Below are 760,145 nucleotides of genomic sequence, written 5' to 3' on the forward strand. Positions count from 1 at the left end.
TTGGCCGACAGCACCGTGGCGATGGCCGCCGTCAGCGTGGTCTTGCCATGGTCGACGTGACCGATCGTGCCGACGTTCACGTGCGGCTTCTTGCGTTCAAACTTACCTTTTGCCATTTTCAATCCTTGAAAGAGCAGGCCCGTGTGTTGGTTTTATGTCTGCATCTTGTTGCTGAATCCTTCGCCACGGGCAACGAAGGGCACGAGATCGCAGACAGATTCACTGATCAGTTGGGGACAGAGCAAATTTGCTGCGCAAATCTTGATCTGTCCCGCAAAGACCTTACTTCGTCCGCGCAGCGACGATGGCTTCAGCCACGTTACGCGGAGCTTCCGCGTATTGCTTGAATTCCATCGTGTAGGTGGCGCGGCCTTGCGACATCGAGCGCAGCGTGGTCGAGTAGCCGAACATTTCCGACAGCGGAACCTCAGCCTTGATGGCCTTGCCGCCACCGACCATGTCGTCCATGCCCTGCACCATGCCGCGGCGGGACGACAGGTCGCCCATCACGTTGCCGGCGTAGTCTTCAGGCGTCTCGACTTCCACGGCCATCATCGGCTCGAGGATCACGGGACTGGCCTTGCGGGCGCCTTCCTTGAAGCCGAAGATGGCAGCCATCTTGAAGGCCATTTCGTTCGAGTCCACGTCGTGGTACGAACCGAAGTGCAGCGTGACCTTGACGTCCACGACGGGGTAGCCCGCCAGCACGCCTTGGGTCAACGCTTCCACGACGCCCTTTTCCACCGCCGGGATGTACTCGCGCGGCACCACGCCGCCCTTGATGGCGTCGACGAACTCGAAGCCCTTGCCGGCTTCCTGCGGCTCGATCTTGAGCACGACGTGGCCGTACTGGCCCTTGCCGCCCGACTGGCGCACGAACTTGCCTTCGGCTTCTTCGACGGTCTTGCGGATGGTCTCGCGGTAGGCCACTTGCGGCTTGCCCACGTTGGCTTCCACGCCGAACTCGCGCTTCATGCGGTCCACGATGATTTCGAGGTGCAGTTCGCCCATGCCCGAAATGATGGTCTGGCCCGATTCCTCGTCGGTCTTGACGCGGAACGACGGGTCTTCCTGCGCGAGGCGCTGCAGGGCGATGCCCATCTTTTCCTGGTCGACCTTGGTCTTGGGCTCGACGGCCTGCGAGATCACCGACTCGGGGAACACCATGCGCTCCAGCGTGACGATGGCCGACGGATCGCACAGGGTTTCGCCCGTGGTCACTTCCTTCAGGCCCACGCACGCGGCGATGTCGCCGGCGCGGATTTCGCTGACCTCTTCGCGGTTGTTGGCGTGCATCTGCACGATACGGCCGATGCGCTCCTTCTTGCCGCGCACCGGGTTGTAGACGCTGTCGCCCTTGGACAGCACGCCCGAATAGACGCGCACGAAAGTCAGCTGACCCACGAACGGGTCGGTCATCAGCTTGAACGCCAGGGCCGAGAACTTCTCTTCGTCGTCGGCCTTGCGCACCACCGGTGCCTCGTCTTCGTCGGTGCCGGAGACCGGGGGAATGTCGGTCGGCGCGGGCATGTAATCGATGACGGCGTCGAGCATGGCCTGCACGCCCTTGTTCTTGAAGGCCGAGCCGCACAGCATCGGCTGGATTTCACCGGCAATGGTGCGCTGGCGGATGGCGGCCTTGATCTCTTCCTCGGAGAGCTTCTCGCCTTCGAGGTACTTGTTCATCAGCTCTTCGCTGGCTTCGGCAGCCGCCTCGACCAGCTTCTCGTGGTATTCGTTGCAAACGTCGACCAGGTCGGCCGGAATCTCGCCGTAGGTGAAGGTCACGCCCTTGTCCTCGTCCCAGATGATGGCCTTCATCTTCACGAGGTCGACGATGCCCTGGAACTTGTCTTCGGCGCCGATCGGGATCTGGATCACGACCGGGTTGGCCTTCAGGCGGTCGACCATCATCTGGCGAACGCGCAGGAAGTTGGCGCCGGTGCGGTCCATCTTGTTGACGAACGCGAGGCGCGGCACCTTGTACTTGTTGGCCTGGCGCCAGACGGTTTCCGACTGGGGCTGCACGCCGCCGACGGCGTCATACACCATCACAGCACCGTCCAGCACGCGCATCGAGCGCTCGACTTCAATGGTGAAGTCCACGTGGCCGGGGGTGTCGATGATGTTGATGCGGTGTTCCTGGTAATTCTGGGCCATGCCCTTCCAGAAGCAGGTGGTGGCAGCCGAGGTGATCGTGATGCCGCGCTCTTGTTCCTGCTCCATCCAGTCCATCGTGGCGGCACCGTCGTGCACTTCGCCGATCTTGTGGTTCACACCGGTGTAGAACAGGATGCGCTCGGTCGTGGTGGTCTTGCCGGCGTCGATGTGCGCAGAGATACCGATGTTGCGGTAGCGCTCGATGGGGGTCTTGCGGGACATGAAAATTACTCCATTAACGGATGAAAGCCCGCCCACCACACGGTGGGTCGGGCTTCCAGCCAGTACTCAGATTGAGAGGGCGGGCTCTGCTTAGAAGCGGAAGTGGCTGAAGGCCTTGTTGGCTTCGGCCATGCGATGCACTTCATCGCGCTTCTTCATGGCGCCGCCACGGCCTTCGGTGGCTTCCATCAGTTCGTTGGCCAGACGCAGGGCCATCGACTTCTCGCCGCGCTTGCGGGCGGCTTCCTTGATCCAGCGCATCGACAGGGCCAGGCGACGAACCGGGCGCACTTCGACGGGCACCTGGTAGTTCGCGCCACCGACGCGGCGGGATTTGACTTCCACCATCGGCTTGACGTTGTTGATGGCCATGGTGAAGGCTTCCACGGGATCCTTGCCCGGATTCTTCGACTCGATGAACTCGAGTGCACCGTAGATGATGCGTTCGGCCACAGCCTTCTTGCCGCCTTCCATGATCACGTTCATGAATTTGGACAGCTCGATATTGCCGAACTTCGGGTCCGGCAGGATTTCACGTTTGGGAACTTCGCGACGACGTGGCATTTTTCTAACCTCTTTGCTTCAGTTGGCACCGTTTCCGGCACCGCGAGAGCCAAAGCAAGACTCTCACTTACTCGACCCAACAGCGGGTCACTACGCTCGATGCGCCAGCCAGGCGACCGAACACCGTTTCGACAAAAAAAGCCTTTAGGCCTTCTTCGGGCGCTTGGCGCCGTACTTGGAACGCGATTGCTTGCGATCCTTCACGCCTTGCAGGTCCAGCGAACCGCGGACGATGTGGTAGCGCACACCGGGCAAGTCCTTGACACGACCGCCGCGCACCAGCACGACGCTGTGCTCTTGCAGGTTGTGGCCTTCGCCGCCGATGTAGGAAATGACTTCGAAACCGTTGGTCAGGCGCACCTTGGCAACCTTGCGCAGAGCGGAGTTCGGCTTCTTGGGGGTCGTGGTGTAGACCCGGGTGCAGACACCGCGACGTTGCGGAGAGTTCTGCATGGCAGGGCTCTTCGACTTCGACTTCTCGACTTCGCGGCCCTGACGCACCAATTGATTGATGGTTGGCATGTAAAAAATAGTCCCAAAAAATCAGCTGTTGATCCGCCCTTCGTGACCCCGGGGAACCCTAGTTTCCCGGGAAGGTCGGCAGATGACGAAAACGTGAAACCCTTCGGATTTTTCCGAAAAGCCCACGATTATAGCAACGCAATCACTACCGGGCAATGAAAACCCTTGGTGCGCGGCACCGCACCGCGCTACGGCTCCGAATCCCCTTCCAGCCCCACGCCGCGGAACCGGCTTTGCCGGGCCGCAGGTGAGGTCCCCTCCTTGGGAGGTGGCGAATTACACGCAGCGAAGCGAAGTGAAAAGCCGGGAGGCTTCTACTTGATCCAGAGGCGGACGGCGTCCCAGGCGCGGCCCAATACGCCAGCCTGCTCGACCGGCTCCAGCGCGACCAGGGGCAGTTCGGTCACCGGCTGGTCGCCCAGCATGACCTTGAGCGTGCCCACGCTCTGGTTCCTGGTGAAAGGCGCCACCAGCGGATCCGGGCGCGCCACCTGGGTCGTGACCTTGGCGGCAGTGCCGCTGGGCACCGCCACCACGATGGCTTCGGGGCGACCCAGCTTGAGGGTGTCGCTCTTGCCCTTCCAGATGCGGGGCGTCGCCACCGGCTGGCCGGCATCGAACAGGCGCACCGCGTCATAGGCGGTATAGCCCCAGTTCAGGAGCTTCTGCGATTCGTTGGCGCGCACCGTCTCGCCGCTGGTGCCCAGCACGATCGACAGCAGGCGGCGCCCGCCCGCCAGATTCGGGAAATCGCGCTTGGCGGTGGCCACCAGGCAGTAGCCGGCGGCATCGGTGTGGCCGGTCTTCAGGCCATCGACCGTCGGATCGCGAAACAAGAGGGTGTTGCGGTTGGTGTCGTTGGTCGACGGCGTGCCGGGATAGCGGTACTTCTTGATGGCGTAGTAGCGCACGTCTTCCGGGAAGTCGCGCATCAGGCGGGTGGCCAGGATGCTCAGGTCGCGCGCCGTGGTGGTGTGGCCGGGCGCCGGCAGGCCTTCCGGGTTCTTGTAGGCTGTGTTCTTCATGCCCAGGGCCTTGGCCTGGTCATTCATCATCTCGACGAAGTGCTCGACCGTGCCGCCCACGCCTTCGGCCAGCGCCACCGTGGCGTCGTTGCCCGACTGCACGATCAGCCCCTTGATCAGGTCTTCCACCGGCACCTGCATCTTCGGGTCGATGAACATGCGCGAACCGGGCATCTTCCAGGCGCGCGTGCTCACCGGCAGGGTTTGCGCCAGGGTGATCTTCTTGGCCTTGAGCGCGTCGAACACCAGGTAGGCCGTCATCAGCTTGGTCAGCGAGGCGGGCTCGACCGCCATGTCGATGTCCTTCTGCGCCAGGATCTGGTTGGCGGTGACATCCACCAGGAGATAGCTGCGGGCCACGATTTCGGGCGGCACCGGCACCTGCGCATGGGCAGCCGACATGGCCAGGTAGAAGGGGGCCGCCGCGGCCAGCACGAGCGCGCGAAGCGCTTTCGAGAAACGAATCATGGAAAACAAACGGGGGAGATCTTTCAGGAACCGGAAGGAAAACGACGCTCGTCCGCGCGCAGATGGCGGCTGACGAGGTTTTTCAGGAGCGGCAATTGTCCGTGAAAGAAATGGCCGCCTCCGGGGACGACTGTCACAGGAAGTATCTGCGGCCGCGCCCAGTCCATGACAGCCGACAGCGGCACGGTGTCGTCCGCTTCGCCGTGGACCACCAAGGTGCGCTCGTGCGCCTCGGGCGGCAGTGCCGGCACGCTGAAGCGCGCCGCGGCCGTGCCCACCAACACCACCTGCTGCACCTCGCGCACGGCCCACAGGCGCGCCAGGGCGCAACTGGCCACAAAGGCGCCGAAGGAGAAGCCGGCGATGGCCAGCGGGCCCTGCGGCGCCACCTGCTCGATCAGCGCCGCCATGTCCTCGCATTCGCCGTTCCCTTCGTCATGCGTGCCGGCGCTGCCGCCGACGCCACGGAAGTTGAAGCGCACGGCGGTCCAGCCGTTGGCCACGAAGGCGCGCGCCAGGGTCTGCACCACCTTGTTGTCCATGGTGCCGCCGAACAGCGGATGCGGATGCGCGATGACGGCAATGCCCTGTGGCGCCGTGCCTTCGGCCGGGGCGTCGCGCAGCGCCTCGATGGGGCCGGCGGCGCCTTGCAGGATCAGTTTCTCGGTGCGGGAGTTCATGTGGCGGCGGCCAGGCCTCAACGGCCGACGTCGGCCGGCAGCAGCAGGCGCTCGACCACCTGGCCCTTCTTGAGGTGCGAATCGACGATTTCGTCGATGTCCGCCTCGTCCAAATAGCTGTACCAGACCGCTTCCGGGTAGACCACCGCCACCGGCCCGCCGGCGCAGCGGTCCAGGCAGCCCGCCTTGTTGACCCGCACCTGGCCCGGCCCCGCCAAGCCTTCTTTCTTCACCCGCGCCTTGCAGTGGTCGAAGCCTTCCTGCGCCTTGTACTGGGCACAGGACTGCTCGCCGTTCTTGCGCTCGTTCAGGCAAAAGAAGATGTGGCGTGCGTAGTAGCCGGAACTGGGTTGGGTCATGCAACTGATTTTAGGAGTGCCGCATGTCGCGCGAGAGCACCAGCAGGAGGTAGCCTAGCGTGGCGAAGGGCCAGAGCCAGCCCAGCCATTGCACCAGACCATGGAAGCGGATGAAGCGCCCCTGCTCCCAGGTCGCGAGGGTCTGCGCAAAGTAGGCGCTTTCGGGTGCGCCATTGATCAGCCCCAGCTGCACGATGATGGCCATCAGGGCCAGGGCCGCGCAAAGGCGCCGCCGCGCCGGCAGCAGCGCGGCGCCGAGGATGGCCGCCGCCGCCACGCCCAGTTGTACTGGCAGGTCCAGCCAGGCCCAGGCGTGCTCCGGCCCCCAGCTCAAGGTGGCCGACAGCGCGCTGGCACCGATGCCCAGGCCCAGCATCAGCGGCAGCAACAGGGCGCGTCGCCGCATGGAGCGCGCCACCACATAGGCCAGCAGGCAGGGCACCAGCGCGCCCAACATCACGCACAGCAGTTCCGCCCCCGGCACCAGCGGCTCCAGCTCGAACTGGCGCACCGGCAGCCAGTCGATGAAGGGGGTGTCGGACAGCCAATAGGCGATGGTGTCTTCCACCCGCTCGAAGACCTGGCCCAGGCCGAAGCTGACGGCGGCCGGAAAGAGCAGCGCCACCGGCCACAAGGCCAGCAGCACCAGGCCGCCGCGCGCTTCATTGATGAACCAGGTGCTGCGGGTGCGCTCCCAGTGAGCCACGCCGCCCAGGCGCTCGAGCACCGCCGCCAGCACGGCGCCGCCCAGGGCGCCGGCGGTGTTGAGGGCCCAGTCCACGTTCGACGGGATACGGGCCGGCAGGTAGCTCTGCAAGGTTTCCATCAGGAAGGACAGCGCCGCCGCCGCCGCCGTGGCGCGGGCCACCGCCATTGCCACCGCCCCATCGGGACGCTGCCGCAGCACCGCGACGGCGCCCAGAAAGCCCAGGGGCACATAGCCGGCCGCATTGATGCCGAAATCGAAGCCGGTCCAGTAGCGCGGCCACGGCGCGGCAAGGAAGGCCCAGGGCGCGATGCCCTGGTCGCGCCAGTCGCCAAAGGGGTACAGGCTTGCGTAGGCGATCAGCGCGGCATAGGCCAGCGCCAGGGGCAGCGCGGTGGACTTGTGGCCGGAGCTTGCCGCCATCAGAAGGGCTTAACCACCACGAGCACCACGATCGCCAGCAGCAGCAGCACCGGCACCTCGTTGAACCAGCGATACCAGCGGTGGCTGCGCCGGTTGGTGTTGGCCTCGAAGCGGCGCAGCAGCACCCCGCAGCCGTGGTGGTAGCCGATCGCCAGCAGCACCAGCGCCAATTTGGCATGCATCCACCCGTTGCCGGCGCCCCGGCCGATTCCGTAGCCCAGCCACAGCCAAAGGCCAAAGCCCAGGGCCGGTACCGCCAGCAGTGTGGAAAAGCGAAGGAGCTTGCGCGCCATCAGCAGCAAGCGGGCGCGCTCGGCCTCGGATCCGGGTGGCACCATGGCCAGGTTCACCAGGATGCGCGGCAGATAAAACAGCCCCGCGAACCAGCTGGCGATGAAGACGATGTGAAGCGATTTGACCCAGAGCATCGGGCCAAGTTTAGTGGTGCGCCCCTGGCGCGCCGGGGGCCACTGCGCTTCTTCCGGGCAAAAAAAAGCCCGGCGAATCAACGCCGGGCGGGAAGCCCTTTTGCTGTCACACATCAAGGCACCCGCTCAGGGAGGAAAAGCGGGGGACGGCAAGCCGTCCAAAAAGCAATTTAACAAAGCATCAAGGATCTTTCAAGCAAGGTTTCTTGCGGCCCTCCTGGGCCCAGGTCGGATTGAGAGTGCTTTGGCATTCATGACCAAGGGTTAATTCGGACGAACGATCGTGCTGTAAATACAACAGGGTCGCACGATCGGGCACAATTTTCGGAAATGAACCGTCCCGCCCCCGCCTTTGCCCCCTTCCCCGCCGGCCGGCCACGCCGCCTGCGGCGCGACACCTTCACCCGCGATCTGGTGCGCCAGCACGCCCTCAGCCCGCACGACCTGATCTATCCGGTGTTCGTCCAGGAAGGCAGCCAGCGGCGCGACGCCGTGCCCTCGATGCCCGGCGTGGACCGGCTCAGCCTCGACCTGCTGCTGCCCGTGGCGGAAGAATGCGTGAAGCTCGGCATTCCGGTGATGGCGCTGTTCCCGGTGATCGACCCCCAGCTGAAGACGCCGGACGGCGCCGAGGCCTTCAACCCCGACGGCCTGGTGCCGCGCGTGGTGGCGGCCCTGAAATCGCGCTTTCCGGAACTGGGCGTGATGACCGACGTGGCGCTCGACCCCTATACCAGCCACGGCCAGGACGGCCTGCTGGACGACACCGGCTACATCCTGAACGACCCGACCGTGGAAGTGCTGACCCGGCAGGCGCTTGCCCAGGCGCGGGCCGGCGTCGACATCGTGGCGCCCAGCGACATGATGGACGGCCGCATCGGCGCGATCCGGCAGGCGCTGGAGGCCAACGGCCTGGTGCACACCCGCATCATGGCCTACAGCGCCAAGTACGCCAGCGCCTTCTACGGGCCCTTCCGCGACGCCGTCGGCTCGGCCGCCAACCTGGGCAAGAGCAACAAGAAGGTCTATCAGATGGACCCGGGCAACAGCGATGAGGCGCTGCGCGAAGTGGCCATGGACATTGCCGAGGGCGCCGACATGGTGATGGTCAAGCCCGGCATGCCGTACCTGGACATCCTGTGCCGCGTGAAGGAGCAGTTCCGCATGCCCACCTTCGCCTACCAGGTGAGCGGCGAGTACGCCATGCTGAAGGCGGCGGCGCAAAACGGCTGGCTCGACCACGACGCGGTGATGCTGGAGAGCCTGCTTGCCTTCAAGCGCGCCGGCGCCGACGGCATCCTGACGTACTTCTCGCTGGACGCGGCGCGCCTTTTGCAACAAGCACAAGCGCGGTAAATGCGCATCTTCCAGATCAGCAGCACCCAGGTCAGCGAGCACCAGGCGCTGGCGCCGCTCGCGCTGCCCGGCGCCTGCCAGAACGCCTTCCTGTGGGTCTCGCTCACGCGTGACGAGTTGCAAGGCAGCCTGCCCGAGTTGCAGGCAACCCTGCAGTCGCTGTGCGACGCCCAACTGGTCGACCTGCACGTGAGCGACCTGCTCAACGATCAACTGCCCTCGCACTACGATTACACCTCCGAGTACGACCTGCTGGTGTTCCGGCGGCTGTCGGCCGCGCCGCCGGCAGCGGCCGGAGCGGCTGCGCCGGCCGCCCAGCCGGTCAACAGCGCTCCTGCGGCGCCCGCGCCCGCGCGCGGCGGCCCGCCGGCCCTGCGCCGCATCGACACCCGGCCGGTAGGCTTTGCCGTGTTCGACCGGGTGCTGCTCTCGGTGCATCCGGAGGACGCCGCGCTGCGCGACGCCTTCGCCAACAAGCTGAAGGCCGCCGCCGCGGGCTCGGCTGCGCCCGCCCTGGACGAGCGCGCCGTTTCCGCCCGCCTGCCGACCAGCCCGGCCGACCTGATGCTGCGGGTGATCAACCACATTGTCGACGGCTACCTGGACCTGCGGCGCGACCTGTCCAGGCAGCTGGACCATTGGCAAAGCGAGCTGACCGACGCCAAGAGCCGCTTCCACAACTGGGGCGCCCTGATGAAGGCGCGCCAGTCGCTGCGCCACCTGGCAGAAATTTGCGAAGACCAGCGTGACGCCGTCCAGGACTGGATCGACGAGCTGGAAACACTGCCGCCCCTGTCGCAGGCCGAGGCGGCGCGCGAGCGCGAACTGGTGCTGGTGCGCAGCCGCGACGTGCTGGAGCACATCGAACGCGTGCTGCACCACGTGCGCCGGCTCGAACAGGACGCCGAGACCGCGGTGCAAATGCACTTCTCCATCCAGAGCCACCGCACCAACGACATCATGCGGGTGCTCACCGTGCTCACCGCGGTGTTCCTGCCGCTGAACCTCATTGCCGGCATCTTCGGCATGAACTTCGACTACATCCCCCTCTTGCACCAGGCCACCGGATTCTGGATCGCGCTGGCCTCGATGCTGTTCATCGCGCTGACGCTGGTGCTGGTGTTCTGGCGCAAGCGCTACCTGGCGCGCACCGCCAGGTAGCGCCGCGCCCGCCCGCCCGCCAATGAAAAAGCCGGCCGGCGCTTGCGCGCCGACCGGCCTGGCTCTCGAAACCTTCTGAAATCCAGCGACTGGATTACAGCTTGCTGGCCTTGGCCTTGGCGGCCCCGGCTTGTGCGTCCGTGGTGCTGGGCATGGTCGAGATGACCTTGCTGTTGAACTTCGAGCCGGCGACCACGTTCTGGTCGGGGCGTGCGGCATAGCCGACGGCTTCGGCTTCCACACCGGCGCGGTCACGCGACACAGCGACCGTCTCGGGACCGCGCGAGCCGCGCGTCACGTTCTGGTCTTTGGCATGCGACGCGGCGACGGCCTGGGCCTCGACGTCGGAGCGGTTCAGGGCCGACACCGGCGCTTGCACGCCTTCGTAGGTTTCAGCCTGGGCGCCCGTAGCGGCGAGAAGGGCCAGCGCGGCGGCAGCAAAAAGATTCGAAGTCTTCATGACGAGGTCCTTGGAGGTCGTGTGTTTTGACCGTTGGAGAGAAAAGCCTGGATGGGCTGGGATTTACAGCGCGGCCTGCTGGCTTTGCTGTTGACGGCGAACGGCCAGGGAGCCGTTCGTGTATTGCGACGGGATCGTGCTGTTCACGTAGGACTTGCGGTCCAGGTTCTGCAGCGGATCGTGGGCGGCGGCGACGGCCTGGGCGCGGGTGGCATTGCGGTCCACCGTGCTGCTGCCGTTCACCTGGGTCACGCCGGCATAGGCGCTGTCGCTGTAGGGATTGCCGACCTTCGCGGTGGCAACGGCTTCAGCTTGCACTTCGGCGCGGCTGCGCAGGCTGTTCACGCTGGTCACGCCGGCACCGGCTTCGTCGCCGTAGGGGTTGTAGCTGTCGGCGTGGGCGGCACCGGTGGCTGCCAGCAGGGCAACGGCGGCGGCGGAGAGGATCTTGCGGGCGGTGTTCATGATTCAGTTCCTTTGAGGTTCAACAAAATTTCGAACGGGGTCTGGTGGGTTGGTCGTCCTTCGCATCGCGACGACCTCCGCGCTCGGGCCTTGTTCACCCAGGCTTGCTGAATTGCTTGCCTGTGCAGCGAAGTTTGGAGGAAATTGCTAAGTAAAAACCCTCGAGAATCGAATCACCGTGTTCACGGATTCGAAACAATGCCCGGCTAACCCCTTGTCCGGCCTGCGATTCGCCCGTTTGCCGAAACAATCACTCACAGAACCATGGACAGCCTCGACCTCATCAAGACCTTCCACGAAGTGGCGCACCAGGGCAATTTCTCGCGCGCGGCGATCAAGCTGAACATGTCGAAGGCCACGGTGAGCAAGTACATCGCGGAGCTGGAGGAGCGCTTCGGCGCCCGCCTGCTCAACCGCTCCACGCGTTCGGTGAGCCTGACGGACGCCGGCGCCCTGCTGCTGGACCGCAGCACGCCGATGCTGGAGATGATCGAGAGCACCCAGTCCGAACTGCAGGAGCGCGCCAGCCAGCCGGCTGGCCGGCTGAAGATCTCGGCGCCGCACGGCATGGGCCAGGGCGACCTGCCGAACCTGCTGGCGCAGTTCATGCGCCACTACCCCGACGTCAGCATCAGCCTGCAACTGAGCAGCCGCTCGCTGGACATGGTGGACGAGGGCATCGACGTCGCCCTGCGCCTGGGCCCGATCGAAAACGAGAACCTGATCGTGCGCCGGCTGGTTCAAGTCAACCTGGTGGTGTGCGCGGCCCCAATCTACTGGCGCAAGCACGGCATTCCGAAGCGGCCGGCCGACCTGGCCCAGCACGTGGGGCTGACCGGCTCGTCCGGTGGACTCAATCCGCGATGGCGCTTCGAGGAAAACGGCGGGCCGGTCGACGTGCCGATCAAGAGCCGGATGGACGCCACCGAGGGTGGCCCGCTGATCCAGGTGGCGCTGCAGGGCTTCGGCGTGGTGTACCTTCCGGCCCTGATGGTGCAGCCGCACATCGACCACGGCGAACTGCAGCCGGTGCTGCAGGACTACGTGCGCAAGGACATGTGGCTGTACGCCGCCTACCTGCAGCGGCGCCACAACAGCGCGGCACTGCGTGCGCTGCTCGACTTCCTGGAATCACGGGTGGGCAAGCGCATCAACGGGCGGCCGCGCAAGATCTGAGGCAGCCTACTGCGGCGCCTTCAGGCCGAACAGCGTGGCCGCGTTGCCCCAGGCGATGCGCTGCGCCAGCTCGGGCGGCAGGTCGCCCAGCCAGACGCGGTAGCCGCGCATGATCTCGTCGTAGTTGTCCCAGCGCTGGTTGATCCAGGTGTCGGAGCCGACCACGAAGCGCGCGGGGAAGCGCTCCATCAGCGCGCGCCATTCGGGGCACAGCCGTCCGCCGTCGCAAGTCAGGCCGGGCCGATACGACAGCTCGCCCACCAGCAGCGGATAACGCTCCAGCAGGGCTCGCACCCGTTCCACCGGGGCGCCGCCGATGCCGGTGTGGGCCCAGATCAGGCGCAGCTTCTGGCCGCCCGAAGGCGAGGCGGCCATCAAGAGGTCGATGGCCTCGTCGTCCACGTGCGCCAGCAGCGCCAGGCCGTTGCGCTCGGCCAGCGCGACCAGCTTGCGCGCCACCGGTCCCTTGGCATTGGCGCTCTCGTACAGGTGGAATTCGCCGATGCCGCGGAAAGGGCCGCTGGCGCTGCCGCGCGCCAGCTCGGCCTGCACCATTTCGTAGATGCTCTCGTCGCGGAACCAGTTGGTGTAGTCGGCGCGGTTGCGGTAGACCCGCACGAAGGGCACCACCGTGATGGCGGCGCCGGAGGCTTCGCGCGAGGACGCCAGAGTGTGGGTACCGGCATTGGGCCGCGAGTTGGCGACGATGGCGCGCACGCCATTGCGCTGCATGCGCGCCACCGCCTCGGCCGGCGGGTAGGGGCCCGCGCCGCCGCTCCAGGCTTCCTCGTTGTAGTGCAGGTGTGCATCGAACAGCGGGCCGGTGTAGTCGGCTGCCAGGACGAACCCGCCCTGGGCCATGCACCACCCGGCCAGCAGCGCCGCCAGCGCCCTGCCGCGCATGACGGCCTTCATCCCAGGTGCTGCTGGAAGAAGGTCAGAGTGCGCTCGCGGGCCAGCTTGGCCGCCTCGGCGTTGTAGGCGCCGCGTTGGTCGCAGTTGAAGCCGTGGTCGGCGGGATAGACATGCACCGTCACCTCGGGGTGCGCCTTGGCGAAGGCCTGCACCGAATCCAATGGAATCCAATGGTCCTTCTCGCCGAAATGCACCATCACCGGCACCTTGGGCTGGCGCGCCGCTTCATCCGGCGTGGTCATGCCGCCGCCGTAGTAGGGCACGGCCGCCGTCAGGCCACTCAGGCCGCAGGCTGCGCGCCAGGTCAGCAGGCCGCCCCAGCAGTAGCCGACGATGCCCACCTTGCCGGCCTTGGCGGCGTAGTCGATGGCGGCCTGCAAGTCCTGCATGACGCCCGGCGCCGGCAGGGCTTCCACCGCCGTCTTCAGTGCGAAGCCGGCCTTCATGTCCTCGTCGGAATAGCCGATATCCACGCCCGGCTTGATCCGGTGGAAAGTGGCCGGCGCCACCGCCAGGTAGCCATCGGCCGCATAGCCGTCGGCCACCGAACGGATGTGCGAGTTCACGCCGAAGATTTCCTGCACCACCACCACGGCACCCTTGGGCGTGCCGGCCGGCTCGGCGACGTAGGCGGGAAAGACGAAGCCGTCCTTGGCCTTGAGATCGATGAATTGGCCCATGTTCATACTCCTGGTTGCTGCTGCGAAGCTAAGGTAAAACCTGACAGCGGTTTTAACCGACCCACCATATTCCGTGCAGGAGAAGGATGAACATGGACCCGATCGTCTTGATCACCGGCGGCGGCCGCGGCATTGGCGCAGCCACCGCGCTGCTCGCCGCGCGGCGCGGCTTTGCCGTGGCGCTGAGCTACGTCAGCAATGCCCAGGCGGCGCAGGAGGTGGTGCGCCGCATCGAAGCCGAGGGCGGGCGCGCCCTGGCCGTGCAGGCCGACGTCGGCAACGAAGCGCAGGTGCTGGCCATGTTCCGCGAGGTCGACGACAAGCTCGGGCGCCTGTCGGCCCTGGTCAACAACGCCGGCGTGGTCGACGTGCAGGCGCGGCTGGACGAGATGAGCGTGGCGCGGCTGGAACGCATGATGCGCGTCAACGTGGTCGGCAGCTTCGTTTGCGCGCGCGAGGCGGTGCGCCGCATGAGCACGCGCCATGGCGGCGCCGGCGGCGTCATCGTCAACCTGTCGAGCGCCGCGGCGCGCCTGGGCTCGCCCGACCAGTACATCGACTACGCGGCCAGCAAGGGCGCCATCGACACGCTCACCATCGGCCTGGCCAAGGAGGTGGCGGAAGAAGGCATCCGGGTCAACGGCGTGCGCCCGGGCCTGATCGACACCGAGATCCACGCCTCCGGCGGCATGCCCCAGCGCGCCTTCGAGCTGGCGCACACGGTGCCGATGAAGCGGGTCGGCAGTGCACAGGAGATCGCCAACGCCATCGTCTGGCTGCTCTCGCCCGAAGCCAGCTACGTGACCGGCGCCAGCATCGACGTCAGCGGCGGCCGCTGAGCCCCCAGGGCCGGGCCAGCCCGGCCCGCCCCCCGAGGGGGATCAAACAAAGTGGCGGAAGCCACATTTGCTTGAAAGTCAGGGCAGGCAGCTCAGCTGCCTGAGCGCGCCGCGCACATCGGCCGGCGAATGCACCTGCACCGCCTGCAGGCCACAGGCGCGCGCGCCCGCCACGTTCTCCGCCAGGTCGTCGAAGAACAGCAGGGCCTGCGGTGGCAGGCCGATCTCGCGGCACACCCGTTCGAAGGCGGCGCGTTCGGGCTTGCGCAGCCCGATGTCGGAAGAGGCAAAGACGCGGTCGAAGGCCGGCTCGATGCGCGGATAGGCCGCACGCCAGGCCGCATGGTGGCTCTTGTTGGTGTTGCTGAAGGCGTAGCAGGGCAGGTAGCGGCGAGCCGCCTCGACCGCATCCAGCGTCTCGCCGATTTCCTCGCGGAAGATCGCGTTCCAGCCGGCCTCGATGGCCTCGTCGCTGGCGTTCAGCGCGAGCTTGCGGCGCAAGGTGTCGAAGTACTGGGCGCTGCTCAGCTCGCCGCGCTCGTGGCGCTGGTAGTCCTCGTCATGCGAGAAGGCCAGGCCCAAGGCGTCGGCCGGCAAGGAAGACAACGGCGCCCAGTGCGCCAGTGCATGCGCGAAGTCGAACGCGAAGACCACGCCGCCCAGGTCGAACAGCAGGGCCTTGACGACCGAGGGATCGAAGCGGCCGTTCACGGCCGCGCGGCGCCGGCCTGCGCAGGAATGTCGAACCGCTCGATACGCGCGCTGACCTGCTCGCCGTTCACGATCAATTCGCCAGCCGAGATCGGCAGGCTGAAGCGGCGCGGCCCGGCGCTGCCGGGGTTGACGAAGAGCACGCCATCGCGCTCCTCGACCAGCGGCTTGTGCGAATGGCCCGAAACCACCACCCGCACGCCGGCCGCGGCGGGATCGATGTCCAGCAGCGCCAGGTCGTGCAGCGCATAGAGGAACAGCTCGCCGACCTGCAGGAAGTCGGTTTCCGGCACCTGCATGGCCCAGGCCTCGCGGTCGTTGTTGCCGCGCACCGCCGTCACCGGCGCAATCCGGCCGAGTTGCTCGAGGATGTCGGGCGAGCCGATGTCCCCGCCGTGCACGATGAAGTCGCTGCCTTGCAGGAAGGCCAGCGCCTCGCGCCGCAGCAGGCCATGCGTGTCGGAAATGAGGCCGATGCGGGTCATTGCATTCACTGCGGGGGCTGTTGCTGCTGAAGCTGATCGGCCCATTGAACCACCTGCAGCACCACGGCGTCGCTGGCGGCCGCCAAGGCCTTGACGCCGCCGGGCGCATCGGCACTGGGCGCCGGCAGTTCGGCGCTGAAGGTGCGCTGGCCCAGCACCCGGTCGCCGGCGGCGGTGGTGTTCATCAGGGTGGCGCGCACCCGCACCAGGCCGTAGCTGCTGCCCGGCGACTCGAAGTAGTGGCTGAACTCTTCCAGCGTCAGGCGCAGCCGGTTGGGGACCTTGCCCTCGATGCGGGCGATGTTGGTGCCCTCGTCCGCGCCCAGCACGGTACGGCGCTGGGCCAGGCCGTCGCGCAGCCGCTGCGCCAGCAACTGGGTCGGCGGCATGCTCCAGCGCGCCGTCGAGTAGGGGCGCAGTTCGTTGCCGTCGGAATAGCCCAGGCGGTACAGGATCTGCGTGCCGTCCAGCCGGGCCTGCGCCTCGATGTCGGACAGCAGCATGGGCGGCAGGCGCGTGGCGACGGCCGGCGAATTGCTCGATGCCGCCGCAGCGGGCGTGCGCGGCAGCGGGCCGGCGCCAAAGTCGTAGAGGGTGGCGCGAGCCGGCTTGTCGGGCAGCGCGCCACAGCCGGCCAGGGCACAGGCCACGGCCAGGGCGCCGAGCAGGATCGTCGTCTTCGTCAGGGTCATGGCGGGCTTTCAGCGGCGCGCGGCCGTGGCGGGTACGTCTGGTGTGGCAAAGCCGGGCTCGCCCGGGCCGGGCAGACTGCTGCCGCTTCCGAACAGCAGCGATTGCGGGTTCTCGTTGATGTTGTCGGCCGCGCGGCCGAGGCGGCGCACCGCGTGCGCGGTGTCGTCGGCCACCCGGTTCACGCGCGGCAAGGTGGTGGTGTTGAAGGAATCCATGGCCTGGGTCAGCCCTTCGGTGCCGGCGGCCAGCCGGTCCAGCGCACCGCCTTCGGCATTGAGCCGGGTCACGCTGGCGTTCAGATTGTTGGCCACGCGCGAGACATCGCTGGCGGCCTGCTTCACCGTGCCGAGCGTGCCGCGGGCGTTGTCGGCCAGCGGCGGAATCGCCTGCAATGCGGGCGTGAGGCCGTCCTTGATGGTCAGGTCCAGCCGCTTGGTGAGCTGATTGGCGCTCTCCGCTGCGTGCGCGATGTTCTCCAGCGCGTCGGCCACCCGCTTCTGATTGGCTGGGCTGACCATGGCGTTGACCTTGTCGGTCGCCTCCTCGACTTTTTCAAGAATGGCCTCGCCGCGCTCCTGCAGCTTGGCCAGGGTGGAGGGCTTGAGCGGAATGCGCGGTGGATCGTCGTTGTCGGGCTTGAGCGGCTCCTGCGACGCGCCGTCGTCGTTGAGCGCGATCGAGGCCAGGCCGGTCACGCCCTGGTAGCTCAGCGCGGCATAGCTGGACTTGGTGAGCGGCACCCGCTGGTCCACCGAGATGCGCACCCGCACATTGCCCCGGATCTTGGGGTCGAAGTCGATCGAGGCCACCTTGCCCACCGCGATGCCACGGTAGCGCACCGTGGCCTGCGGCTGCAGGCCGCTGACCGCATCGCTGGTCGACAGCTCGTAGATGTTGCGCACGGCGGTGTCGCGCGTGAACCAGAGCACCAGCGCGACGATCAGGCCGATCAGCCCGATGACGAAGGCGCCGGCGACAAAGGCATGGGCTTTGTTTTCCATGGCGTTTTCTACCTTCCGGAAACGGTGGTGGGCGGCCGATGCAAGGCCTGCGCCGCGCGCTGGCCCCGGCCACCCAGGAAATACTTTTGAATGAAGGGATGCGGGTTGGCCATCACCTGCGCTGCGGTGCCGGTCACCACCACGTGCTGGTCGGCCAGCACCGAGATGCGGGTGCTGAGGTCGAACAGGGTGTCGAGGTCGTGCGTGACCATCACCACCGTCAGGCCCAACTCGCGGTGCAGGCTGCGCAAGAGTTCGCAGAAGTCGTCCGCGCTTTCCGGATCCAGCCCGGCGGTGGGCTCGTCCAGCAGCAGCAGCGGCGCATCCATGATGAGGGCACGCGCCAGCGCCACCCGCTTGATCATGCCGCCGGACAAGGCCGAGGGCATCTTGTGCGCATGCTCGGGCGCCAGGCCCACCATCTGCAGCCGCACCATGGCGGCGTCGCGGATCAGCTCGTCGGGCAGCACCTTGAGCTCGCGCAGGGCAAAGGCGATGTTGTCCAGCACGTTGAAGGCCGAGAACAGCGCGCCGCGCTGGAACAGCATGCCCACCTTGGCGGCGCCGGCCGCGCTCAGCTCGCCGGGCGGCGCGCCGAACACCGAGACCTCGCCCTGGGTGGGTTTCTCCAGCCCCAGGATCTGGCGCAGCAGCACCGTCTTGCCGGTGCCCGAGCCGCCCACCAGCGACAGCACCTCGCCGCGCTTGATCGTCAGGTCCAGGTCGCGGTGCACCACCTGGGGCGGGCGGCCGGGCGACTTGAACACGGTCCAGAGCTTGCGGATCTCCACCGCATTGGCGTCGGCCTGCCCGCCGCCAGCGCCGGCAGTCGAGTTGGAGGAAATGATCGGCTCACTCATCAACGGAACCCCACGCCCCTGAACAGCACCGCGAACAGCGCGTCGACCAGGATCACGATGGTGATCGAGATCACCACCGAGCTGGTGGTGCGCCGGCCCAGGCTCTCGGTATTGGGCAGCACGCGCATGCCGTGGTAGCAGGCGATCAGCGCGATCAGCACGCCGAACACCGCCGACTTGGACAGCGCCAGCCAGATGTTGGCAAGCGGCACCGCGCGCGGCAGGGTCTGCATGAAGTAGCCCGGCGAAACGCCCAGCGTCAGGTCGGCCGCGATCATGCCGCCCAGCATGGCGGCCGCCGCCGTCCACAGGCTGATCAGCGGCATCGCGATGGCCAGCGCCAGCACCCGCGGCAGCACCAGCCGAAAACCGTGCGGGATGCCCATCACGCGCATGGCATCGAGCTCCTCGGTGACACGCATCACGCCGATCTGCGCCGTCATGGCCGAGCCGGAGCGCCCGGCGATCAGCACCGCCGCCAGCACCGGCCCCAGCTCGCGGATCAGCGACAGCCCAAGGATGTTGACGATGAAGGTCTCGCCGCCGTACTGGCGCAGCTGCTGGGACGTGAGGTAGGCCAGCACGATGCCAATCAGCAAACCCACCAGCGCGGTGATCGGCAGCGCGGTGGCGCCGGTGCTGTACAGGTGGCCCGAGATGTCGCGCCAGGGCGCGCGGTGCGGTGCCCGCAGCATGGTGCCCAGGTCAAGCACGAACTGGCCGATCAGGGTGACGAAGCGGCGTGCCGTCTCCAGCATGAGCGGGCCGCGATTGGCAAAGCGCAGGAAGTGGTCCCACCAGCTGGGCTTCGGGTCTTCCGGCTCGCGCACGGTGTACTGCGCCACCTGTTCCAGCACCGCGCGCTGCTGTGCGCTCATTTCCACCTGGGCTGGCCAGCGGTGCTGCCAATGGTTCCACAACAGCTGGGCGCCCACGTGGTCGAGTTGGCCGATGGACCGCAAGTCCCAGGCGGGGGCATCGGCCGGCGTCTGCGCCAAGGTCGCCGACAGCACCTTCCAGCAGCGCGGCGAGGAAAAGGACAACGCGGTCCAGCGGCCGTAAGCCGCCAGCGCCTCGCCGGCGCGATGCTCCAGGCGCGGCAGGTCCGGATCGAGCGCGCTCGCGTCGGACGACCGGGATGATGGGGGAGGCGCTGGGTCCAGCGCGGACGAAGGCATGGTCAACGAAAAAGCGGCTGCACAGCCTGCCGGATGCATTCGGCAACAATTGAAGCCCGCCATCCTAACGTCATGACCAGACACGTCCTAATGCGGCCCAGGCACTGGCGATGACCGGCTCGTCGGCACGCGCGGCCAGCGAGACGAACTGAAGCGTGCACTCCAGCTGCACCCGGTCGGCGATCACCAGCCCGTGCGCCTGGCTTTCGCGGATGGCGATCGAGTCGCGCACCAGGCTCAGGCCCACGCCGGACTTGATCAGGTCCAGCATCGAAGCCTCCTGGTCCACCAGCGCCACCTGCCGCGGCGCCAGGCCGCGCGGCCCGAACACGCCGGCCAGCAGCCGATGGTGCGCCGACTCGGGCGGCGTCGCCACCCAGGGCAAGGCGGCCAGGCCCTTCCAGTCGCGCCCCAGCACCTGCGGGCCCCAGCCGGCCGGCGCCACCACGCGGTAATGGAAGCGGCTCAGGGTGCGCGCGGTCACGAGGCCACCCGACTCCGATTTCGCATCGCCCAGGAAGAAGCCGACGTCGAGCGCGCCCGCCGCCACCTGCGCCAGCACGCTGCCGCTCATGCGCTGGCGAAGCTCGGTCGCCACCTGCGGCGCGCCTTCGACCAGCTCGCGCAGGAAGGCGCCCAGCCGGGTGAATTCCGGATCGAGGATGGTGCCGATGCGCAGGGTGCCACGCACGGTGCTGTGCAGGCGCTGCGCCGCCTGCTGGAAATCCGAGAGCGAGGCCAGCACCCGCTCGGCTTGCGGCAGCAGGGCCGCGCCGTCCGATGTGAGTGCCAGGCCCAGCGGCGTGCGGCTGAAGAGTGCGAGCCCGGTGATGTCGGCCAGCCGCTTGAGCTGCAGGCTGACGGCCGGCTGCGACAGGTGCAGACGTTCGGCAGCGCGCGACACATTGCCCTCGCGCGCCACCGCAACGAAGGCGCGCAGAATCTGAAGATCGGCCGCCTGAGTCATGTTTATTTAGGCGATTTATAAACTGGTTTTGGCGAACTCATTGGCATTTTCTCTCATGAAAGCCCACACTCCGCCACATTCAGCCGCAGAGAGACACCATGAGCATTTCAAATAATATCGAGCACTACATCGGCGGCCGCCTGGCGGCCAACACCTCGGGCCGCACGCAGGATGTGACCAACCCGGCCAGCGGCCGCGTGACGGCCAAAGTGGCACTGGCTGGCGCAGCCGACGTGGATGTGGCCGTGGCCGCTGCCCAGGCGGCCTTCCCGGCCTGGGCCGACACCCCGCCGATCCGCCGCGCGCGGGTGATGTTCAAGTTCCTCGAACTGTTGAACCAGCACCGCGACGCGCTGGCGCACCTCATCACCGCCGAGCACGGCAAGGTGTTCACCGATGCGCAGGGCGAAGTCACGCGCGGCATCGACATCGTCGAGTTCGCCTGCGGCATTCCGCAACTGCTCAAGGGCGACTACACCGAGCAGGTGTCCACCGGCATCGACAACTGGACCTTGCGCCAGCCGCTGGGCGTGGTGGCGGGCATCACGCCCTTCAACTTCCCGGTGATGGTGCCCATGTGGATGTTCCCGGTGGCCATTGCCGCGGGCAACACCTTCGTGCTCAAGCCCAGCCCGACCGACCCCAGCCCGTCGTTGCTGATGGCCGAGTTGCTGAAGAAGGCCGGCCTGCCCGACGGCGTGTTCAACGTGGTGCAGGGCGACAAGGTGGCGGTGGACGCGCTCTTGGAGCACCCCGACGTGAAGGCGATCTCTTTCGTCGGCTCCACGCCCATTGCCAACACCATCTACGAGACCGGCGCGCGCCACGGCAAGCGCGTGCAGGCGCTGGGCGGCGCCAAGAACCACATGGTGGTGATGCCCGACGCCGACATCGACCAGACGGTGGACGCGCTGATCGGATCGGGCTACGGCTCGGCCGGCGAGCGCTGCATGGCCATCAGCGTGGCGGTGCTGGTGGGCGATGCGGCCGACAAGGTGATGCCCAAGCTGATCGCGCGCGCCAGGTCGCTCAAGGTGCTTCATGGCGAGAACCTGGCGGCCGAGATGGGCCCGATCGTCACGCGCGCCGCGCACGAGCGCATCACCGGCTACATCGAGCAGGGCGTGAAGGAAGGCGCCAAGCTGCTGGTGGACGGCCGCGGCTTCGACGCCAACAGCGCCGGCGAAGGCTGCGCCGACGGCTTCTGGATGGGCGGCACGCTGTTCGACCACGTCACGCCCGACATGCGCATCTACAAGGAAGAGATCTTCGGCCCGGTGCTGTCCTGCGTGCGCGTGCACGATTTGAAGGAAGCGGTGGAGCTCATCAACGCGCACGAGTTCGGCAACGGCGTCTCCTGCTTCACGCGCGACGGCAACGTGGCGCGCGAGTTCTCGCGGCGCATCCAGGTGGGCATGGTGGGCATCAACGTGCCGATCCCGGTGCCGATGGCCTGGCATGGCTTCGGCGGCTGGAAGCGGTCCTTGTTCGGCGACATGCACGCGTATGGCGAGGAAGGCGTGCGCTTCTATACGAAGCAGAAGTCCGTGATGCAGCGCTGGCCTGAAAGCATCGGCAAGGGCGCCGAGTTCACCATGCCGGTAGCGAAATGAAGCCCCCCGGCTTTTCACGCCGCTACCGCGGCGTGTAATTCGCCACCCCCCGAGGGGGAGGCCACACCTGAGGCCTGGCGAAGCCAGTTCCTCGGTGTGTTGCTGGGCTCGCGGGTGGTGGTGCGAGCGGTTTGCCTAGAACAATACGGAGACAACTCTTGAGCGACACGACGTTCGACTACATCGTCATCGGCGGCGGCACCGCCGGCGCGCTGATGGCCAACCGGCTGAGCGCCGGCAACAAGCACCGGGTGCTGCTGATCGAGGCCGGCCGCAAGGATGACTACCACTGGATCCACATCCCGGTGGGTTATCTCTACTGCATCGGCAACCCGCGCACCGACTGGCTCTACAACACCGAGCCGGATGCCGGGCTGAATGGCCGCAGCCTGCGCTATCCGCGCGGCAAGACGCTGGGCGGCTGCTCCAGCATCAACGGGATGATCTACATGCGCGGCCAGTCGCGCGACTACGAGCAGTGGGCGCAGCTCACCGGCGACGAGGCCTGGCGCTGGAACAGCGTGCTGCCCGCCTTCAAGCAGCACGAGGACTACTACCTGGGCGCCGACGACCTGCACGGCAGCGGCGGCGAGTGGCGGGTGGAAAAGCAGCGCCTGCGCTGGGACATCCTCGATGCCTTCGCGCAGGCCGCGCAAGAAGCCGGCGTGCCGCACAGCACCGACTTCAACCGCGGCAGCAACGAAGGCGTGGGCTACTTCCAGGTGAACCAGAAGAACGGCTGGCGCTGGAACAGCGCCAAGGCCTTCCTGCGGCCCGCCTGCTATGGCCGGCCCAACTTCGAGATGTGGACCGGCGCACAGGTGTCGCGCCTTCTCTTCGAGCGCCAGGGCGATGGCAGCCTGCGCTGCACCGGCGCGCAGGTGTGGGATGGCCATCAGACGGTGCGGGCACACGCTGCGCGCGAAGTGCTGCTGTGCGCCGGCAGCATCGGCTCGCCGCAGCTGCTGCAGCTGTCGGGCATCGGTCCGGCCGATCTTTTGCAGCAGCACGGCATCGAGGTGCAGGCCGAGCTGCCCGGCGTCGGCGCCAACCTGCAGGATCATCTGCAGATCCGCGCCGTCTACAAGATCGAGGGCGCGCCGACGCTCAACGTGATGGCCTCTTCGCTGTTCGGCAAGGCGAAGATCGGGCTCGAATACGCCATGAAGCGCAGCGGCCCCATGAGCATGGCGCCGTCGCAGCTGGGCGCCTTCACCCGCAGCTCGCCCGAGCATGAATGGCCGAATCTCGAATACCACGTGCAGCCGCTCTCGCTCGACGCCTTCGGCGAGCCGCTGCACAGCTTCCCGGCCTTCACCGCCAGCGTGTGCAACCTCAATCCGACCAGCCGGGGCACGGTACGCATCAAGAGCCCGCGCTTCGAGGACGCGCCGGCCATCGCGCCCAACTACCTGAGCACCGCTGAAGACCGCAAGGTGGCGGCCGACTCGCTGCGGGTCACCCGCGGCATCGTGGCGCAGCCGGCCCTGGCCAAGTACAAGCCGCAGGAGTGGAAGCCGGGCGTGCAATACCAGAGCGACGAAGAACTGGCGCGTCTGGCGGGCGATATCGCCACCACCATCTTTCACCCGGTGGGCACCACCAAGATGGGCGCCGACACCGATCCGATGGCGGTGCTCGACTCGCGCCTGCGCGTACGCGACGGCCGCGGCGGGCGCATCGCGGGCCTGCGCGTGGTGGATGCCGGCGCCATGCCCACCATCACCAGCGGCAACACCAACAGCCCCACGCTCATGATCGCGGAGAAGGCGGCTGCCTGGGTGCTGGAAGACAGCGCTACCACGGTGGCATTCGAGGCGGGTTAATCCGGATGCACTCAGGCGGTGCGTTCGCATAAAGTCCATGCACTCGCAAACGGGCTGTGGTCCGCAGCGCGGGGGCCGAGGAGACAAATTCGGTATCCACAAAATTCGAACACGACAAGGCATCCGCACGAGATGCCAATTTTTTGATCAAGGCGCCGCTGGTCGGCGCCTTTTCTTTTGGCGACCGCATTTGGGCGCTACAAATTCCATAGCGCGTGCGATGCGACAATGCCGCCCCTTATGGAATGGCTCGTCATCTCCCTCGCGTCGCTGTTCGCGGGCTTCGTGGACTCGATCGTCGGCGGTGGCGGACTGATCCTGGTCCCGGCCCTCTTCTCCGTCTTTCCTGGTGCACCCGCGGCCACCCTCTTCGGCACCAACAAGAGCGCCTCGGTTTGGGGCACGGCTGCTGCCACCGCGCAGTTCAGCCGGCGCGTGCAGATGCGCTGGCACGCCCTGCTGCCGGCCGCCGCGTGCGCCTTTGCCGGCGCCCTCGCGGGCGCCTGGGGCCTGACCCTGGTGCCGGGCGAGTTCCTGCGCAAGCTCCTGCCCTTCATCTTGCTGGCCCTGCTGCTCTACACCCTGGCGAAGAAAGATCTGGGGCGGCATCACACGCCCAACTTCGCCGCCCGCGCCGAAGCGGGCGTGATGTGCGCGGTGGGCTTCGTGATCGGCGTGTACGACGGCTTCTTCGGCCCGGGCACCGGCAGCTTCTTCATCTTTGCGATGGTGCGCGTGCTGGGCTACGACTTCCTCAACGCCTCCGCCTCGGCCAAGCTGCTCAACACCACCACCAACCTGGGCGGCCTGCTGCTGCTGGCGCTGAAGGGCCATGTGTGGTGGCACTACGGGCTGGTGATGGCGGTGGCCAACATCGCGGGCAGCCTGCTGGGCACGCGCGTGGCGCTGAAGTACGGCGCCGGTTTCGTGCGCAAGGTCTTCATGGCGGTGGTGAGCGCCTTGATTCTCAAGACAGCGTACGACGCATTTCTGAAGTAGCGACTCAGGGCGCAGTGGCGGGACCCGTCGGGGCCGGCCACGCCACTTCGCTGGCTGCGCGCGGCTTGCCGATGGGCGCGGTGGCCTTGCCGATGCGCACCGCGGCCATGTCGGCTTCGCTGGGGTACTGATCGAGCAGCCAGTAATCGAAGATGCGGCGCGCGATCGGCGCGGCGGCGCCGGCGCCCCAGCCGGCGTTCTCGACGACCACCGCCACCGCGATCTTCGGATCGTTGGCCGGCGCGAAGGCCACGAACAGCGCGTGGTCGCGCTGATGTTCCTCGAGCGCCTTGGCGTTGTACTTGGTGTTGGCCGCCATGCCGACGGCCTGCGCGGTGCCGGTCTTGCCGGCGGCGCTGTAGCCGGCGCCCGCAAACACCCCCCGCGCGGTGCCGCCGGTCACCACGCTTACCAGGCCCTCGCGGATGACCGCGACGTTGGCGGGCTTGTAGCCCAGGTCTTCGCCCGGCGTCCGTAGGATCGACGTGATCTCTCCCGAAACGGTGTCACGCGTGCCCAGCACCAGGTGCGGGCGGTGCTTGATGCCGCCGGCGGCCACGATGCTGGTCGCCTGCGCCAGCTGCAGCATGGTGAAGCTGTTGTAGCCCTGGCCAATGCCCAGCGAGATGGTTTCGCCGGCATACCACCTCTTCGCCTCCGGGCGCTTGTAGGCATTGCGCTTCCATTCGGTGCTGGGCAGCACGCCGCGCAGCTCGCCGTGGATGTCGATGCCGGTGATCTGGCCGAAGCCCAGCGGCTTCATGAAGTCGTGGATCAGGTCCACGCCCATCTCGTTGGCCAGCGAGTAGTAGTAGATGTTGCTCGACACCTGGATCGAGCGGCGCATGTCGACATTGCCCAGGTAGCCTTCCGGGCTGCCGAAGCGGTGCCCGCCGAAATTGAAGTAGCCCGGATCCAGCACCTGGGTGCCGGCCGCGCGCTTGCCGGTCTGCAGCGCCGCCAGCGCCATGAAGGGCTTGTAGGTGGAGCCGGGCGGGTAGGTGCCGCGCAGCGCGCGGTTGAGCAGCGGCTTGTCGATCGACTCGGACAGCTCCTTCCAGCTTTCGGTGTCGATGCCTTCGACAAAGAGGTTGGGATCGAAGGTGGGCTTGCTCACGAAGGCCAGCACCTCGCCGGTCTTGGGATCGATCGCCACCACCGCACCGCGCCGGTCGCCATACATGTCCTCGATGAGCTTTTGCAGCTTGATGTCGATGGCCAGCATCACGGTGTCGCCCGGCGTCGCCGGATGGCTGGCCAGGCGCCGCACGGCGCGCCCGCCGGCCGAGGTTTCCATCTGCTCCACGCCGGTCAGGCCGTGCAGCGGCTTTTCGTAGCTCTGCTCGACGCCCAGCTTGCCGATGTAGTCGGTGCCCTTGTAGTTGGCCTGGTCTTCCTCGGCCCAGTCTTCCATCGCCTCTTTTTCGCGCTGGTTGATGCGGCCGATGTAGCCCAGTACGTGGCTGCCGATTTCGCCGTGCGGGTAGTTGCGAAACAGCCGCGCCTTGATCTCCACGCCGGGGAAGCGGTAGCGCTGGGCCGCGAAGCGGGCAACTTCCTCGTCGGTCAGCCGGGTGCGGATCGGCACCGAATCGAAGCTGCGCGAATCCTCGCGCAGGCGCTTGAAGCGGCGCCGGTCGCGCGGGGTGATCTCCACCACCCCGGTCAGCCCCTCGATGGTTTCCTCGACGTCGCCCGCCTTCGATGGCGTGATCTCCAGGGTGTAGGCCGAGTAGTTGGACGCCAGCACGATGCCGTTGCGGTCCAGGATCAGACCCCGGTTGGGCACCACCGGCACCACGGCCGTGCGGTTGCTTTCGGCCTGTTCGGCCAGGTCCTCATGCCGCACCACCTGCAGGAAGACCAGGCGCGAGGCCAGCAGGCCGAAAGCCACGGTCACCGCCAGCGCGATCACCAGCACGCGCCGGCGAAAGCGCGCCAGGTCGGCGGCGACGTTGCGGATCTCGGTCATGACCGTGCGAGCTTAGAAAGGGGCGCCAGGTTTCACAAGGGCCGGTTGGCGTCCGGCTCCGGCGTGCGGCGCTGCGGCGCCAGCAGCAGCGCGCTGGCCAGCGGCCACAGCGCAGCCTCGATCAGCGGCGCCAGCAGCACGGCCCAGCCCGGAAACACCCCGCCGCCGATGATGCGGATGCTGAGCTCGAGGAAATGGGACAGCGCGAACAGCGGCAGCACCTGCAGCGCCTGCGACAAGACCGGATACCACAAGAGGCGCCGATGGATGGTGATCGCGAAGAAGCCCAGCGTGGTGTAGGACAGCGCATGCTGGCCCAGCATGGCCGACTGCTGCACGTCCATGGCCAGGCCGAACATGAAGGCCGTGCCGATGCTCACCCGCATCGGCTGGTGTACGCCCCAGAACACGATGACCAGCGCCAGCAGGTCGGGCATCCAGGCGATGCGGCCCAGGGGCACCATGTTGATCAGCAGTGCGACGAACAGGCTGACCCACATGAAGACCGGGTTGAGCGGCAGCAGCAGCTGCTGCTGGCCGGGACGCATGATCATGGCGCCTTCCCTTCCGTGCGGGTCGCGGGCGCGGAGGCCGGCTTCTCGGCGGCCTTGTCCGTCTTGGCCTTGCCCTCCGCCTTGGCCTTGTCGCCCTTGGCCTTGTCCGACTTCTCTTTTTCCTTTTTCTTGCTGGCAGCCAGGGGCTCGGGCGCGGCCGGCACGGGGCGCGGCACCTGGGCGCCCACCGGGGCCAGCACCAGCACGTAGCGGGCGCCGGACACGACGGCGATCGGCACGCAGTAGATGCGGGCAAAGGCCGATTCGGCGCGCCGCTCGATGCGCTCGATCCTGGCCACCGGAATGCCGGCCGGATAGACGCCGTCCACCCCGCTGGTGGCCAGAAGGTCGCCTTCGCGCAGGTCGGCATTGGCGCCCATGAAGCGCAGCTCCATGCCGGCGCCGTGCGCGCTGGCGTCGCCAAAGGCCACGCTGCGCGCGCCGGTGCGCGTGTTCTGCACGGGGATGGACAGGTCGCGGTCGATCACCAGCGTGACCTCGCTGGTGAGCGCCTGCACCAGCGTGACCTGGCCCAGCACGCCGTCGGCGTCGATCACCGGCGAGCCGGGCGCGACGCCCTGCGTCTGCCCCTGGTCGATGATGACCTTGCGGGTGTAGGGATCGGCCGCGTCGTACAGCACCTCGGCGGCGCGGCCGGGGGTGGTGGTGGTCTGGCGCAGCTCGAGCAGGGCGCGCAGGCGGGCGTTGTCTTGCGCCATCGCATCGGCCTGGCTGGCGCGCTCGGACTGGCGGGCCAGGGCCCGCAGCGCTTCGGACTCGTTGCGCTGCGCGGTCTGCAGGTCGTCGAAATACTTGCTGCCGCCCAGCACCATCTGCACCGGCTTGAGCGCCAGCCACTGGGCCGGATAAAGGATGGTGCCGACCACGCTGCGGATCGGCTGTACCAGGTGGAAGCGGGCGTCGGCGACCATCAGGAACAGCGCCAGCGCGCTGAAGAAGATCAGCTTGGAAAGCGCCGATGGCCCCTGGTTGAACAGGGGCGGGGCGGTGCGGTCTAGGGTGCCGAGCGGCATGCTTTGTTTATGCCTAGGGCCTGTTCACGCTATTTACGGGGATCGCGTTCGCCCGCATTGGGGCTGGATGCAAGGCGCCCGTGCGCAGCAATGCTAAAGCATTGCAAGCGCGGGCAACGCGGCAGACGGCCCCAATGCGGGCCAACCCGAAGGGAAGGCATGCCAAAGCGGCCAACTCCGCGTTGCACGCCTTGCGTGTGCCAATGCACTCGCGGCGCCGTGCGCCTTGATTTGTCCGCTTTGGCATGCCTTCGCGACCCCGTAAATAGCGTGAACAGGCCCTAGTCCAAAGGACTGTGCGCCGGCGGCGCTTATTCGCTCGTGAAGATGCTGCCCAGCCGGTCCATGCGCTCCAGGGCGATGCCGCAGCCGCGCACCACGCAGGTCAGCGGGTCTTCGGCCACCAGCACCGGCAGGCCGGTTTCCTCGGCCAGCAGGCGGTCCAGGTCGCGCAGCAGCGCGCCGCCGCCGGTGAGCATCATGCCGCGCTCGGCGATGTCGGCGCCCAGCTCAGGCGGGGTCTGCTCGAGCGCGTTCTTGACCGACGAGACGATGTTGTTGAGCGGCTCGGTCAGCGCTTCCAGCACTTCGTTGCTGCTGATGGTGAAGCTGCGCGGCACGCCTTCGGAGAGGTTGCGGCCCTTGACTTCCATCTCCTTGACTTCGGAGCCGGGGAAGGCCGAGCCGATGCTCTTCTTGATGACTTCGGCCGTCGGCTCGCCGATCAGCATGCCGTAGTTGCGGCGAATGTAGTTGATGATGGCTTCGTCGAAACGGTCGCCGCCGACGCGCACGCTGCCCTTGTAGACCATGCCGCCCAGCGAGATCACGCCCACCTCGGTGGTGCCGCCGCCGATGTCCACCACCATCGATCCGCTGGCCTCGGAAACCGGCAGCCCAGCGCCCAGGGCCGCGGCCATGGGTTCTTCGATGAGGTAGACGGAGGTGGCGCCGGCCGCTTCGGCCGCGTCCTTGATGGCGCGGCGCTCGACCTGGGTGGAGCCGCAGGGCACGCAGATGATGATGCGCGGGCTCGGCGTGAGCAGCGTGCGCGGGTGCACCATCTTGATGAACTGCTTGATCATCTGCTCGGTGATGACGAAGTCGGCGATCACGCCGTCCTTCATCGGCCGGATGGCTTCGATGTTGCCGGGCACCTTGCCCAGCATGGCCTTGGCTTCGCGGCCGACCGCCTGGATCACCTTCTTGCCGTGCGGGCCGCCTTCGTGACGAATTGCAACCACCGACGGCTCGTCCAGCACGATGCCCTTGTTGCGGGCGAAGATCAGGGTGTTGGCAGTTCCGAGGTCGATGGCGAGGTCGGTGGAAAAGTACCGACGGAATGCTCCGAACATGTGCAGGATCCTTAAGGGCACGGATGCGCTTCGGCATGCCGCCGCCCTCGTTTTTTCGTTTTGAAGGGGTGGATTGAAACGTTTTTGCCGCAAAAGCCGGCGCGTTCGCGGGGGTTGCGGCAAAGGCGGGATAATACCCGAATCCCCTCTGGATTCAGCATCCGCGGCCCCTTGCGGGCCGCGATTTCAGCCGGTTTTTGCCGGCCTTTCCACCGATGTCCCTGTCCTCTTCCGATATCGCGCGTATCGCCTCGCTCGCCAGACTTGATCTGGGCGCCGACGAAAGCGAGCGCATGCTCACTCAAATCAACGGCTTCTTCGACCTGGTCGAGCGCATGCGCGCCGTCGACACCGCCGGCGTGGCGCCGCTGGCGCACCCCGTGGCTGCCGTTCAGGATGTGACCCTGCGTCTGGCTGACGACGTGGTGACAGAGCCGAACAATCGTGAAGCAAATCAGAAGAGCGCCCCGGCGGTCGAAGCGGGGCTGTTCCTCGTGCCCAAGGTGATCGAGTGAGCGCTATGAGTGACCTGCACCAACTGGGCGTGGCCCAACTCGCGCAAGCCCTGGCCAAGCGCGACGTGTCGGCGGTCGAGACCGCCCAGCACTTCCTGGCCCGCGCCCGGTCGCACCAGGCGCTCGGCGCCTTCGTCTCGATCAACGAGGACGTGACCCTGGCCCAGGCCCGCGCCGCCGACGCGAAGATCGCCGCCGGCAACGCGCCGGCGCTGGCGGGCGTGCCGATCGCGCATAAGGACATCTTCGTCACCACCGATTTCCCGACCACTGCCGGCTCCCGCATCCTGGCGGGCTACCAGTCGCCCTTCGACGCCACCGTGGTGAAGAAGCTGGCCGACGCCGGCGCCGTCACCCTGGGCAAGCTCAGCTGCGACGAATTCGCCATGGGCTCGGCCAACGAGAACGTGGCCGTGCCCGCCGTGGGCAACGACCGGGCCGTGCCGGTGCGCAACCCCTGGGACACCCAGCGCATTCCCGGTGGGTCGTCGGGCGGCAGCGCCGCGGCGGTGGCCGCGCGCCTGGCGCCCGCCGCCACCGGCACCGACACCGGCGGTTCGATCCGCCAGCCGGCATCGTTCTGCGGCATCACCGGCATCAAGCCCACCTACGGGCGTGCCTCGCGCTACGGCATGGTGGCCTTTGCCTCCAGCCTGGACCAGGCCGGCCCGATGGCCCGCAGCGCGGAAGATTGCGCCCTGCTGCTCTCGGCCCTGTGCGGCCCCGACGTCGACCGCGACTCCACGTCGCTGGACAGGCCGGCCGAAGACTATTCGCGCTCTCTGAACGACTCGCTGGAGGGCCTTCGCATCGGCGTGCCCAAGGAATTCCTGGGCGACGGCGTGGCGCCGGGCGTGCGTGCCGCCGTCGAGTCCGCGCTGGCCGAATACGAGAAGCTGGGCGCCAGGCGCGTGGCCATCTCGCTGCCGCGCACCGAACTGTCGATTCCCGTCTACTACATCCTGGCGGCGGCCGAGGCGTCGAGCAACCTGAGCCGCTTCGACGGCGTCAAGTTCGGCCATCGCGCCAGCCACTACCGCGACCTGGCGGACATGTACAGGAAGACGCGCGAGGAAGGCTTCGGCGACGAGGTGAAGCGCCGCATCATGATCGGCACCTACGTCCTCTCGCACGGCTACTACGACGCCTACTACCTGCAGGCGCAGAAGGTGCGCCGCATGATTGCCGACGACTTCCAGAACGCCTTCAAGGACTGTGATGTGATCGCCGGCCCGGCCGCGCCCACGGTGGCCTGGAAGATTGGCGAGCACGGCGACGACCCGGTGGCCGACTACCTGGCCGACATCTTCACCCTGCCCGCCTCGCTGGCCGGCCTGCCGGGCATGAGCGTGCCCGCGGGCTTCGATGATGGCGACATGCAGAAGTCGGGAGGGGGCATCGGCAAGCCGATGCCCGTCGGCCTGCAGCTGATCGGCAACTACTTCGGCGAAGCCAGGCTGCTGAACGCGGCGCACCGCTTCCAGCAAGCGACGGACTGGCACCAACGCACCCCGGCAGGATTCTGAAGAGCATGAGCGAAACCGCAGCAAACCCCTTCGAACAGCAGCAGCAGGGCCGCCCCACCGGCCCGCTGGTGCAAGGCTACGAAGTCATCATCGGCTTCGAGACCCACGCGCAGCTGTCTACCGCCAGCAAGATCTTCAGCCGCGCGTCCACCGCCTTCGGCGCCGAGCCCAACACGCAAGCCTGCGCGGTCGACCTGGCGCTGCCGGGCACCTTGCCGGTGATGAACAAGGGCGCCGTCGAGCGCGCCATCCGGCTCGGGCTGGCACTGGGCAGCACCATCGCGCCGCGCAGCGTTTTTGCGCGCAAGAACTACTTTTATCCCGACCTGCCCAAGGGCTACCAGATCAGCCAGTACGAGATCCCGGTGGTGCAAGGCGGCACGGTGTCCTTCTACCTGGGCGAAGAGCAGAAGACCGTGCGCCTGGTGCGCGCGCACCTGGAAGAAGACGCCGGCAAGTCGCTGCACGAGAACTTCGTCGGCCAGTCGGGCATCGACCTCAACCGCGCCGGCACGCCCTTGCTGGAAATCGTGACCGAGCCGGACATGCGCTCCACGGCCGAGGCCGTGGCCTACGCCAAGGAGCTGCACAAGATCGTGACCTGGATCGGCATCTGCGACGGCAACATGCAAGAGGGCTCCTTCCGCTGCGACGCCAACGTGTCGGTGCGCAGGCCCGGCCAGCCGCTGGGCACGCGCCGCGAGATCAAGAACCTGAACAGCTTCCGGTTCATGCAGCAGGCGATCGACTACGAGATCCGCTGGCAGATCGAGCAGCTGGAAGACGGCTCGCGCGTAGAGCAGGCCACCGTGCTGTTCGACCCCGACACCGGCGAGACGCGCGCCATGCGCACCAAGGAGGACGCGGCCGACTACCGCTACTTCCCCGACCCGGACCTGCCGCCGCTGGCCATCTCGAGCGACTGGATCGAGCGCGTGCGCGCCGCCATGCCCGAGCTGCCACGCGCGATGGCCGAGCGCTACCAGCAGACGCACGGCCTGTCGGCCTACGACGCCACGCAGCTCACGCAAAGCGTGGCGCTGGCGCGCTATTTCGACGAAGCGGTGGCGGCCGGCGCAGCGCCCAAACTGGCCAGCAACTGGATTACCGGCGAGATCGCGCGGCGCCTGAACGCACAGGAAATCGGCATCGAAGCCGCGCCGGTCAGCGCGAAGCAGCTGGCCCAGCTGATCGGCCGCATTGCCGACGGCACGGTGTCGAACAACGCCGCGCGCCAGGTCTTCGATGCGCTGTGGGGCGGCGAGGGCCAGGAAGTGGACACCGTCATCGAGGCCAAGGGCCTCAAGCAGATGAACGACAGCGGCGCCCTGGAAGCGATCGTCGACGAGGTGCTGGCCAAGAACCAGAAGAACATCGACGAATACCGCGCCGGCAAGGACAAGGCCTTCAACGCCCTGGTCGGCCAGGTCATGAAGGCCAGCGCCGGCAAGGCCAACCCGGCCCAGGTCAACGCTTTGCTGAAGTCCCGGTTGGGCTAACGCCGGAAGCCGTGGCCGAGGGCGGCCACAGCCTGGACAGGCGTACCTTTTCCTCGTCGAAGCGCGCGTTGACGCGCCGCTTCTCGTCTTCCTGGTCGCCGATGAAGCGGTTTTGCACCGCCACGCTTTGCTGGATGTCGTCGAGCTGGCGGCGCAGCGAACTGGGCGCCTTGGCGATGTCCTTGGAATAGAACTCCAGCTCCTCGTCGACCTTCTTGCGGTCCACCGCCAGTTCGGACAGGCGCTTCTTCGCGGCCTGGATCACCGCGTCGATCTGGGCCAGCGCCTCGGTCCGCTCGCGCTCGTGGGCGGCCGGGGTCGGGTAGCGGATCAGCAGCGCCCGCTCGCGCCGGCGCTCTTCCTGGGCCCGCAACTGCGCCTGCTGCGCCTGGCGCTCGCGCTCTTCGCGCTCGGCCTGCTCGCGCGCCGTGAAGGTCGGGTCGACCTTGCGCTTGACGGTGCCGCTCGGGTTGAGCTCGCGCTGCTCGCGATCGCTGCAGTCGGCAATGGGCCGGTCCGCGGTGATGGTGCGGCCACGCGCGTCGACGCAGCTGTAGATGCCGACGCCGGCAGCGGCATCGCCGCTGCGCTGTGATGGCTGCTGCTGGGCTTGCACGCCGCAGGCCCAGGACAGCAGCACAAGGCTGGCAACTGCAAGAAACATGGACTGGTGCACCGGCAACACCTCGGACGGTCAGTTGTTGTGTTTGATGTCGAACAAGGCTCGCAAGCTTCAGGCCGCCCCATAGCGGGCCCGGTACGCCAAGACGGCTTCCTTGTGCTCTTGCAGGGCGTCATCCGCCCGGCTGTTCAGATACTGAAGCAAGTCGTCCAAGGTGGCAATCGCGACAACCTGCATGCCCAGTTGCTTGCGCACGTACTGCACCGCGCTGTGGTCGACGTCGACGCCGTTCTCCGTTGCTTTTTCCTGCCGGTCCAGTGCGATCGCCACCGCATGCGGCGTGGCGCCGGCAGCGCGAATCGCGGCGATCGACTCTCTGACAGCGGTGCCTGCGGACATCACGTCATCGACGATCAGCACCCGGCCCTTGAGCTGCGCGCCGACCAGCGTGCCGCCCTCGCCATGGTCCTTGGCTTCCTTGCGGTTGTAGGCAAAAGGAATGTTGCGTCCGCGCCGCGCCAGTTCGGCCGCGACGGTGGCGCCCAGCGGGATGCCCTTGTAGGCCGGCCCGAAGATCATGTCGAACTCGAGGCCGCTGGCGATCAAGCGGTCTGCATAGAATTCGGCCAGCCGTGCGAGCTTGGCGCCATCGTCGAACAGGCCCGCATTGAAGAAGTAGGGGCTCATGCGGCCGGCCTTGGTCTTGAACTGGCCGAAGCGCAGCACCCCCGAATCCAGCGCGAACTGCACGAACTGCTGCGCGATCGAGCCTTCTTCCTTTTTCACATCGTTCAAAGCCATCGGGGACCCTTCCTTGTTCAAACTCACCAGCCTCAACCTCAACGGCTTGCGCTCCGCCACCACCAAGGGCGTCGCCGACTGGGTCGCGGAACTGGCGCCGGATTGTATTTGCATGCAGGAAATCCGCGTCCAGGCCAGCGACATCGAGGGCCGCTTCGAAGAAATGGCGGGCCTCAAGGGGCACTTCCACTTCGCGCAGAAGAAAGGCTACGCCGGCACCGCGATCTACACCAAGCACCTGCCCAGCGACATCGTGGTGGGCTGGGGCGACAGGGAGTTCGACGCCGAGGGCCGGTATCTCGAATTGCGCTTCGACACGCCCTCGCGCAAGTTCTCGGTGATCAGCTGCTACTTTCCCAGCGGCTCCTCGGGCGAGGAGCGGCAGGCAGCCAAGTTCCGCTTCCTGGCCGGCTTCTTCCCGCACCTCACCGCCCTGAAGCGCGAGCGCGAGTTCGTGCTGTGCGGCGACATCAACATCGCGCACCAGGAGATCGACCTGAAGAACTGGAAGGGCAACCTGAAGAACAGCGGCTTCCTGCCCGAGGAGCGCGCCTGGATGACCCGCCTGCTGGACGCCGGCACCGAGGGCGCCGGCCTGGTGGACGTGTACCGCATGCTCAAGCCCGAGACCACCGGCGAGGCCTACACCTGGTGGAGCAACCGCGGGCAGGCCTACGCGAAGAACGTGGGCTGGCGGCTGGACTACCACCTGGCCACGCCGGCCATCGCGCAGCTGGCGCGCAGCGAAGAGATCTTCAAGACCATCAAGTTCAGCGACCACGCGCCGATCACGGTGGACTACGACTTCGCGCTCTGACGTTCCTGCGGCACTTGGCGCCGCGATTCCCGCACTTCGTCGCAATGTGCTGGCTGGTGGCCGGCGCCAGCACGATCGTCGGGGTTCCTTCTTTGGTCAGGAGCCCCGCATGAACTTCTCCCCTCCCCCGGCCCGCCGCCCCGGCGCGCGCGCACTGGGCGCTGCCGCCCTGCTCTTCGCCCCGCTCGTGGCATTGGGCGCCGATCTGCAGCTGAGCGTCGTCGACGGACCCGCGAAGCCGGCCACGCTCTATGTCGCGCTGTACGACAACGCCGACAGCTACGCCGCCGACAAGAAGCTGGCCGCGCAAACCGCGCCGATGCCGGCCGGCAATGCCAAGCTCGCCTTCTCCGGCCTGGCGCCCGGCCGCTACGCGCTGCGCGTGTTCGCGGACGAAAACGGCAACGGCAAGCTCGACACCAACCTGATGGGCATGCCGACCGAGCGCTACGGCTTTTCCAACGATGCCGTCGGCAATCTCGCGGCGCCGGGTTTCGATGCCGCCGCCTTCCAGGTGAAGGCCGATTCCTTGCAGGCCGTCGTCATCCACCTGCGCTGAAGGACCGGCCATGCAAAGACGCGATCTCCTGCGCCTGCTGGCATCGGCTGGCGCCACGCCACTTCTTGCTCCTTTCACCACCCAGGCGGCCGAGCTCGACACTTGGCAGGCCGACTTTGAAGCCTCCACCGCGCCGTGGAAACTGGGCTTCGCCACCCCGCCGAGCGACCTGCCGCTCACGCCGGCCACGGTGCACGGCCGCTTTCCCGATGCGCTGGCCGGCACGCTCTACCGCATCGGTCCCGCCGGGCACGACCTGGGCGGCGAGCGTTATCACCACTGGTTCGACGGCGACGGCATGGTGCAGCGCTTCGTGATCGAAGGCACGCAGGTGCGCCACCAGGGGCGCTATGTCGCCACGCCCAAGCGCGTGGCCGAGCTGCGCGCCGGGCGGCGGCTGACGGAGGCCTTTGGCACCGTGCCGCCGGACGCCAGCCCGCCCACCTCGGCCGACAGCATGAACGTGGCGAACACCAGCGTGCTGCTGGTGCAGCAGGGCGAAGTGCTGGCCCTGTGGGAAGGCGGGTCGGCCACGCGCCTGGACGCGCGGACGCTGGAGACGCTCGGCGTCAAGCGCTGGCACGCCGATCTCGACGGCATGCCCTTCTCGGCCCACCCGAAGGTGGACCCGGACGGCACGGTCTGGAACTTCGGCGTGAGCGCCAGCCAGAGCCTGCTGGCGCTCTACGAGATTGCGCCGGAAGGCCCGTTGCGCCGCGCCGCCGTGGTGCCTGTGGCCGAGCTGCCGATGGTTCACGACTTTGCCGTGACGACGCGGCACCTGGTCTTCCTGATGCCGCCGCTGGTCTACGACAAAGCGCGCAAGCAGGCCGGCGCCAGCTTTCTCGACGCGCATGTGTGGCGGCCGGAACTGGGCATGCGGGCCCTGGTGATCGACAAGAAGGACTGGAGCAAGCGCCAGTCCTTCCAGCTGCCGGCCGGCTTCCTCTTCCATGTGGGCAACGCCTGGGAGGAGACGCAGGTGTCGGGCGGCACGCAAATCCACATCGACTATGTGCGCTCGGACAATGCCAGCTCGGTCTTCACCACCAACCGCGAGCTGATGCGCGGGCGCCGCGTGGTCAGCGCCGAGCCGCACCTGGCCGTCGCCACTTTGAACCTCGCCACGGGCCAGGCCACGCAGGAGGTGCTCGCGCTGGAAGCCGAGTTTCCGCGCATCGATCCGCGCCGCGTCGGCTTGCGCCATCGCAGCGTGGTGCATGCGACGCAACTGGCGGACGGACGGCCGGGCTTTTGCGCCATCGCGCACACCAACGTCGAGACGGGGCGTTCCCAGCGCTTTGTCTACGGCAAGCAGGCGATGGTGGAAGAACATGTCTTCGTGCCGGACGGCAAGGGGCCGGGCTGGATCCTGGGAACCGCGCTGGACCTGGCGCAGCGCAGGACGGTACTGTCCTGCTTTGCGGCCGATCAGCTGGCCGCCGGTCCGGTAGCGCAGGCAACACTGCCCCATGCCTTGCCACTCGGCTTGCACGGAAGCTTTGTGCCCGCCTGAACGCTCGCAAAGTCTGCGGCAAGCGCAGCTCGGCGGCCTCACCCCTTGCCCAGCGGCGGCCGGCCGAACAGGCTGGAGGCGTTGCACAGCGGGCCGAGTTCGGCGGCGGCGGCCAGCAGCACCGGTGCCAGTTCGCGCATCCGCGCCACGCTCAGCCGTGCGCGCGGGCCGGCGATGCTGATGACGCCGATGGCCTCCCGGCGCCGCATCACGGGCGCGGCAATGGCGCTCATGCCCGGCGCGAACACCTGGTCGATCATGGCGTAGCCCTGCACCCGCGCGGCGTGAAGGAAGCCCAGCAGATCCTGCACGGTGGTCGGCGCGTCGGGCCCGTATTCGGCCGGGGTGCCGAAGCCCTGGCGCGTGACCAGTTCCAGCGCCCGCTCGTCGCTCATGGTGAGCAGCCAGGCGTGGCCGGACGCGGTGCAGGACAGGCGCGCATCCATGCCCATGTCGGGGTCGTAGCGCAGGCCCTGGCCGCCAGTGCCCTGCGCCTTGGCGACCCAGGTCAGCCGGTCCTCGTCGACGATGGAAAAGCGCACCAGCTCGCCGGACTTCTGCGCCAGCCGCTGCAGCAGCGGCTGGGCAATGTCGACGGTGCCCGCGCTGCTGAGGTAACCCAGCCCGAGCGAGGCCAGCTTCGTGGTGAGGAGGTAGTCACCCTGCCGGCGCGCCTGGCGCACGTAGCCGCGCCGCTGCAATTCGGCCAGCAGGCGGTGGCAGGCGCCGAGGGGAATGTCGAGTTCGGAAGCCATCAGCGCCAGGGGCAAGCCGTCCGGGTGGCCGGCGAGGTGCTCCAGCAGCGACAGCCCGCGATCCAGTGCAAGGCTCATGAGGCGACGATTTTGCATCAAGAAACGCGTTTCCAATTTGGAAAGCTTTTCACAAGGCGACTCAAGAATCGTCGTCCATGAAAGACAGCATCTTCATCCTCAACGGCCCCAACCTGAACCTGCTTGGCGTGCGCGAGCCGCACCTGTACGGCAGCACGACCCTGGCCCAGGTCGAACAACTGTGCCGCCAGGTGGCCGGCGAACTCGGCCTGGCCTGCGAGTTCCGCCAGTCCAACCACGAAGGCCATCTGGTGGACTGGGTGCAGGAGGCGCGCGAACGGGGCGCGGCGGTGGTCATCAACCCGGCTGGCCTGTCCTTCCGCTCGATTCCACTCCTGGATGCGCTCAAGACGCTCGAAAAGCCGATCGCCGAGGTCCACATCACCAACATCCATCGCCGGGACGCGCTCTACCAGCAGTCGCTGGTGTCGCTGGCCGCCACCGGCGTGATCTGCGGCTTCGGCCCCTACGGCTACGAGCTGGCGATCCGGGCGGTCGCACGGCAGATGGCCGCTGCATCCGACGGCGCGGCCTGACAACGATTCAACAACGAGGAGACCATCGACATGAACCATCGCATCAATCGCCGCTCGGCCCTGCTTGCAGGCGCCGCGCTCGCCGCCACGTCAGCGGCGCCCGCATGGGCCCAGCAGCCCACGCTGCGCTTTGCCGCCGTGTTCTCGGACAAGGACATCCGGGCCGACATGATGAAGATGTTCGCCAAGGACATCGAGGCCGACTACAAGGTGGAGCTGTTCCTCAACTCGACCTTGTTCCGCCAGGGCACCGAGCTGGTCGCCCTGCAGCGCGACAACCTGGAGATGGGCAACATCGGCCCGCAGGACATCGCCAAGCAACTGCCGGCCTGGTCGCTGCTGACATCCGCCTACCTGTTCCGCGACGCCAACCACCTGGCGAAGTTCTTCGCCAGCGACCTGGGCGCGCAGATGAAGAAGATGGTCGAGGACGAGGTCAAGGTGAAGATCCTGGGCCCCACCTTCTTCGGCACACGCCAGGTTGGCCTGAAACCGAAGAAGAAGATCAACGTGCCGGCGGACCTGGCCGGCGTGAAGCTGCGCATGCCCGCCGGCGAGGCCTGGCAACTGCTGGGCCGCTCGCTGGGCGCCAACCCGACGCCGGTGGCCTACGCCGAGACCTACACCGCGCTGCAGACCGGCACGGTGGACGGGCAGGACAACCCGCTGCCCAACGTTCAGAACATGAAGTTCAATGAGGTGATGTCGCAGATCGTGCTGACCTCGCATCTGGTGGGCTATGACCTGCTCACCGTCAACCTGAAGACCTGGCGCGCCATGTCGCCGGCCAAGCAGCAGGCTTTCCAGGCCGCGGCCGACAAGGCCATCGCCTGGAGCACCGCCGAGCACCTCAAGAAAGAGGCGGAACTGGCCGAAGGCTTCAAGCGGGCGGGCCTGGAGGTGTACACGCCGAACATCGCGGCCTTCCGCGAGCACGCGCAGAAGGTCTACCTGGCCTCGGACGATGCCAAGGCCTGGCCGCCCGGCATGCTGGACAAGATCAACGCGATGAAGTGAGGCTTGACGCCCGCATGCTTGCACGCTCCTTTTTGCGACGCCTGGCCGACGGCGTCGCAGCCGCCCTGCTGGCGGTCATCTTTGTCGCCTTCATCCTGCAGATCGCCCTGCGCTACGTGTTCGACTGGCCCGTGGGCTGGACGGCGGAACTGTCCGTCATCTGCTGGCTCTGGCTGGTGCTCTGGGGCGCAGCCTTCGTGCTGAAAGACGATGAAGAGATCCGCATCGACCTGCTGGCGCAACTGCTGGGGCCGCGCGCCGGCGCGGCGATACAGGTGCTGGGCGCCATCGGCATCGTCGTGCTGTTCGGCATGTCGCTGCCGGCAGCCTACGAGTACGTGCGCTTCATGAAGGTGGAGAAGACTTCGTACCTGCATGTGCGCTTCGACGTCCTCTTCTCGATCTACATCCTCTTCTCGGTGGCAGTGATCGGCCGCCATTTCTGGAACCTGGTCCTGCTGCTGCGCGGCAAGCCTTCCGCGTCTTCCGGCTCGGCCTCTTCATGAATTTCACCAGTCCCTTCTCGCTGGCCCTCGCGGCCATCGTCGGCCTCAGCCTGTTCGGCGTGCCCGTCGGCCAAGCCATGATCGGCGGCTCCGTGCTGTACCTGTACCTCAAGGGCATGGACATGGGCGCGGCCGCCGAGCAACTGCTCAACGGCACCTACAACAGCTTCCTGCTGCTGGCCATCCCGCTGTTCATCCTGGCGGCCACCTTCATGAGCAGCGGCACCGTGCTGGACCGGCTGCTGCGCTTTTGCAACGCCATCGTCGGGCGCTTTCCCGGCGGGCTGGCGCAGGTGAACGTGCTGCAGAGCATCGTGTTCGCCAGCATGTCGGGCTCGGCGCTGGCCGACGCGGCCGGTTCCGGCAAGCTGATGCAGTCGATGATGACGCGCGGCGGAAAGTACCCGCCCGCCTTCGCCGCCGCGCTCTCGGCCGTCTCCTCGGTCATCGGCCCGGTGCTGCCGCCATCGATCCCGCTGGTGCTCTATGCCCTGGTGTCGGGCACCTCCATCGGCTATCTCTTCATCGCCGGCGTGGTGCCGGGCCTGCTGCTTGGCGCGGTGCAGATGGCGCTGATCTACTTCCAGGCGAAACGGCGGGGCTTCCCCATCGAGGAGAAGGTGCCGCTTGCCGACATGCCGCGCATCACGCGCGAGGCCTTCCCGGCGCTGATGCTGCCGGTCATCTTGCTGGGTTGCCTTTACACCGGCATCACCACCCCGACCGAAGCGGCGGGCCTGGCAGCGGCCTATGCCCTGTTCATTTCGGTGGTGCTCTACCGCAGCCTCGGCTGGCGCGACATCTACGACTCGCTGATGACCAGCGCACGCCTGAGCATCTCCATCGGCATGCTGATCGCGGGCGCGCTGGTCTTCAACTTCGTGATCACGGCGGAGAACATTCCCGCCAGCGTCAGCGGGATGCTCAAGGGCATCGACATGTCGCCACTGGGCTTCCTGCTGGTGGTCAACCTGATCCTGCTGCTGCTGGGCTGCTTCCTGGAGGGCTCCACCATCATCCTGGTGATCCTGCCGGTGCTGCTGCCCACGGCGACGGCACTCGGCGTCGATCCGGTGCACTTCGGCGTGATGGCGGTGCTCAACATCATGATCGGGCTGGTCACGCCGCCCTACGGGCTGCTGCTGTTCATGATGTCGAAGATCGCCGACGTTTCGCTGAGCGAGCTGGTGCGCGAGGTCATGCCCTACCTGCTGGTGATGATCGGCGCACTGGCCGCGGTCACGCTGCTGCCGGACGTGGTGCTGTACCTGCCGCGGCTGGCCGGCTACGCGGGCTAGGCCTTCGCGACCAGGGGACTGGGTGGCTTGAAGTCCTCATGAAGTCGAATGCCGCGCCATGTGCATCTGGTGCAGGGTGATCTTGCGCACCTCCGCCTGGCTGGTCTCGATGTGGGCGCGCAAGAGCATGGCGGCCTGGTCCCCGCGGTTGGCGCGGATGGCCTTGAGGATCTTGGCGTGCTCGTCGTAGGTGGCGTCGATGCGCCGCTGCATGGTGAAGTCGAGCCGGCGAATGATGCGGATGCGTTCGGTCACGTCGCGGTGGATGCGCGCCATCTCTTGGTTGCCGGCGGCGGCCACCAGCGCGCAATGGAATTCCTCGTCCCATTGCGCCACCTGCACCGGGTCGCTGCTGCGTTGCGCGGGCGGCACCCCCCAGATGGCGGCCAGCGAAGCCAGCAAGTCGCGGTCGACCCGCTGCCCGCTCTCGCACAAGCGGTGCACCGCCGTGGTCTCCAGCACCATGCGCAGGTCGTAGAGCTGCTCGAACTGGTCGAAGTCGAAAGGCAGCACGCGCCAGCCGCTGCGAAACAGCACTTCGACAAAGCCTTCCTGCTGAAGACGGATCAGCGCCTGGCGCACCGGCGTGCGCGAAACACCCAGGCGTTCGCTGATCTCGTTCTCGGTGAAGCGGTCGCCTGGCACCAGCCGAAACTCCGCGACGTCGCGCTTGAGCTGCGCATAGACCTCGTCGGCGCGCGTGCGGAACACCGCGGCCTCGCCTGCAGCCGAGGCGGCGGAACTGGAAGAAGAGGGACGGACGATGGACACGACAAGCAGATCTTAGGCTTTGCCCAGCGCCGCCAACAAGTTGCCGCTGGGCGTCGTCCAGCCCACGATGCCGCCCTGGGCGCGCACCATGTCCAGGGTCGCGGACTTGAACTGCGGGAAGTAGCTTTCGGTGCAGTCTTCCAGCAGCAGGCAGTCGTAGCCGCGGTCGTTGGCTTCGCGCATGCTGGTCTGCACGCACACCTCGGTGGTCACGCCCATGAAGACGAGCTTGCGCACGGCCCGCTCCTGCAGCCGGGCCTGCAGCGGCGTGGCATAGAAGGCGCCCTTGCCGGGCTTGTCGATGACGATTTCCAGGGCGGCGGGCTTGAGCGCATCGATGATCTGGTTGCCCGGCTCGCCGGCAACAAGGATGCGGCCCATCGGCCCTTCGTCGCCGATGCGCAAGGCGGGGTTGCCACGGTTGCGCTTGGCCGGCGGGCAATCGGCCAGGTCGGGCCGATGCGCCTCGCGCGTGTGCACCACCAGGCCGCCGGCCTGGCGCCAGGCGGCCAGCACGGCCCGGCAGGCCGGCACGATGGCGCCCAGCCGGCCCACGTCGTTGCCAAGGCTTTCGCCAAAGCCACCCGGTTCGATGAAGTCGCGCTGCATGTCGATGATGACCAGCGCCGTGCGATGCACCTCGAAGTCGAAGGCGAAAGGCTGGGCGTCGACGTGCAGCAGCTTCATCGTCATGGAAACCTCAGGCGGCGCGTTGTGGATGATGGTGCCCGCCGCCCATGTGGGCGCCCAGCACATGGCGCTCGGCGCTGGCGGCCGGCGCCTCGAAGACGATGCGGCCTTCGCTCATCACCACGATGCGGTCGGCCAGCGCGAGCAGTTCGTCCAGGTCTTCGCTGATGAGCAGCACCGCGCCGCCGCGGGCGCGCACGTCGACGATGCGGGCATGGATCTCGGCGACCGCCGCAAAGTCCAGGCCGAACACCGGGTTGGCCGCGATCAGCACCGAGATTTCGCCGGCCAGTTCGCGCGCCAGCACCGCGCGCTGCACGTTGCCGCCCGACAGGCTGCGGATGGGCGCATCTTCGCCCTGGGTCTTGACACCGTATTCCTTGATCCACGCGCGCGCCCGGCTGCGCCAGGCCGGAAAGTTCAGCACGCCGCGCCTGGCCAGCGGCGCTTCGTCGAAGTCGCGCAGCGCCATGTTCTCGGCCACGCTGAGCTCGGCCACGCAGGCATTGCGCAGGGGCTCCTCCGGCAAGCTGCGCACTTTCAGGCGACGGTTCTCTTCGCGCCGCGCGTTGTAAGGCTGGCCGTTGACGCGCACGCTGCCGCCCAGGCGCGCGCGCTGACCGACCAGGGCCTCGACCAGCTCGCGCTGGCCGTTGCCCGACACGCCGGCCACGCCGAGGATTTCGCCGGCGCGCACCTGCAGGTTGAGCTCGTGCACCGCCAGCGTGCCGCGGTCGCCCTGCGCACGCAGATTGACGACCTCCAGGGCGACGGGAGCAGCGGCGGCAACCGGCGCCGCCAACGCGGCGCGCACGGCAGCCGGTGCCGTCTCGGCTGCCACCTCGGCCGAGACGGCGTCGGAATTGGCAGCCACGCCCATCATGGCAGCAGCCAGTTGCGCCGGCTGCGTGCTGGCCACGCTGCAGTGCTGCACCCCCTTGCCCCGGCGCAGAACGGTGACGGCGTCGGCATAGGCCATCACCTCGCGAAACTTGTGCGTGATGAGGAGCACCGTGCACCGGCCGCTTTTGGCGAACTCGCGCACATGACCCAGCACCTCGTCGGCCTCTTGCGGCGTCAGCACCGAGGTCGGCTCGTCCAGGATCAGCAGGCGCGGCTTCAGGTACAGCTGCTTGAGCAGTTCCAGCTTCTGCTTTTCGCCGGCGGCCAGTTCCGAGGGGCGCGCGTCCAGGTCCAGCGTGAAGGGCGTGGTGGCCAGAAATTCCGCGAGCTCGGCGCGCTTTTGCTTCCAGTCGATCACCGCCGGCGTCTGGCCGCCGGCCAGCAGCAGGTTCTCGGCCACCGTCATGCCTGGCGCCAGCGTGAAGTGCTGGTAGACCATGCCGATGCCCAGCTGGCGCGCGACGATCGGGTTGGCGATGTCCTGCTCGCGCCCGTCGACGAGGATGCTGCCCTCTTCCGCCACCTGGAAGCCGGCCACGCATTTCACCAGCGTGCTCTTGCCCGCGCCGTTCTCGCCCAGCAGCGCATGCACGCTGCCGGGCTCGACGCGCATGGTCACGTGGTCCATGGCGGTGAAATTGCCGAAGCGCTTGGTCAGCTCGAAGGTGTCGAGCGCCAGGGCACCGCTGGCACGCGGAGAAGGGTCGAGCGGCGCGATCATGCGTGGGTACCCCGCGCGTGCAGTGCTTCGAGCAGTGCCCTGGAGGTGGCGTGCGCGCCGAACACGCCGCCCTGCATGGTGATCATCTTCAGTGCCGCCAGGTGGTTGCCGGGGTCTGTGGCGGCGGTGCAGTCCGACAGCAGCAGGCATTCGAAACCGCGGTCATTGGCGTCGCGCAAGGTGGTGTGCACGCACACGTCGGTGGTGATGCCGGTGAGGATCAGGTTCTCGATGCCGCGGGTACGCAGCACGAGTTCGAGGTCGGTGGCGTAGAAGGCGCCCTTGCCGGGCTTGTCGATCACCACTTCCTGCGGCAGCGGCGCCAGCGCCGGGATGATTTCCCAGCCCGGCTCGCCGCGCACCAGGATGCGCCCGCAGGGACCGAGATCGCCGATGCCCACGCCCTCGGCGCCGATGCGACGCGAGCGCCAGCGCTTGTTGGCCGGCAGGTCGGCCAAGTCGGGCCGATGGCCCTCGCGCGTGTGGATGACGTGAAAGCCCAGCGCGCGCAGGCTGGCCAGCGTGCGGCCGATCGGCTCGATCGGCGCCTGCGTCAGCGACAGGTCGTAGCCCATCACGTCGACATAGCCGCCCTTGCCGCAGAAGTCGGTCTGCATGTCGATCACGACCAGCGCCGTGTTGTCGGGCCGCAGCTGCCCGTTGTAGGGCCAGGGATAGGGATCGGCGGCGACATGGCGTTCGGTCATGGTCATCTTGCGGAAGAAAGCTCGCCGGGGCTGCCGGCTGCAACGCTGCCGGGCTTGCAGCTCAGGTAGAGGATCACCAGGGTCAGCACATAGGGCACCGTGTTGAAGAGGTGATAGCCCCAGCCGATGCCCACCGACTGCAGTGCCGGCCCGATGGCGCCCGCGCCGCCGAAGAGCAGCGCCGCACCGACGCAGCGCAACGGGCTCCAGCGCGCGAAGATCACCAGCGCCACCGCGATCAGCCCCTGGCCGCTGGAGATGCCCTCGTTCCAGCTGCCCGGATAGAAAAGCGTGAGCGACGCGCCACCCAGCCCGGCGATGAAGCCGCCCGCCGTGGTCGCTGCGATTCGGATGCCGGACACGGAATAGCCCAGGGCCCGCGCCGCGCTGGCGGAATCGCCGGCCAGGCGCACCAGCAAGCCGGCGCGGGTGCGCGCGAAGCCCCACCACAGCAGCAGCGCCAGCGCGATGCCGATGGGAACCAGCGCATTGACTTGCAGCGCGGCGCGCACCGCCGCATTGCTGCTCCAGTCGCCCAGTGGAATGGCCGGAATCTGCGGCGCCTGCGGCTGGATCAGTGGCTTGCCCAGGTAGAAGGCCAGGCCCGTGCCCAGCAGCATCAGCGCGATGCCGGTGGCCACGTCGTTGACGCGGTCGAGCGAGCACAGAAGGCCGTGCAGCAGCGCCAGCAGCGCGCCCGCGCTGGCGCCGATCAGCACGCCCAGCCAGGGCGAACCCGTGAGATAGGCGCCGCCGAAGGAGGCCATGGCCGACAGCACCAGCACGCCTTCCAGGCCCAGGTTGATGCGGCCCGATTTCTCGGTGAGGCATTCGCCGAGGCTGACGAAGAGGAAGGGAGCGCCGACGCGCAGCGCGCCACCGACGATGCCCGCAAAGAGCGCGATCCACTGATCGGCGCTCACGTGGGTGCTTTCTCAGGCATGCGCAAACGCAAGCGGCGCGCCGTGACGCGCTTCCAGTCCACCATGCGCAGCCCTTCGCTCGCCAGGATCAGCACGAATGCAATGCCCTGCAGCACCAACACCGACGCATCGGGCAGCCCGAGCCGCCGCTGCAGCATGCTCCCCGCTGCGCCGAAGCCGCCGAAGAGAATCGCCACCGGAATGATCGCGAAGGGGTTGTGGCGTGCGATGAAGGCCACCAGGATGCCCGCGTAGCCGTAGCCGGCGATCAGCGAGGCATTGGCGTTGGTGTGCACCGCCGCCACCTCCACCGCGCCCGCCACGCCGGCACAGGCGCCGCCGATGGCGCAGGCGCCGATGATGAGCCTGCTAGCCGGCAGGCCCACCAGTTGCGCGGCACGCGGATTGCCGCCCACCACCCGCACCGAGAAGCCCGATGGCGTGGCGCGCAGCCAGAAGCCCAGCGCGATGCAGGCGACGACGCCGATCACCAGGCCCCAGTGCACGTCGGAGCCCGCAATGCCGCCGATCAGGAGGCCCGCGTCCAAGGAGTGCGTCGATGGCTTGTTCAGGCTGGCGGGGTCGCGCAGCATGCCTTCCACCAGGTGCTTGAAGATGCCGATGGCGATGTAGGCCAGCAGCAGGCTGCTGATGGTCTCGTTGATGCCGCGGTACTGGCGCAGCCAGCCGGCCAGCGCGATCCAGGCGGCGCCAACGATGGCGCCGGCGATGCAGGCGATCAGGCTGCCGAACATGTTGAAGGGCAGTGGCACCGCATGCGCCGCCGCCGCGCAAGCCAGGCCACCCAGCACCAGCGCGCCTTCGCCGCCGATCACCACCAGCCCGGCGCGCGCCGGAATGGCCACGCACAGGGCGGTGAGCATCAGCGGCGCCGCCCGCTGCAGCGTGTTCTGCCAGGAGAACCAGTCGCCGAACGCGCCCTTGAACAGGATGAACCACACGTCCAGCGGATTGACGCCGGCGAAGGAGACCAGCAGGCCAAACAGCAGCAGCGCCGCTGCAATGGCTGCCGTTGGCAGCGTGAATTCGCGAAGTGCGGCGGGCATGGGTTCAGAGCGCCCCTGCGACGCCTTCGACCAGGTAGTTCATCTTCTCGAGCTCGACGTCGGTCTGCTTGAACGACTTGCCCACGGGCACCACCACCACGCCCTTGTTGTCCTTCAGCCCACCCTTGAAGATGTCGAAGCTGCCCGCGATCATCTTGGCCTTGATGTCCTCGGCCTGCTTCTTCGCGGCCTCCGGCACCATCGGGCCGTAGGCGGACATCTTCACGAAGCCCTCCTTCAGGCCGCCGCGCAGGAAGTTGGGATGCGGCTTGCCGGTTTGCGCCGCTTCCAGGATGGCCTTGTAGGCGGTGATCCAGTTCCACTCGGCACCGGTGAGGTAGGCGTTGGGCGCCAGCTTGGCCTGGCTGGCGTGGTAGCCGCAGACCATCTTGCCGCGCTTGGCCGCCGTCTCGACGATCACCTTGGGGCCGTCCACGTGCATGGTGAACACGTCCACGCCCTGATCGGCCAGGCTGTTGGTGGCCTCGGCCTCCTTCACCGGCATCGACCAGTCGCCGGTGAAGATGGCGGCGCAGGTGATGGACGGGTCCACCGAGCGCGCGCCCAGCGTGAAGGCGTTGATGTTGCGCAGCACCTGCGGGATCGGCTTGGCCGCGATGAAGCCGATCTTCTTGGATTTGCTCATGTGCCCGGCGATCACGCCGTTGAGGTACTGGCACTCGTCGATGTAGCCGAAGAAGCTGCCCGCGTTCTTGGGCTTGCCTTCGGACCAGAGGCCGCCGCAGTGGGCGAAGCGCACGTCGGGGTTCTTCGGCGCCAGCGCCAGGATGTGCGGATCGAAGTAGCCGAAGGAGGTGGGGAAGAGCAGCTTGGCGCCGTCCTGCGAGATCATGCCGGTCATGGTCTTCTGCACGGCCGCGGTCTCGGGCACGTTCTCTTCCTCGACCAGCTTGACGCCCGGCAGCTTCTTCATCTCGGCCGCGGCCATGGCGTGCGCCTGGTTGTAGCCGTAGTCGTCACGCGGGCCGACGTAGATCACGCCCACGGTGATCGGCTTGGCCTGTGCCTGCGCCAGCGTGCTCCAGCCGCCGAGGGTGCCGGCCGCGCCGAGTGCGGCCAGGGACTTCATGGAATCGCGACGATTGACTTTCATCTGCATGGGGCTCTCCTGAAGAAGGTGGCTGACGATCTTGGATACAAGTCTGGATGCATAAAGCGTGCCGGTGAAAGGAGGCCCGCTCGATCGCCTTCGCGCATCAAGGCGGTGCGGATTCAGCCCAGCAGGCTCACGTGCGCCGCCACCACGCGCCAACCTTGCGCGGTGCGCGCCCAGGTCTGGGTCTGGCGGCCATCGCGCGTGCTGCCGATGCGGCGAAACTCGATGGCGGTGTGGGCGAAGTCGCGGCCGTAGGTGGTGATGACGGTGCGCAGCACCGCGCGCGCCAGCCCTTGGGCCGGCCGCGCGGCACGAAAAGCCTGGATGGCGTCGTAGCCGTACAGGTTCTCGCCGGCGCCGTAGCGCAAGGTCAGCGGGCTTGGCCAGAACAGCGCATCGAGCACCTCGACCTTGTTGTCGACCAGCGCATCCTCGTAGCGCGCGAAGGCGGCCGTGACCTCGGCCAGCACCTCGGGAATGTCGATGTCCTTGCCGGGATCGATCACGATGGGTCTCCAAGTTGCGCCACCGGCGAACAGGCCACGCCGGCTGCTTCCAGCGCGGCTGCCACGCGCAGCACCAGGTCTTCGCGCCAGGGCGCGGCGATCACCTGCACGCCGATCGGCAGCGGCGCGGCGCCCGCCTCGCCGCCCCACACCGGCACCGCGCACACCGGCAAGCCGATGCAGGAGATGGGCTGCGTCAGCACGCCCATGTTGGGCCGCACCGGCAAGCGCTGGCCGTTGATCTCGAACCATTCGCGGCCGATCGGCGTGGCGGCGCACGGCGTGGCCGGTGCCAGCAGGATGTCGAAGCGCTCGAACACGCGCGCCACGCCTTCCGCATAGAGCCGGCGCACCCGCTGGGCGCGGGCGATCCAGGCGGCCGGCAGCAGCGTGCCAGCCAGGAACCGGTCGCGCGACAGTGGCTCGAAGTCCTGCGGCCGGGTGCGAAGGTCTTGCAGATGCAGCGCCGCTCCTTCCGAATTGGTGATGAGGAAGGCGGCCGCGCGACCGGCCTGCACCATCGGCAGTTCCACCGTCTCGCCAGCGCCCAGCGCGGCGGCGGCGCGGTCGACCGCCGCCAGTGCCTCGGGTACGGCGCGGGTGCGAAAGAAGCCGCCCAGCACGCCGATGCGCAATCCCTGCGCGCCTTGGTTCATCAGTGGCGTGACTGGCTCCGCCACGCGCTGCGCACAACCCGGGTCGCGCAGCCGCCCCGTCTCCGGCCCCTGCATCGCGTCATAAGCCAGCGCCAGGTCGCGCACCGAACGGGCAAAGGGCCCCAGGTGGTCCAGGCTGGACACGAAGGGATAGGTCCCGCTGCGCGGCAGGCGCCCGAAGGTGGGCTTCAAGCCAAAAACGCCGCACAGCGAGGCCGGCACGCGGATCGAGCCGTTGGTGTCCGAGCCCAGTGTCAAAGGCACCTGCCCCGCCGCCACCGCCGCGCCGGAGCCGCCGGAGGAGCCGCCGGCAATGCGTTCGAGGTCGTGCGGGTTGCGCACCGGGCCGACATGGCTGTTCTCGGTGGTGAAGCCGTAGGCGTACTCGTCCATGCTGAGCGCGCCCACCAGCACCGCGCCGGCGGCCTCCAGGCGCTGCACCAGCGCAGCGTCGGCCCGGGCCGGCGGGCTCTCGCGCTCGATCTTCGAGCCGGCCAGTGTCGGCAGGCCCTCGATGTCGAACAGGTTCTTCACGGCGAAGGGCACGCCGAGCAGGGGCAGCGCGCGCGTCGGCGCGGCAGCGCCGCCGGCCAGTTGTGCATCGAGCGCGGCGGCGCGCTGCAGGGCGCGCCGCCCAGTGCGATCGGTGAAGGCATTGACCCTGCCGTCGGTGGCCTCGATGCGCGCCAGACTGGCCTGCACCAGTGCGCTGGCGCTGACCTCGCCCCTGCGCACCGCGTCGGCCATGGCGGCCGCGTCCTTCAGGAGCAGTTCGCTGGCCGCGCTCATTGGACAACCTCCGCCCTGCGGGCTGCGGTATTCGCCTTGGGAGCGGCCCGGCGGGGGCTCATGGCTTCGACCTCGCAGGCACGTGCGGCGTGAAGTTGACCGCCGGCTCCACATGCGGATCGAGCGGCACCGAATCCAGCAGCGCAGCCATCTCCGCCGCCAACGCAAAGTAGCGCAGCACCCCGGCCCGGTGCTCGGGCCGCAGCTGCAGGTCCAGCGCGACGGCGCTGGCATCGACGTAGGCTTCGATCTGCTCGGGCGACATGGCGCTTCCTTCCTGCGGCGTCATCGGCGCACTTCGCGCTGGAAGATTTCCAGGCTGCGCTTCTTGGCGGCGACGAAGCTCGCCTCGCTCAGCGTCTCCACGGTGCGCGGGCGGGCGTCGTTGTAGGCCAGGATCTCCGCCACGCGGGTCGGCCGCTTGGTCAGCAGCAGCACCTGGTCGGCCAGGTACACCGCCTCCTCCAGGTCGTGCGAGACCAGCAGCATCGTGGTGCCGGTCTGCATGAACACTTCCTGCAGCTTCTCGCGGATGAAGAGCGTCATCTCGAAATCGAGTGCCGAGAAGGGCTCGTCCAGGAACAGCACCTCGGGCTCGGGCGCCAGCGCTCGCATGATGGATGCGGTCTGCTGCTGGCCGCCCGACAGTTCGTAGGGATAGCGCTTGAGGTCGAACTTGACGTCGAAGGACGCCACCAGCTCTTCCATCCGCCGGTCCACCTGCGCCTTGCTGCGCCCTTCCAGCTTGAGCGGGTAGGCGATGTTGTCGATGGTGCGCATCCACGGAAACATCGCCTCGCGGTAGTTCTGGAACACGTAGCCGATCTTGCTGTCCTTGAGCGACTTGCCGTCGAACAGGATCTCGCCCGCGTCGATCGGGATCAACCCGGCGATCATGTTGATCAGCGTCGACTTGCCGCAGCCGTTGGGCCCGAACACCGAGACGATGCGGTTCTTCGGAATGTCGAGGTCGAAGTTCTCGTACAGCGGCCAGCCGGCGAAGTACTTGGTGAGGCCGCGGATGGTGATGTGCGTGCCGGCCGGGCCGGGCACGAAGGCGGGCTTGGGCACGTCGGCATAGACCGGGCCGTTGATGACGTTGTCGATGCTTCTCATCAGCGTCCGCTCCAGTGCACGATGCGCCGTTCCAGCACGAGGAAGAGGATGTTGAGCAGGTAGCCCAGCGCCCCGGCCGCCAGGATCGAGGCGTACATGTCCTTCACGTTCATCACCTGCTGCGAGTTGATGATGCGGTGGCCCAGGCCGGAGTCGGAGCCGATGAACATCTCGGCCACGATCACGATCACCAGCGCCATCGAGACGGCCGAGCGCAGGCCGACGAAGGTGGGCTGCAGGCTTTCCCACACCAGCACGTCGCGGAAGATCTGCCAGCGCGAGGCGCCCATCACCTTGGCCGCCATCACCCGCTGCTTGCGCGCGTTCATCACGCCATAGGCGCTGTTGAACACCACGATGAGCAGAGCGCCGAAGGCGGCGATGGCCACCTTGTTGACGTCCGACACGCCGAAGATCATGAGGAACAGCGGGATCAGCGCCGACGAGGGCGTGGAGCGGAAGAAGTCGATCAGGAACTCGACGCTGCGATAGGCCTTCTCGTTGCTGCCCAGGAGCACGCCCAGCGGCACGCCGACCAAGGCTGCGATGAGGAAGGCCTGCAAGGTGCGCCACACGGTGACGGCGAAGTCGCCCAGCAGCGGCCCGCCGGCCAGGCCGGTGAGCAGGGTGGCGATGGTGTCGGCCGGCATCGGCAGCAGGATGGGCTTGATGAAGCCCAGCCGCACCGCCAGGTCCCAGGCGATGAAGAGCAGCACCGGGCCGATGAAGGGCAGCGCCTTCAGCCAATGCGAGGGGCGCGGCACGGCGGGGGCCTGCACGCCGACGGCAGGCGGGCGCCAGGGCGCGGCGCTGGATGCGGGCTCTGCCATCGCCTTATCCCTTGTAGAGCATGGAATCGACCATCAGCCGCGAGGAGAAGATGCCCTTCTCGGCGAACAGGTCGAAGAACTTCTGGAAGTGGGCCACGTCGGCCGGCGTGAACTCGTTGTAGAGCGTGTAGGCGGCCAGCGGCACCTCGCCGGTGAGCGGGCCCTCGATCGCGGTGTAGCCCTTGAGGTACTGGCGCGCTTCGGCCGGCTTGCTGCGCACGTGCTGCACGCCCTGCGCATAGGCGCCGATGAATTTCTTGGCGGCCTCCGGGTTCTTCCTGATGAAGGCCGAGGTGAGCGAGGCCGAGCCGCCGAACCACGGCGCCATCGGATCGCCCAGCACGTACCGGGCGATCACGCCGGCTTCCAGCACGCGCGTGCTGCCATTCAGGCGGCCGATGGTGCCGGTGGGCTCCAGCGTGTAGCAGCCGTCGACCTGGCCGGCCGCGAGAGCCGCCACGTGCTGGCCGATGGGCAACTCCACCACTGTGGCGCCGGTGGCGCCGCCGCGCTCGAGCACCGTCTTGGCCAGGGTCACGTTCTGGATGCCGGGGCCCGAGGCGACGCGCTTTCCCTTCAGGTCGGCCATCACCTTGGCGCTGCTGGCGCTGGGCACCAGCACCTGGTCCAGCACATTCTTCGCGTTGCTCGGGTTGGAGCAGAAAATCTTGAAGGACCCCGGCGCAGCGATCTCGCCGATGGCGATGTTGGCCGAGCCGGTGCCGTTGGCGCTGCCGTCGCATCGCTCGGCCAGCATCGCTTCCATGATCTGCTGCGCACCGGCGTAGCGCTGCACTTCGACCTCGATGCCGGCGGCCTTGAAGAAGCCCTGTTCCACCGCCGCATAGAAGGGCAGGCCGGCGGCGATCGGCCAGTAGCCCACGCGGATCTTGGTAGCGCCCTGGGCGCGCACGATGGCCGGCGCCGCCAGTGCGGCCAGGCCGGCCGCGCCGGCTTGCAAGAGCTGCCGGCGCTGACTGGAAGCGGGGGAAGATGGCTTGCTGCTGCGTTTCATGAAGAGCTCCTGCAAAAAAAGAGGTGGTGGACGATCCGATTCAGGGCGCGCTTTGCAGCTGCCGCGATTCGATGTAGCGGCGCCAGCCGCCCAGATGCGTGATGTCGGTGGCGCCCTGCGCGGCCAGCGCCTCGCAGACGAAGCCCTGCACGCTGCTGCCGTCGGCCAGCTGCAGGCTGCCGATGCCCAGCGGCGCCGGGATCAGCGCGACGAAGCTGCCGTAGTGCGCCAGCGGCATCTCCCACACCTCCACCGCGATGGCAGCGCCCTCTGCCGGCGGCACGCGCACCAGGCCCGGCTTGGGCGGCAGGGTGGCGGGCAAGGCGTAGAGGCGGTATTGCGCGGCGGTTTGCGTTTTTTCCACCAACACGGCGCCGCGCTCTGCAAGCTGCCAGTTCAGCGGCATGCCCGACAGGTGCGCGCCCACCACCGCGACCTTCACCGTCGCCGGCCTGTCGAGCCCCGGCAGTTCGATCGCCGGCGGCAGCGGCTCGCCGGTGGCGCCCTGCGCGAGGCCTGTGGCATGGTGATAGCGCTGGCCAAGCTCGGCCAGCTGCAGGTCGCTGCCGCAAGGCCCGACCAGCGTGATGCCGAAGGGCAGGCCATCGGGACGCAGGCTGCTGGGCACCGAGAGGGCCGCGTAGCCCAGCAGGTTGACGAAGTTCGTATAAGTGCCCAGGTTGCGGTTGAGCGTCACCGGGTCGGCCTGCATCGCGTCGATGCGGTAGTGCGTGGGCGCGGTGGGCAGCAGCAGCACGTCGATGGATCGCCACATTGGCGCTGCCTGCTGCGCCAATGCCTGCAGCTGTGTCTGCGCGTCGGCAAGGTCGGCGGCGCTGTAGCTGCGCCCCTTCGCCAGGATGCCGCGCACCGGCTCCATCACCTGGTCCTCATGCGCATCGAAGAACTCGCGCACCGCGGCGTAGCGCTCGGCCACCAGCGCGCTGTCGTAGAGCAGCTCGGCGGCCTGGGCCAGTGGCGTGTAGTCGATCTGCACCGCTGCGCCGCCCAGCGCCTGCAGGCGCGCGACGGCCTCGTCGAAAGCTGCCGCGGCGGCCAGATCGCCAAAGAACTGCAGCTGCGACGGCACGCCGAAGCGAAAGCGCGGCGCCAGTGGCTCGCACTTCAGAACCAGCGCACGCGCATACGGATCCTGCGCATCGAAATCGATGGCCGCCGTCAGCACGCGCACAGCCAACTGCACGCTGCGCGCAAAGATGGACACGCAATCCACGCTCTGCGCCGCCGGCACCACGCCGCGCGCGCTCAAGAGGCCCTTGGAGGGCTTGAGTCCCACGATGTTGTTGAGGCCGGCCGGCACGCGCCCCGAGCCCGCCGTGTCCGTGCCCAGGGCAAAGTCGACCTGGCCGGTGGCCACCACATACGCCGAGCCGGAGCTGGAGCCGCCCGACACGTAACGCGCATCGAAGCTGTTGGGCACCGCCCCATAAGGCGAGCGCGTGCCGTTCAGCCCACAGGCGAATTGATCCAGATTGGTCTTGCCCAGCACGGCCGCACCGGCGTCGAGCAGCCGCTGCACCACATGCGCGTGCGCCGTCGCGGTGCGGGCAAAGGCCGGGCAGGCGGCGGTGGTGGGTGCGCCGGCCACGTCGATGTTGTCCTTGACGGCGAACAGCAGGCCCGCCAGCGCGCCCGCGCCAGCGCCCTGCAGCGGCGCGCCAAAGCGCGTGATCCAGGCGGCGTCGGCCGAAGCCCCGGCGGCCGCCTCGTCCTGTGGGTTCGCCCCGTGCACCATGATCAAGCATCCTGTCTTGTGTACAAGATGCAACGCAAGCAATGTGCCAGCGCGCTTGGTCTAATCGCGCAGCTTTGACACCGATGAATCGAGGAAGGCCCAGCCGATGAACACTGCAAACACCACCGCCCCTGTCGCCATCGTCACCGCCGCCGGCCGCGGCATGGGCGCGGCCATCGCGCGCGAGCTGCATGCGCGCGGCTACCGCTTGGCGCTGATGTCGCCGTCGGGCAGCGCCGAGGCGCTGGCCAAGGAGCTGGGCGGCTTCGGCCTCAGCGGCTCGGTGGCGAAAGAGGAAGACCTGCGGCGCCTGGTGGAAGGCGCGGCAAAGGCATATGGCCGTGTCGACGCGGTGGTCAACCACACCGGCCATCCGCCCAAGGGCGACCTGCTCGACATCGGTGACGACGGCTGGATCCAGGGCAACGACATGATGGTGCTGTCGGTGGTGCGCATGGCCCGGCTGGTGACGCCGCTGATGCTGGCCCAGGGCCAGGGCGCCTTCGTCAACATCACGACCTTTGCCGCTTTCGAGCCCTCGCCGAAGTTTCCGGTCTCCTGTGCCTACCGCGCCGCCGTGGGCGCCTTCACCAAGCTGTATGCGGACCGCTATGCCGCCCACAACATCCGCATGAATGCGCTGCTGCCGGGCTACATCGACAGCCTGGACCACAAGCCGGAGACGGCCCAGGGCATTCCGATGGGGCGGCTGGGAACGGTGTCCGAAATCGCCAAGACGACGGCCTTCCTGCTGTCAGGCGATGCGGGCTACATCACCGGCCAGAACATCCGCGTGGACGGCGGGATCACGCGGCACGTCTAGGCCCGTCGCAGGCGCTACTGGGGTTCGACGCTCATGCTGCGCTGCGGGTCGTTGGTGATGACAACAAGAAGGATTGCAGCGCGACGACGGCAGCCTCGCGGACTGGGATGGCCAGACCCACGGCGAGATTCAGGTGCGCGGCCCCTGTACCACCGGCTCGTACTCGGGTATCGGTTCGCCGCCGGACAAGTTCACAGCCGGGCCATGCGCTGGCGGCTCTGAGAAAATGGAGCGCATGTCCAAACTCACTGCGGCGCGCGAAGCCGAAATCTCCGGTCGGCTGCTCAAGCACTGGCACGAAGCGGTGCCGAACGACCGAATGGCGCACCTGGTCAAGGATACGGCCCGCAGCTTCCTGCGTTCGCTGCAGGCGAGGCTGGCTCCACACGGCGTCTCGCTCGGCCACTGGACCTTCCTGCGAATCCTCTGGGAGGGCGACGGGCTCACGCAGCGCGAGCTCAGCCATGAGGCTGGCGTCATGGAGCCGACCACGCTGATCGCGTTGCGCGCCATGGAAGCATTGGGCTACATCAAGCGGGAGCGGATGGAGGGCAACCGGAAGAACCTGTATGTCTACCTGACCCCGGCCGGCAGGGCCCTCCGGAAGAAGCTGGTGCCGCTGGCCGAGGAGGTCAACGCGCTGGCAATGCGCGGCCTGGACGAGGCGGCCGCCGCCACCACGCGCCGCAGCCTGCTCGTGATGCTGGACAACCTCGCCGGCGACGGCTTGCTTTCCGACGCGCAGACCGAAAACGGCGTGCTGTAGCTCGGCCGGTCAGGCACGTGGGCGGCGCCAGGCCTCAGCGTCGGGCGGGCAAGTCGACGTCGCGTCCATCGCGCGCCGACTGCAGCAGCGCCAGGCACACCTCCAGGGTGGACCGTGCCCACGGTCCGTCGTGCAGCGGCGAAGCGCCGTGCACGATGGCTGCGTGCAGCTCGTCGATGACTTCCTGGCGCGGCAAGGCGGGCGCGGGAAGCCGAAAGAGCTCGCGCCGTTCGTCACCATAGATCCAGACGCCGTCGGGGACCGGCCGCAGGTCGGCCAGGTCGCAAGACACGACGATCGGACCGAAGTGCTGGTAGTGCGCCGCGGCGGCCGCCGCGGCTGGCCTGTAGGCAGGCCCCCCATAGGTGCTGGCCGCTTTCAGGCGCGCCTCTTCGTCCGCATCGTGAATGCTTGCGAGCCGCCTGCGCGCGGCCCCGTGGTCCTGCGGATCCTTGCGGGTACCCATCTCGCCTGTCCAGTCGCACCACTCGTCGGAATCGAAATGTCCGTAGCCGCTGTAGCTAAGGCTTGCGAAGGCACCGCTCTGGAACCACAGCAGTACGGTGTAGGCGCCTTCGGTCGGCCGCTGCGCGTCCCAGGCACCGGTGACCGCGCGCACCTTCGTCACGGGGCTGCCCGCCAGCAGCCGCACGATGTCGATCTGATGCGCGGCCTGGCTGAAGACCACGCCGCCGCCGGCGTCGGTCTGGAGTTCCTCGGGGCGGCGCGGGCGATACAGGAAGTCGGTGTAGTTCAGCGCATGGATCATGCGAACGCAACCGAGGCCGCCCGCCGAAACGATCTCCCGCGCCTTGGCGTAGGGCGCATCGAAGCTGTGGCAATGACCGACGATGAGCCGCACATCGGCCGCTTCGCAGGCCTGGATCATCGCGTCGCACTCGGCCAGCGTGAGCGCCATGGGCTTCTCGACCAGCACGTGCTTGCCGTGCATGGCCGCGACGCGCGTGTGGTGCGCATGGAATTGGTGAGGGCTGGCGACGTAGATCGCGTCGACCGAGGGATCGGCTGCCAGGCCTTCGATGTCCGGGTAGACCGGTGTGTCGAAGTCGCGCGCGAACTGCGCCCGCGCCGCTTCGCGCGGATCGCAGGCGGCCACGAGCTGCACGCGCCGGTCCTGCAGGAAGGTAGGCAGCATCAGCGTGAACGCGCGGCCCAGGCCGGCGACGCCGAGCCGGATCGGACGAATGTCGTTCACAGGTCCAGCACCAGCTCGGGCGATCTGGCTCGCGAAACGCAGATCATGATCCGCTCGGACAGCTCCTCGGGCATCAGCACCATGTCGCGGTGGTCCGCATCGCCCGAAAGAAGGGTGGTGCGGCAGGTTCCGCAGGTACCGCTTTCGCAGGAGGAGGGTGCATTGCAGCCATGCTCGCGCAGCGTGGCGAGGATCGACTTGCCCACCGGCACATCGAATTCGAGCCCCGAACGCGCCAGCCTGATCTTGAACGGCTGGTCGTCGGGCTTGACACCGCCGCCTTCGTTGAAGCTCTCGAAGTGCACATTGGCTGGCGACCAGTGCCCGGTCATGTCGCGCACCGACTCCATGAGCGGACGCGGGCCGCAACAGTAGATGTGCGCCGTGTTCGGCTTTTCGAGCGCCGGCCACAGATCGAAGGACTTCTCCGGGTCGCCGTGGTCGTGGTGGATGTGCACATGGCGACGCAGCTGCGGGCGCATCAGCTCGTCGGCGAAGGCGGTCGATTCGGGCGAGCGCGTCAGGTAGTGCAGTTTCCAGGGCGCCGCTGGAAGCCCCGCGAAGGAGCGGATCATCGACAGGATCGGCGTGATGCCGATGCCTCCCGCGATGAAGAGATAGGCCCTGGCGTTGTCCACCAGCGGGAAGGCGTTGTCCGGCGGCGAGGTCGCAAGGACGTCTCCAGCATGTGCCTCGTCGTGCATGCTGATCGATCCGCCCTGACCGTTGGGGTCGCGCTTGACCGTGATGACATAGCGATGGCGCTCGCCCGGATCGTTGCACAGGGAGTACTTGCGCACGGCGCCACCGGGCGTCTGCACCCCGATGTGCGACCCAGGCGTGAACGGCGGCAGTTCTGTGCCGTCGGGCTGCACGAGCTCGAAACTGCGTATGCCCTCGGCGACGTCGAGGACGCGGGCAATGCGAAGCGGCATTTGCGTGTCGGCGCGGATTTCCATGGCGCTCACCTGCTCGTCATTCAGCTTTGAGGTTCGCGACCTTCGCCGCCGCCGTGATCCGCGCGGACTCCGCGCGCAGCGCCTTGGCAAGCTGGTCCGGCCCTGCGCCGATGGGGTCGACGCCGGCTTTCTGCAGCTGCTCGACGACGTCGGGCTGCTTCACGATCTTGGCGATCTCGGCGCTTATCTTGTCGATCGGCTCGCGCGGCGTGCCGGTCTTGGCGAGCACCGCGACGGTGAACGCGAAGTCGAAGCCGGGGATCTTCTCGGCCAGCGCGGGCACGTCGGGCGCCAGCGGCGAGCGCTTGGCCGAATTGATCGCGAGCAACTTCGCCTGGCCCGATTTCACGAAGCCCATGAGCGAAGGTGGGGAGGCAAACACAAGGTCGACATCGCCGCCGACCATCGCAGGCACCGAGTTGCCGCTCCCGCGAAATGGAATGTGCGTCACCTGAATGCCAAGACCCGCCTTCATCGCTTCGGCGGTGAGGTGATGGATGCTGCCGATGCCGGAGGATCCGTAGTTGGAGGAATCCGGCTTGGCCTTGGACTGCGCCACCAGTTCGTCGAGCGTGTTGAACTTCGCCCGAGAATTGGCGGCGAGGAACAAGGGCGCAGTGCCCACCAGCGATACCGGCACGAAATCCTTCTGCGCGTTGTAGGCGGGCTTTTGCATCAACAGCGGCGTGATCGCCAGCATCGGCCCGTCGCTGACCAGCAGGGTGTATCCGTCGGCCGGCGACTGGGCGATCGCGGCGGCCGCTACCGCGCCGCTCGCGCCGGGCTTGTTCTCCACGACCACAGGCTGGCCCAAGGCCGTCTGCAGGCGGCTGGAGAGCACGCGTGCCACCGTGTCGGGCAAGCCGCCCGGTGAATACGGCACGACCAGCCTGATCGGCTTGGACGGATAGGCCTGGGCGTGCAAGGGCCCGCTGGCCGCGATGGCTAGGCACGCCGCAGCGGTTCCGAGGAAGGATTGGAAGTTCAAGGCATGCCTCCTAGATGCTGTATGTCTCGTACGTGGCGGGATGGAAGAGCTCTTCGACAGGCACGGGGCGTGCCGACAGTCCCTGCGAATGGTGGTGGCGCACGAAGGTCTCGAGCGTCTTGCGTGCAGGTGCGACGCCGTAGGACCAGTAGTCCTCGCCCATGGTTTCGCGGGCGGCCTTCAATTGCTCCTCGACGAAGGGCAGCGTGACCTTGGTGGCCGAGGTGTCGGCCAGCAACTCGAGTGCCGCGGCCTTGGATTGCGTGAAAGCCTTCTGCACCGCCGCCGGCAGCCAGCGATGCCGCTCGGCCAGTTCCTTGCGAATGCCCACGACATGCATGATCGGGAATACGCCGGTGCGCTGGTAGTAGTCCTTGGCGCTGGCCGTCGGATCGTCGAAGAGCCAGCCGATGTTCGGGTTCTTCAGGGCCTGCCGGTTCGGCGGGCGCGGACCGATGAAGCCGTCGATGTCTCCGCGATCGAGCAGCTCGGAGATGGTCATGCCCTCGGGTGCCTCCTCGATGCGCACCTCCGGCGGCAACTGCAGCTTGACCTTTTCCGGGCGGCCGGGCGTGTCGATGCCGCCGCGCACCCAGGTCACCTCCTGTGGCCGCACACCGTGATCGTCCTGCAGGATGGCGCGCGCCCACACATTGGCCGTCAACTGGTACTCGGGCAGTCCCACGCGCTTGCCCTTCAGGTCTTCCGGGCGCTGGATGCGATCTTTGCGCACGTAGATCGACGTGTGGCGGAACGCGCGCGACAGGAACACCGGCACCGCGACGTACGGACATTCGCCCCGCGAGTGCTTGACCAGGTAGCTGGAGAACGACAGTTCGGTGATGTCGAAGTCCTGGCTGCGCATGGCGCGGAAGAACATTTCCTCGGGATTGAGCAGCGAGCAGATCGAATCGACACCGTCGATCCGCACACGGCCGTCGAACAAGGCGCGGGTGCGGTCGTAATCGCCCATGGCGATGGAGAGTTGCAGTTTCGTCATGGTGTCAGCGGCTCACGAGATAGGAGGGCTCAATGTCGGGCTGCGCCTGGCCGTCGAGCCAGGTGAAGCGCGCTTCGTGCTGGCGCCAATCCGTGGTCTTGGGGACGATGGCCTGGAAGGCGCACACGCTGGGCGGGATCGCGTTCTCTCCGGTGCCGATGGCGGGCTCCCCGTTCTCGAACGCGCGCACGGCGTCGATCATCTGGCGCCGGAACTCGACGATCGCCAAGTCGCTTGCACCCAGGCGTTCCTTGCTTCGGTCGGCGATCGGGCCCATGGTCAACCACATCGCCACATCCTGGTTGGGAAAGCCCGTGATGCCGGTGAAGTTGCCCGCCTTCATCGCCTGACGGTCCTGCCAGAAGCGGTTGTCCGCGGTGCGCAGTGGGCGGTAGCGATCGTCCAGGTCGACGCCCACCGTCTGGCGCAGGAACTTGCGCCAGGTGTCCGTTTCGGGCGTCTGCGTCGGGTGGCCCCAGGCGATGAAATAGAACGCGGTATTCGTGTCGTCTATCGGCACGTTCACGTTGGCGACGTTGTAGAGATTGTTCGGCGGAATGAGCACCGTCCCCGGCGCAACGAACACCGTGGAGCGCACGTAGTCATTGGCGGCGGCGTTCTGGATCGGGTGACGCAGCGCGGCATAGCGAAAGCCGTAGCCTCCGCGCTCGACCTGCAACCGGGGCGACTTGTCGGTGGAAGGCCGCAGCCAGGTCTTGTCGGTGGCCTTGGCACCGTCCACGCGCGCCGGAACCATATCGGACGAATGCAGACTCGAACTGTGCGCCGAGTCGATGGCACCTTCGAGCACCTGGGCCCAGTTGCAGGACAGCAGTGTCTTGGCGATGCTGACGCGCACGTCGGCAGAAGGCGCCCAGGCGGGCGCCCGGAACTCCGGGACGTCGTCCTGGGCACCGAACCAGCTCCATACCATGCCACCCCATTCTTTGGTGGCGTAGGCCTTGTGCTTGGTCTTCTCCGCCATGCCGCTGGCCGCCGGCTCCGAGGCCATCTCGAGCACGTTGCCGTCGACATCCATCTTCCAGCCGTGGTACAGGCAGCGCAGACCGCCTTCTTCATTGCGGCCGAGTACCAGCGAGGGGCCGCGGTGCGGGCAGGCCTCGGCCAACACGCCGATACGGCCGTCGCTGTCGCGAAACACGACGAGGTCTTCGCCGAAGACGCGCGCCTTCACCGGCGCGCCATCGGGTTCGCTCACCTCTTCCACCAGGCACACCGGCGTCCAATGGCGGCGCATCAGTCCGCCCATTGGCGCATCACCCTCTATGCGGCATAGCAGGTCGTTCTCTTCTTTGGTCAGCATTGAAATCTCCAGATTGGGGGTATGGGTCAGCGAGAGACGGCAGCGGTAACGAATGGTTCGATGTGGCGGCGCAGGACGACTGGGGTGCCTCCCAGACGGCGCTTGCACATCCAATGGGCGAGTGCGGAATCGAGATAGTCCGCGTGGCCGGGGAACCACTCCACGAGTGCCTGGGCCAGACGGCGGGCCGCCTCGTGCTCTCCGTGCAGGACACGGCGCTGCACGCCCTCGATCGAGCGCATGACGGCGGCGTGCTCGTCGATGTGGCATCCCTGCGCGGGGAAGTCCGACTCGATCATCCATTGGTCTTCGGCGTCGAAATGCGCTCGCGCATTCAATGCCAACGCATCGAGCGTGTCGGCGACGGCGTGGTCGGGCGCTTGCGCCAGCGCCTGCACGAGGGCAAGGAATTCTTCGTGGAGATCATCCATAGGCGTATAGCCGAGGGGAATGCCACTGTGGCTGGCGAAGGGGCTCGATTCAGGAGAGGACACGGCGGCGACTCGCGGGATAAATAGTTAGATGACTAACTATAATCACGGAGACCGGGCACGTCAAACTAAGCGACCTAAGGAAAACCATGAGCTCGAAGCGGACCGCGGCTCGACCTGGTGAGGGCGCTGGCAGGCCGGGCCGACCGCGGCCCCCGAGCTCAGGCGCCGCGCCGAGGACGACGCGAACGCCCTTGTTGCGTTGGCTTTTGCAGGCGCAGCAGCTCGCCCTGCACCCGCTCGATCTCGTCGGCCAGCATGCCGCGCAGCAGATCCAGCGCCGGCGGCGCCGTACGGCCGGCGAGACAGACGACGCCGTAGCGCGCCGATGCCTCCAGCGAGGGCGCGAGCGCGAGCGGGACCAGCTCCCCGCGGGCCAGCGGCTCGAGCGCCGCCGCGTAGATGCCCAGGCAGATGGCATCGGTCTCCGCCGCCACCTGCAGCAGCGTCGATACCGAGTCGCAGCGCAAGGTCACCAACTGGTCGGGATGCGCCGCGGGGCCGTGGCGCTCCACGAAGATGCGTGCGATCTCCAGGCTGAGATTCGGCGCGGCAACCGGGTAGCGCATCAGCGCTTCGATGCGAACCGGCTGCTGCGCCAGCAGCGGATGCCCGGCGCGGCACAGGCAGCCGGCGGGCATGTCGGGCAAGGGCTCCAGCACCAGTTCTTCCGAAGGCGCCACGGCGCGCGCGTCGGCCACCACCGCATCGAGTTGCTTGCGGCCCAGCTGCTCCAGCAGCGGCTCGGTCGCCCCTTGCGCGACATGCAGCCGGATCTTTGGATATTGGGTGGCAAAGCTCTTGAGCGTGTGCCGCATGAACAGGGCCGCTGCGCCGGGCGCCATGCCCACGCGCAGGCTGCCGGTCAGGCCCTCCTGCAGCAGCAGCGCCGATCGCTTCAGTTCCTCGGTCTCGAACACCACGCGGCGGGCACGCGCCAGCACTGCCTTGCCGAAGGCGGTGAACTCGTTGCGCTTGCCGATGCGGTCGATCAGGGCCACGCCCAGCTCTTCTTCCAACAGCTGGATGCTGCGGCTCAGCGCAGGCTGCGTGAGGTGCAACTGCTCGGCCGCGCGGCTGAAGGAGCCGGTGTCGTGCAGGGCAACCAGGTGGCGCAGTTGCTGGAGGTTCATGGTCTCAACTATGAGAAGGACTAATGATCTTCACAAGAAAGATGCATTAGACACATTCTCCACCCCTTCCTACGATGGCCAGGCAAAGCCATACAAGTACGGAGACTTCATGACCACGATCACTTTTCGCCCGCTGGCCCGCCTCTGCGCGCGGACGCTTGCCGCCCTTCTGACCGGCGGGCTGCTTGCCGCCGCCGCGCAGGCCCAGCTGCCCGCCGGCGCCACCGTTTCGATCATGGTGCCCTACCCGGCAGGCGGCGCCTCCGACGTGGTGGCGCGCACGGTGTCCGTGCCGCTGGCCAGGCACCTGGGGCAGACGGTGGTGGTCGAGAACGTGGGCGGCGTCAGCGGCGCCATCGCGGCGCAGAAGGTGCTGAACGCGCCAGCCAACGGGCTGTACCTGTACCAGGGCACGCCCAACGAACTCATCCTGTCACCGCTGGTGAATGCGGCCGTGAAGTTCAACGCCGAGGACTTCCAGCTGCTGCAGCTCAACACCTACGCCCCGATCGTGCTGGTGGCCCGCGCCGACCTGCCGGCCGGCAACGTCGACGAGCTGATCGCACTGGCCAAGAAAGCCCCCAAGGACAAGCCGCTGAACTACGGCAGCGTGGGCATGGGCTCGCTCTACCATGTGCTGGCCGAGCACCTCGGCCAACTTACCGACACCAGCTCGACGCATGTGCCCTACAAGGGCGCCATGCCGCTGCTGCAGGACATGGCGGGCAGCAATCTGGACTTCGCCTTCCTGCCGCACTTTGCCGCCATCGACGGCATGGTGGCCTCGGGTCGCATCAAGGTTCTGGGCCAGGCCGGCGCCAAGCGTGCCGCTACCTTGCCCAACATCCCCAGCCTGGTCGAAGGCAAGCAGCTCAAGAACTTCGACTTCATGATCTGGGGCGCGCACCTGGTCAAGAAGGGCACGCCGCCTGCGATCGTGGACCAGCTGAACAAGGCGCTGCAAGCCGCGCTGGCCGACCCCAAGGTGCGAGAAGCGCTGGAGGCCCAGGCCATGATCATGGGCAAGGCGATGGCGCTCGACGAGGCCGCCAGGTTCTATGCCACCGAGACCGCGGTCTACCGCAAGCTGATCAAGGACGTGGGCATCCAGCGCCAGTGAAGAATAAGGAATGAGGAATGAGCGCAATGATGAAAGAACTGTGGCAACTGGACGCGTCGGACCTGGCGCAACGCATCGCACGGCGCGAGATCAGCTGCGAGGAAAGCGTTGAAAGCTGCCTCGATCGCATCGGGCAGGTGAACCCCCGGCTCAATGCCGTGGTCGACCAGGACGCCGCGGGCGCGCTGCGCGAGGCGCAGGCGGCCGATGCGATGCTGGCGCGCGGCGAGCCGGTCGGACCCCTGCACGGCGTGCCGGTGACGATCAAGGTGAACGTGGATCAGGTGGGCTTTGCCACCACCAACGGCGTGCCCGCCTACCGCGGCAACGTGGCCCAGGCCGACAGCGCCGTGGTGACCAACCTGCGCCGGGCCGGCGCCATTCCCATCGGCCGCACCAACACGCCGGCGTTCTCGATGCGCTGGTTCACCGACAACGCGCTGCACGGCCGCACGCTCAACCCGCATGACGTTGCGCTGACGCCGGGCGGCTCCAGCGGCGGCGCGGCGGCGGCGGTGGCCTCGGGCATGGGGCCCATCGCGCACGGCAACGACGTCGGCGGCTCCATCCGCTACCCGGCCTATGCCTGCGGCGTGTATGGCCTGCGGCCCACGGCGGGCCGGGTGCCCGCCTTCAATCCATCTTCCACCTCCGAGCGGCCAATCAGCTTCTTTCTGAATTCCGTCCAGGGCCCGCTCGCGCGCAGCGTGGCTGACCTGCGCCTGGCCCTGACGGCCATGTCGGGCGCCGACGTGCGCGATCCCCAATGGGTGGCCGCGCCCATGCTGGGCGAGGGCGCGCCGCCGTGCCGCGTGGCGCTGTGCCTGCAGGCACCCGGCTATCGCGCGGACCAAGTGGTAGAGCAGGCGCTGCGGCAAGCGGCCGGCATGCTGTCCGACGCCGGCTACATCGTGGAGGAAGTCGCCCCGCCCCGGCTGCGCGAAGCCACCGACGTCTGGCTGCGACTTCTGACGCACGAAGCGCAGCTGATGTTCAACGATGCCATCTTCGAAAGCGGCGACCCGGCGATCGTGCGCGCGCACCAGGCCATGTGCGAACTGGCGCCGCCCCTGGACATGGCGGCCTACCTGCGCATGCAGGGCCTGCGCACCGCGCTGCAGCGCGAGTGGGCGGTGTTTTTGCAAAGCTACCCGCTGTTGCTGTGCCCCGTGTCGTGGCAGGCGCCCTTTGCCATCGACGCGGACCTGAAGGGCGCCGATGCCGCGCGCGCCCTGGTAGATGCGCAAAGCCCACTGCTGTCCACCGCCGTGCTGGCCCTGCCGGGACTGTCGGTGCCGATGGGCCTGGCACAAGGAATTCCTACCGGCGTGCAGCTGGTGGCGGCGCGCTTCAACGAGGCCCGCTGCCTGGACGCGGCGGCGGTGATCGAAAGGCGGCGCGGGCCAGTGCGCGTGGTCTGACGCGCTACCGTTTGGCCGCCCGGTACAGCCCCTCCACCTTCGGCACGTTGGCCTCCAGGTTGCGGATGCGGTCCGGGCCGCTGGGGTGGGTAGAGAGAAAGCCCAGGCTGCCGCTTTCGCTGGACGCCGACGCCTTGCCCATCTTCTGCCACAGCGTGATCGATGCGCGCGGGTCGTAGCCCGCGCGCGCCGCCAGTTCCAGGCCGACCAGGTCGGCTTCGGATTCGTCCGTGCGGCTGAACTGCAGCGACAGCAATTGCGTGGCGCCGCGCGCCGCCAGGTCGCCCATCTGCCCCAGGCCCAAGAGCTGCGCGCCGATCGACAAGGCGAGCCCCGTGCCGGTGCGCTTGGCCAGCTGCTCGCGCGCGTGCTCGCGCAGCGCGTGCGCCACCTCGTGGCCCATCACCATCGCCACTTCGTCGTCGGTGAGCTGAAGCTGGTCGAGGATGCCGGTGTAGAAGGCGATCTTGCCGCCCGGCATGCAAAAGGCGTTGATCTGCTTGCTGCCGATCAGGTTGACTTCCCATTTCCATTGCGCGGCGCGCGGATTCCACTGCGGCGCAAAGGGAATGATGCGCGCGGCAATGGCGCGCAACCGGCGCAGCTGCGGATTGCCGTCACCGGCCAGCGCGCCCTTCTTCCTGGCCTGGGCCAGCAGTTGCGCATATTGCTGCGCACCGGCCTGCTCCAGGTCTTCGGCCGGCACGATGCTGCGCGTCATCGAGGGCTCGCCCACGCTGACCTGCGCCAGCGCCGGGGCGGCCAGGCTGGCACCGGCAGCCAGCAGGAAGGCGCGGCGCGCGCGTGGCGACAACAGTCGGCCGGATGAAAAGTCGCATTGCAGACACATGGGGGAATAATACGAAGAGGCCAACCAACTGTCTGCATGCCTCTTCCTACGCCTCCTAAGCCGGTGCGCGGCGCCGAGCCGTCCCCTTCCCTCGATTCCGATGCCAAGCCCACCCGCAGCTGGCGCGAAGCGCTGGCCGTGTATCTCGAGCCGGCCACCTTGCGCATGCTGGCCCTGGGCTTCTCGGCTGGCCTGCCGCTTCTGCTGGTGCTGGGCACCCTGAGTTTTCGGCTGCGCGAGGCGGGCATCGACCGCGCGGCCATCGGCTACCTCAGCTGGGTGGGCCTGGCCTACGCCTTCAAGTGGGTCTGGGCGCCGCTGGTCGACCGGCTGCCGATTCCGCCATTGACGACGCTACTGGGCCGGCGCCGCGGCTGGCTGCTGCTGGCGCAGGCGATGGTGATCGCCGGACTGGTGGGCATGGCCTTCAACGACCCGAGCGCGCTGCTGCAGCCGCTGGTGCTGTGCGCCTTGCTGGTGGCTTTCGGCTCGGCCACGCAGGACATCGCGCTGGACGCCTACCGCATCGAATCCGCCGCCTCCGACAAACAGGCCGCGCTGGCGGCCGCCTACCAGACCGGCTACCGCATGGCCATGATCTGGGCCGGCGCCGGCGTGCTGTGGATCGCCGCCCGCGCCGAAGTGGCCGGCACCGCCGGTTATCAGAACAGCGCCTGGCAGGTGGCCTACCTGGTGATGGCCGCCTCGATGGCGGTGGGCGTGCTCACCGTGCTTCTTTCGCCCGAGCCGCAGCGGCGCGAACTTCCGACGCCACGCAACGCCGGCGAGTGGCTGCGCGATGTGCTGGTCGAGCCCTTCGCCGACTTCGTCCGGCGCTACCGCTGGCATGCGGCGCTGATCCTGGCCCTCATTGCGGTCTACCGCATCAGCGACGTGGTGATGGGCATCATGGCCAACCCCTTCTACGTGGACATGGGCTACAGCAAGGACGAGGTGGCCTCGGTCAGCAAGATCTTCGGCGTCGTCATGACCCTGGTGGGCGCCTTCGTCGGCGGGGTGCTGTCGGCGCGCTTCGGCGTGGCGCGCATCCTGATGCTGGGCGCGGTGCTGAGCGCGGCCAGCAACCTGCTGTTTGCCTGGCTGGCCGGCCATGGGCACGACCTGTACGCGCTGATCGCGGTGGTGTCGGCCGACAATCTGGCGGGCGGCATCGCCTCGGCGGCCTTCATCGGCTACTTGTCGAGCCTCACCAACGTCAATTACTCGGCCACCCAGTACGCCCTGTTCAGCTCGATGATGCTGCTCCTGCCCAAGTTCATTGCCGGCTATTCGGGCCTCTTCGTCGACCATTTCGGCTACGCCGCCTTCTTCAACGCGACGGCGGCACTGGGCGTGCCGGTGCTGGTGCTGGTGGCGCTGGCGCTGCGCAGCACACGACGGCATCCGGCATTGCCGGACGCAGCACCGGCCCGCTAGGGGCCGCTAGCTGTTACAAATGCGGCTTCGCCCCCCGAACTTCATCCAGTGCCAAACCGCATCCCACCCCTTCGCATCAGCGCGTTCACCGCCACCACGGCCGTGGGCGCCGGCAAGACGGCCCTGGCCGACGCTCTCCAGGCGGCGCGCAGCGGCCTGCGGCCCAACGACTTCGGCCCATCGCCCCTTCCCACCTGGATTGGCCGCGTGGAAGGTGTGGAGGCGCTCACTCTTCCTGAAACGCTGGCCAGCTGGGACTGCCGCAACAACAGCCTGGCCTGGATGGGCTTGCAGGCGGACGGCTTCCTGGCGGCAGCGGCGGCGGCCCGCGCGCGCTATGGCGCAGACCGGGTGGCCCTGGTGCTGGGCACCTCGACCTCCAGCATCGGCGAGACCGAAGGCGCCTACACCCGGCTCGAGGCCGACGGCCGCTTCCCGCCCGCGCAGCGCCGGCCGCTGGTGCACACGCCGCATTCGCTGGCCATGTTCGTGCAGCAGGCGCTTGGCCTGGAAGGCCCCTGCGAGACCATCTCCACCGCCTGCTCCTCCAGCGCCAAGGCCTTCGCCTCCGCAGAACGGCTGATCCGCCTGGGCCTGGCCGACGCGGCCGTGGTCGGCGGGGTCGACACCTTGTGCGGCAGCGTGCTGTTCGGCTTCAATTCGCTGGAACTCGTGTCACGCGAGCCCTGCCGGCCCTTCGACGCCCAGCGCAACGGCATCAGCCTGGGCGAGGCGGCCGGCTTTGCGCTGCTCGAGCGCGCGGACGGCAAGCAAGACACGGGTGGCCAATTGCTGCTGCTGGGCTACGGCGAAGCCAGCGATGCGCACCACATGTCCACCCCCCACCCCGAAGGCCTGGGCGCCGAGCGCGCGCTGGATGACGCGCTGGCGCGCGCCGGCCTGGCCACCGACGCGATCGACTACATCAACATGCACGGCACCGCCAGCACCAAGAATGACGAGGTCGAGGCGGCCCTGGTGGCGCGGCGCTTTCCCGCGCGCACCCATGCCAGCTCGACCAAGGGCTTCACCGGCCACACGCTGGGCGCGGCCGGCATCGTGGAAGCAGTCATCAGCCTGCTGGCGCTGGAAACCGGCTGGATGCCGGGCACCGTCAACAGCAGCACGCCCGACGCCGACTGCGGCCCGCAGATCCGGCTGCAAGGCGCGCACGGCGAGGTGCGCCATGCGCTGAGCAATTCCTTCGGCTTCGGCGGCAACAACTGCGCCCTGATCTTCGGCAAGGGGGCCGCGGCATGACGCCCACCCTCTACATTGAAGGCCCGGCTTTCTGGGCGCCCACCCTGCCCGGCTGGGACATCGCCCGCACGGCCTTTCGCGGCGAAGGCGCGCCGGCCGACCCGCCCGCCAAGAGGCCGTCGCCGCAGGTGCTGGCACCGGCCGAGCGCCGGCGCGCGCCCGACGCGGTGGCAATCGCGCTGGAAGTGGCCGCCGCCGCCGTGGCCGCCGCCGGCCGGCAAGCGGCCGAGTTGCCCTGCGTGTTCGCCTCGGCGCATGGCGACCTGGCCATCAACGACTACATGTGCGCCACCCTGGTGGCCGAACCCACCCTGCTGTCGCCCACCAAGTTCCACAACTCGGTGCACAACGCGGCGGTGGGCTACTGGACCATCGGCACCGGCTGCATGGCGTCCAGCAACTCGGTGTCGGCCTTCGAGTCGAGCTTTGCCGCCGGCCTGCTGGAAGCTGCCGTGCAATGCGCCGCTGACCAGCAGGCCATCTTGCTGACCGGCTTCGACGTGCAGGCGGTCGGTCCGCTGGGCACCGTGGTGCGAAGCGACGGCATGCTGGCGGCCGCCATGGTGATCGCTCCGGAGCGCAGCGAGCGCACGGTGGCGGCCTTCGACTGGTCGCTGGCCAGCGGCCCGACCGAGGCCCTGCCCCTGCAATCCGAGGCCGCGCGCGCACTGAAGGGCAACGGCCTGGCCGACGCCTTGCCCCTGTTCGAAGCACTGGCACGCGGCGGCGATGGCGAAGCCCGGCTGGCCATGCCGCTGTCGGCCCGCCTGGCGCTGCAACTCGTGCTGCGCCCGGTCGTCGCCTGAAGCGCGCGAGCTTTTTTACCCAACTTTACAAAGCATTCAACGCCCCTTGCCGGGGCGCTACGACCATGGCGAGGATGAGCACCCCGCAGCTATTGATGATCGAAGACGATTTGCGCCTGGCGCACATGGTCGGCGAATACCTGACCCAATCGGGCATGGCCGTCGCGCACGCGGGCGACGGCGCCAGCGGGCTGGCGGCCTTGCAGGACAAGTCGCCCGACCTGGTCATCCTCGACCTGATGCTGCCCGACATGGAAGGCCTGGAGGTGTGCCGCCGCATCCGCGCCCTGCCCGGCGCGCTGGCCAAGGTGCCGGTGCTGATGCTCACCGCCAAGGGCGACCCGATGGACCGCATCATCGGCCTGGAAATCGGCGCCGACGACTACCTGCCCAAGCCCTTCGAGCCACGCGAGTTGCTGGCGCGCATCCGCGCGGTGCTGCGCCGGCGCGGCGACGGCAACGCCGCCGGCAGCGAGGCGCCCGCTGCCTCCGTGATGCGCTTCGGCTCGCTGGAGATCGACCGCAATGCGCGCAGCGTCACGGTGAACGGCAACATGGCCGAGCTCACCTCCTACCAGTTCGACCTCCTGGTGGCCATGGCCGAGCGCGCCGGCCGCGTGCTCACGCGCGACCAGATCATGGAAGCCGTGCGCGGGCGCGAGCTGGAAGCCTTCGACCGCTCCATCGACGTGCACATGGGGCGCATCCGCGCCGCCATCGAGATCGACGTCAAGAACCCCAAGCGCATCCTCACCGTACGCGGCGTGGGCTACGTGTTCGCCAAACAGCAAGAATGAGCCTCCCGGCTTTTCACTCCGCTTCGCTGCGTGTAATTCGCCACCTCCCGAGGAGGGGACCTCACCTGCGGCCCGGCAAAGCCGGCTCCGCGGCGTGGGGCTGGCAAAGAGGCTTTGCCCACCATGCTTAATCCCTATTCGAAGCATCTGTACGTGCGAATCTGGCTGGCCGTGGCCGGCGGCGTCATCGCGCTCACCTTCGTGGCGAGCTGGTTGATGCGCATCGCGGTCGAAAACGAACGCGAGCGCGTCGCCAACGTGCCGCGCAGCGTGGTCGTGATGGACGACAAGGACAACGTGATCGGCAGCGGCAGCGCCATGCGGGTGCCCGGCCGCGGCATCGAGTTCGATGTGTCGCTGGATGACGGCCGCAAGCTGAGCCTGCAAATGGCCCGGCGCGAGGACACGCCCGGCCCCGACGGCAAGCGTCCACCGCCGCCCTGGTGGCGCACCCCCTATGGTCCCGGCTGGCTGATCGTGCTGGTGGGCATGGCGGTGGCGCTGGGCGTCTACCCGATCGTGCGGCGCCTGACCAAGCGGCTGGAAGTGCTGCAGGGCAGCGTCAAGCGCTGGGGCGAAGGCGACCTGTCGGCGCGCGTTCCGGAGGACGGCCAGGACGAGGTGGCCGACCTGGCGCACCGCTTCAACGAATCGGCGACGCGCATCGAAACGCTGGTGCGCTCGCACAAGTCATTGCTGGCCAATGCCTCGCACGAGCTGCGCTCGCCGCTCACCCGCATCCGCATGGCGCTGGAGCTGATGGGCGAGCACCCGAGCGCCGTCACCCGCGCCGAGATCTCGCGCAACATCGCCGAGCTGGACCAGCTGATCGACGAGATCCTGCTGGCCAGCCGGCTGGATGCGCGCGAGGCCGACATGGGCACCATCGAGAGCGTCGAGCTGATGGGCCTGGCGGCCGAGGAATGCGCGCGCACCGAAGCCGAGCTGGAGGTGCCCGCGGGCACCGACAGCGGCGCGCTGACGGTGCGCGGCGTGCCGCGCCTGCTGCGCCGCGCGATCCGCAACTTGCTGGAAAACGCGCGCCGCTACGGCGCCGGCGAAGTCAGCCTGCAGCTCGAGGCCGACGGCGGGCAGGCCCGCTTGGTGGTCAGCGACCGCGGCCCCGGCGTGCCGACGGCCCTGCGCGAGCGCATCTTCGAGCCCTTCTACCGCCTGCCCGGCGCCAGCGAGCGCGAAGGCGGCGTCGGCCTGGGCCTGGCGCTGGTGAAGTCGATCGCCGAGCGCCACGGCGGCTCGGTGCGCTGCGAGGGGCGCGCCGGCGGCGGGGCCAGCTTCGTCATCACGCTGCCGCGCTAGCTTTGGCTATGCTCGCCGCTCCAGCACTTTGTGGAGCATGCGTGAGCAGCAACGCCTTCCAACGCCTGCGCCTCATCGGCGTGTGCCTCCTGCTCACGGGCTGCCAAGTCATGAGCCAGCCCTTGGCCAGCAGCGGCGGCGCGAAGCCACACCACACGCCCCAGGGCTTTCGCAACAACTACGGGGTCTCCGGCGGCAAGCCCTTTTCGCAGTTCCTCAAATGGCAATGGGAACGCGCCACAGCCCCGGCGCCCGCCGAGCCGCCCCAAGCCACGCCCACAGCGGCGCCGGAGCTGGACTTCCTGACACGCAATGCCAGGGCCGGCGCCGCCATGCAGCCGGCACTGACCTGGATCGGCCATGCCACCCTGCTGATGCAGGCCGATGGCTTGAACGTGCTAACCGATCCAAACTTTTCCGAACGAGCCTCGCCCTTGGGCTTTGCCGGGCCGAAGCGCCACCAGCCGCCGGGCGTGGCGCTCGCCCAGTTGCCGCGCATCGACGTGGTGCTGATCTCGCACAACCACTACGACCATCTGGACCGCGACAGCGTCCAGGCGCTGGCGCAACTGCCGGGCGGCTCGCCGCTCTTCCTGGTGCCGCTGGGCCTGGCGGCCTGGATGAGGGACGCCGGCATCGACAAGGTGGTCGAACTGGACTGGTGGGAGCAGCACAGCCTGCAGGGCGTCGAATTCCAGCTCACGCCGGTGCAGCATTGGTCGGGGCGCACCTACTGGGACCGCACCGAAACGCTGTGGGGCGGGTGGGCCGTGTTCGGGCCTGGGCTGCACTGGTACTTTGCGGGCGACACCGGCTACAGCAAGGATTTCGCCGACATCCGCCAGCGTTTTGCGGCACGCCAGACCGAGGCGCGGGGCGGCGGCTTCGACCTGGCGCTCCTTCCCATCGGCGCCTACGAGCCGCGCTGGTTCATGAGCGATCAGCATGTGAACCCCGCGGAATCTGTGCGCATTCACCGCGACCTGGGCGCCAAGCGCAGCGTGGGCATGCACTGGGGCACCTTCGCGCTCACCGACGAGCCGCTCGATCAGCCACCCAAGGACTTGCATCAGGCGCGCGAGGCCCAAGGCGTCAGCGCAGCCGAGTTCGCGCTGATGGCGATCGGCGAGACGCAGCGCCTCGCGCCACGCGCGCCGACGGGCCGGGCCGTGACGGCGCAGCGGGCGCCTTAGGCGGTCTCAAGAGCGGCCCCTTCAACGGACTGTTGGCGTTTGGGCACGTGCCTGAATGCGAGCCGGGTCCAGTTGACGCCGGCTGCGCGGTTTGAGGCCTGAACGGACTCGGTCTTCACGTGGAGGACCGGCTGGAGGCCATGCTGTCGGGCGAGCTCGATCGTTTCCTCGGCAGACACTTCAAACATGCGCCTGCCAACGGGCACAGGGCCATGGCGAAGAGACAGGACCACGACGCCGTGTGGCGCCAGCAATGAGGCAAGCCTGGGCATCCCGTCCCGCCGCTCGCGTTCGTCGAGGTGCATCCAGACGCCGCTCAACATGACGGTGTCGAACATCTGCCCGCGCTCCCGCACCCGATCGAGCTTCGGCAATGCGTCATCGAGCCATTCGATCGAAGGCGATGCGTGAAGGCGCATTGCCGCGAGACGAAACGCTTCGGTCGGTTCGACGGCCACAACCGAGTGTCCCTGGCTGGCAAACCAGGCCGCATCAACGCCAATGCCAGCCCCGACATCCAGGACGCGGCCGGGACGCCCCGCAAGGAGATGCATTTCAGCCTGGTGATGCTCGAGAAAGGAGATCGCCTGATAGCGAGGAATCAATTCCGCCGCTTGTTCTGCGTAGCCCTGCGTGCCGGGAGTTCTGGCGATGCTTCGCATGAGGGAAGGTCTGAATGTAGTTCACGAAAAATCGCTCCGTTCGCGAGTCGTTCGCGAACTGTTGCGGGCACTATAGCCCTGTGCACCGGACAAGCCGGTCTCTCCCGATCGAACGCAAACCTAAAATCCCGCCCCATGTTCCGAACTCGTCTCGCCCGCCACGCGGCGGCCTTCTGGGGCTTCGTGGTCTTCATGCCGGTGGGCCTGAATTACGCGGCCTTCCTGTTTCTCTTGATCGCCATGGCCGTTGGCGGCAACCTGCGCGAGCGTGCGGGGCGCATGCGTGCCCATCCGCTGTGGTGGCCGATCGTGGCCTACGTGGGCTGGACCCTGATCGTGTTGGCGCTGCGGCCGCACTACAAGGAAACCGGCTCCGACTTTTTCCACGGGCTGCGCATCGCGCTGACCATGCTGATGGCCCTGGCGCTGACGCGCGAGGAATGCGTGTGGGCGCTGCGCGCCTTCCTGCTGGCTGCGCTGCTCGGGCTGCTGCTGATCGCGCTGCACCACACCGTGGGACTGCCAGACCTGCAGATCTGGCGCGCCGTGACCATCATGCAGGGCAACAAGTCGATCAACGACGCGCTGCTGTTCGCCATGATCGGCGCCGGCGCCGCAGTGCTGGGCCTGGCGCACCTGCGCGACGCGCAGCGCTGGCACTGGGCCGGGCCGGCCTTTGCCGCGACGGCGCTGATGGCCATCGTTGTGAGCCTGGCACTGCCTTCGCGCACCTCGCTGCTGGCCATGCTGGTGTGCGTGTTCGCCGCCTGCTTCCACCAGTTCCGCGGCCATGTGCGCGGCCTGGTCGTGGCGCTCGGCGTGGCCGCGGTGATCGCCGGCATCGGCGTGTGGCAGTTGCCCGATTCCATCAAGAACAAGTTCGAGCAGGGCGTCCAGGAACTGGAGCAGGCGCAGGCGGGCCTGGCGTCCGACGCCAGCTGGGTCACGCGCTACTACATGTACCGCGAGACCACCAACATGATGCTGGATGCGCCGGTGATGGGGCTGGGCATCGGCGCCTGGACCAGCGAATGGAAGCGGCGCGCCCCGAAAGTCCTCGACTACAAGAACATGCCCCACAACGACTACCTGTGGATGGGCTCGCAGGCGGGCTTCCCGGGCCTCCTGGCCCTGCTGGTGATCATCGTGGGCGGGGTCTGGGTGTGCTGGCGCCGGGCCGACCTGACGGGCCGGGTCGGCTTCGTCGGCATGCTCACGCTGTTGATTGCCGCCAGCCTCAACTCGGCGCTGCGCGACGCGCAGATCGGCCTGAGCCTTTTGTGGATCGCCTTCCTGTGCCTGCGCCTGGTGCAGGAAAGCGGCAGCCCGTGGCGCGGCGTGCTGCCGCCGCGCCTTTCGGGCATCTTGCAGAGCGGTGTGCCGGCGAGAAGCCCTAGTGGTGGCCCGCAGCCACCTCACCCGCTTTGAGGCGGTACACGGTGCCGCAATAAGGGCACTTGGCCTCGCCGGTGCGCGCCACGTCCAGGTAGACCTTGGGGTGCGCGCTCCACAGCGGCATGTCGGCCTTGGGGTTGGGGCAGAACACGCCGCCCTGCGAATTCAGGTCCTTGGCCAGCAGTTCGACCTCAGCTTTTGCGTTCATGGTTGTGCTCAGACCTTCGCCAGCCAATGGGCGTACTTGGGGTTGCGGCCGTTCACGATGTCGAAGAAGGCGCTCTGGATCTTCTCGGTGATCGGGCCGCGCGAGCCGGCGCCGATCTCGACGCGGTCGAGCTCGCGGATCGGCGTGACTTCGGCGGCGGTCCCGGTGAAGAAGGCTTCGTCGGCGATGTAGACCTCGTCGCGCGTGATGCGCTTTTGCACCAGCTCCAGGCCCAGGTCCTGGCAGATGTGCATCACGGTGTTGCGCGTGATGCCGTTGAGCGCACCGGCCGACAGGTCGGGGGTGTAGACCACGCCGCCCTTGATCACGAAGATGTTCTCGCCCGCGCCTTCGGAGACGAAGCCGGAGGCGTCGAGCAGCAGCGCCTCGTCGTAGCCGTCGTCCAGCGCTTCCATGTTGGCCAGGATCGAGTTGCTGTAGTTGCTCACCGCCTTGGCCTGCGTCATGGTGATGTTGACGTGATGGCGGGTGTAGCTGGAGGTCTTCACGCGGATGCCGCGCTTCATGCCCTCTTCGCCCAGGTAGGCGCCCCAGGCCCAGGCCGCGACCATCGCGTGGATGGTGTTGCCCTTGGGGCTGACGCCCAGCTTCTCGGAGCCGATCCACACCAGCGGGCGCAGGTAGCAGCTTTCCAGCTTGTTGGCGCGCACGACTTCCTTTTGCGCTTCGTTCAGTTGCTCCTTGCTGAAGGGCAGCTTCATGCGCAGGATCTTGGCGCTGTTGAACAGGCGATCGGTGTGCTCTTCCAGGCGGAAGATGGCCGTGCCCTGCTCCGTCTTGTAGGCCCGCACGCCTTCGAAAGCGCCGCAGCCGTAGTGCAGCGTGTGGCTCAGCACGTGGATCTTGGCGTCGCGCCATTCCACGAGTTCACCGTCCATCCAGATCTTGCCGTCGCGGTCGGCCATCGAGGGAAGCGCGCTCATGTGTTGTCCTTGGAGTGGGAAAGTCGCAAAGGCGGAGATTTTAAGACGACACGTCCTGTCACGGCGCTCGTCACTGGACTGGGCCCGGGGCAGTGACAATGGCAGCCTTTTTGTTTGTTGTCTGCCTGTCTTTCGCCGCTGCCGAGAGAGAAAGAAAGTAAAGGGGATCTGTGTCCGTCTTCAAGAACGTCATCGTCTATCGCATCGAACCCGCCTGGTCGCAGGACCTGATGGCGGCCGAAACCGCGCTGCAGCCGTTGCGCTTCGTGCCCTGTGGCGCCAGCCAGGAAAAGTCCGTCGGCTGGGTGCCGCCGCGCGGCGACGAGCACGGCCCGCTGGTCGAATCCATCGACGGCCAGTGGATCCTGGAATTCATGATCGAGGCCAAGACCCTGCCCGGCTCGGTGGTGCGCCGCAAGCTGGAAGAGCGGCTGGCGCAGATCGAGGCCAGCACCGGCCGCAAGCCCGGCAAGAAGGAGAGCAAGGAGCTCAAGGAAGACATCACGCGCGAGCTTCTGCCCATGGCCTTCAGCCGCCACGCCCGCGTGACCGTCTGGATCGACCGCGAGAACCGCCGCCTGGTGGTGAACGCCACCAATGCCGCGCGCGCCGACGAGGTGGTGAGCAGCCTGGTGCAGGCGCTCAGCAGCTTCGGCGTGGCGCTGATCCACACCCAGATCGAACCGGCCGCCGCCATGTCGGGTTGGCTGCACAGCCAGGAGCCGCCGGCCGAATTCACGATCGACCGCGAATGCGAGCTCAAGGCCACCGACGAATCGAAATCGGTGGTGCGCTACGCCAAGCACGCGCTGGACATCGACGAGGTGCGGGCGCACATCGAGGCCGGCAAGCGCCCGACCCGCCTGGCCATGACCTGGGACGACCGCGTGTCCTTCGAGCTCACCGAAGGCATGCAGCTGCGCAAGATCGTGTTCCTGGAAGGCACCGACTCGGCCGCCCCCGGCGACAAGAAGGAAGACGACTTCGATGCCGACGTGGCGATCGCCACCGGCGAGCTGGGCCAGCTGCTGCCGGCGCTGCTGGAGGCGCTGGGCGGCGAGCAGGAGGTCATGACCGCCGCGCTGGACGACGCGAAGGACGCGCCCATGACGCCGGCAACGGCACCGGCCGCCGCTTCTGCGCAGGAAGAGGAAGAAGCGCCCTTCTGAGGTCCAGGCGCTAGGCGGCGTCGGACGATTCGGCCGCCTGCGGCCGCGTCAGCGTCCAGCTGCGCAGTTTGCCGTCCTGGAACTCGGTGTCGACGTACGAGCCGCCGGCATCGGTCCAGCGGTAGTGCTCCGGCTGCTCGTCCTTGGGCGAGCGCAACTCGCCCAGGGCGCGGGTCAGCGCAATCACGTGCAGCAAGGTCTGGCCGGCGTGCAACTTGGCATTGAGCATGACGGCGCTGGCCACGCTGCCGATGGGCCGATTGGCGGCACGCCGCAGCACTTGCATGGTGCGGTTGAAGTGCAGCAGCAGGAACATCAGCAAGGCGCCGGCAACCAGGGCCACGCCGGGCCAGCCGTAGGCGCGGTAGGCGCCGGCGATGAGCAGAACGCCCACCACGGGAACCAGGATTTTTCGAAATTTCATGATGGCGCGCATTGTCGCCGCGCCGGGCTACAGGGGTGTCTTGGGCGGCAGCTGGTCGGCCGGCTGCGCCTTGTCGCTCGCCGTTGTTGCACCGGCCGCGTCTTCCTTGCCGACCCATTCGCGCAGCTTCTTGTGCAGGTGGCGTTCGCGCGCGCCCTCGGCATGCCAGTCCTCGCGCACCGCGATCACCAGTGCAATGGCCATCAGCAGCAGCACCACCGAGAAGGGCAGCGCGAACACGATGGTGGCGGCCTGCACCGCCTGGATGCCACCGGCCAGCAGCAGGCTCAGTGCGATGCCGGCCACCAGCACGCCCCAGATGATCTTCACCTTGGCCGGCGGGTTCGGGTCGCCGCCGGTGCTCATGGTGCCCAGCACCAGGGTGGCCGAGTCGCCCGAGGTGACGAAGAAGACGAACACCAGGATGGTGGCGACGATCGACAGCAGGCCACTGGCCGGAAGCGCGTTGAACATGACGAACATGGTGGTGGCCACGTTGTCCTTCAGCGCGGCAGCCAGCGGCACGTTGTGGAAGATCTCCAGGTTGAGCGCGGTGCCGCCGAAGATGGCGAACCAGATGAAGCCCACCAGGGTCGGCGCCAGCACCACGCCCATGATGAATTCGCGAATCGTGCGGCCCTTGGAAACACGCGCGATGAACAGGCCCACGAAAGGCGACCAGGCCAGCCACCAGGCCCAGTAGAAGATCGTCCAGTCGCCCACCCAGGTGCTGTCGCGGAAGGGTGTCATGCGCAGGCTCATGCGCACGAACTCCGAGAGGTAGGAACCCAGCGTCACCGTGAAGGTGTCGATGATGGCGATGGTCGGGCCCACCAGCAGCACGAACAGGGCCAGCAGCCCCGCCAGCACCAGGTTGCCGATGGACAGGTACTTCACCCCGCGCTCCACCCCGGTCACCGCCGAGGTCAGGAACAGGATGGTGGTGACCACGATGATGATGGCCTGGTTGACCGCGCTCACCTCCAGGCCGAAGGCCGCGTGCAGCCCGCCGTTGATCTGCGTGGCGCCCACGCCCAGCGAGGCCGCCACGCCGAAGGCCGTGGCCACGATGGCCAGCACGTTGAAGGCCGGCGAAAGCTTGTGCACCAGCTTCCAGGGCAGCGCTTCGGTGACCGAGCTGACCAGCGGCTGCGCCTTGCGCCTGAAGGTGAAGAAGGCAATGGCCAGGCCCACCACGCCGTAGATGGCCCAGGGATGCAGGCCCCAGTGGAAGAAGACGTAGCGCATGGCAACCTGTGCGGATTCGGGCGTGTGGGCCGCGACGCCCTCGGGCGGGGTGCCGTAGTGCGACACCGGCTCGGCCACGCCGAAGAACACCAGGCCGATGCCCATGCCGGCGGCAAAGAGCATGGCGAACCAGGCATGCAGCGAGAACTCGGGCTCGTCGTCGACGTCGCCCAGTTTCAGGTCGCCGAAGCGGCTGAAGGCCAGGAAGAAGGCCAGCAGCACCAGGCCCAGCACCAGCCACAGGTAGAACCAGCCGATGTTGTGCGTGATGCTGGCCAGCGCCGCGTTGAAGAAGCTGCCCAGCGTGACCGGCGAGACGAGGCCCCAAAGGACGATGACCGCGATCGCGCCGGCCGAAACGATCAGCTGCATAGGCTCTCCATGGGTTCAGGCGGGTGCGATTCGACCCGCCTTTTGGTTTTCGATCAAGTGCCGAGCCAGCGCCAGGCCAGCGCCAGGCAAGCGCCGGCGGGGCCGGTCAGGCCAGGCTGCGCACCACGTCCATCGCCTCTTCGATGCGATCGACAGGATGGATGGCAAGCCCCTCGAACTCGCGGGCTCCCTTCTTCGGCGCATTGGCACGCGGCACGATGGCCACCGAGAAGCCCAGCTTGGCGGCTTCGCGCAGGCGTTCCTGCCCGCGCGGGGCCGGGCGCACTTCGCCCGCGAGGCCCACTTCGCCAAATGCGATGAAGCCCCTGGGCATGGGCTTGCCGCGCAGGCTGGAGGTGATGGACAGCATCACGGCCAGATCGGCCGCCGGCTCGCCGATGCGAACGCCGCCCACGGCATTGACGAACACGTCCTGGTCCATGCAGGCCACGCCGGCATGGCGGTGCAACACCGCCAGCAGCATGGCCAGGCGGTCGCGGTCCAGGCCCACCGACAGGCGGCGCGGGCTGGGCCCGCCGTTGTCGACCAGGGCCTGGATCTCGACCAGCATCGGGCGCGTGCCCTCCAGCGTGACCAGCACCACGCTGCCGGGCACCGGCTCGCTGTGCTGCGAAAGGAAGATGGCGCTCGGGTTGGTCACGCCTTTCAGGCCGCGCTCGGTCATGGCGAACACGCCGATCTCGTTGACGGCGCCGAAGCGGTTTTTGATGGCGCGCACCAGGCGAAAACTCGAATGCGTGTCGCCCTCGAAGTACAGCACCGTGTCGACCATGTGCTCCAGCACGCGCGGGCCGGCCAGCGCACCTTCCTTGGTGACGTGGCCCACCAGCACCACGGCCGTGCCGCTGGTCTTGGCAAAGCGCGTGAGATGGGCCGCGCATTCGCGCACCTGGGCCACCGAGCCCGGCGCGGAAGTGAGCTGGTCGGAATACACAGTCTGGATCGAGTCGATCACCGCGATGGCCGGCCGCGAGGCATCGAGCGTGGCCAGGATCTTCTCCAGCTGGATCTCGGCCAGCACCTGCACCTGCGATTGCGCGAGGCCGAGCCGGCGCGAGCGCAGCGCCACCTGGGCGCCGCTTTCCTCGCCGGTGACGTAAAGCGCGTTCTGCCCGGCGCGCTGCAGCGCATCGACCGCCTGCAAGAGCAGCGTGGACTTGCCGATGCCCGGGTCGCCGCCGATCAGGGTGACGCCGCCGGCGACGATGCCGCCGCCCAGCACGCGGTCGAGCTCGTCCAGCCCGGTGGGGGTGCGCGCCACGTCCACCGCTTCGATCTCGGACAGCAGCATCAGTTCGGATGCGCCGGCCAGCGAAGCGAACTGCGTGGTGCCGAAGCGGTTGTTGCCGCCCGATGCGCCGGTGGACGCCGCCGATTGTTCGACGAGCGTGTTCCAGGCGTCGCAGCTGGGGCACTTGCCCAGCCACTTCGGGCTGGTGCCACCGCATTCACTGCAGACGAAGATGCTTTTTTCCTTGGCCATGTGCCGAGTGTAGGCAGTGCGCCCCTGGCTTCGGGTGGATCCCCTTGCAGGAACCTTCCTTAATCATTTAACATGTTAAATAACTAGGCGACACTCGCAACTCCCGCAACTCCACATGGGCACCCCCTTCGTCCACCGCAATCTGCCGCGCCTGCTCCTGCAGGCACGCGAAGCCGTGATGGCGCACACGCGGCCCAGTCTGCGCGAGCATGCGCTGTCCGATCAGCAGTGGCGCGTGCTGCGCGTGCTCGGCGAACACGGCGCGGTCGAAACCGGCCGCGTGGCGCGCGAAGCCTTCATCCTCGGCCCCAGCCTCACCGGCGTGCTGGCGCGCATGGAGCGCGACGGCCTGATCACGCGCAGCCGCGATCCGCAGGATGCGCGCCGCACCGTGGTCGAGGCCACCGCCGATGGGCGCAAGCTGGTCCGACGCTTGTCCTCCACCATCGAATCGCACTACAGCTGGCTGGAAGCGTCGCTGGGCAAGGCCAAGCTGGCGCAGCTGTACACGTTGCTGGACGAACTCATTGCATTGGAGGCGCCGTGAGCTTCATTCCACAAGGCACTGTCTATGGCGTGCTGCTCAACTTCCGTGCTGAAGTCGAGGCCATGTCGCAGCAGATGAGCGCCCCGCCCTACCAGGCCCCGCCCAAGGCGCCGGTGCTCTACGTGAAGACCGCCAACACCTGGACACCGCACGGCGGCGCCATTGCATTGCCCAGCGGCGTGGCCGAGGTCGAGGTCGGCGCCACCATCGCGATGGTATTGGGCGAAGGCGGCCGCGTGGCCGGCTACGTGCCGATGAACGACCTGTCGATCCCGCATGCCAGCTTCTTCCGGCCGCCGGTGCGCTTCAAGTGCGTCGACGGTTTCCTCGGCATCGGCCCGACGCTGCGCACCGGGGGCGACCCGGCGAGCTTCACGCTGGAAGTGCGCATCAATGGCGCGCTGCGCCAGCGCGCCGATTTCTCGCAGCTGATGCGCAGCGCACCGCAGCTGCTGGCCGACGTGGGCGAATTCATGACCCTCGCACCCGGCGACGTGCTGATGCTGGGCTGCCATGCCGGCCGGCCGCTGGCCCGCTCGGGAGACCGCATCGACATCGTCGCACCGGGCTTTGAGACCCTGAGCAACACGCTGGCGGAGGCACGAGCATGAAGCACGCCCGCATCCTGCTGGACGGCCAGCTGCACGAGGCCACCGAGCGCGATGGCCAGCTCTTGCTTCGAGACGGCCGCCTTGTCGCGTTCGATGCTGTCGACTGGCTGCCGCCACTGGCGCCCACGCCGCGCCCACGCACCATCCTCGCCCTGGGCCTCAACTACGCCGACCATGCGAAGGAGCTGGCCTTCAAGGCGCCGGAAGAGCCGCTGGTCTTCGTCAAGGGCGAAGGCACGCTGATCGGCCATCGGCAGTTCACGCGCCGCCCGCCCGGCGTGAAGTTCATGCACTACGAATGCGAACTCGTGGTAGTGATCGGCCGGGCCGCCAAGGGCGTGCGCCGCAGCGATGCCTACGACTACGTCGGCGGCTACACCGTGGCCAACGACTACGCCATCCGCGACTACCTCGAGAACTGGTACCGGCCCAACCTGCGCGTGAAGAACCGCGACGGTTGCACGCCCATCGGTCCCTGGCGGGTGGACGCCAGGGACGTGCCCGACCCGAAGGCATTGGCGCTGCGCACCACCGTCAATGGCGCCGTCACGCAATCGGGAAACACGCGCGACATGATCTTCGATGTGCCCTTTCTCATCGAGTACTTCAGCCGATTCATGACCTTGCAAGCCGGAGACCTGATCCTGACGGGCACGCCGGACGGCGTGGTCGATTGCCAGCCCGGCGACGTCGTGGTCACCGAGATCGAGCAGATCGGCGCGCTGGTCAACACCATCCAACAGGCACCATGAACAGAATCGACCATCTCATCGGCGGCCAGCGCGTGGCCGGCGAGCACTATTTCGAGACCCTCAATCCAGCCACGCAAGAGGTGCTGGCCGAAGTCGCTGCGGGTGGCGAAGCGGAAGTCAACGCCGCCGTTGCAGCGGCCAAGGACGCCTTTCCAAAGTGGGCCGGCACCCCCGCGGTCGAGCGATCCAGGCTGATGCGCAAGCTGGGTGACCTGATCGCGAAGCACGTGCCCGAGATCTCGCAGCTCGAGACCGATGACTGCGGCCAGGTGATCGCGCAGACCGGCAAGCAGCTGGTGCCGCGTGCGGCTGACAACTTCCACTACTTCGCCGAAATGTGCACGCGGGTGGACGGCCACACCTACCCCACACCCACGCACCTGAACTACACCTTGTTCCACCCGGTGGGCGTGTGCGCCCTCATCAGCCCCTGGAACGTGCCCTTCATGACGGCCACCTGGAAGGTTGCGCCCTGCCTGGCCTTCGGCAACACGGCGGTGCTGAAGATGAGCGAGCTCTCGCCGCTCAGCGCCGCGCGCCTGGGCGAGCTGGCGCTGGAGGCGGGCATTCCGGCCGGCGTGCTGAACATCGTGCACGGCTACGGCAAGGACGCCGGCGAGCCGCTGGTGGCGCACCCCGATGTGCGCGCCATCTCCTTCACCGGCTCCACCGCCACCGGGCATCGCATCGTGCGCGCCGCGGGCCTGAAGAAGTTCAGCATGGAGCTGGGCGGCAAGAGCCCCTTCGTGATCTTCGAGGACGCCGATCTGGCGCGCGCGCTCGATGCCGCCGTGTTCATGATCTTCAGCAACAACGGCGAGCGTTGCACGGCCGGCTCGCGCATCCTGGTGCACAAGTCCGTCTATGCCGACTTTGCGGCGAAGTTCGCACAGCGGGCGCAGCGAATCAAGGTGGGCGACCCGCTCGACGAATCGACCATCGTCGGCCCGATGATTTCGCAGGCGCATCTGGCCAAGGTGCGCAGCTACATCGAGCTCGGCCCCAAGGAAGGCGCGACGCTGCTGTGCGGCGGGCTGGAAGCGCCTGCGCTGCCCGAGCGGGTGCAGCGCGGCAACTACGTTTCGCCCACCGTCTTTGCCGACGTCGACAACCGCATGAAGATCGCGCAGGACGAGATCTTCGGCCCGGTCGCCTGCCTCATCCCCTTCGACGATGAGGCCGAGGCGATCCGCCTGGCCAACGACACGCAATATGGCCTGTCGAGCTATGTGTGGACCGAGAACATCGGCCGCGCGCACCGTGTGGCGGCCGCCATCGAGGCCGGCATGTGCTTCGTCAACAGCCAGAACGTGCGGGACCTGCGCCAGCCCTTTGGCGGCACCAAGGCCAGTGGCACCGGGCGCGAAGGCGGCACCTGGAGCTACGAGGTCTTTTGCGAGGCGAAGAATGTCGCGGTTTCTTTGGGTTCGCACCACATTCCTCATTGGGGCCGGGCATGAATGCCCGGCCCCTTCGGGGCATCCTGAGCTCCCCCCTCCCAACCCTCCCCTCGAGGGGAGGGCTTTTCGTACCGGAGCATTGACCATGGGCCAACTCGCACTCGCCGCCAAGATCACGCACGTGCCGTCGATGTATTTGTCGGAGTTTCCGGGGCCCAACTTCGGCTGCCGGGACGCCGCCATCAACGGCCACAAGGAAATCGACCGCCGCTGCCGCGCGCTGGACGTGGACACCATCGTCGTGTTCGACGTGCACTGGCAGGTCAACAGCGAATACCACATCAACTGCGGCCCCAAGTTCGAAGGCATCTACACCAGCAACGAGCTGCCGCACTTCATCAAGAACATGCCCTACGCCTACCCGGGCAACCCGAAGCTGGGCCACCTGATCGGCGACATGGCCAACGAGATGGGCGTGAAGAGCCGCGCCCACAGCGACACCACGCTGGCGCTGGAATACGGCACGCTGGTGCCGATGCGCTACATGAACGCCGACCAGCACTACCAAGTGATCAGCATCAGCGGCTGGTGCGACTGGCACGACCTCACCGAATCCGCCCGCTTCGGCCTGGCGGTGCGGCGCGCCATCGAGGAGCGCTACGACGGCACGGTGGCGGTGTTTGCCAGCGGCTCGCTGTCGCATCACTTCGCCGACAACGGCCGCGCGCCCGAGTTCATGCACAAGGTCTACGACCCCTTCCTGGAACAGGTGGATCGCCGCGTGGTGCAGCTGTGGGAGGCCGGCGACTGGAAGACCTTCGTCGGCATGCTGCCGATGTACGCCGACAAGTGCTGGGGCGAAGGCGACATGCACGACACCGCCATGCTGCTGGGCCTGTTGGGCTGGGACCGCTACGAGGCGCCGGCGGAAATCATCACGCCCTACTTCGGCAGCTCGGGCACGGGGCAGATCAACGCCATCTTTCCGGTGACGCCGCTACCCGCTTGAAGGAACAACGACCATGCCGCATCTCGTCATCCTCTACACGCCCAACCTCGAAGCGCAGGCCGACATGGGCCGGCTGTGCCGCTCGCTGGCCGACACCATGCTGGCGCAGCGCGACGACGGCGGCGCGCAGGTCTTTCCCACCGGCGGCACCCGTGTGCTGGCCTTTGCGGCCGCGCACTACGCCGTGGCCGACGACAGCGACGACCATGCCTTCGTCTACCTCAACCTGCGCATGGCGGCCGGCCGCGCGGATGCCGTGAAGAAGCGCATCGGCGATGCGCTGACGGCCTGCGCCAAGGTGCACTTCGAGCCGCTGCTGGCCCAGCGGCATGTCGGCATCACGCTGCAGATCGACGAGGCGCCGGGCCAGGTCTACGACGGCAAGATCGGCAACCTGCACGCGCTCTTTGCCGCCGCCAGGTAGAGCGAGAACAGATGCTGCCCCAAGCCCTCATTCACCAGCTGGCCGGCGAGCTGCACGAAGCCGAGAAGTCGCGCGTGCAGCTGGAGCACTTTTCCAAGCGCCATCCCGAGATGCGCATCGAGGACGGCTACGCCATCGCGCGCGCATGGGTCAAGACCAAGATCGCCGAAGGCCGCCAGGTGCTGGGCCACAAGATCGGCCTGACCTCGCGCGCCATGCAGCAATCCAGCCAGATCGACGAGCCCGACTACGGCACCTTGCTGGACGACATGTTCTTTGCCGAAGGCGGCGACATTCCCTTCACGCGCTTCATTGCACCGCGGGTCGAGGTGGAGCTGGCCTTCGTGCTGGGCAAGCGCCTGCAAGGCCCCAAGGTCAGCATCTTCGACGTGCTGGCCGCCACCGACTACGTGGTGCCGGCCATCGAGATCATCGATGCGCGCATCGAGCAGTTCGACCGCCACACGAAGGCGCCGCGCAAGGTCTTCGACACCATCGCCGACAACGCGGCCAACGCCGGCATCGTGCTGGGCGGCCGCCCGGTCAAGCCCGATGCGGTGGATCTGCGCTGGGTCAGCGCCCTCCTGTACAAGAACGGCGTGATCGAGGAAAGCGGCGTGGCCGCTGCCGTTCTCAACCACCCGGCCACCGGCGTGGCGTGGCTGGCCAACAAGCTGGCGCCGTGGGACGAATGCCTGGAAGCTGGCGAGGTGGTGCTGGGCGGCTCCTTCACCCGGCCGACCACGGCCAGGCCCGGCGACACCTTCCACGCCGACTACGGCCCGCTGGGTTCGATCGCCTTTCGTTTCATTTGAGGAGCCTCATGCAGACCCCCATCAACCATTTCAAGAAGGCCTTGCTGTCGGAGACGCCGCAGATCGGCCTGTGGGTCGGCCTGGCCGATGGCTATGCCGCCGAGATCGTGGCCGGCACCGGCTTCGACTGGCTGCTGATCGACGGCGAGCACGCGCCGAACGACGTGCGCTCGGTGCTCGCGCAATTGCAGGGCGTGGCCAGCACCTGGTCAGCGCAGGCGCCGGCGCAGCGCTCGCATCCGGTGGTGCGGGTGCCGGTGGGAGACAGCACCTTGATCAAGCAGTTTCTCGACATCGGCGCGCAAACCCTGCTGGTGCCCATGGTCGACACCGCCGAACAGGCCGCGCAGCTGGTGCAGGCCACGCGCTATCCGCCCGCTGGCATCCGCGGCATGGGCAGCGCCCTGGCGCGGGCCTCGCGCTGGCAGGCCTACCCGCAGTACATCCACGAGGCGAACGAAGAGGTGTGCCTGCTGGTGCAGGCCGAGACGGCCGAGGCCATGAAGAACCTCGACGCGATCGCCGCCACGCCGGGCGTGGATGGCGTCTTCATCGGGCCGGCCGACCTGTCGGCCTCCATGGGCTATTCCGGCCAGCCGAGCCACCCGGAGGTGCAGGCCGCCATCGAAGACGGCATCGCGCGCATCTTGCGCGCCGGCAAGGCGCCGGGCATTCTGGCCACCACCGACGAGCAGACGAACAAGTGGCTGGCAGCCGGCGCCCGCTTCGTGGCCGTCGGCATCGACACCATGCTGCTGGCCGGCGCCTGCCGGCAGCTGGCTGCCAGGTTCAAGGGGAGCAAGGACGCGACAACGACGACTTCCGCGACGCCCACCAGCGCGGGCTACTGAGACGGCCCGGCCCTTCATTCCAACCAACGGAGACAACGCCATGAACTTCACCCGACGCCAGCTGCTGCAACACAGCGGCGCCACCGCCCTGCTCGCCGGCCTGGGCCAGCATGCGCTGGCGCAGACCGGAGCCCCCTTCGAGACCGCGCGCTTCATCACCGGTTTTGCGGCCGGCGGCACCTCCGACACGCTGTGCCGGCGTGTCGCCGCACGCATGCAGCCCGACTACGGCAAGGCCGTGGTGGTGGAAAACCGCACCGGCGCCGGCGGCCAGATCGCGGTGAGCTTCGTCAAGGGCGCACCGGCCGACGGCGCCACCATCCTGCAGACGCCCACTTCCATCCTCACGATCTACCCGCACATCTACAAGAAGCTGCCCTACGACCCGATGGTGGACTTGAGCCCGGTGACCATCGCCTGCCAGTTCGACTTTGGCTTTGCGGTGGGGCCGGCGGTGCCGGCTTCGGTGAAGTCGGTGCCGGAGTTCCTGGCCTGGGCCAAGGCCAACCCCCAAGGGGCCAACTTCGGTTCGCCGGCCGCCGGCTCCACGCCGCACTTCATCGGCGCGCTGCTGGGCAAGGGCGGCGGGGTGGACCTGAAGCACGCGGCCTACCGTGGCACGCAGCCGGCCATGCTTGACCTCTTGGGCGGCAACGTGTCGTCGGTGTCGGGCCCGATCGGCGACATCACCCAGCACCTGGCCAGCGGCAAGGTGCGCATCCTGGGCGTCTCGGGCGCCAAACGCAGCCGCTTCGCGCCGGACGTGCCGACTTTCGAGGAACAGGGCATCAAGAACGCCACCCACAGCGAGTGGTTCGCCTTCCTGCTGCCAGCCAAGGCCTCGCCCGAGGTGGTGGCGCGCGCCAACGCGGCCGCCAAGGCGGCGCTGGCGCAGAAGGACGTGATCGACGGCCTGGCCACCTTCGGGCTGGAAGCCATGTCCTCCACGCCCGCCGAGCTCACCGAGCTCTTGAAGAAAGACACCGCCAAGTGGGGCCCGATCGTGAAGGAAGTTGGCTTCACCGCGGAAGGCTGAAGCTGGAAGGCGCACACCATGAATCCTCTATCGACACTGACGCATCCCGCCCTGCATCCCGACGAGCGCGCGGCGCGCCTGCAGCTTGCCGCCTGCTACCGCATCTTCGCGATGCTGGGCTGGACGGAGATGATCTACAACCACATCACGGTGCGCCTGCCGGATTCGGTCACCGGCGGCGAAAAGCACTTCCTGATCAACCCCTTCGGGCTGCACTACAGCGAAGTGACGGCCAGCAACCTGGTGAAGATCGACCTGCAAGGCCGCGTGCTCGACGGCTCCACCCACCCGGTGAACCCGGCCGGCTTCACGGTGCATGCGGCCATCCACGATGGTCTGGCCGACGCGCACTGCGTGATGCACACCCACACCACCGCCGGCGTGGCGGTGGCCTGCCTGCAGGGCGGCTTGCAGCAGACCAATTTCTATACCGCGCAGCTGCACGACATGGTGGCGTATCACGACTTCGAGGGCATCACCATCCATGCCGACGAAGGCCCGCGCCTGCTCAAGAGCATCGGCGACAAGCAGGCCGTGATCCTGCGCAACCACGGCCTGCTGGCCTGGGGCCATACCGTGGCGCAGACCTTTGCCGTGCTGTGGACCTTGCAGCGCGCCTGCGAGATCCAGATGGCCACGCTTTCCATGGGCGCGCCGATTCCGGTGAGCGAGGCCGTCGCGGCGCGCGCCACTGCCGACGCGCTGCAATTCAACCCCGCGCATGGCGCCGGCCAGGACGTGTTCGACGCGCTGGTGCGCCAGGTCGACCGCATCGACAGCAGCTACAAGCAATGAAAGTCTGCATCTACGGCGCCGGCGCCATCGGCGGCTGGCTGGGCGCGGCGCTGGCGCAGGCCGGCGAGCGCATCAACGTGGTGGCGCGCGGCGCCACGCTCGAGGCCTTGCAGCAGGGCGGCCTGCAGCTGATGCGTGGCGATGTGCGCACGCGCGTGCCGGTGAACGCGGCCGCCAGCCCGGGCGAATTCGGCGAACAGGACCTGGTCGTGGTCGCAGTGAAGGCGCCTTCGCTCGCTGGCGTGGCGCAGCACATCGCGCCGCTGCTCGGCCCCGAAACGATGGTGCTGGTCGCCATGAACGGCGTGCCCTGGTGGTTCCTGCAAGGCGGCTTCGGCGGCGCACTTGCTGGCACGCGGCTGTCGGCGGTGGACCCGACGGGCGCGATCGCCACGGCGATCCCGGATCGCCACGTCATCGGTGGCGTGGTGCATTGCAGCTGCTCGCTCGACGCGCCGGGCGTGGTGCGGCATCACTTCGGCAACGGCCTCATCATCGGCGAGCCCTCGGGCGAAGCCACGCCGCGCGTGCTGGCCTTGCTCGCCTTGCTGCAACGCGCCGGCATCGACGCCACGCTGTCGCGCCAGATCCAGAAAGACGTCTGGTACAAGCTGTGGGGCAACATGACGGTGAACCCGATCAGCGCATTGACCGGCGCCACCACCGACCTGATCCTGGGCGACGAGCTGGTGCGCGGCTTCATCTCCACCGTGATGCTGGAAGCCAGGGAGATCGGCGAGTCGCTGGGCATCCCGATCGCCGAAAGCCCGGAAGACCGGCATGCCGTCACGCGCAAGCTGGGCGCCTTCAAGACCTCGATGCTGCAGGACGTGGAAGCCGGCCGCGCGGTGGAACTCGATGCGCTGGTGTCGTCGGTGCGCGAACTGGGCCAGCTGACCGGCGTGGCCACACCCTTTACCGATGCGCTGCTGGGGCTGGCACGGCTGCAGGCGCGCCAGCGCGGGCTGTATTAACTAATTCAGTCCACCGCTACGGGCACGCGCCGCGCCACCGCGCACATGAGCTCGTAGCCCACGGTGCCGGCGGCCTGTGCCACCTCGTCGATGGGAAGCAAGGCGCCGTTGCTCGCCTTGCCCCACAGGGTGACCTCGCTGCCGAAGCCGGCAGCGGGCACCGGCGTCAGGTCCACCGTGATCATGTCCATGCTCACGCGTCCGACCGTGCGGGTGCGCACGCCATCCACCAAGACCGGCGTGCCGGTGTCGCAGTGGCGCGGGTAGCCGTCGGCATAGCCGACCGCGGCCACGCCGATGCGCATCGGCGCGTCGGCCGTGAAGTTGGAGCCGTAGCCCACCGTGTCGCCGGGCTTGAGCGCTTGCGTGCCGATGATGCGGGTGGCCAGCGTCATGCCCGGCTGCAGCTGCCAGTGCGCTGCGTCGTGCTCGGGAAAGTCGGGCGCGCTGCCGTACAGAAGAATGCCGGGCCGCACCCAGTCGGCGCGGGTCTGGGACGCGTGGCGCAAGGTGGCGGCGCTGTTGGCCAGCGAGCGCTCACCGGGCAGATCCTGCGTGGCGCGCTCGAAGACGGCCAACGACGACTCGATGCCGCGTGGGCCGTCGGCGTCGCTGAAATGCGTCACCAATGAAATCTCGTCCACCTGCGGCAAGGCATTGAGCCGCGTCCAGGCGGCGCGATAGCGCTCCGGCGCGAAGCCCAGCCGGTTCATGCCCGAGTTGAGCTTGAGGAAGACGCGGTGCGGCACCTGCGTCTTGTGCGCGGCCAGCATGTCGATCTGCGCGTCGCAATGCACCGTGTGCCACAAATCGAGACGCGAGCACAGCTCGAGGTCGCGCGGCTCGAACACGCCTTCGAGCAACAGCACCGGGCCGCGCCAGCCCAGGGCGCGCACGCGCTGGGCCTCGTCCAGGTCGAGCAGCGCGAAGCCGTCGGCGGCGCGAAAGCTCTCGAACACGTTCTCGATGCCATGCCCGTAGGCGTTGGCCTTGACCACCGCCCAGACGCGCGACTCGACCGCGGCGCGGCGCGCGCGATCGAGGTTGTGGCGCAAGGAATCGGTGTGGATGGTGGCGAGAATTGGGCGTGGCACGGCGCGAAAAGCTCCACAAAGATGAGGGAAGACGCGGTCATTTTGACACCGTACCCCCATGCTATAACCGCGAATCCCTCAAATGGGGGACAGACATTCACTACCGCCACGAGAAGCCCTCTGGCCAGCCAGCCCATCGATGAAGCGCGGTTTCTACACCATCATGTCGGCCCAGTTTTTCTCGTCGCTGGCCGACCAAGCGCTTTTCGTTGCGGCTGTCGAACTCTTGCGTAGTGCGGGGGCGGCCGAATGGCAGCGCGCGGCACTGGTGCCGATCTTCGCAGTCTTCTACGTGGCGCTGGCGCCGCTGGTGGGGGCCTTTGCCGACGCCTTGCCCAAGGGCCGCGTCATGTTCATCAGCAACGCGATCAAGGTCGCGGGCTGCCTGATGATGCTGTTCGGTTCGCACCCGCTGCTGTCCTATGCCGTGGTCGGCCTGGGCGCCGCCGCCTACTCGCCGGCCAAGTACGGCATCCTCACCGAGCTGCTGCCGGCCTCGCAGCTGGTCAAGGCCAACGGCTGGATCGAGGGCCTGACCATCGCCTCGATCATCCTGGGCATCGTGCTGGGCGGCATCCTGGTCGGGCATCCGGTGTCCAGCCGGCTGCTGAGCTTCGACTTCCCGCTCGTCAACACCGGCGTCGACACCGCGCCCGAATCGGCCATCACGGTGCTGATCAGTGTGTACATGCTGGCCGCCTGGTTCAACACCCGCATCCCGCACACCGGCGTGGAGATGCGGCCGCTGCGCGCCAACCGCGAGCACGGCATGGTGCGCAACCTCCTGGCGCTGCTGCCCGACTTCTGGCACTGCAACGCACGCCTGTGGCGCGACAAGCTGGGCCAGATCTCGCTGGCCACCACCACCCTGTTCTGGGGAGCCGGCGGCAACCTCAAGTACATCGTGCTGGCCTGGGCCGCGCTGGCGCTGGACTACAACACGGCACAGGCCTCATCGCTCACCGGCGTGGTGGCCATCGGCACCGCCATCGGCGCGGTGGTGGCTTCGGTGCGCATGCGGCTGGACATGGCCACCGGCGTGATCCCGATGGGCATCGGCATGGGCCTTCTGGTGATTGGCATGAACTTCATCGACAACGTCTGGGTGGCGGTGCCCTTCCTGATCCTGCTGGGTGGACTGGGCGGATTCCTGGTGGTGCCGATGAACGCATTGCTGCAGCATCGCGGCCACAACCTGATGGGCGCGGGCCGCTCGATCGCGGTGCAGAACTTCAACGAACAGGCCTGCATCCTGCTGCTGGGTGCCTTCTACAGCGCCTGCACCGGGCTGGGCCTGTCGGCCTACACGGCCATCAGCGCCTTTGGCATCGTGGTGGCGGGCTTCATGTGGATCATCCGGCGCTGGCACCAGACCAACTTGCGCAAGTACCCCGAAGAGGTCGAACATCTGCTGGCCATCGCCAGAAGCGATAAGCATCACTAGAGGAGTTCGGCCATGACCACTGTCTATGACTTCGAAGCCCGCACCATCGACGGCAAGCCTGCGCCGCTGGCCGACTACAAGGGCCGCGTGCTGCTGATCGTGAACACCGCCAGCGAGTGCGGCTTCACGCCCCAGTTCGCCGGGCTGGAAAAACTATATGAGCGCTATGCCGACAAGGGCCTGACGGTGCTGGGCTTTCCCAGCAACCAGTTCCTGAACCAGGATCCGGGCAACAACGAGGAGATTGGCGCCTTTTGCACCAAGAACTACGGCGTCACCTTTCCGATGATGGAGAAAATCGAGGTCAAGGGCAGCGGCGCCGCGCCGCTCTACCAGTGGCTGGTCGACCAGAAGCCGGGCCTGCTGGGCCGGGCCATCAAGTGGAATTTCACCAAGTTCCTGATCGGCCGCGACGGCCAGGTGATCAAGCGCTTCGCCCCGATCGACAAGCCCGAGTCGATCACGCGCGACATCGAGAAGGCGCTGGCCGCGGCTTAGAAGCGGAAATCCACCGTCTTCGTCGCACCGGCAACCAGGGTGACGTGCTGCGTGCGGGTCACGCCGCCGCTGACGGCCTGCACCGTGTAGCGGCCGGCCGGCAGATCGACCAGGCAAACCGGCCCGTCGGCGCGGAAGGTGAGCGGGGCCTGGTTCTCTCCGCCCTGAATGTTGACATCCACATCGGCCAGGTAGGCGCCGCTCGTTTGCGCGAAGAGCAGCGAGAGCGGGTGGCCCTTCATCTGGCCACGCATGGCGGCCGAATCGTCCGAGCTGACGCCGCCGCAGCGAAAGCGTGCGCCGACGGCCGCGTTGGTGGGCGGCACTTCGGCCGGCAACAGCGTCGGCGCCGCCTTCTCGGCCGGCATGGTCACCGGCGGTGCGGGCTGGGCCTGCACTGCCGCAGCCGCGAAGAACCCGATGGCAGCCGCCGTGCAGCGCTGCTTGAACAAAAAGCTTGAGAGGGCTCGCATGGCGAACTCCTTCCCGAAGTTCAGGATTTCTTCATGCTGCGCCCGCTGCCGCCGGCCGTGCGTCGGACCGGACCGGCAATGCCTGTCAGCACGACTCAGGCCGGCGCCAGCGCCGCGTCCAGCAGTTCCACCCAATGGCGCACCGGCGTCTGGCCGCTGCCGCTTTGCAGATGGGTGATGCAGCCGATGTTGGCCGAGACGATGGCGCTGGGCTGCAGCTGCTGCAGGTGCCCCAGCTTGCGGTCGCGCAGCTGGTAGGCCAGATCCGGCTGCAGCACGGAATAGGTGCCGGCGGAGCCGCAGCACAGGTGCGACTCGCTCTGCGCCAGCTGGATGTCGAAGCCCAGTGCGCGCAGATGCGTTTCCACCCCGCCGCGCAATTGCTGGCCGTGCTGCAGGGTGCAGGGCGGGTGGTAGGCGATCACGCCTGGCGGCGCCTTCACGCGCGCCTTGAGCGTAGGCGCCAGCTCGGGCAGCAGCTCGCTCAGGTCTTTCGTCAGGGCGCTGATGCGTGCCGCCTTGGCGGCGTAGGCCGGGTCGTCCTTGAGCGCATGGCCGTACTCGCGCACCGTGACGCCGCAGCCCGAGGCGTTCATGACGATGGCCTCGACCGCGCCGCTTTCCACCTGCGGCCACCAGGCGTCGATGTTGGCGCGCATTTGCGCCTTGCCGCCTTCCTGGTCGTTCAGGTGGAACTTGACGGCGCCGCAGCAGCCGGCCTTGGGGGCGATGACGCTCTCGATGCCGGCGGCGTCCAGCACGCGCGCGGTGGCGCTGTTGATGTTGGGCGCCATCGAGGGCTGCACGCAGCCGGCCAGCATCAGCATCTTGCGCGCATGCGTGCGCGTGGGCCAGGCGCCGGCCGGCTCGCGCGCCGGCACCTTGGCCTTGAGCTTTTCGGGCAGCAGGCCGCGCACGCTCTGGCCCAGCGCCATGGCCGGGCCGAACAGCGGCGAGGGCAGCCCCTCTTTCAGCGCCCAGCGCAGCGCCGACTGCGCTGCCGGGCGCGGCACCTTGGCATCCACCACCTTGCGGCCGATGTCGACCAGGTGGCCGTACTGCACCCCGGACGGACAGGTGCTCTCGCAATTGCGGCAGGTCAGGCAGCGGTCCAGGTGCAGCTGGGTGGCGCGGGTGGGCTGCTCGCCTTCCAGCACCTGCTTGATCAGGTAGATGCGGCCGCGCGGCCCGTCGAGCTCGTCACCCAGCAGCTGGTAGGTCGGGCAGGTGGCAGTGCAAAAGCCGCAGTGCACGCACTTGCGCAGGATGGCTTCGGCCTCCTCGCCATCCGGCGTGCCGCGAAATTCAGGGGCGAGTTCGGTTTGCATCAGAGATCGGCGTAGAGCCGGCCGCGGTTGAAGATGCCTTGCGGATCGAACTCGCGCTTGAGCGCCGCATGGATCTTTTGCAGGGCCGGGCTCAAGGCTTCGAAGGCGTCGGCGCGGGGCTGCGCATCATTCGCCGCGGCGCGCGCGAACAAGGTGGCATGGCCGCCGGCGGCGTGCGCCGCTGCACGTACCCCATGTGCTGCCTGCCCGGCCGGCAGCAGGTACCAGCGCTGGCCGCCATGCCATTCGATCAAAGGCGGCGGCGCATCGTGCAGGGCCAGGGCCGGCGCGGTTTGCGGCAGCGACAAACGCCACAGTGCCTGTTCATCGCTGCGTTCGGCAAAGAAAGGAAGTTGCTGCTCGCGCAAGGCGGTCCAGCGGGCCGCCGATTGCGCGGGGTCGCTACGCTCGCCCCCCAGTTGCCGGCAGGCCGCTTCCACCGCCGCCGCCGCGCCGCGCAGGCGCAGATAGAGCCAACCCTGGCCGTCCTGCTGGGTCCAGCAGCTGGCGTTGAGCGGCAGCGGCTGGCCGCCCCACTGGTTGAGGCGCTTCAGCGCCTCGGCCTGGCTGCATTCGAAGGCCAGCGTGGCCTCGGCCGGCGCCACCGGCAGCACCTTGAGGCTGAGCTCGGCGATCACGCCGAGCACACCCAGCGAGCCGGCCAGCACGCGCGAGACGTCGTAGCCGGCCACGTTCTTCATCACTTGGCCGCCGAAGGTCAGCCACTCGCCGCGGCCGTTGATCATGCGGGCGCCCAGCACGTAGTCGCGCACCGAGCCGACGCTGGCGCGCGCCGGGCCGGCCAGGCCGGCGGCCACCATGCCGCCCACCGTTGCCTGGGCGGAGCTTTGGCCGAAATGCGGCGGCTCGAAAGGCAGGCATTGGCCTTGCCGCGCCAGCAGCGCTTCGAGTTCGGCCAAGGGCGTGCCGGCACGCACCGTGACCACCAGTTCGCTGGGTTCGTAGCTGCTGACGCCGGCGTAGCCGGACAGGTCCAGCGGCTCGCCGGTCAGCGCACCGCCATAGAAATCCTTGCTGCCGCCGCCGCGGATTCGCAGCGGCGTTCCGTCCTGTGCGGCGCTGCGGATGCGCTCGATGATGTCTTGTAGTTCGGGCGGCGTGGGGCCACCGGCTGCGGAATCCATGCGGGCAATGGTAGCGCGCGCCCGGCTTCAATCCTCGAAGAAATCGACCGCCCGGCCCGGCGTGTCGACGCGCGTGTGCAGCACGCTGCCCGAGTCCGGCAGGCGCGCCAGTTCTGCCGGCGACCGGCCATGGCGCGCGGTGGTGACGAACAGCGTGCGCAGGTCATCGCCGCCAAAGCACGGCATGGTCGGGCATTGCGCGGGCAGCGCCAGCGCCTCGACCCGCTGGCCGTCAGGCGCCACGCGCAGCAGTTGTCCGCCCTCGTACATGGCGGCCCAGTAGTGGCCCTGGGCATCGACGCTGGCGCCGTCGGGGCGGCCGCCGTAACCGGCACCGGCACCGGCGGGCGGCTCGGGGCTCCAGCCGGCCGGCTTGGGTGCGAAGCGCTGGAACACGCGTTCGTTCGACATCGTGTTGGCCTGTGCATCCCAGTCCCAGGCGCGCACCGCGTGAGAGGGCGTGTCGGCCCAATAGAGCGTGCGCGCGTCGGGCGAGAAGGCCAGGCCGTTGGCCGTGGTGGCGTCCTGCGCCATCGCCACCAGCTGCGGCGCACGGCCGCCGCGCGCATCCAGGCAGTAGAGCCTGGCGCTGGCCCGGTCCTTGGCCTCGTTGATGCTGCCGGCCCAGAAGCGCCCGAGCAGGTCGCACTTACCGTCGTTGAAGCGCATGGTGCGCACGTCGTGGTCGGCGGCAACCATGCGCTGCAGCGGCACGCCCCATTCGCGCGCCCGATAGATACCGTCCCGCAGCGCGATCACCAAGCCGCCGCGCCGCGCCGGCGCCATGCAGCCGGGCTCGGTGGGCAACGACCAGCGCTCGACGGTGGGCTGCTGCGCAATGTCGCCACGCGTACGCAGCACCGCGCGGCCGGGGATGTCGAGCCAGTAGAGGGCGCGCTCTTGCGGATGCCAGAAGGGCGATTCGCCCAGTTCACATTGCGAGGAAGGAAGGGTCTGCCACATGCGCCTATTGTTGCGCGTGGCGATCAAAAAAAGGGCCCGCTGGAGCCGAAGCTCTGGCGGGCCGAACATCCAAGGGAGACTTGCAGTGAATCGAGGAATTGCTTTTCCGGATGGGCTTGCGGCGGGTGGTCGCCGCAAGCCTTATTTTTCGATCAGCGGTTGTAGGCCGTCTCGCCGTGCGACGAGATGTCGAGGCCTTCGCGCTCTTCTTCTTCGCTGACGCGCAGACCGATGGTCAGGTCGGCGATCTTGAAGGCGATGAAGGCCACCACGCCCGACCAGACGATGGTCAGCAGCACGGCCTTGAGCTGAATCCAGACCTGGGCGCCGATGCCGTTGGACACCACGCTGGCCGTGACCCAGTCGCCGACCAGGCCGGGGCCGCCCAGCGCCTGGGTGTTGAACACGCCGGTGAGCAGCGCGCCGACGATGCCGCCGACGCCGTGCACGCCGAACACGTCCAGCGAGTCGTCCGCACCCAGCATCTTCTTCAGGCCATTCACGCCCCACAGGCAGGCGAAGCCGGCGACGAAGCCGATCACCAGGGCGCCCATCAGGCCGACGTTGCCGGCGGCCGGGGTGATGGCCACCAGGCCGGCGACGGCACCGGAGGCAGCGCCCAGCATCGAGGCCTTGCCGCGCATCAGCGCTTCGCCGATGGACCAGGCCAACACAGCCGCTGCCGTGGCCGAGAAGGTGTTCATGAAGGCCAGCACGGCGCTGTTGCCGGCTTCCAGGGCGGAACCGGCGTTGAAGCCGAACCAGCCCACCCACAGCAGCGAAGCGCCAACCATCGTGAGCGTCAGCGAGTGCGGCGTGAACGCTTCCTTGCCGTAGCCGATGCGCTTGCCCACCAGGAAGGCACCCACCAGGCCAGCGACGGCGGCGTTGATGTGCACCACGGTGCCGCCGGCGAAGTCGAGCGCGCCCCACTGCCAGATCAGGCCGGCCTTGGCGTTCATCGCGTCGACCACGTCCTTGCTGGCGTAGGCGTCCGGACCCATCCAGTACCAGACCATGTGGGCGATCGGCGCATAGCTGAAGGTGAACCACAGCACCATGAACAGCAGCACCGCCGAGAACTTGATGCGCTCGGCGAAGGCGCCGACGATCAGGCAGCAGGTGATGCCGGCGAAGGTGGCCTGGAAGGCGGCGAACAGCAGCTCGGGGATGTAGACGCCCTTGCTGAAGGTGGCGGCCGGCGCGAAGGCGCCGGTGGCCGGATCGAAGATGCCCTTCATGAACAGGCGGTCGAAGCCGCCGATGAAGGCGTTGCCTTCGGTGAAGGCCAGGCTGTAGCCGTAGATCATCCACAGCACCACGATCATCGAGAAGGTGACCATGACCTGCATCAGCACCGACAGCATGTTCTTGCTGCGCACCAGGCCGCCATAGAACAGCGCCAGGCCGGGGATGGTCATCATGATGACCAGCAGGGTGGACAGCAGCATCCAGCCGGTGTCGCCCTTGTTGATGACGGGCGCGGCGGCGGGTGCGTCGGCAGCTGCGGCGGCAGGCGCGGCAGCGGCGGGCGCGTCGGCGGGTGCGGTTGCGGCGGGAGCGGCAGGCGCCGCGGCGGCGGGCGCTGCGGCTTCGGCCGCAGGCGCGGCCGGCGGCGTCTGGGCAAAGCCGGATACGCCGGCCGTCAGCACGCTCAGGCCGAGCGCGAGGGATACGAGCAGTTTCTTCATTTGAGAGTTCTTTCGTGCCTGCTTTTTCGGGCGATCAAAGCGCCTCGCGGCCGGTCTCGCCGGTGCGGATGCGCACAACCTGTTCCAGGTCATAGACGAAGACCTTGCCGTCGCCGATCTTGCCGGTGCGGGCAGCGCCTTCGATGGCTTCGATGACGCGCTCGACCAGCTCGTCGGCCACGGCCGCTTCGATCTTGACCTTGGGCAGGAAGTCGACGACGTATTCGGCGCCGCGGTAGAGCTCGGTGTGGCCCTTCTGGCGGCCGAAGCCCTTGACCTCGGTGACGGTGATGCCCTGCACGCCGATGGCCGAAAGCGCCTCGCGCACTTCGTCGAGCTTGAAGGGTTTGATGATGGCTGTGACCAGCTTCATGGACGTTTCTCCTTGGGGTAAGCAAGGGGCGGCACGGCCGCCCCGGCGACGATTACAGCGTCTTTGTCAGGGCCACGATGAAGCGGGCCTTGTTCGGGTTCAGGGTCTTGCCGTCGGCCCCCGTCACTTCGTAGGCGCTGCCCTTGTTGGCGCCTTGCACGTACCCGCCCAGCGCCAGGCCACCGCCGAAGTCGTACGAGGCGCCCACGCTGTAGTCCAGGTAGTTCACCGCGGACGTGTTGTCCTTGATGTCAGAGGCAAAGAAGGTGTAGCCCACCCCAGCCTTGAGCGTGAGCTTGGGCACCACTTCGTAGGCGTAGCCCAGGTTCAGGTAGCCGGTGTTGCGGCCCGACAGATCCGAGCCGCCCTTGGCACCTGCCCAATTGAAGTAGTCGTCGGACACCGTGTGCGAATACTTCAGGGTGAGCGCGCCGAAGGCGCTGGCATAGGTGCCCGCGCCGTAGAGTTCCCAGGTGTTGCCGGCGGTGGCGCCCGGGTAGATGTAGCCCAGGGCGCCCACGTCCCAGTCGATGCCGCCGCCCTTGAACTTGTAGCCGCCGTACACGTCCATCTCGACGCTGTTGCCGTCCAGCCAGTTGACGCTGGAGTTCCAGTTGCCAAGGTAGAAGCCGCTCTCGTGGGCATAGTCGAAGCCGCCCTGGATGGCCGGCTTGACCGCGCTGGTCTTGAAGTTGCCGTTGCTGCCCAGGACGTCCTGGTCCTGGCCGCGGAACTTGTAGTTGGTGGTGAGGGTGACGTTGGCCGTAATCGGGGAAGCAGGCGCCGGTTCCGCGGCAGGCGCTGCAGCCGCCTGCGCAAATGCGGAATTCGAGACGGTCAGCGCGGCGGCTGCCAGAGCGGCGAATGCCAGGGCGGATTTACGGTGCATCATTGAACGGGACTCCTCGGGGTTTGGTGGTGGTTGTGCGTGAGACCACGACCCCAAAGCAGGGAGCGTGCCAAAGTGTGTCAGGGCCGTCACGCGTGCGGGCACCGGCGTCACGAACTGGGACTCGAAAAAATACAAGATGGCGGGTGCGCACGCAAAAGCGCACCAACTTGGGGAAAGGGAGGGCTATGAGTCTGTCTTTGGTGCAAAGCCGCGCCTTGTTGGGCATGGAAGCGGCGCAAGTGACCGTTGAGGTGCATCTGGCCAACGGCCTGCCCAGCTTCACGCTGGTCGGGCTGGCCGATGTCGAGGTCAAGGAGGCGCGCGAGCGGGTGCGCTGCGCGATCCAGAACGCCGGCCTGGAATTTCCCAACAACAAGCGCATCACGGTCAATCTGGCGCCGGCCGATCTGCCCAAGGATTCCGGCCGCTTCGACCTGCCGATCGCCATGGGGATCCTGGCGGCCAGCGGCCAGGTCGACCCCGCCAAGCTGGCCGGCCACGAGTTTGCCGGCGAGCTGTCGCTGTCGGGCGAGCTGCGGCCGGTGCGCGGTGCATTGGCCATGGCGCTGGCACGCGAAGCCGGCGGGCCGCTGGCGGCACAAGCCAGACTGGTCTTGCCGACCGCCAGCGCCCAGGAGGCCGCGCTGGTGCCAGGCGCGCAGGTCTATGGCGCGCGCCACCTGCTGGACGTGGTGGGCCAGTTTCTGCCGGAGGGCACCGCCCCGCCCGAAGCGGCCGCAGGCGACGGCTGGTCGCGCGTGCAGGCCGCTGCGCCATCGGCCCCGGCCCCGATAGCCGACCTGTCCGACGTGAAAGGCCACGCGGCCGCCAAGCGCGCCCTCGAGATCGCTGCGGCCGGCGGCCACAGCCTGTTGATGGTGGGGCCGCCCGGCTCCGGCAAGTCGATGCTGGCGCAGCGCTTTGCCGGGCTGCTGCCGCCCATGACCACGCAGGAAGCACTGGAGAGTGCGGCACTTGCCAGCCTGTGCGGCTGCTTTTCGCCCGCGCGCTGGATGCAGCGGCCCACCACGGCGCCGCATCACAGCGCCAGCGCGGTGGCGCTGGTCGGCGGCGGCTCGCCGCCGCGCCCGGGCGAAATCTCGCTGGCGCATCACGGCGTTCTTTTTCTCGACGAGTTTCCCGAGTTCGCCCGCGCCGCACTGGAGGCGCTTCGCGAGCCGCTGGAAACCGGCCACATCCGCATCGCGCGGGCCGCCCGGCGTTCGGAATTCCCGGCGCGCTTTCAGTTGATCGCGGCGATGAACCCTTGTCCATGCGGCCATCTGGGATCGCCGCACAAGAACTGCCGCTGCACGCCCGACCAGATCGCCCGCTACCAGGGCAAGCTGAGCGGCCCGCTGCTCGACCGCATCGACCTGCACATCGAGGTGCCGGCCATCGCGCCGCACGAGTTGCTGGATGCACCGCCGGGCGAAGCCAGCGGCCCGATCCGGGCCCGCGTGGCGCAGGCGCGCGACGCCGCCTTGGCGCGTCAAGGCAAGCCCAACCAGGCGCTGCACGGCGGCGAGATCGACCAGCACGCCACGCTGGAGCCCAAGGCGCGGACGCTTCTGCAGAACGCCGGGATCAAGCTCGGCTGGTCGGCGCGCAGCACCCATCGCGTGCTGAAGGTGGCGCGCACGATTGCCGACCTGGCCGGCAGCGCCACGGTCGACACCGCGCATGTGGCAGAGGCCGTGCAGTACCGGCGCGCACCCGGCGCGTCAGGCGATTGACGGTGGCCGCAGGGCGGGCTCGATCACCTGCGTGAGCCAGTTCAGCATCGCCTGCACCCGCGGCGGCACGTGGTGGCGGTGCGGATAGAGCAGCGACACCGGCAGGGGCGCCGCCCTGAAGGAGGGCATCACCTCGACCAGCAGGCCCGCGTCGACCAGTTGCTGGATGCCGCGCAGCGGCGCCTGGATCAAGCCCAGGCCCGCCAGGCAGGCCGCCTGAAAGGCATCCGCGCTGTTGACGACGAGCGCGCTGCGCATGGGATGGACGCGCACCGCGCCACCCTCGTCCAGGTACTCGAGGCCGGCACCCTGCGCGCTGAGCGAGCCCGAATAGTGGACGATCCGGTGCTGCGCCAGATCGGCCAGGCTGCGCGGCGTGCCGTGTGCACGCAGGTAGGCCGGGCTCGCGACGTTGCCCATCGTCATGGCGCCCAAGGGGCGCACGATGAGTTCCGAGTCGGCCAGCTGGCCGACCCTCAGCACGCAGTCGAAGCCTTCCCGCACCAAGTCGACGAAGCGGTCCGTGGTGCTGATGCCCACGTCCAGCTGTGGATGCGCCGCGAGAAATTCCGGCAGCCTGGGAATGACGATCTCGCGCGCCAGCGTGTTGGGCAGGTCGATGCGCAGGCGGCCCTTCAGGCCGCTGGCGGCGGGCTGGAACAGGGTCTGCAGCTGCTCGGCATCGGCCAGCAGTTCGCGGCAACGCTCCAGGAACTGCTCGCCGTCCGAGGTGAGCCGCACGCGCCGCGTCGTGCGCTGCAGCAACCGCGTGCCGAGCTGGGCCTCGAGCTGTTGCACGGCCGTCGAAACGCGGCCCTTCAGCAGGCCGAGCTGATCCGCGGCCTGGGTGAAGCTGGCCAGTTCGGCGACGCGGACGAAGATGCGCAGGTCATCCAGTTGCATGGCATCGATTGTCCGGGCTGGCGGAACAGTGCGATCGGTTGTGATGGATTTATCCGGAAGGCCCGGCGCGGGAGACTCCTTCCATCGCCTTCAACAAAGCTCAAGCAAGGAGTTCCGCATGACCGCCGCATCCGACAACAACACGACCCGCATCGCCCTCATCACCGGCGCCAGCCGTGGCCTGGGCCGCAACAGCGCGCTGAAGCTCGCCGAACAGGGCATCGACCTGATCATCAGCTACAAGAGCAATGAAGCCGAAGCACAGGAGGTGGCGCGCAGCGCGCAGGCCCTGGGCCGCCGCGCGCTGGCGCTGCAACTGGACGTGGCCGACAGCCGCAGCTTCGCCGCCTTTGCCGAGCGCGTGAAGACGGCGCTCGCCGGCACCTGGCAGCGCGAGCAGTTCGACTACCTGGTCAACAACGCCGGCAGCGGCGTGCACGCATCGTTTGCCGAAACCACCGAGGCGCAGTTCGACCTGCTCGTCAACGTGCACCTGAAGAGCACCTTCTTTCTCACGCAGGCGCTGCTGCCGCTGATCAAGGACGGCGGGCGCATCCTCAACACCTCCTCCGGCCTCGCCCGCTTCAGCTTCGCGGGCTACGCCGCCTACGCGGCAATGAAGGGCGGCGTGGAAGTGCTCACGCGCTACATGGCCAAGGAACTGGGCGCGCGCGGCATCGCTGTCAACACCATCGCACCCGGCGCGATCGAGACCGACTTCGGCGGGGGCACCGTGCGCGACAACGCGCAGATGAACGCGCAGATTGCCGGCGTCACCGCCATGGGCCGCGTCGGCCTGCCGGATGACATCGGGAGCGCGGTTGCCGCGCTGCTGTCGGAAGGCAACGGCTGGATGACCGGACAGCGCATCGAGGTGTCCGGCGGCATGATGCTTTGATTAGGCGGCCTTGGCCGCGCGCTGCTTCTCCAGCGCCTGGATCAGCGTCCGCGTGCCGGTGCCCCATTTGGTCATGGCCTGGAAGGCCTGCATGAAGGGCACGTCGACGATGTGGACGCGCTCGGGCGTCAGCACGTAGACGGCGCCCGAGAAGGGCGTGGGGGACGCCGGCACGAAGACGGTGTAGCGGCCGTCGGCATGCTCCTCCACGACGAAGCCGACCACCAGCGCCTCCTCGATCTCGACAAAGGCGACCTGGAACTCGGAGCTGTCGTCGCCGAAGGAGCGGCGCATGACGCTGCGGATCACGCTGTAGCCCGGAATACGCCCGAGCACCTCGGTAGTGAACCAGTTTCCGATGCGCTTGCCGGGCCAGGTCTGCAGCGCCAGGCCGATCAGGAAGCTCACCACGATGATCAACACGATCGCAAAGATGGTGTGGTGCTCGCGTTCTATCGGCAGGTGGTTGGCCAGCGGCTTGACCAGCGCCGTGAGCCCCTGGATGCCCTTGAGCAGCAGCAGCACCGCCAAGTAGGCAGGCAGCAGGACCAGAACGCCGCCCAGCAGGGTTCTCTTCACGAAGCTCAAGATTGCGTGCATGTCGACACTCCTCAGGATAGAAGTCCACGCTGGGCAAGATTGCGCATCAGCGCACCGATGCCGAAATCCCAGCGCGCCGCCTGGTCAGAGTGCAGCACCCGGTTGCACAGCGCGCCCAGCTCGGGCGCGGCGATCAGCACCTCGTCGCCCACCACGTGGGTGAAGCCCTGGCCGGGGCCGTGCCGGTCTTGCGTGGGCGCGAACATGGTGCCCAGGAAAAGCATGAAGCCATCCGGATAGTCGTGGTGCGGGCCGATGGCCTGCGCCACCAGGTCAAGCGGATCGCGGCTGATCTTCGACAGCGAGCTCGCGCCCTGCAAGGTGAAGCCCTCCGGTCCGCGAACGGTGAGCCCGACCGTGATGCGGCGTACCTGGTCGATGCCGAAATGCTCGTCGAACAGGCGGATGAAGGGACCGATGGCGCAGGAGGCGTTGTTGTCCTTGGCCTTGCCCAGGAGCAGCGCGCTGCGGCCCTCGAAGTCGCGCAGGTTCACGTCGTTGCCCAGGGCCGCGCCCAGGGTGTGGCCGCGGCTGTTCACGGCCAGCACCACCTCGGGCTCGGGGTTGTTCCAGACCGACTTGGCATGGATGCCGATGTCGGCCCCGGTGCCGACGGCCGAGAGCACCGGCGCCTTGGTGAAGATCTCGGCATCGGGCCCGATGCCCACCTCGAGGTACTGCGACCAGGCGCCTTGGGCGATCAGCACGTCCTTCACCTGGGCAGCCTGCGGCGAGCCGGGCACGATGCCGGCCAGGTTGTCGCCCAGCACGCCGGACAGCGCCGCCCGGATCGTCTCGGCCTTCGAGGCGTCGCCGCGTGCCTGCTCCTCGATCACGCGCTCCAGCAGGCTTTCGACAAAGGTGACGCCGCTGGCCTTGACGGCTTGCAGGTCGCACGGCGCCAGCAGCCACGGTTGACCGACTTGGCGCGTGGCCTCGTTGCTGTTGGCGAGGACCGCGTCCAGCGCGGCAATGCGCGGCGCGCTTGCATCGCGCAGCGCGTGACGCACGCGCGTGGCGGCATCGGCGTCTTCCAGCAGCTGGCTCATGGTGGGCGCGACGTGCGACAGATCGTGCAGGCCATCGCCATGCACCGCGACCAGGGTGGGGCCGATGCCGGGCTGCCAGAGCCGCCCGACCAGCGTGGCGCGCTCGGCATCGAGCGGCAGGCTGTGGGCGGGGGTCAGGGTCGTCGCGTTCATGAAGTCTCCTCGCATTGCTTGCTTTGCGCGATCGTACGGGAAGCGCTGCAATTGCCATACTCCGGCCGCGCGCAGCGACGGCTGCTGACACCACGCTGTCAGCAGCCGTCGCCGATCATGCAAGGATGCGTGCCGCAGGAAGCCCGAGCCCGCCAACCACCATGCCGAGGTCTTCATCATGCCGCTGCCCACCGACACGAGCGCCCCGCACGATTTCGATTTCATCATCGGCGATTGGCGCGTCAGCCATCGACGCCTGAAGACCCGCCTTGCGCACTGCGAGGAGTGGGTGGCGTTCGACGGCCTGTCGTCCACCACGAAGATTCTTGGCGGCTTCGGCAACGTGGAGGACAACCTGCTTCAGCTGCCGGAAGGGCCCTACCGCGCCAGCGCCGTGCGCGCCTTCGACGCGGCATCGGGCCACTGGTCGATCTGGTGGCTCGACGGGCGCAATCCGACGCAGCTCGACACGCCGGTGGTCGGCAGCTTCGAGGACCACCAGGGCCTGTTCTACGCACAGGACAGCTTCGAGGGGCGGCCGATCAAGGTGCGCTTCACGTGGCTGTCCACCCCGGGGCAGGACCCGCGCTGGGAGCAGGCCTTTTCCAGCGACGCCGGCGCGAACTGGGAGACCAACTGGACGATGGTGTTCCACCCCGCCCTGCCGCGCCATCCGGCGTTTCCGCCGCAGGGCTGATCGCTACTTGCCGTTGTGGGCGGTGGTGCCGGCCCGGGCGTCGCGCACCCTTTGCGGCAGATCGGTCCATGGCGGCTCTTGCGGCGCGAAGCGCGCGCGCATGTACTGCGCCAGCTCGGCAATCTGCCGGTCGTCCAGCGCGTCTGCAAAAGAAGGCATGAAGCCGATGTCGCGCGTGGCCGGCTCGCGCACGCCTTCCAGGATGGTGCGCAGCAGGTTGTCCGGCCGCGCGCTGCGCAGGCTGCTGCCGAGCGCCAGCGGCGTGTTGACGCCCAGCAAGGTAGGGCCGTTGCCATCGTGGTGGCAGGCGGCGCAGGCGCCGTCGAACAGACGCTGCGCCGCGCCCGGTGCGGGCTGGCGCAGTTGCGCGTTGGCGATCACGCGGCGCGCCTCTTCGTCGGCTTGCGCCTCGCTCACCGGGGACTGGAAAGAGGCCAGGTAGGTCGCCATGGCGCGGATGTCCTCGTCGGGCACTGCTTGCAGTTCGCGCACCACCTCGGCCATGGGCCCGCCGGCGATGCCGTGGCGGGCGCTGTGGCCGTGGCGCAGGTATTGGTAGAGCGACTGCCGGGTCCAGGGCACTGCGGACTTCGATGACAGGGCGGTGAGCGCCGGCGCCTCCCAGCCTTCGACCATCGCCCCGGAAAGAAAGGCCTGCCCCCCCTGCTCCGCGCCCAGCGCGTTGCGCGGCGTGTGGCAGGCGCCGCAATGGCCCAGCCCGTTGACCAGGTAGGCACCGCGGTTCCATTCGGCGCCTTGCGCCGGTTCGGGACTATAGGGACTGGCGTCGTGAAAGAGCCCGTTCCACGCGCTCATCAGCGCACGGATGTTGAAAGGAAAGCGCAGCTCGGAAGGCGGCGTCTGCGCACGCACCGCGGACTGCGACATGAAGTAGGCGTACAGGGCCGCCAGGTCGTCGTCGCTGGTCTTCGCAAAGGCCGTGTACGGAAAGGCCGGGTACAGCGCATGGCCGTCGCGCGAGATGCCCTCGCGCATGGCGCGCTGGAAGGCGCTGAAGGACCACTGGCCGATGCCGGTCTGCGCATCCGGCGTGAGGTTGGTGCTGTAGAGCGTGCCAAACGGTGTTTCCATGGCGCGCCCGCCAGCGTTGGGCGTACCGCCCGGCGCCGTGTGGCAGACCGCGCAGTCGCCCATCGCCGCCAGCACCCGGCCACGCTCGATGGTCGATGCGCTGTAGACGGGTGCGCTGAGCGATACCGGCGCGATGACGGAACGCCAGCCCAGCAGCCCCACGATGGCGCCGATGCCACCGATCAGCAATGCGCTGGCACCCGCCCACACCCCGCGCTTCCTGCGCCTTCCCTCTCTTGGGGAAGGTCGGGACGGGAGCGCTGCGGCGGCACCACCCACCGGCGCCTGCGTGCCCCCACCCCAGCCCTCCCCCGGCGGGGAAGGGAGCGGATTCAAGGCGGCGCGAACCACCTCGGGTGTGAAGGGCGGCGCCCTGAAGCGCACACCGGTGGCGTCGAAGATGGCGTTGGCAATCGCCGCCGTGCCCGGCACCGAGGCCGACTCGCCGGCGCCCAGCGGCGCCTCGCCGGGGCGCGCCATCTGCAGCACCTCGATCACCGGCACCTCGCGGAAATTGAGGATCGGGTAGCTGCCCCATTCGCCGCTGGCCACCACGCCTTCGGGACGCACACCGGGCAGCTGCTCGGCCTGCATCTGCGCAGAAGGCCACGAAGGCGACGGCGCGAACTGCACCTTCTCCTTCAGCGCGCGGCTGGTGGCTTGCAGCACGTTGCCGTGGATCTGGTGTTCCACGCCGGTCGGGTTGATCACCAGCCCCGCGTCATGGCCCACCACCACGCGGCGCACGTGCACTTCGCCGGTCTTCCGGTTGACCTCGACGTCGGCGACCCAGGCCGACCAGGCGGCGCCGAAGCCCGGCCACTTGCTGTGCACGTAGCGCGCATAGGCAAAGCCCTGGCCGAACAGAATGTCGCCACCCGGCCCCAGGCCACCATCCGCGTTCTCTTCCGGTCCCGTGCGCATGCGCCAGCCGGCTTTCTGCGCGGTGGCCTGCACCAGCTCGACGGCACGCGGGTCCTGCAAGTGGCGCAGGCGGAAGGCGACCGGATCGACCCCTGCCGCCGTGGCCAGTTCGTCGATGTAGGACTCGTGCGCAAAGGAATTGGGCAGCGCCGACACGCCGCGCAGCCAGGAGGCGCGCACGATCGGCGCCATGTCGTTGACCTTGACCCGCAGGTTGTCGAAGTCGTAGGGCGGGCGCGCCGTGCGATCCCCCATCTCGAAGGCCTGCGGCGTGGGCTCGACGCTGCCCGTGAGCAGCAGGGCCAGTGTCGGGGCGCCGTTCGACGGATAGGAAACCTCGAAGTCGTAGCCCGCGACGCTGCCATCGGCCTGCAGTCCGCCCTTGACTTGCATCAGCTGGGCCGCACCCTTGGGCTCCCAGGCGTGCTCCTGCTCGCGCGTGAGCTGCACCCGCACCGGCGCGCCGACCGCGCGTGCCAGCAGCGCCGCATCGGCCGCCACGTCGTCCGCGCCATTGCGCCCGTAGCAGCCGGCGGCTTCCATTCGCACCACGTTCACCGCCAGCTCGTCCAGGCCCGTGAGTTGCGCCAGGTCACGCCGCAGCACATGCGGGTTCTGGGTGCCGGCCCAGACCTGCAGCTGTGGTGATGCGGTGCCATCGGATTGCCAGTCGGCCAGTGCGCAGGAAGGCCCGATGGAGGCATGCATCTGGTAGGGCCAGACATAGGTGCGCGGCATGGGCTGGTCGGCGCCTCGCAGCGCGGCATCCACATCGCCCTCGTCGACCAAGAGGCGCTGCGTGGCCGGATTGGCGCGCAGCGCGCCTTCCAGGTCATCCAACGATGCCATGCCGGGCCAGGGCTTCCAGCGGACGCGCAACTCGCGCATCGCCTGCTCGGCATGTTCCTCGCGCTCGGCCACCACGCCGACGAAGTCGCGGATCACCACCACCGCCCGGATGCCGGGGATATGGGCAATGGCGCTTTCGTCTACTGATTCCAGCGTGTTGCCGATGAAATCGCCGTGGTCCGCGCCGGCATAGGGCGGGCGCAGCACGCGGCCATGCAGCATGCCCGGCAACCGCATGTCGTGCACGAAGACGAGCTCGCCGGCCAGCTTGGCCGGGATATCGACGCGCGGTACCGGCTTGCCGACGATCCGGTAGTCCGCCACCGGCTTCAGCGGCGTGTGCGGCGCCAGCTGCAGCAGCGCGCGCTGGCCGGCCAGCAGTTCGTGAAAGCCGATGACGTGGCCCTCGCCCGCATGGATGCGGCCCTCGCGCACATCGAGCAGCGCCGGCTGCACGCCCAGCTGTTCGGATGCGCGCTCGACCAGCCAGGCACGCGCCTGGGCGGCGGCGCGGCGCAGCGGCGCCGCATGGATCTGGATCGAGGCGCTGGCGATGGTGGCGCCCTGGTTGGGCGCGCGTGCCGTGTCGCCCAGCACCATGTGCACTTGTGCCAGCGAGGCGTCCAGCTCCTCGGCCACGATCTGCGCCAGCGCGGTGGCCAGGCCCGTGCCCAGGTCCACGTGGCCATTGAGGGCGGTGATGCTGCCGTCGTCCCACACGGCCAGCAGGATCTCCGGCCCTTCGGCGGGATTGCCGTGGACGGCGACGGGTTGGCCTGGCACCGGCGGCGCGGCTGGCGGCGTGTCGCGCACGACCAGCAGCACGCCCTCGGCCGCGAGGAAATCGGCGCGTGTCTTGGGTTGCTCGGCGCGGCGCGGGCTCACGCCGGGTCGTCCTGCGCGGTCAAGGCGGCGGCCGCCTGCACCGCCTTCATGATCTCGACATGGGTGCCGCAGCGGCACAGGTTGCCCGAGAGTTCATCGCGGATGCGTTCTTCGCCGGGGTGCGGTTCGCGCGCCAGCAGCGCCGCCGCCTGCATCACCATGCCGTTGAGGCAGTAGCCGCACTGCGCGGCCTGGGCCTGTTCGAAGGCTTGCTGGACAGGATGCCAGCGCTCCCGCGAGCCCAGGCCTTCCAGCGTGGTGATGCTGCGTCCCGCAACGCCATGTGCCGGGATGACGCAGGCGCGCGCGGCCACGCCATCCACCCACACCGTGCAGGCGCCGCACTGCCCAAGGCCGCAGCCGTACTTGGGGCCGTTGAGCGCCAGGTCGTTGCGCAGCACATGCAGCAGGCTGGCTTCGCGCGATGCCTCCAGCGCGACCTCGCGCGCGTTCACCGTGAGCGCCAGCAGCGGCATCGCTTGTTCGATTCGTTCACGGCTTCTTCAGGCGATGTCGCCGGACTGGATGCGCTTGACGCCCTTGGCGCTCATCTGCTTCCAGGCGGCGGCCAACGAACCATTGAGGTCGATGGCGCGGGTGGCGTCCTCGATCACGTAGACCTCGAAGCCGGCCTTGCGCCCATCCATCGCCGTCCAGGCGACGCAGAAGTCGGTGGCCAGGCCGGTGACGAACAGCGTCTTGATGCCGCGCGACTTCAGATAGCCCGCCAGCCCGGTCGGCGTCTTGTGGTCGGCCTCCTCGAAGGCCGAGTAGCTGTCCATGTCCTTGTGGAAGCCCTTGCGGATGATGAGCTGGGCGGTGGGGAGCTTCAGCTCCTTGCCCAGGGCCGCGTCGTCGGTGCCCTGCACGCAGTGGTCGGGCCACAGCACCTGCGTGCCGTAGCTCAGCTTGGTGGTTTCAAAGGGCTTCTTGCCTGCATGCGTGCTGGCAAAGGAGGCATGGCCCGCGGTGTGCCAATCTTGCGTGACCACGATGTTGTCGAACTGCGCGGCCAGCTTGTTGATGATCGGAATGACCTCGTTGCCGCCCTTCACCGCCAGGGTGCCGCCGTCCAGAAAGCAGTTCTGCACGTCGACCACGATCAGCGCCGACTTGGCGCTGGGCTTGACCTTGCTGGCCGCCAGCGCGCTGGCAGCGAAGCCCAGGCCGCCGAGCAGGCCCAAGGCGGCGCCCGATTGCAGGAGGATTCGGCGATGCGGGTGGCTCATGGTGAACTCCAGAAGTTGAATTTCAGACGCTGAGATAGTTTCGGCGCACTTCGTCATTCGCGGCCAGCTCCGCCATCGAGGCCTGGTAGCGGATCTGCCCCTTTTCCAGCACATAGGCGCGGTCCGACACCAGCTCGGCGAAGTGCATGTTCTGCTCCGACAGGAGGATGCTCACGCCCTGCGCCTTGAGCTCGATGATCATCTGCGCCATCTGCTCGACGATCACCGGCGCCACGCCCTCGGAAGGCTCGTCCAGCAGCACCAGGTAGGGGTTACCCATCAGCGTGCGCGCCACCGTCAGCATCTGCTGCTCGCCGCCGCTCATGCGGCCGCCCGGCCGGTTGGGCATCTCGCCCAGGTTGGGAAAGAGCTTGTAGAGCTTTTGCGGCGTCCACAACGGCGCGGCGCTTCCGTCGATCCATTGGCGCGCCGCCTGGCGGCCCACTTCCAGGTTCTCGGTCACGGTGAGGTCGGTGAACACGCGCCGGTCTTCCGGCACGAAGCCCAGGCCCAGGCGCGCCGCCACGTGCGGCTCGCTCTTGCTGATGTCGTGGCCCAAGAAGCGCACGGCGCCGCGCCGCTTGATCAGCATGCCGATGATGGCTTTCAGGGTGGTGGACTTGCCGGCGCCGTTGCGACCCATCAGCGCCACCACCTCACCGCGGCGCACCTCCAGGTCGACGTCGTACAGGATCTGCGCTTGCCCGTACCAGGCGCACAGCGACTTGGCTTCCAGCAGCAGCACGCGGTCGTCGTTCTTGCTCGTCATACCAGCGCTCCCGCGGGCTTGGTTTCAAAGGTCTTGCCGGTGCCGAAGTAGACCTCCTGCACCTTGGGATGGTCGCGGATCTCCAGCGGCTTGCCCTGGGCGATGAGGCGGCCGCGCGCCAGCACGATCATGCGGTCGGCATAGGCAAAGACGACGTCCATGCTGTGCTCGGTGAAGAGCACCGCCATGCCGCGATCGGTGACCAGCTGCTTGGTCAGCGCCATCAGCGAATTGCGTTCCTTGGGTGCCATGCCGGCCGTGGGCTCGTCCATCAGCAGCAACTTGGGCGAGGTGGCCATGGCAATGGCCAGCTCCACGCGCTTGACGTCGCCGTAGGCCAGCACGCTGCCGGGCCGGTCGGCCTGCGACTTCATGCCGACCTGGTCGAGCAGCGCCAGCGCTTCATCGCGCTTGTGATCGGCCGCGCGGCGCCAGGTGGAAAACAGCTTGTGATCGTGCGAGAGCAGCGCCATCTGCACGTTCTCCACCACGGTGAGCGAAGCAAAGGTCTCGGCGATCTGGAAGGTGCGGCCCACGCCCTTGCGCCAGATCTCGCGCGGCTTGCGGCCGATCAGCTCGTCGCCCGACAGCTTGATGGAGCCCTGGTCCGCCTTCAGCTGGCCGTTGACCATGTTGAAGGTGGTGGACTTGCCGGCGCCGTTGGGCCCGATCAGCGCCAGCAGTTCGCCGGGCGCGAGGTCGAAGCTGATGCCGTCGACGGCCTTCACGCCGCCGAAGGACTTGCCGAGGTTGCTCACCTGCAGAAGAGCTGCGTTCATGGCGTCACCTCCTTCGCGCTCGCCAGTTCGGTCTTGGCGCCGCCGGCGCGCCTGCGCTCGAACAGCTGCTTGGTGAAACCCGCAATGCCCTGCGGGAACAACAGCACCAGCAGCAAGATGATGCCGCCCAGCATGGCGCGCCAGTAGTCGGTGTTGCGCGCCACGGCGTCGTGCAGCCAGGTGAAGGTGACAGCGCCCACCACCGGGCCGGCCAGGGTCTGGATGCCACCCAGCAGCACCATCACCAGGCCATCGACCGACTTGCCCACGCTGAGCGATTCGGGCGAGATGCTGCCCTTGGAGAAAGCGTAAAGCGCACCGGCCAGGCCCGCCGCGATGCCGGCGATGACGAAGGCGCTCCACTGCATGCGCTTGACATCGATGCCGATGGCGTCCGCGCGCAGGAAGGAATCGCGGCCCGCACGCAAGGCATAGCCGAAGGGCGAAAACAAGATGCGCCGCAGCCACACGATGCCCACGATCACCAGCGCCAGGGTGAGGTAGTAGTAGGCCGTCTTGTCGGACAGCCACTCGGACGGCCAGACCCCGGTCAGCCCGTTGCTGCCACCGGTGAAGCTGTCCCACTGGTAGGTGATGGCCCAGGTGATCTGTGCAAAGGCCAGTGTCAGCATCGCCAGGTACACGCCCGACAGGCGAACCGCGAACCAGCCGAAGATGAGCGCGCCGACGGCCGCCACCAGCGGCGCGACGATCAGGGCCGCCTCCATCGGCAGGCCGGCCGCGCGCACCAGCAGCGCCGCGCCGTAGGCACCCAGGCCGAAATAGGCGGCATGGCCGAAGGAGTGCATGCCGGCCGGGCCCATGATGAAGTGCAGGCTGGCGGCAAACAGGGCCGCGATCATCAGGTCGATGGCCAGCACCACGGTGTAGGGCGAGTCGGCCGTGAGCGTGGGCAGCGCCGCCAGCGCCAGGGCCAGCACCGCGGCGGCGATGAGATAGGCCCGGCCGGGCCTGCGCAACGGCTCCTCCGGCATGCCCACGTAGCGGCTGGGCGCCTGCGGCTTGCCGAACAGCCCCCAGGGCCGCACCACCAGCACCACCGCCATCACCAGGAATTCAACCACCAGCGTGAGCTTGGAAAAGGAAATGGTGATGCCGAAGACCTCCACCACGCCCAGCCAGATGCACAGCGCCTTGATTTCGGCAATGAGCAGCGCCGCCGCATAGGCACCGGGAATGGAGCCCATGCCGCCCACCACCACCACGACGAAGGCCCCGCCGATGGTGTTGAGGTCCATCTCCAAGGTGGCGGGTTCGCGCGGCAACTGCAGCGCGCCGCCCAGGCCGGCCAGCATGGCGCCCAGCGCGAACACCGCCGTGAACAGCCAGGCCTGGTTCACGCCCAGCGCGCTCACCATTTCGCGGTCTTGGGTGGCGGCGCGCACCAGGGTGCCCCAGCGGGTGCGGGTGAGCAGCAACCACAAGAGGCCCAGCACCAGCGGGCCGACGACGATGAGGAACAGGTCATAGGTCGGGAACTGGCGCCCGAGGATCTCGATGGAACCCGACAGGCCCGGTGCGCGCGGGCCCAGCAGCTCGTCGGGGCCCCACAGGTAGAGCACCGCGTCCTTGATCACCAGCACCAGCGCGAAGGTGGCCAGGAGCTGGAACAGCTCGGGCGCCTTGTAGATGCGGCGCAGCAGGGTCATCTCGATCAGCGCGCCCAGCGCGCCGACGGCGACCGCCGCCAGCAGCAGCGCCGGCCAGAAGCCAAGGCCGGTGCCCAGCTTGTCGACCAGCGTGTAGGCCAGGTAGATGCCCACCATGAAGAAGGAGCCGTGCGCAAAGTTGACGATGCGCGTCACCCCGAAGATCAGCGACAGGCCGGCTGCGACCAGGAACATCGACGATGCCCCGGCCAGCCCGCCCAGGAGCTGAACGATAAAGCCCGAAAAACTCATGCAGAAATCCTCGCCACGCAGCGGCGCACTTCTATTTCAAGCGGGCCGCGAAGCGCGGCCCGGGCCAGGGACTCAGTCCGCGCGCAGTTTTTTGATCTCGGCTTCGCTCGGCTGGAACTTCGCGCCGTCGAGGTAGGTGTAGTCCACCATCACGCCCTTGCCGCCCTCGTTCTTCGTCTTGCCGACGAAGGCGCCCATGGTGGATTGGTGGTCCACGCCGCGATAGGTGATCTTGCCGAAGGGCGTGTCGACCTGCAGGCCCTTGAAGGCTTCCACCAGCTTGGGCGTCTCGGTGCTCTTGGCCTTGGCGACACCGGCGGCCACCGACTTGATCATCGAATAGCCCACCACCGAACCCAGGCGCGGATAGTCCTTGTACTTCTCGTGATAGGCCAGGAAGAAGGCCTTGTGCTCGGGCGTCTGGATGCCGTACCACGGGTAGCCGGTGACGATCCAGCCATTGGGCGCCTCGTCCTTCAGCGGATCGAGGTACTCGGGCTCGCCGGTCAGCACGCTCACCACGCTGCGGTCCTTGAAGAGGCCCCGGGTGTTGCCCTCGCGCACGAACTTGGACAGGTCGGCGCCGAACAGCACGTTGAAGATGGCGTCCGGCTTGGCGTCGGCCAGCGCCTGCACCACCGCGCCGGCATCGACCTTGCCCAGCGGGGGCGCCTGCTCGGCGACGAACTCCACATCGGGCTGCGCCGCCTTCATGAGGTTCTTGAAGGCCGCCACCGCCGACTGGCCGTACTCGTAGTTGGGGTAGACGATGGCCCAGCGCTTCTTCTTCAGCTTGGCTGCCTCGGGCACCAGCATGGCGGCCTGCATGTAGGTGCCGGGACGCAGGCGGAAGGTGTAGGCGTTGCCGCCCTGCCAGGTCATCTTGTCGGTGAGCGGCTCGCCGGCCAGGAAGAAGAACTTCTTCTGCTTGGCGAAATCGGCCACCGCCAGGCCGGTGTTCGACAGGAAGGTGCCGGTCAGCACGTCGATTTTCTCGCGCGCCACCAGCTCCTCGGCCACGCGCACCGCGTCGCCGGGGTTGGCATTGTCGTCGCGCGTGATGAGCTCGAGCTTCTTGCCGTTGACCCCGCCCTTGGCGTTGATCTCTTCCACCGCCAGCTCCATGCCTTTCTTGTAGGGCTCGAGGAAGGCGGGCTGGGCCTTGTAGCTGTTGAGTTCGCCGATCTTGATCACGCCCTGCGCATGGGCGGGAACGAGAGCGGCGGCCAGCGTTGCGAGCGTCGCCGCACTGTAGACATGACGCAGGTGCTGTTTCATCGAAGGACTCCTGGGGTTCGAGCTGGAAGAAGAATTGAAAGGGAGGCAGAAGATTCTTATCGGAGACCGTCTTCGCCCTTGATCTCGGAAACCTGTAGGCCGCCGATGCGCGGCAGGGGGCGGCCGCTGTCGGTGACGGCCACGGCCACCACGATTTCGTTGGCGCGCGGCGCGTCGGACACGCGCGCCTCGATGGCGTCGAAGTGGCTGCGCACGAAGGCGGCGTCCTTGTGGCCCAGCGGCACGTCGATGGCGGTGCCCAGGGTGCCGCGCTTCTTGGCCGAGGGCACCAGCGCGGCGCCCTTCTCCACCGCGGCGCGCAGCGGTGCGCCCAGCTTGGGATGCAGGATGGCGGCCGCATGCTCCAGCTCGCCCGCCTCCCCGACGATGGCGGCCTTGCCGTAGCTCTGCGCCGCGCCGGGCGCGATGCCCAGGGCCTTGACACACTTCTCGCCCAACAGGCCTCCGAGCTCTTCGCCGATGGCGATGAGTTCGTCCAGCGATTCGCTGTAGCGGCCGGCATAGGGGTTCTCGATGACCGCGATGGCCACCGCACGCCGCGTGGGCGGGTCGATGCTTTGGCCCATCTCCTTGCGGGTCTCGTCGACCTGAACGATCAATTTTCGAATGTTTGCTGTCATCGGATTACCTCAGTCCATCCCATTTGGAAATATCCTCCGCGCGCAGGCCGCCCACGCGCTCGTGCACGCGGTAGCCCGTGCTCATGGCGAGGATGAAGACGATCTCGTCCGCCGCCGGCGCGCCGGGCACGCGCACCTCGATGGCGTCGAACTGGCCGCGCACGTAGCTGGCGTTGATGTTGGTGAGCGGCACATCCAGGGTGCTGCCCGGCCCGCCCACCTTCTTGGTGGAGGGCACGATCGACAAGGCATTGCCGGGCTGCCCGGTCTTCGCCTCGGCCTTGCCCTGGCGGTAGGCGTCACGGTCGCCCTTCCAGCCGAGCAGTTCGCGCATGGCATAGCCGCCCGGCACATGCCACAACGCGCCGTGCTCCAGCTCGCCGGCGGCGCCGACGATGGCGCCCTTGCCGTAGGTGGAGATGCTTTCCACCGGCACGTCCATGGCTGCGCGCAGGCGCTGCGCCATGTCCAGGCCCACCGGGTCGAGCAGGCTCATCATCGGCAGGATGTCGGGCTCGTAGCGGCCGGCAAAAGGATTGGTGAGCACCGCGCCGATGGCGCCACGCACGAGCGGCTTGGCGGCGCGCGGTCCGAACTCGTGGTGGATGTGTTCGACGTGGGTGAACACGCGGCGTATATCGATCATGGAATTGAAGCCTTGCCCATTTCGTTAAGCAAATACTGAACCAACTGCATCGCCCGCCAAGGACCTTGCGCGATCTTCTTCGGTGCCCGGCGCGAGTGAGCATAAGGGTTGCACCACACGCCACTGCCCCTGGCAAGCAAGTGCGGCGGACCACAGCAGCCCGGCGCGCTGCAGGGCCTGCGCGCGCAGCACGCCCGCAGCCAGTGCATGTTGCACCTGCATCGGCGCCAATGCTGCGACATCGACGGTGACAGGGATATCGCCCAGGTCGCTGTCGTCCTTGCATTGGCTGGCGGGCAGGCGCCGGATGCCCGGGTCCTGCACGTCCACCGCGTTGGCGATCAGGGTGGCGGCGGCGTCGGCCTGGGCAGCAGTGGCCGCCAGCACGGTAACGCTGTCGGCAATGCCCAGCGAGAAGCTGCGGCCGCGCCAGCCGCTGGTGGCGATGCCGCGCACTGGCGTCTTCGCGCGAATCTCGAACTGCCCGTCGGTGTCCAGCGGCCCGGTGTCGCGCAAAGGATCGAATCGCGCCAGGTCGGAGAACACGCCCACGCGAGCCGATTGCCCTGGCGCGAGGTGCAGCGCGATATCGCCGCCGTTGTTGATCCAGGCGCGTGCGATACCGGGGCGCTGATAGAAGGCGATGAGTTCCTGCGCCACCGAACCGGCCACGGCCGCCATGGGCGTGATGAAGGGGCTGCCGCAAGCCTGGCTCGCTGCGGCGGAAGCCCGCCACATGCGTTGCGCGACCGGGCCGCTCAAGGGCAGCGCGGCGCTCACGGGCTGGCGCAAGACGCGCAGCTCGCCAACCAACTCGTCCAGGACGCCGCGAAATCGTTGCCAGGCCTCTTCATGCGCCTGCTGGACAGCCGATGCTTCACCCTCGGCCTGCGCCACGATGTCGATGGGGCCATGCTGCCAATGCCAGCGGCCGCCGTCGAGGGGAGTGCGTTCTGCCGCCATGTTCTTTCTGGCGTTCAGCCGAGCATCGGGGCATGGCCGAGTGGCCACGGATTGGCGGGGTCGACCGGCGCCCAGCGCCGCGCCAGCGGCGCACCGTCGTTGTGCCAGGCACCCCGCGCCAGCGCCTGTTCCAGCGAGAACACATGCTCCATGTGTCCGCCCAGCGCGGCGTAGTCGTCCTGGCGCATGCTGAATTCGATGGGCGCGACGATGGCCGGCGTGGGCACCGTGCCGAAGCTCATGTCCGGCATGCGCATCACGTCGGCCATCACCGTGATGCCGCCGCCCGGCCACACATAGGCCGGCGCGCCGCCGCAGGTGACGTTGACCAGCGCGCGCTTGATGGCGCGGGTGAGCAGCACCGGGTTCTCGGTGACGCCGGCACGCAAGGACCCGCCCGCGCCGCCCAGGAACAGCACGGTGCACAGCGATGGCTCGCAGTTCTCGCCGATGCGCTCGACCACGCGGCGCACGTCGTCGGGCATGGCCTGTTCGACCGGCTTCAAGGACTCGTCGAGCACGTACCACTGCGCGTGCTCGCCCGTGGTGGAGGTCATCAAGAGGCGCAGGCCCGGCCGCGCCACGCCCTCTTCCCAGCCTTCGATGATGGACAGCGGATCGGCGATGTCGGTGCCGCCCCAGCCATTGCCCGGATTGGCCACCTGGAAGTAGCGGCCCGGCGTCGACTTGCGCCCGCGCATCTGGATGCCCGAAGGCGCCATGCCCAGGCAGCGCCCGGCCTGGTGCTCGGTGAGCACGCCGGTGATGTGGTCGTCCACCACCACCACTTCATCCGCATGGCCGAAGAGCTGGCGCGCGAAGATGCCGACCGCGGCCGAGCCGCAGCCCACGCGCATGCGCTGTTCTTCCACGCCATTCACGATGGGCGCCTTGCCGGCCTGCACCACCAGGCTGGCGCCGCCGTCGATGGTGCATTCCACCGGCTGCTTGTTGCCCAGGCGCTGCATCAGCTCGACCGTCATGCGGCCTTCCTTTTTGCTGCCGCCGGTGAGGTGGTGCACGCCACCCAGGGACAGCATCTGCGAGCCGTATTCGGCGGTGGTGACGTGGCCCACCACCTCGCCCTTGTACCGAACGTTGGCCTGCTCGGCGCCCAGGAAGCGGTCGGTGTCGATCTTCACCTTGAAGCTGCAGTAGCTGAAGATGCCCTCGGTCACCACCGTCACCATGTCGACGCCATTGGCCTTGGAGGCCACGATGAAGGGGGCCGGCTTGTAGTCGGGGTAGGTGGTGGACGAGCCGACGCCGGTGACGAAGACCTCGTCGGCATGCAGGAGATCGCCATTCCAGTCGGGCTGGGTTGCGGCGCCCTCCTCGCCGGCAAAGGGAACCAGTGCCGGCGCATCGCTGGCCAGCTCCCGCCGCAGCAGCACCACCGGGTCGACCCGCACCAGCGCACCGCCGCGGTTGGCGTAGCGGTCGCAGGCGCCGGTGCGGCCGTCCGAGATCTGGCACAGCACCGGGCAGGCATTGCATTCGATCTTGGCGGTGCTCATGCGCTCGCTGCGCGGTGCGCTGCGCAGCTCGACATCGGCCTGCAGCGGCATGTCGATGCCGGGCAGGCCGTCGGTCTTGGTGTGTTCGGTCATCGGGGGCGCTTTTCGTGGGGTTGAAAGCAGTCTTGCAAGAAGCGGACCTCGCATGTAGCATTCGCTACACATTCATGTTGCGTTCACTACATGAATTCAATGTAGCAAACAGATCGGGGGCATGCAATGGTGTTTTTCCGGCGTCTCTCGCGAACCGCGACAATCGGGGATCGGGGCCGGGCGGCGCCATCCCTTTTCTGCGTATGGCGCACCGTTTCCGGGCATGCGTCTTGCACCCCGCCTATTCACCAACCGACTTGAGTTCTGTATGAGTGCATTCAGCGAAGAACGCGTCCTGTCCGTCCACCACTGGACCGACCGCCTGTTCACCTTCACCACCACGCGCGACCCGGCCCTGCGCTTCTCCAACGGCCACTTCACCATGATCGGCCTGAAGGTCAACAACAAGCCCTTGTTGCGCGCCTACAGCATCGTCAGCCCCAACTACGAGGAGCACCTGGAGTTCCTCAGCATCAAGGTGGAAGAAGGGCCGCTGACTTCCAAGCTGCAGCACATCCAGGTGGGCGACACCATCATCGTGGGCCGCAAGCCCACCGGCACCCTGCTGATCGACTACACCCTGCCGGGCAAGCGGCTGTACCTGTTCGGCACCGGCACCGGCCTGGCGCCCTTCATGAGCATCATTCGCGACCCGGAGACCTATGAGAAGTTCGAGCAGGTGGTCCTGGTGCATGGCGTGCGCCAGATCGACGAGCTGGCCTATCACGACCTGGTGACCGACCACCTGCCCAAGCACGAGATCCTGGGCGAGATGATCGACAAGCAGCTCTTGTACTACCCCACGGTGACGCGCGAGGAGTTCCGCAACATGGGACGCATCACCGACCTGATCGCCACCAACAAGCTGACCGACGACCTCGGCCTGCCGCCGCTGGATCCGGCCAACGACCGCGTGATGCTGTGCGGCAGCCCGGGCCTCTTGGTCGACCTGAAGCACATCCTGGAAGGGCGCGGCTTCAAGGAAGGCAATACCTCGACCCCCGGCGATTTCGTGGTCGAACGCGCCTTCGCCGAAAAGTAGTCGGACGCTCGCCCGAAGAAGCAAGATGGCCGAGGCCAAGCCCACGCGCAACGGCGGCAAAGCGCCCACACGCCGCACCGGCGTGCGAGAGGCCGCGGCACAGGCGACGCGCGACAGCATCCTGCGCGCGGCCACCAAAGTGTTTGCCAAGTACGGCTACGACGGCGGCAGCGTCGAGAAGATCTCGAAGGCCGCCAACTCGTACGACCGGATGATCTACTACTACTTCGGCAGCAAGGAAGGCCTGTTCATTGCGGTGCTGGAAAGCATCTACAAGCGCATGGACGAGGCCGAGGCGGCGATCGAACTCGACGTCACACGCCCGGTGGAAGCGCTCACGGCGGTGATCCGCTTCGTGCTGGGCTACTACCGGCGCAACCCGGAATTCGTGACGCTCCTGAACACCGAGAACCTGCACAAGGGCCGGCACATCGCCAAGTCGCTGCGGGCGCGCGAGTATTCATCGCACGCCATCGAGATCATCCAGCGCATCGTGGAAGGCGGCGTGGCCCAGGGCCTGTTTCGGCCGGACGTGGCAGCGCGCGACCTGTACCTCCTGATTGCCGCCACCGGCTACTTCTACACCTCGAACCGGCACACGCTGAGCGCCTTTTTGGGCGAGCCGCTCGAGACACAGGACGCGATCGCGCACTGGGAAGAATTCGTGATCGAGGCGGTGCTGCGCACGGTCGATGCGGGCAGCATCGAAGAAGATTCCATCACCCCACGAGAGTCAAAATCATGGCAGCAGAAGTCGCAACCGGCGCCAAGTCGGGCAAGGTAGTCATCCGCAACATCGGCCTGCTGCTCTCGGGCGACATCGACCGACCCATCCTGGACGCCGACACCCTCGTGGTGAACGATGGACTGATCGCCGCGATCGGCAAGGAAAAGGACTGCGACCTGGAAGGCGCCCGGACGGTCATCGATGCGAAGAAGACCTGCGTCGCCCCCGGCCTGATCGACAGCCACGTGCACCCCGTGTTCGGCGACTGGACGCCACGCCAGGGCCAGATCGGCTGGATCGACTCCACCATGAACGGCGGCGTCACCACCATGATCTCGGCCGGCGAGGTGCACCTGCCCGGCCGGCCCAAGGACATCGTGGGCCTGAAGGCCCTGGCCATCACCGCCCAGCGCGCCTTCGACAACTTCCGCCCCGGCGGCGTGAAGGTGCTGGCCGGTGCGCCGGTGATCGAGAAGGGCATGGTCGAGAGCGACTTCAAGGAACTCGCCGAGGCCGGCGTGGGCCTGCTCGGCGAAGTGGGCCTGGGCTCGGTGAAGGCCGGCTACGAGGCCAAGGAGATGGTGGCCTGGGCGCGCAAGTACGGCATCCAGAGCACCATCCACACCGGCGGCCCGTCGATTCCCGGCTCGGGCCTGATCGACAAGGACACGGTGCTGGAGGCTGATGCCGACATCATCGGCCACATCAACGGCGGCCACACCTCGCTGCCCGAGGCGCATGTGTGCGAGCTGTGCGAGAAGAGCAGCCGCGCCATCGAGATCGTGCACAACGGCAACGAAAAGGTCGCCATCGCCGCCGCGCGCGCGGCGCTCGATTTGAAGTGCCCGCACCGCGTGATCCTGGGCACCGACGGCCCGGCCGGCTCGGGCGTTCAGCCGCTGGGCATTTTGCGCATGGTGGCCATGCTCTCGTCGATTGCCGGCATCCCGGCCGAGCTGGTGTTCTGCTTTGCCACCGGCAACACGGCGCGCATCCGCAAGCTCAACTGCGGCCTGATCGAAGTGGGGCGCGATGCCGACTTCGTCTTCATGGACAAGGCCCAGCATTCGCCTGCCCCGGGCTTGCTGGAAAGCGTTCAGCTGGGCGACATCCCGGGCGTGGGCATGGTGATGATCGATGGCATCGTGCGCTGCGGGCGCAGCCGCAATACGCCGCCGGCCACCGAGATTCCGGTGGTGGTGACGGGCGGGCACTGAGCGGCGGCGCCGGCCTCTCAGGATCGGCGCGCCGAGCGCTGCGGCACCCACCCTGTCGGCGCACTCTCCGGCTTCTTGCCCGATGACGCCACGGCCCGCAGGATGCGGCGGAACTTGGGGCAAGCCATGTGGTCCGGCGCCGAACAGGCCGCCACGTGGCGCAGGCCGTCGCGCATGGCAGCGAGGCGGGCAATGGTCTGGTCGAGCGCCTGTGCCTTGGTGACCAGGAGCGCCCGGTCGACTTGCAGTTGCCCATTCGGCGCGAACATGTGGGCGATCTCGGCGAGCGACAGGCCGGCGACGCGCCCCATCGCGATCAACGCCAGCCGCTCCAGCACGTCGACATGGAACAGCCGCCGCAGGCCCTGCCGACCCACCGAGGCGATCAAGCCCTTCTCTTCGTAGTACCGCAAGGTGGAGGCCGGAACGCCGGATCGGCGCGCCACCTCGGCGATGTCCAGTGCGCTCATCCTCTTGACCTCAAGTCGACTTGAATTCGTATGGTGCAGTCCACTTTACTTGCACACAGGAACGCAGCATGCAAAACAATGGAAAGACAGACGATCAGGCCGCCCTCTGGAATGGCACGGCCGGCCATGCATGGGTGGACGCGCAGGCCCTGCTCGACGATATGTTCCGGCCCTTCGAGCGCCTGCTCGTCGATGCCGCCGCCGGCGCGGCGCCCACCGGCCGGGTGCTCGACGTTGGCTGCGGTACGGGCAGTACGACGCGCGCGCTCGCTCGGCAACTCGGGCCAGGATCGCATTGCGTCGGCGTCGATATCTCGGCGCCCATGATCGCGACGGCCCGCGCGCTCGCCAGGCAGGAAGAGCTCGCCGAGCGCACCGAGTTCATCTGCGCGGATGCGCAGCGCCAGGCTTTCGAGCCGGAAGGCTTTGACGCCGTCGTTTCGCGCTTTGGCGTCATGTTTTTCGACGATGCCGTCCAGGCCTTTGCGAACCTGCGGCATGCCGCCAGAAAGAACGCCAGGCTTTGCTTCATTGCCTGGCGCAGCGCGGCCGAGAACCCCTACATGACCGCCGCCGAACGCGCCGCCGCGCCGCTGCTGCCCGACATGCCGGTCCGCCAGCCGGACGCACCGGGCCAGTTCGGGTTTGCCAAAGAAGATCGCGTCCGCCAGATCCTCGCGGACAGCGGCTGGTCCGCGCCTAGCGTGCAACGGCTGGATGTGGAATGCACGCTGGCCGAAAAAGACCTGCTCACCTACCTGAGCCGCCTCGGCCCGCTGGGACGTGTGCTGCACCAGCTCGATGAGCGCACGCGCCGGCAAGTCGTCGAAGCGGCCCGCGCCGCCTTCGATCCATTCGTCCACGGGCAGGAAGTCCGCTACACCGCGGCGTGCTGGATGGTCAGCGCGCGGGCCTAGCCGAGATTGGGCGCCAGCAGCCGCTCCAGCTCGGATTCACTCTGCCCGCGCCGCGCCACCTGATCCATCAGCTGGTCATGCCCGATCTTGCCGACGTTGAAGTACGTCGAGTCGGGATGGCTCAGGTAGAAGCCGCTGACGCTGGCCGCGGGCGTCATCGCCAGGCTTTCCGTCAGGCCCATGCCGATCTGCTCGCACTGGAGCACGTCGAACATGGCGCGCTTGACGCTGTGGTCCGGGCAGGCGGGATAGCCGGGCGCGGGGCGGATGCCCTGGTACTTCTCGCGGATCAGGTCTTCGTTGCTGAGCGCTTCCTGCGGCACATAGCCCCACAGGTCGGTGCGCACGCGATGGTGCAGCGCCTCGGCAAAGGCTTCGGCCAGGCGGTCGGCCAGAGCCTTGAGCATGATGGCGGAGTAGTCGTCCAGGTCGTCGATGAAGTACTTCTCTTTCTTCTCGACGCCGATGCCGGCCGTGACGGCGAACATGCCGACGTAGTCTTTCAAGCCCGAGTCGCGCGGCGCCACGAAGTCGGCCAGGCAGCGGCTGGGGCGCATCACGCCATCGATCATCTGCTTTTCGGTTTGCTGGCGTAGGCCATACCAAGTCAGTGCCTTCTGCGCGCGCGATTCGTCGGTGTACAGCGCGATGTCGTCGTCGTTCTCGCTGTTGGCCGGCCAGAAGCCGACCACGCCGCTGGCCGTCAGCCAGCGCCCTTCGATCAGGCGCTTGAGCATGCGCTGGCCGTCGCCGAACACGCGCACCGCTTCGCTGCCGACCACCTCGTCCTTCAGAATCGCCGGGAAGGGCCCCGCCAGGTCCCAGGTCTGAAAGAAGGGGGCCCAGTCGATGTACTTGGCCAGGTCCGCCAGATCGTAGTTGCGGAACTCGCGCCGGCCCAGGAATTTCGGCTGCGGCGGCGTGTAGCCGCTCCAGGCGATGGGCGTCTTGTTGGCGCGCGCCTTCGCCAGCGGCCACATCGGCACCTGCTTCTTGTTGGCGTGCTGCTCGCGCACCTTGACGTAGTCGGCGTTGATGTCGTCGATGTACTTGGTGGCCTGCTCGGAGAGCAGGCTCTGCGCCACGCTCACGCTGCGCGAGGCATCGGGCACATAGACCACTGGGCCCTCGTAGTGCGGCGCAATCTTGACGGCCGTGTGCACGCGGCTGGTGGTGGCGCCGCCGATCAGCAAAGGAATCTTCTTCACGCGGAAGTGGTCGTCCTTCTGCATCTCGCCGGCCACGTACTGCATCTCTTCCAGGCTCGGCGTGATCAGGCCCGAGAGGCCGACGATGTCCGCGCCCTCGACCTTGGCCCGCGCCAGGATCTCGTGACAGGGCACCATCACGCCCATGTTCACCACCTCGAAGTTGTTGCACTGAAGCACGACGGTGACGATGTTCTTGCCGATGTCGTGCACGTCGCCCTTCACGGTGGCGATGATGATCTTGCCCTTGCTGCGCACGTCGCGGCCAGCCGCTTCGTCCTGGCGCTTTTCTTCCTCGATGTAGGGGATGAGGTGGGCCACCGCCTGCTTCATGACGCGCGCCGACTTCACGACCTGCGGCAAAAACATCTTGCCCTGGCCGAACAGGTCGCCCACGACGTTCATGCCGTCCATCAGCGGGCCCTCGATCACGTTGAGCGGACGGCCACCCTGCGCGAGGATGGCCTGGTAGGCCTCTTCGGTGTCGGGCACGATGAAGTCGGTGATGCCATGCACCAGCGCATGCGCGAGGCGCTGCCCCACCGACACGGGCGCTTCGGGCGTGCCGCGCCAGTCGTTCTTCTTGCTGTCGTCCTTGGCCGCGCCCTTGGCCGACTCGGCCACTTCCACCAGGCGCTCGCCAGCATCGGGGCGGCGATTCAGCACCACGTCTTCCACCCGCTCGCGCAGGGTGGGCTCCAGGTCATCGTAGACGCCGACCATGCCGGCGTTGACGATGCCCATGTCCATGCCCGCCTTGATCGCGTGGTACAGGAATACCGTGTGGATCGCTTCGCGCACCGGGTCGTTGCCGCGAAAGGAGAAGCTCACGTTGCTCACGCCGCCCGACACCTTGGCGCCCGGCAGGTTGGCCTTGATCCAGGCCGTCGCCTCGATGAAGTCGACCGCGTAGTTGTTGTGCTCCTCGATGCCGGTGGCCACCGCGAAGATGTTGGGGTCGAAGATGATGTCTTCGGGCGGAAAGTCGACCTCGTCGACCAGCACGCGGTAGGCGCGCTCGCAGATCTCGATCTTGCGCTGGTAGGTGTCGGCCTGGCCTTTCTCGTCGAAGGCCATCACCACCGCGGCGGCGCCGTAGCGGCGCAAGAGCTTGGCGTGGTGCTTGAAGGGCTCGACGCCCTCCTTCATCGAAATCGAGTTGACGATGCCCTTGCCCTGGATGCAGCGCAGGCCGGCCTCGATCACCTCCCACTTGGAGCTGTCGATCATGATCGGCACGCGCGCGATGTCGGGCTCGCTGGCGATCAGGTTCAGGAAGCGCACCATGGCCGCCTTGCTGTCGAGCATGGCCTCGTCCATGTTGATGTCGATCACCTGGGCGCCGTTTTCCACCTGCTGCCTGGCCACCGCCAGCGCCTCCTCGAACTGGCCGTTCAGGATCATGCGGGCGAAGGCCTTGGAGCCGGTGACGTTGGTGCGCTCGCCGATGTTGACGAACAAGGTGCCCTGGCCGATCTGCACCGGCTCCAGGCCGGACAGCTTCAGGGGGGGAACAGCGGTGGGATTGGGGGACGTGGAGGTCATGGGCTCACCTGCGAATGGCGCGAACAGGCGAGCGTCGTTGCAATCGATTGAGCCCCAAGCCTGACGCCTCGCCACCTGCGGTGGCCGGGCGCTGCAACGCTCCTTGGGACCTGGCGATTTTACGCGGGCTGCGAGGCCGGCTGTGCACCGCCCATGGCGGACTTGGGCAGGCCGAAGATGCGGTCGAAGCCCCAGTTGAAGGCGAAGGTGTAGACCAGGAAGAACACCACCAGGCCCAGGTCCATCAGGAGCGCGTGCCACAGCGACACATCCAGCCACCAGGCCACCAGCGGCACCAGGATCACCACCAGCCCGCCTTCGAAGCCGAGGGCGTGGGCGACCCGGCGGGCCACGCTACGGCCCTTGACGGCCTGGCGCGACTCCCACATCTCGAACAGGCCGTTGAACACCAGGTTCCAGCAGACGGCGACGATGGAGCAGAAGATCGCCAGCGGGCCGGCATGGCTCATCGGCTGTCCCGAAAAGAGCGAGAAGCCGACGCTGGCCGCAACGATGGCGATGGCCTCGTAAAGGGTGACGTAGACGACTTTGCGCTTGATGCCTTGCATGACTTTCTCTCTCTCCATATCCAGGGGTGAAACTGGACTTTATGTGTTGTCTGCTGATATATAAAGTCATGTTCTTTCAGTTTTATTGATAGGTTGCGTCCCATGAGCCTTTCCAGCGACAACCTGCAGGTCTTCCTGGCCGTGCTCGACCACGGCTCCTTTTCGGCGGCGGCGCGGACGCTGCGGCGCGTGCCGTCGGCCGTCAGCATGGCCATTGCCAACCTGGAGGCCGAGCTGGACCTGCAACTGTTCGACCGCACCGGCCGCGAGCCGCGCCCGACCGCGGCGGCCCGTTCGCTGGAACCCCAGGCGCGCATGGTGGACGCGCAGCTCAAGGCGCTGCAGGTGCAGGCGCTGGGCCTCACGCAAGGATTGGAATCGCGCCTCACCCTGGCCATCGCGCCCGAGCTGCTGGCCGCGCCATGGAGCAGCGCGCTGGCGACCCTGGCGACCGAATATCCGCTGCTGGAAGTCGAAGTGCTGGCCGCGCCGCAGGCCGATGCCCTGGCCATGCTGCACACCGGCCGGGCGCAGCTGGCGCTGGTGTTCGAGCGCCCCAGCCTGGACGGGCGCGAGGGCTTTCAGGAAGTGACCAGCGAGACCATGGCGATCGTGGTCGCGCCCACCCACCCGGTGCTGCAGGCCGGCCACGGCGGGAAGCTGCGCGAAGAGCATCTGCACAACACGCGGCAGATCGTGGTGGCGGGGCGCGACCTCGCCACCATCGACCCGCGCTTCGTCTTCGGCCGCCACACCTGGCGCACCGACAACGCGCTGGCCGCCTTGAGCATGATCAGCGCCGGCCTGGGCTGGGGCTGGCTGCCGCGCAACCTGGCGCGGCCGCACGTGGCGGCCGGCAGCCTGGTGGAAATCGCCTTCGAGAACCTGTCGAACGAGCTGGACCTGTGGGTCGACGTGGTGTGGTCCAAGGAGCGGCCGCTGGGCCTGGGCGCGCAGCGCTTCGTGGCGCTGATGGCGCGGCGCTGATCGGCTGAATCAGTCGCGGCCGCCCTGGCCGCGATTGCCGTGGCCCTGGCCCTGGCCCTGGCCTTGACCCCGGTCGCCGCGGTCCTGGCGATCGCCGCGCTCGGCCCGGTTGCCTTTGTCGCCGCGGTCATCACCGCGATGGCCCCGATTCCCGTCGTCCCGACGTCCATGTCCGCCGCCATGGTTGTCCCATTGACGGTTGTCGCCCAGGTGGGCCGGGCGGCCGGGCGGCGGACCGCCCGGCACCACGCCAGGCCGTGGCGGGTGCACGCCCGGATCGCGCGGCGGCCGCACCTCACGGCTCGGCACCGGCACCTGCCAGGCCGGCGGCCGCGGTGGACGGAAGTCGGGTGGCGGCGGCCCAGGCCGCGGACGCCAGGCCGGCACCTGCGGCGGTGGCGGTCGCCAGCCGGCCACGGGCGGCGGTGGTGGGCGGCCGCCCCACCAGCGTGGCTCCGGATACCAGGGCCGGTCGCGGTAGTAGCGGCCCCAGTAGCTGCCGATGCTGAAGGTGACGATCGGCACGCCGATGACGGCGCCGTAGCCCGGCAGCGGCACCGGCGAGCCCTGGTAGGGGTACTCGAGGATGGCGGCATAGATCCAGCCGCGCAGGCCGTCGGGCAGCACCACGTCACACCAGCCATAGCCGCGGGTGCAGCCGATCACGTCGACGGGCTGGCCCTGGTACAGGTACGCCACCTCCGGATAGTTGTTGCCCGGGCCCGCCATCAGGCCGACGCCGGCACGGGTGAAGGCCTGCTGCGCGAATGCGGCCAGCGGCAGGGCCAACGCGCCGGCCACCAGCGCGCTGCGCATGCGCCATCGCAGGCTGATGGTTGTTCGAGTTGTTTGTTCCGGCATGGGAGGACTATGCCGCTTCGCGATAGAAGGGCTGGTGCGCAACGCTGCGTGCCGCCAGCGGCTTGACCGCATTGCCGATGGCCGCGATGTGGTCCGGCGTGGTGCCGCAGCAGCCGCCCACGATGTTCACCAGGCCTTCGGCGGCAAATTCGTGCAGGAGGCGCGAGGTCACTTCGGGCGTCTCGTCGAAGCCGGTCTCGCTCATCGGATTGGGCAGGCCGGCATTGGGGTAGCAGCTGATGAAGGTGTCGCCGGCCACCCGCGCCAGCTCCTGGATGTACGGCCGCATCAGGGCCGCGCCCAGCGCGCAGTTCAGGCCGATGGCCAGCGGCTGCGCGTGGCGCACGCTGTGCCAGAAAGCGGTGACGGTCTGGCCGCTGAGGATACGGCCGGATGCGTCGGTGACGGTGCCGCTGATGAGGATGGGCAGGCGCTGGCCGCTGGCCTCGAAGTATTCGTCGACGGCAAAGAGGGCGGCCTTGGCGTTGAGCGTGTCGAAGATGGTCTCTACCAGGATCACGTCGGCGCCGCCCTCGACCAGGGCCTCGGTCTGCTCGTAGTAGGACGCGCGCAGCTCCTCGAAACTCACGTTGCGCGCGCCGGGGTCGTTCACGTCGGGGCTGATGCTGGCGGTCTTGGGCGTCGGGCCGAGGGCGCCGGCCACGAAGCGCGGCTTGTCGGGCGTGCTGAACTTGTCGCACGCGGCGCGCGCCAGCTTGGCCGATTCGAGGTTCATCTCGCGCGCCAGCTCGGCCATCTTGTAGTCCTCCTGCGCAACGCGCGTCGCGCCGAAGGTGTTGGTCTCGATCAGATCGGCACCCGCCGCGAGGTAGCTCTCGTGGATGTCGCGGATCACGTCGGGCCGCGTGAGCGACAGCAGCTCGTTGTTGCCCTTGACATCGCGCTCGAAGTCCTTGAAGCGCTCGCCGCGGTACTGCGCTTCATTGAGCTTGAAGCGCTGGATCATGGTGCCCATGGCGCCATCGAGGATGGCGATGCGCTCGGCAAGGATGCCGGGCAGCTGTTGGGCACGGGTGTAGGCGATGGGCTTCATGCAACCATTTTAGAAAGGCCTCTGGCCGCGCCTCGCTACAAGGTCTTCTCTTCGCTTGTAAGCTGAAATGCTGGGTTGTCGAATTCCAAGCTCATACAAGGAGAAAGCATGTCCCCCCTGATCCCTCGCCATCCTGTCCCAGCCCTCAATCTGCCGCTGGTCGGCGATGGCCGCTACGTCCTGGGCGCCGACCCGGGCGAGCGCTTCGACCTGGTGGTGTTCTACCGCGGCCTGCACTGCCCGATCTGTGCCAAGTACCTGCTGGAACTGGAACGGCTGGCGCCCGAGTTCGCGCAGCGCGGCGTGAAGATCGTCGCCGTCAGCAGCGACACCGAGGATCGCGCACGGCAGATGGCCGACAAAGTCAAGGCCAGCGCCGTCCGCTTTGCCTGGGGCCTGAGCCTCAAATCCGCGCGCCAGTGGGGCCTGTACATCAGCACGTCCCGCGGCACGACCTCCATCGGCGTCGAAGAGCCGCAGCTGTTTTCGGAGCCGGGCGTCTTCCTGGTGCGCCCGGACGGCACGCTGTACTACGGCGCCGTCCAGACCATGCCCTTCGCGCGCCCGCAGTTCCAGGACCTGCTCGGCGCGATCGACTTCGCGATCGCCAAGGACTACCCGGCGCGCGGCGAGTACCAGGGACCGGTGTGAGCGCCTGATCGTTCAGGGCTGCGGCTGCGCAAAGCGCAGCGCCGCCTCCAGCATGCGCCGCACATGCGGCTGCACGCCGGCCGCCACCTCGGGCAGGTAGTCGAAGGGCAAGGCTTCCTGCATGTAGCTGGACTGTGTCATCTCGAGCTGGATGGCATGCACACCCTGCGCGGGCTGGCCGTAGAAGCGCGTGATGTGGCCGCCTTTGAAGCGACCGTTGAGCACGGCGCTGTAGCCATGGGCTTCCTTGCCGATGGCGAGCAGTTGCGCCGCCAGTTCGGGTGCGCAACCGGCGCCGTCGGCGGTGCCGAGGTTCAGATCCGGCAGCTTGCCTTCGAAGAAGCGCGGCAGCACCGAGCGGATGCTATGCGCGTCCCACAGCACCGCCACGCCGTGCTGCTCCTTGATGCGCGCCAGTTCCGCGGCCAGCTTGGCGTGGTAGGGCCGCCAGACGGCTTCGCGGCGCGCGGCGACTTCTTCTTCGCCGGGCACATCGGCGGGGTCGGCATAGATCGGCTCGTTGTCGAAGTCGTCGACGGGGCACAGGCCCGTGACGCTCTGGCCCGGATAGAGGCTGGCGCCATCCGGCGGCCGGTTCATGTCGATCACGTAGCGCGAATGCGTGGCGATCAGCACCGAGGCGCCGAGCTCCTTGACCGCGAAGTCATAGAGGCGTTCGAGGTGCCAATCGGTATCGGGCACCTGGCGCGCCTTGGGCGTGAGGCGCGCGGCGAGTTTCGGCGGCACGTGGGTGCCCACATGCGGCATCGAGATCAGCAAGGGCCGCGTGCCTTGGTGAAAGCGAAAGGGCGCTTCCTGGGTGTCGAAGAGTGCGTTCATGCGTGTTCCAGCAATTGGCGGCGTGCGTCGACGAAGCCGCGCACTGCCGGTTCATGAAGTGGATGGCGGCCCGCCTGCACGCGCACCTGCCCGCCCTGCCAGACGCCCTGGACGGCACTGCTGCGGTGGCTGGCAAAGACATGCGAATCCAGCCGGGCCGCGGCCTCGGGCAGGCCTTGGAGCGCCGGGTGAGCCGGGTCCAGCACCACGAAGTCGGCCTGCTGCCCTTCGCGCAGGCCGGCAATGGCGCGGCCGGCAGCGCGCGCCCCGCCCTGCACGGCCGCCAGGGTCATGGCCGTGGCCGTGTGGGGCTGCGACGCCTCGGCCGCGACGTTGCGCTGGCGCGTGGCGAAGCGCTGGCTGTATTCCAGCAGCAGCAGTTCCTCGGCCGCGTTGACGCAGACGTGGCTGTCCGACCCGATGCCCCAGGCGCCGTGTGCGGCCTGCCACTGCGGCAGGTCGAAGATGCCGTCACCCAGGTTGGCTTCGGTGCTGGGACACAGGCCGGCCACCGCGCCGCTGGCGGCGGCGCGGCGGTACTCGGCGGCGTCCATGTGGGTGGCATGCACCAGGCACCAGCGGGCATCGACCTTCGCGTGGTCCAGCAGCCAGGCCACCGGGCGCTGGCCGCTCCAGGCGAGGCAGTCGTCGACTTCCTTCACCTGCTCGGCAATGTGGATGTGGATGGGCGCCGTGGCGTCGATGGCATCGAGCCCGGCCAAGGCCTCGCGCAGCGCATCGGGCGGCACGGCGCGCAGCGAATGCGGGGCCAGGCCCAGGCGCGCACCGGGTTGTTCGTCGCACAAAGGCTTGAGCTGCGCCAGGAGGCGCAGCATCGAATCGGTGGCGCGGATGAAGCGGCGCTGCCCTTCGCTGGGCGGCGTCGCGCCAAAGCCGCTGGTCTGGTAGAGCACCGGCAGCAGGGTGATGCCGATGCCGGCCTGCTGTGCCGCGCGCAGCAGCGCCAGCGACAGGGTGGCATCGTCGGCATAGGGCCGGCCGTCGGTGTCATGGTGCAGGTAGTGGAACTCGCACACATGGGTGTAGCCCGCTTCCAGCATCTCCACGTACAGGCCCAGGGCGATGGCTTCCAGCTGCTCGGGCGCGATGCGCAGGGCAAAGCGATACATCAAGGTGCGCCAGCTCCAGAAGCTGTCCTGGGCCTGGCCGCGGTACTCGGTCAGCCCGCCGATCGCACGCTGGAAGGCATGCGAATGCAGGTTGGGCATGCCCGGCAGCACCGGGCCAGCGGCCAGCGGCACGCCGGCGGGGGCTTGCGTGTCGCGCGCCACCTGCGTGAGCTGCCCCGTGGCGTCCCACTGCAGCAGGACATCGCGCGCCCAGCCATCGGGCAGCAGTGCATCGCGGGCAAAGAGTCGAGCGTGGCCCTTCACAGCGCCCCCTCGGCGATGCGGCCCTGGCGCACCACAGCGCGCACCGGCCGGTGGCCGAACCAGTAGGCCAGCTCAGGCGCCTCGCGCAGATTCCACAGCACGAAGTTGGCCGGCAGCCCCGCGGCGATGCGGCCATGCGTGTCTTGCAGGCCCAGCGCCCGCGCGGCATGCGCGGTGACGCCGGCCAGCGCCTCGGGCACTGTCAGGCGGAACAGCGTGCAAGCCATATTGACCATCAGCAGCAGGCTGAGCGTGGGCGAGGTGCCCGGGTTGTGGTCGGTCGAGACGGCCATCGGCACGCCGGCGGCGCGCAGCGCCTCGATCGGCGGCAGGTGCGTGTCGCGCAGGGTGTAGTAGGCGCCCGGCAGCAGCACGGCCACCGTGCCCGCCTTCTTCATCGCTTCGATGCCCTCGGCCGACAGGTGCTCGATGTGGTCGCAGGACAGCGCGCCGTAGCGCGCGGCCAGCGCGGCGCCGCCCATGTCCGAGAGCTGCTCGGCGTGCAGCTTGACCGGCAGGCCGAGCTGCTGTGCCGCCTTGAAGACGCGCTCGGTTTCTTCCAGGCTGAAGGCGATGCGCTCGCAGAACACGTCGACGGCATCGACCAGCCCCTCGGCGGCCAGCGCCGGCAGCATCTGCTGGCACACGAGGTCGATGTAGTCGCGACTTCCGTGGGGGCGCCCGGCATATTCCGGCGGCAGCGCATGGGCGCCCAGGAAGGTCGTCTTCACCGTGACGCCGAAGTGCTCGCCCAGGCGCCGCGCCACGCGCAGCTGCTTGCGCTCGTGTTCCAGCGCGAGGCCGTAGCCCGACTTGATCTCGATGGCGCACACGCCTTCTGCCAACAGGTTCTGGAGCCGCGCGGCAGCGCCGTCGAACAGCGCGTCTTCGCTCGCCTCGCGTGTGGCCCGCACGGTGGAGACGATGCCGCCGCCGGCCTTGGCCACTTCTTCATAGCTGGCGCCGGCCAGGCGCATCGCGAATTCGTTGGCACGCTGGCCGCCGTAGACCAGGTGCGTGTGGCAGTCGACCAGGCCGGGCGTGGCCAGGGCGCCGCCGCCGTCGTGCGCCGGCAGCGCGCGGTACGGCGTGGGCAGGGCAGCCTCTTCGCCCACCCAGGCGATGCGGCCCTGCTCGACCACGATGGCGGCGGGCGCCGTGCCGGTCGTGCCGTCGTCCAGCAGCAGGCGCAGGCCGGTCCATGCGCCATCGGCGGATGGCAATTGATCGGCAGCTCTTGTCATCTTCATTCTTTCCTTGCCTCGTCGACGATGCGCACCGCCAGCAACAAGGCTTGCGGCGCGTCGGGCACCGGATGCCAGGCCTTCGGCGCATCGGCCCACCATACGCCTTCGTCGGCCGCGATGACCTCACCTTCCGCGAGCGACCAGCGGCCGCGCAGGGCGAACAAGAGCCCATGGCGGCTGGCCTCGATCGGTGCCGCCGCGTCCAGCAGCTGCAACTGCGCACGGCAGCGCCCGCGGCGCGTCATCACGTTGAAGTCGTTCGAGATGCCGCCGAGCAGGGCGCAGTCCAGCGCCACGTCGCCGCTGAAGGCAAAGGGGCGATGCGGCGTGTCCAGCCGATGGTCGATGGCGCCTTTGCTCGCGCGCAGATGCACGCCATCACCGTCCAGCAGCATGATCTGCCGGTCGATGCCCTCGAACACCGAGAAGGGGCCGCCTTGCGCGATGGTCGCGATGCTGATGCGCCATTCGAAGCCGGCCAGGCCTGCGCCGGGCGGCCAGCAGGCGATCTCGCGCGTGCTGCCGCCGCCGTTCTTCCAGGGCGTGGCGGTCAGCGCCGACCGCGAGAAGCGCTGCACCCGGCTCATCGCACCAGCCCGCCTTGGCGCAGGCGCCGTTCGAAGTGCCGCAGCACCAGGCTCATGGTGCCGGTGAGCATGAAGTACACGACGGCGATGGCCAGGTACACCTCCAGCGAGCGGTACGACACGCTGATGATCTTCTGGCCTTCGTGCATCACGTCGTGGATCGTCAACAGCGACACCAGCGCCGAGTTCTTGATCAGCGCGATGAACTCGTTGCCCAGCGGCGGAATCATGCGCACCACCGCCTGCGGCAGCACGATGTGACGCATCGACTGGCTGGGCGTCATGCCCAGCGACTGGGCTGCCATGACCTGGCCCTTGTCGATCGACTGGATCGCGCCGCGCACGATTTCCGACACGTAGGCGCCCGAATACACGCCCAGCCCCAGCACCCCGCACAGGAAGGCGGGCAGCAGGATGCCGAAGTGCGGCAGGCCGAAGAACAGGATGAACAGCTGCACCAGGAGCGGCGTGCCGCGGATGGCGGCCACATAGGCCGTGCAGACGCCGTAGACCCAGCGCCGCTGCGGATTGAGCCGGCCGATGCCCACCAGCAGGCCCAGCACGCAGCCCAGCGCCAGCGCGCAGGCGGTGATCTCCACCGTGATCAGCGCGCCGCGTACCAGGGCATGCCAGCCCTCCCAGACGGGGGAAAAGTCGAGGTCCATATCGCTAGCTCCAGTTGCGGCCGAGCGCCGGGCCGCCCCAAGCCGGCCGCGCCTCCCCCTCGGGGGGTGGAGTTACACGACCGAAGGGAGTGAAAAGCCGGGGGGCAGTCATTTGGCGCTGAACCATTTCGCGACGATCTTGTCGTAGCTCCCGTCGGCCTTGAGCTTGGCGATGGCCTCGTTCACCGCCTTGGTGAGCTCGGGCGTGTCCTTGCGGATGGCCATGCCGTATTCCTCGGTCGTGATCTGCTCGGGCAGCACCTTCAGGCCGGGGCGCGTGCGCACGTACTGGTAGGCGGCGGGCTTGCCGGTGACGGCCGCATCCGCGCGGCCGATGTCGACCAGGTTGAACATCTCCTGGTTCTTCTCGACTTCCAGGAGCTGCACCTGCGGGAATTTCTCCTTGGTGTAGCTCACCGACTTGGTGCCCACCTGCACGCTGACCTTCTTGCCGTTGATGTCGGCCGGCGCCTTGATGGCGGTGTTGCCGTCCTTCACCATGACGACCAGGCCGCCCGCGTAGTAGGGCACCGTGAAGTCGACCACCTTCTTGCGCTCGTCGGTGATGTAGATGCCCGACACGGCCATGTCGAAGCGCCTGGACACGAGGCCCGGCACCAGGCCCTTGAAGTCGATGTCGATCCATTCGATCTTGCGGCCCAGCTTCTGGCCGATGGCTTCCACCAGTTCCACGTCGAAGCCGGTTCGCTTGCCGTTCTCCACGAACTCCATCGGCGGGAAGGTGGCGTCGGTGGCGACGCGCAGCGGCTCGCCGCCCTGGGCCTGCGCGGCGCCGGCCAGGCCGAGGAGCGCGAGGCCGGAGATGGCAGCGGCGAAGGTGCGACGGGTATTCATCATGGTGGCAAGCTTTCCGAGAAGAGTTGAGTGAGGTGAGAGAGAAAAGAGCCCTAGCGCAGGGCACGGGAAATTCGGGCCGCCGTCACGACGGTCATGTGGGTCAACGCATCTTCCAGGCCAGCGACGCGCGTGAGGGGCGCCATCAAGGTGATGGCACCGCGCAGCTGCCGGCCCGCGGCCAGCAGCGGTGCGCTCGCACCCCAGACGCCGGGATCGACCTCGCCTTGCGTCACCGCGCGGCCGGCCTGCCGGATCGCATCGAGCTCGGCCATGCGCGCGGTGCGCTGTGCCGGGCCTTCGCCCTCGATCAGGTCGAGCAGGGCATCGCGCTGCTGCGCCGGCAGATGGGCCAGCAGGCACTTGGCGCTGGCGCCATCGCGCGCCGGCACGCTACGGCCGCGGTCGAAGGAGCAGCGCAGCGAATGTTCGCTGTCGATCATCTCCAGGCACACCACGCGCTCGTTGACGAGGGTGATGAGCGCCACGCTCTCGTGGCTCTGCCGCGCCAGCGCCTCCATGTGCGGCCGTGCCGCCAGCACCAGCTCGGAGTTGTCGTCGAAGCCGCTGGCCAGCTGCACGCTGACGGGGCCGGGCGAGTAGCGCCCCTCGGACTCCATCACGAAGCCCCAGCGCCGCAAGGTGGCGATGTGCCGGTACAGCGTGCTTTGGGGCAGCGCGGTGACCTGCGCCAGCTCGGCCGCGCTCATGGGCGCCTTGCTCTGCGCCAGCACCGACAGCAACAGCAAGGCGCGGTCGCTGTGGGCAGGAACGTCGGCGGCAGGCGTCTTCATCACGGCCCAGTATCTGGCGAGCAGTTCTCACTTCCAAGCCTTCATTCCCGTTGAATGGGAATGGAGACGCTTTTCTCTCGCCTCGCCTACTTCAGCATCGGCAGCTTGAGGCCTTGCTTCTTCGCCGTGGCCACGGCGATGTCGTAGCCCGCGTCGGCATGGCGCATGACGCCGGTGGCCGGATCGTTCCACAACACGCGCTCGATGCGCTTGGCAGCGGCGTCGGTGCCGTCGCACACGATCACCACGCCCGAGTGCTGCGAATAGCCCATGCCGACGCCGCCGCCGTGGTGCAGGCTGACCCAGGTCGCGCCGCCGGCGGTGTTGAGCAGCGCGTTGAGCAGCGGCCAGTCGGACACGGCATCGGTGCCGTCCTTCATGGCTTCGGTTTCGCGGTTGGGGCTGGCCACCGAGCCCGTGTCCAGGTGGTCGCGGCCGATGACGATGGGCGCCTTCAGCTCGCCCTTCTTCACCATCTCGTTGAACGCCAGGCCGGCGATGTGGCGCTCGCCCAGCCCCAGCCAGCAGATGCGCGCCGGCAGGCCCTGGAAGGCGATGCGCTCGCGCGCCATGTCGAGCCAGCGGTGCGTGTGCCGGTTTGAGGGGAACAGCTCCTTGATCTTGGCATCCGTCTTGTAGATGTCTTCCGGATCGCCCGAGAGCGCCACCCAGCGGAACGGCCCTTTGCCTTCGCAGAACAGCGGCCGGATGTAGGCCGGCACGAAGCCGGGGAAGTCGAAGGCGTTCGCAACGCCTTCGTCGAAAGCCACCTGGCGGATGTTGTTGCCGTAGTCCACCGTGGGCACGCCCATGGCCTGGAAGTCGAGCATGGCCTGAACGTGGACGGCGCAGGAACGGGCGGCGTCCGCCTTCAGCCTGGCGTGCTGCGACGGGTCCTTCATCGCGGCCTGCCATTGCGCAACGCTCCAGCCGATCGGCAGGTAGCCATTGATGAGGTCGTGCGCCGAGGTCTGGTCGGTCACCAGGTCGGGGCGGATGCCACCGGCCTTGGCGCGCTTCACCAGCTCGGGCAGCACCTCGGCGGCATTGCCCAGGAGCGCGATCGACACCGCTTCCTTGGCCGCCGTGTGCTGCTGGATCAGCTCGATCGCGTGGTCGATGTCGCGTGCCTGCTTGTCCACGTAGCGCGTGCGCAGGCGGAAATCGATGCTCGTCTGCTGGCATTCGATGTTCAGCGACACCGCGCCCGCCAAGGTGGCGGCCAGCGGCTGCGCGCCGCCCATGCCGCCCAGGCCGGCCGTGAGGATCCACTTGCCCGCGAGGCTGTTGTCGTAGTGCTGGCGGCCGGCCTCGACAAAGGTCTCGAAGGTGCCTTGCACGATGCCCTGGCTGCCGATGTAGATCCAGCTGCCAGCAGTCATTTGGCCGTACATGAAGAGGCCCTGGCGGTCCAGCTCGTTGAAGTGCTCCCAGTTCGCCCACTTGGGCACCAGGTTCGAGTTGGCGATGAGCACGCGCGGGGCGTTCTCGTGCGTCTTGAACACGCCCACCGGCTTGCCGGATTGGATGAGCAGCGACTCGTCGTCGTTGAGTTCTTTCAGCGAGGCCAGAATCTGGTCGTAGCAGGCCCAGTCGCGCGCGGCGCGGCCGATGCCGCCGTACACCACCAGGTCCTGCGGGCGCTCGGCCACTTCGGCATCCAGGTTGTTCTGCAGCATCCGAAACGGCGCCTCGGTGAGCCAGCTCTTGCAATTGAGCTGGCTGCCGCGCGGGGCGCGGATCACGCGCGTCGGGTCGTGGCGCGGGTCAGCCAGGTTGGCGATGAGTTTGTTGTCAGGCGCATTCATGCGAGGACCTCCGTGATGTGGCTGGGCAGGATGTTGAGCAGGATGGCGGGCAGCTGGGCTTGCAGCGCCCATTGCTTCATGGATTCGATGTCGGGGGCGAGGTAGCGGTCGCGCTCCAGGAAGGCGACCTTCCGGCGGATGGCGGCGAACTCGGCTTCGACGAGCGGCGAAGACTTCAGGCCGCGCTTGAGCTCGATGCCCTGTGCTGCCGCCATCGCTTCGATGCCAACGACCACCGCGGTGTTGCCGACCATGTCGCCCAGGCGGCGCGCGGCATAGGTCGCCATCGACACATGGTCTTCCTGATTGGCCGAGGTGGGCAGGCTGTCGACGCTGCCCGGATGGGCCAGCGACTTGTTCTCGGACGCGAGCGCCGCGGCCGTGACCTGCGCAATCATGAAGCCGGAGTTGAGGCCGCCGTCCTTCACCAGGAAGGGCGGCAGGCCCGACAGCCCGGTGTCCAGCAGCAGTGCCAGGCGCCGCTCCGAGATGGCGCCCACTTCGGAGATGGCCAGCGCCATGATGTCAGCCGCGAAGGCCACCGGCTCGGCGTGGAAGTTGCCGCCGGAGATCACTTCGCCGGTGTCGGTGAAGACCAGCGGATTGTCGGACGCGGCGTTGGCCTCGATGACCAGCACGCGCGCGGCATGGTTCAGGTTGTCGAGGCAGGCGCCCATCACTTGCGGGATGCAGCGCACCGAGTAGGGATCCTGCACGCGGCCGCAGTCGGCATGCGAAGGCACGATCTCGCTGCCTTCCAGCAAGGCGCGCACGGCGCCGGCCACCGCGATCTGCCCCGGCTGGCCACGCGCCGCATGGATGCGCGGATCGAAGGGCTTGATCGAACCCTGGATGGCTTCCAGCGACAGCGCGCCGGACATCAGCGCCGCGGCAAAGACCCTCTCCGCGCCGAACAGGCCCGACAGCGCCAGCGCGGTCGACACCTGCGTGCCGTTGAGCAGCGCCAGGCCTTCCTTGGGGCCGAGCACGAAGGGCGGGAGGCCGATGAGGCGCATCGCTTCGGCGCCACTCACGCGCTGGCCGTCGGCGGTGAAGGCCTCGCCCTCGCCGATCAACACGCAGGCCAGGTGCGCCAGCGGCGCCAGGTCGCCCGAGGCGCCGACCGAGCCCTTGCAGGGAATGCTGGGCGTGATGCCGGCGTTGAACAGCGCCAGCAGCGAATCGGCCAAGGCGGGACGCACGCCCGAATGCCCGCGCGCCAGGCTCACGGCCTTGGTGGCGAGCACCAGCCGCACGACGGCAGCATCCAGCGGCTCGCCCGTGCCCACGCTGTGCGAGAGCACCAGGTTGCGCTGCAGCTCGGCCAGGTGGTCGTTGCCGATGCGCGTGCTGGCCAGCTTGCCGAAGCCGGTGTTGATGCCGTAGACCACTTCGTCGTGGTCCACGATGCGCTGCACCGCGGCCCGCGCGGCTTCCATCGGCGCGGCGGTGGAGGCTGCAAGTTGCAAGGTGACGCCGCCCGCATGAATGCGGCGCAGCAGCGCCAGGTCGACCTGGCCGGGGTTCAGCGTGACAGCGGTGGATTTCGTGTTCATTTGCTTGTCTATACAAGTAGGTTCGTGCGAAAAAGAAAAGCGGCGGGGGCGCCTAGCCGAAGCTCGGATTGCCGTCGGCGCGGAAGCGGCTGCCCAGGCGGTAGCGCGAGGCCGGGTGCAGGCAACGCACCAGCGTGACCGGCACGGTGCGCGACCAGGTGCGGCGCGTCAGCAGCAGGCAGGGCTCGGCGGCGGGCATGGCCAGGCGCTCGGCCTGCTGGGCGGTGGGCAGTACCGCGTCGACCAGGTGTTCGATCTGATCGAAGGGCACGCTCCTCACCAGATATTCGCTGGGCGGCGTCGCATGGAGGTCTTGCTCCAGAAAGTCGGGCACCACGCGCGGATTGACGTAGCGGTCTTCCAGTTGCACCGGCACCCCGTCTTCCAGGTGCAGGCAGACGCTGTGGAACACCGATTCGCCGGCGCGCAGGTCCAGCCATGCGGCGACGTCGGCCGAGGCGGCCACGCGCTCGCCCGACACCAGCCGATAGCCGTAGTCGTGCCCGCGCGCGCGGATCTCGCTGGCGATGTTGGCGATCTGCAGCAGGGTGGATTGCGGCTTGTCTTCGGCCACGAAGCTGCCGACACCGGCCACGCGCACGATGCGGCCCTGCTCCACCAGCTCGCGCAGCGCGCGGTTGATGGTCATGCGCGAGATGCCGAACTGCGCCACCAGCTCGTGCTCCGAAGGCAGGCGCTGGCCCGCCGTCCAGGAGCCGTCCTGGATCTTGCGGGTGATGTATTCCTTGACCTGCTCGTACAGCGCGAGCGCAGGCATCGGCGATGCAGCAGGCGCTCGGGTCTTGTGCTGGACGGGGCGGGTCTTGGTCATGTCAGTGTTCCGCAGCAGCCATGGACTCGGCGCGGATCTCTTCCGTCAACCGTGCCTTCAGGTCCATGAACTCGGGCGAGGTTTTGATCGTGTAGTGGCGCGGGTGCGGCAGATCGACCGCGATCTCGCTCTTGATGCGGCCCGGCCGGGCGCTGAACACCGCCACGCGGTTGGCCATGAAGATGGCTTCGTCGATGTCGTGGGTGACGAACAGCACCGTCTTGCGCTCGGCCTCCCAGATGCCCAGCAGCAGCTCCTGCATCAGCACGCGGGTCTGGTTGTCCAGCGCGCCGAAGGGCTCGTCCATCAAGAGCATCTTCGGGTCGTTGGCCAGGGCGCGCGCGATCGCGGTGCGCTGCTGCATGCCGCCCGACAGCTGCTTGGGAAAGTGGTGCTCGAAGCCGCGCAGACCCACCTTGGCGATGAAGTAGGCCGCGCGTTCCTTCTGCTGCGACTCGCTGACGCCGCGCTCGCGCAGGCCGAAGCGGATGTTCTGCTCGATGTTGAGCCAGGGAAAGAGCGTGTAGCTCTGGAACACCATGCCGCGGTCGGCGCCCGGGCCTTCAACCGGCTGGCCATCCAGCAGCACCTGGCCGCCGGTGGGGTAGTCCAGGCCGGCGACGATGCGCAGCAAGGTGGACTTGCCGCAGCCCGAGGGGCCGAGGATGGTGACGAAGTCGTTCTCGCGCACTTCGAAGTCGACCGGCAGCAGCGCCTGCGTCTTCTGGCCGTGGGCACCGGTGAAGGTGCGCGACACGCCGCGGATGGAAAGCTGGTTGTTCATAGCGAGGCCCACGCGAACATGCGCTTGTTGATCGCCTTGAAGACGAAGTCGGAGATGAGGCCGATGACCCCGATCACGATGATCCCGAAGATGATCTGCCCGGTGTTCAGCAAGGCCTGGCTGTCGGTGATCATGTGGCCGATGCCCGAGGACGAGCCGATCAGCTCGGCCACGATGACGTAGGTCCAGGCCCAGCCCAGCACCAGGCGCAGCGTCTCGGCGATGCCAGGGGCCGCGCCCGGAATGAGCACGCGCTTGACGATGCCGCGGCTGTCGGCGCCCAGTGTGTAGGCGGCTTCCACCAGGTCGCGGCGCGCGCCGCCCACGGTGACGGCCACCATCAGGATGATCTGGAACACCGAGCCGATGAAGATGACGAGCAGCTTCTGCGTCTCGCCGATGCCGGCCCACAAGATGAGCAGCGGGATGAAGGCCGAGGCCGGCAGGTAGCGGCAAAACGAGACGAAGGGCTCGAGGAAGGCCTCGACCGGCTTGTAGGCGCCCATGGCGATGCCCAGCGGCACTGCGACGATGGCCGCCAGGATGAAGCCGCCGAACACACGCCACACCGTCATGCCGATGTCGTGGATGAAGTTGAACTCGGTGAAGAGCAGCCAGGCTTCCTTCACCATGGTGATCGGGCTGGCCAGGAAGGTGGGCGACACCAGGCCGCCCAGTGTCACGGCTGCCCACACGGCCAGGAAGAGCACGAAGAAGGCCACGCCCAGCACCCAGCGGGCGCGCGGGCTCACCGGCTCGAGGGGCGCCATGGCGCGCGGGCGGCGCGGTGGCTTGGCGGCCGCCGCCGGGACGGCCGGGGCCGTGGCGCTGCGGATCGGAGACGTGGCTTGCATCGTGCTCATCCTGTGGTGGCTGCCTATTTGATGTACGAGGCGTCGAAGGTGGCGTTCAGGTCATCCGGCGCCTTGCGGATCACACCGGCTTCCAACAGGATCGGCACCGCCTCCTTCATGAACTGCGTCAGCTCGCCCGCGAAGAACTTCTGGTTGGCCGCCTTGTCCTGCCAGCGCAGGTACTTGGAGGACTCGGCGAACTTCTCGCCGCTTTGCTTCACGGCCGAGCCCATCAGCTCGTTCGCCTTGGCCGGGTCGGCCTTGATCAGCTCCAGCGCCTCGAAGTAGGAGTTGGTCAGGGCCTGCGCCGCCTTGGCGTTGGACTTGAGCCAGGTAGGCGCGCAGCCCACGGTGTCCATCACCATCGGGTAGTCGAGCGTGGTGGCCAAAATCTTGCCGGCGGCCGGGTTGGCGCGCACGGTCGAGAGGTAGGGCTCGTAGGTCATGGCGGCGTCGTTCTGGCCGGCCACGAAGGCCTGGGCGGCAGGCTGCGGCTCGAGCGACACCAGCTTCACGTCCTTCAGGCTCATGCCGTTCTTGTTGAGCATCCAGGCCAGGCCGAAGAAGGGCGCGGTGCCGGGGGCGCTGACGCCGATGGCCTTGCCCTTCAGGTCGGCAAAGCTCTTCACGTCGTTGCGCACGGCCAGGCCGTCGGCGCCGTAGGACTTGTCCATCTGGAAGATCTGGGTGATGGGCACACCGTTGGCGTTCCAGGCCACGTGCGTTTCCACCGTGGTGGCGGCGCACTGGATGGCCCCCGAGGCCAGCGCCAGGTGGCGGTCCTTCTGCGGAATCATCTTGAGTTCCACCTCCAGGCCGTTCTTCTTGAAGATGCCGGCCTTGTCCGCCAGCGACAGCGGCGCGAAGCCGGTCCAGCCGGACATGCCAAGTGCAATCTTGGTTTCCTGCGCCTGGGCCGCGCCCGCGGCACAAAGACCGGCGGCGACGAGCGTGGCAACGTTGAGAACTACCTTCTTGACCATGAAGACTCCTGGTGGGAACTGAACTGAAAGGGGATGGGCGGGATTGTGGATGGACATCTAGGCCTGTCTATACAGGTCAAACCCTGAAACGACCCATTTCAGTGCGTTTGCCTCGATGGTAACGCACCGAAATGCTGTCTATACAAGTCAAATCGATCCGGGCAAAAGACACGCAAGTGCCGTGCCAGGCGCGCCCGGCTTGTGGGGCGGACGGCAATCCGTCAGCATGGCGCCCGCTTCTGCCAACTTGCTGGTGGGCGGCGGCGCAACAACAACCAGGAGACAACCATGAAGTGGATGGCACTGAAGAGCTTCCTGCTCGGCGCCACAGCGCTACTCCTTTGCGGCAGCGCGGCCCATGCGCAATCGGCCAACTGGCATCCCGGCAAATGGGGTCCCAACGACGAGATCGGCGCCGCCAACTACCTGACGCCCGGTGTCGCGCTCAACGCGGCGCGGCTGGTGAAGACCGGCAAGGTCTATTCGCTGGGCATCAGCGTCAGCACCACGACGCCGGCCTTTCCGCCGCGCACCTGCGCCCTGTACATCGTGCAGCCGGGCCAGACCGGCTCGGCCGAGGGCCTGGGCCCCACGCACACCACCTACAACGACGACATCCTCAACTGCTGGACCGGCATCGGCACCCAGCTCGACGGGTTGGGCCACATCGGCGTGGGCGACACCTACTACAACGGCAACAAGTGGGGCGAGTTCGCCACCATGGGCGGACTGAAGAAGCTGGGCATCGAGAAGATCCCACCGATGGTGACGCGCGGCGTGCTGCTGGACATGGCGGCGCACTACGGCACCGACGTGGTGAAGGAAGGCACTGCCTTCAACAAGGCCGAGATCGACGCGGTGGCGAAGAAGCAGGGCGTGGAGATCCGCCAGGGCGACATCGTGATCTTCCACACCGGCTGGCTGAGCCTGATCGACAAGGACCCCAAGCGCTTCGGCTCGGTGGAGCCGGGCCTGGGCCGAGAGGGCGCGCGCTACCTGGTGTCCAAGGGCGTGGTCGCGGTGGGCGCCGATACCTGGGCGGTGGAGGTCATTCCCTTCGAGAAGGATGGCGACAAGGACGGCGCCATCTTCGGCGTGCACCAGATCCTGCTGCCCATGAGCGGCACCTACATCCTGGAGAACCTCAACACCGCCGAGCTGGCCCGGGACAAGGCCTGGGAGTTCATGTTCGTGCTGGGCCAGAACAAATACCAGGGCGCCGTGCAATCGATGATCAATCCGGTGGCGATCCGCTGAAGGGCGCTTGCCGGCCGCGGCGGACGGGCTGAGACAATAGGGGCACGCGTCCTGCGCCGGGACGCGCGCTCCCATTCCTCCTTCAAGCCGCCGTGTCCGCCCTGCCCTCCACCCAACCTTCGACCGACCCGCTGCAGATCCTGCAGGAGGTGTTCGGCTACGCGGAGTTCCGCGGCCCGCAGGCCGACATCGTCGACCACACCGTGGACGGCGGCGACGCCTTGGTGCTGATGCCCACCGGCGGCGGCAAGTCGCTGTGCTACCAGCTTCCGGCCATTGCACGCCAGCGCGCAGGGCATGGCGTCACGGTGGTGGTCTCGCCGCTGATCGCGCTGATGCACGACCAGGTCGGCGCGCTGCATGAGGCCGGCGTCAATGCCGCCTTCCTGAATTCGACGCTCGACTGGGCCCAAACGCAGGACGTGGAGCGCCGCCTGGCGCGCGCCGAGATCACCCTGCTGTACGCCGCGCCCGAGCGCGTGACCACGCCGCGCTTCCTGGAACTGATGGACGGCCTCGCGTCGCGCGGCAAGCTCGCCCTGTTCGCCATCGACGAGGCGCATTGCGTGAGCCAGTGGGGCCACGACTTCCGGCCCGAGTACCGGGCGCTCACCGTGCTGCACGAGCGCTATGCCGGCGTGCCGCGCATCGCCCTCACGGCCACCGCCGATGCGCTGACGCGCGCCGACATCGTCGAGCGGCTGCAACTGGAAGAGGCGCGCCAGTTCGTCTCCAGCTTCGACCGGCCGAACATCCGCTACACGATCGTCGAGAAGAAGGACGCCACCACCCAGCTGCTGCGCTTCATCGAGCGCGAGCACGAGGGCGAAGCAGGCGTCGTCTACTGCCAGTCGCGCAAGCGCGTGGAAGAAGTGGCGCAGGCGCTGGTGGATGCGGGCATCAACGCCCTGCCCTATCACGCGGGGCTGGACGCCGCGCTGCGCCAGAAGCACCAGGATCGGTTCCTGCGCGACGAGGAAGCGGGCATCGTGATGGTGGCCACCATCGCCTTCGGCATGGGCATCGACAAGCCCGACGTCCGTTTTGTCGCGCACCTGGACATGCCCAAGAACATCGAGGGCTACTACCAGGAAACCGGCCGCGCCGGCCGCGACGGCCTGCCGGCCCAGGCCTGGATGGCCTATGGCCTGCAGGACGTGGTGAACCAGCGCCGCATGATCGACGAAAGCCCGGCCGGCGAAGAGTTCAAGCAGGTGATGCGCGGCAAGCTCGACGCCTTGCTGGCGCTGGCCGAGGCCATCGATTGCCGGCGCGTGCGGCTGCTGGGCTACTTCGGCGAGCACAGCACGCCCTGCGGAAACTGCGACAACTGCCTGAGCCCGCCGCAGGTGTGGGACGGAACGGATGCGGCGCGCAAGCTGCTGTCGACCATCTATCGCGTGCAGCAGCAAAGCGGCATCAGCTTCGGTGCCGGCCACATCATGGACATCCTGCGCGGCAAGAGCACCGAAAAGACCAAGCAGCACGGGCACGAACGCATCAGCACCTTCGGCATCGGCGCCGAGTTCAGCGAGGCGCAGCTGCGCGGCGTGTTGCGCCAGCTGATTGCCACCGGCGCCCTGTCGGTGGACGCGCAGGCCTTCAACACGCTGCAGCTCACCGAGGGCTCGCGTGCCGTGCTCAAGGGCGAAGCGGCGGTGCTGTTGCGCGAATCGGTGTCGCAGCCTTCGGCGCGCGGCGCGCGCAAGGAACGACGCGGCAGCAGCGGCGGTTCATCCAAGCCGTCGGCGGCCGCGGCCACGCTGGACGCCGCCGGCCAGGCCCGCTACGAGGCGCTGAAGGCCTGGCGCTCCGAGGTTGCGCGCGAACACAACCTGCCGGCCTACGTCATCTTCCACGACGCCACCCTCGCCGCCATCGCCGAGCGCGCGCCCGCGACCCTGGCCGACCTGCAGGGCATCAGCGGTATCGGCGAGAAGAAGCTGCAGGCGTACGGCAGCGAGGTGCTGCGCGTGTGCGGCACTTACGCTTAGCCTCCCGGCTTTTCACTTCGCTGCGCTCCGTGCAATTCGCCACCTCCCGAGGAGGGGACCTCACCTGCGGCCCGGCGAAGCCGGTTCCGCGGTGTGGGGCTGGCAAATGCAGGCAAGACCTTCTTCTGTCCATTGGGCTCGCCAATTTGGCGTTGCTAAATGTCAGCCTTGCCAAGCACCGTCACCACAAAGCCGGCCCACAGCAAGGCCAGCAGCAGCGCGCCGAGCCCGAACGCGGCCAGCCGATGCATCACCCGGTTGTAGCTGCAGTGAATCGCGCTGTGCAGATAGCGCAGCAGCACATAGCACCAGGCGCCGTACACCAGCCAGTTCGGCACCTGGCCCGTGGCCAGCGCGATGGCCACGAGGGCGTAGAAAAGCACCGGCAGCTCGAACAGGTTGCTGAAGTTGTCCGAGGCCTGGACCTGTTCCAGGTGCGCTGCCTTCAGCCGGGAATTCGCGGTGGCCTGCGGATGAATTCGCTTGGCGCGCATCTCACCGATGCGCACGGCCACCAGCCGCACGCCCACCATGACCGACAGCAGGGCCATGGCGCCGCAGGCGGCGATGAGATGTTGGGCATTGCTCATGCTTCCTTTGCGCGAGCCTTCAGCGGCCCTCGCACTTGATCTCTTCCTTGAACTCATCGCGCTTGGCCTCCTGCTTCACCAGGCAGGGGCCGTCGCGAAACTCGGTCTTCCATTCGCCGCGCCAGGCCGCGCCAATGCCGTCCTTGCATTTGATCTCGCGCTTGTACTCGCCGCGCTTGGAATCCGTCTTCACATCGCAAGGGCCGCCCCAGGGATCCGCCGGCAATTCGCCGCGCCACCAGCGCTTGCTTCCACGCGGGCGCATGTCGTCATCGTCGGCTTGGGCGGCGTGCTGACCCAGCAGGAATAGCGAGGCGGCAAGCAGAAGGGGAAAGGCACGTGGATGCATGGCGGGCAATGATCAAGGGGTTGCGAAGGTATGTCGCCGGTCGGGGAGATTCAAGGTACGGGCCGGTCGATGATCTTGTTCTCGCGCGACGGTGCGCGTCGCAGGTAGGGCGTTTCCTCGCCGGCACCCGCGACGCCTGCCTTCTGCGCGGACGCGGACGCAGTCGCAATCGGGCAACTGCCGCCCGCGCGCAGCGCCAACGCCGCGGCCAGCCGCGCCTCCGCCGGGTCACCCAAGGCATGGTCGAAGTCATCGGCCACGACGCAGGCGGGCGCAAAGCCGTCGCCATAGTCGCCTTGGCCCAGATCGTTGACACCCTGGTAGTTGATGGCGAAGTAGGTGGTGCCGCAGTTGTCGCGCGGCGTGAAGGCATAGGGCTTGCCGCAGGTGGTGCCGCCGACCAGTTGGACGGCAACGCCGACACCACGCAGTCCGTTGATCACCGACTCGCTGGCCGAGCAGGTGTCCGGGCCGCTCAGCAAGGTCACGCGCGCCAGGCCCAGTTGCGGCAGTGCCTGGCCGGCCGGCGCCGAGTAGCCCTGGGCCGTGGGGTGGAAGGGCACGCTGGACTGGCTGGCGCTCAAGGCGAAGGTATTTTTCCCGTTGGACAGCAGGCGCTCGAAGGTCTTGCCCTGCGTGGCCGCGCGCCCGGCCACCATGTAGGCGAGCTCGCTGGCAATGCCCAGCAGGCCGCCGCCGTTGTAGCGCATATCCAGCACCAGGTCCTTGATGCCGGCGGCCTGCAGTTGCTGGATGGCCGCGATCAGCTGCGCCTCGGCCGTTTCGCTGTGATCGTTGAACTGCAGATAGCCGACGGGCCCGCTGGCACTGGCCAAGGTCTTCGTGTTCATCACCGGCGGGATGGCAATCGAGGCGGCGCCCAGCGTCACGCTGAGCACGCTGCCGTCGGCGCGGCCGATGGTGAAGGCATGCGTCTCGCCGGCTCGGCTGGGCGAGAGGGCGGCGTTGATCGGGGCGGCCGGGCCGCTGGCCACGTCCACGCCGTCGACCACCAGCAGCTTGTCGCCGCGCGCCAGGCCCTCTTGCGCGGCCGGCGCGCCGGGCACCACGTAGGCGATGCGCGCGTCGCGCGGCGGAGCGCTGCGCAACAGGGCGATCTCCATGCCGTAACCGAGCACCGGCGCGCCGTCGGTCTCGCGCTGGTACTGCGCGGTGTCGACGCTGTAGTGGAAGCGATCCTTGGGCCGGCCGGAGGCGGTCTTCAGAGGCGTCTTCAGCGCGTCGAAGTAGGCGATCGGCGTGGCGAAGTCGGCGGCCTTCAGGCCGGCCGGCACTTCGTTCCACCACAGATAGGCTTCGTCGATCCAGGCACGCAGCCAGCGCTTCTCGTCATCGAGCGTGCCGGGCTGATCGCCATACGGGCCGCCGGTGGCCGGGTTCAGCCCCTGGCGCGGCTTGGCGCACAGGCCGGCCACGCTGGCCGAGGGAACGATGGCATCCGCGCCGGCCGACGACGAAGAAGAGGACGATCCGCCACCGCCCCCGCAGGCGGCGAGAACCGCGGCGGCCAGCGCCAGCGCGACCTGACAACGAATTGCTGTTGCATCCATATGCGCGCGCAGCGTAGCAGGACGCCGGGCGGCGCTGGGCACTTGCAAAGTGCCTACTGGACGAAGCCGATGCCGCGCGATTCGCGCACTTCGGGCTTGATGCGGTGCTCCGCTTCGAGCTGCTCCAGGAACTCGGCCGCCGAAAACTCCGCCGCCAGGATCTCGGTCTGGCGCTTCACCGCGGCGAAATCGCCGGGGCACAGCTGTTCCAGTTTGCCAAGCCGCGCGCGCAGCTCGCCGGTCAGGTGCTGCGCATCACCGGCCAGGGCCTCGGCGATGAACATGCGCTCGCGCTGCGCCGCCGTGAGCGGCAGGAATTTGATCTTGAAGGTGAAGCGACGCAGCGCCGCCTGGTCCAGGCGGTCCATCAGGTTGGTGGTGCAGACGAAGATGCCGTCGAAATGCTCCATGCCCTGCAGCATCTCGTTGACCTCGGTCACTTCGTAGGTGCGCTGGGCGCCGCGCCGGTCTTGCAGGAAGCTGTCGGCCTCGTCCAGGAGCAGCACCGCCTTCTCGGCTTGCGCTTCCCGGAACATGGCTGCCATGTTCTGCTCGGTCTCGCCCACGTATTTGCTCATCAGGTCGCTGGCCTGCTTCACCAAGAGCGGCTGGCCGATGGACTTGGCGATGTGCTCGGCCAGCGCCGTCTTGCCGGTGCCGGGCGGGCCATAGAAGCACAGGGTGCCGTGGCCGCGCGCCTTCAGCGCACTGACGATGCGCGGCACTTCGAAGCGGGTTTCGACATGGAGCATGTCCAGGTCGTAGGTAGTGACGCTTCGGCGCATGCCCCTCTCGCCGGCCAGGTTGCCCAGGGCCAGGTCGGCATTGCGCAGCTGGCGCTCGATCAGGCTTTCGATCGGCGTGTCGCTGGTTTGCGCCAGGCCGGCAAAGCGCACCGCGGTGCGGATCTGCGCCGGCGTGAGCCCCTTGCGCTCGGCCAGCTTGGCGGCAAAGGCTTCGGAGACCGGAACGCCTTCGAGCGTCTTGCGCACCAGCTGTTCGCGCGCACCGGGCGGTGGCGACTTCAGTTCCAGGTGGTAGGCAAAGCGGCGCCGGAAGGCCGGGTCGATCTGCTCGATGCGGTTGGTGACCCACAAGGTGGGCACCGCGTTCGACTCCAGGATCTGGTTGACCCAGGCCTTGCCGCTCACGCTGCCGCTGGTAGGCGCCGGCACCTGCTCGGCGCGCGCCATGAATTGCGCGGCTTCGGTGCTGATGGGCGGAAAGACATCTTCCACCTCGTCGAACAGCAACGCGGCCTGTGCACTGCCCTTGAGAAAGACCTGCGCGATCTGCAGCGAGCGGTAGCGGTCGCGGCCCGAGAGCGAATTGCCGTCGCGGTCCGCGTACTCGACCTCGAACAGCTCCAGCCCCGCCGCTTGCGCCACCACCTTGGCCAACTCGGTCTTGCCGGTTCCGGGCGGCCCATAGAGCAGCACGTTGACACCCGGCTCCTTGCGTGCCACGGCGGCACGCAGCAAGGTGATGAGCATGGCTGCGTCCTCGCGCACGAAGGCGAAGTCGTCCACGTCCAGCGAGGACTTGGCCGACGGCCGGGTGAACACCGCCATCAGCTCGTTGTGGTCGCGGTATTCGCGCATCAGCACCGGCGGCAGCTTCTCGCTGACCTTCATCAGGTCGGCCAGGTCGGTGATGTTGTGCTCGGAGATGAGGTTTTCGACCAGGCCGATGCGCTCCAGCCGCGAGCCGGCGCGCAGCGCCTCGCCCACGTCGGTGGCACTCACGCCGGCCACCTCGGCGAGGGCGGCATAGGCTTCGGGCGCGTTGTTGACCTTGAACTCCACCAAGAGCGAGCGCAGGTCGCGCTGGTAGCGCGCCAGGGTGCCGTACAGGAGCAGCGCGCGCTCGGCCTTGTTGAGCTGCAAGAGGCCGGCCAGCGCATCGATGTTCTTTTCCACCAGGGTGGACTGCTTGCGCAGCGCGTGCGTCAGCCAGTCGCGCGTGACCGAGAGCACCGACAGCAAGTCCTTGGGCTGGTCCTTGGCGTATTCGTCCAGGTAGAAGAAGAGCGTGCCTTCCTCATACGGGCCGCGCCAGACGCCGTGGCGTTCCAGCAGGGTGCGGGCGTCGAAGTTTTCGACCCCGTTCCAGACCTCGTTGCCCAGGCAGCGCCGTGCCAGGAAGTCGCGCAGGCGGAGCAGCACCTGGGCCGGCCACACCAGGTGGCGGCCGGTGAGCGAGAGCAGGCCGTTGAGGTCGCGCCGCACGTTGAAGCGCGGGCCCTGCTTGGCCGCCAGGGTCAGCACGAAGTGCGAGCACATGAGTTCGAGCACCGGTGCCTCGCGCAGCCCGGGCGACGGCAACGACTGCGCGCGCGTTACACCCGCAATTGCGTCAAATCCGGCACGCCTGACCATGTGGACAAACCTCCTTTGTGTGGTGTGGCGCCGTGGGCACCGACCAGCCGCTTGAGCGCGACCATAGCGCAGACTTTTAGCTTCGGGAAGGGATGGTTAGCGTAATAACCCTGATCGCTGACGCACGGCAGCCGGCCGTGCGACTTGTTGGAAAGTCTTGCCGGCAATGCCGCCACAATCGTGCATGGTTTCCATCGACGACATCCGCCAGGCAGAGGCCCGGATCAGCGGGCAATTGCTCGGCACGCCCTTCCTCGAATCACGCACGCTGTCGCAGATCGTCGGCGCGCAGGTGTTCCTGAAATTCGAGAACCTGCAGTTCACCGCCTCCTTCAAGGAGCGCGGCGCCTGCAACATGCTGGCACAACTTGCCGAACAAGGTGTGAAGGGCGTGATCGCCATGTCGGCCGGCAACCATGCCCAGGGCGTGGCCTATCACGCGCAGCGCCTGGGGCTGGGTGCCACCATTGTGATGCCGCGCTTCACGCCGGCCGTGAAGATCGAGCGCACCCGCAGCTTCGGCGCCGAGGTGGTGCTGCACGGCGATTCGCTGGACGCCGCCCGCCAGCACGCTTTCGAGCTGGCGCAAAGCCGCGGCCTCACCTTTGTGCACCCCTACGACGACGACGCCATCATTGCCGGCCAGGGCACCCTGGCGCTGGAGATGCTCGAGGCGGTGCCCGACCTGGACGCGCTGGTGGTGGCGGTGGGCGGCGGCGGCCTGCTGGCCGGCATGGCCATCGCGGCGCGCGCGATGCGCCCGGGCATCGAGATCGTCGGCGTGCAGGCGGCGCGCTTTCCCGCCATGTTCAACGCCATCAAGAAGACGCAGCACGTGCCGGGCACCAGCACCATCGCCGAGGGCATCGCTGTGGGCACGCCGGGCGTGCGCACGCTGGAGGTGATCGCCACCCTGGTCGACGACATGCTGCTGGTGGACGAGGGCGACATCGAGCAGGCGGTGCTGATGTTGCTGGAAATCGAAAAGACGCTGGTCGAGGGCGCCGGCGCCGCTGGCTTGGCGGCCCTGCTGCGCCATCCGGAGCGCTTCCGGGGCAAGCGGGTCGGCCTGGTGCTGTCGGGCGGCAACATCGACCCGCTGCTCCTGGGCGCGATCATCGAACGCGGCATGGTGCGCGCCGGCCGGCTGGCCCGGCTGCGCGTCAGCGCACGCGACGTGCCCGGCATATTGGCCCGGATCACGGCCGTTGTGGCCGAAGCGGGCGCCAACATCGACGAGGTGCACCACCAGCGAGCCTTCACCTTGCTGGCAGCGCAGAACGTGGAGATCGAACTGGTGCTGCAGACCCGCGGCCGCGAGCATCTGGCCACCGTTCTGGCCGCGCTGCGCGAGGCGGGCTTTCAGACCGACGCCCAGCCTTGAGCATTAGGGCCTGTTCACGCTACAAACGGAGATCGCGTTGGCCCGCATTGGGGCTGGATGCAAGGCGCCCGCGCGCAGCAATGCTGAAGCATTGCAAGCGCGGGCAACGCCGCAGACGGCCCCAATGTGGGCCAACCCGAAGGGAAGGCATGCCTTCGCGACTCCGTTTGTAGCGTGAACAGGCCCTCAGGCGACAGGCCATGGGTAGAGGCCCTGAGCCAGCCCAGGGAGTCGCCGGGTAAAATGACACCCAGTTGAGACCTTTTCAGGAACCGAACAATGTCCAATCCCACTCCCGATCACGGTTACGTTGCGAGCAGCGCCGAGCAAGACACGGTCGAGTCCATCGTCCCGCTGATGCCGCTGGTGCTGCCCTTGTGCGGCGGCGTGCTGATGCTGCTGCTGGCCTCCATCGCGGTCTTCCTAGCCTGAGGCAGCGCCCAAAGACGGCGCCCCCTTGATTGCGGGGCGCCATTTTTTTCTGCGTTCTCCTACTGGAAAGTCCGAAAGGAAAGACGTTTTCTCAAACGGTTTTCGCCCATTCTTGAGCTGGCGAGCTTCGTTCGAAAAGACGGTTTTTCAACTTAGGAGTTTTTCGATGAACGCACCCGTGATGAAGGGCCTGCCCATTCAGGCACCCTCGTATGTGAAGAATGCCCGGCTCATCGCCTGGGTGGCCGACATGGCGGCCCTGTGCAAGCCTGACCGCGTCGAATGGTGCGACGGCAGCCAGGAAGAATACGAGCGCCTCTGCCAGCTTCTGGTGGACGCCGGCACCTTCAAGAAACTCAACCCGGCCAAGCGCCCCAACTCCTTCCTCGCCAACTCCGACCCGAGCGACGTCGCCCGTGTCGAAGACCGCACTTTCATCTGCTCCGGGAAGAAGGAAGACGCCGGCCCCACCAACAACTGGATGGCGCCGGCCGAGATGCGTGCCACTTTGCAGCCTCTTTTTGACGGCTGCATGAAGGGCCGCACCATGTACGTGGTGCCCTTCAGCATGGGCCCGCTGGGTTCGCCCATTGCCCACATCGGCATCGAGCTGTCCGACAGCGCCTATGTGGCCGTCAACATGAAGATCATGACCCGCATGGGCAAGGCCGTGTACGACGTACTGGGCACAGACGGCGAGTTCGTGCCCTGCGTCCACACCGTGGGTGCCCCGCTCGAGCCGGGCCAGAAGGACGTGACCTGGCCCTGCAACAAGACCAAGTACATCGTTCACTACCCCGAGACGCGCGAAATCTGGAGCTACGGCTCGGGCTACGGCGGCAACGCCCTGCTCGGCAAGAAGTGCTTCGCGCTGCGCATCGCTTCCACCATGGGCCGCGACGAAGGCTGGCTGGCCGAGCACATGCTGATCCTGGGCGTGACCTCGCCTGAAGGCAAGAAGTACCACGTGGCAGCCGCCTTCCCCTCGGCCTGCGGCAAGACCAACTTCTCGATGCTGGTGCCGCCGGCCGGCTTCGAAGGCTGGCAGGTGACGACCATCGGCGACGACATCGCCTGGATCAAGCCGGGCAAGGATGGCCGCATGTACGCCATCAACCCGGAAGCCGGCTACTTCGGCGTGGCGCCGGGCACCAACCTCAAGACCAACCCGAATTGCCTGAAGAGCCTGGACCGCGACGTGATCTTCACGAACGTGGGCCTCACCGATGACGGCGACGTCTGGTGGGAAGGCCTGGAAGACGACGTGGCCGGCAAGAAGCTGCCCGATCACCTGATCGACTGGCAAGGCAAGGACTGGACGCCCGCCATCGCCAAGGAAACCGGCGCCAAGGCCGCGCACCCGAACTCGCGCTTCACCGTGGCCGCCACCAACAACCCGGCACTCGACCCAGCCTGGGACGATCCGGCCGGCGTGCCGATCGACGCCTTCATCTTCGGTGGCCGCCGCTCCACCACCGTGCCGCTGGTGACCGAGGGCCGCAACTGGGTGGAAGGCGTGTACATGGCCGCCACCATGGGCTCGGAGACCACCGCGGCCATCGTCGGCCAGGTCGGCGTGGTGCGCCGCGACCCCTTCGCCATGCTGGCCTTCATGGGCTACAACATGAGCGACTACTTCCAGCACTGGCTGGACCTGGGCGAAAAGCTCAAGGCCTCGGGCGCCAAGCAGCCACGCATCTTCACCACCAACTGGTTCCGCAAGGGCGCCGACGGCAAGTTCGTCTGGCCCGGCTACGGCGAGAACATGCGCGTGCTCAAGTGGATGATCGACCGCATCGAAGGCAAGGCCGACGGTGTCGACCACGTCTTCGGCGTGAGCCCGCGCTACGAAGAACTGAACTGGACCGGCCTGGACTTCAGCGCCGAGCAGTTCAAGAGCGTGACCAGCATCGACAAGGCCGCCTGGGAAGCCGAGCTGAAGCTGCATACCGAGCTGTTCGAACAGCTGGCGCACCACCTGCCCAAGGAACTGCCGGAAACCAAGGACGCCATCGAGCGCCGCCTGGCCGCCTGATCTTCAGGGCCAGCAGCCAAACAAAAAAGCCGCCCTTGTGGGGCGGCTTTTTTGTTCAGGGAAGAAGCGGATCAATAGTACTGAGCCATGCGCACGCGGCGCGAGGCTTCGTACAGGCTGGGCGCTGCATCGGCCACGAACTTGCGCTGGACGTCAGCGGCAGGCGCGTCGGTCTGCGTGTCCTGTTCGTAGCGGGTCACGGCAGCCTGCAGCTCGTGCATGACGCGCGGGTCGAAGGCGGCGTAGGCCATGAACTGCGCATCGGCACGGGCATTGGCGCGGCGCTCGGCGCCTTGCTTCCAGGTGGCGGCCAGGCGGGCACCGACCGAACGCATGGCGTTGGCACCCAGGGCCAGCGCGACGAACAACAGGCCCGAGAGGGCGGCCCAGCCGGCCAGCATCTCGCCGTCTTCCAGGTTGGAGACCATGCGGTCGATCACCACCAGCATGGCGGCCACGACAGCCGCCAGCAGGCCGGCAGCCAGACCACGGGCGCCGTTCAGGCGGCCGCGGGCGGCGCGAAGTTGCGAGACCACAGCCTCGGCCCGCGCTACGCCGGGGTGCTGGGTCGGTTGGTCAACGTGAACGAAACTGGTGGTGGTCATGATGTTTTCCCTCTTGAAGCGGCTTGTGGCCTGAACGATGGGGTGATATTAGGGTTCTCCCTAGTGTTTCGCAAGTTTATCTTTGTGATGCTATCCATTCACGCTGGTAATGAAAGTCAACTTCCGAACCCTCGACCTGAACCTGCTGCGCGTCTTCGATGAGGTGATGGCCGAGCGCAACCTGACCCGCGCCGCACGCAACCTCTCGCTGACCCAGCCGGCCGTCAGCAACGCCTTGCGCCGCCTGCGCGAGTTGCTGGGCGACGAGCTGGTGCGCCGGGCCGGCGCCGGCGTGGCGCCGACGCCGCGCGCGCTGGCCCTGTGGCCCACGGTGCGCGAGGCGCTGCGCCAGCTGCAGCACACCCTGGCGCCCAGCGAATTCGACCCGGCCAGTGCGCGCACCACTTTTGTGCTTGCCATGGCGGACGCCACGGCGGCCGAGCTGATGCCGGGCCTGATTCGCATCGGGGAAGCGGAAGCGCCGGGCATCTCGGTGCGCACCGTGCCGCTGACCACCCGCGACCCGCGGCCACTTTTGGAGGAAGAGGCGGCCGACATGGCGATCGGCTACTTTCCGGCGCTGATGGCGAGCCTGACCGCGGCCGCCCAGTCGGGCGAGGCCCTGCCCTTCGAATCGCAGCGCCTCTATGTCAGCCAGTACGTCTGCGCCATGCGGCACGACCATCCGCTGGCGCAGGCGCCGCTGGGCCTGGACGAATACTGCGCCGCCCGCCATCTGCTGGTGAGCTTTTCCGGCCGGCCCTTCGGCTTCGTCGACCAGACCCTGGGCGCGCTGGGCCGGGAGCGGCGCATCGTGGCCACCGTCAACCAGTTCTTCACCGCAGGCCGGGTGGTGGCCAGTTCCGACCTGCTCACCGTGCTGCCGCGCCACTTCATCGGCGTCACCGGCTTCAAGGAGCAACTGGTGCTGCGCGACCTGCCCTTCGAGCAGCCGCTGATGCACGTTGATGCCGTCTGGCACCGACGCGCCCAGTACGGCCATGCCCACGAGTGGCTGCGCCAGGCGCTGGTGCGCTCGGCCGACATGGCCTTTCCGCGGCCGCCGCTGGCCTGAGGCTCGGGCACGCCTGACGGGGCGCGGCGCGCTTCCTGCTTGGAAACGCCCGTCTCCACGTCTAGGCTTGTATCCATGAACCCGATCTCCCGCCGCAGCGCGCTGCGCACCCTAGGGGCTGGCGCCGCCGCCCTGGCCCTGCCCGCGCTGGCCGCGTGGCCCGAGCGCCCGATCAAGATCATCGTCAGCTTCCCGGCCGGCGGCGCCAGCGACATCGTGGCGCGCGTGCTGGCCGAGCAGCTGGCGCGCAAGCTGGGCCAGGCGGTGGTGGTCGACAACCGGCCCGGTGCCGGCGGCAGCGTCGGCGGGCTGGCGGTGACGCACGCGCCAGCCGATGGCTACACGCTGCTGCTGGCCAACTCGACGCCCTTGTCGATCGGCCCCTTTGCGCTGGAAAAGCAGCCCTACGACCCGGCCCTGGGCTTCAGCCACATCGCCTTGATCGGCACTGCGCCCTGCGTGGTGATGGCCAATCCGCAAACGACGCTCAAGACCATGGCCGACATCGAGAAGCAGGCCAGGGCCAGCGGCCGGCTCGATTTCGGCTCCGGCGGCCCGGCCTCCATCGGCCACATCTACGGCGAGCTGATGCGCAAGGAAATGAAGGTGGAGCTGGTGCACGTGCCCTACCGCGGGGGCGCGCCCATGACCACCGACCTGATCGCCGGGGTCGTTCCCATGGGCATCGACGTGCTGACGGCCTTCGTGCCCTACTTCAAGAGCGGACAGATCCGGCCGATTGCCGTGACCTCGGCCACCCGCTCGGCCCTGGTGCCGGACGTGCCGACGGTGGTCGAGGCGGGCTACAAGAATCTGGTGCTGGAGAACTTCTTCGGCCTGTCGGGCCCGGCCAAGCTGCCGGCCGACGTGGTGGCGCGGCTGAACGCGGCCACCAACGAGGTACTGGCGGATGCCGAATTCAAGAAGAAGATGGGCGAACTGGGCATCGCCACCCAGCCGGCGAGTGCCGCCGGCTTCACTGCCTTCGTGCGCGAGCAGGCCGCGCAGCTGGCCCCGGTCGTGAAGGGCTCCGGGGTTCGCCTCTAGATTCTCTGGCCCGGCCCTGGAGCTCAGTAGTAGGCGCTGACTCTCGCTGTGCGCCTTAGCGCACCACGCTCAGCCAGGCGCTGGCGGCAGCGCGCAGCTCCTGTGCCTGGCGGGCGTCGAAGCCTGCCATGCTGTCTGCGGCTTCCATCAGGGCCGAGGCGTGGCTCGGCTCGGAAGCAGAAGAACGGAAGAAATTGGCCACTTGGGCAAACAAGGCGAACATGGTGTTGCGGGTCTTTTGAACCACGCCTCCGGTTGGTGATGGATGTACTTTAAGGGTTTTCCCTAGGCCTTGCACGCCAAGGTTATGCGCGACCTGCATAACCCGATTCGCCATGCCAGCCGCGCCGCTGCCGCAGACAATGGCCCCCATGAAACTGCAACTGCTCTCGGACCTGCACCTGGAAACGCATCCGAACTTCGTAGTGGCGCCGGCGCCCGGCGCCGACCTGCTGGTGCTGGCGGGCGACATCGGCTCCTACCAGGCCGGCTCGCGCCTGGCAGATTCGCTCTACGGGCTGGAACGCTTCTCGCCCCGGCACGGCTGGCCGACGCCGGTGCTCTACCTGCCGGGCAACCACGAGTACGACAACGACGACTTCGATGCGGTGCATGCGCGCCTGCGCGAGGCCTGCGAGCGGCTGGACATCCGCTGGCTGGAGTCCGAGGTGATGGTGATCGACGGCATGCGCTTTGTCGGCAGCACCCTGTGGACCGACTTCGACGCCCTGGTCGACCCGAAGGAACCCATGACCGAGCAGCTGAAGAAGCGCGGCAAGGCCATGCGCGCCGCCAACTACTACCTGGAGACCTGCGCGACCACCCGCGCCGGCCAGCCCTTTCTGGCCGACGAAGTGCGCGAACAGGCGCTGGTCTGCCAGGCCTGGCTGCGCGAGGCGCTGGCACAGCCCTTCGACGGCACCACCGTGGTCGTCACCCATTTCGCGCCCAGCCTGGCCAGCGCCGACCCGCGCTACGGACTCACGCCCGGCACGGCCGGCTTCTGCAATTCGCTGGACGAACTGCTGCCCAAGGCGCAGTTGTGGCTGCATGGCCATCTGCACTGCGCCTTCGACTACGTGAAAGAGGGCTGCCGCGTGATGGCCAACCCGCTGGGCTATCGCAGCAAGGGCGAGCAGGAAGGCTTTCGGCCCCAACTGCTGATTGAAGTGCCCGGGCGCTGAGCCTTCTTCTTCATCAACCGGCCGCGACGCCGGGCCGGCCGCTTTCGATCACGAACAGCGCCTGGCGCGCCAGGCTCGCGCCCTCTGCCGCCGGATGGGCGGTGGCGCGGAACTCGCAGCGCGCCGCCTCGCGGTCGATCTCCAGCAAGGCATAGCCGCGTTCGTCGCCGCGGGCATGCGCGATGTCGGGGTTGCCCTGGCGCATCCGCGCCATGCTGGCCTGGCTGGCGCCGCGCGAGGTGACCGAGCCGCCGACGAACTCGCTGGCCACGATGGGCGAGCCCGGGTCGTTGGGCACCACGCGCAGGTCGGCCGCAACGAAGCGATGCACGTCGCCACCCAGCGTGATGGCATTGCGCACACCCGTGTCGGCCATGCCTTGCAGCATGCGGCTGCGCGCCATGGGGTAGCCGTCCCAGCCATCGGTCCAGGTCTGGCGGCCCTGCGGCGTCTCCAGCGCGGTAGAGCTCACCTGGGTCGACTGGGCCAGCAGCTTCCAGCGCGCGCCCGATGCCACCAGGCCTTCGGACAACCAGCGCTCCTGCGCGGAGCCCAACATGCTGCGCTCCGGCTCCGCCAACTCGGCGCAGGCGGTCACCAGGCGGCCATGGTCCCTCTGCGGATCGGGGCAGGCATGCGGGCTGCGGTACTGCCGGCAATCCAGGGTCCAGAGGTCGGCCAGGTCGCCCCAGGCAAAGCGGTCGTGGATGCGCATGGCCGCGCCCTGCGGCGCCAGCGCCAGCGGCATGTGCTCGAAGTAGGCGCGGTAGGCGGCGGCGCGCCGGCGCAGGAACTGGGCGCTGCCGGTGGGCGCGGGCTCGCGGTCGGCAACGTAGTCGTTCACCACCTCGTGGTCGTCCCAGGTCAGGATCCAGGGGTGGGCCGCATGCGCGGCCTGCAGGTCGGGATCGCGCTTGTAGAGCGCATGGCGGGCGCGGTACTCATCCAGCCCCTGGGGCATGCCGGCGTCGTGCCGGCGCACTGCGTTGGACGCGCCGATGCTGCCTTCGTAGATGTAGTCGCCCACGAAGAGCACGGCGTCCAGCTCGCGCCCGGCGATCTCGCGGTGCGCCGCATAGAAGCCGTATTCGTAGTGCTGGCAGGAAGCCAGCGCCAGCCGCAGCCGCGCCACCGGCGCGCCCGCGGCCGGCGCGGTGCGGGTGCGGCCCACCGCGCTTTGCGCATCGCCGCAGGAAAAGCGATACCAGTACGCGCGCTGCGGCAAGAGGCCGGTGGCCTGCACATGCACGCTGAAGGCGCGCGAGGCGCCGGTGATCTGCTCGCCGCTGGCCACCGGCTGACGCAGCGCCTCGTCGGCAAAGAGCTCCCAGCGTACCTTGCAAGGCGCACGTGCGTCGCGTTGCGCATCGTCCTCGCCCAGCGGCGCGAGCCGCGTCCACAGCACCACGCTGTCGGGCCGGGGCATGCCGCTGGCCACGCCGAGGCTGAAAGGGTCGGCGCTCCAGCGCGGCCGCTCTTGCGCGTTCAGGAAACGCGGCAGGGTCCAGGCGCCCAGCGCCAGAAGAAGAGCGGCACGGTTCAGGTCACGACGCAGCATGGCGGCCACGATACGCGACACTCTGGGCCCATGAAAGTCATTGTCCTGGGCGCCGGCATCATCGGCGTCAGCACCGCGTGGCATCTGCTGGAGCGCGGGCACGAAGTCACCCTGGTGGATCGCCAGCCCGATGCGGCACTGGAAACCAGCTTTGCCAATGCCGGCCAGATCTCGGTGAGCTATTGCGAACCCTGGGCCTACAAGGGCGCGCCGCTGCAGCTCTTGAAGTGGATGTTCAGCAAGGAGTCGCCGCTGCTCTTCCGGCCCCGGGCCGACTGGCAGCAATGGCGCTGGGGCCTGCAGTTCCTGACGCAGTGCAATGACGCTGCCTTTGCCCGCAACGTGGCGCAACTGGTGGCGCTGGGCGCCTACAGCCACGAGGCCCTGCGCGAAGTGGTGGGCGCCACCGGCATCGAGTACGACCGGCTGACGCGCGGCATCGCCCACTACTTCACCAGCCAGAAGTCCTTCGACGAGGCAGCCCATGCGGCCGAGCTGATGCACAGCCATGGCGTGGAGCGCCAGGTGCTCAGCCGCGATGCGCTGCTGGCCATCGAGCCGGCCTTTCGCGCCTACGGCGAAAAGCACATCGTGGGCGGCACCTACACCGCCAGCGACGAATCGGGCGACGCACGGCGCTTCACCCAGGCGCTGGCGCGCCGCTGCGCGGCCCGCGGTGCGCGCTTGCTCTTCGGCCGCACGGTGCACAGCATCGACGTGGCGGGCAACGAGGTGCAGTCGGTGCACGTCGGCGCCGGCTCCGGCGAGGCCTCTGCCAGCAACGACCTGGTCCTCAAGGCCGACGCGGTGGTGGTGGCCTGCGGCTCGTACAGCGCGCCGCTGCTGCGCACGGTCGGCGTCGATCTGCCGATCTATCCAGGAAAGGGCTACTCGGCAACCTTCAAGATCCTGAAGCCGGAGGCCGCGCCCTGGATCAGCACCATCGACGACGAAGTGCATTGCGCCATGACGCGGCTCGGCGATCAGCTTCGCGTGGCAGGCACCATCGAGCTCAATGGCTTCGACACTTCGCTGGACACGCCGCTGGCACGCGCCCGCTGCCAACTTCTGGCCAGGCGCGTCGAGCAGGTGCTGCCCGGCGTGTGCGACACGCGCAGCGAGGAAGAAGGCGGCGCGCCCCACTACTGGACCGGCCTGCGCCCGGCCACGCCGACCAACATCCCCTTCATCGGCCGCACCAAGGTCGGCAGGCTCTGGGTCAATGCCGGCCACGGCACCCTGGGCTGGACCCATGGCGCGGGCTCGGGCAAGGCGATGGCGGCGCTGATCAGCGGCGAGCGCGCGCCCATCGCCGGCTTCGGCTTCCATGGAATGGCCTGACGCATGTTGAACGGCCTGTGGCTGGGATTCTTCGTCGCGGCGGCCGTCGCGGGCTTCACGCGCTGGCTGGGCGCGGGAGATGCCGGCGTGTTCGCCGCCATGGTCGAGGCGCTGTTCGCCATGGCCAAGCTGTCGGTGGAAGTGATGGTGCTGTTGTTCGGCACGCTCACCCTGTGGCTGGGGTTCCTGCGCATCGCCGAAGCGGCCGGCCTGGTGAATGCGCTGGCGCGCTGGTTGGGGCCGCTGTTCAGGCGGCTGATGCCCGAGGTGCCCGAAGGTCATCCGGCGCTGGGCCTCATCACGCTCAACTTCGCGGCCAACGGCCTCGGGCTGGACAACGCGGCCACGCCCATGGGCCTGAAGGCGATGCGCGAGCTGCAGACGCTCAACCCCAGCCCGGTGAGCGCCAGCAATGCGCAGATCCTGTTCCTGGTGCTCAATGCCTCCTCGCTGACCCTGCTGCCCGTCAGCATCTTCATGTACCGGGCGCAGCAGGGCGCGGCCGATCCGACGCTGGTGTTCCTGCCGATCCTGCTGGCCACCACCGCCTCGACCGTGACCGGCCTGCTCACGGTGGCCGTGGTGCAGCGCCTCAAGTTGTGGGACCCGGTGGTGCTGGCCTACCTGCTGCCGCTGGCGCTGGCGCTGGCCGGCTTCATGGCATTGCTGGCCAGCCTGAGCGCTGCCGCGCTTGCGTCCCTGTCGTCGCTGATGGGCAACCTGGTCCTGTTCGGCCTGATCCTCGCCTTCCTGCTGCTGGGCGCTTTCAAGCGCGTTGCCGTGTACGAGCGCTTCATCGAAGGCGCGAAGGAAGGCTTCGATGTCGCCAAGAGCCTGCTGCCCTACCTGGTGGCGATGCTGTGCGCGATCGGCGTGCTGCGCGCCTCGGGCGCACTGGACCTGCTGCTGGACGGCATTCGCTGGGCGGTGGCGCAGACCGGCTGGGATACCCGCTTTGTCGATGCCCTGCCGACCGCGCTGGTCAAGCCTTTCTCGGGCAGCGCGGCGCGCGCCATGCTGATCGAGACCATGCAAAGCCAGGGCGTGGACAGCTTTCCCGCGCTGGCGGCCGCCACCATCCAGGGCAGCACCGAGACCACCTTCTACGTGCTGGCGGTGTACTTCGGTGCCGTCGGCATCCAGCGTGCGCGGCATGCGGTGGCCTGTGCGCTGCTGGCGGAACTGGCCGGCGTGGTGGCGGCGATCGCGGTCACCTACTGGTTCTTCGGCTGAACGAGCGCGCGCGCAAGGCCATGTCGCCGAAGCGCGGCGTGTTGGCGGCCGTTCGGCCAGAATAGGCGCCCGCCCCCGGCGGCCTCTTCCATTCATCCATCGTGAGTCCTCCCCAACGGGCGCAAGCGCCCTCCTTCACCACCGACGAGTTCCGCGCGGCGCTGGGCATGTTCGCCACCGGCGTCACCATCGTCACGGCACGTTCGGCGGATGGCAGCCTGGTCGGGCTCACGGCCAACTCCTTCAACTCGGTCTCGCTGGCGCCGCCCCTGGTGCTGTGGAGCCTGGCGCGCGGCGCCGGCTCGATGCCGGCACTGCGCACCGGTTCGCACTACGCCGTCAACATCCTGGCGGCCAGCCAGAAGGAACTGGCGGAGCGCTTTGCCACCAAGAACGTGGACCGCTGGGCCGACGTGCAGTTCAGCACCGGCATCGGCGGCGCGCCGGTGCTCGAGGGCTGCGTCGCCAGTTTCGAATGCTTCAACCGCAGCCGCTATGACGAAGGCGACCACGTGATCTTCGTCGGCGAGGTGGAGCGCTGCGCGCACCAGCCCGGCGCGGCACCGCTGCTGTTTCACGGCGGGCGTTTCTATACCGAGCATCCTTTGTGAGGATGCAGCCCCCAACCTTTCATTGCCCATGACGATCGTCCGCAAGAACCACCTCGACACGCTCGCCGTCTCGCTGCTCGTCGTCTGCTGCGCGTTCTGGGGGCTGCAGCAGATTCTCATCAAGACCACGGTCACCGAAGTGCCGCCGCTGTGGCAGGCCTCGATCCGCATGGCCGGCGCGGTGCTGCTGTTGTGGGCCTGGTGCGCGGCGCGCGGCGTGAAGCTGTTCGAGCGCGACGGCACCCTGCCCGGCGGCCTGCTGGCCGGCGCCCTGTTCGCCGGCGAGTTCACCTGCATCTACATCGGACTGCAGCACACCTCGGCGTCGCGCCTCACGGTGTTTCTCTACACCTCGCCCTTCGTGGTGGCCTTGCTGCTGCCGCGCTTCGTGCCGGCCGAGCGGCTGCGCGGCGTGCAATGGGCGGGCCTCGCAATCGCCTTCGGCGGCGTGGTGGTGGCCTTCAGCGAGAGCTTTGGCCACAGTTCGTCATCCGTGCTGCACGGCGACGCGCTGGCCCTGCTGGCCGGCGTGCTGTGGGGCCTGACCACCCTCGCCATCCGCACCACCCGACTGGCCACGGCCAGCGCCGAGAAGACGCTCTTCTATCAAATCGCGGTCACGGCGGCGATCTCGCCATTCCTGTCGCTGCTGCTGGGCGAAAAGTGGGAGCTCGACTATTCCGGCTACGCCTGGCTCTCGATCGGCCTGCAGACTGTGATCGGCGCCTTTGCCAGCTACCTGGCCTGGATGTGGATGCTGCGCCACTACCCGGCCACGCGCATCTCGTCCTTCACCTTTCTCACGCCGCTGTTCGCGCTGGTGTTCGGCGTGGCCTTGCTAAAGGAGCCACTGACGGCGCAACTGGTGCTGGCGCTGGCGGGGGTGGGCCTGGGCATCCTGCTGGTCAATCGGCGCGCTTGAGAGGGCTGAGAGTCTTTCCCCCATGCCCGCTCATCCAGCACACTAACGCAGCCCCTCCCACCAGTTCCTGTTTTCGCGCGGCTTGCCGATGGTCAGCACTTCGCCGATCTCCGGCGTGGCGAGCACGATGCGGCGCTCCTTGGCAAGCGCCGCGACGCGCTCCAGCGGCTCGCGCCAGCCGTGGAAGGCGAGGTCGAAGGTGCTGTTGTGCACCAGGTAGAGCATGCCGGCGCCCAGGTCCTGGAAGGCCTGCACGGTTTCCTCGGGCGACATGTGCACGGCCGGCCAGTAGCTGTCGTAGGCGCCGTTTTCCATCAGGGCGACGTCGATCTTGGGCAGCCGCGCGCCAATCTCCTTGAAGCCGGCGAAGTAGCCCGAATCGCCGGAATAGAAGACGTGGTCGCCGCCGACCCGCAGGGACCACGAGGCCCACAGCGTGCGGTTGCGGTCAGTCAGCGTGCGGCCGGAAAAATGCTGCGCCGGCGCGGCCGTGAGGGCCACCTCGCCCCACTTGCTCTCTTGCCACCAGTCGAATTCCTCGATTCGATCCGCGGGTACGCCCCAGTCCCGCAGGTGCTGCCCCACGCCCAGCGGAACGAAGTAGCGCTGCACGCGGCCGTTCAAGGCCTCGATGGTCGGCACGTCCAGGTGATCGTAGTGGTCGTGCGAAAGCACCAGGCCCTCGATCGGCGGCACGTCCTCCAGCGCCACGGGCGAGGGATGGAAGCGCTTGGGCCCGGCAAAGGACACCGGCGAGGCGCGCGGTCCGAACACCGGATCGATCAGCCACCACTTGCCGCGCAGCTTGAGCAAGTGCGACGAATGGCCGAGCCGGATGATGTGGTTGGACGCATCGTCGAGCGCCGCCAGCGCGGCGCGGTCCATCGGCCGCACCGGCACCGGATCGATCGGCACCGTGCCCTGCTTGCTTTCCAGGAAGAAGCGCGACCAGATGTCCCAGGTCGAGCGATTCGGCTTGGCATCGGGGTTCGGCCGGTTCTGGAAGCGGCAATCCTGCGCCGCGAACTGCGGCGACTTGCTGAAGCCGCTCTCGCAGGCCTGGGCGCTCGCGCCCGTCGGCAGCACAGCGCTGAAAAGGGGCAGCAGGCAGCCACAGGTGAAGCGTTTCATGCACGAGCCTCGTCGGTTACGGAATTCGTCCGGCAGCATAGCGGCAGCCAAGCGGCGAGGCCGTGCGTCCTCTTTCGTCAGGTCTTTTGGGCAAACGCCATCAACACCTCGAGCACGCGCGCCGTCGCCCCATCCAGGGTGCCGCGCGCTCGGTGCGCGATGCCGAGCCGCCGCGTGAGCTTGGGCGTGATGGGCAGCACCTGCATGCGATCGTGCAGCGCCTGCGGCGCGTCGGTGCTCTCCTGCAGCGGAAGCAGCGCGGCGCCGTAGCCGGCCGCCACCAGGCTGCGGATGGCGGCGTCGTAGTTGAGCTCGATGCGGGCGCGCGGCGAGTGGCCGGCGTCGGCAAACCATTCCATGGTCTGGCGGTACATGTGGGTGCTGGCGTCGTTGGCGATCAGCGGCTTGGGGGCCAGCCAATCGGGCGTGATGCGCTTCGGCGCCTTCCAGCGGCTGGGCACGAAAGCCATGATCGGCTGGGTACGCCACGGCGTGAGCACCAGTTGCGGCTGGGGCGGCTGCGGCATGGCGACCAGGCCGATGTCCAGCGTGCCGGCCAACAGGCGCGTGATGGCGTTGCCCGAGCCCAGGATGCTCACTTCCACGTCGATGCCCGCATGCTCGCGCTCCAACGTCTCCAGCACTTGCGGCAAGAGGTCGACCACCACGCCGGTGGAGGTGCCCAGCCGCACGCGGCCGGCCAGCCCCTGTGATTGGCGCTTGACCGCATCGATGGCGTCATCCGCCTCGCGCAGCAGCCGGCGGCCGCGCTCGACCAGGGCGGCGCCGGCCGCCGTCGGCGTCACGCGCCGGTTGCCGCGCACCACCAGCGGCGCGCCCAGGCGCGATTCCAGTTCGCTGATGTGCAGGCTCACCGTGGGCTGCGCCAGGTGCAGCGCGCGGGCGGCGGCGGAAAAGCTGCCCAGGTCGGCGATGGAAACCAGGGTACGCAGTTGGTCGAGGTTGAGTTGCCGCATGAACGCTTGCTATCAGGAAGGCTGATTGATGGCCTCAGAAATCTCAACTTCCACAATAGCACGCAGCGGCAGAAGATCGGGCTTCCTTCTCAAGGAGCCCACCCCGTGAACTCGCCAAGCCAAACGTCTTCCTTCCTCCAACGCCTCGTCGCCGTGGCGGCGGCGTGGCAGCGTCAGCAACGCGACCGCCGGCAGTTGATGGCGATGAGCGAGGCCGAATTGCGCGACCTGGGCATCGGCCGCAGCCAGGTGCCCGGCCTGATCGGGGATCAGATCACGCCGGCCGCGCGCAATTGCGCGACGCGGGCTGCGTCCAGGCCCAGTTCGGCCAACACCTCGTCGGTGTGCTGGCCCAGTGCCGGCGGCGCGCGCCGCAGCACCGGCGGCGTGGCCTGAAGGCGCAAGGGGCTGGCCACGCCGGTGATGGCGGCGATGCCGTCATCCGCCGTGCGCGGCAAGGTCACGGCCAGGCCGCGCGCCTTCACCTGCTCGTCGTCAAAAGCTTGGGCAATGTCGTTGATCGGGCCGCAGGGCACGGCCTTGTCTTCCAGCAGCGCGATCCATTGCGCGGTGCTGCGGGTGCGCGTGACCTCTTCCATCATCGGAATCAGGAGCTCGCGATGGCGCACGCGCAAGGTGTTGCTGGCAAAGCGCGGATCGGCCGCCCACTCGGCGTGGCCGGCGGCTTCGCAAAAGCGCTCGAACTGGCCGTTGTTGCCGATGGCCAGCAGCATCGCGCCGTCCTGCGTGCGGAAGTCCTGGTAGGGCGCCAGGCTGGGGTGGCTGTTGCCCTGGCGCTGCGGTGCCTTGCCGGTGTTCAGGAAGGCACTGGCCTGGTTCGCCAGGATCGCCATGCCGACGTCGAGCAGAGCCATGTCGATGTGCTGGCCCTGGCCCGTGGTGTGGCGCACGTGGAGCGCGGCCAGGATCGCGCTGGAGGCATAGACGCCGGTGAACAGGTCGGTCAGCGCCACGCCCACGCGCAAGGGCCCACCGCCCGGCGCCTCGTCGGGCCGGCCGGTGATGCTCATCATGCCGCTGGTGGCCTGGATCATCAGGTCGTAGCCGGCGCGCTGCGCGTGCGGGCCGTCGTGGCCGAAGCCGGTCACGCTGCAGTAGATGAGGCGCGGGTTGGCTTCGCGCAGGCTCTCGTAGTCCAGGCCGTATTGCCTGAGGCCGCCGGTCTTGAAGTTCTCCACCAGGATGTCGGCCTCTTGCGCCATCTTCTTCAGAAGCTGCTGCCCTTCGCCGCTCGCCATGTCGATGGTGACCGAGCGCTTGTTGCGGTTGCAGCAGGTGAAGTAGCTGGCCTGATCGGTGTCCTGGCCCTGCGCGTCCTTCAGGAAGGGCGGCCCCCAATGGCGCGTGTCGTCGCCCACGCCGGGCCGCTCGATCTTCACCACGTCGGCACCCAGGTCGGCCAGGATCTGGGTGCACCACGGCCCTGCCAGCACGCGGGACAGGTCCAGCACCTTGATGCCGTCGAGCGCGGCCGGCTTCGCCGTGGCGGTCGTCACCATCAGAATGCAGCGATGCCGGTGATGGCGCGGCCCAGGATGAGGGCGTGGATGTCGTGCGTGCCTTCGTAGGTGTTCACCACCTCGAGGTTGACCAGGTGGCGCGCCACGCCGAATTCGTCGCTGATGCCGTTGCCACCCATCATGTCGCGCGCCAGGCGGGCGATGTCGAGCGCCTTTCCGCAGTTGTTGCGCTTCATGATCGAGGTGACCTCGACCGAGGCGGTGCCCTCGTCCTTCATGCGGCCCAGGCGCAGGCTGCCCTGCAGGCCCAGCGTGATCTCGGTCTGCATGTCGGCCAGCTTCTTCTGGATCAGCTGATTGGCGGCCAGCGGCTTGCCGAACTGCTTGCGGTCCAGCACATACTGGCGGGCGCGGTGCCAGCAGTCTTCGGCCGCGCCCATCGCGCCCCAGGAGATGCCGTAGCGCGCGCTGTTGAGGCAGGTGAAGGGGCCCTTGAGGCCCTGCACTTCGGGGAAGGCGTTCTCTTCGGGGCAGAACACGCCGTCCATCACGACCTCGCCGGTGATGGAGGCGCGCAGGCCCACCTTGCCGTGGATGGCGGGAGCCGACAGGCCCTTCATGCCTTTCTCCAGCACGAAGCCGCGGATCGGGCCGACGGCACCGCTCTCGCTCACTTCCTTGGCCCAGACCACGAACACGTCGGCGATCGGGCTGTTGCTGATCCACATCTTGCTGCCGGACAGCGAATAGCCGCCCGGCACCTTCTTGGCGCGGGTGGCCATGCTGCCGGGGTCGGAGCCGTGGTCAGGCTCGGTCAGGCCGAAGCAGCCGATCCACTCGCCGGTGGCCAGCTTGGGCAGGAACTTCTGCTTTTGCGCCTCGGTGCCGAACTCATGGATGGGCACCATGACGAGCGAGCTCTGCACGCTGGCCATGGAGCGGTAGCCGGAATCGACACGCTCGATTTCGCGCGCGATCAGGCCGTAGGCCACGTAGTTGAGGCCGGGGCCGCCGTATTGCTCGGGGATGGTGGGGCCGAGCAGGCCCAGCGCGCCCATTTCGCGGAACACGGCCGGGTCGGTCTCGCCATTGCGAAAGCCTTCCAGCACGCGCGGCGCCAAGCGCTCCTGGCAGTAGGCGTTGGCGGCGTCGCGGATCATGCGCTCGTCGGCCGTCAGTTGCTGGTCGAGCAGGAACGGGTCGTCCCAATGGAAGGATGCTTTCTTGGTGCTGGCCATGGCGGTCTCCGGTATTCGTGTGACAGGAAGAAGGGGGTGAGTGGGAAGAATCGTAGCGGCGGCACCGGGCGGCAAGCAAGCAATTGTTCCGAACCCAGATATGCGGTCAAATCATGTCTCGCCTTCTTCTCTCGAAGAAAGCGCAGGGCTATAGCCTGCAACCACGTCATACCATGCGCCGAAAGATTCCACCGCTGCAAACCCTTCTCTGTTTCGATGCCGCCGCCCGGCACGAGAGCTACACGCGGGCCGCGCAGGAGCTGGCGCTGACGCAAAGCGCGGTGTCGCGCCAGATCGGCGCGCTCGAATCCTTCCTGGGCGTACCGCTGTTTCGCCGCACCCGCCACGGCGTGGCGCTGACGGCCAGCGGCGCCGCCTACGCCCGCCAGATCGCGCGCCGGCTGGAGGCGATGGAACGCGACACGCTGGATGCGATGGCGCGCCAGGGCGAAGGCGGCTCGCTCTCGCTGGCGGCGGTGCCCACCTTCGCCACCCGCTGGCTGGTGCCGCGGCTGCCCGCCTTTGCACAGCTGCACCCCGACGTGGTGGTGCACATCGAGACGCGCACCCGTCCCTTCCTGTTTGCCGATGCGGAATTCGACGCGGCCCTCTACGCCGGCACGCCGGCGCAGGTGCAGAACTGGGCCGGCACGCACGCCCAGCTGCTGATGCACGAGGACGTGGTGCCCGTGTGCAGCCCGGCCCTGCTGCCGCGCGGCAAGCCGGTCGGCCCGGCGGTGGTGGCCAGGCTGCCGCTCCTGCAGCAGAGCACCCGCCCCGACGGCTGGCGCCAATGGTTCGACGCGCAGCAGGTCGACGCACCCAACGCGCGCGGCGGCCCGCGCTACGAGCTTTTCTCCATCCTGGCCGCGGCCGCCTCGCACGGCCTGGGCGTGGCGCTGATGCCGACCATGCTGGTGGCCGACGAACTGGCGCGCGGCGAACTGGTGGTGGCCTGCGCGCGGCCGCTTTCGGGCGAGCGCAACTACTACCTGGTGACGCCGGAACGCTCGGACGCGGCATTGCCGCTGCAGGTGTTTACGCAGTGGCTGCTGGGGATCGTTGAGGGCGACAAGGCATGAAGCCCGGCACCAACGGACGCGCCATTGCCACGATGGTGGGCGCCATGACCTGCTTCGTGCTCAACGACGCGTTGGTCAAGCACGTCAGCCAGGCCATGCCCTCGGCACAGCTCATCTTCTTGCGCGGCTTGATGGCCTCGGCACTCGTGCTGCTGGTCGCGCACCGGCTGGGCGCACTGCGCCGGGCGAGTGCCTTGCTGAATCCGCGCGTGGCGCTTCGCGGCGCGGTCGACGCCTGCGCGACCTTGATGTACCTGCTGTCGCTGTTCCAGTTGCCGATCGCCAATGCCACGGCCATCAACCTCGCCGCGCCCTTGTTCATGACGGTGTTCGCCGTGCTTTTTCTGGGCGAGCGCGCCAGCATGGCGCGCTGGGCCGCCTTGGTACTGGGCTTCGCGGGCGTGCTGTGCATCGTGCAGCCCAGCGGGGACGGCTTCAACGCGTGGACCCTTCTGTGCCTCCTTGGCACGCTGTTCCATGCCACGCGCGATCTCATGACGCGACGCATCGATCCGGGCATCCCGTCGATCATCATCACGCTGGCCACGGCGTTGGCCGTCACCCTGCTGTCGGGCTGCCTGGCCCTGGCGGGCGACTGGCAGGCGACGGCGCCGCGCGAGCTGGCCCTGCTGGGCGTCGCGGCAGGCTTCCTGGCAGCCGGCTACTTTCTGCTGGTGCAATGCATGCGCTCCGGCGACGTGTCGCTCTCGGCGCCCTTTCGCTACACGGCCGTGCTCGTCGCCGTGCTGCTGGGCTACGCGGTATGGCGCGAAGTCCCCAACGGCTGGGCCTGGCTGGGCATCGCGCTGCTGGTGGGGTCGGGCCTGTACATGCTGCACAGCGAGCGCGGCCGGGCCCGCGCGGCGGCCCTGGACGCGCAGCCGGAATGAGGCGGAGGCCATCTGCCGCCGAATGCAGCGGACACAAGCCGTAACGCTTTCAGGCGAAAAGCATACTTAAGTATGACCTTGAAGAGCATACTTTTGGCCGCCCATTGACTCCCGCCCAACGACTTCGGTCTCGATTGGAGCTGCCATGCTTTTCCTTCGTGATTTGCTCGCAACGATCGGCATGGCGCTGGTAGCCCAGCTGGCCCTCTGCCCGGCCGCGCATGCGACGAACCTGCCCCCGGGGTTTCAGGAAGTCATCTTTGCAAGCCAGCTGACGCAGCCCACGGCCGTCCGCTTTTCGCCGGACGGCCGCATCTTCGTGGCGGAGAAGCGCGGCGTCGTCAAATACTTCAACTCCTTGAACGACGCCAGCGCGAAGCAGCTCATCGACATCCGGACCAACGTGTACAACTTCTGGGACCGGGGTCTGCTGGGCCTGGCGCTTCATCCCAATTTCCCGTCTACGCCGTATCTGTATGTGCTCTACACCTACGACGGCAACATCGGGGGCGCCGCGCCGAAGTACGGAACGCCGAACACGGATTCCGACCCGTGCCCCAATCCGCCTGGCGCGACCGACCAGGGCTGCGTGGTCTCCGGACGGTTGAGTCGCTTCACCTTGGTTTCGGACGCCAACGGTTCGCTGACGATCGGCTCCGACGGAGAGCGGGTCATGATCGAGGACTGGTGCCAGCAATACCCCAGCCATTCGATCGGCAGCATCGTGTTCGGACATGACGGCAAGCTCTACGTGAGCGCCGGAGACGGGGCCAGCTTCACCTTCGTCGACCACGGACAGGAGGGCAATCCTTGCGGAGATCCCCCGCAAGAAGGCGGCTCCTTGCGAAGCCAGGATGTGCGCACGACGAGCGACCCGCTCGGACTCGATGGGTCCGTGCTGCGGATCGATCCGGAGACCGGTGCGCCTGCGGGCATCAATGGCAGCCCGATCATCGCGACGGGCCTGCGCAATCCGTTTCGCATCAACGTGCGCCCGGGCGCCAACAATGAAATCTGGATCGGCGATGTCGGCTGGGGCGAGTGGGAAGAAATCAACGTCATCGGCAACACGACCGACAGCGTGCTCAGGAATTTCGGCTGGCCCTGCTACGAAGGCGCCGGACGCCAAGCGGGTTACGAGGCAGCGAACCTGCCCATCTGCCAGGCGCTCTACGGCACGCCCGGCGCGGTGACGCCGCCCTACCATGCCTACTCGCATTCTGCGAGGGTGCTGCCCAACGATCCGTGTCCGACGGGATCGTCGGCGATCGCCGGGGTGGCCATCGAGTTCTATTCCGGCAGTGCCTATCCGGCCAAGTACAACGGCGCACTGTTCTTCGCGGACTACTCGCGCAGATGCATCTGGGCCATGCTGAACGGTTCCAACGGGTCGCCGAACCCGGCCAGCATCGAGAACTTTGCGGTAGACGCCGCGGGGCCGGTCGACCTGCAGATCGCGCCCAATGGCGAACTCTTCTATGCCGACCTCGACGCCGGAACGATCCGGCGCATTCAATACACGAGCGCCGCAAACCGCCCCCCGACGGCCTTCATCGTGGCGAACCCCACCTCGGGCGGGGCGCCGCTCACCGTCAATTTCAATGGTTCAGGGTCGAGCGATCCCGACGCGGGCGACGCATTGAGCTTCGCCTGGGACCTCGACGGCAACGGCGCCTTCGACAACGGCAGCGCCGCACAGGCGTCGTTCATCTACGGACAAGCGGGGACCTACACCGCCAGGCTGCGGGTGACCGATCCGCAGGGCGCTTCGGGCGACGCGAGCGTCGTCATCAACGTGGGAGGAAACTCGGCGCCGGCGGCCAGCATCGCCACACCGGCCGCTGGAACGAAATGGAAGGTGGGCGACTCGATCGCCTTCTCGGGCTCGGCGACCGATGCGCAGGACGGTCCGTTGCCCGCCTCGCAATTGTCCTGGGCGCTGGTGCTTTTCCATTGCGATGATCAGTCGAACTGCCATCAGCACCCCATCCAGACGTACCCCGGCGTTGCGGGAGGTACGTTTGCCGCGCCCGACCACGCCTTCCCGTCGTATCTGCAGTTGACGCTGACCGCCACCGACTCCGGCGGACTCACCAGCAGCCAGGCACTGCGTATCGATCCGCAGACGACCGTGCTGACGTTCCAGACCACGCCCAACGGGCTGCCCCTGGTTTTCGGGGCCGTGGCATCGACCACCTCCTTCAGTCGCACCGTGATCGTGGGTTCCCGCAACACCATCAGCGCGCCGGACGGGCAGAAGGGCTCGCAGTTGTATCGCTTCCAGAATTGGTCCGACAACGGCGCGCAGACGCACGAACTCGTCGCGCCTGCGGCCTCGACGACCTACGTCGCGCGGTATCGAAAGTAGGCGCGAACCTATTCGGCGGTGTAGCCGGATGCCTTGATCGGCCGCTCCCACAGCTTGAAGTCGGTGGCCTGGGTCTCGGCCAGTTGCTGAGCGCCCGCATAGTTGGCCGCGAGGCCCAGGTTGCGGATGCGTGCCTGCAGATCGGGCGCTTTCAGGGCTTCGCTCACGGCATCGGACAACTGCTTGACCTTGTCGCCCGGCACGTTGGCCGGGCCGTACAGGCCGATGAAGGCCTCGGTCGTGGCGTCGATGCCGGACTCCTTGAGGGTGGGCACATCGGGCAATGCGGCCGAGCGTGTCGGACCCGTGACCGCCAGGATGCGCAGCCGCCCGGCCCGGTGGTGTTCGATGGTTTCGGACGCGGTGTCCACCATGATCGGAATCTGGCCACCCAGCAGGTCCTGCACGGCGGGCGCGCCGCCCTTGTAAGCCACGTGGGTCAGCGGCACGGCCGCGGCCTGCGACAGCAGCACGCCTGCAAAATGCGGCACGGTGCCGGCACCGGAAGACCCGTAGTTGGCGCGCGTGGGGTTGGCCTTGAGCCAGGCCATGACGGCACGGATATCGCCAGCCGGTGCCGCGGGGCCGGCGGTCACAGCGAAGTCGAAGGTGGCCACGCGCGCGATCGGCGCGAAATCCTGGACAGGGTCGTAGCCCAAGTTCTTGTAAAGCCAGGGCGAGATCACCAGCGCGCCGCTGGGCGACAGCACCAGCGTGTTGCCATCCGCGGGCGCGCGCTTGATCTCACCCAGGACCAGGCGCCCGCCGGCGCCAGGCTTGTTCTCGACGACCACCCGACGATCCAGCAGCGGGCGCAGGCGCTCTGCCAGCAAGCGGGCCACGGTATCCACCGAACCGCCCGGCGCAAAACCGACCAGCAGCCTGACCGGGGGCTTGTCCTGAGCGGCGACGCCCATTGGCGCGAACGCGGCCGCCAGGGCGGCAGCGGTGACGAGGCGGTGAACGAAACGACGGTTCATCATGGGAATGCGCCTTTCAGAAGCCGAACACACGCACCGCATTGCCCGAGCGCACCGCGTCGCGCTGCTCGGCGGACAGCCGTTCGGTGTTGGCGAAGGCGCCACGCGTGTCGTGCACCTGGTGCGGCCAGTCGGTGCCGAACATGACGCGGTCGGCTCCTGCCACCGAGATCAGGAACTCGAGCGAAGCCGGGCTGTAGGAAATGCAGTCGTAGTAGATGTGGCGCAGGTAGTCGATGGGCTTGCGCTGCATCTTGCGCCGCTGTGGAAGCTCGACCTCGTCGCCCTTGGTGAAGCGGCCCGCCAGGTAGGGCAGCGCGCCCCCCGCGTGCGAGGCGATGATCTTCAGGTTGGGATGCCGGTCGAAGAAGCCGTCGAAGATCATGCGCGTGATCGCCAGCGTGGTGTCGAACATGAAACCGACCGACCAGCTCAGGTCGAACTGGGTCATGTCCATCAGGTCGACGCCGGGCGGGTCGGTCGGGTGCACCAGCACCGGCAACGCGCGGCGGTCGATCTCGGTCCAGATCGGCGCAAAGGCCGGATCGGTCAGGCTGCGGCCGGCGATGTTGGCCAGCACCATGACGCCACTGGCCCCGTTGTCGCAGGCGCGCTTGAGTTCGTCGAGCGCGCGCTGTGGGTATTCCCAAGGCAGCGATGCGAACCAGCGCAGCCGATCCGGGTGCGTCTTGCGGGCCTGGGCCAGCGAATCGTTGGATTCGCGCGCGGCCTCGCAGCTGGTTTCCTCGTCGCCCCAGAACACATTGGGGCAGGTCAGCGACATCACCGAGATGTCGATGCCGGCCTGATCCATGTGCTGGATGCGCAGGTCGTAGTCGAAATGGCCCTTCTGCGGGATGACCACCGGCGTGTTGCCACGGAATATCTCGTGCTGGCCGTCGGGCCGCGCCTGGATGTTGTAAAGACCGCCCCGGCGCTCGAGCAGCGCGAGCCAGGGCCGGGTGAAGATGTGGGTGTGGACGTCGATGACGGGCATGGGTTTGTCTCTCGTGTTCGGGTGCCGTTCACTGTAGCCAGCCGCCATAGGCGAATTGATCGAATTCTTGATGTTTGCATAATCAAATCCTTATGCAAGATCGACTGACCCAGATCGCCCTGGATACGCTGGACCGCATGCGCTCGCGCCTCAAGGCGCGGCACCTGAACCTGCTGGTGGCGCTGGACCAGTACGGTTCGCTGTCGCGGGTGGCCAAGGAATGGGGCGTGACCCAGCCCTACCTCACGCAATCTCTCACCGAGATCGAGGCCATGATGGGCACCGCGCTGTTCACACGGGCGCGTGGTGGCGTGACGCCGACGCCTGTCGGCCACATCGCGGTGTCGCGCGCGGCGCGTTTGCTGGCCGACCTGCAGGACTGGGCCAACGACATGGCCGCGACCCAACTGGGCTACAGCAAGCGGCTCAACATCGGCGTGATTCACTACCTGTCAGGCCAACTGCTGTGCGACACGCTGACGCGCACGCGCGAGCAGATCGGGCCTTTCGTGTTCTCGGTCGAAGAGGACACCAGCGCCCGCCTGCTGGCGGCGCTGCGTGAACATCGCCTCGAAGCGGTGGTCACGCGCGCCTGGGGCGCGGAGCAGGTGCGCGACCTGCACTGCGAGATCCTGTTCCACCAGCGGCCCGCGCTGGTGTGCCACCCCAAGACTGTGCGCCAGCTTGGCAAGCGCCCGCTGGACTGGCACGCGCTCGCCGGCATGGACTGGCTGCTGCCGCCGGCCGGCACCTCGCTCGGGGTCTCGGTGCTGGACATGTTCCTGCAGGTCGACGAACTGCCGCCGGTGCCGGCGATCGAGACCCACTCGCTCAAGATCGTCGGCCGCATGATCGAGCGCAACCCGTCCATGGTCGCCCTGGTGCCAGCCGACGTGGCGCACGATCTGTCGACCCGCGCCCAGGTCGCCAGCGTCGCCTGCGACCTGGACTGGCCGCTGCCTCCCGTGGCCCTCTATCGACGCCAGGGCGAGCCCGACTCGCCCACCATGGCCTCCTTTGTGCGCACGCTCAAGGCCCTGTGCAAAGAGCGCTTCGAGACCGGGTGAACCACCGGCCCGCCAGGGTTCCAGCCGATCGAAAACGATGTCCGGATCCGGCGTGCGGCCGCCGGAACGGCGCGCCACACTGGCCCATGCCTTCCACCACCATCGACGAACGCGTTGCCTCCCTCCCCTGGCCCGACATCGAAGCCGATCTCGCATCCCGCGGCTGCGCCGGCACCGGCGCGCTGTTCACGCCGTCCGAGTGCGCCGCACTCGCCGCCCTGTACGACCACGACGCGCCCTTTCGCAGCCGCGTCGTGATGCAGCGGCATGGCTTCGGCCAGGGCGAATACAAATACTTTGCCTACCCGCTGCCGCCCCTGGTTGCCAACTGGCGCGGCGCGCTGTACGAACGGCTGGCGCCACTGGCCAACGCCTGGGCGGCGGCCATGGGGCAGCCGGCCGACTACCCGCGCAAGCACGCCGACTACCTGAAACGCTGCCATGCGGCGGGCCAGTTGCGCCCGACCCCGCTCCTGCTGCGCTACGGCGAAGGCGACTACAACTGCCTGCACCAGGACCTCTATGGCGAGCTGCAGTTTCCGTTGCAGCTCACCGTGCTGCTGAGCCGCCCGGGCGATGATTTCAGCGGCGGCGAGTTCGTGCTGACCGAGCAGCGGCCGCGCATGCAGTCACGCGCCGAAGTGGTGCCGCTGGCCCAAGGCGAGGCGGTGATCTTTGCCGTCAACCAGCGGCCAGTGAGCGGCACGCGCGGTAGCTACCGCGTGACCATGCGCCACGGCGTGAGCCGCGTGCGCATGGGCAGGCGCCAGACGCTGGGCATCATCTTTCACGACGCGGCGGGTTGAGCCGGCGCGCCGCGCAGCTCGGACACCATGCGCGCCAGCTGATCCACGTCGTGCAGCAGCAGCGCCCGCCCCTCCTTGGCCAGCAGGCCGCGCGCCTGCAGGGCATTGAGCTCGCGCGTCACCTGCTCGCGGCTGGTGCTGATGCGGCTGGCCATGTCCGAGTGCGTGGGCGCGGGATCGAGGCGCGCCTTGTTGTCCTGGCAACCGGCCTCGCGCGCCAAGCGCAGCAGCTCGGCGTGCACGCGGTTCTGCACGCCCAGGGTGCTCAGCTCGATCACCCGCTCGGAAACCTCCCGCACCAGATGGCACAGGCCGCGCAGCACGCGTTCGTTGACCACCGGCTCCTCGCGCATCAGGGCCAGGAAGTCGGCCGCGCGCAGGCTCGCGACCACGCTGGGGCGCAAGGTGAGCACATCGGCCGAGCGCGGCTCGCCGTCGATGGCCGCCAGCTCGCCGAACTGGCCGCCGGCCCCCACTTCACGGAAGGTGAGCTGGCGCCCATTCAAGGCAAAGATGGTGACGCGCAGCTCGCCGGAGATGACGAAGTGCACGTCGCTTTCGCGCTCCGCGCGCTGCACCAGCAAGCGCCCCGCCGGCAGGGTGCGCCAGCGGCAGACCTGCGCCAGCGCCTCCAGGCGCGCGGGCGGCAACCCGTCGAGGAGCTGAACGCCCTGCAAGGCGAGGCTGGATCGAAGCTGCGACGACACGGCTTGGCCCCTTGACGCCGGGCGCGGCCGCTTGCGCCCAGGTCGCAAAAAAAGTGTGCGAAAGCGCACTGCCGGATCGCACCGCCAGGAGGACAGTGCATCCCGTGATGGCGCGATTTCCGCGGCCCACATTGGCAACAGGAGATTCTCGATCATGAACCGCAAGCAAGTTCTGGGCATTGCCGCGATGACGCTGTCGGCTTTCGCTTCCGCAGTGGTCTCGGCGCAAACCGTCCCGGCCGAACAATGGGTCGGCCCCCCCATCGCCTTCACCAGCAGCCAAAGCCGCGCCGAAGTGACGGCTGGTTACTTCGCATCGCCCTCCAGGGCGCCGCAGGAGCTGCGCGTGGGCCCGGCCGACGCCGGCCCCGGCGCCGTGGACCGCGCCACCGTGGCCGCCGACCGCAACCTGTGGCTGCGCGCCGGCCTGGGCGGCTATGGCGACAACGCCTACATGGAGCCCGGTTATGCCCAGCGTATGGCCGACTACACCCGCATGCGCAACGGGCCCGAGTTCATGGCCGAGCTGAGCCGCATCGAAAGTGCCAAGTCGCGCAGCACCGCGATGAACACCACCAGCCCGACCGCGGGGCAATGAGCCCCGAGGGAAAGCTGCCTTCAGCGCGGCCCGGTGCGTATCGGCACCGGCTGCGCTTCATGTCTTGACCGCAGCGGCCCGGCGCTGCGCCAGCTGGACGTACCAGTCGAGGCAGCCCGGATTGGCCATCGCCTCGCGGTTGACCACCCGTTCCAACGGCTGGCCCAGGAGCAGCTTCTTGATGGGCAGCTCCTGCTTCTTGCCCGACAGGGTGCGCGGAATCTCCGCCACCTGGAAGATGTCGTCGGGCACGAAGCGCGGCGACAGCTGGGTCTTGATGGCGTTGTTGATCTTCGCGCGCATCGCCTCGTCCAGCGCCACGCCGCCGCGCAGCACCACGAACAGCGGCATGTAGCTGGCGCGGCCCAGGTATTCCAGATCGACCACCATCGAATCGAGCACCTCGGGCAGTCCCTCGACGGCGCTGTAGATCTCGCTGGTGCCCATGCGCAGGCCCTGGCGATTGATGGTGGCGTCACTGCGGCCGTAGATGATGCAGCCGCCGTCCTTGCCCACCTTCAGCCAGTCGCCATGGCGCCAGACGCCGGGGTAGGCATCGAAGTAGCTCGACAGGTAGCGCGCGTTGCCCGTGTCGCCCCAGAAGTAGAGCGGCATGGAGGGAATGGGCCGGGTGCACACCAGCTCGCCGACCTCGCCGACCACCGGCTGGCCCTGCTCGTTCCAGGCTTCGACGCTGGCGCCCAGCAGCCGGCATTGCATCTGGCCGGGCACCTCGGGCAGCTCGCGGTTGCCGCCGATGAAGGCGCCGCAGAAGTCTGTTCCCCCGGAAATATTGCACCACCAGACATCAGCCCCCACGCTCGGCACTGGCGTGTCCTCGCTGCCCCCCGAGGGGGCGCTCGCTTGCTTGGGGCGGCCCGGCGCTGCGCTCGGACGCGCCGCTCGGACGAGTGCAGACCCCCAGCGCTGCACGTCCTCGGCCAGCGGCGAGCCGGTGCTGCCCAGCGCCCGCACGCGCGACAGGTCGCCGCAATCGGCGGCGCTGAGGCCGGCCTTCATGCAGTTGGAAAAATAGGCCGCGCCGGCGCCGAAGAAGGTGACGCCGTGCCGTGCCACGAAGCGCCACAGCACCGACCAGTCGGGCCGCTCCTTGCTGCCGGCCGGGTTGCCGTCGTACAGCACGATGGTGGTGCCCAGGGTCAGCCCCGACATCTGCGCGTTCCACATGACCCAGCCGGTGGAGCTGTACCAGTGAAAGCGCTCGCCGAAGTTGTTCGGCTTGTAGCTGGCGCCGAAGTCGTAGTGCAGCGCACAGGCGGACATGGTGAGCAGGATGCCGCCCTGGCCGTGCACGATCGGCTTGGGCAGGCCGGTGGTGCCGCTGGAATAGACGATCCAGATCGGATGATCGAAGGGCAGCCACTCGGGCTCGAAGCTGCGCACCGCGTCGTCGTCGCGCCGCACGGCCTCTTTGAAATCCACTGCGTTCGCCAGCGCCTGCGCCGCGAAGGGCGTGCCCAGCAGCACGAGCTGCTGCACGCTGGGCAGGCCCGCGCGCAGTTCCTGCACCACGCCGCTGCGGTCCAGCGGCTTGCCGCCGTAGTGCACGCCGTCCACGGCAATCAGGAGCTTGGGCTCGATCTGGCGGAAGCGGTCGAGCACGGCGGCGGTGCCCATGTCAGGCGCGCACACGCTCCACACCGCGCCGATGCTGGAGCAGGCCAGGAAGGCGATCATGGTCTCGGGCACGTTGGGCATATAGGCCGCGACCCGGTCGCCGCGCCCAACGCCCAGCGCACGCAGGCGCAGCGCCAACGCCGCCACCTGGCGCGCGAGCTCGGGCCAGGAGAGTTCGCGCACCTGGCCCAGCTCGTTGTCGCTGATGATGGCCGGCAGGCCTGCGGCATGGGCCGCATCCACGTGGCGCAGCACCTCGCGCGCGTAGTTCACCTGGGCGCCGGGGAACCAGCTGGCGCCCGGCATGCGGGCATCGGCCAGAACCGCGCTGTGCGGCGTGGGCGAGTGCATGCCCATGTAGTCCCAGATGCTCTGCCAGAAGGCATCGAGATCGCTGACCGACCAGCGCCACAGCGCGTCGTAGGTGTCGAACGCCAGGCCGCGCGTGTCGCGCAGCCAGTCCTGGTAGAGGCGGATCTGGGGAATGTTCGCGGTGGGGCTCATCCACCAAGCCTAACGCCGCGGCTTCGCCGGCGCCGCCGGGGATTCTCCGGGTGGCTTGGCGGGCTCCTCTTCCAGCAGACGCTCGACCTGCCCGCCGACGCGCGCGCCGATGGCTGTGCCCACGCCTGGCAATACCGCGGTGCCGACGGCGGCGCCGGCCAGGGCCCCGCCAGTCATCGCCAGCCGGGGCTCCTCGACGGTGCCCGACATCTTGAGCGGAATGCCCACCACGCCGTCCACCAGGTCGACGGCGAACTCGCCCTCGAGTTGTTGGCGAAACACGCGCACGTTGCCGCTGGCGCTGAGCAGACCGGAGCGCGCCGCCAGCGCGGTGTAGCGAAACTGGACGCCGTTGCCGGTGTTCTGCGTATCCAGCACGCCGCTGAGCTCGTCCAGCACGGTCTGGCCGCGGTCGTTGGCGCCGGCGCTGCGCACCACCTTCACCAGGTCGAAGCGCGTCAGGCGCGCTGGCCTCAGCAGAAAGTGCGTGTTGGTGTGCAGGCTGCGCACCAGGCTGACGGGCGTGTCGCCTTCGGCGCTCAGGGTGGTGTTGCCGTTGGCACGGCCGGCCACCACGCTGTGGCGCTTGAAGACGGCCAGCAGGGCCTCCACGTCGACGTCCTTCGGCTCCAGCTGGGCCGTGACCCGCTGGCGCCCGGCCGGCCCGCGCGCCAGCTGGGCTTGCCCGTTCAGGCTGCCGCCGGGCACGTCGATCAGCACGCGCCAGCGATCCTCTGCGCCTTCGCGCTTGATGCGCAGCTGTGTCGGCGGGTGGCTGCCGGAGCGGGCGATGCGGACATCACTGGGCAAGCCATCCGAGTCCAGGGCCATCGTGCCTTCGTAGTCGAGCTCGATGCCGCGCCGATTGATCCACGTCAGGTCGCGAAAGCGCAGCTGCAGGCCGCCCGGCGGCCAGTAGCCGGCATGGTCCGCATCGTCCTGGTCGCGGCCGTTGTCGCGAAACTGGCGCAGCGAGACATGCGGCACCACGGCGCCGTCCAGTTGCACTTCCTGCAGCCGGGGCTGGCGGCGCAGCACCGAGGACCAGGAGGCCTGCATGCGGATGCGGCGCGCGACGATGGGGCTGGCCTGGCGCGTGATGGCGTTCTCGATCACCAGGGTGGGCTGGGGCCACAGCGACCAGCGCACGTGCGCCAGGTCGACCTGGACACCGGTGCGGTCTCGAAACTCGTCCGTGATGCGCACAGCCACCTCCTCCTGCGAAGGCAGCCAATTCCAGGCCAGCCCCAGCAAGACGATCAGGCCCGCGGTCAGCAGGCCGGCCAGCGCCAAAAGCATGCGTCGTGCGTGCGACATGCAAGGAGCTTAGGCCTGCCTTAGCCTGCGTCGCTGTAGGCCTTGGCGCCGCTCTTGCGACGGTGGTCGTGGCTATAGTCTCGCCGCCCCTTTTCCCCCCAAATTCCCTGGAGCCTTCCCATCATGTCCATCTGGCTGAAACCGATTTCCCTCGACCTCCTGGCGCAAAGCGGCGTGGACACCGCCGTCGCCCACCTGGGCATCGAGTTCACCGAAATCGGCGACGACTACCTGCGTGGCCGCGTGCCGGTTGACAGCCGCACCGTCCAGCCCTACCGCCTGCTGCATGGCGGCGTGTCGGTGGTGCTGGCCGAGACCCCGGGTTCCAGCGGTGCGTACTTCAGTTCGCCGGAAGGCCATCGCTGCGTGGGCCTGGACATCAACGCCAACCACCTGCGCGGCGCGACCAGCGGCTGGGTCACCGGCACGGCGCGGCCGGTGCATCGCGGCAAGACCACCCAGGTGTGGCAGATTGACCTCACCAACGAGGCTGGCGAGCTCACTTGCGTGTCGCGTTTGACGATGGCGATGCTGCTGCCACGAAAATAGCCGCGCCCGCTGGGCTTCGATTCCTACACAACCGACAAGAAAAGGACAGGAAGATGAACGACTCGCGCCTCTTTGACTGGGATCTGGTGAAGCCCGCGACGGGCCAGGTGGTGGCCCCCACCGAGCGCCTGCCCTGGCCGCAAACCACGGTGCTGGGCGTGCAGCACGTGATCGCCATGTTCGGCGCCACCGTGCTGGCGCCGCTCCTGATGGGCTTCGATCCCAACCTGGCGATCCTGATGAGCGGCATCGGCACCCTCATCTTCTTCGTCGTGACCGGCGGCCGCGTGCCCAGCTACCTGGGGTCCAGCTTTGCCTTCATCGGCGTGGTGATCGCCGCCACCGGCTATGCCGGCAAGGGGCCCAATGCCAACCTGGGCGTGGCGCTGGGCGGCATCATTGCCTGTGGCGCGCTGTACGCGATCATCGGCGCCATCGTGGCGGCCACCAACCGGCAGCAGCACCGCGTGTCGCAACCGATGGCCGGGGTGGAGGTGGACGAGATCGAGGAAGGCGCGGCCACCCACTGGATCGAGCGGCTGATGCCGCCGGTGGTCACCGGCGCGGTGGTGGCAGTGATCGGCCTGAACCTGGCGCAGGTGCCGATCAAGAACATGGCGCCCACCGGCTTCGACACCTGGATGCAGCTCGTCACTTTCGTATCGGTCGGTCTGGTGGCGGTGTACACGCGCGGCATGGTGCAGCGCCTTCTGATCCTGGTGGGCCTGATCGTGGCCAGCGTCGTCTACGCGGTGCTCACCAACGGCCTGGGGCTGGGCAAGCCGATCGATGTGTCGGCCATCGTCGCGGCGCCCTGGTTCGGCCTGCCGAATTTCGTGGCGCCGGTGTTCAAGACCGACGCCATGCTGCTCATCGCCCCAGTGGCGGTGATCCTGGTGGCCGAGAACCTGGGCCACCTGAAGGCGGTGGGCGCCATGACCGGCACCGACATGAACCCCTACATAGGCCGCGCCTTCATCGGCGACGGCCTGGCCACCATGGTCAGCGGCGCGGCCGGCGGCACCGGCGTCACCACGTATGCCGAGAACATCGGCGTGATGGCGGCCAGCAAGATCTACTCCACCGCCATGTTCGTGGTGGCGGCCTTGATCGCCATCGTGCTGGGCTGCAGCCCCAAGTTCGGCGCCGTGATCCAGGCCATTCCGCTGGCGGTGATGGGCGGCGTGAGCATCGTGGTGTTCGGCCTGATCGCCATGGCCGGCGCCAAGATCTGGGTCGACAACCGGGTCGACTTCAGCGACAACTCGAACTTGATCGTGGCGGCCGTCACCCTGATCCTGGGCACCGGCGACTTCACCCTCAAGTTCGGCGGGCTGGCGCTGTCGGGCATCGGCACCGCCACCTTCGGCGCCATCCTGCTGTATGCCCTGTTGGGCCACCGCCGTTCCGCATAGCGAACTCACGGGGCGGCCGCCCGATGCAACAACATGCAAAAGGCGGCCGCTGGAGCGCCGGATGTGGCGTGAGCGCGCCAATCAGGCCACGTACCGCCGTTAGACTCGGACGCTTTTCGTACCTACGTTTGACATGGCAGATGCTTCCGCCGCGCGCACCCGAGCAGTTTTCGAGTTCAAGAGCGCGACGCTGCCGCTGATCGCGGTGATTCTCAAGACCGCCGACCTCGACCTCCTGGCCGAGGCGCTGGATGCCCAGTTGGCCGACTCGCCCGACTTCTTCGAGCAGGAGCCGGTGGTGATCGACCTCTCGCAGCTGGAAGAAGAAGCCAACGGCGACGAGCAGAGCGCGCCGGCCGGGCTGGACTTCGATCGCCTGCGACAGCTGCTGGCGCGCCACCAGACGCAGCCCATCGCGGTGCGCGGCGGCAGCGAGGCGCAGAACGCGGCCGCGCGCGCCGCCGGCCTGTCGATTGCCGCCATGCCGGTGGCGCCGCCCCCGCCACGATCTGCGGCCCCGGCGCCCAGCCCGGCACCGCAGATCGTGCGCGAGCTGCCGGTGCCGGCCAGCGGCACCCTCGTCATCGACCGGCCGCTGCGCTCGGGCCAGCAGATCTATGCCCGCGGCGGCGACGTGATCGTGCTGGACATCGTGAATTTCGGCGCCGAGGTGATCGCCGACGGCCACGTGCATGTGTACGCGCCACTGCGCGGCAAGGCGATTGCCGGGGCGCGGGGCAACACCGAGGCGCGCATCTTCAGCACCTGCATGGAAGCGCAGCTGGTGGCCATTGCCGGCATCTACCGCACCTCGGAAGTGGCGCTGCCCGCCGACGTACACGGCAAGCCCGCACAGGTCTGGCTCGACGACCAAAAACTCGTGTTCGAGCCGATCGCTTGAACACTCATGTATCCAACCGAATCAACAAAGAGGACTTAGACGAATGGCCAAGATTGTGGTGGTGACCTCGGGCAAGGGCGGCGTCGGCAAGACGACGTCGAGCGCGAGCTTCGCTTCGGGCCTGGCGCTGGCCGGCAAGAAAACGGCGGTGATCGACTTCGACGTCGGCCTGCGCAACCTGGACCTCATCATGGGCTGCGAGCGGCGCGTGGTGTATGACCTCATCAACGTGATCCAGGGCGAGGCCAACCTGAAGCAGGCCCTGATCAAGGACAAGCAGTGCGACAACCTGTTCGTGCTGGCCGCCTCGCAGACGCGCGACAAGGAGGCGCTGACGGAAGATGGCGTCGAGAAAATCCTCAAGGACCTGGCCGATCAGGACTTCGACTACATCGTGTGCGACTCGCCGGCCGGCATCGAGACCGGCGCCATGATGGCCATGCATTTCGCCGACGAGGCGCTGATCGTGACCAACCCCGAAGTCTCGTCGGTGCGCGACTCGGACCGCATCCTGGGCATGCTCAGCAGCAAGACCAAGCGGGCCAAGGAAGGCGGCGACCCGATCAAGGAGCACCTGCTCATCACTCGCTACAACCCGAACCGGGTGGCCGGCGGGCAGATGCTGTCGCTGGAGGACATCCAGGACATCCTGCGCATCAAGCTGATCGGCGTGATTCCCGAGTCGGAATCGGTGCTGCAGGCCTCCAACCAGGGCATCCCGGCGATCCACGACAAGGACACCGACGTGGCGCAGGCCTACCGCGACGTGGTGGACCGCTTCCTGGGCGACGACAAGCCCATGCGCTTTGTCGATGCGCAGAAGCCCAGCCTCTTCAAGCGCTTCTTCGGCGGGAGGTAAGAGGCATGTCCTTTCTCTCTTTCCTGCTCGGCGAGAAGAAGAAGACGGCCAGCGTGGCCAAGGAGCGGCTGCAGATCATCCTGGCGCACGAGCGCTCGGGCCTGCACACGCGCCGCCCCGACTACCTGGCCGACTTGCAGCGCGAACTGTTGGCGGTGATCACCAAGTACGTGTCGATCAAGTCCGAGGACATCAAGGTGCACCTGGAAAAGCAGGATGACCTGGAAGTGCTCGAGGTCAAGATCGAACTGCCGGAAGGCATGCCGGCGCGGCCTTAGAAAAATCTGCTCTTGTCCGCCACGCGGGCGTTCACGAAACGCTCTCGGAGGCGTATCGTTGCGTCCGCCTACCTTTCAACCACAAAGCAAAGGGGACATGCAATGGCAACGAGCACCAAGACGAGCGCGCGCAAGCGCGCACCGGCGGCCAAGAAGCGCAGCGCGGCTGGCGCAACCGCCAGCAAGAGCAGCGCCGGCAGCAGCACAGCACGCACCGCCAACCCGGTGGAGGACATGCAAAAGGCCTTTACCCAGCCGCTCAAGGACGTGGGCGCGCGCCTGCAGAACCTCAACCTTTCGGGCGCAGCCAGCACCATCGCCTCCAGCGGCCGCAAGGACCTGGAGGCGCTGATCAAGGCCAACCAGAAGTCCTACCAGGGGCTGCAGTCCGTGGTGAAGCGCCAGACCGAGATGCTGCGCGATTCGATCACCGCCTGGCAGGGCACGGTGAAGTCGCTGCCCGGCGGCGATCCGAAGGAAGGCATCGCCAAGCTCGACAAGATGGGCCGCGACGCCTTCAAGCAGGCACTGGACGACATCCGCGAGCTGGCCGACATGGCGGCCAAATCGCAAGCCGAGGCCTTCGAGATCGTGCGCGAGCGCATCGCCACCAACGTCGACGACGTCAAGAAGCTGCTGAAGCAGGGCGGGAAGTAGTCGGTCGGCCGCGGCGCAGCCGCGCCGCGCCAGGAAGAAGGGCCGCCGTCAGGGCGCTTCGGACTGCGGGCCCTTGGCCGGCGGACCCGAGCGCGCCGGCCCCAGGCCCAGCTTGCGGCCCAGCGAATCGCCCAGGTTGCGCACCGGCCGGCTGGCCGCTTCCGATCCCTTGTTGATGCCGCGGCGGGTGGCGGCGTCGGCGTTCGCCACGCCGCGCCCGGCGGAGTTTTCGGCGCGCTGGATGCTGTCGCCGACCTTGCCGTAGCGAGGGGCCGCCTGTTGGCCAGATGATGAGTTCTGCTGTGCCATGGCAGCGCCGCCCAGTGTCAACGACAGGAGCAGCGCGCAGGCAAGGCGCGGGAGACGGGTGGATTGGGTCGTCGTCATTGGAGAGTCGTCTCGATGGATGTGGCCTGCACCCATCTTAGCTAGCGGTTCTCCAGCCGGTTGTAGTCCAGGATCCCGGCGGCCAGTGGCTGCTCGCGTGCGTAGGCCGTGTGCAGCGCATCGCTGAAAGCCCAGAAGCCGGGATCGGTGCGACGCACCGCGAAGCGCTCGGAAAAGGCGGCGTAGTCGGTCTCCGAGGCGAGGCGGCCCAGCGCCTCGGTGAAGGCCGGCAGCTCGCGCGCCTGCACCCGGTAGAAGGCATTGGGGTAGCTGCCCAGCACGCCCGGCACCACCGTCAGCGTGTTCTCGTCCGGGCGCAGCTGCGCCTTCTCGCGCAGGAAGTAAGAGATCGAGTTGTGGCCGGTGTCGCGCAGCAGGCTGAACCAGCGGGTGGGCTGGCCCGGTGCTTCGACCGCCAGCACGCTGCTCTCGTTGGCCCACGACAGCGAGGCGCCGCGCACGGCGGCCAGGCGCTGAAGCTGGCCACGCAGCGCCGCATCGCGCTCGTGCTGCAGGCCCGGGAACTGCGCGCCGGCCAGCGGTGCCATGCGCCGCTGCAAGAGGCCCAGCAGTTCGGTCTTGGCATCGGCCGTGCGGTAGCGGATGCTGGTGTCTGCATCCAGCCGGGCCGGGCCGCCGTAGACCTGCTGGCGCGTACTCTCGCTGTCGCCGCGATACCAGCCGTCGCGCACCGTCTCGCGCTGCGCCTGCGGCAGGAAGATCAGAAAATTGAACTCGCCTTCCATGCGCATGAAGTCCATGTACAGGCGCGAATTGAGCTGGTGGCCGACATTGCCGTAGACGTCGTAGAGCGCCACCAGCAGGTAGTGGATGCGCTCCAGCAGCGGGTAGCCGATCACCCAGGCGGTTTTCGGCGGCTGCTCGCCCACCAGGCCCTTGACCACCGTCGCGCTGTCGAAGTGGCGCAGCACCGTGAGCGCCGCGTTCGGATTGCGCCCCTCGCCATCCCAGAGCATGGACAGATCCAACTTCGCGCCGGCATTGACGCCGCGCGCCAGCGCCTGGGACTTGGTTTCCAGATAGGCCTTCTCCCGCTCGGCATAGCGCAGCCAGGGGGCCAGCACGCCGACGTTGCTGCTTCCGGTGGGCAGGCGCAGCATGTCGGACTCGCCGGCCAGCAGGCTCGCCAAGGCCTCGTCGTTGGCGTTGGAGGGGTCCTGGAAGAAGACCCAGAAACGGTCGTCGATCACGTCCAGCGCCATCTGGCCACGGCACACGGGGCCCTTGATGAAACCCATGATGGTGAACTCGGCCTCGTCCAGCATGAAGGCATAGCGCGCGGCCACCGGCAGCTGCTGGAAGGTCTTGAAGGGATTGGCGGCGGCCTCGGCGCTGTAGCCGGGCAGCCGGTCCACCGTGTAGGCCGGCGCCAGGAACAGCGAACGCCAGCGCGCCATGCGTGCCGCGCTCAGCGAATAGGGCATGTGCGTCTTGGCGACGATGCTCTCGCGCTCGGGCACCAGGCGGTAGTACACGCGGGCCACGCCGGGGTCGTCCACCGGTCGGCGTGCCGCGATCTCGGCCACCGGCTGGCCGGGCGGCGTGCTGGAGCGCAGCAGCTTGAAGTAGCGGCGCTCCTTGCTGTCGTCGTCGTCGAAATACAGGTGCGCGAGGAACAGGTGCTCGTAGGCGTAGCGCGCAAAGAGCTGCTCCTTGCGCGAATCGCCGTTGAATAAGCGTTCCCATTGCACCACCCGCTGCAGCGCCAGGGCCGAGGGCGGGCGCTCTGCCTCCGCGGGTGCACCCTGCTCGAGCCAGCGGCTCAGCGTCTGGTGCTCTGCGCCGGGCAGGCCCGGCAAGCCAAAGGGCATGCCGCCTTGGGGATTGCGCTTCTCGTATTCATCGATCTGCGGGCCGGCCGGGCAGGTCTGGGCGCGGTCGATGTTGGAGACATCCAGATCGGCCGGCGCCGTGCCGCCGGCAGGCAAGGGGTGTTGCTGCTTCAGTGCCAGCAGCCGGTGCATCAGGCCGGCGGTGCGGTTGGCCTCGGGCGTCTGCGCGGCCTGCTCATTGAGCATCGGGAAGAAATCCTTGTCGCGCCATTGCGAGGCCTTGTCCGCATCCACATAGAGGCGCGACGGCTCGGCCGACAGCAGCCGGGCGGCGTCGTACACCCGCATCTTGCTGGCGCCACGGGCGATGCCCTCCCAACTGGTGGTCTTGAGCTGGCAGGGCGCGTCGTAGCAGGCATGGCAAACCACGCAGCGCTTGTCCAGGATGGGCTGGATGGTCTGGGTATAGGAGACGTCGTTGGCCGCCGGCGGCCGGGGCTCGTCAAAGCGCGTCGGCTGCGCCGGACCGAAGAGCGTGTCGAACTGGCCGCGGGTGCCGATGGCGGCACAGGCAGTCAGTACGAGAAGGAGGACGATGAGCAGGGGCAGGCGGCGCATGGGGGGCGAGTGTGGCATGCGCCGCCGCCGCTGCGGCTGCTTCACAACCGCAGTGCCACGTCCCTGGCCTTGCGGACCCCGGCCTGCCGGATTTGCGCGAGCAATTGAACGTCGGTCAAGGTCGGCGCCACCGCGATCTCGTCCACCACTTGGACGCCGATGAAGCGCAACCATTGGCGCATGAAAGGCTTCTGGAAATCCTCGTACGCAGCGCTCGATGCCGTCGGGTGCTGCTGCTGCGAGAAGTCGCCCGCGCTGGAGTAGACCAATGCGGCGCGTTTGCCGGGCAGCAGGGGCTGGTAGCCCTCGGCCCGCGACCAGGACCAGTTCTGCCCGGGCAAGGTCACGATGTCGATGTAGTGCTTCAATCGATAAGGGATCCCGTAGTTCCACATCGGCAGGCTGAAGACATAGCGCTCCGCCGCATTGAAGGCCTGCGAGATCGCCACGGCACGCGCCCACTGGGCCTTCTGCTCCTCGGTCGCTGACTGGGTGCGCAGCACGGCGAACTTGGCGGCGATCATGGTGGCGTCGAAGGCGGGCAGGTCCAGATCCCAGACGTTCACCGTCTCGACCACATGGTCGGGGTGGCGCTCCCGGTAGGCGGCCACCACTTCGTTGGCGGTGGACGTGGAATGCGAGGCCTCGCCGCCGGGCGACGCGATGACGTGAAGAAGTTGGGTGCTCATGTTTTCTTTGCGCCCCGCTTCAAGCCTCGACCAGGCGCAGACCCACCACGCCGGCGATCACCAGGCCCATGCACAGCAGGCGCGCGGGCGAGGCGCTGTCGCCATGGACCAGCATGCCGAGCAGCGCCACGCCGACCGCGCCGATGCCGGTCCAGACCGCATAGGCGGTGCCGGCGGGCAGCGCCTTCATGGCGTGCGTCAGCAGAAAGATCGAGGCCAGGGCAGCCAGGACGCCGATCGCGCTGGGCAGCGGCCGGCTCCAGCCGTCGGCCGCCTTCAGCGCAACCGCCATCACGATTTCGACAACCCCCGCGGCCAGCAGGATCAACCAGGCCATGTACAGCTCCTTTTTCGTTGAGATGGTCGGAGTCTGTGGCTACACTTCCCGCTAGACAAGTACGCACCTTTTGGTGCCTATCATCAAGATGAATCGCAAGTCTTCACGTGGAGATGTCTACAGCGCAGGCTGCCCCTCGCGGGTAGCGCTGGAGCTGATCGGCAGCAAATGGGCCTTGCTGATCGTGCCCTTGCTGGATGCGGGCCCGGTGCGCAATGGCGAGTTCATGCGCAGGATCGAAGGCATCTCGCAGAAGATGCTGACGCAAACGCTGCGCGAACTGCAGCGCAACGGCCTTGTGGAGCGCATCGACTACCAGACCGTGCCGCCGCACGTCGAATACCAGCTCACCGCGCTCGGCCGATCGCTCAGCAAGACGCTGGTGGTGGTGGATCAGTGGGCGGAGGCCAATACGCCCAAGCTGGTGGCGGCGCAGCAGGCCTTCGACGAGGCTGCGGACTAGTCGCCCTGCTGCTGGCGCGCCAGCCGCTCGCTCTTCCAATACACGTCGTCGCCGCCGTCCACGCGGTTGAGCACGCGGGCCAGCACGAACATCAGGTCGCTGAGGCGGTTGAGGTACTGGCGGGGCGTGGGGTTCAGGCTTTCGGCGGCGCCCAGCGACACCACGGCGCGTTCGGCGCGACGCGCCACGGTGCGGCACACGTGGGCCTGCGAGGCGGCGCGGGTGCCGGCCGGCAAGATGAACTCGGCCAGGCGCGGCAACGCGGCGTTGTGCTCGGCCAGGGCGTTGTCCAGCTGCAGCAACGCCTCTTCCTTCAGCAGGGTGTAGCCCGGCATCGAGAGTTCGCCGCCCAGGTTGAACAGTTGGTGCTGCACTTCCACCAGCAGCTCTCGCACCGCCTCGGGCATGGGCTCGCACAGCAGCACGCCGATGTTCGAGTTGAGCTCGTCCACATCGCCCATGGCCTGCACCCGCAGGTGGTCCTTGGGAACCCGCGTGTTGTTGCCCAGGCCGGTGGTGCCGTCGTCGCCGGTGCGGGTGGCGATCTGTGTCAGTCGGTTGCCCATCTCGATTCCTTTTGTCGATGGACCGATTGTGCTCGGGGCTTCAGTCCGGGATGACCGCAGTGGCTTCGATCTCGACCTTGGCCCGGTCCTCGATCAGCGCCTTCACTTCCACGGCCGTCATGGCCGCGTTGTAGCTGCCGATGATTTCGCGAAAGGCCTGGCCCACTTCCCGCCCGGCCGCGAGGTACTCGCGCTTGTCGGTCACATACCAGGTCATGCGCACGATGTGCTCGGGCTTGCCGCCGGCTTCACGCAGCACGTCGACGATGTTCTGCAGCGCCAGGCGCGTCTGCTGCGCAAAGTCATCGCTGTGGAACACGCCTTGGGCGTCCCAGCCGATCATGCCGGCGATGAACACCTGCGTGCCGCGCGCGGCCACGCCATTGGCGTAGCCCTTGGGGCGCGGCCAGCCTTCGGGAAGAAGCACTTGCAACATTGAAAGGTCTCCTGCTTTCTTGTGATGGTTGGGTCAGGCCGCGTGGGCCTTCAGCATTTCGCGGGCGATGATGAGTTGCTGCACTTCGCTGGCGCCTTCGTAGATGCGCAGCGCGCGGATCTCGCGATACAGGCGCTCCACCGTCTGCTCGCTCACCACGCCCAGGCCGCCGAACATCTGCACGGCCGCGTCGATCACCTGCTGCGCGCCTTCGGTGGCGGCCAGCTTGGCCATGGCGGCTTCGCGCGTCACGCTCTTGCCCTGGTCGCGCTGCCAGGCGGCGCGATACACCAGCAGGGCCGAGGAATCGATGCTGAGCGCCATCTGTGCCAGCTTGGCCTGCGTCAGCTGGAAATCGGCCAGCGTCTGGTTGAACATCTTGCGCGTGGTGGCACGCTCCATGGCGGCGTCGAGCGCGCAGCGCGCGAAGCCCAGCGATGCGGCAGCCACCGAGGTGCGGAACACGTCGAGCGTGCGCATCGCCACCTTGAAGCCCTCGCCCGCCGCGCCGATGCGCTGCGTCAAGGGAATGCGGCAGTTGGTGAAGCGAAGACGCGCCAGCGGATGCGGCGCGATCACGTGGATGCGCTCGGCAATCTCGAAGCCGGGCGTGCCAGCCTCCACGATGAAGGCCGAGATGCCGCGTGCACCTGGTGCCTCGCCGCTGCGGGCGAAGACCACGTAGAAGTCGGCAATGCCGCCGTTGGAAATCCAGGTCTTCTCGCCGTCGAGCACGACCTCGTTACCCTCGACCCGCGCGCTGCACGCCATGGCCGCCACGTCGGAGCCGGCCTCCGGTTCGGACAAGGCGAAGGCGCTGATGGCTTCGCCGCGTGCCACGCGCGTGAGGTAGTGCTCTTTCTGCTCGGGCGTGCCGGCCAGACTGATGGCGCCGGAGCCCAGGCCCTGCATCGCAAAGGCGAAATCGGCCAGGCCGGAATGGCGCGCCAAGGTCTCGCGGATGAGGCAGATGGCGCGGGTGTCGATGTGGTCGCCCACCGCGTGCTTCAGCCAGCCGCCCTGCCCCAGCGCGCGCACCAGCGACTTGCATTGCGCATCGACGTCGGGGCCGTGTGCGTGCGGGACGTTCTCGTGGGCCCAGGCGTCGAGTTCGCGCGCCAGGGTACGGTGGCGCTCCTCGAAGAAGGGCCAGTCCAGGTATTGGGTGTCGCTCATTTCAGTTGCCCTCGAAGCTTGGCTTCTGCTTCGCCACGAAGGCGTGATAGGCGCGCGAGAAGTCCTCGGTCAGCATGCAGATGGCCTGCGCCTGCGCTTCGGCCTCGATGGCCTGCTCGATGGTCATCGCCCATTCCTGATGCAGCATGGTCTTGGTGATGCCATTGGCAAAGGTGGGGCCCTGCGCCAGGTCGGCGGCCCAGGCCTGCGCCTCGCTCAGCAGCGCTTCGGGCGCGACCACGCGGTTGTAGAAGCCCCAGCGCTCGCCCTCTTCGCCGGTGAAGGCACGGCCGGTGTAGAGCAGCTCGCTGGCGCGGCCCTGGCCGATGATGCGCGGCAGGATGGCGCAGGCACCCATGTCGCAGCCGGCCAGGCCGACGCGATTGAAGAGAAAGGCGGTCTTGCTGCGCGCGGTGCCCACGCGCAGGTCCGAGGCCATGGCCATGATGGCGCCGGCGCCGGCGCACACGCCGTCCACCGCCGCGATGATGGGCTGCGAACAGGCGCGCATGGCTTTCACCAGGTCGCCCGTCATGCGGGTGAAGGCCAGCAGCTCGGGGGCCTTCAGGCGCACCAGCGGGCCGATGATTTCGTGCACGTCGCCACCGGAACAGAAGTTGTCACCGGCGCCGTGGATCACGATGGCGTGGATGTCGGTGGCGTACTTGAGTTGGCCGGCGAAGAAATCGCGCAACTCGGCATACGAATCGAAAGTCAGCGGGTTCTTGCGCTCGGGCCGGTTCAGGGTGATGGTCGCCACGCTGTCCTGCACGGCCAGCGCGAAGTGCCTGGGCTGGTAGCCGGCGACGGCCTTGAAGTTGCCGGCCGCGAGCTGCGGGTCCACGCGCGGCGTCGTGCTCGTTTCGTTGCTGTTGCTCATGCCTTGTCCTGCGAAGCCTGGTCTTGTTGCAAGAGGCGAACGCGCAGCTCGCCCAGGTGTGCGTGAACCTGATGCACGGATTTCTCGTCCATGCTGGAAAAGAGCTCGAGGATCCATTGCTCGTGCTCTGCGGCCATGGTCTCGAACAGGCGCCGGCCCTTGGGCGTGAGGCGCACGATCCAGGCACGGCGGTCGGTGGGGCTGCTTTCGCGCGCCACCAGGCCTTCGCGCGCCAGCTCGTCGGTGAGGCCGGTGATGTTGCCGCCGGTCACCATCAGGTACTTGGACAGCGCGCGCATCTTCATGCCGTCCTTGTGGCGGTACAGCTGCGCCATGTAGTCGAAGCGCGCCAGCGAGATGTCGAACTGCTCGCGCAGACGGCGCCGGATCTCGGCCTCGATCTGGGTGGTGGTGGCCAGCATGCGCAGCCACAGCTTCAGCGCGGCATGGTCGCCGCTGTGGGCGCGGCCTTCGTGGCCCAGCTCCTGGGCTTCGCTCAAGAGTTCGTGCGATGGATCGTTCTGTTTCACTGCTTGTTCTCCTCTGTGCTCAGACGCCGAGCGCGCGGTTGGCCTGCTCCAGCGGCGAGCCGCCCGCTGCCTGCGCCGCGATGGCGCGCTCGCGTTCGAGATTGCGTTCCAGCTGCATCTTGGCCGCGCGGTATTGCTTGGGCCAGCCGATGTCCGGGTAGCCGATCTTGGCCGATTCCATCAAGGTCCAGGCCGGGTTCGCCAGGTGCGGGCGCGCGACGGCGCACAGGTCGGCCCGGCCGGCCGCAATGATGCTGTTGACGTGGTCGGCCTCGGAGATCGCGCCGACCGCGATGGTGGCAATGCCGGCCTCGTTGCGCACCCGATCGGCAAAGGGCGTCTGGAACATGCGGCCGAACACCGGCTGTTCCTTCTTGCTGACCTGGCCCGACGAGCAGTCGATCAGGTCGGCGCCCGCGGCCTTGAAGGCGCGCGCGATCTCGATGGCGTCGTTCGGCGTGATGCCGCCTTCGACCCAGTCGTGCGCCGAGATGCGCACCGACATCGGCAGATGCTGGGGCCAGGCCTCGCGCACCGCGTGGAACACCTCCAGCGGATAGCGCAGGCGATTGGCCAGCGAACCGCCGTATTCGTCGGTGCGGCGATTGGTCAGCGGCGAGATGAAGGACGAGAGCAGGTAGCCGTGCGCGCAGTGCAGCTCGAGCCAGTCGAAGCCCGCATCCACGGCCCACTTCGTCGAGCGCACGAAGTCGGCCTGCACACGGACCATGTCCTCGCGCGTCATGGCATGCGACCAGTCGCTGATGCCGTCCAGGTACTGCTGCGGCGAGGCCGAGATGAGCGGCCAGTTGCCCTCTTCCAGCGGCTGGTCGATGCCTTCCCAGGCCACGCGGGTGGAACCCTTGGCGCCGGCATGGCCCAGCTGGATGCCGATCTTGGCGTCGCTCTGCGCATGCACGAAGTCGACGATGCGCTTCCAGCCGTCGCGTTGCGCCTCGTTCCAAAGGCCCGGGCAGCCGGGGGTGATGCGGGCGTCGGGCGAGGTGCAGGTCATCTCGGCCATCACCAGGCCGGCGCCGCCCATGGCGCGCGCGCCCAGGTGCACCAGGTGGTAGTCGGACGGCAAGCCGTCCTCGCAGGAGTACTGCGCCATGGGCGAAACCACGACGCGATTCTTCAGGGTGATGCCGCGCACCTTGAAGGGCGTGAACATGGGCGGCACCGCCTGCTGCGTGCGGGCGCGCTGCTTGCCGGCGCGCTCGGCCAGCCAGTCCTCGAAATCTTCGACGTAAGTCTTGTCGCGCAGGCGCAGGTTCTCGTGGCTGATGCGCTGGCTGCGCGTCAGCAGCGAATAGGCAAACTGCTCCGGCGGCAGGTTGACGTAACGGTCCACGTGCTCGAACCATTCGGTGGAGTTGCGCGCGGCGTTCTGGATGCGCAGCACTTCGATGCTGCGCACCGCTTCGTAGTCGCGCAGGGCGCCTTCCAGGTCGCCTTTGGCGCGGCCGATGCAGCGCGCCAGCTCGATCGAATCTTCGAGCGCCAGCTTGGTGCCCGAGCCGATGGAGAAGTGCGCCGTGTGCGCCGCGTCGCCCATCAGCACCACCGGCGCGATGCCGTTGTGATGCACCCAGCGCTTGCACACCACGCGCGGAAAGCGGATCCATTGCGCCGAGCCGCGCAGATGCGAAGCGTTTGAAATCAGCGGATGGCCGTCCAGGTAGCGGGCAAAGAGCTTCTCGCAAAAAGCGATGGCGTCTTCCTTTTCCATCTTGTCCAGGCCCGCGCGTTCCCACACCGCTTGCGGCGTCTCGACGATGAAGGTCGAGTGGGTGTCGTCGAAGCGGTAGGCATGGGCCTGGAACCAGCCATGCTCGGTTTCTTCGAAGGCGAAGGTGAAGGCCTCGAACAGCTTGGTGGTGCCCAGCCAGACGAAGCGGCAGTCGCGCAAGTCGATATCGGGCTGGTAGGTTTGCGCGTACTTGGCGCGGATGCGGCTGTTGAGGCCATCGCTGGCGATGACCAGGTCGGCATCGGCGTACACGGTGTCGTCCTGCACGTCGGTTTCGAAAACCAGCTTCACGCCCACGTCTTCGCAACGCTTTTGCAGGATGTTGAGCAGGCGCTTGCGGCCGATGCCGCAAAATCCGTGACCGCCCGAGCGCATCTTCTGACCGCGGATGTTGACCTCGATGTCGTCCCAGTGGTTGAAGGCATCCAGGATCTGGCCCGCGCTCACCGGATCGGCCAGCTGCAGGTTGCCCAGCGTCTGGTCGGAGAAGACCACGCCCCAGCCGAAGGTGTCGTAGGGCCGGTTGCGTTCCACCACGGTGATCTGGTGCGCGGGGTTCTGCTGCTTCATCAGCAGGGCAAAGTACAGGCCGGCCGGACCGCCGCCAATGCAGACGATGTTCATCGGGTCTCCAGATTGCCGGCTGCGACGTGAGGCGCTGCCAGGCGGATGGTTAGCGTTTAAATGATTCAGTCCTAAACTATTCTAGCGCCAGTCGATCAGATGCGCCAGCCCCGGATTGCGGCATGGGATTGGCCCCCTGCAGACCGGTGCGCCCGTTCGTAGAATGAAAGACCCGCTGATTCGCAGCGCTGCTGCACGGAGACACGTCCCATCATGAACGCCCCCACCGCCGTCACGCACCTGGTGCCCGAGTTCCATCAACGCGAGGTGCCGCAAGTGCTGATCGAGGCGCTGAAGACGCGCTTCGGCCAACAGCTGTCCACCGCGATGGCGGTGCGCGCCCAGCATGGCCGCGACGAATCCTCCTTCGACGTGCCGCCGCCGGCAGCCGTGGTCTTTGCCGAAAGCACGCAGGACGTGGCCGATGCGGTCAAGCTGGCCAGCGAACACGCGGTGCCCGTCATCCCCTTCGGCGTCGGCTCCTCGCTGGAAGGCCATCTGCTGGCGGTGCAGGGCGGCATCAGCATCGACGTGTCGCGCATGAACCGGGTGGTGTCTGTCAACGCGGACGACCTCACCGTCACGGTGCAGCCGGGCGTCACGCGCAAGCAGCTCAACGACGAGATCAAGAGCACGGGCCTGTTCTTCCCCATCGACCCCGGTGCCGATGCCTCGCTGGGCGGCATGACCGCCACCCGCGCCAGCGGCACGAACGCGGTGCGCTACGGCACCATGCGCGAAAACGTGCTGGCGCTGGAAGTGGTGACGGCCAGCGGCGAGGTGATCCGCACCGGCACGCGCGCCAAGAAGTCCGCGGCCGGCTACGACCTCACGCGCCTGTTCGTGGGCAGCGAGGGCACGCTGGGCGTGATCACCGAGATCACCCTGCGCATCTACCCGCTGCCCGAAGCGGTGTCGGCTGCCATCTGCTCCTTCCCGAGCATCGAGGACGCGGTGCGCACCACCATCCAGATCATCCAGTTGGGCGTGCCGATCGCCCGCGTCGAGCTGATCGACCAGCACACGGTGCGCATGGTCAACGCCCATTCCAAGCTGGGCCTGCGCGAAGAGCCGATGCTCCTGATGGAGTTCCACGGCTCGCCGGCCGGCGTGAAGGAGCAGGCCGAGACGGTGCAGGAGATTGCCAGCGATCATGGCGGCAAGGCCTTCGAGTGGGCCAGCACGCCGGAAGAGCGCACGCGCCTGTGGACGGCGCGGCACAACGCCTACTTCGCGGCCGTGCAGTCGCGCCCGGGCTGCCGGGTGATTTCCACCGACACCTGCGTACCGATCTCGCGGCTGGCCGATTGCCTGCTGGATTCGGTGAAGGAAGCCGATGCCAGCGGCATTCCCTACTTCCTGGTGGGCCACGTGGGCGATGGCAACTTCCACTTCGGCTACCTGCTGGATCCGAACGCGCCTGAAGAACGGGTGAAGGCAGAGCAGCTCAATCACGCCCTGGTGTCGCGTGCGCTGGCGCTGGAAGGCACCTGCACCGGCGAGCATGGCGTGGGCCTGCACAAAATGGGCTTTCTGGTGGACGAGGCGGGCGTGGGCGCGGTCGACATGATGCGCACCATCAAGCGCGCGCTCGACCCGAAGAACATCATGAACCCCGGCAAGATCTTCAGCCTGTAGCCCCGCGCCCCATGATGCTCTAGACGACTGGTCTAATCGGCGCTAGAGTGCCGTCCAATGAGCGCTGTTGCCGCCCCCGTCGACGTCCGCCAGCACATCCTCGATGTGGCTTATCCGCTGTTCCTGCGCAAGGGCTTCACGGCGGTCGGCCTGGCCGAGTTGCTCGCCGCCGCCCAGGTGCCCAAGGGCTCCTTCTATCACTACTTCGGCTCCAAGGAAGCCTTTGGCGAGGCGGTGCTGGAGGCCTATTTCACCGAGTACCTGGCGCGCGTGGATTCGCTGCTGGCGGCGCCCGGCAGCGCGGCAGCGCGCCTGATGGCCTTCTTCGACGACTGGCTCGACTCGCAGACCGGCGACGAGGCCCAGAGCCGCTGCCTGGTGGTCAAGCTGGGCGCCGAGGTGAGCGACCTGTCGGAAAGCATGCGCGCCGCGCTCGCCCGCGGCAGTCGCGGCGTCATCCTGCGCCTGGCGCGCTGCATCGAGCAGGGGCACGCCGACGGCTCGGTGCCGGCCGCGCTGACGACGCCGGATGCGCAAGCCGTTTCGCTCTATCAAAGCTGGCTGGGCGCCAGCCTGCTGGCCAAGATCACCCGCGACCATTCGCCGCTGAACACAGTGATGACCAGCACGCGGCAGCTGCTGGGCCTGGCCCACATGTCCGCCTAAAGCGGGAGCGCTTCCATTTGTGTTCCTGCTTTTTTTGCCCGTTTGCTAGACGACCGGTCTAATTCAAAGGAGAAGTCATGCCGAAAGATGCCAACGTGAACCGCCGCTTTGTCCTTGCCAGCCGCCCCCAGGGCGCACCGACGGCACAGAACTTCCGTCTTGAAGAAGGCGAAATCCCGACGCCGGGCGAGGGGCAGGTGCTGCTGCGCACGCTCTACCTCTCGCTCGACCCCTACATGCGCAACCTGATGGACGAGGTCGGGCCGGGCTACGCGCCGCCGGTACCGGTGGGCGAACTCATGGTGGGCGGCACGGTGAACCGCGTCGTGGCCTCCAGACACTCGCAGTTCCACGCGGGCGACCTGGTGCTTGGCAACGCCGGCTGGCAGGACTGGGCGCTGTCGGACGGCCAGGATCTGCTGCCCTTGGGCGAGCAGGCGCAGCCCTCGCTGGCGCTGGGCGGACTGGGCATGCCCGGCTTCACCGCCTACGTGGGGCTGCTCGACATCGGCCAGCCCAAGCTCGGCGAAACCGTGGTGGTGGCGGCCGCCACCGGCGCCGTCGGCTCGGTGGTGGGGCAGATCGCCAAACTCAAGGGTGCGCGCGTGATCGGCATTGCCGGCGGCGCCGACAAGTGCCGCTACGCGGTGGACGAACTGGGCTTCGATGCCTGCCTGGACCGGCGCGATCCGCGGCTGGCCGAGCACTTGGCCGAAGCCTGCCCGCAAGGCATCGACGTCTATTTCGAGAACGTGGGCGGCGCCGTGTTCGACGCCGTGCTGCCGCTCTTGAACATCGGCGCGCGGGTGCCGGTGTGCGGCTTCATCGCGCACTACAACAGCGAAGAAGCGCTGCCGCCCGGGCCGGACCGCCTGCCGCTGCTGACGGCCACCGTGCTGCAAAAGCGCATCCGCATGCAGGGCTTCATCATCCTGGACCACTATGGCGAACGCTTCGACCAATTCCGCCGGGAGATGGGCGAATGGGTCGCTTCTGGCCAGATGAAGCTGCGTGAAGATCAGGTCGATGGCCTCGAAAATGCCCCATCTGCCTTCATTGGACTGCTGGAAGGGCGCAACTTCGGCAAGCTGGTGGTGCGCGTCGCCAACGACGTCTGAAGCCGTCTACTTCTTGGGCGCCGTGGAGCGCTTGGCCCCTGGCGCGGACGTCTGCGAAGGCGCCGCGCCGCCGTCCACGCCAAGCCGGCCGCCACCGCCCAAGCCCTGGCCCTGCACCGTCTGCGCCTTGTACTGGCGCAGCGAGCGAACCATCTGGTTGTAGGCATCCATGAAGGCTGCGGCAATCACCTTGCCCTGGGCGGTGTTGGTGTAGCCGCCCACGCCGCCAGCCGCACTGCCGCCGAAGGCCGCGCCAAAGGCGCCAAAGTCGGTCTTGGCGGCGCTGCCTTCGGAGGCCGCCACCTGCACGCCGGAGCGGTTGTCGATCAGGGTCAGCATGGCGGCCGCCTCCTTGGTCTGCATGCTGCCGCCCACGGCCGAGAGCACACCGCTGTAGCGCCCGCCCACCAGGCCGCCCAGGGCCGCGCCGGCACCGCCCGCATTGCTGTTGCTGAACACGATCTCGGGTGACATGCCGTAGTCGGAGGCCACCATCTGGCCACCGCCGAAGTTGCTGCCCTGGCGCATTTCGCCGGACTGCATCAGCGCGCGTTCACGACCCATGGCGTTCATGCCGGCCGCACCGCGTTCCACCACGACGAAGCAGTTGGACTGCTGGATCAGGAGGCGCAGCAAGTTCGAGGTCGGCGGCAGCTTGTATTCGTTGCGCAGGATGGTGTACCAGCCGGCCTGCTGGTTCTCGATCAGCGAGACGGTGCCCAGCGGTGAGCCGCAGCGCTCCAGCTGTGTGCTGGCGTTGTCGGTGGCGGCACCGGCCGCGCTGCCGGTGGCCATGGTCTTGGCGGAGGCGCTGCCCATCTGCATGTCGGTGGTCTGGCAACCGGCCAGCAGAACAACAGCGGCTGCAGCAGCCACGGCAACCGGCAACTTGGCGGAAAAGGACATGGACACCCCCGGCGATGAATCGTGTGACGGATGAATCGCGAGGCTACAGACGCGCCGCGCCGCCGCCTACTGCCCATGCGCCCAGGGCGCGCGGCTTTGTGGCGCTAGGCCGTTCGGCGGATGCGATCGATCAGGCCATTGAGCGCCTCGATCGATCCGAAGTGGATGGCCAGCTCGCCGCTCTCCTCCACCTTGCCATTGCGGCGGCTACGCTTTTTCACGCGCACCTCCACCTCGGCGGTGAGCAGGTCGGCCAGCTCTTCTTCCACCCGCAGCAGGTCGCGCGATTTCTCGGCGGCGCCACGCGCGGGACGCGGCGAGGACTTGAGGCTGAACTCGGCCGACAGGCGCTTGACCAGCGCCTCGGCCTCCCGCACCGACATCTTCCTGGCGGAGATCTGGTTGGCTGCGGTGATCTGCGTGGCCTTGTCCAGCGCCAGCAGCGCGCGCGCGTGGCCCATGTCGATGTCGCCGGCCATGAGCATTTCCTGCGCCGGCGCCGCCAGGTTGAGAAGGCGCAAGAGGTTGCTGGCCGCGCTGCGCGAGCGGCCGACGGCCTGCGCCGCCAGCTCGTGCGTGAGGCCGAATTCGCTCACCAGCCGCTGCAGGCCCTGCGCCTCTTCCAGCGGATTGAGGTCCTCGCGCTGGATGTTCTCGATCAGCGACATGGCGGCGGCGGCCTCGTTGGGCACGTCGCGCACCAGCACCGGCACCTCGGCCAGGCCGGCCAGCTTGGCGGCCCGGAAGCGCCGCTCGCCGGCGATGATTTCGAACTCGGCATTCTTGGCGCGGGCCGATTCGTCGTCCAGCCGGCGCACCAGGATCGGCTGCATGATGCCCTGCGCCTTGATGCTCTCGGCCAGCTCGTAGAGCGCGCCTTCGTCCATGCGGGTGCGCGGCTGGTAGACACCGGCCACCATGCGCTCGAGCGCCAGGCTGCTGGGGTTGCCCGGCGATGCCGCACCGCCCTCTTCCGCCGCGTCGATGGTGGTGGCGCCGGCGGCCGGTCCGAGCAGCGCTTCCAGGCCGCGGCCCAGACCCTTAGGTTTCTTGGTGACCATCTTCTGCATCAATCTTTCTTCAATTGCTGGAGTTCTTGCAGCCAACGGCGACCTTCGGGCCAATTGCCCAGGCCGGATTCGGCATTGATATGGCCCAGCGGACCGACATCGGAGAAGCGCGCGCCCCAGTCTGCCGCCAGGTGGCGCGAACGGGCAAAGTCGCTGTACGGATCGTTGCTGGAGGCCACGACGTGCGCCGCAAAGGGCAGCCGCTGGCGCCCGATCGGCGACCAGCCGGGAATCAACTGGCGCAGGTCGTCGCGCTCCAGGTCGGCGGGGGCCACCAGCAGCGCGCCGCGCACCTTGTGCGTGTGGCGCGAATGCAAGGCCCAGGCCGCGGCGAGAACGCAACCCAGGCTGTGCGCAACCAGCACCACCGGCCGGTCGGTGGCCAGCACGGCTTCTTCCAGCTGCACCTGCCAGTCGCCGCGCAGCGGTCGCATCCAGTCGTGCTGCTCGACGCGCTTGTCGCCGTACAGGGTCTCCCAGCGGCTTTGCCAATGTTCGGGGTCGCTGTTCTGCCAGCCGGGCAGCAGCAGGACTTGGGTATCGCTCATTCGCGCTATTAAATTGATAGCAAACCAGGCCTGGGCGGCAAGGCGCGGGTTATTTCTGTTCGGCTTCGACGGGGGCGTGGGTCGCAGTTTGCACGGGGGCAACCGGCTGCACGATGGGGGCCGCCGGCGGCTCGGGGGCGAAGCCGGGAGCCGGTGCCGGGGGCATCTTCTCGATCATTTCCTCTGCAAAGGCGACGAAGGCCTGGCTGCCCTTCGCCAGCGGATCGAACACCACGCCCGGCAAGCCATAGCTCGGTGCCTCGGCCAGGCGCACGTTGCGCGGAATGACGGTGTCGAACACCTTCTCGCCGAAGTGCGCCTTGAGCTGGTCGCTCACCTGCTGCTGCAAGGTGATGCGCGGATCGAACATCACCCGCAGCAAGCCGATGATCTGCAGGTTCTTGTTGAGGTTGGCGTGCACCTGCTTGATGGTGTTGACCAGGTCGGTGAGGCCCTCCAGCGCGAAGTACTCGCACTGCATGGGCACGATCACGCCGTGGGCGGCGCACAGGCCGTTGAGGGTCAAGAGGCTCAGGCTGGGCGGACAGTCGATCAGGATGAAGTCGTACTCTGCACCGACCGCGGCCAGCGCGGTGCGCAGGCGCTTTTCGCGGCGGTCCAGCGCCACCATCTCGACCTCGGCGCCGGCCAGCTCACGGTTGGCGCCCAGCACGTCGTAGCCGCAGCCGCCCTCGACCAAGCGATCCGACTTGATCCGGGCCTCGGCCACCGAACTGGACTCGAGCAGCACGTCATAGACGGTCATCTCCAGCTGGCGCTTGTCGACGCCGGATCCCATGGTGGCATTGCCCTGTGGGTCCAGATCGATCATCAACACGCGCTGGCCCAGCTTGGCCAGGCCGGCGGCCAGATTGACGGTGGTGGTCGTCTTGCCGACGCCGCCCTTCTGGTTGGCGATACAGAAAATGCGTGCCATCGCCGTCCGTTAGCTGGAAACGGCGAGCTTGACGCCAAAGCCCACCAGGAAGATGCCGGCCAGCTTCTCCAGCCCACCCGAGATCTTGGGATTGGCGCGGATCCGCTCGGCCAGGAAGTGCGTCAGCAGCACCACGCTCAGGCCGTAGGCGAAGGTCAGCACGGCAATGGTCAGCGCCATGACGCCGAAGGTGCTGAAGCCCTGGTGCTGCGCCGGGTCGATGAACAGCGGGAAGAAGGCCATGTAGAAGACGATGGCCTTTGGGTTCAGCAAGGTGATCAGAAAGGCCTGGCGCAGGAACTGGCGCGGGCGAATGTTCAGGATGGGTGCAGCGCCCGGCTTGGCCAGGATCATCTTCAGGCCCAGCCAGGCCAGGTAGGCAGCACCCAGCCACTGGACAGCATGAAAGGCCGTCGGATAGGCCGCCAACAGCGCGGCCACGCCGGCAACAGCCGCCCACAGCAGGCACTGGTCGCCCAGGATCAGCCCCATGGTGGCGCCCAAGCCACCCTTGACGCCGCCCTTCCCCGTCGAGGTGATCAGCGCCAGATTACCCGGGCCGGGGATGAGAAGGAAGACAACGATGGCGGCGACAAAGGCGCCGTAGTCAGCAATGCCGAACATGGTGGGTCCGATCAAATTTGGGGGAGTCGTTCGAGTCTAAAGCAGCCACCGGCGGATGGCGGGCCTTCGAGGCCCGGAAGGCGCGATTAGCCTTCGCTTTTTCGCGCCCAAACGACGCAGCGCTCGGCATCGAGGCCCGGGACCTGAAGTTGTTCCACGTGAAACACCGCCACGCCCGCCGGCAGTTGAGTCAGCTCGTCGCTCGGCAGCTTGCCCTTCATGGCCATCCAGACGCCGCCCGGCGCCAGCAGTGGGGCGGAGCCATTGAAGAAATCGACCAAAGAGGCAAAGGCGCGTGAGCTGATCACGTCGTAGCTGCCACCCAAGGATTCCACTCGGGTGTGCATGCCGTTGAGATTGGGCAAACCCAGTTCCGCCGACACCTGGCGGATGAAGGCAGCCTTCTTGGCGACGGCATCCACGCAGCTGACCGACAGCTCCGGCCGCATGATGGCAATCACGGCGCCGGGCAGACCGGCGCCCGAACCGACGTCCAGCAGGCGCGTGGCCGCGGGGCACTGATGGTGCAACGGGGCGATGATGGACAGGCTGTCCAGCAAATGGTGTGTCAGCACCTGGGCCGGATCGCGCAGGGCCGTCAGGTTGTAGACCTTGTTCCACTTCAGGATCAGGTCGCCGTAGGCGAGCAGCTTGGCGCACTGCGCGTCGCTCAGGTCAACGCCCATCGCCTGCGCGCCCTCGCGCAGGAGGGCACCACGCGTCGATGCGTTGCCCCCACGCTCGCCCACTGCGTGTGGCTCGCTGCCCCCCAAGGGGGCTTTCGCGCCTTCGGGCGGCCGTGCGGCGCTTGCCGCAGCGTTGCCCCCACGCTCGCCCACTGCGTGTGGCTCGCTGCCCCCCAAGGGGGCTTTCGCGCCTTCGGGCGGCCGTGCGGCGCTCATTCGGCCGTCGCTTCGGCCGTCGCGGCAAAGGCGCGGTAGCCACCCTTGCGCAGATGAATCAGCAGCAATGAGATGGCCGCCGGGGTGACGCCAGAAATGCGCGAAGCCTGGCCCAAGGTTTCCGGGCGATGCTTGCCGAGCTTCTGGCGTACTTCGATGCTCAGGGCCGGAACTTGCGAATAGTCCAGGTCGGCCGGCAGCTTCAGGGTCTCGAAATGGGCGGAGCGTTCCACCTCGTCGTGCTGGCGGTTGATGTAGCCGGAGTACTTGGCAGCGATCTCGAGTTGTTCGATCTCCACTTCGCCCAAGCCGGCGCCCTCCCCGGCCGCGTACTTGCCACCATCCAGGGACATCAGCGTTTCATAGCGCACGTCCGGTCGGCGCAGCAGGTCGGCCAAGTTGTATTCGCGCTCGATGGCTTTGCCCAGCACCCGCTCCGACTCGCTAGCCGGCAGGTTGCGGGGGTTCACCCAGATGGATTTCAGTCGCTCTGTTTCACGTGAAACAGCGTCGCGCTTGCGCGAGAACGCATCCCAACGGGCGTCGTCCACCAGGCCCAGCTTGCGGCCGGCCTCGGTCAGGCGCACGTCGGCATTGTCCTCGCGAAGCTGCAACCGGAACTCGGCCCGGCTGGTGAACATGCGGTAGGGCTCGGTCACGCCCTTGGTGATGAGGTCGTCCACCAGCACGCCCAGGTAGGCCTCGTCACGGCGCGGCAGCCAGGCTTCTTCGCCCCGGCACTGCAGCGCAGCATTGATGCCGGCGAACAGGCCCTGGGCCGCCGCCTCTTCGTAGCCGGTGGTGCCGTTGATCTGGCCGGCGAAGAACAGGCCCTTGATCCCCCGGGTCTCGAAGCTGCTCAGCAGCGCCCGCGGGTCGAAGTAGTCGTACTCGATGGCATAGCCGGGCCGCAGGATGTGCGCGTTCTCCAAGCCTGGCATGGAGCGCACCAGCTGGTACTGGATGTCGAAAGGCAGGCTGGTCGAGATGCCGTTCGGGTAGTACTCGTTGGTGGTCAGGCCTTCGGGCTCGAGGAAGATCTGGTGGCTGTCCTTGTCGGCAAAGCGGTTGATCTTGTCTTCCACGCTGGGGCAGTAGCGCGGGCCGACACCATCGATCTTGCCGGTGAACATCGGGCTGCGGTCGAAGCCCGAGCGGATGATCTCGTGCGTGCGGGCGTTGGTGTGCGTGATCCAGCAAGGCATCTGCTGCGGGTGCATGTCAGCCCGGCCCATGAAGCTGAACACCGGCATGGACGCCGTCGCTCCACCCGGCATGCCATCGCCCGGCTGCTCGGTGCACTTGGAAAAGTCGATGGTGCGGCCGTCCAGCCGCGGCGGCGTGCCGGTCTTCAGGCGCCCCTGCGGCAGCTTGAGCTCCTTCAGGCGTGCCGACAGGCTCACCGCCGGCGGGTCGCCGGCGCGGCCGGCCTGGTAGTTGTCCAGCCCGACGTGGATGCGGCCGTCCAGGAAGGTGCCGGCCGTCAGCACCACGGTGCGGGCCCGAAAGGCGATGCCCACCTGCGTGACGGCGCCAACGACGCGATCGCCCTCCACCATCAGGTCGTCGACCGCCTGCTGGAACAGCTGCAGGTTGGGCTGGTTCTCCAGCCGGCGGCGGATCGCCGCCTTGTACAAGATGCGGTCCGCTTGCGCGCGCGTCGCGCGCACGGCCGGCCCCTTGCTGGAATTGAGGATCCGGAACTGAATGCCCGACTCGTCCGTCGCGATGGCCATGGCCCCGCCCAGCGCGTCGACCTCTTTCACCAGGTGGCCCTTGCCGATGCCGCCAATGGACGGGTTGCAGCTCATCTGCCCCAGGGTCTCGATGTTGTGGGACAGGAGCAGGGTGCGCGCGCCCATGCGCGCCGCGGCCAGCGCGGCCTCGGTGCCGGCATGGCCACCGCCAACGACGATGACGTCAAATTCTTGCGAGTAGAGCATTGGAAAGGGGCGCAAATGACGCTTGCGCTGCGGATCGAAGGGAACCCGCAATTTTAATGGCCCGGGACCCATTGCGCACGCCCCTGCCCCTTCAACCCTTCCCCGCCAGGATGCTCGCCCCTACTGAATCGATTGCTATCGTTTTGATAGCGTTTCGATCGCCACGCGCCCGGCCTCGCGTCCGCGCCTGCGGCGCCCGGCCTGCGCCGCCACCTGCCAGTTGGCCCGGGTGACTTGCAGCACGCGCACCGCGCGTTGCGCCGGCGTCAGCCACGAAGATGGCAGACCCTGTCCGCCACGCAGCCAGGAAATAGATAGCGGTGGCATGTTCAATCGATGGTGTCTTTCACGGCACCCACCCCGAGCGCGGCGAGCACCAGGAAGATGACGGCCAGCACCAGGAAAAGGCCGAACAGGATCTTGGCGATGCCCGCCGATGCCGCCGCGATGCCAGTGAAGCCGAGCGCGCCTGCCACCAGCGCGATCAAGGCAAAGATGAGGGCGTACTTCAACATGGACCCAGCGTAGGCACGACCCGCCCCGCGCCGCATCGGCTCGCCGCGCAATGCCCCGTAGGACAAGTCCTCGGCCTGAAATCGCTAGGATGCGAGCGGCCCTTTTTCTTTGATACAAGGAGATTTTCCGCATGAAGCTTTACTACTCGCCTGGTGCCTGCTCGCTCTCGCCCCATATCGCCCTGCACGAAGCCGGCCTGGCCTTCGAGCCCGTGCTGGCCAGCACCAAGAGCCACAAGCTTCAGGACGGGACCGACTACTACGGCATCAACCCGCTGGGCTACGTGCCGTTGCTCGAACTGGACGACGGCACCCGCCTGCGCGAAGGCCCGGCCATCGTGCAGTACATCGCCGACCTGGTGCCCAACAAGAACCTGGCACCCGCCAACGGCACCCTGCAGCGCTACCGCCTGCAGGAATGGCTGACTTTCATCGGCACCGAGATCCACAAGACCTTCAGCCCCCTGTTCAGCCCCGCCACGCCCGAGGACTACAAGCCGCTGGCCAAGGAAAAGCTGGCCTCGCGCCTGAAATGGGTGGACAGCCAGCTGGAGGGGAAGCAGTACCTGATGGGTGACCACTTCAGCGTGGCCGACGGCTACCTGTTCACCGTGACCAACTGGGCCAAGCCCACCGGCGTCGACCTCTCGGACCTGCCCAATTTGCTGGCCTACCGTGAGCGCGTGGCCGCGCGGCCGGCGGTTCAGGCCGCCATGAAGGCCGAAGGGCTTGGCAAGTAGGCGACAGCGCGGTGATGGGCTAGGGTTTACCCTAGGCAACCTTCAAATCACCGCAATCCCCACATGAGCACTCTTTTCGACCCGGTCCGGGCCGGCGATCTTCAGCTAGCCAATCGCATCGCCATGGCCCCCCTCACGCGCAACCGCTCGCCCAACGCGGTTCCGCAGGACATCGCGGCCACCTACTACACCCAGCGCGCCAGCGCCGGCCTCCTGATCAGCGAAGGCACCGCCATCAGCCACCAGGGCCAGGGCTATGCCGACGTGCCGGGCCTCTACGCCCCCGAGCAACTGACTGCCTGGCGGAAGGTCACCGACGCCGTGCACACCGACGGCGGCAAGATCGTCACCCAGCTGTGGCATGTGGGCCGCGTCTCCCACAATGCGCTGCAACCGGGCGGCGTGGCGCCGGTGGCGCCTTCGGCGATCACCGCCAACACCCGGACGGTGCTGATCCAGGACGGCGTGCCGACCTTTGTCGAAACCTCGGCGCCGCGCGCGCTGGCCGCCAGCGAGCTGCCGGGCATCGTGCACGACTACGAGCGGGCGGCCCGCCATGCGGTGCAAAGCGCCGGCTTCGATGGCGTGGAGATCCACGCGGCCAACGGCTATCTGCTGGACCAGTTTCTCAAGACCGGCAGCAACCAGCGCGACGACGCCTACGGCGGCAGCATCGAGAACCGTGCCCGACTGCTGCTGGAAGTGGCCCGCGCGGTGGCGCAGGCGGCCGGCGCCGGCCGCACCGGCATCCGCCTGTCGCCGGTGACGCCGGCCAACGACGTGCATGACGCCGATCCGCAGCCGCTGTTCGAATACCTGATGCGCGAGCTGGCCCCGCTCGGCCTGGCCTACGTGCACGTGATCGAAGGCGCCACGGGCGGCCCGCGCGAACTGGAAGACCGCCCCTTCGACTATGCCGCGCTCAAGGCCGCCTACCGCAAAGCCGGCGGTGAAGGCGCCTGGATGGTAAACAACGGCTACGACAAGGTGCTGGCCGAACAGGCCCTGGCCGGCGGCGCCGACCTGGTCGCCTTCGGCAAGGCCTTCATCTCCAACCCGGACCTGGTGCGCCGGCTGCGCGAAGATGCGCCGCTCAACGCCTGGGACAAGGGCACCTTCTACGGCGGTGGCGCCAAGGGCTACACGGACTACCCCGCCCTCGCCTGATCGGAGGGCGCCTGCTCTTGCGGCCGCCAATGGCGCAAGAGCAGCGCATTGGCCATCACGCTCACGCTCGATGCGGCCATCGCCGCGCCGGCCACCACCGGGCTGAGCAGACCGAGCGCGGCCAGCGGGATGCCGGCCACGTTGTAGGCGAAGGCCCAGAACAGGTTCTGCCGGATCTTGGCCACCGTGCGGGCCGACACGTCGAAGGCATCGGCCACCAGCGACAGGTCGCCGCGCATCAGGGTGATGCCGGCGGCTTCCATCGCCACGTCGGTGCCGTGGGCCATGGCGATGCCGACGTCGGCGGCGGCCAGCGCCGGCGCGTCGTTGGCGCCGTCACCCACCATCGCCACCACGTGACCGTCGGCGCGCAGCGCCTGCACCGCCGCGGCCTTGTCGCCCGGCAGCACTTCGGCGCGGACGTCCTCAGCTGCGATGCCGACGCGCGCGGCCATCGCCTGGGCGGCCCGCCGGTTGTCGCCGGAGATCATCACCACGCGCAGGCCGCGTGCGCGCAGCCGGGCCACGGCCTGGGCCGCGCCGGGCTTGGGCTCGTCGGCAAAGGCGAGCAAGGCTTGCGCGCGCGCCGCGCCTTCGCCATCGAAGCGCAGCAGCGCCGACACGGTGGCACCTTGCGCCTGCAGCGGTGCCAGCGACTGCGCGTCCACCGCCACGCCGAGTTCCTCGCACCAGCGCAGGCTGGCCAGGGCCCATTCGCCGGCACCCGCGCCTTCTTCCAGCCGGCCTCGCATGCCGCGCCCGTCGACCGAGTGCAACTCGCGCGCGGCCGCATGCGACACGCCTTGTACCTGCGCGGCATCGAGCACGGCGCGCGCCAAGGGATGGGCGCTGCCGCTTTGCAGGCTGGCCGCGGCGGCCAGCAGCGTGCGCGCGTCGGCGCCGTGCAGCGGCAGCAGTTGCGTCAGGGTGGGCTTGCCCAGCGTCAAGGTGCCGGTCTTGTCGAAAGCCACCGTGTCCACCCGATGCGCCAGCTCCAGCGCCCGCGCGTCCTTGATCAGGATGCCGCGCCGCGCCGCCACGCCGGTGCCCGCCATCACCGCGACCGGCGTCGCCAGGCCCAGGGCACAGGGGCAGGCGATCACCAGCACGGCCACCGCGTGAATCAGCGCCGCCTCGGTACCCGCACCCATCAGCAGCCAGGCCCCGAACGTCAACGCCGCAATGGCCAGCACCACGGGCACGAACACGGCTGCCACCTGGTCGACCATGCGCTGGATCGGCGCCCTGGCCGCCTGCGCGTCCTCGACCAATCGAATGATGCGCGACAGCACGCTCTCGGCGCCCACGGCGCGCACCTCCATCAGCAGCCGGCCTTCGCCATTGACCGAGCCGCCGGTGAGTGCCTCGCCCGCTGCCTTGGCGACCGGCAGCGGCTCGCCGGTGAGCATGGACTCGTCCACCGACGAGCGACCCTCCAGCACCATGCCGTCGGCCGGCACCCGCTCGCCCGGACGCACCGACAGGCGGTCGCCCGCCAGCAGTTCGGCCACCGGCACATCCGATTCCTTGCCGCTCTTGGCATCGATCACGTGCGCGAGCTCGGGGCGCAGGGCCTGCAGGGCGCGGATGGCCGACGTGACCTGGCGCTTGGCACGCGACTCCAGCCACTTGCCCAGCATGACCAGGGTGATCACCACTGCCGCCGCCTCGAAGTAAAGATGCGGCATGGCATCCGCGGGCGCTCGCCACCACAGCCACAGCGACAGGCCGAAGGCGGCGCTGGTGCCCAGTGCCACCAGCAGGTCCATGTTGCCGGTGCCGGCGCGCAGCGCATGCCAGCCGGCCTTGTAGAAGCGTGCGCCCAGCCAGAACTGGACCGGCGCCGCCAACAGGAACTGCAGCCATGCGGGCAGCATCACATGCACGCCCAGCGGCTCGAGCAACATCGGCGCCATCAGCGGCACCGACAACAACAGACCGATGGCCACCGGCGCGAAGCCGGCCCAGGGCGACGCCGGCGCCGAAGCCCCGGCGCTGGCCGCTTCGCGCGGCTCGTAGCCGGCCTGGCGGACCGCGCGGCGCAGGCGGGCATCCAGGTCGGGCGCGGCCGCGGCGATCACGCGGGCCGATTCGGTGGCCAGGTTCACCGTCGCCTCCTGCACGCCGGGCACGCGCAGCAATGCGCGCTCCACCCGGCTGACACAAGAGGCGCAGGTCATGCCACCGACCGACAGGTCCGAACTGAAGAGGGTTGCTTGTTGTGATGTTGTCATGCGCTCAGGCTAAACGTTGACATCATGTGAATGTCAAGCCCCGACATCTCGTATGGAAAATTGCTTGACCTTGACACGATGTCATGGTTGAGACTGCCAGTCATCCAATCACAGCAAAGGAGTATCGCCATGATCAGCAACCATCAATTCCAGGTCAGCGGCATGAGCTGCGGCCACTGCGCCAGCGCCATCCAGAATGCACTACTGGCGCTCGACCCGCAGGCCCGTGTCCAGATCGAACTGGCGCGCAGCCGGGTCGAGGTCGACAGCGCGCAACCGCGCGAAGCCTTGGCCGCAGCCATCGCCTCCGCCGGATACGCACCCCAATGACCAGCAGCGCCCCGGTGAACATCGGCGAAGCGGCGCGCCTGTCGGGCATCTCCACCCGCATGGTGCGGCACTACGAAAGCCTGGGCCTCCTGGGCGAGGTGCATCGCACCGACAGCGGCTACCGGCAGTACAGCGCGGCCGAAGTGCACACCTTGCGCTTCATCAAGCGCTCGCGCGACATGGGCTTTTCGATGGAGCAGGTGGCGGAACTGGTCAGCCTCTGGCACAACCGGCGCCGCACCAGCGTTACCGTCAAGCGCATCGCGCAAAGCCACCTGGACGAGCTGGAGCAGCGCATCGCGGCCATGCAGGGCATGCAGCGCACGCTGGCCCACCTGGTGCACTGCTGCCACGGCGACCAGCGCCCTGATTGCCCCATCCTGGACGACCTCGCGCGTATCGCTTGAATACTTTTGTTTCCGATTGCAGAATCGGCGCTTTGGCCACCCTGCACCGGAGGTCCCCATGCTTTCGAGCCTGCTGCCGACGGCGGTCCGCCAAGCCGCCTACCGCAAGAAGTTCATCGAGAACACCCACGAGCACCTCTTCATGGGCTCCTTCGAGAGCTTTGCCGCGGCGCAGGCCGGCGCACCGGCGGCCAAGGCCGTCGGCTACGACAACGCCGAGAAGGCCAGGGACTTCTACTCTCACCAGATCTACTTCTACGATTACCCGGCCCTGTTCTGGATCGGGCGCTCGCTGGAAGACGGAATGCGCAGCATCTTCGACCTGGGCGGCCACGTCGGCATCAAGTACTACGCCTTTCGGCGCGTGCTCAGCCACCCCGAGAACCTGCGCTGGACGGTGTGCGACGTGCCCGGCGTGGTGAAGACCGGGCGCGAACTGGCGACCGAGCGCGGCAGCGCGGAGCAACTGACCTTCACCACCGATTTCCACGATGCCAGTGGTTTCGACGTGCTCTTTGCCTCCGGCAGCCTGCAATACCTGCCGCAGCGCATCTCCGAGATCCTGGCGTCGCTGCCCGTCAAGCCCAAGCGCGTGATCGTCAACACGGCCGCGGTGCATCCCGAACGCACCCTGTTCACCCTGAACAGCATCGGCTTTGCCGTCTGCCCCTATCGCATCCAGCACCATGACGAGCTCCTGGCAGAACTCGCCGATGCCGGCTACAAGCGGCGCGATGGCTGGCGCAACGAGGGCAAGCCCATCGAAGTGCCCTTTGTCGAGGGCGGCGACAAGCCCTTCTACGCGGGATGCTGTTTCGACCTGCGTTAGGGCCTGTTCACAGGCCCTAAGCGCAGCGGCGGCCGGGCGCCCGCTACCATCCGGCCATGTCCCTTTCGTTGAAGCAACGCGTCCTCATCGCCGAAGACGAGCCCGGCATCGCAGACACCCTGCAGTACGTGCTCAGAAGCGACGGTTTCGAGCCGGTGTGGTGCGCCACCGCGCAGGAGGCGCTGGCCCAGTTCCAGGCCGCGCCGCCGGCCATCGCGATCCTGGACATCGGCCTGCCCGACATGAACGGCTTCGAGCTGTTCAAGCGCCTGCAGTCCATGAGCCGCGCCAGCGGCGGGCCGGACGTGCCCATGCTGTTCCTGACGGCGCGCAACGATGAAATCGACCGCGTGGTCGGCCTGGAGCTTGGCGCCGACGACTACATCGCCAAGCCCTTCTCGCCGCGCGAACTGGTGGCGCGCGTGCGCACCATCCTGCGCCGCAGCGGCGGCAGCGCGCTGGCCGGCGCAGCAGCCACCCCGGCGCCGCCTGCCGCGCCCCCCGCCGCGGCAGCACCGACCCCCTTCGTGCTGGACGCCGAACGCATGCAGATCCGCTATTACGGACGTCTGCTGGAACTCTCTCGCTACGAGTACGGCCTGCTGCGCCTGATGATCCAGCGCCCCGGCCGCGTCTTCACCCGCGAGGAGCTGCTGCAACTGGTGTGGGACGACGCCAGCGACAGCTTCGACCGCACGGTGGACGCCCACATCAAGACCCTGCGCGCCAAACTGCGCGAGGTGGCGCCGGGCATCGAGCCGATCCGCACCTTGCGCGGCACCGGCTACGCGCTCAACGAAGAGCTGCCCGCGCAAGCGCAATGAGCAGCCCGACGCCGGCCAGGAAGCGCCAGCAGGCCAGCGCCGGCGCCCTGTCGCGGCGCACCCGCATCTTCATCGCCATCCTCCTGATCTACTTCGCCGGCATCGCCCTGCTGCTGTACCGCGTGGTGGCCGACATCGATCCGCGCTACCGCGAATCGGCCGAGGAATCGCTGGTCGAAATCTCCCAGCTGATGGCCAGCCTGGTGGAGCAGGACGTGATCGCCGGCGCCATCAACACGCAGCGGCTGGAGCCGCTCTTTCGCACGGTCTACGCGCGCGAGTTCTCGGCGCAAATCTACAACCTGCACAAGACCAAAGTGGAGCTGCGCGTCTACGTCACCAACCGCAGCGGGCGCGTGATCTTCGATTCCACCGGGCGCGACCTGGGCGCGGACTATTCCAGCTGGAGCGACGTCAGCCGCGCGCTCAGCGGCCTGTACGGCGCGCGCACCACGCGCGACCTGGCCGGCGATCCGCTCACCTCGGTGATGTATGCGGCGGCGCCGATCCGCTGGGGCGAGGAGATCGTCGGCGTGGTCAGCGTGGGCAAGCCGGTGCAAAGCTTCGGCCAGTTCGTGCAGGACGCGCGGGCGCGCACGCTGTGGGTGGGCGTGGGCTCGGCGGTTGCCTTGCTGATGCTGGCGCTCATCATGTCGGTCTGGCTGGTGCGGCCCTTCGGCCTGATCTCGGACTACCTGCGCTGGCTGCGGCAGCAGCGCAGCTGGAGCGTTTCGCGCATGACGCGGCGCGCGGTCGACACCTTGCGCGGCGGCCTGCGCGAAATGCGCGACGCCTTCACCGGCCGCAGCTACGTGGCCGACTACGTCCAGACCTTCACCCACGAGATCAAGAGCCCGCTGTCGGCCATCCGCGGGGCGGCCGAGCTGCTGCAGGAGCCTTCCATGCCGCAGGCCGAGCGCGAGCACTTCCTGGCCAACATCGCCGGCGAGACGCAGCGCATCCAGGAGATCGTCGACCGCATGATGGAGCTCACCACGCTGGAAACGCAGCGCGCGCTGGAGCGCAGCGAGACGGTATCGCTGGCGCCGCTGCTGCACGACGTGGCGGCCAGCGCACAAGGAGCGGCGGCAGCGCGCCAGATCCGCCTGCATGTCGCCATCGACAGCAATGCCAACGTCGAGGGCGACCCCTTCCTGCTGCGGCGCGCGGTGAGCAACCTGCTGGACAACGCCATCGATTTCTCGCCGCCCGGCGCCGAGGTGGCGCTGGCCCTGCACGTGGGCGCGCGCGAGGCCCGCATCACGGTGCGCGATCACGGCCAGGGCATTCCGGACTACGCGCGCGAGCAGGTGTTCGAGAAGTTCTATTCGCTGGCCCGCCCGCACAGCCAGAAGAAGAGCACCGGCCTGGGCCTGGCCTTCGTCAAGGAGATCGCCATCCTGCACCGCGGCCGCATCGAGTTGGCCAATGCGCCGCGCGGCGGCGCCATTGCAACCTTGAGCCTGCCGCTGCTGTCGCACGGCTGATGCGGCCGGAACGCCGCACGCCGCACCCTTGGTATCCTCGGCCGATCGCAAGCGCCATCTTTCGCGGTGGAGCTCACTTTTCGCAAGACACTTTGCGCAACCCTCGCCTCAACGTCCAACCGACGCCAAGGCCATCTGAAAGATATTCCTGCCATGACAACCGCTGACAAGAAGACTTCGCCCGCAGCAAAGCGCGCGCCAAACGCCGCCTTCATGAAGGCCCTGACGCCCAGCCCTGCGCTGGCCGCCGTGATTGGCTCCACGCCAATGCCCCGCACCGAGGTCGTGAAGCAGATGTGGGTCTACATCAAGGCGAACAACCTGCAGGACGCCACCAACAAGCGCAACATCAATGCCGATGCCAAGCTGCGCCCGATCTTCGGCAAGGACCAGGTCACGATGTTCGAGATGACCGGCCTGGTCGGCAAGCACCTGAGCTGAAGGCGCTCCCGCGAGGCGGCCTCGAGCGGCCTGTAACGGCCCTTAGCGGCGGAACAAGTCCAGGATCCAGTTGCGATCAGGCGCCTGCGCCGGCGCAGGCGCAGACGGTGGCGCTCCCACCATCGCCTCGGCCGGCGGATTGCCGCCAAAACCGGGCACCGCGCCCGGCGGAACACCCGGGCCGCCGAAGCCCGGAGCCGTCTCCACATCCAGGGTGGCCACGGCCCGGCCCGGCGGGTAGTCGTCGTAGTACCAGTCGCCGTCGATCAAGGCCACGCCCTGCGGCACGCCCGACTTGGCCACCGGCACGCCGCGCAGCGCGCGCTGCATGTAGCCGGTCCACACCGGCAGGCTCAGGCTGCCGCCGGTCTCGCCGCGCACGCCCAGCTGGCGTGGCTGGTCGTAGCCGATCCAGACCACGCCCACGCGGCTCGGCTGGAAGCCGGTGAACCAGGTATCGAAGGAATCGTTGGTGGTGCCGGTCTTGCCGTACAGGTCGTCGCGCCGCAGGGCCTGGTAGGCCTTGGAGCCCGTGCCGCTGCGCACCACGCTCTGCAGCAGCGTACTCATCACGAAAGCATTGCGCGCCGGAATGGCGCGAATGCTCTCGTCCAGCACCGGCGGCTTGACTTCGAACAGCACCTTGTCGCCGCGCTCCACCACCTTGCTCACCAGGTAGGGGCTGACGCGAAAACCGCCATTGGCAAACACGCCATAGGCCACCGCCATCTGCAGCGGCGTGACCGAGCCTGCGCCCAGCGCCATCGGCAGGTAGGGCGGCTGCTTGTCGGCATCGAAGCCGAAGCGGCCCGACCACTCCTGCGCGTAGTTGGTGCCGATCGACTGCAGCACCCGGATGGTCACCATGTTCTTGGATTTCTCCAGCGCATGGCGCACCGTCATCGGCCCTTCGAAATTGCCGTCGTAGTTCTTCGGCTCCCAGGGCTGGCCACCGGTGGTGCCGCGGTCGAAGAAGAGCGGCCCGTCGTTCACCACGGTGGAAGGCGCAAAGCCTTTTTCCAGTGCGGCCGAATAGATGAAGGGCTTGAAGCTGGAGCCCGGCTGGCGCCAGGCCTGGGTCACGTGGTTGAACTGGTTCTGGCCGAAATCGAAACCCCCCACCAGCGCCTTGATGGCGCCGTCGCGCGGATCGAGGCCGACAAAGGCACCCTCCACTTCCGGCAGCTGCACCACCTCGAAGGCGCCCTTGGCGTTCTTGCTGACGCGCAGCACGGCGCCGCGCGCAATGCGCTGACGCGCATCGGCCCGGGCCGACAGGCCTGCCTGCGCCAGGCGCAGGCCGTCGCCCGTGATCTTCAGGCTCTCGCCATCGCGGCCGACCACCACCAGCTGCTTGGAGCTGGCTTCCAGCACCACCACCGCCAGCACCTCGCCATCGTCCGGATGCGCGGCCAGCGCGTCTTCGACCGCATCGTCCTGCCCGGCGGCGTCCTGCGGCACCTTCACCGTCTGTTCCGGGCCGCGCCAGGGCTGGCGCCGCTCGTAGTCCAGGATGCCGCGGCGCAGCGCCTGGTAGGCCGCGGCCTGGTCGCTCGCCACCAGCGTGGTGCTGACCGTCAGGCCGCGCGTGTAGGCGCTGTCGCCGTACTGCGCCACCATCTGCTGGCGCACCATCTCGGCCACGTACTCGGCGTGCGGGCGATCCGGATCGTTCACGCCGCGCAGCTGCAGCTTCTCTTCCCTGGCCTGGCTCACCTGTTCGGCGCTGACGAAGCGCAGCGATTCCATGCGGTCCAGCACGTAGAGCTGGCGGGCCCGTGCGCGACGTGGGTTGACCACCGGGTTGTTCGCGCCCGGCGCCTTCGGCAGCCCGGCCAGCATGGCGGCCTCGGCCAGCGTGATGCTTTTCAGCGGCTTGCCGAAGTAGGCGTCCGACGCGGCGGCAAAACCGTAGGCGCGCTGGCCCAGGTAGATCTGGTTGAGGTAGATCTCCAGGATCTGGTCCTTGCTGAGCTCGTTCTCCAGCTGCAGCGCGATCAGCGCCTCGCGCAGCTTGCGGCTGAAGGTGCGCTCGGATGTGAGGTACACATTGCGCGCCACCTGCTGCGTGATGGTCGATGCACCCTGGCGCATGCCATGCAGCATGTTGCTGAGCACGGCACGCGCGAGGCCGATGGTGTCGATGCCGCCATGCTCGTAAAAGCGCGCATCTTCCACCGCGATCACCGCGTCCTTCATCACCTTGGGAATCTGATCCAGCGGCACCAGCTGGCGCCGTTCCTCGCCGAATTCGCCGATCACCACGCCATCTGACGTGAGCACGCGCAATGGCAGCTTGGGCTGGTAGTCGGCCAGCTGCTTGACGTCCGGCAGGCTGGGGTAGATCAGGGCCACCGCAACGCCCACCACCAGCACGCAGGCCAGCACGAGGCCGCCCAGCGCCAGGGCGGCCCACTTCAGGATGGGTTTGTTGTTGTTCAAGGCCTTTTTAGCCTTGGGTTTTGCTTTTTGGTCGGGCACAGCTTGGGTACTTTCTATCTCTCTCCGAGGCATCGATGCTCGCCGCGCCGCCCGAAGCTCGTGTGAAGTCTCTGGCGGCTGGACTTCACACAGACTTCACACAAGGATAAGGCGTTTCAAAAAGCCTTCCTACGGCCTTCGAATCCGGCTTCCACAGTGGCATCCGTGCACCGTTGCACGGCTTTCCATGGACAAGAAGAAGAGGACGAAGAAATGGAATCTCCACAACGCCACGGCCGCCGGCTCTGGCTGACCACGTTCACCCTGGCCTGCCTTTGCTTTGCGCTGCTGGTCGCCAGGCCCTTGCATGCGCAACAAGAGCGCCAGGCCCCGCGCCAGAAGACCGAGAGCCCCTATTTCTTCGTCAAGAGCGACGACCCCTCGGTGGACGCGTTGCCGCTCAAGCGCACCACCGTCGACGTGAAGCTTGCCGGCGTGATCGCCGACGTGCGCGTCACCCAGACCTACCGCAATGAAGGCACGCGCACCGTCGAGGCGAGCTATGTCTTTCCCGGCTCCACCCGCGCCGCGGTGAACGGGCTCACGGTGCGCCTGGCCGACCGCGTGATCGAGGCGCAGATCCGCGAGAAGCAGCAGGCCCGCAAGGACTACGACGCTGCCCGTCAGCAGGGCAAGACCGCCGCTCTCCTGGAGCAGCACCTGCCCAACGTGTTCCAGATGAAGGTGGCCAGCATTTTGCCGGGCGACGAGGTGCAGGTGGAGCTGCGCTACAACGAGCTCCTGGTGCCGCAGGCGGGCCGCTACCAGTTCGTCTTTCCGACGGTGGTGGGGCCGCGCTACAACAGCCCGCGCTCCGAACTGGCGCAAGCCCAGTGGGTGGCGCAGCCGATCCTGCGCGCCGGCGAAGCCTCCAACACCGCCTTCTCATTGAAGGCGGCGATCGACTCCCCGATCGCGCTGCAGGACGTGCGCTCGCTGACCCATGCGATCGAGGTGCAGCAAAGCGAGGGCGACAAGCGCGCGCAGATCGCGCTGGCGCCTTCAGCCGAGGCCGCAAACAACCGCGACTTCGTGCTGCACTATCGGCTGGCCGGCGAGCGCATCGAATCGGGCCTGATGCTCTACCCCGGCCAGGGCCCGGGCGCCGAGAACTTCTTCCTCGCGATGGTCGAACCGCCGCGCTCGGTGGCGGCCGAAGCCGTCTCGCCGCGCGACTACATCTTCGTGGTCGACATCTCGGGCTCGATGCATGGCTTTCCGCTGGACACCGCCAAGGCCATGCTGGAGCGCCTGCTCAGCGGCCTGCGGCCCAGTGACACCTTCAACGTGCTGCTCTTCTCGGGCAGCAGCCGGATGCTGTCGCCGCATTCGGTACCGGCCAGCCGCGCCAACATTGAGCAGGCGGTCGAAGTCATCACGCGCTACAGCGGCGGCGGCAGCACCGAACTGGTCCCGGCCCTGCGCCGCGCCTACGACGAGCCCAAGGCCGACAAGGTGTCGCGCACAGTGGTGGTGGTGACCGACGGCTACGTGACGGTGGAGCGCGAGGCCTTCGAGCTGGTACGCAGGAACCTGTCGCAGGCCAACCTGTTTGCCTTCGGCATCGGCAGTTCGGTGAACCGGCACCTCATCGAAGGGCTGGCGCGCGCCGGCATGGGCGAGCCCTTCGTCATCACCGACCCGATGCAGGCGCCGCGCGAGGCCGCGCGCTTTCGCCGCATGGTCGAGTCGCCCCTGCTCACCCACGTGCGCGCCCGCTTCCAGGGCCTGGAGGTCTACGACGTGGAGCCGCAAGCCCTGCCCGATGTGCTGGGCGAGCGCCCGGTCGTGCTGTTCGGCAAGTGGCGCGGCAAGCCGCAGGGTCGGCTGGTGATCGAAGGCCAGAGCGCCGAAGGCCCCTGGCGCCAGCAGCTCGCGGTGGACGCCGCCAGCCTGCGGCCCGACGCGGCAGCGCTTCGCAGCCTGTGGGCACGCCACCGCATCGCCGCGCTGTCGGACCAGGAGGCGCTGGAAGGCGGCAGCAATCTGCGCGAGTCGATCACCGAGCTGGGCCTGCGCTACGGCCTGCTCACGCAATACACCAGCTTCATCGCGGTGGACCAGCGGGTGCGCAACACGGCGCCGCAAGACAGCACCCGCGTCGACCAGCCGCTGCCCTTGCCCAAGGGCGTGAGCGAGCTCGCATTGCCCAGTGCCGCCAGCGGCGCCGAGGTGCCCGGCACGCCGGAACCCGAAAGCCTGGGCGCCCTCGCCGTGCTCCTGTCGATGCTGGCCATGCTGCGTCGGCGCGCACGCCGCCACGACGAACGACGACTGACGAGTTGAAGGAAAAAAAGATGACTCTCTCCACCCTGGCCCAGCGCCATCCGCGCCTGTTCGATGAACTCATCCGCATCGACCGCGCCCCCGCCTTCGGCTGGATCGCCCTGCAGGCGGCCGCACTAATTCCCACCTGGTGGTGGATGGCGCGCCGCCTGGCCGATGGCGCCGACGACCCCTTGGGCCTGCTGGCCCTGGCCGCGCTCGCCGGGCTGGTCTGGACCTTGCGCCTTGAACTGCGCTGCGCGCCGCGCCTGGGCTGGCTGGCACTGGCCAGCCTGGGCACCCTGGCCGCCACGGTGCTGCGCAGCGGAATCGGCCCCTTGCCCGCCCTGCCGCCGCTGGCCGTTGGCCTGGTCGCCGTGCTGGCGCTCGCCGCATGCCTTCTGGCGCTGCTGCCCAGGCGCGTGGCGGCGGCGCCGGTGCTCGGCCTGGCAGTGCTGGCGCTGCCCTTGCTGTCTTCGCTGCAGTTCTATGCCGGCTTTCCGCTGCGCGTCATCACTGCCGAAGCCAGCCGCTGGCTGCTGGCACCTGCCTTCGAGGTGCAGCGCGAAGCGGCCAGCCTGATCGTCGACGGTCGCCTGGTGATCGTCGACGCGCCCTGCTCCGGCGTGCAGATGGCCTGGTGCGGCTACTTCGTCGCCTGCGCGCTGGCGCTGTGGGCCGGACGCAGCAACCGCCACTTCCTCGCGCGGCTGCCGCTGGTGGGCTTCGTCGTGCTGGCCGGCAACATCCTGCGCAACAGCGTGCTGGTGGCCTTCGAGGGCGCTGGCCTCGCCTTGGCGCCCTGGCTGCACGAAGCGATCGGGCTGGCGCTGCTGGCAGCGGTGTGCGCGGCGATCGCCTGGCTCCTGTTGCCGGTGTCGACGCCCCGACGCGCAATGGCGGCGCAGCGCCTGACGGCCCACGCCGCACAACACTGAAGGCGCCGCTTGTCATGAACCTCGGCACCTCCTTCGAACAGCTGTTCGGCAACCGCTTCATCAACCGCATCACCCACAAGGCCGCCTTTGCGCTGGCCATGCTGCTGTGCATCGCCTGGTCGGCCGTCCATGCCTGGCGTGCGCCTCCCGCTGCCCCCGTGCAGGAGGCGCGCGCCCTTTTTCAGGAATGGCCTGCGCAATGGGACGGCGCGCCGCTGCGTCCGCTGGCGCTGAGCGATGTCGAGCAGCGCTTTGCCAAGCACTTTCCCGGCACCATCGCGCGCCTGACCGACGGCCACCAGACCGTGGTGCTGCGCCGGGTCGATGCACCCACGCGCATGCTGCATCCGGCCAGCGACTGCTACCGCGCCCTGGGCTTTCGCATCCGCGACGAGCGCCTCGTGCGGCAGGGCGACGGCGGTGCGCGGCTTTCGCGCTGTTTCATCGCCGAGCGCGCCGGCGGCCAGCGCCTGAAGGTATGCGAGCACATCGCCGGCGCCGATGGCAGCGCCTTCACCGACAGCTCGGCCTGGTACTGGGCCGCCCTGGCCGGCCGGTCCAGCGGGCCCTGGCAGGCGGTGACGGTGGCGCAGCCGCTGCAGGAGTGAGCGTCATCCGTACGGCGGCCAGTTGTGCGTCTCGCCCTGCCCCTCGCGGCACCAGGCGAAGAGCGCGTCATACAGCACCAGGCCGTGCCGCAGCATCTCGTGGTCGTCCGCGAACACGCGCGACAGGCCCAGCGAGATGGCGTAGAGGCCGGCCGACTGCGGCGTGAGGTCCAGCCGCGACGTGTCGGCGCCCCGCACGATGGCCGCCAGCCGCGCCAGGGCCGGCTCGCGCTCGGCCAGCTGGTACTTCGCCACGAAGGCATCGAAGCTGCACGACTCGCCGACGTGGCTCATCTCCACGCCGGGAATGTCGTAGGGCGTCGCCACGCTTTCGGCAGCCACGCGCATCACGTCCTTGGCCGGCACGAAGAGAAACTGCGCCTTCGCATCGATGAAGCGCAAGATCAGCCAGGGGCAGGCAATGCGGTCGATCTTGGGCCGCTCGCGCGTCACCCATTTCACGGCGCCTCTCCCACCACGGCCTTGGGGGCCAGCGCGCGGCCTGCGGCCTGCCAGCCGTCGATGCCGCCGCGCAGGAAGCGCGCCGGCACACCGGCGGCGCGCAGGCGCAGCGCGGTGCTGCGGCCGACCTCGTGGCCATAGACGCAGTACACGATGAGCGTGCGATCGCGCGGCAGCTCGGCGGCCCAGGCGGACACGGCGGCCGGGTCGCGCCAGCTGGCACCGGGGATCACCGATGCAGCGTTCTCGAACACGCCGGCACGCCGCACGTCCAGCAGCAGCGGCGCTTGCGCCACCTCGGCCAGCTCCTCCTGGGCAGCGCCAAAGGCTTCGCTCGCCGCATGCACCGCTTGCTGGTAGCGCGCATACACCTGGGCCCAGTCGATGGCGTCGACGAATTCATCCAGCGGCGAACCCGCGAAGCTGCACGACAGGATCACGTCTCCGTCGCCTGCCGCATGCTGGGCGTCCGCCGCCCACCGATGTTCCAGCGTGCCCTGGGCCGGCAGAAAGACCAGCGCCAGGCAGCCGGGTCCGCCGCCGAAGGCCCGGCCCAGCGCGACAAAGGATTCGCGCCAGCGCTGCACGCTGCCGAAGTTGGCAGACAGCGCCAGCGCCATGGCCGGCTCCATCCGCGTGCTGTCGTCTTGTTGCACAAGGGCGTTCATCGCCACACTCCTCATCGTCAACGCGGCAACAGCAAGGTCGCCAGCAGCCCGACGGCCGCGCAGGCGCCGAGCAGCGGCATCACGCCGACCTTGAAGCGAAACAGCGCCACGGCGGCGCCCAGCGCGATCAGGGCCGACAGCGCGTCGAAGCGCCCGCCAAAGCCCTGGGGCCACAGCACGTGGTAGCCGAAGAACAGCGCCAGGTTGAGGATCACGCCCACCACCGCGGCGGTGATGGCCGACAGCGGCGCGGTGAAGCCCAGCTTGCCGTGCGTGGCCTCCACCAGCGGCCCGCCGATGAGGATGAACAGGAAGGAAGGCAGGAAGGTGAAGAAGGTCACCACGCTGGCCGCCAGCGCGCCGCCCAGAAACAGCGCATCGGGCCCCAGCACCTGCTGCAGCCAGCCGCCGACGAAACCGACGAAGGCCACCACCATGATCAGCGGCCCCGGCGTGGTCTCGCCCAGCGCCAGCCCGTCGATCATCTGCGCGCCGCTGAGCCAGTGGTGCTGCTCCACCGCGCCCTGGTAGACGTACGGCAGCACCGCATAGGCGCCGCCAAAGGTGAGCAGCGCCGCCTTGGTGAAGAACCAGCCCATCTGCGTGAGCGTGCCCTGCCAGCCCTGCGTCGCCAGCAGCGCGCCCATCGCCAGCGCCCAGAGCCCCAGGCCGAAGGCGACGAGCCGGAGCAATCGGCCGCGCGAGAAGCGCGCATGCGTGGGCGTGGGCGTGTCGTCGTCGATCAGCGCGAGGCCATAGCGCTGTAGTCCGTTCGCATGGCCGCCGCCCAGCGCAAAAACCTGCGGCGCCCAGCGTGCGCCGAAATGCCCGACAAGGCCGGCCGCCAGCACGATGGCCGGAAAGGGCGTGTCGAAGAAGAAGATCGCCACGAAGGCCGCGGCCGCGATGCCCCACATCCAGCCGTTGCGCAGCGCGCGGCTGCCGATGCGATGCGCCGCATGCGCCACCAGCGCCGTCACCGCCGGCTTGATGCCATAGAAGATGCCGGCCACCAGCGGTACATCGCCAAAGCGCAGGTAGATCCAGGACAGCGCGATCAGGATGAAGAGCGAAGGCAGCACGAACAATGCGCCGGCCACGATGCCACCCCAGCTGCGATGCATCAGCCAGCCGATGTAGGTGGCCAGCTGCTGCGCCTCCGGCCCCGGCAGCACCATGCAGTAGTTGAGCGCGTGCAGGAAGCGCTTCTCGCTGATCCAGCGGCGGCGCTCCACCAGCTCGGTGTGCATGATCGCGATCTGCCCGGCCGGTCCGCCAAAGCTGATGAAGCCCAGCCTGAGCCAGAAGCGGAAGGCCTCGGCAAAGCTCACTGCCGCGGGTGCCTGCTCGCTTTTTTCGCTGCCGTCGGCTGGGGTCGTTGTGGTGGTGGTGTTCATGAAGGACGGCTCGCCAGTGCGGCCAGCCCGGTGTAAAGAGTGTCGAACAGGCTGCAAGCAGCGGCCAGCAGGGCATCGTCGTCGTCCGGATGCTGGGCCTGCAGTCCGCGCACCAGGGTCTCGATGCCGACGGCCTCGTCCACTGGGCTGCCGCCCACGTCGATGTAGTGCACCAGCTCGCCCAGGCGACGCAGCCCGGCGTCTTCGGCCAGGCCGAAGCTCATGGCCAGCACCTCGAAGCTGACCTTGCCGTCCACGTGCGTGAAGCGGGCGCCGTCGAAGTCGAAGCCCAGTGCGCGCTTGGGCGCCTTGGCCGGATCCTTGAGCCAGAGAAAGCGTGGCGCCTGGTCGATGAAGCGCTGGATCAGCCAGGCGCTGGCCAGCCGGTCGACCCAGGGGCGTTGCCGCGTGGCCCAGCTGCAGCCCTGGAAATCCTCGCGCCGCAGCCGCTCGATGCCGCGCACCTGCGCCGTTGCCGGCTCGCCGGGCGAGAAGCGGCGCTCCACCTCCAGGCGCAGTGCTTCCAATGAATCGGCCGCGGCGGCCGCGGCCTTGCCCCCAAAGAAGTCCAGCGCCTGGATGGACTGCAGCTGCTGGGCCAGCGTGCGCAGGGTCTTGCGCGTGTCCGGCTCGGCCGCCCTGGCAAGCGCCTTGCGCGCCTCCTTGATGGCTTGGGCCAGGTCGGCGTATTGCTCGGCGCGGTCGAACAGGGCCAGGAACTGCGCCTCCTGCGCCGCGTCGCGCGCCTTCACTTCCAGCATGTGGGCCTCGGCGCCGCCTTCGCGGATCGCCTGCTCGATGCGCCATAGCCATGGAGCTGTCGGCGCCTGCGCAGGCAGGATGTACACGCCATCGCGCAAGGTGGCGCAGCCGGTGGCCTTGAGCGAGCGCCAGATGCGCACCCGCAACCCGCTCGGCGAGGTGGGCAGGGAGGCGGTGAGGACCAGCCAGGAGTTCATGCAACAAGTATCACACTACGTGATGTTTGCTACAAGCACCCGTGACAAATACCACGATGTCCAGTCGGCCATTCGAATGTGAAATTCGACCATTTGACGGTCCCGGGCTTTGATGGCCGGGCCCGGCGGCCGGCCTAGCATCCGTCACCCTGCCGCTCCGGCCGGGCAACAAGAGCAAGTCCAAGAGGAGTTCGTGATGCGTAAAGTTGTACGAATCGCCGCCATCGGTGCCGCCACGGCGCTGCTTGCCGGCCTTGGGTGGGCCCAGCCCAGCACCATTCCGAACGGTCCGAGCGGCGAGAACAGCAGCCTCGCTTCGCTGCGAAGCTACGACCAATTGCTGAAGGCGCTGGAGAGCGCGGTGCACACCTCCGGAGGCGCCGCCACCCTGCACTACGCGCCGTACACCAGCAACACCGGCCGGAAGGTGCCCTACGTGGTGATCGGCAAGGGCCCGACCGCGGCGCTGATCATCGCGCAGCAGCACGGCGACGAGATGGAAACCAGCGACTCGGCCGTGAACCTGGTGCGCGACCTGGCCAACAACTCGCAAGCCTCGCAGGTGATCCGCAACTCGCTCACCGTGGTCGTGGTGCCGCGCGTGAATGTCGACGGCTTCGACGGCGAGAAGCCCGACGGCACGCCGCTCACCGATGCCAGCGGCAACACCGTGCCCTGGCGGCAGAACTACGACCCGCGCTTCACCGTCAACCCGCTGCCGGCCTTCTACACGCGCGGGCGCGGCTACGACATCAACCGCTACCACGCCTTCCGGCCCGAGTGCCCCTTCGACAATCCGAACTACCCGAACCTGACGACCGGCGTCACCAGTTGCGAAACCAAGGACATCGACAGCAAGGGCCCGTACCTGGTGTCCGAGGGCAACCCGGTGCCCGAGGCAAAGAACGTGCGCTGGCTCAACGACCAGTACAAGCCGGTGATGGCGCTGGACATGCACCACCAGGGCACGCGGGTGCATGACGGCCAGATGGTGACGGCCTCCACCCTCTATCCCACCGCGGTCGACACGGCCGTGCGCCTGCAAGCGGTGGACCCGACGGCGCTGGCCCGCTTCAACGCCGGCCAGACCATGGCCAAGCGGGTGGTCGTCGTCATTGCGCAGAAGCTGGCGCAGTACCCCTATGCCAACCTGAGCCGCTACCCCGGCGGCACCGAGCCCGGCATCTCGCGCAACGCCTATGGCCTGCTCGGCTCAGGCTCGGTGCTGCTGGAACTGCGCGGCGGCATCGCCACCAAGTCGGGCGGCTACATCCAGAAGATCGGCTACCACGCCTCCATGGCCATCCTGGACGAGTTGGCCAAGGACCCGACGCTGGGCGGCTTCAGCCCCGACCTGGCCGACGTGCTGGTGGTGCCCGCCAATGGCGTGCCGCCCAGCGGCGGCCAGGGCGAGACCGAGGAAGACGACCCGGATCACCTGGGCGGCTGAGGCGGCCACTCGCCATTCTTGCAGCCTGCTGCGCGCGCGCAACGCGAAGGCCCGCCCGATCGCGCACACTCGGGGCACAACTGTCCCGGGGGAGCCTTTGAAAGTCGCGTTGCGCTTCGTGCTGTTTGTTCTGGCCGCCTTGTTCGTGACGGCCGCCATTGCGATCGTGCTGATCGTCAAGTTGGTGCTCGCGCCGGCGCCCGGGGAGTGGTCGCAGCGGGTGAAGGCCGGGCCAATCGGCTTCGACGTCGGCGTGCCCACAGTGCTGCGCCTTGCCACCGCCTCCTGGTTCGCGCCACAGCTGACTGGCCATTCCTTCGACACCCGCTTCGGCACTTTGCGCTTCGGCTGGAGCCAGGCCAACCTGCTGGAGCTCGACTGCGCGCCCTGCAGCGTGGCGGTGCCGGCGTTGGGCGACAAGCCGGTGCAGGTCGAGCGCCTGCTGCTCACCGTGCGGCGCGATGTGGATTCGATGTTCGGCACGGTGCGTGCCATCCCGCTGGGCGCCACCAGCAGCGAGTTGCGCGGCCGATGGAGCGGCCGTCTCACGCAAAAGAACCTGCAGCTGTCCGCCGACATCGAGGACGCGCCGATCGGCCAGTGGTACCAGCTGCTGGTGCCGGCGCTGCCGGAACTGGCGCGCGCCCGCATCGGCGGCACAGCCTCGGTGCACGGCCAACTGAGCCTGCCCGAGGGCAGCTACAGCCTGCAGCCGCGCCTGGCCAAATTCACCGTGGACGGCCTGGGCGCCGAAGGCCTGATCGAGGCACGTGCCAGCAGTTGCGGCGCGCCCGCCCGGCTGGCCAGCGATGCCTGGCTGACGCGCGGCACGGTGGCGGCGCTGGACCCGGATTTCTTCCAGCATGCCGGCTATCAGCCCACCGGATTGGCACGCAGCGGCGGCGCCGGCAACGCGAGCGCGAGCGCGATCGCCAGTGCCGGCGCCAAGCCGGAAAAGGTCAGCGCCGCCCGCAGCGCGGCCGGTCCCGCGCCACAGGGCACGCTCGACGAACAGATGGTCCGCCTGCTGCTGCCGCCGATCCCACAGCCGGAGGCGCAGCGCCTGCGCGACCTGCTCTACGCGGCGGAACTGGACCGCACGCCCGGCAAGGCCCGCCTGCTGCAGGCCTACCTGGACATGGCGCCTTGGGGCGGCCAGCTGTGCGGGGCCGAGTCGGCGGCGCGCCGCTACTTCAAGCGCAGCGCCCGCTCGCTGGAGCCGGCCCAGGCGATCTGGATGGCCACCCTGCTGCGCGAGCCCGACACCCTGCTGGAGAAGTGGCGCGCCGAGGGCCAGATCGACAAGCCCAGGGCCCGCCACGTGGCCGAGGCGGTGCGCGAGATCTCCGCCGGCCAGCGCGTTGCGCTGCTGCGCAGCGTGGCCAACGCCCGCTTTGCGCCGCCGCCGGCGCCATGACGATGCACTTGCAGCACTTGGAGATCGAGGCCATCGAACGCGCCACCCTGGCCGCCGTGGCGCCGCAGTGGGTGGAAGCGCTGGACGATGAAAGCTGGCTGCTCCCCATGGACAGCGGCACCGTCGGCCGTGCCAAGAGCGCCGCGCCCTTGCGCCATGCGGCTCCTTCGATGGCGCCGGCCCGGCTGCTGGAGCGCATCGAGGCCCGCTATGCCGCCCGTGATCTGCCCACCATGCTGCGGCTGCCCGACGCACCCTGCTTCGACGACCTGCGCGCCGGCCTGGCGCAGCGCGGCTATCGGGGCACCAAGCCCACGCTGACGCAGATCGGCAGCACCCGTGCCATGCGTGCTGTCAGCCCCGGCATGCTGGCCGACGTCGATGCGGCACCGGATGCCGGTTGGGCCGGCGTCTTCCTCGGCCCCGGCTTCGACCCGATCGACGGCGCCAGCCGGGTGCAGGCGCTGACGCGGGCCAGCGGCAACCTGTACGCCAGCGTGCGCGAGAACGGGCTCACCCTGGCAGCCGGCGCCATGTCCTTCGGCCATGGCTGGGCCAGCGTGCACGGCATGCGCACCGACCACTCGGCACGCGGCCGCGGCCTGGCCGGGCGGGTGCTGGCAGGGCTGGCGCAGGTGGCGCTGGATCGCGGCTACGAACGCGTGTTCCTGCAGGTCGAGGCCGGCAATGCAGCCGCCCTGGCGCTGTACCGCCGCGCCGGCTTCCAGCCGGCCTGGGCCTACCGCTACTGGCAGCGCAGCGCACCGCCCTGAACTCGGCTGCCGCCCCAGCCTGGTGCGAAGGCGATGGCACATGTCTTGCGAAGCCGTCCGCATGGACGCAGCAGCAGCCACCACCAACACCATCGCGGTTGAAATCGTCGCGCTGACCAAGCAGTACGCGATCGACATCCCGGCCGCCGTCGACCAGATCGACCTGCGCATCGCCAGCGGCAGCTATTGCTGCCTGCTGGGTCCCTCGGGCTGCGGCAAGAGCACCACCTTGCGCATGATCGCCGGCCACGAGACGGTGACGCATGGCGACATCCTTCTGGAGAACCGCAACATCACCCGGCTGCCGGCGGCTGCCCGCGGCACCGCCATGATGTTCCAGAGCTTTGCCCTCTTCCCGCATCTCTCGGCCCTGGACAACGTGGCCTTCAGCCTGAAGATGAAGGGCGTGGCCAAGGCCGAACGGCACCGGCGCGCGGCCGAGCTGCTGGAGCGCGTGGCCATGGGTCACCTGGCGCAGCGCAAGCCGGGCGAGCTGTCGGGCGGCCAGCAGCAGCGCGTGGCGCTGGCGCGTGCCCTGATCACCGAGCCCAAGGTGCTGCTGCTGGACGAGCCGCTGTCGGCGCTCGACCCCTTCTTGCGCGTGCAGATGCGCGCCGAGCTGCGCCGCTGGCAGAAGGAACTGGGCCTGACCTTCATCCACGTCACCCACTCGCAGGAAGAGGCGATGGCGCTGGCCGACACCATGGTGGTGATGAACCATGGGCTGATCGAGCAGGTCGGCTCGCCGCACCAGGTCTACAACCACCCGGCCAGCGAGTTCGTGGCGCGCTTCATGGGCGGGCACAACGTGCTGCAAACGCCGGCCGGCCAGGTGGCGGTACGCAACGACCACATGAGGATCGTGCCTGCCACGGAGCCCGGCGACAGCGGCCTGCGAGCCACCATCACCGACCTTGAATACCAGGGCATCTATGTGCTCTTAGGCCTGGCACTTGCCGAGGCCCCACCTTCGCTCAAGTCGGTCTCGGTGCTGCTGCACGAGAGCCATTTCCTGGCGCGGCCCTTTGCACTGGGGCAGCAGGTGCTGCTGTCCTGGGAGGAGGCGCATGCCCGCCTGCTCGGCCCCGGCGCGCAGCGGCCGGCCATGCGGACGTCGCAACCACAAAAACCCCGACGAGACGAACTGGCGGCCATGGCGGCCTGAATCCCAGCGTGCATCGCGCGCGCACACCTTCACCCACCCCACCGAATCATCAACACCTGGAGACTCCATCCATGTCCGACGACGCCTTCGACACTTCTTCTTCCGGCATCCAGCGCCGCGCCCTGCTGCAAGGCACGGCCGGCATCCTGGCCACCGGCATCGCGCCCTTCGTGCATGCGCAGGAAAAGATCGTGCTGCGCTACCTGGGCACGGCGGTGAACCAGGACAAGGCCATTGCCGAGAAGTTCAAGGCCGACACCGGCATCGAGATCCAGTACGTGGCCGTCACCACCGACGACGTGACCAAGCGCGCCGTGACAGCGCCCAACAGCTTCGACCTGATCGACACCGAGTATTTCTCGCTCAAGAAGATCGTGCCCACCGGCAACCTGAAGGGCATCGACACCAGGAAGATCAAGAACGCCGGCAAGATCACGCCCCTGTTCACCCAGGGCGAGGTGGGCGGCCAGAAGGTGGGCGACCAGGGCACGGCGCCCAAGAAGGTGATCTTCCTGGAAGGCGAGAAGAGCAAGAAGTTCTCGGCCACGCCGACGCAGTACATGTCGCTCATTCCGACGGTGTACAACGCCGACACGCTGGGCATTCGGCCCGATCTGATCAAGCGCCCGATCGGCTCCTGGGCCGAGTTGCTCAACCCCGAGTTCAAGGGCAAGGCGGCGATTCTCAACATCCCCTCGATCGGCATCATGGACGCGGCGATGGTGGTGGAGGCCAAGGGCATCCACAAGTACGCCGACAAGGGCAACATGAGCAAGGCCGAGATCGACCTGACCATCAAGACCCTGATCGAGGCCAAGAAGGCCGGCCAGTTCCGCGCACTGTGGAAGGACTTCAACGAGTCGGTCAACCTGATGGCCTCGGGCGAGGTGGTGATCCAGTCGATGTGGTCGCCCGCCGTGACCGCCGTGCGCACCAAGGGCATCGCCTGCACATTCCAGCCGCTCAAGGAAGGCTATCGCGCCTGGGCCGCCGGCTTCGGCCTGCCGGCCACGCTGTCGGGCAGGAAGCTGGACGGCGCCTACGAATTCATCAACTGGTTCCTGGACGGCTGGGCCGGTGCCTACCTGAACCGCCAGGGCTACTACAGCGCCGTGCTGGACACCGCCAAGGCCAAGATGGAGGCCTACGAGTGGGCCTACTGGATGGAAGGCAAGCCCGCCGCCAAGGACATCAAGAGCCCGAACGGCGACTTGCTGGCCAAGGCCGGCGCGCTGCGCGACGGCGGCAGCTACGAGCAGCGCATGGGCGGCATCGCCTGCTGGAACGCGGTGATGGACGAGAACGAGTACATGGTGAAAAAGTGGAATGAATTTGTCGCGGCCTGACGCGAACACCGTCGCCGCGTGGTGGCAGGCGGCGCCGTTCGCGCTGGTGTTCCTTCTCTTCTTCCTGGTCCCGCTCGGGCTGATCGCCATGGTCAGCCTGTGGAACTTCAACGAGTACGAGCTGATTCCCGCGCTCACACTGCGCAACTACCTGAGCATCTTCGAGGGCTGCTCGCAGCTCACCGACAACGGCGACCTTTGCGTCACCTTGTCGACCTACCTCAGCACCCTCAAGTTCTGCCTGCTGGTGTGGGCCATCACGCTGGCGCTGGGCTTCACGGTGGCCTACTTCCTGGCCTTTCACGTGCGCTCGAGCACGGTGCAGACGGCGCTCTTCGTGCTGTGCACCGTCCCTTTCTGGACCTCCAACGTGATCCGCATGATCTCCTGGGTGCCGCTCCTGGGCCGCAACGGGCTGGTGAACCAGGGGCTGATGAGCGTAGGGCTGGTGAACGAGCCGGTGGAATGGCTGCTGTTCTCCGACTTCTCGGTGGTGCTGGCCTTCGTTCACCTCTACACCATGTTCATGATCGTACCGATCTTCAACTCGATGATGCGCATCGACCGTTCGCTGCTGGAGGCCGCCAGCGATGCCGGCGCCAGTGGCTGGCAGACGCTGTGGAACGTGATCGTTCCCCTGTGCAAGTCGGGCATCGTGATCGGCTCGATCTTCATCATCACCATCGTCATGGGCGACTTCGTCACCATCGGCGTGATGGGCGGGCAGCAGATCGCCTCGGTGGGCAAGATCATCCAGGTACAGACCTCCTACCTGCAGTTCCCGCTGGCAGCGGCCAATGCGGTGATCCTGCTGGCGGTGGTGCTGATGATCATCTGGGCGCTGACCCGCATGGTCGATATCCGCAAAGAGCTATGAGCGGCACCAGGGCCTACCACCTGCGCGACCCGCGCCCGGCCGGCTTCTGGCCCCTGGCCCTGGTCTTCGGCCTGTTCCTGCTCTTCCTCTACGGGCCGATGATCACCATCTTCGTGCTCAGCTTCCAGGGGCCCGAGGGCGGCCTCACCTTCCCGTTGCGCGGCGTCTCGCTGCACTGGTTCCACAAGCTGGCCGAGGGCCTGGGCACGGTGGACATCGGCGCGGCCTTTCGCCGCTCGCTGATGCTGGGCACGGTGGTGATGGCCTTCACCATCGTGCTGTCGGTGCTGGCGGGCCTGGCCTTTCGCAAGCGCCTGCGCGGCGGCGATGCCCTGTTCTACATCGCGGTGGCCAGCCTGATCATGCCGTCCATCATCGTCTCGCTGGGCATCGGGCTGCAGTTCCGGCTGCTCGACACCGGCGTGAAGGAACTGCTGGGCGCGCTGGGCGCCGAGGACCTTCTGGAAGGCTATGGCACGGCGCTGGGCCTCATGAGCTCGGCGCTGGGCGCGCACCTGACCTGGACCCTGCCCTTCGGCCTGCTCATCATGTTCGCGGTGTTCAACCGCTTCAACCCGGCCTTCGAGGAAGCGGCGCGCGACCTCGGCGCCACCCCGTGGCAGGGCTTCGCCCACGTGGTGCTGCCGCTGATCGGGCCATCCATCGTGGGCATCGGCATGTTCGGCTTCACCCTGAGCTGGGACGAGATCGCCCGCACCTCGCAAGCCATCGGCGACGTCAACACGCTGCCGCTGGAACTGCAGGGCCTGACTTCCACCGTGACCACGCCGGCCATCTACGCCTTGGGCACGGTGACCACCATCGTCTCGCTGCTGGTGATGGCCGCGGCCCTGGGCGCGGCGGCATGGCTCGGGCGGCGCGCCAGGTCGCGCGGCAAGGCCTGAACGATCGGCGGCGCGCGATGCCTTCGCTGCTGGTCATCAACCCCAACACCTCGAGTGCGGTCAGCGCGCTGCTGCAGTCGCACGTGCAGCAGACGATCGGCAAGGCGGCCGAGGTGCGCACCCTCACCGCGCGCTTCGGCGCCGCCTACATCGCTTCGGAAGCCAGCTATGCAGTGGCCCAGCACGCGGTGCTCGATGCCTGGGCCGTGGCGCTGAGCAAGGCCCCCAGGCCCGACGCGGTGCTGATCGGCTGCTTTGGCGATCCGGGCCTGTTTGCGTTGCGCGAAGGCGCGGGCGTGCCGGTGGGAAGCCTCGCGCAAGCTGCCTTTGCCGCCGGCGCCGCGCACGGCCGCTTTGCCGTCGTCACCGGGGGCGAGCGCTGGGGGCCCATGCTCTCGCGCCTGGCCGGCGCACTGGGCCATGGCCACACGCTGGCCGGCATCCACACGGTGGTGCCCAGCGGCGCCGAACTGGCGGCCGATCCGCAAGGCGCACGCCAGTTGTTGGCGCAGGCCTGCCAGGACGCGGCGCAGCGTTTCGATGCGCAAGCCGTTGTGCTGGGTGGCGCCGGATTGGCAGGCATTGCGGCCGACATCGAAGGCGCACTGGCGGTCCCGCTGATCGACAGCGTGCAGGCCGGCGCTCAGTGGGCGCTGCAGCGACTGCATCAGGCGCGTGACACCGTGGCGGGCCCGGACCGCTTCGGTGTCGCGTGGGAAAACCTGTCCTGGGAAATGGGCGCGCTGCCCTGAATCCACAAGGCCCGCGCGGTCGGGCCAACGGTGCCACCATCGCGCTCATGACCAGCGCACACCACCCCTCTCATGTGACGCTTCCCGCCCTGGCACGGCCGCGCGGCATCGACCGCATCGTGGCGGGCGTGTCCACCAGCGACGGCGACGGCGTGAAGCTCACACGCGTGCTGCAGCAGACCCTGCAGCAGCGCCTGGACCCATTCCTGATGCTGGACGCCTTCGGCAGCGACAACCCGGGCGACTACATCGGAGGCTTTCCCAACCATCCGCACCGCGGCTTCGAGACCGTGACCTACATGATCGCCGGCCGCATGCGGCATCGCGACAGCGCCGGCCACGAAGGCCTGCTGGAAAACGGCGGCGTGCAATGGATGACCGCGGGACGCGGGCTGGTGCACAGCGAATTGCCGGAGCAGGATCACGGCCGCATGGAAGGCTTTCAGCTCTGGCTCAACCTGCCGGCCAAGGACAAGATGCGCGAGCCTTGGTATCGCGACATCCAGAGCGCCGAAATCCCCGAATACATCGGCGAAAGCGGCGTGCAGGTGCGCGTGATCGCCGGCATCAGCAACGGCGTGCAAGGCGCGGTGCAGCGTGAACACACCGAGCCGCTGTACCTGGACATCCAGCTGCCGCCCGGCAGCGAATTTGCAGAGGCGCTGCCGCCACAGCACAACGCGCTGATCTACGTGTTTCGCGAATCGATCTTCATCGGCAGCAGCGAGGTGCCGACCAAGCGCATGGCGATCCTGGCCAACGAAGCCGACAGCGATGGCGTTCGGCTGCGCGCCCCGCGCACCAACCACAGTCCGGCGCGCGTGCTGCTCATTGCCGGCAAGCCGCTGCGCGAGCCGATCGCGCAATACGGCCCTTTCGTCATGAACACGCGCGACCAGGTGGTACAGGCCGTGCACGACTTCCAGAGCGGCAAGCTGGGCTGAATCCGACATTCGATTTCTTCTTGCGGCGCAGGCCTACCGCGCATTGCGCCATCGCCCCATCGCGAAGCGGCGCGGGCCGCCATAGATTGGCCGAATGACCTCCGTCCGCAAGGGCCAGGCGCCGGCCCCGCTAGAACGCGCCGCCTTTCACGAACGCTTCATGGGCGCCTTTCGCGATCCGGCCTTCAAGCGCGAATCCGACGCGTTGTCGCGCATCGCGTTGATCGCCTGGGAGGCCTATCAGGAAGGCCGCAAGGCGCCGCTGACGCAAGCGGCCGGGCCAGGCTATGCCGACCCGAGCTACGAGCTTTCCGTCGAGTGGCTGCAGACCAAGGCACGCATCGACCAGGCGCAAGCCGCCTGGAAGGATCCGGCCACGCCTTCGCGCGTACTGCTCGTCAACGGCTCCCCGCGCAACGACGGCAGCTGCCCGGGCGAGATCTCCAAGACCTACCGGCTGCTGCAACTGGCGCGCGAGCAGATCGAGGCGGCGCAGATCCACGCCGACGTGCTGGACCTGAGCCTGCTCACTTCCGGCTACAACCTGCACATCCATCCCTGCAAGGGCTGCGTGTCGACCGCCATGCCGCTGTGCCACTGGCCCTGCAGCTGCTATCCCAATCATGCGCTGGGACAGACCGGCGACTGGATGGCCGAGATCTACGAGCGCTGGGTGGCGGCCCACGGCGTCATCGTCTTCACGCCCAGCCATTGGTACCAGGCCACCAGCGCGCTCAAGCTCATGGTGGATCGGCTGGTGTGCGCCGACGGCGGCAACCCCGATCCCACCTCGACGCATGGCAAACGGCCGGCGGAAGCCAAGGCATTGGAGGAAAAGGGCTGGCCCTATCCCAAGCACCTGGCGGGCCGCGTCTATGGCGTGGTGGTGCACGGCGACGTGGGCGGCGTCGAGAGCCTGCGCCGCAACCTGTGCGACTGGCTGGACTGGATGGGCCTCATCGATGCCGGCGACCAGGCGCGGCTGGACCGCTACATCGGCTACTACCGACCCTATGCCAGCAGCCACGAGGAACTCGATCGCGACGAAGGCGTGCAGGAAGAAGTGCGCAACGTGGCGCGTGCCGTCGCGCATGCCGTGGCGCTGCTGCGCGCCGGGCGCCTGCCCGAACCCGGCGATGGCCTCTCGGCCCCCAGGCCGAAATGAGCTCGAAGCCGGCCGCAGCCGCCTTCATCCTTCTTTACGCAATTCCATCGATCGGCTCACAGTTCGTATACGCGCGCGGACCACACTTTCCTTCACCTGCTGCCCGTTGGCGGCGGATTTCCAAGGAAAGGAAGCCTTTCATGATGATCTCCAGGAAGACTCGACAAATCGTGTGGACCGGCCTGCTGGCCAGCGCGGCCTTTGCCGCTTCGGCCCAGACGCCGCCACCTGCACCGGCCGCCGGCGCGCCCGATACGGCACCCCGCATGGAGCAGCGGCACGGCGGCGATCCGGCCAAGCGCTTCGAGCAGATGCAGCAAAGGCGCGCGCAGCACCTGGCGGCCCTGAAGGAAAAGCTCAAGCTCGATGGGTCACAGGAATCGGCCTGGGGCAGCTTTGCCGCGGCCCAGCAGCCTGCCGCACGTCCCATGCAGCGCCCCAGCCGCGAAGAACTGGCGAAGATGACCACGCCGCAGCGCCTGGACCTCATGCAACAACGCCGGGCCGAGCGCACGGCCGCCTTTTCCAAGCGTGCTGACGCCACGCGCGGCTTCTATGCTGCGCTGAAACCGGAGCAGCAAAAGACCTTCGACGCCGAGACCCTGCGCTTCGGCCCGCATGGCGAGCGCCACCATGGGCCGCACGGCCACCAGGCACCAGCCAAGAGCTGACCCGCCGGCCCGCGCCGTACAGAAGAAAGCCCGCGATTGCGGGCTTTTGTTCGTTGCGGAACAAATGCAGCGCTTTGCGCCGTCAGTCAGGCGTAGCGACCTTGCCGTCCGGGTTGGTCGGCACGGTGGAGCGTTCGCCCGTCTCGCCGAAACGCGGCCTGGACGCGAACAGCCCCTGGCGCACATCGGCGCGCGAGGCCTCGACACTGGGCAGCGTCTGCATGTTGGGCTGATTGTTGGTCATGGTGCTGGCTTCGCCAGCCGCGGACGGCACCGGCGTGTTCGCCGTATTGCGAACCGCGGCGCGTGCCTCGGCGCGAACTTCCTCGCGCGAGTTGGCCATCTGCCCGGTGTCGACCGGCTTCTCCGGCTTCTGTGCCAGCGCAGCACCACCGCCCAAGGACAGCACCAGTGCCACCATCAGGCTCGTCTTGCGTGAATCCAATTTCATGGCGGTCTCCTTGCGTCGTGATGACGCGTGAAATCCATGCTACGAAGGCCCCTGCGCATGGGCTGTAAGAGGGCCCAGCTTTACCTGTAGGAACGCGCCACGGTTGCGCGCAGGTCACGTCTTTGAAACTCGGTGCCCGTCCTACAGGCACGGCGGCGGGGCAGCACTACAACTGTCAAAGTGCAGATCCCAAGCGCATCCGCCCTGCCCGCCATGCAAGCCTCGCCTGTCTCCCTGAAGGTGATGACGGTGAACACGCACAAGGGCTTCACCGCGTTGAATCGCCGTTTCATCCTGCACGAGTTGCGCGATGCGGTGCGAACAGTGGGCGCCGACCTGGTTTTTCTGCAGGAGGTGCTGGGCACGCATTCGCGCCACTCGCGCAAGATCGAGAACTGGCCGCAGGCGCCGCACTATGAATTTCTGGCCGACACCATGTGGCCGCAGTTTGCCTATGGCCGCAATGCGGTCTATCCGCGCGGCCATCATGGCAACGCGCTCTTGTCGAAGTTTCCGATCGTGCACTATCGCAATCACGACGTGTCGCTGAACGGCGTGGAAAAGCGCGGCCTGCTGCACTGCGTGCTGCGCCTGCCGGGTCGCACGGTGGACGTGCATGCCATCTGCGCGCACCTGGGCTTGTCGGAGATCCAGCGCGAGCAGCAGCTCGATCTCCTGTGCCGCATCGTGCGCGACGAGGTACCGGCGCAAGCACCGCTGATCGTGGCCGGCGACTTCAACGACTGGCGCGGCCGCGCCCACCAGCTGCTGGCTGAAGGCGCGGCACTGCACGAGGTATTCGTGCGGGCCCACGGCCGCGCCGCGCGGACCTTTCCGGCCCGCTTTCCGGTGCTGCCGCTGGACCGCATCTACGTTCGCAATGCCGGCGTGCATGCGCCGGTGGTGCTGCCGCGCAAACCCTGGTCGCATCTGTCGGACCACACGCCACTGGTGGCGGAGATCGAGTTATGAACGGTTCAAGCCGCCAGCGCTGGGTGCCGGGCAACCGGGTCGAGCTGCTCGAAAACGGCGAGCAGTTCTTTCCCCGTTTGGTCGAGTGCATCGCCCAGGCCCGGCGCGAAGTGATCATCGAGACCTTCATCCTGCTGGAGGACCCGGTGGGCGAACAGTTGCGTCAGGTGCTGATCGAGGCGGCGCAGCGCGGCGTGCGGGTCGACATCATGGTGGATGGCTTCGGCTCGCCCGACCTGTCAGCCGACTATGTGCTGTCGCTGACCCGGGCCGGCGTCAAGCTGCGCGTGTTCGACCCGGGCACGCGCCTGATGGGCCAGCGCCTGAACCTGATCCGGCGCATGCATCGCAAGATCGTGGTGATCGACGGCGAGCGCGCCTTTGTCGGCGGCATCAATTTCTCGGCCGACCAGCTGCAAAGCTTCGGGCCCATGGCCAAGCAGGACTATGCGGTGGAAGTGGTCGGGCCGGTGGTGACGCAGATTCATCGCTTCGTGCTGCGCGCCATTGCCGTAGGTGCCAAGGCGCCGGCCTGGTTTCGCCGGCGCGTGCGCGCGGCCGAACCGGCAGCGATCGCGCCGGCCGGCGGCGCTGACGTGATGTTCGTGTCGCGTGACAACCGGCGCCATCCCGAAGACATCGAACGCCATTACCGGGCCGCCATCCGCAGCGCGCGCCAGCGCATCGTGATCGCCAACGCCTATTTCTTCCCTGGCTATCGCCTGATCAAGGAAATGCGGCGCGCAGCCCGGCGCGGGGTCGACGTGCGGCTGATCCTGCAGGGCATGCCCGACATGCCGATCGTGAAGACCGCCGCCAGCATGCTCTATCACCATCTGCTGCATGCGGGCGTGCAGATCTACGAATACTGCGATCGGCCGCTGCACGGCAAGGTGGCGCTGGTGGACGGCCGGTGGAGCACGGTGGGCTCCAGCAACCTCGACCCGCTGAGCCTGTCGCTGAATCTGGAAGCCAACGTGATCGTGCGCGACGAAGGCTTCAACCGCGTGTTGGCCGAGCGGCTGGATCAGCTGGTGCGCGATGCCTGCAAGAAGATCGACCCGGCCGATCTGTCGGAATGGAGTGGCTGGCGGCTGGTGCGCAGCTTCTTCATCTTTCACTTCCTGCGCTGGTATCCGCGCTGGGCCGGCTGGCTGCCGCGCCACGCGCCGCGGCTGCTGCCGGCCGAGACGCTGGTGAGCCAGGACAAGGACCAGGCGACAGGCCCAGCTGCCCCTGGAACGCAGACACCATGACCGCCAGCGCTCATCCCCTGACCCAGCGCCCCTGGTGGCCGGTGGCCAAGCGGATGGCGGCGCTGCTTTTCTTTGTCTGCGTCGCCGCCCTGCTGCTGCACCAGGCCCGCAGCATCGACTGGCAGGAGGTGTTGCAAGCCATCCGCGAGCTGCCGCTGCCCACTTTGCTGACGGCAGCCGCCCTGGCTGCCTGCAGCCACCTGCTGTACAGCAGCTACGACCTGCTGGGGCGGCACCTCACCGGCCACTCGCTGGGGACGCGAACGGTGATGGGCGTCACCTTCATCAGCTATGCCTTCAACCTGAACCTGGGCTCCACGGTAGGCGGAGTCGCCTTTCGCTTCCGCCTCTATTCGCGCCTGGGCCTGGCGACCGGCACCATTACCCGCATCCTGGGTATCAGCCTGATCACCAACTGGGCCGGCTACCTGGTGGCGGCCGGCATCGCCTTCTGCTTCTGGCCGCCGGCCCTGCCGCCGGACTGGAAGCTCAGCGGCGAGGGCCTGCGCATCGTCGGCGCCGCCGCCTTGCTGGCGGCCGCCGGCTACGTGCTGTTCTGCATCTGGGCACATGGCCGCAGCTGGTCGGTGCGCGGCCACAAGATCGAGCCACCCGGGCCGGGCATGGCGGTGCTGCAGCTCGCCATGTCCTGCACCAACTGGTCGCTGATCGGCGGCGTGCTGTGGGTACTGCTGCAGGGCAAGGTGGGCTATCTGCATGTGCTGGCGGTGCTGCTGAGCTCGGCATTGGCCGGGTTGATCGTGCGCGTCCCGGCCGGCCTGGGCGTGCTGGAGGCGGTGTTCGTCGCCCTGCTCGCCTACCGCGTGCCGCAAGGACAGCTGCTGGCCACCTTGCTGGCCTACCGCGGCATCTACTACCTGCTGCCGCTGATGCTGGCCACCATCGCCTACGCCATCACTGAAATGCGGGCGCGGCGCCTGCGGCCGCCTTCGTCCGCCAAGCGGCGGCAAAAGGGCTACGTGTAACGCCCTTTACCTGGGACTTGGCTTGAATGCTGCAGTGCAGCAAAATGGGTCATGACCTCTCGCTACTTCAACCCCATCGCACTCTGGGCCGACGTCGTCGCCAAGACCGGCGACATGCTCCTGTCTTCCAGCACCGTGGTGCAGATCCGTACCGACCGCATGCTGCGCAGTGGCATGAACCCCAGCGAGGCCGATATCCACGAATTCGGGCTGATGAACCATGAAAAGGTGGCAGCCGTCAGCGAATCCGGCACCGCCATGGTGAGCCAGTTGCATGCCACCCAGTTTGCGCTGACCCACCGCGTGGTGCGCCAGTCGCTGCAGGCGGTAGAAGCGCTGGCCGCCCTGATGGTGAGCGTTTCGCCTGCGCAGGCCGCGGCGCAGGCGCAGCGGCTGCTGAAAGCCAGCAACCGGACGGCGGCCACCGCCAGCCAACTGTCGAGCGCGGCCGCGCGCATTGCCCAGCGCGGGCTGCGGCCGATCTACACGCGCGCAACCTCCAACGCCAGCCGCCTCGTCAAGGCGCAGGCACCAGCCGCAGCAAGGTGATTTCCGAAGGGGCGCCAAAGCGCTTGGGTGGTCCCCAGTAGCCAGTGCCCCGGCTGACGTAGATCCACATGTCGTGCAGCCGGTGCAGGCCGGCGGTGAAAGGTTGCTGCAAGGGCACGAAGAGGTTCCAGGGAAAGAACTGGCCGCCATGGGTGTGGCCGGAGATCTGCAGCTGGTAGCCCGCCTGCGCCGCCGCAATGGCGCTGCGCGGCTGGTGCGCCAGCAAGAGGCGCGTGTGCACCTGCGGCGGGGCGTCGCGCACTGCGCCTTCCGGGTCGCTGGCATGGCTGGCGTCGAAATGGCCCGCCGTGTAGTCGGTGACGCCGGCCACCACCAGCGCGCTGTCGTTCACTTCCTCGTCGGTCTGCGCGCCGTAGACGTTGCGGGTCTGCAGCACTACATGCTCGTTCAGGAGCACCTTCAGGCCCAGGCGGCGCAGCTCGTCGATCCAGTCGTGCGCGCCCACGTAGTACTCGTGATTGCCGGTCACCACGAAGGTGCCGTGCCGGGTCTTCAGGCGCGCCAGCGGCGCCACGTGGGTGCGCAGCTCGCTCACCGAGCCGTCGACCAGGTCGCCGGTGATGGCCACCATGTCCGCACCCAGCCGGTTCACCGCATTCACGATGCGTTCGATGTAGCGCACCCGGATCGTCGGCCCGACGTGGATGTCGCTCAGCTGTGCAATGGTGAAGCCGTCCAGCTGGCTGGGCAGTTGGGCAATCGGAATATCCACCCGCCGCACGCTGGCGGTGCGCCGGGCATTGAAAAAGCCCACCAGGGTCACCAGCGTGGCCAGGCCAGGCACCGCCAGCGCGCTCAGCGTGCGCCAGGCCTGGGCGTCGGCGACCGATGCCAACCAGCCGCCAAGCAGCAGCAGGTCGCGCAGCAGGGTCAGCACCAAGAGGGACGAGAACCAGCCCATGCTGACCAGCCCGGTCCATTTCAGCCAATTGGGCGCTTGCCAGCGCCGGCGCGACAGGAAAGGCAAAGGAATGCTCAGCGCCGACACCAGGAGCAGAAGGCCAAAAGCCGGCCAGGCCGGCGTGACGTCGGCCAGTGCCGGCAGCAAGCGCACGGCGATCAGCGCATGCAGCAAGGCAATGAGAGTGGTGAGCGGACAAAGCGCCATTGCGGTGAGTATGCTGCAGCGCAGCAATGATTGCTTGCCAGGCCCTTGGCGAGCCGCGGCAGCTGGAGGCCTGGGGTCCCCTTCAGATGTCTATTGCAGCGCCGCCTGAGCCGCCGGAGGGGCGCTCAGGTTCGACGGCCAGACAAAGACGGCCCTGGCGGCGCTGCCATGCACCACGTTCATCGGCTGGATCAGGGTCAGGCCATCCAGTGTGGCTTCTACCGTGTAGCTGCCGGGCGCCAGGCGGGCCAGCAGATGCGGCGCGTCTGCCATCACTTCCAGCACCTGGTAGCCGTTGTAGGCATCGCGCACCCGCAACTTGACGCCGGTCACCCGGTTTCGGCCATCGCCGGGCCGGTTCATGGAGAACTGGAAGCTGGCCGCCCAGCGCGGCGCCACTGTTTCCATGAAGGCGGCCTCCGCCTGGCCGCTGCCACCGCACATGTACTCGATGCCCTGGGGCGCCATTCGGATCGGCGGATTGCCGGTCACGGCTGCGTGGCCGGGGGCCAGGCAGCTGCCAAGTACCAAGGCCAGCCCCAGGGGGCGCAACGACAAGGCAGTGGTTTTCATCATCTGGACTCGCTATCTCTTCTTCAATCAGGGAGGGCTCCACCTGTCAAAGCAAGACTGATGCGCGCTTCTCCCCTTCCCGGATCCACCTGGTCTGGCCGACTGATCGGAGGCAGAACAAGGGCCACCGTTTGTATCGCTCGGGAAACGTTTCTTCGAGAGGACAAACCCGTTGCGGTGCGCGGACGGGCGGTACTGGATATCCAGTGGTCCGCTTTTTCCAGGCCTACGCGGCCTTCCGGGCACGAGGATGGTGTTGGGCTTTTTCCAAGGTGAACAAAACTGTCCACGTGGCGCGTCTGTTCTTGCTATCTCTTCTTATTCTTCTATTTCAAATTAGTAGTAGTAGTAAGGGACGCACCTTTCTGTGGAAATCCGTCTTTTTTCCTTCTGCATCAAGCACTTGCCTGCACTCGACCACTGTGCGCAGCCCTGCTTCGCAACTGCGCCGCAAAAAGGAACAAGATTCGCCGATGCCATCGCCCTGTGGACAACGGCCTGCTTGTGCCGGAACTGTCCCCAGACTTGTGCTTTGACAGGGCGAAGCGGAATCGTTAAAGGCGCTTTTCGGGTCGAAAAATCAACTGCCCAACAATTGAGCAGATTGTTCTTTGTCCTTGTAAATCAACAACTTGGAAGCGCCTTACACAGTAGTCCTGGAGTTGTTCACAGACTTGCCCAAGATTTGTGGGGAGAAGCTGGGTGGCAAAAAAAAACGCCACCCGAAGGTGGCGTTCTGGTTGGCGAAGGCGAGCAACCTTCGTCGAAGGGCCGGAACTCAGGCGGCCGGCAGGATCACCTTGTCGCAAACGTGAACGACACCGTTGGTGTTGAGCACGTCGGCCTGCGTGAGGTTGCAGACGCGGCCGCGCACGTCGATCACCTGGAAGCTGGCGTTGACCCGGATGGTCGAGCCTTGCACGGTGGCGACGGCTGCGTCGGTCTGGAACTCCTTCTTGAACTTGCGCGCAGGCACCATGTGGCAGGTCATGATCCTTCGGCACAGCGCAGCGTCGGCCAGGAAGACCTGCAGCGTGATGTTGAGTTCGATGAACACCGCAGTGAACGCTGCGTCGGTCGGGCAGAAGAAGGTGACGGGGCCGGGCTGCTTGAGCGTTTCGGTAAGACCCGCCGCAGCGATCGCCTGCACGCAGATGTCGACCTGCGGCGTTTCGTCACAGGTCACCACGATGTCCTTGTTGGCCGGCAGCATCACACGATCGATCGTATGGAGCGCGCCGTTCAGTGCCACCGAGTCGGTGCCAACGAGCGTACAGACGCGATTTCGGCCGTCCGTGGCCTTGAAGACATTGTTCTCCTTGTCGATCTTGAAGAAGCCGCCCCCGATGGGCTCGATGGCATGGCCTTCGACGATGGCCTCGGTGAACTGCACCTTGCCCAGGATGTGGAACCGCAGGATCACGGTCAGCGTCGCCTTGTCGGCAAAGACCTGGTCCTTGCTTCGCCCCGTTTCGCCCAGGAACGCGGTGAAGCCGTCATTGGTGAACGCGAACACGGTGTTGGTGCCCGAGGCCTCGAGCGTTCCGCGCAGGCCGCAGGCATTGACCGCCTCGACGAACACGCTGAGTTCCGGCTTGGATTCAGCGAGGTTCATGAGGTTCTTGCGCTCGTCCAGCTGGGTGCCAATGGTTTCATCGTCACTCCCTCCGCCGCAACCGGGCAGGAAAAGGGATCCGCCGAGTGCGGCGGCTCCGTAGGTGATGAGTTGGCGGCGGCGGTTCGGAAAGTTCGACATGGCAAGGCTCCTCAAGTTGTTGAACACGTGGGAGCAAGCATGGCCAGCGCTGTGCGTGGCCGTCGCAAGTGACATTCGCACAGGAAAGTAGGACATGGCTACAAGCGCATGCCAGCGCGTGTAGGCGCCGGCTGATACGCCAGCGCGCAGTTTTCACTTATAGGAGCTTCTCAGCGCAGGCTTTTTCGGCTGAAGAATTTCTCTGCCTCTCAAGCAAATCTGGCTCTGCCACTTTGCTTGATCCTCCGCGGGGCTCAGAAAGAGAACAGCGACCACTTGGGTCGCTGTCAGGTCCTCGCTATTTCAGTTCGAAGCGGCAAAGCGATGCGCGCGTCGACAGTAAGAACAACTAGACGTCGATATTCGCCGCCCGCAGCGCGTTCTGCTCGATGAACTCGCGGCGCGGCTCCACCTCGTCGCCCATCAGCATGGTGAACACGCGGTCGGCCTCGATGGCGTCGTCGATCTGGACGCGAAGCAGGCGGCGCACGTTCGGGTCCATGGTGGTTTCCCACAGCTGCTCGGGGTTCATCTCGCCCAAGCCCTTGTAGCGCTGGCGCGCGGTGGCATGTTCGGCCTGGCCGATCAGCCAGCGCATGGCGGTGCGGAAATCGCTCACCTTCTCTTCCTTGGCCTTGTCGCCTTCGCCGCGGCGCACCGTGGCGTCGTCGCCCAGCAGGTTGCGGAAGGTGTTGGCGGCTTCGGCCAGCGCGGCGTAGTCGGCGCCGTGCACGAAGTCCTGCGTCAGCACGCTGCTCTTGATGTTGCCGTGGTGGCGGCGGCTGATGCGCAGCAGCGGCTTGTCGGTGCGGGCGTCGAACTCGCTCGCCACTTCCGCCGGCACGCCGGTGGTGTTGAGCTCGCGCAGCTTGGCTTGCAGCGCCACTGCCGAGGCTTCGGCCGCGGCGGTGGTGTCCAGATCCAGCGCCACGCCGTCGGCAATGGCGCGCAGCGCTTCGGCGTCCATGAAATTGCCCAGGCGGGAAATCACCGCTTCGGCCAACTGGTGCTTGCGCGCCAGCTCGCCCAGGGTGTCGCCGCTGATCAGCGCGGGCTTGTCGCCACCGGTGGCAACGCTGGCGTCCTTGAGCGCGACTTTCAGCAGAAAGGCGTCGAGCGCAGACGCATCCTTCAGGTACTGCTCCTCCTTGCCCACCTTCACCTTGTAGAGCGGCGGCTGCGCGATGTAGATGTGACCGCGCTCCACCAACTCGGGCATCTGGCGGTAGAAGAAGGTCAAGAGCAGCGTGCGGATGTGCGCGCCGTCCACGTCGGCGTCGGTCATGATGATGATGCGGTGGTAGCGCAGCTTGCTCACGTCGAAGTCGTCCGAACCGCCCGCGCCGCTGTCGCCGGCCCGGCCGATGCCGGTGCCCAGGGCGGTGATCATGGTCAGGATTTCGTTGCTGGTGAGAAGCTTCTCGTAGCGCGCCTTTTCCACATTCAGAATCTTGCCGCGCAGCGGCAGGATGGCCTGGAACTTCCGGTCGCGGCCCTGCTTAGCCGAGCCGCCGGCGGAGTCGCCCTCCACCAGGTAGACCTCGCACAGCGCCGGGTCCTTTTCCTGGCAGTCGGCCAGCTTGCCCGGCAGGCCCATGCCGTCGAGCACGCCCTTGCGGCGCGTCATATCGCGGGCCTTGCGCGCGGCTTCGCGGGCACGGGCGGCCTCGACGATCTTGCCGCAGATGATCTTGGCGTCGGCCGGGCGTTCCTGCAGGTAGTCCGACAGCAACCGGCCGACGATGTCCTCGACCGGCGCGCGCACCTCGCTGGAGACCAGCTTGTCCTTGGTCTGGCTGGAGAACTTGGGCTCGGGCACCTTCACGCTCAGCACGCAGCACAGGCCCTCGCGCATGTCGTCGCCGGTGACTTCGACCTTGGCCTTCTTGGCGAAGTCGTTCTCTTCGATGTATTTGTTGATGACGCGCGTCATGGCCGCGCGCAGTCCGGTCAGGTGGGTGCCGCCGTCACGCTGCGGGATGTTGTTGGTGAAGCACAGCACCTGCTCGTTGTAGCCGCTGTTCCACTGCATCGACACTTCGACGCCGATGTGGGTGCCCGGAATGCCACCGTAGGTCTCGGCCGGCTTTTCGCCTGCGGCGTAGAACGGCGTGGGGTGCAGGACCTGCTTGCCCTTGTTGATGAACTCGACGAAGCCCTGCACGCCGCCGGCGCCGGAGAAGTCGTCTTCCTTGCCGCTGCGCTCGTCGACCAGGCGAATGCGCACGCCGTTGTTCAGGAACGAGAGCTCGCGCAGGCGCTTGGAGAGGATCTCGTAGTGGAAATCGCTGTTCTCCTTGAAGATCTCGGTGTCGGGCAGGAAGTGCACCTCGGTGCCGCGCTTCTCGGTGGCGCCGGTGATCTTCATCGGCGAGACCTCGACGCCGCTCACCGTCTCGACGATGCGGTTCTGCACGAAGCCGCGGCTGAACTCGAGCGAATGCACCTTGCCTTCGCGGCGCACCGTCAGGCGCAGCATCTTCGACAGCGCGTTCACGCAACTCACGCCCACGCCGTGCAGGCCGCCCGAGACCTTGTAGCTGTTCTGGTTGAACTTGCCGCCGGCGTGCAGTTCGGTCAGCGCGATTTCGGCGGCACTGCGCTTGGGCTCGTGCTTGTCGTCCATCTTCACGCCGGTCGGGATGCCGCGGCCGTTGTCCACCACCGAGACCGAGTTGTCGGTGTGGATTGTGACGACGATGTCGTCGCAAAAACCCGCCAGCGCCTCGTCGATGGAGTTGTCCACCACTTCGAACACCAGATGATGCAGGCCGGTGCCGTCAGAGGTGTCGCCGATGTACATGCCGGGGCGCTTGCGCACCGCTTCCAGACCTTCGAGGATGGTGATCGAGCCTTCGCCATAGCTGTCGGCCGAAGGCGGCGTGATTTCCACGGGAATGGCGCTTTCGATATCAGCCTCGTAGACCGGCTCGGTGTGCGGCACATCGGGCTTGATTTCTTCGCTGCTCATCAATCTTTCCTCTAACTCTCTGGGCACCCTGGGAGGTGCCGACATTCATCACTTCACTTGCAAAAATCAACTCGCGGCCGGCTGCGACGGGCCGCGGGCATGGCGCCAACGCCGGGGCGATGGGCTTAGATCCGCATGGGCATCACGACGTACTTGAACGTGCTGTTCTCGGGGATCGTCACGAGTGCGGAACTGTTGGAATCGGCCAGCTCGATGCGCACCATGTCCTGGCTCATGTTGGCCAGGGCCTCGATCAGGTAGCTCACGTTGAAGCCGATCTCGATGGCATCGCCGCCGTAGTCGATGTCGAGCTCGTCCTGCGCCTCTTCCTGCTCGGCATTGTTGGAGGCGATGCGCAAGGTGCCCGGCTCGATGTTCAGCCGCACGCCCTTGAACTTCTCGGACGTCAGGATGGCGGTGCGCTGCAGGCTGGCCAGCAGCGGCGCGCGGCCCAATGTCACGCTGTTCTTGTGGCCCTTGGGAATCACGCGGTTGTAGTCGGGGAACTTGCCCTCGACCAGCTTGGTGACGAACTCCATGCCGCCGAAGCTGAACTTGGCCTGGTTGTTCGCAAACTGCATCTCGATCGCGCCTTCGGCGTCGGACAGGAGGCGCTGCATCTCCAGCACCGTCTTGCGCGGCAGGATCACTTCCTGGCGCGGCACTTCCACGTCCAGCATGGCGGAGGCAAAGGCCAGGCGGTGGCCATCGGTGGCCACCAGGCTCAACTGCTTGCCTTCGGCCACGAACAGGATGCCGTTCAGGTAGTAGCGGATGTCGTGCACCGCCATGGCGAAGGACACTTGGCTCAGCAGGTCCTTCAGGGTTTTTTGCGGCACGCTGAAAGCGGGGCCGAAGTTGGCCGATTCCTGCACCAACGGGAAGTCTTCCGCCGGCAGGCTCTGCAGGGTGAAGCGGCTCTTGCCGCCCTTGAGCACCAGCTTGTTCTGGCTGGATTCGAGGCTGACGGTCTGATCCGCCGGCATGGTGCGCAGGATGTCGACCAGCTTGCGTGCGCCGACCGTGGTGGTGAAGGCGCCTTCGTCGCCGCCCAGCTCGGCGCTGGTGCGGATCTGGATTTCCAGGTCGCTGGTGGTGAGCTGGATCTGGCCACCGGCCTTGCGGATCAGCACATTGGCCAGGATCGGCAGCGTGTGCCGACGCTCGACGATCCCTGCCACCGACTGCAGTGCGGCCAGGACTTTGTCTTGAGTTGCCTTCAGGACGATCATGTGTCTACCTCTTCTCTTCCTTCTTTGTTCGATTCAGTGCCACGGCCCAGCGCCGCCGCCTGCGAGGGTACCTAACGAGCCTAACCCTTTCGTGAAACACCGCGGAACCGGCTTTGCCGGGCCGCTGGTGTTGCCCCCTTGAGGGGGGATCCGAAGCGACACGAAGTGCGCGCAGATTCGGGGGTGGGCTTGCGTCATCCCTTGAGCGTCTGCTCGAGCACGTGCAGCTGCTGGTTGAGTTCGGTCAGCTGCTGGCGCTCGCCGGAAATCTTGCGCACCGCGTGCAGCACGGTGGTGTGGTCGCGCCCGCCAAAGAGCTCGCCGATCTCGGGCAGGCTCTTTTGCGTGAGTTCCTTGGCCAGGTACATGGCGATCTGGCGCGGCCGCGCAATGGAGGCCGGGCGCTTCTTGCTGTACATGTCCGCGACCTTGATCTTGTAGTAGTCCGCCACGGTCTTCTGGATGTTTTCCACCGAGATCTGCCGGTTCTGGATCGACAAGAGGTCGCGCAGCGCCTCGCGCGCCAGCACGATCGAGATCTCTTTCTGGTTGAAGCGCGAATAGGCCAGGATCTTGCGCAGCGCGCCTTCGAGCTCGCGCACGTTGGAGCGCACGTTCTTGGCCACGAAGAAGGCCACCTCTTCGGGCATCTCGGCGCCTTCGGCGCGCGCCTTGTTGATCAGGATGGCCACCCGCATCTCGAGCTCGGGCGGCTCGATCGCCACCGTCAGGCCCGAATCGAAGCGCGAAACCAGCCGCTCGTGGATGTCCGCCAGGCCCTTGGGATAGGTGTCGCTGGTCATCACGATGTGCGACTTCTTGGCCAAAAGGGCTTCGAAGGCGTTGAAGAACTCTTCCTGCGTGCGGTCCTTGTTGGCGAAGAACTGCACGTCGTCGATCAGGAGCAGGTCGAGCGAGTGGTAGCGCTCCTTGAACTCGTCGAAGGTCTTGCGTTGATAGGCCTTGACCACATCCGAAACGAATTGCTCGGCATGGATGTAGAGAACTTTGGCGTCGGAGCGGTCGGCCAGCAGCCGGTTGCCCACCGCGTGCATCAGGTGCGTCTTGCCCAGGCCGACGCCGCCGTAGATAAAGAGGGGGTTGTACAGGTGCCCCGGCATGCCGGCCACGTGCATGGCGGCGGCGCGCGCCATGCGGTTGGCCGTGCCTTCCACCAGGTTGTCGAAAGTCAGGCCGGCGTTCAGGCGGTTCTTGAAGCCGGCCGCTGCCGGCTCCTCGCCCAGGCCACCCACTTCGCGTGGCACGTCGGTTTCGACAAGGGTCGCGACAGCCATAGGCCGTACGGGCGCTTCACGAGGAGCAAGCGCTAACTCAATGATCACGGGCTGACCATAAAGCTTCTCCGCCAGGGCGGCAATCTTGCCTGCATACTGGGCCCGGATCCAGTCCAGCTTGAAGCGGTTGGCGACGAAAACGGTCACGCGCGAAAGGTCGTCCGCGACCTGTGCGGTCAGCGGCTTGATCCAGGTATTGAACTGCTGTTCGGACAACTCCTGCGCGAGCTGGTCGACGCAGGCCTGCCACAGGCTGTCGCCGATGCCGTCACTGGACATGGGCGTGTGGATACAGGGTTTGTCCCTCGATCATTTGTCGTTCTTGCTTTGTGGATAGTTGCTTGCGCGATGCGCCTCGCATTCTAACTTGTCAAAACCTTATCCACATCGCCTGGCGGGCCCCGGAAAAGACGTACGGAACTGCTCGGCATTGTCTCTTTGCCGGATGTCTGCGATAATTGCGGGTTTTCCTCAGGGCCACAATCGAAAAGAGCGGCGGCGCGGGGAGAACTAGGAAAATGGCCATCGGGGCCAGGCAGCCGGCTTTCTTAGCTTCGAAAAGCTGCCTCAACATTTGGCAAGGCGTCCAGGCGGTGTACCCACTAGTTACCCCACTAGAGGTGCGCGCGGCGGGCCGCAGCCAAGGCAATCAGGAAAGTCATCATGAAACGCACGTATCAAGCATCCAAAGTCCGCCGCGCCCGTACCCACGGCTTTCTGGTCCGCATGAAGACCCGCGGCGGCCGCGCCGTGATCAACGCACGCCGCGCCAAGGGCCGCAAGCGCCTGGCCGTCTGACGGCCCCGCCTGGACATTTCCCGGAGCGACGCGCCGGTACTGGCTGCCTGCCAGCAACACTGCCGACCGTCGTCTTGCGCCAGGACCTCATGCAGCGGCTCCAGACCCGCGCGCAGTTCCAGGCTGTTCTTGCAGGTTCCACCGTGGCGCGCACTCCCCACTTCGCCTTGCACCGTTGTGCACTCGAAGGGCCGGCGCGCGCCGGCGAACCGGCTGCGCCCGCTCTCTTCGAGCCGGCGGCGGCCTGGCTGGGCGCCATGGTGCCCAAGCGCTGGGCCAAGCGTGCTGTCACGCGCAATGCCATCAAGCGACAGATCTACAACGTGAGCGCCGGCTTCGAAGCTGCCATGCCGCAGGCCGCCTACGTGGTGCGCCTGCGTTCCGGCTTCGATCGCAAGGTTTTCCCCAGCGCCACCTCGGACGCGCTCAAGGCCGCCGTGCGCGCCGAGCTCCACCAATTGTTCGAGCGCCTGCTTCATTCAGGCCAAGGTGCTCGGCAGGGGCATGCGCGATGAGCGTTGGTCCCGAAGCCCCCTCGCTGGCGGCGCGTCCACTCATTTTCCTGGTCAAGGGCTACCGGCTGCTGCTGAGCCCCTGGTTGGGCTCGGCCTGCCGTTTCGAGCCGACCTGCTCCGTCTATTCGATCCAGGCGCTGCAAACTCACGGCGCCGCCGCCGGCAGCTACCTCACCCTGCGCCGGCTGGCGCGCTGCCAACCATGGTGCGAAGGCGGCCATGACCCGGTTCCCGCCAAGGGCCAGGGCGGCGCGCTGTTCTCCTTTTTCTCTTCCGACAAGAAGCCTTCTCCATGAACGATATCCGCCGAACCATCCTCTGGGTGATCTTTGGTTTCTCGCTGGTGCTGCTGTGGGACCAATGGCAGGTCTACAACGGGCGCAAGCCGACCTTCATGCCTTCGTCCCAGGTGGCTCACGAGGATGCCAAGAAGCCGGTGGCCCCGGCGGCCGGCGCTGCCAATGACGTCCCGTCGGCCGCGGCCGGTGGCACGGGCGCCGCGGGCGGCACCGCAGCCGCCAGCGTTCCGACGCAGGCGTTGGCCGCACCGGCCAGCCTGAAGGCCGAGGTGAAGACCGACGTCTTCAAGGCGGTGATCAACAGCGACGGCGGAACCCTGTCGCGCCTCGAGCTGCTGCAGTATCTGGACCAGACCAACCAGCATGGCCTGGTGGAATGGTTCAAGAAGCTGATCGGCCAGCCGGTCCCGGTGAACGAGGTCAAGCCCGTCACGCTGATGGAAGACGGCTCGCCCGCCACCCGCTATGTCGCACAGACCGGCCTGCTCAACCCGGACGACAAGGGGCCGCGCTTTCCCACGCACCTGAGCCCGATGCGCCTGAAGGAAGGCCCGCTGACCCTGGCCGATGGCCAGGACACGCTGGAAGTCTCCTTCGAGTCCGAGCCGCAAGGCGGCCTGAAGTACGTCAAGACCTACGTCTTCAAGCGTGGTGACTATTCCATCCGCGTCAAGCACCAGGTGGTGAACGTGAGCGACCAGCCGCGCGATGCCCAGCTGTACCTCCAGCTGGTGCGCCACGGCACCGTGGCGGGCACCACCATGTTCGGCACCAACACCTTCACCGGCCCGGCCTTCTACACGGCGGAGAAGAAGTTCCACAAGGTCGAGTTCGCCGACATCGCCAAGAAGAAGGCCGAAGTGCCGCCGGCGTCCGACAACGGCTGGGTGGCCATGGTGCAGCACTATTTCGTGTCGGCCTGGCTGCTCAACGTGCCGGGCAGCGAAGGCGTGAAGCGCGAGTTCCGCCTGGCCGACCTGGGCAACAACCTCTATTCAGCGGCGATGGTGCTGAACCTGCCGCAGCTGGCACCGGGCGCCACCCAGACGCTGGAAAGCAACCTGTTTGCCGGCCCCGAAGAAGAGAAGAAGCTGGAACAGGTCGCGCCCGGCCTGGACTTGGTCAAGGACTACGGCATCTTCGCGATCATCTCCAAGCCGCTGTATTGGCTGCTGGACCAGTTGCACGGCATCCTGGGCAACTGGGGCTGGGCCATCGTGGCGCTGGTGGTGTTGCTGAAGGCGGCCTTCTACTGGCTCAATGCCAAGGCCTACGCCAGCATGGCCAAGATGAAGGCCATCAATCCCAAGATCATGGAGATGCGCGAGCGGCTGAAGGACAAGCCGCAGGAGATGCAGCAGGAAATGATGCGCATCTACCGCGAGGAAAAGGTCAACCCGATGGGCGGCTGCTTCCCGATCCTGATCCAGATCCCGGTGTTCATCGCGCTGTACTGGGTGCTGCTGTCCTCGGTCGAGATGCGCCACGCGCCCTGGATCCTGTGGATCCAGGACCTCGCGGCACCGGACCCCTGGTTCATCCTGCCGGTCATCATGACCGCCACCTCGCTGGTGCAGACCTGGCTCAACCCGACCCCGCCGGACCCGATGCAGGCCCGCCTGATGTGGATCATGCCGCTGGCCTTCAGCGTGATGTTCATCTTCTTCCCGGCCGGCCTCGTGCTGTACTGGATCACCAACAACGCGCTGTCGATCCTTCAGCAGTGGTTCATCAACAAGCGCCTGGGTGTGCTGGGCGACGTCAAGAAGTAAACCTGGCGCGCGCTGCACGCGCCAAAAACCAAAGGGCCGCGAAAGCGGCCCTTTTTGCTGGAAGAATCCTTCACCACCATGCTTGCCCGCACCACCGACCCGATCGTCGCCATCGCCACCGCGCCCGGGCGCGGCGCGGTGGGCATCGTGCGCGTGTCCGGCGCCAACCTGTCGCCGCTGGTGCTGGCGCTGTGCGGCCGGGCCTTGCGCCCGCGCGAAGCCCACTACCTGCCCTTCCTGGATGCGCAGGGCGGCGCGGTGGACCGCGGCTTGGCCATCCGTTTTCCGGCGCCCAATTCCTTCACCGGCGAAGACGTGCTGGAACTGCAGGCCCACGGCGGCCCGGTGGTGCTGCAACTGCTGCTCGCGCGCTGCCTGGAGGCGGCAGCCGAACGCGATCAGGTCACTGACGCGCCGCGGCTGCCCGGCTTGCGCGTGGCCCAGCCGGGCGAGTTCAGCCAGCGTGCCTTCCTCAACGGCAAGATGGACTTGGCGCAGGCCGAGGCCATCGCCGACCTGATCGACGCCAGCACGGAGGCCGCGGCGCGCAGTGCCAGCCGCTCGCTATCGGGCGAGTTCTCGCGCGAGATCCATGCCGTGCGCGACGCGCTGATCCACCTGCGCATGCTGGTGGAAGCGACTCTGGATTTTCCCGAAGAAGAGATCGATTTCCTGCAAAAAGCCGACGCCAAAGGCCAGTTGACGGCACTTCAGCGGCAGCTGGCGGCGGTGCAGCGGCGCGCGCGCCAGGGCGCGCTGTTGCGCGAAGGCATCAAGGTGGTGATCGCCGGGCAGCCCAATGCAGGCAAGAGTTCGCTGCTCAATGCGCTCGCCGGGGCCGAACTGGCCATCGTCAGCAGCGTGCCCGGCACCACGCGCGACGTGGTGGCGCAGACGATCCAGATCCACGGCGTGCCAGTGCACGTGGCCGACACGGCCGGCCTGCGCGACAGCAGCGACGAGGTGGAGCAGATCGGCATTGCCCGCGCCTGGGGCCAGATCGAGAGTGCCGACGCCATCCTGTTCCTGCACGACTTGACCCGGGCCGATGCGCCGGATTACGCCGCCGGCGACGCCGCCATCCTGGAGTCGATCGCCGCCAAGCTGGCGGTCAGCGTGCCGGTGTTGCATATCTGGAACAAGAGTGACGCTGTGCCGGCAGCGCGATTGGGAAGCGATGGGCGCCCCGGCATTGCCCTGTCGGCCAAGCAGGGCCTGGGTCTCGAGAACCTGCGCGAGCGTCTGTTGGAGTTGGCCGGCTGGCAGGCCGTGCCAGAGGGCGTTTATCTCGCCCGGGCCCGCCACGTGCAGGCGCTGGCGCGGGTTGGCGAGCATCTGGCGCTGGCCGTGCAGCACCTGGCCGCGCAAGATCAAATGCTCGATCTGCTGGCCGAAGAGCTGCGATTGGCGCAAATGGCGCTCAATGAAATCACCGGCGAATTCGGCGCCGACGACTTGCTGGGCGTCATCTTCTCGCGCTTTTGCATCGGTAAGTAGCACATCTTGGTTACATTTGTTGCATTTATGTGCGAACAAGTTTTGGATCGCTCATACTGGCGGGTCACGCAAGGAATTCCTCGATATGTCCTCCACGATCCAAGATCTGTGCCGCGCGATATCGCAGAACACCAGCTATGACGCGTTTGCCCCTGCTCTGAGCGCCCAGCAATGGGAGATGCTGGCCACCTATTTGCAGCCGATGGACCTGCCGCCCGGGCAGATCCTGATCGACCAGGGATCGCAGGATCGCACCGTCTATTTCATTGAAAGTGGCGCGCTCAGCGTGCATGTGATCGGTACCTCCGGACAAATGCAATTGGCCATTCTCAATGCCGGCTCGGTGGTCGGCGAAGGCGCATTCTTTTCGCGCCTGCCGCGTTCGGCCAATGTGATCGCCACCGCGCCGGCCAAGCTCTGGCGCATGACGTCCATCCGCTTTTCGGAAATGGCCAATCGCCAGCCCGCGCTCGCATTGGAAATGACGCTGGCCCTGGGCGCAGTGATTGCCAAGCGCATGGTGAACAAGCCCAAGCGGGTTGCGGTCACTTGAGGAGCCTGCGCGCATGACGGTGTTGTGCGGCGTCTGCAGCGCCGAAAATCGCGACGCGGCCAAATTCTGCAAGGGCTGCGGACGCAAGATCGCGCAGGCCTGGCCGCAGCCGGCGGCCGCCGCCGCCTTGGGTGGAGGCGGCGAAGCTGCCCTGTTGCTGGGCGCTGGGACCGCAGTGGCAGCCCCTGCCGCCCCCACCGCCCCCGCCGCCAAGTCGCGCATGCCATCGTGGGCTGTCGATGAACTGCCTCCGGCGCCCGCGCCGCTGCGTCCCCAGATCGGCAATGGCCGCTGGATCGCGGCGCTGGGCTTGCTGGTTGCGCTGCTGGTGCTGGCGGCCGCCTGGTGGGGCCACCGTAACAGAAGCCCCGAGATTGCCGAGCCGGCGCCGGCCGCCCAAGCCGGGCCGGGGACTGCGGCGCCCGCGCCGACCCTGGCACCCGTCCTGCCGCCGCCCGTCGCGCAGGCGCCACCGAGCGCGGTGCCGCCGGCCGTGATCGCCGAAAAGATCGAACTCGCGCCGACGCCCTCCGAGCCGATGCTGCCTGCCGCGGCCAAGCCGCGCAAGGCGCCGGTCAAGAAGCAGCTCGTGCCGGCCGCCGCCCCCGCTGTTGAAATCGCTCTGCCCGCGGCGCCCGTCCCGGCGCCGGTGCGTGTGCCTTCGCCGCAGGAAACGTGCGGCAATCTCAACTTCATCGCCAAGGCCCAGTGCATGGCGGCGCAGTGCGCCCGCCCCGACGTGACTGGCCACGCGCAGTGCGAGGCGGTGCGGCGCCAGCAACGCCTCGAGGAAGAAAAGCGCAATCCGACGCTGGCCAACTAGGGCCCGCGCCGCTTCAGCCCTGCTGCAACTGGTTGATGGCCACCGCCAGCGCGGCGGGCTTGCCCGACAGCACCAGCGTGTCGCCATCGGCGAGCACGGTGTCCCCCGCCAGCTCGCAGCGCTGGCCATTGCGACGGCGCAAGCTGGCGACGCGCACGCCCAGCGCCTCGAGCCCCAACTCGGCGACGCTGCAGCCCACTGCGCGCGCGTTCGGCGTCAGGGTGAAGCTGTTGAAGCGCTCGTGATCGACTTCGTCGGCATGGTCGTCATCGGCACCGTGGAAATAGCCGCGCAGCAGGTCGTAGCGCGCGTCGCGCTGGTCCTGCACCACACGGATCACGCGGCGCATCGGCACACCCACCAGCGCCAGCGCATGGCTGGCCAGCATCAGGGAGCCCTCGATCGCCTCGGGCACCACTTCGGCGGCGCCGGCCGCCTGCAGCTTTTCCAGGTCGCGGTCGTCCTGCGTGCGCACGATCACCGGCACCTGCGGCGCATGGGCGCGCGTGTTGGCCAGCACCTTGAGGGCGCCGGGCACGTCCAGGTAGGTCACCACCACCGCGCTGGCGCGCGCCAGGCCGGCGGCCATCAACGCCTGCAGCCGCGCGGCGTCGCCGAACACCACCGAGTCGCCGGCGGCAGCGGCTTGCCGCACCCGGTCCGGATCCAGGTCCAGCGCCATGTAGGGAATGCCTTCGCGCTCCAGGATGCGCGCCAGGTTCTGCCCGCAGCGCCCATAGCCGCAGATGATCACGTGCTGCGCCGTGTTGATGGTCTGGCGCGCGATGGTGGTCATCTGCAGCGACTGCTGCAGCCAGTCGCTGGCCACCAGCTTGCGCACGATGGCGTTGCTGTACAGGATGATGAAGGGCGTGGCCAGCATCGACAGCACCATTGAGGCCAACACCGGATTGATTAGCCAGGGCGGCGTCAGGTCGCGCTGTCCCGCCAGGTTCAACAGCACGAAGCCGAACTCGCCGGCCTGCGCCAGGTACAGGCCGGTGCGCAGCGAGACGCCCGTGGTGGCGCCCAGGCCACGCGCCAGCAGGGTCACCAGACCGAGCTTGAAGGCCAGCGGCAGGATCAGCAGCACGCCCACCAGGCGCCAGCGCTCGACCACGACATGCCAGTCCAGCGACATGCCGATGGTGATGAAGAACAGACCCAGCAGCACGTCATGGAAAGGCCGGATGTCGGTTTCCACCTGGTGCTTGAACTCGGTCTCCGACACCAGCATGCCGGCGATGAAGGCGCCCAGTGCCAGGCTCAGCCCGGCCAGCTCGGTCAGCCAGGCCAGGCCCAGCGTGATCAAGAGCAGGTTGAGCATGAACAGCTCTTCGCTGCGCCGGCGCGCCACCAAGGTGAGCCACCAGCGCATCACGCGCGGCCCGCCGTACAGCAGCAGCCCCACCAGGAAGCTTGCCTTCAGCAGGGCGAATGCGAGCGCCTTGAGCAGCATCTCGGGCGGCGCGCCCAGGGCCGGAATCAGCACCAGCAGCGGCACCACGGCCAGATCCTGGAACAGCAGCACACCCATCACCCGCTTGCCGTGCTCGCTTTCCAGCTCGAGCCGCTCTGCCATCAGCTTCACCACCACTGCCGTGCTGCTCATGGCCAGTGCGCCCGACAGGGCCAGCGCCGTCTGCCAGGAAAAGCGCCAGTGCGGCGGCAGCAGCCGGGCCAGCAGCAGCGTGCCGGCGGTGGCGATCACGATGGTCAGCGCCACCTGCAGGAGGCCCAGGCCGAACACATGCTTGCGCATGGCGCGCAGCTTGGGCAGGCTGAACTCCAGCCCGATCACGAACATGAGAAAGACCACGCCGAACTCGCCCAGGTGGCGGATCGCCTCCACGTCCTGCGCCAGCGCGAACGCATGCGGGCCGATCAGAATGCCCGCCATCAGGTAGCCCAGCATGGGCGGCAGCTTCAGGGAGCGGCAGGCCACCACGCCGATGACTGCAGCCAGCAGGTACAACAGCGTGAGGTCGAAGGAGGACATGGGCTGATCCTAGTCGACCAATTCGACGAATCGGGCTGTTGCTCCGCATGAATCAGGCGGCCGCGCCGGCCGGGCGCAATCCCGGCGGGCGCCTAAAATCCAGGCGATGAGCACCCCTACGCCCGACTCCACCCCGGCCTTCGAACCCGATGCGATGCTGCAACGCGCCCGCGTGACCTTCGACATCGAGGCGCAGGCCGTGCTGGGCCTGAAGGAGCGCGTGGGCGCCAGCTTTGTCGAGGCGGTGCGAAGAATCCTGCACGTGCGCGGCCGCGTGGTCGTGATGGGCATGGGCAAGAGCGGCCACGTGGGCCGCAAGATCGCCGCCACGCTGGCCTCGACCGGCACGCCGGCCATGTTCGTGCACCCGGCCGAAGCCAGCCACGGCGACCTCGGCATGATCAAGGCGGTCGACCTGGTGCTGGCCATTTCCAACAGCGGCGAGGTCGAGGAACTCACCACCATCCTGCCGGTGGTCAAGCGCCAGGGCGTGCCGCTCATTGCCATGACCGGCCGCACCGACTCGACCCTGGCCCGGCACGCCGACGTGGTGCTCGACAGCAGTGTCGAGAAAGAGGCCTGCCCGCTCAACCTGGCGCCCACTGCCAGCACCACCGCGCAAATGGCGCTGGGCGACGCGCTGGCGGTTGCCCTGCTTGACGCACGCGGCTTCGGTACCGAGGACTTCGCGCGCTCGCACCCGGGCGGCGCGCTGGGGCGCAAGCTGCTCACCCATGTCAGCGACGTCATGCGCGGCGGTGACCAGGTGCCGCGCGCCACGCCGCAGGCCAATGTGAGCGAGCTGATGCGCGCCATGAGCACCGGCGGCTTCGGCGCGGCCGCCGTGCTCGAGCCCGACGGGCGCGCCGCCGGCATCTTCACCGACGGCGACCTGCGCCGCCTGGTCGAAGGCGGGGTCGACCTTCGCACCGCCCGCGCGCAGGACGTGATGCACCGCGGCCTGCGCACCATCCGCGTCGACGCCCTGGCGGTGGAAGCGGCCGAGCTGATGGAGCAGCATGGCATCACGCGCCTGTTCGTGGTGGACGCTGAGGACAAGATCGTCGGCGCGCTCAACACCAACGACCTGATGCGCGCGAAGGTCATTTGATGGCGGTGCAAAGCTTCAAGCCCGAGACCCTGCTGATGGCGCAGGACGTGCGCGTGGCCTTCTTCGATGTCGACGGCGTGCTCACCGATGGCGGCGTCTATTTCAGCGAGCACGGCGAGACCCTCAAGCGCTTTTCCATCCTGGATGGCTACGGCCTCAAGCTGTTGCGGCGCGCGGGCATCACGCCGGTGGTGATCACCGGTCGCGATTCCAAGCCGCTGCGCGTGCGCCTCGAGGCCCTGGGCCTGGAGCATGTGCGCTACGGCACCGAGGACAAGCTGCCCGCCGCCCAGGCGCTGCTGGCGCAGCTGGGTTTTGCGTGGGCACAGGCTGCGGCCGTCGGTGACGACTGGCCCGATCTGCCGGTGCTTTCGCGCGTTGCCCTGGCGGTGGCGCCGCCCAACGCGCATGTGGAAGTGCGCGCGCTGGCGCATCACGTCACCAGCGCGCGCGGCGGCGAAGGCGCGGCGCGCGAGTTCTGCGATCTGCTGTTGACGGCCGGCGGCCACTACCAGCGCATGCTCGACGCCGCCCGGGGGCCCTCGGCTTGAGTCGCACCCTGCAATGGCTGCGCATCGGCCTCGATCGCGTCACGATCTACTTGCCGATCATCCTGACCGCGGCGCTCGCGATGGGCACCTACTGGCTGGTGCGCAATGCGCCCAAGCTGATGGAACCGCGCGCGCCGGCCGTGGTCACGCACGACCCCGACTATTTCATGCGTGGCTTCGTGGTCAAGCGCTTCTTCGCCGACGGCGAGCTGCGTAGTGAGCTGCGCGGCAAGGAGGGACGGCACTATCCGGACACCGACACGCTGGAAGTCGACGACGTGCGGGTGCGCACCGTCTCGCCCCAGGGCCTGGTGACGCGGGCTTCCGCCAATCGCGGCTTGTCCAACGGCGATGCCAGCGAGATCCAGCTGTTCGGCAATGCCATCGTGGTGCGCGAAGCGGCGCGCGGGGCCGATGGCGAGTCGATTCCGCGGCTGGAGTTTCGCGGCGAGTTCCTGCATGCCTTCACCGACGCCGAGCGCGTCAGCTCCAACAAGCCGGTCGAACTGACGCGCGGCGATGACCGCTTCACCGCGGACTCCATGGACTACGACAAGATATCCGGCGTGGCCAACCTGAAGGGCCGCGTGCGCGGCGTGATCCAGCCGCCGCCGACGCCGGCCGGCGGCAGGAAGCCATGAGCGGTACGCAAGCCCCGCTGGTCTTCATCACCGGCGCCTCCAGCGGCATCGGCCAGGCACTGGCGGCGCGCTACTACCGCGCCGGCTACCGCCTGGCCTTGAGCGCCCGCCGCACGTCCGAGATCGAAGCATGGGCCTTGGAACAGGGCATCGATCGCGGCCGCCTGCAGATCTACGGCGCCGACGTGGCGCAGGTCGACAGCATCGTGGCCGCCGGCCAAAGCTGTATCGCGCGCCAGGGTCTGCCGGACGTGGTGATCGCCAATGCCGGCATCAGCGTCGGAATGGACACGGCCCAGCGCGACGACCTCGGTGTGATGGCGCAGACTTTTGCCATCAACAACCTCGGCTTGGCCGCCACCTTCCACCCTTTCGTCGCGCCGATGCGCGAGCGCGGCGGCGGGCGGCTGGTGGGCATCGGCAGCGTGGCCGCCATCCGCGGGCTGCCGGGGCACGGGGCCTACTGCGCCAGCAAGGCGGGTGTGGTCAGCTTTTGCGAAAGCCTGCGCTGCGAACTGCGAGCGAGCGGTGTCAAGGTGGTCACGGTCTGCCCGGGCTATGTCGACACGCCGCTGACCCAGGGCAACCGCTATGGCATGCCTTTTTTGCTGCAGCCCTCCGAATTTGCCGAACGCGCCTACCGCGTCATCGAGGCCGGCCGCAGCTACCGGGTCATTCCCTGGCAGATGGGCGTGGTGGCCAAGGTGCTGCGCCTCTTGCCCGACACGCTTTACGACCGCGCCGTGCAGGGGCGCGGACGCAAGAAGCGTCGCGGCGAGCAATAGAAAAAGGAAACAAAAAAGGCTCCCGAGGGAGCCTTTTCTTTCTTAGGGGGTGAGCAGATCAGTAGCCGCTGTTGCCGCCACTGCCGCCGCCGAAGCCGCCACGGCCGCCGCTACCGCCGCGTGGGCCAGCGCCGTACGGGCTGCGGAAGCCGCCATCGCCACCGCCGCCGCCGCTGCGGCCGCCACCACCGTAGCCGCCACCACCACCGCCGTAGCCGCCGCCACCACCGCTGCGGCCACCGCCACCGCCGCCGTAGCCGCCGCCGCCACCACCGTAGCCGCCGCCACCACCGCCACCACCGAAGCCACCGCTACGGGGCGGGCGCGCTTCCATGGGACGTGCTTCGTTCACGACGACGCTGCGGCCACCCAGCGGCTGGCCGTTCATGCCGTTGATGGCAGCTTGCGCTTCCGCGTCGCTGCCCATTTCCACGAAGCCGAAGCCCTTCGAGCGGCCAGTGTCGCGCTCCATCATGACCTTTGCGCTGGTCACGGAACCGAATTGGCCGAAGGCTTGTTCTAGGTCACCGTCACGCACCGAGTAAGGCAGGTTGCCGACGTACAGTTTGTTGCCCATCAAGGGACTCCTATAAACACATCAATAAAAGCGATGGAGTCCCGAGAGCGTGACTCGCTATGCAAGCCTCGCGAAACTGTCCGATCACCGATTCCCCTTCCCCGCCGGAAATCAGGGGGTGGGCTCGCGCATTATGGGTGATTTATCGAAATTGCAAGCGGAAAATTGACGTTTGGATCAGGCCATGTACTAAAAAAGAAAAAGTTTGTACTTGCTTACAACGCCTGAGGCCCCGTATCAGCGCCTGCTACAATTTGCGACTGTCATTGGGGAGTAGCCGCCTTCCGACTTGCGAAAGTTGAGAGAAGGGCCCGCGTCAACAGACTTGCTCCTGCCCCCAGCAGGACATGGCGCGCGCAGTGTTCCACCTGGCGAGACCATTGACTATGCAGCTTCGGGAATATGGCCGAAGGGCTGCATGGTCAATCGTGTCCTTCGGCCCAGGATTACTCTCGCATGCAGGCATTTTTCGTCGCCACCGGCATCGTCACCCTGGCCGAGATGGGCGACAAGACCCAACTTCTCGCGCTCGTCCTTGCCTCGCGCTATCGCGGCAAGGCCTGGCCTATCGTCGCCGGCATTTTTGTCGCCACCATCGTCAACCATGCGCTGGCTGGCGCGGTCGGCAGCTTTGTCACCCACTGGATCGGCCCCACGGCACTGCGCTGGATCCTGGGCGGCTCCTTCATTGCGATGGCCCTCTGGATGCTGGTGCCTGACAAGCTCGACGAGGAGGACGGCGCGGCCCGTGGCAAGTTCGGCGTCTTCGGCACCACCGTGCTGGCCTTCTTCCTGGCCGAGATGGGCGACAAGACCCAGATTGCCACCGTGATGCTGGCCGCGCGCTTCGTGCAGGACTACGTCTGGGTGGTCGTCGGCACCACCCTGGGCATGATGCTGGCCAACGCGCCGGTGGTCTTCCTGGGCGAGCGGATCATGCGGCGCGTGCCGATCCGCTGGGTGCATGGCGCCTCGGCCGCCATCTTCGTGGTGCTCGGTGTGCTCATGATCGTCGGCTGAAAAAGGCGGGGCTATACTCGCCCCGCGCCGATTTGCTCCAGCTTGCGGGCGCTTTACAAGTACAGCTAAAGACGGATGCCCGACCCGGCTCGTTTTTGGCGAGGCCGGGTTTTTCTTTTTCTTCCATGCCTTCTTTCGAAGTCACGCCGCAGTCGATGTCCTTTGCGCAGCCGCTGGCCCTGCGCAGCGGCGCATCGATCGCCGGCTACTCGCTTGCCTACGAGACCTACGGCACGCTCAATGCCCAGCGCAGCAACGCGGTACTGGTCTGCCATGCCCTCAATGCCTCGCACCACGTGGCGGGGGTGTATGCCGGGCAGCCCAAGTCCGAAGGCTGGTGGGACAACATGATCGGCCCGGGCAAGCCGGTGGACACCGACCGCTTCTTCGTGATCGGCGTCAACAACCTGGGCTCTTGCTTCGGCTCGACCGGTCCGATGCACGTGAACCCCGAGACCGGACGCGTCTGGGGCGCCGATTTTCCGGTCGTCACGGTGGAAGACTGGGTCGATGCCCAGGCGCGTCTGCTCGATGCGCTGGGCATCGAGCAGCTTGCCGCGGTGATGGGCGGCAGCCTGGGCGGCATGCAGGCGCTGTCGTGGACGCTGCAATATCCCGAGCGCGTGCGCCACGCGGTGGTGGTGGCCAGCGCGCCCAACCTCACGGCCGAGAACATCGCCTTCAACGAGGTGGCGCGGCGCGCCATCGTGACCGACCCCGACTTTCACGGCGGACACTTCTATGAGCACGGCCTGGTGCCCAAGCGGGGCCTGCGCATCGCCCGCATGATCGGCCACATCACCTACCTGAGCGACGACGTGATGAACGAGAAGTTCGGCCGCTCGCTGCGCGACGCCGCCGTCGGCGCGGCCTACCGCTACTCGACGCAGGAGATCGAGTTCCAGATCGAGAGCTACCTGCGCTACCAGGGCGACAAGTTCAGCGAGTACTTCGACGCCAACACCTATCTCCTGATCACCCGCGCGCTCGACTACTTCGATCCGGCGCGCGGGCACGGCGGCGACCTGACTGCCGCCCTGCGGGTGGCCAAGGCCAAGTTCCTCCTGGTGAGCTTCACAACCGACTGGCGCTTCTCGCCTCAGCGCAGCCGCGAGATCGTGAACGCGCTCCTGGACAACCGCTTCAACGTCAGCTACGCCGAGATCGACGCACCGCATGGGCACGATGCCTTCCTGCTCGATGACGTGCGCTACACCGGCGTGGTGCGCTCCTACTTCGAGCGGATCGCCGCGGAGGATCTTCAATGAGCGACGAGAGCACCCAGCGCCTGATCGCGCAGCTGGTCCCGCAAGGCGCGCGCGTGCTCGACCTGGGCTGCGGCGACGGCGCGCTGCTCGACCTGCTGCAGCGCGAGCGCGGCTGCACCGGCTATGGCGTGGAGATCGCCGACGGCAATGTGCTCAAGTGCATCCGCCGCGGGGTCGACGTCATCCAGCTCAACCTGGACGAAGGCCTGTCCCTGTTCCAGGACGCCTCCTTCGACGTCGTGCTGCAGATCGACACCCTGCAGCACCTGCGCAATGCCGAAGTGATGCTGCGCGAGACCGTGCGCGTGGGCCGCATCGGCATCGTCGCCTTCCCCAACTTCGCGCACTGGCCCAACCGCATCAGCATTGCGCGCGGCCGCATGCCGGTGACGCGCCGCCTGCCCTACCAGTGGTATGACACGCCCAACATTCGCGTGGGCACCTTCAAGGATTTCGAGGTGCTGGCGCACAAGAACCGGCTGCGCGTGCTCGATGCCTTCGGCCTGCAGGGCGAGCGTGAAGTGCGCTGGCTGCCCAATGCGCGCGCGGGCACGGCCGTCTTCAAGTTCGAGCGCAACGGCAGCTGAAGCAAGCCGCGCCTTCGTGCGCGGGCCTGAGGACATGGCCTTCACCCTGGCTCAACCGGTTCACAGCGAGCTCTTGATCAAGAAGAGCCGCTTCATAGGCTGCGTGCGGCCGGTGGCCGACCGCGCGGCGGCGCAGCAGGTGGTGGAGGCGCTGCGCGCGCAGCATCCGGCGGCCGCGCATGTCTGCTGGGCCTTCATGGCGGGCGGCCAATCGGCGGCCAACGATGATGGCGAGCCCGGCGGCACCGCCGGCCGGCCCATGCTGGAAGTGTTGCGGCATCAGCAACTGGAGGGCGTGCTGGCCACCGTGGTGCGCTACTTCGGCGGCGTCAAGCTGGGCGCCGGCGGGCTGGTGCGCGCCTACACCGATGCGGTGGCGCAGGCCCTGATCGACGCGCCGTTGCAGCCGCGGGTGGCGCAAAGCACGCTGTGCTGTTCGGTGCCCTATGACGCTGAAGGCGCGGTGCGGCGCGAACTTGCCGCCGCGGGCGCTTCGCTGGGAGACGTGCGGCACGAGACGCTGGTGCGATTGGCGTTCAGCCTGCCGGCCGATCGCAGCGACGCGCTCGTGCGCCGGATCCAGGACGCCACGCAAGGCCGCGTCGTATGGGAAGACCCGAAGACATGAGTGCCTTGGTATTCGCTCCCTGACGTCCCGGCCTTATTTGGTTACGTCTCTTGCGTAATGAAGTCGGGCGGGGGATGGATGCGCTCCTACGATGCGCGTTTTCAGGAGTTCACATTGGCATCACAGTCCCCCTTCTTCGGTAAGCGCGATCGCGATCCCGAACCGCTCACCTCTCGTCCCGCGCCGCTGATGGGCTCCGGTACCAATCTCTCCGGAACGCCCGTCGGCAGCAGCAGTTCCGCCATCCCCGCCTCGGTCAGCAATGCAGCCGCGAATGCGGCGGCCAAGGAAGGCGGCGGCGCCAAGCTCACCGTCGGCCCGAACATCAAGCTCAAGGGCGTCGAGATCACCGATTGCGACACCTTGGTGGTGGAAGGCCTGGTCGAGGCCACCATGGATTCGCGCGTGATGCAGATCGCCGAAACCGGCGCCTTCAAGGGCTCGGCCGGCATCGATATCGCGGAGATCCGCGGCATCTTCGAGGGCAACCTCACCGTGCGCGAGAGACTGGTGATCCATGCCACCGGCAAGGTCAGCGGCAAGATCCGCTACGGCAAGGTGGTGATCGAAGAAGGCGGCCAGCTGTCCGGCGAAATCAGCGTCGGCGCCTCGGCCGACAAGTCGGCGAGCAAGCCGGCTTCTGCGCCCACGCTGCAAGCAGCTGCTTGACGTGGGGCATGAGGCGCGCCGCAGTGCGCGCCTCGCTCAATCGGGCGCTGGCTTCCAGCCCAGCCGCTCGAGCAAGGCACCGGCCGCTGCCGGTGCCTTTTCTTTTGCGCCGTTGATGAAGTAGACGAAGGTGTCGCGCTTGGCGGACCAGCCTTTGGCGCGCACGGCCCAGTCGTCCAGCGCCTTGGGCGCATAGCCGGCCGGCTGGTCGGCCTGCGCCATCATCAGTCGTGCATAGGCCACGGGGCCGTCGGGTTCCTCGAAGGAGGGGTACTTGTCGGAGTCGGTGAAGACCGTCGACACGCCGTACTTCTTTGCCAGCGCCTGGTAGGCCGGCGTGATGAAGCTCTCGTGCCGCACGTCCATCACGTGGCGCAGCACGTGGCTGCCTTCCTTGGCCGGCAACAGCGCCAGAAAGGCTTCGAAGTCCTCCGGATCGAACTTCTTGGTTGGCATGAACTGCCAGACGATGGGGCCGAGCCGGTCGCCCATCTCGGTGGGCCCGCTGTCGATGAAGCGCTTGATCGAATCGCCCGCCGTGGCCAGCAGCTTGCGGTTGGTGGCAAAGCGCGTGGCCTTCATGGAAAAGACGAAGCCTTCGGGCGCTTCGCCGGCCCATTTGCGAAAGTGCTCCGGCTTGAAGCCGCTGTAGTAGGTGCCGTTGATCTCGATCGCGCTCAGGTGTCGGCTGGCGTAGCTCAGCTCGCGCGCATGCGCCAGGCCCTTGGGGTAGAAGTTGTCGCGCCAGGGCTCGAAGGTCCAGCCGCCCACGCCGACGTGAATGCCTGATTTGCTCACGGTTTGTGCCTTTGGTTTCGCTTTCCGGCGCACTCTACGCGGGCTGGCCCGCAGGCGCAAAATGCGGCTTTTGCCTCTCACGCGGAGAACTCACGATGAACGCACCCCTGCACCGCGAAATGCCGGCGGGTTTCCTGAACGCCGAACGCGCCCTGTCCGATGTCAGCCGCCAATGGGACGGCGACATCGTCAAGCAACTGACCGACTACATCGCCATCCCGGCCAAGTCGCCCGGTTTCGACAAGGACTGGCAGGCGCATGGCTATCTGGAAACCGTGCTGCGCAACGCCGCCAGCTGGGTCGAGCAGCAGAAGGTGCAAGGACTCAAGCTGGAGATCGTGCGCCTGGAAGGCCGCACCCCGGTACTGTTCTTCGAAGTGCCGGCCACCGGCACCGACATGCAGGAAACCGTGCTGATGTACGGCCACCTGGACAAGCAGCCCGAATTCACCGGCTGGCGCAACGACCTCGGACCCTGGACGCCCAAGTATGAAAACGGACTGCTCTATGGCCGCGGCGGCGCCGACGACGGCTATGCGGTGTATGCCAGCACGGCGGCGATCCAGGCGCTGAAGGCGCAAGGCGCGGCCCATCCGCGCATCGTCGGCCTGATCGAAACCTGCGAGGAATCGGGCTCCTACGACCTGCTGCCCTACGTGAACGCGCTGCGCGACCGCCTGGGCGAGGTGGGCCTGGTGATCTGCCTGGATTCGGGCGCCGGCAACTACGACCAGCTGTGGCTCACCACCTCGCTGCGCGGCATGGCCAGCGGCACGCTCAAGGTCGAGGTGCTGACCGAGGGCGTGCATTCGGGCGACGCCTCGGGCCTGGTGCCCTCGAGCTTTCGCATCATGCGCCAGGTGCTGGATCGCCTGGAAGACAGCAAGACCGGACGCCTGCTGCCGCAAAGCTTTCACTGCGAAGTGCCGGCCGAGCGCGTGGCGCAGGCCAGGGCCACGGCGGCCATCCTGGGCGAAGAGGTCTACAAGCGCTTCCCTTGGGCCCACTACGACTGCGGCGGCGCCACCAGTTTCGCCCTGCCGGTGACGACCGATCCGGTCGAGGCCCTGCTCAACCGCACCTGGAAGCCGACCCTGAGCGTGACCGGCGCCGAGGGCTTTCCGGCGCTGAAGGACGCAGGCAACGTGCTGCGACCCTACACCGCCTTCAAGCTCTCGCTGCGGCTGCCGCCGCTGATCGATGCGGCCAAGGCAGTCGATGAACTCAAGACCCTGCTGGAAGACAACGCGCCCTACCAGGCCAAGGTGACTTTCGAGTCGAACGGCGGCGCCACCGGCTGGAACGCGCCAGGCATGGTGCCCTGGTTCGAGCGCGCGCTCAACGCGGCCTCGCAGGCGCATTTCGGCGCGCCCTGCGGCTATATCGGCCAGGGCGGCACCATCCCGCTGATGAACATGCTGAGCGAAGGCTTTCCCACGGCGCAGATGATGGTCTGCGGCGTGCTCGGCCCCAAGAGCAACGCGCACGGCCCCAACGAGTTCCTGCACGTGCCCTACGCCAAGAAGCTCACCGCCGCCGTGGCGGAAGTGATTGCCGCGCTGCCGGTGGAGCGTGCTACCCAGCAGCAGGCCGCGGCCGCGTGAGCGGCAAGAAGATCCTGCGCACGGCCGACGGCCAGACCCTGGCGGTGCGCGAATGGCTGGCCATGGCGGGCCAGCCGCGGGCCCTGGTGCACATCACCCACGGGCTGGGCGAACACGCCGGGCGCTATGCGCATGTGGCGCAGCGGCTCAACGCGCTGGGCTTTGCGGTGCGCGCCCACGACCATTTCGGTCATGGCGAATCCAGCGGGCCGCGCGGCGGCCTGCCGCATCCGCTGCGCCTGCTCGATGACCTGGCGCTGCTGACCGACGAGGCGCGCGCTGCCTACCCCGGCCTGCCGCTGGTGCTGCTGGGGCACAGCATGGGCGGGCTGGTGGCCGCCAGCTTCGTGGCGCGTGGCGTGCGGCCGGTGGATGCGCTGGTGCTGTCCTCGCCGGCGCTCGAGCCGACGCTCAGCGCCGGCCAGAAGCGCCTGATCGCGCTGCTGTCACGCCTGGCGCCCGGATTGCGGGTGGGCAATGGCGTGAACGCGAACGACCTGTCGCACGATCCAGTCGTGGCGCCGGCCTACCTGGGTGATCCGCTCAACCACGACCGCATCGGCGCGCGCCTGGCGCGCTTCCTGGCCGATGAAGGCGCGCAGGTCATGGCCGCCGCGCCGCATTGGAAGGTGCCGACCCTGCTGCTGTATGCCGGCGCAGACCGGCTGGTCCGGCCCGAAGGCAGCCGGGCCTTTGCCGCCGCCGCGGCGCCAAGCGGACAGGTGCAGGCGCTGGCTTTCGAGCGGCACTTCCACGAGCTGTTCAACGAACGGGAGGCAGAGGTGGTGTTCGAGGCGCTCGAGCAGTGGCTGGTGGAGCGCTTCGGATTCGACACCCGGCGGGCGGCTGCCCTCGCCTGAGCGGATCAGGCGGTCTTGGGCGCGAGGCGCCGTACCCGCGCCAGCCACAGAAGGCCCAGTCCGGTGAGCGTCACCGGCAGCAGCGAGCCCAGGTTCAGCCACTGCCAGCCCTGGGTCGTGACCAGCACGCCCGAAGCGAGCGAGCTGACGGCCAGGGTGGCAAAGATGCAGAAGTTGAGAAAGCCCTGCGCCCGGTGCCGCTCTTGCGGCGTATAGGCCGAGAGCGACAAGGTGGTGCTGCCGGTGAACAGGAAGTTCCAGCCCACGCCGAGCAGGAACAGCGCGATCAGGAAGCGGTGCAAGTCCACGCCCGACAGCGCCACCGCGATGCAGCCGAAGTTGAGCAACAGCCCCACCGCCATCACCGGCAGCACGCCGAAGCGGCGGATCAAATGCCCGGTGAAGAAGCCGGGCGCGAACATGCCGATCACATGCCACTCGAGCACCAGCGCGGTGTCCTCGAAGGGCAGGCCGCACACCTGCATGGCCAGCGGCGTGGCGGCCATCAGCAGGTTCATCACGCCGAAGCCCAGCGCGCCTGCCATCGCTGCCACGATGAAGACCGGCTGTCGCGCGATCTCGGAAAGCGGCCTTCCTCCCTTGCCGTCATGTGCCGCGGGCGGCGCCGGAAAGCGGATGAAGTTCATGAGCAGCGCCGCCAGCAGCGCGACGCCGGCCAGTGCCACGTAGGCGCCGGCAAAGGGCACGCTGAGCCATTGGCGGGTGAAGGACGCCAGGTTCGGACCGGCCACCGCGCCGATGAGGCCGCCCGCCATCACCAGCGAGACGGCCTTCTCGCGCCAAGCGGGCGCGGCCAGTTCAGCCGCTGCGAAGCGGTAGAGGGTGGCGTTGGCGTTGTAGTAGCCCGCCACCACGGTGGCCGCGCACAGCAGCCAGAAGGCCTGGTACATCGCCGCCGCGGCACAGGCCAGCGCCGACGCGAAGGCCACCGCCAACCCGATCTGAAAGGAAATGCGCCGGCCAAAGCGCCGCTGCGTGCGCGCCACCACGCCGGTGGACAGCGCACCGCCCACCACGTAGCTCATCACCGGCAAGGTCGCCATCCAGGCTTGCGGCGCCAAGGCCAGCCCCACCAGCCCGTTGATGGCGATGAAGGCGACGTTGTTCGTCAGGAACAGGCCCTGGCAAACCGTGAGCAGCCACAGGTGGCGATTCATGCAGGCCGGCGCGCCGCGTCAGCCGCGGCCCAGCAGGCCACCCAGCGAGGCCATCAGGTCCTGCTGATTGCCCAGGCCCTGCTCGGGCACCTTGCCTTGCGGCGTCAGCTGGTTGATCAAGAGCGGCAGCACGCTGGCCAAGAGGGGCAGCAAGGTCTGCGCATTGATGCCCAGCTTGGACGCCATGCCGGAAATCGCGTCGTTGCCGAGCGCGCCTTGCACCTGGTCTGGCGAGATCTGCTGGTTGGCGCCATTGCCCACCCAGGAGCCGATCACGTCGCCCATGCCAGCCTGCTCGAACTTGGAGACCAGCCCGCCCAGGCCGCCCATCTGGCCGTCGTTGGCCAGCAAGCCGCCCAGTGCGCCAGCCAGGCTGCCGCCTGCATTGACGCCGCCTGCACCGCCGCCACCACTTCCACCCAGCAGCGCATCGAGGCCGCCCAGGCCGGCCAAGGCGCCGAGGCCCTCCAGGCCGCCACCCGCGCCGCCGGGTTGTTGCTGTTGTTGCGCGCCGCCAAGGACTTGGCCCAGAACCGAATCAAGCAATCCCATGATGAACCCCCAGACAGGTGACAGAGGCGCGCATTGTGCAGGAGACTGCCCTTGGGCGCCGTGAGAAATGGATTCCGCGCGCGCCGTCACGCGCATGTCACGCCGCGCCGGTGGCTTCGCCGGCGAGCAGCACCAGCGCCGCGAGCGCCGCGGTTTCGGCGCGCAGCACGCGTGCGCCCAAGGTGACGGCGGCAAAGCCGGCGGCGCGCGCCTGCTGGTCTTCATCGCGGCTGAGGCCGCCTTCCGGGCCGCTGAGCACTAGCACCTCCTGCTCGGCCGGCAGCGCGGCAGCGAGGCCCGCGATGCCGCGCGTGCCCTCGGCCAGGCTCAGCACCAGGCGCCGTGCGCCAGACGCCTCCTGCTCGAGCCATTTCGAGAAGCCCTGCACCGGATGCACCGTCGGCACGCGGTTGCGCCCGCATTGCTCGCAGGCGGCACTGGCAATGGCTTCCCAGTGCGCGCGCTTTTTCTCGGCGCGCTCGCCCGACAGGCGCAGCACGCCATGCGCGGTGACCAGCGGCTGGATGCTCGCCACGCCGAGTTCGGTGGCCTTTTCGACCAGCCAGTCCATGCGCTCGTTGGCCGGCATGCCCAGCGCCAGGTGCACCGCGCGCGGGGCTTCGCGCTCCAAGGCCGCATGTTCTCCGACCGTCACGCTGACGTCGCTGCGGCCCATGCGCTCGACGCTGGCCGCGTACTCGCCGCCCTCGCCGTTGAACAGGGTGATGGCATCGCCCGGCTGCAGCCGCAGCACCTGCACGTGGCGCGCGGCCCCGGCCGGCAGCATCAGCGTGGTGCCGGTCTGCAGCGCACCGGGGCAATGAAAGCGGGGCATTCGTGTGCGTGCTTGCTGCGACGGCTAGACGCGGCCGAAGGCGTAGCCGCTGGCGGCCTGGATGCCCTCGATCTGGTCGACCAGGCGCAGCAGCGGGGTCAGCTCGCGGTAGCGGCCGGCGGTGGCGCGGATGTAGCCGATGAAGCGCGGCGTGTCCGCCAGGTAGCGCGGCTTGCCGTCGCGCAGGGTCAGGCGGGCAAAAATGCCGGCCACTTTCAGGTGGCGCTGCAGGCCCATCCATTCCACCGCGCGGTAGAAGTCGCCAAAGTCTTCATGAACCGGCAGGTCGGCCTTGCGCGCCTTCTCCCAGTAGCGCACGGTGACGTCGATCACGAACTCTTCGTCCCAGCTGAGGAAGGCGTCTCGCATCAGGCTGGCGATGTCGTAGGTGATGGGGCCGTACACCGCGTCCTGGAAGTCGAGCACGCCGAGCGCGCCGCTGGCCGGCTCCACCATCAGGTTGCGCGGCATGAAGTCGCGATGCACGTAGACGCTGGGCGCGGCCAGGTTGCTCTTGACGATCAGCTCGAAGCTGCGCGCCAGCGTCTCGGCCAGCGTGCCTTCCAGCGCGATGCCGCGGTGCTTGGCCACGTACCAGTCGGGAAAGAGCGTCAGCTCGCGCCGCAGCAGGGCCTCGTCATAGGGCGGCAGCACGCCGGGCCTGGAAGACAGCTGCCAGTGCACCAGGGCGTCGATGGCCTGCTCGTACAGCGGACGGGCAGCTTCGGGCTGGCCCGGATCGATCACGTCGAGCATGGTCTGGTGGCCCAGGTCGTCCAAGAGCAGGAAGCCCTGGGCCTCGTCCCAGTCCAGCACCCGCGGCGCGCGCACGCCCGCTTGTGCCATCAGCTGGGCCACCTGGACGAAAGGCGCGCTGTTCTCCTTGTCGGGCGGCGCATCCATCACGATGCGGGTGGCGGCGGTCTCGCCGCTGGCGTCGACGCGGAAATAGCGCCTGAAGCTGGCGTCGGCCGAGGCCAGGCGGACGGTGCCGGGCAGCAGCCCGTGGCTTGCGGACACGCGTGCCAGCCAGGCCGCGAACGCCTGCTCGCGCCGCGCGTCGTTCCAGAGGACGGGCGCGGCGGCAAGCGGGCCCGGTGTCGAAGGTGCTGTCATGGATAATCGATTCTACAAATCCGCCCTGACAGCGGCCGCTGCGCGGCAGGCAGTTGGCCCACGCGCCAGGCTGCCGGCAGCGAGTGCCGCGCCCTTCGTCCCATCGCTCACCAGAAGTACCTTCTCCCGCCGATGCTTGAATTGACCCGTGCCACTCGGCGTCGGTGCCGCCCGCCCCTGCCGCTGGCGTTGCTCTCGATCGCCCTGCTGCACGCGCAAATCGCCATGGCCCAGGAGGCCCAGAGCGCAGCGCCTGATCCCCTGTCCGCGCCGCTGCAGTTGCGGCGCACGCCGCAGCTGCCCGAGGTCTTGCCGCGCGGCAGCGAGCTGCCCAGCTTCATCGGCGGCGACAAGATCACCGGCCGGCCCGATCTCGAGACCGTGATCGAAGGCCATGCGTCGCTGCGCAAGGGCGACACCGTGATCAATGCCGACCGCCTCGAATACGACCAGCCGACCGACACCGCCAAGGCCACCGGCAACGTGCGCATCAACCAGGCCGGCAACGTCTACGAAGGCCCGGCGCTGCAACTGAGGCTGGAGACCTTCGAGGGCTTCTTCGAGCGCGTGCGCTACCAGTTCCTGGCCACCGGCGGCCATGGCGAAGCCTCGCGAATCGACTTCATCGACGAGAACGTCTCGGTGGCGCGCAATGCCAGCTACACCACCTGCCGGCGCGAGGACTTCCCCGGCTGGACGCCGGACTGGGTGCTGTCGGCGGCTTCGATCCACACCGACAAGGAGGAAGACGTCGGCGTCGCCACCGACGCGCAGCTCACCTTCATGGGTTTTTCGACGCCGCCCTTTCCCAAGCTGAGCTTTCCGCTGTCGAGCGCGCGCAAGAGCGGCCTGCTGCCGCCGATCATCGGCCTGGACAACACCAACGGGCTGGAGATGACCCTGCCCTACTACTGGAACATTGCGCCCAACCGCGACCTGACCCTGGTCCCGACGATCATGAGCAAGCGCGGCGTCAACCTGGGCACCGAGTTCCGCTATCTCGAAGAGGGCTACAGCGGCGAGGCGCGCGTCGATTACATGCCCAATGACAACCTGCGCGACACCGACCGCTGGGGCATCTGGACGCGCCACTCGCAGACCTTCGACGCCAAGAGCCTGGGGCTGGACTTCCTCTCGGGCGGCTTGAACATCAACCGGGTCAGCGACGACGAATACTGGAGCGACTTCAACCGCACGCCCTCGCTGACGCAGCGCCTGCTGGCTTCCGACGCCACGCTGAACTGGGCCAAGGGCGACTTCAGCGGCAAGGTGCGCGCGCTGTCCTACCAGACGCTGCAGGCCTCTGATTCGATCATCGTTCCGCCGTACGACCGGCTGCCGCAGCTCACCGCCAACTACACCAAGTTCGATCTGGCGGGCGGCTTCGACTTCACCTTCGACGCCGACTACACGCGCTTTCACGGCGATCCGGTGCTGCAGCGCCTGCTCTACCCCGGCCGGCCCGACCAGCCGAACGGCGAGCGCATGTTCGCGGTGGGCGCGCTGAGCCGGCCCTTCCTGACCCCGGGCACCTTCGTCATTCCGAAGCTGATGCTCAACGGCACCACCTACCAGTTCGATACGGACTATTTCGGCCGCGCCAGCGCGAACCGGGTGCTGCCCACCTTCAGCCTGGACTCGGGCCTGATCTTCGAGCGCGACGCCAGTTTCTTCGGGCGCGCCTTCACCCAGACCCTGGAGCCGCGCGCCTTCTACACCTACACGCCGTTCAAGGACCAGAACCAGCTGCCGATCTACGACACGGCGCAGAACGACTTCAACTTCGCGACCATCTATACCGAGAACGTGTTCTCGGGCAACGACCGGATCGCCGACAACAACATGGCCACGGTGGGCGTGACCTCGCGCCTGATCGACCCGGACACCGGCGCCGAGGCGGCGCGTGTGGGCATTGCCCAGCGCATTCGCTTCAAGGACCAGCTGGTCACCTTGCCCGGCCAGGCGCCGGTGACCGACCGCTTCAGCGACATCCTGCTGGGCGGCTCCATCAACTGGACGCCGCAATGGAGCATGGACGGCACCGTGCAGTACAACCCCGACACCCAGCGCTCCAACCGCATCACCCTGGGCGCGCGCTATCAGCCGGGGCCCTACCGCTCGATTGCCGCCGCCTACCGCTACCAGGCCGACTCCACGCCCGCGGCCGCTGACGGCAGCAAGTCCATCGACATTGCCTGGCAATGGCCCCTGAACGACCTGTGGGGCGACAAGGGCCAGGACCTGGGCCCAGGCCGGGGCCAGGGCGGGGGCCGCTGGTACGCCGTAGGACGCATGAACTACAGCATGGTCGACAATAAGCTGACCGACGGCATCATCGGACTGGAATACGATGCGTGCTGCTGGATCGGCCGCATCGTGCTCGAGCGCCTGACCACCGGCCTGGCCACCGCCAACACGCGGCTGATGTTCCAGCTGGAGTTCGTGGGCTTTGCCGCGGTGGGCACCAGCCCGCTGCGCAGCCTGCAGACGAACATCCAGCGCTACCAGCCGCTGCGGCAACGGATCGAATCCCCGAGCCGATTCACCCAATACGACTGAACCACCTTGCAAGGCCCGCCATGAGCCACATTCGAATTTCTCTCAGCGCGCTCTGCCTGGCGGCCCTGGCCGCGGCCGGCAGCGCGCAGGCGCAAGGCATCCGTGCGGCTTCCCCGCCGCGCGGCATCACCGACATCATGCGTGCCGGCCCGCCGCCGGTGGCGCCGCCGAGTGCGGCGCCGGCCCCGACGCCCGTCCCCAACACCACGCCAAGCGGGCAACGCATCGCCGAATACATCGTGGCACTGGTCAATTCCGAGCCGGTGACCAACACCGAGGTGCAGATGCGCGTGCAGCGCGCGCTGCGCCAGGGCGGCACCGAGGTCTCGCGCATTCCTCGCCCGCAACTCAACAGCATGGCACTGGAGCGCATCATCACCGAGAAGGCGCAGCTGCAGCAGGCCAAGGAGGTCGGCATCAAGGTCGACGAACTGCAGGTGGATCAGGCCGAGGAAGGGGTGGCGCGGCAGAACCAGATGACGGTGACCGAGCTGCGTCGCCGCCTGGCGGCCGAGGGCGTTGCCCCGGACGCCTATCGGCAGGACCTGCGCACCCAGATCACGCTGGCACGCCTGCGCGAACGCGAGGTGGAGCCGCGGGTGAAGATCTCCGACCTGGAAGTCGACCAGTACCTGCGCGATCAGCGCGAGAGCCCCAACGCCGCCGACAAGGCTTCGCTGGAAATCAACATCGCCCATGTGCTGGTCACCGTCCCCGAAGACGCCCCGCCGGCCAAGGTGGCCGAGCTGCAGCGCAAGGCCGATGGCATCGCCCAGCGCGCGCGTGGCGGCGAGGATTTCGCGACGCTGGTGCGTGAAAGTTCCGACGCGCCCGACCGCCTCAACGGCGGTGCCTTGGGCGTGCGCAGCGCCGACCGCTATCCGCCCCTTTTCGTCGATGCCCTCAAGGACACCGCGGTGGGCGGCATTGCCGGCCCGGTGCGCTCGGGCGCCGGCTTCCATGTGTTGAAGCTGCTGTCCAAGTCCAAGCCGGGGGAGGCCGCCACCACCGTCACGCAAAGCCGGGTGCGCCACATCCTGCTGCGGGTGGACGACAAGCGCACCACCGCCCAGGCAGTGGCCGAGCTGACCGGCTTCAAGAAGCGCATCGAGGGCGGCACGGCCACCTTCGCCGGCCTGGCACGCGACAACTCGCAGGACGGCAGCGCCAAGGACGGCGGCGACCTGGGCTGGTCGCGCCCGGGCATGTTCGTGCCGGAGTTCGAGGACGCGATGAACCGGCTGGCGCCGAGCCAGGTCAGCGACCCGGTGGTGTCGCGCTTCGGCGTGCACCTGATCCAGGTCGAGGCGCGCCGCGAGGCCAAGCTGTCGCAGACCGAGCAGCGCGACGCCGCGCGTGCCGTGCTGCGCGAGAAGCGCATGGAAGAGGCCTACGAAACCTGGGCCCAGGAAGTGCGCGGCCGCGCCTACGTCGAATATCGCGAACCGCCGCAATCCTGATGCCGATCAATCCGCGCGGGCGCGCCCGGCCATGAAGCACATCCCGCGCAAGCGCTTCGGCCAGCATTTCCTGTCCGACGCCGGAATCATCGAGGCCATCGTGCGCGAGATCGCGCCCAGGCCGGGCGATGCCATGGTGGAGATCGGGCCGGGCCTGGCGGCCCTCACCCAGCCGCTGGTCGAGCGCCTGGGCCAGCTCGCCGTGGTCGAGCTGGATCGCGACCTGGCTGCCCGCCTGCGCGGCCACGGGCAGCTGAAGGTGATCGAGTCGGACGTGCTGAAGGTGGATTTCGGCGCGCTGGCGCAGCAACTGGCGCCTGGCCAGGGTGCCGCGCTGCGGGTGGTGGGCAACCTGCCCTACAACATCTCCACGCCGATCCTGTTTCACCTGCTGGGCTTTGCGCCCGTCATCGCCGACCAGCACTTCATGCTGCAAAAGGAAGTGATCGACCGCATGGTCGCGCCGCCGGCCAGCAGCGACTACGGACGTTTGTCGGTGATGCTGCAGTGGCGCTATGCGATGGAGAACGTCCTGTTCGTGCCGCCCGAGAGCTTCGATCCGCCGCCCCGGGTGGACAGCGCCGTGGTGCGCATGGTGCCGCGCGCGCAGCCGGCACCCGTGAATCCGAAGCTGCTCGAGGAACTGGTGCAGGTGGCCTTCAGCCAGCGCCGCAAGCTCTTGCGCCACACCCTGGGCAAGTGGCTGGAGGCCAAGGGCTTTGGCGGCAGCTTCGACACCCAGCGCCGCGCTGAAGAAGTGCCGGTGCCTGAATACGTGGCGCTGGCGCAGAGCATTTAGCCTCCCGGCTTTTCACTCCGCTGCGCTTCGTGTAATTCGCCACCTCCCGAGGAGGGGACCTCACCTGCGGCCCGGCGAAGCCGGGTCCGCGGTGTGGGGCTGGAATCGAGCCGTTGCGCGGGCGCTGGATCTGCGCCACCAGACGCCCATGAAAAAGCCCGCCAAAGCGGGCTTGGTTCATGCCGAAAAGCGAGCTTCAGGCTGCCGCGAGCCAGTAGCCGGCGTTGAAGGGGCTGCTCATGCGCAGCGCCAGGGGCGACACGTCGAGCAGCTTGTCGGTGGGCATCTTTTCCCCCGACGGATCTTCCTGGACTTGGGGTGCAATTGCCGCGAGTGCTTCGATCGTGGTGCCGTCGCTAGCCTCGTTCGCCCGTTCTGCTTGGCTGGTTTGTGCAGAACGGGCTACAGAAAAGAATAGAAGCAGCGGAACGGGATCTTGCGGTCGCCCCAGTAGTCGGCGGCGTCCCGGAAGATATCGAGCAGCTGCTCGCGTGCTTCCTTGTCGAACTTGGCATTGGCCGGGATCTGCTCGAGCACCACCACGAAGCCGGGCTGCGGCCCCGACTTGTGCAGCGGGTCGGTCATGCAGTCGTACAGCGCGTCGAAGTTCTTGCCGAAGTGCGTCGGGAACATGAACTGCTGTGCGATCAGGTCGAGCACGTCCTGCTTGCTTTGGGCATTGCCCAGGTTCGCATACAGAAAATGCTGGCCTGCCGCATGCGCCGCCTCCTGCAGGTCGCTCACGCGGAACGCGCGGATCGACTGCACGATGTTCGGGCGCACGCCACGAAGGGATACGTTCATCTCCGGTGGTCTTTCCATAGTCGTCAACATTTCTTCGTCAGGCACGCTGCTGCGCCTCTCCAATACTTGTACTTGCCAAACCTTGCTCAAGGCACGATGCGGCTGAAGCTCGCATAGTGGTCCGCCGTGTACCAGCAGGCCGCTGGTGCGACTCGCTCGCCTGCGCACACGATGCGCCGCGCGCCGCGGTTGCGCGCGCCCGGGGTCTCAACCGTGTATTCGCGATAGTGGCCACGCGGCTCGCGCGGCAGGATGCGTTCGCGATTGCCGAATACGCTGCCGTCCTTCTCATATCGAAACGGCCCGCCATTGAAAATGGCCTTGTAGGTTCGCTGGCCCTCCGCCGGCAGTTCGATCAGCGCAATCGTCGATTGCTGCTGCTTCGTGGCGCCGCCGGCATCGCGGCCGGGCCATTCAAATCCTTGGGCCCCGGTGGAAAGCGCTGCGAGCACAAGCCCGGTGAGCGCAAACTTCGAAACAACTGACCTGAGGGAGGCGAACGCCACGATGGGACAACGCGAACTAAAAGAGCGGGTGGGGCCGAGTCAAAATTCAGCCGGTCCGGGAAAACGTGGGGTCGGCTTGGGAGCCTGGACCCTGGGGTTTACCCGCGAATTCAAGCCCGCCAGTGTGCACCAGGCGCGCGCAAATAGCAAGCCTCTGCCCAAAAGTTGAGCAGAGGTGCGGGGCGCGACCGCTTCCGAAAGTTAGCGATCGCTTCCCGTTGTTGCCTTAACGGTCGGCGTTTGCGTCGGCCACCGTCAGGGCCGTCATGTTGACGATGCGCCGCACCGTGGCGCTCGGCGTCAGGATGTGCACGGGCTTGGCGGCGCCCAGCAGCACCGGGCCGATGGCGATGTTGCCGCCCGCGGCCGTCTTGAGCAGGTTGTAAGAAATGTTTGCAGCGTCGATGGTGGGGAACACCAGCAGGTTGGCATCGCCGGCCAGCGCGCTGTGCGGCATGACTTGCGCGCGCTGCTTGCCGTCCAGCGCCACGTCGCCATGCATTTCGCCGTCGACTTCCAGCCACGGCGCCTGCTCGCGCAGGAGGGCCAGCACCTGGCGCATCTTCACCGCGCTCGGCTGTTCGCTGGTGCCGAAGTTCGAATGCGACAGCAGCGCCGCCTTGGGCTTGAGGCCAAAACGCATCATTTCCTCGGCCGCCATGGTGGTGATCTCGGCCAACTCGACCGCGGTGGGGTCGTAGTTGACGTGCGTGTCGACTAGGAAGACCTGGCGATCGGGCAGCAGCAGGCCGTTCATGCAGGCATAGATCGGCACATCCTGCGGGGTGCTCGGGCAGCCGCCGGGGCGCTTGCCGATCACCTGGTCGATGTAGCGCAGGTGCAGGGCGGTGGTGCCCCAGGTGCCGCAGATCATGCCGTCCACGTCGCCCTTGTGCAGCAGCATGGCGCCGATCAGCGTGAGGCGCCGGCGCATCTCGATCTTGGCCACCTGCACCGTCACGCCCTTGCGCTCGGTCATGCGGTGGTAGGTCTGCCAGAAGTCGCGGTAGCGCGCATCCCATTCGACATTCACCACGTCGTAGTCCAGCTCTTCCTTCAGGCGCAGGCCGAACTTCTCGATGCGCTGGGCGATGATGGCCGGGCGGCCGATCAGGGTGGGACGGGCAACGCCTTCGTCCACCACGATCTGGGCGGCGCGCAGCACGCGCTCTTCCTCACCTTCGCAATAGGCCACGCGCTTCTTCGGCGCACGGCGGGCGGCGTCGAAGATCGGTTTCATGGTGGTGCCCGAGGCGTAGACGAAGCTTTGCAGCTTGTCGCGGTAGGCATCCATGTCCTTGATCGGGCGCAGCGCCACGCCGCTGTCGGCCGCGGCCTGGGCCACCGCCGGCGCGATCTTGATCATCAGGCGCGGATCGAAGGGCTTGGGGATCAGGTACTCGGGGCCGAAGCTGAGCTTCTCGCCCACATAGGCAGCCGCCACACGCTCGCTCTGCTCGGCCTGGGCCAGCTCGGCGATGGCATGCACTGCCGCGATCTCCATCTCGTCCGTGATGGTGGTGGCGCCCGAATCGAGCGCGCCGCGGAAGATGTAGGGGAAGCACAGGACGTTGTTGACCTGGTTCGGGTAGTCGGTGCGGCCGGTGGCCATCACGATGTCGTCGCGCACCGAGCGCGCGTCTTCCGGCGTGATCTCGGGGTTGGGATTGGCCAGCGCGAAGATCACCGGCTTGGCCGCCATCTTGGCCACCATCGCCGGCTTGAGCACGCCGCCGGCCGAGAGCCCCAGGAACACGTCCGCGCCTTCGATCACTTCGGCCAGCGTGCGGGCCGAGGTCTTCTGCGCGTACTGCGCCTTGTCCTCGTCCATCAGTTCGGTGCGGCCTTCGTAGACCACGCCGGCCAGGTCGGTCACAAACACGTTCTCGCGCTTGAGGCCCACCTTGAGCAGCAGGTTCAGGCAGGCCAGCGCGGCGGCGCCGGCGCCCGAGGCCACCAGCTTCACCTTGGCGATGTCCTTGCCCACCACCTTCAGGCCATTGAGCATGGCGGCGGCCACCGTGATGGCGGTGCCATGCTGGTCATCATGGAACACCGGAATCTTCATGCGCTTGCGCAGCTCGCGCTCCACGTAGAAGCAGTCCGGGGCCTTGATGTCTTCCAGGTTGATGGCGCCGAAGGTCGGCTCCAGCGCGGCGATCACCTCGACCAGCTTGGCCGGGTCCTTCTCGTCGATCTCGATGTCGAACACGTCGACGCCGGCGAACTTCTTGAACAGAACGCCCTTGCCTTCCATCACCGGCTTGGAAGCCAGCGGGCCGATGTCGCCCAGGCCCAGCACCGCGGTGCCGTTGGTGATGACGGCCACCAGGTTGCCGCGCGCCGTGTACTTGAAGGCGTTCGTCGGGTCCTTGACGATCTCTTCGCAGGGCGCGGCCACGCCGGGCGAGTAAGCCAGCGCCAGGTCGCGCTGGTTGAGCACCTGCTTGGTCGCGGCGATCGCGATCTTTCCGGGGACGGGGTACTCGTGGTACTCCAGCGCTGCGCGGCGCAGCTGGGCGCGCTTGTCTTCCGCGCTGATGGGCGTGGCCGCCGGGGTGCTGGTGGACGTGGGATCGGACATGGACTACTTGACTCCTGCTGCCGTCGGTGCACGCGTGAAGATGGGTTGGCGCGAGCCCACGGTGTCGTTGTAAGGGGCGCCGATTGTAGACCTCGCGTGTGCAAGGCGCCCCGCGGCCCCGGGGTCAGCGCACGGTTGCGCTATGGCAAGATCGCCGCCGGGCAAAAAACCAACCGCCCAAGAGGAGCAGCGACATGGCCCTGATGGATTTCATCAAGAAGCAGTTCATCGACATCATCCAGTGGACCGAGACCGGCGACGGCACCCTGGCTTGGCGCTTCCCCATGCAGGAGATGGAAATCCAGAACGGGGCCTCGCTGACCGTGCGCGAATCGCAGGTGGCGGTGTTCGTCAACGAAGGCCAGGTGGCCGACGTGTTCGCTCCGGGCATGTACAAGCTGACCACGCAGACGCTGCCGGTCCTCACCTACCTGAAGAACTGGGACAAGCTCTTCGAGTCGCCCTTCAAGAGCGACGTCTACTTCTTCAGCACGCGCCAGCAGATCGACCAGAAGTGGGGAACGCCGCAGCCCATCAGCATCCGCGACAAGGACTTCGGCGCGGTGCGGCTGCGCGCCTTCGGCAATTACGCCTTCCGCATCGCCGATGCCAAGCGCTTCCACACCGAGATCTCGGGCACGCGCGACATCTATTCCGTGGCCGACCTGGACGGCCAGCTGCGCGGCCTGGTCTTGCAGAACATCAGCAATGCCATTGCCGCCAGCGGCGTGCCCTTCCTGGACCTGGCGGCGAACCAGATCCAGTTTGCCCAGGCGCTGGCGACGCAACTGGCGCCCGAATTCGCCAAGCTGGGCCTGCAGCTGGACGGCATGACGGTGCAGAGCGTGTCGCTGCCCGAAGAGCTGCAGAAGATCCTGGACCAGAAGATCGGCATGGGCATGGTCGGCAACGACATGGGCAAGTTCATGCAGTACCAGACGGCGCAGGCCATCCCCAAGTTCGCCGAAGGCGCTTCGCAGGGCGGCGGTATTGCCGGCGATGCGATGGGCCTGGGCGCCGGCGTGGCGCTGGGCCAGGTGCTGGCGCAGAACCTGGCGCAGGGTCTGCAAGGTGGCCAGGGCGCAGGCGCCCCCGCTGCCGCACCGGCGACGGCAGTGGTCAGCCCGGCGGACTTGATGGCCACCCTGGAAAAGCTGGCCGAGCTCAAGACCAAGGGCATCCTCACGCAGGAAGAGTTCGACGCCAAGAAGGCCGAGCTGCTCAAGAAACTGGTCTGATCGGCGCAGTCCCTTGCCAGAACTGCGCGTCATGACGCCGGCGCCGATGCCGCATGGCTGAGGGCGCCGGCAGCCCCCAGCGTGCCTACCGGGCGCCTTGCCCCGGCTGCGGCGCGCCGGTCGAGTTTCGATCGGCGCAGTCCACCCACGCCATCTGCGCCTATTGCCAGAGCACGGTGGTGCGCCAGGGCGAGACGCTCGCGCGCATCGGCAAGATGGCGGAGCTGTTCGACGACTTCAGCCCGCTGCAGCTCTTTGCCTCGGGCCGCATCCAGGACCAGTCCTTCACGCTGGTCGGCCGCCTGCAGTACCGCTACGAGGGCGGCCACTGGACCGAGTGGATCGCGGCGCTGGGCGATGGCCGTGTCGGCGTACTGGCAGAAGACAACGGCGCCTTCGTCTTTGCCCTGCCCCATGCGCTGCAGCGCGCCGCGCCCGCCGCAGAAAGCCTGCGCGTCGGGCTGACCACGGCCATCGACGGGCGCCGCTTCACCGTCAGCTCGCACCAGCAGGTCAGCCTGGTATCGGCACAGGGCGAGCTGCCGCGCCTGCCCGCGCTGGGGCAGCCCTTCACCGTGGTCGAGCTTCGCAACGATCAGGGCGAGGTGCTGAGCCTCGAGTACGACCAGGATCCGCCCGGCGCCTACCTGGGTCGGGGCGTGCGGCTCGAAGAGCTTGCGCTGACCGGGCTCGCCGACGAATCGGCCAAAGAGGAGAAGGGGCGCCGCTTCGACTGCCCCAACTGCGGTGCTTCGGTGACGCCCTTGCTGGCGGACAGCAAGTCCATCACCTGCCGCAACTGCAGCAGCCTCATCGATTTGAGCCAAGGCATCGGCGGCGAGCTCAGGCACGCCACGCAGGACGAGCCGGTGCGCCCGCTGATCGCGCTCGGTTCCAGCGGCCAGCTGCAAGGCGTGCAATGGCAGGTGCTGGGCTTCCAGCACCGCATGGGCCAGGCGCCGGGCGAGGACGAGCAGTTCGGCTGGAGCGAGTACCTGCTCTACAACCAGCAGCGCGGCTTCTCCTTCCTGGTGGACGCCGAAGACGGCTGGAGTCTGGTGCGCCCGGTCACCGGCGGCGCGAGCCTGGCGGCCGGCGGCCAGAGCGCCAACTATCTGGGCCAGCGCTACCCGCTGCAATACAGCTACGAGGCGGTCACCAGCTACGTGGCGGGCGAGTTCTATTGGCGCGTGGAGCGTGGCCAAAAGACGCAGAACCGCGACTTCGCGCTGGGCGCTTCGCTCTTGTCGCTGGAGCAATCGGCCAACGAGCTGACCTGGTCGGGCGGCGCCAAGGTCGACAGCGGCACGGTGGCAGCCGCCTTCCAGCTCGAAGACAGCAAGGCACTCTTCAAGCGCTCCGATGCCGCGCCGCTGAGCGGGGCGCGCAAGCTGGGTTGCGGCACGATCATCCTGATCGTCATCCTCATCATCGTGCTGCTGCTGATGCTGAGCACCTGCAGTTCGCGCTGCGATCCGCGCTACGAGAACTGCTCCTCGCGCGTGTCCGGCGGCTCCTACGGCGGCTATTCCAGCGGCGGTGGCCACAAGTGAATCACTTCAACGTCAGAAGAAGGAGGTCCTCATCATGGGAATCGAATGGTTGAAACCGGCCGTCGTGCTGGGCTCCCTGCTCTACGCGCTGATCGGCGTGGCGGTGTTCGTCGTGTGTTTCCTCATCATCGACAAGCTCACGCCCTACGACCTGTGGCTTGAGATCGTCGAGAAGCAGAACAAGGCGCTGGCCTTGGTGGTGGCGGCCATCAGCCTCGGTATTTCCATCATCGTGGCCGCGGCGATCCATTGACGATGACGATGCAGGCCACCGCGCGCCGTCCCGGCCCGGTGGATGTGGCGCTGCTCGCCAGCGTCTTCGTGGTGGCGGCCTGCGGGCTGGTGTACGAGCTGAGCGCGGCGGCGCTGAGCTCCTACCTGCTGGGCGATTCGATCCTGCAGTTCAGCACCGTCATCGGCACCTATCTCTTTGCCATGGGGCTGGGCTCCTGGCTGTCGCGCTTCCTGGAACGGCAATTGCCGGCGCACTTCCTGCGCATCGAGCTGCTGGTGGCTTGCGTCGGCGGGCTGATGCCGGCGCTGCTCTACCTGGCCAATGCCTGGGTGCCGGGCGCCTTTCGCCTGCTGCTCTATGGCTTGGTGGTGGTGGTGGGCGCGCTGGTGGGGCTGGAGATTCCGCTGGTCATGCGCATCCTGCGCCGCCACGTGCAGCTCAAGGACCTGGTCTCGCAGGTGCTCACCTTCGACTACCTGGGTGCGCTGGCGGTGTCGGTGGCCTTTCCGCTCGTCCTGGTGCCGCAGCTGGGCATGATCCGCACCGGCCTCCTGTTCGGCTGGATGAACGCCGCCGTGGCGCTGTGGGCGCTGTGGCTCTTTAGACATGAGCTGCGCCAGCTGGGAGCGCATGCCATCGCCTGCGCCGCCACCTTGCTGCTCTTGAGCGCCGCCTTCCTGCTGGCCGACCGCATCACCAGCGTGGCCGAAGACCGCTTCTACCAGGACCGCATCGTCTTCAGCGCCAGCTCCCCCTATCAGCGCATCGTCGTCACCCGCAGCAGTGCCGGGCACCGCCTTTACCTCAACGGCAACCTGCAGTTCGCCGAGCGCGACGAATACCGCTACCACGAGTCCCTGGTGCATCCGGCCATGGCGGCCCATGGCGCGCCCAAGAAGGTGGCGGTGCTGGGTGGCGGCGATGGCATGGCGGTGCGCGAGATCCTCAAGTACCCCTCGGTAGAGCGCATCACGCTGGTCGAGCTTGACCCGCACATGACGCAGCTCTTCGCCAGCCATGCGACCTTGTCGGCACTGAATGGCGGCGCGCTGTCGTCGCCCAGGCTCAAGATCGTGAACACCGACGCCTTCCAGTGGCTGCAGCAGGAAGATGGCGAGATGTACGACGTGATCGTGGTCGACTTTCCAGACCCGACCAACTTCGCGATCGGCAAGCTGTACACCAACTCCTTCTATGCCCTGCTCGACAAGCGCCTGGCGGCCAGCGGTTACGCGGTGGTGCAGACCACCTCGCCGCTGATTGCGCGCAAGAGCTTCTGGACGGTGGCGAGCACCATCGAATCGGTGGGCCTCACGGCCACGCCCTATCACGCCCATGTGCCCAGTTTTGGCGAATGGGGCTTCATCGTCGCCAGCCGCCGGCCCTGGCGCATGCCCGATGCGCTGCCGCCGGGGCTGCGCTTCCTGACGCTGGACACCCTGCCCCCGCTCTTCGCATTTCCGACGGACATGGCGCGCGTGCCCACCCCGGTGAACCGCCTGTCGAACCAGGTGCTGGTCACGACCTACGAGCACGAGTGGGGCAAGCCGTGATCCATCGGCGCGGCTTTCTGGGCGCGGCGGCCGGCAGCCTGGCCCTCGCGGCCTGCGAAGCGCCGTCGACGACGGCGCGCATCGAAGGGGGCTTCCATGGCGCCACGGCAGAGCGCGGCCATGCCTTGCGCGACGGCCTCCTTGCCGGCAAGGCGCCCGAACGCGTGCAGCGCACCCGCGTCGTCATCGCCGGTGGCGGCGTGGCCGGGCTGGCGGCAGCGCGCGCGCTGCGGCTGGCCGGCATCGAAGACTTCGTGCTGCTGGAGCTGGAAGACGGCGCCGGCGGCAACAGCCGCGCCGGCAGCTTGAAGGGGCTGCCTTGTCCGCTCGGCGCCCACTACCTGCCCGTGCCCGGCGACGCCGCCAGCGAGGTGCAGGACCTGCTGGAAGAACTGGGCCTGCGCCGCCGCGTGGCCGGGCGCTGGGTCTACGACGATCGGCACCTGTGCCATAGCCCGCAGGAGCGCCTCTATTTCCAGGGCCAGTGGCAGGAAGGACTGTTGCCGGTGCAGGACGTGGAGGCCGGCACCCTCGCGCAGTACCGCCGCTTCGACGAACTGGTGGAAGGCGCGCGCCGCCGTGCGCGCTTTTCCATCCCGCTGGCCAAGTTCGCGCCGGGACCGGAACTGCTGGCGCTGGATGCCCTGCGCTTCGACGAGTGGCTGGATCGGCAGGGCCTCGACGATCCGCAGCTGCGCTGGTACTTGGACTACTGCTGCCGCGACGACTATGGCGCCGACAGTGGCGCGGTGTCGGCCTGGGCCGGCATCCACTACTTCGCCAGCCGGCACGGCTTCCAGGCGCCGGGCCGTGCGCATGACGAGGCGCAAGAGCGCGAGGGCGTGCTGACTTGGGCGGAAGGCAATGGCTGGCTGACGCGCCAGTTGGCTGCGCCGCTCGGTCCGGATCGCCTGCGTTGCGGCCAGGTGGTGACGCGCATCGCGGATCTGCGCGGCGGCGTCGAGGTCGATGCCTTCGACATTCAGAGCCAGCGCCTGCAACGCTGGCAGGCCGAGCGCTGCATCGTCGCCCTGCCCGTCTTCGTGGCCGCACGGGTGGTGCAGAACCCGCCCGAGCGGCTGCGCCAGGCGGCCGCGCAGCTGCGTTACGCGCCCTGGCTGGTGGCCAACGTGCACCTGCGCGCGCCATTGGCCGACCGGCCGCCCGGCGCGGCGCCGAGCTGGGACAACGTGGTCTTCGGCAGCGCCGGCCTGGGCTACGTGGATGCGGGGCATCAGCGACTCGATCCGACCCCGCGCGAGACCGTGCTCAGCTGGTACCGCCCGCTCGGCCCCAGTCGCCACGACGGCCCCGATGGGCGCCGCCAATTACTGGAGCGCCCCTGGACCCATTGGCGCGACCAGCTGCTGGCCGAGCTCTCGCTGCCGCATCCCGACCTGCCCGAGTTGGCGACCCGCATCGAGATCGCGCGCCACGGCCATGCCATGGCCATCCCCGTCCCGGGCCAGCTGGCGCGCCTAGGTGCGGGTCAACGCCGCATCGAGGCCGGGCGCCTGGCCTTCGCCCATGCCGATTGGTCGGGCTACTCGATCTTCGAGGAAGCGTTCACGCGCGGGCACCACGCGGCCTGATGAAGACGAAGCGCCGCAGCCTCAGCGTGCGAAGAAGCGGTCGAGCGCCTCTTCAGGCAGTTGCCTCCGCAGGCCGATCGCGACCACGCCGGCGCGCGCGTCGCGGGGCGGCGGCGCCCGGCGCACGCTGCCGTGGCGGCCGGCGAACTGGACCTCGGACCATTCGTCGCCCTCGGCGCCATCGCCGGTGCGCAGCCATCCCTTGAGCCGCAGCACGCCCGGCGGCATGGCGCGCAGCCAGGCGCGCAGCGTGTCGGCCGGAATGGCGGCCATGGGTTGCGCGCTCCAGGTCTGGAACATGGCGCCGTGGTCGGGGGCGTGATCGTGCCCGCACGCGCCCGTGCCGCAGACGCCGCATGCGGCGGCGCTCGGCGCCGGCAGCCCCGAGAGCAGCGCGAGCGGCAGCGCCGATTGCACGGTCTCGATGCGCGGCGTGCCCGGCGCGGCGCGCTCGGCCCAGGCGTGCGCGGCCGCGAGCGCGGCGGCATCGGCCAGATCGGCCTTGTTGACCACCACGAGATCGGCCGACTTGAGCTGCCGCGCCAGCGTGTCGGCCAAGAGCGCGTCGCGCGACTGCTGCGCCACCGCGCTCGCATCGACCAGCACCACCACGGCCTCGAGGCTCAGCTCGGGCGCGGCCATGCCGATCTGCGCGATGCGCCAGGGATCGGACACGCCGCTCGCTTCGATCACCACCGCATCGAAGGGCGTGGCCGACTCGATCACCTGCACCAGCGCGCGGCCCAGGTCGTCGCCGATCTGGCAGCACACGCAGCCGTTGGTCAGCGCGAGCGTGTCGCCGTGGGTCGCAGCGATCAGGTCGGCGTCGATGTTGAGCGCCCCGAAGTCGTTGACCAGCACCGCCATGCGCAGCCCCCCGGCCTCGCGCAGCCAGCGGTTGAGCAGCGTGGTCTTGCCCGCGCCCAGAAAACCGCCAACGACGGTGAGCGGTAGCCGGCGTCTCGTCGTCATGCCTGAAACACGCGGCCGGAGAGCACCGTGCCCCAGACGCGCACGTCCTTGAGCGCCGCCGGACCGACCTCGAGCGGATCGTCCTCGAGCACGCAGAAGTCGGCGCGCTTGCCGCATTCGATGCTGCCGATCTCGCCGTCGAGCTTGAGCGTCCAGGCCGGTCCGAGCGTGACGGCGTGCAGCGCCTGCATGACCGTGAGCTTCTCGCTCTCGCCGAGCACGCGGCCCTTGGGCGTGATGCGGTTCACCGCGCACCAGGCCGTGAACAGCGGCCCGAGCGGCGTGACCGGCGCGTCGGAATGGATCGCCAGCGGCACGCCCGCCGCGAGCGCGCTGCCGCAGGCGTCGAGCCGGTTCGCGCGATCGGGGCCCATGGTCATCTCGTAGTGCTGGTCGCCCCAGTACCAGAGGTGGTTGGTGAAGAGGTTGGCGCACAGGCCCAGCGAGGCCATGCGCCGGAACAGCGGCGCATCGATCATCTGGCCGTGCTGCAGCGTGTGGCGGTGGCCGGGCCGCGGCGCGCGCGTGAGCACGCGCTCGATGGCGTCGATGGCCGCTTCGCTCGCCTCGTCGCCGTTGGTGTGGGTGTGGATGGTGAGCCCCGCGCGGTGGTAGGTCTCGAAATCGGCCTCGTACTGCGCCGGCGCCGTGACCCAGATGCCGTTGGGCGCGCCGTTGAAATGCCCCGGCCAGCGCAGCCGCGCCGAGAAGCCCTGGATCGAGCCGTCGAGCATCATCTTCACGAGGCCGTAGCGCAGGCGGTCGGTATTGCGCGCCATCAGCGACTTGACGTGCTCGGCGCCGGCCGGCGCCGCATGCGTGCCGTGGAAGGCTTGGAACGCCGGCAGCAGTCGGATCGAGACGCTGTCGTCGGCGAGCGTGCGTTCGAGCACCTGGATATCGTCCTCGCCGAGCTTGTTCACGAGGTCGGTCGCGGTCGTCACGCCCTGGCGGCAGGCCAGGCGCGCGAACGAGCGCACGCCGGCCTCGGTCATGGGCGCGAGCAGGCCGGCGTTGTTGATTCGGCGCAGCACCAGGAACATGGCGGCGGGCTCCTGCAGCTCGCCCGTGGGCTCGCCGGCCTGGGGATGGCCGGGCGCGAACTTGACCACGCCCTCGACGTCGTTGTCGCGGGTGATCTCGGCCAGCCGCAGCATCGCGCTGTTGACGTTCATCAGGTGGCCGTTGGCATGCGAGATCACGACCGGCCGGGTGGCGCTCGTGCGGTCCAGGTGCTCGACCGTCATGCGCTCGCCGCCGAAGTAGATCGGATCGAAGCCCCAGGCGATCAGCGGCTGCGTGGCCGGCGCGCCCTCGGCCGCCAGGCGCGCGTCGACCTCCGCCAGCCGCGCGACCACCTCGTCCATGGAGCGCAGGCCGGCCCAGACCTTGCCGTCGGGATCGCGCCGGTCGAACCAGCCGGTGTACGTCCACTCCCACATGCTGCCTTCCTTGAGGTGGCAGTGGCCTTCGACCAGGCCAGGCATCAGCACCTTGTCGGCGAAGCGCTCGTCGAGGGTGTGGGCGCCCCATTCGGCGCAGCGTGCGAGGTCGCCCACGGCGAGAATGCGGCCGTCGCGCACGGCCACGTGCGTGGCGCGCGGCTGCATGGGGTTCATGGTGAGGATGCTCTTGGCGACGTAGACGGTGGTGGTCATGGGTGTGTGGATGGGTGGTGGGTTCAGGTCTGGTGTTCGGCCAGCTCGCGCCGCATCCGGCGCAGCGACCACTCGAAGGCCAGGCGGCGGATCGGCTCCGGCGGGATGAAGCCCGGACGGCTGCGCGCCAAAGTCTCGGCCAGCAGCGGCGAGTGCTGGCCTGCGGCGTACTCGGCCAGCAGGCTGCCCAGCGCCGTCATCTTCAGGATGCCCGAGGCATTGCAGCCGGCGACGGCATGCAGGCCTTCGGCCAGCTGCCGCACGATGGGCACGTCGTTGCGCGTCATGCCGACGGCGCCGCCCCAGACGTGCTCGAACGCATCGGCGGGCAGGCCGGGGTAGCGTTCGCGCAGGCCGGTCTGCAGCATCGCCTGCACCTGTTCCGGCGCCAGTTCTGATTTGTAGGAGAAGCCCAGGCGCAGCATGTAGCGCCGCCCGCCGACCTTGCGGCTGGTGGCTTCTAGGCGTTCGACCGGCGTGACGCCCCAGTCGGTCGCGCTGCCCAGGCCGGCAGCCTCGCCGTCCGTCAGCGCGCGCGTGAGACCGGCGTAGGTGAAGACGGTGAGCTGGCGCGAACCGGCATGGCCGAAGGCGGGCAGCTCGGCGCCGACGCACAGCAGCACCTGGCGCGCGCGCACGCAGTGCGGGCCGACCTGCAGTTCGTAGCCCTGGCGCCGTCGCAGGCCGCTGACGGGGCTGTCCGTGTGCAGGTCCACGTTGGGCGGCAGCGTGCCAACCAGTCCGTGCATGAGTTCGGCGGGCTGGACCACCGTACAGTTGCGCAGCCACAGCGCCGCGGTGTAGCGCGGCGTGCCGAGTTCGTCCGTGATCTCGCTGGGCGCTAGGCGCCGGTAGTGCACGCCATGCGCGTCCAGCGTCTGCGTCAAGGCTTCCAGGTTCCGCGCGCCCACTGCGGTGGTGGCGGCCTTGTAGTGCCCATTCGGCTGCCAGCCGCAATCGAAGTTGCCGGCCTCGATGGCGGCGCGCAGATGCTGCATGCCATGCGCGAGCAGCCGGACCTGCCAGTCGCGCACGGCCGGGTCGCTGCCGCTGGAAATCTTGGCGTAGGGCAAGTCGAGCATGAAGCCCGAGTTGCGGCCCGAGCTGCTCTCGGCCGGCTGGCCCGCATCGAGCAGCACGATGCGTTCGTCGGGATGCCGCAGCGCCAGCGCACGGGCTGCCGCCAGCCCGGCGTAGCCGGCGCCGACGACGACGAAGCGCGCCTGCAGGTCAGTCTGCACGGGCCAACGCGGCGGCGCGCGGTGGCGTGCAATCGCGTTCCAGCCGCTGCGGGTGTGGTAGCTCCTTGGCGTGATCACACTAGGACGGCAGTTGCAGCGGCGCGATCGGCTGGTCGTCAACACTGTCCACGCGCCGGCATCGCACCCAGTGGTCCGGCGCCACTTCGCGCAGCGGTGGCAGCTCGGCTGCGCACGCGGGCTCGGCCACCGGGCAGCGGCCGGCAAAGCGGCAGCCTGGCGGCGGGTTGATCGGGCTCGGCGGATCGCCCGTGAGCTTGATGCGCTGCGCGGCGCGCTGGCGCCCGCCGTGCACCGTGGGCACGGCCGACATCAGCGCCACGCTGTAGGGGTGCAGCGGCCGCGCGAAGAAGGCCTGGCGCGGCGCGCGCTCGACGATCTGGCCCAGGTACATCACGGCGATGTCGTCGCAGATGTGCTCGACCACGGCCATGTCGTGCGAGATGAACAGGTAGGTCAGGCCCAACTCGCGCTGCAGCCGGGCCAGCAGGTTCAGGATCTGCGCGCGGATCGCGATGTCCAGCGCCGAGACCGGTTCGTCGCAGACTACGAGCTCGGGCTGCGTGGCCAGCGCGCGCGCGATGTTGATGCGCTGGCGCTGGCCGCCCGAGAACTGGTGCGGAAACAGGTGCTGCTGCTCGGGCCGCAGGCCCACCTGGGTGAACAGCTCGGCCACGCGCGCCTCGCGCTCGGCCGGCGTGCCGATGCCCATCAGGTCCAGCGGCGCGCGCACGGCGGCGCCGGCGCGCTCGCGCGGGTTGAGCGAGGAATACGGGTCCTGGAAGATGATCTGCAGCCGCCGGCGCGCCTGCCGCAAGGCCTCGCCTCCGAGCGCGCCCAGGTCGGTGTCGCCCAGGCGGATCTGCCCAGCCGTCACGGGCGACAGCCGCATCACGGCCAGCGCGGCCGTGGTCTTGCCCGAGCCGGATTCGCCGACCACGGCCAGCGTGCTGCCGCGGCGCACCTTGAACGAGACGCCGTCCACGGCCTTGACCACCTCGGCCGGCTTGAACCAGCCGGACTTGGCGCGCGGGAAATGGACCTTCAGGTCGTCGACCTGCAACAGGGTGTCGGGGGTCATCGCGTTCATGCCGTTGCCTCCTCGGCATGCAGCCAGCAGGCCGCGCCATGTGACGTGGCCCCGTTCGCGCCGACCTCGAACATGGGCGGCACGTCGGTTGCGCAACGCGGCATGGCCTGCGGACAGCGTTCGCGAAATGCGCAGCCCCGGCCCAGTTCCCAGATCGAGGGCACGACGCCGTCGATCTCGGCGAGATCGGCGCGCCCGCCGCCGATGCTGCTGCCGAGTTCGGGCAGGCAGTCGATCAGACCGCGCGTGTAGGGGTGGCCCGGCGCGCCCAGCACCTGTTCGCAGCTGCCCTGTTCAATCACGCGGCCGGCGTACATGACCATCACGCGGTCGGCCATCTCGGCCACGGCGCCCATGTCGTGCGTGATGAGAAGGATGGCCGTGCCCTTCTCGCGCTGCAGGTCACGCAGCAAGTCGAAGATCTGGGCCTGCACCGTCACGTCGAGCGCCGTCGTGGGCTCGTCGGCGATCAGGATGTCGGGCCGGCAGGCCAGCGCCATCGCGATCATCACGCGCTGGCGCATTCCGCCCGAGAGCTGGTGCGGGTACTCGTGCACGCGCCGCTCCGGCGCCGGAATGCCGACCTGCTGCAGCATCTCGACCGCGCGCTGCTGCGCGGCCCTGGCGTCCAGGCCGGCATGCAGGCGCAGCGATTCGGCGATCTGCTCACCCACGGTGAACACCGGGTTCAGCGAGGTCATGGGTTCCTGGAAGATCATCGAGATGCGATTGCCGCGCACCTCGCGGATGCGCTGCGTGTCGGCCGTCACCAGGTCCTCGCCCTGGAACAGGATGCGCCCGTCGCTGATGCGGCCCGGCGGCGAGGGGATCAGCCTGAGCAGCGCCAGCGCTGTCATGCTCTTGCCGCAGCCGGACTCGCCGACCACGCACAGCGTCTCGCCGGCGCGCAGCTCGAAGTCCACGCCGTTGAGCACCATGGCCTGGCCGCGCCGGCCGCTGAATTCGACACGCAGGTCCTCGACCCGCAGCAAGGCAGCCTGCGTCATCAGCGTTCCCTCAGCTTGGGGTTGAGCGCGTCGTTGAGCCCGTCGCCGATCAGGCTCACGGCCAGCACCGTGACGAAGATGGCCGCGCCCGGAAAAACCACCGGCCACCAGGCCGACAGCACGTACTGCCGCGCCGAGCCGATCATCAGGCCCCAGCTCATCTGGTTGGGGTCGCCCAGGCCCAGGAACGACAGGCCGGCCTCGAACAGGATGGCCGCGCCGATCGCCAGCGTGGCCGACACCACCAGCGGCGGCAGCGCGTTGGGCAGGATCACCTTCCAGATGATGCGCGCGTGGCGCGCGCCGATGGCGCGCTCGGCGCGCACGAACTCCAGTCCGCGGATCTTCAGGAACTCGGCGCGCGCGAGCCGTGCCGTCGAGGGCCAGCTCACGCTGCCGATGGCCAGCGTGACCGTGACCAGCGAGGGCGAGAACAGCGTGACCACCACCATCGCGAACAGCAGCGACGGCAGCACCTGGAAGAATTCGGTCACGCGCATCAGCGCCGCGTCGACGCGGCCGCCATAGTAGCCCGCCATCGCGCCCAGCGTGACGCCGATGGTGACCGACAGCAGCGCCGCGATGGCGCCCACGGCCAGCGTGGCGCGCCCGCCGTGGATGAGGCCCGTGAGCACGTCGCGGCCGAGCTGGTCGCTGCCCAGCCAGGCTTCTTCAGTGAAGGGCGGGGTCATCGGCGCCGTAATCATTTCGAAGGGATCGGCCGGATACACCCAGGGACCCGCCACGGACACCAGCACGACGACCAGCAGGATCGCCATGCCGGCGATGGCGGCCGGGTTGCGCATGAACATGCGCAGCGCCTCGACGCCGGGATGTTCGACCTTGATGTCTTGTTTCATGAGGTCTTGATGCGTGGGTCGATCAGCCGGTAGCACAGGTCGGTGACCATGTTCATGACGATGACGACGATGGAGGAGAACAGCAGCACGCCGAGGATGGTGGGGTAGTCGCGCCGCAACACGGAGTCGAAGGCCAGGCGGCCCAGGCCCGGCCAGTTGAAGACCGTCTCGACCAGAATGGCGCCGGCCAGCACGTTGCCGAACTGCAGGCCCAGCACCGTGACCACGGGCAAGAGCGCATTGCGCAGCGCATGCTTGTAGAGGACCACGCCTTCGGCCAGGCCCTTGGCACGCGCGGTGCGGATGTAGTCCGAGCCCAGCACGTCGAGCATCGACGAGCGCGCGAGCCGGCTGTACTGCGCGAGATAGATCACGGCCAGCGTGACCATGGGCAGGATCAGGTGGTGCAGCACGTCGAGCATGTCGGCCAGGCTGCCGGTGGCCGGATCGGGCGAGCGCATGCCCGAGACCGGCAGGATCGGAAGTACCGATGCGAAGAGCAGCACCAGCATGATGCCGGTCCAGAACACCGGCGCCGCGAAGCCGACCAGCGAGAGCACGGTGATGGCTTGCGAGAGCAGCCCGTTGGGCTTGCGCGAGGACAGCACGCCCAGCAGCGTGCCGGCCACGAAGGCCGTGAACACGGCGCTGAGCACCAGCAGCAGCGTGGCCGGAACGCGCTCGAGGATCATCTGCGAGACCGGCAGGTTGAAGTAGTACGAGTAGCCCAGGTCGCCGCTGGCCACCTTGGCCAGGTAGATGCCCAGCTGGGTGTGGAACGGCAGATCCAGGCCGTACTGCTTGCGCAGGTCGGCCATGAGCTCCGGGCTCATGCCGCCCGAGGCGCCGGCGATGGTTTCCACCGGGTCGCCGGGCGCGGAATGCACGAGCACGAAGTTCAGGACCACGACCGCCAGCACCAGCAGAAGGCCCTGGGCGAGGCGGGAAGCGAAGAGGCGGAGAACTCCCATCGTGAGTGTTGTCGTGGCTGCCGCGCCTACTTCAGGAACACGTCGTCATACGGCGCGGCCGGGCCCCAGATCGTCGCGGGCACGTTCTCCACGTTCTTGCGCGAGGCCGTGTGATAGGGCGTGTTGTTGACGTAGACGATGGGGACTTCGTCCGTCACGGTCTTCTGGAACGTGGCGTAGTAGGCCTTGCGCTTGGTGGGGTCCAGCGTGCCGCCGGCGGTGTTCAGCAATTCGTCCACCTTGGGGTTGGCGTAGGACTGCGTGTTGGTCCAGATGACGGGCTTGATGTTGGTCGACAGATAGGTGCGGTGCACGCCGATGACCGGATCGCCCCAGTTGAAGACCACGTCCATCGACAGATCGAAGTCGTGCGTGGCTAGGCGCTTGGCCCAGGCCGGGAAGTCGGCCGAGGCACGCACCTCCACCGCCACGCCCAACTTCTTGAGCTGGGCGCGCACGTATTCGGCCACGTTCTTCTGCTGGTCGTCGGCGCCGGGCAGGTAGTCGATGGTCAGCTTGAAGCGTTCACCGTTGGCGCCGGGCTTGAGGCCCGCCTCGTCCAGCAGTGCCGCGGCCTTCTTCAGGTCCAGCGGATAGCGTGCCAGGTCGTCCGTGGCGAACGGGCTGCTGGCCACGATGGGGCCGTCGGCCGGGGTGGCGAAGCCGCCCATCAGCGCCTTGGTGATGAACTTCTTGTCCATCGCGTAGGCGATGGCCTTGCGCACGCGCACGTCGTCCAGCGGCTTCTTGGCGGTGTTGATCGCCAGCCAGTTGATGGCGCCGATGCCCTCGTAGCCCTTGCCGGTCAGCGCGATGTCGGCGTTGGACTTGAGCCGCTTGAGATCCGTGGCGGTGGATACGTAGGGCAGCATCTGGACGTCGCCGCGCTCCAGGCTCAGGAGGAGGCTGGAGGCGTCGGGCACGATGTTCAGGACGACCTTGTCCAGATAGGGCTTGCCGGCCAGGAAGAACTTGTCGAAGCGCTCCATGACCACGCGCTGGCCGGCCTGGAACTCGACCAGCTTGAAGGGCCCGGAGCCGACCACGCCGGTGCTGTTGCGCGGATGGGTCTTGAGGTCGGCGCCGTCGCCATAGATGTGCTTGGGCAGGATGGGCGCGAGCGCGGGGCTCATGGCCAGGAGGATCGCCGGGTGCGGCGAGCTCATGCGGATGATGGCCGTGTGCGCATCGGGCGTGTCGACCTTCTCGACCGGGGCCAGCATGGTCTGGAACGGGTGATTGGCCTTGATGGCCATGATGGAGAAGGCCACGTCGGCCGAGGTCACGGGCTTGCCGTCGTGGAACACCGCGTTCTTGCGCAGGTTCAGCGTGAGCGACATGCCGTCGTCCGCGAGCTTCCACGACTCGGCCAGGTAGGGCTGCGGGTTCCACTTGTCGTCGAAGCGCAGCGGGCTCGCAAACAGCTGCGCCGACGGGATCGCCGTGGCGGTGCCCGATTGCACCGCGCCGTTCAGGTGCCGAGGCACCTGTGTGTAGCCCACCACCAGCGTGCCGCCGCGCTTGGGTGTCTGCGCCAGGGCGGGCAGGGACAGGAGCGCGCTGGCGCCGAGCACTGCGGCCGAGAGCAAGGCGCCGCGGCGGCTGGAGAGAAGACGGAACATGGACTGACCTCCTTGGGTTCTTCGACGGGTGAAAGGCCCCGCTGGGCCGCAGGCAGAAGATAGGCCAAGGGTGATCCGCGGCGAAGAGCCAATCGCATGCAAATCGAGGGGCCAGAAGCCGCGGGTTTGCCCCGTTGTGTGGCGGCGCGATGCGCCACTTCGGTGAATGCGCACCGTCGGCGCGCGGCTATTTCTCGTCGCGCAGCCAGTACCACTTGTAGAGCATGCGCTGGCCGATGCGCCGAAACGGCGCGAAGGCGGGCGACTCCACCAGCCCGAGCATGTTGGGAAAGGGCAGCGGCGAGCGATAGATCGGCAGTTCGAACACCTGTCGGCCGTCGTCCTTGCCGGCCACGCGTTCGGCCAGCCGCTTGCCGGCCCAGGTCGAGAAGGACACGCCGTTGCCGCCGTAGCCCACCGCATACCAGATGGTCTTGTCGGCCTCGGGCTGCGTGATGCGGGGCATCATGTCGTGGCTCATGTCGACCCAGCCCCACCACGAATAGTCGATGCGGATGCCCGCCAGCGGCGGAAACTTGCGGGCGATCGCGTCGGTGAGCAGCTTCAGGTGCACCGGGTGCTCGGCGTCGGCGCCGCTCACCGAACTGCGGCTGCCGATCTGCAGCCGGTTGCCCTTGAGCAGCCGGTAGTAGAAGCGCAGCGTGCGCGTGTCGGTCAGGAAGGTCAGCGAACTGAAGTTGGTGGCTTGCAGTTCCGACTCGGTCAGCGGGCGCGTGACGACCGAGTTGGAGAGGATCGGCATGATGCGGTTCTTCAGCAGCGGGCTCAATGCCTGGCCGGTGTAGCCGCCGGTGCACACCGCCACGCGGCGCGCGCGCACCACGCCGCCGGGCGTCTGGAGGTGGTGCACGCCGTTGAGGGTCTGCCAGCCCTGCACGGGGCTGGAGGTATGCACCTTCACGCCCAGCGCGCGCGCCTTGCGCATCAGGCCGAAGGTGAACTTCAGCGGGTGGATGCCCACGCCTTCGGGCTCGAACATGGCGCCGGCCGCCTCGCGCTCGTCGCAGTAGTCGCGCCGCACCTCTTCGGCCGTGAGCATGCGCGTGGCATAGCCGAACTGCTCGCGCATCAGGCGCGCCTCGGCTTCGAGCACCGCGAGCTTTTCGGGACGGTGCGCCACGTGGAGATGGCCGCCGTCGAAGGCGTCGCAGTCGATCTGCGTCGTGAGATGCTTGAAGTTCTCGAAGCCGCCGCGGATCTCGGCATCGAGTCGCCTGGCGGTGTCCAGGCCCCAGCGCTGGATCCACTGCGAGCGCTTCAGCCGGCCGCTCGCGTTCTGCCCCTGGCCGCCGCTGCGGCTGGAGCAGCCCCAGGATGCCTGGTTGGCCTCGAGCACCGTGGCCTGGATGCCGTGCTCCTGCGCCAGGTAGAGCGCGGTCGACATGCCGGTGGCGCCCGAGCCGATGATGGCCACGTCGACATCGATGTCGCGCACGAGCGGGCCGTCGTCTTCGGGCGGCGCACCGGCGCTCGCGACCCACCAGGTCGGCGCATAGGCGCGGCCCGCGCCGGGATCGGGCGCGACCAGCGGGTCGTAGCGCGGGTCGTAGGGCCTGTTCGCGGGCAGCGAGGGCGGGGCGGCGGAGAACGCGGCGGTGCCGGACGGCATGTTCATGGGAGGGCTCCGCGGTCTGTCTACTTGGTGGCCGGCAGGTTGGGACGCGCCTTGCGGAACACGTTCTTCAGGTGGATCTTTCCGCCCCGGAAGGTGAATACGTCGATGCCGTCGGTCTCGATGCGACTACCGTCGGCCGCGGTGCCCGTGAAAGTCCACTGCGAGGTGCCGAAGTCGCCGTGCACGAAATGCCGGCCGTTGATCCACTGCGCATCGGGCACCGCCTCCCAGGCCGTGGCGAAGGCGCGGCGTACTGCTTCGGTGCCCACGTGGCGCGTGCCGCAGGCCTCGGGGCCGGCGGCGGTCTGGAAGATGCAGTCCTCGGTCATGAAGCCCATCAGCGCGTCGATGTCGTGGCGGTTCCACGCGTCGCTGAAGGCGGCGAGGGTGTCGGTGGTGACGGAGGAAGAAGGTTGTGCGGTCACGCGGCGGCTCCAGGAAATGAATGCCGCCAAGCGTAGGCAGCCCGCCGTTCGCGCGATAGGGCCAGATCCGGGGATTCGACCGAGCCAGAAATCAGCGGGCGGCCCTAAACTGCCGCACACCATGGCCAATCCCAGAGCGATCCAATGGGCGCAGCTCTTCGCGCTGCCCGACCAGCCCGCCCTGCCGCTGCAGGCCCGCTTGCGGGCCGCCGTGGTGCAGGCGATCTTCGAAGGGCACCTGAGCCCGGGCGCCTCGCTGCCGTCGTCGCGCGAGCTCGCGGCGCTGCTCGGCCTGAGCCGCAACACCGTGACCTCGGCCTACCTGCAGCTCATCGATGAAGGTTTTCTCGAAGCGCGTCCGCGCAGCGGCGTGTTCGTGGCGCACGACGCGCGGCCGCAGCCGGCCGCGCATGCCGAGCCGCTGGTGGGACGCAGCGGCCAGCCCAGCCAGGCGCCCGACTGGTCCGCGCGCGTGCTGCGCTCGCTGCAGGGCAAGCCCATGCTCTCCAAGCCCGATCGCTGGCGCGACTATCCTTATCCCTTCGTCTACGGCAACTACGACCCGCAACTCTTTCCGACCGAGGACTTCCGTGAATGCTGCGCGCGCAGCCTGGCGCGCTCGCAGCTGCCGCACTGGACGCCCGACTTCGAGACCGACGACGTGCCCGACCTGATCGAGCAGATCCGCACGCGCCTTCTGCCCAAGCGCGGCGTGTTCGCGCTCAAGGAAGAAATCCTCGTCACCCTGGGCGCGCAGCATGCGTACTACCTGCTGGCCGATGCGCTGTTTGGCGAGAACACCCGCGTCGGCCTGGAGGAACCCGGCCATCCGCATGCGCGCAACAGCTTTTCGATGCGCAACCCGAAGTGGGTCGAGGTGGCGGTGGACGACGAGGGCCTGGTGGTCGACGCGCTGCCCGCCGCCGACTACCTTTTCGTGACCCCGTCGCACCAGAGTCCGACCACGGCCACGATGAGCCTGGAGCGCAGGCAATGGCTGCTGCGCAAGGCCGAGCTGCAGGACTTCGTCATCATCGAGGACGACTACGAGGCCGAGAACCTCTACGAAGGCACGCCGATGCCGGCGCTCAAGAGCCTGGACAAGACCGGGCGCGTGATCTACGTGGGATCGGTGTCGAAGAGCCTGTCGCCCGCGCTGCGGCTGGGTTTCATCGTCGCGCCGCGCGCGCTGATCAAGGAGCTGCGGTTGATCCGGCATGCGATGGTGCGGCATCCGAGCGCCTTCCTGCAGCATGCCTATGCGCTGTTTCTTTCGCTCGGGCACCACGAGTCGCATGCGCGGCGTGTGAACCATGCGATGCAGGAGCGGCTGGCGATCGCGGCCAAGGCGTTGCGCGAGCATCTTCCCGAGTTCGAGTTCACGCTGCCGCAAGGCGGGGCATCGATCTGGGTGCGGGCGCCGGTGTGGGTGGATGCGGGCGAGCTCTCCTTGATGGCCCGCAGCCATGGGGTGCTGATCGAGGCGGGGGATGTGTTCTTTGCGAAGCCGCCCTATCCGTGTCCCTTTTTCCGGCTGCGCTTGTCGTCGATTGCTGCGGGACAGATTCCCTTGGGGATTCAGGCGTTGGGGGCGGCGTTCGAGGAACTGGCGCTGGCTCGGGGCGAGGTCCGGGCGCACTGAGCGAGGAAATGCACCTCCCGCGTGCACGGCGGACAACCCTGCACCAGAACGAGGGTAAGTCCCGATCCACTGGCTCCACGCCCGTGAACGGGCTGGTACTTCCTGCCGGCAGCCAACCGGTGCACAGTCCGCCCAGGTTCACCATCAGGAGAAAACAGATGACCATGCCCCGACGTCTTTCCCTGAAATGCGCAGTTGTCGCCGCCGCGATGCTGTGCGCCGGCGCGGCATCCGCGCAGGCCAAGGAGCTCACCTTCGCCCACCAGGACATGCTGGTTCCATTGCGCCTTGTCATGGAATCGGGCGAGGTCGAGAAAGCCACCGGCTACAAGATCAACTGGCGCATGTTCTCGGGCGGCGGCGACGTGATACGCGCCATGGCCTCGGGCGACGTGCAAATGGGCGAGACGGGGTCGAGCCCGCTCACGGCCGCGGCCAGCCAGGGGCAGGACATCAAGCTGTTCTGGATCTCGGCCGACATCGCCAACGCCGAGGCGCTCGTGGCGCGCAACGCGTCGGGCATCAACAGCATGAAGGACCTGGCTGGCAAGAAGGTGGCCACGCCTTTCGTCTCGACCGCGCACTACCAGCTCATGGCCGGCATGAAGATGGACGGCGTCGATCCCAAGAGCGTCAACGTGATGAACATGCGCCCGCCAGAAATTGCGGCGGCCTGGGAGCGCGGCGACATCGATGCCACTTTCATCTGGGACCCGGTGCTCTCCAAGATCAAGGGCTCGGGCAAGACCATCGCCACCTCGGGCAGCATCGGCAAGCGTGGCGCGCCCACGTTCGAGGGCATCGTGGTCAACGCCAAGTGGGCGGCCGCCAACGAGCCGTTCATGATCGCTTTCGTCAAGGCGCTGAACCGCGCCAACGAAGAGTACAAGGCCAGCGGCAAGAGCTGGACGCCAGATTCGCCGCAGACCAAGGCCATGGCCAAGTGGACCAAGGCCGACCCGAAGGACGTGGGCCCGGCGATGGCGCTTTACACCTTCCCGACCATGGCCGAGCAGGTCTCGCCGACCTGGCTCGGCGGCGGCGCGGCCAAGGCCATGGCGGGCACGGCCGCTTTCCTCAAGGAGCAGGGCCGGGTGCAGGAGGTCAAGTCCGACTACAGCGCCTTCGTGACCACGGTGTACGTCGACAAGGCGATGGCGAAGTAGGCCGCAGCAGCATGCCCACGCTCGACATCCGCGACCTCACGGTCAACTACGCCGTCAAGGGCGGCACGCTGCAGGCGCTGGCGCCGGTCAACCTCACCATGCGCGATGGCGACTTCGTCGTTGCGCTCGGCGCCTCGGGCTGCGGCAAGACCACGCTGCTCAACAGCATCGCCGGCTTCCTGCCGCCCTCGACGGGCGACATACTGCTCGACGGAAAACCCGTCATAGGCCCCGGCGCCGATCGCGGCGTGGTGTTCCAGAAGCATGCGCTCATGCCCTGGCTCAACGTGCGCGACAACGTGGCGCTGGGCTTGCGCCTGGCCGGCACAGGCAAGGCCGAACGCGACCGCATCGCGGAAGAAAAACTTGCGCTCGTCGGCCTGCAGCAGTACGCCGACCGCGCCGTGTACGAACTCTCGGGCGGCATGCAGCAGCGCGTGGGCATCGCACGCGCGCTGGCCAGCGATCCGGCCGTGCTGCTCATGGACGAGCCCATGGGCGCGCTCGATGCGTTCACGCGCGAACAGGTGCAGGAGATCCTGCTCAAGGCCTGGTCCAAGTCGAACAAGATGGTGTTCTTCATCACCCATTCAGTCGAAGAGGCGCTGTTCCTCGCCACGCGGCTGATCGTGATGAGCCCGAGCCCGGGGCGCATCTCGCACATCTATGACGAGGTTCCGTTCTCGCGCCAGTTCCTGTCCCACGGCGATTCGCGCAAGGTGAAGTCGGAGCCCGAGTTCATCCGCATGCGTGAAGAGGTTCTTTCGATCATTCATCATCGCGAGGCTGCACATGCCTGAGGCCACCATCGCAACAACGCCTGCCGCCGCCATGACGCCACCTTCCAGGCCCGCCGCGCCGCCGCCCGTGACGGCCGGCGCCAAGCTCAAGACCAGCGCCTTCAAGGTGCCGGGCGAGGGCTCGAGCGTGACCATCAGCGTGGTCACCGTGGTGGCGCTCGTCGCGCTGTGGTTCCTGGTCACCAACATGGGCTGGGTCAAGCCGCTCTTCCTGCCGACGCCGCAGGCGGTGTTCCAGCAGTTCTACGAATACCTCACGGGCCAGGCCAACGACAAGCCGCTGTGGCAGCACTTCCTCGCGAGCATGTTCCGCGTGTTCTCGGCCTTCCTGCTGGCCTGCGCCACGGCCATTCCGGTGGGCATCGCGATGGGCATGAGCCGCTTCTGGCGCGGCATCTTCGATCCGCCGCTGGAGTTCTACCGGCCGCTGCCGCCGCTGGCCTATCTGCCGCTGATCATCATCTGGTTCGGCATCGACGAGCTGCCCAAGGTGCTGCTGATCTTCCTGAGCTGCTTCGCGCCGCTGGCGCTGGCCGCGCGCTCGGGCATGCGCAGCGCCTCGCAGGAGCAGATCAACGCCGCGTACTCCATGGGCGCGAGCTACATGCAGGTGATCCGGCACGTCATATTGCCCTCGGCGCTGCCCGACATCCTGGTGGGCATGCGCATCGCCATCGGCTTCGGCTGGACCACGCTGGTGGCCGCCGAGATGGTGGCGGCCAACATGGGCCTGGGCCAGATGGTGCTCAACGCGTCGAACTTCCTGCGCACCGACATCGTCATCATGGGCATCATCGTCATTGGCGTGGTGGCCTATCTGTTCGATCTGCTGATGCGCTGGCTCGAGCGGCGCCTGGTGCCCTGGAAAGGGCGAATGTAGGAAGGCGAGGAAGCGCTTGCGCGGCGGCCGCCTTTCAGCTGTTGCCGCGCTCCCAGCCCGGAACGAACGGAAAGCGCGCGGCCCAGAAGGCCGCCAGGCGCGGATCGGCATCGACGCGCTTCACGGCTTCGGCCAGGCGCGGCGCCTCGCGGTAGAAGCGCTCGCGGTGTGGCGTCCAGCGCGACACCACGGCCACGTAGAGGTCGAGCATGCTCAGGCGCTCGCCGAGCAGGTAGGGCGCGGGCGTGCCGATCTGCGCGTCCATCAGGTGCCAGCATTCGGCCACGCGCTCGGCAGTGCGTTCGAGCAGCGCGGGCCGCGCCGCCGGATCGGGCGCGAGCCGCGAGGGCTCGTCGCGCACCCAGAACATCGAATAGATCGCGGCCGGCACGTAGACCATCCAGCGCAGGTAGCGCGCGCGCAGCAGGTCGCCGGGCGCGGGGCAGAGCCCGGCTTCGGGATAGCGGTCGCCGAGCCAGAGCAGGATCGCCGCGCTCTCGGTCATGAGCTCGCCCGAAGGCAGCACCAGCGCCGGCACCTGGCGCATCGGATTGATCGGCGCGATGCGCTCGCGCTCGGCGTCGCCCTCCCAGGGGGAGACGTCGACGACGTCGACCTGCGCGCCGATCAGCGTCAGCGCCGCATGGACCGGCGTGGCGCCCGAGCCGGGCGCGCCGTAGAGTGTGTAGCGGTCGTTCGAAGGAGCAGATGTTGTCATTCGCCCAGCCTACGCCGGCGGCCGCCTGCTGTCACGACTCGTGTGAAGGCGCTCAGCCGCCGCGCGGCGCGGTGGCCAGCGGCGCATCGGCCGGCGAGACGCTGCGCCCGATGAGCCACGCACTTGCCGCCGACACCACGCCCGCGAACAGCACGTACAGGCAGATCTGCCACGGATCGCCGCCGCCCGACTTGAGCAGCGCGGTCGCGATGATCGGCGTGATGCCCGAGGCGAAGATGCCGGAGAACTGGTAGACGAAGGAGATGCCCGTGTAGCGCACCTTGGCGTCGAACAGGTCGCAGAACAGCGCCGCCTCCGGTCCGTACACCGAGGCGTACAGGATGCCGAAGGGCACGATGATCGCGAGCCACACCAAGAGCACGTTGCCGCCGCTGTGCGTCATGAGCCAGAAGCCCGGGAACGCAGACACCGCCGTGATGATCGATCCCCACATGTAGACCTTGCCTCGCCCCATCTTGTCGGACAGGCGGCCGAAGAAGGGAATGAAGAAGATCATCACCACCGCGGCCGCCATCACGCCCAGCAGCGCGTCGGTGCGGCTGATCTTGAGGGTGCCGGTGAGATAGTTGATCGAGAACACGCCGAAGATGTTGAAGAACACCCCGTCGATGTAGCGCGCGCCCATGCCCTTGAGCACGTTGCCCGGGTAGCGCCGCAGCATGTCCATGAACGGAATGCGCAGCTCGGCGTTGCGCGCCTTCACGGCCGCGAACTCCGGCGTTTCCTGTACGTGCAGGCGGATGTACATGCCCACGCCCACCATCACGCCGGAAATCAGGAAGGCGATGCGCCAGCCCCACGAGAGGAACTGTTCGTCGGTGAGCAGCCATGACAGCAGCGCCACCACGCCCGAGGCCAGGCACAGCCCGATGGCCAGCCCGATCTGCGGCAGCGACGCGTAGAAGCCGCGCTTGCCCTTCGGCGCGTACTCGTAGGCCATCAGCACCGCGCCGCCCCATTCGCCGCCCAGCCCGATGCCCTGCGCCACGCGCAGCAGCAGCAGCAACAAGGGCGCCGCGATGCCGATCTGCGCATAGGTCGGCACCAGGCCGATCAGGAAGGTGGTCACGCCCATGATCATCAGGGTGATGATGAGCATGCTCTTGCGGCCGATCTTGTCGCCGAAGTGGCCGAAGATCACGCCGCCCAGCGGCCGCGTGACGAAGCCCACGGCAAAGGTGGTGTAGGCCAGCATGGTCGACACCACCGGGTCGCTGCCCGGGAAGTAGAGCTTGTTGAACACGATGCCGGCCACCACGCCGTACAGGAAGAAGTCGTACCACTCGATGGTGGCGCCCACCAGGGCCGATATCACGACTTTGCGGATCTTTCTCTCTTCGGTCGTTGCGCTCATGTGTCTGTCTCCTTTGGGTTGTCGTCGTCGCGGCTCTTGCGGGCCGTGCGCGCTCAGCGGACTTCCAAACTCGAATCAACCAAACCTAAAGCTGAAGCGCGGTCATGGACGCCCTGGCGTCCTCTCTGATCAGGTCGACGGCCTTCTCGGCCATCATCACGGCGGGCGCGTTGGTGTTGCCCGACACCAGCGTCGGCATGGCCGAACAATCGATCACGCGCAGCCCGGCCACGCCGTGCACGCGCAGGCGCGCGTCGACCACGGCGAGCGGGTCGCTGCCCATGCGGCATGTGCCCGTGGGGTGGAAGATGGTGGCGCCGTTGTTGCGGCAGAACTCCAGCAGGTCGGCGTCGCTCGCGGCCTCGGGTCCGGGCTTCACCTCGCGCTTCACGTAGGGCCGCATCGCGGGCGCCTGGGCAATGGCGCGCGCCGCCTTCACGCCGGCCACGGTGGTGGTGCGGTCCAGCTCGGTGGCCAGGTAGTTGGGCTGCATCTCGGGCGGCTCGGCCGCGTCGAGCGAGCGGATGCGCACATGCCCGCGCGCCTGCGGCCGCAGCTGGCACACCGACATGGTGAAGCCGGAGTACGGATGCACCTTGCCGCCCGCCATATCGGCCGACAGCGTGGCCACGTGAAACTGGATGTCGGGCGTGGCGGCCACCGGCCGGCCGCTGTCGTCCTTCAGCGCGCGCATGAAGCAGCCGCCCTGGTTGATGCCCACGGCGAGCGGTCCCGTGCGGTGCATCAGCCATTCCATGCCCATGCTCGCCTGGCCGAACCAGGAGTTGAGCTGGTCGTTGGTGGTGATGGGCTTGGTGCACTCGTAGCCCAGGCGGATCTGCAGATGGTCCTGCAGGTTCTCGCCCACGCCCGGCAGCGCGTGCACCACCGGAATGCCCATGCGCTCCAGCAGCGCGCGCGGGCCGATGCCCGAGAGCTGAAGCAGCTGCGGCGACTGGATGGAGCCGGCCGACATCAGCACTTCGGCGCGGCAGCGCGCGGTCTTCATCTCGCCGCCTTGGCGGTAGGTGACGCCCACGGCGCGCCGGCCCTCGAACACCAGCCGGCTCGCCAGCGCCTCCGTCTCGATGCGCAGGTTGGGCCGGTTCTTCGCCGGCGCCAGGTAGGCCTTGGCCGTGCTGCAGCGCCACCCCTTGTGCGTGGTGAGCTGGTAGTAGCCCGCGCCCTCCTGCGCGGCGCCGTTGAAGTCCTCGGTGCGCGGCACGCCGATCTGCCGCGCGCCGTCGATGAAGGCCTCGATGAGTTCGTGCTTCGCCGTGATGTCCGACACCTTGAGCGGCCCGTCGCCGCCGTGAAAAGCGTTGGCGCCGCGCTGGTTGCCTTCGGAGCGGATGAAGTAGGGCAGCACGTCTTCGTAGCCCCAGCCCTCGTTGCCGAGCGCGGCCCAATGGTCGTAGTCCTCGCGCTGGCCGCGGATGTAGATCAGCCCGTTGATCGAGCTCGAGCCGCCCAGCGTCTTGCCGCGCGGCCAGTAGATGCGCCGGCCGTTCATGTTCGGGTCGGGATCGGTCTCGAAGCGCCAGTTGTAGGCGGAGCTCCACATCGTCTTGCCGTAGCCGATGGGCAGATGGATCCAGAGCGACCTGTCCGCCGGCCCCGCTTCGAGCAGCAGCACGCGCATGGCCGGGTCTTCGCTCAGCCGGCCGGCCAGCACGCAGCCGGCCGAACCGGCGCCGACAACGATGTAGTCGAACTCTTCGTCACGCATGCATGGCACCCCGGCAGTGGAACAATCGCTTCGCTTGCTTGCATCCTAGGTTATTGTTTTTCGGAACGCAACGTTCCATTTTTAAGGTTTACCCGCATGCCACGTCCCGCGCGCCCTGTAGCCGCCGTGTCTTCGCCGTCGTTATCCGCGTCCGCCGTGGAGGAGTCCGCCTCCGGCTCGTCGGCCGAGCGCAGCCTGCGCCTGCTGTCCTTGCTGGCCAGCGAGGGCCGCGCCCTCACGCTCGCCGACCTGGCGTCGCAGCTGGGGCTGCCCAAGGGCACGGCGCACCGCATCTGCACCCAGTTGCTGGCCGGCGGCTTCCTCGCCCGCGACGTCGACGAGCGTTCGTTCAGCGTCGGCCCCGCGCTGCGCAAGCTGGCCTTCGACACCCTGAACCACGGCACGGTGCGCGGCCTGCGGCACGAGGTGCTGTCCGAACTCGTGCGGCAGGTGGGCGAGACCTGCAACCTCACCACGCTCGACGGCGTGCAGGTGCTCTATCTCGACCGCGTCGAGGCCAAGTGGCCGCTGCGGCTGACACTCGACGTGGGGTCGCATGTGCCGCTGCATTGCACTGCGAGCGGCAAGCTGTTCCTGGCGCAGATGCCGAAGAAGGCGCGCGACGCCCTCATCGACCGGCTGCCGCTCGAACGCATGACGGCCTACACGCTCGTCAAGGCCGACGCGCTGCGCGCCGAATGCGACGAGATCGCCAAGCGCGGCCATTCGCGCGACCGGGAGGAATTCATCGCGGGGCTGGTGGCCGTGGCCGTGCCGGTGCGCGACGCCGCAGGGCAGGTGCGTGCGGCGCTCGCGGTGCATGCGCCGACGGCGCGCATGTCGCTGGACGAGGCCGTCGGGCGCATCGGCGCGCTCGAAGCCGCGGCGGCGCGCATGGGCGGGCTGCTCTGAGCCCCCAGGGCCGGGCCAGCCCAGCCCGCCCCCCGTGGGGGATCAAGCAAAGTGGCAGAGCCACATTTGCTTGAGAGCCTGGGTAGGCGAGCAGAAGTTACACGAACGTCATGCCTCGAACAGCCGCAGCAGCTTAAGGCGCTGCACCTTGCCGGAAGGTCCGCGCGGCAGGTCCGTGACAAAGCGGTAATGGCCCGGCGCCTTGTAGCGGCCGAGCGCTTCGGCGCAGAAGGCGCGCAACTCTTCCTCGGTGCAGGCGCAGCCGTCGCGCAGCACGATGCACACACCGATCTCCTGGCCGTAGTGGCGGTCGGGCACGCCCACCGCCGCGGCCTCGCGCACTGCGGGATGCCGCATCAGCGCCTCGTCGATCTCGCGCGGTGCGATGTTCTCGCCGCCCTTGATGATCAGTTCCTTGATGCGCCCGGTCACGAAGAAGAAACCGTCGGCGTCGCGGTGGCCCAGATCGCCGGTGCGCAGCCATCCGTCGAGCGTGAAGCTCGCGCGGGTGGCTTCGTCGTTCTTGTAGTAGCCGCGCATCACGTTCGCGCCGCGAATGGCCAGCTCGCCGGTGGTGCCGTCGGGCACCTCGGCCAGTGCGGCATCGATGACGCGGGCCTCGCAGCCCGAGGCGCGGCCCACCGAGCCCAGCTTGCGCAGCGCGGGGTCGAGCGGGTTGGAGAAAGAAGGTGCTGCGGTTTCGGTGAGCCCCATGGTCTCGACGATGCCGATGCCGAATTTCTGCTCGAAGGCGCGGTGGTGCTCGGGCGGCAACGCGGCCGACGCCGAGCGGCAGAAGCGGATGGAGGCGGTCTGCGCGGGCGGCGGCGGGTCGCCTTCGAGCAGGTACGAGATCATGGTGGGCACCACGTTGATCCAGCTGCATTGCGTGCCCGACGCCTGCTCCCAGAAGCGACCGGCCGAGAACTTCGGCGGCATCGCCAGGCTGCCGCCGTGCGCGAGCGGCGCGAGCATGGTCACGGCGAAGGCGTTGATGTGATAGAGCGGCAGCACGGCCAGCACCCGGTCGGCGGGCAACAGCCGATGCTCGGCGCTGATCGCATGCGCGTTGGCCGCGAGATTGCCTTGCGTGAGCATCACGCCCTTGGGCATGCCGGTGGTGCCCGAGGTGTACATCAGCAGGGCCACGTCGCCGACCGCGGGCTTGGGCACATCGTCGGCGGGCGCCGCCTGCGTCTCGCCCGGCAGGGCATCGGCATCGGGGCCGGCCACCAGCACCTCGACCTGCCGGCCGATGCCTTCGAGCATCGCGCGCACGCGTGCTTCCCATTCGGGCGCGACGCACACTACGCGGCTATCCGAATGCGCGAGCACGTAGCGCATCTGCTCGGGCTGCGACAGCAGGTTGACCGGGTTCACGCACAGCCCGCCGTGCATGGCGCCGAGCAGCACGCGCAGTGTCTGCAGGCCATTGGGCATGACGACCGACACCGTGTCGCCCGGCCGTGCGCCATGCGCGCGCAGAACCGCCGAAACCGTGCGGCAGCCGCGCGCGAGCTCGCCAAAGCCGATGCTGCGCCCGCTCTCGGTGGAAAGCGCATACACCGCCTGCGGCTGCGCTGCCGCCTGCAGCTCGATCAGTTCATGAACGGTGGAGGCCACCATTCTCAGGCGGCACCATGCGCGGCGAAGAAGGCGCCGAAGATGTCGTTCTCGCTGGGCACCCGCTCCGGAATCGGCCGCGACACGCGCGTGATGTTCAGGTAGTGCCGGTAGTTCATGTTGTCCGAGAAGTTGTTCTTGCCCCAGGTGCCGCAGCCCATCGACAGCGAGAACGGCAGGCCGTTGTCGAAGCTGCCGCCGGTCGCGATGCAGTGCGCCTGGTCGACGATCACGCGCGACACCGGCAGCGTGAGGCCGAGCGTCAGGGCGCGCTCGGGCACCGTGCTGTGCAGGCCGACCGAATGGCCCGCGCCCTCGTAGGCATAGATGCGCGCGACCGTGGCGGCGGCTGCGTCGAAGTCGCGTGCCGAATAGATCGCGAGCACCGGGCTCAGCTTCTCGCCCGAGAACGGATGGTCGTGGCCCACGCCGTCCTCGGCCACCATGAGGACGCGCGGATCGGCGGCGGCAATGGCCAGCCAGCCGTCGCGGTTGGCGCCAGCTAGCGCGGCCGCGCGCTCGGCGATGGTGCGCGCCGACTGGCCGATGACGGCGGCAGAGAGCTTGCCTTCGGACCACATCAGCGACTGCAGCGTGGCTTTCTGCGCGGCCGCGAGCATGACGGCGCCGCGGTCCTTCAGCGCCGAAAGCATCCTGGCGCGCACCGCATCGACGATGACCAGGCTGTTCTCCGACGAGCAGCTGGTTGCGTTGTCGAAGGTCTTGGAAAGCAGGATGCGGTCGGCCGCCGCGTTCACGTCGGCCGTTTCGTCGACGATGCCCGCCACGTTGCCCGCACCCACGCCGAAGGCCGGCGTGCCGCTGGCGTAGGCCGCGCGCACGTTGGCCTGCGAACCGGTGGCCACCACCAGGTCGCACAGGCGCATCAGCTCGGCCGTTGACTGCTTGTTGACCGGCGAGGGCAACAGTTGCACCAGGTCGCGCGGCGCGCCGATGCGGTCGAACTGCGCGTGAATGAATTCGATGAGCCGTGCCGCCGTCGACCAGCCCTTGGGCGATGGCGCGACGATGACCGCGTTGCGCCCCTTGAGCGCATTGATGATCTTGTTGGCCGGCGTGGCGCCGGGGTTGGTCGAAGGCGTGATCGCGCATACCACGCCCACGGGCCGCGCAATCTCGACGATGCCGCGCGCCGGGTCGTCGGAGATCACCCCCACCGAGCGCGCGCCGCGCAGGTCGCGCAGCAGGCCGAGGGTCTTGCGGTGGTTCTTGCGCACCTTGTCCGGGACGTTGCCCACGCCGGTGTCGGCCACCGCCAGCTCGGCCAGTTCGCGGTTGCGCGCCGGCTCGATGATGGCCCAGCCCGCCGCCACCACGGCAGTGTCGACCTGTTCTTGCGACCATGTTTCGTAGATGCGCTGCGCGGCGCGTGCGCGCGCCACGAGTTCGGCGATGGGAGAAGAGGGGGACGTCGAAGAGTTTTCCATGTGCATGCCTGTCTGCAGTCAATCCACTTTGATGCCGGCCTCTTTCGCAAGCTTGTGCCAGCGCACGAGTTCCGTGGCCACCACCTTGCCCAGTTGCTCCGGCGTGCCACCGACGCCTTCGCTGCCTTGCGCCAGCAGCTTCTCGCGGATCTCCGGTTCCTTGACCACCGTATTGATCACGCGGTTGAGCTTGTCGATGACGGGCTGCGGTGTCTTCGCGGGCACAAATACCGCGTACCAGGAGTCGACGTCGAAATCGGCAATACCCGCTTCCTGCATGGTCGGCACATCGGGGAAGGCCGCGCTGCGCTGGGTGGTCGACACCGCGAGCGCCTTGAGCTTGCCGGCCTTCACGAACTGCGCCGCCGCGGGAATCGACACCCACAAGAGCGGCACCTGCCCGCCCATCACGTCGGTCACGGCGGGGCCGCCGCCGCGGTACGGGATGTGCGTCATCTCCGTGCCGGTGCGCAGCTTCATCAGCTCGCCCGCCAGGTGACCCGGCGAGCCGTTGCCCACCGAGGCGAACGAGAGCGAACCGGGCTTGTCCTTGGCGAGCTTGACGAGCTCGGCCACGGTGTTGGGTGCGAACTGCGTGTTGGCCACGAGGATCTGCGGCAGCGAGGCAACCAGGCCGACGGGCGCGAAGTCTTTCGCGGTGTCGAACGAGAGCTTGGGGTAGATCGCCGGATTGATGGTGTGGGACGACAGGGTGAAGAGCACCGTGTAGCCGTCGGGCGCCGACTTGGCGACGATCTCGGTGCCGATGGAGCCGGCCGCGCCGCCGCGGTTGTCGATGAGCACCTGCTGGCCCAGCAGCGCCGAAAAGCGCTCCTGCACGATGCGCGCGATCACGTCGGTGCCGCCGCCGGGCGGGTACGGCACCACGAGCCGGATCGGCTTGGCCGGATAGTCGCCGCCGCCCGGTTGCGCGTGCGTGGCGAGGGAGGCGAACGCTGCGGCGGCCAGAAGCACCGCGCGCACCCAGGGGGCAGATAGCCGGTTCATTCGAGTCTCCTTCTCTTGGTGGTGCAAGCAGAAATCGGCGTGACCGGCACCGCGCTGGTCCGGTAGCCGAGCGTGACGCTCGCGTCGCGCGCGCAGGCCATGAGGCGCTCGGCGAGTTCGCGCGCCTGCGTGCGCGCGAAGCGGATCGAGGGCACGCTCATGCCGACGGCCGCAACGGCCTCGCCGCGTGCGTTGAACACCGGCACGCCGAGACCGCAGACGCCCAGGCGCCATTCCTCGCGGTTTTCCGCATAGCCGCGAACGCGGGTGTGCTCGAGTTCCGAGAGAAGTGCATCGAAGTCGGTGATGCTGTGGGGGGTGTGCGCAGCGAGGGTGCCGAGGCTCCCCCGCAGCGCGGCTTCGTCGGGCGCCGCCGCGGCGAGCAGGGCCTTGCCCGAAGCGACGCAATACGCCGCCGCACGGCCGCCGATGCGCGAATAGGCGGCCACGGGCAGGGGGCTGTCGAACTTGTCGAGGTACACGATCTCGGCGCCGTCGAGCACGGCGAGGTGGATGGTCTCGCCGGTCTGTTGCGCCAGCGCCGCGAGGTGGGGTCTCAGCAGCGAACCGACGTCGCTGGCCTCGGACACCAGCGCGCCGAGTTCGAACAGGCGCAGGCTCGGCCGGTAGGCGCTGGTGTCCGGGTCCTGCACAGCCCAGCCGCATTCGACGAGCGTCTGAAGGGTACGGTGCGCATTGCTGCGCGCCATGCCGAAGGCCTGGGCCAGGTCGGTGACGCGGCAGGGGCGTTGTTGCCGGGTCATCCATTCGATGGCGGCGAGGCCTTTGGCTAGCGTGGAATCCATGTGTCTCTTGATGGTTCTAAATAATAGAACGTCGTTCCTGAATATGAAACGAGATACTCGGACTGGTTGAGCGGTTTGTCAACCTCCTTTATTTCGCTGCGGGGAGCACCCGGTGGCCTGTGCACCTGGGCACGCTCGTAGTGTTCCGCTGATCAAAAACTGCTCTGTCCAGCGCTCCCGCCGATGGGATGCCTTGCGCAGCGAAATAAAGGAGGAGGGCGAAGCCCGGGGGACATTCGCGGAGCAAGGTATCCCGTCGGCGGGAGCGCGCCCCGAACAGCAGCGCCCCGAACAACGGCTCCTCAACAGACAGACCGCAGGCAGACCCTCAGCGCCGGTGCCGCCCCGCCATGAGGTCGATCACCTCGCGAAAGATCGTGTTGCCCGTCGAGGCGGCAAGGTCGAGCACATGGCTGCGGCTGTAGTACGGGCTCAGATCCAGCCCGACGCCGATCCCCGCGATCTCGATGTCGCCGCGCTGCTCCTGGCGTGCGACCACGTCGCGCAAGTGGTGGTCGAGGTAGTGCGCGTCGTTGGCCAGATGGGTCGCGCTATCCATCGGCGAGCCGTCGGAAATTACCAGCAGCAGCTTGCGTGCCTCCGTTCGCTGGCGCAGGCGCAGGCAGGCCCAGTCGACCGCCTCGCCGTCGATGCCTTCGCGGAACAGGTCGGCCTTCAGCAGCGCCGCCATCGCAGGGCGCGCGCGGCGCCAGGGCGTGGCGGCGGCCTTGAAGACGATGTGGCTGCGCTCGTTCAGGCGGCCGGGGTGAAGAGGCCTGCCGGCGCGCACCCACTCGCGCTGCGGTCGGCCGCCGGTCCAGGCGCCGGTGGTGAAACCCAGCACCTCGCTGGCCACGCCCGCCTGCTCGAGCGCGCGCGCGAAGACGTCGACCATCATGGCCACCGATTCGGCGTGCTCCTTCATCGAGCCCGAGCAGTCGATCAGGAAACTCACCAGGCAGTCGGCCACCGGCTCCAGGCGCTCGGTGCGGAACAGCCGGCGCTCTGTCGGCGAGGCCACCAGTTGTGCGAGCCTGCGGCCATCGATCAGGCCTTCTTCCTGCCCGCCGTCCCAACCGTCGCGCACGGGGTCGGCCAGCAGCGCGCGCAGCTCGCGCGCGAGGCGGGCGATGTTCACGCCTTGTGCGGCGATGCGGCGGTCGAGTTTCTCGCGGTGGCCGGCGAGCACCTCCTTGCGTGCGAGCGCAGGGGCGTCGTGCTCGCGGTCGTACGCGGCGGTGAAGATGCGGTAGACGCCGCCCGCATCGTCGAGCACCGCGCTGCGGCCCGACTCGGCGGTGGTGAAACGCTCGATGATCTCCTGGTCCATGTCGGCGACCAGGCTGAACACGCTGCGCTTGTCGTCCACGTGCGGGTCGCGCGCGGCGCTGCTGTCTTCGCCAGCCTCGTGCAGCATCGTGGCGACGGTGCGTGCGATGGCCAGCGCATGCACCGCATACGCCGCCTGGTCGGCGCGGTCGCGGCGCAGGCCCGCGAGCGCGTGGCCGATCAGCGGCGCGAGCGCGAAGCGCGTGGCCTCGAGCATGTCCTCGGTCTCTTCCACCACCTGCTGGCCGCTCACGCGGGCGCGGCAGATCTGCGCCACGGCGTAGAGCAACAGGCCGCGCGCGGTGTCGGTCAAGCCCGAGTGATGGAAGGCGAGCGACCACTGTTCATGGCGGTGCCGCAGGTTGCGGCGCATGCCCGCCATGATCTCGGGCGCCAGGGCTTCGACGCGAAACTGCTCGAGCATTTCGAACAGCATGCGCTCGACCGGCTCCTCGGGCCGCAGGCTTTCATGCAGCGCCGCATCGGACACCGTGAGCCGCAGCGCCAGCCCGTCGGCCACGCCGCGGAACGAGGCGAAGTCGTCGGTGTCGGCGCAAGGATGCAGGTGCGGCGCGAACCACGGCAGCGCGACCCGGCCGCGGTGCAGCCGCTTGCCGCGAAAGTGCAGGTCGCGCTCGCCGCTGAAGGCGCGGACCACGCCCGCGCAGAGTTCGGCCACCTGCTCCTCCTGCCGCACGCGGCGCTGCATCGCGCTGGCCGATGCAGGCGTGCCAGTCATTCGCGCGAACCCGGCGACAGCTGGTGCGACTCCTTCAGTTCCTGGTCGAAGCAGCGCTGGAAGTACTCGGCCACCAACGGCCGCTCGGTGTCGTCGCACTTGTTGACGAACGAGAGGCGGAACGCCAGCGCCGGGTCCTTGAAGATCTCGACGTTCTCGGCCCAGGTGATGACGGTGCGCGGCGACATCAGCGTGGAGAGGTCGCCCGCCGCGAAGCCCTTGCGCGTGAGATCGGCCACGGCCACCATCGATGCGGCGAGCCTGCGGCCCGCCGCGTTGGCCAGCGACGGCACACGTGCCTGCACGATCGCGATTTCTTCATCGGCCGGTAGGTAGTTGAGTGAGGCGACGATGTTCCAGCGGTCGATTTGCGCGTGGTTGAGCCGCTGCGCGCCGTGGTACAGCCCGTTGAGGTTGCCCAGGCCCACCGTGTTGGCCGTGGCGAACAATCGGAAGAAGGGGTGCGGCCGCAGCACCTTGTTCTGGTCCATCAGCGTGAACTTGCCGCCCTGCTCCAGGATGCGCTGGATCACGAACATCACGTCGGGCCGGCCCGCGTCGTACTCGTCGAAGATCAGCGCCACGGGCCGCTGCAGCGCCCACGGCACGATGCCCTCCTGGAATTCGGTGACCTGTTGGCCTTCCCGCAGCACCACCGCGTCCTTGCCGACGAGGTCGAGCCGGCTGATGTGGCCGTCAAGGTTGAGCCGCACGCACGGCCAGTTCAGGCGCGCCGCCACCTGCTCGATGTGCGTCGACTTGCCGGTGCCGTGCAGGCCCTGCACCATCACGCGCCGGTCGCGCATGAAGCCCGCGAGGATGGCCAGCGTCACGTCGGGGTTGAAGCGGTAGACCGCATCGACCTCGGGCACGTGGTCGTCGCGCTCGCCGAAGGCGGGCACCTGCAGGTCGGTGTCGATGCCGAACACCTCGCGCACGCTCAGCATCCGGTCGGGTCGAAGCTCGGCGGTATCGGTCACGGTGGGCTTTCGAAGAAGGCGGTGGCGTGTTCAGGCCTGCGCGCGGTCGGTGCCCGCATCGGCGTCGATGCGGCTCAGCGCGAGCGCGGCGCGTTGCAGCGCGGGAAGAAGCGACTTCGCCTTGGCGGCATCGAGCCGCATGATCGGCGCCTGCACCGCGATGCAAAGGTTCGAGGGCGCGTCGTCGCCCGAAGGCACCAGCGTGGCGATGCACAGCAGGCCGGGCAGGAACTCCTCGTTGTCGATCGCATGGCCGTCCTTGCGCACGCGTCGTACCTCCTCTTCAAGCGCTTGCGGGTCGGTCAGCGTCTTGGCGGTGTACGCCTCGAGCGGCGCGCTGGACAGCAGGCGGCGGCGCTGTGCGGGGCTCATCTGCGCGAGAAAGATCTTGCCGCTGGCCGAGCAGTGCACCGGCACGCGTGAGCCCGAATGCAGGTAGAAGCGCAGCGGCGCGGCGGTCTCCACGCGGTCGAGGTACACCACTTCGCTGCCCGAGAGGGCGGTGAGATTGCAACTCTCGCCGATCTCCTCCACGAGTTGGCGCAGCACCGTGTGGCGCGCGCCATGCAGGCTGTCGTTGAGCAGCAGGTTCTCGGCCAGGCGCCGCAGCCGCGTGCCGATGCCGTAGTGGCGGCCGTCGCCCTCGCGCTGCAGGAGGCCCGCGCTTTCGAGTTGCTGGAGCATGCGGTGCAAGGTGGGCTTGGGCATGCCGGTTTGTTCCACCAGGCCCTGCAGCGAGTAGCGCTGGTCCTTGGCGGCCATGACTTCGAGCAAGCCGAACAGGCGCATGGTGGGCGTGTCGCCCGGCGCCGATTCGGAGATTTCGGGCGCAAGCCCTTTGACGATCTTCATGCGGCGGATCATAGTCGTTTTACAAAAAACAAGACGTGACGTACCGAGTTTTGTAAATTGTTTGACGCCACGGCTTGACCGCCCTATATTTCGCTGAACAGAAATTCGGAACAACAGGTTCCGACTTTTGATACACGCCGACCGCCCCATTCCTTCAGGAGATGCCTTCCATGAGCCAGAAGCAAGCCGCCGCACCCACCCGCGAAGCCGTCACCGGCGTGCAGAAGATGACGCCCTCCGAGGCCTTCGTCGAAACCATGGTCGCCAACGGCGTGACCGACATCTTCGGCATCATGGGCTCGGCCTTCATGGACGCGATGGACATCTTCGCGCCCGCCGGCATCCGCCTGATCCCGGTGGTGCACGAGCAGGGCGGCGCCCACATGGCCGACGGCTATGCGCGCGTGTCGGGCCGCCACGGCGTGGTGATCGGCCAGAACGGTCCCGGCATCAGCAACTGCGTGACGGCCATCGCGGCCGCCTACTGGGCGCACAGTCCGGTCGTGATGATCACGCCCGAGACCGGCACCATGGGGATGGGCCTGGGCGGCTTCCAGGAAGCGAACCAGCTGCCGATGTTCCAGGAGTTCACCAAGTACCAGGGCCACGTGAACAACCCGAAGCGCATGGCGGAATACACCGCGCGCTGCTTCGACCGCGCGATCTCCGAGATGGGCCCGACGCAGCTCAACATTCCGCGCGACTATTTCTACGGCGAGATCAGCACCGAGGTGCCGAAGCCGATGCGCGTGGAGCGCGGCGCGGGCGGCGAGATGAGCCTGAACGCGGCGGTCGAGTTGCTGGCGTCGGCCAAGTTCCCGGTCATTCTTTCGGGCGGCGGCGTCGTGATGGGCGATGCGGTCGAAGAGTGCAAGGCCCTGGCCGAACGTCTGGGCGCGCCCGTGGCCAACGGGTACCTGCGCAACGACTCCTTCCCGGCCAGCCACCCGCTGTGGGCGGGCCCGTTGGGCTACCAGGGCTCGAAAGCCGCGATGAAGCTGATGGCGCAGGCCGACGTGGTGCTCGCGCTCGGTTCGCGCATGGGCCCGTTCGGCACGCTGCCGCAGCACGGCATGGACTACTGGCCCAAGGACGCGAAGATCATCCAGGTGGAAGCCGACCACACCAACCTGGGCCTCGTGAAGAAGATCACCGTGGGCATCCACGGCGACGCCAAGGCCACGGCCAAGGAACTGCTCAAGCGGCTGCAGGGCAAGGCGCTGGCCTGCGACGCCACCAAGGCCGAGCGCGCCGACAAGATCAAGTCCGAAAAGGCCGCGTGGGAAAAAGAGCTCGACGAGTGGACCCACGAGCGCGACCCGTACAGCCTCGACGTCATCGAGGAAGCCAAGGGCGAGAAAACGCCCACCGGCGGCAGCTACCTGCATCCGCGCCAGGTGCTGCGCGAACTCGAGAAGGCCATGCCGCCGCGCGTGATGGTCTCCACAGACATCGGCAACATCAACGCCATTGCCAACAGCTACCTGCGCTTCGAGGAGCCGCGAAGCTTCTTCGCGCCGATGAGCTTCGGCAACTGCGGCTACTCGCTGCCGACCATGATCGGCGCCAAGTGCGCCGCGCCCGACCGTCCGGCCGTGGCCTATGCCGGCGACGGCGCCTGGGGCATGAGCATGGTCGAGGTCATGACCGCCGTGCGGCATGACATTCCCGTCACGGCCGTGGTGTTCCACAACCGCCAGTGGGGCGCCGAGAAGAAGAACCAGGTCGATTTCTACAACCGCCGTTTCATCGCGGGCGAGCTCGAGAGCGAAAGCTTCGCGGGCATTGCCCAGGCGATGGGCGCCGAGGGCATCGTGGTCGACCGGCTCGAGGACGTGGGCCCCGCGCTCAAGAAGGCGATCGACCTGCAGATGAACCAGAAGAAGACCTGCGTGATCGAGATCATGTGCACGCGAGAGCTCGGCGATCCGTTCCGCCGCGATGCGCTGTCCAAGCCGGTGCGCTTCCTCGACAAGTACAAGGACTACGTCTGATCCCCGGCGGCCGGACCGGCCAGGCCGGTTCCGCGCCGGTGCTTGCTCGAATCCGTCTCGAAGAGTGAAGGATCACATGACGTCAGTGCTTGCAACCGTCGCGGAGGATCGGCCCGTGCACCCGCGCCTCGAAGCGCTGGCTGCCAGGGCGCGGGAGCACGCGAGGACCGCGCGGCCACGCATCGGCCTGGTCCATCCGTGCGATGTCGCCGCGTTGGATGCGGCCGCCAGCATCCTCGACGCGGGTCTTGCGCAGCCGGTGCTGATCGGCCCGCGCGAGCCGATCCTGCGCGCGGCCGGGGCGGCGGGTGTCGACCCCGCCCGCTTCGAGATCATCGACGGCGTCGACGCGCCGAGCGAGAGCGCGCGCCGCGCGACCTCGATGGCGCGCGAAGGCCTTGTCGGCGCGCTGATGAAAGGCTCGCTCCACACCGACGAGCTGATGTCGGCCGTGGTCGACAAGCACACCGGCCTGCGCGGCGAGGCGCGCATCAGCCACATCTTCCTGTTCGATCTGCCGCGCTACCCCAAGCTGCTGGGCGTGGCCGACTGCGTCGTCAATATCGCGCCTTCCCTGGCCACCAAGCGCGACATCCTCGGCAACGCGATCGGCCTTCTGGGCAAGCTCGGCATCGACCAGCCCAAGGTCGGCATTGTCGCGGCGGTGGAGACGGTGAATCCGGCGATCCCGGCCACCGTCGACGCGCAGGCGCTGGTGGCGCTGGCCCGGGCGGGGGCCTGGCCCGGCGCGTTGGTCGAAGGGCCCTTCGGCTTCGACAACGTGATCTCGGCGGAGGCGGCCCACATCAAGAAGATGGAGTCCCGCGTCAGCGGCGACGCCGACCTGCTGCTCGTGCCCGATCTCAATGCGGGCAACATGCTCTACAAGAGCTTCACCTACATCGGCGGCGGCGAGTGCGCGGGCCTCGTGCTCGGCGCGCGCGTGCCGATCGTGCTGACTTCCCGTGCCGACTCGCTGCCGTCGCGCATTGCGTCCGTCGCGCTGGCGGTGCTGGCGGCCTGACGCTTTTCCGTTCGATCTTGGGCGCCTGCCATCGGCTGCGCCACGCTTGAAAACAAAGGACCGCCAGTGTTCAGTTTCCTGTCCCGCGAGCCCTTGCACGATCCGTTGGCGGCGCCCACGCCGACCGCCGAGACCGAGGTCAAGACCACCACCTGCTACATGTGCGCCTGCCGCTGCGGCATCCGCGTGCACCTGCGCGAGGGCGCGCACGGCCCCGAGGTGCGCTACATCGACGGCAACCCCGACCATCCGCTCAACAAGGGCGTGATCTGCGCCAAGGGTTCGTCGGGCATCATGAAGCAGGTGTCGCCCGCGCGGCTCACGCAGCCGCTGCTGCGCAAGCCCGGCAGCGAACGCGGCGCCGGCGAGTTCGAGCCCATCAGCTGGGAGCGCGCGTTCGAGCTCTTGACCGACCGGCTCGGCAAGATCCGCGCGACCGATCCGAAGAAGTTTGCGCTTTTCACGGGCCGCGACCAGATGCAGGCGCTCACGGGGTTGTTCGCGCGCCAATTCGGCACGCCAAATTACGCGGCGCACGGCGGCTTCTGCTCGGTCAACATGGCCGCGGGAATGATCTACACCATTGGGGGCAGCTTCTGGGAATTTGGGGGGCCCGACCTCGATCACGCCAAGCTGTTCGTGATGATCGGCACCGCGGAGGACCACCACAGCAACCCGATGAAGATCGCCATCAGCAAGTTCAAGCGGGCGGGCGGACGCTTCATTTCGATCAACCCGGTGCGCACCGGCTACTCGGCCATTGCCGACGAGTGGATTCCCATCAAGCCGGGCACCGACGGCGCGTTGTTCATGGCGCTGCTGCACGAGCTCATTGCCGCCAACCTGATCGACCATGCCTTCCTGAAGCGCTTCACCAACGCGCCGCAGCTGGTGGTGCTCGGCGAGGGTGAACGCGAAGGTCTGTTCGCCTTCGACCCCGAGCGCGGCCCGCCGGGCGACGGCCGCAATCCGCACAACAAGCTGGTGTGGGACAAGGCCTCCGGCAGGGTGTTGCCCGCATACCCCGAAGGCATCGCCGATGCCTGCGATCCCGCCCTCGAAGGCCACTACACGCTGGCCGACGGCACGCGCGTCGCACCTTCGTTCCAGCTGTTGCGCGAGCGCGTGGCCAGCTGCACGCCCGAGTGGGCGCAGGCCATCACCGGCATCGATGCGCAGCGCATCCGCCAGCTCGCGCGCGAGATGGGCAAGACCGCGTTGCAGCAGGCCTTCGAGCTGCCGATCCCCTGGACAGATGCCTGGGGCAAGCAGCACCCGAGCACGCAGGCGCGGCCCGTGGCCTTCCACGCGATGCGCGGCCTGGCGGCGCATTCCAACGGCTTCCAGACCGTGCGCGCGCTCGCGGTGTTGATGAGCGTGCTCGGCACCATCGACGCGCCGGGCGGCTTCCGGCACAAGGCGCCGTACCCGCGCCACATCGTGCCCAACTATCGGGCCTTCAACGACCCCGGCATGATCCAGCCGAACACGCCGCTCAACGCCGCGCCGCTGGGCTTTCCGGCCAACCCCGAAGAGCTGGCCATCAATCCCGATGGCTCGCCGATCCGCATCGACCATGCGTTTTCGTGGGAGCACCCGCTGTCGGCGCACGGGCTCATGCACAACGTGATCACCAATGCGGTCAAGGGCGACCCCTACCGCATCGACACGCTGTTGATCTTCATGGCCAACATGGCCTGGAACTCCAGCATGAACACCGTGGCCGTGCGTGAGATGCTCAACCGCAAGGACGAGAACGGCGAGCACATGATCCCCTTCTTGGTGGTGTGCGACGCCTTCCAGAGCGAGACCGTGGCCTTTGCCGACCTGGTGCTGCCCGACACCACCTACCTCGAGCGCCACGACGTCATGAGCATGCTCGACCGGCCGATCTCGGAGTTCGACGGGCCGGTCGATTCGGTGCGCATTCCGGTGCTGCCGCCCACCGGCCAGTGCAAGCCTTTTCAAGAGGTGCTGATCGAGCTGGCCTCGCGCCTGAAGTTTCCGGCCTTCACCACGCCCGAGGGCGGGCGGAAGTTCTCGGGCTACCCGGACTTTGTCGTCAACTTCCAGCCGCAGCCGGGCATCGGCTTTCTGATGGGTTGGCGCGGCAAGGACGGCACCGAGCATCTGCGCGGCGAGCCCAACCCGAAGCAGTGGGAGGCCTACGCGCAGAACAACTGCGTGTTCCAGTACCACATGCCGCAGACCATGCACTACATGCGCAACTGGAACCGCGAGTACCTCGACTTCGCCAAAGACAAGGGCTGGCGCCAGCGCAACGATCCGGTGCAGCTGGCGCTGTACTCCGACACGCTGCAGAGCTTTCGCCTTGCCGCGCAGGGCAAGAGCCCAGGTCGCCAGCCGCCCGACGCGCTGCGCGAGCGCATCGACAGGTATTTCGATCCGTTGCCCTTCTGGTATGCGCCGCTCGAAGAGGCCGCGACCGACCTCGACGCGTACCCGCTCAATGCCATCACCCAGCGGCCGATGGCGATGTACCACTCGTGGGACTCGCAGAACGCCTGGCTGCGCCAGATCCACAGCCACAACTACCTGCACGTGAACCCGCGCACCGCGCAGGTCGCGGGCATTGCCGACGGCGGCTGGTGCTGGGTCGAGAGCCAGTGGGGCAGGGTGCGCTGCATGCTGCGCTACAGCGAGGCCGTGGAGCCCGGCACCGTGTGGACCTGGAACGCGATCGGCAAGGCCGACGGCGCCTGGCAGCTCGCGCCGGGCGCCGACGAGGCACGCAAGGGCTTCCTGCTCAACCACCTCATCAGCGAGGAGCTGCCGTGCGCGGGCACGGCGAGCGGCACCATCAGCAACTCCGATCCCGTCACTGGGCAGGCCGGCTGGTACGACGTGCGGGTGCGCATCCGCCCCTGCGAGCCGGGCGAACCCGAAGTGAGTTTTCCGCAGATGGCGAGCATGCCGAGTGCGCCGGGGGTGCTGGGGAAGGCAGCGAACGTGCTGACCTACTTTGCGGGGCGGAACAAGAAATGATCCAGTGGCTGAAAGACCTGATGACCGGCGCGGTGCAGCCGCTGGCGCTGATGAGCGAAAGCACGACCAGTGCCCGCGCCGAGCCCGGCGAAACGCTCGCCAAGCAGCTCGCCCTCGTCATCGACCTCAACGTCTGCGTCGGCTGCCATGCTTGCGTGACTTCATGCAAGCAGTGGAACACCTCCGGCAGCGCCGGCCCGCTGGCCGATGCCAGGCCCTACGGCGCCGACCCCACCGGCACCTTCTTCAACCGCGTGCAGACCTACGAGGCCGGCAGCTTTCCGGCCACGCAGACGGTGCATTTCCCGAAGAGCTGCCTGCATTGCGAAGACCCGCCCTGCGTGCCCGTGTGCCCCACCGGCGCCAGCTACAAGCGCAAGGAAGACGGCATCGTGCTGGTCGACTACGACAAGTGCATCGGCTGCAAGTACTGCGCCTGGGCCTGCCCTTACGGCGCGCGCGAGCTCGACGAGGAGCGCCAGGTCATGACCAAGTGCACGCTCTGCGTCGACCGCATCTACGACGAGCAGTTGCCGAAGGAAGACCGCAAGCCCGCCTGCGTGAAGGCCTGTCCCACTGGCGCGCGGCTGTTCGGCGATGTGAAGGACCCGGAGTCCGAGGTGTCGAAGGCGATCCGCGAGCGCGGCGGCTACTCCTTGATGCCCGAGTGGGAGACCCACCCCGCCAACCAATACCTGCCGCGCCGCGTCACGCAGGCAACGGACGCGCAGGAGTAGCCGGATGCACCCCGCGTTCTCGATCCTCTTCTTCACCACGCTCGCTGGCGCAGCGCAGGGCCTGGTCGTCGCGCTTGCGCTCGCGGTGCTGTTCGGCATCAGCCTCTCGCCGGGTTTCCTCGGCGCGGCGCTGGCCCTGGCGGAAGTGCTGCTGGTCGCCGGCCTCGCGGCCTCGTTCCTGCACCTGGGCCGCAAGACGCGCGCATGGCGCGCGGTGCTGATGTGGCGCACTTCGTGGATGTCGCGCGAGGTGATCGTGCTGCCGGCCTTCATCGCGCTGGTCGCGCTGTGGTGGCTCTCGCTGCGGTTCGGCACGTCGGCGGGCGCGCTGGCGGCGGGGCTGCTGCCCGTGCTCGTGCTGATCGGCGCCGTGGGGCTCTGGTACTGCACCGCGATGATCTACGCCTGCCTGCGCTTCATCGAGGAATGGGCGCATCCGCTCACCATCGCCAACTTCATGCTGATCGGCCTCTCGTCGGGCCTGGTGCTCGCCTGCGCGATGGGCGCCTGGGCGGGCGAGGCGCGCTTCGTGCAGTTCTTCGGCCCGTGGGCGCTGGCCGCCACGCTCTCGGCCTGGGCCGTGCGCGCGCTTTCGCTGCGCCGCAACGCGGGCCTGCGGCCGAAGTCCACGCTGCAGTCGGCCACCGGCATCCGCGGCGCGAATCTGGTGCAGAAGTCGATGGGCATGTCGGCCGGCTCGTTCAACACGCGCGAGTTCTTTCACGGCGCCACGTTGGCCGCGCTCAAGAACGTCAAGCTCGGCTTTCTGTTGCTGGCCTTCGCACTGCCTGCGCTGCTGCTGGCGTGGGGCGTGGCCAGCGTCGCCGCGTGGCCCTGGCTGCTGGCGGCGCTGGTGCAGGCGCCGGGCCTGCTGGCGGAGCGCTGGTTCTTCTTTGCGCAGGCCAGGCATCCGCAGAACCTGTACTACCAGGTGGTGTCCTGACGAAGAGCCGCCTCAGGCGCGCATCAGCGCTTCGATCTCATCCGCCTTCACCGGCACGCCGCGGCTGATCAGCTCGCAGCCGGTGTCGGTGACGACGGCGTCGTCCTCGATGCGGATGCCCAGGTTCCAGAATTGCTCGGGCACGCCTTCGGTCGGTCGCACGTAGAGGCCCGGCTCGATGGTCAGCACCATGCCCGGGCGCAGGATGCGGCTGGGGCGGTTGGTGATGGTTTCGCCCGAGAGCGGGTCCTTGCGTTCGCTGCTCTCGCCGATCTGGCTGGGCTCCACGTAGCTGCCGCAGTCATGCACGTCCATGCCCAGCCAATGGCCGGTGCGATGCATATAGAAGGGGAAGTAGGCGCGCTGGGCGATCACGTCCTCTGCCGAGCCGGCCTTGTTCGCATCCAGGATCTTCAAATCCAGCAGGCCTTGCGCCAGCACGGCCACCGTGGCCTCGTGCGGATCGGTGAAGCGCGCGCCAGCCTTGGTGGCGGCCACGGCCGCGTCCTGGCTGGCCAGCACCAGGTCGTACAGGGCGCGCTGGGGTCCGGTGAACTTGCCATTGGCCGGGAAGGTGCGGGTGATGTCGCTGGCATAGCCGTCGAGTTCGCAGCCGGCGTCGATCAGCACCAGTTCGCCATCGCGCACCGGCGCCACATCGGCGCGGTAGTGCAGCACGCAGGCGTTGGCGCCGGCCGCGACGATGGACCCGTACGCCGGGTACTGCGAGCCGTTCAGCCGGAATTCGTGCAGCAACTCGGCGTCGAGGTGGTATTCGCGCACGTCTTTGCCTTCGCGCAACATGCGGGCCGACAACTGCATGGCGCGGATGTGTGCACGCGCACTGATGGCTGCGGCCTTTCGCATTACATCCACTTCGTATGCGTCCTTGACGAGCCGCATTTCGTCAAGCGGCCCGCACAAATCGCGCTGCTCTTCGGGACAAATTGCGCCATAGCGCACCCGGGCCCGGACGCTCTGCAACCACTCGTCTACCCTCGTTTCGAGCCCTTTGTGAGTAGCAAAGTTGTACCAGACGGTAGAACGGTTCTCGAGCAGGCGTGGCATTTGCTTGTCGAGCTCTTCAATGGACCAGGCCGCATCCACGGCCAGCGCCTGCGGCGCTGCGTCGGGACCCAGGCGGTAGCCGTCCCAAATCTCTCGTTCCAAGTCCTTGGGCGCGCAAAAGAGGGTGCTGCGCCCATCGCCCTCGAGCACCAACCAGGCATTGGGCTCGGCGAAGCCGGTCAGATAGAAGAAATAGCTGTCGTGACGGAACAGGTAGTCGCTGTCACGGTTGCGCTGGCGCTCGGGCGCCGTGGGGATCACCGCAATGCCATTCGCGCCCAATTGGGCGGCCAAACGAGCACGGCGCTCGGCGTAGGGAGAGGTGTTTGTCATGGTCGTCACGATGCCATACGTCTGTAACAAGTGCCTGTTGTAGGTCCACCGACTGTGAAAAGGTTTGCAAGAACGTTTGCCTGGGCAAAGAGCCAATAGTACAAACTGGTTATGTCAACCTAAGGATTCGGTTTTGAAAGTAATTAAGAAATCAGCATTACTTGCGATGCTTTTGGCGCTCGGCGCCTGTGGTGGTGGCGGCGGAGCCAGCGGCCAGCCTTCGGACACCGTGGCGGACTCCAGCAACTCATCCAGCCTGAACGACGAGGAAAAGCGTCGAAGAGATAGTACAACCGCCCCCGCACCGTCGACGGATCCCGGCGCCACGCCGACGCCGACTTCGCCCAGCGTTCCGACGGCCGCGGCCGGCACGGCCGTGAGCGGCGACGTGGTCGATGCATCCGGCAAGGTCGATCCCAACGCCTATGCGGCCATGGCCCAGCAGATGAGCACGGATGCGGGCATCGCCTACCGTTATGGCGCGGCTTCCACCACGCCCCGGGCCGGCACGCCGACCTGGCACGAGCGCTCGAGCACCACGTACACCCTGACGCAGCGCCCTGCCGGCGAGATCACCAACATGGGCCAATGGCAGGTGGGCGGCCCGGCAACGACCGACGCCGGCGACTACTTCTCCAATATGGGCAACGTCCTGTACGTGGCCGACTCGTCGGCCCGCACCGGCGTGGCGGACATCGGGACCATTTCGCAGCAGCACAACACCTTCGCCCAGAAGCCGGAGCTGCCGTGGGTCCTGCGCAACCACCTGGGCGGCGGCGTGGACGACTTCCATGCCATGGAAGCCAAGCTGAGCAAGCCGGTTGCAGCCGCGCGTTGCTACGGCCGGCCCGGCTGGTGCCTGGAGCAGGTCGTCGCCTATCAAGACGGGACGCTTTCCACCGCCTACGGCAGCAACACCGCCCAGAACCGGGCGATGACCAAGCTGGCGCCGGGCAAGGTGCCGACCGCGATCACCATCACCAACGGCAACGAATTTGCGCTCGTGACGGTCTGGGATACGGCCAGAACGCGCGGCCAGATCGCCGTCGTGGCGTTGGCAGCGCTGGGCGCCGGCTGCTCGGTCAGCCAGCCCGACTGCGGCGACACCGGTTGGGGTGACTGGGGCGCCGTCCACCCGGGTCTTGCAAACCTTGGAAACATGGCTTACATGAAGGTTCTAGGTTATATCGATCTGCCCGAAGGCGTGCGCGCCCCGACCGAGATCACGGCCACCACCGGCTGGAATCCCTGGGACGGCCGCATCCGCAACGACTGGGGCGGCGAATCGAGCGCCTACAAGATGCCGCTCGAGAACGAGGCCAATCGCCAGACCTTCATTTCGGGCACGAACGTGAACGCCTATGCCAAGGCTGGCGTCGCTGTCGTGGTGTCGAAGTCGGAGAAGCGCGCGACCTTCGTCGACCTGAAGCCGCTGCTCGAGTACTACCGCTCGATGTACTTCGGCTCGCAGAGCAACTTCGATGCGACCCGCACCATCGGCGCGGCCGACAATCAGTGGCCCTACACCTTCGCCAACACGCCGGCGCAGGTGCCGACCGTCATCACGACGCTGGATCTGCCGAGCGCGCCGACGGCGGTCAAGGCTTCCACCTGGGGCCCGAACGCACGTGCCTGGATCGCCACGCAAGAAGGCCGTCTGCGCCTGTTCAACCTGGGCAACTATGCGCAGCCCTCGGGCGCCAGCACCCCGGCCGACATCACGCAGGTCGGCACGGTGGCGGTGGGTCCGAACCCGACCAGCCTGTCGTTCTCGCGCGGCATCCTGAATGACACGAAGGAACACAGCGATCAGCTGCTGGTGCTCTCGCGTGCCGAGAAGCGCATCGACTGGATCCAGCTGAGCGCGGACCGCAATTCCGGAAGCATCACCAAGACGCTGATGGACTCGCGCATGGTCGACCCGATCGCCATCGAGGACAACGAGAACCATGGCACGCACGGCCTGGTGGTGAGCGTTGCCGACTACAGCGCGAGCACGGTGCGCAACTACCGCTACAGCAACGTCGTCTTCTACACCAACCAAGGTGGCGGCTCCGCATGCCAGCCGCCCAATGGCTGCGGCATGGGTTCCAGCAACAGCGACGCCTTCGAGTACGGCGGCCACCTGACCCTGCCTCCCACGCTGGTGTATTCGGATGGCAGCAAGGCGCCTGAGTACCTGCCGGGCAAGCCCTTCTTCCTGAGCAGTGTGAATGTGCCCTGACGGGCGCTGAGACATGGGGCAGCTTGCGCTGCGCCCATGCATTCAATGGATAGCTACCGCGGCGTTGCGCGGGCCTCGTGCCCGTTCAACGCCGCGAGTCTTTGTGGGGTGCCCACGTCGGCCCACTCGCCCTCGAAGAGCTCGGCGCTCACCAGGCCATTGGCCATGGCGGTGCGCAGCATCGGGGCCAGCGCGGCCTTGATGCCGCCGGCGTTGCCCGGCGCGATCTCGCAGCGCGGCGGCGCGAAGAACGCATGCCGATACAGGCCGATGGTCGAGTAGGTGTAGCTGGGCGTGCCCTCGGGCGCCGTGGCGAGGGCCAGGCCATCGGCATCGATGCCGAAATCGCCGCGCAGGTTGTGCGCGGGGTTGGGCACCAGCCACAAGTGGGCCAGCCGCCCGCTGGCCGCGAAGCGCGCCACGGCCTCTTTCGTGAAGGCGAATTCGGGGGCGAACACATCGCCCGCCGCCACCCAGAACACGCTTGCCAGTTGCGGCAGCGCGCGCACGATGCCGCCCGCGGTTTCCAGTGCGCCGCCGAAGTCCTTGCCTTCTTGCGAGTACGAAAGCGTGAGCGCTGCGTCCTCGGAAAGCACGAGGCGCTCGCCGAAATGGGCTGGAATCTGCTCGCCCAGCCAGGCGGTATTGATCAGCAGTTCGCGAAAGCCACCGCGCCCCAGCGCCTCCAGCGTCCATTGCATCAGCGGCTTGCCGCGCACGGGGAGCAGGGGCTTGGGGGTGAGGTCGGTCAACGGCCGCATGCGTTCGCCGCGACCGGCGGCCAGCACCATGGCCTGGGCGGGCGGGCGCATCAGGGCGCGTGCGGCGCGAAGGCCGTGGGTTTGTCGTCAGGCGTGAGTGCACCGCGCTGCAAGGCATTGAGCTCGCTGCGTTGCGGCTCGAACAGGGAGATCAGGCAGTCCATCAACGCATGCGCGGCCGGCGAATGATTGGCGCCCACGTTGCACACATAGACGTCGAGCGTGGCGGCGCGCAACTCGGGCCAGGTGTGAACGCACAGATGCGATTCGGCCAGCAGCACGGTGGCCGTGACGCCGCCCGGCCCCTGCGCTGTGGCGGGGAAACTCTGGAACAGCTCGCCCACCGGGTTCAGGCCGGCCGTGGCGGCCGCCTTGCGGCAGACGGCGCCGAGGGCCTTGGCGTCGATCAGCCATTGCATGGCGCAACGACAGTCGTGCAGATCGGCGGTGAGGTGCAGGCCATGCATATGACCGTGAACTCTAGCAGCCAGCCGGGCCCGTTAAAATTACGGGTTCCCCCCAACCTCTCCCCCCCAGAAAGCCACAAAAATGGCCAACCAAGCCTTGATGGCCAACGCGATCCGCGCGCTGGCGATGGACGCCGTTCAACTCGCCAACTCGGGCCATCCTGGCGCACCGATGGGCATGGCCGACATGGCCGTTGCACTGTGGGGCGAGCATCTGCGCCACAACCCGACGAACCCGCAGTGGTTCGACCGCGACCGCTTCGTGCTGTCCAACGGGCACGCCTCGATGCTCATTTATTCGGTGCTGCATCTCACCGGCTACCAGCTTCCCATCGAAGAGCTGAAGCACTTCCGCCAGCTGCACAGCAAGACCGCCGGCCATCCCGAGACCGGCATCACCCCCGGCGTGGAGACCACCACCGGCCCGCTGGGCCAGGGCGTCACCAATGCCGTGGGCTTCGCGCTGGCCGAGAAGCTGCTGGCTGCCGAGTTCAACCGCGACGGCCACAGCATCGTCGACCACCACACCTATGTGTTCCTGGGCGACGGCTGCCTGATGGAAGGCATCAGCCACGAAGCCTGCGCCCTGGCCGGCGCCTGGAAGCTCGGCAAGCTGATCGCGCTTTACGATGACAACGGCATTTCCATCGACGGCCCGGTCAAGCCCTGGTTCATCGACAACACGGCCGAGCGTTTCAAGGCCTATGGCTGGAACGTGATCGGTCCGGTCGACGGCCACGACGCGCCCGAAGTGAGCAAGGCGATCGAAGAAGCCAAGAAGCAGAACGACAAGCCCACCCTCGTCATCTGCAAGACGCAGATCGGCAAGGGCAGCCCGAACCGCGCCAACACCGCCAAGGCGCATGGCGAGCCGCTGGGCGCCGACGAGATCGGCCTGACCCGCAGCGCGCTCAACTGGTCGCACGCACCCTTCGAACTGCCGACCGCGGTGTACGAAGAGTGGGACGCGAAAAAAGCCGGCGCGCGATTCGAAGCCGCCTGGAACGGCAAGTTCACCGACTACGCCAAGGCCTACCCCGACCTGGCGGCCGAGTTCACGCGCCGCATGAAGGGCGAGCTGCCGAAGAACTTCCACCAGACCGCCTTCGACACGGTGGTCGCCGCCCACACCAAGGGCGAGACCGTGGCCAGCCGCAAGGCCTCGCAGCTGGCGCTGGAAGCCTTCACCGCCGCGCTGCCCGAACTGTTGGGCGGCAGCGCCGACCTCACCGGCTCCAACCTCACCAACACCAAGAGCACGCCGGCCTTGCGCTTCGGCAGCCTGGGCGAGGTGCTGCGCGGCGAAGGCAACGAGCAGAACCCGGACGGCCTCCTGGGCCGCCACATCAACTACGGCGTGCGCGAGTTCGGCATGGCCGCCATCATGAACGGCGTGGCCCTGCATGGCGGCTACATCCCCTACGGCGGCACCTTCCTGACCTTCAGCGACTACAGCCGCAACGCGATCCGCATGGCGGCGCTGATGAAGCAGCGTGTGGTGCACGTGTTCACGCACGACTCCATCGGCCTGGGCGAAGATGGCCCAACGCACCAGTCGATCGAGCACGCGGCTTCGCTGCGCCTGATTCCGAACCTGGACGTCTGGCGTCCCGGCGACACCGCCGAGACGGCGGTGGCCTGGGCCGTTGCGCTGCAAAACGCCGACAAGCCGACGGCCCTGCTGCTGTCGCGCCAGAACCTGCCCTATGCACCCAAGGGCGACCTCTCCGACATCAGCAAAGGCGCCTACGTGCTGTCCGAGCCCGAGCGCGTCGGCCTCAAGTCCAAAAAGACGGCAGCCGTCATCATCGCCACCGGCTCCGAAGTGCAGCTGGCGCTGAAGGCGCAGGAGCTGCTCGCGGCCAGGAAGATCGCGGTGCGCGTGGTCTCCATGCCCTCCACCACTACCTTCGACCGCCAGGACGTGGCCTACAAGAAGAGCGTGCTGCCCAAGGGCATCAAGCGCATCGCGGTCGAGATGGGCGCCACCGACGGCTGGTGGAAGTATGGTGTTTCGGCCGTGGTCGGCATCGACTCGTATGGTGAATCGGCCCCCGCGGGCGTGCTCTTCAAGCATTTCGGTTTCACGGCTGAAAACGTCGCGGCAACCGTCGAGGCGGCCCTCAAGCGCTGAACCTCATTCCTCGATTTCTCAACTTTTCCAAGGAGCAAACAGATGGCTATCAAGATCGGTATCAACGGCTTCGGCCGCATCGGACGCATGGTGTTCCGCGCCGCGGTGCAGAACTTCAAGAGCGACATCGAAGTGGTCGCCATCAACGACCTGCTCGAGCCTGACTACCTGGCCTACATGCTCCAGTACGACTCGGTGCACGGCCGCTTCAAGGGCGAAGTGAGCGTCGAGGGCAACAACCTGATCGTCAACGGCAAGTCGATCCGCCTGACCGCGGTGAAGGACCCGGCCGAGCTGAAGTGGGGCGAGGTCGGCGCCGACGTGGTGATCGAATCCACGGGCCTGTTCCTGACCAAGGAAACGGCGCAAAAGCATATCGATGCCGGCGCCAAGAAGGTGATCCTGTCGGCCCCGTCCAAGGACGACACCCCGATGTTCGTCTATGGCGTGAACGACAAGACCTACAAGGGCGAGGCCATCATCAGCAACGCCAGCTGCACCACCAACTGCCTGGCCCCGCTGGCCAAGGTGCTGAACGACAAGTGGGGCATCAAAAGGGGCTTGATGACCACCGTGCACGCGGCCACCGCCACGCAAAAGACCGTCGACGGCCCGAGCAACAAGGACTGGCGCGGCGGCCGCGGCATCCTGGAAAACATCATTCCTTCCAGCACCGGCGCGGCCAAGGCGGTGGGCGTGGTGATCCCCGAGCTGAACAAGAAGCTCACCGGCATGAGCTTCCGCGTGCCGACCTCCGACGTGTCGGTGGTCGACCTGACGGTGGAGCTGGTGAAGGAAGCCAGCTACAAGGACATCTGTGCCGAGTTCAAGGCGCAAAGCGAAGGCGCCTTGAAGGGCGTGCTGGGCTACACGGAAGACAAGGTGGTGGCCACCGACTTCCGCGGCGACCCGCGCACCTCGATCTTCGACGCCGAAGCCGGCATCGCGCTGGACAGCACCTTCGTCAAGCTGGTGAGCTGGTATGACAACGAGTGGGGCTACTCGAACAAGTGCCTGGAAATGGTGCGCGTGGTCGCCAAGTAATCGGCACACGCCATCGAGAAGAGGAAAACGCGCCCGCGGGCGCGTTTTTTTATGGGCGCGGCGCGAGAGCCGTCCTCGGGCTCAGTAGTGCGGCGGCAGTTCGTCGCGCAGGTTGCGCGGCGTGCCGGCACCTGCGTCCGGACTCTGCTCGCGCAACTGGCGGATCTGGCGCAGCAGGCTGTCGATCTGTTGCTGTTGCTGGTAGACCAGCAGGTTCAGTTGATCGAGCAGGTCTTCGGTGTAGCTCGCCTTGATTTCCAGCTCGCGCAGGCGGTGTGCGACGCGGTCTTGCGTTTCGTCCATTGGCCTATTGGACCGCAAATGAGACCGGCTTGGTCAGCGTTGCACCAGAGCCAGCTTGACGCCGAGCCCGACGAAGGCCGCTGCGAAACCCCGGCGCATCCAGCGCAGAACACCGGCGCGCGAAAGGATGTGCTCGCGAACGCTGGCCGCAAACACCCCGTAGATGGCGAACACGATGAAGGTCATCGCCATGAAGACGAAGGACAGTTGCAGCATCAGCAGCGTGGGGTGAACTTCGTCACGGCCGACGAATTGCGGCAGGAAGGCCAGAAAGAAGATCGAGAGCTTGGGGTTGAGCAGATTCACCAGGATGGCGTTCCAGATCACTTCCCGGTCGGAGCGAACGGCAGCACCCGCCTCGGCTTCGATCTTCAACGGGCCATGCGCCTGCAGTGTCGCCCATGCCATGTAGATGAGATAGGCCACGCCGGCATATTTCACCGCCTCGAAGGCGATGGCGCTGGCATGCATGAGCGCTGCCAGGCCGGTGATCGCTGCGAGCATGTGCGGCAGGATGCCAAGCGTGCAGCCCAGGGCCGCGACGATCGAGGCACGTGCGCCGCGCGACACGCCGGCCGCCACGGTGACGAGCGCGCCGGTTCCGGGAGACGCGACGACGATCAGCGAAGTGATGAGAAATTCGATGTTCATGGCGGCATCCTCGCGCCGCGCGCATCCCACCGTCTTGAACGAAATTGCAGCGGCAGACGCGCTCAGGCAAGCGCCCGGGCATAGCTGCCCGGCGCCATGCCGAAGCTGCGCACGAACAGCCGCGTCATGTGGCTCTGATCGCAAAAGCCGCTGGCAGCCGCCGCGTCGGCCAGGCGCGCGCCGCCGGCAATCAGTCGCCGCGCGCGATGAATGCGCCGCTGCATGAGGTAGGCATGCGGCGTCAGCCCGGTCTCGCGGGCAAAGCCGCGCAGGAACTGATAGCGGCTGAGCCCCGCTTCCTTTGCCAGCGCGTCGAGTGTCAGCGGCGCGGCCGGATCGTCATCGATCCAGGCGCGCGCCGATGCGATCCCGCCCGGAACCTGGCGCGCCGGCGCACGCCCGGGCTGCAGCAAGGCGTCCAGCAACAGCAGCAGGGCTTGGTCCGCCTGCAGGGCGCCGGCGTCCGCATCGCCGCCGGTCATGGCCCGGAACAGTTCGCGAAAGAGGCGCGCCAGCCGCCCGTCGACGACGGCGGGATGAATGAACTCGCCGGCTGAAGAAGCCGCTCGCCCTTCTGCGCCGATGTCCGCCGCGCATTCGCCGACGATCGCCGGGTCCAGGTAGAGCATGCGCCAAGCGCGCCCGCCGTCGCCGATGGGCGCGCCGTCATGCACCTCGCCGGGATTGACGGTGATGATGTCGCCGGCGCCTGCCTCGACCATGCCGCGGCCGCTGGTCGACTTCTGCGCGCCGCGTTCGATCAGGCCGATGCCGAACTGCTCATGGGTGTGGCGGCCGAAGGCGAGGGCCGTGTCCGCTTCCACGGCCTCCACGCCGGCGCGTTGGCAGCGCGGCAGGCGAAAGCCACTCATGCGGATGGAAGGCCTTGCGTTCAGGCCGGCTCGAGCACGTGGATCACGCGGCTCGCGGTCAGGTCTCGCGTCTTGGTGCCATAGGCCACCATGTGCGGCGCCACCGCATGGGCCTGCAGGTCGGCCAGCGTTTCCCATTTTTCCACCACCACGAAGGTGTCGTCGCCGAACGTTCCCTTGGACGGCGGCATGCCCTGCGCATCGATGGTGGCGGTGTATTCGATGCAGCCTTTTTCCGCCAGCACGGCGGGCCGGTTGGCGCGGTAGGCCTCGAGGACCTGGGCGCGCAGGCCGGGCTTGGCGGTGATGACGGCGACGACGTGGATCATGGAAGGGACTCTCTGGTTGGGAGTCCGTGACTCTAAGGCAAGCGGCCGCGCTCAGTCCGTCGCCAACAGGCGCGCCAGCGCGATGGTGGTCCGGTCTTCCAGGAAGGGGCCGATGATCTGCACCCCCAGCGGGAGGCCGTCGGCCTCCTTCGCGATCGGCGCAACCGTGGCCGGCAAGCCGGCAAGCGACGCCATGGTGGCCCACGCGCCTTGCGCGCCGTAGGGCGTGGGCTGCTCGTCGATCATCAGCCTGCGGGCTTCCCAGTCGGGGTTGTCTTCATGCGCGAAGGCGGCGCAGCCGAAGGGCGGGCACAGCAGCGCATCGAAGCGCTCGAAAAAGGCGCGCCACTGCACGCGGAATGCCTCGCGCTTGCCCATCAGGCGGATCCAGTCGTGGGCACTGAGGCGGGTGCTGCCGCCGGGCTGGAAGGCGCCCAGCATGGTCGTGACCAGGGTGACGTAGCCCGCACCGATGTCCTTCAGGTCGGGCAGCAGTTCGCTGCTGCGGGCTACCGTGGCGCCCTCGCGCGCCAGCCGCTCGGCCATGCCCTCCATCGCCGCGCGCATCGACGCGCTGGCGGCCGCAGCGGGATGTTCGGCCAGCACCAGTACCCGGAAGTCGCGCAAGCGCGCATGGCGCGGTGCCGGCATGACCAGATGCCAGGCCCTGGACTGCGGCAGGTCCGGGCCGCCGATGGCGGCCAGCACCAGGTCGAGATCGTCAGCGCTGCGCGCCAGCGGCCCGACGACGGCCGGGAAGTCGCCGGGCTCCATCTGCGTGGCCGGAAAGTCGTGTCCGCGCGTCGGCAGCACGCCGATGCTGGGCTTGTGGCCGTACACGCCGCAGAAGTGGGCCGGCACGCGGATCGAGCCGTACATGTCCGAGCCCATCTCCAGCGCCACCATGCCGGCCGCCAGCGCCGCGGCGCCGCCGCCGGAGGAGCCGCCGGCCGAGCGCGCCAGGTCGAGCGGATTCGCGGTTCGGCCATACACCGGGTTGCTGCTTTGCCAATCGGCCAGACCGGCCGCCACGTTGCTCTTGCCCAGGATCACGGCGCCCGCGGCCTTGAGGCGCGCCACCGCCACCGCATCCTGCGCCGGCATGAAGTTCTTGAAAGGCGGCAGGCCCCAGCTGGTTGGCAGGCCGGCGACGTTGAAGGATTCCTTCACCGTCATCGGCACGCCCAGCAATGGCGGCCGCTCGCCGCGAGCGCGGGTGGCGTCGGCGGCGCGGGCCTGTGCGTGGGCGCGCTCGAAATCGCGCACGACCACGGCGTTGATGGGTCCGTCCAGCGCCTCGATGCGGGCGATGGCGGCATCGCAGAGTTCGAGCGCGCTGATGTGGCCGGCGGCCACTGCCTGGGCGCAAGGGCCGGCGCCGGCGGCGATCAATGAATCGGGGTGGGTGAAGTCAGAGGCTGTCATGGCGGGAGCTACTCCAGGGGCAGGTAGAGATCGGTGCGCAGCAACTCGGGCGGTGTGTCGCGCGGGTCGTTCAGATAGAGGTCGAAACCGGGCACGTCGCGCAAGCGGTAGCCGGTGGCCGGCAGCCAATGGCGGTAGATCGCCTTCCACATCGTGTGCAGGCCCGTGTAGGGACCGATGTGGGTGAACACCGCGTAGCGCCCGGCCGGCCAGTGCAGCCATTTCAGGCTGCCGTGCAGGGCGATGGCGGGTTGGGAAGGCGTGCCGCGCCATTCGGGCAGCGACAGGCCGAACAGCACGCCGGCAAAGATGCGGCAGTCGGGGTCTTCCGGCCCCTGCGGCTCTTCGGGCATGCAGGCCATGCTGTGACTCACCTGGGCCGCCAGGCCGGCGGCATGCAGGGCAGGCCAGAGTTCGCCAAAGGCCTGGGCGGCTGCCTGGCCCATGGTGCCGCCGCGCATGCCGCGGCCGGCGGCGCACAAGGCGGCAAAGGCGGGCGCCTCGCTCCATTGGGGTTGCAGCGGGGGCGGGCTGTCGTCAGGCCCTGGGGCGTCGTCGGGAATTCCCCGGCGCTTGAAGAACGCATCCCAGTCGGGGCTGAAGCCGGCTCGCACCGCCGTGGGCGTGGTGTCCAGCTCGCGCCGCATGGCCTTGGCCAGCGCCTGGGCAGAGCTAAAGCCCACGGCCTGCGCCACCTCCAGCACCGGCTCGCGCTGCTGCAAGCCGAGCAACTCGCAGGCGCGCCGCAACCGTCGCCAGCTCAGGTAGCCGCTCACCGTCAGGCCGAAGTAGGCGTGGAAGATCCGGTGGAAGTGGTGGCGCGACATGGCGGCCCGTTGGGCCAGCATCTGGGCGTCCAGCGGCGCGTCGAGGTTGGCGTCCACGTGCGCTGCGGCCCGCGCCAGCAGCTCGAGGTAGCGCACCGGGCGCTGCGTTGCCGAATCGGGATGGGGTCGCGCAGTCATGGCGCGATTGTCGGCAAGCGACGGCCGCTGGGCGTGTCCAACCGTGCTGGCTAGCAAGCCAGCGCGAAAGCGAAAGAGAGGACAGCCGGCGGCATCGGGGTACCGCCTCTTGGAGGCGGCTGCCGGGAGGCAACCCCTACCAGCGCCAGCCGACTGTCTTGATACGAAGCATAGGCGCGTTGGATGAAGCGCGAATGACTATTGCGATGGAAGAGGCCGTTCTTCGCGCCCGTCCGGATGGCGGGCAAAGCGCGCCGCGTCGCGTCCATGCACCGGTGCGTCGTCGGGCCAGGGCCAGCCGCCGAACTGGGTGCGCCGGTAGTCCGCCATCGCCTGGGCAATCTCGGCCTGCGTGTTCATGACGAAGGGGCCGTACTGCGCCACCGGCTCGCCGATCGGGCGCCCCTGCAGCAGCAGGAACTCGGCCGGCTCATCATCCCCATTGACCAGCGCCACGATGGCGTCGGCCGCCAGCTCGATGGCCGCGTGCGCGTCGATGCGGCGTCCGGCGACCTGCACCCGGCCGCCCTTGAAGAAATACAGCATGCGGCGCGTGCCGGAACCGCCGGCGGCAGGCAGCGTCCAGTGCGCGCCGGGCGCCATGCGCAGCGTCCAGATGGCAAGATCCGAGTCGGGCCGTGCCGCCCATGAGGCAGGCGGCGGCGCCAGCGGCTGCAGCTCACCGCCACCGGGGCCGGCGGCAGCATCCAGCGCCAGCTGGCCGGCAATGCAGGCGACCTCGGTCTCGCGCCCGTCGGAGTCCAGAGCGCGCAGGCGCGGGATGTCTTCGGCCCAGAGCATGGTGAAGTGCGGCGCCGCCATCTTGTTGGCGGCCGGCAGGTTGAGCCAGATCTGGAACAGCTCCAGCGGATTGGGCGCGTCCTGGTCGACGAGCGGGAACATCTCCGAATGCACGATGCCGGCGCCGGCCGTGAGCCACTGCACGTCCCCGCCGCCGAAGCGCGCCGCCGCGCCGAGCGAATCCGAATGGTCGATCAGGCCCTGGCGCGTGATGGTCACCGTCTCGAAGCCGCGGTGTGGATGCCCCGGAAAGCCCGGCACCGTGCTGCCGTGGTACATGCTCCAGCCTTGCTGGCGGCTGAAGTCCTGGCCGATGTCACGCCCGGCCAGCAGCGCGGCATCCGGCCCCATCTGCGCATTGCCGCGCGGATAGGCGTCATCGTGATGTACGCAGAAGAGGAAAGGGTCGATGGTGGGCCAGGGGAAGCCCAGGGGCTGGATCTTCAGGATGGGGTCTGCGGGCACGGCGCTGCTCCTTGCAAGGCGGGTGGATCGTCGATGCCAAGCAGATGGGGGCGCCTCGCGGCGAGCAAAAGGGGCCCGCCGTGCAACACACCGGCCCAGCGGTGGAACGACGTGCGGTGGCCCGCAGCCTGCTCAGGTCCTGGTCAGTGGTGATGCCCGTGCTCGCCATGCACGTGGCGATGCGCGATCTCTTCCGTGCTGGCGGCGCGCACGCCCGTCACCTTGATGGTGAAGCGCAGCGGGACGCCGGCCCAGGGGTGGTTGCCGTCCAGCATCACCTTGTCGCCCTTGATCTTCATCACGTGGAAGACGTGCGGCTGGCCGCTGTCCAGCGTGCCTTGCAGCTGGCCGCCCACTTTCACGCCCGGCGGGAATTCCGACTTGGGGATGGTGCGCACCAGGCTTTCGTCGCGCACGCCGAAGGCGTCTTCAGGTGCCAGCGCCACGGTGGTCTGGAAGCCGGTGCTCTGGCCTTCCAGCGCGGCCTCGATCTTGGGCAGCGTGTTGTCGTAGCCGCCGTGCAGATAGACCATCGGATCCTTGCTCTGCTCCATCAGCTTGCCGCTGGCGTCGGTCACCTTGTACTGCAGGGTGACGACAGTGTCTTTGAGGATTTGCATAAGGGCGCGATTGTCTCGCAGCAGGCGCGCCCTTGCGGGACTAGCCCTGCGGCAGCGGCGCCAGGCTCTTGAGGTAGAGATAGAGCGCGCGCACGTCGGTGTCGTTCATCTCGCTCAGCGAGCCGAAGGGCATCACCTGGATCGCCTGGCCGTCCGGGCGCTTGCCGCTCTTGAACATCTTGGCGAAGGCGTCGGCGTCCGGGTAGCGCGTCATGGCCGTGCCTTGGCCGGGCGTCAGGTTGGCCGCGGCCGGCCAGTCGGGCGGGCCGCCCGCAATTTTGCCGCCAGCCAGCTTGTCGCCGTGGCAGCCCAGGCACATGTTGGCCACGTAGGCGCCATGTTGCACGCTCACTCCGGCGGGCACCGGCTTTTCAGGCGCAAGCGCATGGTCGATCCGGCCGGCGGCATCCTGGATCAGGCCGAAGCCGTACATGGCGCGCACCGGCAGCGGCAGGTCGAGCACTGGGCCGCTGCCGCTGGCCGGCGCCAGTTGCCGGATGTAGGCGACCAGGGCGGCGAAGTCTTCGTCAGTCAGGCGGTTGTAGTCCTCGCTGGGCATGATCATCAGCGGGCGGCCTTGCGGATCGACGCCGTGGCGGATGGTGCGCACCCAGTCGACGGGCGTGTAGCCCTTCACCACGCTGCCCGGACCGGGGCTGATGTTTGGGCCGGCGACGCGCATGCCCTTGCCGTCGTCCAGGAACATGCGGCCGTTGCCTTGCGCGCCGTGGCATTCGACACAACCGCGCGAGGTGTACAGATAGCGCCCCCGTTCCACGGCCGCCGCGTCCTCGCCGTAGGCCACGGGCTGCACCTGGACGTCGACGCGGCGCTGCATCTTGCGCTTGGCCATCTGGTCGCCGGCAAAGATGGCCGCGGCGGCCAGCGCCACCAGCACGGCCAGTGCGATGGCGATGCGCTTGAACCAAAGCTGGGCGGGCCTCATGCGCGCTGCTCCGGGGCCGTTGCAGTGGCCTTGCGCGCAAAGAACCTGCGTGCGACCAGGTGCCGCGCCATGTTGAGCTGCAGGCGCAGCCGCGGCTTGTGGCCCCAGGCGCTGGTGACCTGCGTGGATTGCACCTGCCAGCCGCGCGGGTCGATTTCCTGGGTGCCGGCGCCGATCTCGAAGTCGAAGCCCGAGGGTGTCGCGCCATAGAACGAAAAGGTGCCGTCCGGGTCCGGGTGCTGCCCCAGGCCCAGGCTGAGCGGTACCTTGTGGCGTTGCGCCCGCTCGAAGGCGATGCCGATGTCGGCCAGCCGCTTGGCCTGCAGCATGAAGTGATGCAGGCGCTTGGGCAGCGGCAGGTCGAACAGGGCGATCGAATGGTGGCGCGCGTTGCAGTGCATGAAGACGCCACGCACGTTGATCGGCCCCACCCGGGTTGCCAGGCGCTCGGTGACGCCGAAGCCGAGCAGACCTGTGTAGAAAGCTTCCATCGCCGGCAGGTCGTTCGAGACCAGCACCGCGTGGCCGAGACCCAGTTCGCCGGTACGAAAGCCGTCGGGAAAAGCGGCCGATTCGAAGGGCTGCACCGCTTCGTCGGGATCGACGAACAACTCGACGCCGTTGCCGGCGGGGTCGCGGGTGTGCACCAGCCGGCGTACGCGGCGCGAATTGCACAGCGAGGCGTCGCCTTCGCTGACCGGATGGCCGCTTTCGGCGAGGCGCGCGGCCAGTGCGTCGAGCACTGCGTCGCTGGCGCACATCAGGCCAAGGGCGGACAAGTCGTCCGCGGGGCCTTCTTGCACGATCAGGCGCTGGGCCTGTTCGTCCAACTGCCAGCCCCGGCTGCCGTCCGGGTTGATGAGCGGCGCTGGCAAGCCAAGCGTGTCACGGCAGAAGGCGGCCCAGCGGGCCGGGCGGCGGGCCTCGAAGACCAGGTAACCGAGTCGAAGATCAGGCGTTGTCTGAAGGGGCATGGCCGAACTCATTAGAATTGATGAGATGATTCAAAATTGAACGATTCATTCAAAAATGAATGTTAATTCCAATGTACTCACTCCGTCAATGCAACCTTTGCCCATACCGCTTTCGGCGGGTTTGAGCACCCTCGCGCCGGGCCTGCCCAAGCGCGAGCGCACTCGGGCCCAACTGGTGGACGCGGCCATCAAGGTGTATGCCGCGCGCGGCGTGGCGGCCGCTACCGTGCAGGAGATCGCCGACGTCGCCGGCATGACCACCGGCACCGTCTACAACCACTTCAGGACCAAGGAGGAGGTGACGAGCGAAGTGGCGCTGCGCCTGGCGGCCACCCTGAGCGCGCGCATTGCCGAAAGCCAGGCCGGCGTGAAGGAAGGCGCCGAGCGCATGGCCATCGGCGGACGCCGCTATGTATGGTTGGCCGAGGTGGCGCCGCAATGGGCGCTGCTGATGCTGGATGTGGCAGCCGCTGCGCCCGAGTTGCTGGTGCACATCCGCCAGTACGTGCTGGCCGATCTGCGCCTGGGCGTGAAGCAGAAGGCCTTTCGCATCGCCAGCGAAGAAGTGGCGATGGATTTCATCAATGGCGCCGGCATGCAGGCCATGCGCAGCGTCGCCCTGGGTCTGGCCCCAGCCACGCATGGCGCTGACATGGCCGCCTGCGTTCTGCGCGCCTTGGGCGTGCCCTTTGCGCAAGCCGAGGAAATCGCGCACCGGCCCTTGCCGGACTTTCCGGCACTAGGCTAGCGTCGATGAACACGCTGGCCGACATCGACTTCAGCGCCGACGCGCAAGACGTCGCGCAGCGCTTGATTGGCCTCACCCTGCTGGTCGACGGCGTCGGCGGGCGCATCGTCGAGACCGAGGCCTATGACCGCGACGACCCGGCATCGCACGCCTTTCCGGGGCCGACGGTGCGCAACGCCGTCATGTTCGGCCCGCCGGGGCACGCTTATGTGTACCGCTCCTACGGCATCCACTGGTGCCTCAATTTCGTGTGCCGCGAGGAAGGTCACGGCGCCGGCGTGCTGATCCGGGCCATCGAGCCGACCGAGGGCATTGCGCGCATGCGCGAGCGGCGTGGCGTGGAGGACCTGCGCCTTCTGTGTTCCGGCCCCGGCAAGCTGGGGCAGGCACTGGGCATCGACCACAGCTTGAACGGCAAGCGGCTGGATGCCTCGCCGTTTCGCCTGCTGGCGAGCGCTAGCGAGCACCCGGTGGTGCTGGCCGTCGGGCCGCGCATCGGCATCTCGAAGGCGGTGGACAAGGCCTGGCGCTTTGGCGAGAAGGGCTCGCGCTATTGGAGCAAGCCTTTTCCGATCGCGTTCTGAACTGGCGGCTTGGGCAGCCAGGCAAAGCCGGCCGCACCCAGGGCCAGCAGGATGCCGATGGTCGCCAGCACGGCCATGAAGGGGTCGACCCCTTGGGCCGAGGCCAGCGAGGCCACCGCGCCGGTGAACCACTGCATGAAGGCCACGCCCAGGAACATCGCCATGGTGAACAGGGCCATGGCGCGGCCCGTCATCTCCGGCGGGTAGGCGCCGCGGGTGTCGGCGTACTGCAGCACGATGTAGCCGGACAGCAACCCGGTGATCAGCATCACCGCCACGTCCATCGTGGCACTGGGCGCGAAGGCCATCAGGAAGAAGCCGACCGCCACCGCCACGGTGCAGGCTGTAATGCGCCGGCGCCGGGTGGCCGGGCCGGGGTCGAGCCGGCCTGCCAGCGGCGGCCCGAACATCCCGACCACCGAGACCAGGAGCGCGATGTTGCCGCTTTGCACCAGCGAGAAGCCATGCCGCTCCACCAGCAGCGGCCCCAGCCACAGCCCGCGCAGCGAGATGAAGGAGGCGTAAGTCACCGAGGCCAAGAGCAGGATGCCCAGCGTGTGCGGCAGCCGGAACAGCGCGCCGTAGCTCAGCAGCGCCTGCCACATCGACAAGGGCTGATGTGCAGCGGCCATGCCGGGCCGCCCCGGCTCGCGCACCTTCCACGCCATCAGCAGCCAGGCCGCCACCGAGCACAGCGCCAGCGCGATGAAGCCGGCGCGCCAGGAACTGGCCTGTACCAGCCAGGCCAGCGGCGTGCCGGTCAGCAGCATGCCGACCGAGCCCAGGCCCAGCACCAGCCCCGACACCGGCGCAAAGCGCTCCGCCGGGAAATGCCGCGCGATGAACACCGTGCACACCAGGAAGGCCGGCGCGCAGCCGATGCCGATCAGCACCTGACCGGCCAGCAGCACGCCGAAGTCGTAGGAAAAGGCGGAAAGCAGCGCGCCCGCGATGGCGCAGGGAAAGGCAAAGAGCACGGTGCGGCGCAGCCCGTACACGTCGATGCCCATGCCCATGAAAAATTGCAGCGCGCCGAAGGCGAAGTGGAAGGCGCCGGCAAACAGGCCCAGCTGCTGGGCCGACAAGCCGAATTCGGTTTGCAGCGGCGGCGCCAGGATGGCCGCCATGGTGCGGAAGGACTGGCTCAGGGCAAAGGCGCTGCACAGCGCCGCCAGCATCACCCAGGCGGGTGTGATGCGCAGGGAGGAAGCGCTGGTGGCGCTCACGTCCCTTCGAGCAGGCGCACCTTCACGCTCCTGCCCTTGACCCGGCCGGCCGAGAGCCGGCGCAGCGCTTCCTGCGCGATGCGGCGGTCCACGGCGACGTAGGTCGAGAACTCGTTGATGTTGATCTTGCCGATCTGCTCCTTGGCAAAACCGGCCTCTCCGGTGAGCGCGCCCAACACGTCGCCGGCGCGAATCTTTTCCTTGCGGCCGCCGGCGATCTGCAACGTGGCCATGGGCGGCTGCAGCGGCTCGCCGCCGGCGGGCGTGAGCTCGGCCAGCGGATGCCATTCGGATTCGCGGCCCTGCAGCTGCTCGATCTTGCCGACGCTGCCCATCTCGTCCATGGCCGCCAGGCTGAGCGCCAGGCCTTGCGCCTCACCGCGGCCGGTGCGGCCGATGCGGTGGATGTGCACCTCGGGGTCGGGGCTGACGTCGACGTTGATCACCGCCGCCAGCTGCGCGATGTCCAGGCCGCGTGCCGCCACGTCGGTGGCCACCAGCACCGAGCAGCTGCGGTTGGCAAACTGCACCAGCACCTGGTCGCGCTCGACCTGCTCCAGTTCGCCGAACAGCGCCATCGCGCTGTAGCCCTGCGCCGTCAGCACCTGAACCAGGTTGCGGCACTGCTGCTTGGTGTTGCAAAAGGCCAGCGTGCTCTCGGGGCGGAAGTGGTCGAGCAGCAGCGACACGGCATGCAGCCGCTCGCTTTCCTTCACCTCGTACCAGCGCTGGCGGATCTTGCCTTCCTCATGCTGGGCCTGCACGGTGATTTGCAGCGGCTCCTTGAGGAACTGCCGCGCCAGGCTGGCAATGCCTTCGGGATAGGTGGCCGAGAACAGCAGGGTCTGGCGCTCTGCCGGGCACTGGCGCGCCACCTGCGCGATGTCTTCGGCGAAGCCCATGTCCAGCATGCGGTCGGCTTCGTCGAGCACCAGGGTATTGAGCGCCGACAACGCCAGGTTGCCGCGCTCCAGGTGATCGAGGATGCGGCCGGGCGTACCGACCACGATGTGAGCGCCGTGCTGCAGGCTGGCCGTCTGGCCGCGCAGCGCGACGCCACCGCACAGGGTGACGACCTTGATGTTTTCTTCGGCGCGGGCCAGGCGCCGAATTTCTGTCGTGACCTGGTCCGCCAGCTCACGCGTGGGGCACAGCACCAGCGACTGCACGGCGAAGCGGCGGATGTTGAGGTTGGCCAACAGGGCCAGGGCAAAGGCGGCGGTCTTGCCGCTGCCGGTCTTGGCCTGTGCGATCAGGTCCTTGCCGAGCAAGGCCGGGGGCAGGCTGGCCGCCTGGATCGGCGTCATGCGCGCATAGCCCAGGCTCGCCAGGTTGGCGAGCATCTGCGGGGCCAGCGCCAAGGTATCGAAACCGTCGGCTGGCGCGGCGGTGGTAGCGCTCACGCTCATCGAGCCGAAGCGGTCCGCTGCTTAGCGGCGCTGGCCGCCGGGCGTCGGCCCCGGGCCGGTGCCGGGACGGCGCTCCAGGTGACGGAAGGTGATCCGTCCCTTGGTCAGGTCGTAGGGCGACAACTCGAGCGACACCTTGTCGCCGGCCAGAATGCGGATGTGGTGCTTGCGCATCTTGCCGCCGCTGTAGGCGATCAACTGGTGACCGTTGTCGAGCGTCACGCGGTAGCGGGAGTCCGGCAGGACTTCCGTCACCGAGCCACTCATCTCAATCAGTTCTTCCTTTGGCATTCAGTACCTTTGCGTAGGGGCGCGCGCCTTTTGTGTGTGCGCGCGTATTTGGATTCAATCAAAAATTGGCCGTTCGTGCCGGCTGCCCGGGCAGTCTGGGCCGGGTGGCGGACAAGAAAGTGACAGGTGGCCGCAGCTCTTGGCGCGCTTGACGCTCTCAAAGCTCTTGGGTTTGGAAATGCTGCAAGGAAAAACCCTTCGCCAATGGCCGGACCTTGTCGAAAGCGAACCCTCCATCATAACCGATGTGGCACGACAGTTGCTGCAGCCAGCCCTTCGGCCTGCGCAAGTCGCGTCGGGAGTCAGATCTGCTCGTGTTCTGACGCTATTGAAAACATAGCATCCCCCCTGCGCCCGCGAGGCCGCCGGTGAAGGCGCACGATGGGGTTCCCGGCGTCGATGGCAAGGAGTTTCCCCATGCCGATCCTCCTCGAATCTGTGCTCGCCTCCCTGCCTCGCGCCTGGCGCAGCGCGATCTTGCTGCTGACGATGCTGCTGGGTCTGGGCGTTGCACTGTCACCCGCGGAGGCGGCCGCGCCCCAGCGTCATGACCCTGGCACCCCCAGCACCGACGTTCCCGCGGCCAATGACGCCCAGTTGGCGGCTCTGCGGCGCGCCCTGAATGCGGTGGTGGCCGTGCGCGTCAGCGCGACAGAGGGCGCACCGACGGCGCGCACCCTGGGCGAGGAGCGCCGCGGCAGCGGCGTCGTGATCGACGGCGACGGACTGATCCTGACCATCGGCTATCTGCTGCTGGAAGCCCAGACCATCGAGATCACCACCCATGACGAGCGCCGCATGCCGGCGCGCCAGGTGGCCTACGACCAGGCCACGGGCTTTGGCCTGGTGCAGCCGCTGGTGCCGCTGCGCCCGCGCATCGAGCCGGCGCCCCTGGGCAGCGTGGCGCCGCTGGAGGTGGGCGATGCGCTGATGGTGTCGATCTCGGGCGAAAGCGGCGCCGAGGTCGGCGTGGTGCGCATGGTCGACCGGCGCGCCTTCTCCGGCTACTGGGAATATCACATCGAGCAGGCGCTCTTCACCGTGCCGCCCGTGCCCAACCACAGCGGCGCGGCGCTGTTCAATCGCAAGGGCGAGCTACTGGGCATCGGCAGCCTGTTCGTCGCCGACGCGCCAAACATCGGCCGCGTCATTCCGGGCAACATGTTCGTGCCGGTGGACCTGCTCGCGCCAGTGCTGGCCGAGATGCGCACCACCGGCAGCACCCGCGCCAGCCGCCGGCCCTGGCTGGGCGTGTCCTCGCAGCTGGAGGGCGGGCGGGTGCGCATCGTGCGCGTGGAGCGCGGCGGCCCGGCCCAGTTGGCCGGCGTCAGCGTGGGCGACGAGGTGCTCGAGGTGGACGGCGCGCCGGTTGATTCGCTGGAAAGCTTCTACAAGAAGGTCTGGGCCCGGCCCGCGCCCACCGACGACGTCGAGCTCACGCTGCGCCAGGGCGAAGAGGTACGCAAGCTGCGCGTGCATGCCATCGACCGCATGCAGACCCTGCGCAAGCCGCAAGGCATCTGAGGAGGAAGCTCAGGCCCTGCATCCATGCCGTCGTGCTCAGCCGATGCCGAGGATCTTGCGATTGGCTGCGCTGTTGACGCCGCCGCCGGCGAAATCGTCGAAGGCGCGATCGGCCACGCGGATGATGTGGTCCGCGATGAAGAGGGCGCCTTCGCGCGCGCCGTCTTCCGGGTGCTTCAGGCAGCACTCCCATTCCAGCACCGCCCAGCCCGGGAAGTCGTAGGCCGCCAGCTTGGAAAAGATGGCGCCGAAGTCCACCTGCCCGTCGCCCAGCGAGCGGAAGCGCCCGGCCCGGTTGATCCATGACTGGAAGCCGCCATACACGCCCTGCTTGCCGGTCGGGTTGAACTCTGCGTCCTTCACGTGAAAGATCTTGATGCGCTCGTGGTAGTGGTCGATGTAGGCCAGGTAGTCGAGCTGCTGCAAGACGAAGTGGCTCGGGTCGTACAGCAGGCAGGCCCGCGGATGGTTGCCCACGCGCGCGAGGAACATCTCGTAGCTGACGCCATCGTGCAGGTCTTCGCCGGGATGGATCTCGTAGCAGACGTCCACGCCCACCTTGTCGAAGGCGTCGAGGATGGGCTTCCAGCGGCGGGCCAGTTCGTCGAAGGCCTCCTCGATCAGCCCGGCCGGCCGCGGCGGCCAGGAGTACAGGTAAGGCCAGGCCAGGGCGCCCGAAAAGGTGGCATGCGCCGTCAAGCCCAGGTTGGCCGAGGCCTGCGCCGCATCGTGCAGCTGCTGCACCGCCCACTGCTGGCGCGCCGCCGGGTTGCCGCGCACCTCGGGCGCCGCGAAGCCGTCGAAGCCGGCGTCGTAGGCCGGATGCACCGCCACCAACTGGCCCTGCAAGTGCGTCGAGAGCTCGGTGATCGACAGGCCATGTTGGGCCAAGGTGCCCTTCACTTCGTCGCAGTAGGTCTTGCTCTCTGCTGCCTTCTTCAGGTCGAACAGGCGTGCGTCCCAGCTGGGGATCTGCACCCCCCTGTAGCCCAGGCCAGCGGCCCAGGCGCCGATCGCGTCGAGCGAATTGAACGGCGCCTCGTCGCCGGCAAACTGGGCCAGGAAGATGGCCGGGCCCTGGATGGTTTTCATGGCATGTGTCTCCTGTGAACGTCGCCATCCTATTGTGTGCAGCATCGCTTCGGCGTCCAGTCCAACGCGAGGGTCACCCGGGAATCCGTCAGCAGCCGGCGGTCGGACGCGCCACAATAATTGCGTGTAGGACTTCAGGCGCCGTCCCTCGGGCGCGCCATTCAGGGATGTCACAAACCGTTGCCAGCCGCCTCAAGATCGGCCTGTCGGCCTGCTTCCAGCATGCCGATCCGAGCCGTTCCTTGTTCACCAACAAGACGCTCCAGTACGTCGAGCAGTCCATCGCGCATTGGCTCATGTCGGCGGGCGCGCTGGTGGTGATGGTGCCCTGCCCCACCGGCGAGACGGCACGCGGCGACACCAGCCTGTCGCACTACGCGGAGTGGCTGGACGGCGTGGTCATGCATGGCGGGGCCGACGTCTGGCCCGGCAGCTATGGCGAGATGCCGCTGCGCGCCGCTTGGGAGGGAGACCGCATCCGCGACCTCTACGACCTGGCCCTGGTGGAAGCCTTCGAGCAGGCCGGCAAGCCGATCTTCGGCGTCTGCCGCGGGCTGCAGCTGATCAACGTGGCTTTCGGCGGCACGCTCTACCAGGACATCGAGACCCAGCATCCCCACGCGCTGCAGCATCGCGATCCGGTGAGCTACGACCAGAACTTTCACGACATCGTGATGGTGGAAGGCACCCGCTTGTCGCAGCTCTATCCCGGCGTGGTGCATGCACGCGTCAACAGCATCCATCACCAGGGCATCAAGCATCTGGCGCCCGGTTTCGACATCGAGGCGTGGAGCTATCCGGACCGCGTGCCCGAAGCGATCCGGCGCCTGCCGGGCCAAGGGCGCGGCTACATCGCGGCGACGCAGTGGCACCCGGAGTTTCATCGCGAGGGTGCGCCGGTCAGCACCGTGGACGACCGCCCGATCCTGCATGACTTTCTCGATGCCTGTCAGGCCTCGCGCCTGCGTACCAGGCAGCCGAAATATGTGCCGCCGGGCAAGATCCGCGACCGCGCCGCCCGGATGTTGCGCCAGGCCTTGCTGCGCGGCTGAGCACGCTGCTGCACCCTGGCGTGTCGGCCCGGGCTACGGGTTTGCCTGAGGTGCCGTGCGCATCAGGATGCGTACGCTGGCCTGCCGTGCAAGCACGCACGAGAGGCAAAGGAGAGGCACCAATGAACAACAAGACGGACTTTTCCATGTCCACGCTGGATGCTTTCGTCGGCAAGGAGCTGGGCGTGTCGAACTGGCTCGTGGTCGACCAGGAGCGCATCAACCAGTTTGCGCAATGCACCGGCGATCACCAGTGGATCCATGTCGACGTGGAGCGCGCCCGCAAGGAGAGTCCCTTCGGCGCACCAGTGGCGCACGGCTTCCTGACCTTGTCGCTGCTGGCGGCCATGGGCATGGAGATCGGCCTGGTACCCAAGGATGCGGTGGCGTCCTTCAACTACGGGCTCAACAAGGTGCGCTTCATTGCGCCGGTGAAGGCCGGTGCCCGCGTGCGGGCCCGCGTGTCGGTGGCCGAGGTCACCGACCAGGGCGGCGGGCGCAAGCTGGTGAAGCTCAACAACACGATGGAGATCGAGGGCGAGGACAAGCCTGCCCTGATCGCCGAGACCCTGGCCGTTCTGGTGGGGGTGGCATGAGCACCCGCGCCGCTGCGGCAAGGAAGAAGGCGCCGGTGAAAAAGGCAGCAGCGACGAAGGGCGCGGCAAAGGCGGTGGCGAAGAAGGCTGTGCCCGCCAAGGCCGCACCAGCCAAGGTCGCGAAGAAGGTCGCCGCCATTCCCAGGAAGGTGCCGGCCAGCAAAGCCAAGCCGGCGCAGACCAGGCCCGCCACCAAGCCGGCAGCGGCCACGGCCGCACCGGCTGCCGAGAGCTCGGCGTCGCTGGTCAAGCGGCTGGCCGAAGACGCGGCCAACAACACCCTGGCCATCAATCCGATGACCGGCTTTCGGGCGCAAGACCTGGGCGACGCCTTCCGCACGCTGGTCGGCGCGGTCACCAAGCAGCCGGTCAAGGCCGCCTGGCATTGGGGCGCGTATGCCCTGGAAGTGACCAAGGTGCTGGCCGGCAAGTCCAAGGTCGAGGTCGATCCCAAGGACAAGCGCTTCGCCGACCCCGCCTGGCAAAGCAGCAAGCTGCACAAGAGCCTGCTGCAAAACCACGCCGCCATGTCCGGCGAGCTCAAGCGCTTCATCGACGCCTCGGACCTGAGCGCGCGCGACAAGGCGCGCGCGCACCTGGTGGCCTCGATCTACGTCGACACGGTGGCGCCCAGCAATTCGCTGATCAATCCGGTGGCGCTCAAGCGCGCCACCGAGACGCGCGGCAAGAGCCTCATCAAGGGCGTGAAGAACCTGGTGCACGACCTGCGACACAACGGCGGCCTGCCTTCGTCGGTCGACAAGAGCAAGTTCGAGATCGGCCGCAACCTGTGCCTGTCGCCCGGCAGGGTGGTGTTCAAGAACGAGGTGCTGGAACTCATCCAGTACGAGCCCAAGACCGGCAAGGTGTTCAAGCGGCCGCTGGTGATCTGCCCGCCGCAGGTCAACAAGTTCTATGCGCTGGACCTGTCGCCGGAAAAGAGCCTGGTGAAGTTCGCCACCGAGCATGGCGTTCAGATCTTCGCGGTGAGCTGGCGCAACCCCGACGCCGAGCACAGCGACTGGGACATGTCGACCTACGTGAAGGCGCTCGACGAAGCCGTGGACGTGGCGCGCGAGATCACCGGCAGCCCCGAAGTGTCGCTGTGGGGGGCCTGCTCCGGCGGCATGACGGCCGCCTCGTACGTGGGCTGGCTGGCTGCCACCGGGCAGAAGAAGGTGGTCAACGTCATCAGCCCGGTGTGCACGCTCGATCCCGAGAACGCGATGGACACCAGCATGGGCCTGTTCATGACGCCCGAAAGCGTCAAGGCCATCAAGTCGACCGTCAAGCGCAAGGGCTACGTGGACGGCGCCGACATGGCGAAGGTGTTCGCCTGGCTGCGCCCGAACGACCTGATCTGGAACTACTGGGTCAACAACTACCTCATGGGCGCCGATCCGCCAGCCTTCGACGTGCTCTACTGGAACGCCGATACCACGCGCCTGCCCGCGGCCTTCCACGCCAACATCCTGGACATCATGCAGGAGAGCCCCTTCGTGAACCACGGCAGGCTCTTGGTGCTGGGCGAGCCCATCGACATGCGCAAGGTCGATGTCGACGCCTACATCGTGGCCGGCATCACCGACCACATCACGCCCTGGAAGGCCTGCTACCCCACGGCGCGCATCTACGGCGAGCGCAGCGTGTTCACCCTGGCCAACGCCGGCCACCTGCAAAGCCTGCTAAACCCACCGGGTTCGGCCAAGTCCTTCTTCATGTCGGACCTGGCCAGCGATGCCAAGCCCGATGACTGGGTCGCGAAGGCCCAGCGCAACGAAGGCAGCTGGTGGCCGCACTGGATGGCCTGGATGCACCAGCGCTCCGGCCCCGAAGTCCCCGCACCTGCCAAGCTCGGCAGTCGCACCCACAAGCCGGGCGTCGCAGCGCCGGGCGAATACATCCACCAAAAATAGAGTCGATGCCCCTTCTTCTTGTCAAAGAGCTTGCTTCGCTGACCCCCTGCTCCAGCGCCTTTTCCTTCTTCATGCCATCCGACGCTTCCCGGCCGCAGCACGCCGCGGCGGGCGCCTCGCACGAGCGCTTGCAGGACGTGCAGGTGGATGCCGCCTCGGGCATGCACATCGGCACCATCACCATCGACGGCCAGCTGCTGCGCGTAGGGATCCACCCGCGCGCGCCAGGCGCCGACCCGGCGCGCGCGCCGCTGCTGGTGTTCAACGGCATCGGCGCCAACCTGGAGCTGTGCGGGCCCATGATGGCCCAGCTGCCGGAGCGCGAGAGCATCGTGTTCGACGTGCCTGGCGCCGGCAAGTCACCTGCACCCAAGCGGCCCTATCGGCTGTTCTGGCTGGCGCGCCTGGCGACCCGGCTGCTCGATGCGCTGGGCCACCGCGGCCAGGTCGATGTGATGGGCGTGTCCTGGGGCGGCGGCCTGGCCCAGCAATTCGCGATGCAGTACCCCAAGCGAGTGCACCGCCTGATCCTCGCGGCCACCGCCATGGGCGGCTTCACCATGGTGCCGGGACGTCCGGCCGTGCTGATGAAGATGGCCAGCCCGCAGCGCTACCTGGACAAGGGCTACATGAAGCGCATCGCGCCCGAAATCTACGGCGGCCAGCTGCGCACCGATCCGGAGGCCATCAAGCTTTTCACCGACCACGCAAAGGGCGGCGACCCGGTGGGCTATCGCTACCAGCTGTTGGCCATGCTGGGCTGGACCAGCCTGCCCTGGCTCTGGCGCATCCGCCAACCCACCCTGGTGATGGCGGGCAACGACGATCCGCTCATTCCGCTCGTCAATGCGCGCATGCATGCGCTGCTGCTGCCGAACGCGCGGCTTTGCGTCATCGAGGACGGGCACCTGTTCCTCCTGACCAAGGCGAAGGAGATCGCGCCGCTGATCTCGGGCTTCCTGGACGAGCCCGACAAGAAAGCGGCGCGCTGAGCGGTCTCAGGCCAGCAGCTGTGCGAAGCGCTGCAGGTCGACGTTGCCGCCGCTGACCACCACGCCCACGCGCTGGCCCGCCAACTGAGGGGCCAGCCGGCGTGCCGCGGCAAAGCCCAGGCAGCCGGTGGGCTCCACCAGCATCTTCATGCGCTCGGCAAAAAAGCGCATCGCCTCCACCAGCTCGGCGTCGCTGGCCGTGTGGATGTCGTCCACCTCGCGCCGGATGATGGCGAAGGTGTGCTCGCCCAGGTGCTGCGTCTGCGCGCCGTCGGCAATGGTGCGCGGCGTCTCGATGTGCACGATGCGGCCCGCACGGAACGACTGCTGCCCGTCGTTGCCGGCCTCAGGCTCCACGCCGTAGAGCTTGCAGCCGGGTGCCAGGGCGCGCGCGGACAGCGCCGATCCCGACAGCAGCCCGCCGCCGCCCAGGCACACGAAGAGCGCATCCAGCGGCCCGGCTTCTTCCAGCAGCTCCTTCACCGCCGTGCCCTGGCCGGCGATCACATGCGGATGGTCGTACGGCGGGATCAAGGTCAGCCCACGCGCCTGTGCCAGCTTCTGGCTCAGGACTTCGCGATCCTCGGTGTAGCGGTCGTACAGCACCACCTCGCCGCCATAGCCGCGTGTGGCGGCCACCTTCATCGCCGGCGCGTCGCTGGGCATCAGGATGGTGGCCGGAATGCCCAGCATCTGGGCCGCCAGCGCGATCGCCTGCGCGTGGTTGCCCGATGAAAAGGCCATCACGCCGGCTTGGCGCTGCGCTGCATCAAAGCAAGAAAGCGCATTGAAGGCGCCGCGGAACTTGAAGGCGCCCATGCGCTGGAAGTTCTCGCACTTGAAGAAGAACTGCGCGCCGGTGGCCGCGTCGACGGTGCGCGAGCGCAGCACCGGCGTGCGGTGCGCATGGCCTTCCAGCCGCACGGCGGCGGCCTGCACGTCCGCGAAAGTCGGAGAAGCTAGCGTACGCATGATTCATTCGACTGCTGCGCCTGAAACTGGCGCAGCCGAGCCGGGAAACACCGTGGAACCGGCTTTGCCGGGCCACTGGTGTTGCCCCCTCGAGGGGGTACTCGGCTACACGAAGTGAGCCGATACGGGGGTGGGCATTTCATCAGCCGAGGTGCTTGCCGACGATGCCGGCCAGCTCGAACATCGTGACCTGGTCCTTGCCGAACACGGGCTTCAGCTTGGCGTCGGCATTGATGGCGCGCTTGTTGGTCGCATCCTGCAGGCCGTTGGCCTTGATGTAGTCCCACAGCTTCTTGATGACCTCGGTGCGCGCCACCGGCTCGGTGCCGATCACCGCGGCCAGCTCGGCGCTGGGCGTGAGCCCGGCCGCGGGCTTGCGCGGCGCCTTGGGCGCGGCGGCCTTCTTGGCGGCCGGCGTCTTCTTTGCCGCCGGCGCTTTCTTGGCAGCTGCGGCCTTCTTCGCCGCCGTCACCGTGGGCGTCTTGGTCGAGGCCAGGGTCTTGCGCGGCGGGAACTTGGAGGTGCGCGGCTCGAACTCGAAAGTCACCTTGCCCTCGTCCTTGTTCCACACCAGGAAGGCCTTGAAGGCGCGGCGCGTGCGCATCGAGACGAACTTGTCGAGCAGGTCCGTCTTGCCCTCGGCCAAGAGCTTGTGCACCTGCTCGGGCGACACCGGCTGCGTGAGGATCACCTTGCCCGTCTTGAAGTCGCAGCTGGGCGTAGGCTGCGCCGCGGTGGGCACCGATTTCTCGCAGATGTAGTTGGTGCCGAACTCGAACACCCGGGCGCCGCACTTGGGGCAGGGCCCCAGCGATTGCTGATCGGAGAAGTCGACGATCTCGCCGGTCTCGGCCGGGTCCTTCTCGTCGCCGAAGTCGAATTCCAGCTTGTAGTTTTTCGCTTCCTCGTCCCACTTGATGACGATCTCCGAGACGAAGGGCCAGCCCGCCTTGGAGCGGAAGCCTTCCAGCGGTCCGATGCGCTTGTCGCGCAGCAATGCCTCGGCTTCCGCCACCTCGAAGGTGCGGCCGGCCGGCGACTTGCCGAAGGAGAAGCCGCAGCCTTCCTGGCCCGGCTTGCCGGTGCAGGCGTAGCGGCGGTAGTTCTCGCGCACCACGCCGCCGCAGTTGGGGCACGGCGTGCTCAAGGTGGCGTAGTCGCCCGGCACCGTGTCACGGTCGTACTCCTTGGCCTTCTTGACGATGTGTTCCGTCATTTCGGCGATCTCGCGCATGAAGGCTTCGCGGCTGAGCTTGCCGTGCTCCATCTGCGCGAGCTTGTATTCCCACTCGCCGGTGAGCGCGGCCTTGGAGAGCTCTTCCACGCCCAGGCCGCGCAGCAGGGTCATCAGCTGGAAGGCCTTGGCGGTGGGGATCAGCTCGCGGCCCTCGCGGTGCATGTACTTTTCGGCCAGGAGGCCTTCGATGATGGCCGCGCGCGTGGCCGGCGTGCCCAGGCCTTTTTCCTGCATGGCTTCGCGCAGCTCGTCGTCGTCGATCAGCTTGCCGGCGCCTTCCATGGCGCCCAGCAGCGTGGCTTCGGAGTAGCGCGCCGGCGGGCGCGTCTTCAGGCCCTTGGCATCGCAGGAGTCGACCTGCACCTGCTCGCCGGGCTTGACCGGCACCAGGTTCTTGCCGTCCTTCTCGTCGTCATCGCTGACGGCTTCCTTGCCGTAGATGGCCAGCCAGCCCGGCTTGACCAGCACCTTGCCGTCGGAGCGGAAGTTGTATTGCTTGCCCTCGTTCGCCACGGTGCTGATGCGGGTGGTGAGCTGGTATTCGGCGCTCGGGAAGAACACCGACAGGAAGCGCCGCACCACGAAGTCGTACAGGCGTTGCTCGGCCTCGGACAGGCCTGTTGGCGCCTGCAGAGTCGGGATGATGGCGAAGTGATCCGACACCTTGGCGTTGTCGAAGATGCGCTTGGCTTGCTTGACGTAGCTGCCATCGATGGCCTGCTGGGCAAAGGGCGCCAGGTGCCGCATGCCGCTGTTGGCGAGCATGCCCATGGTCTCTTTGACCACCGGCAGGTAGTCCTCGGGCAGGGCGCGCGAATCGGTACGTGGGTAGGTCAGTGCCTTGTGCCGCTCGTACAGGCTTTGCGCCAGCGCCAGCGTGGTCTTGGCCGAGTAGCCGAAGCGGCTGTTGGCCTCGCGCTGCAGCGACGTCAGGTCGAACAGCAGGGGCGGGGCCTGCGTGCTGGGCTTGCTCTCTTCGGTGACGGAGGCGGGCTTGCCGCGTGCTGCCTGCGCGATGGCCAGCGCATCGCGCTCGTTCCAGACGCGGTCTGCGCGTTGCTCCGGGTCGGGCTCGCCGCTGGGCAACAGGGGCGCGTTGGCCTTCTTCCAGTTGGGGTCGAACCATTTGCCCGGGTACTGGCCGGCCTCCGCCTGGAATGCCGCATGAACTTCCCAGTAGTCGCGGCTGACGAACTTGCGGATCTGTTCCTCGCGCTCCACCACCACCGACAGGGTCGGCGTCTGCACCCGGCCCACGGTGGTCAGGAAGAAGCCGCCGTCGCGCGAATTGAAAGCGGTCATGGCGCGCGTGCCGTTGATGCCCACCAGCCAGTCGGCCTCGGAGCGCGAACGTGCGGCGTCGGCCAGGCCCTGCATCTGCTGTTCGCTGCGCAGGCTGTCGAAGCCGTCGCGGATGGCTTGCGGCGTCATCGACTGCAGCCACAGGCGCGTGACCGGCTTGCCCAGCGGCTTGGCGCCGCCGGCGTACTGCTCGATCAGGCGAAAGATCAGTTCGCCCTCGCGCCCCGCGTCGCAGGCGTTCACCAGGGCCGACACGTCCTTGCGCTTGGCCTGGCGCACCACGGCGTTCAGGCGCGTCTTGGTCTTTTCCACCGGCTTCAGGTCGAAGCGGGGCGGAATCACCGGCAGGTTGGCAAAACTCCACTTGCCGCGCTTCACGTCATATTCTTCGGGCGCCTGGATCTCCACCAGGTGGCCCACGGCGCTGGTCACGACGTATTTCTCGTTCTCGAAATGCTCGTCGTGCTTGTCGAACTTGCCAGCCACGGGCGTGAGTGCACGCACGATGTCCTGGGCCACCGACGGCTTTTCTGCAATCACCAATGTCTTCGTCATCTCGGCTCTCTCTACAATCTGGCGCTTCTCACGCGTACGCACGCACGCGCATGTGTGCCTGTATTCAAACTAACAGACTTCGGCGATGCCTTCAAAATCCACCCCGATCAGCGGTCGCCGCATTCAGACGCGACGCTCCGGCGTCCATGGCAACGGCGTGTTTGCCGTACAGGACATTGCCGAAGGCGAAACCCTGGTCGAGTACAAGGGCGAGGTCATCACCTGGGAAGAGGCGCTGCGCCGCCACCCGCACGACCCGTCGCAGCCCAACCATACCTTCTACTTCCACGTCGATGACGAGCGCGTGATCGACGGCAAGATCAACGGCAATTCGGCCAAATGGATCAACCACTCGTGCGACCCGAACTGCGAGGCTGACGAGCAGAACGGCCGCATCTTCATCAAGGCCCTGCGCAACATCCCGGCCGGTGAAGAGCTCAGCTACGACTACGGCCTGATCATCGACGAAGAGTACACGCCCAAGCTATTGGCCGAATTCCCCTGCTGGTGCGGCGCCGAGGCCTGCCGCGGCACCCTGCTGTCGCCGCCCGACGACGAGGACGAGGGCAAGAAGAAGAAAAAGAAGAAGAAAAAGGCCAAGAACAAAAAGAAGAAGTCCAAAAAGAAGGACTGAAGGACTGAGCCCCGTCATGTCCGCCCAAGCCTGGCCCATTGCCGAACTGGAAGCGCAGCTCCATGCCGTGCTGCCGGGCTGCCGTGTCGAGCTGGTCGACGAAATCGATTCCACCAACACCGAGCTGATGCGCCGCGCGCGCGGCGGCCGGGCCACCGAGGCGGTGCTGCTGGTGGCGCGGCGCCAGAGCGCCGGCCGCGGCCGCATGGGACGCCCCTGGCAGAGCCAGTCGGACGATGCCGATGCGGCGCCGTCGCTGACCTTTTCGCTGGGCCTGCCGCTGGCGCCGCGCGACTGGTCGGGGCTGTCGCTGGCGGTCGGCGTGGCGGTGGCCGAGGCGCTGGATCCGGGTGCCCGTGCCGGGCTGGCGCTCAAGTGGCCCAACGACCTGTGGCTGCAAGATCGCAAGCTGGGCGGCATCCTGATCGAAACCGCCATCTCCCAGGGCGAGGCTTCCACTGCGGACGCGACGGCCGGGCGCTATGTGGTGATCGGCACCGGCCTCAACATCGGCCGGCGCGACGCACAGGGCATGAGCACCCCGCCGGCCTGCCTGCGCGAATGGCGCCCGCAGGCGAGCGCGCCCGGTGCCCTGTTGCAGATTGCGGCCCCCTTGCTGCAGACGGTTCTGGAATTTGCCGACACCGGCTTCGCGCCCCTGGCCGAACGCTTTGCCGCGCGCGACGCCCTGCGCGGGCGCGAGGTGCAGCTGAGCGACGGCACCAGCGGCCGATGCGAAGGCGTGGGCTGGACCGGCGAACTGCTCGTGCATACGGCCGCCGGCATGACGTCCATCACCAGTTCAGAAGTCAGCGTGCGCCCGCGCGCTGCTTGTTGATCGAAGCGAAAGAACAAGACCGTGCGCATCCTGCTGCTCGCTCTCGTGCTGGCCAACGGCCTGTACTTTGCCTGGACCCAGGGCGGGCTGGCCGCCTTCGGGCTGCTGCCGGCGTCCTTCAGCGAGCGCGAGCCGCAGCGCCTGTCGCAGCAGGTGCGGCCCGAGGCGCTTCAGATCAGGCCCGCGAGCGCTTCGCCTCAAAGCGCACGCTGAAGCGCGAGCCCGGCGGCTTCTTGCCGGGATGCGCTTCTTCGTGCGTCACGATGGCGTCGTGCCGGCGCGCAATCTCCCGCACGATCGGCAGGCCCAGGCCCGAGCCGTCGGCCTCGTTGCCCAGCACGCGGTAGAAGGGCTCGAACACCAGCTCGCGCTCCCCCTCGGAAATGCCCGGGCCCGAGTCCTCCACCTGCAGCACCAGCACGTGGCCGAAGGGGTCGCCCAGCACGCGCGCGGTGATCACGCCAGGCTGCTCGGGCGATGAGGGCGTGTAGGCAATGGCGTTGTCCACCAGGTTGCGGATCAGCTCCTTGAGCAAGGTTGGATGGCCCTCCAGCTGCACGCCCGGTGCGCCGGGCTGGTGGCCGTCATAGCCCAGGTCCAGCGCCTTGTCCATGGCGCGCGGCACGGCCTCGCGCACCACCTCGATGGTCAGGCGCGCCAGGTCGCAATTTTGCGCCGCCAGCGCGCCACCACCGCCCTCGGCGCGGGCCAGGGCCAGCAACTGGTTCACCGTGTGGGTGGCGCGCATGCTGGAGCGCCCGATCTGCTTGAGCGACTGCTTGAGCTCGTCGGCGTTGGCGCCCTCGCGCTGCGCCAGGTCGGCCTGCATGCGCAGGCCCGCCAGCGGCGTCTTGAGCTGGTGCGCGGCATCGGCCAGGAAGCGCTTTTGCGTCGCCAGAGAGTCCTTCAGCTTGGACAAGAGGCCGTTGACCGACATCACCAGCGGTGCCACCTCGACCGGCACCGCGCTGTCGTCCAACGGGCTCAGGTCGTCGGGCCGGCGCTCGCGGATGCGGTCCTCCAAGTCCGACAGCGGCTTGATGCCGCGCACCAGCGCCAGCCAGATCAAGAGAATGGCCAGCGGCAGGATGGCGAACTGCGGCAGCAGCACGCCCTTGATGATCTCAGCCGCCAGCACCTGCTGCTTTTCGCGCGTCTCGGCGATCTGCACCAACACCTTCAGCGGCGGGCCGTCGGGTTGTGGCAACTCGATCCAGGTGCTGGCTACGCGGACCAGGTCGCCGCGCAGCTTGTCGTCGCGCAGCAGCACGACACCCGGGTCTTCCTCGTCCTCGGGCGGCGGCACCTCGGCATCGCCGCTCAACAGGCGCTTGTCGGCGCCCAGCACCTGGTAGTAGACGCGGTCGGTGCCGTCCGCCCGCAGGATCTCGCCGGCCGCTTGCGGCAGTTGGAAATGCACCAGCCCCTGCTCCAGGGTGACCATCTTGGCCAGCGTCAGCGCATTGAACTCGAGCGCCCGGTCGAAGGGCCGGTTGGCAATGCCCTGCGCCACCAGCCAGGTGACGCCAATGCTTACCGGCACCAGCAGCAGAAGCGGCGTGAGCATCCAGTCGAGGATCTCGCCGAAGAGCGAGCGCTGGCCGCGTTGGAAGAGTCTCAAATGTGGGTCCGGGGAATCTGTTCAGGGGGCCAACGGCAGGCTACGACTGGATTTTTTCCAGGCAATAGCCCAGCCCCCGCACCGTGGCGATGCGGATCGGGCCCTTCTCGATCTTCTTGCGCAGGCGGTGGATGTAGACCTCGATCGCGTTGAGGCTCACTTCCTCGCCCCATTCGCACAGCCGCTCGACCAACTGGTCCTTGCTGACCAGCCGGCCGGCGCGCTGCAGCAGCACCTCGAGCAAACCCAGTTCGCGCGCCGACAGCTCGATCATCTTGCCATCGATGGTGGCCACGCGCCCCGCCTGGTCGTAGACCAGCGGGCCGTGCCGGATGGCGTTGCTGGTGGCGCCCATGCCGCGCCGCGTGAGGGCGCGCACCCGCGCCTCCAGCTCCTGCAGCGAAAAGGGCTTGGCCATGTAGTCGTCGGCGCCGTAGTCCAGGCCCTTGACGCGTTCTTCCACGCTGTCGGCGGCGGTGAGCACCAGCACCGGCAGCTGCGAACCGCGAGCGCGCAGACGCTTGAGGATCTCCAGGCCATGCAAGCCGGGCAGGCCCAGGTCCAGGATCAGGAGATCGAATTCGCTGTTGGTCAGCAGCGCGGCGTCGGCCTGGGTGCCGCTTGCGACGTGGTCCACGGCTGCGCCCGAGGTGCGCAGGCTGCGCAACAGGGCGTCGGCCAGCACCTGGTCGTCTTCGGCAATCAGAATGCGCATGATTGTCTCCAATTCTTTCCAGATTCTAGGAGTCGGCGCGGCGGCCTGCGTCAGGCCGGTCGGCCGGCATCGCCGGCATAGGCTTCCAGCCCCAACGCCACCACGGTGGCAACTTCGTTGCCGACGCTGGCGCGAAACTCGCGTTCGGCCTGGGCGACCGCGCGGCGGAAGGCCTCCAGCCAGGCCAGGCCGTCGGCGGTGAATTGCACTTGGCGGGCCCGCGCGTCGAGCGGATCGGGGCCGCGCGTGACCAGGCCCCAGGCCTCGCACTGGTCCACCAGCGTGCCCATGGCCTGCTTGCTCATGCCGGCCCGCCCGGCCAGCTCGCTCAAGCGCGAGCCGCCGCGCGATAGGTGGCGCGTGATGTGGATATGGGCGGCGCTGATCTGCGCGCGCGCCGCCAGGTTGGACAGCGCCAAGGGCACCTCGACGTCGTGTGCCATCAACGTGAGCACGCGATCGTCGAAGCGGCGCATGGCATGGCCGAGCAGCCGGCCCAGGTGGGTCTGGCGCCAAGCATCGTATTCGGGCATGGCTCAGATGGTAAAGCAAACTGACCAATTTTGAGCTTTACTCGCCCGTACAGCCCCGTACACTACTGTTCAAGCATCCAGCCTGTGATTTGAAACAGGTCGATGAAGAATACTCAACCTGTTGATTTTTCAAGGAGATTTCCATATGGACGCAGTCGTCAAGGGTGCCAGCATCGCCAACGCCAACAGTGAAAAAGCCAAGGCCTTGCAAGCCGCGCTGGCCCAGATCGAAAAGCAGTTCGGCAAGGGCACGATCATGCGGCTGGGCGAAGGCGAGGCGCTGGAAGACATCCAGGTCGTCTCCACCGGCTCGCTGGGCCTGGACATCGCCCTGGGCGTCGGTGGCCTGCCACGCGGCCGCGTCATCGAAATCTACGGCCCGGAATCTTCGGGCAAGACCACCCTCACCCTGCAGGTCATCGCCGAGATGCAGCGCCAGGCCGGCACCTGCGCCTTCGTCGACGCCGAGCATGCGCTGGACGTGCAGTACGCACAGAAGCTCGGCGTGAACCTGTCCGACCTGCTGATCAGCCAGCCCGACACCGGCGAGCAGGCCCTGGAAATCGTCGATTCGCTGGTGCGCTCCGGTGCCGTCGACCTGATCGTGATCGACTCGGTCGCCGCGCTCACGCCCAAGGCCGAAATCGAAGGCGAGATGGGTGACGCCTTGCCCGGCCTGCAGGCGCGCCTGATGAGCCAGGCGCTGCGCAAGCTCACCGCCACCATCAAGAAGACCAATTGCATGGTCATCTTCATCAACCAGATCCGCATGAAGATCGGCGTGATGTTCGGCAGCCCCGAAACCACCACCGGCGGCAATGCGCTGAAGTTCTACGCCTCGGTGCGGCTGGACATCCGCCGTATCGGCACCATCAAGAAGGGCGAAGAAGCCATCGGCAACGAGACCCGGGTCAAGGTGGTGAAGAACAAGGTCAGCCCGCCCTTCAAGACGGCCGAGTTCGACATCCTGTTCGGCGAGGGCATCTCGCGCGAGGGCGAGGTCATCGACATGGGCGTCAACAACCGCATCGTCGAGAAGTCCGGCGCCTGGTACGCCTACAACGGCGAGAAGATCGGCCAGGGCCGCGACAACGCCCGCGAATTCCTGCGCGAGAACCCCGCGCTGGCGCACGAGATCGAGAACAAGGTGCGCGATTCGCTGGGCATCCCGCTGCTGGCAGCGGACGCCACCGGAGAAGCCGCCCCCGCTGCCGCCAAGCCCTCGAAGGCGGACAAGGCAGCCGAGAAGGCCGAGAAGGCCGAGAAGGCTGAGAAGGCCGACAAGTCGGACAAGGGCGACAAGTAAGCCGCCGGCTTCAAGTTGCGAGGTCGCCCGCTCTGTCGCGGGCCCTGGAACCGACATGGCATTCGACGCTCCTTCCCTCAAAGGCCGCGCGCTGCGCCTGCTGGCGCAGCGCGAGCACTCGCGCGCCGAGCTGGAGCGCAAGCTGGCCAAGTACGAAGAAGAGCCCGGCACCCTGGCGCAAGCGCTGGATGAACTCGCCGCCCGCGACTTCATCAGCGAGGCGCGGGTCGTGCAGTCGGTGCTGCACCAGCGCGCAAAGCGGCTGGGCACGCTGCGGGTGCGGCAGGAGCTGCAGCAAAAAGGCGTTGCGCCCGAAGCCATCGCCGGTGCGCTCGAGCAATTGCAGGCCACCGAGGTCGAGCGTGCCCGGGAGGTCTGGCGGCGCCGCTTCGGCACCCCGCCGGAGAGTCCCGCCGAGCGGGCGCGTCAAACGCGCTTCCTGCTGGCGCGCGGATTTGCCGCGGCGGCGGTCAGCCGGGTCATCCGCGGCGCATTCGACGCCGAGGACGATTAGCCCGCTGGCTCACAGCCCCAGCATCAGCTTCAGGTTCTGCACCGCGGCGCCGCTGGCGCCCTTGCCCAGGTTGTCCAGCCGGGCGATGACGACCGCGTGGCGGTGGTCTTCGTTGGGGAACACGCGCAGCTCCAGCACGTTGGTGTCGTTCAGGCCCAGCGGATCGAGCTTGCCGTCTTCGGTGGGCGGCAGCACCTTCACGAACTGCTCGGGCGTGTTGCTCTTGGCGTAATGCGAGGCCAGCGCATCGTGCAGGTCGCCCGCCTTGGGCCTGCCCGGCAGCAGATCCAGATGCAGCGGCAGATTGACCAGCATGCCTTGCTTGAAGTTGCCCACCGAGGGAATGAAGACCGGCCGCATGGTGAGGCCCGTGTACTTCATGATTTCGGGAATGTGCTTGTGCTTGAGGCCCAGTGCATAGGTTTCGTAGGCCGGCGCCTGGCCGCCTTCGTAGGCCTCGATCATGGTGCGGCCACCCCCCGAGTAGCCGCTGACCGAGGGCAGGCTGATGGCGGCATCGGCCGGCAGGATGCCCGCATCGACCAGCGGACGCACGATGGCGATGGCGCCGGTGGCATAGCAGCCCGGGTTGGCCACGCGCGGTGCGCTGGCCACCGCCTTGGCGTGGCCTTCCACCAGCTCCGGAAAGCCGAACACCCAACCGGGCGCCACGCGGTGCGCGGTCGAGGCGTCGATGATCTTGGGCTTCTTGCCGGACAGCTCGTCGATGAGCGCCACCGATTCGCGCGCCGCATCGTCGTGCAGGCACAGCACCACCAGGTCGACCCCGGCCATCAGATCGCGCTTGGCGGCCACATCCTTGCGCAATTCGGGCGCGATGCTGACGAGTTCGACCTCGCCGCGCATCTTCTCCAGCCGCTCGCGGATTTGCAGACCGGTGGTGCCGGCTTCGCCGTCGATGAAGACCTTGGCCATGGCTTACTTTCGTGTGAAGTTCAAGCGGGAAAGCTACGTGGTTCCCGCAGGCGGGCGCCCCGGGATGGTGCAGCGCAACATGATACAGTTCCTGGCTGTCCTTCGCCCACGCCTCATCTGCGCAGTGGCCCGCGGACAACAGCACCAACAGCTCCCCTGTCCAACCTCCGCCCGAGAGAGATTTCCTCATGAAGATTCACGAGTACCAAGGCAAGGAAATCCTTGCCAAGTTCGGCGTGCCCGTACCCCGCGGCATCCCGGCATTCACGGTTCAGGAGGCGGTCGAGGCCGCCCAGAAGCTCGGCGGCCCCGTGTGGGTCGTCAAGGCCCAGATCCACGCCGGTGGCCGTGGCAAGGGCGGCGGCGTCAAGGTCGCCAAGAGCATCGATGACGTCAAAAAGCTGGCCGGCGACATTCTGGGCATGCAGCTCAAGACGCACCAGACCGGCCCCGAAGGCCAGAAGGTGCGCCGCCTGTACATCGAAGACGGCGCCGACATCAAGAACGAACTCTACGTTTCGCTGGTCACCGACCGCGCCACTCAGAAGGTCGCCGTGATCGCTTCGAGCGAAGGCGGCATGGACATCGAGGAAGTGGCCCACTCCACGCCCGAGAAGATCATGACCGAGATGATCGACCCGCTGACCGGCATCACCGCCGAGCAGTCGAAAAAGATCGCCGCTGCCATCGGCCTGTCCGACGCTTCGGTGGACCAGGCCGTGGACCTGTTCGCCAAGCTCTACAAGTGCTACATGGACACGGACGCTTCGCTGGTTGAAATCAACCCGCTGAACTGCGACTCCAAGGGCAACTTGGTCGCCCTGGACGCCAAGTTCAACTTCGACTCCAACGCCCTGTTCCGCCACCCCGAGATCGTCGCCCTGCGCGACCTCGATGAAGAAGACCCGGCCGAAGTCGAAGCCAGCAAGTTCGACCTGGCCTACATCAGCCTGGACGGCAACATCGGCTGCCTGGTGAACGGCGCCGGCCTGGCCATGGCCACCATGGACACCATCAAGCTGTTCGGCGGCGAGCCGGCCAACTTCCTGGACGTGGGCGGCGGTGCCACCCCCGAGAAGGTGACCGAGGCCTTCAAGATCATGCTGAAGAACAAGAACGTCCAGGGCATCCTGGTCAACATCTTCGGCGGCATCATGAAGTGCGACACCATCGCCACCGGCGTGATCGCCGCGTGCAAGGCGGTGAACCTGCAAGTGCCGCTGGTCGTGCGCATGAAGGGCACCAACGAAGAACTGGGCAAGAAGATGCTGGCCGATTCGGGCCTGCCCATCATCAGCGCCGACACGATGGCGGAAGCGGCCCAGAAGGTCGTGGCAGCGGTCAAAGCCTAAGGAAAACGAGTCATGTCGATCTACATCAACAAAGACACCAAAGTCATCACGCAGGGCATCACCGGCAAGACCGGTCAGTTCCACACCGAGAAGTGCCAGGAATACGCGAACGGCAAGAACTGCTTCGTCGCGGGCGTGAACCCCAAGAAGGCCGGCGAGTCGATCTTCAACATCCCGATCTTCGGCTCGGTGAAGGAAGCCGCCTCGCAAACCGGCGCCACCGTGTCGGTGATCTACGTGCCGCCGGCCGGTGCTGCCGCCGCCATCTGGGAAGCCGTCGAGGCCGACCTGGACATGGCGATCTGCATCACCGAAGGCATCCCAGTTCGCGACATGCTGGAAGTGCGCAACAAGATGAAGGCCAAGGAAGCCGCCGGCGGCAAGAAGACCTTGCTGCTGGGCCCCAACTGCCCCGGCCTGATCACGCCCGACGAGATCAAGATCGGCATCATGCCCGGCCACATCCACCGCAAGGGCCGCATCGGCGTGGTCTCGCGCTCGGGCACGCTCACCTATGAAGCCGTGGCGCAACTCACCGAAATCGGCCTGGGCCAATCGTCGGCAGTGGGCATCGGCGGCGACCCGATCAACGGCCTGAAGCACATCGACGTGATGCAGGCCTTCAACGACGATCCCGACACCGACGCCGTCATCATGATCGGCGAGATCGGCGGCCCCGACGAGGCAGACGCCGCCCGCTGGTGCAAGGACAACATGAAGAAGCCGATCGTCGGCTTCATCGCTGGCGTCACCGCGCCTCCCGGCAAGCGCATGGGCCACGCCGGCGCGCTGATCTCCGGCGGCGCCGACACGGCCGAGGCCAAGCTGGCCATCATGGAAGAGTGCGGCTTCACCATCACCCGCAACTTCTCCGAACTGGGCAAACTGCTCAAGTCGCGCCTGTAAGCCGCTGACGCCCTAGGCGTTGCAAAGCGCTCGCAATGTTAAATTGCGAGCGCTTTTTCATTTTGTAAAAGCAAAAGAACTACTTTCTCCACTCAATGGACATGTCCAGCCTCGGCATACCCTCACAGAGCGGATCTGCCGTGCAGCCCTGGGATTTCGCCGCGCTCACCGATCCGGGGCGCGTGCGCGCCAACAACGAAGACGCCGTGGCCTTCGACGCGCCCTTGGGCCTGGCCATCCTGGCTGACGGCATGGGCGGCTACAACGGTGGCGAAGTGGCCAGCGGCATGGCCATTGCCCTGCTGCAGGCCAGCATCGGCCGCTGGCTGGCGCATGCCGGCCCGCAGGCCAACAGCCGCGGCGTGCGGCGCGCCATGCAGGCCGGGGTGGACGAGGCCAATCTGGCGATCCTGGAGGCCGGGGTGGCCAACGTGCAACTGCAGGGCATGGGCACCACGCTGGTGGCGGCGGTGTTCGGCCCGCAGCGCGTGGTGGTGGGCCACGTCGGCGACTCGCGCTGCTACCGGCTGCGCGGGCAGAGCTTGGAGCAGCTCACGCGCGACCACTCGCTTCTGCAGGAGCAGCTCGACGCCGGCGTGCTCACGCTGGAGCAGGCGGCGCGTTCGCCCATCCGCAATCTGGTGACCCGGGCCGTCGGCATCGAGCGCCAGGTTCTGCTGGAAATGCATGAATACGACGCCGAGCCGGGCGACCTCTACCTGCTGTGCTCGGATGGTTTGAGCGAGATGGTTTCGGACGAGCAGCTTTTCACGGTTTTGTTACAAGATGCCGCGCTTTCTCAAAAAGCAACACTTTTGGTTTCAATTGCGAACGAGAATGGCGGCCGGGACAACATTTCTGTTGTTCTTGCGCAAGCCGCTGGAGTTTCCGCGGCTCCCGATGTAGAAGTGCGGGTTTAGATGGTTTCTGGCGGCAACAATCAAAGCCGCCAGACAACAACAATAACTACTATCTCGTTCGACTGAGGAGCGGGCCATGCCCAAATTGATCGTCTCGATTGATGGAGTTGTCATCAAGGAGGTGACGCTCGCGAAGGACCGCACGACCCTCGGTCGGCGGCCCTACAACGACATCGTGATCGACAATCTGGCCGTGAGCGGCGAGCATGCCGTGCTGCACATGATCGGCGGCGATGTCTACATCGAAGACCTGCACAGCACCAACGGAACGTACGTCAACGCCACGGCCGTCAAGAAGCAGGCGCTGGAGCATCACGACCTCATCGAGGTCGGCAAGTACAAGATCCGCTACCTGGCGCGCGGCAACTCGAGCGAGCCGGTGGATTCTTCCTACGCCGGCGAGCCACAGACCACGCCCTCGGGCAACGTGCCGCTTTCGGTCGCACCCACCGCGCAGATGCCGCTGGCCGGAGCCAGTGGCGCTGCCGTGCTGCGGGTGCTGTCCGGCGCCGGTATCGGGCGCGAAGTTTCGCTGCAGAAGGTGGTCACCACCATCGGCAAGCCGGGCGTGGCTGTCGCCGCAGTCACCCGGCGATTGCAAGGCTATGTGGTCGCGCCGATCGACGGCGGCACCCTGCTCAACGGCGAGCCGCTGGGCGCCGAGGCCGTTGCCCTGCAAGACGGCGACACGCTGGAGCTGGGCGGAACGCGGATGCAGTTCGTCTACGGCTGAGCCAAAGGCAGCATGGCGGCCTTGCTGAGACGCTGGCCGCGCATCCTCATCACGCTGCTGCCGGTGGCGTTGCTGGTGTGGCACGCCATCGTCGTCGAGCGCCGGCCGGCGACCGACGGGCTGGACTTCAACATCTACGACTGGCGCCTGCGCCTGACCATGCCGGAGCGCTTCGACCCGCGCATCGTCATCGTCGACATCGATGACGAGAGCTTGCAGGCCGTGGGCCAGTGGCCTTGGGGGCGGGACAAACTGGCGCGCCTGACCACCGAGCTCATGGAGCGGCAGAAGGCGGCGGTCCTCGGCTTCGACATGGTTTTCGCCGAGGAAGACCGCAGTTCGGGCCTGGTGAAGTTGCGAGAGCTCGCACAAGGCCCGCTGCGCGGCAACGCGTCCTTGAACGCTGAGCTGGACAAGCTCGCGCCCTCCCTGGACAACGACGGCAGCTTTGCCCGTGCGATGCAGGGGCACCGCGTCGCCTTGGGCTTTTACCTGACGCAGGGCCAGTCGCCGCTGGCCAAGGGCGTGCTGCCGCCACCGGTGCTGCCGCCGACAGCGCTTTCGGCTGGCGGCATCTACGCAACCCAGTGGAACGGCTTCGGCAGCAACATCGCGGCGCTGGCCAAGGCGGCGAGCACCGCCGGTTTCATCAACGCGGCCATCAGCGCGCGCAGCGATGGCGTGCTGCGCGCCGCCCCGCTGCTGGCCTACTACTCGGCTGGTGCGGCTTCGCCCGGCTACTACGAATCGCTGGGATTGGCGGTGTTCCGCCTGGCAGCCGGGCTGTCCGGCGTGACGCCCTTGCTAGCGCCGGACGGCTCCGGGCATGCGGCAGAAGTCCTGCGGCTGGGGCAGGGGCCGAACGCGCTGCAGGTGCCGCTCACGGCGCGTGCCAGCCTGCTCGTTCCCTATCTCGGCCGGGGGGGAGCGCAGGGCGGCACTTTCCAGTACCTCTCGGCACTTGACGTTCTCTATGGCGGGCTGCCGCCGGAAGAGCTCAAGGACAAGATCGTGCTGGTCGGCACCACTGCACCCGGGCTGCAGGATCTGCGTGCGACACCGGTGAGTGCCACTTTTCCGGGAGTGGAGGTGCACGCCAATGTCATCTCGGCGCTGCTGGACCGGCGCTTCTTCACCCTGCCCGACTATTCGCTGGGCTACGAGGTCTCGGTGCTGATCGCGGCCGGACTGGTGCTGGCCATTGGCCTGCCCTTGCTGTCGGTGACCCGCGCCACGCTGCTCTTTCTGGCGGTTGCGGCTGCCGTCATCGGGCTCAACACCTGGCTCTTCATGGCCCACAGCCTGGTGCTGCCGCTGGCGTCCGCCATCTTCATGATGATCGCGGCCTTCTCGCTCAACATGGGCTGGGGCTACTTTGTCGAGGCGCGCCAACGCCGCGGGCTGGCCAACCTGTTCGGCACCTACGTGCCGCCGCAGCTGGTGGAGCAGATGCAGGAGGAGCCCGAGCGCTACAGCATGCGCGCCGAAAGCAAGCAGCTCACAGTGCTTTTCTGCGACATGCGCGGCTTCACCCGCTTGTCGGAGATCCTGCCGCCGGTCGAGCTGCAGGCCTTCGTCAACGACATGTTCAGCCGGCTCACCGAAATCATCAGCCGGCACGGCGGCACGGTGGACAAGTACATGGGCGATTGCGTCATGGCCTTCTGGGGCGCGCCGGTGGACAACCCGCTGCATGCCACCTTCGCGGTACGCGCCGCCGTGGAAATGGCGCAAGCCGTGGAAGAACTCAGCGCCGCCAACCGCGTCGCCGGCCGCCCTGAAGTGAGCGTTGGCATCGGCCTCAACACCGGCCTGATGAGCGTCGGCGACATGGGATCGGCCGTGCGCCGCAGCTACACGGTGATCGGCGACGCGGTCAACCTGGCGGCCCGGCTGGAAGGCCTGGGCGGCGCCTACGGCGTGGCGATCGTGGCCAGCGAATCGACCGCCATGGCGGCATCGGCCTACGCCTGGCAGGAACTCGACCTGGTGCGGGTGCGGGGCCGGCAACAAGCCGTCACCATCCACACGCCCGTGGGCCTGCACGCCGAGCTGAACCCGCAGGAAGCCAGGGCACTGGGCGACTGGGCACAAGTGCTGGCGGCCTACCGGGCCCAGCAGCCGGCGAAGGCCCAGCCCCTGCTGGATTCGCTCATTGCGCAAGATGCCAAAAAAGTCCTTTACCGCCGGTATGCCGAACGATTAGCCTCAATGTCCTTGTGCCCCTTCGATCCCGAGTGGGATGGCGCAACCCGGTTCGCATCCAAGTAGTACTCTCAAGCAACTCATATAAAAAGGGCGCTGCCAAATGCAGGTGCGTGTGTTGGGGTGCTCTGGCGCCATTGCCAAGGATTGCCGGACGACCTCGTTCTTGATCGATCGCGACCTTCTGGTCGACGCCGGCACCGGCGTGGGCGATCTGACCTTGCGCGAGATGATCGAGATCGACGATGTGGTGTTGACCCATTCGCACCTGGACCACATCACCGCTTTGCCCTTGATGCTGGACGCCGTGGCCAGCCGCCGCACCCGGCCGCTGCGCGTGCACGCGCTGCCAGAGACCATTGCCGCGCTGCGCACCCACATCTTCAACAACATCATCTGGCCCGACTTTTCCAACATTCCGAGCCGCGACGCGCCCTTCGTCGTCTTCCATGAAATCGCCATTGGCCAGACCCTGCGCCTGGGCACCCAGAACGCCAAGAACGTCGAAGTGCTGCCGGCCTTTCATACCGTGCCTGCCTGCGGCTATGCCGTGAGCTGCGCCCAGGGCGGGCGCCAATGGGTCTTCAGCGGCGACACCGAGCGCAACCAGCACTTCTGGAACCGGGTGAACCAGCTCGACGTGGGCGCCCTGGTCATCGAGACCGCCTTCAGCAACCGCGAGCAGGCCCTGGCCGAACGCAGCCGCCACCTGTCGCCTGCCACCTTGATCGAAGAGCTGGCCTGCATCGGTGCCGACAAGCACTACCCCATCTACATCACCCACACCAAGCCAGCCGAGACGGCCGAGATCATGAGCCAGATCGGCAGCAGCGACGGCATCGCCCAGCACGACATCCGCTGGCTTGAGGCCGACGACGTCCTGGTCCTCTGACGAAGCGACATTCCGTGCTGGCGAGTGACAAAATTGTCAGTGTTGTCGGCGCAGTTGCAACAGAATTTGTCACGGACTGTAACCGGAACGTGAACAAAGTCCTGTTGGATGAGGCCTAAAGGTTCTGGCGCCCAGGTTGGCACAAATGGTGCGGTTACAAGTCCGGCTCCGGGGGTTCCCGGGCTTAGCTTGAAAACTGAACTGAACCAACCTCTGGAGTAAGTAAATGAACCGTCGTTCCATTGCACGCAATGTGCAGAAGGGTTTCACCCTTATCGAACTGATGATCGTTGTGGCGATCATTGGTATCTTGGCTGCTGTGGCGCTGCCGGCGTATCAGGATTACACGGTGCGCGCGAAGGTATCGGAAGGCTTGGCCATGGCTGGTTCTGCCAAGACTGCCGTCGCCGAGAATGCCGCAAATGGCGCCGTTTTCTCGTCCGGCTGGACTGCCCCGGGCGCGACCAAGAACGTCGCCGGCGTCGCGATTAACGACCTCAATGGCGAAATTACGATCACGTACGTCCCTGCGATCGACAATAGCGCCACTCTGATCTTGTCCCCGCGCGACGGCGGCACCACCAGCGCCACGGGCCTCGTTGGCACCGCCGCCACCGCCACCGGCTCGACGATTCCTACCGCCGGTTCCATTTCGTGGAACTGCAACTCGGTGGCGTCATCGAAGCCGGGCACCAAGGGCACCATTCAAGCCAAGTACGTTCCGGCTGAATGCCGTAGCTAAACTCGGTACTCAAATGAAAGCCGCCTCCGGGCGGCTTTTTTTGCTTCATGACCCGTCCTGACCTGGGTTGACACCTTTTTCCTCAAAAGGCAAGTCAATGGATTCAGGCGTCAAACGCACACAGCGCGACTACACGCTAGCTTTTAAGCTCTCGGTGGTTGAGCAGATAGAAAAGAGCGAGCAGACTTGCAAGCAAGCCCAGGAGCGCTACGGCATCCAGGCCGCTCGACGGTGCTGGCGTGGCTGCGATTGGCCGCCAGAGTTGGGTTCGGCATCATCTCTGCTGCTCAGGCCAGTTCCGATCAAGAAACCCTCGTGCGCGCCCGTTGCGCCGCTGCCCCAGAGCAGAAGATCAAGGTCCTTGAAGTGCTACTTCAGGAGGCCAACGAGAAGGCCCGGCTGTTCCGGGCCGCGCTTGATGTCCTGAAGAAGGATAGGGTACGCGTCGCAAAAAAAGCCTTTGAGCAAGTCAAGTCCTCTCGCAAGGGCTCGTCCCGGGGGCTGAGCGTGTCGAGGGCTTGCCACCATTGGCGCGTCAGCCGCCAAGCCTACCTGCTCAAGGAAGGTCCCAACCAAGTGCGACCTACGGGCAGCGAGCAGGTGTGGGTGGACGACATCACGTACCTGCCGACCGATCGGGGGGTCGTCTACCCCAGCCTAGTGACGGATGCTTGGTCACGCAAGATCGTGGGCCATCACGTTCACGACAGCCCGCGCACAGAGAAGGTCAGCCGGGCGCTGAAAGTGGCGCTCAAAAGCCGCCAGACACACCAGGCGCTGGTGCACCACTCCGACAGGGGGTATCCAGTACTGCTCGAACACTATCAGCAGATCCACCAGCGTCACGGCATCTCGATGACAGACGGCTACGACTGCTACCAGAACGCGCTGGCCGAGCGGTCAACCGGATCTTGAAGATGGAGTTCCTGCTACATCGACCGGCCGACCTGAGCCAGGCCAGCCGCATGGTTCAGCAGGCCGTGCAAATCTACAACCGGGAAAGACCGCACCAATCCCTAAAGTTGAAAACGCCCGATGAGGTTCATCGGGCGTCTCTGACCGGCTTGATCAAGCCGGTTATGGGTCCCATTGCAGGACGGGTCACGCTGCTGGCATCCTGGTGACAAGCGCACACCCAAGAAATACCCTCGGCGTGGGCTCTCATAGTCGCAAATCAGACGGATCCATCACCCAAGAATTCGAATGGGATTCTGAAAGGACGGGGAATAGAACGTGCTGTCGGCAATCACGCCCGAAAATTGCTGCGAGAGATTGAGATAGCAATGGGTTCCGATCCGCGTCGTTCTCGCCAAGCTGCTATTCGCACAGATCGTCGTGAAGTCCCCAATGGTCGACTGCTCGCGCACCGACACATTGGCCTCCAGCGTCACGTAACAGCCTACCGATACATCCTCTGCGACTACGACGTTGGGTCGCAGTACGGTATGGTGGCCGATGAATGTTCCCGCTCCGACCACGCAACCCGGATGAATGATCACGTTTTCGCCGACTGTCACGCTCGCATCGATATGTGCGTGAGGCGATACCACGGAGGTTCCGCGGTAGCCTAGACCTGACACATGCCCGTGCAAGGCCCGCCGCACGTCATTGATATAGAACTCGTTGACGGCAATGCAAATGTCCCATTGTTCCGCCGGATACTGCGCCAAGCCGCTTAGGTCGAACCGGTAATAGTCGCTGGAAGGAATCGCGAGCATGGCCACGGTGCGTTCTGAATACGCCTGGCGCGCGAGGGCGAATACGTCGCGCAAGGTGCTGTCGGGTCCAGCGACCAGCAGAGCCTTCATGCTGCACCCTCCTCGCTCAGCTCCTGCATGTACCAGCGCCCCATCGCATGCAAGGTGGCCTCGTGGTCGCCCATCAGCCCGATCGAATCGGCTGCCTGCAGCGACTTTTGCAACGCAGTCAACAGTACCGCGTCTTCGTCAATGACCCGCTTCTCGGCGTGGTGAATGCCCCATAGAAGATGCGGCTGAGGCGGAACGCGCGCCTTCAATTTGGTGGTGAACACCCAAGAGTGATAGTCGATACGCCCGGCGGCTGTCGGAACGTATTGCTGCAAATAGAAGCTCTCTCCATGAATGGAGCCAAAGTTCACGTTGGGGAAGATGTTGCAGGCAAAGAAAGCGCCGCGATCGCAAGGTTCCTCGAACAACGACGAGAACCAGCGCGCCGAATAGGGCATGGAAGAGCGCCCAATGCGGCTTACGTCTTTGAGCGCGACCTTGCCGGCAAGCGGCGCGTCTCCTGAAAAGACGATGTCGGCCAGCGGCGAACCTTCAAGAAAGAGCTTCGATTGATTCGATTCGACTGCGCTGAACGTTCCGCTGCTTTCGATTTGCAACAAGGGCGCCAGGGTCTGCGAGTGCACAAACTGGGCGTGATTCCAGTCCAAGACATTCTCGAAGTTCAGCTTCCAGTCGTAGTTGCAAGCGAAGTGGGTGTACGACACGTCTGGCGCAAAGTATGGCGACACCTCTCGCAAGATTCGTAGAAGATCCTCCGAGAACTGCTCCGCAATCGGCAAAGGGTTCGGCGAAAGGTTTACGAAGACGAAGTTGCCCACGGTGGTGAGCGCGTAGGACTGCAGACGAATACTCTCCTTCGTCGCATCGCACATGTTGTAGATCTTGGCATTGGGGACGCCGCGCAGACTGCCGTCGTCGTTGTAGGCCCAGCCGTGGTAAGGACAGATCAAGCGGCGGGTCCCACAGGGTGCGACCTGAAGTGGCATGCCCCGGTGCGCGCAGCTATTGCGAAAGGCGCGTAACTCGCCGCCCAGGTTTTGCACGAGCACCGGCACCCCGCCCAACTCACGGGCGACAAAACTGTTCTCGGTTGCCAGCTGTTGTGTCAGCCCAGCGAACAGCCAAAGCCGTCCGAAGATCCTGTGTTGCTCAAGTTCAAACCACTTGTCGTCCGTGTAGCAGGCCGGTGGCAATGCCGGTTCAATCATGATGGGATGTCGGCGTAGACGATGGTGTCGTAGTAGTAGTAGGAGTGATGCCGCAGGCGCAGGCGGTAGCGTGGTTCGATATCGCGAATCAGGCGAACGATGTCGAGCAGATCATCGGCATAGTGATAGGCGGTGATCGCCAGCCGCGGCTTGCTCTGTGAAATCAGGCGACGCGCACCCTGCAGGATCTTGGTCTCGTGCCCTTCAACGTCCATCTTGATGAAGCTGGCATGCGGCACTTCATCGTCTAGCCTCGACGTCGGCACTTGCACATTGCCGCCGGCGTCAAGGCGGCTACCCATGGTGCCAGTCTCGGCGAAGCTCAACACGCCTTTTTGATCCGAAAGCGCAATGTTGCGCGGATGGAAGTTGGCGAGATTGGCAAAAGGGCCTCGAGTCAGGCCGGCAAAATTTGCGGTGTCCGGCTCGAAGGCATGGATGGCCGAGTACTGCCACTGGGTAGCCGAGAGGAACTTACGTACCGTACTGCCAACGTGGGCGCCGACGTCGCACAACACCTCGTCCGGCCCCAGCGTGAAGGTCAGATCCTGCTTGCCCGTCGGGTAGAGGGAGAAGTATTCATCCTCGAGGCTGCACAGCACGGGAAGCATGGCGTTTCGATCGAGGGTCACCCTCATTTCGAGGAAGGCGGCCAGGGTCTGAACACTCAATTCGTCGTCAAGGGCGTGCGCAAGGGTTCTGTATTCGTCAAGCCTCGCCAGGCTGGCCGTGCGCATCAGTGTGGCCTCTTGATAGATGACGGGCACGCCCAGCTCGGCCAGTACGGGAACGATATCGAGCATTGGAATGCCCGCACTTCTCGCGGCAACGCTGAACATCCGGTGCACGAAGACGGTGTTGGCCAAGTTGATGGCGAGTCCGGCCAGCGGCCGTTCGCCACGAAAGGCGTGTGTATTCAAGACGCGGCAGGCTTCCAACCCGGCGGGCGCAGCCGACAGCGTGTCATCAACCAGCGCCACGTCCTTGCCCTGCTGCAGCAGGCGCAGCGCGATGGCGCCGGCGAAAGCGTGACCCAGGAACGAACTGGGCGCCAGCAGGTAGACGGAGCGGGCCGACTCGAGGCTTCCGGCGGTGTCGGCCGTCAGTTCATGGCTTCTCAGGGCTTCGACTCGTCGATCAAATTGCTGGAGGGCGCTCGCAAGTTGCATGGTGTTCAGGAGAAGATGACGCGGGCAGGATTGCCGAAAACTGTGACTCCGGGCGGAACGTCTTTGACCACGACCGAGCCGATGCCGATGGTGGCGCCGTCACCCACCTGTACGCCCTTGGCGATCGTGGCCCTTGGGTGGATGGCGACCCCGGTGCCGATGTGCACATCGCCGGCCAGGAAGGTCATTGCGCCAACCATGCAGTGCGGTCCAATTTCGACGTTGTGGCCGACAACGACGTAGGTATCCAAATAGGCAAAGTCGCCAATGCTGCAGTCGGTCGATACCACCACGCTGGGGGTCAGGAACACGCCCTGGCCGATGCGGGTCCGCGCACCTACCGTCGCGTGGCGCTGATAGCTGATGAACTGTGCGCCTTGGGCGGCAAGCGGAGCGACCAGGTCTTGACGCCAGCTTGGATCGCCGACGGCCGGAATGAAGACTTCGTCCGCCTGCGGCTGGTAGTGAAGCGGGTTGCCGAGTAGCTTCGCTGGAATTTCGGGAGGAAGCCGCAAGTCGGCACGGGTATCCAGAAAACCGTGCAGTTCAAGCTGTTCCCGCATGACGGGATCGTTGTGGAGCACGTCATAGACGATCAGGCCCAGGCCACCCGCTCCGATGATCACCAGCTTCTTGCGCATGGCATCAACCGACAGTGTGTCCGCCGTCGAGAATCAGCGTGGTACCGGTGATCCAGCGGCTGGCGTTCGACAGAAAGAAGATGGCTGCGTGCGCCACATCCTGGGGGAGACCGACGCCCAGCGGGTACTTGGCCAGGGTCTCGTCAAGGCCGCCAGTGGTCGCGCGAGCGGCGGCCAGCATAGGCGTTTCAACCAATCCGGGAGCCAGGCAGTTCACCCGGATCTTCTTCTTGGCAACTTCCATTGCCAAGGCGCGCGCCATCGCCTCAAGTGCCGCCTTGCTCGCGGCGTACGCCCCTACTCCGTGCACGCCGATGTGAGCCGAAATCGAGGACACGAACACGATAGCGCCGCCCGGTGCGATGGCATTGCGCACCAAGAGTTGCTGGCTCAGCAACAGGGGGGCCACGTAGTTGATGTCGAGCTGGCTCTCCACATGTGGTCGCGAGGCCAGGCGAAGTGGCGCCAAAGCCGAGACACCGGCGCTGTGGACGACGCCATCGATCTTGCCGACCTGCTCCGCCAGCGACTTGATGCCGGTGTCATCGCTCAGGTTGGCGACGACGTATCGGTGTGGTTCGCCTCCAAGATCTCCGAGCAACGCCTGCAGGCGCCCTTCGTCGCGGCCAGAAGCAATCACGTTCGCGCCTGCCTCGGCACAACTCAAGGCAATCTGGCGCCCAATTCCAGAAGAGGCGCCGGTGACCAGGATCGTCCTTCCGATCAGGCTGAAGGCGCCCAGCGCCGATGAGTCGGCGCTCATGACTCGATCAAGGTCGGGAACTTCGCACCCTCAATGTCGATGAGGCAGGTGCCCCACGAGAGGCCGATGCCAAAGCCGCTCAGCAGCAGCCGATTCCGTTTGACCTCCAGAGCTTCGCGGATGCGCACAGTCATCGTGACAGGCAGTGACGCTCCGCTGGTGTTGCCGAAGTCATGCAGCGAAGTCGGGACCTTTTCGGGCTGCAGGCCCAGCTTCTTGCGGATGGTCTCGTTGATCATCCGGTTGGCCTGGTGGAACACGAAGTAGTCAACCGACTCCTTCGGCGTCTGCGCATAGTCCAGCAGCTTATTCACCGAGGGAGGGACCTGCTGGGTGGAAAAGCTCAGCACCGCGGGGCCGTCCAGTTGGAAGGCGCCCGGCCATTGCCAGGGCTCGTCATCCTTGTCGCGGAAGGGCACCATGTGCTGCAGGCCAAAGGGCTCGCGGTGCCCGCCCACCGGCTGGATGATGGCCTTGTAGCCGCTGCCATCGCTGTTCAGGTCGAAGTGCATCGGGGCAGCATTCGGGTCAAACTCGAGTGCGGTCGCGGTGCCGGCGTCGGAGAACAGCGGCTCTTTGACGGTTGCGCACTTGTCACCCACCAGCACAATCCCCTTTCTCAGCGCGCCGGCAGCGATCATGCTGCCCAGGATGTGAAGGCCAAACGGATAGCCCGAACAGCCCAAGTTGACGTCGAAGGCAATGGTGGTCTTGGCCATGCCCAGACGGTCCTGCAGAACGATGGCGGTGGCCGGCGTGATGTAGTCGGGCGACTGCGTCACGACGATCAGGGCATCGACCTCTTCGCGCGCCCAGTTCAGTTCTGCCAGTAGCCTTTCCGTGGCGTCGAAGGCCAGGTCCGAGAAGCATTGCCAATCCGCGCAGATGCGGCGATGCTCGATGCCGATGTTGCGTACCAGGCGCTCGCGTTCGGAACGCATCTTGGGCGGGCAGTCCACACGATTTGACAGCACCCGGTGTGGAACGCAGCTCGCCATGCCGGCAAAGCGGACGTTGTGAAGCGTGGACAGGCCCATGGCGTCTTACCCCAACAGTTTGTACAGGTCGGTCAGCGTGACGCAGTTCTTCAGGTCGTCGCCGACGATGGTCTTGCCGTAGTCGACATCGAACATGACGATGACGCCCAGAGCTGCCAGCGAGTCCCACTCGGGGAGACTCCGCAGCTCGGTGTCGGGCGTGACTTCGACCGGCTCCTGAAAGTCGACGGCAACTTGAAAACTGTCAATGAACTGCTCGATGGTTGGCATGCTGTTCTCAAACTTAGGGACTAAGGCGCGCTTTCTGCGGCCGGTAGGTGGGCGTTCACGCTCCACGGACAATGTTAACTATGCGCGTAACGTCCTGTAACGAGAGCGCAGAATAAATGGGCAGACACAGCACTTTGTTGGCTGCGGCGTTGGCTTCCAGCAAATTTCCTGCCTGCGCCGATGGCAGGTCCTTGTACATCGGGAAATTCGCGATCAAGGGATAGAAGTAGCGCCGGGCAAAGATGCTGTGCGCGCGCAGCTTTTCGTACAACGCATCGCGGCTGATGGGAAAGTTTGCTTCCACCAGAACCGGGAAGTAGGAATAGTTGACCTCGAGCTCGCCCGCGCCTTGCAGCAGGCGGATGCCTGCAACGCCGCTCAAGGCTTCCCGGTAGGCGGCGTCCACCTGGCGGCGCCGCGCCAGCGACGATTGGATGTGGCGCAGCTGTAGCAAGCCGAAAGCGGCATTGACTTCGCTCATCTTGCCGTTGATGCCGGCCTCGACCACGGTGGTTTCGTTGACAAAGCCAAAGTTCTTGAGATGGTCGACGTGCTGCTTGGTATGCGCATCCGGGCAGACAATGGCGCCGCCCTCGAAGGTGTGAAAGACCTTGGTCGCATGAAAGCTCAGCACCGACAGGTCGCCGTGACGCAGCACGCTGCCCTTGGTGTCGCGCACGCCAAAAGCGTGTGCGGCGTCGTAGATGACTTTCAAGCCGTGCTTGTCTGCGATGGACTGAATGGCTTCCACCTCGCAGCGATGCCCGTAGCAATGCACCGCGAGGATGGCCGACGTACGGGGCGTGATGGCAGCTTCGATCTTTGCGGGATCAAGCGTCAATGTTGCCGGATCGATGTCCACGAAGACCGGCTGGATGCGGTTCCACAGCAGCGAGTGCGCACTGGCCACGAAGGAGTAGGGCGTGGTGATGACTTCGCCCGTCACGCCGAGCGCTTGCAGTGCAGTCACCAGCCCCAGCGTTCCGTTCGAGCACAGCGACAGATGCTCCACGCCCAGGAATTCGCACAGCGCCTGTTCGAACTGCTGGTGGAAAGGCCCGCCGTTCGTGAGGATCTTGTTGTCCCAGATCTCGCGCAGGTAAGGCAGGAATTCCTCCAGCGGCGGGAGGTCCGGCTGGGCGACGTAGATGGGCTGGGTCATGGCTGCCGTGCGGCTCAGGCCGGCTGTGCTTGCGCCTGCCGGCTGCGGCAGTAGTCCTGCCAGCAGGACTGCAGAGCGCCTTCCAACGAGGCCGTGACCTCGATCGCCAGGTGATTCGTGATCGCTCCCAGCTTGCCGCGCAGCGAACTGCGTATTGCGCTCAACTCCTCCAGATGGTCCGAGAAGTAGACGGCCTGCTCCACATAGTGCTGCTGGGTGGTGGCACAGAAGTCTGGCAGGCCGACACCGCGCATCACTGCGGCTCCGACCTTCGACAGCGTGGAGTCGCCTTCCAGCGCAACAAGCGGCACGCCCATCCATAGCGAATGGAAGGTGGTGGTGCCGCCGTTGTAGGGAAAGGTGTCGAGCGCCAGGTCGATCTGAAGATGCAGCGCCAGGTAGTCGACCAGGCCTACCTTGGGATGGAAGACGAGGCGAGCGGGGTCGACGCCGTACCGACTGAACTGGGCAGAGAACCGTTCAATCAACGGCGCCGTCGCGTTGCCGAGCAAGAGCCTCGAATTTGGGCTCTTCTGCAGAATGCTCGCCCACAGCGCGATCGCCTCGTCCGTGATCTTCGTCGGATTGTTGAGGCAGCCAAAGGTGAAAGGCTGGCCGCCCAGGGCTGGAAGCCCATTGACCGGCGGGCTGTCCGGCGAAGGACTGAAGGTGCCGCTCGACGGCAAGCGGATCAGCTTTTCCGAATGGAATTGTTCGCTGGCTCCCGTGGGGTCCAGCGCCTCTTCGGTGATGCGGTAATCCATGGCCCGAAGGCCGGTGCTGGCCTGGAAGCCCAGCCAGGTCATTTGAACCGGCGCCGGCTTGCGTGCAAAGGTGAGCAGCCGGTTGTGGCCCGTGTGGCCGGACAGATCGATGAGCACATCGATCTGATCGGCGCGAATGCGCTCCGCCAGCGCCTCGTCGCTCATGCCGTGGCAGCCCACCCAGTGATCGGCCATGACCTGGACGCGTTGCGAAACCGAATCGAACGTGGGGTGCGAGTAGTAGCAGAAGAGCTCGAACTTCGACCGGTCGTGGTTGGCAAGAATTGGCTCGATGAAGTAAGCCAGCGCGTGATTGCGAAAGTCACCCGAGACATAGCCCAGGCGCAATTTGCGCATTGGGTTTTCGTCTTGTTCGTAGCGACCCCATTGGTCGATGAGGGGCGTTTCGAACCGCTCCGAGAACTCCCGAGCCACCTGGAACTTGTCCGCCTTGGACAGCTTCGTGCTGTATTGGATGCACAGCAGGTAGTTGCTGAAGATGCTCGCATCATCCGGCGCAAGTGCCATCGCCTTTTTTAGCGCTGCGGCGGCTTCATCGCGCTCGCCGACCTGCATCTGCGCGTTGGCATAGCTGGACAGCAGATACGGCGCTTCGCCATTCAAGGCGACGGCGTCGCGATAGACCTCGGCGGCGCTCGCGAAGTCGCCGCCTTCAGCCAGCAGATTGCCCAAGTAGAACTTGAAGTCGGCATTCGCCGTAAAGCGCGCAACGCCTGTTTCCATCAGGGTCCGGGCTTCGCCGGAATGCCCTTGATTGAAGAGCAGCAAGCAGAATTCGAGATAGAGATGCTCGAGTTCGGGCGCCAGCGCGTGTGCCTTGCGCCAAGCTTGCAGCGCCGCCTGCGGCTGGCCCATTTCGCGATAAGCCTGGCCTAGCATGTAGAAGCCATCGCCGCTTTGCGGGTCGCGCGCCACGGCGTTGTTCAGCGTTTCGATGGCTTGTGGAAAGCGCCCCAGCTGTAACAGCGAGAAGCCGAGGCCGACGTTGCCGGAGCCACTGCTGGGCTCCAGCGCGATGTGCCTTGTGTAGTGCTCGACCGCTTCCGCATAACGCTCGCGCTGCACGGCAGCGTTGCCAAGCGACAAGTGGTCTTGCTTAGGCGTCGGTTTGGGCGATGCTGGCGCCTCGGTCGTTGCGCGTGGCGCAGGCTCCTTGCCACCTGGCGAGCCACCCAATCCCAAGACTCGCTTCAGCGCGTTGAACATGCCTAGTTGCACTTGAGCAGAAGCCAGGTGGTGAGCTTTTCCGCGTCTTCCTGATCGAAGCCGTTGTCGAGCAGCTCGAACTTGAACGCGCTGCCCAACTGCGCCTTCGAGTAGATGTTCAGCCTGTTGCTGGTCCTGAATTCGGCCAGCTTCTTCTCAATGGAAAGGAGCGCGGCGTCAAAGCGCTTCTCGCCCTTTTTGGCGGACTTTGCGCGTGCGCTCTTCTCGGCTTCGGTCGCGGCTCGCTGAACCAGCAGCATGGCCATTTGCGTGCCGAACTGCTTTGCGGCGCCGGCGCCGAACCACTTGTCAAACATGGTAAGTAGGAAGTACTGGATTGAGGCTTTGGCCCGCTGCGGCGCCAGGAAAACAGCCCTCAGGCGCCTTCGGAAAAAGGTGTCAACAAGTGTATACGTAGGTCTTGCCGCAACGTTGGCCACGAGTCGAAATTCGCCCCAGCAAGCAGATTGCTTGTTCGGGCGCGTTACCTTTCTGCCACGTTCATTGCTTGCGCGGCCTTCCCTCACTCCACCGTCGGCAACTCCCTCCAATTCAACAACTTCGTCGAAGCACTCCCCGACAGATCCGTTCCAACTTTGCGGATGCCACCCTGGTTGTCCCCCGCTATCAGCAGCGGCCGCCCGTTCAGGCTGACAAAGCGCAGGTCGGTCACCGAGTTGGTGAAAGTCTCATAAGGCGCGGCGGGTGACAGTACCGACTTGCCCGTGGTGAAGTTCAGTGCGTAAACGCGGCTCTGGCCCGAGGGGCTGCAGGCGTCGCCCGTGGTGAGCATGGAAGCAAAGGCCACCACGCCGTTGTAGGCAACAGGCGGCGAGACCATGCGCCAGCCGACGACGTTGGTGCCGCTGCCGCTGGTTCCCAGGTCGATGTACCAACCCTTCGACGTGGCCGAGAGCGAGATGCCGGTCAGGAGGTCGGTGATCGGCGTGAGGTCTGCACGGGTGATGGGGCTGCTCACGCTCGAGAACGCGCCCGCGGTGCCATCCAGGATGCCGTAGAAGCTCTGCGGTGCGCTCGAGCTGATATCTGTGACTGCCAGCAGGCGGCCGGTGCCCACCAGGATGAAGCGCTTGCGCGTGGTGGGGCTGATCTCGATCAGCGGGGCCGTGGTGATCGGTTGTGCCGCCGGCGTGCTTGCACCATCGGTCAGTGTGGCCAGCTTGACTGGTGCCGGGTAGGCGCCGGTGCCAGTGCTGGTCAGGTCGAAACGCCACAGCACGCCGTTCATGTCGCCGACGTAGATGGCATCGGATTCATACTTGGCGTAGTCCTGCACGTAGGCCGACGCGTAGGTCAGCCCCGGTGCAGCTTCGCCCGTGCTCACCTTTTCCAGCAGCGCACCGTTGCGTGGATTGACGAAGTACAAATAGCCGTTGTCCGTCGTGGTGCCGTCCTTGTAGCCAGACGTGAACACAACGACCCAGCCGTACTTCTTGGTGCGCACCACCACCGGCGGGCCATAGCTGTAGCCCATGGTCGAGTCGGTGAACTCCCACAGCACCTTGCCGGCAGCCAAGGCTTCGCTGGTGATGGATGCGGGGTCGCTGACGTCGAGGGCGTAGTAGCTGCGGCCACCCTTGCCCAGGCCGCCGATCAGGATGGTGCGCCAGGCGGAGTTGTCGGCGCTGGTGGTGGTCTTGGTGCCGCCGGCGTAGTTGAGATCGATATCGAAGGCCAGCGGCGTGGCGTCCACGTAGTAGTGGTGCACGTAGTTGGGGTTGCCCAACTGCGCCAGGCCGTCCACCTGCGGCGTGCCGTTGGGGCCCTGGAACAGCGCCCTGGGCACGTAGGCAAACACCTCCTTGCCCGCATCGGTCGCTGCGCCTGTGGCGTCGGTACTTTCGAGCTTGCCGTTGAAGGCATGCAGCATGCCGTCGTTGGCACCCACGTACACCATGGTGGGCCGCGATGCTTTCGCGCTCTTGAACGCAGCGTAGCCGGGGTTGAGCGAGTCGCCGTATGGTGCGCTGGGTGGCCCCACGGGCGTGACCTTGGCGTTGACGATGTCGCCCAGCGGCACCGTCCGGGTGCGATAGGGGCCGCCATTGGCGGCCTCGCGAGAGCGATCGCCACGCAGGTAGTCCAGGTAGTTGGCCGTTGTGGCATCGCCGCCGTAGGTGGTGGCCAGCGCTGTCAATTGCGCCGATGTGATTCCGTCTGTCGCACGGAAGGGAACGCCGGCCGAACCGCTCCAGGTCACGACCCGGCGATTGGTGTTCCAGCCGGTGCCGGCCAGTTGCGCGTTCAGCTTGCCGGTGGAATTCCATCGATCGGTTGCAGTCGGCGTTCCGTCTGTGGCGAAGCTGAGTTCGCGCGCCGTCAAAACGCCGCTCCAGTCGCCGGAGTCGTATTGCGACGCATAGGCCGCGCTGCCCGATTGCGACACCTGCGCCGTCGAAAGCGAGAACGAGGTGGTGTAGGCCTTGATGGCATCGGCGATGCTGGCAAAGGCGCGGGTCAGACCGGTGATCAGGGTATCGGGACGGCCGCCTGTGAAGTAGTTGTCGGGGCGCGGCTGCTCGGCGGTGGTTCCCGTGCCGACGGTGTCGGTGTTCGTGCGCCACCACGACTCTTGGATCGTCGCTGCGGTCGTCGTCGTGGCGTAGGGGTTGAAGTCGGTCGGCACCTTCATGCCGCCGAACTTGGCTGCCAGGTAGAACTGATTGTTGGCCTCGAAGGCCCGCTCCAGCACGTCGACCCAGTAGGTCTGCACGGTCTGCTTACCGACGGTTTGGGCCACGCGGGTGCCATCGACGCGGGTTGCGTCGGGGCGGATGTCGGTGGTGTTGGCGTCGTAGGCCAGGCCAGCCATGTAGAAGGAGTTGTTGCGTCCGCTGCTGTAGCTGCCCAGATCCGTCGCGTGGTAGTTCTGCAGTGCGCCCACCTTGTTGGTGGCGGTCACGGCATTCACGGTAGTGTCGTCGCTGACCTGGCTCGGCATGGCGCGCTCGCCAACCGTGCGCGTGTTGCCAGGCACGTTCTTGTCCACGTGCGTGTAGATGTCGCCGATGCCCAGCACGAAGTTGCGCTGACACGAATACTGAATCGGGTCGTCCCATGTCTTGATGACCGGGAAGCCATCGATGTAGGTGCGACGGGTCGCGAGATCGGCGCCTGTCATGGCGTACCAGGCAGGCACGTTGCCCAGGTTGCGGTAGTAGCGCAACGCGGCGTAGTACATCTCGCTCACCGGGTCGAAGTTCTTGTAGTTGCCCGGGTACAGCTGGCCAAACTTGTTCAGATAGTTCATCACGCCGCTGTCTCTGACGGTGACGTTGAAGGTACCGTCTGCCCCGACGCTGGCCGCGTCCGTTCCCATGGCTGCTGCGTCCGCTGTGTCAGGGTTGCGCGCCATCTTGCCGGTGTCCGGATCCCATTCGCGCAGTGCGTTGTTCGAGGCGGGTGCGCCGGGCACCGGGTAGGTCGGGCCCACGAACTTCTGTCGTGCACGCATCACGCCGCCGTCGCGCGGCGCGTTGGCCGGGTCGGTCGCGCCGTTGTTGCCGCTCGCATCGTTGAGGTATCCGAAGGCGCTGAAGCGCATCTTGTCGGAGTATTTCTGGATCAGCCCCTCGGGCTTGTAGTTGTTGCCGTAGCGCTTGCAGTTGGCCTCGACGCCGCCGGCCGCGGTCGACGGGTCGCATACCTTGACACGCATGGTGTAGTCGCGCGTTCCGACTCCGCCATGGAAGGGCTCGAAGCCATCGGTGGAGGGCCGCTTCCAAGACAGCTGCATGGTGGCGCCGCCGGAGGCGTCGTAGTAGTCCATGCGAACGCTGAAGCTCTGGCCGGCATTGAGGGCGACGTTGCCGGAGGTGTCGGTGGTCGAGCCGTGATTGGTCCAATTGTTGATGATGCGATTGCCATCGTTGAAGGCGTTTCTGCCCGTGGTGTCTACCCAGACGCGGATGCCGTCATCGGAAAGGGTCTGGAACTGGTAGTTGCCGGTTTCGGGCGCCGTAAAGGTACCGGTCAGGCGGGCCGAGAAATCCTCAGCATCCACGCCGTCACCTGGCGAACCGTTGCCCCAGTTGTGATAGCCGTTGTCGTTGCTGACGGTCAGGACAGATCCTGTGCTGCCAGGCGAGGTGCTGTTGTAGTAGCGTGCGGTGAAGGTTCGCGTCGAGTCGCCTTCGACGTTCAGGCGCATCTTGAAGCCTTGGCCGTTGAGCTGCACGTTGACGCGCGTGGCCGCGAATGGCGTCGCGCCCGCGATGTCGCTGACGGTGAGGTCTCTATCGGGGAACAGGCCCTGACCCGAATGCCAGGCTTTCTCCAGGATCGTCGTGTTCAGGGGTGTGCCGTCTGGCTCGCTGGGGCCGGTGTCGACCACCCGGCGCCCGCCGGTCATCGCCCAGCGAAAGGGGTCGATGGTGGCCGTGGAGGCCCAGTTCAGAAAGTTGCCGCTCCATTTGGCGTCATTGCCGCCGGTGCAGGTGTGGTTGCTCGCCGCCCCTTGCGGATAGAAGTAGCTCGTATCGCCGGTGTTGGTGCTGTTGGCAGTGGTATCGACCTGGTACAGATAGCACTTGTCCGGATCGAAGTAGCCCAGGTACTCGGTGGCGCTGGCGTAGTTGCCCACATGCGCGGTGCGCGAAGCGGTCGGCCATTCCACCGACAGTGCCAGCGCCAGGTTGCCCGGTACGCTGGTGGTCGAGAACACGGGTTGATCGGCGAGGTCCGCCGTCAGGGCGGTGCTCGACAGGCCGAGCAGCAGCGAAGCAGCCAGCGCGGCGCGCAGCAGCCCGGACTTCACCGGCGATAGGGGGGTAGAGAAGGCGCGTTTCATCTTCTTGTCTTTCGTGGCTCTCTCAGTCGGGCTTGCTGAACGAGGTCTGCATGAAGACCTGCGTGCTGCGCGGCCCGGTGACGCGGATGGTCACGCGGTAGACGGAGGCGGTGGTGACTGCGGGGCCGCCCGTGCCGGCGGTGCCGCCGGTGGGCGCCGACTGCGCCTGCACGCAGTTGTTGCTCGACGGCACCCCGGCGGCGGAGCACATGCGGTCGATCAGGTAGCGGATCTGCACGTCGTCGCTGGCCACGTTGCTGTTCTCGCTGGTGAGGTCGTTGGTAGTCACGCCTACAGCGCCGAAGGTCTCGTCATTGCCCAGCATCGCGGTGGGGATGCCTTGCGAGTTGGTCGCCAGCTGGCTTGCCCTGTAGTTCAGGCTGATGTTGTCGCTTTGCGTGCTGCTCGAGCTCGCCAGGCCACCGGTACCCTGGAACAGCGCCAGCACATGCGCAACCGCTTGCTCGCCTTGGTTGAGCAGGTCGCGCTTGAAGGCCAGGTTGCCGGCGCTGAAGAGCGAACTGTTGGTCGAGCGGATCACCGCGACGCCGCCGGATAGCAGGATTACCAGCACGATCAGACAGAAGATCAGCACCACGCCGCGCTCGCGCGAGCGCCGGATGGGCGTGTGAGTCTTGTTCTTCTTGTTCATAGCGGTGCGGGAGCCAGTTGCATGTTGCGCAGCGGAATCGTCGACTCGACAACCCGAAAGCGGAATTTCTGCGCTGCCGATGTATTCACCTCACCCTGCAGCGAAGTGCTTCCATTGGCGAGGCCGGTGAAGTAGCGGTATGGGCCGCAGGCCGCCTCTGCCGTGGTGGTGATGCCGTCGCACGTGGGCGTAACGTTGGTGCTCTCCGGCGTGGCGCTCTTGAGCACCAGTGCGACGCGCACTGCGACGATCTGCCGGAGGGTGGCCGGCGTGGTCATCACGCTGACGATGTCGTAGCCGGTATCGCCGGGGCCGGCCCAGGCGTCGAGCACGCCATCGCCGGTCGTGTCCAGGCCGTAGATGGCATGGAGTTCCTGCACGCCGTCGGCCATCGCCTGCGAAGCGTCGGTGGTGCCCGATGTGCGCAGCAGGTCGTAGCTGAACAGGGTGTTGTTGGCGCCCACGCCGTACATCGTGAATTGCACGCTGCCGGCCGACGTGGTGCCCAGCGCGGTAACGTAGGTCGAGGTGCTGCCGGCCAGCGTGGCGGCCGTCGTGGTCGTGCCGGCGGTGTAGTAGGTGCCGGACGAGTTGAGGGTCAACTCGCCGGGGCTGGCGGCCGGATCGAGCGCGGCGATCTGCCCCATCAGGCAATCGGTCACGCCGGGCTGGCTCATGAGCAGGACGTCGCCGACGGCAAAGCCGATCGAGCTTTCGAGCTTGAGCAGCGTGGCCGTGCCCGGGTCGCTGATACGGCGCGGAACGCCGCCGGCGTTGCCGTTGCCCCGCATGATCACCAGTACATCCGACACGTCATCGTCCGACATGGACTTGCCGATCAGCAGCGGCGCCACACGCAGGTTGCCGAAGCTGCTGGTGCCGTCAGCCTGCAGGAAGTTGTCGGCGAAGGGCGCGGGAAAGGCGCTGGCGCGCGGCAGGATGGTGCCCACGTTGAGCTTGCAGCCGAATACGCCGTTGTTGGCCGACTGGACCAGTGCCGACCCCGCGCTGCGCACCGCGCGGTCGAGCTGATAGATCGCGAAGGAGCCCGACTGGCCCATGTCGTTGGTCGAGGTGGTCGAACGCCGGTGTGATTCGCCCGTGATCACCACGCTGGTCACGGCCAGCGTGACGATCAGCCCGATGGCCATGGCCACCAGCAGTTCCACCAGCGTGAGGCCGCGCTGACTCGGTCGCGGTGCTTTGGCAGGGTTCAAGCTCATGGCAGCACGACCCGTGTGGTGAAGGTGCTGTCCTGCGCGGAGTCGCGCGAGGGCCGGTGCCACGTGATGGTGATGTCGGCGCTGTTGGTGGTGCCGCTGACGCCAGCAATGGTGCCTTCGCTATTGGGCAGGCCGCTCACAGAGACGGCCTCTACACGCGCCTGCCAGGCCGCAAGCTCCGGCTCGCTGAGCGTCACCGACTTCTTCAGCCACATGACGCTGGCCGCGTCATTGGCCAGCAGTGCGGCGCGGTTTCGGTCTTCGGCATCGATGGAAAAGGACACGGCCCGCGCCTGCAGTCCGAGCAGGCCCAGGAGGCCGAGCGAAAACAGCAGTACCGCGATCAGCACTTCGAGAATGGCGAGGCCCGACTGGGCGTGCCGCCTGCGTGGGGTGGGGACTTGTTGAAAATAAGTCATCAGCATCCGTCCGCGTAGCCTTCGGTCAACGCCTTGGCCGGATCGCACATGCGCACCTGGCCGCCAAGCTTGACCGTCACGCGCAGGGGACGGTCGACGCCGTCCGTCGAACTGGCGAAACCGACCTGGTAGGTCTGATTCGTCGAGCTGCAGGCAACGCTGCCGAAACCTGGCGCGGGGTTGTCGACCATGCGGCCCATGGCGTTGAAGCAGATCGCGGCGGGGCCTGTGATCTGCACGCCGGAAGCGACGTCGGTCAGCACGCCGGCTTCGATGAATGCCACGGGATCGTTGGTGTAGGCCGCGACCGTGTTGAGCGACCAGTTGGCGCCGTTGGTGGCGGGTGTGTGCGCCGTTGCGGTCGGGCTGTCGTTGGTGAGCGTGAACACCACCTGCCGGTTGCGGCGCGTCGCCTCGGCCTGGGCGAGGCGCAGGCCGTTCTGCAGCGAGTCGGCGACGGTGCGGACTTTGCTGTTGCGGATCCAGGCGGAGAACGAGGGCATTGCCAGCGTGAAGAGGATCGCCAGCAGGACCAGAGTGACCATCATTTCGATCAGCGTGAAACCGGGTGAGCCGCGGCCTTGGCGTGCCGTCAGGTCGGGCATGTTGCCCCCTTCTTGGTGATCCAAGTAGTGGTGCAGGTGCTCCAGCCGGAACTGCTCGAAACGGCCGTCGTGGCACGTGTGTTGGTCTCGTTGACCGTATAGGTGAAGCCTTCTGTCGGCCCGCTGCCCACTGCCTGAATCGTGAAGCTGGTGGCGTTGGGCGTGCCGTTGCAGGAAAGCGTGAAGCTGCCTACTTGGCGCCGGCTGGCGGGCGTCACTGCGCACGGCGTGAGGAAGGTAGTGCCTACCGAAGCGTAGGTCCGGTTGTCCTGGTAATGCCGCTCCATGTCCGCCCGCATCGCTGACAAAGCACTGGTGGCGTCCACGATCTGCCCGCGCAGCACATAGTCGCGATAACTGGGCAGCGCGACCGCGGCCAGGATGCCGATGATGGCCACGGTGATCATCACCTCGATCAAGGTGAAGCCACGGCTGCGCTGCTGCGAGCGGCGCGGGAAATAGACGTTGCGCATTGGCGAGAACCCTCTTCAACTCAGAGAAATACCCGCGCGGCTGCAGGTATCAGTTGAAGACAAATGTCACATGATGTGACGAGACTGGGTTCGCCGCCCATCGGAGCAATTCCGACGCTTATCGGCGCTTTCAAGCCCCGTTAGTGCTTACTTTGTAGCGCTTACACCAAAGGTTTATATGCAATTGTTCACACTTTGAGTGGGCCCATTCATTCGAACACGACCTCCACCCGCATTCTTGATTTGGTCGCCTGACCGTCCACCCGGCCCGGTGAAAAGCGGCCCGCCACAAAGGCCTCGCGCGCCAGCTGCTCCAGGGTCGGCGGCAGCAGGATGTCGTCGGGTGCCACGTGGCGCACCTGACCGTCCTCGTCAATGAACAAGGTCAGGACGCCGACCCGGCGGCCCGGGAATTCCTCTTCCTGCGGCGCCTCGATAACGATCTCGGTCAATGCCTCCGGCGGCTCAGTCAGCAGAGCGCGAGGGAGGTAGCCGTCGAATTCGGAAGGTTCGGGCAATGGGCCGGGCGCGGGTGGCTCAGGCTGGGCGGCGGTTGCGGCGGTTGCGACGACGGGTGCACTGGTTGCCGGCGCTGCGGCCTTCGGGGGGGCGTTGGCAACCGGGGCCGGTGGCTTCTTCTTGTTCTGCGCAGGCGGCGCCGGTCTGGGCGCGGCCTTGCCTTCGACCAAACGCACCTGCACCTTTCGCGCTTCCAGCGTGCGGTAGTCCGCCGGCCGGAAGTCGGCCGCCAGCCGGCTCTTGGGCAAACCGATCAGCAGCAGAAGGTGAATGGCGACCGAGACGACGGCGCAGGCGACCAGGCCCCAGTGCAACTGCCGGTGGGGCAGGGTGGGGGGCTGCGTGGTCATCTCGCGACTGTCAGTCGGCTCCACCGCCGCCGCGCGCCTCAATCCGCCACGAAGCTGCCCGACTTGCCGCCGTGCTTTTCCAGCACCCGCACGCCGGTGATCGTCATGCCGCGGTCCACTGCCTTGCACATGTCGTAGACCGTCAGCAGCGCCACCTGCACGGCGGTGAGGGCTTCCATCTCGACCCCGGTGGGACCGACCGTTTCCACCGTGGCCATGCACAGCACCTGCGGCAAGGTTCCGGCCGCTTCGTCGCCGGCCTGGGTGGCAAATTCGACCGCCACCCGCGTCAGCGCCAGCGGGTGGCACAGCGGGATCAGGTCGCTGGTCTTCTTGGCCGCCTGGATGCCGGCGATGCGGGCAACGCCCAGCACGTCGCCCTTCTTGGCGCTGCCCGATTCGATCAGCGCCAGCGTGTCGGGCAGCATCTCGATGCGGCCCGTGGCGATCGCGACGCGGTGGGTGGAGGGCTTGGCGGCGACGTCGACCATATGGGCCTGGCCGCGTTCGTCAAAGTGGGTGAGGGGGGAACTCATGGACTGCGCTTGGAAACGAAAGTTGATCATACGTGCCACGGCCGGGCATTTCCGGGCTGGGCCATGATTCGCACATGTCACGCATGACTTTGAAATCCTGCTGCAGATCCCTTCTTGCCGCCTTGCTGATCGCGGCCCAGCTCCTGCTGCCGCCGCTGGCGCAAGCCCAGCTGCCCGGCATGGGCGACGGCGGCGAGATGACCGCCACCGCCGAGCGCCAGCTGGGCGACCGCATCGGGCGCGAGCTGTACCGCGACAACTCCTACATGGACGACCCGGTGCTGCAGGAATACGTGCTGGCCATCTGGCAGCGCCTGATGGCCGCGGCCCGCTTGCGCGGCGAGCTCACGCCCGAGCTGGACGACCGCTTCGCCTGGCGCGTGGTGCTGATGCGCGACCGCGAGATCAACGCCTTCGCCTTGCCCGGCGGCTACATGGGCATCAACCTGGGGCTGATCGCGGTGGTGAGCAGTCGCGACGAGCTGGCCACGGTGATGGGGCACGAGCTGTCGCACATCACCCAGCGCCATATCGCGCGCATGCTGGACAAGCAGTCCAAGCAGACGCCGCTGATGCTGGCGGCCATGGTGCTGGGTGCCATCGCCGCGGCCAAGAGCAACAGCCGCAGCGGCGGCGACCTGGGCCAGGCCATGATCGCCGGCACGCAGGCCCTGGCCATGAGCTCGCAGCTGAGCTTTTCGCGCGACATGGAGCGCGAGGCCGACCGCGTCGGCTTCGGCGTCATGTCCCAGGCCGGCTTTGCGCCGCAGGGCGCGGCCTCCATGTTCGAGAAGCTGCAGTACGCCTCGCGCCTTTCCGACAACGGCTCGTACCCTTACCTGCGCAGCCACCCGCTGAACTCCGAACGGATCGCCGACATGCAGGGGCGCTTTCAGCTCACGCCCGGCACCGACATCGCACTGCCGCTGGCGATGGACCACGCCATGATCTCCGCGCGGGCCCGCGCGCTGACGCGTCCCGGTGTCGATCAGCTGCGCCTGTGGGTCGATGCCGCGGGCAGCGGCGAATTCGCCAGGAGCGCACCGGCGCAGCAGGCCGGCATGCTCTACGCGGCGGCGCTGTCGGCGGCGCAGCTGCGCGACTTCGAGGCGGCACGCACGCTGGCGGCGCGGCTGGTCACGCGCACCAACGGCGATGCCGCCGCCGCGCGGCTGGCGCGCCTGCTGTCGGCCGAAGTCGAACTGGCGGCCGGCACGCCGGCACGTGCCACCCCCTGGATCGACGCCAAGTCCAAGGAGCGCCCCGAGCAGTTCCAGGCAGGCCAGTGGGCAGTGGCAACGAAGCAGGGCGCGGCGCAGCTGGCGCCCGTCGTTCAGGGCCTGCGCGACCGGGTGGCCCGCGATCCGCGCGACGCCGGCGCCTGGCGCATGCTGGCCACGCTCTTCAATGCGCAGAACGAGCCGCTGCGCGCCGTGCGGGCCGAGGCCGAGGCCAACGTCGCCCAGCTCGACTACGCGGCGGCGCGCGACCGCTTCAAGGCGGCGCAGGATCTGGCGCGGCAAATGGCGGAGGGCAAGGCGGGCCTGCCGCCACTGGACCACTACGAGGCGTCGATCATTGACACCCGTGCCCGCGAGGTGGATGCGCAACTGCGCCAGCAGGCGCTGGATGAGCGCGACCTGCCGCGTTAGTCGAAGTGCTCAGGGCGTCTTCGACAACGCTGCGTCGATGATGAGGCCCAGCGCCGAATAGATCAGCGAGCCCAGCAGCGCCGCCAGGAAACCGGCCACCTGGAAGCCGCTGAGCAGCCCGGAGGCCGACCAGAACATCAGCGCGTTGATGACGAACAGGAACAGCCCCATCGTCACCACCGTGACCGGCAAGGTGAGGATCACCAGCACCGGCCGCACCACCGCGTTGAGCAGGCCGATCACGGCCGCCGCGATGAGTGCAGAAATGAAGCTGTTGACCTGCACGCCGCTGTAGACGTAGGCCACCGCCAGCAGCGCCACGGCGCTGAGAAGCCATTTGAGGACGAGTCGCATCGGCGCAGGATAGCAGCAGCGCCTGCGCGCGGCGGGCTACTCGCCGAACTGCAGGGCCAGCATGAACAGCGCGCCCATGCCGCCCATGCTGCCCAGGGCGCCCTTCCAGCGGGCCGGCGCGGATGGTTGGTCCGCCGCGGGCTGCACCAGCGGCTCGAGCTCGCCGCCCACCTTGGGCCGGCGTGCATCGACCACCGCGCAGGCGGCGCCGTGGTGCAGCCTGAGTTCACGCGTCAGTTCGCTGAGTGGCCCCTTGGCCAGCACCGGCGTGACCCGGCTGCCGCCCTGCATCAGGAGCGGCATCAGCTGCTCCTGCGTCTTGGCAAACCACTTGGCCCGCCAGTTCTCGCGGGAGCTGTGGCTGACCCACTTGCTGATGCGATGCGTCATGCGCGGTGCGCAGGCCACCAGGATCCAGTGCACCGCGCCGGCCAGCGCCGGGTCGGCCGGCGCATGCCGGCGCAACTGCTCGCGGGCGTGGGCCGCATCGTCGACGAACAGGATGATGGTTTCCAAGCTGTGTTCCCGATCTCGATCGATTCGATCAGTGCTCGCGCTTCGGTTCCTGCGTTGCCGCGATCTGGGCGTTTTCGCCTTGCTGGGGCTTCTTGCGCGTCGCCAGCCAGGCCAGGCCCAGCACCAGCGCGACGCAACCGGCTTCGACCGCATAGCGCAGCACGGCGACCGGGGTCTCCTTGGTGCCGAAGATGCCGGACAGCAGCGGCTCGGTCACGATCATCTTGGCAGCCGTGTAGGCCAGCACCGCCGCGCCGATGTACATGATGGCCGGGAAGCGGTCCACCAGCTTGAGCACCATCGAACTGCCGAACACCACGATCGGCACGCTGATCAGAAGGCCGATCACCACCAGGTCGAAGGCGCCATGCGCCGCGCCGGCCACGCCCAGCACGTTGTCGACGCCCATCAGCGCGTCGGCCACGATGATGGTCTTCATCGCGCCCCAGAAGGTGTTGACGGCGACGCCGTGTTCTTCATGCTGGTCGCCCGCGGCGATCAGCTTGTAGGCAATCCACAAGAGGCCCAGGCCGCCGACCAGCAGCAGGCCCGGCACCTTCAGCAGCCAGACCACGCCGATGGTCATCAGCGAGCGAACCACGATGGCGCCGACGGTGCCCCAGACGATGGCCTTGGTCTGCAGGTGCTTGGGCAGGCTGCGTGCGGCCAGCGCAATGACGATGGCGTTGTCGCCGGCCAGCACCAGGTCGATCAGGATGATCGCCAGCAGGGCCGACCACCAGGGGGCGCTCATGAATTCCATTTAGAAAAACTCCGTATGTTGTGACTTGACGAGATGCTTTTGCGGGTCCGGCGCCAAGCCCAATGGGAGTGATTCTCTTCTTGCGAAGCCGCCGATGAGCTGGCGAGCTTCGAGAGGGAGCGGCACTTCGACCAAACCTGGCGCAGGTTCAAATCGAAGGTCTTGCTCGGCCGGCCACACAATCTTCTGCATTGTGCGGCCTACCCTGCAGGCCGGAAGCGTACGCTTCGTATTGACGACCTGCCGATGCCCGGTGCCTGCATTCCTGTTGGCGCCGGACGGGAGCTACTCCCCTTCGGAAACCGCGATTAGAGCATTGGCTTTGTGCCCTGGCAAGCCCTCGCAAATTGGAGATTCAAGGAAAATGGTCTCGCAAGGCGCTTGCGCGCTGAATCTGATGCTATCCATTTAATAGCGGTCGAAGTGCCAGTCGCCTGCGCCTTATCATTCGCGCCCACCTTCTTTCCCGTTCCATGGCCGCCATCCACATCACCGACATCGAGGCCGCCATCAATTACTGGCGCGAGCGCAAGCCCTCGCCCGACGGCGTCACGCTGGCCGCCGAAATCCGTGCGTTGGCCGAGGTCTACGCACTCATGGTCTTCCATCACGAGGACGAGGCCGACGAGTTCGGCTTCCCCGCCAAGGCCTGGGACGCCTGGTTCGCCTGGTACCAGAGCACACCCGACACGCCCTGCATCGCCATCTGCTCCACCAGCCAGGGCGACGACGAATGCAAGGGCTGCGGCCGCAGCTTCGACGAAGTGCAGCACTGGCCCGCCATGTCGCCCGCGGAAAAGCGCGTCACCTGGCGCCGCATCACCATGCAGGACACCGCCTGGCGCTTCAACAAGTACGCGGAGCGGGCGCGCGAGTCGGACAAGCTGGGCGCGGCTGCGCCGGACTGACAGGCAGGCAGACATGCGTCGCCTTGCGCAAGCCCCCAATCTGGCGATCGCCACGCTATGGGCGGATGCGTTGCGGGGGGAAGGCATCGATGTGTCGGTGCAGCGCGAATATTTGGCCGGGGTTGCCGGCGAACTGCCGCCGGACCAGTGCTTGCCCGAGGTCTGGGTGCGCGACGACGCGCAGCTGCTGCGCGCCGAACGCCTGCTGATGGCGCTGCGCCAGCCGCCGCAGCGCCGCTGGCATTGCACAGCCTGCGGCGAACTGGTGGAAGGCGGCTTCGAACAGTGCTGGCACTGCGGCGCGATGATGCAGCCCTAGCTACTTCCAGCGCAGCGGTTCGATGTCGACGTGGCGTGAGCTGTCGCCCAGCATCAGCACGCCTTCCAGGATGGTGGCCTGCAACTGCATGCTGCGCTGGGCCAGCGCGGCCAAGGCCTGCGATGCGCTGGTGGGCACGCGGTACACGTGCAGGTTGGACAAGCGCGTGAGCTTGGTCTCAATGCCGCGCCACCAGATTTCGGCCGCGTGGTTGAAGCAGTACAGCAGCACCTCGTCGGCCTTGCCGCAAGCCTTGATGAGCGGTTTGTCTTCCGGCTGCCCGACCTCGACCCAGACCCGCATGCGGCCGGTGAAGTCGCGCAGGAACACGTCCGGATCGTCCGGGTTCGACAGGCCCGCGCCGAAGCCCAGCGTGGCATCGCCTGCGCACACGCTTTGCAGCTTGTGGGCGTTGAAGGCCAGCGCCACCAAGCGCAGCATCATGCGCTCGTCGGTTTCGCTGGGGTGGCGCGCCAGGGTCAGGGCGTGGTCGGCGTAGTAGCCGTGGTCGATGTCGGCGACCGCGAGGCTGGCCTTGAAGATGGTGGATTTGAGCGCCATGGGCCGGCGAGTGTAAGTCCCTGGAGGCCGTTCAGAACTTGAGCTGCCCCTGCACGAACACCGTGCGCGGCGCGCCCACCAGCTTGCCGGCGTTGGTGTCGGTGGTGCGCGAGAAGTAGCGCTCGTCGGTCACGTTGTTCATGCCCAGGGCCAGCTCCACCCCCGGCTTGCTCGGCATCTTCCAGCGTGCCTGAACGTTCCACAGGCGGAAACCGGGAATCACGCCCACCGTGCCGGCGGCGTTCTCCGCCTGCGTGTTGGCATCGTCGGCGTACTGGTTGGACTGATGCGTGCTCGACACTTCGAAGTCCCAGGCACCGAGCGCATAGCGCAGGCCCAGCGCGTCGGTCCAGCGCGAATAGAAGGGCACGTCGTTGCCGGCAAGGGCGCCCTGCTTCAGCGTCGCCTTGGTGTAAGTCAGCGTGGCGTAGGCGCGGAGGCCACGCAGCAGGCCCGACTTGTCGAAGGCGTAGCTGGCGCTGGTCTCCACGCCCTGGTGGCGCGTTTCGCCCAGGTTGACCCAGTAGTTCGACGCGCCGATGAACTGCAGCTGGTTGTCGAAGCGCATGTCGAACACGGTCGCCTCGGCCGTGGTGCCGGCGCCGTTGTTCCAGCGCACGCCGGCCTCCACCGTCTTGGCGGTCTCGGGCTGCAGCGGGTTGCCCAGCGGATTCAGGTTGAGCTGCAGGTGCTGGATGCTGGCAAAGGAGGTGGTGTAGTTGCCGAACAGCGTCAACTCCGGGCTCAGCAGGTAGGCCACGTTGAGCGAGGGCAGCGGCTCGTCGCTCTTCACCGTCTCGCGGTAGCCGGTCAGCGTGTTCACGCGGCCGATCTCCACATCCTCGAAGCGCAGGCCCGGCGTCACGCGCCAATTGCCCACGGCGATCTGGTCGTCGACGTAGTAGGCGTAGGCGTCGGTGCTGTTGTCCGACTGGCGCGCCACGGTGGCGCGGCCGGTGCGCAGGTTGGTGTTGATGTTGGTCTCGTCGGCGCGCTCGCGCACATAGCGCATGCCCACCGTCACGTCGTGCGTCAGGCTGCCGGCGGCAAATCGCTGGGTGTAGCGCGGCTCGATGCCGAACACGCCGTAGTCGCGCGGCTGGTTGCTCACCGAAGTGGCCGCTGCATCGAAGTTGTTGGCCAGCAGGCTCTGGCGGAAGCTGTCGTTGTAGTAGGTGCGCAGCTCGAACTCCTGCGTATCCGAGATGGCGTTGATGTAGCCCAGGTCGATGCCGCTGCGCCGCCCGCTCCACAGGTCGTGCGTGCGCTGCGACTGGAAGGGGTTGGCCGCGTATTGCGCGCTGTTCAGGCCGCCGGGCACGTCGGTGCGCGCCTCGTAGTAGGAAAACTTGCCGTACAGCTCGGATGTGGGCGTGAGCTCGTAGCGGAATTTCAGCGCCACGTCGTCGATGCGCTCGTCGCTGTGCTCGCGCCAGCCGGAGCCGTCCGAACCCGAATACAAGAGCGCCAGCCCCAGCTCCTTGTTCACCTGGCCGCCTATGAAGGTGCTGTACTGCGTGTTCTGCCCGCCTTCGCCGAAGTCGTTGTAGCGCACCGAGACATCGCCGGCCAGCGGCTGGTTGGGAATGGCCCGGGTGCGGAAGTTGATGATGCCGCCCACGCTCTGCGGCCCGTAGCGCACCGCGCCGCCGCCGCGCACCACGTCGATCGAATCGATGTTCGCCAGCGAGGCCGGCGCAAAAGACAGCTGCGGCTGGCCGTAGGGCGCCACGGCCAGCGGAATGCCGTCCAGCAGCACGGTGGTGCGCGGCGAGTAGCGGCCCTCGAGCCCGCGCACGCCGATGCTGAGCGAGATGGCGCTGCCGCCGCTGGAGGAGTTGTCGCTGACCTGCACGCCGGGGATGAAGCGCATCACGCCGCTGATGCTGGCTGCACCGGTTTCGGCAATGGCCTCGCGCTTGACCACCGTGCGGGCACCCGCAAAGCCCTGCACGCTGTTCTGCAGGCCCGAGCCCAGCCAGTCGCCGCTGACCTGGATGGTGCCCAGCTGGGCGGCCTCCACATTCGTGACGCTGCTTTGCGCCGCGGCGTTCAGGCTGAGCATCAGGCCGCAGGCGGCGGCAACGAGGGTGCGTGGAGGACGCGTCAGGCAGGAAGACATGAGGATCTCAAGAGGACGTTGAAAGTAAAAAAACTGGCGCGGGCTCAGCGGCGGCGGCGCCGCCACCACAGACAAATACCGCTGATGCCCAGCGTGCCCAGCGCCAGCCCGGTGCTCAGCGTGAGCGCCGCATGCAGGGGGCCGCCCAGGGCGCCGATGTGCAGCGGATAAATCACGGCCACCGCGCGCGCGCCGGCATCGAGTTCGTTCCAGCGCCGGGCCGCCAGCACCTGGCCGCTCACCGGATGCAGCCAGACCGAGCTCAGGCCGTTGGGGTGCGGGTCATCCGGCAGGCGAAAACGAACCTGCGCCGGCCGCGTGGCCTGCGCCGGCAGATGGATGTAGCCGATCGGCTGGCCGGGAAACTGCGCCTGCGCGCGTTCCACCAGCGTGTCCAGCGTGACGGCCGGGCTGCTACCGGCCGCCGCCTGGCCCAGCTTGGGGGCGCCCGGCGGCGTCTGCCCGGCGAGCTGGCTGACGAAGGCACGCAGCGGCGTCCAGGCCATGTAGGCGCCGCTCAGCACCGACACCAGGATCAAGAGGCCCAGCAGCGCGCCGCCGGTGCGGTGCAGGTCGAACAGGCCGCGCAGCAGGCCCTGGCGCCATTCGATGCAGAGGCGCGGCGGCCAGCGCACCGGCCACCACAGGACCACGCCGGTGAGCAGCAGGAAGGTGTAGACCAGGGCAGCGCCGGCCAGCACGGCCTTGCCCGTGTCGGCCATCAGCAGCGAGCTGTGCAGCTCGAACAGCAGGTTGAAGGCGCCTTCGTGCTCGCCGCGCCGGCCTTGCTCCAGGCCCGCTACGGGATCGAAGTACACGGTGCCGTTCCACGCGCGGCTGCGCACGCGCACCCACAGCGTGTCGTGCGGCGCGCGCGGTGGGCGCAGCGTGAGCGCCGTGGCCGGGCCGAATTCGGCGATGAGGCACTGGCGCAGCGGCTCCAGTGGCGCATGCACGCCCGGCGCCGAGCGCGCGTGAAAGAGCTGTGGGTTGGCCCAGTGGTCCAGCGGCGGCGCGACAACGAGCGCCGCGCCGAAAAGGGCGGTCAGCGCAAGAAGCCAGCCAAGGCCGAGCGCGGCCCAGCGATGAAGCCGGAGCCAAAGGCGTCGCAATGCAATGGGCGGCACGGGAAGTGGCGCTCGTTTCTCATGGGTTGCTGGCTGGCGCGGCGACCAGGGCCGTGCTGGCTGGGAGGGGCGAAAGAGGCTGCGATTCCAGAGAGCGCAGCCTCAGGTTCAGGAGGCTTCCAGCCGCCTGGCCAACTCGACCGCCTTGCCGGTGTAGCTGGCCGGGGTCATGGCCAGCAGCCGGTCTTTCTCGGCCTGCGGAATCTCGAGCGAGCGGATCAGCCCATGCAGCGCCTCGGCCGTCACGGTCTTGCCGCGCGTCACTTCCTTGAGCTGCTCGTAGGCGCCCTGCACGCCGAAGCGGCGCATCACGGTCTGGATCGGCTCGGCCAGCACTTCCCACGAGGCGTCGAGATCGGCGGCCAGCGCTTCCTGGTTCAGCTCCAGCTTGGACAGGCCGGTGGCCAGGCTGGCGTAGGCCAGGGTGGCATAGCCGAAGGCCACGCCGATGTTGCGCAGCACCGTGCTGTCGGTCAGGTCGCGCTGCCAGCGGCTGACCGGCAGCTTCTCGCTCAGGTGGCGCAGGATGGCGTTGGCCAGGCCCAGGTTGCCTTCGGCGTTCTCGAAGTCGATCGGGTTGACCTTGTGCGGCATGGTGGAAGAGCCGATCTCGCCCTTCTTCAGGCGCTGCTTGAAGTAGCCCAGGCTCACGTAGCCCCAGACGTCGCGCGAGAAGTCGATCAGGATGGTGTTGGTGCGCGCCAGCGCATCGAACAGCTCGGCCATGTAGTCGTGCGGCTCGATCTGGATGCTGTAGGGCTGGAAGGTGAGGCCCAGGCCCAGCGGCGCCGGCGTTTCCACCACCTTCGCGCTGAAGGCCTCCCAGTCGAAATCGGGCCAGGCCGCCACGTGGGCGTTGTAGTTGCCCACCGCACCGTTCATCTTGCCCAGCAGCTCCACTTGCGCCACTTGCGCGCGGGCCTTGGCCAGGCGCACCGCCACGTTGGCGATTTCCTTGCCCACCGTGGTCGGGCTGGCGGTCTGGCCGTGCGTGCGCGACAGCATCGGCACCGCGGCGAATTCCTTGGCCATGCCGCGCAGGTGGGTCAGCAGGCCGTCCAGCGCCGGCAGGATCACGCTCTCGCGCGCCGACTTGATCTGCAGGGCGTGGCTGGTGTTGTTGATGTCCTCGCTGGTGCAGGCGAAGTGCACGAACTCGGCGGCCGCCTCCAGTTCGGGACGGGCCTCGAACCTGGACTTGATCCAGTATTCGACCGCTTTCACGTCGTGGTTGGTGGTCTTTTCGATCTCCTTGATCGCCTTGGCGTCGGCTTCGGAGAAATTGGCAACCAGGCTCAAAAGGTACTTGCGGGCGCCGCCGGTGAGTGGCTTGAACTCGGCAAAACCGGCGTCCGACAGGGCGATGAACCAGGCCACCTCCACCTGGACGCGCCGGTGCATATAGCCCTGTTCGCTCATCAGGGGGCGCAGGGCGGCGAGCTTGGCGGCATAGCGGCCGTCAAGGGGAGACAGTGCGGAAACGGTGGAAAGGCTCATGCAACAATTTTAAGTTGGACCTTGCGCATCGGGCGTTCCCCCTAGAATCAAAGCGCCAATGAGCACCGAGTGAGAGAGAAGAAAACGCATGAAACTGATCGGATCCTCTGCCAGCCCCTACGTCCGCAAGGTCCGCGTCGTGATGGCCGAAAAACGCCTGGACTACCAGTTCGTCCAGGAAAACGTCTGGGCCGACGACAGCACCATTGGCGAATCCAACCCGCTGGGCAAGGTGCCCTGCCTGGTCATGGAAGGCAGCGAGGCGATGTTCGACTCGCGCGTCATCGTCGAATACCTCGACACCCTGTCGCCGGTCGGCAAGCTCATTCCCTCCCAGGGCCGCGAGCGGGCCGAGGTCAAGACCTGGGAAGCGCTGGCGGACGGCGTGCTCGACGCCGGTGTTTTGTGGCGCCTGGAAGCCACCTGGCCCAAACGGGCCGATGGCGAGCGCAGCCAGGCCTGGATGGAGCGCCAGCGCACCAAGGTGCTGGCCGGCGTCGATGCCATGGCCAAGGGCCTGGGTGACAAGCCCTTTTGCAGCGGCATTCACCTGAGCCTGTCGGACATCTCGGTGGGCTGCGCCCTGGGTTGGCTGGGCTTTCGCTTCCCCGAGATCGACTGGCGCGGCGAGCATGCCAACCTGGGCCGCCTGTACGACAAGCTGATGCAGCGGCCCAGCTTCGCCGACACCCAGCCGGGCTGAAGCCGGGCGATGCGCTTCTCCAAACGAAAAAAGGCGCCGCAGGGCGCCTTTTTTTATTGCTGGTCCGGCCCTTTGCGGGCCTGAATATAAAAGTGCCGCGAAGCGCCCCGAAACGAAGGAGGGAGGGAGGGAGGAGGAGAAGAGTCGTCTCGGGATTTCGACCGGACTCAATGGCCCGGAAGGCTTCGCAGCACGAAAACCGTAAGCAGAACCACGCTGCTTGCACAGTATGAGGCGCTCATGTTTTGACGGTTCCCCATGAGGTGGTAAACAATTGCTACCGAGCTGACTCCGGTGCCGCAAGCTCCTTTTCCAGGGCCGCGAGCAGCTCGCGATCGTTCGGTTCCATCAGGCTGGAATAGGCGGCCACCACCTTGCCGTTGCGAGCCACCAGGTATTTGTAGAAGTTCCACTTGGGCGTGGTGCCCGACTGCTTGGCCAATTCCTGAAACAGCGGGTTGGCCTCGCGCCCGCGCACCGACGATTTGACGAACATCGGAAACTTCACGCCGAAGGTGTTCTCGCAGAAGTCGGCCACTTCCTTGTTGGAGCCGGTCTCCTGCGAGAAATCGTTGGACGGAAAACCCAGCACCACCAGGCCCTTGGCGCGGTACTTGCGGTCCAGCGCCTCCAGGCCCTGGTACTGGCGGGTGAAGCCGCAAAAGCTTGCGGTATTCACCACCAGCAACACCTTGCCGGTGTATTGGCACAGCGACTGAGGCTTTTCGTCCTGCAGCCGGTCATAACTTTGGCGCAGCAGCGGCGGACAATTGGCGGGATGGGCGGTCGGCCCGGCAGGGGCAGCGGGAGCCGGCTGGCTCGTCTGGCTCGTCTGGCTCGTCTGGCTATGGGCCGGCGCGCCGAGCAGCGCGGCCGCCGCGGCGATCAGGGGCAAGAGGTGGACAAGGCGCATGGTTCATTCTCCGACGGCAAGCGGGTTCTCAGGGTGCGGCTGTCACCGGCGCGCAGATGCGGCAGTTTAGAATCCGATGGCTAACGAAAGACACAAAATGCTGTATCCGGAACTCTTCAGGCAACTCGAATCCGTCCGCTGGGATATGGACCGGGACATTCCTTGGCAGTCTTTCGATGCCACCAAGCTCTCTGAAGAGCAGGCCCAGACCATCAAGATGAATGCCATCACCGAGTGGGCGGCGCTGCCGGCCACCGAGATGTTCCTGCGCGATAACCGGCACGACAGCGATTTTTCCGCTTTCATGTCGATCTGGTTCTTCGAGGAGCAAAAGCACTCGCTGGTGCTGATGGAATACCTCAAGCGCTTCAGCCCGCAGCATGCGCCCACCGAAGAAGAGCTGCACGAGGTGCGCTTCGACTTCGACCCGGCGCCGCCGCTCGAGACGCTGATGCTGCATTTTTGCGGCGAGATTCGCCTGAACCACTGGTACCGCCGTGCCGCCGAATGGCACACCGAGCCGGTCATCAAGCATATCTACACCACCCTGAGCCAGGACGAGGCCCGCCACGGCGGCGCCTACCTGCGCTACATGAAGCGGGCGATGGAGAAGTTCGGCGACGAGGCGCGCGGCGCCTTCACCAAGGTGGGCGTGCTGATGGCCAGCGCCCGCCGCACCGCGCAAGCGCTGCACCCGACCAACCTGCACGTCAACAAGGCGCTGTTCCCCAACGACACCATCCAGAGCCGCATGCCCGACCCGGACTGGCTCGAGCACTGGCTGGACAAGCAGATCAAGTTCGACGCCGTCTGGGAAGGCAAGGTTGGCGAGCGCATCCTGCACAACCTGAGCCTGCTCATGAACCGCAGCTTCAAGACCGTGCAGGAACTCAACCGCTACCGCAAGGAACTGGCCGCCACCCTGGCGCCCAAGACCGCCTACCAGGGCGCCTGAGCGCGCTGCTGTCACGGGCGGGCGTCCTCATGCGTCTTGCATGACATGGATGCCGCCACCCAAACCTTCGACCGCCTGCGTCCGCGCCTCTTGGGCGTGGGCTACCGCATGCTCGGCTCGTTCGCCGAGGCCGAGGAGGTGGTGCAGGACGCCTGGCTGCGCTGGCACGAAGCGGACACCGAAGCGCTCGACAGCCCCGAGGCCTGGCTGGTGGCCGTCGTCACCCGTCTTTCCATCGACCGCCTGCGCGCTGCCAAGGTGCGGCGCGCGCACTACGTCGGCACCTGGCTGCCCGAACCGCTGCTGACCGACGCGCCGGCCACGCCCGAGCAATTGCTCGAACGCGCCGACAGCCTCTCGGTCGCCTTTCTTACCTTGCTGGAGCGCCTCACGCCCGAGGCGCGTGCCGCCTTCCTGCTGCGCGAAGTGTTCGACGCCGACTACGCCGAGGTGGCGCGCGTGCTGGACAAGAGCGAAGCGGCCTGCCGCCAGCTGGTGCACCGTGCGCGCGCGCAGCTGCGCGACGAGCGGCCGCGCTTTCCGGTCGACCGCGGCGCGCATGAGCGGCTGCTGCAGGGCTTCGCGCAGGCCGCCATGAAAGGCGACCTGGCAGGGCTGAAGGCCGCACTGGCCGAAGACGTCGAACTGGTCGGCGATGGCGGCGGCAAGGTGCCCAGTTTCGGCAAGGTGCTGCGCGGGCGCGATCGGCTGGCGCATCTTTATTTCGCCGTGGCGCGCCGCGCCGCGGGCCGCATGCGGATGGTGCTGGCAGAGGTGAACGGCATGCCGGGACTGCTGCGCTATGTGGACGGCCAGCTGGAGTCGGTGCAGTCTTTCGAGACCGACGGCGAACGGATCTTGCGCATCCATACGCAGCGAAATCCGGACAAGCTGTCACAGGCCGTGGCAGCTGGCCGTCTTGTGGATGTCAACAAACTGAATTGAAGGGCATCCATCCATGAACACCGCACCACGCCTTCCCTGGCACCAGCTGGCGCCGCAGGCCTACAAGGCCATGGCGGGGGTCAATGCCGCGCTGGCCGGCTCGGGCCTGGGCAAGAAGCTGATCGACCTGGTTCAGCTGCGCGTCTCGCAAATCAACGGCTGCGCCTATTGCGTCGACATGCATGCGCGCGACCTGCTGGCGCAGGGCGAGGACATGCAGCGCATCAACAGCCTGCAGACCTGGCACGAGGTGTCTTTCTTCGACGCCCGCGAGCGCGCCGCGCTGCAATGGGCCGAGAGCCTCACGCAGGTCGCGGCCACGCATGCGCCGGACGCCGACTTCGAGCAGCTGCGTTCGCATTTCGACGAGCGCGAGATCGCCGAACTGAGCGTGGTGGTGGCGATGATGAACGCCTGGAACCGCATGGGCGTGGGCATGCGCAACCAGGTGATGCGCATGCCGCTGCAAGCGGTGGCCTGAAGCCTTAGCGCCGCTCCAGCACCAGCGGCGACAGCTGCAGGCTGGCGCGCAACTGGTCGGCCGTGCCCTGTGCCGCCTCGCGCGAGGTGAAGGGACCGGCCTGCACCCGATACAACCCGCGCTCGCTGAACACCTTGAGCTGCGTGGCGAGGACCGGCAGGTCGCGCGCCGCCTGTTCGCGCAGGCTCGAGGCGCCGCCCGGCTGGCTGAAGGCACCGAGCTGCACCCAGAAGCCGGCGCCGGGCGCGTCGTTCGCCACGTCGAGCGGCGGCAGCGCGGCCAGCGCTGACGGCTCGGCCCGGGCGGTGGCCACCACGGGCACCACCATCGCGCTGGGCACGGGCACATCGGCCGGGCCGTTCGCGGCCACAACAATCGCGGCTCCGCCATCGCGCTGCCAGTTGCCGGCGCGGATCTCCTCATTGGTGATGCGCTCGATCTCCACCGGCGCCACGCCACGCAGCAGATCGAGCTTGTAGGCGGCGGCGTAGCTCAGGTCGATGACACGGTCCTCGTGAAAGGGGCCGCGGTCGTTCACCCGCACGATCGCCTCGCGCCCGTTGGCCGGATTGCGCACCCGCACGTAGCTGGGCAGCGGCAGGGTCTTGTGCGCCGCCGTCATGGCATACATGTCGTAGGGCTCGCCGCTGGCGGTGGATTGGGCGTGGAACTTGGTGCCGTACCAGGAGGCCAACCCGCTTTCGCGAAAGGGCCGGTCGTCGGTGATCGGCATGTAGCTGCGGCCCAGCACGGTATAGGGCTTGGCGGTGCCGCCGCTCGAACGGATGGTCTCCACCCGCGGCTGGGCATCCTGCAGCTGCCCCAGATCGGAGGGTGCCTGCGCCGGCCCGCCGTCGCGTCCGCCGCGCGGACCGCTGGCGCAGCCGGCCAGCAGCAGGACAATCAGCGCAAGCGCGTAGCCCGCTGCCGGCGTCCTTGCCGCGCGCTCAGTCAAATACCGCTTTCCACAGCGCCAGCATCGCCTCTCGCTCGCTCGTCAACGCGCTCATCGGCAGCTGGGTCGATTCCTCGTTGAGCCGCAGGCGGTGCTGCATGCGGCGCAGCTCCCGGTAGGCTGCGCCGGCGCGCTGGCCGGCGCCGGCAGGCAGCAGGCCGTCCTGCTCGGCGCGTTGCAACAGGGCGATGTTGCCCACGTTGGGAATCAGCGAAGGATGGCGTGCCGATTCCGACAGCACCAGGAACTGCACAGCGAACTCCGCGTCCACCATGCCGCCCGGGCTGTGCTTGACGTCGAAGCGATCCGCCTTCACCGGCCGCGCGGCGCGCACCTTCTCGCGCATGGCGACGATCTCGGCCTTCAGCGCGGCGATGTCGCGCGGCGCGGTGATGACTGCCTCGCGCACCTTGTCGAAACGCTCGCCGAGCGCCGGCTCGCCGAGCACGAAGCGGGCGCGCGTCATGGCCTGGTGTTCCCAGGTCCAGGCGGTGTTGCTGCCGCGCCCCAGCTGGTACTTTTCGTAGGCCTCGAAGCTGGTGGTGAGCAGGCCCGAGTTGCCGTTGGGCCGCAGCGCGGTGTCGATCTCGAACAGGTCGCCCTCGCGCAACTTCACCGTCAGCCAGTTGATCAACTTGCGCACATAGGCGGCATAGACCTCGGGCGCGCGCTCGTCCTCGTCGTCATAGACGAAGACGATGTCCAGGTCGCTGCCGTAGCCCAGCTCCTTGCCGCCCAGCTTGCCGTAGCCAATGATGGCGAACTGCGGCTCCTTGCGATGGCGGTTGCGCACATGCTGCCAGCACCAGCGCGCGGTGGTGCGCAGCACGGCGTCGGCCAGGGCGCTCAGGTCGTCGGCCACCTGCTCGACCGTGATGCGGCCTTCCATGTCGCGCGCCAGGGTGCGAAAGACCTCGGCGTGGTGCGCGCGGCGCAGGATATTGAGCTGCGCTTCCTCGTCGGCCTCGTTGGTGCTGTGCAGGGCCGAGCGGCGCTGCTCCAGCTCGGCTTCGAACTCGGCGGCGTTGAAGCGGCTTTCCAGCATCTCGTCGCTGGCCAGCTCGTCGATCACGCCGGGATGCTTCATCAGATAGCGCGCCGGCCACTTGGCGGCGCCCAGGATGCGCAGCAGGCGCTCTTGCACCGCGGGGCGTTCCACCAGCAGCGCCAGATAGCTCTCGCGCCGAAACAGCGGCTCGATCCAGTCGGCCCAGCGCAGTGCGGCATCGACGTGGTTGGGCGTCTGGCCTTCGGCATCGCCATCGGGTTCGGCCAACCACTGGCCGGTGCGGCGCACCAGCTGGCGCAGCCGCGCCTGGGCTTTTTCGCGCATGGCCAGCACGCGCGCATTGCCGCTCCATTGGCGCACCCGCTCGGCGAAGGCCGGCGGCAGTTCATCCAGCAGTTCGGACAGGTCTTCCGGCGTCGGCGCGCTCGTCTTGCCGCCGCCATTGCATTTGCCGCCGTTGCACTTGCCGTTGGCCTTCTCGTGGCCACCGAGCAGCTTGTCGAACTCCTGCGCCACGAACTCGCGGTGCGTGTCGAGCTGGCCGAGGAAGTCGCAGCAGTCCACATAGCCCAGGGTGGCGGCGATCCAGTGCTGGTCTTCGTCGCTCACCGGCAGCACGTGGGTCTGCTGGTCGTCCAGGTACTGGATGCGGTGCTCGACCCGGCGCAGGAAGCGGTAGGCATCGGCCAGCGCATCGGCGGTTGCCTGCGGCATCAGGCCGGCGGCGGCCAGGCGCTGCAGGGCGTCCAGCGTGGGCCGGGTGCGCAGCTCGGGGTACTGGCCGCCGCGCACCACCTGCAGCAGTTGCACGATGAATTCGATCTCGCGAATGCCGCCGCGCGAGAGCTTGACGTCGTTGGCGCGCTCGGGCCGGCCGGCGCTGCGGCGCGCCGCCTGGTCGCGGATCTGCCGGTGCAGCGTGCGCAGCGATTCGAACACGCTGTAGTCGAGGTAGCGCCGGAACACGAAGGGCAGCACCACCGAGCGCAGGCCCTGCGCCGACGCGTCCTTGGCGTTGTCGCGCGGGGCCACGATGCGGCTCTTGAGCCAGGCAAAGCGCTCCCATTCGCGGCCCTGCACCTGCAGATACTCTTCGAGCGCGTCGAGCGAGACGACCGGGGGGCCCGAATTGCCGTTGGGCCGCAACATCAGGTCGACGCGGAACACGAAGCCGTGCTCGGTCAAATCGCCCACCAGCGCATAGATGCGCTTGACCACGTTGGCAAAGTATTCCTGGTTCGACACCCGGTTCATGCCGTGCGCATTGCCCGCGGTCTCGCCGGCCTCGTCGAACACGTAGATCAGGTCGATGTCGCTCGACACGTTGAGCTCGCGCGCGCCCAGCTTGCCCATGCCGATGATCCACAGGCGCGCGCGCCTGCCATCGGCCGACAGGGGCGCGCCGTGCACGGCCACGAGTTCTTCCTCGGCCTGGCGGCTGGCGATATCGAGCGCGAACTCGGCCAGATGGGTGACGGCGCAGGTCACCACCGACAACGCGGCCTGCTGGTCGCAGTCGAGCGTGACCAGGCGCTCCATCACCAGTTGCCGCGCGATGCGCAGCGCATCGCCCACGCCGTGGCCGCGCTCGCGCAGGGCGGCGTAGGCTTGCTCGATCTGGGCGCGCTCGGGGGCACCCGGCGGCAACAGCGCCAACTCGTCCACATAGCGCCGGCGCAGGCGCTGCACGAAGCGCGAGTACGAGGACAACGGCGGCGGCACCTTGCGGGCGGGGGCTTCGGCGGAACCACCCGTGGCGCCGCCAGTCATAATTCCTGACACAGCGCGGCCCTCAATGAATGTCACGGCGTCTTCCCCTTCGCATCTGCTCAAGATCACCGCTGTGACAGCGCGCTGGGCGCTGGGTCTGCTGATCGCAGCATGGCTGTTGTTCGCACTTGTGGTCCTGGTCCTACACGGCTGGATTGTGCCGCGAATCGGCGAATACCGTGGGGCGCTGGAAGCGCAGGCCACACGCTCCATCGGGGTAGAGGTTCGCATCGGTTCCATCAGGGCGCAGGCCGAGGGCTGGCGCGGCATGCTGTTCCCTTCTTTCGAGCTGCGCGACGTGGCGCTGCACGACGCCCAGCGGCGCGAGGCGCTCAAGCTGCCGCGCGTGGTGGCCACCGTGTCGCCGCGCTCGCTGTGGCGCCTGTCCTTCGAGCGGCTGTACATCGAGCGGCCCGAGGTCGACGTGCGGATGGACGCGCTGGGAAAGCTGCATGTGGCCGGGCTGTCCATGGGCACGGGCACCGAGACCAGCGGCGAATCACGATCTGCCGACTGGGTCTTTTCGCAACGCGAGATCGCCATCGAAAGCGGCACGGTACGCTGGAGCGATGAGCGCCGCGGCGCGCCGCCGCTGTTGCTGACCGAGGTCAACTTCTTCGCCCGCAACAGCGCCCGTCGGCATGCGCTGGGCCTGGACGCCACGCCGCCCCTCGGCTGGGGTGAGCGCATGTCCTTGCGCGGCCAGTTCCGCCAACCCCTGCTGTCTCGCCGCAGCGGCAATTGGCAGGAATGGGACGGCCAGATCTACGCCGACCTGCCGCGCGTCGACGTCAGCCGCATCGGTCGCTATGTCTCGCTCGACGCCCGGGTGCGCGAAGGCCGCGGCGCACTGCGCGGCTGGGGCGACGTGCGCAAGGGTCAGCTGGTGGGCGGCGTGCTCGACATGGGGCTCGACAGCGTCGACGCCACCCTGAACGCGAAGCTGCAGCCACTGGTGCTGCGTTCGGTCACCGGTCGCCTGGCCGTGAAAGAGAAGGAAGACGACCGCACGATCGAGGTCTCGACCACCAACCTGCAGTTCGAAACCAGCGATGGCGTGCGCTGGCCCGGCGGCAACATGTGGCTGTCGCACACGCCAGCCAGTGGGCGCCAGACGGAGCGCGGCGCCCTCAAGGCCGACCGGCTCGACCTGGCCATGCTGAGCCAGATCGCCAATCGGCTGCCGCTGGGAGACAAGCTGCACGAGGCGCTGGCCAGGCGCGCCCCGCGCGGCCTGGTCGAACGCATCGACAGCGAGTGGGATGGCCCGCTGGATGCGCCACGCCGCTACCAGGCGCGCGGGCGGGTGAGCGGCCTGTCGCTGGCCTCCGAGCCGGCGGAACAGCCGGACCATGCCGGCAAGCCGGGCCTTTCGGGCGCCACCATCGATTTCGACGCGACCCAGGCCGGCGGCTCGGCCAGCATCAGCCTGGCGCGCGGCACCCTGGCGTTGCCGGGCGTGTTCGAGGACCCGCTGCTGCCCATCGACGAGCTTTCCACCCGCGCCCAATGGAAGATCGACGGGCCGCGCATCCAGGTGCAGCTGGCGAATCTGCGCTTTGCCAATGCCGACGCCCAGGGCGAAGCCAAGCTGAACTGGCGCACCGCCGATCCGGCCACCTCCAGCAGCCACGCCCGTTTCCCCGGCGTGCTGGAGCTGGACGGCAAGCTCACGCGCGCCGACGGCACCCGCGTGCACCGCTACCTGCCGCTGCACATCCCGAAGGAAACGCGCGACTACGTGCGCGAGGCGATCACGGCGGGCGTGGCCAACAGCGTCGACTTCCGCGTCAAGGGCGACCTCTGGGACATGCCCTACCCGGATCCCAAACAGGGCGAGTTCCGCATCGCGGCCAAGGTGGCGGACGTGCACTATGCCTACGTGCCACCGGAGGCCGACGGCCGCGGCGGCAATGGCAATCGCGGCGACGGCACCACGCCGCACTGGCCGGCGCTCACCGGCGCCAGCGGCGAGCTGGTGTTCGAACGCGTCGGCATGAAGGTGCGCAATGCGCGCGGCCGGCTGGCCGGCGCGCCGGGCATCGAGCTGCACAAGGGCGAAGCCGAGATCGCCGACCTGATGCATCACGCGCCGCTGCTCAAGCTGCACCTGCAGGCCGGCGGCCCGCTGGGCGAGCTGCTGAAGGCGGCCGCGCCGCTGGCCGGCCCGGCGCGCGATCTGGCGGGCGCGGCGCGCGCCACGGGCAAGGCCGACTACAAGCTGCAGCTGGAACTGCCGCTGGACGCCATGGACAAGGCCAAGGTGCAGGCCAGCGTGGCCCTGATCGACAACGAGCTGCAGCTGGCACCCGACCTGCCGCCCTTCACCCAGCTGCGGGGCCAGCTCAACTTCAGCGAAAGCGGCTTCGGCCTGGCCGGCGTGCGCGGGCGGCTGGCGGGCGGTGACGTGCGTGTCGACGGCAAGGGGCGCTACGCCGGCAACACACACGAGCTGAGCTTCAAGGCGCAGGGCGTGATGGCGGCCGAGGGCGTGCGCAGCCAGCGCGAGTTCGGCTGGCTGGCGGACCTCGGGCGCAAGATGACCGGCAGCACCCCCTACCAGGCCGAGCTCGGCATCCGCGACGGTGTCTCCGAGTTCTCCTTTTCCAGCAACCTGCAGGGCCTGGGGCTTGCGCTGCCTGCGCCGCTTGCCAAGGCGCCGGAAGATGCGCTGGCGCTGTCCATCGACAAGAAGGTGGTGGCGCGCGAGCCGGCCAAGGGCGCCGCGGCGGCCCGCGTGCAGGACCGGATCTCCATCGGCCTGGGCCGCATCGCCTCGGCCACCTGGCTGCGCGACATTTCCGGGGCCGAGCCCAAGGTCATCAACGGTGGCATCGGCATGGGCCTGCCCAGCGGCGAGGCGCTGGTCTCGCCCGAGCGCGACGTGATGGCCAACCTCAACCTGGCGCGCTTCGATGTCGGCGCCTGGCGCGCGCTGTTTCACGACCCGGCCGGCGTCCCGACGCCAGCCAGCGGCACGGTGGACGCGGAAGCCTCGCCCTACCTGCCCAGCCTGATCGCGCTGCGCGCGCAGGAGCTGCGCTTCGGCGGCCGCCGTCTCAGCAACGTGGTGCTGGGCGGCAGCCGCGAAGGCCTGCTCTGGCGCGCCAACGTCGATGCCGACGAGCTGAGCGGCTATGTGGAATACGGCCAGGCCCAGGCCGGCCGCGTCATGGCGCGGCTGGCGCGCCTGAAGATCGCGCGCAGCGAGGCGAGCGAGGTCGAGTCGCTGCTGGACGAGCGCGCCACCTCGCTGCCCGCGCTGGACGTGGTGGTGGACGACTTCGAGTTGTACGGCCGCAAGCTGGGCCGGGCCGAGGTCGAGGCCACCAATCGCGGCGGCGGCGGCACGCGCGAATGGCGCCTCAACCGCCTGAAGCTCAGCACCCCGGAGGCCACCTTCGCCGCCCAGGGCAGCTGGGCACTGGTCGGCGGTGCACGCCCGGGCGGCGCCGCCGCCGAAGAGCGCCGCACCAGCATGAACTTCAAGCTGGACATCGAGGATGCCGGTGCCCTGCTGGCCCGCTTCGGCATGAAGGACGTGCTGCGGCGCGGCCGCGGCCGGCTGGAGGGAGACGTCGCCTGGCGCGGATCGCCCTTCTCCCTCGACTACCCCAGCATGGACGGCAAGCTGCACGTGGACGTGGAACAGGGCCAGTTCCTCAAGGCCGAGCCGGGCATCGCCAAGCTGTTGGGCGTGCTGAGCCTGCAGGCGCTGCCGCGCCGGCTCACGCTGGACTTCCGCGACGTCTTCAGCCAGGGCTTCGCCTTCGACTTCATCCGCGGCGACGCCAGCATCGCCAAGGGCGTGGCCAACACCAACAACCTGCAGATGAAGGGTGTCAATGCGGCGGTGCTGATGGATGGCTCGGCCGACCTGGGGCGCGAGACCACCAATCTGCGCGTGGTGGTGGTGCCCGAAATCAATGCCGGCACCGCGGCCCTGGTGGCCACCGCCATCAACCCGGCCATCGGCCTCGCCGCCTTCCTGGCCCAGTACGCGCTGAGCAAGCCGCTGTCCGCCGCCGCCACCCAGGAGTTCCAGATCGACGGCAGCTGGGCCGACCCGAAGATCAGCAAGGCGGCGCGCCGGCCGTCGCTCGACAACCAGCAGCAGCGCGAGCCGCAGCCCGCCCGGCAGTCCGCCCAAACGGAGACCAAGCCATGAAAGTCGCTGCCATCCAGATGGTCTCGGCCATTGCCCGCGAAGCCAACCTGGCACGCGCTCACCGCCTGCTGGGCGAAGCCGCGCAAGCCGGCGCCGAGCTGGCGGTGCTGCCCGAGTACTTCTGCGTGATGGGCCAGCGCGACACCGACAAGCTGCAGCTGCGCGAAAGCGCCGAAGGCGGCATGGTGCAGGGCTTTCTGGGCGACGCCGCGCGCGAGTTCGGCATGTGGATCGTGGGCGGCACCGTGCCCCTGGAGAGCGAGGAGGAAGACCATGTCTTCAACAGCTCGCTGGCCTATTCGCCAGAGGGCGACTGCGTGGCGCGCTACGACAAGATCCACCTCTTCTACTTCGACAACGGCGCCGAGCGCTACGACGAGCGCCGCGTCATCACGCCCGGCGTGCATCCGGTGGTGTTCGAGCTGCCCTCGCGCGACGGCCACCGCTGGAACGTGGGCCTGAGCGTCTGCTATGACCTGCGCTTTCCCGAGCTGTACCGGGCGCTGGCGCGCCATGGGGCCGAGCTGCTGCTGGTGCCCAGCGCCTTCACCCGCACGACCGGCGCGGCGCACTGGGAGGTGCTGCTGCGCGCCCGCGCCATCGAGAACCTGGCCTGGGTGGTGGCGCCGGCGCAGGGCGGCACGCATGAGAACGCGCGCCAGACCTGGGGCCATTCGATGATCGTCGACCCCTGGGGCGCGGTCGTGGCGCAGCAGGACGACGGCGAAGGCGTGGTGCTTTTCGATGTCGACGCGCACCAGATTGAGCGCGTGCGCACGCAATTGCCGGCGCTGTCGCACCGCGTGCTGTAGTGGCTGGCACAACGGGGGTGTCCGAGAGCATGAGCCGCCGCCCGGCCGCTCCGAAGGCGGCTCGAACCGCAGTGCGCAGCACGGAGGTCATCGAATGAGCGCGCTGCTGGAGCTGCCGGTGCGCGGCGGCAAGGTGCTGGCCCGCTTGCGCTCGGCCTGGCAGCGCTGGTTCTTGTGGGTGCTGCTGGCCGCGCTCGTGATGGTGCTGGTGGGCACCGTGGTCTGGCTGACCGGCCGCCACGAGGTGCAGCAGGTGCAGGAGGCGCTGGACCGCGACACCGCCGATGCGGCGGCCGACCTGCGCAGCGGCCTGCAGCGCAATGCCCAGAGCCTGCGCGCGCTGCAGGCCGAGTCGGGCGGCGCCCTGCAATGGGAAATGCGCGCCCGCGAGCAGCTGCGCGCGCACCGCGAATGGCTGCGCCTGGAGTGGCGCGATGCGGGCATGCAGCTCTTGGCCGCGGCCGACACGCCCTACCGCGGGCAGCTGTTCGACAAGGCCGCGCGCCGCAGCGCGGACCAGCCCGACGTCACCCTGGCCTGCGCCAGCGCGCGCAAGCTGAACGGTGCCGCTTATTCGCCCAGCCATTTCGTGGCGCTGGCCGAGGGCGGCGGCATGGAAGTGGCCGAAATGTGCCTGCCGCTGGAAGGCGGCGGCTTCCTGGTGGCGGCCTATTCGCTGCGCGACATCCTGATCGAACTGGTCACGCCCAGCCTGCGGCGCGGCCAGGAGGTGGCGCTGGTGGAACTCGACGGCACACGGCTGGCGGCGGTGGGCGCGCAACGCCGCAGCGGCACCCGCGTGTTCAGCGCGCAGCAGACGATCGACCTGCCGGGCTTTGCCGTGCTGCTGCGCATCGACGGCTGGCGCGCCGAGCCTGACCTTTTCCCCAACATGCTCACCGGGCTGGTCACCTTCATCTCGATCGCGCTGGTGTCGGTGCTGATCCTGCTGGCGCGCGACACCAAGCGGCGCATCAAGGCCGAGCGCGACCTGGCCGATTCGCTGGCTTTTCGCAAGGCGATGGAAGACTCGGTGGTCACCGGCTTGCGTGCGCGCGACCTGCAGGGCCGCATCACCTACGTGAACCCGGCCTTCTGCGAGATGGTGGGCCTTTCGGCCGAAGCGCTGATGAGCGGCGATGCGACGCACGCGCCTTACTGGCCCACCGAGCTGGCGCACGAATACCAGCAGCGCCAGGCCGCGCGCCTGGCCGGCGGCATGCCGCCGCGCGAGGGCTTCGAATCGGTCTTCATGCGCAAGGACGGCACCCGCTTTCCGGTGCTGATCTTCGAAGCCCCGTTGATCAACGCCGAGCAGGAACAGACCGGCTGGATGAGCGCCTTCGTCGACTTGAGCGAGCAGCGCCGCGTCGAAGAACTGTCGCGCGCCACGCAGGAGCGCCTGCAGGCGAGCGCGCGGCTGGCCACGGTGGGCGAGATGGCATCGCTGCTGAGCCACGAGCTGACGCAACCGCTGGCCGCCATTTCCAGTTATGCCAACGGTTCGCTCAACCTGCTGGGCGGGGACGGCGAAGGCAGCGCGGGCACCGCCGCAGTGGTCAGCGAAGACAGCCGGGCCGACCTGCGCATGGCGCTCGCGCGCATTGCCGAGCAGGCCGGGCGCGCCGGCCGGGTGATCCGCAGCGTGCGCGACTTCGTGCGTCGCCGCGAGCGCACGCGCGAGGCGATGCGCGTGCAGGACCTGGTCGACGCGGTGCTGCCGCTGTGCCAATTGCAGGCGCGCAAGCTGGGCGTGCGCATCGTGGTCGCCATCGAGCCCGGATTGCCGCCGGTGCTGTGCGACCGCACGCTGGTGGAGCAGGTGCTGCTCAACCTGGCGCGCAATGCCATGCAGTCGATGGATACGCCGCAGGTCTCGCAGCGCGAGCTGCGCCTGGCGGTATCGCGCGCGCAAGGCAACAGCAGCGGCATCAGCAGCGGCATCGGCGAGGCGCGCCGCTGGGTCGAGTTCTCGCTGGCCGACCTGGGGCTGGGCATCGACGACGAGGTGGCGACCCGCCTGTTCACCCCCTTCTTCACCACCCGCAGCGACGGCATGGGCCTGGGCCTGAGCCTGTGCCGCACGGTGGTCGAGCAGCACGGCGGCGTGCTGGCCTACGAGCCCAACCGCCCGCGCGGCACCATCTTCCGATTCACACTGCCGGCGGCGGACGACGCGCCGACCTGAGACCATGCAACCCCTGATCGATGGCCTGATCTTCATCGTGGACGACGACGCCAGCGTGCGCGAGGCCCTGGCCTGGCTGCTGCGTTCGCGCCGCCTGCAAAGCGAACACTACGCGAGCGCCGAGGAATTCGAGGCCCGGCTGGCCGCCGAGACGAACCCCGCCACGCCCAGCCATCCGCGCTGCCTGCTGCTGGACGTGCGCATGCCCGGCACCAGCGGCCTGGTGCTGTACGACCGGCTGGCCGAGCGCGGCTGGCTGGCGGCGATGCCGGTGATCTTCCTGACCGGCCATGCCGACGTGCCCACCGCCGTCGACCTGGTCAAGCGCGGCGCCTTCGATTTCTGCGAGAAGCCTTTTTCGGACAACGCGCTGGTCGACCGCATCGAGCACGCCCTGGGCGCATCGGCCCGCGCCATCGTGGCGCAGCGCGAGCGCGCCGCCATCGCCGCCCGTGTGGCCGAACTCACCGAACGCGAACGCCTGGTGATGCACAAGGTGGTGGAAGGCCTCCCCAACAAGCTGATCGCCGATCAGCTGTCGATCAGCGTGCGCACGGTGGAAGTGCACCGTGCGCGCGTGTTCGAGAAGATGGAAGTGAAGTCGGCCGTGGAGTTGGCCAACCTGCTGAGGGGAGGCCCGGGCGGCCCTTAACCCTGGGGACGTTCGCCTACGAAGATTTCTACGCGGCGGTTTTGCGCGCGGCCGGCGTCGCTGTTGTTGTCGGAAATGGGTTGGCGCGAGCCCTGGCCTTCGATGCGGAAGGCGCTGGAGCGCACGCCGCGTGAGATCAGGTAGTCGCGCGTGCTGGCGGCGCGCTCGATCGACAGCGGGTTGTTGATGGAATCGCTGCCGCTGCTGTCGGTGTGGCCGATGATGCGCACCTCGGCGTTCGGGTTGTTGCGCAGGCCGCTCGCGAACTGGTCCAGGATGGGCCGGAAGTTCGACTTGATGGCGGCACGGCCCACGTCGAAGGAGATGTCGCTGGGGATCTGCAGCTTGAGCTCGTTGTTGGCCGTTTGAGTCACACCCACGCCGGTGCCCTGGGTGGCCTGCTCCATCTGCTTCTTCTGGGCTTCCATGCGCTGCGACCACAGATAGCCGCCGCCCGCGCCCACCAGGGCGCCAATGGCCGCACCCGCGCCGATGGCGCCGCGGTCGCCGCCGGTCATCGAGCCGATGGCCGCACCCGCCAGTGCGCCGGCACCGGCGCCGATGCCGGTGCTCTTTTGCGTTTGGGTCATCTCGCCGGCGCAGCCGGAGAGCAGCAGGCCTGCGGCCACGGTCGAGAGAACGAGCTTCTTCATTGTCATGCGAGTCCCTTGGGAGGAGTTTTTATGGACCGCCGATTATGGAGAAGGCAAACGCGGGTCCCGTGTCAGCCGCCACCTCAAGTGTTGCGCTTCGTTTCTTCGGCGGCGGTCTCGTCCTTGTCGTGCACGGCGCAGGCTGGCTCCTCTTCCTCCTCTTCCTTGCGGCCCGAGAACATGGTCCACCACACGATCAGCGCCAGCACCACGAGTGCAGCCAGCGCTTCGAGCAAAATCAAAGCCATATGAAAAGTGGATTCCTTGCGCTGTTGGGAGCTGTGATCGTAGCAACGCTGGCCGGCTGCGCGAGCCGCTCCTTGCCGCCTGCCGATGTCGGCGCACCCGCGCCGCCGGTACAGGCGCGGCCGGAGCTGCCGCCGCTGACCGGCTCGCTCGCCCATCCCAAGAGCCGCTGGGTACCCACCGCCTGGAGCGAGCTGCCTGGCTTCAGCGATGACGCCCTGCACGAAGGCTGGATCGCGCTGGTGGCCAATTGCGCGCGCCCCAACGCCGCTTTCGCGCCGCTGTGCGCCGAGGTGCGCCAGCTGGCCCTGGCCGACGACGGCGAGCAGCGTGCCTGGATGATGCAGCGGCTGCAGCCCTACCGCGTCGAATCGCTTTCGGGCCAGAGCGAAGGCAAGCTCACCAGCTACTTCGAGCCGGTGTTCGAAGCAACGCGCCGCCCCAGCGCCAGCAACACGGTGCCGCTCTACGCACCGCCGTCCGGCCTGGACGGGCGCCGCCCCTGGTACACGCGGCAGGAGATCGACACCCTGCCCGAAGCGCAGGCCGCCCTGCGTGGCCGCGAGATCGCCTGGATGGCCGACCCGATCGATGCGCTGATGCTGCAGATCCAGGGCTCGGGGCGCCTGCGCATCACCGAGCCCGACGGCACGCAGCGCATGGTGCGCGTGGCCTTTGCCGGCCACAACGCCCAGCCCTATCGCAGCGTCAACCAGTGGCTGTTGAGCCAGGGCGTGACGCGCATCAATCCCTGGCCCGACGCGACCAAGGAGTGGGTGGCGCAGAACCCGCGCCGCCTGTCGCAACTGCTCTGGAGCAACCCGCGCTACGTGTTCTTCCGCGAAGAAGCGCTGACCGACGTCGATGCCGCCTTTGGTCCGCGCGGCGCCCAGGGCGTTCCGCTCACTGCCGGCCGCTCGATCGCGGTGGACCGTGACAGCATTCCCTATGGCACGCTGGTCTGGCTGGCCTCCAGCGGGCCGGCGGTGCAACTGCAGAAGCTGGTGGTGGCGCAGGACACCGGCAGCGCCATCGTCGGCGCGGTGCGGGCCGACTACTTTGCCGGCACCGGGGCCGACGCCGGCCGCCTCGCATCGAAGGTGGACCAGCCGCTGCGTTTATGGGCGCTCTGGCCCAAGTGACACCGGGGCGTCACATTGAACTTTTAGGGTCGCGGGTTGATTTTTCCAACCCCCAATCCCACGAAAGTTCTCCGAGATGTCCGACAAGACCCACGTTGATCTCATCGCCGCCATCGACCCCGATGACATCGGCTACAACCCGACCAGCAACCCTTCTTTCAGCGATCTGATCGAAGCGCGCCTGAGCCGCCGCAAGATCTTCGGCCTGGGCCTGGGTACCGCCGGCGCGGCGCTGCTGCAAGCCTGCGGCGGTGGCAGCAACGACACGCCGGCGCCCGCGCCCGCACCGGCGCCTGCCCCGGCACCCGCACCTGCCCCTTCCCCGGCCCCGATGAAGCTCAACTTCAACGCGGTCGCCAAGAGCATGGACGACGTCGTCACCGTGCCGCCGGGCTACACCGCCAGCGTGCTCTACCGCCTGGGTGACCCGATCGCCGCCGGCGTCGCCGCCTACCTGAACGACGGCACGGACGACCCGGCCAGCTATGACCGCCGCGCCGGCGACCACCACGACGGCATGACCTTCTTCGGCGCCGATGCGTCGGGCAAGTGGAGCAAGACCGCGGCCGAACGCGGCCTGCTGACGATGAACCACGAGGCCATCACGCCGCTGTTCCTGCACCCCGCCGGCCAGACCGTGGTCAGCGGTGTGCGCACCGTCGCGGCCGAAGTGCAGCGCGAATTCTTCCTGCACGGCGTCAGCGTGATCGAGGTCAACGAGAGCGGCAACGCCTGGAGCTACAAGCAGGACTCCAGCTTCAACCGGCGCGTGCATACGCTGACCGAGATGGCCTTCGGCGGCCCGGCCGCCAAGACCGACTACCTGAAGACGAAGTACTCCACCGACGGCAGCAAGACCCGCGGCACGCTCAACAACTGCGCCAACGGCTCCACGCCCTGGGGCACCTACCTCACTTGCGAGGAGAACTGGGCCGGCTACTTCCGCCGCACCGCGGCCACCGACGACGCCGAGCGCAGCGCCAAGGAACTCGCCACCTTCAAGCGCTACGGCGTGGGCGGCTCGACCACCTCCGGCGGCGGCGCCGGCCGCGAGCTGTGGGCCACCGTCACCCCCGACACGGCCGACAACATCTACGGCCGCTGGAACACCGAAGCGCTCGGCGCCAGCGCCCTGGACGACTACCGCAATGGCGTCAACACCTACGGCTGGGTGGTCGAGATCGATCCCTTCGCGCCCGCCAGCACGCCCAAGAAGCGCACCGCGCTGGGCCGCTTCGGCCACGAAGGCGCCTGCCTGGGCCCGGTGGTCGTCGGCAAGCCGCTGGTCTGGTACATGGGCGATGACTCGCGCAACGAGTACATCTACAAGTTCGTCTCGACCCAGGCCTGGGATGCGGCCGACATCGGCGGCGGCATGGCGGCCGGCGACAAGTACATGGACGACGGCAAGCTCTACGTGGCCAAGTTCAATGCCGACGGCACCGGCACCTGGCTGGAACTGAGCATGGGCATGAACGGCATCACCGCCGGCAACGCCGCCTATGCCTTTACCGACCAGGCCGACGTGCTGGTCAACGTGCGCCTGGCGGCCGACGCTGCCGGCGCCACCAAGATGGACCGCCCGGAGTGGGCGTCGGTCAACCCGAAGACCGGCGAGGTGTACCTCACGCTGACCAACACCAACGCCAGCTCGCGGCCCATCGACAAGACCGATGCCGCCAACCCGCGCTTCTACAACGACCCCAAGGGTGCGGCGCTGACGGCACAGAAGGGCAACCCCAACGGCCACATCGTGCGCTTTGCCGATGCGGGCGGCAATCCGGCGGCCACCACCTTCAACTGGGACGTTTACCTGTTCGGCGCGCGTGCCACGGCTGCCGCCGACATCAACCTGTCGGGCCTGGTGGCGGACAACGATTTCTCCAGCCCCGACGGCCTGTGGTTCAGCGAAGCCTCGCCCGGCCTGCTGTGGCTGCAGACCGACGACGGCGCCTACACCGACGTCACCAACTGCATGCTGCTGGCCGCCCTGCCCGGCAAGCTCGGCGACGGCGCTGCCAAGACCATCACCAACGTCGATGGCGCCACCACGCGCCAGCAGGCCACCTTCGTCGGCAAGGCGCCGGGCGCCGAAGGGCTGCGCCGCTTCCTGGTCGGCCCGAAGGACTGCGAAGTCACCGGCATTGCCGAATCGGGCGACGGCCGCGCGCTGTTCGTCAACATCCAGCACCCGGGCGAGGACACGGCGGCGGCTGCCATCGGCGATCCGAGCAAGTTCAACAGCCATTGGCCGCAGGGCGGCACGGCGCGTCCGCGCTCCGCGACCGTCGTGATCACGAAGGACGACGGCGGCCTGATCGGTCTCTGATCGCGCTCAAGACCGCGCCGCCGGCAACGGCAGCGCGGTCTTGTAGCGCACCTGTTTCAGCGCAAAGCTGGATCGGATTTTTTCAATGCCGGCAATCGGCGTGAGCTGTTCCAGGATGAACTTCTCCAGCGCCGCGATGTCGGCCACCGCGACGCGGATCAGGTAGTCGCTGTCGCCGGTCATGAGGTAGCACTCCATCACTTCCTCGTGCTCGGCGATGCGCTGCTCGAAAGCGGCCAGCGATGCCTTGTTTTGCGACGTGAGGCTGATCGAGATGAACACGTTCAGCCCCAGGCCCAGCGCCTGCGGGTTGGCGATGGCCACGTAGCGGTCGATCACGCCGGCCGCCTCCAGCGCCTTCACCCGCGCCAGGCACGGCGAGGGCGAGAGCTGCACCCGGCGCCAGTTCCACGTTGGACAGGGCGCCGTCCTGCTGCAGTTCATCGAGGATGCGCAGGTCGAGCGCGTCGAGCTTCATGGCGACAACATTTCCTTGGATGCTGGAATGGCGGCAGTTTATGCTGCAATGGTCGCGTCTGGCGGCTTGGATCGGCATCTCATTTCGATGCAAGCGGCCTAAAGTGCGGCACTATGAACGCCCCACTGCACCCCGAGCATCTGCGCGCCCTCATGGACATGCCTGCCTCGCAAGTCGAAGACCCCGATCCCGCCGAGAGTGCGGAATGGCGCGAGGCTTTTGCCGCGCTGGTCGAGGCGCACGGCCCGGAGCGTGCCCGCTTCATGCTCGACGAGCTGGCGCTGCTGGCGCGCCAACGGCAGATCGGCTGGCAGCCCGAGCTCGGCACGCCTTATGTCAACACCATTCCCGTCGAGGCGCAGCCGGCCTTCCCCGGCGACCTTGCCACCGAGGAGCGCCTGGGCTCGCTGATGCGCTGGAACGCGTTGGCGATGGTGGTGCGCGCCAACCAGGCTTACGGCGAGCTGGGCGGCCACATCGCCAGCTATGCCAGCGCGGCGGATCTGTTCGAGGTGGGCTTCAATCATTTCTTCCATGCAAGGGATGCGGCTCACAAGGGCGACCTCGTGTTCTTCCAGCCGCACAGCGCGCCGGGCGTGTATTCGCGCGCTTTCCTCGAAGGGCGCCTGCGCGAGGAAGACCTCAAGCACTATCGCCAGGAAATCGAGGTGGCCGAAGGCGCGCGGGGCCTCTGCAGCTATCCGCATCCCTGGCTGATGCCCGATTTCTGGCAGTTCCCGACCGGCTCCATGGGCATTGGCCCGATCAGCTCGATCTACCACGCGCGCTTCATGCGCTACCTCACGCACCGCGGCCTGCTCGACTGCCATGGGCGAAAGGTGTGGGGCGTGTTCGGCGACGGCGAGATGGACGAGCCCGAATCGATGAGCGCCCTCACCCTGGCCGCGCGCGAAAAGCTCGACAACCTGGTGTGGGTGGTCAACTGCAACCTGCAGCGCCTGGACGGCCCGGTGCGCGGCAACGGCCGCATCATCGACGAGCTGGAGAAGCTCTTTGCCGGGGCCGGCTGGAACGTCATCAAGCTGGTCTGGGGCAGCGACTGGGACGGCCTGTTCGCCCGCGACACCAGCGGCGCCCTGGCTCGCGCCTTCGCCGACACGGTGGACGGCCAGATGCAGACCTTCGCCGCCAAGGACGGCCGCTTCAACCGCGAGAACTTCTTCGGCCAGAACGAGGCGCTGGCAAGGCTTGCCCAAGGCATGACCGACGAGCAGATCGATCGCCTCAAGCGCGGCGGCCACGACCTCGTGAAGATCCATGCCGCTTACGCCGCAGCGGCCGCGCACCGCGGCCAGCCCACGGTGATCCTGGCGCACACCAAGAAGGGCTACGGCATGGGCACGGCCGGCCAGGGCAAGATGACCACGCATTCGCAGAAGAAGCTGGACGACGCCGAGCTCCTGGCCTTTCGCAACCGCTTCAACCTGCCGCTGACGGACGAACAGGCCACCTCGCTGACCTTCTACAAGCCAGCCGAGGACAGCGCCGAGATGCGCTATCTGAAGGAGCGCCGCGCGCAACTGGGCGGGAGCATGCCGCGCCGCGAGACCGCGTGTGACGCGGTGCCGGTGCCGCCGCTGGCCGGCTATGCGCAGTTCGCTGTCGCCGCCGCCGGCAAGGAGATGAGCACCACCATGGCCTTCGTGCGCATGCTGGGCAACCTGCTGAAGGACGCCAGCCTGGGCCCGCGCATCGTGCCCATCGTGGCCGACGAGGCACGCACCTTCGGCATGGCCAACCTGTTCAAGCAGGTGGGCATCTATTCCAGCGTGGGCCAGCGCTATGCGCCGGAAGACATCGGCTCGGTGCTGAGCTACCGCGAGGCCACCGACGGCCAGATTCTGGAAGAAGGCATCAGCGAGGCCGGCGCCATTGCCAGCTGGACGGCGGCGGCCACCAGCTACAGCGTGCACGGCCTGGCGATGCTGCCCTTCTACATCTACTACTCGATGTTCGGCTTCCAGCGCGTGGGCGATGCGATCTGGGCCGCCGCCGATCAGCGCGCCCGCGGCTTCCTGCTGGGCGCCACGTCGGGCCGCACCACCTTGGGCGGCGAAGGCCTGCAGCACCAGGACGGCAGCAGCCACCTGGTGGCCGCCACCATTCCCAACTGCAAGGCCTGGGACCCGGCCTTTGCCGGCGAGATGGCGGTGATCGTCGATGCCGGCATGCGCGAGATGCTGATCGAGCAGAAGGACGTCTTCTACTACGTCACCCTGATGAACGAGAACTACGCGCAGCCTGACTTGCCGCGCGAGGTGCATGGCGATGTGCTGCGCGGCTGCTACCGCTTCGGCGCCCATGGGCCGGATGCGGCGGCGAAGCGCGTCACGTTGATGGGTTCTGGCGCGATCCTCACCGAGGTCATCAAGGCCGCGCAGCTGCTGGCTGACGAGGGCATTGGCGCCGAGGTGTTCAGCGTCACGAGCTGGAGCGAACTGGCGCGCGATGGACAGGCCTGCGAGGCGGATGGCGCCACGCCCTTCGTCGCGCGGCAGTTGGCTGCGGCCACGGGGCCGGTGATCGCCGCCACCGACTATGTGCGGGCCGTCCCCGAGAGCATCCGCGCGTATGTGCCCGAAGGGCGGCGCTACGTCACGCTGGGCACGGACGGATTCGGGCGCAGCGATACGCGCGCTGCCTTGCGCCGCTTCTTCGGGGTGGATGCGCACAGCATCGCGGCGGCTGCCCGGCGGGCACTGACCGCCCTCGCCGCCTGAGTCGCTGGCGCAAGCCCGCGGTCCTACACGCCAAGCGCGATGCCGTCGCTGCGCGGGTCATGCGCGCCGCTCATGCTGCCGTCCGCATCGATGCGGATCACGCCCGGATGACCGGCCAGCGGGCTTTGCGCGTCGATCGGGCTCATCTCGTGGCCCCGCGCCGACAGCGCCTTGAACACTTCGTCGCCCGCGTCCCGCTCGAGCTTGAGGCTGTCGCGCGTGTCGGAGAAGGTGCGCCCCAGCAGGAAGCGCGGCCGCGCCAGCGCGGTGAGCGGGTCCATGCCGTAGTCGATCAGCCGCGTGAGCACGGCGGAAAGCGTCTGCGGCTGGCCATCGGCGCCTTGCGTGCCATAAAGGATGTTGGGGCGCCCATCGCGCAGGTACATGCCGGGGTTGAGGGTATGGAACGGGCGCTTGCCCGGCTGCAGCACGTTGTGGTGCTTGGGGTCGAGCGTGAACGACGCGCCGCGGTTGTGCCACAGCACGCCGGTGTCGCCCACCACCACGCCGCTGCCCCAGTCGAAATACACCGTCTGCAGCACGCTCACGCACCGCCCTTCGCGATCGGCGGCGCCGATGTAGACGGTGTCCGCGGGCTTGAAGACCTGCGGCCAGGGCATCGCCGTGTCCATGCGGATGCGCCTGGCCAGCGCATCGAGGTTGTCCTTGGAGAGCATCCGCATCACCGGCGCGTCCACGTATTCCGGGTCGGCGACGTAGCGGTTGCGGTCGATGAAGGCAAGCTTCACCGCCTCGACCAGCAGGTGGTAGTAGTCCGCGCTGCCTTCGGCGTATCGCCTGAGGTTGAAGCGCTCGAGGATGCCCATGATCTCGAGGGTCGTGACACCCTGTGTGGGCGGGCGCAGGCCGACCAGTTCGCCGCCGCGGTAGCCAACCCGCAGCGGCATTTCGTCGCGTGCCCGGCAGCGCGCCAGATCCTGCGCGGTGAGCGGCGAGCCCAGCTGCTTGAGGCCATTGGCCAGGCGCCACGCGGTCTCGCCTTCGTAGAACTCGCGGGCGCCGTTGGCGGCGATCCTGTCGAGCGTGCGCGCCAACTGCGGCTGGCGGAAGGTCTGGCCCACTTCGGGCATGCGTCCGCCCGGCATGAAGACCGGCGCGAAGCCCGGCCAGCCGCCCAGTTCCTTGGCGCGGAACGCCTGCCAGAAACGCTGCGAAGGCGTGACGGGAAAGCCGTTCGCCGCATGCTCGATGGCCCGCTTGAACAAGGCGCTCCAGGCCTGCCGCCCGCCCCACGATTTGCGGCTGAAATCGTAGGCCTGATCCCAGGTGTCGATGGCCGCGGCGGCGGTCAGCGCCGAGCCCGGTCCCCGCACGGGGATCGATCCGCTGTAGTTCAGCGGCTGCGCCGCGGCCTGCCCGGCGCCGGAGAGCGTGCGCAGATTGCCCTTGCGGTCACCGATCACCCAGAAGGCATCGCCGCCGATGCCCGAGAAGTGCGGGTAGGTCACGCACAGTGCCGCGCCGATGGCGATGGCCGCCTCGATGGCATTGCCGCCGGCCTGCAGCACTTCGAGGCCCGCCTGGCTCGCCAGTTCGTGCGGGCTGGTGACCATGCCGGCCGACGAGCGCGCCAGCTTGCCCGAGGGCATCGCCGCTGCAGCCTGCGCGCGCACCGAACGCGGCAACGCGGCGGTACCGGCGAGGGCGGCGCCACCCAGGAGAACGCTGCGGCGCGACAGTCCCGAAGACGTCGATCCGAACGCTTGAAGAAATGTGTCCATGCTGTCCCACTCCATCCGTGTCCGGTCGATCCGGCGACCCGCGAAGGGTAGGAAGGAGTGGCACGCACTGTCTATCGACCCGCGCTGATGGACTCAATTCGCGGCATGAATGGTCACGGGCTTGGCTGCAGCGGCGTCGATGTTGCGGGCGGTTCCGAGCAGGGTTGCGCACAGCTGCTCCTGTCCATCGTCGTTCACCGCGTACACCTCCGCGGCGCAGATGGTCAGCAAGCGGCTGGCGTTCACCACGCGGCCCCGCGCGCGCAGATGGCTGCCGCACGCCGGCGCCAGCAGCTTCAGGGTGCCGTCGATGGTGGCGTTGATCCAGCCTGGCGGCAGCAGCGTGCCCGCTGCAGACACCGCGGCGAAATCCGCCACCGCAAACACGGCGGTCGCCTGCAGCTGGCCGGGCCGGAAGCAGAAGGCGTCGAGCACCGGTATCTCGATTTCCGATTCGCCGGCCTCGAGGCGGCGAAAAGCCAGTTGCAGGGTCTGGGCCATCGGCATCGCCAGCACGGCGTGCCGCACCCGTTCGGCTTGGTTCATGCAAAGCTCCTTGGTTGCGCAATTCATGCGCCTGCGGCAAGCCTCCCACCGCCTGCCGGCGCTCGCAATCACCTGCGCGACGTCGGCCCGCGCCGACACCGTTTCTGCGGGCCGGCCGATGGCGCGTGGGCCAAGCGCGGCTCCTATACTGCCTTCGGCCTGCACGCGTTCCGCGCAGGCCCCTTCCCATGCAGAAAGACCGCTTGCCATGACTGACGCAGATGCCAACAAGACCGCCGGCCTGATCGGCCTGGGCGCCATGGGCACCGGGATCGCCGCCACCTTGCGGCGTGCCGGCTATCAGCTGCATGTGTGCGATGCGCGCCCCGGCGCCGCGGCCGCCTTTGCCGCCGAGGGCGGCACGGCGCACGACAGCCCGGCGCAGCTGGCGGCGCAGTGCGAGCTGATCGTCAGCGTGGTGGTGAATGCGCAGCAGACCGAAGAGGTGCTGTTCGGCGCCCAGGGCGCGGCCGCCGCCATGAAGCCGGGCAGCGTGTTCGTCATGTGCTCTACCGTGGACCCGAACTGGTCGATCGCGCTGGAAGAACGGCTGCAGGCGCTGGGCCTCCACTACATCGATGCGCCCATATCCGGCGGCGCCGCCAAGGCCGCGAGCGGCCAGATGACGGTGATGTCGTCGGCCCGGCCCGAGGCCTATGCCAAGGCCGGCGCCCTGCTGGACGCCATGGCCGGCAAGGTCTACCGCCTGGGGGACCGGGCCGGCGCCGGCAGCAAGGTGAAGATCATCAACCAGCTGCTGGCCGGCGTGCACATCGCCGCCGCCGCCGAGGCCATGGCGCTGGGCCTGCGCGAAGGCGTGGCGGCCGATGCGCTGTACGAGGTCATCACCCACAGCGCCGGCAACAGCTGGATGTTCGAGAACCGCATGGCCCATGTGCTGGCCGGCGACTACACGCCGCTGTCGGCCGTCGACATCTTCGTGAAGGACCTGGGCCTGGTGCTCGACACCGCGCGCGCCAGCAAGTTTCCGCTGCCGCTGGCCTCGACCGCACACCAGATGTTCATGCAGGCTTCCACGGCAGGCTTTGCCAGGGAAGACGACAGCGCGGTGATCAAGATCTTTCCGGGCATCGAGCTGCCCGCCCCGACGACGATGACGAAGAAGAAGACCTCATGACGATCAAGCTGGGCTGCATTGCCGACGATTTCACCGGCGCCACCGATCTGGCCAACAACCTGGTGCGCGCCGGCATGCGCGTGGTCCAGGCCATCGGCGTTCCATCTGCGCCCACTGCAGACGTCGATGCCATCGTGGTGGCCCTCAAGTCCCGCACCATCCCCGCCGCGCAAGCCGTGGACCAATCGCTGGCCGCCCTGCGCTGGCTGCAAGCACAAGGCGCGCAGCAGATCTACTTCAAGTACTGCTCCACCTTCGACAGCACGCCCGAAGGCAACATCGGCCCGGTGACCGAGGCGCTGATGGACGCCTTGAAGATCGATTTCACCATCGCCACCCCGGCCTTTCCGGACAATCAGCGCACGGTCTTCAAGGGCTACCTCTTTGCCGGCGACGTGCTGCTTAGCGAAAGCGGCATGCGAGACCATCCGCTCACGCCGATGACGGACGCCAACCTGGTGCGCGTGCTGCAGGCGCAGACCACGGCGCGGCGCAAGGTCGGTCTGATCGACTACCGGGTGGTGGCGCGCGGCGCCGATGCAATTCGCGAGCGCATTGCGCAACTGCGCGCCGAAGGCGTGGGCATTGCCATCGTCGATGCGCTGTCCAACGACGACCTGCTGCGCCTGGGCCCGGCGCTGGCGGGCATGCCCCTGGTGACGGCCGGCTCCGGCGTGGCCATCGGCCTGCCGGCCAACTTCGGCCTGGCGCCCTCTTCCACCGCCGGCGCGCTGCCGCCGGCGCCCGGCTTTCAAGCGGTGGTGTCCGGCAGCTGCTCACTGGCCACCAACCGGCAGGTGCGGCACTTCATCGACGAAGCGGGCCGGCCCGCGCTGGCCCTCGACCCGCTGCGCATCGCAGAGGAAGGCAGCGACGCGCTGGCGCAGCAGGCCCTGGCCTGGGCCGCGCCGCGGCTCGAGGACGGCCCGGTGCTCGTCTATTCCACCGCGCAGAGCGACGCGGTGAAGTCGGTGCAGGGCCGGCTGGGCGTGGACGAGGCCGGTGCGCTGGTCGAACGCTGCATCGCCGCCATCGCCCGCGGCCTGGTCGGCCAGCTCGGCGTGCGGCAACTGGTGGTGGCCGGCGGCGAAACCTCCGGCGCTTGCGTGCAGGCCCTGGGCATCGCCCAGATGCAGATCGGCGCGCAGATCGACCCCGGCGTGCCGTGGTGCCACGCGCCGGCGCAAGCGGCCGGCGGCGTGGGCCTGCGCCTGGCCTTGAAGTCGGGCAACTTCGGCACCGACGATTTCTTTAGCAAGGCCTTCGCGGTCCAGTCAGGCGGCGCATGAACGAGAACCAAGCCCGCGACGAGATCGCCCGCATCGGCCGCAGCCTGTTCGAGCGCGGCTATGTGCATGCCAGTGCCGGCAACATCAGCGTGCGGCTGGATGACGGCGGTTTTCTCATCACGCCCACCGATGCCTGCCTGGGCTTTCTCGATCCGGCACGGCTGGCCCGGCTCGACGCGAGGCTGGCGCAGACCGGCGGCGACCGCGCCAGCAAGACCATCGCGCTGCACGCCCGCATCTACGAGGCCGCTGGGCGCTTTGCGGCCACGGCCGGCACGCGCTGCGTGATCCACACCCATTCCACCCACTGCGTCGCGCTCACGCTGGACGATGCGCTGTCGGCGCAGGAAGAGCTGCTGCCCGCCATCACCCCCTACTTCGTGATGAAGGTGGGCCATGTGCCGCGCATCGCCTACCAGCGGCCGGGCGCCCGCGAGGCGGTCGACGCCGTGGCCAAGGCGATCGAGCTCTACGGCGCGCAGGCCAAGCCGATTCGCGCCGTCATGCTGGATCGCCTGGGCCCCAACGTCTGGCACGACTCGCCGGCCGCCGCCATGGCGGTGCTGGAAGAGTTGGAAGAAAGCGCGCGCCTTTTGTGGATGCATGGCCGCGCCGTCGCGCCCCTGTCGGCGCAGCAGATCGAAGAATTGCGCCAGACCTTCGGCGCATCCTGGTAAGACTTGCACGGAAAAAAAGACATGCCCCAGTTCGCTGCCAACCTGTCGATGCTCTATCCGGAGCTCGATTTCCTGGACCGCTTCGAAGCCGCCGCGCGCGATGGTTTTCGCGCCGTCGAATACCTCTTTCCCTACCCCTATGAGCGGCGCGAGCTGAAGGCGCGCCTGCAGGCCAACGGCCTGCAGCAGGTGCTGTTCAACGGCCCGCCCGGCGACTGGGACGGCGGCGAGCGCGGCCTGGCCTGCCTGCCCGGACGGGAAGCGGAGTTCCGCGAAGGCGTATTGAAGGCCATCGACTACGCGCAGGCGCTCGATTGCCCGCGCATCCACCTGATGGCCGGCCTGCTGCCCGAAGGCCAGGAACGCGACGCGGTGCAGCCCGCCTACGTGGCCAACCTGCAATGGGCCGCGCAGGAGGCCGCCAAGGCCGGCCTGGACGTGCTGATCGAGCCGATCAACACGCGCGACATCCCGCGCTTCTTTCTCAATCGCCAGGACCATGCGCACGAGATCGTGCGCGCCGTCGGCGCGCCCAACCTGAAGGTGCAGATGGACCTGTACCACTGCCAGATCGTCGAGGGCGACGTGGCGATGAAGATCCGCAAGTACCTGCCCACCGGCCAGGTCGGCCACTTCCAGATTGCCGGCGTGCCGCAGCGCCATGAGCCCGACATCGGCGAGCTCAACCACGACTACCTGTTCGAGGTGATCGATGAAGTGGCCGCCGCCTGCGGCTGGCAAGGTTGGGTCGGCTGCGAATACCGGCCGGCGCGCGGCGCGGTTGCGAACGGCAGCTCGGATGGCCTGGCCTGGCTGCGCAAGCGCCGCGAACAAGGGCTGTCGGCCTGATGCTGCGCGAGACCTGACGCAGGGCGCAGTCGCGCACGGGTCTGCCCGCCATGTCCGACGCTTGTGCCTCCTTCGATTGCGACGTGCTGGTGATCGGCGCCGGCCCCGCCGGCAGCGCCTGCGCCATCCTGCTGGCACGCGCCGGCCTCGACGTGCTCTTGTGCGACCGGCATGAATTTCCACGCGACAAAGTTTGCGGCGACGGCCTGATCCCCGACGCGCTGCAGGCGCTGGCGCGCCTGGGCCTGGCCGATGCGGTGCTGGCGCGCGCCGCCCCCGCCAGCCGGCTCGATTGCTTTGCGCCGCGCGGCGGCCAGCTCGCCTTGCCGGCGCAACTGGCGGTGCTGGCGCGCCGCGAGCTCGACGAGTTGCTGCGCCAGGCCGCCGTCGATGCCGGTGCCCGCTGGCTGGCCCCGGCGCGCTTCGAGGCGCCGCTGCTTCATGCGGATGGGCGGGTGGCCGGCGCCCGGCTGCGCCATGGCGAGGCCGTGCGGCAGGCGCGGGCGCGCTGGACCGTGCTGGCCACCGGGGCGGATGCCAAGGCGCTGGAGGCCGCCGGCGTGTGCCGGCGCCGCGCGCCCAGCGGAATGGCGCTGCGCGGCCATGTGCACTGCCCGGCCATGGCGGCGCACATCAGCGGCCTGCAGGTGGTGTGGCACCGCGCCTTGCGCGGCGGCTACGGCTGGATCTTTCCGGGCGGGGGCGGGCGCTTCAACATCGGCGTGGGCTACATGCACGGCCAGGGCCGCGAGCAGGCCCGGGGCGCGCCCAATCTGCGCGAGCTGCTGGCCGCCTTCCAGCAGGTCCACGAGCCGGCGCGCGCGCTGATGCAAGGCGGCACGCCGCTGGGCGAGCCGAAGGGCGCGCCGCTGCGCTGCTCCCTGGCCGGCACCGCGTTCTCGCGCCCCGGCCTGCTGGTGGCGGGCGAGGCGGCGGGCAGCACCTATCTCTTCACCGGCGAAGGCATCGGCAAGGCCATGGAAAGCGGCTTGGCGGCGGGCGAGGCCATCGCCCGGCAGCGTCATGGCGGCGACGCGCAGGTGTGCGCCGCTTACGAAGCCGAGCTGCTTGCACTCAAACCCCGTTTTGCGGCCTACGAACTGGCCAACCGTTTCAACGAGCGCCCCTGGATGGTGGATTTCCTGGTCTGGCGCGCGCGCCGCTGCCCGGCCGTCGCGGCGCGCCTGGCCGGCGTCCTGGACGAAAGCCAGGACCCGGGCCGCCTGGCGAGCGCCCAGGGTTTGCTGCGCCTGCTGCTGCCGCTGGGCTGAGGATCGGCAGGGGCTTGCCGGGCCCCGCTTGCCACCGGCCGCACTGTGGCCTATAAGTAACAGTAGTTTTCTTTTTGGGCCATCGCCAGACGGCCCGAAGGAGGGCACGTGAGGCGACGCATCTATTGGCTCATGCCGAACCTGGCAAGCGCCAGGCGGGCAATGCTCGATCTGCTTCAGGCGGACGTGGAAAGTGCGCGCATTCATTTTGCCGCCGCCGAGGGCGTTGACCTGGCGGACCTGCACGCAGCCAATATCTGGCAGACCTCCGACGTGGTGCATGCGGCCAAGACCGGCCTTTTGATCGGTTGCGCCCTGGGTGCGCTGGTCGGCCTGGCGGCCGCTGCGCTCTTTCCTCTGGTTGAAGACAACATGGCCTGGGAGCTCGCGGCCATGCTGGTGCTGCTGGGCGGGCTGATGGGTGCCTGGTCCGCCAGCATGGTGGGCATCTCCATCCCCAGCCAGCGGCTGGCGCGCTTCGAAGGCGCGCTGGCCGCCGGCCAGATCCTGTTGATGGTCGACCTGCCGCGCGAGCGCGTGCAGGCCATCGAAACCATGTTGGCAAGAACGCATCCTGAAGCCCATTTCGAGGGCGAGGACGCGCTTGCCGCGCTTTGAGGAAAAGGGGGCAGCCCGTGGTCATGGCTTGGGTGCTCCTCCTGATCGTCCTCGGATCGGTGCTCTTTCACATCTTCAACCCCTGGTGGGTGACGCCGCTGGCGTCCAACTGGAAGACGATGGACGACACGCTGACCATCACCGTGGTCATCACCGGCCTGTTCTTCGTCGCCATCAACCTCTTCGTGGTCTATGCCCTGGTGAAATTCCGGCACCGCGACGGCGGCGGCCAGGCGGCGGCCGTGGCGGACAACAAGAAGCTGGAGCGCTGGCTCATCATCGGCACCAGCGTGGGGGTGGCGGCGCTGCTGGCGCCGGGCCTGCTGGTCTACGCCAACTACGTGAACGAGCCGCGCGATGCGCTGACGCTGGAGGTGCTGAGCCAGCAATGGCAATGGCGCTTCCGCCTGCCCGGCGCCGACGGCAAGCTGGGCGCGACCGACGCGCGCTTCGTCACCGCCGCCAATCCCTACGGCCTGGACCCGGACGACCCGAAGGGCAAGGACGACCTGCTGGTGAACGGCAACGAAGTCCACCTGCCGGTGGGCAAGCCGGTGGTCGTGCTGCTGCGTTCGCATGACGTGCTGCATGACTTCTTCGTGCCGCAGTTCCGCGCGCGGATGAACACCGTGCCGGGGCAGGTCAGCCGCTTCTGGTTCACGCCGCAGGTGCCGGGCCGCTACGAGGCGCTGTGCGCGCAGTTGTGCGGCGTCGGCCATCCGGACATGCGCGGCATCGTGGTGGTGGAAGAAGCGCCGACCTACGCCGCCTGGCAGGAGGGGCTGTCGACCTTCGCGATGGCGCAGGAAGCCGCCAGCAAGACGGCCAGCGCGCCCAGCGGCGCCGCCGGCACGCTGGTGGAGCGCGGCCGCCAGGTCGCCGATGCCAAGGGCTGCGCCGGCTGCCACACCATCGACGGCTCGCCGCGCGTGGGCCCGACCTGGAAGGGCCTGTACGGCAAGAACGAGACCATGGCCGACGGGTCGACCGAACTGGTCGACGAGGCCTACCTGCGCAGCTTCATCACCAACCCGCAGGCCAAGCGTGTGAAGGGCTTTTCGCCGGTGATGCCCAAGCTGGAGCTGAGCGACGAGGAAGTCTCCGCGCTGGTCGCCTACATCCAGACGCTGGGCAATGCGCCGCCCTCGGCTGCCGCGGGCGAACAGAAGGCGCAGCGCTGAAGCGCATACGCCACAGAGAAAGGTAAGTGTCATGGCTCATGCCGATGTCGCCGACCATGCCGAGGAACACGGGCCGCAGAGCTTCTGGACCCGCTATGTGTGGAGCCAGGACCACAAGGTGATCGCGGTGCAGTACACCTGCGTCGCCATCGCGGTGGGGGTGATAGGCGTGCTGCTGTCCAACCTGATGCGCCTGCAGCTGGGCTTTCCGGGCGTGTTCGAGTTCATCAACGCCGAGCGCTACTACCAGTTCATCACCATGCACGGAATGATCATGGTGATCTACCTGCTCACGGCCCTCTTCCTGGGGGGCTTCGGCAACTACATGATCCCGCTCATGGTGGGGGCGCGCGACATGGTGTTTCCCTACATGAACATGCTGTCGTTCTGGGTCTACTTCCTGTCGGTGCTGGTGCTGATGGCCAGCTTCTTCGTGACTGGCGGGCCCACCGGCGCGGGCTGGACCCTGTACCCGCCGCAATCCATCCTGCCCGGCACGCCGGGGCATTCGGGCGGCATCGTGCTGATGCTGGTGTCGCTCCTGATCTTCATCGTGGCCACCACCATGGGGGGCCTGAACTACGTCACCACCGTGCTGCAGGCGCGCTGCGAAGGCATGACGCTCCTGCGCATGCCGCTCACCGTGTGGGGCATCTTCATTGCGACCATCCTGGCGCTGATCGGCTTTCCGGCGCTGTTCGTGAGCGGCGTCATGCTGCTGCTGGACCGCACGCTGGGCACCAGTTTCTTCATGCCGGCGCTGGTCTCGATGGGGCAGGTCAGCAGCTACAAGGGCGGCAGCCCGCTCCTGTTCCAGCACCTGTTCTGGTTCTTCGGGCATCCGGAGGTCTACATCGTGGCGCTGCCGGCCTTCGGCATCGTGTCGGACCTGATCAGCGTGCATGCGCGCAAGAGCATCTTCGGCTACCGGATGATGGTCTGGGCCATCGTGGTCATCGGGGCCCTCAGCGTGGTGGTGTGGGCGCACCACATGTTCGTGGCGGGCATGAACCCCTACTTCGCCTTCTTCTTCGCCACCACCACGCTGATCATCGCGGTGCCGACCGCGATCAAGGTCTACAACTGGGTGCTCACCCTGTGGCGCGGCGACATACACCTGACGGTGCCGATGCTGTTCGCGATCGCCTTCCTGTGCACCTTCGTCATCGGCGGCCTCACCGGCCTGTTCCTGGGCAACGTGAGCGTGGACATTCCGCTGTCGGGCACCTACTTCGTGGTGGCGCACTTCCACATGGTGATGGGGGTGGCGCCATTGCTGGTGATCTTCGGCGGCATCTACCACTGGTACCCGAAGGTCACCGGGCGCATGCTGGACGACCGGCTGGGGCACATCCATTTCTGGACCACCTTCATCGGCACCTACCTGATCTTCTTCCCCATGCACTACCTGGGCGTGCTGGGCATGCCGCGGCGCTATCACCACTTCGAGGGCTACGCCTTCATTCCGCCCTCTGCCCATACGCTGAACGAGCTCATCACCGTGATGGCGCTGATCGTGGCGACCGCACAGTTCATCTTCATCTTCAATCTGGGCTGGAGCTATTTCCGCGGCAAGCCGGCGGGGGCCAACCCCTGGCGCGCCGCCTCGCTGGAATGGCAGACACCGCAGACGCCGCCGGTGCACGGCAACTGGGGGCCGCAATTGCCGGTGGTCTACCGCTGGGCCTATGCCTATGGCGTGAAGGGCGCGCCGGAGGACTACATCGCGCAGAACGCGCCGCCCGAAGCCGGCGGCATCGAGCCTGACCATCGCGGAAGGGCGGGCGAAGGAGTTCCAGCATGAGCGCAGTACTCGGCACCGCCAGCCTGCCCCGGGTCGCCACCGGCGGACCACCCCCGCGCGATCCGCGCGCGCGGGCGGCCAGCATCGGCCTGTGGGTCTTCATGGGCGTGGCGACCTCGCTGTTCTCGCTGTTCACCTGGGCCTACGTGATGCGCATGAGCGGCAGCGATGCCATCACGCTGTCACTGCCGGCGCAGCTGTGGCTGAGCACCGCACTGCTGCTGGCTGGCAGCGTGGCGCTGCAGCTGGCAGCGGGCGCGGCGCGCGAGGCCGTCGGCATTGCGGCCGCATGGCGCGCGCGTCGCTTGCTGCTGGCGGGCGGACTGTGCGCCCTGGCGTTCCTGGCGTCGCAGCTGTGGGCCTGGCAGGTGATGCTGGCGGCGCAGGTGCAGCCGACCTCGCATCCGGCCGGCAGCTTCTTCTACCTGCTGACGGCGATGCATGGCCTGCACCTCGCGGGCGGGCTGGTGGGCTGGGCCTGGGCGGCGTGGGCGGCCTGGGCCTATCCGGCAGCAGGCGCCTGGCGCATCGCGCTGTGCGCGCGCTACTGGCACTTCATGCTGGCCGTGTGGCTGGGGCTCTTCGCCCTGCTGCGCTGGCTCACGCCCGAAGTCGCGCGCTTTATCTGCGGCACGGCCTGAAGAACAAGAAGGAGCGTCGTCATCATGGACAGCACCATCGCCGCACGAACCGACCTTGCAGGCACCGCGCCGATCGCCCACGTGCCGCCGCAAGTGACGCATGTGACGCATGCAGCGCATGCAGTCTCGGGCGCCCACGGCTGGCGCGGCTTCATCGCCGACTGGTCCAGCGACCGCCAGGCCTTCAAGGTCTCGTGGGGCAAGGCGATGATGTGGATCTTCCTGGTGAGCGACACCTTCATCTTCAGCTGCTTCCTGATCGGCTACATGACGGTGCGCGTCTCGACCACGGCCTCCTGGCCCAATGCGAGCGAGGTGTTCGCGCTGCACGTGGGCGGGGCCGAAGTGCCGCTGCTCCTGATCGCCATCATGACCTTCGTGCTCATCAGCAGCAGCGGCACCATGGCGATGGCGGTCAACTTCGCCTACCGCAAGGACCGCATCAATGCCGCCACCCTGATGCTGGTGACCGCCACCTGCGGCGAGATCTTCGTGGGCATGCAGGCCTTCGAGTGGTCCAAGCTGATCCTGGAAGAAGGCATACGCCCCTGGGGCAATCCGATGGGGGCGGCGCAGTTCGGCTCGGCCTTTTTCATGATCACCGGCTTTCACGGGCTGCACGTGACCTGCGGCGTGATCTACCTGTTCGTCGTTGCCTTCCGCTTGCTGCGCGGCGACTACGAGAAATCGGGCAACTACCAGATCGTCGAGATCGCCGGCCTGTACTGGCACTTCGTCGACCTGGTGTGGGTGTTCATCTTTGCGCTGTTCTACCTGTGGTGAAGTGAAGGAGCTGGCCATGCAGACCACCGAAGCGGCACAACAACACACGGAGCAGGGCGGCGACCACCAGCAGCATCCCATCAAGCTCTACCTGTGGGTCTGGGGCCTGCTGTTCGTGCTGAGCACCTTGTCGTACATGGTGGACTACTTCCAGTTTCAGGGGTTCTGGCGCTGGGGGCTCATCCTCACCTTCATGCTGCTCAAGGCGGGCCTGATCGTGGCCGTCTTCATGCACATGGCCTGGGAGCGACTTGCGCTGATCTACGCCATCTTGCTGCCGCCACTGGCGCTCTTGATCCTGGTGGGGTTGATGGCGCTGGAGGGCGGGCATACGTTCGTGACGCGCATGCTGTTCTTCCACTAGCGAGAAACGCTAGCGCTGGACGATGTAGCGCGTCACCGAAGGCGGCCCCTCGCCCAGGTGGAAGGCCAGCCGGCGCTCGCGCAGCGCGATGTCGGCCGCCGTGGCGCGGCCGAAGCGCCGCAGGTGCTCTGTCCAGGACTCGTCGACGATCTGCTCCACGAAACAGTCGGGCTCGGCGATGTCATGCATGAGCGCCCACTCGATCGCGCCCTGGCTGAGGCGCACGCGCCGGGTCTCTTCCATCACGGCGCGGAAGGCTTCGCTGCGCGCCGGGTCGATGTGGTATTCGATGGTGATCACCACCCGGCCTTCTTCCTCCGGCTTGGCCACCGGCGGGTTGGCGGACCAGCCCTCGCGCGCCGGGCTGACGTCGTCCTCGCCCGGGCCGTCGTTCACGTAGCGCAGCGCCAGCAGCATCAAGAGCACGCCGCTCACCGAGGCGATTGCCAGGCTGATCTGCACGCTCGAGACGGTGGCGACCTGTCCCCACAGAGCGGCGCCGAAGGCGCTGGCCCCCATGATCGCCATCTGGTAAGTGGCCATGCCGCGGGCGCGCACCCAGTCGGGCAGCGCCAGCTGGGCCGACACCGAGAGCGAATTGGCCACCGTGATCCAGGCCATGCCGCCGAAGAACATGGCCGGCACCGCCACCCAGGCATTGGGCGCCACCGCCATCACCGCGGTCGCCGCCGCCTGCAGGACGGCGCCGCGCAGCACCAGCGCGTCGCGCCCCATGGCCTGGCGCAGGCGCGGCAGCAACAGCACCGCGAAGATGGCGCCCGCGCCCATGGCTGCCAGCAGCAGCGTGAAGGTGCCGGCATCGCCGCCCTTGAGGCCGCGCGCCAGCAGTGGCAGCAGTGCCAGCAATGCGGTGGAATGCAAAAAGAAGATCGAGATGCGCGTCAGCACCGCGCGCATGCGCTGCGACTGCCGCACGAACTGCACGCCCACGCGCATCGCGCTGATCAAGCGCTCGCGCCCCAGCGGGTTGGGCTTGTGCTCGCGCCGCCATCGCAGCACCACGAAACCGGAGGCCACCGACAGCACCGCGTTGAGCGCAAAAACCCAGACGCTGCCGGCGCTGGCGATCAAGGCCCCGGCCAGCAGCGGCCCGACGATGCGCGATGCGTTCATCGCAATGCCGTTCAGCCCCAGCGCCGCCGGCAGGTGGGTGCGCGGCACCAGCTCGGGCACGATGGCGGCGAACACCGGCCAGCGCATCGCCAGCCCGATGCCGTTGGCAAAGGTCAGGGCCAGCAGCAGCGGCGCGGTGATCATGTCCATCGCGATGGCGCCGCACAGCACGACGGCAGTGCCGGCCAGCCAGAACTGGGTCGCCACCAGCCAGCGCCGCCGATCCAGGATGTCGGCCAGCGCCCCACTGGGCAGGCCCAGCAGGAACACGGGCAGGGTGGAGGCCGACTGCACCAGCGCCACCCAGATCGGCGAGTTGTTGAGCGTGGTCATCATCCACGCCGCCGCCACATCGTTCATCCACATGCAGATGTTGGCGATGAGCCAGGTGCTCCACAGCATGCGGAACACGGGAAGGCGGAGGGGTTCGAGAGCGCCGACGCGCGCTGCGAGCGGCTTGGCGATGGGAGTTTCTTCGGTCGAGATCGGCGGCATCTGGCTTCGATTGTGCTGGCCTTGCCTTAGGTCCGTCCGTTGGTCGGCTTCCCCAAGTGCCCAAGCGGCAGCGCGTGGCTGGATTTGACCTCGCCCAGCGAGAAGCTGGTGTGCAGGTCCTTCACGTTGGGCAGGTTCATCAGGTGCTGGCGGGCGAAGGCCGAAAAGCCGTTCAGGTCCTGTGCCACCACCTGCAGCTCGAAGGTGCCGGTGCCGCTGATGTAGTGGCAGGCCACCACCTCGGGCATCTTGCGGATGGCGTCTTCGAGCTTGCGGGTGGCGTCGTTGCTGACACGCTCGGTGTCCACCCGCACGAAAGCCAGCACCCCCAGCCCGATCTTGTGGCGGTCGATTTCGGCGTGGTAGCCGCGGATGAAGCCCTGCGCTTCCAAGGCGCGCACCCGGCGCCAGCAAGGCGCGGCCGACAGGCCAACGCGCTGCGCCAACTCGGCGTTGGTGAGCCGCGCGTCGGCCTGCAGTTCTTGCAGGATCGCCAGGTCAAACTTATCAATGCTTTCCATAAGACGCCATTCTAAGAAAGAGTCTTTCCAGGATGGGGCTTTTCTGGACCAAGAACGCAAACACCTATCTGGCCGGCGGGCATACACTTTGCGTGCAATCATGGCGTCACGCGTCCGACCCGGACACGACAAGTGAAAGCCATGCCCACAAGGCACAGCCAATACGGAGACTGAGAAAAATGAACGCCCCACTGCCCGAGCACATCCGCAAGGCGCTAGAGACCGTCACGCTCGACGACAAGTACAGCCTCGACTATGGGCGCGCCTTCATGAGCGGCGTGCAAGCGCTGGTCAAGCTGCCCATGCTGCAGCGCCTGCGCGATCAGCAGGCCGGCAAGAACACCGCCGGCTTCATCAGCGGCTATCGCGGCTCTCCGCTCGGCGGCTACGACCAGGCGCTGTGGAAGGCGAGCAAGTTCCTGAAGTCCCAGAACATCGTGTTCCAGCCCGGCGTCAACGAGGAACTGGCCGCCACTGCCCTGTGGGGCACCCAGCAGCTGGGCTTTGCGCCACCGGGCACCAACAAGTTCGATGGCGTGTTCGGCATCTGGTATGGCAAGGGCCCGGGCGTGGACCGCTGCTCCGACGTCTTCAAGCACGCCAACATGGCCGGCACCACGCCCTGGGGCGGCGTGATCGCGGTGGCCGGCGACGACCATATTTCCAAGAGCTCCACGGCCGCGCACCAGAGCGATCACATCTTCAAGGCCTGCGGCACGCCGGTGTTTTTCCCCACCAACGTGCAGGAAATCCTGGACCTGGGCATCCACGCCTTCGCCATGAGCCGCTTCTCGGGCGTGTGGTCGGGGCTGAAAACGATCCAGGAGATCGTCGAATCCAGCGCCACGGCGATGATCGACCCGGACCGGGTCGAGATCGTCATGCCGACCGACTTCGAGATGCCGCCCGGCGGCCTGCACATCCGCTGGCCCGACCATGCGCTGGAGCAGGAAGCACGCCTCATGCACTACAAGTGGTATGCGGCCCTGGCCTATGTGCGCGCCAACCGGCTCAACCACAACGTGATCGAGGGGCCGAACGATCGCTTCGGCATCATGGCCAGCGGCAAGGCCTTCAACGACACCCGCCAGGCCCTGATCGATCTGGGCCTGGACGACGCCGCTTGCCGCCAGCTGGGCATCCGCCTGCACAAGGTGGCGGTGGTGTGGCCGCTGGAGGCGCAGCTCACCCGCGAGTTCGCCACCGGCCTGCAGGAGATCCTGGTGGTCGAAGAGAAGCGCCAGGTCATCGAATACCAGCTCAAGGAAGAGCTCTACAACTGGCGGGCCGACGTGCGCCCCAACGTGCTGGGCAAATTCAACGAGCCCGAGGGCGACTTTTCCGGCGGCGAATGGTCGATGCCGAACCCCACCGCCAACACCCTCTTGCGCGCCAACGCCGACCTGAACCCGGCGCTGATCGCCAAGGCCATCGTGCAGCGTCTGAAGAAGACCGGCATCCTGGCCGCGGCCGGCGCCGACATGACGGCGCGGGTGGACGCGCAGATGGCGATCCTGGAAGCGAAAGAGCGCGCGATGCAGGTGCTGCAGGCCGGTGGCGTAACCGACGCGCGCATGCCCTGGTTCTGCTCGGGCTGCCCGCACAACACCAGCACCGTGGTGCCGGAGGGCTCGCGCGCCATGGGCGGCATCGGCTGCCACTTCATGGCGACCTGGATGGACCGTTCCACCATCGGCTTCACGCAGATGGGCGGCGAGGGCGTGCCATGGGTGGGTCAGCAGCCCTTCACCACCGACAAGCACATCTTCGCCAACCTGGGCGATGGCACCTACTTCCACAGCGGCCTGCTGGCGATCCGCCAGTCGATCGCCTCGGGCGTCAACATCACCTACAAGATCCTCTACAACGACGCGGTGGCCATGACGGGCGGCCAGCAGGTCGGCGAGCGGCCTGAGGGCCATTCGGTGCTGCAGGTTGCCGAGAGCCTGCATGCCGAGGGCGCGAAGAAGGTGGTGATCGTCACCGACGAGCCCGAGAAGTACGAGGGCGTTCAGATTCCGGGCGACAAGGTCGAGGTCAAGCACCGCGACCTGCTGGACGAGATCCAGCGCGAGTTCCGCGAGATCGAAGGCACCACCGCCATCATCTACGACCAGACCTGCGCCACCGAGAAGCGCCGCCGCCGCAAGCGCGGCACGGCGGTGGACCCGGCGGTGCGCGTGGTCATCAACGAGCTGGTGTGCGAGGGCTGCGGCGACTGCAGCGTGCAGAGCAATTGCCTCTCCGTGGAGCCGCTGGAAACCGAATTCGGCCGCAAGCGCACCATCAACCAGAGCAGCTGCAACAAGGACATGAGCTGCCTGAAGGGCTTCTGCCCCAGCTTCATCACCGTCGAGGGCAGCAGCCTCAAGAAGAAAAAGGCCAAGGGCCAGGTTTCGCCGGCATCGCTGGGCGCCCTGCCCGAGCCGGCCGTTCCCGCGCTGGCGACCGCGCAGGTCTGGGGCATCGTGGTGGCGGGCGTCGGCGGCACCGGCGTCATCACCATCGGCCAGCTCCTGGGCATGGCGGCGCACATGGAAGGCAAGGGCATCGTCACGCAAGATGCGGCGGGCCTGGCGCAAAAGGGCGGGGCCACCTGGAGCCATGTGCTGATCGGCGCCAGCCAGAACGACATCCGCACCACCCGCGTGGGCACCGCGGCGGCCGACCTGATCCTGGCCTGCGATCCGCTGGTAGCCACCAACGTCGAAACCCTGGCGCGCATGCGCGAGGGCCGCACGCATGTGGCGCTGAACAGCCACGGCGCGCCGACAGCCGCCTTCGTGCGCAACGCCAACTGGCAGAACCCGCAGGACGCCTGCGCCGAAGAGATTGCGCGCGCCGTAGGGACCGACGGCGTGGGCACTTTCGATGCGGACGCCCTGGCCACGGCGCTGATGGGCGACACCATCTACGTCAACCCGATGATCCTGGGCTACGCCTGGCAAAAAGGCTGGGTGCCGCTGGAGCTGGAATCGCTGATGCGCGCCATCGAGCTCAATGCGGTCGCGGTCGAGAACAACAAGGTCGCCTTCGAGTGGGGCCGCCGCGCCGCACACGACCTGGCCTCGCTGCTGAAGCTGGTCTCGCCCGGCCAGGTGGTCGAGTTCAAGAAGCGCGACACCCTGCAAAGCATGGTGGCGCGCCGCGTCGAGTTCCTCACGGGCTACCAGAACGCGGCCTATGCCGAGCAATACCGCGACTTCGTCGAGAAGGTGCAGAACTCCGAGAGCCAGGCCACCGGCAAGACCAGCCTGGCCGAGGCGGTGGCGCGCTACCTCTTCAAGCTGATGGCCTACAAGGACGAATACGAAGTGGCGCGCCTGCATGCCGACCCGGCCTTCCTGGCCAAGGTGGCCGGCATGTTCGAGGGCGAGATGGGCAAGGACTTCCAGCTCAACTACCACCTGGCGCCGCCCGTCATTGCCAAGCGCAATGCCAGGGGCGAGCTGCAAAAGCAGAAGTTCGGCCCGGCCATGCTGAAAGGCTTCAAGGTGCTGGCCAAGCTCAAGGGCCTGCGCGGCACGCCGCTGGACCTCTTTGGCCGTACGGAAGAGCGCAAGACCGAGCGCGCCCTGATCGGCGAATACCGCGCCAGCGTCGAAGAGGTGCTGAACGGCCTGAACGCGCAGAACCACGCCACGGCGCTGGAAATCGCCAGCCTGCCCGAACAGATCCGCGGCTACGGCCACGTGAAGGAGCGCAACCTGGCGGCAGCCCGGGTGCGCTGGCAGGCGCTCCTGGAAAAGTGGCGCCATCCCGAAGCAGCCTCCCGCGCCGCGGCGTGACATCCGCCACGTGACCTGACTTCATACCAGTCCCGCACCGGGGAACCGGCTTCGCCGGGCCCCAGGTGGGGTCGCCCGCACGGGGGGTGGCGAATTACACGTAGCAGAGCGGAGTGAATAGCCGGGGGGCGCTGTTTCGCCGCCCTACAATGCGCGATTGCCGTGCGTGAACCCCGGTTCGCGCCGCTCTGCCGCGTCCCAGGCGCGCAGCCTACGAATCCCAGTTGGAGAACCCCTTTGTTCATCTCTTCCGCCTTCGCACAAACCGCCCCCGCAGCCTCTGGTGGCGACATGATGTCTTCCATCGGCAGCATGCTTCCGCTGCTCTTGATGTTCGTGGTGCTGTACTTCGTCATGATCCGCCCGCAGATGAAGCGCCAGAAGGAAACCCGCAACATGCTGTCGGCCCTGGCCAAGGGTGACGAAGTGGCGACCGCCGGCGGCGTGCTGGGCAAGATCACCGAGCTGGGCGACCAGTACCTGACGCTCGAGATCGCTACCGGCGTTCAAGTGCGCATGCAGCGCAGCGCCGTGATCCAGGTGCTGCCCAAGGGCACCGTCAAGTAAGAACTCGCCGTTCCCGTTTTTCTCTACGGCGGCTAGCGCCGCACAAGCGCGATCATGAACCGTTACCCGGTCTGGAAGTACGCGATCATCGTGATCGTGCTGCTCGTGGGGCTCATCTATGCCCTGCCCAATTTCTTCGGCGAGGCGCCGGCCGTGCAGGTCTCCAGCGCCAAGTCGACCGTCAAGGTCGACGCCAGCACCCAGCAGCGGGTGGACGCGGCCCTCAAGGCAGCCAACCTCGCGCCCGATCTGCTGACGCTGGACGCCACCTCGGTGCGCGCGCGTTTCCTGACCACCGACGATCAGCTCAAGGCGCGCGACGTGCTGCAGCACGCGCTGGTGCCCGACCCCGCCAACCCGTCCTATGTGGTGGCGCTCAACCTGCTGTCGCGCTCGCCCAGCTGGCTGACTGCCCTGCATGCCTATCCCATGTACCTGGGCCTGGACCTGCGCGGCGGCGTGCACTTCATGCTGCAGGTCGACATGAAGGGTGCCCTGGACAAGAAGGCCGAAACCTCCGCCAGCGACCTGCGCCAGGCGCTGCGCGACAAGGGCGTTCGCGGCAGCTCGGTCAGCCGCAACGGCCAGACGGTGGAAGTGCGCTTCCGTGATGCGGCCAGCCTGGAGGCGGCCCAGCGCATCGTGCAAGACCAGTTCACCGACCTGTCCGCCGTCAGCAGCCAGGAAGGCAACGAGTGGAAGCTCGTCGCCAGCTTCAAGCCCGAGGCGGCGCGCCGCCTGCAGGACGCCGCGCTCAAGCAGAACATCACCACCCTGCACAACCGGATCAACGAGCTGGGCGTGGCCGAACCGGTGATCCAGCAGCAGGGCCTGGACCGTATCGTCGTGCAGTTGCCCGGCGTGCAGGACACGGCCAAGGCCAAGGACATCCTGGGCCGCACCGCCACGCTGGAAATGCGCATGGTCGACGAAACGGCCGAAGGCCGCGCCGCCGAAACCGGCAGCGGCCCGGTGCCCTTCGGTTCCGAGAAATTCGCGGACCGCGAAGGCCGCCCCGTCATCGTCAAGAAGCAGGTGCTGGTCACCGGCGAGAACCTGACCGATGCGCAGCCCGGCTTCGATTCGCAGACCCAGCAGCCCAAGGTCGACCTGACCATGGACGCCAAGGGCGGCCGCATCATGCGCGACGTCAGCCGCGAGAACTTCCGCAAGCGCATGGCCATCCTGATCTTCGAGAAGGGCAAGGGCGAAGTGCTCACCGCCCCGTCGATCAACGGCGAGCTGGGCACGCGCTTCCAGATCTCCGGCTCGATGAACGTGGTGGAAGCCAACGACCTGGCCCTGCTGCTGCGCGCCGGCTCGCTGGCTGCGCCGATGGAGATCATCGAAGAAAGCACCATCGGCCCGAGCCTGGGCGCCGACAACATCGAGAAGGGCTTCAAGAGCGTGGCCTATGGCTTCCTGGCCATCATGGTGTTCATGTGCTTGTACTACGCGCTGTTCGGCCTGTTCTCGTCGATCGCGCTGGCGGTGAACCTGCTCTTGCTGGTGGCCATCCTGTCGATGCTGCAAGCCACCCTGACCTTGCCGGGCATTGCCGCCATGGCGCTGGCCATCGGCGTGGCGATCGATTCCAACGTGCTGATCAACGAGCGGGTGCGCGAAGAGCTGCGGGGCGGCGCCTCGCCGCAGGCGGCCATCCACGCCGGCTACGACCGCGCCTGGGGCACCATCCTCGATTCCAATGTCACCACGCTGATCGCGGGCATCGCGCTGCTGGCCTTCGGCTCGGGGCCGGTGCGCGGCTTTGCGGTGGTGCACTGCATCGGCATCGTCACCTCGATGTTCTCGGCCGTGTTCTTCTCGCGCGGGCTGGTGAACTTCTGGTACGGACGCAAGAAGAAGCTCAAGGGCGTGTCCATCGGCACCGTGTGGCGTCCCGCCACCGATTCGGCCGTGGCTGACAACAAGTAAGACTAGGGATCCGCCATGGAGTTTTTCCGCATCCACCGCACCATCCCGTTCATGCGCCACGCGCTGGTGCTGAACATCATTTCCTTCGTCACCTTTGCGCTGGCGGTGTTCTTCCTGGTCAGCCGCGGGCTGCACCTGTCGGTGGAGTTCACCGGCGGCACGGTGATGGAAGTGAGCTACCAGCAGACGGCCGACCTCGGCAAGGTGCGCGAGTCGATCGGCAAGCTGGGCTTCCAGGACGTGCAGGTGCAGAACTTCGGCACCTCGCGCGACGTCATGATCCGCCTGCCGGCGCAAAAGGGCGTGAGCTCCTCGCAGCAGAGCGAGCAGGTGATCGGCGCGCTGAAGGCGGTCGACCCCTCGGTGCAGCTGCGCCGCAACGAATTCGTCGGCCCGCAGGTGGGCGACGAGCTCACCACCAATGGCCTGAAGGCGCTGGGCATGGTGGTGGTCGGCATCATGATCTACCTGGCCTTCCGCTTCGAGTGGAAGTTCGCCCTGGCCACCGTGCTGGCCAACCTGCACGACGTGGTGATCATCCTGGGCTTCTTTGCCTTCTTCCAGTGGGAGTTTTCGCTGGCGGTGCTGGCGGCGGTGCTGGCGGTGCTGGGCTACTCGGTCAACGAATCGGTGGTGATCTTCGACCGCATCCGCGAGAACTTCCGGCGCTACCGCAAGATGAGCACCGTGGAGATCATCGACAACGCGATCACCTCCACCATCAGCCGCACCATCATCACCCACGGCTCGACCCAGCTGGTGGTGCTGTCGATGTTCTTCTTCGGCGGTCCGACGCTGCACTACTTTGCGCTGGCGCTGACCATCGGCATCCTGTTCGGCATCTACTCGTCGGCCTTCGTGGCGGCCGCCATCGCCATGTGGCTGGGCGTGAAGCGCGAAGACCTGGTCAAGGGTCCCGTCAAGCGAGACGGCGATCCGGACGACCCCAACGCCGGCGCCGTGGTCTGAGCCGGGTCGTGGACAGGACGCGACGTTGGGGTTGGCGAGCATGCTGCAACACTTGTGCGGATGCCGCGCACAAGGCAAGCTTTGGGCCGCGACTGCTTTCCAGTAGTCTTGACCCCCAATGAGCAACCCAGAGCGGCCCCACGCAATGTCAGTCCAGCTTGCGCGTGAAACGCGCGAGCGCTTCGTTGCCGCCACCGAAGGGGTGATCGCGCCCACCGCGCAGGCCATCCGCGAACGGCTCAATGCGCTGGCCAGCCAGACCGGCAACGCGCGCGAGATGCACCAGCACCGCGACGACTTCGTTGCCTTCCTCGAGCAGGAATCGCGCTGGGTCAACCTGGCCCAGTCCGGCTGGCGCCGCGCCCTGCAGAGCATGCAATCGGGCAGCTCTTCGCTGCAGTCGCTGGGCAGCCTGGAACTGATCGGCGACGAGGTGGTCGAGAACAACATCCTGTCCTCGCGGCTGGCGCTGGTGATCCAGGACAAGGCCAGCTTCGAGCTGAACGACCTGCGCCTGCGCATGCAGCACCTGGAAAACACCAGCGAGCTCAGCAGCAAGGACGTGCTGCGTCCCGAAGTTCTGGCCAAGCTGCTGGTGGATCAATGGCTGGCGGCTGGCCTGACGCGCGCCATGTGGACCAAGGTGCAGGACGTGGTGCAGCAGCAGATGCTCGAGGTCATCCTGACTGCCTACAAGGACGCCAATGCTTTCCTGATCGGCAAGGGCGTGATGCCGGAGATCGACCTCAAGGGCTTCGTCAAGCGCGCCCACGGCGCGCCTTCGTCGGCGCCGATGAACTTTGCCGGCGCGGGCGCCGGACGCGGCATGACCATGGATGCGCCGCTGCAAGGCGCCATGTTCGCGCCGGCGGCCATCGGCGTGCAGAACGCCGGCGCCGGCCGCTTCGGGGCGGGCGCCGCAGCCAATGGCCCGGGCGCGATCGACATTCCCCTGGGCGGCTCGCCCTTCGTCGTTGCACGTCAGCGTGCCCAGGGCGTGCTGAGCAGCCTCAAGCGGTTTGTCACGGCGCGCATCGGCAGCGACTTCGTCGGCGGCAGCGGTGCCATGTCGCCCGGCGGCGGCGTGGGCGGCGGACGAGGCGTGCAGCCGGGCGCTGCCTCGCCGGTGTTCGTGCAGGCCATCATGGACGCCGAAGTGGCCTATCGCGCCGCCTCGTCCCAGTATGTGGTGGGCGACGAGGCCACGGCGATCCAACAAAGCGCGGTCGACATGCGCCGCCGCACGGCCGAACTCAAGAAGAAGGCGCCCACTACGGCCGACAAGGCCACGGTCGAGATCGTCGCCCTCATGTTCCAGGCCATCCTGGCCGAAGAGCGCATTCCTTTTTCGGCGCGCGTCTGGTTCGCGCGCCTGCAGATGCCGGTGCTGCGGGTGGCGATCGCCGAGCCCGAGTTCTTCGGCACGCTGCAGCATCCGGCCCGCATGCTGATCGACCGCATGGGCTCGTGCGTGATGGGCTTCGACGCGGCCGCCATTTCCGGCAGCGCGCTCGAAGGCGAGATCCGCCGCGTGGTGCAGGTGATCGAGCAGTATCCCGAGACCGGCCAGCGCGTGTTCAAGCTGGTGTTCGACGAATTCGTCGCTTTCCTCAACAAGTACCTGACGCAGAGCGACGCCACCCAGCGCCTGATGAGCGTGGCGCAGCAGGTCGAGCAGAAGGAGACGATGGCGATCCAGTACACCATCGAGTTGCGCAAGATGCTCAACGACATGCCGGTGCGCGAGGAGATCCGCGAGTTCCTGTTCAAGATCTGGGCCGAGGTGCTGGCCCTGGCCGCGCTGCGCTACGGCGCACAAGACCAGCAGACCGTGACGCTCAAGCGTGCCGCCGCCGATCTGGTGTGGGCCGCCAGTGCCAAGCCCAACCGCAACGACCGCGCCCGCGTCATTCAAGACCTGCCCAACCTGCTGCAGCGCCTGCGCCAGGGCATGGCGCTGCTGGGCATCGAGGGCGATCCGCAGGAGCAGCACATCAAGGTGATCGGGCAGACCCTGGCCGATGCCTTCATGTCCAAGACCGACGCCATTCCGTCGGCGCAGATCGACGCCATGGCCAAGCGCCTGGCCAACCTGGAAGATTTCGTCAGCGACGAAGGCGCGACAGATCTGCCGCTGGACGCCGCCAGCATCGAACTGCTGCTGGGCGTGGACGCTGCCTCCATCGAGGTGGTGCCGGACACCGGCACCAAGGTCGGCGACGAAATGCTGGCCTGGGCGCACGACCTTCAGGTGGGCAACTGGTTCATGCTCGACCACAACAACCGGCCGACGCAGGTGCAGTTTGTCTGGCGCAGCGATCGCAAGCAGCTGCATCTTTTCGCGGCGCCCGGCGGGCGCAGCTTCCTGATCCAGGTCGGCCGCCTGGCCTCCTACCTGCAGGCGGGCCTGCTGGTGCCGGCGGAAGAAGAAACGCTCACCGTGCGCGCCACGCGCGAGGCGCTGGCCAAGCTGGACGCCAACCCCGAGCGCCTGCTGGACTGATCAGGCGCTCAGTGCGCGACGCGCTCGTCGGCGTCGTCGCAGAGTTCGTCCAGGATCAATGCATCCGGCTCGATGCCGGTGCTCCAGTGCACCATCAGGACGATGATCTTCAGCTCTTCCAGCGCCACCGGGTCGCCCGGCGCGGCCATGGCGCGTTCGATCACCACCTCGCGCATGCCGGGCGGCAGGGCCTGGCTGCTGTCGAGAAAGCTGAGGAAGCCCAGGCATTGCGCGCCCAGATGGTCTTGTTCGGCCACCGAGTAGACCCGCATGGCGCCGCTGGACTGGGCCAGCGCCACTTCGGCGGTGCGGCGCTCGCCGACGGTGAAGCTGTGGTCGTTGTCGGCGCTGCGGGTCAGTGCGATGCCCTGGGTCGCCATGCTGAGGCCGTCGAGCCATTGCAAGGCGTCGCGGATCTCGTCGTCCTCGAAGCCATTGGCACTGAGTTTGCGGCCCAGTTGCTCGGGTTCGGGGCAGGCATCGCCGCGCCAATAAGTTTCATACACGAACACAAGCACGTCATACATGGGCCCAATATAGCCGACTCATGTTGGCTGGCAATTGGTATCAAGGAGGCGCCGGGCCGCCCCAAGCTTTCTTGCGCCCCTCGGGGGCCGGCCCCGGCGAGCCGGGGCCTGGGGGGGGCTCAGCCCTGGGCGATGCGCTGAAACAACCCGCCGGGCAGGCGCGCGACGCGGCCCTCCAGTTCCAGCTCGAGCAGTTGCGCCTGCAATTGCGCGGCCGGCCAACCGGTGCGGGCCACCAGTGCATCGAGGCTGACCGGGTCGTGGCCCAGCGCGGCCAGCAGTGGCGGCTCGTCCTGTGCAGCCGGCGCTGCGATGTCGGTTGGCGCGGACGCCCCGGCGGCGCGCAGGTCCAGGTCCTCGAAGATGTCCTGCACGGTCTCCACCAGCTTGGCGCCCTGGCGGATCAGCGCATGGCATCCGCGCGACTGCGGCGCGTGGATGGAGCCCGGAATGGCGAACACGTCCTTGCCTTGCTCCACCGCCAGTCGCGCCGTGATGAGCGAGCCCGATTGCAGCGCCGCCTCGACCACCAGGGTGCCGCGCGACAGGCCGGCGATGATACGGTTGCGCATGGGGAAGTTCTGCGCGAGCGGCGGCGTGCCCAGCGGGAGTTCGCTCACCAGCAGGCCTTGTTGGGCGATGCGGTGCGCCAGGTCGCGGTGCCGGGCCGGATAGACCCGGTCCAGTCCGGTGCCCACCACGGCCACGGTGGCCAGGCGATGGTCGCTGCCCGCGGCCTGCAATGCGCCTTCGTGCGCGGCGCCGTCGACGCCCAGCGCTAGGCCCGACACCACCGCCACGCCGGCCTCGCTCAGCGCTTGCGCAAAGCTGCGCGCATTGCTGGCGCCCTGCGGCGTGGGATTGCGGCTGCCGACGATGGCCAGGCTGCGCGAGAGCTGCGTCAGGTCGAACTCGCGCGGGCCCATCAGGTACAGCACCAGCGGCGGGTCGCTCATCTCGAGCAGCGAGGACGGATAGCCAGCATCGCCCAGCGTGACCATGCGGCGATTGCCAGGCGCGGCGCTGAGCCAATCCCAGGTCTGGTCGGCCAGCGCGGCCAGCTTGGGCGGAACCTGCGCCAGGGCCAGGGCCTGCGCCTCCGACACCACTTGCAGCAAGACCGCGTGCGGCTGCGCGAAGACGGCTTCAGGCAGGCCGAAGGCCGCGAGCAGCTTGCGCGCCACACCATCGCCGACCCCGGGGGTCAGCGTCAGTCGCAACCAATAAAGGAGTTCGTCGCGGGCTGGGCCCAAGGAAAGGTGAAAAGATGTGCCTACGGATTGACCAGCAGGTCACCGGCTTTCGGCACATCGCTGATCTCGAGGACCAGAGCGTACGACACCTTTTCGAAGGGACGGAAAACCATCAGCAATCCGATGCGCTCATTCGGCAATTTGAGCGTTTCCTTGGTGCCGTTGGTCTTGTCGGTGATGACTTCGCCATTTTTCAGGATGGCCAGCACGTTGCCGCTCTCGATGCCGTCGCGCAGGCCCTTGTTGATGGCCACCACCTGGTTTTGCGCCGCGAACTGCACCGCGTTGCCGTAGACCGAAATGATGCGGCCACCGTCCATCGGGCCGGCCGGGGCGTGCGGCGTATAGCTGACGAGCTGGCGCGGCGGCTCGGGCAGCAGGCGGTCGCCAGCGCGCACTTCTTCCTTGGCCGCGATCAGGTCGATGGTGGCCGGCACCACGCTGGTGACCAGCTTGCCATCCTGCATCTGCGACTCGACGGTCTGGCTGCGCTGCAGCTGGGCCCGGCCCAGGTACTGGGCTTCGTAGCCGAGCACTTCGCCGCTGGCCGGATCGACCAGGGGCGTGGCGTTGCGGAAGATGCGGAACTGCTTGATCGGGCCCGAGGTCTCGATCAGCGGCGATTCGGAATTGCCGATGGCGTAGGCCCGATCGCCGCGGGCCAGCAGCACGTGGTTGTCGTTGCCGGCCACGATGCGCGGCGCATTGGCCAGGGTGTTCTCGTCGACCACCACCGGCTCGGTCAGGAAAGGCTCGATCAGGCTGGGCTTGAGCGTGGGCAGGGCCATGCCGGCCAGCGATTCGTAGCGCGTGCGCGGCGACAGCTTGATGGTGCCGCCCGTGCCGCTGCCGGCGCGGGTGGACAGGCGCGCGCGCCCGTCGGTCTTGTCCAGGTACAGCACCTGGCCGGGATAGATCAGGTGCGGATTCTTGATGTCCGCCATGTTCATGCCCCACAGCTCTGGCCAGCGCCATGGGCTCTTCAGGTACATGCGCGAAATGGCCCACAGCGTGTCGCCGCGCTTGACGGTGTATTCGTCAGGCGCGCCCGCCGCCAGATCGCTCACCGGGATGCCGGCCTGTGCCGTCGCCTGGGCGGTGGCACGCTGCTTGGGGGTGATGGGGTAGTTCTGCGCATGCGCCGCCGATACGCCGGCGCCGAGCACTGCAAGCGCCGCCAAGCTGGCCAGCAGATGGGGTCGGAAAAGACGGCGGTGGGCGGATCGGAATGTCTTCATGGTTGGATGATGTGCATGCGCAGAAAATGAGAGGCACGCCTTCGAACAAATCCTCACAATTTGCAACGAATTCTGCGCTGAAGCCCTTGAGGGGGCAACGTTTATCAGGCTTTGCGAGCGCCCCCATCCCTGGAAGTGGCGAAAATAGCGACAACCTACGATCTCTCCATGGCGAAAAGAAACATTCTTAGTTACCCGGACCCGCGCCTGCACACGGTGGCCAAGCCGGTGCAGGGCGTCGACGCGCGCATCAAGTCGCTGGTGGCCGACATGCTGGAAACCATGTACGACGCCAACGGCATCGGCCTGGCGGCCACGCAGGTCGACGTGCATGAGCGCGTGGTGGTGATCGACGTGTCGGAAGAACGTAACGAACCCCTGGTGCTGATCAATCCCGAAATCGTCTGGGCCAGCGAGGACAAAGTGCTTAACGAAGAGGGCTGCCTGTCGGTGCCCGGCATCTACGACGGGGTGGAGCGCTCCACCTCGGTACGGGCGCAGGCGCTGGACCTCGACGGCCAGCTGCGCACCATCGAGGCCGAGGGCCTGTTGGCGGTGTGCGTGCAGCATGAGCTGGACCACTTGCTGGGCAAGGTGTTCGTCGAATACCTCTCGCCGCTCAAGCGCAACCGCATCAAGAGCAAGCTGCTCAAGCTGCAGCGCGAGGACCAGCGCGAAGCGCAGCAGCGCACCAGAAGGGCTTGAAGACCATGCGCGCAGGCCGTGCCGTTTGCCGCGCCGCCGCCGCCATCGCGCTGGTGGCACTGGCGGCCTGCGCCAGCGAGCCGACCCGGGTCCAGCCGGGCGCCACCCGGGCCGACACCTTGCAGCGCCTGGGGCCACCCACCGCCACCTACCCGCTCGCCCAGGGCGGCGAGCGGCTGCAATATTCGCGCGCGCCGATGGGCTTCGAGGTCACCAACATCGACCTGGACGCCAGCGGCCGGGTCACGTCGGTGATCCAGGAGATGGACGAGTTCTATTTCGGCGACACCATCCAGGTCGACAAGTGGCGCGAGGTCGATGTGCTGCGCACCTACGGCCGCCCCTATGAAATCACCCGCGTGAGCTCCTTCAACGGCAACGTCTGGTCCTGGCGTTATCTCCAGATCAACAACCCGCGCTTTCTCTACATCTACCTCGATCCCCAGGGCGTGGTGCGGCGCTATCACACGGGTGACGACCTGAGGTACGACGAGGGTCGTCGGTTCCGCCCGTGAGGGTCGTTTTCGCAGGAACGCCGGAGTTCGCACGCTCGGCGCTGGAAGCCATTGCCGCCACTGGCGGCGATCTCGAAGTCGTGCTGGTGCTGACCCAGCCCGACCGCCCGGCCGGCCGCGGCATGAAGCTGCAGGCCTCCGCCGTCAAGCAATGTGCGCTGGCCCATGGTTGGCCGGTGGCCCAGCCGCGCAGCCTCCGGCTGGACGGCAAGTACCCTGAAGATGCCGCCGCCGCCCGCGATGCCCTGCTGGCAGCGCGTGCCGACGTGATGGTGGTGGCCGCCTACGGCCTGATCCTGCCGCAGTGGGTGCTGGACATGCCGCGTCTGGGCTGCCTGAACATCCACGCCTCGCTGCTGCCGCGCTGGCGCGGCGCCGCGCCGATCCACCGCGCCATCGAGGCCGGGGATGTCGAGACCGGCGTCACCATCATGCAGATGGACGCGGGACTGGACACCGGCGACATGCTGATGGAAGAGCGCGTCGCCATCGCCGACGACGACAGCACCGCCCGCCTGCACGACCGCCTGGCCGAGCTGGGCGGCCGCCTGATCGTCGAGGCCCTGCACGCCGCCCGGGCCGGCACCCTGAAGCCGGTGCCGCAGCCGCAGGGGGGCGTCACCTACGCCCACAAGATCGAGAAGCACGAGGCCAAGATCGACTGGACGCAACCGGCCGCCGTGATCGCCCGGCGCGTGCGCGCCTTCGATCCTTTTCCCGGCGCCAGCAGCGTGATCGACGGCGAAGTCGTCAAGCTCTGGGCCGCGCGCGGCGAGGCGCAGGATCCCGCTGCTGGCAACGCGATGCCCGGCACCGTGCTGGACGCAGCGCCCAGCGGCATTCGCGTGGCCACCGGCGAGGGGCAGCTCATTGCCACCGAACTGCAGCGGCCCGGCGGCAAGCGGCTGCCGGCGGCCGACTTTTTGCGAGGCTTCGATCTGAAGGCCGGACAGGTCTTCGAGAACTGAAGCCGGATGTTCTTTCTTTCTTCCGTACGGCGCGAACCGACGTTCAGAGAAGGCCTGCGCGACATGGCGCCGGTGGCGCTGGGCATCGGCGCCTGGGGGCTGATGACCGGCGTGGCCATGGTCAAGTCCGGCATGAGCGTGGTCGAGGCCGTCGCCATGACCTTGCTGGTGTATGCCGGCAGCTCGCAGCTGGCTTCCATTCCGCTGCTGGTGGCGGGCGCGCCCTTCTGGGTGGTGCTGGCCACCGGCTTTTGCGTCAACCTGCGCTTCGTGGTGTTCAGCCTGCACCTGCGGCCTTACCTGATGCACCTGCCGCGCTGGCGCCGCATGACGCACGGCTATCTCACGGCCGACATGAGCTATGCCATGTTCACCAGCCACTACCCCGAGCCGCCCAGCACCGACGCGCAGCGGCGCAGCCAGGAGGCCTACCTCACCGGCGGCTACTTCGTCACCTGGGCGTCGTGGATGGGCATGAGCCTTATCGGCGTGGCCCTGGGCAACCTGATCCCTCAAAGCTGGGGCCTGGGCTTTGCCGGCGTGCTGAGCCTCGTGGGCATCCTGTGCTCCATGGCGACTTCGCGCCTGCGCGTGCTGGCCGCCCTCATCGCTGGGGCGACGGCGGTGGCGGCCTATGCCTTTCCGCTCAAGCTCAACATCGTGGCGGCCATCGGCGTCGCGGTGATGCTGTGCTTCTGGATCGAGAAGGGCTTCGTGCCGAATCCGGCGGCGGAGGACGACGCATGACCGACTGGTGGACCTTGGCGGTGATCGTCGGCCTGGCCGGCGTCACCGTGCTGACGCGCTGCTTCTTCTTCATTCTCGACCGGCCCTGGGGGCTGCCGGACTGGGCGCATCGCGCCTTGCACTACGCGCCCATCGCCGCGCTGGCGGCGGTCGTCATCCCCGAGATCGTCATGACCAGCGGCCACCTGGTGCCCAACCTGCACGACGCACGCATCTACGCATCACTCGTGGGCGCCGCCTACTACTTCTGGCGGCGCGGCGTGCTGGGCACCATGCTGGTGGGCATGGCGGTCTACCTGCCGCTGCACCTGGGGCTGGGCTGGTAGCCCCTCCCGTCCTGTCGTCTCGAATCAGTCCAGCTGCACGCCGGCGGTCTTGATGACCTTGCCCCAGCGATCGCTCTCGGCGCGCGCGAGCTTGTAGAAATCCTGCGGCGTGCCGGGCAGCGGCTCGAAGCCGAACTCGGCAAAGAGCTTGGCCACCTTGGGCGCCTGCATCGCCTTCTTCAGCTCGCCATTGAGTCGGCTCACCGCTTCGGGCGACATGCCGGTTGGGCCGATCAGACCGTGGAAGGCATAGGCGTTGACGTCCTTGTAGCCCAGTTCGACGAAGGTCGGTACATCAGGCAATGCGCCGGCGCGCTGCGGCAGTGCGATGGCCAGCACCCGCACCTTGCCCGACTTGATGATCGGCAGGCCCGAGGCCAGGTCCAGCATCATGGTCGGCACCTGGCCGCCCATCACGTCGGTCATGGCCGGCGCGGCGCCCTTGTAGGGCACGTGCTGGATGTTGATGCCGGCCTTCTGCTTGAACAGCTCCATCGCCATGTGATGCGGCGAGCCGTTGCCGGGCGAGGCGTAGCTCACCTTGTCGGGGTGCGCCTTCACGTAGGCGACGAACTCCGCCACCGTCCTGGCCGGGAAGTCCGGGTGCACCACCAGCGCCACCGGGAAGCGGCCGATGGTGCCGATGTAGGTGAAGTCGGTCGCCGGCTTGTAGGGCAGCTTGGCGAACATGTGCTCGTTGAAGAGCAGCGCCGCGTTTTCGGCCTGCATGATGGTGTAGCCGTCGGGCTTGGCCTGCATCAGCACCGACACGCCGATATTGGTGGAAGCGCCGGGCCGGTTGTCGATGACGATCGGCTGGCCCAGCGAGGGCGACATCGCCTCGGCCAGCGCGCGCGCCAGGTTGTCGGTGCCGCCGCCGGCCACGTAGGGCACGATCCAGCGCACCGGCTGGCTGGGGTAGGCGCTTTGCGCGGGCGCATGGCTGGCCGCGGCCAGCATCAGGCCGGCGGCGATCAGTCGCAGGAATTTCTTCATCGCTTTGTCTCCAGGGTTGTCGAAAGGAAATCAGCTGCGCAGCACTTGCCACAGCGCGCGGTCGCGCTCGGCGGTCCAGATGCGCGGGTGCTCGATGCCGCTCAGTTCGTCGAAGGCGCGTGACACGTCGAAAGGCAGCACGTGCTGGAACACCGGCCAGTCGCCGAAGCGCGGCGCCATGGCCTGCTCGGCGCGCTGGAAGCAGCCGCGCAAGCCTTCGCCTGCGGCAACGCCTTCGCGCACGCTGACCAGCAGGGTGGAAAGGAAGTCCTTCGTGAGGGCGATCGCTTCGGCGCAGGCGCCGGCGCTTTGCAGTACCGCGCCGCGGCCGGGCACCAGCACCCGGGGCTTGAGCGCAGCCACTGCATCCAGGGTGCCGGCCCAGTCCTGGATGTAGGCGTCGCCGGCATAGACGCCGCAGTGGTTCTCCACCACGTCGCCCGAGAACAGCACGCCGCAGTCGGGCAGCCAGGCCACGGTGTCGCCGCCGGAGTGGCCGCGGCCCAGGCACATCAGGCGCACTTCAAGCCCGCCCAGCCACAGGTTCATCTCGCGCTCGAAGCTGATGGTGGGCACGGTGAGGCCGGGAATCTCTTCCACACCGGCGAAGAGGCGCGGGAAGCGGCCCACTTCCGATTCGAAATCGGCCTGGCCGCGCTCGCGCACCCAGTCCAGCGTGCCCTGGCTGGCGATGACGGCTTGCGCTTCTTCAAAGGCGCTGGCGCCCATCACGCGCACCGCGTGGTAGTGCGTCAGGACGATGGTGCGTATCGGTTTGTCGGTGACGGCGCGTATGTCGGCCAGGAAGTCGCGCGCCATGCGCGGCGTGGGCCGGGTGTCGATCAAGACCACCTGGTCGTGGCCGACGATGAAGCCGCAGTTGGGATCGAAGTCGCTGATGTAGCCGTACACGTCGGGCGCGAGTTCGCGCAGCTGGGGCTTCTGCTCGCGGGTGTCTGACGCGGAGGCGAAGGAGACGGAAGCGGTCATGCGTGGATGTCTTGTGGTGTGGATTCGCGTGCGGCGGCGATGCAGTCGAGCAGCACCGCCGGGTCGCCGCACTGGTTGGCCAAGAGCAGCACCAGGCGCGCATTGAGGTCGGCGCTTTGCGTCTCGCTGAGGCCTTCGTGGGACTGCAGCCAGGCCGCGTAGAAGCCGTCGGGGTCGAGGATGTGGGGCTCGGTGATCATGCTTCTTCTAGTGTTCAGCGCAGCGACATGGCGCGGCGCACGAAGGCTGCGATGGATCGCGCGTCGGGCTTGGCGAGGCAGGCTGCGCGATAGGCATCGGGGCGCACCAGCACCAGGCTGCCTGGCGGTGGGTTGCCCAGATGGCAAGCCAGCGGCTCGCTGGCTTGCAAGGTGGGCAGGCCGCTGTCGCCGCCGACCGCCAGCAAGCGCAGCGGCAAGCTGCCTTGCAGGTTGACCGCTTCGGCGGCTTGCGCGTGGGTGGGTGCGAACCACAAGCCGAGGCACTGCGTGCCGCCATTGCCGCGCAGCAGTTCCATCACGCTGGTCGGCGTGCCGTCCTGCATTGCAAGCGGGATGTTCTGTACCGTCATCGCACCCTCGGGCAGGTGCGGCGCCGCCGGATAGTCGTTGGCGACCGACATGCGCCCGGTGTTGACCAGCGCGCGGGCAAAGGGGTGGCGTGCCGCCAGGTCCACCACGGCGCGCCGCATCACGTGCTCGGCCTGGCTGCGCGGTGCCAGGAATCGCGCCGAGCGGCTGGTGACCTGCAGGTTCTCCGCCGCGGCCGGACGCCGCTCGGCGTCGTAGCTGTCCAGCAGTTCATCGCCGGCTTGGCCTTGAACCACCAGCGCCAGCTTCCACCCGAGGTTGGCGGCGTCCTGGATGCCGGTGTTGCCACCGCGCGCGCCGAAGGGGCTCACCACGTGGGCGGCGTCGCCGATGAAGAGGATGCGGCCGTGGCGGAAGTTGTCCAGCAGGTGGTCGCGGTAGCCGTAGGGGCCGATCCAGACGAACTCGAACTCGACGTCCGGCCCGAGTTGCTCGCGCAGGCGCGCGCCGGCCACCTCGGGCTTGCTGATCTCGGCCACGTCGCAGTCTTCCGGCATCTGGTAGTCGATGCGCCAGACGCCATCGGCCATCAGGTGCTGCCAGACGCCGCGGCCTTCGTTGAAAGGCGCGTCGACCCAGGTCCAGCGCTCGGTGGGCAGCGGCTTCCTGAAGCGCACGTCGCTGATGCACCAGCGGTCGGTGCTGCGCGAGGGATGCGCGTCGATGCCCAGCTGCGTGCGGATCGGGCTGTTGGCGCCGGTGGCGTCGATCAGGTGGTCGGCCTCGATCGTGTAGGAGCCGGCGGGCGTCTCGATCTCGACGCGCACGCCGCCCTGCAGCGGCGTCACCTGCGTCACCCGGTTGTTCCAGCGCAGGTCGGTCAGACCCAGCTCGAGGACGCGTTCCACCAGGAACCACTCGACATAGAACTGCTGCAGGTTGATGAAGGGTGGCTGCACCGACACCGAATCGGCCTTCAGGTTGAAGCTGTAGACCTCGCGCTCGCCCGAGAAGGTGCGGCCGAAGGACCAGGTGATGCCCTTGTCGGCGATGCGCTGGTAGATGCCCAGCCGCGCGAAGATCTCCAGGCTCTTTTGCGCATAGCAGATGCCGCGCGAGGAGGCGCCGCGCACGCCCACGGTGTCGTCGTCGTCCAGCAGGATGGCGCGCACGCCGCGGCTGGCGAGGTCACAGGCCAGCGTCAAGCCGGCGGGGCCGGCGCCGACGATCACGATGGGGTGGCGCGTCGTCTTGTCGCTGTTCAGTTCCGGCGGGGGCAAGAAGGGCCAGTGCGGCAGCTCGTACTCGGGCGCGAAGGTGTAGCTCGTCATCGTTCTTCCGGCTTCACAGGGCCTGCGCCCATTGCGCAATCGCCTCCGCTGCCTGCGGCACCAACTGCGGCTGGCCGGCCAGGTAGTGGTTGCCGCCCACGATGTCGACGTTGCGGATGCGCTCGCCGCCGGCGGCCAGCCAGGCATCGCGGGTACTGGGAAAAGTGGACTGGTCGGCGGTGTAGGTCAGCAGCAGCAAGGGCACCGAGGTACGTGCCAGGTTGCTCGGCCCGTCCGCCTGCGAGCGCGAGGACCATTGCGACAGGAAGGCCGTGAGCGACGTGGTGCGCCCCATCGCATTGGCCGAGTAGTTCACCGCGCGCGCATCGCCCCACACGCTGCCGGGCGCGCGGTCGTTGGCGTCGAGCGAGAGATCGACGCAGCGCGGATCGGCATGGGTGCGATAGACCACAAAGCTTTGGTCGCGCGGGGCGCCGGGCGTGGCACGCAGTTGCGCCAGGCGCTCGATCGCCCAGTGCTCGATGCGATCCAGCCGCGCTTTCTGCGCGGCGGAGAAGCGCGCCAGGAAGTCCGCGTCGTAGGGCATGCGGTGCCGGGCGTCGTACATGTCGAGTTCCGGATCGACCGACAGCGGGTCGTGCTCGTCAGTGACGGAAGGATCGATCCAGTCGCGCATCAGCCGCGAGCGGCCCAGGTGCGCGGCGCACAGCGCGATGCCATCCACCGGCGGCAGGTCCGACGGATGCAGGTGCGTCGGGTCGCCGTCCGGGAAGTGGTGGGCCGTCAGCTGCTCGGCCTGCGCCTGGTAGAAGCTGGCCAGCGCCGCACCGCCCGAATTGCCGATGAGAAACACCTTCTCGTAGCCGGCATGGCGAAGGTACTGCACGCCGGCCCCCAGGTCCTGGATGGCACGCTCCATCAGCAGCACCGTGTCGTTGCCGGCATAGCGCGAATTCAGGCCCATGCAGCAGATGCCGCGCGCGGCCAGCGGGGCGATCAGGTAATGCCCCATGAAGTTGCTGGTCGGGTGCATCACGATGGCCGCGATCTTCTTGCGGTCGGCCGGCGGTGCCACGAAGGCGCCGTAGATTCGCGGGCGCAGCATCTGCAGGCCCGATTGGCTTTCCAGCGCTGCACCCGGCTTGACGTCGATGACGGCCAGTTGCGGATCAGCCATGGCGCGCTCCCTCCCCGGCGGCGATCGATTGCGCCTTGCGCATCGACCATGCATCGAGTTCGGCGCGTGCGCGCAGCGCGTGCGCGTCCATCGTCGCCTTGGTCACCGTGGGGGTGGTGAATTCCAGGCGGATGCCGTTGGGGTCGAAGAAGTAGATCGACTCGATGATGTGGTGGTCGGTGACGCCCAGCACTTCCACGCCGGCGGCTTCCAGCCGCACCTTGGCGGCCAGCAGCGCGTCGACCGAATCGACCTGCAGCGCCAGGTGGTTCACCCAGGCGGGGGTGTTGGGCGAAGGCTGGGCCTTCTGGTTGTCGCCCAGGTCGAAGAAGGCGATGTAGGAGCCGTCGGCCATCTGGAAGAAGATGTGCACGTAGGGGCAGTACTCGCCGGTGCTGGGCACGTGGTCGCTCTTGATCACGTGCACCAGCGGCAGGCCCAGCAGGTCTTCGTAGAAGTGGCGGGTTTCTTCGGCGTCGCGGCAGCGCCAGGCGAAGTGATGCAGGCCGCGCACCGGCACCGCCGGCAAAGGGAAGGGGGCATTCATAAGGGCGGCATTGGGCGCCGCCATGGCTCATGAATCAAACGAAATCAATTCATGAATTCATAAGCAAAGCATATTGGTTGCCGGCCAGCATGGGCCCATCGAGCCGCCTTCCGGTGCAAGCGGTGCGAAACCTAAAATCCGGCTTTGTCTTTCCAGTCTTCGGGCTTGCCGCCCGCCCATTCCCAATTTCCTCCCATGAACGTCCTCCGCTTCACCGATCTGTGCGCCCAAGGCAAAGCTGCCGGGCAACGCGTGTTCATCCGCGCCGACCTCAACGTGCCGCAAGACGATGCCGGCCGCATCAGCGAGGACACGCGCATCCGCGCGTCCGTGCCCTGCATCCGCCAGGCGCTCGACGCCGGCGCGGCGGTGATGGTCACCTCGCACCTGGGCCGCCCGACCGAGGGCGAGTTCAAGCTGGCGGATTCGCTGGCGCCGGTCGCCGCGCGCCTGGGTGAGCTGCTGGGCCGCGAGGTGCCGCTGGTTGCCAACTGGGTCGAGAACGGCGTCGACGTGAAACCGGGCAACGTGGTGCTGCTGGAGAACTGCCGCCTCAACAAGGGCGAGAAGAAGAACGATCCGGCCCTGGCGCAGAAGATGGCCGCACTGTGCGACATCTTCGTGCACGACGCCTTCGGCACCGCGCACCGCGCCGAGGCCTCGACCTACGGCATTGCCCAGTACGCCAAAACCGCCTGCGCCGGACCGCTGCTGGCGGCCGAGATCGACGCCATCACGCGCGCCCTGCGCGACCCCAAGCGCCCGCTGGTGGCGATCGTCGCCGGCTCCAAGGTCAGCACCAAGCTCACCATCCTCAACAGCCTGGCCAGCAAGGTGGACCAGCTCATCGTCGGTGGCGGCATTGCCAACACCTTCATGCTGGCCGCCGGCCTGTCCATCGGCAAGTCGCTGGCCGAGGCCGACCTGGTCGACCAGGCCAAGTCGGTGATCGAGGCCATGCGCGCGCGCGGCGCGGCGGTGCCGATTCCGGTCGACGTGGTGTGCGCCAAGACCTTTGCGGCCGATGCGCCGGCGACCGTCAAGGCAGCCAATGAAGTGGCCGACGACGACCTGATCCTGGACATCGGCCCCAAGACGGCAGAGATGCTGGCAGCGCAACTGCGCCAGGCCGGCACCATCGTCTGGAACGGCCCGGTGGGCGTGTTCGAGTTCGACGCCTTCGCCAAGGGCACCGAGGCGATCGCCCGCGCCATTGCGGACAGCAGCGCCTTCTCGATCGCCGGCGGGGGCGACACCCTGGCGGCCATCGCCAAGTACGGCATCGAGGACAAGGTGGGCTACATCTCCACCGGTGGCGGCGCCTTTCTGGAAGTGCTGGAGGGCAAGACGCTTCCGGCCTTCGAAATCCTGGCCAAGCGGGCGCAATGAAGCGGGCCGGGCCACGGCTCGGCGGTCTCTATTCGGTGCGGGAATTTCAGTTATGCAGTCACAAATATCACATAGCGCAATGATATATTTCTATGTGAGATAGCCACAACGAATCACCAGGAGACTCGCACCATGGACGCCGTCCGCCTTCCTCGCCACGCCACCAAGATCGTGGCCACGCTCGGCCCCGCCACCAACACGGTCGAGATGATCGAGCAGATGATCCACCACAAGGTGAGCTGCATGCGGCTCAACTTCAGTCACGGCACCGCGCAGGACCACATCGAGCGCGCTGCCATGGTGCGCGAAGCGGCCCGCCGCGCCGGCCGCGAGATCGCGATCATGGCCGACCTGCAGGGTCCGAAGATCCGCGTCGGCAAGTTCGCCGAAGGCCGGGTGCGGCTGGAAGCGGGCGCCAAGTTCATCCTGGATGGCGCCCGTACCGAACTGGGCGACATCAACGCCGTCGGCCTGGACTACAAGGACTTGCCGCGCGACGTGAAGCCGGGCGACCGCCTGCTGCTCAACGACGGCCTGATCGTGCTGTCCGTCGACGCCGTGAAGGGCGAGGCCGTGCATACCACCGTGCGCCTGGGCGGCGACCTGTCCAACAACAAGGGCATCAACAAGCAGGGCGGCGGCCTTACGGCACCGGCCCTGACGGCCAAGGACATGGAAGACATCAAGACCGCGATGAGCTTCCAGGCCGACTACGTGGCGGTGAGCTTCCCGAAGAACGCCACCGACATGGAAATGGCGCGCCAGCTGTGCAACGTGGCGGCCGCCGAGTTCGGCCACAAGCCGGCCCTGATCGCCAAGATCGAGCGTGCCGAGGCGATCCCGAAGCTGGAAGAAATCCTCTCCGCCAGCGACGGCATCATGGTGGCGCGTGGCGACCTCGCGGTGGAAGTGGGCAACGCCGCCGTGCCGGCGCTGCAGAAAAAGATGATCCGCATGGCGCGCGAGATGGACAAGGTCGTCATCACCGCCACGCAGATGATGGAATCCATGATCACCAACCCGGTGCCCACCCGCGCCGAGGTGAGCGACGTGGCCAACGCCGTGCTGGACGGCACCGACGCGGTGATGCTGTCGGCCGAGACGGCCTCGGGCAAGTACCCGCTGGAGACGGTGCAGGAAATGAGCCGCATCTGCGAGGCGGCCGAGGGGGCGGAAGACCTGCGCCTGGATGCCGACTTCAGCGGCCAGAACTACAGCCGCATCGATCAGTCGATCGCCATGGGCGCCCTGTTCACCGCGCACCACCTGGGCGCCAAGGCCATCGTGGCGCTGACCGAGTCGGGTTCGACCCCGCTGTGGATGAGCCGCCATCGCGCCCACATCCCTATGTACGCGCTCACCTCGCGCCTGGCGACCCAGCGCAAGATGGCCCTGTACCGCAACGTGCGCCCGCTCCTGATGAACTCGGAAAGCGATCGCGACACGGCCCTGGCCCAGGCCGAGGCGCACCTCAAGCGCCGCGGCATCGTGCAAAGCGGCGACATCTATGCCATCACCTGCGGCGAACCGATGGGCGAGCCGGGCGGCACCAACATGCTCAAGATCTGCCGGGTGGCCTGAGCCGCTTCGCTCGGCGGCGTCTCAAGAGGGCGAGCGCATGTCGAAAGCCGCGGCAAAGGCCTCGGCTGCAGCTTCGAGGTTGCGGTTGCCGGCGTCCGAGCTGCGCCAGACCAGCGCGAGCTTGCGAACCGGCGCACGGCGCCCGAGGCTCACTTCGCGCACGCCATAGGCATCGACCAGAGGACGCCGGGGCCGGGGCACGACGGAAACCCCCAGGCCCTGCGCAACCATGGCGACGATGGCGTCGACCGAGCGCAGTTCCAGCGTGCAGCGCGCATTCGGAACCTGGCCGCGCACGTACCGCGCGGCCACGCGTCCTCCAGGGATCGACAGGTCGTAGCCGATCCAGTCGCAGGCCTCGAGCAACTGCCTCGGCGTCCTCGCGGTGGCGTCCGGCGGCGCCAGCAGCACGTAGGGCTGGCGATGCAGCTCCCGCCAGACGAGCCGGCGCGAGCCGCCGGATTCCGGCCTGACGAGCAAAGCCAGGTCGAGCCGCGCCGCCTTCAGTTCGGACATCAGTTCGCCGCTGTCGTTGAGCGGCGGCACCACCACATCCAGCGAAGGATGCCGCTGGCGAAGCACGTGAAGCGCCCGCGGCAGCACGTCGCTCTGCATGCTGGTGATCACGCCGATCCGGACCCGGCCCGCTACTTCCACTGCCGGGCGAACGCGGAGCATCTGGAGCCTGTGCGAGAAGTCGCCGACGGCCTCCATCACCTCGCGCGCAAAGGCAGTGGGCGCCACCACGCGGGTCGAGCGGTCGAACAGCGGCTTGCCGAAATACTGCTCGAGCTGCTTGACCTGCAGGCTTACCGCGCTCGGGCTGCAGCCCACGGCGGCGGCGGCCGCGGTGAAGCTGCCCTGCTCGAGGATGGTTCTCAACGTGACCAGCATGGCGAGATTCATGAGAAATCCTCACAGTTGACGTTTCAATATATCGCTTTACTCATTTCATGTCATACCTACGATCGTGTTGCCATGAACACCACCCGACATCCTTCTTTCGCACTCGCCAAAAGGCTGGCATGCATGCTGGGGCTTGCGCTCGCCGCGTGGCAGGCGCAGGCGTCCGACGCCTGGACGCCCGAGCGCGCCATCCACCTGGTCTCGCCCAGTCCACCGGGCGGCGGCACCGATGCCATCTGCCGCCTTCTCGCGGCCAAGCTGGGCGAACAGGCCAAGTGGCAGGTTGTCGTCGACACCAAGCCCGGTGCGGGCAACAACATCGGCATGGATTTCGGCGCGAAGTCGCCGCCCGACGGCTACACCGCCGTGCTCGGCGAAACCAGCAACCTGGCGGTGAACCAGTTTCTCTACAGCAAGCTCAGCTTCGATCCCGTCAAGGATCTCGCGCCGGTGGCGCTGGTCGGCACCGGCGTGTCGGTGCTGGTCGTGCGGGCCGACAGTCCGTTCGACAGCCTCGCGGCCCTGCTTTCGGGCGCGAAGAAGAAACAGCTCGCCTATGCGTCCTCGGGCAACGGCACGGTCGGGCACCTGGTGGCCGAGAACCTGCGCGTCACGGCGGGGGCGAACCTGCTGCACGTGCCCTACAAGGGCGGCGGCCCGGCGATGGCGGACATGCTCGGCGGGCAGGTCGATTTCTACATCTCCTCGCTGGTCTCCGCGCTGCCGCTGATCAAGGGCGGCAAGCTCCGCGCGCTCGCGGTGACCTCGGGCGCCAGGGACGTGTCGTTGCCCGATGTGCCCACCTTCATCGAGAGCGGCTTCAAGGGCTTCGAGTACTACACGCTCTACGGCGTCGTGGTGCCCGCGAAGACACCGGAGCACATCGTCCGGACCATGAATCGCGAAATCAATCGCGTGCTCGATTCGGCGGAGGTCCGCGCCAGCCTGGCGGCGCGCGGCGTCTATGTTCGGACCGGCACGCCCGAGAGCTTCGACGCCTTCCTGCAGGGCGAGCGAAAGAAGTGGGCGGCGCTTGTCAAGGCCACCGGCGCGACCGCGGAATGACGCAGCCCCGCATCATGGCGATCCCGCCGTCCGACGACCATCCGCAGGCGGCGGCGGTGGTGGACCTTCGCAGCGACACGGTGACGCTGCCGACCGCGCAAATGTACGAACGCATGGCCCGCGCACCGCTGGGCGACGACGGACTCGACGGCGATCCGACCGCGCAGGCGCTGGAGGCCGCGACCGCCGACATGCTCGGAAAAGAGGCCGCGCTGTACGTGCCGAGCGCGACGATGGCCAATCTCCTGGCCATCCTCGCGCAGGCCGGGCGCCAGGAACTCGTGCTCGCCGAAGCGGCATCGCACATCTACCTGATCGAACGCGGCGCGGCCGCGCTGACCGGCACCTTCTACCAGGGCATCGCGGGCGTCGATGGCGCGATGGACCTGGACCTGCTGCACGAAGCGCTCGAACCGGGCCGCAACAAGCTGCGAGCCGCCCTCGTGTGCGTGGAGACCTCGCACAACAATGCCGGCGGCGCGGTCCTGCCGCTCGCGCACATGCAGGCCGTGTTCGAGGCTTCGAAGCAAAGGGGTGCCGCCGTCCACCTCGACGGCGCGCGGCTGATGAACGCGGCGGTGGCGCTGGAGGTGCCGGCGGCACGCATCGCCGCCTTCGCCGACACCGTGGCGCTGTGCCTGTCCAAGGGGCTCAGTGCGCCGATGGGCGCGGTGCTTGCCGGGCCAGCGGCCGCCATCGAACGTGCGCGATGGCTTCGAAAGATGCTCGGCGGCGGCCAGCGCCAGGTGGGCATTGCCGCGGCCGCGGGGCTGGTGGCCGTCACCGCCATGGTCGAGCGGCTCGCGCAGGACCATGCCAGCGCGCGCCGGCTCGCGGGCGGGGTGGGGCAAATCCCGGGCCTGTCGACCAACATTCCCCAGACCAACATCGTGCAGGTCGATGTGAGCGCCACCGGGCTCGATGCCGATCAATGGGTGTCCGCGCTCAAGAAGTTCGGCGTCCTGGTGCGTCCGTGGGGCAGGCATCGGCTGCGCTGCGTCACCCACCGCCACATCGGCGACCGTGAGATCGACCTGGCCGTGGCGGCCTTCGGTTCCGTGGCGGAAACGAACGTAGGCTGAACGCCACGCAGGCAACCCGTCAGCCCACGGTGCGTGTCGGACCCCGGCGCGAAAGCGCGTAGGCCCTGGGCCTTTGCATGCTTCGCGGGCTGGTCATTGGGCCGGCCTGGGAGGCCCCTCGGTAGAATCACGGGCAGTTCTTCACTGTCTTTCCAACAATTCCCCGCGAGGTATTCCCATGGCACTCGTTTCGATGCGCGAACTGCTCGACCACGCCGCCGCCAACGGCTACGGCATTCCGGCTTTCAACGTCAACAACCTCGAACAGGTGCAGGCCGTGATGGAAGCGGCCAAGGAAACCGGCGCGCCGGTGATCCTGCAAGCCAGCGCGGGCGCCCGCAAGTACGCCGGCGAAGCCTTCATCAAGCATCTGATTGCTGCTGCCATCGAGCAATACCCCAACATCCCGCTGGTGATGCACCAGGACCACGGCCAGAGCCCCGATGTCTGCAAGGGCGCGATCGACCTGGGCTTCAGCTCCGTCATGATGGACGGCTCGCTCGAGTCCGACGGCAAGACCATCGCCAGCTACGACTACAACGTCGACGTCACCAAGAAGGTGACGCAGATGGCCCACATGGTGGGCGTCACGGTCGAGGGCGAGCTCGGCTGCCTGGGCTCGCTGGAGACCATGAAGGGCGACAAGGAAGACGGCCACGGCACCGACGCGACCATGACGCGCGACCAACTGCTCACCGACCCCGAGCAGGCCGCCGACTTCGTCAAGCGCACCCAGATCGACGCACTGGCGATCGCCATCGGCACCAGCCATGGCGCCTACAAGTTCACCCGCAAGCCCACCGGCGACATCCTGGCGATCGACCGCATCAAGGAAATCCACCGCCGCATTCCCAACACGCACCTGGTGATGCACGGCTCTTCGAGCGTGCCGCAGGAACTGCTGGCCATCATTCGCCAGTTCGGCGGCAACATGAAGGAAACCTATGGCGTGCCGGTGGAAGAAATTCAAGAGGCCATCAAGCACGGCGTGCGCAAGATCAACATCGACACCGACATCCGCCTGGCGATGACCGGCGCGGTGCGCAAGTTCCTGGCCGAGAACCCCGAGAAGTTCGACGCCCGCGAATGGCTCAAGCCGGCCCGCGAGGCGGCCAAGCAGATCTGCAAGCAGCGCTACATCGAGTTCGGCTGCGAAGGCCAGGGCGCCAAGATCAAGGGCGACAACCTGCAGGTCGTGGCTGCCAGGTACGCCAAGGGCGAGCTGGCGCAAGAAGTCATTTAAGCCTTTCCCCACTTCTCGCAAGCCACCGTTCGCGGTGGCTTTTTTCCGCGCGCACAATCGTCCTTTCGCGCCTTTTGGAATCCTTTCCCGCTAAGAAGAGCCCATGACCACCGTCCACACCTCCTCCATCCAGAGCCTGCCCCTTCTCGCGCGCGGCAAGGTGCGCGACAACTACGCGGTGGGGGAAGACCGCATCCTGATGGTGGCCAGCGACCGCCTGTCGGCCTTCGACGTGATCATGGGCGAGCCGATCCCCGGCAAGGGTGAGCTCTTGACCCAGATGGCCCTGTGGTGGTTCGCGCGCCTGGGCCACCTGTGCCCCAACCACCTGACCGGCGAGGCGCCCGAAAGCGTGGTCACCCCGGCCGAGGTGCCGCAGGTGCAGGGCCGCTCCATGCTGGTCAAGCGCCTCAAGCCCGTGCCGGTGGAGGCCGTGGTGCGCGGCTACCTGGCCGGCAGCGGCTGGAAGGAATACCAGGAAAGCCGTTCGGTCTGCGGCGTGCCGCTGCCCGAGGGCCTGACCAACGCGGCCAAGCTGCCCGCGCCCATCTTCACGCCGGCCGCCAAGGCGCAGGCCGGCGAGCATGACGAGAACATTTCCTACGAGCGCGTGGTCGAGATGATCGGCCCCGATCTGGCGCGCCAGATCCGCGACATCAGCATCGCCATCTACCAGGAGGCGGCCGCCATCGCCCTGGAGAAGGGCATGATCATTGCCGACACCAAGTTCGAGTTCGGCCTGGACGCCGACGGCAAGCTGGTGCTGATGGACGAGGTGCTCACGCCCGACAGTTCGCGCTACTGGCCGGTCGAGGGCTACGAGAAGGCGCTGGCCGAAGGCGCCAATCCGTCCAGCTACGACAAGCAGTTCGTGCGCGACTGGCTCGAAGCCACGCGCATCCACGGCAAGCCCTGGGACAAGACCCCGCCGGCCCCACGCCTGCCGGCCGAGGTCATCGAGAAGACCGCCGCCAAGTACCGCGAAGCGCTGCAGCGCCTCACGACCTGATGTAAATACATCACAAAACACGCGGCAATACTTACTGCCCGCTAGATCAACAAATTTCCATACTTTCCTCATCTAGTTGGATGAGGAGTGACGTGATGGAAATGACAAGCGAAATCGAGGTTTCCCGTGCATTGGCTGGCGTTGCCAAGGTCAGCGCCCCGCCGCCGGACGGCCTGCAAGCCGCCATGCTGGCGCGGGTGCTCGACGAAATCGACCATGGCCTGATGCTGGTCGACCTCACCGGCCGCGTCCTGCACGCCAACCATCCGGCGCGCTGCGAGCTGGCTTCGGCCCAGGCCCTGTGCGAGCGCGACGGCATGCTGGCCGGCAGCGACGACGGGCGCCAGCGCCAGATCCGCCAGGCCCTGAAAGATGCCGCGCACGACGGCCGCAGCATCGTCGAGCTGGAGCACCACGACAGTCCGCTGTCGCTGGCCTTCATCCCCATGGCCTCGCTGCCGGGGGGCCACATCGACACCGTGCTCATCATGTGCAGCAAGCGCCAGAACTGCGCCAGCCTGACCATGCAGATGTTCGCCCGCGCCAACCGCCTGACCCGGGCCGAACAGAACGTGCTGCGCCAGCTGTGCGATGGCCACCGCGCCGAGGAAATCGCCGGCCTGCAGGGCATTCGCGTCTCTACAGTGCGCACTCACATCAAGAGCGTGCGTGAAAAGACCGGCTCCAGCAGCGTGCGCGAGATCGTGCATCGGCTGGCGCGCATGCCGCAGGTGGTGTCGGCGGCGCGCCTGGGCGTGCAAGAGGGCTGATTCCCGGCGCTGCCTGTCGTGGCGCCGCTCGTGGGCGACAGCGGCCGATATGCGCGGGCGATATAGTCCGCGCATGTCGTCTGCCGCCTTGCGCCGTCCGGCGCCGAATCCGCCGGCGCACCTCACCCTCCTGACACCGGCGGTTGACCGCCTGGCGGCCCTGGGCACCCAGCGGCGCTATCGCAAGAACACGGTGATCATCGAAGAGGGCGATTCCGGCGACTCCATCTACATCGTCATTTCAGGGCGTCTGCGCGCCTACGTGTCCGATTCGCGCGGGCGCGAAATCACCCTGGGCCTGCACGGTCCCGGTGAATACGTGGGCGAGATGTCGCTCGACGGCGGCCTGCGCTCGGCCAGCGTGCAGGCGGTGGAGCCCACCCTGTGCGCCGTGGTCACGCGTGAAACCGTGCTGCAGCACATCGCCGCCGATCCGGATTTCGCCCTGGCCCTCATCCAGCGCCTGATCCGCCGCGCCCGCCTGGCCACCGAAAGCGCCCGCAGCATCGCCCTGCTGGATGTCTACAGCCGCCTGCGCGCCATGCTCGAGCGCCGCGCCGAGCTGCAGGATGACGGCAAGCGCGTGATCGCCGAGCGCCTGACGCATCAGGCCATCGCCAGCGAAATCGGCTGCTCGCGCGAGATGGTCAGCCGCCTTTTGAAGGACCTGGAAGAGGGTGGCTACCTGGCCGTGATCGAGCGCCAGCTGGTGCTGATGCGGGACCTGCCGGCGCGCTGGTAGCACGGCTCCCGGCGCTGGCTCAGGCCAGGCCGTGGGTGCGCAGTCCGCTCGTCATGGCTGCCACCAGCCGCTGGCGCAGCGCACGGCGTACCAGGAACCACAGCGGCCACAGCAGCAGCCGCAAGTACCAGGGCCGCAGCAGGCCCGAATACAGAACGCCCAGCCGCGCATCCAGCGCCGGCGCATGGGCGGCCGGATCTGCCTTGCCCAGCGGCCATTCGGGCAAGGGCTCGGCCTCGCCGTGGCGCGGATGCAGCCGGCCCACCAGCGGGATGATCGGCAATTCCAATTCCTGCTGCTGGCCTTCGCCCACCGCATAACGCTGGCGCTGCTCGGCGCTCCAGTGCTGGAACAGCGGGTTGTCCGCATGCAGCACGAAGCGCTCGGCCAGCGCCTGCTGCGCGTTGCGGCGCCCCAGCAGGTAGTCGTGCAGCCGAAACTCGCGGGCCAGGTAGCCACCCAGGCCACCCAGGCTGGCGCCGGCCAGGTACTTGCTGGCGCATTCGCCGCTCGCCTCCTCCCGCTGCGGGGCGATGATGAAGCGGCTGTAGACATCGCCGCGCAGCGCCAGGGCCACGTCCTGCGGCCGCAGCCGGGCCTGGTCGAGCAGGGTGCGCACCAGGGCCGACAAGGTGCCGGCCAGGCTAATGGGCCGCAGCGCTTCGCTTTCCACTTTCGGCGCGCCCAGCAGCGGATCGATCAGCAGCACGGCACGCCTGGCCAGGCGGCCGTCGCGCTCGTTGCAGGCCAGCGGGTCGCCGCCGGCGAGCTCGGTGCGCACCACGTCCAGGGCGTTGTTGTCGATCAGCCCGCCATCGGCCGCATCGAACTCGAAATGGCTCTGGGCCGCCTGGCCGACCGGTTGAGGGTGCAGCACCTCGTCCGGCCCGCAGCTGCCGCCGGGTAGCACGATCGACGCCTGGCTGTACTGGCCGGCCGGCGGCGCCTGGCGCCGCGCCGGCAGAAAGAGCGGAAAGGCGGCCGAACCCAGCGCCGCCGTGGCAAAGCGCCTTCCCCAGCGCTCCCAGCCGTCCGGCGCATGCCGCTGCACGGCGATCGCCGTTTCGTCCGGGCGCGGCGCCGCAGCCGGCATGCCGCCCAAGCCGGAGAAGGCAAAGCGCATGAAGTCGCCATGCATGGCCGACAGGATCCTGCGCACGCTGCTGCGACCATTGGAGAGCGAGAAGTTGACGCCCCGCAGGTTGGTCACGCTGAAGGCCAGGCGCAAGGGATCTGCCAGCCAGCCGCGCTGCCGGGCCATTGCCTGGCTGCCGAAGTCGATGGCAGCGCGCGCCACCTGGTCGACCCGCGTGGGGTCTAGCAGCGAGCGCACGCCGTCGCCGCTTGCATCGGCGGTGCCCAGCAGGTCCGCCAGGCTGGTGCCATCGACCCAGGCGGCAAAGAGAGGGTTGGACTTTTGCGCCGCCTCGAGGCTGCCCTGGCGCACATGGCGGATCTCGTAAGGCAGGGCCGCCGCCAGCACGGCGCTGGTGAGCGCGCCCGACGAGGCGCCCGCCACCATGCGCAGGCTCACCCGGTGCTGTGGCGCATCTGCATCGCCGCGCTTGCGCGCCGCTTCCCAGGCGTCCAGGGCCTCGACGATGAAGTCGATCGCGCCGGCGCTGAAGGCGCCGCAGGAAACGCCGCCGGCCAGCGAAAGGCCGAATTCGAATGTGCTGGCTTCGTTGGCGTTCGTGCCAGTTGTCATGGATAAGCTTGCGTTCACAAACGTCAATCTGGCATTCTTGTAGATATTTGAAACAATTTACCTAGGCCGGAGAGTATCCAATTGCCGCCGGCCGGTAGCACGAACAACAAGAACATGAAGAAACCGGTGCCCACGGACGCGGGTGGCGTCCATTCGAGGGTGAACTTGTGAGCACCTCCTGTCCCAATTGCGGCGCGCCGCGCGAGGCGAGCCACCGCTTTTGCCCGAGCTGCGGCGCCCGCCTGGACGCCCAGCGTGAACTCAAGCAGGTCACGGTGCTGCTGGCCGACCTGTGCGGGTCCACCGAGCAGGTGGTGCGCACCGACGCCGAGGGCGGCCAGGCCTACCTGGATCAGGCCTTGCGCCTGATGTCCGAGGCCGTCGCCGTCTATGGCGGCACCCAGGTCCAATGGCGGGGCGACGAGTTGCTGGCCCTGTTCGGTGCGCCGGTGGCGCAAGAGGACCATGCGCTGCGCGCCTGCCTGGCCGCCATCGCCATGCTGGACGCGATGAAGACCCAAAGCGCGCGGCAGGCGCCGATGACGGTGCGCATCGGCATCGATTCGGGCGAGGTCATCGCCGGCCCGGGCAGCGGCGAAGCGTCGGGCAGCTACCGGGTGGATGGCGCGCCGGTGCACCTGGCCTCCAGGCTGGAAAAGCTGGCGCCGCCGGCCAGTGCGTATCTCAGCGGCAACACCCAGCAGTTGGTGAGCGGCCAGATCGACACGCGGGCGCTCGGCCCGCGCACCTTGCGCGGCTTCGGCGTGCCGGTCGAAATTCACGAGCTCGTCGGCGGCCTGCAGGATTCCGCGGCCGCGCCGCTGGCGCGCCGGCGCTTTCTCGGGCCGCTGGTCGGTCGCGCCGCGGCCCTGGATGCGCTGGCGCAGGTGGCCGACGACGTCTGCGGCGCCGGGCTGCGCGGCGTCGGTGTGCGCGGCGACGCCGGCATCGGCAAGTCGCGCCTCTTGGCCGAGCTGTCCATCCGGCTGGCGGGCCGCGGCTTCACCACGGTCTCGGTGGCGGCACGCAGCTACGCCAGCCAGGCGCCCTACAGCCTGGTGGCCGACATCGTTCGTGCCTTGCAGGCCAGCTCCGGCGGCACCATCGAGCTGCCGCCCGAAGCCAGCGGCGACCCGCAGGGCGCCGAGCTGCATGCCGCTGCACTGGCCGACCTGCTGGGCAACGGCGACCCGGTCGATGCCTGGCGCGTGCTGACGCCGACGCAACGCCGCGAATACCTGGCCCACACCTTTGTCGCCCTGGTTCGGGCCTGCATGGGCGGCGCGCCGATGCTGCTGCTGGTGGAAGACGTTTTCCTGGCCGACCAGAGCAGCGTGCGCCTGCTGGAATCGCTGCCACGCCGCCTGCAGGAGCTGCCCCTGCTGATCCTGATGAGCTACCGGCCGGACTTCAGCCATCGCTGGACCGATGCGCCCTGGTTCGTCGAGCACCAGGTCGGTCCGCTGACGCCGGCCGACCTGTCCAGCCTGGCCGACGAGCTGCTGGGCACCGATGCCAGCCTGCAGGACATCCGCACCACCCTGCTCGAGCGGGCCGGTGGCAATCCGCTGTTCCTGGAACAGATGGTCATGACCCTGGTGGATGGCGGCAGCCTGCTGGGCTCGCCGGGCGCCTACCACCGCGCGCCGGCCGAGATGCTGCTGCGCGTTCCGGCCTCGATCCAGACCATCATCGGCGCCCGCGTCGACCGCCTGCCCGAAGGCGTCAAGGCCAGCCTGGAAGCGGCCGCCATCATCGGCGAGCCGATCGATGCCGCCATGGTGGCCGCGGTGCGCGAGATCTCCAAGACGGAAGCCGAGCGCCACCTGCGCCACGCCATGTCCGGCGGCCTGGTGGCCGCGGCCCAGGGGCCGGCGGGCGCCTATGCCTTCCGCCACGGCCTGGTGCAGGAGTCGGTGCTTGCCAGCCTCACGCGCTCGCGCCGGCGGCAACTGCACCGCGCCGCCTTCGAGGCCTACCTGGGCCGCGCCGGCGAGCAGGTGTCGACCGATGCCGCGGTGCTGGCGCACCATGCCTTTCATGGCGAGCAGTGGCAGGCCGCCGCCGAACGTGCACTGCGCGCCATGGCGCGCTCCATCGAACGCTCGGAAAACAAGGACGCGCTGCGCGTGTTCGAGCTGGGCCTGGACGCGGCGCGCCGGGTCGAGGATGAATCGGCCATGCTGTCTTGCGAGCTGGCGCTGCGCGTCGAGGCGCTGGGCGCCCAGATGGCGCTGGGCCAGTTCGACGCCATCGTCGCCAACCTGCAGCGGGCCGAGAGCATCACCCTGGCCCTGGGCGACACCCGGCGCCAGGCGGCGGTGTCGCTGCAGCTGGCCGTCACCCTGTGGGCCTGCGGCAGCTACCAGCAGGGCCTGACGGTGGCCACCCAGGCCGGCAAGGCGGCCGAGGCATCCGGCAGCCGCAGCCTGCACATGGCGGCCATGCAGGCGCGCATGATGCTGCACCACGCGCTGGGCCGCTATGTGGAAGCCTCCGAGGACGCGGTGGAGGTGGCGCGCGAATTCGCCGTCGAGCTGCAGGCCCGGCGCCTGTTCCCCGGCTGGGCGGTGATGGCCTCCACCAACCTGCACGCGTTCATCGTCGACATCATGACCCTGCGCGGCGACCTGGCGGCGGCGCAGGCGGCCTGCGATGCCGGCTATGCCGAGCTGGAAGAGCAGGACCATCCCTTCTCGCGCGTGCTGCTCGATTTCTCCAGGGGCGAGCTGCTGCTGGCGCAGAACCGGCCGGCCGAGGCGGCCACCCTGCTGCAGAAGGCGCTGGAGCTGTGCCGGGTGCACGAGGTGTCGAACATGTACCCGGCCATCCTGGCCCACCTGGGCGGCGCGCTGGCGCAAAGCGGCCAGGCGCAGGAAGCGCTGGCGCTGCTGGAGCCGGCGGTGGCGCAGAAGCTGTCGCGCGCCGGTGGGCGCTACAACGAGTACTACTTCCCCTACTTCCTGGCCATCGCCCTGCAGGAAGCCGGCCGCACCGACGAAGCACTGGCAGCCGCGCGCCAGGCCTGCGACGCCGCGGCCTCCTTCCAGCAGCGCGGCCACGAGGCGCGCGCCTTGCTGCTCTTGGCCACGCTGGAGCAGCGCAAGGGCCGCACGCGCGATTCGCAGGAGCATCTGGCCGAGGCCAAGGCGCTGGCCAAGGCGTGCGGCATGGAAGGTTTCTCGGACCAGGCGACGGTGCTTCAACACCATGCGTGAGCGCTGTCCGGCTCGCGCCCTGCGCTCGCTCGGCTACCGGGGCGTGAGCGCCGCCATCCACCAGCCGCGGCTGCTGCGATTCATCGCCTGGATCGCGCAGAAGCAGCCCTGGTTCGGCCACCTGCTCAAGGCCGCCGCCTCGCGTGCGGACGTGGTGAATGCCTTCGAGCGCCCGCTGGCCTTTTCCAGCACCTCGCACCGGCCCAACCTGGTCGCGGGCGACTTCATCATGGGCATGGAGTCCGGCGCCCGCCACACGGCGGAGCGCCGGCTGCTCGAGGCGCAGTTTCCACAGCCGGAAGCCTTCGGGCAGTTCGCGACAGAGGCGGCGCGCACGCGCATCGACGCCCTGCGCGAAGGCCCGGTGCGCGTGTTCGACCTGATCGACGACTACATGGTGCCGCTGGCCTGGCACGCCATCAGCGGCGCCTTTGGCGCCAAGCTGCCGCCGTTGCCGCCCGGCGATTCGATGCTGATGAACCTGCGCTACCTCGGCGCGCACCTGATCGTCGGCCCGGTGGCGACCGAGGCGGTGCAGCAGCGCGCCCGCGACAGTGCGGCAGAAGTCAACGCCTGGGTGCGCTCGCACATCGAGCCCTTGCGCGAGGCCTGGAGCGTCGACGGCATGACGCCCAGCCGCGAGGAAGTGGCGCGCAACGTGGTCGGCATGCTGTGGGTGGGACATCCGGCCACGGCCCAGAGCGGCGCGCTCATCATGCAGGAGCTGCTGGCGCGCCGCGGCGAGCCGCGGGTGAAGGACTTCATGGCGCGCGTGCTGGCGCACGACGACCCCTGGAGCGACGCGCAGTTGCATGGCGAGGCCAAGGGCCATGTGCTGGAAGCGCTGCGCCTGCGCCCGCCCTTTCCCATCCTCACGCGCGACGTGCGGCGCGACACGCTGGTGGGCGTCGACGGCAGCGGCAGCATCGACGGCGGCACCCGCCTCACGGTGATGGGCATCGGCGCCATGTCCGACCCGGCCGCCATGCGCGACCCGCAGGTCTATCGACCCGGACGCAAGTTCGTCGACGAGCGCGACCGCTACCTGATGTTCGGCTGGGGCGCGCGCCAGTGCCCGGGGCGCGACCCGGTGGTCGAGATCCTGGCCAGCGCGCTGCTGGGCCTGCTGCGCCTGCCGGATGTCGCCTGGGCCGATCCCTGGTGGCGCCGGATGCAGTTCGACGGCCCGATCATCCGGTCGATGCGACTTCGCTTTCGCCACTGAGAGGCCCGCCCGTGTCGATCAAACAGATGATCTGCTTCGTCACGCCGGACGCGCCCACCCGGATCGCGCCCTCCGTGACGCGCCGCGTGGACGGCATGTGCGAGGCCATCGGCCGCATCCATTTCGCCACCCTGGCGCTGCTGCCGCCCGCGCCCGGCGCCTCAGCGCTGGCGCCGCCTTCGCTGATGCTCGAGATCGTGGTCGACGAGGACCTGCTGCTGCCGGACCTGGTCGACCGGATGCTGGACTGTGCCTTCGCCCCTCTGTGGCAGCTCTACAAGGCCAACTGGGACGGCCCCGCGCAGGCCGACCCGGGCACCAAGCGCACCTGGCTGCGCGCCTTCCTGCTGCGCTGGGCCTACGTGGCCGACGGCGGCTTTGTCGGCGCGCGCGACCGCACGGTGGCGCAGGTGAGGGCCGAGGAAGAACTGTTCCAGGAAGCCAGGGCGCACCTGCATGGCGTGCCGCGTGCGCAGCGCCCCAAGGACGCGCGCAGCCTGGCCGAGCACATGGTGGCCTGGGCCCAGAGCCACGGCTTCGGCTGGATCGCCAATCCGGCGCCGCGCTCGCGCTGGCGCAAGGGGCCGGATTTCGGCCTTGGCGACTGGCTGGCGCTGTTGATGAAGCTGGTGCTGCCTTTCCTGGCGCTGCTGGGCTTTCTCTACGCACTGGGCTGGGCCACGCTCTTGTCGGCGAAGCTGCCGCATCTGCTGGGCTTGCCGCTGCCGCGCGACGCGTCCACGGCCGTGGTGCTGGCTGCCATGACGCTGCTGCTGGCGCTGGTGCCGCTGCTGGCGGCTCTGCTCACCGGCGGCGGCGTCGTGGCGCTCGCCGCCTTGTTCGTCGGCTACTCGGTGGTGGCGGTGAAGATTCTCATCTCGGGCTCCATCGATGCCTTCGGCATGGGCAGCTTCCTGTGGCCGAGCTGCTCGGTCAACCAGGGCTTGCTGGGCTCGGCCGGCGTGGCGGCCTTCGCTTGCATGGCGGGGTTCATCGCGCTGATCCCGGTGCTCGTCAAGCTTCGCGCGCCGCCGTTCTTTCCGATGCTGGCGGTAGGGGGCGGCATGGTCGTGGCGGTGTGCCTGTCCCTGGCCTTCAGCCAGGCCATGTTTGGCGCCATCGAGGCGCATGCCGCCTGCGTCGAGCAGGACTGGGTGCTGACGCGCGATGCCGCGCCGCTGACCCGGCTGGCCTGGGCGCTGGCCGCCCTGTTGCTGGTGGCTGGCGTCTCGGCCTTGATGCTGGTGTTCGCCACCCGCTGGGCGCCGTACCTGCTGAGCCAGTCCGACCGCTGGGACAAGCCCGGACCGCTACCGCACCTGCCGGCACACCAGGTGCACCCCAGCATCCAGGAATGCGAGGCCCGGCTGTCGGCGCGTACCAGCCACATGATCAGCCTGACGGAGATCCGGCGGCCCTACGTCCTCCATCGCACCTGGCTGCGCTTCTGGCTGTGGTTCTTCAGCGTGCTGGGTGAATACGTGTTCACCGAAGGCGTCCTGGGCAGTGCGCACGGCATCAAGTTCGGCCACTGGCACATCATCGACCGCGGGCGCCGGCTGCTTTTCTGCAGCAACTTCGACAGCGCCTTCGGCGGTTACCTGGACGAGTTCATCCAGGGCGCGACCGAGGGCGTCAACCTGATCTGGCGCCGCAGCGAACTGCTGCCGCGCGCCGAGGCGCGCTCGGACCAGCCGGCTGTCGTCCATCCGCGCGACTTTCCGCCGACCTTCCTGGGCATCTATGGCGGCTGCAAGGCCGAGCAGGCCTTCAAGGCCTACACCCGCGCCAGCATGCTGCCGCACCTGCACCGCTACGAGGCCTACTGCCGGTCGAACCAGGATATCGAGCGCGCCACCCGGCTGCGCGACGCGCTGCGCGGCACGCGCAGCGCACTGAAGGACGATCAGATCGCGAGGGCATTGGAATCATGAGGATGACGCCGAAAAAGCAGGACCAAGTGCTGGAAACCTTCAGACAGGGCTTCGATGACATCCCGGCCATCGTCGGCACCGGCCTGCCTCAGCTGCGGCGCGCGCGCTACCTGTTGATCCATGTGGACGATGCGCAGGCGGCCCGCCGCTGGCTCGCCGGGCTGCTGGCCAGCGACGTGGTGCACAGCCTGGCACGCGTGCGCGCCAAGGGCGCACCGAAAAAGGCCAAGCGCAGCGGCCCCATCCAGAAGCCGTCGCGCGACGTGACGCAGACCGCCACCGTGGCCTTCAGCCATCGCGGCCTGCAGGCGCTGGGGCTGAAGGAAGATACGAACTTTCCCTTTCCCACCGCCTTTCGCGCCGGTGGCGCCAGCCCCTTGCGCAAACAGTTGCTCGGCGATGCGCAGCAGCCGGCCTGGCAGTGGGGCGACGTCGATGCAGAAGGCGAGCTCTTTGAGGCGCACATCTTCGTTGCGCACTACTGGAGCGAACAAGAAGGGGTCGCGCCCCTGGCGCTGCTCGACCCGGCCCGCCTGCCGGCCGGCCTGCGCGCGCTCAGCGTCGCCAGCTGCCCCAGCTACATCGCGGCGCCGGAGTCGGCCAGCCCGGCGGTGTACGAGCCTTTCGGCTTTCGCGACGGCATCGGCCAGCCGGTGCTCGACGGCATGGGCCTGTCCAGCGCCGAAGTGGCGGCCAGGAAGGCTTCGGGCCAGCTCTTTGAAGACCGCATGATCCAGCCGGGCGAATTCGTGCTGGGACAGATCAACGAATATGGCGAGCGCGCCTATTGCCCCAATGTGGAAGGCTGGCCGCGTGAGGCGTCGCCCGAATCGGGCTTCGGGCGCAACGGCACCTACCTGGCCGTGCGGCAGATCGAGCAGCACGTGGCCGTGTTCTCGAAATTCACCGCCGGCCACGAGGTGCCGATGCTGGCCGACATGATGGTCGGCCGCCGCAAGCCGGACCCGTCAACGCCCCAGGAGGCCGGCTATTCGGTGCTGGACAGCGCCCGGCCGCCTTCGGAGATCGACGCCTTCCGCTACCTGGCGCTGGATGCCAACGGCTTCGAATGCCCGCGCGGCGCCCATGCCCGGCGCGCCAATCCGCGCGATGCACTGGCGCTCGGCGTGAAGGCCGGCATTGCCAGCTCCAAGCTGCATCGCCTGCTGCGCCGCGGCCGCGTCTATGGCGAGGGTTGTTCGCAGGGCGGCAATGCCCTGGCCTGCGCCGGTCATCCGGAAGGCCGCGCCGGCGACACGCCATGTGGCCGCGGCCTGATGTTCGTGGCGCTCAACACCGACTTCGAGCGCCAGTTCGAGTTTGTGCAAAGAAGCTGGATCGCCGGATCGCGCTTCGGCGACCTGGGCGACGAGCAGGATCCCTTGCTGGGCACCGACCCGGGCCGCGCTTTCAGCGTGCAGGGCTGTCCGGTGGGCGAACGCATCACCGGCTTGCCCCGCTTCACCACGGTGCTGGGCGGGGGCTACTTCTTTGCGCCGAGCCTGACGGCGCTGAACTGGCTGGCGAAGGACGAAAAGACGGCGCCGCTCGCCTAGGGCCTGTTGACTGGCCCTGATCGCCTTATTTGCTGCTGCCGTCCAGCTTGGCCAGGGTCTGGCCGCGCGCATCCAGCAGGATCAGCTCGCTGCCGGCAATGCTGTAGCTGGTGGTGTTCGCCAAGGCGGCCATGAAGCGGGTTTCGAGCTGGCCGCGCGAGGCGTCCTGGCAGGCCATGCGGGTGGACACCATCGGCCCGATCTTGAGCGAGGCGCCGCTGCGCTGGTAGCTGCCCGAGATGCGGTTGCAGCCGCCCGAGCCGCTCACGCGCTGGGCGCTGCGGTCGAACACGATCTGCACGGCCTGGCGCGGGTCGTCGCTGGGGATCACCGGTTGCGCGTCGATGCTGGCCAGGCGCCAGGTGCGCGACTCGATCGGCTGGTCCAGGCTCACGCTGCTGCAACCCGTAGCGGCAAAGGCCAGGAGAAAGGGCAGAGCCGTCCGGCCGAAGGCAAGGCGCGCGAGGAAGTGCATGGCAAGGTCCTTAGTCCCGAATCCTGGGGCGCCATGGTAGCCGCTGGCACCGCGCGCACGTTGACGCTGTTAGCTCAGCACAACACTGCTCAGGCGCCGGCGATAGGTGGCCACGGTAGGGTCGTCGGGCGGGATCTGACCATCGGCGACCTTGGGCTTGGGGGGCTCGATGATCTCCAGGATGGCGATGTAGGTCTTGCGCGCCAGCTCTTCGTTCCAGCCCTTGTCGCGCATCAGGATCTCGAGCAGCTCGTCCATGGCGTCGGTCCAGCGCTGCTGGGCCATCAAGAGCTGGGCGCGGCCGAAGCGGGCGTCGAAGTCGCGCTTGGCGGCGGCAATCTTGGCGTCGAAGTCGGCCAGCTGCGGCGCGCTGCCGGTGGGCGGGGCGGCGAAATCGAGCGCGTTCATCCAGCGCTGCAGGGCATCCAGGCGGCGCACCGCCGGCGCCTTGGCGATCACTGGGGCGAAGGCCACCTTGGCATCGTCCAGCCGGCCTTCCTGCAAAAGCAGCTTGATGTAGTCGAAGCGCGTATCGTCGTTGGCCGGATCGGTGGCCACCGCGTGCTGCAGCTTTTCCAGTGCGCCCTCGGTATCGCCTTCGGCCAGCGCGGCGCTGGCTTCCTCTTCCTGCTGCGCGGCTTCCAGCTCGTCGACGCCGGGCACGTGCTTGTCCAGGAACTGGCGGATCTGCTCGGCCGGAATGGCGCCGACAAAGCCGTCGACCGGCTGGCCGCCCGAGAACAGCACGCAAAAGGGGATGCTGCGCACGCCGAACATCTGCGACAGCTGCTGCGAGATCTGCGGCACCTTGTCGGCATCCAGCTTGGCCAGGGTGAAGCGGCCGTCGTATTCGATTTCCAGCTTTTCCAGCACCGGACCGAGCTGCTTGCAGGGGCCGCACCATTCGGCCCAAATGTCCAGCAGCACCGGCTGCGCCATGGAGGCATCGATCAGATCGGCCTGGAAATTGTCGAGGGTGATGTCAATCATGCGAAATGCAGCTGGGGGCGAAACGTAAAATTCAAACCATGAACCAAATGATTCAGGTCGGCGTCGTGATGGGCTCGAACTCCGATTGGGAGACGATGCGCCACGCGGTCGAGATTCTCCAGCAATTCGGCATCGCCCACGAGGCAAGGGTGGTGTCGGCCCACCGCATGCCCGACGAATTGTTTGCCTACGCCCAAAGCGCCGCCCCGCGCGGGCTGGCGGCCATCATCGCCGGCGCCGGCGGCGCAGCCCACCTGCCCGGCATGCTGGCGTCCAAGACCACCGTGCCGGTGCTGGGCGTGCCGGTGGCGAGCCGCCACTTGCAGGGCGTGGATTCGCTCTACAGCATCGTGCAGATGCCCAAGGGCGTGCCGGTCGCCACCTTCGCCATCGGCAACGCCGGCGCGGCCAACGCGGCGCTGTTTGCCGTGGCCATGCTGGCATCGGGCAACCCGGCCCTGCGCGCCCAGCTCGATGCCTTCCGCGCCCGCCAGACCGAGGCGGCGCGTTCCATGACCTTGCCGCCGCCCGCCGAGGGGGATGCGCCGGTGTCGCCCTTCACGCCCCAGGGCGGAGGTGCGCTGTGAGCATGCTCGCCCAACCCTTGTTGCCCGGCGCCACCCTGGGCGTGATGGGCGGCGGCCAGTTGGGCCGCATGTTCGTGCACGCGGCCCAGCAGGCCGGCTATTTCACGGCCGTGCTCGACCCCGACGCCGACAGCCCGGCGGGCCGGGTCAGCCATCATCACGTGCATGCGGACTACCTGGACAGCGACGGCCTGGCCCGCCTGTCGCGCCTGGCCGACGCCATCACCACCGAATTCGAGAACGTGCCGGCGCGTGCCCTGGCTTCGCTGGCCGGCGACCGTCCGGTGGCGCCCGGCGCCGAGGCGGTGTCCATCGCCCAGGACCGCATCCGCGAAAAGGCGCATTTCATGCGCTGCGGCGTGGCCTGCGCGCCCTATGCCGTGATCGAGACGGCCGACCAACTGACCGCGGTGGGCGACGACCTGCTGCCCGGCATCCTCAAGACCGCCAGCCTGGGCTATGACGGCAAGGGCCAGCAGAACGTGGCCAGCCGCTCCGACCTGGGCGCCGCCTGGGCCGCCACCGGCCAGGTGCCTTGCGTGCTGGAAAAGCGCCTGGATCTGGATTTCGAGTGCTCGGTGATCGTCGCGCGCGGCCACGATGGCGCGGCCGTGCATTTCAAGGCGCAGCGCAACCTGCACCGCGCCGGCATCCTGGCGGTGACCGAGGCGCACGACGAAGCCCTGCCGCCGGAAGCGGCGCAGCGCGCCATCGACGCCGCATTGGCCATCGCCGATGGGCTGAACTACGTCGGCGTGCTGTGCGTCGAGTTCTTCGTGCTGAAGGACGGTTCTCTGGTGGTCAACGAGATGGCGCCGCGTCCGCACAACAGCGGCCACTACACCATCGACGCCTGCGACCTGTCGCAGTTCGACCTGCAGGTGCGCACCCTGGCCGGCCTGCCGCTGGTGGCGCCGCGCCAGCACAGCCCGGCCATCATGCTCAACCTCCTGGGCGAGCTGTGGCTGGCCCGCGGCGCCAAGCCGATGGAGCCGGACTGGGCCGCCGTGCTGGCCCTGCCGGGCACCCAGCTGCATCTTTACGGCAAGATGGAGGCGCGGCCGGGGCGCAAGATGGGCCACCTCAACATCACCGGCGCCAGCGTGGCCGAGGTGCGCACCACCGCCCAGCAGGCGGCCGCGCTGCTCGGCCTGCCTTCGCCCCTAGCCGCATGATCCTGGACGGACATTTGGCAGAGGCCATCGAGCAGGCCGCGCAGGCCCTGCGCGCCGGCAAGCTGGTCGCCTTCCCCACCGAGACCGTCTACGGCCTGGGCGCCGACGCGGGCAACGACGCCGCGGTGGCCGGCATCTTCGAAGCCAAGGGCCGCCCCAGCAACCACCCGCTGATCGTGCACGTGTGCGCCGGCGCCAAGGGCGACGAGGCGCTGTCGCGCTTTGCCCTGCCGCTGCCCGATTTCGCGATGAAGCTGGTGCATGCCTTCTGGCCCGGCCCGCTGACCCTGATCGCGCCGCGCCAGGCCGGCGTGGCAACGGCCGCGGCCGGCGGGCAGGACACCATCGGCTTGCGCTGCCCCTCGCATCCGGTGGCCCAGGCCCTGCTGGTCGCCTGCGCCGAGCATGGCGTGGCCGGCCTGGCCGGGCCCAGCGCCAACCGCTTCGGCCGAGTCAGCCCGACCACGGCGGCGCATGTGCAGGGCGAGTTCGGCGACGAGCTGCTCATCATCGACGGCGGGCCTTGCGAAGTGGGCATCGAATCGACCATCGTCGACTGCAGCCGCGGCGTGCCGGTGCTGCTGCGCCCGGGCCTCATCACCCGCGCGCAGATCGAGGCCGCCTGCGGCGAGAAGCTGCGCGATCGCAACGACCTGTCGGCGCCAGATCCGCGCGCCTCCGGCACCCTGGAAGCGCACTACGCGCCCAGCGCCAAGCTGCGGCTGATGGATGCCAAGGCAATCCAGACCGCGCTGGACGTGCTCGGCCCCGATGCGGCCCACATCGCCGTGTGGTCGCGCACGGAGCTGAAGAGCCGTTCTGCGCGCGTGCTGGTCAAGCGCATGCCGCAGGACGCCGCCGCCGCCGCGCAGCTGCTGTTTGCGGTGCTGCGCGATTTCGACGCGCAGGGCGTCAGGCTGATCTGGGTCGAGACCCCGCCCGACACCCACGAATGGGAAGGCGTGCGCGACCGGCTGCAGCGGGCCGCCGCTTCCTGAGCCGCGGCTGAACCCGCAGCGGCATCGTCATGCCGCCTCTGCGTGCCTCTCTGGCGCGAACAGCTTGCGGCCAATCGTGCCCGCGGCCTCCAGATGGCCGCTCAAGTCCTGCGTTTCCGATGGGAGAAGGAGCTCGGACGTGACGACGTGAGCACCGCAGTAATCGAAGATGCCGCGATCGATCTGCGTCTTCATGGCGCCGAAATAGCCGTGCCGCGCATAGGTGCGCAGACCGGCGCCGCCGATGGCGACCAGGTGGACCCGCAGGTGCCGAAGCCTCTTCACCAACGTGCCGTCAGGGCCTTCGTCATAGGCCCAGCCGTTGGTGAACACGCGGTCGACCCAGCCCTTGAGGAGCCCGGGCATCGACCACCAGTAGACGGGATAGACCAGTACCAGCGCGTCGGCCCGATCGATTCGCGCCTGTTCGGCGCGAACGTCGGCCGGCGGCGGCGCCTGCTTCAGATGGACGGCGATGTCGGCCGTGCCGAACCTCGGATCGAAGCCTTCCGCTGCGAGATCCGCCATTTCGAAGGAATGGCCGGGGCCGGACAGCGACACCCCGTTGGCAAGCTGCGCGGCGACGCCGTGGCTGAGCGACTCGGGGTTCGGATGTGCGACAACGATGAGGGCGTGCATGTCAAAGGACTCCTGTTGGATCGGTTGCGGGCTGAGGTATATACTTTTGGTAAGTTACCTTTGGTACATTAACCATGTCGGGCACAGGAGAAAGAACGCGGCAGCGCATGACGCGGCAGGATCGGCATCGCCAGCTGCTGGACGCCGCATGGCGGCTGGTGCGGCAAGAAGGCGCGCAGGCCCTGACGCTCGGGCGCCTGGCCGAGCAGGCGGGCGTGACCAAGCCCGTCGTCTACGACCAGTTCGGCACGCGCACCGGCCTGCTCGCCGCGCTCTACCAGGAGTTCGACGCGCGCCAGACCGCGCGCATGGAATCCGCGCTCGCGGCGAGCGCGCCGAGCCTGGCGGACCGGGCCGCGGTTATCGCATCTGCTTACGTCGACTGCGTGCTGGCCCAGGGGCGCGAGGCATCCGGCGTGATCGCCGCCTTGGGCGCTACGCCGGAGCTGGACAAGGTCAAGCGCGAGTGCGAAGCGATTTTCATGGACCTCTGTCGCGGCGCCCTCGCGCCCTTTGCCGCGGCGGGCGTGATTGCGCCCGCGGCGCTGCGCGCCATGCTCGGCGCCGCCGAAGCACTCTCCAACGCCGCCGTGGCCGGAGAGCTCACGGTCGGGCAGGCGAAAGACGAGCTCTTTGAAACCATCATCGCCATGATGGGCAGGGCCGCGCGGCCTGCCGGCAGGGCAGCACGCTAATCCTGCGCCGTCCAGTCCACCAGCGCGTCGAAGGCTGCGCGCGCCGCCGCGGCGTTGCCATGGTTGGCGATGGCCACCAGCACATAGCGCCGGCCGCTGGCGCCGTCCACGTAGCCGGCCAGGCCGGCCACCCCGTATTCGGGCATGGTGCCCGACTTCAGGTGCGCCGCCGCGCCCGAGCGCAGCTGGCGCCGGCGCAGGGTGCCGTCCACGCCGACGATGGGCAGCGAGGCCATCAGTTCCGGCATCACCGGCGAGCGCCAGGCCACCTGCAGCATGCGCGCGAGGCCGGCGGCCGTGACGCGGCCCTCCATCGACAGGCCCGAGCCGTTGTCGATCACCGGCTGGCCCTCGCCGGTGCCGATGCGCTCGTTCCACCATTGGCGCAGCGCGGCGCGGGCGGCGGGGAAGGTGCCGCGGCGCTTCTGCGTCAGGCCCAGCGTCAGGAACAGCTGGTCGGCCATCACGTTGTTGCTGTACTTGTTGATGTCGCGCACCACCTCGGCCAGCGGCGGCGACTGCATCTCGAAGGCCGGCGCCAGGCCGGCCGGCACCCGTCCTTCGCGCGCCGTACCCAGCAGCTGGCCGCCCATCTGCGCCCACAGGCCGGCGATGGCGCGCTCGGCGAAGCGCTCCGGCTCGGGATAGGCCAGGGTCCAGCTGCCTTCGCCGCAGGCCGCCGGATAGCTGCCTTCGAACTGGAAGCGGGCTGGCAGGAACTCGGCGCGCAGTTGCGAGCGCCAGTCGCCGCAGCTGCCGCCGTTGGCCGCCAGCGGCACGGCGGACGGCAGCGCCACGCCGGCCAGGGGCGGCTCCAGGCTGACGCGCGCCGTCTGGCTGGCCGTGTCGGGCGTGAAGGTCATGACCGCCGACTTGTAGTTGACCAGCAGCGCATCGGCGCCCGCGTTGTAGGCCTTGAGCGGCCGGCCGTCGAAGGCCCCGGGGTCGTGCTCGCCGGGATCGAAGGCGCTGCGGTCCAGCACGATGTCGCCGTTGATGCGCTGGATGCCCAGCGCCTGCACCCGGCGCAGCAGCAGCCACAGGCGCTCGATCACCAGCTTGGGGTCGCCCCGGCCCTCGATGTAGAGGTTGCCTTCCAGCGTGCCCCCGCGCACCGCGCCTTCCACGTAGACCGGGGTCGACCAGGTGTAGGCCGGCCCCAGCAGATCCAGCCCCGCATAGGTGGTGACGAGCTTCATCACCGAGGCCGGGTTCACAGGCTCCTGGCTGCGCCAGGCCAGCCGCGGCGGCTGCAGGCCACCGACCTCGGCCACCAGCATGGTGACGGCGTCGCGCGGCACCTTGGCGCGCACCAGCGCGGCATCGACCGCGTGCGGCAGGGCGTTCTGCGCGGCAGCCAGGCAGGCGCAGAAGACAAGGGAAAGGGATGCGGCCACGCGGCGCGCAGCAGAGGGAAAGGCCGTGGGCATGCCCCGAATTATCCGGGCCTGGATAATCTGGCAGATGTCTTCCCCCGCCGCTTCGCCCGCCACGCCCCCTCGTTTTTCTCCCCGGGCAGTGGGCATCGGGGCAGCTGTGGTCACGGTCACGGTGTGGACGGCCTTCATCGTCATCGCCCGCGCCTCCGCCGGGCGCTCGCTGACGCCCTTCGACATCACCTTCGCCCGCATCCTGGGCGCCAGCCTGGTGCTGCTGCCCTGGGGCGCCTGGCTGGTGCTGCGGGCTCGACGCAGCGGCGATGCGGCGGCCGGCTCGCTGTTCGGGTTGTCGCCCTTGCCGCTGCGCATCACGGCCATCATCGGCGTGCTGGGCGGCGTGGCCTACGCAATGCTGGCTTATGCCGGCTTCTTCTTTGCGCCGGCGGCCCATGCCTCGGTGCTGATGCCTGGCAGCCTGCCCTTCTGGACCGCCTTGCTGGCCGCCTGGGTGCTGCGCGACCGCATCACGCCGCTGCGCGCCGTCGGCCTGGGCCTGATCGTGGCCGGCGACCTGCTGGTGGGCGGGCGCAGCCTGCTGCATGCCTTCGACGAAGGCAGCGAGATGTGGAAGGGCGACCTGCTGTTCATGAGCGCGGCCTTCTGCTGGGCTTGCTACAGCGTGGTGGCGCGGCGCAACGGGCTGGATGCGGTGCGCGCCACCATCGCGCTCACCGTGTTCGCCTTCATGACCTACGTGCCGGTGTATGGACTGCTCGCGGCCCTGGGCTGGATCAACTCGCACATCGGCACTGCGCCATGGGGCGAGTTCGCCTTCCAGATGCTGTTCCAGGGCGTGGGCTCGGTGGTGATCTCGGGCATCAGCTTCACCCGCATGATCCAGCACTTCGGCCCGGTGCGCTCCACCATGATCACGGCGCTGGTGCCCGGCCTGTCGGCCCTGGGCGCGGTGATCTTCCTGGGGGAGCCGCTGTACTGGAGCCTGATCGCCGGCCTGCTGCTGGTGACCGCCGGCATCCTGTTCGGCGTGCAGCGCGTTGCCGCCGCCAAGCCGCTGGCGGCACCGCGCCAGGCCTGCGACGCATGATGTCCTCGCCGCGTCTTCTGGCCTTTGACACCAGCACCGAATCGATGTCGGTGGCGGTACGCCATGGCGATGCCGTGCTCGAGCGCAGCAGCGCCGGCGGCGCCCAGGCCTCGGCCACGCTGATTCCCTTGATCCAGGCCTTGCTGGCCGAGGCCGGCCTGAAGTTGCGTGAGCTTGACGCCATTGCCTTCGGCCGCGGGCCCGGCTCCTTCACCGGCCTGCGCACCGCCTGCTCGGTGGCGCAGGGCCTGGGTTTCGGCGCCGGCGTGCCGCTGCTGCCGATCGACACCCTGCAGGCAGTGGCCGAAGACGCGCGGCAGCGTTTTGGCGCGCAGCAGGTGCTGGCGCTGCTGGATGCGCGCATGGACCAGGTCTACTGCGCCGCCTACGACTTCGACGGCGACCCGGCAGCCGCGGCCGAGCCGCAACTGCTGGCCCCCGAACAGGTGATCGTGCCGCCTGGCTTCGTGCTGGCTGGCAATGCCTTCGGGGCCTACGGCGAGCGCCTGCCGGCAGCCGCCGCGCGCCATCTCGTGCTGCCATCGGCCGCCGCCATGCTGCGGCTGGCGCCCACCCTGTTGTCGGCAGGCCGCACCGTGGCACCGGCCGACGCCTGGCCGCTCTACGTTCGCGATAAAGTGGCACAGACCACGGCCGAGCGTGCCGCAGCCAAGCAACTTCCACCCTGACATGACCCCCACGCTCATCACTTCGTGTATCGCTGCCCCCCGAGGGGGCTCAACGCCCTTCGGGCGGCCGGGCGGGCGTTGACATGAGCGCGGTCCTTCATTCTTTCGAAGCCCGACTCGAGCCCATGGCGCCCGAGTGGGTCGACGCGGTGTGCGCCGTCGAGCAGCGTGCCTATACCCACCCGTGGACGCGCGGCAACTTCATCGATTCGCTGGCCGTGGGCTACCACTGCCAGATGCTGGTGGCCGGCCACGACCTGCTGGGCTACTTCGTCGCCATGAAGGGCGTGGACGAGGTGCACCTGCTCAACATCACCGTGGCGCCCGAATACCAGCGCCAGGGCTGGGCGCCGCTGATGCTGCAGGCGCTCGGCGGTTGGGCGCGGGCCCAGGGCGCGCTGTGGCTGTGGCTGGAAGTGCGCGCGAGCAACCAGCGCGCCATCGACGTCTATGCCCGCAACGGCTTTCGGCGCGTCGGCGTGCGCAAGGGCTACTACCCGGCTTTCGACAACAAGCGAGAAGACGCCATCGTCATGAGCCTGCGGCTGGACGAAAGCGACACGGCCTGGGGTGGCCTGAAGTGAGCGAGACCGTGACCGAGAAGACCGAAGCGCAACACCAGCAACAGCGCGCCGTGCTGCAGCTCGACGCCCGCCGGCGCGAGATGCTGGAGCTCATGGGCGTGCGCCTCTGGTGGCCCGAGGCCAAGGCCGCCCGGCCGCAGCCCGCGGCCCAGGCCGAGCCGGAAACGCCGCCGCTGCACCGTGAAGCACCGCCGGCGGTCGCCCCCCGGCCCGAGCCGCTGCCACGCATGGCGGCGCCTGCCTCCCGCGCACCTGCCGCGTTGATGCCCGGCGGCGAGGCGCTGCTGGCCGACGCGCCGCAACTCGTGTACGGCCAGGCCGGCCCCGGTGGCTGGCTGATCGTGGCCGATCTCGCGCCCGACATGTTCGGCAGCTATGCGCAAGCGCTGGCTGGCGACGAAGGCCGGCTGTTGGCCAACATGCTGCGCGCCCTGCAGCTCGATGCAGGCACCGCGCCGGTGTACTTGCTGCGTGTCCACCGCGGCAGCGTGCAGCCCGGCGAAGGCATGCCGCGGCCCTTGGAAGAGGTGCTGGCGCCGCAATGCACGCCGCTGGCGCCGCGCGTGGTGCTGGCACTGGGCCCGCACGCGGCGCAAGCCCTGCTGCAGCGCGCAGGCCCGATCGGCAAGCTGCGCGGCGAAGCCCTGACCTTGCCCGAAGAAGGCCCGTTGGCCGGCACGCCGGCGCTGGCCAGCTACCCGCTGGCCTATTTGCTGCGCAACGGCGCCGACAAGGCCAAGGCCTGGGCCGACCTGTGCCTGGCGGCCTCGCTCTTCGAGCGCTGATCCGTGCTCAGGCGGCAGCGCCTGGGGCTGCGGCGAGTCCGCGCAGGGCCTTGTCTCAGAAGCTCAGGCTCGCCGCCCCAGCCTTGAGTCGCTCATGCATTGCGCTGGCGCCCTGGATGGTGACGCCCTCGATGAAGTCTTCCTGGGTGTAGCCGCGCGTCTTGACGCAAGGTGGGCAGGCCCAGATCGTGCCGCCGCGGGCGACGAAGTCCTCGATCAGGGCCTTGAGCGGTTCGAGCGGTGGCACATGCGTCATGTCGACCCCCTTGCGGCGAACCAGGTCAACGGCCGAACTGACGAGGAATGCGTAGACCTTCATTCCCGAGGTGATCCCGCCGCAGGCAATGGTGAAGGCGACGGACGAGAGTTCATGATCGGTTCCGCGGGTCAGCATCACGACCAGTTCGCGGGTGTCCTGAACGTTTTGCTCCGACATAGATGTGCTCCGGTTGGTTGAACATGGACCGGCGGAACCGGCGAGCGGCAGTCTGATTCGATCCGAGTCCTGCCGCCATTCCTCCTTTGACATAGACACCCCTGCACTTGATGAATCGGCACGAGTCGAGGCGTCAACAAGGGCTGCCCGAATAAAATCGCACCCATGACCTTCCTCGACCAGCTGCGCAACGCGGCCACGCAAAACCGCTCGCTGCTGTGTGTCGGGCTCGATCCAGAACCCAAGCGCTTTCCCGCCAAGCTGCAGGGCGACCCGAGCCGCATCTACGACTTCTGCGCCCGCATCGTCGACGCCACGGCCGACCTGGCCATCGCCTTCAAGCCGCAGATCGCCTACTTCGCGGCCCACCGCGCCGAGGACCAGCTGGAAAAGCTGATGGAGCACATGCGCCGCAACGCGCCCCATGTGCCCACCATCCTGGATGCCAAGCGCGGCGACATCGGCTCCACCGCCGAGCAGTACGCCATCGAGGCCTTCGAGCGCTATGGCGCCGACTCGGTGACGCTGTCGCCCTTCATGGGCTTCGACTCGGTGGCGCCCTACCTGCAATACCAGGACAAGGGCGCCTTCCTCCTGTGCCGCACCAGCAACCCGGGCGGCGACGACCTGCAGGCGCAGCGCCTGGCCAGCGTGGCCGGCGAGCCGCTGCTGTATGAACACGTGGCGCGCCTGGCCCAGGGGCCGTGGAATCTGAATGGCCAACTGGGCCTGGTGGTCGGCGCCACCTACCCGGCCGAGATCGAGCGGGTGCGCGCGCTGGCGCCGACCGTGCCGCTGCTGATTCCGGGCGTCGGCGCCCAGGGCGGCGATGCGGCGGCCACCGTCAAGGCCGGCTGGCGGGCCGACGCGCCGATCATCGTGAACTCCTCGCGCGCCATCATCTATGCCTCGTCCGGCGACGACTTCGAAGCTGCGGCACGGCGCGCCGCCATCCAGACGCGCGATGCGCTGGAAGCTGCCAAGGGCTGAAGCTTCTAGAAACACTTTTCGACAATTCGTGTCAGCTTGCAGGCGTTTGGGCGGCTGATGCCGACAGAAAAAGTCACAGTTTCGACCGCGACGCATACCTTCGTGCGCAATTGAAGTCGCCCGTCCGCCGTGCCGTCCACCGGCATGGCGCTTGCCTCATTCCACCCTGGCGCCGCATGCGCCCAGGAGTGAGGGAATATGGTTGAGGAAGAAGTTGTGGACGGCCGCGCGCGCAGCGCGGCCGAAGAGGGGCCGTTGACGCCCGAATGGGCGCTGCCGGCGCCAGAGCCGCGCGTGGCATGGGGCGCCGCCGTGGCGGCATCGGCCCTGCTGGCTGCTTGCGGCGGCGGGGGTGGTGAAGACAGCGGCGGGGGCACCAGCGCGCCGGCGGCCAACCCGGCCGGCTCCCTGGCGCCGTTGTCGGGAACCCAGACCTACGCCTACCCCAGCGCCAAGAGCGATGCCGAAGCCGCGCGCTTCCTGCTGCAGGCCCAGGGCTATGCCACCGACGCGGACATCGCCACCGTGCGTTCGCTGGGCTTTCTGCCTTGGCTGGCGTCGCAGTTCGATGCCGCCAAGGCCGGCACCGGCTGGGACTGGATCAACGCCCGGACCGGGGCGAGCAGCATCTCGTTCGACAACATGATCTGGGCGCAGTTGATGGCTTCGCCCGACGGCCTGCGCAAGCGGCTGGCGCTGGCCTTGTCGGAAATCTTCGTGGTGTCGGGCAGCGACATCGGTTCCAGCTGGCCCCACCACATGATGGCCCAGTACTGGGACACGCTGGTGGCCGGCGTCAGCGGCAACTTCCGCGAGCTGTTGGAGGCCATCAGCCTGAGTCCGGCGATGGGCTACTACCTCAACACCAAGGGCAACCAGAAGGAGAACAGCCAGGGCCGCCAGCCCGACGAGAACTACGCGCGCGAAGTCATGCAGCTGATGACCATCGGGCTGTACCAGCTCGACGCCAAGGGCCAGGTGAAGACGGGCGCCGACGGCAGCAAGCTCGACAGCTACACGCAGGACGACGTGAGCAACCTGGCACGCGTCTTCACCGGCTACGACCTGAACGTGGCCGCCGGAGAGGAGAACGCCGGCGAAAGCAATCTGTGGACGACCCGGCCGATGGCGCTTTTCGCCTCCCGGCATTCCACCCTGGCCGCCAACTTCCTGGGCGCCTCGGTGCCCGCCGGCACCGATGGCAAGGCCGCGCTCAAGATCGCGCTCGACACGCTGCACAGCCATCCCAACGTCGGCCCCTTCATCGGCCGGCAGCTGATCCAGCGGCTGGTGACCAGCAACCCCAGCCCCGACTACGTGGAGCGCGTCGCGGCGGTGTTCGAGAACAACGGCGCCGGCGTGCGCGGCGATATGAAAAGCGTGTTCGCCGCCGTGCTGCTGGACAACGAGGCGCGCAGCCCGGCGGGCTTGGCCGATGCCAACTTCGGCCGCCTGCGCGAGCCCATGCTGCGGCTGGTGCAGTGGGCACGGACCTTGGGTGCGGCTTCCACGTCGGGCAACTGGGCCGTCGGCAACACCTCGGACCCGAGCTTCAGGCTGGGCCAGAGCCCGCTGCGCTCACCCTCGGTGTTCAACTTCTTCCGGCCCGGCTATGTGCCGCCGTCCACCGCCATCGCCAACACCGGCATGGTCGCGCCGGAATTCCAGCTGGTGAACGAGACCAGCGTGGGCGGCTACCTGAACTACATGCAGGGCGTCATCGGCGGCACCAGCAATGACGTGAAGTCGAGCTATCCGAACGAGATGGGCCTGGTGATGGATGCGTCCGCGCTGGTGGACCGGCTCAACCTGCTGCTGTGCGCCAACCAGCTGGACCCGGAGGGCACGGTGAAGCTCATCAAGAACGCGCTGGCCACGCCGGCGCTGACGGCCAGCAGCAGCGAGGCGGCGCGCCTCAACCGGGTGCGTGCCGCCGTGTTGATGGTGATGGCCGCGCCCGAATACCTGATCCAGAAATAAGGCTCGTTTCCAATGCACTACATCGACCCCAAGGGCCACAGCCGCCGTGCCTTCCTGCGGCGCTCCGGCGCGCTGGCCATGGCCGGCTCGGCCATGCCCTTTGCCCTCGGCCTGTCGGCCATGAGCGAGGCGGCGGCCCAGACCGCCACCGACTACAAGGCGCTGGTCTGCGTCTTCCTGTTCGGCGGCTGCGACTATGCCAACACCGTCATCAGCTACGACGACGACAGCCACGGCAAGTACAGCACCATCCGCGTGCCGCAGGCCTCGGGCGGCATCGCCATCGCCAAGGATGCGGCGCTGGCGGCCACGCTCCTGAATCCGACGGTGGCGCTGCCGGGCGGGCGGCAGTACGCGCTGAACCCGCAGATGACGGCACTCAAGGGCCTGTTCGACGCCGGCACGGCCGCGGTGCAGCTCAACGTGGGGCCGCTGGTGGTGCCGCTCAACCGCTCGCTCTACAACAACAGCAACAAGAAGCTGTACCCGCAGCCGCCCAAGCTCTTCTCCCACAACGACCAGCAGTCGATCTGGCAGTCGTCATCGCCCGAAGGCTCGACCATCGGCTGGGGCGGCAACATCGGCGACCTGGTGCTGGGCCAGAACAGCAACTCGCTCTTCACCTGCATCTCGGTGTCGGGCAACGCGGTCTTCCTGTCGGGCGACAACACGCTGCAATACCAGGTGGGCAGCGGCGGCGCGGTGAAGATCGGCAGCGTGAGCGGCACTGGCAGCGTTTTCGGCTCCAGCACGGTGAAGCAGGCGATGGCGCAGCTCACACAGCAGGCACGCAGCCACAAGCTGGAGAACGAATACAACAAGGTCACCAAGCGGGCAGTGGATGCCGAGGTGACGGTGACGAGCGCCATCGGCGGGACGACCTCGGCCTTTGCGGGGCAATTCCCGGCGACGGGCCTGGGCCGCCAGCTGGAAATGGTGGCGCGCCTGATCGAGGGGCGCGGCAACCTGGGCGCCAAGCGCCAGGTGTTCTTCGTCTCGATGGGCGGCTTCGACCTGCACGACAACCTGATCGCCAACCAGGGCCCGCTGCTCAAGCAACTGAGCGATGCCATGGCGGCCTTTCAGGCGGCGATGGCCGCCAAGGGCATCGGCGACAAGGTCACCACCTTCACCGCCTCCGACTTCGGCCGCACCCTGGCCTCCAACGGCGACGGCGCCGACCACGGCTGGGGCAACCATCACTTCATGGTGGGCGGCGCCGTCAACGGCAACGCCATCTATGGCTATGCGCCGCCGGTGAGCATCGACAACAGCAGCAGCCTGCCCGGCTACGACGGCCACGTGGGACAGGGCCGGCTGATTCCCACCACCTCGGTCGACCAGTACGGCGCCACGCTGGGCAAGTGGTTCGGCCTCGGCGATGCCCAGCTCGCCGAAATCCTGCCGAATCTGAAGAACTTCGGTGGCGGCACGCTCAACGTCGGCACCACCACCGTGAGCTATCCGAGGGACGTGGGCTTCATGAAGCCGGCTTGAGGCCGTCCCAGAGCTTCGGTATCGGTGTGAGCATGGAACTGCCGCCGGGGGCTTACCAGGCGACGCGGTGCAGCCGCTCGCGCAGCCAGCCGAAGCCGACGTGCTCCTGCTCCAGCCGCAGTCCCTTGCGGATGCGGTCGTCGCGCAGATCGTCATAGAGCGCCTGCTCCTCGGGCGTCAGTCTGCGCAGGTCGGCACGTTGCGGCTGGTCCTCCACGCCCCAGAAGGCGCTGTGTGCATCGAGGGTCGCCCGGTCCATCAGGAACGAGCGCACGTGGCTGAAGCGGGCGCGCAGTTGGTCCAGAATGGCAAAACCATGGGTGTCGATGTCGCCCCAATAGTGGATCGAGCAGTTCGCCAGCCAGCGGGCCTTGGCCAGGGCGTCCCAACCGTAGCCGGCGCCGAATACCACGATCGCCCGCCGCGCGTTCGGCAAGGCCAGGAAGTTGATCTCGTTCTCGGTGATGAAAACCCGCTCGACATCAAGGGCCAGGCAGGCGAAGCTGTCGGCATCCAGGCTGACGTCCGGGCACGAAGCGCCGGGCACCACCTGTAGGGCGGAGTCGAGCACCCGGAAGCGGATCCGGGTTGGCTTGCTCAGGAAGCCGTACCGGCCGGCAAACTGTGCAACACCTGTACTTGTCGTGTCCACGGCCTGTGCCGGCAGTGCCAGATCGAGCAGGTCAGCCAGCACGCCGCGATGCGCCTCGATGAACTTGCTGTGCATGCCGGGCAAGTCCATCTGGCGAAGGTAGATGCCGGGGCGTGGGTGGCGCTGGAGCCAGTCCACCACGGCAAGCAATCGAGGCCAATCATCCGCCAGCGCCAATGCCTGCAGCGGGCGTTTTTCCAGCCAGGGCAGCAGCGCGGGACACGCGGACCGGGTCATGGCAACCAGGGCTGCGAAGCCTTCCCTTTCACGGCGCTTGCCCAGCCAGGCCAGCGCATCGTCGATCGAGTCGACCCAGATGCTGGCGGGCAGACGCTGGGTGCCCTGGACGCGGTGACGCACCTCCAGCCACTCCACGCGCAGGGGCGCCGCTGCCGCCAATTCCGCCGCCCACATCCGTACCGATTCGAAGCGATCGGTGACATCGGCAGATGCCGGCGCCTTGAGGGCGAGTCGCAAAGGGAAGCGCGCATTGCCGCTCACCATGTCTCGAAGCAGATCGCCGCGTTCCCACAGCCGCGCCAGCTGGGCCTTCAGATCCCTTGGCGTGGTCCAGGTCACGGTCCGGCCTCCGGCGCATCTCGCGGCGCCATGGCGGCCTTCTGCGCACGGTACTCCTCGATCGACAGGTTGCGCAGCCTGGAGGCGCGGCCGCCCTCGTTATGCACGAAGCCCACGCTGGAGACGAAGGGCTCGATGATGTGGATTTTCTGCAGCGGTGTCACGATCAGCAACTGGAGGTTGAGTTGCTGGAACAGCTTCAGCCCGTACTGCGCCGATTCGTCCGAGCCCCGGCCGAAGGCCTCGTCGATAACCACGAAGCGGAACGAGCGCGAGCGCACCGCGCCCCACTCCAGGCCGAACTGGTAGGCCAGGCTGGCGGCGAGGATGGTGTAGGCCAGCTTCTCCTTCTGGCCGCCGGACTTGCCGCCGGAGTCCGAATAGTGTTCATGCTCGGTGCCGTCCTCGCGCCAGCGCTCGCTGGCGGCGAACAGGAACCAGTTGCGCACGTCCGTTACCTTCGCCGTCCAGCGCCGGTCCTGTTCCGACAGGCCCTCGCGTCCGCGGAAGCGGTCGATGATGGTCTTGACCTGGAGAAACTTGGCCTCGGAATACTGCGCGTCGTCCGAGCCTGTGACGCTGCCTTCGGTGCAGGCGCGCAGCTCCTGCTGGAAGTCGCGTATCTCCGCGTCCGGGCTGATCTGCGACTCCAGCACGATGTAGCGGCCGGGGTTGTAATCGATCTCGCCCAGCGACTTGTTGATGTGCGCGATGCGTTCCTTGATGGTTTCGCGCTCCTTGGCCAGCTGCGCGTTGAAGTTGGCGATCTCGTTGATGGTGTTGACGTTCAGCAGTTCCTTGAACTTGGCGACGAAGCGGGGCAGGTCGTCGCGATCGAGCTGGGCCAGCAGTTTTTCGTACTCGAAGGCTGCTTCCAGGCTGGCGTCCATCTCGGCGGTCTCGAGCTTGAACATCTCCTTGAATGAGGCCATGGCCTTGATGATCTTCTCGGCCAGGCGCTTGAGCTTGTGGTCCTCCGCATCGATGCGCGCCTGCAGCCAGGTGCGGACGTCCTGCTCGCGGTTGTCGCACGACTCGACACTCAGCTGATGCTCGCCCAATGCCTCTGTGCGCATGGCCTCGAGGGTCGGCGACAGTCCTGCATCCACTGTCGCGGCCGGGAGCAGCAGCGAAGTTTGCTGGTGCAGTTCCTGCGCGTCCGAGCGGCGCTGCTCCACCTTGGCGCGCTTGGCCAGCACTTCTCGGTGTTCGGCCTCGCCTGCTTGCAGTTCCAGTTGCAACTGATCCAACTGCTGATTCAGGGTCTTGAGCACATCCGACGCCGCTTCCAAGGCGCGGCGTTCTTCTTCCAGCGCGGCAATCCGTGCTGTCACGCGGGCCCAGTCCATCTCATCGAAGGCGATGAACTCCTCCAGCTTCGTCAGCGCGTCGAGCCGGGCCTGCAGGCCTGCGCGCTCCTTCTGGACCTTGGCGATCTCTCCACCGACGTCCGCCAGGCGCCGTTCGAGCTGTTGTTGCTTGGACTGCAGCGCGGCGATCTTGGCCGCATTGCTCCATCCCAGTACGTAGCGGCTGCGGTCGTCGATGCGGTGCCGGTCGTCCTTCTCGTGTCGGCCGGTCGGATCCTTGATCTGCCCGGCCCGGGTCACCGCCCGCGTCTCGCGGCGGAACTGTTCCTGCGTGGCGCAGCACGCCACGTCGAAGCGGTGCGCGAGTTCGCGTTCCAGCCAGTCGTAGTGCGGCGAGTCGGGCTTGATGGTGAGCTTGCGCACCAGGGAATCCCGATGCAGCTCGGGCAATTCCCCCGCCTTGCGCGGGCGGACGTGGAAGTACACCAGCCGGCCGCGCAGCTGGCTGCGGTCCACCCAATCCGCCACCACCTTGTAGTGGACATCGGGCACCAGCAAGGCCAGGCCGAAGCCGCGCAGCAGCCGTTCGGCGGCGCCCTCCCAGTCGCGCTCGTCATCGCGCAGCTGAATGAGTTCGCCGGCGAAGGGCATGTCGTTTTCGTTCAGGTCCAGGGCTGCGCACAGGGCCGCACGGATCCGGACCTGCGCGTCGTCGATGTTGCTGCGGCGGCGCTGGAGGCTGGCGATCTCGGCACCCAGCTGATCGTGCTCGAGCTTGCCCTGGCGCAGCGTCACGCCGTGCTCGGTCAGCGCGTTCTGCAGGTCGGCGTCGCGGGTGCGTTCATCGTCGCGCCAGCCTTTGAACAGTGAGCGCTGTTCGATGAAGGCGGCCTCGTCATGCGGCGCAGGCTCGCCCAGCACGGCCGCCAGTTCGCCGTATCGGTCCGCCTTGGTCCTTCTGGCGTCGCGCAGCTGTTCCTTGGCGCGAATGTCCGCGGCCAAGGCTTCCAGGCGGTCGCCGCCGTTGTCGCTGATGGCCCGCTTCAGAGCATCAAGGCGCTCGCGTTGCTCCCGGCACGTGTCGTCGAGCCGGCGTGCCTGGCCATCGACCTTCTGCCATTCGTCGTCCAGCAAGCCGAGGCGCTTGTCGAGCAGCCCCAGCTTGAGTCCCGCGAAATGCACGCGCAGGCCCTCGCGGCAGGCGCGCAGGTTCTCGATTTCGCCGGCAAGTTCAGCGTGCCGGTGGCAGTCGGCCACCAGCGGATGGAGCAGGTTCACTTGCTGTTGGGCCTTGAGCACCGCCTGGTGGGCGCGGTTGAGGTCGTCGAAGTGGCCGATCAGCGCCTGGATGCGCGGTGCGACGTCGAAGGGCTCCAGCATGTGACTGCGCACGAAGTCGGTGAGGTTGCCGACCGACTTCATCGACACCGTCTGGTGGAACAGTTCCAGCGCCTGGTCATTCTCGATACCGAAGCGGCGGCGGAACCAGGCCGCGTAGGGCGGGAAGCTGTCGTGCAGATCCGCGCCGAGGCCACGCAGTTTCTTGCGCAACTGCGCGATGTCCGTGCCGAAGTTAGAGAAGTCGGCTGCGATCGACAGCGGCCGCTCCGCGCCCAGGAAGAAGCGCGCCGGCTGCCCTTGCGCGTCTTTCATCCAGAACACCTGTGCCAGGCTCACGGTCTGGTCGTATCCCGCGTTGTGGAACACGCCCAGGATCACCGAGTAGCTGTTGGGGTCGCGCAGGCTGACGGGCCTGGCCGCCCCCGTGACCTCGTTGCGTTCGGACTTGTAGTGCCCGAGGACATAGGAGCGCAGCGTCCGCTCCTTGCTGTCGGCGCCGGCAGCCTTGTTGTAGGCAATGCGGTGGACTGGCACCAGCAGGGTGGTGATGGCATCCACCAGGGTGGACTTTCCGGAGCCGATGTCTCCGGTCAACAGGCCGTTCCTGCCGTCCAGGTGCAGCGTCCAGACCCGGCTGTCGAAGGTGCCCCAGTTGAACACTTCCAGACGCGTCAGCCGGAAGCCCGACAGCGTGTCGTCGGCAACGAAGTCCAGCCCCAGCGGTTGAGGACCGTTCATGCGCCAGCCTCCAACGAACCCTTGGCGGTGCTGGAGAGAGCGCTCTGGTAGAGCGCCAGCCGCGCATCGAATTCGGCAAGCCATTGCGCATCAACGAAGGCCTTCAGGATGCGCCGGACCTCGTAGCTGTCGGGCCCCGCGGCGGCGCCGCTGGCAGGTTTGAGCCTGCGCAGGAAGCCCAAGTCCGCCACCTTGTGAATGAAGCCGTCGATCTGGTCGATCAGCCGGGCTTCGTTGGGACCATCCGGCAGAAACACCCGCACCAGTTCGACGATTTCGTCGCGGCTCAGCACCAGGCGGGTGTCGCCTCCGCCGGCGTCGAATTCGGCCAGCTTCTTGCGCAGCAGCGCCAGCAGCAGGCTGACCGGGAAGGACAAAGGCCGGCGCACCACCAGGCGAGGCAGGCGAGGGGCCGCGTCGTCCTGCGCGGGGTCGGGGCGCCCCTTGAGAAATGCATGCCCTTCGGCTTCGTCCAGCACCAGTTCGAGGTTGAGCACCGAGACGTAGTCGCGCACCCGGGCCTGCAGGTTGAGTAGCGCGGCCCATTGGCGCTCGTCGCCCTCGCGGTACAGAACGCCTTTGAGCAGGTTGATCAGCAGCACCGACAGATCCGCCGCCGGTGCGGGCGCGGTGGGTGCGCCGGTGATTTCCTCTTCCATTCGTCGCTTCTTTCTTCTGTTCAGCGCATGAAGATCACTCGGGGCAGGCGGGCGCGCCGCTCGATGCGCTCGCCATCCGAGGCTGCGGCCTGCCAGTAGATGGGCTCCAGCGTGCCTTCGTCGACCACGGCCTTGAAGGCGTCGCTGCCCAACTGCAGGTAGGCCACCAGTTCGGCCAGGCCGTGCTGAAGAGGTTGCGCTTCCACCAATTCGCGCAGCGAGGCCTGCGCCTTGTCCTGCAAGGCGTGGCGGATGTGGCGGGCCAGGCGCGCCTTGTCCACCACCACCTGCGCGAACAGCGCGGCCGGGTCGACGTCTTCCTCGCCCATCTGCAGCGCCAGGCTGGCAATGACGGGCTTCACCGCCAGGGCGAACAAGGGGCGCTCCATCGGCAGTTCGATGTCGGCGCCGGCCTCGGCCATGTCCATCACCTGGTCGGTGGGGGCCGTCTCGCGCAGCGCCAGCGCCTTGCTCTCGATCCCATGCAGGATGTCCATGATGCGGCGGTTCTCCAGCCATGCCTGGTCGTCGAGAAATCGGCGCAATTGCTGCGACAACTGGGCCACCGTGCGCTGCGTGTGCTCGCCGGCCTCCATCCAGTCGTAATGAACGCGGCGCGTGCGGGTGTCGGGCTGCAAGGACGCCACGGCCGGCAGGGCCAGCACGCGGTCGAGCAACTCGGTCAGCTCTTCCTGGCGGCGGGCGGAGAGCAGGAAGTCCCAGAAGGCCCGGAAGCTCTTGCCCTGATCGGAGTCGGCGATGGAATCGCGCTCGCCCATGATTTCTTCCAGCAGCGCGCCCTTGCCGCCGTCCCACAGTGCGATGCGCTCGCGTACCCGCCGATCCAATTGGCGGAAGTTGTGTTCCACCTCGCGAAAGTCGGTCAGCAGCTCGCGTGCGCCCTGCATGAACTGCTGGAAGCGGTCCTTGAGCGCCGTGTCGTCCAGGAGCGGCACGTCGCCCGCCAGCACCTGCGCGATTTCCGCATCGATCTCGTCGCGCTTCCTGTGCAACTCCGCGATGCGCTTGGCAGGGTCGGCCTCGCTGCCTTCGCTCATCTGCTTGAGCAGGTCGAACAGCGTGAGCAGCCGGGACTCGGTGCCGACGAACTGGCGTTCGGAAAGCTGCGCCAGCCAGGCCAGTGCCTTCTCCGTGGCCGGGGTCAGGTCGAACTGCGCCTCGTCGGTTCCGGGCTTGTAGAACTTGCGCAGCCAGCCCTTGTCGGCCGCGGCCCAGTCGTTCAGGTACTCCAGCGCCGGCTTGGGGAAAGCGGCTTCGCCCAGTTGCAGGCGCAGGGCGTAGAGCTCGTCTTCCAGCGCCTCCGCCAAGTCGGCCTGCGCCATCATCCGCACGTTGGGCGCCACGAACACCCGGTGCAGAAAGCTGGCCACCAGCGGTGCGTGGTCCGAGCGCAGCAGGCGCCACGCGGGGTGGTGCGTGCGCAGGGCGTCGAGACTGGCGAAGTCGAGGCTCACGGGACGCGGCGCTGCTGCAGCCAGCGGCGGCCTTCGGCAGTCAAGCGATAGCGCTGCCTGCTGCTGCGCGGTTTGTCGGGCTGGGTCATTTCCACCAGTCCGGCGGCGAGCCCAGGCTGCAGGTAGGCCTTGCGGAAATGCTCGGTGTCCTTGAGGCCAAGCGCCTCTTGCAGCGCTTGCCGTGGCAACTCGTCCACCAAGGCCCGCATCAGCCGCGCGACTTCCGGGGTGACTTCCGGGGTGACTTCCGGGGTGACTTCCGGGCTGGGGCGTGCAGCAAGGGGATGGACAGGCAAGCGCACCACGCAAGCCAGCCGGTCGTCATCGGTCTCAAACGTAGGCGGTGGCGAGCCGTTGGCGGCCATCGCCTTCAGGATCTTCGGGATGCCGGTCGAGCGCCCTTCGGTGAGATCCAGCTCCTTGAGGAACTCGCCGATGCGGCGATTGCGATAGCGCCGGCTGACAGCGCGGCCGGCCTTGAAGTCCTCGCTGCGGATCGAACGGTCGGGTCCGGGGAAACTGAGGATCACCATTTCGTCGAAGCCGATGCGTACCTCGACCGGTTCGCGCTCCTCGTACGAGCGGTGATAGACCGCATTCACCAAGGCCTCCTCGATCGCGGTGTACGGGAAGTTCCAGATCCGGGTCGCCTCTGCCCGGTCGGGGTGCTTGATGACGGTCTCGTGCAAGTAGTTGCGCTGGATGTAGCCCAACGCATCGCGCGTCATGCGCGCCAATGGCCCCTTGAAGATCTTCTCGTCGAAGCGGTCTCCGCCCGCACCTTCGGGAAACCACACGACGTCGATCTGCGCATAGGGGAAAAAGCGCTCTGGCACTTCGCTGAAGAACAGCAGGCCGACGTTCTTGGGCCAGGGCGATTCGTCCGGTCCGCCCACCACGTTCATCTGGCGCCCCAGCGCTTCCAGCGACAGGGCGGGCGCATCGTCCGCCAGCGCGCTGCCCACTTCGCGCAGGTAGTCCAGCATCAAGGGCTTGGACAGGTCGCCCACACGTGCGTGCTGGTTGTAGCGGTCGTCCCAGGGCACTTGTGCAGTCAGGCTCAGCAACTCTTGCTCGGCCTCGCCCTTGGCCTCCACGGTGCTGCTGTAGCGGCGGATGTAGTAGTGCCAGGTCTTGTGCCTGGCGGTCACCGAGGCTGGCGCCTTGTAGGGCCGGTTCATGCCGCCAGGCGCCTGCAAGACGATCAACTTGCGCCCCTCCACGTCCACGCGGCTCAGCAGCGGAAAGTAGGGCGGCTGGATCAACTGACAAGCGGCCAGCAGTTCCTGCTGGATCTTGTCGAGCTGTGTTTCCGCCAGCCCGACCGGCGGAAATACGGGCCTGCCGTCGGCGTCACAATCCTGGCCGATCACGACGTAGCCGCCGCCGAGGTTCTCGAAGTCGTTGGCGAAGGCGCACAACGTGCGGACGATGGCATCCGGATTCCAGCCCGACTTGTATTTCGATGCGCTCGCCCTCGACCGTGCGTTGGCGCAGCAGGTCGTCGAGGCGGAGGGGCAGCTTGTCGGGCATCGTCGAATTCTCGCGTGGATTCGACCACTCCCAGCTCAGCCCCGCGCCCCCAATCGATGCGAAACTGCCTGCGCGCATTGCCGCATCGCGCATGCGACCGGCCCGTCCCAGCCGATATCGAACAGCCCGGCTGGCCCGATGGCGGTGAGTGCCAGCACCAAGTCGCCTGCGTGATTGAACACCGGCACCGACATGGCGTTGATGCCCGGGATCACCTCGCCGTCGGAGCGCGACAGTCCGCGCTGGCGGACTTCCTCCAGTTGCGCTTCGAAATCGCCCCAGGATGGCAGCGGGTGCTGCGGCGGCATGCCCAGGCGATTTGGCGCGGCAGTGGACCGGCTGGCCGCGTCCGGCTTGTTCGCATTGCGCTTGGCGCGGCTGCGCTCCTCTTCCAGCAGCCCGCGCACCTCCGCCGGATCCCGGTACGCCCCGAACAACTTTCCCGAGGCCGTATCCGTCAGCGAAAACACCGTGCCGTGCCGCATGTTCACGTGCACCGGCGAGGGGGATTCGGCGATCTGCACGATGGTGGCGCCGCGGTCGCCCCACACCACGATCGCCACCGTCTGCCCGATCTCCTGCGCCAGCTCGGCGATGAGCGGAGTCGCCACATGCACCGGGTTGGCCTGCTGCAGGCTGATCAGGCCCAGCTGCAGCGCCAAGGGCCCAAGCTGGTAGTGGCCATTGCTGCGGTCTTGCTCGATCAGCCCCAATCGGCCGAAACTGACCATGTAGGGGTGCGCCTTAGCGGCCGACATGTCGGCCTCGCGCGCCAGGTCCTTCAGGGCCATGGGCCGGCCGTGATGGACCAGCGCCCGCAAAAGCTGGCCGCCCACTTCGATGCTCTGGATGCCGCGCTGGTTGTCACTGGCCATGCTGGTTCCGCCCGCCGGTTAATTCGTTGATACAAAAAGCATTAGACATTATCTGATTCGAGGCCTACACTGCGCGCATTCGTTCACAGCGAACGCGTTTAACTTAGACAAACAGGAGACGCCACGATGAACCAGCCCGCCAAAGCCTTTGCCAGCCAGGCCGACCTGGAGGAAAAGAAGGTCAGCTTCACCAAGCTGTCCGACAACGCCTACGCCTACACCGCCGAGGGCGACCCGAACACCGGCGTCATCATTGGCGACGATGCGGTGATGGTGATCGACACCCAGGCCACCCCGGTGATGGCGCAGGACGTGATCCGCCGCATCCGCGAGGTGACCGACAAGCCCATCAAGTACGTGGTGCTCTCCCACTACCACGCGGTGCGTGTGCTGGGCGCCTCCGGCTACAAGCCCGAGCACATCATTGCCAGCCGCGACACCTACGACCTGATCGTCGAGCGCGGCGAGCAGGACAAGGCCAGCGAGATCGGCCGCTTCCCGCGCCTGTTCCAGGCCGTCGAATCGGTGCCGGCGGGCCTGACCTGGCCGACCATGACCTTCGAGGGAAAGATGTCGATCTGGCTGGGCAAGCTCGAGGTGCAGCTCATCCAGCTGGGCCGCGGCCACACCAAGGGCGACACCATCGCCTGGCTGCCGGCGCAGAAGATCCTGTTCTCGGGCGACCTGGTGGAGTTCGACGCCACGCCCTATGCCGGCGACGCCTACTTCACCGATTGGCCCCAGACCCTGGACAACATCGCCGCCATGAAGCCGGTGGCGCTGGTGCCCGGCCGCGGCGCCGCCCTCACCACGCCCGACGAAGTGGCGCAGGGCCTGGCCGGCACGCGCAGCTTCATTGCCGACATGCATGCGTCGGTGAAGGCCGGCGTGGCGGCAGGCAAGGATCTGAATGCGGTCTACAAGGACACCTACACCGCCTTGAAGCCCAAGTACGGCCACTGGGTCATCTTCGACCACTGCCTGCCCTTCGACGTGACGCGCGCCTACGACGAGGTGACGCAGCATCCCGACCCGCGCATCTGGACCGCCGAGCGCGACGTGGAAATGTGGAAGGCCCTCGAGTCCTGAACGGCCAAGGCCCTCGCCATGAACCTGAAGGACTTCTCGGCCGCCGCCGCGGCGGGGCCGCTCGACTATCAGCAGGTGGTCTTCGACTACACCCGCCACCCCGACCAGGATGCGCCCGCCGCGGCGCGCCACCCAGTGGTGATCGTGGGTGCCGGCCCGGTGGGCTTGGCGCTGGCGATCGACCTGGCACAAAAGAAGGTGCCGGTGGTGATCCTGGAAGGCGGCCAGGCACTCTCGACCGGCTCGCGCGCCATCTGCTTTGCCAAGCGCACTCTGGAAATCTTCGACCGGCTCGGCTGCGCCGACCGCATGGTGGACAAGGGCGTGTCGTGGAACGTGGGCCGCGTCTACTTCGGCGCCGAAGAGGTCTATCGCTTCGACCTGCTGCCCGAGTCGGGCCATGAGCGGCCCGCCTTCATCAACCTGCAGCAGTACTACGTGGAAGGCTACCTGGTGCAGCGCGCCGCCGCCTTGCCGGGCATCGACCTGCGCTGGAAGAACAAGGTCGTCGGCCTGACGCAGCAGGCCGACCATGTGCGCCTCGCCATCGAAACGCCCGAAGGCAACTACGCGCTGGAGGCCGGCTACGTGGCGGCCTGCGATGGCTCGCGCTCCCAGCTGCGCGCCCTCTTGGGCCAGGAAAGCAAGGGCCGCATCTTCCGCGACCGCTTCCTGATCGCCGACATCACGATGGACGCGCACCTGCCCGAGCCGCCGCCGGGCCGCCCCAAGGCGGCGAGCGCCCCCTCGGGGGGCAGCGAGGACACGCCAGTGCCGAGCGTGGGGGCCATATCACCCGAGCGCCGCTTCTGGTTCGATCCGCCCTTCCATCCCGGCCAGAGCGTGCTGCTGCACAAGCAGGCCGACGGCATGTGGCGTGTCGACTTCCAGCTTGGCTGGGACGCCGACCCGGCGCTCGAGCGCCAGCCCGAGCGCATCGTGCCGCGCGTTCGCGCCCTGCTCGACAGCATCGGCCATGAAGGCGTGCAGTTCGAGATCGGCTGGGCCAGCGTGTACACCTTCGCCTGCCAGCGCATGGAGCGCTTTCGCCACGGCCGCGTGCTCTTTGCCGGCGACAGCGCGCATGGCGTCTCGCCCTTCGGTGCGCGCGGCGCGAACTCGGGTGTGCAGGACGCCGACAACCTGGCCTGGAAGCTGGCGGCGGTGCTGCAGGGCGAAGCGCCGCCGAGCCTGCTGGACAGCTACGGCAGCGAGCGCGAATACGCCGCTGACGAGAACATCCGCAATTCCACCCGCGCCACCGACTTCATCACGCCCAAGAGCGAGGTAAGCCGGTTGTTTCGCGATGCGGTGCTGGCGCTGTCGAAGCGGCATCCCTTTGCCCGTGCGCTGGTCAACAGCGGACGCCTCTCCACCGCCACGGTGCTCGATGGGTCCTTGCTCTCCACGCCCGATGCCGAGCCCTTCCGGGGCCCCGCGCGCCCCGGCGCGGCGGCGCAGGATGCGCCGCTGGCAGACGGCCGCTGGCTGCTGCGCGCCCTGGCGCCGCATTGTTTCAACCTGCTGGTATTCGGCGACGCGCCGCCAGCTGCGCTGCCCGCGGAACTGGCCGAACGCGTGCATGTGCTGCGCATTCCGCTGGACGCCGCGCACGCCGTGGCCGCCGCGCGCTACGACGCCACCGCCGGCACCACCTACCTGCTGCGGCCCGACCAGCATGTCTGTGCGCGCTGGCGCCGGCAGCCGGATGCACGGGCGCTGCAGGCCGCGCTCGACCACGCGCTGGCGCGCAGCGGCGCCGCCGTGCTGGCCGCCGCGGCCTGAATGAACATGAAGTGAGCCTGACCATGCAGCCCCCCCAGCCCGAGCAACACCTCATCACCCAGCCGCACCTGGACGCGCCCGACGATTTCTACGAGGCGCTGATCGAGACGCACCAGGGCCTGACGCCCGAGCAGAGCCATGCGCTCAACGCGCGCCTGGTGTTGCTGCTGTCCAACCACATCGGCGCACTGACCGTGCTGCGCGAAGCCTTTGCGGCGGCGCGGGCCGAGCTCCCCGCGCATTCGACGACCACCACAAACTAGGAGACACCCCATGCATCGCCGTTCCCTGCTGGCTTCGCTGGCGCTGACCCTTGCCGCTGCCGCCCTGCCCGCGGCCGCCCAACCCAGCAACAAGCCCATCGAATGGGTGGTTGGCTATGCCGCCGGCGGCGGCTCCGACGTGGTGGCGCGCGCCACCGCGGAAGCCATGAGCAAGACGCTGGATGCTCCCATCGTCATCAACAACAAGCCCGGCGCTGCCACCAACATCGCGGCCGAATATGCGGTGCGTGCCAAGGACCGCGAGCACATCCTGTTCACCGCCGACTTCGCCACGCTGGCGGCCAACCCATTTTTGTTCTCCAAGCTGAACTACGACGCGCAGAAGGACCTCAAGCCCGTCGGCTTGCTGGCCCGCTTCCCGCTGGTGCTGGTGGTGGGCCCGCAGGTGCCGGCGAACAACTGGAAGGAGTTCGCCGCCTGGCTGCGTTCGCAGCCCGAGGGCGTCAGCTACGCCTCGGCTGGCGTGGGTAGCCCGCACCACCTGGCCACCGAACTGCTGCGCGAAAAGGCGGGCCTCAAGCTCACCCATGTTGCCTATCGCGGCGCCGCGCCGGCGATCCAGGATGTGCTGGGAGGGCAGGTGCCCTTCATGCTGGTGGACACCGCCAGTGGCGGCCAGTTCGTGGCCTCGGGCAAGCTCAAGGCCATCGGCGTCGCCAGCGCCTCGCGCATCGCCTCCATGCCCAAGGTGCCCACCTTGATGGAGCAGGGCGTGGCCGACTACGAGGCCTACGCCTGGCAGGGCCTCACGGTGCCCGCCGGCACGCCGGACGCCTTGGTGGCACGCTACAGCGGCGCCCTGCAGGACGCGCTGGCCTCGCCTGGCGTCAAGGCGCGCTACGAAGTCCTGGGCGTGGAGCCGCTGCCAGGCACGCCGGCGCAGATGGCCCAGTACGTCAAGGCCGAGCGCGAGCGCTGGGGCCGCCTGATCCAGGCCAACAACATCCGCGTCGACTGATTGAAAAACCTGAGGAAACGAAAGAGAACACCATGAGCACCCGCGCCGACTCCCTTGCCTACCAGAGCGGCTTCGGCAACGAATACGCCAGCGAGGCGCTGGCCGGCGCGCTGCCGCAGGGCCGCAACAGCCCGCAGCGCGCGCCCTTCGATCTGTATCCCGAGCTGATCTCCGGCTCGGCCTTCACCGCGCCGCGCCATGAGAACCGGCGCAGCTGGCTGTATCGGCGCCGGCCCTCGGTGGTGGCGGGTCGCTACCAGCCTTACGCCCAAGCCACCTGGCGCACCGGCGGCGACAAGGCGCAGGCGGTGCCGCCCGAGCCGATGCGTTGGCATCCGACGCCGCTGCCGGCCAACATCGCGGACATCGACTTCATCGATGGCGTCCACACCGTGGCGGCCAATGGCGATGCGGATGCGCAAAGCGGCGTGGCGGCGCACATCTACCTGGCGGGCCGCTCGATGGAGAAGCGCGCCTTCGTCAATGCCGATGGCGAGATCCTCTTCGTGCCGCAGCAGGGGCGGCTGGTGATCACGTCCGAGATGGGCGTGCTCGAGGTCAAGCCCGGCGAGATCGCGCTGGTGCCGCGCGGCGTGGTGTTCAAGGTGGCATTGCCCGACGGTCCCTCGCGCGGCTACCTGTGCGAGAACTACGGCGCGCAGTTCCGCCTGCCCGAGCTGGGGCCGATCGGCTCCAATGGCCTGGCCAATGCCCGCGACTTCCAGGCGCCGGTGGCGGCCTATGAACACGACGGCGAGGTGGCCTATGAACTGGTGAAGAAGTTCGGCGGGCATTTCTGGCGCGCACCCACCAGCCACTCGCCCTTCAACGTGGTGGCCTGGCACGGCAACCTGTCGCCGGTGAAGTACGACACGGCCAACTTCATGACCATCGGCTCGATCAGCTTCGACCATCCCGATCCGTCCATCTTCACCGTGCTCACTTCGCCCAGTGACACGCCGGGCACCGCCAATTGCGACTTCGTGATCTTCCCGCCGCGCTGGCTGGTGATGGAGAACACCTTCCGTCCGCCCTGGTACCACCGCAACCTGATGAGCGAGTTCATGGGCCTGGTGTACGGCGAGTACGACGCCAAGCCCGGCGGCTTCAAGCCCGGTGGCGCCAGCCTGCACAACGCCATGGTGCCGCACGGCCCGGACGAGGAAGCCTTCGACAAGGCCAGCCACGCCGAGCTGAAGCCGCAGAAGCTGGACAACACGCTGGCCTTCATGTTCGAGAGCCGCTATCGCTTCATCCCGACCGAGGCTGCGTTGCAAAGCCCGCAGCTCGACACCGACTACGCCGACTGCTGGGCCGGCCTGGAGGACCAGTTCAAATCATGACGAACCTCAATTCCACCCACGACCCGCAACTGCGCAGCTGGGTCGCCTCCGCCAATGCGGCGGGCTGCGACTTCCCGATCCAGAACCTGCCCTTCGGCACCTTTGTGCCGAACGAGGGCGGTGGACCGCGCATCGGCGTGGCGATCGGCGACCAGATCCTGGACCTGCGCGCCGCCGGCCTCATCGCCACCCACGACATGAACGTGCTGATGGCCGCCGGCCCGGCCGAGCGCTCGGCCTTGCGCGCCGCCATCTCGCAAGGGTTGGCCGAAGGCAGCAGCGAGCGCGCCGATTGGGAGAAGAGCGCGCTCGTGCCGCAGTCGGCAGTGACGATGCAGCTGCCCTGCCGCATCGGCGACTACACCGACTTCTACACCAGCGTGCACCACGCCACCACGGTGGGCAAGCAGTTCCGGCCGGACAATCCGCTCCTGCCCAACTACAAGTGGATCCCCATCGGCTACCACGGCAGGGCTTCGTCGGTGGGCGTGAGCGGGCAGCGCTTCAAGCGGCCCAAGGGACAGATCAAGCCTTCGCCCGATGCGCCGCCGGTATTGGCGCCCACGCGCAAGCTGGACTACGAGCTGGAGCTGGGCTTCTTCATCGCCGGCGGCAACGCGCTGGGCGAGCCCATTGGCATCGAGCGCGCCGAAGAGCATCTGTTCGGCGTGACCTTGTTCAACGACTGGTCGGCGCGCGACATCCAGCCTTGGGAATACCAGCCGCTGGGGCCCTTCCTCTCGAAGAACTTCGCGAGCACGGTGTCGCCCTGGATCGTGACGACCGAGGCGCTGGCGCCGTTCCGCGCCAAGTTCGAGCGCGCCGCCGACGACGTGCAGCCGCTGCCCTACCTCGAATCGCCCGCCAACCGCGAGAGCGGCGCGCTGGGCATCACGCTGGAAGTCTGGCTGCAGACCGCCAAGATGCGCGAGGCCGGCCAGCCGCCGGTGATGCTGTCGCATGGCAATGCGGCCGAGGCGGCCTACTGGACGGTGGCGCAGCTCATCACGCACCACACGGTGAATGGCTGCAACCTGCAGCCGGGCGACCTGCTGGGCTCCGGCACCCTGTCAGGCCCCAAGCCGGAAGAAGCCGGCTCGCTGCTGGAACTGACCACCGGCGGCAAGAACCCGATCCAGTTGCCCAATGGCGAATCGCGCGGCTTCCTGGAAGACGGCGACACGCTGGTGATGCGCGGCTATTGCGAGCGCGCCGGCGCGGTGCGCATCGGGCTGGGCGAAGTCAGCGCGACCGTGCTGCCGGCGGCCTGATCCTTATCTCGTCAAAAAGCGCTCGGCCAGCAACACCCAGTAGGCGCCGCCGAGCGCCACGTTGTCGTCGTTGAAGTCGTAGCCGGGGTTGTGCACCATGCAGGCCCCGGCGCTGTCGCCGTCGCCATTGCCGATCAACAGGTAGCTGCCCGGCACCTTCTCCAGCATGAAGGCGAAGTCCTCGCTGCCGGTGAGCGGCGGGCCCTGCAGGGTGACGCGCTCGGCGCCCACCAGCTCCAGTGCCACCTGGCGCGCGAACTCGGTTTCATCCTTCGTGTTGACCAGCACCGCATAGCCCTTGCGCCAGTCGATCTGCGCCTGGCAGCCGAAGCTCTCGGCTTGCGCGGCGATGATGGCCTTCACGCGCTTCTCCAGCAGCGCGCGCACGTCGCGGTCGAGCGAACGCACGCTGATCTCCAGCGTCGCGCTGGCCGGGATCACGTTCTTGGCCTTGCCGGCATGGATGGCGCCCACCGTCACCACCGCCATCTCCAGCGGATCGACGTTGCGCGACACCACGCTCTGCAGCGCCATCACGATGCTGGACGCCGCCACCACCGGATCGAAGGTGCGATGCGGCATGGCGCCGTGGCCGCCGACGCCGGTGAGCGTGACGGTGGCGTAGTCCGACGAGGCCATCGCCGCGCCTTCGCGCAGCGCGAAGCGCCCCTGGGGCAGGCCGGGCATGTTGTGCATGGCGAAGACGGCATCGCAGGGGTACTTGTCGAACAGGCCGTCTTCGATCATGCGCACCGCGCCGCCGCCGCCTTCCTCGGCCGGCTGGAAGATCAGGTTCAAGGTGCCATCAAAGCGCCCGCGCGTGGCCAGGTGATGCGCCGCCGCCAGCAGCATGGCGGTGTGCCCGTCATGGCCGCAGGCGTGCATCACGCCGTGGTTGCAGCTGGCATAGCTGAGGCCGGTAGCCTCGTCGATCGGCAGCGCGTCCATGTCGGCCCGCAGCCCCAGTTGGCGCTGGCCGTCGCCGCGCACCAGCCGCCCCACCACGCCGGTGCCACCCAATCCGCGCTCGACCTGGTAGCCCCAGGTCTCCAGCTTTTGCGCCACCAGCGCCGCGGTGCGGTGCTCGCCAAAGGCCAGTTCGGGGTGCCGGTGGATGTCGCGCCGCACGCCGATGAATTCTTCGGCTTGTTGCTGCAGGTCTTCAAGCAAGCTGCTCATGAGTGGTCAACGCCTATTGGGGTTGCAGGTTGATGGATTTTGCGATGTCGCGGTAGCGCGCGGTTTCGCTCTCGAAGAATTTCTGCGCCTCGGCCAGCGTCATCGGCGCCGCCGCCAGCTGGGTCTGGGCCGCGAGCTGCGAGCGTACGCCCGGGTCGGCCAGGGTGGCAACGACAGCCTTGTGGAGCTTTTGCACCACGTCTTCCGGCGTCTTCCTGGGCACCATGAAGCCGCTCCAGATCGTGTAGTTGAAGTCCTTCAGCGCCGTGCCTTCGCTCACCGTGGGCACGTTTTTCAAGAGCTCGGAGCGCTGCGCGCCCAACTGGCCGATCACCTTGAGCCGGCCTTGTTCGGCCAGCGCGCCCATGGCCGCGCTGTAGACCAGCACCGCGAAGTCGACCTGGCCGCCGCCGATGTCCTGCAACAGCGGCGCGTTGCCCTTGTACGGCGCGTGATTGAGCTTGATGCCGGTCTGCTGCTGCATCTTTTCCAGGATCAGGTGGTAGAGCGAGCCGATGCCCACGCTGCCGTAGCTGAGCGGCTTGTCGGGCGAGGTGCGCACCAGCGCGATCAGTTCGTCCACGCTGTTGGCCGGCAGGTCCTTGCGGGCGACGAAGACCATCACTGCATCGGTCGTGGGCTGCACCAGGCGGAAGTCCTCGGTCTTGAGCTTCACCGCGGCGTTGGCCAGCGGCGAGAGGATCACTTCGTTGGGCGAACCCTGGAAGATGTAGTAGCCGTCGGCCGGCGCCGCCAGCACCTTCTGCGCGGCGATGGCGCCGGCCACGCCGCCCAGGTTCTCCACGACCACCTGCTGCCCCAGCTCCCTGCCCAGCGGCACGGTGAAGATGCGCGCCGCCGCATCCGACGGGCCGCCGGCGGGGTAGGGCACCATCAGGTTGACCGGCTTGGAGGGGTGGCCGGCCTGCTGGGCAGAGGCCATGCCGGCCGCCATCAGCAGGCCGGCGGCGAGGAGGGCGCATCTGCGCAGGAACAACAAGGGCTTCGTCGTCATCTGTCTCTCTCCCATGGGGTGGAAGGCGCATCGTAGGAGTCGCTCATGCCAACGTCCAATGCATTGTTCTATGCATTAGCATGAGTTGAATTCACCTTTGCCTGCATCGCATGACCCTGGTCCAGCTTCGGCACCTGATCTCGCTGGCGTCCACCGGCTCCTTCAGCAAATCGGCCCAGGCGCTGCACCTGACCCAGCCGGCGCTGAGCCGCAGCGTGCGCGCGCTGGAGGACGAGTTGGGCGTGCCGCTCATCGACCGGGTCGGCCGCCGCAACGAGCTCACGCCCTTCGGCCAGGGCGTGCTGCAGCGCGCGCGGCAACTGGTGCTGGATGCGGATGAGCTGCACGACAGCGGCCGGCAGATGAGCCAGGCCCAGGGCGGCGAGTTGCGCGTGGGCATGGGGTCGGGCCCGGGCGCCATGCTGATGACGCCCTTGCTGATGCACATGGCCACGCAGCATCCCAAGGTGCGCGTGGTGGTGGCGCGCGGCCATACCGATCTATTGCTGCAGGCGCTGCGTGCACGTTCTTTGGACGCGCTGGTGGTGGATGCGCTGTCGCTCGAGCCGGCGCCCGATCTCAAGCTCGACACGGTGCGCGAGATGCGCGGCGTCTTCATGTGCCGCCCGGGCCACCCGCTGACACGACGCAAGCGCCAGGGCGTGCGCTTTGCGGACGTGCAGCGCTATCCGATTGCATCCACGCCGTTGAGCAACGAGGTTGCGCGTGCCTTGGTCGAAGCCTACGGACCGCAGGCCCATCCTTCTGCTTGCGTCACCGTGCAGTGCGAGGAAGTGGCCAGCCTGGTGGACGTGGCGCGGCGCAGCGACGCGGTGCTGCTGGCCATTCGCGCGGCCGCGCCGGACCTGGTGGAACTGGACATGCGGCCGGCGCTCCAGCGCGTGGCGCGTTTCGCGTTGGTCACGCTGGACCGGCGCACCGAGGCGCCGGCCTTGCCGATCCTGCGGGAACTGATCGACGCGCTGCTGCGCGACTGATTGCGCCGCCGGCCCTGGCGCGCGCTATGCGAGGAGCAAGCCCTCGTCGAGCAGCGCTTGCACGATCTCGGCTTGCCGCAGGTCGCGGCGTCGCTTGGGATCTGGCCGGTTGGTGGCCTTCGCGGCCATCCATCGCTTGAATTCCACGAACGGCTTGGGTGCGATGGTGCGCATGCGTGCCATCCGGCCCGTGGCGGACACCACGACGTGATCGAATCGTGGGGCGCTGGTAAGCACCGACGCGCGCTGAGCTTGGACCGGCCACAGGTCATTCTCGTCATCAGAAAAGCGAAAGGGGTGCGGGTCATCGCCTTCGGGCTGGCGCCGCAGGAAGTCGATCTCAAAGCCCTTTGCGTTGATGGCGGTTTCGGCCTGCCCTTCCTTGCGAACAAACGTGGGGTCGGCGCGCTGCAGCACGGCCAGCATGGAGACCTCCAAGCGCCCAAGGTCGGTCACAAAGCGGACGCGCCGACGCGCATCCCACAACAGGTCGACGTCCTGCGTCGCCAGCGCGCCCTGGACGATCCGCACGCCGGCAGCTGTTTCGTAGGCATACAGGGCATGCGTCCCCACCACGACAAAGTGCTCGCCCAGGCCTGAATCCTCGATGGCTGCCAGTACGGCCAGCACGGTTGACGGCACTCGCCCGACCTTCAGCGCTTTGTTGAGTCGCTCCGCATCCTTGAGAGCATCGCGCAGTGATTTCAGCCGGGCTTCAACGGCCTTCTTGCGGTTGCCGAAATCCTCGATAAGCCTTTCGGTCTCTGCACTGCGTGGGCCGATTCGCCTTTGCCGATTGTCGGTTTGTGTCCGCACCAGATATTCGTAGGCGCCTTGCTTCTTCCAGTACATGCCTCCGCTGTAGCGGCGCGCTTCGCTTTGGACGCGCATGAACTCCTCGAACACCGTGATGGAGTCGATCAGTTGACGCGCCGCGTTGTCCGGCAAGGGTAGATAGTCCATTGGCCGTAAATTTGTGAATTTTCAAAAATATACGGCCAAACGTTGCGGCGCGCCATCAGGGCGCTGCCGCGGCTCCTCAGGGCGCGATGCCGCTGCTCGTCGCCAGCGCCGCGGCTTCGGCCGCGCAGTCAGCCGCGGGCTTGGCGCCGCGGGCGCGGGCGGCGGTCCATTCGATGCGGGCGGCCTCCAGCTGGGCCATGAACACCGGGCTGGAATGCATCTTGGCGACCGTGGCGGCACCGACCAGGCGGCCGGCGTCGATGTCGCTTTGCCAATGCACGCCGCAGATCGCGCGGCTCTGGCCGAAGGCGCGGCCGCGCTGCAGCAGCACATCGGCGCGTTCCGGCGCCACCTCGCTCAGCACCAGCGCCCAGGCCCAGCCGAGAGAGGCGTGGCCCGAAGGGTAGGAGCCATCCTTGGCCAGCTTGGCTTCTTCCGCCGGCGTGCAACTGGGCGCCTTCAAGGCGACGAAGGGCCGGGTGCGCTGGTACTTGTCCTTGGCCTTGTAGGTGGCCAGGCCGGCGTCGCCCAGGGTGCGGCGCATCAGCATCGTCAGGTTGGGCGCTTCGCTTTCCGAGATGGGGATGCCCAGCGCGCAGGAGAAGGTGCCAAGGGACGCGGGGTAGGAGAGGTCGGCGTCGGCCGCCGCCAGCTTGCCGCGCGGGCCCGATTGCAGCACGGTGAGCGCCTTGAAGGTGGCCGTGTCTTCGGCCAGCGCGGCCGAGCCCGCGGCGGGCGGCGCCGGCAGCAGGGCCAGGCTGTCGGGCAGCTCGGCGCTCGACAGGTAGCCCTTGAGGATGCCGGTGCCCGCCCGCAGTTCGCCGACGTCGGCGGCCTTCACCGGGGCGGTGGCGCGCTGCGGGCCGGCGCAGGCGCTCAGCAGGAGCATGGAACAGGCGGCCAGCGTGGCCAGTGGCAGCGGGGAGCAGCGATTCATGGAGTCTCTATTTCTTGGCTTGTGAGCCTTGACGACATGTCAGGCCGGCCGAGGCTACCAAGAAGGGCCGTGCCGCCGCCCGTGGTCATCCCGCAGATCGGCTGGCCTTGAGGTGCGCCTTCACGTGCTCGGCCAGCGCGATCTCCCCGGGCGTCCCTGGCGTGAAGGTCTCCACCGGCATCGGCCTGCCCTCTTCGTCCACCGACACGAACACGATCAGGCACTCGGTCGTGGTCTGCATCTGGCCGCCCTTCATGTCGCTGCTGCGCACCTGCACCGAGATGTTCATGCTGGTGCTGCCGGTGTAGACCAGCCGCGCCTCCACCTCGACCAGGTCGCCGATGCGGATCGGCCGGTGAAAGCGGATGCTGCCGATGAAGACGGTGACGCAGTAGCGCTTGGACCAACTGGTGGCGCACGCATAGCCGGCCTCGTCGATCCACTTCATGACGGTGCCGCCATGCACCTTGCCGCCGAAGTTGACGGTGCTGGGTTCGGCCAGAAAGCGCAGGGTGATGCTGGACATGGGGGCTCCTCGGCCAGGATGTGTTGTAGGGGTGCGGAAATTATCCGCCGCCGAAGAGCTGCGCCATGGTCCGGCGCAGCCACATGTTGCCGGCGTCGGCATGGAAGCGCTCGTGCCAGTGCTGCTTGACGGCATAGCTGGGCAGCGCAAAGGGCGGCTCCACCAGCTTTACCGGCTCCTGCGTGGCCAGCACCTCGCCCAGCACGCGCGGCACGATCACCAGGAGCTCGGTGCGCGCCACGATGCGCGCCACGCCCAGAAAGCTGGACAGGTGCGCCACCACGTGCCGATCGATGCGCTGCTTGGCAATGGTCTTGTCGACGATGGCGTGGCCAGTGCCCGACGACGCCACCACGGCATGCGCCTCGCTCGAGAAGCGCTTGACCGTCATGCGTGCGCCGGTGATGCGCGGATGGTCTTTCGCGACCAGGCAGACGAAGTTCTGCTTGAACAGGGTCTGCTGGTAGAAGCCGGCGTCCAGCTGCGGCATGAAGCCGACCGCCAGGTCGACCTCGCCGTCTTCCAGCCGGCGCGCGCTGGCGGTGGAGACGATCTCGGTCTCGATGCGCACGCCTGGCGCGGCTTGGCGTAGGTGGCCGAGCAAGGCGGGCAGCAGCACCACCTCGCTGATGTCGGTCAGGCAGATGCGAAAGCTGCGCTGCGCGCTGGGGGCGTCGAAGGCGACCCGGCTGCCGCGCGCGATCTCCAGCTGCGCCAGCACTTCGCGCAGCGCCGGGTACAGCTCCTGCGCGCGCGGGGTCGGCAGCATGCCCTGGGCGGTGCGGGTGAACAGGCGGTCGTCGAAATGGCGGCGCAGCTTGTTCAGCGCCGTGCTGGCGGCCGACTGCGCCATGCCCAGGCGCTCGGCCGCCTTGGACACGCTGCCGCTTTGATAAACCGCGTCGAACACGCTGATCCAGTCCAGGTCCAGCCCTGCCATGGCCGCCGCTCCTCTTCGCTTGTGGGTGGGCAGCATTATCCGAAAACAAGATGCACTCTATCGCCCGACACGTCTTGAGGAAATAGTGGGGCGGGCGAACAATCCGGCTCAGCCCCCAGGAGACAACGCCATGAGTACCGTCACCAAAGCACAGCGCGCCGACTACTACGAGCGCATCCGCCCGCTGCATCTCGCGCCGCTGTGGGAGTCGCTCCATACCCTGGTGCCGCGCGAGCCGCAAACGCCCTGCGTGCCGGCCCTGTGGCGCTACGACGAGGTGATCAAGCCCCTGTTGATGCAGTCGGCCTCGCTGATCACCGCCGAGGAGGCGGTGCGCCGCGTGCTGGTGCTGGAGAACCCGGCGCTGCCGGGCCGCGCCTGCATCACGCAATCGCTCTATGCCGGCCTGCAGCTCATCATGCCGGGCGAGGTGGCGCCTTCGCACCGTCACGTGCAGTCGGCGCTGCGCTTCATCGTCGACGGCCGCGGCGCCTACACCACGGTGGAGGGCGAGCGCACCACCATGGTCCCGGGCGACTTCATCATCACGCCGTCGTGGGCCTGGCACGACCATGGCAACGAGGGCATCGACGGTGTCAGCGAGCCGGTGGTGTGGCTCGACGGGTTGGACATCCCCATGCTGCGCTTCTTCGACGCCGGCTTTGCCGAGAACGACGAGAAGCGCATGCAGACCGTCTCGCATCCCGAGGGCCAGAGCTTTGCCCGCTTCGGCCACAACATGGTGCCGGTGCGGCATGACCACGCCACGCCCACCTCGCCCATCTTCAGCTACCCCTATTCGCGCAGCCGCGAAGCGCTGGCGCAGCTGCAAAAGAGCGAGGTGCCCGATGCCTGGCAGGGTCACAAGCTGCGCTACATCAATCCGCTGACCGGTGGCGCGCCGATGCCCACCATCGCCACCTTCCTGCAGCTGCTGCCCAAGGGCTTTGCCGGCAAGGCGCATCGCAGCACCGACGGCAGCGTCTACAGCGTGGTGGAAGGGCGCGGCACCGCGCACATCGGCGGCGAGTCGTTCGCCTTCGGGCCGCGCGACACCTTCGTCGTGCCTTCCTGGGCGCCGCTGCGGCTGGACACCAGCGAAGAAGCGGTGCTGTTCAGTTTTTCCGACCGGCCGGTGCAACTCGCCATGGGCGTGCTGCGCGAAGCCTTTCTTTGAACCCAACTTTCGAGACGCCCCATGTCCTACGTTGTTTCGCCGCCCGCCGTCGTGGGCCTTCCCGTCGTCGGCAGCGCCGGCCAGTTTCCCGTGCGCCGCGTCTACTGCGTCGGCCGCAACTACGCGGCGCATGCGCGCGAGATGGGTTTCGATCCGGACCGCGAGCCGCCCTTCTTCTTCTGCAAGCCCAATGACGATGCCTCCATCGTGCCGGTGCCTGCCGGCGAGACGGCAGCCATTCCCTACCCGGGCCTGACCTCCAACTACCACTACGAGGCCGAGCTGGTGGTGGCCATCGGCAAGGGCGGCCGCGACATCGCGATGGAAGCCGCCGCCTCGCACATCTACGGCTATGCGATCGGCCTGGACATGACCCGGCGCGACCTGCAGATCAAGATGCGCGAGCAGGGCCGGCCCTGGGAAATCGGCAAGGCCTTCGACCACTCGGCGCCCATCGGCCCGGTGCGCCGCCTGGCCGACATCGGCGAGCTGAACCAGGGCGCGATCACGCTGACGGTGGATGGCCAGACCCGCCAGTCCAGCGACATCACGCACCTGATCTGGTCGGTGAGCGAGGTGATCGCCAACCTGTCGACCCTGTTCGAACTGCAGCCCGGTGACCTGATCTTCACCGGCACGCCCGAAGGCGTGGGCGCGGTCCAGCGCGGCCAGACGATCGAGGTGCGCGTCGACGGGCTGGATGCGTTGTCGGTCCGCATCGTCTAGGTGACTTCGATGGCCGCGAATTCTTCACCCTGCGTGCTGCTGGTGGGCGGCGGCATCGGCGGCATGGCCGCGGCGCTTGCGCTGGCGCGCCTGGGCCTCTCGGTGGAACTGCTGGAACAAAGCGCCACCATCGGCGAGATCGGCGCCGGCCTGCAGCTGGGCCCCAACGCCTTTGCCGCCCTCGACGCACTGGGCGTGGGCGAGGCGGTGCGCAGCAAGGCGGTGTTCACCGAGCGGCTGGTGATGATGGACGCGGTCGACTGCAGCGAGGTCGCCTCGGTGCAGGTGGGCGAAGACTTTCGCGCGCGCTTTCGCAACCCCTATGCGGTGAGCCACCGGGCCGACCTGCACGGCGCCATCTTCGATGCGGTGCAGCAGCACCCGGGCATCCGTTTTCACACCTCGGCCGCCGTGGAGCAACTTGAGGTGGGCGACGAGGGCGTGCACGCGGCCACCCGCGACGGCCGGCACTTCAGGGCCTCGGCCGTGGTCGGCTGCGACGGCGTCAAGTCGGTGGTGCGCGCCAAATTGCTGGGCGATGCGCCGCGCGTGTCGGGCCATGTGGTGTACCGTGCGGTGGTACCGGCCGAGCGCATGCCGGCCGATCTGCGCTGGAACGCGCCGGTGGTCTGGGCCGGACCCGACTGCCACCTGGTGCACTACCCCCTGCGCGATGGCGAGCAATACAACCTGGTCGTCACCTTCCACAGCCGCGACAAGGAAGAGTGGGGCGTGACCGAAGGCAGCCAGGAAGAAGTGCTGTCCTACTTCGAAGGCATCCATGCGCGCCCGCGCCAGCTCTTGAGCCTGCCGACCTCGTGGCGCCGCTGGAGCACGGCCGATCGCGATCCGGTGGCGCAATGGGGGCGCGGCCCGGCCACCTTGCTGGGCGATGCCGCACACCCCATGATGCAGTACCTGGCCCAGGGCGCCTGCATGGCGCTGGAAGACGCCGTGACCCTGGGCGCCGCAGTGGAACGCTGCGGCGGCGACTTGCCACGTGCCTTCCGCCTGTACGAAGCGGCGCGCGTCGCCCGCACCGCCCGCGTCGTGCTGTCGGTGCGCGAGATGGGGCGCATCTATCACGCCAAAGGCGTGGAGCGCTTGGTGCGCAACAGCCTGTGGACCGGCCGCACGCAGCAGCGCTTCTACGACGCCGTCGAATGGCTCTATGCCTGGCGCCCCGAGCATTGCCTGGACGACGCGCGCGCGGCCGGCATCGAGAACTGAGCTAGCAAACACACGAAGAAAACCGGAGACAAGACGACATGAAATCCCACCCCCTACTAGCTGGCCTGGCGACCATGCTGTTTGCCGGACTGGCCTGCGCGCAGGGCGCTCCTGCCGCCGACTACCCGAACAAGCCGGTCACCCTGATCACGCCGTTCGCCGCCGGCAGCGGGCCCGACGCGGTGCTGCGCCTGATCTCCGACAAGCTGGGCCGCCAGTGGAACCAGCGCGTGGTGGTGGACAACAAGCCCGGCGGCGGCGGCTTCATCGCCATCGATGCAGCCCGGCGCGCCGCGCCCGACGGCTACACCCTGCTGCAGCTGGACAGCGAGCACATCGCCGCGCTGCCGCACCTGTACAAGAGCAAGGGCTTCGTGCCCCTGCAGCACTTCGACCCGGTGGCCTCGCTCTTTCGCACGCCCTTCTTCGTGGCCGTGCCCAGCACCTCGAACTGGAAGAACATGACGGACCTGATCGCCGCGGCCAGGCAGAAGAACGGCGACCTCACCTACGGCTCCTGGGGCGTGGGAAGCCCCGGCCACCTGGGCGCCCAGCAGCTGGAAGCACTGACCGGCACCCGCATGCAGCACGTGCCCTTCAAGGAGGTGTCGCAGCTTTACGCCAACGTGGGCAGCGGCGAGGTCAGCTGGGCCTACGCCAGCATTCCGTCGAGCCAGGGCATCTACAAGGCCGGCAAGCTGCGCTACATCGCGGTGGCTGCCGACAAGCGCGTGCCGCAGATGCCGGACGTGCCGACCATGGCCGAAGCCGGCGGGCCGGCCGGGCTGGAAGTGAACTCCTTTGTCTCACTTCTGACGCCCAAGGGTGTGCCGCCATCAATCAAGGCGAAAATCAATGCCGATGTCGCCAAAGTGATCGCCGACCCCGAGATTCGTGCCCGCTTCGATACCTTCGCGTTCGAGCCGCTGGCCTGGTCACCGGAAGAGATCACGCGCAACGCCGAAGCCAAGTCCAAGATCTATGGCGATCTGGTGAAGCGGGGCAACATCAGCCTGGACTGAACCACCTCGAACCAACACCACATGCGACCCACCAAGACCACCAAACGAAGCCTTCTTCTTTCCGCGCTCGGCCTGGCCGCAGGCGCGCTGCTGCCGGCCACCGGCGCGCAGGCGCAGGCCTGGCCCACCAAGCCAGTGCGCATCCTGGTCGGCTTCCCGGGCGGCTCCACGCCCGACATCGCCGCGCGCACCATCGCCGAGCCGCTGGCCAAGGCGCTGGGCCAACCGGTGGTCATCGACAACAAGCCGGGCGCGTCGGGCAACATCGCCGCCGACCAGGTCGCCAAGGCCACCGACGATCACACGCTGGGCGTGGTGATCAACGGCAACCTGACCTCGTCGAAGATGCTGTATTCCAGGCTGCCTTACGACCCGGCCAAGGACTTCACCTACCTGTCGCTCCTGACCACCGCGCCGCTGCTGCTGGTGACGCCCACCAACGAGCCCTCGGGCGCCGCTTTCCTGGATGCGGCGCGCAAGGCCGGCAACACCTGGAACTACGGCTCGGTGGGCGTCGGCTCGGTCGGCCACCTGGGCATGGAGCAGCTGCAAAGCCGCGTGCCCGGCATGGCCGCGCAGCACGTGCCCTATCAGGGCAACCCGCAGGTGGTGACGGCCATGATCGGTGGCCAGGTGCAGATGGCACTGATTCCGCCCGGCGTGGCCATGCCGCAAGTCAGGGCCGGCAAGCTCAAGGCCGTGGGCCTCACCGGCGGCCGCAGCACCCTGGTGCCGGACATCCCGCCGCTGGCCGAAGCCGGTGTGAAGGACTTCAACCTGGAAGTCTGGACCGCGCTGCTGGGCCCGGCCAACTTGTCGAAGGTGGCGCAGGAGCGCATCACGCGCGAGCTGGCCGTGATCATGAAGAACCCCGAAGTGCGCCAGCGCCTGTTCGATCAGGGCTGGCAAGCCGTCGGCACCTCGCCCGAAGGCATGCGCCTGCGGGTGAAGGAAGAAGCCGCCATCATGTCGCGAATCATTTCCACCAAAGGCATCAAGATCCAATGAGCAACGCGCTGGTCGAGCCCGCACGCACCCTGCCGGTTTTTGGTGAATTCGATGTGGTGGTCGTCGGTGGCGGGCCGGCCGGCATCGCGGCCGCGCTGAGCGCCGCGCGCCATGGCGCGCGCACCCTGCTGGTGGAACGCTACGGCTTTCTGGGCGGCATGGGCACGGCCGGCGGCGTCACCAACTTTGCCGGGCTGTACGGCAAGGTGGGTGGCGAGATGCGCCAGGTGGTGCATGGCGTGGTCGACGAGCTGCTGGCGCGGCTCGAGGCGGCCTGCGGCCTCAACAAGCCGCAGGACGGCATGGGCGGGCGCATCCGCGTGCGCTCCTACGACATCTCGGCCTACAAGTGCGCGGCCGATCCCTTGCTGCTGGAGGCTGGCGTGCAGATGCTGTTCCACGCCTGGGCGGCGGCCGTGATCAAGGAGGGCTCGCGCATCGCGGCGCTGGTGGTCGAGACCAAGTCCGGCCGCCAGGCCATCCGCGCCAACGCGTTCATCGACTGCTCGGGCGATGCCGACGTGGCCGCCTTTGCCGGCGTGCCTTTCGAGGTGGGCGATGGCCAGGGCAGCAGCCTCTTTCCCACCACCATGTTCCGCGTCGGCCACGTCGATGCGCCGCGTGCGCTGGCGGCGGTGGGCGAGTTCAAGGCGATCAACGAGCTGATGGACCGGGCCCGCGAAAGCAAGCCAGGCGCCTACGACTTCCCGCGCGAAGGCGCGATCCTGCGTCCGCAGATCGACCCGCGCGAATGGCGTGCCAACGTCACCCAGATCCGCAACGCGCAGGGCAAGGCCATGAACGGCGTCGATGCCGGCGAGCTGAGCGCCGGCGAGGTCGAGGGCCGGCGCCAGATCCGCGAGTACTTCCGCTTTTTGAAGGCGGAGGTGCCGGGCTTCGAGGCGTCATCCATCGTCGACATCGCGCCGCAGGTGGGCATCCGCGAGACGCGCCGCATCGCCGGGCTCTATGCGCTCGAAGGCGAAGACATCCTGTCGTCCGCACGGTTCGAGGACAGCATCGGCGTCAACGCCTGGCCGATGGAAATCCATGGTGACGGCAAGATCGAATGGCGCTTTCCGCGCGACGAAGCCAACGCCACCAACCAGCTGCCCTGGCGCATGCTGGTGCCGCAAGGCGGCGTGGACAACCTGCTGGTGGCAGGCCGCTGCGCGTCGATGACGCACGAGGGCCAGTCGGCCGCGCGCGCCAGCGGCGGGTGCTTCGTCATGGGGCAGGCGGCGGGTACGGCGGCGGCGACGCTGGGTGCGGGCCGTTTTGCCGATGTCGATGTAGGCCAACTCCAAAACAAGCTGGTGACCGACGGCGTGTATCTGGGCTGACTGCCCGGCGACAGGCCCCTGGCCGGTTCTTTGCTATGGTGCTGGGTCCTCCCTGCGTGCACCACGATGACCGATTCCGCTGCCTTCGCCGCCCCTCCCGATTTCACCGACCCCGCCACCGCGCCGCGACTGGTCGCGCAACTGGTCGAGCTGATGCAGCTCGAGTCCACGGGCGAAGATCGCTTCCGTGGCCAGAGCGCCAACATCGGCACCCCGGCGGTGTTCGGTGGCCAGGTGCTGGGCCAGGCCCTGGTGGCGGCCAGCCGCACCGTGCCGGCCGACCGCGCCGTGCATTCGATGCATGCCTACTTCCTGCTGCCGGGCGAGCACGCACCCATCGACTACACGGTGCACCGCGCGCGCGACGGCCGCAGCTTCACCACCCGCCATGTCATCGCCAAGCAGCAAGGCCGCGAGATCTTCGAGATGGCGGCTTCCTTCCAGACGAAGGATGAAGGCATCGAGCACCAGGACGCGATGCCCGACGCGCCCGAGCCGCTGGCGCAACCCACCGAACTCGAGCGCCGCATCGCCCTGGGCGAGCGCGTGCCGGAGAACTTCCGCTACCGCGGCCTGATTTCGCACGGCCTGGAGGTGCGCGTGGTGGATGCGCCCGATCTGCTGGCACCCAAGTCCACCACGCCGCAATCGCTGATCTGGATGCGCGCCGTGGCGCCGCTGCCGGACGATCCGCTGGTGCATCGCGCCCTGCTGGCCTATGCCTCCGACAACGGTCTGCTGCGCGCCGCCATGAACCCGCACGGCCTGACCTTTTTCAGCGGCAAGCTGCGCGTTGCCAGCCTGGACCACGCGATGTGGTTCCACCGCGATTTCCGGCTGGACGATTGGCTGCTCTATGTGATTGATTCGCCCAGCGCGCAAGGGTCGCGCGGGCTGTGCCGAGGCAGCATCTTCACGCGGGATGGGCGGTTGGTGGCGTCGACGGCTCAGGAGGGGATGCTGCGGGTCAAGGAGCCCTGACCCCTCGGGATTCGTTGGGCGTTCGTGCCCCACCGTTGTCGATGCAACGGGCTCTTGTCAAAGGGTGGAAAACCTCGATGGATCAAGGACTTGGGGAAATTGAAACGGCCTCAGTCACACTGGCACTCGCCTTGATCGCGTAGATGCGCCGCATAGAACCAGGTACCTGTTGAGGAAATATGACCCGCTTCTTCTCTGAAGGCGCCGCCAACTGGCGCACGCTCCAAGATTTACCGAATGAGTCTTTTGTTTGCGGCTTCTGCAATACGAAGGTCTCATCAATCAAGGGCTACAAACTTGGTCAGCACGGTGACGCTAGCGGCTCCAAGATTGGTGGTCTTTATGTTTGTCCCAATTGCGGTGGCCCGAGTTTCTTCACTCCAACTGGCGGTCGCTACCCGACCCCAGCGCTTGGCAACCCTGTCAAACATGTACCTCCGGACCTCTACGCTCTATACGAAGAAGCTCGGCGATCCTCAAGTCAAAATTGCTTCACCGGCGCGGTTCTCTTGTGCCGCAAAATGCTCATGAACATCGCTGTTCAACAGGGAGCAGCAGAAGGCTTGAAGTTTGTCGAGTACGTCAACTACATCGCCGACAAAGGCTTCGTTCCCCCGAATGGAAAACATTGGGTCGATCACATTCGCAAGAAGGGAAACGAAGCAACCCACGAAATCGCAATCATGGGTGAGCAGGACGCCAAAGACTTGATCTCGTTCATTGAAATGCTCCTTCGATTCATATACGAGTTTCCCAGCATGGTTCCGGCTCAGCCTTGAGCGCTCGCACGTCATTCCGTCGGACCTGCCCCGGCGTGCGGGCTGGCGAATTCAAATACTAGAAATCACAACTGAAATCAGAGGAACTCGTGTCATCAGAACAGCCAACGTGGCAAGCCGCACTCGAAGCAAGGGACGACCTAGAGCAATATGGAGACAACGCCATTGGGCTGTTTGCGCTTGCACTTCGCTTTGCGCTTGACGATATCCATAGCGTCGCAGCGGAGTCCGTGACTGACGGCAGCGACGACAAGAAGTGTGACCTCATCTTCATCGACAGAGAAGAAGGTGTCGCAGTAGTGGCTCAGTGCTACTTCTCATCGAAAGACAAACGAAGTGCGCCAGCCAACAAAGCTTCCGACCTAAACACCGCGGTTGCTTGGCTCCTGCAACGAGACGTGAAAGAACTTCCCGAACGCCTTCGTTCGGCCGCCACTGAACTTCGATCGGCAATTGCCGATGGAGATGTTCGGCGCTTCGAGGCATGGTATGTACACAACCTGCCTGAATCTACCAACGTAGAGGACGAGCTATCCACAGTGGCTGCCACCGCAAAGACAGTTATCGATGCTTTGCACCCTGCAGCTCGAGTCTCAATTTCAACTTCGGAGATTGGCCGCAAGACTCTTGAGACGTGGTACTCAGAAACTTTGTCTCCGATCCTCGTTAACGATGAGGTAAAGATCGGTGTGGAATCCGGCTTCGCCATAAAGACAGGGGGATGGCAGGCCTATGTGACAGCAGTTCCGGCACGAGTACTGCATCGCCTGTACACCAAGCATAAGACGCGACTGTTCTCCGCCAATGTACGGGACTATTTGGGCTCCCGGAGCAGCGATGCGAACATTAACAACGGAATCAAACGCACCGCCCAGTCGTCACCAGAGGACTTCTGGGTGTTTAACGACGGAGTTACTGTTTTAACCCACCATTTTGAAGAGTCTGTTGTCAAAGGGAAGAAACAGCTTCTTGTTCGTGGGGTCTCCATCGTGAATGGCGCGCAGACTACCGGCGCACTTGGGTCACTAGCAAAGTCACCCGACCCTAAAGCCTTGGTGCCAGCGCGCTTTGTTCAGACCTCTAAGCCCGATCTGATCTACGACATCATTCAGTACAACAACAGTCAGAACAAAGTAACAGCATCAGACTTTAGAAGTACCGATCGCATCCAGAAGCGCCTCCGCGAGGAAGTGGCTGCAATCCCAAATGCTAAGTACGAGGGCGGTCGACGTGGCGGCCACAAGGATGTCATTGAACGCAACAAGAACCTGCTTCCTTCGTACACCGTTGGCCAGGCCCTTGCCGCTTTTCATCAGGACCCGCTTACTGCGTACAACCTCAAGAGCGAGATTTGGGTGTCGGACCCGATGTACGCGCGATTCTTCAATGACGACACGACAGGGCCCCACCTTGTGCTCTGCTTCGCGCTACTGCGAGCTGTCGAGGATGCCAAACGCGCGCTCGTTGGAAAGTCAAAGACTGAAGCATCACTTTCTGTGCAAGAAGCTGAACTCCTTTCATACTTCCGGCATCGAGGGTCTACATACTTGTTCGTTTCTGCAATCGCGTCATGTATGGAGACGTTTGCGGGACGGCGGACTCCCATCCTGGCGCGGACTTCCTTTGGGCCAAAAACTTCCCCCAAGCAAGCCACGCAGCACTGGGCAGAAATCGTCAAACTTGTGTCTCCGTTTTGCCAGCAACTCGTAGAAGCGCTTAGTGATGGTCTGAAAAATAATGAGCGCGCGCAGAAGGCCATCACGACGTTCCGAAGCCTCGTTCAGGCAACTTCGGGGGCGAACGCCGACGCGTACAAGAGGTTCGCCAAGTTCGTGGCTCTGAGCAAGTAACTTCTAACCCTTCCATCGAGAGGACTTGCCCTGGCAGGCCGGGTCGAGCCTCTCATGTCAAACGTTGGGTCACACGAACAGCCCCGTGCCTATACCCACGCATCTCCTCCCCTTCTGGCGCGACTTCACCCTGTCTGCAGGTGGCGTGAACGATGAGCGCTTTCGCACCAAGCGGGCGACTGCGACGTCGCTCTGGTCGTTGGAGCGCCTTCCGGCTCCCGGCGACCTCAGCATCGTCACCAACTGGTCGGGTGCGCCGCTTTGCATCATCGAGACGCTTGCCGTCGATGTCGTGCCTTTCAATGAAGTCGGCGCGGAGTTCGCGGCGACCGAAGGTGAGGGCGACGGCTCGTTGGCGTATTGGCAAGAAGCCCACAGGCCGTACTTCGCTTCAGGGTCGTCTACCGGCCTCCCGCCACTGCTTGATCCAAGCCGATCGCCGATTCGCGTGCGGTGCGGCTCGCGGCCCTAACCCGAAAACGGATTTGCCGTCGCAAACCACAGCGCAATGCCGGTCGCGATGATGAACGCCCCGTCCGTCACGCCCGCCGCCAGGAAGAAGGTGGTCTGCAGCTGATCCTTCAGCTCCGGCTGGCGAGCCGTGCCTTCCAGCAGCTTGCCGCCCAGGTTGCCAATGCCCAGGCAGGAGCCCAGGGCGGCAATGCCGATCAAGAGGGCCACGGCGAGGGGAAGGATGTCGAAGCTCATGATGTCTTTCCTGAAGTAGTGCGTTGCCTTGTTGCCGTCACCCCTTTGGTTCCGGCTGGCTCCACTGTCGCTTCAGGGCTGGATGGCGTCCATGACCTGGCAGGTCATGAGCGCGCGCCGTGGTGGCCCCCGTTCAGTGCTGCCCGCATTGCGCCGAAGCGCCGGCGGTACTGCGCCGGCGTCAGGTTGACGCTGCGCCTGAACAGGCGGCTGAAGAAGGCCGCGTCGTCATAGCCCACTTCCTCGGCCACCGCCTCGATCGGTCCGGCGGTGGTCTCCAGCAGGTGCTTGGCTTCTTCGATGCGCAGGGTCTGGATGTATTCCATCGGCGTCATGCCGGTCGCCAGTTTGAAGCGGCGCTGGAAGGAGCGCTCGGCCAGCCCGCTGTGCTGCGTCATCGCCGCCACGGGCGCCGGGTGCGTGTAGTGCTCGGCGATCCAGGCCTGGCAGCGGCCGATCACCGCGTCCTCCACCTGGCGTGAGCAGGCCACCCGCGCAAAGGGCTGTTGGCCGATGTGGTGCCAGTCGATCAGATTCAGCCGCGCCACCTGCATCGCCGCCTCGATGCCGGCCAGCCGCGCGATCAGGTACAGCGCCAGGTCCATCCAGCTGCTGCCGCCGCCGGCCATCACCAGGCGCTGGCCTTCGCCGGCCGTGACCATGGCGCGCTGCGGCCGCACGCGCGCCAACGGGTAGCGGCGCTGCAGCAGGTCGCAGAAGGCCCAGTGCGTGGTGGCGTCCTCGCCGTCCAGCAGACCGGCCTCGCCCAGCAGCACCGCGCCGGAGCAGGAAGTCGCCAGCAGCGCGCCGTTGGCGTGGCAACGGCGCACCCACTGCACCTCGGCGGCGAACAGGCCCTCCGGTGGCTCGTGCGGCCCGATCATCAGCTCGGGCACACACACCGCGGTGGGCGTGGGCATCTCGTCCAGGCTGCGCTGCGCCTCGATCGTCACCTCGTTGGCGACACGCACCACGCCGGCCCTGGCGCTCACGATCACCGGCTCCAGCAGGGCCGCGCCGGGGCTGCCGCCCATCACCATCGGCCAGTCGCGGCCGGCAGCGCGGAACAGGTCGTACATGCCGTAGACCACCGAAGCGGCGGTTTCCGGCGTGACCAGGATGGCAATCACGGGCAATGGCGGGCCGGCGGGCATCGGCATCTCCTTCAGTTGGAGGAGGGCGGTTGGCGGATTCGTCAGGCTTGTTGCAGGAATGGCTGCGGCCCCGCGGACCTCGCGAACTTACGCTTCTTGCACCCCCCATTCAAGGAGTGCCCCCATGACATTGCAGAAAGACGCCCGCGGCGAGGCGCTGTCCACCGAGCGCAGCGACGTGCTCGCCCTTTACGAGCAGGCGCTGGACCAGCTCAACAGCCTGCGCCTAGATCCGGTCGCCACGCTGCAGCCGGCGCTCGAGCTGGACCCGGACTTCATCTCCGGCCACCTGCTGATGGCCGGCTTGATGCTCAGCGCCATCGACGCCCAGGTGCTGCCGCAGGCGCGCGACAGCCTGGGCGCCGCGGCAGCCGCAGCCACCCGCCGCACGCCGACGGCGCGCGAGCAATCGCTGCTGGCCGCCCTGCAGCCCTGGGCCGAGGGCGACATGGGCCGCACCAACCAGCTGCTGGGCCGGCACCTGGTCGACCAGCCGCGCGACCTGTTCGCGCTGCAGCTCACCCACCTGCAGGACCTGGTGCTGGGCCAGCCGACTTTGCTGCGCGACCGCATCGGCCGCGCGCTGGTCGCCTGGAGCCCGGACGACGCCGGCTACGGCTACGTGCTGGGCATGCACGCCTTCGGCTTCGAGGAATGCAACGAATACGGCAAGGCCGAGGCGGCCGGCTTCGCGGCGCTGGAACGCAATCCGCACGACGCCTGGGCGGTGCACGCCATCGCGCATGTCTACGAGATGCAGGGCCGCGCCGAGGACGGAATCCGCTGGCTGACCGAGGGCAACACCCACTGGCAGCAGGACAACATGCTGGCGGTGCACAACTGGTGGCACCTGGCGCTGCAGCATCTGCGCGCCGGCGATGAACCGGCGGCGCTCGCCATCTATGACCGCGCAATCGCGCCCAACGGCAACTCGATGGCGCTGGACCTGGTGGACGGCAGCGCCTTCCTGTGGCGGCTGATGCTGCGCGGCCATGCCGACGTGGGCGATCGCTGGCAGGCGCTGGCGGCGCGCTGGCGCGAATGGGCGCTGCCCGGCTGGTTCTCCTTCAACGACACGCATGCCCTGCTGGCGCAGATCGGCAACGGTTCGGCCGCCGGCGCCGCGTCGATCCGTGCGGCGGTCGATGCCGTGCCTGCCGAGACGGCGCCGGCGCAGTGGTGGCCCGAAGCCTCGGCCGCCTGCGGGGCGATGGAAGCCTTCGGTGCAGGCCGCTACCAGGACTGCGCCGACGCCCTGCTGCCGCTGCTGCACGCCACCCAGGGCTTCGGCGGCAGCCAGGCACAGCGCAGCATCTTGCAACTCACCGCCACCGAGGCGGCGCGCCGCGCGGGCGACGCGGCGCTGTACCAGGCGCTCTGCAGCGAGGCAGGGGCGCGCACCGGCAGCGCCGCCGCAATCAGCAACTCACGGTAGCTGCGTCCAGTTCTGGTTGTTGCCCCCGTTGCAGGTCCACGTGACCAGCTGCGTGTCCTGCGTGGTCGAGCCGTTGGGCACGTCCAGGCAGGCGCCCGAGGCGCGGTTGCGCAGCGTCGAGCCGACTTGCGTCCACTGAGTCGTGTTGCCGTCCGTGCAGGCCAGTTGCACCATCAACGCGCCGCTGGTGGCGGTGCCGCTCTGCGCCAGGCACAGGCTGCTGTGCTGCGCCACGAACTGCACGTAGCCGCCGGCCAGGCTCTTGACCGTGAACTTCTCGTTGCTGCCATTGCCGCAGGCCCACTGGATCACGGCCGCGCCGCTGGCGGTGGAGTTGCCGCGCACGTTCACGCACAGCTGATTGAGGTCGGAGCGCAGACGCGTGATCAGCTCGGTGGCGGTGTCCTGCGAGCGCACGTACTCGGCCAGCGCCTGCTGGTCCGCGGCCGACAGGCCACTGGCGCTGCCGTGGCCGCCCGCGATCACGTCCAGCACGCTGGCCTTCTGGCCGTTGTGGAAGAGCGAGGTCGCGGCCCAGGTGCCGCCCAGGGTCGGCGTGTCGAAGCCGACGCCGGCCAGCGGCTGGTTGTTGCCCTTGCCCGACGATGGCTGGATGGTGCCCACGTCATGCCGCAGCCCGTCCTGGAAGGTCGTGCCCGAGTGGCAGCTGGCGCAGTTCGCGCTGGCGAACAGGGTCTGCCCGCGCGCCGCGTCCACGCTCAGGCTGCCGTCGGCCGCGCGCGCCGGGCTGCGCATGAACTTGCCGAGCGAGGTCAGGTAGGCCGCCAGGTCGTCCAGCTGTGCGTTCTTGCCGGCCTTCGGCGCGCCCAGCGGGTCGGCAGTGGCGTTGAAGTCGGCGTCGCTCAGGAAGCCGGTGCCGCCAAAGGCGTTGCGCATGTCGTTCTCGAAGTCCTGCACCTCGTCGAAGTTGGCGCTCCAGTGCAGCTTGCCGTGACCCATGCCGCGCCGGCCCTGCAGGCCGATGGTGCGGCGCAGGCCTTCGCCGCGCTGGGTGAAGTCCCACACCATGCCGTCGTCGCCGCCGTCCGCGTGGCAGCTGGCGCAGGACATGTAGTTGTCCTTGCTCATGCGCCGGTCGTTGGCGTTGTAGAACACCAGCTTGCCGCGCAGCGCTGCCGCCGCCATCGGCTCCTGCGCGACGGTGGCGACGTTCTGGATGAACACCGCCGCCGCGCTCTTGGAGGCCAGCACGTCGGCCACGTCGTGCACCGACACCGAGCGCGCCAGGAAGTTGTTGACGTAAAGGCGCTTGCGCGCGGCGTCCAGGTACAGGCCGTGCGGTGCGCTGGGGGTGTTGAACTCGCCACGCACGGCCCGGGTGTAGGCGTCGACGATGGCGACGTTGTTGCCCTCCATCTGTGCCACGAACAGGTAGTCGCCAGGCGGCGAGAACAGCGCGGCGCGCGCCGGCGCCCGGTCGTCGAAGTCGATCTGCTCGGCCATCATGTGCGTGCCCTGCGGCAGCTCGACCTGCGACAGGATCGAGCGCACCGTCTGGTCGTGCACGAGGTCGGTGCCGTCGCGGAAGCGCCCGCGCACGATGTTGTCCTTCTTCGAAGGCAGCACCGCGCGTGCGCCGTCCGGCGAGATCACCACCTGGCTCAGGTAGTTGGCCACGCCGCGCGCGCTGTTCTCCGTGTCCACCGTGGTGGTGTCCACCGGCAGCGCGGTGGTGCCAAGCACGCTCATCGACTGCAGGCTGACGCGGTGCAACTGGCCGCCGGTCATCTTCGACTTGAAGCGCGTGATGTAGGCGGTCTGCGAGTCGCCGGTCACCGCAATGCCTCGCAGGTTGCCTTCCAGTGCCAAGGTACTGGTGGTGCTGCCGCTGCTCGGGTTGAAGGCGATCAGCGCCGACTTGCTTTCCAGCGTCAAGAGGCCCTTCGTGCCGTCGGGCGTGAAGGCCAGGCCGTAGGGGCCGCTGCCGTAGGCCAGCGCAATGGTGGCCGAGACGCTGCCGTCGGCCGCGTTCAGCGCCACCAGCTTGTCCTCGCCCTGCACCGTCACCCAGATGCGGCCGTCGGGGCCCACGGCCAGCGTCTTGGGCTCATCGCCGACACGGACCTCCCAGCGCTTGGTCAGGGCCAGCGCATCGATGGCGGCGACCGTGCCGCTGTCCGGGTTCACCGAGTACACGCTGTTGGCGTCGCCCACGATGTTGCTGCTGTGTCGCGGCGCTTGCGCCGTGAGCGGGATGATCACCGTCACGTTGTAGGTGTAGTAGGTCTCGAGGCCGGAAGCATCGCGCACCGTCAGGGTCACGGTGTAGTGGCCCGGGCGGTTGTAGCTGTAGTTCACGCCCGGCTGGCCCGAGAAGGCGGTCTGCGTGCCGTTGCCGAAGTTCCAGCGGTACTGCACGCCGGTGCTGTTGCCCAGGATGCCCGGATCGAAGACCAACTGCCCGTTGACGATCTTCGGAGTGCCGCTGACACCCGCGTCGCCCACGATGGTCTGCCCCCGCAGGTGTGCGACGTCGGTGTCGCCGAGCACCCGGCCGTACACGCGCACGTCCGCCAGGGTGCCGCGGAAGAAGTCGCTGTTGCCCTGGATCTGGCCCATCAGGGTGAACTTGTTCGACAGGCCCTTGGTGCCGGTGAGGCCGCTGCCGGTGACCTTCGCGCCGTCGATGTACATCGTCTGCGCGCCGGAGGCGGCGTCGCGCGTCAGCACCACGTGGTGCCAGTTGCCGTCGTTCACCGGTGCGCCGGATTTCGTGCCGGGGTTGTTGCCCGCCGCGTTGCCCACCGACAGGTTCAGCCGGCCGGTGTTGTCGATCCAGCCCCAGAACACGTCGTCCGCGCCGCCCGACTGGTCGCGCCCGAAGATGCCGGGCGCCGTCCATGCGTTGGCGCTGCCGTTCTGCGTGGTCTTCATGTAGAAGGCCAGCGAGGCGGTGCCGCCCAGCGCGGTGGCCACGCCGTCGTTCTTGAGCGGCACGCCGCCCGTGCGCTGCGCGAAATTCAGGCCGATGCTGGGGAAGCTGTCGCTTGCCGATGCGGTGCCGTTGTTGCCGCTGATCTCGTCGACCAGGCCGCCGGCCAGCGGCCAGTGGTGCATCAGGCTGATGTCGGTCGCGTTGCCGGTGTGGAACACGCCTCGGAAGTCCGCCGCGATGCCATTGCCCGCATAGTCCTTCACGCCGTTGGCTGGCAGGAACACTTCATAGCTGCTGCCCGCGGCGAGGGGTTGCGCGGGGTGGAAATTGATGATGCCCAACTGCACGCTGTAGGTGCCGGCCAGCGTGTTGCCGCCCACCGGGCGCACGATGAAGGTGTTGGCGTTGACCGTCTCGGGCAGGATGCTGTCTGTCAGGGCGATGCCGATGCGCGAGCTCAGCGCCTGCTGCTTGGCGTTGTTGGCCGGCGAGACCTGCTTGACCACCGGCGCCGTCAGGTCGGGCGCGCTCTGGTGCACCAGGAAGCCGCTGCCCGAGCCGTGGTCGTTGCCGACGAACACCAGGTTGCCGAAGGGCGCCACCTGGCCATGGTCGGAGTGCGACAGTTCCGGATCGTTGTCCGCGAACAGGCTGCCGCGTCCCACCTCCACGTGGTTGAGCGGATTGCTGACGTCGACCTTGTGCACCTTGAACTGCGCACCCTGGAACACGAAGTTGTCCTGCGTGCCGCAGTACAGCTGCTCGTCGATCAGGAGCCGGTTGTCCTGCGCGACGAAGTTCGCGCGGTCGCTCAGGTCGTAGCTGTACATCTTGGCGCCGCCGCCGCGCGCCGAGGCGTGCAGGCTTTTTCCGTCGAAGCAGGTGGCGTAGTAGTTGGGGTTGGGCCCCACGGTGTCCAGCACCTTGGGGTTGAGCGGGTCCGAGATGTCCAGGCTGGCAAAGCCGTCGGTGTTGTCCATCGAGGTCAGCACCATGTGGTTGCCCAGCGTGAAGATCGGGCCGACCCGAAAGCCCCCCAGCTCGCCGGTGGGCACCGGGTTGGGCTTGCCGGCGCCGCGGTTGGCCAGCACTGCGTTGGCCGGGTCGCGCGCGTCGACGATGTAGATGCCGTCGTTGGCCGAAGCCACGTACAGGTAGGGCGCCTGCCACCACAGCTGCCAGCTGACGTTGGCGTAGTCGCCGCCGTTCACGGTGGGCAGGGCGAGCTTCTTCACCTGCTTGATGTCATTGATGTCGGTGAAGTCCCAGAACTCGACACCCTTGGTGCTGGGCACCACGATGTAGTCCTTGCCGCCGATGGTGGCGGTTCCGATCGCATGCGCCTCGCGGAATTCCGCGGTGCGGCCTTCGGGCTCGTAGATGCGCTTGACCAGCGAGATCGCGCGCGGGTCGGACACGTCGTAGAGCAGGAAGCCGCCCGGCCCGAGGCCGCTGTCGGGCGCGAAGGTGGTGAGGAAGTAGCCCTTGTGCATGATCCCCACGTTCAGGCCGAAGGCCTTGCGACCGGGGTAGGTCGCGGGCACGCCCTGCTCGTCGCGGTGGATCATCGACACCGCCTTGAACAGCTCGTTCGAGTTGTAGCTGAGGTTGCCCAGGCCCGGCCCCTGTATGGGGTACGGTGCGACCAGGGCCATCACCGCGCTGCCCATTCGCTCCATCGTGGTGACTGGGCTTTGGCCGGTGACGGCTGCGTGGGTCAGCAGCGCGGCGAAAGGCAGCGCCAGCGCTGCCAGGAGATACCGGATTCTCATTGTTGTCTCCAGCTTGTCTCAAAATCGGCGGAGCTTTACCCCTGGACGACGTTGCGCGTCCTTCGGGAATCAAGGAGGGGCCAGGACGCTCCGCCGCTCGTCCTGGCTTCCCGGGCAACCGGTCAGGTGCCCGTTTTTTCGTAAAGCTGCCAGGCGGCCTCGGCGCTGGCGCCCTCGTGGATCATGGCCATCAGCGCCGCAACGACCGCTGCCGGATTGGCGTGCTGATAGACGTTGCGGCCGTACACCATGCCGACGGCACCCTGGTCGAGCAGCACGCGCGAGCGCGCAAACACCTGCTGCAGGTTCTCGCGCCCGCCGCCGCGCACCAGCACCGGGCAGCGCGCGGCCTGCACCACGCGATGAAACTCGGCCGGGTCGGCCGTGGGGTCGGCCTTGACGATGTCGGCGCCCATCTCGCGCGCCAGGCGCACCAGGGTCACGATCTTCTCGGCGTCGCCGTCCACGGCGTAGCGGCCGCCTTCGCTGTGCGCCTGCATCACCAGCGGCTCGATCATCAACGGCATGCCGTAGCGGTCGCAGTCGGCGCGCACGCGCGCGATGTTGGCCACGCACTGGCGGAACAGCTCCGGCTCGTCAGGCAGCATGAACAGGTTGACCACCACGCAGGCGGCGTCGCGCTGCACGGCCGGCAGCACCGGGTCATGCTCGTTCTGCAGCAGCGCCCACATCACGCGATGGCGGGTGGCGTTGTAGGGGTTGCCCATGTCCAGCCGCATCACCAGCGCGGGCTTGTCGCGGCCCTCGCGGTGCTGCAGCAAATCGGACTGGCCGTAGTTGAGCTGGATCGCGTCGGGGCCGGCGGCGACCAGGCGGTCCATCAGCGCGGGCATGTCCTCCAGCCCGTCCAGAAAGGTGGGCTCGTTGCAGACGCCGTGGTCCAGCGCGATGTCGAGGCAGCGGCCGGCGCGCAGCAGACGGGCGAGGCGGGCCTCCTTGGCATTGGCCATTCAGAAAACTCCTTGGGTGAGAAAAAGTGAAGCGGGGCCTAGAGCCCAGCCAGGTGCCGCTTTGCAGCAGCGTCGATCTGCGCCAGTGCGTCGGCGTCCAGCGTGACGTCGCCGGCCGCCGCGTTCTGGCGCGCCTGGGCCACGGTGCGCGCGCCGCACAGGGCCAGCGAGACGCTGCCTTGCCCCAGCGTCCAGGCGATCATCATTTCGGAATAGCTGCAGCCCAGGCGCTTGCGCAGCGGCTCCAGCGTTTCGAAGAAGGCGGCCAGGTGCACGCGGTTGGCGGCGCTGAATCTCGGGTTGGCGGCGCGCTGGTCGTCGCCGGTGAACTGGCGCGCCGGGTCGATCGGGCCAGCCAAGAGGCCCAGTGCCAGCGAGGAGTAACCCATCACCGCCACTCCGTTGGCCTGGCACAGCGGCAGCAGGGTCGATTCGATCTCGCGGTCGATCAGGCTGTAGCGCTCCTGCGCCGCATCGACCGGGCCGTGCTTCAGGTACTCGGCCAGTGCCGGTGCGTCGATGTTGCTCACGCCGATGGCGCGGATCTTTCCCTGGCGCTTCAGCGTGAGCAGCGCGTCCATGGTCTCGGCCACCGGCGTGGTGCTGTCCTGCCAGTGCGTGATGTACAGGTCGATGCGGTCGGTCTGCAAGTTGGCGAGGCTTTGCTCCACCTCGAAGAAGATCGAGTCGCGGCCGAGGTGCCGGTACACGGGGTGGCCGTCTTCGTCGAAGAAGTGCGTGCCTTGCTGGGTGTGCCAGACCAGGCCGCACTTGGTGGCGATCACCGCCTCGTCGCGCCGGCCCTTCAGCGCCTGGCCCACCAGGCGTTCGGATTGGCCCAGGCCATAGGCGGGCGCGGTGTCGATCAGCGTGACGCCGGCGTCGAGCGAGGCGCGGATGGCGTCGATGGCGGCCGCGTCGTCGCCGCCGCCCCACATCCATCCGCCCATGGCCCAGGTGCCCAGGCCGATGGCCGAGCAGCGGATGCCCGAGGGGCCGAGGGTCGTTGTCTTCATCGTCATCGTGCGGTCTTCCGGGTGTTGAGCTGGTGGTCGATGGTCACGGCGGCCAGGAGGATCAGGCCCTTGATCACGTCCTGCCAGTAAGGCGAGACGTCCAGCAGGATCAGCGAGCTGGTCACCACCGACAGCAGCGCCAGGCCCAGCACCGCGCCCAGCACCGTGCCGGAGCCGCCCTTGAGGCTGGCGCCGCCGATCACCGCGGCGGCGATCACGTTCAGCTCCATGCCGGCGCCGAAGGTGGGCGTGGCGGCGCCGAAGCGCGCCGTGTAGATCACGCCGGCCAGGCCCGCCGAGGCCGAGCACAGCACCGTGACCCAGAACTTCACGTGGCCCACGCGGATGCCCGAGTACAGCGCCGCCTTCTCGTTGCTGCCGGTGTAGAACACGCGGCGCAGAAGGGTCGAGCGGCGCAGCACGAAATCGCTGATGAGCACGATCGCCAGGAAGATCAGGATCACCGCCGGCACGCCGAACAGCGTGCCCTGGCCGATGAACTTGAATTCCGCCGGCAGCGAGAACAGCGACTGCGGCGTGCCTTGGGTGAGCGCCAGGCACAGGCCGCGCACGATCACCATGAAGGCCAGCGAGGCGATGAAGTGGTTCAGGCCGATGCGCGTGACACAGCCGCCGATCATGGCGCCGATGAGCGCACTGGCGCCGATCGCCACCAGGCCCGCCGTCCACGGGTCGAAGCCCATCAGGAAGAGCTTGCCGGTCACCACCATGGCAAAGCACACTACCGAGCCCACCGACAAGTCGATGCCGCCGACGATCAGCAAGATCGTCATGCCCACCACCACGATGCCTTCGATGGAGAAGGACAGCAGCATCGCGCGGATGTTGTCCCAGGTGAGGAAGTGCGGGGACGCAAAGCTCATCCCCACGCACAAGAGCGCGATGATGAAGAGCAGGCCGGCTTCGCGCATGCGCACGAGCTTGTGGGTCAGGTTCATGAAGTCGTTGGGACGCTGCACCGCGGAGGCAGTGGTGGAGGCGGCGAGCGGCCCGGCGTCAAGTTGGGCTGGATGGTTCATGCGGGTGTCTCCTGTTCGGCCAGGCCCGAGGCCAGCCGCAACAGTGCTTCTTCGTTCATGTCATGGGCGCTCAGCTCGCCGGCCAGGCGGCCTTCGCGGATCACCAGTGCGCGGTCGCACAGGCCGATGATTTCTGGCAGTTCGGAAGAGATCACGATCACGCCCACGCCCTGGTTCGCCAGCTCGCGCAGGATGTGATGGATCTCGGACTTGGCGCCGACGTCGACGCCGCGTGTGGGCTCGTCCATCAGCAGCACAGCGGGCTTGGTGGCCAGCAACTTGGCGATGGCCACCTTCTGCTGATTGCCGCCCGACAGGCTGGACACCTCGATGTCCACGCCGGCCGACTTGAGCTTGAGCTTGGCCCCCAGTTCTTGCGCCAGGCTGCGTTCGGCCGAACCCTGCAGCAGGCCCCAGCGCGAGGCCACGCGGCGCAATGCCATGGCGGCGATGTTCTGTGCAATCGGCAGGTCGAGAAACACGCCGGCCGCCTTGCGGTCTTCGGAGAGGTAGGCAATGCCGTGGCGCAGCGCGTCGCCGTATTTGCGGATCGACAGCGGCCGGCCCGCGAGGCGCACCGTGCCGTGCCGCGCGCGGCGCAGGCCGCACACGGTCTCGGCCAGCTCGCTGCGACCGGCGCCCATCAGGCCGGCAATGCCCAGGATCTCGCCGCGCCGGAGCGCGAAGGAAACGCCGTGCACGCGCTCGTCGTCGCCGATGGCGTCGACTTCCAGCAGGGTCTCGGGCGCCTCGGCCGGGGTCTGCGCGCGCGGCGGGTAGTAGTTGCCCAGATCGCGCCCGACCATGCGGCGCACCAACTCGTCGGGGGTCAAGTCGGCGGTGGCGGCGCAGTGCACGTCGCGGCCGTCGCGCAGCACCGTCACACGGTCTGCATGGGTGAAGATCTCGGCCATGCGGTGGCTGATGTAGATGATGCCGATGCCCTGCGCCTTCAGGTCGTGCAGCACCTTGAACAGGGCCGCCGATTCCAGCTCGGTGAGGGCGGCGGTGGGCTCGTCGAGGATGAGCACCTTGCAATCGAGCGTGAGCGCCTTGGCGATCTCCACCAGCTGCTGGCTGGAGATGGGCAAAGTCTCGACACGTGCGCCGGGCGCGATGTCCTGCTGCCCCAGGCGTGCGAGCACGCGCGCGGCGCGCTCGTTGAGGCCCGAGAAATCCATCCAGGCGCGCCGGCCGGCGTTGATCTCGGGCATGAAGATGTTCTCGGCCACGGTGGCATCGCCGCACAGGGCGATCTCCTGGTGCACCAGGCCGATGCCAAGGCGCATCGCGTGCGCCGGGCCGTCGATCACCACCTTCTCGCTGTTGAGATGGATCTCGCCTTCGTCGGGCTGGTGGATGCCGTCGATGATGTTCATCAAGGTCGACTTGCCGGCGCCGTTTTCGCCGCACAGGGCGTGGATCTCGCCCGCGAAGAGCGAGAAGTCCACGCCCGAGAGCGCACGCGAAGCGCCGAAGCGCTTCGCAATGCCGCGCAGCGCGAGCAGCGGCGGCTGGCTGGCCTCGAGGCTGGCCACGGAATCGCTCACTCGTTGATTCCCTTGGTGCCGCGGCGGGCCAGGTACTTGTCCCAGTAGAAGTCGTCGGCGTTGGCCTTGCTCACCACCGACAGGCCGTTGTCCAGGAAAGGCACCGACATCGGATTGGTGCCGTTGCGCTTGGCGTCGTTCATCGGGTCGATCAGCTGCGGGTTCTTGGCCAGGAACAGCATCATCATGCCCATGTAGCCCTGCATGCCCTGGTTCGGGTTGATGGCGCCGAACACGTCGCCCGACTTGATCATGTCCAGGATCTTGGCGTTGACGTCGCAGCACATCACCTTGATGTTCTTCTTGCTCTCGACCTTGGCCTGCGCGGCGCCGAGCGCCGAGTTGGCTTCGGGCATGAACAGGGCGCCCAGGTTGGGGTTGGCCTGCACCATCGACAGCACGGCCTGGTAGGCCTTGTTCGGGTCCTGGTTGCTGGCGGCGCGGCCGACCTGCTTCATGCCCGGGTGCTTGGTCTTCATGCGGTTGACGAAGGCGGCGATGCGGCGGTCGTGGTTGTCCTGGCCGGGGTTCTCCAGCACGGCGAACTCGCCCTTGCCACCCATCGAGGCCGCAATCGCGTCGGCGGCCTGCTGGCCTTCACGGTCGTTGTCGGAGGTGATGAAGGACGAACGCTTGGAGTTGGGCGAATCGGCCGCGAAGGTGACCACCGGGATGCCCATCGCCACCGCGCGGTTGATCGGCTCGATGAAAGGGTCCGGGTTCATCGGGTGCAGGAGGATGCCGGCCGGCTTGCGCGCCAGTTCCTGCTCGAAAGACGCCAGCTGCTTGTTCACGTCGTACTCGGGCGTGCCCGAGTAGCGCGTCTTCACGCCCAGTTCGCGGCCCAGCTGCTTCATCATTTCGTAGACCGGGAACCAGTACTCGACGCCCGAGACCATCACGTTCATCACGTAGACGTCGCTGGACTTGCCATGCAGGCCGACCGGGGTGGCAGCCGGCTGCTGTTGACCGAAGGCACTGGCCGCACCGGCCAGGCCCACACCCGCTGCGGCGGCGGACTTCAGGAAATTGCGCCTCATCTCTTGTCTCCTCAGGTTGTACTGACGGGGTGCGGCGACCAGCGTCGGCCCCCGCGTTTTCTTGCTCGCTTCGCCACAACTGCTTGTTATGACAGGCTGGAATGTAATCTCGGCTTGTTTGCCCTTGCACCTAGGGGAAACACCACTGGCACGCATCAAAGCTTGCCGCGAAGCTGTTATGACATGTTGAGCAATCTATTCATCGGAATCGATATCGGATCCAGCAGCCTGAAGGCGCTGGCCATCGACGCGGCGAGCGGCCGGGTCGCCGCATTGGCGCGCCAGACGCTGCCCTACGAACGGCTGCAAGGCGGCGGTTGCGAGGTGAGCGCCGGGGCCATCCACGCCGCGCTGGATCGGGTGCTGGGCGACGTCGCGCAGCAGCTGGGGCCGCAGGTTTCGGCGGTGCGCGGATTGGCCTGCACCGGCCACGGCGCCGGCCTCTACGCGCTCGACGCCAAGGGCGAACTGGTGGGCGGCCGCGCGGTTGCCTCCACCGACCAACGGGCGCAAGCGCGCGCCCAGGCCTTGGCGCAGCAGCAGGGCGCGCAGCTGTTCGACGACGTGGGTTGCGCGCCCTGGGCCGGCCAACCCACCGTGCTCGCTGCCGAGCTGCTGGGCACCGACGCGCTGCAGCGCGGCGCGGTGCATCGCATCCTGTTCGCCAAGGACTACCTGGGCTATCTGCTCACCGGCGAGATGGCCACCGACGCCAGCGACGCCAGCACCGCCGGCCTGCTGTCGCTGGCCAAGGGCGACTGGTCGGCGCGTGCGCTGGCGGCGTCCGGCCTGGCCGATATCGGCGCCCACAGCTTTGCACCGCTGCGACCCAGCGGCCAGGTGATCGGCCAGCTGCTGCCTGCGCGCGCGCAGGCCTGGGGGCTGCCGGCCGGCCTGCCGGTGGCCATGGGCGCCATCGATTTGCTGGCCGCCATGGACGCGGTGTGCGCGCAAGGGCGCCGGCGCGCCGTCTCCGTGCTGGGCACCTGGTGCGTCAATGCCGTCAGCGGCCCGGTGCGCGAACCCAAGCCGGCGGTGGGTGCCATCGTCAACTTCGGCGCGCCCGAGCAGCGGCTCTACATGGACAACAGTCCTTCGTCGATGGCCAACATCGCCTGGGCCACCGCTGCCCTGGGCCTGCCCGATGCGCAGGCGCTGCTGGACCTGGCCATGACGGCGCCGCTCGGCGCGCATGGCCTGCGCTTCCTGCCCTTCGTCAATGGAGGGGGACCCGGCGCGGGCTACGTTGGGCTGCGCAGCCAGCACACGCGTGCCGACCTGGCGCGCGCCGTGGTGGACGCGGTGGCGGCGCTGCATGCGCGCCAGCTGGGGCGGCTGGCCGCTTGCGGCCTGGACGTCTCGGCGCTGACGGTGCTGGGCGGCGGCGCCAGCGACATCCGCCTGGTGCGTCTGCTCGCCGGCTTTCTGGGCCGCGCGGTCGAGCGCTGCGCCGACGACGAATCGGGCGCCCGCGGCGCCGCCATCTGCGCCGCGCTGTCGCAGGGCCTGCACGACGCTGGCAGCGCCCACAGCCTCTTGCTCGCGCCTCGCGACACGGTCGAACCCGACCCGGCGCAGGCGAATCACGAGGCCGACTTCATGGCCGGCTTCAACGAACTGATCGACCGCAGCACGGCCAACGCCGTCGCGCGGCATACCAACAACTCATGAGCGCCTGGCAACTGCCCTACGTCCGCCCCGCCGCATTGGCGGGCCGCCATTTCTCCACCGTCATCGTCGGCGCCGGCATCAACGGCATCGGTGTGCTGCGCGATTTGTCGCTGCAGCGCATCGACTGCCTGCTGGTCGACAAGGGCGACTTCGGCTCCGGCGCCAGCAGCGCGCCCTCGCGCATGATCCATGGCGGCCTGCGCTACCTGGAGAACGGCAGCTTCTCGCTGGTGGCCGAGGCCACGCGCGAGCGCAACCTGCTCTTGCGCAACGCGCCGCACCTGGTGCGCCCGCTCAAGACCGTGGTGCCGCTGGCCAGCTTCTTCGGTGGCCTGGCCGGCAGCGCGCTCAAGTTCTTCGGCGCCAAGGCGCCGCAGCAAAAGCGCACGCGCGGCCTGCTGGCAGTGGCGCTTGGCCTGAATCTGTACGACCTGCTCGGCCGGCACCAGCGCGCGCTGCCGGGGCACCGCATCGAGCGCCTGAACGACAGGGACCGCGCGCTGTTTCGCGACGCGATCCGCTGGAACGCCACCTATTTCGACGCCTGGATCAGCCACCCCGAGTGGCTCATGCTGGAGCTGATCGCCGACGCCTGCCGCGATCAGCCGCGCTCGGCCGCCGTCAACTACTGCCGCGCCATCGGCTGCGCCGGCAACATGGTCACCCTGCGCGACGAGCTGACCGGCGAGCTGGTGCACGTGACGGCTGACTGCGTGGTGAACGCCGGCGGCGCCTGGCTGGACCGCTGCACCGAAGTGCTGGGCGGCGGGGCGCCGCGCGTGATGGGCACCAAGGGATCGCACCTGGTGCTCGACCATCCGCAGCTGCGCGACGCGCTGCAAGGCCGCATGGCCTACTTTGAGGCGGTGGACGGCCGCGTGTGCATCGTCTATCCCTTTCTGGGCCGCGTGCTGGTGGGCTCCACCGACATCCCGGTGGACGACCCCGACCGCGTGGTCACCGAGCCGCAAGAGATCGACTATCTGCTCGAGGTGCTGCGCGAGTTGTTTCCCAAGCTGCGCTTTGCGCACGGCGACGTGGTCTACACCTATGTCGGCGTGCGGCCGCTGGCGCGTTCCGACGCCGAGCATCCGGGCCAGATCTCGCGCGACCACTCGGTGGTGCTCGATGCGCCCGACGCCACGCGCGACATCCCCATCGTCGGCCTGGTGGGCGGCAAGTGGACCACCTTCCGCGCGCTGGCCGAGGAGGCGACTGACCTGGTGCTGCGCCAGCTGGGCCGCACGCGCACCGCGTCGACGCGCGAGCTGCCCATCGGCGGCGGCGCGGAATTTCCGGCCGATGAAGCCGCGAGCGAGCGGCTGGTCAAGCGCATGGTGGCCGCCACCGGCATCGCGCCGTGGCGCGCCACTTCGCTGCTGGCGCGCTATGGCAGCAAGGCGCCGGCACTGGCGCAGCGCCTGGCCGCCTCGGGCGAACGACCGCTGGCGCACGCGCCGGCCTACTCGGCCGCCGAGATCGGCTACCTGTGCCTGGAAACCGGCGTGGTGCACCTGAGCGACCTGATCATCCGCCGCACCTTGCTGGCCATTCGCGGCGAAGTCACCGACGCCGCCTTGGCCGAACTGGCCGATGTCGCGGCCGAGGCGCTGGGCTGGGATGCTGCGCGCCGCCAGCAGGAACTGCACGACTGCGCTGCGTTGCTGCGCGAACGGCATGGCGTGCGCCTGGCGGCCACGCCGGCGCCGGCCGCCACCGGGCCGCATGCTTTCGAGGCATCATCACGAGAGAGCTCCGCCCTTGACCCCATTTGATCTCGACAACTCCCCCGTGAATCGCCCGAACGATCTTCCGCCTGCCGCTGTCGCTGGTGCTGCAGTGCTCGACCGGAACTCCGAATCGCCCTTGTGGGCGCAGTTCCGCGACGCGATCCGCCTGCAGATCCTGCAGGGCGAGCTGCCCATCGGCGCTAAGCTGCCGTCCGAGGCCGAGCTTGGCGAGCAGTTCGGCATCTCGCGCATCGTCGTGCGCGAGGCGCTGGCCGACCTGGTGCGCAACGGCCTGATCTACAAGATCAAGGGCCGCGGCGCCTTTGTCTCGGCACGCGAGCGCGACGAGGATTTCGTCTCTACCGTGCTGGGCTTTTCAGACGAGATGGAGCGCAAGGGCCGGTCCGTGCGCACGCAAATCTTGTCGCAGGAACTGCGCGCGCCCACCGAGCAGGAGGCCAGCACGCTGGGCCTGCCCGAGGGCGCGCAGGTGGTGGCGCTCAAGCGTCTGCGCAGCGTGGATGGCGAGCTGCGCTTGTTGGTCGAAACGACCGTGCCCGCCGACCTGGCGCCAGGCCTGCATCGCGCGCGGCTGGATGACCGCTCGTTGTATGACGTGCTGCGCCGCCAGTACGGTTTGCGCCTGGTGCGCGCCGAGCGCTGGATCGACGCGGTGCTGCCGGATGCCGAGACGTGCGCGCTATTGGCCCTGCCGCAGCCGGAGCCGCTGCTGCGGATCGAGTCGATCACCTATGGCGCGAATGGCAGGCCGGTGGAGTACTACCGGGCGCTGCACCGCTGCAAGTCGAGCCGGTTGCATGTGCAGACGACGACTTGAGGGGCAGTGCACGGCCGTCGAGCTACTGGCCCAATCGCGATTGCCTCTAGAGCAGCCGCTTCAGATACCGCCCCGTATGACTCTCGTCATTCGCAGCCAGTTCTTCAGGCGTCCCTTCCCCCACCACGGTGCCGCCACCGGCCCCGCCTTCCGGCCCCATGTCGATCAGCCAATCCGCGGTCTTGATCACATCCAGGTTGTGCTCGATCACGACGATGGTGTTGCCCGCATCGCGCAACTGATGCAGCACCTTCAGCAGCAATTCGATATCCGCAAAGTGCAACCCGGTCGTCGGCTCGTCCAGGATGTAGAGCGTGCGCCCCGTGTCCCGCTTGCTCAGCTCCAGCGCCAGCTTGACCCGCTGCGCCTCGCCGCCTGACAGCGTCGTTGCGGCTTGGCCGAGCTTGATGTAGCTCAGGCCCACGTCCAGCAAGGTCCGGAGCTTGCGCTCGATGGTCGGTACGGCCTTCAAGAATTCGTAGGCCACCTCCACCGTCATGTCCAGAATCTGCGCGATGTTGCGGCCCTTGTACTGGACCTCCAGCGTCTCGCGGTTGTAGCGCTGGCCGTGGCAGACCTCGCAGGGCACGTACACATCCGGCAAAAAGTGCATCTCCACCTTCACCACGCCGTCGCCCTGGCAGGCCTCGCAGCGGCCGCCGGCCACGTTGAAGCTGAAGCGCCCGGGGCCATAGCCGCGCTCGCGCGCGGTGTTGGTCTCGGCCATCAGCTCGCGGATCGGCGTGAACAGGCCGGTGTAGGTGGCCGGGTTGCTGCGCGGCGTGCGGCCGATGGGCGACTGGTCGACGTTGATCACCTTGTCGAAGTACTCGATGCCTTCCACCGCCTCGTGCGCGGCCGGCTCGTCGTGGGCGCGGTACAAGGTGCGGGCCACCGCGGAATAGAGCGTGTCGTTCACCAGGGTCGACTTGCCCGAGCCCGACACGCCGGTCACGCAGGTCAAGAGGCCGACCGGGAAAGCGACGTTGACGTTCTTCAGGTTGTTGCCGGTGGCGCCGAGCACACGGATTTCCTGCAGCGCGCCCTGGCTGGCCAGGTGCGCCGCCTCGCGCGCGGCGCGGCGCTCCGCGGCCGGGCTCATGGGGAAGCGCGAGATCGGCTTCTTCTTGCTGCTTCCCTCATCCTCGCCTTCCTTCCTCAGCACCGGCAGCCAGGGCGTGCGCCGCTGCGGCACGGCGATCTTGCGCCGGCCCGACAGGTACTGGCCGGTGAGGGATTCGCCGCTCTCGGCCACCTGCTGGTAGTTGCCCTGGGCCATCACCTGGCCGCCGTGCACGCCGGCGCCCGGACCCATGTCGATGATGTGGTCGGCGGCGTGGATCATGTCCTCGTCGTGCTCGACCACGATCACGCTGTTGCCGATGTCGCGCAGGTGCTTCAGGGTGCCGATCAGGCGGTCGTTGTCGCGCTGGTGCAACCCGATGCTGGGCTCATCCAGCACGTACATCACGCCCGTCAGGCCCGAGCCGATCTGGCTGGCCAGGCGAATGCGCTGCGCCTCGCCGCCAGACAAGGTGTCGGCGCTGCGGTCCAGGCTCAGGTAGTTCAGGCCCACGTCGTTCAAGAACTTCAGGCGCAGCCCGATCTCGCGCACCACTTTGTCGGCGATGTCGGCCTTGGCGCCGCGCAGATGCAGCGTCTGAAAGTACGCGAGGCTCTCGCGCAGCGTGAGGTGGCTGATCTCGTAGATCGCCATGCGCGTGGGCTCCTGGCCCTCTTGCGCCGGCCCGTTCACCAAAAAGACGTTGCGCGCCTCGCGGCGCAGGCGCGAGCCTTCGCAGTCGGGGCAGGGCTGGATGTTGCGATAGCGGGCCAGTTCCTCGCGCACCATGGCCGAGTCGGTCTCGCGATAGCGCCGCACCATGTTCGGGATGATCCCTTCGAAGGGGTGCTTCTTGACCAGCTTCTTGCCGGCCGAAGCGCCCGACTCCATGGTGTAGCTGAACTTGATCTCTTCACTGTCCGAGCCGTTCAGCAGCACCTGCTGGACGCTGGCCGGCAGCGACTCGAAAGGCGTGTCGACGTCGACCTTGTAGTGCTTGGCCACGTTCTCCAGCATGCTGAAGTAGTAGCCGTTGCGCCGGTCCCAGCCCTTGATGGCGCCGCTGCCCAAAGAGAGCGATGGAAAGGCCACCACCCGCGTCGGATCGAAGAACTCGCGGTGCCCCAGCCCGTCGCAAGCCGGGCAGGCGCCCACCGGCGAGTTGAAGGAGAACAGGCGCGGCTCCAGCTCGGCCAGCGAGTAGTGGCAGATGGGGCAGGCGAACTTGGCGTTGAACAGGTGCTCCTTGTCGGGCACGCCTTCCGCCCCAAGCTGCAGCGCGATGGCGCGGCCGTTGGCCAGGCGCAGCGCAGCCTCGAAGCTCTCGGCCAGGCGCTGCTGCATGTCGGGGCGGGCGCGCAGGCGGTCGATGACGACGTCGATGTCGTGCTTCTCGGTCTTTTTGAGCGTGGGCAGGTCGCTGTATTCGTAGGTCTGGCCATCGACGCGGAAGCGCACATAGCCGGCGGCCTGGATTTCGGTGAAGAGTTCGACGAACTCGCCCTTCTTCTCGCGCGCCACCGGTGCCAGGATCATCAGGCGTGGCTCGTCCGGTAGTGCGAGTACCGCATCGACCATCTGGCTCACCGTCTGTGCCTGCAGGGCCAGGTGGTGGTCGGGGCAGTAGGGCGTGCCGGCGCGCGCGAACAACAGGCGCAGGTAGTCGTGGATCTCGGTCACCGTGCCCACGGTGGAGCGCGGGTTGTGGCTGGTGGCCTTCTGCTCGATGCTGATGGCGGGCGAGAGCCCTTCGATCATGTCCACATCGGGCTTGTCCATCAGTTGCAGAAACTGGCGGGCGTAGGCCGACAGGCTTTCCACGTACCGGCGCTGGCCTTCCGCATACAGCGTGTCGAAAGCCAGGCTGGACTTGCCCGAGCCCGACAAGCCGGTGATCACCACCAGCTTGTTGCGCGGGATGTCCAGGTCGATGTTCTTCAGGTTGTGCGTGCGGGCACCGCGGATGCTGATGCGCTGCTGCGCCAGCAAGGCGCCGAGGTAGGCTTCTTGTTCCAGGGGGGCGTTCACGTTCCGGGCTCTTTCGGGCAACCGGGCATGATAGACGCCCGGCGCTGTCAGCGCCCGGCTTCGGTTTCCGCGGGTTTGGCGGTGCTGCTGACAGCCCCTGCCACCAGGTGATCGGCCAGGGGGCGGTCCATCGATGCAGAAGATTCTGACACCTCCGGTGTTAACCCCCGTGCGGCGCCTGTGGCCAGGCGGCATCGGGCACAATCCTTGGCTTCTTTCCTTCTCCTTTATTCGCATTCATCAGGGGCAGTGCACATGGCATCGGTCAATAAAGTCATCCTCGTCGGCAATCTCGGCCGCGACCCAGAAACCCGCACCTTCCCCAGTGGCGACCAGGTGTGCAACGTGACCCTGGCCACCACCGACAAGTGGAAAGACAAGCAAAGCGGCGAAATGCGCGAAGCCACCGAGTGGCACCGCCTCGTCTTCAACGGCCGCCTGGCCGAAATCGCCGCCCAGTACCTGCGCAAGGGCTCGCAGATCTATGTCGAGGGCCAGATCCGCACCCGCAAGTACACCGACAAGGATGGCGCTGAAAAGTACGCCACCGACATCCGCGTCGACCAGATGCAGATGCTGGGCAGCCGCCAGGGCCAGGGCGCCCCGTCGGGCGGCGGCGATGACGATGGCTACGGCGGCGGGGGTGGCGGCGGCGGTGGCTACTCGCGCCCGCCGGCCGCGGCGCCCCGCGCTCCGGCCCCCGCGCCGCGCCAGGCACCGTCCAAGTCCTCCTCGGGCTTCGACGACATGGACGACGACATTCCGTTCTGACGTTCTGAGCCCCCAGGGCCGGGCCAGCCCGGCTGCCTGCAAGGCCGCGGGCCGCAGACGCGGGTCGAGTTGCGGCTCTAGCGGGAATCGAGCAGCATGGTTGCCATGCCCGGGCTCGCCCCAGATCAAGATCGCCCATGTGTGGTTTCGCTGACGGCCAGCCACGGCAGCTTCGACCGCCTGCACGAGCGCGCGACGCGCTCCGAGGTAGGGCGCCGGCTGGCGACGCTCAAGCAGTTCGACTGGTGCGGTGAATACGACCCGGGCCGCCACTACGACCCGCGACCCTACTTCGTGCCAAGCGACACGCTGCTTGCCGCCGACGTGCGTCAGCGGCTCGGCATCGAAAGCGAGCGGGACCTGTTCGGCGGGGTGGTGCCGCATGCCTTCGTTGCCACCAAGGTGATCTCCCATCCTCTGGTCGACGACGAGGCCAGCCGTCCTGCGGGGTGGAACGCCGGCTTCGGCGTGGCGGTGAAGCCGGCCGTGCTGGCAGGCTATTCGTCCTTCAGTCTCGAGGATGCGCGCAAGGCCGGCCGGCAGTTGCTGCAACGGCACGGCGCGGTGCGGCTGAAGCCGGCAGGCGCCAGCGGCGGCCAGGGCCAGGAAGTGGTGCGTGACGTGCAGCGGCTGGAGCGGGCGCTGGCGCAGATGTACGCCGACGATGGCCTTGCAGGCGTGGTGCTGGAGGAGAGCCTCGACAAGCCGGTGACCTTCAGCGTCGGCCAGATCTTCGACGGCAGCATCCGCGCCAGCTATCACGGCGTGCAGCGCAACACGCTGAACAACTGCGGCGAGACGGCCTACGGCGGCTCCGACCTCAAGGTGATTCGCGGCGGCTTCGACGAGCTGCTGAAGCAGAGGCTGCCCGAGCGCGTGCGGCTGGCGATCCGGCAGGCGCGCCACTACCATGAGGCGGTGCGCGCCGAGTACCCCGGCGTGTTCGCCTCGCGCATCAACTACGACGTTGTGCAAGGCCTCGGTGCCGACGGCAATGCGCGCAGCGGCGTGCTGGAACAATCCTGGCGGGTGGGTGGGGCGACGGCTGCGGAAATCGCTGCGCTCGAGCGCTTCCGGGAGCGGCCGCGCATGCGCCAGGTACGGGCCTCCTGTTTCGAGGTCTATGGGCCCTGCCGTGTGCCGAGCGGTGCCAGCATCTACTTCGAGGGACATGATCCGCAGGTGGGACAGATCGCCAAGTACGCCATGATTCAGAGCCATGCCGACACGACAGAGCACCATCCAGATCCGCGTTGACGGCGAGCGCATCGACGGCACGCTGGTCGCGCCCTCGGCCGTGGTGCCGGGCGTTCTGCTGGTGCACGGCTGGGACGGCAGCCAGGACCAGTACATCGCGCGCGCCCACGAGATCGCCGTGCTGGGCTGCATCTGCCTGACGATCGACCTGCGCGGCCACGCGCGGCATGTCGCCCAGCGGCACGCCGTGACGCGCGAGCACAACCTGAAGGACGTGCTCGCCGCCTACGACGAGCTGGTGCGGCATCCGGCGGTGGACCCGGCCGCCGTTGCCATCGTGGGCAGCAGCTATGGCGGCTACCTGGCCGCCTTGCTGAGCAATCTGCGGCCGGTGCGCTGGCTGGCGCTGCGCGCTCCGGCGCTGTACCGCGACGACAGGTGGAACCTGCCCAAGGGCCAACTGGACCCCGAGGACCTGAAGGCCTACCGGCAGACGAGCATCGAGCCATCGCAGAACCGCGCGCTGGCGGCGTGCAGCGAATTCAGGGGCGACGTGCTGATCGTGGAGTCGGAACACGACAGGACCATTCCGCCCGCGGTGATCAAGAACTACGTGAATGCCTTTCGCCAGGTGCGCTCGATCACCTATCGCGTGCTGTCCGAGGCCGACCATGCCCTGTCGAACGACGAGATGCGCCAGGCCTACGGCCAGCAACTGCTGGGCTGGATGGGCGAGATGGTGAAGGGCGCGCGCGCCATCAAGGCTTGAAGCGCCGCCCCCAGCCGTACCAGAAGCAGAGTGCCGTCGGGATGCCCAGCGTGACCCAGGCCAGGGCATCGCCGAGGCCGCCGTCGCTGAACAGGGCCGAGATCAGGCCGACGCCGGTCATGAGGCCCAGCGTGATGGGCCAGCCCCACAGGCGCCAAAAGTGCGAGCGGTGCGAGGGGTGTTGCTGCTGCTCTTGCTTCATGGCGAGGGTATTGCTTTGGAATTGGCAGCCGCCGGTTGCGCGGAGGGCGTGGGCAGGCCCTGGGGCGCGGCCTCGGTCTTGTGGTCCTTGCGCTTGGCGTGCTCATGTACCGGATTGCTGCGCTTGAGCCACAAGTACAGCCCGCTGCCCAGCACGATGATGGTGGCGATGTCGAGCAGCGCCCAGATGATCTGCATCGGCATGCCGCCGTAGTCGCCGAAGTGCAACGGCTGCGACACCAGCAAGGCCGTCAGGTACCAGGGCAGGGCGGGCTTGGCAGTGACTTCGTTGGTCTTGGCGTCCACCAGCACGGGTTGCAGCAGGCGCGAGGTGAAGGGTTCGTTGCCGCGCAGGAACACCGTGTTGTGGTGCGGGCTGGAAAAGGCCGTGCCCGGGAAGGCGATGAAGGACAGCTTGGTGCCCGGCGCCTGCGCCAGCGCCAGGTCGAGCGAGCGCTGTACCGAGCCGCGCTCGGCCGCCGGCACCATGGCCTGGCCCTTGTAGGGCGCGAGCAGGGCGCTGAGCTGGTCGTACTGCCAGTACTTGATGACCAGGTCGGCCCAGGTGTTGATCATGCCGGTCGCCCCCACGGTGAAGGCCCACACCAGCGTCACGATGCCCAGCAGGTTGTGCAGATCCAGCCACTTCAGGCGCGGGCGGCGTTCGCGCCGCACGGTGCCGAACTCGAGCTTGCGCATGAAGGGCGCATACAGCACCACGCCGCTGACGATGGCCACCAGCAGCAGCAGGCCCATGAAGCCCAGGAACAGCTTGCCCGCCAGGCCGGCGAACAGGTCGACGTGCAGCTTGAACATCACCCACATGAAGCCTTCGTCGAACTTCGGGGTTGCCAGCACCTGGCCGGTGCGCGCGTCCACCGCCACCGACTTGAAGTCGTCGGTGGGATCCGGCGTGGGCGTGAGCGTGACGAACCAGATCTTGTCGCTGTCTTCTTCCTGCGAGACGAACTGCACCACCCGCTCCGGATAGAGCGCATGTGCGGTCTTGATCACGTCGTCGAGACTGGCGCGCGGGCTGTTGGCGGGCATCTCGGGCGCCTCGACCTCGGTGCCCAGCAGGTGGCCGAGCTCGTGGTGAAAGATCAGCGGCAGCCCGGTGATGCACAGGAGCAGCATGAAGATGGTGCAGACCAGGCTGCTCCACTTGTGCACCCAGGCCCAGGTCTTGATGGATTTGGAGTTCATCGTGTCTTCATCGTTGGTGATGCGCGCTTAGAAGCGGTAGGTGGCGCTGGCCACCACGTTCCGACGGGCGCCGTACCAGCAGTCGCCGCGCGACAGGCAGGTGCTGAAGTAGGTCTTGTCGCTCAGGTTGTTGACGTTCAGCGCCAGGCGCAGCTTGGCGCTTTCCCACGAGATCATGGCGTCGACCAAAGTCTGGCTGGGCACCTCGGGGCCGATGCCGAAGGACGTGTCGCGGAAGGCGCTCATCCAGCGCACGCCGGCGCCCACTGCGAAGCCGGGCATGCCGGCAACGGCAAAGCGGTACTTGGCCCAGATGCTGGCCATGTTCTCCGGCAGGCCTTCCAGCACCGGGTCGACGTCGGTGTAGGTGTAGTTGGCGATCAGGTCCAGCGCGGAAGTGATGCGGCCGCGCGCTTCCAGCTCGACGCCGCGGGTCTTGGTGTCGTCGAGCTGCTCGATCACGTTGGGCGCAGGCGAGGTCGTGCGATCTTTTTCGCGAAGGTCGTAGACGGCCGCGTTGAAGGCCAGGGCGCGGTCCTTCGGTTCGTACTTGATGCCGGCCTCCCACTGCTCGCCGCGCAGCGGCTTGAGCACCTGGCCACGCACGGGCGCTTGCGGCGAGAAGGATTCGGAATAGCTCACGTAGGGTGAGATCCCCACGGGCGCGGCGTACAACAGGGCAAAGCGCTTGGTGGTGGCGCTGTCCTTCTGGTCGGACGAGCCTTCGGCGCCGGAGGTGGTGTCGTCGTGGCGCAGGCCGCCCATGAAGACCCAGTTGTCCAGCTTCATCTGGTCCTGGATGTAGTAGCCGCTGCTGCGCTGGAAGGCCTGCGGCAGCGGATCGCGCGTGGCCGGCAGGGTCAGGTTGCCGTACACCGGGGCGTAGGCGTCGATCTCGCTGAAGCCCACGGTCCCGCCGTAGACGTTCTGCTTCTGGCGCGAGAAGTCGGCACCCAGCAGCAGCGTGTGCTGCAGCGCGCCGGTCTTGAAGTTGCCCTGGACGTTGTTGTCCATCACCGAGATGCGGTTCTGCGTCAGCTGGTAGTCGAGGTAGCGGCCGAGGATGCGCTTGTTGATCGGGTCGGCGCCCCAGCCGCCCGGGATGGTGAACGAGTCGCCCCAGTGGTAGCGGGAGTCGTTCTCGTTCTCGGCATAGCGGAAGTTCTGGCGGAAGGACCAGGCGTCGTTGAACTTGTGTTCGAACTGCCAGCCGACGGTCTTGCGCTCGCTGTTGTAGTAGTCGCCAGGCTCGCCGATGAAGCGGCTGCTCGGCAGCTGGCCGTTGGGATTGGGCAGCAAGGTGCCTTCCCAGGGGAAGAATTGCGAGCTGCTGCCGCTCTTGTCCTTCTGGTAGAGCGCCTGCAGCGTCAGGCTGGTGGCGCCGCTCGGGCGCCAGGTCAGCGAGGGGGCGATCACGGTGCGGTCGTCGGGCACGTAGTCGACTTGGGTGTCCGCCTTGCGGGCCAGTGCCACCAGGCGGTAGGACCAGTCGCCGTCTTGCGTCAGGGCGCCGGTCAGGTCGGCCTGGATCTGCTTGCGGCCGTAGCTGCCGAATTCCACGCCGACCTCTCGCTGGGTTTCTTGCAGTGGGCGCTTGCTCACCATGTTGACGATGCCGGCCGCTGTGCCGGAGCCGAACAGCATGCCCGATGGGCCGCGCAGCACCTCCAGGCGCTCCAGCGTGTAGGGCTCGGTGCGGGTGTTGCTGGTGTAGTAGCCGTAGGCCTGGCGCAGACCGTCGAGGTAGACGTCGGGGTAGCTGCCGCGGATGCGCACCGAGTCGGTCCGGGAATCCAGGCCGTAGGCGTCCGAGCGCACGCCGGCGGCGTAGTTCAGCGCGTCCTGGATGTTGGTGGCGCCCTGGTCGACCATCTGGTCGCGCGGCACCACCGTCACGGACTGCGGCGTCTCCAGGAGCGGCGTGTCGGTCTTGGTGGCCGTCACGGCGTTCTTGGCGCGGTAGCCGATCACCGGCGAGGTGGCGGTTTCGTTCTCGGCGCTGGCGTCCACCCGCACTTCGGGCAGGGCGGTGGCAGGTGTCGGCGCGGCTTGGGCCAGTGCCTGCTGGTGGGAAAGAATGGCGACGAGACTGGCCAGCAGGGCCACGGTGCGGGAGGGCTGGAAGGGTGTGCGCATGGTTATTGGTTCTTGGGCGAACAAGAGAACAGCGAATGATAACGATTCGTATTCTATTGAACAGCAACAACTCCGTTACATATCCCGCGTAGCACGACAGGTCTTGCGGCGCGGTCCGGAGTGCGTTGCGGCCCCAGCGCACGTCCGCGAATAGGACCGGCGCCGGCAGGATTCAAGGCGGCGCGCCATGATTTCGCCCATGCCTCCCTTTTCCATCCTCGACCTCTCGCCCATTTGCGAGGGCGGCGACGCCGCGCAGTCCTTCCGCAACTCCCTGTCCCTGGCGCAGCATGGCGAACGCCTGGGCTACCAGCGCTACTGGCTGGCCGAGCATCACGGCATGCCGGGCATCGCCAGCGCCGCCACCGCGGTGCTGCTGGCCTACGTGGGCGCCGGCACCTCGACCATTCGGATCGGGGCTGGCGGGGTGATGCTGCCCAACCATTCGCCGCTGGTGATCGCCGAGCAGTTCGGCACCCTGGAGTCGCTCTACCCCGGCCGTGTCGACCTGGGGCTGGGCCGCGCGCCGGGCTCGGACCAGCGCACGGCACGGGCCCTGCGGCGCGACTTGGACACCAATGCCGATCAGTTCCCGCAGGATGTGCTGGAGTTGATGGATTTCATGTCCAAGGAGCCGCGCCAGCCGGTGCTGGCGGTGCCCGGACGCGGGCTGGAGGTGCCGATCTGGATCCTCGGCTCCAGCACATTCGGCGCCCAGTTGGCGGCGCACCTGGGCCTGCCCTACGCCTTCGCTTCGCATTTCGCGCCGCAGCAGCTGATGCAGGCCATCGAGATCTACCGATCCACCTTCAAGCCCTCAGCGCAGTTGGCCAAGCCTTACGTGATGCTGGGTTTCAACGTGTTTTGCGCCGAGACCGACGAAGAGGCGCAGTTCCGCGCGAGCTCCTGGCAGCAGGCCTTCGTCAACCTGCGCAGCGGCCGGCCTGGCCGGCTGCCGCCACCGGTGGAGGGCTACCGCGAGCGCGTCGGCCCGGCCGAGGCGGCGCTGCTCGACTCCGTGCTGTCCTGCTCCGCCGTGGGATCACCGGCAAGCGTGCGCGTCGCCGTCGACGCCTTCGTGGCGCGCACCGGGGCCGACGAGCTGATGATCACCTCGCAGGTCTTCGACCACCAGGCGCGGCTGCGCTCCTACGAACTGCTGGCGCAGCTACGTGACTGAGCGTGTGACTCCCTGGGAGATGACGCCACCACCCAGGCAGACCTCGCCGTCGTAGAGCACGGCCGACTGGCCAGGCGTCACCGCCCATTGGGCTTGCGGGAAGGCCAGGCGGAAGGCGCGGTTGGCCCCATCAGCGAGATCGCAGGCCGCGTCCGCCTGCCGGTAGCGCGACTTGGCGGCGTAGGTGCCGCCGGCCGGTGCCTCGCCGGCGACCCAACTCGCGTCGTCAGCCTCCAGCACGTTCGACAGCAGCCAGGGATGGTCGTGCCCCTGCACCACCCACAGCGTGTTGGAAGCCATGTCCTTGCGCGCCACGAACCAGGGCGAATGGTCGCTGCCGCCGCGTGCCGCGCCCTTTTGCTTCACCCCGCCGATGCCCAGCCCCTGGCGCTGGCCCAGGGTGTAAAAGGACAGGCCCTGGTGCTCGCCCAGCACGCGTCCGCGCTCATCGCGGATCGGGCCCGGCTCCTTGCTGATGTAGCGGTTGAGGAATTCGCGAAACGGCCGCTCGCCGATGAAGCAGATGCCGGTCGAATCCTTCTTCTTCGCGTTGGGCAGCCCGATCTCGTCGGCAATGCGCCGCACCTCGGTCTTGCGCAGCTCGCCGACCGGGAACAGGGTTTTGGCCAACTGCTGCTGGTTCAGGCGGTGCAGGAAGTAGCTCTGGTCCTTGGCCGGATCCAGGCCCTTGAGCAGCTGATAGCGCACGCGCGCGCCATCGCGCGCAGCCGCGCGCGATGCTTCGTCATGCGCCATGGGCTCGCCCGTGTCCGCTGCCACGCAGCGGACACGGGCGTAATGCCCGGTGGCGATCTGCTCGGCGCCCAGGCGCATCGCGTGGTCGAGGAAGGCCTTGAACTTGATCTCCGCGTTGCACAGCACGTCCGGGTTGGGCGTGCGGCCGGCCTGGTACTCGCGCAGGAACTCGGCGAACACGCGGTCCTTGTAATCGGCCGCGAAGTTCACATGCTCGATCTCGATGCCCAGCACGTCGGCCACGCTGGCGGCGTCGACGAAGTCGATGTTGGACGAGCAGTACTCGCTGTCGTCATCGTCTTCCCAGTTCTTCATGAAGATGCCGATGACCTCGTGGCCCTGGCTCTTGAGCAGGTGCGCCGTCACCGCGGAATCGACACCACCGGACAGGCCCACCACCACGCGCTTCTTCTTCGTGCTCATAGGGGTCGATTGTCCCAGGCCGCCCCAAGCCGCTGCCCATGTGCGGGAAATCACCAAGCGTCGATGGCGCGGAAGCGCCGACCCGCGCTCTCACAATCCGCATTCAGTGTCAAATTCTGTAAGGCCTGCATGACCGACCTCTTCACGCCCGCCTGGCGCCCTTCGCGCCGCACCGCCTTCCAGTCGCTGGCCGTCCTGGCTGCCGGTGCCGCCTCGCTGCCTGGCTGGGCCCAGGCGCCGGCCTGGCCGCAGAAGTCGATCCGCCTGGTGGTGCCTTTCGCACCCGGCGGCTCCAGCGAGGTGGTGGCGCGTTCGGTGGCCGCCGAGCTCACCAAGCAACTGGGCCAGAGCGTGTTCGTGGAAAACAAGCCGGGCGGCGCCGGCACCATCGCCATGCAGGACATCGCCAAGGCGCCGCCGGACGGCTACAACCTGATCCTGGGCCATGTGGGCACCCTGGCGGTGAATCCCTACATGCTGACCAACCAGCCCTACGACGTGAACCGCGACTTCGTGCCGGTGACCTTGCTGGCCAAGGTGCCCAACGTGCTGGTGGTGCATCCGGACGTGCCGGCGAAGAACTTCAAGGAGTTCATCGCCTACGCCAAGGCCAATCCCGGCAAGCTCAACTATTCCTCGGCCGGCAACGGCAGCGCCGGCCACCTGAGCATGGAATACCTCAAGCTGACCGCCGGCTTCTTCATGACCCACATTCCCTATCGCGGCAGCGGCCCGCAGATGACGGACCTGCTGGCCGGCCGCACCCAGGTGGCGATGAACGGCCTGCCCAGCGTGTCGGCCTTCATCAAGTCGGGCAAGCTGCGCGCGCTGGCGGTCGGTTCGGCGCAGCGCGTGGCGGCCCTGCCGGACGTGCCGACCATTGCCGAGAGCGGCTACAAGGGCTTCGAAACCTCGCAGTGGTACGGCCTGCTGGCGCCGGCCGGCACGCCCGCACCGATCGTCAGGCGGCTGCAGGAAGAAAGCCTCAGGGCGTTGAAGGCCGGCCCGGTGACCGAGCGCTTCGCGCACGATTCGGCGCTGGGCGTGGGCGACACGCCGGAGCAATTCGCCGCCTTCATCGCGGCCCAGCAGAAGATCTGGAAAGAGATCGTCGTCAAGGCAGGCATCAAGCCCGACTGACGCTCAGCCGCGCAGCGACGGGTCGACGTGGATCAGTCCGAGCGGATGGCGCGCACCGCGCAAGTAGTCCTCCATGCACTGCAGCAGCAGCGGGCTGCGATGCCGCGCGTGGCTTGCACGGATCTCGTCCGGCGTCATCCACAGGGTGCGAACGATGCCGTGGTCGAGCGACCGGCCCCGCTCGCGCTCGCCCAGCTCGCCGCAAAAGGCAAAGCGCATGTAGGTCAGGCCTTCGCCACGGACGCTGGCGCGTGCCATGTAGATGCCGACGAGGGCGGTTGGCGTGAAGGCATGCGCCGTTTCTTCCAGCGTTTCGCGTGCGCAGCCTTCGGCCGGTGATTCGCCCGGGTCCAGGTGGCCGGCCGGCGAATTGAGCTTCAGGCCTTCGGCTGTCTGTTCCTCGACCAGCAGGAAGCGGCCATCCTTTTCGATGATGGCCGCCACGGTGACGTTGGGTTTCCAGCGCAGGTCGTTCATCGGTCGTTGTCGTCGCGGGCGTTGGCGGTGATGAATTGGAAAGTGCCGGCGGCCGGCTTGGGAAGCACGAGTATGACGGTGCAGCCTTCGTTCTCCGCGCTCTCGATTTCGACGCTGCCGCCATGCCGCTGCACCGCCGTGCGCACCAGCAGCAGCCCCAGACCGATGCCATGCACCTCCGGGTGCGATTCACGGTGCAGCCGGTGGAAGGGCTGGAACAGCTGGGACTGCAGCTCGACCGGAATGCCTGGCCCCCGGTCCTGGATGGCCACTGTCCAGTGTGATTGGCGCTCGCCGATGCGGCAGACCAGATCGCTGCCCGCCGGCGAGTACTTCAACGCGTTGCCCAGCACGTTGGTCAAGGCGCGCGACAGCAGGCCGCGATCGCCGATGCAGGGCGCCTCCTCCAGCGGGGTGTCCAGCCGGATGCGAACCTCTCTGCGGCGCGCCTCGGCCCAGGCGTTGTCCATGGCCTGCATGCTCAGCTCGACCAGGTCCAGCAGTTCGGCCTGGAAAGACTGCGCTTCGGCGCGTGCCAGGTTGACGAAGCCATCGGCCAATTCCAGCCCAGTGTGGGCGTGGCGCTCGATGCGCTGCAGCAGCAGGTCGCGCGGCAGCATCGAAGGCCGGGCGCGGGCCAGTTCGATCACCGTCAGGATGGAGGCGCTGGGTTCGCGGATGTCGTGCGAGATGAAGCGCAGGGCTTCGTCGCGCTGGCTCTGTGCGCGGCGCATCTTGCTGATGTCTACCAGCGCCACCATCCAACCCGCGTAGGCATTGCCGGAATCGAGAACGGGCACGCAGCGCAGCAGCAGGATGCGTCCTCGCCCTCGCCTGTGATGGGCACGGGATGCTCCGAATCGAGCGCGCCGGCGTGAATCATCGGCTGGCCCGTGTTGCGCGAGCGCACGTCCTTGAGCAACTCGTGCGCGTCGCAGTCCACCAGCGTCCAGGCCTCGCGCTGCCAGTGTCGCGCGGCGGCGCGGTTGGCAAGGTAGACGCGGCCGTGCCGATCGAGCACCAGGGTGGCGTCTGGCAGGTGGTCGACGCCATCGCGCACGAAGCGGTGCATGTCGCGCACCCGCTGCACGGCGGTGGCGGTGGCATCGATCTCGCGATCGAGAAAATCGCCGTCCTGGGCCGCGCCGTGGGGCATCGACATGCCGTCGAGCACGGTGTTGAGCTCGCGCGTGCCGCGCTGCAGGAAGCGATAGGCCGCAGTCAGCCGCGCCAGGCTCCACAGCGGATACACCAGCAGCAGCCCGATCAGTCCTGGCGCCGCCGAAAAGCGCAAGCCCAGCCAGGGTTGCGCCATCTGCAGGCCGGTGCGCGCCAGCAGCATGCTGACGATCAGGGCGAACACGCCCAGCGGGCCCAGCCACAATAGGCCCAGCAGCACGACCACCAGCGGCGCCAGGTTGAAGGCCAGGTCCTGCCAGGCGGAGGCTGCGTGAATGTGCACGCCGCCGTCGAGCGCTTGCAGCACCGTGGCGAAGATCTCCACGCCGGGCACCAGGCCGTTGGGGGTGGGGGCCGGGCTGGCGAACAGGTCGGCCAGGCTCTCCGCGGTAGCGCCGATCAGCACATAGCGATTGCGGAACACCTCCGGCGCCACCTTGCCGCGCAGCACGTCGACATAGGACACCGTGAAAAAGGGCGCCGTGGGCGCGGTGTAGAGCAGCAGCTCTGGATGGTGGCGCTGCCAGCGCGCGCCGGGGGGCGAAGTTTGCGGACCATCGTTGATTGAAGGCTGCGGCGCCCGCAGGTCATTGGCGGCCTGTTGCATGGCCAGCGAAAACTGCGGCCACTCCCGCCCCGCAAAGCCTTCGTGCAGATAGACGCCCTCGGCCACGCCATCACCGTCTACCGACAAGTGGGCATGGCCCAAGGCGGTGGCGGCCTGGGCCAGTTCAGGCGCGGGCAGCGCTTCGCTTTGGAACATCGCATGGCGGCCACTCACCTGCAGCGCCATCGGCAGCACGACGCAGCCGGCCTCTTTTATGCGCTTGGCCAGCAGCGTATCGTCGTCGGGATGCTGGGCGCTGTTGCCGTCGAGTAGCAGGTCCAAACCGATGCAGCGTGGGGCGCCGCCGCGGGAAATCTGGCGCAGCACTTCGGCATGCAGCGCGCGCCGCCAGGGCCAGCGTCCAATCGCTTCCAGGCTTCGGTCGTCGATGGCGACGATCACGATGTTGTCGGCCGCGGCAGGCCGCATCAGGTTGAGCGCGCTTTCCTGCAGGATCCGGTCCACACGCGGCAGGCGTTGGGGGATGGTCAGCCAGGACACCAGCGCGATGAGCCCCAGCGCCAGGGCCAGCCAGGCGCCTCGGCGCCGTGCCAGCCCCTGCCAGCGGCAGTGCGGCGAGGCCGCCTGCTGCAGATTTTCGGGCGGATGGTGAAAAGACATGGCGAGCGCACGGCGGGCCGGCCGACGGCCGGTCGTCGGCAAGCGGAAGAAGTGTGCGGATCTAGCCGCGAATGCTGGCGACCGCGCCTGGCGTCCGGGCGTCGAAGACCTGGGTGCGTCGCCGCAAGGGCACGCGCCGCGGACCGGCGATTGCGGAGGCATTGTCGAGCGTCGCGCCGTAGGAGCCGCTGAAGCGCTTTTCGGCCACGTTGGCGGCGGGAACGCGCACGACCGTGCCGTCCGCCAGTTGGAGCGCCATGCCGGCGTCATCGCTGACTGGCGCGCCGGCGCTTCCGTCCGGTGGCATGCCCGCCTGGGCCAGAGCCGCGCTTGCCAGCAGCGGGAGCACGGCTGCGAGGCAGCGGCTTCGGATGGTGCGTCTCATGCTTGTACCTCTTCGTCGTCGCTTGCCGAAGAGAAGGCAGAGAGCGACGACGCCTCCACCATCTCGAGGCGATAGCCCAGGCCGTAGACCGCCGACAGGAGGAAGCCGTTCGACGGGCGCAGCGACAGCTTGCTGCGCAGGCGCGAGATGTGGGTGTCGAGCGAGCGCGAGGGTTCGTCGGGCCCGCGTCCCCAGACCGCCTCGCGCAGGTGTTCGCGCGACAGCAGCCGGCCCAGGTTCTGAAACAGGAACAGGGCCAGCTCGTATTCGCGGTGCTTGAGATCGATCGGCTCCCCGTTGACCTGCAAGGTGCGCGACTGGGGCTGGAAGTGATAGGCGCCGAATTGAAGCTCGACTTCGTGATGGCTGGGGTAGGCGCGCCGCAGCAGGGCGCGCACGCGCGCTTCGAGTTCGGCCACGCGAATCGGCTTGACCATGAAGTCGTCAGCACCGGCGGCCAGGCCCGCCACCATGTCGGCCTCGTCGCGCCGGTTGGTGACGAACAGGATCGGAATGCGGCTGGCGAGTTCTTCCCGCACCCACTTCACGACGGCCGGGCCCGGGATGTCGGGCAGCGTCCAGTCGAGGATCAGCAGGTCGAAGGATTGCTGCCGCAGATCGCGCAGCAGCGCTTTGCCTTCGGTGTAGAGATGGCATTCGTGCTCGATGCCATTCATGGTGTGACGAATCAGTTCGAGCTGTGATTGCTCGTCGTCGAGTGCAGCGATGCGCATGGTGGTCCATCCCCTTTACTCTTGTGTGGGCCCAGTCTAGGTCCGCCCTTTGGAGCCCAGAGCAGCAGCAATAGTTGCGAATGTCAACTCTCGCGCCAAATGTCACGGTAACGCAGAGCACCGTTTACCAAGTGTGGGAATCGTCGACGGGCTGCTTCGGAAATTGCTGCAAAAGACAGCGTCAGGACGCCTTCGCGCCCCTCTTCGTGACCCTTTGTAATCTTCGGGTAAGCTCGCCGGGTTTGCGCTGACCCCCCTCTAGGAGACTTCTATGTTGATTGGCGTGCCTGCCGAGAGCACGGCGGGCGAAACCCGCGTGGCCGTTACACCCGAGACGGCCAAGAAGCTTGTCGCCTCCGGGCATACGGTGCGGGTCCAGTCCGGGGCGGGTCTGACGGCTGCTGCCACCGATGCCGCCTACCAGGCAGCCGGCGCGGAGATCGTCGATGCGGCGAGTGCCTTCGGCAGCGAGATCGTGCTGAAGGTGCGTTCGCCCGAAGGCAACGAAATTGCCCTGATGAAGCCGGGCACCGTGGTGGTCGGCATGCTCAATCCCTTCGACGCCGCCGGCCTCTCGCGCCTGGCCGCCGCCAACCTGACAGCTTTCGCGCTGGAAGCGGCGCCGCGTACCACGCGCGCCCAGAGCATGGACGTGCTCTCCTCGCAGGCCAACATCGCCGGCTACAAGGCGTTGATGATCGCTGCCGATAAGTACCAGCGCTTCTTCCCCATGCTGATGACGGCTGCCGGCACCGTGAAGGCGGCTCGCGTGGTGATCCTGGGCGTGGGCGTGGCCGGCCTGCAAGCCATTGCCACTGCCAAGCGCCTGGGCGCGGTGATTGAGGCCTCGGACGTGCGCCCGAGCGTGAAGGAACAGGTCGAGTCGCTGGGCGCCAAGTTCATCGATGTCGCCTACGAGACCCAGGAAGAAAAAGAAGCGGCCGAGGGCGTGGGCGGCTACGCCCGCCCGATGCCGCCGAGTTGGCTGGCGCGCCAGCAGATCGAGGTGGCCAAGCGCGTGGCGCTGGCCGACGTGGTGGTCAGCACCGCGCTCATCCCCGGCCGCGCGGCGCCGACCCTGATCACCGAGGACATGGTCAAGTCCATGAAGCCGGGCTCGGTCATTGTCGACATCGCCGCCGGCCGCGGCGTTGACGGCGTGGGCGGCAACTGCACCTTGTCGGAAGCCGACAAGACGGTGCAAAAGCACGGCGTGACCATCGTCGGCGAGACCAACCTGCCAGCCCTGGTGGCGGCGGACGCCTCGTCGCTCTATGCGCGCAACGTGCTTGACTTCCTGAAGCTGGTTTGCCCCGCGGAGGGCGGCTTCAAGATCGATCTCGAGGACGACATCGTCGCCGCCTGCATGGTGGCGCGCGATGGCCAGGTCACGAAGAAGTAAGAGCGACAAGCCAAAGACAAGACGCGCGAGGAGAAGCCATGGATCCCGTCAGCCACACCGTCATCAACCTGATCATCTTTGTGCTCGCCATCTACGTGGGCTACCACGTGGTGTGGACGGTCACGCCCGCCTTGCACACGCCGCTGATGGCGGTGACCAACGCTGTCTCGGCCATCGTCATCGTGGGCGCCATGCTGGCGGCCGCGCTGACTGAAAGCTGGCTGGGCAAGTCGATGGGCGTACTGGCGGTGGCGCTGGCCGCGGTCAACGTGTTCGGCGGCTTCCTGGTGACCCGGCGCATGCTGGAGATGTTCAAGAAGAAAGACAAGAAGGCTCCGGCCGCCAAGGCGGAGGGCCACTGATCATGTCGATGAACGTCGTCACATTGCTGTACCTGGTTGCCAGCGTCTGCTTCATTCAGGCCTTGAAGGGCCTGTCTCACCCCACCACGTCGATCCGCGGAAACCTCTTCGGCATGGTCGGCATGGCCATCGCCATCCTGACCACCGCGGCGCTCATCGTGCAACTGGCCGGCGGCAAGGCGCTGGGCATGGGCTGGGTGCTGCTGGGCCTGCTGGTGGGTGGTGTCTATGGCGCCTACCGCGCCAAGACCGTCGAGATGACGCAGATGCCCGAGCTGGTGGCCTTCTTCCACAGCATGATCGGCCTGGCGGCCGTCTTCATTGCGGTGGCAGCCGTCGTCGAGCCCTGGGCCTTCGGCATCACGCCGGCACCGGTGGAGGCGCTGATCGGCGCCAACACGCCGCTGGGCACCTTCGTGGTGGATGGCATCGCCCGCTACGCGATTCCGGCCGGCAACCGGCTCGAGCTGTTCCTGGGTGCTGCCATCGGCGCCATCACCTTCAGCGGCTCGGTGATCGCTTTCGGCAAGCTGTCAGGCAAGTACAAGTTCCGCCTGTTCCAGGGCGCGCCGGTGCAGTTCAAGGGCCAGCACATGCTGAACCTGGTGCTGGGCTTGCTGACCATCGGCCTGGGCCTGGTCTACATGGCCACGGAGAGCTGGACCGCCTTCTTCCTGATGCTGGCGCTGGCCTTCGTGATGGGCGTTTTGATCATCATCCCGATCGGCGGCGCCGACATGCCGGTGGTGGTGTCGATGCTCAACAGCTACTCGGGCTGGGCGGCGGCGGGCATCGGCTTCTCGCTGAACAACGCGATGCTGATCGTGGCCGGTTCGCTGGTGGGCTCTTCGGGTGCGATCCTGAGCTACATCATGTGCAAGGCCATGAACCGCTCCTTCTTCAACGTGATCCTGGGCGGCTTCGGCGGCGAGGCCGCGGCTGCCACTGGCGGGGCCCAGGAGCAGCGCCCGGTCAAGAGCGGCAGCGCAGACGACGCGGCCTACATGCTCGGCAATGCCGACACCGTGATCATCGTGCCGGGCTACGGCCTGGCGGTGGCGCGTGCCCAGCATGCGGTGAACGAGCTGGCCGAGAAGCTCACGCACAAGGGCGTGAAGGTGAAGTACGCCATCCATCCGGTGGCCGGCCGCATGCCGGGCCACATGAACGTCTTGCTGGCCGAGGCCGAGGTGCCTTACGACCAGGTGTTCGAGATGGAAGACATCAACGGCGAATTCGCGCAGGCCGACGTGGCCATCATCCTGGGTGCCAACGACGTGGTGAACCCGGCCGCGCTCACCAAGGGCACGCCGATCTACGGCATGCCGATCCTGGAGGCCTACAAGGCCAAGACGGTGATCGTGAACAAGCGCTCCATGGCTGCGGGCTACGCCGGCCTGGACAACGAGCTTTTCTACATGGACAAGACCATGATGGTCTTCGGCGACGCCAAGAAGGTGGTCGAGGACATGGCCAAGGCGATCGAGTAGCTTTCTTTTAAGAAGAGATGGGCGCGGCGCAATGCCGCGCCCGGCAAGTAGTGAGTGAGACTGGAGACAACACAATGACAGACCGCCCCTGGCTGACCAGCTATCCCGCAGGCGTTCCCGCCGATATCGACCCGAGCCAGTACAAATCGCTGGTCGGTCTGATGGAGGAGAGCTTCAGCCGCTACGCCGAGCGCGTGGCCTACAGCTTCATGGGCAAGGACGTGACCTATGCGCAGGTGGACCAGGCCAGCCGCAGGCTGGCGGCCTACCTGCAGGGCCTGGGCCTGGCCAAGGGCGACCGCGTGGCAATCATGATGCCCAACACGCCGCAGTACCCGATCTCGGTGGCCGCCATCTTGCGCGCCGGCCTGGTGGTGGTGAACGTCAATCCGCTGTACACGCCGCGTGAGCTGGAGCATCAACTCAAGGATTCGGGCGCCAAGGCAATCGTCATCATCGAGAACTTCGGCGCGACCCTGCAGGCCTGCATCGCCGCGACGCCGGTCAAGCACGTGGTGCTGGCCGCCATGGGCGACCGCCTGGGCGGCCTGAAGGGTGCGCTGGTCAACTTCGTGGTGCGCAACGTCAAGAAGATGGTGCCGCCCTTTCAGCTGCCGGGCGCCGTGCGTTTCAACGAGGCGCTGGCTCGCGGCGTTCCGAGCAAGCTGCAGCAGCCCGAGATCGGTCCCGACGACGTGGCGGTGCTGCAATACACCGGCGGCACCACCGGCGTTTCCAAGGGCGCGGTGCTCCTGCATCGCAACGTGATCGCCAATGTGCTGCAGTCCGAGGCCTGGAACAAGCCGGCCATGGACAAGGTGCCTGCCGGCGAGCAGCCCACTGCGGTGTGCGCGCTGCCGCTTTATCACATCTTCGCCTTCACGGTGAACATGATGCTGTCGCTGCGCACCGGCGGAAAGACCATCCTCATCCCCAATCCGCGCGACCTGTCGGCGGTGCTCAAGGAGCTGTCCAAGCACACCTTCCACAGCTTCCCGGCCGTGAACACGCTGTTCAACGGTCTGGCCAATCATCCCGACTTCGGCACGGTGAACTGGAAGAATCTGAAGGTCTCGGTCGGCGGCGGCACCGCGGTGCAAAGCGGCGTGGCCAAGCTGTGGCTCGACAAGACCGGCTGCCCGATCTGCGAGGGCTACGGCCTGTCGGAAACCTCGCCCTCGGCCAGCTGCAACCCGGTCACCAGCAAGGAATACACCGGCACCATCGGCCTGCCCCTGCCCAGCACCTTCATGAAGCTCTTGGACGATGCCGGCAACGAGGTGCCCATGGGCCAAGCCGGCGAGATCGCCATCAAGGGCCCGCAAGTGATGGCCGGCTACTGGCAGCGCCCCGACGAAACCGCCAAGGTCATGACGGCCGACGGCTACTTCAAGAGCGGCGACGTCGGCGTGGTCGACGAGCGCGGCTACTTCAAGATCGTGGACCGCAAGAAGGACATGATCATCGTCAGTGGTTTCAACGTGTATCCGAACGAGATCGAGGATGTGGTCTCGCAGATCCCCGGCGTCATGGAATGCGCGGCGGTGGGCATCCCCGATGCCAAGACCGGCGAGGGCATCAAGCTGGTGATCGTCAAGAAGAGCCAGGATCTCACCGAGGAACAGGTGCGCGAGTTCGCCCGCGCCAATCTCACGGGCTACAAGCAGCCCCGGGTGATCGAGTTCCGCGCCGAGCTGCCGAAGACGCCGGTCGGCAAGGTGCTGCGGCGCGAACTGCGTGGGTGAGCCCACAGGGCCGGGCCAGCCCGGCCGCCCGCCCCCGTGGGGGATCAAGCAAAGTGGCAAAGCCACATTTGCTTGAGAGGGAGCGCCGCAGGCACCAGTAGCGCCGCGGAACCGGCTTTGCCGGGCCGCAGGGGCTGCCCCCTTGAGGGGGTACTCGGCTACACGAAGTGAGCCGATACGGGGGTGGGCGAGTTTCAGCGTGCGATCCGCCCACAAGGCGGTGAGCCGCAATAAGGGTTCTGCCGGGCACCCTTCCCGGCATTGCTCTTGCATATTCCCCGCCGATGTTCCGCTTCTTCCTCACTCGAGCCAGCCTGCTCGTGCCGACTTTCATCGGCATGACCCTGTTGGCCTTTTTCCTGATCCGGCTGGTGCCGGGAGATCCCATCGAGACGCTGGCCGGCGAGCGCGGCATCGACCCGGAGCGCCATGCGCAACTCCTCAAGGAGTACGGGCTCGACAAGCCGTTGTTCGTACAGTACGGCATCTACATTGGCCGCGTGCTGCATGGCGACCTGGGCAAGTCGGTGATCACGCAGGAACCGGTGATCCGCGAGTTCCTGGCGCTGTTTCCGGCCACCGTCGAACTGGCGCTGTGCGCCATCGTGTTCGCACTCATCGTGGGAATTCCGGCCGGCATCATCGCGGCCGTGCGGCGCAATTCGCTGTTCGACCATGGCGTGATGGCCACGTCGCTGACCGGCTATTCCATGCCGATCTTCTGGTGGGGCCTGCTGCTGATCCTGTTCTTTTCGGTGCAGCTGGGCTGGACGCCGGTGTCGGGCCGCATCTCGGTGCAGTACTACGTGGAGCCGGTCACCGGTTTCCTCCTGGTCGACTCGCTGCTGTCCGATGACACCGCCGCCTTCTGGTCGGCGCTGCAGCACCTCATCCTGCCGGCCCTCGTGCTGGGCACCAACCCGCTGGCGGTGGTCGCGCGCATGACGCGCTCGGCCATGCTGGAGGTGCTGGGCGAGGACTACATCCGCACCGCGCGCGCCAAGGGCCTGTCGAAGCTGCGCGTGGTGGGCCTGCATGCGCTGCGCAACGCGATGATTCCGGTGATCACGGTGATCGGCCTGCAGGTGGGCACGCTGTTCACTGGGGCCATTCTCACCGAAACCATCTTCTCCTGGCCCGGTGTCGGCAAGTGGCTGATCGAGGCCATCGGCCGGCGTGATTACCCGGTGCTGCAGGGCGGCATGCTGCTGCTCGGCGTGATCGTGATGCTGGTCAACGTCCTCGTGGACCTGGCCTACGGCGTCATCAACCCCCGCATCCGGCAATCGAAATGAACAGCGCCGTCACTCAGCAACAAGCGGCCGTGCTGGCTGCGCCGGCGCCGCCCTCGCCCTGGCGCGAATTCTGGGGCGCCTTCTCGCAGAACCACGGGGCGGTGGCCGGCCTTGCCACGGTCGTGCTGCTCCTCTTGGTCGCGCTGCTGGCGCCCTGGATCGCGCCGCATGCGCCGAACCAGACCGACAGCGCGGCCTTCCTGCTGCCGCCGGCCTGGCAGGCAGGCGGTTCCTCGGCCCATCTGCTGGGCACCGACGCCATCGGGCGCGACATCCTGTCGCGGCTGATGTACGGGGCCCGCCTGTCGCTGTCGATCGGCGTCGCGGTGGTGGCGATCTCGGTGATGGTTGGCATTGCGCTGGGCCTCGTCGCGGGCTTCTTCCGCGGCGTGCTCGAAATCGCCATCATGCGGCTGATGGACATCGTGCTCACCTTGCCCAGCCTGCTGCTGGCCATCGTCATCGTGGCCATCCTGGGGCCGGGCCTGATCAACGCCATGATCGCGGTGGCCATCGTGGTGTTGCCGCACTATGTGCGCATCACGCGGGCGGCGGTCATCTCGGAGATCTCGCGCGACTACGTGACGGCAGCGCGTGTCAGCGGTGCCGGCACCCTGCGCCTGATGTTCAGCGAGGTGCTGCCCAACTGCGCGGCGCCGCTGATCGTGCAGGCCTCGCTCGGCATTTCCACGGCCATCCTCGATGCGGCCGCGCTGGGCTTCCTGGGCCTGGGCGCGCAGCCGCCGGCGCCCGAATGGGGAACCATGCTGGCCGACGCGCGCGAGTTCGTACTGCGTGCCTGGTGGGTCGTGACCTTTCCAGGCGTGGCAATCCTGGCGGCGGTGCTGGCATTCAATCTTCTGGGCGACGGTCTGCGTGACGCGCTCGACCCGAAACTCAAGAGATAGCAATGGCACTACTGGACATCCGCGACCTGCACGTGGAGTTCCCCACGCAGGGCGGCACCCTGCACGCGGTGGATGGCGTGAGCCTCTCGCTGGAAGAGGGCGAGGTGCTGGGCATCGTCGGCGAATCGGGCTCAGGCAAGAGCGTGACCATGATGGCCCTGATGGGGCTCATCGCCTACCCCGGCCGCGTGCGGGCGCAGCACATGCGCTTTGCCGGCAACGATCTGCTCGGCATTTCGGACAAGGCGCGGCGCGCGCTGGTGGGCAAGGACGTGGCCATGATCTTTCAGGAGCCCACCACCAGCCTCAACCCCTGCTTCACCATCGGCTTCCAGCTGATGGAGACGCTGCGCCTGCATCTGCGCATGGACAAGAAGGCGGCGCAGCGCCGCGCCATCGAGTTGTTGGAGCAGGTGGGCATCCCCGCCGCGTCCTCGCGCCTGTCCAGCTACCCGCACCAGCTGTCGGGCGGCATGAACCAGCGCGTGATGATCGCCATGGCGATCGCCTGCAACCCGCGCCTGCTGATCGCCGACGAGCCGACCACCGCGCTCGACGTCACCATCCAGGCCCAGATCCTCGACCTCTTGCGCGAGCTGCAGAAAGAGCGCGGCATGGCGCTGGTGCTGATCACCCACAACATGGGCGTGGTGAGCGAGATGGCGCAGCGCGTGGCCGTGATGTATGCCGGCCAGGTGATGGAGCAGCAGGGGGTGGACGAGCTGTTCGCGGCGCCGCAGCACCCCTATACCGAGGCCCTGCTGGCGGCCCTGCCCGATCGTGCCCCTGACGACGGCCGCCTGGCCACCATCGCCGGCGTGGTCCCCGGCGTGCATGACCGGCCGGCCGGCTGCCTGTTCGCGCCGCGCTGCACCTACGCGACCGAGCATTGCCGTGCCGAGCGGCCCCCGCTGCGCGACTGGCTGGGCGGCCAGGTGCGCTGCCACTACCCGCTGGGCGACCCGCAGCGTGAAGCGGCCATGCTGCGTGACGGCCGCGTGGCGGTGGTGGAGGCCGAATGAGCGCCGGCATCATCAACGCACGCCCCACCGGGATCGTCGCGCAAGCTACCGACCTGCGCCGGGTCTACAAGATCCGCCGCGGCCTGTTCAAGGAGCCGGCTGAGCTGCATGCCGTGGGTGGCGTGTCCTTCACCCTGGAGGCCGGCAAGACGCTGGCGGTGGTGGGCGAATCGGGTTGCGGCAAGTCCACCTTGGCACGCATGGTGTCGCTGATCGAAGAGCCGACGGCCGGGCAGCTGGTCGTCGACGGCATCGACGTGGCCGGCATGGGCGCCGCGCAGCGGCACAACCTGCGCCGCGCGGTTCAGCTGGTGTTCCAGAACCCTTACGGCTCGCTCAATCCGCGCAAGAAGATCGGCGACATCCTCGAGGCCCCGCTGGCCATCAACATGCCCTTCGGCAAGGACGAGCGCAAGCGCCGCGTGCAGGAGATGCTGCGGCAGGTGGGCCTGCGGCCCGAGTATGCGCAGCGCTATCCGCACATGTTCTCCGGCGGCCAGCGCCAGCGCATCGCGATTGCGCGCGCGCTGATGCTCAGCCCCAAGCTGGTGGTGGCCGACGAGCCGGTGTCGGCGCTCGACGTGTCGGTGCAGGCCCAGGTGCTCAACCTGCTGGCCGACCTGCAGGCCGAACTGGGCCTGGCCTACCTTTTCATCTCGCACGACCTCGGCGTGGTGCGGCACATCGCGCATGACGTGCTGGTGATGTACCTGGGCCACGCGGTGGAGCAGGGGCCTAAGCAGCGCATCTTCGCGCGGCCGCTGCATCCCTACACCCAGGCGCTGCTGGCCTCCACGCCGGGCTTGTCGAACCAGCGCATCGTGCTCAAGGGCGAGCTGCCCTCGCCGCTGGATCCGCCGGCCGGCTGCGTGTTCAACACGCGCTGCGCCCATGCGACGGACCGCTGCCGGGCCGAGCGGCCCGTGCTGCGCCTGCTGGATGAACGCCTGGTGGCCTGCCACCATGCCGAAAAGTTTCTCGTGGATGGCGGCGCGAGCGTGCCTGCTGCCGAGAATGCCCCGCTCGCTTCGGCGAAGCTGTCTCAACCTGCAATCTAGATAGAAAAAGGATTCCATCATGAAATCCAACGCCATCGACACGCGGCGCGCCCGCGCCGCTGCGCTGATCCTTCCTGTCGCGCTCGCCCTGAGCTGCGGCGCCGCGGCCGCCAAGACGCTGGTCTATTGCTCCGAAGGCAGCCCCGAGAACTTCTACCCCGGCGTCAACACCACCGGCACGTCTTTCGACGTCACCACCCAGGTCTACAACACCATCGTCGAGTTCGAGCGCGGCGGCACCAAGGTCGTGCCCGGCCTGGCCGAGAAGTGGGACATCTCGGCCGATGGCACCGAGTACACCTTCCACCTGCGCAAGGGTGTGAAGTGGCACACCACCAACAAGAGCTTCAAGCCCACGCGCGACTTCAACGCCGACGACTTCATCTTCATGCTGGAGCGCCAGTGGAAGGACAACGACCCCTACTTCAGGGTCACCAGCCCGAACCACTCGTACTTCAACGACATGGGCATGCCCAAGCTCCTGAAGACCGTGGACCGCATCGACGACCACACGGTGAAGATCGTGCTGAACAAGCCCGAGGCGCCCTTCCTGGCCAACCTGGCGATGCAGTACGCCGGCATCCAGTCGAAGGAATACGCGATCGCCATGCTCAAGGCCGGTACGCCCGAGAAGATCGACCAGGACCCGGTCGGCACCGGCCCCTTCTATCTGGTGCAGTACCAGAAGGACGCGGTGATCCGCTTCAAGGCCTTCCCGCAGTACTGGGGCGGCAAGGCGAAGATCGATGACCTGGTGTTCGCCATCACGCCCGACGCTTCCGTGCGCTGGGCCAAGCTGCAAAAGGGCGAGTGCCATGTCATGCCCTACCCGAACCCGGCCGACCTGGACGCCATGCGCAAGGACCCCAGCGTCAAGGTGCTGGAGCAGCCCGGCCTGAACGTCGGCTACATGGCCTACAACACGCAGAAGAAGCCTTTCGACGACGTGCGCGTGCGCAAGGCGATCAACATGGCGATCAACAAGAAGGCCATCATCGACGGCGTCTACCTCACCGCCGGCGTGGCCGCCAAGAACCCGATCCCGCCCACCCTGTGGTCTTACAACGATGCGGTGAAGGACGATGCCTACGATCCCGAGCGCGCCAAGAAGCTGCTGGCCGAAGCGGGCCACCCGAGCGGCTTCAGCACCGACCTGTGGGCCATGCCGGTGCAGCGCCCCTACAACCCCAACGCCAAGCGCATCGCCGAGCTGATGCAGGCCGATCTGGCCAAGGTGGGCGTGAAGGCCGAGATCAAGACCTTCGAGTGGGGTGAGTACCGCAAGCGCATGCAGGCCGGCGAGCACCAGATGGGCATGCTGGGCTGGACCGGCGACAACGGCGATCCGGACAACTTCCTCTACACCCTGCTGGGCTGTGCCTCGGCGCAGTCGGTGAGCGGCTCCAACGTGGCCAAGTTCTGCCACCAGCCCTATGAAGAGCTGGTGCTCAAGGCCAAGAGCGCGCCCAAGCAGGCCGAGCGCGAGGCGCTGTACAAGAAGGCGCAGGTGATCTTCAAGGAGCAGGCGCCCTGGTTCACCATCGCCCACGCCGTGCAGCTCAAGCCGGTGCGCAACGAAGTGGTGGACTTCAAGCTGAGCCCCTTCGGCCGCCACACCTTCTACGGCGTGGACATCAAGGACAGCAAGTAAGAGTAAGCCCGCCGGGCTTTCCTGAAAAGCACGTGACCACCGCCATCCTCAGCGCTCTGCCGCAGGAGCAGGCGGGCCTGGCCGTGCAGCTGCAGGATCTGGAAGTCGTGCGCTATGCGGCGCGCGACTTCCACGTCGGGCGCTGGCATGGGCGCCCTGTGCTGTTCGCGCTGTCGCGCATCGGCAAGGTGGCCGCGGCCACCACCGCGGCCGCGTTGATCGAGCGCTTTGGTGCCAGGCGTATCGTCTTCACCGGGTTGGCTGGCGGCCTGCATCCTGATGTGAAGGTGGGCGACACCGTGATCGGCAGCGAATTCCTGCAGCACGACATGGATGCCTCGCCGCTCTTTCCGCGCTACGAGGTGCCGCTTTACGGCCGTGCACGCTTTGCCGCCGATCTCGAATTGACGGCGCTGCTGCTCGCAGCGGCGCGCAGTCTTGGCGCCGCCGATATGATCGACCCCGCCACGTGTCGACGCTTCGGACTGGCCGCGCCGCGCATTCACCATGGCTTGCTGATCAGCGGCGACCGCTTCGTCACGCGCGCCGACGAGGCGCAGCAGTTGCGCAGCGCTCTGCCCGATGCGCTAGCGGTGGAAATGGAAGCTGCTGCCGTGGCCCAGGTCTGCCACGACCATGGCGTGCCCTTTGCCGCCGTGCGCAATATCTCGGACCGCGCCGATGAACAGGCGCACGTCGACTTCCCGGCCTACCTCGAAGAAGTGGCCGGCGTGCAGGCGCGCGCCTTGATCGGCACCTTGCTGCCCCTGCTGCCGCCTTGATGCTTCGGTGAGGGTGCGCACCTGCCCCAGCAGGCTGAGCGCTTCTGCGGCATGATTTGCGGCGCTCATCGCGCCGCCAGCTTCATCCCCACGAGAGGTCCAGCCCATGAACACTGCAGCTGCAGCCAGCCCTTCCTCCTCTTCGGCCGAGGCCGCCCGCTTCGGCAGTGGCCAGGCGGTGCGCCGGCTGGAAGACGAGGCCCTGCTGGCCGGCAAGGGCCGCTACACGGACGACGTGCGGGTCGAAGGGCAATTGCACGTGGCCTTCGTGCGCTCGCCCTATCCGCATGCGCGCGTCGTCTCGGTGGACACGGCCGGCGCTGCCGCCATGCCCGGCGTGGCCAAGGTCTTCACCGGCGCCGATCTGCTGGCGACCGGCGTCAAGCCCATTCCTGGCGTTGCGGGCTTTCGACGCGCCGACGGCAACCCCGCCGCCACGCCGCCGCGCCACGCGCTGGCGCATGAGCGGGTGCGCTACGTGGGCGAGTGCGTGGCGGCCGTGCTGGCCGACACCTTGCAGCAGGCGCGCGATGCCGCCGAAGCCGTGTTCGTCGAGTACGAGGAACTGCCGATGGTGGTCGATCCGGCGCAGGCGCTGGAACCCGGCGCGCCGCTGCTGTGCGAGGGCTTGCCCGACAACATTTCGGCCGAGATGCGCCACGGCGACGCTGCCGCCGCAGCCGCCGCGTTCGCCCAGGCCGCGCATGTGGTGAAGCTCCCGATCCGCCACCAGCGCCTGGCGGCCGTCACCATCGAGCCGCGCTCGGTGCAGGCGCAGTTCGATGCGGCGAGCGGCCGCACCACCATCCGCATGAGCACCCAGATGCCTTCGGCCGTGCGCAACACCATCGCCGGCGAGATGCTGGGCATCGCGCCGGAAGAACTGCGCGTGGTGGTGGGCGACGTGGGCGGGGGCTTCGGCATGAAGACCGGGCTGTATCCGGAAGACGCGCTGGTCGCCATTGCCGCGCGCAGCCTGCGGCGGCCGGTGAAATGGATTGCCGAGCGCAGCGAGGAGTTCGTTTCTTCCACCCATGGCCGCGACGTCGATGCGCAGGCCGAACTGGCGCTGGCCGCCGACGGCAGGATCCTGGCGCTGCGCGTGCACACGCTGGCGAATGTGGGCGCCTACCCCAGCGCCGCCGGCGTCGCCATCCAGCTCCTGATCGGCCCCTGGGTGCAGACCAGCGTCTACGACATCCAGACCATCGATTTCCACTTCAAGGCGGTGATGACCAACACCGCGCCCACCGGCCCCTACCGCGGCGCCGGCCGGCCCGAGGCCATCTTCAACATCGAGCGGCTGATGGACGAGGCGGCGCGCCAGAGCGGCATCGACCGCCTCGAATTGCGCCGGCGAAACTTCATCCGCCCCGAGCAGATGCCCTACAAGAACCCGATGGAGCAGGTCTACGACAGCGGGCGCTTCGAGCACGTGATGGACCAGGCGCTGCAGCTGGCCGATTGGACCGGCTTCGAGGCGCGCGCCGCCGAGTCGAGGCGCCGCGGCAAGCAGCGCGGCCTGGGCATCTCGACCTTTCTGGAATGGACCGGCGGCAACGTGTTCGAGGAGCGCGTGACCGTCGCCGTTTTGCCGCAAGAGGGTGTGATCGAGGTGTTCTCCGCCGTCAATGCGATGGGGCAGGGCATCGCCACCTCGCTGGCGCAACTGGTGGTCGATGCCTTCGGCGTTCCCATCGAGAAGGTGCGCGTGGTGCTGGGCGATACCGACCGCGGCAACGGCTTCGGCAGCGCCGGTTCGCGCTCGCTTTTTACTGGCGGCTCGGCGGTGCGGATCGGCTCCGAGCGCACCATCGAGCAGGCACGCGGTCTGGCCGCCAAGGAGTTCGAGGCCGCGCCACAAGACGTGCAGTACGCCGCCGGCCGCTTCAGCGTGGCCGGCACCGACCTGGCCATCGACCTGTTCGAGTTGGCGGCACGCCAGCCCGAGCAGCGCATCTTCATGGATTCGACCAGCACTGTCGCCGGCCCCAGTTGGCCCAACGGCTGCCACATCAGCGAGGTGGAAGTCGACCTGTCTACCGGCGAGGTCGACGTCGTTGCCTACGCGTCAGTCAACGACGTCGGCCGCGTGGTCAACCCGATGATCGTGCGCGGCCAGCTCGACGGCGGCGCGGTGCAGGGCATTGGCCAGGCGCTGTTGGAGCAGGTCGTGTACGACCGCGACACCGGCCAGCTGGTGACCGGAAGCCTGATGGACTACGCCTTGCCCAAGTCCTCCGGCTCGCCCGATTTCAAGACCGAGATGGACCCGTCCACGCCTTGTCTCAACAACCCGCTGGGCGTGAAGGGCGTGGGCGAACTGGGCACCATCGGCGCCACGCCTTCGGTCGTGAACGCCGTGGCCGATGCGCTGGCGCGTGCCGGCCACGCCGACAAAGCGCCGCGCCTGCAGATGCCGGTGACCGGGGCCAGCCTGTGGGCGCTGCTGGCTACTTGAGCCAACCCCTTCTGCGGAAATACCACATGGGGATCAGCGCGCTGGCGACCATCAGGACCAGGGCGAAGGGATAGCCCATGCGCCAATTCAGCTCCGGCATGATCTGGAAGTTCATGCCGTAGACGCTGGCGATCAAGGTCGGCGGCAGCAATGCCACACTCGCCACCGAGAAGATCTTGATGGTCTTGTTCTGGTTGATGTTGATGAAACCGACCGTCGCATCCATCAGGAAGTTGATCTTGTCGAACAGGAAGGCCGTGTGGTTGTCCAGCGATTCGATGTCGCGCAACAGCTGGCGCGCATCCTCGAACTGCTCGGCATTGAGCATGCGGCTGCGCATCATGAAGCTGACGGCGCGGCGCGTGTCCATCACGTTGCGGCGGATGCGGCCGTTCAGGTCTTCCTGGCGCGCGATGGCACCCAGCACTTCGCCGGCCAGCTCGTCGGTCACGTTTTCCGACAGCACCTTCTTGCCGGCCATCTCCAGTTCGTCGTAGATGGCTTCCAGCGTGTCGGCCGAGTATTCGGCGTCGGCGTCGAAGAGCTTGAGCAGCACCTCCTTGGCGTCCTCGATCAGCCCCGGTGCGCGGCGTGCGCGCATGCGCAGCAGGCGGAATACGGGCACGTCTTCGTCGTGGATCGAGAACAGCACGCCGCGGCTGCGCAGTTCGGTGTTGTGCTGGTTCAGGATGAAGGCCACGCGCACCGAGCGCGGGTCTTCTTCGTCGGCGATCAGGAAGTCGCTGCGGATGTGCAGTTCGCCGTTGTCTTCCTCATAGAAGCGCGCGGACTCCTCGATGTCCTCGTCCATCGCGTCTTCCGGGATGGACAGGCCGTAGTACTGCTTGATCCAGCGCTTTTCTTCCAAGGTGGGCGACTCGAGGTCGACCCAGATCGGCTGGAATTTGGAAAGCTCTTCGAGCGCCTCGATCTCTTCCTGGACGAGGCGGCCGTTGGCCAGCGTGAAGATGTTGAGCATGGGCTCACTCCCTGATGAATGACGACGGACGGATTGGCGTGTGGTGGGGCGCTTTCAACAGACCCCTGTCACCCATCCAATAAGCCGGACGGCTGTCAGCAGGGAGTTGAAAGCTGCCGAGACGGGCAGGTTTCCAAGGCCGTAGCTCCTTCAAGATTTCGACGGGCGCGATTATGTCATCGGGCTCCACGCGGCACGCGCTTCGGGTTGCCGTCGCGCGGCCACCAGCTGGATGGATGTACAGTTCGGGGCACTTCGCCATGTCCGCCCTTCTTGAAGATTCCACCCGCCGCCTGCAGGACGCCCTGGCCGGCCTCAATGCCGACCAGCGCGAGGCCGTGCTGCACGGCGTCGACACCGAAGCACAAGCCGATCCGCGCCCCCTGCTGATCGTGGCCGGCGCCGGTTCCGGCAAGACCAGCACCCTGGCGCACCGCGTCGCCTGCCTCGTTGCCAAGGGCGCCGACCCGCAGCGCCTGCTGCTGCTGACCTTCTCGCGCCGGGCCGCGCAGGAGATGTCGCAGCGCGCCGGACATGTGCTGGCCAAGGTGCTCGGGCTGGGCTCCCAGACCCCGCCTTCGCTGCCCTGGGCGGGCACCTTTCATGGCATCGGCGCCCGCTTGCTGCGCGACTACGCGGCGCAGATCGGCCTTTCCGAGAACTTCACCATCCACGACCGGGGCGATGCCGAGGACCTGATGGGACTGGTGCGGCACGAACTGGGGTTGACGGGCACCGAGAAGCGCTTTCCGCTCAAGAGCACCTGCCTGTCGATTTATTCGCGCGTGGTCAACACCCAGGGCAGCCTGCACGAGGTGCTGGCCCAGGCCTTTCCCTGGTGCGCCGAATGGGAAGAGCCGCTCAAGCGCCTGTTCGGTGCCTATGTGGAAGCCAAGGGCGCGCAGAACGTGCTGGACTACGACGACCTGTTGCTGGGTTGGCACGAGATGATGGCCGAGCCCACCCTGGCAGCCCAACTGGGCGGACGCTTCGACCATGTGCTGGTCGACGAATACCAGGACACGAATCGTCTGCAGGCCGCCATCCTGCAGCGCCTCAAGCCCGACGGCTGCGGCCTCACGGCGGTGGGCGACGACGCGCAGTCCATCTATTCTTTTCGCGGCGCGACGGTGCGCAACATCCTGGACTTTCCGGCGCAGTTTGGCGCACCGGCGCGCATCGTCACGCTGGAGCGCAACTACCGCTCGACCCAGCCGATCCTGGACGTATCGAACACGCTGATCGCGGGCGCCGGCGAGCGCCATGCCAAGCGCCTGTGGACCGACAAGCCATCGGCCGGACGGCCGCAGCTGGTGCTGGTGCCGGACGAGGCCCAGCAGGCGCGCTGGGTGGCCGACCGGGTGCTGGCGCACCGCGAGGGTGGGCTTCGGCTGAAATCGCAGGCGGTGCTGTTTCGCACCTCCAGCCACAGCGCCGCGCTGGAGCTGGAACTGGCGCGGCGCAATATCCCCTTCGTCAAGTTCGGCGGCCTCAAATTTCTCGAGGCCTCGCATGTGAAGGACCTGCTGGCGCTGCTGCGCTTTGCACAAAACCCCAAGGGGCGGCAGGCCGGTTTCCGGGTGGTGCAGCTCATCCCGGGCATCGGCCCCGTCACGGCCACGCGCCTCTTGGACGCCATGGACACCGCGAGCGATCCGGGCGCCGCCCTGCAGTCCTTTGCCGTGCCATCCGGGGCGCGTGAGCAGTGGGTCGAGTTTGCCGCCGTCTATGCCGGCTTGCGCAACGGGCAAGCGGCCTGGCCGGCCGATGCCGAGCTGGCGCTGCGCTGGTACCTGCCGCACCTCGAGCGCTTGCACGAAGACGCGGCGGTGCGCCGTGCCGACGTCGAGCAGCTGGTGCGCCTGGCAGCAGGCTACGCCAGCCGGGAAGCCTTCCTGGCCGAGCTCACCCTGGATCCGCCCGACGCCACCAGCGACCGCTCCGGGCCGCCGCTGCTGGACGAGGACTACCTGATCCTTTCCACCATCCACTCGGCCAAGGGGCAGGAGTGGAGCTCGGTGCATGTGCTCAATGTGGTGGACGGCTGCATGCCGTCGGACCTGGCGACGGGCAGCGCCGAAGAGATCGAGGAGGAGCGGCGCCTCTTGTACGTCGCGATGACCCGGGCGCGCGATCATCTGCACTTGCTGGTGCCGCAGCGCTTCTATGTGACGCAGCAGTCGGCCCGCGGCGACCGCCATCTGTATGCAGGCCGCACGCGCTTCATCCCCGCGCAGGACGCCAAGGCGTTCGAAGAGGTGGTGTGGCCGCCGCCGCCCGAGCGGCCGCCGGCGGTGCCGCCGCCCCAGGCGGCCATCGACCTGCGCAACCGGCTGCGGGCGGCTTGGCGTTAAGGCCTGGGAGCAGGCCTTGGGCTGGAAATCATCGAGCCGGACGACTTTGCCACCAATCGAAACGTAAAGATATGGTCACAAATATCGAGTAGCGCGACGCGGGGTCAAGCATTGCTTTTCGCTGCAGGGGCGGGCATAGTGAATCCGACCCCTCGCAGTTCTCTCCCTTCCCCTCCCCCCGAAACTCCCCTTTTTCCCGTCGATGCCACCCGGTTCCCCGGGCGGTGTCATTTCCCCAACCGTCAATTCCAGGAGGTCACTTATGAATTTGACGATCAGCGGTCATCACCTCGACGTCACTCCCGCTCTGCGCAGCTACGTCACCAGCAAGCTGGACCGGATCACACGCCATTTCGACCAGGTGGTCGATGTCAAGGTGATCCTGACGGTGGAAAAGCAGAAGGAGAAGGAAAGGCGGCAACGCGCCGAATGCAACATCCACGTCAAGGGCAATGACATGTTCGCCGAGTCGAGCCATGCTGATCTCTATGCCGCCGTCGACGAACTGGTCGACAAGCTGGACCGCCAGGTGGTGCGCCACAAGGATCGTCTTCAGGACCACCACCACGAGGCACCGAAGCGCGTCATGTAACGTGATGTAGTTACGCCTTCGGGCAAATCCTCTTGCGGGCCGCCTTTTGGCGGCTCTTTGCTTTTTGTGGGGTGGGTGCATAATCGCCCCCGCTCTCTCCCACCATGAATCGCCTCGCGTCCATCCTGCCGCCCGCTCAAGTCCTTGTGAGCGTTGATGCAACTAGCAAGAAGCGCGCCTTTGAAGAGGCTGGCCTGCTGTTCGAGAACCTCCATGGTTTGGGCCGCGCCCTCATCACCGACAGCTTGTTCGCCCGCGAACGCCTGGGCTCCACCGGCCTGGGCCACGGCGTTGCCATCCCGCACGGCCGCATCAAGGGCCTGAAGTCGCCGATGGCGGCGGTGTTCCAGCTGGCCCACCCGATCGGCTTCGATGCACCGGACGAGCAGCCGGTGGCGCTGCTGATCTTCCTCCTGGTGCCGGAAGCCGCCACCCAGAAGCACCTGGAAATCCTTTCCGAGATTGCCGAGCTCCTGTCGGACGCCCATCTGCGCGAGCAGATCAAGTCGAGCACCGATGCCTCGGCGCTGCACGCCCTGATCGCGAGCTGGCAGTCGGCCCAGGTCGCGTAAACATGCCGGCCCCCCGGCTTTTCACTCCCTTCGGTCGTGTAACGCCACCCCCCGAGGGGGAGACCACACCTGAGGCCTGGCGGAGCCAGTTCCTCGGTGTGTTGCTGGGTGAGGTCGCGGGGACACTGGCGCTGGATCCATGAAGCCGACCGTCATCAGCGCCGATGCGATGTTCGAGGAGTTCCGCGGGTCGCTCCGCTGGGAGTGGCTGGCGGGCCTGGGGGCGTCCGAGCGCCAGTTCGATCCCGAAGTCATCAGCCGCGCCCAATCGGCGGCGGACCTGGTCGGCTACCTCAACTACATCCACCCCTACCGGGTGCAGATCCTGGGCGCACGCGAGATCGCCTACCTGACGATGGGCACGCAAGACGACTGCGCGCGCCGCATCGCCCGCATCGTCACCCTGGAGCCGCCCATGCTGGTGCTGGCCGACGCGCAGGCGGCGCCCGACACCCTGCTGTCGATCTGCGAGCGGGCCCAGCTGCCGCTGTTTGCCACCAAGGAGTCTTCCGCCTTCGTGATCGACGTGCTGCGCACCTACCTGTCCAAGCACTTCGCCGAGCGCACCTCGATGCATGGCGTGTTCATGGACATCCTGGGCCTGGGCGTGATGATCACCGGCGAGTCGGGCCTGGGCAAAAGCGAACTGGGTCTGGAGCTGATCTCGCGCGGCAACGGGCTGGTGGCGGACGACGCGGTCGACCTGTTCCGCATCAACCAGACCACCATCGAAGGCCGCTGCCCCGACTTGCTGCAGAACCTGCTGGAAGTGCGCGGCATCGGCTTGCTGGACATCCGCGCCATCTTTGGCGAGACGGCAGTGCGCCGCAAGATGCGCCTGAAGCTCATCGTGCACCTGGTGCGCCGCGACAGCTTCGAGCGCGACTACGAGCGCATGCCCTCGGCCCCGCTCACGCAGGACGTCCTGGGCGTGCCGATCCGCAAGGTGATCATCCAGGTGGTGGCCGGCCGCAACATCGCCGTGCTGGTGGAAGCCGCGGTACGCAATTCCATCCTGCAATTGCGCGGGATCGACACCTATGCCGACTTCGTTGCCCGCCACCACAAGGCGATGGAAGCCAACAAGGACGAGGATTGAAGGGCCCCCCGGCTTTTCACTTCGCTCCGCTGCGTGTAAGTAACTCCACCCCCCGAGGGGGAGACCCGGGCTCGCCTTGGGGCGGCCCGGCGGCTGCCCGGGGGCTGGAAAGGGACCCTGCCCCGCGCTAACGCTTCTTGAGGCAGTCGGCGCACAGGCCGTAGAGGGACATCGCGTGGTCCTGCAAAGTCCAGCCCTTGTCCTTGGCGATCATCTGCTGGCGCCGCTCGATCTCGGCGTCGTAGAACTCCTCGACCTTGCCGCACGACGTGCACACCAGGTGGTCGTGGTGCTGGCCTTCGTTCAGTTCGTAGACGGCCTTGCCGCTCTCGAAATGGCTGCGCTCCAGGATGCCGGCCTGCTCGAACTGGGTCAGCACCCGGTAGACCGTGGCCAGGCCGATGTCGGAATGGTGATTGAGCAGCACGCGGTAGACGTCTTCCGCGGTCATGTGGCGCTGCTCGCCGCTCTGGAAGATCTCCAGGATTTTCAGGCGCGGCAGTGTGGCCTTCAGGCCGGTGCTCTTGAGTTCGTCGATCTTGTCCATGGTCGTTCCTGCGCCAGCCGCGGCGGGGGGCGCTCAAGCAAATGTGGCTTTGCCACTTTGCTTGATCCCCCGCGGTGGGCGGGCCGGGCTGGCCCGGCCCTGGGGGCCTCAAAGGACCCAGCCGCTACAATGGTTCGATCATATCGCTAGCCACTTTTCCCATGTCTGCCATCCACTTACGCCGTCTTGGGCTGCTTCTCGCAGTCGTCGGCGGCAGCGTCAGCCTCGGTGCATGCAGCAGCATCGGCGACAGCACCCGCAGTGCGCTTTACTCCATCACGCCTTACAAGGTCGAGGTGGTGCAGGGCAACTTCGTCTCCAAGGAGCAGGTCGAGGCGCTCAAGCCGGGCATGACGCGCCAGCAGGTGCGTGAAATCCTCGGCACTTCGCTGCTGAACGACGTGTTTCATTCCAACCGCTGGGATTACGTCTTCACCATCCGCCGCCAGGGCGTGGAGCCGCAGCAGCGCCGCCTGACGGTGTACTTCAACGGCGAGCTGCTCGAGCGCTTTGATGGCGACTCGATGCCCAGCGAGGAAGAATTCGTCGCTACCCTCGACACGCGCGCCCGCAGCGGCAAGGTGCCCAAGCTCGAGGCCTCCGAGGACGAGCTGAAAAAGTTCGATCCGCCGAAGGACACGAAGGACGCCAAGGCCGAAGAGCCCCCCAAACCACTGCCGCCCTTGCCGCCGAGCTACCCGCCGCTCGAATCGGGCCGTTGACCGAATCTCTGGGGGCACCGCGAAGCCCCCTTTCTTCTTTTGAGGAAGAACTCGCGTGACCCATCCTTCTCCCCTTCACCACGTCGCCATTGCCGGCGCATCCGGCCGCATGGGCCGCATGCTGATCGAGGCAGTACAGGCCGCCGATGACTGCAAGCTCAGCGGCGCGCTCGACATTCCCGGCAGCAGCGCCCTGGGCATCGATGCCGCCGCCTGGCTCGGCACGCCGGCCGGCGTGCCCATCGTGTCCGACCTGCGCCAGGGCCTTGCGAATTCGCAGGTGCTGATCGACTTCACCCGGCCCGAAGGCACCCTGGCCCACCTGGCGGTGTGCCGCGAGCTGGGGGTGCAGGCGGTGATCGGCACCACCGGCTTCTCCGACGCGCAAAAGGCACAGATCGCCGAGTACGCTAAGGACGTCGCGATCATGATGGCGCCCAACATGAGCGTGGGCGTCAACGTCACCCTCAAGCTGCTGGAGATGGCCGCCAAGGCCCTGTCCACCGGCTACGACATCGAGATCATCGAGGCGCACCACCGCCACAAGGTGGACGCGCCTTCGGGCACCGCGCTGAAGATGGGTGAAGTGATCGCCGATGCGCTGGGCCGCGACCTGAAGGACTGCGCCGTCTACGCCCGTGAAGGCGTCACCGGCGAGCGCGACCCCTCCAGCATCGGCTTCGCCACCATCCGCGGCGGCGACATCGTGGGCGACCACACGGTGCTCTTTGCCGGCACCGGCGAGCGCATCGAGATCACCCACAAGTCGGCCAGCCGCGTCACTTACGCGCAGGGCAGCCTGCGTGCGGTGCGCTTCCTGGCGGGCCAGAAGCGCGGCCTGTACGACATGTTCGACGTGCTCAACCTGCGCTGAGCACCGGATGAACGCGCTGGACCTGCTCGCCCAGGGCGATGCCGTCAGCCGCGCGGTGGCGGCTTTGCTGCTGGCCATGTCGGTGGCAAGCTGGGTCGCGATCTTGTGGAAGGCCTGGCTGCTGCGCGGCGGCACGCGCAGCGTGTTGCGCAGCATCGCCGCCTTCTGGCAGTCGCCCTCGCTGGACGAGGCCGAGCAGCGGCTGTCTGGCTTCGACAGTGCGCTCTTGGTGCTGCCCGCCGTGCAAGCGCTGCGTGAACAGTCCGCGCCAGCGCCAAGCCTGGCAGCCGGCGGCGACCCGGTGCAGCGCCTGACACGCGCCCTGCGCGACGCGCTGCATGGCGCGCTGCGCCGCCTGCAAGGCGGGCAGATCCTGCTGGCCACCGTCGGCGCCACCGCGCCCTTCGTCGGCCTGCTGGGCACCGTGTGGGGCATCCACCATGCGCTGGCCACCATTGCCACGCAGGCGGGCGGCTTCACCATCGACAAGGTGGCGGGGCCGGTCGGCGAGGCGCTGATCATGACCGCCTTCGGCCTGGCCGTCGCCATTCCCGCCGTGCTGGCCTACAACGTCTTCGGCCGGCTCATCGGCCGCATCGAAGCCGAGCTGGAAGGCTTCGCGCACGACCTGCTGGCGCGTTTTGCATCGGCGCCAGTGCCGGCGCAGCAGTAGGCAGGAGACGCCGCGCATGGCATTCGGCCGCACCTCGCTCGGCAGCTCCGCCGCCAGCGGCGGCCGCGCGCTGGGCGGCGGCGGGCAGCGTCCCTTGTCGGACATCAACGTCACGCCGCTGGTCGACGTGATGCTGGTGCTCTTGGTGATCTTCATCATCACCGCGCCACTGATGGCCAGCTCGATCCGCCTGGACCTGCCCAAGACCGACGCCGGCCAGCCGGTCGAGGCGCCCAAGTTCGTCTCGATCGTGGTCGATGCCAAGGGCGCCATCTTTCTCAACGATGCGCCGGTCGACCAGCCATCACTGGCTGAAGGCCTGGTCCGGGCGGCGGCCGACAGCCGCGACACCGAGGTGCAACTGCGCGCCGATGCGAGCGTGCCCTACGGCCAGGTCGTGCAAGTCATGGGCATCGCCAACAAGGCGGGCCTGTCGCGCATCGGCTTCGTGACCGAGGCGCCGCCCGCACCCCAACCCGCTCGATAGGCGAGCGGTGCGGCGGGCGTGGCTGACGACCTGTCGGCGCCGGACTACCCGCACATGCCTTCGCCGCTGATCGGCTTCACCGCGAAGCTTTGCCAGACTGGCCTTCTGTTCCTCATGATCAGAAGGAGTTCGCATGCAAAAAGCACCGCAAGCCCGCCAGCAGAATGCCAAGACCTTGATCGACCTGGAGACCCGCTTCTGGCGCTCGATCGTGGATGAGGACACCCCGACCGCCCTGTCGATGCTCGCCGAGCCGTCTGTCATGGTCAGCTCGCACGGCGCGATGAAGTTCGACCATGCCCAATACCGCAAGATGGCCGAGCAGGGCCCCGAGGTGCTCACCGACTTCGAGCTGGGCGAGATCGACGTGACGTTCGCCACCGACGAGGTCGCCGTGCTCACCTACCGGGTCAAGCAGTCGGTCGGCCAGCGCGGCAGCAAGAAGCCCGGCAGCGTCGAGGAAATGGCCGACAGTTCGACCTGGGTGCGCAGGAATGACGGCCAGTGGCAGTGCGTCATGCACACCGAGACGCCGCTGGAAGCCGGCAAGGCGCACTGACGACGACGGGCGGTCGCTTGGCGGCCTCTCCTCAGCCCAGCGCCACCGGCCTGGTATGCCAGATCTCGTGCGCATACTGCGCAATCGTCCGGTCCGATGAAAAGCCCCCCATGCCGGCTACGTTGAGGATCGCCATGCGGGCCCAGGCATCCGGGTCGCGATAGAGCGCATCCACCTTCTCCTGCGCCTCCAGGTAGCTGGCGTAGTCGGCCAGGAGCAGGTAGTGATCGCCCCAGTTCACCAGAGCGTCGAAGATCGCTTGGTAGCGATCGGGCTCGCCGTGCGAGAACAGGCCGTCACGGATGCTGTCGAGCACGCGCTGAAGTTCGGCGTTGCCCTCGTAAAGCTCGCGCGGCTGGTAGCCGCTGGCGCGGATGTCGGCCACCTCGCGCGTGGTGTTGCCGAAGATGAAGAAGTTGTCGGCGCCCACTGCCTCGCGCATCTCCACATTGGCGCCGTCCAGGGTGCCGATGGTGAGCGCGCCGTTGATCGCGAACTTCATGTTGCCGGTGCCCGAAGCCTCGGTGCCGGCGGTGGAGATCTGCTCCGACAGGTCGGCCGCCGGAATGATCACCTCGGCCAGGCTCACGCTGTAGTTGGGCAGGAACACCACCTTCAGGAGCTTGCCCACCCGCTCGTCGCTGTTGATCACCGCCGCCACATCGTTGATGAGCCGGATCACCAGCTTGGCCATGTGATAGGCCGAGGCCGCCTTGCCGGCGAACACCACCACGCGCGGCACGTGGCCGGCTTCGGGCGTGTCCAGGATGCGGTGGTAGCGCGTGATCACATGCAACACGTTGAGCAGCTGGCGCTTGTACTCGTGCATGCGCTTGACCTGGACGTCGAACAGGGCGTCGGTGTCCAGCGGGATGCCCAGGTGCTGGTCCACCCAATTGGCCAGCCGCAGCTTGTTCTCGCGCTTGGCATGGCGAAAGGCTCCCACGAAAGCCGGCTGATGGGTCATCGGCCGCAGCACTTCGAGCTGCTTGAGGTCGCGCCGCCAGCCGCGGCCGATGCGATGGTCCAGCAGCTTGGCCAGCGGCGGGTTGGCCTGCGCCAGCCAGCGACGCGGCGTGACACCGTTGGTCTTGTTGTTGAAGCGCTCCGGAAAGAGCTTGGCGAAGTCCGCAAAGATCGACTGCTTCATCAGCTCCGAGTGCAGCTCCGACACGCCGTTGATCGAGTGGCTGGCCAGCACCGCCACGTAGGCCATGCGCACGCGCCGCTCGCCGTTCTCGTCGATCAGCGACAGGCGCCGCAGCAGCTCCACATCGTGCCCGTGCTTCTGCGTCACTGTGGCCAGAAAGCGGGAGTTCATGTCGAAGATGATCTGCAGGTGCCGCGGCAGCACGCGCCCGAACATCTCCACCGGCCAGGTCTCCAGCGCCTCGTGCATCAGGGTGTGGTTGGTGTAGCTGAACACCTTCTGCGTGAGGGCCCAGGCCGTGTCCCAGGGCAGGCCATGCTCGTCGATCAAGAGGCGCATCAGCTCGGGCACCGCCAGCACCGGATGGGTGTCGTTCAGGTGGATGCTGACCTGGCTGGGCAGCTCGTCGAAGCCCTGGTGGTTGCGCAGGTAGCGGTGCAGCAGGTCTTGCACGCTGGCGCTCACGAAGAAATATTCCTGGTGCAGGCGCAGCTCGCGGCCCGAGGGTGTGGAGTCGTCCGGATAGAGCACGCGCGAGACGTTCTCCGAATGGTTCTTGCTCTCCACCGCCTCCATGTAGTTGCCGCGGTTGAAGGCCTTGAGGTCGATCTCCTCGGTGGCGCGGGCTGACCATAGCCGCAAGGTGTTGGTGGCCTGGGTGCCGAAGCCGGGAATGATGGTGTCGTAGGCCACCGCCAGCACGTCGTGGGTCTCGACCCAGCGGCCCGCGCCATAGGGCGCGCCTTTGCCTTCGCGCCGTTGCACGTGGCCGCCGAAGCGCACCCGGTAGTTCACCTCGGGCCGCTGGAACTCCCAGGGGTTGCCGCGGGTGAGCCAGTAGTCGGGCGTTTCCACCTGCTGGCCATCGACGATGCGCTGGCGAAACATGCCGTACTCGTAGCGGATGCCGTAGCCCAGGCCGGGTACGCCCAGGGTGGCCATGGAATCGAGGAAGCAGGCCGCCAGCCGGCCCAGGCCGCCGTTGCCGAGCGCGGCGTCCGGCTCACGTTCGGTCAGCGCCTCGATGTCGACGCCGAAATCGGCCAGCGCCTCTCGCACCGTGTCCTGCAGCTCCAGCGCCAGCAAGGCGTTGGTGAAGGTGCGGCCGATGAGGAATTCCATCGACAGGTAGTACACGCGCTTGAGCTTCTGGGCGTACTGCGCGCGGGTGGTGGTCATCCAGCGCTCGACCAGCTGATCGCGCACTGCCCATGCAGCGGCATGCAGCCAGTCGTCCTGGCTGGCGGTGGCCGGGTCCTTGCCGACGGCGTAGATCAGCTTGTTGGCCACGGCGCGCTTGAAGGCAGCGACATCGCGGTCTGGATGGTCGTACTTGAAGTCTTCGATGGTCATGGTGCGAAGGTTCTTCCAATCAACGGATCAATGTGAAAGTGCCTGCCGGTAGACGGCCAGGTAGCTGGCGGCCGCGCTGGCCCAGTCGGCCGGGCGGCGCATGGCATTGGCGCGCACGGCGCGCCAGTCGGCGGGCCGGCGGTACAGCGCAAAGGCGCGACGCTGGGCCCGTTCGTAGGCGGCGCCGCTGAAGTCATCGAAACAGAAACCATTGGCCTCACCGCTGGCCAGGTCTTCCAGCGTGCTGTCGACCACCGTGTCGGCCAGGCCGCCGACCCGGTGCACCAGCGGCAGGCTGCCGTACTTGAGTCCGTACATCTGGGTCAGGCCGCACGGCTCGTAATGCGAAGGCACCAAGGTGACGTCGCCGCCGCCGAACAGGCGATGCGCCAGCGGCTCGCTGTAGCCCAGCGTGACGCTCACCGCTTTGGGCGAGCGGGTGGCGCGTTCGCGAAAGGCGGCTTCCAGCGCCGCATCGCCGCTGCCCAGCACGGCCAGCTGGCCACCCTGGGCCAACAAGGCGTCCAGGCCCTGCAGCACCAGCTGCAGCCCTTTTTGTTCGGTCAGACGGCTCACCACCACGAAGAGCGGTGCGTCGGCATCGGGTGCCAGGCCCAGCGCCTCCTGCAGCGCCGCCTTGCAGTACGCCTTGCCGCCCATCGCGCGCACGTCGTAGCGCTCGGGCAGCAGGATGTCGGTGGCCGGGTTCCAGACCTGGTCCTCCACGGCGTTGAGAACGCCGGAGAGCACGTCGGCACGATGGCGCAGCAGCCCGTCCAGCCCGAAGCCTTGCTCGCTCGTCTGGATCTCGCGGGCGTAGGTCGGACTCACGGTGGTGAGCCGGTCGGCAAACACGAGGCCGCCCTTCATGAAAGACAGCTGGCCGTGGTATTCGAGTCCGTGCACGCGGAAGGCGGCCGGCGGCAGGCCCAGCTCGGCAAAGTGACGCGGATGGAACAGGCCCTGATACGCCAGGTTGTGAATGGTGAACACGCTGCCCACCTTGGGCTTGCCGTTGGGCGGCGCGAAAGCCAGGTAGGCTGGCGCCAGCGCCGCGTGCCAGTCGTGGGCATGCACCAGTTGCGGCTGCCAGCCCGGATCCAGCCCTTGTGCCAGGCGGGCCGCCGCCCAGCCCAGCAGGGCAAAGCGCCGATGGTTGTCGCCGTAGGCATGGCGCGAAGCGTCTTCGTAGGGATTGCCGGGCCGCTCGTAGAGGGCCGGCGCATCGATCCAGTAGACCGGGATGTCGGGTGCGCCTGCGGTGGCGATGCGGCCCAGGCGCAACCCCACGCGTTCGCCCCAGGGCGCATCGAATTCGGCCACGATCTGCGCATCGCGCACGCCGGCCGCGATGGCCGGAAAGCCGGGCAGCAGCGCCCGCACATCCTGCCCGGCCGCCAGCAGGGCCAGGGGCAGGGCACCGGCGACGTCCGCCAAGCCGCCGGTCTTGAGCAGAGGAAAGATTTCGGCGCTGACCTGGAGGATTCGCATCAGGGCGTGGTCAGGCGTTTGAGCATCTCGCGCGTCACCAGCACCACGCCGCCCGCGGTGCGCTCGAAGCGCGCCGCATCCAGCACCGGGTCTTCGCCGATCACCATTTCTTCGGGCAGCACGCAGGCGCGGTCGATCACCACGCGGTCGAGCCGGCAGCCGCGGCCCACTTCGACGTCGGGCAGCAGCACTGCTTCGTTGATCTCGCAAAAGGAATGCACGCGTACGCCCGAGAACAGCACCGAGCTGCTGACCTTGGAGCCTGAGACGATGCAGCCGCCCGAGACGATGGTGTTGACAGTCATTCCATGCTTGCCGTCACGATCGAGCACGAATTTGGCCGGCGGCAGTTGACGCTGATAAGTCCAGATCGGCCAGTCGGTGTCATAGATGTCCAGCTCTGGCGTGATCGAGGCCAGATCGAGGTTGGCTGCCCAGAACGCATCAATCGTGCCCACGTCGCGCCAATAGGCCGGCGCATTGCCGCCGCGTCGGGCCCGAGTGACGCAGGACATGCTGAAGGGATGCGCCGCCGCCCGTCCCGCGGCCACCGCGCGCGGGATGATGTCCTTGCCGAAGTCGTGGCTGGAGGCCGGATTGCGGTTGTCTTCTTCCAGCAGCTGGTACAGGTAGTCGGAATCGAAGATGTAGATGCCCATGCTGGCCAGCGCCAACTCCGGCTTGCCCGGCATGCCGGGCGGATTGGCGGGCTTTTCCAGGAACTCGGTGATCTTGCGGTCGGCATCGATCGCCATCACGCCGAAGGCGGCGGCTTCCATGCGCGGCACCTCGATGCAGCCCACGGTGCAGCCGCGGGCCTGCTTCACGTGGTCCATCAGCATGATCGAGTAGTCCATCTTGTAGACATGATCGCCGGCCAGCACCACCACGTAGTCATGCGGCGTGGAGCGGGCCTGGATGATGTCCAGGTTCTGGTAGACCGCGTCGGCCGTGCCGCGGTACCAGTGCTCGTCGCCCACGCGCTGCTGCGCCGGCAGCACGTCGACCATCTCGTTGAGCTCGGCCCGCAGGAAGCTCCAGCCGCGCTGCAGGTGGCGCATCAGCGAATGCGACTTGTACTGCGTCACCACCGCCATGCGCCGGATGCCCGAGTTCAGGCAGTTCGAGAGCGCGAAGTCGATGATGCGGAACTTGCCGCCGAAGTACACGGCGGGTTTGCAGCGCCGGTCGGTCAGCTGCTTGAGGCGGGCGCCCCGCCCGCCGGCCAGCACCAGCGCGATGGTGCGGCGTACCAGCTGGTGTGCCTGCAATGGGGAATTGGATGTCGTGCTGCGGTCGTCCATCTTCTTTGCCTCCTTGCTTGTGGTCTTCGGGCTCAGCCTACGCCCGCTGCGGTGCCTTGCGCAACCCACAAGCTGACCGGCGGCAAGATGGGCTGGGGCGGCAGCGCGGCGGCGTCCTGCGCGCCATCCGTGGCCAGGCGCAGCTGCCAGTGGCCAGGCGGCAGGACGAAGCGCTGCGGCTGCTCTTGCGCGTTGATCAGCAGCAACCATCGTGTTTGCGGCGCCGGCATGTCGAAGAGGATGGCCATCGCGTGCTGGCCACTGGCTTCCCAGTCGGCGCCGGCCATGGCCTGGCCGTCCGGCCGCAGCCAGCACAGCGCCGCTTCGCCGGGCGCGGGGTGCACGGGCCACCAGCGTTGGCTGCGCAGGGGGGCGGCCTCGCGCCGCAGCGCCAGCAGCCGGGTCACGTAGTCGGCCAGGCCAGTGTCGGCCTGGGGCCAGGCCAGCCAGGTGATGTCGTTGTCCTGGCAATAGGCGTTGTTGTTGCCGCGTTGGCTGTGGCCCAGTTCGTCGCCCGCCAGCAGCATGGGTGTGCCCTGGGACAGCAGCAGGGCGGCCAGCAGCACGCGCGAAAGGCGCGCCCGCTCGGCCAGCACCGCCGGGTTGTCGGTGTCGCCTTCCACGCCGCAGTTGCGGCTCAGGTTGTGGTGATGGCCGTCGCGGTTGTGCTCGCCGTTGGCCATGTTGTGGCGCTCGTTGTAGCTGACCAGGTCGCGCAAGGTGAAGCCGTCGTGCGCAGTGATGAAATTGACGCTGGCCGTGGGCGCGCGGCCGTCATGCCGGAAGTCTTCGCTGGAGCCGGCGAAGCGGTGCGCGAATTCGCCCAAGGTTGCGCTTCGGTGCAGCCAGAAGGCGCGCTGGGTGTCGCGAAAGCAGTCGTTCCACTCCAGCCAGCCGGGCGGGAATTCGCCCATCCGGTAGCCGCCGGGCCCGATGTCCCAGGGCTCGGCGATGAGCAGGCAGCGCGACAGCACCGGGTCTTGCGCCATGGCGGCCAGGAAGGGCGCCTTGGCGTCGAACTCGCCGGCGGGCCTGCGCCGTGCCAGCACCGGCGCCAGATCGAAGCGAAAGCCGTCGACGCCAAGCTCGAGCACCCAGTAACGAAGGCTGTCCATCACCAGTTGCAGCACGCGCGGCTCGGTGAGCTTCAGGCAGTTGCCGCAGCCGGTCCAGTTCTCGTAGAGCGCCGGGTCGTCCTGCCGCAGGTGGTAGTACAGCGTGTTGTCCATGCCGCGCAGGCTCAGCGTGGGGCCCAGTTCGTCGGTCTCGGCGCTGTGGTTGAACACCACATCGACCACCAGCTCCATGCCGCGCGCATGCACGGCGTCGGCCAGCAGCCGGAACTCGCTCGCGGGGGTGGTGCCGGGCCGGCCGCTCCAGTAGCGGGCCTCGGGTGCGAACCAGCCGATCGGGCTGTAGCCCCAATAGTTGCGCAGGCCCTGCTTCAACAGTCGCTCTTCGTCGGCGCGGTGCTGCACCGGCATCAGGTTGAGCGAGGTGATGCCCAGGCGCTGCAGGTGGTCGAGCACCGGCGCTTCGGCCAGGCCGGCAAAGGTGCCGCGCAACTCGGAGGGCACGGCCGGATGCAACTGCGTGTGGCCGCCCACGTGCAGCTCGTAGAGGACGCGCTCGCTGGGTGAAATGCGCGGGCGTGCTGGCTGCTCGGGCGACAGCGGCAAGGGCGCGGCCACGCGCGCTTTCAAGGCGATGGCGGCGTTGTCGCGCAGATCACGCGCCTCGGGTTGGCCAACGACATGGCCGAGGAACAGGTCTTCGCCGCCGTACTCGCCGACGATCTCGCGGGCATAGGGATCGAGCAGCAGCTTGGCAGCATTGAAGCGCCAACCCTCGTGCGGCGCCCACGGTCCGTGCACCCGGTAGCCGTAGACCAGGCCAGGCCGCGCGCTGGGCAGCCGGCCGTGCCAGCAGCCGTCGGTGCAGGCCGGCAGCCGCAGGCGCTGCTGTTCGAACTGGCCGCTGGGATCGAACAGGCACAGCTCGATCGCTTCCGCGTGCGGCGCGACCAGGGCGAAGTTGATGCCGCCTTCCGGCGCCGGCGTGGCGCCCAGCGGGTAAGGTGAGCCCGGGCTCAGCATGCCGTCCTCGTCATGCCAGCACCCACATCAGCGTTGCAAGCGGCGGCAGCGTCAGCACCAGAGAGTGCGTCCGCCCCTGCCATGCCAGCGCTTGCGTCGGGACTACGCCGTTGCCCACGCCGCTGCCGCCGTAGATCGCGCTGTCCGTGTTGATGATCTCCCGGTAGGCGCCCTCCGCCGGCACGCCCAGCCGGTAGCCGTGCCGCACCACCGGCGTGAAGTTGCACACCACCAGCACGAAGCGGCCATCGCTCGCCTTGCGCACGAAGGCGAAGACCGAATGGGCCTTGTCGTCGTGCACGATCCATTCGAAGCCCTGCGGCTCGCAATCCAGCTCGTGCAGGGCCGGGAAGTGCCGATACACGGTGTTCAGGTCGCGCACCAGGCGGTGCATGCCCTGGTGCAGCGCGTGCTGCTCCAAGAGGTGCCAGTCCAGGCCGTGGTCATGGTTCCACTCCGCGTACTGCGCGAACTCGCCGCCCATGAACAGGAGCTTCTTGCCAGGGTAGGCCCACAGGTAGCCGTACAGGTTGCGCAGGCCGGCAAACTTCTGCCATTCGTCGCCAGGCATGCGGCCGAGCATCGAGCCTTTGCCATGCACCACTTCGTCATGCGAGAGCGGCAGCACGAAGTTCTCGCTGTGCGCATACATGAGGCCGAAGGTCATCTGCTGGTGGTGGTGCGGGCGGTACACCGGATCGAGTCCGACATAGGCCAGGGTGTCGTTCATCCAGCCCATGTTCCATTTGTAGTGAAAGCCAAGCCCGCCGTCGTCGGGCGGCCGGGTCACGCCGGCAAAGGAGGTGGATTCCTCGGCGATGGTGGCGGCACCGTGCCGCTCCACGCCCACCACCCGGTTCATGCGGCGCAGGAAGTCGATGGCCTCCAGGTTCTCGCGGCCGCCCTGCACGTTGGGCAGCCAGTCGCCCGCTGCCCGGCTGTAGTCGCGGTACAGCATGGAGGCGACCGCATCCACCCGCAGGGCGTCGATGCCGTAGCGCTCCAGCCAGTACAGGGCATTGCCCACCAGGTAGTTGCGTACCTCGGTGCGGGCGTAGTTGAAGATCAGGGTGTTCCAGTCGCGATGGAAACCCTCGCGCGGATCTGCGTACTCGTAGAGAGCGCTGCCGTCGAAGTTGCCCAGGCCATGCGGGTCGGTCGGAAAGTGCGCCGGCACCCAGTCCAGGATCACGCCCAGGCCGGCTGCATGCGCGGCTTCGACAAAAGCGCGGAAATCCGCCGGCGTGCCGAAGCGCGAGGTCGGCGCGTACAGGCCGATCGGCTGATAGCCCCAGGAGCCGTCGAAGGGATGCTCGCTCACCGGCAGCAGCTCCAGGTGGGTGAAGCCCAGGTCGCGCGCGTAGGGCACCAGGGTGTCGGCCAGTTCGCGGTAGCTGAGCCACGCATTGCCGTTCTTGCGCCGCCAAGAGCCCAGGTGCACCTCGTAGATGCTGATCGGCGCGGCGCGGCCATTGGCTTGGCGCCGGCCTTCGGGCATGGGCACCGGCGGCGGCAGCGGCTGCACCACGCTGGCGGTTTCGGGCCGCAGCCTGGCGGCAAAGCCGTAGGGGTCGGACTTGCGCAGCACGTCGCCGCGCACCGACAGGATCTCGTATTCGTAGCCGTCGCCCGCTGCCACGTGGGGCGCGAAGATTTCCCACACGCCGCATTCCCGGCGCAGCCGCATCATGTGGCGCCGGCCGTCCCACTGGTTGAAATCGCCGACCACCGAGACGCGCCGCGCATTCGGTGCCCACACGGCGAAGGCGACTCCGCGCACCCCGTTGATCTCGGCGAGGTGCGCGCCCAGGCGTTCGAAGGGCCGCAGGTGCGTGCCCTCGGCCAGCAGCCAGACGTCGGTGGCGCCCAGCACCTGGGGAAAGCGGTAGGGGTCTTCCAGCTGCGAGCTGTGCGTGCCCCAGTCGACCTGCAGCAGATAGCCCAGGCGCGCCTCGGCCGCCGGCACCAGGGCGGCAAACACATCCGATGCGCCCTGGCGCTCCAGCTCGGCCAGCAGCCATCCGGAACTGGCCTGCACCACCGCCACCGAACGCGCGCCCGGCAGCAGCGCGCGCACGCACAGGCCGTCTTCGTCCTGGTGCGGGCCGAGCACGGCAAAGGGGTCGCCATGCTCGGCACGCATCAGGGCGCGGATCTGGGCTTCAGGCAGTCGCGGCATCGACGGGCGCTCCCATGAACACGCCGTAGGGCGGCAGCTCCAGCATCAGGTCGCCGTCGAAGCGTGCACCGATAAAGGGCGATCCGGACAGCGGCACCAGCATCTGCGGCAAGCGCAACTGCGCCGTGCCTTCCGACAGGTTGAAGATGGCCTGCAAGGCGGCTTCGCCCGCGCGCCGCTCCAGGCAGAGAAAGGGCTCCGGCGCTTCCAGGAAGCGCATGGCGCCTTCGCGCAGCAGCGGCTGGCGGCGGCGCCATTGCAGCAGGGCCCGGCTGAAGTTGAGCATGGACAGCGGATCGAGCGCCTGGCGGTCCACCGCCAGCGGCAGGTGCAGTTCCGACACCGGCAGCCAGGGCTCGGCCATGCCGGTGCTGAAGCCGCCATTGCCGGCCTCGGCCAGCCAGGGCATGGGGGTGCGTGCGCCGTCGCGGCCCTTGAACTCGGGCCAGAAGGCCAGGCCATAGGGATCCTGCAGGCGCTCGAAAGGCACCTCGGCTTCGGGCAGGCCCAGCTCCTCGCCCTGGTAGATGCTGGCGCTGCCGCGCAAGGAGAGCAGCAGCGCCAGCCACATCTTGTCGCGTCGCGGGTCGGCCAGGCCGCCGGCATTCCAGCGGCTCGCGACGCGCGGCACGTCGTGGTTCGACACCGCCCAGCAAGCCCAGCCGCCGGTGGTGGCCAAAGCCTCGTCGAGGGCCTGCACCTGGGTGCACAGGTGCCCGGCGCTGTGCTCGCTGGTGAGCAGGGAGAAACTGTAGGCCAGGTGCAACCGTTTGCCGCGCTCGGTGTAGCGGGCCATCACCGGCGGGGCGTTTTCGTCGCCCACCTCGCCCAGGCCGACGGCACCGTACCGGTCGAGCAGCTGGCGCAGCCGCTCCAGGAAGACCAGGTTCTCCGGCTGGCTCTTGTCATGCAGGTGCTGCTGCATGGCGTAGGGGTTGTCGGCCCGCACCGTGCTGACCGTGCCTCCATCGGCGGGTGGGTTGTTGCGCAGCTGCGCATCGTGAAACTGGTGGTTACACGCATCGAAGCGGAAGCCGTCGACACCGCGTTCGCACCAGAAGCGGACCTCGTCCAAGAGGGCTTCCTGCAGCGCCTGGCAGTGGAAGTTGAGGTCGGGCTGCTCGGCCAGGAAGCTGTGCAGGTAATACTGGCGCCGGCGCGAATCCCATTGCCAGGCCGAGCCGCCGAAGACCGAGAGCCAGTTGTTGGGCGGGGTGCCGTCGGGCTTGGGGTCGGCCCAGACGTACCAGTCCGCCTGGTCGTTCTCGCGGCTGTCGCGGCTGGCGAGGAACCAGGCGTGCTGGTCGGAGGTGTGCGACAGCACCTGGTCGATGATTACCTTCAGGCCCAGGGTATGGGCGCGTGCCAGCAGGGCGTCGAAGTCGGCCAGGGTGCCGAACATCGGGTCGACCGCGCGGTAGTCGGCCACGTCGTAGCCAAAGTCCTTCATGGGCGAGCGGAAGAAGGGCGAGACCCAGATGGCGTCCACGCCCAGGCCGGCCACATGGTCCAGCCGCGCGGTGATGCCCGGCAGGTCGCCGATGCCGTCACCGTTGCTGTCCATGAAGCTGCGTGGGTAGATCTGATAGATCACGGCGCCGCGCCACCAGTCATTGCCGTCGATGCCCATGGGTGTGCACCTTTCTGGTTCATTTCATTGTGTCACGCGAGAACCGGGCCAAGCTGACGTCAGCGAGCGTGGGGTCGGAGCCGCGATAATCCTCACTCCTGCACGTTTTTGGCCTCCCCGCAGCGCCGAAGCCCTTGTCGAGATCGCATGAATTCCAGCTACAAACCCGCCGACGTCGAATCTGCCGCCCAAGGAAAATGGGCGTCCGCCGACGCCTACCGCGTGACCGAGGACGCGAACAAGAAGAAGTACTACGCCTGCTCGATGCTGCCCTATCCCAGCGGCAAGCTGCACATGGGCCACGTGCGCAACTACACGATCAACGACATGCTCACGCGCTACCTGCGCATGAGCGGCTACAACGTGCTGATGCCCATGGGCTGGGACGCCTTCGGCCTGCCGGCCGAGAACGCCGCCCTGAAGAACGGCGTGCCGCCGCACGCCTGGACGATGGACAACATCGCCTACATGAAGGGCCAGCTGCAGGCCATGGGCCTCGCCATCGACTGGAGCCGCGAGGTCGCCACCTGCGACCCTGGCTACTACAAGTGGAACCAGTGGCTCTTCCTGAAGATGCTGGAAAAGGGCATCGCCTACCGCAAGACCCAGGTGGTCAACTGGGATCCGGTCGACCAGACCGTGCTGGCCAACGAGCAGGTGATCGACGGCAAGGGCTGGCGCACCGGCGCCCCGGTCGAGCGGCGCGAGATCCCCGGCTACTACCTGAAGATCAGCGACTACGCGCAGGAGTTGTTGGACCACACCCAGCACAAGCTGCCGGGCTGGCCCGAGCGCGTTCGCCTGATGCAGGAGAACTGGATCGGCAAGAGCGAGGGCGTGCGCTTCGCCTTCACCCACGACATCAAGGACCACGACGGCAACTTGATCCAGGACGGCCGCATGTACGTGTTCACCACGCGCGCCGACACCATCATGGGCGTGACCTTCTGCGCCGTGGCGCCCGAGCATCCGCTGGCCCTGCACGCGGCGCGCACCAACCTGCAGGTGGCCAATTTCATCGACGAATGCAAGGCCGGCGGCACCACCGAGGCCGAGCTGGCCACGCAGGAAAAGAAGGGCGTGCCCACGGGCCTGACCGTCACCCATCCGATCACCGACGAGCAGGTGCAGGTGTGGGTGGGCAACTACGTTCTGATGAGCTACGGCGACGGCGCCGTGATGGGCGTGCCGGCACATGACGAGCGCGACTTCGGCTTTGCCAACAAGTACAACATCGACATCATCCAGGTGGTGCTGGTGGAGGACGAGCCGCACTTCGACTATCACAAGTGGCAGGACTGGTACGCCGACAAGGAACGCGGCATCACCATCAATTCCGACAACTTCTCCGGCATGGGCTACCAGGAGGCCGTCAAGGCGGTGGCGCACGCGCTGGAGCAGAAGGGCCTGGGCGCGATGCAAACCACCTGGCGCCTGCGCGACTGGGGCGTGAGCCGCCAGCGCTACTGGGGCACGCCGATTCCGGTCATCCACTGCGAGGAACACGGTGCGGTGCCGGTGCCCGAGAAAGACCTGCCGGTGGTGCTGCCCACCGACTGCGTGCCCGACGGCCACGGCAACCCGCTGATCAAGCACGAGGGTTTCCATGCCGGCGTGACTTGCCCGGTGTGCGGCAAGGCGGCGCGCCGCGAGACCGACACCATGGACACCTTCGTCGACAGCGCGTGGTACTTCATGCGCTACTGCGACCCGAAGAACAGCGAGGCCATGGTGGGCGAGGGCGCCCAGTACTGGATGCCGATGGACCAGTACATCGGCGGCATCGAGCATGCCATCCTGCACCTGCTGTACGCGCGCTTCTGGACCAAGGTGATGCGCGACCTGGGCCTGGTGAGCATCGACGAGCCCTTCAGCAAGCTGCTCACGCAAGGCATGGTGCTCAACCAGATCTTCTTCACCCGCAATGAGAAGGGCGGCAAGGACTACCACTCGCCATCGGAAGTCACGCCCAAGCTGGACGAGCACGGCCACATCGTCGGCGGCCATCTGGCGGACGGCACCGAGGTGCAGTACGGCGGCGTCGGCAAGATGGGCAAGAGCGAGCGCAACGGCGTTGACCCGCAGGACCTGATCGAGAAGTACGGCGCTGACACCGCGCGCCTGTACACCATGTTCACCGCGCCGCCGGAAGCCACGCTGGAGTGGAACGACGCGGCGGTGGAGGGGTCCTTCCGCTTCCTGCGCCGGGTCTGGAACTACGGCGCCGCGGTCAAGGAACTGGGTGGTTCGGATGCCGGCAGCGGCAAGGCGACGGTCTACGGCAAGGCGGCCAAGGCGCTGCGCCACGAGGTGCACACGGTGCTGCGCCAGATCGACTACGACTACCAGCGCATGCAATACAACACGGTGGTGTCGGGCGCCATGAAGCTGCTCAACGCACTGGAAGGCTTCAAGCCTTCGGATGCCGGCGATACGGCCGCGGTGCGCGAGGGCTTTGGCATCCTGCTGCGCTGCCTGTATCCGGTGACGCCGCACATTGGCTGCGAACTGTGGCAGTCGCTCGGCTTCGACAAGGCGCACGGCGACCTGCTCGACGCGCCCTGGCCCACGGTGGATGAAGTCGCGCTGGAGCAGGACGAGATCGAACTGATGCTGCAGATCAACGGCAAGCTGCGCGGCGCGCTGGTGGTGCCGGCGACCGCTTCCAAACAGGAAATCGAGGCCATGGCCCTGGCCTGCGAGGATTTCGTCAAGCACGCGGAAGGCGCCACGGCCAAGCGCGTCATCGTCGTGCCCGGCCGCCTGGTCAACGTGGTCATCTGATGGCGACCACATCACGCCGTTCGCTGCTGCTGGCCACCGGCTCCGTGCTGGCCCTGGCCGGCTGCGGCTTCAAGCTGCGGCAGGCGCCGGACTTCGCCTTCCAGACCATCGCCATGCCCACCAACACGGCCTACCTGAACCAGCTGCACCGGGCAATCGGCATCAGCGGCAAGCTGAAGGTGCTGCCCATGGCCGAGGTCGATCAGGCCGAGACGGTGTTCGAGGTGCTCGGCGAAACGCGCGACCGCCTGGTGCTGTCGACCAACTCGGCTGGCCAGGTGCGCGAGATGCAGCTGTTCCTGCGCGTGCGCTTCAAGCTGCGCACACCGGCCGGCAAGGAATTGATCCCGCCCTCGGAAATGATGCAGTCGCGCGACATCACCTACAACGAGACGGCGGCGCTGGCCAAGGAAAGCGAAGAGCAGCTCTTGTACCGCGACATGGTGAACGACATCGTGCAGCAGACCCTGCGCCGGCTGGCTGCGGTGAAGGCGATCTAGGTGGGGGCTCGATAAGCGTGCAACTGGCGCCCGCCCAACTGTCGGCCCATTTGCAAAAGGGCCTGCGACCGCTCTACACCCTGCATGGCGACGAGCCGCTGCTGGTGCAGGAGGCCGGCGATGCCATCCGCGCGGCGGCGCGCGCCCAGGGCTACACCGAGCGCAGCGTGCACACCGTTGCCGGCGCGCATTTCGACTGGGGCGCGGTGCTGGCGGCAGGCGGCTCGATGAGTCTCTTCGCCGACAAGCAGATCGTGGAGATCCGCATTCCCTCGGGCAAGCCGGGCAAGGACGGCAGCGTCGCCCTGCAGCAGATCGCCGAAAGTGCGGCAGGCAACGAAGGCGTGCTCACCCTGGTGCTGCTGCCGCGCCTGGACAAGCAGACACGCAGCGGCGCCTGGTTCGGCGCCCTGGAAGCCAACGGCGTCACCCTGCAGCTCGAATCGGTCGAGCGTGGCGCCCTGCCGGAATGGATCGCCCAGCGCCTGGGCAGGCAGGGCCAGCGCGTGAAGGCCGGCGAGGAAGGCCAGCGCACCCTGCAGTTCTTCGCCGACCGGGTCGAGGGCAACCTCCTGGCGGCGCACCAGGAAATCCAGAAGCTCGCGCTCTTGCATCCGCAGGGCGAGCTGTCCTTCGAGCAGGTCGAGGGTGCGGTGAACAACGTGGCGCGCTACGACGTCTTCAAGCTGTCCGAAGCGGTGCTGGGCGGCAACCCGCAGCGGGTGGCGCGCATGCTGGACGGCCTGAAGGCCGAAGGCGAGGCCGAGGTGCTGGTGCACTACACCCTGGCGGAGGACATCCGCGCCCTGAAGCGGGTGCGCGACGCCATCGACGCCGGCCGGCCGCTGCCCATGGCGCTGCGCGAGAACCGGGTCTGGGGCCCCAAGGAACGCGCCTTCGAGCGCGTGCTGCCGAGGCTGGAAGGCCGCGTGCTCACGCGGCTGCTGGGCGATGCCCACAAGGTGGACGGCATCGTCAAAGGCCTGAAGCAGCCGGATTGGCCCTCGGATGGCTGGCAAGCCTTGCAGCGCCTGGCTTTCCGCCTTTGCCGCCTTTGCATGGCCGAGGGAAGCGCCCGCCGCGCTGGCTGAGACCCCGCGCCAGCTTGGTGCAGCCCGGCGGTGGGAAAATGCGCCCATGAACGCCTTCAACGTCGACGAACACATGCTCGCCCTGGGTGCGCAGGCCAAGACCGCGGCCGCCCTGATGGCACGCGCCGATGCCGCCACCAAGAACAAGGCCCTGAAGGCGCTGGCGCGCCGCCTGCGCGACGCCGGCCCGGCACTGCAGGAAGCCAATGCGCGCGATATCGAGCGTGCCACCGCCGCCGGCCTGTCGGCCCCCATGGTGGACCGCCTCAAGCTCACGCCGAAGGTGGTGGCGACCGTGGCCGAGGGCTGCGAGCAGCTGGCCGCCATGCCGGACGTGATCGGCGAGATCATCGGCATGCGCCAGCAGCCCAGCGGCATCCGCGTCGGCCAGATGCGCGTGCCGATCGGCGTGTTCGGCATGATCTTCGAGAGCCGCCCCAACGTGACCATCGAGGCGGCCAGCCTCGCGATCAAGAGCGGCAACGCCGCCATCCTGCGCGGCGGTTCGGAGGCCATCGAATCGAACAAGGCGCTGGCCCTCTTGGTGGGCGATTCGCTGGTGGAAGCCGGCCTGCCCTTCGAGGCCGTGCAGCTGGTGCAGACCACCGACCGCGAGGCGGTGGGACGCCTGATTGCCATGCCCCAGTACGTGGACGTGATCATTCCGCGCGGCGGCAAGGGCCTGATCGAGCGCATCAGCCGCGACGCCAAGGTGCCGGTCATCAAGCACCTGGACGGCAATTGCCATGTCTACGTGGACGATACGGCCGAGCTCGACATGGCGCTGACCATCGTCGACAACGCCAAGACCCAGAAGTACAGCCCCTGCAACGCGGCCGAAGGCCTGCTGGTGGCGCGTTCCGTCGCCGCCGCCTTCCTGCCCCGGATCGGCGCCATCTTTGCCGCCAAGGGCGTGGAGATGCGCTGCGACCCGGCAACTGCCGCCATCCTGCGGGCGCCGGATGCGCTGCCGGCCGGCGCCAAAGTGGTCGATGCGGTGGAATCCGACTGGTCGGAGGAATACCTGGCCGCCGTCATCAGCATCAAGGTGGTCGAGGGGCTGGATGCGGCCATCGCGCACATCAACCACTATTCGAGCCACCACACCGACGCCATCGTCACGCGCGACCATGTGAATGCCCAGCGCTTCCTGCGCGAGGTGGATTCGGCCAGCGTGATGGTGAATGCCAGCACCCGCTTCGCCGACGGCTTCGAGTTTGGCCTGGGCGCCGAGATCGGCATCAGCACCGACAAGTTTCACGCCCGCGGCCCGGTGGGCATCGAAGGCCTGACCTCCCTGAAATACGTCGTGCTCGGCCAGGGCGAGATCAGGACCTAACTGCCTTTTGCGGCTGGGGCCTCTTGTCATGGGGGCGGGCGGCCCCAAATCTACAATTGCGTTCTTAGCTCAAGCAAAAGAACACGCATAACAAGGCTGCTGCATGGTTCCCCATCTCGTCACCGCCCTGACCGGCCCGATCAATGAACTCGAGCAGCGCGTGCTCGACTCGATGCCAGCCATCGAGCGCTGGTTCCGGCTGGAATGGATGGAGCACACCCCGCCCTTCTACAGCTCGGTGGATATCCGCAACGCGGGCTTCAAGCTGGCGCCGGTCGATACCAACCTGTATCCCGGGGGCTGGAACAACCTGACCGACGAGATGCTGCCGCTGGCAGTACAGGCGGCCCAGGCCGCCATCGAGAAGATCTGCCCGGAGGCGCGCAACCTGCTGGTGGTGCCCGAAAACCACTCCAGCAACACTTTCTACCTGGCCAACGTGGCGCAATTGGTGCGCATCTTCCAGATGGCCGGGCTCAACGTGCGCGTCGGCTCCATCGATCCGGCCATCAAGTCGCCCAAGAAGATCGAGCTGCCGCACGGCGAAAGCGTGTGCCTGGAGCCGGTGGTGCGCGGCCGGCGCCGCCTGGGGCTGAAGAACTTCGACCCCTGCACCATCCTGCTGAACAACGATCTGTCGGCCGGCGTGCCCGGCATCCTGGAAGACCTGCACGAGCAGTACCTGCTGCCGCCGCTGCATGCCGGCTGGTCGGTGCGGCGCAAGAGCAAGCATTTCCGCAGCTATGAAGAAGTGTCCAAGCGCTTCGGCAAGTTGCTGGGCATCGACCCCTGGCTGATCAACCCCATGTCCAGCCACGCCGAAGGGCTGGACCTGTCTACCGGCAGCGGGCTGGACCTGCTCGCCAGCCACTGCGACCAGCTGCTCACCAAGGTGCGCCGCAAGTACAAGGAATACGGCATCAACGAAAAACCCTTCGTCATCGTCAAGCCCGACAACGGCACCAATGGCGTGGGGGTGATGACGGTGCGCGACGTGAAAGACCTGGAGGCCGTGGTCAAGAAGTGCCGCAGCAACGGCAAGGGCGGCACGGCGCTGGGCAGCGAGATCATCGTGCAGGAAGGCGTGCTGACGCGCGAGCGCGTGCACGACGGCGTGGCCGAGCCGGTGGTCTACATGATGGATCGCTACGTGGTGGGCGGCTTCTACCGGGTGCATGCCGAGCGCAGCATCGACGAGAACCTGGATTCGCCGGGCGCCAGCTTCGTGCCCCTGGCTTTCTCCGAGAGTGCGCACTTACCGCAGCCCGGCGCGAAGCCCGGCGCCAGCGCACCCAACCGCTTCTACATGTACGGCGTGATCGGCCGGCTCGCCATGGTGGCCGCCAGCTACGAGCTGGAAGCCACCGACCCGGACGCCGAGGTCTACGAATAAGTCTGCAGCCAGGGAGCCGCTTTGCATGGCGGCCCTGTCGGCGGGCCGGCACAATAGCCCTCCCACAACAAACGTAATGCCGACGGGGTACAGGGCGGGCGCGCGGCGCACTGCGCACTGCTCGGGCGTGAACGGCGCCACCCCTTGCTGTCACACAACGTGTCTTCCCACAAATCCACTGCCTCCGCAGCGCTGATCCTGGCTGCCATCGGCGTCGTCTATGGCGACATCGGCACCAGCGTGCTGTACGCGATGAAGGAGGTGTTCAGCCACGACCGAGTCGCCTTCAACCACGAGAATGTGTTCGGCATCCTGTCGATGTTCTTCTGGACGTTGACGATCATCGTTTCGGTCAAGTACGTGGTGCTGGTGCTGCGCGCCGACAACGCGGGCGAGGGCGGCCTGGTCGCCATGCTGGCGCTGGCCTCGCAGGCCGTGGTGGACCGGCCCCGGCTGCGCCGCGTGCTGCTGCTGGTGGGCATCTTCGGCACGTCCCTCTTCTATGGCGACGGCGTCATCACGCCAGCCATTTCGGTGCTGTCGGCGGTCGAGGGCCTGGAGGTGGTCTCGCCGCATTTCAAGGAATACGTGATCCCGATCACCCTGGTGGTGCTGTTCGGGCTGTTCGCCGTGCAAAAGCACGGCACGGCCGGCATCGGGCGCTTTTTCGGGCCGATCACCCTGATCTGGTTCTTTGCCATCTCGGCATTGGGCATCGCGCAGATCCAAACCCACCCGGAGATCCTGAAGGCGCTCAGTCCGCACTACGCGCTGTACTTCATCTGGAACAACCCGGGCACCAGCTTCCTGATCCTGGGCGCCACCGTGCTGTGCGTGACCGGTGCCGAGGCGCTCTATGCCGACCTGGGCCACTTCGGCAAGGGGCCGATCCGCATCGCCTGGTTCTCGGTGGTGATGCCGGCGCTCACGCTCAACTATTTCGGCCAGGGCGCGCTGCTGCTGCGCGACCCCGCCGCGGTGAAGAACCCCTTCTACATGATGGCCCCCGAATGGGCGGTGGTTCCGCTGGTGGTGCTGGCCACCATGGCCACGGTGATCGCCTCGCAGGCCCTGATCACCGGCGCCTTCAGCGTGACGCGCCAGGTGATCCAATTGGGCTACCTGCCGCGGCTGAACATCGAGCACACCAGCGTGCGCACGGCCGGCCAGATCTACATCCCCTTCGTCAACTGGGGCCTGTTCGTGGCCATCGTGCTGGCGGTCGTGATGTTCCGCAGCTCCAGCAACCTGGCGGCGGCCTACGGCATCGCGGTCACCACCGACATGCTGATCACCACGGTGCTGACCTTCTTCGTGATCCGCTTCGCCTGGAAGCTGCCGCTGGCCCTGTGCATCGGCGCCACCGCGGTCTTCTTCGTGGTGGACTTCGCCTTCTTCGCGTCCAACCTGCTCAAGCTGTTCGAAGGCGGCTGGTTCCCGCTCCTGATCGGCGGCGCCGTCTTCATGCTGATGATCACCTGGAAGGAAGGCCGGCGCCTGATGGGCCAGGTACAGCGCCAGGATGCGATCGACCTGCGCGCCTTTCTCGATTCGGTGTTCGTCAATCCGCCGGCGCGGGTGGAAGGCACGGCCGTCTTTCTCACGGCCGAGCCGGGCGTCGTGCCCAACGCCTTGCTGCACAACCTCAAGCACAACAAGGTGCTGCACGAGCAGAACCTGTTCGTCACCGTGCGCAACCACGAGGTACCCTGGATCCCCATGGACAAGCGCATCGAGATGGAGCCGCTGGGCCACCACTGCTGGCAGATCATCGTGCACTACGGCTTCAAGAACGACATCGACCTGCCCATCTCGCTGGACGGCGCGCGCCTGCGCGGCTGCCAGTTGGAGCCGATGAGCACCAGCTACTTCTTGTCGCGCGACGTCGTCATTCCCACGCTGGGCAGTGGCATGGCGCCCTGGCGCGAGAAGCTGTTTGCGCAGATGCACCACAACGCGAGTGGGGCGGCGGACTTTCTCAGCTTGCCGAACAACGCCGTGGTCGAACTGGGCAGCAAGATCGAGATTTAGCGGCGCGGGGACGCTCGCTGCGGAGGCGCCGATGCGGCGCCGTCCCCGGCCGTGAGGGCCTCAGGCCAGTTCGGCGTACTTCGCGAGGTCTTTTCTGGCGGGCGTCCAGGTCGAGACAAAGGCACCGGTCGGCGTCAGGCAGGCCAGGTTGTGCTCGACGTCGGGCGACACATACACCGCGTCACCCGCCTCGACCAGAAACTTCCTGTCGCCGTCGGTGGCCTCGAACCGGCCCTCGACGATCACGTTGGTTTCTTCGTTCGAGTGATGGTGGGTGCTGGGGAAGCCTTTGCCGGTGAACCAGAACTTGGCGGTCATCATTTGCTCGGTGTACGAAATCACCTGCATCGTGATGTCGTCGTTGAGCTTGTATTTCTTGAACTTGCTTTCCATCGTGGTTGCTCCCTTGCTGAAGAAGATGCGCGCCTGGTGCGTCTGGGGCAACTTGCTCCCCGTGCTCTTTCGCGCAATCGAGCAACGATTGTGGTTTTGTTTGTGGCCGTGGCTGCAGCGTGAACAGGCGAACAGAAGGATCGCGCGGCCTTCGAAGAACGTTCCCTTGCTGGAGCGCGCCTGGAAAAGCCGGTCTCCCACGGACAATTCGCGCGCCCGGCACAATCGCCGCCATGCGGACTTTCTTCAAGGACCTGAGCCTGTCGGCCTTCGTCGCGGGCTTTGTCGCGGTGCTGGTGGGCTTCACCAGTTCGGTGGCCATCGTGTTCCAGGCGGCGCAGGCCTTCGGCGCCACGCCGGCCATGATTGCCTCGTGGATGTGGGCATTGGGCATCGGCATGGGGCTGGCCTCCATCCTGCCCTCGCTCTTGTGGAAGAAGCCGGTGATGATTGCCTGGAGCACGCCCGGCGCCGCTGTTCTGGCGGTTGCCGGCGCCGGCTACAGCATGAACGAGGCGGTGGGCGCCTTCATCGTCTGCGCCGCGCTCATCACCGTGGCTGGCGCCACCGGCTGGTTCGAGCGCGTGATGAACAAGATTCCCATGGAGATCGCTTCGGCCTTGCTGGCCGGCGTGTTGGCGCGTTTCGGCTTGCAGGCCTTTCTGGCAGCGCAGACGGCGCTGCCGCTGGTGCTGCTGATGCTCGCCAGCTACCTGGTGGCGCGCCGGCTCGTGCCGCGCTACGCGGTGCCGCTGACCTTGGCGGTGGCCATCGCCTTTGTCGCCGCGCGTGGCGAGATGGCCTGGTCGGCCGTGCAGTTCGAGCTGGCCACGCCCGTCTTCACCCTGCCCGAGTTCAGCTGGCAGGCGTCGGTGAGCCTGGCCCTGCCGCTCTTCGTCGTGACCATGGCCTCGCAGAACCTGCCGGGCGTGGCCGCCATCCGCGCCGCCGGCTACCAGATGCCCATTTCCAAGCTGATCAGCTTCAGCGGTGTGATGACATTGCTGTTGGCGCCTTTTGGTGCCTTTGCACTCAACCTCTCGGCCATCACCGCGGCGATCTGCATGGGCCGCGAGGCGCACGAAGACCCGGCGCGCCGCTACACGGCGGCCGTGTCCTGCGGCGCCATCTACGTGTTGATCGGCTTCTTCGGCGCGGCCGTGACGGGCCTGCTCACCGCTTTCCCGAAGGAGCTGGTGGCGGCCATTGCCGGCCTGGCCTTGCTCGGCACCATCGGCAGCGGCCTGGCGCTGGCGGTGCGTGACGAATCGCATCGCGAGGCCGCGCTCATCACCTTCCTCGTCACCTTGTCAGGCATCACGCTGGTTGGTGTCGGCTCGGCTTTCTGGGGTGTGGTGGCCGGTGCCGCCGCGCTGCTGATCCAGAGCCTGGGCCGCCGCCGTCACCAACTCAACACCAACAACACCAACGACAACACCGCAACCGTTGCAAGCAAGACCACCACGCCATGAACTTCCTCTTCGTTGCCGATCCGCTCGAGCTCTTCAAGATCTACAAGGACACCACTTTCTCGATGATGCGCGAGGCGCAGCGGCGCGGCCATCGCATTGCCGCCTGCGTGCCGCAGGATCTGAACTGGCAGCGTGGCCGCCCGGTGACGGCCGTGGTGCGCGAAATCGTGCTCGGCGCCGACAAGAACGCGTGGTTCCGCACGGAGGCCACGCACGAGGTGGCGCTGCATGAATACGACGCCGTGTTGATGCGCAAGGACCCGCCCTTCGACGCGGAGTACATCTACGCCACGCACCTCCTGGAGCAGGCCGAGCGCGAGGGGGCGACAGTGGTGAACAAGCCGCGCGCGCTGCGCGACCATCCGGAAAAGCTGGCGATCATGGAGTTCGCCGAGCACACCACGCCGACCTTGGTGACGCGCAGCGCGGATGCCGTCAGAGCCTTTCATGCCGAGCACCAGGACATCATCCTGAAGCCCCTGGACGGCATGGGCGGCATGGGCATCTTCCGGGTCAAGGCCGACGGCCTCAACCTGGGATCGATCACCGAGACGCTCAACAAGAATGGTGCGCAAACCATCATGGTGCAACGCTTCGTGCCCGACATCGTCAAGGGCGACAAGCGCGTGCTGGTCATCGGCGGCAAGCCGGTGCCCTACAGCCTGGCGCGTATTCCCCAGGGCACCGAGGTGCGCGGCAACCTGGCGGCCGGCGGCCTGGGCGTGGCCCAGCCGCTGACCAAGGAGGACCTGGCGATCGCCGAAGCCATCGGCCCGGTGCTGGCCGCGCGCGGCCTGCTGTTGATCGGGCTGGACGTGATCGGTGGCTCGCTCACCGAGATCAACGTCACCAGCCCGACCTGCTTCCAGGAGATCACGGATCAGACCGGCTTTGACGTGCCGGCGATGTTCATCGATGCGCTGGAGGCATCGATCAAGGCCTGATCCGCAGTCCATGTGTGGGCCGGCTGCAACGGCAAAGGCCCCGGTCTTTCTTCTTTCTGCATGCTTCAGCCGGCATCGGCGTGCTCTTGCCGCATCGCTCCACCTAGAATTGTTTATTGCGAGTAATTCGCATTGCTATTCACAATTCGGGAGGAGTTTTTCGCATGGCCAAAGCATTTCAGGACGCTCTTGCGCCCGTGCCGTTTTCGAGCCTGAGCCTCGTGGTGCTGGCGCTGTTGGCGAGTGCCGGTGCCGCCGCCCAGACCGCACCGGCCGCGGCCGGCAGCCTGCCGCAGATCACCGTCACCGGACAGGTCGAGAGCGAGACTGCCACCAGCCCGGTCTACGGCATGGTCGCCAAGCGCACCTCCACCGGCGTCAAGACCGATACCGACCTGTTGGAAACGCCACAGTCGGTTTCCGTGGTGACGCGCGAGCAGATCGAACTGCAGGGTGCCAAGGGCATCGACGAAGCGGTGCGCTACACCTCCGGCACCGTCGGCGGCCAGTTCGGTCAGGACCCGCGCAGCGACTGGGTGCTGGTGCGCGGCTTCAAGCCGGCGCTGTACATGGACGGCATGCCGCTGCCCGACGGCGTGTGGACCGGCGCCACCCGCGTCGATCCTTATGCGATGGAGCGCATCGAGATCCTGAAGGGACCGACCTCCGTCATGTACGGCGCACTGCCGCCCAGCGGCTTCATCAACTCCGTGAGCAAGCGGCCGCAGGCCGAGGCCTATCGCGAGATCGGCGTCGAATTCGGCTCGTACAACCACAAGCAGGCCACCATCGACCTCACGGGCCCGCTCAGCGACGACGGTAAGCTGCTCTACCGCCTGGTCGGCCTGGCAAGCAACAGCGACAACGAGGTGGACTACATCACCGACAAGCGCTACATGCTGGCGCCATCGCTGACCTGGCGGCCTTCCACCGACACGACGCTCACGGTCCTGGGCCTGTTCCAGAAGGGGGAAGTCAGCGGCGTCCCGGGCTTTCTGCCGGAAGTCGGTACGCGCCTGCCCAACCCCAATGGCCGCATTTCCCGCAGCCTCAACGCGGGCGAACCCGGCTACGACCGCTACGAAAAGGATTTCCAGTCGCTGGGCTACCTGTTCGCGCACCGCGTCAACGACCGCCTGACCTTGCGCCAGAACCTGCGCTTCAACGAAGCCGATGTCGACCATCCCTCGGTTGGCGCCTTCGGCTTCGTGCCGGGCTCGCAGCGCACCCTCAGCCGCTACGTCTTCACGCCGCGCGAGAACTCCAAGGTGTTCTCGGTCGACAACCAGGCCGAATTCAAGTTCGCCACCGGCGCCGTCGATCACACGCTCTTGACTGGCCTGGACTACAAGCGCTCGCGCAACGACTACGCCTCGGGCTTCGGTTTCGGGGCGGGCACCCTCGATGCCTTCGCCCCCGTCTACGGCAGCCCCGTCGTGACTCCGCCGGACAGCACCCATACCCTGCAAACGCAGCGCCAACTGGGCGTGTATCTGCAGGACCAGATGCGCTGGGACCGCTGGGTGGGCACGCTGTCGGTGCGGCACGATGCCGTCGACAGCGACAACGACGACCTGCTGGCCGGGACCGCGAACCCGCAGAAGGACCGCAAGTGGTCGGGGCGCGCCGGCCTGAACTACGTCATGCCTTCGGGCCTGGCGCCCTACATCGCCTACTCGAACTCCTTCCAGCCGGTGCTCGGCCGCGACTTCGCGGGCAACTTCTTCGAGCCGACCACCGGCAAGCAATTCGAGGCGGGCCTGAAATACCGTCCCGTGGGCGGCAACGCGCTGTTCACCGCCGCCGTGTTCGACCTGAAGCAGCAGAACGTCTCCGTGGTCGATCCCGATCACGCATTCTTCGCGGTCCAGCAGGGCGAGATCAGTTCCAAGGGCCTGGAACTGGAAGCCAAGTTCAACGCCGCGCGCGGCCTGGACATCATCGCCAGCTACACCTACACCGACGCGAAGGTCACGCGCACCACCGATCCGGCCACGCTGGGCAAGCAGGTGCCCTTGCAGCCGGAGCACCAGGCCAGCCTGTGGGCCGACTACCGCTTCCCGGGCGACGTGCTGCCGGGCTTCGGCCTCGGGGGTGGTGTGCGCTATGTCGGCGCCAGCTACGGCGACGGTGCCAACATGTTCCGCAACCCGTCGTACACGCTGCTGGACTTGCAAGCCCATTACGACGTGAACAACTGGCGCTTCCTGTTGACGGTGAGCAATCTCGCCAACAAGGACTACGTCTCCACCTGCCAGAGCAGCGCCTGGTGCTTCTACGGCTACGGCCGGCAAGCCAACCTGTCGGCGCGCTACATGTTCTGATGTGAGGCAGGCAGCGGTGGTGCGTCAGGCCCGCCGCTGTCCATCCACGAAGACGCCGAGCTCGCCTGCGCCAAAGGGCGTCCAGATCTCGTTGGTCGTCAGCGGCGCAGTCACCACCACCGCGACCCGGTCGTCGGGCGTGGTGTGCTGCGAGAAGTCGACGCTGAGGTCTTCGTCGGCCAGCTTGGCCAGCGCGAAAGGATGTTGGCGCTCCACGTACCAGAGCTGCGTCGAGGCATGCGACCACAAGGCCTGGCCGTTCGACAGCATGAAGTTGAAGGTGCCGTGCCGGGCGATGCGCGGTGCCAGTTCCGCCAGGGTCAGCGTCAGCTCCTCGATGCTGGGCACGCCGGCATGCGACTTGGCCAGCTCCTGCATGATCCAGCAGAAGGCGTGCTCGCTGTCGGTGTTGCCCACCGGGTGGAAGTTGCCATGCAGGCGCGGCCTGAAATCCTTCAGGTCGCCGTTGTGGGCAAACACCCAGTAGCGGCCCCACAGCTCGCGCACGAAGGGGTGGCAGTTCTGCAGGTTCACCGCGCCCTGCGTCGCCTTGCGGATGTGGGCGATGACGTTGCGGCTGCGGATCGGGTAGCGCCGGATCAGCTCGGCCACCGGCGACTCGCAGGCGGGCTGGTGGTCGACAAAGTGGCGCAGCCCGCGGTCTTCGAAGAAGGCGATGCCCCAGCCGTCGGCATGGTGGTCGGTGCGCCCGCCGCGCTGGGCAAAGCCCGTGAAGCTGAAGGTCACGTCGGTCGGCGTGTTGCAGTTCATTCCCAGCAGTTGGCACATGCTGTGATTATCCAGCCCACCCCCGAATCTCCGCGCACTTCGTGTCGCTCCGGATCCCCCCTCAAGGGGACAACACCAGCGGCCTGGCAAAGCCAGTTCCGCGGTGTTTCTGGCTTTGGCCGCGTCGGTATCAGGGGTTGCGTGCTGGAGCGGGCGGCCCTTCGCGCAGCTGCCAGGCGGCGAGGATCGCCACCGCGCACAGCGCGGCCAGCAGCGCGAACACCTCGTCGAAGGCCGCCAGCCGTGCCGGGCTGGTCGCCGCGTTGGCAAGCGAATCGCCATGCGCGGCCAGCCGCCACTCCAGCACGATCGCGCACAAGCTCACCCCGGCCGCCCCGCCCAGCATGCGCACGAAGCTGATGGCGCTGGCGCCTTGCGCGATCAGCGCCTTGGCCAGCGGCCGCATCGAGCCCAGGTTGAGCGATGGCAGGATGAAGCCCAAGCCCACCCGCCCGATGATGGCGAACAGCACCAGGAGCCAGATCGTGCTGTCCAGGCGCAGCACCATCATCAGCGCAAAGGAAATCGCCAGCAGCGCCAGCCCGGTGCTCACCAGCATCCAGGTGGGCTGGCGGTCGGCCAGCCGACCGACCCAGGCGATGGTGACGGCCAGCACGATGCCGGCCGGCAGCAGGGCGGTGCCGACGTGCGAGGCCGACAGATGCAGCCCGACCTGCATGTACACCGGCAGCAGGTAGGTGGAACCGAACAGCGCCGTGCCGTAGATGAAGGCCACGATGCTGCCCATGGCGAACTGCCGGTAGCCGAACAGCCCCAGATTCATCAGCGGTGCTCCGCCGTCGGCTGCCAGGCGCTTCTGCCAGGCGATGAAGGCGATCAGCGAGGCCAGGGCACCGGCCAGCAGCAGCGCGCATTGCCAGGGTGTGCCGCTGCGCAGCTCGACCAGGCCGTTGAGCAGGCACAGGGTGCCGACGGTGGCCAGCGAGAGCCCGCCCCAGTCCAGCCGCTCGCCGCGCTCGGCCGTGACGCCGCCCGGCGCCGTGGTCGGCACGAACTTGTAGGCCAGCCACAGCGACACCAGGCAGAAGGGAACCACCATGAAGAAGATGGAGCGCCAGCCGAACAGGTCGACCAGCACCCCGCCGATGCTGGGCCCCACGGCCGGCGCCAGCACCACGCCCATGCCGAACAGTCCGCTGGCGCGGCCCTGCTCGTGTGGCTCGAAGGCGCGCAGGATGATGATGGCCGGAATGGGCTGCACCACGCCGGCCGCCAGGCCCTCGGCCACCCGCGCCAGCAGCACCAGCCAGTACTGGCCTGCCAGGCCGCCGGCGATGCCGCCCGCCATCAGGATGAGCATGGTGCCGACGTAGGTGCGTCGATAGCCGAAGCGCCCCAGCAGCCAGGGCGTGGTGAGCATCGAGACCGTCATCGACACCATGAAGCCCGAGCTCACCCACTGCGCGCGCTCCTGGCCCAGGGTGAAGTGGTGGCTCATGTCCGGGATCGCCACGTTGACGATGGTCGAGGACATGATCGACGCCATGGTGCCCACCATCACCGACAGCAACAGGAGCCAGCGGTAGCGCTCGCCGTAGCGTTCGCGCAGGGAAGGCATGGCCGGCGCCGCGGCGGGTGTTTCTTCTTTGGATTTCATCGAGCAGGCAGGCGGCCAGGGCGGCCGCTTCGCCGCAAGGATATCGGCCTTTGCGCCGACAAGGCTGTCCTCTTGGCAGCCGCGCGCTCAGGCGATCTCGAAGGGGGCCAGCTTCTTTTCCACTGCGCCCAGCCGGAGCGTGGCGTACACCGGCATGCCATTGCGGTAGGCCGGGTAGTCCTCGCCCTCGATCAGCGGCAGCAGGTAGCGCCGGCAGGCGTCGGTGATGCCGTAGCCGTCGGGCGAGATGAATTCGCGCGGCATCATCTTCTCGGTGTTGGCCACCTCCTCCAGCGGCGCGGTGCCGATGCGGTAGGCGTAGGGCTCGTCGGCGGTGCGCTCGATGCAGGGCATCACCGCGTTCTGGCCTTCCAACGCCAGCTCGACCGCACGCTGGCCCAGCTCGTAGGCCTGCCGCACGTCGGTGGCCGAGGCGATGTGGCGGGCCGAGCGTTGCAGGTAGTCGGCCACCGCCCAGTGGAACTTGTAGTCCAGGGCCTGCTTCACCATCTGCGCCACCACCGGCGCGGCGCCGCCCAGCTGTGCGTGTCCAAACGCGTCCTTCGTGCCTTGCTCGGCCAGGAAGGTGCCGTCCGGGTGGTGGCAGCCTTCGGACACCACCACCGTGCAATAGCCGTGGTGCTTCACCAGCGCATCGACGCGGGCCAAAAAGCCGGGTCCGTCGAACTCGATCTCCGGGAACAGCACCACCACCGGAATGCCGTGGTCCGCCGCCAGCGCGCCAGCGGCGGCGATCCAGCCGGCATGCCGGCCCATCACCTCCAGCACGAAGACCTTGGTGGAGCTGGCGGCCATGGAGCGCACGTCAAACGATGCTTCCAGCGTCGACACCGCCACGTACTTGGCCACCGAGCCGAAGCCGGGGCAGCAATCGGTCAGCGGCAGGTCGTTGTCGATGGTCTTGGGCACGTGGATGGCCTGCAGCGGGTAGCTCATCGATTGCGACAGCTGGCTCATCTTGAAGCAGGTGTCGGCCGAGTCGCCGCCCCCGTTGTAGAAGAAGTAGCCGATGCCGTGCGCCTTGAACACCTCGATCAGCCGCTCGTACTCGCGCCGGTTCTTCTCCAGCGACTTGAGCTTGTAGCGGCACGAGCCGAAGGCGCCAGCCGGGGTGGTGCGCAGTGCCGCGATGGCCTCGTCGGATTCCAAGCTGGTGTCGATCAGGTCCTCGGCCAGCGCGCCCAGGATGCCATTGCGCCCGGCGTAGACCTTGCCGATGCGGTCCGGATGCTTGCGTGCGGTCTGGATCACGCCGCAGGCCGAAGCGTTGATGACCGAGGTCACGCCGCCGGACTGGGCGTAGAAGGCGTTGGTGAACAGGGTGGTCATGGGCTTTGCTCCTCGATGGCCAAGCGCGCGCCGGCCAGGCAGCGTGCGCAGATACACGCCTGTCCGGGCGCGTCGGCGGGAATGCTGTTCAGCAGGGAAGAGGGAAAACCGCCAGCGCTCATGCACCAGCAAGGCGGCTGCGCCACGCCCGTCTCGCGTTCGACCTCGGCGGCGCAGCGGTTGTCGCCGCCGCACAGCGGGCAACGGGTGGCGTCGATCACAAGGGGCGCTGCGCTCATGGCGGGATTGTCCCGCAGCAGCGCGCCCGATGCAGCTATTTCATCATCCGCGCGGCGCGGAAAGTCCCATCGCCCGCGTGATCACTTCCTTCATGATCTCGTTGGTGCCGCCATAGATGCGCTGCACCCGTGCATCGGCGTAAGCGCGTGTCACGGGGTATTCCCACATGTAGCCGTAGCCGCCGAAGAGCTGCACGCATTCGTCCATCACCTTGCACTGCAGGTCGCTGGTCCAGTACTTGGCCATGCTGGCGGTGGCGGTGTCGAGCTTCTCGGCCATCAGGAGCTCGATGCACTTGTCGACGAAGACCTGCGCCACCTGCACTTCGGTCTGCAATTCGGCCAGCGTGAAGCGTGTGTTCTGGAAGGCCGCCACCGGCTGGCCGAAGACCTGGCGCTCCTTCACGTAGGCCACGGTCTGGTCGATCGCCGCCTGCGAGGCGGCTACCGCGCCGATGGCGATCTGCAGCCGTTCCCAGGGCAACTGCTCCATCAGGCAGATGAAGCCGCGGCCTTCCTGCGCCGGGCCGCCCAGCAGCGCGTCGGCGGGCAGGCGCACGTCGTTGAAGAAGAGTTCGGACGTGTCTTGCGCCTTCAGGCCCAGCTTCTTGAGCCGCTTGCCCTTCTCGAAGCCCGGCATGCCGCGCTCGACCAGGAACAGGCTGGTGCCCTTGGCGCCGGCGGCCGGGTCGGTCTTGGCCACCACGATCACCAGGTCGGCGAGCCAGCCGTTGGTGATGAAGGTCTTGCTGCCGTTCAGCACATAGCTGCCGTCGGCCTGCTTCACCGCGCTGGTGCGCACCGCCTGCAGGTCGCTGCCGGCCGAGGGCTCGCTCATGGCGATGGCGCCGATCATCTCGCCGCTGGCCATCTTCGGGAGGTAGTTGCGTTTCTGTTCGTCGGTACCGTAGCGCAGGATGTAGGGCGCCACGATCTCGCTGTGCAGCCCCCAGCCGATGCCGGTCTGGCCGGCAGCCCACAGCTCTTCGAACTGGATCACCGAATACAGAAGGTCGGCGCCGGCACCGCCGTATTCCTCCGGCAGGCTCATGCACAGAAAGCCGTTGGCGCCGGCCTTGTTCCAGACTTCGCGGTCCACATAGCCGCGCTCTTCCCAAGCCTCGTGAAAGGGCGCGATCTCCTTGGCCATGAAGCGGCGCAGGCTGTCGCGAAAAGCCAGGTGCTCGGGGGAAAAAAGGGTGCGTTCGATCATGTGGATTCAACGGCCGGGAAAGACGGGCGGGCGCTTTTGCAGGAAGGCGGCCACGCCTTCGGCAAAGGCGGGTTGGTCGATCAGTTCGCGCTGGCGTTCGCTCTCGTAGTGCAGCTGATCGGCCAGCGAATGCGCGGCCGAAGCTTCGAAGGCGCGGCGCGCCTCGGCCACCGCGTGGGCCGGAAGCCGCGCCAGCCGCTGGGCGATCTTCGCCGCCTCGAGCAGCAGCAGGTCGTCGTCGACGCAGGCCCAGATCAGGCCCCATTGCACGGCCTTCTCGGCCTCCAGCCGCTCGTCGAGCAGCGCCATGCCCATGGCGCGCGCCGGCCCCACCAGCCGTGGAACGGCCCAGGTGCAGCCCAGGTCCGGCACGATGCCAAGCTTGGGCAAAAAGGGCAGGTAGAAGTAGGCGCTCTTTGCCGCGATGACGATGTCGCAGGCCAGCGCGATGCCCACGCCCGCGCCGGCTGCCGCGCCATTGACGGCGCACAGCACCGGCACCGGCATGGCGCGCAGGTCCTCGATCAGCGGATGGCTGAGCTTTTGCATCCACTCGGCCGTGGCATCGCCCAGCGACTGGCCGCCGGTGTCGCGCATCGTGCCCAGGTCGGCGCCCACGCAGAAGGCCTTGCCGGCGCCGGTGAGGATCAGCGCGCGCACGCTGCGGTCCTCGCGCACGCGGGCAAGCTGCGCGCGCAACTCCTGCTGCAATTCGGCCGCAATCGGGTTGAGCTTGTGCGGCAGGTTCAAGGTCAGGGTGGCGATGCCATCCTGCACTTCATGCAGAACGGTCGACATCTCAGAGCCGCTCGATGATGGTGACGTTGGCCATGCCGCCGCCTTCGCACATGGTCTGCAGGCCATAGCGCTTGCCGCGCTTGTGCAGGGCGTTCACCAGCGTGGTCATCAGCTTGGTGCCCGAGGCGCCCAGCGGATGGCCCAGCGCGATGGCGCCGCCGTTGACGTTGAGGCGCGCCGGATCGGCGTCCAGGCGCTGCAGCCAGGCCAGCGGCACCGGGGCGAAGGCTTCGTTGACTTCGTACAGGTCGATGTCCTGCATCTTCATGCCGGCCTTCTGCAAGGCGCGGACCGTGGCGGGAATGGGCGCCTCCAGCATGATCACCGGGTCGTGGCCGAGCATGCTCATGTGGTGGATGCGCGCCAGCGGCTTCACGCCCAGCGCCTTCAGGCCGCGCTCGTTGACCACCAGCACGCCGCTGGCACCGTCGCAGATCTGGCTGGCGCTGGCGGCTGTGCAGCGCCCGCCCTCGCGAATCAGCTTCACGCCCTGGATGCCTTCCAGCGTGGCGTCGAAGCGGATGCCTTCGTCCACCGTGTGCAGCGCGCCGCTGCCTTCGGCCTCGGCAGTGCGGATCTCGATGGGGATGATCTCGTCGTCGAAGGCGCCAGCGCGCGCCGCGGCCATGGCCCGCTGGTGGCTTTCGAAGGCATAGCGGTCCAGCGCGTCCTTCTCGATGCCGTACTTGGCCGCCATCATCTCGGCGCCCATGAACTGGCTGAACTCCACGCCGGGGTAGCGCGCCTGCATGGCCGGGCTCATGTAGAAGCCCAGGCCCGCCTTCTGCGGCAGCGCGTTGGGGGTGAACATGGGCACGCGGCTCATGCTTTCCACGCCACCGGCGATCACTGCGTCCATGCTGCCGGACATCACGGCCTGCGCCGCGAAATGCAGCGCCTGCTGCGACGAGCCGCATTGGCGGTCGACCGAGGTGCCGGGCACCGACTCGGGCAGTTTCGAAGCCAGTACCGCATTGCGCGCCACGTTGGTGGCCTGCTCGCCCACCTGGCTCACGCAGCCGAGGATCACGTCCTCCACCGCGGCCGGGTCGATGCCGCTGCGATCCACCAGCGCATCGATGACCTGTGCCGCCAGGTCGACCGGATGCCACCCGGCCAACTTGCCGCCGCGCCGTCCACCGGCGGTGCGCGCGGTGGCGACGATGTATGCCTCTGCCATGGTCGACTCCTTCTTTGCGGAAGGCGTCGATGGTTCGGCGCGAGGCGCTATCGGGTCAAGCCGGGGACAACCCGTGCGGCCCGAGTCGCGCAGGCGACGCTGCAGCAGCATGGCGCTGTGGCGGCATCGGCATGGCGGCCGGCAGCGCATGCGACACCGCGATGCGCGAGGCCTCGAAGGCCGACACCAGCACCCGGCGGTGGATGTCGCCGACAAAGCGCTCGCCGGGCTCCAGCACCAGGTCGCGCGGGTCGTCGTCCAGCGTCAGCCAGACGCAGCCGCTCTGGCATTCGATGCCGACGCCGGCAATGTCGGCCACCGTGAAGATGGCGTGCCGGGGCAGCTCGAGCCTGAAAGAAGAAGGGGTCGGGTTGGTGCTCATGGGGAAAAGCTCCTTCGCATTCATCATGAGAATGAATATAGTGAGAGCTGCCAGGGAGGTCACACGGTGATTTGGAACTCATTGCATGCGTCAACAGAATGCGAAAGCACCACAACATGACCTGCCGCCGCTGGAGTTGCTGCGCAGCTTCGAGGCGGCCGCGCGTGCCCTGAGCTTTACCAAGGCGGCGCAAGAACTGCACCTGACCCAATCCGCCGTCAGCCGGCAGATCCAGCAACTGGAAGAAAGCGTGGGTGTGCTGCTGTTCGAGCGCCGCCACCGCGCGATCGTCCTGACCGAGGCCGGCCGCATCCTTCAGCGCGCCGCGGTGGAGTGCCTGGAGCGCCTGCGCGACGCCACCGCGCGCCTGCGCGCCGTGCCAGCGCCGCGCCAGGTGGCCATGACCTGCACGCCCGGTTTCGCCTCGCTGTGGCTCATTCCGCGCCTGGCGCATTTCACCGCCAGCCATCCGCAGGTCGACGTGCGCGTGTCGGCCGCGCTGGAGGTGTTCGAGGACCTGGACCGCGCCCGGCTCGACCTGGCCGTGCGCTTCGTGCCGACCAGCCGCGGCACCGGCGCGGCCCTGTTCGAGGAAACCGTGATGCCGCTGTGCGCGCCGCAGATCGCATCACAGCTGCGCGAGCCGGCCGACCTGGCGCAGCAGACGCTGCTCACCATCGACGGCCCGACCGACATGGACGCGGCGCCCACCTTCGACTGGGACCCTTGGCTGGAGATCATGAATCTGCAGGGCCTGCGCATGAAGAGCACGGTGCGTTTCACCCACTACACCGACGCGGTGGCGGCGGCCATCGCCGGCCAGGGCGTGGTGATCGGCCGCATGCCGCTGCTGGCGCAAGTGCTGCGCGAAGGCCGGCTGGTGGCGCCCTTCGGCGCCGGCGCCTCGTCGCAGCGCGGCTACTTCATCGAGCCCGCCCGCCGCGCCGCGGGCAATGCGGATGCGCAGGACTTCATGCGCTGGCTGCGGGCGGAGGCGGAACTGGCGCGGCGGGTCTGAGCCTGTGCCATCACGCTGAGCGCGCTTCTGACTGGCTTGCGGCGTGGAATCAGTTCAGGGCGAGCTTGGCTTTGCGCGCCAGCTCTTTCCACTTGCGCGTGTCGTTCGCCACGAATTCCTGTGTTTCCTTCGGGCTGCCTTTGCCGGCCACCGAGCCGCTCGCCGTCAACGCCGCTCTCATGTCGCTGGAAGCCATGATCCCGTTGATCCATTGGTTCAGAAGCGCCACGCGATCGGTTGGCGTGCCGGCCGGCGCGCCGACCACGTACCACTGCGCGGCCTCGTAGTTCTTCAGGCCGGCCTCCTGCATGGTCGGCACATCTGGCAGGCTTTCGATTCGGTAGCTGGTCGTCACCGCGTAGGCCTTGAGCTTGCCGGACCGGATGTGCGGCAGCACGGGTGTCACGCCCAGCATGCCCAGCGGAACCTGCCCGCCCACCACATCGGCCACGGCCTGGCCGCCTCCCTTGTAGGGCACATGCGTCATTGCCGTGCCCGAAGTCACGTTGAACAGTTCGCCCGCGAGGTGTTGCGAACTTCCATTGCCCGAGCTGGCGTAGCTCCAGCCTGCGGGATCGTTGCGCATTTCCTTGACCAGGTCGGCCACCGTGGCCGGCGCGGTCGACACTGGAGCGACCAGCACCATGGGGCCTTGCGCCAGCGACGCCACGGCCGTCAGCTCGTTGCCGAGTTCGGGGACCCGCTGGTTGAACAGGATCGGCCCGGGAATCGAGATCAGCGTATAGCCGTCCGGCGCCGCCTTGACCACCGCCTGCAAGGCGATCGCGCCCGATGCGCCGGGGCGGTTTTCCACCACCACCGGCTGGCCGGTCTTCTCGCCCAGCTTGCGCGCGGCCAGCCGCGTGATCACGTCCAGGCTGCCGCCAGGCGAGAAGCCGACGAACCAGTTGATGGGTTTCGCGCTGGGCCAGGGCTTCTCTTCATCGGCCGCATGGGCACCGATCACCGCCAGCGCGGACAGCGAGACAGCAGCACGGACGATGGTGCGGCGCGCAAGGGACGTATTGAATGGCATGGTGATGATCCGGTAGGCGAGGCAAGAACGAGGGAGGCGCAAGCGATCTGCAGTTCTTCAGTCTGGTGCGCCCGCGGGCGTATTGGGATGCGCCGCGCAGCTCTGGTTGAACGCCTGAACCATGCGCATCACCGGCCCGAGAACCCAGGTGTTGAAGATCAGCACGTCCGTCTCTTCCTTGGGGTCGCGCGTGATGTTGAAGAGATACGGCGTCTCGAGCTTGCCCTTTCCCTCGTTGACCTGCGGCTCCCAATAGAAGTGAAGCTTCCAATCGCGCCACTTGACGGCGCGAAGGTCGCCCTTGATGTAGAACAGGAAGCCTTCGCGCGCGGACTTCTCCTGGCCGTCGAACAGAAAGCCGGATTGATCGACGCCGTCGATGGGGCGGTCCGTCGGAATGCGGCCGCCCGCGACTGCCGCGAGCGTGGTGAAGAGGTCCGTCACATGGACCATCTCGTTGCTGACCCGGCCGGGCTGGATCCTGCCGGGCCAGCGTGCGATGAACGGCACGCGCAGCGAGCCTTCCATCGCGGTGTGATAGGTGCCGCTCCATGGGCCCGCCGTTCCCCGGTAGGGCACCCGGAACTCGGGGCCGTTGTCGCTGCAGAAGACGAACAGCGTGTCGTCGGCGATCCCGAGCCGGTCGAGCTCGTCGATCACCTGCCCGACGCGATGGTCCATCTCCGCCATCGAGTCGGCGAAATCGCCCGCCTGCGTGCGTCCTTCGAAGTCGCGGTGCGGCAAGGTCGGGAAGTGCAGGTGCACCATCGGCAGATACAGGAAGAACGGCTTCCTCTTCGCGTGGTTCGACTGGATGAACGCCAGCGAGCGCTCGACCAGTTCCTCGTCGATGAGCCGCCGGCTTTCGAGGTCGTAGACCTTGACGTTGCGCGACGGCTCGCCGGCACGGCCCTGCATGATGTGGGGGATGTCGGCGACGCCGGGATCGAACCCGATCGTCGAGGTGAACTGGCTCTCGTCCGTGGTGCGGGGAATGCCGTACCACTCGTCGAATCCGCGGTCCGAGGGGAAGCGGCCTTCGATATCCCCGAGGTGCCATTTGCCGAAGTGCGCCGTGGCATAGCCCGCCTCGGACAGCACCTGGGCCAAGGTGACTTCCCGGCGCGTCAGCCCCTGCGGAAGCCCTGGCGGCACTGACTGGAGGCATCCGGTGCGCATCGGATGCCGTCCCGACATCAACGCGGAGCGGGTCGGAACGCAGTCGCTTTCGACATTGAAGTTCTGCAGCAGCAGGCCTTGGCCGGCGAGCGCGTCGATGCGGGGCGTCGGCGCACCGCGCAGCTTGCCGCCGCCGTAGCAGCCGAGTTCGCCCCAACCGAGGTTGTCGGCGACGATCAGCACGATGTTGGGTTGCTTCACGAGGGCATGCAAATGTTGGACATGCCAAAACTCTAGCCACAAGGCCGCCGAATGCCATTACGGCGCTTCTTGAAATAGATTCCGGATTGGAATGAGGACGAGCTTGCGCGCTGCCGGCGCGCCGACATGGAGCCCACATGGGATTTGCCTACACCGACCTTTTGTGTTTTCAGGCGGTGGTCGCGCATGGCCACGTCGGCCGGGCCGCGACCGCGCTGCAACTGGGCCAGCCCGCGGTCTCCAAGATCATCCGACGCGTCGAGGACGCCGTGGGCACGCCGCTGTTCCAGCGTGGCGCGCACGGCGTGGTCCTCACCGGCAGCGGCCAGCTGTTCCTCGAGTCGGCCCGCCAACTGGTGCAGCAGCATGAAGAGACCCTGCGCGTCGCGCGCGACATCCAGGCGCAGCATGCAGGCTTGCTGCGCCTGGGCATGACGCTCGCGACATCCGAAAGCCGCGCGGCCAGGGCGGTGTCCGAACTGATCCGGAACCGGCCCGGCCTGCGGGTGCTGCTCGAAATCGGCAAATCCGACGACCTGGAGCGAGCGCTGTTGCAGGGCCGGCTGGATCTGGCGGTAGTGCCTTCGTATCCCGGCCAGGTCACGACGTGCGCGCAGATCGTGATCGGCGGAGATGAACTGCTGGTGGCCGCAAGGCCTCGCCATCCACTGTTCGCCCAGGCCGGGCGGCAGGGCGCCGGCTTGCGGCTGCAGGATCTGCAGCCCTATGGCTGGGCACTGCCGAGCCGCGACAGCGCCGCGCGCAAGATGGTCGAACAGGCCTTCGCCGACCGCGGGCTCGGCGCGCCCATGGTCGTGCTGGAGATCGAGCACAACACCGATGCTGCCATGGACATCGTCGGCGGCGCCGACCTGTTGTGCTTCGTGCCCAGCTACCTGCTGCAGCGCCGTTCGGAGCAGCTTCAGGCGCTGCCGCTGGCCGATCTGCGCACGCGGCGCCATTGGATGCTCATCAGCCGTCCCGATGCGACCTGGTCTCCGCTGATGACGGCGTTGCGGGATCTGGTGGCCGGGTAGGCCGTGACGGCCTGCGCGAACAAGCGGTGCCCGAAGGCGCCGGGCATCACGCGCGATGCCCGGTCGTCGTCAATCAGGCTTCGCCCTTCACCTTCAGTCGCCACGCATGCAGCAGCGGCTCGGTATAGCCGCTCGGCTGCTCGATGCCCTTGAACACCAGGTCCTGCGCTGCCTGATAAGCCGCAGAGGTCTTGAAGTTGCCGGCCATGTTCTGGTAGAGCGGATCGCCGGCGTTCTGCTGGTCCACCACCGCGGCCATGCGCTCGAAGGTGGCGTTGACCTGATCCTTCGTCACCACGCCGTGCAGCAGCCAGTTGGCGATGTGCTGGCTGGAGATGCGCAAGGTGGCGCGGTCTTCCATCAGGCCGACGTTGTGGATGTCGGGCACCTTGGAGCAGCCCACGCCCTGGTCGATCCAGCGCACCACGTAGCCCAGGATGCCCTGCACGTTGTTGTCCAGCTCCTGCTGCTTCTCGGCGTCGGTCCACTTGGCTTCAGGGGCGATCGGCACCTGCAGCAGGCCGGCCAGCAGATTGTCCCGCTCGGCGTCGGCGTCGATCGTCTCCAGCTCCCTCTGCACCTCGGCCACGTTGACCTGGTGGTAGTGCAGCGCATGCAGCGTGGCGGCGGTGGGCGAGGGCACCCAGGCGGTGTTGGCGCCGGCCTTGGGGTGGGCGATCTTCTGCTCCAGCATGGCGGCCATCAGGTCCGGCATGGCCCACATGCCCTTGCCGATCTGGGCACGGCCGCGCAGGCCGCAGGAGAGGCCGACCAGCACGTTGTTCTTTTCGTACGCCTGGATCCAGGGCGTGGTCTTCATGTCGCCCTTGCGCAGCATGGCGCCGCCCTGCATGGCGCTGTGCATCTCGTCGCCGGTGCGGTCCAGGAAGCCGGTGTTGATGAAGGCCACGCGCGCGCCGGCGGCGGCGATGCAGGCCTTCAGGTTCACGCTGGTGCGGCGCTCCTCGTCCATGATGCCCAGCTTCACGGTGTCGGGCGCCAGGCCCAGCAGCTGCTCGACCTTGGCGAACAGGGCGGCGGCGAAGGCCACTTCCTTCGGGCCGTGCATCTTGGGCTTGACGATGTAGACGCTGCCGCTGCGCGAGTTGCGGATGCCGTTGGCGCCCTGGCCCTTCAGGTCGTAGGTGGCGATGGTCGTGGTGATGACCGCGTCCATGATGCCCTCGGGAATTTCCTTGGCGCCGCCCCACAGGATGGCCGGGTTGGTCATCAGGTGGCCGACGTTGCGCACGAACATGAGCGAGCGGCCATGCAGCGTCACCAGCTTGCCGTCGGCGCCGGTGTAGACGCGGTCCTGGTTCAGGCGGCGCGTGAAGGTCTTGCCGCCCTTGGCCACTTCCTCGGTCAGGGTGCCCAGCTGGATGCCGAGCCAGTTGTCGTACGCCACGACCTTGTCGGCCGCGTCCACCACCGCCACCGAATCTTCCAGGTCCAGGATGGTCGAGAGGGCCGATTCCAGCACCAGGTCGCTGATGCCGGCGGCGTCGCCCTTGCCGATGGGCGTCGTGCGGTCGATCTGGATGTCCAGGTGGATGCCGTTGTGCTTGATCAGCACCGACGAAGGCGCGGCAGCATCGCCCTGGTAGCCGACGAATTGCGACGGGTCGGCCAGGCCGGTGCTGCTGCTATGCAGGGCGACGACGAGCTTGCCGTCCTTCACGCTGTAGCCGGTGGCTTCCTTGTGCGAGCCATTGGCCAGCGGGGCGGCCTGGTCCAGCACCTGGCGCGCATAGGTGATCACCTTGGCGCCGCGCACCGGGTTGTAGCCCTTGCCCTTCTCGGCGCCGCCGGTTTCGGGGATGGCGTCGGTGCCGTAGAGCGCGTCGTACAGCGAACCCCAGCGCGCGTTGGCGGCGTTCAGGGCGTAGCGGGCGTTGAGGATCGGCACCACCAGCTGCGGGCCGGCCTGGATCGCCAGTTCGGCATCGACATTCGCGGTGCTCGCCTTGACCGACTTGGGCTGCGGCTCGAGGTAGCCGATGCGCTCCAGGAAGGCGCGGTAGGCCGGCATGTCCTTGATCGGGCCGGGATTGGCCTTGTGCCAGGCATCGAGCTCGGCCTGCAGGCGGTCGCGCTCGGCCAGCAGGGCGGCGTTCTTGGGCGCGAATTCATCGACGATGGCCGAGAAGCCTTTCCAGAAGGCATCGCTGGCCAGGCCGGTGCCGGGCAGCACCTTGTCTTCGATGAAGCGATAGAGCTCGGTGGCCACCTGGAGGCCGTGGGCGGAGGTGCGTTGCGTCATGTGGGTGCTCCCGGGAAGTGCAATGTGTGTCTGGCGCCAGGCGCAAGGCCGGCGCGGTTCCCGGTACTTTATTTGATACCGGGCAAGATATTAAGAGCCGCAAAGTCGATTGATTCGTGACAAAAAAGTATGAAATCAAAGGCGTCCATTCAACTTTGCCGCTGCTTCGCGCACGGCTGGGATGGCGCGCGCGTCGTAGCGGTGGGCCGGCATGGTGAGGGTGACCGCGCCGGCCAGCGTGCCGTCGGCATGGAAGGCGGGCGCGGAAATGCCGGCCAGCTCGGGGCTGCGATCGCCCACCAGCGCGCAGTATCCCTGGGTGCGGATGCGTTCATAGAGCGCGCGGTCTTCCTCGCGGGTGCCGGCCGGCAGCGGTGGCGGCCCGAAGGCGATCAGCACGCGCGCGCCGACCCCACGGTCGGCCGGCAGCAGGTCGCCGGCGCGTACATGGTCGCGCAGCACCTGGGGCGAATCCACCCGGTACAGACAGAGGCGCGCCCAGCCCTCGCCCTGGGGCTGGCGCACGTGGTAGGCGGCGCTCTCGCCGGTGGCCGCCACCAGCGTCTGCAGCACCGGCATCACCACCGCCTCGAGCGAGAAGGCGGCGCCGTACAGGCCGTGCAGCCGCGCCACCTCGGGCCCCAGCGCGTAGCGCCCGTCCGCGAGGCGCAGCAGCAGGCGCGCATGCTCCAGCGAGGCGAGCAGGCGCAGCACCGTGCTCTTGTAGAGCTGGGTGCGCTCGGCCAGCGCCGCCAGCGACAAGGCGTCGTCGCCCGGCTGGAAGGCGGCCAGCAGGCTCAGGGCGCGGTCGACGGCGGCCGTGCCGCCGGGGGCGGCGTTGCGATCGGAGGCGGATTCGATGCGGGCTTTGCGGGGCATGAGGAGCCTGGGTTGGGATTGACACGGCGACGCCGCCGCGTCAAAATTTCGATCAATAGAACTGTATTCTATCTATCGAAACGCTGGCAAGCCAGCCCATTGATTCAAAGGACACGCATCTCATGGGCTCGCCTCTGCCTCTACCGCAAGTGCGGATCAGCGAAGTCGGCCCGCGCGACGGCCTGCAGTCGGTGAAGGCCACCATGGCCACCGCCGACAAGCTGCGCTGGATCGACGCGCTGCATGCCGCCGGCGTGCGTGAGATCGAGGTGGCCTCCTTCGTGCCGGCCCGGCTGCTGCCGCAGATGGCGGACGCCGCCGAGGTGGTACGCCACGCCGCCACCTTGCCCGGCCTCACGGTGATGGCGCTGGTGCCCAACCGCAAGGGCGCGCAGGCCGCGCTGGAGGCTGGCGTGCACAAGCTCACCATGCCGGTGTCGGCGAGCGTCGCGCATTCGCTGGCCAACGTGCGCAAGACGCCCACCGAGATGGTGGCGCAAGTGCATGCCATCTCCGAGCTGCGCCGCGCCATCGCGCCGCATGTCCGGCTCGAGGCCGGCATCTCCACCGCCTTCGGCTGCACCCTGCAGGGCCTTGTGCCGGAAGACGAGGTGATTCGGCTCGCGGCCCAGTGCGTCGAGGCCGGGGCCGAGGAGGTGGGTTTGTCGGACACCGTGGGCTACGCCAACCCGGCGCAGGTGCGGCGCCTGTTTCGTCGCCTGCGGGCCGAAATTGGCCGCCACGCCGGCGCCGCCCACATGCACAACACACGCGGCCTCGGCATCGCCAACTGCCTGGCGGCATGGGACGAGGGCGTGCGCACTTTCGATGCCTCGCTGGGCGGCCTGGGCGGCTGCCCCTACGCGCCAGGCGCTTCGGGCAACGTGGTCACCGAAGACCTGGTCTTCATGTTCGAGGCCATGGGCATCGCGACCGGCATCGACATCGACAAACTCGTCGCGGCGCGCGCGCCGCTCATGGCCGGCCTTCCCGGCGAACCGGTCTACGGCATGACGGCCGAGGCCGGCCTGCCCAAGGGCTTCGTCCCATCCTCTTTCGCTATTCCATGACTGACAGCACGGCCTCTTCTTTCTCCGCCACGACCTTGCCCTACACCGGCATCCGCGTCGTCGAATTCACCCACATGGTGATGGGCCCCACCTGCGGTCTGCTGCTGGGCGACCTGGGCGCCGAGGTGATCAAGGTCGAGCCGATCGAGGGCGACAGCACGCGCCGCCTGCTGGGCTCGGGGGCGGGCTTCTTCCCGACCTTCAACCGCAACAAGAAGAGCATCGCGCTGGACTTGAAGAAGCCCGAAGGCATCGAGGCCGCGCTGCGCCTGATTGCCAGCGCCGACATCGTCAGCGAGAACTTCAAGCCCGGCACCATGAAGAAGCTGGGGCTGGACTACGAGCGCTTGAGGCGCCTCGACCCGCGCCTCATCTACGTGAGCCACAAGGGCTTCCTGCCCGGCCCCTACGACCACCGCACGGCCCTCGATGAAGTGGTGCAGATGATGGGCGGCCTGGCCTACATGACCGGCCGCCAGGGCGATCCGCTGCGCGCCGGCACCAGCGTGAACGACATCATGGGCGGCATGTTCGGCGCCATCGGCGCGATGGCGGCGCTGCGCCAGCGCGAGCTGACCGGCAAGGGTTGCGAGGTGCAGTCGGCGCTGTTCGAGAACAACGTGTTCCTGGTGGCGCAGCACATGATGCAGTTCGCTGCCACCGGCAAGGCGGCCGACCCCATGCCCAACCGCATTTCGGCCTGGGGCATCTATGACGTCTTCACCGTGAAGGACGGCGAGCAGATCTTCCTGGCGGTGGTGAGCGACAAGCAGTGGGCCGTCTTCTGCAAGGCGCTGGGTTTCGCGGCGTTGTTCGCCGACCCGCGTCTGGCCACCAACAACGACCGGGTGCGCGCGCGCGAATGGCTGATGCCGCAGCTGCGCTCGCTCCTGGCGGGCCATCGCGCGGCGCAACTGGCGGCGGTGTTCGAAGAGAACGAACTGCCCTTTGCGCCCATCACGCAGCCGCAGGCGCTGTTCGACGATCCGCACCTCAATGCCACCGGCGGCCTGGCGCCGGTGCGGATGAACGATGGCCACATGTCGAAGGTCCCGCTGATGCCCTTTACCCTGGGCGGCGAGCGGCCCGGCATCCGGCTACAGCCGCCGCGCCTGGGCGAGCACGGCGACGAGCTGCTGCGCGAAGCGGGCTACAGCGACGAAGAGATCGCCGCGCTGAAGAAAGCGCACATCACCACCACAGGCGACTGAAGCTGACGGCGCCTTTCGGATAATCGCCCCCGATGGACCGCCTCAAGCAGCTCGAATCCTTCGTCGCCATCGCCACGCGCGGCAGCCTCACCGCGGCCGCCAAGGCCGAGGGCGTGGCGCCCGCCATCATGGGCCGGCGCCTGGACGCGCTGGAAGAGCGCCTGGGCGTCAAGCTCATCTTGCGCACCACGCGGCGCATCACGCTCACGCACGAAGGCAGTGCTTTTCTGGAAGACTGCCAGCGCCTCCTGGTGGAGTTGGCCAACGCCGAGGCCAGCGTCAGTGCCGGTGGCGTCAAGGCCAGCGGCCATTTGCGCGTGACAGCGCCGGCCGGCTTCGGGCGGCGCCACGTCGCGCCCCTGGTGCCGCGCTTTCATGCGCTGCATCCCGAGGTCACCCTCTCGCTGAACCTGAGCGACCGGGTGATCGACATGGCCGGTGAAAACTTCGATTGCGCGGTGCGCGTGGGCGACCTGCCGGACTCGTCGCTGGTGAGCATCCGGCTGGCCGACAACCGGCGCCGCTGCGTGGCCACGCCGGCTTTCCTGCGCCGCTTCGGCATGCCCGTGCACCCCAACGACCTGGTGCGCTTCGACTGCCTCACCTTGTCGAGCGATGCGTCCCAGACGCGCGGCTGGGCATTCCGTGTACCGCGCATGGGCGCAAATGCCGCCCCCGGCGAATACGAAGTGATCCACCTCAAGCCCACCGGCCCGCTCGATTGCTCCGATGGCCAGGTGTTGCACGACTGGTGCCTGGCTGGCCACGGCATTGCCTGGCGCAGTACCTGGGAGGTCGAGGCCGAGATCGACGCCGGCCTGCTGGTGCCGCTGCTGGACGAATTCGCCGCCCCGCCCAACGGCATCTATGCCGTCTTTCCGCAGCGCAAGCACCTGCCGCTGCGCCTGCGCCTGTGGCTGGATTTTTTGAAGAGCGAATATGGCCGTCCAGAGTACTGGGGCGGCACAATCGCCCCGCCTTCATCACCCGCAACACGCACGCAAGAAGGAAAGCGAGCACGATGACTCTCGAAGCAATCCTGGCCTACCTGCACTTCCTGGCCATCCTGACCATGGTGGTCTTCATCTCCAGCGAAGCGGCGCTGTGCCGGGTGGAGTGGCTCAACAAGGCCGTGGTCGAGCGCCTGGCGCGCATCGACATGGTCTACGGCATCGCCGCCGTGACGGTGCTGGCCACCGGCATCGCGCGCACCGTGTGGGGCGTGAAGGGCTCGGCCTGGTACTGGACCAATCCGCTCTTGCACCTGAAGCTCACGCTGTTCATCGTGATCGGCCTGATCTCGATCTTTCCCACCATCACCTACCTGCGCTGGCGCAAGACCTTGCGCACCAGCGGCACGCTGCCGGCCGAGGCCGACGTTCGCAAGACGCGCAAGCTGGTGATGATCCAGGCCCACCTGCTGGTGCTGATCCCGCTGGCCGCCGTGTTCCTGGCGCGCGGCTTCGGCAAGTAGGCGGCGCCCAGGCAGGAAGTCCGGCAACATGAAATTCCTGTTCGCCGGCACCATCTTCACCAGCGCCTTCCTGCTGTTCCTGGTCCAGCCGCTGATCGCCAAGCAGATCCTGCCCTGGTTCGGCGGCTCGGCGGCGGTGTGGTCGATCTGCCTGGTGTTCTTCCAGGTGCTGCTGCTGGCCGGCTATGCCTACTCGGATGCGGTCACGCGGCGGCTGTCGGCGCACTGGCAGGCACGCGTGCATGTGGCGCTGCTGCTGGCAAGCCTGGCCTTCCTGCCGATCGTGACCGATGCGCGCTGGAAGCCGGTCGGCGCCGAAGACCCGACCTTGTGGATCCTCGGGTTGCTGCTGTTCACCATCGGCCTGCCCTACTTTCTCTTGTCGACCACCGGCCCGCTGCTGCAGCACTGGCTGACGCGCACGCCCTGGGGCGGGCAGGTGTACCGCTACTTCTCGCTGTCCAACCTCGCCTCGCTGGGCGCCCTGCTTTGCTACCCGGTGCTGATCGAGCCGTACAGCACGCTCCTGCACCAGGCGCAGGGCTGGTCCTGGGGCTACGCGGTCTTCGTGCTGCTGTGCGCCGTCACCGCGCTGTATGCGGTGCGCCATGCGGGTCCCACGGCTGCGACAGCCGCCTCTGTCTCGTCCGCGCCGCCGCCGCGTCTGGGCGAGCAACTGCTGTGGCTGGCGCTGCCGGCGCTGGGGTCGTGGCTGCTGCTGGCCGTCAGCAACCACCTCACGCAGAACGTGGCGGCCATTCCCTTCCTGTGGGTGTTGCCGCTGTCGGTCTATCTGTTCACCTTCGTGCTGTGCTTCGAGAGCGAGCGCTGGTACCGGCGCGCCTTCTTCCTGCCCGCATCGGCGATCGCCTTGCTGCTGTGCGCCTTTGGCCTGCAGCACAACATTGGCTTCGATCTGCACAGCGCGCTGCCGATCTACGTGGCGGGCCTGTTCGCGCTGTGCATGTTCCTGCACGGCGAGACGGCGCGCCTGCGGCCGGCGCCGCGCTACCTCACGCGCTTCTACCTGATGCTGTCGCTGGGCGGCGCGATCGGCGGCATCAGCGTCGGCCTCGGCGCGCCCTACCTGCTGCCGGCGTACTACGAACTGGGGCTGGGCCTGGTGCTGGTGGCGCTGGCTGGTGCGGTGGTGCTGCGCAGCCGCAGTTGGGGCCTGGCCGGCGGCCTGGTGCTGGCCCTTGTCTGCGGCGTCTTTCTGCTGCTGCAGGTGCGTGCCGATGTCACCGAGTCGCGCGTGCTGATGCGCAACTTCTACGGCACCCTCGTCACGCTCGATACGCGGCGCGACGATCCGCGCGACGACGTGCGCCAGATGTACCACGGCTCCGTCAAGCATGGCGAGCAGTTCCTGGCACCGGAGCGGCGGCGCGAGCCGACCAGCTACTACGGCGCCAGTTCCGGCTTCGGCGTGGCGCTGGCCGAGGCGCCGCAAGGCCCTCGGCGTGTCGGCGTGATCGGTCTGGGCGCTGGCGTGATGACCGCCTACGGCCGGCCGGGTGACGTCTACCGGGTCTACGAGATCAACCCGCAAGTCTTCGATCTGGCCGATCGCGAATTCAGCTTCCTGGCCGACAGCCCAGCGCGCATCGAGCGGGTGCTGGGCGATGCCCGCCTGGCGCTGGAGCGAGAGGCGCCGCAGCGCTTCGACCTCTTGGCGGTGGATGCCTTTTCGGGTGGCTCGGTGCCGATCCACCTGGTCACGGCCGAGGCGATGGCGGCCTATCTGCGCCACATCCAGCCCGAGGGCGTGATCGCCTTCAACGTGACCAACCGGCGCCTGGCGCTGGCGCCGGTGGTCGACCAGGTGGCCAAATCGCTGGGCCTGCACGCCGTGCTGGTGCATGACGAGGCCGAGCAGAGCAGCCACCTGCGGGCTACCGACTGGATGCTGGTGGCGCGCCGGCCCGAAGTGCTGACGCGCGATTCGATACGGCGCGCCAGCCAGCCGGTGACGCCGATCGCCGGTTTGAAGCCCTGGACCGACGACTTCAACAACCTCTTCCAGGTTCTCAAATAAGAAAACCCCGCCGGCAGGGCCTGGCGGGGTTTTGCTGTCGGAACTGCGCGATCAGGCCGCAGACAGGCACTTGCTCATGAAGGCCTTGCGGTCATCGCCCTTGAGCGTCTTGGCCTCGGGCGCGGCGTTGCAGGACTTCATCTTTTCCTGCTGCGTCTGCTTGCTCACGCCCTTGGCGCTGAGGCATTGGCTCATGAAGGCCTTGCGCTCGTCGCCCTTCAGGGCCTTGGCCTTGGGATCGGCGTTGCACTCCTTCATCTTGTTTTGCTGAGCGGTCGGCGCCTTGGCGGGCTCGGCAGGGGCGGCCGCAGCAGGTGCAGCAGCAGCTGGCTTGGCGGGCGCCGCCGTTGCAGGGGCCGCCGGAGCGGTGGCCGGCGCCTGGGCATGCGCACTGCCCAGGGCGAAGCAGGCGGCCATGGCGAACAAGGGAAGAAGCTTTTTCATGGAGTTGTGTCCTCAACGGTGGATTTTTGGAAAAGCCAGCCCAAGGAAGGGGCTGCCCATCGTAACGGGGCGGGGCGGGCGAAGGATGACCGTGCGGGCCCCACCGGTAAAATCCGTCAATGCTATTGGTCAAACAAGAGCTGCTCGCCCAACTGGCGAACACGCTCGAATCCCTCTCGCCTGGCGCCGGCGCCAAGGCGGCCTTCGAATCTCCCAAGGTGGCCGCCCATGGCGACTACGCCTGCACGGCCGCCATGCAGCTGGCCAAACCGCTCTCGCGCAAGCCGCGCGACCTGGCCCAGGCCATCAGCGACGCGCTGATGGCGACACCCGCCTATCAGCAATGGGTCGACGCGATCGAGATCGCCGGCCCAGGCTTCCTCAACATCCGCCTCAAGACGGCTGCCAAGCAGCAGGTGGTGCGCGAGGTGCTGGAAGCCGGCGCCGCCTTCGGTCGCCAGGCTGCACCGGCCGAAGGCGCCGAGCGCGTGCTGGTCGAGTTCGTCTCGGCCAACCCGACCGGCCCGCTGCACGTGGGCCACGGCCGCCAGGCCGCCCTGGGCGACGCCATCTGCAACCTGCTGGATACGCAGGGCAAGGCGGTGTATCGCGAGTTCTATTACAACGACGCCGGCGTGCAGATCCAGACCCTGGCCAACAGCACCCAGCTGCGCGCCAAGGGCCTCAAGCCCGGCGATGCCGGCTGGCCCGAGCAGGCCTACAACGGCGACTACATCGGCGACATCGCCAAGGACTTCCTGGCCAAGGAAACCGTCAAGTCGGACGACCGCGAGTACACCGCCAGCGGCGACGTGGAAGACCTGGATTCGATCCGCCAGTTCGCCGTGGCCTACCTGCGCCACGAGCAGGACCTGGACCTCAAGGCCTTCCGCGTGCGCTTCGACAACTACTACCTGGAGTCGAGCCTGTACACCAGCGGCCGGGTCGAGGCCGCCGTGACGCGCCTGGTCGAGGCCGGCAAGACCTACGAGCAGGACGGCGCGCTGTGGCTCAAGTCGACCGACTACGGCGACGACAAGGACCGCGTCATGCGCAAGGGCGACGGCAGCTACACCTACTTCGTGCCCGACGTCGCCTATCACATCGCCAAGTGGGAGCGCGGCTTCCACCAGGTGGTGAACATCCAGGGCACCGACCACCACGGCACCATCGCCCGCGTGCGCGCCGGCCTGCAGGCGGCCGACCCCGAGATGCCGCCCGACTACCCCAGCTACGTGCTGCACACCATGGTGCGTGTGGTGCGTGGCGGCGAAGAGGTGAAGATCAGCAAGCGCGCCGGCAGCTACGTCACGCTGCGCGATCTGATCGAATGGACCAGCACCGACGCGGTGCGCTTCTTCCTGCTGTCCCGCAAGCCCGACACCGAATACACCTTCGACATCGACCTGGCGCTGGCGCAGAACAACGACAACCCGGTGTACTACGTGCAGTACGCCCATGCCCGCATCTGCTCGGTGCTGGCGGCCTGGGGGGGCGACGAGGCGCAGCTGCACAAAGCTGACCTGTCGGCGCTCGACAGCCCGGCGGCGCAGTCGCTCATGCTGATGCTGGCCAAGTACCCGGCCATGCTCACCGGCGCGGCCGCCGACTTCGCGCCGCACGACGTCACCTTCTACCTGCGCGAGCTGGCTGCGACCTATCACAGCTACTACGACAGCGAGCGCATCCTGGTGGACGACGAGAAAGTGAAGCTGGCGCGCCTGGCCCTGGTCGCGGCCACCGCGCAGGTGCTGCACAATGGCCTGGCAGTTCTCGGCGTCAGTGCGCCGCGCAAGATGTAAGCGAAAAGTAGATGGCGACGACCATGAAGACCAGACAACGCGGCAACACCTTTATCGGCCTGATCATCGGCATCGTGATCGGCCTGGGCGCCGCCCTCGGCATTGCGGTGTACGTGACCAAGGTGCCGATTCCGTTTGTATCCAAGACACAGCGCAACACGGCCGAGCAGGACGAAGCCGAAGCCCGCCGAAACCGCGACTGGGATCCGAACGCACCGCTGGCCGGCAAGGCCGGCGCCGCCAAGCCGCCGGCCGCGCCGGCCGCCAACGGCGCGAGCGCGTCCGGCAGCGTGACCGCCGCCGCGCCGTCCACCTCGGCGCCGGTGCCGGTGGTGGTGCCGAACAAGCCCAAGGGCCCGGTGCCCGCCGTGGTGAACCCCGATTCGGAAGACCCGATCGGCGACCTCGCCCGGTCTCGCGCCGGTGGCGGCAGCAGCAATGGCAGCACCACGGCCGCCGCCAACCCCAACGCGCCCGACCCCTTCATCTACTTCGTCCAGGCCGGCGCCTTCCGCAGCACGGAAGATGCCGAGGCGCAGCGCGCCAAGCTGTCGCTGATGGGCGTGGAGGCCAAGGTCACCGAGCGCGAGCAGGCCGGCCGCACCGTCTACCGGGTGCGCGCGGGCCCCTTCAACAAGAAGGACGATGCCGACCGCCTGAAGGACCGCCTGGACGGCGGTGGCCTGGAAACCGCTCTGGTCCGCGTTCAGCGTTAGCCAATCAATTGCATCCGCCGAAGGGGCCCGCGGAACTTCGCGTGGCCCGGCGGGCTCTGTCAGCCGCACAGGAGAAACATCTTTATGAAACGTCGTGACTTTTCGCTGGCCGCCGCAACCGTCGGTTTGGCGCCGTTCGTGGCCAGCACTGCCGCCCGGGCGCAAGGCGCCTTCAAGGCCGGCACCGACTACGTCGCACTGAAGAAGCCCGCGCCGGTCGATGCGCCGGCCGGCAAGGTCGAGGTGGTCGAATTCTTCTCGTACAACTGCCCGCACTGCGCGCAGTTCGAGCCGACCCTGGAGGCCTGGGTCAAGAAGCTGCCCGCGCACGTGGCCTTCCGCCGGGTGCCCGTGCCCTTTGTCGGCAATGACGTGGAAAGCAAGCAACGCCTGTACTACACGCTGGAGGCGCTGGGCAAGGTGGACGAGTTCCAGATGCCCCTCTTCAACGCCATCCACAAGCAGCGCCAGCCGATCTTCGGCGATGCCGCCGTGCTGGACTGGGCCGGCAAGCAGCCCGGCCTGGACGGCCAGAAGTTTGCCGAGATGTACAAGTCCTTCACCGTTTCCGGCAAGGTCAAGCGGGCGGCCCAGCTCACCAACGATTACCAGGTCGGCGGCGTGCCGGCGCTGGGCGTGGCCGGCCGCTACTACGTGGACGGCGAACTGGCCCGCAACCTGGACCGCGCCCTGCAGATCACCGACTATTTGATCGGCGAAGCTCGCAAGGCCTGAGAAGCTTCTGACCGGCCCCGCCCGGTGCATCCGCAAAGCCCGCTTCGGCGGGCTTTTTCGTCGGGGGCGTCGCATTTGCCCCCTACAATCTGTCGAGAGCAAGTTTCGTGCCCTATGACATTTCCCTCCATTCTCCCTTTCTCTGCCAACGTCCTTCACCGGCTTGGCGGCGCCGTTCTTTTTTGCGTGCTGGCGCTGGCCGGTGCCGGCCCGGCGCAGGCCGAAAAGGCTGACCGCAACAAGCCGATGAACATCGAAGCCGATGCGATGCGCTATGACGACCTGAAACAGGAAAGCGTGTTCAACGGCAACGTGGTGGTGACCAAGGGCACCATCGTCATTCGCGGCGCCCGCATCGACGTGCGGCAGGACCCGGAGGGCTACCAGTACGGCGTGGTCACGGCGGCGCCCGGCAAGCTGGCCTACTTCAAGCAAAAGCGCGACGGCGAGCCCGGCAGCGACGAGTGGATCGAAGGCGAATCCGAAGTCATCGAATACGACAGCCGTGCCGACAACGTGAAGTTCGTGCGGCGTGCGGTGATGCGCCGCCTGGTCGGCGCCAAGGTGAACGACGAAACCACCGGCGCGCTGATCGTCTACGACCAGAGCAACGACACCTTCAGCGTGAACGGCGCGCCGCAGGCGCCTGGCGGCAGCAATGCCGACGGCGGCCGGGTGCGCGCCGTGCTGGCGCCGCGGGCCGAGGCGGGCGCGCCGGCGGGCGGCAAGCAGGCGCCTGCGCCTGCGCCCGGCAAGGGCCTGCGTCCCAGCACCACGCTGGGTGGCGGAGGCAGCAAGTGATCGATCGCGCAGGCATGGAAGCGTCCTCGAGCGACGGCCGCAACGGCGCCAGCAGGCTGCAGGCGCGCGGCCTCAAGAAGAACTACGGCAGCCGCACGGTGGTGAAGGACGTCTCGCTGGACGTGCAAAAAGGCGAGGTGGTGGGCCTGCTGGGCCCCAACGGCGCCGGCAAGACCACCTCCTTCTACATGATCGTCGGGCTGGTGCGCGCCGACGACGGCCTGATCAGCATCGACGGCGAAGCCATCGAGCACATGCCGATCCACCGCCGCGCGCGCATGGGCCTGAGCTACCTGCCGCAAGAGGCCTCGATCTTTCGCAAGCTCAACGTGGCCGACAACGTGCGCGCCGTGCTCGAGCTGCAGCGCGAGCCGGACGAGCGCGGCGTGCTGCAGCCGCTGTCCAAGGCGCGCATGGAAGAGCGGCTGGAAGAGCTCTTGACCGACCTGCGCGTCGACCACCTGCGCGACTCACCCGCGCTGGCCTTGTCGGGCGGCGAGCGGCGGCGCGTGGAGATCGCCCGCGCACTGGCCACGCAGCCGCGCTTCATCCTGCTGGACGAGCCCTTCGCCGGCATCGACCCGATCGCCGTGATCGAGATCCAGCGCATCATCAGTTTCCTGAAGGAGCGCGGCATCGGCGTGCTCATCACCGACCACAACGTGCGCGAGACGCTGGGCATCTGCGACCACGCCTACATCATCAGCGACGGGCATGTGCTGGCACAGGGAACGCCCACGGAAATCGTCGAAAACGCCGACGTGCGCAGGGTGTACCTCGGCGAACACTTCCGCATGTAAGAAGGCTGCGCGAACACGTCCATGAAGCAAGGCCTGTCGCTGCGCGTATCGCAGCATCTCGCGCTCACTCCGCAATTGCAGCAGTCGATACGGCTGCTGCAGTTGTCCACGCTCGAGCTGTCGCAGGAAGTCGAGCAGATGCTCGACGAGAACCCCTTTCTCGAGCGCAGCGCCGAGGAAGCGCCGCGCGAGGAATTCGGCCTCGCGGCCGAGGATGCGACGGCCGCGCGCGACGTGCGCGACGAGGAGGCGGCGGGCCTGGCGCTGATGAACGGCCAGGACGGCGTCAGCACCATTGCGGCGCAAGACGCCGAAGTCACGGCCGCCGACGCGCCCGCCGACATCGCCGATGCCGAGCCCGACTGGGAAGGCGACGGCAGCGTCGACATGGCGCCGGACGACAGCGAATGGGGCAGCGACGCCCCGGCGCGCAACAACAACCTGGGCAACGACGAGGCCGCCGACGCCACCGAGCTGGCGCGCAGCCAGGAATCGCTGCAAGACTTTTTGCACCGGCAGGCGCTGAGCCTGCGGCTGTCCGAAGTTGACCGCGCCGCACTGCGCTTCCTGATCGAGTCGCTCAACGAGGACGGCTACCTGGAAGACTCGCTGCCCGCCCTGGCCTCGGGCCTGGCCGGCGACGACAACGACCAGTTCGACGACCTGGTGCACCGCTTCCAGATGGCGCTGGGCCTGCTGCAGAGCCTGGAGCCGGCGGGCGTCGGCGCGCGCGACCTGGGCGAATGCCTGGCGATCCAGCTGCGCGGCCTGGCCAGCGAGCACGAGGACGAGCCGCATGCCGAGGTGCGCAAGACCGCCCTGGCCGTCTGCAAGCAACCGCTCACCCTGCTGGCGCGGCGCGACTTCAAGCGCCTGGCCACGCTCACGCGCTCGAGCGAAGACAAGGTACGCGCCGCCATGCAGCTCATCGCGCGGCTGGAGCCTAAGCCGGGCCGGCGTTTTGTCAACGTGGAGCGCAACGTGGTGGTGCCCGACGTGATCGTTACCCGCCTGGGCAGCGGCACCAACGTCAAGTTCCGGGTGCAGCTCAACCCTGACGTGATGCCGCGCCTGCGCGTGCACGACATCTACGCCGGTGCGCTCAAGGCCCACAAGGGCGAGGGCAGCCAGGCGCTGAGCCAGCGGCTGCAGGAGGCGCGCTGGTTCATCAAGAACATCCAGCAGCGCTTCGACACCATCCTTCGCGTGTCCAATGCCATCGTCGAGCGCCAGAAGAGCTTTTTCGTGCACGGCGAACTGGCCATGCGCCCGCTGGTGCTGCGCGAGATCGCCGACGAGCTGGGCCTGCACGAATCCACCATCAGCCGCGTGACCACCGCAAAGTACATGGCCACGCCCTTCGGCACGGTGGAGCTCAAGTACTTTTTCGGCTCGGCGCTGGGCACCGAGACCGGTGGCAATGCCTCCAGCACCGCGGTGCGCGCGCTGATCAAGCAGTTCGTCGGCTCGGAAGACCTGAAGAAGCCGCTGTCCGACAGCCAACTGTCGGACATGCTCAAGGAGCAGGGTATCGAATGCGCGCGCCGCACGGTCGCCAAGTACCGCGAGGCGCTGCGCATCGCGCCGGCCAATTTGCGCAAGGCACTTTGACCGGCGTGCCCGGGCGGTGTCAGGCCGCCGGCGCGATGAACGAGATCAGCCGGCCCATGCGGCGAATGAAGTCCGACGTGACGATGAACTGCGGCTTCTCCCGCTTCACATACGGCTCGATCTCGGGCGGGTTGTCGGCCGGGTAGGGCGAGGTGTCGTAGACATCGCCGACATGCTTGCTGCGGTAGGCGGTGCCGGTGTAGGGCGTGGACGGTCCGGGGCCGCGGAAGGGATTCACGATTTCGGGCACGGGCGCGGTCCAGTAGTGCTTGGTGCCCAGCTCGTCGATCAGGGTGTCGACCTCCGATTGCGGCACCACCGGCGTCGTCATCTTGGCGCCCAGGAACAGGTCCGGGAAGTCGACCTCGCGGATCGAGAAGTACTTGGGCAGCTCGCGCGGCTGCGTGCTGCGCAGCGGCGAGCGCGCCACCAGTTCCGCCACCGCCGCGTCGCTCATCGACGCCAGCGTGTTGTACCTCGACTCCAGGCTGGCGATGTTGATGGCGCGGCCGGCCGAGTAGTGGCTCACGGTGTTGGTGATGTCCTTGTCGTAGAAGTAGGCGCCGTTGTGGATGTTGGAGCCGTAGCGATGCACGTACAGCGGCTCGTTGCTGCCCAGCTCCACGAAGGTGGGATGCGTGCGGCCGGCCAGCAGCGGATTGAGCTGCACCGCGTTGGCCGGCAGCGGCACCGTCTTGAGCCAGGCGATGGCTTCGGGAATGCGCTGCAGGTACTTGCGATCACCGGTCAGGGTGAAGTAGTTGAACAGCTGCTGGATGTTGGTCTGCGTCGTGTGCGTGGCCAGCGAGCGCGGCTCGTAGCTGCGCGCGCCGGCCGGCTCGCCGGCATTGCGCCCGCCCGTGATGCGCGACAAGTGCTGCAGGCTCCAGCCGGCCTGCGGCCCGGGGTTCTGCATCAGGCGCATGCAGTCCATGGCGCGCGTGATCGGCTCCACCAGCCGCGTCTCGCCCAGGGCGACGATGCACATGGTGAGGAACTTGATGTTCTCGCCCATCACGTCGTCGTTGAAGGTGACGTGCAGGGTGTAGTCGCCGTCTTCCATGCCGGCGCGCGCGCCCGCCGGCAGCTGCTGCGGGTTGGGCAGCGGCATCGACGTGATCGAGCCGGCGAAATGCGGGAAGCGCTGCGGCCAGCCACCGCCGGCAATGCCGAACTCCGGCCCGAACTGGGCGGCCAGGATGAATCCGATGGCCTTTTGCAACGGTGCCAGGAAGCGCGGGTCCTTCTTCTCCAGGTACATCCGCAGCATGAACTGCGAGGCCACGGCGGTGCCGGCGTCGTCGAAAGTGGCATTGCCGTAGTAGTGCTGGAATTCCTCCAGCCGCCAGCCGTTGGCGCCGATGGTCTCGTACCAGTGCTTGAGCGATTCCTCGCCGGCGAAATCGAAGATGTAGTTCCAGCCGCCGGCCGGATGCTGGGCTGCGGCCACGGCCAGCGCGGTGCGCTCGGCCGCCTCGTAGAAGCGCTCCTGGCCGGTGGCGTGGTAGGCGTCGAGGTACACATGGCCCACCGAGGGGGTGCCGGGCGGCTGGATCCAGCACATGGTGCGCTTGGCTTCCATCTCGCCGAAGGTCTGCGTCAGGTCGGGCGAATAGGACCAGACGTAGCCGCCGCGGTAGGACACCGTTTCGTCCATGTAGACCGCGGCCTCCTTCAACGCCTTGGCGGCTGTCTTCTGGGGCGTCTGCTTTTCGGCCACTGCGGCAGCCGCGGCGGCCGACGTCGAGCCGCCGGACGTGGTGGCGCTGTCCGAGCCTCCGCCGCAGGCCGCCAGGGTGAGCGGCGTCAGGACGGAAAGGGTGAAGTCTCTGCGTTTCATTGTTTTCCTCGGGTGGGTTGAAGTGCCGCACGATCTCCAACAAATCGGCGGTGTCATCAGTCGTCATACAACTGAGTCGCGGATGCTAGGCCCAACCGCCCGCGTATTCAAGGCCCTGCGGATAACGTTTACATCAGTAAAGATATCTGAAAACATATAAGTCATAGGACAACTGACATCTAGTTGCCCGAGAATCGCGTGCGCTATTCGGGTATGCCCGGGGGTACGGTGCTTCGAGCCCGTCGGGCAACTCAGGAAGCGTCAGCGGCCACCGGAGCGAGGCTGCGCTCGGCCTGGGCCGCTGCCAGCACGGCGCGCAGTGCGCCTGGCTGCACCGGCTTGCGCAGGGCATGCCAGCCGCGCTCGCGCGCCAGGGCGCTGGTGGCTTCGTCGATGTCGGCCGAAACCAGGGCGATGGCCAGCTCCGGCCGCAGGCGCTGCAACTGCTCGGCCAGTGCCACGCCGTCGGTGCGACCCGGCAGGCGGATGTCGCACAACGCCAGGTCGACGCCGTGCAGGTCGACGCCGTCCGCCATCAGTTCGTCGGCGCTGCCATAGATGCGCGGCCGGGCGTCCCAGTGGCGCAGGATGGCGACCAGGCCTTCGGCCACCACGGCGTTGTCCTCCACCACCAGCACCGACAGGCCGGGCCGCAGCGCGGCGGCCGGCGTCTCGGGCGCCTGCTGCGGCCCGCGCGCCGCTGGCGTGCTGGTCGCGCCCTGCGGGGCCGCCGGCAGCGCGAAGGCAAAGACCGAGCCGCGTCCCGGCGCGGAGCGCAGGCTGATCTGCGCGTCCAGCCGCTGCGCCAGCCGCCGCACGATGGCCAGGCCCAGGCCATGGCCGTGCCGCAGATTGCGCGCGGTGTTGCCGATCTGCTCGAAGTCGCCGAACACCCGTTCCTGGTCGCACGGCGCGATGCCGACGCCGTTGTCGCGCACCTCGATGCGCCACCGGTCGCCGCGCTGGCGGCAGGCCAACAGCACGCGGCCGTGCGGCGGCGGCGAGAACTTGAGCGCGTTGTCCACCAGATTGGCGATCATGCGGCGCAGGGCGACCGGGTCGCTCCAGGCCAGCGCATCGGCCGGGCAGCGCACCCGCACCCGGTGCGCAGCCCCGGCCGGCCTGGCAAATTCGCCCAGCAGCGCGGCCAGCGCGACCGGGCCTGGCGTCAGCAGGTCGGCGGCGGCTTCGATGCGGCCGATTTCCAGCAACTGCTGGGTCAGCCCCTCCAGCGCCTGCTGCGCCCGCGCCAATGCCGACAGGGTGGCCCGAAGCGTGGCGGGGCTGGCACCGTCGTGCAGCTGCTGCTGCAGCACCTCGGCCTGCAGCCCGATGGCCATCACCGGCTGGCGCAGGTCATGGTTGGCGGCCGAGAAGAAGCGCAGCCGCTCGGCCTGCGCCTGCTTGGCCGTCTGCAAGCCGGCCAGGGCCTGGGCCCGTAGCGCGCTCTCGTTGTGGCTCTGGCCGATGGAGTCTTCCAGCTTGCAGGAGCGCTGCGCCACCAGCTTCCACATCATCACCAGCAGCGCGGCGCCCAGGCCGGCCAGCCCCATCACCGGCGGCGCGCCGAAAGCCAGGCTCATCACGATGACGGGCAGCAGCAGCATCGTGATGGCCAGCTGCATGGTCCGCGCCACATACGACACCGAGAAGGCCGAGGACAAGGTCATGCCCATCATCACCAGGCCCAGCAGCAGCTGCGCCACCGCATCGCCGGGATGGAATAGCAGCACCCCGGCCAGCCCGTGGGCGCCCTCGTGCACGGCGATGCGCAGGGTGTGGCGGCGCAGCTCGCCGGGCAGCTCGGCCGGGCGCAGCGGTTCGGGCAGCTGCTGCGGGACCAGTGCGCGCCAGGCGGTGCTCAGGGCGATCAGCGCCAGCCACAGGAGCGCCATGAGCAGCGAGTATTGCCAGGCGAAGAGGGCCGCCACGCCGCAATCGAGCAGGAACTGGAAGGCCAGCACGGCGCCGCTGGGCTGCGTGCTCAGGCGCAGCAGTTCGGTCTGGATGGCGGCGCGATCGGCCTCGGCGGATGAAAACAAAAGGCTCATCGCGGGCCGACTATATAGACCCCCAGGGCCGGGCCAGCCCGGCCCGCCCCCCGCGGGGGACCAAGCAAAGTGGCAGAGCCACATTTGCTTGAGGACGAGGCCCCCGTGCCTCGGCAAGCCGAGTCCATCCCACCCGAGGGAGCCGGAAAACTTGCAGCGTCCCGGCGCCTTCCTGGCCGGCGACAATCGGGGCGATGAATTCGCTGCAACTGTTCCTGCCTTGCGCCGCCGGCGTCGAAGACCTGCTGGCGCAGGAAGTGCACCGTCTCACCGGACTGGTGGGCGACGACCTGATGAGCGCGCGCGGCGGCGTGTTCGCCCGCGCCAGCTGGCGCGATTGCCTGCAGCTCAACCTGCATGGCCGGCTGGCCCAGCGCGTGCTGGTGCAGCTCTCGCACACGCCTTACCGCAACGAGAACGACCTGTACCAGGCGGCCAACGCGGTGGCCTGGGAAAACTGGTTTGGCCCCAAGCAGACCTTCAAGATCGAGACCACCGCCCAGCACAGCCCGCTGCAAAGCCTCAACTTCGCCACCCTGCGCATCAAGGATGCGATCGCCGATCGCTTCCGCGCCAAGGCCGGCGGCGTGCGGCCCAGCATCGAGACGCAGTGGCCCGACGTGCGCGTGTTCGCCCACCTCGCCACCGACGAGCTCACCCTCTACATCGACACCAGCGGCGAACCCCTGTTCAAGCGCGGCTGGCGCATCGACAAGGGCGACGCGCCGCTCAAGGAAACCCTGGCCGCCGCCATGCTGGCCGCCAGCGGTTGGTGGAACCCGGAAACGGGCGAGGTGTCCGAGCAGCCCCTGTACGACCCCTGCTGCGGCAGCGGCACCATTCCGATCGAGGCGGCGCTGATCGCGGCCGGAATGCCGGCGGGTGGCCAGCGGCGCTTCGGCTTCGAGAAACTGCTGCCCTTCCAGCCGCATGTGTGGGCGGCGCTGCAAAAGGATGCGCAAGATGCCGCCGTGGCGCGCGGCGTCGAAGTCTTCGGCTCCGACGTCTCGCACCGCATGGTGGACTTTGCCCAGCGCAATGCCGAGCGCGCCGGCGTCGCAGAGCGGGTGCAGCTGCGCGGTGGCGATGCGCTGCAGCGCATGCCGCCGGCCGAGGGCGGCGTGATCATGCTCAATCCGCCATACGGCGAGCGCATCGAAGTCGGCGGCGTCGCGCGTGTCGCTGCCCGCACACCCGGCCCGGCCCGCGAGACCGCGCAGACCGATGACGGCGGCGACTTCTTCCCGCAGCTGGCCAGCCACTGGAAGAAGAACTACGCCGGCTGGACCGCCTGGGTCCTCACGCCCGACATGAAGCTGCCGCAAAAGATGCGGCTGAAGGAAACGCGCCGGGTGCCGATGTGGAACGGGCCGATCGAATGCCGGCTGTTCCGCTTCGACATGAAGGCCGGCGCCTTCCGGGACGCAGCCTAGGCTTCCAGCGTACGCTTCATCGCCGCCAGGCCCTGCACCATCATGGCTTCGACGGTTGGCGCGAATTCGTGTGGCAGCAGGTCGGCGATCCACACCACGCGGCTGTGCCCCTCGCACTCGGCGAGGACCTGCAGCGACGCGTTGTGATGCTTGAGCGGCGCGCCCACCGCGGCCCAGCACAGGCGCCGCTGGTTGTCGTCGACATCGACGATCAGCTCGCGCGCCGTCATGCCGTCGGCAAAGTTGACGATGCGCGCCTCGCCGTCCAGGCGGCAGTCGGTCACGAAGCCGGCCACCAGGCGCGTGTGCAGGGCGCCCACGTCCCGCACTGCGTCCCAGACCTGCTCCGGGCCGAGGTCGATCGTCTGCTCCTGGTGAATCGATGCCATGGCTGTGCCTTCGCGTTGATGAGACTGAAATGCCATGTTAGGCGGCAGGCCGGCTGTCCGCTCGCCGTTTCCGGACACATGCATCCGGGGACGCGAAGCGCGAGACTGTTATCGTTCCATGCAAATGCAGACACGAATCCTGGTCCTGGATACCAACCTCGCGCTTGACCTGCTGGTCTTCGACGACCCGGCTTGCGTGCCGCTGCGTGCGGCGCTGGCGAGCGGCCTGCTCCGCTGGGTCGCAACCGCCGCCATGCGCGAGGAGCTGGTTCGGGTGCTGGGCTACCCGCTGATCGCGGCGCGCCTGGCGCGTTTCGAACGCACGGCCGCGCAGGTGCTGGCGGCCTTCGACGAACAGGCCCAGGCCGTGCAGGCGCCGGCAGCGGCCCCCTACCGCTGTGAAGACCCGGACGACCAGGTCTTTATCGACCTGGCGGTGGCGCACCGCGCCCGCCTGCTCAGCAAGGACCGCGCGGTGCTGGTGATGCGCCGGCCGCTCGAGGCGCTCGGCGTGGCGGTGGCGGCGCAGTTCATTGCGCCGCCGCTCTGAAGTCCCAGTCGTCCACCGTCGGCAGGCTGGGCGCCGTGAGCAGCCGCATGGCCTCGTCATCGCTCAGCACCTGGTCCAGCGCCACGAAGCGCAGTTCGACGCTGCCGATCTCGATGGCGTCGCCATGCGCCAGCGGACGCCGGTCGATCAGCTGGCCGTTGACCAGCGTGCCGTTGAGGCTGTGCAGATCGGTGATGTAGGCCTTCGGCCCGTCCAGCTCGACCACCGCATGCGAGCGGCTGGCGCGCTTGGAATCGAGCACGACGTCGTTGTTCGGGCCGCGGCCCAGCGTGAGGGCCGGTGGCGACAGCGGGATCTGCCGCACATTTCCGGCCGCATCCATCAGGATCAGTTTCGGCATGTCGATGAGCTCCTTGCACCGGCGGTGCTGGGGAGAGGCGGCATCATCGTTGCGGCGCCGCCGCATTTCAATCCACCAAATGGGGGACGCCTACAGCGGATTCAAGCAAATGTGGCTCTGCCACTTTGCTTGATCCCCCCGCGGGGGGCCGGCCGGGCTGGCCCGGCCCTGGGGGCTCAGTAGCGGGTGGGTGCGCTGAAGACCTGGCCGTTCAGGCCGTACCAGCGCGCCAGCAGGCTGGCGGCGCAACGCACCCGCTGGGTGTCGCGGCCCCAGCGCCGGCTTTTGGGCAGGCGGCGCAGCCAGCGCATGCGGCGGGCCGCCTGCGCCAGGCGCTCGCGCACCGCGTCGCTGGCATCGGCCAACACGGCATGCCAGTGGCCGCCGGCCTGCTGCGGCGCCGCCGCGTGCACCAGCATGGCGGTGGAATGCAGGTAGCTCAGCCAATCGCGCGTCTGGCATTCGGCCAGACCCAGGGTTTCGCCCGGGTCATCTTCGAAGTCGATGTAGCCGATCACGCCGTCCGGGCATTGCACGAAGTTGCGGTCGAAGGCCTGGCTCAGGTAGCAGCCCTGGGCATGCACATGGGCGATGGCGTCCAGCCCCTCGCGCCATACCGCCAGCAGAACGGCCGGCCCCGCGGCGGCGGCCTGTTCCAGGCGCTCCTGCAGCACGGTGGTGCTGCGGCCGCTTTCGCCCAGATCGGAAATCAGGATCCCGTCGGCCTGCTGCGCGAGCACCTGCGGCACCCGCAGCCCGGCCTCGGCCAGCTGGCGCAGGCGCCGCGCCTCGATCGCGATGGCGGCCTCGCCGCCGGGGTTGGGCACCGGCTTGAGCACTTCCAGCCGGAACAGGCCCGCCAGCAGCGCCAGCGCCCGATAGCGGGCCTTGCCGTGGCGCGGACCGGCCTTCTTCAGCCAGACGCGTTCATCGCCCAGCCGGTGGCTGGCCACCGGCTTGTCCTGCTGCGGCAGGGTCACTTGCAGGAAACCGGCGTAGTCCAGCGGGCCGGGCAGCGGCGCCTCGCCATCCAGCGGGGCGGGAGTGGAGGCCAGGCCCTTGCGCGACGAGTGGCGGGTTGCCGCGCCGGCGGGTCGGAAAGACGCGGTCATTGAACAACCTCCGTGCTGCGCACTGCGGTGCGAGCCCCTTCGGGCGGCCGGGCGGGGCTCATGCGAGCGCGCCGCGCCAGGCGCGAAGAAGAAGGAAGCGGGGGAAATGTTGAAACTGAATGGTCACGTGCGAAGGCCTCGCCCTGCTGCATCATAGAGGGCTCCGCCTCTGCATCATGACAACGACAACCCCCATTCCCTCCCCCGACAGCGCCGACAGCTCCACTCTTGGCCCCGACGACTTCGATGCCCTGGACGCCGAGCTCGACGCCATGCGCGAGCTCGACGAAGAAATCCCGCAATGGGAATTCTGCGAAGGCTTCATGGCCGCGCTGATCTGCTCGCGCCGTGACATTCCGCCCGCCGAGTACTGGCCGGTGCTGTTCAACGAGTTCAATCCCGCCCAGCACATGGAATTCGTCTGGCGCTGGAAGCGGCGCTGGGCCGAGATCGAGAGCAGCCTGGACGCCGACGTGCAGGCGCTGGACGACGACCACTGCTACCAGCCCGAGGTGCTGGACACGCGCGGCGCCATCGCCGCCCTGCCGCCCGAGGAGCAGGCCGATCTGCCGGCCGAAGGCGTGCCCTCCTACGCCCAGGTCTGGGCCCTGGGCTTCATGTACGCGGTGGAGAACTGGCCGGCCGACTGGGCCGCGCCGCGCGACAAGGACGCGGCCGACATGCTGGACGCCGCGCTGGAAGACATCGTGGCCCTGACCGAAGACGACAAGGCGCCGCCCGCCTTCTCGATGTACGCCGAAGACGGCCCGCCCACGGTGAGCCAGCAGCGCCTGGACAACCTGGGCGCCGCCATCTGGGCGGTGTACGACCTGCGCCAGCTGTGGCGCAGCATGGGCCCCAGGGTGGAAACCATCCGCAAGGAGCCCACGCCCGGGCGCAACGACCCTTGTCCCTGCGGCAGCGGCAAGAAATTCAAGAAGTGCCACGGCGCTGGCAACGGCGACGCCTGAGAATTTTTTTCTCCGGCCTTGTCGATTTCGCGATGGCCCGTTCGACGTAGGAATGGAGCGCGGGCAAAAGGCCTGCGCCCTACCCAACTCACGAAAGGAAGTTCCCCATGCGATTCATGATGCTGATGATCCCCAAGGGCTACGAAAACGCCGCCGCGGGCACCCTGCCCAGCGCCGAGGCCGTGGCCGCGATGATGAAATACAACGAGACGCTGCAGAAGGCCGGCGTGCTGCTGGCGCTGGACGGCCTGCACCCGCCCTCGATGGGCGCGCGCGTCACCTTCGCCGGCGGCAAGCCCAAGGTGACCGACGGGCCCTTTGCCGAGGCCAAGGAGGTGCTGGGCGGCTACTGGATGATCGACGTCAAGTCGAAGGAAGAAGCCATCGCCTGGGCCTCGCGCTGCCCGGCCGGCGACAACGAAATCATCGAAGTGCGCCAGGTGCAGGAATTGGGCGATTTCCCGCCCGACGTGAAGGAAGCCATCGGCGACTTCAAGCTCGGCTGAAGCACCGGTCGCGCTAAATCTTGAAGGCGCGCTGAACGTCGGGCCGCACCAGTTCAACGTACTCGCGGTGCTTGCGGATGTAGCCGGCGATGAACTGGCACACCGGAATCACCTGCTTGCCCTGGGCCCGCGCCGCGCCCAGCACATGCTTGGCCAGCGCCGAGCCCACGCCCTGGCCTTCGAAGGCCGGCAGCACCTCGGTGTGGGTGAACAGCAGCGCTTCCGACAGTACGTTGTATTCGACATACCCGGCCAGCTCGCCGTTCTTCCTGGCCTCGAAGCGGTGCAGAGCGTCGTTGCTGCTGATGACGAGTGCGTCGGATGCGGAAGGGGCATTGCTCATGGCGAAGTGTTTCTGATCAATTGGACGAGGGCTTGCAGGGCGTAGTGCACGGCGGCGGCGCGCACCGCGGCGCGGTCGCCATCGAAGCGGCGGCGCTCGCTGCGCAACTGGCCTGGCACCGACCAGCCGAACCAGACGGTGCCCACCGGCTTCTCGGCGCTGCCGCCGGCCGGGCCGGCCACGCCGGTGACGGCCACCGACACCTGGGCCGGCGAATGTGCCAGCGCGCCGGCCACCATGGCGCGCACCACCGGCTCGCTGACGGCGCCGTGGATGGCGATCAGGCCGGCGTCGACGCCCAGCAGCTCGGTCTTGGCGGCGTTGGAATAGGTGACGAAACCGCGCTCGAACCAATCGCTGGAGCCGGCTAGGTCGGTGCAGGCGCCGGCGATGAGCCCGCCGGTGCAGCTCTCGGCGCTGGCCATCGTCCATTGCCGCTCGCGCAGCAGCGCGGCCAGCAGGGCAACCAGGCTCGGCGTGTCCAGCGTTTCAATAACGCTCATGGCCGTATCAGGCAAAGGCGCGCCACAGCGCGATCACGAGCAAGGTGCAAAAGGCCGCCACCAGGTCGTCGAACAGGATGCCGAAGCCGGCCAGCCCCCAGCGCAACTGGCCGGGCGCTGCGTCGCGCTGCTTGAACAGGCCGTCGGCCCAGCGCACCGGACCGGGCTTGGCGGCGTCGAAATAGCGGAACAGGGCGAAGGCGATGCACTGCGCCAGCAGGCCCGCGGGCGTGACCAGCCAGAGGACGATCCAGAAAGCCACCACTTCGTCCCAGACGATGCTGCCCGGGTCGGCCACGCGCATGTTTCGCGCGGTGACGGTGCAGGCCCACCAGCCGATCGGCAGCGACGCCAGGATCACCCAACCAATGGCGCCGGGGGTGAGCCAGAGCTGCATGACCAGATACGCGACCCAGGCCCACAAGGTGCCGACCGTGCCCGGCGCCAGCCGCGACAGGCCCGAGCCGCCGCCCAGCGCGATGAAGTGGGCCGGGTGGGCCAGCAAGAATCTGACCGTGGGGCGCGCGATCGGCGCGCCGCTGCCCGGCTCGGGGGCGGAGGAAGAAGGCATGGCGGGGGCGGAGTCGGGCATCGGGCCCGATGGTAGCCGTCCCCGGCTAAGGCGGCTTCAGGCCCCGGCGATGCGCTCGCGCAGGCGCTCTTCCTGCTCGCGCAGCTCGGGCGTGAGCTCGGCGCCGAAGTCCTCGGTTTCGAAGATCTGGCGGATCTCGATCTCCGAGTCGCCCGGCATCGGATTCGGGCAGCGCTTGACCCAGTCGACGGCTTCCTCGAGCGACTTCACGTTGAAGATCCAGAAGCCCGCGATCAGCTCCTTGGCTTCGGCAAAGGGCCCGTCCACCACCGTGCGGCGGCTGCCGGAGAACCGGACCTTGGCGCCCTTGGCGCTGGGGTGCAGGCCTTCACCGGCCATCATCACGCCGGCATTCACCAGCTCTTCGTTGTACTTGCCCATGGCGGCCAGGAGCCTTTCATCGGGCATCACGCCGGCTTCGCTGTCGGGGGTGGCTTTCACAATGATCATGAAACGCATGGTCTGCTCCAGGTTAAGTAAGAAGGTTGAAGTCGATGAAGCCGGGTTTTTTTCCGGTCTCCGCTTGCACGTCGAAGCGGCGAAGCGGAAATCGACAAGTGCCCCCAAACCTTTTTGTAACAGCCTGCCTTCGCTCAACCGAAATGGTCGAAGGACGCGAACTGCTGGCGCGCCAGCGCATGGCCCTCTGCGTCGACCAGGCGCAGCCCCGGCTCGGCCTCGATGCGGCCGATGCGGCCGACCGGCGTGCCGGCCGCGCGCGCGGCATGCTCCACCGCCTCGCGCCGCGAAGGCGGGGCGGTGAAGGCGAGCTCGTAGTCGTCGCCACCGGCCAGGGTGAAGGCCTGGCGCGCCTCGCTGCCCAGCAGTTGCAAGGCCGGTGCTTCCGGGTGCCGGCTGGCCGCCAGCCGGGCCGCCACCGCGTCGGCATCCAGCCGGGCGCCGACGCCGCTTTTCCTGAGCACATGCGACAGGTCGCCGGCCAGGCCGTCGCTCAGGTCCACCGCCGCGCTGGCAATGCCGCGCAGCTGCAGGCCCAGCGCTACCCGGGGCGTGGGCATTTCCATGCGGTCGCGCGCCAGCTGGAGCAGGCCGGGCGGCAGCGCTAGCTTGCCGCGGAACACTTCCAGCGCCAGGCGTGCGTCGCCCAGGGTGCCGCTGACCCAGATGTCATCGCCCACCTGGGCGCCGGAGCGCAGCAGGGCGGCGCCGGCCGGCACCTCGCCGAACACGGTGATGCAGATGTTGAGCGGCCCGCGCGTGGTGTCGCCGCCCACCAGCTCGCAGCCATGCGCATCGGCCAGCGCGAACAGGCCGCGCGAGAAGCCTTCCAGCCAGGCCTCGTCGATGTCGGGCAGCGACAGCGCCAGGGTGAAGGCCAGGGGCCGGGCAGCGCAGGCCGCCAGGTCGCTCAGGTTCACGGCCAACGCCTTGTGGCCCAAGCGCGCCGGATCGACGGTGGACAGGAAGTGCCGCCCCTCGACCAGCATGTCGGAAGACACGGCCAGCTGCATGCCGGGCGCGGGGGCCAGCAGCGCGCAGTCGTCGCCCACGCCCAGCGGCGAGCGCTGGGCGGGGCGCGTGAAGTAGCGTGCGATGAGATCGAATTCGCCCATCACTCGAGCATAAGCGCAGGCCCCGTTGCGGACCGGGACCTGCGCGCGGCGGCGAACCCGGCGGCTTACTGCTGCCTGGCCCGCTGGTTCGACATCAGGATGTTGTCCTTGGGCGTGGGCTGGCCGGCCTGCAGCGCCGCGACCCAGGCATCGGTGCTGGTCACGGCCGCGAAGTTGCTGTGGAACACGACGCTGAACACCCGGTGGATTTCCTCTGCGCTGGCGCGGCCGGCGGCGTTGGCGTAGGGCAGCGAGCCGGTGGCATCCGACAAGACCTCCACCGCCAGGCCCCGGTGCATGGCCTCGTACACGGTGGACGCGTTGCAGTTGTGCGTCATGTAGCCGGCGACGGTGAGCGTGTCGATCTCGTTGCGGGCGATCCAGTCGGCGAAGTCGGTGCCGGCGAACACGCTCGGCTTGGCCTTGGCGATGAGGTGGTCGTGCGGCCGGCGGGCGATCTCGGGATGCAGTGCGCCGTTGTGGGCGTCGGCCTGGAACACCGGCGCGCCCTTGGGCGAGTGGTGCACCACCACCACCACCGGCGTGCCGGCGGCATGCGCGGCATCCATGGCCTGGGTGATCTTCGGCAGCGAGTCCTTGACCGGCGGGTATTCGATCGGCAAGGCGCCGCCTTCGAAGTATTCGTTCTGCACGTCGATCACGACGAGGGCGCGGCGCGGGGTGGTCTGGCTCATTCGATTCTTCCTTTTCCTGTCGGGTTGGGGTGCGCTGATTCTTGACGGTGCGGCGTCTTCGCGAAAGTGGCCCGAAAGCCATTCATCGATAAGATCGGGCCATGCCTGCCGCCATCGAAACCGTCGCCGTCCTTGCTTTCGACGGCATCAGCCCCTTTCATCTCTCGGTGCCCTGCATGGTGTTCGGCGAAGACCGCACCGAGACCGGCCAGCCGCGCTTTCGCCTGCGTGTCTGCGCGAGCGAGCCCGGCGTGCTGCAGACCAGTGCGGGCTTCGCGCTGACGGTGCAGCACGGGCTGGAGGCGATGCGCCAGGCGCAGATCGTGGTGGTGCCCGCGTGGGGCGACGCGCGCCCGCCGGCGCCGCCTGCGCTGATCGGCGCGCTGCAGGCGGCACACCGGCGCGGCGCCACCATCGTCGGCCTGTGCGTCGGCGCCTTCGTGCTGGCCGAGGCGGGTCTGCTCGATGGGCGGCCGGCCACGACGCACTGGAATTTCGCCGACGCCTTCGGCCGGCAATATCCCAAGGTGAGGTTGCAGCCCGAGGTGCTGTATGTCGACGACGGCGACGTGCTCACGTCCGCCGGAACAGCCGCCGGCATCGACTGCTGCCTTCATGTGCTGCGCGTGCGCTATGGGGCCGAGGCGGCCAACCGCGCCGCGCGGCGCATGGTGGTTGCGCCGCACCGGCAGGGCGGCCAAGCCCAGTACATCCAGCAGCCGGTGCCGTCCGCTTGCGAGCACGACCGGCTCGCGCCGCTGCTGGAGTGGCTGGGCCGCCACCTGCACCAGCCGCACACGCTCGACGAACTGGCCAAGCGGTCGCTGATGAGCCGGCGCAACTTCACGCGCCGCTTCCTCGAATCCACCGGCACCACGGTCGGCCAGTGGCTGCAGAACCAGCGCCTGGCGCTGGCCCAGCAGCTGCTGGAAACCACCCAGCGGCCGGTGGAGCGGGTGGCCACCGATGCCGGCTTCGGTTCGGCCGTGTCGCTGCGCAAGCATTTCTTGGCCGCCTTCCAGATCTCTCCGACGGCGTACCGCCAGCAGTTCTCGCAGGCCGACGCGGGGGTGTGACCGGTCAGCCTCTGAATCGCAAGGAAGCCTGGCGCACCACCTCGGCCAGCAGCCGCTCGCGCCCCTGCATTTCGCGCAGCCAGCGTGCGTCGTTCTGGCCGGCCTCCACGCCCGAGCGCAGCTGGGCCAGGCCTTCGGTGGCGTCCAGCGCCTCGCTGTGCCATTCGAGCTCGGTCATGGTCATGAGGATGTGCTCGCGCAGCGGCATGTGGTCGCCGGTGGCCGGGTCCACGTAGACCGCGTCCAGCCCGAAGCGGCAGGCCTGGAAGCGGTTGTAGGAGTAGACCAGGTAGTCGTCCTCGCAGGGCATGAAGGGCTGCTCCTGCAGGAACCAGGCGGCCAGCGACTGCACGTAGCCGGCCAGCGCCGCGGCGCGCTCCACCGTCAGCGGCGTGTCGAACACGCGAATCTCGATGGTGCCGAACTCCGGCTTGGGCCGGATGTCCCAGTAGAAGTCCTTCATGCTGCTGACCACGCCGGTGCGGGTCATGCGGGTGAAGTAGGCCTCGAACTCTTTCCAGGTCAGCGCAAAGGGCGCGCGGCCCGACAGCGGAAAGGCGAACACCGAGTTGAGCCGCGCCGAATCGAACTGCGTGTCCTGCCCCTGCACGAAGGGCGAGGAGGCCGACAGCGCGATGAAGTGCGGGATGTAGCGCGACATGCGGTGCAGCATCAGCAGGGCTGCGTCGGCATCGGGGCAGCCGATGTGCACGTGCTGGCCGAAGATGGTGAACTGCTTCGAGAGGTAGCCGTACAGCTCCGACAGCTGCCGAAAGCGCGGCTTGTCGTAGATGCGCTGCGCGTGCCACTGCTGGAAGGCGTGAGTACCGCCGCCCAGCACCGCGATGTTGAGCTTGTCGGCGCTCTTCACCAGCGCGTCGCGGATCGGCGTGAGCTGCGCCAGCACGTCGCGCGCCGAATGGCAGACGTCGGTGGAGATCTCGATCATGGCCGAGGTCATCTCCGGCACCACGCTGCCGGGCAGCGGCGTCTGCGCCATCAGCCGCAGCATGTCCTGCGCGTAGGGCGTGAGGTCGTAGTCGTGCGTGCTGACCAGCTGCAGCTCAAGCTCGACACCCAGCGACAGCGCCTCTGAATGCGCAAAGGGTTCCAGCGCCACCACGCGCTCCACATGGGACTTCATCGCTGGGTCTCCCCGCTGCGCTTGAAGGCGTCCGGCAGCCATGGCTGCGAACTCTCGCTGGCGGCATGGATCGCCACCGTGGCCAGCACCGCTCCCAGCACCTCCATCAGCAGGATGGCGGGCAGGGCGATCTGCGTGATCATGGGGCCCCAGCGCGGCGAGGCCGTGACGAAATTGGAGGCCAGCAGCAGCGCCACCGCCGACAGCGGCGACATCGCCAGGCCCAGCCACAGCGCCTGCATCCAGCTGGCGCCGCTGCCCGGGTTGGCAATGGCCACGCCGGCCACCTTGGCCAACAGGCGCGCGCCGATCAGCGCCAGCACCAGGCTGGCCACCGGCAGGCTCCAGTCGGCCTGCGCGGCCACCACCGAGACCAGCACGAACATCAGCATGGTGAGCAGGGATGCAGCCGTGCCCAGCTGTTGCGGCCAGGTCCAGGGCTTGGGGTTGAGCTGCTTGAGCAGCACGCCGCCGATCAGTGCCGCCAGCGCGGCCGATCCGCCCAGGTGCGCCGCCACCGCCGCGCCGGCGCCGATGATGGCCAAGAGCAGGATCGAGGTGTTTTCGCTGGTCGGGCTCATCACCCGCAGGGCCAGGCGCAGGGCCAGTGCCATCAGCGAACCCACCACGAAAGACAGGCCCAGCACCACCATCACCGAATAGAGCTGCTGCAGCAGGCTGTGCGGCGCGCGCTCCATCCAGCCGGCATGCGCATAGCCCAGGGTCAGGGCGTACAAGGTGTTGAGCGTGCCCAAGGCCAGCGCGCGCTCGGTCACCGGGCCGCTGGCGTAGGCATCCGTCGCCACGCGGCTCAACACGGCCGGCGAGGCCACGATGGCGACCATCGCCAGCGGGCGGCACACCGCGGCGGGCACGCCCAGCCAGCGCAGGGCCGCGAACACCGCGATGAAGGTCAGCAGCGCCTCGAGCAGGCTCTGCACCAGCACCATCGGGTTGTGGCGGAACCAGCGCAGCGGCAGTCGCCCGCCGGCTTCGAACAGCACGATCGCCACGCCCAGTTCGAGCAGGAAGAGGCTGGTGCCCTTGAGCGGCCACATGGTGCCCTCGAAGCCGGCGAAGCCCGCGATGGTGCCGACGATGGTGTAGCCCACCAGCTTGGGCATGCCGGTGTAGCGCTGGATCAGATGCCCGGCAGCGGCGGCCGCGGCCAGCAGCAGCGACCAGGCCACCGTCGGCAAGCCGGCCGAAGGGCGTACCCATTCGGACCAGAAGCCCATCAACTCATTGAGAAATGCATTCATGCGTGTTGTTCTTGCGGCGTGCGCGGCAACCGGCGCGCCGTATTGGATTGGCCCGCCTTGGCGGCCGGACTCAGTGGAGGACGCGCGAAGCGGGAATGTCGCCCGCGCTGGCATCCAGCACGAACAGCGGGACGGGCACGTCGAAGCGCTCGCCCGCTTCGGTCACGAAGAAGTAACTGCCCTGCATCGTTCCGGTGGCGGCCTGCAATCGACAGCCGCTCGTGTAACGAAAAGATTCGCCCGGAGGAATGAGCGGCTGCTGGCCGATGACCCCCAGCCCCTTGACCTCCTGCCGGTGCCCGGTGGCATCGTCGATCATCCAGTGGCGCGAAATCAATTGCGCCGGCGCCGTGCCGTTGTTGGTCACGGTGATGGTGTAGGCGAAGGTGTAGATGCGATCGCCCGGCGAAGACTGCTCGTGCAGGAATCGCGGTTCGACCAGGACGCTGATCGTGCTGCTGGTAGACATGCGCCCATGGTAGCGGACGCGCTCGTTCACGGGCCTGCGACAATCCCGGGGCATGAGCCAAGCCGCCCCCACCTACCGTATCGCGCCCTCCATCCTCTCGGCCGATTTCGCGCGCCTGGGCGCGGAAGTCGCCGACGTGATCGCCGCCGGCGCCGACTGGATCCATTTCGACGTGATGGACAACCACTACGTGCCCAACCTCACCTTCGGCCCGATGGTGTGCCAGGCGCTCAAGCCCTACGCCAAGACGCCCGACGGCCAGCCGGTGCCGATCGACGTGCACCTGATGATCCAACCGGTGGATGCCCTGGCCGCCGCCTTCGCGCAGGCCGGCGCCGACTACATCAGCTTTCACCCGGACGCCTCGCCGCACACGCACCGCAGCATCCAGGCGATCCGCGCTGCCGGCTGCAAGCCGGGCCTGGTGTTCAACCCGGGCATGGGGCTCGAGGCGCTGGACTGGGCCATCGACGACATCGACCTGATCCTCATCATGAGCGTCAACCCCGGTTTCGGCGGACAGAGCTTCATCGACTCGGCACTGCGCAAGATCGAACAGGCCAGGAAGCGCATCGCGCAGAGCGGCCGCGACATCCGCCTGGAGGTGGATGGCGGCATCAAGGCCGACAACATCGCGCGCGTGGCCAGTGCCGGTGCCGACACCTTCGTGGCCGGCAGCGCCATCTTCAATGCGCCGGATTACAAGACCGTGATCGGTCAGATGCGCGCCAACCTGGCAGGCTAGGCTATCGACGCCTGAATTTCCGGCGGTAGAGGCGGTCCATCACCGGGCCGCGGTCGGTGTCGACCACGCCGCGCACCACGTCCTCGTGCGCGCGCTTGCCCACCTCGGGCGGCTCGCCGCCCTGGCTTTGCTGGCTGTCGGAAGACTCGTCGTGCTCGTGCGGCAGGCGCGGCGACGATTGGCCGTCCTGCTCGACACGGGTCTTGCCGCCGCCCGCATCCTTCGGATCGTCGGGCTTATTGCGGGGCTGCGCCATGTCGCTCTCCTTGTGCTGCACCTTCCTTGTCCCACGGCGCGCACGCCGGCGCAGTAGGAACGGCCGGCGGCCGGTTGTAGGATCGCCGGCCATGTCTTTCGCATCCGACTCCACATCCGCTTCGCGCTGGGCGAATCTGCCCGACGTGCTGCGCGTGCACGGCTTTTCCGCGCTCGCGCCCGGGCCGCGCCTCATGGTGCTGGGCGGGGTGCATGGCAACGAGACCTGCGGCAGCGTTGCCATCGAGCGCGTGCTGGCGCAGTTCGACGCGGGCGAGCTTTGCCTGCTGCGCGGCCAGCTCACCCTGCTGCCGGTGGCCAACCCGCTGGCGCGCCGGCGCCTGGCGCGCGAGGGCGAGCGCAACCTGAATCGCCTGTTCCGCCCCACGCCCACCGGCCGGCCGCCGGCCGACTACGAGGCGCGCGTCACCGACCTGCTGTGCCCGCTGCTGGACCGGCACGAGGTGCTCCTGGACCTGCATTCCTTCCAGAGCGCGGGCCAGGCCTTCGCCATGATCGGACCGCGCGACAACACCGGCCACCTCGAGCCCTTTGCCCGCGCCCGCGAAGAAGGCCTGCTGGCCCTGCACCTGGGCACGCCGCGCGTGGTCGAGGGCTGGCTCGACATCTACGCCGCTGGCCTGGCCCAACGCGCGCGCACCGGCATCGCGGTGGAAGAAGACGCGATCGACTTCGGCCGCGGCACCAACGAATACATGCGCAGCCGCGGCGGCTATGGCGTGACGCTGGAATGCGGCCAGCACGAGGACCCGGCCGCGCCCGAGGTGGCCTATCAGGCGATCCTGGCCACCCTGCGCCTGCTGCAGATGCTGCCGCCCGATCCGCTGGCCAAGCCGCCCGCGCATCCGCAACTGCTGCGCCTCACGCGCGTAATCGACCGGCAGCATGCCGACGACCAGTTCGTGCGCGACTGGGCGACCTTCGATGCCGTGGCGCGCGGCGAGCCGATCGGCCAGCGCGCCGACGGCAGCATCGTGCATGCCGATGAGGACGGTTACATCGTCTTTCCCAACGAGGAGGCGCTGCCCGGCACCGAGTGGTTCTATTTCGCCCGGGAGAGCGAGCGCCGTCTGGCCTGAAGGCGGCGTCTGCGCACGCCTGGGTCGGCAGCGTTCCTACACGCGCCGACGCACTGCCGTGCTTAGAGTGCTTGCATGGAGGTGCCCCATGGCAGCTGCCGCCAAGCAAGCAAGACGCAAGCGCGAATCCTCTGCCCGCCACGCCCCTGCCAGGTCCGCCAGAAAGGGCGAGCCGCGCGTGCTGTGGAAGGGTGCCATCAGCTTCGGCCTGGTCCACATTCCCGTCGCCCTGTATGCCGCGACGCGCGCGCACGGCATCGACTTCGACTGGCTGGACAAGCGCTCCATGGACCCGGTGGGCTACAAGCGCGTCAACAAGAAGACCGGCCGCGAAGTGGCGCGCGAGCAGATCGTCAAGGGCGTCGAATACGAGGACGGCGAGTACGTGGTGCTGAGCGACGACGAGATCGCCGCCGCCTACCCCAAGACCACGCAGACCATCGAGATCGAGACCTTCGTGCCGGCCACGAGCATTCCCTTCGTGTTCCTGGAACGGCCCTACTACGTGGCGCCCATCAACCGCGGTGGCAAGGTCTATGCGCTGTTGCGCGAGACCCTGCAGCGCAGCGGCCGGGTCGGCGTGGCGCGGGTGGTGATCCAGACCAAGCAGCACCTGGCGATGCTGGTGCCCTCGGGCCCTGGCCTGGTGCTCGACCTGCTGCGCTGGAGCGAGGACATCCGGCCATGGAAGTCGCTGCCCTTGCCGCCGGAGAGCCTGAAGGCGGCCGGCCTGAAGGAGCGCGAGCTGAAGATGGCCGAAGAATTGATCGAAGACATGAGCTCTGACTTCGATCCCGAGGCCTTCCATGATTCCTTCACCGACGAGATCATGAAGCTGGTCGAGCGCAAGGTGGAGGCCGGCAAGACCGAATCGGTGACCAAGCTCGAACCGATGGAAGAAGGCGAGGCCGGGGGCGCCAAGATCCTCGACCTGACCGAGCTGCTGCAGCGCAGCTTGCGCCAAGGCGGGAAGAAGGGCGCCGCGGCGGCGGCTGAATCCAAGCCGGCCCGCAAGGCCGCACCCCGCAAGGCGGCGGCCCGCAAGTCTTCGCCCTCGCGCCGCCGCGCTGCCTGAGATACCGTTCGCGCATGGACAAGACGCGTGAGGCCCTGGCCCACTACCAACGCAAGCGCGATTTCGCGAAGACCCCGGAGCCCAGCAGCGATGGCGGCCGGGCCGGCGCTGCAACCTTGTCCTTCGTCGTGCAGAAGCACTTCGCCAGCCGCCTGCATTACGACTTCCGGCTCGAGCTGGACGGCACGCTCAAGAGCTGGGCCGTGCCCAAGGGCCCTTGCCTGGATTCGAGCGTCAAGCGCATGGCGGTGGAGGTGGAAGACCATCCGCTGTCCTATGCGGATTTCGAGGGCACCATTCCGGCCGGCAACTATGGCGCCGGCCGCGTGATCGTCTGGGACCGCGGCGCGTGGGAGCCCGTCGGCGATCCGCATGAGGGCTTGGCCAAGGGCGACCTGAAGTTCGACCTGCATGGCCACAAGCTGCGCGGCCGCTGGGTGCTGGTTCGCATGAAGGGCAAGGAGGGCGAGAAGAAGTCGCCCTGGCTCCTGATCAAGGAGCGCGACGGCGAGGTGCGGCCGCTCGATGAATACGACGTGCTGGAGGCCATGCCCGACAGCGTGCTGGGCGAAAAGAAGGCCGCCGCCAAGCCCAAGCCGGCGAAGGCCGCGCCCCCCATCAAGATCAAGCCGCCGCCCAAGGCCGCCCTGCCCGCCACGCTGTCGCCGGAGCTCGCCACCCTGGTCGACGCGCCGCCGCAGCCCGAGAGCGACTGGCTCTACGAATTGAAGTTCGACGGTTACCGCCTGCTGGCCCGCATCGATGGCAAGGAGGTGCGTGTCTTCACCCGCAACGGCCACGACTGGAGCGACAAGGTGCCCGAACTGGTGAAGGCCTTGCGCACGCTGGATTTGCGCTCGGGCTGGATCGACGGCGAGATCGTGGTCGAGAACGAACGCGGCGCGCCGGATTTCCAGGCCCTGCAGAACGCCTTCGAGCGCGGCAGCACCGGCAAGATCGTCTACTGGATCTTCGACGTGCCCTACCTCGACGGGCATGACCTGCGCGACACGCCTTTCGAGGAGCGCACGGTGATCCTGCGCGGCCTGCTCGGCGAGAAGACGCCGCCGCTGCTGCGCGTGAGCGAGGCCTTCGATGCGGCGCCGCGCGACCTCTTGGCCGCGGCGGCGCGCCTGGGCTTCGAGGGCATCGTCGGCAAGAAGCGCGACTCGGCCTACGTGTCGCGCCGCTCGCCCAGTTGGATCAAGCTGAAGAACGGGCTGCGCCAGGAGTTCGTGATCGGCGGCTACACCGCGCCGGCCGGCGCGCGCACCGGCTTCGGCTCGCTGCTGCTGGGCGTACACGATGGCTCGGGCGAGCTGCAGTACTGCGGCAATGTCGGCACCGGCTTCGACGAGGCGCGCCTCTCGGATCTGAAGAAGCAGTTCGATGCGCTGGCTGCGTCGAGTTCGCCCTTTGCGCAGGCCGTGCCGAGCACGGTGAAGGTGGCGCAGTGGATCAAGCCGCGGCTGGTGGCCGAGGTGTCCTTTGGCGAATGGACGCGCGACGGCCGCATCCGCCACTCCGTGTTCCAGGGCCTGCGCGGCGACAAGCCGGCCAACGAGATCAAGCGTGAGTTGCCGGCCGAGGCACCCGGCACCGGTGGCAAGGCGAAGGCGGCGTCTGCGCGCGGCGAGGAAGCATCCGCTTCATCATCAAAGGCGCCGCGCGTGCGCGTCACCCATGCCGAGCGCGTGATCGACAAGGCCAGCGGCATCACCAAGGGCGAACTGGTGGCCTACTACCTGCGCATCGCGCCGCTGATGCTGCCGCACCTGAAGGGCCGGCCGGTGGCGCTGTTGCGGGCACCCGAAGGCGTGGGCGCCGAGCTCTTTTTTCAGAAGCATGCGCAGCGGCGCGAGATCCCCGGTCTGACTCTGCTCGACCCGGCGCTGGATCCGGACCACGAGCCGCTGCTGCAGATCGACACCGACACCGCCCTGGTGTCGGCCGCGCAGATGAACACGGTGGAACTGCACACCTGGAACGCCACGTCGAGCGCCATCGACAAGCCCGAGCGCATCTGCTTCGACCTCGACCCTGGCGAAGGCGTGGGTTGGCCGCGCGTGCAAGAGGCCGCGCTGCTGGTGCGGGCCCTGCTGGACGAACTGGGCCTGCCGGCCTATCTGAAGACGAGCGGCGGCAAGGGCCTGCACGTGGTGGTGCCGATCAAGCGCCACTACGGCTGGGACCCGGTGAAGGATTTTTCGCGAGCCGTGGTGGAGCATCTGGCGCAAACCATTCCGCAGCGCTTCGTCGCCAAGAGCGGGCCGAAGAACCGGGTCGGCAAGATCTTTGTCGACTACCTGCGCAACGGCTTCGGTGCCACCACCGTGGCGGCCTGGTCGGTGCGTGCGCGGCCGAGACTGGGCGTGTCGGTGCCGCTCGAATGGGACGAGTTGCCAAGCCTCAAGAGTGGCGACCACTGGACCCTGGAGAACATCGAAGAGCGCATCACCGTCGGCAACGCACCGTGGTCCGACATGGACCGGCGCCGCAGCGGTTTGGCCTCTGCCATGCGCAAGCTGGGCTTCAAACCCGATGCGACATGAAGTGGCCTGAAGCGGCCTGAAGTGCCCGCGCATCCCTTGCGCGAGTTAAGCCGTTCGCCCTAGACCGTCTTGAGAATGGTCACATAAAGGAGCCACTTCTAGACTGCGCCGCACCCTGGCTGTAGCGGGCGCGCACTTCGCGCGACGCCTTCCGGGCTGCGTGCGGGGGTCGAATGCAACGGTGCCACACAACAAGATTCCTCTTCCTTCCTGAAGAGATCGCGCGAACGAGGCGCCTGGCCCTTGCGCTTTCCACCGCTTGCGTGCTGGCCGTGCTGATGCTGGCGCTCGGTGCCGGGCCGCGCGCCTTTGCCCAGCAACGCCAGGCAGCGCCCGACGCCGAGGCCGCTGCGGCGAAGCAGGAAAAGGCGCGCCTGGCCGATGCCGACACCGTCTTCGCGCTGACACAGGACGGCGCCATCCTGTACTCGCAAGACGCGCTCAAGCTCTCGGGCTACCAGTACTGCAGCCAGGCGGTGGCGCTGGCCGAAGCGGGCGACTTCCGCCAGAGCGTGCGCGCCGCCAGCAAGGCGCTGCACCTGGCCAACACCACGCGCGATCCGAACCTGGTGGCTTTTGCCAATCGCGACCTGGCCATCGTCTACAGCTATTCGGGCCAGCTGGAGAAGGCCGAGGAGTTCGCGCGCGAAGCGCTGCGCCATCAGGCCAAGGACCCGAAGCTGGTGGTCGGCCCGGCGCACAAGGTGGTGGGCGACGTGCAGACGCGGCGTGGCGATTACGCCGGCGCGGTGCTGAGCTATGACACGGCCCTGGCCAACAGCTCGCCGCGCTACACGCCGCTGGTGCAGGCCTCGCTGGCCAATGCCCTGATCGAATCGGGCAACACGGAGCGCGCGCGCCAGCTGCTCACCACGATCGAAGCGCCCAAGGATGCCTCGCTGGCGGCGCAGCTGGAGCGCACCAAGGCGCGCCTGCTGCTGGCCGAGAACAAGCCGGGCGAAGCACGCGACGCCTACCTCAAGCTCACCACTTACAAGGCGGGCGCGGACGCGCAGTACTACCGCATGTGGGCCTGGGACGGCGTAGCACGCAGCGAGTCCGCGCTGGGCCAGAAACAGGCCGCCGCGGACGCGTCCACGCGCGCGCTGCAGGACGTCGATGCAGTGCGGGCCAAGTTCCGCAGCGAAGAATTCAAGATGGGCCTGTTCTCCGACCTGCAGGTCATCTTCGATCGCGCGGTGAGCCTGTACAGCGACGCGGGCAACGCGAGCCAGGCACTGGAAGTGAGCGAGCGCAGCCGCTCGCGCGCGCTGCTCGACGCGGTGCGCGGCCGCGCGGCGCTGGGCCGCACCGACGCAGCCGGTAGCGCCAGCAGCGCCGACCTGGGCCAACTGCAGCGCGCGCTCAAGAGCGACGAGCGGGTGGTGCAGTTCCACTCGCTGCCGGATCGGCTGCAGGTCTGGGTGGTGAGCCCGGGCGAGGTCAAATCGCATTCCATTCCGATCAAGCACGACGAGCTGGTGGAGCTGGTCGAGACCTTCCGCAACTCGGTCGTGCGCGGCCGGCGCAATGCCATTGCCAATGCCGACAAGCTCGGGGCCGGGCTGATCGCGCCGCTGGGCCTGACGCCGGGGCAACGCGTGGTGATCGTGCCGCATGGCCCGCTGCACTACCTGCCCTTCCAGGCGCTGCGCACCGACGGCCGCTACCTGATCGAGACCAACCCGGTGTCGGTGTCGCCCTCGATGACCATCGCGGTGCAGCTGGCGCAGCGCGCGAGCAGCACCGAGCCGTCGCTGGTGGCCTTCGGCAATCCGCGCATCGAAGAAAAATACGATCTGCCCGGCGCCGAAGTGGAAGTGAAGCAGCTGGCCCAGCTGTTCCCGCGCAACAACCTCTACCTGGGCGCCGCGGCCACCAAGACGCAGTTTCGCGAAGCGGTGAACCGCGCGCCCATCGTGCACGTGGCCGCGCATGCCGAGGCCGACCAGGTCGACCCGCTCTATTCGCGCATCCTGCTGGCCAACGAGGGCGGCAAGCAGAACTTCCTGGAGGCGCACGAGATCCTGGCCATGCCGATGCAGGGCACCGCGCTGGTGACGCTGTCGGCCTGCGAATCGGGCCTGGGCCGGGTCGCCAAGGGCGACGAGGTGCTGGGCTTCACCCGCTCCTTCCTGTCGGCCGGCACCTCGGCGCTGATCGCCTCGCTGTGGCCGGTGTCGGACGACGCCACCGAGGTGCTGATGAGCACCGTCTATTCCGAGCTGGCCAAGGGCCGCGACGTGCAGCGCGCCATGCAGGCCGGCCAGCTGGCGGTGCTGAAGCAGCCGCGCATGGCCCATCCCTTCTTCTGGGCGCCCTTCAACCTGATCGGCAACTGGCGCATGACGGTGGGGAGCGCGGCATGAAGAAGAACAACAGGAAGACAGCGCTGGTGCTGGCGGCGCTGGCGCTCGTGGGCTCGGAGCAGGCCCAGGCGCAGTCGCAGCAGATCGAGAGCACCACGCTCACGCCCACGCAGAACCCCTGCACCAGCTGCGCAACCAACGCACCAGCCCTGGCCCAGGCCGTACCACCGCCTGGCGCGCCGACGCAAGCCTTGCCCGCCACGCCGGCGCCGCAGACCTCATTTCGCCTGAACGACCTGCGCCTCAACGGCGCCCAGGCGCTGCCGGCCGAGGCGCTGGCCGCGGTAACCCGCCCCTACATCGGGCGCGACGTCACGTTGGCCGACCTGGAGCAGTTGGCGCAGGCCATCACGCAGCTGTACCGCGAGCGTGGCTACTTCCTGGCGCAGGCCGTGGTGCCGGTGCAGACCGTGCGCGATGGCGTGGTGGAGATCAGCATCATCGAAGGGCGGCTGGGCCGGGTGCTGGTCAACGTGGCGCCCGATGCGCCGATCAGCGAAGAACGGGTGCGCGCCTTCCTGGCCCGCCTGCAGCAGGGCAGCGCGGTGGATTCGCCCAACTACGAGCGCGCCATGCTGCTGTTGTCGGACCAGCCCGGCATCCGCGTCACCTCGGCCTTGCAGGAAGGCGCGCAGGCCGGTACCACCGATCTCACGGTGGACGTGGTGGCGGCGCCGCGCTGGGAGTTTGCGCTGGACGCCGACAACCATGGCACGGAGGAATCGGGCCGCTACCGCATCGCCGGCACTGCGCGCTGGCTGAGCCCATCGGGCATCGGCGACAACGTCGATGCGCGGCTGATGGCCTCGGACGAGGGCATGGTGTTCGGCCGCGTGTCCTACGAGGCGCCGATCGGTGCCGACGGCCTGCGCGCCGGCATCGGCCTGGCCCACGTGCGCTACGAGCTGGGCGGCGATTTCGTCGACCTGGACGCGCACGGCACCGCCGACATTGCCGACATCTCGCTCAACTACCCGCTGATCCGCTCGCGCCGCCAGAACCTTTTCCTGCGCGCAGGCGCCGACATCCAGGACTTGTCCGATCACTTCGACGCCCTGGCCTTCGATTCGAAGAAGCGCGTGCACGGCTTCGGCCTCGGCTGGTCGTGGGAGCTGCGCGACGATTTGCTGGGCGGCGGCTACTGGGCCAGCTCCGGCAACTACTACCACGGCCGACTGGACATTCGAGACCCCTTGAGCGAGGCCGTCGACCAGAGCGTGTTCGGGCGCCACACCGAAGGCGGCTTCGACAAGCTCACCTTCCGCTTCTCGCGCCTGCAGGCCATCGTGCCGCAGCACTCGCTCTACCTGAGCCTGGGCGGGCAATGGGCCGACAAGAACCTGGACCCTTCGCAAAAGCTGTCGCTGGGCGGCGCCCGCGCGGTGCGGGCCTACCCTTCGGGCGAGCTGCTGGTGGACGAAGGGCTGATCGGCACCGTCGAATGGCGCTGGTCCTTCAACGACGAGCTCACGCCCTACGTGTTCTACGACGCGGCCCGCGGCAAGATCGCCAAGGACCCGTTCAGCACCGAGACCGACAACACCCAGAGCCTGCGCGGCGCCGGCTTCGGCCTGTCGTGGGCGCGGCCCGGCAACTTCGCCCTCAATGCCACTCTGGCTTGGCGCGCCGGCACGCGCGAGGCCATCACCGATGGCGGTGGCCACAACCCGCGGCTGTTTGTGCAGTTGCAGAAGTTTTTCTAGGCGGGCGCCATGAACCATTCCGAATCAAGTATGGCCCGCCGGGCGGCGCGCCGCGAACTGCGCCTGACGCCGCTGGCGCTCAGCCTGATCTGCCTGGGACTGACGCCGGCGCTGGCGCAGAACCTGCCCGTTCCTGCGGGTGGCGGCGCCAACCTGGTTCCCGTCCCGGGAGGTGGCAGCGTGGAACTGCGGCCGGGCTCGGCCACGGTCATGAACATCCAGCAAAACACGCCGCGCGCCATCGCTGAGTGGCAGAGCTTTTCCATCGCTTCTGGCAGCGCGGTCTTCGTGAACCAGCTCAGCAACGCCAGCGTGCTGCTCAACCGTGTGAAGGGCAGTGACCTGTCGACCATCGCGGGCACGCTCAAGGCCAATGGCCATGTCTACCTGGTCAATCCCAACGGGGTGTTGTTCAGCGCGGGCTCCTCGGTCAGCGTGGGCGGCCTGATCGCTTCCACGCTCGACATCAGCAATACCAACTTCATGGACGGCAAGCAGCTGGTGTTCGAGCGAGGTGCAGGCACGCCCGCGAAGGTGGAGAACTACACCAGCATCGCCGTGGGTGCCGGCGGCACGGTCGGGTTGTTCGGCGACGAAGTCATCAACGCGGGCAATATCGACGTGGCGCGCGGCTCCGTCGGCCTGGTGTCGGCGCGCAAGGTGACGGTGGACTTCGACGGCGATGGCCTTACCCGATTCACCATCCCGGCCGATTCGGCCGCCACCTCCGCGCTGGTGAACAACACCGGCTCCATCACCGCCGACGGCGGCCGCATTGCGTTGATGGCGGCCTCCACCGCCAAGGCGCAGGTGGTCAACCAGAGTGGCGTGCTGCGCGCCAACAGCATCGAGCAGCGCAATGGCGAGATCGTGCTGAGCGCGGGCGTGAGTGTCGACAACGAGGGGCGCGATGTCTTCAGCGCGGACAGCATGCGCGTGTCGGGCCAGATCGAGGCGAGCGGCGGCCGGCTGAACATCCGCTCGGGGCAGGACATCACCGTCTTCCAGGCCACCGCTACCGCGCCGACGGCGCCAACGGACGGCGGCAGCATCATCGATGCGAGCGTCCTGAGCGATGCCCTCGACAAATCCACGAGCGTGATGCTGGAAAGCGCCGCGCTGCGGGCGGACGTCGGCGAGGTGAACGTTTCCGCCGGCTTCGGCGTGCGCTTCGACGTCGACGCGCAGGTGATCAAGAACACGGGGGGCAACGCCAGTTTCACCGTCAACTCGACGCGCAACATCGGCATGGCGTCCAATTCGGCGCTGGTGTCGTCCAGCGGCGCGCTGAATGTCGATTTCAACGCCGATGCCAAGGGCATCCTGGCGGGGACGGCGGAGATCTACACCGGCTCCCCCAACGCGAACGAAGGCGGCGCCATCGTGATGAACAACGCCGTCATCGCCAGCAACGGCGGCGACGTGCGCTTCTATGGGCAGAGCGATCCGGTCAATGGCCGCGCGGTGGGCAGCTTCTCGGATTTCAACTTCGTCGAAGACGGCATCGCCATGTCGGAGAGCCTCGTGTCCACCTGCGCCGCCGGCCAGACTGCATGCACCGGCGGCGGCGCCATCAGCCTGCGCGGCCAGGGCATCAGCGCGACGGAGGAGGGCTCGACGGTCAGCAGCGGCAACGGCGTGTACATGGTGGGCAGCAGTCTGCTCAGCGGCAGCGGCGCCATCAGCGTGGACGGGCGCGGCGCGCTGGGCGCTTCGGGCGTGCTGGCGACGGGGTCGCTCAGCGAACTAATCGCCGTCGCCGCGCTGGCCGCGCTGCCCGGCCAGTCTTCGATCGAATCGACCTCGGGCGACATCCGCATCAGCGGCGACACGCGCGGCTGGCGCAGCGGTGAGTCGGCCGTTGTCTTCGACAGCCGGGAAAACAACAGCGCCACCAGCGGCGCCGGCGTGACCTTGAACAACGCGCTGGTCAGCACCGGCAACGGCAACGTCAGCATCGACGGCACCGGCGCCGACCTGACGGCGCTGGGCAACGACGCGGTTTTCCAATCGCGCCTGCTCGCTTCCACCGGCAGCAACAGCGCCACCGTGGGCGGCTCGCACGGCGTGCTGCTCAACGCCACCAGCATCGTGGCGGGCGCGGGCCGGCAGATTGCCGTCTCGGGCAAGGCAGGCAGCGCCGCCTTCACCGTCAACCGGGACGTCAGCACCGGCGTCCTGAGCACCACCCCCGACACCGGCCCGGCCTACGGCGTGCAGCAGCGCATGGCGTTCGGCGCCGGCTTCATGCAGGCCGAAGGCGGGCGCATCGTGATCGACGGGCGCGGCACCGACGTGTCGATGACCTACTCCGACGACTCGGAGGCCAGCATCGGCGCCCCCCTGCTGAGCGTGGCTTCGCAAACGCGGGCTGGCGGCAGCATCGAAGTGCGCGGGCGCGACATCCAGCTGGTCAATTCCTTCGGCCCGGTGGCCCACCTGATCGATGCCAGCGGCGCGGGCAGCGGCGGCAGCATCAGCTTCCTGGGCAGTGGCGCCATCGCGCTGGACCAGAACGTGGGCATGCGGGCCGACGCCGTCACGCCGGTGGGCAGCGGCGGCACGATTCGCGTGGTGGCCGACGGCGACCTGCGCAGCCACGGCAGCTACAGCGCGCGCGCAGGCGCGTCGGGCGGCAACGGCGGCCTGGTGGAAACATCGGGCCACAACGTCGACCTCACCGGCATCCGGGTCGATGCCTCGGCGGCGGCCGGCCAGGCGGGCACCTGGCTGATCGACCCGTTCGACGTCAACATCGTGGACGGCGTCGCCAGCGGCAGCCTGCCCACCAACCCGTTCGAGCCGATCGCCAATTCGACCATCCAGGATGGCGATATCAACGACGCCCTCAACAAGGGCACCAGCGTCACCATCGGCACCGGCGTGCCCGATGCCACGTCTTTCCTGGGCAACATCACCTTCGACCGCGGAGTCGAGATCAATCTCGACACCGGAGAAACGCCCGTCACCTTCAGGCTGGATGCGGGCCGCTCGATCAGCTCGACCTTCGGCGACACCATCATCCAGGCCAACTCGGCGCCCTTGAACGTGGAGTTCAATGCCGGCGTGGACGGGGCCAGCGGGTCGATCAACTATGACGGGCTGATCCGCACCAACGGCGGCAACGTGACGATGCGGGCGCTGGGCAATGGCTTTTCGGACTGCGGCATTTGCATGAGCGGCGCCTTCATCGACACGCGCGTCGGCGGCCTCGACAGCAATCCTGGCGGCAATGTCAGTCTGACGGTGCCGGCGCCGGGCACCCAGGTGGACGGCTTCACGCGCGCGGCGATCGACCTCGACAGAACGAGCATCTTCACGTCCAGCGGCGACGTGGCGATCAGCGGCTTCTCGCAGAGCGGGACCGGCGTGCGCATCGCCAGCACCATCTTCAGCGCCGAGGGCAGCGGCAGCATCCAGACCACCAGCGGCGACATCACCATCACCGGCGTCGGTGCCTTCGCCAGCAACAGCGCCGACGCACCCGGGCATGGCGTGAGCATCGACGGTGCCCTGCTTTCCACGGTAGACGGGAACATCGCGGTGCGCGGCCTGCGCCAGGCTGGCGTCCAGCCCGGCACCGGCGTGTCGCTGCGGGGCGGCACGCTCTTGACCACCACCGGCAGCGGCGACATCGAAGTGACCGGCGAATCGCTGGACGGCGGCGCGGGCGTGCTGCTGTCCGGCGCCACCACCAACGAACAGGGCCAGACCTTCGCGGCCTCGCGCATCGACGGCAATCGCCACGTGGTGCTGCGCGCCGCCAACAACGGCAGCAGCGACGCCCTCGCGATCGACGGCACCGTGCGCGCCGGCCAGGTGCTGAACCTGCGCCCGGGCGGCGTCGACGCGGCCACCGGCGCGGGCGTGGACCGCACCGCCAACACCATCAGCCTGCTGGGTGGGTCCGGCGCCACCGGCTTCGCGGTGTCGAGCGACGAGATGGCGCGCATGACGGCCGCGGCCGTGGTGGTGGGCAGCAGCACGCACGCCGGCAACATCGACGTGCTGGCGCCCATGGCGAGCAGCGTGCCGCTCACGCTGCAAAACGGTGGCGGCGGCAACATCAACCTGCAGGGGGCGATATCGGCGCCGACCTTGAGCCTCATCAGCGGCGGCAACATCACGCAGGCGGCCGGCGCCGCCATCAGCGCCGGCACCTTGCTGGCGCAGTCGTCCGGCGGCAACGTGATCCTGGCCGACCCCGGCAACAACGTCAGCGCCAGCACCCTGGGCGGCGGCGCGGCGGGGCGCTTCGAGTTCGTCAACAGCGCGGCCCTGCGCGTCGGGCCGGTCTCGGTCACCGGTTGGGATGCGGCCGGCAACCTGCCGCAGGTGCGCGCGGCCAGCTCGATGGCGGCCGACACGGTGCTGATCCGTACCTTGTCGGGCGAGCTGATCCTGGCCAGCAACGTGAGCAGCAGCAACGGCGCCGACCTGGTGGCCGCCACCACCTTCCAGAACGCGGGCGGCAGCATGAGCGGCGCGCCGTGGCGAATCTGGGCCGACACCTGGGTGGGCGAAACGCGCGGCGGGCTGGTCGGCTCGGGCCAGTTCCCCAATCTTTATCACTGCGCCTACCTGGGCCTGTGCACGGTGACGGTGTCGCCGGGCGACAACCACTTCATCTATGCGCAGCAGCCATCCGTCACCGTCACCTTGGGCAGCTTCTCACGCAGCACCGGGCAGCCCAATCCAGCATTCACCTACACGCTGGGCGGCCTGATCCTGGGCGACACCGGCGTGGGCATCACCGGCACGCCGGGCACCACCGCCGGCCTGCAAAGCCCGGCCGGCAGCTACCCGGTGTTCGGCACCTTCACGTCCGCCGAGGGCTACCTGGTCAACGTGGTGCCGGGCCGGTTGCTGGTGAGCGAAGGGGCCGCCAAGCCCCTGCCCGTGCCGGCACGTTTTGTCGACGTGCTGCGCGAGGAGCCCACCACCTATCTCTACGATCGCAACATCGGCCAGGCCCCGATCTGCCTGGCCAGCGGCCCGCTGGAAGGCGACCGGGCGCAGCAGGGCAACGACCTGCTGGCGCGCGAATGGTCGCGCGTGCGGACACGGCCGAACCTCACGAGCTGCCTGGATACGGAGAGGCAGAACGGATGCTCGGACTTTTAGGGGGTCTTGGCCAATGGGGGGTTGGACGCGACTGCTTGTTTTTGCTGGGGGTTGTGGGTCGGCTTGGGGCCCCAGTCCGGGCCTTCAGCATCAATGAAAGCTGACCTTCGTCAAAGTCACTGAACGGCCAGTTCCTGTTGATGGCGACGGGCAGCTTCCTGGCACCTCACCTGGCTGCTTGTGCCGCCCGTCGCTACCAACCCTCCTCCCACGGCGGCACGGGTCCGAAGCGCGCGATGAGAAAGTCAATAAGCACCCGCACCCGTGACGGCTGCGTGCGATTGGGCAGATAGACCAGATAAATGCCGCCCTCGGGCGCCGGCTGGAACTGCCGCAGCAACGGCACGAGGGTCCCTTGCCGCACGTCCGCGCCCACCATGTGGCGCGGCAGCAGGCCCACACCGAGGCCGGAAAGGATGGCCGCGCGGACGGCCTCCAGATCATCGGTCTCGAATGAAGCCGGAACCTTCACCGCGTATTTCTGCCCGCTGCGCCGGAACGCCCAGATCCCTTTGGGCGCGAGCATTGGGAAGAGCACGCAGTCGTGCTTTTCCACGTCCTCGATCCGGCGCGGCGTGCCGCGCTGCGCGAGATACGCCGGCGAGGCAAGCAAGACGAGTCGGCTGACCGCGAGCTTTCGTGCGACCAGATTCGGCGCGGGGGGCGACGAACGGATGCCGAGGTCGAAGCCCTCGGCGCCCAAGTCCACCGTGCGATTGCTGCAGGAGAGCCTGACCTGGATCTTTGGATACTGCTGCTGGAATTCGACGATTGCCGGCAAGACGTGCCGCACCGCGAACGCCGGGATCGCGGTCATCTTCACGACTCCGGCCGGCTCGGACTGAGCCTGCGTCACGCGCCGCTCGGCAAGTTCTGCTTCGTGCAGGATGTTCACGCAGTGCTCATAGAAGATGCTGCCGGCTTCGGTCAGGCTGAGCTTGCGCGTCGTGCGGTTCAGCAGCTTCACCGCCAGCGAGCGCTCCAGCGCGCTGACCTCCCGGCTCGCGAGCGATTTTGAGATGCCGAGCTTGTCAGCGGCGGCGGAAAAGCTCTTCGCGCCCACCACCTCCGCGAACACGTTCATGCCGGCCAGCCTGCTTTTCATTAGCGATGTCCTTGCAACAGTGGGTTGAACTTGACACTATTTATAAGATTTGTGCAACGGACTACATTTCGTCGCACCGGTCCCGATACCCGGTCCGGCAACGAACCCAGGAGAGCGTCATGAGTGGCGAATTGATCAAGGTAGGCCAACTCGAGATCCGCTATCTCGTCGATGGTGCGGAAAAGGGCGGGTTGGGCGTGTTCGAGATGACGGTGCCTGCGGGGGCCATCGTTCCTCCGCCACACAGCCACACCGACAACGAGGAGTGCGTCTACGTCCTGGAAGGCACGCTGCGCTATTCCGTCGACGGGGAATCGCGCGACCTCGAGCCGGGCGACTGGATGTCGACGCCGCGGGGCTCGACACATCACTTCATCAACAAGACAGATGCCGCGGTGCGCGCGCTGGTCATCATGACGCCGGACATCGGGCCGCAGTACTTCCACGATGTCGGCGCCGTCGTCAACGCGGGCGGGCTGCCTGATCGAATGAGGTTGGCTCAGGTGATGGCGCAATATGGACTGGTGCCGGCGCGGCCGCCGGCACCGGCAAACCAGCCGGTCGAGCACGTCCCCGGCTGACTTTTGCCGGGACGGATCACCTCGAGGTCCATGGTTTCACCCCATTCCCTGCAGGGCCGCACCGGCGCGGCAGCTTCGAAGTGTTGTTCACGCGTGAAGCGTTCGCCGACTATGTGTCGTGGCTGATGTTCTCCCGTCCCCCCTGGCTCGACATCCTCGTCCATCCGCTGACGGGCTCGCAGTTGCTCGACCACACGCGACGCGCCCTCTGGCTCGGCACCCCGCTTGCGATCGACTGCGCGCTCTTGAAGGATGCCGAAGACAGGCTCCTCGCCGCCGGACGAAGCGAGGAAACGATCATCGAAGGCACCAAGACACACGGGCACCGTCGCGCAGGGTAGGGTTGGGGGCGGTGGCGGGCGAGTACGCCGAGAGCCGCAGCGTCGAAGGGCCCCGGCGTCTGCTTCGAGGCGATGAATCGGACGACATGATCAACGGCGCTGGGTCGAGAGCGGCGTCAAGTCGCTGCTTTCTGGCATTCACATTGAATGCCCGGTGTTGCGACTGTAGCCCGCCACCGCTGGGCGAGCTCAGGGCCCCGAAGCAGAAGTGCGATCCGGAGCATGATTCAAGAATGTTGAAATTGCCGGGACGTACTGGCGGAACATTGACGGCAGCGAGCTCACTCAGCGCGAGGCCTAGGCGGCGACCGGCTGAAGACTACTACTTGCGGTCGTCCTATCATGTGAGCGTGTGAGCGAATAAGGAGGACCAATGAAGCCTCAGATCCACGTGATCACGCTGGCCGTGGAGAACTTGGAGCGGGCGCTTGCCTTCTACCGGTCGCTTGGGCTCGAGTCGCCCGGTGTGACAGCAACCGAATTCGCTGGCGACGATACCCACCCCGCGGGCGCAATAGTCATGTTTCGCCTCAACGGGGGGCAGATCCTCGCCCTCTATCCGCGCAGCGAACTCGCGAAAGACGCAGGCATCACGCAGGGGCCAGCGCAGAGCGGCGAGTTCAGTCTCGGTCACGTTGTCGCGACTCGCGATGAGGTAGACGCGCTTTTGGCCAAAGCCGAGGCGGCGGGGGCGCCCGTCACCGCCCTACACGACCGGCCCTGGGGCATCTACTCCGGCTACTTCCGCGACCTTGACGGACACCTGTGGGAAATCATCCACAACCCGAGCAGCACCGACGTCAGCACCTGATCGGCTATATCGAGTCCAAGGAGGGTCCCAGTCGAGACCACATTCGCACCGCACTTGCGCGAGATCATTTGGGGCGTTTGCTGCGCGCGTGACGCACGCGCGTCCGTCTTAAGCCGCGCCGAACACTGCGGTGAACGGCCGCTACCGGGCGAGTTGGGTGACGGCCTCAAAAGTCGGCTCTTGGCCGACAGCCGTCCAAATATGGAGTTCTGCGGCTGCTAAGTATGGACCGCACAGATCTCATTGGACTTGGCGAAGCGAGCTCAGTGCACGGTTCTGGCCCGAGTTCTGCCTTTGGCGCGCAGGTCCCACTTTCAAGGATGCGAGGGCACTAGTTCCGCAAGATCTTCTGGATCGGCTTTCCCTTCGCAAGCTCGTCGATCAGCTTGTCCAGGTAGCGGATCTTCTGCATCAGCGGGTCATCGATTTCTTCGACGCGAACGCCGCAGACGACGCCCTTGATGAGCGAGCTGTTCGGATGCATGGCTGGGGCATGGCGGAAGAATGCCTCGAAATCATTCTCCTGTTCGATCTGCTGCTGCAGTCCCGCGGGGTCGTAGCCCGTCAGCCAGCGAATGACCTGATCGACTTCTTCCTTCGTACGGTTCTTGCGCTCCGCCTTTTGGACGTACAACGGATACACCTTCGCAAACGGTGTCGCGAAAATCCGATGCTTTGGCATCTTCGTTTCTCCCATGGGATGTTCTGCCTCAGACATCAATGGCAAGGAAGCACGATCAGCCCTTCGCCGACAACGCCCTGCCAAAGTCCCCCGTGTAGGTCTTGTGCCCCTGGTGCGTCAGCCGCGAGCGCGCATCCACATGGACCTTGCCCCCGATCGATTGCCAGCGCCGGCAGAAAGCGTAATCCTCGGTCAAATAGCGCCCGTTGTCCGGCTCGGCCAGCACGTCGAAGAAGCGGTAGTGCGGCGGCGGCGCGCTCTGGCCCTGGCGGATCAGCGGGTGGCCGGCGCCATCCGGCGTGTAGCGCAACTCGGGCAGCGCAGCGGCCATCTTGTCGAACACGCGGCGCGCGATCAGCATGAAGCCGGTGGGTGCGTCCAGCACTTCCATGAAGCCGTCGGCGTCGACTTCTCCGCCCGCCAGAAGGTTCGCCGGAAAGCTGCCATAGCGCGCCTCGAAGTCCGCGCGCGTGCTGCCGGCGGGCAGAGCTTCATCCAAACCCTGCGCCGGCCAGGCGTCGATCTTGTGCGGGTAGACGCCGGCCACCACGTCGTGCCCGGACAGGAGCAGGCGCAGCGCGGCCTCGGGCTCGAAGCCGATGTCGGCATCGATCCAGAACAGGTGCGTCCAGCGTGGGTCGGCCATGAATTCGGCCACCATGCGGTTGCGCGCGCGCGTGATCAGGCTGTCGCCGTCCAGGAAGCGCGTCTGCATCGAAAAGCCGTGGCTGTAGGCCAGGTTGACCAGGCCCAGCAGGCTGCGCACGTAGCTGGTGCACAGCACACCGCCGTAGTTGGGCGTGGCGATGTAGGGGCGGATGTCTTTCAGCGCTGTCGTGTCAAGCATGTCGTCATCAAGCGTGGGCCGGATGCGTGTGGCGGCGCGCGGAGAGCAGGGCGCGCAGCTTGGCCGGCGCCACCGGCTTGGTCAAAAAGGTCACGCCCTGCTGGCGCAGGCGCTGCAGTGCCTCCGGCCCGGTGGCGCCAGAGACCAGCACGGCCAGTGCCTCGGGCATGAGGCGCTGCGCGGCTTCGATCACCGCCATGCCGTCCTCGTCGCCGGCGAGCTGCAGGTCGCACAGGATCACGTCGTACGGCGTGCTCTCATGACCCATGCGTTCGAGCGCCGCGCCGCCGGTCTCGGCGCAGGCCACGTCGCAGCCCCATTGGTGCAGCAGTTGCCGCGTGGCGTGCAGGATGACCTCGTCGTCGTCCACCACCAGGCAGCGCAGGCCGGCCAGCGGTGCCATCGGCGGCGGCGGCGCCACCGGGCGTGCGGCGCCCACCGGGTCGGCGGCTGGCAGCGTCAGCGAGAAGGTGCTGCCCAGGAGCAGCGCCGAGCGCAGCTCGATGCGCGTCCCCAGCAAGGCCGCCACCCGCGCGCAGATCGCCAGCCCCAGGCCGAAGCCCTGGCGCCGGTCGCGCTCGGTGTTGGCCACCTGGTAGAACTCCTCGAAGATGCGCTGCTGGTGGATCGGCGCGACGCCGATGCCGTTGTCGCGCACCTCGATGCGCACCGTGCCCGGCTGCGCGCCGCGCCGCGCCGCGACCAGCACCGTGCCCTCGGGCGGCGCGTGGCGGATCGCGTTGCCGATCAGATTGCCGATGATGCGGATCAGCATGGCGGCGTCGCTGCGCACCGCGCGGCCTTGCGCCTTGAAGATCATGCGCACGCGCGCCTCGCCGGCCTGCGCCGCATGCTGGCCGGCCAGGTGCTCGAACAGCCCGTCCAGCGACACCGTGGCCAGGTTGGGGGTGAGCACCTGCGCATCCAGCCGCGAGATCTCCAGCAAGTCGTCCAGCAGCACGCTCATGAACTGGGTGCTTTCCTGCAGCCGCAGCACCGCCGGGCGCTGGGCCGGCGTGGCCGTGGGCAGCAGGCCGTCGATGAACAGACCCATGGCATGCAGCGGCTGGCGCAGGTCGTGGCTGGCGGCCGCCAGGAAGCGGGCGCGCGACAGCGCCGCCTGCTCGGCCTCGGCCATTCGCTGCAGCGCCACCGAGGTGGCTTCGCGCACGCGTTCCTCGCTCACCTGCTGGTTGTGTGCAAGGCGCTCGGCCAGCCGGTTCACGTCGTGCGCCAGGCTGGCCAGCTCGTGCGGACGGTGCGCGCGGCCGCGCGCCGGCGGCGGGGCCGCCTGCACGTCGCAGCGTGCGTCGAAGTTGCCGGCCTCCAGCGCAGCCACCGTGCGCGAGACGCGGCGCAGCGGCCGCGCCACCGTGCGCGCCATGTGCCGCACCGAGGCCCAGGCCACCAGGATGGCGATCAGCGCGATGCCGATGGCCGCCACCAGCGAGCGGGTGCGCTCGCGCGCGTAGCCGGTGGTGTCGCGAAAGGCCTGCACCAGGCCGATCGGCGTTTCGCCGGCGGCGGTGGCGCCGGGCGGCGAGAAGGCGCTGGCGCGCGAGGCTTCGCGCAGGGTCACCGGCGCGGTGAAGACGCGCAGGTTTTCCATGCTGCTGGCGCCGGCGCCGGCGCTGACGAACACGCCGGCGTTGTTGCTGATCTCCACCCGCGTGACCTCGCTGCTTTGGAGCGCGGCGTTGGCCACGTTCTGCAGGGCCGGCAGGTCGCCCGCGTAAAGGCTCAGGTCGGACAGCGCCGCCACCTGGCTGGCGATGGCCTGGCCTTCGGCGTTGAAGGCGCTCTCCAGCGTGTCGAGCCGGCTGTGCGTGAACCAGGCGGTCAGGGCCAGCGCCGCCGCCGCGCAGGGCACCACGCCCAGGCGCAGCAGATCGCGCTGCAGATTGCCGCTCATCACGATGGCCGGCGGCATCTGCGGCTCCGGGCGCGCCGGCTCGTCTCGGACGTCGGTCGTACCAGGGTGAGCCGCGAAGCCCGTTGCAGGCGGGTTCATGGCGCCCCCGCTCATCGCACCCCGGTCACCCGCTCGGCCAGTTCGCGTTCGTCCGGCAGGCGCAGACCGAGTCCGCGCGCGACGTTGACGTTGACGCGTACCGAGGCCGGCCGCGCCGCCTCGACCATCACGCCGGCAGGGCCCGCCGCCAGCTTCTGGCCCAGCGCGTGCGCCTGGCGCGCCAGCTGGGACGGCGTCGACACCGCGGCAGCCAGGCCGCCGGAGCGCACCATGCCTTCGCTGGCGCCGAACACCGGCACACCCGCGCCGGCGGCGGCACGCAGCACCGCCAGCGTGGCGGCCTGGTCATCGCCGATCGAATCGGGCAGCACCATCAGCGCGTCGCTGTTGGCCAGCACGCCGCGCAGCGCGATGGCGATCGACTTGGCGTCGGGGGCGGTGGCCACCTGCAGGCTCCAGCCCGTGCCCGCGGCGCGTTCCAGTTCGCGCAGCAGCGGCTCGGATTCGACGGTGGCCATCACGCCCAGCCGACGCCGCTGCGGCAGGGTCGCTTCCACCAGCGCCAGCTGGTCGGCCATGGACGGGTCACGCAGCAGCACGCCGACGCGGCGGTCGGTGCGGCGCAGGCCCGGGCTGGCTTTCAGGTTCTCGTATTCGAGCCGGCTGAGCATGGCCAGCAGCAGCGGCTCGCGCCCCTCGCTCTCGATGGCCGAGCGTGCCGCGCCGGGGCCGACCGCGACGGTCAGCGCCTCGTTGCCGCTGCCGCCATTGCCCGTGCCGCCGCGCAGGCCGCGCGTGCGCACACCGGCATTGGCGGCTTGTTCTTCGTCGGCGGTGGCGGCAGGCGCAGCCGCCGCCGCAGACGGCGGTGCGCCGTCGGGCGACAGGCGCACCACGTCGAAGCGGCTGCCCGGCGCCTGCGTGTCGCGCAGCTGCTGGATGAACTCGGCATTGGCAGTGCGGTCGTCGGCGGTGAGCACCGTCATGCGGGTGGTGAGCGCGGCCTGCGCCAGTCCTGGCGACATGCCCAAGAGCAGCAAAGCGGGAACCAAGGCCCGCAGCATGGCAAAAAACGCCACCCCTGAAATCTGGAAAGACATGAAAAAGCAACCCCAAGTTGAGGGTGCTTGAAACTGTAGGGATGCGCCTGCCTTCGCGCGATAAGGCAGAGGGCTTATGCCAAGCCAGAGAAGCCCGGTCAGGCCCACGCGTTAGGCCGAAAGACATAGCTCACGGGAGGGAGGCGTGCAGGATTTTTCAAGCGCTTACACGTAGCGCCGCCAGTTGCGTGGCAATGGCCTGGCGCAAGGCGCGCGGCGACACCGGCTTGTACAGCACCATGATGCCGGCCTGCGCCACCTCGCGCAGCCGGTCCGGCTTGGTCTCGCCGGTCACCAGCAAGCGCGCGGTGCCGGCGCCGATGCCGCGCGGATGGCGCTCCAGCGCGGCCAGCACATCCAGGCCGTTGTCGCCGCCCTGCAGCAGCAGATCGCTCAGCACCACCTCGGGCGGCTCGTCCCAGCTGTCGGCAAAGGCCAGCGCCTCGGCGCGCGTCTGCGCCGCCATCACCTGCGCGCCCCAGCTGCCGATCACCACCTGCAGGCCTTCGAGGATGGTGCGCTCGTCGTCGATCACCAGCACACGCACGCCCTCCAGGCTGGCCGGCGCCTCGAGCGGCGGCGGCATGCCGGCCAGCTCGCCGGAGCCGGCGATGGCGGCGATCGGCTCGGCGGCGCGCACCAGCAGGCGCACGCAGGTGCCCCGGTGTTGCACCGAGTTCAGTTCGACCCGCGTGTTGAGCAGGGCCGCCAGCCGCTGCACGGTGGACAGGCCCAGCCCCATGCCGCGCGTCGCGCCCTGCTTGCGCAGCGGATCGACCTGGAAGAATTCTTCGAACACCCGCTCCTGGTGCTGCGGCGCGATGCCCACGCCGGTGTCCCAGACGTCGATGCGGATGCCGCGGCCGCGCCGCCGCGCGCCGATCAGCACCCCGCCTTCGACGGTGTGGCGCAGCGAGTTGGACACCAGGTTGTTCAGGATGCGCGAGAGCATCACGTAGTCGCAGCGCACCCAGGCGTCGGTCTTGCGCGCCACCAGGCGCAGGCCCTGCTGCTCGGCCACCGGCCGGAAGTTGCGGCTGATCTCGTCGAACAGGCGGTCCAGCGGGAAGTCGCTCCACTGCGGCTGCAGCACGCCGGCGTCCAGCTGCGACAGGTTCAAAAGCTCGGAGAACAGGCGGTCCAGCGACTCCACGCACTCGCGGATGTGGCCGATGCGCGTCAGGCGCACCGGGTCGCTCTCGCCGTTGGCCAGGCCGTCGGAAAACAGGGTGAGCGCATGCAGCGGCTGGCGCAGGTCGTGGCTGGCGGCAGCCAGGAGGCGCGTCTTGGCCTGGCTGGCCAGCTCCAGCTGCTGGTTCTTGCGCGCCAGCTCGGCGGTGGCGTCGCCGATGCGGCTTTGCAGCAAGCGCCGGCTCTCGGCCAGCGCGCTGGCCGCCTGGTTGAAGCCGTGCTGCAGGCGCCGCACTTCCGAGGTGCCGGCCACGCTCACGCTGGCATCCTCGCCGGCGCCCAGCCGGTCCACCGCCTCGCCCAGGCGCCGGATCGGCGCGCTGATGCGGCGTGCCGCCCACCAGCCGGCCAGGCCGACGCCGGCCAGGCTGGCGACCAGCACCAGCAGCACGTTGAAGTACACCGCCTTGCGCGCCTCGGTCACCGCGTCCAGGCTGATCTCCACCATCACCTCGCCGGCGCGCATGCCGTCCTCGCCCATCACCGGCGAGAGCACGCGCAGGCCCTCGCCGCGGTGCCGGTCGGGGGTTTCGGCATTGGCCAGGATCTCGCCGTCGCCGGTGCGGATCTGCACCTGCTGCACGTGCGGCTGCGAAGTGCCGGCCAGGGCGGTGCGCTGCAGGGCGCGCCGGTCCATCTGGTTCATCGGCGTCTGCGCCAGGGTGGCCACCTGCAGCGCGACCGTCTGTCCGCTGGTGCGCATCAGCTCGGTCACGTTGTCCAGGTGCTGGCGCGTCAGGACCACGATGGCGCCCAGCGTGGCCAGGGCCGCCGGCAGCACTGCCAACAGCACCAGCTGCTGCGCCAGCGACAGCCGTGGCAACCTGGCCAGGACGCGATGGGGCCTGTGGAGGAGTCGTCGCGCCCGAGAGATGAAAAGCATCGCCTGTACAGACCTGGCCAGTAACTTGGTTTCTAATTGTGTGCTCGCCCGCCTTCGTTTGACCACCTGCCTTTTGTGGAGGAGGGCCGGCACACCCCGGGGAGGGACGATGCAGCTGTCCGATTTCAGGTTCTTCTTCCTTCTTCGCGCTTGCGCCGCCACGCTGGCGCTGTGGCTGGGCGCCTCGCTGGCGACGATGGCGCAGCAGCAGCCGCAGCAACCGCCGGCCGGCGTGCTGGAGGCGCCGATCCGCTTCGGCATTCTTCCGCTGGGCGGCGCCTTCGAGTCGCGCAACGACTGGGAACCGCTGCTGGCCGACCTGGGCCGCGCCCTGAACCGGCCGGTGAGCATGCTGTCGGTGAGCTCGTACGAGGCGCTGGACCAGGCGATCAAGCGCAACCAGGTCGACATGGCCTTCCTGTCCGGCAAGATGGCGCTGGATGCGGTGACGCAGCGCGGCATGACGGTGGTGGCACAGGTCACGCGGCACGACGGCCTGGCCGGCTACCGCTCGCTGCTGCTGGTGCGCAAGGGCGGCCCGGTGGTCTCGGTCGACGCGGTGCTGGCGCAGCCCGAGCGCTGGCGCCTGGCGCGTGGCGAGAGTCGTTCGGTGTCGGGCTTCATCGTGCCGCAGCTGCAGCTCTTCTTGCCCAACCACATCGCGATGGAAACGCGCTTCAAGGGCGAGATCGTCGGCACTCACCAGGCCACCGCGCTGGCGGTGGCCAATGGCGACGCCGACGTGGCCACCAACAACACCGCCGACTTCGAGCGCTTCAAGCTGCAGTTTCCGGTCGAGGCCGAGCGTCTGCAGGTGATCTGGCAGTCCGACCTGATCCCGCATGCGCAGATCGTGATGCGGCGCGATTGGCCGCCGGAAGTCCAGAAGAAGGTGCAGGCCTTCCTGGCCGGCTACGGCCGCACTCCCGGTCCGCGCGGCGATTCGGAGCGCGCCGTGCTCAAGTCGCTGCACGACCTGGCCGGCTTCGTGCCGGCCGACAACAACTCGCTGCTGCCGGCCGCCCAACTGGCGCACCAGCTGGCGCGGCAAAGCGCCATGCAGGCGCAATGGGTCAACGAAGAAGGGCGCGCCAGCCGGCTGGCACGCCTGGATGCGGAGTACGCGCAGCAGCTGGCGGCGCTGCGCGGCGGCACACCCTGAGCGCGGCTGGCACCTGTAGTCCCCCGCCCACCATCTTTAGCTGCTGGCTCCTGCATCGCCGTCCGACGCGCGCAGCCACACTGCAGCTGCATTCGAAAGAGAAGAGAGGCGTCTCATGCTTGAACCCAATGCGCAGATCCGCGGCGTGGTGGAGTTCCGCGCCGGCGACGGGCCGATGGTCCTCATTCCAGAAGGACCGTGCCTGATCGTGCTGGCCGAGGACAGCGCCGTCATTCATTGGGAAGAAGAAGGCGGCACCGTCTTGAATGCGGCGATCCCGCGCGTCGACTACGACGAGCATGTGGAGGCCGGCCGCATCGTCGGGCCGGCCGCGGTCCCCGGCGCCTGAAAAAGGGCCGGGGTACGCGCCTTAACGCTCCGGACTCAGGCGCGCTTCAGGTCCGGATAGCGCACGTGCTCGACCAACTCCTGCGTCTCCTTCTTCGGCTGGCCGGTCAACAGGCTCACGATGACGATCACCGCGAAGCCCACCGGCACGCCGAACAGGCCCGCCGAGATCGGCTGGATGCCCCACCACAGCTCGATCGGACTGGTCACGCCAAACACGCTGCGCATCCAGGGCTGGGTGATGACCATGTAATAGAAGGTGGTCCCCAGGCCGGCCGCCATGCCCAGCGAGGCGCCCCATTTGTTGGCGCGTTTCCAGAAGATGCCCATCACCAGCGCCGGGAAGAAGGCGGCCGCCGCGAAGGAGAAGGCGGCCGACACCAGGAACAGGATGTCCGCCGGTTTCTGCGCCGCCACCGCCGCCGCCGCGATCGCCACCACCACCAGCAAGGCCTTGGAGACCGCCACGCGGCGCGAGGCCGGCGCATTCGGGTCGATCATCTTGTAGTACAGGTCGTGGCTCAACGCGTTGGCAATCGTCAGCAGCAGGCCGTCGGCGGTGGACAGTGCCGCCGCCAGGCCGCCGGCCGCCACCATGCCCGAGATCACGTAGGGCAGGCCGCCGATCTCGGGCGTGGCCAGCACGATGATGTCGCCGCCGATCTTCATCTCGCTGAGCTGGAAGATGCCGTCCTTGTTCACGTCGGACACCGAGAGCAGCGCCGGGTCCACCGCCGACCAGTTGGCGATCCAGGCCGGCAGCTTGTCGAAGGGCGTGCCCACCAGCACGTTGAACACCTCGTACTTCACCAGCACCGCCAAGGCCGGCGCGGTGAAATAGAGCAGGAAGATGAAGAACAGCGACCAGGTCACCGACTCGCGCGCCTCGCGCACCGAGGGCGTTGTGTAGTAGCGCATCAGGATGTGCGGCAGCGCGGCCGTGCCCACCATCAGGCAGAACACCAGCGCCAGGAAGTTGCGGCGCGATTCGTCGAAGGCCTTCTTCGCCGCCGCGTCGCCGTTCGGGTCGCCTGCATAGACCTGTGCATGGTTGGGCATGCCGGCCAGCGGCTTGGCCTGCGCCTCGTTCGAGGCCTTGGCCGCCGTCCAGGCCTTGCGCGCCGAAGCCTCGTCCTTGGGGAACGCGGCCAGCGCCTTTGCGGCGTCAGTGACTTCGGCCGGTGCGGCGTTGGCGGCCTTCAGGTCCGTCACCTTCTTCTCGGCCGCAGCGCGCTCGGTGGCCAGCGAGCCGGGCAGGCCCTTGAGCTTGGCGTCGAACTCGGCGGCGCGCGCCTTGAAGATGGCCGCCACCTCCAGCTCCTTCGGATCCTTGCGCAGCTCGTCGCCGCGCTTGCTGACCTTCTCCAGCTGGTAGCCGTACACCGCCTGCGGAATCGGGATGCTGGTCTGCTTGACCGAGAGCCAGACCACCGGCACCAGGTAGGCAATGATCAGGATGATGTACTGCGCCACCTGCGTCCAGGTCACCGCCCGCATGCCGCCCAGGAACGAGCACACCAGGATGCCGCCCAGCCCGACGAAGATCCCGATCTCGAAGGCCAGGCCCGACAGCCGCGTGGTGATCAGGCCGACGCCGTAGATCTGCGCCACCACGTAGGTGAAGGAGCACAGGATGGCCGCCACGATGCCGATGAAGCGCGGCAGGTTGCCCTCGTAGCGCGCACCCAGGAAGTCGGGGATGGTGAACTGCCCGAACTTGCGCAGGTAGGGCGCCAAAAGCAGCGCCACTAGGCAGTAGCCGCCGGTCCAGCCCAGGATGAAGGCCAGGCCGCCATAGCCGGTGAGGTAGAGCGTGCCCGCCATCCCGATGAAGGAGGCGGCGCTCATCCAGTCGGCGCCGGTCGCCATGCCGTTGTAGAGCGCCGGCACGCGCCGCCCGGCGACGTAGTACTCGGACGCGTCGCTGGTGCGGCTCATGATGCCGATGCCGGCATACAGCGCCACCGTGGCAAACAGGAAGATGAAGCCGATCCAGTTTCTCGGCAAGCCCATCTGCTCGAGCACCGCCAGCACGATGATGAAGGCGATGAAGCCGCCGGTGTACCAGCCGTAGACCTTGTGCAGCTGCTGCTTGAAGGCGTGCTTCTCGCCGGCGCTGCGGGACTTGCCATGATCGAAGGTGAGTCCAGCCATTTCAGTTCTCCTCGGCCACGCCGTGTTCCCGGTCCAGCCGGTTCATGTACCAGGCGTAGAACCAGATGATCAGCACATAGACGATCAATGCCCCCTGGGCCGCGACCCAGAAGCTGAAGGGCCAGCCGAAGAAGCTGAAGTCGAGATCGCGGGCGAAGTACCCGATCACGAAGGTCACGAAGAACCAGACACCCAGCAAGATGGCTGTGATGCGGAGGTTCTTTTGCCAGTAGTGGCGCTGCGTTTCCGTCAATTCCATCGCTCGTCTCCTGCGTTGCCAAATGCAATTGCACAGCGCCCTGCCGGCGGCCGGGCGGACCTTGCGGCTGCTGACTTCAGGCGTGCAAGCCTTTGGTCGGCAGGCCCCAAATCACGATGTCGCTGCGAGACCCGTCTCGCGTTCCAGTTGAGCGGCGATCTTGGGCTCGAAGCCCTGCAGATGCCGGATGATCCGGCGCGCCTCGTCCGGCTGCTGGCAGTCCACGTGGGCGCGCGCCAGGTGATACCAGCCGTAGGGGCTCATCGGTTGCAGTTCGGTGTTGCGCTTCAGGGCCTGCATGGCCTCGTCATGCCGGCCCATGCGCAGCAGGGCCAGGCCCAGGCCATACCAGGCGCGGTCGAGCTTGGGGTTCAGCGCCACGGCCTTCCAGAAGGCGGCGGCTGCGTCTTCCAGCTGGCCGTCGGCTTCCAGCAGGAAGCCCAGGTTGAACCAGTCGGAGGCGGCGCGCTCGGGGTGCAGCTGCGTCAGGCGGCGCGCATCGTCGATGGCGTCGCCGCGCCGCCCCAGCTGGGAGCGCACGAAGCTGCGGCTGGCCAGCGCGTAGGCATCTTGTGGCCAGCGCGCGAGCATGGCGCCGAAGGCCTTCTCGGCCGCGTCATGGCGGCCCAGCAGCAGCCAGGCCATGGCACGAAGACGAAGCAGCCAGTGCGTCATCATCAGCGGCAAGCCTCCATGCCGATCTGCACGCAGATGTTGACTTTGGCGATGGTGGCGATGAGCCAGACCACGGCCATCACCGCCAGGGTGGCCAAGGGTACGTGGCGATCGAGCACGACGCGCGGGGTGATGGCGCGAACCGTCTTGGTGAAGGGGTTTGTCAGTACCTGCAGCAGGCGGTAGAAGAAGTTTTCTTCGCGCCTGCTTCCTGCCAGCAGTCCAAGAAGCCATTGCCCCACCAATGCCAGGAGGGCAATCTCGGCAACAAGTTTGACGGACGACGCAAGCAGAAGCACGATACCCCCGGGTCGGCGCGAAGTGCATTCGATTGTTGCACCGAGGCTTACGGACTTCTTACAAATGCGCCGCTTGACCCGGCTTTCGCCGTGGGTGCTTACCCTTTGGTGCGATGCAGCAGGAGGCTTGCATGAACACGCGTCGAACCATCCAGCGTGTCGGCTTTCGCAAGTGGTACGAACGCGAGTTGCTGCAAAGCCATGGCCACCTGGTGCTGCTGATCTTCTCTGTGCTGGGCCTTCTGGGCGCGGTCGAGCTGTATGCGGTGCGCGCCGGCTGGCTGTCGCAGCTCAGCGCGCTGCTGTGCGCCGGCGCCAGTGCCATCGTCGGCTACTGGGCACTGCGGCGCTACGTGTACCTCTTGGGCCATGCGCAGCACGTGGCCGACCAGGCCATCTGCCCCGCCTGCCGCACCTATGCCAGATGGGACATCGAGGACGACGCGCAGGAACGCGGGGGCGAAGAGCAGTTGCGGGTGCGTTGCCGCGGCTGCGCCACCGTGTGGCACATCGCGCTCTAGTCCCTTCGAGTTAGACACTGTCGGCGCGCTAGGCCGTTAGGCGGATTTGCCGGGCGCGGCAAGGACCGGAAACTCGATGTTTCTGGCACCCCTGCCAAAGGACGGAGCGCGGATGAGCTGGCGAACAAAAGTGGTTTGGAGCGAGGGGATGCTGTTGCAGCCCCAGCACCTGCAGCAAAGCGAACGCCACGCGGACCATGCACGTCACCTGCTGCTGCGCAGTACCACCCCCTATGCCTGGGGCTTTGCAGAATTGGAAATCGACGGCGCCGCGCTGGCGTTGGGCAAGCTGGCGCTGACGCGCGCCGTCGGCGTGTTCGGCGACGGCACGCCCTTCGACATGCCGGCGGTCGACCCGCTGCCCGAAGCCGTCGACATTCCCGAGGGCCTGCGTGACGAGGCCATCGTGCTGGCCTTGCCGCTTCGCCGCGCCGGTGCGCGCGAGGCCGACGCCGAAGGCTACGAAGACCTGGTGCGCCATCGCGTGCTGGAAGTGGAGGTGCCCGATTCCAATACCGCCGGCGAGCGCAGCGCCATGTTGCAGCTGGGAACCCTGCACACGCGCCTGATGCGCGCCGGCGACTCCACCGACGCGTGGACCACGCTGAAAGTCGCCCGCGTGGTCGAGCGCCGCGTCGACAACCAGGTGCTGCTCGATCGCAACCTGGTGCCGCCCTTGCTGGACGTGGCCGCGCACCCCTTGCCCAGGTCCTGGCTCGATGAACTGCTGGGCCTGTTGCGCCAGCGCGGCGACGAGCTGGCCGCCTCGCTCACCGCCGGCGGCACCGGCGGCGTGGCCGAGATCGCCGACTTCCTGATGCTGCAGACGGTCAACCGCAACGAGGCGGTGTTCGCGCACCTGGGCAAGAGCGCCACCTTGCATCCGCAGCACTTCTTCGAGCAGGCCCTGTCGCTGGCCGGCGATCTGGTCACCTTCCGCGATGGGCGTCGCACCACCCGCTTCGGCCCCTATGTGCACGACGACCTGGCGCAGAGCTTCAAGCCGGTGATGGACGACCTGCGGCGCAGCTTCGCCGTGGTGATCGAGCGCGCCGCCATCCGCATCGAGCTGCACGAGCGCAAGAACAACGTGCACGTGGCGGTGCTGAAGGACGTGGAGCTGCAGCGCAAGGCGACCTTCGTGCTGGCCGCCACCGCGCAGATGCCGGGCGAGTCGCTGCGCGCGCGCTTTCCCACCCAGGTCACCATCGGGCCGGTGGAGCGCATCCGCGACCTGGTCACCCTGGCGCTGCCGGGCGTGGCGCTCACGGCCATGCCGGTGGCGCCGCGGCAGATTCCTTTTCATGCCGGCGCCAGCTACTTCGAGCTGGAGACGCGCAACAGCGACCTGTGGCGCCAGCTCGAGCAATCGGGCGGCATCGCGATGCACATCGCCGGCGACTTCCCCGGCCTCGAGTTGGCCTTCTGGGCCATCCGACCCTCATGAACACCCCCGACCCTTTTGCCGGCTACGAGTCCGAGCGCACGGTCATCAAACCCAAGCCGCGTGCGGCGAGCGCTGGCGCGGCCATGCCGCCGCCTTCGTCCGGCATGGGCGGCGGAGAAGCGCCAAGTGCCGAGATCGGCGAAATGGGCCTGCTCAACCCTTTGGTGTCGGCGGCCGGCCGCCTGCTGGTGCTGATCGGAAAGCTGCGCAACATGGTGCAGCCGCGTGACGTGGCGGCGCTGCGCGCCTCGGCGGCCGAGGCGGTGAACCAGTTCGACGCGCAGGCGCGCCGCGCCGGCGTCGGCAACGAGTCGGTGCTGGCGGCCCGCTACGTGCTGTGCACCGCGCTCGACGAGGCGGTGGCCAACACGCCCTGGGGCGCGCAGGCCGGCTGGAACAAGCAGAGTCTCCTGGTGCAGTTTCACAACGAGGCCTGGGGCGGCGAGAAGGTGTTCCAGCTTTTGGCCAAGCTGGCGCAGGACGTGCCCACGCACCGCCAGTTGCTGGAGCTCATCTACAGCGTGCTGGCGCTGGGCTTCGAGGGCCGCTACCGGGTGCTGGACAACGGCCGCGCCCAGCTCGACAGCGTGCGCCAGCGCCTGGCCGACCTGATCGCCAAGGACCGGCCAGCGGTCGAAGCCGACCTGTCGCCGCACTGGCGCGGCCAGGGCGCGGGCAATGTGCGGTTGCGCGACGCGTTGCCGCTGTGGGTGATCGGCGCGCTGTTCCTCCTGGTGCTGGCGCTCGCCTGGTTCGGCCTGCGGCTGTCGCTCAACTACCGCTCCGACGCCACTTACTCGCAGCTCTCGTCGCTGCGCGTGCCGCAGCTGCAGATCGCGCCGCCGGCCGTGGTGATGGCCAAGGCGCCGCGGCTGGCCAAGTTCCTGGAGCCCGAGGTCAAGCAGGGCTTGGTGAGCGTCACCGACGAGGCCGACCGCAGCACCGTGCGGCTCAAGGGCGACAGCTTCTTCGGCTCCGGCAGCGCCGAGCCCATGCAGCAGTCGCTGCCGGTGCTCAAGCGCATCGGCGAGGCGCTGGCGGAAGTGAAGGGCGAGGTGCTGATCACCGGCCATTCGGACAACGTGCCGATCCGCTCCATGCGCTATCCCTCCAACTGGCACCTGTCGGCGGCGCGCGCCGAGTCGGTGCGGCTGGCGCTGTCGGTGCAGGTCGATCCGGCGCGCCTGCGCGCCGACGGCAAGGCCGACGCCGAACCGGTGGCGCCCAACGACACGCCGGCCAACCGCGCGCGCAACCGGCGCGTCGACATCGTGCTCTTGGCACCGCCGGAGCGCGTGGCGGCCGAGCTCGCGGAGGCCAAGCGATGATCAGGAAGCTCTTCGGCTGGCTCTTCAGCCCGCTGCTTCTGACCGTGCTGGCCCTCCTGGTGCTGGCGGTGCTGATCTGGTGGGTCGGCCCGTTGATCCGCATCGGCGAGCTGGCGCCGCTGGCCGGCGAGCTGCCGCGCTGGGTGCTGATCGGCGTCATCGTGGTCATCGTGCTGGGGCGCGCCCTATGGCGGCGCCTGCGCACGCGCAAGGCCAGCCGGCAGCTGAATGACAGCCTGATGCAGGCGCCGGCCGCGCGAACCGCGGAAGCCGAGAACGCCGAGCAGAAGGTGCTGGACACCCGCTTCACCGAAGCGGTCGCCACCTTGAAGCAGATGCACCTGTCGGCCGCCGGCAAGAAGCCGGGCTGGCGCGACTGGCTGTCGCTGTCGGGCGGCAACTACCTGTACGACCTGCCTTGGTACGTGTTCATCGGCGCGCCGGGCGCCGGCAAGACCACCGCGTTGGTGAATTCGGGCCTCTCGTTTCCGCTGGCCGAGAAGTTCGGCCCCGGCGCCATCCGCGGCGTGGGCGGTACGCGCAACTGCGACTGGTGGTTCACCGACGACGCGGTGCTGATCGACACCGCCGGCCGCTACACCACGCAGGACAGCCACCAGAGCGAGGACAAGGGCGCCTGGGACGCCTTCCTCGCGCTGCTCAAGAAGGTGCGCCCGCGCCGCCCGCTCAATGGCGTGTTCCTCAGCATCAGCGTGGGCGACCTCCTCACGCAGGGGCCGGAGGCGCGCGCCACCCTGGCCGCCTCGATCCGCGCGCGCCTCATGGAACTGGACGCCAAGCTCGCGACCCGGCTGCCGGTCTACGTGCTGGTCACCAAGACCGACCTGCTCTACGGCTTTGCCGACTACTTCGACGATCTGGGCAAGGAGCAGCGCGCCCAGGTCTTCGGCTTCACCCTGTCCATGGAAGAAGGCGCCAAGGTCGCTGAAGAAGGCGTGGGTGCCGCCTTCCAGCGCGAGTTCTCGCTCTTGCACCAGCGCATCAACGACGGCCTGATCGCCCGCATGCAGCGCGAGAACGATGGCGCGCGGCGCGCCGCCACCTTTGGTTTCCCGGCGCAGTTCGGTTCCGTCGGCCCGCTGGTGGCAGACCTCCTGGAGCAGGTCTTCACCGGCTCGCGCTTTGCGCAGCCGCCCTGGGTGCGCGGCGTCTACTTCACCAGCGGCACGCAGGAGGGCAGCCCGATCGACCGGGTGATGGGCAGCATGGCCCGCGGCTTCGGATTGGAGCGCGCGATGCTGCCGGCGCAAAAGAGCAGCGGCCGCAGCTACTTCCTCACCCGGCTGCTGCGCGAGGTGGTGTTCCCCGAACAGCGCCTGGCCGGCGCCGACGTCAAGCTGGAGCGCAAGCGCCACACCCTGCGCTTTGCCGCCGTGACGGCCATGCTGCTGCTCACCTGCGCCTTGCTGGCCGCCTGGGGCTGGAGCGCCTGGCGCAACCTTGATTACCTGAAATCGGTGGAGGCCCGCGTGGCGCCGGCGCGCGAGACCCTGGCGTCCTTGCAGTCGCGTGTGTCCAACCTGGTCCAGGTGGCGCCGCTTCTTTCGGGCCTGCGCAATATCTGGCGCACGCCGCAAAACGGCGAGGGCGATGCGCCGCTGGCCATGACCCTGGGCCTGTACCAGGGCGACAAGCTGGATGCCGCCGCCATGCTGGCGCACCAGCGCGCGCTGAACGAAGCCTTCCTGCCGCAGGTGGCCAAGCGCATCGAGGACCAGCTGCGCAGCGCGCAGAAGGACAACCTCGAATACACCTACGAGGCGCTCAAGACCTACCTGATGCTCAACCAGCCCGAGCATTTCGACGCCGATGCGCTCAAGGCCTGGATCACGCTGGACTGGGCGCGCAACCTGGACCGCGGCATTGCCGAAGACCAGCGCCAGCTGCTGGAAGAACAGCTCGACGTGCTGATCGCCCAGGGCCCGCCGCGCTCGCCCCTGCCGATGGACGAGAACCTGGTGCGCAGCGTGCGCGCCCTGCTCGCCAGCTACCCGCTGGAGCAACGCGTGTTCAGCCGCCTGAAGCGCCAGAACCTGGGCAAGGACATCCCGCCTTTCACCGTGGCCAACGCGGCCGGGCCTTCCGGCCCGCTGGTGTTCGAGCGCATCAGTGGCAAGCCGCTGACCGAAGGCATCCCGGGCCTGTTCACCTACGACGGCTATCACAAGCGCTTCCAGCGCGAGGTGGTGGTGGTCACTACCTTGCTGGCGCAGGAAGATCCGTGGGTGCTGGGGCAGGACAAGACGGCCAGCGAGCGGCTGAAGGACACGGCGGCCCTGGGCGCGCTCACCGACCGCGTGCGGCGCCTGTACCTGCAGGACTACGTGAAGGTGTGGGAGTCCCTGCTCTCCGATGTGCGGCTCATCCGCGCCCAGGGACTGGACAAGAACATCGAGATCGCGCGCATCCTGTCGGGCGCCGCCTCGCCCTTGTCCAATTTCCTGCGCGCCGCGGTGAAGGAAACCACCTTGATCCCGCCCGAAGGCAAGGACGTGGTGAGCAAGGCCACCGAGACGGTGCGCAGCACGCGCAAGGGGCTGGAAGAACTGCTGGGCAGTGTCGCCGGCACCGGTGCCAATGCCGCGGTGCTGCCGGCCGGCAAGCGCATCGAAAGCATCGTGGACGACCGCTTCGAGCCGCTGCGCCGCCTGGTCGTTGCGCCCACGCCCGGCGGGCCGGCGCCGATCGACGAGGCGCTCAAGCTCTTCAACGAGGTCTACGTCTACCTCACGGCGGTGGACACGGCCGTGAAGGCGCGCTCTTCGCCGCCGCCCGGCGACGTGGCGGGCAAGCTCAAGTCGGACGCGGGCCGGCTGCCCGAGCCGGTGCGCTCCATGGTCGAGAACCTGAGCCAGGCCGGTGCGGCGCAAGCCAGCGTGGCTGAGCGCGGCAACCTCAACCTGGACCTCAAGCCCGTTGCCGAGTTCTGCCAGCGTGCCATTGCCGGCCGCTATCCCTTCGTGCAAGCCAGCAAGCGCGACGTACTGCCGGAAGACTTCGGCCAGTTCTTCGGCCCAGCCGGCCTGATGGACGAGTTCTTCCAGAAACGCCTGGCAGCCATGGTCGACACCAGCACCCGGCCCTGGCGCTACAAGCCGGTGGCCGAGCGGCCGGCCGTCACCACGCAGGCGCTGGCCCAGTTCGAGCGGGCCGCGCGCATCAAGGACATCTTCTTTCGCGGCGGCGGGCGCGGGCCGGCCATGCGGCTGGACTTCAGGCCGGTGGAGATGGACGCTGGCATCACCCAGTTCATCCTCGACGTGGACGGCCAGCTGGTGAAGTACTCGCACGGCCCGGTGGTGCCGATGGCGGTGCAGTGGCCCGGCCCCAAGGGCAGCAACCAGGTGCGGCTGCAGGTGAGCCCGCCGGCGGCTTCCGGTCCCTCGGGCAGCACGGCGGACGGGCCCTGGGCGCTGTTCCGCACGCTGGACGAAGGCCAGCTGGAGACCGGCGATGCGCCCGAGAAGTTCTTCATCACCTTCCAGGTCGGGGCCCGGCGTGCGCGCTTCGAGGTCACGACCAACAGCGTGCAGCATCCGATCCGCCTGAAGGAACTGCGCGAGTTCGCTTGTCCGGAGGGGCTATGAGCGCCGCACGGCCGCCCGAAGGCGCGAAAGCCCCCTCGGGGGCAGCGCAGCACACGAAGTGGCAAGCGTGGGGGCTCGTCTGTGCGCCGCACGGCCGCCCGAAGGCGCGAAAGCCCCCTCGGGGGGCAGCGCAGCACACGAAGTGGCAAGCGTGGGGGCTCGACTGTGACCAGTGGTTTTGCTGAGGACTCCCTCCCCGGCTGGTACGGCAAGCTGCCCGGCATGGGCGACTTTGCCCATCGCCGCCTGCCGGATGAGTTTCGCCATGCCTGGGACCACTGGTTGCAAGGCGGCCTCACGCAGCTGCGCGCGCGCCATGCGGACTGGACCGAGCATTACCTGCAGGCGCCGCTGTGGTGCTTCGTGCTGGGTGACGGCGTGATCGGCGATTCATCCTGGATCGGCGTGCTGATGCCCTCGGTCGATTCGGTGGGCCGCTACTTCCCCTTCACCGTGGCCGACCCGCTGGACCGGGCCCCCACCGAGATCCACGGCCAGGTGCTGGCGCGCGCCCAGCGCTGGCTCCGGCACGCGGCGCAGGCGGCCATCGACGGCCTGGAGCAGGACCTGGACGCGGTGCGCTTCGACGCCCTCTTGCTGCAGGTGTTCGGCCACCCGGACGCAGCGCTGGCGCAAGGGGAAACCAGCACCGGCGTTGCGATGCTGGTGCTGCCCGAGTACGGCCAGTCGCTGTGGTTCACCGACCCGCAGGCCAAGGTCGGCCAGGGCATGAGCACCCACGGCTTGCCGCAGGACGAGCAGTTCGACGCGCTGTTCGGCTTCTGGGCCGGCGCGGTGCCGGGGGAGGAGGCGCCATGAGCCCTCGCCCGCCGGAAGACGACGAGTTGGCGCCGACGCAGGTGATCAGCGCCGTCCCGGCTGCGGCCAAGGCCGAAGCCGAAGCGTCCGAGGCAGGCCTGCTGCCCATCGGCAGCCGCATCGCCGAATTCGAGCTCACCCGCGTGGTCGGGCAGGGCGGCTTCGGCGTGGTCTACGAAGCCTGGGACACCGACCTGGAACGCGTGGTCGCGGTCAAGGAATACCTGCCGGTCTCGCTTTCCACGCGGCAGGGCGACGGCACCGTGGCGCCGCTGTCCGAGCGCACCCGCGAGACCTTCGATCTGGGCATGCGCAGCTTCATCAACGAGGCGCGCCTGCTGGCCCAGTTCGACCATCCTTCGCTGCTGAAGGTGCTGCGCTTCTGGCAGGAAAAGGGCACCGCCTACATGGCCATGCCCTTCTACCGCGGCCAGACCCTGCGCCAGGAGCTGGCCGCTGCGCCCGGCCTTGCGCAAGAGGCCTGGCTGATGGCAATCCTGGACGGCGTGACGCAGGCGCTGGCGGTGATGCACGCGGCCAACTGCTATCACCGCGACATCGCGCCCGACAACATCATCCTGCTCGAGGACTCGGGCCGTCCGGTGCTGCTGGATTTCGGCGCGGCGCGCCGCGTCATCACCGACAAGACGCAGGCCATCACCGTCATCCTGAAGCCCGGCTACGCGCCCATCGAGCAGTACGCCGAGATGCCCGACATGTCGCAGGGCGCCTGGACCGACGTGTATGCGCTGGCGGCGGTGATGCACGTGGCCGTCACCGGGCGCGCGCCGCCGCCTTCGGTGGCGCGCCTGCTGAACGACAGCTACGTGCCGCTGGCGAGCGACGAGCGGCTGGCCGGGCGCTACGGTGCGCGCCTGTTGTCGGCCATCGACGCCGGGCTTGGCGTGCGGCCGGAGGCGCGGCCGCAGTCCATGGCCGAGCTGCGCGGCCTCTTGGGGCTGGATGAGGGCGTGCCCGTGGCGCAGCGCCGCGCACCGGCCGTGGATGACGACCGCACGGTGGTGATCCGGCCGGCGGCCGGCGCGGGAGCCGCAGCCACCGCGGCAATGGCGGCAACGGCGAAGGACGGCAGCGGCAAGGGCAAGCCCGTCGCGCTGGCAGCCGCGGTGCTGCTGGCGCTGGCCGCCGGCGGCGGCGCCTGGTGGTGGATGCAGCAGCCCAGGGAGGCAGCGCCCGAGCTCGCCAAGTCGGACCCTGCCGCCACGACGGCGGCCGCTCCAATCACGCCGCCGGCATTGAGCGCGGGTACATCCGCGGAAACGACGCAGACACCGCCCGCCACCCCGGCGGCCCTCAAGCCGGTCGCGCCGCTGGAATCGCTGCAGGCGCTGGCGCGCGGCGCCGCGCCGGGCTTCATGGTGAGCGGCACGCCGCGCAAGGCCGAGGTCGCCATCGGCAAGGACAAGCTGGCTTTCGAGGTGCGCAGCAATCGCGCCGGGTACGTCTATGTCTACCTGCTGTCGTCGGGCAACGAGATGTTCCTGTTGTTCCCCAACCTCTTGGACAAGCGCAACAGGATCGCCGCCAACGAGACCCTGACGCTGCCGCGCCCGGCCTGGCCCATGGATTCGGGCGGGCCGCCGGGCGTCAACGAGTTCGCCGTGCTGGTCAGCGAGCACGAGCGCGATTTCGCCAGCACCGGCATGCAGAGTGAAGGCGTGTTCCCGCAATTTCCGCTGCCGGCCCTGGCTGCGCTCGAAGCCGCACGCGGCACCGGGCCGGCGCCTCTGCTGGGCCGGCCGCTGTGCCCGCCCGGCGCACCCTGCCAGGACGTCTATGGCGTCGGGCTATTTCGAATCGTCGAGAAGTAATCGTCTGCCTGTTGAGGCGGATCGTCTTCCGACAAGGAGTCATTCATGAGCAGCTGCAACAACACCTCGCCGCATGGCGCCGCGCTGATGGCCATGGCGCTGGCCCTGGCCGGCTGCGCCAGCGCGCCGCCATCATCGGCACCGGCCGTCTCCACTGCGGGCGTGCCGGCGCCCGCCACGCCCGGCAGCCCGGGCGCGTCCTCGGTGGCGCCCGCCGCGCCGGTCCAGCTGGGCAGCACGCCTTCGGCCGGCACGCCGCGGCCCGGAGCCGGCAGCGCGCCGAACCTGAGCAGCAGCGTGGCCGGCCAGTCGCGCACCTTCTCGACCCAGCTGGCCACCTACACCTCGGTCGGCTTCGATGCGGTGCCGGGCTGGGTGCGTGACGATCTCTCCGAGACCTGGCCGGCCTTCCTGGGCAGCTGCAAGGTGCTCACCGGCCGCGGCAGCGAATGGAAGCAGGTGTGCGAGCGCGCCCGCGCCGTGGATGGCAAGAGCAATCCGGCGATCCGCAACTTCTTCGAGGCCGAGTTCTCGGCCTACCAGATCCGCGACGACGACCGCCGGCCCGACGGCGTGGTCACGGGCTACTTCGAGCCCGAGATCCAGGGCAGCCGCAACTATTCGCCGCCCCACATCTACCCGGTGTACGGCCAGCCGGAAGACATGCTGTTCCTGGATGCGCGCAAGCTCCCGGCCGGCAGCGGCACGGTGGCTGCGCGGGTGCAGGGCCGCCAAGTGGTGCCGCAGGCGGGCCTGTCCACCCGCGACATGGGGGCGCCGGGGCTCTATGCGCTGGACACCTCCGGCCTGACCCGCGACACGCTGGACCGCAAGATCCGCCTGCGCGTCGAAGGCCGGCGCCTCTTGCCTTACTACACGCGCGAAGAGATCGAAACGCGCGGCGCGCCCAACGCCAAGGTGCTGGCTTTCGTGAGCAGCGCCACCGCCTTGTACGAGATGCAGATCCAGGGCTCGGGCCGCATCCGCCTGCCCAGTGGCGAGGTGGTGCGCGTGGCCTATGCCGAACAGAACGGCCAACCCTTCCGCCCCACTCTCGCGCAGAACAAACAGGGCAAGCCGGAAACCGCGGTGCGCACGCGCGGCGGCGCGATCGAGCTGGACCCGGACGACACCGAGGACGACGGCGCCATCGACACCAGCGTGCTGCGCGTGCGCGGCTTCACCCTGGCGCGGCCGCAGGTGAGCGGCGCGGTGGTGGTGCCGGGCCGCAAGGTGGCAGGCGCCGTCACCGGCAGCGGCATCAAGGACCCGAGCTACGTGTTCTTCAGGGAAGCGCCGTCGGACGCCGGCGGGCCGGTGGGCGCCTTCGGCGTGCCGCTGCAGCCGGGCCGCTCGATCGCGGTCGATCCGCGCAGCACGCCGCTGGGCTACCCGGTCTTCGTCTCGACCAAGCAACCCGGCACCGGCGCGCCGCTGCAGCGCCTGACGGTGGCGCAGGACACCGGCGGCGCCATCCGCGGCGCGGTGCGCGCCGACTATTTCTTCGGTAACGGCCAGCAGGCCGCCACCCAGGCGCGCCGCATGAAGGAGCGCGGGCAGCTGTGGGTGCTGCTGCCGCGCGGGTTGGCGGTGGCGGCCGCGGCGTCCAGCACCATCCGCACGCGCGGTGGCGCCGTGGGCTCCGATCTGCCGCAGTGCCTGGTCCCTGAAGAAGGTTCCTGCGTGGATGACTGAAGTCTGAAGCGCATTGGCGAGGCGAGATGCAAGACACCCTGTCTTCCGGCGAAAGCACCGAACTGGTCCGCCTGTGGCGGCGCCGGCAGCAGCTGTCGCCCGACGAGATGGGCCGCATGTATGCCGTCGTGGGCGACGCGCTGCGCGCCTGCAATCCGCCCGAGCTCAAGGTGCTGGGCGAAGGCCGGCAGGAGCTGGTGGCGCAGTTCATCTATGTGAAGGTGCTGCGGCTGGACGCCGACCCCGACGAGGCCGAGGAGGGCGGCGCCGCGCCGCCAGAGCGCAACGGCCACAGTGCGCCATCGACCGCCTACGCCCTGTGCGCCTACTTTCGCCGCTACCTGATCGACTGCACCCGCGCCAGCAGCTTCCGGCGCAAGCTGTCGATCGGCGAGCAGGTGAGCGAGGCGCAGCTCGATGCGCAGCTGGGCAGCCAGGACGCGCCGGGCGATGACTGCCTGGCCGAGCACGGGCTGTCGGATGCGAAGGTGCGGAGCTCGGCGCGCGACTTCATCGCCGCGCTGCCCGAGCCGGAGCGCCTGCTGCTGTGCGAAGGCTTCGGCCGCGAGGCGGCGGGCGGGCTGTCGGGCGTTGCCTCGCGCCATGCCATCGCCTCCTACCACTATCGCGCGGGCCGCCTGGGGCTGGTGCACAAGCGCGAAGGGCTGCCGGCCGACTATGCCAAGACCCTGCTGGGCGGCTGGATCCAGGACACCCTGGGCATCGCGATCGCGCCGGACAACATGGCGGCGATCCTGCAGGTTTTCAAAATCCTGGGCGCTGAAGCGTCTTACGGCTAGTCACCCCAGGAATTGCGTATGCCCATCGAACTATGGCCCCCGCTCAGCGTCATCCGCAGCCACCTTGATCCGGAGGCAGAGCCGCCCGGCAAGGAAGCGGTCGACGCCGCCGGTCACGCCGCTTCTGCGCCGACCGCTGAGATCGATTTGGCACTGCCGCTGACCGAGTTGGCGCGCCGGCGCCTGGTGCTGGCGGCGCGCAACTTCAATGCACGCTGGGCGCCGGGCCGAATCGTCAGCGTGCTGCATGAGGGGCGCCTCCTGGGCGTGCTGCTCGACAAGAAGCTGCCCGGCAGCAGCGAGCGCTGGCAGGGCTTCATGGCGGCCAGCGAGGCCGACTGGGCGAGCGCCTACGACGTGCTGCTGGAGCCTTCGGACGAACCCTTCGAGCCGCTGTTCGGCCTGATCCAGGCCTGGAACCAGGTGAGCCTGGCGCCGCTGCCGCAACAGGTGGCGCGGGTGCAGGGCGAGATCTCGGCCACGCGGCTGGCGGCCATCCGCGCGGTGCACGACGAGTACGTGAATGGCACGCCGCTGGCCATCGAACCCGCGCCAGGGCACATCGCGCTGCGCAGTGTGGGCGGCGGGTACTTCTCGGTGCTGTCGGGGACGCCGCTGGGGCCGGAGGATGAGCGCGCGCAGTATCAGCAGCTGTATCGCGAGGCGGCGGCACGCCTGAGTGCCGCCACCTCGCGCAACGGCATCGGCGCCGGCAGCACGGCGCCCGCCACGCCGCCGGGTGCGCTGGCCCAGGCCCAGCCCGCCGCTGGCGGCGCCGAACAGCAAGGCCTGCTGGGCCGGCTGCGCCGCTGGTTCGGCGCCGATGCCTGGGTGCGCCCGGCGCTGGCCATGCTGGCGCTGGTGGTGGTGGTGCAGAACCTGGCGCTGTTCGGCGGCACCAGCGAGTCGGAAGACGAGGTGCGCTTTCGCGCCGTGCCGGTCGAGCCCGCCGGTGCCTCGGCCGACCTGGGCGTGATCTGGAAGCCCGGCGTGAGCGTGCAGGATTCGATCCGGCTCTTGCGCTCCATCGACGCCGACGTGGTGGCCGGGCCGGACGACAAGGGCACCTGGTACCTGCGCGTGCCCGATGTGAAGGAAAGCACCACGGCGTTGTCTGCATCACCCCTCGTCGCCTCCGTAGGACCGCCATGAGTTCGCCCACCCCCGAATCTCCGCGCACTTCGTGTCGCTTCGGATCCCCCCTCAAGGGGGCAACACCAGCGGCCCGGCAAAGCCGGTTCCGCGGTGTTTCCCGCCTGCTCTTGCTTGCGATCTTCTTGTTCAACGGTGCGTTGGCCACAGCAGCGCAGCGCGCCTTGCTGGTGGGCGTGTCGGAGCTGGCCAACCAGCCGACTTCGCTGTGGCTCTCGGCGCCGCGCAATGACGTGATCCTGATGCGCCAGGTGCTGCAGCAGCACGGCTTTTCGGCGAGCGAGATCACGGTGCTGGCCGATGGCGTGACCGGCGCCGGCTTGCCCGACTCGCGCCAGATCCGCGATGCGCTGTCGCGCCTGCTTGCGCGCTCGCAAAGCGGCGATTTCGTGCTGCTGTATTTCTCCGGCCATGGCACCCGGGTGCGCGATGCAGGCAAGCGCTACGCCGAACCCGACGGCCTGGCGGAAAACTTCCTGGCGCGCGACGCGCGGCTGGCGTCCGGTGGCGGCGTGCCACTGGCCGGCGGTCTGCGCGATGTGGATTTCGACGGCTGGATCCGTGCCTTCATGGCCAAGGGCGTGTTCGTCTGGTCGGTGTTCGACACCTGCTCGGCCACCTCGATGACGCGGGGTGCGCCGCGCAGCAGCAGTGGCACACCTGCTGCCGTGGCAATGGCCGAGCCGGCGGACGACGAGGTGCGCTTTCGCGGCATCCAGGCGGACGAACTGGCCCGCGTCGGCGCGAACGGCGTCAGTGCCACGCCGGCCATCGACATGTCGGCGCCGCCGCAGCCACCGGTGCCGCGCGCCCGCTATGTCGCCTTCTTCGCTTCCGAAAGCCACCAGGTCACGCCCGAGCTTCGGCTTCCGCGCAACGACCGGACGGCGCGGCCCCAGGGCCTCTTGACCTGGGCCGTGGCCGAGGCGCTGTCGCGCCAGCCGGGGAGCTTTCGCGATCTGTTCAACCAGGTGGTGTCGCTCTACGCACCGGTCATCAACGAACTGGAGGCGCGCTATCCGCAGCGCGAACTGCCGTCGCCGGTGGCCGAGGGCAATCTGGATCTGCCGCTGTTCAGCGCTGCGACAACAGCGCCGCAATCCACCCGGCCGGCCTGGCCGGCGCGGCGTGCCGGCGCGCAGCTCACCCTCAGCGTGGGCCAGCTCGACGGCCTGGAGCCGCAGCAGGACGTGCGCGTCATCGCCACCCTGGCCGACGGCACGCAGCGCAGCGCCAACACGCGGCTGGAGCAGGTCGATCTGGCCAGTGCGCGCACGCCGGTGCCGGCGCAACTGGCCGAGCAGAGCGGCGCGACCCTGTGGGCGGTGTCGCCGCTGAATGACCCGGCTTCGGTGGTGCTGCGGGTGCAAGCCAGTCCGCCGGCTGCCGTGCCCGCGGGGCTGAGCCTGGCCTATCCCGCGGCGATCCGCGTGGTGCGCGGCGGCGATGCGGATGTGCGCATCAACAGCACCGATCGCCCAGGGCCGCCAGAGCTGGAGATTCTTTCGCCCGAAGTGGCGGCGCTGGTCGGCGATGGCCACAGGCCCTACCAGCCGCCCGACATGCAAGCGCTTCGCCAGCAGCTACTTTCGCTGGCCCAGCTGAAGTGGCTGGCGCGCCTGAATCAGCTGGCGCAAGGCGGCAAGCTCGATGGCTTCGAAGCCAGCCTGGAAACCTGGGCCGGCGACAGGCAGCTGCGCAGCGCGCCCGCGGCTTCCAGCGAGCGGCAAGCGCCACTCTCGGACGGCGAACGCAGCGTGCTGGTGGTGCGCAACACCAGCGGCCAATCGCTGGACCTGGTGATCGTCGGCGTCGAGGCCAGCGGCGCCATCCGGCAGGTCTATCCGCAGGCCATCAGCGAAACCAACCGCTTCGAGCGTGGCACCCGCGAGCAGCCGGCCAACCAGCGCTTCGAACTGCCCTGGCTGGATGCCCAACGCGGCGGGCGCCTGCTGGTGCTGGCCGCGCCGGCCGCGCCCTTCAGCGCGCCGCGCCTGTTCGGCGCCGCGCCGCCGGAGTCGGCCGTGTCCGAACTGCGCTTGCGCGGAGCGCTGCAGCCCGATCGGCAGCGCCAGGTCTACAGCGCGCTGGCCGCGTGGCCGGGGGCCGGCAAGCCGTGAATCGACACAAGCAAGTCAACAAGGAGTAGCCCACCATGAGCTGGACACTGGACGGAACCCTGAACCCGGACGAGGCGATGCGCATGCTGGACCACATGTCGGGCGACACCGGCATCGATTTTTTGATGCTGATCGAGAGCAAGGGCAACGCCATCGAAGGCGAATCCAAGCGCGCCTTCGAAGACGGCAAGCAGCGCATGCACATCGCCGGCTACACCTACCTGGCCGAGGTGCAGACGCCGCCCGGCGCCGCCAAGGGCCAGGTGCGCCTGAGCACGCTGATCGTGGTGCGCGAGTGCGATGCCGCCACCGCCTCGATCGCCAGCCTGCTGAAGAACCAGGAGAATGACCTGAAGGTGCAAATCGCGGTCTTCAAGGCCAGCGGCGACAGCTCCAAGGAACAGCAGCCCACGCTGGAGCTGCTGCTGGAAGGCGCCCGCATCACCACCCACTGCATGCTCACCGGCGGCAGCCCGCGCCGGCCCTGCGAAATCATCTACTTCATGCCGCGCAAGCTGGAGCTCAAGTCGGCGCCGCAGCAGGACAGTGGGCTGCGGGGGGCAGTGAGGACGTGCACGTTGACGAACGGGTGAGGGCTCATTCATTCCGACCGGTTGCTCACCTCGACCAGATTGCCATCGGGATCGCGGAAGTAGACGGACAGCAGCTTCCCCATCGCCCCAACGCGTTCGACAGGCCCGACAAAGACGTCGATGCCGCGCTGCCGCAGCGCCGATGCGACCTCGCCGATGGGCTCATCCGTCACAAGGCAGAAGTTGCCGCTGCCCGGCACCGTGGCGCGCGCAATCTCCGGGGCAGACCGGGCCTCTTGCAGGCTGATCTTGTGGCCTGCGAAATGCAGCGACCATTTGCCGGGGCGCTCTTCCCGCGGCTGCATTCCAAGGGTGTTCCGGTAGAAGGCCAGCGTGCGATCCACATCGACAACGCACAGCACGATGTGGTCGAGTCCGGTGACTTGCATGATGCGCCTCCACAATGTCATCAAAGCAACGTTTCGCCTCCACGATCCTGAGGCGAAGCCCTACCGTAGAACCATGAGCCACTTCCACCCCGTCACCCTCGAACACGCCAGCCGCCTCGTCAACCATGGCCCCACCGTCCTCGTCAGGATGACCTGGGCCATGGTGTTGAAGTGGCGGCGCTGGATATCCTTGATGAGGTAGTGCCGGTTCTTGCCGGAGACGGCCATTGCCAGCTTGGCGCGATGCCGGTTGAACTGGTTGGAGCCCCTGGGTAGCTGCACGACATTCTCAACGCAGATAACTTGCAAGTATCTGCCACAAGAATATTTGACGTTTATTCGTCTGGCAGCTATCAACCAGCAGCCGACCTGCTCATCCAGGCGAAGACGCCCGAGTGAGCGCGTCGCGCCTCAGCCCTTGTCCGCCTTGCCCGCCGCGTTCGCGAACTTGCTGAGCATCCGGTCGATCAGCCAGGGCGCCCGGTCTTCGTCTTCGGCACGCTCCTTGCGCCGGATCGCGTTGCGCACCACGATCGAGCCGACATAGCGGATCGGCTCGGGCGGAAAGTGGCCCAGCGGCCCCTGCGTCAGAGGACTGCGTGTCCACGCGTTGTCCTGCTCCAGCACCATCGAGGACAGGATCTGGCCGCCCATGTAGCTGGGCCCGACGCCATTGCCCGAGTAGCCGAAGCCGTAGTAGATGTGCGGGGCGCCGTCGAGCCGCCCGAAAAATGGAAAGCCCGTCACCGAGCGGTCCGAGGGGCCGTTCCAGCTTGCCGTGATCGGGGTCTCGCGCAGCGCCGGAAAAAATGAATGCAGCGCCTGCGTCAGTTCGGCCTCGTAGGGCGAACGCCGGTCGAACACCGGCGCGATGCGGCCGCGCCATGCAAAGGTGTTGCCGCCCTTGCCCAGCATCAGGCGCCCGTCGGCCGTGCTGCGGTAGTAGTAGACGAAGGTGCGCGAGTCCAGCACCGACACGCCATCACGCAAGCCCATCTGCTGCAGCAGTTCGGGGCAGCGCTCGGTGATCACCATGTCGCTCGACACCACGGCAATGGTTCGCTCGAACTGGGGGAACTGGCTGGCCATCCACGCATTGATGGCCAGCACCAGCTTGGGGGCTTCCAGGGTGCCGGCCGGCGTGCGCACCACGGCCGGGTGGCCGGCGGAAAAGTCGAGCATGGGCGTGCGCTCGTAGATGCGGATGCCCATGGCCAGCGCCGTGCGCCGCAGGCCCCGCACCAGCTTGCCGGGATGCACCGTGGCGGCGATGGGCGAATACACGCCCGCCAGGTTGCGCGCCGAGCCCGAGCGTTGCGCCACTTCGTGCGGCGGCAGCGTGTAGTAGGACTTGATGCCGCAGGCCTCGAGCGCCTGCATCACCGGGTCGAGCACGCCGACCTGGGCCTGCGAGGTGGCGGTGTAGAGCGTGCCGTCCCGCCGCAGTTCGGCGTCGATGCCGTGCGCCTGGCAGAAGCTGGCAATGTGGTCGACCGCCGCTTCCGAGGCCTTCACCAGCCGGATCGCCTCGGCTTCGCCGAACAGGCGCCGCAAGGTGAAGAACTTGGCCGACCAGGTGAGCAGGCAGCCGCCGTTGCGGCCGCTGGCCCCGGCGCCGCACAGGTCGCTCTCGAGGATGGCGATGTCCAGCGAAGGGTTCTGCTGCTTGGCCTGGATGGCCGTCCACAGGCCGGTGAATCCGCCGCCGACGATGCACACGTCGGCGCGCTGCGCACCTTGCAGCGCGGGTGCCAGGTCGCCGTCGTTGAACAGCGCCTGCTCGATCCAGAAGGGCCGCATCCCCATCTACGCTCCCACCGCCTGGCGATGCGCGGCCGCGCAGGCTTGCATGTGGCGCACGAAGTGCGCGAGATCTGGCACGCTGGCATCGGCCGCCTTGGCCGTGTCGTCCCATTGCCGCACGCGCACGGCATCGGCGGCAAAGGGCAGGGCTTCGAAGGCCGCGGCCTGCGCCTCGTCGAAGACGCCGCCTTGCAAGGCCAGGCTGCGCACCGAGTCGGCCGACAGCGCTTCGCGATACCCCGCGACGCGCGCGCACAGGAAGCGCTTGGCATCCACGTGCAGCCGGATCGGCTCCAGCGTTTGCGGGCCGAACAGCGGCCGCAGGAAGGGCAGGCAGCGGTACTGGTGCAGGTCGTCCAGGCCCTGCTGGGTGGGCGTGCCGCCGAAATCGTGCAGCAGGTGGCCCAGGTCGTGCAGCAATGCGGCCGTGATCACTGCGCTGTCGGCGCCGCCTTGTTCGGCCAGGTAGGCCGACTGCAGTGCGTGCTGCAGCTGCGTCACCGGCTCGCCGTCGTACTGGGCGTGGCCCTTGGATTCGAAAAGGCCGACGATGTCGGCGATGCTGAGGCTCATGGAGGCGACTACCAGGGGAGGGAGTAGGTCTTGCAGTTGGTGAAGCTCTTCATGGCTTCGAGCACGCCTTCCTTGTAGCCCAGGCCGGAGTCCTTGATGCCGCCGAAGGGCGTCAGCTCGAGCCGGTAGCCCGGCACCTCGCGCACGTTGACGCTGCCCACCTTGAGCTCGCGGATGAAGCGCGTGATGTAGTCCATGCGGTTGGTGCACACCGAGGACGACAGGCCATAGGCCGTGCCGTTGGAGATGCGGATCGCCTCCTCGATGCTCTTGAAGCGGATCACCGGCGACACGGGGCCGAAGGTTTCGTGCTTGGCCACGCGCATCTCCGGATCGACGTGATCGAGCACGGTGGGCGAATACAGCGCGCCGCGCCGCACGTTGCCCACCAGCAGCTTCGCTCCGGCGGCAATGGCCTCGTTCACCGCCGATTCGAACTGGATTGCGGCGGCTTCGTCGATCACGGTGCCCATGTCCATGGTGGGATCCATCGGGTCGCCGTACTTGAGCGCCTTGGTCTTTTGCACGAGCAGCTCGACGAAGCGATCGGCCACCGCTTCATGCACCAGCATGCGCTTGACCGCCGTGCAGCGCTGGCCCGAATTCTTGTAGGAGCCGCTGGCGGCGAGCGTGGCGGCCTCCTCGATGTCGGCGTCTTCCATCACGATGATCGGGTCGTTGCCGCCCAGCTCCAGGATCTGGCGCTTGTAGACGGCCTTGCCGGCGATGTACTTGCCGATCGCCACGCCGCCGGTGAAGGTCACGAGGTCCACATCCGGGTGGGTCAGCATCTCGTCGGCAATCTCGCGCGGGTCGCCGGTGATCACCGACAGCATCTCGGGCGGCAGTCCCGCTTCATACAGGATGTCGGCCAACACGAAGGCCGTCAGCGGCGTCTTCTCGCTGGGCTTGAGCACGATGCGGTTGTTGGTCGCAATGGCCGGCGCGACCTTGTGGATCACCTGGTTGAGCGGGTGATTGAAGGGTGTGATGGCCGTGATGACGCCCAGCAGCGGCTCGCGCATCGTATAGACCTTGCGGCTCTTGCCGTGGTGCGTGAGGTCGCAGGAGAACACCTGGCCGTCATCGACGAGGGCCTGGTTGGCCGCGAACAGCAGCACGTCGGAGGCGCGGCCCACCTCGTACAGCGAATCCTTGCGGCACAGCCCGGATTCCAGCGTGATGGTGCGCGAGATCTCGTCCAGGCGCGACGCGATGATCTCGCCCGCGCGCATCAGGATCTTGTAGCGCTCGTAGCGTGTCAGGCTGGGCTGGTAGTCGCGCGCCACGCGGTAGGCACGCCGCACATCCTCCAGCGTGGCCTTGGGCACGGTGGCGATCACCTCGCCGGTGTAGGGATAGCGGACCTCGATCACCGCGTCGCGATAGACGCGCTCGCCGGCGATGCGCAGCGCTTCGCAATGGATGTCGGTGGGCTTGGACATGGGCTGGCTCATGGTGGTGGGGCCTTCTCGTTACTGTGCGTGGTTCAGGGCCAGGTCCAGGGCATCGAAGTTGCGAAGCCGCCGATCGCCGGCGACGCCGGTGACCGGCCGGTTGCAGATGAGCGGCACCCGCTGCTCAGACACGCCGCCGTGCGAACGCAACGGCACTTCAAGGGCCGAGAGGTCGTGCCGGCTGGCCGAGGTGCCGATCACCGTGTGGCGCTCGCTGACCACCACGATGTCGCCGATGCGGTCGGGCGGCAGCTCGAAGCGCTGGGCCGCCTCGGTGCGCGACATCACCGACTCCATGCCCGGCACCGCGCGGATGCGCTCGATCCATTGGGCGGCGGTGGCTTCGTCCGGTGCGTAGACCGTGGCGAAGGAGCCGAGGGCGCCGTGATGCACCACATACGGATCGGTGATCGGCAGGATGACGCGCGCCTTGCCGGCGCCGTACCACGCGTCGAGCACGTCCTGCAGGTAGATCACCTGGGGCTTGCCCTGGGCATCATGCTTGTCGTTCATGCCGTGGTCGGCCGTGAGCACGATGGTCGCGCCCATCTCGTCCAGCTGCGCCAGGTAGCGGTCCATCATGGCGTAGAAGGCATTCGCGGCGGCGCTGCCCGGCGCGGCCTTGTGCTGCACGTAGTCGGTGGTCGACAGGTACATGAGGTCGGGGCGGCGCGTCTCCATCAGCTTCACACCGGACGCAAAGACGAACTCGGACAGCTCCGCGCTGTAGACCGAAGGCACCGGCATGCCGACCAGGTCGAGCACGTTGTCGATGCCGTTTTCCGCCTGCGTCACCTGGTCGGCCTTTTCGGACGAGAAACAGATGCCCGTCATGCGGTTGCCCAGCAGCTTGCGCAGCTTGTCCTTGGCCGTCACCACCGCCACCTTGGCGCCGGCGTCGGAAAAGGCGGCCAGCACGGTGCCGGCGCGCAGGTACTTGGGGTCGTTCATCATGACTTCCTGGCCGAGCTCGCGGTCGAAGAAGTAGTTGCCGCAGATGCCGTGCACGGCTGGCGGGGCCCCGGTGACGATCGACAGGTTGTTGGGGTTGGTGAAAGAGGGCACCACGCAATCGGCCAGCAGGTTGGCGCCGCTTTTCATCATGCGCGCCAGGTAGGGCGCGACGCCGGCCGCGACCGCGGCGTCGAGGTAGGCCGGCTCGCAGCCGTCTACGCAAACCACCACCACGGGGCGGCTCATCCAGCGGTAGCTGCGGGAATTGACTTCAATGGATTGGGGTGTCATTTCATGCTTCCTTGGTCGGAGAAGGGGTGGTGATGGTGTTGGTGGGCTGCGGCGCGTCGTTGCGGCCGAGGGCCTTGTGCATTCGGGCGCGGCTGTCGGCCACGTGCAGGCGCAGCGCGCGCCCGGCACGATCGGCATCGCCGGACGCGATCGCCTTGACGATTTCGCGGTGCTCGTCCACCGAGACGCCCAGGCCGCCGCCGCCGTCCAGGGCGCGCATGCGGAACAGGGAGAGCTCCTTGATCAGGCGCTTGTAGGTCTCGGTGAGCTTCTGGCTGCCTGCGGTGTCCAGCAGCATGTCGTGGAACTGCAGGTTGAGCTGTGCGTACTGCTCCAGGTCCTTGGCCTGCGCAGCCTTTTTCATCGGATCGAGCATGGCCTTGAGCCGCTCCAGGCCGTCGGACGAGATGGCCTGCGTCACGCGCTTGCCGATGATCTCTTCGAGCGCCTCGCGCAGCTCGTAGATCTCGTCGGCCTCCTCGAAGGAGATCTCGCGCACATACACGCCGCGGTTCTTCTCGTTGCGCACCAGGCCGGCTTCCGCCAGGGCGCGCAGCGCCTCGCGCACCGGGCCGCGGCTGGTGCTGAAGCGCTGTGCCAGCTCGCTCTCATTGACGCGCGACCCCGCCGCCAGCTCGCCCGTCATGATGAGCCGCTCGATCTCTTCCTGCACCAGCATGGGAAGGGAGCTGGACTGCAGGAAGGCCAGTGCCGAGGTCGATGTGTTCGTTCTCATGGCCTTCATTGTTCGCGGCACATTGCAAACTGTCAACAGTTTTTTATTGACAGTAAGTGATCGACGTTCTACATTGAACTCACCGAAGCGCATTCGAACGCTTGGGCAGTGATCAGGCAGACCCCCTTACGGAGACCACGATGAACACACGACACAACACGCGCCGCCTTGCATTGGCCCTGTGCGCCGCAGTGATGGCCCTTGCGACCGCAGCCGCCCAGGCCCAGAAAACCACCTTGCTGGTCTACACCGCGCTGGAGACCGACGCGATGAAGCTCTACAAGGACGGCTTCGAAAAAGCCAACCCGGACATCGACATCAAGTGGATTCGCGACTCGACGGGCATCGTCACGGCCAAGCTCCTGGCCGAGAAGGCGAACCCGCAGGCCGACGTGGTGGCGGGCGTCGCGGCAAGCAGCCTGGCGCTTCTGGACCAGGAAGGCATGCTGGTGGGCTACGAGCCCAAGGGCTTCAAGGAACTGGTGCCGGCCTACTCCGACACCAAGCGTCCGCCCGCCTGGGTCGGCATGGATGTCTGGGCCGCGACGGTCTGCTTCAACACGGCCGAAGCGCAAAAGCGCAGCCTGCCCAAGCCGGAGAGCTGGAAGGACCTCACCAAACCCATCTACAAGGGTGCCATCGTGATGCCGCATCCGGCCTCCAGCGGCACCGGCTACCTCGACGTGGCGGCGTGGCTGCAGATGTGGGGCGAGGCCGAGGGCTGGAAGTACATGGACGCCCTGCACGAGAACGTGGCGCAGTACGTGCATTCGGGTTCCAAGCCCTGCAAGCAGGCCGGCGCCGGCGAGTTCCCGATCGGCATTTCCTTTGAATTTCGCGGTCACCAGGTCAAGAAGTCGGGCGCCCCGATCGAGCTGATCTTCCCCAAGGAAGGCCTGGGCTGGGATATCGAGGCCACCGGCGTCATGAAGACCAGCAAGAAGATGGAGCAGGCCAAGCGGCTGGCCGACTGGATGGCCAGCAAGGAGGCCAACCAGATCACGTCCAACTGGTGGGCCATCGTCGCGTACCCAGGCGTCGCGAAGAAGCTGGATGGCATCCCCGAGAACTACGAGAAGCTGCTTGCCAAGAACGACCTGAACTGGTCTGCCAAGAACCGCGAGCGCATTCTTGCCGAGTGGAGCAAGCGCTACGAAGGCAAGGCCGAGGCCAAGGTGAACTGAAGGTCCGCCAAGATGGATATGACCGCCGCCAAGTTCATTGCCCGCGAACTGCAAGCCGGCGCCGCCGCGCTGGAGATCACGGGCATCCGCAAGGACTTCGAGTCCTTCAGCGCCCTGCGTGACGTCCACCTTCGGGTGAACCAGGGCGAGATGCTGTGCTTTCTGGGGCCATCGGGCTGCGGCAAGACCACGCTGCTGCGCATCATCGCGGGGCTGGAGGGGCAGACCGCGGGCACCATCCTGCAAAACGGCCGCGACATCTCGCGGCTACCGCCCAACCAGCGCGACTACGGCATCGTGTTCCAGTCCTACGCGCTGTTTCCGAACCTGTCCATTGCCGACAACGTGGGCTACGGCCTGGTCAACGGCAAGGTGAAAAAGAGCGAGATCAAGGCCCGCGTGGACGAGCTTCTCCAGTTGGTCGGCCTGCCGACCTCGGGCCAGAAGTACCCCAGCCAGCTGTCGGGCGGCCAGCAGCAGCGCGTGGCACTGGCGCGCGCGCTGGCCACGCGGCCGGGCCTCTTGCTGCTCGACGAGCCGCTGTCGGCGCTGGACGCGCTGGAGCGCGTCCGCCTGCGCGGCGAGATCCGCCGTCTGCAAAAGCAGGTGGGCGTCACCACCATCATGGTGACGCATGACCAGGAAGAGGCCTTGTCGATGGCGGACCGGATCGTCGTCATGAACCACGGTGTCATCGAGCAGGTCGGCACGCCGATGGACATCTACGAGCGGCCGGCAACCCCCTTCGTGGCCGATTTCGTCGGCAAGGTCAACGTGCTGCGCGGCCACGCGCTGGGCGGCAACCGATTTCGCGTGGGGCAGATGGAGCTGCAGTGCGATGCCTGCGACACCGGCTTCGAAGCCGGCGAGGCCGTCAACCTGTACCTGCGGCCTGAAGACCGCGTGGCGGAGCACCTGGCGCCGGACACGCCCAACCGCCTCGACGCGCTGGTCACCAAGGTCGAGTTCCTCGGCGGCCTGTGCATCGCCGAAGTGACGGCCGATGCGCTGGAGGGCCAGACGCTGGGCCTGCATTTCTCGCTGAACCAGCTGCACGACCTGGACATCCGCGAAGGCAATCGCATCGACATCGCCTTGCGCGCGAACCGCATCCGCGCTTTCTGCGCGAGGAAGCCTTCATGAGCGCGCTGACTCACGCGCCCGGAAGGTTGGCGTGGCGGCCGGGCGCCACCGGCATGCGCTGGAGCCGCGACGAGCTGATCGCGCGCGCCGTGCTGCTGGTGGTGATGGCGCTGCTGTTCACCTTCCTGATTGCGCCGCTGGCCTCGATCCTGGTCAACGCCGTGCTGAACAAGGAGGGGCGCTTCGTCGGACTGGCCCACTTCGTCACCTACTTCCAGACGCCCAGCCTGATGCGCGCGGCCTGGAACTCGGTCTGGGTATCGACGGCGGTGGTGCTGATCTCGGTGCCAGCCGCCTTCGTCTTTGCCTATGCGCTGACGCGTACCTGCCTGCCAGCGCCGCTCAAGGCCGCATTCCGCCTGGCCGCGCTGATACCGCTGCTGGCGCCTTCGCTGCTCTCGGCCATCTCCTTCGTTCAATGGTTCGGCAACCAGGGGGCGCTCAAGTTCCTGCTGGGCGGCGCCTCGATCTACGGCGCACCGGGCATCATCCTGGCGGAGGTCTACAACACCTTTCCGCATGCGCTGATGATCCTGGTCACCGCGCTGTCGCTGGCGGATGGCCGCCTCTATGAAGCGGCGACCGCGCTGCGCACCAGCCCGCTGCGCCAGTTCATGACGATCACGCTGCCCTCGTGCAAGTACGGCCTGATCAGCGCCGCCACGGTGGTGTTCACCTACGTCGTCAGCGATTTCGGCGCGCCCAAGGTGATCGGCGGCAACTTCAACGTGCTGTCGGTCGACGTCTTCAAGCAGGTGGTCGGCCAGCACAACTTCTCGATGGGCGCGGTGGTCGGAATGCTCTTGCTGCTGCCCTCGCTCATCTCGTTCGCGATCGACTGGAACGTGCGGCGCAAGCTCAAGGCCCAGCTCACCGCGCGCTCGGTGCCCCACAGCCCGAAGCCCCGCAAGCTGGCCGACTCGCTGCTGGCGCTGTTCTGCACCCTGGTCTGCGTGTTCCTGCTGGCCGTGGTCGGCATGGCGGTCTATACCTCCTTCATCACGCTGTGGCCCTACAACCGGGGCTTCACGCTCAAGCACTACCACTTCGCGCTGATCGAAAGCGACATGTCGGCGGCCTACACCAACAGCCTGACGTTGGCGATCTCCACGGCGCTGGCCGGCTCGCTGATCGTCTTTCTGGGTGCCTACCTGATCGAGAAGACGCGCAACCTGGGCCTGATGCGCCGCGCCATGCACCTGATGGCGGTGCTGTCGATGGCCGTGCCTGGCCTGGTGCTGGGCCTGGGCTACGTGCTGTTCTTCAATCATCCGGCCAACCCGCTGAACTTCATGTACCAGACGATGGCGATCCTGATCGTGTCCACCATCGTCCACTACTACACCTCGAGCCACCTGACCGCGGTCACGGCGCTCAAGCAGATCGACAACGAGTTCGAGGCCGTCTCGACATCGCTCAAGGTGCCGCTGTTCAAGACGCTGGTTCGCGTCACGGTGCCGGTGTGCCTGCCGGCCATCCTGGACATCGGGCGCTACTACTTCGTGGTCTCGATGGCGAGCCTGTCGTGCGCGATCTTTCTCTACTCGCCCGAGACCATCCTGGCATCGGTGGCCATCATGCATCTGGACGAGGCCGGCGACATCGGCCCCGCGTCGGCGCTGGCCAGCCTGATCGTGCTGACCTCGATCGTCGTGTGCATCGTCTATTCGCTGCTGACCCGCGTGATGCTGGCGCGCACGCAGGCCTGGCGCCAGCTGGGGCGCCACTGAAACCCGCTTTCCTTTCCTGTGGAGACACCATGAACCAAGCTTCGTATCCTGTCCTGCTCACGCCCGGCCCGCTGACCACCTCCGAACGCACCAAGGCAGCCATGCTGCGCGACTGGGGATCATGGGACAGCGACTTCAACCAGGTCACGGCGCGCATCCGCCAGCAGGTGCTGAGCATCGTGCAGGGCGAGGCCACGCATGAATGCGTTCCGCTGCAGGGCAGCGGCACCTTTGCGGTCGAGGCGGCCATCGGCACCCTGGTGCCGCGCAACGGCCACGTGCTGGTGCCGAACAACGGCGCCTATTGCCAGCGCATCGCCAAGATCTGCAAGGTGATCGGGCGCCGCCTGACGACCATCGACTACACCGAAGACCGGCAGGTGCAGGCGGCCGACGTCGACCGCGTGCTGGCGGCAGACCCGAGCATCACGCACGTGGCCCTGGTGCACTGCGAGACCGGCACCGGCGTGCTCAATCCCTTGCACGATGTCGCGTCGGTGGTGGCCAAGCACGGCCGCGGCCTCATCGTCGACGCCATGAGCTCCTTCGGCGCGCTCGAGATCGACGCCCGCAAGACGCCCTTCGACGCCGTCGTCGCCGCCTCCGGCAAGTGCCTCGAAGGCGTGCCGGGCATGGGCTTCGTGATCGTCCGGCGGAGCAGGCTGGAAAAGTGCGAGGGCAACTGCCACTCGCTCGCGATGGACTTGTACGACCAGTGGGTCTACATGGGCAAGACCACCCAGTGGCGCTTCACGCCGCCGACGCACGTGGTGGCCGCCCTGGACGAGGCGATCGCCCAGTACGTCGAGGAAGGCGGGCTGGCGGCGCGCGGCGGGCGCTACGCGCGCAACTGCAAGGGGCTGATCGAGGGGCTGGGGGCACTCGGATTCCGCACTTTTCTGGATCCGTCGGTGCAGGCGCCGATCATCGTCACCTTCCATGCGCCCGATGACCCGAAGTACGACTTCAAGACCTTCTACCAGGAGGTGAAGAAGCGCGGCTACATCCTCTATCCGGGCAAGCTGACGCAGGTGGAAACCTTCCGCGTGGGCTGCATCGGCCACTTCGGAGAGGCCGGCATTCCGGGGGCGGTGGCGGCTATCGCGGACACGCTCAAGGCGATGGGGATCCAGCAGGTCTCGGCGCCCGCCTTAGCCTGATTCGACAACCCTGGGCGGCCCGCGCGGCCGCTCCCGATCGGCGCAAGGCATACGCCGGTCGGCAGATGGGCTGCGGCAAGGCCGCGGCGTAAGCTTCCCGGGCTCTTGAACAAAGGCCCGCCAATGACCCGCTCCGCAGAACTTCTACAGGCGGCCGATCCGGCCGGCGCGCTCAAGGCGCTGACCGACGAGATCAAGGCCAAGCCCGCCGACAGCAAGCTGCGTGTCTTCATGGCGCAGCTCTTGTGCGTGATGGGGCAGTGGGAGCGCGCGCTCAACCAGCTCACGGTGGCGGCCGAGCTGGACGCCCTGGCCATTCCGATGAAGCAGGTGTATGGCGAGGCCATCCGCTGCGAGGGCCTGCGCGCGCAGGTGTTTGCCGGCAAGCGCACGCCGATGATCTTCGGCCAGCCGAATGAATGGCTGGCCCTTCTGCTCGAGTCGCTGCTGCGCGCCGGCACCGGCGAGGCGGACATGGCCGAAGACCTGCGCGCCCGGGCCTTCGACGCGGCGCCGGCCACCGCGGGCACGCTGGACGGCAAGCCCTTCGACTGGCTGGCCGATGCCGACATGCGCATCGGCCCGGTGCTGGAGGCGTATGTCAACGGCCGCTACTACTGGGTGCCTTTCGAGCGCCTGGCGCAGATCAAATTCGACGAACCGGAGGACCTGCGCGACTGCGTCTGGCTGCCGGCGCACCTGCAGTTCGAGAACGGCGGCGAGACGCTGGCGCTGGTGCCCACGCGCTACGAAGGCAGCGAGACCTGCGAGGACGGCGCGCTGCAGTTGGCGCGCAAGACCGAATGGCGCGAGCTGCGGCCCGCGGTGTGGGCCGGCTGGGGCCAGCGCATGTGGAGCAGCAGCATCGACGACGGCAACGGTGAGCACGCCATGCTGGATGTGCGCGAGATCAACTTCACGCAGGCCGCCAACGATGACAGCGCCGCTGCCGGGGACGCGGCCGGTGGCTGAACTCACTGCGCAGGAGCGCCTGCAGCCCTCGCTGCTCGACCGCCTCATCGATCTGGCTCCGGGCGAGCAGCGCGAGAGCGACGACAAGCGCGTGCTGACCAAGCAGGCACTGCGCCAGGCGGTGCTGCGCGATCTGTCGTGGCTGTTCAACGCCACCGCCCTCGGGCCGGCGGTGATCGACGAGCGGCGCCACCCGAATGCATCGCGCTCGGTGCTCAACTACGGATTGCCTATGCTGTCCGGCCAGTTCACGTCGTCTGTGCAGCGTGTCAGCATGGAACAGGCTTTGAAGAACGCGATCTTGCAGTTCGAGCCGCGCATCCTGCCTCGCACCCTCGAAGTTGAACTTGTCATGGAAGGCTCGGCACTCGAATCCCACAATCGCATCGGCCTGCAGATCCGCGGCATGCTGTGGGCCCAGCCGGTGCCGCTCGAATTTTTGATGCGCAGCCGGATCGACCTGGAAGAAGGTCGCATCGAGGTCGAAGAAGCGCCATGAGCGAAGCGGGCACGCCATGGATCCCCGCCTACTAAGCCTGTATGAACAGGAACTGCGCTACTTCCGCGAAAGCAGTGCGGAGTTCGCGCAGGCCTTTCCCAAGATCGCGCACCGCCTCGGCATGGACGGCCAGGAGGTGGCCGACCCGTATGTCGAGCGGCTGATCGAGGCCACGGCCTTTTTGTCGGCACGCGTCGGCCTCAAGCTGGACGCCGAATACCCGCGCTTCACCGGCCACCTGCTGGACATCGTCTACCCGCAGTTCCTGGCGCCCACGCCATCGATGGCGGTACTGTCCATGAACATCGACCCGGACGATGCCGCCCTGGCCAGCGGCCCCACCATGCCGCGCGGCAGCGGGCTGCGAGCGCGCCAGGCGGTGGGGCAGAACACGCATTGCGAATTCCGCACTTCGCGCGCGCTGCGCCTGTGGCCGGTACAGGTGCGGCGGGCGCAGTACTTCACCTACGCGCCGGACCTGCCGCTCAACCAGCAGCCGCAATCGCGCGACATCCGCGGGGGCCTGCGCATCGCGCTGCATGCCAGCGCCGGCCTCAACTTCAGCCAACTGCCGCTCGATGAGCTGGTGATGCACCTGGGCGGCGCGGAAGACGTGGCCTGGCAGTTGCACGAATGCCTTTTGGGCAAGCCGCTGGGCGTGCTGGTGCAGCCGCTGAACGCCAGCGGCCAGCCTACCGCGGCGGGCGCCGGCGCCGTTCGGCAACTGCCCGGCACTGCCGTGCAGCCGGTGGGATTCGAGGACGACGAAGCCCTGCTGCCGGTGACGGCCACCGGCTTCTCCGGCCACCGCCTGGTGCAGGAGTACTTCGCCTTTGCCCAGCGCTTCCAGTTCGCCAGCATCAGCGGCTTGCAGAAAGTGCTGGCCGGCATGCCGGTGCCCGATGTCGAGATCGTGGTGCTGTTCTCGCGCGGTGACGCGGCGCTCGAAAAGCTGGTGAGTGCCGACAACATCCAGCTGCACTGCGTGCCGGCCATCAATCTCTTTCCCAAGCGGCTGGACCGCGTCGCGGTGACGGAGGGCGTGAGCCAGTTCCACCTGCTGGCCGACCGCACCCGGCCGCAGGATTTCGAGGTGCACACCGTGACCGAGGTCATCGGCCATGGCAGCCCGGGCGAGAGCGATGTGGCCGAGCAGGTCTTCCTGCCTTTCTATGCGGCCTTCCACGGCAGCCGCTACAGCCACCCGGCCTACTACACCACGAGCCGCGAGCCGCGCACGCTGTCGCAGCGCCAGAAGAGCGAGGGGCATCGCAGCAGCCACATCGGCTCCGAGCTGTACATGCAGATCGTCGATCCGCGCGAGGCGCCGTATCCCGGTTCGCTGCGGCAACTGGCTGTCAGCGCGCTGGTCACCAACCGCGACCTGCCGCTCTTGATGCCGCTCGGGCGCGACAACGATTTCGACTGCATCGACTCGGCGCCGGTGCAAAAGGTTCGCATGGTGCGCGGGCCATCCCGCCCGGTGTCGCCGGTGCTGAGCCAGGGCTTGGGCTGGCGGGTGGTGGACCACCTGGCGCTCAACTACCTGTCGCTGGCCGACAGCAGCCGCGAGCAGGGCGCGGCTGCACTGCGTGAGATGTTGATGCTCTACGCCATGCACGGCGACGAGGTGCGCCAGGCGCAGGTGCGCGGCTTGCTGTCGGTGCGCAGCAAACCGGTGGCGCGGCGCCTGCCGCTGCCGGGGCCGATCGCCTTCGGCCGCGGCCTCGAAGTCACGCTGGAAGTGGAGCGCGGCGCCTTCCACGGGCACAGTGCCTTCCTGTTCGGCGCAGTGATGGCGCGCTATCTGTCGCGCCATGTGGAGGTGAACCATTTCGTCGAGACCGTGCTGAACGTGGCCGGCCGCGGCGAACTCATGCGCTGGAGGCCGCTGTGCGGGACACGCCCGATTCTGTAGCGGCGCAACACGCATTGCAGGGCGCGGCCGCCGCGGTCGCGCCGCGCGAGCGTGTGGCGGCCTACCTGCAGGCGCGTGCCGAAACGCCCTGGGCCTTCGATTACTTCGCGTTGATGCGCCGGCTGGAAGCCGTGGCCGCACCGGCCCCGCGCTGGGGCCATGCGCTGCTGCCCAGCGCCGAGCCCCTGCGCATCGGCCAGGCGCCTTCGCTGTCCTTCGCGCCGGCGGGCCTGTCGCGCTTCGAGCTGCCGACGGCCCATGCGCCCGCGCGGGTGCGGCAGGCGTTCTTCGGCTACCTGGGGCCCAACGGCCCGCTGCCGGTGCACCTGTCGGACTTCATCCGCGAGCGCAGCATCAACCACGGCGACCCGACCTGGCTCGCCTTTCTCGACACCTTCGCGCACCGCTTCTCGCTCTACTTCTACCGGGCCTGGGCGCAGGCACGGCCGGCGGTGGGGCTGGACCGGCCGCAGGACGATGGCTTTCGACGCCGCATCGGTTCCCTGGTGGGCATCGCCACTGCCGCGCGCCAGCAGCGCGACGAGATTCACGACGACGCGCGCCTGTATTTCTCCGGCTGGCTCTCGCGCCAGGTGCACAACGCCGAAGGCGTTGAAGCCGTGCTGTGCCGCTACTTCGACGTGCCCGTGAGGCTCGAGCCCTGGGTCGGCCACTGGATGAAACTGCCCGAACAAGAGCTCAGCCGACTTGGCCACAGGGATGGGGGAGGGGCCTCGATCACCCTGGGCGGCGGCGCCATGCTGGGCCGGCGCGCCTGGGACCGGCAGCACCGGGTGCGCCTGCACATCGGGCCGCTGCCGCTGTCGCGCTACGGCATGTTCCTGCCCATCGGCGCGGCGCGCACCGAGTTGTCGCGCTGGATGCAGCAGCTGTTGGGGGACGAGTTGCATTGGGACGCGCAACTGGTCCTGCACAAGGATGAAGTGCCGCCCACCCGGCTGGGCCGGCACCAAGGCAACGCGCCCCGCCTGGGCTGGGTCTCGTGGCTCGGCGCCAAGCCGCGCGCGCGCGATGCGGCCGACGTGTGCATCGACGGCGATGCGCCCCTTCCGTCCCCCTTTGTTGTCGCGTCCGGCCAGGCCGCGCAGGAGATTGCATCATGAGTGAAATCAGCCGCACCGCCCTGTTCGGCAAGCTCAATCCGCTGGCCTACAAGGCCATCGAAGGCGCCACCGTGTTCTGCAAGATGCGCGGCAACCCGTACGTCGAGCTGGAGCACTGGTTCGCGCAACTGCTGCAGGCGCAGGACTCGGACCTGCAGCGCGTGATTGCGCACTACGGGCTGGACATCTCCGTGATCGCCAAGGACATGACGGCCGCGCTGGACCGCCTGCCGCGCGGCGCCACCGCGATCAGCGACTTCTCGCCGCACATCGAGAACGCCATCGAGCGCGGCTGGACCTACGCTACCCTGCAGTTCGGCGAGGCGCAGGTGCGCACCGGCTACCTGCTGGTGGGCATGCTCAAGACGCCGGGCCTGCGCAATCCGCTGTTGGGCTTGTCCAAGCAGTTCGAGAAGGTCAAGGTGGAGGACCTGGCCGACAACTTCGCCAGGATCTGCGACCCGTCGCCCGAATCGAAGATGGGCGCACAGGACGGCACCGGCATCGGCTCGGGCGCCCCCGGCGAAGACAGCGGCGCGATGGCGCCGGCCGCCATGGGCAAGGGCGATGCGCTGAAGAAGTTTGCTGTCGACCTGACCGAGAAGGCGAAGAAAGGGGAGATGGATCCGGTGACCGGGCGCGACGAGGAAATCCGCCAGATCGTCGACATCCTGATGCGCCGGCGCCAGAACAACCCGCTCTTGACGGGCGAGGCGGGCGTCGGCAAGACGGCGGTGGTGGAAGGCTTCGCCCAGCGCCTGGCGCGCGGCGACGTGCCGCCGCAACTGAAGGACGTGAAGCTGCTGACCCTGGACATCGGCCTGCTGCAGGCCGGCGCGAGCATGAAGGGCGAGTTCGAGCAGCGCCTGCGCCAGGTGATCGACGAGGTGCAGGCCTCGCCCACGCCCATCATCCTGTTCATTGACGAAATCCACACGCTGGTCGGGGCCGGCGGCGCGGCCGGCACGGGCGATGCAGCCAACCTCTTGAAGCCCGCATTGGCGCGCGGCAACCTGCGCACCATCGGCGCCACCACCTGGGCCGAGTACAAGAAGTACATCGAGAAGGACCCGGCGCTGACCCGCCGCTTCCAGGTGGTGCAGGTGCCCGAGCCGGACGAGACCAAGGCGATCCTGATGCTGCGCGGCGTTGCCAGCGTGCTGGAGAAGCACCACCGCGTGCAGCTGCTGGACGAGGCGATCGAGTCCGCGGTGAAGCTTTCGCATCGCTACATCCCGGCGCGCCAGCTGCCGGACAAGGCCGTGAGCCTGCTCGACACGGCCTGCGCCCGCGTCGCCGTGAGCCAGCACGCGATGCCGCCCGAGGTGGAGGACTGCACGCGGCGCATCGAGGCGCTGACGGTGGAGCAGGAAATCATCGGCCGCGAGGCGGCCATCGGCATCGACGTGACGAAGCGCTTCAATCAGGTGGAGACGCATCTGGGCGATGCCAAGGCCGAGCTGGAAAAGCTCAACGCCCGCTGGAAGGAAGAAAAAGAGCTGGTCGATCGCCTGCTGGCCCTGCGCGCCAAGCTGCGCGGCGGAAACAAGCCGGTCGATGCACCGGCTGCGGCCGACACGGCACCGGCGGCTGTCGATGCGCCGATCGAGCCCGACCGCGCCGCCCTGCTCGCGCAACTGCATGAGCTGCAGAAAAAGATCGCCGCTGTGCAGGGCGAGTCGCCCCTGATCCTGCCCTCGGTCGACGCGCAGGCCGTGTCCTCCGTGGTGGCCGATTGGACCGGCATCCCGGTGGGCCGCATGCAGCGCAACGAGATCGAGACGGTGCTCAACCTGCCCAGGCTGCTGGCCCAGCGCGTGATCGGCCAGGACCATGCGATGGAGATGATCGCCAAGCGCATCCAGACTTCGCGCGCCGGGCTGGACAACCCGCAAAAACCGATCGGCGTGTTCATGCTGGCCGGCACCTCGGGCGTTGGCAAGACCGAGACCGCCATCGCGCTGGCCGAGGCGCTGTACGGCGGCGAGCAGAACATGATCGTCATCAACATGAGCGAGTACCAGGAGGCGCACACGGTGAGTTCGCTCAAGGGCGCGCCGCCCGGCTACGTGGGCTACGGCGAGGGCGGCGTGCTGACCGAAGCGGTGCGCCGGCGCCCCTACAGTGTGGTGCTGCTCGACGAGGTGGAGAAGGCGCATTCGGACGTGCACGAGCTCTTCTTCCAGGTCTTCGACAAGGGCTTCATGGAAGACGGCGAGGGTCGCAGCATCGACTTCAAGAACACGTTGATCCTGCTCACCACCAACGCCGGCACCGACCTGATCGCCAGCATGTGCAAGGACCCGGAGCTCACGCCCGAGCCCGAAGGCATGGCCAAGGCGCTGCGCGAGCCCTTGCTGAAGATATTCCCGCCGGCACTGCTGGGCCGGCTGGTGACCATTCCCTACTACCCGCTCTCCGACGCGATGCTGGGCCAGATCGTCAAGCTGCAGCTGGGCCGCATCAAGAAGCGGGTGGAGGCGCGCTACCAGATCCCCTTCGAATACGGCGAGGACGTGGTGAAGCTGGTGGTGAGCCGCTGCACCGAGAGCGAATCGGGCGGGCGAATGATCGACGCCATCCTCACCAACACCATGCTGCCGGACATCAGCCGCGAGTTCCTGAACCGGATGATGGAAGGCCAGCCGATCACGGCCGTGAAGGTGGACGTGAAGGACGGCAACTTCTCTTACGCCTTCTGAGCTGCCCGGATTTCTTCATTCCTGGAAAGGCAAGACATGGCAATCGTTGTCCTGTGGGCGGAAGCCGATCATCAGAAGCGGGCCGAGCTGCTGGCAAAGACCTATGGCGCGCAAGCCATCAACATAGCCGGTGGCGCGGCGCCGGCCACGGTGGCCGACCTGGATACGCTGGTCTTCTGGGGCCATGGCGATGCGCAGCACTTCTGCTCGCTGGACGACAGCGGATTCCTGGACGTGGTGTCCGACTGGAAGAAGCAGAACAAGAAGATCAGCTCGGTCGAGATGATTTCCTGCAATCTCCGGCACCGCCAGGGAACGTACACGGATTCGTACACGATGAAGGTCGTGGCCAAGCTGAAGAAGAAGCACGCCGGCCTGACGTTCAAGGCCCTGCCCGTCGCGACGACGCGCATGGGCGTAACGTGCGAGAACTCCATTCTCAAGTGGCAGCCAGCCAGCCAGACCTGGGCCTATTGCGCGACGCCGGGCAAGGAAGACAAGTACATGTGGGCGGTCTGCAAGATGCTGGAAGACCAGATGCCGCCTCGGGGTGACAAGGACGGCTATGCGCGTGCCCACAACGCCCTGGCGGCGACCAACTTCATGGACACGCACAAGTTCGGCAAGGACCAGTACGGCAGCGTCGTGATGGAGGATTGCTCGGCCAGGCACATGCTGTGCGTGAGCAACAACGCTTATGTCGGCACGGGCACGGTCGGCACGCTCCGGTGGTCGCTGGCGGAAATCAAGTGATGCCACGCGAAGACACCGGGCTGCAACGCGCCATGCCAAGCGAAACCGCCGACGCACGAACGGGCGAGACAGCCGAGATTTCCTACCGCGAGGCCATGAGCCTGGCGATGACCCTGCACCGCCAGGGCAAGCTCGACGCCGCCGCCAAGGTCTACGAGACGCTGCGCCGGATCGACCCGAGGGACCCCAACCCCTTGCACTTTCTCGGCGTGCTGTGCGAGCAGCGCGGACAGACGGCAGAGGCGTTGGCGCTGATCCACGAATCGATCGCGCTGGACCCGACCGTTCCCGACTGGCACAACAACCTGGGCAACGTGTTGCTCGAATCGGGCCGTGTCGACGACGCGGCCAGGGCCTACGAAGAAGCGGCGCGCCTGGCGCCCCATCGCGCCGACGTGCAGAACAACCTGGGCGTGCTGCGGCGCGAGCAGCGCCGCCCCGCCGATGCCGAAGCCGCCTACCGCCGCGCCATCGAGCTCGATCCGCAGTACGTCGATGCCTTCACCAACCTGGGCAGCCTGCTCAATGGCCTGGGCCGGCCGGACGAAGCCATGGCGGCCTTCTGCCAGGCGCTGCTGCTAAAGCCCCGGCACGGCCGGGCGCGCCAGGCGCTGGGCATGGCCTACTACACCCTGGGCCGCTTCGACGAGGCGGTGCAGGTGTACCGCGAATGGCTGCAGGATGAGCCGGGCAGCCCGCAGGCCGCCCACCACCTGGCCGCCTGCTCTGGCGAGGCCGTGCCCCAGCGCGCCACCGACGCCTATGTCGAGACCGTGTTCGACGGCTTTGCCGACAGCTTCGACGCCAAGCTGGCTGCCCTGCATTACCGCGCGCCGCAACTCATCGAGCAGATGGTGGTCGAGCTCCTGGGCGAGCCGCGCAAGCAGCTGGCGGTGCTGGATGCCGGCTGCGGCACCGGCCTGTGCGGCCCGCTGCTGGCGCCTTATGCGAAGCGGCTGCAAGGCGTGGACCTGTCGGCCGGCATGCTGGCCAAGGCCGCACCGCGCCAGGTGTACGACGGCCTGGCCAAGGCCGAGCTCACCGCCTTCATGCAAGGCGAGCCGGCCGCCAGCTACGACCTGATCGTGTCGGCCGACACCCTGTGCTATTTCGGCGACCTGGGCGCGGCGACGCTGGCCGCGGCCCGTGCTCTGGCGCCGGGCGGCTGGCTGGTGTTCACGGTCGAGGCGCAGCCCGAAGGCGCGAGTGCAGGCAACGGCGAAGGCTTCCACCTGCAGCCGAACGGCCGCTACAGCCACCGCGCCGGCTACTTGCGCGACGTGCTGGCGGCCGCCGGCCTGGCGGCGCGCAAGGTGCAGGCGGTGCACTTGCGCACGGAGGGCGGCAAGCCGGTGGATGGCTTCGTGGTCTGCGCTTGCAAAGCGCCAGCCGGCCAATCGTCTTCCTGAACACGAGCGTCCAGAAGAAAGCACCTGCATGGCCGAAAACCAGTTCAGCATCAAGAGCGACTCGCCTGCAGCCAAGGACCTGATGTTCTGGAGCATCGTCGGCCAGGAGTCGCTGTCGCGCCCGGCCGCCTACGAGCTGACGGTGCTGTCGACCAACGAGAAGATCGACGCCAAGGACATCCTGGGCCATGCCTTCGACGTGGTGGTCGAGTTCGTGGATGCCGACGAAGCCAGGCATGAGCGCCATTGCCAAGGCCACGCGGTGCGCTTCATGCGCCGCGGCCACGTGGGACGCTACTTCGAATACCGCCTCTCGCTGCGCTCCTGGTTCTGGCTTTTGACCAAGCGCAACAACTCGCGCATCCTGCAAGACAAGAAGGCGCTGGAGATCTTCGACGCGGTGGTGGAAGACAGCCCGGTCAAGCGCTTCAAGAAGACCAAGTCGGACAAGGTCATCGGCACCCACAACCCGCTGCGCTACTCGGTGCAGCACCAGGAAAGCGACTACAACTACCTGTCGCGCCTGACGGAGGATGAGGGCATCTACTACTGGTTCGATGCGCACGAGGCGCCCGGCACCATGTACCTGGCCGATGCCAGCGATGTGGCCCACAAGAAGCTGCCGGCGGCCGACACGCTGAACTACCTGCCCTTTGGTTCGAGCGAGGCACGCTTCAACGAGATCAGCTGGTGGATCGATTCGCGGCGCCTGCAACCCGGCAAGTTCGCATCGCGCGACAGCGACTTCAAGGCGGTGAAGAAGAAGCTCATCGCCGACAAGGACGACCCCGACACGCACGAGCTGGCCGACCTGGAGTTCTTCGAGTTTCCCGGCGGCTACCTGCGCACCGGCGACACCGAGGACGCGGCCAAGATGCGCATGGAAGAACTGGCCGCACGGCGCCGGGTCAACTGGGCCGTCACCCCCTGGCCCGACGTGGCGGTGGGCCGCAATTTCACCTTTCACGGCCACCCCATGGGCGAGCCGGATACCGACTACCTCATCGCCGGCTGCAGCTTCATCCTGACGCACCCCGGCTACGAGGGACTGGGCCCCAACGACGGCAACGTGCAGCGCCAGGGCCGCGTGCTGCGCGAGCTGATGGACGAAGACCCGATCAACGCCGACTGGCGCGATGCGGTGAAGGACATCCTGTACGGCACGCCCGACCTGGTGGCGCCGATGCGCGGCGCCGGCACGTTCCTGGTCACCCTGCTGCCGGCCGACACGCCTTTCCGCCCGCCGCGCGTGACGCCGCGCATCACCATGCCGGGGCCGCAGAGCGCCATCGTGGTTGGCCCCGACGGCGAGGAGATCCATGCCGACGAGTTCGGCCGCGTGAAGGTGCACTTCCACTGGGACCGTTATGACAAGAGCAACGAGAAGTCCACCTGCTGGGTGCGCGTGTCGCAGCCCTGGGCCGGCAAGGGCTGGGGCGGCTACTTCATCCCGCGCATCGGGCAGGAGGTGATCGTCGACTTTCTGAACGGCGACCCCGACCGCCCCATCATCATCGGCCGCGTCTACAACGACGACCAGCCCAAGCCCTTTGCCGCCCACACGCAAAGCGGCTTTCGCACGCGATCCACGCCGGGCGGCAGCGCCGCCAACTGCAACGAGTTTCGCTTCGAGGACAAGAAGGGCGACGAGCAGGTGTATCTGCACGCCGAGAAGAACCAGGACATCGAGGTGGAGAACGACGAGACGCATTGGGTGGGCCACGATCGAACCAAGACCATCGACAACGACGAGACGACGCACGTCAAGCATGACCGGACGGAGACGGTGGACAACAACGAGACGATCACGATCGGGGTGGATCGCAAGGAGTCGGTGGGGAACAACGAGACGATCAGCATCGGTGTGGATCGCACGGAGTCGGTGGGCAGCAACGAGACCATCAGCATCGGCTCGAACCGGACGGAGACGGTGGGGAGCAACGAGACCATTTCCATCGGTTCCAACCGCTCGGTCACCGTGGGAGCGAGCGAAACCAAGACAGTGGCGCTGCAGCGCACCCACACGGTGGGGGTGAACGAGACCATCACGGTGGGCGCGGCGCAGGAGATCACCGTGGGGGCGATGCAGGCAGTGACGGTGGGCGCATCGCAGACCATCACGGTGGGCGCCGGCCAGACGACCAGCGTGGGCGCCGCGCGCTCGATCAGCGTTGGTGCTGCCCTGTCGACCGACGTGTCCGCGGACGAATCACGCTCGGTCGGCGGCGGGCGCACCACCAGCATCGGCAAGGACGATGCCCTGACCGTGGCCAAGAACCTGACCATCAGCGCCGGCGACTCCATCACCCTGAAGACGGGAAGCGCCAGCATCACGATGAAGAAGGACGGGACCATCGAGATCAAAGGCAAGGACATCACGATCGAAGGCTCGGGAAAGATCAATGCGAAGGCGAGCAGCGACATCGTGATGAAGGGCTCCAAGATTCTTCAGAACTGAGGTGAACATGAGCGGACGCGACGCGATCGACAAGAAGCTGATGCAGATTCCGGTGGCCTCGCCGCTGCCTGCGGTGGTCACGGGTGAACTGGTGGCCATCACCGAGGACGGCAGCACGCCACTGGTACTTTTTCCGGGGCAACGTGGCAGCGCCGCCGTGCGCGCACACACAGTGGTCGACCTGCGCGGCCCGCACATCGGACAGGCGGTGGTGCTGATGTTCGAGGGCGGGGACCCTGCCCGGCCCATCGTCATGGGTGTATTGCGCGGCGCCGCCGGTTGGCCGCTGGACAATGCGCCGGGCCAGGTGCAGGTGGATGCCGATGGCGAGCGGATGATCGTGAGCGCGAAGGAAGAGCTGGTGATGCGCTGCGGGCGAGCGTCCATCACGCTGACGCGCGCGGGCAAGGTGCTGATCCGCGGCACCCATGTGTTGAGCCGCTCCAGCGGCGTCAACCGCCTCAAGGGTGGCGCGGTGCTCCTCAACTGAAGCGTCGTCGGGCATGGAACTCATCAACACGACCGGCATGCGTGCCGCCTATACGCAGGGCGTGGAGCCCTCGGGGCGCGAGTGGCTGGTCGTCGTCGTGAAGGGAACCTTCGGCATTCCCGAAGCCGGCCAGCTCGCGCGGCTGCATCCCGAGCAGATGCCGATGGTCACGGCGGACACCTTCACCGGCGAGCCCGGCTTCTCGGCGCCGGTGCAGGAGGTCGACTTCGCGCTGCGCAAGCCGCGCTGCGACATCCTGTTGACGGGCAGCGCCTGGGCTCCGCACGGGGTGCCGACCGAACGTGTGCTGGTCGGTGCGCGCATCGGGGCCTGGCAAAAGAGCTTTGCGGTGGTCGGCAACCGGCACTGGGGTGGGCTGTCAGGCGCGCGCGCCTCGGCGCCGGAGCCTTTCGTGAAGATGCCTATCTCCTACGACCGCGCTTTCGGTGGCCTGGACGCCCGGCACGAGGACCCGGCGGAGCATGGGGCCTACATGCGCAACCCGGTGGGCCGCGGCTGGCATCGCCGGCTGGAGGCGCGCTATGTCGATGGCGCGCCCCTGCCGAACACCGAGGAGAAAGACATCTCCGTCACGGCGCCGGACGGAAAGTACGCGCCGATGGCCTTCGGGCCGGTGGGGCGTGGCTGGGCGTCCCGTCTGCCGTTCGCGGGAACCTACGACCAGGACTGGATCGACAACGTCTTTCCCTTCCTGCCTGGTGACTTCCAGGACGCGTACTACCAGGCGGCGCCAATGGATCAGCAGATCGACCACCCGGTGGTCGGCACGCTGGATGTCGCGCTGGCCAACCTCACGCGGGGGGGGCAGGAGCGCTTCAAGCTGCCCTGCCGGGAAATGCCCGTCACCTTCTTTCGCCGCCGGGGCGGTCATGAGGAGGTGAAGGCGGTTCTGGACACCATCGCGATCGACACCGACCAGCGCCTGGTGACGCTGGCCTGGCGCGCCGGCATGCCGCTGAAGAAGAATATGTTCGAGATATCCAACGTGCTGGCCGGAACGATGTCGCGCGGCTGGTGGCGCGCACGCGCACTGGGCAAGACCTGGCATCCGTCGCTGGGTGAACTGGTGAGGTCTCGGCGCGGCGATGAGGTGGAGGCGACACCGTGAACGCTACTGCGTTGGCCATCGGCCGCTGTGGCCTGGTCACGGGCGTGGGCCTCGATGCGCCCTCGACCTGCGCGGCCATTCGCAGCGCGATCGACAACTTCCAGGAGACGCGCTTTCGCGACGGCGGCGGTGAGTGGCTCATGGGCTGCGAGGTGCCTTTTGCCGAAGCGCTGCGCGGCGAGGCGCGGTTGCTCAAGATGGCGGCGCGTGCGATCGCTGAATGCCTGGATGGCCTGGAGCGGCGCGACTGCGAATCGGTGCCGCTGCTGCTGTGCCTGGCCGAGACGGAGCGGCCGGGCCGAATCGTGCGCAATGACGGGCAGTTTCTTCGGCAACTCGAGGACGAGCTGGGCGTTCGCTTCCATGCACAGTCGGCGGTCATCGCGCAGGGACATGTGTCGGCGGCGATCGCCTTGCATCAGGCACGGCATCTCATCGACCAGGGCGGGGTGTCGCATGTGCTTGTCGCTGCGTGCGACAGTCTGCTCGTTGGCGCCGCGCTCAAGGACTTCGAAGAGCGCGAACGGCTGCTCACCAGCCAGAATTCCAACGGCTTCATTCCCGGCGAGGGCGCGGCCGCGCTGCTGGTCGGGGCGCTGCCGGCAACGGCGCAAGGGCAGCTCGGCTGCCACGGCCTGGGCTTCGCGGTCGAGAAGGCGCACATCGACTCCGACGAGCCGCTGCGCGCCGACGGCCTCACCGCCGCCATCCGGCAGTCGCTCGCCGACGCCGGCTGCGGCGAGAGCGTGCTGCAATTCAAGGTCATCGACGCCTCCGGCGGCGAATACGCGTTCAAGGAAGCGGCGCTGGCCTTCTCGCGCCTGGACCGTACCAAGCGCACAGAGTTCGACGTATGGCACCCGGCCGACTGCATCGGCGAGGTGGGCGCGGCCATCGGGCTGGTGATGATCGCGGTGCTGAAGTCCGCCTGCGAGAAGGCCTATGCCAAGGGCAGCCGGGTCTTGCTGCACCTGGGCAACGACAACGGCCGGCGCGCCTCGATGATCTTCGCCTGGCATCCGGCAGGGGCTTGAGATGGCCAACGAGGTCTACGCCAACGGGAGGGAAGTGGCTTGCAAGGCGGGCGCCGGCAAGGTCATCTGCGCGATGCCTGATGTGTGCATGACCCCGCCGGAGAACCCGGCCACGCCACCCGGTGTGCCGGTGCCCTATCCGAACACCGCCATGGCCTCCGACACCAGCGACGGGAGCACCTCGGTGCAGATCTCCGGCCAGGAGGTGATGCTGAAGAACAAGTCCTGCTTCAAGACCTCCACTGGCGACGAGGCCGGCAGCGCCGCCAAGAAGGGCGTCGTTTCCAGCAAGAACAAGGGCAAGGTCTACTTCATCGACTGGTCGATGGACGTGAAGTTCGAGGGCGAAAATGCGGTGCGCCATCTCGACAAGACCACCAACAACCATGGCAGCCCGACAGCCAACGAAGCCATCCCCTGGCCCTTCGTCGACAAGATGACCGACGCCACGATCAAGGCGCTGTGCGACGGGGACAAGAAGAAGGAAGAAGCGGCCTGCAAGGACTACAAGCCTGCCAAGAAGGACGGCAAGGACGTGTGCGCCGAGACCGGCCTGAAAGGTGGTTTCGAGTCGATCAAGGGCGACTTGCCGGGTGCCGCGAAAAAGGCCAGCGCGAACGATTGCCTGCAGGCGCGTCGGTGCAGGCTGGTTCCTTTCAACACGCCAGAGAAAGACCAGGACGGCATCAAGGGCTGCTGCCCTAGCCAGACCGGCGACCACATCATTCCCAAGAGTTCCTTCTTCAAGGACAGCTACGGCGGTACGCCCATGCCCGGCTGGAAGCCCTACGAGATGGGCAAGGCCCCGTGCATGTGCACCGAGGGCGGAAGCTGCTCGGGGACGCACGGCTTGCGCCACACCAGCCACAAGACCACCTCGCCGGTTGCCCACGGCACCCACGTGAGCTTCGACGACGAGGCCAAGCATTGCGCGAAGAGCTCGAAGGCGGTCGCGCCGAACTGCGACGAGAAATGCATCGAGGCGCAGTTGAAGGAAGGGCACAAGGGCCTGGGCGACCAGAGCAAGCCCGTGAAGCACTCGTCGACCGGCAGGACGGAGATGTCGCACTATTCCGACGTCCAATCCACGGTGGACGCCACGGCGCGCCGCCTGGCGCCACTTCCACTTCCATAAGACAACAGAGGAGCACCCATGGCCGAACCCCCTATGTCGAGCACCAACGAATTCGTCCGCGGCGCCGCGTACTTGGGCAACCTGGTCTACGTGATCACGCAGATCAAGAAGCTGCTCGAGCAGGACATCCACCACGTGAACCTGATCGGTGTTTACAACGGCAACTGGGGTTCCGCCTTCAACACCACGTGGGACTCCACCGCCATTGCCATCGCGAAGCTGCCGACAACAAAGATCGTGATGATCGGCGAGGACGGTGATGTCGGCACCTATGCGGGCGGCACGCGGGAAGACGAGACCATCACGCCCCAACCCGTCATGATCCGCAATGCGCGCACGATCGGTGGCTACGTCCATGCCTGCGGCATGAAGCGCCAGGTCTTCAAGCGCGTTGGCGAAAAGCAGTGGGCCGACATGAGCGCGCCGCGCGCCGGCGACTCCGAGGAGTTCGGCTTCGAGGCGATCGACGGCTACGCGGAGGACGATATCTACGCGGCCGGCTGGGGCGGCGAGATCTGGCGCTACGACGGCACCGCCTGGACGCAATGCGGCAGCCCCACCAACGTGATCCTCACGGCCATCTGCTGCGCGCCGGACGGCTTCGTCTACGCCGCTGGCCAGGGCGGCGTGATGGTGAAGGGGCGCGGCGACGCGTGGTCCCTGGTGAACTGGGAGGACGAGGTCACGCTGGACCTGTGGGACCTGTGCTGGTTCCAGGACAAGCTCTACGTGGCCACCATGTTCGCCCTCTTCACCTTCGAGCACGGCAATCGCCTTGAGGAGGTCAACTACGGCGCGATGGGCCCAGTCACCGGCTTCAACCTCACGACCGCCGACGGGGTGCTGTGGTCGATTGGAAAGTCCGACGTGGCCGCCTTCGACGGCACCACCTGGCAAAAGTACGACTGAGCAGGAAAGCACCGCCACCATGACCACCGTCTCCGCCGCTCGCGCCGTGGCCCTTCCCCAGGTCGTGGAACGCCATGTCGATGAGGCGGCGTTGCTGTGCAACCAGCGGCTGTATCTGGTAAGGGCGCCGCACCCCAAGCTGCACCAGTTGCGGCGGCTGGACGACCGCCTGGCGGCGCACCTCGACGGGCTGCTCGTCGCCCGTGAAATGGGCAGCCGCCTGGCGGACCTCGCGTTGGCCAACGCGGGGCGCGGCGAGCTGTTCACGGCGGTGTCGCTCGCCTTCGACAACCACGATGCCCATCGGCTTCAGCGCCTGTTTGCGGCCGCGGAGGCATTGCCGGAGGCGCAGGAGGCCTGCGTCCTTGCCGTCGGCTGGGTGTCAGCGCAATCGCTGCGTGGCATCAGCCGCGACATGCTGGCCTCGCCCAGCGCCTTCCAGCGCCGCGTTGCGCTGGCGGCGTGCGGGTTCCACATGGTCGATCCGGGTCAGGCGCTGATCGATGCGCTGCAAGACGATGACGCAGCCCTTCGCGTCCAGGCCTTGCGGACCGCCGGCGACTGCGCGCGTGTCGATCTCGCACAGGCATGCCTCGAGGCCAGCGCCGACGCCGACGCCGGCTGTGGCCTCTGGGCCGCACGCTCGGCGCTGATGCTTGGTGAGCGTGGTCGCGCGCCGCTCGAGCGGCTGCATCAACTTGCCGGGCAGCCCGGTCCTCTGCGCACTTTGGCCCTGTCCGTGCTGCTGAAATGCATCGCGTCTGCGGAGGCGGCGCCGCTGCTGCGCAAGCTTCTCGATGAACCCAAGAGCGTGCGCGAGGCCATGCGCGGCATGGGCATGGTCGGTGATCCGCAGGTCATTCCCTGGCTGATCGCGCAGATGGACGACCCGGCGCTCTCGCGCCTGGCCGGGGAGGCCTTTTCCACCATCACCGGGCTCGACTTGGCGTGGCTCGACCTGGACAAGAAGCCGCCGGAAGGACTCGAACCCGGTCCCACCGACGACCCGCAGGACCATGAGGTGGCGATGGACGAGGACGGTGGCCTGCCTTGGCCGGATCGCCAGAAGGTGCAGGGCTGGTGGAATGCCCAGGGCCCCGGCTTTCAGCGTGGTGCGCGCTACTTCATGGGCGCACCGCCGTCGCCGGCGCACTGCCGCAGGGTCCTCAAGGAAGGCTTCCAGCGCCAAAGGATCGCCGCAGCAGAGCACCTCTGCCTGGCCGAGCCGGGAAACCGGCTTTTCCCCACCGCCGCCCCGGCCTGGCGCCAGCAGCGCTGGCTCGATGCGATGCCGGCCTGAAGCCCATGGCGGCCAAGTACATCCTGCCGCTGCTGGCCCTGGTCTTCCTGGGCGCTGCCCTCTTTCGCCTGGAGCGTGACGGATACACACTGGCACCGGCGAGCCGCACCTGGCTCGCGGTGGCCGCGATTTTTGGCCTGGTGTCGGCGTGGCTGTGGTGGAGCGCTGAACCCTGAATGACAAGGAGATGCTTGCCGTGATTGAGCTAGTGGTGGTCAGTCTGCGTGGGTCGCCGGTGGGGCGGTCGCTCGCGGCCTCCTTCGGGCCGGGCGGTGGCACCATCGGGCGCGCCGCAACCAACACGCTGGTGCTGGATGACCCGGACCGCACCGTCTCGCGCGTGCATGCGCAAGTGACGATGCGCGACGGGCGTTTTGTCATCAGCGACCAGGGCAGCAATCCGCTGCAGCACAACGGCCGCACGCTGGGCGCCGGCAAAGAGGCGGTGATCAGCCCGGGCGACCGGCTGGTGATAGGTGGCTTCGAGCTTTCGGTGCAAGGCGCCGCCGCCGAAGCGACGGCAGCTGCCAACCTCGGGGCTGCGCCGCAACCCACGCCCGATGATCCCTTTGCCGATCTGTTGTCCGGCCTCGGTACGCCCGCGCCGGCTGCCTCCGCGCCTAGGCCGGCGGCACCCGCGCCCTCGGCCGATTCCCTGCTGTTCCCCGACCCGATGGGCCTGGCCCGCAGCAGCGGGGCGCAGCGGGCCGCTGCCGCGCCTGCATCGGCCGACGACCCCTTCGCCGACCTGCTCGGCAGCGGCATGCCGGCGCCCAAGCCCGGCGCCATCGAAGACTTTTCCGATCTCGGCCTGCGTGCGCCCGATGCGGCCGCTGGCATCGACCACCTATTCGGCAGCAACGGCAAGGCATCGGGCGCCGATCCGCTGGCCATGTCGCCGCTGGCCGATCCGCTGCTCCAGCCCAACACCGCGTCCAACGTCGATCCACTGCGGGCCTTGCAGCAAGGCGCGCCCAAGGCGGCGGCCGCGCCGCGAAGCGACCACCTGTCGATCGATCACTTCGGCTTCGCGCCGCCCAAGGGCATCGTGCCGGCGGCGGTGCCGGAGGTTGACCCCTTTGCCGACCTGCTGCCGCCGCCCGCGCCAGCTGGGCGCAGTCCGGAGCCGCCACCACCACCGCCGCCTACGGTGGCCGCGCCAGCCCCGGCCCCAGCCCCAGCCCCGGCAGCGCCGGTTGCGCATGCCGCTCCGGCCGCCAGCGGCGATGCCCTGCTCGCCGCCCTGCTGCGCGGCCTGGCCACCACGCACCAGATGCCCAGCCAGCTCACGCCCGAGCTGATGGAGCGCATCGGAACGCTGCTGCGGAGCAGCACCGAAGGCACCTTGCAACTCCTGCTGGCCCGCGCCGAGGTCAAGAAAGGCGTGCACGCCGAAGTCACCATGATCGCGGCTCATGCCAACAACCCGCTCAAGTTCTCGCCCACCGTCGAGGTCGGGCTGGCGCACCTGCTTGGCCCCGGCATGCGCGGCTTCATGGGCGCCGAGGAGGCGATGCGCGACGCCTACGACGACCTGCGCGCGCACGAGTTCGGCGTCATGGTCGGCATGCGCGCTGCGCTGGCGCATGTGCTGGCGCGCTTCACGCCCGATGAGCTCGAGAAGAAGATCGCCGCCAAGAGCGCGCTCGATTCGCTCTTTGCTGCCAACCGCAAGGCCAAGCTGTGGGACCAGTTCGTCGCGCTCTATGGCGGCATCGCGGCCGAGGCGGAAGACGACTTCCACAGCCTGTTCGGCAAGGCCTTCGTCAAGGCCTACGAAGAGCAGATGGCCAGGCTGAAGGCGGGCAAGGGCTAGCCATCCCAACAAGAACAACAACAAGAGGAGGCGCATTGAACTTCGAAATCGAGATCGTCACCCTCTCCAGGCAGGGCGGACGCGACTACAACGAGGACGCCTACGGCCACTGGAACGACGAGCGCTACGTGCTGTGCGTGGTGGCCGACGGCGCGGGCGGCCATGGCGGCGGTGATGTTGCGTCGGCGGTGGTGCGTGGCAGCGTGCTCAGCGGCTTTGCCGCCACCCCGGGGCTGGATGCCGGCCTGCTGCGACGCCTGCTGGAGCAGGCCAATCTGGACGTGGTGGCGCGCCAGGCCGAGGGCGGCAAGCTGGCTGCCATGCGCTCCACCGTGGTGCTGGCCGCGCTCGACCTCCAGGCCCGCCAGATCGTGCTGGCGCACAGCGGTGACAGCCGCGCCTACCTGTTTCGCGGCGGCGAGTTGGCCACGCGCACCGTGGACCACAGTCTGGTGCAGCAGATGGTGGCCGGCGGTATGCTGGACGAGGAAGGTGCGCGCCTGCATCCCCAGCGCAACATGCTGCTGTCCGCGCTCGGCTCGATCGAGTCGGCGCCCGAGATCGCGGTGTCCAATGCGCTGTCGCTTCAGGTCGGCGACGTGCTGCTCCTGTGCACCGACGGCCTGTGGGAGCCGCTGGGCGACGAGCGCCTGCGCGAGACGCTGGCCGCCTCGCGCGACGCCAGCCAATGGATCGACAAGCTCGACGCCCAGGTCAAGGCCCATGCCAAGCCGGGCCACGACAACTACACGGCCCTCGCGCTGTGGGCGCGCGAAGACGACGAGACCACGCGCCTGATGCTATGAGCGATCAGGCTTCGGCGGCGTCCTCGCCGGAGGCGGGCGACAGCAGCGCGATGTCCCGCACATTCTTCTGCACCGCTACCGCGGCAAACAGGCTCAGCAGGAAGGACATGGCGTAGAAGCCTTTCTCGCTGGCACTGAGCGTGGCATTGAAAAGGCCGACGGCCAGCAGGAGCACCGCGAGAAGCAGCGACAGCCAGCACAGGCCGTAGTAGATGCTGGTGACGGGAATGCCCTCCATCCGGTCGCGCACCGATTTTTGCAGTGATACCGCGGCAAACAGGCCATACATCAGCACGGTGAAGTAGTAGCCTTTTTCATTGAGCTGCATCTGCGCATTCCACAAACCGACAAGAAAGGCGATGGCGCCGACAAAGAGGGCTGCCCAGGAGGCGGCTACGAAGGCGCCGGTCGGGCGTTGCGTGCGCGGTGTCTGCATTCTTCTCTTCTCCATCCGTTGTTGTGGACGGGGCTAATGTAGCAACCGCGCATTGCAAGTCGGCGCGCCTCAGGCCACCTTGTTCGCCGGGATGTCCCAGGCTGCCGTCTTGGGCGCGTCGCCGGTGCCGTCGGGCTTTTGCGGCGTGTACTCGTACTTGAACTTGCCGAAGTTCAGCGTCACGTTCTCGGTCAGCCGGTCTTCGCCGCCGCTGCCGCCGGTGCTGACCGCCGAGATGATCAGGTCGTTGAGGGTGATCTTGATGTACTCCAGCGGGTCCTTGCCAGCCTTGCGCACCACCAGCGTCGCCTCCTTGATGTGCTCGCCGGTGCAGCACTTGAGCAGCAGCGAATGCGAGGCCGAGTCGATGTACTTGGTGAACGACAGGTCCTGCACGCTGACCTTGCCAGAGCCCGCGCCGCCGCCCATGTGAGCGCTGCCCGATTGGCTCATGCCCCAGCTCCAGGCCAGAACGTCGATTTCCTTCTTGTGCTTGTCGTCCGCCGATTCGCCGGGGATGTCAGCGATCTTCAGAAACATGTCTACGGCCATGATGCTCACCTTTCGGATGTGTGGATGAAGTGACGGGAAAGTGGGCTTCCTGGCCTGCTGCGGATCTGGCGCGCGTGGCCCGGGAGCTATCTGGAGAACGATTCGCGGGCGCCGAATACAAAGACATCGGCGCCAAAAGGCAGGGCTGCCTACTTGCCGCCCTTGGCGGACGGCAGCTTGGACACCAGCCGCAGCGACACGGTCAGGCCTTCGAGCTGATAGTGCGGACGCAGGAAGAACTTGGAGGAGTAGTAACCGGGGTTGCCCTCGACTTCTTCCACCACCACCTCGGCGGCGGCCAGCGGGCGCCGCGCCTTGGTCTCTTCCGAGGAATTGGCGGGGTCGCCATCCACGTAATTCATGATCCACTTGTTGAGCCAGCGCTCCATGTCGGCGCGCTCCTTGAAGCTACCCACCTTGTCGCGCACGATGCACTTCAGGTAGTGGGCGAAGCGGTTGCAGGCGAAGAGGTAAGGCAGGCGTGCCGCCAGGTTGGCGTTGGCCGTGGCGTCGGGGTCGTCGTACTCGGCCGGCTTGTTGAGCGACTGGGCGCCGATGAAGGCGGCGAAGTCCGAGTTCTTGCGGTGAATCAGCGATAGCAGGCCGGCCTTCGACAGCTCGGCCTCGCGCCGGTCGCTGATGGCGATCTCGGTCGGGCACTTCTGGTCGACCCCGCCGTCATCCGACGGGAAGGTGTGCAGCGGCAAGTTCTCCACCGCGCCGCCCGACTCGATGCCGCGGATGCGCGAGCCCCAGCCGTACAGCTTGTACGAGCGGTTGATGTTGGTGGCCATCGCGTAGGCGGCGTTGGCCCAGGCGTACTTGCTGTGGTCGGCGCCGGCCGTGTCTTCCTCGAAATCGAAGTCCTCGATCGGGTTGGTCTTGGCGCCGTAGGGCGTGCGCGCCAGAAAGCGCGGCATGCACAGGCCGATGTACTTGGAGTCGTCCGATTCGCGCAAGCTGCGCCAGCCGGCATATTCGGGCGTGGAGAAGATCTTGGTCAGGTCGCGCGGGTTGGCCAGCTCCTGCCAGCTTTCCATCTGCATCAGGTTCGGGCTGGCGCCGGTGATGAAGGGCGCGTGCGCCGAGGCGGCGATCTTGGCCATCTCGCCCAAGAGCTCCACGTCGGGCGGGCTCTGGTCGAAGTGGTAGTCGCCGACGATGGCGCCGAAGGGCTCGCCGCCGAACTGGCCGTATTCCTGCTCGTAGACCTTCTTGAACAACGGGCTCTGGTCCCAGGCCGTGCCCTTGAACTTGCGCAGGGTCTTGTGCAGGTCCTTCTTCGAGATGTCCATCACCCGGATCTTCAGGTTCTCGTCCGTCTCGGTGTTGTTCACCATGTAGTGCAGGCCGCGCCAGGCGCTCTCGAGCTTCTGGTAGTCCTCGTTGTGGATGATGAGGTTGACCTGCTCGGTGAGCTTGGCGTCGATCGCGGCGATCATGGCCTGGATCGACTGCGTCACGTCCTTGCCGATCACCTTGGTGTTGGCCAGCGCCTGCTGCGCCAGCGTCTGCACTGCAGCTTCGACGGCGCTTTTGGCCTCGTCGCTGCGTGGCTTGAATTCCTTTTGCAGAAGCGACGAGAAGTCGCTGCCTTCGTACGCAACTTCTTTCAGTGCGCTTTCCTGCTGGGTCGCGGCGTCGGTTGCCATGGTGCGTTCTCCTGGTGTTCGGGTAGGGTGGCGTCAGGCCTCTTGCGCCGTCAGGCGGCGGGCGGCGCCTCTTCGGGCTTGGCGCTGGCGGCCAGGGTCTTGAGCAGGTCGGGGTTGTCCAGCACCTTGGCCAGCAACTCTTCGGCGCCGCCCTTGCCGTCCATGTAGGTCACCAGGTTCGACAGCTGGGTGCGCGCTTCCAGCAACTTGTTGAGCGAGTCGACCTTGCGCGCCACCGCGGCGGGCGAGAAGTCGTCCATGTTCTCGAAGGTCAGGTCCACCTTCAGGTCGCCCTCGCCGGTGAGCGTGTTCTTCACCTGGAAGGCGGCGTGCGGCTTCATGGCTTTCATGCGCGAGTCGAAGTTGTCGACGTCGAACTCGAGGAACTTGCGGTCCGCCACCGGCTGCACCTTGTCGGGGTCGGCCGGCTTGCCCGACAGGTCGGCCAGCACGCCCATGACGAAGGGCAGCTGCACCTTCTTCTCGGCGCCGTAAAGCTCGACGTCGTATTCGATCTGGACGCGGGGCGCCCGGTTGCGGGCGATGAATTTCTGACTGCTGGCGGCCATGGAAGTGCTCCTTGCGGGTGAAATGGGTGTGGGGGCTACTCGGTGCTCTGCTTGCCGGTCACGACCTCGATGGTGTCCAGCGCGCTGGGGGCCAGGTCGGCCATGATTTCGAGAAAGCTCACGCCGATCAGCTTCTTGGCGCGTGTGATCAAGAGCGGCGCCGGGTTGCCCGGCTCGGTCTGCTCCAGGTAGCGGATCACGCGGTCCAGCGCTTGCAGCGCGTCCTGCCGGCTGCGGATCTCGCCGCGCGGCGCCGCCGACGCTCCGGGCGTACCGCTGCCATCGGCAGCGCCGGCTTCGCCTTCGGCGCTCTCGGCTGCCTCGGCGCCGCCCAGGTGGCCACAGGCCTTGGCCAGCATGGATGCCATGGCGCGCAGCGGCGCCAGGTCGACCGCGTCGCTGCGGCCGGTGTGGTCCGACAGCAGGGTCTGCAGGCGCGTCACCTGCGCGGCCAGCCCGGTCAGGGTCTGGATGGTCTGCGGCGCCTCGGCCTGGATCGATTCGAGCGCGCCGTCGATCTGCGCCAGCGTGTAGCTGGCCTCGCTGCCCACGGCGGCCAGGGTGCCGTGGGCGATCGCGATGTCGCGCACCCGCACCGGACCGACGCCGCGGGCCACGCCGACCTGTGCGTCAAGAAGATCGCGCAGCACCGTGGATTCGTCGGCCAGCGGCGCCAACGCATTGAGGCGCATGGTCGGGTCGTTGTCGTCCTCGGCATCCAGCTTTGGATGTAGACCGTCCCAGTAACGCTCGAGCAATCCGGTGAGAAGCGCGAGGCCCAGGCTGAAGCCTTCGATGCCCTGCATGCGGGTGCTGGCGCGCAAGAGCAGCACAGCGGCGCGCGCGTCCTTGGAGCGGCCGAGCAGGGCTTGCGCCTGCTGCGACACCTGGCGCCAATCGGGATCGACCGCGGGGATGACGGTGTCGCCGAACTGCTGCTCGGGCTTGCCTTGCGAAGCCGACTCGAGCGCGGTGAAAGCAGGGTCGTACTCGAGATTGTCCCCCGTAGGCGATGCCTCGCTGATGGGCGCCTGCAGGGCGTCGACGAGTTCGGGTGTGAGCATGTTGTCGCTTTGCGTTCGCCAGGGATAATCAAAGATGCACCCAGCACGGTCAATGCAACGAAGGCAATAGCATGCAAGACACCGGAACAAGCCATTCGCCCTATGGACGCATCGTCCCCCACCCGGTGCGCAGAGCCGCGCTGATGCTCGGAGTGGCGCTGCTGGCCGCGTCCTGCGGCGCGCCGCCGCCCAAGCCGGTGGTGACGCCGGTGTCGCTGAACCTCTCGGCCAGCGCCGATGCCAACCCCGATGCGCGCGGCCGACCTTCGCCGCTCACGGTGCGTGTCTATGTGCTGAAGGCGCCCGGGCCGTTCGAAGGCGCCGACTTCTTCTCGTTGTTCGACAAGGACCAGGCCACCCTGGGCGCCGAACTGGTCAAGCGCGAAGAACTGCTGCTGCGTCCCGGCGAAAGCAAGAAGCTCGAGTTCACCCTGGAGCCCGATGCGAAGAACATCGCCGTGCTGGCCGCCTACCGCGATCTGGAGCGCGCGCGCTGGCGCGACGTGAAGGCGCTCGAAGTGGGCAAGCCCAACAATTTCAACGTGAACCTGGCGGCGCGCCAGGTTCGCATCGAGGCCAAGTGAGGCCAGGGCCTGTTCAGGCCCTAGCGCGCACGTCGAAACGCGCGCTCCAGCGGCAGAAAGCGGGAGAACAGGTCGGCCACGAAGGCCGGCGCCTGAATGTCCGTTGAAGCCGCAGGCGCGGCAACGAAATAGAGTCCACGTCCGCGCAGCCGGTAGGGCGCAGGTGCCGCGTTCGGTGCGAACAGCCGCTTGAGAAAGGCGGAGAGCCCGGCCTGCAGCGCCAGCCACTGCACGAAGAACTCATGCACCGCCAGCCGTCCTGGGGCATCCACCTGCTCGCGCAGCAGCGCCATGCGCAAGGCGCGCAGCCGGTCGGACAGGTCGTTGAGCATGTCGTCGATGACGACCAGCGTGCCCACCGGCACCCGGAAGCCCACCGCCTGCGCCAGCACTTCTTCCGGCAGCGCCGCGCGCACCGCGGCGTAGCCCGGCAAGCGATCCAGGCCGGTGATCAGCACCTGCGTGGGCAAGCGCAGCCGCAGGTGCTGCGAGGCCTCGTCGGCACGCCGGCGCAGCCGCGCGGCCAATTCGCCGGCAGCTTGCGGACCGGTCAGCAGGCTTTGCGCATCCACGCACAGTGCGATGCCGTCCAGCGGCAGGGCGCCGCGCCGGTCGGCCAGAACCAGCAGTGCCTGGTACCAGTTCGCCAGCAGTTGGCGCGCGTGCGGCGCGGACTCGTCTTCCAGTTCGGGCAGGCGTGCGTCGGTCTCGATCGCCACCAGGCCGGGCATGAGCCACCAGCGCCAGAAACTGGCGGCCGCATCGCCATGCGGCGCGGCGCTCGAAGCGTCGGCGGCGCGCAGCAGTTCGGGCACAGCGGCGGCGCGGCTGCCGAGGAACAGCACCCAGGGCCGCGCGTGCAGGGCCTGCGGCCGCACATGCGCGGCGCCCGGCTGCAGCGCCTGGCGCGCCTGCACGAAAGCTTGTTCCAGCGCTGGCGTATCGCTGCCGCCAACCCGGGCCAGCGCTTGTCGCAGGCTGCGCTGGCGCGCCCACCGCCGCGCGCCACGGGCGAGCCACCACAGGAGCGCCAGGGACAGCATGCTGGCCAATGCCACTTGCCACACCAGGTTGAGCTGCGCCTGCGTCATCGCTCCGCGGTCTCCAGAAAGAGAAGGTCGGCCACCAGCCGTTCGGCGCCTCGATTGGCGGCCAGCATCTCGCGCAGCCGCAGCAGATAGGCCGAAGCCAGTTCGAAGGGCGGCCGGTCGGCCGTCTCGGAAAAGGGTGCGGGGGAAGCGATGGCGGCAATCAGCACCGTGCCGAAGGGCGGGCTGACCAGCCAGCTGGCCGGAATGTCGCGCCCCAGCTCGATCTGCGCGTCGGCGGGCAGTCGCAGCTGGCTGCGTCCGGCCTGGAAGTGAAGCACCGACCCATCGGCTGTGTAGTAGTCGACCCAGACGTTGGCGTCGAAGCTGGCTTGGGTCAGCCGCAGCACCACGGCATCGCCTTCGCGCAGGCGCCCCTCGACGGCGCTGGGCGCACGCAAGCGCAGGCCGTAGCCCTTGTCGCGGTTGCGCGCCTGGTAGGGCTTGAGGATGGCGTAGACCTCGCAGTGCGGCCAGATGCGCAGGCCCAGCTGGAACTGCGGGGAGCGCACGCCGGGAGTGGATGCGACGTCGCGCCGCACCGACTCCATGTCCTCGCGCCTGGAGACGAAGCCTTGCACGCGCACGCTGCCGTCGGCTTCGACCCGGGCCGCCAGGTCGGCGCAGGCGTAGCGCTGCAGCTGGTCGTTCACGCGCTGGGCCAGGGCGGGTGGCGCTTCGCGCGGGCCGGCCAGGCTCAGCCACACGAGCACCAGCACCGGCAGCAACAAGGCCAGCAGCGCGCCGCCCGACAGCACGGCGCGTTCGCGTGCCAAGGGGTTGCCGGGCATGGGCGGATCGGCCACCGCATAGGGCTGCGGCGTGATGTGTTCGCGCGCCAGTTCGGGCAAGTCGAGCGGTGCCATGGCGAGCTGGCGGCCATGCAGATCCTTGAGCTTGCCCAGCTCGCCCTGGTCGCCGGCCTCGAAGTAGTACTGGCCGGCAAAGCCCAGCGCCAATGCATGCCAATAGACCTCGCGCAGCTCGTCCTGTGCCGGCGACAGGGCCGACAGGTGGTGGAAGAACTCGGTGTGCGCGTTGCGCGAGTTGAACAGCTGCTGCTGCAGTGGCTCGTACGCTTCGCTGATGCTGCCGGTGCCGGCCTTGCTGCTGCGCGCCAGCATCTCGTCGAGCCAGGCCACCATCGCGAACACTGCCGACTCGATGGCGGCGCCCGGATAGCCGGCGGCCTCGGCCTGGGCGCGGGCCTCGTCCAGCAGGCGCAGCGCCTGCTGTCGTCGCGGCAAGGCGTCGCCGGGCTGGGTCTCGAGCGCAAGCCCGAAGGAGATCAGGGTGGAGAAGCAGTCGATCAGGCGAGGCATGTGGGCTCGCCGCTAGGCCGCAAGTGAGCGGTGATGGCTTTGGCTTTGCGCCGGCGACATTGGCAGACGCTCATGATCCCCACCGCGTTGATGTGGCAGCCATTGTTGGCTGGCGCGCAACGCCGACACCATATCGCGTGGGAGCTATGTCGTTCGACGGGCCGCTTGCCTTGCTGCGCGCGGCATTCGCCGCTATCGTTAGTCGCCCCCAGCATGGGGGTAACCGTGAAGCTATTGGGACGCCGAGGGAACATCATGAAAATTCTGATCGCCGACGACCATCGGCTCGTCACCGAGGCGGTCAAGACCAAGCTGTCGGAAATCGGTGAGGGCATCGAGTTCTGCATCGCGATGAGCGTGGACGAGTTGCTGCGCACCGTGTCCGACGACGTGGATCTCGCCGTGGTCGACCTCAACATGCCGGGCGCCGACGGCTATTCGCACATCGACGAATTGCGCCGGCGCCACCCCAGCGTGCCGGTGATCGTGCTGTCGGGCTACGAAGACCCGGCACTGATGCGCGGCGCGCTCGAGCGCGGCGCACTGGGCTTCATTCCCAAGGCCTATTCGCCCGAGGTCATGCTGTCAGCGGTGCGCCTGGTGCTGGCCGGCGGCGTCTATGTGCCGCCCATGATGCTGTCGGCGCTGCCGCCCGGCGTCGTGGCGGGTTCTGCCGAGCCGTCGATGGCCGGCACGGCCCGCTCCGCGGCGGGCAACAGCGCCACGCTGGAAACCCTGCGCAACGTGCTGACCGAGCGCCAGGTCGAGGTGCTGCAGCTCTTGTCGCAAGGCAAGCCCAACAAGCTGATCGGACGCAGCCTGGGCATCAGCGAGGGCACTGTGAAGATTCACCTGGCAGCCATCTTTCGCGCGCTCAATGTGCGCAACCGCACCGAGGCAGTGGTGGCCGCCCAGACCCTGACCGAGACGTCTGCCTCCGCATCAGCGCACAGCTGACGCGGGCTTCGCCCCGCGCAACCCGCGTGTCGCAAGCGTGACACCGGCCCCGTGAATACCCGCGATAGACCGCGGCCGCACGCGTCCCTAAACTTCGCCTCCCTTGCGCGTTTCGAGGAGACAAGCATGCGTGATCGGCGATCCATCGGCCTTCGCCCGGGTGCGACTCTTGCGGCCCCAGCGGTTCTTGTTCTGGCTGCCTTGCTCGCGTCATGCGGCGGCAGCAGCGATGGTGCAGGCGCCGTCGTGGCCGGCAAGCCCAGCGGCGACAAGGACAACAACAAGAAGGTGCTGCAGATCCGCACCTTGTCGAACCGGGCCGACCTCGTCAGCGACGGTGACGCCCTGGTCGAGATCGAGCTGCATGCCGATGCCAACGCGGTCCATGCGGGCCTCAAGGTGGACGTGGACGGGCGCGACGTCAGCGCGGCCTTTGCACTGCGCGCCGACGGCCGCATCGTGGGTCTGGTCGAGGGGTTGGCGCCGGGGGCCAACGTGATCTCGACCGCCACGCCCTCGGCGGCGCCGGCACAGCTGACCATCACCAACCATGTGCGCGGCGGCCCGGTGTTCACCGGCGCACAGCCGCTGCCATTCGTCTGCGCCACGCCGACACCGCAAGGTGCGACGGCGACCTTGCCGGCCACCAACGGCAGCGGCCTTGCGACCGTCGCGACGGATGCGCAGTGCAACATCGCCACCGAATACAAGCTCTACTACAAGAGCACGGCGGCCGGCTGCACCCTGGGCCTGCCGGACCCGATCAACAACCCCGCCTACACCAACCCGGCGCCGCCGGCCACGGTGCCGCCGCCGGCCAACCCCTGCTTCAAGCCCTACACGCCGGGCAGCGAGCCGGCCGACATGGCCAGCACCACCACCGACCACGGCAAGACGGTGCCCTACATCGTGCGGCTGGAGCGCGGCACGCTCAACCGCGGCATCTACGACATCGCGGTGCTGTTCGATCCGAACGCGGACTGGGCGCCGACAGCGCCGCAGGCGCAGTGGAACGGCAAGGTGCTGTACAGCTTTGGCGCCAGCACCGGCCAGCCGCGCCGGCAGGCGCGCCCGGCCACCACCTGGACGGACGACCGCGCGCTTTCGCGCGGCTACATGGTGGCGGTCAACAGCATGAGCGACTCGCTGAAGAACTCGAACCGCGTGCTGATGACCGAGACGGTGATGATGATGAAGGAGCACATCATCGATCGCTACGGCCCGGTCCTGTTCACCATGGGCAGCGGCTGCTCGGGCGGCTCGATCGCCTCGAACATGGTGTCGACCATCGGGCCGGGGCTGCTGGATGGCATCACCACCTCCTGCACCTACCCCGACTCCGAGACCGTGACCATGGAAGTGTCCGATTGCGTGCTGCTGGTGGAGGCCTACCAGAAGCCGCAATGGCTGGCGCTGCAAAGCGGGGCCAGCCTGGCAGAGGTGAATGCCAAGAAGGCCGCCATCAACGGCCACCTCGACCCGTCGGCCTGCCATGGCTGGTACAACTCCTTCGGCAGCAATGCCAAGCCGGGCAACTACTTCCAGCGTGTAGTGCCGCCGGCGGCGAATGCGACCGGCACCATCGTCACGCTGCCGACCTCGACCAACAATTGCGAACTGCCGGCCTCGCAGGTCTATGACCCGGTGAGCAATCCGAACGGGCCGCGCTGCAATGCGTGGTCGTGGGCCGAGTCGATCTGGGGCAAGGTGCCCGCCACGCCCTTCGCGCGCGACACGCGCGACAACGTGGGCGTGCAGTACGGCTTGAAGGCACTGCTGGCCGGCAGCATCAGCGCCGAGGAGTTCGTGACGCTCAACGAGATCATCGGCGGCACAGACCTCGACACCAACCTGACGGCCGCGCGCAGCGTGGCCGACCCGACGGCGCTGGCCACCGCCTATCGCGCCGGCATCGTGCTCAGCGGCAAGCAGCTGGCGCGCATGCCGATCATCGATATGCGCGGCTGGGACGATTCGGTCATCGACCTGCCGCCGGGTCTTGCGCTGCTGGGCATTCCGCCTGCCAACCTGCAGGGCGTGGCGCTGTTCGGCATCCACCACCAGTGGCGCAGCTTCTCGATTCGCGACCGCCTCGACCGCGACGGCGGTGGCCACGGCAACCAGGCGCTATGGCGCTTCGGCCGCAGCGGCTTCGTGCCGTCGGCCGCCATGTCGCAGGACGCCTTCCTGCTGATGGACCAGTGGCTTGCCGGCCTGAAGGCCGACGCTTCGGAGAGCACGCTGGAGCAGAAGGTGCTGGCCACCCGCCCGGCCGCCACCGCCGACCATTGCCTGCTGAGCGCCGACGCCACCCAGTCGGTGAAGGTGACGGATGCGCAGGTCTGCGATGCCGACAAGTACCTCAAGCCGCTGTTCTCGCCGCGCCAGGTGGCCGGCTCTGCGCGCGCCGAAGACATCCTGAAGTGCCAGCTGCAGCCTCTGGACGCCAACGACTATGGCGGCGCGCTGAGCCCGGCGCAGCTGTCGCGTCTGGCAGCGGTATTCCCCGGCGGCGTGTGCGACTGGAGCAAGCCGGGCGTGGGCCAGCAGGCCTCGCTGGCGCCGCTGGATTTCTCGGCCGGGCCCGGCGGGCAGCCCTTCGGCGCGGCGCCGGTATCGCAGCTCAAGTAGGCTAGCGGCCGCGACCGCCGAAACAGCAAGGCCTGCCGCCGCCCCGAGGGGCGAGGGCAGGCCTTGCTGCGATGGGTGTATCGCTGGCGCGGCGGCTTACGGCTTACTTTTGCGCCACCGGCTGCACGCGCACGGCCACCGATTCGGTGACCTTGGCGGCAACCTGGTCGCCCACCTTGACGTCCTTCATCACCTGCGGATCGTTCACGCGAACGTCGACCACCTTGCCCTCGGGGCCCTTGAGCGTGACGATCTTCTTCTTGGCGTTGACCGCCTCGACGTTGGCCACCACGGTGGTCGTCTTGATGGCGGCGGCGCCCGGCTTGGCGCCAGGCGCTGCCTGCACCGTGCCTTGCGACTCGACCTTCTCGCGGATGCCGTCGCCGCCCTTCACCAGCGCCAGCGCGATGCCCACGCGGTAGGTCAGGCGCACGCGGTCGCCCACCTTGACCTGATCGAGGTTCTTGACCTGGTCATGCACCAGCATCTCGGAAATATTGCCCTTGGGGCCCTTGATGGTGACGACGCGGTTCGCCATGTCCACCGCGGTGATCTCGCCCACGACCGAGACCACGGTTCCGGCGCCCTTGACGTCGGCGAGTTCGACCGTCTTGCGCGCCGGCTCGGTCTGCGCATGGGCCGTGGCGAAAGCGCCGGCGCCCAGCGCCAGCACGGCGGACAACGAGATCAAGGAACGCTTGAGAGAAAACACATTCTTCATGCTCGAACTCCAGGGAGTGGTTGTTGTGGCGCCGGCATCGTAGCAGCCGGCGCCTTGATGGGATGTATCCGTTAGCGGCGACCGCGAAAACCGCCGCCGTGGAAGCCGCCACCGCCGAAGCCGCCGCCGCCAAATCGCGCGCCGCCGCCGCCGCCAAAGTCATGGTTCATCTGGAAGTCGGAGCGCTGCAGCTGCTCGCTGCGGTGGAAGCCGTCGGCGCGCGCCTGGCGGGCCTGATCGAGCTGCTGCTGCACCTCGGGCCGATTGGCGGCGCCTGCAGCCGCACCCGCGCCTGCGCCGCCGTTGACCGGCTGCCAGCCGCCGTCGCTGTGCTGCTGCCAGCCTTCGCCGGTGTTGCGGTAGACATTGCCGTCACGCCCGGCGTAGACGTCATCGCCCACGCGGGCCACCGAGCCGCGATCGCCCGACTTGCCGCCAAAGGTGGTGCCTTGGCCGGTGGCCGGGTTGTAGACAAAGCCGCGGCTGCCGCTGGTGCTTTGGCCGGTGTACGCGTTGCCGGCGGTGCCATGCGCGCCGCCCGCCACCACGCCGCCCGGACCGCGCACCACGCCGCGCGAACCCGCGGCGTAGTTGCCGGTGTAGACGTTGCTCACCACGCCGCGTTGGCCGGCCGCGACGGCGCCAGTGCGCGAGTTGTAGGCGATGCCGGTGCGGCCGGCCCAGCCGTTTCCGCTCCAGGCGTCGAAGCCGCCGGAGACGCGCGAGACGCTGGCCACGTCGCCCCAGCGCCGGTAGATCGGGCCGGAGAAACCGGCCCAGCCGCCCGGGCCCCAGGCCGCCGCGCCGCCGCGCGGGCCGTAGGCCACGCCGCCCCACCAGCCGCCCCAGCCGTAGCCCCAGGGGCCCCAGTAGGGGTAAGGGCCCCAACCCCAGCCCCAGGCCGAGGTCGCGGCACCCCAGGCCCAGCCGAAGCAAAAGCCGTAGGACCAGCCGAGCCAGGGGGTGTACGTGACGGCCGCGCCGTAGCCATAGGTCATCGGCACGCCATACCAGGTGGTGCCGATCCAGGGGTCGTACACATAGCCGGTGCCGTACACCACCACGCCGCTGGTCGGGTCGACGTACTCGCCCTGGTAGCCGCCGGAATAGCCCACGTACACGTAGTCGGTGGAGATGCCGAAGATGCGCACGTAGGTCACATAGTGCAGCGGCGAGCTGGGCGGGATCGCGTAGATCGAGGCCGGCACGGCGGTGGCCACCACCCAGGGGCCCTCGACGCCGGGCGCGGTGAACCAGACGCCGTTGTCGAGCGCGAAGTAGCTCTGCTCGCCGACCTGGATCAGCGGCGTCGGCGTGTTGGGCGCGTAGTTCAGGCTGGTGCCCGCGATGGGCGTCCAGCGCGGTGCGCTGCCATCGAAGCGCAGCTGCGGCAGCCGCGCCTGCGACATGCGCACGGCCGCGGTCTGCGGCACGTTGCTGGCAATGGCCGCCTCGCGCGCCTGCGGCGTGCCGGCGATCGAGGCCTTGACGTTTTCCTTCTCGCTGTCGTCCGGAATCCTGGCGAAGTCCGCCGGCAGCGCATTGGCCGCCACGAAGCGCCACGGCCCCGCTTCATTGGGTGCGCGGAACCAGCGGCCGGAGATCAGCAGGTAGATCTGCTGGTCGTTGTTGTCGCGGAAGATGTTGCCGGTGGTGTTCTTCACGTACAGCAGCTGGGTGCCGGCGATCGGCGCCCAGAGCCAGTCGCCGTCGCTCACCACCAGTTCGGTTGGCTGCGTCGCCACAAAAATGCGCGGCGGCGTGCCGCTCTTGAGCGACGGCGGCGTCTGGCGCGTGTCGCCCGCTTTCTCGCTGGTGGCGGCGGTGGCGCCCGACAGCAGGTCGGCGGCGCGGTTCTTCTGCGCTTCGGTGCGAAGCTTCTTCAGGTCGGCGCTCTCGCCCGGCAGCACGGTCCAGGCGTTGCTCTCCAGCGAGTCGGCCGTCATCCAGCCGTCGAACACGTGCAGGTAGTGGCGCCCGGCCGCATCGCGCAGCAGCAGCACGCGGGTGTTGAACACGCGCTCAAGGGCCGTGCCTTCGGCGCGTACATAGCGCGGCGCGCCGTCGATGGTGACCAGGATGGCCGGCTGGCGCGAGAAGACCAGCGCTGGGGCATCGTTCTTCAGCGGCAGCTTGGCGGCGCGCTCGGCCACCTGCACACCCTGCACCTGCGCTTCCAGCCGATCCAGGCTGATGACGCGCTGCTTGCCGGCTGCGTCTTTTTGTAGCGCCGTGACCCAGGCCTGGGCCTCCTGGCCGGCGCTCGGGAATTCGGCGCGGCTGATGGTGTATTGGTCCAGCGTGACGCGGCGCGTGCCCTTGTCGACCAGCGTGCGCGCGTCGATCTCGACGGTGCCGTAGGTGGCGCGCGATTCCTTGCTGCCGTTGTTGTTGGCGGCATCGCTGCCGGCGCCCTCGCGCATCACCACGGCCGCGCGCGCCTGAAGCTTGAAGCCGTCCCAGCTGTCGATTTGTGGCGGGTAGACCTGCAGCACGTCCTTGGCGTTGAGGCGCACGGTGTAGGGCCAGGGGCTTTCGCTGCCAGCCTGGGTGGCGGAAGGTTTGGGGGCCGGTGCGGCATGGGGTGCCAGCGGCGTCCAGCTCGCGGCGGCAGCGCAGGCGAGGGCCACGAGCGCCTTGCACCAGGACTTGCCGCGGCTCATTTGCGAAATTCGCATCTGCTTTTCTCCGATCAGAAGTTTCGGGTCGTCGGGCGGCATCCTACTGAAAGCAAATTCTTCGGACCATTTGCCGTGGGTGAGAATCCGGGGACATGCAGATCCAACTCGACACGCTCGATGCCGCCATCGTCGACCTCGACGGCACCATGGTGCACACGCTGGGCGACTTTGCCGTGGCGCTGAACTTCATGCTCGATGAATTGAGCATGGCGCGCATTGCGCCGGCGGCGATCGAGTCGATGGTGGGCAAAGGTTCCGAGCACCTGATCCGCTCGGTGCTGCGTCATGTGCGGGGCAACCAGGAGGCCGACGAAGCCTTGGCCAATGCGGCCTGGCAAAGCTACTCGCGGCACTACCTGCGAATCAACGGCCAGCATTCGAGCGTCTATCCGGGCGTCATCGAAGGCCTGCGCGCGCTGCGCGCAGGCGGCCTGCGGCTGGCTTGCCTCACCAACAAGCCGGGCGAGTTCGCCAAGCCGCTGCTGGCGGCCAAGGGGCTGGACGGCTACTTCGACTTTGTCTTTGGCGGCGATGCCTTCGCGCGCAAGAAGCCCGACCCGCTGCCGCTGGTCAAGACCTGCGAGGCCCTGGGCACGCGCCCCGAGCGCACGCTGATGGTGGGCGATTCAAGCAACGACGCGCAGGCCGCTCGCGCGGCGCGCTGCCCGGTGGTGCTGGTGAGCTATGGCTACAACCACGGCGAATCGGTGCACGGCGTCGATGCCGACGGCGTGTGCGATTCGCTGGCGGAACTGGCCGGGCGGCTGTTTCCCTAGGCTGCGGCAACGCCCAGGAGGGCGTCCTTCAGCTTGTAGTCAGCCGGCGAGGGGCCCAGCCAGATGCGTATCAGCGCATTGAAGAAGGCCTGCTCCTTGACCGGATCGCCCTGCGGCACGCCCTTCACGCTGATGACCGTGCCCTTGCCCGGCACCCAGTCGATGGTGAAGGTGTCACCGGCCCGCAGGTTCTTCTGGTCCGAGAACACCTGGCTCATGCGCAGCAGGCCCGGAATGAGCTGGACCATCTCGCTCTTGGGCGAGTTGTCTTCCACGCCGCGGGTGAAGAGCTTGCCCAGTTCGTTGGCGTCGATGTCGCGCAGCATGGTGATCGACATGCGCTTGGCGCCCGAAGCGGCCAGCACTTCATCGGTGGTTGCGCACTTCTTGCCCAGATAGAGGCTGGCGGTGTAGACCTTGAACACCGCCTTGAAACGAATGCCGGCGCCATTGAGCTGCAGCTTGCTGCCGTTCAGATCCAGCGTGTCGTCGATCTTGACGCCCGCCATGTCGACGGGCGCGGCGACGGCGTTCCAGAGGGCGACGGCCAAGGCACCCAAAGCAATCCAGCGCGATAGACGCGTCATCTTTTTGTCTCCATGAATTCAAACGAGCTGAGGCTCAATGTATCAATTTGTACGCGTTGCGGCACTCGTATAAACTCTGCCTTCCATGTTCATTCATCACGTCATCCAGACAGGTCAAGGCCGGGGAGCCTGGCCCTGGCGTACGCCAAAGTCGCTGCCTGTTTGACCTGCGCGGCATCGTTGCCGCGCGCCCGTGGCCCTGTCGTTCTGCTCAAGACACCGGCCAACCTCTCGTGAATGACCCGCCCCTCGGCCACATTGGCGTCGAGCGGCCCATGGAGACCCCATCCCCGTGATCACCGAACTGGAATTCAAGAGCCTCAGCGCGCAGGGCTACAACCGCATCCCGCTGATGGCCGAGGCCTTTGCCGACCTCGAAACACCGCTGTCCCTTTACCTCAAGCTGGCCAACTCGCAGGACGGCGGCAAGTACAGCTTCCTGCTGGAGTCGGTGGTGGGCGGCGAGCGCTTCGGCCGCTACAGCTTCATTGGCCTGCCGGCCCGCACCCTGCTGCGCGCCAGCGGCTTCGGCGACGATGCGCTCACCGAAGTCGTGACCGATGGCAAGGTGGTGGAAAGCGCAAAGGGCAACCCGCTCGATTTCGTCGCCGCCTACCAGCAGCGCTTCAAGGTGGCGCTGCGCCCCGGCCTGCCGCGCTTTTGCGGCGGCCTGGCCGGCTACTTCGGCTACGACACGGTGCGCTACATCGAGAAGAAGCTCGAAAAGACCTGTCCGCCCGACGCGCTGGGCTGCCCCGACATCCTGCTCTTGCAGTGCGAGGAACTGGCCGTCATCGACAACCTGTCGGGCAAGCTCTACCTGATCGTCTATGCGGACCCGGCCCAGCCCGAGGCCTATGCCAAGGCCAAGCGCCGGCTGCGCTCCCTGCGCGAGCAGCTCAAGTACTCGGTGAGTGCGCCGACGGTGAAGCCCTCGCAGGCGCATCCGGCGCAGCGCAGCTTTGCCAAGGCCGACTACCTGGCCGCGGTGGAGCGCGCCAAGGAGCTGATCGCCGCCGGCGACTTCATGCAGGTGCAGGTGGGCCAGCGCATCAGCAAGCGCTACACCGAGTCGCCGCTGTCGCTGTACCGCGCGTTGCGATCGCTCAACCCCTCGCCCTACATGTACTACTACAACCTGGGCGATTTCCATGTGGTGGGCGCCTCGCCCGAGATCCTGGTGCGCCAGGAGCACACCGGCGAGGGCGAGCAGCAGATCACCATCCGGCCGCTGGCCGGCACCCGGCCGCGCGGTGCCTCGCCCGAACTGGACAAGGCGGCCGAGCACGAACTGGTGAACGACCCGAAGGAGCGCGCCGAACACGTGATGCTGATCGACCTGGCGCGCAACGACATCGGCCGCATCGCCAAGACCGGCACCGTGAAGGTGACCGAGGCCTTCGCGGTGGAGCGCTACAGCCACGTGATGCACATCGTGAGCAACGTCGAGGGCACCCTGAAGGACGGCATGACCGCGATCGACGTGCTCAAGGCCACCTTCCCGGCCGGCACCCTGACCGGCGCACCCAAAGTGCATGCCATGGAGCTGATCGACCAGCTGGAGCCCACCAAGCGCGGCCTCTACGGCGGCGCCTGCGGCTACATCAGCTATGCCGGCGACATGGACGTGGCCATTGCCATTCGCACCGGCATCGTGAAGGACCAGGTGCTGCACGTGCAGGCGGCGGCCGGCGTGGTGGCCGACTCGGTGCCCGAGCTGGAATGGAAGGAAACCGAGGCCAAGGCGCGGGCGCTGCTGCGAGCGGCCGAGCTGGTGGAGGAGGGCCTGGAATGAACAAGCTTTTGATGATCGACAACTATGACTCGTTCACCTACAACATCGTCCAGTATCTGGGCGAGTTGGGGGCGGATGTCGAGGTGTTTCGCAACGACGAGATCACCGTCGAGGGCATCGCCGAGCGCATTGCCAGTGGCGTGACCCGGCTGATGGTTTCACCCGGACCTTGCTCGCCGGCCGAGGCGGGCGTCTCGGTGGCGGCAATCGAGGCCTTTGCCGGGAAGTTGCCGATCCTGGGCGTGTGCCTGGGCCACCAGTCCATCGGCGCGGCCTTTGGCGGCAAGATCATTCGCGCGCAGCAACTGATGCACGGCAAGACCAGCGAGATCACGACCACCCGCGAAGGCGTGTTCGCCGGCCTGCCGGAGCGCTTCACCGTCAACCGCTACCACTCGCTGGCCATCGACCGCGCCAGTTGCCCGAAGGACCTGGCCATCACGGCCTGGACCGACGACGGCGAGATCATGGGCGTGCGCCACACCGCATTCGCGCACGAGGTGCGCATCGAGGGCGTGCAGTTCCATCCCGAATCCATCCTCACCGAGCATGGCCACGCCATGTTCAAGAACTTCCTGGAGAACTGACATGGCCAGCCCCCACGCGGTCGATTTGCGCAGCGACACGGTGACGCAACCCACGGCCGCGATGCGGGTCGCCATGATGGCGGCGCCGTTGGGCGACGACGTGTTCGGCACCGATCCCAGCGTCAACGCGCTGCAGGAAAAGATTGCGGCCCTGCTGGGCTTCGAGGCAGCGCTGTTCGTGCCGACGGGCACGCAGAGCAACCTGTGCGCCATCCTCTCGCACTGCCAGCGCGGCGACGAATACATCGTCGGCCAGCAGGCCCATTGCTACCGATGGGAAGGCGGCGGCGCCGCGGTGCTGGGCAGCGTGCAGCCGCAGCCGCTGGAGCACCAGGCCGATGGCAGCTTTGCCTTGGCTGACATCGAAGGCGCGATCAAGCCGGACGACGCGCACTTCGCGCGCACCCGCGTGCTGGCGCTGGAAAACACGCTGGGCGGCAAGCTGCTGCCTTTTGAATTTGTGCAGGCGGCCACGCAGCTGGCCAAGGACAAGGGCCTGCAGCGCCACCTGGACGGCGCGCGCCTGTTCAACGCGGCCGTCGCGCAGTCCGGGAAGACCGGCGCCGCCGTGCGCGACGAGGCGCGGCGCATCGCCCAATGCTTCGACAGCGTCTCGGTGTGCTTCAGCAAGGGCCTGGGCGCGCCGATCGGCTCGGCCCTGTGCGGCTCGCGCGAGCTTCTTGCGCGGGCGCACCGCATCCGCAAGATGGCCGGCGGCGGCATGCGCCAGGCCGGGCTGCTGGCGGCCGCGGCCTCGCATGCGCTCGATCACCATGTCGAGCGGCTGGCCGATGACCACGCGCTGGCACGCCGCTTGGCGCAAGGGCTGGAAGGTATCGACGGCTTGGCGGTGGAGCCGCCGCACAGCAATATCGTGTTCGTCGACATGAGCGCCGCAGCCAGGCCGCGCATGGCCGAGCTGCTGGCGCACTTGAAGGAACAGAACATCCTCGCCACGGGCCTGTATCGGCTGCGCTTCGTGACCCACCTGGACGTGGACGCGGCCGGGGTGGATCGCGCCATCGGGGCGATCCGCCAGTTCTTTCGCGCCTGATCAATAGAGGAGCGAAGCCATGCCCGACACGCCCGCGCTGTTGACCTTCATCGCCGCCGGTTTCCTGCTCAATCTGACGCCGGGGCCGGACGTCTTCTACATCGTCAGCCATGCGCTGCGCAGCGGCGCACGCGCCGGCATGGTGGCCGCGCTGGGCATCACGGCGGGCTGCTGCGTGCACATCGTGGCGGCGGCGGTCGGCGTGAGCGCCCTGGTGGCGGCCTCGGCCACGGCCTTCACGGTGCTCAAGTGGGTGGGCGCGGCCTACCTGGTCTACGTGGGCGCCTCGATGCTGCTGTCGCGCTCGAAGGCGCCGGCCCTGCCCGATGTCGCCGCGTCGACGCCGCCGGTCGCGCTGTGGACGGTGTTTCGCCGAGGCTTTCTGACCAACACGCTCAATCCCAAGGTCGCGCTGTTCTTCCTCGCCTTCGTGCCTCAGTTCATCGCGCACGATGCGCCGCATCCGTCCCTGGCTTTCCTGGGTCTGGGCCTGCTTTTCAACTTCAACGCCCTGTGGGTCAATTTCGGCTGGGCCCATGCGGCGGCCTGGATGGCCCGCCGCGTCGGCTTCGTCTCGCGCGGCATGCGCTGGCTCGAGCGCGTGGCCGGCGCCATCTTCATCGCCTTCGGCATCCAGCTGGCCCTGGCGGACGCTCCGGCGCTGGCCCGGCCCCAGCACTGATATAGACAGACACTCGTGGAGGACCTCATGCCCATCACCCCTCAGGAAGCACTGCAGCGCACCATCGAGCACCGCGAGGTGTTCCATGACGAGATGCTGCACATCGTGCGCCTCATCATGAGCGGCGAATGCTCGCCCGTGATGATGGCGGCGCTCATCACCGGCCTGCGCGTCAAGAAGGAGACCATTGGCGAGATCACCGCCGCCGCGCAGGTGATGCGCGAGGTGGCGACCAAGGTGCCGGTGGCCGATACGACGAACCTGGTCGATATCGTCGGCACCGGCGGCGACGGCTCGCACACCTTCAACATCTCGACCTGCTCCATGTTCGTGGCCGCTGCTGCGGGCGCCAAGGTGAGCAAGCATGGCGGGCGCAGCGTCAGCAGCAAGTCGGGCAGTGCCGACGTGCTGGAGTCGCTGGGCGTCAACATCAACCTGCTGCCCGAGCAGATTTCCGCCAGCATCGAGCAGGTGGGCATCGGCTTCATGTTCGCGCCGAACCATCATCCGGCCATGAAGAACGTGGCGCCGGTGCGCAAGGAATTGGGCATCAAGACGATCTTCAACATCCTGGGGCCGCTCACCAACCCGGCCGGGGCGCCGAACATCCTGATGGGCGTGTTCCACCCGGACCTGGTGGGCATCCAGGTGCGCGCGCTGCAGCGCCTGGGCGCCGAGCATGCGCTGATCGTCTACGGCCGCGACGGCATGGACGAGATCTCGCTGGGCGCCGCCACCATGATCGGCGAACTGCGCAACGGCGAGATCCGGGAGTACGAACTGCACCCCGAAGATTTCGGCTTTGCCATGTCGAGCAATCGCTCGCTGCGCGTGGAAACGCCCGAGCAATCCAAGGCCATGCTGATGGCCGTGCTGGACGGCGAGATGGGACCGGCACGCGACATCGTGCTGCTCAACGCGGGCGCTGCGCTGTACGCGGCCAATGTGGTCGATTCGATCGCGGACGGCATCGACCGCGCGCGCGCCGCCATCGATGCGGGCACGGCCAAAGCCAAGCTGGCGCAGCTGGTTGCGTTCACCCATGCGGCCGCCGCGGCCAGGGAGGCTTGAAGCATGTCGGACATCCTGAACAAGATCGTGGCTGTCAAGCACGAGGAAGTGGCGGCAGCGAAGAAGCGCATCTCGCTCGAAGCCATCCGTTTCGACGCCGAGAGTCGCGTGCTGACGCGCGACTTCGAGGGCGCCCTGCGCATGAAGATCGCTGCCGGCCAGGCCGCGGTGATCGCCGAGGTGAAGAAGTCCAGCCCGAGCAAGGGCGTGCTGCGCGAGGACTTCATCCCGGCCGACATCGCGCAAAGCTATGCCGAGGGCGACGGCAAGGTGAGTGCGGCTTGCCTGTCGGTGCTGACGGACAAGCAGTTCTTCCAAGGCAGCGTGGACTACCTGAAGCAGGCGCGGGCTTCGTGCGACTTGCCGGTGCTGCGCAAGGACTTCATGGTCGACCCCTACCAGGTCTACGAGGCGCGGGCGATGGGCGCCGACGCGATCCTCCTCATCGCTGCCTGCCTGGACGACGCGCAGATGCGCGATTTCGAGGCCATGGCGCACGGCCTGGACATGGCGGTGCTGGTGGAGGTGCACGACGAGCCGGAGCTGGCGCGCGCCCTGAAGCTCAAGACGCCGCTGATCGGGGTGAACAACCGCAATCTGCGCACCTTCGAGGTTTCCGTCGACACCACCTTGTCGCTGCTGCCGCAGGTCCCGCCGGAGCGCCTGCTGGTCACGGAGTCGGGCATCGCCACGCGTGATGAGGTGGCCAGGCTGCGCGCCGCCGGCGTGCATGCCTTCCTGGTGGGCGAGGCCTTCATGCGCGCCGCGGAGCCGGGCGAGGCACTGGCCGATCTGTTTCGATGAGTGCGGCCGAAACTCAGCTCATCAGCGCCGATCCGGCGCGCTGGCCGGTGGCGCCGGGCTGGCGGCCGCTGGTCGACGAGTTCTTCGCCAGCAGTGTGGGGCAGCGCCTGCTGGCCTTCCTGCAGCAGCGCCTGGATGCGGGTGCGGTGATCTTTCCGCCGCAGCCCTTGCGCGCGCTGGAACTCACGCCGCCGGAATCGGTGCGCATCGTGATCCTGGGGCAGGACCCCTACCACGGCCGCGGCCAGGCCGAGGGACTGGCTTTCTCGGTGGCGCCGGGCGTTGCCCTGCCGCCTTCGCTGCGCAATATCTTCAAGGAGATCCAGCGTGACCTGGGCGTGCCGCCGCCGGCGTTCCCGAGTCCCGGCGGCAGCCTGGTGAAGTGGGCGACGCGTGGCGTACTGCTGCTCAATACCTGCCTGACTGTGGAGGAGGGCCAGCCGGCCAGCCATGCGGGGCGTGGCTGGGAAGTGCTGACCGACGCCGTGATCCGCCATGTGGCGCAGAGCGAGCAGCCGGTCATGTTCATGCTGTGGGGTTCTCACGCCCAGAGCAAGCGCAGCCTGATCGATGCTGCAAGGCACAAGATCCTGCTGGCCAACCACCCGTCGCCCTTGTCGGCCCTGCGGCCGCCGATCCCCTTCATCGGCTGCGGCCACTTCGGCCAGGCCCGGGCCTGGCGCAACGACAACCATGGCGCCGGCTCGGTATAGCACCCGGGTCAAATAAGTTTTCGTAACAGGGTAAACCCGAGCCTCGGTTGCGGTTATGCTCTCGCGGTCGAATTTTTTTGAGGCGCCTGGCGTCTCAAGCTTCAAGCACCGTGGGCGCAAGCACGCGAAAAGTGCTCGAGGTTGTCGACGTATACCTCGGACCATGCTATATTCCGAGGTTCGCCGGAGAGGTGGCCGAGTGGTTAATGGCAGCAGACTGTAAATCTGCCCTCTTACGAGTACGCTGGTTCGAATCCAGCCCTCTCCACCAGCGAAGAATTTGAGGATTTCGTGGGGCCTGTAGGAGGCAATGGGGCCTTTGTGTGGGCCGTGAGCGCGGGAGTAGTTCAATGGTAGAACCCCAGCCTTCCAAGCTGATGACGCGGGTTCGATTCCCGTCTCCCGCTCCATCGAGGTCCTGGTAGTAGAAAGAGATTTTTGCCCTTTTGGCTCAGTGGTAGAGCACTCCCTTGGTAAGGGAGAGGTCGCGGGTCCGATTCCCGCAAAGGGCACCAATTTTTCGGGGCGAGGTCTGGCGTCCCGAGCGTTTGCGGAAATCGCAGTTTTTTTCGGAGTCGAAAAATGGCAAAAGGTAAGTTCGAGCGCAAGAAGCCGCACGTGAACGTCGGCACGATCGGTCACGTCGACCATGGCAAGACCACGCTG

Annotated in this window: 689 protein-coding genes, 3 tRNA genes, 4 pseudogenes and 2 riboswitches; of the genes and pseudogenes, 356 read left to right on the plus strand and 340 right to left on the minus strand. The window is 67.7% G+C overall.

Annotation, left to right across the window (positions count from 1 at the left end; genetic code table 11):
- From ACIPRI_RS05400 to ACIPRI_RS05440, 9 genes are all read right to left on the minus strand, one after another.
- Nucleotides 1-116: GTP-binding protein (locus tag ACIPRI_RS05400; protein ID WP_446621052.1), on the minus strand; the 116-nt coding region annotated here is incomplete at its 3' end.
- A gap of 166 nt (nucleotides 117-282) precedes the next feature.
- A complete protein-coding gene (gene fusA / locus ACIPRI_RS05405) occupies nucleotides 283-2,382 on the minus strand; it encodes an elongation factor G (protein ID WP_446620393.1) in 2,100 nt (699 codons plus the stop codon).
- Nucleotides 2,383-2,472: 90 nt separating this feature from the next.
- Nucleotides 2,473-2,946, minus strand: coding sequence for a 30S ribosomal protein S7 (gene rpsG / locus ACIPRI_RS05410; RefSeq protein ID WP_446620394.1), 474 nt, complete (start codon nucleotides 2,944-2,946; stop codon nucleotides 2,473-2,475).
- A 144-nt stretch (nucleotides 2,947-3,090) separates the two neighbouring features.
- Nucleotides 3,091-3,468 carry a 30S ribosomal protein S12 gene (gene rpsL / locus ACIPRI_RS05415; protein WP_286565072.1) on the minus strand — a complete coding sequence of 126 codons (378 nt, stop codon included), beginning with the start codon at nucleotides 3,466-3,468 and terminating at the stop codon, nucleotides 3,091-3,093.
- 314 nt (nucleotides 3,469-3,782) lie between these two features.
- Nucleotides 3,783-4,961: a D-alanyl-D-alanine carboxypeptidase family protein gene (locus ACIPRI_RS05420; protein WP_446620395.1), complete on the minus strand. Its 1,179-nt coding sequence runs from the start codon at nucleotides 4,959-4,961 to the stop codon at nucleotides 3,783-3,785.
- Nucleotides 4,962-4,984: 23 nt separating this feature from the next.
- Complete coding sequence (locus tag ACIPRI_RS05425; protein ID WP_446620396.1) at nucleotides 4,985-5,641, minus strand: alpha/beta hydrolase; 657 nt, start codon at nucleotides 5,639-5,641, stop codon at nucleotides 4,985-4,987.
- Between the two features lie 17 nt (nucleotides 5,642-5,658).
- Nucleotides 5,659-6,000, minus strand: a complete 342-nt coding sequence (locus ACIPRI_RS05430; RefSeq protein WP_446620397.1) for a (2Fe-2S) ferredoxin domain-containing protein — start codon at nucleotides 5,998-6,000, stop codon at nucleotides 5,659-5,661.
- A 10-nt stretch (nucleotides 6,001-6,010) separates the two neighbouring features.
- The gene (locus tag ACIPRI_RS05435) at nucleotides 6,011-7,129 is read right to left on the minus strand and encodes a VanZ family protein (protein ID WP_446620398.1); all 1,119 of its coding nucleotides are present in this window, start codon (nucleotides 7,127-7,129) and stop codon (nucleotides 6,011-6,013) included.
- Nucleotides 7,129-7,557: a CopD family protein gene (locus ACIPRI_RS05440; RefSeq protein ID WP_446620399.1), complete on the minus strand. Its 429-nt coding sequence runs from the start codon at nucleotides 7,555-7,557 to the stop codon at nucleotides 7,129-7,131. Before ACIPRI_RS05440 ends, ACIPRI_RS05435 begins: the two co-directional genes overlap by 1 nt.
- A gap of 330 nt (nucleotides 7,558-7,887) precedes the next feature.
- On the opposite strand from ACIPRI_RS05440, the gene hemB reads away from it, so the two are divergent.
- Both hemB and ACIPRI_RS05450 read left to right on the plus strand, forming a co-directional pair.
- A complete protein-coding gene (hemB, locus tag ACIPRI_RS05445) occupies nucleotides 7,888-8,913 on the plus strand; it encodes a porphobilinogen synthase (protein ID WP_446620400.1) in 1,026 nt (341 codons plus the stop codon).
- The gene (locus ACIPRI_RS05450; protein WP_446620401.1) at nucleotides 8,914-10,074 is read left to right on the plus strand and encodes a magnesium transporter CorA family protein; all 1,161 of its coding nucleotides are present in this window, start codon (nucleotides 8,914-8,916) and stop codon (nucleotides 10,072-10,074) included.
- A 94-nt stretch (nucleotides 10,075-10,168) separates the two neighbouring features.
- Here ACIPRI_RS05450 and ACIPRI_RS05455 read toward each other — a convergent pair whose 3' ends face one another.
- Together ACIPRI_RS05455 and ACIPRI_RS05460 are read right to left on the minus strand one after the other, a co-directional pair.
- Nucleotides 10,169-10,534 carry a DUF4148 domain-containing protein gene (locus tag ACIPRI_RS05455; RefSeq protein WP_446620402.1) on the minus strand — a complete coding sequence of 122 codons (366 nt, stop codon included), beginning with the start codon at nucleotides 10,532-10,534 and terminating at the stop codon, nucleotides 10,169-10,171.
- Between the two features lie 63 nt (nucleotides 10,535-10,597).
- Nucleotides 10,598-10,999, minus strand: a complete 402-nt coding sequence (locus tag ACIPRI_RS05460) for an alpha/beta hydrolase (protein WP_446620403.1) — start codon at nucleotides 10,997-10,999, stop codon at nucleotides 10,598-10,600.
- A gap of 264 nt (nucleotides 11,000-11,263) precedes the next feature.
- On the opposite strand from ACIPRI_RS05460, the gene ACIPRI_RS05465 reads away from it, so the two are divergent.
- A complete protein-coding gene (locus tag ACIPRI_RS05465; RefSeq protein ID WP_446620404.1) occupies nucleotides 11,264-12,175 on the plus strand; it encodes a LysR family transcriptional regulator in 912 nt (303 codons plus the stop codon).
- Between the two features lie 6 nt (nucleotides 12,176-12,181).
- Here the strand turns inward: ACIPRI_RS05465 and ACIPRI_RS05470 are convergent, their stop codons facing one another.
- Together ACIPRI_RS05470 and ACIPRI_RS05475 are read right to left on the minus strand one after the other, a co-directional pair.
- Complete coding sequence (locus ACIPRI_RS05470; RefSeq protein WP_446620405.1) at nucleotides 12,182-13,090, minus strand: amidohydrolase family protein; 909 nt, start codon at nucleotides 13,088-13,090, stop codon at nucleotides 12,182-12,184.
- Nucleotides 13,087-13,770, minus strand: coding sequence for a dienelactone hydrolase family protein (locus ACIPRI_RS05475; RefSeq protein ID WP_446620406.1), 684 nt, complete (start codon nucleotides 13,768-13,770; stop codon nucleotides 13,087-13,089). Before ACIPRI_RS05475 ends, ACIPRI_RS05470 begins: the two co-directional genes overlap by 4 nt.
- A 92-nt stretch (nucleotides 13,771-13,862) precedes the next feature.
- On the opposite strand from ACIPRI_RS05475, the gene ACIPRI_RS05480 reads away from it, so the two are divergent.
- Nucleotides 13,863-14,609: an SDR family oxidoreductase gene (locus ACIPRI_RS05480; protein ID WP_446620407.1), complete on the plus strand. Its 747-nt coding sequence runs from the start codon at nucleotides 13,863-13,865 to the stop codon at nucleotides 14,607-14,609.
- A gap of 78 nt (nucleotides 14,610-14,687) precedes the next feature.
- Here ACIPRI_RS05480 and ACIPRI_RS05485 read toward each other — a convergent pair whose 3' ends face one another.
- The 7 genes from ACIPRI_RS05485 to ACIPRI_RS05515 all read right to left on the minus strand — a co-directional run bounded on the left by ACIPRI_RS05485 (nucleotide 14,688) and on the right by ACIPRI_RS05515 (nucleotide 20,504).
- Complete coding sequence (locus tag ACIPRI_RS05485) at nucleotides 14,688-15,320, minus strand: HAD family hydrolase (protein WP_446620408.1); 633 nt, start codon at nucleotides 15,318-15,320, stop codon at nucleotides 14,688-14,690.
- A complete protein-coding gene (locus ACIPRI_RS05490) occupies nucleotides 15,317-15,805 on the minus strand; it encodes a metallophosphoesterase family protein (RefSeq protein WP_446621053.1) in 489 nt (162 codons plus the stop codon). The genes ACIPRI_RS05485 and ACIPRI_RS05490 overlap by 4 nt, the downstream gene beginning before the upstream one ends.
- Before the next feature lie 5 nt (nucleotides 15,806-15,810).
- Nucleotides 15,811-16,497, minus strand: a complete 687-nt coding sequence (locus ACIPRI_RS05495; RefSeq protein WP_446620409.1) for an ABC-type transport auxiliary lipoprotein family protein — start codon at nucleotides 16,495-16,497, stop codon at nucleotides 15,811-15,813.
- A gap of 9 nt (nucleotides 16,498-16,506) precedes the next feature.
- A complete protein-coding gene (locus ACIPRI_RS05500; RefSeq protein WP_446620410.1) occupies nucleotides 16,507-17,499 on the minus strand; it encodes an MlaD family protein in 993 nt (330 codons plus the stop codon).
- An 8-nt stretch (nucleotides 17,500-17,507) separates the two neighbouring features.
- The gene (locus tag ACIPRI_RS05505; RefSeq protein ID WP_446620411.1) at nucleotides 17,508-18,359 is read right to left on the minus strand and encodes an ABC transporter ATP-binding protein; all 852 of its coding nucleotides are present in this window, start codon (nucleotides 18,357-18,359) and stop codon (nucleotides 17,508-17,510) included.
- Nucleotides 18,359-19,537, minus strand: coding sequence for an MlaE family ABC transporter permease (locus ACIPRI_RS05510; RefSeq protein ID WP_446620412.1), 1,179 nt, complete (start codon nucleotides 19,535-19,537; stop codon nucleotides 18,359-18,361). The genes ACIPRI_RS05505 and ACIPRI_RS05510 overlap by 1 nt, the downstream gene beginning before the upstream one ends.
- 70 nt (nucleotides 19,538-19,607) lie before the next feature.
- Nucleotides 19,608-20,504 (minus strand): LysR family transcriptional regulator, encoded by an 897-nt coding sequence (locus ACIPRI_RS05515; protein ID WP_446620413.1) that lies wholly within the window; start codon nucleotides 20,502-20,504, stop codon nucleotides 19,608-19,610.
- Nucleotides 20,505-20,602: 98 nt separating this feature from the next.
- On the opposite strand from ACIPRI_RS05515, the gene ACIPRI_RS05520 reads away from it, so the two are divergent.
- The 3 genes from ACIPRI_RS05520 to ACIPRI_RS05530 all read left to right on the plus strand — a co-directional run bounded on the left by ACIPRI_RS05520 (nucleotide 20,603) and on the right by ACIPRI_RS05530 (nucleotide 24,942).
- Nucleotides 20,603-22,117, plus strand: a complete 1,515-nt coding sequence (locus tag ACIPRI_RS05520) for a CoA-acylating methylmalonate-semialdehyde dehydrogenase (protein WP_446620414.1) — start codon at nucleotides 20,603-20,605, stop codon at nucleotides 22,115-22,117.
- 158 nt (nucleotides 22,118-22,275) lie between these two features.
- Complete coding sequence (locus ACIPRI_RS05525; protein WP_446620415.1) at nucleotides 22,276-23,943, plus strand: GMC family oxidoreductase; 1,668 nt, start codon at nucleotides 22,276-22,278, stop codon at nucleotides 23,941-23,943.
- 240 nt (nucleotides 23,944-24,183) lie between these two features.
- Nucleotides 24,184-24,942 (plus strand): sulfite exporter TauE/SafE family protein, encoded by a 759-nt coding sequence (locus tag ACIPRI_RS05530; protein ID WP_446620416.1) that lies wholly within the window; start codon nucleotides 24,184-24,186, stop codon nucleotides 24,940-24,942.
- 4 nt (nucleotides 24,943-24,946) lie between these two features.
- Here the strand turns inward: ACIPRI_RS05530 and mrdA are convergent, their stop codons facing one another.
- From mrdA to ACIPRI_RS05550, 4 genes are all read right to left on the minus strand, one after another.
- Nucleotides 24,947-26,914, minus strand: a complete 1,968-nt coding sequence (mrdA, locus tag ACIPRI_RS05535) for a penicillin-binding protein 2 (RefSeq protein ID WP_446620417.1) — start codon at nucleotides 26,912-26,914, stop codon at nucleotides 24,947-24,949.
- A gap of 32 nt (nucleotides 26,915-26,946) precedes the next feature.
- Complete coding sequence (mreD, locus tag ACIPRI_RS05540) at nucleotides 26,947-27,468, minus strand: rod shape-determining protein MreD (protein ID WP_446620418.1); 522 nt, start codon at nucleotides 27,466-27,468, stop codon at nucleotides 26,947-26,949.
- Nucleotides 27,465-28,502, minus strand: coding sequence for a rod shape-determining protein MreC (mreC, locus tag ACIPRI_RS05545; RefSeq protein ID WP_446620419.1), 1,038 nt, complete (start codon nucleotides 28,500-28,502; stop codon nucleotides 27,465-27,467). The genes mreD and mreC overlap by 4 nt, the downstream gene beginning before the upstream one ends.
- Nucleotides 28,503-28,813: 311 nt before the next feature.
- On the minus strand, nucleotides 28,814-29,857 hold the full coding sequence (locus ACIPRI_RS05550) for a rod shape-determining protein (protein ID WP_446620420.1): 1,044 nt from the start codon (nucleotides 29,855-29,857) through the stop codon (nucleotides 28,814-28,816).
- A 215-nt stretch (nucleotides 29,858-30,072) separates the two neighbouring features.
- On the opposite strand from ACIPRI_RS05550, the gene gatC reads away from it, so the two are divergent.
- From gatC to gatB, 3 genes are read left to right on the plus strand one after another with little or no spacing between them, the layout of a single operon-like run.
- Nucleotides 30,073-30,372, plus strand: coding sequence for an Asp-tRNA(Asn)/Glu-tRNA(Gln) amidotransferase subunit GatC (gatC, locus tag ACIPRI_RS05555; protein ID WP_446620421.1), 300 nt, complete (start codon nucleotides 30,073-30,075; stop codon nucleotides 30,370-30,372).
- A gap of 5 nt (nucleotides 30,373-30,377) precedes the next feature.
- Nucleotides 30,378-31,898, plus strand: coding sequence for an Asp-tRNA(Asn)/Glu-tRNA(Gln) amidotransferase subunit GatA (gene gatA, locus ACIPRI_RS05560; protein ID WP_446620422.1), 1,521 nt, complete (start codon nucleotides 30,378-30,380; stop codon nucleotides 31,896-31,898).
- 5 nt (nucleotides 31,899-31,903) lie between these two features.
- Nucleotides 31,904-33,397 carry an Asp-tRNA(Asn)/Glu-tRNA(Gln) amidotransferase subunit GatB gene (gatB, locus tag ACIPRI_RS05565; RefSeq protein WP_446620423.1) on the plus strand — a complete coding sequence of 498 codons (1,494 nt, stop codon included), beginning with the start codon at nucleotides 31,904-31,906 and terminating at the stop codon, nucleotides 33,395-33,397.
- Here the strand turns inward: gatB and ACIPRI_RS05570 are convergent.
- Both ACIPRI_RS05570 and pyrE read right to left on the minus strand, forming a co-directional pair.
- The gene (locus tag ACIPRI_RS05570; protein WP_446620424.1) at nucleotides 33,366-34,061 is read right to left on the minus strand and encodes a DUF4124 domain-containing protein; all 696 of its coding nucleotides are present in this window, start codon (nucleotides 34,059-34,061) and stop codon (nucleotides 33,366-33,368) included. The two genes, gatB and ACIPRI_RS05570, sit on opposite strands and share 32 nt — an antisense overlap.
- A 69-nt stretch (nucleotides 34,062-34,130) precedes the next feature.
- Complete coding sequence (gene pyrE, locus ACIPRI_RS05575) at nucleotides 34,131-34,820, minus strand: orotate phosphoribosyltransferase (protein WP_446620425.1); 690 nt, start codon at nucleotides 34,818-34,820, stop codon at nucleotides 34,131-34,133.
- A gap of 13 nt (nucleotides 34,821-34,833) precedes the next feature.
- On the opposite strand from pyrE, the gene ACIPRI_RS05580 reads away from it, so the two are divergent.
- The 3 genes from ACIPRI_RS05580 to ACIPRI_RS05590 all read left to right on the plus strand — a co-directional run bounded on the left by ACIPRI_RS05580 (nucleotide 34,834) and on the right by ACIPRI_RS05590 (nucleotide 37,712).
- The gene (locus tag ACIPRI_RS05580) at nucleotides 34,834-35,637 is read left to right on the plus strand and encodes an exodeoxyribonuclease III (protein ID WP_446620426.1); all 804 of its coding nucleotides are present in this window, start codon (nucleotides 34,834-34,836) and stop codon (nucleotides 35,635-35,637) included.
- Nucleotides 35,638-35,746: 109 nt separating this feature from the next.
- On the plus strand, nucleotides 35,747-36,196 hold the full coding sequence (locus ACIPRI_RS05585; RefSeq protein WP_446620427.1) for a DUF2141 domain-containing protein: 450 nt from the start codon (nucleotides 35,747-35,749) through the stop codon (nucleotides 36,194-36,196).
- A 10-nt stretch (nucleotides 36,197-36,206) separates the two neighbouring features.
- Nucleotides 36,207-37,712, plus strand: a complete 1,506-nt coding sequence (locus tag ACIPRI_RS05590; protein WP_446620428.1) for a carotenoid oxygenase family protein — start codon at nucleotides 36,207-36,209, stop codon at nucleotides 37,710-37,712.
- A gap of 38 nt (nucleotides 37,713-37,750) precedes the next feature.
- On the opposite strand, the gene ACIPRI_RS05595 is transcribed toward ACIPRI_RS05590, so the two are convergent.
- Nucleotides 37,751-38,545: an IclR family transcriptional regulator gene (locus ACIPRI_RS05595; protein ID WP_446620429.1), complete on the minus strand. Its 795-nt coding sequence runs from the start codon at nucleotides 38,543-38,545 to the stop codon at nucleotides 37,751-37,753.
- Between the two features lie 77 nt (nucleotides 38,546-38,622).
- Between ACIPRI_RS05595 and ACIPRI_RS05600 the strand changes: the two genes are divergently transcribed.
- From ACIPRI_RS05600 to ACIPRI_RS05615, 4 genes are read left to right on the plus strand one after another with little or no spacing between them, the layout of a single operon-like run.
- Nucleotides 38,623-39,081, plus strand: a complete 459-nt coding sequence (locus ACIPRI_RS05600) for a type II 3-dehydroquinate dehydratase (RefSeq protein WP_446620430.1) — start codon at nucleotides 38,623-38,625, stop codon at nucleotides 39,079-39,081.
- Between the two features lie 30 nt (nucleotides 39,082-39,111).
- On the plus strand, nucleotides 39,112-40,098 hold the full coding sequence (gene dctP / locus ACIPRI_RS05605) for a TRAP transporter substrate-binding protein DctP (RefSeq protein ID WP_446620431.1): 987 nt from the start codon (nucleotides 39,112-39,114) through the stop codon (nucleotides 40,096-40,098).
- A gap of 14 nt (nucleotides 40,099-40,112) precedes the next feature.
- Nucleotides 40,113-40,604 carry a TRAP transporter small permease gene (locus ACIPRI_RS05610; protein WP_446620432.1) on the plus strand — a complete coding sequence of 164 codons (492 nt, stop codon included), beginning with the start codon at nucleotides 40,113-40,115 and terminating at the stop codon, nucleotides 40,602-40,604.
- On the plus strand, nucleotides 40,601-41,902 hold the full coding sequence (locus ACIPRI_RS05615) for a TRAP transporter large permease (protein WP_446620433.1): 1,302 nt from the start codon (nucleotides 40,601-40,603) through the stop codon (nucleotides 41,900-41,902). Before ACIPRI_RS05610 ends, ACIPRI_RS05615 begins: the two co-directional genes overlap by 4 nt.
- A gap of 36 nt (nucleotides 41,903-41,938) precedes the next feature.
- Here the strand turns inward: ACIPRI_RS05615 and ACIPRI_RS05620 are convergent, their stop codons facing one another.
- The 14 genes from ACIPRI_RS05620 to atzF all read right to left on the minus strand — a co-directional run bounded on the left by ACIPRI_RS05620 (nucleotide 41,939) and on the right by atzF (nucleotide 55,469).
- On the minus strand, nucleotides 41,939-42,673 hold the full coding sequence (locus ACIPRI_RS05620; RefSeq protein WP_446620434.1) for a GntR family transcriptional regulator: 735 nt from the start codon (nucleotides 42,671-42,673) through the stop codon (nucleotides 41,939-41,941).
- Between the two features lie 12 nt (nucleotides 42,674-42,685).
- Nucleotides 42,686-43,366 carry a cysteine hydrolase family protein gene (locus ACIPRI_RS05625; protein ID WP_446620435.1) on the minus strand — a complete coding sequence of 227 codons (681 nt, stop codon included), beginning with the start codon at nucleotides 43,364-43,366 and terminating at the stop codon, nucleotides 42,686-42,688.
- Nucleotides 43,367-43,373: 7 nt separating this feature from the next.
- Nucleotides 43,374-44,987, minus strand: a complete 1,614-nt coding sequence (locus ACIPRI_RS05630; RefSeq protein ID WP_446620436.1) for an ABC transporter ATP-binding protein — start codon at nucleotides 44,985-44,987, stop codon at nucleotides 43,374-43,376.
- A complete protein-coding gene (biuH, locus tag ACIPRI_RS05635) occupies nucleotides 44,984-45,700 on the minus strand; it encodes a biuret amidohydrolase (protein WP_446620437.1) in 717 nt (238 codons plus the stop codon). Before biuH ends, ACIPRI_RS05630 begins: the two co-directional genes overlap by 4 nt.
- Nucleotides 45,697-46,617, minus strand: a complete 921-nt coding sequence (locus ACIPRI_RS05640; RefSeq protein WP_446620438.1) for an ABC transporter permease — start codon at nucleotides 46,615-46,617, stop codon at nucleotides 45,697-45,699. The genes biuH and ACIPRI_RS05640 overlap by 4 nt, the downstream gene beginning before the upstream one ends.
- Nucleotides 46,614-47,684, minus strand: a complete 1,071-nt coding sequence (locus tag ACIPRI_RS05645; protein ID WP_446620439.1) for an ABC transporter permease — start codon at nucleotides 47,682-47,684, stop codon at nucleotides 46,614-46,616. The genes ACIPRI_RS05640 and ACIPRI_RS05645 overlap by 4 nt, the downstream gene beginning before the upstream one ends.
- 4 nt (nucleotides 47,685-47,688) lie before the next feature.
- Nucleotides 47,689-48,804 (minus strand): BMP family ABC transporter substrate-binding protein, encoded by a 1,116-nt coding sequence (locus ACIPRI_RS05650; protein ID WP_446620440.1) that lies wholly within the window; start codon nucleotides 48,802-48,804, stop codon nucleotides 47,689-47,691.
- Between the two features lie 113 nt (nucleotides 48,805-48,917).
- A complete protein-coding gene (hpxZ, locus tag ACIPRI_RS05655) occupies nucleotides 48,918-49,307 on the minus strand; it encodes an oxalurate catabolism protein HpxZ (RefSeq protein WP_446620441.1) in 390 nt (129 codons plus the stop codon).
- On the minus strand, nucleotides 49,304-50,752 hold the full coding sequence (locus ACIPRI_RS05660) for an AtzE family amidohydrolase (protein WP_446620442.1): 1,449 nt from the start codon (nucleotides 50,750-50,752) through the stop codon (nucleotides 49,304-49,306). Before ACIPRI_RS05660 ends, hpxZ begins: the two co-directional genes overlap by 4 nt.
- A 58-nt stretch (nucleotides 50,753-50,810) precedes the next feature.
- Nucleotides 50,811-51,017, minus strand: a complete 207-nt coding sequence (locus ACIPRI_RS05665) for a DUF4089 domain-containing protein (RefSeq protein ID WP_446620443.1) — start codon at nucleotides 51,015-51,017, stop codon at nucleotides 50,811-50,813.
- 20 nt (nucleotides 51,018-51,037) lie between these two features.
- Complete coding sequence (locus ACIPRI_RS05670) at nucleotides 51,038-51,859, minus strand: ABC transporter ATP-binding protein (RefSeq protein ID WP_446621054.1); 822 nt, start codon at nucleotides 51,857-51,859, stop codon at nucleotides 51,038-51,040.
- An 8-nt stretch (nucleotides 51,860-51,867) separates the two neighbouring features.
- On the minus strand, nucleotides 51,868-52,698 hold the full coding sequence (locus tag ACIPRI_RS05675) for an ABC transporter permease (protein ID WP_446620444.1): 831 nt from the start codon (nucleotides 52,696-52,698) through the stop codon (nucleotides 51,868-51,870).
- A gap of 4 nt (nucleotides 52,699-52,702) precedes the next feature.
- On the minus strand, nucleotides 52,703-53,713 hold the full coding sequence (locus ACIPRI_RS05680; protein WP_446620445.1) for an ABC transporter substrate-binding protein: 1,011 nt from the start codon (nucleotides 53,711-53,713) through the stop codon (nucleotides 52,703-52,705).
- A 40-nt stretch (nucleotides 53,714-53,753) separates the two neighbouring features.
- Nucleotides 53,754-55,469: an allophanate hydrolase gene (gene atzF / locus ACIPRI_RS05685; RefSeq protein ID WP_446620446.1), complete on the minus strand. Its 1,716-nt coding sequence runs from the start codon at nucleotides 55,467-55,469 to the stop codon at nucleotides 53,754-53,756.
- Nucleotides 55,470-55,575: 106 nt separating this feature from the next.
- On the opposite strand from atzF, the gene ACIPRI_RS05690 reads away from it, so the two are divergent.
- On the plus strand, nucleotides 55,576-56,292 hold the full coding sequence (locus tag ACIPRI_RS05690; protein ID WP_446620447.1) for an SDR family oxidoreductase: 717 nt from the start codon (nucleotides 55,576-55,578) through the stop codon (nucleotides 56,290-56,292).
- A gap of 235 nt (nucleotides 56,293-56,527) precedes the next feature.
- Nucleotides 56,528-57,058 (plus strand): MarR family winged helix-turn-helix transcriptional regulator, encoded by a 531-nt coding sequence (locus tag ACIPRI_RS05695; protein ID WP_446621055.1) that lies wholly within the window; start codon nucleotides 56,528-56,530, stop codon nucleotides 57,056-57,058.
- Nucleotides 57,059-57,092: 34 nt separating this feature from the next.
- Here ACIPRI_RS05695 and ACIPRI_RS05700 read toward each other — a convergent pair whose 3' ends face one another.
- The 7 genes from ACIPRI_RS05700 to ACIPRI_RS05730 all read right to left on the minus strand — a co-directional run bounded on the left by ACIPRI_RS05700 (nucleotide 57,093) and on the right by ACIPRI_RS05730 (nucleotide 64,169).
- On the minus strand, nucleotides 57,093-58,265 hold the full coding sequence (locus ACIPRI_RS05700) for a Gfo/Idh/MocA family protein (RefSeq protein WP_446621056.1): 1,173 nt from the start codon (nucleotides 58,263-58,265) through the stop codon (nucleotides 57,093-57,095).
- A gap of 5 nt (nucleotides 58,266-58,270) precedes the next feature.
- Nucleotides 58,271-59,233, minus strand: coding sequence for a PDR/VanB family oxidoreductase (locus ACIPRI_RS05705; protein ID WP_446620448.1), 963 nt, complete (start codon nucleotides 59,231-59,233; stop codon nucleotides 58,271-58,273).
- 16 nt (nucleotides 59,234-59,249) lie between these two features.
- Nucleotides 59,250-60,221, minus strand: a complete 972-nt coding sequence (locus ACIPRI_RS05710; RefSeq protein WP_446620449.1) for a Bug family tripartite tricarboxylate transporter substrate binding protein — start codon at nucleotides 60,219-60,221, stop codon at nucleotides 59,250-59,252.
- Between the two features lie 10 nt (nucleotides 60,222-60,231).
- On the minus strand, nucleotides 60,232-61,221 hold the full coding sequence (locus ACIPRI_RS05715) for an ABC transporter substrate-binding protein (RefSeq protein ID WP_446620450.1): 990 nt from the start codon (nucleotides 61,219-61,221) through the stop codon (nucleotides 60,232-60,234).
- A 4-nt stretch (nucleotides 61,222-61,225) separates the two neighbouring features.
- Nucleotides 61,226-62,545, minus strand: a complete 1,320-nt coding sequence (locus ACIPRI_RS05720; protein ID WP_446620451.1) for a Rieske 2Fe-2S domain-containing protein — start codon at nucleotides 62,543-62,545, stop codon at nucleotides 61,226-61,228.
- Nucleotides 62,546-62,571: 26 nt separating this feature from the next.
- Complete coding sequence (locus ACIPRI_RS05725) at nucleotides 62,572-63,039, minus strand: bacteriohemerythrin (protein WP_446620452.1); 468 nt, start codon at nucleotides 63,037-63,039, stop codon at nucleotides 62,572-62,574.
- A 158-nt stretch (nucleotides 63,040-63,197) separates the two neighbouring features.
- On the minus strand, nucleotides 63,198-64,169 hold the full coding sequence (locus ACIPRI_RS05730; RefSeq protein WP_446620453.1) for a LysR family transcriptional regulator: 972 nt from the start codon (nucleotides 64,167-64,169) through the stop codon (nucleotides 63,198-63,200).
- A 109-nt stretch (nucleotides 64,170-64,278) separates the two neighbouring features.
- On the opposite strand from ACIPRI_RS05730, the gene ACIPRI_RS05735 reads away from it, so the two are divergent.
- Nucleotides 64,279-65,289, plus strand: coding sequence for a tripartite tricarboxylate transporter substrate binding protein (locus ACIPRI_RS05735; RefSeq protein ID WP_446620454.1), 1,011 nt, complete (start codon nucleotides 64,279-64,281; stop codon nucleotides 65,287-65,289).
- 26 nt (nucleotides 65,290-65,315) lie between these two features.
- Nucleotides 65,316-66,710 (plus strand): amidase family protein, encoded by a 1,395-nt coding sequence (locus ACIPRI_RS05740; RefSeq protein ID WP_446620455.1) that lies wholly within the window; start codon nucleotides 65,316-65,318, stop codon nucleotides 66,708-66,710.
- A gap of 4 nt (nucleotides 66,711-66,714) precedes the next feature.
- On the opposite strand, the gene ACIPRI_RS05745 is transcribed toward ACIPRI_RS05740, so the two are convergent.
- Nucleotides 66,715-67,560 (minus strand): M48 family metallopeptidase, encoded by an 846-nt coding sequence (locus tag ACIPRI_RS05745; protein ID WP_446620456.1) that lies wholly within the window; start codon nucleotides 67,558-67,560, stop codon nucleotides 66,715-66,717.
- A gap of 36 nt (nucleotides 67,561-67,596) precedes the next feature.
- Between ACIPRI_RS05745 and ACIPRI_RS05750 the strand changes: the two genes are divergently transcribed.
- The 6 genes from ACIPRI_RS05750 (at nucleotide 67,597) to ACIPRI_RS05775 (ending at nucleotide 74,370) form a co-directional block, all read left to right on the plus strand.
- Complete coding sequence (locus ACIPRI_RS05750; protein WP_446620457.1) at nucleotides 67,597-68,997, plus strand: AmpG family muropeptide MFS transporter; 1,401 nt, start codon at nucleotides 67,597-67,599, stop codon at nucleotides 68,995-68,997.
- Nucleotides 68,998-69,045: 48 nt separating this feature from the next.
- Nucleotides 69,046-70,257, plus strand: a complete 1,212-nt coding sequence (locus tag ACIPRI_RS05755; RefSeq protein ID WP_446620458.1) for a beta-ketoacyl-ACP synthase — start codon at nucleotides 69,046-69,048, stop codon at nucleotides 70,255-70,257.
- Entirely contained in the window at nucleotides 70,254-71,063 is an 810-nt protein-coding gene (locus tag ACIPRI_RS05760) for a beta-ketoacyl synthase chain length factor (RefSeq protein WP_446620459.1), read from the plus strand. The genes ACIPRI_RS05755 and ACIPRI_RS05760 overlap by 4 nt, the downstream gene beginning before the upstream one ends.
- Nucleotides 71,064-71,128: 65 nt before the next feature.
- Entirely contained in the window at nucleotides 71,129-71,860 is a 732-nt protein-coding gene (locus tag ACIPRI_RS05765) for a response regulator (RefSeq protein WP_446620460.1), read from the plus strand.
- Nucleotides 71,861-71,983: 123 nt separating this feature from the next.
- Nucleotides 71,984-73,177, plus strand: a complete 1,194-nt coding sequence (locus tag ACIPRI_RS05770) for an ATP-binding protein (RefSeq protein WP_446620461.1) — start codon at nucleotides 71,984-71,986, stop codon at nucleotides 73,175-73,177.
- A 41-nt stretch (nucleotides 73,178-73,218) separates the two neighbouring features.
- The gene (locus tag ACIPRI_RS05775) at nucleotides 73,219-74,370 is read left to right on the plus strand and encodes an MBL fold metallo-hydrolase (RefSeq protein ID WP_446620462.1); all 1,152 of its coding nucleotides are present in this window, start codon (nucleotides 73,219-73,221) and stop codon (nucleotides 74,368-74,370) included.
- Here the strand turns inward: ACIPRI_RS05775 and ACIPRI_RS05780 are convergent.
- Entirely contained in the window at nucleotides 74,367-75,032 is a 666-nt protein-coding gene (locus tag ACIPRI_RS05780; protein ID WP_446620463.1) for a class I SAM-dependent methyltransferase, read from the minus strand. The two genes, ACIPRI_RS05775 and ACIPRI_RS05780, sit on opposite strands and share 4 nt — an antisense overlap.
- A gap of 135 nt (nucleotides 75,033-75,167) precedes the next feature.
- Between ACIPRI_RS05780 and ACIPRI_RS05785 the strand changes: the two genes are divergently transcribed.
- Nucleotides 75,168-76,460, plus strand: a complete 1,293-nt coding sequence (locus ACIPRI_RS05785) for an O-antigen ligase family protein (RefSeq protein WP_446620464.1) — start codon at nucleotides 75,168-75,170, stop codon at nucleotides 76,458-76,460.
- Here the strand turns inward: ACIPRI_RS05785 and ACIPRI_RS05790 are convergent.
- Nucleotides 76,426-76,635, minus strand: coding sequence for a zinc-finger domain-containing protein (locus ACIPRI_RS05790; protein ID WP_446620465.1), 210 nt, complete (start codon nucleotides 76,633-76,635; stop codon nucleotides 76,426-76,428). The two genes, ACIPRI_RS05785 and ACIPRI_RS05790, sit on opposite strands and share 35 nt — an antisense overlap.
- Nucleotides 76,636-76,643: 8 nt before the next feature.
- Nucleotides 76,644-77,579 carry a branched-chain amino acid transaminase gene (locus tag ACIPRI_RS05795; RefSeq protein ID WP_446620466.1) on the minus strand — a complete coding sequence of 312 codons (936 nt, stop codon included), beginning with the start codon at nucleotides 77,577-77,579 and terminating at the stop codon, nucleotides 76,644-76,646.
- A 170-nt stretch (nucleotides 77,580-77,749) separates the two neighbouring features.
- On the opposite strand from ACIPRI_RS05795, the gene ACIPRI_RS05800 reads away from it, so the two are divergent.
- A complete protein-coding gene (locus tag ACIPRI_RS05800) occupies nucleotides 77,750-78,748 on the plus strand; it encodes a recombination-associated protein RdgC (protein WP_446620467.1) in 999 nt (332 codons plus the stop codon).
- A gap of 10 nt (nucleotides 78,749-78,758) precedes the next feature.
- On the opposite strand, the gene ACIPRI_RS05805 is transcribed toward ACIPRI_RS05800, so the two are convergent.
- From ACIPRI_RS05805 to radA, 3 genes are all read right to left on the minus strand, one after another.
- Entirely contained in the window at nucleotides 78,759-79,172 is a 414-nt protein-coding gene (locus ACIPRI_RS05805) for a glycerate kinase (protein ID WP_446620468.1), read from the minus strand.
- A 27-nt stretch (nucleotides 79,173-79,199) separates the two neighbouring features.
- On the minus strand, nucleotides 79,200-80,792 hold the full coding sequence (locus tag ACIPRI_RS05810; RefSeq protein WP_446620469.1) for a BCCT family transporter: 1,593 nt from the start codon (nucleotides 80,790-80,792) through the stop codon (nucleotides 79,200-79,202).
- A gap of 106 nt (nucleotides 80,793-80,898) precedes the next feature.
- Nucleotides 80,899-82,296: a DNA repair protein RadA gene (radA, locus tag ACIPRI_RS05815; protein WP_446620470.1), complete on the minus strand. Its 1,398-nt coding sequence runs from the start codon at nucleotides 82,294-82,296 to the stop codon at nucleotides 80,899-80,901.
- Nucleotides 82,297-82,411: 115 nt separating this feature from the next.
- On the opposite strand from radA, the gene hpaR reads away from it, so the two are divergent.
- The 11 genes from hpaR to ACIPRI_RS05870 all read left to right on the plus strand — a co-directional run bounded on the left by hpaR (nucleotide 82,412) and on the right by ACIPRI_RS05870 (nucleotide 91,510).
- Nucleotides 82,412-82,843 (plus strand): homoprotocatechuate degradation operon regulator HpaR, encoded by a 432-nt coding sequence (gene hpaR / locus ACIPRI_RS05820; RefSeq protein WP_446620471.1) that lies wholly within the window; start codon nucleotides 82,412-82,414, stop codon nucleotides 82,841-82,843.
- The gene (locus ACIPRI_RS05825) at nucleotides 82,840-83,454 is read left to right on the plus strand and encodes a fumarylacetoacetate hydrolase family protein (protein ID WP_446620472.1); all 615 of its coding nucleotides are present in this window, start codon (nucleotides 82,840-82,842) and stop codon (nucleotides 83,452-83,454) included. The genes hpaR and ACIPRI_RS05825 overlap by 4 nt, the downstream gene beginning before the upstream one ends.
- The gene (locus ACIPRI_RS05830; RefSeq protein WP_446620473.1) at nucleotides 83,451-84,206 is read left to right on the plus strand and encodes a fumarylacetoacetate hydrolase family protein; all 756 of its coding nucleotides are present in this window, start codon (nucleotides 83,451-83,453) and stop codon (nucleotides 84,204-84,206) included. The genes ACIPRI_RS05825 and ACIPRI_RS05830 overlap by 4 nt, the downstream gene beginning before the upstream one ends.
- The gene (hpaE, locus tag ACIPRI_RS05835; protein WP_446620474.1) at nucleotides 84,203-85,666 is read left to right on the plus strand and encodes a 5-carboxymethyl-2-hydroxymuconate semialdehyde dehydrogenase; all 1,464 of its coding nucleotides are present in this window, start codon (nucleotides 84,203-84,205) and stop codon (nucleotides 85,664-85,666) included. The genes ACIPRI_RS05830 and hpaE overlap by 4 nt, the downstream gene beginning before the upstream one ends.
- A gap of 85 nt (nucleotides 85,667-85,751) precedes the next feature.
- Nucleotides 85,752-86,615: a 3,4-dihydroxyphenylacetate 2,3-dioxygenase gene (gene hpaD / locus ACIPRI_RS05840; RefSeq protein WP_446620475.1), complete on the plus strand. Its 864-nt coding sequence runs from the start codon at nucleotides 85,752-85,754 to the stop codon at nucleotides 86,613-86,615.
- A 13-nt stretch (nucleotides 86,616-86,628) separates the two neighbouring features.
- A complete protein-coding gene (locus ACIPRI_RS05845; RefSeq protein ID WP_446620476.1) occupies nucleotides 86,629-87,039 on the plus strand; it encodes a 5-carboxymethyl-2-hydroxymuconate isomerase in 411 nt (136 codons plus the stop codon).
- 11 nt (nucleotides 87,040-87,050) lie between these two features.
- On the plus strand, nucleotides 87,051-87,854 hold the full coding sequence (hpaH, locus tag ACIPRI_RS05850; RefSeq protein ID WP_446620477.1) for a 2-oxo-hept-4-ene-1,7-dioate hydratase: 804 nt from the start codon (nucleotides 87,051-87,053) through the stop codon (nucleotides 87,852-87,854).
- Nucleotides 87,855-87,862: 8 nt separating this feature from the next.
- Nucleotides 87,863-88,705 (plus strand): 4-hydroxy-2-oxoheptanedioate aldolase, encoded by an 843-nt coding sequence (gene hpaI, locus ACIPRI_RS05855; protein WP_446620478.1) that lies wholly within the window; start codon nucleotides 87,863-87,865, stop codon nucleotides 88,703-88,705.
- Between the two features lie 40 nt (nucleotides 88,706-88,745).
- Complete coding sequence (locus ACIPRI_RS05860) at nucleotides 88,746-89,741, plus strand: Bug family tripartite tricarboxylate transporter substrate binding protein (RefSeq protein WP_446620479.1); 996 nt, start codon at nucleotides 88,746-88,748, stop codon at nucleotides 89,739-89,741.
- Nucleotides 89,742-89,759: 18 nt separating this feature from the next.
- Nucleotides 89,760-90,536: a class II aldolase/adducin family protein gene (locus ACIPRI_RS05865; protein WP_446620480.1), complete on the plus strand. Its 777-nt coding sequence runs from the start codon at nucleotides 89,760-89,762 to the stop codon at nucleotides 90,534-90,536.
- On the plus strand, nucleotides 90,533-91,510 hold the full coding sequence (locus tag ACIPRI_RS05870; RefSeq protein WP_446620481.1) for a 2-dehydropantoate 2-reductase: 978 nt from the start codon (nucleotides 90,533-90,535) through the stop codon (nucleotides 91,508-91,510). Before ACIPRI_RS05865 ends, ACIPRI_RS05870 begins: the two co-directional genes overlap by 4 nt.
- 5 nt (nucleotides 91,511-91,515) lie before the next feature.
- Here the strand turns inward: ACIPRI_RS05870 and alr are convergent, their stop codons facing one another.
- Complete coding sequence (gene alr / locus ACIPRI_RS05875; RefSeq protein ID WP_446620482.1) at nucleotides 91,516-92,604, minus strand: alanine racemase; 1,089 nt, start codon at nucleotides 92,602-92,604, stop codon at nucleotides 91,516-91,518.
- 139 nt (nucleotides 92,605-92,743) lie between these two features.
- On the opposite strand from alr, the gene lplT reads away from it, so the two are divergent.
- Nucleotides 92,744-94,048 (plus strand): lysophospholipid transporter LplT, encoded by a 1,305-nt coding sequence (gene lplT, locus ACIPRI_RS05880; RefSeq protein ID WP_446620483.1) that lies wholly within the window; start codon nucleotides 92,744-92,746, stop codon nucleotides 94,046-94,048.
- A gap of 12 nt (nucleotides 94,049-94,060) precedes the next feature.
- Nucleotides 94,061-94,546 carry a glutathione peroxidase gene (locus tag ACIPRI_RS05885; RefSeq protein WP_446620484.1) on the plus strand — a complete coding sequence of 162 codons (486 nt, stop codon included), beginning with the start codon at nucleotides 94,061-94,063 and terminating at the stop codon, nucleotides 94,544-94,546.
- Here ACIPRI_RS05885 and ACIPRI_RS05890 read toward each other — a convergent pair.
- The 7 genes from ACIPRI_RS05890 to ACIPRI_RS05920 all read right to left on the minus strand — a co-directional run bounded on the left by ACIPRI_RS05890 (nucleotide 94,543) and on the right by ACIPRI_RS05920 (nucleotide 101,411).
- The gene (locus tag ACIPRI_RS05890; protein WP_446620485.1) at nucleotides 94,543-95,019 is read right to left on the minus strand and encodes a carboxypeptidase-like regulatory domain-containing protein; all 477 of its coding nucleotides are present in this window, start codon (nucleotides 95,017-95,019) and stop codon (nucleotides 94,543-94,545) included. The two genes, ACIPRI_RS05885 and ACIPRI_RS05890, sit on opposite strands and share 4 nt — an antisense overlap.
- Before the next feature lie 95 nt (nucleotides 95,020-95,114).
- The gene (glcF, locus tag ACIPRI_RS05895; RefSeq protein ID WP_446620486.1) at nucleotides 95,115-96,347 is read right to left on the minus strand and encodes a glycolate oxidase subunit GlcF; all 1,233 of its coding nucleotides are present in this window, start codon (nucleotides 96,345-96,347) and stop codon (nucleotides 95,115-95,117) included.
- Nucleotides 96,347-97,492, minus strand: coding sequence for a glycolate oxidase subunit GlcE (gene glcE / locus ACIPRI_RS05900; protein ID WP_446620487.1), 1,146 nt, complete (start codon nucleotides 97,490-97,492; stop codon nucleotides 96,347-96,349). Before glcE ends, glcF begins: the two co-directional genes overlap by 1 nt.
- A gap of 27 nt (nucleotides 97,493-97,519) precedes the next feature.
- Nucleotides 97,520-98,455, minus strand: coding sequence for an SMP-30/gluconolactonase/LRE family protein (locus tag ACIPRI_RS05905; protein ID WP_446620488.1), 936 nt, complete (start codon nucleotides 98,453-98,455; stop codon nucleotides 97,520-97,522).
- A gap of 152 nt (nucleotides 98,456-98,607) precedes the next feature.
- Nucleotides 98,608-100,146, minus strand: coding sequence for an ammonium transporter (locus tag ACIPRI_RS05910; protein ID WP_446620489.1), 1,539 nt, complete (start codon nucleotides 100,144-100,146; stop codon nucleotides 98,608-98,610).
- Nucleotides 100,147-100,180: 34 nt separating this feature from the next.
- Complete coding sequence (glnK, locus tag ACIPRI_RS05915; protein WP_446620490.1) at nucleotides 100,181-100,519, minus strand: P-II family nitrogen regulator; 339 nt, start codon at nucleotides 100,517-100,519, stop codon at nucleotides 100,181-100,183.
- 52 nt (nucleotides 100,520-100,571) lie between these two features.
- Entirely contained in the window at nucleotides 100,572-101,411 is an 840-nt protein-coding gene (locus ACIPRI_RS05920; protein ID WP_446620491.1) for a TorF family putative porin, read from the minus strand.
- Nucleotides 101,412-101,596: 185 nt separating this feature from the next.
- Between ACIPRI_RS05920 and ACIPRI_RS05925 the strand changes: the two genes are divergently transcribed.
- The gene (locus ACIPRI_RS05925) at nucleotides 101,597-103,147 is read left to right on the plus strand and encodes a YifB family Mg chelatase-like AAA ATPase (RefSeq protein WP_446620492.1); all 1,551 of its coding nucleotides are present in this window, start codon (nucleotides 101,597-101,599) and stop codon (nucleotides 103,145-103,147) included.
- Here ACIPRI_RS05925 and ACIPRI_RS05930 read toward each other — a convergent pair.
- Nucleotides 103,136-104,050, minus strand: coding sequence for a LysR family transcriptional regulator (locus ACIPRI_RS05930; RefSeq protein WP_446620493.1), 915 nt, complete (start codon nucleotides 104,048-104,050; stop codon nucleotides 103,136-103,138). The genes ACIPRI_RS05925 and ACIPRI_RS05930 overlap by 12 nt on opposite strands.
- 118 nt (nucleotides 104,051-104,168) lie before the next feature.
- Between ACIPRI_RS05930 and ACIPRI_RS05935 the strand changes: the two genes are divergently transcribed.
- Complete coding sequence (locus ACIPRI_RS05935) at nucleotides 104,169-104,948, plus strand: SDR family NAD(P)-dependent oxidoreductase (protein WP_446620494.1); 780 nt, start codon at nucleotides 104,169-104,171, stop codon at nucleotides 104,946-104,948.
- Here ACIPRI_RS05935 and ACIPRI_RS05940 read toward each other — a convergent pair whose 3' ends face one another.
- Both ACIPRI_RS05940 and ACIPRI_RS05945 read right to left on the minus strand, forming a co-directional pair.
- The gene (locus ACIPRI_RS05940; protein WP_446620495.1) at nucleotides 104,949-105,548 is read right to left on the minus strand and encodes a DUF502 domain-containing protein; all 600 of its coding nucleotides are present in this window, start codon (nucleotides 105,546-105,548) and stop codon (nucleotides 104,949-104,951) included.
- Between the two features lie 11 nt (nucleotides 105,549-105,559).
- The gene (locus ACIPRI_RS05945; RefSeq protein WP_446620496.1) at nucleotides 105,560-106,750 is read right to left on the minus strand and encodes a fumarylacetoacetate hydrolase family protein; all 1,191 of its coding nucleotides are present in this window, start codon (nucleotides 106,748-106,750) and stop codon (nucleotides 105,560-105,562) included.
- A 178-nt stretch (nucleotides 106,751-106,928) separates the two neighbouring features.
- On the opposite strand from ACIPRI_RS05945, the gene ACIPRI_RS05950 reads away from it, so the two are divergent.
- Nucleotides 106,929-107,447, plus strand: a complete 519-nt coding sequence (locus ACIPRI_RS05950) for a DUF1579 domain-containing protein (RefSeq protein WP_446620497.1) — start codon at nucleotides 106,929-106,931, stop codon at nucleotides 107,445-107,447.
- Nucleotides 107,448-107,450: 3 nt separating this feature from the next.
- On the opposite strand, the gene ACIPRI_RS05955 is transcribed toward ACIPRI_RS05950, so the two are convergent.
- The 11 genes from ACIPRI_RS05955 to ACIPRI_RS06005 form a co-directional block, all read right to left on the minus strand.
- Entirely contained in the window at nucleotides 107,451-111,197 is a 3,747-nt protein-coding gene (locus ACIPRI_RS05955) for a molybdopterin cofactor-binding domain-containing protein (RefSeq protein ID WP_446620498.1), read from the minus strand.
- On the minus strand, nucleotides 111,194-111,673 hold the full coding sequence (locus tag ACIPRI_RS05960; protein ID WP_446620499.1) for a (2Fe-2S)-binding protein: 480 nt from the start codon (nucleotides 111,671-111,673) through the stop codon (nucleotides 111,194-111,196). The genes ACIPRI_RS05955 and ACIPRI_RS05960 overlap by 4 nt, the downstream gene beginning before the upstream one ends.
- 27 nt (nucleotides 111,674-111,700) lie before the next feature.
- Nucleotides 111,701-112,426, minus strand: a complete 726-nt coding sequence (gene pncA / locus ACIPRI_RS05965; protein WP_446620500.1) for a bifunctional nicotinamidase/pyrazinamidase — start codon at nucleotides 112,424-112,426, stop codon at nucleotides 111,701-111,703.
- Between the two features lie 22 nt (nucleotides 112,427-112,448).
- A complete protein-coding gene (locus tag ACIPRI_RS05970; RefSeq protein WP_446620501.1) occupies nucleotides 112,449-113,195 on the minus strand; it encodes an ABC transporter ATP-binding protein in 747 nt (248 codons plus the stop codon).
- Nucleotides 113,192-113,974: an ABC transporter ATP-binding protein gene (locus tag ACIPRI_RS05975; protein WP_446620502.1), complete on the minus strand. Its 783-nt coding sequence runs from the start codon at nucleotides 113,972-113,974 to the stop codon at nucleotides 113,192-113,194. The genes ACIPRI_RS05970 and ACIPRI_RS05975 overlap by 4 nt, the downstream gene beginning before the upstream one ends.
- Entirely contained in the window at nucleotides 113,971-115,896 is a 1,926-nt protein-coding gene (locus ACIPRI_RS05980; RefSeq protein ID WP_446620503.1) for an ABC transporter permease, read from the minus strand. Before ACIPRI_RS05980 ends, ACIPRI_RS05975 begins: the two co-directional genes overlap by 4 nt.
- Nucleotides 115,897-115,968: 72 nt before the next feature.
- Entirely contained in the window at nucleotides 115,969-117,174 is a 1,206-nt protein-coding gene (locus ACIPRI_RS05985) for an ABC transporter substrate-binding protein (protein WP_446620504.1), read from the minus strand.
- Nucleotides 117,175-117,230: 56 nt separating this feature from the next.
- Complete coding sequence (locus ACIPRI_RS05990) at nucleotides 117,231-117,815, minus strand: amino acid synthesis family protein (RefSeq protein WP_446620505.1); 585 nt, start codon at nucleotides 117,813-117,815, stop codon at nucleotides 117,231-117,233.
- Nucleotides 117,816-117,819: 4 nt separating this feature from the next.
- Nucleotides 117,820-118,461 carry an amino acid synthesis family protein gene (locus ACIPRI_RS05995; RefSeq protein WP_446620506.1) on the minus strand — a complete coding sequence of 214 codons (642 nt, stop codon included), beginning with the start codon at nucleotides 118,459-118,461 and terminating at the stop codon, nucleotides 117,820-117,822.
- Nucleotides 118,462-118,485: 24 nt separating this feature from the next.
- Nucleotides 118,486-119,424 (minus strand): UPF0280 family protein, encoded by a 939-nt coding sequence (locus ACIPRI_RS06000; protein ID WP_446620507.1) that lies wholly within the window; start codon nucleotides 119,422-119,424, stop codon nucleotides 118,486-118,488.
- Nucleotides 119,425-119,438: 14 nt separating this feature from the next.
- Nucleotides 119,439-121,034 carry a 6-hydroxynicotinate reductase gene (locus tag ACIPRI_RS06005; RefSeq protein ID WP_446620508.1) on the minus strand — a complete coding sequence of 532 codons (1,596 nt, stop codon included), beginning with the start codon at nucleotides 121,032-121,034 and terminating at the stop codon, nucleotides 119,439-119,441.
- A gap of 268 nt (nucleotides 121,035-121,302) precedes the next feature.
- On the opposite strand from ACIPRI_RS06005, the gene ACIPRI_RS06010 reads away from it, so the two are divergent.
- The 3 genes from ACIPRI_RS06010 to ACIPRI_RS06020 are packed head-to-tail and all read left to right on the plus strand — an operon-like array spanning nucleotide 121,303 to nucleotide 124,020.
- On the plus strand, nucleotides 121,303-122,076 hold the full coding sequence (locus ACIPRI_RS06010) for a ferredoxin--NADP reductase (protein WP_446620509.1): 774 nt from the start codon (nucleotides 121,303-121,305) through the stop codon (nucleotides 122,074-122,076).
- Between the two features lie 25 nt (nucleotides 122,077-122,101).
- The gene (locus ACIPRI_RS06015; protein WP_446620510.1) at nucleotides 122,102-122,860 is read left to right on the plus strand and encodes a TetR/AcrR family transcriptional regulator; all 759 of its coding nucleotides are present in this window, start codon (nucleotides 122,102-122,104) and stop codon (nucleotides 122,858-122,860) included.
- A complete protein-coding gene (locus ACIPRI_RS06020; protein ID WP_446620511.1) occupies nucleotides 122,818-124,020 on the plus strand; it encodes an amidohydrolase family protein in 1,203 nt (400 codons plus the stop codon). The genes ACIPRI_RS06015 and ACIPRI_RS06020 overlap by 43 nt, the downstream gene beginning before the upstream one ends.
- A gap of 17 nt (nucleotides 124,021-124,037) precedes the next feature.
- Here ACIPRI_RS06020 and ACIPRI_RS06025 read toward each other — a convergent pair whose 3' ends face one another.
- Nucleotides 124,038-124,490: a helix-turn-helix domain-containing protein gene (locus ACIPRI_RS06025; protein ID WP_446620512.1), complete on the minus strand. Its 453-nt coding sequence runs from the start codon at nucleotides 124,488-124,490 to the stop codon at nucleotides 124,038-124,040.
- 68 nt (nucleotides 124,491-124,558) lie between these two features.
- Here ACIPRI_RS06025 and ACIPRI_RS06030 point away from each other — a divergent pair, with 68 nt between their 5' ends.
- The gene (locus ACIPRI_RS06030; protein ID WP_446620513.1) at nucleotides 124,559-125,407 is read left to right on the plus strand and encodes a class I SAM-dependent methyltransferase; all 849 of its coding nucleotides are present in this window, start codon (nucleotides 124,559-124,561) and stop codon (nucleotides 125,405-125,407) included.
- Here the strand turns inward: ACIPRI_RS06030 and metH are convergent.
- Nucleotides 125,404-128,160 (minus strand): methionine synthase, encoded by a 2,757-nt coding sequence (gene metH, locus ACIPRI_RS06035; protein WP_446620514.1) that lies wholly within the window; start codon nucleotides 128,158-128,160, stop codon nucleotides 125,404-125,406. The two genes, ACIPRI_RS06030 and metH, sit on opposite strands and share 4 nt — an antisense overlap.
- A gap of 22 nt (nucleotides 128,161-128,182) precedes the next feature.
- Nucleotides 128,183-128,271, minus strand: a riboswitch (S-adenosyl-L-homocysteine riboswitch).
- A gap of 8 nt (nucleotides 128,272-128,279) precedes the next feature.
- Nucleotides 128,280-128,729: a PACE efflux transporter gene (locus tag ACIPRI_RS06040; protein ID WP_446620515.1), complete on the minus strand. Its 450-nt coding sequence runs from the start codon at nucleotides 128,727-128,729 to the stop codon at nucleotides 128,280-128,282.
- A 102-nt stretch (nucleotides 128,730-128,831) separates the two neighbouring features.
- On the opposite strand from ACIPRI_RS06040, the gene ACIPRI_RS06045 reads away from it, so the two are divergent.
- On the plus strand, nucleotides 128,832-129,716 hold the full coding sequence (locus tag ACIPRI_RS06045) for a LysR family transcriptional regulator (RefSeq protein WP_446620516.1): 885 nt from the start codon (nucleotides 128,832-128,834) through the stop codon (nucleotides 129,714-129,716).
- A gap of 9 nt (nucleotides 129,717-129,725) precedes the next feature.
- Here ACIPRI_RS06045 and ACIPRI_RS06050 read toward each other — a convergent pair whose 3' ends face one another.
- Nucleotides 129,726-130,577 carry an SH3 domain-containing protein gene (locus ACIPRI_RS06050; protein ID WP_446620517.1) on the minus strand — a complete coding sequence of 284 codons (852 nt, stop codon included), beginning with the start codon at nucleotides 130,575-130,577 and terminating at the stop codon, nucleotides 129,726-129,728.
- Nucleotides 130,578-130,584: 7 nt separating this feature from the next.
- Nucleotides 130,585-131,631: a homocysteine S-methyltransferase family protein gene (locus ACIPRI_RS06055; RefSeq protein ID WP_446620518.1), complete on the minus strand. Its 1,047-nt coding sequence runs from the start codon at nucleotides 131,629-131,631 to the stop codon at nucleotides 130,585-130,587.
- A gap of 108 nt (nucleotides 131,632-131,739) precedes the next feature.
- Here ACIPRI_RS06055 and ACIPRI_RS06060 point away from each other — a divergent pair, with 108 nt between their 5' ends.
- Entirely contained in the window at nucleotides 131,740-132,282 is a 543-nt protein-coding gene (locus ACIPRI_RS06060) for a peroxiredoxin-like family protein (protein ID WP_446620519.1), read from the plus strand.
- A 12-nt stretch (nucleotides 132,283-132,294) separates the two neighbouring features.
- Here the strand turns inward: ACIPRI_RS06060 and hutG are convergent, their stop codons facing one another.
- The 13 genes from hutG to ACIPRI_RS06125 form a co-directional block, all read right to left on the minus strand.
- Nucleotides 132,295-133,122, minus strand: coding sequence for an N-formylglutamate deformylase (gene hutG / locus ACIPRI_RS06065; protein ID WP_446620520.1), 828 nt, complete (start codon nucleotides 133,120-133,122; stop codon nucleotides 132,295-132,297).
- A complete protein-coding gene (locus ACIPRI_RS06070; RefSeq protein WP_446620521.1) occupies nucleotides 133,119-134,516 on the minus strand; it encodes a formimidoylglutamate deiminase in 1,398 nt (465 codons plus the stop codon). The genes hutG and ACIPRI_RS06070 overlap by 4 nt, the downstream gene beginning before the upstream one ends.
- Nucleotides 134,513-135,760: an imidazolonepropionase gene (hutI, locus tag ACIPRI_RS06075; protein WP_446620522.1), complete on the minus strand. Its 1,248-nt coding sequence runs from the start codon at nucleotides 135,758-135,760 to the stop codon at nucleotides 134,513-134,515. Before hutI ends, ACIPRI_RS06070 begins: the two co-directional genes overlap by 4 nt.
- 2 nt (nucleotides 135,761-135,762) lie before the next feature.
- On the minus strand, nucleotides 135,763-136,350 hold the full coding sequence (locus ACIPRI_RS06080) for a HutD/Ves family protein (RefSeq protein WP_446620523.1): 588 nt from the start codon (nucleotides 136,348-136,350) through the stop codon (nucleotides 135,763-135,765).
- Nucleotides 136,347-137,015, minus strand: coding sequence for an amino acid ABC transporter permease (locus tag ACIPRI_RS06085; protein WP_446620524.1), 669 nt, complete (start codon nucleotides 137,013-137,015; stop codon nucleotides 136,347-136,349). The genes ACIPRI_RS06080 and ACIPRI_RS06085 overlap by 4 nt, the downstream gene beginning before the upstream one ends.
- 108 nt (nucleotides 137,016-137,123) lie before the next feature.
- Nucleotides 137,124-137,870 carry a transporter substrate-binding domain-containing protein gene (locus tag ACIPRI_RS06090; RefSeq protein ID WP_446621057.1) on the minus strand — a complete coding sequence of 249 codons (747 nt, stop codon included), beginning with the start codon at nucleotides 137,868-137,870 and terminating at the stop codon, nucleotides 137,124-137,126.
- 53 nt (nucleotides 137,871-137,923) lie between these two features.
- Entirely contained in the window at nucleotides 137,924-138,664 is a 741-nt protein-coding gene (locus ACIPRI_RS06095; RefSeq protein ID WP_446620525.1) for an IclR family transcriptional regulator, read from the minus strand.
- 86 nt (nucleotides 138,665-138,750) lie between these two features.
- Nucleotides 138,751-140,472, minus strand: coding sequence for a urocanate hydratase (gene hutU, locus ACIPRI_RS06100; RefSeq protein WP_446620526.1), 1,722 nt, complete (start codon nucleotides 140,470-140,472; stop codon nucleotides 138,751-138,753).
- On the minus strand, nucleotides 140,469-142,028 hold the full coding sequence (gene hutH, locus ACIPRI_RS06105) for a histidine ammonia-lyase (RefSeq protein WP_446620527.1): 1,560 nt from the start codon (nucleotides 142,026-142,028) through the stop codon (nucleotides 140,469-140,471). The genes hutU and hutH overlap by 4 nt, the downstream gene beginning before the upstream one ends.
- A gap of 52 nt (nucleotides 142,029-142,080) precedes the next feature.
- Nucleotides 142,081-142,860 carry a histidine utilization repressor gene (gene hutC, locus ACIPRI_RS06110; RefSeq protein WP_446620528.1) on the minus strand — a complete coding sequence of 260 codons (780 nt, stop codon included), beginning with the start codon at nucleotides 142,858-142,860 and terminating at the stop codon, nucleotides 142,081-142,083.
- Nucleotide 142,861: 1 nt separating this feature from the next.
- Nucleotides 142,862-143,644 carry an ABC transporter ATP-binding protein gene (locus tag ACIPRI_RS06115; protein ID WP_446620529.1) on the minus strand — a complete coding sequence of 261 codons (783 nt, stop codon included), beginning with the start codon at nucleotides 143,642-143,644 and terminating at the stop codon, nucleotides 142,862-142,864.
- On the minus strand, nucleotides 143,641-144,498 hold the full coding sequence (locus ACIPRI_RS06120; protein WP_446620530.1) for an ABC transporter permease: 858 nt from the start codon (nucleotides 144,496-144,498) through the stop codon (nucleotides 143,641-143,643). Before ACIPRI_RS06120 ends, ACIPRI_RS06115 begins: the two co-directional genes overlap by 4 nt.
- A gap of 23 nt (nucleotides 144,499-144,521) precedes the next feature.
- A complete protein-coding gene (locus ACIPRI_RS06125; protein ID WP_446620531.1) occupies nucleotides 144,522-145,481 on the minus strand; it encodes an ABC transporter substrate-binding protein in 960 nt (319 codons plus the stop codon).
- 288 nt (nucleotides 145,482-145,769) lie between these two features.
- Between ACIPRI_RS06125 and ACIPRI_RS06130 the strand changes: the two genes are divergently transcribed.
- Both ACIPRI_RS06130 and recQ read left to right on the plus strand, forming a co-directional pair.
- The gene (locus ACIPRI_RS06130) at nucleotides 145,770-146,738 is read left to right on the plus strand and encodes a cyclase family protein (RefSeq protein WP_446620532.1); all 969 of its coding nucleotides are present in this window, start codon (nucleotides 145,770-145,772) and stop codon (nucleotides 146,736-146,738) included.
- Between the two features lie 92 nt (nucleotides 146,739-146,830).
- On the plus strand, nucleotides 146,831-148,732 hold the full coding sequence (recQ, locus tag ACIPRI_RS06135) for a DNA helicase RecQ (RefSeq protein WP_446620533.1): 1,902 nt from the start codon (nucleotides 146,831-146,833) through the stop codon (nucleotides 148,730-148,732).
- A gap of 155 nt (nucleotides 148,733-148,887) precedes the next feature.
- Here recQ and ACIPRI_RS06140 read toward each other — a convergent pair whose 3' ends face one another.
- The 4 genes from ACIPRI_RS06140 to ACIPRI_RS06155 are packed head-to-tail and all read right to left on the minus strand — an operon-like array spanning nucleotide 148,888 to nucleotide 153,620.
- Complete coding sequence (locus tag ACIPRI_RS06140; RefSeq protein WP_446620534.1) at nucleotides 148,888-149,322, minus strand: MAPEG family protein; 435 nt, start codon at nucleotides 149,320-149,322, stop codon at nucleotides 148,888-148,890.
- 19 nt (nucleotides 149,323-149,341) lie between these two features.
- A complete protein-coding gene (locus tag ACIPRI_RS06145) occupies nucleotides 149,342-149,671 on the minus strand; it encodes a hypothetical protein (protein WP_446620535.1) in 330 nt (109 codons plus the stop codon).
- A 50-nt stretch (nucleotides 149,672-149,721) separates the two neighbouring features.
- Entirely contained in the window at nucleotides 149,722-151,242 is a 1,521-nt protein-coding gene (locus tag ACIPRI_RS06150; protein WP_446620536.1) for a S41 family peptidase, read from the minus strand.
- 53 nt (nucleotides 151,243-151,295) lie between these two features.
- Nucleotides 151,296-153,620 carry an ATP-binding protein gene (locus ACIPRI_RS06155; RefSeq protein WP_446620537.1) on the minus strand — a complete coding sequence of 775 codons (2,325 nt, stop codon included), beginning with the start codon at nucleotides 153,618-153,620 and terminating at the stop codon, nucleotides 151,296-151,298.
- Nucleotides 153,621-153,804: 184 nt separating this feature from the next.
- Here ACIPRI_RS06155 and ACIPRI_RS06160 point away from each other — a divergent pair, with 184 nt between their 5' ends.
- The 3 genes from ACIPRI_RS06160 (at nucleotide 153,805) to ACIPRI_RS06170 (ending at nucleotide 157,471) form a co-directional block, all read left to right on the plus strand.
- On the plus strand, nucleotides 153,805-155,004 hold the full coding sequence (locus ACIPRI_RS06160; protein WP_446620538.1) for a threonine ammonia-lyase: 1,200 nt from the start codon (nucleotides 153,805-153,807) through the stop codon (nucleotides 155,002-155,004).
- A gap of 279 nt (nucleotides 155,005-155,283) precedes the next feature.
- Complete coding sequence (locus ACIPRI_RS06165) at nucleotides 155,284-155,436, plus strand: hypothetical protein (protein WP_446620539.1); 153 nt, start codon at nucleotides 155,284-155,286, stop codon at nucleotides 155,434-155,436.
- A 166-nt stretch (nucleotides 155,437-155,602) separates the two neighbouring features.
- Complete coding sequence (locus ACIPRI_RS06170) at nucleotides 155,603-157,471, plus strand: phosphoenolpyruvate carboxykinase (GTP) (RefSeq protein ID WP_446620540.1); 1,869 nt, start codon at nucleotides 155,603-155,605, stop codon at nucleotides 157,469-157,471.
- 71 nt (nucleotides 157,472-157,542) lie between these two features.
- Here ACIPRI_RS06170 and ACIPRI_RS06175 read toward each other — a convergent pair whose 3' ends face one another.
- Nucleotides 157,543-158,076, minus strand: a complete 534-nt coding sequence (locus ACIPRI_RS06175) for a hypothetical protein (RefSeq protein ID WP_446620541.1) — start codon at nucleotides 158,074-158,076, stop codon at nucleotides 157,543-157,545.
- A gap of 109 nt (nucleotides 158,077-158,185) precedes the next feature.
- Between ACIPRI_RS06175 and ACIPRI_RS06180 the strand changes: the two genes are divergently transcribed.
- Both ACIPRI_RS06180 and ACIPRI_RS06185 read left to right on the plus strand, forming a co-directional pair.
- Nucleotides 158,186-159,151 carry a LysR family transcriptional regulator gene (locus tag ACIPRI_RS06180; RefSeq protein WP_446620542.1) on the plus strand — a complete coding sequence of 322 codons (966 nt, stop codon included), beginning with the start codon at nucleotides 158,186-158,188 and terminating at the stop codon, nucleotides 159,149-159,151.
- A 75-nt stretch (nucleotides 159,152-159,226) separates the two neighbouring features.
- Nucleotides 159,227-160,198 carry a Bug family tripartite tricarboxylate transporter substrate binding protein gene (locus ACIPRI_RS06185; RefSeq protein WP_446620543.1) on the plus strand — a complete coding sequence of 324 codons (972 nt, stop codon included), beginning with the start codon at nucleotides 159,227-159,229 and terminating at the stop codon, nucleotides 160,196-160,198.
- 55 nt (nucleotides 160,199-160,253) lie between these two features.
- Here ACIPRI_RS06185 and ACIPRI_RS06190 read toward each other — a convergent pair whose 3' ends face one another.
- On the minus strand, nucleotides 160,254-160,571 hold the full coding sequence (locus tag ACIPRI_RS06190; protein WP_446620544.1) for a hypothetical protein: 318 nt from the start codon (nucleotides 160,569-160,571) through the stop codon (nucleotides 160,254-160,256).
- Here ACIPRI_RS06190 and ACIPRI_RS06195 point away from each other — a divergent pair.
- A complete protein-coding gene (locus ACIPRI_RS06195) occupies nucleotides 160,570-161,382 on the plus strand; it encodes a metallophosphoesterase (protein WP_446620545.1) in 813 nt (270 codons plus the stop codon). The genes ACIPRI_RS06190 and ACIPRI_RS06195 overlap by 2 nt on opposite strands.
- Nucleotides 161,383-161,395: 13 nt before the next feature.
- On the opposite strand, the gene ACIPRI_RS06200 is transcribed toward ACIPRI_RS06195, so the two are convergent.
- Nucleotides 161,396-162,940, minus strand: a complete 1,545-nt coding sequence (locus ACIPRI_RS06200) for an alkaline phosphatase D family protein (protein ID WP_446620546.1) — start codon at nucleotides 162,938-162,940, stop codon at nucleotides 161,396-161,398.
- 30 nt (nucleotides 162,941-162,970) lie between these two features.
- Between ACIPRI_RS06200 and ACIPRI_RS06205 the strand changes: the two genes are divergently transcribed.
- The 4 genes from ACIPRI_RS06205 to ACIPRI_RS06220 all read left to right on the plus strand — a co-directional run bounded on the left by ACIPRI_RS06205 (nucleotide 162,971) and on the right by ACIPRI_RS06220 (nucleotide 167,047).
- Nucleotides 162,971-164,281: a D-amino acid dehydrogenase gene (locus ACIPRI_RS06205; RefSeq protein ID WP_446620547.1), complete on the plus strand. Its 1,311-nt coding sequence runs from the start codon at nucleotides 162,971-162,973 to the stop codon at nucleotides 164,279-164,281.
- A gap of 3 nt (nucleotides 164,282-164,284) precedes the next feature.
- Nucleotides 164,285-165,514 (plus strand): nucleoside recognition domain-containing protein, encoded by a 1,230-nt coding sequence (locus tag ACIPRI_RS06210; protein WP_446620548.1) that lies wholly within the window; start codon nucleotides 164,285-164,287, stop codon nucleotides 165,512-165,514.
- Nucleotides 165,515-165,681: 167 nt separating this feature from the next.
- Nucleotides 165,682-166,125, plus strand: coding sequence for a flavin reductase family protein (locus ACIPRI_RS06215; protein WP_446621058.1), 444 nt, complete (start codon nucleotides 165,682-165,684; stop codon nucleotides 166,123-166,125).
- Nucleotides 166,126-166,153: 28 nt separating this feature from the next.
- Nucleotides 166,154-167,047 carry a DMT family transporter gene (locus tag ACIPRI_RS06220; protein WP_446620549.1) on the plus strand — a complete coding sequence of 298 codons (894 nt, stop codon included), beginning with the start codon at nucleotides 166,154-166,156 and terminating at the stop codon, nucleotides 167,045-167,047.
- Nucleotides 167,048-167,089: 42 nt separating this feature from the next.
- Here ACIPRI_RS06220 and ACIPRI_RS06225 read toward each other — a convergent pair whose 3' ends face one another.
- Together ACIPRI_RS06225 and ACIPRI_RS06230 are read right to left on the minus strand one after the other, a co-directional pair.
- A complete protein-coding gene (locus ACIPRI_RS06225; RefSeq protein WP_446620550.1) occupies nucleotides 167,090-168,178 on the minus strand; it encodes an MBL fold metallo-hydrolase in 1,089 nt (362 codons plus the stop codon).
- A gap of 77 nt (nucleotides 168,179-168,255) precedes the next feature.
- Nucleotides 168,256-169,155: a LysR family transcriptional regulator gene (locus ACIPRI_RS06230; RefSeq protein WP_446620551.1), complete on the minus strand. Its 900-nt coding sequence runs from the start codon at nucleotides 169,153-169,155 to the stop codon at nucleotides 168,256-168,258.
- A gap of 153 nt (nucleotides 169,156-169,308) precedes the next feature.
- Here ACIPRI_RS06230 and ACIPRI_RS06235 point away from each other — a divergent pair.
- Nucleotides 169,309-169,395 (plus strand): annotated as a pseudogene (locus ACIPRI_RS06235) (DUF1127 domain-containing protein); the annotation flags it as partial.
- A 29-nt stretch (nucleotides 169,396-169,424) separates the two neighbouring features.
- Here the strand turns inward: ACIPRI_RS06235 and ACIPRI_RS06240 are convergent.
- Both ACIPRI_RS06240 and ACIPRI_RS06245 read right to left on the minus strand, forming a co-directional pair.
- Nucleotides 169,425-170,675, minus strand: coding sequence for a CaiB/BaiF CoA transferase family protein (locus ACIPRI_RS06240; RefSeq protein ID WP_446620552.1), 1,251 nt, complete (start codon nucleotides 170,673-170,675; stop codon nucleotides 169,425-169,427).
- The gene (locus ACIPRI_RS06245; RefSeq protein ID WP_446620553.1) at nucleotides 170,675-171,874 is read right to left on the minus strand and encodes an acyl-CoA dehydrogenase; all 1,200 of its coding nucleotides are present in this window, start codon (nucleotides 171,872-171,874) and stop codon (nucleotides 170,675-170,677) included. The genes ACIPRI_RS06240 and ACIPRI_RS06245 overlap by 1 nt, the downstream gene beginning before the upstream one ends.
- Before the next feature lie 173 nt (nucleotides 171,875-172,047).
- Between ACIPRI_RS06245 and ACIPRI_RS06250 the strand changes: the two genes are divergently transcribed.
- The 3 genes from ACIPRI_RS06250 to ACIPRI_RS06260 all read left to right on the plus strand — a co-directional run bounded on the left by ACIPRI_RS06250 (nucleotide 172,048) and on the right by ACIPRI_RS06260 (nucleotide 176,214).
- Nucleotides 172,048-172,956 carry a LysR substrate-binding domain-containing protein gene (locus tag ACIPRI_RS06250; protein WP_446620554.1) on the plus strand — a complete coding sequence of 303 codons (909 nt, stop codon included), beginning with the start codon at nucleotides 172,048-172,050 and terminating at the stop codon, nucleotides 172,954-172,956.
- Entirely contained in the window at nucleotides 172,953-173,846 is an 894-nt protein-coding gene (locus ACIPRI_RS06255; RefSeq protein WP_446620555.1) for a DMT family transporter, read from the plus strand. The genes ACIPRI_RS06250 and ACIPRI_RS06255 overlap by 4 nt, the downstream gene beginning before the upstream one ends.
- A 145-nt stretch (nucleotides 173,847-173,991) precedes the next feature.
- Nucleotides 173,992-176,214, plus strand: coding sequence for a PQQ-dependent sugar dehydrogenase (locus ACIPRI_RS06260; protein ID WP_446620556.1), 2,223 nt, complete (start codon nucleotides 173,992-173,994; stop codon nucleotides 176,212-176,214).
- Between the two features lie 8 nt (nucleotides 176,215-176,222).
- On the opposite strand, the gene ACIPRI_RS06265 is transcribed toward ACIPRI_RS06260, so the two are convergent.
- Complete coding sequence (locus ACIPRI_RS06265) at nucleotides 176,223-177,197, minus strand: Bug family tripartite tricarboxylate transporter substrate binding protein (protein ID WP_446620557.1); 975 nt, start codon at nucleotides 177,195-177,197, stop codon at nucleotides 176,223-176,225.
- 13 nt (nucleotides 177,198-177,210) lie between these two features.
- Entirely contained in the window at nucleotides 177,211-178,191 is a 981-nt protein-coding gene (locus tag ACIPRI_RS06270; RefSeq protein ID WP_446620558.1) for an amidohydrolase family protein, read from the minus strand.
- A gap of 92 nt (nucleotides 178,192-178,283) precedes the next feature.
- Between ACIPRI_RS06270 and ACIPRI_RS06275 the strand changes: the two genes are divergently transcribed.
- Together ACIPRI_RS06275 and ACIPRI_RS06280 are read left to right on the plus strand one after the other, a co-directional pair.
- The gene (locus ACIPRI_RS06275) at nucleotides 178,284-179,258 is read left to right on the plus strand and encodes a LysR substrate-binding domain-containing protein (RefSeq protein WP_446620559.1); all 975 of its coding nucleotides are present in this window, start codon (nucleotides 178,284-178,286) and stop codon (nucleotides 179,256-179,258) included.
- A gap of 86 nt (nucleotides 179,259-179,344) precedes the next feature.
- The gene (locus ACIPRI_RS06280) at nucleotides 179,345-180,064 is read left to right on the plus strand and encodes a 2OG-Fe(II) oxygenase (RefSeq protein WP_446620560.1); all 720 of its coding nucleotides are present in this window, start codon (nucleotides 179,345-179,347) and stop codon (nucleotides 180,062-180,064) included.
- On the opposite strand, the gene ACIPRI_RS06285 is transcribed toward ACIPRI_RS06280, so the two are convergent.
- Nucleotides 180,046-180,771, minus strand: coding sequence for a Crp/Fnr family transcriptional regulator (locus ACIPRI_RS06285; protein ID WP_446620561.1), 726 nt, complete (start codon nucleotides 180,769-180,771; stop codon nucleotides 180,046-180,048). The genes ACIPRI_RS06280 and ACIPRI_RS06285 overlap by 19 nt on opposite strands.
- Before the next feature lie 154 nt (nucleotides 180,772-180,925).
- Between ACIPRI_RS06285 and ACIPRI_RS06290 the strand changes: the two genes are divergently transcribed.
- Nucleotides 180,926-181,369: a hypothetical protein gene (locus tag ACIPRI_RS06290; protein WP_446620562.1), complete on the plus strand. Its 444-nt coding sequence runs from the start codon at nucleotides 180,926-180,928 to the stop codon at nucleotides 181,367-181,369.
- Nucleotides 181,370-181,426: 57 nt separating this feature from the next.
- Here ACIPRI_RS06290 and ACIPRI_RS06295 read toward each other — a convergent pair whose 3' ends face one another.
- Both ACIPRI_RS06295 and ACIPRI_RS06300 read right to left on the minus strand, forming a co-directional pair.
- Nucleotides 181,427-183,511, minus strand: coding sequence for an acetoacetate--CoA ligase (locus ACIPRI_RS06295; protein ID WP_446620563.1), 2,085 nt, complete (start codon nucleotides 183,509-183,511; stop codon nucleotides 181,427-181,429).
- A 9-nt stretch (nucleotides 183,512-183,520) separates the two neighbouring features.
- The gene (locus tag ACIPRI_RS06300; protein WP_446620564.1) at nucleotides 183,521-184,828 is read right to left on the minus strand and encodes a hypothetical protein; all 1,308 of its coding nucleotides are present in this window, start codon (nucleotides 184,826-184,828) and stop codon (nucleotides 183,521-183,523) included.
- Nucleotides 184,829-184,951: 123 nt separating this feature from the next.
- On the opposite strand from ACIPRI_RS06300, the gene ACIPRI_RS06305 reads away from it, so the two are divergent.
- The 6 genes from ACIPRI_RS06305 to phaP all read left to right on the plus strand — a co-directional run bounded on the left by ACIPRI_RS06305 (nucleotide 184,952) and on the right by phaP (nucleotide 189,487).
- Nucleotides 184,952-185,377, plus strand: a complete 426-nt coding sequence (locus ACIPRI_RS06305) for a hotdog fold thioesterase (protein WP_446620565.1) — start codon at nucleotides 184,952-184,954, stop codon at nucleotides 185,375-185,377.
- Nucleotides 185,378-185,430: 53 nt separating this feature from the next.
- Nucleotides 185,431-186,792 carry a solute carrier family 23 protein gene (locus ACIPRI_RS06310; RefSeq protein ID WP_446620566.1) on the plus strand — a complete coding sequence of 454 codons (1,362 nt, stop codon included), beginning with the start codon at nucleotides 185,431-185,433 and terminating at the stop codon, nucleotides 186,790-186,792.
- A gap of 133 nt (nucleotides 186,793-186,925) precedes the next feature.
- Nucleotides 186,926-187,693, plus strand: a complete 768-nt coding sequence (gene minC / locus ACIPRI_RS06315) for a septum site-determining protein MinC (protein WP_446620567.1) — start codon at nucleotides 186,926-186,928, stop codon at nucleotides 187,691-187,693.
- A gap of 43 nt (nucleotides 187,694-187,736) precedes the next feature.
- Nucleotides 187,737-188,552, plus strand: coding sequence for a septum site-determining protein MinD (gene minD / locus ACIPRI_RS06320; RefSeq protein ID WP_446620568.1), 816 nt, complete (start codon nucleotides 187,737-187,739; stop codon nucleotides 188,550-188,552).
- Nucleotides 188,553-188,557: 5 nt separating this feature from the next.
- Nucleotides 188,558-188,830, plus strand: coding sequence for a cell division topological specificity factor MinE (minE, locus tag ACIPRI_RS06325; RefSeq protein ID WP_446620569.1), 273 nt, complete (start codon nucleotides 188,558-188,560; stop codon nucleotides 188,828-188,830).
- Between the two features lie 102 nt (nucleotides 188,831-188,932).
- Entirely contained in the window at nucleotides 188,933-189,487 is a 555-nt protein-coding gene (phaP, locus tag ACIPRI_RS06330; protein WP_446620570.1) for a TIGR01841 family phasin, read from the plus strand.
- A 48-nt stretch (nucleotides 189,488-189,535) separates the two neighbouring features.
- Here the strand turns inward: phaP and ACIPRI_RS06335 are convergent, their stop codons facing one another.
- The 4 genes from ACIPRI_RS06335 to ACIPRI_RS06350 are packed head-to-tail and all read right to left on the minus strand — an operon-like array spanning nucleotide 189,536 to nucleotide 193,311.
- Nucleotides 189,536-189,874 (minus strand): hypothetical protein, encoded by a 339-nt coding sequence (locus ACIPRI_RS06335; RefSeq protein ID WP_446620571.1) that lies wholly within the window; start codon nucleotides 189,872-189,874, stop codon nucleotides 189,536-189,538.
- A 41-nt stretch (nucleotides 189,875-189,915) separates the two neighbouring features.
- Nucleotides 189,916-192,285, minus strand: coding sequence for a fatty acid cis/trans isomerase (locus tag ACIPRI_RS06340; protein WP_446620572.1), 2,370 nt, complete (start codon nucleotides 192,283-192,285; stop codon nucleotides 189,916-189,918).
- 41 nt (nucleotides 192,286-192,326) lie between these two features.
- Entirely contained in the window at nucleotides 192,327-192,974 is a 648-nt protein-coding gene (locus ACIPRI_RS06345; RefSeq protein ID WP_446620573.1) for an FMN-dependent NADH-azoreductase, read from the minus strand.
- Nucleotides 192,975-192,993: 19 nt separating this feature from the next.
- Entirely contained in the window at nucleotides 192,994-193,311 is a 318-nt protein-coding gene (locus ACIPRI_RS06350) for a DMT family transporter (RefSeq protein WP_446620574.1), read from the minus strand.
- An 88-nt stretch (nucleotides 193,312-193,399) separates the two neighbouring features.
- On the opposite strand from ACIPRI_RS06350, the gene ACIPRI_RS06355 reads away from it, so the two are divergent.
- Nucleotides 193,400-193,774, plus strand: coding sequence for a winged helix-turn-helix transcriptional regulator (locus ACIPRI_RS06355; protein ID WP_446620575.1), 375 nt, complete (start codon nucleotides 193,400-193,402; stop codon nucleotides 193,772-193,774).
- Here the strand turns inward: ACIPRI_RS06355 and ACIPRI_RS06360 are convergent.
- The 6 genes from ACIPRI_RS06360 to ACIPRI_RS06385 are packed head-to-tail and all read right to left on the minus strand — an operon-like array spanning nucleotide 193,771 to nucleotide 199,739.
- Nucleotides 193,771-194,340 (minus strand): cob(I)yrinic acid a,c-diamide adenosyltransferase, encoded by a 570-nt coding sequence (locus tag ACIPRI_RS06360; RefSeq protein ID WP_446620576.1) that lies wholly within the window; start codon nucleotides 194,338-194,340, stop codon nucleotides 193,771-193,773. The genes ACIPRI_RS06355 and ACIPRI_RS06360 overlap by 4 nt on opposite strands.
- 40 nt (nucleotides 194,341-194,380) lie before the next feature.
- Nucleotides 194,381-194,773, minus strand: coding sequence for a RidA family protein (locus tag ACIPRI_RS06365; protein WP_446621059.1), 393 nt, complete (start codon nucleotides 194,771-194,773; stop codon nucleotides 194,381-194,383).
- A 36-nt stretch (nucleotides 194,774-194,809) separates the two neighbouring features.
- Entirely contained in the window at nucleotides 194,810-195,952 is a 1,143-nt protein-coding gene (locus ACIPRI_RS06370; RefSeq protein WP_446620577.1) for an acyl-CoA dehydrogenase family protein, read from the minus strand.
- A gap of 1 nt (nucleotide 195,953) precedes the next feature.
- A complete protein-coding gene (locus ACIPRI_RS06375) occupies nucleotides 195,954-196,832 on the minus strand; it encodes an enoyl-CoA hydratase family protein (protein ID WP_446620578.1) in 879 nt (292 codons plus the stop codon).
- Nucleotides 196,829-197,362, minus strand: coding sequence for a MarR family winged helix-turn-helix transcriptional regulator (locus ACIPRI_RS06380; protein WP_446620579.1), 534 nt, complete (start codon nucleotides 197,360-197,362; stop codon nucleotides 196,829-196,831). Before ACIPRI_RS06380 ends, ACIPRI_RS06375 begins: the two co-directional genes overlap by 4 nt.
- Before the next feature lie 19 nt (nucleotides 197,363-197,381).
- A complete protein-coding gene (locus tag ACIPRI_RS06385) occupies nucleotides 197,382-199,739 on the minus strand; it encodes a bifunctional salicylyl-CoA 5-hydroxylase/oxidoreductase (RefSeq protein WP_446620580.1) in 2,358 nt (785 codons plus the stop codon).
- 213 nt (nucleotides 199,740-199,952) lie between these two features.
- On the opposite strand from ACIPRI_RS06385, the gene ACIPRI_RS06390 reads away from it, so the two are divergent.
- The 3 genes from ACIPRI_RS06390 (at nucleotide 199,953) to ACIPRI_RS06400 (ending at nucleotide 203,161) form a co-directional block, all read left to right on the plus strand.
- A complete protein-coding gene (locus ACIPRI_RS06390) occupies nucleotides 199,953-201,377 on the plus strand; it encodes an FAD-binding oxidoreductase (RefSeq protein WP_446620581.1) in 1,425 nt (474 codons plus the stop codon).
- Nucleotides 201,378-201,434: 57 nt separating this feature from the next.
- Nucleotides 201,435-202,043, plus strand: a complete 609-nt coding sequence (locus ACIPRI_RS06395; RefSeq protein WP_446620582.1) for a TetR/AcrR family transcriptional regulator — start codon at nucleotides 201,435-201,437, stop codon at nucleotides 202,041-202,043.
- A gap of 77 nt (nucleotides 202,044-202,120) precedes the next feature.
- Nucleotides 202,121-203,161 (plus strand): NADP-dependent oxidoreductase, encoded by a 1,041-nt coding sequence (locus tag ACIPRI_RS06400; protein WP_446620583.1) that lies wholly within the window; start codon nucleotides 202,121-202,123, stop codon nucleotides 203,159-203,161.
- A 6-nt stretch (nucleotides 203,162-203,167) separates the two neighbouring features.
- Here the strand turns inward: ACIPRI_RS06400 and ACIPRI_RS06405 are convergent, their stop codons facing one another.
- The 9 genes from ACIPRI_RS06405 to ACIPRI_RS06445 all read right to left on the minus strand — a co-directional run bounded on the left by ACIPRI_RS06405 (nucleotide 203,168) and on the right by ACIPRI_RS06445 (nucleotide 210,606).
- A complete protein-coding gene (locus ACIPRI_RS06405; protein ID WP_446620584.1) occupies nucleotides 203,168-204,067 on the minus strand; it encodes a CsgG/HfaB family protein in 900 nt (299 codons plus the stop codon).
- A 104-nt stretch (nucleotides 204,068-204,171) separates the two neighbouring features.
- Nucleotides 204,172-205,128 (minus strand): ParB/RepB/Spo0J family partition protein, encoded by a 957-nt coding sequence (locus ACIPRI_RS06410; RefSeq protein ID WP_446621060.1) that lies wholly within the window; start codon nucleotides 205,126-205,128, stop codon nucleotides 204,172-204,174.
- An 8-nt stretch (nucleotides 205,129-205,136) separates the two neighbouring features.
- A complete protein-coding gene (locus tag ACIPRI_RS06415; protein ID WP_446620585.1) occupies nucleotides 205,137-205,685 on the minus strand; it encodes an RBBP9/YdeN family alpha/beta hydrolase in 549 nt (182 codons plus the stop codon).
- Between the two features lie 49 nt (nucleotides 205,686-205,734).
- Nucleotides 205,735-206,622 (minus strand): ParA family protein, encoded by an 888-nt coding sequence (locus ACIPRI_RS06420; RefSeq protein ID WP_446620586.1) that lies wholly within the window; start codon nucleotides 206,620-206,622, stop codon nucleotides 205,735-205,737.
- A gap of 9 nt (nucleotides 206,623-206,631) precedes the next feature.
- Nucleotides 206,632-207,246, minus strand: a complete 615-nt coding sequence (locus ACIPRI_RS06425; protein WP_446620587.1) for a LysE family translocator — start codon at nucleotides 207,244-207,246, stop codon at nucleotides 206,632-206,634.
- Nucleotides 207,247-207,332: 86 nt separating this feature from the next.
- Nucleotides 207,333-207,932, minus strand: coding sequence for a 16S rRNA (guanine(527)-N(7))-methyltransferase RsmG (gene rsmG / locus ACIPRI_RS06430; protein WP_446621061.1), 600 nt, complete (start codon nucleotides 207,930-207,932; stop codon nucleotides 207,333-207,335).
- A gap of 212 nt (nucleotides 207,933-208,144) precedes the next feature.
- Complete coding sequence (gene mnmG / locus ACIPRI_RS06435; protein ID WP_446620588.1) at nucleotides 208,145-210,091, minus strand: tRNA uridine-5-carboxymethylaminomethyl(34) synthesis enzyme MnmG; 1,947 nt, start codon at nucleotides 210,089-210,091, stop codon at nucleotides 208,145-208,147.
- A 135-nt stretch (nucleotides 210,092-210,226) separates the two neighbouring features.
- Nucleotides 210,227-210,418, minus strand: coding sequence for a hypothetical protein (locus tag ACIPRI_RS06440; RefSeq protein WP_446620589.1), 192 nt, complete (start codon nucleotides 210,416-210,418; stop codon nucleotides 210,227-210,229).
- A gap of 2 nt (nucleotides 210,419-210,420) precedes the next feature.
- Nucleotides 210,421-210,606 (minus strand): DUF1328 domain-containing protein, encoded by a 186-nt coding sequence (locus tag ACIPRI_RS06445; RefSeq protein ID WP_446620590.1) that lies wholly within the window; start codon nucleotides 210,604-210,606, stop codon nucleotides 210,421-210,423.
- A 131-nt stretch (nucleotides 210,607-210,737) separates the two neighbouring features.
- Here ACIPRI_RS06445 and gstA point away from each other — a divergent pair, with 131 nt between their 5' ends.
- A complete protein-coding gene (gstA, locus tag ACIPRI_RS06450) occupies nucleotides 210,738-211,346 on the plus strand; it encodes a glutathione transferase GstA (RefSeq protein WP_446620591.1) in 609 nt (202 codons plus the stop codon).
- Between the two features lie 63 nt (nucleotides 211,347-211,409).
- On the plus strand, nucleotides 211,410-212,513 hold the full coding sequence (locus ACIPRI_RS06455) for an alkene reductase (RefSeq protein WP_446620592.1): 1,104 nt from the start codon (nucleotides 211,410-211,412) through the stop codon (nucleotides 212,511-212,513).
- Here ACIPRI_RS06455 and ACIPRI_RS06460 read toward each other — a convergent pair.
- A complete protein-coding gene (locus ACIPRI_RS06460) occupies nucleotides 212,495-214,747 on the minus strand; it encodes a heavy metal translocating P-type ATPase (RefSeq protein ID WP_446620593.1) in 2,253 nt (750 codons plus the stop codon). The genes ACIPRI_RS06455 and ACIPRI_RS06460 overlap by 19 nt on opposite strands.
- Nucleotides 214,748-214,876: 129 nt before the next feature.
- Here ACIPRI_RS06460 and ACIPRI_RS06465 point away from each other — a divergent pair, with 129 nt between their 5' ends.
- From ACIPRI_RS06465 to ACIPRI_RS06490, 6 genes are all read left to right on the plus strand, one after another.
- A complete protein-coding gene (locus tag ACIPRI_RS06465; RefSeq protein ID WP_446620594.1) occupies nucleotides 214,877-215,077 on the plus strand; it encodes a heavy-metal-associated domain-containing protein in 201 nt (66 codons plus the stop codon).
- Nucleotides 215,074-215,484 carry a Cu(I)-responsive transcriptional regulator gene (cueR, locus tag ACIPRI_RS06470; protein ID WP_446620595.1) on the plus strand — a complete coding sequence of 137 codons (411 nt, stop codon included), beginning with the start codon at nucleotides 215,074-215,076 and terminating at the stop codon, nucleotides 215,482-215,484. The genes ACIPRI_RS06465 and cueR overlap by 4 nt, the downstream gene beginning before the upstream one ends.
- A gap of 58 nt (nucleotides 215,485-215,542) precedes the next feature.
- The gene (locus ACIPRI_RS06475) at nucleotides 215,543-216,313 is read left to right on the plus strand and encodes a TIGR04325 family methyltransferase (RefSeq protein ID WP_446620596.1); all 771 of its coding nucleotides are present in this window, start codon (nucleotides 215,543-215,545) and stop codon (nucleotides 216,311-216,313) included.
- A 56-nt stretch (nucleotides 216,314-216,369) separates the two neighbouring features.
- Nucleotides 216,370-217,137, plus strand: coding sequence for a two-component system response regulator CreB (gene creB, locus ACIPRI_RS06480; RefSeq protein ID WP_446620597.1), 768 nt, complete (start codon nucleotides 216,370-216,372; stop codon nucleotides 217,135-217,137).
- 47 nt (nucleotides 217,138-217,184) lie between these two features.
- Nucleotides 217,185-218,624, plus strand: a complete 1,440-nt coding sequence (creC, locus tag ACIPRI_RS06485; protein ID WP_446621062.1) for a two-component system sensor histidine kinase CreC — start codon at nucleotides 217,185-217,187, stop codon at nucleotides 218,622-218,624.
- A 153-nt stretch (nucleotides 218,625-218,777) separates the two neighbouring features.
- Nucleotides 218,778-219,065 (plus strand): SWIB/MDM2 domain-containing protein, encoded by a 288-nt coding sequence (locus ACIPRI_RS06490; RefSeq protein ID WP_446620598.1) that lies wholly within the window; start codon nucleotides 218,778-218,780, stop codon nucleotides 219,063-219,065.
- Between the two features lie 42 nt (nucleotides 219,066-219,107).
- Here ACIPRI_RS06490 and ACIPRI_RS06495 read toward each other — a convergent pair whose 3' ends face one another.
- Entirely contained in the window at nucleotides 219,108-221,579 is a 2,472-nt protein-coding gene (locus ACIPRI_RS06495; protein WP_446620599.1) for a penicillin-binding protein 1A, read from the minus strand.
- 180 nt (nucleotides 221,580-221,759) lie between these two features.
- Here ACIPRI_RS06495 and ACIPRI_RS06500 point away from each other — a divergent pair, with 180 nt between their 5' ends.
- Genes ACIPRI_RS06500 through ACIPRI_RS06510 form a run of 3 tightly spaced genes read left to right on the plus strand, consistent with a single transcriptional unit; the run spans nucleotide 221,760 to nucleotide 225,357 of the window.
- A complete protein-coding gene (locus ACIPRI_RS06500) occupies nucleotides 221,760-223,832 on the plus strand; it encodes a VIT and vWA domain-containing protein (protein WP_446620600.1) in 2,073 nt (690 codons plus the stop codon).
- A gap of 11 nt (nucleotides 223,833-223,843) precedes the next feature.
- Nucleotides 223,844-224,749, plus strand: coding sequence for an exosortase Q (gene xrtQ / locus ACIPRI_RS06505; protein WP_446620601.1), 906 nt, complete (start codon nucleotides 223,844-223,846; stop codon nucleotides 224,747-224,749).
- Between the two features lie 14 nt (nucleotides 224,750-224,763).
- Nucleotides 224,764-225,357, plus strand: a complete 594-nt coding sequence (locus ACIPRI_RS06510; protein WP_446620602.1) for a hypothetical protein — start codon at nucleotides 224,764-224,766, stop codon at nucleotides 225,355-225,357.
- A 3-nt stretch (nucleotides 225,358-225,360) separates the two neighbouring features.
- Here the strand turns inward: ACIPRI_RS06510 and ACIPRI_RS06515 are convergent, their stop codons facing one another.
- From ACIPRI_RS06515 to ACIPRI_RS06530, 4 genes are read right to left on the minus strand one after another with little or no spacing between them, the layout of a single operon-like run.
- Nucleotides 225,361-225,819 carry a chromate resistance protein ChrB domain-containing protein gene (locus ACIPRI_RS06515; RefSeq protein ID WP_446620603.1) on the minus strand — a complete coding sequence of 153 codons (459 nt, stop codon included), beginning with the start codon at nucleotides 225,817-225,819 and terminating at the stop codon, nucleotides 225,361-225,363.
- Nucleotides 225,816-226,487, minus strand: coding sequence for a rhodanese-like domain-containing protein (locus ACIPRI_RS06520; protein WP_446620604.1), 672 nt, complete (start codon nucleotides 226,485-226,487; stop codon nucleotides 225,816-225,818). The genes ACIPRI_RS06515 and ACIPRI_RS06520 overlap by 4 nt, the downstream gene beginning before the upstream one ends.
- A gap of 17 nt (nucleotides 226,488-226,504) precedes the next feature.
- The gene (gene chrA / locus ACIPRI_RS06525; RefSeq protein WP_446620605.1) at nucleotides 226,505-227,884 is read right to left on the minus strand and encodes a chromate efflux transporter; all 1,380 of its coding nucleotides are present in this window, start codon (nucleotides 227,882-227,884) and stop codon (nucleotides 226,505-226,507) included.
- Nucleotides 227,881-228,843, minus strand: a complete 963-nt coding sequence (locus ACIPRI_RS06530; protein ID WP_446620606.1) for a chromate resistance protein ChrB domain-containing protein — start codon at nucleotides 228,841-228,843, stop codon at nucleotides 227,881-227,883. The genes chrA and ACIPRI_RS06530 overlap by 4 nt, the downstream gene beginning before the upstream one ends.
- Before the next feature lie 196 nt (nucleotides 228,844-229,039).
- Between ACIPRI_RS06530 and ACIPRI_RS06535 the strand changes: the two genes are divergently transcribed.
- The 11 genes from ACIPRI_RS06535 (at nucleotide 229,040) to ACIPRI_RS06585 (ending at nucleotide 240,308) form a co-directional block, all read left to right on the plus strand.
- A complete protein-coding gene (locus tag ACIPRI_RS06535; protein ID WP_446620607.1) occupies nucleotides 229,040-230,293 on the plus strand; it encodes a M14 family zinc carboxypeptidase in 1,254 nt (417 codons plus the stop codon).
- A 97-nt stretch (nucleotides 230,294-230,390) separates the two neighbouring features.
- Nucleotides 230,391-231,710, plus strand: coding sequence for a transglycosylase domain-containing protein (locus tag ACIPRI_RS06540; protein WP_446620608.1), 1,320 nt, complete (start codon nucleotides 230,391-230,393; stop codon nucleotides 231,708-231,710).
- Nucleotides 231,707-232,483, plus strand: coding sequence for a GNAT family N-acetyltransferase (locus tag ACIPRI_RS06545; protein WP_446620609.1), 777 nt, complete (start codon nucleotides 231,707-231,709; stop codon nucleotides 232,481-232,483). The genes ACIPRI_RS06540 and ACIPRI_RS06545 overlap by 4 nt, the downstream gene beginning before the upstream one ends.
- 61 nt (nucleotides 232,484-232,544) lie before the next feature.
- Nucleotides 232,545-233,648, plus strand: coding sequence for an ABC transporter ATP-binding protein (locus tag ACIPRI_RS06550; RefSeq protein ID WP_446620610.1), 1,104 nt, complete (start codon nucleotides 232,545-232,547; stop codon nucleotides 233,646-233,648).
- Between the two features lie 71 nt (nucleotides 233,649-233,719).
- Nucleotides 233,720-234,994 carry an ABC transporter substrate-binding protein gene (locus ACIPRI_RS06555; RefSeq protein WP_446620611.1) on the plus strand — a complete coding sequence of 425 codons (1,275 nt, stop codon included), beginning with the start codon at nucleotides 233,720-233,722 and terminating at the stop codon, nucleotides 234,992-234,994.
- The gene (locus ACIPRI_RS06560) at nucleotides 234,975-235,871 is read left to right on the plus strand and encodes an ABC transporter permease (RefSeq protein ID WP_446620612.1); all 897 of its coding nucleotides are present in this window, start codon (nucleotides 234,975-234,977) and stop codon (nucleotides 235,869-235,871) included. The genes ACIPRI_RS06555 and ACIPRI_RS06560 overlap by 20 nt, the downstream gene beginning before the upstream one ends.
- Nucleotides 235,868-236,776, plus strand: coding sequence for an ABC transporter permease (locus ACIPRI_RS06565; protein ID WP_446620613.1), 909 nt, complete (start codon nucleotides 235,868-235,870; stop codon nucleotides 236,774-236,776). The genes ACIPRI_RS06560 and ACIPRI_RS06565 overlap by 4 nt, the downstream gene beginning before the upstream one ends.
- Before the next feature lie 17 nt (nucleotides 236,777-236,793).
- Nucleotides 236,794-237,528 (plus strand): aspartate/glutamate racemase family protein, encoded by a 735-nt coding sequence (locus tag ACIPRI_RS06570; RefSeq protein WP_446620614.1) that lies wholly within the window; start codon nucleotides 236,794-236,796, stop codon nucleotides 237,526-237,528.
- A gap of 47 nt (nucleotides 237,529-237,575) precedes the next feature.
- A complete protein-coding gene (locus ACIPRI_RS06575; protein WP_446620615.1) occupies nucleotides 237,576-238,472 on the plus strand; it encodes a pirin family protein in 897 nt (298 codons plus the stop codon).
- 94 nt (nucleotides 238,473-238,566) lie between these two features.
- Nucleotides 238,567-239,637: a flavodoxin family protein gene (locus ACIPRI_RS06580; RefSeq protein WP_446620616.1), complete on the plus strand. Its 1,071-nt coding sequence runs from the start codon at nucleotides 238,567-238,569 to the stop codon at nucleotides 239,635-239,637.
- Between the two features lie 140 nt (nucleotides 239,638-239,777).
- A complete protein-coding gene (locus tag ACIPRI_RS06585; protein WP_446620617.1) occupies nucleotides 239,778-240,308 on the plus strand; it encodes a Spy/CpxP family protein refolding chaperone in 531 nt (176 codons plus the stop codon).
- Between the two features lie 82 nt (nucleotides 240,309-240,390).
- Here ACIPRI_RS06585 and ACIPRI_RS06590 read toward each other — a convergent pair whose 3' ends face one another.
- Entirely contained in the window at nucleotides 240,391-240,759 is a 369-nt protein-coding gene (locus ACIPRI_RS06590; RefSeq protein ID WP_446620618.1) for a hypothetical protein, read from the minus strand.
- Between the two features lie 213 nt (nucleotides 240,760-240,972).
- On the opposite strand from ACIPRI_RS06590, the gene ACIPRI_RS06595 reads away from it, so the two are divergent.
- Genes ACIPRI_RS06595 through ACIPRI_RS06610 form a run of 4 tightly spaced genes read left to right on the plus strand, consistent with a single transcriptional unit; the run spans nucleotide 240,973 to nucleotide 244,522 of the window.
- A complete protein-coding gene (locus ACIPRI_RS06595; protein ID WP_446620619.1) occupies nucleotides 240,973-241,731 on the plus strand; it encodes an endonuclease/exonuclease/phosphatase family protein in 759 nt (252 codons plus the stop codon).
- Complete coding sequence (gene clsB, locus ACIPRI_RS06600; protein WP_446620620.1) at nucleotides 241,728-242,987, plus strand: cardiolipin synthase ClsB; 1,260 nt, start codon at nucleotides 241,728-241,730, stop codon at nucleotides 242,985-242,987. The genes ACIPRI_RS06595 and clsB overlap by 4 nt, the downstream gene beginning before the upstream one ends.
- On the plus strand, nucleotides 242,984-243,973 hold the full coding sequence (locus ACIPRI_RS06605) for a lysylphosphatidylglycerol synthase domain-containing protein (protein WP_446620621.1): 990 nt from the start codon (nucleotides 242,984-242,986) through the stop codon (nucleotides 243,971-243,973). The genes clsB and ACIPRI_RS06605 overlap by 4 nt, the downstream gene beginning before the upstream one ends.
- Before the next feature lie 51 nt (nucleotides 243,974-244,024).
- A complete protein-coding gene (locus ACIPRI_RS06610) occupies nucleotides 244,025-244,522 on the plus strand; it encodes a polyhydroxyalkanoate granule-associated phasin (RefSeq protein WP_446620622.1) in 498 nt (165 codons plus the stop codon).
- On the opposite strand, the gene ACIPRI_RS06615 is transcribed toward ACIPRI_RS06610, so the two are convergent.
- The 6 genes from ACIPRI_RS06615 to dnaA all read right to left on the minus strand — a co-directional run bounded on the left by ACIPRI_RS06615 (nucleotide 244,491) and on the right by dnaA (nucleotide 253,757).
- A complete protein-coding gene (locus tag ACIPRI_RS06615; protein WP_446620623.1) occupies nucleotides 244,491-245,651 on the minus strand; it encodes a metallophosphoesterase in 1,161 nt (386 codons plus the stop codon). The genes ACIPRI_RS06610 and ACIPRI_RS06615 overlap by 32 nt on opposite strands.
- Before the next feature lie 90 nt (nucleotides 245,652-245,741).
- Entirely contained in the window at nucleotides 245,742-246,227 is a 486-nt protein-coding gene (locus ACIPRI_RS06620) for a hypothetical protein (protein WP_446620624.1), read from the minus strand.
- A gap of 775 nt (nucleotides 246,228-247,002) precedes the next feature.
- Nucleotides 247,003-247,980 (minus strand): fasciclin domain-containing protein, encoded by a 978-nt coding sequence (locus ACIPRI_RS06625; protein WP_446620625.1) that lies wholly within the window; start codon nucleotides 247,978-247,980, stop codon nucleotides 247,003-247,005.
- 349 nt (nucleotides 247,981-248,329) lie between these two features.
- Entirely contained in the window at nucleotides 248,330-250,951 is a 2,622-nt protein-coding gene (gyrB, locus tag ACIPRI_RS06630) for a DNA topoisomerase (ATP-hydrolyzing) subunit B (RefSeq protein ID WP_446620626.1), read from the minus strand.
- Between the two features lie 125 nt (nucleotides 250,952-251,076).
- A complete protein-coding gene (dnaN, locus tag ACIPRI_RS06635) occupies nucleotides 251,077-252,183 on the minus strand; it encodes a DNA polymerase III subunit beta (protein WP_446620627.1) in 1,107 nt (368 codons plus the stop codon).
- Nucleotides 252,184-252,377: 194 nt separating this feature from the next.
- A complete protein-coding gene (gene dnaA / locus ACIPRI_RS06640; protein ID WP_446620628.1) occupies nucleotides 252,378-253,757 on the minus strand; it encodes a chromosomal replication initiator protein DnaA in 1,380 nt (459 codons plus the stop codon).
- A 384-nt stretch (nucleotides 253,758-254,141) separates the two neighbouring features.
- Here dnaA and rpmH point away from each other — a divergent pair, with 384 nt between their 5' ends.
- From rpmH to ACIPRI_RS06675, 7 genes are all read left to right on the plus strand, one after another.
- Entirely contained in the window at nucleotides 254,142-254,276 is a 135-nt protein-coding gene (rpmH, locus tag ACIPRI_RS06645; protein WP_007834827.1) for a 50S ribosomal protein L34, read from the plus strand.
- Nucleotides 254,277-254,365: 89 nt separating this feature from the next.
- Nucleotides 254,366-254,791, plus strand: a complete 426-nt coding sequence (locus tag ACIPRI_RS06650; protein ID WP_446620629.1) for a ribonuclease P protein component — start codon at nucleotides 254,366-254,368, stop codon at nucleotides 254,789-254,791.
- Nucleotides 254,788-255,087 (plus strand): membrane protein insertion efficiency factor YidD, encoded by a 300-nt coding sequence (gene yidD, locus ACIPRI_RS06655; protein WP_446620630.1) that lies wholly within the window; start codon nucleotides 254,788-254,790, stop codon nucleotides 255,085-255,087. The genes ACIPRI_RS06650 and yidD overlap by 4 nt, the downstream gene beginning before the upstream one ends.
- The gene (yidC, locus tag ACIPRI_RS06660) at nucleotides 255,084-256,862 is read left to right on the plus strand and encodes a membrane protein insertase YidC (protein ID WP_446620631.1); all 1,779 of its coding nucleotides are present in this window, start codon (nucleotides 255,084-255,086) and stop codon (nucleotides 256,860-256,862) included. Before yidD ends, yidC begins: the two co-directional genes overlap by 4 nt.
- Nucleotides 256,863-256,940: 78 nt before the next feature.
- Nucleotides 256,941-258,359 (plus strand): tRNA uridine-5-carboxymethylaminomethyl(34) synthesis GTPase MnmE, encoded by a 1,419-nt coding sequence (mnmE, locus tag ACIPRI_RS06665; RefSeq protein ID WP_446620632.1) that lies wholly within the window; start codon nucleotides 256,941-256,943, stop codon nucleotides 258,357-258,359.
- 85 nt (nucleotides 258,360-258,444) lie between these two features.
- A complete protein-coding gene (locus ACIPRI_RS06670) occupies nucleotides 258,445-258,912 on the plus strand; it encodes a Crp/Fnr family transcriptional regulator (RefSeq protein WP_446620633.1) in 468 nt (155 codons plus the stop codon).
- A 13-nt stretch (nucleotides 258,913-258,925) separates the two neighbouring features.
- Nucleotides 258,926-259,735, plus strand: a complete 810-nt coding sequence (locus ACIPRI_RS06675) for a hypothetical protein (RefSeq protein ID WP_446620634.1) — start codon at nucleotides 258,926-258,928, stop codon at nucleotides 259,733-259,735.
- Between the two features lie 13 nt (nucleotides 259,736-259,748).
- Here the strand turns inward: ACIPRI_RS06675 and ACIPRI_RS06680 are convergent, their stop codons facing one another.
- Nucleotides 259,749-261,734, minus strand: a complete 1,986-nt coding sequence (locus tag ACIPRI_RS06680; RefSeq protein WP_446620635.1) for a monovalent cation:proton antiporter-2 (CPA2) family protein — start codon at nucleotides 261,732-261,734, stop codon at nucleotides 259,749-259,751.
- A 106-nt stretch (nucleotides 261,735-261,840) separates the two neighbouring features.
- Between ACIPRI_RS06680 and ACIPRI_RS06685 the strand changes: the two genes are divergently transcribed.
- From ACIPRI_RS06685 to ACIPRI_RS06700, 4 genes are read left to right on the plus strand one after another with little or no spacing between them, the layout of a single operon-like run.
- Nucleotides 261,841-262,845 (plus strand): KpsF/GutQ family sugar-phosphate isomerase, encoded by a 1,005-nt coding sequence (locus tag ACIPRI_RS06685; protein WP_446620636.1) that lies wholly within the window; start codon nucleotides 261,841-261,843, stop codon nucleotides 262,843-262,845.
- Nucleotides 262,845-263,396, plus strand: a complete 552-nt coding sequence (locus ACIPRI_RS06690) for a KdsC family phosphatase (protein WP_446620637.1) — start codon at nucleotides 262,845-262,847, stop codon at nucleotides 263,394-263,396. Before ACIPRI_RS06685 ends, ACIPRI_RS06690 begins: the two co-directional genes overlap by 1 nt.
- Nucleotides 263,393-264,037: an LPS export ABC transporter periplasmic protein LptC gene (lptC, locus tag ACIPRI_RS06695; protein ID WP_446620638.1), complete on the plus strand. Its 645-nt coding sequence runs from the start codon at nucleotides 263,393-263,395 to the stop codon at nucleotides 264,035-264,037. Before ACIPRI_RS06690 ends, lptC begins: the two co-directional genes overlap by 4 nt.
- Nucleotides 264,034-264,822, plus strand: a complete 789-nt coding sequence (locus ACIPRI_RS06700) for an SDR family oxidoreductase (RefSeq protein WP_446620639.1) — start codon at nucleotides 264,034-264,036, stop codon at nucleotides 264,820-264,822. The genes lptC and ACIPRI_RS06700 overlap by 4 nt, the downstream gene beginning before the upstream one ends.
- A gap of 58 nt (nucleotides 264,823-264,880) precedes the next feature.
- Here the strand turns inward: ACIPRI_RS06700 and ACIPRI_RS06705 are convergent, their stop codons facing one another.
- Nucleotides 264,881-265,399, minus strand: a complete 519-nt coding sequence (locus ACIPRI_RS06705; RefSeq protein ID WP_446620640.1) for an RNA recognition motif domain-containing protein — start codon at nucleotides 265,397-265,399, stop codon at nucleotides 264,881-264,883.
- Between the two features lie 256 nt (nucleotides 265,400-265,655).
- A riboswitch (yybP-ykoY riboswitch) is annotated at nucleotides 265,656-265,851 on the plus strand.
- 4 nt (nucleotides 265,852-265,855) lie between these two features.
- Between ACIPRI_RS06705 and ACIPRI_RS06710 the strand changes: the two genes are divergently transcribed.
- The 5 genes from ACIPRI_RS06710 to ACIPRI_RS06730 all read left to right on the plus strand — a co-directional run bounded on the left by ACIPRI_RS06710 (nucleotide 265,856) and on the right by ACIPRI_RS06730 (nucleotide 269,571).
- Nucleotides 265,856-266,419 (plus strand): TMEM165/GDT1 family protein, encoded by a 564-nt coding sequence (locus ACIPRI_RS06710; RefSeq protein ID WP_446620641.1) that lies wholly within the window; start codon nucleotides 265,856-265,858, stop codon nucleotides 266,417-266,419.
- 125 nt (nucleotides 266,420-266,544) lie between these two features.
- Entirely contained in the window at nucleotides 266,545-267,687 is a 1,143-nt protein-coding gene (metX, locus tag ACIPRI_RS06715; protein ID WP_446620642.1) for a homoserine O-succinyltransferase MetX, read from the plus strand.
- Complete coding sequence (gene metW / locus ACIPRI_RS06720) at nucleotides 267,684-268,274, plus strand: methionine biosynthesis protein MetW (protein WP_446620643.1); 591 nt, start codon at nucleotides 267,684-267,686, stop codon at nucleotides 268,272-268,274. The genes metX and metW overlap by 4 nt, the downstream gene beginning before the upstream one ends.
- A 34-nt stretch (nucleotides 268,275-268,308) precedes the next feature.
- Entirely contained in the window at nucleotides 268,309-268,902 is a 594-nt protein-coding gene (locus ACIPRI_RS06725) for an IMPACT family protein (RefSeq protein ID WP_446621063.1), read from the plus strand.
- A 114-nt stretch (nucleotides 268,903-269,016) separates the two neighbouring features.
- Nucleotides 269,017-269,571: a bactofilin family protein gene (locus ACIPRI_RS06730; RefSeq protein WP_446620644.1), complete on the plus strand. Its 555-nt coding sequence runs from the start codon at nucleotides 269,017-269,019 to the stop codon at nucleotides 269,569-269,571.
- A gap of 36 nt (nucleotides 269,572-269,607) precedes the next feature.
- Here the strand turns inward: ACIPRI_RS06730 and ACIPRI_RS06735 are convergent, their stop codons facing one another.
- Entirely contained in the window at nucleotides 269,608-270,369 is a 762-nt protein-coding gene (locus ACIPRI_RS06735; protein ID WP_446620645.1) for a DUF72 domain-containing protein, read from the minus strand.
- Nucleotides 270,370-270,464: 95 nt separating this feature from the next.
- Here ACIPRI_RS06735 and ACIPRI_RS06740 point away from each other — a divergent pair, with 95 nt between their 5' ends.
- Both ACIPRI_RS06740 and ACIPRI_RS06745 read left to right on the plus strand, forming a co-directional pair.
- Nucleotides 270,465-271,973, plus strand: a complete 1,509-nt coding sequence (locus ACIPRI_RS06740) for a M20 family metallopeptidase (RefSeq protein WP_446620646.1) — start codon at nucleotides 270,465-270,467, stop codon at nucleotides 271,971-271,973.
- Nucleotides 271,970-272,833: an alpha/beta hydrolase gene (locus ACIPRI_RS06745; protein WP_446620647.1), complete on the plus strand. Its 864-nt coding sequence runs from the start codon at nucleotides 271,970-271,972 to the stop codon at nucleotides 272,831-272,833. The genes ACIPRI_RS06740 and ACIPRI_RS06745 overlap by 4 nt, the downstream gene beginning before the upstream one ends.
- Nucleotides 272,834-272,838: 5 nt before the next feature.
- Here ACIPRI_RS06745 and ACIPRI_RS06750 read toward each other — a convergent pair whose 3' ends face one another.
- The 4 genes from ACIPRI_RS06750 to ACIPRI_RS06765 form a co-directional block, all read right to left on the minus strand.
- Nucleotides 272,839-274,011, minus strand: coding sequence for an MFS transporter (locus tag ACIPRI_RS06750; protein ID WP_446620648.1), 1,173 nt, complete (start codon nucleotides 274,009-274,011; stop codon nucleotides 272,839-272,841).
- 18 nt (nucleotides 274,012-274,029) lie between these two features.
- Nucleotides 274,030-274,563 carry a YidB family protein gene (locus ACIPRI_RS06755; protein ID WP_446620649.1) on the minus strand — a complete coding sequence of 178 codons (534 nt, stop codon included), beginning with the start codon at nucleotides 274,561-274,563 and terminating at the stop codon, nucleotides 274,030-274,032.
- Between the two features lie 97 nt (nucleotides 274,564-274,660).
- The gene (locus ACIPRI_RS06760) at nucleotides 274,661-275,398 is read right to left on the minus strand and encodes a 16S rRNA (uracil(1498)-N(3))-methyltransferase (RefSeq protein WP_446620650.1); all 738 of its coding nucleotides are present in this window, start codon (nucleotides 275,396-275,398) and stop codon (nucleotides 274,661-274,663) included.
- A 24-nt stretch (nucleotides 275,399-275,422) separates the two neighbouring features.
- The gene (locus tag ACIPRI_RS06765; RefSeq protein ID WP_446620651.1) at nucleotides 275,423-276,514 is read right to left on the minus strand and encodes an aminoglycoside phosphotransferase family protein; all 1,092 of its coding nucleotides are present in this window, start codon (nucleotides 276,512-276,514) and stop codon (nucleotides 275,423-275,425) included.
- Nucleotides 276,515-276,646: 132 nt separating this feature from the next.
- Here ACIPRI_RS06765 and ACIPRI_RS06770 point away from each other — a divergent pair, with 132 nt between their 5' ends.
- Genes ACIPRI_RS06770 through rsmA form a run of 3 tightly spaced genes read left to right on the plus strand, consistent with a single transcriptional unit; the run spans nucleotide 276,647 to nucleotide 281,332 of the window.
- Nucleotides 276,647-279,073 carry an LPS-assembly protein LptD gene (locus ACIPRI_RS06770; protein ID WP_446620652.1) on the plus strand — a complete coding sequence of 809 codons (2,427 nt, stop codon included), beginning with the start codon at nucleotides 276,647-276,649 and terminating at the stop codon, nucleotides 279,071-279,073.
- 20 nt (nucleotides 279,074-279,093) lie between these two features.
- Nucleotides 279,094-280,533, plus strand: coding sequence for a peptidylprolyl isomerase (locus ACIPRI_RS06775; RefSeq protein ID WP_446620653.1), 1,440 nt, complete (start codon nucleotides 279,094-279,096; stop codon nucleotides 280,531-280,533).
- Between the two features lie 31 nt (nucleotides 280,534-280,564).
- On the plus strand, nucleotides 280,565-281,332 hold the full coding sequence (rsmA, locus tag ACIPRI_RS06780; RefSeq protein ID WP_446620654.1) for a 16S rRNA (adenine(1518)-N(6)/adenine(1519)-N(6))-dimethyltransferase RsmA: 768 nt from the start codon (nucleotides 280,565-280,567) through the stop codon (nucleotides 281,330-281,332).
- 402 nt (nucleotides 281,333-281,734) lie between these two features.
- On the opposite strand, the gene ACIPRI_RS06785 is transcribed toward rsmA, so the two are convergent.
- The 3 genes from ACIPRI_RS06785 to ACIPRI_RS06795 all read right to left on the minus strand — a co-directional run bounded on the left by ACIPRI_RS06785 (nucleotide 281,735) and on the right by ACIPRI_RS06795 (nucleotide 285,226).
- Nucleotides 281,735-282,166, minus strand: a complete 432-nt coding sequence (locus ACIPRI_RS06785) for a barstar family protein (protein WP_446620655.1) — start codon at nucleotides 282,164-282,166, stop codon at nucleotides 281,735-281,737.
- 56 nt (nucleotides 282,167-282,222) lie between these two features.
- A complete protein-coding gene (locus ACIPRI_RS06790; protein ID WP_446621064.1) occupies nucleotides 282,223-282,645 on the minus strand; it encodes a ribonuclease domain-containing protein in 423 nt (140 codons plus the stop codon).
- A gap of 223 nt (nucleotides 282,646-282,868) precedes the next feature.
- Complete coding sequence (locus ACIPRI_RS06795; protein ID WP_446620656.1) at nucleotides 282,869-285,226, minus strand: NADP-dependent malic enzyme; 2,358 nt, start codon at nucleotides 285,224-285,226, stop codon at nucleotides 282,869-282,871.
- Between the two features lie 194 nt (nucleotides 285,227-285,420).
- Between ACIPRI_RS06795 and ACIPRI_RS06800 the strand changes: the two genes are divergently transcribed.
- The 5 genes from ACIPRI_RS06800 to ACIPRI_RS06820 are packed head-to-tail and all read left to right on the plus strand — an operon-like array spanning nucleotide 285,421 to nucleotide 291,397.
- Nucleotides 285,421-286,464: an SPFH domain-containing protein gene (locus ACIPRI_RS06800; RefSeq protein WP_446620657.1), complete on the plus strand. Its 1,044-nt coding sequence runs from the start codon at nucleotides 285,421-285,423 to the stop codon at nucleotides 286,462-286,464.
- A gap of 53 nt (nucleotides 286,465-286,517) precedes the next feature.
- Nucleotides 286,518-288,017, plus strand: a complete 1,500-nt coding sequence (locus ACIPRI_RS06805; RefSeq protein ID WP_446620658.1) for a DUF4178 domain-containing protein — start codon at nucleotides 286,518-286,520, stop codon at nucleotides 288,015-288,017.
- Between the two features lie 34 nt (nucleotides 288,018-288,051).
- Nucleotides 288,052-288,270: a DUF350 domain-containing protein gene (locus ACIPRI_RS06810; protein ID WP_446620659.1), complete on the plus strand. Its 219-nt coding sequence runs from the start codon at nucleotides 288,052-288,054 to the stop codon at nucleotides 288,268-288,270.
- Between the two features lie 2 nt (nucleotides 288,271-288,272).
- Nucleotides 288,273-289,805 (plus strand): polyamine aminopropyltransferase, encoded by a 1,533-nt coding sequence (locus ACIPRI_RS06815; protein WP_446620660.1) that lies wholly within the window; start codon nucleotides 288,273-288,275, stop codon nucleotides 289,803-289,805.
- Nucleotides 289,805-291,397: an FAD-dependent oxidoreductase gene (locus ACIPRI_RS06820; protein ID WP_446621065.1), complete on the plus strand. Its 1,593-nt coding sequence runs from the start codon at nucleotides 289,805-289,807 to the stop codon at nucleotides 291,395-291,397. Before ACIPRI_RS06815 ends, ACIPRI_RS06820 begins: the two co-directional genes overlap by 1 nt.
- Before the next feature lie 21 nt (nucleotides 291,398-291,418).
- On the opposite strand, the gene ACIPRI_RS06825 is transcribed toward ACIPRI_RS06820, so the two are convergent.
- The 10 genes from ACIPRI_RS06825 to ACIPRI_RS06870 all read right to left on the minus strand — a co-directional run bounded on the left by ACIPRI_RS06825 (nucleotide 291,419) and on the right by ACIPRI_RS06870 (nucleotide 302,897).
- Nucleotides 291,419-292,369 carry a CobW family GTP-binding protein gene (locus ACIPRI_RS06825; protein WP_446620661.1) on the minus strand — a complete coding sequence of 317 codons (951 nt, stop codon included), beginning with the start codon at nucleotides 292,367-292,369 and terminating at the stop codon, nucleotides 291,419-291,421.
- On the minus strand, nucleotides 292,366-294,027 hold the full coding sequence (locus tag ACIPRI_RS06830; protein ID WP_446620662.1) for an amidohydrolase: 1,662 nt from the start codon (nucleotides 294,025-294,027) through the stop codon (nucleotides 292,366-292,368). Before ACIPRI_RS06830 ends, ACIPRI_RS06825 begins: the two co-directional genes overlap by 4 nt.
- Nucleotides 294,028-294,050: 23 nt before the next feature.
- Nucleotides 294,051-295,268: an NAD(P)/FAD-dependent oxidoreductase gene (locus ACIPRI_RS06835; RefSeq protein ID WP_446620663.1), complete on the minus strand. Its 1,218-nt coding sequence runs from the start codon at nucleotides 295,266-295,268 to the stop codon at nucleotides 294,051-294,053.
- A 79-nt stretch (nucleotides 295,269-295,347) separates the two neighbouring features.
- A complete protein-coding gene (locus ACIPRI_RS06840; RefSeq protein ID WP_446620664.1) occupies nucleotides 295,348-296,376 on the minus strand; it encodes an ABC transporter ATP-binding protein in 1,029 nt (342 codons plus the stop codon).
- The gene (locus tag ACIPRI_RS06845) at nucleotides 296,373-297,383 is read right to left on the minus strand and encodes an ABC transporter ATP-binding protein (RefSeq protein WP_446620665.1); all 1,011 of its coding nucleotides are present in this window, start codon (nucleotides 297,381-297,383) and stop codon (nucleotides 296,373-296,375) included. The genes ACIPRI_RS06840 and ACIPRI_RS06845 overlap by 4 nt, the downstream gene beginning before the upstream one ends.
- Nucleotides 297,383-298,243, minus strand: a complete 861-nt coding sequence (locus ACIPRI_RS06850; RefSeq protein WP_446620666.1) for an ABC transporter permease — start codon at nucleotides 298,241-298,243, stop codon at nucleotides 297,383-297,385. The genes ACIPRI_RS06845 and ACIPRI_RS06850 overlap by 1 nt, the downstream gene beginning before the upstream one ends.
- Nucleotides 298,240-299,214 carry an ABC transporter permease gene (locus ACIPRI_RS06855; protein WP_446620667.1) on the minus strand — a complete coding sequence of 325 codons (975 nt, stop codon included), beginning with the start codon at nucleotides 299,212-299,214 and terminating at the stop codon, nucleotides 298,240-298,242. Before ACIPRI_RS06855 ends, ACIPRI_RS06850 begins: the two co-directional genes overlap by 4 nt.
- A 26-nt stretch (nucleotides 299,215-299,240) precedes the next feature.
- On the minus strand, nucleotides 299,241-300,836 hold the full coding sequence (locus ACIPRI_RS06860; protein WP_446620668.1) for an ABC transporter substrate-binding protein: 1,596 nt from the start codon (nucleotides 300,834-300,836) through the stop codon (nucleotides 299,241-299,243).
- A 187-nt stretch (nucleotides 300,837-301,023) separates the two neighbouring features.
- On the minus strand, nucleotides 301,024-302,472 hold the full coding sequence (locus ACIPRI_RS06865) for an NAD(P)/FAD-dependent oxidoreductase (RefSeq protein ID WP_446620669.1): 1,449 nt from the start codon (nucleotides 302,470-302,472) through the stop codon (nucleotides 301,024-301,026).
- Nucleotides 302,473-302,492: 20 nt separating this feature from the next.
- Entirely contained in the window at nucleotides 302,493-302,897 is a 405-nt protein-coding gene (locus tag ACIPRI_RS06870; protein ID WP_446620670.1) for a nuclear transport factor 2 family protein, read from the minus strand.
- Between the two features lie 121 nt (nucleotides 302,898-303,018).
- Between ACIPRI_RS06870 and pdxR the strand changes: the two genes are divergently transcribed.
- The 4 genes from pdxR to ACIPRI_RS06890 all read left to right on the plus strand — a co-directional run bounded on the left by pdxR (nucleotide 303,019) and on the right by ACIPRI_RS06890 (nucleotide 307,385).
- The gene (gene pdxR, locus ACIPRI_RS06875) at nucleotides 303,019-304,539 is read left to right on the plus strand and encodes a MocR-like pyridoxine biosynthesis transcription factor PdxR (RefSeq protein ID WP_446620671.1); all 1,521 of its coding nucleotides are present in this window, start codon (nucleotides 303,019-303,021) and stop codon (nucleotides 304,537-304,539) included.
- 158 nt (nucleotides 304,540-304,697) lie between these two features.
- Complete coding sequence (gene tauA, locus ACIPRI_RS06880) at nucleotides 304,698-305,705, plus strand: taurine ABC transporter substrate-binding protein (RefSeq protein ID WP_446620672.1); 1,008 nt, start codon at nucleotides 304,698-304,700, stop codon at nucleotides 305,703-305,705.
- A gap of 11 nt (nucleotides 305,706-305,716) precedes the next feature.
- A complete protein-coding gene (locus ACIPRI_RS06885) occupies nucleotides 305,717-306,505 on the plus strand; it encodes a taurine ABC transporter ATP-binding protein (RefSeq protein WP_446620673.1) in 789 nt (262 codons plus the stop codon).
- The gene (locus tag ACIPRI_RS06890; RefSeq protein WP_446620674.1) at nucleotides 306,498-307,385 is read left to right on the plus strand and encodes an ABC transporter permease subunit; all 888 of its coding nucleotides are present in this window, start codon (nucleotides 306,498-306,500) and stop codon (nucleotides 307,383-307,385) included. The genes ACIPRI_RS06885 and ACIPRI_RS06890 overlap by 8 nt, the downstream gene beginning before the upstream one ends.
- A gap of 34 nt (nucleotides 307,386-307,419) precedes the next feature.
- Here the strand turns inward: ACIPRI_RS06890 and ACIPRI_RS06895 are convergent, their stop codons facing one another.
- From ACIPRI_RS06895 to ACIPRI_RS06905, 3 genes are all read right to left on the minus strand, one after another.
- Nucleotides 307,420-308,103, minus strand: coding sequence for a glutathione S-transferase family protein (locus ACIPRI_RS06895; RefSeq protein WP_446620675.1), 684 nt, complete (start codon nucleotides 308,101-308,103; stop codon nucleotides 307,420-307,422).
- Between the two features lie 52 nt (nucleotides 308,104-308,155).
- A complete protein-coding gene (locus ACIPRI_RS06900; protein ID WP_446620676.1) occupies nucleotides 308,156-309,478 on the minus strand; it encodes an MFS transporter in 1,323 nt (440 codons plus the stop codon).
- Nucleotides 309,479-309,563: 85 nt separating this feature from the next.
- The gene (locus ACIPRI_RS06905; RefSeq protein WP_446620677.1) at nucleotides 309,564-311,207 is read right to left on the minus strand and encodes a GMC family oxidoreductase; all 1,644 of its coding nucleotides are present in this window, start codon (nucleotides 311,205-311,207) and stop codon (nucleotides 309,564-309,566) included.
- A gap of 96 nt (nucleotides 311,208-311,303) precedes the next feature.
- Here ACIPRI_RS06905 and ACIPRI_RS06910 point away from each other — a divergent pair, with 96 nt between their 5' ends.
- The gene (locus ACIPRI_RS06910) at nucleotides 311,304-312,119 is read left to right on the plus strand and encodes an IclR family transcriptional regulator (protein ID WP_446620678.1); all 816 of its coding nucleotides are present in this window, start codon (nucleotides 311,304-311,306) and stop codon (nucleotides 312,117-312,119) included.
- Nucleotides 312,120-312,227: 108 nt separating this feature from the next.
- On the opposite strand, the gene ACIPRI_RS06915 is transcribed toward ACIPRI_RS06910, so the two are convergent.
- The 7 genes from ACIPRI_RS06915 to ACIPRI_RS06945 form a co-directional block, all read right to left on the minus strand.
- Nucleotides 312,228-313,745: an AMP-binding protein gene (locus ACIPRI_RS06915; protein WP_446620679.1), complete on the minus strand. Its 1,518-nt coding sequence runs from the start codon at nucleotides 313,743-313,745 to the stop codon at nucleotides 312,228-312,230.
- 2 nt (nucleotides 313,746-313,747) lie between these two features.
- Nucleotides 313,748-315,196 (minus strand): acylating sulfoacetaldehyde dehydrogenase, encoded by a 1,449-nt coding sequence (gene sauS, locus ACIPRI_RS06920; protein WP_446620680.1) that lies wholly within the window; start codon nucleotides 315,194-315,196, stop codon nucleotides 313,748-313,750.
- A gap of 12 nt (nucleotides 315,197-315,208) precedes the next feature.
- A complete protein-coding gene (locus tag ACIPRI_RS06925; RefSeq protein WP_446620681.1) occupies nucleotides 315,209-316,198 on the minus strand; it encodes a tripartite tricarboxylate transporter substrate binding protein in 990 nt (329 codons plus the stop codon).
- Nucleotides 316,195-317,004, minus strand: a complete 810-nt coding sequence (locus ACIPRI_RS06930; RefSeq protein WP_446620682.1) for an IclR family transcriptional regulator — start codon at nucleotides 317,002-317,004, stop codon at nucleotides 316,195-316,197. Before ACIPRI_RS06930 ends, ACIPRI_RS06925 begins: the two co-directional genes overlap by 4 nt.
- A gap of 328 nt (nucleotides 317,005-317,332) precedes the next feature.
- Nucleotides 317,333-319,072 (minus strand): cobaltochelatase CobT-related protein, encoded by a 1,740-nt coding sequence (locus ACIPRI_RS06935; RefSeq protein WP_446620683.1) that lies wholly within the window; start codon nucleotides 319,070-319,072, stop codon nucleotides 317,333-317,335.
- Nucleotides 319,069-320,052, minus strand: a complete 984-nt coding sequence (locus ACIPRI_RS06940; RefSeq protein WP_446620684.1) for an AAA family ATPase — start codon at nucleotides 320,050-320,052, stop codon at nucleotides 319,069-319,071. The genes ACIPRI_RS06935 and ACIPRI_RS06940 overlap by 4 nt, the downstream gene beginning before the upstream one ends.
- A 30-nt stretch (nucleotides 320,053-320,082) precedes the next feature.
- Nucleotides 320,083-320,916: an IclR family transcriptional regulator gene (locus ACIPRI_RS06945; protein WP_446620685.1), complete on the minus strand. Its 834-nt coding sequence runs from the start codon at nucleotides 320,914-320,916 to the stop codon at nucleotides 320,083-320,085.
- Between the two features lie 158 nt (nucleotides 320,917-321,074).
- On the opposite strand from ACIPRI_RS06945, the gene xsc reads away from it, so the two are divergent.
- The 5 genes from xsc (at nucleotide 321,075) to ACIPRI_RS06970 (ending at nucleotide 328,608) form a co-directional block, all read left to right on the plus strand.
- Nucleotides 321,075-322,898, plus strand: a complete 1,824-nt coding sequence (gene xsc, locus ACIPRI_RS06950) for a sulfoacetaldehyde acetyltransferase (RefSeq protein WP_446620686.1) — start codon at nucleotides 321,075-321,077, stop codon at nucleotides 322,896-322,898.
- Nucleotides 322,846-323,922, plus strand: a complete 1,077-nt coding sequence (locus ACIPRI_RS06955) for a bifunctional enoyl-CoA hydratase/phosphate acetyltransferase (RefSeq protein ID WP_446620687.1) — start codon at nucleotides 322,846-322,848, stop codon at nucleotides 323,920-323,922. The genes xsc and ACIPRI_RS06955 overlap by 53 nt, the downstream gene beginning before the upstream one ends.
- Before the next feature lie 66 nt (nucleotides 323,923-323,988).
- Nucleotides 323,989-326,928 (plus strand): molybdopterin-dependent oxidoreductase, encoded by a 2,940-nt coding sequence (locus ACIPRI_RS06960; protein WP_446620688.1) that lies wholly within the window; start codon nucleotides 323,989-323,991, stop codon nucleotides 326,926-326,928.
- Between the two features lie 50 nt (nucleotides 326,929-326,978).
- Nucleotides 326,979-327,665 carry a 4Fe-4S dicluster domain-containing protein gene (locus ACIPRI_RS06965; protein ID WP_446621066.1) on the plus strand — a complete coding sequence of 229 codons (687 nt, stop codon included), beginning with the start codon at nucleotides 326,979-326,981 and terminating at the stop codon, nucleotides 327,663-327,665.
- 4 nt (nucleotides 327,666-327,669) lie between these two features.
- The gene (locus ACIPRI_RS06970; RefSeq protein WP_446620689.1) at nucleotides 327,670-328,608 is read left to right on the plus strand and encodes a dimethyl sulfoxide reductase anchor subunit family protein; all 939 of its coding nucleotides are present in this window, start codon (nucleotides 327,670-327,672) and stop codon (nucleotides 328,606-328,608) included.
- Nucleotides 328,609-328,620: 12 nt separating this feature from the next.
- Here the strand turns inward: ACIPRI_RS06970 and ACIPRI_RS06975 are convergent, their stop codons facing one another.
- Nucleotides 328,621-330,009 carry an aminopeptidase P N-terminal domain-containing protein gene (locus ACIPRI_RS06975; RefSeq protein WP_446620690.1) on the minus strand — a complete coding sequence of 463 codons (1,389 nt, stop codon included), beginning with the start codon at nucleotides 330,007-330,009 and terminating at the stop codon, nucleotides 328,621-328,623.
- 166 nt (nucleotides 330,010-330,175) lie between these two features.
- On the opposite strand from ACIPRI_RS06975, the gene ACIPRI_RS06980 reads away from it, so the two are divergent.
- A complete protein-coding gene (locus ACIPRI_RS06980; RefSeq protein WP_446620691.1) occupies nucleotides 330,176-332,233 on the plus strand; it encodes a hypothetical protein in 2,058 nt (685 codons plus the stop codon).
- Between the two features lie 53 nt (nucleotides 332,234-332,286).
- Here the strand turns inward: ACIPRI_RS06980 and ACIPRI_RS06985 are convergent, their stop codons facing one another.
- A complete protein-coding gene (locus ACIPRI_RS06985) occupies nucleotides 332,287-333,024 on the minus strand; it encodes a nucleotidyltransferase family protein (RefSeq protein WP_446621067.1) in 738 nt (245 codons plus the stop codon).
- A gap of 20 nt (nucleotides 333,025-333,044) precedes the next feature.
- A complete protein-coding gene (locus tag ACIPRI_RS06990) occupies nucleotides 333,045-333,461 on the minus strand; it encodes an S-adenosylmethionine decarboxylase family protein (RefSeq protein ID WP_446620692.1) in 417 nt (138 codons plus the stop codon).
- Between the two features lie 82 nt (nucleotides 333,462-333,543).
- Between ACIPRI_RS06990 and tkt the strand changes: the two genes are divergently transcribed.
- Nucleotides 333,544-335,595: a transketolase gene (gene tkt / locus ACIPRI_RS06995; RefSeq protein WP_446620693.1), complete on the plus strand. Its 2,052-nt coding sequence runs from the start codon at nucleotides 333,544-333,546 to the stop codon at nucleotides 335,593-335,595.
- A gap of 42 nt (nucleotides 335,596-335,637) precedes the next feature.
- Entirely contained in the window at nucleotides 335,638-336,639 is a 1,002-nt protein-coding gene (gene gap / locus ACIPRI_RS07000; protein WP_446620694.1) for a type I glyceraldehyde-3-phosphate dehydrogenase, read from the plus strand.
- Between the two features lie 81 nt (nucleotides 336,640-336,720).
- On the opposite strand, the gene ACIPRI_RS07005 is transcribed toward gap, so the two are convergent.
- From ACIPRI_RS07005 to ACIPRI_RS07050, 10 genes are all read right to left on the minus strand, one after another.
- Nucleotides 336,721-336,942, minus strand: coding sequence for a SlyX family protein (locus ACIPRI_RS07005; RefSeq protein WP_446620695.1), 222 nt, complete (start codon nucleotides 336,940-336,942; stop codon nucleotides 336,721-336,723).
- A 33-nt stretch (nucleotides 336,943-336,975) separates the two neighbouring features.
- Nucleotides 336,976-337,593 (minus strand): LysE family translocator, encoded by a 618-nt coding sequence (locus ACIPRI_RS07010; protein ID WP_446620696.1) that lies wholly within the window; start codon nucleotides 337,591-337,593, stop codon nucleotides 336,976-336,978.
- 62 nt (nucleotides 337,594-337,655) lie between these two features.
- Nucleotides 337,656-338,465, minus strand: a complete 810-nt coding sequence (locus ACIPRI_RS07015) for an AraC family ligand binding domain-containing protein (protein ID WP_446620697.1) — start codon at nucleotides 338,463-338,465, stop codon at nucleotides 337,656-337,658.
- A gap of 20 nt (nucleotides 338,466-338,485) precedes the next feature.
- Complete coding sequence (locus ACIPRI_RS07020; RefSeq protein WP_446620698.1) at nucleotides 338,486-338,794, minus strand: putative quinol monooxygenase; 309 nt, start codon at nucleotides 338,792-338,794, stop codon at nucleotides 338,486-338,488.
- Between the two features lie 51 nt (nucleotides 338,795-338,845).
- A complete protein-coding gene (locus tag ACIPRI_RS07025) occupies nucleotides 338,846-340,219 on the minus strand; it encodes an amidase family protein (RefSeq protein WP_446620699.1) in 1,374 nt (457 codons plus the stop codon).
- Nucleotides 340,220-340,227: 8 nt separating this feature from the next.
- A complete protein-coding gene (locus tag ACIPRI_RS07030; protein ID WP_446620700.1) occupies nucleotides 340,228-341,184 on the minus strand; it encodes an AraC family transcriptional regulator in 957 nt (318 codons plus the stop codon).
- Between the two features lie 198 nt (nucleotides 341,185-341,382).
- Nucleotides 341,383-342,450: a pirin family protein gene (locus ACIPRI_RS07035; protein WP_446620701.1), complete on the minus strand. Its 1,068-nt coding sequence runs from the start codon at nucleotides 342,448-342,450 to the stop codon at nucleotides 341,383-341,385.
- 143 nt (nucleotides 342,451-342,593) lie between these two features.
- Nucleotides 342,594-343,070 (minus strand): FKBP-type peptidyl-prolyl cis-trans isomerase, encoded by a 477-nt coding sequence (locus ACIPRI_RS07040; protein ID WP_446620702.1) that lies wholly within the window; start codon nucleotides 343,068-343,070, stop codon nucleotides 342,594-342,596.
- Nucleotides 343,071-343,110: 40 nt separating this feature from the next.
- On the minus strand, nucleotides 343,111-344,016 hold the full coding sequence (locus ACIPRI_RS07045; protein WP_446620703.1) for a c-type cytochrome: 906 nt from the start codon (nucleotides 344,014-344,016) through the stop codon (nucleotides 343,111-343,113).
- Nucleotides 344,013-344,990, minus strand: a complete 978-nt coding sequence (locus ACIPRI_RS07050) for a VOC family protein (protein WP_446620704.1) — start codon at nucleotides 344,988-344,990, stop codon at nucleotides 344,013-344,015. The genes ACIPRI_RS07045 and ACIPRI_RS07050 overlap by 4 nt, the downstream gene beginning before the upstream one ends.
- 121 nt (nucleotides 344,991-345,111) lie before the next feature.
- Here ACIPRI_RS07050 and ACIPRI_RS07055 point away from each other — a divergent pair, with 121 nt between their 5' ends.
- Together ACIPRI_RS07055 and ACIPRI_RS07060 are read left to right on the plus strand one after the other, a co-directional pair.
- Nucleotides 345,112-345,738, plus strand: a complete 627-nt coding sequence (locus ACIPRI_RS07055; RefSeq protein ID WP_446620705.1) for a TetR/AcrR family transcriptional regulator — start codon at nucleotides 345,112-345,114, stop codon at nucleotides 345,736-345,738.
- Nucleotides 345,739-345,743: 5 nt separating this feature from the next.
- Nucleotides 345,744-346,322: a DNA-3-methyladenine glycosylase gene (locus ACIPRI_RS07060; RefSeq protein ID WP_446620706.1), complete on the plus strand. Its 579-nt coding sequence runs from the start codon at nucleotides 345,744-345,746 to the stop codon at nucleotides 346,320-346,322.
- Here the strand turns inward: ACIPRI_RS07060 and ACIPRI_RS07065 are convergent.
- From ACIPRI_RS07065 to infA, 3 genes are read right to left on the minus strand one after another with little or no spacing between them, the layout of a single operon-like run.
- Nucleotides 346,289-347,500: an MFS transporter gene (locus ACIPRI_RS07065; RefSeq protein WP_446621068.1), complete on the minus strand. Its 1,212-nt coding sequence runs from the start codon at nucleotides 347,498-347,500 to the stop codon at nucleotides 346,289-346,291. The genes ACIPRI_RS07060 and ACIPRI_RS07065 overlap by 34 nt on opposite strands.
- Nucleotides 347,501-347,544: 44 nt before the next feature.
- Nucleotides 347,545-348,957, minus strand: a complete 1,413-nt coding sequence (dbpA, locus tag ACIPRI_RS07070; protein WP_446620707.1) for an ATP-dependent RNA helicase DbpA — start codon at nucleotides 348,955-348,957, stop codon at nucleotides 347,545-347,547.
- A gap of 21 nt (nucleotides 348,958-348,978) precedes the next feature.
- Nucleotides 348,979-349,248 (minus strand): translation initiation factor IF-1, encoded by a 270-nt coding sequence (gene infA / locus ACIPRI_RS07075; protein ID WP_446620708.1) that lies wholly within the window; start codon nucleotides 349,246-349,248, stop codon nucleotides 348,979-348,981.
- Between the two features lie 417 nt (nucleotides 349,249-349,665).
- Between infA and ACIPRI_RS07080 the strand changes: the two genes are divergently transcribed.
- Nucleotides 349,666-350,772, plus strand: coding sequence for a S1C family serine protease (locus ACIPRI_RS07080; protein WP_446620709.1), 1,107 nt, complete (start codon nucleotides 349,666-349,668; stop codon nucleotides 350,770-350,772).
- Between the two features lie 36 nt (nucleotides 350,773-350,808).
- Here the strand turns inward: ACIPRI_RS07080 and ACIPRI_RS07085 are convergent, their stop codons facing one another.
- Nucleotides 350,809-351,864, minus strand: coding sequence for a sugar phosphate isomerase/epimerase family protein (locus tag ACIPRI_RS07085; protein WP_446620710.1), 1,056 nt, complete (start codon nucleotides 351,862-351,864; stop codon nucleotides 350,809-350,811).
- A gap of 167 nt (nucleotides 351,865-352,031) precedes the next feature.
- On the opposite strand from ACIPRI_RS07085, the gene ACIPRI_RS07090 reads away from it, so the two are divergent.
- The 4 genes from ACIPRI_RS07090 to phaZ all read left to right on the plus strand — a co-directional run bounded on the left by ACIPRI_RS07090 (nucleotide 352,032) and on the right by phaZ (nucleotide 356,420).
- Entirely contained in the window at nucleotides 352,032-352,916 is an 885-nt protein-coding gene (locus ACIPRI_RS07090) for a gamma-glutamyl-gamma-aminobutyrate hydrolase family protein (RefSeq protein ID WP_446620711.1), read from the plus strand.
- Between the two features lie 122 nt (nucleotides 352,917-353,038).
- The gene (locus tag ACIPRI_RS07095; RefSeq protein WP_446620712.1) at nucleotides 353,039-353,512 is read left to right on the plus strand and encodes a MaoC family dehydratase; all 474 of its coding nucleotides are present in this window, start codon (nucleotides 353,039-353,041) and stop codon (nucleotides 353,510-353,512) included.
- Nucleotides 353,509-355,428, plus strand: coding sequence for an alpha/beta fold hydrolase (locus tag ACIPRI_RS07100; protein ID WP_446620713.1), 1,920 nt, complete (start codon nucleotides 353,509-353,511; stop codon nucleotides 355,426-355,428). Before ACIPRI_RS07095 ends, ACIPRI_RS07100 begins: the two co-directional genes overlap by 4 nt.
- A gap of 5 nt (nucleotides 355,429-355,433) precedes the next feature.
- Nucleotides 355,434-356,420 carry a poly(3-hydroxyalkanoate) depolymerase gene (phaZ, locus tag ACIPRI_RS07105; protein WP_446620714.1) on the plus strand — a complete coding sequence of 329 codons (987 nt, stop codon included), beginning with the start codon at nucleotides 355,434-355,436 and terminating at the stop codon, nucleotides 356,418-356,420.
- 6 nt (nucleotides 356,421-356,426) lie between these two features.
- On the opposite strand, the gene ACIPRI_RS07110 is transcribed toward phaZ, so the two are convergent.
- Complete coding sequence (locus ACIPRI_RS07110) at nucleotides 356,427-357,392, minus strand: threo-3-hydroxy-L-aspartate ammonia-lyase (RefSeq protein WP_446620715.1); 966 nt, start codon at nucleotides 357,390-357,392, stop codon at nucleotides 356,427-356,429.
- A gap of 142 nt (nucleotides 357,393-357,534) precedes the next feature.
- Nucleotides 357,535-360,486, minus strand: coding sequence for a DNA topoisomerase III (locus ACIPRI_RS07115; protein ID WP_446620716.1), 2,952 nt, complete (start codon nucleotides 360,484-360,486; stop codon nucleotides 357,535-357,537).
- Between the two features lie 85 nt (nucleotides 360,487-360,571).
- On the opposite strand from ACIPRI_RS07115, the gene ACIPRI_RS07120 reads away from it, so the two are divergent.
- From ACIPRI_RS07120 to ACIPRI_RS07130, 3 genes are read left to right on the plus strand one after another with little or no spacing between them, the layout of a single operon-like run.
- Nucleotides 360,572-361,120 (plus strand): SET domain-containing protein, encoded by a 549-nt coding sequence (locus ACIPRI_RS07120; protein WP_446620717.1) that lies wholly within the window; start codon nucleotides 360,572-360,574, stop codon nucleotides 361,118-361,120.
- Between the two features lie 16 nt (nucleotides 361,121-361,136).
- Nucleotides 361,137-361,958, plus strand: a complete 822-nt coding sequence (locus ACIPRI_RS07125; RefSeq protein WP_446620718.1) for a biotin--[acetyl-CoA-carboxylase] ligase — start codon at nucleotides 361,137-361,139, stop codon at nucleotides 361,956-361,958.
- 21 nt (nucleotides 361,959-361,979) lie between these two features.
- A complete protein-coding gene (locus ACIPRI_RS07130; protein ID WP_446620719.1) occupies nucleotides 361,980-362,171 on the plus strand; it encodes a sporulation protein in 192 nt (63 codons plus the stop codon).
- Here the strand turns inward: ACIPRI_RS07130 and ACIPRI_RS07135 are convergent.
- From ACIPRI_RS07135 to ACIPRI_RS07145, 3 genes are read right to left on the minus strand one after another with little or no spacing between them, the layout of a single operon-like run.
- Nucleotides 362,134-363,579 carry a sensor histidine kinase N-terminal domain-containing protein gene (locus ACIPRI_RS07135; protein WP_446620720.1) on the minus strand — a complete coding sequence of 482 codons (1,446 nt, stop codon included), beginning with the start codon at nucleotides 363,577-363,579 and terminating at the stop codon, nucleotides 362,134-362,136. The two genes, ACIPRI_RS07130 and ACIPRI_RS07135, sit on opposite strands and share 38 nt — an antisense overlap.
- 40 nt (nucleotides 363,580-363,619) lie before the next feature.
- Nucleotides 363,620-364,294 carry a response regulator gene (locus ACIPRI_RS07140; protein WP_446620721.1) on the minus strand — a complete coding sequence of 225 codons (675 nt, stop codon included), beginning with the start codon at nucleotides 364,292-364,294 and terminating at the stop codon, nucleotides 363,620-363,622.
- Nucleotides 364,295-364,344: 50 nt separating this feature from the next.
- Entirely contained in the window at nucleotides 364,345-364,827 is a 483-nt protein-coding gene (locus ACIPRI_RS07145) for a MarR family winged helix-turn-helix transcriptional regulator (protein ID WP_446620722.1), read from the minus strand.
- A gap of 145 nt (nucleotides 364,828-364,972) precedes the next feature.
- Here ACIPRI_RS07145 and recA point away from each other — a divergent pair, with 145 nt between their 5' ends.
- Together recA and recX are read left to right on the plus strand one after the other, a co-directional pair.
- A complete protein-coding gene (recA, locus tag ACIPRI_RS07150) occupies nucleotides 364,973-366,133 on the plus strand; it encodes a recombinase RecA (protein ID WP_446620723.1) in 1,161 nt (386 codons plus the stop codon).
- Between the two features lie 55 nt (nucleotides 366,134-366,188).
- Nucleotides 366,189-366,647, plus strand: coding sequence for a recombination regulator RecX (recX, locus tag ACIPRI_RS07155; RefSeq protein ID WP_446620724.1), 459 nt, complete (start codon nucleotides 366,189-366,191; stop codon nucleotides 366,645-366,647).
- Nucleotides 366,648-366,656: 9 nt separating this feature from the next.
- Here recX and argC read toward each other — a convergent pair whose 3' ends face one another.
- The gene (gene argC / locus ACIPRI_RS07160) at nucleotides 366,657-367,583 is read right to left on the minus strand and encodes an N-acetyl-gamma-glutamyl-phosphate reductase (RefSeq protein WP_446620725.1); all 927 of its coding nucleotides are present in this window, start codon (nucleotides 367,581-367,583) and stop codon (nucleotides 366,657-366,659) included.
- Nucleotides 367,584-367,771: 188 nt separating this feature from the next.
- Here argC and sucC point away from each other — a divergent pair, with 188 nt between their 5' ends.
- From sucC to ACIPRI_RS07200, 8 genes and pseudogenes are all read left to right on the plus strand, one after another.
- Nucleotides 367,772-368,935, plus strand: coding sequence for an ADP-forming succinate--CoA ligase subunit beta (gene sucC / locus ACIPRI_RS07165; RefSeq protein ID WP_446620726.1), 1,164 nt, complete (start codon nucleotides 367,772-367,774; stop codon nucleotides 368,933-368,935).
- A 12-nt stretch (nucleotides 368,936-368,947) separates the two neighbouring features.
- Nucleotides 368,948-369,841, plus strand: a complete 894-nt coding sequence (sucD, locus tag ACIPRI_RS07170) for a succinate--CoA ligase subunit alpha (RefSeq protein WP_446620727.1) — start codon at nucleotides 368,948-368,950, stop codon at nucleotides 369,839-369,841.
- A gap of 101 nt (nucleotides 369,842-369,942) precedes the next feature.
- On the plus strand, nucleotides 369,943-370,761 hold the full coding sequence (locus ACIPRI_RS07175; protein WP_446621069.1) for a Stp1/IreP family PP2C-type Ser/Thr phosphatase: 819 nt from the start codon (nucleotides 369,943-369,945) through the stop codon (nucleotides 370,759-370,761).
- Between the two features lie 76 nt (nucleotides 370,762-370,837).
- Nucleotides 370,838-371,494 (plus strand): FHA domain-containing protein, encoded by a 657-nt coding sequence (locus tag ACIPRI_RS07180; protein WP_446620728.1) that lies wholly within the window; start codon nucleotides 370,838-370,840, stop codon nucleotides 371,492-371,494.
- A gap of 12 nt (nucleotides 371,495-371,506) precedes the next feature.
- Nucleotides 371,507-373,765 (plus strand): CHASE2 domain-containing protein, encoded by a 2,259-nt coding sequence (locus ACIPRI_RS07185; protein WP_446620729.1) that lies wholly within the window; start codon nucleotides 371,507-371,509, stop codon nucleotides 373,763-373,765.
- Nucleotides 373,766-373,802: 37 nt separating this feature from the next.
- On the plus strand, nucleotides 373,803-374,591 hold the full coding sequence (locus ACIPRI_RS07190) for a 3',5'-cyclic-nucleotide phosphodiesterase (protein WP_446620730.1): 789 nt from the start codon (nucleotides 373,803-373,805) through the stop codon (nucleotides 374,589-374,591).
- 226 nt (nucleotides 374,592-374,817) lie between these two features.
- Nucleotides 374,818-375,333 carry a pilin gene (locus tag ACIPRI_RS07195; RefSeq protein ID WP_446620731.1) on the plus strand — a complete coding sequence of 172 codons (516 nt, stop codon included), beginning with the start codon at nucleotides 374,818-374,820 and terminating at the stop codon, nucleotides 375,331-375,333.
- A gap of 97 nt (nucleotides 375,334-375,430) precedes the next feature.
- Nucleotides 375,431-376,457, plus strand: a pseudogene (locus tag ACIPRI_RS07200) (IS3 family transposase).
- Between the two features lie 63 nt (nucleotides 376,458-376,520).
- Here ACIPRI_RS07200 and ACIPRI_RS07205 read toward each other — a convergent pair.
- The 18 genes from ACIPRI_RS07205 to moaC form a co-directional block, all read right to left on the minus strand.
- Nucleotides 376,521-377,141: a hypothetical protein gene (locus ACIPRI_RS07205; protein ID WP_446620732.1), complete on the minus strand. Its 621-nt coding sequence runs from the start codon at nucleotides 377,139-377,141 to the stop codon at nucleotides 376,521-376,523.
- On the minus strand, nucleotides 377,138-378,310 hold the full coding sequence (locus ACIPRI_RS07210) for an aromatic ring-hydroxylating oxygenase subunit alpha (RefSeq protein ID WP_446620733.1): 1,173 nt from the start codon (nucleotides 378,308-378,310) through the stop codon (nucleotides 377,138-377,140). The genes ACIPRI_RS07205 and ACIPRI_RS07210 overlap by 4 nt, the downstream gene beginning before the upstream one ends.
- Complete coding sequence (locus ACIPRI_RS07215; RefSeq protein WP_446620734.1) at nucleotides 378,307-379,479, minus strand: FkbM family methyltransferase; 1,173 nt, start codon at nucleotides 379,477-379,479, stop codon at nucleotides 378,307-378,309. The genes ACIPRI_RS07210 and ACIPRI_RS07215 overlap by 4 nt, the downstream gene beginning before the upstream one ends.
- Nucleotides 379,480-379,484: 5 nt before the next feature.
- Nucleotides 379,485-380,120 (minus strand): acetyltransferase, encoded by a 636-nt coding sequence (locus tag ACIPRI_RS07220; protein WP_446620735.1) that lies wholly within the window; start codon nucleotides 380,118-380,120, stop codon nucleotides 379,485-379,487.
- 4 nt (nucleotides 380,121-380,124) lie between these two features.
- Nucleotides 380,125-380,883, minus strand: coding sequence for an SDR family NAD(P)-dependent oxidoreductase (locus ACIPRI_RS07225; protein ID WP_446620736.1), 759 nt, complete (start codon nucleotides 380,881-380,883; stop codon nucleotides 380,125-380,127).
- Nucleotides 380,880-381,824 (minus strand): ketoacyl-ACP synthase III, encoded by a 945-nt coding sequence (locus ACIPRI_RS07230; protein ID WP_446620737.1) that lies wholly within the window; start codon nucleotides 381,822-381,824, stop codon nucleotides 380,880-380,882. The genes ACIPRI_RS07225 and ACIPRI_RS07230 overlap by 4 nt, the downstream gene beginning before the upstream one ends.
- Nucleotides 381,825-381,926: 102 nt before the next feature.
- On the minus strand, nucleotides 381,927-382,151 hold the full coding sequence (locus ACIPRI_RS07235) for an acyl carrier protein (protein ID WP_446620738.1): 225 nt from the start codon (nucleotides 382,149-382,151) through the stop codon (nucleotides 381,927-381,929).
- 55 nt (nucleotides 382,152-382,206) lie between these two features.
- The gene (locus ACIPRI_RS07240) at nucleotides 382,207-383,313 is read right to left on the minus strand and encodes a DegT/DnrJ/EryC1/StrS family aminotransferase (RefSeq protein WP_446620739.1); all 1,107 of its coding nucleotides are present in this window, start codon (nucleotides 383,311-383,313) and stop codon (nucleotides 382,207-382,209) included.
- A 14-nt stretch (nucleotides 383,314-383,327) separates the two neighbouring features.
- The gene (locus ACIPRI_RS07245; RefSeq protein WP_446620740.1) at nucleotides 383,328-385,304 is read right to left on the minus strand and encodes an O-linked N-acetylglucosamine transferase, SPINDLY family protein; all 1,977 of its coding nucleotides are present in this window, start codon (nucleotides 385,302-385,304) and stop codon (nucleotides 383,328-383,330) included.
- 2 nt (nucleotides 385,305-385,306) lie between these two features.
- Nucleotides 385,307-385,744 (minus strand): hypothetical protein, encoded by a 438-nt coding sequence (locus ACIPRI_RS07250; protein ID WP_446620741.1) that lies wholly within the window; start codon nucleotides 385,742-385,744, stop codon nucleotides 385,307-385,309.
- A gap of 83 nt (nucleotides 385,745-385,827) precedes the next feature.
- Entirely contained in the window at nucleotides 385,828-390,114 is a 4,287-nt protein-coding gene (locus tag ACIPRI_RS07255; RefSeq protein WP_446620742.1) for a PilC/PilY family type IV pilus protein, read from the minus strand.
- A 22-nt stretch (nucleotides 390,115-390,136) separates the two neighbouring features.
- Nucleotides 390,137-390,766, minus strand: a complete 630-nt coding sequence (locus ACIPRI_RS07260; protein ID WP_446620743.1) for a pilus assembly PilX family protein — start codon at nucleotides 390,764-390,766, stop codon at nucleotides 390,137-390,139.
- The gene (locus ACIPRI_RS07265; protein ID WP_446620744.1) at nucleotides 390,763-391,989 is read right to left on the minus strand and encodes a PilW family protein; all 1,227 of its coding nucleotides are present in this window, start codon (nucleotides 391,987-391,989) and stop codon (nucleotides 390,763-390,765) included. Before ACIPRI_RS07265 ends, ACIPRI_RS07260 begins: the two co-directional genes overlap by 4 nt.
- Nucleotides 391,986-392,408, minus strand: coding sequence for a type IV pilus modification PilV family protein (locus tag ACIPRI_RS07270; RefSeq protein WP_446620745.1), 423 nt, complete (start codon nucleotides 392,406-392,408; stop codon nucleotides 391,986-391,988). Before ACIPRI_RS07270 ends, ACIPRI_RS07265 begins: the two co-directional genes overlap by 4 nt.
- Nucleotides 392,408-393,013, minus strand: coding sequence for a GspH/FimT family pseudopilin (locus tag ACIPRI_RS07275; RefSeq protein ID WP_446620746.1), 606 nt, complete (start codon nucleotides 393,011-393,013; stop codon nucleotides 392,408-392,410). The genes ACIPRI_RS07270 and ACIPRI_RS07275 overlap by 1 nt, the downstream gene beginning before the upstream one ends.
- Nucleotides 393,001-393,486: a type IV pilin protein gene (locus ACIPRI_RS07280; protein WP_446620747.1), complete on the minus strand. Its 486-nt coding sequence runs from the start codon at nucleotides 393,484-393,486 to the stop codon at nucleotides 393,001-393,003. Before ACIPRI_RS07280 ends, ACIPRI_RS07275 begins: the two co-directional genes overlap by 13 nt.
- Nucleotides 393,487-393,695: 209 nt before the next feature.
- On the minus strand, nucleotides 393,696-394,355 hold the full coding sequence (locus ACIPRI_RS07285) for a hypothetical protein (RefSeq protein WP_446620748.1): 660 nt from the start codon (nucleotides 394,353-394,355) through the stop codon (nucleotides 393,696-393,698).
- Nucleotides 394,356-394,393: 38 nt separating this feature from the next.
- Nucleotides 394,394-394,891, minus strand: coding sequence for a cyclic pyranopterin monophosphate synthase MoaC (gene moaC, locus ACIPRI_RS07290; protein ID WP_446620749.1), 498 nt, complete (start codon nucleotides 394,889-394,891; stop codon nucleotides 394,394-394,396).
- Nucleotides 394,892-394,974: 83 nt separating this feature from the next.
- On the opposite strand from moaC, the gene ACIPRI_RS07295 reads away from it, so the two are divergent.
- On the plus strand, nucleotides 394,975-396,543 hold the full coding sequence (locus ACIPRI_RS07295) for a M48 family metalloprotease (RefSeq protein WP_446620750.1): 1,569 nt from the start codon (nucleotides 394,975-394,977) through the stop codon (nucleotides 396,541-396,543).
- 9 nt (nucleotides 396,544-396,552) lie between these two features.
- Here ACIPRI_RS07295 and ACIPRI_RS07300 read toward each other — a convergent pair whose 3' ends face one another.
- From ACIPRI_RS07300 to ACIPRI_RS07310, 3 genes are read right to left on the minus strand one after another with little or no spacing between them, the layout of a single operon-like run.
- The gene (locus ACIPRI_RS07300) at nucleotides 396,553-396,897 is read right to left on the minus strand and encodes a phage holin family protein (RefSeq protein ID WP_446620751.1); all 345 of its coding nucleotides are present in this window, start codon (nucleotides 396,895-396,897) and stop codon (nucleotides 396,553-396,555) included.
- Nucleotides 396,898-396,933: 36 nt separating this feature from the next.
- Nucleotides 396,934-397,413, minus strand: coding sequence for a hypothetical protein (locus ACIPRI_RS07305; protein WP_446620752.1), 480 nt, complete (start codon nucleotides 397,411-397,413; stop codon nucleotides 396,934-396,936).
- 28 nt (nucleotides 397,414-397,441) lie between these two features.
- A complete protein-coding gene (locus ACIPRI_RS07310; RefSeq protein ID WP_446620753.1) occupies nucleotides 397,442-398,176 on the minus strand; it encodes a TerC family protein in 735 nt (244 codons plus the stop codon).
- A gap of 473 nt (nucleotides 398,177-398,649) precedes the next feature.
- Between ACIPRI_RS07310 and ACIPRI_RS07315 the strand changes: the two genes are divergently transcribed.
- Both ACIPRI_RS07315 and ACIPRI_RS07320 read left to right on the plus strand, forming a co-directional pair.
- Nucleotides 398,650-399,084 carry a DUF3717 domain-containing protein gene (locus ACIPRI_RS07315; protein ID WP_446620754.1) on the plus strand — a complete coding sequence of 145 codons (435 nt, stop codon included), beginning with the start codon at nucleotides 398,650-398,652 and terminating at the stop codon, nucleotides 399,082-399,084.
- 13 nt (nucleotides 399,085-399,097) lie between these two features.
- Nucleotides 399,098-399,403 (plus strand): putative signal transducing protein, encoded by a 306-nt coding sequence (locus ACIPRI_RS07320; RefSeq protein WP_446620755.1) that lies wholly within the window; start codon nucleotides 399,098-399,100, stop codon nucleotides 399,401-399,403.
- Here ACIPRI_RS07320 and ACIPRI_RS07325 read toward each other — a convergent pair whose 3' ends face one another.
- From ACIPRI_RS07325 to purB, 4 genes are all read right to left on the minus strand, one after another.
- Nucleotides 399,404-399,964, minus strand: a complete 561-nt coding sequence (locus tag ACIPRI_RS07325; RefSeq protein WP_446620756.1) for a YaeQ family protein — start codon at nucleotides 399,962-399,964, stop codon at nucleotides 399,404-399,406.
- 31 nt (nucleotides 399,965-399,995) lie between these two features.
- Nucleotides 399,996-402,086 (minus strand): TonB-dependent receptor family protein, encoded by a 2,091-nt coding sequence (locus ACIPRI_RS07330; protein ID WP_446620757.1) that lies wholly within the window; start codon nucleotides 402,084-402,086, stop codon nucleotides 399,996-399,998.
- A gap of 44 nt (nucleotides 402,087-402,130) precedes the next feature.
- The gene (locus tag ACIPRI_RS07335) at nucleotides 402,131-403,213 is read right to left on the minus strand and encodes a PepSY-associated TM helix domain-containing protein (protein ID WP_446620758.1); all 1,083 of its coding nucleotides are present in this window, start codon (nucleotides 403,211-403,213) and stop codon (nucleotides 402,131-402,133) included.
- 108 nt (nucleotides 403,214-403,321) lie between these two features.
- The gene (gene purB / locus ACIPRI_RS07340) at nucleotides 403,322-404,710 is read right to left on the minus strand and encodes an adenylosuccinate lyase (RefSeq protein WP_446620759.1); all 1,389 of its coding nucleotides are present in this window, start codon (nucleotides 404,708-404,710) and stop codon (nucleotides 403,322-403,324) included.
- 88 nt (nucleotides 404,711-404,798) lie between these two features.
- Between purB and ACIPRI_RS07345 the strand changes: the two genes are divergently transcribed.
- Nucleotides 404,799-405,413: a glutathione S-transferase N-terminal domain-containing protein gene (locus ACIPRI_RS07345; RefSeq protein WP_446620760.1), complete on the plus strand. Its 615-nt coding sequence runs from the start codon at nucleotides 404,799-404,801 to the stop codon at nucleotides 405,411-405,413.
- Nucleotides 405,414-405,690: 277 nt separating this feature from the next.
- Here the strand turns inward: ACIPRI_RS07345 and ACIPRI_RS07350 are convergent, their stop codons facing one another.
- Complete coding sequence (locus ACIPRI_RS07350; RefSeq protein WP_446620761.1) at nucleotides 405,691-406,326, minus strand: glutathione peroxidase; 636 nt, start codon at nucleotides 406,324-406,326, stop codon at nucleotides 405,691-405,693.
- Between the two features lie 97 nt (nucleotides 406,327-406,423).
- Between ACIPRI_RS07350 and ACIPRI_RS07355 the strand changes: the two genes are divergently transcribed.
- Genes ACIPRI_RS07355 through ACIPRI_RS07365 form a run of 3 tightly spaced genes read left to right on the plus strand, consistent with a single transcriptional unit; the run spans nucleotide 406,424 to nucleotide 408,707 of the window.
- Nucleotides 406,424-407,281: a ferritin-like domain-containing protein gene (locus ACIPRI_RS07355; RefSeq protein ID WP_446620762.1), complete on the plus strand. Its 858-nt coding sequence runs from the start codon at nucleotides 406,424-406,426 to the stop codon at nucleotides 407,279-407,281.
- Between the two features lie 45 nt (nucleotides 407,282-407,326).
- Nucleotides 407,327-408,226: an RNA polymerase sigma-70 factor gene (locus tag ACIPRI_RS07360; protein WP_446620763.1), complete on the plus strand. Its 900-nt coding sequence runs from the start codon at nucleotides 407,327-407,329 to the stop codon at nucleotides 408,224-408,226.
- A gap of 13 nt (nucleotides 408,227-408,239) precedes the next feature.
- Entirely contained in the window at nucleotides 408,240-408,707 is a 468-nt protein-coding gene (locus ACIPRI_RS07365; RefSeq protein ID WP_446620764.1) for a carboxymuconolactone decarboxylase family protein, read from the plus strand.
- A gap of 4 nt (nucleotides 408,708-408,711) precedes the next feature.
- Here the strand turns inward: ACIPRI_RS07365 and ACIPRI_RS07370 are convergent, their stop codons facing one another.
- Both ACIPRI_RS07370 and glnE read right to left on the minus strand, forming a co-directional pair.
- Complete coding sequence (locus tag ACIPRI_RS07370) at nucleotides 408,712-409,662, minus strand: septal ring lytic transglycosylase RlpA family protein (RefSeq protein WP_446620765.1); 951 nt, start codon at nucleotides 409,660-409,662, stop codon at nucleotides 408,712-408,714.
- Complete coding sequence (gene glnE, locus ACIPRI_RS07375) at nucleotides 409,655-412,441, minus strand: bifunctional [glutamate--ammonia ligase]-adenylyl-L-tyrosine phosphorylase/[glutamate--ammonia-ligase] adenylyltransferase (protein WP_446621070.1); 2,787 nt, start codon at nucleotides 412,439-412,441, stop codon at nucleotides 409,655-409,657. The genes ACIPRI_RS07370 and glnE overlap by 8 nt, the downstream gene beginning before the upstream one ends.
- A 25-nt stretch (nucleotides 412,442-412,466) precedes the next feature.
- Between glnE and ACIPRI_RS07380 the strand changes: the two genes are divergently transcribed.
- The 4 genes from ACIPRI_RS07380 to ACIPRI_RS07395 all read left to right on the plus strand — a co-directional run bounded on the left by ACIPRI_RS07380 (nucleotide 412,467) and on the right by ACIPRI_RS07395 (nucleotide 420,261).
- Nucleotides 412,467-416,609 carry a YhdP family protein gene (locus ACIPRI_RS07380; RefSeq protein ID WP_446620766.1) on the plus strand — a complete coding sequence of 1,381 codons (4,143 nt, stop codon included), beginning with the start codon at nucleotides 412,467-412,469 and terminating at the stop codon, nucleotides 416,607-416,609.
- Nucleotides 416,606-417,421 carry a carbon-nitrogen hydrolase family protein gene (locus tag ACIPRI_RS07385; RefSeq protein ID WP_446620767.1) on the plus strand — a complete coding sequence of 272 codons (816 nt, stop codon included), beginning with the start codon at nucleotides 416,606-416,608 and terminating at the stop codon, nucleotides 417,419-417,421. Before ACIPRI_RS07380 ends, ACIPRI_RS07385 begins: the two co-directional genes overlap by 4 nt.
- A 94-nt stretch (nucleotides 417,422-417,515) precedes the next feature.
- Nucleotides 417,516-419,609 carry a two-component system sensor histidine kinase NtrB gene (locus tag ACIPRI_RS07390; RefSeq protein WP_446620768.1) on the plus strand — a complete coding sequence of 698 codons (2,094 nt, stop codon included), beginning with the start codon at nucleotides 417,516-417,518 and terminating at the stop codon, nucleotides 419,607-419,609.
- Nucleotides 419,610-419,613: 4 nt separating this feature from the next.
- Entirely contained in the window at nucleotides 419,614-420,261 is a 648-nt protein-coding gene (locus ACIPRI_RS07395) for a response regulator transcription factor (protein ID WP_446620769.1), read from the plus strand.
- Here ACIPRI_RS07395 and ACIPRI_RS07400 read toward each other — a convergent pair.
- Both ACIPRI_RS07400 and ACIPRI_RS07405 read right to left on the minus strand, forming a co-directional pair.
- Nucleotides 420,258-420,914, minus strand: coding sequence for an OmpA family protein (locus ACIPRI_RS07400; RefSeq protein ID WP_446620770.1), 657 nt, complete (start codon nucleotides 420,912-420,914; stop codon nucleotides 420,258-420,260). The genes ACIPRI_RS07395 and ACIPRI_RS07400 overlap by 4 nt on opposite strands.
- An 83-nt stretch (nucleotides 420,915-420,997) precedes the next feature.
- Nucleotides 420,998-421,162: a hypothetical protein gene (locus tag ACIPRI_RS07405; RefSeq protein ID WP_446620771.1), complete on the minus strand. Its 165-nt coding sequence runs from the start codon at nucleotides 421,160-421,162 to the stop codon at nucleotides 420,998-421,000.
- Between ACIPRI_RS07405 and mltA (ACIPRI_RS07410) the strand changes: the two genes are divergently transcribed.
- Together mltA (ACIPRI_RS07410) and ACIPRI_RS07415 are read left to right on the plus strand one after the other, a co-directional pair.
- Entirely contained in the window at nucleotides 421,163-422,302 is a 1,140-nt protein-coding gene (gene mltA / locus ACIPRI_RS07410; protein WP_446620772.1) for a murein transglycosylase A, read from the plus strand.
- A 76-nt stretch (nucleotides 422,303-422,378) separates the two neighbouring features.
- Nucleotides 422,379-424,631 (plus strand): PhoX family protein, encoded by a 2,253-nt coding sequence (locus ACIPRI_RS07415; RefSeq protein ID WP_446620773.1) that lies wholly within the window; start codon nucleotides 422,379-422,381, stop codon nucleotides 424,629-424,631.
- A 6-nt stretch (nucleotides 424,632-424,637) separates the two neighbouring features.
- Here ACIPRI_RS07415 and ACIPRI_RS07420 read toward each other — a convergent pair.
- Nucleotides 424,638-425,109, minus strand: a pseudogene (locus tag ACIPRI_RS07420) (Lrp/AsnC family transcriptional regulator).
- 113 nt (nucleotides 425,110-425,222) lie between these two features.
- Between ACIPRI_RS07420 and mdeB the strand changes: the two are divergent.
- On the plus strand, nucleotides 425,223-427,850 hold the full coding sequence (mdeB, locus tag ACIPRI_RS07425; protein WP_446620774.1) for an alpha-ketoglutarate dehydrogenase: 2,628 nt from the start codon (nucleotides 425,223-425,225) through the stop codon (nucleotides 427,848-427,850).
- 23 nt (nucleotides 427,851-427,873) lie between these two features.
- On the opposite strand, the gene ACIPRI_RS07430 is transcribed toward mdeB, so the two are convergent.
- Complete coding sequence (locus tag ACIPRI_RS07430) at nucleotides 427,874-429,592, minus strand: gamma-glutamyltransferase family protein (RefSeq protein WP_446620775.1); 1,719 nt, start codon at nucleotides 429,590-429,592, stop codon at nucleotides 427,874-427,876.
- A gap of 93 nt (nucleotides 429,593-429,685) precedes the next feature.
- On the minus strand, nucleotides 429,686-430,138 hold the full coding sequence (locus ACIPRI_RS07435; RefSeq protein WP_446620776.1) for a PaaI family thioesterase: 453 nt from the start codon (nucleotides 430,136-430,138) through the stop codon (nucleotides 429,686-429,688).
- 208 nt (nucleotides 430,139-430,346) lie between these two features.
- Here ACIPRI_RS07435 and ltnD point away from each other — a divergent pair, with 208 nt between their 5' ends.
- The 11 genes from ltnD to ACIPRI_RS07490 all read left to right on the plus strand — a co-directional run bounded on the left by ltnD (nucleotide 430,347) and on the right by ACIPRI_RS07490 (nucleotide 440,753).
- Nucleotides 430,347-431,276, plus strand: coding sequence for an L-threonate dehydrogenase (gene ltnD, locus ACIPRI_RS07440; RefSeq protein WP_446620777.1), 930 nt, complete (start codon nucleotides 430,347-430,349; stop codon nucleotides 431,274-431,276).
- The gene (gene otnK / locus ACIPRI_RS07445; RefSeq protein WP_446620778.1) at nucleotides 431,273-432,565 is read left to right on the plus strand and encodes a 3-oxo-tetronate kinase; all 1,293 of its coding nucleotides are present in this window, start codon (nucleotides 431,273-431,275) and stop codon (nucleotides 432,563-432,565) included. The genes ltnD and otnK overlap by 4 nt, the downstream gene beginning before the upstream one ends.
- A complete protein-coding gene (locus ACIPRI_RS07450; protein WP_446620779.1) occupies nucleotides 432,562-433,242 on the plus strand; it encodes a class II aldolase/adducin family protein in 681 nt (226 codons plus the stop codon). Before otnK ends, ACIPRI_RS07450 begins: the two co-directional genes overlap by 4 nt.
- A 21-nt stretch (nucleotides 433,243-433,263) precedes the next feature.
- Nucleotides 433,264-434,091 (plus strand): 2-oxo-tetronate isomerase, encoded by an 828-nt coding sequence (otnI, locus tag ACIPRI_RS07455; RefSeq protein ID WP_446620780.1) that lies wholly within the window; start codon nucleotides 433,264-433,266, stop codon nucleotides 434,089-434,091.
- Between the two features lie 50 nt (nucleotides 434,092-434,141).
- A complete protein-coding gene (locus ACIPRI_RS07460; protein ID WP_446620781.1) occupies nucleotides 434,142-435,362 on the plus strand; it encodes an NAD(P)/FAD-dependent oxidoreductase in 1,221 nt (406 codons plus the stop codon).
- Nucleotides 435,363-435,470: 108 nt separating this feature from the next.
- Nucleotides 435,471-435,980, plus strand: a complete 510-nt coding sequence (locus tag ACIPRI_RS07465; RefSeq protein ID WP_446620782.1) for a DUF1269 domain-containing protein — start codon at nucleotides 435,471-435,473, stop codon at nucleotides 435,978-435,980.
- A gap of 17 nt (nucleotides 435,981-435,997) precedes the next feature.
- A complete protein-coding gene (locus ACIPRI_RS07470) occupies nucleotides 435,998-437,161 on the plus strand; it encodes a cytochrome c oxidase subunit II (protein WP_446620783.1) in 1,164 nt (387 codons plus the stop codon).
- A 31-nt stretch (nucleotides 437,162-437,192) separates the two neighbouring features.
- Nucleotides 437,193-438,965: a cytochrome c oxidase subunit I gene (locus ACIPRI_RS07475; protein ID WP_446620784.1), complete on the plus strand. Its 1,773-nt coding sequence runs from the start codon at nucleotides 437,193-437,195 to the stop codon at nucleotides 438,963-438,965.
- Nucleotides 438,962-439,606 carry a bb3-type cytochrome oxidase subunit III gene (locus ACIPRI_RS07480; RefSeq protein WP_446620785.1) on the plus strand — a complete coding sequence of 215 codons (645 nt, stop codon included), beginning with the start codon at nucleotides 438,962-438,964 and terminating at the stop codon, nucleotides 439,604-439,606. Before ACIPRI_RS07475 ends, ACIPRI_RS07480 begins: the two co-directional genes overlap by 4 nt.
- Nucleotides 439,607-439,630: 24 nt before the next feature.
- On the plus strand, nucleotides 439,631-440,389 hold the full coding sequence (locus ACIPRI_RS07485; protein WP_446620786.1) for a heme-copper oxidase subunit III family protein: 759 nt from the start codon (nucleotides 439,631-439,633) through the stop codon (nucleotides 440,387-440,389).
- 16 nt (nucleotides 440,390-440,405) lie between these two features.
- Nucleotides 440,406-440,753 (plus strand): cytochrome C oxidase subunit IV family protein, encoded by a 348-nt coding sequence (locus tag ACIPRI_RS07490; protein WP_446620787.1) that lies wholly within the window; start codon nucleotides 440,406-440,408, stop codon nucleotides 440,751-440,753.
- A gap of 9 nt (nucleotides 440,754-440,762) precedes the next feature.
- On the opposite strand, the gene ACIPRI_RS07495 is transcribed toward ACIPRI_RS07490, so the two are convergent.
- Nucleotides 440,763-442,382, minus strand: a complete 1,620-nt coding sequence (locus ACIPRI_RS07495; RefSeq protein WP_446620788.1) for an MFS transporter — start codon at nucleotides 442,380-442,382, stop codon at nucleotides 440,763-440,765.
- 26 nt (nucleotides 442,383-442,408) lie between these two features.
- Entirely contained in the window at nucleotides 442,409-442,903 is a 495-nt protein-coding gene (locus ACIPRI_RS07500; protein WP_446620789.1) for an Lrp/AsnC family transcriptional regulator, read from the minus strand.
- 179 nt (nucleotides 442,904-443,082) lie between these two features.
- On the opposite strand from ACIPRI_RS07500, the gene ACIPRI_RS07505 reads away from it, so the two are divergent.
- From ACIPRI_RS07505 to ACIPRI_RS07525, 5 genes are all read left to right on the plus strand, one after another.
- The gene (locus ACIPRI_RS07505) at nucleotides 443,083-446,691 is read left to right on the plus strand and encodes an indolepyruvate ferredoxin oxidoreductase family protein (RefSeq protein WP_446620790.1); all 3,609 of its coding nucleotides are present in this window, start codon (nucleotides 443,083-443,085) and stop codon (nucleotides 446,689-446,691) included.
- A 237-nt stretch (nucleotides 446,692-446,928) separates the two neighbouring features.
- Entirely contained in the window at nucleotides 446,929-447,258 is a 330-nt protein-coding gene (gene yajC, locus ACIPRI_RS07510) for a preprotein translocase subunit YajC (RefSeq protein WP_446620791.1), read from the plus strand.
- A gap of 54 nt (nucleotides 447,259-447,312) precedes the next feature.
- Nucleotides 447,313-449,193: a protein translocase subunit SecD gene (gene secD, locus ACIPRI_RS07515; RefSeq protein WP_446620792.1), complete on the plus strand. Its 1,881-nt coding sequence runs from the start codon at nucleotides 447,313-447,315 to the stop codon at nucleotides 449,191-449,193.
- Nucleotides 449,194-449,208: 15 nt separating this feature from the next.
- Entirely contained in the window at nucleotides 449,209-450,162 is a 954-nt protein-coding gene (secF, locus tag ACIPRI_RS07520; RefSeq protein ID WP_446620793.1) for a protein translocase subunit SecF, read from the plus strand.
- Nucleotides 450,163-450,307: 145 nt separating this feature from the next.
- Nucleotides 450,308-452,665, plus strand: a complete 2,358-nt coding sequence (locus tag ACIPRI_RS07525; protein ID WP_446620794.1) for a DUF1631 family protein — start codon at nucleotides 450,308-450,310, stop codon at nucleotides 452,663-452,665.
- An 8-nt stretch (nucleotides 452,666-452,673) separates the two neighbouring features.
- Here ACIPRI_RS07525 and ACIPRI_RS07530 read toward each other — a convergent pair whose 3' ends face one another.
- The 3 genes from ACIPRI_RS07530 to ACIPRI_RS07540 all read right to left on the minus strand — a co-directional run bounded on the left by ACIPRI_RS07530 (nucleotide 452,674) and on the right by ACIPRI_RS07540 (nucleotide 455,683).
- Nucleotides 452,674-453,192 (minus strand): DUF494 family protein, encoded by a 519-nt coding sequence (locus ACIPRI_RS07530; RefSeq protein WP_446620795.1) that lies wholly within the window; start codon nucleotides 453,190-453,192, stop codon nucleotides 452,674-452,676.
- Nucleotides 453,193-453,311: 119 nt separating this feature from the next.
- Entirely contained in the window at nucleotides 453,312-454,412 is a 1,101-nt protein-coding gene (gene dprA, locus ACIPRI_RS07535) for a DNA-processing protein DprA (RefSeq protein ID WP_446620796.1), read from the minus strand.
- A gap of 53 nt (nucleotides 454,413-454,465) precedes the next feature.
- Complete coding sequence (locus ACIPRI_RS07540; RefSeq protein ID WP_446620797.1) at nucleotides 454,466-455,683, minus strand: LysM peptidoglycan-binding domain-containing protein; 1,218 nt, start codon at nucleotides 455,681-455,683, stop codon at nucleotides 454,466-454,468.
- Between the two features lie 168 nt (nucleotides 455,684-455,851).
- On the opposite strand from ACIPRI_RS07540, the gene def reads away from it, so the two are divergent.
- From def to ACIPRI_RS07565, 5 genes are read left to right on the plus strand one after another with little or no spacing between them, the layout of a single operon-like run.
- On the plus strand, nucleotides 455,852-456,388 hold the full coding sequence (gene def / locus ACIPRI_RS07545; RefSeq protein ID WP_446620798.1) for a peptide deformylase: 537 nt from the start codon (nucleotides 455,852-455,854) through the stop codon (nucleotides 456,386-456,388).
- Between the two features lie 5 nt (nucleotides 456,389-456,393).
- Complete coding sequence (locus ACIPRI_RS07550; protein ID WP_446620799.1) at nucleotides 456,394-456,903, plus strand: hypothetical protein; 510 nt, start codon at nucleotides 456,394-456,396, stop codon at nucleotides 456,901-456,903.
- Nucleotides 456,900-457,871 (plus strand): methionyl-tRNA formyltransferase, encoded by a 972-nt coding sequence (gene fmt / locus ACIPRI_RS07555; protein ID WP_446620800.1) that lies wholly within the window; start codon nucleotides 456,900-456,902, stop codon nucleotides 457,869-457,871. The genes ACIPRI_RS07550 and fmt overlap by 4 nt, the downstream gene beginning before the upstream one ends.
- Before the next feature lie 6 nt (nucleotides 457,872-457,877).
- Nucleotides 457,878-458,618 (plus strand): AzlC family ABC transporter permease, encoded by a 741-nt coding sequence (locus ACIPRI_RS07560; protein ID WP_446620801.1) that lies wholly within the window; start codon nucleotides 457,878-457,880, stop codon nucleotides 458,616-458,618.
- Complete coding sequence (locus tag ACIPRI_RS07565; RefSeq protein ID WP_446620802.1) at nucleotides 458,615-458,944, plus strand: AzlD domain-containing protein; 330 nt, start codon at nucleotides 458,615-458,617, stop codon at nucleotides 458,942-458,944. Before ACIPRI_RS07560 ends, ACIPRI_RS07565 begins: the two co-directional genes overlap by 4 nt.
- Before the next feature lie 24 nt (nucleotides 458,945-458,968).
- Here the strand turns inward: ACIPRI_RS07565 and ACIPRI_RS07570 are convergent, their stop codons facing one another.
- The 6 genes from ACIPRI_RS07570 to ACIPRI_RS07595 are packed head-to-tail and all read right to left on the minus strand — an operon-like array spanning nucleotide 458,969 to nucleotide 464,476.
- Nucleotides 458,969-459,940: a Bug family tripartite tricarboxylate transporter substrate binding protein gene (locus ACIPRI_RS07570; RefSeq protein ID WP_446620803.1), complete on the minus strand. Its 972-nt coding sequence runs from the start codon at nucleotides 459,938-459,940 to the stop codon at nucleotides 458,969-458,971.
- 30 nt (nucleotides 459,941-459,970) lie between these two features.
- Nucleotides 459,971-460,930, minus strand: coding sequence for an MBL fold metallo-hydrolase (locus ACIPRI_RS07575; protein ID WP_446620804.1), 960 nt, complete (start codon nucleotides 460,928-460,930; stop codon nucleotides 459,971-459,973).
- Nucleotides 460,927-461,130: a DUF2783 domain-containing protein gene (locus ACIPRI_RS07580; protein ID WP_446620805.1), complete on the minus strand. Its 204-nt coding sequence runs from the start codon at nucleotides 461,128-461,130 to the stop codon at nucleotides 460,927-460,929. Before ACIPRI_RS07580 ends, ACIPRI_RS07575 begins: the two co-directional genes overlap by 4 nt.
- Before the next feature lie 14 nt (nucleotides 461,131-461,144).
- On the minus strand, nucleotides 461,145-462,791 hold the full coding sequence (locus ACIPRI_RS07585; RefSeq protein WP_446620806.1) for an FAD-dependent monooxygenase: 1,647 nt from the start codon (nucleotides 462,789-462,791) through the stop codon (nucleotides 461,145-461,147).
- A 13-nt stretch (nucleotides 462,792-462,804) separates the two neighbouring features.
- Entirely contained in the window at nucleotides 462,805-463,929 is a 1,125-nt protein-coding gene (locus ACIPRI_RS07590; RefSeq protein ID WP_446620807.1) for an alpha/beta hydrolase family protein, read from the minus strand.
- Nucleotides 463,922-464,476 carry a VOC family protein gene (locus ACIPRI_RS07595; protein ID WP_446620808.1) on the minus strand — a complete coding sequence of 185 codons (555 nt, stop codon included), beginning with the start codon at nucleotides 464,474-464,476 and terminating at the stop codon, nucleotides 463,922-463,924. The genes ACIPRI_RS07590 and ACIPRI_RS07595 overlap by 8 nt, the downstream gene beginning before the upstream one ends.
- Nucleotides 464,477-464,671: 195 nt before the next feature.
- On the opposite strand from ACIPRI_RS07595, the gene ACIPRI_RS07600 reads away from it, so the two are divergent.
- On the plus strand, nucleotides 464,672-465,865 hold the full coding sequence (locus tag ACIPRI_RS07600; protein WP_446620809.1) for a phosphoglycerate kinase: 1,194 nt from the start codon (nucleotides 464,672-464,674) through the stop codon (nucleotides 465,863-465,865).
- Between the two features lie 132 nt (nucleotides 465,866-465,997).
- Entirely contained in the window at nucleotides 465,998-467,446 is a 1,449-nt protein-coding gene (pyk, locus tag ACIPRI_RS07605; RefSeq protein ID WP_446620810.1) for a pyruvate kinase, read from the plus strand.
- A 21-nt stretch (nucleotides 467,447-467,467) separates the two neighbouring features.
- Here the strand turns inward: pyk and ACIPRI_RS07610 are convergent, their stop codons facing one another.
- The gene (locus tag ACIPRI_RS07610; RefSeq protein WP_446620811.1) at nucleotides 467,468-468,352 is read right to left on the minus strand and encodes a LysR family transcriptional regulator; all 885 of its coding nucleotides are present in this window, start codon (nucleotides 468,350-468,352) and stop codon (nucleotides 467,468-467,470) included.
- Nucleotides 468,353-468,424: 72 nt separating this feature from the next.
- Between ACIPRI_RS07610 and ACIPRI_RS07615 the strand changes: the two genes are divergently transcribed.
- The 6 genes from ACIPRI_RS07615 to ACIPRI_RS07640 all read left to right on the plus strand — a co-directional run bounded on the left by ACIPRI_RS07615 (nucleotide 468,425) and on the right by ACIPRI_RS07640 (nucleotide 474,263).
- Complete coding sequence (locus ACIPRI_RS07615) at nucleotides 468,425-469,417, plus strand: Bug family tripartite tricarboxylate transporter substrate binding protein (protein ID WP_446620812.1); 993 nt, start codon at nucleotides 468,425-468,427, stop codon at nucleotides 469,415-469,417.
- Nucleotides 469,414-470,499, plus strand: coding sequence for a threonine aldolase family protein (locus ACIPRI_RS07620; protein ID WP_446620813.1), 1,086 nt, complete (start codon nucleotides 469,414-469,416; stop codon nucleotides 470,497-470,499). Before ACIPRI_RS07615 ends, ACIPRI_RS07620 begins: the two co-directional genes overlap by 4 nt.
- Nucleotides 470,500-470,677: 178 nt before the next feature.
- Nucleotides 470,678-471,742, plus strand: a complete 1,065-nt coding sequence (gene fba, locus ACIPRI_RS07625) for a class II fructose-bisphosphate aldolase (protein ID WP_446620814.1) — start codon at nucleotides 470,678-470,680, stop codon at nucleotides 471,740-471,742.
- A gap of 103 nt (nucleotides 471,743-471,845) precedes the next feature.
- Nucleotides 471,846-472,751, plus strand: a complete 906-nt coding sequence (locus ACIPRI_RS07630) for a phosphoribosylaminoimidazolesuccinocarboxamide synthase (protein ID WP_446620815.1) — start codon at nucleotides 471,846-471,848, stop codon at nucleotides 472,749-472,751.
- A 95-nt stretch (nucleotides 472,752-472,846) separates the two neighbouring features.
- The gene (locus ACIPRI_RS07635; RefSeq protein ID WP_446620816.1) at nucleotides 472,847-473,521 is read left to right on the plus strand and encodes a helix-turn-helix transcriptional regulator; all 675 of its coding nucleotides are present in this window, start codon (nucleotides 472,847-472,849) and stop codon (nucleotides 473,519-473,521) included.
- 73 nt (nucleotides 473,522-473,594) lie between these two features.
- Nucleotides 473,595-474,263 carry a Crp/Fnr family transcriptional regulator gene (locus tag ACIPRI_RS07640; protein WP_446620817.1) on the plus strand — a complete coding sequence of 223 codons (669 nt, stop codon included), beginning with the start codon at nucleotides 473,595-473,597 and terminating at the stop codon, nucleotides 474,261-474,263.
- A gap of 19 nt (nucleotides 474,264-474,282) precedes the next feature.
- Here ACIPRI_RS07640 and ACIPRI_RS07645 read toward each other — a convergent pair whose 3' ends face one another.
- Nucleotides 474,283-475,971 carry a patatin-like phospholipase family protein gene (locus ACIPRI_RS07645; RefSeq protein WP_446620818.1) on the minus strand — a complete coding sequence of 563 codons (1,689 nt, stop codon included), beginning with the start codon at nucleotides 475,969-475,971 and terminating at the stop codon, nucleotides 474,283-474,285.
- A gap of 167 nt (nucleotides 475,972-476,138) precedes the next feature.
- Between ACIPRI_RS07645 and ACIPRI_RS07650 the strand changes: the two genes are divergently transcribed.
- From ACIPRI_RS07650 to ACIPRI_RS07665, 4 genes are read left to right on the plus strand one after another with little or no spacing between them, the layout of a single operon-like run.
- On the plus strand, nucleotides 476,139-479,189 hold the full coding sequence (locus ACIPRI_RS07650; protein WP_446620819.1) for an ATP-binding protein: 3,051 nt from the start codon (nucleotides 476,139-476,141) through the stop codon (nucleotides 479,187-479,189).
- Nucleotides 479,182-480,414 carry a cytochrome P450 gene (locus tag ACIPRI_RS07655; protein WP_446620820.1) on the plus strand — a complete coding sequence of 411 codons (1,233 nt, stop codon included), beginning with the start codon at nucleotides 479,182-479,184 and terminating at the stop codon, nucleotides 480,412-480,414. Before ACIPRI_RS07650 ends, ACIPRI_RS07655 begins: the two co-directional genes overlap by 8 nt.
- 11 nt (nucleotides 480,415-480,425) lie before the next feature.
- A complete protein-coding gene (locus ACIPRI_RS07660; protein WP_446620821.1) occupies nucleotides 480,426-482,348 on the plus strand; it encodes a hypothetical protein in 1,923 nt (640 codons plus the stop codon).
- 2 nt (nucleotides 482,349-482,350) lie between these two features.
- Entirely contained in the window at nucleotides 482,351-483,904 is a 1,554-nt protein-coding gene (locus ACIPRI_RS07665; RefSeq protein ID WP_446620822.1) for a Dyp-type peroxidase, read from the plus strand.
- A 25-nt stretch (nucleotides 483,905-483,929) separates the two neighbouring features.
- On the opposite strand, the gene ACIPRI_RS07670 is transcribed toward ACIPRI_RS07665, so the two are convergent.
- Together ACIPRI_RS07670 and ACIPRI_RS07675 are read right to left on the minus strand one after the other, a co-directional pair.
- Nucleotides 483,930-484,379, minus strand: coding sequence for an META domain-containing protein (locus ACIPRI_RS07670; RefSeq protein WP_446620823.1), 450 nt, complete (start codon nucleotides 484,377-484,379; stop codon nucleotides 483,930-483,932).
- A 69-nt stretch (nucleotides 484,380-484,448) separates the two neighbouring features.
- Entirely contained in the window at nucleotides 484,449-485,369 is a 921-nt protein-coding gene (locus ACIPRI_RS07675) for a tetratricopeptide repeat protein (protein WP_446620824.1), read from the minus strand.
- A 38-nt stretch (nucleotides 485,370-485,407) separates the two neighbouring features.
- On the opposite strand from ACIPRI_RS07675, the gene purE reads away from it, so the two are divergent.
- Genes purE through ACIPRI_RS07690 form a run of 3 tightly spaced genes read left to right on the plus strand, consistent with a single transcriptional unit; the run spans nucleotide 485,408 to nucleotide 488,129 of the window.
- A complete protein-coding gene (purE, locus tag ACIPRI_RS07680; protein ID WP_446620825.1) occupies nucleotides 485,408-485,956 on the plus strand; it encodes a 5-(carboxyamino)imidazole ribonucleotide mutase in 549 nt (182 codons plus the stop codon).
- 2 nt (nucleotides 485,957-485,958) lie between these two features.
- Nucleotides 485,959-487,131, plus strand: coding sequence for a 5-(carboxyamino)imidazole ribonucleotide synthase (locus ACIPRI_RS07685; protein ID WP_446620826.1), 1,173 nt, complete (start codon nucleotides 485,959-485,961; stop codon nucleotides 487,129-487,131).
- Nucleotides 487,128-488,129 (plus strand): L-threonylcarbamoyladenylate synthase, encoded by a 1,002-nt coding sequence (locus ACIPRI_RS07690; RefSeq protein ID WP_446620827.1) that lies wholly within the window; start codon nucleotides 487,128-487,130, stop codon nucleotides 488,127-488,129. Before ACIPRI_RS07685 ends, ACIPRI_RS07690 begins: the two co-directional genes overlap by 4 nt.
- A 27-nt stretch (nucleotides 488,130-488,156) precedes the next feature.
- Here ACIPRI_RS07690 and ACIPRI_RS07695 read toward each other — a convergent pair whose 3' ends face one another.
- Nucleotides 488,157-488,768, minus strand: coding sequence for an NAD(P)H-dependent oxidoreductase (locus tag ACIPRI_RS07695; protein ID WP_446620828.1), 612 nt, complete (start codon nucleotides 488,766-488,768; stop codon nucleotides 488,157-488,159).
- 107 nt (nucleotides 488,769-488,875) lie between these two features.
- Between ACIPRI_RS07695 and ACIPRI_RS07700 the strand changes: the two genes are divergently transcribed.
- Nucleotides 488,876-489,463: a TetR/AcrR family transcriptional regulator gene (locus ACIPRI_RS07700; RefSeq protein ID WP_446620829.1), complete on the plus strand. Its 588-nt coding sequence runs from the start codon at nucleotides 488,876-488,878 to the stop codon at nucleotides 489,461-489,463.
- On the opposite strand, the gene dacB is transcribed toward ACIPRI_RS07700, so the two are convergent.
- Nucleotides 489,460-490,893, minus strand: coding sequence for a D-alanyl-D-alanine carboxypeptidase/D-alanyl-D-alanine endopeptidase (gene dacB, locus ACIPRI_RS07705; RefSeq protein WP_446620830.1), 1,434 nt, complete (start codon nucleotides 490,891-490,893; stop codon nucleotides 489,460-489,462). The genes ACIPRI_RS07700 and dacB overlap by 4 nt on opposite strands.
- Before the next feature lie 34 nt (nucleotides 490,894-490,927).
- On the opposite strand from dacB, the gene ACIPRI_RS07710 reads away from it, so the two are divergent.
- The 4 genes from ACIPRI_RS07710 to ACIPRI_RS07725 all read left to right on the plus strand — a co-directional run bounded on the left by ACIPRI_RS07710 (nucleotide 490,928) and on the right by ACIPRI_RS07725 (nucleotide 494,005).
- Complete coding sequence (locus ACIPRI_RS07710; RefSeq protein ID WP_446620831.1) at nucleotides 490,928-491,947, plus strand: DMT family transporter; 1,020 nt, start codon at nucleotides 490,928-490,930, stop codon at nucleotides 491,945-491,947.
- Entirely contained in the window at nucleotides 491,944-492,636 is a 693-nt protein-coding gene (tsaB, locus tag ACIPRI_RS07715; RefSeq protein ID WP_446620832.1) for a tRNA (adenosine(37)-N6)-threonylcarbamoyltransferase complex dimerization subunit type 1 TsaB, read from the plus strand. The genes ACIPRI_RS07710 and tsaB overlap by 4 nt, the downstream gene beginning before the upstream one ends.
- 83 nt (nucleotides 492,637-492,719) lie before the next feature.
- Complete coding sequence (rimI, locus tag ACIPRI_RS07720; RefSeq protein WP_446620833.1) at nucleotides 492,720-493,220, plus strand: ribosomal protein S18-alanine N-acetyltransferase; 501 nt, start codon at nucleotides 492,720-492,722, stop codon at nucleotides 493,218-493,220.
- 8 nt (nucleotides 493,221-493,228) lie between these two features.
- Nucleotides 493,229-494,005 (plus strand): uracil-DNA glycosylase family protein, encoded by a 777-nt coding sequence (locus ACIPRI_RS07725; protein ID WP_446620834.1) that lies wholly within the window; start codon nucleotides 493,229-493,231, stop codon nucleotides 494,003-494,005.
- 55 nt (nucleotides 494,006-494,060) lie between these two features.
- On the opposite strand, the gene ACIPRI_RS07730 is transcribed toward ACIPRI_RS07725, so the two are convergent.
- Nucleotides 494,061-494,441 carry a DsrE family protein gene (locus ACIPRI_RS07730; RefSeq protein ID WP_446620835.1) on the minus strand — a complete coding sequence of 127 codons (381 nt, stop codon included), beginning with the start codon at nucleotides 494,439-494,441 and terminating at the stop codon, nucleotides 494,061-494,063.
- A 165-nt stretch (nucleotides 494,442-494,606) separates the two neighbouring features.
- Between ACIPRI_RS07730 and pyrF the strand changes: the two genes are divergently transcribed.
- The 3 genes from pyrF to ACIPRI_RS07745 all read left to right on the plus strand — a co-directional run bounded on the left by pyrF (nucleotide 494,607) and on the right by ACIPRI_RS07745 (nucleotide 498,908).
- Entirely contained in the window at nucleotides 494,607-495,431 is an 825-nt protein-coding gene (gene pyrF / locus ACIPRI_RS07735; RefSeq protein WP_446620836.1) for an orotidine-5'-phosphate decarboxylase, read from the plus strand.
- A gap of 198 nt (nucleotides 495,432-495,629) precedes the next feature.
- On the plus strand, nucleotides 495,630-497,411 hold the full coding sequence (locus ACIPRI_RS07740; protein WP_446620837.1) for a DUF1800 domain-containing protein: 1,782 nt from the start codon (nucleotides 495,630-495,632) through the stop codon (nucleotides 497,409-497,411).
- A gap of 12 nt (nucleotides 497,412-497,423) precedes the next feature.
- Nucleotides 497,424-498,908 (plus strand): DUF1501 domain-containing protein, encoded by a 1,485-nt coding sequence (locus ACIPRI_RS07745; protein WP_446620838.1) that lies wholly within the window; start codon nucleotides 497,424-497,426, stop codon nucleotides 498,906-498,908.
- 52 nt (nucleotides 498,909-498,960) lie between these two features.
- Here the strand turns inward: ACIPRI_RS07745 and ACIPRI_RS07750 are convergent, their stop codons facing one another.
- The 6 genes from ACIPRI_RS07750 to ACIPRI_RS07775 are packed head-to-tail and all read right to left on the minus strand — an operon-like array spanning nucleotide 498,961 to nucleotide 508,070.
- Nucleotides 498,961-500,139 (minus strand): DUF3322 domain-containing protein, encoded by a 1,179-nt coding sequence (locus ACIPRI_RS07750; protein ID WP_446620839.1) that lies wholly within the window; start codon nucleotides 500,137-500,139, stop codon nucleotides 498,961-498,963.
- On the minus strand, nucleotides 500,136-503,528 hold the full coding sequence (locus ACIPRI_RS07755) for an ATP-binding protein (RefSeq protein WP_446620840.1): 3,393 nt from the start codon (nucleotides 503,526-503,528) through the stop codon (nucleotides 500,136-500,138). Before ACIPRI_RS07755 ends, ACIPRI_RS07750 begins: the two co-directional genes overlap by 4 nt.
- Complete coding sequence (locus ACIPRI_RS07760) at nucleotides 503,525-504,187, minus strand: DUF4194 domain-containing protein (RefSeq protein WP_446620841.1); 663 nt, start codon at nucleotides 504,185-504,187, stop codon at nucleotides 503,525-503,527. The genes ACIPRI_RS07755 and ACIPRI_RS07760 overlap by 4 nt, the downstream gene beginning before the upstream one ends.
- 20 nt (nucleotides 504,188-504,207) lie before the next feature.
- Nucleotides 504,208-505,662, minus strand: a complete 1,455-nt coding sequence (locus tag ACIPRI_RS07765; RefSeq protein ID WP_446620842.1) for a DUF3375 domain-containing protein — start codon at nucleotides 505,660-505,662, stop codon at nucleotides 504,208-504,210.
- On the minus strand, nucleotides 505,659-507,215 hold the full coding sequence (locus tag ACIPRI_RS07770) for a Fic family protein (protein ID WP_446621071.1): 1,557 nt from the start codon (nucleotides 507,213-507,215) through the stop codon (nucleotides 505,659-505,661). Before ACIPRI_RS07770 ends, ACIPRI_RS07765 begins: the two co-directional genes overlap by 4 nt.
- A gap of 15 nt (nucleotides 507,216-507,230) precedes the next feature.
- Nucleotides 507,231-508,070: an IclR family transcriptional regulator gene (locus tag ACIPRI_RS07775; RefSeq protein ID WP_446620843.1), complete on the minus strand. Its 840-nt coding sequence runs from the start codon at nucleotides 508,068-508,070 to the stop codon at nucleotides 507,231-507,233.
- Nucleotides 508,071-508,196: 126 nt separating this feature from the next.
- Between ACIPRI_RS07775 and ACIPRI_RS07780 the strand changes: the two genes are divergently transcribed.
- Genes ACIPRI_RS07780 through fahA form a run of 6 tightly spaced genes read left to right on the plus strand, consistent with a single transcriptional unit; the run spans nucleotide 508,197 to nucleotide 514,800 of the window.
- Nucleotides 508,197-509,159 (plus strand): MBL fold metallo-hydrolase, encoded by a 963-nt coding sequence (locus ACIPRI_RS07780; protein WP_446620844.1) that lies wholly within the window; start codon nucleotides 508,197-508,199, stop codon nucleotides 509,157-509,159.
- Between the two features lie 18 nt (nucleotides 509,160-509,177).
- Nucleotides 509,178-510,944: an FAD-dependent oxidoreductase gene (locus ACIPRI_RS07785; protein WP_446620845.1), complete on the plus strand. Its 1,767-nt coding sequence runs from the start codon at nucleotides 509,178-509,180 to the stop codon at nucleotides 510,942-510,944.
- A 23-nt stretch (nucleotides 510,945-510,967) separates the two neighbouring features.
- Nucleotides 510,968-511,207, plus strand: coding sequence for a DUF2783 domain-containing protein (locus ACIPRI_RS07790; RefSeq protein WP_446620846.1), 240 nt, complete (start codon nucleotides 510,968-510,970; stop codon nucleotides 511,205-511,207).
- Nucleotides 511,208-511,217: 10 nt separating this feature from the next.
- Nucleotides 511,218-512,186, plus strand: coding sequence for a Bug family tripartite tricarboxylate transporter substrate binding protein (locus tag ACIPRI_RS07795; protein ID WP_446620847.1), 969 nt, complete (start codon nucleotides 511,218-511,220; stop codon nucleotides 512,184-512,186).
- Between the two features lie 32 nt (nucleotides 512,187-512,218).
- A complete protein-coding gene (gene hmgA, locus ACIPRI_RS07800; protein ID WP_446620848.1) occupies nucleotides 512,219-513,529 on the plus strand; it encodes a homogentisate 1,2-dioxygenase in 1,311 nt (436 codons plus the stop codon).
- Complete coding sequence (gene fahA / locus ACIPRI_RS07805; RefSeq protein WP_446620849.1) at nucleotides 513,526-514,800, plus strand: fumarylacetoacetase; 1,275 nt, start codon at nucleotides 513,526-513,528, stop codon at nucleotides 514,798-514,800. The genes hmgA and fahA overlap by 4 nt, the downstream gene beginning before the upstream one ends.
- Nucleotides 514,801-514,803: 3 nt before the next feature.
- Here the strand turns inward: fahA and ACIPRI_RS07810 are convergent, their stop codons facing one another.
- A complete protein-coding gene (locus ACIPRI_RS07810; RefSeq protein WP_446620850.1) occupies nucleotides 514,804-515,979 on the minus strand; it encodes a M20 aminoacylase family protein in 1,176 nt (391 codons plus the stop codon).
- Between the two features lie 13 nt (nucleotides 515,980-515,992).
- Entirely contained in the window at nucleotides 515,993-516,994 is a 1,002-nt protein-coding gene (locus tag ACIPRI_RS07815) for a tripartite tricarboxylate transporter substrate binding protein (RefSeq protein WP_446620851.1), read from the minus strand.
- Nucleotides 516,995-517,104: 110 nt separating this feature from the next.
- Between ACIPRI_RS07815 and ACIPRI_RS07820 the strand changes: the two genes are divergently transcribed.
- Entirely contained in the window at nucleotides 517,105-517,992 is an 888-nt protein-coding gene (locus ACIPRI_RS07820; protein WP_446620852.1) for a LysR family transcriptional regulator, read from the plus strand.
- Nucleotides 517,993-518,016: 24 nt separating this feature from the next.
- Here ACIPRI_RS07820 and ACIPRI_RS07825 read toward each other — a convergent pair whose 3' ends face one another.
- From ACIPRI_RS07825 to ACIPRI_RS07840, 4 genes are all read right to left on the minus strand, one after another.
- Entirely contained in the window at nucleotides 518,017-518,955 is a 939-nt protein-coding gene (locus ACIPRI_RS07825) for a GSU2403 family nucleotidyltransferase fold protein (protein ID WP_446620853.1), read from the minus strand.
- 76 nt (nucleotides 518,956-519,031) lie between these two features.
- Complete coding sequence (locus tag ACIPRI_RS07830) at nucleotides 519,032-519,892, minus strand: acid phosphatase (RefSeq protein ID WP_446620854.1); 861 nt, start codon at nucleotides 519,890-519,892, stop codon at nucleotides 519,032-519,034.
- Between the two features lie 85 nt (nucleotides 519,893-519,977).
- A complete protein-coding gene (locus tag ACIPRI_RS07835; protein ID WP_446620855.1) occupies nucleotides 519,978-520,418 on the minus strand; it encodes an acyl-CoA thioesterase in 441 nt (146 codons plus the stop codon).
- A 40-nt stretch (nucleotides 520,419-520,458) separates the two neighbouring features.
- A complete protein-coding gene (locus tag ACIPRI_RS07840; protein WP_446620856.1) occupies nucleotides 520,459-521,358 on the minus strand; it encodes a LysR family transcriptional regulator in 900 nt (299 codons plus the stop codon).
- A gap of 130 nt (nucleotides 521,359-521,488) precedes the next feature.
- Between ACIPRI_RS07840 and gtdA the strand changes: the two genes are divergently transcribed.
- From gtdA to ACIPRI_RS07890, 10 genes are all read left to right on the plus strand, one after another.
- Nucleotides 521,489-522,535: a gentisate 1,2-dioxygenase gene (gene gtdA / locus ACIPRI_RS07845; protein ID WP_446620857.1), complete on the plus strand. Its 1,047-nt coding sequence runs from the start codon at nucleotides 521,489-521,491 to the stop codon at nucleotides 522,533-522,535.
- A 21-nt stretch (nucleotides 522,536-522,556) separates the two neighbouring features.
- Nucleotides 522,557-523,261, plus strand: coding sequence for a fumarylacetoacetate hydrolase family protein (locus ACIPRI_RS07850; protein WP_446620858.1), 705 nt, complete (start codon nucleotides 522,557-522,559; stop codon nucleotides 523,259-523,261).
- Nucleotides 523,262-523,270: 9 nt separating this feature from the next.
- Entirely contained in the window at nucleotides 523,271-524,491 is a 1,221-nt protein-coding gene (locus ACIPRI_RS07855; protein WP_446620859.1) for a 3-hydroxybenzoate 6-monooxygenase, read from the plus strand.
- 38 nt (nucleotides 524,492-524,529) lie between these two features.
- A complete protein-coding gene (locus tag ACIPRI_RS07860) occupies nucleotides 524,530-525,513 on the plus strand; it encodes a Bug family tripartite tricarboxylate transporter substrate binding protein (RefSeq protein WP_446620860.1) in 984 nt (327 codons plus the stop codon).
- Between the two features lie 21 nt (nucleotides 525,514-525,534).
- Nucleotides 525,535-526,521, plus strand: coding sequence for a Bug family tripartite tricarboxylate transporter substrate binding protein (locus ACIPRI_RS07865; RefSeq protein WP_446620861.1), 987 nt, complete (start codon nucleotides 525,535-525,537; stop codon nucleotides 526,519-526,521).
- The gene (locus tag ACIPRI_RS07870; protein WP_446620862.1) at nucleotides 526,518-527,864 is read left to right on the plus strand and encodes an FAD-dependent oxidoreductase; all 1,347 of its coding nucleotides are present in this window, start codon (nucleotides 526,518-526,520) and stop codon (nucleotides 527,862-527,864) included. Before ACIPRI_RS07865 ends, ACIPRI_RS07870 begins: the two co-directional genes overlap by 4 nt.
- A 66-nt stretch (nucleotides 527,865-527,930) precedes the next feature.
- Nucleotides 527,931-528,845 (plus strand): acyl-CoA thioesterase, encoded by a 915-nt coding sequence (locus ACIPRI_RS07875; RefSeq protein WP_446620863.1) that lies wholly within the window; start codon nucleotides 527,931-527,933, stop codon nucleotides 528,843-528,845.
- 179 nt (nucleotides 528,846-529,024) lie between these two features.
- Entirely contained in the window at nucleotides 529,025-529,624 is a 600-nt protein-coding gene (locus ACIPRI_RS07880) for a DUF4145 domain-containing protein (RefSeq protein WP_446620864.1), read from the plus strand.
- 89 nt (nucleotides 529,625-529,713) lie between these two features.
- Complete coding sequence (locus tag ACIPRI_RS07885) at nucleotides 529,714-531,474, plus strand: AIPR family protein (RefSeq protein WP_446620865.1); 1,761 nt, start codon at nucleotides 529,714-529,716, stop codon at nucleotides 531,472-531,474.
- An 85-nt stretch (nucleotides 531,475-531,559) separates the two neighbouring features.
- The gene (locus tag ACIPRI_RS07890) at nucleotides 531,560-531,946 is read left to right on the plus strand and encodes an ASCH domain-containing protein (RefSeq protein WP_446620866.1); all 387 of its coding nucleotides are present in this window, start codon (nucleotides 531,560-531,562) and stop codon (nucleotides 531,944-531,946) included.
- On the opposite strand, the gene atpE is transcribed toward ACIPRI_RS07890, so the two are convergent.
- Both atpE and ACIPRI_RS07900 read right to left on the minus strand, forming a co-directional pair.
- On the minus strand, nucleotides 531,943-532,182 hold the full coding sequence (gene atpE / locus ACIPRI_RS07895) for a F0F1 ATP synthase subunit C (protein ID WP_446620867.1): 240 nt from the start codon (nucleotides 532,180-532,182) through the stop codon (nucleotides 531,943-531,945). The two genes, ACIPRI_RS07890 and atpE, sit on opposite strands and share 4 nt — an antisense overlap.
- A gap of 104 nt (nucleotides 532,183-532,286) precedes the next feature.
- A complete protein-coding gene (locus ACIPRI_RS07900) occupies nucleotides 532,287-533,336 on the minus strand; it encodes a GlxA family transcriptional regulator (RefSeq protein WP_446620868.1) in 1,050 nt (349 codons plus the stop codon).
- A gap of 124 nt (nucleotides 533,337-533,460) precedes the next feature.
- On the opposite strand from ACIPRI_RS07900, the gene ACIPRI_RS07905 reads away from it, so the two are divergent.
- Nucleotides 533,461-534,771: a tetratricopeptide repeat protein gene (locus ACIPRI_RS07905; RefSeq protein ID WP_446620869.1), complete on the plus strand. Its 1,311-nt coding sequence runs from the start codon at nucleotides 533,461-533,463 to the stop codon at nucleotides 534,769-534,771.
- On the opposite strand, the gene ACIPRI_RS07910 is transcribed toward ACIPRI_RS07905, so the two are convergent.
- From ACIPRI_RS07910 to ACIPRI_RS07935, 6 genes are all read right to left on the minus strand, one after another.
- Entirely contained in the window at nucleotides 534,763-539,439 is a 4,677-nt protein-coding gene (locus tag ACIPRI_RS07910) for a LamG-like jellyroll fold domain-containing protein (RefSeq protein WP_446620870.1), read from the minus strand. The genes ACIPRI_RS07905 and ACIPRI_RS07910 overlap by 9 nt on opposite strands.
- Before the next feature lie 122 nt (nucleotides 539,440-539,561).
- Complete coding sequence (locus tag ACIPRI_RS07915; RefSeq protein ID WP_446620871.1) at nucleotides 539,562-540,410, minus strand: class I fructose-bisphosphate aldolase; 849 nt, start codon at nucleotides 540,408-540,410, stop codon at nucleotides 539,562-539,564.
- 38 nt (nucleotides 540,411-540,448) lie between these two features.
- Complete coding sequence (locus tag ACIPRI_RS07920) at nucleotides 540,449-541,432, minus strand: aldo/keto reductase (RefSeq protein ID WP_446620872.1); 984 nt, start codon at nucleotides 541,430-541,432, stop codon at nucleotides 540,449-540,451.
- A complete protein-coding gene (locus tag ACIPRI_RS07925) occupies nucleotides 541,429-542,466 on the minus strand; it encodes an ABC transporter permease (RefSeq protein ID WP_446620873.1) in 1,038 nt (345 codons plus the stop codon). Before ACIPRI_RS07925 ends, ACIPRI_RS07920 begins: the two co-directional genes overlap by 4 nt.
- Nucleotides 542,463-544,016 (minus strand): sugar ABC transporter ATP-binding protein, encoded by a 1,554-nt coding sequence (locus tag ACIPRI_RS07930; protein WP_446620874.1) that lies wholly within the window; start codon nucleotides 544,014-544,016, stop codon nucleotides 542,463-542,465. Before ACIPRI_RS07930 ends, ACIPRI_RS07925 begins: the two co-directional genes overlap by 4 nt.
- Nucleotides 544,013-545,056, minus strand: a complete 1,044-nt coding sequence (locus tag ACIPRI_RS07935) for a substrate-binding domain-containing protein (RefSeq protein ID WP_446620875.1) — start codon at nucleotides 545,054-545,056, stop codon at nucleotides 544,013-544,015. Before ACIPRI_RS07935 ends, ACIPRI_RS07930 begins: the two co-directional genes overlap by 4 nt.
- A gap of 183 nt (nucleotides 545,057-545,239) precedes the next feature.
- Here ACIPRI_RS07935 and ACIPRI_RS07940 point away from each other — a divergent pair, with 183 nt between their 5' ends.
- Genes ACIPRI_RS07940 through ACIPRI_RS07950 form a run of 3 tightly spaced genes read left to right on the plus strand, consistent with a single transcriptional unit; the run spans nucleotide 545,240 to nucleotide 549,295 of the window.
- Nucleotides 545,240-546,727 carry an FGGY family carbohydrate kinase gene (locus tag ACIPRI_RS07940; RefSeq protein ID WP_446620876.1) on the plus strand — a complete coding sequence of 496 codons (1,488 nt, stop codon included), beginning with the start codon at nucleotides 545,240-545,242 and terminating at the stop codon, nucleotides 546,725-546,727.
- Nucleotides 546,724-548,502, plus strand: a complete 1,779-nt coding sequence (locus ACIPRI_RS07945; RefSeq protein WP_446620877.1) for a glycerol-3-phosphate dehydrogenase/oxidase — start codon at nucleotides 546,724-546,726, stop codon at nucleotides 548,500-548,502. Before ACIPRI_RS07940 ends, ACIPRI_RS07945 begins: the two co-directional genes overlap by 4 nt.
- A gap of 16 nt (nucleotides 548,503-548,518) precedes the next feature.
- Nucleotides 548,519-549,295, plus strand: coding sequence for a GntR family transcriptional regulator (locus ACIPRI_RS07950; protein WP_446620878.1), 777 nt, complete (start codon nucleotides 548,519-548,521; stop codon nucleotides 549,293-549,295).
- 46 nt (nucleotides 549,296-549,341) lie between these two features.
- Here the strand turns inward: ACIPRI_RS07950 and uvrA are convergent, their stop codons facing one another.
- Nucleotides 549,342-552,386, minus strand: a complete 3,045-nt coding sequence (uvrA, locus tag ACIPRI_RS07955; protein ID WP_446620879.1) for an excinuclease ABC subunit UvrA — start codon at nucleotides 552,384-552,386, stop codon at nucleotides 549,342-549,344.
- 255 nt (nucleotides 552,387-552,641) lie between these two features.
- Between uvrA and ssb the strand changes: the two genes are divergently transcribed.
- The 3 genes from ssb to ACIPRI_RS07970 all read left to right on the plus strand — a co-directional run bounded on the left by ssb (nucleotide 552,642) and on the right by ACIPRI_RS07970 (nucleotide 555,123).
- Nucleotides 552,642-553,157, plus strand: a complete 516-nt coding sequence (gene ssb, locus ACIPRI_RS07960) for a single-stranded DNA-binding protein (protein WP_446620880.1) — start codon at nucleotides 552,642-552,644, stop codon at nucleotides 553,155-553,157.
- A 141-nt stretch (nucleotides 553,158-553,298) separates the two neighbouring features.
- Nucleotides 553,299-554,414 carry a DUF3182 family protein gene (locus tag ACIPRI_RS07965; RefSeq protein WP_446620881.1) on the plus strand — a complete coding sequence of 372 codons (1,116 nt, stop codon included), beginning with the start codon at nucleotides 553,299-553,301 and terminating at the stop codon, nucleotides 554,412-554,414.
- Complete coding sequence (locus ACIPRI_RS07970) at nucleotides 554,377-555,123, plus strand: alpha/beta hydrolase family protein (RefSeq protein WP_446620882.1); 747 nt, start codon at nucleotides 554,377-554,379, stop codon at nucleotides 555,121-555,123. Before ACIPRI_RS07965 ends, ACIPRI_RS07970 begins: the two co-directional genes overlap by 38 nt.
- Here the strand turns inward: ACIPRI_RS07970 and ACIPRI_RS07975 are convergent.
- Genes ACIPRI_RS07975 through ACIPRI_RS07985 form a run of 3 tightly spaced genes read right to left on the minus strand, consistent with a single transcriptional unit; the run spans nucleotide 555,113 to nucleotide 558,666 of the window.
- Nucleotides 555,113-555,325, minus strand: a complete 213-nt coding sequence (locus ACIPRI_RS07975; RefSeq protein ID WP_446620883.1) for a hypothetical protein — start codon at nucleotides 555,323-555,325, stop codon at nucleotides 555,113-555,115. The genes ACIPRI_RS07970 and ACIPRI_RS07975 overlap by 11 nt on opposite strands.
- Entirely contained in the window at nucleotides 555,322-556,530 is a 1,209-nt protein-coding gene (locus tag ACIPRI_RS07980) for a PepSY-associated TM helix domain-containing protein (RefSeq protein ID WP_446620884.1), read from the minus strand. The genes ACIPRI_RS07975 and ACIPRI_RS07980 overlap by 4 nt, the downstream gene beginning before the upstream one ends.
- Before the next feature lie 27 nt (nucleotides 556,531-556,557).
- On the minus strand, nucleotides 556,558-558,666 hold the full coding sequence (locus ACIPRI_RS07985) for a TonB-dependent siderophore receptor (RefSeq protein WP_446620885.1): 2,109 nt from the start codon (nucleotides 558,664-558,666) through the stop codon (nucleotides 556,558-556,560).
- A 199-nt stretch (nucleotides 558,667-558,865) separates the two neighbouring features.
- Between ACIPRI_RS07985 and ACIPRI_RS07990 the strand changes: the two genes are divergently transcribed.
- Nucleotides 558,866-559,846, plus strand: a complete 981-nt coding sequence (locus tag ACIPRI_RS07990; protein ID WP_446620886.1) for an LLM class flavin-dependent oxidoreductase — start codon at nucleotides 558,866-558,868, stop codon at nucleotides 559,844-559,846.
- Here the strand turns inward: ACIPRI_RS07990 and mnmA are convergent.
- Complete coding sequence (gene mnmA / locus ACIPRI_RS07995) at nucleotides 559,835-561,025, minus strand: tRNA 2-thiouridine(34) synthase MnmA (protein ID WP_446620887.1); 1,191 nt, start codon at nucleotides 561,023-561,025, stop codon at nucleotides 559,835-559,837. The genes ACIPRI_RS07990 and mnmA overlap by 12 nt on opposite strands.
- 129 nt (nucleotides 561,026-561,154) lie before the next feature.
- Between mnmA and ACIPRI_RS08000 the strand changes: the two genes are divergently transcribed.
- Complete coding sequence (locus tag ACIPRI_RS08000) at nucleotides 561,155-562,165, plus strand: Bug family tripartite tricarboxylate transporter substrate binding protein (RefSeq protein ID WP_446620888.1); 1,011 nt, start codon at nucleotides 561,155-561,157, stop codon at nucleotides 562,163-562,165.
- A 3-nt stretch (nucleotides 562,166-562,168) separates the two neighbouring features.
- Here the strand turns inward: ACIPRI_RS08000 and ACIPRI_RS08005 are convergent, their stop codons facing one another.
- The 5 genes from ACIPRI_RS08005 to ACIPRI_RS08025 all read right to left on the minus strand — a co-directional run bounded on the left by ACIPRI_RS08005 (nucleotide 562,169) and on the right by ACIPRI_RS08025 (nucleotide 566,168).
- The gene (locus ACIPRI_RS08005) at nucleotides 562,169-562,642 is read right to left on the minus strand and encodes an NUDIX hydrolase (protein ID WP_446620889.1); all 474 of its coding nucleotides are present in this window, start codon (nucleotides 562,640-562,642) and stop codon (nucleotides 562,169-562,171) included.
- The gene (locus ACIPRI_RS08010) at nucleotides 562,639-563,442 is read right to left on the minus strand and encodes a sensor histidine kinase (RefSeq protein ID WP_446620890.1); all 804 of its coding nucleotides are present in this window, start codon (nucleotides 563,440-563,442) and stop codon (nucleotides 562,639-562,641) included. The genes ACIPRI_RS08005 and ACIPRI_RS08010 overlap by 4 nt, the downstream gene beginning before the upstream one ends.
- Entirely contained in the window at nucleotides 563,388-565,049 is a 1,662-nt protein-coding gene (locus ACIPRI_RS08015) for a CHASE2 domain-containing protein (protein WP_446620891.1), read from the minus strand. Before ACIPRI_RS08015 ends, ACIPRI_RS08010 begins: the two co-directional genes overlap by 55 nt.
- A gap of 61 nt (nucleotides 565,050-565,110) precedes the next feature.
- The gene (locus ACIPRI_RS08020; RefSeq protein ID WP_446620892.1) at nucleotides 565,111-565,434 is read right to left on the minus strand and encodes a hypothetical protein; all 324 of its coding nucleotides are present in this window, start codon (nucleotides 565,432-565,434) and stop codon (nucleotides 565,111-565,113) included.
- Nucleotides 565,431-566,168 (minus strand): response regulator transcription factor, encoded by a 738-nt coding sequence (locus ACIPRI_RS08025; RefSeq protein ID WP_446620893.1) that lies wholly within the window; start codon nucleotides 566,166-566,168, stop codon nucleotides 565,431-565,433. Before ACIPRI_RS08025 ends, ACIPRI_RS08020 begins: the two co-directional genes overlap by 4 nt.
- Nucleotides 566,169-566,439: 271 nt before the next feature.
- Here ACIPRI_RS08025 and ACIPRI_RS08030 point away from each other — a divergent pair, with 271 nt between their 5' ends.
- The 11 genes from ACIPRI_RS08030 to ACIPRI_RS08080 all read left to right on the plus strand — a co-directional run bounded on the left by ACIPRI_RS08030 (nucleotide 566,440) and on the right by ACIPRI_RS08080 (nucleotide 580,344).
- A complete protein-coding gene (locus ACIPRI_RS08030) occupies nucleotides 566,440-567,570 on the plus strand; it encodes a Re/Si-specific NAD(P)(+) transhydrogenase subunit alpha (protein ID WP_446620894.1) in 1,131 nt (376 codons plus the stop codon).
- A 38-nt stretch (nucleotides 567,571-567,608) separates the two neighbouring features.
- Entirely contained in the window at nucleotides 567,609-567,932 is a 324-nt protein-coding gene (locus ACIPRI_RS08035; protein ID WP_446620895.1) for an NAD(P) transhydrogenase subunit alpha, read from the plus strand.
- Between the two features lie 2 nt (nucleotides 567,933-567,934).
- A complete protein-coding gene (locus ACIPRI_RS08040; protein ID WP_446620896.1) occupies nucleotides 567,935-569,422 on the plus strand; it encodes an NAD(P)(+) transhydrogenase (Re/Si-specific) subunit beta in 1,488 nt (495 codons plus the stop codon).
- Nucleotides 569,423-569,496: 74 nt separating this feature from the next.
- The gene (locus ACIPRI_RS08045; protein WP_446620897.1) at nucleotides 569,497-571,167 is read left to right on the plus strand and encodes a long-chain-fatty-acid--CoA ligase; all 1,671 of its coding nucleotides are present in this window, start codon (nucleotides 569,497-569,499) and stop codon (nucleotides 571,165-571,167) included.
- 284 nt (nucleotides 571,168-571,451) lie between these two features.
- Nucleotides 571,452-572,462, plus strand: coding sequence for an ABC transporter permease subunit (locus tag ACIPRI_RS08050; protein ID WP_446620898.1), 1,011 nt, complete (start codon nucleotides 571,452-571,454; stop codon nucleotides 572,460-572,462).
- Entirely contained in the window at nucleotides 572,459-573,370 is a 912-nt protein-coding gene (locus tag ACIPRI_RS08055) for an ABC transporter permease subunit (RefSeq protein ID WP_446620899.1), read from the plus strand. The genes ACIPRI_RS08050 and ACIPRI_RS08055 overlap by 4 nt, the downstream gene beginning before the upstream one ends.
- Before the next feature lie 2 nt (nucleotides 573,371-573,372).
- Complete coding sequence (locus ACIPRI_RS08060; protein WP_446620900.1) at nucleotides 573,373-574,392, plus strand: ABC transporter ATP-binding protein; 1,020 nt, start codon at nucleotides 573,373-573,375, stop codon at nucleotides 574,390-574,392.
- Nucleotides 574,389-575,450, plus strand: coding sequence for a peptide ABC transporter ATP-binding protein (locus ACIPRI_RS08065; RefSeq protein WP_446620901.1), 1,062 nt, complete (start codon nucleotides 574,389-574,391; stop codon nucleotides 575,448-575,450). The genes ACIPRI_RS08060 and ACIPRI_RS08065 overlap by 4 nt, the downstream gene beginning before the upstream one ends.
- Nucleotides 575,451-575,469: 19 nt before the next feature.
- Nucleotides 575,470-577,101 (plus strand): ABC transporter substrate-binding protein, encoded by a 1,632-nt coding sequence (locus tag ACIPRI_RS08070; protein WP_446620902.1) that lies wholly within the window; start codon nucleotides 575,470-575,472, stop codon nucleotides 577,099-577,101.
- A 32-nt stretch (nucleotides 577,102-577,133) separates the two neighbouring features.
- Entirely contained in the window at nucleotides 577,134-577,883 is a 750-nt protein-coding gene (locus tag ACIPRI_RS08075) for a 5'-methylthioadenosine/adenosylhomocysteine nucleosidase (RefSeq protein ID WP_446620903.1), read from the plus strand.
- A 106-nt stretch (nucleotides 577,884-577,989) separates the two neighbouring features.
- Nucleotides 577,990-580,344, plus strand: coding sequence for a xanthine dehydrogenase family protein molybdopterin-binding subunit (locus tag ACIPRI_RS08080; protein WP_446620904.1), 2,355 nt, complete (start codon nucleotides 577,990-577,992; stop codon nucleotides 580,342-580,344).
- On the opposite strand, the gene corA is transcribed toward ACIPRI_RS08080, so the two are convergent.
- Nucleotides 580,337-581,323: a magnesium/cobalt transporter CorA gene (gene corA, locus ACIPRI_RS08085; RefSeq protein WP_446620905.1), complete on the minus strand. Its 987-nt coding sequence runs from the start codon at nucleotides 581,321-581,323 to the stop codon at nucleotides 580,337-580,339. The genes ACIPRI_RS08080 and corA overlap by 8 nt on opposite strands.
- Nucleotides 581,324-581,583: 260 nt before the next feature.
- Here corA and ACIPRI_RS08090 point away from each other — a divergent pair, with 260 nt between their 5' ends.
- From ACIPRI_RS08090 to hprK, 4 genes are all read left to right on the plus strand, one after another.
- Nucleotides 581,584-583,677, plus strand: a complete 2,094-nt coding sequence (locus ACIPRI_RS08090; protein ID WP_446620906.1) for an ATP-dependent helicase — start codon at nucleotides 581,584-581,586, stop codon at nucleotides 583,675-583,677.
- 262 nt (nucleotides 583,678-583,939) lie between these two features.
- A complete protein-coding gene (gene hpf / locus ACIPRI_RS08095) occupies nucleotides 583,940-584,269 on the plus strand; it encodes a ribosome hibernation-promoting factor, HPF/YfiA family (protein ID WP_093109940.1) in 330 nt (109 codons plus the stop codon).
- A 104-nt stretch (nucleotides 584,270-584,373) separates the two neighbouring features.
- Nucleotides 584,374-584,841, plus strand: a complete 468-nt coding sequence (locus ACIPRI_RS08100) for a PTS sugar transporter subunit IIA (RefSeq protein ID WP_446620907.1) — start codon at nucleotides 584,374-584,376, stop codon at nucleotides 584,839-584,841.
- 139 nt (nucleotides 584,842-584,980) lie between these two features.
- Nucleotides 584,981-585,940, plus strand: coding sequence for an HPr(Ser) kinase/phosphatase (hprK, locus tag ACIPRI_RS08105; RefSeq protein WP_446620908.1), 960 nt, complete (start codon nucleotides 584,981-584,983; stop codon nucleotides 585,938-585,940).
- A gap of 127 nt (nucleotides 585,941-586,067) precedes the next feature.
- Here the strand turns inward: hprK and fur are convergent, their stop codons facing one another.
- Nucleotides 586,068-586,487, minus strand: a complete 420-nt coding sequence (gene fur / locus ACIPRI_RS08110) for a ferric iron uptake transcriptional regulator (RefSeq protein ID WP_446620909.1) — start codon at nucleotides 586,485-586,487, stop codon at nucleotides 586,068-586,070.
- 161 nt (nucleotides 586,488-586,648) lie between these two features.
- Between fur and ACIPRI_RS08115 the strand changes: the two genes are divergently transcribed.
- The 5 genes from ACIPRI_RS08115 (at nucleotide 586,649) to ACIPRI_RS08135 (ending at nucleotide 589,802) form a co-directional block, all read left to right on the plus strand.
- Nucleotides 586,649-587,209, plus strand: coding sequence for an outer membrane protein assembly factor BamE (locus ACIPRI_RS08115; protein WP_446620910.1), 561 nt, complete (start codon nucleotides 586,649-586,651; stop codon nucleotides 587,207-587,209).
- 55 nt (nucleotides 587,210-587,264) lie between these two features.
- Entirely contained in the window at nucleotides 587,265-588,083 is an 819-nt protein-coding gene (dapB, locus tag ACIPRI_RS08120; protein WP_446620911.1) for a 4-hydroxy-tetrahydrodipicolinate reductase, read from the plus strand.
- A gap of 7 nt (nucleotides 588,084-588,090) precedes the next feature.
- On the plus strand, nucleotides 588,091-588,756 hold the full coding sequence (locus tag ACIPRI_RS08125) for a MotA/TolQ/ExbB proton channel family protein (RefSeq protein ID WP_446620912.1): 666 nt from the start codon (nucleotides 588,091-588,093) through the stop codon (nucleotides 588,754-588,756).
- A 16-nt stretch (nucleotides 588,757-588,772) separates the two neighbouring features.
- Nucleotides 588,773-589,243 (plus strand): ExbD/TolR family protein, encoded by a 471-nt coding sequence (locus ACIPRI_RS08130; RefSeq protein WP_446620913.1) that lies wholly within the window; start codon nucleotides 588,773-588,775, stop codon nucleotides 589,241-589,243.
- Between the two features lie 133 nt (nucleotides 589,244-589,376).
- The gene (locus ACIPRI_RS08135; protein WP_446620914.1) at nucleotides 589,377-589,802 is read left to right on the plus strand and encodes a nuclear transport factor 2 family protein; all 426 of its coding nucleotides are present in this window, start codon (nucleotides 589,377-589,379) and stop codon (nucleotides 589,800-589,802) included.
- Nucleotides 589,803-589,833: 31 nt separating this feature from the next.
- Here the strand turns inward: ACIPRI_RS08135 and ACIPRI_RS08140 are convergent, their stop codons facing one another.
- From ACIPRI_RS08140 to ACIPRI_RS08165, 6 genes are read right to left on the minus strand one after another with little or no spacing between them, the layout of a single operon-like run.
- Nucleotides 589,834-592,305 (minus strand): glycogen/starch/alpha-glucan phosphorylase, encoded by a 2,472-nt coding sequence (locus tag ACIPRI_RS08140; RefSeq protein WP_446620915.1) that lies wholly within the window; start codon nucleotides 592,303-592,305, stop codon nucleotides 589,834-589,836.
- A 27-nt stretch (nucleotides 592,306-592,332) separates the two neighbouring features.
- Entirely contained in the window at nucleotides 592,333-593,796 is a 1,464-nt protein-coding gene (gene glgA, locus ACIPRI_RS08145) for a glycogen synthase GlgA (protein ID WP_446620916.1), read from the minus strand.
- Nucleotides 593,796-595,100 (minus strand): glucose-1-phosphate adenylyltransferase, encoded by a 1,305-nt coding sequence (gene glgC, locus ACIPRI_RS08150; RefSeq protein WP_446620917.1) that lies wholly within the window; start codon nucleotides 595,098-595,100, stop codon nucleotides 593,796-593,798. The genes glgA and glgC overlap by 1 nt, the downstream gene beginning before the upstream one ends.
- 32 nt (nucleotides 595,101-595,132) lie before the next feature.
- A complete protein-coding gene (glgX, locus tag ACIPRI_RS08155; RefSeq protein ID WP_446620918.1) occupies nucleotides 595,133-597,196 on the minus strand; it encodes a glycogen debranching protein GlgX in 2,064 nt (687 codons plus the stop codon).
- Between the two features lie 10 nt (nucleotides 597,197-597,206).
- The gene (glgB, locus tag ACIPRI_RS08160) at nucleotides 597,207-599,375 is read right to left on the minus strand and encodes a 1,4-alpha-glucan branching protein GlgB (RefSeq protein ID WP_446620919.1); all 2,169 of its coding nucleotides are present in this window, start codon (nucleotides 599,373-599,375) and stop codon (nucleotides 597,207-597,209) included.
- Nucleotides 599,359-601,005 carry an alpha-glucosidase gene (locus tag ACIPRI_RS08165; protein ID WP_446620920.1) on the minus strand — a complete coding sequence of 549 codons (1,647 nt, stop codon included), beginning with the start codon at nucleotides 601,003-601,005 and terminating at the stop codon, nucleotides 599,359-599,361. Before ACIPRI_RS08165 ends, glgB begins: the two co-directional genes overlap by 17 nt.
- A gap of 147 nt (nucleotides 601,006-601,152) precedes the next feature.
- Between ACIPRI_RS08165 and leuS the strand changes: the two genes are divergently transcribed.
- From leuS to ACIPRI_RS08195, 6 genes are all read left to right on the plus strand, one after another.
- Entirely contained in the window at nucleotides 601,153-603,789 is a 2,637-nt protein-coding gene (leuS, locus tag ACIPRI_RS08170) for a leucine--tRNA ligase (RefSeq protein WP_446620921.1), read from the plus strand.
- Nucleotides 603,789-604,289, plus strand: a complete 501-nt coding sequence (locus tag ACIPRI_RS08175; protein ID WP_446620922.1) for an LPS-assembly lipoprotein LptE — start codon at nucleotides 603,789-603,791, stop codon at nucleotides 604,287-604,289. The genes leuS and ACIPRI_RS08175 overlap by 1 nt, the downstream gene beginning before the upstream one ends.
- Nucleotides 604,290-604,306: 17 nt before the next feature.
- Complete coding sequence (gene holA, locus ACIPRI_RS08180) at nucleotides 604,307-605,380, plus strand: DNA polymerase III subunit delta (protein ID WP_446620923.1); 1,074 nt, start codon at nucleotides 604,307-604,309, stop codon at nucleotides 605,378-605,380.
- Nucleotides 605,381-605,426: 46 nt separating this feature from the next.
- Entirely contained in the window at nucleotides 605,427-606,719 is a 1,293-nt protein-coding gene (locus ACIPRI_RS08185; RefSeq protein WP_446620924.1) for a glutamate-5-semialdehyde dehydrogenase, read from the plus strand.
- A 103-nt stretch (nucleotides 606,720-606,822) separates the two neighbouring features.
- Nucleotides 606,823-608,112, plus strand: coding sequence for a glutamate--cysteine ligase (gene gshA, locus ACIPRI_RS08190; RefSeq protein ID WP_446620925.1), 1,290 nt, complete (start codon nucleotides 606,823-606,825; stop codon nucleotides 608,110-608,112).
- 159 nt (nucleotides 608,113-608,271) lie between these two features.
- Complete coding sequence (locus ACIPRI_RS08195; RefSeq protein WP_446620926.1) at nucleotides 608,272-610,143, plus strand: potassium transporter Kup; 1,872 nt, start codon at nucleotides 608,272-608,274, stop codon at nucleotides 610,141-610,143.
- Nucleotides 610,144-610,203: 60 nt separating this feature from the next.
- On the opposite strand, the gene ACIPRI_RS08200 is transcribed toward ACIPRI_RS08195, so the two are convergent.
- A complete protein-coding gene (locus ACIPRI_RS08200) occupies nucleotides 610,204-610,536 on the minus strand; it encodes a cupin domain-containing protein (protein ID WP_446620927.1) in 333 nt (110 codons plus the stop codon).
- A 233-nt stretch (nucleotides 610,537-610,769) separates the two neighbouring features.
- Here ACIPRI_RS08200 and ACIPRI_RS08205 point away from each other — a divergent pair, with 233 nt between their 5' ends.
- The 3 genes from ACIPRI_RS08205 (at nucleotide 610,770) to ACIPRI_RS08215 (ending at nucleotide 615,276) form a co-directional block, all read left to right on the plus strand.
- Nucleotides 610,770-612,008, plus strand: coding sequence for a benzoate/H(+) symporter BenE family transporter (locus ACIPRI_RS08205; RefSeq protein WP_446620928.1), 1,239 nt, complete (start codon nucleotides 610,770-610,772; stop codon nucleotides 612,006-612,008).
- A complete protein-coding gene (gshB, locus tag ACIPRI_RS08210) occupies nucleotides 612,005-612,952 on the plus strand; it encodes a glutathione synthase (protein ID WP_446620929.1) in 948 nt (315 codons plus the stop codon). The genes ACIPRI_RS08205 and gshB overlap by 4 nt, the downstream gene beginning before the upstream one ends.
- 164 nt (nucleotides 612,953-613,116) lie before the next feature.
- Nucleotides 613,117-615,276, plus strand: a complete 2,160-nt coding sequence (locus ACIPRI_RS08215) for a TonB-dependent siderophore receptor (RefSeq protein ID WP_446620930.1) — start codon at nucleotides 613,117-613,119, stop codon at nucleotides 615,274-615,276.
- A gap of 24 nt (nucleotides 615,277-615,300) precedes the next feature.
- On the opposite strand, the gene ACIPRI_RS08220 is transcribed toward ACIPRI_RS08215, so the two are convergent.
- The 8 genes from ACIPRI_RS08220 to ACIPRI_RS08255 all read right to left on the minus strand — a co-directional run bounded on the left by ACIPRI_RS08220 (nucleotide 615,301) and on the right by ACIPRI_RS08255 (nucleotide 622,845).
- On the minus strand, nucleotides 615,301-616,065 hold the full coding sequence (locus ACIPRI_RS08220; protein WP_446620931.1) for a class II glutamine amidotransferase: 765 nt from the start codon (nucleotides 616,063-616,065) through the stop codon (nucleotides 615,301-615,303).
- 130 nt (nucleotides 616,066-616,195) lie between these two features.
- Nucleotides 616,196-617,683, minus strand: a complete 1,488-nt coding sequence (locus tag ACIPRI_RS08225; RefSeq protein WP_446620932.1) for an MFS transporter — start codon at nucleotides 617,681-617,683, stop codon at nucleotides 616,196-616,198.
- Nucleotides 617,684-617,770: 87 nt separating this feature from the next.
- The gene (locus ACIPRI_RS08230; protein WP_446620933.1) at nucleotides 617,771-619,033 is read right to left on the minus strand and encodes a 6-phosphofructokinase; all 1,263 of its coding nucleotides are present in this window, start codon (nucleotides 619,031-619,033) and stop codon (nucleotides 617,771-617,773) included.
- Nucleotides 619,030-619,272, minus strand: a complete 243-nt coding sequence (locus tag ACIPRI_RS08235; protein WP_446620934.1) for a cysteine-rich CWC family protein — start codon at nucleotides 619,270-619,272, stop codon at nucleotides 619,030-619,032. Before ACIPRI_RS08235 ends, ACIPRI_RS08230 begins: the two co-directional genes overlap by 4 nt.
- 43 nt (nucleotides 619,273-619,315) lie before the next feature.
- Nucleotides 619,316-620,485: an acyl-CoA dehydrogenase family protein gene (locus tag ACIPRI_RS08240; protein WP_446620935.1), complete on the minus strand. Its 1,170-nt coding sequence runs from the start codon at nucleotides 620,483-620,485 to the stop codon at nucleotides 619,316-619,318.
- Nucleotides 620,486-620,491: 6 nt separating this feature from the next.
- Complete coding sequence (locus ACIPRI_RS08245; protein WP_446620936.1) at nucleotides 620,492-621,283, minus strand: enoyl-CoA hydratase-related protein; 792 nt, start codon at nucleotides 621,281-621,283, stop codon at nucleotides 620,492-620,494.
- 1 nt (nucleotide 621,284) lies between these two features.
- Nucleotides 621,285-622,463 (minus strand): acetyl-CoA C-acetyltransferase, encoded by a 1,179-nt coding sequence (locus ACIPRI_RS08250; protein ID WP_446620937.1) that lies wholly within the window; start codon nucleotides 622,461-622,463, stop codon nucleotides 621,285-621,287.
- A gap of 55 nt (nucleotides 622,464-622,518) precedes the next feature.
- The gene (locus tag ACIPRI_RS08255; protein WP_446620938.1) at nucleotides 622,519-622,845 is read right to left on the minus strand and encodes a DUF2917 domain-containing protein; all 327 of its coding nucleotides are present in this window, start codon (nucleotides 622,843-622,845) and stop codon (nucleotides 622,519-622,521) included.
- An 85-nt stretch (nucleotides 622,846-622,930) separates the two neighbouring features.
- Between ACIPRI_RS08255 and ACIPRI_RS08260 the strand changes: the two genes are divergently transcribed.
- Complete coding sequence (locus ACIPRI_RS08260; RefSeq protein ID WP_446620939.1) at nucleotides 622,931-623,863, plus strand: LysR substrate-binding domain-containing protein; 933 nt, start codon at nucleotides 622,931-622,933, stop codon at nucleotides 623,861-623,863.
- Between the two features lie 49 nt (nucleotides 623,864-623,912).
- Here ACIPRI_RS08260 and ACIPRI_RS08265 read toward each other — a convergent pair whose 3' ends face one another.
- Together ACIPRI_RS08265 and ACIPRI_RS08270 are read right to left on the minus strand one after the other, a co-directional pair.
- Entirely contained in the window at nucleotides 623,913-624,899 is a 987-nt protein-coding gene (locus ACIPRI_RS08265) for a Bug family tripartite tricarboxylate transporter substrate binding protein (RefSeq protein ID WP_446620940.1), read from the minus strand.
- A 57-nt stretch (nucleotides 624,900-624,956) separates the two neighbouring features.
- The gene (locus ACIPRI_RS08270) at nucleotides 624,957-626,279 is read right to left on the minus strand and encodes an arylsulfatase (RefSeq protein ID WP_446620941.1); all 1,323 of its coding nucleotides are present in this window, start codon (nucleotides 626,277-626,279) and stop codon (nucleotides 624,957-624,959) included.
- A gap of 137 nt (nucleotides 626,280-626,416) precedes the next feature.
- Here ACIPRI_RS08270 and ACIPRI_RS08275 point away from each other — a divergent pair, with 137 nt between their 5' ends.
- Nucleotides 626,417-627,316 (plus strand): LysR family transcriptional regulator, encoded by a 900-nt coding sequence (locus tag ACIPRI_RS08275; RefSeq protein WP_446620942.1) that lies wholly within the window; start codon nucleotides 626,417-626,419, stop codon nucleotides 627,314-627,316.
- A 73-nt stretch (nucleotides 627,317-627,389) separates the two neighbouring features.
- On the opposite strand, the gene ACIPRI_RS08280 is transcribed toward ACIPRI_RS08275, so the two are convergent.
- Nucleotides 627,390-629,579, minus strand: a complete 2,190-nt coding sequence (locus ACIPRI_RS08280) for a malate synthase G (RefSeq protein ID WP_446620943.1) — start codon at nucleotides 629,577-629,579, stop codon at nucleotides 627,390-627,392.
- A gap of 135 nt (nucleotides 629,580-629,714) precedes the next feature.
- Nucleotides 629,715-630,458, minus strand: coding sequence for an IclR family transcriptional regulator (locus ACIPRI_RS08285; RefSeq protein WP_446620944.1), 744 nt, complete (start codon nucleotides 630,456-630,458; stop codon nucleotides 629,715-629,717).
- A gap of 122 nt (nucleotides 630,459-630,580) precedes the next feature.
- On the opposite strand from ACIPRI_RS08285, the gene ACIPRI_RS08290 reads away from it, so the two are divergent.
- From ACIPRI_RS08290 to ACIPRI_RS08310, 5 genes are read left to right on the plus strand one after another with little or no spacing between them, the layout of a single operon-like run.
- The gene (locus ACIPRI_RS08290; protein ID WP_446620945.1) at nucleotides 630,581-631,528 is read left to right on the plus strand and encodes a hydroxymethylglutaryl-CoA lyase; all 948 of its coding nucleotides are present in this window, start codon (nucleotides 630,581-630,583) and stop codon (nucleotides 631,526-631,528) included.
- Nucleotides 631,525-632,739 (plus strand): CaiB/BaiF CoA transferase family protein, encoded by a 1,215-nt coding sequence (locus ACIPRI_RS08295; RefSeq protein WP_446620946.1) that lies wholly within the window; start codon nucleotides 631,525-631,527, stop codon nucleotides 632,737-632,739. Before ACIPRI_RS08290 ends, ACIPRI_RS08295 begins: the two co-directional genes overlap by 4 nt.
- Nucleotides 632,740-632,771: 32 nt before the next feature.
- The gene (locus ACIPRI_RS08300; RefSeq protein ID WP_446620947.1) at nucleotides 632,772-633,764 is read left to right on the plus strand and encodes a LysR family transcriptional regulator; all 993 of its coding nucleotides are present in this window, start codon (nucleotides 632,772-632,774) and stop codon (nucleotides 633,762-633,764) included.
- On the plus strand, nucleotides 633,761-634,213 hold the full coding sequence (locus tag ACIPRI_RS08305) for a DUF2214 family protein (RefSeq protein ID WP_446620948.1): 453 nt from the start codon (nucleotides 633,761-633,763) through the stop codon (nucleotides 634,211-634,213). The genes ACIPRI_RS08300 and ACIPRI_RS08305 overlap by 4 nt, the downstream gene beginning before the upstream one ends.
- 28 nt (nucleotides 634,214-634,241) lie before the next feature.
- On the plus strand, nucleotides 634,242-636,251 hold the full coding sequence (locus ACIPRI_RS08310; RefSeq protein WP_446620949.1) for a spermidine synthase: 2,010 nt from the start codon (nucleotides 634,242-634,244) through the stop codon (nucleotides 636,249-636,251).
- Between the two features lie 51 nt (nucleotides 636,252-636,302).
- Here ACIPRI_RS08310 and ACIPRI_RS08315 read toward each other — a convergent pair whose 3' ends face one another.
- On the minus strand, nucleotides 636,303-636,695 hold the full coding sequence (locus tag ACIPRI_RS08315; RefSeq protein ID WP_446620950.1) for a PsiF family protein: 393 nt from the start codon (nucleotides 636,693-636,695) through the stop codon (nucleotides 636,303-636,305).
- 119 nt (nucleotides 636,696-636,814) lie between these two features.
- On the opposite strand from ACIPRI_RS08315, the gene argS reads away from it, so the two are divergent.
- From argS to ACIPRI_RS08345, 6 genes are all read left to right on the plus strand, one after another.
- Nucleotides 636,815-638,497 carry an arginine--tRNA ligase gene (gene argS / locus ACIPRI_RS08320; RefSeq protein ID WP_446620951.1) on the plus strand — a complete coding sequence of 561 codons (1,683 nt, stop codon included), beginning with the start codon at nucleotides 636,815-636,817 and terminating at the stop codon, nucleotides 638,495-638,497.
- Between the two features lie 23 nt (nucleotides 638,498-638,520).
- The gene (locus tag ACIPRI_RS08325; RefSeq protein ID WP_446620952.1) at nucleotides 638,521-639,213 is read left to right on the plus strand and encodes an SPOR domain-containing protein; all 693 of its coding nucleotides are present in this window, start codon (nucleotides 638,521-638,523) and stop codon (nucleotides 639,211-639,213) included.
- An 84-nt stretch (nucleotides 639,214-639,297) separates the two neighbouring features.
- The gene (locus ACIPRI_RS08330; protein ID WP_446620953.1) at nucleotides 639,298-639,948 is read left to right on the plus strand and encodes a thiol:disulfide interchange protein DsbA/DsbL; all 651 of its coding nucleotides are present in this window, start codon (nucleotides 639,298-639,300) and stop codon (nucleotides 639,946-639,948) included.
- A gap of 114 nt (nucleotides 639,949-640,062) precedes the next feature.
- A complete protein-coding gene (lptA, locus tag ACIPRI_RS08335) occupies nucleotides 640,063-640,749 on the plus strand; it encodes a lipopolysaccharide transport periplasmic protein LptA (protein ID WP_446620954.1) in 687 nt (228 codons plus the stop codon).
- 14 nt (nucleotides 640,750-640,763) lie between these two features.
- A complete protein-coding gene (gene lptB, locus ACIPRI_RS08340) occupies nucleotides 640,764-641,549 on the plus strand; it encodes an LPS export ABC transporter ATP-binding protein (RefSeq protein ID WP_446621072.1) in 786 nt (261 codons plus the stop codon).
- A 21-nt stretch (nucleotides 641,550-641,570) separates the two neighbouring features.
- A complete protein-coding gene (locus ACIPRI_RS08345; protein ID WP_446620955.1) occupies nucleotides 641,571-643,160 on the plus strand; it encodes an RNA polymerase factor sigma-54 in 1,590 nt (529 codons plus the stop codon).
- Nucleotides 643,161-643,179: 19 nt separating this feature from the next.
- On the opposite strand, the gene ACIPRI_RS08350 is transcribed toward ACIPRI_RS08345, so the two are convergent.
- Together ACIPRI_RS08350 and ACIPRI_RS08355 are read right to left on the minus strand one after the other, a co-directional pair.
- The gene (locus tag ACIPRI_RS08350; RefSeq protein ID WP_446620956.1) at nucleotides 643,180-645,000 is read right to left on the minus strand and encodes a pectate lyase; all 1,821 of its coding nucleotides are present in this window, start codon (nucleotides 644,998-645,000) and stop codon (nucleotides 643,180-643,182) included.
- A 251-nt stretch (nucleotides 645,001-645,251) separates the two neighbouring features.
- Nucleotides 645,252-647,051, minus strand: a complete 1,800-nt coding sequence (locus ACIPRI_RS08355) for an ATP-binding protein (RefSeq protein ID WP_446620957.1) — start codon at nucleotides 647,049-647,051, stop codon at nucleotides 645,252-645,254.
- A gap of 194 nt (nucleotides 647,052-647,245) precedes the next feature.
- Between ACIPRI_RS08355 and ACIPRI_RS08360 the strand changes: the two genes are divergently transcribed.
- Entirely contained in the window at nucleotides 647,246-648,484 is a 1,239-nt protein-coding gene (locus tag ACIPRI_RS08360) for a THUMP domain-containing class I SAM-dependent RNA methyltransferase (protein WP_446620958.1), read from the plus strand.
- On the opposite strand, the gene ACIPRI_RS08365 is transcribed toward ACIPRI_RS08360, so the two are convergent.
- Complete coding sequence (locus ACIPRI_RS08365; RefSeq protein ID WP_446620959.1) at nucleotides 648,481-648,873, minus strand: SRPBCC family protein; 393 nt, start codon at nucleotides 648,871-648,873, stop codon at nucleotides 648,481-648,483. The genes ACIPRI_RS08360 and ACIPRI_RS08365 overlap by 4 nt on opposite strands.
- A 124-nt stretch (nucleotides 648,874-648,997) precedes the next feature.
- Between ACIPRI_RS08365 and ACIPRI_RS08370 the strand changes: the two genes are divergently transcribed.
- Nucleotides 648,998-649,423 (plus strand): PIN domain-containing protein, encoded by a 426-nt coding sequence (locus tag ACIPRI_RS08370; RefSeq protein ID WP_446620960.1) that lies wholly within the window; start codon nucleotides 648,998-649,000, stop codon nucleotides 649,421-649,423.
- Here the strand turns inward: ACIPRI_RS08370 and ACIPRI_RS08375 are convergent.
- Both ACIPRI_RS08375 and ACIPRI_RS08380 read right to left on the minus strand, forming a co-directional pair.
- The gene (locus ACIPRI_RS08375) at nucleotides 649,404-649,784 is read right to left on the minus strand and encodes an FHA domain-containing protein (protein ID WP_446620961.1); all 381 of its coding nucleotides are present in this window, start codon (nucleotides 649,782-649,784) and stop codon (nucleotides 649,404-649,406) included. The two genes, ACIPRI_RS08370 and ACIPRI_RS08375, sit on opposite strands and share 20 nt — an antisense overlap.
- Before the next feature lie 176 nt (nucleotides 649,785-649,960).
- Nucleotides 649,961-650,896, minus strand: coding sequence for a hypothetical protein (locus ACIPRI_RS08380; RefSeq protein ID WP_446620962.1), 936 nt, complete (start codon nucleotides 650,894-650,896; stop codon nucleotides 649,961-649,963).
- A gap of 176 nt (nucleotides 650,897-651,072) precedes the next feature.
- Between ACIPRI_RS08380 and ACIPRI_RS08385 the strand changes: the two genes are divergently transcribed.
- Both ACIPRI_RS08385 and ACIPRI_RS08390 read left to right on the plus strand, forming a co-directional pair.
- Complete coding sequence (locus ACIPRI_RS08385) at nucleotides 651,073-651,867, plus strand: UPF0149 family protein (RefSeq protein ID WP_446620963.1); 795 nt, start codon at nucleotides 651,073-651,075, stop codon at nucleotides 651,865-651,867.
- A 107-nt stretch (nucleotides 651,868-651,974) separates the two neighbouring features.
- Nucleotides 651,975-652,373, plus strand: a complete 399-nt coding sequence (locus ACIPRI_RS08390) for a YciI family protein (protein WP_446620964.1) — start codon at nucleotides 651,975-651,977, stop codon at nucleotides 652,371-652,373.
- 13 nt (nucleotides 652,374-652,386) lie between these two features.
- Here ACIPRI_RS08390 and ACIPRI_RS08395 read toward each other — a convergent pair whose 3' ends face one another.
- The 6 genes from ACIPRI_RS08395 to ACIPRI_RS08420 form a co-directional block, all read right to left on the minus strand.
- A complete protein-coding gene (locus tag ACIPRI_RS08395) occupies nucleotides 652,387-652,716 on the minus strand; it encodes a GNAT family N-acetyltransferase (protein ID WP_446620965.1) in 330 nt (109 codons plus the stop codon).
- Nucleotides 652,713-653,219 carry a CinA family protein gene (locus ACIPRI_RS08400; protein ID WP_446620966.1) on the minus strand — a complete coding sequence of 169 codons (507 nt, stop codon included), beginning with the start codon at nucleotides 653,217-653,219 and terminating at the stop codon, nucleotides 652,713-652,715. Before ACIPRI_RS08400 ends, ACIPRI_RS08395 begins: the two co-directional genes overlap by 4 nt.
- Nucleotides 653,220-653,226: 7 nt before the next feature.
- Nucleotides 653,227-653,790, minus strand: a complete 564-nt coding sequence (locus tag ACIPRI_RS08405) for a phosphatidylglycerophosphatase A family protein (RefSeq protein ID WP_446621073.1) — start codon at nucleotides 653,788-653,790, stop codon at nucleotides 653,227-653,229.
- 57 nt (nucleotides 653,791-653,847) lie between these two features.
- Nucleotides 653,848-654,270 (minus strand): YciI family protein, encoded by a 423-nt coding sequence (locus ACIPRI_RS08410; RefSeq protein WP_446620967.1) that lies wholly within the window; start codon nucleotides 654,268-654,270, stop codon nucleotides 653,848-653,850.
- Between the two features lie 134 nt (nucleotides 654,271-654,404).
- The gene (gene thiL / locus ACIPRI_RS08415) at nucleotides 654,405-655,385 is read right to left on the minus strand and encodes a thiamine-phosphate kinase (RefSeq protein ID WP_446620968.1); all 981 of its coding nucleotides are present in this window, start codon (nucleotides 655,383-655,385) and stop codon (nucleotides 654,405-654,407) included.
- Nucleotides 655,386-655,450: 65 nt separating this feature from the next.
- Nucleotides 655,451-656,080 (minus strand): isochorismatase family protein, encoded by a 630-nt coding sequence (locus tag ACIPRI_RS08420; RefSeq protein WP_446620969.1) that lies wholly within the window; start codon nucleotides 656,078-656,080, stop codon nucleotides 655,451-655,453.
- Nucleotides 656,081-656,181: 101 nt separating this feature from the next.
- Here ACIPRI_RS08420 and ACIPRI_RS08425 point away from each other — a divergent pair, with 101 nt between their 5' ends.
- Nucleotides 656,182-657,156, plus strand: a complete 975-nt coding sequence (locus ACIPRI_RS08425) for a GlxA family transcriptional regulator (RefSeq protein ID WP_446620970.1) — start codon at nucleotides 656,182-656,184, stop codon at nucleotides 657,154-657,156.
- 4 nt (nucleotides 657,157-657,160) lie between these two features.
- Here ACIPRI_RS08425 and ACIPRI_RS08430 read toward each other — a convergent pair whose 3' ends face one another.
- From ACIPRI_RS08430 to apaG, 3 genes are all read right to left on the minus strand, one after another.
- Nucleotides 657,161-658,276, minus strand: coding sequence for a YbdK family carboxylate-amine ligase (locus tag ACIPRI_RS08430; protein WP_446621074.1), 1,116 nt, complete (start codon nucleotides 658,274-658,276; stop codon nucleotides 657,161-657,163).
- 20 nt (nucleotides 658,277-658,296) lie between these two features.
- Nucleotides 658,297-659,562 carry a cation:proton antiporter gene (locus ACIPRI_RS08435; RefSeq protein WP_446620971.1) on the minus strand — a complete coding sequence of 422 codons (1,266 nt, stop codon included), beginning with the start codon at nucleotides 659,560-659,562 and terminating at the stop codon, nucleotides 658,297-658,299.
- A gap of 70 nt (nucleotides 659,563-659,632) precedes the next feature.
- The gene (gene apaG, locus ACIPRI_RS08440; RefSeq protein ID WP_446621075.1) at nucleotides 659,633-660,031 is read right to left on the minus strand and encodes a Co2+/Mg2+ efflux protein ApaG; all 399 of its coding nucleotides are present in this window, start codon (nucleotides 660,029-660,031) and stop codon (nucleotides 659,633-659,635) included.
- Nucleotides 660,032-660,083: 52 nt separating this feature from the next.
- Here apaG and rpe point away from each other — a divergent pair, with 52 nt between their 5' ends.
- A complete protein-coding gene (gene rpe, locus ACIPRI_RS08445) occupies nucleotides 660,084-660,776 on the plus strand; it encodes a ribulose-phosphate 3-epimerase (RefSeq protein WP_446620972.1) in 693 nt (230 codons plus the stop codon).
- Between the two features lies 1 nt (nucleotide 660,777).
- On the opposite strand, the gene ACIPRI_RS08450 is transcribed toward rpe, so the two are convergent.
- Nucleotides 660,778-661,032, minus strand: coding sequence for a hypothetical protein (locus tag ACIPRI_RS08450; protein ID WP_446620973.1), 255 nt, complete (start codon nucleotides 661,030-661,032; stop codon nucleotides 660,778-660,780).
- A 91-nt stretch (nucleotides 661,033-661,123) separates the two neighbouring features.
- Between ACIPRI_RS08450 and ACIPRI_RS08455 the strand changes: the two genes are divergently transcribed.
- The 6 genes from ACIPRI_RS08455 (at nucleotide 661,124) to ACIPRI_RS08480 (ending at nucleotide 674,954) form a co-directional block, all read left to right on the plus strand.
- Nucleotides 661,124-662,131 carry a succinylglutamate desuccinylase gene (locus ACIPRI_RS08455; RefSeq protein WP_446620974.1) on the plus strand — a complete coding sequence of 336 codons (1,008 nt, stop codon included), beginning with the start codon at nucleotides 661,124-661,126 and terminating at the stop codon, nucleotides 662,129-662,131.
- Nucleotides 662,132-662,219: 88 nt separating this feature from the next.
- The gene (ku, locus tag ACIPRI_RS08460) at nucleotides 662,220-663,206 is read left to right on the plus strand and encodes a non-homologous end joining protein Ku (RefSeq protein WP_446620975.1); all 987 of its coding nucleotides are present in this window, start codon (nucleotides 662,220-662,222) and stop codon (nucleotides 663,204-663,206) included.
- Between the two features lie 14 nt (nucleotides 663,207-663,220).
- Nucleotides 663,221-665,758 carry a DNA ligase D gene (gene ligD, locus ACIPRI_RS08465; RefSeq protein ID WP_446620976.1) on the plus strand — a complete coding sequence of 846 codons (2,538 nt, stop codon included), beginning with the start codon at nucleotides 663,221-663,223 and terminating at the stop codon, nucleotides 665,756-665,758.
- Between the two features lie 263 nt (nucleotides 665,759-666,021).
- Nucleotides 666,022-668,127 carry a CHAT domain-containing protein gene (locus ACIPRI_RS08470; RefSeq protein ID WP_446620977.1) on the plus strand — a complete coding sequence of 702 codons (2,106 nt, stop codon included), beginning with the start codon at nucleotides 666,022-666,024 and terminating at the stop codon, nucleotides 668,125-668,127.
- Entirely contained in the window at nucleotides 668,124-669,830 is a 1,707-nt protein-coding gene (locus tag ACIPRI_RS08475; RefSeq protein ID WP_446620978.1) for a ShlB/FhaC/HecB family hemolysin secretion/activation protein, read from the plus strand. The genes ACIPRI_RS08470 and ACIPRI_RS08475 overlap by 4 nt, the downstream gene beginning before the upstream one ends.
- Before the next feature lie 9 nt (nucleotides 669,831-669,839).
- The gene (locus ACIPRI_RS08480; protein WP_446620979.1) at nucleotides 669,840-674,954 is read left to right on the plus strand and encodes a beta strand repeat-containing protein; all 5,115 of its coding nucleotides are present in this window, start codon (nucleotides 669,840-669,842) and stop codon (nucleotides 674,952-674,954) included.
- A gap of 193 nt (nucleotides 674,955-675,147) precedes the next feature.
- Here the strand turns inward: ACIPRI_RS08480 and ACIPRI_RS08485 are convergent, their stop codons facing one another.
- Entirely contained in the window at nucleotides 675,148-676,059 is a 912-nt protein-coding gene (locus ACIPRI_RS08485) for a LysR family transcriptional regulator (RefSeq protein ID WP_446620980.1), read from the minus strand.
- 119 nt (nucleotides 676,060-676,178) lie between these two features.
- On the opposite strand from ACIPRI_RS08485, the gene ACIPRI_RS08490 reads away from it, so the two are divergent.
- The 3 genes from ACIPRI_RS08490 to ACIPRI_RS08500 all read left to right on the plus strand — a co-directional run bounded on the left by ACIPRI_RS08490 (nucleotide 676,179) and on the right by ACIPRI_RS08500 (nucleotide 677,792).
- Nucleotides 676,179-676,640, plus strand: coding sequence for a cupin domain-containing protein (locus ACIPRI_RS08490; protein ID WP_446620981.1), 462 nt, complete (start codon nucleotides 676,179-676,181; stop codon nucleotides 676,638-676,640).
- On the plus strand, nucleotides 676,637-676,981 hold the full coding sequence (locus tag ACIPRI_RS08495) for a DOPA 4,5-dioxygenase family protein (RefSeq protein WP_446621076.1): 345 nt from the start codon (nucleotides 676,637-676,639) through the stop codon (nucleotides 676,979-676,981). Before ACIPRI_RS08490 ends, ACIPRI_RS08495 begins: the two co-directional genes overlap by 4 nt.
- A gap of 373 nt (nucleotides 676,982-677,354) precedes the next feature.
- On the plus strand, nucleotides 677,355-677,792 hold the full coding sequence (locus ACIPRI_RS08500; protein WP_446620982.1) for a VOC family protein: 438 nt from the start codon (nucleotides 677,355-677,357) through the stop codon (nucleotides 677,790-677,792).
- Between the two features lie 331 nt (nucleotides 677,793-678,123).
- Here the strand turns inward: ACIPRI_RS08500 and ACIPRI_RS08505 are convergent, their stop codons facing one another.
- From ACIPRI_RS08505 to ACIPRI_RS08525, 5 genes are all read right to left on the minus strand, one after another.
- Nucleotides 678,124-678,489, minus strand: coding sequence for a DUF2200 domain-containing protein (locus ACIPRI_RS08505; protein ID WP_446620983.1), 366 nt, complete (start codon nucleotides 678,487-678,489; stop codon nucleotides 678,124-678,126).
- A gap of 40 nt (nucleotides 678,490-678,529) precedes the next feature.
- Nucleotides 678,530-679,321, minus strand: a complete 792-nt coding sequence (locus ACIPRI_RS08510; RefSeq protein WP_446620984.1) for a hypothetical protein — start codon at nucleotides 679,319-679,321, stop codon at nucleotides 678,530-678,532.
- A gap of 7 nt (nucleotides 679,322-679,328) precedes the next feature.
- The gene (locus ACIPRI_RS08515; RefSeq protein WP_446620985.1) at nucleotides 679,329-681,332 is read right to left on the minus strand and encodes an ATP-binding response regulator; all 2,004 of its coding nucleotides are present in this window, start codon (nucleotides 681,330-681,332) and stop codon (nucleotides 679,329-679,331) included.
- Between the two features lie 11 nt (nucleotides 681,333-681,343).
- Nucleotides 681,344-682,345, minus strand: coding sequence for an ABC transporter substrate binding protein (locus tag ACIPRI_RS08520; RefSeq protein ID WP_446620986.1), 1,002 nt, complete (start codon nucleotides 682,343-682,345; stop codon nucleotides 681,344-681,346).
- 205 nt (nucleotides 682,346-682,550) lie between these two features.
- Nucleotides 682,551-684,467 carry an ATP-binding protein gene (locus ACIPRI_RS08525; protein WP_446620987.1) on the minus strand — a complete coding sequence of 639 codons (1,917 nt, stop codon included), beginning with the start codon at nucleotides 684,465-684,467 and terminating at the stop codon, nucleotides 682,551-682,553.
- Between the two features lie 109 nt (nucleotides 684,468-684,576).
- Between ACIPRI_RS08525 and phnD the strand changes: the two genes are divergently transcribed.
- Both phnD and ACIPRI_RS08535 read left to right on the plus strand, forming a co-directional pair.
- Entirely contained in the window at nucleotides 684,577-685,629 is a 1,053-nt protein-coding gene (phnD, locus tag ACIPRI_RS08530) for a phosphate/phosphite/phosphonate ABC transporter substrate-binding protein (RefSeq protein ID WP_446620988.1), read from the plus strand.
- Nucleotides 685,630-685,744: 115 nt separating this feature from the next.
- On the plus strand, nucleotides 685,745-685,978 hold the full coding sequence (locus ACIPRI_RS08535; protein WP_446620989.1) for a hypothetical protein: 234 nt from the start codon (nucleotides 685,745-685,747) through the stop codon (nucleotides 685,976-685,978).
- A 35-nt stretch (nucleotides 685,979-686,013) separates the two neighbouring features.
- Here ACIPRI_RS08535 and ACIPRI_RS08540 read toward each other — a convergent pair whose 3' ends face one another.
- The 4 genes from ACIPRI_RS08540 to ACIPRI_RS08555 all read right to left on the minus strand — a co-directional run bounded on the left by ACIPRI_RS08540 (nucleotide 686,014) and on the right by ACIPRI_RS08555 (nucleotide 689,364).
- The gene (locus ACIPRI_RS08540) at nucleotides 686,014-688,131 is read right to left on the minus strand and encodes a VC_2705 family sodium/solute symporter (RefSeq protein ID WP_446620990.1); all 2,118 of its coding nucleotides are present in this window, start codon (nucleotides 688,129-688,131) and stop codon (nucleotides 686,014-686,016) included.
- 1 nt (nucleotide 688,132) lies between these two features.
- Nucleotides 688,133-688,390, minus strand: coding sequence for a DUF4212 domain-containing protein (locus ACIPRI_RS08545; protein WP_446620991.1), 258 nt, complete (start codon nucleotides 688,388-688,390; stop codon nucleotides 688,133-688,135).
- Nucleotides 688,391-688,501: 111 nt separating this feature from the next.
- A complete protein-coding gene (locus ACIPRI_RS08550) occupies nucleotides 688,502-689,068 on the minus strand; it encodes a tetratricopeptide repeat protein (RefSeq protein WP_446620992.1) in 567 nt (188 codons plus the stop codon).
- Nucleotides 689,068-689,364 carry a hypothetical protein gene (locus ACIPRI_RS08555; RefSeq protein WP_446620993.1) on the minus strand — a complete coding sequence of 99 codons (297 nt, stop codon included), beginning with the start codon at nucleotides 689,362-689,364 and terminating at the stop codon, nucleotides 689,068-689,070. Before ACIPRI_RS08555 ends, ACIPRI_RS08550 begins: the two co-directional genes overlap by 1 nt.
- A gap of 131 nt (nucleotides 689,365-689,495) precedes the next feature.
- On the opposite strand from ACIPRI_RS08555, the gene ACIPRI_RS08560 reads away from it, so the two are divergent.
- The 11 genes from ACIPRI_RS08560 (at nucleotide 689,496) to ACIPRI_RS08610 (ending at nucleotide 705,279) form a co-directional block, all read left to right on the plus strand.
- Nucleotides 689,496-689,885, plus strand: coding sequence for a hypothetical protein (locus ACIPRI_RS08560; RefSeq protein WP_446620994.1), 390 nt, complete (start codon nucleotides 689,496-689,498; stop codon nucleotides 689,883-689,885).
- A 112-nt stretch (nucleotides 689,886-689,997) separates the two neighbouring features.
- Nucleotides 689,998-691,332: a type VI secretion system baseplate subunit TssK gene (gene tssK / locus ACIPRI_RS08565; RefSeq protein ID WP_446620995.1), complete on the plus strand. Its 1,335-nt coding sequence runs from the start codon at nucleotides 689,998-690,000 to the stop codon at nucleotides 691,330-691,332.
- Nucleotides 691,329-692,660, plus strand: a complete 1,332-nt coding sequence (locus tag ACIPRI_RS08570; protein ID WP_446620996.1) for a DotU family type VI secretion system protein — start codon at nucleotides 691,329-691,331, stop codon at nucleotides 692,658-692,660. Before tssK ends, ACIPRI_RS08570 begins: the two co-directional genes overlap by 4 nt.
- Nucleotides 692,657-696,268, plus strand: a complete 3,612-nt coding sequence (gene tssM, locus ACIPRI_RS08575) for a type VI secretion system membrane subunit TssM (RefSeq protein WP_446620997.1) — start codon at nucleotides 692,657-692,659, stop codon at nucleotides 696,266-696,268. Before ACIPRI_RS08570 ends, tssM begins: the two co-directional genes overlap by 4 nt.
- Nucleotides 696,269-696,433: 165 nt before the next feature.
- Entirely contained in the window at nucleotides 696,434-697,087 is a 654-nt protein-coding gene (tagF, locus tag ACIPRI_RS08580; protein WP_446620998.1) for a type VI secretion system-associated protein TagF, read from the plus strand.
- On the plus strand, nucleotides 697,084-698,919 hold the full coding sequence (locus ACIPRI_RS08585; protein WP_446620999.1) for a protein kinase domain-containing protein: 1,836 nt from the start codon (nucleotides 697,084-697,086) through the stop codon (nucleotides 698,917-698,919). Before tagF ends, ACIPRI_RS08585 begins: the two co-directional genes overlap by 4 nt.
- 45 nt (nucleotides 698,920-698,964) lie before the next feature.
- Nucleotides 698,965-700,614: a murein transglycosylase A gene (gene mltA / locus ACIPRI_RS08590; protein ID WP_446621000.1), complete on the plus strand. Its 1,650-nt coding sequence runs from the start codon at nucleotides 698,965-698,967 to the stop codon at nucleotides 700,612-700,614.
- A 26-nt stretch (nucleotides 700,615-700,640) separates the two neighbouring features.
- Entirely contained in the window at nucleotides 700,641-701,414 is a 774-nt protein-coding gene (locus ACIPRI_RS08595; RefSeq protein WP_446621001.1) for a hypothetical protein, read from the plus strand.
- An 18-nt stretch (nucleotides 701,415-701,432) separates the two neighbouring features.
- A complete protein-coding gene (locus tag ACIPRI_RS08600) occupies nucleotides 701,433-702,566 on the plus strand; it encodes a hypothetical protein (protein WP_446621002.1) in 1,134 nt (377 codons plus the stop codon).
- 110 nt (nucleotides 702,567-702,676) lie between these two features.
- Nucleotides 702,677-704,686, plus strand: a complete 2,010-nt coding sequence (locus ACIPRI_RS08605; protein WP_446621003.1) for a caspase family protein — start codon at nucleotides 702,677-702,679, stop codon at nucleotides 704,684-704,686.
- A 35-nt stretch (nucleotides 704,687-704,721) separates the two neighbouring features.
- A complete protein-coding gene (locus tag ACIPRI_RS08610; protein WP_446621004.1) occupies nucleotides 704,722-705,279 on the plus strand; it encodes a type VI secretion system tube protein Hcp in 558 nt (185 codons plus the stop codon).
- Nucleotides 705,280-705,287: 8 nt separating this feature from the next.
- Here ACIPRI_RS08610 and ACIPRI_RS08615 read toward each other — a convergent pair whose 3' ends face one another.
- Nucleotides 705,288-705,668: a VOC family protein gene (locus ACIPRI_RS08615; RefSeq protein ID WP_446621005.1), complete on the minus strand. Its 381-nt coding sequence runs from the start codon at nucleotides 705,666-705,668 to the stop codon at nucleotides 705,288-705,290.
- 73 nt (nucleotides 705,669-705,741) lie between these two features.
- Between ACIPRI_RS08615 and ACIPRI_RS08620 the strand changes: the two are divergent.
- A pseudogene (locus ACIPRI_RS08620) lies at nucleotides 705,742-705,813 on the plus strand (flavin reductase family protein); the annotation flags it as partial.
- 266 nt (nucleotides 705,814-706,079) lie between these two features.
- Here the strand turns inward: ACIPRI_RS08620 and ACIPRI_RS08625 are convergent.
- From ACIPRI_RS08625 to ACIPRI_RS08645, 5 genes are read right to left on the minus strand one after another with little or no spacing between them, the layout of a single operon-like run.
- Entirely contained in the window at nucleotides 706,080-707,468 is a 1,389-nt protein-coding gene (locus tag ACIPRI_RS08625; protein ID WP_446621077.1) for an FAD-dependent oxidoreductase, read from the minus strand.
- A 6-nt stretch (nucleotides 707,469-707,474) separates the two neighbouring features.
- Complete coding sequence (locus ACIPRI_RS08630) at nucleotides 707,475-708,044, minus strand: phosphonate degradation HD-domain oxygenase (RefSeq protein WP_446621006.1); 570 nt, start codon at nucleotides 708,042-708,044, stop codon at nucleotides 707,475-707,477.
- Between the two features lie 8 nt (nucleotides 708,045-708,052).
- Complete coding sequence (phnY, locus tag ACIPRI_RS08635) at nucleotides 708,053-709,501, minus strand: phosphonoacetaldehyde dehydrogenase (RefSeq protein ID WP_446621007.1); 1,449 nt, start codon at nucleotides 709,499-709,501, stop codon at nucleotides 708,053-708,055.
- 18 nt (nucleotides 709,502-709,519) lie between these two features.
- Nucleotides 709,520-710,746, minus strand: coding sequence for a phosphonoacetate hydrolase (gene phnA / locus ACIPRI_RS08640; protein ID WP_446621008.1), 1,227 nt, complete (start codon nucleotides 710,744-710,746; stop codon nucleotides 709,520-709,522).
- A gap of 1 nt (nucleotide 710,747) precedes the next feature.
- Nucleotides 710,748-711,482, minus strand: a complete 735-nt coding sequence (locus tag ACIPRI_RS08645; protein ID WP_446621009.1) for a phosphonate utilization associated transcriptional regulator — start codon at nucleotides 711,480-711,482, stop codon at nucleotides 710,748-710,750.
- Between the two features lie 140 nt (nucleotides 711,483-711,622).
- Here ACIPRI_RS08645 and ACIPRI_RS08650 point away from each other — a divergent pair, with 140 nt between their 5' ends.
- The 21 genes from ACIPRI_RS08650 (at nucleotide 711,623) to ACIPRI_RS08750 (ending at nucleotide 737,153) form a co-directional block, all read left to right on the plus strand.
- Nucleotides 711,623-712,666, plus strand: coding sequence for a putative 2-aminoethylphosphonate ABC transporter substrate-binding protein (locus tag ACIPRI_RS08650; protein WP_446621010.1), 1,044 nt, complete (start codon nucleotides 711,623-711,625; stop codon nucleotides 712,664-712,666).
- Between the two features lie 12 nt (nucleotides 712,667-712,678).
- Nucleotides 712,679-713,809 (plus strand): putative 2-aminoethylphosphonate ABC transporter ATP-binding protein, encoded by a 1,131-nt coding sequence (locus tag ACIPRI_RS08655; protein ID WP_446621011.1) that lies wholly within the window; start codon nucleotides 712,679-712,681, stop codon nucleotides 713,807-713,809.
- The gene (locus ACIPRI_RS08660; protein WP_446621012.1) at nucleotides 713,806-715,539 is read left to right on the plus strand and encodes a putative 2-aminoethylphosphonate ABC transporter permease subunit; all 1,734 of its coding nucleotides are present in this window, start codon (nucleotides 713,806-713,808) and stop codon (nucleotides 715,537-715,539) included. Before ACIPRI_RS08655 ends, ACIPRI_RS08660 begins: the two co-directional genes overlap by 4 nt.
- A 29-nt stretch (nucleotides 715,540-715,568) precedes the next feature.
- Nucleotides 715,569-716,699, plus strand: coding sequence for a 2-aminoethylphosphonate--pyruvate transaminase (locus tag ACIPRI_RS08665; protein WP_446621013.1), 1,131 nt, complete (start codon nucleotides 715,569-715,571; stop codon nucleotides 716,697-716,699).
- A 123-nt stretch (nucleotides 716,700-716,822) separates the two neighbouring features.
- Nucleotides 716,823-717,671: a type VI secretion system accessory protein TagJ gene (locus tag ACIPRI_RS08670; RefSeq protein ID WP_446621014.1), complete on the plus strand. Its 849-nt coding sequence runs from the start codon at nucleotides 716,823-716,825 to the stop codon at nucleotides 717,669-717,671.
- Nucleotides 717,664-718,170 carry a type VI secretion system baseplate subunit TssE gene (tssE, locus tag ACIPRI_RS08675; protein ID WP_446621015.1) on the plus strand — a complete coding sequence of 169 codons (507 nt, stop codon included), beginning with the start codon at nucleotides 717,664-717,666 and terminating at the stop codon, nucleotides 718,168-718,170. Before ACIPRI_RS08670 ends, tssE begins: the two co-directional genes overlap by 8 nt.
- A gap of 16 nt (nucleotides 718,171-718,186) precedes the next feature.
- A complete protein-coding gene (gene tssF / locus ACIPRI_RS08680) occupies nucleotides 718,187-720,088 on the plus strand; it encodes a type VI secretion system baseplate subunit TssF (protein ID WP_446621016.1) in 1,902 nt (633 codons plus the stop codon).
- A 14-nt stretch (nucleotides 720,089-720,102) separates the two neighbouring features.
- Nucleotides 720,103-721,212 carry a type VI secretion system baseplate subunit TssG gene (gene tssG, locus ACIPRI_RS08685; RefSeq protein ID WP_446621017.1) on the plus strand — a complete coding sequence of 370 codons (1,110 nt, stop codon included), beginning with the start codon at nucleotides 720,103-720,105 and terminating at the stop codon, nucleotides 721,210-721,212.
- Nucleotides 721,209-723,914 (plus strand): type VI secretion system ATPase TssH, encoded by a 2,706-nt coding sequence (tssH, locus tag ACIPRI_RS08690; protein WP_446621018.1) that lies wholly within the window; start codon nucleotides 721,209-721,211, stop codon nucleotides 723,912-723,914. Before tssG ends, tssH begins: the two co-directional genes overlap by 4 nt.
- A gap of 36 nt (nucleotides 723,915-723,950) precedes the next feature.
- On the plus strand, nucleotides 723,951-724,667 hold the full coding sequence (locus tag ACIPRI_RS08695) for a hypothetical protein (RefSeq protein WP_446621019.1): 717 nt from the start codon (nucleotides 723,951-723,953) through the stop codon (nucleotides 724,665-724,667).
- On the plus strand, nucleotides 724,667-726,076 hold the full coding sequence (locus tag ACIPRI_RS08700; protein WP_446621020.1) for a tetratricopeptide repeat protein: 1,410 nt from the start codon (nucleotides 724,667-724,669) through the stop codon (nucleotides 726,074-726,076). The genes ACIPRI_RS08695 and ACIPRI_RS08700 overlap by 1 nt, the downstream gene beginning before the upstream one ends.
- A gap of 28 nt (nucleotides 726,077-726,104) precedes the next feature.
- The gene (locus ACIPRI_RS08705; RefSeq protein WP_446621021.1) at nucleotides 726,105-728,534 is read left to right on the plus strand and encodes a type VI secretion system Vgr family protein; all 2,430 of its coding nucleotides are present in this window, start codon (nucleotides 726,105-726,107) and stop codon (nucleotides 728,532-728,534) included.
- A 7-nt stretch (nucleotides 728,535-728,541) separates the two neighbouring features.
- Nucleotides 728,542-729,024, plus strand: coding sequence for a DUF6484 domain-containing protein (locus tag ACIPRI_RS08710; RefSeq protein WP_446621022.1), 483 nt, complete (start codon nucleotides 728,542-728,544; stop codon nucleotides 729,022-729,024).
- Between the two features lie 13 nt (nucleotides 729,025-729,037).
- A complete protein-coding gene (locus tag ACIPRI_RS08715) occupies nucleotides 729,038-730,153 on the plus strand; it encodes a DUF2169 family type VI secretion system accessory protein (RefSeq protein ID WP_446621023.1) in 1,116 nt (371 codons plus the stop codon).
- Entirely contained in the window at nucleotides 730,150-731,187 is a 1,038-nt protein-coding gene (locus ACIPRI_RS08720) for a hypothetical protein (RefSeq protein ID WP_446621024.1), read from the plus strand. Before ACIPRI_RS08715 ends, ACIPRI_RS08720 begins: the two co-directional genes overlap by 4 nt.
- Before the next feature lies 1 nt (nucleotide 731,188).
- Entirely contained in the window at nucleotides 731,189-732,322 is a 1,134-nt protein-coding gene (locus ACIPRI_RS08725) for a PAAR-like domain-containing protein (protein WP_446621025.1), read from the plus strand.
- 18 nt (nucleotides 732,323-732,340) lie between these two features.
- On the plus strand, nucleotides 732,341-733,231 hold the full coding sequence (locus ACIPRI_RS08730) for a hypothetical protein (RefSeq protein ID WP_446621026.1): 891 nt from the start codon (nucleotides 732,341-732,343) through the stop codon (nucleotides 733,229-733,231).
- Between the two features lie 19 nt (nucleotides 733,232-733,250).
- Complete coding sequence (locus ACIPRI_RS08735; RefSeq protein WP_446621027.1) at nucleotides 733,251-734,531, plus strand: TIGR02270 family protein; 1,281 nt, start codon at nucleotides 733,251-733,253, stop codon at nucleotides 734,529-734,531.
- 5 nt (nucleotides 734,532-734,536) lie between these two features.
- Nucleotides 734,537-734,707, plus strand: coding sequence for a hypothetical protein (locus ACIPRI_RS08740; protein ID WP_446621028.1), 171 nt, complete (start codon nucleotides 734,537-734,539; stop codon nucleotides 734,705-734,707).
- Nucleotides 734,708-734,718: 11 nt separating this feature from the next.
- Nucleotides 734,719-736,347 carry a type VI secretion system-associated FHA domain protein TagH gene (gene tagH, locus ACIPRI_RS08745; protein WP_446621029.1) on the plus strand — a complete coding sequence of 543 codons (1,629 nt, stop codon included), beginning with the start codon at nucleotides 734,719-734,721 and terminating at the stop codon, nucleotides 736,345-736,347.
- A 35-nt stretch (nucleotides 736,348-736,382) separates the two neighbouring features.
- Nucleotides 736,383-737,153, plus strand: a complete 771-nt coding sequence (locus ACIPRI_RS08750) for a PP2C family protein-serine/threonine phosphatase (RefSeq protein WP_446621030.1) — start codon at nucleotides 736,383-736,385, stop codon at nucleotides 737,151-737,153.
- Nucleotides 737,154-737,157: 4 nt separating this feature from the next.
- Here ACIPRI_RS08750 and yiaA read toward each other — a convergent pair whose 3' ends face one another.
- The 5 genes from yiaA to tssA form a co-directional block, all read right to left on the minus strand.
- Complete coding sequence (yiaA, locus tag ACIPRI_RS08755) at nucleotides 737,158-737,589, minus strand: inner membrane protein YiaA (RefSeq protein WP_446621031.1); 432 nt, start codon at nucleotides 737,587-737,589, stop codon at nucleotides 737,158-737,160.
- A 69-nt stretch (nucleotides 737,590-737,658) separates the two neighbouring features.
- Nucleotides 737,659-738,141: an Hcp family type VI secretion system effector gene (locus tag ACIPRI_RS08760; protein WP_446621032.1), complete on the minus strand. Its 483-nt coding sequence runs from the start codon at nucleotides 738,139-738,141 to the stop codon at nucleotides 737,659-737,661.
- 149 nt (nucleotides 738,142-738,290) lie between these two features.
- Nucleotides 738,291-739,793, minus strand: coding sequence for a type VI secretion system contractile sheath large subunit (gene tssC, locus ACIPRI_RS08765; RefSeq protein ID WP_446621033.1), 1,503 nt, complete (start codon nucleotides 739,791-739,793; stop codon nucleotides 738,291-738,293).
- Nucleotides 739,794-739,843: 50 nt separating this feature from the next.
- Nucleotides 739,844-740,362 (minus strand): type VI secretion system contractile sheath small subunit, encoded by a 519-nt coding sequence (gene tssB, locus ACIPRI_RS08770; RefSeq protein ID WP_446621034.1) that lies wholly within the window; start codon nucleotides 740,360-740,362, stop codon nucleotides 739,844-739,846.
- A 35-nt stretch (nucleotides 740,363-740,397) separates the two neighbouring features.
- Nucleotides 740,398-741,426 (minus strand): type VI secretion system protein TssA, encoded by a 1,029-nt coding sequence (gene tssA, locus ACIPRI_RS08775; protein WP_446621035.1) that lies wholly within the window; start codon nucleotides 741,424-741,426, stop codon nucleotides 740,398-740,400.
- A 71-nt stretch (nucleotides 741,427-741,497) separates the two neighbouring features.
- Between tssA and tssJ the strand changes: the two genes are divergently transcribed.
- Nucleotides 741,498-742,010: a type VI secretion system lipoprotein TssJ gene (tssJ, locus tag ACIPRI_RS08780; protein ID WP_446621036.1), complete on the plus strand. Its 513-nt coding sequence runs from the start codon at nucleotides 741,498-741,500 to the stop codon at nucleotides 742,008-742,010.
- A 20-nt stretch (nucleotides 742,011-742,030) separates the two neighbouring features.
- Here the strand turns inward: tssJ and ACIPRI_RS08785 are convergent, their stop codons facing one another.
- Together ACIPRI_RS08785 and ACIPRI_RS08790 are read right to left on the minus strand one after the other, a co-directional pair.
- Nucleotides 742,031-743,101, minus strand: a complete 1,071-nt coding sequence (locus ACIPRI_RS08785) for a type VI secretion system protein (RefSeq protein ID WP_446621037.1) — start codon at nucleotides 743,099-743,101, stop codon at nucleotides 742,031-742,033.
- The gene (locus ACIPRI_RS08790; protein ID WP_446621038.1) at nucleotides 743,098-744,420 is read right to left on the minus strand and encodes a DotU family type IV/VI secretion system protein; all 1,323 of its coding nucleotides are present in this window, start codon (nucleotides 744,418-744,420) and stop codon (nucleotides 743,098-743,100) included. The genes ACIPRI_RS08785 and ACIPRI_RS08790 overlap by 4 nt, the downstream gene beginning before the upstream one ends.
- A 255-nt stretch (nucleotides 744,421-744,675) precedes the next feature.
- Here ACIPRI_RS08790 and ACIPRI_RS08795 point away from each other — a divergent pair, with 255 nt between their 5' ends.
- Nucleotides 744,676-745,377 carry a response regulator gene (locus ACIPRI_RS08795; RefSeq protein ID WP_446621039.1) on the plus strand — a complete coding sequence of 234 codons (702 nt, stop codon included), beginning with the start codon at nucleotides 744,676-744,678 and terminating at the stop codon, nucleotides 745,375-745,377.
- A 126-nt stretch (nucleotides 745,378-745,503) separates the two neighbouring features.
- On the plus strand, nucleotides 745,504-748,008 hold the full coding sequence (locus tag ACIPRI_RS08800; protein ID WP_446621040.1) for a DUF6351 family protein: 2,505 nt from the start codon (nucleotides 745,504-745,506) through the stop codon (nucleotides 748,006-748,008).
- A 103-nt stretch (nucleotides 748,009-748,111) separates the two neighbouring features.
- Here the strand turns inward: ACIPRI_RS08800 and ACIPRI_RS08805 are convergent, their stop codons facing one another.
- Both ACIPRI_RS08805 and ACIPRI_RS08810 read right to left on the minus strand, forming a co-directional pair.
- Nucleotides 748,112-748,729 carry a hypothetical protein gene (locus ACIPRI_RS08805; protein WP_446621041.1) on the minus strand — a complete coding sequence of 206 codons (618 nt, stop codon included), beginning with the start codon at nucleotides 748,727-748,729 and terminating at the stop codon, nucleotides 748,112-748,114.
- 71 nt (nucleotides 748,730-748,800) lie between these two features.
- Nucleotides 748,801-751,407: an autotransporter gene (locus ACIPRI_RS08810; protein WP_446621042.1), complete on the minus strand. Its 2,607-nt coding sequence runs from the start codon at nucleotides 751,405-751,407 to the stop codon at nucleotides 748,801-748,803.
- Nucleotides 751,408-751,502: 95 nt separating this feature from the next.
- On the opposite strand from ACIPRI_RS08810, the gene ACIPRI_RS08815 reads away from it, so the two are divergent.
- Nucleotides 751,503-752,186: a phosphoglycolate phosphatase gene (locus ACIPRI_RS08815; RefSeq protein ID WP_446621043.1), complete on the plus strand. Its 684-nt coding sequence runs from the start codon at nucleotides 751,503-751,505 to the stop codon at nucleotides 752,184-752,186.
- Here the strand turns inward: ACIPRI_RS08815 and ACIPRI_RS08820 are convergent.
- Nucleotides 752,183-752,773: a chalcone isomerase family protein gene (locus tag ACIPRI_RS08820; RefSeq protein ID WP_446621044.1), complete on the minus strand. Its 591-nt coding sequence runs from the start codon at nucleotides 752,771-752,773 to the stop codon at nucleotides 752,183-752,185. The two genes, ACIPRI_RS08815 and ACIPRI_RS08820, sit on opposite strands and share 4 nt — an antisense overlap.
- Nucleotides 752,774-753,065: 292 nt before the next feature.
- Between ACIPRI_RS08820 and trpE the strand changes: the two genes are divergently transcribed.
- The 11 genes from trpE to ACIPRI_RS08875 form a co-directional block, all read left to right on the plus strand.
- Entirely contained in the window at nucleotides 753,066-754,568 is a 1,503-nt protein-coding gene (gene trpE / locus ACIPRI_RS08825; RefSeq protein WP_446621045.1) for an anthranilate synthase component I, read from the plus strand.
- Nucleotides 754,565-755,155 (plus strand): anthranilate synthase component II, encoded by a 591-nt coding sequence (locus tag ACIPRI_RS08830; protein ID WP_446621046.1) that lies wholly within the window; start codon nucleotides 754,565-754,567, stop codon nucleotides 755,153-755,155. The genes trpE and ACIPRI_RS08830 overlap by 4 nt, the downstream gene beginning before the upstream one ends.
- Nucleotide 755,156: 1 nt before the next feature.
- Nucleotides 755,157-756,209 carry a low-specificity L-threonine aldolase gene (gene ltaE / locus ACIPRI_RS08835; protein ID WP_446621047.1) on the plus strand — a complete coding sequence of 351 codons (1,053 nt, stop codon included), beginning with the start codon at nucleotides 755,157-755,159 and terminating at the stop codon, nucleotides 756,207-756,209.
- Between the two features lie 19 nt (nucleotides 756,210-756,228).
- Nucleotides 756,229-756,891, plus strand: a complete 663-nt coding sequence (locus ACIPRI_RS08840; protein WP_446621048.1) for a LysE family translocator — start codon at nucleotides 756,229-756,231, stop codon at nucleotides 756,889-756,891.
- A gap of 27 nt (nucleotides 756,892-756,918) precedes the next feature.
- The gene (gene trpD, locus ACIPRI_RS08845; RefSeq protein WP_446621049.1) at nucleotides 756,919-757,962 is read left to right on the plus strand and encodes an anthranilate phosphoribosyltransferase; all 1,044 of its coding nucleotides are present in this window, start codon (nucleotides 756,919-756,921) and stop codon (nucleotides 757,960-757,962) included.
- Between the two features lie 3 nt (nucleotides 757,963-757,965).
- Nucleotides 757,966-758,766 carry an indole-3-glycerol phosphate synthase TrpC gene (gene trpC, locus ACIPRI_RS08850; RefSeq protein ID WP_446621050.1) on the plus strand — a complete coding sequence of 267 codons (801 nt, stop codon included), beginning with the start codon at nucleotides 757,966-757,968 and terminating at the stop codon, nucleotides 758,764-758,766.
- Nucleotides 758,763-759,479, plus strand: coding sequence for a uracil-DNA glycosylase (locus tag ACIPRI_RS08855; RefSeq protein WP_446621051.1), 717 nt, complete (start codon nucleotides 758,763-758,765; stop codon nucleotides 759,477-759,479). Before trpC ends, ACIPRI_RS08855 begins: the two co-directional genes overlap by 4 nt.
- A 185-nt stretch (nucleotides 759,480-759,664) precedes the next feature.
- Nucleotides 759,665-759,750: transfer RNA gene (locus tag ACIPRI_RS08860), tRNA-Tyr, on the plus strand.
- Nucleotides 759,751-759,815: 65 nt separating this feature from the next.
- A tRNA-Gly gene (locus tag ACIPRI_RS08865) sits at nucleotides 759,816-759,889 on the plus strand.
- Between the two features lie 30 nt (nucleotides 759,890-759,919).
- Nucleotides 759,920-759,994: transfer RNA gene (locus ACIPRI_RS08870), tRNA-Thr, on the plus strand.
- Between the two features lie 67 nt (nucleotides 759,995-760,061).
- On the plus strand, nucleotides 760,062-760,145 hold an 84-nt coding region (locus ACIPRI_RS08875; protein WP_446621078.1), incomplete at its 3' end, for a GTP-binding protein.

Source organism: Variovorax sp. LARHSF232 (genome assembly GCF_052871435.1).

Coding starts and splice junctions, on each gene's coding strand:
- fusA (WP_446620393.1), bottom strand. CDS start 2,382: ATGTCCCGCAAGACCCCCATCGAGCGCTACCGCAACATCGGTATCTCT.
- rpsG (WP_446620394.1), bottom strand. CDS start 2,946: ATGCCACGTCGTCGCGAAGTTCCCAAACGTGAAATCCTGCCGGACCCG.
- rpsL (WP_286565072.1), bottom strand. CDS start 3,468: ATGCCAACCATCAATCAATTGGTGCGTCAGGGCCGCGAAGTCGAGAAG.
- ACIPRI_RS05420 (WP_446620395.1), bottom strand. CDS start 4,961: ATGATTCGTTTCTCGAAAGCGCTTCGCGCGCTCGTGCTGGCCGCGGCG.
- ACIPRI_RS05425 (WP_446620396.1), bottom strand. CDS start 5,641: ATGAACTCCCGCACCGAGAAACTGATCCTGCAAGGCGCCGCCGGCCCC.
- ACIPRI_RS05430 (WP_446620397.1), bottom strand. CDS start 6,000: ATGACCCAACCCAGTTCCGGCTACTACGCACGCCACATCTTCTTTTGC.
- ACIPRI_RS05435 (WP_446620398.1), bottom strand. CDS start 7,129: ATGGCGGCAAGCTCCGGCCACAAGTCCACCGCGCTGCCCCTGGCGCTG.
- ACIPRI_RS05440 (WP_446620399.1), bottom strand. CDS start 7,557: ATGCTCTGGGTCAAATCGCTTCACATCGTCTTCATCGCCAGCTGGTTC.
- hemB (WP_446620400.1), top strand. CDS start 7,888: ATGAACCGTCCCGCCCCCGCCTTTGCCCCCTTCCCCGCCGGCCGGCCA.
- ACIPRI_RS05450 (WP_446620401.1), top strand. CDS start 8,914: ATGCGCATCTTCCAGATCAGCAGCACCCAGGTCAGCGAGCACCAGGCG.
- ACIPRI_RS05455 (WP_446620402.1), bottom strand. CDS start 10,534: ATGAAGACTTCGAATCTTTTTGCTGCCGCCGCGCTGGCCCTTCTCGCC.
- ACIPRI_RS05460 (WP_446620403.1), bottom strand. CDS start 10,999: ATGAACACCGCCCGCAAGATCCTCTCCGCCGCCGCCGTTGCCCTGCTG.
- ACIPRI_RS05465 (WP_446620404.1), top strand. CDS start 11,264: ATGGACAGCCTCGACCTCATCAAGACCTTCCACGAAGTGGCGCACCAG.
- ACIPRI_RS05470 (WP_446620405.1), bottom strand. CDS start 13,090: ATGAAGGCCGTCATGCGCGGCAGGGCGCTGGCGGCGCTGCTGGCCGGG.
- ACIPRI_RS05475 (WP_446620406.1), bottom strand. CDS start 13,770: ATGGGCCAATTCATCGATCTCAAGGCCAAGGACGGCTTCGTCTTTCCC.
- ACIPRI_RS05480 (WP_446620407.1), top strand. CDS start 13,863: ATGGACCCGATCGTCTTGATCACCGGCGGCGGCCGCGGCATTGGCGCA.
- ACIPRI_RS05490 (WP_446621053.1), bottom strand. CDS start 15,805: ATGACCCGCATCGGCCTCATTTCCGACACGCATGGCCTGCTGCGGCGC.
- ACIPRI_RS05495 (WP_446620409.1), bottom strand. CDS start 16,497: ATGACCCTGACGAAGACGACGATCCTGCTCGGCGCCCTGGCCGTGGCC.
- ACIPRI_RS05500 (WP_446620410.1), bottom strand. CDS start 17,499: ATGGAAAACAAAGCCCATGCCTTTGTCGCCGGCGCCTTCGTCATCGGG.
- ACIPRI_RS05505 (WP_446620411.1), bottom strand. CDS start 18,359: ATGAGTGAGCCGATCATTTCCTCCAACTCGACTGCCGGCGCTGGCGGC.
- ACIPRI_RS05510 (WP_446620412.1), bottom strand. CDS start 19,537: ATGCCTTCGTCCGCGCTGGACCCAGCGCCTCCCCCATCATCCCGGTCG.
- ACIPRI_RS05515 (WP_446620413.1), bottom strand. CDS start 20,504: ATGACTCAGGCGGCCGATCTTCAGATTCTGCGCGCCTTCGTTGCGGTG.
- ACIPRI_RS05520 (WP_446620414.1), top strand. CDS start 20,603: ATGAGCATTTCAAATAATATCGAGCACTACATCGGCGGCCGCCTGGCG.
- ACIPRI_RS05530 (WP_446620416.1), top strand. CDS start 24,184: ATGGAATGGCTCGTCATCTCCCTCGCGTCGCTGTTCGCGGGCTTCGTG.
- mrdA (WP_446620417.1), bottom strand. CDS start 26,914: ATGACCGAGATCCGCAACGTCGCCGCCGACCTGGCGCGCTTTCGCCGG.
- mreD (WP_446620418.1), bottom strand. CDS start 27,468: ATGATCATGCGTCCCGGCCAGCAGCAGCTGCTGCTGCCGCTCAACCCG.
- mreC (WP_446620419.1), bottom strand. CDS start 28,502: ATGCCGCTCGGCACCCTAGACCGCACCGCCCCGCCCCTGTTCAACCAG.
- ACIPRI_RS05550 (WP_446620420.1), bottom strand. CDS start 29,857: ATGTTCGGAGCATTCCGTCGGTACTTTTCCACCGACCTCGCCATCGAC.
- gatC (WP_446620421.1), top strand. CDS start 30,073: ATGTCCCTGTCCTCTTCCGATATCGCGCGTATCGCCTCGCTCGCCAGA.
- gatA (WP_446620422.1), top strand. CDS start 30,378: ATGAGTGACCTGCACCAACTGGGCGTGGCCCAACTCGCGCAAGCCCTG.
- gatB (WP_446620423.1), top strand. CDS start 31,904: ATGAGCGAAACCGCAGCAAACCCCTTCGAACAGCAGCAGCAGGGCCGC.
- ACIPRI_RS05570 (WP_446620424.1), bottom strand. CDS start 34,061: ATGTTTCTTGCAGTTGCCAGCCTTGTGCTGCTGTCCTGGGCCTGCGGC.
- pyrE (WP_446620425.1), bottom strand. CDS start 34,820: ATGGCTTTGAACGATGTGAAAAAGGAAGAAGGCTCGATCGCGCAGCAG.
- ACIPRI_RS05585 (WP_446620427.1), top strand. CDS start 35,747: ATGAACTTCTCCCCTCCCCCGGCCCGCCGCCCCGGCGCGCGCGCACTG.
- ACIPRI_RS05590 (WP_446620428.1), top strand. CDS start 36,207: ATGCAAAGACGCGATCTCCTGCGCCTGCTGGCATCGGCTGGCGCCACG.
- ACIPRI_RS05595 (WP_446620429.1), bottom strand. CDS start 38,545: ATGAGCCTTGCACTGGATCGCGGGCTGTCGCTGCTGGAGCACCTCGCC.
- ACIPRI_RS05600 (WP_446620430.1), top strand. CDS start 38,623: ATGAAAGACAGCATCTTCATCCTCAACGGCCCCAACCTGAACCTGCTT.
- dctP (WP_446620431.1), top strand. CDS start 39,112: ATGAACCATCGCATCAATCGCCGCTCGGCCCTGCTTGCAGGCGCCGCG.
- ACIPRI_RS05610 (WP_446620432.1), top strand. CDS start 40,113: ATGCTTGCACGCTCCTTTTTGCGACGCCTGGCCGACGGCGTCGCAGCC.
- ACIPRI_RS05615 (WP_446620433.1), top strand. CDS start 40,601: ATGAATTTCACCAGTCCCTTCTCGCTGGCCCTCGCGGCCATCGTCGGC.
- ACIPRI_RS05625 (WP_446620435.1), bottom strand. CDS start 43,366: ATGACGATGAAGCTGCTGCACGTCGACGCCCAGCCTTTCGCCTTCGAC.
- ACIPRI_RS05630 (WP_446620436.1), bottom strand. CDS start 44,987: ATGATCGCGCCGCTCGACCCTTCTCCGCGTGCCAGCGGTGCCCTGGCG.
- biuH (WP_446620437.1), bottom strand. CDS start 45,700: ATGACCATGACCGAACGCCATGTCGCCGCCGATCCCTATCCCTGGCCC.
- ACIPRI_RS05645 (WP_446620439.1), bottom strand. CDS start 47,684: ATGCCCGCCGCACTTCGCGAATTCACGCTGCCAACGGCAGCCATTGCA.
- ACIPRI_RS05650 (WP_446620440.1), bottom strand. CDS start 48,804: ATGCAGATGAAAGTCAATCGTCGCGATTCCATGAAGTCCCTGGCCGCA.
- ACIPRI_RS05660 (WP_446620442.1), bottom strand. CDS start 50,752: ATGAGCGCGGCCAGCGAACTGCTCCTGAAGGACGCGGCCGCCATGGCC.
- ACIPRI_RS05665 (WP_446620443.1), bottom strand. CDS start 51,017: ATGTCGCCCGAGCAGATCGAAGCCTACGTCGATGCCAGCGCCGTCGCG.
- ACIPRI_RS05675 (WP_446620444.1), bottom strand. CDS start 52,698: ATGGCAGAGCCCGCATCCAGCGCCGCGCCCTGGCGCCCGCCTGCCGTC.
- ACIPRI_RS05680 (WP_446620445.1), bottom strand. CDS start 53,713: ATGAAACGCAGCAGCAAGCCATCTTCCCCCGCTTCCAGTCAGCGCCGG.
- atzF (WP_446620446.1), bottom strand. CDS start 55,469: ATGGTGCACGGGGCGAACCCACAGGACGAGGCGGCCGCCGGGGCTTCG.
- ACIPRI_RS05690 (WP_446620447.1), top strand. CDS start 55,576: ATGAACACTGCAAACACCACCGCCCCTGTCGCCATCGTCACCGCCGCC.
- ACIPRI_RS05695 (WP_446621055.1), top strand. CDS start 56,528: ATGTCCAAACTCACTGCGGCGCGCGAAGCCGAAATCTCCGGTCGGCTG.
- ACIPRI_RS05705 (WP_446620448.1), bottom strand. CDS start 59,233: ATGGAAATCCGCGCCGACACGCAAATGCCGCTTCGCATTGCCCGCGTC.
- ACIPRI_RS05715 (WP_446620450.1), bottom strand. CDS start 61,221: ATGACGAAACTGCAACTCTCCATCGCCATGGGCGATTACGACCGCACC.
- ACIPRI_RS05720 (WP_446620451.1), bottom strand. CDS start 62,545: ATGCTGACCAAAGAAGAGAACGACCTGCTATGCCGCATAGAGGGTGAT.
- ACIPRI_RS05730 (WP_446620453.1), bottom strand. CDS start 64,169: ATGAACCTCCAGCAACTGCGCCACCTGGTTGCCCTGCACGACACCGGC.
- ACIPRI_RS05735 (WP_446620454.1), top strand. CDS start 64,279: ATGACCACGATCACTTTTCGCCCGCTGGCCCGCCTCTGCGCGCGGACG.
- ACIPRI_RS05740 (WP_446620455.1), top strand. CDS start 65,316: ATGATGAAAGAACTGTGGCAACTGGACGCGTCGGACCTGGCGCAACGC.
- ACIPRI_RS05745 (WP_446620456.1), bottom strand. CDS start 67,560: ATGTGTCTGCAATGCGACTTTTCATCCGGCCGACTGTTGTCGCCACGC.
- ACIPRI_RS05750 (WP_446620457.1), top strand. CDS start 67,597: ATGCCTCTTCCTACGCCTCCTAAGCCGGTGCGCGGCGCCGAGCCGTCC.
- ACIPRI_RS05760 (WP_446620459.1), top strand. CDS start 70,254: ATGACGCCCACCCTCTACATTGAAGGCCCGGCTTTCTGGGCGCCCACC.
- ACIPRI_RS05765 (WP_446620460.1), top strand. CDS start 71,129: ATGGCGAGGATGAGCACCCCGCAGCTATTGATGATCGAAGACGATTTG.
- ACIPRI_RS05770 (WP_446620461.1), top strand. CDS start 71,984: ATGCTTAATCCCTATTCGAAGCATCTGTACGTGCGAATCTGGCTGGCC.
- ACIPRI_RS05780 (WP_446620463.1), bottom strand. CDS start 75,032: ATGCGAAGCATCGCCAGAACTCCCGGCACGCAGGGCTACGCAGAACAA.
- ACIPRI_RS05785 (WP_446620464.1), top strand. CDS start 75,168: ATGTTCCGAACTCGTCTCGCCCGCCACGCGGCGGCCTTCTGGGGCTTC.
- ACIPRI_RS05790 (WP_446620465.1), bottom strand. CDS start 76,635: ATGAACGCAAAAGCTGAGGTCGAACTGCTGGCCAAGGACCTGAATTCG.
- ACIPRI_RS05795 (WP_446620466.1), bottom strand. CDS start 77,579: ATGAGCGCGCTTCCCTCGATGGCCGACCGCGACGGCAAGATCTGGATG.
- ACIPRI_RS05805 (WP_446620468.1), bottom strand. CDS start 79,172: ATGAAATTTCGAAAAATCCTGGTTCCCGTGGTGGGCGTTCTGCTCATC.
- ACIPRI_RS05810 (WP_446620469.1), bottom strand. CDS start 80,792: ATGCAGCTGATCGTTTCGGCCGGCGCGATCGCGGTCATCGTCCTTTGG.
- radA (WP_446620470.1), bottom strand. CDS start 82,296: ATGGCCAAGGAAAAAAGCATCTTCGTCTGCAGTGAATGCGGTGGCACC.
- hpaR (WP_446620471.1), top strand. CDS start 82,412: ATGGGCACCCCCTTCGTCCACCGCAATCTGCCGCGCCTGCTCCTGCAG.
- ACIPRI_RS05830 (WP_446620473.1), top strand. CDS start 83,451: ATGAAGCACGCCCGCATCCTGCTGGACGGCCAGCTGCACGAGGCCACC.
- hpaE (WP_446620474.1), top strand. CDS start 84,203: ATGAACAGAATCGACCATCTCATCGGCGGCCAGCGCGTGGCCGGCGAG.
- hpaD (WP_446620475.1), top strand. CDS start 85,752: ATGGGCCAACTCGCACTCGCCGCCAAGATCACGCACGTGCCGTCGATG.
- ACIPRI_RS05845 (WP_446620476.1), top strand. CDS start 86,629: ATGCCGCATCTCGTCATCCTCTACACGCCCAACCTCGAAGCGCAGGCC.
- hpaH (WP_446620477.1), top strand. CDS start 87,051: ATGCTGCCCCAAGCCCTCATTCACCAGCTGGCCGGCGAGCTGCACGAA.
- hpaI (WP_446620478.1), top strand. CDS start 87,863: ATGCAGACCCCCATCAACCATTTCAAGAAGGCCTTGCTGTCGGAGACG.
- ACIPRI_RS05860 (WP_446620479.1), top strand. CDS start 88,746: ATGAACTTCACCCGACGCCAGCTGCTGCAACACAGCGGCGCCACCGCC.
- ACIPRI_RS05865 (WP_446620480.1), top strand. CDS start 89,760: ATGAATCCTCTATCGACACTGACGCATCCCGCCCTGCATCCCGACGAG.
- ACIPRI_RS05870 (WP_446620481.1), top strand. CDS start 90,533: ATGAAAGTCTGCATCTACGGCGCCGGCGCCATCGGCGGCTGGCTGGGC.
- lplT (WP_446620483.1), top strand. CDS start 92,744: ATGAAGCGCGGTTTCTACACCATCATGTCGGCCCAGTTTTTCTCGTCG.
- ACIPRI_RS05885 (WP_446620484.1), top strand. CDS start 94,061: ATGACCACTGTCTATGACTTCGAAGCCCGCACCATCGACGGCAAGCCT.
- ACIPRI_RS05890 (WP_446620485.1), bottom strand. CDS start 95,019: ATGCGAGCCCTCTCAAGCTTTTTGTTCAAGCAGCGCTGCACGGCGGCT.
- glcF (WP_446620486.1), bottom strand. CDS start 96,347: ATGCAAACCGAACTCGCCCCTGAATTTCGCGGCACGCCGGATGGCGAG.
- glcE (WP_446620487.1), bottom strand. CDS start 97,492: ATGGATTCCGCAGCCGGTGGCCCCACGCCGCCCGAACTACAAGACATC.
- ACIPRI_RS05905 (WP_446620488.1), bottom strand. CDS start 98,455: ATGTGGCAGACCCTTCCTTCCTCGCAATGTGAACTGGGCGAATCGCCC.
- ACIPRI_RS05910 (WP_446620489.1), bottom strand. CDS start 100,146: ATGAAGAAACTGCTCGTATCCCTCGCGCTCGGCCTGAGCGTGCTGACG.
- glnK (WP_446620490.1), bottom strand. CDS start 100,519: ATGAAGCTGGTCACAGCCATCATCAAACCCTTCAAGCTCGACGAAGTG.
- ACIPRI_RS05920 (WP_446620491.1), bottom strand. CDS start 101,411: ATGATGCACCGTAAATCCGCCCTGGCATTCGCCGCTCTGGCAGCCGCC.
- ACIPRI_RS05925 (WP_446620492.1), top strand. CDS start 101,597: ATGAGTCTGTCTTTGGTGCAAAGCCGCGCCTTGTTGGGCATGGAAGCG.
- ACIPRI_RS05930 (WP_446620493.1), bottom strand. CDS start 104,050: ATGCAACTGGATGACCTGCGCATCTTCGTCCGCGTCGCCGAACTGGCC.
- ACIPRI_RS05935 (WP_446620494.1), top strand. CDS start 104,169: ATGACCGCCGCATCCGACAACAACACGACCCGCATCGCCCTCATCACC.
- ACIPRI_RS05940 (WP_446620495.1), bottom strand. CDS start 105,548: ATGCACGCAATCTTGAGCTTCGTGAAGAGAACCCTGCTGGGCGGCGTT.
- ACIPRI_RS05945 (WP_446620496.1), bottom strand. CDS start 106,750: ATGAACGCGACGACCCTGACCCCCGCCCACAGCCTGCCGCTCGATGCC.
- ACIPRI_RS05950 (WP_446620497.1), top strand. CDS start 106,929: ATGCCGCTGCCCACCGACACGAGCGCCCCGCACGATTTCGATTTCATC.
- ACIPRI_RS05960 (WP_446620499.1), bottom strand. CDS start 111,673: ATGCCGCTGCTGGCGCTCACGGTGAACGCGCGCGAGGTCGCGCTGGAG.
- pncA (WP_446620500.1), bottom strand. CDS start 112,426: ATGAGCCACCCGCATCGCCGAATCCTCCTGCAATCGGGCGCCGCCTTG.
- ACIPRI_RS05970 (WP_446620501.1), bottom strand. CDS start 113,195: ATGACGAGCAAGAACGACGACCGCGTGCTGCTGCTGGAAGCCAAGTCG.
- ACIPRI_RS05975 (WP_446620502.1), bottom strand. CDS start 113,974: ATGAACGCAGCTCTTCTGCAGGTGAGCAACCTCGGCAAGTCCTTCGGC.
- ACIPRI_RS05980 (WP_446620503.1), bottom strand. CDS start 115,896: ATGAGTTTTTCGGGCTTTATCGTTCAGCTCCTGGGCGGGCTGGCCGGG.
- ACIPRI_RS05985 (WP_446620504.1), bottom strand. CDS start 117,174: ATGAAACAGCACCTGCGTCATGTCTACAGTGCGGCGACGCTCGCAACG.
- ACIPRI_RS05990 (WP_446620505.1), bottom strand. CDS start 117,815: ATGACAGCAAACATTCGAAAATTGATCGTTCAGGTCGACGAGACCCGC.
- ACIPRI_RS05995 (WP_446620506.1), bottom strand. CDS start 118,461: ATGATCGATATACGCCGCGTGTTCACCCACGTCGAACACATCCACCAC.
- ACIPRI_RS06000 (WP_446620507.1), bottom strand. CDS start 119,424: ATGGCGGCAGAACGCACTCCCCTCGACGGCGGCCGCTGGCATTGGCAG.
- ACIPRI_RS06005 (WP_446620508.1), bottom strand. CDS start 121,034: ATGACCGAACACACCAAGACCGACGGCCTGCCCGGCATCGACATGCCG.
- ACIPRI_RS06010 (WP_446620509.1), top strand. CDS start 121,303: ATGAGTGCATTCAGCGAAGAACGCGTCCTGTCCGTCCACCACTGGACC.
- ACIPRI_RS06015 (WP_446620510.1), top strand. CDS start 122,102: ATGGCCGAGGCCAAGCCCACGCGCAACGGCGGCAAAGCGCCCACACGC.
- ACIPRI_RS06020 (WP_446620511.1), top strand. CDS start 122,818: ATGGCAGCAGAAGTCGCAACCGGCGCCAAGTCGGGCAAGGTAGTCATC.
- ACIPRI_RS06025 (WP_446620512.1), bottom strand. CDS start 124,490: ATGAGCGCACTGGACATCGCCGAGGTGGCGCGCCGATCCGGCGTTCCG.
- ACIPRI_RS06030 (WP_446620513.1), top strand. CDS start 124,559: ATGCAAAACAATGGAAAGACAGACGATCAGGCCGCCCTCTGGAATGGC.
- metH (WP_446620514.1), bottom strand. CDS start 128,160: ATGACCTCCACGTCCCCCAATCCCACCGCTGTTCCCCCCCTGAAGCTG.
- ACIPRI_RS06040 (WP_446620515.1), bottom strand. CDS start 128,729: ATGCAAGGCATCAAGCGCAAAGTCGTCTACGTCACCCTTTACGAGGCC.
- ACIPRI_RS06045 (WP_446620516.1), top strand. CDS start 128,832: ATGAGCCTTTCCAGCGACAACCTGCAGGTCTTCCTGGCCGTGCTCGAC.
- ACIPRI_RS06050 (WP_446620517.1), bottom strand. CDS start 130,577: ATGCCGGAACAAACAACTCGAACAACCATCAGCCTGCGATGGCGCATG.
- ACIPRI_RS06055 (WP_446620518.1), bottom strand. CDS start 131,631: ATGAAGCCCATCGCCTACACCCGTGCCCAACAGCTGCCCGGCATCCTT.
- ACIPRI_RS06060 (WP_446620519.1), top strand. CDS start 131,740: ATGTCCCCCCTGATCCCTCGCCATCCTGTCCCAGCCCTCAATCTGCCG.
- hutG (WP_446620520.1), bottom strand. CDS start 133,122: ATGAACGCACTCTTCGACACCCAGGAAGCGCCCTTTCGCTTTCACCAA.
- hutI (WP_446620522.1), bottom strand. CDS start 135,760: ATGACAAGAGCTGCCGATCAATTGCCATCCGCCGATGGCGCATGGACC.
- ACIPRI_RS06080 (WP_446620523.1), bottom strand. CDS start 136,350: ATGAGCCGGGTGCAGCGCTTCTCGCGGTCGGCGCTGACCGCCACGCCC.
- ACIPRI_RS06085 (WP_446620524.1), bottom strand. CDS start 137,015: ATGGACCTCGACTTTTCCCCCGTCTGGGAGGGCTGGCATGCCCTGGTA.
- ACIPRI_RS06090 (WP_446621057.1), bottom strand. CDS start 137,870: ATGAATACCCGTCGCACCTTCGCCGCTGCCATCTCCGGCCTCGCGCTC.
- ACIPRI_RS06095 (WP_446620525.1), bottom strand. CDS start 138,664: ATGAAGACGCCTGCCGCCGACGTTCCTGCCCACAGCGACCGCGCCTTG.
- hutU (WP_446620526.1), bottom strand. CDS start 140,472: ATGAATGCGCCTGACAACAAACTCATCGCCAACCTGGCTGACCCGCGC.
- hutH (WP_446620527.1), bottom strand. CDS start 142,028: ATGAACACGAAATCCACCGCTGTCACGCTGAACCCCGGCCAGGTCGAC.
- hutC (WP_446620528.1), bottom strand. CDS start 142,860: ATGACCAAGACCCGCCCCGTCCAGCACAAGACCCGAGCGCCTGCTGCA.
- ACIPRI_RS06115 (WP_446620529.1), bottom strand. CDS start 143,644: ATGAACAACCAGCTTTCCATCCGCGGCGTGTCGCGCACCTTCACCGGT.
- ACIPRI_RS06120 (WP_446620530.1), bottom strand. CDS start 144,498: ATGCAAGCCACGTCTCCGATCCGCAGCGCCACGGCCCCGGCCGTCCCG.
- ACIPRI_RS06125 (WP_446620531.1), bottom strand. CDS start 145,481: ATGGTCAAGAAGGTAGTTCTCAACGTTGCCACGCTCGTCGCCGCCGGT.
- ACIPRI_RS06130 (WP_446620532.1), top strand. CDS start 145,770: ATGAAGTGGATGGCACTGAAGAGCTTCCTGCTCGGCGCCACAGCGCTA.
- ACIPRI_RS06140 (WP_446620534.1), bottom strand. CDS start 149,322: ATGAGCAATGCCCAACATCTCATCGCCGCCTGCGGCGCCATGGCCCTG.
- ACIPRI_RS06145 (WP_446620535.1), bottom strand. CDS start 149,671: ATGCATCCACGTGCCTTTCCCCTTCTGCTTGCCGCCTCGCTATTCCTG.
- ACIPRI_RS06150 (WP_446620536.1), bottom strand. CDS start 151,242: ATGGATGCAACAGCAATTCGTTGTCAGGTCGCGCTGGCGCTGGCCGCC.
- ACIPRI_RS06155 (WP_446620537.1), bottom strand. CDS start 153,620: ATGGTCAGGCGTGCCGGATTTGACGCAATTGCGGGTGTAACGCGCGCG.
- ACIPRI_RS06160 (WP_446620538.1), top strand. CDS start 153,805: ATGGTTTCCATCGACGACATCCGCCAGGCAGAGGCCCGGATCAGCGGG.
- ACIPRI_RS06165 (WP_446620539.1), top strand. CDS start 155,284: ATGTCCAATCCCACTCCCGATCACGGTTACGTTGCGAGCAGCGCCGAG.
- ACIPRI_RS06170 (WP_446620540.1), top strand. CDS start 155,603: ATGAACGCACCCGTGATGAAGGGCCTGCCCATTCAGGCACCCTCGTAT.
- ACIPRI_RS06175 (WP_446620541.1), bottom strand. CDS start 158,076: ATGACCACCACCAGTTTCGTTCACGTTGACCAACCGACCCAGCACCCC.
- ACIPRI_RS06180 (WP_446620542.1), top strand. CDS start 158,186: ATGAAAGTCAACTTCCGAACCCTCGACCTGAACCTGCTGCGCGTCTTC.
- ACIPRI_RS06185 (WP_446620543.1), top strand. CDS start 159,227: ATGAACCCGATCTCCCGCCGCAGCGCGCTGCGCACCCTAGGGGCTGGC.
- ACIPRI_RS06195 (WP_446620545.1), top strand. CDS start 160,570: ATGAAACTGCAACTGCTCTCGGACCTGCACCTGGAAACGCATCCGAAC.
- ACIPRI_RS06190 (WP_446620544.1), bottom strand. CDS start 160,571: ATGGGGGCCATTGTCTGCGGCAGCGGCGCGGCTGGCATGGCGAATCGG.
- ACIPRI_RS06200 (WP_446620546.1), bottom strand. CDS start 162,940: ATGCTGCGTCGTGACCTGAACCGTGCCGCTCTTCTTCTGGCGCTGGGC.
- ACIPRI_RS06205 (WP_446620547.1), top strand. CDS start 162,971: ATGAAAGTCATTGTCCTGGGCGCCGGCATCATCGGCGTCAGCACCGCG.
- ACIPRI_RS06210 (WP_446620548.1), top strand. CDS start 164,285: ATGTTGAACGGCCTGTGGCTGGGATTCTTCGTCGCGGCGGCCGTCGCG.
- ACIPRI_RS06215 (WP_446621058.1), top strand. CDS start 165,682: ATGTTCGCCACCGGCGTCACCATCGTCACGGCACGTTCGGCGGATGGC.
- ACIPRI_RS06220 (WP_446620549.1), top strand. CDS start 166,154: ATGACGATCGTCCGCAAGAACCACCTCGACACGCTCGCCGTCTCGCTG.
- ACIPRI_RS06225 (WP_446620550.1), bottom strand. CDS start 168,178: ATGAAACGCTTCACCTGTGGCTGCCTGCTGCCCCTTTTCAGCGCTGTG.
- ACIPRI_RS06230 (WP_446620551.1), bottom strand. CDS start 169,155: ATGCGGCAACTCAACCTCGACCAACTGCGTACCCTGGTTTCCATCGCC.
- ACIPRI_RS06240 (WP_446620552.1), bottom strand. CDS start 170,675: ATGGTGACGACCGCCACGGCGAAGCCGGCCGCGCTCGACGGCATCAAG.
- ACIPRI_RS06245 (WP_446620553.1), bottom strand. CDS start 171,874: ATGGCCAGCACCAAGAAAGCATCCTTCCATTGGGACGACCCGTTCCTG.
- ACIPRI_RS06250 (WP_446620554.1), top strand. CDS start 172,048: ATGCGCCGAAAGATTCCACCGCTGCAAACCCTTCTCTGTTTCGATGCC.
- ACIPRI_RS06255 (WP_446620555.1), top strand. CDS start 172,953: ATGAAGCCCGGCACCAACGGACGCGCCATTGCCACGATGGTGGGCGCC.
- ACIPRI_RS06260 (WP_446620556.1), top strand. CDS start 173,992: ATGCTTTTCCTTCGTGATTTGCTCGCAACGATCGGCATGGCGCTGGTA.
- ACIPRI_RS06265 (WP_446620557.1), bottom strand. CDS start 177,197: ATGATGAACCGTCGTTTCGTTCACCGCCTCGTCACCGCTGCCGCCCTG.
- ACIPRI_RS06270 (WP_446620558.1), bottom strand. CDS start 178,191: ATGCCCGTCATCGACGTCCACACCCACATCTTCACCCGGCCCTGGCTC.
- ACIPRI_RS06275 (WP_446620559.1), top strand. CDS start 178,284: ATGCAAGATCGACTGACCCAGATCGCCCTGGATACGCTGGACCGCATG.
- ACIPRI_RS06280 (WP_446620560.1), top strand. CDS start 179,345: ATGCCTTCCACCACCATCGACGAACGCGTTGCCTCCCTCCCCTGGCCC.
- ACIPRI_RS06290 (WP_446620562.1), top strand. CDS start 180,926: ATGAACCGCAAGCAAGTTCTGGGCATTGCCGCGATGACGCTGTCGGCT.
- ACIPRI_RS06295 (WP_446620563.1), bottom strand. CDS start 183,511: ATGAGCCCCACCGCGAACATTCCCCAGATCCGCCTCTACCAGGACTGG.
- ACIPRI_RS06300 (WP_446620564.1), bottom strand. CDS start 184,828: ATGTCGCACGCACGACGCATGCTTTTGGCGCTGGCCGGCCTGCTGACC.
- ACIPRI_RS06305 (WP_446620565.1), top strand. CDS start 184,952: ATGTCCATCTGGCTGAAACCGATTTCCCTCGACCTCCTGGCGCAAAGC.
- ACIPRI_RS06310 (WP_446620566.1), top strand. CDS start 185,431: ATGAACGACTCGCGCCTCTTTGACTGGGATCTGGTGAAGCCCGCGACG.
- minC (WP_446620567.1), top strand. CDS start 186,926: ATGGCAGATGCTTCCGCCGCGCGCACCCGAGCAGTTTTCGAGTTCAAG.
- minD (WP_446620568.1), top strand. CDS start 187,737: ATGGCCAAGATTGTGGTGGTGACCTCGGGCAAGGGCGGCGTCGGCAAG.
- minE (WP_446620569.1), top strand. CDS start 188,558: ATGTCCTTTCTCTCTTTCCTGCTCGGCGAGAAGAAGAAGACGGCCAGC.
- phaP (WP_446620570.1), top strand. CDS start 188,933: ATGGCAACGAGCACCAAGACGAGCGCGCGCAAGCGCGCACCGGCGGCC.
- ACIPRI_RS06335 (WP_446620571.1), bottom strand. CDS start 189,874: ATGACGACGACCCAATCCACCCGTCTCCCGCGCCTTGCCTGCGCGCTG.
- ACIPRI_RS06340 (WP_446620572.1), bottom strand. CDS start 192,285: ATGCGCCGCCTGCCCCTGCTCATCGTCCTCCTTCTCGTACTGACTGCC.
- ACIPRI_RS06345 (WP_446620573.1), bottom strand. CDS start 192,974: ATGAGCACCCAACTTCTTCACGTCATCGCGTCGCCCGGCGGCGAGGCC.
- ACIPRI_RS06350 (WP_446620574.1), bottom strand. CDS start 193,311: ATGGCCTGGTTGATCCTGCTGGCCGCGGGGGTTGTCGAAATCGTGATG.
- ACIPRI_RS06355 (WP_446620575.1), top strand. CDS start 193,400: ATGAATCGCAAGTCTTCACGTGGAGATGTCTACAGCGCAGGCTGCCCC.
- ACIPRI_RS06360 (WP_446620576.1), bottom strand. CDS start 194,340: ATGGGCAACCGACTGACACAGATCGCCACCCGCACCGGCGACGACGGC.
- ACIPRI_RS06370 (WP_446620577.1), bottom strand. CDS start 195,952: ATGAGCGACACCCAATACCTGGACTGGCCCTTCTTCGAGGAGCGCCAC.
- ACIPRI_RS06375 (WP_446620578.1), bottom strand. CDS start 196,832: ATGAGCAACAGCAACGAAACGAGCACGACGCCGCGCGTGGACCCGCAG.
- ACIPRI_RS06385 (WP_446620580.1), bottom strand. CDS start 199,739: ATGAACATCGTCTGCATTGGCGGCGGTCCGGCCGGCCTGTACTTTGCC.
- ACIPRI_RS06390 (WP_446620581.1), top strand. CDS start 199,953: ATGAACGCCCCCACCGCCGTCACGCACCTGGTGCCCGAGTTCCATCAA.
- ACIPRI_RS06395 (WP_446620582.1), top strand. CDS start 201,435: ATGAGCGCTGTTGCCGCCCCCGTCGACGTCCGCCAGCACATCCTCGAT.
- ACIPRI_RS06400 (WP_446620583.1), top strand. CDS start 202,121: ATGCCGAAAGATGCCAACGTGAACCGCCGCTTTGTCCTTGCCAGCCGC.
- ACIPRI_RS06405 (WP_446620584.1), bottom strand. CDS start 204,067: ATGTCCTTTTCCGCCAAGTTGCCGGTTGCCGTGGCTGCTGCAGCCGCT.
- ACIPRI_RS06410 (WP_446621060.1), bottom strand. CDS start 205,128: ATGGTCACCAAGAAACCTAAGGGTCTGGGCCGCGGCCTGGAAGCGCTG.
- ACIPRI_RS06415 (WP_446620585.1), bottom strand. CDS start 205,685: ATGAGCGATACCCAAGTCCTGCTGCTGCCCGGCTGGCAGAACAGCGAC.
- ACIPRI_RS06420 (WP_446620586.1), bottom strand. CDS start 206,622: ATGGCACGCATTTTCTGTATCGCCAACCAGAAGGGCGGCGTCGGCAAG.
- ACIPRI_RS06425 (WP_446620587.1), bottom strand. CDS start 207,246: ATGTTCGGCATTGCTGACTACGGCGCCTTTGTCGCCGCCATCGTTGTC.
- rsmG (WP_446621061.1), bottom strand. CDS start 207,932: ATGGGCGTTGACCTGAGCGACGCGCAGTGCGCCAAGCTGCTCGCCTAC.
- mnmG (WP_446620588.1), bottom strand. CDS start 210,091: ATGCTCTACTCGCAAGAATTTGACGTCATCGTCGTTGGCGGTGGCCAT.
- ACIPRI_RS06440 (WP_446620589.1), bottom strand. CDS start 210,418: ATGCCACCGCTATCTATTTCCTGGCTGCGTGGCGGACAGGGTCTGCCA.
- ACIPRI_RS06445 (WP_446620590.1), bottom strand. CDS start 210,606: ATGTTGAAGTACGCCCTCATCTTTGCCTTGATCGCGCTGGTGGCAGGC.
- gstA (WP_446620591.1), top strand. CDS start 210,738: ATGAAGCTTTACTACTCGCCTGGTGCCTGCTCGCTCTCGCCCCATATC.
- ACIPRI_RS06455 (WP_446620592.1), top strand. CDS start 211,410: ATGAGCACTCTTTTCGACCCGGTCCGGGCCGGCGATCTTCAGCTAGCC.
- ACIPRI_RS06460 (WP_446620593.1), bottom strand. CDS start 214,747: ATGACAACATCACAACAAGCAACCCTCTTCAGTTCGGACCTGTCGGTC.
- ACIPRI_RS06465 (WP_446620594.1), top strand. CDS start 214,877: ATGATCAGCAACCATCAATTCCAGGTCAGCGGCATGAGCTGCGGCCAC.
- cueR (WP_446620595.1), top strand. CDS start 215,074: ATGACCAGCAGCGCCCCGGTGAACATCGGCGAAGCGGCGCGCCTGTCG.
- ACIPRI_RS06475 (WP_446620596.1), top strand. CDS start 215,543: ATGCTTTCGAGCCTGCTGCCGACGGCGGTCCGCCAAGCCGCCTACCGC.
- creB (WP_446620597.1), top strand. CDS start 216,370: ATGTCCCTTTCGTTGAAGCAACGCGTCCTCATCGCCGAAGACGAGCCC.
- ACIPRI_RS06490 (WP_446620598.1), top strand. CDS start 218,778: ATGACAACCGCTGACAAGAAGACTTCGCCCGCAGCAAAGCGCGCGCCA.
- ACIPRI_RS06495 (WP_446620599.1), bottom strand. CDS start 221,579: ATGCCTCGGAGAGAGATAGAAAGTACCCAAGCTGTGCCCGACCAAAAA.
- ACIPRI_RS06500 (WP_446620600.1), top strand. CDS start 221,760: ATGGAATCTCCACAACGCCACGGCCGCCGGCTCTGGCTGACCACGTTC.
- xrtQ (WP_446620601.1), top strand. CDS start 223,844: ATGACTCTCTCCACCCTGGCCCAGCGCCATCCGCGCCTGTTCGATGAA.
- ACIPRI_RS06510 (WP_446620602.1), top strand. CDS start 224,764: ATGAACCTCGGCACCTCCTTCGAACAGCTGTTCGGCAACCGCTTCATC.
- ACIPRI_RS06520 (WP_446620604.1), bottom strand. CDS start 226,487: ATGAACGCCCTTGTGCAACAAGACGACAGCACGCGGATGGAGCCGGCC.
- chrA (WP_446620605.1), bottom strand. CDS start 227,884: ATGAACACCACCACCACAACGACCCCAGCCGACGGCAGCGAAAAAAGC.
- ACIPRI_RS06530 (WP_446620606.1), bottom strand. CDS start 228,843: ATGAACTCCTGGCTGGTCCTCACCGCCTCCCTGCCCACCTCGCCGAGC.
- ACIPRI_RS06535 (WP_446620607.1), top strand. CDS start 229,040: ATGCGTAAAGTTGTACGAATCGCCGCCATCGGTGCCGCCACGGCGCTG.
- ACIPRI_RS06545 (WP_446620609.1), top strand. CDS start 231,707: ATGACGATGCACTTGCAGCACTTGGAGATCGAGGCCATCGAACGCGCC.
- ACIPRI_RS06550 (WP_446620610.1), top strand. CDS start 232,545: ATGGACGCAGCAGCAGCCACCACCAACACCATCGCGGTTGAAATCGTC.
- ACIPRI_RS06555 (WP_446620611.1), top strand. CDS start 233,720: ATGTCCGACGACGCCTTCGACACTTCTTCTTCCGGCATCCAGCGCCGC.
- ACIPRI_RS06560 (WP_446620612.1), top strand. CDS start 234,975: ATGAATTTGTCGCGGCCTGACGCGAACACCGTCGCCGCGTGGTGGCAG.
- ACIPRI_RS06565 (WP_446620613.1), top strand. CDS start 235,868: ATGAGCGGCACCAGGGCCTACCACCTGCGCGACCCGCGCCCGGCCGGC.
- ACIPRI_RS06570 (WP_446620614.1), top strand. CDS start 236,794: ATGCCTTCGCTGCTGGTCATCAACCCCAACACCTCGAGTGCGGTCAGC.
- ACIPRI_RS06575 (WP_446620615.1), top strand. CDS start 237,576: ATGACCAGCGCACACCACCCCTCTCATGTGACGCTTCCCGCCCTGGCA.
- ACIPRI_RS06580 (WP_446620616.1), top strand. CDS start 238,567: ATGACCTCCGTCCGCAAGGGCCAGGCGCCGGCCCCGCTAGAACGCGCC.
- ACIPRI_RS06585 (WP_446620617.1), top strand. CDS start 239,778: ATGATGATCTCCAGGAAGACTCGACAAATCGTGTGGACCGGCCTGCTG.
- ACIPRI_RS06590 (WP_446620618.1), bottom strand. CDS start 240,759: ATGAAATTGGATTCACGCAAGACGAGCCTGATGGTGGCACTGGTGCTG.
- ACIPRI_RS06595 (WP_446620619.1), top strand. CDS start 240,973: ATGCAAGCCTCGCCTGTCTCCCTGAAGGTGATGACGGTGAACACGCAC.
- clsB (WP_446620620.1), top strand. CDS start 241,728: ATGAACGGTTCAAGCCGCCAGCGCTGGGTGCCGGGCAACCGGGTCGAG.
- ACIPRI_RS06605 (WP_446620621.1), top strand. CDS start 242,984: ATGACCGCCAGCGCTCATCCCCTGACCCAGCGCCCCTGGTGGCCGGTG.
- ACIPRI_RS06610 (WP_446620622.1), top strand. CDS start 244,025: ATGACCTCTCGCTACTTCAACCCCATCGCACTCTGGGCCGACGTCGTC.
- ACIPRI_RS06615 (WP_446620623.1), bottom strand. CDS start 245,651: ATGGCGCTTTGTCCGCTCACCACTCTCATTGCCTTGCTGCATGCGCTG.
- ACIPRI_RS06620 (WP_446620624.1), bottom strand. CDS start 246,227: ATGATGAAAACCACTGCCTTGTCGTTGCGCCCCCTGGGGCTGGCCTTG.
- ACIPRI_RS06625 (WP_446620625.1), bottom strand. CDS start 247,980: ATGTCGAACTTTCCGAACCGCCGCCGCCAACTCATCACCTACGGAGCC.
- gyrB (WP_446620626.1), bottom strand. CDS start 250,951: ATGAGCAGCGAAGAAATCAAGCCCGATGTGCCGCACACCGAGCCGGTC.
- dnaN (WP_446620627.1), bottom strand. CDS start 252,183: ATGATCGTCCTGAAGGCAACTCAAGACAAAGTCCTGGCCGCACTGCAG.
- dnaA (WP_446620628.1), bottom strand. CDS start 253,757: ATGTCCAGTGACGGCATCGGCGACAGCCTGTGGCAGGCCTGCGTCGAC.
- rpmH (WP_007834827.1), top strand. CDS start 254,142: ATGAAACGCACGTATCAAGCATCCAAAGTCCGCCGCGCCCGTACCCAC.
- ACIPRI_RS06650 (WP_446620629.1), top strand. CDS start 254,366: ATGCAGCGGCTCCAGACCCGCGCGCAGTTCCAGGCTGTTCTTGCAGGT.
- yidD (WP_446620630.1), top strand. CDS start 254,788: ATGAGCGTTGGTCCCGAAGCCCCCTCGCTGGCGGCGCGTCCACTCATT.
- yidC (WP_446620631.1), top strand. CDS start 255,084: ATGAACGATATCCGCCGAACCATCCTCTGGGTGATCTTTGGTTTCTCG.
- mnmE (WP_446620632.1), top strand. CDS start 256,941: ATGCTTGCCCGCACCACCGACCCGATCGTCGCCATCGCCACCGCGCCC.
- ACIPRI_RS06670 (WP_446620633.1), top strand. CDS start 258,445: ATGTCCTCCACGATCCAAGATCTGTGCCGCGCGATATCGCAGAACACC.
- ACIPRI_RS06675 (WP_446620634.1), top strand. CDS start 258,926: ATGACGGTGTTGTGCGGCGTCTGCAGCGCCGAAAATCGCGACGCGGCC.
- ACIPRI_RS06680 (WP_446620635.1), bottom strand. CDS start 261,734: ATGTCCTCCTTCGACCTCACGCTGTTGTACCTGCTGGCTGCAGTCATC.
- ACIPRI_RS06685 (WP_446620636.1), top strand. CDS start 261,841: ATGAGCACCCCTACGCCCGACTCCACCCCGGCCTTCGAACCCGATGCG.
- ACIPRI_RS06690 (WP_446620637.1), top strand. CDS start 262,845: ATGGCGGTGCAAAGCTTCAAGCCCGAGACCCTGCTGATGGCGCAGGAC.
- ACIPRI_RS06700 (WP_446620639.1), top strand. CDS start 264,034: ATGAGCGGTACGCAAGCCCCGCTGGTCTTCATCACCGGCGCCTCCAGC.
- ACIPRI_RS06705 (WP_446620640.1), bottom strand. CDS start 265,399: ATGGGCAACAAACTGTACGTCGGCAACCTGCCTTACTCGGTGCGTGAC.
- ACIPRI_RS06710 (WP_446620641.1), top strand. CDS start 265,856: ATGCAGGCATTTTTCGTCGCCACCGGCATCGTCACCCTGGCCGAGATG.
- metX (WP_446620642.1), top strand. CDS start 266,545: ATGCCTTCTTTCGAAGTCACGCCGCAGTCGATGTCCTTTGCGCAGCCG.
- metW (WP_446620643.1), top strand. CDS start 267,684: ATGAGCGACGAGAGCACCCAGCGCCTGATCGCGCAGCTGGTCCCGCAA.
- ACIPRI_RS06725 (WP_446621063.1), top strand. CDS start 268,309: ATGGCCTTCACCCTGGCTCAACCGGTTCACAGCGAGCTCTTGATCAAG.
- ACIPRI_RS06740 (WP_446620646.1), top strand. CDS start 270,465: ATGAACGCACCCCTGCACCGCGAAATGCCGGCGGGTTTCCTGAACGCC.
- ACIPRI_RS06750 (WP_446620648.1), bottom strand. CDS start 274,011: ATGAATCGCCACCTGTGGCTGCTCACGGTTTGCCAGGGCCTGTTCCTG.
- ACIPRI_RS06755 (WP_446620649.1), bottom strand. CDS start 274,563: ATGGGATTGCTTGATTCGGTTCTGGGCCAAGTCCTTGGCGGCGCGCAA.
- ACIPRI_RS06760 (WP_446620650.1), bottom strand. CDS start 275,398: ATGCCCCGCTTTCATTGCCCCGGTGCGCTGCAGACCGGCACCACGCTG.
- ACIPRI_RS06765 (WP_446620651.1), bottom strand. CDS start 276,514: ATGACAGCACCTTCGACACCGGGCCCGCTTGCCGCCGCGCCCGTCCTC.
- ACIPRI_RS06770 (WP_446620652.1), top strand. CDS start 276,647: ATGCTTGAATTGACCCGTGCCACTCGGCGTCGGTGCCGCCCGCCCCTG.
- ACIPRI_RS06775 (WP_446620653.1), top strand. CDS start 279,094: ATGAGCCACATTCGAATTTCTCTCAGCGCGCTCTGCCTGGCGGCCCTG.
- rsmA (WP_446620654.1), top strand. CDS start 280,565: ATGAAGCACATCCCGCGCAAGCGCTTCGGCCAGCATTTCCTGTCCGAC.
- ACIPRI_RS06785 (WP_446620655.1), bottom strand. CDS start 282,166: ATGTTGACGACTATGGAAAGACCACCGGAGATGAACGTATCCCTTCGT.
- ACIPRI_RS06795 (WP_446620656.1), bottom strand. CDS start 285,226: ATGTCCGATCCCACGTCCACCAGCACCCCGGCGGCCACGCCCATCAGC.
- ACIPRI_RS06800 (WP_446620657.1), top strand. CDS start 285,421: ATGGCCCTGATGGATTTCATCAAGAAGCAGTTCATCGACATCATCCAG.
- ACIPRI_RS06805 (WP_446620658.1), top strand. CDS start 286,518: ATGGCTGAGGGCGCCGGCAGCCCCCAGCGTGCCTACCGGGCGCCTTGC.
- ACIPRI_RS06810 (WP_446620659.1), top strand. CDS start 288,052: ATGGGAATCGAATGGTTGAAACCGGCCGTCGTGCTGGGCTCCCTGCTC.
- ACIPRI_RS06815 (WP_446620660.1), top strand. CDS start 288,273: ATGACGATGCAGGCCACCGCGCGCCGTCCCGGCCCGGTGGATGTGGCG.
- ACIPRI_RS06825 (WP_446620661.1), bottom strand. CDS start 292,369: ATGACGACGAGACGCCGGCTACCGCTCACCGTCGTTGGCGGTTTTCTG.
- ACIPRI_RS06830 (WP_446620662.1), bottom strand. CDS start 294,027: ATGACCACCACCGTCTACGTCGCCAAGAGCATCCTCACCATGAACCCC.
- ACIPRI_RS06840 (WP_446620664.1), bottom strand. CDS start 296,376: ATGAACGCGATGACCCCCGACACCCTGTTGCAGGTCGACGACCTGAAG.
- ACIPRI_RS06845 (WP_446620665.1), bottom strand. CDS start 297,383: ATGACGCAGGCTGCCTTGCTGCGGGTCGAGGACCTGCGTGTCGAATTC.
- ACIPRI_RS06850 (WP_446620666.1), bottom strand. CDS start 298,243: ATGAAACAAGACATCAAGGTCGAACATCCCGGCGTCGAGGCGCTGCGC.
- ACIPRI_RS06855 (WP_446620667.1), bottom strand. CDS start 299,214: ATGGGAGTTCTCCGCCTCTTCGCTTCCCGCCTCGCCCAGGGCCTTCTG.
- ACIPRI_RS06860 (WP_446620668.1), bottom strand. CDS start 300,836: ATGTTCCGTCTTCTCTCCAGCCGCCGCGGCGCCTTGCTCTCGGCCGCA.
- ACIPRI_RS06865 (WP_446620669.1), bottom strand. CDS start 302,472: ATGAACATGCCGTCCGGCACCGCCGCGTTCTCCGCCGCCCCGCCCTCG.
- pdxR (WP_446620671.1), top strand. CDS start 303,019: ATGGCCAATCCCAGAGCGATCCAATGGGCGCAGCTCTTCGCGCTGCCC.
- tauA (WP_446620672.1), top strand. CDS start 304,698: ATGACCATGCCCCGACGTCTTTCCCTGAAATGCGCAGTTGTCGCCGCC.
- ACIPRI_RS06885 (WP_446620673.1), top strand. CDS start 305,717: ATGCCCACGCTCGACATCCGCGACCTCACGGTCAACTACGCCGTCAAG.
- ACIPRI_RS06890 (WP_446620674.1), top strand. CDS start 306,498: ATGCCTGAGGCCACCATCGCAACAACGCCTGCCGCCGCCATGACGCCA.
- ACIPRI_RS06895 (WP_446620675.1), bottom strand. CDS start 308,103: ATGACAACATCTGCTCCTTCGAACGACCGCTACACACTCTACGGCGCG.
- ACIPRI_RS06900 (WP_446620676.1), bottom strand. CDS start 309,478: ATGAGCGCAACGACCGAAGAGAGAAAGATCCGCAAAGTCGTGATATCG.
- ACIPRI_RS06905 (WP_446620677.1), bottom strand. CDS start 311,207: ATGCGTGACGAAGAGTTCGACTACATCGTTGTCGGCGCCGGTTCGGCC.
- ACIPRI_RS06910 (WP_446620678.1), top strand. CDS start 311,304: ATGCCACGTCCCGCGCGCCCTGTAGCCGCCGTGTCTTCGCCGTCGTTA.
- ACIPRI_RS06915 (WP_446620679.1), bottom strand. CDS start 313,745: ATGGTGGCCTCCACCGTTCATGAACTGATCGAGCTGCAGGCGGCAGCG.
- sauS (WP_446620680.1), bottom strand. CDS start 315,196: ATGCACATGGAAAACTCTTCGACGTCCCCCTCTTCTCCCATCGCCGAA.
- ACIPRI_RS06925 (WP_446620681.1), bottom strand. CDS start 316,198: ATGAACCGGCTATCTGCCCCCTGGGTGCGCGCGGTGCTTCTGGCCGCC.
- ACIPRI_RS06930 (WP_446620682.1), bottom strand. CDS start 317,004: ATGGATTCCACGCTAGCCAAAGGCCTCGCCGCCATCGAATGGATGACC.
- ACIPRI_RS06935 (WP_446620683.1), bottom strand. CDS start 319,072: ATGACTGGCACGCCTGCATCGGCCAGCGCGATGCAGCGCCGCGTGCGG.
- ACIPRI_RS06945 (WP_446620685.1), bottom strand. CDS start 320,916: ATGATCCGCCGCATGAAGATCGTCAAAGGGCTTGCGCCCGAAATCTCC.
- xsc (WP_446620686.1), top strand. CDS start 321,075: ATGAGCCAGAAGCAAGCCGCCGCACCCACCCGCGAAGCCGTCACCGGC.
- ACIPRI_RS06955 (WP_446620687.1), top strand. CDS start 322,846: ATGCGCTGTCCAAGCCGGTGCGCTTCCTCGACAAGTACAAGGACTACG.
- ACIPRI_RS06965 (WP_446621066.1), top strand. CDS start 326,979: ATGAGCGAAAGCACGACCAGTGCCCGCGCCGAGCCCGGCGAAACGCTC.
- ACIPRI_RS06970 (WP_446620689.1), top strand. CDS start 327,670: ATGCACCCCGCGTTCTCGATCCTCTTCTTCACCACGCTCGCTGGCGCA.
- ACIPRI_RS06975 (WP_446620690.1), bottom strand. CDS start 330,009: ATGACAAACACCTCTCCCTACGCCGAGCGCCGTGCTCGTTTGGCCGCC.
- ACIPRI_RS06980 (WP_446620691.1), top strand. CDS start 330,176: ATGCTTTTGGCGCTCGGCGCCTGTGGTGGTGGCGGCGGAGCCAGCGGC.
- ACIPRI_RS06985 (WP_446621067.1), bottom strand. CDS start 333,024: ATGGTGCTGGCCGCCGGTCGCGGCGAACGCATGCGGCCGTTGACCGAC.
- ACIPRI_RS06990 (WP_446620692.1), bottom strand. CDS start 333,461: ATGCATGGCCTGCACCTCACCGCCGATCTGCACGACTGTCGTTGCGCC.
- tkt (WP_446620693.1), top strand. CDS start 333,544: ATGGCCAACCAAGCCTTGATGGCCAACGCGATCCGCGCGCTGGCGATG.
- gap (WP_446620694.1), top strand. CDS start 335,638: ATGGCTATCAAGATCGGTATCAACGGCTTCGGCCGCATCGGACGCATG.
- ACIPRI_RS07005 (WP_446620695.1), bottom strand. CDS start 336,942: ATGGACGAAACGCAAGACCGCGTCGCACACCGCCTGCGCGAGCTGGAA.
- ACIPRI_RS07010 (WP_446620696.1), bottom strand. CDS start 337,593: ATGAACATCGAATTTCTCATCACTTCGCTGATCGTCGTCGCGTCTCCC.
- ACIPRI_RS07015 (WP_446620697.1), bottom strand. CDS start 338,465: ATGAGTGGCTTTCGCCTGCCGCGCTGCCAACGCGCCGGCGTGGAGGCC.
- ACIPRI_RS07020 (WP_446620698.1), bottom strand. CDS start 338,794: ATGATCCACGTCGTCGCCGTCATCACCGCCAAGCCCGGCCTGCGCGCC.
- ACIPRI_RS07025 (WP_446620699.1), bottom strand. CDS start 340,219: ATGACAGCCTCTGACTTCACCCACCCCGATTCATTGATCGCCGCCGGC.
- ACIPRI_RS07030 (WP_446620700.1), bottom strand. CDS start 341,184: ATGACTGCGCGACCCCATCCCGATTCGGCAACGCAGCGCCCGGTGCGC.
- ACIPRI_RS07040 (WP_446620702.1), bottom strand. CDS start 343,070: ATGCAAATCCTCAAAGACACTGTCGTCACCCTGCAGTACAAGGTGACC.
- ACIPRI_RS07045 (WP_446620703.1), bottom strand. CDS start 344,016: ATGAGGCCCGCCCAGCTTTGGTTCAAGCGCATCGCCATCGCACTGGCC.
- ACIPRI_RS07050 (WP_446620704.1), bottom strand. CDS start 344,990: ATGCCCCTTCAGACAACGCCTGATCTTCGACTCGGTTACCTGGTCTTC.
- ACIPRI_RS07060 (WP_446620706.1), top strand. CDS start 345,744: ATGAACACGCTGGCCGACATCGACTTCAGCGCCGACGCGCAAGACGTC.
- ACIPRI_RS07065 (WP_446621068.1), bottom strand. CDS start 347,500: ATGCTGGCGGCGCTGTGCAGCGCCTTTGCCCTGAGCCAGTCCTTCCGC.
- dbpA (WP_446620707.1), bottom strand. CDS start 348,957: ATGAGCGTGAGCGCTACCACCGCCGCGCCAGCCGACGGTTTCGATACC.
- infA (WP_446620708.1), bottom strand. CDS start 349,248: ATGCCAAAGGAAGAACTGATTGAGATGAGTGGCTCGGTGACGGAAGTC.
- ACIPRI_RS07080 (WP_446620709.1), top strand. CDS start 349,666: ATGCCGATCCTCCTCGAATCTGTGCTCGCCTCCCTGCCTCGCGCCTGG.
- ACIPRI_RS07085 (WP_446620710.1), bottom strand. CDS start 351,864: ATGAAAACCATCCAGGGCCCGGCCATCTTCCTGGCCCAGTTTGCCGGC.
- ACIPRI_RS07090 (WP_446620711.1), top strand. CDS start 352,032: ATGTCACAAACCGTTGCCAGCCGCCTCAAGATCGGCCTGTCGGCCTGC.
- ACIPRI_RS07095 (WP_446620712.1), top strand. CDS start 353,039: ATGAACAACAAGACGGACTTTTCCATGTCCACGCTGGATGCTTTCGTC.
- ACIPRI_RS07100 (WP_446620713.1), top strand. CDS start 353,509: ATGAGCACCCGCGCCGCTGCGGCAAGGAAGAAGGCGCCGGTGAAAAAG.
- phaZ (WP_446620714.1), top strand. CDS start 355,434: ATGCCCCTTCTTCTTGTCAAAGAGCTTGCTTCGCTGACCCCCTGCTCC.
- ACIPRI_RS07110 (WP_446620715.1), bottom strand. CDS start 357,392: ATGCGTACGCTAGCTTCTCCGACTTTCGCGGACGTGCAGGCCGCCGCC.
- ACIPRI_RS07115 (WP_446620716.1), bottom strand. CDS start 360,486: ATGACGAAGACATTGGTGATTGCAGAAAAGCCGTCGGTGGCCCAGGAC.
- ACIPRI_RS07120 (WP_446620717.1), top strand. CDS start 360,572: ATGCCTTCAAAATCCACCCCGATCAGCGGTCGCCGCATTCAGACGCGA.
- ACIPRI_RS07125 (WP_446620718.1), top strand. CDS start 361,137: ATGTCCGCCCAAGCCTGGCCCATTGCCGAACTGGAAGCGCAGCTCCAT.
- ACIPRI_RS07140 (WP_446620721.1), bottom strand. CDS start 364,294: ATGCGCATTCTGATTGCCGAAGACGACCAGGTGCTGGCCGACGCCCTG.
- ACIPRI_RS07145 (WP_446620722.1), bottom strand. CDS start 364,827: ATGCCCGAATACGATGCTTGGCGCCAGACCCACCTGGGCCGGCTGCTC.
- recA (WP_446620723.1), top strand. CDS start 364,973: ATGGACGCAGTCGTCAAGGGTGCCAGCATCGCCAACGCCAACAGTGAA.
- recX (WP_446620724.1), top strand. CDS start 366,189: ATGGCATTCGACGCTCCTTCCCTCAAAGGCCGCGCGCTGCGCCTGCTG.
- argC (WP_446620725.1), bottom strand. CDS start 367,583: ATGGCCAAGGTCTTCATCGACGGCGAAGCCGGCACCACCGGTCTGCAA.
- sucC (WP_446620726.1), top strand. CDS start 367,772: ATGAAGATTCACGAGTACCAAGGCAAGGAAATCCTTGCCAAGTTCGGC.
- sucD (WP_446620727.1), top strand. CDS start 368,948: ATGTCGATCTACATCAACAAAGACACCAAAGTCATCACGCAGGGCATC.
- ACIPRI_RS07175 (WP_446621069.1), top strand. CDS start 369,943: ATGTCCAGCCTCGGCATACCCTCACAGAGCGGATCTGCCGTGCAGCCC.
- ACIPRI_RS07180 (WP_446620728.1), top strand. CDS start 370,838: ATGCCCAAATTGATCGTCTCGATTGATGGAGTTGTCATCAAGGAGGTG.
- ACIPRI_RS07185 (WP_446620729.1), top strand. CDS start 371,507: ATGGCGGCCTTGCTGAGACGCTGGCCGCGCATCCTCATCACGCTGCTG.
- ACIPRI_RS07190 (WP_446620730.1), top strand. CDS start 373,803: ATGCAGGTGCGTGTGTTGGGGTGCTCTGGCGCCATTGCCAAGGATTGC.
- ACIPRI_RS07195 (WP_446620731.1), top strand. CDS start 374,818: ATGAACCGTCGTTCCATTGCACGCAATGTGCAGAAGGGTTTCACCCTT.
- ACIPRI_RS07205 (WP_446620732.1), bottom strand. CDS start 377,141: ATGAAGGCTCTGCTGGTCGCTGGACCCGACAGCACCTTGCGCGACGTA.
- ACIPRI_RS07210 (WP_446620733.1), bottom strand. CDS start 378,310: ATGATTGAACCGGCATTGCCACCGGCCTGCTACACGGACGACAAGTGG.
- ACIPRI_RS07215 (WP_446620734.1), bottom strand. CDS start 379,479: ATGCAACTTGCGAGCGCCCTCCAGCAATTTGATCGACGAGTCGAAGCC.
- ACIPRI_RS07220 (WP_446620735.1), bottom strand. CDS start 380,120: ATGCGCAAGAAGCTGGTGATCATCGGAGCGGGTGGCCTGGGCCTGATC.
- ACIPRI_RS07225 (WP_446620736.1), bottom strand. CDS start 380,883: ATGAGCGCCGACTCATCGGCGCTGGGCGCCTTCAGCCTGATCGGAAGG.
- ACIPRI_RS07230 (WP_446620737.1), bottom strand. CDS start 381,824: ATGCGTTCCGAACGCGAGCGCCTGGTACGCAACATCGGCATCGAGCAT.
- ACIPRI_RS07235 (WP_446620738.1), bottom strand. CDS start 382,151: ATGCCAACCATCGAGCAGTTCATTGACAGTTTTCAAGTTGCCGTCGAC.
- ACIPRI_RS07240 (WP_446620739.1), bottom strand. CDS start 383,313: ATGACCCAGCCCATCTACGTCGCCCAGCCGGACCTCCCGCCGCTGGAG.
- ACIPRI_RS07245 (WP_446620740.1), bottom strand. CDS start 385,304: ATGTTCAACGCGCTGAAGCGAGTCTTGGGATTGGGTGGCTCGCCAGGT.
- ACIPRI_RS07255 (WP_446620742.1), bottom strand. CDS start 390,114: ATGAAACGCGCCTTCTCTACCCCCCTATCGCCGGTGAAGTCCGGGCTG.
- ACIPRI_RS07260 (WP_446620743.1), bottom strand. CDS start 390,766: ATGAACAAGAAGAACAAGACTCACACGCCCATCCGGCGCTCGCGCGAG.
- ACIPRI_RS07265 (WP_446620744.1), bottom strand. CDS start 391,989: ATGAGCTTGAACCCTGCCAAAGCACCGCGACCGAGTCAGCGCGGCCTC.
- ACIPRI_RS07270 (WP_446620745.1), bottom strand. CDS start 392,408: ATGACTTATTTTCAACAAGTCCCCACCCCACGCAGGCGGCACGCCCAG.
- ACIPRI_RS07275 (WP_446620746.1), bottom strand. CDS start 393,013: ATGCCCGACCTGACGGCACGCCAAGGCCGCGGCTCACCCGGTTTCACG.
- ACIPRI_RS07280 (WP_446620747.1), bottom strand. CDS start 393,486: ATGCGCAACGTCTATTTCCCGCGCCGCTCGCAGCAGCGCAGCCGTGGC.
- ACIPRI_RS07285 (WP_446620748.1), bottom strand. CDS start 394,355: ATGACCACGCAGCCCCCCACCCTGCCCCACCGGCAGTTGCACTGGGGC.
- moaC (WP_446620749.1), bottom strand. CDS start 394,891: ATGAGTTCCCCCCTCACCCACTTTGACGAACGCGGCCAGGCCCATATG.
- ACIPRI_RS07295 (WP_446620750.1), top strand. CDS start 394,975: ATGACTTTGAAATCCTGCTGCAGATCCCTTCTTGCCGCCTTGCTGATC.
- ACIPRI_RS07300 (WP_446620751.1), bottom strand. CDS start 396,897: ATGCGACTCGTCCTCAAATGGCTTCTCAGCGCCGTGGCGCTGCTGGCG.
- ACIPRI_RS07310 (WP_446620753.1), bottom strand. CDS start 398,176: ATGGAATTCATGAGCGCCCCCTGGTGGTCGGCCCTGCTGGCGATCATC.
- ACIPRI_RS07315 (WP_446620754.1), top strand. CDS start 398,650: ATGGCCGCCATCCACATCACCGACATCGAGGCCGCCATCAATTACTGG.
- ACIPRI_RS07320 (WP_446620755.1), top strand. CDS start 399,098: ATGCGTCGCCTTGCGCAAGCCCCCAATCTGGCGATCGCCACGCTATGG.
- ACIPRI_RS07325 (WP_446620756.1), bottom strand. CDS start 399,964: ATGGCGCTCAAATCCACCATCTTCAAGGCCAGCCTCGCGGTCGCCGAC.
- ACIPRI_RS07330 (WP_446620757.1), bottom strand. CDS start 402,086: ATGTCTTCCTGCCTGACGCGTCCTCCACGCACCCTCGTTGCCGCCGCC.
- purB (WP_446620759.1), bottom strand. CDS start 404,710: ATGAGCCTTTCCACCGTTTCCGCACTGTCTCCCCTTGACGGCCGCTAT.
- ACIPRI_RS07345 (WP_446620760.1), top strand. CDS start 404,799: ATGAAACTGATCGGATCCTCTGCCAGCCCCTACGTCCGCAAGGTCCGC.
- ACIPRI_RS07350 (WP_446620761.1), bottom strand. CDS start 406,326: ATGCGCCTTGTCCACCTCTTGCCCCTGATCGCCGCGGCGGCCGCGCTG.
- ACIPRI_RS07355 (WP_446620762.1), top strand. CDS start 406,424: ATGCTGTATCCGGAACTCTTCAGGCAACTCGAATCCGTCCGCTGGGAT.
- ACIPRI_RS07360 (WP_446620763.1), top strand. CDS start 407,327: ATGGATGCCGCCACCCAAACCTTCGACCGCCTGCGTCCGCGCCTCTTG.
- ACIPRI_RS07365 (WP_446620764.1), top strand. CDS start 408,240: ATGAACACCGCACCACGCCTTCCCTGGCACCAGCTGGCGCCGCAGGCC.
- glnE (WP_446621070.1), bottom strand. CDS start 412,441: ATGACTGGCGGCGCCACGGGTGGTTCCGCCGAAGCCCCCGCCCGCAAG.
- ACIPRI_RS07380 (WP_446620766.1), top strand. CDS start 412,467: ATGAATGTCACGGCGTCTTCCCCTTCGCATCTGCTCAAGATCACCGCT.
- ACIPRI_RS07385 (WP_446620767.1), top strand. CDS start 416,606: ATGAAAGTCGCTGCCATCCAGATGGTCTCGGCCATTGCCCGCGAAGCC.
- ACIPRI_RS07390 (WP_446620768.1), top strand. CDS start 417,516: ATGAGCGCGCTGCTGGAGCTGCCGGTGCGCGGCGGCAAGGTGCTGGCC.
- ACIPRI_RS07395 (WP_446620769.1), top strand. CDS start 419,614: ATGCAACCCCTGATCGATGGCCTGATCTTCATCGTGGACGACGACGCC.
- ACIPRI_RS07400 (WP_446620770.1), bottom strand. CDS start 420,914: ATGAAGAAGCTCGTTCTCTCGACCGTGGCCGCAGGCCTGCTGCTCTCC.
- ACIPRI_RS07405 (WP_446620771.1), bottom strand. CDS start 421,162: ATGGCTTTGATTTTGCTCGAAGCGCTGGCTGCACTCGTGGTGCTGGCG.
- mltA (WP_446620772.1), top strand. CDS start 421,163: ATGAAAAGTGGATTCCTTGCGCTGTTGGGAGCTGTGATCGTAGCAACG.
- ACIPRI_RS07415 (WP_446620773.1), top strand. CDS start 422,379: ATGTCCGACAAGACCCACGTTGATCTCATCGCCGCCATCGACCCCGAT.
- mdeB (WP_446620774.1), top strand. CDS start 425,223: ATGAACGCCCCACTGCACCCCGAGCATCTGCGCGCCCTCATGGACATG.
- ACIPRI_RS07430 (WP_446620775.1), bottom strand. CDS start 429,592: ATGGACACATTTCTTCAAGCGTTCGGATCGACGTCTTCGGGACTGTCG.
- ACIPRI_RS07435 (WP_446620776.1), bottom strand. CDS start 430,138: ATGAACCAAGCCGAACGGGTGCGGCACGCCGTGCTGGCGATGCCGATG.
- ltnD (WP_446620777.1), top strand. CDS start 430,347: ATGACTGACGCAGATGCCAACAAGACCGCCGGCCTGATCGGCCTGGGC.
- otnK (WP_446620778.1), top strand. CDS start 431,273: ATGACGATCAAGCTGGGCTGCATTGCCGACGATTTCACCGGCGCCACC.
- ACIPRI_RS07450 (WP_446620779.1), top strand. CDS start 432,562: ATGAACGAGAACCAAGCCCGCGACGAGATCGCCCGCATCGGCCGCAGC.
- otnI (WP_446620780.1), top strand. CDS start 433,264: ATGCCCCAGTTCGCTGCCAACCTGTCGATGCTCTATCCGGAGCTCGAT.
- ACIPRI_RS07460 (WP_446620781.1), top strand. CDS start 434,142: ATGTCCGACGCTTGTGCCTCCTTCGATTGCGACGTGCTGGTGATCGGC.
- ACIPRI_RS07475 (WP_446620784.1), top strand. CDS start 437,193: ATGGCTCATGCCGATGTCGCCGACCATGCCGAGGAACACGGGCCGCAG.
- ACIPRI_RS07480 (WP_446620785.1), top strand. CDS start 438,962: ATGAGCGCAGTACTCGGCACCGCCAGCCTGCCCCGGGTCGCCACCGGC.
- ACIPRI_RS07485 (WP_446620786.1), top strand. CDS start 439,631: ATGGACAGCACCATCGCCGCACGAACCGACCTTGCAGGCACCGCGCCG.
- ACIPRI_RS07490 (WP_446620787.1), top strand. CDS start 440,406: ATGCAGACCACCGAAGCGGCACAACAACACACGGAGCAGGGCGGCGAC.
- ACIPRI_RS07495 (WP_446620788.1), bottom strand. CDS start 442,382: ATGCCGCCGATCTCGACCGAAGAAACTCCCATCGCCAAGCCGCTCGCA.
- ACIPRI_RS07500 (WP_446620789.1), bottom strand. CDS start 442,903: ATGGAAAGCATTGATAAGTTTGACCTGGCGATCCTGCAAGAACTGCAG.
- ACIPRI_RS07505 (WP_446620790.1), top strand. CDS start 443,083: ATGAACGCCCCACTGCCCGAGCACATCCGCAAGGCGCTAGAGACCGTC.
- secD (WP_446620792.1), top strand. CDS start 447,313: ATGAACCGTTACCCGGTCTGGAAGTACGCGATCATCGTGATCGTGCTG.
- secF (WP_446620793.1), top strand. CDS start 449,209: ATGGAGTTTTTCCGCATCCACCGCACCATCCCGTTCATGCGCCACGCG.
- ACIPRI_RS07525 (WP_446620794.1), top strand. CDS start 450,308: ATGTCAGTCCAGCTTGCGCGTGAAACGCGCGAGCGCTTCGTTGCCGCC.
- ACIPRI_RS07530 (WP_446620795.1), bottom strand. CDS start 453,192: ATGTATGACGTGCTTGTGTTCGTGTATGAAACTTATTGGCGCGGCGAT.
- ACIPRI_RS07540 (WP_446620797.1), bottom strand. CDS start 455,683: ATGAAGACATTCCGATCCGCCCACCGCCGTCTTTTCCGACCCCATCTG.
- def (WP_446620798.1), top strand. CDS start 455,852: ATGGCGAAAAGAAACATTCTTAGTTACCCGGACCCGCGCCTGCACACG.
- ACIPRI_RS07550 (WP_446620799.1), top strand. CDS start 456,394: ATGCGCGCAGGCCGTGCCGTTTGCCGCGCCGCCGCCGCCATCGCGCTG.
- ACIPRI_RS07560 (WP_446620801.1), top strand. CDS start 457,878: ATGTTCTTTCTTTCTTCCGTACGGCGCGAACCGACGTTCAGAGAAGGC.
- ACIPRI_RS07565 (WP_446620802.1), top strand. CDS start 458,615: ATGACCGACTGGTGGACCTTGGCGGTGATCGTCGGCCTGGCCGGCGTC.
- ACIPRI_RS07570 (WP_446620803.1), bottom strand. CDS start 459,940: ATGAAGAAATTCCTGCGACTGATCGCCGCCGGCCTGATGCTGGCCGCG.
- ACIPRI_RS07575 (WP_446620804.1), bottom strand. CDS start 460,930: ATGACCGCTTCCGTCTCCTTCGCCTCCGCGTCAGACACCCGCGAGCAG.
- ACIPRI_RS07580 (WP_446620805.1), bottom strand. CDS start 461,130: ATGATCACCGAGCCCCACATCCTCGACCCCGACGGCTTCTACGCGGCC.
- ACIPRI_RS07585 (WP_446620806.1), bottom strand. CDS start 462,791: ATGACGAGCTACACCTTCGCGCCCGAGTACGAGCTGCCGCACTGGCCC.
- ACIPRI_RS07590 (WP_446620807.1), bottom strand. CDS start 463,929: ATGGCTGATCCGCAACTGGCCGTCATCGACGTCAAGCCGGGTGCAGCG.
- ACIPRI_RS07595 (WP_446620808.1), bottom strand. CDS start 464,476: ATGAATGCCCCCTTCCCTTTGCCGGCGGTGCCGGTGCGCGGCCTGCAT.
- ACIPRI_RS07600 (WP_446620809.1), top strand. CDS start 464,672: ATGAACGTCCTCCGCTTCACCGATCTGTGCGCCCAAGGCAAAGCTGCC.
- pyk (WP_446620810.1), top strand. CDS start 465,998: ATGGACGCCGTCCGCCTTCCTCGCCACGCCACCAAGATCGTGGCCACG.
- ACIPRI_RS07610 (WP_446620811.1), bottom strand. CDS start 468,352: ATGAATCTCGCCATGCTGGTCACGTTGAGAACCATCCTCGAGCAGGGC.
- ACIPRI_RS07615 (WP_446620812.1), top strand. CDS start 468,425: ATGAACACCACCCGACATCCTTCTTTCGCACTCGCCAAAAGGCTGGCA.
- ACIPRI_RS07620 (WP_446620813.1), top strand. CDS start 469,414: ATGACGCAGCCCCGCATCATGGCGATCCCGCCGTCCGACGACCATCCG.
- fba (WP_446620814.1), top strand. CDS start 470,678: ATGGCACTCGTTTCGATGCGCGAACTGCTCGACCACGCCGCCGCCAAC.
- ACIPRI_RS07630 (WP_446620815.1), top strand. CDS start 471,846: ATGACCACCGTCCACACCTCCTCCATCCAGAGCCTGCCCCTTCTCGCG.
- ACIPRI_RS07635 (WP_446620816.1), top strand. CDS start 472,847: ATGGAAATGACAAGCGAAATCGAGGTTTCCCGTGCATTGGCTGGCGTT.
- ACIPRI_RS07640 (WP_446620817.1), top strand. CDS start 473,595: ATGTCGTCTGCCGCCTTGCGCCGTCCGGCGCCGAATCCGCCGGCGCAC.
- ACIPRI_RS07645 (WP_446620818.1), bottom strand. CDS start 475,971: ATGACAACTGGCACGAACGCCAACGAAGCCAGCACATTCGAATTCGGC.
- ACIPRI_RS07655 (WP_446620820.1), top strand. CDS start 479,182: ATGCGTGAGCGCTGTCCGGCTCGCGCCCTGCGCTCGCTCGGCTACCGG.
- ACIPRI_RS07665 (WP_446620822.1), top strand. CDS start 482,351: ATGACGCCGAAAAAGCAGGACCAAGTGCTGGAAACCTTCAGACAGGGC.
- ACIPRI_RS07670 (WP_446620823.1), bottom strand. CDS start 484,379: ATGCACTTCCTCGCGCGCCTTGCCTTCGGCCGGACGGCTCTGCCCTTT.
- ACIPRI_RS07675 (WP_446620824.1), bottom strand. CDS start 485,369: ATGATTGACATCACCCTCGACAATTTCCAGGCCGATCTGATCGATGCC.
- purE (WP_446620825.1), top strand. CDS start 485,408: ATGAACCAAATGATTCAGGTCGGCGTCGTGATGGGCTCGAACTCCGAT.
- ACIPRI_RS07685 (WP_446620826.1), top strand. CDS start 485,959: ATGCTCGCCCAACCCTTGTTGCCCGGCGCCACCCTGGGCGTGATGGGC.
- ACIPRI_RS07690 (WP_446620827.1), top strand. CDS start 487,128: ATGATCCTGGACGGACATTTGGCAGAGGCCATCGAGCAGGCCGCGCAG.
- ACIPRI_RS07695 (WP_446620828.1), bottom strand. CDS start 488,768: ATGCACGCCCTCATCGTTGTCGCACATCCGAACCCCGAGTCGCTCAGC.
- ACIPRI_RS07700 (WP_446620829.1), top strand. CDS start 488,876: ATGACGCGGCAGGATCGGCATCGCCAGCTGCTGGACGCCGCATGGCGG.
- dacB (WP_446620830.1), bottom strand. CDS start 490,893: ATGCCCACGGCCTTTCCCTCTGCTGCGCGCCGCGTGGCCGCATCCCTT.
- ACIPRI_RS07710 (WP_446620831.1), top strand. CDS start 490,928: ATGTCTTCCCCCGCCGCTTCGCCCGCCACGCCCCCTCGTTTTTCTCCC.
- tsaB (WP_446620832.1), top strand. CDS start 491,944: ATGATGTCCTCGCCGCGTCTTCTGGCCTTTGACACCAGCACCGAATCG.
- rimI (WP_446620833.1), top strand. CDS start 492,720: ATGAGCGCGGTCCTTCATTCTTTCGAAGCCCGACTCGAGCCCATGGCG.
- ACIPRI_RS07730 (WP_446620835.1), bottom strand. CDS start 494,441: ATGTCGGAGCAAAACGTTCAGGACACCCGCGAACTGGTCGTGATGCTG.
- pyrF (WP_446620836.1), top strand. CDS start 494,607: ATGACCTTCCTCGACCAGCTGCGCAACGCGGCCACGCAAAACCGCTCG.
- ACIPRI_RS07740 (WP_446620837.1), top strand. CDS start 495,630: ATGGTTGAGGAAGAAGTTGTGGACGGCCGCGCGCGCAGCGCGGCCGAA.
- ACIPRI_RS07745 (WP_446620838.1), top strand. CDS start 497,424: ATGCACTACATCGACCCCAAGGGCCACAGCCGCCGTGCCTTCCTGCGG.
- ACIPRI_RS07755 (WP_446620840.1), bottom strand. CDS start 503,528: ATGAACGGTCCTCAACCGCTGGGGCTGGACTTCGTTGCCGACGACACG.
- ACIPRI_RS07760 (WP_446620841.1), bottom strand. CDS start 504,187: ATGGAAGAGGAAATCACCGGCGCACCCACCGCGCCCGCACCGGCGGCG.
- ACIPRI_RS07775 (WP_446620843.1), bottom strand. CDS start 508,070: ATGGCCAGTGACAACCAGCGCGGCATCCAGAGCATCGAAGTGGGCGGC.
- ACIPRI_RS07780 (WP_446620844.1), top strand. CDS start 508,197: ATGAACCAGCCCGCCAAAGCCTTTGCCAGCCAGGCCGACCTGGAGGAA.
- ACIPRI_RS07785 (WP_446620845.1), top strand. CDS start 509,178: ATGAACCTGAAGGACTTCTCGGCCGCCGCCGCGGCGGGGCCGCTCGAC.
- ACIPRI_RS07790 (WP_446620846.1), top strand. CDS start 510,968: ATGCAGCCCCCCCAGCCCGAGCAACACCTCATCACCCAGCCGCACCTG.
- ACIPRI_RS07795 (WP_446620847.1), top strand. CDS start 511,218: ATGCATCGCCGTTCCCTGCTGGCTTCGCTGGCGCTGACCCTTGCCGCT.
- hmgA (WP_446620848.1), top strand. CDS start 512,219: ATGAGCACCCGCGCCGACTCCCTTGCCTACCAGAGCGGCTTCGGCAAC.
- fahA (WP_446620849.1), top strand. CDS start 513,526: ATGACGAACCTCAATTCCACCCACGACCCGCAACTGCGCAGCTGGGTC.
- ACIPRI_RS07810 (WP_446620850.1), bottom strand. CDS start 515,979: ATGAGCAGCTTGCTTGAAGACCTGCAGCAACAAGCCGAAGAATTCATC.
- ACIPRI_RS07815 (WP_446620851.1), bottom strand. CDS start 516,994: ATGACGACGAAGCCCTTGTTGTTCCTGCGCAGATGCGCCCTCCTCGCC.
- ACIPRI_RS07820 (WP_446620852.1), top strand. CDS start 517,105: ATGACCCTGGTCCAGCTTCGGCACCTGATCTCGCTGGCGTCCACCGGC.
- ACIPRI_RS07825 (WP_446620853.1), bottom strand. CDS start 518,955: ATGGACTATCTACCCTTGCCGGACAACGCGGCGCGTCAACTGATCGAC.
- ACIPRI_RS07830 (WP_446620854.1), bottom strand. CDS start 519,892: ATGAATCGCTGCTCCCCGCTGCCACTGGCCACGCTGGCCGCCTGTTCC.
- ACIPRI_RS07835 (WP_446620855.1), bottom strand. CDS start 520,418: ATGTCCAGCATCACCCTGCGCTTTCTGGCCGAACCCAGCACCGTCAAC.
- ACIPRI_RS07840 (WP_446620856.1), bottom strand. CDS start 521,358: ATGGCAGGGCTGGACCTGGACTGGATCAGCGTGTTCGACGCGGTTTAT.
- gtdA (WP_446620857.1), top strand. CDS start 521,489: ATGAGTACCGTCACCAAAGCACAGCGCGCCGACTACTACGAGCGCATC.
- ACIPRI_RS07850 (WP_446620858.1), top strand. CDS start 522,557: ATGTCCTACGTTGTTTCGCCGCCCGCCGTCGTGGGCCTTCCCGTCGTC.
- ACIPRI_RS07855 (WP_446620859.1), top strand. CDS start 523,271: ATGGCCGCGAATTCTTCACCCTGCGTGCTGCTGGTGGGCGGCGGCATC.
- ACIPRI_RS07860 (WP_446620860.1), top strand. CDS start 524,530: ATGAAATCCCACCCCCTACTAGCTGGCCTGGCGACCATGCTGTTTGCC.
- ACIPRI_RS07865 (WP_446620861.1), top strand. CDS start 525,535: ATGCGACCCACCAAGACCACCAAACGAAGCCTTCTTCTTTCCGCGCTC.
- ACIPRI_RS07870 (WP_446620862.1), top strand. CDS start 526,518: ATGAGCAACGCGCTGGTCGAGCCCGCACGCACCCTGCCGGTTTTTGGT.
- ACIPRI_RS07875 (WP_446620863.1), top strand. CDS start 527,931: ATGACCGATTCCGCTGCCTTCGCCGCCCCTCCCGATTTCACCGACCCC.
- ACIPRI_RS07880 (WP_446620864.1), top strand. CDS start 529,025: ATGACCCGCTTCTTCTCTGAAGGCGCCGCCAACTGGCGCACGCTCCAA.
- atpE (WP_446620867.1), bottom strand. CDS start 532,182: ATGAGCTTCGACATCCTTCCCCTCGCCGTGGCCCTCTTGATCGGCATT.
- ACIPRI_RS07900 (WP_446620868.1), bottom strand. CDS start 533,336: ATGCCCGCCGGCCCGCCATTGCCCGTGATTGCCATCCTGGTCACGCCG.
- ACIPRI_RS07905 (WP_446620869.1), top strand. CDS start 533,461: ATGACATTGCAGAAAGACGCCCGCGGCGAGGCGCTGTCCACCGAGCGC.
- ACIPRI_RS07910 (WP_446620870.1), bottom strand. CDS start 539,439: ATGAGAATCCGGTATCTCCTGGCAGCGCTGGCGCTGCCTTTCGCCGCG.
- ACIPRI_RS07915 (WP_446620871.1), bottom strand. CDS start 540,410: ATGGCCAATGCCAAGGAGGCCCGCCTCGCCCGTCTGCTGCGCGCCGGC.
- ACIPRI_RS07920 (WP_446620872.1), bottom strand. CDS start 541,432: ATGACGATGAAGACAACGACCCTCGGCCCCTCGGGCATCCGCTGCTCG.
- ACIPRI_RS07925 (WP_446620873.1), bottom strand. CDS start 542,466: ATGAACCATCCAGCCCAACTTGACGCCGGGCCGCTCGCCGCCTCCACC.
- ACIPRI_RS07935 (WP_446620875.1), bottom strand. CDS start 545,056: ATGAGGCGCAATTTCCTGAAGTCCGCCGCCGCAGCGGGTGTGGGCCTG.
- ACIPRI_RS07940 (WP_446620876.1), top strand. CDS start 545,240: ATGTTGAGCAATCTATTCATCGGAATCGATATCGGATCCAGCAGCCTG.
- ACIPRI_RS07945 (WP_446620877.1), top strand. CDS start 546,724: ATGAGCGCCTGGCAACTGCCCTACGTCCGCCCCGCCGCATTGGCGGGC.
- ssb (WP_446620880.1), top strand. CDS start 552,642: ATGGCATCGGTCAATAAAGTCATCCTCGTCGGCAATCTCGGCCGCGAC.
- ACIPRI_RS07970 (WP_446620882.1), top strand. CDS start 554,377: ATGCCGACACGACAGAGCACCATCCAGATCCGCGTTGACGGCGAGCGC.
- ACIPRI_RS07975 (WP_446620883.1), bottom strand. CDS start 555,325: ATGAAGCAAGAGCAGCAGCAACACCCCTCGCACCGCTCGCACTTTTGG.
- ACIPRI_RS07980 (WP_446620884.1), bottom strand. CDS start 556,530: ATGAACTCCAAATCCATCAAGACCTGGGCCTGGGTGCACAAGTGGAGC.
- ACIPRI_RS07985 (WP_446620885.1), bottom strand. CDS start 558,666: ATGCGCACACCCTTCCAGCCCTCCCGCACCGTGGCCCTGCTGGCCAGT.
- ACIPRI_RS07990 (WP_446620886.1), top strand. CDS start 558,866: ATGCCTCCCTTTTCCATCCTCGACCTCTCGCCCATTTGCGAGGGCGGC.
- mnmA (WP_446620887.1), bottom strand. CDS start 561,025: ATGAGCACGAAGAAGAAGCGCGTGGTGGTGGGCCTGTCCGGTGGTGTC.
- ACIPRI_RS08000 (WP_446620888.1), top strand. CDS start 561,155: ATGACCGACCTCTTCACGCCCGCCTGGCGCCCTTCGCGCCGCACCGCC.
- ACIPRI_RS08005 (WP_446620889.1), bottom strand. CDS start 562,642: ATGAACGACCTGCGCTGGAAACCCAACGTCACCGTGGCGGCCATCATC.
- ACIPRI_RS08015 (WP_446620891.1), bottom strand. CDS start 565,049: ATGTCTTTTCACCATCCGCCCGAAAATCTGCAGCAGGCGGCCTCGCCG.
- ACIPRI_RS08020 (WP_446620892.1), bottom strand. CDS start 565,434: ATGAGACGCACCATCCGAAGCCGCTGCCTCGCAGCCGTGCTCCCGCTG.
- ACIPRI_RS08025 (WP_446620893.1), bottom strand. CDS start 566,168: ATGCGCATCGCTGCACTCGACGACGAGCAATCACAGCTCGAACTGATT.
- ACIPRI_RS08030 (WP_446620894.1), top strand. CDS start 566,440: ATGTTGATTGGCGTGCCTGCCGAGAGCACGGCGGGCGAAACCCGCGTG.
- ACIPRI_RS08035 (WP_446620895.1), top strand. CDS start 567,609: ATGGATCCCGTCAGCCACACCGTCATCAACCTGATCATCTTTGTGCTC.
- ACIPRI_RS08040 (WP_446620896.1), top strand. CDS start 567,935: ATGTCGATGAACGTCGTCACATTGCTGTACCTGGTTGCCAGCGTCTGC.
- ACIPRI_RS08045 (WP_446620897.1), top strand. CDS start 569,497: ATGACAGACCGCCCCTGGCTGACCAGCTATCCCGCAGGCGTTCCCGCC.
- ACIPRI_RS08050 (WP_446620898.1), top strand. CDS start 571,452: ATGTTCCGCTTCTTCCTCACTCGAGCCAGCCTGCTCGTGCCGACTTTC.
- ACIPRI_RS08055 (WP_446620899.1), top strand. CDS start 572,459: ATGAACAGCGCCGTCACTCAGCAACAAGCGGCCGTGCTGGCTGCGCCG.
- ACIPRI_RS08060 (WP_446620900.1), top strand. CDS start 573,373: ATGGCACTACTGGACATCCGCGACCTGCACGTGGAGTTCCCCACGCAG.
- ACIPRI_RS08065 (WP_446620901.1), top strand. CDS start 574,389: ATGAGCGCCGGCATCATCAACGCACGCCCCACCGGGATCGTCGCGCAA.
- ACIPRI_RS08070 (WP_446620902.1), top strand. CDS start 575,470: ATGAAATCCAACGCCATCGACACGCGGCGCGCCCGCGCCGCTGCGCTG.
- ACIPRI_RS08080 (WP_446620904.1), top strand. CDS start 577,990: ATGAACACTGCAGCTGCAGCCAGCCCTTCCTCCTCTTCGGCCGAGGCC.
- corA (WP_446620905.1), bottom strand. CDS start 581,323: ATGCTCAACATCTTCACGCTGGCCAACGGCCGCCTCGTCCAGGAAGAG.
- ACIPRI_RS08090 (WP_446620906.1), top strand. CDS start 581,584: ATGTCCGCCCTTCTTGAAGATTCCACCCGCCGCCTGCAGGACGCCCTG.
- hpf (WP_093109940.1), top strand. CDS start 583,940: ATGAATTTGACGATCAGCGGTCATCACCTCGACGTCACTCCCGCTCTG.
- ACIPRI_RS08100 (WP_446620907.1), top strand. CDS start 584,374: ATGAATCGCCTCGCGTCCATCCTGCCGCCCGCTCAAGTCCTTGTGAGC.
- hprK (WP_446620908.1), top strand. CDS start 584,981: ATGAAGCCGACCGTCATCAGCGCCGATGCGATGTTCGAGGAGTTCCGC.
- fur (WP_446620909.1), bottom strand. CDS start 586,487: ATGGACAAGATCGACGAACTCAAGAGCACCGGCCTGAAGGCCACACTG.
- ACIPRI_RS08115 (WP_446620910.1), top strand. CDS start 586,649: ATGTCTGCCATCCACTTACGCCGTCTTGGGCTGCTTCTCGCAGTCGTC.
- ACIPRI_RS08125 (WP_446620912.1), top strand. CDS start 588,091: ATGAACGCGCTGGACCTGCTCGCCCAGGGCGATGCCGTCAGCCGCGCG.
- ACIPRI_RS08130 (WP_446620913.1), top strand. CDS start 588,773: ATGGCATTCGGCCGCACCTCGCTCGGCAGCTCCGCCGCCAGCGGCGGC.
- ACIPRI_RS08135 (WP_446620914.1), top strand. CDS start 589,377: ATGCAAAAAGCACCGCAAGCCCGCCAGCAGAATGCCAAGACCTTGATC.
- ACIPRI_RS08140 (WP_446620915.1), bottom strand. CDS start 592,305: ATGACCATCGAAGACTTCAAGTACGACCATCCAGACCGCGATGTCGCT.
- glgA (WP_446620916.1), bottom strand. CDS start 593,796: ATGCGAATCCTCCAGGTCAGCGCCGAAATCTTTCCTCTGCTCAAGACC.
- glgC (WP_446620917.1), bottom strand. CDS start 595,100: ATGGACGACCGCAGCACGACATCCAATTCCCCATTGCAGGCACACCAG.
- glgX (WP_446620918.1), bottom strand. CDS start 597,196: ATGCTGAGCCCGGGCTCACCTTACCCGCTGGGCGCCACGCCGGCGCCG.
- glgB (WP_446620919.1), bottom strand. CDS start 599,375: ATGCCGCGACTGCCTGAAGCCCAGATCCGCGCCCTGATGCGTGCCGAG.
- ACIPRI_RS08165 (WP_446620920.1), bottom strand. CDS start 601,005: ATGGGCATCGACGGCAATGACTGGTGGCGCGGCGCCGTGATCTATCAG.
- leuS (WP_446620921.1), top strand. CDS start 601,153: ATGAATTCCAGCTACAAACCCGCCGACGTCGAATCTGCCGCCCAAGGA.
- ACIPRI_RS08175 (WP_446620922.1), top strand. CDS start 603,789: ATGGCGACCACATCACGCCGTTCGCTGCTGCTGGCCACCGGCTCCGTG.
- ACIPRI_RS08185 (WP_446620924.1), top strand. CDS start 605,427: ATGAACGCCTTCAACGTCGACGAACACATGCTCGCCCTGGGTGCGCAG.
- gshA (WP_446620925.1), top strand. CDS start 606,823: ATGGTTCCCCATCTCGTCACCGCCCTGACCGGCCCGATCAATGAACTC.
- ACIPRI_RS08200 (WP_446620927.1), bottom strand. CDS start 610,536: ATGGAAAGCAAGTTCAAGAAATACAAGCTCAACGACGACATCACGATG.
- ACIPRI_RS08205 (WP_446620928.1), top strand. CDS start 610,770: ATGCGGACTTTCTTCAAGGACCTGAGCCTGTCGGCCTTCGTCGCGGGC.
- gshB (WP_446620929.1), top strand. CDS start 612,005: ATGAACTTCCTCTTCGTTGCCGATCCGCTCGAGCTCTTCAAGATCTAC.
- ACIPRI_RS08215 (WP_446620930.1), top strand. CDS start 613,117: ATGGCCAAAGCATTTCAGGACGCTCTTGCGCCCGTGCCGTTTTCGAGC.
- ACIPRI_RS08220 (WP_446620931.1), bottom strand. CDS start 616,065: ATGTGCCAACTGCTGGGAATGAACTGCAACACGCCGACCGACGTGACC.
- ACIPRI_RS08225 (WP_446620932.1), bottom strand. CDS start 617,683: ATGAAATCCAAAGAAGAAACACCCGCCGCGGCGCCGGCCATGCCTTCC.
- ACIPRI_RS08230 (WP_446620933.1), bottom strand. CDS start 619,033: ATGACCACCCTGTTCACCAACGCCTTCTACGCCCAGTCCGGCGGCGTG.
- ACIPRI_RS08235 (WP_446620934.1), bottom strand. CDS start 619,272: ATGAGCGCAGCGCCCCTTGTGATCGACGCCACCCGTTGCCCGCTGTGC.
- ACIPRI_RS08240 (WP_446620935.1), bottom strand. CDS start 620,485: ATGATCGAACGCACCCTTTTTTCCCCCGAGCACCTGGCTTTTCGCGAC.
- ACIPRI_RS08245 (WP_446620936.1), bottom strand. CDS start 621,283: ATGTCGACCGTTCTGCATGAAGTGCAGGATGGCATCGCCACCCTGACC.
- ACIPRI_RS08250 (WP_446620937.1), bottom strand. CDS start 622,463: ATGGCAGAGGCATACATCGTCGCCACCGCGCGCACCGCCGGTGGACGG.
- ACIPRI_RS08255 (WP_446620938.1), bottom strand. CDS start 622,845: ATGAGCACCAACCCGACCCCTTCTTCTTTCAGGCTCGAGCTGCCCCGG.
- ACIPRI_RS08260 (WP_446620939.1), top strand. CDS start 622,931: ATGCGTCAACAGAATGCGAAAGCACCACAACATGACCTGCCGCCGCTG.
- ACIPRI_RS08265 (WP_446620940.1), bottom strand. CDS start 624,899: ATGCCATTCAATACGTCCCTTGCGCGCCGCACCATCGTCCGTGCTGCT.
- ACIPRI_RS08275 (WP_446620942.1), top strand. CDS start 626,417: ATGGGATTTGCCTACACCGACCTTTTGTGTTTTCAGGCGGTGGTCGCG.
- ACIPRI_RS08280 (WP_446620943.1), bottom strand. CDS start 629,579: ATGACGCAACGCACCTCCGCCCACGGCCTCCAGGTGGCCACCGAGCTC.
- ACIPRI_RS08285 (WP_446620944.1), bottom strand. CDS start 630,458: ATGCCCCGCAAAGCCCGCATCGAATCCGCCTCCGATCGCAACGCCGCC.
- ACIPRI_RS08290 (WP_446620945.1), top strand. CDS start 630,581: ATGGGCTCGCCTCTGCCTCTACCGCAAGTGCGGATCAGCGAAGTCGGC.
- ACIPRI_RS08295 (WP_446620946.1), top strand. CDS start 631,525: ATGACTGACAGCACGGCCTCTTCTTTCTCCGCCACGACCTTGCCCTAC.
- ACIPRI_RS08300 (WP_446620947.1), top strand. CDS start 632,772: ATGGACCGCCTCAAGCAGCTCGAATCCTTCGTCGCCATCGCCACGCGC.
- ACIPRI_RS08305 (WP_446620948.1), top strand. CDS start 633,761: ATGACTCTCGAAGCAATCCTGGCCTACCTGCACTTCCTGGCCATCCTG.
- ACIPRI_RS08310 (WP_446620949.1), top strand. CDS start 634,242: ATGAAATTCCTGTTCGCCGGCACCATCTTCACCAGCGCCTTCCTGCTG.
- ACIPRI_RS08315 (WP_446620950.1), bottom strand. CDS start 636,695: ATGAAAAAGCTTCTTCCCTTGTTCGCCATGGCCGCCTGCTTCGCCCTG.
- argS (WP_446620951.1), top strand. CDS start 636,815: ATGCTATTGGTCAAACAAGAGCTGCTCGCCCAACTGGCGAACACGCTC.
- ACIPRI_RS08325 (WP_446620952.1), top strand. CDS start 638,521: ATGAAGACCAGACAACGCGGCAACACCTTTATCGGCCTGATCATCGGC.
- ACIPRI_RS08330 (WP_446620953.1), top strand. CDS start 639,298: ATGAAACGTCGTGACTTTTCGCTGGCCGCCGCAACCGTCGGTTTGGCG.
- lptA (WP_446620954.1), top strand. CDS start 640,063: ATGACATTTCCCTCCATTCTCCCTTTCTCTGCCAACGTCCTTCACCGG.
- lptB (WP_446621072.1), top strand. CDS start 640,764: ATGGAAGCGTCCTCGAGCGACGGCCGCAACGGCGCCAGCAGGCTGCAG.
- ACIPRI_RS08345 (WP_446620955.1), top strand. CDS start 641,571: ATGAAGCAAGGCCTGTCGCTGCGCGTATCGCAGCATCTCGCGCTCACT.
- ACIPRI_RS08350 (WP_446620956.1), bottom strand. CDS start 645,000: ATGAAACGCAGAGACTTCACCCTTTCCGTCCTGACGCCGCTCACCCTG.
- ACIPRI_RS08355 (WP_446620957.1), bottom strand. CDS start 647,051: ATGAGCCTTTTGTTTTCATCCGCCGAGGCCGATCGCGCCGCCATCCAG.
- ACIPRI_RS08360 (WP_446620958.1), top strand. CDS start 647,246: ATGAATTCGCTGCAACTGTTCCTGCCTTGCGCCGCCGGCGTCGAAGAC.
- ACIPRI_RS08365 (WP_446620959.1), bottom strand. CDS start 648,873: ATGGCATCGATTCACCAGGAGCAGACGATCGACCTCGGCCCGGAGCAG.
- ACIPRI_RS08370 (WP_446620960.1), top strand. CDS start 648,998: ATGCAGACACGAATCCTGGTCCTGGATACCAACCTCGCGCTTGACCTG.
- ACIPRI_RS08375 (WP_446620961.1), bottom strand. CDS start 649,784: ATGCCGAAACTGATCCTGATGGATGCGGCCGGAAATGTGCGGCAGATC.
- ACIPRI_RS08380 (WP_446620962.1), bottom strand. CDS start 650,896: ATGACCGCGTCTTTCCGACCCGCCGGCGCGGCAACCCGCCACTCGTCG.
- ACIPRI_RS08385 (WP_446620963.1), top strand. CDS start 651,073: ATGACAACGACAACCCCCATTCCCTCCCCCGACAGCGCCGACAGCTCC.
- ACIPRI_RS08390 (WP_446620964.1), top strand. CDS start 651,975: ATGCGATTCATGATGCTGATGATCCCCAAGGGCTACGAAAACGCCGCC.
- ACIPRI_RS08395 (WP_446620965.1), bottom strand. CDS start 652,716: ATGAGCAATGCCCCTTCCGCATCCGACGCACTCGTCATCAGCAGCAAC.
- ACIPRI_RS08400 (WP_446620966.1), bottom strand. CDS start 653,219: ATGAGCGTTATTGAAACGCTGGACACGCCGAGCCTGGTTGCCCTGCTG.
- ACIPRI_RS08405 (WP_446621073.1), bottom strand. CDS start 653,790: ATGCCTTCTTCCTCCGCCCCCGAGCCGGGCAGCGGCGCGCCGATCGCG.
- ACIPRI_RS08410 (WP_446620967.1), bottom strand. CDS start 654,270: ATGCGTTTCATGATCATTGTGAAAGCCACCCCCGACAGCGAAGCCGGC.
- thiL (WP_446620968.1), bottom strand. CDS start 655,385: ATGGGCGAATTCGATCTCATCGCACGCTACTTCACGCGCCCCGCCCAG.
- ACIPRI_RS08420 (WP_446620969.1), bottom strand. CDS start 656,080: ATGAGCCAGACCACCCCGCGCCGCGCCCTCGTCGTGATCGACGTGCAG.
- ACIPRI_RS08425 (WP_446620970.1), top strand. CDS start 656,182: ATGCCTGCCGCCATCGAAACCGTCGCCGTCCTTGCTTTCGACGGCATC.
- ACIPRI_RS08435 (WP_446620971.1), bottom strand. CDS start 659,562: ATGAATGCATTTCTCAATGAGTTGATGGGCTTCTGGTCCGAATGGGTA.
- apaG (WP_446621075.1), bottom strand. CDS start 660,031: ATGTCTACCAGCAGCACGATCAGCGTCCTGGTCGAACCGCGATTCCTG.
- rpe (WP_446620972.1), top strand. CDS start 660,084: ATGAGCCAAGCCGCCCCCACCTACCGTATCGCGCCCTCCATCCTCTCG.
- ACIPRI_RS08450 (WP_446620973.1), bottom strand. CDS start 661,032: ATGGCGCAGCCCCGCAATAAGCCCGACGATCCGAAGGATGCGGGCGGC.
- ACIPRI_RS08455 (WP_446620974.1), top strand. CDS start 661,124: ATGTCTTTCGCATCCGACTCCACATCCGCTTCGCGCTGGGCGAATCTG.
- ku (WP_446620975.1), top strand. CDS start 662,220: ATGGCAGCTGCCGCCAAGCAAGCAAGACGCAAGCGCGAATCCTCTGCC.
- ligD (WP_446620976.1), top strand. CDS start 663,221: ATGGACAAGACGCGTGAGGCCCTGGCCCACTACCAACGCAAGCGCGAT.
- ACIPRI_RS08475 (WP_446620978.1), top strand. CDS start 668,124: ATGAAGAAGAACAACAGGAAGACAGCGCTGGTGCTGGCGGCGCTGGCG.
- ACIPRI_RS08480 (WP_446620979.1), top strand. CDS start 669,840: ATGAACCATTCCGAATCAAGTATGGCCCGCCGGGCGGCGCGCCGCGAA.
- ACIPRI_RS08485 (WP_446620980.1), bottom strand. CDS start 676,059: ATGAAAAGCAGGCTGGCCGGCATGAACGTGTTCGCGGAGGTGGTGGGC.
- ACIPRI_RS08490 (WP_446620981.1), top strand. CDS start 676,179: ATGAGTGGCGAATTGATCAAGGTAGGCCAACTCGAGATCCGCTATCTC.
- ACIPRI_RS08500 (WP_446620982.1), top strand. CDS start 677,355: ATGAAGCCTCAGATCCACGTGATCACGCTGGCCGTGGAGAACTTGGAG.
- ACIPRI_RS08505 (WP_446620983.1), bottom strand. CDS start 678,489: ATGGGAGAAACGAAGATGCCAAAGCATCGGATTTTCGCGACACCGTTT.
- ACIPRI_RS08510 (WP_446620984.1), bottom strand. CDS start 679,321: ATGCTTGACACGACAGCGCTGAAAGACATCCGCCCCTACATCGCCACG.
- ACIPRI_RS08515 (WP_446620985.1), bottom strand. CDS start 681,332: ATGAACCCGCCTGCAACGGGCTTCGCGGCTCACCCTGGTACGACCGAC.
- ACIPRI_RS08525 (WP_446620987.1), bottom strand. CDS start 684,467: ATGCTTTTCATCTCTCGGGCGCGACGACTCCTCCACAGGCCCCATCGC.
- phnD (WP_446620988.1), top strand. CDS start 684,577: ATGCAGCTGTCCGATTTCAGGTTCTTCTTCCTTCTTCGCGCTTGCGCC.
- ACIPRI_RS08535 (WP_446620989.1), top strand. CDS start 685,745: ATGCTTGAACCCAATGCGCAGATCCGCGGCGTGGTGGAGTTCCGCGCC.
- ACIPRI_RS08540 (WP_446620990.1), bottom strand. CDS start 688,131: ATGGCTGGACTCACCTTCGATCATGGCAAGTCCCGCAGCGCCGGCGAG.
- ACIPRI_RS08545 (WP_446620991.1), bottom strand. CDS start 688,390: ATGGAATTGACGGAAACGCAGCGCCACTACTGGCAAAAGAACCTCCGC.
- ACIPRI_RS08550 (WP_446620992.1), bottom strand. CDS start 689,068: ATGATGACGCACTGGCTGCTTCGTCTTCGTGCCATGGCCTGGCTGCTG.
- ACIPRI_RS08560 (WP_446620994.1), top strand. CDS start 689,496: ATGAACACGCGTCGAACCATCCAGCGTGTCGGCTTTCGCAAGTGGTAC.
- tssK (WP_446620995.1), top strand. CDS start 689,998: ATGAGCTGGCGAACAAAAGTGGTTTGGAGCGAGGGGATGCTGTTGCAG.
- ACIPRI_RS08570 (WP_446620996.1), top strand. CDS start 691,329: ATGAACACCCCCGACCCTTTTGCCGGCTACGAGTCCGAGCGCACGGTC.
- tssM (WP_446620997.1), top strand. CDS start 692,657: ATGATCAGGAAGCTCTTCGGCTGGCTCTTCAGCCCGCTGCTTCTGACC.
- ACIPRI_RS08585 (WP_446620999.1), top strand. CDS start 697,084: ATGAGCCCTCGCCCGCCGGAAGACGACGAGTTGGCGCCGACGCAGGTG.
- mltA (WP_446621000.1), top strand. CDS start 698,965: ATGAGCAGCTGCAACAACACCTCGCCGCATGGCGCCGCGCTGATGGCC.
- ACIPRI_RS08595 (WP_446621001.1), top strand. CDS start 700,641: ATGCAAGACACCCTGTCTTCCGGCGAAAGCACCGAACTGGTCCGCCTG.
- ACIPRI_RS08600 (WP_446621002.1), top strand. CDS start 701,433: ATGCCCATCGAACTATGGCCCCCGCTCAGCGTCATCCGCAGCCACCTT.
- ACIPRI_RS08610 (WP_446621004.1), top strand. CDS start 704,722: ATGAGCTGGACACTGGACGGAACCCTGAACCCGGACGAGGCGATGCGC.
- ACIPRI_RS08615 (WP_446621005.1), bottom strand. CDS start 705,668: ATGCAAGTCACCGGACTCGACCACATCGTGCTGTGCGTTGTCGATGTG.
- ACIPRI_RS08625 (WP_446621077.1), bottom strand. CDS start 707,468: ATGCGGCCCTTCTGGATCGAGCAGGCGCTGTTCAACGACGGCGACCTG.
- ACIPRI_RS08630 (WP_446621006.1), bottom strand. CDS start 708,044: ATGAGCCTCAGCATCGCCGACATCGTCGGCCTTTTCGAATCCAAGGGC.
- phnY (WP_446621007.1), bottom strand. CDS start 709,501: ATGAGCCAGCCCATGTCCAAGCCCACCGACATCCATTGCGAAGCGCTG.
- phnA (WP_446621008.1), bottom strand. CDS start 710,746: ATGACACCCCAATCCATTGAAGTCAATTCCCGCAGCTACCGCTGGATG.
- ACIPRI_RS08645 (WP_446621009.1), bottom strand. CDS start 711,482: ATGAGAACGAACACATCGACCTCGGCACTGGCCTTCCTGCAGTCCAGC.
- ACIPRI_RS08650 (WP_446621010.1), top strand. CDS start 711,623: ATGAACACACGACACAACACGCGCCGCCTTGCATTGGCCCTGTGCGCC.
- ACIPRI_RS08655 (WP_446621011.1), top strand. CDS start 712,679: ATGGATATGACCGCCGCCAAGTTCATTGCCCGCGAACTGCAAGCCGGC.
- ACIPRI_RS08660 (WP_446621012.1), top strand. CDS start 713,806: ATGAGCGCGCTGACTCACGCGCCCGGAAGGTTGGCGTGGCGGCCGGGC.
- ACIPRI_RS08665 (WP_446621013.1), top strand. CDS start 715,569: ATGAACCAAGCTTCGTATCCTGTCCTGCTCACGCCCGGCCCGCTGACC.
- ACIPRI_RS08670 (WP_446621014.1), top strand. CDS start 716,823: ATGACCCGCTCCGCAGAACTTCTACAGGCGGCCGATCCGGCCGGCGCG.
- tssF (WP_446621016.1), top strand. CDS start 718,187: ATGGATCCCCGCCTACTAAGCCTGTATGAACAGGAACTGCGCTACTTC.
- tssH (WP_446621018.1), top strand. CDS start 721,209: ATGAGTGAAATCAGCCGCACCGCCCTGTTCGGCAAGCTCAATCCGCTG.
- ACIPRI_RS08695 (WP_446621019.1), top strand. CDS start 723,951: ATGGCAATCGTTGTCCTGTGGGCGGAAGCCGATCATCAGAAGCGGGCC.
- ACIPRI_RS08700 (WP_446621020.1), top strand. CDS start 724,667: ATGCCACGCGAAGACACCGGGCTGCAACGCGCCATGCCAAGCGAAACC.
- ACIPRI_RS08705 (WP_446621021.1), top strand. CDS start 726,105: ATGGCCGAAAACCAGTTCAGCATCAAGAGCGACTCGCCTGCAGCCAAG.
- ACIPRI_RS08710 (WP_446621022.1), top strand. CDS start 728,542: ATGAGCGGACGCGACGCGATCGACAAGAAGCTGATGCAGATTCCGGTG.
- ACIPRI_RS08715 (WP_446621023.1), top strand. CDS start 729,038: ATGGAACTCATCAACACGACCGGCATGCGTGCCGCCTATACGCAGGGC.
- ACIPRI_RS08725 (WP_446621025.1), top strand. CDS start 731,189: ATGGCCAACGAGGTCTACGCCAACGGGAGGGAAGTGGCTTGCAAGGCG.
- ACIPRI_RS08730 (WP_446621026.1), top strand. CDS start 732,341: ATGGCCGAACCCCCTATGTCGAGCACCAACGAATTCGTCCGCGGCGCC.
- ACIPRI_RS08735 (WP_446621027.1), top strand. CDS start 733,251: ATGACCACCGTCTCCGCCGCTCGCGCCGTGGCCCTTCCCCAGGTCGTG.
- ACIPRI_RS08740 (WP_446621028.1), top strand. CDS start 734,537: ATGGCGGCCAAGTACATCCTGCCGCTGCTGGCCCTGGTCTTCCTGGGC.
- tagH (WP_446621029.1), top strand. CDS start 734,719: ATGCTTGCCGTGATTGAGCTAGTGGTGGTCAGTCTGCGTGGGTCGCCG.
- yiaA (WP_446621031.1), bottom strand. CDS start 737,589: ATGCAGACACCGCGCACGCAACGCCCGACCGGCGCCTTCGTAGCCGCC.
- ACIPRI_RS08760 (WP_446621032.1), bottom strand. CDS start 738,141: ATGGCCGTAGACATGTTTCTGAAGATCGCTGACATCCCCGGCGAATCG.
- tssC (WP_446621033.1), bottom strand. CDS start 739,793: ATGGCAACCGACGCCGCGACCCAGCAGGAAAGCGCACTGAAAGAAGTT.
- tssB (WP_446621034.1), bottom strand. CDS start 740,362: ATGGCCGCCAGCAGTCAGAAATTCATCGCCCGCAACCGGGCGCCCCGC.
- tssA (WP_446621035.1), bottom strand. CDS start 741,426: ATGCTCACACCCGAACTCGTCGACGCCCTGCAGGCGCCCATCAGCGAG.
- tssJ (WP_446621036.1), top strand. CDS start 741,498: ATGCAAGACACCGGAACAAGCCATTCGCCCTATGGACGCATCGTCCCC.
- ACIPRI_RS08785 (WP_446621037.1), bottom strand. CDS start 743,101: ATGACGCAGGCGCAGCTCAACCTGGTGTGGCAAGTGGCATTGGCCAGC.
- ACIPRI_RS08790 (WP_446621038.1), bottom strand. CDS start 744,420: ATGCCTCGCCTGATCGACTGCTTCTCCACCCTGATCTCCTTCGGGCTT.
- ACIPRI_RS08795 (WP_446621039.1), top strand. CDS start 744,676: ATGAAAATTCTGATCGCCGACGACCATCGGCTCGTCACCGAGGCGGTC.
- ACIPRI_RS08800 (WP_446621040.1), top strand. CDS start 745,504: ATGCGTGATCGGCGATCCATCGGCCTTCGCCCGGGTGCGACTCTTGCG.
- ACIPRI_RS08805 (WP_446621041.1), bottom strand. CDS start 748,729: ATGAAGAATGTGTTTTCTCTCAAGCGTTCCTTGATCTCGTTGTCCGCC.
- ACIPRI_RS08810 (WP_446621042.1), bottom strand. CDS start 751,407: ATGCGAATTTCGCAAATGAGCCGCGGCAAGTCCTGGTGCAAGGCGCTC.
- ACIPRI_RS08815 (WP_446621043.1), top strand. CDS start 751,503: ATGCAGATCCAACTCGACACGCTCGATGCCGCCATCGTCGACCTCGAC.
- ACIPRI_RS08820 (WP_446621044.1), bottom strand. CDS start 752,773: ATGACGCGTCTATCGCGCTGGATTGCTTTGGGTGCCTTGGCCGTCGCC.
- ACIPRI_RS08830 (WP_446621046.1), top strand. CDS start 754,565: ATGAACAAGCTTTTGATGATCGACAACTATGACTCGTTCACCTACAAC.
- ltaE (WP_446621047.1), top strand. CDS start 755,157: ATGGCCAGCCCCCACGCGGTCGATTTGCGCAGCGACACGGTGACGCAA.
- ACIPRI_RS08840 (WP_446621048.1), top strand. CDS start 756,229: ATGCCCGACACGCCCGCGCTGTTGACCTTCATCGCCGCCGGTTTCCTG.
- trpD (WP_446621049.1), top strand. CDS start 756,919: ATGCCCATCACCCCTCAGGAAGCACTGCAGCGCACCATCGAGCACCGC.
- trpC (WP_446621050.1), top strand. CDS start 757,966: ATGTCGGACATCCTGAACAAGATCGTGGCTGTCAAGCACGAGGAAGTG.
- ACIPRI_RS08855 (WP_446621051.1), top strand. CDS start 758,763: ATGAGTGCGGCCGAAACTCAGCTCATCAGCGCCGATCCGGCGCGCTGG.